This window comes from Streptomyces sp. NPDC050315 (assembly GCF_040655775.1).
In the GTDB taxonomy this organism is placed as follows: Bacteria; Actinomycetota; Actinomycetes; order Streptomycetales; family Streptomycetaceae; genus Streptomyces.
In genome coordinates, this window is sequence record NZ_JBFAKN010000001.1 from 736,476 (window position 1) to 1,626,980 (window position 890,505).

The 890,505-nt window shown below is 70.5% G+C and carries 711 protein-coding genes, 4 tRNA genes, 32 pseudogenes and 1 riboswitch (1 of these 748 cut by a window edge); of the genes and pseudogenes, 348 read left to right on the forward strand and 399 right to left on the reverse strand.

Annotated elements, in window-relative coordinates; translation table 11 throughout:
• The 4 genes from AB0I82_RS03280 to AB0I82_RS03295 all read left to right on the forward strand — a co-directional run.
• Positions 1-2,659, forward strand: the 3' portion of a protein-coding gene (locus tag AB0I82_RS03280; protein ID WP_363255328.1) for a peroxidase family protein. The gene continues 203 nt to the left of window position 1, outside the view; 2,659 of the gene's 2,862 nt are visible here — the last part of the coding sequence; the start codon falls outside the window, past its left edge; the stop codon is at positions 2,657-2,659.
• 89 nt (positions 2,660-2,748) lie between these two features.
• On the forward strand, positions 2,749-3,210 hold the full coding sequence (locus AB0I82_RS03285; protein ID WP_363255330.1) for a universal stress protein: 462 nt from the start codon (positions 2,749-2,751) through the stop codon (positions 3,208-3,210).
• 91 nt (positions 3,211-3,301) lie between these two features.
• The gene (locus tag AB0I82_RS03290; RefSeq protein ID WP_363255331.1) at positions 3,302-3,517 is read left to right on the forward strand and encodes a dodecin; all 216 of its coding nucleotides are present in this window, start codon (positions 3,302-3,304) and stop codon (positions 3,515-3,517) included.
• A gap of 95 nt (positions 3,518-3,612) precedes the next feature.
• Positions 3,613-5,064 carry an amino acid permease gene (locus AB0I82_RS03295; RefSeq protein ID WP_363255332.1) on the forward strand — a complete coding sequence of 484 codons (1,452 nt, stop codon included), beginning with the start codon at positions 3,613-3,615 and terminating at the stop codon, positions 5,062-5,064.
• A gap of 86 nt (positions 5,065-5,150) precedes the next feature.
• Here the strand turns inward: AB0I82_RS03295 and AB0I82_RS03300 are convergent, their stop codons facing one another.
• The 6 genes from AB0I82_RS03300 to AB0I82_RS03325 all read right to left on the reverse strand — a co-directional run bounded on the left by AB0I82_RS03300 (position 5,151) and on the right by AB0I82_RS03325 (position 11,486).
• Positions 5,151-5,366, reverse strand: a complete 216-nt coding sequence (locus tag AB0I82_RS03300; RefSeq protein ID WP_363255333.1) for an EF-hand domain-containing protein — start codon at positions 5,364-5,366, stop codon at positions 5,151-5,153.
• An 84-nt stretch (positions 5,367-5,450) separates the two neighbouring features.
• Positions 5,451-7,907, reverse strand: a complete 2,457-nt coding sequence (gene uvrA, locus AB0I82_RS03305; RefSeq protein WP_363255334.1) for an excinuclease ABC subunit UvrA — start codon at positions 7,905-7,907, stop codon at positions 5,451-5,453.
• 98 nt (positions 7,908-8,005) lie between these two features.
• Complete coding sequence (locus AB0I82_RS03310; RefSeq protein WP_363255335.1) at positions 8,006-9,244, reverse strand: FAD-dependent oxidoreductase; 1,239 nt, start codon at positions 9,242-9,244, stop codon at positions 8,006-8,008.
• Complete coding sequence (locus AB0I82_RS03315; protein ID WP_363255336.1) at positions 9,241-9,435, reverse strand: ferredoxin; 195 nt, start codon at positions 9,433-9,435, stop codon at positions 9,241-9,243. Before AB0I82_RS03315 ends, AB0I82_RS03310 begins: the two co-directional genes overlap by 4 nt.
• 34 nt (positions 9,436-9,469) lie before the next feature.
• Positions 9,470-10,690, reverse strand: coding sequence for a cytochrome P450 (locus AB0I82_RS03320; protein ID WP_363255338.1), 1,221 nt, complete (start codon positions 10,688-10,690; stop codon positions 9,470-9,472).
• A gap of 175 nt (positions 10,691-10,865) precedes the next feature.
• Entirely contained in the window at positions 10,866-11,486 is a 621-nt protein-coding gene (locus AB0I82_RS03325) for a TetR/AcrR family transcriptional regulator (protein WP_363255339.1), read from the reverse strand.
• A gap of 92 nt (positions 11,487-11,578) precedes the next feature.
• Here AB0I82_RS03325 and AB0I82_RS03330 point away from each other — a divergent pair, with 92 nt between their 5' ends.
• Positions 11,579-12,568, forward strand: a complete 990-nt coding sequence (locus AB0I82_RS03330) for an aminoglycoside phosphotransferase family protein (protein ID WP_363255340.1) — start codon at positions 11,579-11,581, stop codon at positions 12,566-12,568.
• 15 nt (positions 12,569-12,583) lie between these two features.
• Here AB0I82_RS03330 and AB0I82_RS03335 read toward each other — a convergent pair whose 3' ends face one another.
• The 3 genes from AB0I82_RS03335 to AB0I82_RS03345 all read right to left on the reverse strand — a co-directional run bounded on the left by AB0I82_RS03335 (position 12,584) and on the right by AB0I82_RS03345 (position 14,827).
• The gene (locus AB0I82_RS03335; protein ID WP_363255341.1) at positions 12,584-12,928 is read right to left on the reverse strand and encodes a DUF1330 domain-containing protein; all 345 of its coding nucleotides are present in this window, start codon (positions 12,926-12,928) and stop codon (positions 12,584-12,586) included.
• Between the two features lie 154 nt (positions 12,929-13,082).
• On the reverse strand, positions 13,083-13,730 hold the full coding sequence (locus tag AB0I82_RS03340; protein WP_363255343.1) for a CE1759 family FMN reductase: 648 nt from the start codon (positions 13,728-13,730) through the stop codon (positions 13,083-13,085).
• Positions 13,727-14,827, reverse strand: a complete 1,101-nt coding sequence (locus AB0I82_RS03345; RefSeq protein ID WP_363255344.1) for an LLM class flavin-dependent oxidoreductase — start codon at positions 14,825-14,827, stop codon at positions 13,727-13,729. Before AB0I82_RS03345 ends, AB0I82_RS03340 begins: the two co-directional genes overlap by 4 nt.
• A gap of 191 nt (positions 14,828-15,018) precedes the next feature.
• Here AB0I82_RS03345 and AB0I82_RS03350 point away from each other — a divergent pair, with 191 nt between their 5' ends.
• Genes AB0I82_RS03350 through AB0I82_RS03360 form a run of 3 tightly spaced genes read left to right on the forward strand, consistent with a single transcriptional unit; the run spans position 15,019 to position 17,309 of the window.
• The gene (locus AB0I82_RS03350; protein ID WP_363255345.1) at positions 15,019-15,813 is read left to right on the forward strand and encodes a triose-phosphate isomerase family protein; all 795 of its coding nucleotides are present in this window, start codon (positions 15,019-15,021) and stop codon (positions 15,811-15,813) included.
• Complete coding sequence (locus AB0I82_RS03355; RefSeq protein WP_363255346.1) at positions 15,810-16,271, forward strand: RpiB/LacA/LacB family sugar-phosphate isomerase; 462 nt, start codon at positions 15,810-15,812, stop codon at positions 16,269-16,271. The genes AB0I82_RS03350 and AB0I82_RS03355 overlap by 4 nt, the downstream gene beginning before the upstream one ends.
• Before the next feature lie 30 nt (positions 16,272-16,301).
• The gene (locus AB0I82_RS03360; RefSeq protein ID WP_363255347.1) at positions 16,302-17,309 is read left to right on the forward strand and encodes a zinc-dependent alcohol dehydrogenase family protein; all 1,008 of its coding nucleotides are present in this window, start codon (positions 16,302-16,304) and stop codon (positions 17,307-17,309) included.
• A 14-nt stretch (positions 17,310-17,323) separates the two neighbouring features.
• Here AB0I82_RS03360 and AB0I82_RS03365 read toward each other — a convergent pair whose 3' ends face one another.
• On the reverse strand, positions 17,324-18,874 hold the full coding sequence (locus AB0I82_RS03365; protein ID WP_363255348.1) for an AMP-binding protein: 1,551 nt from the start codon (positions 18,872-18,874) through the stop codon (positions 17,324-17,326).
• A 151-nt stretch (positions 18,875-19,025) separates the two neighbouring features.
• Between AB0I82_RS03365 and AB0I82_RS03370 the strand changes: the two genes are divergently transcribed.
• A complete protein-coding gene (locus AB0I82_RS03370) occupies positions 19,026-19,601 on the forward strand; it encodes a TIGR03086 family metal-binding protein (RefSeq protein ID WP_363255350.1) in 576 nt (191 codons plus the stop codon).
• Positions 19,602-19,698: 97 nt separating this feature from the next.
• On the opposite strand, the gene AB0I82_RS03375 is transcribed toward AB0I82_RS03370, so the two are convergent.
• Positions 19,699-19,872 carry a hypothetical protein gene (locus AB0I82_RS03375; protein ID WP_363255351.1) on the reverse strand — a complete coding sequence of 58 codons (174 nt, stop codon included), beginning with the start codon at positions 19,870-19,872 and terminating at the stop codon, positions 19,699-19,701.
• Between the two features lie 269 nt (positions 19,873-20,141).
• Here AB0I82_RS03375 and AB0I82_RS03380 point away from each other — a divergent pair, with 269 nt between their 5' ends.
• Entirely contained in the window at positions 20,142-21,575 is a 1,434-nt protein-coding gene (locus AB0I82_RS03380) for a lipase maturation factor family protein (RefSeq protein WP_363255352.1), read from the forward strand.
• On the opposite strand, the gene AB0I82_RS03385 is transcribed toward AB0I82_RS03380, so the two are convergent.
• Together AB0I82_RS03385 and AB0I82_RS03390 are read right to left on the reverse strand one after the other, a co-directional pair.
• Positions 21,478-22,557, reverse strand: a complete 1,080-nt coding sequence (locus AB0I82_RS03385) for a tetratricopeptide repeat protein (protein WP_363256057.1) — start codon at positions 22,555-22,557, stop codon at positions 21,478-21,480. The two genes, AB0I82_RS03380 and AB0I82_RS03385, sit on opposite strands and share 98 nt — an antisense overlap.
• A 168-nt stretch (positions 22,558-22,725) precedes the next feature.
• The gene (locus AB0I82_RS03390) at positions 22,726-24,252 is read right to left on the reverse strand and encodes a DHA2 family efflux MFS transporter permease subunit (protein ID WP_363255353.1); all 1,527 of its coding nucleotides are present in this window, start codon (positions 24,250-24,252) and stop codon (positions 22,726-22,728) included.
• A 339-nt stretch (positions 24,253-24,591) separates the two neighbouring features.
• Here AB0I82_RS03390 and AB0I82_RS03395 point away from each other — a divergent pair, with 339 nt between their 5' ends.
• The gene (locus AB0I82_RS03395) at positions 24,592-25,080 is read left to right on the forward strand and encodes a low molecular weight protein-tyrosine-phosphatase (RefSeq protein ID WP_363255354.1); all 489 of its coding nucleotides are present in this window, start codon (positions 24,592-24,594) and stop codon (positions 25,078-25,080) included.
• Positions 25,077-25,973 (forward strand): fructosamine kinase family protein, encoded by an 897-nt coding sequence (locus tag AB0I82_RS03400; protein WP_363255355.1) that lies wholly within the window; start codon positions 25,077-25,079, stop codon positions 25,971-25,973. The genes AB0I82_RS03395 and AB0I82_RS03400 overlap by 4 nt, the downstream gene beginning before the upstream one ends.
• Positions 25,974-25,980: 7 nt before the next feature.
• On the opposite strand, the gene AB0I82_RS03405 is transcribed toward AB0I82_RS03400, so the two are convergent.
• Positions 25,981-26,166, reverse strand: a complete 186-nt coding sequence (locus tag AB0I82_RS03405) for a hypothetical protein (RefSeq protein WP_363255356.1) — start codon at positions 26,164-26,166, stop codon at positions 25,981-25,983.
• 108 nt (positions 26,167-26,274) lie between these two features.
• Between AB0I82_RS03405 and AB0I82_RS03410 the strand changes: the two genes are divergently transcribed.
• Positions 26,275-28,932 (forward strand): glycoside hydrolase family 3 C-terminal domain-containing protein, encoded by a 2,658-nt coding sequence (locus AB0I82_RS03410; protein WP_363255357.1) that lies wholly within the window; start codon positions 26,275-26,277, stop codon positions 28,930-28,932.
• 4 nt (positions 28,933-28,936) lie between these two features.
• Here AB0I82_RS03410 and AB0I82_RS03415 read toward each other — a convergent pair whose 3' ends face one another.
• Entirely contained in the window at positions 28,937-29,626 is a 690-nt protein-coding gene (locus tag AB0I82_RS03415) for a haloacid dehalogenase type II (RefSeq protein WP_363255358.1), read from the reverse strand.
• A gap of 53 nt (positions 29,627-29,679) precedes the next feature.
• On the opposite strand from AB0I82_RS03415, the gene AB0I82_RS03420 reads away from it, so the two are divergent.
• Positions 29,680-30,603 carry an aminoglycoside phosphotransferase family protein gene (locus AB0I82_RS03420; protein WP_363255359.1) on the forward strand — a complete coding sequence of 308 codons (924 nt, stop codon included), beginning with the start codon at positions 29,680-29,682 and terminating at the stop codon, positions 30,601-30,603.
• Here the strand turns inward: AB0I82_RS03420 and AB0I82_RS03425 are convergent.
• Positions 30,600-31,400, reverse strand: a complete 801-nt coding sequence (locus AB0I82_RS03425; RefSeq protein ID WP_363255360.1) for a methyltransferase — start codon at positions 31,398-31,400, stop codon at positions 30,600-30,602. The genes AB0I82_RS03420 and AB0I82_RS03425 overlap by 4 nt on opposite strands.
• A 79-nt stretch (positions 31,401-31,479) precedes the next feature.
• On the opposite strand from AB0I82_RS03425, the gene AB0I82_RS03430 reads away from it, so the two are divergent.
• From AB0I82_RS03430 to AB0I82_RS03440, 3 genes are all read left to right on the forward strand, one after another.
• Positions 31,480-31,938: an Rrf2 family transcriptional regulator gene (locus AB0I82_RS03430; protein WP_363255361.1), complete on the forward strand. Its 459-nt coding sequence runs from the start codon at positions 31,480-31,482 to the stop codon at positions 31,936-31,938.
• Between the two features lie 140 nt (positions 31,939-32,078).
• Entirely contained in the window at positions 32,079-33,032 is a 954-nt protein-coding gene (locus AB0I82_RS03435) for a sulfite exporter TauE/SafE family protein (RefSeq protein ID WP_363255362.1), read from the forward strand.
• Entirely contained in the window at positions 33,029-34,231 is a 1,203-nt protein-coding gene (locus AB0I82_RS03440; RefSeq protein WP_363255363.1) for an acyl-CoA dehydrogenase family protein, read from the forward strand. Before AB0I82_RS03435 ends, AB0I82_RS03440 begins: the two co-directional genes overlap by 4 nt.
• Here the strand turns inward: AB0I82_RS03440 and AB0I82_RS03445 are convergent.
• The 7 genes from AB0I82_RS03445 to AB0I82_RS03475 all read right to left on the reverse strand — a co-directional run bounded on the left by AB0I82_RS03445 (position 34,203) and on the right by AB0I82_RS03475 (position 40,599).
• The gene (locus tag AB0I82_RS03445; RefSeq protein WP_363255364.1) at positions 34,203-34,856 is read right to left on the reverse strand and encodes a phosphoribosyltransferase; all 654 of its coding nucleotides are present in this window, start codon (positions 34,854-34,856) and stop codon (positions 34,203-34,205) included. The two genes, AB0I82_RS03440 and AB0I82_RS03445, sit on opposite strands and share 29 nt — an antisense overlap.
• A gap of 23 nt (positions 34,857-34,879) precedes the next feature.
• Positions 34,880-36,217, reverse strand: a complete 1,338-nt coding sequence (locus AB0I82_RS03450; protein WP_363255365.1) for an erythromycin esterase family protein — start codon at positions 36,215-36,217, stop codon at positions 34,880-34,882.
• Positions 36,217-36,885 carry a dienelactone hydrolase family protein gene (locus AB0I82_RS03455; protein ID WP_363255366.1) on the reverse strand — a complete coding sequence of 223 codons (669 nt, stop codon included), beginning with the start codon at positions 36,883-36,885 and terminating at the stop codon, positions 36,217-36,219. Before AB0I82_RS03455 ends, AB0I82_RS03450 begins: the two co-directional genes overlap by 1 nt.
• Before the next feature lie 206 nt (positions 36,886-37,091).
• Positions 37,092-37,325 carry a hypothetical protein gene (locus AB0I82_RS03460; RefSeq protein WP_363255367.1) on the reverse strand — a complete coding sequence of 78 codons (234 nt, stop codon included), beginning with the start codon at positions 37,323-37,325 and terminating at the stop codon, positions 37,092-37,094.
• A gap of 123 nt (positions 37,326-37,448) precedes the next feature.
• Positions 37,449-39,383, reverse strand: a complete 1,935-nt coding sequence (locus AB0I82_RS03465; RefSeq protein WP_363255368.1) for an ABC transporter permease — start codon at positions 39,381-39,383, stop codon at positions 37,449-37,451.
• Positions 39,380-40,186 (reverse strand): molybdate ABC transporter substrate-binding protein, encoded by an 807-nt coding sequence (gene modA / locus AB0I82_RS03470; RefSeq protein WP_363255369.1) that lies wholly within the window; start codon positions 40,184-40,186, stop codon positions 39,380-39,382. The genes AB0I82_RS03465 and modA overlap by 4 nt, the downstream gene beginning before the upstream one ends.
• A gap of 17 nt (positions 40,187-40,203) precedes the next feature.
• Positions 40,204-40,599 carry a helix-turn-helix transcriptional regulator gene (locus AB0I82_RS03475; RefSeq protein WP_363255370.1) on the reverse strand — a complete coding sequence of 132 codons (396 nt, stop codon included), beginning with the start codon at positions 40,597-40,599 and terminating at the stop codon, positions 40,204-40,206.
• Between the two features lie 270 nt (positions 40,600-40,869).
• On the opposite strand from AB0I82_RS03475, the gene AB0I82_RS03480 reads away from it, so the two are divergent.
• Positions 40,870-41,715, forward strand: a complete 846-nt coding sequence (locus AB0I82_RS03480; protein ID WP_363255371.1) for a triphosphoribosyl-dephospho-CoA synthase — start codon at positions 40,870-40,872, stop codon at positions 41,713-41,715.
• Between the two features lie 63 nt (positions 41,716-41,778).
• Here AB0I82_RS03480 and AB0I82_RS03485 read toward each other — a convergent pair whose 3' ends face one another.
• Positions 41,779-42,546 carry a PaaX family transcriptional regulator C-terminal domain-containing protein gene (locus tag AB0I82_RS03485; protein WP_363255372.1) on the reverse strand — a complete coding sequence of 256 codons (768 nt, stop codon included), beginning with the start codon at positions 42,544-42,546 and terminating at the stop codon, positions 41,779-41,781.
• 25 nt (positions 42,547-42,571) lie between these two features.
• Between AB0I82_RS03485 and AB0I82_RS03490 the strand changes: the two genes are divergently transcribed.
• Positions 42,572-44,236 carry an acyl-CoA dehydrogenase family protein gene (locus AB0I82_RS03490; protein WP_363255373.1) on the forward strand — a complete coding sequence of 555 codons (1,665 nt, stop codon included), beginning with the start codon at positions 42,572-42,574 and terminating at the stop codon, positions 44,234-44,236.
• Positions 44,233-44,997 carry a crotonase/enoyl-CoA hydratase family protein gene (locus AB0I82_RS03495; protein ID WP_363255374.1) on the forward strand — a complete coding sequence of 255 codons (765 nt, stop codon included), beginning with the start codon at positions 44,233-44,235 and terminating at the stop codon, positions 44,995-44,997. The genes AB0I82_RS03490 and AB0I82_RS03495 overlap by 4 nt, the downstream gene beginning before the upstream one ends.
• Positions 44,998-45,019: 22 nt before the next feature.
• Here AB0I82_RS03495 and AB0I82_RS03500 read toward each other — a convergent pair whose 3' ends face one another.
• Positions 45,020-45,475 carry a DUF3574 domain-containing protein gene (locus tag AB0I82_RS03500; RefSeq protein WP_363255375.1) on the reverse strand — a complete coding sequence of 152 codons (456 nt, stop codon included), beginning with the start codon at positions 45,473-45,475 and terminating at the stop codon, positions 45,020-45,022.
• Between the two features lie 219 nt (positions 45,476-45,694).
• Here AB0I82_RS03500 and AB0I82_RS03505 point away from each other — a divergent pair, with 219 nt between their 5' ends.
• The 3 genes from AB0I82_RS03505 (at position 45,695) to AB0I82_RS03515 (ending at position 48,361) form a co-directional block, all read left to right on the forward strand.
• Positions 45,695-46,540 carry a YndJ family protein gene (locus AB0I82_RS03505; RefSeq protein WP_363255376.1) on the forward strand — a complete coding sequence of 282 codons (846 nt, stop codon included), beginning with the start codon at positions 45,695-45,697 and terminating at the stop codon, positions 46,538-46,540.
• Positions 46,537-47,043 carry a DUF1990 domain-containing protein gene (locus AB0I82_RS03510; RefSeq protein ID WP_363255377.1) on the forward strand — a complete coding sequence of 169 codons (507 nt, stop codon included), beginning with the start codon at positions 46,537-46,539 and terminating at the stop codon, positions 47,041-47,043. Before AB0I82_RS03505 ends, AB0I82_RS03510 begins: the two co-directional genes overlap by 4 nt.
• Before the next feature lie 106 nt (positions 47,044-47,149).
• Positions 47,150-48,361, forward strand: coding sequence for a metallophosphoesterase (locus AB0I82_RS03515; RefSeq protein WP_363255378.1), 1,212 nt, complete (start codon positions 47,150-47,152; stop codon positions 48,359-48,361).
• Here AB0I82_RS03515 and AB0I82_RS03520 read toward each other — a convergent pair whose 3' ends face one another.
• Entirely contained in the window at positions 48,362-49,249 is an 888-nt protein-coding gene (locus tag AB0I82_RS03520; protein WP_363255379.1) for a universal stress protein, read from the reverse strand. It abuts the gene before it with no gap.
• A 103-nt stretch (positions 49,250-49,352) separates the two neighbouring features.
• On the opposite strand from AB0I82_RS03520, the gene AB0I82_RS03525 reads away from it, so the two are divergent.
• Positions 49,353-51,416, forward strand: coding sequence for a SpoIIE family protein phosphatase (locus tag AB0I82_RS03525; RefSeq protein ID WP_363255380.1), 2,064 nt, complete (start codon positions 49,353-49,355; stop codon positions 51,414-51,416).
• An 18-nt stretch (positions 51,417-51,434) separates the two neighbouring features.
• Here AB0I82_RS03525 and AB0I82_RS03530 read toward each other — a convergent pair whose 3' ends face one another.
• Positions 51,435-52,832 (reverse strand): NADP-dependent succinic semialdehyde dehydrogenase, encoded by a 1,398-nt coding sequence (locus tag AB0I82_RS03530; protein ID WP_363255381.1) that lies wholly within the window; start codon positions 52,830-52,832, stop codon positions 51,435-51,437.
• A 403-nt stretch (positions 52,833-53,235) separates the two neighbouring features.
• On the opposite strand from AB0I82_RS03530, the gene AB0I82_RS03535 reads away from it, so the two are divergent.
• Positions 53,236-53,970 carry a L,D-transpeptidase family protein gene (locus tag AB0I82_RS03535; RefSeq protein WP_363255382.1) on the forward strand — a complete coding sequence of 245 codons (735 nt, stop codon included), beginning with the start codon at positions 53,236-53,238 and terminating at the stop codon, positions 53,968-53,970.
• A 38-nt stretch (positions 53,971-54,008) separates the two neighbouring features.
• On the opposite strand, the gene AB0I82_RS03540 is transcribed toward AB0I82_RS03535, so the two are convergent.
• Together AB0I82_RS03540 and AB0I82_RS03545 are read right to left on the reverse strand one after the other, a co-directional pair.
• The gene (locus AB0I82_RS03540) at positions 54,009-55,283 is read right to left on the reverse strand and encodes an MFS transporter (protein ID WP_363255383.1); all 1,275 of its coding nucleotides are present in this window, start codon (positions 55,281-55,283) and stop codon (positions 54,009-54,011) included.
• 91 nt (positions 55,284-55,374) lie between these two features.
• Positions 55,375-57,051, reverse strand: a pseudogene (locus AB0I82_RS03545) (SpoIIE family protein phosphatase); the annotation flags it as partial.
• Between the two features lie 194 nt (positions 57,052-57,245).
• Here AB0I82_RS03545 and AB0I82_RS03550 point away from each other — a divergent pair.
• The 6 genes from AB0I82_RS03550 to AB0I82_RS03575 all read left to right on the forward strand — a co-directional run bounded on the left by AB0I82_RS03550 (position 57,246) and on the right by AB0I82_RS03575 (position 61,614).
• Positions 57,246-58,151, forward strand: coding sequence for a TetR/AcrR family transcriptional regulator (locus tag AB0I82_RS03550; RefSeq protein ID WP_363255385.1), 906 nt, complete (start codon positions 57,246-57,248; stop codon positions 58,149-58,151).
• Between the two features lie 141 nt (positions 58,152-58,292).
• Positions 58,293-59,180, forward strand: a complete 888-nt coding sequence (locus AB0I82_RS03555; RefSeq protein WP_363255386.1) for a 3-keto-5-aminohexanoate cleavage protein — start codon at positions 58,293-58,295, stop codon at positions 59,178-59,180.
• A 27-nt stretch (positions 59,181-59,207) separates the two neighbouring features.
• Positions 59,208-60,173, forward strand: coding sequence for a 3-hydroxyacyl-CoA dehydrogenase NAD-binding domain-containing protein (locus tag AB0I82_RS03560; protein WP_363255387.1), 966 nt, complete (start codon positions 59,208-59,210; stop codon positions 60,171-60,173).
• Entirely contained in the window at positions 60,170-60,628 is a 459-nt protein-coding gene (locus AB0I82_RS03565) for a thioesterase family protein (protein WP_363255388.1), read from the forward strand. The genes AB0I82_RS03560 and AB0I82_RS03565 overlap by 4 nt, the downstream gene beginning before the upstream one ends.
• 51 nt (positions 60,629-60,679) lie before the next feature.
• Positions 60,680-61,012, forward strand: coding sequence for a DUF427 domain-containing protein (locus tag AB0I82_RS03570; protein ID WP_363255389.1), 333 nt, complete (start codon positions 60,680-60,682; stop codon positions 61,010-61,012).
• The gene (locus tag AB0I82_RS03575) at positions 61,012-61,614 is read left to right on the forward strand and encodes a DUF309 domain-containing protein (RefSeq protein WP_363255390.1); all 603 of its coding nucleotides are present in this window, start codon (positions 61,012-61,014) and stop codon (positions 61,612-61,614) included. The genes AB0I82_RS03570 and AB0I82_RS03575 overlap by 1 nt, the downstream gene beginning before the upstream one ends.
• Here the strand turns inward: AB0I82_RS03575 and AB0I82_RS03580 are convergent.
• From AB0I82_RS03580 to AB0I82_RS03615, 8 genes are all read right to left on the reverse strand, one after another.
• Positions 61,601-62,545 carry a D-alanyl-D-alanine carboxypeptidase gene (locus AB0I82_RS03580; RefSeq protein WP_363255392.1) on the reverse strand — a complete coding sequence of 315 codons (945 nt, stop codon included), beginning with the start codon at positions 62,543-62,545 and terminating at the stop codon, positions 61,601-61,603. The two genes, AB0I82_RS03575 and AB0I82_RS03580, sit on opposite strands and share 14 nt — an antisense overlap.
• A 172-nt stretch (positions 62,546-62,717) precedes the next feature.
• Positions 62,718-63,944: a cytochrome P450 gene (locus AB0I82_RS03585; RefSeq protein WP_363255393.1), complete on the reverse strand. Its 1,227-nt coding sequence runs from the start codon at positions 63,942-63,944 to the stop codon at positions 62,718-62,720.
• Between the two features lie 150 nt (positions 63,945-64,094).
• Entirely contained in the window at positions 64,095-65,309 is a 1,215-nt protein-coding gene (locus AB0I82_RS03590; protein WP_363255394.1) for an MAB_1171c family putative transporter, read from the reverse strand.
• Positions 65,302-65,958: a hypothetical protein gene (locus AB0I82_RS03595; protein ID WP_363255395.1), complete on the reverse strand. Its 657-nt coding sequence runs from the start codon at positions 65,956-65,958 to the stop codon at positions 65,302-65,304. Before AB0I82_RS03595 ends, AB0I82_RS03590 begins: the two co-directional genes overlap by 8 nt.
• Positions 65,945-66,436, reverse strand: coding sequence for a helix-turn-helix domain-containing protein (locus AB0I82_RS03600; protein WP_037799860.1), 492 nt, complete (start codon positions 66,434-66,436; stop codon positions 65,945-65,947). The genes AB0I82_RS03595 and AB0I82_RS03600 overlap by 14 nt, the downstream gene beginning before the upstream one ends.
• Positions 66,437-66,635: 199 nt before the next feature.
• Positions 66,636-67,985, reverse strand: a complete 1,350-nt coding sequence (locus AB0I82_RS03605; protein WP_363255396.1) for an MFS transporter — start codon at positions 67,983-67,985, stop codon at positions 66,636-66,638.
• A 136-nt stretch (positions 67,986-68,121) separates the two neighbouring features.
• Positions 68,122-69,342, reverse strand: a complete 1,221-nt coding sequence (locus AB0I82_RS03610) for an acetyl-CoA C-acetyltransferase (protein WP_363255397.1) — start codon at positions 69,340-69,342, stop codon at positions 68,122-68,124.
• Between the two features lie 135 nt (positions 69,343-69,477).
• Entirely contained in the window at positions 69,478-70,392 is a 915-nt protein-coding gene (locus AB0I82_RS03615) for a LysR family transcriptional regulator (RefSeq protein WP_363255398.1), read from the reverse strand.
• A 151-nt stretch (positions 70,393-70,543) separates the two neighbouring features.
• Between AB0I82_RS03615 and AB0I82_RS03620 the strand changes: the two genes are divergently transcribed.
• The 7 genes from AB0I82_RS03620 to AB0I82_RS03650 all read left to right on the forward strand — a co-directional run bounded on the left by AB0I82_RS03620 (position 70,544) and on the right by AB0I82_RS03650 (position 77,817).
• Positions 70,544-71,461, forward strand: coding sequence for a CoA-transferase (locus AB0I82_RS03620; protein WP_363256058.1), 918 nt, complete (start codon positions 70,544-70,546; stop codon positions 71,459-71,461).
• A gap of 8 nt (positions 71,462-71,469) precedes the next feature.
• Positions 71,470-72,222 carry a CoA-transferase gene (locus AB0I82_RS03625; protein WP_363256059.1) on the forward strand — a complete coding sequence of 251 codons (753 nt, stop codon included), beginning with the start codon at positions 71,470-71,472 and terminating at the stop codon, positions 72,220-72,222.
• Positions 72,223-72,463: 241 nt separating this feature from the next.
• On the forward strand, positions 72,464-73,999 hold the full coding sequence (locus AB0I82_RS03630) for a 3-hydroxyacyl-CoA dehydrogenase (protein ID WP_363255399.1): 1,536 nt from the start codon (positions 72,464-72,466) through the stop codon (positions 73,997-73,999).
• Positions 74,000-74,101: 102 nt separating this feature from the next.
• Positions 74,102-74,974: an MBL fold metallo-hydrolase gene (locus AB0I82_RS03635; RefSeq protein ID WP_363255400.1), complete on the forward strand. Its 873-nt coding sequence runs from the start codon at positions 74,102-74,104 to the stop codon at positions 74,972-74,974.
• 164 nt (positions 74,975-75,138) lie between these two features.
• Entirely contained in the window at positions 75,139-75,936 is a 798-nt protein-coding gene (locus AB0I82_RS03640) for an ABC transporter ATP-binding protein (RefSeq protein WP_363256060.1), read from the forward strand.
• Positions 75,881-76,756: an ABC transporter permease gene (locus AB0I82_RS03645; RefSeq protein ID WP_363255401.1), complete on the forward strand. Its 876-nt coding sequence runs from the start codon at positions 75,881-75,883 to the stop codon at positions 76,754-76,756. The genes AB0I82_RS03640 and AB0I82_RS03645 overlap by 56 nt, the downstream gene beginning before the upstream one ends.
• A gap of 26 nt (positions 76,757-76,782) precedes the next feature.
• A complete protein-coding gene (locus AB0I82_RS03650; protein ID WP_363255402.1) occupies positions 76,783-77,817 on the forward strand; it encodes an ABC transporter substrate-binding protein in 1,035 nt (344 codons plus the stop codon).
• Positions 77,818-77,859: 42 nt separating this feature from the next.
• Here AB0I82_RS03650 and AB0I82_RS03655 read toward each other — a convergent pair whose 3' ends face one another.
• Entirely contained in the window at positions 77,860-79,815 is a 1,956-nt protein-coding gene (locus AB0I82_RS03655) for a beta-N-acetylglucosaminidase domain-containing protein (protein ID WP_363255403.1), read from the reverse strand.
• Positions 79,816-80,093: 278 nt separating this feature from the next.
• On the opposite strand from AB0I82_RS03655, the gene AB0I82_RS03660 reads away from it, so the two are divergent.
• Positions 80,094-80,654 carry a hypothetical protein gene (locus tag AB0I82_RS03660; RefSeq protein WP_363255404.1) on the forward strand — a complete coding sequence of 187 codons (561 nt, stop codon included), beginning with the start codon at positions 80,094-80,096 and terminating at the stop codon, positions 80,652-80,654.
• A 133-nt stretch (positions 80,655-80,787) separates the two neighbouring features.
• Positions 80,788-82,008: a nickel pincer cofactor biosynthesis protein LarC gene (gene larC, locus AB0I82_RS03665; RefSeq protein ID WP_363255405.1), complete on the forward strand. Its 1,221-nt coding sequence runs from the start codon at positions 80,788-80,790 to the stop codon at positions 82,006-82,008.
• Here the strand turns inward: larC and larB are convergent.
• The 5 genes from larB to AB0I82_RS03690 all read right to left on the reverse strand — a co-directional run bounded on the left by larB (position 82,005) and on the right by AB0I82_RS03690 (position 87,454).
• On the reverse strand, positions 82,005-82,685 hold the full coding sequence (larB, locus tag AB0I82_RS03670; protein WP_363255406.1) for a nickel pincer cofactor biosynthesis protein LarB: 681 nt from the start codon (positions 82,683-82,685) through the stop codon (positions 82,005-82,007). The two genes, larC and larB, sit on opposite strands and share 4 nt — an antisense overlap.
• Positions 82,678-83,550, reverse strand: a complete 873-nt coding sequence (gene larE / locus AB0I82_RS03675; protein ID WP_363255407.1) for an ATP-dependent sacrificial sulfur transferase LarE — start codon at positions 83,548-83,550, stop codon at positions 82,678-82,680. Before larE ends, larB begins: the two co-directional genes overlap by 8 nt.
• A gap of 10 nt (positions 83,551-83,560) precedes the next feature.
• Entirely contained in the window at positions 83,561-84,877 is a 1,317-nt protein-coding gene (locus AB0I82_RS03680) for a lactate racemase domain-containing protein (RefSeq protein WP_363255409.1), read from the reverse strand.
• Between the two features lie 132 nt (positions 84,878-85,009).
• Positions 85,010-85,921 carry a YceI family protein gene (locus tag AB0I82_RS03685; protein ID WP_363255410.1) on the reverse strand — a complete coding sequence of 304 codons (912 nt, stop codon included), beginning with the start codon at positions 85,919-85,921 and terminating at the stop codon, positions 85,010-85,012.
• Between the two features lie 126 nt (positions 85,922-86,047).
• Positions 86,048-87,454: an MFS transporter gene (locus AB0I82_RS03690; RefSeq protein ID WP_363255411.1), complete on the reverse strand. Its 1,407-nt coding sequence runs from the start codon at positions 87,452-87,454 to the stop codon at positions 86,048-86,050.
• A 120-nt stretch (positions 87,455-87,574) separates the two neighbouring features.
• Here AB0I82_RS03690 and AB0I82_RS03695 point away from each other — a divergent pair, with 120 nt between their 5' ends.
• Genes AB0I82_RS03695 through AB0I82_RS03710 form a run of 4 tightly spaced genes read left to right on the forward strand, consistent with a single transcriptional unit; the run spans position 87,575 to position 91,163 of the window.
• Positions 87,575-88,396: an IclR family transcriptional regulator gene (locus AB0I82_RS03695; protein WP_363255413.1), complete on the forward strand. Its 822-nt coding sequence runs from the start codon at positions 87,575-87,577 to the stop codon at positions 88,394-88,396.
• 33 nt (positions 88,397-88,429) lie between these two features.
• Positions 88,430-89,182, forward strand: coding sequence for a (Fe-S)-binding protein (locus AB0I82_RS03700; RefSeq protein WP_363255414.1), 753 nt, complete (start codon positions 88,430-88,432; stop codon positions 89,180-89,182).
• Complete coding sequence (locus tag AB0I82_RS03705; protein ID WP_363255415.1) at positions 89,179-90,666, forward strand: lactate utilization protein B; 1,488 nt, start codon at positions 89,179-89,181, stop codon at positions 90,664-90,666. Before AB0I82_RS03700 ends, AB0I82_RS03705 begins: the two co-directional genes overlap by 4 nt.
• Complete coding sequence (locus AB0I82_RS03710; protein WP_363255416.1) at positions 90,663-91,163, forward strand: LUD domain-containing protein; 501 nt, start codon at positions 90,663-90,665, stop codon at positions 91,161-91,163. Before AB0I82_RS03705 ends, AB0I82_RS03710 begins: the two co-directional genes overlap by 4 nt.
• A gap of 44 nt (positions 91,164-91,207) precedes the next feature.
• Here the strand turns inward: AB0I82_RS03710 and AB0I82_RS03715 are convergent, their stop codons facing one another.
• Entirely contained in the window at positions 91,208-92,824 is a 1,617-nt protein-coding gene (locus AB0I82_RS03715; RefSeq protein ID WP_363255418.1) for an AMP-binding protein, read from the reverse strand.
• 380 nt (positions 92,825-93,204) lie between these two features.
• Between AB0I82_RS03715 and AB0I82_RS03720 the strand changes: the two genes are divergently transcribed.
• Positions 93,205-94,062, forward strand: a complete 858-nt coding sequence (locus AB0I82_RS03720) for a GNAT family N-acetyltransferase (protein WP_363255419.1) — start codon at positions 93,205-93,207, stop codon at positions 94,060-94,062.
• Between the two features lie 143 nt (positions 94,063-94,205).
• Positions 94,206-94,994: a VOC family protein gene (locus AB0I82_RS03725; protein ID WP_363255420.1), complete on the forward strand. Its 789-nt coding sequence runs from the start codon at positions 94,206-94,208 to the stop codon at positions 94,992-94,994.
• An 80-nt stretch (positions 94,995-95,074) separates the two neighbouring features.
• Here AB0I82_RS03725 and AB0I82_RS03730 read toward each other — a convergent pair whose 3' ends face one another.
• Positions 95,075-95,977, reverse strand: a complete 903-nt coding sequence (locus AB0I82_RS03730; protein ID WP_363255421.1) for an alpha/beta hydrolase — start codon at positions 95,975-95,977, stop codon at positions 95,075-95,077.
• Positions 95,978-96,085: 108 nt separating this feature from the next.
• On the opposite strand from AB0I82_RS03730, the gene AB0I82_RS03735 reads away from it, so the two are divergent.
• Positions 96,086-96,259: a hypothetical protein gene (locus AB0I82_RS03735; protein ID WP_363255422.1), complete on the forward strand. Its 174-nt coding sequence runs from the start codon at positions 96,086-96,088 to the stop codon at positions 96,257-96,259.
• A gap of 2 nt (positions 96,260-96,261) precedes the next feature.
• On the opposite strand, the gene AB0I82_RS03740 is transcribed toward AB0I82_RS03735, so the two are convergent.
• Genes AB0I82_RS03740 through AB0I82_RS03760 form a run of 5 tightly spaced genes read right to left on the reverse strand, consistent with a single transcriptional unit; the run spans position 96,262 to position 103,760 of the window.
• Positions 96,262-97,809 (reverse strand): acetyl-CoA C-acetyltransferase, encoded by a 1,548-nt coding sequence (locus AB0I82_RS03740; RefSeq protein WP_363255423.1) that lies wholly within the window; start codon positions 97,807-97,809, stop codon positions 96,262-96,264.
• Complete coding sequence (locus AB0I82_RS03745; protein ID WP_363255424.1) at positions 97,793-99,100, reverse strand: CoA transferase; 1,308 nt, start codon at positions 99,098-99,100, stop codon at positions 97,793-97,795. The genes AB0I82_RS03740 and AB0I82_RS03745 overlap by 17 nt, the downstream gene beginning before the upstream one ends.
• Positions 99,097-100,242: an acyl-CoA dehydrogenase family protein gene (locus tag AB0I82_RS03750; protein WP_363255425.1), complete on the reverse strand. Its 1,146-nt coding sequence runs from the start codon at positions 100,240-100,242 to the stop codon at positions 99,097-99,099. Before AB0I82_RS03750 ends, AB0I82_RS03745 begins: the two co-directional genes overlap by 4 nt.
• A gap of 35 nt (positions 100,243-100,277) precedes the next feature.
• Entirely contained in the window at positions 100,278-102,488 is a 2,211-nt protein-coding gene (locus AB0I82_RS03755) for an acetate--CoA ligase family protein (RefSeq protein WP_363255426.1), read from the reverse strand.
• Positions 102,489-102,503: 15 nt separating this feature from the next.
• A complete protein-coding gene (locus AB0I82_RS03760) occupies positions 102,504-103,760 on the reverse strand; it encodes an MFS transporter (protein WP_363255427.1) in 1,257 nt (418 codons plus the stop codon).
• A gap of 262 nt (positions 103,761-104,022) precedes the next feature.
• Between AB0I82_RS03760 and AB0I82_RS03765 the strand changes: the two genes are divergently transcribed.
• Entirely contained in the window at positions 104,023-104,934 is a 912-nt protein-coding gene (locus AB0I82_RS03765) for a LysR family transcriptional regulator (RefSeq protein WP_363255428.1), read from the forward strand.
• A 15-nt stretch (positions 104,935-104,949) separates the two neighbouring features.
• On the opposite strand, the gene AB0I82_RS03770 is transcribed toward AB0I82_RS03765, so the two are convergent.
• The 5 genes from AB0I82_RS03770 to AB0I82_RS03790 form a co-directional block, all read right to left on the reverse strand.
• Positions 104,950-105,207 (reverse strand): hypothetical protein, encoded by a 258-nt coding sequence (locus tag AB0I82_RS03770; protein WP_363255429.1) that lies wholly within the window; start codon positions 105,205-105,207, stop codon positions 104,950-104,952.
• Complete coding sequence (locus AB0I82_RS03775; RefSeq protein WP_363255430.1) at positions 105,204-106,940, reverse strand: FHIPEP family type III secretion protein; 1,737 nt, start codon at positions 106,938-106,940, stop codon at positions 105,204-105,206. Before AB0I82_RS03775 ends, AB0I82_RS03770 begins: the two co-directional genes overlap by 4 nt.
• Positions 106,933-109,653, reverse strand: coding sequence for a tetratricopeptide repeat protein (locus tag AB0I82_RS03780; RefSeq protein WP_363255431.1), 2,721 nt, complete (start codon positions 109,651-109,653; stop codon positions 106,933-106,935). The genes AB0I82_RS03775 and AB0I82_RS03780 overlap by 8 nt, the downstream gene beginning before the upstream one ends.
• Before the next feature lie 61 nt (positions 109,654-109,714).
• Positions 109,715-111,286, reverse strand: coding sequence for a CHAT domain-containing protein (locus AB0I82_RS03785; RefSeq protein WP_363255432.1), 1,572 nt, complete (start codon positions 111,284-111,286; stop codon positions 109,715-109,717).
• A 13-nt stretch (positions 111,287-111,299) separates the two neighbouring features.
• Positions 111,300-112,346: a hypothetical protein gene (locus AB0I82_RS03790; RefSeq protein WP_363255433.1), complete on the reverse strand. Its 1,047-nt coding sequence runs from the start codon at positions 112,344-112,346 to the stop codon at positions 111,300-111,302.
• Positions 112,347-112,563: 217 nt separating this feature from the next.
• Here AB0I82_RS03790 and AB0I82_RS03795 point away from each other — a divergent pair, with 217 nt between their 5' ends.
• Positions 112,564-113,946, forward strand: a complete 1,383-nt coding sequence (locus AB0I82_RS03795) for a lipase family protein (RefSeq protein WP_363255434.1) — start codon at positions 112,564-112,566, stop codon at positions 113,944-113,946.
• 39 nt (positions 113,947-113,985) lie between these two features.
• On the opposite strand, the gene AB0I82_RS03800 is transcribed toward AB0I82_RS03795, so the two are convergent.
• Together AB0I82_RS03800 and AB0I82_RS03805 are read right to left on the reverse strand one after the other, a co-directional pair.
• Positions 113,986-115,509 carry a GMC family oxidoreductase N-terminal domain-containing protein gene (locus AB0I82_RS03800; protein ID WP_363255435.1) on the reverse strand — a complete coding sequence of 508 codons (1,524 nt, stop codon included), beginning with the start codon at positions 115,507-115,509 and terminating at the stop codon, positions 113,986-113,988.
• 125 nt (positions 115,510-115,634) lie between these two features.
• Entirely contained in the window at positions 115,635-118,118 is a 2,484-nt protein-coding gene (locus tag AB0I82_RS03805) for a SpoIIE family protein phosphatase (RefSeq protein ID WP_363255436.1), read from the reverse strand.
• 191 nt (positions 118,119-118,309) lie between these two features.
• On the opposite strand from AB0I82_RS03805, the gene AB0I82_RS03810 reads away from it, so the two are divergent.
• From AB0I82_RS03810 to katG, 3 genes are all read left to right on the forward strand, one after another.
• Entirely contained in the window at positions 118,310-119,107 is a 798-nt protein-coding gene (locus tag AB0I82_RS03810; RefSeq protein WP_363255437.1) for a VOC family protein, read from the forward strand.
• 123 nt (positions 119,108-119,230) lie between these two features.
• Positions 119,231-119,971 (forward strand): class I SAM-dependent methyltransferase, encoded by a 741-nt coding sequence (locus AB0I82_RS03815; protein ID WP_363255439.1) that lies wholly within the window; start codon positions 119,231-119,233, stop codon positions 119,969-119,971.
• 530 nt (positions 119,972-120,501) lie between these two features.
• Entirely contained in the window at positions 120,502-122,661 is a 2,160-nt protein-coding gene (gene katG, locus AB0I82_RS03820) for a catalase/peroxidase HPI (protein WP_363256061.1), read from the forward strand.
• Positions 122,662-122,829: 168 nt separating this feature from the next.
• Here the strand turns inward: katG and AB0I82_RS03825 are convergent, their stop codons facing one another.
• Positions 122,830-123,705 (reverse strand): glycosyltransferase, encoded by an 876-nt coding sequence (locus AB0I82_RS03825; protein WP_363255440.1) that lies wholly within the window; start codon positions 123,703-123,705, stop codon positions 122,830-122,832.
• 853 nt (positions 123,706-124,558) lie between these two features.
• Here AB0I82_RS03825 and AB0I82_RS03830 point away from each other — a divergent pair.
• Positions 124,559-126,853, forward strand: a complete 2,295-nt coding sequence (locus AB0I82_RS03830; protein ID WP_363255441.1) for a LuxR C-terminal-related transcriptional regulator — start codon at positions 124,559-124,561, stop codon at positions 126,851-126,853.
• Here AB0I82_RS03830 and AB0I82_RS03835 read toward each other — a convergent pair.
• Entirely contained in the window at positions 126,801-127,241 is a 441-nt protein-coding gene (locus AB0I82_RS03835; protein ID WP_363255442.1) for an ATP-binding protein, read from the reverse strand. The two genes, AB0I82_RS03830 and AB0I82_RS03835, sit on opposite strands and share 53 nt — an antisense overlap.
• A complete protein-coding gene (locus tag AB0I82_RS03840; RefSeq protein WP_363255443.1) occupies positions 127,238-128,065 on the reverse strand; it encodes an MEDS domain-containing protein in 828 nt (275 codons plus the stop codon). The genes AB0I82_RS03835 and AB0I82_RS03840 overlap by 4 nt, the downstream gene beginning before the upstream one ends.
• Positions 128,066-128,407: 342 nt before the next feature.
• On the opposite strand from AB0I82_RS03840, the gene AB0I82_RS03845 reads away from it, so the two are divergent.
• Positions 128,408-128,914: an ATP-binding protein gene (locus tag AB0I82_RS03845; protein WP_363255444.1), complete on the forward strand. Its 507-nt coding sequence runs from the start codon at positions 128,408-128,410 to the stop codon at positions 128,912-128,914.
• 435 nt (positions 128,915-129,349) lie between these two features.
• On the opposite strand, the gene AB0I82_RS03850 is transcribed toward AB0I82_RS03845, so the two are convergent.
• Together AB0I82_RS03850 and AB0I82_RS03855 are read right to left on the reverse strand one after the other, a co-directional pair.
• Positions 129,350-130,444, reverse strand: coding sequence for a substrate-binding domain-containing protein (locus tag AB0I82_RS03850; RefSeq protein ID WP_363255445.1), 1,095 nt, complete (start codon positions 130,442-130,444; stop codon positions 129,350-129,352).
• A complete protein-coding gene (locus AB0I82_RS03855; protein ID WP_363255446.1) occupies positions 130,441-131,544 on the reverse strand; it encodes a substrate-binding domain-containing protein in 1,104 nt (367 codons plus the stop codon). The genes AB0I82_RS03850 and AB0I82_RS03855 overlap by 4 nt, the downstream gene beginning before the upstream one ends.
• A gap of 178 nt (positions 131,545-131,722) precedes the next feature.
• On the opposite strand from AB0I82_RS03855, the gene AB0I82_RS03860 reads away from it, so the two are divergent.
• From AB0I82_RS03860 to AB0I82_RS03875, 4 genes are all read left to right on the forward strand, one after another.
• On the forward strand, positions 131,723-134,302 hold the full coding sequence (locus tag AB0I82_RS03860; protein WP_363255447.1) for a SpoIIE family protein phosphatase: 2,580 nt from the start codon (positions 131,723-131,725) through the stop codon (positions 134,300-134,302).
• Between the two features lie 30 nt (positions 134,303-134,332).
• Positions 134,333-135,124, forward strand: a complete 792-nt coding sequence (locus AB0I82_RS03865; protein WP_363255448.1) for an ATP-binding cassette domain-containing protein — start codon at positions 134,333-134,335, stop codon at positions 135,122-135,124.
• Positions 135,125-135,204: 80 nt separating this feature from the next.
• Positions 135,205-136,395, forward strand: coding sequence for a sugar ABC transporter permease (locus AB0I82_RS03870; RefSeq protein WP_363256062.1), 1,191 nt, complete (start codon positions 135,205-135,207; stop codon positions 136,393-136,395).
• Positions 136,396-136,417: 22 nt separating this feature from the next.
• A complete protein-coding gene (locus AB0I82_RS03875) occupies positions 136,418-137,560 on the forward strand; it encodes a sugar ABC transporter substrate-binding protein (RefSeq protein ID WP_363255449.1) in 1,143 nt (380 codons plus the stop codon).
• A gap of 1,392 nt (positions 137,561-138,952) precedes the next feature.
• Here the strand turns inward: AB0I82_RS03875 and AB0I82_RS03880 are convergent.
• From AB0I82_RS03880 to AB0I82_RS03900, 5 genes are all read right to left on the reverse strand, one after another.
• Entirely contained in the window at positions 138,953-139,408 is a 456-nt protein-coding gene (locus AB0I82_RS03880) for a Pycsar system effector family protein (RefSeq protein WP_363255450.1), read from the reverse strand.
• A 71-nt stretch (positions 139,409-139,479) separates the two neighbouring features.
• Positions 139,480-140,388: a hypothetical protein gene (locus AB0I82_RS03885; protein ID WP_363255451.1), complete on the reverse strand. Its 909-nt coding sequence runs from the start codon at positions 140,386-140,388 to the stop codon at positions 139,480-139,482.
• A complete protein-coding gene (locus AB0I82_RS03890; protein ID WP_363255452.1) occupies positions 140,385-142,454 on the reverse strand; it encodes a hypothetical protein in 2,070 nt (689 codons plus the stop codon). The genes AB0I82_RS03885 and AB0I82_RS03890 overlap by 4 nt, the downstream gene beginning before the upstream one ends.
• A complete protein-coding gene (locus AB0I82_RS03895) occupies positions 142,451-143,368 on the reverse strand; it encodes a hypothetical protein (protein WP_363255453.1) in 918 nt (305 codons plus the stop codon). Before AB0I82_RS03895 ends, AB0I82_RS03890 begins: the two co-directional genes overlap by 4 nt.
• A 110-nt stretch (positions 143,369-143,478) precedes the next feature.
• The gene (locus tag AB0I82_RS03900; RefSeq protein WP_363255454.1) at positions 143,479-144,177 is read right to left on the reverse strand and encodes a Crp/Fnr family transcriptional regulator; all 699 of its coding nucleotides are present in this window, start codon (positions 144,175-144,177) and stop codon (positions 143,479-143,481) included.
• A 300-nt stretch (positions 144,178-144,477) separates the two neighbouring features.
• Here AB0I82_RS03900 and AB0I82_RS03905 point away from each other — a divergent pair, with 300 nt between their 5' ends.
• Both AB0I82_RS03905 and AB0I82_RS03910 read left to right on the forward strand, forming a co-directional pair.
• Entirely contained in the window at positions 144,478-145,122 is a 645-nt protein-coding gene (locus tag AB0I82_RS03905; protein ID WP_363255455.1) for an N-terminal phage integrase SAM-like domain-containing protein, read from the forward strand.
• Positions 145,031-145,729, forward strand: coding sequence for a site-specific integrase (locus tag AB0I82_RS03910; RefSeq protein WP_363256063.1), 699 nt, complete (start codon positions 145,031-145,033; stop codon positions 145,727-145,729). Before AB0I82_RS03905 ends, AB0I82_RS03910 begins: the two co-directional genes overlap by 92 nt.
• Before the next feature lie 738 nt (positions 145,730-146,467).
• Here the strand turns inward: AB0I82_RS03910 and AB0I82_RS03915 are convergent.
• Together AB0I82_RS03915 and AB0I82_RS03920 are read right to left on the reverse strand one after the other, a co-directional pair.
• Positions 146,468-147,004 carry an SMI1/KNR4 family protein gene (locus AB0I82_RS03915; protein ID WP_363255456.1) on the reverse strand — a complete coding sequence of 179 codons (537 nt, stop codon included), beginning with the start codon at positions 147,002-147,004 and terminating at the stop codon, positions 146,468-146,470.
• 29 nt (positions 147,005-147,033) lie between these two features.
• Entirely contained in the window at positions 147,034-151,665 is a 4,632-nt protein-coding gene (locus AB0I82_RS03920; protein ID WP_363255457.1) for a DUF6531 domain-containing protein, read from the reverse strand.
• A gap of 621 nt (positions 151,666-152,286) precedes the next feature.
• Between AB0I82_RS03920 and AB0I82_RS03925 the strand changes: the two genes are divergently transcribed.
• Positions 152,287-152,496 (forward strand): hypothetical protein, encoded by a 210-nt coding sequence (locus tag AB0I82_RS03925; protein WP_363255458.1) that lies wholly within the window; start codon positions 152,287-152,289, stop codon positions 152,494-152,496.
• Positions 152,497-152,531: 35 nt separating this feature from the next.
• Here AB0I82_RS03925 and AB0I82_RS03930 read toward each other — a convergent pair whose 3' ends face one another.
• From AB0I82_RS03930 to AB0I82_RS03960, 7 genes are all read right to left on the reverse strand, one after another.
• The gene (locus AB0I82_RS03930; RefSeq protein ID WP_363255459.1) at positions 152,532-152,909 is read right to left on the reverse strand and encodes a tRNA-binding protein; all 378 of its coding nucleotides are present in this window, start codon (positions 152,907-152,909) and stop codon (positions 152,532-152,534) included.
• 74 nt (positions 152,910-152,983) lie between these two features.
• Positions 152,984-154,381, reverse strand: coding sequence for an aspartate aminotransferase family protein (locus tag AB0I82_RS03935; protein WP_363255461.1), 1,398 nt, complete (start codon positions 154,379-154,381; stop codon positions 152,984-152,986).
• Positions 154,382-154,552: 171 nt separating this feature from the next.
• Positions 154,553-155,227, reverse strand: a complete 675-nt coding sequence (locus tag AB0I82_RS03940) for a GntR family transcriptional regulator (protein WP_363255462.1) — start codon at positions 155,225-155,227, stop codon at positions 154,553-154,555.
• 68 nt (positions 155,228-155,295) lie between these two features.
• Complete coding sequence (locus tag AB0I82_RS03945; protein WP_363255463.1) at positions 155,296-156,774, reverse strand: NAD-dependent succinate-semialdehyde dehydrogenase; 1,479 nt, start codon at positions 156,772-156,774, stop codon at positions 155,296-155,298.
• Positions 156,775-156,807: 33 nt separating this feature from the next.
• Positions 156,808-159,672 carry an FAD-binding and (Fe-S)-binding domain-containing protein gene (locus AB0I82_RS03950; protein ID WP_363255464.1) on the reverse strand — a complete coding sequence of 955 codons (2,865 nt, stop codon included), beginning with the start codon at positions 159,670-159,672 and terminating at the stop codon, positions 156,808-156,810.
• Complete coding sequence (locus AB0I82_RS03955) at positions 159,669-160,934, reverse strand: aminotransferase class III-fold pyridoxal phosphate-dependent enzyme (RefSeq protein WP_363255465.1); 1,266 nt, start codon at positions 160,932-160,934, stop codon at positions 159,669-159,671. Before AB0I82_RS03955 ends, AB0I82_RS03950 begins: the two co-directional genes overlap by 4 nt.
• 105 nt (positions 160,935-161,039) lie before the next feature.
• Positions 161,040-161,717, reverse strand: a complete 678-nt coding sequence (locus AB0I82_RS03960) for an HAD family hydrolase (protein WP_363255466.1) — start codon at positions 161,715-161,717, stop codon at positions 161,040-161,042.
• 320 nt (positions 161,718-162,037) lie between these two features.
• Between AB0I82_RS03960 and AB0I82_RS03965 the strand changes: the two genes are divergently transcribed.
• Positions 162,038-162,997 carry an EamA family transporter gene (locus AB0I82_RS03965; RefSeq protein ID WP_363255467.1) on the forward strand — a complete coding sequence of 320 codons (960 nt, stop codon included), beginning with the start codon at positions 162,038-162,040 and terminating at the stop codon, positions 162,995-162,997.
• A gap of 23 nt (positions 162,998-163,020) precedes the next feature.
• Here AB0I82_RS03965 and AB0I82_RS03970 read toward each other — a convergent pair whose 3' ends face one another.
• From AB0I82_RS03970 to AB0I82_RS04000, 7 genes are all read right to left on the reverse strand, one after another.
• A complete protein-coding gene (locus AB0I82_RS03970) occupies positions 163,021-164,439 on the reverse strand; it encodes an MFS transporter (RefSeq protein ID WP_363255468.1) in 1,419 nt (472 codons plus the stop codon).
• 206 nt (positions 164,440-164,645) lie between these two features.
• On the reverse strand, positions 164,646-165,995 hold the full coding sequence (locus tag AB0I82_RS03975; RefSeq protein WP_363255469.1) for an amidohydrolase family protein: 1,350 nt from the start codon (positions 165,993-165,995) through the stop codon (positions 164,646-164,648).
• A 72-nt stretch (positions 165,996-166,067) separates the two neighbouring features.
• Positions 166,068-167,237, reverse strand: coding sequence for a helix-turn-helix domain-containing protein (locus tag AB0I82_RS03980; RefSeq protein ID WP_363255470.1), 1,170 nt, complete (start codon positions 167,235-167,237; stop codon positions 166,068-166,070).
• A gap of 15 nt (positions 167,238-167,252) precedes the next feature.
• On the reverse strand, positions 167,253-168,251 hold the full coding sequence (locus AB0I82_RS03985; RefSeq protein ID WP_363255471.1) for an EamA family transporter: 999 nt from the start codon (positions 168,249-168,251) through the stop codon (positions 167,253-167,255).
• 50 nt (positions 168,252-168,301) lie between these two features.
• Positions 168,302-168,907 carry a TetR/AcrR family transcriptional regulator gene (locus AB0I82_RS03990; RefSeq protein ID WP_363255472.1) on the reverse strand — a complete coding sequence of 202 codons (606 nt, stop codon included), beginning with the start codon at positions 168,905-168,907 and terminating at the stop codon, positions 168,302-168,304.
• Between the two features lie 143 nt (positions 168,908-169,050).
• Positions 169,051-170,115 carry a proline racemase family protein gene (locus AB0I82_RS03995; RefSeq protein WP_363255473.1) on the reverse strand — a complete coding sequence of 355 codons (1,065 nt, stop codon included), beginning with the start codon at positions 170,113-170,115 and terminating at the stop codon, positions 169,051-169,053.
• Between the two features lie 123 nt (positions 170,116-170,238).
• On the reverse strand, positions 170,239-171,579 hold the full coding sequence (locus AB0I82_RS04000; RefSeq protein WP_363255474.1) for an MFS transporter: 1,341 nt from the start codon (positions 171,577-171,579) through the stop codon (positions 170,239-170,241).
• Between the two features lie 560 nt (positions 171,580-172,139).
• On the opposite strand from AB0I82_RS04000, the gene AB0I82_RS04005 reads away from it, so the two are divergent.
• Together AB0I82_RS04005 and AB0I82_RS04010 are read left to right on the forward strand one after the other, a co-directional pair.
• Complete coding sequence (locus tag AB0I82_RS04005; protein WP_363256064.1) at positions 172,140-173,561, forward strand: amino acid permease; 1,422 nt, start codon at positions 172,140-172,142, stop codon at positions 173,559-173,561.
• Positions 173,562-173,652: 91 nt separating this feature from the next.
• Entirely contained in the window at positions 173,653-174,672 is a 1,020-nt protein-coding gene (locus tag AB0I82_RS04010; RefSeq protein ID WP_363255475.1) for a proline racemase family protein, read from the forward strand.
• 98 nt (positions 174,673-174,770) lie between these two features.
• Here the strand turns inward: AB0I82_RS04010 and AB0I82_RS04015 are convergent, their stop codons facing one another.
• Positions 174,771-175,454 (reverse strand): GntR family transcriptional regulator, encoded by a 684-nt coding sequence (locus AB0I82_RS04015; protein WP_363255477.1) that lies wholly within the window; start codon positions 175,452-175,454, stop codon positions 174,771-174,773.
• 121 nt (positions 175,455-175,575) lie between these two features.
• Between AB0I82_RS04015 and AB0I82_RS04020 the strand changes: the two genes are divergently transcribed.
• The 3 genes and pseudogenes from AB0I82_RS04020 to AB0I82_RS04030 all read left to right on the forward strand — a co-directional run.
• Entirely contained in the window at positions 175,576-176,496 is a 921-nt protein-coding gene (locus AB0I82_RS04020) for an ornithine cyclodeaminase family protein (protein WP_363255478.1), read from the forward strand.
• A gap of 190 nt (positions 176,497-176,686) precedes the next feature.
• Positions 176,687-177,613, forward strand: coding sequence for a proline dehydrogenase family protein (locus tag AB0I82_RS04025; RefSeq protein ID WP_363255479.1), 927 nt, complete (start codon positions 176,687-176,689; stop codon positions 177,611-177,613).
• A 437-nt stretch (positions 177,614-178,050) separates the two neighbouring features.
• Positions 178,051-178,239, forward strand: a pseudogene (locus tag AB0I82_RS04030) (hypothetical protein); the annotation flags it as partial.
• 109 nt (positions 178,240-178,348) lie between these two features.
• Here the strand turns inward: AB0I82_RS04030 and AB0I82_RS04035 are convergent.
• Both AB0I82_RS04035 and AB0I82_RS04040 read right to left on the reverse strand, forming a co-directional pair.
• Positions 178,349-179,352: pseudogene (locus tag AB0I82_RS04035) on the reverse strand (amidase family protein).
• Entirely contained in the window at positions 179,288-179,926 is a 639-nt protein-coding gene (locus AB0I82_RS04040) for an HD domain-containing protein (protein WP_363255480.1), read from the reverse strand. The pseudogene AB0I82_RS04035 and the gene AB0I82_RS04040 overlap by 65 nt, the downstream one beginning before the upstream one ends.
• A gap of 102 nt (positions 179,927-180,028) precedes the next feature.
• Here AB0I82_RS04040 and AB0I82_RS04045 point away from each other — a divergent pair, with 102 nt between their 5' ends.
• Entirely contained in the window at positions 180,029-181,030 is a 1,002-nt protein-coding gene (locus AB0I82_RS04045; protein ID WP_363255481.1) for a GlxA family transcriptional regulator, read from the forward strand.
• Between the two features lie 229 nt (positions 181,031-181,259).
• Here the strand turns inward: AB0I82_RS04045 and AB0I82_RS04050 are convergent.
• From AB0I82_RS04050 to AB0I82_RS04075, 6 genes and pseudogenes are all read right to left on the reverse strand, one after another.
• Positions 181,260-181,505, reverse strand: a pseudogene (locus AB0I82_RS04050) (flavoprotein); the annotation flags it as partial.
• Between the two features lie 357 nt (positions 181,506-181,862).
• Positions 181,863-183,065, reverse strand: a complete 1,203-nt coding sequence (locus AB0I82_RS04055) for a tyrosine-type recombinase/integrase (RefSeq protein WP_363255482.1) — start codon at positions 183,063-183,065, stop codon at positions 181,863-181,865.
• A gap of 143 nt (positions 183,066-183,208) precedes the next feature.
• Positions 183,209-183,796, reverse strand: coding sequence for a helix-turn-helix domain-containing protein (locus AB0I82_RS04060; RefSeq protein WP_363255483.1), 588 nt, complete (start codon positions 183,794-183,796; stop codon positions 183,209-183,211).
• Between the two features lie 213 nt (positions 183,797-184,009).
• Positions 184,010-184,960 (reverse strand): site-specific DNA-methyltransferase, encoded by a 951-nt coding sequence (locus AB0I82_RS04065; RefSeq protein WP_363255484.1) that lies wholly within the window; start codon positions 184,958-184,960, stop codon positions 184,010-184,012.
• The gene (locus AB0I82_RS04070; RefSeq protein WP_363255485.1) at positions 184,957-185,871 is read right to left on the reverse strand and encodes a DNA methyltransferase; all 915 of its coding nucleotides are present in this window, start codon (positions 185,869-185,871) and stop codon (positions 184,957-184,959) included. Before AB0I82_RS04070 ends, AB0I82_RS04065 begins: the two co-directional genes overlap by 4 nt.
• The gene (locus AB0I82_RS04075) at positions 185,864-186,124 is read right to left on the reverse strand and encodes a hypothetical protein (protein ID WP_363255486.1); all 261 of its coding nucleotides are present in this window, start codon (positions 186,122-186,124) and stop codon (positions 185,864-185,866) included. Before AB0I82_RS04075 ends, AB0I82_RS04070 begins: the two co-directional genes overlap by 8 nt.
• A gap of 743 nt (positions 186,125-186,867) precedes the next feature.
• Here AB0I82_RS04075 and AB0I82_RS04080 point away from each other — a divergent pair.
• The 11 genes and pseudogenes from AB0I82_RS04080 (at position 186,868) to AB0I82_RS04130 (ending at position 200,960) form a co-directional block, all read left to right on the forward strand.
• Entirely contained in the window at positions 186,868-187,599 is a 732-nt protein-coding gene (locus AB0I82_RS04080) for a hypothetical protein (RefSeq protein WP_363255487.1), read from the forward strand.
• A gap of 230 nt (positions 187,600-187,829) precedes the next feature.
• The gene (locus AB0I82_RS04085; protein WP_363255488.1) at positions 187,830-188,132 is read left to right on the forward strand and encodes a pilin; all 303 of its coding nucleotides are present in this window, start codon (positions 187,830-187,832) and stop codon (positions 188,130-188,132) included.
• A 482-nt stretch (positions 188,133-188,614) separates the two neighbouring features.
• Entirely contained in the window at positions 188,615-190,060 is a 1,446-nt protein-coding gene (locus AB0I82_RS04090; RefSeq protein WP_363255489.1) for a hypothetical protein, read from the forward strand.
• A gap of 78 nt (positions 190,061-190,138) precedes the next feature.
• Positions 190,139-191,044, forward strand: a complete 906-nt coding sequence (locus AB0I82_RS04095; RefSeq protein WP_363255490.1) for a PrgI family protein — start codon at positions 190,139-190,141, stop codon at positions 191,042-191,044.
• Entirely contained in the window at positions 191,041-192,861 is a 1,821-nt protein-coding gene (locus AB0I82_RS04100) for a conjugal transfer protein TraC (RefSeq protein WP_363255491.1), read from the forward strand. Before AB0I82_RS04095 ends, AB0I82_RS04100 begins: the two co-directional genes overlap by 4 nt.
• 40 nt (positions 192,862-192,901) lie before the next feature.
• Entirely contained in the window at positions 192,902-195,289 is a 2,388-nt protein-coding gene (locus tag AB0I82_RS04105; protein WP_363255492.1) for a type IV secretion system DNA-binding domain-containing protein, read from the forward strand.
• A 20-nt stretch (positions 195,290-195,309) separates the two neighbouring features.
• On the forward strand, positions 195,310-196,317 hold the full coding sequence (locus tag AB0I82_RS04110) for a replication-relaxation family protein (RefSeq protein ID WP_363255493.1): 1,008 nt from the start codon (positions 195,310-195,312) through the stop codon (positions 196,315-196,317).
• Entirely contained in the window at positions 196,314-197,258 is a 945-nt protein-coding gene (locus AB0I82_RS04115; protein WP_363256065.1) for a bifunctional lytic transglycosylase/C40 family peptidase, read from the forward strand. Before AB0I82_RS04110 ends, AB0I82_RS04115 begins: the two co-directional genes overlap by 4 nt.
• A 305-nt stretch (positions 197,259-197,563) precedes the next feature.
• Positions 197,564-198,337, forward strand: coding sequence for a helix-turn-helix domain-containing protein (locus AB0I82_RS04120; RefSeq protein ID WP_363255494.1), 774 nt, complete (start codon positions 197,564-197,566; stop codon positions 198,335-198,337).
• 200 nt (positions 198,338-198,537) lie between these two features.
• A pseudogene (locus tag AB0I82_RS04125) lies at positions 198,538-198,648 on the forward strand (IS5/IS1182 family transposase); the annotation flags it as partial.
• Positions 198,649-199,643: 995 nt separating this feature from the next.
• A complete protein-coding gene (locus tag AB0I82_RS04130; RefSeq protein ID WP_363255496.1) occupies positions 199,644-200,960 on the forward strand; it encodes a DUF1266 domain-containing protein in 1,317 nt (438 codons plus the stop codon).
• 101 nt (positions 200,961-201,061) lie between these two features.
• On the opposite strand, the gene AB0I82_RS04135 is transcribed toward AB0I82_RS04130, so the two are convergent.
• Complete coding sequence (locus AB0I82_RS04135; protein ID WP_363255497.1) at positions 201,062-201,235, reverse strand: hypothetical protein; 174 nt, start codon at positions 201,233-201,235, stop codon at positions 201,062-201,064.
• Between the two features lie 362 nt (positions 201,236-201,597).
• Here AB0I82_RS04135 and AB0I82_RS04140 point away from each other — a divergent pair, with 362 nt between their 5' ends.
• The 3 genes and pseudogenes from AB0I82_RS04140 to AB0I82_RS04150 all read left to right on the forward strand — a co-directional run bounded on the left by AB0I82_RS04140 (position 201,598) and on the right by AB0I82_RS04150 (position 203,562).
• The gene (locus tag AB0I82_RS04140; RefSeq protein WP_363255498.1) at positions 201,598-201,909 is read left to right on the forward strand and encodes an SUKH-3 domain-containing protein; all 312 of its coding nucleotides are present in this window, start codon (positions 201,598-201,600) and stop codon (positions 201,907-201,909) included.
• A gap of 387 nt (positions 201,910-202,296) precedes the next feature.
• The gene (locus AB0I82_RS04145; RefSeq protein WP_363255499.1) at positions 202,297-202,464 is read left to right on the forward strand and encodes a hypothetical protein; all 168 of its coding nucleotides are present in this window, start codon (positions 202,297-202,299) and stop codon (positions 202,462-202,464) included.
• Between the two features lie 262 nt (positions 202,465-202,726).
• A pseudogene (locus tag AB0I82_RS04150) lies at positions 202,727-203,562 on the forward strand (IS5 family transposase).
• Between the two features lie 436 nt (positions 203,563-203,998).
• Here AB0I82_RS04150 and AB0I82_RS04155 read toward each other — a convergent pair.
• The 7 genes from AB0I82_RS04155 to AB0I82_RS04185 form a co-directional block, all read right to left on the reverse strand.
• On the reverse strand, positions 203,999-207,721 hold the full coding sequence (locus AB0I82_RS04155) for a hypothetical protein (RefSeq protein WP_363255500.1): 3,723 nt from the start codon (positions 207,719-207,721) through the stop codon (positions 203,999-204,001).
• 470 nt (positions 207,722-208,191) lie between these two features.
• The gene (locus AB0I82_RS04160) at positions 208,192-208,638 is read right to left on the reverse strand and encodes a hypothetical protein (protein WP_363255501.1); all 447 of its coding nucleotides are present in this window, start codon (positions 208,636-208,638) and stop codon (positions 208,192-208,194) included.
• A gap of 182 nt (positions 208,639-208,820) precedes the next feature.
• Positions 208,821-209,081: a DUF6207 family protein gene (locus tag AB0I82_RS04165; RefSeq protein ID WP_363255502.1), complete on the reverse strand. Its 261-nt coding sequence runs from the start codon at positions 209,079-209,081 to the stop codon at positions 208,821-208,823.
• Between the two features lie 13 nt (positions 209,082-209,094).
• Positions 209,095-210,906: a hypothetical protein gene (locus AB0I82_RS04170; RefSeq protein ID WP_363255503.1), complete on the reverse strand. Its 1,812-nt coding sequence runs from the start codon at positions 210,904-210,906 to the stop codon at positions 209,095-209,097.
• A 79-nt stretch (positions 210,907-210,985) separates the two neighbouring features.
• Positions 210,986-212,233 (reverse strand): AAA family ATPase, encoded by a 1,248-nt coding sequence (locus AB0I82_RS04175; RefSeq protein WP_363255504.1) that lies wholly within the window; start codon positions 212,231-212,233, stop codon positions 210,986-210,988.
• A 611-nt stretch (positions 212,234-212,844) separates the two neighbouring features.
• Complete coding sequence (locus AB0I82_RS04180; protein WP_363255505.1) at positions 212,845-214,188, reverse strand: BTAD domain-containing putative transcriptional regulator; 1,344 nt, start codon at positions 214,186-214,188, stop codon at positions 212,845-212,847.
• 223 nt (positions 214,189-214,411) lie between these two features.
• The gene (locus AB0I82_RS04185; protein ID WP_363255506.1) at positions 214,412-215,659 is read right to left on the reverse strand and encodes an ATPase, T2SS/T4P/T4SS family; all 1,248 of its coding nucleotides are present in this window, start codon (positions 215,657-215,659) and stop codon (positions 214,412-214,414) included.
• 1,838 nt (positions 215,660-217,497) lie between these two features.
• Here AB0I82_RS04185 and AB0I82_RS04190 point away from each other — a divergent pair.
• Positions 217,498-218,421, forward strand: coding sequence for a helix-turn-helix domain-containing protein (locus AB0I82_RS04190; protein ID WP_363255507.1), 924 nt, complete (start codon positions 217,498-217,500; stop codon positions 218,419-218,421).
• An 87-nt stretch (positions 218,422-218,508) separates the two neighbouring features.
• A complete protein-coding gene (locus tag AB0I82_RS04195; RefSeq protein WP_363255508.1) occupies positions 218,509-219,525 on the forward strand; it encodes an MBL fold metallo-hydrolase in 1,017 nt (338 codons plus the stop codon).
• A gap of 62 nt (positions 219,526-219,587) precedes the next feature.
• On the opposite strand, the gene AB0I82_RS04200 is transcribed toward AB0I82_RS04195, so the two are convergent.
• From AB0I82_RS04200 to AB0I82_RS04240, 9 genes and pseudogenes are all read right to left on the reverse strand, one after another.
• Positions 219,588-220,064 (reverse strand): ATP-binding protein, encoded by a 477-nt coding sequence (locus AB0I82_RS04200; RefSeq protein WP_363255509.1) that lies wholly within the window; start codon positions 220,062-220,064, stop codon positions 219,588-219,590.
• Entirely contained in the window at positions 220,061-220,222 is a 162-nt protein-coding gene (locus AB0I82_RS04205) for a hypothetical protein (RefSeq protein WP_363255510.1), read from the reverse strand. The genes AB0I82_RS04200 and AB0I82_RS04205 overlap by 4 nt, the downstream gene beginning before the upstream one ends.
• Before the next feature lie 165 nt (positions 220,223-220,387).
• Positions 220,388-221,177, reverse strand: a pseudogene (locus AB0I82_RS04210) (transposase).
• Positions 221,178-221,612: 435 nt separating this feature from the next.
• Complete coding sequence (locus tag AB0I82_RS04215; RefSeq protein WP_363255511.1) at positions 221,613-222,623, reverse strand: methyltransferase domain-containing protein; 1,011 nt, start codon at positions 222,621-222,623, stop codon at positions 221,613-221,615.
• Positions 222,624-222,638: 15 nt separating this feature from the next.
• On the reverse strand, positions 222,639-223,046 hold the full coding sequence (locus AB0I82_RS04220) for a lasso peptide biosynthesis B2 protein (protein WP_363255512.1): 408 nt from the start codon (positions 223,044-223,046) through the stop codon (positions 222,639-222,641).
• A gap of 8 nt (positions 223,047-223,054) precedes the next feature.
• The gene (locus AB0I82_RS04225) at positions 223,055-223,342 is read right to left on the reverse strand and encodes a PqqD family protein (RefSeq protein WP_363255513.1); all 288 of its coding nucleotides are present in this window, start codon (positions 223,340-223,342) and stop codon (positions 223,055-223,057) included.
• Positions 223,335-225,137, reverse strand: coding sequence for an albusnodin/ikarugamycin family macrolactam cyclase (locus AB0I82_RS04230; protein WP_363255514.1), 1,803 nt, complete (start codon positions 225,135-225,137; stop codon positions 223,335-223,337). Before AB0I82_RS04230 ends, AB0I82_RS04225 begins: the two co-directional genes overlap by 8 nt.
• 71 nt (positions 225,138-225,208) lie before the next feature.
• Positions 225,209-225,403, reverse strand: a complete 195-nt coding sequence (locus AB0I82_RS04235; RefSeq protein WP_363255515.1) for a hypothetical protein — start codon at positions 225,401-225,403, stop codon at positions 225,209-225,211.
• Between the two features lie 234 nt (positions 225,404-225,637).
• Entirely contained in the window at positions 225,638-226,081 is a 444-nt protein-coding gene (locus AB0I82_RS04240; RefSeq protein ID WP_363255516.1) for an ATP-binding protein, read from the reverse strand.
• Between the two features lie 184 nt (positions 226,082-226,265).
• Here AB0I82_RS04240 and AB0I82_RS04245 point away from each other — a divergent pair, with 184 nt between their 5' ends.
• The 3 genes from AB0I82_RS04245 (at position 226,266) to AB0I82_RS04255 (ending at position 228,517) form a co-directional block, all read left to right on the forward strand.
• Positions 226,266-227,432, forward strand: a complete 1,167-nt coding sequence (locus tag AB0I82_RS04245; RefSeq protein WP_363255517.1) for a helix-turn-helix transcriptional regulator — start codon at positions 226,266-226,268, stop codon at positions 227,430-227,432.
• A 14-nt stretch (positions 227,433-227,446) separates the two neighbouring features.
• Positions 227,447-228,172 (forward strand): 5-formyltetrahydrofolate cyclo-ligase, encoded by a 726-nt coding sequence (locus AB0I82_RS04250; protein ID WP_363255518.1) that lies wholly within the window; start codon positions 227,447-227,449, stop codon positions 228,170-228,172.
• Positions 228,173-228,346: 174 nt separating this feature from the next.
• Positions 228,347-228,517 (forward strand): hypothetical protein, encoded by a 171-nt coding sequence (locus tag AB0I82_RS04255; RefSeq protein WP_363255519.1) that lies wholly within the window; start codon positions 228,347-228,349, stop codon positions 228,515-228,517.
• 188 nt (positions 228,518-228,705) lie between these two features.
• On the opposite strand, the gene AB0I82_RS04260 is transcribed toward AB0I82_RS04255, so the two are convergent.
• The 3 genes and pseudogenes from AB0I82_RS04260 to AB0I82_RS04270 all read right to left on the reverse strand — a co-directional run bounded on the left by AB0I82_RS04260 (position 228,706) and on the right by AB0I82_RS04270 (position 233,902).
• Positions 228,706-232,260, reverse strand: a complete 3,555-nt coding sequence (locus AB0I82_RS04260) for a hypothetical protein (RefSeq protein ID WP_363255521.1) — start codon at positions 232,258-232,260, stop codon at positions 228,706-228,708.
• Between the two features lie 331 nt (positions 232,261-232,591).
• Positions 232,592-232,908: pseudogene (locus tag AB0I82_RS04265) on the reverse strand (IS21 family transposase); the annotation flags it as partial.
• A 920-nt stretch (positions 232,909-233,828) separates the two neighbouring features.
• Positions 233,829-233,902: transfer RNA gene (locus AB0I82_RS04270), tRNA-Pro, on the reverse strand.
• Positions 233,903-234,076: 174 nt separating this feature from the next.
• On the opposite strand from AB0I82_RS04270, the gene AB0I82_RS04275 reads away from it, so the two are divergent.
• The 3 genes from AB0I82_RS04275 to AB0I82_RS04285 all read left to right on the forward strand — a co-directional run bounded on the left by AB0I82_RS04275 (position 234,077) and on the right by AB0I82_RS04285 (position 236,139).
• A complete protein-coding gene (locus AB0I82_RS04275; protein ID WP_363255523.1) occupies positions 234,077-234,367 on the forward strand; it encodes a YiaA/YiaB family inner membrane protein in 291 nt (96 codons plus the stop codon).
• Positions 234,368-234,501: 134 nt separating this feature from the next.
• Positions 234,502-235,230, forward strand: a complete 729-nt coding sequence (locus AB0I82_RS04280) for a transketolase (RefSeq protein WP_363255524.1) — start codon at positions 234,502-234,504, stop codon at positions 235,228-235,230.
• A 3-nt stretch (positions 235,231-235,233) separates the two neighbouring features.
• Positions 235,234-236,139 carry a transketolase gene (locus AB0I82_RS04285; RefSeq protein WP_363255525.1) on the forward strand — a complete coding sequence of 302 codons (906 nt, stop codon included), beginning with the start codon at positions 235,234-235,236 and terminating at the stop codon, positions 236,137-236,139.
• A 79-nt stretch (positions 236,140-236,218) separates the two neighbouring features.
• On the opposite strand, the gene AB0I82_RS04290 is transcribed toward AB0I82_RS04285, so the two are convergent.
• On the reverse strand, positions 236,219-237,148 hold the full coding sequence (locus tag AB0I82_RS04290) for an alpha/beta hydrolase (protein ID WP_363255526.1): 930 nt from the start codon (positions 237,146-237,148) through the stop codon (positions 236,219-236,221).
• 183 nt (positions 237,149-237,331) lie between these two features.
• Here AB0I82_RS04290 and AB0I82_RS04295 point away from each other — a divergent pair, with 183 nt between their 5' ends.
• Together AB0I82_RS04295 and AB0I82_RS04300 are read left to right on the forward strand one after the other, a co-directional pair.
• Positions 237,332-240,514: an amidohydrolase family protein gene (locus AB0I82_RS04295; protein ID WP_363255527.1), complete on the forward strand. Its 3,183-nt coding sequence runs from the start codon at positions 237,332-237,334 to the stop codon at positions 240,512-240,514.
• A 462-nt stretch (positions 240,515-240,976) separates the two neighbouring features.
• Positions 240,977-242,224: an acyl-CoA dehydrogenase family protein gene (locus AB0I82_RS04300; protein ID WP_363255528.1), complete on the forward strand. Its 1,248-nt coding sequence runs from the start codon at positions 240,977-240,979 to the stop codon at positions 242,222-242,224.
• Positions 242,225-242,332: 108 nt separating this feature from the next.
• Here AB0I82_RS04300 and AB0I82_RS04305 read toward each other — a convergent pair whose 3' ends face one another.
• From AB0I82_RS04305 to AB0I82_RS04340, 8 genes are all read right to left on the reverse strand, one after another.
• Entirely contained in the window at positions 242,333-242,941 is a 609-nt protein-coding gene (locus AB0I82_RS04305; RefSeq protein ID WP_363255529.1) for a GAF domain-containing protein, read from the reverse strand.
• Positions 242,938-243,573, reverse strand: a complete 636-nt coding sequence (locus tag AB0I82_RS04310; RefSeq protein WP_363255531.1) for an ATP/GTP-binding protein — start codon at positions 243,571-243,573, stop codon at positions 242,938-242,940. The genes AB0I82_RS04305 and AB0I82_RS04310 overlap by 4 nt, the downstream gene beginning before the upstream one ends.
• Complete coding sequence (locus tag AB0I82_RS04315) at positions 243,551-243,952, reverse strand: DUF742 domain-containing protein (protein ID WP_363255533.1); 402 nt, start codon at positions 243,950-243,952, stop codon at positions 243,551-243,553. The genes AB0I82_RS04310 and AB0I82_RS04315 overlap by 23 nt, the downstream gene beginning before the upstream one ends.
• A 2-nt stretch (positions 243,953-243,954) precedes the next feature.
• On the reverse strand, positions 243,955-244,401 hold the full coding sequence (locus tag AB0I82_RS04320; protein ID WP_030253300.1) for a roadblock/LC7 domain-containing protein: 447 nt from the start codon (positions 244,399-244,401) through the stop codon (positions 243,955-243,957).
• Positions 244,391-246,358: an ATP-binding protein gene (locus tag AB0I82_RS04325; RefSeq protein ID WP_363255534.1), complete on the reverse strand. Its 1,968-nt coding sequence runs from the start codon at positions 246,356-246,358 to the stop codon at positions 244,391-244,393. Before AB0I82_RS04325 ends, AB0I82_RS04320 begins: the two co-directional genes overlap by 11 nt.
• A gap of 314 nt (positions 246,359-246,672) precedes the next feature.
• Positions 246,673-247,854, reverse strand: coding sequence for an MBL fold metallo-hydrolase (locus AB0I82_RS04330; RefSeq protein WP_363255535.1), 1,182 nt, complete (start codon positions 247,852-247,854; stop codon positions 246,673-246,675).
• Between the two features lie 155 nt (positions 247,855-248,009).
• The gene (locus AB0I82_RS04335) at positions 248,010-248,873 is read right to left on the reverse strand and encodes a GNAT family N-acetyltransferase (protein ID WP_363255536.1); all 864 of its coding nucleotides are present in this window, start codon (positions 248,871-248,873) and stop codon (positions 248,010-248,012) included.
• 45 nt (positions 248,874-248,918) lie between these two features.
• Positions 248,919-249,695, reverse strand: coding sequence for an alpha-ketoglutarate-dependent dioxygenase AlkB (locus AB0I82_RS04340; protein WP_363255538.1), 777 nt, complete (start codon positions 249,693-249,695; stop codon positions 248,919-248,921).
• 361 nt (positions 249,696-250,056) lie between these two features.
• Here AB0I82_RS04340 and AB0I82_RS04345 point away from each other — a divergent pair, with 361 nt between their 5' ends.
• A complete protein-coding gene (locus AB0I82_RS04345; protein ID WP_363256066.1) occupies positions 250,057-250,983 on the forward strand; it encodes a carbohydrate kinase family protein in 927 nt (308 codons plus the stop codon).
• Between the two features lie 35 nt (positions 250,984-251,018).
• Here AB0I82_RS04345 and AB0I82_RS04350 read toward each other — a convergent pair whose 3' ends face one another.
• From AB0I82_RS04350 to AB0I82_RS04360, 3 genes are all read right to left on the reverse strand, one after another.
• Complete coding sequence (locus AB0I82_RS04350) at positions 251,019-251,792, reverse strand: SAM-dependent methyltransferase (protein ID WP_363256067.1); 774 nt, start codon at positions 251,790-251,792, stop codon at positions 251,019-251,021.
• 110 nt (positions 251,793-251,902) lie between these two features.
• Positions 251,903-252,181, reverse strand: a complete 279-nt coding sequence (locus tag AB0I82_RS04355; protein WP_363255539.1) for a DUF397 domain-containing protein — start codon at positions 252,179-252,181, stop codon at positions 251,903-251,905.
• Positions 252,182-252,187: 6 nt separating this feature from the next.
• Complete coding sequence (locus tag AB0I82_RS04360) at positions 252,188-253,054, reverse strand: helix-turn-helix transcriptional regulator (RefSeq protein ID WP_363255540.1); 867 nt, start codon at positions 253,052-253,054, stop codon at positions 252,188-252,190.
• A 136-nt stretch (positions 253,055-253,190) separates the two neighbouring features.
• On the opposite strand from AB0I82_RS04360, the gene AB0I82_RS04365 reads away from it, so the two are divergent.
• Positions 253,191-253,634, forward strand: coding sequence for an ATP-binding protein (locus AB0I82_RS04365; protein ID WP_363255541.1), 444 nt, complete (start codon positions 253,191-253,193; stop codon positions 253,632-253,634).
• Between the two features lie 30 nt (positions 253,635-253,664).
• Here AB0I82_RS04365 and AB0I82_RS04370 read toward each other — a convergent pair whose 3' ends face one another.
• Positions 253,665-254,510, reverse strand: a complete 846-nt coding sequence (locus AB0I82_RS04370) for an SGNH/GDSL hydrolase family protein (protein WP_363255542.1) — start codon at positions 254,508-254,510, stop codon at positions 253,665-253,667.
• A gap of 298 nt (positions 254,511-254,808) precedes the next feature.
• Here AB0I82_RS04370 and AB0I82_RS04375 point away from each other — a divergent pair, with 298 nt between their 5' ends.
• Entirely contained in the window at positions 254,809-255,621 is an 813-nt protein-coding gene (locus tag AB0I82_RS04375) for a tyrosine-protein phosphatase (protein ID WP_363255543.1), read from the forward strand.
• Between the two features lie 66 nt (positions 255,622-255,687).
• Here AB0I82_RS04375 and AB0I82_RS04380 read toward each other — a convergent pair whose 3' ends face one another.
• The 17 genes from AB0I82_RS04380 to AB0I82_RS04460 all read right to left on the reverse strand — a co-directional run bounded on the left by AB0I82_RS04380 (position 255,688) and on the right by AB0I82_RS04460 (position 276,048).
• Positions 255,688-257,070: an aspartate aminotransferase family protein gene (locus AB0I82_RS04380; RefSeq protein ID WP_363255544.1), complete on the reverse strand. Its 1,383-nt coding sequence runs from the start codon at positions 257,068-257,070 to the stop codon at positions 255,688-255,690.
• Complete coding sequence (gene dxs, locus AB0I82_RS04385; protein WP_363255545.1) at positions 257,067-258,980, reverse strand: 1-deoxy-D-xylulose-5-phosphate synthase; 1,914 nt, start codon at positions 258,978-258,980, stop codon at positions 257,067-257,069. Before dxs ends, AB0I82_RS04380 begins: the two co-directional genes overlap by 4 nt.
• Positions 258,981-259,055: 75 nt before the next feature.
• The gene (gene ispG / locus AB0I82_RS04390) at positions 259,056-260,219 is read right to left on the reverse strand and encodes a flavodoxin-dependent (E)-4-hydroxy-3-methylbut-2-enyl-diphosphate synthase (protein ID WP_363255547.1); all 1,164 of its coding nucleotides are present in this window, start codon (positions 260,217-260,219) and stop codon (positions 259,056-259,058) included.
• Between the two features lie 4 nt (positions 260,220-260,223).
• Positions 260,224-261,249 carry an adenosyl-hopene transferase HpnH gene (gene hpnH / locus AB0I82_RS04395; RefSeq protein ID WP_363255548.1) on the reverse strand — a complete coding sequence of 342 codons (1,026 nt, stop codon included), beginning with the start codon at positions 261,247-261,249 and terminating at the stop codon, positions 260,224-260,226.
• Positions 261,250-261,254: 5 nt separating this feature from the next.
• On the reverse strand, positions 261,255-261,899 hold the full coding sequence (locus tag AB0I82_RS04400) for a 1-hydroxy-2-methyl-2-butenyl 4-diphosphate reductase (RefSeq protein WP_363255549.1): 645 nt from the start codon (positions 261,897-261,899) through the stop codon (positions 261,255-261,257).
• Positions 261,900-263,927 carry a squalene--hopene cyclase gene (gene shc / locus AB0I82_RS04405; protein ID WP_363255551.1) on the reverse strand — a complete coding sequence of 676 codons (2,028 nt, stop codon included), beginning with the start codon at positions 263,925-263,927 and terminating at the stop codon, positions 261,900-261,902.
• Positions 263,928-264,056: 129 nt separating this feature from the next.
• Positions 264,057-265,178: a polyprenyl synthetase family protein gene (locus AB0I82_RS04410; RefSeq protein ID WP_363255552.1), complete on the reverse strand. Its 1,122-nt coding sequence runs from the start codon at positions 265,176-265,178 to the stop codon at positions 264,057-264,059.
• Positions 265,175-266,638: a hydroxysqualene dehydroxylase HpnE gene (gene hpnE / locus AB0I82_RS04415; RefSeq protein ID WP_363255553.1), complete on the reverse strand. Its 1,464-nt coding sequence runs from the start codon at positions 266,636-266,638 to the stop codon at positions 265,175-265,177. Before hpnE ends, AB0I82_RS04410 begins: the two co-directional genes overlap by 4 nt.
• Positions 266,639-266,753: 115 nt before the next feature.
• Positions 266,754-267,707, reverse strand: coding sequence for a presqualene diphosphate synthase HpnD (gene hpnD / locus AB0I82_RS04420; RefSeq protein ID WP_363255554.1), 954 nt, complete (start codon positions 267,705-267,707; stop codon positions 266,754-266,756).
• Positions 267,704-268,603, reverse strand: coding sequence for a squalene synthase HpnC (gene hpnC, locus AB0I82_RS04425; protein ID WP_363255555.1), 900 nt, complete (start codon positions 268,601-268,603; stop codon positions 267,704-267,706). Before hpnC ends, hpnD begins: the two co-directional genes overlap by 4 nt.
• A gap of 368 nt (positions 268,604-268,971) precedes the next feature.
• Entirely contained in the window at positions 268,972-269,754 is a 783-nt protein-coding gene (locus tag AB0I82_RS04430) for an ABC transporter ATP-binding protein (protein ID WP_363256068.1), read from the reverse strand.
• A 31-nt stretch (positions 269,755-269,785) separates the two neighbouring features.
• Positions 269,786-270,715 carry an ABC transporter permease gene (locus AB0I82_RS04435; RefSeq protein ID WP_363255556.1) on the reverse strand — a complete coding sequence of 310 codons (930 nt, stop codon included), beginning with the start codon at positions 270,713-270,715 and terminating at the stop codon, positions 269,786-269,788.
• A gap of 97 nt (positions 270,716-270,812) precedes the next feature.
• Positions 270,813-271,658: a glycosyltransferase gene (locus AB0I82_RS04440; protein WP_363256069.1), complete on the reverse strand. Its 846-nt coding sequence runs from the start codon at positions 271,656-271,658 to the stop codon at positions 270,813-270,815.
• 44 nt (positions 271,659-271,702) lie between these two features.
• The gene (locus AB0I82_RS04445; RefSeq protein WP_363255557.1) at positions 271,703-272,482 is read right to left on the reverse strand and encodes a CDP-alcohol phosphatidyltransferase family protein; all 780 of its coding nucleotides are present in this window, start codon (positions 272,480-272,482) and stop codon (positions 271,703-271,705) included.
• On the reverse strand, positions 272,460-273,524 hold the full coding sequence (locus AB0I82_RS04450; protein ID WP_363255558.1) for an iron-containing alcohol dehydrogenase family protein: 1,065 nt from the start codon (positions 273,522-273,524) through the stop codon (positions 272,460-272,462). The genes AB0I82_RS04445 and AB0I82_RS04450 overlap by 23 nt, the downstream gene beginning before the upstream one ends.
• Entirely contained in the window at positions 273,512-274,249 is a 738-nt protein-coding gene (locus AB0I82_RS04455; protein WP_030253244.1) for a phosphocholine cytidylyltransferase family protein, read from the reverse strand. Before AB0I82_RS04455 ends, AB0I82_RS04450 begins: the two co-directional genes overlap by 13 nt.
• Positions 274,246-276,048 carry a DUF5941 domain-containing protein gene (locus AB0I82_RS04460; RefSeq protein ID WP_363256070.1) on the reverse strand — a complete coding sequence of 601 codons (1,803 nt, stop codon included), beginning with the start codon at positions 276,046-276,048 and terminating at the stop codon, positions 274,246-274,248. The genes AB0I82_RS04455 and AB0I82_RS04460 overlap by 4 nt, the downstream gene beginning before the upstream one ends.
• A gap of 255 nt (positions 276,049-276,303) precedes the next feature.
• Here AB0I82_RS04460 and galE point away from each other — a divergent pair, with 255 nt between their 5' ends.
• Together galE and idi (AB0I82_RS04470) are read left to right on the forward strand one after the other, a co-directional pair.
• On the forward strand, positions 276,304-277,314 hold the full coding sequence (gene galE, locus AB0I82_RS04465; protein ID WP_363255559.1) for a UDP-glucose 4-epimerase GalE: 1,011 nt from the start codon (positions 276,304-276,306) through the stop codon (positions 277,312-277,314).
• 142 nt (positions 277,315-277,456) lie between these two features.
• Complete coding sequence (gene idi / locus AB0I82_RS04470) at positions 277,457-278,068, forward strand: isopentenyl-diphosphate Delta-isomerase (RefSeq protein WP_363255560.1); 612 nt, start codon at positions 277,457-277,459, stop codon at positions 278,066-278,068.
• Here the strand turns inward: idi (AB0I82_RS04470) and AB0I82_RS04475 are convergent.
• From AB0I82_RS04475 to AB0I82_RS04485, 3 genes are all read right to left on the reverse strand, one after another.
• Positions 278,043-278,540, reverse strand: coding sequence for an ATP-binding protein (locus AB0I82_RS04475; protein ID WP_363255561.1), 498 nt, complete (start codon positions 278,538-278,540; stop codon positions 278,043-278,045). The genes idi (AB0I82_RS04470) and AB0I82_RS04475 overlap by 26 nt on opposite strands.
• Before the next feature lie 243 nt (positions 278,541-278,783).
• A tRNA-Met gene (locus AB0I82_RS04480) sits at positions 278,784-278,857 on the reverse strand.
• A 111-nt stretch (positions 278,858-278,968) separates the two neighbouring features.
• Positions 278,969-280,621 carry an ABC-F family ATP-binding cassette domain-containing protein gene (locus AB0I82_RS04485; RefSeq protein ID WP_363255562.1) on the reverse strand — a complete coding sequence of 551 codons (1,653 nt, stop codon included), beginning with the start codon at positions 280,619-280,621 and terminating at the stop codon, positions 278,969-278,971.
• Between the two features lie 134 nt (positions 280,622-280,755).
• Between AB0I82_RS04485 and AB0I82_RS04490 the strand changes: the two genes are divergently transcribed.
• Positions 280,756-281,505 (forward strand): enoyl-CoA hydratase/isomerase family protein, encoded by a 750-nt coding sequence (locus AB0I82_RS04490; RefSeq protein WP_363255563.1) that lies wholly within the window; start codon positions 280,756-280,758, stop codon positions 281,503-281,505.
• 22 nt (positions 281,506-281,527) lie between these two features.
• Here the strand turns inward: AB0I82_RS04490 and AB0I82_RS04495 are convergent, their stop codons facing one another.
• Both AB0I82_RS04495 and AB0I82_RS04500 read right to left on the reverse strand, forming a co-directional pair.
• Positions 281,528-282,145 carry a DJ-1/PfpI family protein gene (locus AB0I82_RS04495; protein ID WP_363255564.1) on the reverse strand — a complete coding sequence of 206 codons (618 nt, stop codon included), beginning with the start codon at positions 282,143-282,145 and terminating at the stop codon, positions 281,528-281,530.
• Positions 282,146-282,222: 77 nt separating this feature from the next.
• A complete protein-coding gene (locus AB0I82_RS04500) occupies positions 282,223-283,194 on the reverse strand; it encodes a GlxA family transcriptional regulator (RefSeq protein WP_363255565.1) in 972 nt (323 codons plus the stop codon).
• A 119-nt stretch (positions 283,195-283,313) separates the two neighbouring features.
• Here AB0I82_RS04500 and AB0I82_RS04505 point away from each other — a divergent pair, with 119 nt between their 5' ends.
• The gene (locus AB0I82_RS04505; RefSeq protein ID WP_363255566.1) at positions 283,314-284,204 is read left to right on the forward strand and encodes a hypothetical protein; all 891 of its coding nucleotides are present in this window, start codon (positions 283,314-283,316) and stop codon (positions 284,202-284,204) included.
• 216 nt (positions 284,205-284,420) lie between these two features.
• Positions 284,421-286,853, forward strand: a complete 2,433-nt coding sequence (locus AB0I82_RS04510) for a Tex family protein (protein ID WP_363256071.1) — start codon at positions 284,421-284,423, stop codon at positions 286,851-286,853.
• 120 nt (positions 286,854-286,973) lie between these two features.
• On the opposite strand, the gene AB0I82_RS04515 is transcribed toward AB0I82_RS04510, so the two are convergent.
• Positions 286,974-287,504, reverse strand: a complete 531-nt coding sequence (locus AB0I82_RS04515) for a MarR family transcriptional regulator (RefSeq protein ID WP_363256072.1) — start codon at positions 287,502-287,504, stop codon at positions 286,974-286,976.
• Positions 287,505-287,622: 118 nt separating this feature from the next.
• On the opposite strand from AB0I82_RS04515, the gene AB0I82_RS04520 reads away from it, so the two are divergent.
• Positions 287,623-288,342 (forward strand): SDR family oxidoreductase, encoded by a 720-nt coding sequence (locus AB0I82_RS04520; RefSeq protein ID WP_363255567.1) that lies wholly within the window; start codon positions 287,623-287,625, stop codon positions 288,340-288,342.
• 31 nt (positions 288,343-288,373) lie between these two features.
• Here AB0I82_RS04520 and AB0I82_RS04525 read toward each other — a convergent pair whose 3' ends face one another.
• Positions 288,374-290,452: an FUSC family protein gene (locus AB0I82_RS04525; RefSeq protein WP_363255568.1), complete on the reverse strand. Its 2,079-nt coding sequence runs from the start codon at positions 290,450-290,452 to the stop codon at positions 288,374-288,376.
• A 201-nt stretch (positions 290,453-290,653) separates the two neighbouring features.
• Between AB0I82_RS04525 and AB0I82_RS04530 the strand changes: the two genes are divergently transcribed.
• A complete protein-coding gene (locus tag AB0I82_RS04530; RefSeq protein ID WP_363255569.1) occupies positions 290,654-291,604 on the forward strand; it encodes an FAD-dependent oxidoreductase in 951 nt (316 codons plus the stop codon).
• Between the two features lie 136 nt (positions 291,605-291,740).
• Here AB0I82_RS04530 and AB0I82_RS04535 read toward each other — a convergent pair whose 3' ends face one another.
• The 3 genes from AB0I82_RS04535 to AB0I82_RS04545 all read right to left on the reverse strand — a co-directional run bounded on the left by AB0I82_RS04535 (position 291,741) and on the right by AB0I82_RS04545 (position 296,927).
• Positions 291,741-293,459 carry a BCCT family transporter gene (locus AB0I82_RS04535; RefSeq protein ID WP_363255570.1) on the reverse strand — a complete coding sequence of 573 codons (1,719 nt, stop codon included), beginning with the start codon at positions 293,457-293,459 and terminating at the stop codon, positions 291,741-291,743.
• A gap of 96 nt (positions 293,460-293,555) precedes the next feature.
• The gene (locus tag AB0I82_RS04540; protein ID WP_363255571.1) at positions 293,556-294,869 is read right to left on the reverse strand and encodes a M14 family metallocarboxypeptidase; all 1,314 of its coding nucleotides are present in this window, start codon (positions 294,867-294,869) and stop codon (positions 293,556-293,558) included.
• A gap of 93 nt (positions 294,870-294,962) precedes the next feature.
• Entirely contained in the window at positions 294,963-296,927 is a 1,965-nt protein-coding gene (locus tag AB0I82_RS04545; RefSeq protein ID WP_363256073.1) for a Xaa-Pro dipeptidyl-peptidase, read from the reverse strand.
• 220 nt (positions 296,928-297,147) lie between these two features.
• Between AB0I82_RS04545 and AB0I82_RS04550 the strand changes: the two genes are divergently transcribed.
• The gene (locus AB0I82_RS04550) at positions 297,148-298,692 is read left to right on the forward strand and encodes a M1 family metallopeptidase (RefSeq protein ID WP_363255573.1); all 1,545 of its coding nucleotides are present in this window, start codon (positions 297,148-297,150) and stop codon (positions 298,690-298,692) included.
• A gap of 92 nt (positions 298,693-298,784) precedes the next feature.
• Positions 298,785-299,783 (forward strand): sphingomyelin phosphodiesterase, encoded by a 999-nt coding sequence (sph, locus tag AB0I82_RS04555; protein ID WP_363255574.1) that lies wholly within the window; start codon positions 298,785-298,787, stop codon positions 299,781-299,783.
• On the opposite strand, the gene AB0I82_RS04560 is transcribed toward sph, so the two are convergent.
• A complete protein-coding gene (locus tag AB0I82_RS04560) occupies positions 299,780-300,268 on the reverse strand; it encodes a hypothetical protein (protein WP_363255575.1) in 489 nt (162 codons plus the stop codon). The two genes, sph and AB0I82_RS04560, sit on opposite strands and share 4 nt — an antisense overlap.
• A gap of 1,347 nt (positions 300,269-301,615) precedes the next feature.
• Between AB0I82_RS04560 and AB0I82_RS04565 the strand changes: the two genes are divergently transcribed.
• Positions 301,616-301,786 (forward strand): hypothetical protein, encoded by a 171-nt coding sequence (locus tag AB0I82_RS04565; protein ID WP_363255577.1) that lies wholly within the window; start codon positions 301,616-301,618, stop codon positions 301,784-301,786.
• Between the two features lie 148 nt (positions 301,787-301,934).
• Positions 301,935-303,785, forward strand: a complete 1,851-nt coding sequence (locus AB0I82_RS04570; RefSeq protein ID WP_363255578.1) for a pentapeptide repeat-containing protein — start codon at positions 301,935-301,937, stop codon at positions 303,783-303,785.
• A 140-nt stretch (positions 303,786-303,925) separates the two neighbouring features.
• Here the strand turns inward: AB0I82_RS04570 and AB0I82_RS04575 are convergent, their stop codons facing one another.
• The 5 genes and pseudogenes from AB0I82_RS04575 to AB0I82_RS04595 form a co-directional block, all read right to left on the reverse strand.
• Positions 303,926-304,291, reverse strand: coding sequence for a DUF732 domain-containing protein (locus AB0I82_RS04575; RefSeq protein WP_363255579.1), 366 nt, complete (start codon positions 304,289-304,291; stop codon positions 303,926-303,928).
• A gap of 266 nt (positions 304,292-304,557) precedes the next feature.
• Positions 304,558-305,100: a hypothetical protein gene (locus AB0I82_RS04580; protein ID WP_363255580.1), complete on the reverse strand. Its 543-nt coding sequence runs from the start codon at positions 305,098-305,100 to the stop codon at positions 304,558-304,560.
• Between the two features lie 98 nt (positions 305,101-305,198).
• Positions 305,199-305,404 (reverse strand): annotated as a pseudogene (locus tag AB0I82_RS04585) (hypothetical protein).
• Between the two features lie 67 nt (positions 305,405-305,471).
• Positions 305,472-306,125 (reverse strand): hypothetical protein, encoded by a 654-nt coding sequence (locus AB0I82_RS04590; RefSeq protein ID WP_363255581.1) that lies wholly within the window; start codon positions 306,123-306,125, stop codon positions 305,472-305,474.
• A gap of 96 nt (positions 306,126-306,221) precedes the next feature.
• Positions 306,222-306,692, reverse strand: a complete 471-nt coding sequence (locus AB0I82_RS04595; RefSeq protein ID WP_363255582.1) for a DUF6221 family protein — start codon at positions 306,690-306,692, stop codon at positions 306,222-306,224.
• Positions 306,693-306,999: 307 nt separating this feature from the next.
• On the opposite strand from AB0I82_RS04595, the gene AB0I82_RS04600 reads away from it, so the two are divergent.
• The 3 genes from AB0I82_RS04600 (at position 307,000) to AB0I82_RS04610 (ending at position 308,449) form a co-directional block, all read left to right on the forward strand.
• Positions 307,000-307,332: a DUF6415 family natural product biosynthesis protein gene (locus AB0I82_RS04600; RefSeq protein ID WP_363255583.1), complete on the forward strand. Its 333-nt coding sequence runs from the start codon at positions 307,000-307,002 to the stop codon at positions 307,330-307,332.
• Between the two features lie 391 nt (positions 307,333-307,723).
• Positions 307,724-308,131 carry a hypothetical protein gene (locus tag AB0I82_RS04605; protein WP_363255584.1) on the forward strand — a complete coding sequence of 136 codons (408 nt, stop codon included), beginning with the start codon at positions 307,724-307,726 and terminating at the stop codon, positions 308,129-308,131.
• Positions 308,132-308,302: 171 nt separating this feature from the next.
• Positions 308,303-308,449 carry a hypothetical protein gene (locus AB0I82_RS04610; protein WP_363255585.1) on the forward strand — a complete coding sequence of 49 codons (147 nt, stop codon included), beginning with the start codon at positions 308,303-308,305 and terminating at the stop codon, positions 308,447-308,449.
• Positions 308,450-308,673: 224 nt separating this feature from the next.
• On the opposite strand, the gene AB0I82_RS04615 is transcribed toward AB0I82_RS04610, so the two are convergent.
• The 3 genes from AB0I82_RS04615 to AB0I82_RS04625 form a co-directional block, all read right to left on the reverse strand.
• Positions 308,674-310,071 carry an amino acid permease gene (locus AB0I82_RS04615; protein ID WP_363256074.1) on the reverse strand — a complete coding sequence of 466 codons (1,398 nt, stop codon included), beginning with the start codon at positions 310,069-310,071 and terminating at the stop codon, positions 308,674-308,676.
• Between the two features lie 301 nt (positions 310,072-310,372).
• The gene (locus tag AB0I82_RS04620; RefSeq protein ID WP_363255587.1) at positions 310,373-311,149 is read right to left on the reverse strand and encodes a hypothetical protein; all 777 of its coding nucleotides are present in this window, start codon (positions 311,147-311,149) and stop codon (positions 310,373-310,375) included.
• Positions 311,146-312,360 carry an ATPase/DNA packaging protein gene (locus AB0I82_RS04625; protein WP_363255588.1) on the reverse strand — a complete coding sequence of 405 codons (1,215 nt, stop codon included), beginning with the start codon at positions 312,358-312,360 and terminating at the stop codon, positions 311,146-311,148. Before AB0I82_RS04625 ends, AB0I82_RS04620 begins: the two co-directional genes overlap by 4 nt.
• A 144-nt stretch (positions 312,361-312,504) precedes the next feature.
• On the opposite strand from AB0I82_RS04625, the gene AB0I82_RS04630 reads away from it, so the two are divergent.
• Positions 312,505-313,233, forward strand: a complete 729-nt coding sequence (locus tag AB0I82_RS04630; RefSeq protein ID WP_363255589.1) for a MerR family transcriptional regulator — start codon at positions 312,505-312,507, stop codon at positions 313,231-313,233.
• Between the two features lie 45 nt (positions 313,234-313,278).
• On the opposite strand, the gene AB0I82_RS04635 is transcribed toward AB0I82_RS04630, so the two are convergent.
• The 4 genes from AB0I82_RS04635 to AB0I82_RS04650 are packed head-to-tail and all read right to left on the reverse strand — an operon-like array spanning position 313,279 to position 319,080.
• The gene (locus tag AB0I82_RS04635; RefSeq protein ID WP_363255590.1) at positions 313,279-315,450 is read right to left on the reverse strand and encodes a 3-hydroxyacyl-CoA dehydrogenase NAD-binding domain-containing protein; all 2,172 of its coding nucleotides are present in this window, start codon (positions 315,448-315,450) and stop codon (positions 313,279-313,281) included.
• Between the two features lie 33 nt (positions 315,451-315,483).
• Complete coding sequence (locus AB0I82_RS04640; protein WP_363255591.1) at positions 315,484-316,698, reverse strand: acetyl-CoA C-acetyltransferase; 1,215 nt, start codon at positions 316,696-316,698, stop codon at positions 315,484-315,486.
• A 52-nt stretch (positions 316,699-316,750) separates the two neighbouring features.
• Positions 316,751-317,893, reverse strand: a complete 1,143-nt coding sequence (locus AB0I82_RS04645; protein WP_363256075.1) for an acyl-CoA dehydrogenase family protein — start codon at positions 317,891-317,893, stop codon at positions 316,751-316,753.
• Between the two features lie 14 nt (positions 317,894-317,907).
• The gene (locus AB0I82_RS04650; RefSeq protein WP_363255592.1) at positions 317,908-319,080 is read right to left on the reverse strand and encodes a CaiB/BaiF CoA-transferase family protein; all 1,173 of its coding nucleotides are present in this window, start codon (positions 319,078-319,080) and stop codon (positions 317,908-317,910) included.
• Positions 319,081-319,240: 160 nt separating this feature from the next.
• Here AB0I82_RS04650 and AB0I82_RS04655 point away from each other — a divergent pair, with 160 nt between their 5' ends.
• Positions 319,241-319,984 carry an MgtC/SapB family protein gene (locus tag AB0I82_RS04655; RefSeq protein WP_363255593.1) on the forward strand — a complete coding sequence of 248 codons (744 nt, stop codon included), beginning with the start codon at positions 319,241-319,243 and terminating at the stop codon, positions 319,982-319,984.
• A gap of 104 nt (positions 319,985-320,088) precedes the next feature.
• Positions 320,089-321,273, forward strand: a complete 1,185-nt coding sequence (locus tag AB0I82_RS04660; RefSeq protein WP_363255594.1) for a saccharopine dehydrogenase NADP-binding domain-containing protein — start codon at positions 320,089-320,091, stop codon at positions 321,271-321,273.
• A gap of 36 nt (positions 321,274-321,309) precedes the next feature.
• Here the strand turns inward: AB0I82_RS04660 and AB0I82_RS04665 are convergent, their stop codons facing one another.
• The gene (locus AB0I82_RS04665) at positions 321,310-322,011 is read right to left on the reverse strand and encodes an endonuclease V (RefSeq protein ID WP_363256076.1); all 702 of its coding nucleotides are present in this window, start codon (positions 322,009-322,011) and stop codon (positions 321,310-321,312) included.
• Positions 322,012-322,198: 187 nt separating this feature from the next.
• On the opposite strand from AB0I82_RS04665, the gene AB0I82_RS04670 reads away from it, so the two are divergent.
• The gene (locus AB0I82_RS04670) at positions 322,199-322,993 is read left to right on the forward strand and encodes a response regulator transcription factor (protein ID WP_363256077.1); all 795 of its coding nucleotides are present in this window, start codon (positions 322,199-322,201) and stop codon (positions 322,991-322,993) included.
• A gap of 72 nt (positions 322,994-323,065) precedes the next feature.
• Complete coding sequence (locus tag AB0I82_RS04675; protein WP_363255595.1) at positions 323,066-323,752, forward strand: flavodoxin domain-containing protein; 687 nt, start codon at positions 323,066-323,068, stop codon at positions 323,750-323,752.
• Between the two features lie 117 nt (positions 323,753-323,869).
• Here the strand turns inward: AB0I82_RS04675 and AB0I82_RS04680 are convergent, their stop codons facing one another.
• Positions 323,870-324,046: a hypothetical protein gene (locus AB0I82_RS04680; protein ID WP_363255596.1), complete on the reverse strand. Its 177-nt coding sequence runs from the start codon at positions 324,044-324,046 to the stop codon at positions 323,870-323,872.
• Positions 324,047-324,205: 159 nt separating this feature from the next.
• Here AB0I82_RS04680 and AB0I82_RS04685 point away from each other — a divergent pair, with 159 nt between their 5' ends.
• The 4 genes from AB0I82_RS04685 to AB0I82_RS04700 all read left to right on the forward strand — a co-directional run bounded on the left by AB0I82_RS04685 (position 324,206) and on the right by AB0I82_RS04700 (position 327,503).
• Positions 324,206-324,505, forward strand: a complete 300-nt coding sequence (locus tag AB0I82_RS04685; RefSeq protein WP_363255597.1) for a YciI family protein — start codon at positions 324,206-324,208, stop codon at positions 324,503-324,505.
• 240 nt (positions 324,506-324,745) lie between these two features.
• A complete protein-coding gene (locus AB0I82_RS04690; protein ID WP_363255598.1) occupies positions 324,746-325,660 on the forward strand; it encodes a sugar isomerase in 915 nt (304 codons plus the stop codon).
• A 109-nt stretch (positions 325,661-325,769) separates the two neighbouring features.
• Positions 325,770-326,651 (forward strand): class II fructose-bisphosphate aldolase, encoded by an 882-nt coding sequence (locus AB0I82_RS04695; protein ID WP_363255599.1) that lies wholly within the window; start codon positions 325,770-325,772, stop codon positions 326,649-326,651.
• A 27-nt stretch (positions 326,652-326,678) separates the two neighbouring features.
• Positions 326,679-327,503, forward strand: coding sequence for a DeoR/GlpR family DNA-binding transcription regulator (locus AB0I82_RS04700; RefSeq protein WP_363255600.1), 825 nt, complete (start codon positions 326,679-326,681; stop codon positions 327,501-327,503).
• Between the two features lie 74 nt (positions 327,504-327,577).
• Here AB0I82_RS04700 and AB0I82_RS04705 read toward each other — a convergent pair whose 3' ends face one another.
• Positions 327,578-328,366 (reverse strand): SDR family oxidoreductase, encoded by a 789-nt coding sequence (locus AB0I82_RS04705; RefSeq protein ID WP_363255601.1) that lies wholly within the window; start codon positions 328,364-328,366, stop codon positions 327,578-327,580.
• Between the two features lie 427 nt (positions 328,367-328,793).
• Here AB0I82_RS04705 and AB0I82_RS04710 point away from each other — a divergent pair, with 427 nt between their 5' ends.
• The 11 genes from AB0I82_RS04710 (at position 328,794) to AB0I82_RS04760 (ending at position 339,136) form a co-directional block, all read left to right on the forward strand.
• Positions 328,794-329,396 (forward strand): TetR family transcriptional regulator, encoded by a 603-nt coding sequence (locus AB0I82_RS04710; RefSeq protein WP_363255602.1) that lies wholly within the window; start codon positions 328,794-328,796, stop codon positions 329,394-329,396.
• 204 nt (positions 329,397-329,600) lie between these two features.
• Positions 329,601-329,921 carry a hypothetical protein gene (locus AB0I82_RS04715; protein ID WP_363255603.1) on the forward strand — a complete coding sequence of 107 codons (321 nt, stop codon included), beginning with the start codon at positions 329,601-329,603 and terminating at the stop codon, positions 329,919-329,921.
• A gap of 35 nt (positions 329,922-329,956) precedes the next feature.
• The gene (locus tag AB0I82_RS04720; RefSeq protein WP_363255604.1) at positions 329,957-331,861 is read left to right on the forward strand and encodes an FUSC family protein; all 1,905 of its coding nucleotides are present in this window, start codon (positions 329,957-329,959) and stop codon (positions 331,859-331,861) included.
• 200 nt (positions 331,862-332,061) lie between these two features.
• Complete coding sequence (locus AB0I82_RS04725) at positions 332,062-332,568, forward strand: MarR family transcriptional regulator (protein WP_363255605.1); 507 nt, start codon at positions 332,062-332,064, stop codon at positions 332,566-332,568.
• Positions 332,569-332,705: 137 nt separating this feature from the next.
• Positions 332,706-332,951 carry a DUF2630 family protein gene (locus AB0I82_RS04730; RefSeq protein ID WP_030267555.1) on the forward strand — a complete coding sequence of 82 codons (246 nt, stop codon included), beginning with the start codon at positions 332,706-332,708 and terminating at the stop codon, positions 332,949-332,951.
• Positions 332,952-333,284: 333 nt separating this feature from the next.
• On the forward strand, positions 333,285-333,698 hold the full coding sequence (locus tag AB0I82_RS04735) for an SsgA family sporulation/cell division regulator (protein ID WP_030267553.1): 414 nt from the start codon (positions 333,285-333,287) through the stop codon (positions 333,696-333,698).
• A 306-nt stretch (positions 333,699-334,004) separates the two neighbouring features.
• Positions 334,005-334,415, forward strand: a complete 411-nt coding sequence (locus AB0I82_RS04740) for an SsgA family sporulation/cell division regulator (protein WP_363255606.1) — start codon at positions 334,005-334,007, stop codon at positions 334,413-334,415.
• A 126-nt stretch (positions 334,416-334,541) separates the two neighbouring features.
• Complete coding sequence (locus tag AB0I82_RS04745; protein WP_363255607.1) at positions 334,542-335,249, forward strand: response regulator transcription factor; 708 nt, start codon at positions 334,542-334,544, stop codon at positions 335,247-335,249.
• A 95-nt stretch (positions 335,250-335,344) separates the two neighbouring features.
• Positions 335,345-336,784 (forward strand): ATP-binding protein, encoded by a 1,440-nt coding sequence (locus AB0I82_RS04750; protein ID WP_363256078.1) that lies wholly within the window; start codon positions 335,345-335,347, stop codon positions 336,782-336,784.
• On the forward strand, positions 336,781-337,410 hold the full coding sequence (locus AB0I82_RS04755) for a hypothetical protein (protein ID WP_363255608.1): 630 nt from the start codon (positions 336,781-336,783) through the stop codon (positions 337,408-337,410). Before AB0I82_RS04750 ends, AB0I82_RS04755 begins: the two co-directional genes overlap by 4 nt.
• A gap of 94 nt (positions 337,411-337,504) precedes the next feature.
• Positions 337,505-339,136, forward strand: coding sequence for a GMC family oxidoreductase N-terminal domain-containing protein (locus tag AB0I82_RS04760; protein WP_363255609.1), 1,632 nt, complete (start codon positions 337,505-337,507; stop codon positions 339,134-339,136).
• 21 nt (positions 339,137-339,157) lie between these two features.
• Here AB0I82_RS04760 and AB0I82_RS04765 read toward each other — a convergent pair whose 3' ends face one another.
• Entirely contained in the window at positions 339,158-340,159 is a 1,002-nt protein-coding gene (locus tag AB0I82_RS04765) for a multicopper oxidase domain-containing protein (RefSeq protein WP_363255610.1), read from the reverse strand.
• A gap of 199 nt (positions 340,160-340,358) precedes the next feature.
• On the opposite strand from AB0I82_RS04765, the gene AB0I82_RS04770 reads away from it, so the two are divergent.
• Both AB0I82_RS04770 and AB0I82_RS04775 read left to right on the forward strand, forming a co-directional pair.
• Positions 340,359-342,839, forward strand: a complete 2,481-nt coding sequence (locus AB0I82_RS04770; protein WP_363255611.1) for a ThuA domain-containing protein — start codon at positions 340,359-340,361, stop codon at positions 342,837-342,839.
• Positions 342,836-345,013 (forward strand): family 16 glycoside hydrolase, encoded by a 2,178-nt coding sequence (locus tag AB0I82_RS04775; protein WP_363255612.1) that lies wholly within the window; start codon positions 342,836-342,838, stop codon positions 345,011-345,013. The genes AB0I82_RS04770 and AB0I82_RS04775 overlap by 4 nt, the downstream gene beginning before the upstream one ends.
• 78 nt (positions 345,014-345,091) lie before the next feature.
• On the opposite strand, the gene AB0I82_RS04780 is transcribed toward AB0I82_RS04775, so the two are convergent.
• Entirely contained in the window at positions 345,092-346,384 is a 1,293-nt protein-coding gene (locus AB0I82_RS04780) for a YeeE/YedE family protein (protein WP_363255613.1), read from the reverse strand.
• Between the two features lie 255 nt (positions 346,385-346,639).
• On the opposite strand from AB0I82_RS04780, the gene AB0I82_RS04785 reads away from it, so the two are divergent.
• Positions 346,640-347,074, forward strand: a complete 435-nt coding sequence (locus AB0I82_RS04785) for a YchJ family protein (RefSeq protein WP_363255614.1) — start codon at positions 346,640-346,642, stop codon at positions 347,072-347,074.
• Positions 347,075-347,098: 24 nt separating this feature from the next.
• Here AB0I82_RS04785 and AB0I82_RS04790 read toward each other — a convergent pair whose 3' ends face one another.
• The 7 genes from AB0I82_RS04790 to AB0I82_RS04820 all read right to left on the reverse strand — a co-directional run bounded on the left by AB0I82_RS04790 (position 347,099) and on the right by AB0I82_RS04820 (position 356,566).
• A complete protein-coding gene (locus AB0I82_RS04790; protein ID WP_363255615.1) occupies positions 347,099-349,438 on the reverse strand; it encodes a penicillin acylase family protein in 2,340 nt (779 codons plus the stop codon).
• Positions 349,435-351,060 carry an amidohydrolase gene (locus AB0I82_RS04795; RefSeq protein ID WP_363255616.1) on the reverse strand — a complete coding sequence of 542 codons (1,626 nt, stop codon included), beginning with the start codon at positions 351,058-351,060 and terminating at the stop codon, positions 349,435-349,437. Before AB0I82_RS04795 ends, AB0I82_RS04790 begins: the two co-directional genes overlap by 4 nt.
• Entirely contained in the window at positions 351,057-352,580 is a 1,524-nt protein-coding gene (locus tag AB0I82_RS04800; protein WP_363255617.1) for a sodium:solute symporter family protein, read from the reverse strand. The genes AB0I82_RS04795 and AB0I82_RS04800 overlap by 4 nt, the downstream gene beginning before the upstream one ends.
• The gene (locus AB0I82_RS04805) at positions 352,577-352,915 is read right to left on the reverse strand and encodes a DUF3311 domain-containing protein (RefSeq protein WP_363255618.1); all 339 of its coding nucleotides are present in this window, start codon (positions 352,913-352,915) and stop codon (positions 352,577-352,579) included. The genes AB0I82_RS04800 and AB0I82_RS04805 overlap by 4 nt, the downstream gene beginning before the upstream one ends.
• 85 nt (positions 352,916-353,000) lie before the next feature.
• On the reverse strand, positions 353,001-353,801 hold the full coding sequence (locus AB0I82_RS04810) for an SDR family oxidoreductase (protein ID WP_363255619.1): 801 nt from the start codon (positions 353,799-353,801) through the stop codon (positions 353,001-353,003).
• Between the two features lie 49 nt (positions 353,802-353,850).
• Positions 353,851-355,305, reverse strand: a complete 1,455-nt coding sequence (locus AB0I82_RS04815; protein WP_363255620.1) for an aldehyde dehydrogenase family protein — start codon at positions 355,303-355,305, stop codon at positions 353,851-353,853.
• Positions 355,295-356,566 (reverse strand): M20 family metallopeptidase, encoded by a 1,272-nt coding sequence (locus tag AB0I82_RS04820; protein WP_363255621.1) that lies wholly within the window; start codon positions 356,564-356,566, stop codon positions 355,295-355,297. The genes AB0I82_RS04815 and AB0I82_RS04820 overlap by 11 nt, the downstream gene beginning before the upstream one ends.
• Before the next feature lie 149 nt (positions 356,567-356,715).
• Here AB0I82_RS04820 and AB0I82_RS04825 point away from each other — a divergent pair, with 149 nt between their 5' ends.
• Complete coding sequence (locus AB0I82_RS04825; protein WP_363255622.1) at positions 356,716-357,486, forward strand: FadR/GntR family transcriptional regulator; 771 nt, start codon at positions 356,716-356,718, stop codon at positions 357,484-357,486.
• Positions 357,487-357,725: 239 nt separating this feature from the next.
• Here the strand turns inward: AB0I82_RS04825 and AB0I82_RS04830 are convergent, their stop codons facing one another.
• Positions 357,726-359,774 carry an FAD-dependent oxidoreductase gene (locus tag AB0I82_RS04830; RefSeq protein ID WP_363255623.1) on the reverse strand — a complete coding sequence of 683 codons (2,049 nt, stop codon included), beginning with the start codon at positions 359,772-359,774 and terminating at the stop codon, positions 357,726-357,728.
• Between the two features lie 100 nt (positions 359,775-359,874).
• The gene (locus AB0I82_RS04835; RefSeq protein WP_363255624.1) at positions 359,875-360,510 is read right to left on the reverse strand and encodes a TetR/AcrR family transcriptional regulator; all 636 of its coding nucleotides are present in this window, start codon (positions 360,508-360,510) and stop codon (positions 359,875-359,877) included.
• Positions 360,511-360,661: 151 nt separating this feature from the next.
• On the opposite strand from AB0I82_RS04835, the gene AB0I82_RS04840 reads away from it, so the two are divergent.
• From AB0I82_RS04840 to AB0I82_RS04855, 4 genes are all read left to right on the forward strand, one after another.
• The gene (locus AB0I82_RS04840; protein WP_363255625.1) at positions 360,662-362,104 is read left to right on the forward strand and encodes an APC family permease; all 1,443 of its coding nucleotides are present in this window, start codon (positions 360,662-360,664) and stop codon (positions 362,102-362,104) included.
• Positions 362,105-362,202: 98 nt separating this feature from the next.
• Positions 362,203-362,862, forward strand: a complete 660-nt coding sequence (locus tag AB0I82_RS04845; RefSeq protein WP_363255626.1) for a TetR/AcrR family transcriptional regulator — start codon at positions 362,203-362,205, stop codon at positions 362,860-362,862.
• The gene (locus AB0I82_RS04850) at positions 362,855-364,522 is read left to right on the forward strand and encodes an FAD-binding dehydrogenase (RefSeq protein ID WP_363255627.1); all 1,668 of its coding nucleotides are present in this window, start codon (positions 362,855-362,857) and stop codon (positions 364,520-364,522) included. The genes AB0I82_RS04845 and AB0I82_RS04850 overlap by 8 nt, the downstream gene beginning before the upstream one ends.
• Positions 364,519-365,376, forward strand: a complete 858-nt coding sequence (locus AB0I82_RS04855) for an SDR family oxidoreductase (RefSeq protein ID WP_363255628.1) — start codon at positions 364,519-364,521, stop codon at positions 365,374-365,376. Before AB0I82_RS04850 ends, AB0I82_RS04855 begins: the two co-directional genes overlap by 4 nt.
• Here AB0I82_RS04855 and AB0I82_RS04860 read toward each other — a convergent pair.
• Positions 365,369-366,274, reverse strand: coding sequence for an alpha/beta hydrolase (locus AB0I82_RS04860; protein ID WP_363255629.1), 906 nt, complete (start codon positions 366,272-366,274; stop codon positions 365,369-365,371). The genes AB0I82_RS04855 and AB0I82_RS04860 overlap by 8 nt on opposite strands.
• Positions 366,275-366,398: 124 nt before the next feature.
• Between AB0I82_RS04860 and AB0I82_RS04865 the strand changes: the two genes are divergently transcribed.
• Positions 366,399-366,983 (forward strand): TetR/AcrR family transcriptional regulator, encoded by a 585-nt coding sequence (locus tag AB0I82_RS04865; RefSeq protein ID WP_363255630.1) that lies wholly within the window; start codon positions 366,399-366,401, stop codon positions 366,981-366,983.
• Positions 366,984-366,998: 15 nt separating this feature from the next.
• Here AB0I82_RS04865 and AB0I82_RS04870 read toward each other — a convergent pair whose 3' ends face one another.
• Positions 366,999-368,357 (reverse strand): MFS transporter, encoded by a 1,359-nt coding sequence (locus AB0I82_RS04870; protein WP_363255631.1) that lies wholly within the window; start codon positions 368,355-368,357, stop codon positions 366,999-367,001.
• A 123-nt stretch (positions 368,358-368,480) separates the two neighbouring features.
• Here AB0I82_RS04870 and AB0I82_RS04875 point away from each other — a divergent pair, with 123 nt between their 5' ends.
• Both AB0I82_RS04875 and AB0I82_RS04880 read left to right on the forward strand, forming a co-directional pair.
• Positions 368,481-369,251: an FCD domain-containing protein gene (locus AB0I82_RS04875; protein ID WP_363255632.1), complete on the forward strand. Its 771-nt coding sequence runs from the start codon at positions 368,481-368,483 to the stop codon at positions 369,249-369,251.
• A 119-nt stretch (positions 369,252-369,370) separates the two neighbouring features.
• Complete coding sequence (locus tag AB0I82_RS04880) at positions 369,371-370,747, forward strand: pyridoxal-dependent decarboxylase (protein ID WP_363255633.1); 1,377 nt, start codon at positions 369,371-369,373, stop codon at positions 370,745-370,747.
• Here the strand turns inward: AB0I82_RS04880 and AB0I82_RS04885 are convergent.
• Complete coding sequence (locus tag AB0I82_RS04885; RefSeq protein WP_363255634.1) at positions 370,731-371,168, reverse strand: ATP-binding protein; 438 nt, start codon at positions 371,166-371,168, stop codon at positions 370,731-370,733. The two genes, AB0I82_RS04880 and AB0I82_RS04885, sit on opposite strands and share 17 nt — an antisense overlap.
• A 100-nt stretch (positions 371,169-371,268) precedes the next feature.
• On the opposite strand from AB0I82_RS04885, the gene AB0I82_RS04890 reads away from it, so the two are divergent.
• Together AB0I82_RS04890 and AB0I82_RS04895 are read left to right on the forward strand one after the other, a co-directional pair.
• Positions 371,269-372,045, forward strand: coding sequence for a helix-turn-helix transcriptional regulator (locus AB0I82_RS04890; protein WP_363255635.1), 777 nt, complete (start codon positions 371,269-371,271; stop codon positions 372,043-372,045).
• The gene (locus AB0I82_RS04895) at positions 372,042-372,233 is read left to right on the forward strand and encodes a DUF397 domain-containing protein (RefSeq protein WP_363255636.1); all 192 of its coding nucleotides are present in this window, start codon (positions 372,042-372,044) and stop codon (positions 372,231-372,233) included. The genes AB0I82_RS04890 and AB0I82_RS04895 overlap by 4 nt, the downstream gene beginning before the upstream one ends.
• Here the strand turns inward: AB0I82_RS04895 and AB0I82_RS04900 are convergent.
• The 3 genes from AB0I82_RS04900 to AB0I82_RS04910 all read right to left on the reverse strand — a co-directional run bounded on the left by AB0I82_RS04900 (position 372,202) and on the right by AB0I82_RS04910 (position 377,039).
• Positions 372,202-372,975 (reverse strand): IclR family transcriptional regulator, encoded by a 774-nt coding sequence (locus tag AB0I82_RS04900; protein ID WP_363255637.1) that lies wholly within the window; start codon positions 372,973-372,975, stop codon positions 372,202-372,204. The genes AB0I82_RS04895 and AB0I82_RS04900 overlap by 32 nt on opposite strands.
• Before the next feature lie 229 nt (positions 372,976-373,204).
• The gene (locus AB0I82_RS04905; RefSeq protein ID WP_363256079.1) at positions 373,205-375,445 is read right to left on the reverse strand and encodes a helicase; all 2,241 of its coding nucleotides are present in this window, start codon (positions 375,443-375,445) and stop codon (positions 373,205-373,207) included.
• Between the two features lie 220 nt (positions 375,446-375,665).
• Entirely contained in the window at positions 375,666-377,039 is a 1,374-nt protein-coding gene (locus AB0I82_RS04910) for a cytosine permease (protein WP_363255638.1), read from the reverse strand.
• Positions 377,040-377,097: 58 nt separating this feature from the next.
• Positions 377,098-377,192, forward strand: a riboswitch (TPP riboswitch).
• A 3-nt stretch (positions 377,193-377,195) separates the two neighbouring features.
• Here AB0I82_RS04910 and thiM point away from each other — a divergent pair.
• On the forward strand, positions 377,196-378,023 hold the full coding sequence (gene thiM / locus AB0I82_RS04915) for a hydroxyethylthiazole kinase (protein ID WP_363255639.1): 828 nt from the start codon (positions 377,196-377,198) through the stop codon (positions 378,021-378,023).
• Positions 378,020-378,697 carry a thiamine phosphate synthase gene (gene thiE / locus AB0I82_RS04920; protein WP_363255640.1) on the forward strand — a complete coding sequence of 226 codons (678 nt, stop codon included), beginning with the start codon at positions 378,020-378,022 and terminating at the stop codon, positions 378,695-378,697. The genes thiM and thiE overlap by 4 nt, the downstream gene beginning before the upstream one ends.
• Before the next feature lie 517 nt (positions 378,698-379,214).
• On the opposite strand, the gene AB0I82_RS04925 is transcribed toward thiE, so the two are convergent.
• Positions 379,215-379,958 (reverse strand): GNAT family N-acyltransferase, encoded by a 744-nt coding sequence (locus AB0I82_RS04925; RefSeq protein ID WP_363255642.1) that lies wholly within the window; start codon positions 379,956-379,958, stop codon positions 379,215-379,217.
• 1,019 nt (positions 379,959-380,977) lie between these two features.
• On the opposite strand from AB0I82_RS04925, the gene AB0I82_RS04930 reads away from it, so the two are divergent.
• Complete coding sequence (locus AB0I82_RS04930) at positions 380,978-382,612, forward strand: penicillin-binding transpeptidase domain-containing protein (protein ID WP_363255643.1); 1,635 nt, start codon at positions 380,978-380,980, stop codon at positions 382,610-382,612.
• Between the two features lie 52 nt (positions 382,613-382,664).
• Here the strand turns inward: AB0I82_RS04930 and AB0I82_RS04935 are convergent, their stop codons facing one another.
• Positions 382,665-383,441, reverse strand: coding sequence for a dienelactone hydrolase family protein (locus tag AB0I82_RS04935; protein WP_363255645.1), 777 nt, complete (start codon positions 383,439-383,441; stop codon positions 382,665-382,667).
• A 73-nt stretch (positions 383,442-383,514) separates the two neighbouring features.
• A complete protein-coding gene (locus AB0I82_RS04940; RefSeq protein WP_363255646.1) occupies positions 383,515-383,928 on the reverse strand; it encodes a DUF3662 domain-containing protein in 414 nt (137 codons plus the stop codon).
• 167 nt (positions 383,929-384,095) lie between these two features.
• On the opposite strand from AB0I82_RS04940, the gene AB0I82_RS04945 reads away from it, so the two are divergent.
• Both AB0I82_RS04945 and AB0I82_RS04950 read left to right on the forward strand, forming a co-directional pair.
• Positions 384,096-384,605, forward strand: coding sequence for an STAS domain-containing protein (locus tag AB0I82_RS04945; RefSeq protein ID WP_363255647.1), 510 nt, complete (start codon positions 384,096-384,098; stop codon positions 384,603-384,605).
• Positions 384,606-384,767: 162 nt separating this feature from the next.
• Positions 384,768-385,610 carry an alpha/beta hydrolase gene (locus tag AB0I82_RS04950; protein ID WP_363255648.1) on the forward strand — a complete coding sequence of 281 codons (843 nt, stop codon included), beginning with the start codon at positions 384,768-384,770 and terminating at the stop codon, positions 385,608-385,610.
• On the opposite strand, the gene AB0I82_RS04955 is transcribed toward AB0I82_RS04950, so the two are convergent.
• Both AB0I82_RS04955 and AB0I82_RS04960 read right to left on the reverse strand, forming a co-directional pair.
• Positions 385,594-386,832, reverse strand: a complete 1,239-nt coding sequence (locus tag AB0I82_RS04955; RefSeq protein WP_363255650.1) for an amidase — start codon at positions 386,830-386,832, stop codon at positions 385,594-385,596. The two genes, AB0I82_RS04950 and AB0I82_RS04955, sit on opposite strands and share 17 nt — an antisense overlap.
• Complete coding sequence (locus AB0I82_RS04960) at positions 386,829-387,560, reverse strand: ribonuclease H (protein ID WP_363255651.1); 732 nt, start codon at positions 387,558-387,560, stop codon at positions 386,829-386,831. The genes AB0I82_RS04955 and AB0I82_RS04960 overlap by 4 nt, the downstream gene beginning before the upstream one ends.
• 146 nt (positions 387,561-387,706) lie before the next feature.
• Here AB0I82_RS04960 and AB0I82_RS04965 point away from each other — a divergent pair, with 146 nt between their 5' ends.
• Positions 387,707-390,109 carry a P-loop NTPase fold protein gene (locus AB0I82_RS04965; RefSeq protein WP_363255652.1) on the forward strand — a complete coding sequence of 801 codons (2,403 nt, stop codon included), beginning with the start codon at positions 387,707-387,709 and terminating at the stop codon, positions 390,107-390,109.
• Positions 390,110-390,173: 64 nt separating this feature from the next.
• On the opposite strand, the gene AB0I82_RS04970 is transcribed toward AB0I82_RS04965, so the two are convergent.
• Together AB0I82_RS04970 and AB0I82_RS04975 are read right to left on the reverse strand one after the other, a co-directional pair.
• A complete protein-coding gene (locus tag AB0I82_RS04970; protein WP_363255653.1) occupies positions 390,174-390,728 on the reverse strand; it encodes an RDD family protein in 555 nt (184 codons plus the stop codon).
• 64 nt (positions 390,729-390,792) lie between these two features.
• Positions 390,793-391,413, reverse strand: coding sequence for an XRE family transcriptional regulator (locus tag AB0I82_RS04975; protein WP_363255654.1), 621 nt, complete (start codon positions 391,411-391,413; stop codon positions 390,793-390,795).
• A 108-nt stretch (positions 391,414-391,521) separates the two neighbouring features.
• Between AB0I82_RS04975 and AB0I82_RS04980 the strand changes: the two genes are divergently transcribed.
• From AB0I82_RS04980 to AB0I82_RS04990, 3 genes are all read left to right on the forward strand, one after another.
• Positions 391,522-392,499, forward strand: a complete 978-nt coding sequence (locus AB0I82_RS04980; protein WP_363256080.1) for an NAD(P)/FAD-dependent oxidoreductase — start codon at positions 391,522-391,524, stop codon at positions 392,497-392,499.
• 43 nt (positions 392,500-392,542) lie between these two features.
• Positions 392,543-393,124: a TerD family protein gene (locus tag AB0I82_RS04985; protein ID WP_363255655.1), complete on the forward strand. Its 582-nt coding sequence runs from the start codon at positions 392,543-392,545 to the stop codon at positions 393,122-393,124.
• A gap of 133 nt (positions 393,125-393,257) precedes the next feature.
• Positions 393,258-394,034: a class I SAM-dependent methyltransferase gene (locus AB0I82_RS04990; RefSeq protein WP_363255656.1), complete on the forward strand. Its 777-nt coding sequence runs from the start codon at positions 393,258-393,260 to the stop codon at positions 394,032-394,034.
• Between the two features lie 28 nt (positions 394,035-394,062).
• Here AB0I82_RS04990 and proP read toward each other — a convergent pair whose 3' ends face one another.
• The 4 genes from proP to AB0I82_RS05010 all read right to left on the reverse strand — a co-directional run bounded on the left by proP (position 394,063) and on the right by AB0I82_RS05010 (position 398,846).
• Positions 394,063-395,598, reverse strand: coding sequence for a glycine betaine/L-proline transporter ProP (gene proP / locus AB0I82_RS04995; protein ID WP_363255657.1), 1,536 nt, complete (start codon positions 395,596-395,598; stop codon positions 394,063-394,065).
• 324 nt (positions 395,599-395,922) lie between these two features.
• Positions 395,923-396,087: a hypothetical protein gene (locus AB0I82_RS05000; RefSeq protein ID WP_363255658.1), complete on the reverse strand. Its 165-nt coding sequence runs from the start codon at positions 396,085-396,087 to the stop codon at positions 395,923-395,925.
• Between the two features lie 117 nt (positions 396,088-396,204).
• On the reverse strand, positions 396,205-397,467 hold the full coding sequence (locus tag AB0I82_RS05005) for an amidohydrolase (protein WP_363255659.1): 1,263 nt from the start codon (positions 397,465-397,467) through the stop codon (positions 396,205-396,207).
• A gap of 68 nt (positions 397,468-397,535) precedes the next feature.
• On the reverse strand, positions 397,536-398,846 hold the full coding sequence (locus AB0I82_RS05010; protein ID WP_363255660.1) for an MFS transporter: 1,311 nt from the start codon (positions 398,844-398,846) through the stop codon (positions 397,536-397,538).
• 84 nt (positions 398,847-398,930) lie between these two features.
• Here AB0I82_RS05010 and AB0I82_RS05015 point away from each other — a divergent pair, with 84 nt between their 5' ends.
• Entirely contained in the window at positions 398,931-400,004 is a 1,074-nt protein-coding gene (locus AB0I82_RS05015; RefSeq protein ID WP_363255661.1) for an Lrp/AsnC family transcriptional regulator, read from the forward strand.
• Positions 400,005-400,007: 3 nt separating this feature from the next.
• On the opposite strand, the gene AB0I82_RS05020 is transcribed toward AB0I82_RS05015, so the two are convergent.
• Both AB0I82_RS05020 and AB0I82_RS05025 read right to left on the reverse strand, forming a co-directional pair.
• Positions 400,008-401,570, reverse strand: a complete 1,563-nt coding sequence (locus AB0I82_RS05020; protein ID WP_363255662.1) for a hypothetical protein — start codon at positions 401,568-401,570, stop codon at positions 400,008-400,010.
• A 69-nt stretch (positions 401,571-401,639) separates the two neighbouring features.
• Positions 401,640-403,106 (reverse strand): sugar porter family MFS transporter, encoded by a 1,467-nt coding sequence (locus AB0I82_RS05025; protein ID WP_363255663.1) that lies wholly within the window; start codon positions 403,104-403,106, stop codon positions 401,640-401,642.
• 254 nt (positions 403,107-403,360) lie between these two features.
• Here AB0I82_RS05025 and AB0I82_RS05030 point away from each other — a divergent pair, with 254 nt between their 5' ends.
• Positions 403,361-404,410 (forward strand): DUF5954 family protein, encoded by a 1,050-nt coding sequence (locus tag AB0I82_RS05030; RefSeq protein WP_363255664.1) that lies wholly within the window; start codon positions 403,361-403,363, stop codon positions 404,408-404,410.
• A gap of 13 nt (positions 404,411-404,423) precedes the next feature.
• Here AB0I82_RS05030 and AB0I82_RS05035 read toward each other — a convergent pair whose 3' ends face one another.
• Both AB0I82_RS05035 and AB0I82_RS05040 read right to left on the reverse strand, forming a co-directional pair.
• Positions 404,424-406,034: an NAD(P)/FAD-dependent oxidoreductase gene (locus AB0I82_RS05035; protein WP_363255665.1), complete on the reverse strand. Its 1,611-nt coding sequence runs from the start codon at positions 406,032-406,034 to the stop codon at positions 404,424-404,426.
• A gap of 66 nt (positions 406,035-406,100) precedes the next feature.
• Positions 406,101-406,847 (reverse strand): peptidoglycan recognition family protein, encoded by a 747-nt coding sequence (locus tag AB0I82_RS05040; protein WP_363255667.1) that lies wholly within the window; start codon positions 406,845-406,847, stop codon positions 406,101-406,103.
• Positions 406,848-407,144: 297 nt separating this feature from the next.
• On the opposite strand from AB0I82_RS05040, the gene AB0I82_RS05045 reads away from it, so the two are divergent.
• From AB0I82_RS05045 to AB0I82_RS05090, 10 genes are all read left to right on the forward strand, one after another.
• Positions 407,145-408,479, forward strand: coding sequence for a cation:proton antiporter (locus tag AB0I82_RS05045; RefSeq protein WP_363255668.1), 1,335 nt, complete (start codon positions 407,145-407,147; stop codon positions 408,477-408,479).
• Positions 408,480-408,548: 69 nt separating this feature from the next.
• On the forward strand, positions 408,549-409,043 hold the full coding sequence (locus AB0I82_RS05050; RefSeq protein WP_363255669.1) for a hypothetical protein: 495 nt from the start codon (positions 408,549-408,551) through the stop codon (positions 409,041-409,043).
• Positions 409,027-409,989 (forward strand): DUF2156 domain-containing protein, encoded by a 963-nt coding sequence (locus AB0I82_RS05055; protein WP_363255670.1) that lies wholly within the window; start codon positions 409,027-409,029, stop codon positions 409,987-409,989. Before AB0I82_RS05050 ends, AB0I82_RS05055 begins: the two co-directional genes overlap by 17 nt.
• A 91-nt stretch (positions 409,990-410,080) precedes the next feature.
• Positions 410,081-411,214 carry an acyl-CoA dehydrogenase family protein gene (locus AB0I82_RS05060; protein ID WP_363255671.1) on the forward strand — a complete coding sequence of 378 codons (1,134 nt, stop codon included), beginning with the start codon at positions 410,081-410,083 and terminating at the stop codon, positions 411,212-411,214.
• 58 nt (positions 411,215-411,272) lie between these two features.
• Positions 411,273-412,400: an SDR family oxidoreductase gene (locus AB0I82_RS05065; RefSeq protein ID WP_363255672.1), complete on the forward strand. Its 1,128-nt coding sequence runs from the start codon at positions 411,273-411,275 to the stop codon at positions 412,398-412,400.
• The gene (locus AB0I82_RS05070) at positions 412,397-413,692 is read left to right on the forward strand and encodes an aminotransferase class III-fold pyridoxal phosphate-dependent enzyme (RefSeq protein ID WP_363255673.1); all 1,296 of its coding nucleotides are present in this window, start codon (positions 412,397-412,399) and stop codon (positions 413,690-413,692) included. The genes AB0I82_RS05065 and AB0I82_RS05070 overlap by 4 nt, the downstream gene beginning before the upstream one ends.
• Positions 413,693-413,715: 23 nt before the next feature.
• Entirely contained in the window at positions 413,716-414,180 is a 465-nt protein-coding gene (locus tag AB0I82_RS05075) for an SRPBCC family protein (protein WP_363255674.1), read from the forward strand.
• Positions 414,152-414,775, forward strand: a complete 624-nt coding sequence (locus AB0I82_RS05080; RefSeq protein ID WP_363255675.1) for a flavin reductase family protein — start codon at positions 414,152-414,154, stop codon at positions 414,773-414,775. The genes AB0I82_RS05075 and AB0I82_RS05080 overlap by 29 nt, the downstream gene beginning before the upstream one ends.
• Positions 414,772-416,112: an FAD-binding oxidoreductase gene (locus AB0I82_RS05085; RefSeq protein WP_363255676.1), complete on the forward strand. Its 1,341-nt coding sequence runs from the start codon at positions 414,772-414,774 to the stop codon at positions 416,110-416,112. The genes AB0I82_RS05080 and AB0I82_RS05085 overlap by 4 nt, the downstream gene beginning before the upstream one ends.
• Before the next feature lie 128 nt (positions 416,113-416,240).
• Positions 416,241-417,485: a wax ester/triacylglycerol synthase domain-containing protein gene (locus AB0I82_RS05090; protein ID WP_363255677.1), complete on the forward strand. Its 1,245-nt coding sequence runs from the start codon at positions 416,241-416,243 to the stop codon at positions 417,483-417,485.
• A gap of 131 nt (positions 417,486-417,616) precedes the next feature.
• On the opposite strand, the gene AB0I82_RS05095 is transcribed toward AB0I82_RS05090, so the two are convergent.
• The 6 genes from AB0I82_RS05095 to AB0I82_RS05120 all read right to left on the reverse strand — a co-directional run bounded on the left by AB0I82_RS05095 (position 417,617) and on the right by AB0I82_RS05120 (position 424,276).
• Complete coding sequence (locus tag AB0I82_RS05095; RefSeq protein ID WP_363255678.1) at positions 417,617-418,501, reverse strand: SAM-dependent methyltransferase; 885 nt, start codon at positions 418,499-418,501, stop codon at positions 417,617-417,619.
• Between the two features lie 131 nt (positions 418,502-418,632).
• Positions 418,633-420,186: an AarF/UbiB family protein gene (locus AB0I82_RS05100; protein WP_363255679.1), complete on the reverse strand. Its 1,554-nt coding sequence runs from the start codon at positions 420,184-420,186 to the stop codon at positions 418,633-418,635.
• A gap of 108 nt (positions 420,187-420,294) precedes the next feature.
• The gene (locus AB0I82_RS05105; RefSeq protein ID WP_363255680.1) at positions 420,295-420,927 is read right to left on the reverse strand and encodes a hypothetical protein; all 633 of its coding nucleotides are present in this window, start codon (positions 420,925-420,927) and stop codon (positions 420,295-420,297) included.
• 102 nt (positions 420,928-421,029) lie between these two features.
• Positions 421,030-421,554, reverse strand: a complete 525-nt coding sequence (locus tag AB0I82_RS05110) for a sigma-70 family RNA polymerase sigma factor (RefSeq protein ID WP_363255681.1) — start codon at positions 421,552-421,554, stop codon at positions 421,030-421,032.
• 244 nt (positions 421,555-421,798) lie between these two features.
• Positions 421,799-423,574 carry a tryptophan 7-halogenase gene (locus AB0I82_RS05115; protein WP_363255682.1) on the reverse strand — a complete coding sequence of 592 codons (1,776 nt, stop codon included), beginning with the start codon at positions 423,572-423,574 and terminating at the stop codon, positions 421,799-421,801.
• A 48-nt stretch (positions 423,575-423,622) separates the two neighbouring features.
• On the reverse strand, positions 423,623-424,276 hold the full coding sequence (locus tag AB0I82_RS05120; RefSeq protein ID WP_363255683.1) for a hypothetical protein: 654 nt from the start codon (positions 424,274-424,276) through the stop codon (positions 423,623-423,625).
• A 246-nt stretch (positions 424,277-424,522) separates the two neighbouring features.
• Here AB0I82_RS05120 and AB0I82_RS05125 point away from each other — a divergent pair, with 246 nt between their 5' ends.
• Positions 424,523-425,062 (forward strand): SRPBCC family protein, encoded by a 540-nt coding sequence (locus AB0I82_RS05125; RefSeq protein WP_363255684.1) that lies wholly within the window; start codon positions 424,523-424,525, stop codon positions 425,060-425,062.
• Positions 425,059-425,928: an alpha/beta fold hydrolase gene (locus AB0I82_RS05130; protein ID WP_363255685.1), complete on the forward strand. Its 870-nt coding sequence runs from the start codon at positions 425,059-425,061 to the stop codon at positions 425,926-425,928. Before AB0I82_RS05125 ends, AB0I82_RS05130 begins: the two co-directional genes overlap by 4 nt.
• A gap of 46 nt (positions 425,929-425,974) precedes the next feature.
• Here the strand turns inward: AB0I82_RS05130 and AB0I82_RS05135 are convergent, their stop codons facing one another.
• On the reverse strand, positions 425,975-426,667 hold the full coding sequence (locus tag AB0I82_RS05135) for an FCD domain-containing protein (RefSeq protein ID WP_363255686.1): 693 nt from the start codon (positions 426,665-426,667) through the stop codon (positions 425,975-425,977).
• A 268-nt stretch (positions 426,668-426,935) separates the two neighbouring features.
• On the opposite strand from AB0I82_RS05135, the gene leuA reads away from it, so the two are divergent.
• Together leuA and AB0I82_RS05145 are read left to right on the forward strand one after the other, a co-directional pair.
• Positions 426,936-428,684: a 2-isopropylmalate synthase gene (gene leuA, locus AB0I82_RS05140; RefSeq protein ID WP_363255687.1), complete on the forward strand. Its 1,749-nt coding sequence runs from the start codon at positions 426,936-426,938 to the stop codon at positions 428,682-428,684.
• Positions 428,681-429,724, forward strand: a pseudogene (locus AB0I82_RS05145) (MFS transporter); the annotation flags it as partial. The gene leuA and the pseudogene AB0I82_RS05145, both read left to right, overlap by 4 nt.
• A gap of 132 nt (positions 429,725-429,856) precedes the next feature.
• On the opposite strand, the gene AB0I82_RS05150 reads toward AB0I82_RS05145, so the two are convergent.
• The 8 genes from AB0I82_RS05150 to AB0I82_RS05185 form a co-directional block, all read right to left on the reverse strand.
• Entirely contained in the window at positions 429,857-430,696 is an 840-nt protein-coding gene (locus tag AB0I82_RS05150; RefSeq protein ID WP_363256081.1) for an EamA family transporter, read from the reverse strand.
• A gap of 191 nt (positions 430,697-430,887) precedes the next feature.
• The gene (locus tag AB0I82_RS05155) at positions 430,888-431,940 is read right to left on the reverse strand and encodes a class I SAM-dependent methyltransferase (protein WP_363256082.1); all 1,053 of its coding nucleotides are present in this window, start codon (positions 431,938-431,940) and stop codon (positions 430,888-430,890) included.
• 48 nt (positions 431,941-431,988) lie between these two features.
• Positions 431,989-433,104 carry an NAD(P)/FAD-dependent oxidoreductase gene (locus tag AB0I82_RS05160; RefSeq protein WP_363255688.1) on the reverse strand — a complete coding sequence of 372 codons (1,116 nt, stop codon included), beginning with the start codon at positions 433,102-433,104 and terminating at the stop codon, positions 431,989-431,991.
• The gene (locus AB0I82_RS05165; RefSeq protein WP_363256083.1) at positions 433,101-433,610 is read right to left on the reverse strand and encodes an isoprenylcysteine carboxylmethyltransferase family protein; all 510 of its coding nucleotides are present in this window, start codon (positions 433,608-433,610) and stop codon (positions 433,101-433,103) included. The genes AB0I82_RS05160 and AB0I82_RS05165 overlap by 4 nt, the downstream gene beginning before the upstream one ends.
• Positions 433,611-433,662: 52 nt before the next feature.
• Positions 433,663-434,979 carry a beta-ketoacyl-[acyl-carrier-protein] synthase family protein gene (locus tag AB0I82_RS05170; protein WP_363255689.1) on the reverse strand — a complete coding sequence of 439 codons (1,317 nt, stop codon included), beginning with the start codon at positions 434,977-434,979 and terminating at the stop codon, positions 433,663-433,665.
• Positions 434,966-435,295, reverse strand: coding sequence for an acyl carrier protein (locus AB0I82_RS05175; RefSeq protein WP_363255690.1), 330 nt, complete (start codon positions 435,293-435,295; stop codon positions 434,966-434,968). Before AB0I82_RS05175 ends, AB0I82_RS05170 begins: the two co-directional genes overlap by 14 nt.
• A 97-nt stretch (positions 435,296-435,392) precedes the next feature.
• Positions 435,393-436,523 carry a type III polyketide synthase gene (locus tag AB0I82_RS05180; protein WP_363255691.1) on the reverse strand — a complete coding sequence of 377 codons (1,131 nt, stop codon included), beginning with the start codon at positions 436,521-436,523 and terminating at the stop codon, positions 435,393-435,395.
• A 121-nt stretch (positions 436,524-436,644) separates the two neighbouring features.
• Positions 436,645-437,565, reverse strand: coding sequence for a LysR substrate-binding domain-containing protein (locus AB0I82_RS05185; RefSeq protein ID WP_363255693.1), 921 nt, complete (start codon positions 437,563-437,565; stop codon positions 436,645-436,647).
• Positions 437,566-437,775: 210 nt separating this feature from the next.
• On the opposite strand from AB0I82_RS05185, the gene AB0I82_RS05190 reads away from it, so the two are divergent.
• Positions 437,776-439,248: an amidohydrolase family protein gene (locus AB0I82_RS05190; RefSeq protein WP_363255694.1), complete on the forward strand. Its 1,473-nt coding sequence runs from the start codon at positions 437,776-437,778 to the stop codon at positions 439,246-439,248.
• Complete coding sequence (locus AB0I82_RS05195; RefSeq protein ID WP_363255695.1) at positions 439,241-440,470, forward strand: MBL fold metallo-hydrolase; 1,230 nt, start codon at positions 439,241-439,243, stop codon at positions 440,468-440,470. The genes AB0I82_RS05190 and AB0I82_RS05195 overlap by 8 nt, the downstream gene beginning before the upstream one ends.
• A gap of 75 nt (positions 440,471-440,545) precedes the next feature.
• Here the strand turns inward: AB0I82_RS05195 and AB0I82_RS05200 are convergent, their stop codons facing one another.
• The 5 genes from AB0I82_RS05200 to AB0I82_RS05220 all read right to left on the reverse strand — a co-directional run bounded on the left by AB0I82_RS05200 (position 440,546) and on the right by AB0I82_RS05220 (position 445,127).
• Positions 440,546-441,418 carry an alpha/beta hydrolase gene (locus AB0I82_RS05200; protein WP_363255696.1) on the reverse strand — a complete coding sequence of 291 codons (873 nt, stop codon included), beginning with the start codon at positions 441,416-441,418 and terminating at the stop codon, positions 440,546-440,548.
• Between the two features lie 7 nt (positions 441,419-441,425).
• Positions 441,426-442,247: an alpha/beta fold hydrolase gene (locus tag AB0I82_RS05205; RefSeq protein WP_363255697.1), complete on the reverse strand. Its 822-nt coding sequence runs from the start codon at positions 442,245-442,247 to the stop codon at positions 441,426-441,428.
• 305 nt (positions 442,248-442,552) lie between these two features.
• Positions 442,553-443,701 (reverse strand): hypothetical protein, encoded by a 1,149-nt coding sequence (locus AB0I82_RS05210; RefSeq protein WP_363256084.1) that lies wholly within the window; start codon positions 443,699-443,701, stop codon positions 442,553-442,555.
• Between the two features lie 53 nt (positions 443,702-443,754).
• On the reverse strand, positions 443,755-444,351 hold the full coding sequence (locus AB0I82_RS05215; protein WP_363255698.1) for an ankyrin repeat domain-containing protein: 597 nt from the start codon (positions 444,349-444,351) through the stop codon (positions 443,755-443,757).
• Between the two features lie 146 nt (positions 444,352-444,497).
• A complete protein-coding gene (locus tag AB0I82_RS05220; RefSeq protein WP_363255699.1) occupies positions 444,498-445,127 on the reverse strand; it encodes a heme-binding protein in 630 nt (209 codons plus the stop codon).
• Positions 445,128-445,510: 383 nt separating this feature from the next.
• Between AB0I82_RS05220 and AB0I82_RS05225 the strand changes: the two genes are divergently transcribed.
• From AB0I82_RS05225 to AB0I82_RS05235, 3 genes are all read left to right on the forward strand, one after another.
• Positions 445,511-446,719 (forward strand): sensor histidine kinase, encoded by a 1,209-nt coding sequence (locus AB0I82_RS05225; RefSeq protein WP_363255700.1) that lies wholly within the window; start codon positions 445,511-445,513, stop codon positions 446,717-446,719.
• A complete protein-coding gene (locus tag AB0I82_RS05230; protein WP_363255701.1) occupies positions 446,716-447,378 on the forward strand; it encodes a response regulator transcription factor in 663 nt (220 codons plus the stop codon). The genes AB0I82_RS05225 and AB0I82_RS05230 overlap by 4 nt, the downstream gene beginning before the upstream one ends.
• Positions 447,379-447,472: 94 nt before the next feature.
• Positions 447,473-448,408, forward strand: coding sequence for a YwqG family protein (locus tag AB0I82_RS05235; RefSeq protein ID WP_363255702.1), 936 nt, complete (start codon positions 447,473-447,475; stop codon positions 448,406-448,408).
• A gap of 112 nt (positions 448,409-448,520) precedes the next feature.
• Here the strand turns inward: AB0I82_RS05235 and AB0I82_RS05240 are convergent, their stop codons facing one another.
• The 3 genes from AB0I82_RS05240 to AB0I82_RS05250 are packed head-to-tail and all read right to left on the reverse strand — an operon-like array spanning position 448,521 to position 450,899.
• A complete protein-coding gene (locus AB0I82_RS05240) occupies positions 448,521-449,099 on the reverse strand; it encodes a TetR/AcrR family transcriptional regulator (protein ID WP_363255703.1) in 579 nt (192 codons plus the stop codon).
• Between the two features lie 40 nt (positions 449,100-449,139).
• Positions 449,140-450,666, reverse strand: coding sequence for an amidase (locus AB0I82_RS05245; RefSeq protein WP_363255704.1), 1,527 nt, complete (start codon positions 450,664-450,666; stop codon positions 449,140-449,142).
• 5 nt (positions 450,667-450,671) lie between these two features.
• Complete coding sequence (locus AB0I82_RS05250) at positions 450,672-450,899, reverse strand: hypothetical protein (protein WP_363255705.1); 228 nt, start codon at positions 450,897-450,899, stop codon at positions 450,672-450,674.
• Positions 450,900-451,069: 170 nt separating this feature from the next.
• Here AB0I82_RS05250 and AB0I82_RS05255 point away from each other — a divergent pair, with 170 nt between their 5' ends.
• From AB0I82_RS05255 to AB0I82_RS05265, 3 genes are all read left to right on the forward strand, one after another.
• Positions 451,070-451,963, forward strand: coding sequence for an MBL fold metallo-hydrolase (locus tag AB0I82_RS05255; RefSeq protein ID WP_363255706.1), 894 nt, complete (start codon positions 451,070-451,072; stop codon positions 451,961-451,963).
• Positions 451,964-452,139: 176 nt separating this feature from the next.
• A complete protein-coding gene (locus AB0I82_RS05260) occupies positions 452,140-452,547 on the forward strand; it encodes a YciI family protein (RefSeq protein ID WP_363255707.1) in 408 nt (135 codons plus the stop codon).
• Positions 452,548-452,581: 34 nt separating this feature from the next.
• Positions 452,582-453,766 carry a DUF6596 domain-containing protein gene (locus AB0I82_RS05265; protein ID WP_363256085.1) on the forward strand — a complete coding sequence of 395 codons (1,185 nt, stop codon included), beginning with the start codon at positions 452,582-452,584 and terminating at the stop codon, positions 453,764-453,766.
• 97 nt (positions 453,767-453,863) lie between these two features.
• On the opposite strand, the gene AB0I82_RS05270 is transcribed toward AB0I82_RS05265, so the two are convergent.
• From AB0I82_RS05270 to AB0I82_RS05280, 3 genes are all read right to left on the reverse strand, one after another.
• On the reverse strand, positions 453,864-455,099 hold the full coding sequence (locus AB0I82_RS05270) for a sulfite oxidase (RefSeq protein WP_363255708.1): 1,236 nt from the start codon (positions 455,097-455,099) through the stop codon (positions 453,864-453,866).
• 47 nt (positions 455,100-455,146) lie between these two features.
• Positions 455,147-455,449 (reverse strand): substrate-binding domain-containing protein, encoded by a 303-nt coding sequence (locus AB0I82_RS05275; protein WP_363256086.1) that lies wholly within the window; start codon positions 455,447-455,449, stop codon positions 455,147-455,149.
• Between the two features lie 203 nt (positions 455,450-455,652).
• Positions 455,653-456,774, reverse strand: coding sequence for a glycosyltransferase family 2 protein (locus AB0I82_RS05280; protein ID WP_363255709.1), 1,122 nt, complete (start codon positions 456,772-456,774; stop codon positions 455,653-455,655).
• Between the two features lie 359 nt (positions 456,775-457,133).
• Between AB0I82_RS05280 and AB0I82_RS05285 the strand changes: the two genes are divergently transcribed.
• Positions 457,134-458,690, forward strand: coding sequence for a cellulase family glycosylhydrolase (locus AB0I82_RS05285; RefSeq protein ID WP_363255710.1), 1,557 nt, complete (start codon positions 457,134-457,136; stop codon positions 458,688-458,690).
• 24 nt (positions 458,691-458,714) lie between these two features.
• Positions 458,715-459,572 (forward strand): SDR family oxidoreductase, encoded by an 858-nt coding sequence (locus AB0I82_RS05290; RefSeq protein WP_363255711.1) that lies wholly within the window; start codon positions 458,715-458,717, stop codon positions 459,570-459,572.
• A gap of 25 nt (positions 459,573-459,597) precedes the next feature.
• Here the strand turns inward: AB0I82_RS05290 and AB0I82_RS05295 are convergent, their stop codons facing one another.
• Genes AB0I82_RS05295 through AB0I82_RS05310 form a run of 4 tightly spaced genes read right to left on the reverse strand, consistent with a single transcriptional unit; the run spans position 459,598 to position 464,418 of the window.
• Complete coding sequence (locus tag AB0I82_RS05295; RefSeq protein WP_363255712.1) at positions 459,598-460,197, reverse strand: malonic semialdehyde reductase; 600 nt, start codon at positions 460,195-460,197, stop codon at positions 459,598-459,600.
• Positions 460,194-460,631, reverse strand: a complete 438-nt coding sequence (locus AB0I82_RS05300) for a nuclear transport factor 2 family protein (protein ID WP_363255713.1) — start codon at positions 460,629-460,631, stop codon at positions 460,194-460,196. The genes AB0I82_RS05295 and AB0I82_RS05300 overlap by 4 nt, the downstream gene beginning before the upstream one ends.
• On the reverse strand, positions 460,628-461,596 hold the full coding sequence (locus AB0I82_RS05305; RefSeq protein ID WP_363255714.1) for an NAD(P)-dependent oxidoreductase: 969 nt from the start codon (positions 461,594-461,596) through the stop codon (positions 460,628-460,630). Before AB0I82_RS05305 ends, AB0I82_RS05300 begins: the two co-directional genes overlap by 4 nt.
• Positions 461,597-461,613: 17 nt before the next feature.
• A complete protein-coding gene (locus tag AB0I82_RS05310) occupies positions 461,614-464,418 on the reverse strand; it encodes a non-ribosomal peptide synthetase (protein WP_363255715.1) in 2,805 nt (934 codons plus the stop codon).
• Between the two features lie 250 nt (positions 464,419-464,668).
• Between AB0I82_RS05310 and AB0I82_RS05315 the strand changes: the two genes are divergently transcribed.
• Positions 464,669-465,034 carry a hypothetical protein gene (locus tag AB0I82_RS05315; RefSeq protein WP_363255716.1) on the forward strand — a complete coding sequence of 122 codons (366 nt, stop codon included), beginning with the start codon at positions 464,669-464,671 and terminating at the stop codon, positions 465,032-465,034.
• A 239-nt stretch (positions 465,035-465,273) separates the two neighbouring features.
• On the opposite strand, the gene AB0I82_RS05320 is transcribed toward AB0I82_RS05315, so the two are convergent.
• The 5 genes from AB0I82_RS05320 to argG form a co-directional block, all read right to left on the reverse strand.
• Positions 465,274-466,857, reverse strand: a complete 1,584-nt coding sequence (locus tag AB0I82_RS05320) for an amidase (RefSeq protein WP_363255717.1) — start codon at positions 466,855-466,857, stop codon at positions 465,274-465,276.
• Positions 466,854-468,137, reverse strand: a complete 1,284-nt coding sequence (locus AB0I82_RS05325; protein ID WP_363255718.1) for an MAB_1171c family putative transporter — start codon at positions 468,135-468,137, stop codon at positions 466,854-466,856. The genes AB0I82_RS05320 and AB0I82_RS05325 overlap by 4 nt, the downstream gene beginning before the upstream one ends.
• A 24-nt stretch (positions 468,138-468,161) precedes the next feature.
• The gene (locus tag AB0I82_RS05330) at positions 468,162-468,713 is read right to left on the reverse strand and encodes a hypothetical protein (protein ID WP_363255719.1); all 552 of its coding nucleotides are present in this window, start codon (positions 468,711-468,713) and stop codon (positions 468,162-468,164) included.
• A 35-nt stretch (positions 468,714-468,748) separates the two neighbouring features.
• Entirely contained in the window at positions 468,749-469,273 is a 525-nt protein-coding gene (locus tag AB0I82_RS05335) for a hypothetical protein (RefSeq protein WP_363255720.1), read from the reverse strand.
• A 170-nt stretch (positions 469,274-469,443) separates the two neighbouring features.
• On the reverse strand, positions 469,444-470,892 hold the full coding sequence (argG, locus tag AB0I82_RS05340) for an argininosuccinate synthase (protein ID WP_363255721.1): 1,449 nt from the start codon (positions 470,890-470,892) through the stop codon (positions 469,444-469,446).
• A gap of 281 nt (positions 470,893-471,173) precedes the next feature.
• Here argG and AB0I82_RS05345 point away from each other — a divergent pair, with 281 nt between their 5' ends.
• From AB0I82_RS05345 to AB0I82_RS05380, 8 genes are all read left to right on the forward strand, one after another.
• Positions 471,174-472,049 carry a hypothetical protein gene (locus AB0I82_RS05345; protein WP_363255722.1) on the forward strand — a complete coding sequence of 292 codons (876 nt, stop codon included), beginning with the start codon at positions 471,174-471,176 and terminating at the stop codon, positions 472,047-472,049.
• 262 nt (positions 472,050-472,311) lie between these two features.
• Entirely contained in the window at positions 472,312-472,839 is a 528-nt protein-coding gene (locus AB0I82_RS05350) for a pyridoxamine 5'-phosphate oxidase family protein (protein WP_363255723.1), read from the forward strand.
• Complete coding sequence (locus AB0I82_RS05355; RefSeq protein WP_363255724.1) at positions 472,836-473,810, forward strand: ROK family protein; 975 nt, start codon at positions 472,836-472,838, stop codon at positions 473,808-473,810. The genes AB0I82_RS05350 and AB0I82_RS05355 overlap by 4 nt, the downstream gene beginning before the upstream one ends.
• Before the next feature lie 186 nt (positions 473,811-473,996).
• Positions 473,997-474,308: a hypothetical protein gene (locus AB0I82_RS05360; protein WP_363255725.1), complete on the forward strand. Its 312-nt coding sequence runs from the start codon at positions 473,997-473,999 to the stop codon at positions 474,306-474,308.
• Positions 474,309-474,395: 87 nt separating this feature from the next.
• Positions 474,396-477,548, forward strand: a complete 3,153-nt coding sequence (locus AB0I82_RS05365) for a non-ribosomal peptide synthetase (protein ID WP_363255726.1) — start codon at positions 474,396-474,398, stop codon at positions 477,546-477,548.
• A 66-nt stretch (positions 477,549-477,614) separates the two neighbouring features.
• Positions 477,615-478,955, forward strand: a complete 1,341-nt coding sequence (locus tag AB0I82_RS05370) for an extracellular solute-binding protein (protein ID WP_363255728.1) — start codon at positions 477,615-477,617, stop codon at positions 478,953-478,955.
• The gene (locus AB0I82_RS05375) at positions 478,952-479,878 is read left to right on the forward strand and encodes a sugar ABC transporter permease (RefSeq protein ID WP_363255729.1); all 927 of its coding nucleotides are present in this window, start codon (positions 478,952-478,954) and stop codon (positions 479,876-479,878) included. Before AB0I82_RS05370 ends, AB0I82_RS05375 begins: the two co-directional genes overlap by 4 nt.
• Positions 479,875-480,717, forward strand: a complete 843-nt coding sequence (locus AB0I82_RS05380) for a carbohydrate ABC transporter permease (RefSeq protein ID WP_363255730.1) — start codon at positions 479,875-479,877, stop codon at positions 480,715-480,717. Before AB0I82_RS05375 ends, AB0I82_RS05380 begins: the two co-directional genes overlap by 4 nt.
• A 3-nt stretch (positions 480,718-480,720) precedes the next feature.
• On the opposite strand, the gene AB0I82_RS05385 is transcribed toward AB0I82_RS05380, so the two are convergent.
• On the reverse strand, positions 480,721-482,013 hold the full coding sequence (locus AB0I82_RS05385; protein ID WP_363255731.1) for a hypothetical protein: 1,293 nt from the start codon (positions 482,011-482,013) through the stop codon (positions 480,721-480,723).
• 250 nt (positions 482,014-482,263) lie between these two features.
• Here AB0I82_RS05385 and AB0I82_RS05390 point away from each other — a divergent pair, with 250 nt between their 5' ends.
• The gene (locus AB0I82_RS05390) at positions 482,264-483,550 is read left to right on the forward strand and encodes an alpha/beta fold hydrolase (RefSeq protein ID WP_363255732.1); all 1,287 of its coding nucleotides are present in this window, start codon (positions 482,264-482,266) and stop codon (positions 483,548-483,550) included.
• A 30-nt stretch (positions 483,551-483,580) separates the two neighbouring features.
• On the opposite strand, the gene AB0I82_RS05395 is transcribed toward AB0I82_RS05390, so the two are convergent.
• Together AB0I82_RS05395 and AB0I82_RS05400 are read right to left on the reverse strand one after the other, a co-directional pair.
• Positions 483,581-484,087 carry a lamin tail domain-containing protein gene (locus AB0I82_RS05395; protein WP_363255733.1) on the reverse strand — a complete coding sequence of 169 codons (507 nt, stop codon included), beginning with the start codon at positions 484,085-484,087 and terminating at the stop codon, positions 483,581-483,583.
• Between the two features lie 86 nt (positions 484,088-484,173).
• Positions 484,174-485,361, reverse strand: coding sequence for an AraC family transcriptional regulator ligand-binding domain-containing protein (locus AB0I82_RS05400; protein WP_363255734.1), 1,188 nt, complete (start codon positions 485,359-485,361; stop codon positions 484,174-484,176).
• An 88-nt stretch (positions 485,362-485,449) separates the two neighbouring features.
• On the opposite strand from AB0I82_RS05400, the gene AB0I82_RS05405 reads away from it, so the two are divergent.
• Both AB0I82_RS05405 and AB0I82_RS05410 read left to right on the forward strand, forming a co-directional pair.
• Complete coding sequence (locus tag AB0I82_RS05405; RefSeq protein ID WP_363255735.1) at positions 485,450-486,418, forward strand: alpha/beta hydrolase; 969 nt, start codon at positions 485,450-485,452, stop codon at positions 486,416-486,418.
• The gene (locus AB0I82_RS05410) at positions 486,411-488,006 is read left to right on the forward strand and encodes an NAD(P)/FAD-dependent oxidoreductase (protein ID WP_363255736.1); all 1,596 of its coding nucleotides are present in this window, start codon (positions 486,411-486,413) and stop codon (positions 488,004-488,006) included. The genes AB0I82_RS05405 and AB0I82_RS05410 overlap by 8 nt, the downstream gene beginning before the upstream one ends.
• Here the strand turns inward: AB0I82_RS05410 and AB0I82_RS05415 are convergent.
• Positions 488,003-488,698: a GntR family transcriptional regulator gene (locus AB0I82_RS05415; protein ID WP_363255737.1), complete on the reverse strand. Its 696-nt coding sequence runs from the start codon at positions 488,696-488,698 to the stop codon at positions 488,003-488,005. The genes AB0I82_RS05410 and AB0I82_RS05415 overlap by 4 nt on opposite strands.
• A gap of 161 nt (positions 488,699-488,859) precedes the next feature.
• Between AB0I82_RS05415 and AB0I82_RS05420 the strand changes: the two genes are divergently transcribed.
• The 4 genes from AB0I82_RS05420 (at position 488,860) to AB0I82_RS05435 (ending at position 492,892) form a co-directional block, all read left to right on the forward strand.
• Complete coding sequence (locus AB0I82_RS05420) at positions 488,860-490,188, forward strand: MFS transporter (RefSeq protein WP_363255738.1); 1,329 nt, start codon at positions 488,860-488,862, stop codon at positions 490,186-490,188.
• Between the two features lie 11 nt (positions 490,189-490,199).
• A complete protein-coding gene (locus tag AB0I82_RS05425; protein WP_363255739.1) occupies positions 490,200-491,393 on the forward strand; it encodes a GAF domain-containing protein in 1,194 nt (397 codons plus the stop codon).
• Between the two features lie 30 nt (positions 491,394-491,423).
• Entirely contained in the window at positions 491,424-492,329 is a 906-nt protein-coding gene (locus tag AB0I82_RS05430) for a polysaccharide deacetylase (protein ID WP_363255740.1), read from the forward strand.
• Between the two features lie 89 nt (positions 492,330-492,418).
• Entirely contained in the window at positions 492,419-492,892 is a 474-nt protein-coding gene (locus AB0I82_RS05435; protein ID WP_363255741.1) for a carboxymuconolactone decarboxylase family protein, read from the forward strand.
• Positions 492,893-492,964: 72 nt separating this feature from the next.
• Here AB0I82_RS05435 and AB0I82_RS05440 read toward each other — a convergent pair whose 3' ends face one another.
• The 4 genes from AB0I82_RS05440 to AB0I82_RS05455 all read right to left on the reverse strand — a co-directional run bounded on the left by AB0I82_RS05440 (position 492,965) and on the right by AB0I82_RS05455 (position 500,387).
• Entirely contained in the window at positions 492,965-493,822 is an 858-nt protein-coding gene (locus AB0I82_RS05440; RefSeq protein WP_363255742.1) for a GNAT family N-acetyltransferase, read from the reverse strand.
• Positions 493,823-493,878: 56 nt separating this feature from the next.
• Positions 493,879-494,826, reverse strand: coding sequence for a squalene/phytoene synthase family protein (locus AB0I82_RS05445; RefSeq protein WP_363255743.1), 948 nt, complete (start codon positions 494,824-494,826; stop codon positions 493,879-493,881).
• 130 nt (positions 494,827-494,956) lie between these two features.
• Positions 494,957-499,714, reverse strand: coding sequence for a cation-translocating P-type ATPase (locus AB0I82_RS05450; protein ID WP_363255744.1), 4,758 nt, complete (start codon positions 499,712-499,714; stop codon positions 494,957-494,959).
• Between the two features lie 94 nt (positions 499,715-499,808).
• Positions 499,809-500,387: a hypothetical protein gene (locus tag AB0I82_RS05455; RefSeq protein WP_363255745.1), complete on the reverse strand. Its 579-nt coding sequence runs from the start codon at positions 500,385-500,387 to the stop codon at positions 499,809-499,811.
• Positions 500,388-500,762: 375 nt separating this feature from the next.
• Here AB0I82_RS05455 and AB0I82_RS05460 point away from each other — a divergent pair, with 375 nt between their 5' ends.
• Together AB0I82_RS05460 and AB0I82_RS05465 are read left to right on the forward strand one after the other, a co-directional pair.
• Positions 500,763-502,187, forward strand: a complete 1,425-nt coding sequence (locus AB0I82_RS05460) for an NAD-binding protein (protein ID WP_363255746.1) — start codon at positions 500,763-500,765, stop codon at positions 502,185-502,187.
• 148 nt (positions 502,188-502,335) lie between these two features.
• On the forward strand, positions 502,336-505,050 hold the full coding sequence (locus AB0I82_RS05465; RefSeq protein ID WP_363255747.1) for a SpoIIE family protein phosphatase: 2,715 nt from the start codon (positions 502,336-502,338) through the stop codon (positions 505,048-505,050).
• Positions 505,051-505,053: 3 nt separating this feature from the next.
• On the opposite strand, the gene AB0I82_RS05470 is transcribed toward AB0I82_RS05465, so the two are convergent.
• Positions 505,054-505,734 carry a GntR family transcriptional regulator gene (locus AB0I82_RS05470; protein WP_363255748.1) on the reverse strand — a complete coding sequence of 227 codons (681 nt, stop codon included), beginning with the start codon at positions 505,732-505,734 and terminating at the stop codon, positions 505,054-505,056.
• A 273-nt stretch (positions 505,735-506,007) separates the two neighbouring features.
• Here AB0I82_RS05470 and AB0I82_RS05475 point away from each other — a divergent pair, with 273 nt between their 5' ends.
• The 5 genes from AB0I82_RS05475 to AB0I82_RS05495 all read left to right on the forward strand — a co-directional run bounded on the left by AB0I82_RS05475 (position 506,008) and on the right by AB0I82_RS05495 (position 510,994).
• Positions 506,008-507,330 carry an MFS transporter gene (locus tag AB0I82_RS05475; RefSeq protein ID WP_363255749.1) on the forward strand — a complete coding sequence of 441 codons (1,323 nt, stop codon included), beginning with the start codon at positions 506,008-506,010 and terminating at the stop codon, positions 507,328-507,330.
• A gap of 3 nt (positions 507,331-507,333) precedes the next feature.
• Complete coding sequence (locus AB0I82_RS05480; protein ID WP_363255750.1) at positions 507,334-508,236, forward strand: transketolase; 903 nt, start codon at positions 507,334-507,336, stop codon at positions 508,234-508,236.
• Positions 508,233-509,237 (forward strand): transketolase C-terminal domain-containing protein, encoded by a 1,005-nt coding sequence (locus AB0I82_RS05485; protein WP_363255751.1) that lies wholly within the window; start codon positions 508,233-508,235, stop codon positions 509,235-509,237. The genes AB0I82_RS05480 and AB0I82_RS05485 overlap by 4 nt, the downstream gene beginning before the upstream one ends.
• 60 nt (positions 509,238-509,297) lie before the next feature.
• Positions 509,298-510,071 carry an SDR family NAD(P)-dependent oxidoreductase gene (locus AB0I82_RS05490; RefSeq protein WP_363255752.1) on the forward strand — a complete coding sequence of 258 codons (774 nt, stop codon included), beginning with the start codon at positions 509,298-509,300 and terminating at the stop codon, positions 510,069-510,071.
• Positions 510,072-510,136: 65 nt separating this feature from the next.
• Positions 510,137-510,994, forward strand: a complete 858-nt coding sequence (locus AB0I82_RS05495; RefSeq protein ID WP_363255753.1) for a LysR family transcriptional regulator — start codon at positions 510,137-510,139, stop codon at positions 510,992-510,994.
• A 21-nt stretch (positions 510,995-511,015) separates the two neighbouring features.
• Here AB0I82_RS05495 and AB0I82_RS05500 read toward each other — a convergent pair whose 3' ends face one another.
• Complete coding sequence (locus AB0I82_RS05500) at positions 511,016-511,876, reverse strand: NAD(P)H-binding protein (RefSeq protein WP_363255754.1); 861 nt, start codon at positions 511,874-511,876, stop codon at positions 511,016-511,018.
• A gap of 76 nt (positions 511,877-511,952) precedes the next feature.
• A complete protein-coding gene (gene ilvD, locus AB0I82_RS05505; protein ID WP_363255755.1) occupies positions 511,953-513,797 on the reverse strand; it encodes a dihydroxy-acid dehydratase in 1,845 nt (614 codons plus the stop codon).
• 83 nt (positions 513,798-513,880) lie between these two features.
• Between ilvD and AB0I82_RS05510 the strand changes: the two genes are divergently transcribed.
• The 7 genes from AB0I82_RS05510 (at position 513,881) to AB0I82_RS05540 (ending at position 523,564) form a co-directional block, all read left to right on the forward strand.
• Positions 513,881-514,741, forward strand: a complete 861-nt coding sequence (locus tag AB0I82_RS05510) for a helix-turn-helix transcriptional regulator (RefSeq protein WP_363255756.1) — start codon at positions 513,881-513,883, stop codon at positions 514,739-514,741.
• 460 nt (positions 514,742-515,201) lie between these two features.
• Positions 515,202-516,203 carry a type III polyketide synthase gene (locus AB0I82_RS05515; protein WP_363256087.1) on the forward strand — a complete coding sequence of 334 codons (1,002 nt, stop codon included), beginning with the start codon at positions 515,202-515,204 and terminating at the stop codon, positions 516,201-516,203.
• Positions 516,204-516,248: 45 nt separating this feature from the next.
• Entirely contained in the window at positions 516,249-516,788 is a 540-nt protein-coding gene (locus tag AB0I82_RS05520; protein WP_363255757.1) for a cupin domain-containing protein, read from the forward strand.
• Between the two features lie 17 nt (positions 516,789-516,805).
• Positions 516,806-517,720: an aromatic prenyltransferase gene (locus AB0I82_RS05525; protein ID WP_363255758.1), complete on the forward strand. Its 915-nt coding sequence runs from the start codon at positions 516,806-516,808 to the stop codon at positions 517,718-517,720.
• Positions 517,721-517,766: 46 nt separating this feature from the next.
• A complete protein-coding gene (gene idi, locus AB0I82_RS05530; protein ID WP_363255760.1) occupies positions 517,767-518,360 on the forward strand; it encodes an isopentenyl-diphosphate Delta-isomerase in 594 nt (197 codons plus the stop codon).
• A gap of 197 nt (positions 518,361-518,557) precedes the next feature.
• The gene (locus AB0I82_RS05535; RefSeq protein WP_363255762.1) at positions 518,558-519,013 is read left to right on the forward strand and encodes a hypothetical protein; all 456 of its coding nucleotides are present in this window, start codon (positions 518,558-518,560) and stop codon (positions 519,011-519,013) included.
• Between the two features lie 3 nt (positions 519,014-519,016).
• Complete coding sequence (locus AB0I82_RS05540) at positions 519,017-523,564, forward strand: caspase family protein (RefSeq protein ID WP_363255763.1); 4,548 nt, start codon at positions 519,017-519,019, stop codon at positions 523,562-523,564.
• Here the strand turns inward: AB0I82_RS05540 and AB0I82_RS05545 are convergent.
• The gene (locus tag AB0I82_RS05545) at positions 523,543-524,025 is read right to left on the reverse strand and encodes a DUF6314 family protein (RefSeq protein WP_363255764.1); all 483 of its coding nucleotides are present in this window, start codon (positions 524,023-524,025) and stop codon (positions 523,543-523,545) included. The two genes, AB0I82_RS05540 and AB0I82_RS05545, sit on opposite strands and share 22 nt — an antisense overlap.
• Positions 524,026-524,139: 114 nt before the next feature.
• Between AB0I82_RS05545 and AB0I82_RS05550 the strand changes: the two genes are divergently transcribed.
• From AB0I82_RS05550 to AB0I82_RS05560, 3 genes are all read left to right on the forward strand, one after another.
• Positions 524,140-524,868 (forward strand): phenylalanine--tRNA ligase beta subunit-related protein, encoded by a 729-nt coding sequence (locus AB0I82_RS05550; RefSeq protein WP_363255765.1) that lies wholly within the window; start codon positions 524,140-524,142, stop codon positions 524,866-524,868.
• Positions 524,869-524,913: 45 nt separating this feature from the next.
• Complete coding sequence (locus tag AB0I82_RS05555; protein ID WP_363256088.1) at positions 524,914-526,407, forward strand: PLP-dependent aminotransferase family protein; 1,494 nt, start codon at positions 524,914-524,916, stop codon at positions 526,405-526,407.
• A gap of 92 nt (positions 526,408-526,499) precedes the next feature.
• The gene (locus AB0I82_RS05560) at positions 526,500-529,151 is read left to right on the forward strand and encodes a hypothetical protein (RefSeq protein WP_363255766.1); all 2,652 of its coding nucleotides are present in this window, start codon (positions 526,500-526,502) and stop codon (positions 529,149-529,151) included.
• 16 nt (positions 529,152-529,167) lie between these two features.
• Here AB0I82_RS05560 and AB0I82_RS05565 read toward each other — a convergent pair whose 3' ends face one another.
• Genes AB0I82_RS05565 through AB0I82_RS05590 form a run of 6 tightly spaced genes read right to left on the reverse strand, consistent with a single transcriptional unit; the run spans position 529,168 to position 536,210 of the window.
• Positions 529,168-530,379, reverse strand: a complete 1,212-nt coding sequence (locus AB0I82_RS05565) for an amidohydrolase (RefSeq protein WP_363255767.1) — start codon at positions 530,377-530,379, stop codon at positions 529,168-529,170.
• On the reverse strand, positions 530,366-531,400 hold the full coding sequence (locus AB0I82_RS05570) for an oligopeptide/dipeptide ABC transporter ATP-binding protein (RefSeq protein WP_363255768.1): 1,035 nt from the start codon (positions 531,398-531,400) through the stop codon (positions 530,366-530,368). Before AB0I82_RS05570 ends, AB0I82_RS05565 begins: the two co-directional genes overlap by 14 nt.
• A complete protein-coding gene (locus AB0I82_RS05575) occupies positions 531,397-532,410 on the reverse strand; it encodes an ABC transporter ATP-binding protein (RefSeq protein WP_363255769.1) in 1,014 nt (337 codons plus the stop codon). The genes AB0I82_RS05570 and AB0I82_RS05575 overlap by 4 nt, the downstream gene beginning before the upstream one ends.
• Before the next feature lie 8 nt (positions 532,411-532,418).
• Positions 532,419-533,420, reverse strand: coding sequence for an ABC transporter permease (locus AB0I82_RS05580; protein ID WP_363255770.1), 1,002 nt, complete (start codon positions 533,418-533,420; stop codon positions 532,419-532,421).
• Positions 533,420-535,138 (reverse strand): ABC transporter substrate-binding protein, encoded by a 1,719-nt coding sequence (locus tag AB0I82_RS05585; protein WP_363255771.1) that lies wholly within the window; start codon positions 535,136-535,138, stop codon positions 533,420-533,422. The genes AB0I82_RS05580 and AB0I82_RS05585 overlap by 1 nt, the downstream gene beginning before the upstream one ends.
• Before the next feature lie 55 nt (positions 535,139-535,193).
• Complete coding sequence (locus AB0I82_RS05590; protein ID WP_363255772.1) at positions 535,194-536,210, reverse strand: ABC transporter permease; 1,017 nt, start codon at positions 536,208-536,210, stop codon at positions 535,194-535,196.
• A gap of 174 nt (positions 536,211-536,384) precedes the next feature.
• On the opposite strand from AB0I82_RS05590, the gene AB0I82_RS05595 reads away from it, so the two are divergent.
• Both AB0I82_RS05595 and AB0I82_RS05600 read left to right on the forward strand, forming a co-directional pair.
• Positions 536,385-537,863, forward strand: a complete 1,479-nt coding sequence (locus AB0I82_RS05595; protein ID WP_363255773.1) for a chlorohydrolase family protein — start codon at positions 536,385-536,387, stop codon at positions 537,861-537,863.
• A gap of 111 nt (positions 537,864-537,974) precedes the next feature.
• Positions 537,975-538,637: a GntR family transcriptional regulator gene (locus AB0I82_RS05600; protein ID WP_363255774.1), complete on the forward strand. Its 663-nt coding sequence runs from the start codon at positions 537,975-537,977 to the stop codon at positions 538,635-538,637.
• A 34-nt stretch (positions 538,638-538,671) separates the two neighbouring features.
• Here the strand turns inward: AB0I82_RS05600 and AB0I82_RS05605 are convergent, their stop codons facing one another.
• The gene (locus AB0I82_RS05605) at positions 538,672-540,153 is read right to left on the reverse strand and encodes an NCS1 family nucleobase:cation symporter-1 (RefSeq protein WP_363255775.1); all 1,482 of its coding nucleotides are present in this window, start codon (positions 540,151-540,153) and stop codon (positions 538,672-538,674) included.
• A 293-nt stretch (positions 540,154-540,446) separates the two neighbouring features.
• Here AB0I82_RS05605 and AB0I82_RS05610 point away from each other — a divergent pair, with 293 nt between their 5' ends.
• Positions 540,447-541,292 carry a nitrilase-related carbon-nitrogen hydrolase gene (locus AB0I82_RS05610; RefSeq protein ID WP_363255776.1) on the forward strand — a complete coding sequence of 282 codons (846 nt, stop codon included), beginning with the start codon at positions 540,447-540,449 and terminating at the stop codon, positions 541,290-541,292.
• A 4-nt stretch (positions 541,293-541,296) separates the two neighbouring features.
• Here AB0I82_RS05610 and AB0I82_RS05615 read toward each other — a convergent pair whose 3' ends face one another.
• The 5 genes from AB0I82_RS05615 to AB0I82_RS05635 are packed head-to-tail and all read right to left on the reverse strand — an operon-like array spanning position 541,297 to position 547,871.
• Positions 541,297-542,967 carry an alpha-amylase family glycosyl hydrolase gene (locus AB0I82_RS05615; protein WP_363255777.1) on the reverse strand — a complete coding sequence of 557 codons (1,671 nt, stop codon included), beginning with the start codon at positions 542,965-542,967 and terminating at the stop codon, positions 541,297-541,299.
• Between the two features lie 52 nt (positions 542,968-543,019).
• The gene (locus tag AB0I82_RS05620; RefSeq protein WP_363255778.1) at positions 543,020-543,901 is read right to left on the reverse strand and encodes a carbohydrate ABC transporter permease; all 882 of its coding nucleotides are present in this window, start codon (positions 543,899-543,901) and stop codon (positions 543,020-543,022) included.
• Positions 543,898-544,833 (reverse strand): sugar ABC transporter permease, encoded by a 936-nt coding sequence (locus tag AB0I82_RS05625; protein WP_363255779.1) that lies wholly within the window; start codon positions 544,831-544,833, stop codon positions 543,898-543,900. Before AB0I82_RS05625 ends, AB0I82_RS05620 begins: the two co-directional genes overlap by 4 nt.
• 27 nt (positions 544,834-544,860) lie before the next feature.
• Complete coding sequence (locus tag AB0I82_RS05630) at positions 544,861-546,192, reverse strand: extracellular solute-binding protein (protein ID WP_363255780.1); 1,332 nt, start codon at positions 546,190-546,192, stop codon at positions 544,861-544,863.
• An 11-nt stretch (positions 546,193-546,203) separates the two neighbouring features.
• A complete protein-coding gene (locus AB0I82_RS05635; RefSeq protein ID WP_363255781.1) occupies positions 546,204-547,871 on the reverse strand; it encodes a glycoside hydrolase family 13 protein in 1,668 nt (555 codons plus the stop codon).
• 92 nt (positions 547,872-547,963) lie between these two features.
• On the opposite strand from AB0I82_RS05635, the gene AB0I82_RS05640 reads away from it, so the two are divergent.
• Complete coding sequence (locus AB0I82_RS05640) at positions 547,964-549,193, forward strand: ROK family protein (protein ID WP_363256089.1); 1,230 nt, start codon at positions 547,964-547,966, stop codon at positions 549,191-549,193.
• A 120-nt stretch (positions 549,194-549,313) separates the two neighbouring features.
• On the opposite strand, the gene AB0I82_RS05645 is transcribed toward AB0I82_RS05640, so the two are convergent.
• A complete protein-coding gene (locus AB0I82_RS05645; RefSeq protein WP_363255782.1) occupies positions 549,314-549,928 on the reverse strand; it encodes a helix-turn-helix domain-containing protein in 615 nt (204 codons plus the stop codon).
• Positions 549,929-550,110: 182 nt separating this feature from the next.
• Between AB0I82_RS05645 and AB0I82_RS05650 the strand changes: the two genes are divergently transcribed.
• The 3 genes from AB0I82_RS05650 (at position 550,111) to AB0I82_RS05660 (ending at position 554,177) form a co-directional block, all read left to right on the forward strand.
• Positions 550,111-551,400, forward strand: coding sequence for an MFS transporter (locus tag AB0I82_RS05650; RefSeq protein ID WP_363255783.1), 1,290 nt, complete (start codon positions 550,111-550,113; stop codon positions 551,398-551,400).
• Between the two features lie 20 nt (positions 551,401-551,420).
• Positions 551,421-552,695: a family 1 glycosylhydrolase gene (locus tag AB0I82_RS05655; RefSeq protein ID WP_363255785.1), complete on the forward strand. Its 1,275-nt coding sequence runs from the start codon at positions 551,421-551,423 to the stop codon at positions 552,693-552,695.
• 81 nt (positions 552,696-552,776) lie between these two features.
• Positions 552,777-554,177: a hypothetical protein gene (locus tag AB0I82_RS05660; protein ID WP_363256090.1), complete on the forward strand. Its 1,401-nt coding sequence runs from the start codon at positions 552,777-552,779 to the stop codon at positions 554,175-554,177.
• Between the two features lie 6 nt (positions 554,178-554,183).
• Here the strand turns inward: AB0I82_RS05660 and AB0I82_RS05665 are convergent, their stop codons facing one another.
• From AB0I82_RS05665 to AB0I82_RS05680, 4 genes are all read right to left on the reverse strand, one after another.
• Complete coding sequence (locus AB0I82_RS05665) at positions 554,184-556,997, reverse strand: M56 family metallopeptidase (RefSeq protein WP_363255786.1); 2,814 nt, start codon at positions 556,995-556,997, stop codon at positions 554,184-554,186.
• 80 nt (positions 556,998-557,077) lie between these two features.
• Positions 557,078-557,545, reverse strand: coding sequence for a hypothetical protein (locus AB0I82_RS05670; RefSeq protein ID WP_363255787.1), 468 nt, complete (start codon positions 557,543-557,545; stop codon positions 557,078-557,080).
• Between the two features lie 59 nt (positions 557,546-557,604).
• Entirely contained in the window at positions 557,605-558,816 is a 1,212-nt protein-coding gene (locus AB0I82_RS05675) for a hypothetical protein (protein WP_363255788.1), read from the reverse strand.
• A gap of 9 nt (positions 558,817-558,825) precedes the next feature.
• Positions 558,826-559,173: a hypothetical protein gene (locus AB0I82_RS05680; protein ID WP_363255789.1), complete on the reverse strand. Its 348-nt coding sequence runs from the start codon at positions 559,171-559,173 to the stop codon at positions 558,826-558,828.
• Between the two features lie 368 nt (positions 559,174-559,541).
• Here AB0I82_RS05680 and AB0I82_RS05685 point away from each other — a divergent pair, with 368 nt between their 5' ends.
• The 5 genes from AB0I82_RS05685 to AB0I82_RS05705 all read left to right on the forward strand — a co-directional run bounded on the left by AB0I82_RS05685 (position 559,542) and on the right by AB0I82_RS05705 (position 566,639).
• Positions 559,542-561,125 (forward strand): helix-turn-helix domain-containing protein, encoded by a 1,584-nt coding sequence (locus AB0I82_RS05685; protein WP_363255791.1) that lies wholly within the window; start codon positions 559,542-559,544, stop codon positions 561,123-561,125.
• Between the two features lie 196 nt (positions 561,126-561,321).
• Entirely contained in the window at positions 561,322-562,605 is a 1,284-nt protein-coding gene (locus tag AB0I82_RS05690; RefSeq protein ID WP_363255792.1) for an aminotransferase, read from the forward strand.
• Complete coding sequence (locus AB0I82_RS05695) at positions 562,605-564,038, forward strand: amino acid permease (protein ID WP_363255793.1); 1,434 nt, start codon at positions 562,605-562,607, stop codon at positions 564,036-564,038. Before AB0I82_RS05690 ends, AB0I82_RS05695 begins: the two co-directional genes overlap by 1 nt.
• Entirely contained in the window at positions 564,035-564,835 is an 801-nt protein-coding gene (locus tag AB0I82_RS05700; RefSeq protein WP_363255795.1) for an aldolase/citrate lyase family protein, read from the forward strand. The genes AB0I82_RS05695 and AB0I82_RS05700 overlap by 4 nt, the downstream gene beginning before the upstream one ends.
• 130 nt (positions 564,836-564,965) lie before the next feature.
• Positions 564,966-566,639, forward strand: a complete 1,674-nt coding sequence (locus AB0I82_RS05705) for a hypothetical protein (RefSeq protein ID WP_363256091.1) — start codon at positions 564,966-564,968, stop codon at positions 566,637-566,639.
• Between the two features lie 112 nt (positions 566,640-566,751).
• On the opposite strand, the gene cycA is transcribed toward AB0I82_RS05705, so the two are convergent.
• Positions 566,752-568,206 (reverse strand): D-serine/D-alanine/glycine transporter, encoded by a 1,455-nt coding sequence (gene cycA / locus AB0I82_RS05710; protein ID WP_363255797.1) that lies wholly within the window; start codon positions 568,204-568,206, stop codon positions 566,752-566,754.
• A gap of 200 nt (positions 568,207-568,406) precedes the next feature.
• Here cycA and AB0I82_RS05715 point away from each other — a divergent pair, with 200 nt between their 5' ends.
• Genes AB0I82_RS05715 through AB0I82_RS05740 form a run of 6 tightly spaced genes read left to right on the forward strand, consistent with a single transcriptional unit; the run spans position 568,407 to position 573,441 of the window.
• Entirely contained in the window at positions 568,407-568,607 is a 201-nt protein-coding gene (locus AB0I82_RS05715; protein ID WP_363255798.1) for a hypothetical protein, read from the forward strand.
• Complete coding sequence (gene kdpF, locus AB0I82_RS05720; protein WP_037958241.1) at positions 568,604-568,693, forward strand: K(+)-transporting ATPase subunit F; 90 nt, start codon at positions 568,604-568,606, stop codon at positions 568,691-568,693. Before AB0I82_RS05715 ends, kdpF begins: the two co-directional genes overlap by 4 nt.
• Before the next feature lie 7 nt (positions 568,694-568,700).
• Positions 568,701-570,365, forward strand: a complete 1,665-nt coding sequence (gene kdpA, locus AB0I82_RS05725; RefSeq protein ID WP_363255799.1) for a potassium-transporting ATPase subunit KdpA — start codon at positions 568,701-568,703, stop codon at positions 570,363-570,365.
• Entirely contained in the window at positions 570,362-572,500 is a 2,139-nt protein-coding gene (gene kdpB / locus AB0I82_RS05730) for a potassium-transporting ATPase subunit KdpB (protein ID WP_363255800.1), read from the forward strand. The genes kdpA and kdpB overlap by 4 nt, the downstream gene beginning before the upstream one ends.
• A gap of 22 nt (positions 572,501-572,522) precedes the next feature.
• The gene (locus tag AB0I82_RS05735; protein ID WP_363256092.1) at positions 572,523-573,257 is read left to right on the forward strand and encodes a potassium-transporting ATPase subunit C; all 735 of its coding nucleotides are present in this window, start codon (positions 572,523-572,525) and stop codon (positions 573,255-573,257) included.
• Positions 573,258-573,288: 31 nt separating this feature from the next.
• The gene (locus AB0I82_RS05740; RefSeq protein WP_363255801.1) at positions 573,289-573,441 is read left to right on the forward strand and encodes a hypothetical protein; all 153 of its coding nucleotides are present in this window, start codon (positions 573,289-573,291) and stop codon (positions 573,439-573,441) included.
• Positions 573,442-573,463: 22 nt separating this feature from the next.
• Here the strand turns inward: AB0I82_RS05740 and AB0I82_RS05745 are convergent, their stop codons facing one another.
• Positions 573,464-574,066 carry a TetR/AcrR family transcriptional regulator gene (locus AB0I82_RS05745; protein ID WP_363255802.1) on the reverse strand — a complete coding sequence of 201 codons (603 nt, stop codon included), beginning with the start codon at positions 574,064-574,066 and terminating at the stop codon, positions 573,464-573,466.
• Between the two features lie 215 nt (positions 574,067-574,281).
• Here AB0I82_RS05745 and AB0I82_RS05750 point away from each other — a divergent pair, with 215 nt between their 5' ends.
• From AB0I82_RS05750 to AB0I82_RS05760, 3 genes and pseudogenes are all read left to right on the forward strand, one after another.
• Positions 574,282-575,205 carry a TauD/TfdA family dioxygenase gene (locus AB0I82_RS05750; RefSeq protein ID WP_363255803.1) on the forward strand — a complete coding sequence of 308 codons (924 nt, stop codon included), beginning with the start codon at positions 574,282-574,284 and terminating at the stop codon, positions 575,203-575,205.
• Positions 575,206-575,258: 53 nt separating this feature from the next.
• Positions 575,259-575,540: pseudogene (locus tag AB0I82_RS05755) on the forward strand (aldehyde dehydrogenase family protein); the annotation flags it as partial.
• Positions 575,541-575,555: 15 nt separating this feature from the next.
• Positions 575,556-575,870: pseudogene (locus AB0I82_RS05760) on the forward strand (aldehyde dehydrogenase family protein); the annotation flags it as partial.
• A 97-nt stretch (positions 575,871-575,967) separates the two neighbouring features.
• Here AB0I82_RS05760 and AB0I82_RS05765 read toward each other — a convergent pair.
• Positions 575,968-576,219 (reverse strand): hypothetical protein, encoded by a 252-nt coding sequence (locus AB0I82_RS05765; protein WP_363256107.1) that lies wholly within the window; start codon positions 576,217-576,219, stop codon positions 575,968-575,970.
• On the opposite strand from AB0I82_RS05765, the pseudogene AB0I82_RS05770 reads away from it, so the two are divergent.
• The 5 genes and pseudogenes from AB0I82_RS05770 to AB0I82_RS05790 all read left to right on the forward strand — a co-directional run.
• Positions 576,104-576,829, forward strand: a pseudogene (locus tag AB0I82_RS05770) (MFS transporter); the annotation flags it as partial. The gene AB0I82_RS05765 and the pseudogene AB0I82_RS05770 overlap by 116 nt on opposite strands.
• Before the next feature lie 139 nt (positions 576,830-576,968).
• Complete coding sequence (locus tag AB0I82_RS05775) at positions 576,969-577,355, forward strand: hypothetical protein (protein WP_363256108.1); 387 nt, start codon at positions 576,969-576,971, stop codon at positions 577,353-577,355.
• Positions 577,352-578,557, forward strand: coding sequence for a CoA transferase (locus AB0I82_RS05780; RefSeq protein WP_363256093.1), 1,206 nt, complete (start codon positions 577,352-577,354; stop codon positions 578,555-578,557). The genes AB0I82_RS05775 and AB0I82_RS05780 overlap by 4 nt, the downstream gene beginning before the upstream one ends.
• A gap of 40 nt (positions 578,558-578,597) precedes the next feature.
• Positions 578,598-579,803: an acyl-CoA dehydrogenase family protein gene (locus AB0I82_RS05785; protein ID WP_363255804.1), complete on the forward strand. Its 1,206-nt coding sequence runs from the start codon at positions 578,598-578,600 to the stop codon at positions 579,801-579,803.
• A 48-nt stretch (positions 579,804-579,851) separates the two neighbouring features.
• Positions 579,852-580,841, forward strand: a complete 990-nt coding sequence (locus AB0I82_RS05790; RefSeq protein ID WP_363256094.1) for a LysR family transcriptional regulator — start codon at positions 579,852-579,854, stop codon at positions 580,839-580,841.
• Between the two features lie 76 nt (positions 580,842-580,917).
• On the opposite strand, the gene AB0I82_RS05795 is transcribed toward AB0I82_RS05790, so the two are convergent.
• Together AB0I82_RS05795 and AB0I82_RS05800 are read right to left on the reverse strand one after the other, a co-directional pair.
• Positions 580,918-582,141 carry a cation:proton antiporter gene (locus AB0I82_RS05795; protein ID WP_363255805.1) on the reverse strand — a complete coding sequence of 408 codons (1,224 nt, stop codon included), beginning with the start codon at positions 582,139-582,141 and terminating at the stop codon, positions 580,918-580,920.
• 22 nt (positions 582,142-582,163) lie between these two features.
• Positions 582,164-584,065 carry an alkyl sulfatase dimerization domain-containing protein gene (locus AB0I82_RS05800; protein ID WP_363255806.1) on the reverse strand — a complete coding sequence of 634 codons (1,902 nt, stop codon included), beginning with the start codon at positions 584,063-584,065 and terminating at the stop codon, positions 582,164-582,166.
• Positions 584,066-584,296: 231 nt separating this feature from the next.
• On the opposite strand from AB0I82_RS05800, the gene AB0I82_RS05805 reads away from it, so the two are divergent.
• Together AB0I82_RS05805 and AB0I82_RS05810 are read left to right on the forward strand one after the other, a co-directional pair.
• The gene (locus AB0I82_RS05805; RefSeq protein ID WP_363255807.1) at positions 584,297-584,632 is read left to right on the forward strand and encodes a metalloregulator ArsR/SmtB family transcription factor; all 336 of its coding nucleotides are present in this window, start codon (positions 584,297-584,299) and stop codon (positions 584,630-584,632) included.
• A complete protein-coding gene (locus AB0I82_RS05810; protein ID WP_363255808.1) occupies positions 584,632-585,348 on the forward strand; it encodes a cation transporter in 717 nt (238 codons plus the stop codon). Before AB0I82_RS05805 ends, AB0I82_RS05810 begins: the two co-directional genes overlap by 1 nt.
• A gap of 164 nt (positions 585,349-585,512) precedes the next feature.
• On the opposite strand, the gene AB0I82_RS05815 is transcribed toward AB0I82_RS05810, so the two are convergent.
• Positions 585,513-586,493 carry a hypothetical protein gene (locus tag AB0I82_RS05815; RefSeq protein WP_363255809.1) on the reverse strand — a complete coding sequence of 327 codons (981 nt, stop codon included), beginning with the start codon at positions 586,491-586,493 and terminating at the stop codon, positions 585,513-585,515.
• A gap of 188 nt (positions 586,494-586,681) precedes the next feature.
• On the opposite strand from AB0I82_RS05815, the gene AB0I82_RS05820 reads away from it, so the two are divergent.
• From AB0I82_RS05820 to AB0I82_RS05830, 3 genes and pseudogenes are all read left to right on the forward strand, one after another.
• Positions 586,682-586,981: a heavy-metal-associated domain-containing protein gene (locus AB0I82_RS05820; RefSeq protein WP_363255810.1), complete on the forward strand. Its 300-nt coding sequence runs from the start codon at positions 586,682-586,684 to the stop codon at positions 586,979-586,981.
• Positions 586,982-587,065: 84 nt separating this feature from the next.
• Entirely contained in the window at positions 587,066-589,333 is a 2,268-nt protein-coding gene (locus AB0I82_RS05825; protein WP_363255811.1) for a heavy metal translocating P-type ATPase, read from the forward strand.
• 13 nt (positions 589,334-589,346) lie between these two features.
• Positions 589,347-589,442 (forward strand): annotated as a pseudogene (locus AB0I82_RS05830) (metal-sensing transcriptional repressor); the annotation flags it as partial.
• A gap of 65 nt (positions 589,443-589,507) precedes the next feature.
• Here the strand turns inward: AB0I82_RS05830 and AB0I82_RS05835 are convergent.
• Positions 589,508-590,191: a 4'-phosphopantetheinyl transferase superfamily protein gene (locus AB0I82_RS05835; protein WP_363255812.1), complete on the reverse strand. Its 684-nt coding sequence runs from the start codon at positions 590,189-590,191 to the stop codon at positions 589,508-589,510.
• Entirely contained in the window at positions 590,188-591,039 is an 852-nt protein-coding gene (locus AB0I82_RS05840; protein WP_363255814.1) for a metallophosphoesterase, read from the reverse strand. Before AB0I82_RS05840 ends, AB0I82_RS05835 begins: the two co-directional genes overlap by 4 nt.
• A gap of 311 nt (positions 591,040-591,350) precedes the next feature.
• Here AB0I82_RS05840 and AB0I82_RS05845 point away from each other — a divergent pair, with 311 nt between their 5' ends.
• On the forward strand, positions 591,351-591,848 hold the full coding sequence (locus tag AB0I82_RS05845; RefSeq protein WP_363255815.1) for a hypothetical protein: 498 nt from the start codon (positions 591,351-591,353) through the stop codon (positions 591,846-591,848).
• A 26-nt stretch (positions 591,849-591,874) separates the two neighbouring features.
• Here the strand turns inward: AB0I82_RS05845 and AB0I82_RS05850 are convergent, their stop codons facing one another.
• Both AB0I82_RS05850 and AB0I82_RS05855 read right to left on the reverse strand, forming a co-directional pair.
• Positions 591,875-592,903 (reverse strand): proline racemase family protein, encoded by a 1,029-nt coding sequence (locus AB0I82_RS05850; RefSeq protein ID WP_363255816.1) that lies wholly within the window; start codon positions 592,901-592,903, stop codon positions 591,875-591,877.
• 196 nt (positions 592,904-593,099) lie between these two features.
• Positions 593,100-593,792 carry a GntR family transcriptional regulator gene (locus AB0I82_RS05855; protein WP_363255817.1) on the reverse strand — a complete coding sequence of 231 codons (693 nt, stop codon included), beginning with the start codon at positions 593,790-593,792 and terminating at the stop codon, positions 593,100-593,102.
• 129 nt (positions 593,793-593,921) lie between these two features.
• Between AB0I82_RS05855 and AB0I82_RS05860 the strand changes: the two genes are divergently transcribed.
• From AB0I82_RS05860 to AB0I82_RS05870, 3 genes are all read left to right on the forward strand, one after another.
• The gene (locus tag AB0I82_RS05860; RefSeq protein ID WP_363255818.1) at positions 593,922-594,848 is read left to right on the forward strand and encodes an ornithine cyclodeaminase family protein; all 927 of its coding nucleotides are present in this window, start codon (positions 593,922-593,924) and stop codon (positions 594,846-594,848) included.
• Between the two features lie 69 nt (positions 594,849-594,917).
• Positions 594,918-595,526 carry a TetR/AcrR family transcriptional regulator gene (locus tag AB0I82_RS05865; protein WP_363255819.1) on the forward strand — a complete coding sequence of 203 codons (609 nt, stop codon included), beginning with the start codon at positions 594,918-594,920 and terminating at the stop codon, positions 595,524-595,526.
• A 77-nt stretch (positions 595,527-595,603) separates the two neighbouring features.
• Positions 595,604-596,572: an EamA family transporter gene (locus tag AB0I82_RS05870; protein WP_363256095.1), complete on the forward strand. Its 969-nt coding sequence runs from the start codon at positions 595,604-595,606 to the stop codon at positions 596,570-596,572.
• Here AB0I82_RS05870 and AB0I82_RS05875 read toward each other — a convergent pair.
• From AB0I82_RS05875 to AB0I82_RS05890, 4 genes are all read right to left on the reverse strand, one after another.
• On the reverse strand, positions 596,475-598,226 hold the full coding sequence (locus AB0I82_RS05875; protein WP_363255820.1) for a VanW family protein: 1,752 nt from the start codon (positions 598,224-598,226) through the stop codon (positions 596,475-596,477). The genes AB0I82_RS05870 and AB0I82_RS05875 overlap by 98 nt on opposite strands.
• A gap of 140 nt (positions 598,227-598,366) precedes the next feature.
• Positions 598,367-599,602 (reverse strand): MFS transporter, encoded by a 1,236-nt coding sequence (locus AB0I82_RS05880; protein ID WP_363255821.1) that lies wholly within the window; start codon positions 599,600-599,602, stop codon positions 598,367-598,369.
• Between the two features lie 139 nt (positions 599,603-599,741).
• Positions 599,742-600,338, reverse strand: coding sequence for a TetR/AcrR family transcriptional regulator (locus tag AB0I82_RS05885; RefSeq protein WP_363255822.1), 597 nt, complete (start codon positions 600,336-600,338; stop codon positions 599,742-599,744).
• A 53-nt stretch (positions 600,339-600,391) separates the two neighbouring features.
• Positions 600,392-601,684 carry a DUF1479 domain-containing protein gene (locus AB0I82_RS05890; RefSeq protein ID WP_363255823.1) on the reverse strand — a complete coding sequence of 431 codons (1,293 nt, stop codon included), beginning with the start codon at positions 601,682-601,684 and terminating at the stop codon, positions 600,392-600,394.
• Positions 601,685-601,831: 147 nt separating this feature from the next.
• On the opposite strand from AB0I82_RS05890, the gene AB0I82_RS05895 reads away from it, so the two are divergent.
• The gene (locus AB0I82_RS05895) at positions 601,832-602,701 is read left to right on the forward strand and encodes a Cof-type HAD-IIB family hydrolase (protein WP_363255824.1); all 870 of its coding nucleotides are present in this window, start codon (positions 601,832-601,834) and stop codon (positions 602,699-602,701) included.
• 15 nt (positions 602,702-602,716) lie between these two features.
• On the opposite strand, the gene AB0I82_RS05900 is transcribed toward AB0I82_RS05895, so the two are convergent.
• Together AB0I82_RS05900 and AB0I82_RS05905 are read right to left on the reverse strand one after the other, a co-directional pair.
• Entirely contained in the window at positions 602,717-604,135 is a 1,419-nt protein-coding gene (locus tag AB0I82_RS05900) for a hypothetical protein (protein WP_363255825.1), read from the reverse strand.
• Between the two features lie 212 nt (positions 604,136-604,347).
• A complete protein-coding gene (locus AB0I82_RS05905; RefSeq protein ID WP_363255826.1) occupies positions 604,348-604,680 on the reverse strand; it encodes a metalloregulator ArsR/SmtB family transcription factor in 333 nt (110 codons plus the stop codon).
• Positions 604,681-604,807: 127 nt separating this feature from the next.
• On the opposite strand from AB0I82_RS05905, the gene AB0I82_RS05910 reads away from it, so the two are divergent.
• The 6 genes from AB0I82_RS05910 (at position 604,808) to AB0I82_RS05935 (ending at position 612,609) form a co-directional block, all read left to right on the forward strand.
• Positions 604,808-606,181 carry an NAD(P)-binding domain-containing protein gene (locus tag AB0I82_RS05910; RefSeq protein ID WP_363255827.1) on the forward strand — a complete coding sequence of 458 codons (1,374 nt, stop codon included), beginning with the start codon at positions 604,808-604,810 and terminating at the stop codon, positions 606,179-606,181.
• 5 nt (positions 606,182-606,186) lie between these two features.
• A complete protein-coding gene (locus AB0I82_RS05915; protein ID WP_363255828.1) occupies positions 606,187-607,407 on the forward strand; it encodes an MFS transporter in 1,221 nt (406 codons plus the stop codon).
• Between the two features lie 315 nt (positions 607,408-607,722).
• Positions 607,723-608,424, forward strand: coding sequence for a hypothetical protein (locus tag AB0I82_RS05920; protein ID WP_363255829.1), 702 nt, complete (start codon positions 607,723-607,725; stop codon positions 608,422-608,424).
• Between the two features lie 245 nt (positions 608,425-608,669).
• Entirely contained in the window at positions 608,670-609,455 is a 786-nt protein-coding gene (locus tag AB0I82_RS05925) for an ABC transporter ATP-binding protein (RefSeq protein ID WP_363255830.1), read from the forward strand.
• A gap of 104 nt (positions 609,456-609,559) precedes the next feature.
• Positions 609,560-610,549: an iron-siderophore ABC transporter substrate-binding protein gene (locus AB0I82_RS05930; RefSeq protein ID WP_363255831.1), complete on the forward strand. Its 990-nt coding sequence runs from the start codon at positions 609,560-609,562 to the stop codon at positions 610,547-610,549.
• Positions 610,549-612,609, forward strand: coding sequence for an iron ABC transporter permease (locus AB0I82_RS05935; protein WP_363255832.1), 2,061 nt, complete (start codon positions 610,549-610,551; stop codon positions 612,607-612,609). The genes AB0I82_RS05930 and AB0I82_RS05935 overlap by 1 nt, the downstream gene beginning before the upstream one ends.
• Here AB0I82_RS05935 and AB0I82_RS05940 read toward each other — a convergent pair.
• Positions 612,570-614,099, reverse strand: a complete 1,530-nt coding sequence (locus tag AB0I82_RS05940; protein WP_363255833.1) for an MFS transporter — start codon at positions 614,097-614,099, stop codon at positions 612,570-612,572. The two genes, AB0I82_RS05935 and AB0I82_RS05940, sit on opposite strands and share 40 nt — an antisense overlap.
• 195 nt (positions 614,100-614,294) lie before the next feature.
• Between AB0I82_RS05940 and AB0I82_RS05945 the strand changes: the two genes are divergently transcribed.
• Genes AB0I82_RS05945 through AB0I82_RS05965 form a run of 5 tightly spaced genes read left to right on the forward strand, consistent with a single transcriptional unit; the run spans position 614,295 to position 621,409 of the window.
• Complete coding sequence (locus AB0I82_RS05945) at positions 614,295-616,109, forward strand: IucA/IucC family siderophore biosynthesis protein (protein WP_363255834.1); 1,815 nt, start codon at positions 614,295-614,297, stop codon at positions 616,107-616,109.
• Positions 616,106-617,653, forward strand: a complete 1,548-nt coding sequence (locus tag AB0I82_RS05950) for a pyridoxal-dependent decarboxylase (RefSeq protein ID WP_363255835.1) — start codon at positions 616,106-616,108, stop codon at positions 617,651-617,653. The genes AB0I82_RS05945 and AB0I82_RS05950 overlap by 4 nt, the downstream gene beginning before the upstream one ends.
• Positions 617,650-619,473: an IucA/IucC family protein gene (locus tag AB0I82_RS05955; RefSeq protein WP_363255836.1), complete on the forward strand. Its 1,824-nt coding sequence runs from the start codon at positions 617,650-617,652 to the stop codon at positions 619,471-619,473. Before AB0I82_RS05950 ends, AB0I82_RS05955 begins: the two co-directional genes overlap by 4 nt.
• Positions 619,474-619,496: 23 nt before the next feature.
• Positions 619,497-620,069 carry a GNAT family N-acetyltransferase gene (locus AB0I82_RS05960; protein WP_363255837.1) on the forward strand — a complete coding sequence of 191 codons (573 nt, stop codon included), beginning with the start codon at positions 619,497-619,499 and terminating at the stop codon, positions 620,067-620,069.
• The gene (locus AB0I82_RS05965; RefSeq protein ID WP_363255838.1) at positions 620,066-621,409 is read left to right on the forward strand and encodes a SidA/IucD/PvdA family monooxygenase; all 1,344 of its coding nucleotides are present in this window, start codon (positions 620,066-620,068) and stop codon (positions 621,407-621,409) included. Before AB0I82_RS05960 ends, AB0I82_RS05965 begins: the two co-directional genes overlap by 4 nt.
• Before the next feature lie 51 nt (positions 621,410-621,460).
• Here AB0I82_RS05965 and AB0I82_RS05970 read toward each other — a convergent pair whose 3' ends face one another.
• Positions 621,461-622,111 (reverse strand): response regulator transcription factor, encoded by a 651-nt coding sequence (locus AB0I82_RS05970; protein WP_363255839.1) that lies wholly within the window; start codon positions 622,109-622,111, stop codon positions 621,461-621,463.
• 273 nt (positions 622,112-622,384) lie between these two features.
• Between AB0I82_RS05970 and AB0I82_RS05975 the strand changes: the two genes are divergently transcribed.
• The 3 genes from AB0I82_RS05975 to AB0I82_RS05985 all read left to right on the forward strand — a co-directional run bounded on the left by AB0I82_RS05975 (position 622,385) and on the right by AB0I82_RS05985 (position 627,874).
• Complete coding sequence (locus AB0I82_RS05975; protein WP_363255840.1) at positions 622,385-623,671, forward strand: sensor histidine kinase; 1,287 nt, start codon at positions 622,385-622,387, stop codon at positions 623,669-623,671.
• Between the two features lie 148 nt (positions 623,672-623,819).
• Complete coding sequence (locus AB0I82_RS05980) at positions 623,820-626,504, forward strand: AAA family ATPase (protein ID WP_363255841.1); 2,685 nt, start codon at positions 623,820-623,822, stop codon at positions 626,502-626,504.
• A gap of 341 nt (positions 626,505-626,845) precedes the next feature.
• Complete coding sequence (locus AB0I82_RS05985; protein ID WP_363255842.1) at positions 626,846-627,874, forward strand: hypothetical protein; 1,029 nt, start codon at positions 626,846-626,848, stop codon at positions 627,872-627,874.
• A 2-nt stretch (positions 627,875-627,876) separates the two neighbouring features.
• Here the strand turns inward: AB0I82_RS05985 and AB0I82_RS05990 are convergent, their stop codons facing one another.
• Both AB0I82_RS05990 and AB0I82_RS05995 read right to left on the reverse strand, forming a co-directional pair.
• Positions 627,877-628,896 (reverse strand): 3-oxoacyl-ACP synthase III family protein, encoded by a 1,020-nt coding sequence (locus AB0I82_RS05990; RefSeq protein WP_363255843.1) that lies wholly within the window; start codon positions 628,894-628,896, stop codon positions 627,877-627,879.
• Complete coding sequence (locus AB0I82_RS05995) at positions 628,893-630,443, reverse strand: AMP-binding protein (protein ID WP_363255844.1); 1,551 nt, start codon at positions 630,441-630,443, stop codon at positions 628,893-628,895. Before AB0I82_RS05995 ends, AB0I82_RS05990 begins: the two co-directional genes overlap by 4 nt.
• Before the next feature lie 178 nt (positions 630,444-630,621).
• Here AB0I82_RS05995 and AB0I82_RS06000 point away from each other — a divergent pair, with 178 nt between their 5' ends.
• The gene (locus tag AB0I82_RS06000) at positions 630,622-630,882 is read left to right on the forward strand and encodes a phosphopantetheine-binding protein (RefSeq protein WP_363255845.1); all 261 of its coding nucleotides are present in this window, start codon (positions 630,622-630,624) and stop codon (positions 630,880-630,882) included.
• A 15-nt stretch (positions 630,883-630,897) separates the two neighbouring features.
• Here AB0I82_RS06000 and AB0I82_RS06005 read toward each other — a convergent pair whose 3' ends face one another.
• The 22 genes and pseudogenes from AB0I82_RS06005 to AB0I82_RS06110 all read right to left on the reverse strand — a co-directional run bounded on the left by AB0I82_RS06005 (position 630,898) and on the right by AB0I82_RS06110 (position 702,033).
• Positions 630,898-631,857: an ACP S-malonyltransferase gene (locus AB0I82_RS06005; RefSeq protein WP_363255846.1), complete on the reverse strand. Its 960-nt coding sequence runs from the start codon at positions 631,855-631,857 to the stop codon at positions 630,898-630,900.
• Between the two features lie 88 nt (positions 631,858-631,945).
• Positions 631,946-632,845, reverse strand: a complete 900-nt coding sequence (locus AB0I82_RS06010) for a proline iminopeptidase-family hydrolase (protein WP_363255847.1) — start codon at positions 632,843-632,845, stop codon at positions 631,946-631,948.
• Between the two features lie 163 nt (positions 632,846-633,008).
• Positions 633,009-639,191 carry a type I polyketide synthase gene (locus tag AB0I82_RS06015; protein WP_363255848.1) on the reverse strand — a complete coding sequence of 2,061 codons (6,183 nt, stop codon included), beginning with the start codon at positions 639,189-639,191 and terminating at the stop codon, positions 633,009-633,011.
• Positions 639,191-654,871: a type I polyketide synthase gene (locus tag AB0I82_RS06020; RefSeq protein WP_363255849.1), complete on the reverse strand. Its 15,681-nt coding sequence runs from the start codon at positions 654,869-654,871 to the stop codon at positions 639,191-639,193. Before AB0I82_RS06020 ends, AB0I82_RS06015 begins: the two co-directional genes overlap by 1 nt.
• 98 nt (positions 654,872-654,969) lie before the next feature.
• A complete protein-coding gene (locus AB0I82_RS06025; protein WP_363256096.1) occupies positions 654,970-659,742 on the reverse strand; it encodes an SDR family NAD(P)-dependent oxidoreductase in 4,773 nt (1,590 codons plus the stop codon).
• A 5-nt stretch (positions 659,743-659,747) separates the two neighbouring features.
• Positions 659,748-666,920 carry an SDR family NAD(P)-dependent oxidoreductase gene (locus AB0I82_RS06030; RefSeq protein ID WP_363255850.1) on the reverse strand — a complete coding sequence of 2,391 codons (7,173 nt, stop codon included), beginning with the start codon at positions 666,918-666,920 and terminating at the stop codon, positions 659,748-659,750.
• 110 nt (positions 666,921-667,030) lie between these two features.
• Positions 667,031-668,437, reverse strand: coding sequence for an FAD-dependent oxidoreductase (locus tag AB0I82_RS06035; protein ID WP_363255851.1), 1,407 nt, complete (start codon positions 668,435-668,437; stop codon positions 667,031-667,033).
• Positions 668,438-668,495: 58 nt separating this feature from the next.
• Complete coding sequence (locus AB0I82_RS06040) at positions 668,496-669,686, reverse strand: DUF993 family protein (protein ID WP_363255852.1); 1,191 nt, start codon at positions 669,684-669,686, stop codon at positions 668,496-668,498.
• A gap of 25 nt (positions 669,687-669,711) precedes the next feature.
• Positions 669,712-670,938, reverse strand: a complete 1,227-nt coding sequence (locus tag AB0I82_RS06045) for a cytochrome P450 (RefSeq protein WP_363255853.1) — start codon at positions 670,936-670,938, stop codon at positions 669,712-669,714.
• A gap of 153 nt (positions 670,939-671,091) precedes the next feature.
• Positions 671,092-673,632 (reverse strand): FtsX-like permease family protein, encoded by a 2,541-nt coding sequence (locus AB0I82_RS06050; RefSeq protein WP_363255854.1) that lies wholly within the window; start codon positions 673,630-673,632, stop codon positions 671,092-671,094.
• A complete protein-coding gene (locus tag AB0I82_RS06055) occupies positions 673,632-674,417 on the reverse strand; it encodes an ABC transporter ATP-binding protein (protein WP_363255855.1) in 786 nt (261 codons plus the stop codon). The genes AB0I82_RS06050 and AB0I82_RS06055 overlap by 1 nt, the downstream gene beginning before the upstream one ends.
• A gap of 113 nt (positions 674,418-674,530) precedes the next feature.
• Entirely contained in the window at positions 674,531-676,168 is a 1,638-nt protein-coding gene (locus tag AB0I82_RS06060; RefSeq protein ID WP_363255856.1) for an MFS transporter, read from the reverse strand.
• Positions 676,165-676,956 (reverse strand): alpha/beta fold hydrolase, encoded by a 792-nt coding sequence (locus AB0I82_RS06065; RefSeq protein WP_363255857.1) that lies wholly within the window; start codon positions 676,954-676,956, stop codon positions 676,165-676,167. The genes AB0I82_RS06060 and AB0I82_RS06065 overlap by 4 nt, the downstream gene beginning before the upstream one ends.
• Positions 676,957-677,109: 153 nt before the next feature.
• Positions 677,110-678,369: an LLM class flavin-dependent oxidoreductase gene (locus AB0I82_RS06070; protein ID WP_363255858.1), complete on the reverse strand. Its 1,260-nt coding sequence runs from the start codon at positions 678,367-678,369 to the stop codon at positions 677,110-677,112.
• Positions 678,370-678,372: 3 nt separating this feature from the next.
• A complete protein-coding gene (locus AB0I82_RS06075) occupies positions 678,373-678,903 on the reverse strand; it encodes a flavin reductase family protein (RefSeq protein ID WP_363255859.1) in 531 nt (176 codons plus the stop codon).
• 45 nt (positions 678,904-678,948) lie between these two features.
• Positions 678,949-680,289: pseudogene (locus tag AB0I82_RS06080) on the reverse strand (beta-ketoacyl synthase N-terminal-like domain-containing protein); the annotation flags it as partial.
• Between the two features lie 19 nt (positions 680,290-680,308).
• Positions 680,309-696,358 (reverse strand): type I polyketide synthase, encoded by a 16,050-nt coding sequence (locus tag AB0I82_RS06085; protein WP_363255860.1) that lies wholly within the window; start codon positions 696,356-696,358, stop codon positions 680,309-680,311.
• An 81-nt stretch (positions 696,359-696,439) separates the two neighbouring features.
• Positions 696,440-697,753 carry a methylaspartate mutase gene (locus tag AB0I82_RS06090; RefSeq protein WP_363255861.1) on the reverse strand — a complete coding sequence of 438 codons (1,314 nt, stop codon included), beginning with the start codon at positions 697,751-697,753 and terminating at the stop codon, positions 696,440-696,442.
• Entirely contained in the window at positions 697,750-698,208 is a 459-nt protein-coding gene (locus AB0I82_RS06095) for a cobalamin-dependent protein (RefSeq protein WP_363255862.1), read from the reverse strand. Before AB0I82_RS06095 ends, AB0I82_RS06090 begins: the two co-directional genes overlap by 4 nt.
• A complete protein-coding gene (locus tag AB0I82_RS06100; RefSeq protein WP_363255863.1) occupies positions 698,205-699,443 on the reverse strand; it encodes a type III PLP-dependent enzyme in 1,239 nt (412 codons plus the stop codon). The genes AB0I82_RS06095 and AB0I82_RS06100 overlap by 4 nt, the downstream gene beginning before the upstream one ends.
• Positions 699,440-700,984, reverse strand: coding sequence for an AMP-binding protein (locus tag AB0I82_RS06105; RefSeq protein WP_363255864.1), 1,545 nt, complete (start codon positions 700,982-700,984; stop codon positions 699,440-699,442). Before AB0I82_RS06105 ends, AB0I82_RS06100 begins: the two co-directional genes overlap by 4 nt.
• A gap of 107 nt (positions 700,985-701,091) precedes the next feature.
• Positions 701,092-702,033, reverse strand: coding sequence for a mycofactocin-coupled SDR family oxidoreductase (locus AB0I82_RS06110; protein ID WP_363255865.1), 942 nt, complete (start codon positions 702,031-702,033; stop codon positions 701,092-701,094).
• 79 nt (positions 702,034-702,112) lie between these two features.
• On the opposite strand from AB0I82_RS06110, the gene mftA reads away from it, so the two are divergent.
• Genes mftA through mftE form a run of 12 tightly spaced genes read left to right on the forward strand, consistent with a single transcriptional unit; the run spans position 702,113 to position 714,261 of the window.
• Positions 702,113-702,238, forward strand: a complete 126-nt coding sequence (gene mftA, locus AB0I82_RS06115) for a mycofactocin precursor MftA (RefSeq protein ID WP_363255866.1) — start codon at positions 702,113-702,115, stop codon at positions 702,236-702,238.
• Between the two features lie 52 nt (positions 702,239-702,290).
• The gene (gene mftB, locus AB0I82_RS06120; protein ID WP_363255867.1) at positions 702,291-702,569 is read left to right on the forward strand and encodes a mycofactocin biosynthesis chaperone MftB; all 279 of its coding nucleotides are present in this window, start codon (positions 702,291-702,293) and stop codon (positions 702,567-702,569) included.
• A complete protein-coding gene (mftC, locus tag AB0I82_RS06125; RefSeq protein WP_363255868.1) occupies positions 702,566-703,819 on the forward strand; it encodes a mycofactocin radical SAM maturase in 1,254 nt (417 codons plus the stop codon). The genes mftB and mftC overlap by 4 nt, the downstream gene beginning before the upstream one ends.
• On the forward strand, positions 703,816-705,825 hold the full coding sequence (locus tag AB0I82_RS06130) for a mycofactocin system FadH/OYE family oxidoreductase 1 (protein ID WP_363255869.1): 2,010 nt from the start codon (positions 703,816-703,818) through the stop codon (positions 705,823-705,825). The genes mftC and AB0I82_RS06130 overlap by 4 nt, the downstream gene beginning before the upstream one ends.
• Entirely contained in the window at positions 705,822-707,798 is a 1,977-nt protein-coding gene (locus AB0I82_RS06135; RefSeq protein WP_363255870.1) for a mycofactocin system FadH/OYE family oxidoreductase 2, read from the forward strand. The genes AB0I82_RS06130 and AB0I82_RS06135 overlap by 4 nt, the downstream gene beginning before the upstream one ends.
• Positions 707,795-708,766 (forward strand): mycofactocin-associated electron transfer flavoprotein alpha subunit, encoded by a 972-nt coding sequence (locus AB0I82_RS06140; RefSeq protein WP_363255871.1) that lies wholly within the window; start codon positions 707,795-707,797, stop codon positions 708,764-708,766. Before AB0I82_RS06135 ends, AB0I82_RS06140 begins: the two co-directional genes overlap by 4 nt.
• Complete coding sequence (locus tag AB0I82_RS06145; protein WP_363255872.1) at positions 708,759-710,105, forward strand: FAD-dependent oxidoreductase; 1,347 nt, start codon at positions 708,759-708,761, stop codon at positions 710,103-710,105. The genes AB0I82_RS06140 and AB0I82_RS06145 overlap by 8 nt, the downstream gene beginning before the upstream one ends.
• Positions 710,102-710,413, forward strand: coding sequence for a 4Fe-4S dicluster domain-containing protein (locus tag AB0I82_RS06150; RefSeq protein WP_363255873.1), 312 nt, complete (start codon positions 710,102-710,104; stop codon positions 710,411-710,413). The genes AB0I82_RS06145 and AB0I82_RS06150 overlap by 4 nt, the downstream gene beginning before the upstream one ends.
• Positions 710,414-710,418: 5 nt before the next feature.
• A complete protein-coding gene (locus tag AB0I82_RS06155) occupies positions 710,419-711,297 on the forward strand; it encodes a mycofactocin-associated electron transfer flavoprotein beta subunit (RefSeq protein WP_363255874.1) in 879 nt (292 codons plus the stop codon).
• Positions 711,294-712,094: a mycofactocin-coupled SDR family oxidoreductase gene (locus AB0I82_RS06160; RefSeq protein ID WP_363255875.1), complete on the forward strand. Its 801-nt coding sequence runs from the start codon at positions 711,294-711,296 to the stop codon at positions 712,092-712,094. The genes AB0I82_RS06155 and AB0I82_RS06160 overlap by 4 nt, the downstream gene beginning before the upstream one ends.
• Positions 712,091-713,503 carry a mycofactocin biosynthesis glycosyltransferase MftF gene (mftF, locus tag AB0I82_RS06165; RefSeq protein ID WP_363255876.1) on the forward strand — a complete coding sequence of 471 codons (1,413 nt, stop codon included), beginning with the start codon at positions 712,091-712,093 and terminating at the stop codon, positions 713,501-713,503. The genes AB0I82_RS06160 and mftF overlap by 4 nt, the downstream gene beginning before the upstream one ends.
• Positions 713,500-714,261 carry a mycofactocin biosynthesis peptidyl-dipeptidase MftE gene (mftE, locus tag AB0I82_RS06170; RefSeq protein ID WP_363255877.1) on the forward strand — a complete coding sequence of 254 codons (762 nt, stop codon included), beginning with the start codon at positions 713,500-713,502 and terminating at the stop codon, positions 714,259-714,261. Before mftF ends, mftE begins: the two co-directional genes overlap by 4 nt.
• Before the next feature lie 24 nt (positions 714,262-714,285).
• Here the strand turns inward: mftE and AB0I82_RS06175 are convergent, their stop codons facing one another.
• Positions 714,286-715,497: an FAD-dependent monooxygenase gene (locus tag AB0I82_RS06175; protein WP_363255878.1), complete on the reverse strand. Its 1,212-nt coding sequence runs from the start codon at positions 715,495-715,497 to the stop codon at positions 714,286-714,288.
• Positions 715,498-715,694: 197 nt separating this feature from the next.
• Here AB0I82_RS06175 and AB0I82_RS06180 point away from each other — a divergent pair, with 197 nt between their 5' ends.
• Both AB0I82_RS06180 and AB0I82_RS06185 read left to right on the forward strand, forming a co-directional pair.
• Positions 715,695-716,675 carry a TetR/AcrR family transcriptional regulator C-terminal domain-containing protein gene (locus tag AB0I82_RS06180; protein ID WP_363255879.1) on the forward strand — a complete coding sequence of 327 codons (981 nt, stop codon included), beginning with the start codon at positions 715,695-715,697 and terminating at the stop codon, positions 716,673-716,675.
• Positions 716,672-717,232: a cysteine hydrolase gene (locus AB0I82_RS06185; RefSeq protein ID WP_363255880.1), complete on the forward strand. Its 561-nt coding sequence runs from the start codon at positions 716,672-716,674 to the stop codon at positions 717,230-717,232. The genes AB0I82_RS06180 and AB0I82_RS06185 overlap by 4 nt, the downstream gene beginning before the upstream one ends.
• 84 nt (positions 717,233-717,316) lie before the next feature.
• Here the strand turns inward: AB0I82_RS06185 and AB0I82_RS06190 are convergent, their stop codons facing one another.
• Together AB0I82_RS06190 and AB0I82_RS06195 are read right to left on the reverse strand one after the other, a co-directional pair.
• Positions 717,317-717,595, reverse strand: a complete 279-nt coding sequence (locus AB0I82_RS06190) for an EF-hand domain-containing protein (protein ID WP_363255881.1) — start codon at positions 717,593-717,595, stop codon at positions 717,317-717,319.
• A gap of 158 nt (positions 717,596-717,753) precedes the next feature.
• Positions 717,754-718,440, reverse strand: a complete 687-nt coding sequence (locus AB0I82_RS06195; protein ID WP_363255882.1) for a hypothetical protein — start codon at positions 718,438-718,440, stop codon at positions 717,754-717,756.
• A gap of 219 nt (positions 718,441-718,659) precedes the next feature.
• Here AB0I82_RS06195 and AB0I82_RS06200 point away from each other — a divergent pair, with 219 nt between their 5' ends.
• From AB0I82_RS06200 to AB0I82_RS06220, 5 genes are all read left to right on the forward strand, one after another.
• The gene (locus AB0I82_RS06200) at positions 718,660-720,786 is read left to right on the forward strand and encodes a hypothetical protein (protein WP_363255883.1); all 2,127 of its coding nucleotides are present in this window, start codon (positions 718,660-718,662) and stop codon (positions 720,784-720,786) included.
• A 59-nt stretch (positions 720,787-720,845) separates the two neighbouring features.
• On the forward strand, positions 720,846-722,375 hold the full coding sequence (locus tag AB0I82_RS06205; RefSeq protein ID WP_363255884.1) for an ABC transporter substrate-binding protein: 1,530 nt from the start codon (positions 720,846-720,848) through the stop codon (positions 722,373-722,375).
• A 686-nt stretch (positions 722,376-723,061) separates the two neighbouring features.
• A complete protein-coding gene (locus tag AB0I82_RS06210; protein ID WP_363255885.1) occupies positions 723,062-723,280 on the forward strand; it encodes a hypothetical protein in 219 nt (72 codons plus the stop codon).
• Between the two features lie 11 nt (positions 723,281-723,291).
• Positions 723,292-725,367 carry a glycosyltransferase gene (locus tag AB0I82_RS06215; protein ID WP_363256097.1) on the forward strand — a complete coding sequence of 692 codons (2,076 nt, stop codon included), beginning with the start codon at positions 723,292-723,294 and terminating at the stop codon, positions 725,365-725,367.
• Positions 725,364-726,470, forward strand: a complete 1,107-nt coding sequence (locus AB0I82_RS06220; RefSeq protein WP_363255886.1) for an LCP family protein — start codon at positions 725,364-725,366, stop codon at positions 726,468-726,470. The genes AB0I82_RS06215 and AB0I82_RS06220 overlap by 4 nt, the downstream gene beginning before the upstream one ends.
• A 68-nt stretch (positions 726,471-726,538) precedes the next feature.
• On the opposite strand, the gene AB0I82_RS06225 is transcribed toward AB0I82_RS06220, so the two are convergent.
• The gene (locus AB0I82_RS06225; RefSeq protein WP_363255887.1) at positions 726,539-727,078 is read right to left on the reverse strand and encodes a DUF3291 domain-containing protein; all 540 of its coding nucleotides are present in this window, start codon (positions 727,076-727,078) and stop codon (positions 726,539-726,541) included.
• Positions 727,079-727,429: 351 nt separating this feature from the next.
• Between AB0I82_RS06225 and AB0I82_RS06230 the strand changes: the two are divergent.
• Both AB0I82_RS06230 and AB0I82_RS06235 read left to right on the forward strand, forming a co-directional pair.
• Positions 727,430-728,197 (forward strand): annotated as a pseudogene (locus AB0I82_RS06230) (pirin family protein); the annotation flags it as partial.
• A 46-nt stretch (positions 728,198-728,243) separates the two neighbouring features.
• Positions 728,244-728,444, forward strand: a complete 201-nt coding sequence (locus AB0I82_RS06235; RefSeq protein WP_363255888.1) for an N-acetyltransferase — start codon at positions 728,244-728,246, stop codon at positions 728,442-728,444.
• An 84-nt stretch (positions 728,445-728,528) separates the two neighbouring features.
• Here AB0I82_RS06235 and AB0I82_RS06240 read toward each other — a convergent pair whose 3' ends face one another.
• Together AB0I82_RS06240 and AB0I82_RS06245 are read right to left on the reverse strand one after the other, a co-directional pair.
• Positions 728,529-729,524: a GNAT family N-acetyltransferase gene (locus AB0I82_RS06240; protein WP_363255889.1), complete on the reverse strand. Its 996-nt coding sequence runs from the start codon at positions 729,522-729,524 to the stop codon at positions 728,529-728,531.
• A 196-nt stretch (positions 729,525-729,720) separates the two neighbouring features.
• The gene (locus AB0I82_RS06245) at positions 729,721-730,476 is read right to left on the reverse strand and encodes a GntR family transcriptional regulator (RefSeq protein ID WP_363255890.1); all 756 of its coding nucleotides are present in this window, start codon (positions 730,474-730,476) and stop codon (positions 729,721-729,723) included.
• 205 nt (positions 730,477-730,681) lie between these two features.
• On the opposite strand from AB0I82_RS06245, the gene AB0I82_RS06250 reads away from it, so the two are divergent.
• The 5 genes and pseudogenes from AB0I82_RS06250 to AB0I82_RS06270 all read left to right on the forward strand — a co-directional run bounded on the left by AB0I82_RS06250 (position 730,682) and on the right by AB0I82_RS06270 (position 736,980).
• On the forward strand, positions 730,682-731,653 hold the full coding sequence (locus AB0I82_RS06250; protein WP_363255891.1) for a nucleoside hydrolase: 972 nt from the start codon (positions 730,682-730,684) through the stop codon (positions 731,651-731,653).
• 10 nt (positions 731,654-731,663) lie between these two features.
• Entirely contained in the window at positions 731,664-733,085 is a 1,422-nt protein-coding gene (locus AB0I82_RS06255; protein WP_363255892.1) for an MFS transporter, read from the forward strand.
• 141 nt (positions 733,086-733,226) lie between these two features.
• A pseudogene (locus AB0I82_RS06260) lies at positions 733,227-733,420 on the forward strand (IS701 family transposase); the annotation flags it as partial.
• A 366-nt stretch (positions 733,421-733,786) separates the two neighbouring features.
• Positions 733,787-734,692 carry an alpha/beta hydrolase gene (locus tag AB0I82_RS06265; protein WP_363255893.1) on the forward strand — a complete coding sequence of 302 codons (906 nt, stop codon included), beginning with the start codon at positions 733,787-733,789 and terminating at the stop codon, positions 734,690-734,692.
• A 1,316-nt stretch (positions 734,693-736,008) separates the two neighbouring features.
• Positions 736,009-736,980: a GNAT family N-acetyltransferase gene (locus AB0I82_RS06270; protein ID WP_363255894.1), complete on the forward strand. Its 972-nt coding sequence runs from the start codon at positions 736,009-736,011 to the stop codon at positions 736,978-736,980.
• Positions 736,981-737,019: 39 nt separating this feature from the next.
• On the opposite strand, the gene AB0I82_RS06275 is transcribed toward AB0I82_RS06270, so the two are convergent.
• On the reverse strand, positions 737,020-737,460 hold the full coding sequence (locus AB0I82_RS06275; RefSeq protein WP_363255895.1) for a hypothetical protein: 441 nt from the start codon (positions 737,458-737,460) through the stop codon (positions 737,020-737,022).
• Positions 737,461-737,485: 25 nt separating this feature from the next.
• Positions 737,486-738,103 carry a hypothetical protein gene (locus tag AB0I82_RS06280; RefSeq protein WP_363255896.1) on the reverse strand — a complete coding sequence of 206 codons (618 nt, stop codon included), beginning with the start codon at positions 738,101-738,103 and terminating at the stop codon, positions 737,486-737,488.
• Positions 738,104-738,567: 464 nt separating this feature from the next.
• Between AB0I82_RS06280 and AB0I82_RS06285 the strand changes: the two genes are divergently transcribed.
• Positions 738,568-739,125: an amino acid transporter gene (locus tag AB0I82_RS06285; protein WP_363256098.1), complete on the forward strand. Its 558-nt coding sequence runs from the start codon at positions 738,568-738,570 to the stop codon at positions 739,123-739,125.
• Between the two features lie 260 nt (positions 739,126-739,385).
• On the opposite strand, the pseudogene AB0I82_RS06290 reads toward AB0I82_RS06285, so the two are convergent.
• Positions 739,386-739,724: pseudogene (locus AB0I82_RS06290) on the reverse strand (DIP1984 family protein); the annotation flags it as partial.
• A 186-nt stretch (positions 739,725-739,910) separates the two neighbouring features.
• On the reverse strand, positions 739,911-740,504 hold the full coding sequence (locus AB0I82_RS06295) for a PadR family transcriptional regulator (protein WP_363255897.1): 594 nt from the start codon (positions 740,502-740,504) through the stop codon (positions 739,911-739,913).
• A 154-nt stretch (positions 740,505-740,658) separates the two neighbouring features.
• Here AB0I82_RS06295 and AB0I82_RS06300 point away from each other — a divergent pair, with 154 nt between their 5' ends.
• The 3 genes from AB0I82_RS06300 to AB0I82_RS06310 all read left to right on the forward strand — a co-directional run bounded on the left by AB0I82_RS06300 (position 740,659) and on the right by AB0I82_RS06310 (position 741,638).
• Positions 740,659-741,105, forward strand: coding sequence for a nuclear transport factor 2 family protein (locus tag AB0I82_RS06300; RefSeq protein ID WP_363255898.1), 447 nt, complete (start codon positions 740,659-740,661; stop codon positions 741,103-741,105).
• On the forward strand, positions 741,102-741,266 hold the full coding sequence (locus AB0I82_RS06305; protein WP_363255899.1) for an FAD-binding protein: 165 nt from the start codon (positions 741,102-741,104) through the stop codon (positions 741,264-741,266). The genes AB0I82_RS06300 and AB0I82_RS06305 overlap by 4 nt, the downstream gene beginning before the upstream one ends.
• Positions 741,267-741,485: 219 nt before the next feature.
• Complete coding sequence (locus tag AB0I82_RS06310) at positions 741,486-741,638, forward strand: hypothetical protein (RefSeq protein ID WP_363255900.1); 153 nt, start codon at positions 741,486-741,488, stop codon at positions 741,636-741,638.
• A 74-nt stretch (positions 741,639-741,712) separates the two neighbouring features.
• Here the strand turns inward: AB0I82_RS06310 and AB0I82_RS06315 are convergent.
• Positions 741,713-741,940, reverse strand: a pseudogene (locus AB0I82_RS06315) (IS5/IS1182 family transposase); the annotation flags it as partial.
• Between the two features lie 209 nt (positions 741,941-742,149).
• Here AB0I82_RS06315 and AB0I82_RS06320 point away from each other — a divergent pair.
• The 6 genes and pseudogenes from AB0I82_RS06320 to AB0I82_RS06345 form a co-directional block, all read left to right on the forward strand.
• Positions 742,150-742,278 (forward strand): annotated as a pseudogene (locus tag AB0I82_RS06320) (dsRBD fold-containing protein); the annotation flags it as partial.
• Positions 742,279-742,408: 130 nt separating this feature from the next.
• Positions 742,409-742,879 (forward strand): Hsp20/alpha crystallin family protein, encoded by a 471-nt coding sequence (locus tag AB0I82_RS06325; protein WP_363255901.1) that lies wholly within the window; start codon positions 742,409-742,411, stop codon positions 742,877-742,879.
• A 210-nt stretch (positions 742,880-743,089) separates the two neighbouring features.
• Positions 743,090-744,008 (forward strand): annotated as a pseudogene (locus tag AB0I82_RS06330) (pyridoxamine 5'-phosphate oxidase family protein).
• 135 nt (positions 744,009-744,143) lie between these two features.
• On the forward strand, positions 744,144-745,106 hold the full coding sequence (locus AB0I82_RS06335) for a nitroreductase family protein (protein ID WP_363255902.1): 963 nt from the start codon (positions 744,144-744,146) through the stop codon (positions 745,104-745,106).
• A 306-nt stretch (positions 745,107-745,412) separates the two neighbouring features.
• Positions 745,413-746,285 carry a universal stress protein gene (locus AB0I82_RS06340; protein ID WP_363255903.1) on the forward strand — a complete coding sequence of 291 codons (873 nt, stop codon included), beginning with the start codon at positions 745,413-745,415 and terminating at the stop codon, positions 746,283-746,285.
• Between the two features lie 254 nt (positions 746,286-746,539).
• A complete protein-coding gene (locus tag AB0I82_RS06345) occupies positions 746,540-747,421 on the forward strand; it encodes a potassium channel family protein (protein WP_363255904.1) in 882 nt (293 codons plus the stop codon).
• A 230-nt stretch (positions 747,422-747,651) separates the two neighbouring features.
• On the opposite strand, the pseudogene AB0I82_RS06350 reads toward AB0I82_RS06345, so the two are convergent.
• The 5 genes and pseudogenes from AB0I82_RS06350 to AB0I82_RS06370 form a co-directional block, all read right to left on the reverse strand.
• Positions 747,652-747,771 (reverse strand): annotated as a pseudogene (locus tag AB0I82_RS06350) (hypothetical protein); the annotation flags it as partial.
• A gap of 93 nt (positions 747,772-747,864) precedes the next feature.
• Positions 747,865-748,047: a hypothetical protein gene (locus AB0I82_RS06355; protein ID WP_363255905.1), complete on the reverse strand. Its 183-nt coding sequence runs from the start codon at positions 748,045-748,047 to the stop codon at positions 747,865-747,867.
• A 411-nt stretch (positions 748,048-748,458) separates the two neighbouring features.
• Positions 748,459-749,337 (reverse strand): F510_1955 family glycosylhydrolase, encoded by an 879-nt coding sequence (locus tag AB0I82_RS06360; RefSeq protein ID WP_363255906.1) that lies wholly within the window; start codon positions 749,335-749,337, stop codon positions 748,459-748,461.
• A gap of 157 nt (positions 749,338-749,494) precedes the next feature.
• Complete coding sequence (locus tag AB0I82_RS06365; RefSeq protein ID WP_363255907.1) at positions 749,495-750,187, reverse strand: DUF305 domain-containing protein; 693 nt, start codon at positions 750,185-750,187, stop codon at positions 749,495-749,497.
• A gap of 87 nt (positions 750,188-750,274) precedes the next feature.
• Complete coding sequence (locus AB0I82_RS06370) at positions 750,275-750,745, reverse strand: DUF6153 family protein (protein ID WP_363255908.1); 471 nt, start codon at positions 750,743-750,745, stop codon at positions 750,275-750,277.
• Positions 750,746-750,977: 232 nt separating this feature from the next.
• On the opposite strand from AB0I82_RS06370, the gene AB0I82_RS06375 reads away from it, so the two are divergent.
• The 4 genes from AB0I82_RS06375 to AB0I82_RS06390 all read left to right on the forward strand — a co-directional run bounded on the left by AB0I82_RS06375 (position 750,978) and on the right by AB0I82_RS06390 (position 755,543).
• The gene (locus tag AB0I82_RS06375) at positions 750,978-751,511 is read left to right on the forward strand and encodes a DUF4396 domain-containing protein (RefSeq protein ID WP_363255909.1); all 534 of its coding nucleotides are present in this window, start codon (positions 750,978-750,980) and stop codon (positions 751,509-751,511) included.
• Between the two features lie 384 nt (positions 751,512-751,895).
• On the forward strand, positions 751,896-752,309 hold the full coding sequence (locus AB0I82_RS06380; RefSeq protein WP_363255910.1) for a DUF6153 family protein: 414 nt from the start codon (positions 751,896-751,898) through the stop codon (positions 752,307-752,309).
• A 754-nt stretch (positions 752,310-753,063) separates the two neighbouring features.
• A complete protein-coding gene (locus tag AB0I82_RS06385) occupies positions 753,064-754,245 on the forward strand; it encodes a PLP-dependent cysteine synthase family protein (RefSeq protein ID WP_363255911.1) in 1,182 nt (393 codons plus the stop codon).
• A complete protein-coding gene (locus tag AB0I82_RS06390; protein WP_363255912.1) occupies positions 754,242-755,543 on the forward strand; it encodes an MFS transporter in 1,302 nt (433 codons plus the stop codon). The genes AB0I82_RS06385 and AB0I82_RS06390 overlap by 4 nt, the downstream gene beginning before the upstream one ends.
• Positions 755,544-755,649: 106 nt before the next feature.
• Here the strand turns inward: AB0I82_RS06390 and AB0I82_RS06395 are convergent.
• Together AB0I82_RS06395 and AB0I82_RS06400 are read right to left on the reverse strand one after the other, a co-directional pair.
• Positions 755,650-755,769: pseudogene (locus AB0I82_RS06395) on the reverse strand (IS5/IS1182 family transposase); the annotation flags it as partial.
• A gap of 79 nt (positions 755,770-755,848) precedes the next feature.
• Positions 755,849-756,700 (reverse strand): methyltransferase domain-containing protein, encoded by an 852-nt coding sequence (locus tag AB0I82_RS06400; RefSeq protein ID WP_363255913.1) that lies wholly within the window; start codon positions 756,698-756,700, stop codon positions 755,849-755,851.
• Positions 756,701-756,840: 140 nt separating this feature from the next.
• Here AB0I82_RS06400 and AB0I82_RS06405 point away from each other — a divergent pair, with 140 nt between their 5' ends.
• On the forward strand, positions 756,841-757,425 hold the full coding sequence (locus AB0I82_RS06405; RefSeq protein ID WP_363255914.1) for a TetR/AcrR family transcriptional regulator: 585 nt from the start codon (positions 756,841-756,843) through the stop codon (positions 757,423-757,425).
• 298 nt (positions 757,426-757,723) lie between these two features.
• Here the strand turns inward: AB0I82_RS06405 and AB0I82_RS06410 are convergent, their stop codons facing one another.
• Positions 757,724-758,698, reverse strand: coding sequence for a hypothetical protein (locus AB0I82_RS06410; protein WP_363255915.1), 975 nt, complete (start codon positions 758,696-758,698; stop codon positions 757,724-757,726).
• 194 nt (positions 758,699-758,892) lie between these two features.
• On the opposite strand from AB0I82_RS06410, the gene AB0I82_RS06415 reads away from it, so the two are divergent.
• The 9 genes from AB0I82_RS06415 to AB0I82_RS06455 all read left to right on the forward strand — a co-directional run bounded on the left by AB0I82_RS06415 (position 758,893) and on the right by AB0I82_RS06455 (position 766,664).
• The gene (locus AB0I82_RS06415; RefSeq protein WP_363255916.1) at positions 758,893-759,183 is read left to right on the forward strand and encodes a heavy-metal-associated domain-containing protein; all 291 of its coding nucleotides are present in this window, start codon (positions 758,893-758,895) and stop codon (positions 759,181-759,183) included.
• 73 nt (positions 759,184-759,256) lie between these two features.
• A complete protein-coding gene (locus AB0I82_RS06420; RefSeq protein WP_363255917.1) occupies positions 759,257-761,524 on the forward strand; it encodes a heavy metal translocating P-type ATPase in 2,268 nt (755 codons plus the stop codon).
• Between the two features lie 13 nt (positions 761,525-761,537).
• Positions 761,538-761,819 carry a metal-sensitive transcriptional regulator gene (locus AB0I82_RS06425; protein WP_363255918.1) on the forward strand — a complete coding sequence of 94 codons (282 nt, stop codon included), beginning with the start codon at positions 761,538-761,540 and terminating at the stop codon, positions 761,817-761,819.
• Between the two features lie 146 nt (positions 761,820-761,965).
• The gene (locus AB0I82_RS06430; RefSeq protein ID WP_363255919.1) at positions 761,966-762,364 is read left to right on the forward strand and encodes a BlaI/MecI/CopY family transcriptional regulator; all 399 of its coding nucleotides are present in this window, start codon (positions 761,966-761,968) and stop codon (positions 762,362-762,364) included.
• Positions 762,361-763,296 (forward strand): M56 family metallopeptidase, encoded by a 936-nt coding sequence (locus AB0I82_RS06435; protein ID WP_363255920.1) that lies wholly within the window; start codon positions 762,361-762,363, stop codon positions 763,294-763,296. Before AB0I82_RS06430 ends, AB0I82_RS06435 begins: the two co-directional genes overlap by 4 nt.
• A 125-nt stretch (positions 763,297-763,421) precedes the next feature.
• Positions 763,422-763,898 carry a GNAT family N-acetyltransferase gene (locus tag AB0I82_RS06440; RefSeq protein WP_363255921.1) on the forward strand — a complete coding sequence of 159 codons (477 nt, stop codon included), beginning with the start codon at positions 763,422-763,424 and terminating at the stop codon, positions 763,896-763,898.
• Positions 763,899-764,077: 179 nt separating this feature from the next.
• On the forward strand, positions 764,078-764,932 hold the full coding sequence (locus tag AB0I82_RS06445) for a class I SAM-dependent methyltransferase (RefSeq protein ID WP_363255922.1): 855 nt from the start codon (positions 764,078-764,080) through the stop codon (positions 764,930-764,932).
• Positions 764,933-764,993: 61 nt separating this feature from the next.
• Entirely contained in the window at positions 764,994-766,082 is a 1,089-nt protein-coding gene (locus AB0I82_RS06450; protein ID WP_363255923.1) for a helix-turn-helix transcriptional regulator, read from the forward strand.
• A gap of 153 nt (positions 766,083-766,235) precedes the next feature.
• Positions 766,236-766,664: a Fur family transcriptional regulator gene (locus AB0I82_RS06455; protein ID WP_363255924.1), complete on the forward strand. Its 429-nt coding sequence runs from the start codon at positions 766,236-766,238 to the stop codon at positions 766,662-766,664.
• Positions 766,665-766,723: 59 nt separating this feature from the next.
• Here the strand turns inward: AB0I82_RS06455 and AB0I82_RS06460 are convergent, their stop codons facing one another.
• The 6 genes from AB0I82_RS06460 to asnB form a co-directional block, all read right to left on the reverse strand.
• Positions 766,724-767,026 carry a hypothetical protein gene (locus tag AB0I82_RS06460; protein WP_363255925.1) on the reverse strand — a complete coding sequence of 101 codons (303 nt, stop codon included), beginning with the start codon at positions 767,024-767,026 and terminating at the stop codon, positions 766,724-766,726.
• A gap of 148 nt (positions 767,027-767,174) precedes the next feature.
• The gene (gene mshA / locus AB0I82_RS06465) at positions 767,175-768,584 is read right to left on the reverse strand and encodes a D-inositol-3-phosphate glycosyltransferase (protein WP_363256099.1); all 1,410 of its coding nucleotides are present in this window, start codon (positions 768,582-768,584) and stop codon (positions 767,175-767,177) included.
• Between the two features lie 163 nt (positions 768,585-768,747).
• Positions 768,748-770,310: a class I tRNA ligase family protein gene (locus AB0I82_RS06470; protein ID WP_363255926.1), complete on the reverse strand. Its 1,563-nt coding sequence runs from the start codon at positions 770,308-770,310 to the stop codon at positions 768,748-768,750.
• Between the two features lie 22 nt (positions 770,311-770,332).
• Entirely contained in the window at positions 770,333-771,076 is a 744-nt protein-coding gene (locus AB0I82_RS06475) for an SDR family oxidoreductase (protein ID WP_363255927.1), read from the reverse strand.
• Positions 771,077-771,221: 145 nt separating this feature from the next.
• Positions 771,222-772,175 carry a PrpF domain-containing protein gene (locus tag AB0I82_RS06480; RefSeq protein ID WP_363255928.1) on the reverse strand — a complete coding sequence of 318 codons (954 nt, stop codon included), beginning with the start codon at positions 772,173-772,175 and terminating at the stop codon, positions 771,222-771,224.
• Positions 772,172-773,962, reverse strand: a complete 1,791-nt coding sequence (gene asnB, locus AB0I82_RS06485) for an asparagine synthase (glutamine-hydrolyzing) (RefSeq protein WP_363255929.1) — start codon at positions 773,960-773,962, stop codon at positions 772,172-772,174. Before asnB ends, AB0I82_RS06480 begins: the two co-directional genes overlap by 4 nt.
• A gap of 178 nt (positions 773,963-774,140) precedes the next feature.
• Here asnB and AB0I82_RS06490 point away from each other — a divergent pair, with 178 nt between their 5' ends.
• Positions 774,141-774,881 (forward strand): PIG-L deacetylase family protein, encoded by a 741-nt coding sequence (locus AB0I82_RS06490; protein WP_363255930.1) that lies wholly within the window; start codon positions 774,141-774,143, stop codon positions 774,879-774,881.
• A 19-nt stretch (positions 774,882-774,900) separates the two neighbouring features.
• Here AB0I82_RS06490 and AB0I82_RS06495 read toward each other — a convergent pair whose 3' ends face one another.
• From AB0I82_RS06495 to AB0I82_RS06565, 15 genes are all read right to left on the reverse strand, one after another.
• On the reverse strand, positions 774,901-775,575 hold the full coding sequence (locus AB0I82_RS06495) for a maleylpyruvate isomerase family mycothiol-dependent enzyme (RefSeq protein WP_363255931.1): 675 nt from the start codon (positions 775,573-775,575) through the stop codon (positions 774,901-774,903).
• 29 nt (positions 775,576-775,604) lie between these two features.
• Positions 775,605-777,008, reverse strand: coding sequence for an adenosylhomocysteinase (gene ahcY / locus AB0I82_RS06500; RefSeq protein ID WP_363255932.1), 1,404 nt, complete (start codon positions 777,006-777,008; stop codon positions 775,605-775,607).
• Positions 777,001-777,864 (reverse strand): methylenetetrahydrofolate reductase [NAD(P)H], encoded by an 864-nt coding sequence (metF, locus tag AB0I82_RS06505; protein WP_363255933.1) that lies wholly within the window; start codon positions 777,862-777,864, stop codon positions 777,001-777,003. Before metF ends, ahcY begins: the two co-directional genes overlap by 8 nt.
• Positions 777,861-781,325, reverse strand: a complete 3,465-nt coding sequence (metH, locus tag AB0I82_RS06510) for a methionine synthase (RefSeq protein WP_363255934.1) — start codon at positions 781,323-781,325, stop codon at positions 777,861-777,863. Before metH ends, metF begins: the two co-directional genes overlap by 4 nt.
• Complete coding sequence (locus tag AB0I82_RS06515) at positions 781,322-782,305, reverse strand: carbohydrate kinase family protein (RefSeq protein ID WP_363255935.1); 984 nt, start codon at positions 782,303-782,305, stop codon at positions 781,322-781,324. The genes metH and AB0I82_RS06515 overlap by 4 nt, the downstream gene beginning before the upstream one ends.
• A 58-nt stretch (positions 782,306-782,363) precedes the next feature.
• Positions 782,364-783,557 carry a methionine adenosyltransferase gene (gene metK, locus AB0I82_RS06520; protein WP_363255936.1) on the reverse strand — a complete coding sequence of 398 codons (1,194 nt, stop codon included), beginning with the start codon at positions 783,555-783,557 and terminating at the stop codon, positions 782,364-782,366.
• A 2-nt stretch (positions 783,558-783,559) separates the two neighbouring features.
• Complete coding sequence (locus AB0I82_RS06525; protein ID WP_363255937.1) at positions 783,560-783,802, reverse strand: acyl carrier protein; 243 nt, start codon at positions 783,800-783,802, stop codon at positions 783,560-783,562.
• 10 nt (positions 783,803-783,812) lie between these two features.
• Positions 783,813-784,280 carry a holo-ACP synthase gene (locus AB0I82_RS06530; protein ID WP_363255938.1) on the reverse strand — a complete coding sequence of 156 codons (468 nt, stop codon included), beginning with the start codon at positions 784,278-784,280 and terminating at the stop codon, positions 783,813-783,815.
• Position 784,281: 1 nt separating this feature from the next.
• Positions 784,282-785,172, reverse strand: coding sequence for a hypothetical protein (locus AB0I82_RS06535; RefSeq protein WP_363255939.1), 891 nt, complete (start codon positions 785,170-785,172; stop codon positions 784,282-784,284).
• A gap of 29 nt (positions 785,173-785,201) precedes the next feature.
• The gene (locus AB0I82_RS06540) at positions 785,202-786,092 is read right to left on the reverse strand and encodes a diiron oxygenase (RefSeq protein WP_363255940.1); all 891 of its coding nucleotides are present in this window, start codon (positions 786,090-786,092) and stop codon (positions 785,202-785,204) included.
• A gap of 61 nt (positions 786,093-786,153) precedes the next feature.
• A complete protein-coding gene (locus tag AB0I82_RS06545) occupies positions 786,154-787,224 on the reverse strand; it encodes a class I SAM-dependent methyltransferase (RefSeq protein WP_363255941.1) in 1,071 nt (356 codons plus the stop codon).
• Positions 787,221-788,060 (reverse strand): SAM-dependent methyltransferase, encoded by an 840-nt coding sequence (locus AB0I82_RS06550; protein WP_363255942.1) that lies wholly within the window; start codon positions 788,058-788,060, stop codon positions 787,221-787,223. The genes AB0I82_RS06545 and AB0I82_RS06550 overlap by 4 nt, the downstream gene beginning before the upstream one ends.
• 65 nt (positions 788,061-788,125) lie before the next feature.
• Positions 788,126-788,638 carry a MaoC family dehydratase gene (locus tag AB0I82_RS06555; RefSeq protein WP_363255943.1) on the reverse strand — a complete coding sequence of 171 codons (513 nt, stop codon included), beginning with the start codon at positions 788,636-788,638 and terminating at the stop codon, positions 788,126-788,128.
• A gap of 94 nt (positions 788,639-788,732) precedes the next feature.
• Positions 788,733-789,950, reverse strand: coding sequence for an aminotransferase class I/II-fold pyridoxal phosphate-dependent enzyme (locus AB0I82_RS06560; RefSeq protein WP_363255944.1), 1,218 nt, complete (start codon positions 789,948-789,950; stop codon positions 788,733-788,735).
• Positions 789,951-790,222: 272 nt separating this feature from the next.
• Positions 790,223-791,674 (reverse strand): MFS transporter, encoded by a 1,452-nt coding sequence (locus AB0I82_RS06565; RefSeq protein ID WP_363255945.1) that lies wholly within the window; start codon positions 791,672-791,674, stop codon positions 790,223-790,225.
• Between the two features lie 269 nt (positions 791,675-791,943).
• Here AB0I82_RS06565 and AB0I82_RS06570 point away from each other — a divergent pair, with 269 nt between their 5' ends.
• On the forward strand, positions 791,944-792,603 hold the full coding sequence (locus tag AB0I82_RS06570) for an SCO family protein (RefSeq protein ID WP_363255946.1): 660 nt from the start codon (positions 791,944-791,946) through the stop codon (positions 792,601-792,603).
• 36 nt (positions 792,604-792,639) lie between these two features.
• On the opposite strand, the gene AB0I82_RS06575 is transcribed toward AB0I82_RS06570, so the two are convergent.
• Positions 792,640-792,933: a hypothetical protein gene (locus AB0I82_RS06575; RefSeq protein ID WP_363255947.1), complete on the reverse strand. Its 294-nt coding sequence runs from the start codon at positions 792,931-792,933 to the stop codon at positions 792,640-792,642.
• 4 nt (positions 792,934-792,937) lie between these two features.
• Between AB0I82_RS06575 and AB0I82_RS06580 the strand changes: the two genes are divergently transcribed.
• Positions 792,938-793,255 carry a hypothetical protein gene (locus AB0I82_RS06580; RefSeq protein ID WP_363255948.1) on the forward strand — a complete coding sequence of 106 codons (318 nt, stop codon included), beginning with the start codon at positions 792,938-792,940 and terminating at the stop codon, positions 793,253-793,255.
• A 491-nt stretch (positions 793,256-793,746) separates the two neighbouring features.
• Here the strand turns inward: AB0I82_RS06580 and AB0I82_RS06585 are convergent, their stop codons facing one another.
• The 3 genes from AB0I82_RS06585 to AB0I82_RS06595 are packed head-to-tail and all read right to left on the reverse strand — an operon-like array spanning position 793,747 to position 795,980.
• Positions 793,747-794,049, reverse strand: coding sequence for an immunity 53 family protein (locus AB0I82_RS06585; RefSeq protein WP_363255949.1), 303 nt, complete (start codon positions 794,047-794,049; stop codon positions 793,747-793,749).
• On the reverse strand, positions 794,046-795,056 hold the full coding sequence (locus AB0I82_RS06590) for a polymorphic toxin-type HINT domain-containing protein (RefSeq protein ID WP_363255950.1): 1,011 nt from the start codon (positions 795,054-795,056) through the stop codon (positions 794,046-794,048). The genes AB0I82_RS06585 and AB0I82_RS06590 overlap by 4 nt, the downstream gene beginning before the upstream one ends.
• Positions 795,057-795,095: 39 nt before the next feature.
• A complete protein-coding gene (locus AB0I82_RS06595; RefSeq protein ID WP_363255951.1) occupies positions 795,096-795,980 on the reverse strand; it encodes an RHS repeat-associated core domain-containing protein in 885 nt (294 codons plus the stop codon).
• A 777-nt stretch (positions 795,981-796,757) separates the two neighbouring features.
• Here AB0I82_RS06595 and AB0I82_RS06600 point away from each other — a divergent pair.
• From AB0I82_RS06600 to AB0I82_RS06615, 4 genes and pseudogenes are all read left to right on the forward strand, one after another.
• Positions 796,758-796,982, forward strand: a complete 225-nt coding sequence (locus tag AB0I82_RS06600; protein WP_363255952.1) for a hypothetical protein — start codon at positions 796,758-796,760, stop codon at positions 796,980-796,982.
• A gap of 11 nt (positions 796,983-796,993) precedes the next feature.
• Positions 796,994-797,488 (forward strand): annotated as a pseudogene (locus tag AB0I82_RS06605) (hypothetical protein); the annotation flags it as partial.
• A gap of 109 nt (positions 797,489-797,597) precedes the next feature.
• On the forward strand, positions 797,598-802,268 hold the full coding sequence (locus AB0I82_RS06610; RefSeq protein ID WP_363255953.1) for a DUF6531 domain-containing protein: 4,671 nt from the start codon (positions 797,598-797,600) through the stop codon (positions 802,266-802,268).
• Positions 802,269-802,292: 24 nt separating this feature from the next.
• Positions 802,293-803,306: a hypothetical protein gene (locus tag AB0I82_RS06615; RefSeq protein WP_363255954.1), complete on the forward strand. Its 1,014-nt coding sequence runs from the start codon at positions 802,293-802,295 to the stop codon at positions 803,304-803,306.
• A gap of 407 nt (positions 803,307-803,713) precedes the next feature.
• Here AB0I82_RS06615 and AB0I82_RS06620 read toward each other — a convergent pair whose 3' ends face one another.
• Positions 803,714-804,073: a hypothetical protein gene (locus AB0I82_RS06620; RefSeq protein WP_363255955.1), complete on the reverse strand. Its 360-nt coding sequence runs from the start codon at positions 804,071-804,073 to the stop codon at positions 803,714-803,716.
• A gap of 609 nt (positions 804,074-804,682) precedes the next feature.
• Here AB0I82_RS06620 and AB0I82_RS06625 point away from each other — a divergent pair.
• Positions 804,683-806,155: an MFS transporter gene (locus AB0I82_RS06625; RefSeq protein WP_363255956.1), complete on the forward strand. Its 1,473-nt coding sequence runs from the start codon at positions 804,683-804,685 to the stop codon at positions 806,153-806,155.
• Positions 806,156-806,325: 170 nt separating this feature from the next.
• Positions 806,326-806,883 (forward strand): polysaccharide lyase family protein, encoded by a 558-nt coding sequence (locus tag AB0I82_RS06630; RefSeq protein WP_363255957.1) that lies wholly within the window; start codon positions 806,326-806,328, stop codon positions 806,881-806,883.
• On the opposite strand, the gene AB0I82_RS06635 is transcribed toward AB0I82_RS06630, so the two are convergent.
• Genes AB0I82_RS06635 through AB0I82_RS06645 form a run of 3 tightly spaced genes read right to left on the reverse strand, consistent with a single transcriptional unit; the run spans position 806,862 to position 810,006 of the window.
• Positions 806,862-807,659, reverse strand: a complete 798-nt coding sequence (locus AB0I82_RS06635) for a sugar phosphate isomerase/epimerase family protein (RefSeq protein ID WP_363256100.1) — start codon at positions 807,657-807,659, stop codon at positions 806,862-806,864. The genes AB0I82_RS06630 and AB0I82_RS06635 overlap by 22 nt on opposite strands.
• Positions 807,660-807,697: 38 nt before the next feature.
• Positions 807,698-808,858 carry a dihydrodipicolinate synthase family protein gene (locus AB0I82_RS06640; RefSeq protein WP_363255958.1) on the reverse strand — a complete coding sequence of 387 codons (1,161 nt, stop codon included), beginning with the start codon at positions 808,856-808,858 and terminating at the stop codon, positions 807,698-807,700.
• The gene (locus AB0I82_RS06645) at positions 808,855-810,006 is read right to left on the reverse strand and encodes a Gfo/Idh/MocA family oxidoreductase (protein WP_363255959.1); all 1,152 of its coding nucleotides are present in this window, start codon (positions 810,004-810,006) and stop codon (positions 808,855-808,857) included. Before AB0I82_RS06645 ends, AB0I82_RS06640 begins: the two co-directional genes overlap by 4 nt.
• A gap of 250 nt (positions 810,007-810,256) precedes the next feature.
• On the opposite strand from AB0I82_RS06645, the gene AB0I82_RS06650 reads away from it, so the two are divergent.
• Together AB0I82_RS06650 and AB0I82_RS06655 are read left to right on the forward strand one after the other, a co-directional pair.
• A complete protein-coding gene (locus AB0I82_RS06650; RefSeq protein WP_363255960.1) occupies positions 810,257-811,423 on the forward strand; it encodes a LacI family DNA-binding transcriptional regulator in 1,167 nt (388 codons plus the stop codon).
• Between the two features lie 221 nt (positions 811,424-811,644).
• Positions 811,645-812,475: an antibiotic biosynthesis monooxygenase gene (locus AB0I82_RS06655; protein ID WP_363255961.1), complete on the forward strand. Its 831-nt coding sequence runs from the start codon at positions 811,645-811,647 to the stop codon at positions 812,473-812,475.
• An 83-nt stretch (positions 812,476-812,558) separates the two neighbouring features.
• Here AB0I82_RS06655 and AB0I82_RS06660 read toward each other — a convergent pair whose 3' ends face one another.
• Positions 812,559-813,956, reverse strand: a complete 1,398-nt coding sequence (locus AB0I82_RS06660) for an MFS transporter (RefSeq protein WP_363255962.1) — start codon at positions 813,954-813,956, stop codon at positions 812,559-812,561.
• 313 nt (positions 813,957-814,269) lie between these two features.
• Here AB0I82_RS06660 and AB0I82_RS06665 point away from each other — a divergent pair, with 313 nt between their 5' ends.
• Complete coding sequence (locus AB0I82_RS06665; protein ID WP_363255963.1) at positions 814,270-815,424, forward strand: Gfo/Idh/MocA family oxidoreductase; 1,155 nt, start codon at positions 814,270-814,272, stop codon at positions 815,422-815,424.
• A 3-nt stretch (positions 815,425-815,427) separates the two neighbouring features.
• Positions 815,428-816,273: a PmoA family protein gene (locus AB0I82_RS06670; protein WP_363255964.1), complete on the forward strand. Its 846-nt coding sequence runs from the start codon at positions 815,428-815,430 to the stop codon at positions 816,271-816,273.
• 20 nt (positions 816,274-816,293) lie between these two features.
• Here the strand turns inward: AB0I82_RS06670 and AB0I82_RS06675 are convergent, their stop codons facing one another.
• A complete protein-coding gene (locus AB0I82_RS06675) occupies positions 816,294-816,614 on the reverse strand; it encodes an L-rhamnose mutarotase (protein WP_363255965.1) in 321 nt (106 codons plus the stop codon).
• Between the two features lie 269 nt (positions 816,615-816,883).
• On the opposite strand from AB0I82_RS06675, the gene rhaI reads away from it, so the two are divergent.
• The 4 genes from rhaI to AB0I82_RS06695 all read left to right on the forward strand — a co-directional run bounded on the left by rhaI (position 816,884) and on the right by AB0I82_RS06695 (position 822,922).
• Positions 816,884-818,050: an L-rhamnose isomerase gene (rhaI, locus tag AB0I82_RS06680; RefSeq protein WP_363255966.1), complete on the forward strand. Its 1,167-nt coding sequence runs from the start codon at positions 816,884-816,886 to the stop codon at positions 818,048-818,050.
• 119 nt (positions 818,051-818,169) lie between these two features.
• Entirely contained in the window at positions 818,170-820,215 is a 2,046-nt protein-coding gene (locus tag AB0I82_RS06685) for a bifunctional aldolase/short-chain dehydrogenase (RefSeq protein ID WP_363255967.1), read from the forward strand.
• A gap of 117 nt (positions 820,216-820,332) precedes the next feature.
• Positions 820,333-821,820 (forward strand): rhamnulokinase family protein, encoded by a 1,488-nt coding sequence (locus AB0I82_RS06690; RefSeq protein WP_363255968.1) that lies wholly within the window; start codon positions 820,333-820,335, stop codon positions 821,818-821,820.
• Positions 821,821-821,869: 49 nt separating this feature from the next.
• On the forward strand, positions 821,870-822,922 hold the full coding sequence (locus AB0I82_RS06695) for a LacI family DNA-binding transcriptional regulator (protein ID WP_363255969.1): 1,053 nt from the start codon (positions 821,870-821,872) through the stop codon (positions 822,920-822,922).
• 144 nt (positions 822,923-823,066) lie between these two features.
• Here the strand turns inward: AB0I82_RS06695 and AB0I82_RS06700 are convergent, their stop codons facing one another.
• Positions 823,067-823,516, reverse strand: coding sequence for a hypothetical protein (locus AB0I82_RS06700; RefSeq protein WP_363256109.1), 450 nt, complete (start codon positions 823,514-823,516; stop codon positions 823,067-823,069).
• 78 nt (positions 823,517-823,594) lie between these two features.
• Here AB0I82_RS06700 and AB0I82_RS06705 point away from each other — a divergent pair.
• Positions 823,595-825,660 (forward strand): annotated as a pseudogene (locus AB0I82_RS06705) (SpoIIE family protein phosphatase).
• A gap of 920 nt (positions 825,661-826,580) precedes the next feature.
• Here AB0I82_RS06705 and AB0I82_RS06710 read toward each other — a convergent pair.
• From AB0I82_RS06710 to AB0I82_RS06725, 4 genes and pseudogenes are all read right to left on the reverse strand, one after another.
• Positions 826,581-826,665, reverse strand: a tRNA-Leu gene (locus AB0I82_RS06710).
• Positions 826,666-826,885: 220 nt separating this feature from the next.
• Positions 826,886-828,317, reverse strand: a pseudogene (locus AB0I82_RS06715) (aldehyde dehydrogenase family protein).
• A gap of 99 nt (positions 828,318-828,416) precedes the next feature.
• Positions 828,417-829,300, reverse strand: a pseudogene (gene sucD / locus AB0I82_RS06720) (succinate--CoA ligase subunit alpha).
• A 123-nt stretch (positions 829,301-829,423) separates the two neighbouring features.
• Positions 829,424-829,918 (reverse strand): annotated as a pseudogene (locus tag AB0I82_RS06725) (succinate--CoA ligase subunit beta); the annotation flags it as partial.
• A gap of 186 nt (positions 829,919-830,104) precedes the next feature.
• Here AB0I82_RS06725 and AB0I82_RS06730 point away from each other — a divergent pair.
• Both AB0I82_RS06730 and AB0I82_RS06735 read left to right on the forward strand, forming a co-directional pair.
• Positions 830,105-830,901: pseudogene (locus tag AB0I82_RS06730) on the forward strand (MFS transporter).
• Between the two features lie 18 nt (positions 830,902-830,919).
• Positions 830,920-831,498 (forward strand): GNAT family N-acetyltransferase, encoded by a 579-nt coding sequence (locus AB0I82_RS06735; protein ID WP_363255970.1) that lies wholly within the window; start codon positions 830,920-830,922, stop codon positions 831,496-831,498.
• A 43-nt stretch (positions 831,499-831,541) separates the two neighbouring features.
• On the opposite strand, the gene AB0I82_RS06740 is transcribed toward AB0I82_RS06735, so the two are convergent.
• From AB0I82_RS06740 to AB0I82_RS06820, 17 genes are all read right to left on the reverse strand, one after another.
• Complete coding sequence (locus AB0I82_RS06740) at positions 831,542-831,925, reverse strand: chorismate mutase (RefSeq protein ID WP_363255971.1); 384 nt, start codon at positions 831,923-831,925, stop codon at positions 831,542-831,544.
• A gap of 144 nt (positions 831,926-832,069) precedes the next feature.
• Entirely contained in the window at positions 832,070-833,140 is a 1,071-nt protein-coding gene (locus AB0I82_RS06745) for a sugar phosphate isomerase/epimerase (protein WP_363255972.1), read from the reverse strand.
• A gap of 20 nt (positions 833,141-833,160) precedes the next feature.
• On the reverse strand, positions 833,161-834,594 hold the full coding sequence (locus AB0I82_RS06750) for a nucleotide pyrophosphatase/phosphodiesterase family protein (RefSeq protein WP_363255973.1): 1,434 nt from the start codon (positions 834,592-834,594) through the stop codon (positions 833,161-833,163).
• The gene (gene eboE / locus AB0I82_RS06755; RefSeq protein WP_363255974.1) at positions 834,591-835,805 is read right to left on the reverse strand and encodes a metabolite traffic protein EboE; all 1,215 of its coding nucleotides are present in this window, start codon (positions 835,803-835,805) and stop codon (positions 834,591-834,593) included. Before eboE ends, AB0I82_RS06750 begins: the two co-directional genes overlap by 4 nt.
• 15 nt (positions 835,806-835,820) lie before the next feature.
• Positions 835,821-836,669, reverse strand: coding sequence for a TatD family hydrolase (locus AB0I82_RS06760; protein WP_363255975.1), 849 nt, complete (start codon positions 836,667-836,669; stop codon positions 835,821-835,823).
• Positions 836,670-836,674: 5 nt separating this feature from the next.
• Positions 836,675-837,499 (reverse strand): EboA domain-containing protein, encoded by an 825-nt coding sequence (locus tag AB0I82_RS06765; RefSeq protein ID WP_363255976.1) that lies wholly within the window; start codon positions 837,497-837,499, stop codon positions 836,675-836,677.
• Positions 837,493-838,509, reverse strand: a complete 1,017-nt coding sequence (locus tag AB0I82_RS06770; protein WP_363255977.1) for a sugar phosphate isomerase/epimerase family protein — start codon at positions 838,507-838,509, stop codon at positions 837,493-837,495. Before AB0I82_RS06770 ends, AB0I82_RS06765 begins: the two co-directional genes overlap by 7 nt.
• The gene (locus AB0I82_RS06775; RefSeq protein ID WP_363255978.1) at positions 838,506-839,984 is read right to left on the reverse strand and encodes an SCO3242 family prenyltransferase; all 1,479 of its coding nucleotides are present in this window, start codon (positions 839,982-839,984) and stop codon (positions 838,506-838,508) included. The genes AB0I82_RS06770 and AB0I82_RS06775 overlap by 4 nt, the downstream gene beginning before the upstream one ends.
• On the reverse strand, positions 839,981-841,090 hold the full coding sequence (locus AB0I82_RS06780) for an inositol-3-phosphate synthase (protein WP_363256101.1): 1,110 nt from the start codon (positions 841,088-841,090) through the stop codon (positions 839,981-839,983). Before AB0I82_RS06780 ends, AB0I82_RS06775 begins: the two co-directional genes overlap by 4 nt.
• Before the next feature lie 89 nt (positions 841,091-841,179).
• Complete coding sequence (locus AB0I82_RS06785) at positions 841,180-842,508, reverse strand: ThuA domain-containing protein (RefSeq protein WP_363256102.1); 1,329 nt, start codon at positions 842,506-842,508, stop codon at positions 841,180-841,182.
• A 250-nt stretch (positions 842,509-842,758) separates the two neighbouring features.
• Positions 842,759-845,209, reverse strand: coding sequence for a PQQ-dependent sugar dehydrogenase (locus AB0I82_RS06790; RefSeq protein WP_363255979.1), 2,451 nt, complete (start codon positions 845,207-845,209; stop codon positions 842,759-842,761).
• Positions 845,210-845,421: 212 nt separating this feature from the next.
• Positions 845,422-846,429 carry a sugar phosphate isomerase/epimerase family protein gene (locus AB0I82_RS06795; protein WP_363255980.1) on the reverse strand — a complete coding sequence of 336 codons (1,008 nt, stop codon included), beginning with the start codon at positions 846,427-846,429 and terminating at the stop codon, positions 845,422-845,424.
• A 13-nt stretch (positions 846,430-846,442) separates the two neighbouring features.
• Positions 846,443-847,630: a Gfo/Idh/MocA family oxidoreductase gene (locus AB0I82_RS06800; protein WP_363255981.1), complete on the reverse strand. Its 1,188-nt coding sequence runs from the start codon at positions 847,628-847,630 to the stop codon at positions 846,443-846,445.
• Between the two features lie 85 nt (positions 847,631-847,715).
• A complete protein-coding gene (locus tag AB0I82_RS06805; protein WP_363255982.1) occupies positions 847,716-848,777 on the reverse strand; it encodes a substrate-binding domain-containing protein in 1,062 nt (353 codons plus the stop codon).
• Positions 848,774-849,805 (reverse strand): ABC transporter permease, encoded by a 1,032-nt coding sequence (locus AB0I82_RS06810; RefSeq protein WP_363255983.1) that lies wholly within the window; start codon positions 849,803-849,805, stop codon positions 848,774-848,776. Before AB0I82_RS06810 ends, AB0I82_RS06805 begins: the two co-directional genes overlap by 4 nt.
• On the reverse strand, positions 849,802-851,538 hold the full coding sequence (locus AB0I82_RS06815; protein WP_363255984.1) for a sugar ABC transporter ATP-binding protein: 1,737 nt from the start codon (positions 851,536-851,538) through the stop codon (positions 849,802-849,804). The genes AB0I82_RS06810 and AB0I82_RS06815 overlap by 4 nt, the downstream gene beginning before the upstream one ends.
• Before the next feature lie 254 nt (positions 851,539-851,792).
• Entirely contained in the window at positions 851,793-852,974 is a 1,182-nt protein-coding gene (locus tag AB0I82_RS06820) for an ROK family transcriptional regulator (RefSeq protein ID WP_363255985.1), read from the reverse strand.
• A gap of 273 nt (positions 852,975-853,247) precedes the next feature.
• Between AB0I82_RS06820 and AB0I82_RS06825 the strand changes: the two genes are divergently transcribed.
• A complete protein-coding gene (locus AB0I82_RS06825) occupies positions 853,248-854,039 on the forward strand; it encodes a methyltransferase domain-containing protein (protein WP_363255986.1) in 792 nt (263 codons plus the stop codon).
• 40 nt (positions 854,040-854,079) lie between these two features.
• On the opposite strand, the gene AB0I82_RS06830 is transcribed toward AB0I82_RS06825, so the two are convergent.
• Positions 854,080-854,769, reverse strand: coding sequence for a GntR family transcriptional regulator (locus AB0I82_RS06830; protein WP_363255987.1), 690 nt, complete (start codon positions 854,767-854,769; stop codon positions 854,080-854,082).
• Positions 854,770-855,018: 249 nt separating this feature from the next.
• On the opposite strand from AB0I82_RS06830, the gene AB0I82_RS06835 reads away from it, so the two are divergent.
• The 3 genes and pseudogenes from AB0I82_RS06835 to fdhD all read left to right on the forward strand — a co-directional run bounded on the left by AB0I82_RS06835 (position 855,019) and on the right by fdhD (position 856,618).
• Entirely contained in the window at positions 855,019-855,468 is a 450-nt protein-coding gene (locus tag AB0I82_RS06835; RefSeq protein ID WP_363255988.1) for an SRPBCC family protein, read from the forward strand.
• A 106-nt stretch (positions 855,469-855,574) separates the two neighbouring features.
• Positions 855,575-855,747, forward strand: a pseudogene (locus AB0I82_RS06840) (Fe-S-binding domain-containing protein); the annotation flags it as partial.
• Positions 855,748-855,778: 31 nt separating this feature from the next.
• Positions 855,779-856,618 carry a formate dehydrogenase accessory sulfurtransferase FdhD gene (gene fdhD, locus AB0I82_RS06845; protein ID WP_363255989.1) on the forward strand — a complete coding sequence of 280 codons (840 nt, stop codon included), beginning with the start codon at positions 855,779-855,781 and terminating at the stop codon, positions 856,616-856,618.
• Between the two features lie 184 nt (positions 856,619-856,802).
• Here fdhD and AB0I82_RS06850 read toward each other — a convergent pair whose 3' ends face one another.
• Positions 856,803-857,261, reverse strand: coding sequence for a MarR family winged helix-turn-helix transcriptional regulator (locus AB0I82_RS06850; RefSeq protein WP_363255990.1), 459 nt, complete (start codon positions 857,259-857,261; stop codon positions 856,803-856,805).
• Between the two features lie 101 nt (positions 857,262-857,362).
• Here AB0I82_RS06850 and AB0I82_RS06855 point away from each other — a divergent pair, with 101 nt between their 5' ends.
• Together AB0I82_RS06855 and AB0I82_RS06860 are read left to right on the forward strand one after the other, a co-directional pair.
• Positions 857,363-858,313, forward strand: coding sequence for a zinc-binding dehydrogenase (locus AB0I82_RS06855; protein WP_363255991.1), 951 nt, complete (start codon positions 857,363-857,365; stop codon positions 858,311-858,313).
• Between the two features lie 226 nt (positions 858,314-858,539).
• Positions 858,540-860,468: a sialidase family protein gene (locus AB0I82_RS06860; RefSeq protein WP_363255992.1), complete on the forward strand. Its 1,929-nt coding sequence runs from the start codon at positions 858,540-858,542 to the stop codon at positions 860,466-860,468.
• A gap of 21 nt (positions 860,469-860,489) precedes the next feature.
• On the opposite strand, the gene AB0I82_RS06865 is transcribed toward AB0I82_RS06860, so the two are convergent.
• The gene (locus AB0I82_RS06865) at positions 860,490-861,059 is read right to left on the reverse strand and encodes a putative glycolipid-binding domain-containing protein (protein WP_363255993.1); all 570 of its coding nucleotides are present in this window, start codon (positions 861,057-861,059) and stop codon (positions 860,490-860,492) included.
• 10 nt (positions 861,060-861,069) lie between these two features.
• Positions 861,070-862,110, reverse strand: a complete 1,041-nt coding sequence (locus AB0I82_RS06870) for a bile acid:sodium symporter family protein (protein WP_363255994.1) — start codon at positions 862,108-862,110, stop codon at positions 861,070-861,072.
• 207 nt (positions 862,111-862,317) lie between these two features.
• Between AB0I82_RS06870 and AB0I82_RS06875 the strand changes: the two genes are divergently transcribed.
• Positions 862,318-863,181 carry a LysR substrate-binding domain-containing protein gene (locus tag AB0I82_RS06875; protein ID WP_363255995.1) on the forward strand — a complete coding sequence of 288 codons (864 nt, stop codon included), beginning with the start codon at positions 862,318-862,320 and terminating at the stop codon, positions 863,179-863,181.
• A 52-nt stretch (positions 863,182-863,233) separates the two neighbouring features.
• On the opposite strand, the gene AB0I82_RS06880 is transcribed toward AB0I82_RS06875, so the two are convergent.
• The 4 genes from AB0I82_RS06880 to AB0I82_RS06895 form a co-directional block, all read right to left on the reverse strand.
• Positions 863,234-865,981: a SpoIIE family protein phosphatase gene (locus tag AB0I82_RS06880; RefSeq protein ID WP_363255996.1), complete on the reverse strand. Its 2,748-nt coding sequence runs from the start codon at positions 865,979-865,981 to the stop codon at positions 863,234-863,236.
• A 71-nt stretch (positions 865,982-866,052) separates the two neighbouring features.
• Positions 866,053-867,489 (reverse strand): sodium:solute symporter family protein, encoded by a 1,437-nt coding sequence (locus tag AB0I82_RS06885; protein ID WP_363255997.1) that lies wholly within the window; start codon positions 867,487-867,489, stop codon positions 866,053-866,055.
• Positions 867,486-867,719 (reverse strand): DUF3311 domain-containing protein, encoded by a 234-nt coding sequence (locus AB0I82_RS06890; RefSeq protein ID WP_363255998.1) that lies wholly within the window; start codon positions 867,717-867,719, stop codon positions 867,486-867,488. Before AB0I82_RS06890 ends, AB0I82_RS06885 begins: the two co-directional genes overlap by 4 nt.
• A complete protein-coding gene (locus AB0I82_RS06895) occupies positions 867,716-869,419 on the reverse strand; it encodes an amidohydrolase (RefSeq protein WP_363255999.1) in 1,704 nt (567 codons plus the stop codon). Before AB0I82_RS06895 ends, AB0I82_RS06890 begins: the two co-directional genes overlap by 4 nt.
• Positions 869,420-869,654: 235 nt before the next feature.
• On the opposite strand from AB0I82_RS06895, the gene AB0I82_RS06900 reads away from it, so the two are divergent.
• On the forward strand, positions 869,655-869,849 hold the full coding sequence (locus AB0I82_RS06900) for a CsbD family protein (RefSeq protein WP_363256000.1): 195 nt from the start codon (positions 869,655-869,657) through the stop codon (positions 869,847-869,849).
• Between the two features lie 203 nt (positions 869,850-870,052).
• On the forward strand, positions 870,053-871,180 hold the full coding sequence (locus AB0I82_RS06905; RefSeq protein WP_363256001.1) for an FAD-binding oxidoreductase: 1,128 nt from the start codon (positions 870,053-870,055) through the stop codon (positions 871,178-871,180).
• Positions 871,181-871,251: 71 nt separating this feature from the next.
• Here AB0I82_RS06905 and AB0I82_RS06910 read toward each other — a convergent pair whose 3' ends face one another.
• On the reverse strand, positions 871,252-872,022 hold the full coding sequence (locus AB0I82_RS06910; protein ID WP_363256002.1) for a helix-turn-helix transcriptional regulator: 771 nt from the start codon (positions 872,020-872,022) through the stop codon (positions 871,252-871,254).
• A 129-nt stretch (positions 872,023-872,151) separates the two neighbouring features.
• Between AB0I82_RS06910 and AB0I82_RS06915 the strand changes: the two genes are divergently transcribed.
• Positions 872,152-873,027 carry a sulfite exporter TauE/SafE family protein gene (locus AB0I82_RS06915; protein WP_363256003.1) on the forward strand — a complete coding sequence of 292 codons (876 nt, stop codon included), beginning with the start codon at positions 872,152-872,154 and terminating at the stop codon, positions 873,025-873,027.
• A 78-nt stretch (positions 873,028-873,105) separates the two neighbouring features.
• Positions 873,106-873,179: transfer RNA gene (locus AB0I82_RS06920), tRNA-Met, on the forward strand.
• Positions 873,180-873,245: 66 nt separating this feature from the next.
• Here AB0I82_RS06920 and AB0I82_RS06925 read toward each other — a convergent pair.
• The 6 genes from AB0I82_RS06925 to AB0I82_RS06950 are packed head-to-tail and all read right to left on the reverse strand — an operon-like array spanning position 873,246 to position 879,079.
• Positions 873,246-873,656: a hypothetical protein gene (locus AB0I82_RS06925; protein WP_363256004.1), complete on the reverse strand. Its 411-nt coding sequence runs from the start codon at positions 873,654-873,656 to the stop codon at positions 873,246-873,248.
• Positions 873,653-874,609: a Gfo/Idh/MocA family oxidoreductase gene (locus AB0I82_RS06930; RefSeq protein ID WP_363256005.1), complete on the reverse strand. Its 957-nt coding sequence runs from the start codon at positions 874,607-874,609 to the stop codon at positions 873,653-873,655. Before AB0I82_RS06930 ends, AB0I82_RS06925 begins: the two co-directional genes overlap by 4 nt.
• Positions 874,606-875,787: an Ldh family oxidoreductase gene (locus AB0I82_RS06935; protein WP_363256006.1), complete on the reverse strand. Its 1,182-nt coding sequence runs from the start codon at positions 875,785-875,787 to the stop codon at positions 874,606-874,608. The genes AB0I82_RS06930 and AB0I82_RS06935 overlap by 4 nt, the downstream gene beginning before the upstream one ends.
• Positions 875,784-877,121, reverse strand: coding sequence for a M20/M25/M40 family metallo-hydrolase (locus AB0I82_RS06940; protein WP_363256007.1), 1,338 nt, complete (start codon positions 877,119-877,121; stop codon positions 875,784-875,786). Before AB0I82_RS06940 ends, AB0I82_RS06935 begins: the two co-directional genes overlap by 4 nt.
• Positions 877,114-878,073, reverse strand: coding sequence for a sugar phosphate isomerase/epimerase family protein (locus tag AB0I82_RS06945; RefSeq protein WP_363256008.1), 960 nt, complete (start codon positions 878,071-878,073; stop codon positions 877,114-877,116). The genes AB0I82_RS06940 and AB0I82_RS06945 overlap by 8 nt, the downstream gene beginning before the upstream one ends.
• Positions 878,063-879,079, reverse strand: coding sequence for a Gfo/Idh/MocA family oxidoreductase (locus AB0I82_RS06950; protein WP_363256009.1), 1,017 nt, complete (start codon positions 879,077-879,079; stop codon positions 878,063-878,065). The genes AB0I82_RS06945 and AB0I82_RS06950 overlap by 11 nt, the downstream gene beginning before the upstream one ends.
• A 787-nt stretch (positions 879,080-879,866) precedes the next feature.
• Here AB0I82_RS06950 and AB0I82_RS06955 point away from each other — a divergent pair.
• Positions 879,867-880,058 (forward strand): annotated as a pseudogene (locus AB0I82_RS06955) (DegT/DnrJ/EryC1/StrS family aminotransferase); the annotation flags it as partial.
• Positions 880,059-880,099: 41 nt separating this feature from the next.
• Here the strand turns inward: AB0I82_RS06955 and AB0I82_RS06960 are convergent.
• On the reverse strand, positions 880,100-880,660 hold the full coding sequence (locus tag AB0I82_RS06960) for a hypothetical protein (RefSeq protein ID WP_363256010.1): 561 nt from the start codon (positions 880,658-880,660) through the stop codon (positions 880,100-880,102).
• Between the two features lie 155 nt (positions 880,661-880,815).
• On the opposite strand from AB0I82_RS06960, the gene AB0I82_RS06965 reads away from it, so the two are divergent.
• The gene (locus tag AB0I82_RS06965; protein ID WP_363256011.1) at positions 880,816-881,169 is read left to right on the forward strand and encodes a VOC family protein; all 354 of its coding nucleotides are present in this window, start codon (positions 880,816-880,818) and stop codon (positions 881,167-881,169) included.
• A gap of 54 nt (positions 881,170-881,223) precedes the next feature.
• Positions 881,224-881,976, forward strand: a complete 753-nt coding sequence (locus AB0I82_RS06970; protein ID WP_363256012.1) for a class I SAM-dependent methyltransferase — start codon at positions 881,224-881,226, stop codon at positions 881,974-881,976.
• Positions 881,977-882,036: 60 nt separating this feature from the next.
• On the opposite strand, the gene AB0I82_RS06975 is transcribed toward AB0I82_RS06970, so the two are convergent.
• Positions 882,037-882,801: an aminoglycoside phosphotransferase family protein gene (locus tag AB0I82_RS06975; protein ID WP_363256013.1), complete on the reverse strand. Its 765-nt coding sequence runs from the start codon at positions 882,799-882,801 to the stop codon at positions 882,037-882,039.
• 195 nt (positions 882,802-882,996) lie between these two features.
• Here AB0I82_RS06975 and AB0I82_RS06980 point away from each other — a divergent pair.
• Together AB0I82_RS06980 and AB0I82_RS06985 are read left to right on the forward strand one after the other, a co-directional pair.
• Positions 882,997-883,635 (forward strand): annotated as a pseudogene (locus AB0I82_RS06980) (aminotransferase class I/II-fold pyridoxal phosphate-dependent enzyme); the annotation flags it as partial.
• 215 nt (positions 883,636-883,850) lie between these two features.
• Positions 883,851-885,101, forward strand: a complete 1,251-nt coding sequence (locus AB0I82_RS06985) for a cytochrome P450 (RefSeq protein WP_363256014.1) — start codon at positions 883,851-883,853, stop codon at positions 885,099-885,101.
• A 167-nt stretch (positions 885,102-885,268) separates the two neighbouring features.
• On the opposite strand, the gene AB0I82_RS06990 is transcribed toward AB0I82_RS06985, so the two are convergent.
• The 4 genes from AB0I82_RS06990 to AB0I82_RS07005 all read right to left on the reverse strand — a co-directional run bounded on the left by AB0I82_RS06990 (position 885,269) and on the right by AB0I82_RS07005 (position 888,979).
• The gene (locus AB0I82_RS06990; protein WP_363256015.1) at positions 885,269-886,720 is read right to left on the reverse strand and encodes an MFS transporter; all 1,452 of its coding nucleotides are present in this window, start codon (positions 886,718-886,720) and stop codon (positions 885,269-885,271) included.
• An 88-nt stretch (positions 886,721-886,808) separates the two neighbouring features.
• Positions 886,809-887,612 (reverse strand): alpha/beta fold hydrolase, encoded by an 804-nt coding sequence (locus AB0I82_RS06995; protein WP_363256016.1) that lies wholly within the window; start codon positions 887,610-887,612, stop codon positions 886,809-886,811.
• A gap of 7 nt (positions 887,613-887,619) precedes the next feature.
• Positions 887,620-888,231 carry an ATP-dependent Clp protease proteolytic subunit gene (locus AB0I82_RS07000; protein WP_363256103.1) on the reverse strand — a complete coding sequence of 204 codons (612 nt, stop codon included), beginning with the start codon at positions 888,229-888,231 and terminating at the stop codon, positions 887,620-887,622.
• A 178-nt stretch (positions 888,232-888,409) separates the two neighbouring features.
• A complete protein-coding gene (locus AB0I82_RS07005; protein ID WP_363256104.1) occupies positions 888,410-888,979 on the reverse strand; it encodes an ATP-dependent Clp protease proteolytic subunit in 570 nt (189 codons plus the stop codon).
• 554 nt (positions 888,980-889,533) lie between these two features.
• On the opposite strand from AB0I82_RS07005, the gene AB0I82_RS07010 reads away from it, so the two are divergent.
• On the forward strand, positions 889,534-890,379 hold the full coding sequence (locus tag AB0I82_RS07010) for a helix-turn-helix transcriptional regulator (protein WP_363256017.1): 846 nt from the start codon (positions 889,534-889,536) through the stop codon (positions 890,377-890,379).
• The last annotated feature ends 126 nt before the right edge of the window (positions 890,380-890,505 follow it).

Genomic DNA, 890,505 nt, shown 5'->3' on the forward strand with positions numbered 1-890,505 from the left:
CGACGATCTGCCGCCCGCGCTGACCCAGGGCTACGCCCAGCCGGGGGCCGAGTACCCGGCGCTGGTGCGGCTGTCCAACGCGAGCGGCATCCCGGGCTCCGACGTCTCGCCCGACCTGCGCGGCGCCGCCGTGCGGGTGGAGGTGTCGGCGGAGGAGACCCACGATCTGCTGGCGACCAACTTCCCGGTGAGCCATGCCCGCAACGCCCGGGAGTTCGTGGCGTTCGCCAAGGCGATGGCGGGCGCCAGGACGCCAGTACAGAAGGCGTTCGGGCTGCTGGTGAAGCTGCCGCTGGCCGTCGGCTGGGGTACCGCGACGCGGATGCGGCGCAACGTGCAGGCCGCGTTGCGGCACTCGGTCGGCTCGCTGGCACGCGAGACGTACTGGAGCCGGGGCGCGTGCCTGTGGGGCGACGCGGGGCCGGTGCGTTACCAGTTGCGGCCCACGCCCGGCGGCGCGCCCGCGCCCCGCCCGGACCGGCACGACCCCGACCACCTGCGGCACGAGCTGATCGAGCGGCTGGCCGCCGCGGACATCGAATTCGACCTGTGCGTACAGCGGTTCGTGGACGAGAAGCGCACGCCGGTCGAGAACGGCGCCTCGGACTGGCGGGAGTCGGACGCGCCCGTGATCCCGGTGGCGCGGCTGACGATCCCGCGCCAGGACATCACCACCGCCGAGGCCGCCTCCGCGGCCCGCCGCATCGAGCAGCTGTCGTTCAACCCGTGGCACACCACGGAGGACTTCCGCCCGCTGGGCAACCTGAACCGGGCCAGGAAGGCCGCGTACCAGGCGAGCGCGGCACACCGCCTCGGCACCCGCTTCGAGACCGAGGAACCACTGCGCAATACGGTGCTCGGGGTGCCGCTGCGGGCGGTGTTCACCACGCTCAACCGTTTCCTGCCCTGGCACCGGCTGCCCCTGGAGGCGGGCCTGCTCAACCTGGTCGTACTGCGGCAGATACTGCGCCGCCGCAACCTCATCGACACCGAGCTGCCCGAGGCGCCGCCGAAGGCGGTACCCGTGCCGGACACGGTGGACGAGCGCGCCCGCACGGCCCGTTCGTACGACGGCTCCCACACCGACCTGTCCGCGCCGCGGATGGGCGCGATCGGCGCCACCTTCGGGCGCAACCTCAAGCCGGTCTACCGCCCGGACCTCTTCGACACCCCGAACGCCGTCACCGTGGCCCGTGAGCTGCTGCACCGCCGCACCTTCCAGCCCGCGACCTCGCTGAACATCCTGGCCGCCGCCTGGATCCAGTTCCAGGTCCACGACTGGGTCAACCACCAGCGGTACGCGCTCGCCGAGCGGTCGGTCGAGGTGCCGCTGCCGCCCGGCAGCACCTGGTACAACACCCCCGGCGGCCCGGCCGAGAACGTCATGCGGATCGCCGACAACAAGGGCCTGGAGCGGCCGGGCAAGCCGCCCATCCTCTTCACCAACACCACCTCGCCGTGGTGGGACGGCTCGGAGGTGTACGGCGGCGACGAGAGCAGCGCGCGCAGCCTGCGCGAGCCGGACGGCGCGAAGCTGCGCCTGGAGGACGGCCATCTGCCGATGGGTTCCAACGGCATCCCGCTGACCGGCTTCAACGAGAACTGGTGGCTGGGCCTGTCGGTCATCCACACGCTCTTCGCCCGCGAACACAACGCGGTCTGCGACGCGCTGCACAGGGAATACCCGAAGATGACCGCTGAGCAGGTCTACCAGACCGCCCGGCTCATCGTCTCCGCGCTGATCGCGAAGATCCACACGGTGGAGTGGACGCCGTCGATCCTGGCGACCAAGGCCATCGACATCAGCCTGCACACCAACTGGGAGGGCCCGCCGAACAACTGGCTGCACAAGCTGGGCCTGTGGCTGGTCGAGTCGCACTCGCTGCACGGCATCCCGAAGACCCTGCCCGACCACCACAACGTGCCGTTCTCGCTGACCGAGGACTTCGTCACCGTCTACCGGATGCACCCGCTGATCCCGGACGACTACGAGCTGCGCGAGCACCACTTCGGGCAGCGCCTGGAAGCCCTGTCCTTCAACGATCTGCAGGGCGGCGCGGCGGAGGCGCTGGCCCGCAAGACGGGCCTGACGGATTCGCTGTACTCGCTGGGCATCGCGCACCCGGGCGCGATCACCCTGCACAACTACCCGCGCGCGCTGACCCACTTCGAGCGGGACGGGGAGATCATCGACCTGTCGGTGGTGGACCTGGTACGGACGCGGCGGCGCGGCGTACCGCGGTACAACGACTTCCGAGCCGGCCTGCACAAGCCGCGGCTGACCCGCTTCGAGGAGGTCACCACCGACCCGGACACGGCCGCGCTCCTGAAGGAGGTGTACCGGGACGTCGACGAGATCGACACCATGGTGGGCCTGTTCGCGGAGGCCCCGCCGCAGGGCTTCGGGTTCAGCGACACCGCCTTCCGGGTCTTCATCCTGATGGCGAGCCGCCGCATCCAGTCCGACCGGTTCCTGACCGTCGACTTCCGCCCCGAGATCTACACGCCGCTGGGCATGGACTGGGTGGCGCGCAACGGGATGAACTCCGTCATCCTGCGGCACTGCCCGGAGCTGGCGGCAATGCTGCCCCGCGGCACCGGCGCCTTCGCACCCTGGCGTCCGGTGCTCCCGGTGCGCGGCAGCGGCGGAACGATGTGAGGGACGGCCGCCGGACCGCGCACGCGGGCCGAGCGATCCCGTGAAGCCCGACGGGGTCGCTCGGGGGCGCGGGCGTTAATCTCCTCTACGTGGAGGAGAAGACGCCCGCGCCTTTTGAGCGCGGTACGGACGGGCCCAAGATCATCGTGGTCGGGATCGATGGCACGCAGTCGTCGTGGCGGGCCGCTTCGTACGCCGCCGGGCTGGCCCGCCGCCAGGGGTCGAAGCTGGTGCTGGTGTACGTCCAGCCCGTGCTGCCCGCCGGCGCCGCGCTGGGCGCCCCGGTCGCCCCCGTCACGGACGAGATAGCCGAAGAGCTGATGGCCGAGATCCGTACGGCGACGGAACGCATGGCGGGCATCTACGAACTGCGGTGGGAGTTCCACACGGTGCGCGGCGATCCGTACAGCGCGATGCTCCAGATGGCGGACGAACTGAAGGCCGACGCGGTGGTGGTCGGCGCGTCGGAGTCCGCCGGACACCGGATCATGGGCTCGGTCGCGGTACGGCTGGTCAAGGCGGGCCGCTGGCCGGTGACGGTCGTCCCGTAACCGCACACTCGGGAGGCGGGGCGGGACGGTCCGGTGCACTGTGGAGGAAGCGCCCGCCACGCCGAGCGAAGTGCCGACGAGGGAGTCTGCCGTGACCGACCGGACCTACCGTGTGACCGAGATCGTGGGAACGTCCCACGAAACCGTGGACGCCGCCATCCGCAACGGAGTGCGCCGCGCGTCCCAGACGCTGCGCAACCTGGACTGGTTCGAGGTGACTCAGGTACGCGGCCACATCGTGGACGGCGAGATCGAGCACTATCAGGTCGGCCTGAAGGTGGGGTTCCGGCTGGAGGACGCGGACTGATCCGACGTTCCCGCGCCCCGTATGGGGAGTCGCCTTCCGTAAGCGCCCGATAAGGACGATGATGATCCGCCGTCGGACCGACGAGAGGACATCACATGGGCCTGCGCGCGGGACAGGGCGTACTGCGCCGCAAACCGATCGAAATGATCCAGGAGACCGAGGGCGGCAAGGGCGAACAGCTCACCCGCTCGCTCGGCCTGTGGCAGCTGACGGCCATCGGGGTCGGCGGCATCATCGGCGCCGGCATCTTCACACTGGCCGGCACCGTCGCGAACGAGAAGGCCGGCCCCGCCGTCCTGCTGTCGTTCCTCATCGCGGGCATCGCGAGCGCGGCGGCCGCCTTCTCGTACGCGGAGTTCGCCGGGATGATCCCGAAGGCGGGCTCCGCGTACACCTACGGGTACGCGGTCCTCGGCGAGCTGGCGGGCTGGTTCATCGGCTGGGACCTGCTGCTGGAGTACACCGCGATCGTCGCCGTGGTGGCGATCGGCATCTCCGGCTACTTCAGCTTCCTGCTGGGCGAGCTGGGGGTGGAGCTGCCCGCCTGGATGCTGGGGGCGCCGGGCACGGGCGACGGCCACCGGGTGGACCTCTTCGCCTCGATCCTCTGCATCCTGATCGCCTACCTCCTCACCCTCGGCATCAAGAACGCCGCGCGCTTCGAGACGATCGTCGTCGGCCTGAAGGTCCTGGTCGTCCTGGTCGTCATCGCCGTCGGCTTCTTCCACGTGAAGAGCGGGAATTACTCCCCGTTCTTCCCCCACGGCCTCGGCGGGGCGTTCGCGGGCGCGGCCACGGTCTTCTTCGCCGTCTTCGGTTATGACGCCATGTCGACCGCGGCCGAGGAGTCCAAGGACGCCCAGCGCCACATGCCCAAGGCGATCCTGTACTCGCTCCTGATCTCCATGGTTCTCTACGTCCTGGCCTGCCTGGTCCTGACGGGCATGCAGAACTACACGAAGATCGACCCGGAGAGCGGCTTCTCCACGGCGTTCAAGTCGGTCGGCCTCAGCAGCCTGGCGGACGTGATCGCGATCGGCGCGATCATCGGCATCCTGACCGTCATGTTCACGTTCATGCTCGGCGTGACCCGCGTCTGGTTCTCCATGAGCCGCGACGGCCTCCTCCCGAAGTGGTTCGCCAAGACCCACCCGACCCGCCACGTACCGACCCGGGTCACCTGGATCGTGGGCGTGGCGTCGGCCCTGATCGCGGGCTTCCTCCCCATCGGGGAGGCCGCCGAGCTGACCAACATCGGCATCCTGCTGGCCTTCGTCGTGGTCTGCATCGCGGTCATCGTGCTGCGCTACAAGCGGCCCGACCTGCCGCGTACGTTCAAGTGCCCGGGCGTCCCGGTCGTCCCGGCCATAGGAGTCGTCTTCTCCATCTGGCTGATCACTTTCCTGGCGTGGCAGACCTGGGCCCGCTTCGCCGTGTGGTTCGCGCTCGGCCTGGTCATCTACTTCGCGTACTCCTACCGCCGCTCCGAGCTCGGCAAGGCGCAGCGCGAGATCGACGATCTGGAGGACCGCGAAGGGCGGCTGTGAACGGGTACCGGGCCCGGCCCGAGCAGAAACGTGCCCGCGCGCCGGAGGGGTCCGGTGCGCGGGCACGTTCGGGGGCGGTGCTGTGGTCAGGACTTCTGGAGGGCGGTCCAGAATTCGTCGAAGGACATCAGGCCGTCGTTGTTGGTGTCGCGGGCCTTGATGACGGCCTCGGCGACCGGGCCGGTGACGTACGGGTCGCCCATCTCGGCCATCGCGTGCTTGAACTCCTCGGCCGTGACCTTGCCGTCGCCGTTCGCGTCGAATCGTGCGAACGTCGCCTTGGCCTGCTCGATGTCTGCCACGGGGTGCCCCCTTCATGCGGTGCTGTTGTTGGGTCGTCGAAGTGACCGACCCGGGTACATTAACCGACTGTCACCAAAGGCCGGTCATGGCCTGCCCCCGTCCTCGCCAAGGCGGGCCAGCGTCCGCGCCAAGTACGGCGCCGTGCGGCTCCCTTCCGCCGCCGCCACCTCGGCCGGCGGGCCGGACGCCACGATCCGGCCGCCGTCGGCGCCGCCGCCCGGGCCCAGGTCGATGACGTGGTCGGCGCCCGCGACCACGCCCATGTCGTGCTCGACGACGACCACGGTGTTGCCCGCGTCGACCAAGCCGTGCAGCTGGCGCAGCAGTACCTCCGTGTCGGCCGGGTGCAGGCCGGTGGTGGGCTCGTCGAGGAGGTAGAGGGTGTGGCCGCGGCGGGTGCGCTGGAGTTCGGTGGCGAGCTTGATGCGTTGTGCCTCGCCGCCGGAGAGTTCGGTGGCGGGCTGGCCGAGGCGGAGGTAGCCCAGGCCCACCTCCTGGAGCGTGCGCAGCGCGCGGGCCGCGGCGGGCACCTCCGCGAGGAAATCGGCCGCGGTGTCCACGGTCATTGCCAGGACATCGGCGATGTTCCGGTCCCGGTAGGTGATCTCCAGGGTCTCGGGGTTGTAGCGGGCGCCGTGGCAGGCCGTGCAGGGCGCGTACGTGCCCGGCAGGAAGAGCAGTTCGACGGCGATGAAGCCCTCGCCCTGGCAGGTTTCGCAGCGTCCGGTGGTGGTGTTGAAGGAGAAGCGGCCCGCCTTGTAGCCGCGGGCGCGCGCCTCGTCCGTAGCCGCGAAGACCTTCCGTACGGCGTCGAACAGGCCCGTGTACGTGGCCAGGTTGGAGCGCGGGGTGCGGCCGATGGGCTTCTGGTCGACGCGGACGAGCCGGTCCACGGCGTCCAGGCCCTCGACGGCGGCCAGTTCGGCCGTCGGGCGGGACTCGTCCTCGTCCTCGGGGCCCGGACCGCCCTGCCGCTCCCGTACGGCGTCCGCGAGTACCTGCGTGACCAGCGTGGACTTGCCCGACCCGGAGACGCCGGTGACGGCCGTGAACACCCCGAGCGGGAACTCCGCGTCCAGTCCCCGGAGATTGTGCAGGCGGATGCCGGAGAGGCGCAGGGTGCCCGTCCCCTTGCGCGGCTCGCGCGCGCCCTCGCCGCCCGGCTCCGCGAAGAGGAAGCGGCGGGTGAGGGATTCCGGCACGCCCGCGAGGCCGTCGACCGGTCCGCTGTGCAGTACGCGTCCGCCGTGCTCACCGGCGTGCGGCCCGACGTCCACGAGCCAGTCGGCCCGCCGGACGACGTCCATGTCGTGCTCGACGACGAAGAGGGAGTTGCCCGCCGCCTTGAGGCGGTTGAGGACGGTCAGCAGGTTCTCGGTGTCTGCCGGGTGCAGGCCCGCGGACGGCTCGTCCAGGACGTACACCACGCCGAACAGGCCGGAGCGGAGCTGGGTGGCGAGGCGCAGCCGCTGGAGTTCTCCGGCGGAGAGGGTGGGCGCTGGACGGTCCATGCTGAGGTAGCCGAGGCCGAGTTCGGTCAGCACCTCGATACGGGCGACGAGGTCGCGCGCGAGGGTGCCCGCCACGCTCTCCTCGTCCGTGCCCTCCGCCGTCGGCCGCAGCAGCGTGGCAAGCGCCGCCAGCGGCATCCCGGCCAGCGCGGCGATGTCGTGCCCCGCGAAGGTGACCGCGAGCGCCTCGGGCCGCAGCCGCCGCCCGTCGCACGCCGGGCACGCCTCGGACACCAGGAACTGCGCGACGCGCTTGCGCTGCGTCTCGCTCTGCGAGTCGGCGAAGGTGTGCAGCACGTAGTGCCGGGCGCTCTGGTACTGGCCCTGGTACGGCCGCTGGATGCGGCCCGCCTCGCGTACCGGATGCACGGTGACGACCGGCCGTTCCTCGGTGAAGAGGATCCAGTCGCGGTCCTGCTGCGGCAGTTCGCGCCAGGGGCGGTCGATGTCGTAGCCGAGCGTGGCCACGATGTCGCGGAGGTTCTTGCCGAGCCAGGCACCGGGCCAGGCGGCGATGGCGCCGTCGCGGATCGAGAGGGACGGGTCCGGTACGAGGGAGTCCTCGGTGACGCGGTGGACGCGGCCCAGGCCGTGGCACTCGGGGCAGGCGCCCGCCGCCGTATTGGGCGAGAAGGCGTCGGAGTCGAGACGTCCGGTGCTGTCCGCCGGGTAGTCGCCCGCGCGCGAGAAGAGCATCCGGAGGGAGTTGGAGAGGGTGGTGACGGTGCCGACGGAGGAGCGCGAGGTGGGGGCCGAGCGGCGCTGTTCCAGGGCGACGGCCGGCGGCAGCCCGGTGATCTCCTCGACCTTGGGCGCGCCGACCTGGTGGATCAGCCGCCGGGCGTAGGGCGCGACCGATTCGAAGTAGCGGCGCTGCGCCTCGGCGTAGAGGGTGCCGAAGGCGAGCGAGGACTTGCCGCTGCCGGAGACACCGGTGAAGACGCAGAAGGCGTCGCGCGGGAGGGCCACGTCGACGGCGCGGAGGTTGTGCTCACGGGCGCCGCGCACCCGTACGTACGAATCGGTCATGCCCTCCATGATCGGGGACACCGACGTGATCAGGGACGACGGGATGATCGGGGACGCCGGCCGGCCGGCGGGGAGGTGGCCGGCCGGCGTCCCCCGTCTCACTCCGCGCCGACGGCCGCGAGCAGGCGCTGGTGCGCCTCCTCCCACGGCCCCGGCGTGGCGATCACCGCGCGCAGCCCGCGGATCTGCCGGGGCGGCAGTCCGGCGGCGAGCACGCCGGTGGCCTGCCCGGCGCGGCCGTACAGCGCGGCCACCTGCCGCTGCTCCTTGTCCAGCAGCACCGTCTCGGCCCGGTCGGCGCCCGCGAGCACCCCGTACGCCTGGAGCTTCATGCCGTACTGGTCGGACCAGAAGTACGGGACCGGCGTGAACGGGCGGCGCTCGTCCTCCGACACGCCCAGCTCCACGAGCAGGTTCTTGGCCGCGGCCATGGCCTGCTCGGTGGCGTTCATCCGGTGCTCGATCCGCAGGTGGCGGCCGTGGCCCGGGTGGTACCAGCGGGCGACGTCACCCGCGGCGTAGACACCGGGCGCCGCGGCGCAGTACTCGTCGCAGCGCAGCCCGTCGGCGGTGTCCAGGGCGGCGTCGGCACGCAGCCAGTCCACGGCCGGTTCGGAGCCGATGGCGAGCAGCACGGTGTCGGCGTCGAGCGTGGAGCCGTCGGCCAGCCGTACTCCGGTGACGCGCCCGTCCGCCGTCTCCACACCGTCCAGACCGCCGGTCAACTGCCGTACGCCGTGCCGCTCGTGCTCGGCGGCCAACAGCGCGCCCACGCCGTCGCCGACGAGGCGGCCCATGGGCAGCGGGTCGCGGCCGACGAGCGTGACCTCGTGGCCCAGCTCGCGGGCCACCGCCGCGGCCTCGCAGCCCAGTACGCCGTTCCCGGCGACGACCAGCCGCCGCGGCGCGCCGGACAGCCAAGTCCGCAGCCCGAGCGCGTCGTCGAGCGTGCGCAGCGTGTGGACGCCGTCCAGGCGGGCCAGGCCGGGCAGAGTACGGGCCCGGACACCGGTGGCGACGATCACGCCGTCGGCGGCCAGGCGGTCGCCGTCGTCCAGGGTCAGCGTGCGCGTCCCGGCGTCCAGCGCGGTGGCCTTCGTGCCGAGCCGGACGTCAAGGTCCAGCGCAGCGAGCTGGTCGGCCGTGCGCAGCCCCAGCCGGTCGGTCTCCCAATCGCCGCTCAGCAGCTGCTTGGAGAGCGGCGGCCGGTCGTACGGCAGGTGCGGTTCGTCGCCCACCAGCGTCAGCTGGCCGGTCCAGCCGCCCCGGCGCAGCGCCTCGACGGCGGCGAGACCGGCCGCCGAGGCGCCGACGACGGCGATGCGTCCGACGGTCATGCTTCGACCTGGATGGCCGCGGCGGGGCAGATGGCGGCGGCCTCGCGGACCGCGGCGTGCTGCTCGGCGGGCGGCTGGGCGTCCAGCAGGACGACGATGCCGTCCTCGTCACGCTGGTCGAAGACCTCGGGCGCCACCAGGACGCACTGGCCGGCGGCGCAGCACTTGTCGATGTCGAGGGTGATGTTCATGGCTACTTGCTCCTGTGGGGTGGTGAGGGCGGAATTACCAGGTGACGGGCAGCTCGTGGCACCCGTAGATCGCCATGTCCGTGCGGAAGGGGATGTCCTCGATCGGGACGGCGGGCCGCATCGTCGGGAAGCGGCGCAGCAGGGTCCCGAGGACGACCTGCAGCTCGACGCGGGCCAGCGCCTGGCCGAGGCACTGGTGGATGCCGTAGCCGAAGGCGACGTGGTGCTGGGCGTTGGGGCGGCAGACGTCGAGCCGGTCGGGGTCCTCGAAGGTCTCCGGGTCGCGGTTGGCGGACGGCACGGCGACCACGACGCCCTCACCGGCGCGGATGAGCTGCCCGCCGATCTCGATGTCCGCGGTGGCGGCGCGGCGCGGGCCGTTGCGGATGATGCTGTGGAAGCGCAGCAGCTCCTCGACGGCGCCGCGGATCAGCGACGGGTCCTCGCGCAGCTGCTGCGCGGTCTTCGGCTCGCCCATCATGCTCAGCGCGGACAGGCCGATCATGTTGGCGGTGGTCTCGTGACCGGCGACCAGCAGCAGCGCGGCGAAGCCGATGACGTCGTCGTGGCTGATCTCCCCGGCCTGCTGCTGCTCGACGATGAGGCGGCTGAGGATGTCGTCGCCCGGGTTCGCCTCCTTGGCGGTGACCAGGCCGTCCAGGTACGCGCGCAGCTCCTCGCGGGCGGCGTCGGCCTCCTCGCGGGGAATGGTGCGGGAGAGCAGCTTGCCGGTCAGGCCCTGGAAGACCGCGTGGTCCTCGTACGGGACGCCGAGCAGCACGCTGATGACGAGGGAGGGCACCGGGAGCGCCAGCGCCTCGACGAGGTCGACGGAGTCCGCGCCGTTCAGCTTCGCGGCCTGCATCGCGTCGCACAGCTCGTCGGTGATCCGCTGGATCTCCGGGCGCAGCGCCTCGACCTTCTTGACCATGAACTCGCGGGTGACCATCCGGCGGAGCCTGGTGTGCTCCGGCGGGTCCATGCGGATGAAGCCGCGGTTCTCGGTGGTGGCGCCGCCGGTCATGCCGCTGAGCGGGTAGCCCGGGGTGGTGGTGTCGGAGCTGAAGCGGGTGTCGCCGAGGATCGCTCGGATGTCCGCGTACCGGGTGACGAGCCAGGCCCAGCTGCCGTCGGGCAGCGAGATCTTCTTGATCGGCTCCTCGATCCGCATCCGGCCGAGCTCGGCGGGCGGGTCGAACGGGCAGCCGGTGGGGGGTTCCACGGGCAGCGGGGCATGGGGGGAAGTGACGGTCATGTCGCTCCTAGAAGGCACGTACCGCAAGGACGTGCGCCGCGGTGGGCTTCGCCTAACAACCGTAAACTTACATGTGTAATAGGCAGGTAAACGAGCCGGGGGGCTGTTCAGCGGCATTAGGTGCTAATTACAACCCTCAGGCGTCAGGGGGCGACGCACCGCAGCGACGCGGGGGTCAGCGCTCCAGGAGCAGTTCGAGGATCTCGTCCACGAAGCGATGCAGGCGTTCGGGGTTCTTCGTCGCGGGCAGGACCTGCCAGAGCATCACCCGGCCGTGCACCGCCGACCACAGGACGTACGGCGCCTCCTCCCGGGAGCCGCGCACCCGCCAGCCGGCCTCCTCGCACGCCGCCAGCGCGTCGTGCAGGCCGCGCACCAGCAGGCCCGCCGGGTGCTGCGCCAGCCGCTCGGGGCCGACCGGGGACTGCCGAGTCTCGTAGAGCAGGCGGTACTTCGCCGGATGATCGATGGCGTACGTGCAGTAGGCGCGCAGCCGGGCGCGCAGCCGGGCCACCGGGTCCCCTTCCGGGACCAGCGCGCCGGCCGCCGCCATGTCCTCGACCAGCCGCTCATAGCTGACCTGCATCGTCGCCCAGACCAGCTCGGTCTTGTCCGCGAAGTGCCGGTAGATGCTGGGCGCCGCGACGCCCGCCTCGCGGGCCACGGCGCGCAGCGACAGCGCGTCCTCGCTGCCGACCTGCTCCAGCAGCCGTTCCGTGGCGTTCAGCAGCTCCTCGCGCAGCCGGTCACCCTGGCCGCGCGGGTTCCTGGGCCGTGCGGCCGGGCTCTCCGTCATGCGCCGTACGCCTCTTTCTCGTCCTGGCGGGCTCTTAAGAGTTTCATACCTGGGCCGACACTCAGACGCGCGGCCACCGCTACTGTGCGGCCATGCCCGAGCCCCTGGACATCATGGCCGCCGGTACCGCCCCGTGGCGGCCCGATCTCTTCCCGCCCGGCCTCCCCGTCGCCGACACCGTGAGCGCGCACGCCTCCGGCCGGGCCTGGCTGGCCCGGCTGCCGCGGCTGGTCCGCGAGACCGCGGAACAGTGGGAGCTGCGGCTGTCGGCCCCGTTCCACGGCGGCAGCTGCTCCTGGGTGGCCCCGGTGCGGCTGCCCGACGGCGGCCCGGCCGTACTGAAGGTGACCTGGCCGCACCGGGAGGCCGCGGGCGAGGCCGCTGCCCTGCGCGCCTGGGGCGGCCACGGCGCGGTCCGGCTGCTCGCGCACGACCCGGCACGGCACGCGCTGCTCCTCGAACGCTGCACACCGGGGACGACGCTGCTCGACGCGGAGGACGACGGCGCCCTGTCGCCCCCCGAAGGGCTGGCCCGTGCCGCCGACGTACTGGACGCCCTGTGGCGCGCGCCCCGGCCCCCGGACGGCGAACTGGAGACCGTGGCGGCGGTGTGCGCCGAGTGGTCGGACGAGGTGCGCGAACGGCTGGACCGGCTGCGGCCCCCGTACGACCGCGGCCTGGTGGAACTCGGCGCCTCGCTGCTGCGCGAGCTGCCCGCCACGGCCCGCCGCGAGGTCGTCGTGCACGGTGACTTCAACCCCGGCAACGTGCTGGCCGCCGACGGCCCGCGCGGCTGGCTCGCCATCGATCCGAAGCCGATGACCGGCGACCCGGGGTACGACCTGTGGCCGCTGGTGACCCAGCTGGACGACCCGTTCGAGTACGACGCGCCGGAGGCCCTGCTGCGCACCCGGCTGCGGCTGCTGGCCGACCGGCTCGGCGTACCGCCCGAGCGCGCGGCGGCCTGGGGCGTGGCCCGCTCCGTCGAGAGCGCCCTGTGGGCCGCCGCGCACGACGATGTACCGGGCGGCGCCGAGGAATTGGCGGAGGCGCGGGTACTCGCGGAGGTCGCCGGTGCATGAACCCCGGCGCCGGTTCTAGGCCGCGCCCGCCGCGCGTCGGGCCGCTGCCGTGCGGGCCGCCTCGTAGCCCGGCGGGACGCCCGGGACCAGCAGGATGTCCGCGTCGAGGTGGCGGGTGCGCAGCGGTATGAGTTCCTGGTACGCAGGCGAGTCGTACCAGGCGCGGGCGCTGTCCAGGTCCGGGAACTCGATGAGGACCAGGTGGCCCGGCCAGGTGCCCTCGCGGACCTCGGCCTCGGCGGCGTGCACCCGGAAGCGGCCCCCGAAGGGGTCGAGCGTGCCCTGGATGCGCTCCATGTAGGAGAGCACGTCCTCGTGCCGACTGTCGCCCTTGATGTGCCCCACGGCGTACGCGCTCATGACAGTCCCCTCTCGTTGGCCCAATAGCCGGATGACCGACTGGCCGCCGACCGCTCCGTGCGGCCCGCGCTGACCCGTACGTTTCCAGCCCCGGGTCAGCGCGTCGATGACCTCGCAGGTCATGGCGGACCTGCGGTACGCCGTGCCGCGGCGGTCAGTTGGCCCGCAGCGCGGCCAGCTGTTCGGCGAAGGGCACGACATCGAAGGCGTCGTCGGCCGGCTCGGCCGCGGGCGCCGTGGCCGCCCGCCCCAGGGCCAGCGCGGCCAGCTCCCCCGCCGCCCGGTCGATGCGTTCCGTGAGCGCGCCGCCGGGGCCGCTGCCGCCCGTGCCCCAGTCCTCGGACGCGGCGTACACGGCGGTCGGTACGACCACCGCGCGCAGGTACGCGAAGAGCGGGCGCAGCGCGTGCTCCAGGGCGAGCGAGTGCCGGGCCGTGCCGCCGGTGGCCGCGATCAGCACGGGCTTGCCGGTCAGCGCGGCGTTGTCGATGACGTCGAAGAACGACTTGAACAGGCCGCTGTAGGAGGCGGTGAAGATGGGCGTGACGGCGATCAGGCCGTCCGCCTCCGTCACCGCCTCGACGGCCTCGCCCAGCGCGGGCGACGGGAAGCCGGTCACCATGTTGTGCGCGATGTCGGTGGCCAGGTCGCGCAGTTCGACGACGCGTACCTCCACCGCGCGGGCCGGCTCGTCACCCGCCAGGCGCTGCCGGGTGGCCTCCGCCAGCCGGTCGGCCAGCAGGCGGGTGGACGACGGGACGCCCAGCCCCGCCGAGACGGCCACGATCTTCAGCGGCTTCATTCCGCCACCTCCTCCAGGGCCGCGGCGTCGCGCTCGGCGACGCGCGCCGCGTGCGTGGGCCCGTCCGGCACCTGGGCCGGGCGGTCCTTGGCGAACTCCTTGCGGAGCACGGGGACGACTTCTTCGCCGAGCATGTCGAGCTGCTCCAGTACGGTCTTCAGCGGCAGGCCCGCGTGGTCCATCAGGAACAGCTGGCGCTGGTAGTCGCCGAAGTACTCGCGGAAGGCGAGGGTCTTCTCGATGACCTGCTGCGGGCTGCCGACGGTCAGCGGGGTCTGCTCGGTGAACTCCTCCAGGGAGGGGCCGTGCCCGTAGACGGGTGCGTTGTCGAAGTACGGGCGGAACTCGCGGACCGCGTCCTGGGAGTTCTTCCGCATGAACACCTGGCCGCCGAGGCCGACCATGGCCTGCTCGGGGGTGCCGTGGCCGTACTGCGCGTAGCGGTGCCGGTAGAGCCGGATCAGCTGCTGGAAGTGGTGCTTGGGCCAGAAGATGTTGTTGGCGAAGAAGCCGTCGCCGTAATACGCGGCCTGTTCGGCGATCTCGGGGCTGCGGATGGAGCCGTGCCACACGAAGGGCGGTACGCCGTCCAGCGGGCGGGGCGTCGAGGTGAAGCCCTGCAGCGGGGTGCGGAACTTGCCCTCCCAGTCGACCACGTCCTCGCGCCACAGCTTGTGCAGCAGGGCGTAGTTCTCGATGGCGAGCGGGATGCCCTGGCGGATGTCCTGGCCGAACCAGGGGTAGACCGGGCCGGTGTTGCCGCGCCCCATCATGACGTCCACCCGGCCGTCGGCGATGTGCTGCAGCATCGCGAAGTCCTCGGCGATCTTCACCGGGTCGTTGGTGGTGATCAGCGTGGTGGACGTGGAGAGGATCAGCTTCTCCGTGCGCGCCGCGAGGTAACCGAGCATGGTGGTCGGCGAGGACGGCACGAAGGGCGGGTTGTGGTGCTCGCCGGTGGCGAAGACGTCCAGGCCGACCTCCTCCGCCTTGAGCGCGATGGCGAGCATCGCCTTGATCCGCTCGTGTTCGGTCGGCGTCCGGCCCGTCGTCGGGTCGGTGGTGACATCTCCGACGGTGAAGATCCCGAACTGCATGGTGGCCGCCTCCGTGCGCTAGCCGTAACCGCTTCATCTAGTAGTTGAATCGTAAACCATACACGCCAACGAGGCGCGCTCCCGATCCATTCCCCCCGACGCCCACCCCTGGAAATCACACCGATCTCGTGAAGTTCACGTCTTGACTTGTGAAGTTCACAGGTGCTTTTGTTTTACTCACCATGAACGATGTGATCCCTGAGAAATCGACGGGGCGCCGCCCGCTGGTCGGCGTCTCGCTGAAGCTGTACTTCGGGCTCGCCGAGACCCGGAAGTGGCTCGCGGACGTGGCCGCGCTCGCCGGGACCGCCGGGCTCGCCACCCGCCCCGTCGACCTCTTCGTCCTCCCCTCCTTCCCCGCGCTCGCCGACGCCCGCGAGCTGCTGGCCGGTACGGGCGTGGCGTTCGGCGCGCAGGACGTGCACTGGGCCGAGTCCGGGCCGTGGACCGGCGAGGTGTCCGCCGGGATGCTCGCCGAGGCCGGCGCCACGTACGTCGAGGTGGGGCACGCCGAGCGGCGCGCGTACTTCGGCGAGACCGACGAGACCGTGCGCGCCAAGACCCGCGCCGCCACCGCCGCCGGGCTGGTCCCCGTCGTCTGCGCGGGCGAGCGGGACGGCGCCGACCCCGGGGCGGCCGTCGCGGAGACCCTCACCCAGGTGCGGGCCGCGCTCGCGGGCGCCGTGCCCGGCAGCGAGGTGGTCATCGCGTACGAGCCGGTCTGGGCGATCGGCGCCGCGGAGCCCGCCCCCGCCGATCACGTCCTCGCGGTGGCCGCCGCGATCCGCGGCTGCCTGGACGAGCACGACGTACGCGGCCGCCTGATCTACGGCGGCACCGCCGGGCCCGGTACGTACGCCCGGCTCTCCGCCGGCCCCGTCGACGGCCTGTTCCTCGGCCGGCTCGCGCACGACACCGAGGGCCTGCGCCGCGTCCTCGACGAGATCGCCCCCGTAATGAACCACTCCCAGGGAGACCACTCATGACGTACCGCATCGCCATCGGCTGCGACGACGCCGCCTTCGAGATGAAGGACGCGATGATCGCGTATCTCACCGAGCGCGGCTACCCGGTCACCGACCTGAGCGCCACCGCGGGCGAGGACTACCCGGACGTGGCCGAGCGGGTCGCGCGCAGCGTCGCCCGCGGCGAGCACGAGCGCGCCGTCCTCGTGTGCGGCACCGGCATCGGCATGGCCATCGCCGCCAACAAGGTGCCCGGCATCCGCGCCGCGCAGATCCCGGACAGCTACAGCGCCGAGCGGGCCCGCAAGTCCAACGACGCGCAGATCGCCTGTTTCGGCAGCCGCACCATGGGCGTGCACGCCGCACTGGTATGCCTGGACCACTGGCTGGTCTCCGACTTCGCGGGCGGCGGTTCGGCGCCCAAGGTGGAGAAGATCAAGCAGGTCGAGTCCCGTAACCGCGCCACCGCCCACGCCTGACCATCCCCCCTTCCGAAAGGTGTCAGCACCATGCGCGCAGTCGTCATCGAGGAACCGCACAAGCTCTCCGTGACCACCGTGCCGGACCCGACGCCGGGCCCCGGCGAGGTCGTCGTCAAGGTCACCGCCGCCGGGCTGTGCGGTACCGATGTGCACATGCTGGCGGGCGAGTTCGGGCCCACCCGGTACCCGGTGATCCCGGGGCACGAGTTCTCCGGCGAGATCGTCGCGGTGGGCGAGGGTGTGACCGCGTTCGCCGAGGGCGACAAGATCGCCGCCGACCCGGCGATCTACTGCGGCGCCTGCCACTTCTGTGCCATCGGCCGCGGCAACCTGTGCGAGCAGTGGGGCACGATCGGCATCACCGTGGACGGCGCCGCCGCCGAGTACGTGAAGGTGCCGGCCCGCAACTGTTACCGGCTGCCGGAGACCGTGGAGCTGCGGCACGCCCCGCTCATCGAGCCGCTGTCGACGATCGTGCGCGGCTTCGACATCGTCGACCCCAAGCTCGGCGACAACTTCCTGATCTACGGCGCGGGCACGATGGGCCTGCTCTACATGCAGGTCGCCCAGCGCGCGGGCGCCGGCTCCGTATCGGTCGTGGACATCAACGCGGACCGTCTCACGGTGGCGAAGAAGCTGGGCGCCGACCACGTCGCCACAAGCGCGGACGACCTGGAACGGCGGCTGGGCTGGGAGGTCGTCACGGACTGCACCGGCAACATCAAGGCCATCGAGGACGGGCTGACCCGGCCGATCAGGGGCGGCACGTTCCAGCAGTTCGGCTGCGCGCCCGACCAGGAGCTGGCGAAGTTCTCGCCGTTCCGGATCTACAACGACGAGATCCGCATCGTCGGCTCGATGGCGATCCTGCACAGCTACGGGCGCGCCGTTGAGCTGCTCGGCAAGGGCGTCATCGACTCCGAGACGATGATCACCCATCAGTTCGCGCTGGACGAGTACGCCGAGGCCCTGGAGACCTTCAAGCGCGGCACGGGCCGCAAGCTCCAGATCGTCCCCGACAAGGCCCCGGCGTAAGGGATCGGGACCGCTCAGATCTTCGTGCCGCGGCCCGCCCAGTACGGCTCGCGCAGCTGCCGTTTGAAGAGCTTCCCGGACGGGTCGCGGGGCAGCGTCTCCTCGAAGACGACGGTCCCGGGGACCTTGTACTTGGCCAGCCGGGCCGCGACGTGGGCGCGGACGTCCTCGGCGGTGAGGCCGGCGGCGGGGTCGGCCTGTATGTGGGCGGCCAGCGTCTCGCCGTACTCGGGGTCAGGGATACCGAACACCGCGGCGTCCCGGACCCCGTCCAGCGCCAGCAGGCACCCCTCGATCTCGGCCGGGTAGATGTTGACCCCGCCGGAGATGACCATGTCGTTGAGGCGGTCGCTGAGGTAGAGGTAGCCGTCCTCGTCGAGGTGGCCGATGTCGCCGATGGTGACGTAACCGGGGAGCGCCGCGGACTCCATCGCGGCGCGCTTGGCGGGGTCGCCGAGGTAGGTGAAGCGCGGCCAGGTGTCGGCCGGTCTGAGGTAGATCGTGCCGGTCTCACCGGGCGGCAGCACCCGCCCGTCGGGGCCGAGCACGGCCACCCCGCAGGTGCCCTCGGCGTGCCCCACGGTGCCCGGGTGGGCCAGCCATTGTTCGCTGTCGCACCAGGTCACGGCCCCGGTCTCGCTGCCGCCGTAGTACTCGCGGAGAATCGGCCCGAGCCAGTCGATCATCGCGTGCTTGACGTGCGGCGGGCAGGGCGCGGCCGCGTGGACGACCGAGGTGAGGGAGGACAGGTCGTACCGCTCGCGGACCTCCTTGGGCAGCCGCAGCAGGCGCACCAGCATGGTCGGGACGACCTGCACCTGCTCGACGCGGTGCGCCTCGATCAGCCGCAGGAACTCCTCGGCGTCGAAGCGCGGCATGAGCGTGATGTCCAGGCCGCAGGCGACCGCGAGGACGGCGTGCTGGCTGGGCGACGCGTGGTAGAGCGGCGCCGGGATCATGGTCCGGCCGCCGGGGCGCACGGCGAAGTAGGAGAGGAAGTTCGCCACGGCGTCGGGCAGGTCTGCGGCGCGTACGGGGTCGCGCAGCACGCCCTTGGGGCGGCCGGTGGTGCCGGAGGAGTAGATCACGGTGGAGGGGCGGTCGGGGGCCGGGTCGGCCAGCGGCTCGTACCCGGCCAGCCAGTCGTCCAGTACCGGATGCGCGCCGCTGACCGGTGGTGCCGTGAAACCGCAGGCCGCGGCGACCCCTTCGGGCACGGGCGCCTCGATGACGTGCACGCCGGCGGGGAGGTGGGCGGTGACGGCGGGCAGCATGTCGGTGTGCACGAAGGCGGCGCGGCTGCCGCTGTCGGTGAGGACGTGGCGCAGGTCGTCGTGGCGGAAGTGCCAGTTGACGGGGACCGCCGAGATGCCCGCCTGGGCGGCGGCCGTGGTGACTTCGAGATAGGCCGGTTCATTGCGCATCACGACCGCGATCCGGTCACCCGGCCCGATTCCGAGGGCGCGCAGCCCGGTCGCGATGCGGGCGGTGCGGTCGTGGAAGGCGGGGTAGGGGCGTTCGTGCCCTGCGGAGCGGATGGCGGCGGGTGCAGACGCGAGATCCATGCAGCCTCCAATGATTTTCGGCTCGCGCACATCCAACCAACCGCACGGGAGGTTGGCCAGAGTGCTGACGCGACGTCAGTGAGGCGAAGGGGAGTAGGCCGGGCGCGCGTCGGGGGGACGCCGCGGGGGCCCGCTCCTATGCTGAGGAGGCATGAGGACCGACGACATTCTGCGCCGGCACGGCGAGGCCATCGAGCTGTTCGGGGACCGCGTCCACGCTGTGGGCAAGGACCAGTGGGACGCCGCGACACCGTGCGCGAACTGGACGGTGCGCGACCTGGTGAACCACCTCACCGCCGAGCAGCTGTGGGTGCCGCGGCTGGTCCGGGACGGTGCCACCATCGAGGACGTCGGCGAGGACTTCAGCGGCGATGTACTGGGCGAGAACCCGGTCGCGACCTGGGACCGTGCCGCGGTCGCCGCCGTCGCGGCATTCACCGAGCCCGGCGCCCTGGACCGGCGGGTCCATCTGTCGTACGGGCGGACCGGCGCGGCCGCGTACTGCAGCCAGATGACGATGGACGCGGTCGTGCACGCCTGGGATCTGTCACGGGCGGTCGGCGCGTCCGAGGAGCTGCCGAAGGAGCTGGTGACCGCGGCGCTGCGGGAGGTCGAGCCGTACGCCGCCGAGCTGAGCGAATCGGGGCTCTTCGCGCCGGCGATCGAGCCGCCGCCGGGCGCCGACGACCAGACCCGGCTGCTCTGCCTGCTGGGCCGCCGTCCGTAGGCGACGGCCCGAAGAGGTGCCGGCCGGGTCACCCGGCCGGCCGTACACGTCAGCGGCTGTACACCTCAGCCGCCGCACGCGTCAGCAGTCGTACACGTCAGTCGATCCCGCGGAAGATGTGCTGCTCAGCTGCTGATTCGTCGTCGCAGCCCGCCAGGTGGACCGGGGCGCAGCGGCTCCAGACCTCGAGGTTGCGCACCTCCCGGATGCGCCCTTGGCGCTCGCTCTGCTTCGGTCGGGGCTGCTTGCTGATCGTCTGTTCCGGTGCCACCACGCACTCCTTAGCCAAAGGGATGAGGTACTTGACGCGGTGGCGCCGTATGTCATAACCGGGAGTTCGGCCATGGTTCGTGGCGCATCCCGCGACGGGCCGAGGATGTCGGCATCTCCCAGACAGGTCGTCCGTCGCCCTCAGCCTAACGACATGAGTTCCCCGCTGCGCGGCAATTACCGTCGATAGAGTTACAGGCCGGAGAAAGTGCCCCCGTACGGCCCGTTTCAGCCACGCCGACAGCCCGCCGCGGTGCTACGGATAGGCGTGTGGAGTGGTTCCCGGCACCCGAGTACTGGCTGGGCCGGCTGGTCTTCCAGCGCGGTCTGGCCGCGCTGTACATCATCGCCTTCGTGTCGGCGGCGCTGCAGTTCAGGGCGCTGATCGGGGAGCGCGGCATGACCCCGGTACCGGACTTCGTGCGCCGCGTGCCGTTCCGGGCGGCGCCGTCGGTCTTCCACTGGCGCTTCTCGGACCGCTTCTTCGCGGGCTGGGCGTGGGCAGGGGCGCTGCTGGCGGCGGCCGTGCTGGCGGGCGCCGCCGACGCCGTGCCGCTGTGGGCGTCGATGGTGTGGTGGGCCGTGCTGTGGGCGATGTACCTCTCGATCGTCAACGTCGGGCAGACCTGGTACGGCTTCGGCTGGGAGACGCTGCTCCTCGAAACGGGTGCGCTGGCGGTCTTCCTCGGGAACGCGGACACCGCGCCGCCCGTCCTCGTCCTGTGGCTGCTGCGCTGGCTGCTGTTCCGGCTGGAGTTCGGCGCAGGGCTGATCAAGATGCGCGGCGATCCGTGCTGGCGCGACCTGACCTGCCTGTACTACCACCACGAGACGCAGCCCATGCCGGGCCCGCTGAGCTGGTTCTTCCACCATCTGCCGCGGCCGCTGCACCGCGTCGAGACGGCCGCGAACCACGTGGCGCAGCTCCTCGCGCCCGTTCTCCTCTTCACCCCGCAGCCGATCGCCACCTGGGCGGCGCTGGCGATGATCGTCACCCAGCTGTGGCTGGTGCTCTCGGGCAATTTCGCCTGGCTGAACTGGGCGACGATCGTGATCGCGGTGTCCGTCGTCGACGCCTCGGCGGTCGGCCTCGGTGGCCTCGTCGGCCCGCCGGCGGACCTCGCCCCTCCCCCGCTCTGGTACGAGATCGTGGTCATCGCCGCGACCGCGGGGGTGCTGTACCTGAGCTACCGCCCGGCGCTCAATCTGCTCTCCCGCCAACAGCGGATGAACACCTCGTTCGAGCCGCTGCACCTGGTCAACGCGTACGGCGCGTTCGGCTCCATCACCCGCATCCGGCACGAGGTCGTCATCGAGGGCACGGCGGACGAGGTGATCACCGAGGACACGGAGTGGCGGGAGTACGACTTCAAGGGCAAGCCGGGCGACGTGCGCCGTCTCCCCCGCCCCTTCGCGCCGTACCACCTCCGCCTCGACTGGCTGATGTGGTTCGCGGCGCTGTCGCCGGGCTACGCGGGCCGCTGGTTCGGGCCGTTCCTGGAGCGCCTCCTGGAGAACGACCGCGACACGCTGCGGCTGCTGCGCCGCAATCCCTTCCCCGACGCGCCGCCGCGGCACGTACGGGCGCTGTTCTACCGCTACCGCTTCACGACCTGGCGGGAACTGCGGGAGACCGGCGCGTGGTGGCACCGTGACTATGTACGGCAGTTCTTTCCGCCGACAGCTCTGCGCGGAAGGACCTGACCATGTCGCGGGCGTGCCGCAGCCCGATCCGGGTGACCTCGCGCTCGACCTCGTCCAGTTCGGCGAGCACCTCGTCGTACGGCCATCCCGTCCGCGCCCGGGACTTCACCAGCCCCAGCCGCGCGAGCGCGCTGCCGCGCGGCTCGGACATGGCCCGGAACTCCGCCAGCGCGCCCCGGTAGACGGCAGCGGCCTCCTCGTACCGCCCGGCCCGGTACAGCACGTTCCCGCGCATCTTGTGGTTGTACGCCAGCGCCCCCGCGAGGTCCAGCTCCCGGCACAGCGCCTCCCCCTTGCTGAGCAGCCGCAACGCCTCCTCGGTCTCCCCTCGCACGGACCGCACGTCGGCCACCCCGCGCAACGACCACGCGAGCCCCCGCACATCGTCGGCGCCCTCGGCTATCCGCGCCGATTCCTCGAAGAGACCGAGCGCCTTCTCGTACTCGCCCTTGTTGCGGTGCATCTGCGCGATCCCCGACATCGCCCACACCATGTGGCGGGCCTCGCCGTGCGCCCTGGCCTGCGCCAGCAGCTCTTCGTGCAGCTCGGCGACGGCCTCGTAGTCGCCCTGTATCCGGCCGGTCTCGGCGAGGCCGGCCAGCGCGTACCCGTGGGCGAGGCGGTCACTGCCCTGCTCGGCGAACGCAACGGCGGCCGCGAGCAGCCGACGGGCCAGCGCGAGGCGCCCGCACTGCCGCGCGAGGGTGCCCCCGCTCCACAGCGCCCAGGCCATCCCACCGGCATCCGCCGCGGCCCGCGCACTGCGGTAACTGGCCCGCCAGGCGTCCTCCGCCTCCGCCACCCGCCCGAGCCGCCGCCCGGCCTCCGCCTCCGCGAGCGCGGCCCGCGCGGCGTCCCCCGGCGTCCCGGCCGCGCCCCGCACTCTCCGCGCCGCGACGAGCACGTCCTCGTACGAGGAGTTCACACTCAACTCCGCCCCCAGCTCCCCCTGATACTCCGGAGCGAATGCCTTCCCGTACATCGCGAGCCTCCTGGTCATGTCGGTCATCCGCCATGACGCTATGTGGCCCGCGACCCGCCATTCGTCCCTCCACCTGCGGTTTTCGGGGTCCGTCGGGGGATGTACGAATGGCTGGTCGATCACCTTGGAGATGTACGGGGTGTCCCCTAGGGGACGGAGCCGGGGGGGCTAGCGGGTGGGCTCGACGACTTCGGCTTCCACCCCCGCTTCCGTCCCGGTGCCGGTGTCGGCGGCCGGGGCGGAATGCAGCCGGGCGGGCCGCTTCGTGCCGCTGACGAACAGCGACACGAGGAACGCGAGCACACCGATGACTCCGGCGACCATGAACGCCGTGCGCAGGCCGCCGGCGTCGGGTGCGCCCGACGGGTCGGAGGTGCTCAGGGAGGCGACGGTCACGAAGACGGCCGTGCCGAACGCGCCCGCGACCTGCTGCAGCGTGGCGAGGATCGCGCTGCCGTGGGAGTGCAGGTGGTCGTCCAGCGCGCTCAGGGACTCGGTCATCAGCGGCGTCATCATCAGCCCGAGCCCGCCCATGAGCAGGATGTGGATGGCAATGACCGCGGCCAGCGGCGAGCCGGCGCCGAGAAAGGTGAAGAGCCACATCGATACGGCGAGGGCCAGCGCGCCCGGTATCACCAGCGGGCGGGCGCCGAAACGGTCGAACAGCCGCCCCACCGGACGGCCCAGCAGGCCGAGCAGGAGCCCGCCGGGAAGGACGGCCAGGCCGCTGACGAACGTACTGGTGTGCAGCACGGTCTGCAGGTACAGCGGCAGCAGGATTGCCCCGGCGCCCAGCAGGCACATGAACAGCAGCGCCGACAGGACCAGCGCGACGGTGAAGGACCGGGTCTTGAACGGGCGCAGGTCGAGCAGGGCGCGGTCCGCGCGCTGCAGGCTCAGCTGGCGCGCGACGAACACGCCCAGCGACGCGAGGCCGACCACGATCGGGATCCACGGCGGCAGCGCGTGCTCCCCGCCGCGGGACTCGCCGACGGTCGCCAGGCCGTAGAGGACGCCGCCGAAGCCGATGGCGGACAGCACGACGGAGAGCAGGTCCAGCGGCACCTTCCGGGTCTCGCTGTCCAGGCGCATCATCACCGCGCCGAGGGCCAGCGTGGCCACGGCGAGCGGCAGCACGATCCAGAACATCCAGCGCCAGCCCAGCGAGGCGAGCACCGCACCGCCCACCGTCGGCCCGATGGCGGGGGCGACCGCGATGACGATGCTGATCGTGCCCATCGTCTGGCCGCGCTTCTCGGCCGGTACGAGGCGCATCACCGAGGTCATGAGCAGCGGGATCATGACGGCGGTGCCGCACGCCTGGATCACGCGCCCGGCCATCAGCACCCCGAAACCGGGGGCGAGGCCGCTGACGAGCGTGCCCACGCTGAACAGCGTCAGCGAGGCCAGGAAGACCTGGCGCGCGGTGAAGCGTTCGAGCAGAAAGCCGGTGATCGGGATGATCACCGCCATGGTCAGCAGGAAGCCGCTGGTCAGCCACTGCACTGTCGTGGTGGAGATGCCCAGGTCGACGGTGAGGTCGCGCAGCGCGACGCTCAGGATCGTCTCATTGAGGATCATCACGAAGGCCGAGACGACCAGCACGGCTATGAGTACGGAAGCGCGCACGGGAGCGCGCGCGGGGGAACTGCCGGGCGGAGAGTCCACGCCCCCGGCGGTCGCGGGTTCGGTCATGGTCGGGCACACCTCACTGAAATTTTGGTACGGATCGGGCGCGGGCCCGGCGCGACGTTGCGCCGGGACGCGCCGTCGGGAGATCGGTCGTCTCAGGGACGGGCGACGCGGGCAGCGTTCAGCACAACTCCCGTTGCGACGGGATACTTCCGCTCGCTGCGACGGGCCGCGTCACCTGCACGGTGTCCACAACCTCTGCCCCCCGTTTTGCCCCCGTTTTCGTCATCGCTCCGTCAGTCTATTGAAGTTCCGCGCCGGGTACGTCATGGGTTTTCGCGGCCGTCCTCGGTCGGCCGCCCGGTACGGCGGCACCGGAGGCAGCGGCCATACCCTGGAGCGATGCACATCTGTTTCATCTGCAGCGGGAACATCTGCCGGTCCCCCTCGGCCGCGCTCGTCTTCGGCGAGCAGCTGCGCCGGGCGGGCCTGGACGGCGCGGTACGGGTCAGCAGCGCCGGCATCGGCCCCTGGCACGTCGGTGAGCCGATCGACGAGCGGGCCGGCGAGGTGCTGGCCCGGCACGGCTATCCGACCCGGCACATCGCGGCCCAGACCGGTGCCGAGCATCTGGACGCCGATCTGTTCGTGGCGATGGACCGCGGCCATGAAAAGGCGTTGCGGCGCATGGTGACGGATCCGTCCCGCATCCGGCTGATGAGGTCCTTCGACCCGCAGGCCGCGGACGAGCGGGAGGTCCCCGACCCGTACTACGGCGGCCCGGAGGGCTTCGACGAGATGCTGGCGATGATCGAAGCGGCGACGCCCGGGCTGCTCGCCTGGGTGCGCGAGCGTCTGGACTCGGGGCGCGAGCGTCTGGACGACGCATGACCGCGGGGCCGACGGCCGCCGGTCCGGCGGCCGGGGGTGACGAGGGCCCGGGGGCCGTGGCGGCCCGGCTCACCGGGCGGCCGGTGCGCCATGAGCGGCGGATGTCTTCCGCGCTCGCCGAGGTGACACTCGACGGCGGGCAAACGGTGATGGTCAAGCGCGGCGACGACCCCGGCGCGGTGCGGGCCGAGGCGGCCGGGCTGCGCTGGCTGGCCGAGTCCGGCACGGTCCGGCTCCCGGCGCTGCACGGCCAGGACGGGCGCTGGCTGGTGATGGACCGGGTGGCGTCCGGCCGGCCGAGCGCGGCGGCCGCGGCCCGCCTCGGCCGCGACCTGGCCGCCCTGCACGCCGCCGGCGCCCCCGCGTTCGGCGCCCCGCCGCCCGGCGGGCCCGAGGACGCCACCATCGGACTGGCCCCGATGCGCAACGTCCCCGGCACCGACTGGCCGCGCTGGTACGGCGAGTACCGGGTGCTGCCCTACCTGCGCCGCGCGGTCGACGACGGCACGGTACGGCCCAACGAGGCAGCCGTGATCGAGCGAGTGGTGGAGCGGCTGCCCGACCTGGCGGGCCCTGCCGAGCCACCCGCCCGGCTGCACGGCGACCTGTGGAACGGCAATGTGCTGTGGGGCGCCGACGGCCATGCCTGGCCGATCGACCCGGCCGCGCACGGCGGACACCGCGAGACCGACCTGGCCATGCTCCACCTGTTCGGCTGCCCGCACCTGGACCGGATACTGGACGGCTACCAGGACGCGGCGCCCCTCGCCGACGGCTGGGCGGACCGCATCGGCCTGCATCAGCTCTTCCCCCTGCTGGTGCACGCGGTGCTCTTCGGCCGCGGCTACGCCGAGCAGGCACTCGCGGCATCCCGGGCAGCGCTGGCCCTCTGACAGTGCGTCAGCTGCCGCTATCCGGCGGCAGTGCCTGCAGATACGTGCCGCCCTTCACCGCCTTGACGCTGCCATGGTGGCAGGCGAGCGTCTGCGGATGTACCGCTTCGATCTTGTCCGAGATGTTCAAGTAGTGAACCTCCACCGGGCCGGTCAGCGCGATTTTGCAAGATCTCTTGACTGCTTTCGTCAACGCCTCAACAATCGCCGCTAATCAAGCCCTGCTGCGGCGTTCGCACGCTTCAAGTTCCGAAGTCACGGCAGCGGCCCCAACCCCCTGTCCGGGATCGGAGACCTCCTCGTGCCTGCCCCCTCGGACCACACCCCGCCGCCGGCCACGCCCGCCGGTTCGGGGCACAGCCGCCGCGCTCTCCTCAAGCAGTTCGGCGGCACCGCGGCCGCCGTCGCCCTGCTCGCCGCCATGGGACCGCTCGGCGCGGCCGCGCCGGCCGCCGCGGCAAACACCACCACCGACCGCAGGATCAAGAAGCTGATCGGCAGCCTCACCCTCGACGAGAAGATCTCCCTCGTCCACGGCGCGACCGACCCCGAACGGCTCGGCCAGGCCGGTTACCTCCCCGGCGTACCGCGCCTCGGCATACCCGAACTCCGCCTGACCGACGGCCCGGCCGGCGTCAACGTCGTCGCCTCGGCCACCGGCCTGCCTCCCGTGGCCACCCTCGCCGCCTCCTTCGACCGCGAACTGGCCCGCGAATACGGCGAGTTGCTCGGCCGCGAGGGCCGCGCCCTGGGCCTGGACCTGCAACTCGCCCCGCAGATGGAGCTCTCCCGCGCGCCGTACTTCAGCCGCAACAAGGACCAGACGGGCGAGGACCCGTACCTCAACGGACAGCTCGCCGCGGCCCAGGTCCAGGGGATCCAGGCGCAGGACATGCTCGCCCAGGCCAAGCACTACCTGGCCAACAACCAGCGTTACGGCGAGTTCGACCGGACCCGCCCCGACGACCCGGCGGCCAACTTCGACTTCCGGGTCGACGACCGCACCCTGCACGAGATCTATCTGCCCGCCTGGGAAGCCGTGGTGCAAGCCGGTGTCGCCTCCATCATGGCGGCTTACAACCACCTCAACGGCGAGTGGAACGCGGAGAACAGAACGACCCTGACCGGCATCCTCCGCGGCGAGCTGGGCTTCGCCGGCTTCGTCACCTCCGACTGGGGCGCCACGCACAGCATCTCCGTCGAGGACGGCCTCGACATGCAGATGCCGGACGGCTCGTTCTTCGGCGCCCCGCTGAAGAAGGCGATCGAGGACGGCACCATCCCCGAGTCCGCCCTCGACACCGCCGTCGGCCGCATCCTCGGCCAGTACGACCGCTTCGGCATGCTGGACGGCACCCGCAAGCCGGCGCCGCAGGCCATCGACGTCGAGGCCGGCGCCCGCACCGCACGCAAGGTCGCCACCCAGGGCGCCGTTCTGCTGGCGAACGACGGCGGCCTGCCGCTGAGCCGGTCCGCGCTCGACTCGCTCGCGCTGATCGGTCCGACGGCCGCGCAGGTCGCGGTCTCCGTGGCCGGCGAGCGGGCCTACGGCTTCGAGGACCGCATGGTCAGCCCGCTCGACGCGCTGAAGAAGACGCTCGGCGACGGCCACGACATCGCGTACTCGGTCGGTGTGGATCTCACCGGCACTGCTGTACCGGCCTCGGTCCTCACCCCGGCGAGTGGCGCGGGACCCGGCCTGACCCGCAAGCCCGCGGACGGCGGCGCGACCGTCGTGGACCCGGCCGTCGACTTCACCGCCGACAAGGCGCTTCCGGCAGGCACCTCCTGCTCCTGGACCGGCACGCTGACGCCGCCGAGCAGCGGCGAGTACGCGCTGCGGATCCAGGCGTGGGGTGCGGCGGCGAAACTCACCCTGGACGGCCGGGAGATCACCGCCGCCGGCACCGCCCGCGACGGCTTCGCCCGCAAGTGGTCGAGCATCGTGCCGACCACGGACGGCCTCGACAACGGCGAGGGCACGGCGCGGCTGGAGGCCGGCAAGGAGTACAGGATCCAGATCACCGCCACCGGCTGGGCGAAGGACGTCCACGGCCGGGGCCCGGTCCAGGTGCGCTTCGCCTGGGTCACCCCGGAGCAGCGCGCCACCGACATCGAGGCCGCGGCCCGGCTCGCCAAGAAGGTGCACACGCCAGTCGTCTTCGCCTTCAACGGCTCCGGCGGCACCACCGGCGGCTCGGGCGACCGCACCTCCCTCGCCCTCCCCTCCCACCAGGACGAGCTGATCGAGGCGGTCGCCGCGGCGAACCGCAACGTCATCGTCGTCCTCAACGTCGGCGACCCGGTCACCATGCCGTGGCGGGACAGGGTCGGCACAATCCTGCTGGCCGGTTACGTCGGCCAGGAAGGCGGCTGGTCCACGGCCGACCTGCTGCTCGGCAAGGCCGTACCCGGCGGAAAGCTCACCGTCACCTATCCGCGGCGGGAAGCGGACCACCCGGTACTCGACCCCGCCCACCCCGAGCGGTACTACGGCGTCGACCACACCGTCACCTACAGCGAGGGCATCTTCGTCGGCTACCGGCACTTCGACCGGGCAGGCATCGAACCGCTCTTCCCCTTCGGCCACGGCCTGTCCTACACGAAGTTCGGCTACGACCGCCTGTCGGTGCGCGGCGCGGGCGACGGCCTGGAGGTCGCTTTCACGGTGACCAACCGCGGCCGACACAGGGCCGCCGAGGTCCCCCAGGTCTACGTCGGCCCGGCCGCCGACGCGCCCGTCGAAATGGCAGCGAAGTCCCTGGTCGGCTTCGACCGCCTGGACCTGTCCCCCGGCGAGTCCCACCGCGTCACCCTGCGCATCTCCGCCCGCCAACTCTCGTACTGGAACACCGACAAACAAGGCTGGGTACTCCCCACGGGCCCCCGCCCGCTGTACGTCGGCTCCTCCTCCCGCGACATCCGCCTCACAGGGACGGGCACACCCGGCGACCGCTGACCCCTCAAGCGTCGCCGAGTTGGCCGGCCAGCTCGGTCAGGTCGGCGGCGCGCAGGTCGAACCGGTCCGAGGGGGTGGGCGGGTCGCCCACGGGGCGGGCGATGTAGGCGGTACGAAGGCCCTGGTTCTGCGCCGCACGCAGGTCCCAGGCGTGGGCGGCGACCATCAGCAGCCGCTCCGGCGGCCGTCCGGAGACGGTGACGGCCAGCCGGTAGACCGCCGGGTCCGGCTTGTAGGCCCGCGCGTCTTCGGCGGACAGCGCTTGGTGCCAGCGGAGTCCGGCGTAAGCGTTGAGTTCCAGCAGCGCCGTCCGGCTCGCGTTGGAGAGTCCGATCACCGGAAACCGTTCGGCGAGCCGGGCGAGCCCTGCCACGGTGTCGGGCCACGGTGCGAGCAGGCGACCGGAGCGGGCCAGCGCCACTACGGCGGTCGGGTCGTCGACCCCGGCGGCGTCGGCGACGAGCCGGGCGGCTTCCAGGTCGAGGGCGTCGCTGGGGAGGTAGGGCCGGGCGCCGTCGAGCATCCGACGCTGCTCGCGTTCGATGTGCTGCTGCCACAGCGAAAGCAGCTGCTCGACCCTGGGATCGTCGAGCGACGGGTCGAGCGCACGGATGCCGGCGCGGATACCGGCGGGTTCGTCGACGAGCGTGCCGAGCACGTCGAACACGAGGGCATCGATCTCTGACAGTGACATAGTTGGCCGAACGCGGCGGGCAGCCACCTTGATTCCCGGTCCGAGGGGGGCTCATGCAGGACGGCGGGTGCCGGATCGACGTGGATCTCGTGCGACGGCTGGTCGGCGCGCAGTTCCCGCGGTGGGCGAGGCTTGCCGTCGAGCCGGTGGATTCGGCGGGTACGTCCAATGCCATGTACCGGCTCGGCGGGGACATGGTCGTGCGGCTGCCGCGCGCCGCGGGTTCCGCCGACGATGTCGCGAAGGAGCACCGGTGGCTGCCGCGGCTCGCCCCGCGGTTGCCGGTCGCCGTTCCGGTACCGCTGGGCAAGGGGGTGCCCGGCGAAGGGTATCCCTGGCACTGGTCCGTCTACCGGTGGCTCCCGGGCCGCACCGAGTCCGCACCGGGACTCGGACCCGATCCCGGCCTCTTCGCCAAGGACCTGGCCGAGTTCGTCGGCGCGCTGCGCGGGATCGATACCGCCGACGGGCCGCCCTCGTATCGCAGTGAGCCCCTGACGGCGCGGAACGCCGCGACGCGTGGTGATGCAGCAGCGCTGTGCGGGGTCATCGATACCGGGATGGCGGTCGCCGCGTGGGAGGAGGCGCTGCGGGCGCCCGGGCCGACCGGGCCCGCGGTGTGGATCCACGCGGATCTGCAGCCGGGGAACGTCCTGGTCGAGGACGGACGGCTGAGCGCCGTCATCGACTTCGGGTGCCTGGGGCTGGGCGACACGGCGGTCGACCTGATCGCGGCGTGGTACCTCCTGCCCGCCGAAGCCCGGGCCGTCTTCCGCACCGCCGTGGCGGCCGACGACGCGGCCTGGGCACGGGGGCGCGGCTGGGCGCTGTCGGTCGCCCTCGCCGAACTGCGGTACTACCGGACGACGAATCCGGTCATGGCGACCATCGCCCGCCATGTCATCGAGGAACTCCTGACCGACCACGCCCACCGACACGGCGGTACCGGCGCTCAGCCGCCCGGCTTCCGCCCCTAGCCGCCCGCCTTGCGCCCCCACGCCGAGATCAGGGGTGCCATCGTCAGGTCGAGTTCGCCGGTGGCGATGTTGGCGAGGTGGGTGTCGATTTCCTCGTCGGTGGCCAGGCCCGCGTCGGTCAGGCGGGTGCGGAGCTGGCGTATGGTCGCGGCCTCCAGGGTGGTGCAGGCCGGGGAGGTGATGGGGAAGTAAGCGTCGGCCGTTACCTCGGTGAGGCCCGACTCGCGCAGCAGCCGGGGCAGGGTGCGGCCGAACGCCAGGTCGGCGCCGCGCCGGGCGAGCAGTTCGCGGCAGCCGCGCCGCAGGCGGTTGGCCAGCCGTTGCGCCGGCCCGTACTCGTCCAGGCAGCTCAGCGGCTGCAGCGCCGGGTCGGCGTCCTCCAATACGAGCAAGCCGCCCGGCCGCAGCGCACGCACCATCGCTTCGAGGGCGGCCGCGCGCTCCGGTACGTGCACGAGGACCAGCCGGGCGTGCACCAGGTCGAACGGCCCGGCCGGCGGCTCCTCCGTACCCACGTCGTGGCGCGCGACCTCGAACGCGGCGTCCGCCGGCATCCAGGAGGTGTCGATGTCGGTGGCCAGTACGCGGCCGGACGGGCCGGTCCGCGCGGCCAGCCAGGCCGGGACGCCGGGGCTGCCGGCCCCCACCTCCCAGCAGTGCCAGCCCTCGGCCACGCCCACCGCCGTCAGATGCCGGAAGGTGACCGGGTCGAAGAGTTCGGACAGCGCGTCGAAGCGCCGGCCTGCCTCGGACTGCTGGTTGTCGAAGAGGTATCCGTCGTCGTTCGTGTGCGCCACCGGACGATCGTAGGACGCGGGCCGCGAGACCGGACGCCGGGCGGCCCTGCGCGCCCCGGCCGTGCGGGATAATGCGGGTATGCGCATCTCAGCCAGGGCGGACTACGCGGTACGGGCCGCGCTGCAGCTCGCCGCCTCCACCGACGACGGGCCGCTGAAGGCCGAGGCCATCGCCGCCGCCCAGGAGATTCCGCACAAGTTCCTCGAAGGCATCCTGAACGACATGCGCCGGAGCGGGCTGGTCCGGAGTCAGCGCGGCGGCAACGGTGGTTACCGGCTGGCCAGGCCGGCCGAGGCGATCAGCATCGCGGAAGTCATCCGCGCGGTGGAGGGGCCGCTGGTGTCGGTGCGCGGGGTCCGGCCGCCGGAACTGTCGTACACCGGACCCGCCGAGTCGCTGCTGCCGCTCTGGGTCGCACTGCGCGCCAACGTCCGCCAGATCCTGGACGGGGTCTCGCTGGCCGATGTCGCGTCGGCCCAACTCCCCCCGGAGATCCTCGGGTTGACCGAGTCGCCGGAGGCGTGGACGAATCCCTGAGGGATCGCCTCGGGGCGCGCTGGTCTCGGATAGAGAGACGGGCGAGTCCATAGTTTGAACAGCCCCTTGCTGATGAAGCTTTTCGCGGTCAGTATCCCTACCAATCCAGTGGGAAACATAGGGAAACCGTGGGGGTAGTCGTGCGTACGCTGATCCTGTTGGCCTTGGCCGGGCTCGGAGCCCAACTCGTGGACGGGAGTCTGGGCATGGCCTATGGCGTCACCTCCACGACCTTGTTGCTCGCCGTGGGCACCAACCCGGCGGCCGCGTCCGCCACCGTCCATCTCGCCGAGATCGGCACCACCCTCGCCTCGGGTGCGGCGCACTGGCGCTTCGGCAACGTCGACTGGCGCGTCGTGCTGAAGATCGGCATCCCCGGGGCCGTCGGCGCCTTCGCGGGCGCGACCTTCCTCTCCGCCCTCTCCACCGAGCTCGCGGAACCGGTAATGGCCCTCCTGCTGCTGGGGCTCGGCCTGTACGTGCTGACCAGGTTCACGCTCGCCGGGCTGCCCACCGGGAACCTCGACAAGCCGCTGCGCAAGCGGTTCCTCTCCCCGCTCGGGCTGGTCGCCGGGTTCCTGGACGCCACCGGGGGCGGCGGCTGGGGGCCGGTCGGCACGCCGGCGATCCTGGCCAGCGGCCGCCTCGAACCCCGTAAGGTCATCGGCTCCATCGACACCAGCGAGTTCCTGGTGGCGGTCGCGGCCAGCGTCGGCTTCTTCGTCGGCCTCGGTTCGGAAGGCGTCAACTGGCTCTGGGCCGTGGCCCTGCTGGCCGGTGGGCTCGTCGCCGCGCCGATCGCCGCCTGGCTGGTCCGCCACGTACCGCCGCGCATCCTCGGCTCGGCGGTCGGCGGGCTCATCGTGCTCACCAACATCCGCACCCTGCTGCGGAGCGACTGGCTGGCCGCCGGTGACGCCACCCAGTGGACGGTGTACGGACTGGTCTACGCGCTGTGGGCGGCCGCCGTCGGATACTCGGTCAAGGAGCACCGCCGCACCGCCCGGACCGCACCGCGGCCCGCGGTGGACGCGGTGGACGCGGTGGACGCGGCAGAGGCCCGGCCCGCCGAAGCCGGTACGACGGGGCGGTGACCGGCCCGATGGCCCCGTACTCCGCGGCGCCGCGCGCCGTACGGGAGCTCGCCGACGACCTCGCCGTCGACGCGAACGCCCGGGACCGGGCGGGCAAGCCGCCGTTCGAGGAGGTCTCCCGGCTGCGCGAGGCCGGCCTGCCGGGCTTCCTCGCGCCGCCCGGCCCGGGCGGGCGCGGCACCGACTGGGGTACCGCCTGCGCGGCCGTACGGGAGATCGCCGCGGCCGACAGCTCCGTCGCCGAACTCCTCGCCCGCCACTACGTACTGTCCTGGGGCCCCCGGCTCTTCGGCGCGCAGCAGCACGCGGCCCGCGTCGAGTCCCGGGCGGCGCGCGAGCGGTGGCTCTGGGCGGGCAGTACCGAGGCGCCCGGCACGCCGGCCGGGGACGGGCTGCTGCTCACGCCCGTCGGGAAGCGGGCGGGACGGAAGTACGTGCTGAATGGTCAGCGTGCGCTCGCCGCGGGTGCGGGCGTCGCCGACCGGCTGCTGCTCTCCGCGGTGCACGCCGACAGTGGCGAGTCGGTGATCGTGGTCGTGGATCCGGCGTTCACCACCGTCTGTCCGGAGGCTCCCGAAGGGCGGCTCGGTCAGCGGCTCACCGGGGCCGCCACGGTGGGCTGCGAGGAGGTGCCGGTGGCGGCCGGGCAGGTGCTCGGCACCGTACTGGAGGACGAGTACACCGTCTCGCCCTACACCGCGCTCGCGCCGCTCGCCCTCCGGCTCGTCCTGCTCCACGTCGGGCTGGGCAATGCCGAGGGGGCGCTGGCGGAGGCGCGGGACATCAGCCGGGTGTCCCCCGACGAGGACCCCTATCTGCTGCTCGCCTACGGCGAGTTGGCGACCTCGGCGCACAGCGCGTCGTCCGTCGTCGGCCACGCGACGGACGCGATGGCGCAGGGTCTCCTGGCGGGCCCGGGGCTCGGCCCCGACGAACGCGCGGAGATCGCCTTCCTCGTCGCCGCCGCCGAGGCCGTCGCCACCGAGTCGGCGCTGCACATCACCACGCGCGTCCTCGAACTCACCGCCGGAACCCCGGACCGCTCACCCGCGACCGACCCCGGCTTCGACCGCTTCTGGCGCAACGCCCGGGCCCTCACCACCCGCGGCTCCCCCGCCCACCGCCTCCGCGACATCGGCGCCCACTACCTCAACGGCGCACGCGCCGACCTCATGTGGCCGCCCGCAGCGCTTCGATGACGTGCTCGTCGGAGACCTGGGTGAAGTCCTCGTACCATTCGCCGACCGCACGGAAGTCCGGTGGCCTGCTCAGACAGACCACCTCGTCGGCCTCCTGGGCCAGCGCGTCGGCCGTGGCCGGGGAGGCGACCGGTACGGCGAGGACGACGCGGGCGGGGCCGCGGCGGCGCAGGTTGCGCAGGGCCGCCGTGGCCGTCATGCCGGTGGCCAGGCCGTCGTCGACGAGGATCACCGTGCGGCCGGTGAGGACGGGCTCGGCGCGTTGGCCGCGGTAGAGGTCCTCGCGGCGGTGCAGTTCGGTCCGCTCGCGGGCCACGTCGGCGGCCAGCTCGTCCTCGGCCAGGCCGAGGAACTGCAGCGCGCGGCGGTCGAAGACCGGGGGATCCTCGCCCGCGAGGGCGCCGACGGCCAGTTCGGGCTGGCCCGGGGCGCCGATCTTGCGGGCGATGAAGACGTCCAGCGGCGCGCCCAGTTCGCGGGCGATCTCGGCGGCGACCGGCACCCCGCCACGCGGCAGGGCCAGTACGAGGGGCCCGTCCGGCGCGTCGGGCCGGTCCGCCGTGAGGTGCTGCCGCAGCCGCTCCGCGAGCTGCCGGCCGGCGTCTCTTCGGTCCGTGAAGCGCATGACTGTCCTGCCTTTCAAGTCGATCACTGGCCGGTCGGCCAGGTCTCCTCCTCGCCGGTGTCGGCCGGGTGCTGACGGGGCAGCGGGGTGAGCGCCCGGGTGGTGTCCAGGAAGAGGAACGCGTCGTACCGCTCGTCGAGCACGGTCGGGACATAGTTGCCCCACTTCTCCCGCTCCGGGCGGTAGACCACGCCGATGGCCCGGTGGTCGCGCGGCATCCGCGTCCAGTGGCCGGGGCCCGGGGGCGGCTGTTCGCCGGGCGTGCCGGGCGACGGGGTCAGCAAGAAGAGCGCCGCGCCGCCGGGCAGCGCCCGGTGCAGCAGCTCCTCGGTACTGCCGGGCCGGGCGGCGGGCACCGTCATGGTGCGCGGCGGGGCGCCCCAGCTCTCGCCCGCCGTCACCGTGCCCTCGTAGGACCCGAATCCGACGAGGACGACGCCGTCGGCGGCGTGCCGCTCGCGCACCAGTTGCCCGACGTTGACCAGCCCCGCCTCGGCCATGTCGGTGGCGCGGGCGTCCCCGACGTGCGTGTTGTGTTCCCACACCACCGCCTTGGCGTGCGGGCCGTGATGGTCCATCAGCCGGTCGAGGGTGTCGGCCATGTGGTGGTCGCGCACGTTCCACGAGTCGGGGCCGCCGCGCACCATCGCGCGGTAGTACCGTTCGGCCCCGGCCAGTACCTCCGCGTTCTGCCGCGCCGCGAGGTCGGCCAGGCTTCCGTCGGCGGCCGTCGCGCGCTGCGCCCGTTCGCGGACCGCGACCAGCAGCCGGATCACCTCGGGCTCGCAGCCGCTGGGCACCAGGCGGGTGGCCAGCGCGTAGCTCTGCGGGTCCTCGTCGTACGGCTCGAAGCAGCGGTACGCCTCCAGGGCCTGGTCCACCCGGCCGGGGTCGTGCTCCCGCAGATGGCTCAGTACGGCGTCCAGGGACTCCCAGAGGCTGTAGACGTCCAGTCCGTAGAAGCCGACGCGGCGGTCCGGGGGCAGTGCGTCGTTGTGGGCGCGCAGCCGGCGGGCGAAGCGGGCCACGTCGGTGTTGGCCCACATCCAGGCCGGCCAGCGGCGGAAGTCCGCGAGCGCGTCGGCCGGGTCGGCGGGCGCCCCGGGCGCTCCGGTGACCGAGCAGTGCACGTCCTGACAGTCCGGCCAGTCCCCTTCCACCGCGACGAAGGAGAAGCCCTTTTCGGTGAGCAGACGGCGGGTCAGTTCGGCGCGCCAGTGGTAGAACTCGGCCGTACCGTGCGACGCCTCGCCCACCAGGACGTACCGCGCGTCGCCGATCCGGTCCAGCAGCGGGTCCAGCGACTCGGGGCCGGTCAGGGGCCGGGCGCGGGCGGTGACCTCCGCGAGCGCTGTGCTCATCAGGTGCCCAGCTCGTGCAGTGGCTCTCCCGGCGCCAGGAACCAGTCCCGAGCCGCGACGGCGACCTGGTCCAGGGCGCCGGACTCGGGGAAGAGGTGGGTGGCGCCGGGGATGACGTGGAGGTGGTTCGGCGCGGAGAGCTCGGCGGCGGCCTGCCGGTTCAGGTCCAGTACGGATTCGTCGTGGCCGCCCACGATCAGCAGGACCGGGGCCTGTACTTGCCGGAGCGCGTCGCCCGCGAGGTCGGGGCGCCCGCCGCGGGAGACGACGGACGCCACCCGTTCGGGGCGGGCGGCGGCGGCCACCAGGGCGGCTGCCGATCCGGTACTGGCGCCGAAGAGGTGCGGCCGCAGCCGCTCGGTGACCGGGTGGCTGCCGAGCCAGTCGACCGCCGCGACCACCCGCTCGCCGAGCAGGCGGATGTCGAAGCGGTGCTCGCGGGTCACCTCGTCGACCCGGTCCTCCTCTTCCGTCAGCAGGTCCATCAGCAGGGTGCCCAGGCCGGAGGCTTCCAGGTAGGCGGCGACGCCGCGGTTGCGCGGGCTGTGCCGGGAACTCCCGCTGCCGTGCGCGAAGACGACGACCGCATGGGCCGATTCGGGTACCCGCAGGTCGCCGGTCAGGGCGGCGGCGCCGGCCGGTACGGACACCGATTCTTCGAAGGTCATCGGACTGCCTTCCGCTCTCTCGCTCGCGTGCGCTCGCGTGCTCTCGCCTGCGGACACGGGTAGCCCTCCACGGAAGATCGTACGCTTCCCGGCGAAACGGGCAAAAGAACCGCGCTGGACCGGGCGGTGTCGGGCGGCCCTCCGCAGAGCGCCACCCGACACCTGGTCGTCGGTCCGGTCGTCGGTCCCGTTGTCGGTCCCGTTGGTCAGTCGCCGAGCCTGCCGCGGAGCAGCTGCTTGCCCAGTTCGGCGCCCTTGCGGCTGTCGGCCTGGGCCTTGCGGAACAGTTCCGCGAGCTCGGTGTCCTTCTCCCGCTCCGCGTCCTGGATGTACGTCTCCATCCGCAGGGCGTTGTTCAGGCACGTCTCGGTGTACCAGAGCAGGTTGTAGTTCTTGTCCTTGGTACCGGTGAACTCGCCGGTTTCCTTGCTGCTGGTCATGGTGACTACCTCCACCTCACCTCGTGGACAGGAACCGCCGCTCGGGCCCAGCGGCGCGCGTTGCGGGTTTCCGCTGCCGTCCGGTCCAAACGCCGCATAACAGCCACCGGGCGTGACGGGGCGTCACACCGGTACGAGGGTGACCTCCGTGGCCTTCACGCTGATCCAGACGTCCGTGCCGTCGCGCAGGTCCAGTTCGGCGGCGGCCTGGTGGGTGATCTCGGCGACGAGGTCGGGGACTTCCGGGGAGCCGACGAGGACGCGCAGCCGGCTGCCGGATGCGGTGAGTTCGCGGACCCGGCCGGGCCAGACGTTGCGCGGGCTGCCGCCGGGGCGGACGCGGTGCACGGACACCGCCTCGGGGCCGATGATCGCGAGCGCTTCCGTGCCCTTCTCCAGCGGCTCGGCCGCGGTGAGCCGGCCGGGGCGGCCCGCGAGTGCGAGGCCGTCGGCGGTGGCCGTGCCGGGCCAGGCGTTGCGCCCGAGCATCCGGGCCACCCAGGGCGAGCGGGGATGCCGGGAGACCTCGGCGGGCGCGGCGTCCTGGAGGGTGCTGCCGTCCTGGAGTACCAGGACCCGGTCGGCCAGCGAGACCGCCTCGACCGGGTCGTGGGTGACGAGCAGGCAGACGCCGCGGAAGCCGGCGAGGTGCTGCCGCAGGGTGTGCCGGACGTGCGCGCGGGTGGTCTGGTCGAGCGCGGCGAGCGGCTCGTCGAGGAGGAGCAGCCGGGGCCCGGCCGCCAGCGCCCTGGCCAGCGCGACCCGGCCGGCCTGCCCCCCGGACAGGCCGGCCGGACGGCGGTGTGCGAGGTGGCCGACGCCGAGCCGGTCCAGCCACTGCTGGGCCGTGCGCCGGGCCTCCGCACGGCGCACGCCGCGGGCGCGGAGCCCGTACGCGGTGTTGCCGAGCGCGGTGAGGTGCGGGAAGAGCGCGCCGTCCTGCGGTACCCAGGCGACCCCGCGGCGGTGCGGCGGCAGGGCGGTGACCTCGTCGTCCCCGAGGGTCAGCGCGGCATGGGCGCGCGGGGTGAGCCCGAGAAGCGCGCGCAGCAGGGTGGTCTTGCCCGCGCCGTTGGGGCCGACGACGGCGATGGTGGTGCCCGGCCCGGCGTCGAGGGTGAGGCGGGTGAAGCCGGTGACGTCGGCGTGCAGCGGCCAGGCCGGGGCGTCCGCCGGGAGCTCCTCGAAAGGCACCTCCGGCGGCGCATCGGCGGGCGGCGCGCCCGTACCGTCGTCGGCCGCGGCCGCTCCCGTACGCGCCTTCGCCGTGGCGCCCACCGACCAGCGCCCGCGCAGCGCGACCAGTACGGCCATCGCCACGGCCAGGAGCAGCAGCGAGACCGAGGTCGCGGCCTCGGGGCTGTCCTGGAGCAGCAGGTAGACCTGGAGCGGCAGGGTCTGCGTGACGCCGGGGAGGTTGCCGGCGAAGGTGATCGTGGCGCCGAACTCGCCCAGCGCGCGGGCCCAGGTGAGCGCGGCGCCGGCGGCCAGCCCCGGGGCGACCATGGGCAGGGTGACCGTGCAGAAGACGCGGAAGGGGCCCGCGCCGAGGGAGGCCGCGGTCTCCTCGTACCGGGCGTGCAGCCCGGCCAGCGCGCCCTCCAGGCTGATCACCAGGAACGGCATCGACACGAACGTCGCGGCGATGACCGCACCGGAGGTGTGGAACGGCAGCTGGACGCCGAACCAGTCCTCCAGTACTCCGCCGAGCAGTCCCCGCCGCCCGAAGCCGAGCAGCAGCGCGACGCCGCCCACGGTCGGCGGCAGCACCATCGGCAGCAGGACCAGCGAGCGGACCAGCGCCTTGCCGGGGAAGTCCACCCGGGCCAGCAGCCAGGCGAGCGGCACGCCGAGCAGCAGCGAGAGGCCCAGTGCCCAGCAGGCGACGGCCAGCGAGAGCCACATCGCTTCCGTGACGCCGGGCGCCGTCAGATGCGCGCCCAGGTCCGACCAGGTCGTACGGACCAGGACACCGGCCAGCGGAACGAACAGGAACGCCACGGCCAGCACCGCGGGTACGGCCAGTGCGAGCGGCGCCCGGCGCACGGAGGGCCTCACGGCTTCTGGAACCCGGCGTCGCGCAGGATCTGCTGCGCCTTCGCCGACCGCAGCCACGTCACGAAGGAGTCGGCCTGCTTCTTGTGTTCGGAGACCTTGAGGGTGGCGGCCGGGTAGGCGGCGACGGCGTTCTGATCGTCGGGGACCGGCACCGCGTCGACCTTGTCGGGGGCGGTCTTCGCATCCGTGGCGTAGACGATGCCCGCGTCGGCCTCGCCGAGCTCCACCTTGCTGAGCACGCCGCGCACGTCCTGCTCCTGGGAGACCGGCTTCACCTTGAGGTGCTGCCTGTCCAGTACCTGCTGGCTGTAGCGGCCGACCGGGACCTCGGGCGCGGCGAGCACGACCTTGAGCTTGCTGTCGGTGAGGTCCTTGAGGTCCGTCACCTTCTTGGGATTGCCCTTGCCGGTGGCGATCACCAGGCGGTTGTGGGCGATGGTCACCGGAGTGCCGGTCCGCCCCTTGAGGCCGTCCATCGTCCTGGTGTCGGCGGTGACCAGCGCGTCCGCCGGGAAGTCCTGCTTGACCTGGGCGGCGAGCTGCTGCGAGCCGGCGTAGGAGAACTTCACGATGGTGCCCGGGTGGCTCTTCTCGTACGCGGCACCGGCCTTCTTGAAGACGTCGGTGAGCGAGGCGGCGGCGAGCACCTTGATCGTGGTCTTCTGGCCACCGCCGGACGCCTCGTCGCCGGACCCGCCGCAGCCTGCGGCGAGGGGCACGATCAGGGCGGCGCAGAGCGCGGTGGCGGCGGCGGTGCGCCGGCGGCCGGTCGTACGGAGGCCGGTCGTACGGGGGCGGGGCATGGCGTACTCCTCGGGGCTCAGGCCCGGTCGATGTGGACGTTGGTCGACTTCACGCGCGCGGTGGCCCGCATGCCGACCTCCAGCCCCAGCTCTTCCACCGCTTCCCGGGTCAGCAGCGAGACCAGGCGGTGCGGACCCGCCTGGATCTCCACCTGTGCGGCGACATCGCCGAGCTTGATCGCGGTGACGATGCCGGGGAAGGCGTTGCGCACGGAAGTGGCGGCGGGCTCGTCCTCGCCGGGGCCGCTCTTGGCGAGCTCGGTGGAGAACGCGGCCAGGTCACGGCCGTCGATCAGCCGGCGGCCGGCCTCGTCCCGATGGGTGGGGACCTTGCCGGCGTCCGCCCAGCGGCGTGCCGTGTCGGCACTGACGCCGAGCAGCCGCGCCGCCTGGCCGATCGTGTAGGACTGCATGTGCGGCACGTTATGGCAGCTGCCCTCTCACCTGCAAGGAAGACTGTGGATTGGGCTTAGCAGATGCGAGCCGGGTGGTGCGATCGCACAAGATCGCGCGTGCAAGCCGTACAAGATCGCGCGAAGCGGCGCGTACGAAAGGGGGACATACGGGCCGGGCATCAGGGACGAAAGTCCCGCGTAGCGGGTCGTCACGGGCGGCATCACAGGCTCGGGACGCGCTCAGCGTCCCCCTCGACCGACCGACCCGTACGACGGAAGGCACCGACGATGCTCAGGCCAGCGCCGACCTCGCCCGCCCGCCTCGCTCCCCCGGTCACCCCGCACCTCCTCGCGGATCTCGCGGTGGCCGCGTGCACGGCGCGGGCCCGGCTGCCGCGGATCCCCGATGCGGGCACGCCGCACGACTCCGGCGATCCCGCCGCCGAATTCCGCTCCATACCGGCGCTCCGCCCGGTCTTCGCCGCGCTGGCCGAGACCGCCGACGGCCGCCCCCTCGACCGCCACCTGCGTGCCGAGCTCGGCCGGCTCGGCGAACAGCTCCCGGCGGAGGCCGCACGGCACCGGGGCGAGCTGTGGGCCGTCGGCCTGCTCGTCGCGGGCGCCGCCGCCACCGGCTGCCGCTCGGGCTACACCGCCTGCGCGGCGGCCGCGACGCTGGCCCGGATGCCGTACGACGGCGCGCCCAAGCCCGTCGAGACGGCGGGCGGCCGGGCCCGGCTGCACTTCCATGTACCGGGCGCGACCGGCCAGGCGGGGTCCGGTTTTCCGCATGTGCGGCGGGTGGCGCTGCCCGCGCTGCGGGAGTCCCGGGCGCACGGCAGGCCCGAGATCGCCGCGCGGATGGACGCGCTGCTCACGCTGATGGCGACGCTCGACGACACCTCTCTGCTGCACGAGGGCGGGCCCGCGGCGCTGCTGTCGGTCCAGATGGACGCCCGGGACGTGGTGCGGGCCGGCGGCTACGGCTGCCCGGCGGGCCAGGAGGCCCTGGACCGCCTCCACCTGCGGATGCGCGATCCGCTGCTGACCCCGCGCGGCAGCCATGCGGTGCTGTCCGCCGCCCTGTTCCTGGACTTCACGTTCGGTACGGACGGCCTGACGCCGGGGCCGTGAGAGCCGGGCGGGGCGGGCCTTCCCGCGGCTCCTGGCCCGCCCCGCCCTCATCCCTCCTCGCCGTCATCCCTCCGCGTGGCGGCGGAGCAGCTCGCTCAGCTCCGCCTCGAACTCCCCATAACGGGCGCGGAGTTCACGCCCCGGCCAGTCCCCGGGCAGCAGCGCGTCCGGGAGGAGGGGGTCGGTGAGGAGGTGGCGGAGGATCGCGGCGGAGACGGTGAAGCGGTCGGCGGGGGTGGCGGCCCGGCCGAGCGCCGCGAGCAGCGTGCGGGCCCGCGCCGACCAGCCGGCCAGGTCCCACAGCCGGGCGGCGAGCGCCGCGGGGTCGCCGTCGGGCGTGCCGGTCAGCCAGGTGCACTGCTCGACGGCGACGGCGGGCCGCGGCCGGTCGAGGTTGGCGGGCCGCAGCCAGCTGCCCTCGCGCAGCTCGCCGAGCCGGAGCGCCGCCATGGCCTGGCGCAGCGCGGTGCGGTCCGCTGCGGTACGCGGCTCCGCGCCGGCGACCAGCGCGATCTCCCAGTCGCCCGCCCAGGGCACGGTGCGCGGCACGCGGCTCTCGTCCTGGCGGGCCTGGCGCTCCAGGAGGCGCGCGGTCAGCCCGTACGAACCGTCGCTCTGCCGCAGGTCACCGGCCGCGACCATGCGCGAGAGGGCGACCCGGACGGTGCCCTCAGCGATCCCGAAGAGCTCACCGACCCTGACCAGGGCGCGCGCGGGCAGTCGGGGCGGGTGGTGACCGAGGAGGGTGCTCAGCACGACGGAGCGCGCGGTGAGCGGCCGCAGGGCGAGGCGTGAATCGATGGCAGGCACCCTTACAGTCTTCCATCGCATGTACGAGAACTGTAATGTCGCCCGTATGACGGACACCCACGAAGTCCTGAATCAGGCACCGCCGCTCACCGGGTTCAGCGCGGCGGACGACCCGGCCCTGCTGGCGGCGCTGCATCGCGAGGGCGCCGGGTGGGCCGAGCGCGAGGTGCAGGTGCTGGGCGCGCTGGCCGGCTCGGCGGAGGTGCAGGAGCTGGCGCGGCAGGCGGAGGAGCAGCCGCCGAAGCTGCACACCCACGACCGGTACGGCCACCGGGTGGACGAGGTGGAGTTCCACCCGGCGTGGCACGAGCTGATGACCGTGGCGGTGGAGCAGGGGCTGCACGCCGCGCCCTGGGTCGAGAACCGCCCCGGCGGCCATCTCGTGCGGGCCGCGAAGTTCTACGTCTGGTCGCAGGCCGAGCCGGGGCACGGCTGCCCGATCTCGATGACGTACGCGGCGGTCCCGGCGCTGCGGGCCTCGCCCGCGCTGGCCGCGGAGTACGAGCCGCTGCTGGCGGCCCGTACGTACGACTTCGGGCTGCGGCCGCCACTGGGCAAGGCCGGGCTCATCGCCGGCATGTCGATGACGGAGAAGCAGGGCGGCTCGGACGTACGGGCCAACACGACGCGCGCGGTGCCGACGGGCGACGCCGACGGGTCGTACCGCATCACCGGCCACAAGTGGTTCACGTCCGCCCCGATGAGCGACGTCTTCCTGACGCTGGCGCAGACGGACGAGGGGCTGACCTGCTTCCTCCTCCCCCGCGTGCTCCCGGACGGCAGCCGCAACCGCTTCCACCTGATGCGGCTGAAGGACAAGCTCGGCAACCGCTCCAACGCCTCCTCCGAGGTCGAGTACGACGAGGCGGTGGCCTGGCCGGTGGGCGAGCCGGGGCGCGGGGTGCGGACCATCGTGGAGATGGTCAACATGACCCGGCTGGACTGTGTGCTCGGCTCGGCCGCCGGGATGCGGGCCGGGCTGCGGCAGGCGCTGCACCACACCGCGCACCGCCGCGCGTTCGGGAAGGAACTGGCCGACCAGCCGCTGATGCGGTCGGTGCTGGCGGACCTGGCGATCGAGTCGGAGGCGGCGACGACGCTGGGGCTGCGGCTGGCGGCGGCGGTGGACCGGGCGCAGGCGGGCGACGCCGCCGAGGGCGCGCTGCGCCGCCTCGCGCTCGCGGCCGGCAAGTACTGGGTGTGCAAGCGCGGCGCGACGCACGCGGCGGAGGCCCTGGAGTGCCTGGGCGGCAACGGCTATGTCGAGGAGTCGGGGATGCCCCGGCTGTACCGGGAGGCCCCGCTGCTCTCCATCTGGGAGGGCTCGGGCAATGTCGCGGCGCTGGACGTGCTGCGCGCGCTGGCCAAGGAACCGGCCGGGCTGGAGGCGTACTTCGCCGAGGTGGACGCGGCGGCGGGCGCGGACCCGCGGCTGGACGCGGCGGTCGTCCGCCTGAAGGCGATGCTGCCGGAGCCGGCCGATCCGGAGCGGGCCCAGCTGCTGGCCCGTACGCTCGCGGAGCGGCTGACGCTGGTCCTCCAGGGTGCGCTGCTGGTCCGGCACAGCGACCCGGCGGTCGCGGACGCGTTCTGCGCCTCGCGGCTGGGCGGCGAGTGGGGCCACGCCTTCGGCACCCTGCCGGTCGGCGCGGACCTGGGCGGGGTGCTGGCCCGGGCGCGCGTCAAGTCGCCCGCCGAGGCGGCGGGATGAGCCCGGTACGGGTCGAGCGGCACGGAGCGGTGACCACGGTCGTCATGTCCCGGCCGGTGGCCCGTAACGCCGTGGACGGCGTGACGGCGCGGCAACTCGCGGAAGCCTTCCGGGAGTTCGAGGCCGACGAGGCGGCGTCGGTGGCGGTGCTGTGGGGCGAGGGCGGCACGTTCTGCGCGGGCGCCGACCTCAAGGCGATGGGCACGCCGCGCGGCAACCGGGTCGCGCCGGACGGGGACGGGCCGATGGGTCCGACCCGGATGCGGCTGTCCAAGCCGGTGATCGCGGCGGTCAGCGGGTACGCGGTGGCGGGCGGCCTGGAGCTGGCGCTCTGGTGCGATCTGCGGGTGGCCGAGGAGGACGCGGTCTTCGGGGTGTTCTGCCGCCGCTGGGGCGTGCCGCTGATCGACGGCGGCACGGTCCGGCTGCCGCGGCTGATCGGCGAGAGCCGGGCGATGGACCTGATCCTCACCGGCCGCCCGGTGCCGGCCGCCGAGGCGCTGGAGATGGGGCTCGCCAACCGGGTGGTACCGAAGGGGCGGGCCCGGGCGGAGGCCGAGGCGCTGGCGGCGGAGATCACCCGCTTCCCGCAGGAGTGCCTGCGCGGCGACCGCGCTTCGGTACGGGAGCAGGCCGGGCGCTCCGAGGAGGACGCGATGGCCGCCGAACTGCGGTACGGGCAGGAGTCCCTGGCCCATGCGGCGGAGGGCGTGGCGCGCTTCACCTCCGGCGCGGGGCGGCACGGCGCGATGGAACTCTGAGCGCGGCCCGCGGGAACGGGCGTCAGAAGTCGACGCTGGTGGGATCGTCGACGCGGGCCACGGACTCCTGGGCGAACTTCTTCTCGTAGGCGGAGCGGATTTCCTCGATCTTGCGGCCGCTGGGTCCCGCCTGGCCCGTGGGGTAGAACAGGATCAGCTCGTAGGAGCGCTCGCGCTCGATGGTCCCGTTCGCGTCCCGGTACTGGCCCTCCCCCTCCTGAACGGTCAGCCCGTCCGGGAACCGGGGCGTGACGAACTCATTCACAAAACCCCGGAATTGCTTGTCGGTGACGGGCGGGCTGCCGTCCGGATGCGCGGTACCGAAGAAGAGGCTGGTCTCGATGTAGGGCCGGCCGGCCGCGGGCCGGTCCGCCGGGGCGGGCTCGGGCGTAAGGGCGGGGGCCGACGCGGTCGCGGCGGCGCCGAGCAGGGCGGTGGCCGCCGCGAGGACCACGAGACGCACACGGGGCGGGAACATCGAGGCCAAGGGACTGCCCTTCGCAGGAATTCGACGGTATCCGGCTCAAGATGCCCGACCGCCATGAGCCGGCACCAGGCATCGCATGCATGTCCGGACTTTTTCAGCCAATCGCCCGCAAGCCCCTCACCACCACCCCCCCGCTTGAACGCGTTCAACGCGACGGCGTACGGTCTGCCATGAGCGCTACTTGAACGCGTTCAAGGACAGGGGGAAGACATGGACCTGATCGTCCGTACCGTCGTCATGGTGGGCATGCTGGCGGTGATACCGATGGGGCTCGCGCTGGTCGGCGAGCCCGGCGCGGCGCGGCTGCGCCGGATCTGGTGGCTGCCCGCTACGCTCGGCGCGGTGAGCCTGTGGCTGCCGCGCGGCCCCGCCGCCACCGCACTCGCCGCCTGTTACGCCGCGGCCACCCTCGTCCTCGCCCTGCTCGCGCCCCGGCGGCTGCGCCGCACCCGCTCGCTCGTCCCGCGCGAGATCGCCGTACTCACCGCGCTGGCCACCCCGGCGATCGCGGGCGTCGCACTGGTCGCCGAGCGGCACGGCACCGAGCTGTTCGGCTTCTCGCTGCGCATGCTGTCGCTGACCGTGCCGCACTTCCACTTCGCGGGGTTCGCCGCCGCGCTGGTGGCGGGGCTGGCCTGCCGGGCCGGTGGCACGCCCGCCGCGCGGTACGCGGCGCTCAGCGTCCCGGCCGGCACGCTGCTGGTACTGGCCGGGTACTTCACCGGCGAGTGGGTGGAGTTCGCGGGCGCCGCCGTGCTCAGCTGCGGCATGTGGCTGGTCGCCCTGGTCACCTGGCGCGAACTGCGGACCGCGGCGGCCGACCGCACGACCCGCGCGCTGCTCGCCGCCTCGGCCGCGGTCCTCGTGGCGACCATGCTGCTGGCGCTGAGCTGGGCGCTGGGCGAGGCGAGCGGACTGCCGCACCCGACCCTGACCTGGATGGCCGCGACCCACGGCGTGGGCAACGCGCTGGGCTTCGCGCTCTGCGCGCTGCTCGCCTGGCACCGCCTGCCGGCCTCCGTCCACCGCACCACCGGCTCGAAGGAGCGCGCATGACCGCCGCACTGACCTACCCCGAACACGGCGCCACCCAGCACGGCCCGCTCCCCGCCGGGTACCACCATCTGCACGTCGAGGTTCCGCTCGGCCACGGCCGGGACGTCTTCGAGCGGGCCGGGGAGGCGATCACGGCCTTCCGGATGCACCGGGCGGCCGGCATCCGCATCCGGGCGGGCGCCGAGCACGCCGAGCCGGGTGTGCCGGTGGAGAGCGGCCTCGGCGTCGGCCCGCTGCGCATCACCGCGCCGTGCCGGGTGGTGTGGAGCACGTACGACAGCGACCGCATCGGCTTCGGTTACGGGACGCTGGAAGGCCATCCCGAATGCGGCGAGGAGTCCTTCGTCGCGGAGCTGCGGGCCGATGGGTCCGTCTGGTTCACGGTCACCGCCTTCAGCAGAGCGGCGAGTTGGTACACGCGGCTGGCCGGGCCGCTGATCCCGGTGTTCCAGCGGGCGTACGCCCGGCACTGCGGTCGTACGCTGCGCCGACTCGTTCAGTAAGAGCCTGTGTCCCTGTGTCATAACTTCCGTCAACAGCCCCGAAAATCCACTTCGTGTCCATGACATCTTCACCAACTGACCAGTAGGTCATGAGACAACTCCTGGCATGTGTGAGCTGATTCCGCCGCAGGCGGACATGACCGAGGACCAGTGGGTGCGGAGCGGCACGGTCCCCGGCGGGGAGCCGACCACCCCCGCCGCCACGCGCACCGCTCCCGTGCTGAACCTGAACCGGCGCACGTTCCTGGGCGGCGCCGTCGCGGGCGCCGCGCTCGCCGTGCTGCCGTACGGGGCGGCCGCACCGGCCGCGGCGCGGGACCGGGCGGCGGACGGGAAGTACCCCTTCCCCACCGCGCCCAACGGCAACGGGGAGTTCGCCGTGCTGGTCACCGGGGACGCCGGGACGGGCGAGGAGGGCCAGTACGCGGTGGCCGCCGCGGCGCGCGACCTGATGGCGAACGAGCAGATCGGACTCGCCATCGGGCTGGGCGACAACATCTACGAGAACGGGCCCGAGTCGGCACACGACTCCGAATTCCAGGACAAGTTCGAGAAGCCCAACACCGGCATCGACGTGCCGTGGCTGATGGTCCTCGGCAACCACGACTGCTCGGGGCTGATACCCGGCAGTGGCGGCGACCCCGCGCGCGGCGACCGGGAGGTGGCCTACGCGACGACCTCGAAGCGGTGGTACATGCCGAGCCGCTACTACAGCGTGGCGCTGCCCGCCGGTGCCGACGGTGCCCCGCTCGTCGAGTTCTTCGCGCTGGACACCACCCCGGTGTCCTCGTACGTCGTGCAGACCGACCCGTACTTCCACTGGGACGGCCCGTACATGCGGGAGCAGCGGGCGTGGCTGGAGGGGGCTCTCAAGAAGTCACGGGCCCGGTGGAAGGTCGTGCTCGGCCACCACCCGTACCTCAACAACGGCAAGCACGGCAGCGCCGGTTCGTACGACGGCTTCACCTTCGGGCACTACACCAGCGGCGTCCACCTCAAGGAGCTGTACGAAGAGGTGGTGTGCGGGCGGGCCGATCTGATCCTGTCGGGGCACGACCACACGTCGCAGATCCTGGAGCCCTCGGTACGCACCGGCGGCACGCGCCAGGTCGTGTGCGGCGCGGCCTCGAAGACGGGCGACGGCAAGGCGCACTTCGACGTGCCGGCGGAGTGGCAGGACTTCTCCAGCCACGGATTCATGGTGCTGAAGGTGTCCGCGAAGAGCATGACCATCGACGCGTACACCGTGGATGTGCCCACGCGTACGGCGAAGCTCGCGCATCGTACGCGGAGTGCCGCGCCGGTGGCCGTGGGCTGATCACCGTACGGGGATCACCGCCGTCGGGCAGTGGCCGTGCAGCAGTACCGCGTTGGCGACCGAGCCCATCAGGCCGCCGTCGCGCAGCCGGCGGCGGTGCCGGCCGACCACGACCAGGTCGGCGGCGCGGGACGCGGCGACCAGGCGGCCGGCCACATCGCCCTGTACGAGGACCCGGTCGACGGCCACCTTCGGGTAGTGCCGCTCGACGAAGGGGAGCAGCCGCTCCTCCTGCTGCACACTGGCGTGGGCCTCCAGCTCGCCCGACGTGGGATTGCCGGGCGGCAGGCTCTCGGGGGCGATGAGCATCGGATAGGGGTTCGGGTACGCGGTGACCACGCGCAGCTCGGCGTCGCGGCGCTCTGCCTCGGCGAAGGCGAAGTCCACCGTCTCGTCGGAGGTCTCCTCCGGGTGCAGCCCGAGCACGACCCGGCCCTGCGTACCGGCCCCCGGCTCCGCGCGCCGCTCGTCGGGCACGACCACGACCGGGCAGGCGGCGCGCATGGCGGCGGCCCGGCCCGCCGAGCCGAGCAGCAGGCTGGCGAAGCCGCCGCGGCCGCGCGAGCCGAGGACCAGCAGCCGGGCCTGGGCGCTCAGCCGGATCAGCGTCGAGGTGGACGCGCCGTGCGCGGAGAGGTACCGCGTCTCGGGTGCGTCGGCGCGCTCGGCGAGGTGCTTTCTGACGTTCTGCAGCACGGGGTCGCCCGGGTCGGGGACCGGGTGCGGGTGGGCGTCGCCGAGCGCGCGCGGCATGGGGGTGATCGGCCAGACGTGCACCGCGTGCAGCGTGGCCCCGGCGAGCCGGGCCGCGCCGGCCGCCCAGTCCAGCGCCCGGAGGCTGTTCACCGAGCCGTCGACGCCGGCGATGACGGGAAGGGTGCTGTTCACGATCTCCTCGATCCGTCGGAGTGGGGGGGGCGCCGCGTACGAGAGGGGACACCCCGCCGTACTCAGTACCCATCCTTACCCAATATGACCGTAAGATCCCGATATGGAGTGGAGCTGGGACGGCGTGGAGGAGCGGCCGCCGATCGATCTGCCCGACCTGCTCGCGCTCAACCGGATGGGCTCCTTCGACTGGGACCTGGACAGCGGTGCCTTCGCGCTGGACGCGGGCGGGCTCGCGGTCTTCGACCTGCGGGCGCAGGAGTTCGACGGGACGCGGCCGGCGCTGCTCCAGCGGGTTCCGCAGGACGAGGGCCACCGCCTGGACAACGCCGTCGTGCAGGCGATCCAGCAGGGCCGGCCGTCCTGCGGCGCGTACTTCCGCATCCGCTGCCGGGACGGCTCGCTGCGGTGGACGCACGTCCAGGGCCGCATCCTGCGCAGCGAGGCGGGCCGCCCGTACCGGATGGCGGGGGTCGTCCGCGACGCCACCGCCGAGCTGACCGATTCGGCGCTGCTGAGCCTGCCGCACGAGGAGCGCGAGCGGCAGACCACGCTGGTGCAGTGGACCACCACCGCGCTGTCCCGGGCGTTGTCGGTCCGGGACGTCACCGATGTGCTCACCGACCACGACGGCCCCCTGCGGCTGGGCGCCGACGCGCTGATCCTGGGCCTGGTCGACAACGGCGTCTTCGACGTCATCGCGGCCACGGAGCCGCTGCACATGCCCGAGCTGCTGCACATGCCGCTGGACCGCACGCTGCCGCTCTCCGAGGCGGCGCTCACCCGCGAGCCGGCCTTCGTCACCTCCCGCGAGGAACTGCTGCGCCGTTACCCGCGCCTCACGCCGTACGTCGAGGGCATCGGCGTCCGCGGCGCGGCGTTCCTGCCGCTGGTCGCGCAGGACAAGGTGATCGGTGCGCTCGGGCTGGTCGACACCGAGCCGAAGGTGTACACGGCGGAGGACCGGAACCTGGCGCTGGCGCTGGCCGGCGTCATCGCGCAGTCCCTCCAGCGGGCCACCCTCTTCGACCAGGAACGGGAGTTCGCGACCGGGCTGCAGGACTCGATGCTGCCGCGCCGCATCCCCGCCATCACCGGGGGCGATGTGGCGGTCCGGTACGAGGCGGCGCGCACCGGCCGGGACGTCGGCGGCGACTGGTACGACGTGATCCCGCTGCCGCAGGGCCGTACCGGAGTGGTGATCGGCGACGTGCAGGGGCACGACACGCACGCGGCGGCCGTGATGGGCCAGCTGCGGATCGCGCTGCGCGCCTACGCCGCCGAGGGGCATCCGCCGCAGACGGTGCTGGGGCGGGCCTCCCGGTTCCTGGCCGAGCTGGAGACCGAGCGGTTCGCGACCTGTACGTACATCCAGGCGGACCTCTCGTCGGGGGTACTGCATGTGGCCCGGGCCGGGCATCTGGAGCCGATGATCTCGGACGCGGGGCGGCATGTGCACTGGCCGACCGTGCACGGCGGGCTGCCGCTGGGGCTCGCCACCGTCTTCGGCGACGACCACTACCCGGAGACGCAGCTGTTCCTGGAGCCGGGCTCCACGCTGCTGCTGTGCACCGACGGCCTGGTCGAGCAGCCGGGCCTGGACATCCTCGCCGGGATCAAGGCGCTGACCGGCGCCGTACAGGACGGGCCCGGCGAGCTGGACGCGCTGGCCGACCATCTCTCGCAGCTGTTGTGGGAGCAGCCGGGCTCCCCCGACGACATGGCCCTGTTGCTGCTGCGCCGGATGACCGAGCCCGGCGGCCCGGCCACGCCGCGGCTGCGGCTGCACGTCCACCAGGCCGACCCGGCGGGCCCGGCCGAGGTCCGCAACGAGCTGCGGCGGATGCTGGATCAGTGGCGGGCCGGGGAGGTGGCGGGCGATGTCGCGCTCGTCGCCTCCGAGCTGATCACCAACGCGCTGCGGCACACCGACAGCGGGGCGCTGGTCTCGCTGGAGCTGCTGTCCGGCCCGCCGGGCCGGGTCCGGCTGGAGGTCGAGGACCGGTCCAGCCACTGGCCGCGGCGGCGCAGCCCCGGCGAGACCGCCACCTCGGGGCGCGGCCTGCTGCTCGTCGAGGCGCTGTCGGACCGGTGGGGTGCGGAGGCCCGGGGCGCGGGCAAGGCGCTGTGGTGCGAGTTCACCGTGCCCGCGCCCGACGGCGCGTAAGGCGTCGGTCATGGGCGGTCAGCCCTTGGCGCCGTACCAGACCGTGGTGATGTTGCAGAACTCGCGGATGCCGTGGTCGCCCAGCTCCCGGCCGTACCCGGAGCGCTTGGTGCCGCCGAACGGCATGCCCGGGTGCGAGGCGGTCATCCCGTTGAAGAAGACACCGCCCGCCCGCAGGTCGCGCACCAGCCGCTCCTGTTCGGCCTCGTCCTCGGTCCAGGCGTTCGAACTGAGGCCGAAGGACGTGTCGTTGGCGATCTCGATCGCCTCTTCCAGGCCGGCGGCCCGGAAGAGGGTGGCGACCGGGCCGAACGCCTCCTCGTAGTAGATCTTCATCTCCTTGGTGACATCGGCGAGCACGGTCGGCTCGTAGAACCAGCCCCGGTCCAGGCCCTTGGGCCGGCCGCCGCCGCAGAGCGCGGTGGCGCCGTGCAGCGTCGCGTCGTCGACCAGCTCCTCCAGGTCGGAGCGGCCCTGCTCGCTGGAGAGCGGGCCCACGTGGGTCTCCTCCGCCATCGGGTCGCCGACCTTGAGCGCGGCCATCTTCTCGGCGAAGCGGGAGGCGAACTCGTCGTAGACATCGGTGTGGACGATGAAACGCTTGGCGGCGATGCAGGACTGGCCGTTGTTCTGCACGCGCGCGGTGACGGCGGTGGACACCGCCTTCTCCAGGTCGGCCGAGGGCAGCACCAGATACGGGTCGCTGCCGCCCAGTTCGAGCACCGTCTTCTTGATCTCGTCACCGGCGATGGAGGCGACCGAGCGGCCGGCGGGCTCGCTGCCGGTCAGCGTCGCGGCGGCCACCCGGGGGTCGCGCAGCACCATCTCGACCGACCCGGAGCCGATCAGCAGCGTCTGGAAGGCGCCGTCGGGGAAGCCCGCGCGGCGGAAGAGGTCCTCGATGTACAGCGCCGTCTGCGGGACGTTCGAGGAGTGCTTGAGCAGGCCGACGTTGCCCGCCATCAGCGCGGGCGCCGCGAAGCGGATCACCTGCCACAACGGGAAGTTCCACGGCATGACCGCGAGGACCGGGCCCAGCGGGCGGTAGCGCACATAGGCGCGGGCCGCGCCGGAGTCCTTGATGTCGGCGGCCCGGGGGTGCTCGTCGGCGAGCAGCGACTCGGCGTGGTCGGCGTACCAGCGCATCGTCTTCACGCATTTGGCGGCCTCCGCACGGGCCTGGGCCAGCGGCTTGCCCATCTCGGTGGTCATGGTGCGGGCGATGTCGTCGGCGTCGGCCTCCAGCAGCTCCGCCGCCTTGCGCATGAGGTTGGCGCGCCGGTCGAAGCCGGTGGTGCGGTACTCCTGCCAGGCCTGGTCCGCCCGGACCAGCCGGTCCTCGATCTCGCCTTCGTTGAGCGCGTCGAACGTCTTGAGGGTCTCGCCGGTGGCCGGATTCACCGTGGCGATGGCCATGGGAAGCACCTCTCCTTCTGGTGGTGCACGTGCGGCGTCAGTACGGGTATGCGGGTCAGCCCAGCGGGCTGGGCTGCGGCGACGGTTCCGGTACCGGGTCGGGGTTCGGCCCTGGCGGGCGCGGGACCGGGGACGGTTCGGGGGTGGGCGGTACGGGGTCGGGCGGGCCGGGCACCGGGTCCGGAACCGGTCCCGGGCCGGGGTTGGGCGGTGTCGGGCCGCCGGGGTCGTGAGCGCGCGCGGGGTGCGGCTGCCGTTCCACGGAAGACCTCCTGGATCTCACGGTGTGGTGCGTGCCGCGGGCGGTCCGCCCGCGGCGGTGGTTCTTCTCCTGGCCCCCGTACCCGAGTCTGGCCCGCCTATCGCTACCGCGCGCGGTGGGATTCCGCCCTACAGTGCCGTCATGAAGCGTTCGTTCCTGGCAATGGCGGCCGGTGCGGCCGCGCTCGCGCTGGCGGGCTCCGGCCCGGCCGCGGCAGCGCCCGGGCACCCGACGACGGACCGGACGGGCGCGCCGCTGCCCGCCCGGATGGCGGACACCGGCGGCGGCCGGCAGCTGATCACGGCCGAGGCGCCGCGCACCTCGTCCACCCACGGGCGGCTGATCTGGTGGGAGAAGCGGCACGGCCACTGGCGGCAGGCGGGCTCGGCGCCCGCCCGCTTCGGTGCGAAGGGCCTGGCCGAGGGCAGTACCCGCAAGCAGAGCACGAACACCACACCCACCGGCCTGTACGACCTCCCGTACGGCTTCGGGATCGGCGCGGCCCCGGCCGGTACGGAGGTCTCCTACCGCCGGGTGCACGACAACTCCTGGTGGTGTCAGGACAATGCCTCGGCCGCGTACAACCGCTGGGCCGAGCCGCTGCCCGCCGACTGCGCCGCGAAGGAGTCGGAGCGGCTGGCCGACTACCCGAAGCAGTACGACCGGGCGCTGGTCATCGGCTTCAACTACGACAAGCCGGTGCGCGGCCGCGGCGCCGGGATCTTCCTGCACGTCAACGGCAAGGGCGCGACGGCCGGCTGTGTGTCGGTGCCGGCGGGCGCGATGGCCCGGATCCTGGCCTGGGCGGATCCGGACAAGCGGCCGCACATCGCGATCGGGACGCGGTCGGGGAAGACGGCGATCACCCGGTACTGAGCGGTATCAAGCGGTACTGAGCGGCGTCCGGCCGCGCGTCACGGCTGCGGGTCCCGCGCGTCGTACCGGGCGAAGGCCGGGCGGCTCAGGCCGAGGAGGGCCACCACGACGACGCACGCCAGGCCGCCGCCGACCACAGCGACGGCCGGGGTGGCGAGGTCGGCGGCCGACCCTGCCAGGAAGTCGCCGAGCCGCGGCCCGCCCGCGACCACGACGATGAAGACGCCCTGGAGCCGGCCGCGCATCCGGTCGGGGGTGGCGGCCTGCAGCATCGTGGAGCGGAAGACCATCGAGACGGTGTCGGCGCAGCCCGCGACGGCGAGGAAGACGAGGCCGAGCCAGAGGTTGCGGGTCATGCCGAAGACGGCGATGGCGGCGCCCCACGCCGCGACCGCGAGCAGGATCGCGAGGCCGTGCCGGCGGATCGCGCCCAGCCAGCCGGAGAACAGGCCGCCCAGTACGGCGCCGACGGCGGGCGCGGCGACCAGCAGCCCGACGGTCTTGGCGTCGCCGCCGAACCACAGCACGGCGACGGCCGGGAAGAGGGCGCGCGGCTGGGCCAGCACCATCGCGGCCATGTCGGCGAAGAAGGTCATCCGCAGGTTGGGGCGGGTGGCGAGGAAGCGCAGGCCGTCCAGTACCGAGGCGCGCTTGGGCTTGGTGCCGTCCGCGCCCGGCTCGTGCTCGGGGCGCATCGAGGGCAGCCGCCACATCGCGTACAGGGAGGCGGAGAAGGCGACGACGTCGATGAGGTACGCGGCCTGGTAACCCCACATGCCGACGATGACGCCGCCCAGCATCGGACCGCCCATCAGGCCGAGGTTGCTGGTGAGCGAGTTCAGGGCGTTGGCCGCGGGCAGCTGCTCGGTGGGCAGCAGGCGCGGGATCATCGACGTGCGGGCCGGCGAGTTCATCGCGAAGCAGACCGCCTGGAGGGCGACGACGACGTACAGCAGCCAGACCTGCTGTACGTGGAGCAGCGCGGCGGTGGCGAGCACCACGGACATCGCGGTGGCGCCGAGGGCGCTGGCCAGGCCCAGGGTGCGGCGGTCGACGGTGTCGGCGATGGCGCCGCCGTACAGCCCGAAGACGACGAGCGGGACGAGCGAGCACAGGCCGACCAGGCCGACCGAGAACGTCGAGTGGGTGATGTCGTAGACCTGGAGCGAGACCGCGAGCGCGGTCATCTGCTGGCCCACCCAGGAGACGGTGTTGCCGGTCCACAGGCGGCGGTAGTCGGCGGAGGTACGCAGCGGGGTGAGGTCGGCGAATATGCGCGAGCGCAGGCCGGTGGGGGTGGTCTCAGTGGGCACGCGGCAGTAAAGCACGGCGCTCGGCGCCGGTATGTGGCGGGGGCCACTTTTAGCCCTTACAGGCTGCAGAGGACAGCTAATGGTGCGGCCGGGGTGTGCCGCTGCGGCGCAGCAGCAGGAGCGCCATGTCGTCCTCGCCGTCGCCGCTGAGGCCCAGCGCGCACAGCCGGTCGGCGAGCTGCTGGACGTCCTGCGGTCCGGTGCGGACCTCCCGGGCCAGCTGGGACATCCCCTCGTCGAGGTCGGCGCCGGGCCGCTCGACCAGGCCGTCGGTGCACAGCACCAGCGTTTCGCCGGGCGCGACACGCACCGTGGTGACCGGGTAGTCCAGCAGGCCGAACTGGGCGGACAGGCCGAGCGGCAGCCCGCCGGTCACGGACAGCCGGCGGCAGATGCCCTCGGCGTGCCGCAGCAGCGGGTCGATGTGCCCGGCGCGGACGATCTGCACGGCGCCGGTGGTCAGATCGATGTCGGCGTAGAGGCAGGTGGCGAAGCGCTCGGTGTCCAGTTCGTACAGGAAGGCGGAGGCGCGGGCCATGACCGTGGCGGGCGCGTGGCCCTCGGCGGCGTACGCGCGCAGCACGATGCGCAGCTGGCCCATGACGGTGGCGGCCTGGATGTCATGACCCTGGACGTCGCCGATGACGACGGCGAGGCGGCCTCCGGGCAGCGGGATCACGTCGTACCAGTCGCCGCCGATGTCCCGGCCCAGCCGCGCCGAGCGGTAGCGCACCGCGATCTGGGCGCCCCGGACGGCGGGGATACGGCGCGGCAGCATGGCCTGCTGGAGCGCTTCGGCGAGGTCGTGCTCCTGGTCGAAGAGCATGGCCCGGGCGAGGCTCTGCGCGATGCTGCTGCCGAGCGCCACGAGGATGCTGCGCTCGTGCGTGCCGAAGTCGCTCTCCTCGCGGTAGAAGAGGCCGATTACGCCGATCGGGCGGGCCTGCGCGATCAGCGGGAGGTAGGCTGCCGAGCCGATGTCCAGCGGCTCGACGTACGGCCACAGGCGCGGGTAGCAGGCGGCGAACTCCGCGCGGGACCGGACGAAGCGCGGCGTGAGCGTGCGCACGACCTCGCTCATCGGGAACTCGTCCGCCACCCGGGTGAACCGGTGGTCCGGTACGAAGCTGCCGGCCTGCCCCTCGGAGACGAGCCGGATGCGGCCGGCCTCCACCAGCCCGACGATGACGTTCTCCGCGCCGAGCCGGCTCAGTCCCTGGCTGCCGCCCAGGACGGCGATGACGTCGCCGACGGTTCTGGCGTGCGCGAGTGCCGCGGTGGTGCGCTCGACGACGGAGCTGTGCCGGCGGCGGCGCTGGCTCCCTGCCGTCACCGGGTTCGCGGTGCGGGAGAGCGCCAGTTCCTGGCGGGCGTCGCGGACGACGCCGATGATGCGGTACGGCCGCCCGGTGCCGTCCCGGTGGATGGCGCCGTGGGTGTGGGTCCAGCGCAGTGTGCCGTCCCGGCACCGGATCTGGAAGTACGCGCCGTACGACGCGCTGCCCTCCTTGATGGCCTGCGCGACCAGGGAATCCAGGCGGGTGGCCTCGTCGGGCGGGACCCGGCCGGAGAGCGCCTCGGGGCGGCCGTCGAACTCGCCGGGGCGCAGGTCGAAGACCCGCAGCGCGGCGGCGTCCATGTACAGGCGCCCGCGCTTCAGGTCCCAGTCGAAGCCCCCCATTCCGTTGAGCGCCAGGATCAGGTCCGGCGGGGCGGGCCACTGCTCCGGTGCCGACACGGCAGGGGGCTGCGCGCCCCGTTCGGCCATGTTCGTCACTTTGCCACATTTCCGCCCTTACGGGCGCCCGCGCCTCGGGTGCGTACGACCGGACATTGCTCCTGACTTTCTCATCAGTCAGTCCTCATCACGTGGGGTTTTGCCGCTGAATGTCCGCATTTAGCGGCACCCTTTCCGACGCAAGGCGTTGCGCTGATCTCATCACGCTGCTACGGTCCCGAGCCATGCACGAAGACCCCGGCACCCGGCTCGCCGACGAGAGCGGCGACCTCACGGACCGCGTCAAGCAGGTGATCGACGGCATCGGCTGCAGCCGCCGTGAGTTCGCCCGGCGGATCGTGATGGACCCGTCCAAGCTGTCCCGGTCCCTGAGCGGGACCCGGCGCTTCACCGTCGCCGAGATCGTCCGCATCGCCGAGATCGGCGGGGTGGATGCGGGCCGGCTGCTGGGCTCCTCGGCCGGGACGTCCGCGCCGCCGGGCGAGGACGCCGGGCCCGCCGCGCTCCCCGAGGGCGGCCGGCCGCTGCAGATCGTCCGCGAGACGGTCCGGCTGATCGCCGAGCACGGCTTCCACTCCGTACGCGTCTCCGACATCGCCGCCGCCTGCGGGACGAGCACCGCCGCGATCCACTACCACTTCCCCGGCCGCGACGATCTCCTCGAAGCCGCCGTCCGCTGGTGCATGGACGAGGACACCGAGCGCCGCGCGCAGGGCCTGGCCGGCGCGATCGACGCCCGCGAGGAGCTGCTGCACCTCATCGCGCTGCAGACGCCGCGCACGGAGCAGCAGCGCCGGCAGTGGCTGGTCTGGCTGGACATGTGGGCACAGGCGGCCCGCTCCACCGAGGTCGGGCGGCTGCACGACCACTACTACCGGCAGTGGCGGACCACCGTCGCCGAGGTGGTACGGCGCGGCGTCGAGCAGGGCGTCTTCCGCCCCGTCGACGTGGAGTTCACCGCGCTCCGGCTGACCGCGCTGATCGACGGCCTGGCCACCCAGGTACTGGCCACGGCCCCCGGCAGTACGACCCCCGACTCCATGCACGCCGCGCTGATCGCCTTCGTGGAGAGCGAACTGACCGCCGAGCCGAGCGGCGATCCCGAGGACGACACGCCGGCCGCCCCCTAGGGCACTCCCCCGGACGAGACCGTCCGCCCCCGATCGTGTGCGGGCAGGCGTGGCCGACGCCTGCCCGCACACCCCCTCTCCGTACCCTCCGCCGTCACCTGACGGCACGTCACCCCACCACCCGCAGAAGGGACTCCCGTCATGAACGACGAGGTCATCATCACCTGTGCGCTGACCGGCGCGGGCGACACCGTACGCCGCTCCCCGCACGTCCCCGTGACGCCGGAGCAGATCGCGAAGTCCGCCGTGGAGGCGGCGAACGCGGGCGCCGCCGTGGTGCACATCCACGTCCGCGACCCCGAGACCGGCGACCCCTCCCGCGACCCGAAGCTGTACCGGGAGGTCGTGGAGCGGATCAAGGAGACCGGCACCGACGTCGTCATCAACCTCACCGCCGGCATGGGCGGCGACCTGGTACTGGACGCCGACCAGCCGCTGGAGAAGGGCGCCCAGCCCGGCACCGACCTGGTCGGCGGCCTGGACCGGCTGCCGCACGTCGAGGACCTGCTCCCCGACATCTGCACCCTGGACTGCGGCTCGCTGAACTTCGGCGACAACCTCTACATCTCCACCCCCGAGATGCTGCGCAAGGGCGCCAAGCGCATCCAGGAGCTGGGCGTCCGGCCCGAGCTGGAGATCTTCGACACCGGCCAGCTGTGGTTCGCCAAGCAGCTGCTCGCCGAGGGCCTGCTGGACGACCCGACCATCTTCCAGCTGTGCATGGACATCCCGTGGGGCGCCCCGGCCGACCCGGGCGTGCTGCAGGCGATGGTCAACATGCTGCCGGAGAACGCGCAGTGGGCCAGCTTCGCGCTCGGCCGCATGCAGATGCCGTGGGTCGCGCAGTCCATCCTGCTCGGCGGCAACGTCCGCGTCGGCCTGGAGGACAACCTGTACCTCTCCAAGGGCGTGAAGGCCACCAACGCGCAGCTCGTCGAGCGCGCCGTGACCATCACCGAGTCCCTCGGCGCCAAGGTCGCCACCCCCGACCAGACCCGCGCCCGCCTGGGCCTCAAGCCCCGCGCCTGACGTACGTCCACCTCTTTGGAGCCCCGCATGACCACCACCCCTCCCCTCGCCCCTGAAGACGTACGCAAGGTCGCCTGCATCGGCGCCGGCGTCATCGGCGGCGGCTGGGTCGCCCACTTCCTCGCCCGCGGTTACGACGTGACCGCCTGGGACCCGGCCGACGACGCCGAGGAGAAGCTGCGCCGCCTCGTCGACGCCGCCTGGCCCGCCCTTGAGCAGATAGGTCTCGCCGAGGGCGCCGCCAAGGACCGTCTCACCGTCGCGCCCACCCTCGCCGAGGCCGTCGCCGACGCCGACTTCGTGCAGGAGAGCGCCCCGGAGAAGCTGGACCTGAAGCGCTCGCTGCTGGCCGAGCTGACCGCCGCCACCCGAGACGGCGTGGTCATCGCCTCCTCCACCTCCGGCTACCCGATGTCGGACATGCACTCCGACGCCGCCGACAACGGCCGCCTGGTCGTCGGCCACCCGTTCAACCCGCCGTACCTGATCCCGCTCGTCGAGGTCGTCGGCGGCGAGAAGACCGACCGCGCGGCCGTCGAGTGGGCCTCCCGCTTCTACGACATCGCGGGCAAGTCCGTGATCACCATGGACCGCGAGCTGCCCGGCTTCATCGCCAACCGCCTCCAGGAGGCCCTGTGGCGCGAGGCGCTGCACATGGTCGCCAACGGCGAGGCGACGGTGAAGGACATCGACGACTCCATCACCGAAGGGCCGGGCCTGCGCTGGGCGTTCATGGGCCCGATGCTCACCTTCGCGCTGGCCGGCGGCGAGGGCGGCATGGCGCACATGCTCGACCACTTCGGCCCGTCCCTGAAGTCCCCGTGGACCCGGCTGGAGGCCCCGGAGCTGGACCGCGCGCTGCGGGACGCGGTGGTCGAGGGCTGCGACGTGGCCGCGGACGGCCGTACGTACGCGGACCTGGTGGCCGAGCGCGACCAGGGCGTCATCGACGTACTGCGGGCGACCGGCCGCCTCGGCAAGGACGCCAAGTGACGGCGGCGCTCCCGCTCTTCCGGCAGCCCGTCAAGGACGAGTGGATCGACTACAACGGCCATCTGAGCGAGGCGTACTACGTACTCGTCTTCGGATTCGCTACCGATGCGCTGATGGCGGAGACGGGCCTGGGCCCGGAGTACCGCGAGGCGAGCGGCTGCTCGCTGTACACGGTCGAGGCCCATGTCCGGTACCTGAACGAGGTCGCCCGGGACGCCGAACTCGTCGTTCGTACGACGGTGCTGGGCGCGGACGCGAAGAAGGTCCGCTTCCTGCACGAGATGTTCGTGGGTGACACGGACGGCGACCCGGTCGCCACGGAGGAGCTCTTCGCCCTCCACGTCGACCAGGCCACGGGCCGCTCGGCGCCGCTGCCGGAGGCGGTGCGCGACCGGCTCACCGCGCTGACCGCGCCCGCCCCGGAATGGGCGGGGCGGGGCATCCGGGAGGTCTGACGCCATGGGTGAGATCCTGGACGGGGAACCATTCCTCGTCCAGGAGGACTCATGACCACAGGCCATCGCATCACCGTCGAGCAGAGTTCCGATCGAGTCCGCGTCGTACAGGGCGGGCAGGTGCTCGCCGAGAGCAGCCGGCCGCTGGTGCTGCGAGAGACCGGCTACCCGGCCCGGTACTACCTCCCGCCCGAGGACGTCCGTACCGACCTCCTCGTCCCCTCCGGGACCCGGACCCACTGCCCCTTCAAGGGCGACGCGTCCTACTGGTCGCTGCCGGACGGCCCGGAGGACGTGGTGTGGGCGTACCCGGAGCCGAAGGAAGCCGTGGCGGAGATCAAGGACCACTTCTGCTTCTACGAGACCGAGGTCGTCGACGGCTGATGGGCACGACGGAACACGACGAGGGCGGCGACTCGGCCTGCTGGCTGGACCGGGTCTGTGACGAGTGCGGCCGGATCAGGGACGACTCGGCGGCCCCTTGCCCGTACTGCGCGCCGAAGGCGCCTCAGCGGCGCCGGGACCGGGACGCCGAGGGCCGGGCGCGCAACGCCCGGCCGCGGGACGGTCTCGGCCGCCCGCTGCCGTACGGCGCCGAGGGCGTCGAGCGGCAGCCCGAGGGCGTGGTCCGCACGCCACTGGAGTCGCTGACCGAGGCGCAGCGGCTGCTGGACGAGGGCAAGCCGTTCCATGCGCACGAGGTGCTGGAGGACGCCTGGAAGTCCGGGCCGCAGCAGGAGCGTGAGTTGTGGCGCGGCCTCGCCCAGCTCGCCGTCGGCCTCACGCACGCCGCGCGCGGCAATGTCACCGGTGCCACCTCGCTGCTGACCCGCGGCGCCGCCGCCATCGAGCCGTACGCGCACGCAGCGCCGTACGGCATCGACGTCACCGGGCTCACCCACTGGGCCGGGGACCTGGCCGCCGACCTGCGCGGCCCGGTCCCCGCGGCTTCGCACGCGCCCCGGCTGCGGGTCAGTTCGCGTTGAAGCCCCAGTTCAGGAGCGTGGCGGCCTCCTTGTAGACCGCGTTCTTCTTCTTGCTGGGGTGGAGCACGGTGGCCACGAGGGTGCGGCCGTCCCGTTTCGCGGCGGCGATCAGGGTGTTGCCGGCCTTGCTCGTGAAGCCGTTCTTCACGCCGATGACGCCCGGATAGCGCGGCACGCCCTTCGTGCCGGACAGCATCCGGTTGGTGTTCACGATGTCGTACGGGCCCCGGGAGCCGCCGGGGAAGGCGGCCCGTACGGTGGCGCAGTAGCGGGCGAAGTCGGCGTTCTCCAGGCCCTTGCGGGCGATGAGGGCGAGGTCGCTCGCCGAGGAGACCTGGCCGGGCGCGTCGTACCCGTCCGGCGTCTTCACCACCGTGTCGTCGGCGCCGAGCATCTTGGCCTTGGCCTGCATTTCCTGTGCGGTGGCCCGCCAGCCGCCGTTCATGTTGGCGAGGACGTGCACGGCGTCGTTGCCGGAGCGCAGGAAGACGCCGCGCCACAGGTCGGCGACCTTGTACTGCCGGCCCTTCTTGATGCCGACGAGGCTGCTGCCCTCGCCCACGCCCTTGAGGTCATCGGCGGTGACCGTGCGGACCATGTCCGCGGGGAACTTGGGCAGGACGGTGAGTGCGAAGAGGGCCTTCAGGGTGCTCGCCGGGGCCAGTTGGCGGTGCGCCTCCTTCGCGGCCAGCACGCGCCCGGTCTTGGCGTCGGTGAGGATCCAGGCCCGGGCGGTGAGCCCGCCGGGCGGCGCCGCGGCGGGCCGGGCTCCGGGCCCGGCCGCCGTATCGGTCGTAAAGCGTTCCGGTGCGGCCCTGCCCCGGTCCGTCGATGTGGCGTGCGCCGGGGCGAGCAGAGCGGCGATGGCGCTCGTCACGGCTATGGCCGTCAGGGCGCCAATTGTCCTGGTCGAAGCAGCGTCGGTTCCCATGCAACCACGCTAGGGACACGGCGCGACACGCGCAGTACATGCTGCGCCAGACGGCTCATGCGTCACACACGAAGACCCGCCCGGTGCGACGGGGGATGCACACCGGGCGGGCTCAGAACCTTTCTACCGCATGCCGGAACGGTTATGCAGGAAAAGCTTGTTCGAGTCGGCGTTACCAGGCGACGGGGAGCGACATCAGGCCACGCGCACGGATGCTCCGCCGCCACTGCATTTCGTCCCGCGACACGTCCAGCCGGAGCCCCGGAAACCGCTGAATCACGGCGTCGAGGGCGGTCTGCGTCTCCATCCGGGCGAGCGGCGCTCCGAGGCAGTAATGGATGCCGTGCCCGAGCGCGAGATGGCCGAAATTCTCGCGGTGCGGGTCGAGCTTCGTCGGATCGGTGAAGCGTTCCGGGTCACGGTTGGCGGCCGCGAGCGAGAGCAGCACGCTCTCCCCCGCCGGAATCCGCACGCCGCCGATCTCGATGTCCTCCAGCGGGAAGCGGCGGATCGCCAGCGGCGCCGGGCCGTCGAACCGCGCCAACTCCTCGACAGCGGCGGGCAGTCCGGCGGGGTCGGCACGCAACTCGGCCAGCAGCTCCGGGTGGTCGAGCAGCGCGAGGACCGCATTGCCGATGAGGTGAACGGTGTTCTCGTAGCCCGCGAGGAGGATGAGGAAGGCCAGCGAGGTCAGTTCGTCCTCGCTGAGCCGGTCCCCCGCCACGCCACCGTCGACGTCCGGCTCGTCGCGCACCGCGATCAGGTCGGAGAGCAGGTCGTCGCCCGGCTCGGCGCGCTTGGTGGCGATCAGCCCGGTGTAGAAGCGCAGCATGGCGCCGACCGCTTCCTTCGCCGCCTCCGGACGGGCCGGGTCGGGCGTGATCAGCGCGTCGGACCAGGCGCGGAAGTCGAGCCGGTCGCGCTCCGGGATGCCCAGCAGGTCGCAGATGACGATGATCGGCAGCGGGCCCGCGAAGTCGGCGAGGAGGTCGGCGCGGCCCTTGGCCTCGATGGCGTCCAGCAGGTCGTGCGCGACCTTCGCCACGGGGGCGCGCAGCTTGTCGACGCGGCCCGGCGTGAACGCCTTGGCCACCAGGCGGCGTACCCGCGTGTGGTCCGGCGGGTCCATGTTGAGCAGGTTGGCGTCGAGCGCCGGCGGCAGGGAGAAGCCGCGGTAGCCGGTCGAGCTGTTGCGCTTGTCGAGGGAGAGCCGGGGGTCGGCGAGCCCGCTGCGGACGTCCGCGTAGCGGGTGACGAGCCAGGCGGGCTGCCCGTCGGGGCCGGTGATCCGGTGGACCGGGCCCGCCTCGCGCAGCCGCTCGTACCCCGCGTACGGGTCGTCGAGCAGCATCGTCGTGTCGATCGGTTCCGGACGATCGGGCGTGGGGGTGCTCTGCATGAATCCCGACCTTATGGGGTGGCGGTCCGCCTTCCGTATCCGGGGCATGACAAGGCGCAGGGCGGCTACGGAGCCAATGCCCCGTGCCGCCCTGCGCCGAAGGCGGTTCGGACCCCCGTACCGAGCCACCTGGTCTGTGGTGCGCCGCCGCTAGGCTCTGCGCTCCTTCACTCCGCCGCGCTGCCGGAACTCGGCGAGCACGGTCTCGGCGACGGACGAGCGGTACATGTCCGCGACCAGCGCCAAGTGTTCGTACTCCGCGGCCGGCGCCATGTCGGTCGTGACGACGACGGATTCGGCGTACGGCTCCGGGAGCCGGCCCGCCTGCCGGTTGTCCAGGCCCCGGCGCAGCGCCACGGCCTCGGCCACGGCGGCCAGTTGCGCCGGGCCGACGCCCGCCTCGCGGGCCCGCTCGCGGGCGACCTCGACGGCGTCGGACTCGACGTACCGGCGGATGCCGCGCTGTACGTCGCGGATCTCGGCCATCTGGCGGTTGGCCCGCCACTCCAGGTCGGCGAAGGGCCAGCGGCCGGGCCGGGACCCCTCCATCGTGACCTCCGGGGCCTGCGCGGTGGCCTCGCGCCACAGGGGCGAGAGGCGGCGCAGCCGGCGCCAGGCGGACGCGCGGGGCCCGGCGGCGGGCAGCGCGAAGCCGGTGAGGACGAGGATCGCGGCGACCGAAGCGCTCAGCGGGGCCACGCCGTTGGAGAGCCAGAGCGCCGGACGCCCGGCCCAGGAGAGTACGAAGCCGACGAGCTTGCAGGCGCAGTACAGCAGGCCCAGCCAGCAGCCGGCGGCCAGCACGCGCAGGCCGCGGGCGAGCCAGGACGGGCCGACCTTGGTGGCGTAGCGCGGGCAGAGCGTGCCGAGCCCGGCCAGGCTGGCGCCGAAGATCGCGAGGTACAGCATCAGGAAGACCATGACGCCGGGCGCGTCGGTGTACGCGGTGCTGAAGTCGCGCGGGTGCTCCACGGCGTCCGGGCGCCCGACGGCGAAGCCGGTGACGGCGACCGCCCAGGCCACGGCGACGAGCGTGAGGACCGCGCGGGTACGGGAGCGGGCCCGGCGGCGGCCCGCCTCATCCTCGCCGCCGGTCCAGCGCAGCAGCAGCACCAGGGCGCCGGCCGCGAAGACCACGACGGAGGAGTACAGGAAGACCATGGCGAGGTTGGCGACGCCGGTGAGCCGGTCGAAGGCGCGGTACAGGCTCGGCGCCGAGAACAGGAACACCGTGGCGACGCCCGCCGTCATCATGCTGGTCAGGCCCAGGTCGGCGTTGGCGCGGTCGCGCAGCCAGGCGCGGAACTTGTACCCGGCGAGCGTCCAGGCGACGGCCGCGAAGCAGAAGTAGACGACGTCAAACACGGGGCGGCCCCCCGTCGTCGGCGGCGTCCCGAACGCCGTCCAGCTCGCGGCGGATGTGCTTGAGCGCGGGGCCCAGCGCGGCCGCGATCTCGGCGGCGTCACCGCTCAGCGGCGGGTCGTCCTTGGCGGTCGCGGGCACCACATGGGCCATCAGGAGCGTGCCCAGCACCTCTGTCTCGTGCTCGGTGGCGTTGTCGTAGCAGTGGTGGCGGGCGAAGCGGGCGGTCAGGCCCATCCGGCGGGCGGCCGTCGCGACGTCCACGTTCGGCGTCCAGACCTTCAGCGCGTCCTCGGTGACCGTGGGGTCCTGCTCGTGCCCGAGGAGGAGATGGCTCAGCTCGTGCAGCACGATATGGGTCTGGTGCCAGGGCGAGGTCTGCCGCTCGTAGAAGACCCACCAGCCGTCGTCGGTGCCCGCCGTCATGCCGGACACCACGCCGCCCAGGCTCATCGGCGCGAGCCGGACCGGCCGGCCCACGCGCCGCGCCACGACCTCGCACAGGCCCGGCAGATCGGTCGCGGCGGGCAGCGCGAGCTCCTGTACGAGCTGCTTGCACCGCCGGCGTATGCGCCGTACCCGCATGGCCGTACCGTCCTCGATTCCCGTCCGCCGCCAGGTGGCGAAGAGCTGCTCGTCAGTGGCCGGCATGCGGTGCCTCACCGCTGGTCGCCGGCGGGTCCGGCGGCAGATCCATCTGCTGCCGGAACTGGGAGATGATCGTCGTCAGGCTGTCCTGCACCTCGGGCGGCAGGCCGACCGAACGCAGCGCGATGGTCCGCACCCGCTGGTCCCGCATGGCCGCGAGGAAGCGCAGCTCCTCCTCCACCCGGTCGGCCTGCGGCTGGGAGAGGTCCCCCACCAGATAGCCGACCGGCACCGCGAAGAACTTGGCGAGCGCGCGCAGCACTTCGTGGCTCGGATTGCTGCGTCTGCCCTTGCGGAGCATGGAGAGATACTGCTCGGAGAGCGTGACGTCGCCGTACTCGGCGCCCTCGCTGATCTCCTCGGCGACGTAGGCGTTGGTGTACGGGGCGCCGGGCGGGTGCATGTGCGCGAAGAGGTGGTTCAGCCGCTCCGCGAGCGGACTGTGCTCACTCTTCGGCGCGCCGTCGCCCCCTCGTGCCATGATCGGTGTCCCATCCCCATTCGCCCTGGTCCCAGCCACAGCGAAGCAGCACGCACACCCAACGGACAGTTGAGTCGCGCGCCCTCCGCTTCGTACATCCTTTCACGAGCGGAACGGGACGCACCAGTCCACCTACCCACTGTGACTGCTAACGGGGCGTCTCGGGCATCAACTCGTGGTTGAGTCGCCTCCTGGCAGCTCAACCGGGCAGTGGAGCGGAGGTCCGGGCGGCGGGGGCGGCCTCGACGGCCGTCTCGTCGTGGTTCGGGCGGCGCAGGAGCAGCAGCATGCAGCCCATGGTCAGCGCGACCTGGAAGACCGCGTAGACGATGACCGCGGTGATCGAGCCGGTCCAGTTGAGCAGCGACTGACCGACGATCGGGGTGGTGCCGCCCAGCAGCGTGCCGCACAGCTGGTAACAGAGCGAGATGCCGGTGTACCGCAGATGGGCGGGGAAGCGGCTGGCGAGCATGCCGGCCAGCGCCGCGTAGTACAGGCAGTGCGGGATGGTGGCGACCGCGACACCGAACATCGCCAGACCGTAGTTCTCCGTACCGATGAGAAGGAACATCACCGGCATCAGGAACAGTTCGGGGATCAACATCACGCAGACAGCCCGCGACCAGCTCTTCATCTTCGTGGCGAGGACCGCACCGAAGGGCTGCACGACGATCTGGGTGATGTTGGCGACCAGGATGATCGTGAGGAAGGAGCTGCGGTCGAAGTCCAGGGCGCTGGTGGCCCAGGAGAGCGCGAAGGTGGACTTGAAGTACGTCGCGGACAGGCCGATCGTGCAGGCCCCGATGCCCAGGACGATCAGCATCGGATGGCTGCGCAGCACCTCGGTCAGCGGCAGCTTCGCGACCTCCTTCTTCTCGATCAGCTTGGCCATCGCGGGCGACTCGGCGACCTTCAGCCGAACGAAGAGGCCGACCATGACCAGCAGCGCCGAGGCGAGGAACGGCACCCGCCAGCCCCAGGAGGTGAAGGCGTCGTCCGGCAGCTGACTGATGGCCAGGAAGCTCAGCGTGCTGAGGGTGTTGCCGACCGGCGAACCCTGCTGCGCGAAGGCCCCGTACAGCACGGACTTGCCCTTCGGCGCGGACTCCGAGGCGATCAGGACGGAGCCGCCCCACTCGCCGCCCAGGCCGATGCCCTGGATCATCCGGATGGCCACGAGCAGGATCGGCGCCGCGATGCCGATGGAGGCGTAACCGGGCAGCAGGCCGATGGCGGTGGTGGACACGCCCATCATCAGTAGGGTGATGACGAGGGTCTTCTTGCGGCCGAGGCGGTCACCGTAGTGCCCGAAGACGATGCCGCCGAGCGGACGGGCGAGGAAGCCGACCCAGAAGGTGGCGAAGGCCACCAACGTGCCCAGCGCGCCATCGAGTTCCGGGAAGAAGACCTTGTCGAAGACAAGCGCTGAGGCGGTGCCGTAGATGTAGAAGTCGAACCACTCGATGGTGGAGCCGATGAAGGCGCCGATCCCGGCGCGGTTGGCGGCTCTGCTGCGATCGCGTGCGGTGGGCTCGGTGGGCACACTCATACGGACTCCCTGGGCGTCTTTGAGCAGGGGAAGGGGACACCAGGGGCGCCGCGTCGTCCCGAGCGGCGCCCCTGGGTGGTACGGGTGGTGCGCGTTTGTTGTTATGCGGTGTGGTGTTGGCTTCGCTGTACGGGTGTCAGGCGACCCGCTCGAAGACGGCCGCCAGGCCCTGGCCGCCGCCGATGCACATGGTCTCCAGGCCGTAGCGGGCCTCGCGGCGCTTCATCTCGCGGGCGAGGGTGGCCAGGATGCGGGCGCCGGTTGCGCCGACCGGGTGGCCCAGCGAGACGCCGGAGCCATTGACGTTGAGCCGCTCGTGGTCGGCCTCGCCCAGGCCCAGCTCCTTGGTGCAGGCCAGTACCTGTGCGGCGAACGCCTCGTTCAGCTCGATCAGGTCCAGTTCGGAGAGCTTGAGGCCCGCCTTGTCCAGGGCCGCGCGGGTGGCGCCCACGGGGCCGAGGCCCATGGTCTCCGGGGCGCAGCCGGTGCGCGCGAAGGAGACCAGCCGCACCATCGGGGTGAGGCCGAGCCGCTCGGCGGTGGCGGCGCTGGTCACCAGGCAGGCAGCGGCGGCGTCGTTCTGGCCGCTGGCGTTGCCCGCGGTAACGGTGGCGTCCGGGTCCTGCTTGCCCATGATCGGCTTGAGTTTGGCGAGCTGCTCGGCGGTGGTGTCCGGGCGTGGGTGCTCGTCGGCGGCCACGACGGTGTCGCCCTTGCGGCCGCGCACCGTGATCGGCACGATCTCCTCGTCGAAGAGGCCCGCCTCGATGGCCCGCCCGGCCCGCTGCTGCGAGCGCAGCGCCAGCGCGTCCTGCTCCGCGCGGCTGATCCCGTACGCGCGGCGCAGATTCTCCGCGGTCTCGATCATGCCGCCGGGGATGGGGTGGTTGGCGCCGCCCGCGGTGACCCGGCCGCGGGCGAGGGAGTCGTGGAGGGTGAGGTTCGGGCCCTTGATGCCCCAACGGCCCTCGTGGGTGTAGTAGGGCGCCGCGCTCATCACATCCACGCCACCCGCGATCACCACATCGCTGAACCCGGCCTTGATCTGCATCGCCGCGTCCAGCACCGCCTGCAGGCCGGACCCGCAGCGGCGGTCGACCTGCACACCGGTGACGGTCTCGGGCAGGCCGGCGTCCAGGGCGGCCACCCGGCCGATGGCCGGCGCGTCGGAGGTGGGCCAGGCGTGCCCGAGAATGACCTCGTCGATCTTCTCCGGCGCGACGCCGGTGCGCTGCACGATCTCGGTGATCAGCCGGGCGGCCAGGGCGGCGGGACGCTGCCCCGCGAGCGCGCCGCCGAACTTGCCGATCGGGGTGCGCAGCGGTTCACAGATGACGATTTCGGTGGGGTCGGACATGCGACGGCCTTTCCTGGTCCCTGGTGCCCTGGTGGACGCTTCCCGGTGACTTTTCCACCCGACCACTGAGCCGGTCCAATATCCAATTCACTCAGGATTCGGACGCGATCCTTATCAATCGGACGTCACTGCAGGTCAGGAGCGTGCCGGAACCTTTCCTTCCGGTGTCGGCAGGGCCTCCTGGGCCACCGCGAGGACCGTACGCAGGGCCGCCGACGGGTTGTCCGGACGCCAGGCCAGCGCGGCCTGCAGCCGGATCGGCGGGCCCGCGAGCGGCCGGTAGACCAGCCCCGTCTGCTGGATGTGCTGACAGGAGGTGACGGTGAGGGTGACGCCGACGCCCGCGCCGACCAGCGCCAGGATCGTGTACGAGTCGGGCGCCTCCTGCACCACCCGCGGATTGAACCCGGCGGCCTCGCACGCCCGGACCGTGGCGTCCCGGACCGTGGACCCGGCGTTGGCGGGGAAGCTGACGAACGACTCGTCGGCGAGGGCGGCGAGGGGGATGCGCTTGCGGCGGGCCAACGGGTGGTCCTGCGGCAGCGCGCAGATCAGCTCCTCCTCGTCGATGATGCGAGTGGCCACGCCGGGCTGGGTGACGGGGAGACGTACGAAGCCCAGGTCGAGCGAGCCGTCGGCGACGCCGGCCAGCGCGACATTGGCGTACGTCTGGCCCTTCATCACCAGCTCCAGCGCCGGATGCGCGGCCCGCACGGCACGCGTGAGCAGCGGCAGCGTCTCGTGCGTGGACGCACCCGCGAAGCCGATGGTGACCCGGCCGTACTCGCCGCGCCCCGCGGCCTTCGCGGCCCGCGTCGCGGTGTCCAGGTCGGTCAGTACGGTCCGTACGGGGTCGAGGAAGGACTGACCCGCACTGGTCAGCCGCACCGAACGGGTATTGCGCTCGAAGAGCTGGACCCCCAACTCCTTCTCCAACTGCCGAATCTGCTGACTGAGCGGCGGCTGCGCCATCTGCAGCCGCTTGGCGGCCCGCCCGAAATGCAGCTCCTCGGCGACCGCGACAAAGGCGGTCAGATGCCGCAGCTCCATACCGTCTCCATCCGCCTGCCTGTGTTAATTATTTCGTTCCCCATATCAGTCTGACCTTAATTCGGTATTGGACGGAGATCAATGGCCGGTGAAACGGTGTCCGGGACCGGATCCGCTACCCCGCACGCCGAGGAGCACCGTGGACAAGACCATGACGATGCGGGAGGCCATCTCCTCCTTCGTCCATGACGGCGACACCGTCGCGCTCGAAGGGTTTACGCACCTCATCCCGACCGCCGCCGGGCACGAGATCATCCGGCAGGGCCGCCGCGACCTCACCGTGGTCCGGATGACCGCGGACATCGTCGTGGACCAGATGCTCGCCGCGGGGTGTGTGACCCGGTTGGTTTCTTCTTTCGTCGGGAATTCGTCGGCCGGGTCGCTGGGCGAGCTGCGCCGCCGCATGGAGAAGGCCGACCCCAAGCCGCTGACCTTCGAGGAGTACAGCCACTACGGCATGATCTGCCGCTACCTCGCGGGCGCTCAGCGGCTGCCGTTCTACCCGCTGCGCTCGTACGGCGGCAGCGATCTGCCGTCGGTCAACGACGGTCTGCGGAAGGTCACTTCGCCCTATCCGGGCCCGGACGGCGAGCCCGAGCAGGTGTACGTCGTACCCCCCGTCAACCCCAACGTGACGATCATTCACGCCCAGCGCGCCGACCGCAGCGGCAACACTCAGATCTGGGGCCTGACGGGCATTCAGGCGGAGGCGGTGTACGCCGCGGACAAGGCGGTCGTGGTCGTCGAGGAGATCGTCGACGACGAGGTCGTCCGCTCCGACCCGAACCGTACGGTGATCCCCGCGCACGCCGTGGACGCGGTCGTGGCCTGCCCGCGCGGCGCCCACCCCTCCTTCGCGCAGGGCTACTACGACCGCGACAACGCCTTCTACCGCGCCTGGTCGGCCATCAGCAAGGACCCCGACCGGCTGCGGGCCTGGCTGAAGGAGTGGGTGTACGACACCGCGGACCACGCGGAGTACGTCAGCAAGCTCGGCGAGGAGTTCTGGAACTCCCTCGCGGTCGGCGAGGCACTCAGCCTGCCGGTGAACTACGGGAGGCGACTGTGAGCACCGAAATGACCTCTTCCGAGCGACTTTCCGTGGTCGCCTCGCGAGAACTGGCCGGGCGGCGGACCGTGTTCGCCGGGATCGGGCTGCCCACGCTGGCTGCCTCGCTCGCGCACCTCACGGTCGCGCCGCAGCTGGAGATCGTGTACGAGTCGGGCGTGTGCGGGGCGCACCCCTCGCACCTCCCCGAGACCATTGCCGACGCGGTGCTGATCACCGGTGCCGAGGCGGTCCTCTCCATGCCCGCGCTCTTCGGGTACGTGCTGCAGGGCGGCCACATAGACGTCGGGTTCCTCGGCGCCGCGCAGATCGACAAGTGGGGGAATCTGAACACCTCCGTCATCGGCGACTGGGACACACCGAAGGTGCGGCTGCCCGGGTCCGGCGGCGCGGTCGAGGTGATGGCCAATTCGCGTGAGGTGTTCGTGGTGATGCGCCGCCACGACCCGCGGTCCTTCACGGAGAAGCTGGACTTCTGTACGACGCCGGGGCCTGACCGGGCGGTCGAGGACGGGCTGCGGCCGTTGGGGACAGGCGTCACCCGGGTCATCACCGAGCTCGGCATCCTGGCGCGCGAGGGGGTCGGCGAGGAACTGAAGCTGGTCGCGGTGCATCCGGGCGTGACGGTCGACCAGGTACGCGAGAACACCGGCTGGGACCTCGCGATCGCCGACACGGTGGAGACGGTACAGCCGCCCAGCACCGAGGAGCTGCGCCTGCTGCGCGAGGATGTCGATCCGGATCGGGTCTATCTGAGGTGAGGACCTGTGGATAACCCGTGGGTTGTCAGAGTGTGGGAGTAACTTCACGAGGAGTGTGGTGGAGGCGGGGGAGGGGGTCTCGGCCACGGGGCTCTCTCCGCCTGGCTCGTGACTCGTGACTCGTGGCTCGTGGGGAGAGGGAGGGGCCCTGCCAAGGAACCAGCGGGGAGAGCGAGGCGCCCCGCCAAAGCCCCAGGAAGCGCCAGCCCCCCCCCGCCAAGGAACCAAGGGAGTACCCAACGTGCGTATCAGGATCGTGGGCGCCGGTGTCATGGGCCGCGGCATTGCCCAGTGGGCCGCCACCGCCGGTCATACCGTCGAGCTGGGTGACATCCGTACGGAGGCGGTCGGCGCGGCCGTGGACTTCGTTCGGGGGATGCTCGACCGGGCCGCCGCCAAGGGTCGGATGACCGAGCAAGAGGCGGCCGAAACCCTCGCCCGTATCGTGCCGCTGGACTCCCCCTGGGCGCCCGGCGACGACGTCGAGCTGGTCATTGAGGCCGCGCGGGAGGATCTGGAGACCAAGGCCGAGGTGTTCGGGAAGCTGGCCGAGGCGCTGCCCGCGTCCACCGTCTTCGCGACCAACACCTCCTCCCTCTCGGTCACCGAGATCGCTGCCACGCTGGCCGACCCGTCACGCCTGGCGGGCCTGCACTTCTTCAATCCGGTACCGCTGATGAAGATCGTGGAGGTGGTACCGGGCGCGGCGACCCGTGCGGACATCCCGCCGCTCCTCGCCGAGCTGGTACGCGGGACGGGCCACCGCGCCGTGACCGTCGCCGACACCCCCGGCTTCCTCGTCAACCACGCCGGGCGCGGCCTGGTGACCGAGGCGCTGGCGCTCCTGGAGGAGACCGTCGCCGACGCGCCGGGCATCGACCGCGTCGCTCGGGACGTACTGGGCCTGAGGATGGGCCCGTTCGAGCTGATGGACCTCACCGGGCTCGATGTGACCGCGGCGGTCATCGACACCATCTGGCACGGCTTCCGCCACTCCGACCGGCTCCGGCCCTCCTTCCTCACCCCGAACCGGGTGAGCGCCGGGCTCCACGGCCGCAAGACGGGCCGCGGCTGGTACGCGTACGGTCCCGAGGACCCGGCCCCGGCCGCCACGCCGGAGCCGCCCGTCGCCGGTGGCGGCAAGCGGCCCGTGTGGGTGGCCGGCACCGGCCCCGGTACCGAGGCGCTGCGCGCGGCGCTCGCCGCGGGAGGCGCGGTGCTCGACGACGCCGAGCTTCCGGGGGACGGCTCGGTCGTACTGGTCGCCACCTGGGGTACGACCGTCGCCGAGGCGGTGGCGGGGTCGGGCCTGCCACCCGCCCGCACCCTCGGCGTGGACCCGCTGTCGCTGTCCACCCGCCGCCGGGTGCTCGCGGCCACCCCGGCCACGGATCCGGAAGTGGCGGCGGACGCCCGCGCGGTACTCGCGGCGCCGGGCGGGGAGGCGAATGAGCCGTATGCCGTCAGCGTCGTACGGGACACCGCCGGCTCCGTCGCACAGCGGCTGCTCGCCTCGATCGTCTCGGTCGCGGCATCCATCGCCGAGCGCGGGCTCGCCACGCCCGCCGACATCGACGCCGCCGTCACCACCGGACTCGGCTACCCGCACGGCCCGCTCGCCTGGGGCGACACCATCGGCGCGCCCCGACTGCTCGCCCTCCAGCAGGCGCTGTACCGCACGACGGGCGATCCCCGCTACCGCCCCACCCGCTGGCTCACCGAGCGCGCCCAGCTGGGCATGACACTCACCGACCCGGGCAACTACCCATTTCAGTAAGGGAGTTGAGCGAATCCCCCGTCCCCGAGAGGCCCCTTTGCCAGGAAGAACAAGACCCGTCGGGGCTTCCACTTCGGCGCCCGCCGCCGCTGTACTGCTGCCATGGACAACGACTGGTACGTGGACGACCGCTGCACCGACTGTGACGTCGCGCGGCAGCTCGCGCCGGACCTGATCGCCCAGGTCGGCAAGCGGTCGGAGGTGGTGCGGCAGCCACGCGACGCGGCGGAGGAACGGGCAATGCAGGCCGCCGCCTTCGCCTGCCCGACCCGCTCGATCCGCCCCGCGTCCCGCCGCCTGGACCCGGCACAAGACCCCTTCCCGCTGGCTCTCGACGCGACCGTCTCGCTCTGCGGGCACAACTCCCCGCAGAACGCGGGCGCCAACTCCTACCTGGTCCGTCGCCCGGCGGGGAACCTCATGCTGGTGGACACGCCCCGCTGGAGCCGGGCGCTGGCCACGCAGTACGCGGCACTCGGCCCGGTCACCGACGTACTGCTCACCCACCGGGACCACGCCGCGCACGGCCGCCAGTACGCGGACCACTTCGGCGCCCGGCTCTGGATCCACGAGGGCGATCTCGACGCCGCGCCGGACGCCGACCGCGTACTGCGCGGCACCGGCACCGTCGAGATCGGCCCGGGCATGGTCGCCCATCCGCTCCCCGGTCACACCCGGGGCAGCGTGCTCTACGTCGCCGACGAGCGGTACTGCTTCAGTGGGGACAGCTTCTACTGGTCCCGCACGACGGGTGACATCGAGGTGGCGGAGAGCGTCACCTGGTACTCCATCGAGGAGTTGAGCGCCTCGCTGGCACGGACCGCTGGGCAGTTGCGCTTCGAATGGCTGTTGCCGGGGCACGGCGACCGCAAGCACCTGCCGGGTGATCAGATGGCCGAGCGGCTGCGGAAACTGACGGAGCGCGCCGCCCGGCTGACGCCCCGTCCGATCGACTTCACCGCGGTGCGGTGGTGATGTCACCGAAGGTGAGGCGGCCGATTTTCGTCGTGCGGCACCGTTGCGCGATCACCGCACCGTGGCCAATCATGCTCAGCGAGTGATCTTCAGGTCTCGCTGATCGGAGGGTGCCGGTGGTTGACGGGGACGACAGCGCGGCCGTGGAGCTGCGCGGCGTCACGATGACGTACCAGGGCACGGAGGGCGATTACACGGCCGTGCGGGAGGTGGATCTGACGGTGCCGCCGGGGCGGTTCGTCTCGGTCGTCGGGCCCACCGGTTGCGGCAAGTCCACGGTGCTCAACGCCGTGGCCGGGCTGCGCGAGCCGTCCGCCGGGCAGGTACTGATCGGCGGCGAGCCGCTGAACGGGCTGAACCGCAGGGCCGGTTACATGTTCCAGCAGGACGCCCTGCTGCCCTGGAAGACCGTCGTGCAGAACGTGGCGTTCGGCCTCGAGTTGTCCGGCGTGGACAAGGCCGAACGGCTGGCGCGGGCCCACGAGTGGGTCGTACGGGTCGGCCTGGCCGGCTTCGAGAACGCCTATCCGCACCAGCTCTCCGGCGGGATGCGCAAGCGCACGGCCGTCGCCCAGAGCTGGATCGGTGACCCGGACATCCTGCTGATGGACGAGCCGTTCGGGGCGCTGGACGTGCAGACCCGGCAGATCATGGAGAACGAACTGCTGACGCTGTGGACCGACAGCGGCAAGACCGTCCTCTTCGTCACCCACGACTTGGAGGAGGCGGTGTCGCTGTCGGACGAGGTGGTGCTGCTGTCCGCGGGGCCCGGCAGCGGCGTCGTCGGCCGCTATCCCATCGATCTCCCCCGGCCGCGCGACCTGCTCGACATCAGGACCACGCCGCGCTTCACGGAGCTGTACGGCGCGATCTGGGCGGACTTGAGGAACGAGGTGATGAGGACCTATGAGCGCGCTTCCCACGGGACCGCGGGCGCCGGAGCTGTCCAAGACGCCGGCTGACGCGGCGCCGTCCCGGCCCACGGGGCCAAGGCGGCGCCGTACCGGCCTCACGCGGCCCGCCGTGCTCGCCGCGCAGCTCGGCCTCGCGGTGCTGCTCGTCGCCGGCTGGGAGGTGGGCAGCCGTACGGGCATCGTCGACCCGTTCTTCTTCAGCTCCCCGGCCGCCGTCGCGGGCCGCATCGGCGAGTGGCTGGGCAGTGGCGAGATCGCCGGGCATCTGCTGACGACCCTGCTGGAGGCGGCGCTCGCGCTGGTCATCGGCGGGGTGCTGGGTCTCGGTATCGGCTTCCTGCTGGCCCGTGCCCGGACGCTGGCCGCCGTGCTCGATCCGTACATCAAGGTCCTCAACGCGCTGCCGCGGGTCGTGCTGGCGCCGATCTTCCTGCTGTGGTTCGGGCTCGGCATCTGGTCGAAGGTCGCGTTCGGCGTGACGCTGGTGTTCTTCATCGTCTTCTTCAACACCTATCAGGGCGTACGGGAAGTGGACCGGGTACTGGTCGACAACGCCCGGATGCTGGGCGCGAAGGAGAGCCAGCTGATCCGGCACGTGCTGCTGCCCAGCGCGATGTCGTGGATCTTCTCCAGCCTGCACACCAGCGTCGGCTTCGCGATCGTGGGCGCGGTGGTCGGCGAGTACCTCGGCGCGTCCGAAGGCATGGGCTATCTGATCGCGCAGGCGGAGGGGACGTTCGACACGACCGGTGTGTTCGCCGGGATGGTCGTGCTCTCCGTCGTGGTCGTGGCCATCGACCTGCTCGTCAACCGCGTCGAACGCCGCCTGCTGCGCTGGCAGCCGGCCCGCGAGCGCACCCACGGCTGATCCGTCCCCGTCCGTCAGGAGAGTTCATGGCGCACCATTCCGTCCGTCGCCCGCTGCGCGGGGCCGTGGCCGCGGCGGCCTGCCTCGCCACGCTCGCCGCCGCCTCCGGCTGTTCGTCCGCCGGCGGGGGCGACACCGTACGTATCGGGGTCGGCGGCCAGCCGCTGCTGGTCTATCTGCCGACCACGCTCGCCCAGCAGCTGGGTTACTACAAGAAGGAGGGCGTGCAGGTCAGGCTGGCGGACCTGCAGGGCGGGTCCAAGGCGCTGCAGGCGATGCAGGGCGGCAGCGTCGACGTGGTGAGCGGCTATTACGACCACACGATCCAGATGCAGGCCAAGCACAAGGACGTGGTGTCGTTCGTGAACATGCTGCGGTACCCGTCGCTGGTGCTGGCGGTGTCGCCCAAGGCGAGCAAGAAGATCGACTCGGTCGAGGACCTCAAGGGCGCCAAGGTGGGCGTGACCGCGCCCGGTTCCTCCACGGACTTCTTCCTCAAGAAGCTGCTGGCCGACCACGGCATGAAGGCCGATGCGGCGAGCGTTCAGGGCATCGGGGGCGACTCGACCGCGGTCGCGGCGATGGAGCAGGGCCGGGTGGACGCGGCGGTCATGCTGGACCCGGCCGTCTCCCAGCTCCAGAAGCGGGCCGGGGCGAAGAAGGTCAGGATCCTCACCGACACCCGCACCGAACGGGGCGTCAAGGAGGACTTCGGTGTGTCCACCTATCCGGCCGCCGTCCTGTATTCGGACCGCGACTGGCTGAAGGACCACCCCGACCAGGCACGCAAGCTCGCGAAGGCGATCGTCCGGGCGCTTGAGTACATCGACACCCACTCCGCCAAGGAGATCGCGGCCAAGATGCCGCGCGAGTACGCCGGTGACGACCCGGCGGTCTACGAGCAGGCCATAGCCCAGGCCAAGGACGCCTATGCCAAGGACGGGCTGATCCGGCCGGACGGCGCGGCGGCGGTGCACAAGGTGCTGGCCGCGTTCACGCCGGAGATCGCGAAGGCGGATGTGGATCTGAAGAAGACGTACACCAATGAGTACCTGAAGTAGGGCGGTCCGGGGTGCCCTTGCGGGGGCACCCCGGGCCTCCGGTCAGTCCTTCGCCGCGGCGTCCTGCAGTTCCCGCACCTTCGCGAGGAAGTCGCCGATGAACGGGTCGGCGATCTTGACGGGGCCGTGCGGGCGGGTCTCCGCCGGGTCGGAGGTGATCTTTCCGGCGGCCGTGGCGTCGGCGTCCATGGCGGCACGTTCCTTCGCGGCCCGTGCCGTGTCCCCGTCCTGTACCGCCGTCAGCGTGGCGAGGCCGTGCCGCATTGCCGAGCCCCACAGCTCCGTGGCGTCCAGCCAGCGGTCGGCGTCGTGCAGGAAGAGCTTGTCGGGCACCCCGGCGCGGAGCACGCCCGGCGTCCGCGCGATGTCCTCGACCGTCGGGCGCAGCTTCTTGACCGCCGCCTCGGGGTCGGTGTCGTACGCCTTCCAGAACTCCGCCAGCCGGGCGCTGAGCACCGGCGCCTGCGGCTGCCACGGCGTGTCCCCGAAGGTGGGCGCCATGTGGTTGAGGTCCACGAAGGTCTGCACTGCGTCGGCGACCTTCGGGTCGCCGCCCGCGAGGTGCAGCGCGGACTGCCGGGCGGAGACCGTACGGTTGTAACCGCGGTCGTTCCACGAGAAGTCGGACATGGTGAAGACGGCGAGTTTGCTGGCCGCTTCCTGGTTCATCGGGTTGGAGACGATGCCGCTGAGGTGGTCGGAGAGGCCCGCCTCGCGCTTGTCGTACGGGGCGAGCAGCAGCCGGCCGGCGGTCTGGCCGTAGTCGTTGACGGGGTAGTTGTCCCAGACGAAGACCTTGCGGCCGAACAGCTCGGCGGCCTTGGCGGCCTGGGCGTTGGTGATTTCCGACGGCACGACCTCGGTGCCGGTCCACATCACCTCGATGTCCTTGTCGAGGTCCGCGCGCAGCTTCTGCTTGTACGCGGTGTCGGTGAGGTCGCCGTACTCGGTGGGGACCATCTGGAGCGGGTTGGTGCCCTCGTGGGTGGCGATGAAGTCGCGCTGGACGGTGTTGAGGAGACCGACCTGTGCCTCGGCGGCGGGGCCGCGGCCCGGGGCGCCGAATTTCTGCTCGTCGCCCGCGCAGTTCCACTTGGTGTAGCTGATGTCGTCCAGCGGGACGGAGAAGGAGCGGACGCCCAGGTCGTACAGCGACTGCAGTTTGGCGATGAGCGCCTTGACGTCGGCCGGGTCGGAGTAGCAGATGGAGTTGCCGGGCGAGACGGCGAAGGTGAAGCGGACGTGGTTGCCGGTCGCGCGCTTCACCAGTGCGCCGAGCTCGGCGAGCTTGTCGGCGGGGTAGGGGTCGCGCCATTTCTCGCGGTGGTAGGGGTCGTCCTTCGGCGCGTAGACGTAGGTGTTGGATTTCACCTCGCCGAGGAAGTCCAGCTGGTCCAGGCGTTCTTCGTTGGTCCACGGGGAGCCGTAGAAGCCCTCGATGGAGCCGCGCAGCGGCATGGACGGGAAGTCGGAGACGGCGGCTCCGGCGATCCGGTCCTTGGTGATCAGGCCGCGCAGGGTCTGGACGGCGTAGTACTGGCCTGTGGCGTCGGTGCCGCCGAGCGCGACGGTGGCGTGCTCCTGCTGCTCCGTCGCGACGCGCAGCGCGTACCCCTCGTCGTGCTTCGGTACGTCCGTGCCGCGCAGGGCCGCCGCCACGTCCGGCCGGGTGGCCGGGCCGAGGAGCACGGTGAGCGGGGCGTGGCCCGTGGCGCGGGCGGTGACATCGATGTCATGGACGCCGTGCGCGCGCAGTGCCTCGGTGAGCAGCCGCCGCGCCGCCGCGTCGGTGTCCTTGTCGACGACGAGCTCGGCACGGCCGCCGAGCCGGACGTCGTCCGAGACCCGGGTCATGTGCTGGGGCGTCGGCGAGATCACGGGCAGCGGCTGCGCGGGCGCGGGCTCCGGGGCCGCGCCCGCCGAGGGCACCGTGCCGAGCGTGGCGGCGGCGAGCAGGACGGCGAGTGAGCCGGTGCGGGATCTGGAGAGGACGGTCACGTGGCCTCCGGGGTGCGGACGGACAGCGGGAACGCGGACGGTCCAGGGAGGAAACGGAACGGCAGCCTGAACCGTCCGCAAGCCTCCGACATGCGGGAACGTACGTCAATGCCGCCGAGTCGGGCAGAACTTGGACTTTTGTCCGCGTGTTACGCGCCGGCCGGGTGGAGAGGCGGCTCCAACGGCCCATCCCCGGGTGCGGCCCCATGACGGCCCGTGCAGGCTCCTGTCTGACGTCACCTCTGACGTCAGCTCTCGCCTACAGACAGGATCGCTCCATGCGCGCACGCCGACTGGCCGCGACACTCGCCCTCACCACACTCGCCCTCTCCACGCTCACCTCGCTGGCTGCCGCCCCCGGCCCGGCCGCCGCCGACGAACGACTGGACTCCGGCCTCTCGGACCACGTCCGGCACGACCTGGCGAAGGCCCGGAAGGCCACCGCCCGGTTCGCCGACGAGCGGAAGGCCATCAAGGCGGGCTACAAGCGCGACGACGTGTGTGTCGGCTCCACGGAGGGCGGCATGGGGTACCACTACGTCAAGGAGCAGCACATCGGCTCCACCGACCCGGCGAAGCCCGCGGCACTCGTCTACGTCCCGGGCAAGGACGGCAAGCGTCACCTGGGCGCCCTGGAGTACGTCGTCCTGGACCGCGACAAGAACGTGAACACCGACGACGACCGGCCGCGGGCGTTCGGCCGTGGGTTCGACGGGCCGATGCCCGGCCACGCGCCGAAGATGCCGGTCCACTACGACCTGCACGTCTGGCTGTACAAGCACAACCCCGACGGGCTGCTGGCGATGTTCAACCCGGACGTGCGCTGCCCCGCATCCTGAGTGCCTGGGGCATAGCCGAGGACGGGACATTCATCACCAAGATCTTCGCTGACGAGACGCGGCCCAACTCCTGATTCTAGGATCAGGAGTTGTGTCCGCACGCCCGTCCCGCAGCACCGCAGGAGTCCCCCGTATGACCGATCCGCACCGGCTGGCCTGGCTCGATGTCACCTCCGGCGTCGCGGGGGACATGCTGCTCGGCGCGCTGGTCGACGCCGGTGCCGCGCCGGAGGCCGTGCAGCAGGCGATCGACGAGGTGGTACCGGGCGCGGTGCGGCTGACCCGGGCGGCCGTCACGCGCGCCGGGCTGCGGGCCACGAAGGTCGGCGTCGAGCCGCTGGCCGAGGACCATCCGCACCGCACCTGGCGCGCCATCAGGGAGCGGATCGAGGAGGCCGGGCTGGCGGCGCCGGTGGCCGAGCGGGCCCTGGCGGTCTTCGGCCGGCTCGCGGCGGCGGAGGCGCGGGTGCACGGCGTGCCGGTCGAAGAGGTGCACTTCCACGAGGTCGGCGCGTGGGACTCGATAGCGGATGTGGTCGGGGTCTGCGCCGCGCTGCACGACCTCGGGATCGCGTGCGTCACCGCGAGCGCGGTGGCGCTGGGCTCCGGGCGGGTGCGCACGGCGCACGGCGAGCTCCCGGTGCCGGTGCCCGCCGTGCTCGAACTGGCGGCGGGCTGGGAGGTGGTGGGCGGCGGTCCGGGCGAGCTGGCCACCCCGACCGGCATGGCGCTGGTGACCGCGCTCGCCGCGGAGTGCGGCGGCCTGCCGCGGCTGCGGGCCGAGGCGACGGGCGTGGGCGCCGGTACGAAGGACACGCCGGGGCGGCCGAACGTCGTACGGGTGGTGATCGGCACCCCGGCGGATGCCGCGGCCGGGGCGGACCAGGAGACCTCCGCCGTCGTTCTGGAGGCCAATGTCGACGACCTGGACCCGCGGCTGTGGCCCGGCGTCCTCGCCTCGCTCCTGGCGGCCGGCGCCTCGGACGCCTGGCTGGTCCCCATCCTGATGAAGAAGGGCCGCCCGGCGCACACCCTCCGCGTGCTGGCCCCGCGGCAGCGCGCCGACGCACTGCGCGACCTGGTCTTCCGGGAGACCAGCACGATCGGGGTGCGCGAGTCCCCCGTACGGAAGACCGCGCTGGAGCGTACGTGGGTACGCGTCCCGATGGCGGGCGACGACGAGGTGCCGGTCAAGGTGGCCCACCGCGGCGGTGTGATCGTGCGGGCCACTCCCGAGTTCGAGGACGTGGCGGCGCTCGCCGCGGCGCGGGGGCAGCCGGCCGGGACGGTACTGGACGCCGCGGTCGCGGCTGCTGTGGCGGCGGGTCTGGTCCCGGGCGCTGAGCTCCCCTAGAGGTGCGGGGCCGCGATCTGTGCAGCCAGGTGGCCGGCGCCGTATCCGTTGTCGATGTTGACCACCGCGACGCCCGGGGCGCAGGCGTTGAGCATGGTCAGCAGGGGGGCGAGGCCGCCGAAGGCGGCGCCGTAGCCGACCGAGGTCGGGACGGCGACGACCGGCGCGGCGATCAGGCCGGCCACGACGCTGGGGAGGGCGCCGTCCATGCCCGCGACGACGACCACGGCGCGCGCGGCGCGCAGCACGTCGAGTTTTCCGAGGACGCGGTGCAGCCCGGCGACGCCCACGTCCACCACGAAGTCCGTCTCCCGGCCGAGGTAGGCGGCGGTGAGCTGGGCTTCCCGGGCCACCGGAAGGTCGGAGGTGCCCGCGCAGACCACGGCCACCCTGCCGCCGGTCGGCGGGGGCGGTGCCGGTGGCCAGGCGAGCAGCCGGGCCTCCGTGTCGTGCCGGGCGTCGGGCAGTTCGGCCAGTACGGCCTTGGCGTGGCCGTCGTCCGCGCGGGTGAAGAGGGTGGCCGGGCCGGTGCCCCTCCCCCGTACGGCGGCGGAGATGGCGGCGACCTGAGCGGCCGTCTTCCCTTCGCAGTAGACGGCCTCCGGGTAGCCGCGCCGGGCGGCCCGGTCGTGATCCAGCTCCGCGAGGCCCGCGAGGTCCGGCGTGTGCTCAGCCATGGTGGCCGCCTTCCGTCGCGCTGACCAGCGGCAGTGTGAAGGCACCGGACTGGATGCCCGCCAGGTCGACCGCGACCATACGGAAGCCGGCGGCGCGCACCGCGTTCAGTACCGCCTCGCGCAGCTCCCCGGAGGCGGCCCGGGCGATGTCCTCGACCGGCAGCTCGACGCGTGCCACGTCCCCGTGGTGCCGCACCCGGCAGTCGCCGAAGCCCAGCCCCCGCAGCGCCTTCTCGGCCCGTTCGATCTGGCCGAGCTTGGCGGGCGAGACCTCTTCGAAGTGGGGTATGCGGGAGGCCAGGCAGGGCGCGGCGGGTTTGTCGGCGCTGGGCAGTCCGAGGGCGCGGGCGAGGCGGCGGACGGCTGCCTTGTCCAGTCCGGCGTCGGCGAGCGGCCGCAGCACGCGGTGCTCCGTGGCGGCGCGGCTGCCGGGCCGGTCCGGGCGGCGGGCGTCGTCGGCGTTCTCGCCGTACGCGACCGCCACGAGGCCGTGTTCGGCGGCGACCTCGTCCGAGATCCTGGTGAACAGCTCGTCCTTGCAGTGGAAGCAGCGGTCCGGGCCGTTGGCGCGGTAGGCGGCCGACTCCCCTTCGTACGTGGTGACTTCGACGACCCGGGCGCCGATGCGGGCGGCCACTTCGTGGGCTCCGGCGCGTTCGTCGGCGGCGAGGCTGGGCGAGACGCCGAGTACCGCGACGACCTGCTCGGCGCCGAGCGTCCGTACGGCCAGCGCCAGCAGCAGCGAGGAGTCCACGCCGCCGGAGAAGGCGACGCCCAGGGGCGCGGCGCCGCGCAGCAGTACTGCGACGCCGTCGGCAAGGGCGGCGTCCTGACCGGTCAGCACGGGCAGGTGCGGGGGTGTCATGTGCGGCTCCTCAGTGGGTGCGCAGCCGGTGGAGGATCTCGCCCGCATGCGGCACGACCAGGGTCTCCGGGTCGGCGGCGAAGGCTTCGGGGTCGACCTCGGCCGGGTCGAGGTGGTTCAGGTTCGCGGCGCGTACGACGTCCTCGGGGATGCCGGTGGCGAGTGTGACGGTGAGGCGGCACCGTTCCTCGCCCGTCGCCGCGTCGTACGTGCCCGCGCCGCGCAGGTGGGTGGAGTGGGCCAGTACGCCCCAGTGCAGGTGCCGGAAGCGGTCCCACTGCGCGGTGAAGTAGTCCCGGCAGTGGTAGCCGATGTCGGCGATCTCGGGGTGCATGGCGGAGAGCTGGGTGATGTGCGGCGCGTAGAGGATGACCTCGCCGCCGTCCGCGACGACCGGTTCCAGCTTGTAGAAGCCCTTGGCGGCGGTCCAGATGTCCTCGTACTTCTCGGGCATGACCGACAGCACGCGCCGTACGGGCGCGTCGAGGTAGCGGATGTGGGTCTCGGCGGAGACCTCGGCGGCCGCGGCCCAGGCGGCCTCCGGGGTGCCGTACGCAACGGAGTGCAGCCCGCCCGCCGTGCCGGACTGCGCGACGACGCAGAGGGCGAGGCGGCGGCCGGGGATGAGCGCAGCGGCTTCGTCGATGAGGGCGCGTACGGGGGTGATGCCGCGGGTGCCGATGATGTCGGCGCTGGTGATGAGGGCGCCGAGCCAGTGCGAGAGGTCGATGATCTCCGCGCCCGCGACGCCGGGGAAGAAGTACTTGTTGCCGCCGGAGAAGCCGACGACCTCGTGCGGGAAGACCGGGCCGAGCACGAGGGTGACGTCGTGGTCGACGACGGCGCGGTTCAGGCGGACGTCGACGGCCTGGTGCAGCAGCCCGCCGGACAGCTCGCCGACCCGGTCGGCGGAGATGGTGCCGAGCGAGACGAAAGTGTGGGGATCCCACCACTCGTGGTTGCGTACGGTCATGCCCGGGTAGTGGGCCGCGAGTCCGCCCTCTGGGTAGCCCAGGTGCCGGGCCAGCCGTGGCTCCTCCATCGCGGCGTGGGTGCCGAGCGCGATGAGTACGGTCAGCCGGCTCACCCGTCCGGCGAGCGCGCCGTGCACCGCGGAGAGCAGCAGCGGCAGCGGACAGCTGCGGGTGCCGTCGGGGACGACGACGCAGACGCTGCGGCCGTCCAGTCCGGCGCCGGCGAGCTGCCCGGCGATGAACTCCGTCACCTGGGTCTCGCTGAGGACCGTGCCGGGCCCGCCGATGCGGGCGGCCGCGGGTGCCGGTCCCCCGGCGCCGCGCTCCGCCGTCGGGTACGCGTTCTGCCTCATGGCGGAACGATCTCCGAGCCCGGCCCCCGGCCGCAAGGGTGCGGCGGGCAACGCCCGCGTCCGTACTCCGTACGCGAAAGGCCGCCCCCGCACACACGGAGGCGGCCTTCGCCGTGGATGTCCCGGTCCGTCCTACTCCGGCGGCGTCGGGGTGTCCTCGCAGCGGTACATGGCCTGCATGTCGAACTCCAGCTGGACGGTGGGGCCGACGATGGCGATGCCGCGGGCGAGCATGTTGCGCCAGTTCAGCGTGTAGTCCTCGCGGTGCAGCTCGGCCGTGGCGCGGGCCGCGCAGCGCAGCTCCTCGCCGTACCCGCCGTTGACGGCGCCGAGGTAGGTGGTGTCCAGGTTCACGGTGCGGCTGACACCGTGCATCTCCAGGACGCCCTGCACGGCCCACTTCTGACCACCCTTGTGAATGAAGCGGGTGGAGGCGAAGTGCAGGTACGGGTAGTTCTCGACGTCCAGGAAGTCCGCCGAGCGCAGGTGCCCGTCGCGCGTGTTGTTACCCGTGTTGATGCTCGCCGCCTCGATGCGTACCTCGATGCGCGAGTCGGCCATGTCCGGGGCGACCCGGATGCCACCCTGGAAGCGGGTGAACCGGCCGTGCACGTTGGCCATGCCGACGTGCTTGGCGACGAACCGGATCGCGGTGTGCGGCGGGTCGAAGAGCCAGGTGCCGGGCTGGGGCAGCTCCGGAGGTACGGAGGACTCCAGCCGGATCGACGAGAGCGGCAGGGTCTCGCCCTCCCGCACGTCGATGGTCTGCCGGTTCGGCTGCAGACCATCGGAGGAGATCAGCGCGCTGTACCGGCCGACGGGCAGCGTCACGAAGAACAGACCGTACGGGTCCGTCGTCAGCTTCGCCACCACCTGCCCGCCGTGAGCCGAGGTGATGGTGACCTCGGCCTGGGGCAGCGGCTCTCCGAGCGGGTCGAGCACCTCACAGTTGAAGGCCCCCGCACCCGGGGGGACGGGGTGCAGGAGGCCGGCTCCGCGCGGGCCGCGACCGGCCCGCTTCCTTCGGAGCAGTGCGATGGGCATGCCATCACCTTTCTTCGCGGTGCATGTCAATAAGACCCCTGTGGGCGGGGCCGTGGGAGAGGGGGGTGACGGTGACCAAGACCGTCCCTGTGCCCACGATTTCATGCGCCGCGTTGTATTGCCCACTCACCCCCGTTGCTCGGCGGTCGCGGCGGTACCCGTGCCCTCCTCCTGCTCCACGTAGCCGTAGACCTCGGGGAGGATGTACGTGGCCGCGAGATACCCGGTCAGGGAGAGCAGCGAGACGATCACGGTCGCCAGTGGCACGCCCAGCTCGGTGAAGAGGATCGGGAAGAAGAAGATGGTCACGAAGGCGGCGAGCTTGACGAAGATGTAGCCGAAGCCGGAGGCGGTGGCCTTGTACCGGCTGGGCGCGACCATCGAGGCAATGGTCATGCCGTTCGAGGCGTCCCAGTAGTGGCCCCACATCAGACCCGCGGCGGCCAGCGGCACCAGCACATGCCACTCCAGGTGCAGGAAGAGCGCGGCCAGCAGCAGCGAGACGAAGGCCATGCCGAAGCCCCAGCGGGCCACGCCGCGGTGGCCCAGCTTCGGTGTCACCATCGGCGCCACGAAGCCGCTGATGGTGGCGATGATGTAGATCGCGCCGGTGACGAAGTTGGTGGCGCCGATGCCGGAGACCCCGGTGAGTACGAGGATCACCGGCAGGTAGAAGGCGAAGGCGGCGAATTCGGCGCCCTGCATGGCGTTGGAGATCCAGGCGAAGACGCTGGCCTTGCGGCGGATGGGGTCCTGCCAGATGCCGGCGAGGAAGTCGCGGGTGCGCGGCCGCTCCATGACGAAGTCCTCGTCCGGCAGCATGTCCAGGTCGTCGTTGAACATCTTCTTCGCGACCACCTTGGCCTGCCGGAACTTGCCGCGCTGGACAAGCCACAGCGCGGTGTCCGGCACGTCCAGCCGGCCGATGAGCAGCGCGAGCGCGGGCAGCGCGCCGATGCCGAGGCCGATCCGCCACAGCAGCCCGTGGTCCATGCCGCTGAGGTACATCACCGTGATGACCGCGATGGCGGCGATCTCGCCGAGCCCGAACATGCCCTGCCAGCGGTTGCCCATCACCTCCCGCTTGCCCTTGGGCATGGTCTCCATGATGTACGCGTAGCCCGTGGAGATGTCGCTGCCCAGCGGGATGCCGAGCAGGAACCGTACCGCCACCAGCTGCCACATGCTGGTCACGAAGGACTGGCTCAGCGCGAGCACCACGAACAGCGCCATCGTGATGATGAAGACCTTGCGGCGGCCGATCCGGTCGGCCACCCAGCCGCCGCCCAGCGCGCCGATGAGCGCGCCCAACTGCACGGCGCCGGAGGCGAGTCCGAGCATCGCCGGGCTGGGGTGCAGGTCGTTCTTGACGAACAGCAGCAGGAAGGAGATCGCGTACAGATCCCATGCCTCGATCAGGATCGTAGAGATCATCAGCCAGCCGGTGCGGCGCCCCGCGTCGGTGCCCTGTTTGCTGAGGACGTGCTGTGCTGCGCGGTCGGACAGCTGCCGAATCTCCGCCTGAGTCGTCACGGATTCTCCTGACGTCGGCACGAATGGTCCAGGAAGGGGGAGATGTACCGCCGTTCCGCCTGACGAAACGGCGTTCAGGGGGCTGGAACAACGGGGGAAGCTAGCCCTAGCCTCGGAAAGGTGTCAACGAGTTCTGCACGGACATCAACGAGTTCTGCACGGACGTCAGCGAGTTCCGCCCGGGCGGATTCCGGTAAGGCCAACGACGGCGCGGGCCCCCGCAAGGTGCTGCGGCTCATCGAGGTGCTCTGCCACGCGCCGGGCCCCCTCCGGCTGGCCGAACTGGCGGCGGACGCCGCCGTGTCCAAGCCCACCGCCCACCGGCTGCTGGGCACCCTGGTCGCCGAGGGCTGGGCGGTGGCGTACCCGGGCGGGCGGTACGGCATCGGCCCGACCGCCAGCGGCATCGGCGCTGCGGTGAGCCAGGGCCGCCGGCACACCACCGTCGAGGCGGTCCTCGTCGAGCTGCAGTCGCAGATCGGCCAGACCCTGCACATGGGTCTGCGCAGCGGCGACCGCGTCGTCTACACCCATAAGGTCGAGGGCGTGCAGCCGTTCGCGATGCTGTCCCGCGTCGGCATGCAGCAGCCGCTGCACTCCACCGCCATCGGCAAGTGCATCCTCGCCGGGCTCGACGCACCGGCCCTGGCCGAGCTGGTGGCCCGCACCGGCCTGGAGCGCCGTACGGAACACACTCGCACCACCCTCGAAGCGCTCGCCGCCGACCTCACCGCCGTCCGGGAGCGGGGCTACGCCCTGGACGACGAGGAGAACGAACCCAACGTGCGCTGCCTCGCGGCGCCCGTCCACACCCCCGACGGCCGCACGGTCGGCGCGGTCAGCGTCTCCACGGTGACCTTCGTGATCAGCCGCGACGAGGTGCTGGCGCTGGCGGACGCGGTACGGGACACGGCTCGGCGGGTGGAGTCGGTGATGGCATGAGCTGCCTGAGACGGTTCGATACGGAGGAGTCGCATGACGGAGACGGATGCACGGCCCCCGGCGCGGGTGGCGCTGTTCACCTCGTGCATGGGTGACCTGGCGGCGGGCGGCCCGGCGCGCGCCACAGTGGAAGTACTGGAGGCGATGGGCTGCACGGTCGAGCTGCCGCGCGGCCAGACCTGCTGCGGCCAGCCCGCGCTGAACTCCGGACATCCGGCCGAGGCCCGCGCACTGCTCGGCCGCTGGCTGCGGATCTTCGCCCCGTACGACGCGGTGGTCACCCCGTCCGGCTCCTGCGCCGCCTACCTCCACCACCACCTCACCCGACTCCGCGAGCCAAGTGCCGCACAACGCGAACTGGTAAGCCGCACCTACGAGTTCAGCCAGTTCGTCATGGCGTACGGCACGGACCTCCGACTGCGGCTCTCCGGCTCGGTCACGTACCACGACTCCTGCCACATGGCGCGCACGCTCGGCGAGCGCCGTACGCCACGCCAACTCCTGCTCCGCATCGAGGGGTTGAAGGTTCGGGAAATGACGGGCTGCGACACCTGTTGTGGCTTCGGCGGCACCTTCGCCGCGAAGTTTCCCGAGGTGTCGGTGGCGATGGCCGACACCAAGCTCGACGCGGCGGCGGCGAGCGGCGCCGACTGGCTGGTCTCGGCGGACCCGGGCTGCCTGCTGCACCTGAGCGGCCGGGCGCGGAAGGCGGGGCCACCGGTCCGCACCCGCCACCTCGCGGAAGTGGTACGCGACGCGCTCGTCCCGGCGGAGGTGCCCGCATGACCGAGCAACAGCACTCCTCCGCCCTCGCCGGACGCGAGCGCATCCGGCCCGACCGCCCCGAGTGGGCGGCCGGTGACATCCCGCCGCACCGCCGTCCACTCCCCCTCATCACCCGCGACGCGCTGACCGTCCCCACCGCCCGCCCCACCCACGACCGCCTCGCCGCCCTGAACGAGCGGCGACGCGTCGGCAGTTGGCCCCCCGAGGTGGCCGAGCTCCGCGAACGCGGCGCGGCCATCCGCCGCGAGACCCTGCCCGACCTGGAGAAGTACCTCCAACAGCTCACCGGGAACGTGGAACGCAACGGCGGCGTGGTGCACCGGGCCGCCACCCCCGCCGACGCGCGCGCCGTCATCGAGCAGATCGCCCGCGAGAACGGCGTACGCCTTGTGGTGAAGTCCAAGTCGATGGCCACCGAGGAGATCCACCTCAACTCCCATCTCACCGCACAGGGCATCGAGGTGGTCGAGACGGACCTGGGCGAGTACATCGTCCAGCTGGCCGACGAGCGGCCCAGCCACATCGTCGGGCCCGCGCTGCACAAGTCCCGGCAGGACGTGGCGGATCTCTTCGGACAGCTCGCCGGTGACGTTGTGTCAGGAGACCCGGACGACCTGGCGGCCTTCGCGCGTACTCGGCTGCGCGCCGACTTCAAGGCCGCCGGCATGGGCATCAGCGGCGTCAACTTCGCGGCCGCGGACACCGGCACCCTCGCCATCGTCACCAATGAAGGCAACGCCGACATGGTGACCTCCCAGCCGCGCGTCCACGTCGCCGTGATGACCGTGGAGAAGGTCATCCCGCGCTTCGCCGACCTCGGCGTCCTCATCCCGCTGCTGTGCGACGCCGCCACCAAGCAGCGCGTATCGGTCTACCAGACGCTGGTCAACGGGCCGCGCCGGGAGGGCGAGAGCGACGGACCCGAGCAGCTGCACCTGGTGATCCTCGACAACGGCCGTACGAAGGCGCTCGGCACGCCGCAGGAAGAGGTGCTCGCCTGCATCCGCTGCGGCAACTGCCAGATCGCCTGCCCGGTGTACCGGACGGTGGGCGGCGGCCACCCGTACAGCGCGGTGTACGGCGGCCCGATCGGCGCCGTCCTCAGCCCGCTCATCGGCGCCCCCGGCACCGACTCCGACCTGCCCTTCCTCTCCTCGCTCTGCGGCGCCTGCTACGACGCCTGCCCGGTCAAGATCCCGATTCCGGATCTGTTGGTGAACCTGCGCGCGGAGCATGAGCGCGAGCGTGGCAGCAGCGCGGCGCGAGCGGGCTGGCGGGCCTGGTCGCTGGCGTGGCGTACGGAAACGGGGTACCGCGCGACGCTCGCCGCGGCCCGGCTGATGGGACGGCTGCTGCCCGACCGGCTGCTGGCCCGGCTGCCGGGGCCGGGCCGCGGGTGGGCCGGTGGACGCGCGCTGCCGCCGTTGCGGGAGGCAGGGGCGTTCCGCCGATGGTTCCACGGCCGCGACCGGAGGCAACGATGAACGTCCAGATGACCGCGCTCTTCCGGGACCGGCTGGCGGAGGCCGGCGGCCTGGCCGAGCTCACCGCCTCGCACGACGAGGCGCTCGCGCTGGTACGGCAATGGGCGGGGACCCGCCGCACCCTCGTCGACGAGCATCCCGACCTGAAGGGACTGGAGGTGAAGGGGCCGCGCCCCGCGGACCCGTGGGACGCCGAGGTCGGTATCACCGGTGTACTCGGTGCCGCCGCGGAGACCGGCACGCTCGCCATCGGCCCCGCGCCCGGCCGCCCCCGTGGCACCGCGGTACTGCCGGGCGTCCACCTCGCGATCGTGCCGCAGTCCCGCCTGTACGCGAGCTACGCAGACCTGATCGCGGCGCTCGGCCGCCTCGACCCGATGCCGTCCGGCATGCAGCTGGTCACCGGGCCCAGCCGCTCCGGTGACATCGAGTCGGCGATGATCCAGGGGATGCACGGGCCACGGACGGTGCGGGTGGCGGTGTATCCGGACGCGTGAGAGCCGCGCGGGCGGGCGCCTCGGCACCCGCCCGCGCGATCCGGTCAGGCGGCCTGCGCCTGCTCCGCCTGCTGCCGGAGCAGCTTCTTGTCGGGCTTGCCCGCGTCCGTCAGCGGCAGCGCGTCGACGAAGGTGATCGTGGCCGGTTCGTACATCGCGCCGCGCGCCTCGCGCACCGCGGCGCGCAGCTCCTCGGCCTCCAGCCCGCTGTCCGGCGCCGCCACGACTGCGGCGTGCACCTGCTCCATGCGGTCCGCGTCCCGGACGCCGAAGACCGCGCTCTGCAGCACCTTCGGGTGCGAGTTGAGCAGGTCCTCCAGCTCGGTGGTGTACACATGGCCGCCGACGACCACGATCATGTCCTTGATCCGGTCGACGACGGTGATGTAGTTGTCCGCGTCGACGAAGCCCACGTCACCGGTGTGCAGCCAGCCGTCCTTGAGCACCTCGGCGGTCAGCTCGGGCTGCTTCCAGTACCCGGTCATCGTGCCGGCCGACCGGACGCAGATCTCGCCCAGCTCGCCGGCGGGCAGGTCGTTGCCGTCGGTGTCGCGGATGGCCACCTCGACGCCCGGCAGGATCTTGCCGGCCGAGCGGAGCCGCTCCGGGTTGTCCGGGTCGTGCTCCTCGGCGGGCAGCACGCTGATGCCGCCGGCCTCGTTCTGCCCGTAGAACTGCACGAGCACCTTGCCGAAGCGGCGGACCGCGTCCGCGATGCGAGCGGGCGAGGACTGGCAGCCGCCGTAGGTCAGGGCACGCAGGCTGGAGAGGTCGCGGCGCTCGGAGTCCGGGTGGTCCATCAGCTGATAGACCAGCGGCGGCAGCAGGAAGAGGTGCGTGATGCCCTCCCGCTCGATGGTGGCGAGCGCCTCGGCCGGGTCGAAGTCGTCGTGCAGCACGACCGTGCCGCCGGTGAGGAACATGACGTCGGCGAGCATCCCGGCGGCGTGCGCGATGGTGGTGCACACCAGCTGCTTCGGCGTGTACTCGGTCTCCTGCGCGGCGTGCATCATCCGCCGCATGCGGTTGAACTGCTCGAAGGTGGTGACGATGCCCTTGGGGTGGCCGGTGGTGCCGCCGGTGTGCCGGATGGTGCAGATGTCCTCCGGCACCGCCCGGGTCGCGAACGGCTCGGCGGGCTGCTCGGCGCCGAGCGCCAGTACGTCAATGCCTATCTCGCGCTTGGCCTCGCCGAGGGTGAGCACGGTGGGCACGGGCGCGCGCTCGATCAGCTCGGCGGCGCGGTCGGCCAGTCGCGGGTCGACGATCAGCGCGCGGGTCTCCACGTCGCGGACGATGTTGGCCTGCACGTCGGCGGAGAGCTTGTTGTACAGGTGGTTGACCCGGCAGCCGGCCAGGTTGGCGGCGTAGCGGGCCGCGATGGCCTCGGGGAGGTTGCCACTGAGCAGGGTGATCGTGGTGCCGCGCTCGATGCCCTGCGCGGCCATGGCATGCGCCGTGCGGTGCACCAGGTCGTGGAACTGACCGGCAGTCAGCCGCCGGTCGCCGTACACCAGGAGCTCCCGGTCCGGGTCGGCCGCGAGCGCGTCGAGGATGTCCTCGACGTAGGTACGGAAGGTGGTGTCCTGATCCGTTGAACTGTCCTGGTTTTCTTGGGGAGTTGTGGGGGTGGTCCGGGATACGGCTGCCTCGGCAGGCATGAATGTCCTCCTGAACACCGGCGCGCTCGTCCCCGCGCACCGGTGGTGGTACTCCATCGGTCGGTGGGTGCCCAGGGCCGGTCCGGCGCGCAGGGCGCCGCACCCGGCACAAGCGTTCCCCCGCCCCGGGAATTTGGTTGCCCCAGACAACCAATTCCCATGCTAGCGCTCACCCCCACCCCGCCGCACATCGCAAACCCACCAATCCAGGCACTTGACCCCCTCTTTCCCTTTCTTTTCCTTACTCGTTCCCCTACTTGACCCTTCTTTCGCGCAGGGCGACGGGCACCTCGCTTGCTGGATACGGGCGTACGTATCGGGAAGGATGGCCGCACCGTGGGCCGCCGCGCGGCCCGCCCTCCGCCGGAAAGGACAGCCCAATGCCCCGTCAGGCACCTGATCAGCTTGTCGTCACGCGAGCCACACCGGAGGACTGGAAGCTCGTGGTCGAGTGGGCGGCGGCCGAGGGCTGGAACCCGGGACTCGGCGACACCGCCTGCTTCTTCAGCCAGGACCCCGACGGGTTCTTCCTCGGCCGGATCGACGGCGAGCCGGTCTCCGCCATCTCGGTCGTCAACTACAGCCCGGACTACGCCTTCTTGGGCTTCTACCTCGTACGCCCGGACCGGCGCGGCCGCGGCCACGGCCTCGCCACCTGGAAGGCCGCACTGGCACACGCCGGCGAGCGCACCGTCGGCCTGGACGGCGTACCGGCCCAGCAGGACAACTACCGCCGCTCCGGCTTCGAACTCGCCTACCGCACCAACCGCTACGGCGGCTCCGGACCGACCGGCCACCCGGCCCCCGCGCACATCGTCCCCGCCGAGGCCGCGGACCTGGACGCGCTCATCGCGTACGACGGCACCCACTACCCCGCCGACCGCCCGACGTTCCTGCGCAACTGGCTCACCGCAAACAACCATCGGGCACTCGCCCGCGTCATCGACGGAAAGATCACCGGCTACGGCGTCATCCGCCCCGGCCGCGACGCGCACCGCGTCGGCCCGCTCTTCGCCGACACCGCCGACGACGCCCGCGCCCTGCTCGACGGGCTCACCGCCGACCTCGACGGCGCCCCCTTCGTCATCGACGTCCCCGAGACCAACCCGGAGGCGGTAACACTGGCCACCTCCCTCGGCCTCACCTCCGCCTTCGCCACGGCCCGTATGTACACCGGCCCCGTCCGCCCCATGGCCACGGCGAGCATCTTCGGGGTGACGAGCCTGGAGCTGGGCTAGGACGCCTCCTCCTGAGTGAATTCGAGAATTGACCATACGTTCGAATATTTCGCCGGACGGACGTAAGATCACTGGATACCGTGGCAAGCCGGACAAGACCTCACCAGAGGCACCTCATAGTGGAAAACGGAGGAAGGCAGGCCATGGCCGTTAAACCTGAGGGCACACCCATCTGGATCGACGCTTCGTTCCCCGACCTGGAGGCAGCGAAGACCTTCTACGGCGAAGTGCTGGGCTGGACCTTCGGCGAGAGCTTGGCGGAGTACGGCAATTACACCCAGGCGTTCTCCGACGGAAAGGTGGTCGCGGGCCTCGCGCCCAAGATGCCCGGCCAGGACTGGCCGACCGCCTGGTGCCTGTTCTTCGCCTCGGCCGACCTCCAGGCCTCCACGGACAAGGTCCGCGACCTCGGCGGACAGGTCGTCATCGACCCCATGGCCGTAGGGGACTTCGGGCACATGACGATCGCCGCCGACCCCGCCGGCGTCACCTTCGGCCTCTGGCAGCCCGGCACGCACCGGGGCTTCGAGAAGCAGGGCGAGCCCGGCTCGTACTGCTGGGCCGAGATCACCACCCGCGACGCCGAGCAGGCGGACGCGTTCTTCCCCGCCCTCTTCTCGTACGGCACGAAGAAGATGCAGGACGAGGCCATCGACTTCAAGCTCTACGAGCTGGGCGGCGACACCACCATCGGCCGGATGAAGATGACCGAGGACTTCCCGCCCGGGCTGCCCTCGCACATCAACCCGTACTTCGCCGTCGACGACTGTGACGCGGCCATCGCAAAGATCACCAAGCTCGGCGGACAGGTCCACTTCGGCCCGCACGACAGCCCCTTCGGCCGCTTCGCCGTCGTCTCCGACCAGCAGGGCGCGGGCTTCTCGGTGATCGACATGAGCACGACCAAGGGCGACATGCCGAAGATCTCGTAATACGGGGGGGGGGAGGGGCCGGGGGCGCCTGTGGTGCGGGCGCCTGGGCCGGGGGGGGGCGCCTGTGGTGGGGCGCCCCCTCACCTCATCGATTCCAAGGCCGCCACCAGCCGGGCCGTCACCGCCCCCGGCTGCTCCACATTCATCAAATGCCCGGCATCCGCAATCTCCTCGTACCGCACCTCACACGCCGCGCCCCGCAGCCCCTCAAGCAGGATCTCGGCAGCCTTACGCGGACAGAAGGCGTCCTGCGCGGCCCCGACGACCACAACGGGACACGCGATGTCGGCAAGCGCCGGGGTGAGCGGTCGCTCCCGCAACCCAGCCATCGCAGCGGCCGCATTGGCGTACCCGACCCCGTCCCCCACAGCCGCCATCCGCCGTTCCGTCACCGCATCCACATCCACGCCCCCGCCCCCGCTCCCGTCCTCGTCCCCGTCCGTACGATGCAACGCGGCCACTGTGTCCGCGCGCATCACCTCCGCCAGCCGCTCCCGATCACCGGCGCGCACGAGCCCGATCCGCTCCTCATAGAACTCCACCGCGGCCCTCCCCACCACCGTGGACGTACCGAACACAACAGCCCCCGTGACCAGTCCAGGCGCGACCGCCGCCGCAGCCAGCACCACCGCACCACCCAACGAGAACCCGACACAATCGGCCGGCCCCGACACCTCGCGCAGGAACTCCAGTAGATCGTCCCGCAGTTGGGCGAGCGAGCCATCCGCCGCACCGACCCCACTCCCCCCATGTCCCCGCAGGTCATACGCATACGTCCGCCACCCCCCGACCTCCCGCTGCTGCCGCCCCCACACCCCACCGTCCTCCCCCAGCCCATGCACCAACACCACAGCGGGCCCATCCCCGGCGACCCGGTAGCGCACGTCGATTCCGTTGAGCCGCACGCTCTCCTCGACCAGCACGTCGCTGCCCCTCCTCGGTTTCCCCGGCCACTCGGCCGTCATTTTTACCTCAGTCAACATTGCCCCAAGTCTCCAGAAAATCCGTAGGGGTGGTCTGGGGTGCCGGGCGGTTGTCTGGCTGACTGTGCCGGGTGTGCATGTCGAACGTCCGCGGAGATCGTGGCGGTCGTGGCTGTGGTGGTCATGACGGCCGCTGCCGACGACCGGCTGCGGCACACCGTCGTCGAGGTCTCGACCGGCGGCTGTGGCAGCGGCTGGGGGCGGCCGCGTGCCGGGGTGGCGGGCGCCGCAGCCCTCGCCGTGCACCGCCACCGCTCCCGCGGAGGCACGCCTATGGAGTGACCTTATGGAGTGACCTTCTCGAAGATCGCAGCCAGGCCCTGGCCGCCGCCGATGCACATGGTTTCCAGGCCGTACCGGGCATCGCGGCGGTGCATTTCCCGGGCCATGGTGGCGAGGATGCGGGTGCCGGTCGCGCCGACCGGGTGGCCCAGGGAGATGCCGGAACCGTGGACGTTCAGCCGCGCGAAGTCGGCCTCGCCGAGGTCCCATTCGCGGGTGCAGGCGAGCACTTGGGCGGCGAACGCCTCGTTGAGTTCGATGAGGTCCAGGTCGGAGATCTTCAGGTCCGCCTTCTCCAGCGCGACGGCGGTGGCGGGGACCGGGCCGATGCCCATGACCTTGGGGGCCACACCGGCCACACCCCAGGACACGAGGCGTACCAGGGGGCGCAGGCCGAGTGCGGCGGCGCGGTCCGGGTGGGTGACCACGCACATCGCCGCGGCGTCGTTCTGGCCGCTGGCGTTGCCCGCGGTCACGGTGGCCCCGGGGTCCTGCTTGCCCAGTACGGGGCGCAGGGCCCCGAGGGTCTCCATCGAGGCATCGGCGCGGGGGTGCTCGTCGGTGTCGACGACGGTGTCGCCCTTCTTCGTCCGTACCGTGATCGGAATGATCTCCTCGGCGAACACGCCGGAGGTCTGCGCGGCGACCGCCCGCCGGTGCGAGGTGACCGCCAGCTGGTCCTGTTCCTCGCGGTCGATGCCGTACTCGCGGCGCAGGTTCTCCGCGGTTTCCAACATCCCGCCGGGCACCGGGTGGTTGCGGCCGCCCGCGGTGGCGCGGCCCCGCGCCAGGCCGTCGTGCAGTGTCACGCCCGGCCCCTTGACGCCCCACCGCATGTCGGTGGCGTAGAAGGCGACATTGCTCATGCTCTCCGCGCCACCGGCGACGATCAGCTCGCTGACGCCGGACTGGACCTGCATCGCCGCCTGCAGTACCGACTGCAGGCCGGAGCCGCAGCGCCGGTCGACCTGCATCCCGGGCACGGTGATCGGCAGACCCGCGTCCAGGGCGACGACCCGGCCGAGGGCGGGTGCCTCGCTGGTCGGGTAGCAGTTGCCGAGGATGACATCGTCGATCGCGGCCGGGTCGAGGCCGGTACGCGTCAGGAGCCCTCGCAGCACGACCGTTCCCAACTCGGCCACGCTCAGGCCCTTCAGGGCGCCGCCGAACGCGGCTGCCGCCTTGCGGGTGCCGTTCCAGGTGCCCTTGAGGTGCACGTCGATGACCTGGTCGAACTGTTCCTCGGTCATCTTGCGCATGGTGGCATCGCGGGTGATCCCGGCGTTGTTGACCATGACGTCCAGCGAACCGAAGGCGTCCAGTGCGGTCTGGATGAGTGCGTCCACCTCGGCGGCGTTGGTGATGTCGCACCGCACCGCGCGCGCGACCTCGGGGCCACCGAGTTCCTTGGCCGCCGCCTCCGCGGCATCCAGGTTCAGGTCGCCGAGAACGACCTTCGCCCCCTCCTCGACGAACCGCTCGGCGATCGCGAGACCGATGCCCTGGGCTCCGCCGGTGATGATCGCGGTCTGGTCAGCGAGTAGCACCATGGTGGTCAATCTCCTTCATGCGTACGGTAGTTGTGGGCTCGGGCGTTGTGTACTCGTCCGGCAGGAGGCCGAGTTCGGTGCGCAGTACCTCGTCGGTGTGTTCGCCCACCCCCGGCGATGCCTTTGGCAACGACTGTTCGCCAGCCATCACCACGGGTGATCCGGGCGCCCAGTACGCGCCCACCCCGGGCTGCCGTACCTCCGCCATCAGCGGGTTCTCCCGCAGCAGGCGCGCGCCGTCGGCGGCGAGGTCCGAGAAGCTCCGGTACGTCGACCACAGCACGCGGGTCGTACGCAGTGCCGCCTCCGCCTCGGAGAAGGCGCGGGTCTCGAACCAGCTCGCGAGCAGATCGCCGAGCAGTGTGCGGTGCCGGTAGCGTTCCCGCTCGTCGTCGAAGTCCGCCCCGAGCGCGGAAGCCAACGCGGAGACAGTCTCGGTGAGGCCGGTCGCAGTGAGCAGGTCCCGCCAGTGTCGCGGGGTGAGTGTGACGATCATCAGTCGCTCGCCGTCGGCGGTGGTGAAGTCGCGGCCGAAGGTGCCGTAGACGTAGTTGCCGATGCGTTCCCGAGGGGTACTGCTCAGCTGCGCCTCGGCGAGGTAACCGAGGTTTCCGGCGGTGGCCAGCGCGACGTCCTCCAGGGCGACCCGCACCTGCTGGCCCTCCCCCGTCAGCAGGCGGTGCCGTTCGGCGGCCAGCAGTCCGGTCGTGAGGTACAGCCCGGCGGCGATGTCCCACGCGGGCAACAGGTGGTTCACCGGCCGCGCGGCGTCCTCCGGGCCGGTGACCAGCGGGAATCCGGTGGCCGCCTGGACGGTGTAGTCCACCGCGGTGCCACCGTCCCGGCGGCCGGTCAGCAGTACGTGGATCAGGTCGGGCCGACGTGCTCGCAGCGTCTCGTACGTCAGGTCCGGGTCCCGCTCGGAGTTGCTGATCACAATGCCGCCGCGGCGTCCGCCGCCGACGATCAGATCCGCGACGAGCCGGCGGCCCCGCTCGGACCGCAGATCCACCTCGATGGCGCGCTTGCCCTTGTTCAGCCCCGACCAGTACAGGCTCGTCCCACTGTCCGCCAGCGGCAGGCGGGTGCGGTCGGGGGCACCACCGACCGGCTCGATGCGGATCACATCGGCACCCAGCTGAGCCAACGTCAGCCCGCTCAGCGGGGTCGCCACATAGCTGGAGATCTCGATGATCCGCATGCCGCGGAGCGGCTGGGAGCGCAGGCTCATCGCGTCGCCCGTCGTGTGCCTCGTCGCGTCTCCCGTCGTGTCGCCCGGCCCATGGCTCATCGCGTCGCGTCCCGCAGCAGGTTCCTGCCGATGATCAGCTTCTGGATCTCGCTGGTGCCTTCGTAGATGCGGAACAGCCGGGCATCGCGGTAACAACGCTCGGCGACGGTGCCGCGCATGTAGCCCATGCCACCGTGGATCTGGACCGCGAGGTCGGCGGCCCTGGACACCATCTCGGAGCAGAACAGCTTGGCGGCCGAGGGCGCGATCCTGCGGTCCTCGCCGGAGTCGTACTTGTGCGCCGCGTCGAGGACCATCGCGCGGCCGGCCAGTACCCCGGTCTGTATCTCCGCGAGCATCGCCTGGACCAGCTGGAACTCGCCGATCGGGCGGCCGCCCTGCTTGGTGGCGGCGGCGTGTGCGACGGACTCCGCCAGGATCCGTTGGGCCATGCCGACACACAACGCGGCGATGTGCACCCGCCCGCGCACGAGGGACTTCATCGCGGTGCCGAAGCCGGCGCCCTCCTCGCCGCCGATCAGCGCGTCCTTGCCGACGCGCACGTCGTCCAAAAACACCTCGGCGGTCCAGGCACCCGCCTGGCCCATCTTGTGGTCCTTGGGACCGACGGTGACGCCCTTGCGGCCGGCCTCGACCAGGAAGACGGAGATGCCCTTCGTGCCGCGGCTCTCCGGGTCCGTCCGGGCGAAGACCACGAGCAGATCGGCCAGCGGGGCGTTGGTGATGAACCGCTTCGACCCGTTGAGGATGTACGCGTCACCGTCACGGCGGGCGCGGGTGGTCAGGCCCGACGGGTCCGAGCCCGCCTCCGCCTCGGTGAGCGCGAAGGAGGCGACGGCGCCCTCGGCGAGCCGGGGCAGCCAGTGCTTGCGCTGCTCCTCGGTGCCCGCATTGACCAGTACTTGGCCGGCGATGCCGTTGTTGGTACCGAACATCGAGCGGAAGGACGGAGTGGTGTAACCGAATTCGAAGGCGAGCCGCACATCCTCGTACAGGTTCGCGCCGAGGCCGCCGTACTCCTCGGGCAGCGTGTACCCGAACAGGCCCATTTCCGCGGCCTTTTGACGGATGTCCTCCGGTATCGCGTCGGTCTCCTCGATCTCGTCCTCACGAGGAACGACGTCCTCCCGCACGAAGCGGCGCACCGCGTCGAGCACGGCCTCGAAATCGCTGGATTCCATGCTGGATTCCATGGTGGTGTTTTCCCTTCCCGCGTTCATTCGGTCTCGGTCGGGGTGGTCAGGACCGCCAGGGCGTCGACGGCGACGGCTCCGTGTCCTTCCGGGCCGAGCAGCAGTGGGTTCACATCGAGTTCGGCGAGGTCCTCGGACAGGTCGGCGGCCAGCCAGGACAGACGCGCGATGGCTTCCGCGGCGGCGTCGATGTCGCGCGGCGGCTTGCCGCGTACCGCACCGAGCAGCCGGCTGCCGCGCAGTGACAGGAGCAGTCGCCGGGCGGTGTCGGTGTCGAGGGGGGCGACGGCGACCCGGCTGTCGGCGAGGGCCTCGACGAGTACTCCGCCCAGCCCGACCACGACGACCGGGCCGAACACGGGGTCGTTCTTGGTCCCGACGATCAGCTCGGTGCCGGCCTCAGCCATGCGCTGGACCAGCAGCCGGGCATCGTCGATCCCCGCCTCGCGGGCGATACGGAACAGGTCGTCGGCGGCCTCGCGTACGGCGTTGGTGTCGGTGTCGGTGTCGGTGTCGGCGAGTCCCAGACGTACGCCGCCGATGTCGCTCTTGTGCCCGATCCGGTCGGACAGCAGCTTGACCGCGACCGGGCCGCCGAGCTCCGCCGCCGCGGTCACGGCCGCGTCGGCGGATTCCACCGGGCGGGAGGCGGCACACGGTATGCCGTAGGCAGCGATCAGCCGGGTCGACTCGTCCTCGTCGAGTTGGGTCCGCCCGGCGGCCCGCGCCGCGGTCAGCAGGGACCGCGCGGCGGCGTCATCGATACCGTCGGGGCGCCGCGGCCGTGGCAGCGCGGGGCGCAGGCTGAAGTCCGCGAGCAGCCCGAGTGCGGCGGCGGCGCTGCCCGGGCCGGTGTAGCAGGGAATGCCGAGGTCGCGCAGCCGCTGCCGTGGGCGGCCGCTGCCGCCGGTCCACACCACGACCACGGGCCGGTCGGTGGACCGATTCGCCTCTGCGACGGCGTCGATGAGTTCGGTGGCACAGCTGTCCGCGCAGCCGAGGAGGACGGCGATCAGGTCGGTGTCGGGATGCTCGACGGCCACCCGGAGCGCGCGGCGGAGGATCTGCGGCTCGGCGAGGAGGGTGCCGGTGAGGTCGACCGGGTTGCGCGGCGATCCGTACGCCGGGATGGCGGCGGCCATCTTGCGCTGCCACGTCTCGTCCCACGCGCGTACTTCGAGGCCGTGCCGGGCGGCCGCGTCGGCCATCAGCGCGCCCGCACCTCCGGAGACGGACAGGCTGGTCAGCCTGCGCCCGCGGGCCCGCCGCCCGGTGGCGAAGAGCTGCGCCGCGTCGAGCATCTCCTCGGGGCCGTCGACCCGCAGGATGCCGTACTGCCGGGCCGCGCCGTCGAAGACCGCGTCCTCCCCGGCGAGTGACGCGGTGTGCGACTGTGCCGCGCGGGCGCCCGCCACCGAGCGCCCGACCTTGACGGCAATGATCGGCTTGTCCCGATCGTGCGCCTGCCGGGCGGCCGCCAGCAGCCGACGCCCACCGGTGACGCCTTCCAAGTAAGCCAGCACCACCTGGGTCTGCTCGGTGCGCACCAGCCCGTCCAGCAGCTCGGCCACCGACAGATCGACCTCATTGCCGGTGTTGAGGTAGTGCGAGATCCCGATGCCCAGGTTCTGCGACTCGTTGAAGACGAAGCCGCCGAACGCGCCGCTCTGGCTGAGGAAGGCCACCGGGCCCTCGTGCAGCGGTACGTCCTCGTCCAGCGCCGAGGTGAACGTGGGCATCGCACGGTCCCGTACGCCGATCATGCCGAGGCAATTGGGGCCGAGCACCCGCACCCCGCTCTCCTCGATCGCCGCCCGCAGGTCACGCTGGAGCGCCGCGCCCTCGCCGCCGAGTTCGGCGAAGCCGGACGCGCCCACGATCGCGGCCGGGATGCCGCGCCGGCCGCAGGCCCGTACCGCGTCGGCCGTCCGCTCCGCCGACAGCATGATCATCGCCAGGTCGATGTCGCCGTCGATGTCGTCGAGGCCGCGACGGGCCGGCAGGCCCTGGACGGTCTCGCGGGTGGGATTGACCGGCAGGATCCGCCCGGCGAACCCGAACCGCTTCAGGTACTCCACCGGCCGGCCCGACAGCTTGGCCGGATTGTCCGACGCACCGAGGATCGCTATGGAGCGCGGGTACAGCAGCTTTTGTACGGCGTCGCCGCTGTCGGCCGGCTTCGAATTGCGTTTGCTCGAACTGAGTTCGCTCGTACTGAGTTCGCTCGCAGGCACGGTCAACTCCTTGATCTACAGCGCGACATGGGGCGCCGGGCGGTCGGACTCCTCCACGCGGCGGGCCGACAGCGTGAGGAACGCCCGGGCGGCGAACAGCGACACCACGCTCGCCAGCACCGCGAACCCGATCGGCAGCACGATCGACCCGGAGGCGGTGAGCAGGGACTGCAGGATCACCGGCGCCAGGCCACCGAGGACCCCCGCCAGCCCGTAGGTCGCCGAGATCCCGGTGTAGCGGACGTTCGCCGGGAATGCCTGCGCGAACATCCCCGCCAGCAGGGCGTAATACATGACGTCCGGAATGGTCGCGAGCACCGCGCCCAGCATCGCGAGCGTCCAATTTCCGGTACCGACGAGCAGGAACATCAAAGGCAGCATGGGCAATTGCAGAACGAGCAGCAGGGTGACGGCCTTCCGCACGCTCCACCGGGTGGCGAGCACCGCCCCGAAGGGCTGCACCAGGAATTGCACCACACTGGCGATCAGAATAATCGTGAGGAAGTCGTTCTTCGCCAGGCCGACTTCCGCGGTGGCCCAGGACAGCGCGAAGGTGTCTCGCGCGTACACCACCGTGAACACGGTGAGGGCCGCCCCCACGCCGACCAGTACGGTCTTCGTGTTGCCACGGAACAGGGCGACCAGCGGCACCCGCACCGTCTGCTGGGACGCGCGCATCGCGACGACCGCGGGCGACTCCTCCAGGCTCAGCCGGATCACCAGCCCGACGACCACCAGCAGCGCCGACGCCAGGAACGGCAGCCGCCACGCCCAGCTCAGCAGCGCTTCGTCCGGCAGCTGGGCGACCGCGAGGAACGACAGCGTCGCCAGAATGCGTCCGGCCGGCGAGCCCTGCTGCGCGAACGCGCCGAACAGGAAGCCGCGTTCCTTCTTGGCGTGCTCGGTGGCGATCAATACCGCGCCACCCCACTCGCCGCCGACGGCCACCCCCTGCACCATGCGGAACACGATCAGCAGTACCGGTGCGGCAGCGCCGATCTGTGCGTACGTCGGCAGCAAACCAATGCCGACCGTGCTGACACCCATCAGCATCAGCGTCGCGATAAGCGCTTTCTTCCGCCCGATCCGGTCGCCGAGATGGCCGAAGACGATGCCGCCGAGCGGGCGCGCCAGGAAACCGATCCAGAAGGTGGCGAAGGACAGCAGAATTCCGACGGAGGCCGGGACCCGGGAAAAGAACAACGGCGCGAAAACCAGGGCCGAGGCGGTGCCGTACACGTAGAAGTCGTACCACTCGATCGTCGTGCCCATGAAAGAAGCCCAGCCCGCTCTGCGAGCCATCTTCTCGTCTCTCGGCAACTGCCCGGTTCGCATCTGATTCCCTTCCGGAATGGCGACCCTGCGTACGGACCCTGCTTATGAATCCTGCGGACGGCGGACGCGATGTGGCGCGATGTTGCTGCTCGGGAAACTAGGGGCAACGAACTAGTTTCGTCCAACACCAATCCTGCGTACGATTGATTCGCCGCAGCGACACAATGGGCTCTGACCAGCGCAAAGCAGAGGTGGCCGGATGGAACTGAGACATCTGCAAGCGTTCGTCGTGGTCGCGGAGGAGCTCAACTTCCGCCGTGCGGCGGTCCGGTTGCAGATGACGCAGCCGCCGCTGTCGCAGCAGATCAAACGGCTGGAGCGCGAGGTGGGGGTGGACCTGCTGCACCGTACGACCCGGCACGTCAGGCTCACCGGCGCCGGCGCGGCCTTCCTGACGGAGGCCCGGCGCGCACTGCAGGCGGCTCAGGCGGCGCCGGAGGCGGCCCGGCAGGCAGCCGCCGGGCAGACCGGCGTGGTCCGGCTGGGCTTCAGCGGCCCCACCTCCCACGAGGTACTGGTCCTGATGACCCGGAAGTTCCGCGAACACCGGCCGCACGTACGGCTGGAGGTCCTTGGCCCGGTCTTCGGGGGCGAAATGGTCGGGCGGCTCGGCCGGGACGAGGTCGACGCGGGACTCATCCGGCTGCCGGTGGCGGGCTCGGGGCTACAGATACGGGAGCTCACGCGGCACCGCATCACCGTGGCGCTGCCCACCGAGCACCCGTTGGCGACGCGCCCGGAAGTCGGCGTGCTCGACCTGCGCGACGAGCCCGTGGTCAGCCACCCCACCAACCGGGGCGCCGGCATCGTCTCCCTCATCCACAAGGCGTTCCTGAAGCACGGCACCAGCCCGAACATCGTCCAGGAGGCCCCTGACACCCACACCATCCTGTCGCTGGTCGGCGCCGGCGTGGGCATCGGCTTCGCCCCCGCCTCCGCGGCCCACCTGAAGGTGCCCGGCGTCGTCCTCCTCCCGGTCTCCGACATCCCCCCACTCCCCCTGGCCCTCGCCTGGCGCAAGAACGACCCCAACCCGGCCCTGCACGCGCTGATCGACCTGCTGGACGAGATCTCGGCAGAATGCAGAAGGAAGCCGGACGAGGCAGGCTGAGGACCGACCCTGTCGTCAGTCATCCGGCCGCCGCCCCAGGAGCGCGTCCTTGTACACGCCCTCGATCCGCTGCAGGACGGCGAGCTTGTACACGCGCATGGCGCAGATGGGGCAGCGCCCCTGTGGCACCTTCGTCAGCAGATGTTCGGTGCCTTGCGGGTCGATGATCTGTATCTGTACCCGGCACTCCTCATAGACGCCCCCGCACGGACACCGCCCGTACCAGCCCGGTCGCGGCTCGCTGCTGCCGTCGGTACGCGCTCCCGTGCTCATGCCGTCTCCCGTTCCGCGAGCTGGATCCGGCTCACGCACTGGATGTTGAAGTCCGGCGGCAGATCCCCGTACCCCACGACACTCGTCCGGGGCAGCACACAGGCCAGTATCCGCCGCAGCACCGGGCGAATGTCGTCGTCGACCAGCAGGACCGGTGCGCGTACCGTCGGCAGCAGCAGTGCGAGTTCCGCCCGTACGGCCTCGATCACCCGGTCCTCCGTCTCCTCGCGGCCGCAGCGGTCCGCATGGGAGTGCTGTCGCAGCAACTCATCGATTTCCGGGGCCAGGAGACAGGCCGTCAGGGCGTTCTGCCCTCCCGAGTGCTGGGCGGCGATCTGGCACCGCAGCCCGGTACGGACGAACGCCTCCAGCCATGCCGGGTCGCCGGGTCCGGTCGCCACGCCCGTACGGGCCGCGGTGACCGGATCGTCCAGCAGCAGGAAGCGGTCGGAGTCGGGCCGTGGTCCCGCATAACCGGCGTCGATGATCCGCTCCAGCAGTGGTGACAGATCGCGCAGCGACACGCCGTCGGTCGCCAAGGACCGCAGCAGCACCGCCAGTTCGCCGGCGTCGACACGGGTCCGTGCGGCGCCCACCACGGCGGGCAGCACGTCTTCCAGCACATCGAGCTGGGCCTGCACCTTGTTCCGGTGGACCAGCCAGCCGGCCCGGCTGCGCAGCTCCTGCACCAGGCAGAGCGCGATGTGCTCCGCCGGCGTCCGGACGGTCCAGCCGCTGTCCGCCAGCTGCCGGGACGCCGCGGCCGGAGCCAGCGCTCCGGGGAGTCCGGTGGTCGGATTCACCGCCGGACGGGCCGCGACTCCAAGGTGGGCGAGGTCTTCGGGGGTGCCGTTCACCATGACCTCGTCCGTACCGAGAACCGCGTACGGCGCGGTCACCAGGGAGTTCAGCCGGAACGCGAAGCACCCGGCCGGGATGCCGTCCGGTGGTACCACCCGTATGGCCGGGGTCAGCAGTCCATGTTCTTCGAACATCTCGACGGCCACCCGGCCCAGCAGGTCGGTATCGTCGCCCACGTCTCCCTTTCCCAGCAGCGGAGCGATCTCCTCGGGGACCAGCACGTCCACGAAACGGGCGGACAGCTTGGACAGCAGCGACTCCACGACAGTCGTCGGGTCGGTCTGTCGGGAGCCTCCGGCGTCTTCCCCGAGGGGTGTCACATCGTCGATGGTGATGCCGTGGTCGAGCAGTACCGACAGGACACCGGCCAACCCGTCCGGCGAGGCGGCAGCGGCGCTTGCGTACCGTGCGCGGACGCGCGCGAGCTGCTGCGGACCGAGCAGAACAGCGGGCCGCAGCTTGACCGCCTCGGCGCACACCGCCGCCACCAGCGCGGCAGCGCGTTCCTCCGGTGCGGCACCGCCGTGCCGCGACCACGAGTCCGGCAGCGGCGGATGCACGCTCTCGGGCTGTCGTCCGTCCGGCGCGGCGGCCAGCCGGGCGAGGAGTTCGGCCGGGTAACGGCACCGCTCCTCGCACACATGCAGCTGGATCCAGTCCTCGGGAGCCGGAGCCTGATCGGGTGCCGACTCCGGTGGCACCACGCTGACCTGTGCCTCGGTCCTGCCCGGTACGCCCAGATCCAGGAGTACCTGATCCAGCCGGGCGGCGACTTCGCCGGAGCACCGCTTCCTGCCGGATCCCGTGCTCAGCCACGAGGCCAGCGGTCCACGCACCGACACCCTGACCGGACAGACGACGGCGTCATTCATCGCTCGCTCCTTCGCCGGTGTCCAGCACACCCGCGCACCGGTCCTGTCCGGGACCGATGGCCCCCTCGGCGAACCGTTGCAACCACGGGCGCAGTTCCGGGTCCGAGGCGACGAAGGCAATCCGGCCGTCGTGGTCGGGGGCGTCTTCGCCGTCGAGGAGGTCGCACAGCTCCGTGGCGAGCCGGTGCTCGTCCGCCGGGGCGAGCGGCAGCGGCCCGGACTCCGCCAGCCACTCCGGCACCGGCACGCGGCGGGTGGCCGCGTTCCCCGGCAGGGTGGCGCGCAATTCGGTCCGCACCTGGCGCACGGTCCGCGCCGGTGCCGTCTCCAGCTCCGGGCTGTCCGCCAGCACCTCCACCACCTCGGGGGTCAGCGGTATGCCGTCCCTGGCGAGCGCCCGCAGGACCCGGGTGGCGGCCATCCGCCGGCCCCGGCGGTCCCGCGACAGACGTCCGGGCGCGACATCGTCCAGCCACCACTCCGCCTCGTCGTACCCCAGCAGCCGCCAGGCGTGCTGCCGCACCACGGCCGACACCTGCCGGAGCAGCGAGACCGGGTCCGCGGCCGTGCCCCGCGCCACCTCGTCCTCCTGAATGCTGACCGTGAAACCGCCGGGGGCCAAGGTGGGGCCGCCCCGGAAGCGGAAACCGTGCACGGGAAAACCCGTCGCCTCCCGTATCCGGTCGCGCGCCGCGGGCACGTCCTCGAACATGAATCTGCGGCCGCGCTCGCCCTCCGCCGGGTTGACCAGCGGCACCAGGTCGTCGGCGACGGCGATCCGGACCGGGGCGCCCGTCGCGGGCGTCGCGACGAGTTCGCCGTACCGCCGCACGAGGTCCTCCAGCCACTCCAGCTTGGAGCGGCGCACCTTGTACTCCGGGTCGTCGGACAGCTCAGCGGCCCGGGTGATGGCGGCGACGGCCTCGCGCAGGGCGGACGCCCGCCGCCCGCCCTGCTTCATTCCCTGCTCCAGGGCGCGCGCCAGATTGGAGTGGATCACGTCGTCCTCGGGCAGCTGCTCCAGCGCCGCGCGGTAGTCATCGACGGCTTCGGCGAAGCGGTCCTTTTCGTAGGCCCGGTTGGCTTTCCGGTTCAGCAGCGAGCCCAGCTGTTCCCGGTACAAGGCGTCGTCCTTGTCCAGCGCGTGCGCCTGCTCCAGCGCCGCGCGCGCACGGTCCCAGTCGGGCCCGTCCCAGTACAGCCGTACGAGGCTGTGCTGGTACTGCGCCTCGTAGTCCTTCCCCTTGATGTCACGGACATCGCGCAGCAACCGCTCGGCTGCCTCTTCCCCTTCCGTCTCGGCCGTCCGCTCGACGATTTCCTCCGCTGTTTGCACCAAGTAGGCACTGTCCGGAAACAGTCGCAGGCCGTTGAGGGCGACGACGTCCGCCCGCCCGTGCCGGCCGGCGCCGAGATGCGCCATCGCGATGCCGCCGTAGAGGTACGGCTCCAGCCGTGGCGGACGATAGGTCAGGGCCTGCTCGTAGAGCTCGATGGCACGGTCCCAGTCCTGTCGGTCCGCACAGACCGTCGCGAGCTGGTAGACGGCGGGCCAGTATCCCGGCTCCTGCCGGAGCACCCACCGGCACTCCCGCACGGCACGGTCGAGGTCGTTCTCCACGCGGTACACATCGGCCAGCTCCCAACGGGCGCTGTACGCCTTCGGGCGAAGATAGACCGCGGTGCGCAAGTGCCGTCTCGCCCGCTCGAGTTCACCGTTGGTCGCGTACGCCCTGCCGAGTTCGACGAGGGTTTCGTACCGGCAGGCGGGCTCTGCCGCGTTGGCCTGCGCGGCGAGCCGCTCGATCCGGCCTTTGCGGTGTTCGTACAGCTCAGGCCGGCCATAGAGCGCGATCAGCGACCGGTAGTGCTCCGAGTCGCAGCCCACGGTCTCGACGGCGCGCAGATAATGCTCCTCGGCGGCTTCGAATTCTTCGCGCTCCTCGGCCAGCTGGCCGAGCCGGTAGTGCCCACTGTTGCGCTCCGGACACGCCTCGATGGCGCGCCGGTACGCCTTCTCCGCACCGTCCGGGTCTCCTTCCGCCTGCAGCCATTGTCCCAAGCCGTCCCAGGCCCGTGGCTCCTCCGGGCCCACCCGCACAGCGGTGTCGAAGCAGTGCCTGGCCCGCTCACGATCCCCCTGCAGGTACAGCGCCAGCTCTCCGGCCGTGGTCAGCAGCTCGACCTGGACGCAGGGGCGGTACTGCGCGGCATCGAGCAGGTATTCCAGCAGCGGACGGGACCGTACCCACCGCCGCGCGTACGCGTCATCGGTCCACCTCACCAGGTCCGGCAGCCGGAGGCGGTGCCGCACGGCGGCCGGCAGCCACGCGTCGAGGAGGTGGTGGTTCACCGGCTCCCGGAAGTTCGTCATCGCCTCCGCGTAGCACTGCAGCCACTCCTGCACTCCGGCTTCCGGCCCGCGCTCCAGTGCGGTGCGTACGTCGGTGGTCACGGTGTCGCACAGCACCTCGACGACCCGGTGGCGTACCGCATTGAGCACCGGCAGCAGTGGCTGACCGGCCGACTCCGCCGCGCAGGCGTCCAGTCGCTCCAGCATCCGGTACACCTCGGCCCGGTCACCGGGCGTGCCACGCAGCGGTTCCAGGGCCTCGGCGGCGCGGTGCATGTCCGCATCGGAGAGGGCGGCGTCGCGGAAGGCGTCCGCCCTGATGGTGCGGAGGGACGCGGTGGGGACCGGGGCAGTGGACATCGTCCCTCCTATGGGGGTGTCCTCTTGCGTGGCTGCGTCGCAGCGGGTGTCACGGTCATGGTCAGAACCCTGCGGGCCTCGGCGCGGTGCGCGGACGGCGCGCGGCTCCGGCGGCGTCCTGCTCGCGTGCGTCGCTGACCACGCGCTCCTTTCGGCCGGGCATCCTGAAGTCGCCCTCGGTGCACTCGGAGCCGGGCGCTGTCATGACCAGACCCGAGCAGCCGAGCACGGGGCAGTCCGTCACCTGCGAGCTGCACACGTGGCACCGCGTCTGGCCCGGGATGAGGAAGGTGTCCCGGCAGTTGGTGTTCGGGCAGCGCTTATTGCCCTCGGGCGCCGTCCCACTCGCCACACCCTGGCTGTCGCCCCGGGAGCTCTTCCACCTCTCGGCGTACCGGGCGAAGGCCGACTCCTGCCGCACATAGATCACAGGAGTGCCGAAACAGCGGTGGTCCAATGTGTTACGACCGCGCCCCGGCATCGCTCCGAGCTCGCACCGGGCCAGGCTCACGGCCTCGTCCAGCCAGCTGCCGGCCCTCAGTTGGGAGTAGAAGTGGACGGCGAAGCGCTCGGCGTCGTCGATGCCGATGTCGTACTGCATCGCCACCACGGCAGCGACCCGCTCGCCGTCGGCGAGATCACGGGCGATGCTGCTGAAACTGCGCAGCGAATCCTCGGTGGCGTCGGGGCGTGCCCCTTCGCAAGCGTGCAGGAAGATCAGCCGACCACAGGGACGCACATCGGAAGACCCGGGCGGACTGTCCAGTCCGGAGCGCAGCAGATTGCAGACGGACACGCTGTCGGCCCAGTCCGCCTCGTCGACCTTCTCCGTGAGGTCGCCGCCCTTGGCGCGGCGAGCTTCGAGGAGGGCACGGGCGGCCCGCAGCTCCTTCTCGTCCTTCTTGAGGGCGAGTGCCCCTGCTCGGCCGTGCCCGATGAAGTGCAGGATGTGCGTGGGCCGTTCGAGGATCTTGGCGCGCAGCTGGGTACGAGTCGGGGAATCCACGACGTCCACCACGGTGTCGGCGGAGCGCAGCTTCTCGACAGCCTCGATCAGGTTGTCCGGCTTGGCTTGAGCCAGGCCCGGGGAGTTCGGGCGGGAGTCCACCACGAGAATCCGCAGCGGGGTCCCATCCGCCTCCGGAACAAGGACGTCGTTGTTGGGGACGTACCTGCTCAGCACCAGTTCGGTGTGTTCACCGGCGAGGAAGAACCCGCCCCCTTCCGGACGGGGCATGAAGAGGAACTCCCAGGGGTAGCGGCCCAGTTCCCGTGCCTCGCGGCGGATGACGAGGCGCAGCCGGAAGAACGCGCGCCCGAGATCGCGGTGCTTCGTGTACAGGGCGTAGGCCTCCTCGAAGGCCTGTCGCAGCAAGGGAGCACCGCCCTGCGGGCCCTGGTCGTCCGTCCCGAAGGCGATGGCGTACAGGCACCGGCCGAGCAGGGTGAATTCATCGCGCCGGCAGTGCTCGTAGTCGGCCACCCATCGGTTCAGCACCTTTACTGTGTCATGCAGGAGCCGGCCGCCGCCCAGCGGAGCACGTACGTGCTTGTCCACCTCACGCCGGTAGAGGACGTCGTCCTCGTACTCGCCGTGGGAGTCGTCGAGCAGCGTGAGCGTGGCGGTGACCATGGCGCGCCTCCGCCTACAGATCCAACACCGCGAGGGCCCGGGCGCGGGCCGGGTCCGGCGCAGTCCCTGCGTCCGAAAGGTGGGCGAGGCGGAGGGCCCGCTCACGCAGGTCCACCATGGTGCCCGTCCACTGCTCCCGCAGCGAGTCGGCGTGCTCCCACGTCAGGTCGGGGCTGGAGTACAGCAGGCCGGTGAGCGTGGCCATGCCGGCCTTGGTCCCGAGCCACCGTTCGTCGGTGACCGCTTCCGTTGCCTGCTGCACGACGTCCTGCCACACGCGGTACAGCGGGAGCCGGGTGACATCCACATTCTCCGGACGCACCCGTGCCACGCTGTAGAGGACGTAGTCCACCTCGCGCAGCGGCACCAGCCGGCCGTTCACGCGCTGTGCGAGTTCCCCCTCCCTGACGTGCAGGCCCGCCGGGTCGATCCCGTCTCCGGGATCGACCAGCGCGTAATGCGCGGGGCGCAGGCCGGGCTCGAACTCGTCCCGCCGGGCGAGCACCGGCTGGTCGCCACCCACCAGGGCGTCCACCCCGCCCACGACCACCTTGGCCAGCGCGGTGTACGGAGCGATTCCGGCCACCAGGTCGAGGGACCCGGCGGCGCCCTGCAGCACGTCGAGGAACGGCTGGGCGGTGTTGCCGGTCTGCAGCCGGTACAGCACGACGGAGAGCGCGAGGCCACCGGGCGGGGTGGGCTGCGGCCCGGCGACACGGGTGTTGGCGACCACGATCCCCTGCGGTGTCTCCACGCCGTGCCGCTGGATGAGCCCCGGGCCGACCATGGCGGGCACGACGACCTGGGCACCGTCGTGCACGAACTCGACGGCGATGAACACGACCGGGGTGAACTGACTGAACCACTTCTGTCCGTGAGCGAGGTGGAGATGATTGATCCGGACCTCGAAGTAGTCCCGTCCGGGGTCGAGTGTCCCGGGGTCCGGTGGCCGGTCCACCCGCGCGGGATCGATACATGTCCACAACGGCGGCCGCGCCGGCGCTCGCACCAACTCCCGCACCGCGTCCCGCAGTGCACTGAGACTGTCCGCAACACTCATCACGCACCACCCCCTCTCCTCCCCCTGGAAGGCGGCGCCTTGTCCAACTTTAGCCCCACTGGCCGGGAACAGGGAGAGCTCTGTCGGAGCACGAAGGACGTGCAGGCACACGGGCCCAACGACCCGATTGACGCCCAAGCCGGCCGGTGGTGTGCTCGTACTTCACCGATGCTGCTTCAGCGGCCCTGTCGAGTGAGCCATGTCGAGTGAGGCTGCCATGCATGAAGCCGAGGCCAACGGTTCTGGTGCTGCCGGACACCGTGATCAGCGTTCTGCCGGACTCCGTCCGCTCAAGCCGCCCGACGCGACACTGCGCACACCGGGCAGCTTCCCCGTCTACCCCGGCCTGACCGACTACCTGCTCTCGGTCACCAAGCACCCGGACCCGAGCGGCATCGTCCCGCATGTGATGGCGACCTGTTCCGCGTACTCCTATGCCGGTCCCATGCCGCACGCAGACCCGCGGACAGTGCAAATGATCATGGAGCGGATGGGGCTGCAGCGCAATCGCTGCCAAGCATTTGAACAGCGGGTGGACGCGCTGTTCGTAGCCTCCACGGCGTATCTCGTACAGAGTGAGGACCGCCGAGTGGCCATCCTCTGCTACCGGGGTACGCAACCGGAAGACGTCATCAGTTACCTCGCCGACGCAGACGTCTCCCCGGAGCGGCTCTCCATCGACCTCGACGGTACCGAGCACTACGTCCACGCCGGCTTCTACCGCAACATGCGTGTGACGCGCCACCTGGTCATCGAGGCGCTGGACAGGGCCGTCAAGGGGCAGTCCATCCTGCCCGAGGACGGGGACGACGCAGGCGAGAAACTGCAGAAGCTGTACATCACCGGGCACAGCCTCGGCGGCGCCATGGCCGCGCTCATGGCAGTCGTGCTGGTCAAGGAGCCCGTGTACAGGCACATCGCCGACAAGCTCGAAGCCGTCTACACCTTCGGGCAGCCCCTGATCGGCGATCCCGGTTTCGCCCACGCCTGCGAGCAGGCGGTGGACAACCGCGGCATCCACGTGCTCCGCGACCGCGTATTGCGCTATGTCTACTTCCGCGACGCCGTACCGCATCTCCCGCCCCGCCCCGTCGGCCGGTACGCGCCGTTCGGACGCGAATTCCGGTACGAGAAGGCCATGAGCCCGGTGAATACGGCGTTCTCCCGGCTCAGCGACGCGGTCGACGAGCTGGCGTCACTCCCGGGCGACATCCTGGAGACCCTGGGAGAGCTGCTCCAAGGGCCACGACCCGACCCGGCGGTCCCTGCCTACGAATCGATCGGTCGCGACGTATTACGGGTGGGATGTTGCCTGCCGAAGCAGGCTCTGCGGTGGATGGGCGCGGCCGCGCGGTGGGCGACGAGCGTGCCGCCGCAGCGGCACGAGGGGTGGCACGAGCGCACCGGCGCGGCCCGCTCGGGCTCGATGCAGAACCTGTCCGGCTTCACACTCGTGGCACCCCTCGCGTTCGTCGCCGTCAAACTCAACCTGACGCGGACCCTGCCGTTCAAGTACTCCTTCGACGACCACATGCCGACGCACTACATCTCCCGCCTGGCCCCCTCGGGCGTACTGAGCGAGTTCGGCGACGTCAGGTAGTGGTAGTACGGCGAGAGACGGTACGGCGTGGGTGACGGGTCATGAGGCGGTGGCCAGGAGGAGATCCGAAGCCTTCTCGCCGATCATGATCGACGGGGCGTTGGTGTTGCCGGAGGGGACGGACGGCATGATCGAGGCGTCCGCCACGCGGAGTCCCCGCACGCCGCGCACGCGCAGCTCGGGGTCCACGACGGCGAGGTTGTCCTGTCCCATCCTGCAGGTGCCGACCTGATGGTGGTACGTGCCGACCGCACGCCGTACGTACTCCCGCAGATCGTCCCGGGTGCGTGCCTCCGGCCCGGGCGCCACTTCCGCCTTGCGCCAGGCGTCGAAGGCGCGCTGGCCACCGATCTCCCGGCACAACTCCACTGCGTCGACGAGCGCTTCGAGGTCGTACCGCTCGGCGAGGACGTTCGGGTCCAGCAGCGGCGCGGCCTCCGGATCGGCCGAGGCGAGCCGCAGTGTGCCGCGGGACAGCGGCCTGACGATGCCCGGGGCGATGGTGTAGCCGTGCTCCGGCACGGAGTACGACTCGGCGGGGTAGACCAGGTGCAGGAACACGGGCTGCAGGTCGGGACCGGGGCGGCGCGGGTCGGTGGAAGTGAAGAGCTGGCTTTCGAGCAGGTTCGCCTTGCCGGGCGGCAGCGGGCGGGACGCCTCGTACACATTGCTCACGAGCAGATGGTCGTGCAGATTCTCCCCGACGCCCGGCAGATCCACGGCGATGTCGACGCCGACCTCGCGGAGGTGCGCGGCGGGGCCGATACCGGACAGCAACAGGGCCTGCGCCGAACCGATGACGCCGCCGCTCAGTACCACCTCGGCGGCGGCGTGGGCGCGATGCAGGCGTCCCTCCGCGGCGTACTCGACTCCGACCGCCCGGCCGCCCTCCAACAGGACCCTGTGCACGCGGGCACCGGTGGTCACGGTCAGGGACGGGTTGTCCCGCACCGGGGCGACAAAGCTCTGCCAGGCGCTCATGCGGCGCCCGTCGCGGACGGTCGCGTGGTTGAAACCGACGCCGACCATGTCATCGCCGTTGAAGTCGTCCGTCCGCTCATGCCCGAGGGCAACGGCCGCCTCCACGAAGGCAGTTGCGGTCGGGTGCAGTTCGGTGATTCTGCTGACGGGCAAGGGGCCGCCCTTGCCGTGCCACGCGCTCTCGCCGTCGACGTGGTCCTCCGACCGCTTGAACAGAGGGAGCACGCTGTCCCAGTCCCAGCCGGTGCACCCCTCGTACGCCCACGCGTCGTAGTCGCTGCGGTGCCCGCGTATGTAGATCATCCCGTTGAGCGAACTCGATCCGCCCAGCACCTTACCCCGCGGCCAGTACAACGACCGGTTGTTGGCGTGCCTCTGAGGCACCGTCATAGACGCCCAGTCCAGCGGCGATTGCAGCAGTTGCGGCCAGCCCAGCGGGCTGTGCACCCGCTCGTCGTCGTCGACCGGTCCGGCCTCCAGAACGTGCACCGAGTGGCCCGCGTCCAGTAACCGCCGAACGATCACACTGCCGGCCGATCCGGCCCCCACGACCACGAAATCGTGCTCAGCACGCGACTTCACCACGACTGTCCCCTCCCGCAACGTCGTCAACACTGCGGGAAACAGTACGAGCGCGGGAAGCACGCGTCTCGCCAACGAGCGAACGGGCAGCCTCTGAAGCCCCCTTGGCCGGCGTCGCCGGTCTCTCAAGGAAGGGCCTGCTCGGCCCAAATGGTTTTGCCGGTCGGCGTATAGCGCGTGCCCCACTGCCCGGTCATCTGCGCGATGAGGAAGAGGCCGCGCCCACCCTCGTCGTCACTGGCCGCGTGACGCAGATGCGGTGAGGTGTGACCGGTGTCGGAGACCTCGCAGATGAGGGTCTGGTCGCGGATGAGCCGGAGCTGGATCGGCCCGCCGGCGTACCGGATCGCGTTGGTCACCAGCTCGCTGACGACCAGCTCCGTGGTGAAGGCGAGCTCCTCCAGATCCCACCGGCCCAGTTGCTCGGTGGTGGCCTTCCGCGCCTGGGCAACGGTCGCCGGATCGGCTTCGAACTCCCATACGATGCTCTGCTCCGGGCCGAGTCGTCGCGTACGGGCGACGAGCAGGGCCGCGTCGTCCGACACCGGTCCGGGCAGCAGCGTCGTCACGGCACGGTCGCACAGCTCCTCCAGAGGCCTCGCGGGCTCGGCGAGGATGTCGCCGAGGCGGCGGACCTCGGCATCGACGTCCCGGTCGGCCGCGTGGACGAGACCGTCGGTGAACAGGACGAGGAGGCCTCCCTCGGGCAGCTCGACCTCCGTGCTCTCGAAGGGCAGCCCGCCCACCCCCAGGGGCGGCCCGGGCTCCAGGTCCGGATGGCTGACGTGTCCGGTGCCGGGGGCGACGACCAGGGGAGGCAGATGCCCGGCACTCGCCATGCTGCACCTGCCCGACACCGGGTCGTACACGGCGTAGAGGCAGGTCGCGCCCCGGGCTCCGTCCGCCTCGGACGCACTGTTCCGGGTGGCCTCGCTTTCCCTGGCGGCCCGGCCGACGAGCTCTTCCTTGTCCTCCTTGGCGACCTGGCAGATGAGGTCGTCGAGGCGGGAGAGCAGCTCGTCGGGGGCCAGGTCCAGCCGGGCCAGTGCCCGTACGGACGTCCGCAGCCGGCCCATCGTGGCGGCCGCCCCCAGCCCATGGCCGACGACGTCTCCGACGACCAGGCCGACCCGCGTACCCGAGAGCGGAATCACGTCGAACCAGTCCCCGCCGACCCCGGCCCGGCTGTCCGCGGGCAGATAGCGGTACGCCAGGTCCACCGCGGTCTGCGAGGGCGGGAGCTTGGGCAGCAGGCTGCGCTGGAGTGTGAGGGCAGCGCCGCGCTCACGGGCGAAGCGTCGCGCGTTGTCGATGCATACGGCGGTGCGCTTGGCCAGTTCGTCGGCCAGCTCGCGCTCACCGGCGTCGAACTCCCCGGGGCGCCCGTCCCGCAGGAACGTCACCACTCCCAACGCGGTCTCCTCGGCCCGCAGCGGGACGACGAGCGCCCAGCGGACGGAATCCGGGCGGCGCTCCGCGGCTGCGGTCTCCGTCCCGGATGGCCCCTCGGCAGCCTCGTCCGTCGCAAGCCGCTCCATCACGGGGTGGCCCGCGAGCAGGCTCCGCATCTGTGGCGACGTGCCGGAATAGTTGCTCGGCCGCCGGTCCGGTGCGCGAATCAGACGGGGTACTCCAGACGCGCCGGCCACCCCGGGCACCGGCGATCCCGTACCCGTACCCGTGCCCGTACCCATATCCGTACCTGCACTCAGGACATCTTCCAGCAGATCGACGGTGACCGCGTCGGCGAACCGCGGTACCGCCACCTCGGCGAGTTCGCGGGCCGTCACCGTCACATCCAGCGTCGTGCCGATCGCCTGTCCGGCGCGTACCAGCAGGTCCAGCCGCTGCTGAGCCTGGTACCTGTCGGTGATGTCGACGGACTCCTCGCACACCCCCAGCGGATTGCCGTACGCGTCCTGCAGCCGGTAGTAGGAGCAGGACCAGACGCGTTCCTGCTCCGGGTCGGAGAGCAAGCGGGCCCGGTAGTGCAGGTCGACGACCGTCTCGCCGGTGGCGAGGACCCGTCGTACGACCTGCTCCAGCGTTCGCGGCTGGTCTTCGGAGAGCACCTCGCCGCCCGGGAACAGCTCGTCCACGTGCGTGCCCACGTACTGCGCGATCGGTCCGGCCATCTCCCGGCCGGCCGCGGTATTCGCCCAGACGACCCCCAGCTCGGTGTCGTAGATGTTCAGCCCTACGGGCGACTGGGTGATCAGCCCGCGCAACATCGCCTGGCCGGCCTCCCACTGCCGCAGTTCGTCCAGGTCGGCCGCCAGGAGGACGCGGGCGGGCTGTTCCGGGGCGTCGTACTCCGGGTCGTACCCCAGTGAGCAGACCTCTGTCGCCAACCGCAGGACCCGCCCGTTACGGTGCCGCACCTCCAGCGGCTGCCCCGGAGCCGGCACCGGCACTGACACTCCGGACTCTGTGGAAAGGGACGCGAAGGAACGCCCCACGATCTCGCTCCGCTGATACCCGAGCAGGGCCTGCGCCGACGGACTCCAGCCGATGACGGTGTCGCGGGCATTCAGTACGACGACGGCCGCGGTGGTGACGTCCAAGGGGCCGCGATACCCGCTGCCCAGCGCATACAACGCGTTACTCATCGCATCAACCTGCCCGGGGCGTGTCCGATGCCCATCGTCGGACGGCGACACAGCGTACGCAACTCGTGACGCCCGTGGAGAGCGGCTGACGGGCGCTTGTCAGTGCCCGGTGCAACGCTGGACACAGACAGGCCCTACATCTCTGTCTCCATCTCTATCTCTATCTCTATCCACGGAAGGGAATCATCACCATGATCACCACGGACTTCGTCCCCGGCTCCCCCTGCTGGCTCGACCTCGGCGCTCCCGACGTCAGCGCCGCCGCGGCCTTCTACGGCACCGTGCTCGGGTGGGAGTACGAATCCATGGGTGAGGGCGAGGACATGGAAGGCGGCATGTTCCGGAAGGACGGCAAGATCGTCGCCGGGCTCGGCAAGCTCACCGAACAGGGCGCGCGCCCGGCCTGGATGATCTACTTCAGCGTCACCGACGCGGACGCCACGACCCAGGCCGTCGAACGCGCGGGCGGCACGGTGCGCGTGGCGCCGATGGACCTCGACGACTGGGGCCGGATGGCCCAGTTCAGCGACCCGCTGGGCGGCCAGTTCGCCGTCTGGCAGCCGGGCACGGACAAGGGCTTCGAGCTGGTGGACCAGCCGGGCTCGCTGTCCTGGACCGAGCTGTACACCAGCGACGCCACGGCCGCGAAGGAGTTCTACGGCGGCATCTTCGGCTGGCAGTTCAGCGACATGGAGCTGCCCGGCGGCGGGGGCACGTACTCCCTGATCACCCCCGCCGGACTGCCCGAGAACCGCATGCAGGGCGGACTCATGCAACTCCCCAAGGAACACCTCGCCCTGGCAAACGGACGACCGTACTGGCACCCGGTCTTCAACGTCCCCGACTGCGACACCGCGGTGGCCAAGGTCACCGAGAACGGCGGCAGCGTACAGATGGGCCCCGACAACGCAGAAGGCGTCGGCCGCCTGGCCGTCTGCCTCGACCCCTCGAACGCAGACTTCGTCACCCTTACTCCGACCGAGAGCTGAGGTAGAGGGCTCATGAGGTGAGCCGGCTGCTCGAAACGGAATCCGGAACGGAATTTCGGAACGGAATGGGAAGGAGGTAAATGCGTCGACAGCATGCCTGGGTACCCGGCAGAGTGTCCGCCCGTGACGAGCAGTGAGCTGTGGACCCGTGCGACCGCCGACCGCTACGACGCCGAGGAGACCGAGATGTCCTCGGCCGCCGTCCTCGGACCGACTCTCGCCTTCCTCGCCGAGCTCGCCGGAGACGGCCGGGCTCTGGAGTTCGCCATCGGAACCGGACGGGTGGGCGTCCCGCTCCGGGAACGCGGCGTGCAGGTGGTGGGCATTGAACTGTCCGAGCACATGGCAGCGGTCCTGCGGCGCAAGACCGACGAGGACACGCTCCCGGTAACCATCGGCGACATGGCCACCACCGTCGTCCCGGGCGAATTCACCCTGGTCTACCTCGTCTACAACACCATCACGAACCTGCTCACGCAGGACGAGCAGGTCGAGTGCTTCCGCAACGCCGCACGGCATCTGGCACCCGGCGGCCGCTTCGTCATCGAGCTGGGCGTGCCGCCACTGCGATTTCTGCCGCCCGGCCAGGTCGCGGTGCCGTTCGACGTCTCCGAGCGGCATCTCGGCTTCGACACCTTCGACCTGGTCGAACAGATTCTCGTCTCGCACCACCTCACCCACGATGGCGAAGACGGCCGCTACCGCCGTGACAGCTCCCGCCACCGGTACGCCTGGCCGGCAGAACTCGACCTGATGGCCCGAATCGCCGGCCTCGAACTGGAACGCCGTGTCGCAGACTGGAACGGGACCCCATTCACCCAGGACTCCCCAAAACACATCTCCGTCTGGCGCAAGCCAACCTGAGGCAGCCGGCCACCGCGCGGCTGCCGGCGCGGCCCAGCTGGTGGGCATCGCGCTGACCGGCGAGGGCGGGCGGCTTCGAGTCGCAGATCGGGCGCAAGCGGCGGCGGCGCCCAACCGCTTTTCACATCGGCGAGGTGATCATGATGATCAGATATTCGTCGTCGGCCGTTGAGGCAGGACCGAACGGGTTCGGGGTTTGAGTGCTTGTTTCGTGGCGGGTGCTCTGCGTGTTCTCGTAGCGGTGCGCTCTGTGGTGCGCGACCATACGGGCGCCGATAGAGGGACGGTCATCCGCGTCGTGCGGGAGGAATGATCTCCGCCGGCCGCCGGCCCCGCGTTGACTGCCGCGGGTCTGGCCAGGCGTTTCCAGTCGGCGGGTGCCACGACGCGTTACGCGCGCGGAGCACGGTACTCGACACCGGCAAGCAAGCAACATCAGCGACCAACGTCACGAACAAGCAGTCAGCAGAAGGAACACCGAGACAGGAAGAAGGACGGACGTGTCCGGCAGCGAAAGCGAGAACCCAGCAATCCCCTCCCCGGCCCCCACGCCGGCTCGGCCCAGGACGAACCGGGACTGGTGGCCGAATCAGCTGGACCTTCAGGTTCTCCACCAGCACTGTCCCCGGTCCAATCCGATGGGCGCGGATTTCGACTACGCCGAAGAATTCGCGACCCTGGACCTCGACGCACTGAAGCAGGACGTCTTCGAGGTGATGACGGCGTCGCAGGACTGGTGGCCTGCCGACTACGGCCACTACGGACCGCTCTTCATCCGGATGAGCTGGCATGCCGCGGGAACGTACCGTATCGCCGACGGCCGGGGCGGTGGCGGTGCCGGCGCTCAGCGCTTTGCCCCGCTCAACAGTTGGCCGGACAACGCGAGCCTCGACAAGGCGCGCCGTTTGCTCTGGCCGGTCAAGCAGAAGTACGGCCGGAAAATCTCCTGGGCCGATCTTCTGGTCTTCGCCGGCAACTGTGCCATGGAATCCATGGGGTTCAAGACGTTCGGGTTCGGCTTCGGGCGAGAGGACATCTGGGAGCCCGAGGAAATCTTCTGGGGGCCCGAGGACACCTGGCTCGGAGATGAGCGCTACAGCGGCGACCGGGAACTCGCCGGTCCTTTGGGCGCCGTGCAGATGGGGCTGATCTACGTCAATCCGGAGGGGCCCAACGGCAACCCGGATCCGATGGCTGCTGCTAGGGACATTCGCGAGACATTCGGGCGCATGGCGATGAATGACGAGGAGACGGTTGCGCTCATCGTCGGCGGCCACACGTTCGGTAAGTGTCATGGTGCGGTCGATCCCGAGTACATCGGCCCGGAACCCGAGGGCTGCCCCATCGAGCAGCAGGGCCTCGGCTGGCCGAACTCGTACGGCAGCGGCAAGGGCGCCCATGCGCTCACCAGTGGGCTGGAGGGTGCATGGACCTCCGAGCCGACGAAGTGGGACAACGGGTACCTGGACAACCTGTACAAGTACGACTGGGAGCTGACGACCAGTCCCGCCGGTGCGCATCAGTGGACCCCCACGGATCCGTCGGCCAGGGACACCGTGCCCGATGCTCATGATCCGTCGAAGCGGCACGCTCCGATGATGCTGACGACGGACCTCGCGCTGAAGCTGGACCCCGTCTACGCGCCGATCACGAAGAGCTTCCACGAGAACCCGGACAAGCTCGCGGTGGCGTTCGCCAAGGCGTGGTACAAGCTGCTGCACCGCGACATGGGCCCGATCTCGCGCTACCTCGGTCCGTGGATTCCCGAGCCGCAGCTGTGGCAGGACCCCGTCCCCGAGGTCGATCACGAGCTGATCGCGGACGCGGACATCACTGCTCTCAAGAGCCGGATCCTCGCCTCGGGACTGTCCATCTCCCAGCTGGTCACCACCGCTTGGGCGGCGGCGGCGAGCTTCCGCGCCACCGACAAGCGCGGCGGGGCCAACGGGGCGCGGATCCGGCTCGCGCCGCAAAAGGACTGGGAGGTCAACGACCTGCCCGAGGTGGCCGAGGCGTTGCGGACCCTCGAACAGCTCCAGCAGGACTTCAACGGCTCGGCCACCGGCGGCAAGAAGGTGTCCCTCGCCGACCTGATCGTCCTGGGCGGGTGCGCGGCCGTCGAGCAGGCCGCGAAGAACGCCGGGTACGACATCACGGTCCCGTTCGCACCGGGGCGCACGGACGCCTCGCAGGAGCAGACCGACGTGGAGTCGTTCGCCGTGCTCGAACCCAAGGCGGACGGGTTCCGCAACTTCCTTCGGGCGGAAGAGAAGTTGTCACCGGAGACTCTCCTGCTGGACCGCGCCAACCTGTTGGCACTGACCGCTCCCGAGATGACGGTGCTGATCGGCGGCATGCGGGCGCTGAACACCGGCTTCAAGGGTTCCCCGCACGGCGTCTTCACGCACCGGCAGGAGACCTTGACCAACGACTTCTTCGTCAACCTGCTCGACATGGGTACGGAGTGGAAGACGTCGGCCTCGGATGAGAACGTGTTCGAAGGCCGGGATCGTGCCACGGGCGAGGTGAAGTGGACCGCCACCGCCGTCGACCTCATCTTCGGTTCGCACTCCCAGCTCCGTGCCTTCTCCGAGGTCTACGCGTCCCAGGACGCGGGAGAGAAGTTCGTACGTGACTTCGTGGCAGCGTGGGACAAGGTGATGAACCTCGATCGGTTCGATCTCGCCTGAGCCCGATGTCCCGGTCGGCCACGCATTGGCCGACCGGGACATTCTTTGGCCGACCGGGCGTGGCTCCACGGCTTCCGGCATCGGCGGATCCGCTGGGCACGGCGGGCCGACAGCGGGGCGCGGACAACAGAGGTTGGCGCCGCTGGATCGCTTTGTCGACGGGGGCGGTCAGATGACCGGCGGGCGGCCCAGGCGCGTCATGCGCCACACCGTGGACCAGCGCATGGGACGCCGCACCCCGCACGCCTCCCGCGCACCCTCGACGAAGCCGCCGGCCCAGGCTCGCAGGCCGCCCAGGGAGGGGGTGCGGACGAGGGTGAGGACAGTCCAGATGCCCAGGTAGACGGGGACGAGAAGAGCGGGCAGGTGGCGCTTGGCGAGCCAGACCCGGTTGCGGGCCGTCATCCGGTAGTAGACCGCGTGCCGGGCCGGGCTGGTCTTCGGGTGCTGGAGCAACAGCTCCGGCTCGTACAGGACCTTCCAGTCCGCATCCAGCGCCCGCCAGGCCAGATCGGTCTCCTCGTGGGTGAAGAAGAACTCCTCCGGCCACCCGCCGATCTGATCCAGCATCGGCATGGACAGCGCGTGCCCGCCTCCGAGGAAAGTGGTCACCAGACCCCGGCGCATCGGATCCTTCGCGCGGAGCCGGGGCACATGCCGCCGCTGCGTCTCGCCGGTCTCGTCCGCGATCCGGAACGACACGATGCCGAGCTTCGGGTCCGCCTCGTACAGATCGGCGATCCGCCGGAAGACGTCCGCGTCCACCAGCAGCCCGTCATCGTCCAGGTCCACCAGCACATCCACGTCACCGAACGCCCGCAGCCGTTCCATCGCGACGTTACGGCCCCCGGAAACGCCGAGGTTCTCCGCCAGCTCCACCGTCGTCACCCAGTCGGGGTACTCCGGTAGCGGGGAGCCGTTGCCGACCACGACCACTCGCGCGGCGGTCTCGCTCTGCTTGGCCACCGAGTCGAGCAGAGCCCGCACTTCGGCCGGCCGATTGCCCATCGTCAGCACCGCCACACCCACACGCGGTCGTGCCACAACCCACTCCGTCCAGCATTCGGCATCACGTCGAACCCCCGATGCTATCGGCCTTGACGGGCCTCCGTTCACCGGGAAGGAATCCCCGCTATGCCCGGCATTCACCCGGTTGCGGCGCCGCTAGGCCGTTTCAATTAGATCATCGGATCGTTGGTCTGGCCGTGCCGCTGGCTGACGCCCAACGGGCCCGGATCGAACCGCTGTTGGCGGACCGTCCCCCGAAGCGAGGTGCGACCATCCACCTTGCCGGACTCCACATCGCAGGCATCTTCCTCGTCTCTCCGCCGCCGAGGAACCTGCTGGGTGAGATGGGCCAACAGCTCCGCAGGGGGCGTGCGCACCTCGTGCAGTCGACGGACGGTGTCCGCGATACGGGGGGCGTGGCTTCGGCCATTTGCGCAATGGCCGGAAGAGGGCGCCGCGCGTGAGCCATTTCCATTACCGGGATCATCGACGTGTACCGCGCATTGCGCCCACGCCCTGATCGAAGGGCGGTAGGACCCGCAGGCCGGTCAGCCGCGTTACTTCGTCTCCGGGAACGTCGCGGGGAAGGAAGCAGATCGAACGTCGCGGTCCGCGGGCCCCAGCGCGCGAAAGCGCGAGAGCGGCGTGCGCAGCGCGGGCGGTCCGCGACCGAGATCTGGCCCAAGTTCCGCTTCCTGTTCGAAGTCGACACTTCAACCCCGACACATGACTTGCCTAATGAACGGCCAGATAGTGCAGCACCGTCCGGTGGCAAAGCACTAGCCTCGGGGAGGGACAGGCACATCGCCACTTGTAGAGGGCGTGACCGACCGTGGCCGGATCGAGAGCGCGGCGCATTGCCGGCTTTCCCGCGGAAGCGACCAGCTTTGTGGGCCGACGGCAGGAACTGGCAACGGCGAAGCGGCTCTTGTCCGAGACCAGGTTACTGACGCTGACCGGTCCGGGCGGCGTCGGCAAGACCCGCCTCGCGGCGCGCCTGGCGGAGCAGGTCGCCCGTGCCTACTCCGACGGCGTGTGGCTGGTGCCGCTGGCCGCGGTCCAGGAAAGCGCACTCGTCCCGCACGCCGTCGCAGATGCACTCGCCGTCCATGACGACAGCGGCCGACCACCGGAAGAGGCCCTGCGCGAGCACCTGCACCGGCGGCGGCTGCTGCTGGTCCTGGACAATTGCGAGCACCTGCGGAGCGCCTGCGCAATCCTGATCGGCAGCGTTCTCGCAGCTGCGGAGGGTGTGCAGGTGCTCGCCACCAGCCGCCACCGCCTCGGCCTCACCGAGGAGCACCTACTCCCGGTGGGGCCGCTGCGCACCCCGGCTCCCGGCACACCACCGGGCGGTACGGCTCCCCTGCACTTCCCGGCACTGCAGCTCTTCGCCGACCGCGCGACCGCCGTGGCCCCCGACTTCGAGATCACCGAGGAGAACCAGGCGGCCGTGGTCCGCGTGTGCCATCGCCTGGACGGGCTGCCGCTCGCGATCGAGCTGGCCGCCGTACGGATGCAGGCCCTGGGCATCGAACAGCTCGACGAACGGCTGGATGACCGGTACCGGCTGCTCACCTCCGGCAGCCCTATCGCCCCGCCCCGCCACCGGACGCTGCGCTCGGCCGTGGACTGGAGTTACGACCTGTGCACTTCCGAGGAGCAGCGGGCCTGGGCCGGGCTGTCGGTGTTCGCCGGCAGCTTCGACCTGAGCGCGGCGGAGACGGTCTGCGACGGTGTCGGCCTTGGTCGGTGGGAGGTGCTGGACACCGTGGCCGGGCTGGTGGAGAAGTCCGTCCTGGCCAAGGAGGAAGCCGGTGGCACGGCTCGGTACCGGATGCTCGCGCTGCTGCGCCAGTACGGTCTGGAGCGGCTGACCGAGCTGGGCCGGGCGGCCGTCGTCCGCCGTCGGCACCGCGACCACTTCCTGCGCCTGGTCGAAACATTGGAACGCCAGTGGTTCGGCCCCGACCAGCCCGCCATCGTCGCCCGCCTACGGGCCGAGCACGACAATGTACGTGCCGCCCTGGACTTCTGCCTGGTCACTCCCGGCGAGTCCCGGATCGGTCGGCGACTGGTGGCGGCCCTGTGGTTCTGCTGGGCCGAACGCGGCACGTGGGCGGAGATGCGGCACTGGTGGCGGCGCCTGGCCTCGTGCGAGGACGGGAAGGCGATCGGCGCACCGACCCGGGCGGTCTGGGTGGCCGGCGTGATCTGGGTGATCCTCACTCGTTCCGCTGCCGTGCTGGCCGGTACCCCCTCGGGACAGGTCCTCAAGCCGCAGGAGCTGCCGGCCATCGATCCGCTGCCCGTCCTCGTCGCCCGGGACGCTCGGGGGCAGCGCGAATTGTGCTTCCACGTCCTGAGCCGCGTGGAGATCGCCTGCACGCTCATCTTCCGGGGCGGGCCCGAGCGCGCCCTGCCCTTGTGTGAGGAGGCCCTCGCCGTCTGCGAGGCGTACGGCGAGCAGTGGGCCCGTTCGTACGTCCTGTGTACGCTCGCCATGGCCCGCGGGGTACTGGGCGACCAGAACGGCGCCGCCCAAAGCGCTCGGCGGTGCCTGCGGCTCACGTATGTGGCCCATGAGCCGTACGCCGCCGGCAGGGCTCTCGATCTGCTGGCAGCCATCGCCGTCTCCCGGGGGGAGGCCGAACGGGCGGCCGTGCTGCAAGGCGCGGTCCACCGCATTCGGCATGCCACCGAGCACCAACCGCTGACCGGAGCGCTGCGGGTGGGGCAGGGCCGGGTGGGCGAACGGCAGGCCCGCACGGCACTGGGTGACCGGGCCTATGAACAGGCGCACCGACGCGGGCAGGAGCTGTCCTTGCCGGAGGCCGTCGAGTACGCCTTGAGCGACCGGCCCGGGGCTCCGCAGGGCCAGGCCGTTCCCGGGCGGGCCGATACCGGACCATCGGGCCGGTCCGCTGCCGGCCCTCCCATCGTCCCCGCTGCGGCATCGGCAGCGGGGCTCTCCCGGCGCGAGTGGGAGGTGGCCGGACTCGTCGCCCAAGGGATGACGAACCGTCAAATCGCGGAGACGCTGGTAATTTCCCGGCGTACCGCCGAGGGCCATGTGGAGCGCATCCTTGCCAAGCTGGCATTCGCCAGCCGCAGCCAGGTGGCCGCGTGGGTCAGCGAGGCAGAAAGGGCGAGCGGTCCAGGGAAGCGGCCAGAACGACCATAGTGCCCCGGCCGCCCGGGTTCGGGTGCACTTCGATGCGGTCGGTGAGCACTTCGGCAAGGCGCAGCCCGTGGCCGCCGACCGTGCTCCCGTCGCTCCCTTCTGCGGCGTCCCGGGCCGGTGGGCCGGGAGACAGCGGCAGGGCGAACGGGCCGGGGCCGGAGTCGATGACTTCGCACCGCGCCTCGCCGTCCGTGACCCGCACAATCAGCTGCCCCGATCCCCCGCCGTGCAGGACCGCATTGACCACGGCTTCGAGTGTCGCCTGGGCAAGTGCATTCCGCACCGGCTCGGCCAGTCCGGCTCGGCGGAGGGCGGCGGCGAGCGTGACCCGCAGCAGCGGCAGGTCGGAGTAGGTGAAGTCCACCTTCAGCAGACGGCTCTCGTTCATGCCGCGTCGTCGTCCTCCACTTGGAGTTCCAGCTGCGGTACGGCACCGGAGCCGAGACCGCGCAGGGTCATCTCCAGCATCGCTCCACACCTGACGACGACCTTGTGCTCCCGCGGAAGCCCGGCAGCGAAGTCGATCAGGAGCCAGGCACAGTGCGATTCCATGTAGGCCAGATCCCTCAGATCGAATTCGTAGCGGCAGGGGCCGGGGCCCGGCCGCCGCCCCAACGCTTCGTGAAGCACCTCGGTGAACTCCTCGCGCGAGCCCAGTTCCGCCGAGCCGGCGATCCTCGCACCGTTCGCAGTCGAGGTCACCTCGAGCGCGCCCAGGTGCTCCATGACCTGGAGTGGATGGATCCGGCGCATCGTGGCCACCAGATGGTCACTGCACTGCTCACGGTCGTACCAGCAAAGCCCGGTGAAGTACGCGTCCGCGAACAATGCCGCCACGGAGATTTCGTAATCCACCACTTTCTCGTCGTCCACGCTCGCCCGCGGTGCCCAGTTCATGTCACCCCCGCCGCGCAACCGTGGGTAGCCCTCCTCCCGGGCTTGCTCGATCAGCGCGGCGTGGGTGCGAAGTTGCCGCTCCGCGGAGAAACGGCCGTCCGGGAGATAGACGGAAGTGTTGCGGGCGAGCACCAACTGGCCGCTGGCCAGCGCATCTTGCACCTGCCCCAGACCACCGTCGAGGCAGGAGAGAGCATCGTCGTCGTTCAGGTCGCTCGGGTCCAGGACGAGCAGCACCTTCTCCTCGCGGGCCAGGCCGGTCCGGGTGAAGGCGGCCAGTACCTGCCAACGGGCCTTCCAGTCGACGAAGTCCATGCACGAGTGGTCCCCCGGCCCCAGACGCTCCACCGAAACGATGCGGCCGGTTGTGCCGTGGTGCTCAGTCATCGGCCAGCCTTTCTGTCATCGGCACGTCGCGCGGCCGGTCCCCCGTTACCCCCGGCACGTTAGTGAGAAGGCACGCGCACCACCGTGGAAGTCCGCTCTCGCCTCCTTTTGGACACACCCTTGGCGTTGCCGCACCACTTGTGCCAAGGGCTGACTGCGGAGCGCCCTCACGAAGGGAGGACCCTCACCCAACAGGTATGCGAGCACGTATTTCTCCCGGCGCGCACAGGGCCCGGTCGGCGCACAGTGGCCCCAACCGGAAGGACAGCAATGTTGATCTCTGAAGACGCGCCGGCCGACCTCAGTCCGGGCACCACCTACCTCAGTACTGCGATCAGTGCCATGGCTGACGGGCCACTCCTGGCCCGGCGAGCCGTCCGCAGATGGCTGACCGCAGCAGAAATCAGCGAGGAGGCCGACACTGCCCTACTGCTGACGAACGAACTGGTCACGAATGCGCAGCAGCACGCTCCCGGGCCGGCGAGGCTGCGGCTGTTCCTGCGCCACGGACTTCTGCGCTGCGAGGTCCTGGACAGTTACCGGTCCCTGCCGGTGTTGATCCGCCCCTACACGGACCACGAGAGGGGGCGCGGCCTGGGCCTGGTGGACACGCTGGCGCTGTGCTGGGGCAGCACGCTGGCGCGCCACAGTAAAACCGTCTGGTTCGAACTGCCGGTGCCCTCTGCCGTGGAGAAAGCCCCGAAGCGCCCACACCGGCTTCCCTCGCCCCGCTCCGCGGTGACTTTCTATCTCAGTACGGGAGGCGTTCCGGGGTGACTGCGGGCGTCACCTTCCGACCGAGTTTGCGATGTCGGTTTTGGGATGGTGCAGCACGATCGCTGGCGGCCGTGGCGGCCCGTGCTGAGTTCGTGCCGGCCTTCGCCGGCGGGACCGCACCGTAATCACGGAGAGGAGAGTGGTGGGGGGCGCCCCGCACGACCCCACTCAACCGCTCGGCGATCGGCACCCCGGCGGACCGCACCACCCGCTACGTCAAGCTCCTGCACCTCCCCGACGGCCGGAGCTCAGAGCGCGTCCGTGACGCGCTCCTGAACGCCTTCTCCGGCCTCCCCGCCGATCTCACCTCTCGCTGACCCGGGATCAGGGCAACGAGATGGGCCGACATGACGAGTTCACCCGCGCCACCGGCATCCCGGTCCACTTCTGCGAGCCGACCAGCCCCTGGCAGTGCGGCCGGCGAGCCGGATCGCCTCATCCCGTGAGGCCCGCCCTCTCGCACGCGGCCCGGTATGCGGGGGTGCAGATCTGGTTGATCGTGTACAAGCCGTCCTTGATGACGGTGGTCTTGATGTTCGACGCGGTCAAGGGGAGCGGAGTGACCAGGGCGGCCGGGACGTCTTTGCTGGTGGGCGTGGAGATTTCGGCCTTGGCGATGCGGTCGATCCGCTCACCGCGGCCGACGGCGACGGCGAGCCGGGCTGCCGCGTCCGCTTCGGGTTTGTAGGGCTTGTAGACGGTCATGTACTGCTCCCTGCCGACGACGCGCTGGACGGCCGCGAGTTCGGCGTCCTGGCCGACAACGGGCGGCAGTGGTCTGATGCGTGCGTCCTTGAGGGCGTCGATGGCGCCGCCGGCGAGGACGTCGTTGGCGGTCCAGACGCCCTCGATGGTGTCGACGCCCTCGGCGGCGATGGCAGCGGACATCGCGATGTGCGCGTTGCCGGCGTCCCATTCGGCGGCGTGGTACGCCCGGCTGACCTTCATCCTGCCCTTGAGGACGGCCTGCGCGCCCCGTACGAACGGGCCGACCAGCCGGGACGCCTTCGAGGGGCCTTCGAGCCTGACGATCAGGCCACCGTCCCGCTTCGTGCCCGCGGCCTTGAGCAGCGCCTCGGCCTGGAGTCTGCCGACGGCCTTGTCGTCATGGGACACGTACGCCGAGATCGGACCCTCGGCGTCCCGGTCGTAGGCGACGACCGGGACACCCGCCTTCTTCGCCTCCGTGACCGAGGAACGGATCCCCTGGACGTCGACAGCGTCGAGAATCAGGACGTCGACCCCCTTGGTGATCATGGTGTCCAGCTGCTGCCGCTGGATGGCCGCATCGTCGCGAGCGTTGGCATACTCCAGCGTGCAGGCGTCGCAGAGCTCCTTGATCTTCTTCTCGATCAAGGGCCGGTCGAACTGCTCGTAGCGGGCGGTCTGATTCTCCGGGAGCAGCAGGCCGATCCGCAGTGCCCCCTTGCCGGAGCCGCCGCCTCCTGACTCGCCCGCCTGCCCGCAGGCGCCGAGGCCGAGCGCCAGGCACGCCGCGACCGTGACGGCGCCGCATCGACTGATGTTCACTGGCCGGCCCTCTCAGTGAGTCCGGCCTTCTCGCAGGCCGGGGCGAGCTTCGGGGTGCAGATCCGGTCGAGGGTGTACATGCCGTCCTTGACGACGGTGCTCTTGATGTTGCCGACGGTGAGAGGGACCGGGTTGAGCAGGACGGCCGGGATGTGCCGGTCGGTAGCGCTGTTGACCCGGTCCTCGGCGATGTCCCCGATCTTCTTGCCGCGGCCCAGGGCGACGGCCAACCTCGCGGCGGCGGCGGCCTCGGGTCCGGCGGGCTTGTAGACGCTCATGTACTGGTCGCCCTGGATGATCCGCCGCACGGCGGCGAGTTCGGCGTCCTGGCCGGTGACCGGGGGCAGCGGCGCGATGCGGGCATTCTTGAGGGCCGAGATGGCGCCGGAGGCGTTGATGTCGTTGGAGGCCACGACACCGTCGATGTTGTCGGCACCCAGGGCTGCGATGGCGTCGGACATGCCGGCGAAGGCCCCCTCCGCGCCCAGCGCACGGATGGTGTACGTCGTGACGGCTCGCACCTTGCCGCGGAGTGCGTCCCTGGAGCCCTTCAGACGGAGGACCGTCTCCTGGATCACCGGCGGGGTGTCCAGCATGACGATCCGGGCGCCGCCCACCTTGTCGCCGAGCGCCTTGAGGAGCGCCTCGCTCTGCTCCCTGCCGACCTGCACCTGGTCGTAGGCGACGAGGGCGGAGACCGGGCCGTCGGCGACCCGGTCGTAGGCGATGACCGGGATGCCCGCGCGCCTCGCCTCCTGGACCGATGAGCGGAGGGACGAGGAGTCGACGACGTCGAGCAGCATCACACGGACCCCTTTGGCGATCATGGAGTCCACCTGCCGGTGCTGGTCGGCCACGTCCCCCTTGGCGTTGGCGTACTCCACCGTGCACGTCCCGCACAGTTCCTTGATCTTCTTCTCGATCAGGGGCCGGTCGAAGGTCTCGTAGCGGGCGGCCTGGACGTCCGGGAGCAGCAGGCCGATCTTGAAGCCGCTCTCCCGGGAGGCGCCCGGCCCGCCGGCCTTTCCGCACGCGGCGAGCCCCGCAGCCAGGGACACCACCGTCACGGCGACGGCGACCCCACGAAGACCGGCGTTCATGGGCGTCACCTCCCGCGCCTATTTTGCCGGATTTACGCCGTTATGCGACACGGGCGCTGCATCCGCGCGACAGGCCCCTTCACATGCCATCCTGATGTTGTGCGTGCCCTTCCGCTTCTGGGCAGCCGGGCCGGCGGCATGGCGTCGGCAGGCCGCAGCCGGCCCAGGATGAGGAGCGATGACGAATCGGCCGACGAAGAACGTTCCGGGACCCGGTGGGCCGAGCCCACCGGACGCCCCCGGGGCCGTGGCGCAGGAGAACGGCCTCCGGCACCCGCAGACGCCGCGGTCCGTGTCGGAGTGGGGTCTGCTCTTCGCCGGGGCCGCCGCGGCCGCTGTTCATGTACAGGACGAGGCGGTCGAAGAGCTGCGGCTCGTCGAGACGGTCGGGAGTACCGCCGCGCTGCAGGGACTGCCCCTCAACACCCCGCTGACCAGCAGCTCCCCGCTCGCCGACGCGTTCCGAGCGGGCCGGCCCCTGTGGTGCAGCGCCGCGGAGCTCGCCGCCTACCGGAACAGCGGCCCGGTGACGCTGCCGGCGGACATCTCGCTCGGCGTGCTGCCGCTGGCCGCGGGCGGCAGGCGGCTGGGCTGCCTACTCGTCGTGGAGGAGGCCGAGGACGCCTTCGATGCCGAACGGCGGCAGTTCCTGGAACTGTACGCCGACCAGGTCGCCGTGCAGCTGGTCGGCGTACAGCCGGAGGGGGACGAGGAGCCGGCCGCCGCCGGCGGTGCGGGTGCGGGCCGTGCGGCGCAGCGGTTCGCGCCGGACCCGGCCCTGGGCCGGCTCGGCGTCGGTTCCTTCAGCCTGGTCCCCAGTGCGGGGCGGATCGACGCGGACGCCCAGGCGCTGGAGCTCCTGGACATCCCGTCCGATGACTTCGACGGCCGCCTGGAGACTCTGCTGGCGCACACTCTCCCGGACGACCTCCCCGCGCTGATGTCCCTGGCGGCATCGGGGCAAATGATCTTCGGGGGCCGGGAGCTCGAATTCCGTATCCGCCGGGCCGGTGGTGAGCTGCGCTGGCTGCGGCTGCGCTGCCGGGCGCGGGTGGCCGCGGGTGACGGACCGAAGCGGGTGCTGGGAGTGGTCACCGACATCTCCTACCTGCGGCCCAGCGCGGATGATGCCTCCGATGTGCACCGGCTGTCGGCGGCACTGGAGGGCGCCACGACCATCCGGGACGTGAGCCGGGCCGTGGTGACGGCCCTGCGGCGTCCGCTGCGGGCCGACCGGCTCGCCCTGGCCGCGTTGGAGGCGGACCGGCTGGTGGTCAGCGTCCTGGACCCGCCGGACCCCTCGGCCTGGCCGGAGGTCTGGCAGTCCGACTGGCGTTCGGAATGGCCCGATGCCCCGATCGCGGCGCTCCCGACGCTGCGGGCCGCGCTGCACGAGGGGCACGCGACCCTGCGGTCGGCGGACAGCTCCCCGGAGCCGGGTCTGGCGGGCATCGGTCCCGGCGGTCTGGCCATCCTGCCGCTGCCCGCCGACGGACGCGTGGCGGGCGTATGCCTGATCGGCTGGGACGAGCCGCACACGTTCGGTCCCGAGGAGCGCACGCTGCTGACCGCGGCCGCATGCCTGGTCGGGCAGGCCCTGGTACGCGCCCATGCCCTGGACGCCGAGCACGAGCTGGCCACGATGCTCCAGCGCAGCCTGCTGCCGCGGACGCTTCCCGCGCTGGACGGCGGGGTGGCCGTCGCCCGCTATCTGCCGGCCACGGGTGGCCTGGAAGTCGGCGGCGACTGGTACGACGTCATCCCGCTGGAGCAGGGTCATGTCGCGCTGGTCATCGGGGACGTACAGGGGCACAGCGCCGCGGCGGCGACGATCATGGGCCAGATCCGTACGGCGATCAGGGCCTACGCGGTGGAGGGCCACCCGCCCGACGTGGTGATCTCCCACGCCAACCGGCTGCTCGTCGGCATGGCGACCGACCTCTTCGCCACCTGCACCTATGTCGAGCTCGACATAGAGGAGGGCAACCTCTGGTGTGTCCGGGCCGGACATCTGCCGCCGCTCGTACGCCACCCGGACGGCAGCAGCGAGGAGATCGAGGTCGAGGGCGGTCTTCCGCTGGGCGTGCACGCCGACGCCGAGTTCCCCCTGGTCATGGCCGGCCTCGCGCCGGGCTCCGTCCTTACGCTGGTGACGGACGGTCTGGTGGAGTCGGCAAGCCTCGACTTCGAGGACGGCATGCGCCGCGCGGGTGACGTCCTCTCGGCGGCCGACCCGTCCGATGCCGAACGGGTGGCCGACGACCTGCTCGGCGGCTCCGAACGGCGAGCGGACGACGTGGCCCTGCTGCTCCTGCGCTACGACGGGATGAAGGTCCGGCCGATCCGGACGACCTGGGCGGTGTGGCGGCTGCCCGACGCGGTCATGCACGCCCGGCGCTTCACCGCGCGCACCTTGCGTTCCTGGAAAGCGGACGACGAGCTCGATGTGGTCCTGCTGGTCGTGTCCGAATTGGTCACCAACGCCATGGTGCACACCCAGGGAGAGGTGCGCCTGGACCTGACGCTCATCGCCGAGGAGCGCCTGCGGGTGGCGGTCACCGACGCGTCCCCGCGCGCCCCCGCCAAACCGGTGGCGGTCGGCTGGGAGTCGACCGGCGGCCGTGGCCTGCTCCTCGTCGAGGCCATGACCGAGTCCTGGGGCTCGGTGCCGGTCAGCGGCGGCAAGCAGGTATGGGGCGAGGTCGCTCTGCCACCCCGACAGGAGGCCACCGCCGGTGGCGGCGCCTCGGACACATGAGAGGCCGGACCCACCGGGCGACGAACGGAGATGGTCCCTATGGCGGCTCCCCTGATGGCGTTGCGCGGAATCTCCAAACGGTTCGGCGCCGTCCAGGCGCTCGCGCACGTCGATCTGGAGATCGGCGCCGGCGAGGTGGTCGCATTGGTCGGCGACAACGGCGCCGGCAAATCGACGCTGGTCAAGGTGATCGCAGGGGTCGGACCGGCCGATGAGGGCACGATCGAGTGGGAGGGCCGACCCGTGCACATCAAGCGGCCCCACCAGGCGCAGGCCCTGGGCATCGCCACCGTCTACCAGGACCTTGCGCTGTGCGACAACCTCGACGTCGTCGGCAACGTCTTCCTCGGCCGGGAGATCAGTAAGGTCGGCGTCCTGGACGAGGTGGAGATGGAACGCCGTACCCGGACGTTGCTGGGCACGCTCTCCATCCAGCTGCCCAGCCTGCGTGTCCCGGTGGCGTCGCTGTCCGGTGGTCAGCGGCAGACCGTCGCGATCGCCCGCTCGCTCCTCGGCGACCCGAAGGTCGTCCTGCTCGACGAGCCCACGGCGTCGCTGGGCGTCAGGCAGACCGTCGAGGTCCTCGACATCATCGAGCGACTGCGGGAACGGGGGCTCGGCGTCCTGCTCATCAGCCACAACATGGGCGACATCAAGGCCGTCGCGGACCAGATCACGGTGCTGCGCCTCGGCCGTAACAACGGCGTCTTCGACGTGCGGACCACATCCCAGGAACAGATCATCTCCTCCATCACCGGTACCACGGAGCATGCCGTGAGCCAGCGCAAGAGCGAGGCGGAGGAGGACGACCTGTGGCAGTGAGAGGGGCAGCGAAGAACCGGCGCACTCCCACGGGCCCCGACGGCACCGAGCCGACCGCCCGCGGGCCGCGCGTGCGCGCCATCGCACAGGGCGTCAGGGCCTCCGTCAAGGACGTCAGGCACCGGCTGAGCGTCGGCGAACTCGGCTCCGCTCCGATCGTGTTGGGGCTCGTCCTCATCTGGATCGTCTTCCAGGGCCTCAACGACGCCTTTCTCTCCCCGCGCAATCTCTCCAACCTCAGCGTGGACATCGTCGGCACGGGCCTGATCGCGGTCGGCGTCGTCTTCGTGCTGCTGATCGCGGAGATCGATCTGTCGGTCGGCTCGGTGAGCGGACTCGCGGCGGCCGCATTCGCCGTGCTGAACGTGCGCAACGGCGTGCCGGAATGGCTGGCACTCATCATCGCGATGCTCACGGGAGCGGCCGTCGGGGCGGTCCATGGGGTCTTCGTCGCCAGGGTGGGCGTGCCCGCGTTCGTCGTCACCCTCGCGGGGCTGCTCGGCTGGAACGGACTGATGCTGTACGTCCTGGGCGCGAGCGGCACCGTCAACCTCGACGACCAGGGGCTGGTCGCCACCTTGACCAGTTACTACTTCTCCCAGGCGGCGGCCGCGTACAGCCTGGCGGCGCTCGGCACGATCGCGTACTTCCTCGCCTCCTACCAGGAGGCGCGGCGCCGCAAGGCCGCCGAAGTGCCGTCCCGGCCGCTCAGCCGGATCGCCCTGCGCACGGCGGTCCTCATGGTGATCGCCTTCGCCGCCGCCCATGTGCTGAACCAGTTCCAGGGCCTGCCGCTCGCCCTCCTCATCTTCCTCCTGATCATCGTCTGTCTGGACTTCGTCCTGCGCCGGACGCCGTACGGGCGGCAGGTCTTCGCCCTCGGCGGCGGTATCGAGCCGGCCCGCCGCGCCGGGATCGCCGTGGAGCGCGTACGGATCTCGGTCTTCATGGTGTCCGGGACGATGGCCGCGATCGGAGGTCTCTTCCTCGCCTCGCGCATCACCTCGGCGAGCCAGACCTCCGGCTCCGGCAATCTGCTGCTGAACGCCATCGCCGCGGCCGTCATCGGCGGCACCAGCCTGTACGGCGGGCGGGGCAGGACCTGGTCCGCGCTGCTGGGCATCCTGGTCATCCAGTCGATCGCCTCCGGCATGGCCCTGCTCGGCATCCAGGCCGCCGTCCAGTTCATGATCACTGGCGGGGTGCTGCTCGCGGCCGTGGTCCTCGACTCGCTGACCCGGCGCTCGCAAAGGGCGCACGGCCGGGCATGACGACCGAGGGAGGTCCTTGCGGATGAAGCCCTGTCTGCGGGTCACCGCCTGCGCGCGGGTCACCACCTTCGCGCGGGTCACCGCCTGTGCCATGGCGGCGGCCTGTCTGACCATCGGTCTCGTCGGCTGCGGAGGGGCCGGGCAGCCCAGCGGCCCCGGCGGCCACACCACCGGCAAGGGCGGCATGACGATCGGCCTGCTGCTCCCGGTCAATCACACCCCCCGCTGGGAGACGTACGACCGGCCGCTCATCGAGAAGAAGATCAAAGAGCTGTGCAGGGACTGCACGGTGCAGTACGCCAACGCCGAGGGCGATGTGGCGACCCAGAAGCAGCAGGTGGAAGCCGCGATCAGCAAGGGCGTCGACGCTCTGATCCTCTCCTCCGTCGACTCGACGGCATCCGCCCCCTCGGTCAAGGAGGCCAGGGAGGCGCACATCCCCGTCGTCTCCTACGACCACCTCGCCAACGGCCCGATCTCCGGCTATGTCTCCTTCGACGGCGAGCAGGTCGGCCGGCTCCAGGCACACGCGCTCCTCCAGGCCATGGGCGACAAGGCCAAGGGCGGCCGGATCGTCATGATGAACGGCGACCCCGCCGACCCGAACACGACCCGCTTCAAGAAGGGCGCACTGTCCGTCCTCGAAGGCAAGGTGAGGATCGGCAAGGCGTACGACACCGCCGGATGGCGGCCGGAGAACGCGAACCTCAATATGTCCGGAGCGATCGCGGCTCTGGGAGCCAACAGCATCGACGGCGTCTACGCCGCCAACGACGGCCTGGCCACCGGCGTCATCTCCGCCCTCAAGGCCGCCAAGATCAAACCACTGCCTCCCGTCACAGGCCAGGACGCCGAACTCGCGGCCGTGCAACGCATCGTCGCCGGCGAGCAGTACATGACCGTCTACAAGCCCTTCAAGCCCGAGGCGGACGCCGCCGCCGAGATGGCCGTAGCCCTGGCCCGCGGCGAAAAGCTCAACCACATCGCCACAACCAAGGTCAACGGCCCCACCGCCAAGAACATCCCGGCCGTCCTGCTCACCCCGATCTCCGTGACACTCCCCCACATCAAAGACACAGTCATCAAGGGCGGTATGTACACAACGAGCCAGATCTGCACACCCAAGTACAAGACCGCCTGCGATCGAGCCGGACTCACCAAGTAACGCCCGACCCCACTTGCCCTCTTGAGAACGCGTCAGGGGCCATCCGTAGATGACCCCTGAGCTGCGGTTTGAACCGACATCGCTGTCGGGACGACAGGATTTGAACCTGCGACCCCTTGACCCCCAGCGGTGCGGTCGGTTGTAGGTTGGAGTTCTGAACGGCCGCGGAGGGTAATACGGCGCAGTCAAAGCCCATTCCGAGCACTACACAAACGGGTGGCGTGAGCCGAGGAGACATCGCTCCATTCCCCATCGTCATCGGCCTGCGCGCTCGGCGCCTCTGAGCAAGACGTTCGGCCCATGCCGCTGCCGGTTCTGAGCACGGTGGCACGGTCCGTGGTCAGGTGCGCCCGATGCCGGGCCATGGCCGTTCCTATGCCTCCCCGACCCACCTTGACCGAGGACTTCGACTGAGCTCCACCGCATGGACGATGGAGCAGGTCGCACTGCCGTCGGCCTTAGCGGCGGGCCGTGTTACGGACTCACGCCGCCGCCCGCTCCGTCGCTTGACAGAAGGAATTATGGGTCAGTCATATCCCATCAACAGGGCGGCTTCGATGTCCGTGCTCGGAACCTGGACCGTGGTCGTGGAGACGGTAGACCAGCTCATCCGGATGCCGAGTAACCCGGGCCAGCCGCCATGCGGCGTCGTATGACGGCAACCTAGGTTTCAGGAAGCGCAGCCGCAGCGCCAACAGACTGGTCACCGGGTCGAGCGTCCAGCGCAGAACCGTGAGCCTCATCCGGGTGCCTCGACCCGCCCCCGCGCGAGGGCCTCCTGTACGTATACATTGAATGTATTCGTCAGGGCCGTCAGCGGTTCCGTGGACAGAAAACCCGCACACGCCGGCACCCGCCGATAACCCAACAAATCTTCCTCGGGCGATTGGTGTTGCCCATCTATCTGCCGTGCGCAGGCATGGAACAGCCCTGTCCGGATATCTGCATCACGCCACACTTCAGCAACGCTCGCCAATGGCGTCGACCTATTCCTGGACGAGCGGGATATTGACACTTCCGCCGGTCGCCAACCGTCCGCCCCTTGCGCCATCACCAATTCATTCATGACTAAAACTCTCTCCTTGCATACTAACTGGTATTGGGCTATCAGCCCGCTAAATGATTGGTTGCCGCTAAGGGATCGGCGCGTATTGGCCAGACGAGTCAAGGGACGTGGGCAGCTCAACGTCAGGTCACCTTTGGTCACAAGTCAAATGCGGTCATGGCCGTATCGGCGTCCGCGCTGCGCTATGAACCTTGAGATGGTTTCTCACGACCAGCCCCGCTTGAACTCCGTTCGCAAGCCGTGGCACAGGTAGCGCCGGATGCGTTGGATTTAATACGGCCCGGACTGATCGCGGCGTCCCGACGTCCAGCCACCTTCGGTTAAAGCTACTGAGGAAGTAGCGCGCCGAGAGACGCGGCGACGGTGGGCAAGAGGAGGGCTACAGCCCACCGAATGTATGCGTTTTTGATGTGGGCAATACGGCTGGTGCCCTCCAACGCACGTAGCAACCGCTCCTTCGATGAGCGCTCGTCGTCACGGATGGCCTCCGCGAGACGGGCCTGCTGGCTCGCTTGCAGGACGTCTTCGAAGTAGGCCAGCGTCTGCGTCTCATCACGCGGAGCTGCGCTGTGCCGCGGTAGCACTGCCAAGAGCAGGGTGAGCAGTGAACTGACCGAACCAGTCGCCGCCATCCACCACAGCACAGCGGTCCAACCTGGTTGATGCGGTTGTCTGGCCAGCAGGAACCCGAGCAGTGACCCAGTCGTCGCCAGCAGCACGGTTGCCTTGCCATCGGCGCGACCTATTTCGCCGAAGTTCTGGTCGAGGAGTTCTCGCAGCACGTTAAGGCTGCCCGGGGTTCCCGTCTCGTCTGGAGCTCTGTCAGGCTGTCGCGGCCGGCGGCTGTTCCCAGTCACTGCCGCTCCGGGTACCCGTGGGTGTTCGGTGACTGTCCGCCTTGTACGCGGTCAAGCACCTCGTCCGCGTGTGGAATGCCCAGCCCGCTGAGCAGTTCGGCTAGCTTGATGCCAACGAAACCACGGTCAGCCGCGCTCAGCCCTTGCAGCAACCCCACCAGGGAGTGTTCCCACTCGGCCTTGTCGGTCAGCAGCGTCTGGTTCTGCACGGTCCAGTCCAGGACCTCCCGCGCTTGGTCCGGATGGCGCAGCAGCCACAACGCAGCGAGACTGCAGGGGCCCTGGGCTACCACCTCACGGTAGAAGCGGTACGCGGCACGCTGCTCGTCTCCCCAGTCTGAGGGCACGGCGGGCCTCGTCGATGAGTCCGGCAACGGCGATGCGGCTGGCAGGTGAACCCGGTAGGCGATGCCCACCTCGGGGACCTGGCACTCCATGTCCCGCACGCTGCCCGGGCGTGCGGCGGCGTCGTCAGCCTGCGCAGGGTCGCCCCCCGAGATCCTGCTGGCGCCGTCTCGCCCGGCCAGGTCGCGCGCGATCCAAGAAGGTACTTCCTGCTCCAACAGGCGCTTGCGGGCGGCGGCCACCGGGTCTGACACCCACCAGGTCACCGTCCTCCGGGCGGACGGCTGCAGCCATCCATCGGGTGTCCGGTCGAAGGCATCTACGGCGGCGTCGTGCTCGACCAGCGACACCCAGCACACTTGGCCGAACGCCTTGCGTCGCACCATGGTCAGACTCGGCGGCCGGTAAGGACAGGCCGAGGTACCGCGAGGGTGCACTACCCGATCTTCGCCCTCCGACGAAAGGAAGACGAGAGCCCGATCGACTCGCGAACTGAACCGGTGCCGGAGCAGGCTGCGCATCGGGGAGGCTGTCAGCGGCTCCACCAGGACGCCGGTCATCGAAGCTCTTCCGCAGGGGCCGCGGAGTGGGCGCGGTACCGGGTGAGGAGAAAGACACGCAAGCCTTGGTGGCCTCCTGATGCTTCGCTCAGCGAGGTCAGGAATGTGTCCATCTGCTCTTGCCGGTCCGGTCCCAGCGCCTTTTCCAGCCTGGTCAGCGCCGTCGTCATCGCCTCGTGCAGCACCTTGTCGTCGAGCGCCGCCAGCACCAAGGGCACGAGCAGATCCTCGTTATCGGCGAACACGTCGGCGAGCTTCAGCCTGCGGATGCCGGCCCGGTTGATGGCTGGGAATCCGTCGACGCAGAGCGCCTGGACCGCCTGGAGTGCGTAGGCATGACGGGCAGTGCCGTCCGGCTCGCCGAGCCACGAGCTGATCTGTTCGAGGACAGGTTTCCTGTTGCTGTCCTCAGTGAGCTGCACACCGAGCGCGGCGGAAACAGCCTTGTGCAGATTGCCGTCCAGTTGGTCTTCGGCGCCTTCAAGCACCGTGTGTAGCAGGCTGAGGGCGAACGCCGGTAGTGCGAGGCCCAGGCTGCCGGCGCAGGTCTCGGCGACCGTACACCGGGGCTCCGGCTTTTGGGCTCGGCTCCACTGACGCAGCTGGGTGCGGACAGCACCGGACAGCACGACGTCCTGGACAGCTTCGCCGAGTGCGTAGCCGGCGAGTCGCCGCTGCCACCCCAGACGGGAGTGGGCAAACACGCTGAGCTGTCGAAGGACGTCGGGCCCGGATGCCTGACAGAGCACCCGCCCGATCCGCCTGCCCGCGATCCGGTCTAGGCCCGGCTCGTACGGCAGTCCGCGCATCCAGGTCAGCAGGACGTCGGAGAAGCCCTCGTAGTCCAGCCACAACCGCCGGAGCACTTCTTCAGCTAGATGCTTGCCGCGGAATGCCACAGGCTCCACCCAGTAGCGGTATCCACGCGCCGCCCCCACCGTACGGGACAGCGTCTTGGCCTGGACGGCGGCGAGACGGCCATGGATGTCACGGCCGAGCAGGTCATCGTTTGCCCGAGCGGCTGTCGGCTCGAGGCGTGCCGCGAGCAGTGGCCGCAGTTGGGCGGTGAGCCGCTCAACCACGGAGCGGTCTTGTTCCTCGAGGAGGGCGATGGCCGCGGTCAATGCCAAGTCGTCGGCGTTGCCGCGTACCGTCTTGAGGAGCTGCGCGGCCGCCTCGGCGCTGCCGAGACGTAGGTTGTCGGCTGCCTCCTCGGAGGTGCGGCCGTTGGCCACCACCTCCCGCAGCTCCTCTGCGACCTCGACGCCAGCAGCCGGAGACCGGCCGGCCGCCAGGTACTCCTCGAATGGTGGCTGGTCCAGCGCTGTGAAGGCATTCGCCAACTGGTCCCCGGTGAATGCTCCCTCATCGGCCATCCGCTGTAGCAGGGCCCGGGCTACGTCCGAGGGCTCGGGCGGAATGTGCGTGCGGCACCACGGGGTAAGAGCCCGCGGCAGTCCAGCCATCCCGGTGACGATGACTACAAGGAAGGCATGCTTGCCGCGGAGCTGATTGGTGAGCTGGTTCAGCGCCACTTCGTCCAGGTGTTCGCCCCCTTCGGGCGAGATACCTTGGACCAGGTAACCGCCGGCGGCCGACGGCGACCACTCGGTCAGGTCGGTGGCTGAGTCGAGACCGGTGATCCGATCATTCTTGGTGACGTCACGGAGGAGGGCGAGCGCTGCGGTACTGGTTCCCGCCCCGGCTTCCCCGCGCAGCAAGAGGATCCGGCGCCCGTCCAACTGCTCGCGGCAGGCAGGATAAGAAGGAGGTTTCACGAAGGCACGTAGCCGGTCGGCGACGTCGCTCTCCGGGTACAGACCCTCGCGGAAGCGGGGTTTGACGACCTTGCCATCGGCCTCACCGTCGAGAACCGCATAGTTGACCGTGATATCTCGAACCGATCCGACGACCGCGAGGCCGCGATCCACTTGCTGCTGGTTGCCGTCGTACGTCGTCGTCGGCCCGGCAGCCGGGGCCAGAGGCTGTGCCGCCGACGGCTCGGTGGGCCCCGCCCCTGCCGCGAGGTCGCCAGGGGAAACCTGTGCGGGTTTCTCCTCAGTCATCGCTGTTCCTCCGGAGAGCCGGTGTGCTTGGTGCCGGAGACGTTGTCCCCGCTACCCCAGTGCTGATTAGTACCGTTGTAATGAGTTGCGCCGCCGTTGTAGTTGAGGTCTCCGGTGATGTCGCCCATGACTGCCATGCCCTCGCGGACGTGCTGGGAATTGCCCTGGTACTGGCTCTTCTGCAGCGAATCCCGTGTGGCGGCCGGGTCTGGAGACGGCTCATCCGGCACGCCGGCCTCATGAGGCTCGTCCACGGCGAGCACTCCGGCGCGGAAGAGGTTGCCGGAGGGCGAGGGGACATGCAGCCACGCCCGCTGCGCGAACGGCTTCCCCTCGACTGTCGCGGGCACCTCAATGCACCGGTCGGGGTGTAGAGCGGTGTACCCGCCGAGCACCACATCTTCGTACACCCGGTCGGAAAGGATCGCGGCGAGGTGCGTGGTCTGCTCACTGGAGGCGGCCAGAATCGCCTTGACCGGGCGGGAGTCCAGCAGCCTGTGAGTGTCGTTGCGGGCCGTTCCGTTGCCATCCCCGGCACTGTCGGCGTCCGGCAATGGACCGACGTGCACACTGGCCCGCAGCCGGATACGCGGGCCCGCCGCCAGGACGTTGTACCGTCCGAGCACGTCGTCCAGTACCTTCAGGAACGGCGAGATCACGAAGGGCAGATGGACCGGATCGAAACCGAAGACAATGCCGTCTCCGGTACTGGCCGGAAAACTCTTGTCGCTCCGCACGCTGTCAAGCCCGGCCTTGGTCAGCGCCTGGTCAACCAGTTCAGGGATCACCTGGCTGACCGGTGCATGCAGTAGCGCGGGAAGGCCGGTGAAGTCCTTGGCATCAACGGCCAGCAACGCGCGGTAGGCGGGCAGCGGTCGGCTTTCCGCCCACGGTACGGGAACCTGCTCGGACATGGGCACGCCTCCTCGGGTGGTGACGGCCGCTGCGTTGCGGCCATTACCGAGCATGGGCGGAAGCGACCGGACCGAGTGCCCAGCGCTGGGCGTCTGGACGGTGACCGCAGTCACAGTCCGTTGATGGTCTCCGCCTGGGCCCAGAACCTCAGCGCCTCCATGTCCCGGATGGTGATCGCCCGCCGGGCCGTCTCCACTGCGCCGGCCTCGCGTAACTGCTGAAGCCCGCCGACGACCGCGTTGCGCGTAACCCCGATGGCCTGGGCCAGCTCCTCCTGGGTCAAACCGGTGAGACGCAGCGGCGCATCACCGGCTGGTAAGGGCGTGGTGAGGTCCACCAAGCGCACCAGTGACCGGGCCAAGCGCACGCACAGGGGAAGCGTCATCAGCTCGGCGTGGCGAAGGTCGGACTCGCGGAGACGCCCGAGCGTCTGCCGCATCAACTCCATCAGTAGGCCTCGACGTTCCACGAACGCCTGAAACCTGTGCGCCTCCAAAACGACGGCTTTGCACGGGCGCAACGCCACGACGTCTGCGATCCGGGCCCGGTTATCGAAAACGGCGACTTCACCAAGCAGGTCGCCGGGACCCCGGAAGGCCAGCAGCGTCGTCTCTCCACCCTCCTCTCGCCGAATGACCTTGACCAGTCCCTCGGTGAGTGCCAGAAGATGAGTCCCTGAATCGCCCTGCCGCAGCATCCGGCTGCCAGCCCGGTAGCGCTGTTCCGGCCCGAGGCTGCACAGCTCCTGCCACACGTTCTGAGGCAATTGTTGTCTGCTCCCTGGCTGGTTACTGGAGTTGACCGTCATGGCGCGGTTCTACCGTTGGAGGAAGATCGTTTCACCGCTCGGCATACAACAGATTGACTGTGTGTTGAACGAAACACACAGGCACTTTGGGAGGGATCCGCCCCAGGGTCGGAGCAAAGCGGAGGCCAGCAGGCCCGGTACGATCCCCAAGGGGTCTCTGCTGTTCAACTGTGGCTGAGGGGTCATGTGATGGCGAGGTGATGGCAGCCGCCCTCGGTACGCCATGATCCGCCAACTGCCGCGCCGGGACCCTGGATCGTCACCGTGGAGTCATCCACTCCCCTACTGGAGGTGAGCGTCTTGGCTCCTCGCCCTCCTGAGCGCGGTCGTCTCTACCGGCGGTGTGGCTGCCGCCGGCCCGACGGCAGGCAGTTCGGCGCAAGCTGCCCCAAGCTCAAGGGCCGTTCCCGGCACGGCTCCTGGGCCTTCGCCGTCGACCTGCCCTCCGCCGACGGCACACGCAGGCCTCTCTGCCGCAGCGGCTTTCCCACCCGGAAAGCGGCGTACGCGGCACTGGAGCGCGCCCTGCGCTCCGAGCGCACCGGCCTTAACTGCGACGATGACCTCACCGTCGCCGGCTATCTCACCGAGTGGCTGCGCACGAAACAGGAGACGCTCCGGCCCACCACGTTCGTCCGCTACCGCGACCATGTGCACAACGATCTGCTGCCTGCCTTCGGCCGCACGCTCCTCGCCGATCTGCGGCCGCGGCACATCACCGTCTGGCGCGAGGCCGAGGTCGCCCGCGGACGCGGGCGCACCGCCATCTACCGGATCGGTGCCACGCTCTCCAGCGCCCCAGGGGACCGCCGTGCGCACCCGCTTGATCGCGGACAATCCCTGCCGGTACGCGGTGACCTCCCGGCCCGCGGCCCAGGAGCGGATCTGCTGGAGTCCCACCCAGGCAGCGGCATTCCTGCGGCACAACCACAGCCAGTACGGTGACCAGCTGGCCGACCTGTTCGAGCTGCTGCTCGGCACCGGTATGCGGCGCGGTGAGGCCCTGGGCCTGCACTGGAATGACGTGCACCTGGCCGAGAAGGTGCTGCTGGTGCGCTGGAGCCTCACCGCGGTGAACAACAACCAGCTCTACCTCGGACACCCCAAGACCAAGGCCAGCCGGAACTGGGTGAGCCTGTCCCCGCGCGTGGTCACTGCCCTGCAGCGTCAGGCCGTCCTCGCCCGATCCAGCCTGCCAGAGGGTGCCCCTTTGGAGGGCCTGGTGTTCTGCCGCCCGGACGGCGTCCCACTGCGGCCGCAGAACGTCCTGGTCGAGCTGCGTCGGCGCGCCGCGGAGATCGGCCTGCCGCGAATCGGGGTGCACGACCTGCGGCACACCGCCGCCACCATCATGATCAGTTCACGGGTGCCGCTGGCAGTGGTCTTCAAGACGCTGCGCCATTCGACGCTGTCCACCACTGTCAACCTCTACGGCCATCTGCTCCCTCACGCCGCCCGCGATGCGGTCACCGCCGTCGACGGGGCCCTGAACCACGCCGACCGCAAGCACGGCCTCAACATTGACGGGGTGTCTGGACAGCGTGCGGCCTGAGGTCCCCGTCTGTCCTCCGCCCGCCGAGACGTGTCCTCGCTGCCTCACCTCTGAGCAGGGACGCCGTCCCGTCGGCGGGGCCCGGTTTACCGACTGCCATCACGTTGCCGTCACGTGTCACACGAACGCATTCAGCGAGCCTGCCATTGCCGACAGACCCGCTGGTCACACCGTCGGGACGACAGGATTTGAACCTGCGACCCCTTGACCCCCAGCCGGGACAGCGGTGCCGAGGGAACGTCCACTTCGGCGCAAGAGGTTGCTGGTGCCAGGCCAGCAGCGTGATGAGGGTGACCGCGAACACGTGGCGCCGGCGTTCCCGCGGGACCAGCCGGGAAAGGACAGCGAGCCACTTTCGTCGGCGGGCTTGTAGCGGGCTCGGGCCATCTGGCGACGTAGCACTGCGCTGTCGTCCCGCAACGCCAAGGCCTCCGCATCCCTGGTCACGCGTTTGCGAAGCACGGCAGCAAGCACCTTGATCAGGTTCCAGACCAGCGCGGTGACGACTTACAGTGGCATCGGCATATCATCCCAGGCGCCGTGCAGGCCACCACCCCGCGCGGAGAAGCTCCGTTGCAGTGCCGCGGATGCCCGTTTGTTTCCAGATCCCGGCGGAGTGTTCGCTTCGGCGCAGCCATACCGTCCGTTGTCGCCGACCACTGTGCCCACCACCAGGGGCGACATCCGGGGTATCCGGCTGCGCAATCCGGTCAACGTGCTGAAGCGGTGATCGGGGTGTCACATGTCTCGTGCCGGGCGGAATTCGTGCGTCGGCAGCGGGAAACGGTCCCACAGGATCTCCGACCGGACATCCCCGCCGAGCACAGCCGTGAGAAACCGGGTCACGGTCATGTCGTACCGCTCCCAGTCCTCTCCCGACTCGCTGTTGATCAGGATGGGGCGGGAGTCGGGGTCGTCGGACGGCTGGACGAGCCAGTACAGGTATTCGCCGTTGTCCGTGGTCGCCCAGCAGACCAGACGGTTTCCCTCGGGCTCCATTTCCGCCGGCTTGTCCTCGAACTCCCAGAGGGACTCGTTCGCCTCTTCGCGCTCGGCGCTGATCTTGATCAGGTCGTAGACAGCGTTGGGGCACCCCGGTTCCAACAGGAGGAGATAGTTGTCGATGAAACCGCCGCCGTACGCCGCGATGAGCTCCCGGTAGTCCGCAGGGAGCGCCGTGTGCAGCTCGGCCTCGGCCGCGTCCCAGTTCGGGGCGTGCCCCACTGCCGCCGGCCTCGGCAGGAGCTCGGCGAGCCGACTCAGTTCCGGACTCATTCAACTGTCCCTTTCCCGTCGCCTCCTGGTCACCGCGCGCGGTTCCAGATGGTGACGCTGTTGGTTCCGCCTGTCGTGCTTCCATGCGGGTGCATCTGGAATCCCTTGTTGCCATGGGCCTCGATGGTCACCCCCAGAGGAATCTTGGCATGAGCGTCCGCGTAGATGGGCGTCACGCTGTACTGGATGATCTCATCGCCATCGCGGACAGCATTGCGCACCTGCAGCTCGACCTGCCGCATGACAGGCGAGTTGGCATAGGCATGCATGGTGACAAAGTTCCGAGCATCCTTGTTGGATCCACCGAGCATCGCGGCAAGCAGATGCGCCCGGTTGTATCCCTTACCGGATTCCCAGCCGGCCGGGTCCACCTGGGGACCAGTCTTCCCGCCGAGCATGTCCTTGGAGATCGTGGCGTGCATGCCAGTGGCCCGGTCGTGCGGGCCAGGTGCCCCGTACTGCACCCGGCCGCCCCACGTCACGTCGCTCTCGTTGCAGGGCGCGAGTCCCAGTGGGTCCGCCAGAGTGTGCGGGTTGTCGACGTAGGCGGCGGGGTTCGGAGCCGGGGTCAGGCCCAGCGGGTCCAAAGTGAGATAGCGGGCGGTCTGCGGGTCATAGTGGCGGAAGTAGTTGTGGTGCAGGCCCGTCTCGGGGTCGTAGTACTGGCCTGGGAAGCGCAAGGGTGTGTAGGCGGTGGAGTCGCGGTTCCAGGTGGTGACGCCCCACAGGGTGGCTCGGGTGCGCCAGGCGACGTTGCCCTCTTCATCGACGAGTTCGGTCGGGGTGCCGATCTGGTCGGTGATGATGGCGAAGAACCGTTGGTCGATGACCTCCTGCGGAGCTTCGGCGAGGGACTTGCTCTCGGTCTGTGCGAGGGGGGCCTGGCCGTCGTGGTCCCAGGTGAGTGTGACCAGCTCGCTCGCACTGCTGATCCGGGTGGTCTGTTCGGCCAGGGTGGAGCCGTCCCAGACGAAGCGGGTTTCCTCGGCGATGGCGCCGTCTGTGGTGAGGCGCTGTTTGGCGATGCGCCGTCCGAGGGGGTCGTACAGGTAGCGCCAGCACGTGCCGTCGGGAGTGACGACGGAGGTGAGACGGTCCTCGGCATCCCATGTGTAACGCCAGGTGTCGGGCTTGCGTGAGAGGCGTTTGACCTGTCGCAGTACGACCCGGCCCGCCGCGTCGTACTCGTAGCGGACATTGCCTGCGCTGGTCAGGCAGGTTCCCTCGTAGGCGCGCGTTCCCTGCGCCTGGCTGCCGGGGTGCTTGTCCGGCCACAGTGCCCGCGTCTGGTTGCCCACCTCGTCGTAGGCGTAGCTCTCGGTCCAGTTCTCGGCTTGAACGGCGGTGACGCGACCGGACCGGTCGAGCGTGAAGGAGCGGTGGCCGGTATGCCGGTCGCTGACTCCGGTCAGGTGCCCGTCTTCGCGGTAGGCATAGGTCCGTTCGATCGAGGGGTGTTCGGCGCCTTGGGCGGTGAGGGTCTGCTGGGTGAGGTGGCCGACCGGATCCCAGGCGAAGGCAAGGGTGAATTGGTCGTCGAGGCGTCGCAGGATTTCCCGGTCCGCCGCGTCGTGCTCGAAGGAGAAGGTGCGACCCGACACCGCGAGCGCGGCACAGTGACCGACGGTGTCGTAGGAGTATGCCGTCTCGACGCCGACCGGTGTGGTGCGGCGGATCCGGCGCCCGGCCGCGTCGCAGGCGGTGGCGAGGGTCCGGCCGTCGATGGACTCCGCGATGACACGGCCCACCGCGTCGTACTGGTACGCCAGCGTCGCGTCGGGTGCGGTTGCCCGTATGAGCCGCCCGCACGGGTCGTTCTCGAAGGCGACCGTGCGGCCGTCGACGTCCTTCTCGACGAGCCGGCCGACGGAATCGTAGTGGTACGTGACGCTCTGCCCCGCGGGGTTGGTCCGCCGGGTGAGCCGGCCCGCCCCGTCGTACACATACGCCGTCGTGCGGCCGTCAAAGTCGGTCTCCGCCGCCAGCTGCCCCGCGGCGTCGTAGGTGTAGGTCCACGTCAGGTCCTGAGGGCTGGTGACCTTGGTGAGATGCAGCTCGGTGTCGTGGGTGAAGGCGTGACGGCTGCCGTCCGAGTCGGTTCGCGTGGTGAGGAGGTCGAAGTAGGTGTACCCGAAGCGGGTTGTGTCGCCGGTGGGATGTGTGTGGCTGGTGCAGTTGCCCTCGCCGTCATACGTCCACTTCTCCTCCGCGCCGGTGGAGTCGACGCGTCGGGCCAGCCTGCCCTCGATGGTCCATTCCAGGTGCGTCGTGGAGCCGGTCGGGTTGGTGACCGACACCGGACGGCCGAACGCATCGTGCTCGTAGTGCGTGACAGCACCCAGCGGGTCGGTGATCTCCATCGGGAGCCCGCTCGGGTTGCACCTGATGTGGGTGGTGTGGCCCAGCGCGTCCGTGATCGTGTCCAGGTGGCCGGTGGCGGTGTACGCATAGCGCGTCACCGCACCGGCTGGGTCGGCCAGGGTGGTGAGGTTGCCGCAGGAGTCGTATTCGCGACGCCAGGATGCACCGTCGGCGTCGACGCTTTCGATCGGCAGGCTCAGGTCGTTGTAGGTGGTCTCGGCGATGCTGCCGTCGGCGCGGGTGATGCGCGTGATGTTGCCGGCGTCGTCGTAGGTGTAGCTGGTCGTGTTGCCGAGCGCGTCGGCCTGGGACAGCAGCCGGTCGTACTCGTCCCATTCCTGCCGTACGGCAATCCCGAGGGGATCGGTCTCGGCGGTGAGTTGCAGCCGCTCGTTGTACTCGTAGGTGGTGACGTGGCCCAGCGAATTCCGGTAACGCGTGATGCGGTTGTCGGTGTCGTACATCACCGCGCAGCTCAGGATGGAGTCGACTCCCTCGCCCCGCACGACACGATCGTCGGTGTCATAGGTGAAGCGGTACCAGGCGCCGATGCGGTCGGTCCAGGAGGTGATGCGCGCGTTCTCGTCGTAGGTGAGCTGGAGAGGCCGGCCGGAGGAGTGGTAGATCTCGGTGAGATTGCCGTCGCTGTCGTAGGCGTACCGCAGGAGCTGGGTTCCTTCGGGTCCTGCGTCCACGCTGAGCAGGCGCAGACCGGTGACGCGATTGTCGTCGGTGTCAACGGCTATGTGGTAGCCACCGGTGTGCCGAATCGCGGTCGGCAGGTCTGCGTCGTTGTACTCGAAAGTGATCTCATTACCGTTCCGGTCGGTGATCGACTGGAGGAGCAGCGTCACCTGCTCCGGAGCCTCGGCGCGGCCTCGCTGCTCCGGAATTTCCGGGGGCGGTGCAAAGCGCCGGGTGAGGCCGGAGCGCGGGTCGGAGATGGTGATCGCACCGTTGGATGTCCCGTCCCATTCCAGCGGCCAGCGCGGACCTGCCGCAGGCATGACGGGGCGACCGGCCTCGGGGCGGGGGTAGGCCAGGAGCATCCCGTCCTCGGTGGCGAAGACGGCCCCTTGGGAGTCGAATTCCAGGCGCTGGTCGAGGGTGGAGGCCCAGGATTCGCCGAAGCAGCTGCCCTGACGGTAGGTGGACAGGTGGGTTCGCTGGAGGACGAGGGGGAGCACGCCGGGCAGGGCGACGTCGGTCCCCTCCATGAGCATCTCGCCGGAGACCATGTCGATCGGGTCGCCGTTCTTGCAACGGGCCTTGGCCGGCTTGGCCTTCTTCAGCAGATCCTTGCCCGAGCGCAGAGCGTTGCGCAGCCCTCCGGCGCGCAAGCCCTTCGCCGCCGCCTTCAGTCCCTTGGCCGCTCCGGCGAGGGTGGTGATTCCCTTGGCGCCGGGTATGCAGTCGAGGGCGGCCATGCCGATGTCGAAGAGACTGGCCTGGCCTTTTCGGTATTTGTTGAGGGTGTCGGCGAGGACGACCAGGGCCGCGACGACCACGATCGCGGCGAGGATCGGGCCACCGACGATCATCACGACGATGCCGAGCACGGCCACGACGACCTTGCAGACGGAGACGATCGTGTCCCAGTTCTCGGTGACGAAGTGGGCGACCTCCTCCCACCAGTGGCGGTTCTGGATACCGGCGTCGGAGGCCTCGTCGAGCTTGTCCTGGCAGACCCGGGCAGCCTCCTCGCGCAGCTCCTTGGCCTCGGCGGCCAACGCCTTCGCGGCGTCGAGGGCGGACTGGGCTGAATCGACAGCGCCCTGGGCGTCACTGCGGGCGGAGTTGGCCTGCTGGGCGTTACGGGTAGCGGCGCGCACCTTGGACTCGTCCGGGGCCTCGGGGCCCTTCGCGTCGTCGTACGCCTTGGTCCGGGCGGTGGCGGTCTTGACCCAGTCGGTGGCCGAGTCCAACCGCCCCTGAGCGGCGGTCAGGTCGTCGCGGGCCTCCCGGCCCTTCTTCAGCGCCCGGTCGGCCAGGGACTGGGCACGCTCCAGCTTCGGCCAGTAGTCGGCGATGGCATCGCCCGCCATGTCGTACGAGGTCCGCAGCTTCCGCAGATTGCCGGGGACGCCGTCGAACTCCTCCTTGAACTTCTTCGCTGAGCGCCCGGACCACTTCAGCACCGCGTCCTCGGACGCCATGTCGGTGATCTGCCGCAGCGCGGTACCGACGTCCTCGGCGAACTCGTGCAACTCGCGCGCGAGTTTGCGCACCCGTTCCGGATCACCGGGAGTCGGGTCCTTCTCCAGGTCCAGCACATGCCAGTCCGTCGGCCGATGGCCCACGTCAACACCCCCGTAACACACTCAACTTCAGTCAACGTGATCTTGCAGCGCCACCCTAACTCTCGCCACTCACACGAGTGAAGGGAGGTTCGACGGGCCGGAGCATCCGGGCTGGTCTTGCCACGCTCTGCGCGAGGGCGCCACACCTGCCGGGGACAACGAGGAGGGCCGACTCTGCATCGGCGGCTCTGGCGTGGCCGTGGGCTACTTGAAAAACCGAGGAATCCGCGCGCCAGTTCCTCATCCTGGGCCTCGGAGACGGGGTGGGCCCCAACGGCTTTACCGAACCGGCGACTTCGTTCACCGTCGTCCGGACGGGATCACCGAGTCCGATGGCGCCGCGACGACCAGGTCAAAGGACGCAGGTTCTCGACCTGGACGAGATCTGTGGCGCGTTGAAGCACCACGTGGGTGTGACCGATGCCGTGGTGCTGGCCCACGAGGACGGCACCAGCCGCCCGCTCGCCGCTCATGTCGCTACGCACTTGGACGCGGCACCCAGCAAGGGAGGGGTGAGCGAGCACCTCGACGTTCGACTGCCCGCTTTCGTGGTCCCGACCACGATCACTGTCCTGAAGCGATTGCCCCTGCGGAGAACGGACGGAAGGACGAACCGGCCCCGTGATCGGCGTCATGACCCGCGCGTGGGACAGTACTCTGCGCCCGACCAAGCCTTCCTCGGCGAGGGTGGCGGATGCGACGACGGCCCGCATCTGCTGCGACCGCACACACCGGGAGCTGACCGCCCTCCTCGGCAGCGACCACCGGATACTGTTCGGCGTGCCGCGGGCGCTCACCCAGCGCCGGCCCTGGGCGAGCGGCTCTCCCTGACGCTGGACGCTGGTATGGCCGCCAGTCAGGGGGATTCAGCAGATGATGTCGCCGGGGCTGACGTCGGTTCCAGGGTCGAGCAGGTGGATGGTGCCGTCACTGTCCTGCGCTCCCAGTACGAGGAACTCGCTCTTGAAACCGGCGATGCGCTTGGTCCCGAGGTTGACTGCGCCCACGACGAGTCGGTTGATGAGCTGTTCCTGGCTGTAGTTGGTGACCTGAGCGCTGGTACGCAAAGTGCCGATCGTCTCGCCGAAGTCGACGGTGAGCTTCCACGCCGGCCGACGTGCCTCGGGGAACTCCTCGACGGCCGTGATGCGGCCCACACGGATGTCGACGGCGAAGAACTGGTCGGGGGATGCTTCGGGCTTGGCCGCGGGCTGAGAGGTCGGAGCGGTAGAGATTTTGGTCATCTGCTGGTCCTCGTCGTTCAACTGGTCGTTTAGCCGTTCAACTTGCCGTCCCATCAAGCAAGGATGGCGGGTGGTCAGCGGCCGTGGAGGAAGTGGCGATCCGCGTCGGTCAGAGCCTGGCCCAACAGGTCGACCATCTGATCGAGTTCCTCCTGGGTGGCGATCAGGGGCGGGGCAAGCTGCACGACCGGGTCGCCGCGGTCGTCGGCACGGGCCAGGAGTCCCAGGTCACGCATGCGCGTCGGCAGGAATCGCTTGACCAGCTCGTGCTTGCGAACGGTGTCGAAGCGCCGCCCGTCGGAGCCGGCGACGAGTTCGAGGGCCCAGAAGAAGCCGTCACCGCGGACGTCGCCGACGATGTCCAGATCGGTCAGTTCCGTGAGCCGCTTGTATAGGTGTCCGGTCAGGGCCCGGACGTTGTCCAGGACGCCGTCGCGTTCGAAGATGTCGAGGTTGGTCAGGGCGGTGGCGGCGGCAACGGGGTGGCCGGCGAAGGTGAGCCCGTGCAGGAGGGTGACGCCGTCGTTGTAGAACGGCTCGGCGACCTTGTCGGCGACCAGGACGGCGCCGAGCGTCGCGTAGGACGAGGTGAGCCCCTTGGCCGTGGTGATCATGTCGGGGGCGACGTGGTGTTTGGTCACGGCGAAGTACTCGCCGATGCGGCCGAAGCCGGTGATGACCTCGTCGGCAACGAGGAGGAAGCCATAGCGGTCGGCCATCTCGCGCAGCCCCGCCCAGTAGCCGGCCGGGGCGGTGAAGCAGCCTCCGGCATTCTGTACGGGCTCGGCGATCAGCATGGCCACGGTGTCGGGGCCGGCCTGCAGCACTTCGGCCTCGGTTTCGGCCAGCAGCCGCCGGGTGAAGGCGGCTTCGTCCGCGTCGGTGGTGCGGTAGCGGTTGGTGTTGGGGGCGTGGGCCACCTCGAAGGCCGGTGCTCCGAAGGGCTCCTTGAGCGCAGGGATGCCGGTCAGTGCCAGCGCGCCCATGGTCAGGCCGTGGTACGCGGTGCGGCGGGCGATGGCCTTGGTGCGCTGCGGCTGGCCCTGCGCCACGTGGTACATGCGGGCGAGCTTCCACGCGGACTCCACCGACTCCGAACCGCCGGAGGTGAAGAAGACGCGGTTGATGGTGTCGGGGGCCAGCGAGGCCAGTCGTTCGGCTAGTTCGATGGCGGCGGGGTGTGCGGTGTTCCACAGCGTGCTGAACGGCAGGCGCAGCAGTTGCTGCTCTGCCGCCTTGGCGAACTCGGGGCCGTACGAGTAACCGAGCTGGGCGCAGAAGAGGGCGGACAGGCCGTCGATGTAGCGCTTGCCGGCCGCGTCGTAGACGTGGACGCCTTCGGCCCGGTCGGGCATGAAGACTTCCTGGCCGGCGCGCAGGTTTGCGTGCTGGCCGAAGTGCAGGAGCAGGTGATCACGGGCGGCTGCCTGCAGCTCGGCTGCCTTGAGGGCGGTGGTGGGCTGATCGGGCATGAGGGTTCTCCGAAAAAGGTGGGCGGGCGCGCGTCAGGGGCGAGCGGACGGCGCAGTAGTGGCGAGTCGGCGGGCCAGGTGCTCGCGGCGCAGGAGCTCCGCTCGCCCCGGCGTCGGAGGAGGAAAGGGAAAGAGCGAAGAGGAAGGAGGAAGGAAGAGAAGTCGGTCTGCTCAGTCCTCGTGGGCACGCGTCAGGTCACGTACAGCCGAGTCCAGGTGTGCGTTGACGGCGTCCAGCAGAGCTGGTTCGTCCTCGCCCTGGAGCAGGGCCAGCAGCTGCTGATGTTCGGCGACGAGCAGGTCCTGCTCCGGGTAGAGGTCGATGAGGCTGGCCAGGCAGATCCGGGTCTCGGCGAGGAGGGTCGTGAACATCTTGCTGAGCCTCGGACTCTCGGCGGCGTCGACGAGAGCGCTGTGGAAAGCCATGTCCTGCTCGGCTATGAGGCGGCTGTCACCCCGGTCGGCCAGGGAGCGCATCTCCTCGACCACGACCGCGAGCCGGTCCAAGTGGGCCTGGGACTTGCTGCGGTGCAGCTGGGTGGCCGCCTCGCGTTCGATCGCACGCCGGGCGGTGTAGATGTCCGCGATGTCGGCGGCATCGAGCTCGACGACGAACACACCCCGGTTGGGAATATTGGTCAGCAGGCCCTCTTGGACCAGGCGCTGGAGTGCCTCTCGGACGGGCCCGCGGCTGACGCCCAGGCGGGTCGCCAGCTGCGGCTCGATCATCCTGCTGCCCGGGGCGAACGCACCGGAGACGATCTGTTCTCGCAGACGGTCGGCGATGATCTCAGGCGTGGTCCGCGGCTTGACGGGGGTGAGCCCCTCGAGTCCCTGCTGCGACACGTTCCCTGGTCCCTTTCGCGGATGTTCTGCCTGCGGCGTCCTGCCTCTCCTGGCAGGCATGACCCTACTCATGACACAGACCGGTCCCGCACGGGTGTGGCGATGTACTTGTACTCCAGGAACTCCTCGATGCCGACGCGGCCGCCCTCCCGGCCCAGGCCCGACTGCTTGATGCCGCCGAAGGGCGCGGCCGGGTTGGACACCAGGCCGGTGTTGAGGCCGACCATCCCCACTTCCAGGCGGTCGCTGACATCCAGAGCACGGTCGAGGTCCTGGGTGAAGAGGTAGCCGACGAGCCCCCAGTCGGTGTCGTTGGCCAGGCGCAGGGCCTCGTCCTCGTCGTCGAAGGCGATCACCGGGGCGACGGGGCCGAAGATCTCGGTGGTCAGCATGTCGCTGTCCTTGCTGACCTGGGCCAGTACGGTCGGCGGGTAGAAGTGGCCGGCGTCCTGCGGGGCGGCACCGGCGGCGACGACCTTGGCGCCCTTGGCGACCGCGTCCTCGACGAGGGACGTGACCTTGCGCTTGCTGGCGGCGTCGATGAGGGGTCCGACCTGTACGCCGTCGCGGGTGCCGGGGCCGACAGTGAGGGCCGTCATGCGCGCAGCGAGACGCTCGGCGAACTCGTCCGCGACGGAGCGGTGGACGAAGAGGCGGTTGGCCGCCGTGCACGCCTCCCCCATGTTGCGCATCTTCGCCATCATCGCGCCTTCGACGGCAACGTCGAGGTCGGCATCCTCGAAGACGATGAAGGGGGCGTTGCCACCCAGCTCCATGGAGGTGCGGATCACCGTGTCCGCGCACTGGGCGAGCAGCAGACGGCCGACGGCGGTGGAGCCGGTGAACGACAGCTTGCGGATGCGGCCGCCGCGGAGGGCGGGCTCGACGACCTCTGCGGCGCGGGTGGTCGGCACGACGTTCAGGACGCCGTCCGGCAGCCCTGCCTCCTGCAGGATGCCGGCCAGGGCGAGGCTGGACAGCGGCGTCTGGGGGGCGGGCTTGAGGACCATCGTGCAACCCGCGGCCACCGCCGGGCCGATCTTGCGAGTGCCCATCGCCAGCGGGAAGTTCCAGGGCGTGATCAGCATGCAGGGACCGACCGGCTGCCGCATCACCATGATCCGGTTGCGGCCGTCGGGGGTGATCGTCATGCCGCCGTCGATGCGGACGGCCTCTTCCGAGAACCAGCGGAAGAACTCGGCGGCGTACGCCACCTCACCGCGCGCCTCGGCGAGCGGCTTGCCCATCTCCAGGGTCATCAGCAGCGCCAGATCGTCGGTGCGCTCCACGATCAGCTCGTAGGCGCGGCGCAGGATCTCACTGCGTACGCGCGGCGCGGTACGGGCCCAGGAGTCCTGCGCGGCCACCGCGGCCTCAACAGCGCTGGCGCTGTCGGCCGCGCCGCCGTCGGCGACCTGACACAGCTCCGTCTCGGTGGCGGGATCCTCCACAGCGAATACGCGGCCGTCGGCCGCCGGCACCCACTGGCCCGCGATGAACAGCTGTCGCGGAACGTTCGCGATGACGTCCGTCTTGATGTCGGCCATGTCGTGTCTCCAAAACTGAGGGATACAGGGGAATCAGGGCTGGGGTTCGTCCAGCAGTTGCGCCAGGTGTGTGGCGGCGGGGCGGTCGTCGCCGACGAGGTGCTCGATCTGCATCTGGCAGCTGAACCCGTCGGCCAGAACCGGTGTGTCAGTCGCGGCGGCCTCCAGCCGCGGGCGCAAGGCCTGGTCGGACACGGCCATCGACACGTCGTAATGATCGTGTTCAAAGCCGAAGTTGCCAGCCACGCCGCAGCAGCCGGTGGCCTCGGTGATCTTCTCGATGCCCAGGTCGCGCAGGAGGTCACGCTGCTGCCCGGCGCCGAACACGGCGTACTGGTGGCAGTGGGTCTGCAGGATCACCTCGTCGGGCACATGCTCGGGACGCCAACCCGCGGCCACCCGCTCGCTCAGCGCCCCGGTGAAGGTCCGCACCCGCGCGGCGACACGGCGTGCCGCATCGCTGTCGACCAGCTCCGGGAGGTCCTTGGCGAGGGCGGCCGCGCAGCTGGGTTCGGTGACCACGATGGGGCCGGCCTCGCCCTCCGGCACATCGAGCGCGGCGGCGGTACGTGCCAGCACGCGGCGGGCGATCCCGAGCTGGCCGGTGGTGATCCAGGTCAGGCCACAGCAGACGTCGCCCCGTGCCTGGGTGGGAAGTCCGGCCTCGGCCAGGACCCGGGACGCGGCTCCTGCCAGCTCGGGGCGGAACGCCTGGGTGAAGGAGTCGACCACGAGCACCGCTGAAGCGGCTTCGGTCGGCTCGATCAGACCGCGCTGCCAGGCGCGCCGTCCGTGGAATGCGGGCAGGCTCCGCTTCGTGGTGACCCCGCCCAGGCGGGCGATCCAAGGCCCGATGCGGCTGCCCATCACCGCGTTGACCAGCTTCGGCATGCGTCCGGCGAGCGCTGTCCACGTCGGCAGCCAGCCGAGCGAGTAGTGCGAGAAGGGGCGCAGGCGCCACCGGTAGTGGTGGTGCAGGAACTCGGACTTGTAGGTCGCCATGTCGACGCCGACCGGGCAGTCGCTGGAGCACGCCTTACAGGACAGGCACAGGTCGAGTGCTTCGCGGGTGTCGCGGGAGCGCCATCCGCCGGGCAGGGCGCCGCGCAGCATCTCCTGAAGGGTGCGGGCCCGGCCGCGGGTGGAGTGCTGTTCGTCGCCGGTGGCTCGGTAGCTGGGGCACATGACGCCGCCGCTGTGGCTACGGCAACGCCCCACGCCGACACAGCGGTTGGCAGCCCCTGCGATCCCATCGGGGTCCTCCAGCAGGGCGAACACCGTCGAGGGGGCGGCGGTCCGGCCCGTGTCGAGGGCGAGGTCCGCGTCCAGCGGGCGCGGGTCGACGAGGATGCCCGGGTTGAGCAGCCCCTCGGGGTCCCAGGCGTGTTTGAAGGCCGCGAAGGCGTCCAGCATCGGCCGGTCGTACATCACGGACAGCAGCTCGCTGCGGGCCCGGCCGTCGCCGTGTTCGCCGGACAGGGTCCCTCCGTGCCGGACGACCAGGCGGGCGGCGTCGGTGAGGAAGGCGCGCATGACGGCGCGGCCCTCGTCGGTGTCCGGGCGGAAGTCGAGCCGTACGTGGACGCAGCCCGCGCCGAAGTGCCCGTACAGTACGCCGGTGAGCTGGTGGTCGGCCATGAGGGTGCGGAAGTCGCGCAGATAGCCGGCCAGTTGGCCGGGGGCGACCGCCGCGTCTTCCCAGCCTGGCCAGGAGGTGCTGCCGTCGGTCAGGCGGGCGGCCAGCCCGGCGCCGTCCTCGCGTACCCGCCACAGGGAGGCCCGCTCGGAGCGGTCGGTGATCAGACGTCCGGAGACCATCCGGCCCGCCGCCTTCAGCTCGTCCAGGAGGCGTTCGGCCTCCGCGGCGACCTGCTGCGGGTCCTCCCCGTCGAGGTCGACGTAGAGCCAGGCGCGGCCTTCGGGCAGTCCGGTCACCGAAGCGGCGCCGCGGCGGTGGCGCATGGTGGCCACGATCGCCTCGTCCAGCCCTTCGACCGCGGCCGGGGAGAACTTCAGGATGAGCGGTACGTCCTCGGCCGCGTCGACGACGTCGTCGTAACCGAGGGCGAGAAGCAGCGCGGCGGGCGGCTTGGGCATCAGCCGTACCGTGGCGGAGACCACCGTGGCGCAGGTGCCCTCGGTGCCGGCGAGGGCACGTACGACGTTGAAGCCGTTTTCGGGCAGCAGGTGCTGCAGTTGGTAGCCGGAGACCTGGCGTGGAATCCGGCCGAGCGTCAGGCGGATCGCGGCCAGGTTGCTGTCCACGATGTCGCGAAGACCGGTCGTCAGCTCCGCCACCCGCTCCTTGCCCGCCTCGTCCACGGCGTGCAGCCCGTCGCGGTCGGCGACGGCGCGGGTGCCGTCGGCCAGGACCAGGTCGAGGGCGACCAGGTGCTCGCCGGTGCGGCCGTAGCGTACGGAGTGGTTGCCGCACGCATCGTTGCCGATCATGCCGCCGATGGTGCAGCGGCTGTGCGAGGACGGATCGGGTCCGAAGACCAGTCCGTGCGGGGCGGCGGCCTCCTGCAAGTCGTCGAGGACGATGCCGGCCTCGACACGGGCGGTCTGCCCGGCCGCGTCGATGTCCAGGACGCGACGCATGTGGCGGGACAGGTCCAGGACGAGTCCGGCGCCGACGGCGTTGCCGGCCATGCTGGTGCCGGCGCCGCGGGAGGTGACCGGCACGCCGAGCCGGTGGCAGACGCGGTGGGCGGCGGCCACCTCGTCGGCGTCGGCAGGGAAGGCCACGGCCAGGGGCGGCACACGGTAGTTGGAGGCGTCGTACGCGTACTGCGCGCGCCGGCCGCCGGAGGTGTCGACCCGCAGGGCCGGCACCTCCCGGCGCAGGGCCTCCACGAGGTCCTCGGCGGTGATCGGAGCGGGGGTGGTGCTGGTCATGACGTGGCGGCCGTGCCCGCTTCGACAGCGGCCTTCCAGGCGCGCAGTCCCTCGTCGACGCCCGTCTCGTCGATGACCAGGGCCGGGATCATGCGTACGACGTTGTTCCAGGGCCCGCACAGCAACAGCAGCAGCCCCTCGGCGGCGGCGGCCTGCTGGACGGCGGCGGCGGTGGCCGGGTCGGGGGATCCGTCGGCGGTGACGAACTCGTTGGCGAGCATCAGTCCCAGTCCGCGGACGTCGGCGATGCCCGGCGTGGTGCGGGCGACCTCTTCCAGGCCCGCGCGCAGCCGCTGCCCCATGACGCCGGCGTTCTCCACCAGCTTTTCGTCCCGGATCACGTCGAGGGTGGCGACGGCGGCCGCGCACGCGACGGCGTTGCCGCCGTAGGTGCCACCCTGGGAGCCCGGGTGGGCCTTGCTCATCAGCTCCTGGGAGGCGGCGATGCCCGACAGCGGGAAGCCGCTGGCCAGCCCCTTGGCGATGGTGATGATGTCCGGGCGGACGTCTTCGGCGTGGTCGTGGCCCCAGAAGCGGCCGGTGCGGCCGAAGCCGGTCTGGATCTCGTCCATCACGAGCACGATGCCGTGGCGGTCGGCGCGCTCACGCAGGCCGCGCAGGAAGGCGGGGTCGGCGGGGATGTAGCCGCCTTCGCCGAGCACGGGCTCGACGACGAAGGCCGCCGTCTCCTGCGGAGCGGTGACGGTCTGCAGGAGGTAGTCGAGCTCGCTCAGCGCGAAGCGGGTCGCGGTCTCCTGGTCCCACCCGTAGCGGAAAGCGGTGGGGAAGGGAGACACGGCGACGCCCGACATCAGCGGGGAGAACCCGGTGCGGAACTTGGTGCCTGAGGTGGTCATCGAGGCGGCCGCGACGGTGCGTCCGTGGAAGCCGCCCTGGAAGACGACGATGTTGGGGCGGCGGGTGGCCTGCCGGGCCAGCCGCAACGCTGCCTCGACGGCCTCGCTCCCGGAGTTGGAGAAGAACAGGCTGTCCAGGCCCTCGGGCAACACATCCCCGAGCCGCTCGACGAGCTGCTGCAGCGGCTGGTGCATCACAGTCGTGTACTGACCGTGGATGAGCTTGCCTATCTGCTCCTGGGCGGCAGCGACGACGCGCGGGTGGCAGTGCCCGGTGCTGGTGACGCCGATGCCGGCGGTGAAGTCCAGGTAGCGGCGGCCGTCGGTGCCGTGGACGTGGACGCCTTCACCACGTTCGACGGTGACGGGCGTGGCTTGGCGCAGGTGCGGGGACAGGCTGGTCATGGCGGGGCGACTCCTTGTGTTCGTACGGGAGTTAGGGGCGGGCGTGCCGGGCGCCGGCGACATTGGCGGCGCCCGGCACGGCCAGGAGGGGCGGGCAGCCGCAGGTCAGCCGTTGAACTTCTGGTGAACCTCGTTGACGGTGGCCGTCAGGTCGCTCAGGTCGGAACGGACGGCGTGCGCGATCGAAGGGTCGTCGCTCTCGTTGAGGCGGTTGATCCACACGCGGGTGATGTCCAGCTCGCTGGCCGGCACCATGTCGTGGAAGTAGCTCTGCGCTACGTGCACCCAGCGGTCGCGGGTGACACCGAGGGACTTCTCGAAGTACTCGAAGTGGTTGTGGGCCGGCTTGTAGGCGCCGGAGTCCTCGGCGGTGACGATCGCGTCGAACTGGATCTGCAGGCGGCGCTGGGTCTCGCCGATGAGGACGCGGTCGCAGTTGGTCAGCAGGGCCAGGTTCCAGCCGGACTCCTGCAGCTCACGCAGCGCCTGCCGCGTGTCGGGGAAGACCGGCCAGAAGGGGAAACCGGCCGTCACGGCGCGGAAGTCGTCCTCCACCAGCTCGATCTTCGCCTCGGCGGCCGTCCGCTTCAGCGCCTCCGCCAGGACGTCGCTGTAGTACATGCCGGGGTTCTCACGCTGCACCTGCGGCTCGTGCCGGTTGAAGACGTCCAGCAGTTCCCAGCCCTTACCGGGCACGACCATCTCGATGCCGGTGGCGATGCCGTGGCGCCAGTCCACGAGGGTGCCGAAACAGTCGAAGGTGACCCAACGCTTCTCGCTCATTGATCTTTCTCCGGGTTCTCGGAAGGAGTGGGTTCTCAGAAGGAGCGGGGGCGGCATCCGCAGGGAGACCACGGGCCACCGGCACTGCCAACAGTTGGATTGTTTACGATTCCGGGCCGGTGTGTCTTTCGACAGCTGCCCAGAAAGGGCGTCGCCGAATTTCAACGGATGCACATGGTTTCCCGTCACGGGGGCGCTCTACGGTCCTTGTCGGATGCCCCTGGGTGCCGTCGCAGGGGCGGTCTACGGTCCTCGTCACCAGCGGCATTCGCACAACCACCGACCCACCGCCCCACCCCTCAAACTCGACGGAGAGCGCGATGCCGCCCCACGCCCGCTCCTGCGACACGGTCGCAGCCAGCAGCTCCCCCGCGCCCGGCTCGCCATCACGGCAACGGTCGTCGCCCGCCGGCCGCGCTGCCGCCGGAGCGGCGTGCGGCGCCGTTATCTGGGGCACGCTCGGCCCGGTGGCGGCCCAGTTCCCACCCGGATACATGCTGCAGATGGCGGAGCTGCGCCTGCTGATCGGCGCTGCGGCTCTGTACTTCCTCGCCCGGCGGCGGCGCCTGCACCATGTGCCGTGGCAGCGCCGAGAGGTGATGGCCGTGGCCCTCGGCTCCGTGGCCGTGGCGGGCTTCTCGGTGTCCTACTTCTATGCCGTCGAGCTGTCGGGAGTGGCCACCAGCACGGTGATCGCCATCGGCGGTGCCCCGGTCCTGGCGGGCCTCACCGCCCGCTTCATCACCCGGCGGCATGTCACCCGCACCTGGGCCGTCGCCACGGCCGTGGCCGTGGCCGGCATTGCCCTCGTGTCCCTGCCCGGCGGAAAAATCGCCTTCAGCCTGCCCGGCACCGCACTCGCGGTGCTGGCGGCCGCCCTGTATGCGGCGCAGGCCGACACGATTCAGGCCGTGGCCCGCCGGCACGGACCCACAACGGCCGTGGCGGTCATCTTCGGCGGTGGCGCCCTGGCTCTGTCGCCCTGGCTGCCCAGCGCCGTGCCCTGGGTGGCCACCGATACCGGGCGTCTGGCCGGCATCCTTTATCTCGGCGTGTTCACCACCGCCGTCGCCTACGCCCTGTTCGCCCACGGCGTCGACCGCCTCGGCGCGCCGACCGCGGTCACCATCTCCCTGCTGGAGCCGGCCACCGCCGCCGCCCTGGCCGCCGTATGGCTGCACCAGAGCCTCTCCCTCCCTCGCTGGGCCGGACTAGTCCTCGTACTGGGCGGACTCGCCCTGATGATGCGGCGGCAGCAACCCGGACCGGGCTCTGCCTGACTCCCTTTCAGGACAGGTGCGGGTCAGCGCGCGCTCGGGCTGCCGTGCCGTGGCAGCGGGTCCGCGTCCCTGACGGGCTGCTGAATGGGGCTGAGGTCCTCCAGGGTGCGGCCCTTGGTGGCCAGGCCCAGCGACAGCACTGTCAGCACGCCGGCCAGCAGCACCACCGATGTCACCCCGAAGACGGCGTTCAGGCCGCCCTGGGCCGCGGCGGCGGTGAAGGCGAAGGGCGCGACGATGCCGCCGAGGCGGCCGAAAGCCGAGGCCGTGCCCTGGCCGGTGGCCCGGATCTCCGTGGGATAGGTCTCCGGAGTGTAGGTGTACAGCAGCGCGTAGACGCCGTTCATGAACAGGGACAGGGCCGCACCGAAGCCGATGACAGCGCCTTCGGAGTGGGACAGGGCCATGCCGAGCGCGGCCAGGGTGGCCCCGGACAGGTACAGGGCGATGCAGCGCTTGCGGTCGATGTACTCCGACAGCCAGGCGGCGCTGAAGTAGCCCGGGATCTGGGCGAGATAGATGTAGAGCACGAAGCTGAAGGACTTCACCACCGTCATGCCGCTGTCCGCGAGGAGCTTGGGCATCATCGTGAAGAAGCCGTAGTACGCGAAGGTAAGACAGAACCACATCACCCACGCCACGACGGTCCGCCGGGCGAAGGGGGCGCTCCACAGCACGGCGAGCTTCTTGCCCATCGAGGCGTGCGCCAGGGGGCTCGTGGCCGACGCTCCGGCCGTCGCGGGGCCCATCGGGGGCAGAGGCCGACCGGTCTCCTTCACGACCGACTCCTCCATCTGGCTCACGACGGCTTCCGCTTCGCCGGTGCGGCCCTTGGCCAGCAGGTAGCGGGGGGATTCGGGCATGGAGCGCCGCCACCAGATCACGACCAGGATCGGCAGGGCCAGGATGATCTGCGCGTACCGCCAGCCCTCGTCGAACGGGGAGATGACATAGCGGCCGATCACGGCAGAGAGCACGTAACCGAAGGAGAAGAACCCGGCAACCGCGCCGATGAAGCGGCCCCGGTAGCGGCCGGGCACGAATTCCGACAGGTAGGGGGCGATGATGGCGCTCTCGGCTCCGATGCCGGCGCCGGCCAGGACGCGGAAGACGAACAGCACCCAGTAGTTGGGGCTGAAGGCGGCCACCAACGTCATGCTCGTGTACACGACGAGCGAGCCGAGCATGACCTTCTTGCGGCCCAGCTTGTCGCCCAGGGCGCCGGCGGTGAAGGCGCCGAAGAGGAACCCGATGAGGAGCGCGCTGGCCAGCAGTGAGATCTGGCCGGTGCTCAGGGCCCATTTCTCGGCCACCATGGGCAGGATGAAGGCGATGATCGCCGCGTCGGCGCCGTCGAAGGTGTAGCCGAGACCGCCGACTACGAGGAGTTTGCGGTGAGTTCGGCTCAACGGCAGGCGTTCGAGCCGTGCGATGTGGTTCATGTCGGTCCTCGGGATCAGGGGCACGAGACTGTGCGGGAGCCGGGCCTGCGTGAACGGGGAGGAGCTGCCTCGAGGCAGCTGCGCGGAACGCTGCTGGTGAATAGACGGCGGTGCCGCCGACCGGGCCGGGCGGCATCAGTGAGCCGGGAACACAGTTGCCGTGGGGCGCGCCGGAGCCCGGGGCCGCGGCGAGACCGCCGCCGTTGTCAGGACACCAGCATCTCCGGCTCCGTTGTGTTCCGTTCCGCGGCGCGGGGAGCTGTGGGCGACAGGCCGGCCCGGTCGACCACGGCGCGGCCGTCCTTGACCACCAGGTGAATGCGGCTGCTGTCCTGGAGCACCGAGAGTTCGGCAAGCGGATCACCGTCCACGACGACCAAGTCGGCGATCTTTCCCGTCTCCAGAGTTCCGAGATCCTTCAGGCCGAGTAGCTCGGCGTTGGTGCGTGTCGCGGCGACCAGCGCTCCCATCGGCCCGAGGACGGAGGCCTTCAGCTTCAGTTCCAGGGCCTTGAACGGCTGGTGCGCGCCCAGCACGTCCGAACCGGAGGCGATGCGTACGCCCTTGTCCACCAGGATGCGCAGCGCCTCGTAGGCGCGAGCGAGCACATGGGCGGCCTGCTCGGCGCTGTCCGCGGTCAGCCCCTGCTCCTGGCCGTCGCGGACCAGCAGGTCGAAGGTGGCGATGGTCGGCACGGCGAAGGTGCCGGCCGCCGCCATCGCCTCGGCTGCCTGTTCATCGACGAGATTGGCGTGCTCGATGCTGCGCACACCGGCCCCGACACAAGTGCGGATCGCCTCGGGCGTATAGCCGTGCGCCATCACGTACGTGTGGCGGGCCCGTGCCTCGTGGACGATGGCCGCGATCTCCTCGGCAGTGAACTGCGTATGGGTCACATGATCGGTCGGTGACGTGCAGCCTCCGCCCGCCATGATCTTGATCTGGTCAGCGCCGCGCCGCAGGACCTCGCGAGCACCCCACTGGCACTGGGCGACACCGTCGACGACCAGGCCCGGATAGTACAGGCCGTCGCTGCGACGCTGCCGCTGCTGGTCTTCGGCCGGACGGAAGTCGCTGTGGCCACCGGTCTGGCTCAGTGGTCCGGTGGCCAGGAACATCCGTGGCCCCGGTACCAAGCCCTGCTCCACCGCCTGCTTGAACCCGTAGTCGGTGAACCCTGCATCCCGCACCGTGGTGAAGCCGGCGCCCAATGTCTGGCGCAGGTTCGCGAAAGTCTTCGCGGCGAGAACGGGCCGAGAGACGGTGTCCACGCGGTTGAGCATCTCGGTGGCCGCGAGATGCGTATGGGCGTCGATCAACCCGGGGATTACCGTCCGGCCACCAACGTCGACCACCGGATCCCGGCCGGTGGTCACCGCGCCGTGGCCCGTTCCCGTGATGCGGCCGCACTCGATGCGCAGCCATCCGTCCGGGACGGGATCTGCACCGCTTCCGTCGATGATCAGGGCATTGACCAGGTAGAACGTGTCCACGGCGGTCTCCTGTACGTCAGTGACAACGGGCTTGTCACTCAGGCTAAGAACCCCCGGCAGCACGCACCATGGACAACCGTTGCGAACAACAAGCCCTGTCGTACGGCAATCGTTCAAAGCGCCGCGGTCGGCCGTTCAGACAGCCGTCGAGTCGATCAATCGCATCAGCTTGATGCCCAGATGCAACGCGAGTCGGTCCATACCGTCCCCCAGGTCCAGCCCGCACGCAGCGGCCGCCCTGCCCAGCCGGTAATAGACAGTGCCTCGGTGAACGTGCAGCTGCGCCGCGGTGGCCTGGATATCGCACCCGGAATCGAGATACGTCTCCAGTGTGTTGATCAAGTCCCGCGGCTGGTCCCTGCGCAGTCTCTCCACCCGCGGATCCAGCACGGCACCCAGCAGGTTCTCCGGCGTGGCGATCAGCGCCCGCAGGGCACCCAGCGCGTCCCAAGAGCACACCGGGCCCGTCTGCGGCCACACCGTGGCGGCGTGCGCCGCCAACCGTGCGTGCTGGTAGGACAGATGGGCATCGCGTACATCGGACTGCGCCTCCCCGACCCCGACGACCAGCGTCGATGCATCCTGGTAGCTGCCGCGCACCTGTTCCGCGATCCGCACGGCATGCGCTGCCTCCTCCCCCACGGGCACCGGGATCAGAACGACCGCGCCGTCATCATCGAGACACCGCAACGCGCCCCGAGGGAGCGCCCCGCTGTCCCTCCACAGCCACCGCTCAAGCGCGTCAGTGCCGTCGGCCCCCTCCACGAGCTGCAGGAACAGTGCCGCAACCGGCCAGCCGACGGGAGAACGCCCCTGCTCGCCCAGGCGAGCGGCCGCCTTGTCGCGCGCAGCTGCCGTACCCCGCACGAGATCGCTGAGAAGATCCGCGTCGCTGTGCCGATCCTGCCGATCGCTGTGCAGGATGTGCCCCGCCTCGCTCGCGGCTTCCACCACAGCATCCAGGCGTGACTCGTCAAGCTCGTACCGCGCGTCGAGCAGGCAGATGTAGCCGTACGTAGCCTGCGCCCACCGCACGGGGACGACGACCCGACCGGCCAGTCCTTGCTCCGGATCTGCGGGAATCCGCACGGGCGCGGTCGCCGTCTCGATGCCGTAGCGTCCGAACCATTCCCGCACCCAGTCCGGCGTCGACCGCCGCAGCAGGGCCTGCCTGCGGACAGCGTCGATCTCCTCGTCATCGTGAGGTCCGAACACCAGAGAATTCAGCCGCGTGTCCGTCAGCGACGTCGGCACACCGATGTCAGCGGCGACCCGGTTGACGATCTCTTGCAGCTCCTGCAACACAGCGGCCTCCGCAACTCACTTACACGTCATCTCATACGGCGAGTCGGCGGTAACCGGTGAAGGTGCCGCGGCGACGTGCTGTTCTGCAGCGTTGTGCACCACGACATCCTCACCTTGCCGCTGCTGCGACCGCCAGGCGGATCGTGCCGACCGCTGCGGTGTCGTGAGGACGGCCAGGCAGCCGACGACGAATGCGATGCCGACCCAGCCGAAGGCGGGCAGGCGCTCGCCCACGACCAGCACGGCGAGTACGGCTGCGACGGCCGGTTCCAGCAGGGAGAGGGTCGTCGCCGTGCTGGCGGGGACATGCTTCAGCCCCCAGCCGAACAGGACGTACCCGGCGAACATCGGCACCAGCGCCATATACGTACCGACGGCCGCGTTCGGCCAGGAGGCGACGAGCGGGGCGCCGGTGGCCAGCAGAACAGGCAGGAGCAGCAGCCCGCCAAGTCCGAAGACCGACCCCATCGCCGCGCGGGAGCCGACCCCGCGGCTGATCAGCCGGTGAGCCGCCCACGAGTACAGCGCGTAGGTCACGGCGGCGACCAGGCCCAGCCCCACGCCGAGCGCGGTGGCCCCCACGGACACCGCACCGGGGTCGCCATGGGCTCGCGCGGCCTCCGCGATGCACAGCATGACGGTACCCAGCAGGCCGAGAGCCGCGCCCAGCATCCAGCGGCGGGTGAGCCGGCGCCGGTCCACGACGCGCTCGATCACCGCCGAGGCCAGCGGGGCCGTACCGATCGAGATCACCGTCCCCACGGCCACCCCGGCCAGATGCATCGAGCTGTAGAACGCCAGGGGGTAGACCGCGACCGCCACCGCGCCCAGCAGCACGGTGCCCAGCTGTGCGCGCAGCTGGGGCGCCTGGCGGGCGATCCGGGGAGCCGCTATCAGAGCCTGGAGCAAGCCGCCCAGTCCCATCGCCGCGGCCCCGATGGCCAGCGGTCCCACGGCCGGGGCGAAGGTCGCCACGGTTCCCGTGGTCCCCCACAGCACCGATGCCGCAAGCACACACAGTGACCCGGCGCCCACCGAACGGGCCGTACGCCCGTCGGCCCGCCTCACAGCGTGTCCAGCAGGTCGGCCGCCATTGCGCGGGCGTGCTGCAGACGGGTGTCCTCGCCCTCCAGGCCGGCGAGCGCCGTCGCGCCTTCCAGCAGAAACACCAGGTGCTCCGCCGTCGCGCGTGCTTGATCGGGGCGCTCGGGCAGCAGTTCCTCAAGGTGGCCGACGAGCAGGGCCTCGACGTCCTCCTTGTAACGGCGGACCACGGCCCGCCCGTCGTGCCCAGCGGGCAGCTCGGCGGCCACATTCAGCAGACCGCAGCCGCGAAACCCGTGCTCGTAGGCGGATGCCGCGTGATCGGCATAGGCGTCGAAGACCGCGAGCACGCCGCCCCGCGGCCCCTGAGCCTGCTCCAGCCGCTCCCGGTACAGCCCCAGCCACTCCTCGTGCCGCGCCTCCAGGTAGGCCCGCACCAGGTCGGCCTTGGAGGAGAAGTTGTTGTAGAGGCTCTTCTTCGCCACACCCGCTTCGTCGGTGATCGTGTCGATCCCCGTCGCCGACACGCCATCGGCGTAGAAACAGCGCGCAGCAGCAGCCAGCAGCCGCTCGCGGGCCGGCCGCCGCCTTACGGGCCCTGCCGCCTCCTCGACGGTCTCGCTCATCACATCCCTCAGATAGCTAGGTAGGTAGGTAGGTCTACCTACTGTAGACGAACTGGTGAGATTGTCGAATGCGCCGGGAGGGGAACGGGCCATGACTTGCCTCACCCGCGTTGCAACCAGCGCCGGGATTTCCTCGCCGGCCTTCAGGTGCCGGTGCCCCAGATGTCATTGAGGGTGAAGCCGCTCGGGAAGGGGTCTCGCGGATCAAGGGAGAACTGTGAAGTTCCGGTGATCCAGGCGCGCCCACGGATGGTGGGCCGCACGGCTGGGTGCGGTCCGGCTGCGGTGGTGGCGGCGATGGATGCGGTGAAGGTGGTTCCCAGAAGGCTTTCATTGATGAAGTTGTTGCCCCCGGCCAACTCCCCACGGGCATGCAGAACCGCCAGCCGCGCGCAGGTGGCGTTGCCGCACGGGGAACGGTCCAGGGTGCCGGTCCAAGTCTCCGGCCGGTCGGGATCAGGCTCACCCGTCGTGATCACCGTGGCGGTGCGGGCCGATGTGCCGGGGGTGGTGGCAGGCCCGTGCAGCATCACCATGCCGATGTAATTGATCGCGGGGTTGTCCGGGTGGAGCACGGACAACTGTTCTCGGGCGGCCATCTTGATGAGCGCGCCGACGCGCGCGATGTCCTTCGCGGCGTGGGGTTCGAGAGCAACGCCGATGTCGTGCGCGTTGGCCTGCACGACGAATTGGCCGCCGAAGGCCACGTCGACCCGGATGCGGCCAACCTCGGGGACATTCAGGGGAACATCCAGATGGGTGGCGAACGCCGGGACATTGTGCACGGTGACGTGGTCGACCCGCCCGTCGGTTACGGAGGCTTCGGCGCGGACGAGGCCGACGGCGGTGTCGATCACCACCGATGTGACGGGTTCAACGACCGGCAGGGCCTGTGTCTGCAGCAGCGCGGTGACCGCGCAGATGGAGTTGGTGCCCGACATGGGGCTGAATCCGGACTGGGTCATCACGACGAGGCCGAAGTCAGCCTCGGGGCGGGTCGGAGACAGGACCAGAGCCGAGCACATGGCCGGGTATCCGCGAGGCTCTCGCAGCAGGAGCCGCCGCAGGCTGTCGAGGTGGACTCGGCTGTATTCAAGGCGCTCGGCCATGGTCGAGCCCGCCACGAGCAAGTGGGCGCCGGTCAGCACCCGGCTCGGCTCTCCCTCGCAATGCAGGTCAATGGCGTGCACGGTCTTGCCAATGGTCATGCCGGGTACTTTCTCTGCGGTGTCGTACGGGGCGACAGCAAATGCGGTGAAGACGATTGGAATGCTGTTCGGTGGCCCGGATGCGGCCCGTGGTCTCTTCCCGGGCCGCGATGGCAGTGGGCGTCAGACCCCTTTTGCGGTGGCCTGCGCCGGCACGGGGGACTCCGTGTCCTTGTCCGTGGGCGGTGCGGGGCGGGTTTCCCGGATAGTGGCGACGTTGATGACCATGATGAGCGCGACGGCGGTGACGTAGAAGGCCACCCACAGCGTGTGCCCGGCATCGATGAACGCTGTGGCGATCAGAGGAGCGGTGCCGCCGAAGGTCGCGACGCCAGCCGCGTAGGGGAGCCCGATGCCGCTCATTCGGAACTCGGTCGGGAACAACTCGGACAGCACAGTGGGCAGCGGCCCGCAGGTCGCCGCGAGTAGCACGCAACCGATCGAGTCGATGAGGACAAAGGTTCCGAACGAGGCACCGTCGAGGATGCGCAGAGAGGGGTAGGTAAAGAAAAGGAATCCCAACGCGGTGACCAGCAGCAGCGGTTTGCGCCCGATCCTGTCGGACAGCGCTCCTGCCAGGGGCAGCGCGAAGAAGAACACCACGAGACTCAGGGTGCCGCCCAGCAGGGCTTCGTCCAGCGGCGTGCCGTTGGCCAGATGCATGTACGTCGGCAGAAACGTCGTCCAGATCGTGAACGGGCACTCCAGAGCCACCAGCAGGAAGACGCGCAGCATGCTGCCCTTATGGCTCCTGAACAGGGCCCGCAGCGGCTTGTCCACTAGGCTGTCCGCTTCCTTGGCCGCCTCGAATTCCGGCGACTCGGGCGTCTTGAAGCGGATATAGAGGGCGTAGAGCGAAAAGACAGCGCCCAGCAGGAAGGGAACGCGCCAAGCCCATGCCTCGGGCAGGACGCTCGGGGCGAGACTCGCCGACAGAGCGGCGATGCCAGTACCGGCGATCTTCGCGACCGCCGTACCGCTGTAGATGATGGAGCCTGCCAGGCCGCGGTGGCGAGGGGACGCCTGCTCCACCACATACGTCGAGCCGGCCTGGAATTCCGCCCCGGTGGCAATGCCTTGAATGATCCGGGCGGTTACCACCAGGGCCGGGGCGAAGACACCGATGGTGCTGTGAGCGGGAGTGAGCGCGATGATCAGGCTGCCGGCCCCCATGAGCACGATGGTCAGCGACAGCAGTTTGCGTCGTCCGTGCCGGTCGCCGTAGGGCGACAGGATGACCGCGCTCAGGGGTCGGACGAGGAAGCCTGCGGCGAACGTCAGATAGGTCAGCAGGACCGACGTGGCTTCGCTGCTCGACGGAAAGATGTAGCCGGCGAAGGCCGGTGCGAGCAGCGCGAAGATGATCCAGTCGTACCACTCGATGAAGTTGCCGATCGATCCACCCAGGATCCACTTCAACTGCTGCCTGCGGCTCTGTGGTCCGCGAACGACCCTGTTGCCCATTTTGCAACCCTTCAGCCGGAAACTTGCGTTCAGCTCCGCCTCGAAACCCGTACCTAGGGTGTGACACGTAACACCTTACTGAGCCTGGCCGATTCGCAGTGCCGGGTCAAGGGATCCGCGTTAACGCTGCATTGAACCCCGACCGCAAGAGCCTCTATGCGCCCCGCGGCCGCCCGCAGCCCCCTCACACAGGGCGCTTCACTGCACGTCACCACCCAGTTACCGATGATTCTCACTCTTGCCACCGACAGGGTTGGGTGTAATACATTACCCACCACCCGTCGACGTCGATGTGTCAGCACGCATCGGCACGAGCGGGCGAGGTCGGCCTTCTCCCCTGTTCCGCTGCGCAGCGGAACGGCCGGACGGCAGCGAAGGTCCCGTGGAGCCGACCGCCCCAGACGAGCGCGCCATCCCACCACCCCACCGTTTCGCGAGCCCGCGGAGGTGGACACCCATGCCCCCACTGACGAGGAAGAAGGCCGGAGATGACACCGACCAATCCCTTGGGAAGAGGCTCCGGCCTCTTCCGCCGCATCCCCTTCGGGGCCACCGATGACATGGAGCACGGCGGGGGTGGATTGCACCGCACGCTCGGCTTGTGGCAGCTGACGGCGATCGGCCTGGGCGCGATCATCGGCGCGGGTATCTTCTCGCTGGCCGGCGCGGTGGCACACGACATCGCCGGGCCGGGCGTGACGCTCTCGTTCCTCATCGCCGGTGCCGCCAGTGCGGCTGCCGCATTGTGTTACGCCGAGTTCGCCGGGCTGATCCCCCAGGCCGGCTCCGCCTACACCTACGGCTATGCCGTCCTGGGTGAGCTGGCGGGCTGGCTGATCGGCTGGGACCTACTGCTGGAGTACACGGCGATCGTCGCGGTGGTGGCAATCAGCGTCTCCGGATACGCCAACTTCCTGCTCCAGAACCTCGGCATCCATCTGCCGGCGTGGATGCTCGGGGCACCCGGCACCGGCGAAGGCCACCGGGTGGACCTGCTCGCCATGGTGCTGTGCCTGCTGATCACCTTCCTGCTGAGCAGGGGGATCAAGTCCAGCGCCCGCACCGAGACCGTCCTGGTCCTCGTCAAGGTCGCCCTCGTGGTCGCGGTGATCGTGGTCGGCGCCTTCTACTTCGACGCCGACAACCTCCATCCCTATCTGCCGCACGGCTTCGGGGCCGCGGTCACCGGCGCCGCCACCGTCTTCTTCGCCGTCTTCGGCTACGACGCCATGACCACGGCCGCCGAGGAGTCCAAGAACCCCTCCCGCGACCTGCCGCGCGCCATCCTGCTCTCGCTGGCCATCGCCATGGTCCTGTACGTGCTCGCCGCGACCGTACTGACCGGCATGCAGCCCAGCGCGGCCCTGCACCCGGAGAGCGCGTTCGCCCACGCCTTCGCGGCCGTCGGGCTCGACAGCTTCGCGGAGATCCTCGCCGTCGGCGCGATCCTCGGCATCGTCACGGCCATGTTCGCCCAGCTCCTGGGCGCCTCCCGAATCTGCTACGCGATGAGCCGGGACGGCCTGTTGCCGCGCTGGTTCTCCCGCGTCGACACCCGCCGCCAGGTGCCCGCCCGCCCCACCTGGCTGCTCGGCCTCATCGCCGCCGGCATCGCCGGATTCAGCCCGATCGTCACGGCTGCCGAGCTGACCAACATCGGCATCCTGATGGCGTTCGTTGTCGTGTGTGCGGCCGTGATCGTGCTCCGTTTTCGCGCTCCCGACCTGCCCCGCAAGTTCCGCACCCCCTGGGTGCCGTTCGTCCCCCTGCTGGGCATCGGCTTCTCGCTCTACCTGATCAGCAAGCTCCAGCCGGTCACCTGGATCCGGTTCGGCATCTGGGTCGCCATCGGCCTGACCATCTACGGCCTCTACGGCTACCGCAAGTCCCGCCTGGCCACGGCCTCCGGCACGGTCGCCGAGGCAGAAGAGGGCCACGCGGGCGAGGCGGGTGAGGACGCCCCCCGTCCGGTGCGCAGCTGACGGCACGCTTGCCAGGTTCGTCGACGCCGTACGGTTCTGCCCCGACCGGCCGATGGCCCGCATGACATCCACACGATCCAGGAAGGACCTCATGACCATCCCTCAGGTATCCACCATCGACTACCACACCGGCGGCGAGCCGTTCCGTATCGTCCCCGAGCCGCCGGTCGCCGTCGAAGGGGCCACCGTCGCCGAGCGCCGCATGTTTGCCATCAGCGATCCCGAGGTGGACAACCTGCGCAAGCTGCTGTGCTCCGAGCCTCGCGGGCACGCCGATATGTACGGCGGATTCATCACCCCGCCCGACGACACCGGCGCCCACTTCGGAGTGCTGTTCTGGCACAAGGACGGCTTCTCGACCGCATGCGGCCATGGCTCCATCGCGCTCGCCGTCTGGGCCGTGCAGACCGGCCTGGTCGAGCGCGACCCGTCCGGCATCACCACGGTCATCATCGACGTCCCCTCCGGCCGGGTCACCCTGCGCGTACACACGGCCGATGAACGGATCACCGGCGTCGACTTCGTCAATGTCCCCAGCTACCGGCTCCACGAGAAGGTCACCGTCGCGACCTCGCGCGGGGATGTCGTCGTCGACATCGCCTACGGCGGTGCCATCTACGCGCACCTGAGGGCCGCCGACGTGGGCCTGGCCGTCACTCCCGAGCGCTACACCGACCTCATCGCGATCGGGCGCGAGGTGAAGTGGGCGCTGAACGACACCGAGTACGCCCGTCATCCCTCCGACGACCGTCTCAGCGGTATCTACGGCACGATCCTCTTCGACGACCTCGGCACCAACGAGGACGGCAACCCGCACCAGCGCAACATGACCGTCTTCGCCGACGGCCAGGTCGACCGCTCCCCGTGCGGCTCCGGCACCTGCTCACGCGTCGCCGTGCTGGCGGCGACCGGTCACCTCAAGCCGGGCCAGGCCCTCGTCCATGACTCGATCGTCGGCACCCGGTTCCACGCCCGGATCGTCGAAGAGCTGACCGCCGACGGTTACTCCGCTGTCGTTCCGGAGGTCACCGGCACGGCGTACCGGACCGGCGAGCATCGCTTCGAGATCGACCCGGCAGACGACCTCGGCACCGGGTTCGTACTCCGGTAACCGGCCTGCCAACCGACTGAGGGAGGCGTGCGTGCAGCTTCCGCTCTACGCACGCCTCCCTCAACGGACTGCGGTGGCCCACGCCGGCCTTCGCTCCCTCAGGAGCCGCTCTCGGTTCGTCCCGCCCAGATGCCGCGGCTGTGGGCAAGGTGATTGCGCATGAGTTCGGCGGCCAGCTCGCTATCGCCGGACTCGATGGCATCCACGATCTCGATGTGCTCCTCGCCGGAACGGGTCAACTCACCCTGGTCCGCGAGCTTCTGAAGGCCCTGCATACGGGCCTGGTCGCGCAGCTGGCCGACCATCGTGACCAGACGGCGATTGCCCAGCAACTCCAGCAGCCCCAGGTGGAACTGCCGGTCGAAGTCGAGGAAGGAGGTCAGATCCCCTTCCCGGGCGGCCTCGGTGATCTGCTCGGCCAGCCGCCGGAACTGCGGGATGGGCCCGCCGTCGAGGAGTTCGGCGACCTCGGACATCGCCGGCGCTTCGAGCATGGTGCGCAGCCGGAAGATCTCGTCCAGATCGTGATCGGTGAGGGCCGGCACCCGAAATCCCCGGTTACGGATGACCTCGACGATGCCGAGGTTGGCGAGGTCCATGACCGCTTCCCGGACCGGTGTGACCGAGACACCGAGCGCGGCTGCCACGTTGATGACGCTCTCCACCTGTCCCGGCTCGATCTCTCCGAGCACGATCCGGGTCCGCAACGCCTCCCGCGCCTGTTCTCGGAGGCTGACCGACTTGAGCTGGGGAACGGCGGCTGCCGGACGAGATGTAGTCACGCCTTATGCATAACACGACGGCGCCGGGACCGTCGACAAACCAGCCCTACGTAAGGTGTAATACCTTACTGCGTTCGTCCTGCTCAACGCGGACGAGGAGATCCAACGGACGGAGAGTTCCATGAAGACCATCAACCTCAGCGCGCAAGAGGTCCGTGAGGCCGTTTCGATGCGTGAGGCGATCGACGCCGTGCGCCGCGGCTTCGTCGACCTGGCAGGTGGAGAGTTCGAGATGCCCACGCGCACCGCGCTGCGCAACGGTCAGTTCCTCGTGATGTCCGCCCACCACCGGCCGACCGAGTCCGCCATGATCAAGACCTTGAGCCTGAACTTCGACCGCGTGCCGGCCATCGCCGGCACCGTCACCTGGAGCACCCTCGACAAGGTCGACAGCCTGATCGCCGACGCCGGCGCCGTCACCACCCTGCGCACCGGCGCGGCGGTCGGCGTCGCGACCGACCTCCTCGCCGCACCCGACGCCGACCGACTCACCCTGATAGGCGCCGGCGGCCAGGCCCCCGACCAGGTGCGCGCCGTCCACACCGTTCGCCCGCTGCGCCACCTGACCATCGTCGACACCAACACCGAACGCGCCGGGGCACTCGCCGACACCCTGCAGGCCGAGCTGGACGGCACCGAGATCCGCACCGCCACCGACCCGGCCGCGGCCGTCAGCGACGCCCACATCGTGTGCTGCGCCACCCCCGCGACCAGCCCGCTCTTCCCCGAGTCCGCGCTGCCCGCGCAGGTGCACGTCAACGCCATCGGCGCCTTCCGCCCCACCATGCGCGAACTGCCCGACGAACTCCTCGCCAACAGCACGGTGATCATCGACGAACTCGACGCCATCCTTGAGGAGTCCGGCGAGATCCTCCACGCCCTCGAAGCCGGCGCCATCACCAAGGACGACCTCACCGAACTGGGCCCCGCCCTGACCGCCGCCCCCACCGACCACGGCAAGCGCACCGTGTTCAAGACCGTCGGCGTCGCCATGCAGGACTGGGCCATCGCCCGGCTCCTGGCCGACAAGTTCCTCAGCTGATCCATTCCGCGGGTGCTCCCCCACTCCAGCACGACACCCCGCAGCGAGCCCGCTCCTGCGCCGTCCGTGAGCTCCGCTCGGTTTACGCGCCGTTGCCCGAGCGGTTTCCGGCCCCGGTCACCCATACTCCAGGGCGGCCGGGGCCCCTTTCGTGTTCATCCCCTTTTCCTTGCTTCCTGGAGGTGGCCCCGTGCTGGGTCCCGTGATTCTCGCCGCGTCGCGGAGCGACCGGATACGACGCCTGATCTCCGCGGCCCCGATGACCAAACGCGTCGTCGACCGCTTCATCCCCGGGAAGACGGTCGACGAGGTCGTCCCGATCATCGAGGGCCTCACCACCAAGGGCCTCGAACTGACCATGGACGTCGTCGGAGAGGACATCACCGCCCCGGAGCAGGCTACGGCTGCCCGCGACACATACCTGGAGCTGATCGACCGACTCAGCGCCCTCGAACTCGGCGAGAGGGTCGAGATGTCGGTGAAGCTGTCGATGTTCGGCCAGGCCCTGGAGGGCGGCCACGACCTGGCCCTGAAAAACGTCCGCCCGGTCGTCGAGGCCGCCGCCGCGATCGGTACGACCGTCACGCTCGACGCGGAGGAGCACACCACCCTCGGCTCGATGTTCGACATCCACGAGGAGCTGCGGAAGGACTTCCCGCAGACCGGCTGCGTCATCCAGGCGTACCTGTTCCGCACCGAGGACGACGCCCGCCGCCTCGCCGCGAACGGCAGCCGGGTCCGCCTGGTGAAGGGCGCATACAAGGAACCGACCTCCGTCGCACTCCAGCAGAAGGCGGAGATCGACAAGGCGTACGTCCGCATCCTGCAGATCCTGATGGACGGCGACGGATACCCGATGATCGGCTCTCACGACCCGCGCCTGATCTCCGTCACCCAAGAACTGGCCCGCAAGGCCGGCCGCAAGCCCGACCAGTACGAATTCCAGATGCTCTACGGCATCCGCACCGACGAGCACCTGCGGCTCGCCGCCGCAGGCCACCGTATGCGCGTGTACACCGCCTACGGCACCGATTGGTACGGCTACTTCATGCGCCGCCTCGCGGAGAAGCCCGCCAACCTGCGCTTTTTCCTCCGCTCCATGCTCAGCAACGGCTGAACCCCCGGCGGGCGTCGGCGCACTGGGCAACTTCGGGACGTGCGCTCGACGGGACAGCGGTTGCGCAGACTGCGCGAGGCTGCCGCTGTACCCCGGCCACTCTCACCAACGTCGACGCCCTGGTAGAACGTCTGAGCCGTTACGGCAGGAACCGCCCGCAAGAAGTGCCGCGGCATCAACCGGGGCTGCCGGCCGGTACACGTGCAGACCGCCGGTCCGGGATGACGGCCGACGTCAGGAAGGCTGGCGGGTCGGCATGATGGCCGGCGTTGGGTCGGCGGTGCCGAGCTCGGCGGCCACGCGGTCGGCGGCGGCCTGGACGGCGGCCGCATCGGTCACGTCGACGGTGATCGCAGCGCGCTGCCGCCGACCTTCTCAATCTCGGCCACCAGGCTCTCCAGGCGCTCCAGGCGGCGTACGAGGACAGCGACCTTGGCGCCGAGGTCAGCGAGGCGATCACTCCGCTCGGCGAGCCCGACACCATCGAGAACCCCAAACCCGGCGAAGTCATCTACGCCGACACCACCGGCGTCCTGGCCCGCCACTTGAACCACCGTAACGCCCACCGCACCTGCGTCACCAAGGACTCCACGCACGTCGCGTTCGTACTCGAAACCCTCCACGCCGGTGCGCCTGCAGCCAACTACCGAGCACGTGCCACATTTCCACGGCTTGTATGACCCCCAGCGCCTCTGACCATGCGCCGAGATGCGCGGCACAAGTACTCTCTCTCGGCTACAGCGGGATGGACAGCCGTTCCGCCCAAACGTGTGCTGCCTCATGCAGTGGCAGACGGAGCGACGGGTCCACGAGGTCGAACAAGTCCGTGGCCAGAAGCAGCTGTTGGACCGGCGGTGCGGGGCGCCGCGGGAGGAGCACGTCGGACACCTGATGGAGCAGCTGCGGTGTTCTGGTGATCCAGCCAACAGTGTCGAACGAGGGCGCAAGACCGACCCGACCGGCATTGGAGACCAGACCACGTGTGCGTAGCAGGCTGTAAAGCCCACAGTAGGAGGTCAGCACCCGCGCCGAGCCCGCCGTGTCGGAGCCCAGGCCGATGTCGGCCAGCCCCAGGGCAACAGCGCTTGCGGAGCCGCTCGATGCCCCCCAGGTGCCCGCCCGGGCACTGCTGGATTCTGCGGCATGCCGTAGTGCATGTTGAGCCCGAACACGCCACAAGCCAGTTCATCTGTCTGCGAGATACCTGTGACGTCGGCCCCTGCCTCAAGCAACGCCTGGACGGTCGCGGCGCGGGCGGACTCTACCGGCGCCTCGCGCAGCCACGCCGGATTGCCCATCCCGATCGCATGGCCGGCGACGGCGAAGAGATCCTTCACTGCGACTCTCGAGCCGGCCAGCGAACCCCTCCTGAGCGTCGCGACCAGCGGGTCACCGACAACCCGCCAGACCGATGAGTCGATCTCCCCTGCCGCCGAGCCGTCACCGCGGTGGGCGTTTGTCGCCTCGCCGCTGTCGTCGCGGAGCGCGATCAGTGGCGGATTGTTGGCCGCGACAGGGCTCGGCTGCTGGACAGACATGAGTGACCTCCATGTGATCGGGAGGGAAGCCCGAACGACCGCGTGTGCAGGGGAACCGGCTGAAGTCGGCTTCGATGACGACGCGGTCACCGCTCCTGCGGCACCGTTCACGTCCTCGCTGGTCGAGGACCGGGGGCTATTCCGGCCAGGCAGAGTTCTTGATGACCTCGACGAAGTTGCCGCGGACGAATCCGGGCACATAGTGGGCGAGCACGTCGGCCTTGACGTTGCCGAACGTCGTCTCGGGGCGATCCTTGATGCCTTCGGTGAACGCTGCGAGGATCCGATTCTTGAAGTCCGGGCGGGGATGAGCAGCCACGACGGCGGCGCGATGCTCGTCGGAGACGGTGTGGTAGCCGATGCCCAGCACGTCCAGTTCCACTCCCCGGGTGACCAGGGCGATCTCGGGGGCCATGTGCAGCGGGATCTCCGGTGTGGTGTGCAGGGCGATCGCCGTCCAGACTCGGTCGACCTCCTCACCGGTGATGTCGTGGGTGTGCAGGAACCGCCGCGCCTCGTCGGCACCGTCGATCTCGAAACGCTGATCGGTGCGGCGGAACCGTTCGGTCAGCCCCAGGTCATGGAACATCGCTCCGACGTACAGCAGCTCCGGATCGAAGCGAAGGCCCTCTTCGCGCCCCCGCAGCGATCCCCAGAGGAACACTCGCCGGGAGTGGTCGAACAGCAGCGGTGACGCTGCCTCACGGACAAGTTCGGTCGCCTCCCGCGCCAGGGCGCTGTCCGGGATCCGCACGTCCGCGATCGTCTCGTTCATATTCTCTGTCCACTTCCTCGTGCTGACTTTCCGACTTCCAGCCTGGCGGGCCGCGTATCCTGGCGCCATGTCCTTTCTGACAGAGAACCCTCAGATTCAGACATGACGCATCGTGTGGGCTTCGTGGTCTTCGACGGTGTGACCATGCTGGATGTCAGTGGCCCCGCGGAGGTGCTGCACCAAGCGGGCCGGCTCGGCCACCACTACGATCTGATCCTGATTTCCGCGCACGGTGGGAAGGTCACCACTTCGACCGGGATGCCGCTGAGCGGCACGGTGACGGCGGCCGAAGCCGGCGAGATCGACACCGTGCTCGTGGCTGGAGGTGACCGCCTGGCCGAGCAGCCGGTGGATGCAGGGCTGCTGGCGACGATCCGGACTGCGGCCGCGCGAGCGACGCGGGTCGCCTCGGTGTGCACCGGCGCTTTCGCCCTGGCCGACCTCGGCCTGCTCGACGGGCGCCGGGCGACCACTCACTGGCGGCATGCCGACACACTCGCCCGCCGTCACCCCCAGATACGCGTCGAGCCAGATGCGATCCATGTCCGGGACGGGCGGTACATCACCTCCGCAGGTGTCAGCGCCGGCATCGATCTGACACTGGCCCTCGTCGAGGACGACCACGGAGCCGATACAGCCCGCCGCATCGCACGTGAACTGGTGGTGTTCCTGCAGCGTCCGGGCGGACAGTCACAATTCAGCACCGCCACCACTCCGCCCGCCCGCAACAAGCTACTGCACACCTTGATCAACTCCGTGCTGGCAGACCCGGCCGCCGACCACGGTCTGCCATCCATGGCCCGCGCTGCGGCCGTCAGCCCCCGGCACCTGACCCGGTTGTTCCACACCGAACTGGGCACCACCCCCGCCCGCTGGGTCGAGCGCGTCCGTCTCGACCGCGCCCAACAGCTGCTCCTCGACGGGCAGAGCGTCACCTCGGCAGCCCGGCACAGCGGATTCGGCAGCGACGAAACCCTCCGTCGTGTCTTCGACCGCCACCTCGGCATCACCCCCACCGCCTACCGCCAACGCTTCGCCACCACCGGCACAGCCAGGAACGCGATCCCGACAATCGAGGACACGGTGGAAGACCCCACTGCCTGAGCAGCACCGGGCAGCAGCACAACCACGGCCAGGCCATCACTCAATGTCACTGCCTGGCGGTCGCGCAATTAGTGGCGGACTCGGTGATGAAGTTGCCGCCAAGCCGCTCGCCATCCTTGCCGAGGAACACGGATGTGGACGAAAGCGCCCGTACATGGCCGGCTCAGACAACCCAATCTGGACGGAGGCAGCGTTCGTTAAAGGGCCTCTTAGCGAAGAGGACTGGAACCGCAATCGTCTGGCTCGCCGCCTTCTCGCCGGGAGCGGGCAGGCCGTTGCCGCCGAGCGGGCCAGGGGTGGCACAGGTGCCGGAGGCGTCGATGACGGCGCGGGCGGTGATCCGCTCTTCGGTCCCGTCGGCGCGGCGGACGTGGGTGATGAAGGGCTGCTCGCCGCGGTCGGCGTCCACGACGCAGTCGCGTCCGGCGCGGGAGACGCCGGTGACGCGGGTATCGAAGCGGACCGTGCGTCCGACATCCGACTAGAGAGGGTGGCCATGCCCAACGTCACCGCTCAGCAGTGCGCCACTGCCTGGGGCATCAGCCCCTCATACACACGTCGACTGCTCGCCCCTGCAGGCGGTGGGCCGCGATCTGTGGATAACGGCGCCTCGGACGGGTCGGCCGAAGACCAGGGCAATGGCAGCAAGCGGTGGCCAGATCGGGATATCCGGCGGTAATGAGCTCGTCGGTCATCAGGGCAAGTCGACGCATCCGGTGCTGATTCAGCCCCTGCCTATACGAGATTCGCGATCCGTCGGATGGCTTGTCATCACCCAAACACCCCGTTGCCCCGAGAGGTAGCTGTTGGGTGTCGGACCCAACAGCCCGCCTCACAGCGCGTTCTGCGTGCCGAGGGAGCGGTCCCAGCGAGCCTCGAGCGCCTTGAGAAGGCGCGTGTTGATCTTATTGGCGACGTGGGAGTAGATGTCGTCGATCTCGTCGGTCATGACGTGGCCGAGACGGCGGGCCTGGGCGACTTCGGGGATGTTGTCCTCGATGAGCCAAGTCTTGTGGGAGTGGCGCAGGCCGTGGAAGGTCAGACCGGGCTTGAGGGGCCGCCAGACGGTTCCGTCGGGGAAGGTGTGGCCGTGGACGGCGGGGGCCCAGACGCGGCGCTGGAAGGTAGAACGGCGGTGGAGTTTGCCCTGCACCGTGGTGAAGACATGATCGCGACGGTGGGCGCCCAGATCTTGCTCGAGGAGACCGATCAGGAAGGGCGGAAGGGTGACGTCGCGGACAGAGGCCGCGGTCTTGGGTGGACCGTAGGAGTGGTGGCCGTTGATCTCGTGGAGGGCCCCGTGCTCGGGGTGGATGTGGAGAGTTCCCCTGACGAGGTCGAGGGCGGATCGGCGTAGGCCGACGAGTTCGCCCCAGCGCATGCCGGTGTAGGCAGCGGTGATGACGAGGAGGGCGTGATTGGTGTTGCTGAGGTGCGTCACGCGTCGGGCGATGGCGAGGACTTCATATTCGTCGGCCCAGGCCGCTTCGTCGCGGCGGGTACGGCCGCGTTGGCGGGGCAGACGGACGGGGTTGACTGGGATGAGGCGTTCGAAGACGGCGGCGGAGAGGATCAGGCTGAGGAGTTTGCCGATGGACGCCACGGTGGAGGGCTTGTAGCGGTCTTTAAGCTGCTTGAGCCAGATGTTGACGCCGGTCGGGGCGATCTCGTCCAGCGGCGTGGGGCCCCAGGTCGGCAGAAGGTGGTTTTTGAGCAAGCTGCGGTAGCCGGCCGCGGTGTTGGGGCCGACTTCGATGCTGCACCACCATTTGTCCGCCCACTGGGCGAAAGTCATCCCCGTCGGCGGGGGCGCGACCAGAGGTACGGATTGTGTCAGTGATGACGAGGTGGAGGAGTCGGGCGGCGCTGCGGGGACGATGGCCGTGGCCTGCAGCGATTCGGCGGGAGGGCGGAAGGTGTTGGCGTAGACGGCGGCTTCTTCTTCGGTGGGGAATGAGGCGGCGGTTGCGGCTTTCCCCGTGTCGGCCCAGTAGCGGACTCTCCAGCGGCGTCCACGTTGTTCGACCCAGGCCATGCGGTTCTCCTTCTCGACGTGTGGTCCATCGGCCCGCACCGGCGGCGTGGCGGGGCCGGGTCCATGGACGCTCCCGCTCGGTCAGAGCGGAACCCGCCAGCCAGCCCGGGTGGGGAGCCGACCCGATCGGGTGATCGCGGGCGTCAGGGCTGTGCGGGGCGGCGGCCGACGCGGATGATCTCTCGCAGGTCCGCCTCGGAGAACCGCAGGTGTCTGCCGATGCGTATGTGCGGGACTGCTCCGGCCGCTGCTTTCTTCCGCAGCCAGGAGGCCGGGATCTGCAGCAGCTCGGCTGCCTGGGTCGCCGTATACAGCCGCAGTCCCGGAGCTGCGGCTTCCGCAGACCGCGGCGCCGCAGGCCGGTTCGTTGCACGTACCGCTGGTGGGTGTGCGGGCTGGTTCCGTGGTGATGCCGATTGCGGTGGTCGTGCTTGCCGGGCCAGAGGTGGAGGTGCCCCGGTGATCGGGGGCTCAGGCGTCTCTCCAGGCGGCTCTGGTGCCTTGGGCGTCTTCCCCCGCGGGGCCGACGTTGTAGGTGGGCGGGGTTGATCGGTGGGCGTCAGGCCCAACACCGTTGGCAGATCTTTCGTTCTCGTGCGTGCCGCACGCCGCCCGTGTGTGCGAAAACCGTCAGCACCAGCAGGCGAGGCGCTACTCATCCCACACTCCATGGGGTACCGCTGACCTGCCACTGTGCGGGCCTGCACCCGTCCCGGGGCAAGCCCAGGCATGCCCTCTGTCGTAGCTCGCCTTCACCGCAGAGCATGGGCCGAAGCCTGGGGACCGCATCTTCCGGTGGACAGCGGCGCGGAACTTCAGCCGCACGACGTCGGCACCCATCGACAAGGGCGGTACGGCATCGAGGCACTCATCCGTTGCTGTACCGTCCGCAGTTCGCCCCTCGGACAGCACGGTCGGCATGGCGGCAAGCTCCGAGACCTCCATCATTGCGCCTCGTTCGAGCGTGCTGCAGCGGCGGGCAATCGCGCCAGGGCGTGCTGGTGATACCTCTCGACGATGTCGATGCCGACGTATGCGCGGCCCAGCTGCAGGGCCGCATCCCCTGTCGTGCCGCTGCCGGAGAAGAGATCGGAGACGGTCCCGCCGGGGCGGCATCCAGAGGCGATGCAGCGCAGCGGCATGTCGATCGGGAACGCGGCGGTATGCGCGTGCCGGGTGGGGCGTGTGGCAATGTCCCAAACTGTGCCGGGGTTGCGGCCCTTGAGGTGCGCGACGGTGTGGCGGGCCCTGGTGGGTTGGAGGTTGGGGCCAAGTGCTTCAGAGCAGAGGGAGGTTGGGGGCCAGATGCCGGTGGCGGTGTTGGGCTTGTTCGCGGTGCGATGCGCTCGGCGGGAGAGCGCGCGGTCGCCGGTATAGGGCTGGCGAATCGGGTCCAGATCGAAGTGGTACGCGGGCTGTTTGGTGAGGAGGAAGAGGTGTTCGTGGCGGCGGGAGAGCCGGTCGCGGACGGATTCCGGTACGGCGTTGGGTTTGTGCCAGACGATCTCGTTGCACAACAGCCAGCCGTCCTCCTGCAGGGCCAGGGCCACGCGCCAAGGGAGGCCGAGCAGATTCTTCGGCCTGGGGCGGGCGTCACTATGGGGCGCGTACCGGTCGCCGAGGTTGAGCCACAAGGTGCCGTTGTCAGCCAGGACTCGGTGGGCGGCGGTGAACACTGCGCGCAAAGCTTCAATGTATGTCTCGGCGGTGGTCTCCTGGCCCAGTTGTTCGGGGACGCCTTCGTAGTCGCGAGTGCGCCAGTAGGGCGGAGAGGTGACGATGCAGTCCACCGAGCCGGGCGGCAGGAGTGCCAGCGTTGTGGCGGCGTCGCCGAGATACAGGGTGATGTGCTGGTCGCTGTACCAGGGGGTGGCGCCGGGTGCCGTCGCGCTCATGATCCGCTCCAGTGCGCGGCGTCCGGCCAGGACGGCTCGGGCGGGGGCGTGGGTGTGGCGGTGAAGACGAGGACGTCCTCATGGACGATCAGGTGGAGGGGGACGCCGGCGGCGCGGGCGTCGCGGATGTTCTTGAGCTGGAAGAAGGACGGGCGGGCGACGAGGTGGCCGTCGCGGAGGCCGGCGAGGAGGGCGACGCAGCGTTCGACGGGGGTGAGGCCGGCGTTGCGGCCGGCGGCGATGACAGCGGAGGGGAGGTCGACGAGTTCGCCGCGTTCACGCCAGGGCCGGGTGGTGATGGCGACATGGCCGTCGGGGCGGAGCAGGCGGCGGCATTCGGCGAGGACGGTGGTGAAGGCGTCCAGGAGTGCGTCGGTGCCGGCGTGGGCGAGGTTGGCGGGGTCGTGGCTGTAGCGGTAGTCGAATTTCGCCACGCCGCGTCGTCCCGATTCGCGGGTGGAGACGACCTGCCCGTGGAGAGAGGCGCCGTACGGGGGAGAAGTGAGTACGAGCGCCACTTTGCCGCGGTGGGCGGGGGCGAGGGTGCGGGTGAGGTGGCGGGCGTCGGCGCAGATGACCTTGCCGGTGCCGGTGTCGCCGCGTCTGCGGGCGGCGGCGAGGTTGGTGCGGGCGGTGATGGCCCAGCGGGGTTCGTACTCCACGCCGATCGCGTTGCGGCCCTGGCGTACTGCTTCGACGAGGGTTGTGCCGATGCCGCACATCGGGTCCAGGACCAGGTCGCCGGGCCGTGTGTAGTGGGTGATGGCGTGGGCGGCGATGGCCGGGAGCATCTTCGCCGGGTGCGCGGTAGAGGCGGGATGGTAGCCGCCGTTGCTGCGCTGGGTGCGTGCGTCGCGCTGGGCGGTGATCCACACCGAGGTGGGCAGGTCGGCCGGCGAGCGCTCAGTCATCGCTCGCTCCCGGGCCCGGTGCGACGAAGATCAGCAGGTCGCTGTGGACAGCCAGGTGGGCACTGTCCGAGCCGGTGGGTCGGTGAAGGTGCGTGTGCCGGTGCGGCACGAGCCGGTCGCCGACGGCGTTGGCGTGGACGGCGACGATGTGCTGGAGGTAGATCAGCCCGGTCGCGCGGGCGTGGGCGACCAGGTCGCCGCAGCGGGGCCGGAAGCGGCCATCGACCGTCCGGCTGGTGGTGAGCACGGCCATGATCCCGCCAGGCGCGAGGGCGTTCGCGGCGTCGCGGATCAGGCTCTCGGCGTGGAGTGCATGGTACTCGCAGATGACGGTCAGGCGGCGCGGCCGGCCGTCCGAGAGCGCGGGATGTATGCCGGTACAGGGAGTGGTGCGTCGGTGGGGCGAACGCGCGGGTTCGGCTCGTTGACCGGTTCGGCTGCAGGAGCGCTTTGACGGCCGCTGGAATTCGGCGGCAATCCGGTCGAGTATCCAAGGCCGGCACGGCCATTCTTCCCGGGGTGATGGTGCGCCGGTGTGCGGTTCGGGGAGCCATACGGTGTGCGGCGGGAGGGGAGCCCGCGAATGTGTGCGGGAGGGGGTTTTGGGCATTGCCACGCCTCTTTCTCGGTTCGTGGCCGGCTTGGGCACCCCTGGAACTACAAAAAGAGGTCGGATTGCGACCTGGAGATTCCGTAACGATTCGTCCGCGGGAGTACAGGGCCTCAGAGTGTCGGTAGGCGCGGTCCTCGCCTCGGGCTTCGTCGCACCAGGTCCGCAGGTCGGGAGTGTGCTGTCAGTGATGTGTGAGTGGCCTGACAGTCAGGTGTGAGTGCCTTCGTCGGCATGCCGCCCCGGGGCCGTTGGGCGCGATTTCCTGCGTGGGAATTGACATCGATGTGTCAGTGGATTGCCATTCGCGTGCATGTGTTCTGCACGTGGCGGATGCGGTGATGGGTGCGCTCGAAATCGCAATTTTGGGAGCGGAGGAGCGCACCATGCCCACGGCATCTATCTCGGCGACGAAAATATCTCCCTTGCGGGCGGCTGAGTCGACGTTTCGACTGCTGGCCACCGGATCCAACCCACTGAGCATCGATGGCACCGATATCGGCCACGGTCTTCCGGCCCGTGCGATTGCGCTGGATGAGCTGCGGGTGATCCTGCTGCACCCCGCATGCGGTTACGCGGCGCGTGAGGCGGCCTGGCGGCACGTCGTGCGCCGCGCCCGTACTGAGGGTGGGCTGTGGACAGTCGCCGCGGTGGGGCTGGCGATGCCGGGTCTCAAGCGCATCGTCGCGAAGATCCCCGCGGCGGCTCCGGTGGATGTCGAGGAGGTCGAGCAGGAGATGCTCGCCGCGTTCCTCGACGAGCTGGCGGTGCTGGATGAGGCCGAGGACCGGATCCCGGGCCGGCTGTGCTGGGCGGCGCACCGCACGGCCCGCCGCCTGTGGTACCGAGCCTGCGCGGACGCCGGACGGCACGTCCCGCTGGCCGACTCGGCCGCGCCACCGCCTCCGTACGGGCATCCCGATCTCGTGCTGAGCCGTGCCGTGGCCGCGGCAGTGATAACGCGGGCGGAGGCGGAGCTGATCGGGCGCACGCGCCTGGAGGACGTATCGGTCCGCACGGTCGCGGCCGAGCGTGGGGTGAGCGAGCGGCACATCTATCGGCTGCGGTCGCGGGCCGAGCACCGGCTGCTGGTCGCCCTGCGCGGCGGAAAGCTGTGACGCCGCCGGAGCGCCGTGACGCCTGTCCCACCGAAATTGCTTCGGGCCCACAGGTCAGTTTCGGCGTCCGGTTTGTAGTTCGTGGGTGCGGGATCGCTCGTCGCGCTCCTGCCCCGGCGGCGTCGCTCGCCCCGGGGCTGTCGCCGTACGGAGAGGAAGGGCCGGCCATGGTCGTATGCCGCATCCGTGTCCGCTCGCGAAGGCTCGTCCGGTCCGGGTGGGCCGCGGCGGTGCTGGCCGTTGCCGTCCCGCTTCTGCTGCTGGCCGTGCCGGCGAGCGCGCATGCCGCGGAGCTCGCGGTCAATGACATTCCCACCACGGTGAAGAACCTGCGGAACTGGCTGGTGGGGATCCTGGCCGTGCTGGCCACCTTGTTCCTGACCATCGGCGGGCTGCGCTATCTGCTCGGAGGCGGGGAGCCGGGCGAGGTGGAGAAGGCGAAGGGGGCGCTTCGCTGCGCGGCCATCGGCTACGCCCTGGCGCTCCTGGCTCCCGTGATCGTCGAGGTGCTCAACAAGGTGGTCGGCGCCTGATGTGCCCCCTCCGCTCCCGGTTCGGAGCATTGCGCCACCGGCCCTCGCGCCGGATGCGGCGACGGGCGGGTGTGGCGGGGGCCCTTGTATGGGTCTGCATCTGTGTCTGCCTGGGAGTGCTCGCCGCAGGGACCGCGGAGGCGGCCGACGGGGCGACGGATCCGGTAACGGCCGCGGACGCGGGTCCGGTGGCGGCAGTACCGATGGATCCCACACCGCCGGTACCGACTCCCGGACCGTCTCGGAATCCCAGTGCATCGCCGGAGCCGCCACCAACGCCCGGCCCGTCACCCACACCGCCCGGCAGCACATCCGCCACCGGCCTAGCGGCTCCGTCATCGCCTACGGAGCCTGGACCCGACTCGCCTGGACTGTTCGACATCCCTGGTCAGATCAAGAAGGCAATCAGCTCCTGGCTGGCCGATCTCATCCGTCCTCTGGTCGAGCCGCTCATGGCCGGCATCGCCAAGGTCGTACTCACCGTGCCGGACGTCGCGCACATGAAGAGCGTCAAAGAGCTGTGGCAGCGGTCTCAATGGATCGCCAACACCCTGGCCATCCTGTTCGTGCTGGCGGCCGGTATCACGGCCATGGGCTTTGAGTCGCTGCAGACCCGCTGGCAGGTCCGTGAGCTGCTGCCGCGCCTGGCCGTTGGCGTATTCGCCGCCAATCTCTCCTTCGAGCTGATCACCCGGATCATCGCGCTGGGCAATGCGCTGGCGCTCGGCATCTACGGCAAGGCCGCCTCGGCCGACGACGTCGCGACGTTGCTGATCAATCTCTTGACTCCGGGCAAGTTGGGGGCGATCTACCGGAATGTCTTCGGCCTGGTCGTGGTCATCCTCGCCGCCGTACTGCTCGCCACGGTCATCGTCCGTATCACGGCGTTCGCGATGCTCGTGGTGGCTGCCCCGTTGCTGCTGATGTGCCACGCCCACCCGGTCACCGATCCCCTGGCCCGGCTGTGGTGGCGCGCACTGTGCGGATGCCTCGGTGCCCAGATCGCCCAGGCCCTCGCCCTGGCCGTGGCGATCAAGGTCCTCCTGAACCCGGAGAACATCAACTCCTTCGGGCTGCCGACCATCGGCGGCACGCTGAACATGCTGATCCTGTGCTGCGTGCTCTACCTCCTGCTGAAGATCCCTGCCTGGATCCTCCGGCTCGTGCTGGGTACCTCACCGGGGCGCCTGATCTGGACCACGGTCAAGTACGTCGTCCTGGTACGCAAACTGCCGGGCGTTGGCAGCAGCGGCGGTTTCGGCGGCCGCGGGGCGACCGGCGCGAGGAGGGGCGGCGGCGGTACCGGGCGTCGCGGAGGCGGTAGCGGTAGGTCGGGTGGCCCACGAGGTGGCGGTCCGGGCCGTCCCGGATCTGGTTCACCCGGGGGACGAGGACTGGGCGGCGGAACGGGACAGTCGCCGCGACCTGCCCCTGGCCGCCGCGCACCGGGCGGGTCAGCCGCGCCAGCCGGGACGGGTGGGGGCACACCCCCTTCGCCTCCTCCGGCGGGCGGTCCGTCGGCCGGAGCTCCGCCTGGCGGACGGCGGCATCCGCGCAGTACGCCTCGCCCCAGTACATCCTCGGCCACACAGCCGCCGTTCAACGCCGAACCCACCCGCGCGGTCCCCGACACTGGCGCCGGAGGACGGACGTCGCCTGCCGCAACTCCTGCCCGCCCTCCGGCCTCCTTGCCGCGGCCCGCGAGAGTTCCGGCGCGCCGGATCGGGCCGGCTGATACGGCTCCGGGAGGTTCTTCGACACCCCCGCCCGTGACACCTTCTCGCCCTACCGTCCGACCTGCGGCAACCGGTGGGCCCCGTCCCGTCCGGGCCACACCGCCACCCCGTGTCCTGCGACCGGCCCGTCTCGACCCACCGCTGCCTCCGCCACCGCCCCCGCGCCGCCACCCCCGACGGCGCCAGCCGTAACCGACCGCACAGCCCACAGCCACAACGACTGCGCCCGCCCCGCACTTTGCCGTACCGGCAAAAGGATGAGTGATCACCATGAACGGTTCGAGTCCGTCATCGCAGCCGCCTCACGCCGCTCGTATCCCCTCGAACCTGGAGCAACCCGATACCGTCGTCGGCCGATTGACCGCTCGGCAAGCCATGTTGCTGGCCACCGCTGGGTTGCTGCTGTGGTTGCTGTTCAAGGTCGTCGGCGACCACCTCTCGCCCGTCATCTTCGGCGGCTTGGTACTTCCGTTGGTCGCGGCCTGGAGCGTGATCGTGCTCGGCCGCCGCGACGGACTCTCGCTGGACCGCTGGTTGCTCTCGGCCTGGCGCTACCGCCAGACCCCGACCCTCCGCACAGCCCACCGGGGGCCGGAACCACCCTTGCCGGAAGTCGTGCACCCCGATCTGGCGGCCATGGCCCCACCGCTTCCCACCCCACTGCTCCTGCCCGGTAGCCGCATCGCCTCCGACGGTTGCATCGACCTGGGACGGGAGGGCACGGCGACGCTGGCGGAGTGCAGCGGAGTGAACTTCGCCCTCCGTACCGCCGAGGAGCAGCGTGCGCTGACCTCCGCGTTCGGCCGGTGGCTGAACTCGCTGACCGCACCGGTCCAGTTCACCGTCCGCGCCCGTCGCATCGACCTCACCCGTACCGCGACGCAGATCGAGGAGGCCGCGCCGGCGTTGCCCCACCCCGCCCTGGAACAGGCCGCTCGCGACCACGCGGCCTATCTGGCCCAGCTCTCCACCACCTACGAGCTCCTGGGCCGGCGCATCGTCCTCACCACTCGCGTGGCCGGTTCCAACGCCGAAGGCCGGGCGGCCCAGCACCGGGAGGAGGCGGTACGCGCCCTGGCCGCCGCCGATGTCTCCGTCACCGCCCTTGACGGCGCCGAGGCATCCCGCCACCTGGCCGCCTGCTGCAATCCCAGCGACCTGGACTGCCCGTCATGACCCCGATCATCCAACGCCTGCGTACCACCTTCGACACGAGCGGCCTCGCCCCACGCCTCCCCAGCAGTGAGCGCGAGCTCGCGGCACCTGGCGGCGGGACGGCGGGCTGGGGCCCTGAGTCCGTACAGCTTCGCCCTCGCGTGATCGCCGTCGGCGACGACCTCGCGGCCACCCTCCTCGTCACCGGCTATCCCGCCGATGTCGTCCCCGGCTGGCTGGAGCCCCTGCTGGCCTATCCGGGCCGTCTGGATGTGTCCCTGCACATCGAACCGGTGCCGTCAGCGGTTGCGGCCGGGCAGTTGCGCAAGCAGCGCGGGCGGATCGAATCCCGCCGCCGTATGGACCACCGCGAGGGCCGTCTGGAGGACCCGGAGACCGAGGCGGCCGCTGAGGACGCGCTGGAACTCGCCCATCGCATCGCCCGAGGTGAGGGCAAGCTCTTCCGCGCCGGCCTGTACCTGACGGTGCACGCGGACACCGAGGACGAACTGGCCATCGCCCTCTCCGAGGTACGGGCGCTGGCTGAGTCGATGCTGCTGACCTGCCAGCCCGCCACCTGGCGCAGCCTGCAAGCCTGGATCACTTCCCTGCCCCTCGGCCTGGACCAGCTCGCCGCCGCCCGCACCCTGGACACCGAAGCCCTCGCCGCCGCGTTCCCCTTCGCCTCACCCGACCTGCCGGCCCAGGCGACCACGGGAGCCGGCACGGCCGTGCTGTACGGGCTGAACACCGCCTCTGCCGGGGTGGTGATGTGGGATCGCTGGGCCCAGGACAACCACAACTCCATCACCCTGGCACGCTCCGGCGCCGGCAAGTCCTACCTGACCAAGCTCGACGTCTTGCGGTCGTTGTACAGCGGCACCGAGGTGTACGTGATCGACCCGGAGGACGAGTACACGCGCCTCGCTGATGCCGTCGGCGGCACCGTGATCAGTGTTGGCGCGGAGGGTGTGCACCTCAACCCGCTCGACCTCGCCGCCAGTACAGCCGGGGAAGACGCGGTGACCCGGCAGGCCCTGTTCACGCACACCTTCTGCAACGTCCTGCTCGGTGATCTGTCCCCGGAGGAGAAGGCGGTACTGGACCAGGGGATCCTGGCCACGTACCGCACCGCCGGAATCGCCAGCGACGCTCGCACCCACAATCGCCCGGCCCCGCTGCTTGCCGACCTCGCCGACGCCCTGCGCACCCTGCGGGGGACGGGCCCGATGCTCGCCGACCGGCTCACGCCGTACATCTCGGGCAGTCACGGCGGCCTCTTCAACGGACCCACCACGCACCGCGTTGGCGGCCATCTGACCGTCTTCAACCTCCGTCACCTGCCTGAAGAACTCAAGGCCGTCGGCACACTGCTCACCCTGGACACGATCTGGCGACAAGTGACCGACCCGACCAGGCGGCGGCGCCGACTGGTCGTCGTCGATGAGGCATGGCTGCTCATGGCCCAAGGAGCCGGTGCCCGGTTCCTGCAGCGCCTGGCGAAGTCCGCCCGCAAGCACTGGGCCGGCCTGGCCGTGGTCACCCAGGACGCCGGCGACGTCCTGTCCACTCCACTCGGGCAGGCGGTAGTGGCCAACGCCGCCACGCAGATCCTGCTGCGCCAGGCACCCCAGGCCATCGACGCCGTCTCCGAAGCCTTCCATCTCTCGGCCGGAGAGCGCGAGTTCCTGCTCGCCGCCCCACGCGGCGAAGGGCTGCTGGCTGCCGGTCGGCACCGCATTTCGTTCCGGTCCCTGGCCTCGGACACCGAGCACGCCCTCATCACCACCGGCCTTGACGATGCTCCGGGCCCGGTCCCCGCCGCACCGACAACGTGACGTACCGATGACTCTCAACGCCATTGCTACGCAGGGGCTTTTGGTCGACTTCTTGCTCGACCCCCTCGGCACCCTGACGGCCATCGGCCACACCGCATGGCCCGTCGTCCGGACCTGGCTGCCCCTTCTCGCAACGTTCCCCGCCATCCCGCCGGTGCGCGCCTGCCTGCGTCGATGGCGCTCCGTACGGATGGCCCGCGGCGCCCAGTGCATCACCATCGCCGCCCCACCCGACGTCGACCCACGCGGCGCCGAGGCCCTGTGGGCCAACCTGGCCGGCCTCGCCCGCCCGTGGTGGCGACGCCCCGCCGGTGGTCAACCGCACCTGGCCTTCGAGTACGCCTTCGACACCGACGGCTGTCACATACGGCTCTGGCTCCCAGGCTCGGTGCCCCATGCCATGATCAGCCGCGCCATCGAAGCCGCCTGGCCCGGCTCCCACACCCGCATCACCGCCCCGCCCCCACCTCCCCTCCGCACGACCAGCACCCACGCGACCACTGCGGGGACGCTCCGGCTGGCCCGCCCCGACGTCCTGCCCATCGAAGCCGACCACCCCGCCGACCCGCTGCGCGCCCTCCTTGCCGCCGGCACCGCCCTCGTCGGCGGCGAACAGCTCCTCATCCAGATCCTCGCCCGCCCAGCCCTCGGCGGTCGGGTGCGCCGCGGATACCGGGCCGCCCGCCGCTTCAAGGCCGGCCGCTCAGCCAGCCGCGCCCTCGCCCTCCTGGACTGGCTCACCCACCGACCCGCACCGGGCACCGCCCAGCGCTACGACGCCCGCCACGCCGCCGAACAACGCGCCATCGCCGCCAAACTGGCCGGTCCACTGTGGGAGACCGGCATCCGCTACCTCGCCACTGCCCCGGCCAAGCTCCCCGGCGCACGCTCTCGGACCCGCGGCAGGGCCCACGCCGCAGCCTCTGCCTTCGCCCTCTACGCCGGTCGCAACTGGTACGCCCGCCACCGCTTCCTCCGCCCCCTCCCGCGCCTGACCCGTCGCGCGTTCCCACCCCGCGGCGACCTGCTCTCCGTACCGGAACTGGCCGCTCTCGCCCACCTCCCGCACGATCCCACCGCCCCCGGCATCACCCGCGCGGGCGCCCGCTCCATCACCCCACCTGTGACCGTCCCCGGCCCCGGACCGGACGCCAAACCGCTCGGCGCCGCCGACACCGGTCCCCGCCGTCCGATCGCCATATCCGTCCCCGACGCCCGCCACCACCTGCACATCATCGGCGCCACCGGCTCCGGCAAATCCACCCTGATGGGCAACCTCGTCCTCGACGACGTCCAAGCTCACCGCGGCGCCGTCGTCATCGACCCCAAGGGCGACCTCACCACCGATCTTCTCGCCCGCCTGCCCGCCGAATTCGCCGAGCGGGTCGTCCTCCTGGACCCGGACGACGCCGCTGCACCGCCCTGCCTCAACGTCCTGGAAGGCGATGCCACCGAAGTCGTCGTCGACAACCTCGTCGGTATCTTCCGTCGCATCTTCTCCGCCTTCTGGGGCCCACGTACCGACGACGTCATGCGCGCCGCCTGCCTCACCCTTCTCCACCACGGCGCTGCCACCCGCACCACCGTCACCCTCGCCGACGTCCCCGCCCTCCTCGTCGACGAACCCACCCGCAACCTCATCACTGCCGGCCTCAATGACCCAGTACTCAAAGGCTTCTGGAGCTGGTACTCCACCCTCTCCGAGCCCTCCCGCGCCGCGGCCATCGGTCCCCTGATGAACAAGCTCCGCGCCTTCCTCCTGCGCGATTTCGTCCGCAAGGCCATCGCCGCAGGCCCCTCCACGTTCGACCTCACCCACGTGCTCGACGGCGGACTGTGCCTCGTCCGCCTCCCCAAGGGCGTCCTCGGCGAGGAAACCGCCCGATTGCTCGGCTCCTTCGTCGTCGCCAAGACCTGGCAGGCCGCCGCCGCCCGAGTCCGCACCACCGAGTCAGCCCGCGTCGAGGCCGCCCTCTACATCGACGAGTGCCATAACTTCCTCACCCTCCCGTATCCCTTGGAGGACATGCTCGCCGAGGCCCGCGCCTACCGCCTCTCCCTGGTCCTGGCCCACCAGAACCTCGCCCAACTTCCCACCGACCTGCGCGAAGGCATCTCCGCCAACGCCCGCAGCAAGCTCATCTTCAACGCCTCACCCGAAGACGCCCGTGCCCTGGAACGCCACACCTTCCCCGCGCTGACCGCCCACGACCTCTCCCACCTCAGTGCCTACCAGGCCGCCGCCCGCCTGGTCGTCAACGCCGCCGACAGCCCCGCCTTCACCCTCACCACCACACCCCTGCCCGAACCGATACGCGGTCGGGCTACCGAGATCCGCCGTAGGGCCCGCGCCATCCACACCCGCCACCAGCGACCCACGACCGCGCCGACCACCGGACTGCCGGCCGACCCCCGCAGCCACACCTGACATCCGCACCAGGAGGCGCCGTGCCCAACGCCCCTGAACCCCAGCCGCCGTACGTCCGCCGCACCGTACGCCTCCACCCCCAGCCGGAACCCGCTCGCCGCACCCAACGCCGCCCCGGCGACCTCGCCGCCCGCCTCACCGACCGCGACTGGTGGCTGCTGGCCATGCTCTGCGAACACCGCGTCCTCACCAGCCACCACCTCACCGCCCTCGCCTTCCCCGGCCACCGAACCGCCCTCCGCCGCCTGCACACCCTCACCACGTACGGCCTGCTCGACAGCTTCCGGCCCTGGCTCCCACCCGGCGCCGGCTCCGCCCCCGACCACTACCTCCTAGCCCGCACCGGCGCCGAACTCCTCGCCACCCGCCACAACCTCCCCCTCAAAGACATCGACTGGAGCCCTCACCACCTGGAAGCCACCGCCTACTCACCCCGCCTGGCCCACACTCTTGGCACCAACACCGTCATGACCGCCCTCACCGCCCATGCACGCCACCACCTCCACCACGCTCTCCTCGCCTGGTGGTCCGAACGCTCCGCCGCCCGTACCTGGGGCACCTGGGCCCGCCCCGACGCCTACGCCCGCTGGCACGACGGCACAACCACCTGCGACTTCTTCCTCGAATACGACACCGGCAAAGAACAACTCGCCCGCGTCGCCGCCAAACTCACCCACTACGCCCGCCTCACCACCGCAACCGGCATCACCACCCCGGTCCTCTTCCACCTCCCCACCGCCACCCGCGAAACCAACGTCCGCACCGCCCTCGCCCACGCCGCAGCTCGTCTCAACCCGCCCGTCCCCGCCGCCACCACCCACCCCGGCGCCGGACACCCCGCCACCCACGCCTGGCTCCCCATCGGCACTGACAGCCCCCGCTGCACGATCACCGAACTCGCCCCGCCGCCCTCAACAGGCCCCGCACCAGAGACCACAACAGAATCCGCCCCGGGGCCCGCTGAAGCACCCCCGAGGTGGACTCCGCCGCCACCCATACCGCCCGCCGTACCCCGGTGGCCGCAATGAACATCGCCGTACGAGCCGCCATCGGCGTGGCAGCAGCCGTCCTCGCCCTCATGGCGATCGTCACCGCAGCTGTCACCGCGATCTTCAACCAGTTCACCGGCGCCGGCCTACTGGAGGGGCTCTTCGGCCCCTCTGCCGTATCAGCGACCGCTCGCAGCGATATCCCGCCCCGCATGCTCGCCCTGTACCAGCGCGCCGCCCCCACGTGCCCCGGCCTCGACTGGTCCGTCCTCGCCGCCATCGGCAAGGTCGAGACCGACCACGGTCGTCACCCCACCATGGTGTCCTCAGCAGGTGCCGTCGGCCCTATGCAATTTCTCCCGTCCACCTTCGTCCTCTACGCCCACCCGATACCGCCCGGAGGCAAGAAGCCACCCACTCCCTGGGACCCCACCGACGCCGTCTATGCCGCCGCACGCCTCCTGTGCGCCAACGGTGCCCGCCACGGCAAAGACCTCTACCGCGCGATCTACGCCTACAACCACGCCGACTGGTACGTACGCAAAGTCCGCGCCCAGGCCAAGAAATACGCCACCACTCCCACACTGCCCGCCGGCCGACCCGCCCTCAAAGCCATCGCATACGCCCGCGCCCAAATCGGCCTCCCCTATATCTGGGGCGGCAACGGTCCCGCCGCCGGCCACGCCGGCTTCGATTGCTCCGGCCTCACCCAAGCCGCCTACCGCGCTGCCGGTATCCGCCTCCCACGCGTTGCCGAAGCCCAGTACCACGCCACCCCCAAAGTCCCCCGCGGGCAGCGTCTCCGCCCCGGCGACCTCGTGTTCTACGGCCGCCCCGGAAACATTCACCATGTCGGTCTCTACATCGGCAATGGCAAGATGATCGACGCCCCATACACCGGCGCCCGCGTACGCATCGAGCCGTACCGCAAAAATGACTACTGGGGTGCCACCCGCCCCGTCAGGCTTTCGGGCCGGTAGGTGGCGCCGGGTGCGCACCACCGTGACGACGCCATTGCCGCACGTGGTCTGCGGTGTTGGGCAATCCCTTCGGCGTACGGGAGAGCGACGACGTCGTTGTCTCGCCACTGATCAATGAAAGTGCTCTTGACCAGGCTCGACGCCGCGCTTGACTTCGTCCCTGAATGGAGGGTCCATGGTCGTCGAGCCCGATCGGGACCACCGCGATGCGCACGCGCCCCGACGGCCCCGCGACCGCTCTGTCCGGTCGCACCCCGGCCGGGGACCTCACACCTCCACGACACGCTGGAAATGAGGACCCCACAATGTCCGAGACCCCGAACACCAACGTCCGTGCCCTGCACGCCGTACCTGACCCCGATCCGCAGCCGCTGGCCGGCCTGACCGGCGCCCCGGCCGCGATCTACACCGAACTCTTCAGCCTCACCGAGAAGGCCACGGTCGCCGAACTCGCCCTCGCCGCCGGGCTGGGGCGCTCCACTACCGGCAAGGCCCTCGCTACCCTCGAAGACCACGGCCTGGCCGTACGCGAACCCGGCGGACACCGCGCCACCGGTCGCGTCCCCGACCGCTGGTCCCTCGCCCAGCCGGACACCCCCGCTGGGCCGGAGGCCGACGGCGTGATCGACAGTCTCGCAGGCGACACCACCCCCGACGACTCGCCGGCGCTTGTCGAGCAGCCCAACACCTCGGCGGAGTGCAGCGTCCCCAATGAGGACACGTCCGAAGCAACCACGTCTGAGAACCCGCCGGGTGATCAGCACGGGCCTGACGAGGCCGGGGGCAGTGCCAGTACGCCCGCACCCGAGGTCGCGGATCTAACGGCACCTGCACGCAGCAGTCACAAGCGACGGCTCGAACCAGGAGCTCTGCGCCAGATGGTGCTCGCCCACCTGGAGGCTCACCCCGGGGTTGCATTCACCGCGACCCGGATCAGCCGAGTCATCGAGAAGAGCTCGGGGGCCATCGCCAACGCTCTCCAGAAGCTGGTTCACCAGCAGCTCGTCGAGCAAGTGACCGACCGGCCGCGCACTTTCCGCCTGGTGACAACGGACGACGGAGCCCAGAAGGCACAGTAACCACGTGCCTTGCGGGCCGGGCCCCCAGTGGGTGTCCGGCCCGCAGCGGCTTTTTTGCGGTGGCGCACCATGTCGCCCGTGATGACTTGGTCGATCTGCGCTGGTTTCTTCATGTCGGTCGGGGTGAACGAGAGTTCTTCGCTTGGTTCGGTGATTGGTTTTCGCTTGTGTCGGAGGTCAACGGGCGTACCCCTTTCGAGCTGGCCGGGTGCCGTCGCCTGCTTTGCTGCTATGAACGGAAGGCTGAGCACTTCCTCGCCTTCGTCGGCATCGCCTCAGCATTCATCAGCTACCGCAAACTCACCAACTGAAATCATGACAAATCCGATGTGTAGCCATCGCATGCACGTGTTGTTGAGAGCGGCACTAACTGCCGCAAAACGATGTTTGGCTTGCTGATCAAGAGGCTGGTGTGAGGCATCAATCGGCGCACGCAGATTGTGCACTGGCGTCCTCATAGACGGCGCGGAGCTCTACGGCGGTACGAGGCCCACCGATGAGCGGCGAGCACAGGCGTTGTCAGCCGCACTGGCCGCGCGGGCAGGGAGCGAGACTGCATTGGGTGCGGATCCTCTGAAGTGAAGCGTTGGGGGCGGTCCCGTAGCGGGGAACCAGGCAGAGGTCTGTCGGCGGGCAGTGCTGTAATTCGGATGGTGAAATCGCTGCTCTTGGTGTCCGTCGTGCCGACGGCTGGTATTTGGCTGCTGGGGCGGCGGGCGAAGGTCCCCGCCAGGATGCTGATCGTGTTCGTGCTGGCTGGGTGGCTGGCGGTAGGCGTCGACGGGATTCTTTCGCAGCGAGCACACGGGTCTCTGTTTCCTGAGGCTTCTCCGTGCTACCGCACTGGTACTGCGATCACGCAGTACTTTCCGCCCGACTCTTTCTGCCTGCACGATGATGGGGATTGCGGACGGTCAACGGGCCGAACGGCAAGTTCGTCTTCTGGACTGCCTTCGGCACTGCCGTCGCCGTGCCGGGGATTGCCCCCATACGACGTCGTCTATGGGCCTGAATCCTTGACGGGAGCAGATCTTTGAACGGAGGGTCGCCCGTGCTGCGCCACACCGTAATACGCCGTGGCGGGGAATACCCACGCCGGAGCAGTTCAAGAAGATGGTGTGGCCCCGGTCCGGTTACGGCGACCGGCTGGCCTCTGGTGACAAGGCCAAGGACGCTACGGTGCCTCCCGCCACCATGCCCGAACACTAGGTGCCGCCTCCGCGCGGACCGCTGGTCGCCAAGTTAGCGCGCTGCCGCACGGGCCCGGGCGAACGCATGGCTCAATGGGCTCGATAGGCTCCCGAGCATGGCGTTTACGAACGGGGAGGGGCCCACAGCGGGAGCTTGGCCGCTGGGGCAGGATGCGCGCGGTGTGCTGCAGGGAAATCCGGTGCAAGACGTGGGCTGGCAGGCGCCCAGCGAGGTCGAGCGGCAGCTGTACGAAGCGAAGTTGCGGGACAACTGGGCTGGATACTTCGATGTGCTGGCGCGTACGTATCTGTATTTCATCGAGTCGCGTTCATGGAAGGACGCTCATCCCGGCCGGGTGCACTTCAGTCCGTACTGGAACCCGCAGCTGCAGGCCAAGTGCCTGGCCCTCTACACAGAGGGCATGCTACCCGCGCCCGACGGCGGTGACTTGGTCTTCAGCTCCAACTACCTGGAGTGGTTCGCCGAGGTATGGCCAGAGAGCCGCGGACAGTGGATCGCGGTCAATCCGGGCAGTCCCTGTGAGGCGTACTTCCCCACCACGCCCGAGCACCGCGCGCTGTGGCAGCGGCACACCGCACCAGTGGAAGGCTCCCCCGACCGGCAGCGCGCGCTCCGCGCCCTGAGCGTGGGCGGGCCACTACAGGGACCGGTGGCCTTTGGGCTGGCCTGCGGAGCGCCGCTGATGGTCAACAACCGCGAGCTGTGGAACGCGATGGCGTACCACGGGACGGGCTACTCCGACGAAAGGAAGAGCCTTGCTCGGTGGTGGGGCATCACTGACCGTGCTGGGTGGCAGGATGCGCAGCACCGTCTGCTCAACGCTGACATGGTCAGCTCCGTCTGGGAGTTCGCGCTCGGCGTCCGGCGTTCTCTCGCGCTGGACTTCGCAGGGCCGGTCGAGGTGGATTACTGGAAGCAGGTGGCCGGACGCGCGATCCGACAGAAGGCCGAAGCGCGCGCGGCCGAGGTCCGGGTCAGCCCCGAGGGCGTAACCAAGGCGGATCCGGTCGATGAAACCGAGGTGGCAGCCCAGGTTGCGGGCGTGCAGCGCCTGATCGGGCGGATCGCCCGGTATGAGGCGCGGTTCCGGGCGGACGGGCTTCTGGCGGAGGGCCGATTCGTGCGCACAGTCGAGGCGTGGGATTACGGGCGGGCGTCCTGCATGGCTCGTTGGGGTCTGGCCGCCCGGTACGGCACGTTGGAGGAGGCCGAGCAGGCAGTGGTCCGCGCTGGCCGCATGGTGGCGGCCAACTACCGTTCCTGGGAGGACTTCGCCGCCTCGTTCATCCTTGGGCGCTGCCTCCACTTCGACGACGAGGACTTCGGCAAGTGGTACGAGGAAATGGTCACCGTGCACCGCATCCTCACCACCGACCCTGCCAGCCCATGGCTGAACATTCCCTGGAAGTGACTCCGGTCGCTGAGCCAGCGGACGCCAAACTGGAACCGCCCAGGGCGCATCGGGGTGGGGTCCTTTGTAGAGCTGGGAGTCTATGCCGGGCTGGTCGAACATCATGCGATGTAGGGCGGCAGCAACCGGTGTGCCTCGGCCGCGAGCTGCTGCGCCCGCGGGTTCAGGCGACTGGCGATGGATCGGAGTTCGGTGACGAGCCGGTCCGCGGCCAGCACGCCGTGCGTGCTGGCCGCGGACGACTTCGCCACCCGCCGGGGCCAGACGTACTCCACCGTCTTGGCTTGCGGAGAAGCCCATCGCGTGGTCGACGTGCTGGCGACGCGCGACGCGGGGCCGCTGGGCTGCGTGGCTGGCCGCCCACCCGGGCGTGGAGATCATCTGCCCGGGACCGGGCGGGCGCCGACGCTTGAAGGGGCACGGATCGGCGCCCCCGGCGCGCTCCAGGTCGCGGACCGTCGGGCAGCCCCGTGCTTGGGGCGCCCGTGGCGATCTGTGCTTCCTGCCAACATGTACTTGACGATTTTGAGATTATGGCGGTGACGTAGGGATGCCACAGAGCGAATCCGGGCAGCGGTGGTTGGCAGAGACCAACGGCCCCGTGTGCCAACCTGCCTCCCATAGCACTCGGCGTTCGGTGCCCACGGCCGAGTGGGAACGTGCGCTGCAGGAACATGATGAATTCGAGATCCACCCGGCCGCGCAGCGCTTCCTGGCAGAGTTCGGAGGGCTATACGTCCCGGACCGGGGCGCCGGCATCACCATGCGCCGGATGGAGATCGGCGAATTGGCAGGTGCCGAGCTCTACCCTCTCGGCACGTGCTCCCGCCGCAACTGGTACCTCGGTATGGCACCGACCGGTGCGGTTTACATCGGCAGGGACGACGTGCTCCTCCTGGCGGAGAACGGCGACCAGGCACTTGAAAAGCTGGTCGAGGGAATTCGGTAGCGCGACTGATGTTCTTCGAGTCGTAAGGGAGCACAGACCTTACAACTGGGCATTGCGATGGTGCCCTCGAGATGCAGGAGATCCGGGCAGCGGTGGTCGGCAGAGACCGGCCGGGTGCTGCGGAAGGCGGGCTGGTACGGAGCAATGCGCGTCGGAGCAAACACGATCCCAGCCGCCGCGGCGGGTCGACGTCAAGATCCAGCCGAAGCGCATCGTGAACACCAAGTCCGCGGTTCCCGCCTCCTCTGGATCCTCTACCATGAAGCGGGAAGTCGAACTGTGCGTTTTCAAGTACGGCTGCTATGCCACGCTGCACCCGTGGGCCAAGGTGAAGGTCTACGGCACCGGTAAGACCAAGTACGCGGGAAGCGGCGTCTAGGGAGAGAAATGAAGTCGCTCGTCGGGACGATAATCGCCATCGTGGCATTCTTCATCCTCATCCTGTTCGTTTTCGGGTCAGGGTTCGGGGCCCTGGAAATCTCGGTATGGTTCGCCTTCGTCGCTGCCCTTGTGATTGCCATCCGAGCCAACCGTAAGAAGCCTTCTCAGCCCTGAGCGACTTCACGGTTTCTCCGTAGGGGTGAGCGTAGAAGAAACTCCTCACCCCGCCTGCACAGAGGAGCAATTTCGAGGGCCTGTACCGCCTTCACGCGGTACAGGCCCTCGCCCGTGCTGCAACGCCCTGCCCCGGGGCGAACACGGTGATCTCACGTCGCAGCGCAGAGAGCTGAAGGTCACGGTCTGTGTTCCCGTCCCTCCTTACAGCGGCTGACACAATGAGGTGGCTCCGCCCTGGATCCCGTGCCCGGGGCGGTAGTTGAGCGTTCGGTCCGGGTGTGGAGAGTGTGCCGTGGATCGTGTCGGATGAGCTGTGGAACCGCCTGGAGCCGCTACTGCCGCAGCGCACGCGGCGCTTCCGGTTCCCAGGGCGTAAGCCGTTGCCGGACCGCGAGGTGTTGTGCGGGATCTCGTACGTGCTGCACACCGGGATCCAATGGAGTACCTGCCCAGGGAACTGGGCTTCGGCTCAGGCATGACCTGCTGGCGTCGGCTGCGAAACTGGAACGAGGCCGGCATCTGGCAGCGCCTGCACGAGGTGCTGCTGGCTGAGCTGAACGCAGCCTCACGGCTGGACTGGCCCCGCTGTGTGGTCGACTCCTCGCACGTCAGGGCCTTAAAAGGGGGCAGCACACAGGCCCGTCGCCGGTCGATCGCGGCCGGGCCGGCTCGAAACACCACCTGATCACCGATGGGCACGGCACCCCGCTCGCGGTCCTGCTGACCGGTGGCAACCGCAACGACGTCACGCAGCTGCTACCACTCCTCGACGCGATCCCGCCCGTACTCGGCCGCATCGGCCACCCCCGACGCAAGCCGGACTCGCTGTTCGCCGACCGCGGCTACGACATCTACCGCCACCAGGTCCGCGACCGAGGCATCGTGCCCGCCATCGCCCGCCGCGGCACCCGCCACGGCACAGGGCTCAGCACAGGGCTCGGCACCTACCGCTGGGTGATCGAGCGAACCTTCGCCTGGCTCCATGACTTCCGGCGCCTGCGGACCCGCTGGGAACGACGGGCCGACATCCACGAAGCATTCCTCAAGCTCGCCTGCTGTTTGATCACCCACCGACAGCTCAGCTCATTGTGTTAGCCGCTGTAAGCCCTCCACAGGCCCAGGCTCACTCTTCTCCATGCGGCAGCAACGCGGCCGCCCAGGGCCTGCCACGGCCCTCCCCGCCGGAGACCGAGCCCTCCCACACGGCCCCGGGGCGGCCATTGGCCGGCTCCTGCGGGCGGCCCGCCGTCGTGAGCACCCAATTCTGATCACGGAGAGTATGTAATATCCCTCCCAACCGGTCGTCCTGAGCAGCTGCGCGACCGGTCCATGCGCCGGAGGGGGACACGCCGATCTTGCGGGAGCCCCACTTTGCGTACGCGGCCTGTGCCGGAGCGGCCTCGGGCCCGGCGAACAGCAGCCGCACGAAGCACGCACGACGAACAACAGCACAGCCCGGCCGACGAGCGGCGGGCTGGGGACGACCACGAACGGCCGGCAGGCACGAACGACACCAGGGACCGGAGTCCAGTCAGGCCTCGATGGCGTCGATATCACCGGCGTTGACCAGGGCTCGCCGCAACACCTCGGTCTCAGTCGGGCGTTCACCCTCGGGGAGGGCCGCGGCTGCCTGCAACAGGGTGCGGGCGTGCTGGCGGATCTGCGCTCCCGTCCATGCGGAGCCGGAGCGGCCTACCAGAGCTGCGGTCAGCAGCAGCGCCTCGGGACTGCCCGGATGGCCGGCGGCGCGCTCGGCGACGGCGCTGATGCTGACGAGGTCTGGGGTGTGCTCGGCGCTGGCCAGGGTCAGGGAAGCCCACACCGCATCCTCCAGCGCGGTGTTGGCGAAGGCGCCGGCGCCGGCCAGGGCACCGGGCGGCAGGTCCGCGGCGAGCGCCGCCCGCCACAGGATGGTCACCGCCTCCAGGGTCGGCCGGTCGGCAGCCCGGCGGGCGCTGGCCCGTGAGAGGTTCACGCCTTCGTTCCTCAGCGCGGACCGTGCCGGGGCGAGGCGGGCGGCCAGCATCTCCAGCAGCCACGAGGCCGCCCTCGGGCCGCCGGGGCCTGCCGCGATCCCGGCGAAGACGCCAGCCGGGTCACCGAGGAAGTCCGGGTCGGCGACCAGCGCGTCGGCCAGGTGCTCGGCCAGCCCTCCGTTCCCCGTGCGTACGGAGGCCAGGAGCTGCGCACGGTCCAGGGCCGCGAGCAGCGAGGGGTCAGGGGGTCCCCAGCGCAGCCAGGCGGCGGCTGGTGAGGGGCGGTTGTCGTCGGGCGCCAGGGCGTAGAGCGCGGCGCGGTGGTCAGCGGTGAAGTCCGGTGCGTGGCGGTGCAGGAGTGGCAGGTGTCTCCCGATGGCGGTGGCGACCGCCTCGTGGTGGCCGGAGGCGGTCAGGGCGCCGGCGATCAGGTCCAGGGTCTCCCGCGGGATCGCGCCAGCGGTGCGGGCCTGGTGGGCGGCGTACTCCAACAGGCAGTTCAGCGCCTGCACGGCCGGCTCCGAACCCAACAACGGCCGCTGGCCGTTTGCGTTGCCGGCCGTCGCGGTGCTCCGCTCCCCCGCTGCGGCCGCGGGGCGGGTAAGGGGGCCGGCCAGGAGGTGCAGGTGGGCCAGGGCGGCGGGCAGGACGTTGCCCAGAGGACGGTCTTCCTGCCAGGCGTAGGTGAGCAGGAAGAAGACCGCCTCGTCGGCGAAGGGCAGCACGAGCGGTGGGGGCTGCTGCGCCGGCCGGTCGTGTTCGCTGGGCTCGGCTGCGGCGGAGCGGCGCAGTTCGATTGCCGCGGTGACGGCTTGCGGCAGGCTCTGGCCGGGCAGGGAGGCGGACTGCGCGGCCGCGGCGAGGTAGAACGCGCGCAGCGAGGGATGTGTGAGCGTCTGCAGTACCGCGGGCACGTCCTCCGTCCAGGGTCCCGGGTCCTCGTCCAGGAGGCGCTGCAGGACCTGGGCGTAATCGTCGGCGCCGGCATCGGGGGCCGCGGCCAGCGCGGCGGCCGCGGTCAGCAGCCCGGCCTCGGCGGCCAGCTCCCGCACGTCCTGGGCCTCCATCGACGGTGCGCTCGGCGCCGGGGGCGGGCTGGCGGGTATGCGCGGGTTGGCCGGGCCTGTGCCCTTGAGGTGGTGCAGTTTGGCCAGCAGCGGCTCCCAGCCCGCCAGCACGCGCGGGGGTAGGACCGGTGACCAGTCCCAAACCCGCAGCCAGGACGCCAGCGGCTCGGCCGTTCCGTCCACCTGCGTGGTGCCGGCCGGCAGCAGCCGCTCCACCTCCGGCGCGGCCGGCGCGGGCCCCAGGGCGGTGCGGGCCGCCTGTGTGAGGCCGACGACGGCGTCGGCCGGGCAGGCGCGCCACATCTGCTCCACCAGGCGGGCCGGTTCCGGGTTGGGGCGGTTGGCCAGTAGCCGCGGCAGCAGCTGGCGGGCCTGCTTCCACCACTGCTCCGTCTCCGACTCGCGCAGGCTGGGCGGTGCGGCCGGCTTCCGCACCGGCGCCGTGCGGGAGCGGGTGACACCAACAGCGGCCGGCCGACGGGCGGACAGGTGCGCGGCCAGAAGGCGGTCGTGCAGCCGCTCCTCTACGCCGGCGAACTTCTTCCAGGCGTGGGTGCGCTCGGCCAGCGGCACGCCGGCGGCGGCGTCGGCCGCCGCCAGGTCCAGAACCAGGCGGGCCAGACGGGGCCCGTCGAACGCGGCCGGCTCCTCGATGCGCACGCGGTCCAGGTCTGCGTGAAAGACGATGTGCCGGGCGGCCAGGGCGAACTGCTGCACATCGCGGCGCAGCAGGCCGGCGGCTGCCGCGCGGATCATGCGCACCCGCGGGTGCGGGGCGCCGGCCGGGCCCGCAGGGTAGGCGGTGCGCAGCAGCTCCTGTACCAGGCGCACGACCTCATAGTGCGGCAGCTGGCGCGCCAGGGCGCGCACCACGGTGTCCCGGCCCGGCTCATCGACCCTGTCAAGGAGGTCGGCTTCTAGGTAGTCGCGGGCGGCGGGCGAGGGGCGGATACGGCGGAAGCGATCGAGGGTGTGCTCGGCGTCGACGGTGCCGGCCAGCAGCTGCTCGACCACGACAATCCAGTCGCCTTCACGTTCCCCCGGTGGCAGCGCGCACGCCCAGGCGGCCGCCAAACGCAGCATCTCTGTCTCCTGGAGGGCGTCCGACTCCGTCGTGTCGACAGTCTCCTGGGCGAGGATGGCGCGTACCTGGGCGGGGGTAACCAGTGGCGTATCGCGGCCGGCCAGGCGCAGCACCGCAGCGCGGGCCGGGCGGCCGGCGGCGGCAACCGCTGTGGCGTGCTGGGCCAGCCAGGCGCGCGCCGCGTCAGGTGCCGCGTCGGCGAGGTGGGTGAGGTAGGGGCCAGCCGGCCAGAGGCCGCCGGCGGCCGGATCGGGCATCAGCAGGTGCGGCGCGTGCGCGGCCAGGGCCTCCAGCCACGCCGGGGCAGGAGTGGAGCGGAAGAAGTAGCTGGTGGCGCGCGGGTCCGCCCAGCGGGCCAGCTCGGCCGCCTCCGCCTGGCCCGGGTGCTTAAGGGCGGTCAGCTGCACCACGCGAGCGGCGCGGCCGGGCAGCGGCACCAGCAACTCCCGGGCGGCGGCCAGGACCTCGGCGTACAGGCTGGCCGCGCGGCCGGCCTCGGCGACCGCACCGTGCAAGGTGCTGGAGGTCTGCCCATAGACCTCTCCCCACACCTCCAGTGCCGTGTGCTGCGCGGTGCCCAGCTTGACGCCCATCAGGCGTTCGGCGATGCTGGCGGCCCGGCCCCGGTGGTAGCCGCCCGGCCGCGCCAACTGCCCGCGCAGCACCTGAGCTGCGGCCTGTACCCGCTCCCAACTGGCCCGCCTGCGGCCGGCGTCCGGGTCCAGGTCGCCGGCGGCCGTGCGGTCGGCACGCGCACCGCTGGCATGCGCGGTGCCGTGCGCGGCCGTGCCCTCAACGTTCAGGGGGCACGGCACCGGCGCCGACGGCGCCCCGTCGGCTTCCGCGGGGCCAGCCGGGCCGGGGCAGGCATCCACCGCGTCCAGCAGGCCGACAGCCGCGGACTTCAGCCCCACCACCACCGGCGCACCCGGCAGACTCAACAACGCGTCCGCCGCGCCGCGCAGGCACGACTCCGCAACCTCCGCCGACCGCTCAAGACCCGCGCCGGCCAACACCCGGCGCGCATCTCGCAACAGCCCCAACGCCCGTCCACCCGGCTCCCCCTGACCAGTCAGGGCCGCGGCGAGCACCTCATCAACCTCCGGCAGCGGCTCACAGCCAGCCACCGATATCCCCTCATCCCTCACCCACCACACCGTAGAACCCTCCCGCCGACCACGGGGACACGTTCCTCGCCGACTGGTCGGCCAAGCGCTCGATGACGGCCGCGCCGAACTGCGTTTTCTCTCCGGCACAGACCACCTGCACCAGCGCAAGACCACTGCAGAACAACACGGCACTGGACGAGGGGCCAGCCGGACAGTCGACACCCCCGCGAGCAGGCCGACGAACGAAGACGGGGGCCGCCGGGCGGGCCGCGCAGTGGCCCGCCGCCACAGGCCCGTACACACGAAGCCGCCCTCCCCTGCCCGACCGCACCGCACACCCGCCGACAGCGCCAGACAGCCACAGCACTGCACGCCGCCCGAGGACCACGAGACGCGGACAACCCACAGCAGTGCGGCCAGTCGGCACGCGGCCCGGACAGAGCGGCCGGCCAGCAGCAGTGCAGAAGACGGCTGGCGTATCGCAGCGATCAGTCCATATGGTCAGTCAGCTTGGCGGTGCTCACGATGCGGCTGCCTTCGTAGAGTTCGATGACCTCGCGGTAATGGTTCTGCTCGCGGTTGATGGCCAGCTCGCGATGACCCCAAGCGCTCAGGTCCCGGGTGTAGTTGTCGCCTGCGTCGATCTGCATGATCCAGCGGCCCTTCCCCGCACGCTTGGTGCGTAGCCGCACCGCTTCATGAGAGCTGGCTCTATCGCTGGCGGCGATCGCCCGGTTGCGAGAGCCGCAGACCGGACAGGACTGGTTGACGTCACCCAGGACCTGGTCGCAATCGCGACACTGAACGGTCACCAGCTCCTCTACTGGCTGGGCAGCCGGGACTCGGCTGCGCACCGCCACGGTCTTGAGCAGGCGATCATGAACGCGGCACACCTGCCATGTCTCACTGGTCTCCTCTTTGAGGGTGAGCTCCACGGTGTGCGTCCCCTCCTCCTGGCACTCGTCCACCTCGCATTTGGTCACGTGGCGTTCAACGAGCCGGTCACCGATCGGGTGGCACCTTGTGAGATCGGTACCGGCGAGCCATCAAAGTCCGGCGAAAACCCGATTCGTACAGCCGGGGCACGTGCGCCGCTCTGTAAGGTGATGACACCCGGTCAGTCCACCGCACACGGCGGCCCGGCGCACGGCGGCTGCCGCAGATCGGCATAGACCCGAACCCGCAGACCGGGCGCTCCAGGCTCACGCCACGGCGCAGACGGCCCCGTACACGCCCACGGCCCGGCCAGAGCCTCCGCCGCCCGCCGCGATCTCCAGCGCGGTACCCAGAGCCGACGGCAAGGAGGAGGTGCCAGGCCGGGACCGGGGACGGGGACGGAACGGCGTGTGCCGTGTGCGGCCGGGGTACGGCCGCACACGGCACCGGGTGGGTCAGGTCGTGGCGAGGGCGGTGGTGGCGGCTTTGCCGATGGCGGTGGCGGCTTGGGCGGGGTCGGTGAGTTCGAGGAGGGTGGTGCCGGGCAATGGGCAGGGGCCTGGCTCGAAGGCGAACCAGAGGACGGCGCATCCGGCCTTGTTGAGGGCCGTGATGCGGTCGGCCGCGGGGGCGGCTTCGGCGGGGCGGTAGTAGCCGTCGGAGGCGATTACCAAGAGGCGGCCGGCGCCTGGTCGGGTGAGGCAGAGTCCGGCGGTCAGGGCGTCGATGGCCTCGGCGAGGCGGTGACGTTTGCCGTCCGCGTCGAATTCGGTGACGCGGTTGGGGGTGCGGCCGGGTGCGGTGATGGCGGTCAGTGCCCGGTCATAGGCGACGGTGGCGCTGCGGGAGTCGGGGTCGGTCAAGGCGGTGGCCCGGGCGAGGATCCAGGCGGCCGAGGCGATCGGCGCGGCGGCTGGGCGCATGGAGCGGGACACGTCCACCGCGATCCCCACCCGCAGCGGCGGAGTGGGAGTGGGCCGGTGTTCGGTGCGCAACCAGGGGGTCGCGGTCGGCGTGGCACCCGCGGCCCGCTGCGCGTCGCGGGCCAGGGCCTGACGCATGTTGAGGCGCCCGGGCGGCGCGGCCGAGGCGGTGACGGTGGTGGCCCGTTCCCGGTAGGCGGCCGAGCGGAGGGCGCGGGCGAGGCGTCCGGCGGCGGCCTTCTCCGCCGCGGTGGGTGGGCGGGTGCCGTACACCGGTGACCGGTAGCCGCTCCTGCCAGGTTCCCAGGGGGCGTAGGGGCGGGCGCCGGGGGCGAACACCTTCTCCGCGATCTGGGCGGCCTGCCGTTCGCTCGCCCGTTGGGCGGCCTTGGCCTGGGCCCGGGCGGAGTGCGCGGCAGTGGCGCGGACCTGGGCTGCGGCCTGGGCCGCCTCGTTCGCCTGCACCTGGCCGACGACCGCGCCGATGGCCTCGGCCAGCTCCCCGGTGCGCCCGTCGGTGGCTGGGTCAAGGGGTGGTTCGGGGCCGGTGGGGTCGGTACCGAGGGCCTGGCACCAAGCGCGGGCATGCTCCAGCATTGCCTGCCCGTCCTCGTCGCCGGTGGCGTGGGCCGCAGACCAGATACTGGCGAGCGTGGCCAGTTTCTCGGGGCCCAGGATGCGGGTGACGGCCTGCTCGAGGGCTTCGGTCTCGTCGGGGTCGAGGATTCCGGCGTCTCGGCGGGCGAGGATCAGGCCAGCGGCTGCTGCCGCCTGCCAGGGGCTGCTGGGCGTCTGGGCGGTGAAGTCGGCCAGGACCAGGGTGCCCGCGCTGGCCCGCAGGAAGACGCGATCGATGGGGCGGCGGCCCAGGTGGGTACGTTCGGCGCGGGACTCCTCCAGTAGCGCCGCCGCCCTGTCCAAGGCCGTGCCGCGCAGGGCGGGAGGGGTGGTCCAGCGGCTGTGGGCGGCGTGGGCGGCCTCATGCACCAAGGCGCCCCAGGCGACCGGGTAGTTCTCCTCATCACCGGGCCGCCTCGGGCGGATGCGGGATGGCGGGTGCGGAGCGAAGAGCGCGGTGTCGATCTCCAGCGTGGCCGTTGTCGGGTAGAAGGCGGCGGGGGCGCCGGAGCGGGTGCCCATCTCGCAGGTGACGATCACGTCCTCGCGGTCGGCGAGTTCCGGCAGCCGCTCCGTCAGGGCGGCGGAGATCCGCAGCCAGTGGGCGGCCTGCGGCCGGGGGCGGGGTTCGACGGCGGGGCCGCCGTCGTCCTCCCAGCGGGCGATGCCCAGTTCGGCCTCGGACAGGGCGGGCGGGGCGGGCTGGACGTGGGCGGGTGCAGACATGGCGGTTCGGTCCCTTCGTCGGGGGGATGAGTGGTGGTGGCTGGGGCCGCCGCCGCGGAAGGCGGCGGCGGGGGCGCCCTCAGAGTTGGCGGCCCAGGGCCAGGGCGGTGACCGGCCTGCCCAGCGCCTTGGTGACGATCTCCGCGACCGTGTCCCGGTCCTCCAGCGGCGCGATCCCCACCAGATTGGCGAAGGCGGCATCGGTGCCCAATACGTCGGCGATCTTCTGGAAGGCGATCAGCTCCCGCAGTTGCGGGGCCCAGCCCACCTCGCCTGCCTGCTGGCCGGTGGCCAGGTGCCGGGCGATCCGCACCGCCGTCCGATTGATCTTCAACGCGGCGGCAAGGTCGTAGTCCGACCCGACCTGGACCTGCACGCTGAACCGGCTGGCGAGCGCCTCGGTCAGCACCGCCCCGTGCACGCCGGGGTTGTGGCCTGCGATCACGTAGAAGCCCTCGGCGGCCGTGATCGTCTCGCCCTTGTGCGCCTTGACTTGGATCTGGCGCCGCCCGTCCATCGCCGGATACAGCGCCGCCAGGACCTTCGGCGAGATCAGTGTTGCGTCGTCCAGGAGCAGCGCCCGCCCCTCCTGCATCGCCGTGATCAGCGGCCCGTAGACGAACTCGTACCCGCCGTGCCGGTCCTGGGTGTACTCGCCGACCAGGTCGCCGACCGTCGTGTCCCCGTCCCCGGCCACTGTGATCAGGTCAGGGAAGGCCGCCTCGATCAACGATGTCTTCCCCGTTCCCGGCGGGCCGTACAGCAGCACCGGCACTCCTGCCTCCCGCAGCCGCCGCAACGCCTCCACATCCGGCAGATCCGCCAGCGCCCTCGGGTGGTAGCGCTGCCCGTTCGGGCGGGTGATCGGTTCCGGCTTCCTGCCCGAAGGCGGGACGGCCTGCCGGGGTACCGTCGCGGATACGGATGGCTGCTTCGCGGGCGAAGCGGTGTTTCTGGCGGGAGTCGTCGGCACGGCACGCTGCGCGGCGGCCATCGTGGTTGTGGTTGCCCGGTACGTGCGTGGATACGAACCCACGCGTTCGGCCTCACCGCGCTTCACCAAGCTCTCGCAGGCGTTACCGATCGCGCCGCCCGAATTCCCGAGCCACTTCACGAGCCTCGTGACACTCAACGGAGTCCCTGGGTTGGCGGCCAGCGCCTCGGCGACTCGGGCCCGCAACTCGCCCGGCCGCGCCTTCCCGGCAGCGGAGGGCCTCGCGCCCCCTGACGCTGCGGCCGCAGTCGCGGTGCTCGATGCGATGGGAGTGGCTGCCGGCGAAGGAGCGGAGCTGGGCGTCACAGGCGGCGGTGAGGCAGTACTGGTCATCACGAGACCTTCCTTTGACCGGCGAAACGGTGGTGTCCGACCCAGAGCGGGGATCTCGCCGTTTTGGGCACACTCCACCCATAATTCGAATTCGAATAGGAGTCGTGCGGTGGGATTCTCACCCCCGGGTTTCCGGGATTAATTTAAATATAGCTCGCCTCGGCGTGGACCTGAAGCCGATTCCGGCTTGGAAATACTGGAATTCTCGTGAATTCGCGACGGGAATGGAGGGTATTTATGGGTGTGTAATGCGATCGGTCGCGACCAAGGGGATGTGCGACCGATTCGCAGGCCCGAGGATAGGGACCCCGTGTTGTTTTCGAGTGAGCACTCGAATGGTCGTCCACCTCAGGCAGGCGGCTACCGCCTGAGCCTCGCCGGTGGCCGCCGGCGCCAGTGATCATGTGTTGGTACGGCGAACAAGACGGAGCTGGACGGGGCAAGGCGTTGAAGTAAGGAGCTGCCGGCGGCCGGAAAGGCGGCATAAGGCCATGCGGCCGGGCGGGGTGCGACGATCGGGGATGTTTTATCTCCCGATACGAGTCGGCCCGACGTAGCCGCCCCCGTAAGGGCGCCACGCTGGGCCTTTGCTCTTTCTGAGGCGTCCTGTCCTAGGGCGACGTACGACTGGACGGATGATGCGACGTACGGTGCGACCTTGGATACGACTGCCCATTCTCTGAACTCTGCTCATCGAGTCCAGCGTGTGCACAGGAGAGGAGAACTGGCAGAGCGCGTCGAGTTTCCTTACTGGGCTCGGCATCAAGTTCACGGAGTTGTTGCTGGAGCAGGCGGTAGGTGCGGATGACGGCGTCGTGTCGGCCCAGTTTCGCCTGGACTGTCATCACCTCGACGTGGAGGGGTTCGTTAAAGGCGTCGAGGGTTATTGCCCGTTCGAGGAAGGCGAGTTTGTCGTCACCGTCCTTGTGCGAACGGGCTGCGCACGTGATGGCGTCGAGGAGTCGGCGGCGCAAGGCGTCCCGCTCGCTGGCTATCCAGTCGTACGGAGCGCCATCCAGCAGAGGGCCTCGATAGCAGGCAGCGGCTGCCGCGACCGCGTTACGTTCCTTTGTTGTATCGCCCACCCGCCGGGCGAACTCAGCCGCTTCTAGACGCGCGATCAGGCGGGCGAGATCCGTACTTATGAGAGTGGGATTCAGCCGGTAACGGTCATTCGTCCGCAACAGGAAATGAGAGTTGTCGGGTGTGGCCGCGAGAGCGCGGAATTGTTTGCGGACGTTGGCCAGGTTGGTGTGCAGCGATCCGCGCCCGGTCTGACACGGGGCATCAGGCCAGAGGGCGCAGGTGAGTTCATCTGCCGTTGCACCGGCGGCATGCGTGGCGAGGAAGGCGAGGGCCTCTCGCGCCTTGCTGCGCAGTCCGGTGGTCAGGAGCTGTCCGGCGACACGTATCTCGAACGGTCCGAGGACGCCGAGTTCGACGAGGGGAGCGTCTGAGGCTTGTTCCTGTGCTTTTGCGGGAGTGGTCGAGGCCGTACGTGCGTCCTCCGGCCGTTCCTCGACCGGTTGATCCAGCGTATTCGAATTGTTGACGTCGGCGTCTTGGGCGCAAGCCGATGTCGCAGCCTTGAGCACTCGGAGGCTGGGGCTGACGAGTAGCCCAGCGAGGGAGCGACGCTGGGCCGCCGCTTGCAGTACGGCGCTGGGTGATGCAGCGAACTGCCGTGCGCGGCCCGCGTACCAGATGGCCTCGCGCAATGTGTCGAGGATGAAGGCAGACCAGGTCAGCCAGCACAGCAGATACGGTGCTGGCGGCAGGAGGACGAGAAGACCTTCATTCGCCTGACCAGGGAACTCGCTCCGGCCCGCCGGCAGGTGATGAGAGATGGGCGGGCTGTGCGCGTAGTGGAGCAGCAGGTAGGGCGGACCCGCGAGGAGGACCAGGAATAGGAGCAGACCAGCTGTGCCCCGTACAACACGCCATGCGGTGGACACGGCACGAGAACGAGAGCGTGTGCGAGGGGTTCTCATGGTCCTCCTCCGGATGCGTGCGGAGTGCTGGGTGTCGACGCCATGGGCAGGGCGGGGCGGGGCATTGCGCGGGCCCGGACAGCAATGGAGTCGTCGGCGAGCTGCGGCTGCGCTGCGACAGTGGCCCTGCTCGACCTCAGAAACGACATGTCGGCAGCGTGGGAGCAGGCCACGTCAGCATGGAGGATCATGACGACCGTCCCCTGCCGCAACCATCCAGCACTTCAGGATCGAAACCAACGTCGGCCAGCTCCTCTGCCGTGTCCGCACGCAGCGATGCCATCGCAACCGGCCTGCGGTCCGGGCCGGGGCGCAATATCTCATTCGAGAGGAGCCGCGGGCCGTCCGCATCGACGACCTCCCGTACAGAGGACACCGTGCTGCAGCTCGTACCGTCCCATGCCAGGTGCACCACGAAGTGGACGGCGGAGGCGACCATCTGGTTGGTGGCCTCCAGCGACAGGCGTTCGGGCGACTGAATGGCGTATGCGGCGAGCTTCGTGAAGGCCGCCCGGGGCGTAGAGGCGCACAAAGTGGAGAGTGAGCCGGAGCCGCCCTGAGTCATCGCGTCGCACATCGGCACCACCTCGGCGCCCCGGATTTCCCCGACGATCACTCGGTCGGGAGCCATTTGAAGAGCCCAGCGGACCAGTTCGGCCTGGCTGGCGGCGCTTGTGCTCTTGCCCTTGGCCTCGTGGGCCTGCAGCGCCACCACGCCCCGGTGGAGGCCGTCGCCCACCAGGCCGAGTTCGAAGGTGTTCTCCACTGTGATCAGCCGTTCCGTGGCCGGGATCTCGGCAGCCAGCGCCCTCAGCAACGTAGTTTTGCCGACCTTGGTGTCGCCCGTGACGATCACGTTTTTCCGGGCCAGCACCAGGGCACGCAGCAACTGCGCCACGGGCTCCTCGAATGTGCCGGCCTGCTGGAGCCCGTCCAGGGATGCCTTGGGGGTGTGGTGTCGGCGGAGGGAGACCGACACTCTTCCGGTCTGCCCCATCACCACAAGCAACCGTGAGCCGTCCGGCAGCACAAGGTCCAGCCGAGGCGCGCCGCGGTCAAGCCGTCGTACCTGGTCACTCGCGCGAGCGGCTAGGCAGCGTAGCTGCTCGATGAGTTCGGTATCAGAGCCGGCAATCGGCGCGGCCCGCTCCTTGCGGCCGTCGGCGTATTGCACCCAGACGTCGTCGCAACCGTTCGTATCGATGCCTTCGATCTGCTCGTCTTCCAGAAGCCGCTGCAGACCGGCCGGTCCGAACAGTGCATCCAGCACTGTTTCACGCACCCGTCGTTCTTCTCCGGCCGAGAGCATCTGCCCGCCGCTCACCAGTGCGCGCCCGGCCCGAGTATTGAGCTCGTCGCTCAGCAGCTCCGCGGCCAGGGCACGCTGTTCCGGGAGCGTCAGGACGGCCTCACCGGCAGGTTCGACAGCCGTCATGTGCTCAGCGAGCCGCTGAGCGACGCACGTACGCAAGTCATCTGCCAGAGCGCGGTACTCGTTCGGAATCCAGGCGGCGTGCATGTCCGCTTGCGGAGTCGGCACGTCTTTGCGGCGTACGGAACACGTCGTCATGACCGATCACATCCCGACATGGTGGCCGGAGCCGGCGGCCGAACCCGCATGGGCGTCCGTCCCTGGTGCCCGCTTCGAGTGCTCACCGCTGGCCAACGCACAAGCGAGGTCTGTTGCTGCCCGCTCCAGTCGACCGGTACGGCCAATTCGCCACGAGGAGCTCGGCTGGCTGCCATCCAGTGCATCGGCGCCCTTCGCATCCCAAGGAAGCCGCACCGTCGGTACCCCAATGGACTCTTCGACCTCGGCTGGGTCGTACACGCCCGAGCCCACGAGCACGAGCTGCACCCGTCCCGGAGCAAGTGCGGCCAGACACCGTGCGCGGTCGGCAGCATGCACCAGTGCCGGAGCCGACTCGCCGCACACCAGGAGCACCTGATCAGCGACAGCGGTCAACGACCAGGCCGGTGACTCGCGCCGCAGCCTCCCGCAGTCGGCCAACGCTACGATCTGACCGCGACATTCTCCCGCGCACCACAGATCCTCAGGGGCGGGGTGCCGGGCCAGGACTTGCAGTGCGGCCCCGCACTGGGCCGTGTACAGCGGGGCGCAGACCGCCAACAGCCCACCCGGCAGCGGCTGGGCGTGGCCGGGCAACACCACAGGGTGTCCGCCGCCCTGGGTGTCTGCCGCCAGCGTCAGCAGTCCGGGTCGCTCGGTCAGCCTGTAGCGGATAGCCAGGTCCCCACCGTCCGGATCAGCCTCCACGACCACCGGGCAGGCCGGCATGGGCCAGCACGACCCGAGTGCCAGCGCCGTGGTCGTGGTCCCCGGCGCCCCGGATGCGGAGCAAAGCACGATGAGTGTCATCGCTGCTCGCCTCCTCGAAGCGTGAGGGCCAGGCCATTCGCCTCAGAGACAGGGGGCGCGCTACCAGTAGCGGCATCGAGCATCGCGTACGCGGCGCTGGGGCCGAGGATGGCCGTCGCAGCTCGCCGAGCTACGGGAATCGAGAATGGTAGAGAAGGCATGACGCCTCCTTCCGGTGAATCCCCGAGCGAATCTGTCCCCCTGCTCCGCGTACACCCCTCCCGGAGCGGTCCATACCGCTGGAGCACGGCTGCGACAGCGGGTGTCGCTCGCTGCTCCGGGCCATCAGCCCCTACGACTCCGCAACGCGACGGCGTACGCAGTGGCTGTTCCGCACGTCCTGAAACCCTCGAACCGTCCGGAGGCAGTGGCACGACGTACACCGAAGGAATGCACATTGCCCACGGCGCTTCCTGCAATGCAGGACGTACCGCCATCGTGACCGGCGGAGTGCGCAAAGAGGAAGGAAGTGAATCTGCTAGCAGAATCACTTCCTGTAGGTGCAAAGAGCACGTAGTTCGTTAGCAGCATGCCGCTCTGCCACCACGTCTACGGTGCCGTCCAGCTGCCGCATCTCACGGCCGACCTACCTCGGGGCAGATGGCGGTCCGTGTCCATGCCGCCCTGGCGTCGCGAGGTACGCGAGCGAGGGCGATCTCCGCTGCACGTACCGAAACGTTCCTGCTCGGACTCCTCCGATTCACGCATACGCCGACCGGGTGCACATTGACTGCAGTTGTTCCTGCGACGGCCGAACAAGCAGGACGCGCCGCCATCATGAGCAGCAGAACGCGCCGGGAGGGAGGAAGTGGCTCTGCCAGCAGAACCACTTCCTGCAAATGCGAAAGACACGTATCCGTCGGCAGTAGTCCAGCCGCGTGAGAGGAACCACGTTGTTGGAAGAATCCCGTTGTGGCCGTGAACAGTCCCGGCGGCAGCAATTGCGTTCCCTACTTCAAACCGCGCGATCCAGGCTCACGCGCGACGCAGTTGGTCTTCCCCAGCCGTACGGCCGGTGCCGGGACGAGGGCCTTCGCCAGGAAGACGTCGCCGAGCTCATCGGCAAGAGCGTCCGGTGGTATGCGTCCTTCGAGCGCGGTGAAATCCCCTTGCCGGGGGTGCAGATGATCCAGCGCATCGCCGATGTGCTCCACATGGAGGGAGGCAAGCGCAGCGCCTTCTACCTCCTGGCCGCCGGCCACACCCCTCCACCTCTGGCGCCCGCTGACACGGTCCTTGAACCTGTGTTGCGGTCCCTCGTAGCCGCCCAGGGACCGAATCCGACGATGGTCACCGACTGCGCCTGGAACGTCCTCCTGTGGAACGAAGGCATTACCGACTGGTTCCTTGACCTTTCCGCCCTCGCCCCTGAGGACCGCAACATCGTCATCTGGCTCTTCTTTCACGACCTGGCCCCCGAACGCGTTGGTGGTATCGAGGAAGAGCGCCGGGAAATGCTCGGCCGATTTCGCGCCTGGTACTGCCGCTACCCGGGAGAGCCGCGCATCGAGGCAGTACTCAACCGACTCCTCAAACATCCTGAAGCCGCCAAGCTGTGGGAAACCGTGGGCCCACGGGAAGACCCGGTGGTGCAGTTCCGGACCATCCACCACCCTCTCCACGGCCCCGTCGACATTCCCCTCATCACAGCCGATCTGCCCCGGGGAATGCGTCTGGTTACCTTCCTGCCGCCCTGGCACAAGCTGCCGCGTAGCCTGCTCGACCGTCACAACCGGGCGGCCGGTGACGTCTCCGCTGTCCGCTGCAACGAGTCGACCCCCGTTCACGTCAACAGACCGCCCGCTGAGCGGAACTGACCTGACGGCGCTCACCGTGACGACTGTGGCCCCAGGTGGCGGGCGCGAGCTCTTCTCAGGCACGATCAGCAGCGCTAGCCCTGGAGCTTGACCGCCACGTTGACTGTCGTTCCCTACAGGGCCTTGCCGTGTCCTTGCCGCTCTGCCCTGCCCCTGGAGGCATCAATGCGCCGACCGTCGCCCCAGGGGGCGCTGTCTGCCCCGTATACCGTGCAGGTCGCTGATGGTGTGTACGCGTACATCCAGCCGGATGGGGGCTGGTGTCTGAACAACGCCGGGTTCATCGCCGGGCATGACGGCACCGTCGTCATCGACACCGCCGCCACCGTGACCCGGGCCCGACGCTTGTACGAGGCCATCCGCGCCACCGGGGCTCTCGCGCCCCGCTACCTGATCAACACCCATCATCACGGCGATCACACCTACGGCAACGCCGTCTTCGCTCCCGAGGCGACGGTTGTCGGCCACGTCGAATGCCGCCGCGAAATGCTCGCTGCGGGGGTTGACCTGCCCCGGATCTGGCCGCATGTGGACTGGGGTGACATCACCCTCACCCCACCGTCCCTCACCTACACCGACACCTTCATCCTTCCCTCTGGCGCCGACGCCCCCGAAATACATCTCATCCATCCCGGCCCCGCCCACACCACCAACGACACCATCATCTGGCTCCCGGAGCTGCGGACTGTCTTCACCGGCGACCTCATCTTTTCCGGCGCCGCTCCGTTTGTCCTCTCGGGCAGCCTTGAAGGGTCACTCGGCGCCCTGGACCGGCTCCGCCGGCTCGGCGCCACGACCATCGTTCCGGGGCACGGCCCCGTGTGCGGGCCGGAGGTGTACGACGTCACCGAGAACTACCTGCGTACCGTGCAGCGCCTGGCAGCTGACGGGCACGCCGCAGGCCGCACCCCACTGGAGACAGCCCAGAGCGCCGACATGAGCGGCTTCGCTCACCTGGCCCACCCCGAGCGTCTGGTCGCCAATCTCCACCGTGCCTATGCCGAACTCGACGGAGCGCCGCACGGCGTGCCTCTCCCCATTCCCCCGATCCACGCCGACCTCGTCACCTTCAACCACGGTGCACCACTCGACTGTCACGCCTGAGAAACGAGCTCCCGAGCCGCATATGGGCGGCCGATGCGTGTCCGGTCCGGTGACGGTGGCTGTCAGGGACGGATCACCATCCAGGCGACCTTGGCCGACCTGCCGCCCGTGCCGGTACCGATGCGGCGGAATCCCCAGGCGCCGTCGGTGAGCTGGTGGACGATGTGCAGGCCGCGGCCGCGTTCGGTCAGCAGGTCGCACAGTGCGTCCAGTTCACCGCCACGGTGTTGAGGTTCGGGAAGGAACAGCGCCGTTGTCGGGCAGGCCGGGCGTTGCGGGATGTGTGGGTCGTGGTCGAGGACCTCACAGATGATCTCCGAGGAGGCGCGACGCAGGCGCAGTTCGTAGGGGCCCACGGCGTGTTCGGATGCGTTGGCCACGAGTTCGGAAGCGGCGAGCACCGCGTTGCTGAGAGCTTCGCCGCGGACGCCCATCAGGTCCAGGGCGCAACCCAAGGCGGTACGGGCACGCGCCGCGGGGGCAGGCGTACAGCTGGTCCAGCGCCACAGCACTTGGGCCGGTGCGGTCGAGGGGATCATCGTCGTCCTCCTCGTGCTGCGTGGCGGCCGCGCGTGACGCGGCGGTGCCGACCGGTCCCGGGACGGGTGCAGGCGCGCACCTCGGCGAGGGCGAAGGGGCCGGCCGTGGGGAGGAACGAGAGCAGCAGGACGGTGGACAGCAGAATCGGCGTGGTCACAAAGACCTCCACGGTGATCGCGGTCGATCGGACGCGACCACGACACCGTGGACTCGGCGAAGAGCGGAAGCGTGCTCTGACGCGTAAATAAGAGCAGCTCAGGGTTGTTACAGACATGGCTGTGCGGGTCCGTTGCTAAGCCAACGGACCGGTCGGGCGAAGCTGTCAGGCCGTGGTCTGCAGGGGGTTGAGGGTGACGGTGTAGTCGAGCTGGTTGAGCTGGGTGACGGCGCGTTGGGTGCCCCGTTCGGGATCGCGTTGGGTGTAGTACCCGCCACCGAGATCCTGGTACGGCTGGTTTGTGGTGAGCATGTGCCAGACGGCGGTGGCGATCGAGTGTTCGAGGGCCACCACGGCCTTCAGTGCTCCGCGTCGGGCGATGAGTCTGCGGAAACGCGCGTTGAGATAGGTGTTCTTGGTGCGGGACACGCTGAGTGCGGCCACGCCCAGGGCACCCTTCAGATACGGAATGGCGGCCCTGACCCGGGTGTTCTTGACACGGCCGGCGGACTCGCACTGCCCCGGGCACACCCCGGCCCACGATGCCAGGTGCCCGGCGGTCGGGAAGCGGCCCATGTCGCCCCCGGTCTCCGCCACGATCACCTCCGCCACCGTCTGACTGACCCCAGGGACGGTGGTCAGCAGTCCCAGCGCGGGACGAAAGCGGCCCGGGAGGTTCTTCACCTGGCGGGCGTTGACCAGCACCACGTCCAGTCCCTCGGACAGCACATAATAGAAGAGCTTCCAGTAGTCGCTGGTGGCCTCCATCACCACCAGCGATACGTCTCCGCGAGCAGGTGTTCGCGCAGATCCAGCACCGCCCGCGTGGTCGCACCCCACGTCGTCGTCGCGCTGGTGAACAAGCCCCGCGCCGCCAATTCGGCGTCCTTACGCACGCCTTGGCGTCGCGCTTGCCAATGTCCATGCCGGCACAACGCTCGTGGAGAACGTCCATGATCCGCTCCTGACGATCCGACCGACCTCAACCGCCGTCCTGGGAGGACCAAGGCGGTGCAGGAACCTGACGCTCGTGCTCGCAGCAACACTCCACGGTTCCCGTGGACGGTCCTCAGCACCACGCTCACCAACGAGCTGACTCGCATCACTGAGCAAAACGGCTTCGGCCAGAACGAACCTCTCCATGGTCCCCGCTCCGCCTAGACACCCGCCAGAGCGCACAGCGGGCCTAGGACGCACGCCACCGGATATACCATGCCTCCGGAGCGCGCCAAAGACGCGCTGAGTCGCTCACCAGGTCTTTCAAGAACTTGTCGCAGCGACGGCGGATCATCGACGATGGCGTCGAGGGCGGTCAACAAGGCTCGTGTCCCTGCTTGAGGTCAGCCCTTCGGTTAACTCCTGCGTCGTTGTGCTGCGACTTCCGTTTCGTTCAGGCGAGGACGTTGACCTGGGCGTGCCATTGGTCGCCTTCGCGGAGGAGGAGCGCCCGCAGTTCATGCGTGCGGGGAGCACCAGTCTGTTGCCATCGATGGACGAGAGCGCGGAGGGTCTCAAGCGCGGGAGAGTCCGGGCGGTCGGCGATGAGGTGGTCGTCGGTGACGATGGCGGCGTGAGCGGTGCCGTTCGGGGCGATCGAGCCGATGCCAGTGCCCGTGCCCTGGGCGAGGGTGGCTTCGAGAAGGCCGTCCGGGGCGGTGGCGATGAGCCAGTTCTTCAGGTGGAAGTAGTCGGAGCCGGGCACCGGGGTGGACTCGATATGCGGTGTCTCCGACAGGGAGATGAGAAGTTCACCCGCGGTGTTCGGCTCGTCTTCCCCGACCATGGCGAGCGACTGGTCGGGGTGGTGGGGGTGCACGGCACGAGTGACGGAGTCGAGTGGGCGGGAGGTGATCATGGGGGTGTAGCCCCCGTGGTGGATCTCGACCGCGTGCGGCTGGTCACGGTCGTCGACCGTGACGCGGGCGATCGCGTACGCGCCGGGTAGCGGAGAGATGCGCACGCCGCACAGGAGCATGCCGCCGGGCTTGAGCTGCTGGAGCCATGCGTGGGGAATGGCGGGTGGGGTGGTGCCGACGAGAACGCGATCGTACGGAGCATGGGGTCGGTGGCCGAGGAGGCCGTCGCCGACAACGACGGTGACCCGGTGCCCGTGCTCGGCGTAGAGGGCTTCGGCACGCTTGGCGAGCTGCGGGTCGATTTCGACGGCGGTGACGTGTCCGTCAGGGCCTGCGAGCTGCGCGAGGAGGGCGGCGGAGAGGCCGGAGCCGATACCGATGTCCAGGACGTTGGCGCTGGGTTGGACGTTGAGCATGCGCAGGTGGCGGTGGGTGACGGTGGCGGGGGTGCACGGGCGGACGGCGCGGCCGTCGGCGCCGTGGAACTGCTCGGCCGGTACGGCGGTGATGGCGCGGTCGAGGGCGGTCTGGGCGGTGTCGGGCATCAGGCGGTCCTTGGGTCAGATACGGAGGGTGGTGTGGAAGGGGCGGTCGGGGGTGTCCGGCTCGCCGACCGGCTGGGCGGCGGCTTCGATCCAGGCATGCGACTCGCACGGGTCGAAGCGGCAGCCTATGCACCAGTCCACGGACCGTCCGCGCATTGCCGTGTGGAGAAACGCAGCCAGTGACATCTCCAGACAGGCGGCGCGGCTGGGGAAAAACTGGCTGGCCCAGTCGCGCGCGGCGATCGCCTTCGCCGCCTGTGCCGGCGAGGCGGGACGCCGAGTGCATCGCTTGAGGAGGCGGGCGGTGGCGAGGGTGACGCGCAGCGGGGCCAGTTGCACCAAGGCCGTGGCCACGGTGAGCGTGGCGGCGGCCGCGATGCGGGCGCGCAGCGGCGGACGCTGAGTCCGGGTGGGTACAGCCATCGGGATGCTCACCGGCGCCACCTCCGACGGCCGGGCGTGCGGAGCAAGCCGCGGTCGTACAGCTCTTGTGTCAGGGTCCGCATGTCGGCGCGTACCTGATCCGGATCGGCACCATAGTGCGTCGCGACGGCGTCGGCGGCTTCGTCGATGGTGGTGCCTTCGGCCACGTGGCGCCACCACAAGGCACCTGGAGCTGTGAGGGCGTACCAGCGGCCGCGGCCGCGGATGTCGAGGAGCATGGCGCCGCGTTCGGTGATCGTGGCATGCACAGTGGAAGCGGGTCGGAGATCAGACATGGGCTGACGCCTCCGGTGCCGTATCGATGACCGGCCGCGAGCGGTGTTGGTGCAGCCACAGTTCGGCGGTGACAAGCGCTTCGAGGGCGGCCAGCCTGCCGGGAACTCCGGAGGCCAGGCGCTCGAGTTCGACGCGAGCAGCGGAAGCGTCGATCCACCCTTCGGCGGCGAGTTCGCTCTGAGCCAGGAGGTCGTGCAGCACATCGGCGTTGCGACGGATCCCGGCGTACGCATTGCCGTCGTAGGCGCCCTTTGTCCTGCGTCGCAGTAGCCAGTCGGGGACCAGACCCTGGAGGGCGGCGCCGAGCAGCGGTTTCTGCGCCGTGGTGGAAGAGCGTGCGGCAGTGGGGATGGCCATCGCGGCGCGGACCACGGCGTTGTCGAGATAGGGCGCATGGTGGGGCAGGCCCAACGCGTGGGCCTGGTTGCGCAGCTCCGCCTCGTACGTGCCGAACTCGCGCAGCTCCGCCCACGCGCGGTGGATGCTCGTGTCGCGAGGGTGGATGGTGCAGTGGTCGGCCGCTGTCGTGGCGCGCAGCGAGAGGCGGCGCCGGGCTTCGGGGGTGAGCCAGGCGCGGAGGCCGGAGGCCATGACCCAGTGAAGGCGGGCCGGCGGTTCCGGCCGTGCAGTCGCAGGGGCGGCGGCAATGTCGCGAGCCAGGTGGCGTAGGGCCTCGGAGTGCGTGGTACGGGACAGCCGGACGGCTGCGGCGACGACCGCGTACACAGGGAAGTGGCGCAGTCGGGCCCGAGCCAGGCAGTGGTGCAGCAGAACCGAGGCATCACGGAGACGGACGAGGTCCGCAAGGTAGGAGGGGGAGGCGGCGAGCAGAGTGTCGGCTCCGGAGCCGGTCAGGTGCACATCGCTGCGGTGCTCGATGCACGGTCGCTGGTAGGAGGCGCGCATGCGCCAGCGCGCGGCGTCGGGAAAGGGCTGGTCAGTGACGGGGGCAGCCAGGAGTTCGGCGAAGAACAGGCCCTCGGGATCGGTGACGAGAGCGTGGTGCACTTTCCGCTGGCCTTGGGCGGCTCGTTGGGCGTAGTTGACGTCCTCGTTGAGACTGGTGGCGTCGGCGTCCGTGACGGCGAGCACGTCGGTGTTCGCGGTGTCGGCGGCCAGGAGGACCAGCGAAGTGGAGTCGAGGCCGCCGGAGAAATCCGCGGTGAGCCGCTCGGCGGCCCGCGCACGACTGGTGACCGCAGTGACGAGCGCCTCGCGCAACTCGCTTGCTGCGTCGGTGAAGGAGAGGAGGCGTGGCTCCTCGTACGAGTGAAGTGAGTGCCGACCTTGCCGGTCGACGACCAGGGCGTGGCCACCGGGAAGCCGCCGGATGCCCTGGAACGCGGTTCCGGACCCGGTGATCTCCGGGACAGTGGGGCACAACAGGCGGGCGGTGACCGTGGCGTGGTCCACCGCCGCCCCGACGCGGTCGGCAAGGGCTCGGGCCGATGTCGACCAGTGGGTACGACCTGCGTGCTCGGTGAAGTAGACGGGCCGCGTGCCGGCTACGTCGGTGAGGACCGCTGTCAGCCAGCCGTCATCGGCAATGGCCCAGTAGCTGCCAGGCCATCGCGTCAGCGCGGACCACTGACCAGAACTCGCCGCGCGGAGGCCGTCGTGAAGCTGCCTGTCGTCGGCGTAACAGCTGCCGATGACAGCCAGACGCAGTTTCCCCTCGCTCACTACCCTGCGCGCGTCGCCACGGAGCCGGCCGCGCAGCACGGGAGCGTGTTCGCCCCGCCAGAGCCGAGATGAGCCGATCACGGACACGTCATGGCTGATGAGATGAAACATTCCGTCTCTTCCGTCTCGTTGCTGGGGCCGGGCAGGAGCCGCAAGGCTCCTGCCCGGCCCAGGAGGGCGGCTTACTCGAAGTAGCGACCCTTGTCGGCGCTGTCCTCGGCGTACTTGCCGAGGGTCACCTTGGATACGACGTCCAGTTCGATCAGTTGCGGGGCGCTGTAAGCCTCGCGGGCTACGCGCGCCGTGGAGGCTGCTCTATGTACCGTGGCGGCTGTGCGGGCCGCGGGGCGCTGTTCCTTCGTCCCGTGATCGGTCATGATCGCTTCCCTTCGTCGGTGAATCGAATTGCCGCCGCCACGCGCATCGGACGGGCTGGGCGCTGAGGCGGACGTCTGGGGGCGTGCAGCCGGCCGACACCGGTGATCGACTGCTCGGGAGAGTGGAGGCCGCGGACGGAGGCGATTCCCAGCGAGTAGGGAGCGGGCCAGCGCCGACCCATGTACATACGACGAGGTGGTCCGATAGAAGAAGCTGCCCTCTCGCAGCCCCGATCACGAGGCCACCCCGCTGCTCTGGCCGGAACGGACTTTGAACTCCGCCCATACCACCTTCGACTGGCCGGACTGGGACCGGTCGACGCCCCATGTTTCCGCGCACTCCGAGACCAGGAGCAGCCCTCTACCGGACTCGCTGCCTGCGTCCGTCGGCCGTACCCGTGGCACACCCGCCCCGGCATCGCGTACTTCCACGCGAAGGACGCAGTCGGTGACCGACAGCACGACAACGAACTGGCGAGCGTCATCCCCGCCGTGCACCAGCGCATTGGTGACGAGTTCTGACACGCACAGCTGGATGTCGTCGCACCGCTCGGCCACGTCCCAGGCGGCCAGGGTGTCCGAGGCGAACGCTCTCGCCGCGCACACCGAGACCGGCTCGGAGGCGAACGCCCGCCGCCTTGGCTGTGGCTGCCAGGTGGAGTCTGGGTGGGGTGCCATGGCCTCTCCGTCCCGGGGAGTCTCCTCCTCCCGCTTGGTGGATCTCCAAGAAAGCGCCTCGGCGGATCGCGAACCAGAGCAGAATTGCTGCACGTACGAGGCATCCATGTCGCATAGCAGGGCACGACCTGCGATGCCGGGCTCCGGCAGGAGCCACCCGTTCCCACAGGGAGAGAATGGGTCCATGGCGCTGAAACGGCACGGTTTCGTTCGCCGCCGCCGCGCGGTGGGCTTCACTCAGGAGGGCCTGGCCGAGGCGATGAGCGTGGAGCGTTCCACGGTCTCTCGCTGGGAATCCGGAAAGGTCTCCCCGCAGCCGTATATGCGGCCGCGGCTCGCCACCGTGCTGCAGGTGAGCGTCGAGGAACTGAGCGAACTGCTGGCGGTGACCGCCGAGGACGAGCCGCCGTCCACAGATCGCACCCGCTACGCCATGCGGTACCCCTCGCGGGTCGACCTGGTGACCGCCGCCGAGCTGCGGGACGGCTTGCAGACCCTCGCCGACCGTTATGACCAGGTGTCTTCGGCCACCCTGCTCGCGCAGGCCGGGCAGCACGTCAACCAGGTTGCCTTCCTGGCACGCGAAGCGCCGGCGGGACGCGTACAGCGTGAGATGCATCTGCTTCACGCGGACGTCGCGACCTTCATGGGCCAGCTCGTCTGGGACGCCTCGCAGCGACACGACCACGGCACTGCGCGGTCGTACTACGCCCAGAGTCTGGACGTGGGGCGCCATCTACGTGACCGCGTCGCTGAGGGGCACGCCCTCCTGCGCACCTGCTATGTGGCTCTCTACGGTGCCAACGACTACCGCGAAGGACTTGCTCTCGCCCTGGAGACCGCCCGGACGACCCGCTACACCAGCCACGTACTCACCGGCCTGGCCATGCTGCATGCCGCCGAAGCGCACGCCTACCTCAATGAGCGATCCGAATGCGAGCGAGCTCTGGCCGGAGCGGAGCGCCATCTTGAGCAGGCCGACAGCGCGGACGCCGCGCACGACTTGTTGTCTTCCACCCATTACGGCCGGATGGCAGGCTCTTGCTATCTGACGCTCGGCGACCATGGCAGAGCGCAGCGCTTTCTGGAGGGCACGGCGGCGGACCTGCGAGACCGACGCAAGTCTCGGGCGATTGTTCTGGGCAATCTCACACTGTCGCGGATCCGCGAGGGCAAGCTCGATGCCGCACTGGCATCCTTCACCGAGGCCGTGGAGGAACTGCACGGCACGCGCGGAGGTGGTGGAATGAACATTGCCTTCCGAGCCGCCCGCGAGCTGCGACCCTGGAGAAGCGAGCCCGCGGTACAAGAAGCGCAGGACCGGCTCATGGCATTGATGGAAGCAGCGTGAAAGGTGGGGCGGACGTGGACGCGCAGGTCGATCAGGAGAAGCAGCGGATACGGGAACGCGTATGGGACTTGCTCGACGCGGCCGACGCTGTCCATGACGCTACCGCCCACGGCCGCATCCCGAACTTCAAGGGCTCCCAGGAGGCTGCCAACCGCCTGGCCGGCCTGCCCCAGTGGGCCGCAGCACAGGTGATCAAGGCCGTACCCGACAAGGCCCAGCTCCCGGTCCGCGCCCGCGCTCTCGCCGAGGGCAAGACGGTATTCATGGCCGTACCCAAGCTCGCCGATCCCCGCCCCTTCTACCTCCTGGACCCGGCAGCCCTCACCGTCCCACCCTCCGAAGCGGCATCCAGCAAGGTCGCCGCAACCATCGCCCCGAAGGTCGACGTCGAGTCGATGCGACCGGTCGACCTGCTCGTGGTCGGCAGCGTCGCAGTGAACCGCGCCGGCACCCGCATCGGCAAGGGAGCCGGCTACTCCGACCTGGAGTTCGCCTTCCTCATGGAAGCCGGACTCATCAGCCCGCAGACGGTCGTCGTGACCACCGTCCACACAGATCAGGTCCTCGACGAGGACCTGCCCTCCACCACACACGACTTCGGCGTCGACCTGATCGTCACCCCCGAAGAGGTCATCGCCTGCCACGCTGCGCACCGCCCGTCCGGACTCGTCTGGGAAGACTTGGACGCCGACAAGATCTCCTCGATCCCTGCCCTGGCCGCTCGGGTGCCCGGACGCTGAACCGAGCGGGCACCGGACCGTGAGCGCCGGTCAGCTGGCCGAGCCATTGATGTCTCCGACGGAGGGCCGTCCGTACGGGCCCGGTCGTATCCCGGAGCGTGCATGGCCGGGTCTTCTGAGCATCGCGGTCGTCCCGCGGTCGCCCCGCTCGATCGGGCAGCGCCTCGATTTGCCTTGGCTTCCCCGAGGCCGGTCTCGACCGTCCCCGGCGGGCAGCCGCAGGCCCTCACCGCCGTCGACGCCGAGCACGACATCGCCGCCACCCAGAGCGGGTTCTACGAATCCAAGGACGGCGGTAAAACCTTCACCAAGCGTCTCGCGGTTGCATCCGGCGACGAACACTGACAGCTGCTGCCGCGGCGCCGTTCAGCCGCCGCGGCAGCGCTTTACCCGCTCATTGCTCTGCGGCACGGGTGGGCGAAGCATGCCGCTGCTGCGAGCAGGCATGCCGACCGCGGCTCAGTGTGCGTGAGGCATCGGCTCCGTTCTCCGGTCCAGGCCGGAGTCAAACACAGTCGGCGGCCAACACTGAGTCAGGCAGCGCGCCGCTTGGGGCGCCGTTTGTGCTGCGCGGTGTGCGTGCGGACCCATTCCTCGAGCCGGTCGATGGGAACGACCGGCATGGTGGAGGTGAGCACGCGCGGAGACGCGAGGTCCCGGCTGGTCACGATGACGGGGAGTACCGTCCAGCCCGCCGTACCGCCTTCGATGTTGAAGTGGGTCAGCGTCGAGGCCAGATGCTGCCGGACCCACTGCGCACGGCGACCGAGTTTGAACTTGGCGCTGTCATCCCCACGCAGCAAGTCGTCGGCTTCTTTGGCCATCTCGATCGGGTTGCGCGCCAGTTCGAAATCTTTGGCTTCCGCAACGATGATCACGCGTTGCGCAGTGTGGAGGCCGAGAGCGTCGATGTCGCCAAGGTCGTGCCCCTCGGCGGAGACGAGCCGACGGCCTGCCAACTTGGCGATGCCCCGAACGGCCGGGCGGCATCCGCCGGCTTCCAGCCCGTCGGCGACCCGGGTCTCGAAAGCCTTGTTGTGATCTTGGCGAATGGAGCCCATCAGCTTCTTCATGGGCCGGGAGCTGCCGCGGAGTCGGCCGGAGTAGACGAGGGACATCCAGTAGACGCCACTGGTCCAGATATGGCGGGCTCCCCAGACCAGATGTGGGCCAGTAGGGCTGTCGATGCGCACGAGGGGACGCTTGGCGTAGGACCACTCGCGGTTGTAGCGCCACGGCAAGGCATCGGTCTTGACGGACAGGAATGCGGCGCGAGGACGCAGGCTCAGCCGGTCGAGAAACGCCTCTGCCTTGTCGTGGGGCCAGTTCAGAGCCGTACACAGATGGTCTTCAACGATCGTCGCGGTGGCAGTGAAAGGTTCGGTGGCGCAGAGTTCGTCGCCCAGGGCGATGAGCTCGCCGATGCCCTCTCCCACGTCTGTGAGGGTGAAGCCGAACTCAGCGAGCATGGCTTCTTCCACGGCAGCGGCCGGCTTCTCCGGCTGAGGGGATGTGTCGGGCGCGGTGTGCCGTTGTGGTGCGGTTCGCAGGAGGTCTTCGGCTCGGGCGGTGGCGAGAGCTTGTGTGCCGGTCTCGTACTGGTCTCCTCGGGAGACGCCGAGTCGGCCGGAGGCGAGCATCGCCAGCTGAACGTCGGAGAAGCCGTAGTGGATTGCGTCCGAGAGAGTGGCGCGGGAGATGAGCTCTGCTGCCAGAGCGAGAAGTTGGTCGTAGGTGTCCAGGGTGAGCTGTTGCTGTCCGCTGGGCGGTGTGGCGGCCACGTACTCGATGAGGAAGCGGCTTGCCTGAGCGGCCTCCAGACGCTGTTGGCCGGTGCGGGCGAGTTCCCTGGCCGGTTGGCTGGCTGAGCCGAAGCAGGCGATGCGCGCGGCCAGAGTGGCGTCGATGGTTGCGTCGTGGTGGATGAGTGACTCATGACGTGCCACCAGGCTTTGCACCAAGCCATCGGGGGACAATCCGGCGACGATCGCGGCTATACGCTGGAAGTAGTGCTCCACTACCTGCTGCAGAACCTCGGTCCGGCGATCGGTCGGAATACTGCCCTGGGGAAGACCATCAGCGGCCAGACGGTGGCCCAGTTCATCGAGGACAGCGGCCGAGGCGGCGGGTTGCACCAGCCGGGCACCGGGCAGTCGACCAGCACGCAGAGGAACCCGCTGGTGGGGTTTCACATGAAGTATCTGCTTGTTCCCCGGTGGCGCGATCTTGTCGAGGAGAGCGTCCAGATCCTCGGCCGCGCCAGCGGCCTGAGCCATGCCGTCGAGCAGGGCCCGTGCCAGGAGGCGATCGGTACCGTTGCCGTCGCTGAGCAGAGTGGCTGCGCCCTGTACACGCAGCGCCAGGTGCACCCGGCCTTTCTCCATGTGGGTGACCTCGACCCACGGGTGCTCCTGCTCGGCTGCCGGTTCGCCGTTCAGCGCTGCACGCCACGCCGCCGGATCGTCGAAGGAAAAGCTGAAGTACACGCTGGCTGTCGGGGCAGCCGCCCGTATCAGGTCCGGTGCCGCCACCGATATCTGCCAGGCCCAAAACGCTGCCGCGTCCAGCACCATGTCGTGGAAGTCGCCCAGGCCCTCGGGTACCTCCTGACCGCCGGGGCCCAGCCATAGGCGTGCCTGTGGCGTCTCCACCAGCCAGTCGCGGTCCGGTACATCGGGGTGGGTGCGGTAAATGGGCGCAGTGGCCGGGCCGTGGACGGCCGTCACCGGCACAAGAGCGGGCCAGTGCGGGCTGCGCACATGGTGCTGGTCGTGCCTGCGCTGAGCATCGATGCGCAGAGACGCGGCGGAACCGGGTTCGACGGACAGGGCGGTGGGCCGAGCGTCATCGGACAGGTAGTAACTGTGGTCGTGCTCGCGGTAGAGGCTGTAATTGTCCAGCGTGCTCCAGGAGAAAACGCGGATGTTCTGATGCAACTGGGTCTCAGCTTGCCCGAATCGCCACAGAAACAGGGGGTCAGCGCCGTCAAGGTCTGCCATGACCTGCAGCGCCTCCAGAGGTGCTACCAGGATGGGGCCCGGTCGGCGGTGATCGGTGAGCCCGACGAATGATGATCTTCCCAGCGTTTCGTCGACGATGATGCGGAGAGTGCGCGGATCGTCCGGCTGTGGCTCGCCCGGCGGGTCGACGATGTTCTGCGCGCGTAGGCCGACATCGTCGACCGGCCAGTGCCCCAGCGGTTCGGCGTCGTCATAGCTGGACAGATCATCCGTGACGACGGCCAGGTCGAGAATCTTGTCCTGCGCGAAGGTGAAACGTCGCCGCATGACCAAAGGATCAATGGTCTGCTCCGCTCCGTCGAGCGGCTCAGCTCCGCACAGGGACAGCAGCCGACTGGCCCTGTGCAAGGTCTGCTCACGGAACAGACGCGCAAGGGCTGGCCGGCAGCCGTGCCGGCCGGCCAGGACGATGAGGTGGTGGCGCAGGGATGAGGCCAGTTCGCCAGGATTCGCGATGACCAGGCCCTCTTCTGTCGTCAGTAGCGGCGTGAGGACGAGCCCGTCGTCTGGTCCGCGATCCGAGGTGAACTGGTGCTCACCGGGCGTGAGGCACATCGCGCCGAGGAGGGGAGCGACGTTGGGCGGTACGAGGGCGGAGCACGAAGCGGCATCAAAACTCACCGCCTCCTGCAGCGCGTTCAACGCCTGCTCCCCGGGGACCAGCACCTCCTTGTTGGCGTCCGGCGGGGCGACACCGCGCCCCAGGCCGGCCCGGCGCAGCATGGTGTCACTGAGCCGCAGCACCGCTTCGACCAGTGCTTTGGCGTCGGTGCGGAAGCCGGGCGGCAGGTCACGCTGGCCGACAGGATCAAAGATGCTGGACAGCAGCAGGCTCAGAGTGTGGGCGGAATGCGATGTCAGCCCTTGGGCGACAAGGAATGGCCCGCCGTGGAACGCGATTTCCGCGGTGTACAAGTCGTCGTAGAGGTCTTCTTCGGCTCGGATGTGAGGTCCGCTGACCACCGGTTCCTTCAGCAGTGACCGGAGTCTGCTGGGCGAGAGACGGGGTGCGTCCGGCCGAGCGGGAAGGCTGGCGCCGATGGCTGCCAGGCGCTGCAGCCGCAACAAGCGAGGGATATTCTCCGTTATCAGCTGCAAGGCAGCAGCCGATCGGGCGAGAGCAGGCCCATCGACGTCCTGCCACGGTCTTGTGGTGAGCGGACTTCCAGTCATGGCCCCTCCTGACGAGCTTCAAAACGCCCGATCCCTGCCGTATATGTCGGTACGGCACTCGTGCCAGAACACGTTAACGGCCGGGTCTGACAACAGACGTCCTCCCAGGAGCACCAGCGACTGCCCTTCGGGTTGGAGCGCGGAGAGGGGGCTTGCGACGAGGCATCAGGATCAGACCGCAGAGGTGCTGCGCACCCGGGCCAGCAGCTCGGCCGGGCTCAGTCACCCGAGCCTTCACCTCGGCGACCGCGCGGCGGGTGGTGCGGTCCCCGCCGGTGAAGCCCATCGCAGTGATCCGCCGGTGCACGATATCGGCGCGTATCCGCCCCTTCGAAGCGGCCACTAGCTCCTCGATCTTGTCCATGTACTCATCGATCGGGCGGGCCCGGTGCTGACGCTCGGCAGGACGTTCCCCCGCCTCCCGCAGCTTCACGTATCGGGCCACCGTGTGGTGGTCCACGCCGGTCGGCTTGGCGCGGCGCGGTAACTTCCCGTGAGGTCGTAAGCCTCCAGGATTTCCATGATCTCCCTGCTGTTCTTCACGCCGGCTGGCTTCACTCGCCGGTGTCCGTCCAGGTCCGGGGAGGTATCCGGCCGCCAATGGGGAAGCTCGCGGCCACAAAGCTAGATAATGGACCGCCTACGGTGAGTATCTGCAGGCCGCCGTCAGCCGGCGTCATGCGCGCCTTGCGCAGACGGAGGCGAGCGGCGGCGATCCCGGACAGCAAGTGGAGGCAGGTGACGCCTCTGGGGCCAGCACCGGCCTGACTCCTGGGGCGTATCCGGCGTCCTTCTCGCCCTTACGGGCTCCATCGGTGGAGGAGGGGGCGACTGCGGCGTAGCCGCACTAAACGGGCCGTTGAGAGGCTGCCCGATTGACTTCACCGACTATGGCGGGCATGACTACGCCGTATTTAGCGTCAATGTAGTTGCCACTGGTGTAATCCGTGGGGTACCGGTACAAGTTCCCCCTCCGGCTTGAACTCCCCGCTCTCGACTGCGCCACATCGAGCAGCTTCGTACTGCTCGATGTGGCGCAGCACCGCTCCTCGCGCCGGCAAAGCGGACAAGCACAGGCTGACATTGCCCATCTGACGTGCGGAAACACCTCTGGATGCGTCCAAGACCTCAATGCGGTGGCCAACTGGCGATGGAGCCCTCGGTGCCAAGGGGTCGTTTGCTGGGGCGCAATAGGGGTCGCTCTGCACGACCCCACTTGCACTCTTGGGAGCACGCCGACCCCTTGACCAGTAAAAGGCGGGGAGCGCCGAGTCCATGCGGTGGGAGCGAACTGGGAGCGACCCGATCGGGCGACCGACAGGCAATCCACCTTGACGCTTCTCGACCCGGTTGGGAGCGATGGGAGCATGGGGAGCGGAAGAGGGCTCCCAAGTTGCTCCCGGACATGCAACGGGGGCCATCCGAAGATGGCCCCTGAGCTGCGGATGTGATCCGCTGCACCGTCGGGACGACAGGATTTGAACCTGCGACCCCTTGACCCCCAGTCAAGTGCGCTACCAAGCTGCGCCACGTCCCGGTGCCGGGCCGGCTCGGGGGAATCCCGGGCGGCCGTGCACGAGAACAATACCCCATGTCAGAGGGTGCGCGCTGCGGGATGGCGGGAGGGGTGGGTGAGGTGAGTGGGATGGCCAGGGCGGGGTGAGTAGCTCTACTCATGTTGCGCGGGTCGCCGGGCGGCACGCTGCTTCTCATGAGCACACCATCCATTCAGCGTCCGACGACGACTGCCTTCTTTGTGCAGGCGGCGCTCTCCTTCGGGCTGTCGCTCGTGGCCCTGGTCATCGGGATCGCCAAGCTGCCCGTCGGGGCGTGGGAGCGCGGGTTCCTCGGGCTCGGGCTGGTCTTCGTGGTGTCGTCGGCCTTCACGCTGGCGAAGTGCGTCCGTGACCGGCAGGAGGTTGCGGAGGTGACGAACCGGGTGGACAAGGCCCGGATCGACAAGCTGCTGATCGAGCAGGATGTGTTCAAGCCCGGTGTTTGAGATGTCGACCTTGAGTGCCGCGCAGATGATGTCCACAAGCCTTGGCGGCCTTGGTCGCCTCACGGACGATGCCCATCGGCCTTGACCCACCGCCGCTTGACCTCAAGTTTGGTTGAGGTTGCAGGGTGAATGGCATGACGGATGTGTTGAGTGAACTTGCTAGGGAGCGGGGCGGGTACGCGTCGCTTCCGTATGAGCGGCTGGCGTACCTCATGGGGTTGATGACCGGGGACGAGAAGCACGGGCCCGCGGCGACCTCCACGCTTGATGCGCTCTGGGTGCTGTACGACCGGGTCCTGCGAGTCTCGCCGGAGAGCGCCGAAGCCCCGGATCGGGACCGGTTCCTGTTGTCCAAGGGGCACGGGCCGATGGCGTACTACGCGGTGCTCGCCGCGAAGGGGTTCTTCCCGGTGGAGTGGCTGCCCGGGTTCGGCGGGTACGACTCGCCGCTCGGGCACCACCCGGACCGGCGGCTCGTACCGGGCGCAGAAATCGGCAGCGGGTCGCTCGGGCACGGGCTGCCGCTCGCGGTGGGTACCGCGCTCGGGCTGCGGGCGCAGGGGCTGATCGAGCCCGCGGTATGGGTGCTGATTGGCGACGCGGAGCTGGATGAGGGCAGTAACCACGAGGCCATTGCTTATGCGGGGCCTGCGGGGCTGGACAGGTTGCATGTCGTCGTCCTCGACAACGGGTCGGCGTCGTATCCGAGGGACGGTGGGATCGCCGCGCGGTTCGAGGCGGCGGGGTGGTCCACGCGCACGGTCGACGGGCGGGACCACGACGCGCTGTACGACGCGTACACCGCGCCGCATCCGGGGCGGCCGCACGCCGTCGTCGCCCGTGTCGAGCCGAAGGAGGCATGAGCCATGGACACCATGCGGGAACGCTTCGCCACGGTCACCTCGCGGCTGCTGGACGACGATCCGCGGCTGGCCGTCGTACTCGCCGAGATCGGCGTGGACGGCTTCCGGGCGGCGATGGACAGGCATCCGGACCGGGTGCTGAATGTGGGGATCAGGGAGCAGTTGCTCGTCGGCGTGGGCGGCGGGCTGGCGCTGACCGGGATGCGGCCGATCGTGCACACCTTTGCCAGCTTCCTGGTCGAGCGGCCCTTTGAGCAGGTGAAGCTGGACTTCGGGCATCAGGGGGTAGGAGGCGTGCTGGTCAGCGCCGGTGGGTCGTACGACTGGCCTGCGGGGGGCTTCACCCACATGGCGCCCGGTGATGTGGCGCTGATGGACACGCTGGACGGGTGGACCGTGCATGTGCCGGGGCATCCGGACGAGGCGGAGGCGCTGCTGCGGCACGCCGCGGCGGCCGGCGACGACAAGGTGTACGTACGGCTGTCCCTGCAGACCAACGAGGCGGCGCGGGCGGTGGACGGCCGGCGGTTCCTGACGGTGCGCGAGGGGCGTGCGGGGACCGTCGTGGCGGTCGGGCCGATGCTGGACAGTGTGCTGGCGGCGGTCGAGGGGCTGGACGTCACGGTGCTGTACGCCACGACCGTACGGCCCTTCGACGGCGCGGCGCTGCGAGCGGCGGTCGGGGCCGGGGACGCGGCGAACGTCGTACTGGTCGAGCCGTACCTCGCGGGCACGTCGGCGGCGGCCGCGGGCGAGGCGCTGCAGGACATCCCGCACCGCGTGCTGGGGCTCGGAGTGCGGCGCGAGGAGCTGCGGCGTTACGGGGACATGGCGAGCCATTTGGCCGCGCATGGGCTGGAGCCGGGGGCGCTGCGGGGGCGGATCGGGGGGTTCTTGGGGGCGGGGTGAGGCGGCCGTGGGCAGGGCCCCTCCCTCTCCCCACCGGGTGACGTGGCCCCTCCCCCACCGCCGCCACACTCATCCCAAGCTAGCGGCCGCCACTGACAACGCGCTTGTCCAGCCAGTCCACCAGGTCCCGCTGCACTTCTTCCCGATTCGTCTCATTGAGGATTTCATGGCGGGCGTCGCGGTACGCCTTCCAGGTCAGGTCCTCCGTACCCAAGTAGCGGAAGTCCTCCAGGAGTTCATAGACCAGCGTCATCCGCTGGTTGCAGGGGTCCTGGTCGCCGACGGCGAGGTGGACGGGCAGGTCGCGGGGTGTGCGGGCCAGGTTGGCCGGGTCGTTGACCTTGCGGGTCGCGCGTACCCAGTCCAGCGCGAGCCCGGCGCAGAAGGGGAAGCCGCAGTCCTCGTCGGCCACGTAGGCGTCGACCTCCGCCTCGTCCCGGGAGAGCCATTCGAAGCCGGTGCGGTGCGGATAAGGATCGTTGAACGAGCCGAAGAGGCGCGGGATGAAGTCGGAGAGCGTGGTGCGGCCGCGCTCCGCCGCCTCGGCCTCCAGCGCGGCGATCGAGCCCTCGATCTCGGCGCCGGGCAGCGTGCGGAAGGTGCCGGAGAGGATCAGTCCGGCCAGCCCGTCGGCGTACTCCTGCGCGTAGTCGCGGGCAAGCATCGAGCCCATGCTGTGGCCGAGCAGCACGAGGGGCACGCCGGGATGCAGTCCGCGCGCCGTGTCGCCGATGGCCTTCAGGTCGTCGACGATGCGGCGCCAGGCGTCCTCGCCGACGACGCCGCGGCCGCCGGTGGACGCGGCGGTGGCGCCGTGTCCGCGGTGGTCGGAGGCGAGGACGCCGTATCCGTGTGCGGTCAGGAAGCGCGCGAAGCGGTCGTAGCGGCGGGCGTGTTCGGCGGCACCGTGCGCTATCTGTACGAGGGCGCGCGGGCGGCCGCTCTCGGGGAGCCAGGCGTAGGTGGCCACTCGGGTGCCGTCGGGCGCCTCATGAAAGTCCTGCTGCATGGCGTCTTCTCCTGACTGCTGACGCGGGCGGGCGGAGCGGTACGGGACACCTTCTCGTCCGGGGACGGGGTGCGCCAAGAGGCGACGCGACGCGGTGTTGACCCGTCCGGTCCGTTGCATGGAAAGATCAGCGGGTTCCTGACCGGTTGTGCACCACACGTATCCCCTGTCGTAGGAGGACCGTTGGACACCACGGACAGTTCCCCGGGCGCCACCGCTGGCCCCTCCCCCTTCTCCCGCCGCCGCTTCCTGCAGGGCACCGCGACGGCCGCGGCCGCCGTCGGTCTGGTGGGCGTGCCCGTGCCGGCCGCAGCGCGTGCCGCCGACACCCTCTCCTTCACCGCCGCCACCAACGGCGCCGCCACCCTCGCCCCCGATGGCGGGCGGCTGATCGCGGAGATCCAGAACGTACTGTGGTCCGTGCCGCGCTCGGGCGGTACGGCGACGGCGCTCACGCAGCCCCTACTGGAGCCGACCCGCCCGGTCTTCTCCCCCGATGGCGAGCGGCTGGCGGTCTGCGCCTATCAGGGCGGCGGCTTCCACATTTGGACGCTGGCCCCGGACGGCTCGGCGCTGCGCCAGGTCACCGACGGGCCGTGGGACGACCGGGGGCCCGCCTGGTCGCCGGACGGCACGCGGATCGCGTTCGCCTCGGAGCGCGGCGGCGACCCGGTGGCGGGCAGCCCGTACCGGATCTGGGTGCTGGAGCTCGCGAGCGGGAAGCTGACGCGGGTCACGGGGGTGCCGGGCCAGGACGGCCCGCACCAGGGCGGCGCGTGGGAGGATTTCGACCCGGTGTGGGCTCCGGACGGCTCGCGCATCTGGTTCGTACGGGGGCGGATGGCGGGGACCGTGCTGGAGTCCCGTACGGTCGCGTCCGTACCGGCGGACGGCCGCGAGCCGGTGGTCACCGAGCACACCGAGACGGCCGCAGCGCAAGTCATGGTGCCCGCGCTGTCGCCCGCCGGGCGGCTCGCCTATGTGCGCACCACCGCGGCCCCGGGGCCGACCTGCACCCTTGTCGTGGACGGGGCGGCGGTGCCGGTCGACGGCGATGTGATGCCGGTGCCGCCGCGCTGGATATCGCGCGAGGAGCTGCTGCTGACCGTGGGCGGGCGGTTCACCGTCGTACGGCCGGAGCGTCCGGAGGCCGCCGAGGCGATCCCGTTCACGGCGGCGATGCCGGTGGAGCGGCCGCGGTACCGGGTCAAGGACTACGGCTTCGAGCGGGACGGGGCGCGCCCGGTGCGCGGCGTCCATCTGCCCGCCCTCTCCCCCGATGGCCGCCGTTTCGCCTTCGCCGCGCTCAACGGGCTGTGGGTGGCGCCCACTTCGGGGGGCGCGCCGCGCCGCATAGTGAAGACGGCGCCGACGCGGTACCTCCTTGCGCCGTCCTGGACGCGGGACGGCCGGGCGCTGGTGTACGCGGACGACCGGGACGGGCTGTTCGCGGTGCGCCGCCGGGACGTGGCGACGGGCGAGGAGCGCGTGCTCGCGGAGGGCGGGCGGGTGCATCCGGCGCTCTCCCCCGACGGGCGGCGGCTGGCCGCACTGGACATGTCGGGCAATCTCGTGGTGCGGGACCTCGACGCCGGTACGGAGCGGAAGCTGGCGGCGCCGCTCGGCGCGGGCGGGCTGCCGGGGCGGCCCAGTTGGTCGCCGGACGGCCGGTATCTCGCGCTGTGCGACCGGAACCGGCTCAACCAGCGTTTCCGGGAGGGCTACAACCTCATCCGGGTGCTGGACACGACGACGGGCACGAGCCGGCTGCACGCGGCCGGGGAGCATGTGTCGCTCTCCGACCGCTACGACTCCGGCCCGGTGTGGTCGCCGGACGGGCGGTGGCTGGCGCTGGTCGCCGAGTCCGCGTTGTGGCTGCTGCCGGTGCGGCCCGACGGCACTCCGGACGGCGCGCCGCGGCAGCTGACGGAGGAGGCGGCGGATCATCCGTCCTGGTCGGGTGATTCCCGTACGCTGCTGTACCTCTCGAACGGGCGGCTGCGGATGATCGACGCGGGCGGCGGTGCGCCGCGTACGGTGCCGCTGCGGCTGGATCACCGGCGGGCGCCGACGGCGGACACGGTCGTGCACGCGGGCCGGTTCTGGGACGGCGTGGGCGAGGGCGTACGGGACGACGTGGACGTGGTGATCCGGGACGGGCGGATCGCGGAGGTCGCGCCGCACCGCGCGGGGCGTCGCGCGGCGAACCGGGTGGACGCCTCGGAGCGCACGGTGATCCCCGGTCTGTGGGATTCGCATACGCATCCGTGGCAGTTGACGTACGGCGGGCGGCAGACGGCGCTGCAGCTGGCGTACGGGATCACCACGGCGGTGTCGTTCGGCGGCTTCTCGTACGAGCAGGCGCGGCTGCGGGAGGCGATCGCCGCCGGGGTGCTCGCCGGGCCGCGGCTGCTGAGCTGCGGGGAGTTGCTGGACGGGGCGCGGGTGGCGTACAGCATGGGGCGCGCGCACCGGACGCGGGCGGGGCTGCGCCGGTCGCTGGCCCGGGGTGCGGCGCTGGACTGGGACTTCGTGAAGACGTACGTCCGGGCGCCGGGCTGGATCATGCAGGAGGCGGCGGAGTTCGCGCAGGAACGGCTGGGGGTGCGGTCGGGCAGCCATCTGCTGACGCCGGGCGTGCAGTTGGGTCAGGATCTGACGACCCATCTGCAGGCGACGCAGCGCCTGGAGTTCGGGCGCGCGACGTCGGCGGCGGCCCGTACGTACAGCGATGTTGCCGAGGTCTACACGGGAACCGATTTCCATCTGGTGGCCACGCCGTTCACGGCGGGGGTGCTGATCGGTGCCGATCCGGGGCTGGCGGACGACCCGCGGGTGACGACGCTGATGCCGCCGTGGGACATGGCGCTGGTCGAGGAGGACGCGGCGCACCGGCCGACGGAGACGGAGCTGGCGGACCTGGCCCGGGAGACGGCGTTCTACCGGCGGGTGCTGGCGGAGGGCGGGCTGGTCGCGTTGGGTACGGACGCGCCGCTGATGGCGATCGGGCTCTCGCTGCACCTGGCGTTGCGCGCGCTGCACGGTGCGGGGCTGTCGGTCGCGCAGACGCTCCGCACGGCGACGGCGCTGCCGGCCCGGGTGTTCGGGTGCGAGCGGGATCTGGGGACGCTGGAGGAGGGCCGGCTCGCGGATCTGACTCTCGTGGACGGTGATCCGTGGCGCGACTTCGATTCACTGGTCCGTACGACGGGAGTACTGCGCGGCGGGCGACTGTACGAACAGGCCGACCTGGTGGGCGCGTTCACGGCGGACCGGCCGCGCACGACTGGGGCGGCCGGGGCCGAGGACTGGCGGGCGGTGGGCCGGCAGCTCCGGCGGGACTCCTGCTGCGGGCCTGACCACTGACCGTACGAAGGACCCACCGGCCATACGTGGGGGGAGGCGTCGGGTGGCGCGGACGGCGTGCGCGGGTGTACGGCACGGGCAGACCGTCACATGCCGCCACCTGACGGCTCTCGTTCCGTCGGGGCGAGTGGCGTACGTGCGTGCGCTACGCCTCCAGGGGGTGACGAGACCCCGATGAAATTCGGTCACACGTACCCCCTCGGCGAGCAACTCTGATCACTCCTGCCTCAGTTCTGCTTTTTCGCATGTGGCAGCCCCTCGGGGTGGTGAAGGATCAATCCGCACTCCATTGTCTTCGCATAAATGCGGTGAGTAGAGGTTTTATGTGTCCTGCGCCAGGTATGCCAACGGGTATTGCACTCGGGGTAACCACTGAACAACTGTCCGGATTCGATCGAGGAGTTGCACGTACCGGATGACACAGAGCAACTAGCGCGGACGCATCGCGGAGGAGGGCTCGTCTTGCATCGCTACTTCACCGACCAGCGGCATGAGGCACTCCGGCACAGGGTGCGCGACTTCGCCGAGCGCGAAGTACGCCCCCGCATAGCCGAGATGGAGGCAAGCCGTTCCGTTTGCCATGCCCTGTCGCGCCGGATCGCCCGCCAGGGGTGGATCGGCGCGACCGTCGAGCGCGGCTATGGCGGCATGGGGGCCGGACACCTGGCCAAGACCGTGATCATCGAGGAGCTGTCCCGGGTCAGCGCCGCCATGGGCGCGATGGTGCAGGCGTCCCAGCTCGGTGTCGCGAAGATCATCCACTTCGGCAGTGAGGAGCAGAAGAAGACCTGGCTGCCCGCCATCGCGGCGGGCGAGTGCCTGCCGACCATCGCGGTCACCGAGCCGCACTCCGGCGGTCATGTGCTCGGCATGTCCAGCAGCGCGGTCCGCGACGGCGACGACTACATCCTCAACGGCCGCAAGATATACGTCGGCAACAGCCACGTCGGTGACCTGCACGGCGTCGTCGTGCGCACCGGCGAGGGATCGCACGGCCTGTCCGCCTTCCTCGTGGAGCACGACCGCCCCGGCTTCCGGGTCGGCCCGCAGGCGGCCACGATGGGCCTGCACGGCTTCAGCTTCGGCGAGCTCTTCTTCGACAACTGCCGGATCCCGGCGGCGAACCTCCTCGGCCGGGAGGGCGACGGGCTGGCCGTCGCGTACTCCTCCAGCGTGCTGTACGGCCGCCCGAACCTCACCGCCGTCTCCCTCGGCATCCACCAGGCGGTCCTGGAGGAGACCGCACGTTTCTGCGCGGAGCGGCACCGCTACGGCAAGCCGCTGCACGCACTGACCAACATCAAGCTCAAGCTGGGCCGGATCCAGTCCCGGCTGCTGACCGCGCGGCTCGCGGCGTACCACGCGGTGCATCTGCTGGACCGGGGCGAGAACTGCGACGCGGAGCTGATGAACGCCAAGCTCGTCAATGTCGAGTCGGCGATCGAGTCGGCGCGCGACGCGATGGACATCCACGCCGCGTGCGGGCTGTTCACCGACCGCCCGGTGGAGCGCTATCTGCGGGACGCGCACCACATCTTCGCGCCGGCCGGCACCTCCGACGTCCAGCTGCTGCGGCTGGGTGAGCTGGCGCTGGGCACGGCGCACGGCGAATGGTCCGGCCGGCTCTCGGAACGGGTCCGTACGGAGGACCGGACGGAGGAGTACGACCACCACCACGCGTACGCGGGAGCGGGCCTGCTCACGGGGTGACCACACAGGACCTACTGCGGGAGAGCGGGAGAAGCAACAACGGGCCGGTGGGGCCTCGCCGTCACAGCGAGGCCCCACCGGCCCGTCGGTCCCCGAGCGCGGGCGGGCTCACAGCCCGTCCGTCCGCTCCTGTTCCATCCGGTGGATCTGGTCGACCAGCCGGGCCGCCATGGTCTTGATGGTGTCCAGGCCCTCCCGTCCCCACGGGCGCGGTTCGAGGTCCACGACGCACACGGTGCCGAGCGCCATGCCCGTACGGTCGATCAGTGGCGCGCCGAGATAGGAACGGATGCCGATCTCGTCCACGACCGGGTTGCCGGCGAACCGCGGGTAGTCGCAGACGTCCTCCAGGACCAGCGCCTTGCGGCGGACGATGACGTGCGGGCAGTAACCGTGGTCGCGGGCCATCACCCGGCCCGGCTGCGCGCTGGCCGGCGCGGGCCCCAGCTCGACCGGCGCCTGCTCCTCGGCGGGGGTGTAGAGGCCGGCGAAGTACTGCCGGTGCTCGTCGATGAAGTTGACCATGGCGTACGGGGCCTGGGTGGTCCGGGCGAGGTTCCGCGCGAAGTCGTCGAAGGCGGGCAGCGGCGCCTCGCCGATGCCGAGCGTACGCAGCCGCGCGACCCGCGCCGGCGCCTCGTCGTCATCGGGCGTCAGCAGCAGGTGCCGGGTGGGGTCGTAGGTGGGCGCCGGCAGTCGGGACGCGGGGCGGTTCATGGCAGCTCCGTTGCGAATACGGGGGTCAGTAGGTGCTGGACGAGGGAGACCAGGACGTTGGTCGCGGAACTGCAGTGCCGGGCGTCGCACAGCACGACCGGGGTGCTGGGTGAGAGGTCTATGGCGGCGCGCACTTCGTCCGGTTCGTAGTGGAAGGAGCCGTCGAACTGGTTGACCGCGACGATGAATTCAATGCCGCGGCGCTCGAAGAAGTCGACGGCGGAAAAGCAGTCCTCCAAGCGCCGGGTGTCGGCGAGCACGACGGCGCCGAGCGCGCCGGCGGACAGCTCGTCCCACATGAACCAGAAGCGCTGCTGGCCGGGCGTGCCGAAGAGGTACAGCACATGGTCGGTGCTGACGGTGATCCGCCCGAAGTCCATCGCGACGGTGGTGGTGGTCTTCTCCTCGACCCCGTCCAGGCAGTCGGTGCCGATGCTGACCTGGGTGAGGAGTTCTTCCGTGCACAGCGGTTCGATCTCGCTGACGGCGCCCACGAAGGTGGTCTTGCCGACCCCGAAGCCACCCGCGACGAGGATCTTCAGAGCGGACGGAAAGGGGTCGCCGTTGGGGGTGGTGGCGGGGGCGTACGGTGCAAAAGTACTGGTCGTTTCAAAGGCGCTGTCGGAGTCCATGCAGCACCGCCTCCAGGAGTGCTCGGTCGGTACAGGGCGACTCTCCGTGCGGACTCTGCGTAGGGGCCCGGGCGGTGAGAGCTCCGCAGTCCACGAGGTCGGCGAGGAGCACCTTGGTGACCACCGCCGGCAGCCGTATATGGGCGGCGACCTCGGCCACGGAGACCGGGCCGCCGCACAGACCGAGGACCTGCATGTAGTCCGGGCCCTGGCACGTCACGGGCCGCTTGCCGGTGGCGATCACCATCGTCAGCAGGTCGAAGTGCGCGGTCGGGCGGGTCCGTCCGTTGCTGACGGTGTACGGGCGGACCAGGCGGCCGGCCTCGTCGTCGAGCCAGAGCGGCTCCGACCCCTGCCGTCTCCGGCGACGTACCGCCATGTTCAGTGCCTGCCCGCCTGCGCCTGGTGCCGCGCAGGCGTGGCGAGGTAGGGCCGTACGCTCTTGACCAGCATGCCCATCTCGTAGCCGAGGACGGCGACATCGGCCTCGCGGGAGGCGAGCACGGCGAGGTTGGCGCCGGAGCCCGCGGTGGAGACGAAGAGCAGGGTGGACTCCAGCTCGACGACGACCTGGAGGACGTCGTCGCCGTCGCCGAAGCGGACCCCGGCGCTGCGGGCCAGGCTGTACAGGCCGGAGGCGAGCGCGGCCATGTGGTCGGCGCTGTCGGGCTCGAAGCCGTGTGCGGCCTTGACCAGCCCGTCGGAGGAGAGCAGCAGGGCGCTGCGGGCGTGCGGTACGCGCTGGACGAGTCCGGTCAGCAGCCAGGACAGGTCCGTCGTCGGCCGGCCGCCGTGTCGCTGGGACTGTACGTGAACGTCACTCACCATGGTTCTGGTCGTCTCCTCGGGGGCGGCTCCGGACTGGGCCGGTGCCGGTGTGGTCGTAGGGGGCGGCGCTGTCGTAAGCGGCGGTGTCGTAGGCGGTGTTGCTGTCGTACGCGGTGCCCCGGTCCGCTGCCGCGTCGTAGGTGTCGTCGGCGCGGGTGATGCCGCGCCGGAAGGCGGCCATCAGGCCGGGGTCGTGCTCGGGCTCGGGGCGGCCGGCGGCGCGGGTGCCGCCGGGCGGGGTGGGGTCGGTGCGCAGTTCGGGGACGAGGTGTTCCTGCTTGCGGCGGCGCGGCAACCGGGGGCGGTCGCCGGTGGTCACGGGCGGGGCGGGGGGCAGTACGACGGAGCCGGGTCCGGTCTCGGGTCCCGGGGCCACGGCGGCGGTGGGAGCGCCCGCCGCCGCGGCCCGTCCGCTGCCGGGGTCGCGCGCATCGGCGTGTGCGGCGTCCCGGCGCGGTTCGGTGGGCCCCGCGGCGCGGCCTTCCGGGGCCTCAGAAGCGGTGTGCGCCGTGTGCGCGCCGACCGTCGCGGGGCGGGCGGCCGGTGCGGGCCGGGCGGCGGCCGGTGCCGGGCGGGCAGTCGCCGGTTCCGGGCGGTCCGGCCGCGGGGCCTCGGGCGGCAGCAGGCCGGGATCGAGGTCGGCGTGGCCGTTGGCGGTCCGTACGACGCGGCGGCGCGGGGCGTCGGCGGGCGGCGCGGCGGCGACGGCGGGCCGGGCGGCCGCGTCGGCCTTGCCGTCCGTCTCCTCGGTCGGCTCGTCTCCCAACAGGCCCTGCGGCAGGATGAGTACGGCCTGTACGCCGCCGTAGATGTTGCTCTGCAGGCGGACGACGACGCCGTGCCGGCGGGCCAGCGAGGAGACCACGAACAGGCCGATGCGGCCGTCGTTGAGCAGCTCGGCGACGTCGACGTGGTCGGGGTCGGCGAGCAGCGCGTTCATCCGGTCCTGCTCCTCGACGTCCATGCCCAGCCCTCGGTCCTCCACTTCGACGGCGAGGCCGGCGGTGACCAGCTGGGCGCGGAGCAGGATGTGGGTGTGCGGAGCCGAGTAGACCGTGGCGTTCTCGACGAGTTCGGCGAGGAGGTGGATGACGTCGGCGACGGCGTGGCCGCGGAGCGTGCCCTCGATGGGCGGTACGAGCTTGACGCGCGGGTACTGCTCGACCTCGGCGATGGAGGAGCGCATGACCTCGGTCATGGTGACCGGGCGGGACCACTGGCGGCGGGAGATGGCGCCGCCGAGGACGGCGAGGTTCTCGGCGTGCCGGCGGATGCGGGTGGCGAGGTGGTCCACGTGGAAGAGACCTTTGAGCAGATCGGGGTCCTCGACCCGGTTCTCCAGCTCGTCCAGCAGCTCGATCTCGCGGTGGACCAGGGACTGCAGGCGCCGGGCGAGGTTCACGAAGACCTCGACCTTCTGCTCGCTGCCGCTGGCGTTGCCGCGGGCGATGGCGACGGCGTCGATGACCGCGGCCTCGGCGGCGCGCCCGGCGGCGGCGACGTCGTGGACGAGGAGGTCGAGGGTGTCTCCGGCCGGGCGGGGCAGCGCTTCGGGGGCGCGCTGCTGGAGCCATTCGCCCTGGCGTACGCGGTGCACGAGGGCGTACAGGTCGGACTGGCTGCGGGCGCACACCTCCCGCAGCCGGGCGTAGCGCTGGACGGTGGCGCGGGCCTCGGCGGTGGCGGCGGCGCAGGCGACCGCGGTGATGCCGCACACGAGGGCGAAGCCGCAGCCGAGGACGGTCCAGGCGGCGGCGCTGAGCGGCTGGCCGCCGGACCGGGCGATGAAGGCGGCCACGGCGGAGCAGGTCGCGGCGACGAGCAGGCAGGGCACGGCCGCGAGGCGGACGAGGCGGACGCGTATGACGGAGTCGGCGGCCGTCTCGCGGAGCGGTACGCGGCTGTGCCGGGCGCCTTCGCGGTCCCGCCGCCGTCCGGGCAGCGGTGCGGGAACCATTCCCCCCGTCCCCCCGGTCCCGTGGGATTGGGGGGAGTCCTGGGACACTTCGGTCCCCGTTCCCTGGGGAAATGCAGCAGGCATCGGCGCCCTCCGGATCGGCCGTCGGCGGTTCGCGGAGCACGCACGCTAGTTGTTGCGGAGGGGCCGATCAGATGGACTTCGGGGTTTCGCTACCCCGCGCCACCTCCTTGAGTTACCGTCCCCCGCTCGCCAGTACGAAGTGGTACGAACTGCCGTTCGCTGTCCGGGCGTTCATTCCCTTCCGGCTCCGGATTCCCGTTCCGGATTCCGCTTCGGGACGGCGCCGCCGCTCACTCCCCGGCGGCCGGCGCGCTCCCCGCGCCGCTGCCCGCCCCGCTCGCCATCGCCGCGGGCCCCCTCGGCGGCCAGGCCGGCCAGCCGTGCACCGGCGGCACCGCGGCGGCCCGCCACCACGGCTCCACGGTCAGCTCGTCGGCGGGCTCGAACGGCTTGCCGGGCACCGGCGCCGCGAGCTTCGCGCCGGCCGCCATGGCCGCCGCTGCCGTGCGCTCCGCCGGCTCCGCCCACGGGTGCGGCGCCAGGTTGAAAGTGCCCCAGTGGATCGGCAGCAGGGCGCCGGCGGGGCGGCCGCCGCCGAGGTCGAGGTGGGCGCGCAGGCCCTCTTCGGGCGTCATGTGGATGTCGGGCCAGAACTCCTCGCTGTACGCACCGATCTGGATCATGGTGAGGTCGAACGGGCCGTGTGCCTTCCCGATCTCCGCGAAGCCGCCGAAGTAGCCCGTGTCGCCGCTGTGGAACACGCGGTGCTCGGGCCCGGCGACCACCCAGGACGCCCACAGCGTGTGCTGCGGGCCGCGCAGCCCGCGCCCGCAGAAGTGCTGCGCCGGGGTGGCGGTCAGCGTCAGCTCCCCCACCCGCGTCGATTCGTGCCAGTCCAGCTCCGTGATCCGCTCCGGCGGCACGCCCCAGTACTCCAGGTCGGCGCCGATGCCGAGCGGCACGACGAAGGCGGTGCCGGTGGTGATCAGGCCCTGGATGGTGGGCATGTCGAGGTGGTCGTAGTGGTCGTGCGAGATGACGACGGCGTCGACCGGCGCCAGCTCCGTCAGCGGCAGTGGCACCGGGTGCAGCCGCCGTGGCCCGATCCAGGTGAACGGCGAGCAGCGCTCGCCCCAGACCGGGTCGAACAGCACCCGCTGCCCGTCGATCTCCGCCAGCACACTCGAATGGCCCATCCAGGTGATACGCAGCCCGGAGGCGGGCGGCCGGGCCCAATCGGCCGCGGTCGGGTGGTGCACGGGAATCTCGCCCACGGGTGCCCTGCGCAGCCGGCCGTCCCTGTTCAGCTGCGTACGGACCATGGGCAGGGTCGAGCCCTGGAGGAGCTGCCGGGTGGCGACCGGGTTGCGGAACTGCCCGTCCACGAACTGCGGGGAGCGGCGGATCCTGGCCAGGCGCTCTCCTGTGGGCACGGCGCCGAATGCGGCGGTGCGCCACGAGCCGGTACTCATGCGCCAAGAGCGGGGAGCGGTCACGACACCTCCAAGTTCGGGACGGTCACAACACCATCACCCTCAACGGGCAACCGCGCGACCGGCCCGGGCATTCCGCGTACCACCGGTCGGGGGACGGGTACCCAGCCGGAGGGCGGGGGACACCGAGTGCCTTACGGGGGCGGCGTGCCCTGCGGGAAGTCGTAGCGGCGGTGGTCGCCGACGGGCCGGTAGCCGAGCCGCTCGTACAGGGCCGTGCTGGTGCGGTTGGCGGTGTCGGCGAAGAGGAGCACCTGCTCGGCTCCGGCCGCGAGCGCGCCGCGCGTCACCGCGGCCGTGGCGCCCGCCGCGTAGCCGTTGCGGCGCAGCGCGGGCGGTGTGTAGACGGGGCCGACCCGCACCATGCCGCCGACCGTGCGGGTGAGGCCGGCCAGCGACGCCGGGCGTCCGTCGGCCTCCCAGAGCGTGAGCCCGCCGTAGGACAGCCGGTCGTCGACCGCGCGGTCGTGCCCGTACGGCTCGCCGCCGCTCTCCCGCGCGAAGGCGCCCCACCAGTCCACGAGGAGGCCGCGGTCGGCGGCGGTGGCGGCGCGGGCGCTGCCGCGCGGCGCCGGGTCCGGCGGGGCCGGCTCCCCCAGGCGGTACAGCCGGAGGTGCGTCCGCAGCCGCGCGGCGCGGCCCGTGCGGCGCTCCCAGGCGGCGGTGAACGCGTCGGCGGCGGGCCGCGCGCCGTTGGCCCCGCCGACCGGCAGCGGCCCGGCCGCGAGGACCTCCAGGAGCTCGGCGGCGGCCCGGTCGGGCATCGGCGAGAGCACCGGCAGGCGCGGCGGGGTCCACAGGAACGCGCCCGTGGTCCGGCCGTCCGGGCCGCGCCACCAGCCGTACCGGGGTGGCTCGTCGCCATAGGCCGCGGGGCCCGCGGCGGCCAGGGTGGCCGCGACGCCGAGCAGCACCGTGTGCTCGGCGGGTCGAGAGTGCACGAAGCCGCCCGCGTGGGTCAGGAAGGTGTCGAGGTCATCCGTCGTCGTCCAGCTCATGGTCCACAGCGTGCGACCGGCCCCAGGGGGCGCGCAGCCGCTTTTTCAGGACGCGGCCCGCTCCAGCGCGCCAACACGGAGCGTGAGGTTGACGCGGCCCTTCAGGCCGAGCTCCGCGGGGGCGGTGCCGGGTGCGGTGCGCGGTACACCGTGGTACGCCCACCGGGACGGGCCGCCGAACACGAAGAGGTCGCCGCTGCGCAGCTCGACATCGGTCCAGGGCCGGTTCCTGGTCTCGGTGTTGCCGAACCGGAAGACGCAGGTGTCGCCGAGGCTGAGGGAGATCACGGGCGCGGCGGAGCGCTCGTCGATGTCCTGGTGCATGCCCATCCGGGCGTCGTCGCCGTAGAAGTTGAGCAGGGCGATGTCGTACGGCGCGTCGGGCGCGTACGGTGCCGCGCCCAGTCCGCTGCCGTACGCGGCCCGCAGCGCCCGGTCGGTGAGCGCGCGGAGCCGTTCGGGGAAGGGCTTCACGGGCGCGCCGTCGCCGTCCACGACGGTACGGGTGTAGGCGTACGGATAGGAGTGCCGGCCCGGGCAGTCGGGGTTGCGCCGGACCGCGCGGCCGCAGTCCGGGCAGCGGGGCACCGCGCTCCAGTGCCAGCCCAGGCAGACCTGACGGACGGACATCACGCCGCCGCCCGGAGTCCGTACGGTCCGCAGCCCGGCCGGCTGCCCGGCCCACTCCCGGCACGCCGCCAACAGCTCCCGCTGCTCCCCCGGGTCCAGCCAGTCCGGCACGTGTACCGCGCCGGGCGCCACCTCCGTCCGCTCGCGCGGGAACACCTCGCGCGGGAACAGTCCGTCCGCTTCGCCCTCCATGTCTCCATCATCCCCCGGGGCCGCACGCCGTCGGGTATCGGCCAAGTGGCGCCGCGCCCGGCGGCCCCCGAGCGCGGGTCCCGCGGGCTGAGCAACACGCGGGGGCGGGGCCGCCGGGCGGACCGCACGGGGCGGGTGCGGCGCGCGGGCTGTCCGGAAAGCGGTGGTGGAGCGGCGCCAGGCACGTTCCGGCGGGTGACGGGGTAGTGACTTGCCGTTGCGCGGGGTGCGTGGCGTCTACACTCCCCGAAGCGGCCCCAATGGGCCGTTATCGGTCTCACCAGCCAGGGATTCAAGGACACTTGTGACATTCCAGCAGGGACTCCACCAGGACACCCGGCCGACGCAGCCGTACGACGTGCTGGTCGTCGGCGGATCGGGTGTGGACACGATCGTCCGGGTCGGCGCGCTGCCGGTTCCGCAGGCCGACTCCTTCGCCGTACCGCCGATCCGGGAATGGGCCGGGCATACGGGCACGGGCGTCGCGCTCGGCTGTGCGGCGCTCGGGCTGTCCACCGCGTTCGTGGACTTCATCGGTGCGGACCACGAGGGCGAGCTGGTCAGGGAGCGGCTGAAGGGCACCGGCGTCGACTTCGATCCGATGGTCTCCCCGCACGGGACCCGCCGCGCGGTCAACCTCGTCTCCCCCGACGGCCGCCGCACGTCCTTCTACGACGGCCGGGACCCGCTCGAGCTGCGGATGCCGCCCGAGCACTACTTCCCGTACCTCCGCCGGACCCGGCACGTGCATCTGTCGATCATGCACTTCGCGCGGTTCCTCTTCGACGACATCGCGGAGCTGGGCGTCCCCGTCTCCACCGATCTGCACGACTGGGACGGGCTGGCCGACCACCACCGGGAGTTCGCGCTCCGCTCGGACCTGGTGTTCCTCAGCGCGGCGGGCGCCGGGGAGCGGATCGGCGCGGTGATGCGGGAGATCCTGCGCGAGGGCCGGGCCGAGGCGGTGATCGCCACGGCGGGCGCGGGCGGCGCGTATCTGCTCACTCCGGACGACTCCACGCCGCGGCACGTTCCCGCGGCCGTGCCGGCGGCGCCGGTGGTGGACAGCAACGGCGCGGGCGATGCCTTCGTGTGCGGCTTCCTGCACGGCCGGCTGGCCGGGCAGGACCTGGAGGAGTGCGCCCGGCTGGGTACGCTCGCGGGCGCGCACGCCTGCACCTCGGAGGGCACGCACACCGCGCTCATCACGGCGGAGGAGCTGCGCGCGGCAGCGGCGGAAGAGGAGGAGCCCGCAGCCGAGCTGCGGACTCCCTCCCTCACGCCGTGAACTTCACCCCGTGAACCCCGTGAACCTCGTGAGGCTCACGCCTTGATGCCCACCCCGCCGTAGAAGATCGTGTTGTTGATCTCTTCGGCGGTGGGCACGGGGCCGTCCGGGCGCCACAGCGGTACCCGGACGACGCCCGGCTCCTGGAGCCGGAACGGGCCGAAGAGCCGCTGGACCGCGGCCCGGTCGCGGAGGTTGAGCGTGGCGGTGGTGTTCTTGTAGACGTTCAGGACGCCGTCCCGCGCCACCTCGTCCGTGCGGCCCTCCGCGTACTCCTCGTACGGCTCACCCGTGGCGTGGGAGAGGATCAGCCGGCTGCCGGCGGGCAGTGCGTCGGCGAGCGCCGCGACCACGCCGGCCGGGTCCTCGTCGTCGCGTACGAAGTGCAGTACGGCGACGAGCAGCACGGCCACCGGCTGATCGAAGTCGATCAGCGCGCGGACCTCGGGGGCGGCCAGCAGCTTCGCCGGGTCGCGGACATCGCCGAGGACGAAGCCGGTGCCCGGCGCGTTGGTGAGCCGGGCGCCCGCGTGGGTGGCCACGATCGGGTCGTTGTCGGCATAGACCACTCGCGCGTCCGGCATCTTCTCGCGCGCCACCTCATGGGTGTTGGGTGAGGTGGGGATGCCCGTGCCGAGGTCGAGGAACTGCCGGATGCCGGCGCGTGCCGCGTCCCGGACGGCGCGCTGCATGAAGGCGCGGTTGGCGCGGGCGCTGTCGCGGACCTGCGGGTGGACGCGGATCACCTCGTCGGCGGCCTCGCGGTCGATCGCGTAGTTGTCCCAGCCGCCGAGGTAGTAGTCGTACATCCGCGCGGGATGCGGCCTGCTGGTGTCGATCTCGTCTGCCGTGAAGCCCTGCTCCGCCGGAAGACTGTGGTCCGCGAGCGGACTGGGGTCCGCAGGGAAGGTCGCGTCGCTCATGCGCTCCTCCGGTCCGCGCAGACACAGGGCGCCGCGTGCAGCAGGAAGTCCGCCTCGCCGGCCTTCGCGCCCCGGATGAAGCTCTCGATCTCGCCGTGGGTGTAGATCAGCGCCGGGCCGTTGGGATCGGTGGACTGGCGCAGCGCCACCCGGCCGTCCTTGAGTCTCATCGCCTCGACGCACTCGCCGCCGTTGCCGCCGCTCCACGGCTTGTGCCAGCCCTCGCTGCCCAGCTCGCTGGCCGGCATGCCGTTGTAGATACGTGTGCGATCCATGGGGGGTTAGATCTCCTTGCGAAAGCCCGTCAGAAGGGCTGCGGTGCGGTGTGCGGGCGCGGCCTGCGCGCACATCCGGTCCAGCGCTTCCAGGAACTGCGAGACATCGCCGCGCTGGTCGAAGTACACGGCGCCGACCAGGCTCTCCGCGTACGCGATGTCGGGCAGCTCCGGGATGGGGAACCGGAAGATGTGGAACGGCCCGTACATGGCGGGGTGCGGGCCGGTGGCGAAGGGGATGATCTGCAGCCGTACGTTGGGCAGTTCGGTGGCCTCGATCAGCCGGTCGAGCTGTTCGCGCATGACATCGGAGCCGCCGACCGGGCGGCGCAGCACCGTCTCGTCCAACACGGCCCACAGCATGGGCGCGTTGTCGCGGCGGAGCAGCGACTGGCGTTCCATGCGCAGGTCGACGGCGCGGTCGATCTCCTCGGGGGCGGCGTGCGGCATACCGGCGCGCAGCACGGCGCGCGCGTAGCCCTCGGTCTGCAGCAGGCCGGGTACGTAGTGCGGCTGGTAGGCGCGGATGAGGTTGGCGGCGCTCTCCAGGCTGACGTACGCGCTGAACCAGTCGGGCAGTACGTCGCGGAAACGGTGCCACCAGCCGGGGCGGTTGGCCTCCCGGGCGAGTGCGACGAAAGTCTCACTCTCCTCCGCGTCGGTGACGCCGTAGGTGGCGAGCAGCTTCTCCACGTACGGGATCTTCAGCCCGACCTCGGCCTTCTCCATGCGGCGTACGGTCGCGTGCGTGACGTCCAGTGCCTCTGCGGCCTGTTCGAAGGAGAGTCCGGCCTTCTCTCGAAGGTCCTGCAGCCTCTTGCCGAGGACAACCCGCAGGACGGTCGGCGCTCCGCCCGACCGTGCGTCCACCACTTGTGATCTCCTCCAACTGAGTTACGTGCTCAGCAGTGTGTCATGCCATCAGAAGCGCCAACAGACTGTCATGACGATTCTGCAATTTACAGGTTGGTCCTTGCCAAGCTTGTTCAACATCGCACATAGTTGCGGAGTGCCTTCCTCCCACCACGCGGAATCGTTAAGGGGATGCGGCGGCGTCGCCGTCCAACTCCTCAGCGACGCCTTCCATTTGCCGGCGCTGCGCACCTCCGTTCCGGAGGCCCGCCGAAGAGTCACCTCGGCGCTGCGGACCTGGGGCGTGACCGAGCAGCTGCGCGACGACGCCGAGCTGGTGGTCTCGGAGCTCTTCACCAACGCCGTGCGGCACACCGACAGCGAGCGGGTCTCCTGCGAGCTGACCCTCGACGGCACGCGGCTGCGCGTGGCGGTCACCGACCAGGGACACAGCGACTCCCGGCCGCAGACCCAGCCCCGCAGTACGGACCGCGAGTCCGGCCGCGGCCTGCTGCTGGTCGGCGCGGTGTCGGAGGACTGGGGCGAACGGCCCGCCGACACCGGCCGGGGCCGGGTCGTGTGGGCGGACCTCGCGTACTAGTGGGTCTTCGGTGCCAGGAGACCCCGCGTACTAGCGAATGGTGGCGGCCGCCTGCGCGAGCGCGGCGGCGTCGGCCTCCAGCAGCGCCAGCTCGGGCCGCTTCGCCGTGACGCGGTCGCCCGAGGACTCGCCGCGCAGCCGCCGCCCGATCCACGGCACCAGGTGTTCGCGCGCCCAGTGGATGGTCTCGCGGCGGGCGTCGGCGGCGCTGCGCGCGGCCTCCGGCGGCCAGGGCTGGTCCGGCTCGGCCGGCACGTCCAGGCCGAGCACCTGCCCCGCACGGAGCGCCACCCGGGTGTGCCCGTCGGGCGAGAGGTGCAGCCGGTCGTCGCTCCAGGCGCGGCGGTCCTGCACGGACTTCAGCGACCACAGGTCCAGGACCGGGCAGCCGTACTGGTCGGCGATGGCCCGGACATGGGCGGTGTACGTGGCGATCTTGCCGCGCAGGTGCCTGAGCACGGGGATGTCGCGGGTGTCGAAGCCGGTGCACAGCAGGACCGTGCCGACCGACTCCTTGAGGTCGGCGACGGCGGCGGCGTAGCGCTCGGCGACGGCGTCCGGGTCGGAGCCGGGCCGGAGGATGTCGTTGCCGCCGGCGCAGAAGGTCACCAGGTCCGGGGCGAGCTCCTTGGCGCGCGGGACCTGCTCGGCGACGATCTGGTCCAGGAGGCGGCCCCGCACGGCGAGGTTCGCGTACCGGAAGTCGTGCTCCGGGCGGCGGTCGGAGAGCAGGACCGCGAGCCGGTCCGCCCAGCCGATGAACGTGCCGTCCGGACCGGGGTCGCCGACGCCCTCGGTGAAGCTGTCCCCGATGGCCGCGTACGACCCGAACGGGCCACTTTCCCTGCTGCTTATCTTCTTCGAATCCTCTGCCACGTCAGGACATACTTCACCTTCAGGAGTGACCTACGCCACCGTAACCATGGGTTGACGGCAGGTGATGATCGCCACTCAGTCAAATTCTGCCCAAGTCGGAATACGAGTGGACAGCAGCCCCGCGTCGAGACGGACGCCGAGCGACGGAGCCCCGACCGCATACCGACCGCTTCCCGACCACATACGGTCACGATCAGTGGCCGGACGAGCTAGTTGCCTATTGCACCAGTGCCGTATGGTCGAATCAGCCCGCTCGCCGACGAGCAGCGTCGGCGGCCGACGTAAAAGGAGCGCGCCCGTGACGACGCAGCAGCCGCCCCAGGTCAGGTCGACCGAGCCCCTGCTCACCGAGGTGCGCAACTTCCGGGACGTCGGCGGGCTGCCGACGGTCGACGGGCGGCGGGTGCGGCACGGCCGGCTCTTCCGCAGCGGTCACCTGGCGCACGCGACGGAGGCGGACGCCGCCTTCCTCGGCACGCTCGGCCTGCACACCATCTTCGACTTCCGCAACGCCGCCGACATCAAGCTGGAGGGCCCGGACGTCACCCTGCCCGGCGTGCGGCACGTCAACATCCCGCTCACCGACCCGGCCGACGGCGCGGAGTTCTGGGCGATGGTGCGCGACGGCGAGCTGGCCCAGCTGCGCGCGGCGCTGGGCGACGGGCAGGCGGCGGGCCGGATGGCGAAGACGTACCGGCACATCATCTCGACCCGCACCGCCGACCACAGCCGGGTGCTGCACTCCATAGCCGAGGAGAGCGTGCCGGCGCTGATGCACTGTGCGGCCGGCAAGGACCGCGCGGGCCTGTCGATCGCGGTCACGCTGCTCGCGGTGGGCGTGGAGCGGGAGGCCATCGAGGCGGACTACCTGGAGTCCAACGACCCGCGCCGGCGGTACAAGGTGCGCCGCTCCGACCGCTCGGCGGCCGGCATGTCCGAGGAGGTCATGGCGCTGCTCGCCCCGCTCTTCGACGCCCGCGCCGAGTACCTCCACGCGGCCTTCGACACCATCGAGTCCACCTGGGGCTCCACGGAGACCTACCTCACCGAGGGCCTGAAGCTCACCCCGGAAACCCGCGGCCGCCTCCGGCAACGGCTGCTGGAGGACTGAGGCGCCGATCGACGGCGGCCCCCGTACCGTCCAAGTGACGGGCCGGGGGCCGCCGTGTACTCGCCCTCAGCGGTTCGCCATCGCCTGCTTCACCAGCGTCCGCCCGAAGTCCCAGATCAGCCCGCCGCCCGCATGGGCGTCGTCCATGACGGCGGTGAACGCCGCGACGAAGCGGTCCACCTCCTCCGCGCCGATGATCAGCGGCGGAATGAGCTTGATGACTTCGAGGTGGTCGCCCGAGACCTGGGTGAGGATGCGGTGCTTCTGCAGCAGCGGTACGACGACCATCTGCGCGAACAGGCCCTTGCGCGCCGCCTGGAGCATCGTCCAACGGCCGCGCAGCGCCAGCGACTTCGGGCGGCCGAACTCGATGCCGATCATCAGGCCGCGGCCCCGCACGTCGTGCAGCAGCTCGTACTTGGGGATCAGCTCGGCCAGGCGGGTGCGCAGCAGGTCGCCCGTGGACCGCACGCCGGCGACGATCCTCTCGTCCTCCATGACCGTGAGGACCGCGAGCCCCGCGGCCATCGCCTGCGCGTTGGAGCCGAAGCTGGCGGAGTGCACCAGGACCCGGTCCATCGAGGAGTAGACCTTCTTGAAGACCGACTCCTTGCCGAGCGTGGCGCCGACCGGCACATAGCCGCCGGAGAGCGCCTTGGCCACGCAGACCAGGTCCGGTTCGACGCCGGGCTCGTGCTGGTACGCGAAGAAGTCGCCGGTGCGGCCGAGGCCGGTCTGCACCTCGTCGGCGATGAGCAGCGCCTTGTGCTTGTGCAGCAGTTCCTGTGCGGCGCGCAGGAAGCCGGGCGGGGTGGGGTGGACGCCCTTGCCCTGGATCGGCTCCACGACGAAGGCCGCCACGTCGCCGCGCTTCAGCTCCCGCTCCAGCGCTTCCAGATCGCCCATGTCGATCGCGGTGTCCGGCAGCAGCGGCGCGAAGCCGTCGCGGAAGCCGGCCTCGCCGTTGACCGAGAGCGAGCCCGTGGTCAGGCCGTGGAAGGCGTGGGTGCAGTACAGGACGCGCGGGCGGCCGGTCGCGTACCGGGCGAACTTCAGCGCCGTCTCGACGGCCTCCGTACCGCTGTTGCCGAAGAAGACCCGGTCCAGGTGCGGCGCGTACCGGAGCAGCTTCTCGGCGAGCAGGCCGGGCAGCGGCGGGCAGTCGAAGCGGGTGAGGTCGGCGAGCCCGGCGTCCAGTACGTCGTGCAGCGCCTGCCGGACCACGGGGTGGTGCCGGCCGAGGCCCATCACGCCGAATCCGGCGAGCATGTCCAGGTAGTCCTGCCCCTGGTCGTCCCAGAAGTACGCGCCCTCGGCCCGCTCGTAGACCTTGTCGAAGCCGATGGTGTGCAGCATCCGCGGCAGCTGGTGGTTCAGGTGCTTGGCGTGCAGGTCGTAGCGTTCGGCGCCGCGCTCGGCGAGCAGCTTGGTGAGGTCGAATCCGGTCATGCGTCGTTGGTCTCCTTGACGGCCGCGACGGCCGCCGCGCGGTCGTCCGTACGGGGCAGGCTCTCGGCGATGCGGCCCGCGATCTCCGCCGGGGTCAGCCCGATGTCGGCCAGCACCTCGCCCCGCTTGGCGTGCGCGAGGAACTGTTCGGGGATGCCGAAGGTGCGCAGCGGCAGGTCCACATCGGCGTCGCGGAGCGCCTGGCCGACCGCGGCGCCGACGCCGCCGGTGCGGCTGCTGTCCTCCACGACGGCCACCGCGGCGTGCCGCGCGGCCAGCCGCGGGATCTCCGGGTCGACGGGCTTGACCCAGCGCGGGTCGATCACCGTGGCGCCGATGCCGCGCGCCGCGAGCAGTTCGGCCGCCGCCAGGCAGACCGGCGCCATCACGCCGACCGCGACCAGCAGTACGTCCTCCCGCTCGCCCCGGGCGAGGACGTCCACTCCCCCGACGCGTTCCAGCGCGGGGATCGGCTCGCCGACGGACTCCTTGGGGTAGCGCACGACGGTGGGCGCGTCGGTCACGTCAACGGCCTCGCGGAGCTCGGCGCGGAGCTGGTCGGCGTCGCGCGGCGCGGCGATCCGCAGGCCCGGCACGACCTGGAGGATCGACATGTCCCACATGCCGTTGTGGCTCGGCCCGTCGGTGCCGGTGACGCCCGCCCGGTCCAGTACGAAGGTGACCCCGCACTTGTGCAGCGCCACGTCCATCAGGATCTGGTCGAAGGCGCGGTTGAGGAAGGTCGCGTAGACCGCGAAGACCGGGTGCAGGCCGCCGGTGGCCAGCCCGGCCGCCGAGACCGCGGCGTGCTGTTCGGCGATGCCCACGTCCCAGACCCGGCCCGGATACGCGGCGGCGAACTTGCCCAGCCCCACGGGCTGCAGCATCGCCGCGGTGAGGGCCACCACGTCCGGCCGCTCGGCACCGATGCGGACCATCTCGTCGGCGAAGACGGAGGTCCAGGACGGCGGGCCGGGCGGTGCGACCGGCGCGCAGGTGAGCGGGTCCATCGCGCCGACGGTATGAAAGCGGTCGGCCTCGTCCTCCAGGGCCGGCCGGTAGCCGCGGCCCTTTTCGGTGAGGCAGTGCACCAGTACGGGGCCGTGGAAGCGGGCGGCGCGGCGGAGCGCGGACTCCACGGCCTCGATGTCGTGCCCGTCGATCGGGCCGACGTACTTCAGGCCCAGGTCCTCGAACATGCCCTGGGGCGCGAAGGCGTCCTTGAAGCCCTTCTTCGCGCCGTGCAGCGACTCGTACAGCGGCTTGCCGACGACCGGGGTGCGGTGCAGGACCTCCTTGCCCCAGGAGAGGAAGCGCTCGTAGCCGTCGGTGGTGCGGAGGGTGGCGAGGTGGTCGGCGAGGCCGCCGATGGTGGGCGCGTAGGAACGCTCGTTGTCGTTGACGACGATGATCAGCGGCCGGTCCTCGGCCGCGATGTTGTTGAGCGCCTCCCAGGCCATGCCGCCGGTGAGCGCACCGTCCCCGGTCACCGCGACGACATGGTCGCTCCTGCCCAGTACTTGATTGGCCTTGGCCAGCCCGTCGGCCCAGCCGAGCACCGTGGAGGCATGGCTGTTCTCGATGACGTCGTGGACGGATTCCTCGCGCGAGGGGTAACCGGACAGGCCGCCCTTGCCGCGGAGCTTGGAGAAGTCCTGCCGGCCGGTCAGGATCTTGTGGACGTACGACTGGTGCCCGGTGTCCCACAGGATGCGGTCGGCGGGCGAGTCGAACACCCGGTGCAGGGCGATGGTCAGCTCGACCACGCCCAGGTTGGGTCCGAGGTGGCCGCCGGTGCGGGCGACCGCCCGGATGAGGAACTGGCGAATCTCCGCGGCCAGTTCGCCGAGGCGGTCGGCCGGCACCTCCTTGAGGTCCTGCGGTTCCCGGATGTATTCGAGCATCGACATGCTGGGTCCCCCTCCTCTTTGTTCTTGCCGACGGAGCCGCCGGGTCGTCGGCCGACGGCGGCGCCGGGGGTCGGTTCAGCCGACGGTGACGTCGGGGGCGCCGGTGGCCGCTCCCTCGGCCGCCATGCGTTCGGCGATCTTCATGGCTTCCTCGATGAGGGTCTCCACGATCTTCGACTCCGGCACGGTCTTGATGACCTCGCCCTTCACGAAGATCTGCCCCTTGCCGTTGCCGGAGGCGACGCCGAGGTCCGCCTCGCGGGCCTCACCGGGGCCGTTGACGACACAGCCCATCACCGCGACGCGGAGCGGCACCTCCATGCCGTCCAGCCCCGCGGTGACCTCCTCGGCCAGCTTGTACACATCCACCTGGGCGCGGCCGCACGACGGACACGAGACGATCTCCAGGCGGCGCTGGCGCAGGTTCAGCGACTCCAGGATGGAGATGCCGACCTTGACCTCCTCGACGGGCGGCGCGGAGAGGGAGACACGGATGGTGTCGCCGATGCCCTCGCTCAGCAGCGCCCCGAAGGCCACGGCGGACTTGATCGTGCCCTGGAACGCCGGGCCCGCCTCGGTCACGCCCAGGTGCAGCGGGTAGTCGCACTGCGCGGCCAGCTGCCGATAGGCATTGACCATCACGACCGGGTCGTTGTGCTTGACGGAGATCTTGATGTCGCGGAAGCCGTGCTCCTCGAAGAGGGACGCCTCCCACAGCGCCGACTCCACCAGCGCCTCGGGCGTGGCCTTGCCGTACTTCTGCAGCAGGCGGCGGTCCAGCGACCCGGCGTTCACACCGATCCGGATGGGCGTCCCCGCTGCCCCGGCGGCGTGCGCGATCTCCTTGACCCTGTCGTCGAACTGCTTGATGTTGCCGGGGTTCACGCGGACCGCCGCACAGCCCGCGTCGATCGCCGCGAACACGTACTTCGGCTGGAAGTGGATGTCCGCGATCACCGGGATCTGCGACTTCTTGGCGATGACGGGCAGCGCGTCCGCATCGTCCTGCGTGGGGCAGGCCACCCGCACGATCTGGCAGCCGGACGCCGTCAGCTCCGCGATCTGCTGCAGCGTCGCCCCGATGTCGGCCGTACGCGTCGTCGTCATCGACTGTACGGAGACGGGCGCTCCCCCGCCCACGGCCACCGGCCCGACCTGGATCCGGCGCGAGACGCGCCGGATGGCCAGCGGCCGGGCCGGGACGACGGGCAGCCCCAAGGTGACAGGACCACTGGTCATGACGTCACCCGCGGCTTCCGGCGACGGTCTCGCGGGCGGCGCGCAGCGACTCCTTCAGGGAGCCCATGGTCGCCAGGACGGCGGTCGGCTCGTAGCCGCAGTGCGCCATGCAGTTGGCGCAGCGCGGGTCCTTGCCGCGGCCGTACTTGTCCCAGTCGGTCTCCTCGATCAGCTCCCGGTACGTGGGGACGTACCCGTCGCTCATCAGGTAGCAGGGGCGCTGCCAGCCGAACAGGGAGTAGTTCGGGATCGCCCAGGCGGTGCAGGGGAAGTCCGCCTTGCCTTCCAGGAAGTCCAGGAAGAGCGGGCTGTGGTTCAGCCGCCAGCGGCGTCGGTTGCCGCCCGCGAACGCCTTCTTGAACAGCTCCCTGGTCTGCTCGACGCCGAGGAAGTGCTCCTGGTCGGGGGCCTTCTCGTAGGCGTAGGCGGGCGAGAGCATCATCTCGTCGACCTTGAGGTCGTCGTTGAGGTAGTTGAGCACCTCGATGATGGTCTGCGGGGTGTCGGTGTTGAAGAAGGTGGAGTTCGTGGTGACGCGGAAGCCGCGGCGCTTGGCCTCCTTGATGGCCTCCACGGCCTCGTCGAAGACGCCTTCCTTGGCCACGGACTCGTCGTGGCGCTCGCGCATCCCGTCGATGTGCACGGCGAAGGCGAAGTACGGCGAGGGGGTGAACTTGTCCATCTTCTTGCGCAGCAGCATGGCGTTGGTGCACAGGAAGACGTACTTCTTCTTGTCCACCAGCTGGCGCACGATCTCGTCGATCTGAGGGTGCATCAGCGGCTCGCCGCCCGCGATGGAGACCATCGGAGCGCCGGACTCCAGTACGGCACCGACCGCCTGGGCGACCGGCATCCGCTGCTTCAGCACCCCGGCCGGGTGCTGGATCTTTCCGCAGCCCTCGCACGCGAGGTTGCAGGCGTACAGCGGCTCCAGTTCGACGATGAGCGGGAACTTCTCACGCCGCCGGAGCATTTTCTGTTCAAAGAGATAGGTCCCGACCCTGATGGTCTGACGGAGCGGCATGGCCATCTGGCTCACCTCCTGGGGAGCAGCAAAGAACGGTGCCATTCAAAGAAAACGGGAAGGACGGCACACAAGACACGGAAGGCCGATATTCCCCCGCGTATCGTGCCGATGCGGACGAGTTCGTGCTCTGGAGCGTCCACGACCACTCGGACGGCCGCAATGGGGCGGGGCCCGGCCCGCAGCGCGCTGCCGAGCGTCGCGGCGGATTCCATGTCCACCGCGACCGCTCCGGCGGCGTGCAGCGCGGTCCGCTCGGCGCCGCGTACGACGTGGTCGCTGCCGAGCAGCAGCCCGGAGTGCACGGTCAGGCCGCGCTCTTTCAGGGCCGCGACCAGCGGTGCGTTGTCGCGGCAGACGGCCTCGGGGCGGTCCGGCCGGTGCTCGCGGGTGGCGTCCGCGACGACCACGTCACCGGGGCGCATGCCCGGCGCGAGCCCGGCACAGAAGCCGCTGGCGACGACCGGTGAGGCCGCGGTGGGCGAGCCGGTGGCGAGCGCGGCGCCGATGGCCCGCTCCGCCGCCTGCGGGCCCATGCCCGTGCGGAGTACCGTGCCGGCCGGGCCGCCGCGCAGCGCGAGGCGCTCGATGCCGAGCGCGCAGGCGACCAGCAGCGGTGGCGGCGGGCCCGGGGACGGGCCGTCCGAGTCGGTCATCTAGGACCTCACGGCCGCTCCGGCCGGACTGCCGCCCAGATAGCGGCCGAGGGCCGTGAGCGGGAAGACCTGCCGGTAGAGGTGGTAGTTGATCGAGAAGTCCCAGGGGAAGCCGGTGCCGGTGAAGTACGGCTCGTCCCAGGAGCCGTCGGGGCGCTGTGTGGCGGCGAGGTACTGCACGCCGCGCTCGACGGCCTTGCTGTCCCGCTCGCCGGCCGCGAGCAGCGCCATCAGTGCCCAGCCGGTCTGTGAGGCGGTCGAGGCGCCGCGCCCGATCCACTGGCGGTCCTTGTACGAGCGCTGGTCCTCGCCCCAGCCGCCGTCGTCGTTCTGCACCGACTCCAGCCAGCTGACGGCGCGTCGGATCGCCGGATGTGAGGTGGGGATACCGGCCGCGACCAGCGCGGGCAGCACGGACCCGGTGCCATAGACGTAGTTGGTGCCCCAGCGGCCGAACCAGGCGCCGGTCGGGTCCTGCTCGCCCAGCAGCCATTCGATGCCGCGCCGGACGCGCGGATCATGGGTGGCGCCGACGTCCGCCGCCATCTCCACGACGTGCGCGGTGACATCGGCCGACGGCGGGTCGATGACCTCGCCGAAGTCGCAGAAGGGCAGCCGGTCGGGGAAGGGGCTGGTGTTGTCGGCGTCGAAGGCGCCCCACGCGCCGTTGCGGGACTGCATGCCGAGGTTCCAGCGCACGGCGCTGCGTACGGCGTCCTCGACGCGCTGCGGGTCCGGATGCTCGACCCGGCGCAGCGCGAGGACGACCTCGGCGGTGTCGTCGATGTCCGGGTAGTTGTCGTTCTCGAACTCGAAGGCCCAGCCGCCGGGCGGCAGCGTCGGCCGTCGGACGGTCCAGTCGCCGGGCCGGTCGATCTGCTCGTCCAGCATCCAGTCGGCGGCCTTGACCAGCTGCGGGTGGTCGCGGGGCAGTCCGGCGTCGGCGAGCGCGATGGTGGCGAGGCAGGTGTCCCAGACCGGGGACTGGCAGGCTTCGATCATGCGGACGGGAGCACCGTGACCGTCCTCGCGCCAGACGGCGAAGCGGTCCAGGGAGGCCAGGCCCTCGCGGAGCACGGGGTGGTCCAGGTCGTAGCCCAGCAGGTGCAGGGCGATGACCGAGTACACCGCCGGGGGCTGGATGCCGCCCCAGCAGCCGTCGTTCTCCTGCCGCTCGATGATCCAGCGGGCTGCGGTGCGCATGGCGCTGCGGCGCAGCCGGCGCGGCGCGACCTTGTGGTAGACGTGCAGCGCCTTGTCCAGGCGCTGGAAGACGCCGTCCCAGGTGGTGACGGGGGCGAGCGGCCGCGGTGGGTTCGGGTGCCGCGGGTCGGTGTGCAGCTCGTCGAGGGCGAACGGCGCGGGGCGCACGGGCCGGTGGGCCGAGACGATCGTCAGCGGGACGATGGTCTGCCGGGCCCAGCAGCCGAAGTCGTAGATGTTGAGCGGGAACCACTTCGGGAGGGCGATGAGCTCCGGCGGCAGGTCCGGCAGGTCCTCCCACTTCCACCAGCCGAAGAGAGCGAGCCAGATGCGGGTGAAGACGCGGGAGGCGGCGATGCCGCCGTGGTCGCGGATCCAGGCGGACGCCTTGGCCATGTGCGGGGCGTCGGGCGCGTCACCGGCCAGGCGGAGGGCGACATAGCCCTCGATGGTGGTGGAGAGCTCTCCGGGGCCGCCGTAGAAGCCGGCCCAAGTGCCGTCGTCGCGTTGCTCGCCGCGGACGAAGCGGGCGGCGGCTTCGGTGGTCTTCGGGTCGCTGACGCCCAGGAACTGGCGGAGCATCAGGTCCTCGGCGTCCATCGTCACATTGGTGTCGAGGTCGCCCTTCCACCAGCCGGCGGGGTCCTGGAGGGAGAGGAGGTATGCGGTGGCCCGGGCGGTCGCCTGCCGCGCCGCACCCGTCAGGTCGTCGGGCGCCGGGGGCGGGTTCGCGGGGCTCCGGTCGGTGGTCTCAGCGGTGGCATCGCTGGCCGCGGGTGCCCGGGACGGCAGTGCCCCGGTGCTTCCGTCGGTCGTCGCTGTCATGGCTTCCCCTTCTGCAGTGATCAAAGAAAAATGCATGGGGCTTCCGTCGGCCGGGGCCGGCTCCCGGTATGGCGTACCGGGGCGGCCGGCACCGGCCGGCGACTGCGAACTAGTTCGGTGTAATCGTGATCATCTCTTCCGTACGACGACGAAGTCCGCGAGGGCGGTCAGCTGACTGCGGACCTCTTCGGGCATATCGATCTCATCGAGTGCGGCGATCGCGGTGGCGTGCTGGCGGCGGGCCTCCTCCGAGGTCCACTCGCGGCCACCGGCCTCCTCGATGAGAGCCGCGCGGGAGGCGAACTCCGCCTCCGTGAAATCGGCGATCTCGGTCTCGCTCTTCTTGGCGTCGGCGGCCAGGATGCGGGCGAGCTTCTCGGACGCCGGGCCGCCCGCGTCCAGGGCGGCGACGACCGGCAGCGACTTCTTGCGCTGCCGCAGGTCGGACCAGGTCTGCTTGCCGGTGGACTCCGGGTCGCCCCAGATGCCGAGCAGATCGTCGACGGCCTGGAAGGCGAGGCCGAGGTGGTAGCCGTACTTCTCCAGGATGTCGGCGGTGCGGTCGTCGGCGCCGCCGAGCACCGCGCCGATGGAGACGGCGCAGGCCAGCAGCGCGCCGGTCTTGTTGCCCTCCATCTCCAGGCACTCCGCGACGGTGACCCGGTCGCGGTGCTCGTACGAGATGTCCTGGGCCTGGCCGTCGATCAGCTTGCGGGTGGCGGCGGTGAGCCGGCGGGCCGCGCGCCCGGCGTCCACGGTCCCCAGCTCCAGCAGTATTTCGTTGGCAAGAGCGAAGAGCGCATCGCCGACCAGGATGGCCTGGGCCGGCCCGTGCACCTTCCATACGGTGTCGCGGTGGCGGCGCTGCTCGTCGCCGTCCATGAGGTCGTCGTGCAGCAGCGAAAAGTTGTGCACGAGCTCCACGGCGACGGCGCCGGGGATGCCCGTCTCGGGGGCTGCGCCCGCGGCCTCCGCCGAGAGCAGGGTGAGCGCGGGGCGTACGGCCTTGCCGCCGTCGCCCGCCGACGGCGCTCCCGCGGCGTCGATCCAGCCGAAGTGGTACGCGGCTACGGTGTCCATGGGAGGCGCGAGCCGGTCAACGGCGGCCCGCAGCACCGGAGTGGCGAGCCTGCGCCCGCGCTCCAGGAGTGCGGTGACGCCCTCGGTGTCGATTACTGGGGAAGCCGGATTCACGGTTTCTCCTCTGTTTCCGGTGCTCGTGCTCGTGCGAGCGCGCGTACTCGTATTCATGCCGCCTCCTGGGGCAGTGATCCCTGGGGGAAGCCGAGTTCGGTGAGTGCCTCGCGGGCGGCACTGATGCCGCTGCGAACAGCGCTTTCCATGGTCGCGGGCCACCCTGTGGCGGTCCACGCACCGGCCAGGTACAGGCCGGTGGACTGAGTGCGGGCGGCGGCGCGTAGACGGCCGACGCCCGGTGCGGGTGCGAACGTCGCGGTGCGTTCGCGGGTGACGAAGAAGTCGCGGACCTTCGCGCCGCGCGCGGCGGGCAGCACGCGGGCCAGCTCCGGGAGGTACCGCTCGCGCAGCACGCCCACCGGCAGGTCGATCTCGTCCTGCGCCGCGGACTGCGAGACGGCGAGGTACTGTCCGCCGCCCTGCAGCCCGGACGCCTCCGTGCGGTCGAAGACCCACTGCAGCGGCGAGCCGAGCGTCGCGAAGAACGGGCGGCGCAGGACCTTGCGGTCGTAGAGCACGTGCACGTTGAGGATGGGGGCCGTACCGATGTCCAGCAGCCGGTCCGGGCGGTCCAGCGCGCCGGGCGGCAGCAGGCCGTGCGTCTCGCGCTGCGGCAGGGCGAGTACGACTGTGTCGGCGGCCAGCTGCTCCTGGCTGTGCGGGCCGTTCTCGACGGTGACCTGCCAGCGCTGCTCGTCGGTGCGGATCACGGCGGTGGCCCGCGTACGGGTCTCCACGCGCACCCCGGCCTTCTCCAGCGCGGCCCGGGCGAGGGTGTCGTGGACCTCGCCGAGCGGGACGCGGGACCAGCCGATGTCGGCGGCGCCGGGGTCGGAGAGGAGGCCGGTCTTGAAGACCATGGCGGCGAGCCCGGCGGAGGCGTCACCGGCGCGGGCGTTCAGCGTGGCGACGCCGACCAGGTCCCACAGCGCCTCGACGGCGCGCGGCGACTGGCCGTGCCGGGCGAGCCAGCTCGCGAAGTCGATGCGGTCCAGCGCGGGGTCGGCCGGGTCCAGGCTCTTCAGGGCGAGCGCGGCGCGGCCCACGGAGGCGCGCTCGGCGAGCGAGAGGTGCGGGTAGCCGGCCAGGCTCGCGGCGAGGTGCAGTGGTACGGGCAGGGCGGTGCGGCGCAGCCGGCCCAGGCGCATGCCCGCCGCGGCGCGCGCCGGATCGGCGTCCAGCACCGGCACGTCCATCCGGTCCTGGACCGGCATCAGATGCGCCCCGCCGACGCGCTCCAGGAAGTCCGTATAGGCGGTGCAGCAGCGCAGGTACACATGCTGGCCGTTGTCCACGCTCAGCTCGCCGGCCGCGGAATCGCGACGGAAGGAGAAGGCGAGCCCGCCGAGGCGCGGCCGCCCCTCGACAAGGGTGACGCGCAGCCCCGCATCGGCGAGCGCGAGCGCCGCGGTGGTCCCCGCGAGGCCACCCCCGACGACAACCGCGGTGGCGCCCCCGTCTCTGGAGGCGCCCGCGGCGATGTGCGCGGCCGGCCGTGTGTCGGCGGAAGTCATGCGTCCTCCCGGGATGCCGCTGTCATGGACGCAGCATTACCCCGCTGGGTTGCCCGGCACTCGGGCGTCCGCACGCCGCGTACCTGCACAGACGCGCCCCAGTTCGCTCCGAGTGTCATGCGCGCCTCCTGTCCGCCTGGCGGCGGCCGATTGCTCGGGCGTCGAGGCCGGAGAGGCCGCGGACGGCGACGAATGCCTTTTCGTGGCCGGGCAGCGAGACGCGACCGCGCAGCACCGCCTCGGGGTCGTCGGCGATCCGGCGCAGCAGGCGGTGGTAGATCCCGGCCATCGCGGCGACGCAGGCGCCGGAGCGCCGGTCGAGCATGGGCAGCAGCCGGAAGCCCTCGGCGAAGAGAGCGAGCGCCCGGCGTACTTCGAAGTGGACGAGGCCGGCGAAGTCCGCGCCGGAGGGCGGGACGGAGCCGTGGAAGCCCGCGGCACAGCCGAACTTCTCCAGATCCTCGGCGGGGAGGTACGTACGGCCGTTGGCCGCGTCCTCCCGCACGTCCCGGAGGATGTTGGTCAGCTGCAGGGCGAGCCCCAGCGTATTGGCGTACTCGGGGGCTCGGTCGGCCTCCGGCGCGCCGGGCACGGTGCCGAACACGCCGAGCGAGAGCCGCCCGATGGCCCCGGCGACGCAGCGGCAGTACGCCTTGAGGTCGTCCCAGGTCTCGTACGTCTCGCCGTGCACGTCCATCAGGACGCCGTCGATCAGCTCGTCCAGGCCGTCCAGCGGCAGCGGGAAACGGCGCGCGGCGTCCGCGAGCGCGACCGCCACCGGGTCGGTGTCGTCCTCGGCGACCCGGCCGTCCCTGATGCGGGCCAGCAGTCCGCGGGTGTCCGCGAGCCGCTGCTCCTTCTCGGCGGGCGCCAGCGCGCCGTCGCCGATGTCGTCCACCCGGCGCGAGAACGCGTACAGCGCCGACATCGCCTGGCGCTTGTCGACGGGGAGCAGTCTGATCCCATAAGCGAAGTTGCGTGCCTGCTGCCCGGTAACGGCCTCGCAGTAGCGGTACGCAGCGAGCACCGGCGCGGACGCGTGTGTACTTGCCTCCACGGTCCGACTCACCCCTCTCTTCGCAGTGTCGCCCCTACCGCGCGCAGCAGACTGAGCTTGCTGGGCTTGGGCGGTCCAGGGAGGACGTCGTGATCGGCGGCCGCCACCGCCTGGAGAGCGGCGCGTCCGCCGGCTACGAAACCGGCGAGCAGCAGCTTGAGTCTGCCGTGGACGCTACCCACCAGCGGGGCACCTTCATTCAGCAGGTCATGGGCGCGTTCCGCCTCGAATGCAACCAGCGCGCGCGCCTGTGCGCCCCCTGCCGGAGCAGCCAGGTCGGTTTCCGCGACGCCGAAGCGCTTCATGTCCTCGGCGGGCAGATAGATGCGGTCCCTCCGGAGGTCCTCGGCGACATCCTGGATGTGCTCGACGATCTGGAGGGCGGTGCAGATGGCATCCGAACGGCGGACCCGCTCGGGCGTGGTCGTGCCCGTGATGCCCAGAACCAGCCGGCCCACGGGGTTGGCGGACAGTTCGCAGTAGTCCAGCAGATCCGCGTAGCTCTCGTAACGGCTGACGCGCTGGTCCTGCCGATTGGCTTCGATCAGCCGCTCGAACGGCTCGGGGCTCAGCCCGCAGCGGCGCACGGTGGGGCCGAGGCGGCGCATGAGGGGGTGCCGGGGACCCGGCGCCCGGTCGCTGTAGACCCGGCGAAGATCGGCTTCCAGCGCGTCGAGCATGGCGAGCCGGTCCCCGGCCTGCGAGCGGTCGAGGCCGAGCAGTACCGCGTCGCCGCCGCCCGGCGCGAGGTCGCCGTCGCCGATGTCGTCGACCAGCCGGGCGAATCCGTAGACCGCCATCAGGTCGGCGCGCCAGGCGCGGGGCAGGAAGAACGGCGCGACGGGGAAGTTCTCGTGCGCGGCCTTGTCCAGAACGGCGCGCTCGGGCGCGACAGGCTCCGGGCTCACCGGAGGCTGCCCGGCGCGTTCCGGAGCCGGAGAGATCCCGTAGCCATTGCCGTCACGTCTCCCGTTCTACACCGCCACGCTAAAACTTCATATTTCGGACACGCCGCACGCGCAGCCGGTCCGATCAAGGCGCTCATCGCCGCCGTCGGACCATTTTGCCCGACTTGTACCACATGTGCCGTTCCGCACCCGTACAGCTTACGCCGTACATCTCACGCTCGTCCGAGTGGGTACCGAACCGCGAAGCAACGATCCGGACAACTCCACCAGGCAGGGCAACTGTTCCTGCTGCGGCCGGAGTTGACCATTTCTTCAACATCGAAGGCCCCCGCGCCCGGACACGCGGGGGCCTTCTCTCCAGGTACGGGCTACTTGCCCGTTTCCTTCTCGTACGCCTTGATCACTTCGTCCGTGGGGCCGTCCATCAGGAGCTCGCCCTTCTCCAGCCACAGCACCCGGTCGCAGGTGTCCCGGATGGACTTGTTGTTGTGGCTGACCAGGAAGACCGTGCCGGCCTCCTTGCGCAGCTCCCGAATGCGGGCCTCGGAGCGCTTCTGGAACTTCCGGTCACCCGTCGCCAGCGCCTCGTCGATCATCAGCACGTCGTGGTCCTTGGCCGCGGCGATGGAGAACCGCAGCCGGGCCGCCATGCCCGAGGAGTACGTGCGCATCGGCAGGCTGATGAAGTCGCCCTTCTCGTTGATCCCGGAGAAGTCGACGATGTCCTGGTAGCGCTCGCGGACCTGCTCGCGGGTCATGCCCATGGCCAGCCCGCCCAGGATCACGTTGCGCTCGCCGGTCAGGTCGTTCATCAGCGCCGCATTCACGCCCAGCAGGGACGGCTGGCCGTGCGTGTAGACATGGCCGCGCTCGGCCGGCAGCAGGCCTGCCACCGCCTTGAGCAGCGTGGACTTGCCCGACCCATTGGTGCCGATCAGGCCGATCGACTCGCCCCGGTAGGCGGTGAAGGACACGCCCTTGACCGCGTGCACCTCGCGCACCCCGGTGGAGGGCTTGCGGCGGATGATCCGGTTCAGCGCGGCGGTGGCGCTGCCCCGGCCCGCGCCCGAGCCATAAACCCGGTACACGATGTGCAGATCGTCGGCGATGACGGTGGGGATGCGCTCCTCGGCGGCGGCTGCGTCCTCCACCGCGGGCTGTTCGAGTTCGGTGTTCTGCTGCTCAGCCACGGCCGTACCGCTCCTCCGCCTTCCAGAAGTACACAAAGCCCGCCAGGCCCATCACGACCGCCCAGCCCAGCGCCAGCGCCCAGACATGGGTCGGCAGCTGCTCGTACGTGAAGGAGTCGATCAGCGCGAAGCGCACCAGGTCGATGTAGACCGCGGCGGGATTCACATCCAGCAGGAAGTGCACGAAGCCGGGGACGGGCTTGCTCTTCATGATCTGGTCGATGCTGTACATCACGCCGGACGCGTACATCCACGTCCGCAGGATGAACGGCATCAGCTGCGCCAGGTCCGGGGTCTTGCTGCCCAGCCTTGCCATGATCATGGCGAGCCCGGTGTTGAAGATGAACTGCACACACAGCGCCGGGATCGCCAGCAGCCACGACCAGCCGGGCACCTGCCCGAACGCCAGCAGGATCACCACGAGCACGCCCATGGAGACCATCAGCTGCTTGAGCTGCATCAGGCAGAAGGAGATCGGCAGGCAGGCGCGCGGGAAGTGCAGCGCCCGCACCAGGCCGAGGTTGCCCGAGATCGCCCGCGTCCCCGCCAGTACCGAGCTCTGCGTGAACGTGAAGATGAAGACGCCCGTCACCAGGAACGGCACGAAGTCCGGCACGCCCCGGCTGGTGCCGAGCAGCAGGCCGAAGATCAAGTAGTAGACCAGCGCGTTCAGCAGCGGCGTGGCCACCTGCCACAGCTGGCCCAGCTTCGCCTGGCTGTACTGGGCGGTCAGCTTGGCGCTGGAGAACGCCGAGATGAAGTGGCGCCGCCGCCACAGCTGACGGACGTACTCCGGCAGGCTCGGCCGGGCGCCGCTCTGCGTCAGCCCGTACTTCTGGGCCAGCTGCACCGGCTTGAGCCCGCCTTCGGGGGCCCGCGGCGCATTCATGGCGACCGCACTGTCGTGCCTGGTCTCGCTCACAGTTGACACTTTCGTCCTCAAGGTGCGCTTCCCACGGGGTGCCACAGGCTCTGGTACCCCCGGGTCGCGCCGGATGCTGCTCTCCGACCCGAGCTTGTCAGATGACCGGCGGACGGCCCAGTCGGGTCAGGCGCCACACGGTACGCCACTTCATGGGGCGCCTGGGGCCGCATGAAGTGGTCCAGCCCTCCTTGAAGCCGCCCAGCCAGGCTCGCAGGCCCGGCAGGGACGGGCGCCTGGCCAGCGTCAGCAGCAGCCATACGCCGAGGTAGACCGGGACCAGCGGCGCCGGCAGGTTGCGGCGCGCCAGCCACACCCGATTGCGCGCCACCATCCGGTGGTAGACGGCGTGCCGGGTGGGCGCCACGGTCGGGTGCAGCAGGACCATGTCGGCGCGGTAGTCGATCATCCAGCCCGCGTCCAGGGCCCGCCAGGCGAGGTCGGTCTCCTCGTGCGCGTAGAAGAAGTCGTCGGGCAGCCCGCCGACCTCGTCGAAGACCTTCGTGCGGACCGCGTTCGCGCCGCCGAGGAAGGTCGTGACGCGCGAGGAGCGCAGCGGGTCGGCCACGCGCAGCCGCGGTACGTGGCGGCGCTGGGTCTCCCCGGTGTCCGGGTCCGCGATGCGGAAACTGATGATCCCGAGCGCAGGGTCGCGGGCGAACGCCTCGCGGCACAGCTCGGCGGTGTCCATGTTGGCGAGCAGGCCGTCGTCGTCCAGGAAGAGCAGCACGTCCTTGTCGGCGCCCGCGGGGCCGAACGCCTCGATGCCGACGTTCCGGCCCGCCGGGATGCCGACGTTCTCCGGCAGCTCCACGGTCCGTACGCCCTCGGGCAGCTCCGGCAGCGGCGAGCCGTTGCCGACGACCACCACCTCGACCGCGTCGCCGTGCTGCTTGGCGACGGAGTCGAGGAGCGCGCGCAGCTCCTCGGGGCGGTTGCCCATGGTGAGGACAACCGCGCCGAGCTTCAGGTTCTGTGGGGGGTGGGTCACTTGAGCCTGCTTGAAGCCAGGATGGACACGAGGTGCAGCAGCGTCTGGAGGAGCGCGATACCGGCCAGCACGGCGACGCCGAGCCGCGAGAAGAACAGGTCGTCCCTGACCGCGTCCAGGACCGCCAGGACCAGGATCAGCAGCGACGCCTCGATCCCGAGGATCAGCCGGTGGAACTTGAGCGCCCCGGCGGCCTTGCGGGCCAGCGCCATGCCGGACGAGCGCGGCTCGGACGCCGCCTCCTTGACCGGCGGCAGCCCGCCCTGATGCCGGGCGACGCCGACGAGGTCGGTCTCCGCCTTGATCAGGATCGCGCCGAGCGCCGCGAGGGTGCCCAGGAAGGCCCAGAGCCAGTCGATCCGCCCGGAGCCGAACAGGTCGGCGGCGCGCAGGCCGAAGCCGACGAGTACCGCGGCGTCGGTCAGGTAGGCACCGACCCGGTCCAGGTACACGCCGCCGAGCGAGTACTGCTTGCGCCAGCGGGCGATCTCGCCGTCGACACAGTCGAGCAGCAGGTACAGCTGGACCGCGACGACGCCGAGCACGGCCCCCCACACCCCCGGCACCAGCAGTGCCGGGGCGGCGAGGACGCCGCAGACGGTCATCAGGTAGGTCAGCTGGTTGGGCGTGACCCGTGTGTTCACCAGGTGCCGGTCGACGCGCAGCGAGATCTCGCGCATGTAGAGCCGGCCGCCCCAGTGCTCACCGCTCCGCCGGTCCTTCACCCCCTCCGGGTGAACGACCGGCCGGAGTTCAGCTACCGATGGTTTTGGCATAGTCGGCGTATGCGTCCCTGATCTGATCGGTGGACAGGTCCAGGTGTTCGAGGATCGTGTAACGGCCCGGCCTGGTCTGCGGGGCGTACTCCACGACCTGGACGAACTCGTCCACGGTGAAGCCGATCTCCTCCGGCAGGACCGGAAGGCCGTGCCGGCGCAGCACCTCCGCCATGTACGCCGACTCCTCGCGCGCCCCGCGCAGATGCATCGCGAAGGCCGCGCCCAGGCCGCACTGCTCGCCGTGGCTGGCAGCGCGCTTGGGGAAGAGCAGGTCGAAGGCGTGGTTGATCTCGTGGCAGGCGCCGGACGCCGGACGCGAGTCGCCGGAGACGGACATCGCGATACCGGTGAGGACCAGGCCCTCGGCCAGCACCTGCAGGAAGCCGTCGTCGCCGACGCCGCCGGGGTGGCGCAGCACGGCCTCGCCCGCCTGGCGCGCCATCGCGGCCGCGAGGCCGTCGATGTCCTCGCCGCGCTCGCGCGCCGCCAGCTCCCAGTCGCGGATCGCGGAGATGTTGGACAGCGCGTCGCCGATACCGGAGCGCACGAAGCGGACCGGGGCCTCGCGGATGATGTCGAGGTCGATGACGACCGCGATCGGGTTCGGCACGCCGTACGAGCCGCGGCCCGCGTCGTTGTCGAGGGTGGCGACCGGCGAGCACAGGCCGTCGTGCGACAGGTTCGTCGCGACGGCGACCAGCGGCAGGCCCACGCGCGCCGCGGCGAACTTGGCGCAGTCGATGATCTTGCCACCGCCGAGGCCCACGACCGCGTCGTAGCGCCCCTTCTTCTTCATGGCGTCGGCGAGCTTGATGGCGTCGTCGAGCGTGCCACCGTCCACCTCGAACCACTCGGCGCTGGGCAGCGCCGGCGCGAGCCGCTCACGCAGCACCGCGCCGGAGCCACCGCTGATGGCGATGGCGAGCTTGCCGGACGACGAGATCCTCTGGTCGGCGAGGACCCCGGCCAGGTCGTTGAGCGCCCCCGGCCGGATGTCGACGACGACTGGCGAGGGGATGAGCCTCGTCAGTACTGGCATGCGATTTCACGGCCCTTCGCGAGGTCGTCGTGGTTGTCGATCTCGACCCACTTGACGTCGCCGATCGGGGCCACGTCGATCCGGAAGCCGCGGTTCACGAGCTCCTGGTAGCCGTGCTCGTAGAACTGCTGCGGGTCCGCCTCGAAGACCGTCTTCAGCGCGTCGGCCAGCTCGTCGGCGGCCTCGCCCTCGATGAGGGTGACGCCGATGTACTCACCGGTCGCCTCGGCCGGGTCCATCAGCTTGGTGATCTTCGTCATACCCTTCTCGGGGTCGACGACGACCTTCATCTCCTCGTCGGCCAGGTCCTTGACCGTGTCCAGCGCGAGGATGATCTTCTTGCCGTCGCCGCGCGCGGCGAGCAGGGTCTTCTCGACGGAGACCGGGTGCACGGTGTCGCCGTTGGCAAGGATCACGTCGTGCTTGATCGCGTCACGGCCGCACCACAGGGAGTAGGCGTTGTTCCACTCCTCGGCCTTGTCGTTGTCGATCAGCGTCAGCTTGAGGCCGTACTTCGCCTCCAGCGCCTCCTTGCGCTCGTACACGGCCTCCTTCTTGTAGCCGACGATGATCCCGACCTCGGTCAGGCCGATCTCCGCGAAGTTGCCGAGGGTCAGGTCGAGGATGGTGGTGTCACCGTCGACCGGCACCAGGGCCTTGGGCAGAGTGTCGGTGTAGGGACGCAGACGCCGTCCGGCGCCGGCCGCCAGCACGAGGCCGATCATGCGGGTTCTCCTTCGTCGTGTACGGCGGGTGCATTCGAGGACACCCAGAAGCGGATGCTCTCGATGAGCACCAGCAGCGCCAGGGCCCCCGCGAGGACCGTGAGCGCGATTGTGAAACCTGAGGTGGGCAGTGCGGCCGCGGCGATCGAGACCACGAGGGCACGGCCCTCGTGTCCGCCGGTCGCCCGCACCAGAGAGCGCGGAGGCGCGCCGCTGCCGCCGCGGATGCGGTACACCGTGTCGTAGTGATGGTAGGCGACCGCGGCCACCAGCCCGAATGCCGCCGGCAACGCTCCGTTCACCTCGGAACGGGCCGCAATCACCAGAATCGCGACGTATTCCCCGACGCGGAAGAGGGGCGGCACGAGCCAGTCCAGCGCGCCCTTGAGGGGACGGGCGACGGCCAGGCCGGAGAGTACTGCGTAGACCAGCGCGGCAACACAGAGCCAGGGGCTGCCCCAGCCGGTGAACGCGGCGGTGGCGATCATCACAGCGGCGCCGGCAGCGGCGATCACGGGCGCCGCGAAGCCGGGGAGCTTGCGCGCCGCGCCCTTGAAGGCGGCGGCGAAGCCCTCGGCGAGCGGCCCGGAGTCGCCGAGGTCGGCGAGGGCCTGCGCGGCCCGGTCGGTACGGCGCGCGCGGCGGGTCAGCGAGCGCAGCACCCGGCCCGCCGTGGTGTAGCAGGCGGCCAGCGCGCAGCCGATGAGCAGCACCCAGAAGACGATGCGGGGCGTCGAGACAGCCGTGAGGACGGCGATCAGGGCCCAGCGCTCGCCGATCGGCAGCACGATCATCCGGCGGGCCCAGACCGTCCAGCCGACGCTGTCGAGCTTGTCGGAGAGCGCCGCGGTCGGGCTGGTGTTGGCGGTGGCGTCGTGGTTCGCCTCGTTGAAGGAGAAGTCGACGACGTGCCGGACCGTCTGCAGCACCATCGCGCCGAGCGCCAGCGCCCATACGTCGTCGCCGCCGCGCGCCGCGCCCAGCGCCAGGCCCGCGTAGTACGCGTACTCCTTGGCGCGGTCGAACGTCGCGTCCAGCCAGGCGCCCATCGTCGAGTACTGCAGGGAGTAGCGGGCGAGCTGCCCGTCGGTGCAGTCCAGGACGAAGGAGAAGAGGAGGAGCAGGCCCGCGGCGATGAAGCCGCCGCGGGTCCCGGTGGCCGCGCAGCCCGCCGCGATCAGCGCGGTGAGCAGGGACGCGGTGGTGACCTGGTTGGGCGTGAGGCCGCGGCGGGCGCACCAGCGGGCGATGTAGCGGGAGTACGGGCTGATGCAGTACGTCGTGAAGAACCCGTCCCGGGACTTCACGGCGGTCCGCAGGCGCACGGCCTCGTCGTCCACGGCGCTCACCGCGGCCCGCGCCTCATGACGCTGCTGCGCGCCGGAAGGTACGGAAGCGACCAGCGAGCCGAGCTCGGGGCGGTGCACCGATACGCCCTCGGCGTCCAGCGTCTCGGCGACGGCGTCCGGGAGCGCGTCGGCTTCCGGAAGCGCGTCGGCGGAGCCCGCCGTGGCGAGCGCCCGGGTGAGCGCGGCGCGCGCCTCCGGCTGCGCCGTGAGCGCGCCGGTGACCGCGGCGGCCGGGAAGCGCGGGTCGGTCAGCGCCAACCGCAGGCTGTGCAGATGGCCGACGAACCGGGGGTCGACCAGTGCGACCCGCCGGCCTGCGGGAACCTCGGCCAGGAGCCGGGCCGCCTCGGCGGCGTCGGCCGCGCTGCGGACATCGAAGCCCAGCTCGCGCAGGTCGCCTTCGAGCGACGACCCGGCGACCGGCGCACCGGTGAGGATTGCGGTCGACAGACGAATTCACTCCCTGAATGCTGGCAAGGCCGCCGGCCGGTCCGCATTCGGTACGAACTACCCGGGCAGCAGTCGTGGCACACCTCGGTCCCCGGAGGGGTCGGTGGCACGTCGGCAGAGGTTATCGGATCGCCGGATGCGGCCGTTCACCACGCATTCACCGGGCGGTGGCCGTCCGGCGGTGGCGTCTGCCGCGATCATCATGGTCGATCTTGCCGTCGATGAACAACTGCGGCCCTGGTTAGGGTGCCGGTTATGACATGGCTGATCACAGGTGGGACGGGTTATATCGGCGCGCATGTGGCGAGGGCCATGGTGGCGGCGGGGGAACGGGTCGTCGTACTGGACGACGTCTCCAGCGGATTCCCCGAGCGGCTGCCCGCGGGGGTGCCCCTCGTCCGTGCTTCGGTACAGGACCGTGACGTGGTGGACGCCACGCTCGCGGAGCACGGCGTGACCGGCGTCATCCACCTCGCCGCGAAGAAGCAGGTCGGTGAGTCGGTGGAACAGCCGCTGACGTACTACCGGGAGAACGTGCACGGGCTGACCGTGCTGCTGGAGGCGGTGGCGGCGGCCGGCGTGCGGCGCTTCGTCCTCTCCTCGTCGGCGGCGGTGTACGGGATGCCGGATGTGGACCTGGTCACCGAGGACACCCCGTGCCTGCCGATGAACCCCTATGGCGAGACCAAGCTCGCGGGCGAGTGGCTGGTGCGCGCCGCGGGCCGGGCGCACGGCATCGAGACGGCGTGCCTGCGGTACTTCAACGTCGCGGGTGCGGCGGCGCCGGAGCTGGCGGACGTCGGGGTCTTCAACATCATCCCGATGATGTTCGAGAAGGTCACGGCCGGTGAGCCGCCGCTGATCTTCGGCGACGACTACGACACCCCCGACGGCACCTGCATCCGGGACTACATCCACGTCGAGGACCTGGCCGACGCACACGTCGCCGCCGCACGGCGGCTCACGGGCCAGGACGGCCCCGCGGACCTCACGCTCAACGTCGGCACCGGCCAGGGCGTCTCCGTACGGGAGATGGCGGATCTCGTCCTCGGGATCAGCGGCCGCTCGGACCTGGCGCCCGTCGTCAAGGGGCGGCGGGCCGGCGACCCGGCGCGGGTGGTCGCCTCCTGCGAGCTGGCCACCAAGGAGCTGGGCTGGCAGGCGCGGCACGGCATCGACGCGATGGTCGCCTCGGCCTGGGAGGGCTGGTGCCTGCGGCACCCGGAGGCACTCGGTGCGGTGGGGGACGGCGCCCGGTCCGTCTGAGCCGGCGCGCGGCCCCTGCTGCGCGCTGTGCCTCACGCTGCGGGTTCTGCCACGCCGCACACGAGGCGCCGCCGTACGTCTGATACGGGCGCTACTAGGGCAGACTTGACCATCGAGGACCGAGGAATCACAAAGGATGGGCATGCCGATCACACCTGCCAACGGACAGACCACCGGGACCGCCGCGATGACGGCGACGGACACGGCCGACGAGCCGATCATGCTGGAGTTGGTGGACGAGGACGGTAGAACGATCGGCACGGCGGAGAAGCTCGCCGCCCATCAGGCACCCGGGCAGCTGCACCGGGCCTTCTCCGTTTTCCTCTTCGACGAGCAGGGCCGGCTGCTGCTGCAGCGCCGGGCACTGGGGAAGTACCACTCCCCCGGCGTGTGGTCCAACACCGCCTGCGGCCACCCGTATCCGGGCGAGAAGCCGTTCGCGGCCGCTGCCCGGCGCACCGCAGAGGAGCTGGGCCTCGCCCCGTCGCTGCTCGGCGAGGCCGGCACCGTGCGCTACAACCACCCGGACCCGGAGTCCGGGCTGGTCGAGCAGGAGTACAACCACCTCTTCGTGGGCCTGGTCCGGGACACTCCGCAGCCGGACCCCGAGGAGGTCGGGGAGTACGCCTTCGTGACGCCGGACGAGCTGGCCCGGCGGCACGCCGAGGCGCCGTTCTCGGTGTGGTTCATGACCGTGCTGGACGCGGCGCGCCCGGCGATCCGGGAGCTCACAGGGACGACGGCGGGCTGGTAGGCGCCGGCACACGGGCGAGCGGCAGTTCGGCCCAGACGACCTTGCCGCCGCTCACCGTGTGCTCCACGCCGCACTTCCCGCCCGCCTCCGTCGTGATCATCTTGATCAGCCAGAGGCCGCGGCCGCCGAGGTCCTCCTCGTCGGCCTCCAGTGCCTTGGGGCGGTAGGGGTGGTTGTCCTCGACGGCGACCCGCACCCAGTCCGCGCCGACCGCCAGCTCGACGGCGATCTGCGGGGAGAGCAGGGCTGCGTGCTGCACCGCGTTGGTGACCAGCTCGGACGTGATCAGCAGCAGGCCGTCCACGATGTCGGGCCCCGCCGGCACGCGCCGGTCGCGGAGCAGATCCCGTACCGCGTGCCGCGCCTGTGGCACCGAGGACTCCAGTGCCGGAGCGGTGAACCTCCAGACACCTTCGTACGCGAGCGGGGCCGTCAGCTCCTCAGGGGGTTCGGCTGGGGGTCCGGAAGGCATCCTCACCCTTCGAGTGTTGGGAATCCCATCGTCCGGACTGGCCTGCTGACAAAAAGTCAGCACTTATCGACAGCTTCCGACCGCTTTTCTGCGTGGCGATCACGCCGGGGATCGACTCTGCCCCTTTTGTTCTTGTTCAAGAACTGCCGGGAAGAGATGCCTTTTCTCCCGCTTCGCCCCCGGCGCATACAGCAGAGGCCCCTTCCCGGAGGAAGGGGCCTCTGACACGCACTGTTGCGTCAGTAGCGGGGACAGGATTTGAACCTGCGACCTCTGGGTTATGAGCCCAGCGAGCTACCGAGCTGCTCCACCCCGCGTCGGTGAACACAACCTTACGGGTTCCGTGCCACAGGGCCAAATCCATTACCGGACGCCGTACGGCGGCTTCCGGTCAGCGCACTCGACGGGCCGTGCGCCGGGCTGCGCGCTCAGCGCTCGGCGACCCGCCCGTCCGCCACCTCGATCCGCCGGGTGGTATGCACCGCCTCCAGCAGCCGGCGGTCGTGGCTGACCAGCAGCAGCGTGCCGTTGTACGACGCGAGCGCCGACTCCAGCTGCTCGATCGCCGGGAGGTCGAGGTGGTTGGTCGGCTCGTCCAGTACGAGGAGGTTCACCCCGCGGCCCTGCAGGAGGGCGAGCGCCGCCCGGGTCCGCTCCCCCGGCGACAGCGTGGCCACCGGGCGCAGCACGTGACCGGCCTTGAGCCCGAACTTCGCCAGCAGCGTCCGCACGTCCGCCGGCGCCATGTCGGGGACGGAGCGGCGGAAGGCGTCCAGGAGCGGTTCGCCGGCCGCCTCCGGACGCTGGAAGAGCTGCCCGCGGGCCTGCTCGATCTCCCCGACGACCACGCCGGGCCCCAGGTACGCCTGCCCCTCGTCCAGCGGGAGGCGGCCCAGCAGCGCACCGAGGAGGGTGGACTTGCCGGAGCCGTTCGGGCCGGTGATCGCGACCCGGTCCGCCCAGTCGATCTGGAGGTCCACCGGGCCGAAGCGGAAGTCGCCGCGCTTGAGGCACGCGCCGCGCAGCGTGGCGACCACCGCTCCGGAGCGCGGCGCCGCGGCGATCTCCATCCGCAGCTCCCACTCCTTGCGCGGCTCCTCGACGGCGTCCAGGCGCTCGATCATGCGCTGCGTCTGCTTGGCCTTGGCTGCCTGCTTCTCGGTCGCCTCCACCCGCCCCTTTCGGGCGATCTTGTCGTTGTCCGTGGCCTTCCGGCGGGCGTTCTTGACGCCCTTCTCCATCCAGTTCCGCTGGAGATGGGCGCGCGCCTCCAGGGACGCCTTGGTCTCGGCGTACTCCTCGTACTCCTCGCGCGCGTGCCGCCGCGCCCGCTCGCGCTCCTCCAGATACGCGGCGTACCCGCCCCCGTAGGTGTTCACCTGCTGCTGCGCCAGGTCCAGTTCGACCACCCGGTCCACGGTCCTGGTCAGGAACTCGCGGTCGTGGCTGACCAGCACGGTCCCGGCGCGCAGGCCGGTGACGAACCGTTCCAGCCGCTCCAGGCCGTCCAGGTCCAGGTCATTGGTCGGCTCGTCGAGGAGGAAGACGTCGTACCGGGAGAGGAGGAGGGAGGCGAGCGAGGCGCGGGCCGCCTGGCCGCCGGAGAGCGCGGTCATCTGCTGGTCCAGGCCGACCGCCAGGCCCAGCTGGGCCGCGGTCTCCTCGGCCCGCTCGTCCAGGTCGGCGGCGCCGAGCGCGAGCCAGCGCTCCAGGGCGGCCGCGTACGCGTCGTCCGCGCCCGGCTTCTCCTCGACCAGCGCCTGGGTGGCCTCGTCCAGGGCTTGCTGGGCCGCGGTCACACCGGTACGGCGGGCGAGGAAGTCACGGACGGACTCCCCCGGTCGCCGCTCGGGCTCCTGTGGGAGGTGGCCGACGGTCGCGGTGGCGGGGCTCAGCCGCAGGTCTCCCTCCTGCGGGGAGTCCAGCCCCGCGAAGAGCCGCAGCAGCGTGGACTTGCCCGCTCCGTTGGCACCGACCAGCCCGATCACCTCACCGGGCGCGACGACGAGGTCGAGCCCGGAGAAGAGCGTCCGGTCGCCGTGCCCGGCGGCGAGATTCTTGGCAACGAGGGTGGCAGACATCAGACCGCCGATCGTAGCGGCGGGACGGGCAGGGGGCGCGCGGATATTGGGGCGGCGATACAGGGCCGGGCGTGGTGGTGATCACGCTCCTGCGGCCGGGACGCGGCCGGTCCTGCCGCTCTACGATCCCCACCATGACCCCAGGGCTCAGTACGCGCGTCAGCGACGGCACGGCGATCGTCACGATCAGCAACCCCGCCAAGCGGAACGCCATGACGGCCGACATGTGGCGGGCGGTGCCCGAGCTGGTGGGCCGGCTGGCCGATGACCGTTCCGTACGCGTACTCGTACTGACCGGCGCGGGCAACACCTTCTGCGCGGGCGCGGACATCGGGTCGCTGCGGGAATCGGGGGACGAGAACCGGGGCCTCGCACAGACCGCCGAGGAAGCGCTCGCCGCCTTCCCCAAGCCGTCGCTGGCCGCGATCCGCGGTTACTGCGTGGGCGGCGGCAGCCAGCTGGCGGCCGCCTGCGACCTGCGGTTCGCCGAGGAGGGCGCGCTGTTCGGCATCACGCCGGCGAAGCTGGGCATCGTCTACCCGGCCGCGTCCACCCAGCGGCTGGTGCGGCTGGTCGGCCCGGCGACCGCCAAGTACCTCCTGTTTTCGGGTGAGTTGATCGGCTGCGAGCGGGCGCTGCGCACCGGGCTCGTGGACGAGGTACTGCCGGAGGGCGAGCTGGACAAGCGGGTCGCGGACTTCTCCGCCGTACTGGCGAGCCGGTCGCAGCTGACCCAGGCGGCGGCGAAGGAGTTCGCCGACGGCCCCGCCGACGACGCGCGCATCGCGTACTGGGAGGAGCAGGCGCGCGGCAGCGGTGACACCGCGGAGGGCGTCACCGCCTTCCTGGAGCGCCGGGCGCCGCGCTTCGAATGGACGGTGTGAGCGCCCGGTAAGCCCACGTGGCTCAGCCGACGCGCAGCGCTTCGACGATCGCGGCCGGGGCCTTCTCCGGCGAGCCGCTGTCGTACGGGGGCTGCGGGTCGTACTCGATGGCCAGCTGGACCGTCTGGGCCAGCTCGTCGCCGCCCAGCCGGCCGAGCAGGCTCAGGCCCATGTCGATGCCGGACGACACCCCGGCCGCCGTCACGTACTTGCCGTCGAAGACGACCCGCTCGCCGGTGGGTTCGGCGCCGTACTCCTTCAGCCGGTCGAGCGCGAGCCAGTGAGAGGTGGCGCGCCGCCCCTTGAGCAGTCCGGCGGCGGCCAGCAGCAGCGACCCCGTACAGACGGACGTGGTCCAGGTGGTGGCGGCGTCGACGGTCCGCAGCCAGTCGAGCAGCGCGTCGTCCGTCAGCACCGCGGACAGGTCGGGTCCGCCGGGCACGACCAGGATGTCGGGGCGCGTCACCTCGTCCGGCGTCGCTTCCGCGACCATCGCCAGCTGCCCGCTGTCGTTGCGCACGGGTCCGGTCCGCCGGGCCACGAACACGGTCTCGGCGCCCGGGAGCCCCCGCAGCGTCTCGAAGGGCCCGATGGCGTCGAGTGCGGTGAAGCGGTCGTAGAGAAGGATGGCGATCTGCATGGCTGTCCCTTCGGAGGGTGCTTCGGAAGGCGGTTCAGAAGGCGTTTCGCAAGGTGTGGGGCGCGCGGTCTGTTGGGTCACGCGGTCTGCTGGTGCGGCCGGAAGCGGCGCCGGTACTCCGCCGGGCCGGTGCCGAGTGCGCGCATGAAGGCACGGCGCATGGCTTCGGGAGTGCCGTAACCGCAGCGCCTGGAGACGCGTTCGACGCCGTCGGTGGTGTCCTCCAGGAGCCGGCGCGCGGCCTCCAGCCGGACTCTGTCGACATAGCGACCTGGCGTCATACCGACTTCGTCGCGGAAAGCGCGGGCGAAATGGCGAGGTGAGAGGCCGCAGCGGGCAGCCAGCGCGTCCACCGAGAGGTCGGCGGCCGGGTGCTCGGTGATCCAGTGCTGCACCTCGCGCAGCGGGGGGCGCTCCGCGGTCTGCGCGGCGAGCTGGGCGCTGAACTGCGTCTGATTGCCGGGCCTGCGCAGGAAGACGACGAGATGGCGGGCGACGGTCAGCGCGACGTCCCGGCCGAGGTCCTCCTCCACGAGGGCCAGCGCGAGGTCGATGCCCGATGTGACGCCGGCGGAGGTCGCCAGGTCGCCGTCCCGGATGAAGATCGGTTCGGGGTCGACCTCGACGCCGGGAAAGCGGTCGGCCAGCTCGTCGCTCAGGGCCCAGTGGGTGGTGGCGCGGTGACCGTCCAGCAGCCCGGCGGCGGCCAGCAGGAACGCGCCCGAGCACACCGAGACCATGCGGCGGGCCCGCGGCGCCTCCGTACGCAGCCGGTCGACGAGCCGTGGGTCGGGGTCGTGGGTGCCCGGCCCGCCGGGCACGAGGAGGGTGTCCGGGGGCGCGGCGTCGGCCAGCGCGAGGTCCGGGGTGAGCCGCAGGCCGCTGGAGGTGCGGGCCGGTCCGCCGTCGAGCGTGGCGGTACGGATCCGGTAGGCGCCGGGCACGCAGAGGTCGGCGCCCGCGAAGACCTCCAGCGGGCCGGTGACGTCCAGGCTCTGGACGTCGTCGAAGAGGACGACCAGTACGTCTCGTACGTCGTGCGGTGGCATGAGGCCATCCTGGGCGCGCAGCCGGATGGCGGCAATGACGACTTTCCCACCTTTCCTGCCATGCGCCGGGTCCTGCCCCCGGCCTACCCGACATACCGACGGGTCGGTAACGTGCCGCCATGACTACAACGGCTTCCCCGCAGGACCACTCCGCGCTGCCGGACCGCGCCGGACGGCACTGCCACAACGTCATCAACCCGCTGCACTCCACGGTGTACTTCGCGCCCGACTTCCCCCAGGAGCTGGCGAAGCTCGGTATCGAGGACCGCAGCGCCGCCTACTTCCTGGGCCGGGCCGCCGCCATGGGCCCGGTGGGCCCCGGTGTCATCGCCGCGACGTTCTACAACTTCAAGTACGAGCTGATCGCCCGGCACATCCCGGACGCCTGGGCGGCCGTCACCCCGCAGCAGGTGCTCGACGCGCGGCTGCGCGCGGCCGACAGCACGCTGCGCAGACTGCTCGGCGACGAGCTCGTGGAGTCCGACAGGATGGCCGAGGCGGCCCGGCTCGCGCTGTGCGCCGCCGAGGCGTGTTCCCGGCACGCCCGTCCGCTGTACGCCGCCCACGCCGACCTGCCCGTACCGGACGCGCCGCACCTGGCGTACTGGCACGCCGCGACCCTGCTGCGCGAACACCGCGGCGACGGCCACCTCATCGCGCTCGCCGACGCGGGCCTGGGCCCCCTGGAGGCGCTGGCCTCGCACACCGCCAGCGGCCGCGGCATGAGCACCAAGTGGATCCTGGCGACCCGCGGCTGGTCCGCCGAGGAGTGGCAGGACGCGCGTGAGGCGCTGCGCGACCGCGGCATCCTGGACGCCGACTTCGGCCTGACCGAGGCCGGTACGAAGCTCCGCGCCGACCTGGAGGAGGCCACCGACCGGCTCGACGCGGCCCCGTACGAGCACCTCGGCGCCGAAGGTGTCGCCCGGCTGACCGAGCTGGCCACCGAGTTCACCACCACCGCGGTGGGCAACGGGGCTTTTCCCGCCGACCTGTTCGGCCAGGGCTGAGCCGCCGCCTTCGGGGGCGGGCCGCCCGCCCCCGAAGGCCGTGCCTCTTGTCACACCTGTGCCCTCCTGCCCGGGTCACGCGACAGGCCGTACCGCGACCCTGCACAATGCAGGCTCAAGCACAGCGCGAGAAGGCAGGTCGGGAGCATCGTGACGGCAACCACCGAGTCCACCGGACCCACCCGGGCCCCCGGGGCCGACGGGGCCCTCGGGTCCATCGAGAGCAGGATCGCCGGAGAGCTCGGCGTCAAGGAGCGGCAGGTGAAGGCCGCGGTCGAACTGCTCGACGGCGGCTCGACCGTGCCGTTCATCGCCCGGTACCGCAAGGAAGCCACGGAGATGCTCGACGACGCGCAGCTGCGCGCGTTGGAGGAGCGGCTGCGGTACCTGCGGGAGCTGGAGGAGCGGCGGACGGCGGTCCTGGAGTCCGTACGGTCCCAGGGGAAGCTGGACGCGGCCCTTGAGGCGCAGATCCGGGGCGCGGAGTCCAAGGCCCGCCTGGAGGACATCTACCTGCCGTTCAAGCCCAAGCGGCGGACGAAGGCCCAGATCGCCCGTGAGGCGGGTCTGGAGCCCCTCGCGGACGGCCTCCTGAGCGATCCGTCGGTGGAGCCGCAGGCGGCCGCTGCCGCGTTCGTGGACGCGGACAAGGGCGTGGCCGACCCGGCCGCGGCCCTCGAAGGCGCGCGGGCCATCCTCACCGAGCGGTTCAGCGAGGACGCGGACCTCATCGGAGAGCTGCGCGAGCGGATGTGGACCCGCGGGCAGGTGGCCTCGAAGGTGCGCGAGGGCAAGGAGGAGGCGGGCGCGAAGTTCGCCGACTACTTCGACTTCGCCGAGCCGTTCACGGAGCTGCCCTCGCACCGCGTACTGGCGATGTTCCGCGGCGAGAAGGAGGAGATCCTCGACCTCGCGCTGGAGCCGGAGACCGAGCCGGTCGAGGGCCGGACGTCGTACGAGGTGTCCATCGCCCAGCGGTTCGGGATCGCCGACCGCGGCCGCGCGGCCGACGGCTGGCTGCTGGACACCGTGCGCTGGGCCTGGCGCACCCGCGTCCTGGTCCACCTCGGCATCGACCTGCGGCTGCGGCTGCGCCAGGCCGCCGAGGACGAGGCCGTACGGGTCTTCGCGTCGAACCTCCGCGACCTGCTGCTGGCCGCGCCGGCCGGCACCCGCGCCACGATGGGCCTGGACCCCGGCTTCCGTACGGGCGTGAAGGTCGCCGTCGTGGACGCGACCGGCAAGGTGGCCGCGACGGACACGATCTACCCGCACGTGCCGCAGCAGAAGTGGGACGCCGCGCTGGCCACGTTGGCGAAGCTCGCCCGTGAGCACAATGTGGAGCTCATCGCGATCGGCAACGGTACGGCGTCGCGCGAGACGGACAAGCTGGCCGCCGACCTGATCGCCGCGCAGCCGGAGCTGAAGCTCACGAAGGTGATGGTTTCGGAGGCCGGCGCCTCGGTGTACTCCGCCTCCGCGTTCGCCTCCCAGGAGCTGCCGGAGCTGGACGTGTCCCTCCGTGGCGCGGTCTCCATCGCGCGCCGCCTTCAGGACCCGCTGGCGGAACTGGTCAAGATCGACCCGAAGTCGATCGGGGTCGGTCAGTACCAGCACGACCTCTCCGAGGTGAAGCTCTCGCGCTCCCTGGACGCGGTGGTCGAGGACTGCGTGAACGGCGTCGGCGTGGACGTCAATACCGCCTCCGCGCCGCTCCTCTCCCGCGTCTCCGGCATCGGCTCGGGCCTGGCCGACAACATCGTGGCGCACCGCGACGCCAACGGCCCGTTCCGTACCCGCAAGGCGCTCAAGGACGTGGCGCGGCTGGGCCCGAAGGCGTACGAGCAGTGCGCGGGCTTCCTGCGCATCCGGGGCGGCGACGACCCGCTGGACGCCTCCAGCGTGCACCCGGAGTCGTACCCGGTGGTGCGGCGGATCGTCACTGCAGCGGGCAGCGACGTGCCCTCGCTGATCGGCAACACCGCTGTGCTGCGCACCCTGAAGCCGGCCGACTTCGTGGACGACTCCTTCGGTCTGCCGACGGTGACGGACATCCTGGGCGAGCTGGAGAAGCCGGGGCGCGACCCGCGGCCCGAGTTCAAGACGGCCACCTTCAAGGAGGGCGTCGAGAAGATCGGCGACCTGCAGGCCGGAATGCTCCTGGAGGGCGTCGTCACGAACGTCGCCGCTTTTGGTGCCTTTGTCGACATCGGCGTCCACCAGGACGGTCTCGTCCACGTCTCGGCGATGTCGAAGACGTTCGTGAAGGACCCGCGTGACGTGGTGAAGCCGGGCGACATCGTGCGCGTGAAGGTGCTCGACGTCGACATCCCGCGCAAGCGCATCTCGCTGACGCTGCGGCTGGACGACGACCACACGGCGGCGGCCGGTCAGGGCGGTCAGGGCGGCGGCCGCGGCGGTCGTCGCGAAGAGCGCGGCGAACGCGGTGAGCGGCGTGGCGGGGGCGCCCCGCGGCAGCGGCAGGGCGGCAGCCAGGGCGGTGGCGGCGGCCAGGGCCGGCGCGGCGGCAATGGCGGCAACGACCGCGGCGGCCGCGGCGGCAGCCGGGACGCGGCCCCCGCGAACGGCGCGATGGCCGACGCACTGCGCCGCGCGGGCCTGCTCGGCAAGGACAAGGGCGGGCGCTGACGGCCTTACGGGGCGGCGCTGACGGCCCCTACAAGGGCGGGCGCTGAGCCCGTAGACGGAGCGGCGGGCGGCCGGGGCGTAAGGACGTCCCGGCCGCCCGCCGCTGTGCGGGGACCGGCCTCAGTCGTCGCCGACGTGTGTCAGGCGGTCGTCTCCGAGCCGCTGCTGCACATCCTGGAGGAGGGTGCGGAGCAGGTCGGTCAGCTGGTCCTGCCGGGCCGGATCGAGACCGTCGAGCAGTTCGGCCTCCCGGTGGAGCACCTGATCCACGGTCGCCTCGACGACCTCGTGTCCGGTCTCGGTCAGCGTGACCTCGACGGTACGCGGACGCCCCTGCGCGGGGTGGCGCGCCACCAGGCCCTCCCGTTCGGCACGTGCCACGCGCTGCGAGACGGCGCCGGCCGTGATCATGCTGCGGCGGCCGATCTCGCGGGTGCTGAGCGTGTAGGGCGCGCCGCTGCGCCGCAGCACGCTGAGCAGGTCCAGGGTGGCGGTGTCCACACCGGCTCGGGCGAGGACCCGGCGCCGGTCGTCGCCGAAGAGCTTGGCGAGCTGCCAGATGCTCGTGACGATCCCGATGGAGGAGACGGGCGTACCCGGTCGCTCGCGCTCCCACGCGGCGGCGATGTCGCGCACCGGGTCGGAGGGCACCCCGCCCTCCGGTCGGCGGTCCCCGGCCTCCGCCCTCGTTTCTCTTGCCACGGTGCCCCTTCCGAGTGCTACGTTTAGCTCTAAATTTAGACCTGAATGAATGCGAGGAACTCAGCTTATGCCACGCAACGTCCTGGTCACCGGCGGCAGCACGGGTATCGGCCGCGCGATCGCCCAGCACTTCGCCGAGCAGGGAGAGGCCGTCGTCGTCACCGGCCGCCGCATCGGCCCGCTCAAGGAAGCGGCGGACGGGATCGGCGCCCGGGCCGTGGTCTGCGACCACACCGATCCCGAAGCGGTCACCCGGCTGCTCACCGAACTGCCCGACAGCATCGACGTACTGGTCAACAACGCGGGCGGGAACACCGACTTCGACACCGACGCGGCGTCGGACCTGGCCGCGTACGCCCGGGATTTCCGCGCCAACCTCGACGCGAACCTGGTCAGCGCCGCGCTGACGACGAAGGCCCTGGAGGGGCGGCTCTCCGTGGGCGGTGCGGTGGTGCACATCGGGTCGATCGCCGGCGCCCGGGGAGGCGGCTCGTACGGCGCGGCCAAGGCCGGGCTGTCGGTGTGGAACATCGACCTGGCCGGTGCCCTGGGGAAGCGCGGGATCACCTCCAACGTGGTCGCGCCCGGCTACATCGCCGACACCGAGTTCTTCCGGGACCGGCTCACGGACGAGAGGCGTACGGAGCTGGTGACCGAGACCGCCGTCGGCCGGGCCGGCTCGCCCGCGGACATCGCCGGCACGGTGGCGTTCCTCGCCTCCCCGGCGGCGCGGCACATCACGGGCCAGGTGCTGCACGTGAACGGCGGCGCGCACCGCACCCACTGAGGCACCTCCAGGCGCTGCGCCGCCGTGCGGCTCACACCGCCCCCGCGTACCCCCGCATTCGCTCCAGTTCGGTCGCGACGTCGCTGAGGGTGGCGCAGTTCGGGGCCGAGTCCAGGGCGGGGGGTGGGAGCGGGCGGGGGCGGTGGGGGCGGGGGGAGTTCAGGGCGGTCGCCATGTCCGTGAGGACGGCGCACAGTCGGCGCGCGTCCTCCTCGCTGGGGCGCTGCGCGCCCTGGTCCAGGCGGACGGCCGCCGCCGTGGTCGCGTCCACGATGCGCTCGGCGGCCTTGACGACGGTCGGCCAGTCGGGGTCGCCGCGGCGGTGCGCGAGCAGCTCGGCGGCCGCCGTCTCGGCGGCGGTACGGGCCTCGCCCAGCGCCTGGTAGGCCGCCCGGCGCAGCGCCAGCCGCTCCCCCGTGTCCGTCCCCGGCTCGGTCGCCAGGACCTGCCGCAAGTACGCCTCCGTGCAGTGCAGCGCGGCGCCGACCCGTGGGCCGACCCGGCGCCGCGGGTCCGCCAGCCGCGGCAGGTGGCCGACGACCAGCACGATGAGGCAGGCGATCGAGGTGTCGAGGATCCGCTCGGGCGCGGCCTCCGGTGCGCCGCTGACGTGCACGAACGACAGCACCATGAGGGTGATGGCGACGGTCTGCAGGGCGAAGTGCCGGGTCGCGAAGGGCAGCAGCGCGCCGCCCGCCGTGGCCATCACCACGGGCCACCACGCGTCGGGCAGCGCCAGTCCGGCCACGGCGAAGACCAGCACGCCGCAGGCAGTACCGGCGAAGCGGTTGACCGTACGGGAGAACAGCGGGCCGAGGTCGGGCTTGACGAGGAACGTGGCGGTGGCGGGCAGCCAGTACCAGTGCTCCGCACGCAGCAGCAGCGCCATGGCGGTGCAGGCCGCGATGCAAACGCCGACCCGCAGTCCGTAGTCGCGCCCGGCGGGCCCGAAGACGCGGCGGCCGGGCCCGCGCCGCCAGGCGAACACGCCCGCGACGCCGCGCACGAAGGAGGCCCAGCGCCCGGTCTCGAAGGCGGCGCGCGACCCGAAGGGGGCCCAGGCGCCACTGTCCTCCTCCGGTACCCGGTGCTCCGGTGCATCCACGGGAGCGGCGGAACGCAGCCCCCGTAGGAGCCGTTCGTCCGTGGCCCCCGCCGCCGTGCCGGCGGCCGGTGGCTGGGTGCGGGCGAAGACGACCGCCGCGTCCAGCAGTGCCCGGTCGAAGGCGCTGCGCGCAGGCGTGGAGGTCTCGGGTGCCGGGAGCCGGCCGGGGGCCCGACCGGTGCGCAGTGACCTGGCGAGGGCGCGCGGGCCCTGTGCCACCCGGGCCGGCAGCGGGCGGGCCTCCCAGAGCAGGGCGACGCTGGCTTCGCAGAGCGCGGTGGCGGCGGCGAAGCGTTCGATGAGGCGGCGCTCGTCGGTACGGGGCCTGCGGCGCAGCAGCCGGCGCAGCCGCATGGCCTCGTCGGCCCGGTCCAGTGCCGTGGTCAGCCGGCGCCTGGCCGGTTCGGCGCCCGGCGTGCCGACGGCCGCCAGCGCGTCGGCGAGCGCGTCGAAGACGGTGGCGACGGCCCCGCGCTCGCCGCTGAGCGACCCGCCCGGGGGCCGCGGCGAGCGCAGCACCAGCCGCAGCAGGAGCAGCCAGCCGGCGCCGGCCAGCGTCAGCAGGCCCTTGGTCCACGGCTCCAAGTGCGGCAGCGGCATGCCGGCGCCGAGGATCGCGGCGGCCAGCATCTGCATGCCGGCGGCGGAGCGTACGGGCCCGGCGACGCTGCCGGCGCCGGAGACGAACCCGATGCCGAAGAGGGCGAGCACCAGCCACCAGCCGACGTCCGCGAGGGAGGCGCCGGCGAACATGCCCAGGGCGACGGCCAGCGCGGGCAGCCCGATGTGCACGACGCCCCTGCGCCGGGTGCCGGGCCGGTCGTTGACGCCCGCGAGCATCGCGCCCAGGCCCGCGAGGACGCCGGCCGCCGGGTGCCCGGTGGCGACGCCCGCGCCCAGCAGCGGTCCGGCGCACAGCGCCCCTCTGACCACCGCCGGCCACGGCACAGGGAGCCGCTGCCAGCGGAAGGGGTGGGCGAGCCAGACGGGTACGGCGCGGGGCATGGGCCTCCTTGAGTCGGCTGCGTACGGATGCGGGACGGTGCGTAAGAGGTCTTCGCTGCGTACGAGTACAGGACGGTCCGTGGGGCGTCGTCGGCCGACGGTGTGCTGGTACCAGCCTAAGGTCCCGGTTTGTCCGAGTCGCTGCCGGAGGGTTAACCCAAGATCACAAAAGTGCGGCGAGGCTCCGGATACGGTCCCCTCATGACGAACGATGTGATCGTGATCGGGGCCGGTGTCACCGGACTGACCTGCGCCTTCCAGCTCGCCGAGACCGGCCGTACGGTCCGGGTGCTCAGCCGTGACGAGGCCGCGGGGACGACGTCCTCGGTGGCGGGCGGGCTGTGCTGGCCGTACCGCATCCAGCCGGAGGAGGCGGCGGTCGAGTGGTCGGTGCGCGGCTACGAAGCGCTGGCGGGCCTCGCGGAGACCGAGGGCGCGGGCGTACGGATGGTGACCGGCACGATGGCGGAGGCGTCGGCACCGGAGCGGTGGCGGGCGGCGCTACCGGGGCTGCGCGCCGCGCGCCCCGAAGAGCTGCCCGCCGGGATACCCCAGGGCCTGCGGGCCCGCACCCCGTTGGTGGACATGCCGGCCCACCTCGCCTATCTGGAGCGGCGGCTGGCCGCGGCCGGCGGCACCGTGGAGCGGCGCCCCGCCGGCTCCCTGGACGCCCTCGCGCGGGAGGCCGGCGCGGTGGTGAACTGCTCGGGGCTGGGCGCCCGGGAACTGGTGCCCGACCCGGACGTACGCCCCGTACAGGGACAGCTGGTCATCGTCGAGAATCCCGGCATCGAGGAGTGGTTCGTCGCCGCCGACGGCCACGCGGACACCACGACGTACGTACTGCCGCAGCCGTACGGCGTCGTGCTGGGCGGCACCGCCGTGGAGGGCGCGTGGTCCACCGAGCCCGATCCGGCGGTCGCCGAGGCGATCGTGGCGCGCTGTGCCCGCATCCACCCCGCGCTGGCCGACGCGCGGATCCTCGCGCACCGGGTGGGGCTGCGCCCGGCCCGGCCCGCGGTGCGGCTGGAGGCCGAGCGACTGCCCGGCGGCGGGCTGTGCGTGCACAACTACGGGCACGGCGGCGCGGGCGTCACCGTGGCGTGGGGCTGCGCGGACGAGGTGGTCCGGCTGCTGGACGCGGCAGTGTGAAAACGCCCGGCCGCGGCGGTGTGAAAACGCCCGGCCGCGGCGGCCCGAGCGCGTCCGGACGCGCCGGAGCGGAGGGCCGCGACGGCCCTCCGCTCCCTTGACGCGCCTACAGTCGTTCCCGGTCAGTCCCTTCCGGTCAGTCCTTCCCGGTACCCGCCGGAGCCGGACCGTCCTTGTCGCTGACGACCGTCGCCGTCTCCCCCGAGCCGCCGTTGGACGGCCCGATCCGGATCTCGAAGTCGCCCTCGTACTTCTCGTGTCCGGCCACGACCGCGGCCTCGATGACCTCCTCGCCGATCTGGCCGCGCACGATGAGCGGGTCGCTCCGCAGGTCCTTCAGCAACGACCAACACATGGCGATCATGACGAGTGTGAACGGCGCCGCGACCAGGATCGTGAGGTTCTGCAGACCTGTGAGGGCGTCGCCGCTGCCGCCGCCGATGAGCAGCATGATCGCGGCGACCGCGCCGGTGACCGTGCCCCAGAAGATGACGACGGGCTTGGTCGGCTCCATGGTGCCCTTCTGGGACAGCGTGCCCATCACGATGGACGCGGCGTCCGCACCGGACACGAAGAAGATGCCGACCAGGATCATGACAATGACGCTCATGAGGGTGGCGACCGGGTACTGGTGCAGCACATCGAAGAGCTGCCCCTCCACGGAGGAGGTGTCCGACAGCTGCTTGCGCTCCTTCAGGAACATCGCGGACTGCCCGAAGATCGCGAACCAGATGAGGCTCACGACGCTGGGCACCAGGATGACGCCGCCGACGAACTGACGGATCGTGCGGCCCCGGCTGATGCGCGCGATGAACATGCCCACGAAGGGCGTCCAGGAGATCCACCACGCCCAGTAGAAGACCGTCCAGCTGCGCAGCCAGCCGTCGACACCCTCACCGCTGCTGGCGCCCGTACGGCCGGCCATCTGCGGCAGTTCGTCGAAGAACGTGGCGACTCCGGTGGGCACCATGTTCAGGATGAGGATGGTCGGCCCCGCGACGAACACGAAGACGGCCAGGATCAGCGCCAGCACCATGTTGATGTTGGACAGCCACTGAATGCCCTTGGCGATGCCGGAGACCGCGGACAGGATGAACGCGATCGTCAGCACGGTGATGATGCCGACCAGCAGGGTCGTGCTGACGCTGTCCATCCAGCCGAGGACCTTGATGCCGCTGCCGATCTGCAGTGCCCCCAGGCCCAGCGAGGCGGCCGACCCGAAGAGCGTCGCGAAGATCGCGAGGATGTCGATGATCCGGCCGCCCGTTCCGTTGGCCCGCCGGGACCCGATGAGCGGGGTGAAAACGGCACTTATCGTCTGCCGACGGCCCCGCCGGAAGGTGCTGTACGCGATGCCGAGTCCCACCACCGCGTAGATCGCCCACGGGTGCAGCGTCCAGTGGAACAGCGTGGTGGCCATCGCCGTATCCATGGCCTGCGCGGCGTCCCGGGGGTGGGTGCCCGGCGGATGGGTGCTGAAGTGCCCCAGCGGCTCGCTCACGCCGTAGAACATCAGGCCGATGCCCATGCCGGCGCTGAACATCATCGCGATCCAGGAGACCGTACGGAACTCCGGCTGCTCGCCCTCCCTTCCCAGTGTGATGCGCCCGTATTTGCTGATCGCCAGCCAGATCGCGAAGATCACAAAACCGGATGCGGCCAGTACGAAGGCCCATCCGCCGTTCCTGATGAGCCAGTCGAGCATCGTGCCCGATGCGCTCTCGAGTGACTCGGTGGAGGTCGCTCCCCAGACAATGAAGGCCAGGGTGAGCAGTGCCGTCACGCCGAAGACCACTCGGTCGGTCCGGGCGGGGCGGGCACCTTGCGACTCCGGGGGCAGGTCGATCGGGGTCATTGCCCCGTTCCCGCCCCCCGGTTCGTTCTCTCTGTCCGTCACGTGGTGACCTTTCGATGGGCTGGATTTCCCCTAGCCATTACCCCCTACCACGGTTTAACACGCGGTCGACGGCTTCGCGGCCGTAAGGTGATATGCCGATCGTTCATCGAGCAGCAGCGGCACGAGCGCCCGCTGGGACTGGCGCAGCCGCACGACGGCACCGTCACCGTCGCGCTCGGCCCGTATACCGTGCAGTGCGAGCTCGTCTCCGACCTGCGCATAGCTTTCCTTGTTCAGCCGGTAAGCGCACGGCGGGTCCTGCAGGATCTCCTCGTCCGTTGCCGGATCGTTGTCGGCGCCGCCGAAGTAGACGGGTCCGCGGTCCGCGTATCCTGCCAGCCGCGCCGCTGTGGTGGCCGCCTCGATCCGGCCACGGCGCTCATCGAGGAAGGCGAACGTGCCCTTCAGCCCGGCGAGCTGGGAGTCCACCCGGCGCCGGTTGTTCACGGCCGGGTCGTCCTTCTCGGCCTGCGTGAGCGGCGTCGTACGGGTCTCGACGAGCAGCCCGACGGAGTTCTTCACGCCTGCCGCGTTGCGCAGGATGCGCTCCTGTCCGTCGCCCGCCACCTGCTTGATGGGCTCGCCGGTCTCCGGGTCGGTCCAGATGCCGTAGATGCCGGTACTGAAGCCGCTGTCCTCCACGGTGGGGCGTACGTACCGCTCGGAGAGCGTACTGGCCTCGTCGTGCACCCCGTCGTGGGTGTTGAGGCTGCGCGGCCACAGGGACAGCAGGTCCTTGTCGTAGTACGGCGGGGTGGCTCCGTACTCGTGCAGGTCGTAGACGGTGTCCGGGCGGTAGTCGCGGAACAGCGCAGCCATCGTGCGGGCCTCGGCGGTCTTCAGGGCGAGGTGGTCGCGGTTGATGTCCACGCCGTCGGAGTTGCCGCGGGTGTTCGCGGCCCGGCCGTCGGGGTTGGCGGTCGGGAGGACGAGGACGCTGGTGTGCTCCAGGAAGCCGCGGGTGGCCGCGTCGGTGGCGTAGGCGAGGTCCCGGACCGTGGACAGGCACGCCTCGCGTCCGGAGGGCTCGTTGCCGTGCTGGGAGCAGATCAGCAGGACGGAGTTGCCGCGGCGTACCTGGTCGGCGGTGGGCGGCTGCGTGGCGCCGATGCGGACGAGCTGGAGCGGGCGGCCCTGCTTCGTCGAGCCGATGCGGTCGACGCGTGTGCGGGCGCTGTCCCGGTCGATGCGGGCGAGGAGCTCCTGCTCCTCGGGCTGGGTGGTCCAGCGGGCGCCGTTACTGGTCTCGAAGCCGGTACGCGGCCCGTCGTGCGCCGCGGCCGTGGCGGGCGCCGGCGCGGCCAGGAAGGTCGTGGTGAGCGCGGTGGCGACGGCGCCGAGGAGCGTGGCGCGGAATCTGTACCTCACGAAGTACCTCACGAAGTGGTGCCTCCCTCGGTGGAGCGGACAGGGTGCTCCGGGCCGGGGCCGCGTGCGTACGCCGCGGCCCCGGCCCGGTGGTCAGCGGGCGTCCGGTACGGGCCGGCCGGGGCGCGGCGCGTCCAGTCCGGCGAGCGGGCCCGCCCCGGTGGGCGGGGCCTTCGGCGTACCGGAGAGGGCGCGCGCGGCGCCCGTAAGGGGCAGTTCGGCCTTGGTGCGGGACAGGTCGAGGGTGAGCGTCGGCCGGGTGGACGGCGGGTCGATGAGCCCGGCGTCCGTGCCGCCCACGATCAGCGCGAGCCGGTGCCCGGCGGGTACGACATGGTCGGTCGCGGCCAGGTCCAGGGTGATCGTGTACGGCTTCCCGGGCGTCAGCGGGCGGCCCTTGTGCGGGTCGGCGTACGTACCGAGGTCGGCCCAGCCGCGGCTGAAGACGGTCTGCCGCACCTTCTCGGTGTCGGGCGCGGTCTCCTTGAAGCAGGCGCTGTCGCCGTCCCGGCTCGCGCCCCAGCAGGAGCGCCGGTCCAGCGTGGTGATGCCTTCGCCCTGCCCCGCGTAGTCGCGGATCGTGGCCGGGCCGAGGTCGACCAGTACGGCCGAGAGGTGCGCGGTGGCGGTGGACGGGGTGGCGGTCACGGTGACCTTGCCGGAGCCGGAGAGGCGCAGCGGTGCGGCCAGCGGCGCGGTGCTGAACGCGGCCTTCGCGGCGGTCGGTTGGTCGGCGTGCGCGGCCCAGTCGGTCTCGCTCAGCTTCGGGTCGTCGGTGAAGGTCTCGGTGGCGCCGGGCGGCGCGGGCTTCGTCCCGAGCACTCCGACGCCGGGCTGTTCGCCCTTACCGGGCCGCAGGGTCGTACGGGCTGCAGTGCCGGGCGCGGGCCAGACGCGGTCCGTCGTCCACTCCCCCGGGGCCCGCTCGATGTCGGCCATCGGGGCGCGGTCGACGCCGTTCTCGTAACCCATCAGGTAGTGATCGAACCATCGATGCAGCGCGGAAACCCACGCCTCCCGCCGGAAGTCGAACGGATCGACGTGCCCGGTCTGCGAGAGCCAGATCTTGCGCTCCACCCCGTTCTCCGCCAGCACGTCCCACCACTGCCCGAAGTGCTTGGTGCGGACATTGAGGTCCTGCATGCCGTGCACAACGAAGACGCTGGCCTTCACCTTGTGCGCGTCCTGCACGTAGTCGCGCGCGTCCCACAGGCCGGTCCAGTCGCCGCTCCTGGGGGCGCCGTCGACGAGCTCCTTCTGTACGGCGGCGCAGCGGGTGCGGGCCGCGGGGCTCTCGACGTAGTCCGACAGCCACTCGGGGCCGGAGTCGTAGAGCGGCGCGCCCTGGGAGAAGTAGTAGTCGTACCAGGAGGAGATGGCGCCGATGGGCACGATGGTCTTGAGGTTCGGCACGCCTGTCGCGGCCACGCCGTTGGCCACGGTGCCGTCGTAACTCTTGCCGATCATGCCGGTGCGGCCGTTGGACCAGTCGGCGGTGACGGCGCGACCGCCCGTTCGGGAGTCATAGGCGCGGGCCCGGCCACCGAGCCAGTCGACAACGGCCTTGGCGGAGAGGACGTCGGAGCGCCCGCCGACGTCGACACACCCGTCGGAACGGCTCGTGCCGGCGAGGTCGACCAGGACCGTCGCATAGCCGCGCGGCACGAAGTAGTTGTCGTAGAAGAGCGGGAACTGCACGGGGCGGCCGTCGGCGTCGTAGGTCTTCTTCTGGCTCTCGTTGCCGCGGCCGCAGCAGGAGTAGTACGGACTCGCGTCCATGATCACGGGTATGCGGCGGCCCTGCTGCGCCGGTTCGCGGGGCCGGACGATGTCGACGGCGACCCGGTCGGTCCGGCCGTCCGAGTCGCCGTCGATCTTCGTGTCCACCCATACCGACTCGCGGATGGCGCGGTCGTAGGAGTACACGGCTCTGCTCTCCCCGGGGGCGCCGGGTGCGGCCTGCGCGGCGCCGCCGGGCGGGAGCAGGACGGCCAGTAAGGCGGCGGTGGCCGCCACGACGAACGCTTGCCACGGTATGCGGCCCAGCCGCGTGCGTATGGTCACCCGCGGGACCGTAGCGCGAGGTCAGGCGATGACGTAAGGGGCTGTCAGGGACGGAAGTGACCATGACGGCCCGGTGTCGGTCATGTGTCAGATATGGCCATGCACCTGACGTGGGACGTGCGAGTACATAAGGTCGGGAGCGACCCCGACCAGGGTCGCACCACCCCCCACGAAGGCCGGAACCGACCGGCCTCTCCGACGAGTTGGAGGACTCGTGCGTCACAGACTCCTCGTGCCGGGCGCCGCCGCACTCAGCCTGCTGCTGGCGATCCCGGCATCGGCTGCCGACTACTCCCCCGGCGCGCCAGGCGTGGGCGACTCCTACTACCCCGAGAGCGGCAACGGCGGGTACGATGTCTCCCACTACGACCTGCGCCTGAAGTACCAGCCGAAGACGGATCTGCTGGAAGGCACCGCGACTCTCCTCGCGAAGACCACGCAGGACCTCTCCCGCTTCAACCTCGACTTCGGCCTGAAGGTCAGCGAGGTCCGCGTCAACGGCAAGAAGGCGGCCTTCAAGGCGTCCGGCAAGCACGAGCTGGAGGTGACGCCGGCCGCGCCGCTGCCCAAGGGCAAGGACATCAGCGTCGTCGTCCGGTACGCGGGCAAGCCGTCCGAGCTGAAGATCGACGGGTTCACGGCGTGGGCGCGCACTCCCGACGGCGGCGTGGTCGCGCAGGAGCCGGACGCGGCGGTGTGGTGGTACCCGAGCAACGACCACCCCACCGACAAGGCGACGTACGACATCTCGGTGGCCGTGCCGGACGGCACCCAGGCGCTCAGCAACGGCGTGCTGCTCTCGCAGTCCTCCAAGCTCGGCTGGACGCGCTACAACTGGCGCTCGGACAAGCCGCAGGCGACGTACCTGACCACGCTCGCGGTCGGCAAGTTCGACATCACCAAGGACACCACCGCCAACGGCCTGCCGGTCATCAACGCGGTCAGCAAGGACCTGGGCAGCAACGAGGGCGCGGCGAAGGCCAGCATCGAGCGCACCACCGAGGTCGCGGAGTGGCTGGAGGGCGTCTTCGGCCCGTACCCGTTCAACGCGCTCGGCGGGTACGTGCCGAACGTCCCGGCCGGTTACGCGCTGGAGACCCAGACCCGCCCCTTCTACGGCAAGAAGGCGTTCGACGCGGGCACCAACGTCTCCGTCGTCGTGCACGAGCTGGCCCACCAGTGGTACGGCGACAGCGTGTCCCTGAAGGACTGGAAGGACATCTGGGTCAACGAGGGCTTCGCGCGTTACAGCCAGTGGCTGTGGTCGGAGAAGGAGGGCGAGGGCACCGCGCAGGAGCTCGCCGACTACGTATACGACCGGCATCCGGCCGACGACGCCTTCTGGACGGTGAAGCCGGGCGACCCGGGCCCGGAGAACCAGTTCGACATCGCGGTCTACGACCGGGGCGCGCTGGCCCTCCAGGCGCTGCGCAACAAGCTCGGCGACAAGACCTTCTTCGCGATCCTCAAGTCCTGGCCGACGGAGAACAAGTACGGCAACGCCTCGGTCGCCGACTTCGTGAAGTTCGCGGAGGAGAAGTCCGGCAAGCCGCTCGCCGCCTTCTTCGACACCTGGCTGTACGAGCCCGCCAAGCCGTCGGCCCCGGCGGCACAGGGCGCCACGATCGCGGCCGCCAAGTCCCCGGCGGCGCAGCCGAAGTCCTGGAAGAAGATCGCCGCGACGAACAACGTCCACGCACACGGCGACATCCATGCGCACGACGACGTCCACACGCAGGACGGCCACCGCCCGGAATAAATCCTTCCGCCGACCCGCGGTTACCAGAAGGTAACCGCACCTGATTGGATGTGCGGCGCCGGATCAACCCCACACCCCCACAGGGAGATTCAGTGCCGCACTCCACTCGGCGACGCCTGCGCGCCGCCGTCCTCGCCACCGCGACAGCCGTCGCCGCGTCGCCGCTCCTCACGGCCACCAGCGCGTCGGCCGCACCGGCCTCCGAGGCGGGCACCCCCGCCCTGAAGGTCCTCACATACAACGCCTTTCTGTTCAGCAAGACGCTCTACCCCAACTGGGGCCAGGACCACCGGGCGAAGGAGATCCCGGCTGCGAACTTCTTCCGCGGCCAGGATGTCGTCGTCCTCCAGGAGGCGTTCGACAACTCCTCCTCCGACGCCCTGAAGGCGAACGCCGCCGCGGAGTATCCGTACCAGACCCCGGTCATGGGCCGCGGCAAGGACGGCTGGGACGCCACCGGAGGCGCGTACTCCGCGCTCACCCCGGAGGACGGCGGCGTCACCGTCCTCAGCAAGTGGCCGGTGCTCCGCAAGGAGCAGTACGTCTACAAGGAGGCCTGCGGCTCGGACTACTACTCCAACAAGGGCTTCGTCTACGCCGTACTGGACGTGAACGGCACGAAGGTGCACGTCGTCGGCACCCACACGCAGTCCACCGACCCCGGCTGCGCAGCGGGCGAGGCCGCCGCGACCCGCGCGAAGCAGTTCAAGGAGATGGACGCCTTCCTCGACGCCAAGAACATCCCGGCGGGCGAGCAGGTCATGGTGGCGGGCGACTTCAACGTCGACTCACGGAGCACGGAGTACGGGGCGATGCTGAGCGCCGCCGGCCTCACCGCCGCCGACGCCCGCACCGGACACCCGTACTCCTTCGACACCCAGGACAACTCCATCGCCCGGGACCGCTACCCCACGGACCCCCGCGAGGACCTGGACTACGTCCTGCACCGCACCGGCCACGCCCGCCCCGCCGACTGGCAGAACCAGGTCGTCAAGGAGGAGTGCCCGCCCTGGACGGTCACCAGCGGCGGCAAGGACTACACGTACACCAACCTTTCGGACCACTACCCTGTAACAAGTACAGCGGGCTAAGCCTCCTTGGAGGCGTCCGGCTGCCCTGCCGGCGCCCATACCGGCACGACGAACACCTTCTTGTTCGGGGCGATCTCCACGCGTCGGATGATCGAGGCGAGGGTGACGCGCTTCGACGTGACGCTGATCGTGTCCCATTCCTCGATCAGCCCTTGGATGGTCTCGCGATAGGGCACCGGGCTCAGGTTCGGCGCTTTCTCGCTCGGCAGCGCGTCGAGCTCTTCTTGGAGCTCGGCGTGCTGCTTCTTGAATTTGTCCCGTGTACGCAGGTACGTATCGCGCGGAATGTCTCCCAGGGCGAAGCCCTCCGCGGCCCGGTCGAGCGCGCCCGCGACTCTGGCGATCTTCGCCTCAAGGTGCTTCCGCTGCTTCTGAGTGTCGGGGACTTTGCGCGGCTGTGGGATAACGATCCGGCCTGCGGCGATGCCGTCGATCTCGGCGCGGACTGTCAGCAGCCAGCGGTGAACCTCCTTCTCCACCAGCACTCGCCGAATCCACACGACGTCATGCCGGACGGCGTGCCGGGCAAGCGGTCCGCAGTTGTAGGCGTAACGGGGCCCCCGTGAGTTGTCGTTGAGGGGGAACCCTTGGCAAGACGCCACAGCGAATCAGCCCGGAGAGAGGGTACGCAGGGGTGAGGGATCGGCGGGCGGTACTACCGCTTCACCCCCAACGGCGCGGAGCAGGCGCGCATCGCTCTCGCGCAGGCCTACAAGGGAGACTCGAAAGCTGGCGCACTGCGTCCTGCCCCTGGCGTCATGGGTCGGTGAACGGACCATGCCGCTGCAGCCCGGCGAAGAACCCCTGCACAGCAACCTTTTCGCCGCGATCAATGCGAAGGGTACGCACCTCTCCCGAGAAGAGGTGGCGACCATCTGGGGCAAGCAACCCAGCATGCTCGTGGTCTCCACTCCGCCCGGCTCAGGAAAAACTAATTGCTCGCCGCGCGAACACTCCACAGCGAAGGAGTGGAACACTCTACGCAAACATCGGAACAGACCAACGCGCAAAGGCACTTCCTCCGCAAGCGCTACCATCGCCCGCCTCCGAGTACGCAGTCCGGAAGCGAACGAGTAGGACCATAGAGGCGATTGCTCGCCTCCTCCCCTCGGCTCAGCGCGAACGCTGGCTGGAGGAATGGCTAGCTGAATGGGCATCGATCCGCAGTCGCCCGCTGCGGGACCGCATCGCTTACGTCACCCGTATCGCACTGTACGGCGGGCCCCGGCTCGCATGGTCACTACGCCGAGCCGGTAAGCGGGAGATCGCCTGATGATGAACAGGCACTTCGCACCGATGCTCGTGGCCGGCATGATAATGGCAGGAATGATCGCAGCGATCTTGGGATCGTCGAATACCACTGCAACCACAGTGGCGACCGCTTCCGGGGGTAGCACGACCATCACCTTCGTAGCGCTTTCCGTGCGACATTCATTTAATCGGGGCGATAGAACATCACGTAGGAGCAGGACTTTTCCCCTCGCCCACCTCCTCCCTTCGCGCTTTGCTGAAGAGATGCAAGCAGAATGGCACGACATCCAGGAGTGCCATTGGAGCCTGCGAACCACCTACTTGATCCGCATCCTCGTTCGCACCCCCGCATTGCACTGGGCTGCCCGGCGTCAGCAACGGGAACGAGCATGATCACAGCTGCACGCCACCACCCACACATAAGCATTCCGCCGCCCCCGGGTTCCTAGGCCACAAGGGGAGCGGCGGCACCACCAGGAAGCACCCGAGAACAGGAGCACACCCGATGAGCCTCCAGGATCCCACGCTCCCCCGCCGGAGCCCAGCCCGCCCGCATGTTGTCCGTACGCCTGCCTAAGACGGTGCGCATTCCCACAGGCGCTGGCTTCGTCGTCGCCGCTGCCACCGTCTACGCCATCAGCTCAGGACAGGTCAGCGAAGGTTCACAGGTGTGGCCGCTCACGGCGATCACCGTGGCCGCCATGGTGTGCGACGTCCTCATCGCGTTCGCACGCCGCCCCCTCCGCAGGTAGCCGGCAACCGCCGACATAGCGTCATGCGCCCCGTCGGCGTAGCTGACGGTGCGCGAGCGGTGGCAGCTTCACCGCCGGGCGAACTGCCTCTACCAGTAACCGTGATTAGCACGAGACCGACGGCAGCTCCGCGTGATGTGATCAACCCATGACCACGTCGACACCTCCGGACTGGCCACACTGCACTCATGAGGGCTGCCAGGGCATCCAAGTGCCCGGCAGTTCGGTGTGCCTCGCTCACCTTGCGCCAGCGCAGCTCGCCGCCCACCTCGGCACTCTGCGCCCCGGAGGCAGCATTGACCTGCGGGGCACGGAAATTGATGGCACGTTGCTCAGCCGCATCCTTGACGCAGTACGCGACCCGGGCACGTCTCAGGTTCGCCTCGCGGAAGCCCATTTCGATAAGGCGACCTTCCTCGATGAAGCCGACTTTGAACAGGCAACTTTCATAGGGTCGGGACCAGCCTCTTTCGCCGGAGCGACATTTCAAGGATTGGCATATTTTGTGTCAGCATCATTCTCCGTTGCCCCCGACTTCTCTGGCGTCACCTTCGCCGACCGAGCCCTCTTTAATGATGCGATATTCCATCGAACCGTCTTGTTCAAGAGTGCAACTTTCGCCGATCAATCGGAATTCGTTGGGGCGCAATTTAAGACTGGAGTGACTTTCGGTTCCGCCACCTTCGCCGGGCCCACCGATTTCGAGAGTGTTGTTTTCTCCGGCGGGGCCACATTCGAGGCGACGAAGTTTCTCGATCAAACTTTTTTTCACGGAGTCACATTCGAAGCTTCAGCCTGGTTCGCCTCGGCGACCTTTGGAGATATTACCACTTTCGATGCATCGCGGTTTGCCCGTGATGCCAACTTCATAGAAGTGAAATTTCAAGGTGTCCACTACCTGGGCCCCTTCGTCTGCGAGGGTACACTTAACTTGATTCGGGCAACCTTTGATGGACCTGTCACCATTGAAGTTGCGGCACAAGCGTTGCAGTGCCATCGCACCCGCTGGGAGTCCACTGCAGCTTTGCGTCTTCGCTATGCCAAGATTGACTTGTCAGATGCTGTTCTCATGCAGCCAATTTCCGTTACGACCGCCGCAGCTCCATACGGTGACTGGCCCCCTCTCGACGAATCAGGAAGCACCATGGGGGAAGCCAAAGTGACTGTTATAGATTTGCGTAGCGTGGATTGCGCCATGCTGTCGCTTTCCAATATCGACCTGAAGACTTGTCGGCTTGCTGGCGCCTTTCACTTGGACCAGCTCCGCCTTGAAGGAAACTGCACTTTCAATAAGCCACCGAATTCTCGTACTTGGGTGCGGGGCGTACCTCTCTCGTGGATGGAACGCCAGGTCATCGAGGAAGAGCGCCAGTGGCGGACGCTCTGCGGCCGCCCGATGTCCGCTGGCCACGCCTGGGGACCTCCTCCGCAAAATGATCATGATGTGCCTGACCTGACGACGCTGGCAACTGTGTACCGCCAACTCCGCAAGGGCCGAGAGGACGCCAAGGACGAACCTGGTGCCGCCGACTTCTACTACGGCGAGATGGAGATGCGCCGTCACAGCCATGGATGGCGAAAGGCCGAGCGCTGGCTCCTTCAGGCGTACTGGCTGCTGTCCGGCTACGGGCTCCGCGCCTCCCGCGCCATCGGGTGGCTCGCCGTCGCCATGATGGCGACAATCCTGCTCATGATGGGCTACGGCCTGCCCAACGACTCTCCGAAGCAGACGGCAAGCGGAACCGTTCCGGCAGGCGGCGGCAAGGTGACGTTCGAGATCGACAAAGAAGACCCCCGCAACCCAACCGGCGCCCGCTTCACGACCAAGCGGTTCGAGAAGGCGCTCAATGTCACCCTCAACTCCGTGGTGTTCCGCTCCAGCGGACAGGATCTGACGACGGCCGGCACCTACATCGAGATGACCTCGCGCCTCACCGAACCGATCCTCCTCGGCTTCGCCGGCCTCGCGATCCGGGGCCGGGTCAAGAGAGGAAGCTGAGCACGGCAGCGCTACGAGTTTTCCGCGCCCCAGACGTCCGGCCCGCCGCCACACCACCGACGGCTGCAGCGCCTCGACACGCCTGGAGAGGGGCTACGAACTGCTGGGCACCGAAAAGAGCACGGCGGAAGCGAGGTGATCTAGAGGGAATCCGAGTGCTTCGGGCAGAAGACCTTGACGGCTGCCTGGACCACGACGTCGGCCTCACTGTCGTCCAGCGACGGATCATCATGCTGCAGCCTGGCGGCCACGAAGTTCGGGAAGCCGTCTAGCAATTCGTTCTTGCAGACGTCGTTGCGGCCGACCTCCACGAGTTCGGCATCCGACTTTGTTGAGAGCACTGCATTCTCGTCGAGAATGGACAGGTACCTATCGTTCGCCCTTTCCCTCGTGCTCTTCGTCGGTGGGCCATTTCCCGTGTCACCATCGCCGCACGCTGTAAGGGTGGTGGCCCCCGTTGATAGAAGCAGCGTGAGAACGGCGGTGACGATCGCTCTGCGAGTCACGGCGGATCACCTTTCACTGCAGATCTCCCTGATCGCCCCCCTGATCAGCCGGCCAGGGGACGCCGCTAGCATCGCGCCTGCGCCCTCTTGCGGGTTGCCATACTCGCCTCCCGCCGTAGAACTACTCACTCAGTATCGAACAGTGCTCGACAGCTCGCATTTCATCCCCGACCACGGCCGCCCGTTGGGGCGCAACTGGGCGCCCGGCAGCTATCCCGCAGCCCACACGTCCGGCCCGCCGCCGCGCCACTTGACGAGGTGCGGTGCTAGTCGTCCCCTTCAAAGATGACGACCGGGTCGGCATCAGAACCAAAGTCAGGCAGTGGCCACAGAGCACGTACGGCCGTAACCCGGTCAGCACGCGGCGGCAACGGTTCACCGCGCAGGTATGCGCCCAGGCAGGCGATGGCGTCAGCCGAGAGGAGCATGATATCGGCCCTCCGCTCTTGCTTGGTTCTCGTATCGCCAGGCGGGTCGAGAGGCATGAGGAAGGTGTCTTCCTGTACTCGGCTACGGAGAGCGGCGTCGGGAACGTGCTGCAGCAAGACCCGTACATTCAGCACGCGTTCATGAAGCTGCCGCTCGCGTGCGCTGTCCATGGGGCCGGCCCGTCGGGCATCGCGCTGGACTTCGAACAACTCCGTCAGCGCCGCCTCAATCGCCGTGGACGTACGAGCTCTCCGGCGCTCCTTACGTGCGTGAGCTGCTTGCTGCCGCTGAGCCACGACCGAGGCCCAGACCGAAAGCCCTCCACCAACCACGGTGCCAACCAGACCGAATACTGCCCCCACCCATACCGATGCATCCATGCAGACATCCTGACGGAGCACGTGGGAGGCGAGAAGGGGCGACCGCCGAGACCGTAGGCGGTGTGCTCGTTGCCCGCTCTCATGCGCCGCTGCTGCGGTTATCCCCACACATCGGGGCCTCCCCCGCGCCACTCAATGAGCCGCCCGTCGTCCTGATCGATGACGTCCTCCTCCAGGCCGGCCCGGCGCAGGAAGCGACGTCCCGTGGGCCGTACGCGAGGCCGAGGAGCTCCCCGCCGACCGTGACGCGCCGGCCGCCGGACGGGGACGGAAGATGCACGACCACAGGGGGCTGCTCGGCCATGACTTCAGCGTGCGGGCCGGGCGGTGGCGGGGCAGCCGCAGGGCGGCTGGATGGGCGACAACAAATCTCAGCGGGCTGGCTGGGTCTTCACCTGGAACAGCGGGACACCGGAGCGATCCGAAAATTCGACCACCCCGGGCTGAGTACTGGGAACACTGAGCGGGGTGGTGCCGCGCACGAATTCTCCGGGTCCGGGATTCGGTACGTTGGTGAGGTCATCGCCCTGCTGTCCGAGGTTTTTACAGTCGACGCCGAGGAGGATTTCGAGACCTTTAGTCTCGCCGTCCTTTCCGGTCCAGTCCGCGGTGGTGAGCGGGAAAGTGTCGAATTCCTCCTGGCCAGTATTCTTGACCTTGAACTCCAGGCAGACAAAGCGCTCTCCCGGATCGGCCGCCGCCGGGGTGTCGCCGTACGGATCAGGAACGGATTTCGCCGTCTTCACGCTCACCAACGTGACGTCCGCAGAACCTCCGCTCACGTCGGTGAACTCATCGTCACTGGTCGTGATCGACGCGGTCTTCCCTGCGGCGAGGGTGGGAACAGCGGCAGACTCCTTGGGCGCCTCCGTCTCCTCCTTAGCACCGATCGCCGGGCCGACCCCCTCTCGACCCTCTCCATTCTGGCCGTTGCCGCCACACGCAGAGATGATCAGCGCGGCCGCGAAGCCGCAAGCCACACCCCCAACGGTCGAGCCGTTCCTGTAGATGCCGGGCCTCTTCATGGCCACTCCCTGCCGTGAGCCATCCCCCCTTTTTTCTTCAGCTTCTTCCTGCTGGGCGCGCGGCGCATCTCGACGCGTCTGGTCGCCGGCCTGCTCTCACTGAGGCGGGTAGTCGGGGTGATCGGCACACGGAAGGGCCAGGGAGCGGAGGACGGGCCCCAAGACGTCGAGCTTGTTGATCAACTCGCTCTCCTGCCGATACAGCCTGCCGAACTCGTCCGCGTCTGTACCGATCACCTCGCGCATCCGCACTCTGATGCTTTCCCGTGCCTGGAGCGTGGTCGCGTAGGAGTCGACGATCTGCCGCTTCGCCTCGACCTCGGCGAGCACCCGGGCCGGGTCGTGGCGGGCGATGTGATCAGCATTGGCGGTGCCGTAGCCGAATCCTCCGGGCACTCGGCGACAGTCAGCGACGGCCGAGCCGAAGGGCCGCTCCTGTGTCGCGTCGTCGGCGTGCACTCCGGCGACGTGGTCGCGCCGGGTCCAGGGTGCCGGGAAGGCGGCCCGTGCAACGGCTTCGTCTTCATCAAGGCGGGCGCGGAGGAACGCCACCAGATCAGCTGTCACCGCTGCCCTTCTTCGGTGTCACCGCTGGGCCGCACCCGGATCCTCGGGCCTGTGCTGGCGTATCCGGAAGCCGTACGCGCCTGGTGGCTCGTGCCGCTCGGCGCCGCCGAGCAACTCACGGACCTGCCGCAGCTCACCATCCACACCGCGGGCTGTCTCTGCACCGCCCACCTGCCGAACGCACCTTGCACGGCCGGGCGTGGTTGGAACGCCCCGACGGACGCGGGCATCTCACCGATCCCGTCAAGCTCGGCGCCGCGTTCAGTCGGAGCACCAGATGTCCACGGCTCTTAGCGGACGCGTTCGGATGAGCGACGTCGACAACCTCCCGATCGACGTGGCCACGATCCACAGCGCCCTCGCCCGTGCCCAGAGCACCGCGCAGATCGAGGCGCTGGCCGAGGTGGAGCAGCTCCTGCGGGGGCATATCGCCCTGCTGCTGCCCGAGGTGCAACGACAGGTCGAAGACCTGTCGCCCCGCTGCGGCGATTGGTACCGAGGCACCGCGCACCTTCGCGCCATCCGGGCCCAGGTACGGCACGGCCTCGGTGACAGCTCGACGGACGCGCGCCGCCAGATCGACCAGCTCGCCAGCGACTGCCGCTGGCTCCTCACCCAGCACGAGGCGGCCTCCCGGTGACCGGCCCGCCAGGCCCCATCGAACGGCTCCACTGCGCCTGCGCCGCCCGCGGCTATCAGCCGCAACCCTCGCAACCCCGCTCCTAAAAGACTCCGCTCCGGCCGCCATTCCCTGGCAGGACACGGCCGGAGCGGGCGGGCCCACCAAGGGGCCCGCGCACGTGCAGGACCGGCGCCCGGACAGCCCGGAGCGCCGATACAGCACAGGAGGTCACCATGCGCGACACCTTCGGCACCGTCAAGTTCCTCGGCGGCGAGGACGAAGACGACGGCCAGGGCGGCAACCCCTCCGGCGGCTGCGGCGACGGCGACGGCTGCGGACGCCAGTAGCAGCCGGTCCGGGTGGCCCCGCCCCCGTGGGCGGGGCCCCCTTCTTCTCGGACAGGAGAGAGATGGCAGACAGGCATCACCACGCGTACGTCTGGCTCGGCCACGGCGACACCCTGATCAAACCCGGCGACGCCATCCGACGGCCGAACCATCCCGAGTTCCGCACCACCCCGGTGATGCCGCTGGAGTGCGCGAACTGGCTGCTGAAGACTTCTTCACTGATCGTGGAAACCTTCGCCGAGCCGGACAAGGCCGCGCACTGGTTCGCCGAGCAGCGCGACGAGCACGAGAGCACCTTCGCCGGCGCGTACGGACCGCCGACGCCGCGCGAAGACGTGGCACGGCAGCTGGCGGACGGCCAGGATGCCGTGGGCGGCTGGTGGTTGACCGGCGGCCGGTTCCTCTCGGTCAATCTGATCGCGTGCAGTCCGCACAAGGTGCGGACGGAGTACGCCTGCCCGGGACCGTAGCGATGCTGCCCGGTGTGCAGACGCCAACGGTGCGGGACGTAGCCGCGCTGCTCCGCATGATGCACCACGACCGTCCGCTATCTGCATGCGCATATATGCATTTCACGTATCGCGCGGCCTTCGCGGGTGCAAGGTGGCGGCGTACGGCGAGCCGAATCGGAGAGGGCAGTCATGACCGCCGAAGCGTTACGCAGCCGACGCGGATACCAGATCCGGGCCGCCGCCCTCCACTGGGACGCCCTGCACGGCAAGGTGACCGACGCCACTGTCCTGCACGCGGCGCTGACGGGCCAGGAACGCTCGTGGCCCGTCCTGTGACTCGCCACCCGGCCCGACGCCTCCCCGCGTACGGGGCCGCGCGGCGGTAGACGCCCGTCCTGGGGGCCGGGGGCGGTCCCATACCCCGGGCGGGCGCTGGCCCCGGTCGTCCCGTGACGGCCGGGGCTCAGTGCTGCGTCCGCAGGTCGGCCGTACATGTTTTTCCGTGATGGTCGTCCGACCACTACCCGGTGACCGCGGGCTGAGCCGGACCGCCGACCCGGTCAGCGGCGCGGGCCGGGCACCTTCGGTGCGGGCGGGCCTTCCAGGCCGTCCGTGCCGTCGGTGGCGGTGCGTTCCGCGGCGATGCGGCTGACGCGGCCGCGGACGGCGAACCAGCCCGCGAACAGGGCCACGCCGATCACCGGGGCCAGCATGACCGTGTCCCGGCCGACGCCGCCGTCGAACCACATCAGGACGATGACGCCCAGCAGGAACGCGATGGTGACGATGTCCGTGACCGGCGTTCCGGGGAGCCGGAACTTCGGGCGCTGCAGGAGGCCCTCCTTGGTCCGGCGGACGAACACCATGTGACAGATCATGATCACGACCCAGGTGCTGATGACGCCGAGCGCCGCGATGTTGATCACGATCTCGAACGCCTTGCCCGGCACCACGTAGTTCAGCCCGACGCCCAGCACACAGACCGCCGAGGTGAGCAGGATGCCGCCGTACGGCACCTGGTGGCGGTTCATCCGGCCGGTGAACTTCGGCGCGGAGCCGGCCGCCGACATCGAGCGCAGGATGCGGCCCGTGGAGTACAGGCCGGAGTTCAGGCTGGACATCGCGGCGGTGAGCACGACGAGGTTCATCACGTCGCCCGCGGCCGGCACGCCGACGTTGGAGAGCACGGTGACGAAGGGGCTCTCGGAGCCGGTGTACTTGTCCCACGGCATCAGCAGCGTCAGCAGCACGACGGAGCCGACGTAGAAGATGCCGACCCGCCACATGATCGAGTTGACGGCCTTCGGGACGACCTTGTGCGGCTCGCTGGTCTCGCCCGCGGTGACGCCGACCATCTCGACGGCGGAGTACGCGAAGACGACGCCCTGGAGGACCACCACGACCGGGAGCAGGCCGGTCGGGAAGAGTCCGCCGTTGTCGCTGATCAGGTCGAAGCCCGGCGTGTGGCCGCTCACCGGGTGCTGGGTGGCGAGCAGGAAGATGCCGATCAGCATGAAGACCACCAGCGCGGCGACCTTGATGATCGCGAACCAGAACTCCAGCTCACCGAAGATCTTCACCGAGATCAGGTTCACGGCGAGTACCACCGCGAGCGCGATCAGCGCCATCACCCACTGGGGCACGTCGGTGAACATGCCCCAGTAGTGCGTGTAGAGCGCGATGGCGGTGATGTCGGCGATACCGGTGGTCGACCAGTTCACGACGTACATCCAGCCCGCCACGTAGGCGCCCTTCTCGCCCAGGAACTCCCGGGCGTAGGACACGAAGGAGCCTGAGGAGGGGCGGTGCAGCACCATCTCGCCCAGCGCCCGGACGACGAAGAAGGCGAAGAGGCCACAGACCGCGTAGGCGATGGCGAGCGCGGGGCCCGCGGAGGCCAGCCGGCCGCCGGCGCCGAGGAAGAGGCCGGTGCCGATCGCGCCGCCGATGGCGATCATGTTGATGTGCCGGGCCTTGAGGCCCTTGCTGTATCCGGCGTCGCCCGCGTCGTGCGGGGCGGCGTCGTTCCCCCCGTCCGGCGGCCGGTAGGCGTCTTCCTGGACGGTTTGCGTGCTCACAGGTGCGTCATCTCGCTTTCGGGAGGGCGGTGGAGCGATGGCCGGCCGCCGCGGATCGCGCGAGCCGGCCGACCGCACACCTTCCCCGAAGTAACGTCATCCGTCTGTGAAAGGGATCACAGGACCATGATCGACGTGTGCCGGATCGCCGACCATCACCGGCCTCTCTCAGTCTTGAAGATCAGTCCTTGAAGATCAGCACCAGCGCCGGCACCACCGCCACCGGCCAGCCCGCCAGCAGTACGACCGCCCACAGCCCGCCGCCGGGCCCCCTGAGCAGCGCCACCAGCCGCCCGACCAGGCCGAAGCGGTCCTCGGGGCCGTCCTCGCCGTTCTCGCCGTCCTGCGGCCGCTCCGGCCCGTCGGCCGCCTCGGGCCCCGGTGCCTCCTCCTCGGGCCCCGACGGGGCGGCGGACGCGTCCTTCGCGCCGGGCGCGGCGGGCGCCGGCTCCGCCGCCTGCCCGGGCTCCGGCACCGGCACGGTCCCCGCGGCCAGCTCCGCCACCGTCACCCGCGCGGAGACCGCGGGCGGGAACGCCCGCTCGTCCTCCAGGAAGCGCGCGAAGACATCGAGCACCATCGGGCGCAGCCCGGGCAGGTCGGCGTCCGCCACGGACATCCGCGCCCGCGCGCCCGACCCGCCGGTGACGACCACCCCGTACGCGAGCTCGATGGGCCGGCCGCTGCGGTCGCGCAGCACCACCCCGTCGGCGCCGGGCGGGGACGCCTGGACGATGCGGTACGAGAGCACGATGCGCCCGCCACCCGGCAGCGGCGCCTCCGCGTGCCGGCTCTCCCCGTCCTGCGTCAGGCTGCCGGTGATCGCGTCGCGCAGCAGCCCGGACAGATTGCGCTCGCTCAGGAAGCCCGGCACGAGCAGCGTGCGCTGCCCCACCTTCCGGCCGCGCGCTACCAGGAAGGGCCAGCAGCCCGCGTCCCGGGAACCCCTGCGGCTCACGACGCCTCGCCGTCGCGCAGTACGGAGGCCGGCATCTTGGCCACGAAGGAGGCCAGCTCGGCGTTCATGCGGTCCATCGCGATCCGCCGCGCGGAGGCCGCCTCCTCGGTGAGCCGGTCGACCTGCCCCAGCTCCTGCTCGCGCAGGCCCATCTTGCGCTCGCCCTGCTCGGTGAGCCGACTGGCGAACATCTCCACCGCGGCCTCGCTCACCTTGTCGAGCTTCTTGCCGCCCACCACGGCGCCCAGGACGCCGCTGATGGCCTTGCTGAGCCGGGCGCTGAGGGTGCCGCTCAGCCACTTGATCCGCTCGGTGGCGGTCAGTGCGGTGCAGCGCTGGATCTCGCGGATGAGCCGGCGGCGGGTCTCCTCGTCCAGCCGGCCGAGGATCGAGGAGAAGATGTCCGGCAGGATCGCGAGGAACGGGATCTCGACGTACTGCGGGTGTGGCAGCGCCCCTGGGTGCTTGCGCATCCGGCCGTCCGGCTCCAGCGTCGCGTAGTCGGGGCCCACCGAGCTCACGGGCAGCAGCCGGACGGCGGGCTCGTACTCGTTCCCCGCCATCGCGACGTTCCCCACGAGGTGGGCGAACTCCTCCATGCCGCACAGCGCCTCCTGGACAGCGGCCAGCGAATCCGCTTCCGTACCGGCGTACCCGGCGATCAGGTCCCACTTGGTGATCACGAAGTGCACCGGCTTCTCCGCCGACTGCAGCAGCCCGAAGATCATCGACATTTCGTGGTGGAAGTGGCCCAGGCCCTCATCGGTGCCGCGCAGCAGCTCGCGTACGTACTGCCCGTCCAGCAGGCACAGCACCGTGTCGGCCGCCACCAGCCGCTCGGTCAGCTCCTCCTGGGCCCGCGAGGCGGCGTCGTCCTCGGTGGCCTCGGTGAGCAGCTCGCCCGCGTAGTCCAGGTACTTGATGCGCAGCACCGAGTGGTTCGTGGCGTTCCGCCGGGTCTTGCAGTCGAAGGTGTACTCGCGGTCGTCGTGCACCCGCGTCGAGGCGGGCCACTCCCCGGGTCCCCGCACCTGGCGGTAGACGCCCATCAGCTCGACGCGCTGCGCCTGCGAGCACTCCAGGAAGATCGCGGCGCTGCTCTGCACCTGCAGGCGCTTGAAGAGGCTGGAAAGATAGACCGTCTTGCCTGATCCGGACGGCCCGACCACCAGTACCCGGACAGTGAACGGGTCATCGCTGAGTTCGAGCATGCATCCCCCGAAGAACTCCGTACCGAACACTGGATGCTACTGACGGGGGCAGGTGGGCCGGGAGGTGAATCGGCACTCCCTCACCCGCAGGAGTGGTGACACAGGAGTGGTGACATCGATGGTGAGACAGCAATACTGTTCAACATGATGGAGTCCGCTGCCGAGCTGAGCCTGACCGTCGACGAGCTGGCCGCCCGGGCCGGTGTCACGGTCCGTACGATCCGGTTCTACAGCACCCGCGGGCTGCTCCCGCCCCCGGAGATCGGCCCGCGCCGCGTCGGCCGGTACGGCCCCGACCACCTCTCGCGGCTCGCGCTCATTGAGGAGCTGCAGCACCAGGGCATGACGCTGTCGGCGATCGAACGGTACCTGGAACAGCTGCCGCCCGACCTCAGTGCCGAGGATCTCGCCATTCACCGCGCCCTCGTCGCCGGCTGGCTCCCGGACCGGGCCGAGGAGCAGACGCTCGCGCAGCTGGAGCGGCGGGTGGGCCGGTCGCTGACCGAGCAGGACCTGGACCGGCTGGCCGCGATGAGCGTGCTGGTGCGCACCGAGGAGGCGGGCGTCTTCCAGGTGGATCCGGGGCTGCTGCAGCTGGGCGTGCGGCTGCTGGACGTGCCGATCGCACTGGAGACCATCCTCGCGGCCCGTACGGTCGTGCTGGAGCACACCCGCTCGGCGGCCCGGGAACTGAGCCGGCTGTTCAGGGACGAGGTCGGCGCCGCATACGAGGACGGCGGGCCGGACGCCGCCGAGGTGGCCCGGCGCAAGTCCCTCTCCGCCGACATGCAGCCGCTGGTCGTGCAGGCGCTGGTGACGGCATTTCAGCGGTCGATGAAGGAGGAGCTGCGGGAGTGGTTCGGCGGGCAGTGAGCGCAAGGGGACGGGCCGCTCGGGCCCGCCCCCGTACGCACGCCGTCAGTCCTTGAAGGGCTCGCCCTTCGCGGCCTTCTCCAGCAGCAGCGCCGACGGCGCGAAGCGCTCGCCGTACGCCGCCTGGAGCTCCTTGGCGCGGGCCACGAAGCCGGCCACGCCACCCTCGTAACCGTTGATGTACTGCATCACGCCGCCGGTCCAGCCGGGGAAGCCGATGCCGAAGATGGAGCCGATGTTGGCGTCGGCGACGGAGGTGAGCACGCCCTCCTCGAAGAGGCGCACGGTGTCCAGCGCCTCGGAGAAGAGCATCCGCTCCTGCATGTCCTTGAAGGGGATCGACGCGTCCGGCTTGGTGTAGTGCTCGCGCAGCCCCGCCCACAGGCCCTGTCGCTTGCCGTCCTCGTCGTACTCGTAGAAACCCGCGCCGCCGCTGCGTCCCGGCCGCCCGAACTCGTCGACCATGCGGTCGATGAGCGCGTCCGCCGGGTGCGGCGTCCAGCTGCCGCCGGCCTCCTCGATCGCCTTGCGGGTCTCGTTGCGGATCTTCCGCGGCAGCGTCAGCGTCAGCTCGTCCATCAGGGAGAGCACCTTGGCCGGGTAGCCGGCCTGGCCCGCGGCCTGCTCGACGGAGGCCGGGTCGACGCCCTCGGCGACCATCGCCACGCCCTCATTGATGAAGTGGCCGATGACACGGGAGGTGAAGAAGCCGCGGCTGTCGTTGACCACGATCGGGGTCTTGCGGATCTGGCGTACCAGGTCGAAGGCGCGGGCCAGCGCCTCGTCGCCGGTCCGCTCGCCCTTGATGATCTCCACCAGCGGCATCTTGTCGACCGGCGAGAAGAAGTGCAGACCGATGAAGTCCTGCTTGCGCTGGACGCCTTCGGCGAGGCCGGTGATCGGCAGGGTCGAGGTGTTGGAGCACAGCAGCGCGTCCGGCGCGACGATGCCCTCGATCTCCTGGAACACCTTGTGCTTGAGCGCGGTGTCCTCGAACACCGCCTCGATGACGGCGTCACAGCCCGCCAGATCCTGCGGGTCGGCGGTCGGGGTGATGCGGGCGAGCAGCTCGTCGCGCTTGGCCTCGGTCGTACGGCCCTTGGCGAGCGCCTTGGCGAGCAGACCCGCGCTGTACGCCTTGCCCTTCTCGGCCGCCTCCGGGGAGACGTCCTTGAGCACCACCTCGATGCCGGCCTTGGCGCAGCTGTAGGCGATGCCCGCGCCCATCATGCCCGCGCCGAGCACCGCGACCTTGGTGACCTTGCGCTCCTCGATGCCCTTCGGGCGGTTGGCCCCGGAGTTGACGGCCTGGAGGTCGAAGAAGAACGCCTGGATCATGTTCTTGGAGATCTGGCCGGTGACCAGCTCCACGAAGTACCGCGCCTCGATGGTCTGCGCAGTCTCGAAGTCGACCTGGGAGCCCTCGACGGCGGCCGCGAGGATGTTGCGCGGGGCCGGGTACGGTGCGCCGTTCAGCTGCTTCTTGAGGTTGGCGGGGAACGCCGGGAGGTTCGCGGCGAACTTGGGGTTGGCGGGCGTGCCGCCGGGGATCTTGTACCCCTTGACGTCCCAGGGCTGCTGGGACTCGGGGTGCGCGTCGATGAACGCGCGGGCCTTGGTGATCAGCTCCTCGGGGGTCTCCGCGACCTCGTGGATCAGCCCGTTGTCCTTCGCCCGCGTGGCGTTGTACTGGGTGCCCTGGAGGAGGACCTTCAGCAGCGCGTCGGCGATGCCGAGCAGCCGTACGGTACGGGTGACGCCGCCGCCGGCCGGGAGCAGGCCGAGGGTGACCTCGGGCAGGCCGATCTTGGTGCCGGGCGTGTCGAGTGCGACGCGGTGGTGGCAGGCGAGCGCGATCTCGTAACCGCCGCCCAGCGCCGCGCCGTTGATGGCCGCGACGACGGGCTTGCCGAGCGTCTCGATGCGCCGCAGATCGCGCTTGATGCCCTGGCCCGCCTCGAACGCCTCCTGGGCGTTCTCGCGCCGCACGGCGATCAGTTCGCGCAGGTCACCGCCGGCGAAGAAGGTCTTCTTGGCGGAGGTGAAGATGATGCCGCGGATGCCGTCCTTCTCGGCCTCCAGGCGGTCGGCGACCGCGGCGAGGGAGGTCTTGAAGGCGTCGTTCATCGTGTTCGCCGACTGGCTCGGGTCGTCGAGGACGAGGGTGACGACGCCGGTCTCGTCCTGCTCCCAGCGGATGGTGCTGGCTTCACTCATGGTGCGTTCTCCGTAAGGGGTCGGGACGGACGGTCAGAGGCGCTCGATGACGGTGGCGATGCCCATGCCGCCGCCGACGCAGAGGGTGGCCAGGCCGTAGCGCTTGTCCTGGCGCTCCAGCTCGTCGATGAGGGTGCCGAGGATCATCGCGCCGGTGGCACCGAGCGGGTGGCCCATGGCGATGGCGCCGCCGTTGACGTTGACCTTGTCCAGGCTCAGGCCCATGTCCTGCACGAAGCGCAGCACGACCGCGGCGAACGCCTCGTTGATCTCGACGAGGTCGATGTCGTCGATGGTCAGGCCGGCCTTGGCGAGCGCCTTGCGGGAGGCGGGGGCCGGGCCGGTGAGCATGATGGTGGGCTCGGAGCCCGAGACCGCGGCGGAGAGGATCCGGGCGCGCGGGTTCAGGCCGTACCGCTCGCCGACCTCCTTGGAGCCGATCGCGACCAGGGCCGCGCCGTCCACGATGCCGGAGGAGTTGCCCGCGTGGTGGACGTGGTCGATGGCTTCGACCCAGTGGTACTTCTGCAGCGCCACGGCATCGAAGCCGCCCATGTCGCCGATGGCGGCGAAGGAGGGCTTGAGGGAGGCGAGCGAGTCGGCCGTGGTGCCCGGCCGCATGTGCTCGTCGTGGTCCAGGACGGTCAGCCCGTTGCGGTCGGTGACCGGGACGACGGACCGCTTGAAGCGGCCGTCCTTCCAGGCCGCGGCGGCGCGCTCCTGGGAGAGCGCGGCGTACTCGTCCACGTCGCGGCGGCTCCAGCCCCCGATGGTGGCGATGAGGTCGGCACCGATGCCCTGCGGGACGAAGTTGGTGTCGAAGTTGGTCATCGGGTCGTTGAACCAGGCGCCGCCGTCCGAGGCCATCGGCACCCGCGACATCGACTCGACGCCGCCGGCCAGCACCAGGTCCTCCCAGCCGGAGCGGACCTTGGCGGCGGCCATGTTGACGGCCTCCAGGCCGGAGGCGCAGAAGCGGTTCTCCTGTACGCCGGCGACGGTGTCGGGCAGCCCGGCGGCGACGGCCGCGATACGGGCGATGTCGGATCCCTGGTCGCCGACCGGGCCGACGACGCCGAGCACGATGTCGTCGACGGCCGCCGGGTCGAGGTCCGGGAAGCGCCGGCGCACCTCGTGGATCAGGCCGACGACCAGGTCGACCGGCTTGGTGCCGTGCAGCGCGCCGGCGGCCTTGCCGCGGCCGCGCGGGGTGCGGATCGCGTCGTATACGTACGCTTCGGAAGTCACGGTGTGCAGCCTTTCAAAGGGGTGAGGGTGAGCCCGGCGTGGCGGGACGTGATCAGCCGAGCAGCGAGCGGCCGATGATCTCCTTCATGATCTCGGTGGTGCCGCCGTAGATCGTCTGGATGCGGCCGTCGGTGAACGCCTTGGCGACGCGGTACTCGTTCATGTAGCCGTATCCACCGTGCAGTTGCAGACAGCGGTCGGCCACCCGCTTCTGCAGCTCGGTGGCCCACCACTTGGCCATCGAGGCGTGTACGGCATCCAGTTGCCCGGCCGAGTGGTCGACAATGCAGCGGTCGAGGAAAGTGCGGGTGACGGCACACTCGGTGGCCATCTCGGCGATCTCGAACCGGATGTGCTGGAGCTTGGCGAGCGGCCGCCCGAACGCCTCGCGCTCCTTGACGTACTGCGTCGTGATCTCCAGCAGATGCTCGGCGGCGGCGATGCCGGCCACCGCTATGCCCATCCGCTCCTGCGCGAGATTGGTCATCAGATGGATGAAGGCGCCGTTCAGCTCGCCGAGCAGGTTCTCCTTGGGCACGCGCACGTCATTGAAGAACAGCTCGGCGGTGTCCTGGGCCTTCTGCCCGATCTTGTCGAGGTTCCGGCCCCGCTCGAAGCCCTCCATGCCGCGCTCGACGACCAGGAGAGACAGCCCGTGCGCGCCGCCCTCGGGGGTGGTCTTGGCGACGACGATCACCAGATCGGCCAGGATGCCGTTGGAGATGAACGTCTTGGAGCCGTTCAGCACCCAGTGGTCGCCGCGGTCCTCGGCCGTCGTTCTGATGCCCTGCAGGTCGGAGCCCGCGCCCGGCTCGGTCATGGCGATCGCGGTGATGATCTCGCCGCTGCAGAAGCCCGGCAGCCAGCGCCGCTTCTGCTCGTCGGTGGCCAGCGAGGTGAGGTACGGCCCGATGATGTCGTTGTGCAGGCCGACGGCCAGGCCCGCGGCGCCGGCCCGGGTGAACTCCTCGGCCAGCACCGCGGAGTAGCGGAAGTCGGCATTGCCCCCGCCGCCGTACTCCTCGGGCACGGCGAGGCCCAGCAGCCCCTGGCGGCCGGCGGCGCGCCAGGCCTCCCGGCTGACGATGCCGTCCCGCTCCCACTGCTCGTAGTGCGGCTCGACCTCCTTCTTCAGGAAGGTGCGCACGGTCTCGCGGAAGGCGTCGTGGTCCTCGGTGAAGATCTGGCGCGGCAGCTGTGCGGGCTGGGTCATCGTTGCGGGCCTTCCTCGGTGCCGCCTTCGGGGCGCGGCTCGGGACGTGGGGTGGTCAGGGCGGGGACGTCCCAGTCGCGGGCCACCGCTGCGGTGTCCGCGCCGGGCAGGGCGGGGCCGCCGCGCACCGCTCCCGGCGTACGGGAGAAGCGCGGCGCGGGCGCCGGCTGGGTGACACCGGCGTGTTCGACGAAGGTGCCGCGGGCCGCGAGATGGGGGTGGTCCGGCGCCTCGCGCAGCGACAGCACGGGCGCCACGCACGCGTCGGACCCGTCGAAGACGGCCGTCCACTCCGCGCGCGTACGGGTACGGAACCGGTCGGCGATGGCCGTACGCAGCGCGCCCCACTCCGCGAAGTTCTCCCGCGGCGGCACCTCGTCCGCCAGGCCGAGCAGCCGCAGGAACTCGGCGTAGAACCGCTGCTCCAGGGCGCCGACCGCCATGTGGCCGCCGTCTGCCGTCTCGTACGTACCGTAGAAGGGCGCCCCGCCGTCCAGGAGGTTGGCGGCGCGCCGGTCCTGCCAGGCGCCGGCCTCCAGCATGCCGCGGATCATGGTGGTCAGGTGCGCGGTGCCATCCACGATCGCGGCGTCCACGACCTGACCACTGCCGCCTTCGGTGCGCGCGTGCTGGAGCGCGGCGAGGATGCCGATGACGAGGTAGAGCGAGCCGCCGGCGTAGTCGCCGAGGAGGTTGGCGGGGGCGACGGGCGGGCCGTCGGCGGTGCCGGTCATGCCGAGCGCGCCGGTGAGCGCGATGTACCCGATGTCGTGCCCCGCGGTGTCGGCGAGCGGGCCGTCCTGGCCCCAGCCGGTCATCCGCCCGTAGACGAGGCGGGGGTTGCGGGCCAGGCACGCCTCGGGGCCGACGCCGAGCCGCTCCGCGACACCCGGCCGGTACCCCTCGATCAGCACATCGGCGCGCTCGGCCAGGTCCAGCACCTGACCCGGGCCCTCCGGAGTCTTCAGGTCGACCAGCACCGAGCGCTTGCCGCGGTTGGTGAGGTCGTGCGCCGGATCGATGCCGATGCCGGAGCCGCCGGGGCGGTCCACGCGCACGACATCGGCGCCGAGGTCGGCGAGGTGCATCGCGGCGAACGGGCCCGGCCCGATACCGGCGAGTTCCACCACGCGCACTCCGCTCAGCGGGCCGTTCCCTGTCTGCGCCATCGCGCCCCCAGATCAAGAGCGGTGCTCTGTGACACCAATGCTGTAACACTCGTGATGTTAAGAACGTGTTCCACTTTCCACAAGCCCTTCCGGGCGGCTTTGCGCGCGGGTCGGTCCCCGCCGCCGTTGCCTCCTCGCGAGCGCCGGTGACAATGGCCGGATGCCTTCCTCGAACCTCGCCGCCGCACTGTTCGACCCCGCCACCGGCCAGGGCTGGCGCCAGATCATCGAGCTGGCCATGGCGCTGCTGCTGTCCTCCCTCATCGGGCTGGAACGCGAGGCGCGCCAGAAGAGCGCGGGCCTGCGCACCCACACCCTCGTGGGCGTGGGCAGCGCGCTCTTCATGGAGGTGTCGATCCACGGCTTCGGCGCGGTCACCGGTATCGAGGGCATCGGACTCGACCCGTCCCGGGTCGCCGCGCAGGTCGTCTCCGGCATCGGCTTCATCGGCGGCGGCCTGATCTTTGTGAAGAAGGACGCGGTACGCGGCCTGACCACGGCCGCGACCATCTGGCTGACCTGCGCCATCGGCATGGCCTGCGGCGGCGGACTGCCGCTGCTCGCGCTCGCCTCGACGGCCGTGCACTTCCTCGTCGTACGCGGCTTCCCCAAGCTCACCGACCGGATGTCGATGGCCCCGTCCCTGGAGCGCTTCGAACTCCGGCTCGCGTACCGCTCCCAGCGCGGCCTGCTCGGCCGGATGCTGGAGATGTGCACCAGCAGCGGTTTCCAGGTGACCGACGTACAGGTCGAGACCGGGCCGGAGGAGCCCGACCGGGTCGCCAGTGAAGTACTGCTCCGCCTGGAGGGCACCGCCTCCCCACACGATCTGCTGGAGCGCCTGGCGGAGCTGGACGGCGTCCGCGGGATCACTATGGGGCGGGAGGCGGATCGTACGGAGTGAGGGCGGGCCTTATGGGGCGGCGGCCGGATGCCTGTTGACGTCACGTCCAACAGTCCATAGCGTGCGGAACCTCGCCGAGTAGATCACGCCAGAGGAGACGCACCATGGGACGACAGGACGACGCGGGGCGGGCGTACGACGTCGTCCTCTTCGGCGCGACCGGCTTCGCCGGCCGGCTCACCGCCGCCTATCTGGCCGCGCACGCGCCCGAGGGCTGCCGCTGGGCGCTGGCCGGTCGCAACCGGGCGAAGCTGGAGCGGCTCCGCGACGAACTGGCGGCCCGTCACCCGGCCTGCGCCGATCTGCCCCTGCTGCACGCCGACGCCGCCGACCCCGCGTCCCTGCGCGAGGTGGCCGCCGCGACCCGGGTACTGGCCACCACGGTCGGGCCGTATCTGAAGTACGGCGAACCGCTGGTCGCGGCCTGTGCCACGGCGGGCACGGACTATGTGGACCTCACCGGTGAGCCGGAATTCGTCGACCGGATGTATCTGCGCCACGACGCGACGGCGCGAGCCACGGGCGCGCGCCTGGTGCACGCCTGCGGCTTCGACTCCGTCCCGCACGACCTCGGCGCGCACTACACGGTGGGGCTGCTCCCGGAGGGCGTACCGCTGCGGATGGCCGGCTACGTCCGCACCAACGCCACCTTCTCGGGCGGCACGCTGGCCTCCGCGCTGACCGCGGTGTCCCGCCCGCTGGGCATGGTGCGCGCCGCCCGTGAACGGCAGCGCGCCGAGCCGCGCCCGGTGGGCCGCACGGTACGCGCGGTACTCGGGGTGCCGACCCGGGAGCAGGGCGTCTGGGGCGTACCGCTGCCGACCCTCGATCCGCAGGTGATCGCCCGCTCGGCGGCCGCCCTGGAGCGGTATGGTCCGGACTTCCATTACCGGCACTACGCCGGCGTCAAGCGGCTTCCGGTGGCGGTCGGCGGCGTACTGGGCGCGGGCGCGGCGTGCGGCCTGGCCCAGCTCCCGCCCGCGCGCCGGTGGTTGTCGGCCCGGCTCGCGCCGGGTGAGGGGCCGGACGAGGCGCGCCGGGCGAGCAGCTGGTTCGCGGTCCGCTTCGTGGGCGAGGGCGGCGGCCGCCGCGTCGTCACCGAGGTATCGGGCGGCGACCCCGGCTACGACGAGACAGCGAAGATGCTCGCCGAATCGGCCCTGAGCCTGGCGTACGACGAACTCCCGGACACGGCGGGCCAGGTGACGACGGCGGTCGCGATGGGCGATGCGCTGAGGGAACGGCTTACGCGGGCGGGGGTGCGGTTTCGGGTGGTCGGTTCGGAGTGATCGAGGTGAGGGGTCCGGGCGGGGTACGGCCCCCGTTCACGCCTCCGCGAGCGCCCTCCGGCACAGCGCGTCGGCGGCCCGAGTGGTCTCCGGCTGCCGGTACTTCGCCGCCAACCGCAACGTATGGGCACACGCCCGCTCCAGCCCGACCCGATGCCCCACGGACACAAAGACCGGCTTCACTCCCGGCTGCGTCCGCAGCGCGCGCCCGACCTCCTCGCCACCGTCCAACAGCGCGGAGGCGTCACCGCGCGTCGGCCCAGGAGCCTCGTACGTAAACGTGAACGGGTTCTTCGCGACGCCGATCACCGGCAGCCCCGTGAGCACGCCGAGGTGGCAGGCGAGCCCGAAACGGCGCGGGTGGGCGACCCCGTAACCGTCGCAGACCACGAGGTCGGGGACGCGCGCGAGCCGGTCGAGGGCGTCGAGCACGGTCGGGATCTCCCGGAAGGCGAGCAGCCCGGGAACGTACGGGAACGACACCGGCCCCACCGCCGTCACCTCGTCAACGACGCGCAGCGTACGGGCGTCCAGCGCGACGGCCGCCGCGGCGACGACGCCCCGCTCGTCGTCGTACGCCACGTCCACGCCCGCCACCGTGCCGTCGAGGTCCGGCTCGGGTCCCGGCTCGTCGAGCACCACGTGGCGGCGCAGCCGGTCCTGGGCGGCGCGGGCCGCGGCCTCGTCGGCGGGCCAGTTGCGCAGTTCGTCGTCGCGGGAAACCGTTCCGGAGATCATCACGATCCGGCACGCTACCGGGTCCCTACCGGGTGCAGCGCGCCCTCCTCGGGTGCAGCCGCCCGACGACCTTCTTGCCGGGGGCTCTCCGGTCCCGGATGGGGCTTGTCGGCCCATGGTGATGCGCGCGCGGGTGCACCACGCTGGGCTCGTCGGACCGGACAAGGACAAGGACGGAGCCGAGACCATGACGGAGCCCGGCGGTGCCAAGGCATCCCCCATCCGCGTCTTCCTGCTGGACGACCACGAAGTGGTCCGCCGCGGCCTGCGTGACCTCCTGGACGCCGAGCCGGATCTGACCGTCGTCGGCGACGCGGCCGACGCCCGCCAGGCGCTCGCCCGCGCCCCCGCACTGCGCCCGCATGTCGCGGTGCTCGACGTACGCCTGGGCTCCAGTACCGACAGCGGTGACCATGAAGGCATCGACGTCTGCCGGGAGTTGCGCGGCGCGCTCCCCGGCCTGGCCTGCCTGATCCTCACCTCCTTCGATGACGACGAGGCGCTGTTCGACGCCATCATGGCCGGCGCCGCGGGGTACGTACTGAAGCAGATCAAGGGTTCCGACCTGGTGACGGCCATACGGACGGTGGCGGCCGGCCAGTCGATGCTGGACCCCGGAGCCACCGCCCGCGTCCTGGCCCGCGTCCGCGGCCCGGTGGCGCCCGCCGGCCCGCCGGAACTGGCCCGCCTCTCCCCCAGGGAGCGGCAGATCCTCGACCTGATCGGCGAGGGCCTGACGAACCGCCAGATCGCCGACCGCCTCTTTCTCGCCGAGAAAACCGTCAAGAACCGGATCTCCGCCATCCTGACCAAGCTCAAGGTCGGCCGCCGCATCCAGGCCGCGGTCATCGCGGAACGCGTCCGGGACCGGGAACTCGTACGGGATCGGGAACTCGTACGGGATCGGGACCGGGATCGGGACCGGGAAGTCCTACCGCCGGTTCTCGAGCCGGAGGAGATCCCCCCGTCGCCCCGCGCCTGACCTCCCGCGTCGACGGCGTTCGTCGAGGTCACCGACCATCTCGGGAAAGCGCCACAACCCCCAGGAAGCGCCATGGCCAAGCCCCGCATACTGATCGCCTACGCCCACGGCACCAAGGCCGAATTCACCCGGGCCATCGCGGAGGAAATAGCCACCGTGCTGCGCGAGGACGGCTTCGATACCGAGCTGCGCCCCGCGGCGGAGGTCGTCAGCGTGGGCCCGTACGACGCCGTCGTACTCGGCGGCGCACTCCACGCGAACCGCTGGCATCGCGACGCCCGCCGCTTCGCGCGCCGACACGCCGCGCAGCTGCGCTCCCGCCCGGTATGGCTATACAGCAGCGGCCCTTCGAGCACTTCGGCGAACGATCCCGACGCACCACCGGTCCCAGGCGCGGACCGCGCAATGAACCGGGCGGGCGCCCGCGGACACATCACGTTCGGGGGTCGTACGGGTCGACCGGGTCGTCCCGGTCGGCTCGGGCGGCTCGGGCGCTACGGCCGCTCCGAGGGCGCCCGGGGCGCCGGGGGCTACGGCTCATCCGGCGGCCCGGCCGGTCCGGCCGGCCCCGTCCGCCGCCTCCGCGGCCTGTTCGGCCGCTCGACGACGGACCGGAGCCAGGACCGGGACCAGGTCAGGGACCAAGACCGGGACCGGTCCGACGACAGCCGGGCTCCGTCCGCCGATCACCCGGACATGGACCTGACCCGCGTACGCGACTGGGCCCACCACATCGCCAACGAGGTGACCGGCCCCTGAGAACCGAACGAAGGCGAGCCGTGGGCCACTATCACCGCGCGGGACCGGCGTTCACTCCGGCGCCGCTGTACGACGGCGGCGTCACTGTGCGGTGCTGTCGGCCAGGCCGCCAGCCGTTCAGCGCGGACCGCCGCCGAAGAGCCCGGCGAGCACATCGCCGGCGAACTCCAGCCCCGCCTGCTCCCTCGGGGTCAGCTGGTCCGGTTCGTCGGCGGGCGCCGCAACGGCGGACCCCGTGGCGAGGAGCCCGGCGGCGAAGAGGGCGGTGAGCATGACAGTGAGACGACGCATCATGTGCTGTTCCCAACCGTGAGGAGACAGGTGCGCCCTCCATCCTCGGCCGCCCTCCGACCCCCCGCCACGCGACGCCCCACCCACTGCTGCGAACGGACCACCCGACCGTCCCCATCACCCACCACACCCTCCTCACCCCACCTGTCTTATATTCCAGGGATGTTCGTACTCGAATTGACCTACACCGCTCCCTTCGACCGCGTGGAAGCCCTGCTCGACCAGCACGTCACCTGGGTGGAGCAGCACTTCGCCGCGGGGCATTTCCTCATCGCGGGCGTCAAGCAGCCCCGCGACGGCGGCATCGTCATCGCCTCGGTCGACGACCGTGCCACCGCGGAGAAGATCACCCAGGAAGACCCGTTCGTCGTGGCCGGCGTGTGCGAATACCGGATCACGGAGTTCATCGCCACCAAGACCGCCGCGGACCTGGCGAGCTACCGCCAGCAGCCGCCCGCCTGACGACGACCGCCCCAGAGGGGTGCGCGGCCAGAACCGGCCGCGCACCCCTTCTCTTTTCTTCGCCCCCTCCCCTCCCCCAGCTAACTCGAACGAGGGATGGCACACCCTCCCGCCCGTGCGTACAGTTGATTGCAGTGAAGCCGAATCTTGCACTTTCGCGCATCACCCCGGCATTAAAACGCAAGACTGATGGACCGATGGACTAACGGACTGACGGACTGACGGAGGGGCGGCATCACCATGACCGGCACGTCGTACATGGAGCAGGAGCTGAGCAGCCAGCCGGAGACGTGGCGCGAGGCCGCGCGCCTCGGCAGTGAAGACGGCCCGCTGCCGAAGCACGGCCTGCGCGTCGCCGTCATCGGCTGCGGCACGTCATGGTTCATGGCGCAGTCGTACGCCGCACTGCGCGAGTCCGCAGGCGCCGGCGTTACCGATGCCTTCCCCGCTTCCGAGAGCTTCCTGGGCGCCGACCGTGGCTACGACGCGGTGGTGGCCATCACCCGCTCCGGGACCACGACCGAGGTCCTGCGCATACTCGAGGCCGTCCGGGGCCGGATCCCCACGGTGACCCTGCTCGGCGACCAGGACACCCCGGCGAGGGAGCTCTCCGACAAGACCGTCGCACTCCCCTTCGCCGACGAACGCTCCGTCGTACAGACCCGGTTCGCCACCACGGCCCTGGCCCTGCTCCGCGCCCATCTGGGCGAAGACCTCTCCGCTGCGATACGCGACGCCGAGGAAGCACTGACCACCCCCGTCGAGCCGGAGTGGGTCGACGCCGAGCAGTTCTCCTTCCTCGGCACCGGATGGACCGTCGGCCTGGCCAACGAGGCGGCTCTCAAGTTGCGTGAGGCATCGCAGAGTTGGACCGAGTCCTACCCGGCCATGGAGTACCGGCACGGCCCGATATCCATAGCCGCCCCGGGCCGTGTCACCTGGCTCTTCGGCGACGCGCCGGACGGGCTGGCGGAGGAAGTCACCCGCACGGGCGCCCGGTTCGTGGCGCACGACCGTGACCCGCTCGCCGACCTCGTACTGATCCACCGCGTCGCCCTGGCCCGCGCCCGCGCCCGCGGCCTGGACCCCGACAACCCCCGCAGCCTCACCCGCTCAGTCATGCTCAGCACCACCCCACCCACCCAACTGCCCTGACCGCCCCCTTTCCTCATCCCCTGACCGCCACCTTCCCTCATCCATCGTCCTGGCTGTCTTTCCTCATCCCTCATCCCTCATCCGTCCCTACTCCAGGGAGGCCGGCTCCATGCCACTCGTCCCCACGTCAGAGATAGTCCGGGCCGCCGATGAGGCACGGGTCGGCGCGGTGTCGTTCAACGTCATCCACCTGGAGACCGCCGAGGCGCTGGTCACCGCCGCCGAGCGCACGGGCATCCCGGTCATCCTCCAGATCAGCGAGAACTCCATCCGCTATCACGGCAGCCTGCTGCCGATCACCCGAGCCACCCTCGCGCTCGCGGAGGCGTCCCCCGCACGGACAGCGGTGCACCTGGACCACATCACCCAGCCGCAGTTGGTGCACGAGGGCGTCGCGGCGGGGGTGAGTTCGGTGATGGTCGACGCCTCGGCCCTCCCCTACGAGGAGAACGTCGCGACCACCGCCGAGCTGACCGCCTGGTGCCACGAGCGGGGGGTGTACGTCGAAGCGGAGCTGGGCGAGGTCGGCGGCAAGGACGGTGTCCACGCACCGGGCGTGCGCACCGACCCGAAGGAAGCACTGGCATACGTCACGGCCACGGGGGTGGACGCGCTCGCCGTGGCGGTCGGGTCGTCACACGCCATGCGGGAGCGTACGGCCGTACTGGACAAGGAGCTCATCGCCGAACTGCATGAGAAGTTGCCGGTTCCCCTGGTACTGCACGGCTCTTCGGGCGTACCGGACGAAGAGCTGCGCCGGGCGATAGCTGCCGGCATGACGAAGATCAACATCTCGACCCACCTGGTCTCGGTCTTCACCCGCTCCCTCCGGGGCACCCTGGCCGACGACCCGGACCTGGTGGACTCGCGGAAGTACATCAAGCCGGCCCGGGCAGCGGTCGCCGACGAGGCAGCCCGAATACTGAGCGCCCTCGGCGGGACGACGGCACTCCCGGGCCAGTACGCCCCCGCGACCTCAGCCCGCGGCTGACGCCCAGGCGGCGGTTAGGGTCTTCGCATGAAGCGCCATGAACGGATGAATGCCCTGCTGGAGCTGCTCGGGGAACGCGGCAGGGTGGATGTCGACGAGGCGGCGACCGCGCTGGAGGTCTCGGCCGCGACGATGCGCCGCGACATGGACGCGTTGGCCGAGCAGCAGCTGCTCACCCGGACGCGTGGCGGTGCAGTGCTGAGCTCCGTGGCGTACGACCTGCCCATCCGTTACAAGCACACCCATCGAGCGGCGGACAAGGAGGCGGTGGCCCAGGCGGCGGCCAAACTGGTCGAGCGCGGCGATGTCGTCGGGCTCAGCGGCGGTACGACCACCACGGAGATCGCCCGGGTCCTGGCGACCCGGCCGGAGTTCGCGGAGGCCGGCCCGCAGCCGCACCTGACGATCGTCACGAACTCGCTCAACATCGCCAACGAGCTCGCCGTACGGCCGCAGATCAAGATCGTGCTGACGGGCGGCGTCGCGCAATCGCGGTCGTTCGAGCTGGTCGGTCCGTTCAGTGAGCTGGTGCTGCAGCAGATCTCGGTGGACATCGCGTTCATCGGCGCGAATGGCATGGATCCGCAGATGGGGGCAACCGTGCATGACGAGGCGGAGGCCCGCGTCAACCGCCTCATGGCCGAGCGATCCCGACGAGCCGTCATCGTCGCGGACTCCTCCAAGATCGGCACCCGCTGCTTCGCCCGAGTCGGCGACGCCGATGTCTTCGACACCTTCATCACCGACAACAGGGCGGAGGAATCCACCAGAAAGGAGTTCACGGACCGCGGCCTACACGTCATCACCGCCTCGACCCAGCAATACGAGACGGTCACGAGTGCGGAGGGCTGACGGGGACCGCACGTCCGCCCCGTGCGCCGTGGTCGGCGCGGGCCCGCCTCGTGCGGTCGCACTGAGTGCGGGCGTCACGTGGGGCGGAGGAGGGCTTCGGCTCCGCCGTCCAGGAAGAGGAGTTGGCCGGTCATGTGGGTGTTCTCGGGGGAGGTGAGCCAGGTCAGGAGCGGGGCGACCTGTTCGGGGCGGGCGTGGCCGTTGAGCGGCATCGGGACGGCGGCGTCGACGAGCCGGCGCGTGTCGGGGTCGGCGAGCATGCCTTCGGTCATCGGGGTCAGGACGGTGCCGGGACCGATGGCGTTCAGGGGGATGCCGGCTCCCGCCCAGTCGGGGGTGACCGCGGTGCGCCGTACCCAGCGGGCGATGGCAGCCTTGGACGAGCCGTAGAGAAGGTGCCCCTCGCCCCGGTCGATGGCGCTCTGCGCCGCCGCGGTCGTCGCCGCCTCGTCGCCGGCCAGGGCGGCGTCAACGATGGCCGGGTCGGAGGGGTGTACGGCGGCGACGGAGGCGACGACGGCAGCGCGCGGGTCGGTGCCGGCGGCGAGCAGCGGGCGCAGGCGTTCCAGGGTGGCGACCGCGCCGAAGTAGTTGACCTTGACGGTGGCGGGCGTGAAGTGCGCGAGGCCGGCGCAGGCGATGACGGCGTCGAGCCGGCCGCCGGTGAGTTCCCGGGCGCGGGCGGCAAGTTCGGCGCGGCCCTCTTCCGTGGCGAGGTCGGCCGCTATCGCGACGCCGGGCGCCTCGGTGGTCCGGTCGGCACCGATGACGGTGTGGCCCTCTGCCCGGAGACGGGCCGCGGTGGCCTCACCGATGCCTGATGCCGCTCCGGTGACGAGGTAGGTGCGCGAGGCAGGGGGCATGGCCGGTAGCTCCTTCGCTGCCGGCACCGCGCCGGCCTCGGGCGAGTGGAGTGACCAACCTAGATTAAATGGCATGGCGTGCCAATAAGAGTGACGAGGGGCGGGGGTGGGGGTGGGGGTGGGGGCGGGGGGAGCCCCCCCGGGGGACAAGGGGCTGCGGTCGGGGGCCACAGGGAGCGGGCGCAGGCACTGTGGGTGCTGCAGGCACTGTGGGTGCTGCAGGCGCCGCGGCGCTTCCGGCGCTGCGGGTACCGAGATGCCGCAGGTGCTGCGAGTGCTGCGAGTGCTGCGAGTGCTGCAGATAAGAGGGGCGACAGAGTTGTCGGAGGTGACGGGGTGATGTGGGGACTGTGACAGAGTGACGAGGTTCCGGGAGGGGGTGCCGGGGTGCGGGACGGTGGGGAGCGGGCGGAGAGGGGCGACGCGTATGGCAGTGGGGCGGGGGCGGCCGGCGATCGACGAAGGGCGGCGTCAGGCGACCCGGATGGCGATTGCCGAGGCGGCGGCGGAGTTGTTCTCCGAGCGTGGGTACGAGGCGACGACGGTCGAGCACATCGCGGGGGCGGCCGGTATCTCGCTGCGTACCTTCTACCGGTACTGCCCGGCGAAGGAGGACGCGCTCACGCCGGTCTTCACATCGAGCGTCAGCGGCCTGGCCGACGAGCTGGCCGCGCGGCCTGCCACTGAGCCGTTGAGCAAGGCCGTCGAGGCCGCGTTCGCCGACGCGGCGTCGCTGCGCCGCCTGGCGGACGCGGATCGGGCGCGGCGGCTGCTCCGGGTGATGGGCTCGGTACCGGCACTCCGTACGCGCTGGCTGGCAGCCGGGCGGGAGTTGCAGGACCGGCTGGCACCGGTGCTCGCGCCGCGTACCGGCGGCGGTTCCGACAGCATGGAGACCCGCCTGCTGGCCGCGGCGCTGATCGATGCGATCACGGTGGCGATGGAGTACTGGGCACGAGGGGATGAGGAGGAGGACGTCATGGCGCTGACCGCTCGGGCGTTGCGATACCTGCGGATCGACCACCTGTAGTCGATCGACACCACCTATAACGGTCCACCACCGATAGTGGGCCCACGACCGCAGCACGGGGCGGAGCGTCCTCGGGGGCGTGCTCCCGTGTCGGGCGCCCCGCGTGCCCCCCGTACCGCAGCGTGCTCCCTTGTACGGGTGGGGTGCCCCTTGTCCGGCTCGCGGAAAATGCGATAGTCAAGTGGACCGATCACGGGGGGACCCATGCGTAGATTTCTGGCTGCAGTCATCGCTGCCGCCGTACTGAGCGGGACGCTGGGCATGGCGTCGGCGGAGCCGGCCGCCGCCGCGTCCGGGCACCATCGGACACCGCAGTGCGTCAAGGTCGTCAAGTACTTCACGAAGAAGCACAAGCGGTACGTCCGGCTGGCGAACCTGTGCGACAAGCGGACGGCCTGCTTCACGGTCGTCGTACCGATGCGCCCCGATACGCGCGGCCGGCTGAAGAAGGGCACGACGAAGAACGTGCGCTACGGGACGGACCGCGACCCGCGAGCCCTGTACGTCAAGAACCGTCCCTGCTAATCCTTCACCTGTAAAACACCTGCTAATCTTTAAGCATGGGCAAGCATGCTGGACCGACGCGACTGAGACAAAGGGACACGAAGAGCGACACAACGAGCGACACGACGGGCGTTGTCCGGGTGCGGCCGTTGCCGGTCAAGAGCACCGTGCGGCTGCGTCGGCCCCTGGAGGCGCGGCACTGGCACAAGCCCGCGTTCAGCGCGGCCGTCGCCATTGCCGTGCCCGACCTGGCGCTGCTCGCCCTGGACCGGATGGACCTGGTCCTGTACACCTCGGCCGGTGCGATGTGCGCGCTGTACGGGCACAACAAGCCGTACGCCGCACGTGCCCGGACCGTTGCCTGGGTGGTCCTTTCCATGATCGCCAGCCTGGCCGTCGCCCTGGTCAGCTCGGCCTTCATCGGCAACACCGTGCTGCTCGTGCTGATCGCCTCGGCGCTGGCGGCGGTGCACAAGATGATGTGCGACGCGACCCGTATCGGACCGCCCGGCAACCTCATCATCACCTTCATCTCGGCCTCGGCCTTCTTCGTGCCGCAGCCGCCGGGCCTGATCCCGTTCCATCTGCTGCTCGCCGTCGCGGGCGGCGCCGTCGCGTGGCTGGTGTGCATGGCGCCCTGGCTCGTACGGCCGGAGGGGCCGCAGCGGATCGCCACGGCGCGGGCGCTGGAGGCCGCGGCCGGGCTGCTGCGCGCCGCGCCCGACGCCGCCGGTCCCCGCCACGCGACCGCGGCCGCGGTCAACGCCGCGTGGCAGACGTTGTTCCTCGTACCGGCCCGCAGTGCGGCCAAGTACACCGCCAGAGCCCGGCTGGAGCGCCTGCTCATCCAGGCCGAGTCCGCCCTGTCCGAATCGGCCCCGTCCAAGCCGGCCGCCGGGGCCCGCGCCGCGGACGCCGCGCGCTTCGACGCCTGGGCGCATGACCTGCGCCGCGGCCGGCCGCTCCCTGAGGTGGCACTGGACGCCGGGCAGACCGCGGAGCTGGCGGGCATCGCCGCCGATCAGGCGGCACTGGCCGGCACCGGGACCGAGACCCGCACCGGCTCCGGCGCCGACGCCGGCTCCGGGCAGGGCGGCGGTGTGGCCGGTCTGCGGCGCCCCTCCCCCGACCACCTGCGTGGCTTCCGGCCCGTGCTGGCGCAGCTGCGGCCCGGTTCGCCGCTGCTGCCGGTCGGGGCGCGCGTCATGATCGGCTGTACGCTCGCGGGCTGGGCCTCCATGGCCATCGGCTCCGAGCACCCGTACTGGGCGGTGGTCACCGCGGCCTCGGTCTTCCAGGCCAACACCACGCTCTCCTGGCAGCGCGCCGTCCAGCGCGCCCTGGGCAACCTCCTCGGGCTGCTGCTCTTCACCGCGCTGCTGCCGGTGATCCACACCGGGCACCTGGCGATGGTCCTGCTGGTGCTCCTCTTCCAGATCGGCGCGGAGGCGTGGATCCCCCGCAACTACTGGCTCGGCTCGGTCTGCGTCACCCCGATGGCGCTGCTGCTCACCTCGTTCGGCAACGCGATGCCCGCGGGCGTTCTCGTGCGCGACCGGTGGGTGGACACGGTGGTCGGCGCGGTCATCGGCCTGATCTGCTGCGTACTGGTGACCAACCGGCGCGCCACCGACCGCATCGAGGCCGCGGTGGCCCGTGTCGTCGCGGCCCGGGAAGCGGCGGACGAGCTGCTCGCGGCGGATCCGCCGGACGACGCCGACCTGCCGAACGACGCCGATCCGCCGGACAGCGCCGGCCTGCCGGACGATCGTGAGGTGGGGTGGGCCCGCGACCGGCTCGCCGCGGCGCTGGTCGAACTGCGCGAGGCCGTCGAGGTGGCCTCCGGCGAATGGTGGCAGCGTGCCCTGCCCGCCGAGCGCGTCGCCCTCACCGAGCGCGACGGCCACCGCACGCTCGCCCGCCTCGTCCGGCGCCTCACCGCGCCCACACTGGCGGCGTAGCGGCCGGCGGCCAGCAGCAGACCCAAGCGTACGAACCAGGCGTACGAGCCAGGCGAGCGTACGCACCTCGTACGAACCAGTCGTACGCACCAGTCGTACGAGGCAAACAGCGTCGGCGGTCCGGCCCCGGCGTGAGACACGGGCACGCGCCCCGTGGGCAGAATGGGCGCGGAAGAACGGCGGAAGAAGGAGAGCTGAGCGTGGCCGAGGACATCGTCGCAGGGGTGCTGCGGCAGTGGCAGCAGGTGCACCCCGGTCTCGACACCGGGCCGATGGCCGTGATCGGACGGCTCAACCGCTGCTCCGCGCTGCTCCAGCAGGCGGTGGACGCTCCGCTCGTACAGGAGGGGCTGACCCGCGCGGAATTCGACCTGCTCGGCACGTTGCGGCGGACCGGACGCGAGCTGACACCGGGGCAGCTGGCGCGGGAGACGTTCGCGTCGGGCGCCGCCGTCACCAAGCGGCTGCGGCTGCTGGAGGAGCGCGGCCTGGTCGCCCGGCGCGCCGACGCGCGCGACCGCCGGGTCGCCCACCTCAGCCTCACCGACCAGGGCCGCGACCTGATCGACCGGCTGCTGCCCGATCAGCTCTCGTTCGAGTCCAGCCTGCTGTCCGGGCTCTCCGGCGAGGAGCTGGGGAACCTCTCCACGACCCTCTCCGACCTGTTGCTGCACCTCGAGGGGCGGCTGGGCGCCCCGCGCACCTGACAGCGACCCGCCGGCCGTCAGGCACCCGGCCCGGCCCTCACGGCAAAGCCTCGTCGCGCCGAATCGCGGCCGAGTGCGCCGCTTCCTACAGTGAGCCGTAAAGGCCCTGGGGCTTGTCCGGTAGTGAGGAGTGACCCATGGACCAGCAGGAGATCCTCTCCCGTATTGCGGCGATGGTGGAGACCGAGAAGGCGCTGCGCGAGCGCATCGCCACCGAGGAGACCGGCGGTGACGAGGAGCGTACGCAGCTGGCGGCGCTGGAACGGGAGCTCAACCAGTGCTGGGACCTGCTGCGGCAGCGGCGCGCCAAGAGCGAGTTCGGGCAGAACCCGGACGAGGCCGCCGTCCGCCCGTCGTCCCAGGTGGAGCAGTACCGGTCATAGGAACCGATACCAGTCGTACGACAGGCTCCCGGCGCGGCACCGCTCCGGAGTGGCGTACGCATGTCCCGCCGCGGCGGCCGGTACGTTCGGCGTATTCGGTGGTCGCCCCGGGCGCCGGGGTGCGTACGGCAGCCGGCGGGGAGCGCACGCGTTCTGCTTCCGGCCGCTGGCGCCGGGAGGCGGTGCGCGGTCGGTGTGAGGAGCGGTTGTCCGCTTCCCCCGGAGGCCGTGACGCAGCTCACGCGGAAATCCGGTGCACTGCCGTAACGATGCGGCCGTCATAGATGTCGTACAGGCAAGGAACCGCACCGGACAGACACCAGGGAGCCGACGATGCCGGACATCATCGATCACGCTGTTCAGGCCGGCCTCATCGCGACGGCACCGCAGTCGCGCGCCGTCCTCGCCCGTCTGCGCTACAAGAGCACCGATCCGTTCGCCGTTCAGGCGATCTTCCCGGCCGCGGCTTCCCTGGACGGCGCCGAGGTCCGCTGGACGTTCGGCCGCGACCTGCTGGCGGCGGGGCTGCTGGGTCCTGCCGGGGAGGGCGACGTGCACGCCTGGCCGTGCGGGCCGCGCCACACGATGCTGGAGTTCCACGCCGCCGACGGCATGGCGATGGTGCGGTTCGCCTCCGCCGATCTCCGGCGCTTCCTGGCGAGTGCGTACCTGGTGGTACCGCGCGGCGCCGAGCCCCGGTTCCTGGACGTGGACGCCGACCTCGCGGCGCTGCTGCGCGAGGCGTGAAGTACCGGGCGCGAGAAGAACCCGGGCATCAATGGCGGAACCCGGACGTGAAGGCCGGGTTACGGGCACGAAAGGCGGGACCCGGGTGCGTGCCCCACAGGAACACCTGATATTCCGTATCTGACACAGCAGAACAGGAGGGCCCGAACGTGGGCGCCTCCCCCAGATAACGCGGTTCACACCTGACATGACATAGATCACACCCCTGTCACATGCACGGCTCAGCCGGGCACAGCGTCTAGCAGAGTGAGCCGTGTGCACACCCGGCCACCATCACGACCCCACAGCCGTAAGGGAGCAGCCGCGATGCAGAGCGCCATCGACCAAGCCGTGCAGGTCCGTCTGATCGCGACCGCGCCGGGGTCGCGTCCGGTGCCCGCCGCCCTGCACTACCACCCGGCCGACCCGCTGGCCGTGCGGATGACCTTTCCGCCGGAGATCTCGCTGGACGGCGCCGCGGTGGAGTGGACGTTCGCGCGGGAGCTCCTCTCCCAGGGGCTGCGCGGGGCGGCCGGTACCGGCGACGTACGGGTGCGGCCGCTCGGCGACGACCGGACCGTACTGGAGCTGCACGTGGCGGACGGCGTCGCGATGGTCCAGATGAGCTCCGCCGACATCCGGCTCTTCCTGGCGCGCGCGTACGAGGCGGTGCCCGCCGGGGAGGAGCGGCTCGACGTGGACGGCGGCCTCGCGGAGCTGCTCGGCGGCGAGGGCTGAGAGGGCTGAGAGGGCCGAGGGAAGCCCAAGGGGCGCCAAGAGAGCCGGGAGGACTGAGAGGGGCCAACGGGCCCCGTCACGTGCCCCTGTTACCGACCCGTCAAGAAACGTATCGATACTGGTCACATGCCACGAGTACTGCTCATCGAGGACGACGCCGCCGTTCGGCACGGAGTCTCGCTCGCGCTGCGGCGGCGCGGCCACGAGGTGGCGGCCGCGGCCAGCGGCGAGGAGGGGCTGACCACACTGCCGGCCTTCCGGCCCGACATCGTGCTGCTGGATCTGATGCTGCCGGGCAAGGACGGCTTCGAGGTGTGCCGTCGCATCCGGGCCGACCGGCAGCTGCCGATCATCATGCTCACGGCGCGCGGCGACGACCTCGATGTGGTGCTCGGCCTGGAGGCGGGCGCGGACGACTACATCGTGAAGCCCGCCCGGGGCGAGGTGCTGGAGGCCCGTATCCGGGCGGTGCTGCGGCGTACCGCGCCGCCCGCGCTGGATGATGGCGGAGCGCCCGAGCCCGGTCCCGTACCGGTGGAGGCGCACGGCGAACTGATCGTGGACCGGGCCGGGCTGGTGGTGGCCAAGAACGGGCAGGATCTGGCGCTGGCACCGTCGGAGATGAAGCTGCTGCTGTTCCTGTCGGCGGCGCCGGGGCAGGTGTTCAGCCGTCAGCAGCTGCTGGAGCATGTGTGGGAGCACAGCTACCACGGGGACGCGCGGCTGGTGGACGCGTGTGTGATGCGGCTGCGGACGAAGATCGAGGACACCCCGCGGAGTCCGAAGTACGTCCAGACGGTCCGCGGCTTCGGCTACCGCTTCGGCCCGCTGTGACGGGAACAGAGCCGGGAACGGAGACGCGAAGGAAGACGGGAACGGACGCGCCGGACGCCCCGACCGCGCCCTCGGCGGAATCCCGCCGCACCCGGCTGCGCCAGCTGCTGCGCGGCCTCCGCGCCCGCCTCGTCGTCGCGTTTCTGCTGGTCGCGGCCGTCAGCGCGCTGACGACTGCCGCGCTCACGTACCGGGAGGCCCGGAACGCGATCCTGGAGCGCTCGCAGGACACCGCCATCAACGATCTGCGGGCGCAGATCAATTCGCTCGCGCCCGACCTGCCCGTGCCGCCCAGCCGGGCCGATCTGGACGAGTTCGCCCGGCAGCTGGACCGGTCCGGGAAGGCCCGGGACTGGGACGTCGAGGCGGACTACGAAGGCGTGCCGGGCGAGGGCTCGGGCGCGGACGTGGCGGTGCCGGACGCGCTGCGGGAGTCCGTGGAGCAGCGGCATGTACCGGCGTTCCAGCGGGTCGAGCGCGAAGGCGAGCCGTGGCTGCTGATCGGTATGCCGGTCACCCGGGCGCGCGATCACGCCCCGTCCCGGCTGTCCGTGTACGCCCGGGTGCCGCTGCGCGCCGAGGAGGCCAATGTCGAGGAGCTGGTGAGCGCCGCGCAGCGGGGTGCGTTGCCGGTGCTGGCGCTGGCTCTCGTACCGGCGCTGTTCGCGGCCCGCGGCGTGCTGCGGCCGGTACGCAAGCTGCGGCAGGCGGCCGGGCGGCTCGCCGAGGGCAAGCTGGACACCCGGCTGGAGGTCAAGGGCGGGGACGAACTGGCCGAGCTGTCCCGTACGTTCAACGACATGGCGGCGCATCTGGAGGAGAACGTCGCGGAGCTGCGCCGGCTGGAGTCCAACTCGCGGCGGTTCGCGGCGGATGTGTCGCACGAGCTGCGGACGCCGCTCGCCGCGATGACCGCGGTCACGGACGTGCTGGACGAGGACGCGGAGGCCGGGGAGCTGGACCCGGACACCGCGTCGGCGGTGCGGCTGATCAGCCAGGAGACCGGCAAACTGGCCCGCATGGTGGAGGACCTGATGGAGGTGTCGCGGTTCGACGCGGGGGCCGCGGCGCTCCATGTGTACGACGTGGACGTCGCCGAGGCGATCCGCAAGACGCTGCAGGCCAGGGCGTGGCAGGACCGGGTGACGACCGATCTCGCGGCGGACGTGCGGGCCCGGCTGGACCCGCGCCGGCTGGACGTGGTGGTCGCCAATCTGGTCGGCAACGCGCTGCACCACGGGGGCGAGCCCGTCGCGGTACGGCTGCGCGCCCCGGAGGACGGCCGGCTGGAGATCGAGGTGGCCGACAACGGGCCGGGCATCGACCCGGAGGTGCTGCCGCATGTCTTCGACCGCTTCTACAAGGCGGATTCGGCCCGTGCGCGGTCCGAGGGCAGCGGGCTGGGGCTGGCGATCGCGATGGAGAACGTACGACTGCACGGTGGCACCCTGCGTGCGGCCAACTCCCCGGAGCCGGACGGCGGCGCGGTCTTCACGATCGAACTGCCGCTGCGCTCGGGCGAGGAGGAGGCGTGAGAAGGAACGCGAGAGGGAGCGGGTACGGACGCGCGGTACGAGGCGCGCGCGGGCGCCCGGGACACCGGGCGGCCGTGGCCGTCGCCGCGCTGCTCGTCGGGGCGACGCTGGCCGGCTGCGGCATCGAGCCCAGCGATGTGATCGACGCCGGGGAGCCGGCGACGGGGCTGAAGTCGGACGGGCAGGCCCCCGCCGACGTGCAGTTGTTCTTCCTCGCCTCGACCGGGCTGCGGTCCGCTGCGCGGTCGGCGGACCGCCCGGCCACCCCGCAGCGCGCCGTCGACCTGCTGCTGACCGGCCCGAATGCGGCCGAGCGGCAGCGGGGCCTGACGACCGCGCTGCCGGATCTGCGCGGCCGGGTCACCGTCACGGAGCACGCCGGCCGCCTCACGGTGACCATGCCGACCGATCCGGAGAAGCTGGACCAGCCCGCGCTCGGCCAGTTGGTGTGCACGGCGGCCAACGGGCAGGTGCCCGGCGACCGGCCGCCCGAGGAGGTACCGGTGACCGTGCGCGGCAAGGACGTGGAGGTCGGCCCGCTGGTCTGCGGCGGCAACAACGCCTACCCGTACCTCACGCCGCGTACCGCGTCCCCGAGCGCTGCCCCCACTGCCCCGCACTCCTGACCGGGCGGCCCACTTCCTCTACGCTGCTGTCGGCGATCACTCCGGTCACCATGCCGACGGGGCAAGGGAGTTGCGGATGGTACGGCGGTCAGCGGTGCGTGGGAACGCGGCTTCGGGAGCGTACGACTACACGTACGACTACATCGTCGTTGGGGCGGGTTCGGCGGGCTGTGTGCTCGCCGCCCGGCTCTCCGAGGACCCGACGGTGCGGGTCGCGCTGGTCGAGGCGGGCGGCCCGGACCGCCGGCAGGAGGTGCGCATCCCCGCGGCCTTCCCGAAGCTGTTCAAGACGGCGTACGACTGGGACTTCAGTACGACCGCGCAGGCTGCGCTGGACGGCCGGGCGCTGTACTGGCCGCGCGGCCGCACCCTCGGCGGCTCGTCCTCGCTGAACGCGATGATGTGGGTGCGCGGGCACCGCGACGACTACGACGCCTGGGCGGCGACTGCGGGCGAGGAGTGGTCGTACGACCAGGTCGTACGCTACTTCCGGCGGGCCGAGCGATGGGCGGGGCCGCCGTCGGGCGGCGAGGCGCGGAAGGCACCGGCGCACGGCTCGGCCGGTCCCCTGTGGATCTCCCCGGCGCGCGATCTGCACCCGCTCTCCACCGCCTTCCTCGACGCCTGTACGGAATCCGGCCTGCCGCTGCTGCCGGAGCTCAACGGCCCCGACCACAGCGGCTGCGCGGCGACCCCGCTCTCGCAGCGGCGCGGGCGGCGCTGGAGCACGGCGGACGGCTATCTGCGGCCCGCGCTGCGGCGCGCCAACCTCACGGTGCTGACGGACCGCGAGGCGCGCCGCGTTCTCTTCGACGGGGACCGGGCGTGCGGGGTGGAGCTGGCGGACAGCGTGCTGCGGGCCCGGCGCGAGGTGCTGCTGAGCGCCGGTGCAATCGGCTCCCCGCAGCTGCTGCTGCGCTCGGGCATCGGGGACGCCGAGGACCTCAAGACGCTGGGGATCGCGCCGGTGGCCGATCTGCCGGGCGTCGGGCGGCACTTGCAGGACCATCTCTCCGTGCCCGTACTGCGGTACGCGCAGCACCCGGTCACCCTCACCGGTGCCGGTACGCCCGCCAACATCGCGCGCTATCTGCTGGCCCGGCGCGGCCCGCTGACCTCGAACGTCGGCGAGGCCGTGGCGTTCGTACGCAGCGCGCCCGAGCTGGCGGCACCGGACCTGGAGCTGATCTTCGCGCCCGTGCCGTTCGTCGGCCACGGCCTCACTCCGCCGACCCAGCACGGCGTGACCATCGGGGTCATACTGCTGCAGCCGGAGAGCCACGGCCGGATCACGCTGACCGACGCCGATCCGGCCGCGCCGCCGTGCATCGAGCCCGCGTACCTGAGCGCGCCGGCCGACCTGCGGCGGATGGTCGCGGGGGTGCGTGTCGCCGAGGAGCTGTACGGCACGGCGGCGCTGCGCCCGCACGTCGGCGGCGCGCTGCCGCCGTGCCCGGAGCGCACGGACGACGCCGGGACCGAGGCCATGGTGCGGGCGCTGGCGGAGACGCTGTACCACCCGGTGGGCACCTGCCGGATGGGCACGGGCGACGATGCGGTGACCGATCCGGCGCTGCGGGTCCGTGGCGTCGAGGGCCTGCGGGTGGTGGACGCTTCGGTCATGCCGAACATCACCCGGGGCCACACCAACGCCCCGACCGTGATGATCGCCGAGCGCGCCGCCGATCTGATCCGGTACGGGGACGGGGCCGGCGACGTGGGGTGAGCCGGCGGCGCGCTGCCGCGGTCAGTGATGTCCGTCGTGGCCGGGGATCGTGCCGTCCGGCTTGGCGATCAGCAGCATGCCGGCCATGCCCATGTCGGAGTGGCTCTGGACGTGGCAGTGGTACATCCAGGCGCCGGCGCCGACCCCTTCCCCCGCGATGAACTGGAAGCCGAAGGAGTCGGCCGGGCCGGTGATCTTGTTGTCGACGATCCGGCTCGGGTCGTCCGGCCCTTCCAGTAGGCCCGTGCGGTTGTCGGCCCAGCGGTGCCCGTGCACGTGGAACGTGTGGTAGTACTCGCCGTGCGTGATCATGATGATCTCGACGCGGTCGCCGATGGTGGCCTTGAAGTCCGGCCCCTTCGGCAGGTTGTTGATGGTCATGTCGTTGAAGACGATGGTGAACTGGCGGTCCGGGTCGGGCAGGATGTCGCCCTCCCGGCGGACCACGACCGGGCCGTAGAGGCCCTTGCGGATGCCGCCGGTGCCGTGCTCGGTGCCGACGACATGGTCGTGGTAGTGCCAGTAACCGGCGCTGCCGGGACGCCAGGTGCCGTCCTTGCGTCTGCCGGGGGCGTGCGTGCGCCAGGTGTAGGTGCGGGTGCCGCCCGGCTCGATGTGGCTGCGGTTCATCTTCGTGCCGTCGCTGGCGGTGTCGTAGTCCACGCCGTGGACGTGCAGGCTGGCCGCGACATCGAGGGTGTTGGTGACCTCGATGTGCAGGGTGTCGCCTTCGGTGCACTCGATGAGCGGGCCGGGGATGGTGGCCTTGCCCTTCTCCAGGCCGTAGCCGAGCTTCCCGTCGGGGAGTTGCTCCATGTAGAGCTTCAGGTGCTTCACCTCGCCGCCGGCGCCTGCCCGGCGGACGGTGCCCTGAGGCGCGGCGGCGGGCGCGGCGGCGGGCGCGGTGGCCGAGGCCGTGGGGGCCAGGCCGATCGTGCCGAGTGCCGCGGCGGCTGCCCCGCCCGCGAACAGCCGGCGGCTGAACGTGCCCCGCACGGTGGAGTTTTCGGCTGTCTCGGTCATCGTGCTCCCCTCGCAGAAAGCGCTCTCGGCAGTGCGCCGCTTGGGACGGTAGCGCCGTGATCTTCGTTTATCCACGGCAAGGACAAAGTTTGGTGAGTTGCGGTCATAGCTATTGGCGGGCCGCCGAAAGAGGTCTAGCTTCGTCGGCTGTCGCTGTGTCTTCACGGCACAGCTGTGTCCTCAGAGGGGTGGGTGAACCATGCGTCGCGCACCACGTCAGAAACGCACCACCACCGGACGGCTGAGACGGACGGCCGGGCTGTCCACGTTGGCCGTCACGGCGGCCCTGCTGGGCGGAACCCCCGCGCTGGCCGGGGCCCCACCGGAGCCGTCCGTACCCGAACTCGCACTGCCCTCGCCGCCCGGTGGCGAGAACGTCCGCGTCCTGGTCTTCCACGCCTCGGCGGGCGAGGAACCGCCGACGGTGAACGCCGGTATCGAGGCCATCGAGAAGATCGGGCGGCAGGGACCGGCCGCCGAACACTTCACGATCGAGGCCACGGCCGACCCTTCGATCTTCACCAAGCCCCGGCTCGGCCGGTACAACGCGGTCGTCTTCCTGACCGGCGGCGGCGATGTGCTCGATCCCGAGCAGGAGGCGGGGCTGGAGAGTTACATGGAGGCCGGCGGCGGGTTCGTCGGCATCCACAACGCGGCGCGCGCCGAGCCGTACTCCGACTGGTTCACCGGCCTGATCGGCGCCCGCCCCACGGGGGGTACGGACAACATCCAGCGCGCCACCGTCGAGGTCGGCGACCGGGACAACCCCGCCACCAAGAGCCTGCCGCTGGAGTGGAAGCGCCCCGACCGGTGGCTCAACTGGGCGGAGAACCCGAGCGGTTCAGTGCATACAGTCGCTCGTGTACGGGAGACCACATTCCGGCCGGGTGCCGGGGCGACCGGCGCCGACCATCCCATCTCCTGGTGCCGTGACTACGATGGCGGGCGGTCCTTCTACACCGGCATGGGCGGCACCGCCGCCGGCTTCCAGGAGACGGACTTCCGCGCCCATCTGCGCGGCGCGCTGCTGTGGACCACCCGGCTGGCCCGCGCCGACTGCCAGGCCACCATCGCCGCCAACTACAAGGCCGAGCGGGTCACTCAGCCCAATCAGCCCGGGCAGCACGACCAGATCGGCGAGCCGCACGGTGTGGTGACCGCCAAGGACGGCCGGGTCTTCTACATCGGCCGCGGCGGCGAGGGCTCCGACGCGCCCGTGATCACCGACTGGAACAACCCGGACATCGGCAAGGGCAAGGGCACCGTCCACGTCTACGACCCCGAGACGAAGAAGGTCACGCTCGCGGGCGAGGTCACCGTCTTCGGCAACAAGGGCGGCGGCGGTGAGCTGGTCAAGAACGAGGAGGGGCTGCTCGGCATCGAGCTGGACCCGGACTACCTCGCCAACGGGTGGGTGTATCTGCACTACACGCCGCACTCGGAGATCAATCGCGACACGCACATGGCCGAGCGCCGCGTCTCCCGCTTCACGATGGATCCGAAGACGAACAAGCTGGACCTGTCCTCGGAGAAGGTCCTGCTGAAGTGGCCGGTGCAGATCCACAGTTGCTGCCACTCGGGCGGCGGCATGGCGTGGGACTCCAAGGACAACCTCTACATCGCCACCGGCGACAACAACTCCAGCCAGTTCAGCGACGGTTACTCGGGAAACAACCCGGAGCCGAACTTCAAGGGCGTGTCGTTCGCCGACGCCCGCCGCACCGCGGGCAACACCAACAACCTCAACGGGAAGATCCTGCGGATCCACCCCGAGGACGACGGCACGTACACCCTGCCCGAGGGCAATCTCTTCACGGGCAAGGAGACCGACGAGGGCGGCGGCAAGACCCGCGGCGAGATCTACGTGATGGGCGTCCGCAACCCCTCCCGCATCTCCGTCGACAAGAAGACCGACACGCTCTACGCGGGCTGGGTCGGCCCGGACGCGACCGACCCGAGCGAGACCTGGGGCCCGGCGAAGTACGACACGTTCGCCGCGATCACCCATGCCTCCAACCGCGGCTGGCCGTTCTGCATGGGCAACAACCAGCCCTACCGCGACCGCAACCTGCCCGACCCGAGCAAGCCGCTGGGTTGGTACGACTGCGACAACCTCAAGAACGAGTCGCCCAACAACGACGGACTGGTCAACATCCCGCCCGCCGAGCCCAACAACATCTGGTACGCCCCCGCCGGCGGCGGCCCGGACTATCCGCGCGATGCCAACGGTGTGCCCAGCTACAAGAAGTCCGAGCAGAAGTTCCTGCTGCCCTGGCTCAAGGGCGGCGGGCAGGCCGCGATGGACGGCCCGATCTACCGCTACGACGCGCAGACGGCGGGCAAGAACGCCTGGCCCCAGTACTGGGACGGCAAGTGGTTCGTGGGCGACTTCTACGACGGTGAGCAGCCGCGGAACGCGGTCGTCATGGACCCGAAGACGGCGGGATCGGGCGGGCTGCCCGTGCACGCCGAGACCCTGGACAAGATCATCCCGGTCGGAGCCGACGGCATCCGCAACCTGATGGGCTGGACGTTCGCGCCCGACGGCTCGCTCTACGTCCTGGACTACGGGCGCGGCTTCTTCACCCACGACGCCAAGTCCGCACTGTGGCACATCACTTACCACGGCGGCCCGGCAACTCCGCTCCCCGCGGACCTGGCCCGGAAGGCGGTCAAATGAACCGGCGGCTGACCGCTCTGCTGTCCGTGCTCTTCCTGCTGCTCGGTGTGGGCGCCACGGCGGCCTACGGGCAGCCCGCGCCCGCCGCGGAGCAGCAGGTGCTGACCTGGACGGCGGGCGACGACATCACCAAGTACGCCTCGGCGCCCACCACCGCGGTGGCCGGGAAGACGACCATTGTCTTCGAGAACAGCGAGGCCACCGGCAACACGATGGGCATGCCGCACACCCTGACCTTCGACGTCTCCGACCCGGAGTACAACCAGGACGTCAGCCTCAACATCCTGGCCAACCCCGGTGACTCCTCGGGCGGCAAGCACACCGCCGAGGTCACGCTCACGCCCGGCAAGTACCGCTACCACTGCACGATCCCCGGCCACGAGCAGATGCAGGGCATCCTCGTCGTCACCGACGGCGGCAGCGAGGACAGTACGGCGCCGGAGACCTCGGCGAAGGTCGAGGGGCAGAAGAACGCCGACGGCGCGTATGTGGGCAGCGCGACCGTGAGCGTGTCGGCGACGGACGACGGGTCGGGCGTCGACCGTATCGAGTATGCAGTGGGCGATGGCGGCTTCCAGCCGTACACCGCGCCGCTCGTGGTCGACCAGGTCGGTACGCACAAGATCCGTTACCGGGCGGCCGACAAGGCGGGCAATGTCGCGGCGGAGAAGTCCGTGGACTTCACTGTCGTCGCGCCACCGACGGACGACACGACCCCGCCGGAGACGAGCGCGACCGTGTCCGGTGAGAAGAACGCGGACGGCGCCTACATCGGCATGGCGACGGTCACCGTCAGCGCGTCCGACACCGGGTCGGGGGTCAACACCATCGAGTACGCGCTCGGGGACGGTGCCTGGCAGCCGTACACCGCGCCGGTGATGGTCCACGAGGCGGGCAGTCACAAGGTCCGCTACCGGGCCGCCGACAAGGCCGGCAACGCGGCCGCGGAGAAGTCCGTGGACTTCACCGTCGTCGCGCCGCCGCCCGAGGACACCACCCCGCCGGACACCGCGGCGAAGGTCGAGGGCGACAAGAACTCGGACGGCGCCTACATCGGGAAGGCGACGGTGACCCTCACGGCCACCGACGAGGGCTCCGGCGTGGCGAAGACGGAGTACTCACTCGACGGTGGGCCGTACATCGCATACGAAACACCGGTGATCGTCGACCGGGTGGGGTACCACTCGCTCGCGCACCGGGCGACCGACAAGGCGGGCAACACTTCGCCCGCGCGGACGGTCTCCTTCACCGTCGCCACGGGCGGCGGGGTGCCCGCGCCGCCCTGCCCCGAGCACGACGAGCGGCTGACCGTCATCGTCGGCACGGTCGACACGGGAGTACCGAACCGGGTCACCGGCAACCGCTGCACGATCAACGAGCTGATCGAGGACGAGAAGGACTGGTCCTCGCAGGCGCTCTTCCTCAAGCACGTCACGGAGGTGACCGACAAGCTGCTGAAGGAAGGGGTGATCGACAAGCGGGAGTACCGCGCGATCAACAAGGCGGCCCGCCAGTCCGGCATCGGCAAGCCCGGACAGCACACCGGCTACCGCGACCTCTTCGACGGGACGCAGGCGTCCTTCGAGAAGTGGCAGCACGTGGGCGGCGGTGCCTTCTCGCTCACCGGTGACGGCGCCATGACCAGCAGTACGACGGTCGACGGCATGGGCATGCTGTGGTTCCCCGAGCGGCGCTTCGACGACTTCTCGCTGAAGCTGCAGTTCCGGGACGACGCGCCGGGCACCGGCAACGCCAACGGCGGGGTCTTCGTCCGCTTCCCGGACGTGCACGACCACCCCGAGGAGTCCCGTCCGGAGTGGGTCGCCATCAAGTACGGACACGAAGTCCAGATCCTGGACCGGCCGGACGGCGACATGTACAAGACGGGCTCGATCTACGGCTTCGACCGGGTCGGCCTCGGCGGCGCCGGGGTCACGCCCAAGGGCACCTGGAACGACTACGAGATCCGGGTGACCGACCAGCACTACGAGATCTACCGCAACGGCAAGCTGATCAACGAGTTCGACAACACGGGCGGGCAGAGCTTCTACCCGCCGCGCTCCGACGACCCGGGCACCGACGGCCGGCGCTACGCCTCCGGCTACGTCGGCCTCCAGGTCCACGGTACGAGTGATGTCATCTCGTACCGCAATATCCGCATCCAGGAGCTGTGAGCACACGTACTCGCAGTGACGGCGGCGGCCGCCGGGGAGCTTCCCCGGCGGCCGCCGCTCTGTGTCCGTGTCGGGCGCTCAGCAGACGCCGTCCCCCGGCTTCGGGTTGCCGAGGCCGAAGGCCGGGCGCAGCCGGAGCCCCGCCCAGGTGCCGACCAGGGCCGCCGCGCCCCAGATCCAGCCGTGCAGGCTGCCGGAGGCGATGCCGGCGAGGTACGCGCCGATGTTGCAGCCGCCGGCCATCCGGGCACCGATGCCCATCAGGATGCCGCCGAGCACGGCGGCGAGCGCGGTGCGGGCGGGCAGGCCGCGGTGCAGCTTCCAGACGCCGCCCGCGGCGGCCGCGACCGCGGCGCCGATCATGATGCCGAGGTCGGTCAGGCTGGTCTTGTCGGCGAGGACCGGGCCCGCGTACGAGGCGGCGTTCTTCGGGTCCTGCCAGAACGCCCAGGTCTCGGGGGAGCCGCCGAGCAGCCCCACCAGCTTCGAGCCCCACAGCGCGAAGGCGCTGGTCACGCCCCATGCGCCGCCCGAGACCAGCAGCACGCCCGCGCCGAGAACGGCGAGCACCAGCGCACCGGCCCACAGGGTCCAGGAGCCGCGGAAGATGCGGGCCAGGGTGGTGCGCGCGGACGGCGGGGTGCCGACCGGCGGCGGGTTGCGGCGGGCCTGGACGCGCCGGGTGACCAGCACGATCACGGCGAGCAGGGCGATGGTCAGCGCCCAGGAGCCCGCCCAGCCGAGGTGGTCGGAGAAGAGCACCGGGTCGAAGGCGGGCAGATCGCGCCAGAGGTCCCACTGCCAGGCGGCCAGCGTCGAGCCGGCGATGAAGCCGCCCAGGGTGAGCACGATGGTGCTCTGCCCCGAGCCGACGGCGAAGAGGGTGCCGGAGGCGCAGGCGCCGCCGAGCTGCATGCCGACGGCGAAGAGGAAGGCGCCGACCAGCAGGGCGACGCCCAGCGGTCCCGCGCTGGGCGCCGGTACCGAGCCGAACAGGCCGGTGCCGGTGCCGATGAGCAGCGCGAAGAGCGTCGCCGTGGTGCCGAGCAGCAGGGCGTGGGCGCGCAGCCCGGTGCCGTTGCCGACGGCGATCAGCTGCCGCCAGGCGGAGGTGAAGCCGAAGCGGGAGTGGAAGAGGGCGAAGCCCAGGCCGATGCCGAGGAGCAGCAGGATGCCGGGCTTGGCGCCGTGGGCGCTCCACACGTAGGCGCTGAGCCCGGCGCCGATCAGCCCCGCGACCACCAGGGGCGTCCGGCGGACGGGCGGCGCGGGGTCGGCCTCGGGCGCGGGCGTGCGGGTGGGTGCCGGGGTGAGCAGGGCGCCGGTACGAGGCGGCGCCTCGGCCGCCCCGGCGGGGGAGGCGGTCGTCACGTGGGTCTCCGTGGGAGGGATGCGGTACGTACGGTCGTACCAGGGGGGAATGGCCGGACAGGGGGCGTCAGCGGGTACAGAGCGCGTCGTCGACGTCCCACGGCGTCGCCGCGAAGAGCGCGAGCGTGAGCACACTGGCGGGTCCGAACATGCGCTCCACGGTAATACCGGGTGTAAGCCCCATGTAACGCCGTCTCGGATGCCGAGACACGGCGTCCGGGATGTGTCCGCCCGGCGGCCCGGCAGAATAGGCGCATGTCCCGTCGCCGTACCCCGCGCCCCAAGCAAGCCGCAGCCCCTGCGATCACCGCGTCCTCGCCCTGTCCCTGCGGCCTGTCCGCCCCGTACGGGGAGTGCTGCGGGCGGTGCCACGCCGGGACAGCGGCACCCACCGCCGAGCGGCTGATGCGCTCGCGGTACAGCGCCTTCGTGGTCCGCGACGAGGCATACCTGCTGCGGACCTGGCATCCGGACACCCGGCCGCCCCGCATCGAGTTCGACGCGGGGCAGCGCTGGCTGGGCCTGGAGATCCTGGGGACGTCCGAGGGCAGCGCGTTCCACACCACCGGCACCGTCGAATTCCGGGCGCGGTTCCGGTACGGCGGCGCGGAGGACGCGCTGCACGAACACAGCCGCTTCGTCCGGCACGACGGCGCGTGGGTGTACTTGGACGCGCTCTTCGCGGAGTGAGCGCCCCGCTTTCCAGGACGCCGGTCACTCCTCCGGGGCGGAGCCCGGTACGAGTGTGATCCGCCGCGTCGTGTGCTCCTCGATCCGCTCGCGCGAGTACAGCAGCGGGAACGCCCCGTCCGCCGCCCACGGCTCGAACAGGTCCCGGTAGTGCGGGCTGCCCGGGTCGCCGGACTGGCCGGGCGCGTTCATCGCCACCGAGTCGTCCCACGAGCCGACGTCCACGACCAGCCGGAACGTCGCGCCGCCGGACTGCCGGAAGCCGGGACCGTACGCCGTCGCCGAGACCGTGTCCCCGCTGCCGCCGCGCGGCGCGGGACCCACCGAGGACCAACCGGCGGCCTCCTCGCCGAGCAGCTTGGCGAGGGGGTGGTGGGGATGCGCCTGATGGAGCGCGCCCCATCGCCACGCCCCAGGATCGGGCCCGAGCAGCTCCGCGGTCTCCGCCATCGCGGGGCCGAGGCTGCTGAGTATCGCGGTACGGATCGCCGCATCCGGGTCGGGTCCGAGCCGGTCCCCCGGCGCCAGCAGCAGCGAGAGGTCGACCCGGGCGTCGGCGCTGGCATCCTCGGCAGGCAGCACGCGGGCCAGCGCCGCCGCCACCCGGTCCGCCGGGAGCAGCCGGGCGAGGGCCCGGCGCAGCAGCTCCGGGCGGAGGTGACGGCGGTACCAGATCTCGAAGAGCGCGGCGGCGGGCGAGTCCGCGTCGAGCGACGCGTCCCAGTCCCGCAGCAGCTTCAGCCCTTCGGCGACCCGGTGGTCGTCCGCCGTCAGATCCGCCAGCAGCGGCTGGATGAGCCGCGCGGGCAGGCTCACGTAGTCGTTCTGCAGGGCCACGCAGTCCGCCGCGGTCCAGTCCGACCGCGCGTCCAGCACCTCCGCGATGCGCTGGTGGCGGTAGGGCGCGTACCAGTCGTAGGTGACGGTCCGCTCGGCGTTCGGGTACTCCGCGGGGAGGTTGTTCTGGTTGGCCGTGGCGAACCAGCCGTCCTCCGGGTCCCGTACGGAGGGCAGCGCGCCGACCGGATGGTGCCCGTCCCATTCGTACCGGCCGTCGCCGGGCACCGGGAGCGTGCCGTCCCAGCCGCGGCGCACGGGGACGCGCCCGGCCGGGCGCCAGCCGGTCGTGCCGTCCGGGGATGCGTACACCTGGTTCTCGCCGGGCGCGCCCCACCGCTCCATGGCGGCGACGAAGGCATCGGGCCCGGCCGCGCCCATGTAGTCCATGCTGCCGAGGTAGGGGGCCATGCCCGGCTCCAGCCAGGCGGCGCGGACCGCGAACGCGGCGGCGCGGTCGGGGCGTTCGTCGATGACCGGGCCGTGCCGGGTGAACCACAGGTCGGCGGTGACGGGCTCGCCGCCGCGCACCGGGATCGTCTCGGTGACCTTCGTCATCGCCTCCCAGCCGTCCCCGTAGGCGTAGCGCTTCGGGTCGGCGGGGTCGGTCCGGTAGATGTACAGATCCTCCTGGTCGATGGGGAAGATCGTGAGGCCGAAGGCGAGGCGGCCGTTGTGGCCGATGGAGACGCCGGGCAGGGCCGGCTCGCCCGCGCCGATGACGTCGAGGCCGGGGGCCGAGAGGTGGGCGAGGTAGCGCAGCGCGGGGAGGGTGACGGCGCGGTGCGGGTCGTTGGCCAGCAGCGGGCGGCCGGTGGCGGTGCGGGACGGGGCGAGCACCCAGTTGTTGCTGCCGTCGATGCCCTGGCGCGGCGCGTTGGCGGCCCACGGCGGGGTGGTCGCCATCCGGTACACGCGCAGCACGTCGTCCGGGATGACGGAGAGGTCCAGGCCCTCCGGTACGCGCAGCTCGTGCGCGGGCTCGCGGACCTTGCGCAGCTCCTCGACCTCGGGCCCGAAGTCGCGCAGTGTGAGGGCGCGTTGCACCTCGTCGTGGAGGTTGTAGTAGAGCCCGTGACTGCGGATGCGGGCGACGTCGGCGGGCTCCCAGTACGCCGGTTCGTAGTCCAGCAGCCGGAACTCCGGTGGCAGGTAAGCACGTTGGGTTCTGCAGAGGGTGACGAAGGCGTTGATGCCGTGCACGAAGGCGGTGGTGACCCGCTCGGTGTCCGGGCCGTACGCCTGCCACTCGGCCGCCATGTCGCCGCGGTAGAGGAACAGCCGCGCGGCACGGTCGTGTTCGGCGTACTCGGGGCCGAGGACCTCCGCCAGCAGCCCGAGGCCGCGCCGCCGCCACAGGTCTATCTGGAAGAGCCGGTCGCGGGCCGCATTGAACCCCTGCGCGAGGAAGAGATCCTCGCGCGAAGCGGCGTAGAGGTGCGGCACACCCCAGCGGTCGACCAGGATCTCCACCGGCTCGGCGAGCCCCGGTACTTCGAAGGTGACCGTGGCGTCGGACTCGGTCATCGGGTGGCCTCCTCGTGTACGCACTCGCCGCCCACGTACGTCGCGCGTACCGGGATCGCGGCGATGCCGTGCGGGTCGGCGGTCAGTGGGTTCTCGCCCAGTACGGTGAAGTCGGCGAGGTGGCCGGGGGCGATCCGGCCCTTGTGGTGCGCCGTGCCCTCCGCCTCGGCCGAGCCGAGGGTGAAGATCCGCAGCGCCTCGGCGGCGGTGACCCGCTGGGCGGGGCCGACCTCCGCGCCGTCCTCGATGCCCTCGCGGGTGACCATCGACTGCAGGCCGAGGAGCGGCTCGTACGGGCCGCAGGGGTAGTCCGAGGAGCCTGCGACGGTGACGCCCGCGTCCAGGAACGAGCGGTGCGCGAACATCCGCTCCGTACGCTCCGGGCCGTACCAAGTGTTGAGCGCCCCGCCGTGGTAGCCGGCGTACCCGGCGAACGGCACGGCAATCGCGTCCAGCGCCTTCATCCGGGCGAGGATCGCGTCGTCGATGAGCGTGCAGTGTTCGATGCGGTGGCGCAGCCCGGGGCGCGGCAGCTCGCGCTGCGCCGCTTCGAAGGCGTCCAGGACCAGGCGGATCGCGGCGTCGCCGTTGGCGTGCACGCCGATGCGGTTGCCGTCCGCGTGCACCTGTCGTACCTGCGCGAACAGTTCCTCGGTCGAGGTGGTCTGGATACCGTGCCCGCCGCACTCGGGATCGGCGTACGGCTCGGCCAGCAGACAGGTCCGGCCGCCGATCGCGCCGTCCAGGAACGCCTTGACGCCGACGAAGCGCAGCAGGTCGTCGCCGAAGCCGCTGCCGACGCCGAGCGCGCGGGCCTTGGCGTAGTGGTCGATGGAGAGCAGCATGCCCGTACGCATCGTCAGCCGCCCCTGGTCGCGCGCGGTGCGCAGCAGGGCGATGTCGTCCGCGGCGATCAGCGCGTCGCAGATCGAGGTGAGCCCGGCGGCGTGCCACAGCTCCTGGGCGCGCAGCAGGCCGCGCAGCCGGTCGTCCGGGGAGGCGGGGGTGAGCGGCGACTCGCCGCGGGCTGTGGCCGGGTAGACGACGTTCATCAGGGCGCGTTCGATCAGCCGTCCGTCGAGGCGGCCGTCGGCGGCGCGCCCGTAGTCGCCGCCGTCCGGGGCCGGGGTCTCCTCGTCGATGCCGAGGGCACGCAACGCGGTGGAGTTGACGACGCCCCAGTGGCCCGCGACATGGACGACGAGGGCGGGGTGGTCGGGCGCCGCGCGGTCCAGGTCCCAGCGGGTGATCCGCCCGGTCTTGACGTCGTCGTACCGGCTGCCGCGCACCCACTCCCCCGCTGCCGCGCGGCCCGCCTCGGCGGTCACGGCGGCGAGCAGTGCGTCAGTACTCGGGACCGCGGCGGCCGACAGGTCGAGGTGGAGCAGGTCGGTGGCGGCCATCGCGAGATGGATGTGCGCGTCGTTGAGGCCGGGGACGACGGTGGCGCCGCCGTGGTCGATCTCCGGCGCGCCGGGGAAGCGATCGCGCAGCTCGGCGATCGACCCGGTCGCCCGGACACGGCCCTCCGCGACGGCGAACGCCTCGGGCTCGGGGCCGCTCTCGCGCTGGCTGACGATGTGGGCGGCGCGGTGGAGTACGGGGGTGGTCTCGTCGATCACGGAGCCTCCTTCGGAGTGGCCGGGGCCGGGGTGGCGTCGGCCGTCACCTGTGGCACGCGCTGGTGTCCCGCGGGGCCGGCGAAGGTGACGGCCGCGGTCACGGCGAGGTTCACGGCCAGGCCGATGATGCCGCCGTTGATGCCGTGCCAGGGGTCGTTGCCGGTGGCCCACAGGGCCACCACCACCGCGAGCCCAGTGAGCAGGCCCGCCACCGCGCCGGCCTTCGACATCCGCCGCCAGAACAGCGCGAGCAGCACGGTCGGCACCAGCTGGGCCACGCCCTCGTACGACAGGACCGAGAGCTGGACCAGTGTGTTCGGGTAGAAGAGCGCGCCCGCCAGCGCGATCAGCCCGGCGATCAGACAGACCAGCTGGGAGAGGCGCTTGGTGCGGACGTCGTCGGCGGGCGCGGCGCCCGTACGGCGGCTGCGCGGGTCGGCGCCGTTGCCGCCGCCGAGCAGCGTGCGGCCCCACAGCGTGCCGATGGCGAGCATGAACACGCTCATCGGGACGATGGCGGAGAGCGCGCCCGCGACACCGATGATGGCCACGGCGGGCGCCGGGAGCGAGTCGGTGACCAGGCTGAACAGCGCCAGGTCCGGATTGCCGAGGGTCGGCATGACGAACAGCGCGGTGGCGCCGATCATCATCGGGACGAAGAGCAGGAGTTGGTACCAGGGCAGCAGTACGGCATTGCGGCGCAGTGCGTTGGGGTCGCGCGCGCTGAGGTAACCGGCGACGGTGGTCGGGAAGATCGTGATGGTCACGGCGTTGAGCAGCAGTGTGCTGATGAACCAGACCGCGTCCCGGCCGCCGGATTCATGCCCTGGGAAGGTCAGCCACTCGGGCTTCTCCGCGACCATGCGGTGCATGAAGTCGCCGAAGCCGTCGAGGTAGTGCATCGGCACGTACACCGCGAGGAAGACCACCGCGCCGATGACCAGGACGTCCTTGAGCGCGCTGACCCACGCCGAGCCGCGCAGCCCGGACACCAGGATGAAGACCTCGGCGACGACGAACGAGATGACCGCGGCGACCCGCAGGTCCACGCTCCCGTACGTCATCGCGTTGACGACGACGCCCATGCCCTGGATCTGCACCTGGATGTACGGCACGAGGAAGACCGTGGCGATCACCGCGACCAGGATGCCCACGGGCCGGGAGCGGAAGCGGTGTTCGGCCATGTCCGCGATGGAGATCAGGCCGTGCCTGCTGGCGTACGTCCAGATGGCCGGGCCGACGACGTACGCCACCGCGAAGCCGACGGTGAGGTACGCGACGAGGTAGAGGATCGGCACGCCGAAGGAGTACGACCAGCCGGCCGTGCCGAGGAAGGAGAAGCTGGTGTACGTCTCGCCGGCCATCAGCAGCCAGATGAAGAGCACGCCCAGGCCCCGGCTGGACACCGACCACTCGGACAGGCCCTTGTCCCGGCCGCGTGCGCTGAGGATGCCGATGACGATGGTCGCGACCATGGCGAGGCCGAAGATGGACGTCGCGATCGCTGCCGAACTGCTCATGCGGCGCCTCCTTCGGTCTCCCGGCCGGTCTCCCGCTCCGCGGGCAGCGGTTCGGCCGCGCCCGTGCGGTAGGCGGGGTCCAGGCGGGTGACGGCCCAGATGACGAGGGGGCTGATGACCGTGGCGGCGAGGATCCAGAACAGCAGGAACGGCACGCCGAGGATGCGCGGCTCGATGCGGTTCGCCACGAGCGGCGCCAGGGAGTACAGGACGGCCGGGACGAGCAGCAGCCACAGCGCGGGGCGCCGGGCGCTCACTTCGGGCAGGCCGTCGAGCGGGTGCGCGCCGGCCTCCGCCGGGCCCTCCCGCCCGCGGTCCTCGGGGGCGTGCGACATGGGGCTCCTTCGAGGGGTCGAGGGGTACGGGGTGACGTGCGGCGGTCACCGGCCGCTCGGACGTTACCGCAGGTCAGAACGGCGGTCAGACCGTGGGCTCGTACCGGCCGTCGACTGCGGTCCAACCACCGTCGACGGTCAGCACGCTGCCGGTGACGAAGGTGGAGGCGTCCGAGACCAGGTACTGCACGGCGCCCGCCAGCTCGTGCGCCCCCGCCCACCGGCGGAGCGCGGACGCCTGCGCGTACGCGTCGTACCACTCGGGGTCGGCGGCGATCTGGTCGGTCAGCGGGGTCCGCACGACGCCCGGCGCGATGGCGTTGAACCGCACCCCGCGCGGCCCCCATTCGGCGGCCGCGGTCCGCAGGAACTGCACCAGGCCCGCCTTCGACGCCGCGTACACGCTCTGGCCCGGCTCGACCTGTACCGCGCGCATCGAGGCGAGCCCGACAACGCTGCCGCTGCCGCGCTCGGCCATGGCCGGGGCGACGGCCTGTACGAGCGCGAAGTGCGCGCGGAGGTTCAGCGCGACCACCCGGTCGAACTCCTCCAGGGTGTAATCGGCGATCCGCTTGCGGACGTTGGCACCGACGGTGACGACCAGGCCGTCCGGGGCACCCCAGTCGGCGGCTGCCGCGCGCACGGCGTCGGCGTCCAGCACATCGAGCTCGTACGCGGTCGCCGTACCCGTGCGGCTGCCCGGCGCCGCCGGCTCCTCCTGGGCGAGCCGGGCGGTCTCGGCCGCGCCCTTGAGGTCGCGGTCGGCGACCGTCACGTCCGCACCGTGCGCGGCCAGCGCCCGCACGGCCTCGCGGCCGATGCCGCTGCCACCGCCGACGACGACGATGTGCCGGCCGTCCAGGCGGAAGAGGTTCGCGTAGGTCATGCGGCTCCTTCATAGGCTGTCGGCGGCGTGTGTTCCTCGTGGTGCGCGGTCATGTCCGGATCACCGCCATCCGCGTCACCGTCAGCTCCTCGATGGCGAAGCGCGGGCCCTCGCGCCCGATGCCGGAGTCCTTCACGCCGCCGTACGGGGCCACATCGCTGCGGTAACCCGGTACTTCGTTGATGACGACGCCGCCCACGTCGAGCGCGTCGATCGCCGTGAACGCGGCGCCCAGGTCGCGGGTGAAGACCGCGGCGTGCAGGCCGTACCGCGAGTCGTTGACCAGCGCGTACGCGGCGTCCAGGTCCGGCACCGTACGCAGCGCGACGACCGGCCCGAAGATCTCCTCGTCCCAGGCGGGCAGCCCGCCGGGCACCTCGGCGAGCAGCGCGGGCGTGAGGCAGCGCCCTTCCCGCACGCCCCCGGCGACCACCCGTGCGCCGGCCGCGCGGGCCTCCTCGATCCAGGTGAGCACCCGGTCGGTTGCCGCCTCGTCGATGAGCGCGGACACCCGCGTCGTCTCCTCGCGCGGGTCGCCGACCACGACCTCGGCGAGCCGTTCGGCGATCCGCTTCTCCAGCTCCTCGGCGATCTCCTCGACCGCGATCACCCGCTGGACGGCGATGCACGCCTGGCCCGAGGCGTAGTAGCCGCCGCGGAGCACGGCGTCGGCCGCCGCGTCGAGGTCGGCGTCGGCGGCCACCACGAGGGCGGCGTTGGAGCCCAGTTCGAGGACGACCTTGCGGGGCGCGGCGTCCCGGGCGATGCGGTGGCCGATCGCGGCGGAGCCGGTGAAGGAGACGGCGGCCACGGCGGCGTGCGTGGTGAGCGTGCGGCCCACCGCCGCGTCACCCGTGACCAGCTGCACCGCGCCCACCGGTGCCGCGGCCGCGGCCAGTTGCTCGCGGACCAGGTGGACCAGCCAGAGCGTGGCGAGCGGGGTGGCGGGGGCGGGCTTGACGACGACGGGGCAGCCGGCCGCGAGGGCGGGCGCGATCTTGTGGGAGGCCAGCAGCATCGGGTAGTTGAAGCCCGCGATGCCCACCACGACGCCGATCGGGCGGCGGGTCCAGAAGCCGGTCATGCCGTCCCCGGAGGGCAGCAGGTCCAGCGGCACAGTCTCGCCGTGGATATGGGCCACCTCGTCGGCCGCCGCCTCCCACGTGGCGACCGCGCGCTGCACCTCTGTACGGCAGTCCACGCGCGGCTTGCCCGTCTCCAGTACGAGCAGGTCCTCCATGGGGCGCGCGACCTCGGCGAGCGCTGCCGCCACGCCTCCGAGCACCCGGCGCCGGACCCGGGTGGGCAGCCACGCCACGTCCTTACGGAGCGCCGCCGCGTGCTCCACCGCGCGCCGCGCCAGTGCCTCGTCACCGACGGGCGCCTGCGCGACCTCGCTGCCGTCGTACGGAAAGGTGACGGGTGCGGTGGCGGGCGCGGGCAACCAGGCGTCGCCGATGGGCAGCCCTTCGGGGAAGCGTCCGGTGAGCTCCTCAGGCGTCATCGCGGCGCACCCCCTGGGTCAGAAAGTGCCGCGCCGCCTCCGCGTACACCCGGGTGTACTCGCCGATCTCGCGGACCTCCACGTACTCGTCCTTCTGGTGGGCGATCCACTTGCCACCGGGCCCGTAGACGACCGTGGGCAGGCCGGCGTCCCGGGTCAGCACCGTGCCGTCGGTGGTGCCGGGCACGGCCCCGAAGGGCGGCGGGGCGCCGTGCACCCGTTCGTGCGCCGCCACCAGCCCGGCCACCACCGGGTGGTCCTCGGCGATCTCGATCGCCGGGCGGTCGTCGACGACGGTCAGCCCGACCGTGACGCCGGCCGTCGCCGCGGCTTCCTCGGCCTCGTGGCGGATGCGGTCGATCAGCTCGGCGTGGTCCGTGCCCGGGATCGTCCGTACGTCGACGCCTACCAGGCCGTGCGCCGGGATGACGTTGAGCTGGTCGGGGTCGCCGCCGTGCAGCACGGTCGGGGTGACGGTGACGCTGCCGGCGTGCGGGTGCGTGCCGAAGCGGACCTCGGCCCAGGTCTGGGCGCGGCCGAGCGCCTCCACGATGCGGGCCCCCGCGACGATCGGGTTCTTGCCCTCCTGCGGCATCGCGCCGTGTGCCATCACTCCGGTCAGCTCCAGCCGGAGCCGGATGCCGCCGCGGGCCGAGGTGCACACCTCGTACCCCTCCGGCTCGCAGACGATCACTCCGTCGATCTCCGCGGCGAGCGGCGACGCGGCGAACGCCTTGGCGCCGAGCATCATGCCTTCCTCGTCGCACAGCACGCCGAGGACGATCCGCCCGGGGAACGGTCCGGCCTGCTGAAGCGCCCGTACGCCGTAAATCATGGCGGCCACCCCGGACTTCATGTCCGCGGCGCCCCGGCCCCACAGCTTGCCGTCGCGGATCTCCGCGCCGTACGGGTCGACGCTCCACGCCGCCGGATCGCCCTCGGTGACCACATCCGTGTGGCCCTCGAACATCAGGGTCGGCCCTTCACCGCCCTTGCCGTCCACCACGGCGATGACGTTCGGCCGGCCCGGCGCGACCTCCACCACCTCGTGCTGCCAGCCGAACTCCGTGAACAGCGCGGCGACCAGGTCGGCGGCCGGCCGTTCGACATCGGTGGCGCCGGTGGCGTTGACCGTACGCAGCCGGATCAGGTCCTGGGTGAAGGCGACGGCCGCGGCTTCGTCGATCGCGATGCCGGTCGGCGGGGCGTACTGCGCGGTGTCGGGCGGGTCGGTCGGTACGGCGTTCGGGCCGGCGTGCATAGAACCTCCAAAACACCTGGCCGGGAGGCCAGTCCACTGGTCAGACCAGTTGATTTCCCGTACTCTGCTCGCACGTTCGTGCATGGGTCAAGAGGCCACCAGCAGCAATCGGCACGGAAAATCGGTACGGAAAACGGAACGGGGTCCCGATGGCCGCCTTCGACGCTCCCTTCACACCCGTCGAGCCGGTACGGGCCTACCAGCGGGTGGCCGAGCAGATAGAGAACCGCATCCTCAGCGGCGAACTGCCGCCCGGCTCCCGGCTTCCCGGCGAGCGGGACCTGGTCAGCCAGTTCGGCGTCGGCCGCTCGACCGTCCGCGAGGCCCTGCGCGTACTGCAGTCCGCGGGCCTGATCCGCTCCCGCCCCGGCGACCCGCTGGGTGCGGAGGTGCTCGGCGTCTCCGGCGACAACCTCAGCCAGGCACTCGGCCGGCTCACCCGCTCCCACCTCTGCAGCCTCGGCGAACTGATCCAGTTCCGGATGGTCCTGGAGGCCGAGAGCAACCGGCTCGCCGCCCGGCTGCGCACCGAGGACGACCTGACCCGGATGGCCGAACTGATCGAGCGGATGCGGTCCCTGACGGGGGCCGGGGCCGGACTGCGGGCGTTCAGCGAGGCCGACGCGCTGTTCCACCAGGCCGTCGCGGAAGCCAGCCGCAACGCTCTGCTCGGCCTCTGCGCCCGCGCCGTCCACGACGCCGTCGTGGAGATCATCGAGCACAAGATCGCGAACGCCGCGGACGCCGCCGCCTGGATGGCCCGCTCCATCGACCACCACGAACAGGTACTAGCCGCCATCCGAGCCGGCAACGCCCCGCACGCGGCCCAACTGGCCCGCCGCGCACTGCACGCCTACTACGCCGACCATGTCGAACCGGACACCCGCGCGCTCCTGACGGCCGCTCTGGACGAAGAGTAGGGCGTATCCCACGGGTCGCCGCGCCCTTCAGGGGCGCGGGGAACTGCGCCCTTCAGGGGCGCGGGGAACTGCGCCCTCCAGGGGCGCGGGGAACTGCGCCCTCCAGGGGCGCGGGGAACTGCGCGAGCAACCCCCGCGGCGGGACAGCCGAACGCCGACCCCCGCGGCCGGACAGCCGCACTCCGCACCAGCCGCAACCGGCCGCCACCGGCACTGACCCGCCCCGACCGCCCCTGCCGCTAAAGCTCCGCCGCCGCCGTCAGCCCCTCCAGCACCGCCTCCTCCACCGTGCGCGGTGACACGCAGTCGCCGATGGCTATCAGGCCGCCGGGCGGCAGCTCCGGCAGATCGGTCTCCGCCGCGGGCGCGGGCACCGGCTCGTGTCCCTGGGCGAGGACGACCGACCCGACCCCTTCGAGCAGCACCGGCTCCTCGGTGAGCGTGTGCTGGAGGTAGACCGTGTCGCTGTCGGCCCCGTACAGCCGGACGTTCGGCACCACCGCCACCTTCGCCCGCACCGCCTCGCCGAGCATCGCCGCGCGTACGTACTGCTGCAGATGCTCACCCGCGCCGAACCCAGTGACGCACAGCGTGACCTTCCGCCCCATCCCGGCAAGCTGAACGGCCACCCCGAGCCCGATCCAGTCGCCGCGCCAGTCCGCCACGACCACCCGCCCCCGCGGCACCTCGGCGCCCCGTATGACCTCCCAGGCGTCCAGCACGACCGGCTCGTCCACGAGCTCCAGCTCCGGCCGGCGGGGCCGGGCGCCGGTCGCGACGATCACGGCGTCCGGTCGCTCGGCACGCAGCAGCTCCCCGTCGACCCGTGAACCGGTGACGATACGCGCCCCCGCCTGCCGCGCCTCCCGCTCCAGGTTCGTCACCGCACCACCGAACTCCGCGCGCCCCGGCAGGCGTTCGGCCAGCAGCACCTGTCCGCCGGTCCGGCGCGCCGCCTCGTGCAGCGTGACGTCGTGCCCGCGGGCCGCCGCGACCGCCGCCGCCTTCAGCCCGGCGGGGCCGCCGCCCGCGATCAGTACCCGCTTCCGGCGCGTGATCGTCGGCAGCACCGCGAACCGCCGCTCCCGGCCCGTCTCCGGATGCTGGATGCAGGAGATCGGATAACCCCGCTGGAAGTGGCCGATGCACGCCTGGTTGCAGCCGATGCAGGCCCGGATGTCCTCCGCGCGCCCGGCGCCGGCCTTCGCCGGCATCTCGGGATCGCAGATCAGCGCCCGGGTCATGGCGCAGGCGTCGGCCTGCCCCCGCTCGATGATCCGGTCGGCCTCCTGCGGCTCGTTGATCCGCCCCGCGACCATGACCGGCACGCGCACCGCGGCACGCACCTTCGCGGCCAGCGGCGCGGTGTATCCGGCGGGCTCGGACATCGGGGGCGCGATGTGCAGCGCGCCGGACAGCGTGGCCGAGCTGCCGGCGCACACGCTGAGGTAATCCAGCAGCCCGTCCTCGTCCAGCCGCGTCGCCACGTCCACGACCAGCGCGGACGACAGCCCGTCGTGGCTCAGCTCGTCCCCCGAGATGCGCAGCCCGACCGTGAACTCCCGTCCCGCGGCCTCCCGTACGGACGCGATGATCTCGCGCAGGAAGCGCAGCCGCTTCTCGTCGCTGCCGCCGTAGTCATCGGTACGGCGGTTCACCTGCGGGTTCAGGAACTGGGCCGGGAGATAGCCGTGGCTGGCCACGATCTCCACGCCGTCCATGCCCGCGGCCCACAGCCGCCGGGCCGCCGCGCCGTATCCCCGTACTACTTCCTGGATCTCCGCCACCGTCATGGCCCGCGGCATGACATGGAACCGCTCGCTCGGGGTCGCCGACGGCGCCCAGGCGACCGGCGCCGAGCCGTCCCGCGACTCCAGGATCTCCCGGCCGGGGTGGAAGATCTGGCCGACGGCCCGCGCGCCGTGCCGGTGCACGGCGTCCGCGAGGCGGCGGTATCCCTCGATGCAGGTGTCGTCGGTCGCCATGAGGACGTGGGTGGTGTACCGCGCGGACTCGTGCACCCCGGCGACCTGCACGACGATCAGCCCGACCCCGCCCGCGGCCCGCGCCTCGTGATACGCCACGAGGTCCTCGGTCACCTGCCCGTCCCGAACGAGCACGGTGTCATGCCCCGACGACACGATCCGGTTCTTCAGCGTCGTGGACCCGATCCGCAACGGCCGGAAAAGATGCGGGAATTGCTCAGACGCCCGCTCAGGAAACTGCTCGCCACTCACGAAAACCCCTCCCCTGATCACTGACTGGCGCCACCCGCTCGCGCCCCTCACCGCAGCCCCCCGGGGGCCCTCCCCTCCCCCCCACCCCGCCCCCTCCCCTGTCGGTCGACGGCAACAGGCCGACTCCCGCGCAGCGTCACCCCAGCCCCCGTCACGCCCCGCCCCGCACCCCGAACACCGCCCTCCCCGTCCCCAGGAGCACCTCCGCGTACCGGTCCGGTGTCATGCCGCCGTCCGTCGCGATGGCCATGTCGCAGCCGTCGACCACTGCCATCACCGCTCCGACCGCCGCCTCCTGGGACATGACGGGGGCGAACGCGCCGGTCGCCACGCCCTCGGCGAGGATGCCGGAGACCAGGGCCCGCCACTCGTCGTGGACCCGCCGTATCCCGCCCCGCAGCTCCTCATGGCGGGCCGCGCTGGCGCAGAACTCGGTCCAGGTCGCGCAGCGCCGTATCAGGTCCGGGTCGCCGGTCAGCTCCCGCACGAGCAGCTCGAACCGGCGCCACGGGTCCGGCTCGCCGACGGCCGTGCACCGCCACCGGCCGATCAGCTCGCTTATCGACCACTCGAAGGCCTGCCGGAAGAGCGCGTCGCGGGTCTCGAAGTGATGCTGTATCGAACCTATGGAGACCTGCGCGGAGTTGGCCACGTCGCGCAGGCGCGCGGCGTCGAAGCCATGCTCCGCGAGGGCGAGGGCCGCCGCGCGCAGTATCCGCTCGCGCTGGACGTCAGCCCCGGCCGGGACCGCTCCCGTCCGCTCCGGCACCCCGCGCTCGGCCACCATGCTGCCCACCCCTTCACCGTTTTCCGTCCAGTCCCGTCCAGCCTCTTGCCTTCCAATAATACCCAATTATTGTGACGGCGAACACATTTTTGGCACGGCTGAACAACGGACGTGCGTTCAGCCGGAGTTCTCACGAGACGGGCGGCAGAGCATGGACAACCTCCGCAAGTCCCTCACCTGGCGCGACGGGTTCGCGATCGCCCTGGTCATCCCCAACGGCCTGTTGCTCACCGTCGGTTACGGCATCGGCGCGATCGGCGCCTGGACCGCGATCGCGCTCTGGGTCGGCGGCGCGCTGATCGGCCTGCTGCAGAACATGCTGTTCGCCGAGACCGCCGCGATGTTCCCCGGCAAGTCCGGCGGCGTGAGCCGGTACGCCTCCGAGGGCTGGAAGCGGTACTTCGCGCCGCTCGGCGCCGTCGCCGCGTACGGCTACTGGATCGGCTGGTCGTTCAGCATCGCGGTGAACGCGGCGGCGATCGGCGCGCTCGTCACCGCGCACTGGTTCCCCGGCACGCCCGAAGTGCCCCTGCTCCCCGGCCACACGGTGGGCCTCGCCGAGCTGATCGGCGTCGCCGCCGTCTTCGCCGCCTGGGCCTGCAACTACTTCGGCGCGCGGCTCACCGCCCGCGCCTCGAAGATCACCAGCGGCATCGTGCTGTGCGGCCTCGTCGTGGTCGTCGCGGCCCCCTTCATGAGCGGCCACACCTGGCACGCGGCCAACCTCACCTGGTACCACGGCGGCAGCTGGACAACGTTGATCGTGTGGTTCTACGTCACCGCGTGGACCACGTACGGCACCGAGATCTGCGCCTCGTTCGCCCCCGAGTACAAGGACACCGTCCGCGACACCGCCAAGGCGCTGCGCGCCACTTCCCTCCTCTCCCTCGTCCTCTTCTTCGTCGTGCCGCTCGCCATGGTGGGGTCGGTCGGCGAGGACGCCATCCGGAAGGACCCGGTCGGCGCGTTCGCGATCGCCTTCGAGCAGGCGCTCGGCGGCTTCTCCTCGCTCGGCGTCCTCATCCTCGTCTCCTCGATGTTCCTCGGGATGGTGTCCACCACGGCGGACGGCGGCCGGGCGCTGTACGGGCTGGCGCGCGAGAGGATGACCGTCCGGCAGCTCGACCATCTGAACCGGTGGGGCGTACCGGGTCGCGCGCTCACCCTCGACGCCGTACTGAACAGCGCGATCCTGCTGCTCCTCGGGGAGCCGCTGAGCATCCTGATCGCCAGCAACTTCGGGTACTTGGTGGCGATCGTGCTGGCCGTCTCCGCCTTTCTGCTGCTGCGCAAGGACCGCCCGGACTGGCCGCGCCCGATCCGCCGCGGCCGCGCCTGGATACCGATCGCCTGGGCGGTGCTGGTCATCGATGTCGTGGTGGTCGCGGTGGGCGTCACGCACCCCTCGCTCGCCGCGCACGGCGGCCCGAAGGACACCCTCATCGCGGTCGGCATCCTGCTGCTGTCCGTCGTGCTGTACGCGTACCGCCGCGTCGTCCAGGACAAGGAGCGCATCGCCTGGCGCATCGAGACGCCGAGCCTCCCGGAGCCCGAGCCGCCCGCGGAGTACGTCACCCGGTGGCCGCCCCGGTAAGCGCTGCGCCGGGTCGACCCGTCCGACCCCTTGTCGATACGCGAACGTATCCCATACATTCGCGTATCGAACGGCGCACGACGGAAGCGGGGCCGGGGATGACAGCTTCAGAGACCGCGACGCCGAAGCGCGTGACGCGGCGGCGGGCGCAGACTCGGCAGCGGTTGCTCGATGCCGCACTGGAGGTCTTCGCCGAGGAGGGCTTCGGCCGGTCCACGGTGGACCAGGTGTGCGAGCGGGCCGGGTACACCCGGGGCGCCTTCTACTCGAACTTCACCTCGCTCGACGAGCTGTTCCTCGCCATGTGGGAGCAGCGGTCGGCGGCGATGCTGGACGATCTGCGGGGCGCGCTGGACCGGCTCGGCACCCTGGAGTCGGTGTCGGCGGACGAGGCGCTGCGGGCCGTGCTGGACGCCGTACCGATCGATGACGCGTGGTATCGCGTGACGGCGGAGTTCACGGCGCACGCGCTGCGCAATCCGTCATTGCGCCGGGTCATGGCCTCCCGCGAGGAGGCCATCCACGACACGCTGCTGCCGCTCGTCGAGACCGCGCTCGCCCGCGCGGGCCGGCGGGTCACCGACCGTACCGGGCTGGGCCACGCGCTGGTCGCCGTGCACGACGGCACCGCCGTGCAGTGCCTGCTGGAGCCGGCCGACGAGGGCGTGCGGCAGCGGCGCGAAGAACTGTTCCGGCACGTGGTCAACGCCTACAGCACCGCCTACAGCACCCAGAGCGAAGGGGCTCTCGATGAGTGAGCGCGAACAGGCCGATGTGATCGTCGTGGGGGCCGGGCTGGCCGGGCTCGTCGCGACGTACGAGCTGGTCAGGGCCGGGCGCAAGGTGCTGCTCGTGGACCAGGAGAGCGCGGCGAACCTGGGCGGCCAGGCGTTCTGGTCGCTCGGCGGGCTGTTCCTCGTGAACAGCCCCGAGCAGCGCCGGATGGGCATCAAGGACTCCTACGAGCTGGCCCTGAAGGACTGGCTGGGTTCGGCCGGCTTCGACCGCGAGCGGGAGGACCACTGGCCGCGCCAGTGGGCGCAGGCGTACGTGCAGTTCGCCGCCGGGGAGAAGCGCGCCTACCTGCACGAGCTGGGGTTGCGGCTGATGCCGAACGTCGGGTGGGCCGAGCGGGGTTCCGGGCTCGCCTCCGGGCACGGCAATTCGGTGCCGCGCTTCCATCTGACGTGGGGCACGGGGCCGGAGGTCGTACGGGTCTTCCGCGACCCGGTGCTGGCCGCCGAGCACCGCGGGCTGGTCACGTTCAAGCACCGGCACCAGGTGGACGAGCTGATCGTGGAGAACGGCGCGGCGGTCGGCGTCCGGGGCACGGTGCTGGAGCCGTCGAGCGCGGCGCGGGGTGTGAAGTCCTCCCGTACGCCGACCGGTTCCTTCGAACTGCGCGCGCAGGCCGTCGTCGTCACCTCGGGCGGCATCGGCGGCAACCCGGACCTGGTGCGCAAGAACTGGCCGGTGGACCGGCTGGGCCCGGCGCCGGAGCGGATGATCTGCGGGGTGCCCGCGCACGTCGACGGGCGGATGCTGGAGATCACCGAGAGCGCGGGCGGCAACATCGTCAACCGCGACCGCATGTGGCACTACGTCGAGGGCATCAAGAACTGGGACCCGATCTGGCCCGACCACGCCATCCGTATCATCCCCGGCCCGTCCTCGCTCTGGCTGGACGCCACGGGCAAGCGGCTGCCGCCCCCGTACTTCCCCGGCTTCGACACGCTCGGCACGCTCCGGCACATCCGGGCCGGCGGCCATGAGCACAGCTGGTTCATCCTCACGCAGTTGATCATCGAGAAGGAGTTCGCGCTCTCGGGGTCCGAGCAGAACCCGGACTTCACGGGCAAGGACCTCAAGATGACGCTCGGCCGGACGAAGAAGGGGCCGACCGGTCCGGTGGCCGCGTTCATGGAGCACGGCGCGGACTTCGTCGTCCGCGACAACCTCCGCGACCTCGTGTCCGGGATGAACGCGCTGGGCAGCGACCCGGAGCTGGACTACGACCAGGTACGGCGCGAGGTCGTGGCCCGCGACCGCGAGGTGGGCTCGGCGTACTCCAAGGACATGCAGCTGATGGCGGTGCGCAACGCGCGCGCCTACCTGGCGGACAAGATCGTACGGGTGGCCAAGCCGCACCGGCTGCTGGACCCGGCGCACGGCCCGCTGATCGCCGTACGGCTGAACCTGCTCACCCGTAAGACGCTCGGCGGCCTGGAAACCACCTTGGACGCACAGGTCGTACGGCCGGACGGCACGCCCTTCGAGGGGCTGTACGCGGCGGGCGAAGTGGCCGGTTTTGGAGGGGGCGGGGTGCACGGGTACAACGCGTTGGAGGGTACGTTCCTCGGCGGCTGCATCTTCTCCGGCCGCGCGGCGGGCCGGGCACTGGCGAGGGGGCTGGCATGAGGGACGACGCGGCGGGCGGGGTACCGGGGCGCGCGCCCGGTGGGAGCGGTACGGAGCGGCGTACGGCGCTGGTCACCGGCGCTTCGTCCGGCATCGGTCGAGCCGTCTGCAAAACCCTCCTGGACCGCGGTTACCACGTGATCGCCACCAGCCGCTCCCCCGAGAAGGTCGCCGACGCCGACCGCCTCCCGGGCGCCGCCTACCTCCCCCTCGACCTCACCGACCCGGCGAGCATCGAGGCGTGCGCAGCGGCGGCGGGCCCGGTCGACGTACTGGTCAACAATGCGGGCGAGAGCCAGCTCGCCGCCCTCGAAGAGCTGCCGATGGACGCCCTGGAGCGCCTCTTCCAGCTCAATGTCTTCGGTGCGGTGCGGCTGACCCAGCTGCTGCTGCCGGGGATGCGGGAGCGCCGCAGCGGCCGGGTCGTCATGGTCGGGTCCATGCTGGCCAGCTTCCCGCTGGCCTTCCGCTCCTCGTACGTGGCCTCGAAGGCGGCCGTCAAGGCGTTCGCGACCGCGGCCCGCCGCGAACTCTCCCCGTACGGCGTCTGGTTGACCACGGTGGAGCCTGGCTCCATCAACACGGGCATCAGCGAGCGCCGCACGCGCTACCTCGCCGACGGCTCCCCGTACACCGACGCCTTCCGTACGGTCTCCGACCACCTCGACCGCAATGAAGCGTCCGGCGTCAGCGCCACGACCGTGGCGGCGACCGTCCTCAAGGCGATCGAGGCGCCCAACCCGAAGCCGCTGTACGCGGTCGGCAGCCGCGCCCCGCTCGTCTTCACCCTCCGGAGGCTGATCTCCCGCCGGCTCGCCGAATCCCTGGTGTCCCGGGCGCACGGCCTCAAGTGAGGCGCTGTCGGTACGGGTCCAGGAACACGGTCAGCGCGGCGAGCATCGCCTCCGGGGCTTCTTCGGCCGGGTAGTGGCCGCAGCCGGGGATGACCACGCTCTGTACGTCGTCCGCGGCGAGCCGCATCGTTGCGCCGACCGACTCCCCCAGGTTCTCCGCGCCTGCGATCGTCAGGACGGGGAGGGTCAGGCGTCGCTGCCTGCGGTGCTCGTTCTGCGCGATGGTGGCGTCGAGCGCGCGATAGAACTCGAAGCTCGCCCGGCGGGCTTCCGGGTCGGTGGCGAGGGTGTCGACGTAGTACTGGACGGCGTGGTCGGGCAGTGGCTTCGCGGCCTTCGTGGCGAACTGGTGGCCGAAGTAGAGGTGCTCCCGGCCGCTGATCAATTCTTCGTTGAGGCCGTCGAGGCGGTTGAAGGCGAAGTGCCAGAGGCGGTCGTTGGCTTCCCGGCCCCCGAAGAGGGGTGGCGACGGAGACAGCCCGGGGATGGCGGCTTCGGCGAGTACCAGACGGTCGAGGCGGTCCGGATGGTCGGCGGCCAGGGCGTAGCCGGTCCACATCCCGACGTCGTGACCGACCATGGCGAAGCGGTGGTGTCCGAGCGCGGTCATGAGCGCCGCCACGTCGGCCGCGAGGGTGCCGGTGTCGTATCCGTCCAGCGGCTTGCCGGAGAGCCCGACACCGCGTGGGTCGACCGCGACAACCCGGAACTTCTCGGCGAGCGCCGGCATCAGGAGGCGCCAGGCGTACCAGGTCTGAGGCCAGCCGGCCAGGAGGAGCAGCGGCGGGCCTTCGCCGCCGGTGACAGCGTGCAGGCGCAGCTCACCGGTGTCGACGTACTGGCTGGTGAAGGTGTCGGTGAAGCCGGGCGGGAGGTGCGGCGGCATGCCGTCGATCATCGGGTGACCTTTCGAGCGCGCGGAGCGGAGGGCACTACGCTAGCCATGTTGGAACGATCGGTCAAAGATGGTGGTTCATAGGTAAGGTCCATCGGGGAAGTACGGAAAACGGGAGGTGCGCCGCATGGCCGGCCGGAAGCAGTTCGATGTCGAGGCGGCGCTGGACCGGGCGATGCGGGTGTTCTGGCAGCGCGGATACGCGGACGCCTCGCTCGACGCCCTCGCCTCTGCCACCGGTCTCGGCCGCGGCTCCCTCTACGGGACCTTCGGCAACAAGGACGCCCTGTTCCGGCAGTGTCTCGACCGCTATTCCTCGCTCTACGGCGCACGGTACGAGGAAGCGCTCGCCGCTCATCCCGGTGAGCCGGTGCGGGCGGTGGAGGCGTTCTTCGATGTGGTGCTGGACCGTATCGCCGACCCGTCGGTCCCCGCAGGGTGCCTCATCGCCCAGTCCGTCGCGCAGTCGGAGACCATGCAGGAGGAGAACAGTACGAAGGTGCGCGGCCTACTCGATGTCCAGCGCGCGCGGGTGCGGGCGGCGCTGGCCGGCTCCGCGGCCGATGACGGGACGCTCGAAGAGGCCGCCTTGTTCGTCGTCGCCGTCACCCAGTCGCTGGCCGTACTGAGCCGGGCCGGCGCGCCGGACTCGGAGCTGCGCTCCGTGGCCCGGCTCGCGAGCAGGACGGTGGCGGACACCCTCACCCAGTGACCGGCGCCGGCCGCGTCAGAGTGCCGTCTCGGGTGCCGTGCCGCGTGCCGGGCGGTGGAGGGCCAGGCACGTTGCGCTGAGGGCTGCCATTGCGGCGAAGGCTAGGGCCACCGGGGTCCAGGAGTTGCCTGTTGTGGTGAAGAGCCAGGTTGCGGCGGAAGGGGCCGCGCTGCCGATCAGGCCCGCCAGTTGGAAGCTCATGGAGAGGCCGGTGTAGCGGACGCGGGGTGTGAACCAGCCGGACAGCAGCGTGCCGATCGATGCGTACGCGATCGTGCTGGCGAGCATCGGGAGGCACATCGCCGCCCACAGGCCGCCCAGCGTGCGGGTGTCGGCCAGCCAGAACATCGGGAAGGCGACGACGAGGTGCAGGAGGATGCCGGCCATGGTCAGCCTGCGCATCCCGAAGCGGTCGGCGGCGAGCGCGGCCAGTGGGGTGCAGACGATGACGACGACGGAGGCTGCGGTGCCGGCGCCCGCGGCCTCGGACTCGGAGAAGCCGAGCTGCCCGACCGCGTATGTCGACATGAACGTGACGATCACGTAGTAGCCGCCGACCGTGATGAGGAAGGCGCCGGTCGCCAGCAGCCAGGTGCGCCAAGCATCGCGTACCACGCCGATGACCGGCGCCGACTGCTTCGCCTCGGTCTCCTCGGCCGCGCGCGCCGCCTCGAATTCGGGCGATTCCTCGATGGAGGAGCGGATGACCAGGCCGAGGAGGACCAGGACGGCGGAGAGCAGGAAGGGGATGCGCCAGGCCCAGTCCACCAGGGCGTCGTGCCCGAGGAGGGCGATCAGCGCGAAGACGCCGGTGGAGAGGAAGTAGCCGACGCCGTCGCCGACTTGGGGGAAGGAGCCGAAGAAGGCGCGGCGGCGGGGTGGGGCGTGTTCGACGGCGAAGAGCACCGCGCCGCCCCATTCGCCGCCGACGGCGAGCGACTGCGTCATCCGTATCAGGACCAGGAGGATCGGCGCCGCGACGCCGAGCGTGGCGTAACCGGGCAGCAGGCCGACGGCAACGGTGGCCACCCCCATGAGCAGCATCGACCAGATCAGTGCCTTCTTGCGGCCGTACCGGTCGCCGATGTGCCCGAAGATGATCGCGCCGAGCGGGCGGCCGAGCGAGCCGACGAAGAGGGTGGTGAACGAGAGCAGGGTGCCGAGCGCCGGGCCGGCGTCGGGGAAGAAGAGATCGGGAAAGACCAGCGCGGAGGCGGTCGCGTAGATGCCGAAGTCGTACCATTCCACGCTGGTACCGATCAGCGAGGCACTGGCGACCTTCCAGGGGTTGGCGCGGCGGGGTGGGGCGTCGCCCGGTGGTGGTGCGGAGTCCTCGGCACCTTCGGCGTTCTCGGCGGATGCGGCTGCGGTCATGCTCCCGTGCTCCTTCCGAATGGGTCCGAGCGGACCCGAATGAGATGCACGGGACGGTATGGTCGCTCCGGAAGGCTGTCAATAGGGTCTGAGAAAAGCCCTTTAACCGACCGGGGGTCGCAGGTGAACGGCACGGGCGCGGAACAGGACGGGGCGCGGCGGTCCGCCTCGCGGGACCTCGTCGCCGAGGCGCTGCGCAAACGCATCGCGCTCGGCGGCTTCGAGCCCGGCGACCGGCTGCCCAGCGAGCGGGAGCTGGCCGCGGCGTTCGGCGCGGGCCGCAACACGGTGCGCCAGGCCCTGCGGCTGCTCGCCGAGGAGGGCCTGGTCGTCACCACGCTCGGCCGCAGCGGCGGTACGCGGGTGGCCGAGGCCGCCCCCGTGGGCACCGCCGGTACCGGAGCGCAGGGCGCGGTGGCCGCCGAGATCCGGGCCACGCTGCGCGACTACATGGAGTACCGGCAGGCCATCGAGCCGCTCGCGGCCCGGCTCGCCGCCGAGCGCGGCTCCACCGCCGCCCGCCGTGACCTGGTGAAGCTCCTGGACGCGGAGGTCGGCGAGCTGCCCGACATCGGCGCGTACCACCGCGTGGACAGCCGCTTCCACCTCGCCGTCGCGGCCGCCGGCGGCAACGAGGTGCTGCACGAGGCGGTGGCCAGGGCCCGCTCGGAGATGTTCGCGGGCGGCAATGCGCTGTGGCTGCGCTCGGACTGGCATGTGGTGTACGGCGCCGAGGCGGAGCTGGGCTGCGTCTTCCGTGACGAGCACGAGGCGATCGCGCTGGCCGTGCTCGCCGGGGACGGGGCGGTGGCGGAGCGCCGCATGCGGGAGCATCTGCAGGACTCCTACCGGCAGTTCCTGACCCTGCTCGACCACTTCGAGGGCCGGGACTGAGAGGCCGGGAGCGGCTTGACCTTGCCCGGGCGGCGCCATACCCTCCGAATTGGATCCGGTCAGACCCAATTAGAGAACTCTCACGGCGATGCCGCCGCCCGCTCAGGAGGTACGAGCCCATGCACACCCACGACGAGGACCTCACCCGTCAGGTCATGGATCACCTCCGCCACCGCCTCGCCCTGCCCGAGCCCCCGCTCGGCCGCCCCGGCGACCACGCCGAGCTGGATGTCGCCCTCAAGGGGGCGATAGGCGCGGGTCCACGCCCGGCCGCCGAGGTCCTGCGTACGTACACCGAGGACATCGAGCCGGCCGTCATCTCCTGCGACCACCCCGCCTTCCTCGCCTTCATCCCCGGCGCGCCCACCAAGGCCGCCGCCCTCTTCGACATGATCGTCTCGGGGTCCTCGCTGCACGGCGTCTCCTGGCTGGAGGCGTCCGGCGCGATCGCCGCCGAGAACCAGGTACTGCGCCTCTTCGCCGATCTCGCGGGCCTCCCCGAGGGCGCCGGCGGCTGCTTCGTCAGCGGCGGCTCGGCCGGCAACCTCTCCGCGCTGGTCGTCGCCCGCGATACCGGCCGGCACAAGCTCGGGCTCGCCGGGCACGCCCCCGTACGCATCGCCGTCAGCGACCAGGTGCACTCCTCCGTCGGCAACACGCTGCGCATCCTCGGCATCGACGCCCTCGTCGTACCGACCGAGGACCACCGGCTGACGGGTGAGGCCGTACGCGTCGCGCTCGACGCCGCCGAGCGGGACGGCGGGGCGCCCGTCGTCGCGGTCGTCGCCACCGCGGGCACCACCAACGCCGGGATACTCGACGACCTCGCGGGCGTCGCCGCGCAGGCGCGCGCCCGCGACCTGTGGTTCCACGTCGACGCGGCGTACGGAGGCGGCGGCCTCTTCGTGCCCGAACTCCGCGCCCGTATGGCCGGTATCGAGCACGCCGACTCGCTCGTCGTCGACCCGCACAAGTGGATGTTCGCGCCCTTCGACTGCGGCGCGCTGCTCTACCGCGACCCGCGCCTCGCCAAGGCCGTCCACACCCAGGACGCCTCCTACCTCGACGCGATCCACGGGGACGGCGCGGGCGCGGACGACCTGGAGTGGAACCCGAGCGATTACGCGTACCACCTCACCCGGCGCCCGCGCGGTCTCCCCCTGTGGTTCTCGCTCGCGGTGCACGGCACGGACGCGTACCGGGACGCGGTCGCCCGCGGCGTCCGGCTCGCCCAGTACACCGCCCGCCGCGCCGAGCGCACCGACGGCCTCGAACTCCTCCGCGAACCCGAGCTGTCCGTCGTCCTCCTCCGCCGCACGGGCTGGCAACCGCACGACTACTACACCTGGTCCAAACGCCTCCTGGCCGCGGGTACGGCCTTCATCACCCCGACCGTATGGCAAGGCGAAACCGTCGCACGCCTCGCCTTCCTCCACCCCGACCTCACGGAGCAGACCGTCGACGCCATCCTCGACTCGCTCACGACCGACGGCTGACCACGGCGAGTTCACACCACACGGTCTTGGTATACAGGTTGCTGTTTTCCGTACCCCATCGGTCGGCCAGGGTCTCCACGAGGAGCAGGCCGCGGCCCGATACCGCGTTCGCGTTCGTGGGATGAGTGGGTGTGTGCGGCAGGCGGTCGGGACGTGCGTCGGTTACCTCGATGCGGAGTGTGCGTCCGTCGTCGTTGACGCTGAGCCGGAGCCGGAAGTCGCGGCCGCGTACGTACCCGTGCGTGACCGCGTTCGCGGCGAGTTCCGCGACGAGGTGGGCGGCGGCATCCGATACGGCGTGGCCGTGCGGCCAGCCCCAGGCGGCCAACTGCTGTACGGCCAGCCGCCGGGCGAGGCGGGCGCCTCGCCGGGTCGCGACGAGCTGAACGCCGAACACGGGATGACCCGTCAGTGAATTCATGTCACGCAGCGTGGTCGTTGCTGCGTACGCTGGACAGGGAGGTCGGTGGTACTGGGTTGCTTGTCCGGCTGCGGTCCGGGCCTGTACGGGAGGAGCTGACATGGATGTCGGCTGGGTCGTCAAGATGTGCCGCGAGCGGGCCGGGCTCACCCAGGCGGAACTGGGCGACGCGATCGGCTACAGCGAGGAGCAAGTGTCGTCGGTCGAACGCGGCCGCCGCCTCCCGAAGCCGCAATTCCTGGACGCGGCGGAGGAAGCGCTGCGCGCGGACGGCGCGATCGTCGGCATGAAACGGGAGGTGGAGGAGGCCCGTTACCCGAAGAAGGTGCGGGACCTGGCGAAGTTGGAAGCGGTCGCGGTCGAAATGGGTGCGTACAACAACTCCGTCATCCACGGGCTGCTTCAGACCAAGGAGTACGCACAGGCGGTGTACACCCTGCGACGCCCACTGTTCAGCGAGGAGGACCTGGAACAACGTGTGGCCGCACGGATGGCGCGAAAGGACGTCATCCACAGCACGCGAGCCTTCCTCAGCTTCGTGCAGGACGAGGTGACACTGCGACGCCCGATCGGGGGCAGAATGGTGATGCGCCAACAGCTCGAACACCTGTTGGAGGTAGGTCAGTTGCGGAACGTGGACATCCAGGTGATGCCGACAGACCGCGAGGACCACGCCGGCCTGGACGGTTCGTTCCGGCTGCTGACTCTTGAGGACGGCACCACTGTGGGACACAACGAGGTGCAACTCGTCAGCGGACTGATCTCCGACGCCAAAGAGGTGCGCATCCTTGAGATGCGCTATGGGATCATCCGTGCCCGAGCGCTCACGCCGCGGGAGTCGCTGGCCTTCATCGAGAAAGTGCGGGGAGAGACATGACCACTCAGCTGAACTGGTTCAAGAGCAGCTACAGCACGGCCGACGGCCCCGACTGCGTCGAAGTCGCCGTTGCCGCGGGCAGCATCCGGATACGTGACTCCAAGGACCCGGAGGGCCCCCAGCTCGCCGTGGGGGCCGCTTCCTGGGCCGCGTTCGTTACATACGCGGTGCGCGGTAGCCGAGGCTGAGGGACAGGTCGTTTGCGCCCTTTACCGCCAGTTCGGCGAGTTCCGTCTCGCTGGAGTCGGTCCAGCGGATCATCGGGACGGAGACCGAGAGCGCAGCGACAACGCGGCCCGAGCTGTCGCGGACCGGGGCCGCTACGCAGGAGACGTCCGGGTTGGACTCGCGGTGCTCCGTGGCCGTGCCGCGCTCCCGGATCGCGGCGAGTTCCGTACGCAGCGCGTCAGGGTCGGTGATGCTGCCGGGGGTCAGCGCGACCAGTTCGCGGCCCTCGATGCGGGCGGACAGCTCCGCTTCGGGGAGCGCGGCGAGCAGCATCTTGCCAACGGCCGTGCAGTGCGCGGGCAGTCGGCGGCCGGCCGCCGAGACCATGCGGACGGCGTGGGTGGAGTCGACCTTGGCGATGTAGATGACGTCGGTGTCCTCCAGGATCGCGACGTGCACCGTCTCGTCACACGTGGCGGCCACCTCGCGGGCCACCCGCTGGCCCTCGGCCGCCAGGTCGAGCTGTTCGGCGTACCGGCTGCCGAGCTGGTACGCGCGCACGCCGAGGCGGTAGCGGCCCGGCTGGTCGGGGACGGGGACCAGGTAGGAGCGGGCCGCGAGCGTGGTGAGCAGTTCGTGCACGGTGGTGCGCGGCAGTTGCAGCTTGCGCACCACGTCGGGGGCCGACTGCGGGCCGTCCGCCTCCAGGAACAGTTCGAGTATGTCCAGTGCCCGGGTCACCGCTGGGACCAGTCGCCCCATGCCGTTCACCCACCCTCCGCCGCGCCGACTGTGTTCGTGATTCCGGTCAACGGCCGGAATCACGAACACAGCGTAGGGCGATGAGGGTTCGGCTGTCGACGGCCGGGACGTACTACGTACCGGCCGTCGACAGCCCGTCGTCGACAGCCGACCGCCCACTGACGATCGACGACAACCGACCGACGACCAGCGACCGGCGACCGGCGACCGGCGACCGGCGCGGTCGTGCCTACCGTGCCTCCAGCCCCTCCAGGCCCGCCGGCAGCGCGCCCGTGTGCAGCACCCCCATACGCTGCGTAGCCCGGGTCAGGGCGACATAGAGGTCGCTCACGCCGAACTCCGTCGGTTCCGCGACCAGTACCATGTCGAACTCCAGGCCCTTGGCCTGGCGGGGGTCCAGGAGGACGACCGGGCTGGTCAGGTCGGGGGCCTCGCCCGCGGACGCGTCGGGTAGCGCGGCCAGCAGGGCCTCGTGGTGGTGCCGCTGGGCGATGACCGCGAGGCGGCCTTCCGCGTCGGCCTCTCGCGCGACCGCCTCGGCGACCGCGCGCGGCAGGTCATCGGTGCGGTGCGACCAGGGCGGTACACCGGTGGAGCGGACCGAGCGCGGCGGCTCGAAGGCCGCGGCGGTCGGCGTACCGGCGTACGCGGCCCGGATCATCTCCGCCGCGACCTCCATGATCTCGGCGGGGGTGCGGTAGTTGACGCCGAGGCGTACATGCTCCCAGCGGTCGCCGACGTACGGATCGAGGATCGACTCCCAGGTGCCGCAGCTGCCGGGCTCGGCCGTCTGCGCCGGGTCGCCGACCAGCGTCATCGAGCGGGTCGGACAGCGGCGCATCAGCAGCCGCCACATCATCGCGGACAGCTCCTGCGCCTCGTCGACGATGATGTGGCCGAAGGCCCAGGTGCGGTCGGCGGCGGCGCGTTCGGCGGCGGTGCGGTGGTCGGCCTCCTCGTGCCGGTCGGCGAGGCGTTCGGCGTCGATGAGGTCCTGGACACCCAGCACCTCCGAGTCCTCGTCATCCTTGCCCTCGAACTCGTGCGTGCGCGAGGCGTACGCGAGGTCGATCACGCCCTGCGCGTACTCGATCCGCTCCAGGCGCTCGGCCTCGGCCGCCGCCTGCGCCGCGGAGTCGTCCTCGCCGAGGAGTTCGGCGGCCTCGTCGAGGAGGGGGATGTCCGCGGCGGTCCACTCGCCGCCCTCGCGGCGGATCGCCGCGGCGTCGGCCTCGGGCAGGTGCACCGGCTCCGCGAGGAAGTCGGCGACCAGCTCCTGCGGGGTGAGGGCAGGCCACAGGTCGGCGATGGCCGCGTGCACCTCGCCGCTTGCCGCAATCGCCTTGCCGAGCTGGGCGATGTCGTCGGGGCCGAGGAAGTTCGGGCCGCCGTACGGGTCGGCGCCGAGCCGGTCGGCGAGCTGGGCGGTGAGCGCGTCGATGATGCGGAAGGCGAAGTGCGGGCGGGCGAGGTTGTGCGGCAGCTTCGTCTCGCGCGCCTGGTGGCGGGCCTCCAGGACGATGTCCGCGTCGAGGAGGAGGTCGCCGTCCTCGTGCGGGATGACGGTGCCGGGCTCGGGGAGCCGCTGGCGGTCGCGTACGAACGCGGCGAGCGCGTCGGCCATCGCGGCGCCGCCCTTGACCGCGGCGGCCTCGGGGGTGTCGGTGCCGGTGGCGTGGACGCCGGGGAAGAGCTCGCCGGGCGAGGCGAGCAGTACGCCGGTCTCGCCGAGCGCGGGCAGCACCTCGCCGATGTAGCCGAGGAACGCCGGGTTGGGGCCGACGATCAGTACGGCGCGGCGGGCGAGCAGCTCGCGGTGCGCGTACAGCAGGTACGCGGCGCGGTGCAGCGCGACGACGGTCTTGCCGGTGCCGGGGCCGCCCTCGACGACCATGACGCCGCGGTGCGGGGCGCGGATGATGCGGTCCTGCTCGGCCTGGATGGTCTGCACGATGTCGTGCATCCGGCCGGTGCGGGCCGCGTCCAGGGCCGCGAGCAGCACGGTGTCGGCGTCGGTGCCCTCGTGGCCGGTGCGCACCGTGTCGGCGAGGTCCATGATCTCGTCGTGCAGTGCGGTGACGCGGCGGCCTTCGGTGGAGATGTGGCGCCGGCGGCGCAGGCCCATCGGGGTGTGGCCGGTGGCGAGGTAGAAGGGGCGGGCGACGTCGGCGCGCCAGTCGATGACCAGCGGTGTGCGCTCGGCGTCGTCGCGCCGGATGCCGATCCGCCCGATGTGGTGGTCGGCGCCGTCGCGGAAGGAGAGCCGGCCGAAGCACAGGCCGTGCTCGCCCGCGTCGAAGGCGGCGAGCAGCCCGGCCTGCTCGGCCACGGTCACATCGCGCTCCAGCCGCGCCTGCAGCGTGCCGGTGTCGGCCGCCGCCAGGGCGCCCTGCACCGCGGCACCCGCCCCGGCGCGCAGCTCGCCGAGGCGCTCGTAGAGCATGTCGATGAATTCCTGCTCACGGCGCATTTCCTCGCGGCGCGTCTCCTCGTCGGCGGACCGGTCCGGCCGTACGCCCGATTCTTCGCCCGGCACCTGGATTGACAATTCGACTCCCGCCTGGTTAAGATGACTCCAGTAAAGCTTCGCCATGCTCAAATTCATTTCAGGGCATGGAAACTCCCAATATACGCGGAGAGCCGCCCCGGCCGCCAATGCGACCGGGGTTTTGTTGTGTCCGCAGGCCTTTTCAGTTTCCGCGCGCGCCGCGCAGCCGAAGCGGTGCGTAGACCGCGACCGAGACCAGGAAAGTCACGAAGTACGCCAGGTCCGCGCCGTGCAGCGCCTCGGCGACCGGGCCGATGTACAGCGAGGTGTCCATGAAGGGCACGGCGGCGGCGAACGACACGACGAAGGCCAGTACCGCCGGCCACCACGGCTGCGGACGGGCGAATTCCTCGTGCACCTCGACCGGCCGACCGCTGCGGGCGCGGGCGCGGGCGAGCCAGTCGATCGCGACGACGCCGATGAAGCCGGGTATCCAGTAGCCGACGAAGAGCAGCACGTTCTGGAAGCGGGCCGTGGTGTCGGCGGCGTGCATCCACAGGACGAGCAGGAAGCCGAGTACGGCGGCGACTGCGGCGGCGATGGGGCGTGGGATGCGGACCCCGGCCGTCTGCAGGGCCAGCGAACCGCTGTAGTCGTTCATGGCGTTGCTGCACACCGCCGAGGCGGCGATGGCCAGCAGCCCGAAGGCGCCCAGCGCCCCGCCGCCGAGCAGCTTGTGCACGCCCGCCGCCGTCTGGTCGGTGAAGAGGCCCGCCGCCCACAGGCCGAGGGTCTGCACCCAGAGGTACGCGGCGGCCATGCCGAGCAGGGTGTACCAGAACATCCGCGGCCGGGAGGACGAGCGCGGCAGGTACCGACTGAAGTCCGAGGCGTAGGGGGCCCAGGAGATGGCGAGGCTCAGCGCGACGGTGGTGGTCAGGACGAAGGCCCCGGCCCGGTCGGCGCCGTGTGCGGTGGCGGCCGACGGGAGCGGGACACCATCGAGGAGCTTGACGCTGAGGGCGAGGAAGGCCGCGCCCAGCACGAAGGTCATCACGGTCTGGAGGCGGTGGATGGCCTCGTACCCGAGGACGCCGACGACGCCCTGGAGGAGCAGGACGGTCAGCGCGCCCAGCCAGAAGGGCCAGCCGAGCAGGCGGGCCAGCGCGTCGCCGCCGAACAGTCCGATCAGCGCGTCCCAGGCGATGGAGGACAGCCACTGCAGGATGCCGGGCAGTACGACGCCGCCGCCGAACGCCAGCCGGGCGAGCGGCAGTTGACCGGTGCCGGTGAGGCTGCCCCACGTACCGAGGTAGGCGGACGGCGCGGCGCCGAGCAGCGTGCCGAGCGCCATCGCGGCGAACGCGGTCCAGAAGTCGAGTCCGAGGCCGATGCCCACGGTGCCGGTGAAGACGCCGGTCATGGTCAGGTTGGGCGCGAACCACACGGTGAACAGGCGGCCGGGGCGGCCGTAGCGGTTGTTCTCGGGCACGGGGCCGATGCCGTGCCGTTCGACGGACAGATCGCCGGCGCCGGCGGGCATCCGCCCGTCGAACACGGGACGCTCGATGGTCATGGGTCTTCCAGGGGTCGGGGTTCCGGATCGGGAACGGGGTGCGGGTAGCATGTGGGCACACAGAGACACGGGGTGCCCATCTCAAGGGCTGAGATCACACCCGTCGAACCTGATCTGGTTCGCACCAGCGAAGGGATGTCACAGAGGAATGCCCCTATGACGCGTCCGGCCGACGACCTGCTTGCCACGGCCCGGCAAGCGCTCATCCGCGTACGCCATGAAACACCACTGGTGCAGTGCCTCACCAACCAGGTCGTTTCGAACTTCACGGCCAACGTTCTGCTCGCGCTGGGGGCCGCCCCGGCCATGGTGGACATCCCCGAGGAGGCCGGCCCGTTCGCCGGGGCCGCCTCGGGACTGCTGGTCAACGTGGGCACACCGCACGCCGAGCAGCGCGCGGCCATGACCGAGGCGGTGGCGTCGGCAGTCCGCAACGGGACGCCGTGGGTGCTGGACCCGGTGGCGATCGGCTCGCTGCGGGTACGGACCGCGCTGGCGCACCGGCTGGCCGCGCAGGGCCCGTCCATTGTGCGCGGCAACGCCTCGGAGATCATCGCGCTGGCCGGGACCGGAGGCGGCGGGCGCGGGGTGGACGCGACGGACGAGGTCGAGTCGGCGGCCGGGGCCGCGGGCACGCTGGCCCGCGCGACGGGTGCGGTGGTCACTGTCTCCGGACCGGTCGATCTGCTGACGGACGGCGCGCGGACGGTACGGGTCGCCAACGGGGACCCGCTGCTGACGCGGGTGACCGGCGGTGGCTGTGCGCTGGGCGCGGTGCTGGCGGCGTTCGCCCCGCCGCACTCGGCTCCGGACGGTGACCGGCTGGCCGCCGCGGTCGCCGCGGTGACGGTCTACACCGTGGCCGCCGAGGTCGCGGCCGAGCGCAGCGGCGGCCCCGGCAGCTTCGCGGCCGCCTTCCTGGACGCGCTGTACGGCCTCGACGAGGACACGCTCGACAAGCGGGCGGCCATCTCGTGGGCGTGACCGGGGACCCGGAACTGCCCGCACCGCTGGACCTCTCCGTGTACCTGGTCACCGACGCGGCGCAGGCCGCCGCGTGCGGCCGGGACGTGCCCGGCACGGTCGCGGAGGCGGTGGCCGGCGGGGTCACGGCAGTACAGGTGCGGGAGAAGGACGGCGCAGCACGGGAGTTCCTCGACACGGTGCTGCGGATCTCCGCGGTACTGCCCGAGCACGTCGCGCTGTTCGTCAACGACCGGGTGGATGTGTACTTGGCGGCGCGCGCGGCCGGGGCGCGGGTGACCGGGGTGCACGTCGGCCAGTCCGACCTGCCGGTGGCCGCGGTCCGCGCGCTGACCGGGCCGGAAGCGGTGATCGGGCTGAGCGCCGCGACGGAGGACGAACTGCGGGCCGCGGCCAAGGAACCGGCGCGGGTCGACTACGTCGGCATCGGCGCGCTGCACGCGACCCGTACCAAGGCGGACGCGCCACCGGAGTTGGGCATCGAGGGCTTCGCCCGGCTGGCGGCGCCCACGCCGCTGCCGGCGGTGGCGATCGGCGGGGTGACGGTGGCGGACATGGCGCCGCTGCGGGCCGCGGGCGCGGCGGGCGGCGCGGTCGTCTCGGGCATCTGCGCGGCCGCCGACCCCCGTACGGCGGCGCGCGCTTACGCGGAGGCGTGGGGCCGGGCCTCCTGAGCCACTCTGCCCCTCCCCCGACGGGCCGTCAGCCGCCGCGCCGCCGACGTAACCGTTGGCGGTACTGGTGACGGCCCACAGCGTGGCGCCGGCCGCGTCCAGCAGGACGAAGCGGCGCAGCGGGAACCGCAGGCTGCCGGTGGACAGTGCGGACGCCACCCGGCCGCCGGGCAGGAAGCGGCCCGCCACTATCAGTGTCGTGGCGTGCCGCCCGACCATGGCGCGCCCCCACGTGTACCGTTGCCGGCCCTTCTCGCCGCGCAGCAGCCGGTCGATGGCCCGCGGTCCGGCCCAATCAGGTGGTCGGCGAGGCCGTCGAAGGGGCCGGGTCTCCGTTCGCTGGGTGTCCGCGGCGCGGGAGCGGGTACTCGACGGGCCCGCACCGTTCCCGATCGACGGTAGGAGCCGGGTGAACCGCGCCGCAGTGCCCGAAGGTCCGAGGCGGCCCCTGACCTTCGTCAGGGGTCCCGTTCCGCCGGGCGGAGGAGCGCGGTCCCGGTGCGTGCCAGGGGTATTCCTAATCCCCCAGGAAGAAGCGCCGGTAGCGGTCGTCGATCCGGTCCATGTCCAGCAGCACAAAGAAGTCCGCGACATCGGACTCCGGGTCGTGGGCCGGTGCCCCGCACATCCAGGCGCCGATCCGGAGGTAGCCGCGAAGCAGCGGCGGCAGCAGCGCGTAACTCGGCTCGTTCTCGATCACGCCCGGCGGCGTCCACGGGCGGTACGGGTGCACTCGCAGCTCGGCCGGGGAGCAGTGCTTCATCGTCCCCAGCAGCCAGGCGTGCGAGGCCGCTTGGCCGCCGTCGGCCAGCGGTACGGAGGCGCAGCCCGCGAGGTAGCGGTGGCCGGAGAGCAGGACGTACCGGGCGAGCGCGGCCCACATCAGGTTGATCACCGCGCCGGTCCGGTGGTCCGGGTGCACGCACGCGCGCCCGGCCTCCACCATCCGCCCGCGCACGTCGTGCAGCGCCCGCAGGTCGAACTCGCCCTCGCAGTAGGAGCGTTCGCCGCGCCCCGGGGGCAGCAGGCGATACGTACCGACCACCTCGCCACTGGCGGTGTCCGTCACGATCAGGTGATCGGCCGACGCGTCGAAGCCGTCGACGTCGTGGCCGGCCGGCCGGGTGCGCAGCCGGGCCCCCAGCTCCCCGCCGAAGACCCGGCGGCGCAGCCGCTGCGCGGCCCGTATCTCCCCCGTCGTGTCCGCGATGGAGGTGACGTACGAACCAGTGGTCGCGGCAGCGGTGGATACCGAGAGCATGAGAAACGATCTCCCTTCCTGGGGATCTTTCCGGGGCTTTCCGGGGATCTTTCCGGGGACGGCCGGCGCCGGCACGCACGCCCGGCGGAGGCTCGCGCCGGAACGGCGGGTGCGCCGCTCGACCATGAAAGCCACGAGTGCCCCTCGGGACCCGGCATCGGCCGAAAGACACCGGCCGTTCCCGCCTTTGGGCAGGCGCCCCTACCGCGCCCCGGCGCCGGGCCCAACAGAGCCTGCCGGTCCCAGTACGAGGCCGAGCGGCCCTGCCCGCCGGGCGCCGCGGGGTGGCAGAATCCCAGTCGCTCCCGCGTCGCGGCACGGCGGGCCGCGACGGCTTGTCCCACCAGGTCTTGATGCCGAGGGAGACCGCGATGACGTGGACCGCCCCTTCCCTGCACCCGTTGTGGACCTCTGTCCGCCGCCGGCTCCGACCGGCCCTCCTGCCGGGCCTTTTGCCGGTGCCTTCCCGAACGGCCCGAACGGCCCGAACAGCTCGGACTGCCCGAACGGCCCGAACACCCCGAACGGCCGGTGCTGCGGCAGCGGTCGGCGACGATGACGGCGGGATCGGACCGTCCCCGGTCGCGGTACGCCGGTACGCCGACCGCACCGTCATCGAGGTGCACCGCCCGATCCGCCCGGCCGCCGAGCCCCACTTGGGACGACTCCTGAACGCCGTCATCCGCCCGGGCAGCGGCGATGTCGTCGTCGATCTGCACCGGGTGGGCCGGGCGGACGACGCCGCGGCGCTGGTCCGGCTGGCCCAGGTGCTCTGCGCCCACCACGAGGTGGACTGCTCGGTCGCGTACGACGCGTCGGACGTCGTGGCCCGCCCGTCCCCGAGCAGACACCTGCCCGCCGCGGGGGCAGCACCGCGCCGAAGCGGCCCCCGCATACCGGGATCGCTATCTGATAACGGACTTCCACTCGAACATCCCTTTCGACACGTCCGCCCCGTACCGTGCTTCTCAATGCCCCTTTGATCTTGTTCGAGGGGCTCTCGGGGAGGGGAACGGGGAATGCGCAGCGGGGTGAAGACCGCCATCGTCGGCGGGGTGTTCGTCGTGGTGGGCGGGGTCGTGCTGTACGGCGGCTGCAATCTGGTGACCGGGATCGCCGGGTACGGCAACGGGGGTGGCACTCCGCAGACGGTACGGACCGGCCCGCCCAGCGCCGAGGAGACGACGGAGACCGCCAAGGACTTCCTCGCCGCCTGGGCGAAGGGCGACAGCGCGGCCGCCGCCGCGCTCACCGACAACCGGGAGGCCGCCCGGACCGAACTGGCCGGATTCCAACGCCAGGCGCGCCTCACGCACCTGGTGATCACGCCCGGCGAGCGGACCGGCACGACCGTTCCGTACAAGGTCACGGCGAAGGTGTCGTACAAGGGGCGGACTGCTCCCCTGTCGTACGCCTCCGAGCTGCGGGTCGTCCGCGGCCGGACCACGCACAAGCCGCTGGTCGACTGGCGGCCCTCGGTGCTGCATCCGCAGCTCAAGGAGGGCGAGTACCTCGTCACGGACACGGGCGCTCTGCCTGCGATCAAGGCCGTCGACCACCGCGGCCGCCCGCTGACCGCGGAGCGCTACCCCTCGCTCGGGCCCGTCCTGGACGCTCTGCGGGAGAAGTACGCCAGCGAGGCCGGCGGCACCCGCGGCATCGGCCTGCGGATCGCGGACGAGGAGGGCGGGACCTCCCGCACCCTGGTCGCCCTCCGGAAGGGCCGGGCCGGGACGCTGCACACGACGCTGGACGCGGACGTGCAGGCGGCGGCGGAGCGGGCGGTGCAGGAGTACGACGAGTCGTCGGTCGTCGCGGTCCGGCCGAGCACGGGCGAGATCCGGGCGGTGGCCAACAACCGTACGGACGGCTACAACGCGGCGATGCTGGGCAGAGTCGCGCCCGGCTCCACGATGAAGATCGTCACGGCCGCGATGATCCTGCAGAACGGTGTGGGGGACGCGGCCGGCAAGGCCGACTGCCCGTCGACCGTCTCCTGGGAGGGGTACACCTTCCACAATCTCGACGACTTCTCGATCGCGGACGGCACGCTGACCGACGCGTTCGCCCGGTCCTGCAACACCGCGTTCATCAAGGCCGTCAAGCCGCTGAACGACAAGGGCATCGCGGGCACCGCGCTGGGCACCACGGCCCGGGACTCCTTCGGGCTCGGCGGGGACGACTGGAAGACCGGTATACCGTCGTTCGACGGCAGTATCCCGGAGTCGTCCGGGGTGGAGACCGCCGCCTCGTACATCGGCCAGGGCAAGGTCCAGATGAGCCCGCTGGCCATGGCGTCCGTGACCGCGACAGTGGTCAACGGCGGCTTCCGGCAGCCGGTCCTCGTACCGCAGTCGCTCGACGGCCGGACCCTGGCCACCGCGCGGCCGCTGTCCCCGTCCGTCGCCCGGCAGTTGCGGCAGATGATGCACGCGGCGACCGTCGGGCAGGGCACGGCGGTCGCGGCGATGGCAGGCGTCGGCGGGGACAAGGGCGCGAAGACCGGCTCCGCCGAGAAGGACGGACAGGCCCGGTCCAACAGCTGGTTCACCGGCTACAGCGACGACCTCGCGGCCGCGGCGCTGGTCCAGTCGGGCGGACACGGCGGGGACGCGGCGGGGCCGGTGGTGGCACGGGTGCTGCGGGCGGGTTAGGCCCTGGGGCCTTGGGCCGGCTTCAGCGTGCGCGCTTCGGCCCGCGCGCGGCTCAGGCCGGCTTCAGCGTGCGCGCGAAGAGGTCCTGCAGCGCTTCCCAGTGCCGGGCCAGGCCCGCCTCGCTGTAGGCGGCGGTGTCGGACATGGTGAAGCCGTGGATGGTGTCCGGATACACCTCGGAACGGTACGTCGCGCCCGCGGCCTCCAGCGCCGCCTCCAGCTCGGCGACGTGCTCGGCGTTCATGCTGTCGTCCTGGGACGCGTGCCCGAAGTACAGCTCCGCCGCGACGTCACCGGCCAGCCGGTGCGGGCTGTCCGACGCGTCCGTGACGAGGTTGCCGCCGTGGAAGCTCGCCGCGGCGGCGACCCGGTCCGGGTACCGCGCCGCGGTACGCATCGAGAGCACGCCGCCCATGCAGTAACCCGTCAGACCCACCGCACCGGCGCGCACTTCCTCCTGCTCCGCCAGGAAGTCGAGGTAGCAGCCGGCGTCGCGCATCCCGATCTCCGGGGTCAGCTCGCGGACCATCGGCATGACCTGCGCGAAGAACGCCTCCCGGCTCTCCTGCCTGCTGAGATCGGGGAGTTCGACGACGGGCGCCTTGCCGTGCCGGTAGAAGAGGTTCGGCAGCAGGACGTAGTACCCGTGCTCGGCCAGCTCGCGGGCCATCTCCTCCAGCCGCGGACGCAGGCCGATGGCGTCCATGTAGAACAGCACAGCGGGGTGGCTGCCGCCGCCTGCCGGGTGCGCGACGAACGCGTCGCACGCGCCGTCCGGCGTGCTGATCGTCACCGACTTGGATACTGTCTTCGCCGTCTCCGCTGCCATGCCTTCTCCCATCGTCTCCGGGAACGCCTCCGGGATCGCCTCCGGGCGTCGCTTCCCGCGCGTACATCGTGCCTCATGCGGGGGTGTCGAAGGCGTCCGGGCCGATGTGCGGCAGGGCTTGGCTGGTAATGCGGTAGCGGCCGTTGGCGAGCCGGTGCCTGGTCTCGGCGACATGGACGGTGAGCGGCCCGGCCCACTCGTAACCATGCTCCGCGGCGTGTCGGGCCAGCGCGTCCGTCAGCGCCCGTCCCACGCGCCCGTCCCGCTCGCCCAGTTCCCGGTGGAGCTTCTGGTGGACGTAGTGGGCGAGTTCGATGTCGTAGGCGTTGGGCACCAGTATCCGGTGTTCGCTGCACACGACAGCGTGGTCGTCGCACTCCCGTCGCAAGGCGTCGACCAGCCGCACCGGATCGCTCCGGAACACCCGATTGATCATGGTGTGTTCCCAGTGCTCCACCGCGTCTTCCATTTGCGTGAGCAGTCCCATGCCGCGCCGGGTGCCCGCCGCCGCCCTTGTCATGCCCGGGGAGCCATTCCGGCCATTGGCACGCTTGGCAGGAAATCACACGCTTTTCAAGAACAGGACCCGCTACTGTCGGCAACGTGAGAGTCGCTCATCTCTCCCCACATCTCCCCGCACGATGAGGTTGCCTGATGCCGCTCCCCGACGGCTTAGAGATGACCGCGCTCGCCTCCTGTGAGGCCGGCGCGGTGCTGCGCATCAGCGGCGAGCTCGATCACTGTACCGAGCAGCTCTTCCGTACCTCCATCGGTACGTTCCTGGACCGCGGCCACCGCCATGTCGTCCTGGACTGCGCCACTCTCACCTTCTGCGACTCCCGCGGCCTGAACTGCCTGCTCAGCCTGCAGTGGCTGCTGGAGCGGCGCCAGGGCCGGCTGATGCTTGCCCGCGTCCGCCACAACGTCGCCCGCGTACTGCACCTCACCGGCTCCGGCGAACTGCTGCGCACGTACCCGACGGTGTCCCAGGCACTGGGCACGTTGCCCCGGGAGGAACGACCGGGGTGGCCGGGGGCCGGGTCCGGGGTCGGTTCTGGGGTCGGCTCTTTGGAGGGGCGGGGGGCGTATCCGTCCGGGCCGTCGGGGCGGGCGTATCCGTCGGGGCCGGGGTACGGGTATCGGTCGGGGGCGGAGCCGGCCTGAGGGGCGGCGGTCGACTGTCTGCGGTCCGCGGTCCGGTGTCTGCGGTATTGCAGGAGTGCGAAGAGGTGGTCGCGGCCTGCGCGACGGGCAGCTACTGCCTTCCGACTGCTACGGTAAGGAGTAAAGCCGCTTTTACCCCTTAGCAGGAAGGGCGCCAGTCCAGTGACCGACACCCGCGGATGGCAGTTGAGCAGGACCTTCGCGAGCACGGCGGGCACGGTCCGCTGGGAGCGCTTCGGGCCCGAGGACGCGGACCCGGTCGTCCTCCTGCACGGCACGCCCTTCTCCTCGTACGTCTGGCAGGAGATCGCCCGGGCACTCGCCCCGCGGTATCAGGTGTACGTCTGGGACATGCCCGGATACGGCGCGTCCGAGAAGCGCGAGGGCCAGGACGTCTCCCTCGCCGCCCAGGGCGAGGTCTTCGCCGAGCTGCTCGCCCACTGGGAGCTGACGCGCCCCTCCGTCGTCGCCCATGACTTCGGCGGGGCCGTCGCCCTGCGGGCACACCTGCTGCACGGTGCTGAATACAGTCGACTGGCGCTGGTCGACCCGGTGGCGCTCGCGCCGTGGGGCTCGCCGTTCTTCCGGCTGGTCGGCGAACACGCCCCGGTCTTCGAGCAGTTGCCGCCCGCGCTGCACCTCGCATTGGTACGCGAGTACATCCGCTCCGCGAGCCATCGGGGGCTGTCCGACGACGTGGCCGGGGAGCTGGCGCGGCCGTGGTCGGGCGAGACGGGCCAGGCGGCGTTCTACCGGCAGATCGCGCAGGCGGACCAGCGCTACACCGACGAGATCCAGGAGAAGTACGCCGGTATCGACCTCCCCGTCGCCGTCTGCTGGGGCACGGAGGACACCTGGATCCCCGTCGCCAAGGCACACGAACTGGCGGCGGCCATCCCCGGCGCCCGGCTCCAACTGATCGCCGACGCGGGCCACTTGGTACCGCTGGACGCGCCCGCTCCCCTCCTCGCCGCGCTCCTGGACTTCCTCACCGCTCCGGCGTGAAGTCCGGAAGACCAGGGAGATCGGGGAGCTCCGGGAGATCCGGGCTGCCCGTGAGGGCCCGCGCGGACAGCCCGGCCGCCCGCTCCGCCGCCGCGGCCACGGCGAGAAGCAGGGCTTCGCCGCCGTGCGGGGCCACGAGTTGCAGGCCCACCGGGCAGCCGTCCGCGCCGAACCCGGCCGGGATGCTCGCCGCCGGATGCCCGCTGAGGTTGAACGCCCAGGTGAGCGCGGTACTGTACCGGTCGCCCGGGCCCTCGTGACCGTGCGGCGGATTCGGCGTGGCCGGCGTCAGCAGGAGCGGAACGCGGGCGAAGAGGGCGGCGAGCCGACGGTCGTTGGCCGCGCGTATCCGCTCGGCGGCGGTCCGGTCCGCTCCGGGTGTCCGCAGGGCGAGCCAGGCGGGGCCGGGGTCGGCCAGGCGAACCGTATCTTCAGCCACCAGCCGGACGACACCCGCCTCAGCGAGCCGGCCGGCCGCCCGCCGGGCGATCTCCACCTGTTCGGCATCCGGCCCGGCGAAGCCGAGATCGGCGGACCAGAGGGCGGGGAGGGGCGCGCGCTCCGCAGCCACCGCGGCTGACGTACGCGCGGCGACACCCCGCACCGCGCTCCAATACGCCACCGCGTCCCCCGCGCACCGGCTGAGCACACCGGGCGCGGCGAGGCCCGTGCGGTCGGGCGAGGGCAGTGCGCCGTTGGTGACTTTCAGCCCGAACACTCCGCACCAGGCGGCGGGGATCCGTATCGACCCCGCGCCGTCGCTGCCGGTGGCCAGCGGTACGAGACCGGCCTCGACCGCCGCGGCGGACCCGGCGGAGGAGCCGCCTGGCGTCCGGTCCGCGCGCCAGGGGTTACGGGTACGTCCGCCCCGCCCCAGCCCCCAGGTCTGCCACGGCGTGCCCGGCCCCGGTACCGCCGTCGCGCCGACCGGTACGCACCCGGCCGCCACCAGGGCCCGCGCCGCCGCGTACCGCGCGCCGCGCGGCCCCTTGACCGCCAGCGGTACACCGGCGAGGGGCAGGTCGGTCCCGGCGGCCACCAGCCGTTCGACCTCGGCCGCCCGGTCCAGCGCGGCGTCCCGCCACACCTCGGTAAAGGCATGCAGCTCCGGATCGATCTCCTCGATCCGCGCCAGTGCGGCCGCGACGACCTCGACGGCACCGGTCTCCCCCGCCCGTACGGCCGCCGCGATCCCGGTGGCGGTGGACGCCGGGTGGGTCACTCCCCGCTCTCCCCCGCCCCCACCCGGCACGCCGGGTGGCCCCAGCCCTGCGGGTTCTTGGCGATGGTCTCCCCGGCGGTGTAGGCACGGCCGCAGCGGCAGCGGCCGGGGAACTTGGCCTTGAGGGTACGGCCGGAGGCCCCCGAGCCGCGCCGCTTCGACGCGGTGGACGACTTGGCGGCGGACGACCCGGCGGCGCCCGGGGCGCGGCGGGCGGCGCCGGTACGGACCGGGGCCGACGAGCGCGGCGGCGCCGGGGAACCGTACTCGCTGCCCGCGGCCTCCTGGGCCGTGGCGGCCTGGCTCGCGGCGCGGTCGGCGAAGTCGTTGAGCGGGTCGCCGTCCACCTGGTGCGCGGGCACGTACTGGAAGTCCACGTCGCGGCCCGTGAGCAACGCGTCGATGCGGACGACGAGCTCCTGGTTGGCGACCGGCTTGCCGGCCGACGTCTTCCAGCCCTTGCGCTTCCAGCCGGGCAGCCAGGTCGTGACCGCCTTCATCGCGTACTGGGAGTCCATCCGGACCTCCAGCGGCACATCGGCGTCGACCACCGTCAACAGCCTTTCCAGCGCGGTGAGTTCGGCGACATTGTTCGTCGCCGTGCCCAGCGGTCCCGCCTCCCAGCGGGCGGGCAGGCCCGCCTCGTCGGCGATGACCCAGCCCCAGCCCGCCGGACCGGGATTTCCCTTCGACGCCCCGTCACACGCGGCGATCACACGTTCAGCCATACCCCGATCATCCCAGCCCGTACGGCCCGCGAATCCCACAGCTTCCGCCGGAGCCCGGAATCCGGCCGGGGCTGGGACCGAGAGGGTGAGAGAACTCATAATGGACAGCCGCGCTCGGACCATCGCGCACGGACCATGGGGGACGAATGGCACGGCTGCCCGATCCACGAAGCTCACAGGCCGTTCTCATTGGCTGCAGTCGCTATGCGGAGCTGGAGGACATACCCGCGATCCACAACAACCTGGTGGATCTGAGCGCCATCCTCGAAGAATCGGATGGATTCCGGCAGCCCGTGGTCGTCGCCGAACCCCGCGATATCGGCGAGGTCGGCTCTGCGCTCCGGCTGCAGGCAGACTGGACCGACGATGTGCTGCTCGTCTACTACGCGGGCCACGGTCTCGTCGGCGACGACGGGGAATTGCATCTCGCTTTGTCGAACACCAGACAGGAGGAACTCTCCACCTCGGCCCTGCCCTTCACGACCGTACGGCGCATCCTGGAGCGAAGCCCGGCACGGGTCAAGATCGTGATCCTGGATTGCTGCTACAGCGGCCGCGCGCTGGCCACCATGGCCGGCAGCCCCGCCACGAGCCTCGCCGCTCTGAGCGAAATCTCCGGAACCTTCACCCTGACGTCGTCCTCGGCCACCAGACTGTCGATGGCCCGCAGCGGCGAACCGTTCACGGCCTTCACCGGCGAGCTGATCAGACTGCTCAAGCAGGGCATTCCCGGGCCGGCCGAGCTGCTGACCCTCCAGGCCGTCGCGGTCGAGCTGCAGCACACCATGCGCGCCTTGGGGTATCCGCCACCGCAGGTGCAGAGCGTCAACAGCGCCGGCGAGCTGGGCCTGGTCCGTAATCCGGCATACGACCGGGCGTACGGCGGGGTGACCGGCCCGGCCGCCTCGGCACCGCCAATTCCCCCGACGACCGATGCGTACGCGCGCTCCGAGGAGGCCGTCTCCGACGACGACACCCAGGACGTCCGGGAAATCGAGGACATCGGGAATGTCGAGGATGTCGAGGACGTCGAATGGTTCCATGACGCGCCCGCCACTGTGGACCTGCTGAACCGCGCGCCGGTGGCGAAGGTGCTCGCCCTGCGTCTGGTGGAAACCCATATGACGCAGCCCGACACCTCTTTTCTCGTCCATCTCGACGGCCCGTGGGGCAGCGGCAAGAGCAGTCTGCTGAATTTGCTGGAGGAGCACGTCGACGGCTCTTTCCGGGTCGCGCGGTTCGACGCCTGGCAGCAGTCGCGGCTGGCGCCTGCCTGGTGGTCCCTGCTCACCTGCCTGCGTCAGGAGGTCACGCGTGGCCGCCCCTGGTGGCGGCGCCCTTTCATCCGGATCAGGGAATCGGCCGCACGCGCCCGCAGGACCGGCGCGCCGTATGCGATGGCCTTTGTCGTCGTGGCCGTTCTCGCCGCCCTCATCGGCTATCTCATCTGGCCGAAGAATCCCAGCCTGCTCAACTGGCAGGAACAGGCAAAGGCGGTCACGGCACTACTGGCCGCTCTCGGCACGCTCGGCGCCGGGGTCCTGGTCGCCGCCCGCCTCTTCCTGTGGGATTCGGTACGCGGCGCCAGACTGTTCGAGCAGACCCAGGCCAATCCGATGGCGGACATCTCGGCCCACTTCCAGTGGCTGCTCCGGCGTGCCGATAAACCGGTCGCCTTCTTCATCGATGATCTCGACCGTTGCGACCGGGCGTACGTGGTGGAATTCCTGGACATGATCCAGACCCTGGTGCGCACCATGGGGGCCGCACGGAGCGGCGACAAACAGATCGGCAACAACGGGGCGAATGCGGGGGCCTATTTCGTCGTCGCGGCGGACGGCGCGTGGCTCCGACGCAGCTATGAATCCGCTCATGAGTCGTTCGTCGACTGCATCACCGAGCCCGGCAGACCGCTCGGCTATCTCTTCCTGGACAAGCTCTTTCAGCTCTCGCTCCCGATGCCGGCACTCTCCGCCGCTGCTCGGTCCTCGTTTCTGGACGAGATGCTCAGGGTCACGGATACGCGCCCGGAGGCGGAGAGCGCGCCGCTCCAGGAGTCGCCGCGGCCACGGGCCGACGGGGATTTCCTGGACCGTCTGCGGCGGTTCGAGGTGGGCCGTGCGGAATGGGTGTCGGAGGCGATGAACAGCGTCACGGAGCGCCGCCGCGCCGAGCACACCCTGCGGAAATTTGCTTCCGTACTCGGCGACAATCCGCGGGCGGTCAAGAAATTCCTCAACACGTACAGCATCCTGCGTTCGATCCGGATTCTGGAGGACATCCATGTGGATCCGGACGCGCTGGCCCTGTGGTGCCTGCTCTGCGTCCGCTGGCCGAACATCGCGGACCGGCTGGCCGCCTGTCCGGAAGCGGTGGAGGGCATCGCCGAACCCCTGTGGCGCTCCGAGCACTTCCCGGAGCCGCTGCGCGCCGCGGCGGAGTCGCCCGAGCTCCGGGCCGTGGTGACCTCACCGGACGGCGGACCGCTGACGCCCGACCTCATCCGCCAGTGCTGCGGCGCCCGCCGCAGCAGGACCGGCGGACGGTGAGTGTCCACACACGTCCGCCGGTCGACTGCCGGGTGTCTGCGGTCTACTGCCGGGTGTCGACGATCTACTTCGGTGCGGCGTCGGCGCGGAGGACGATCACACTGGTCATCTTGTCAGCGAACGTCTGGCTCTTGGCATCCCAGAGGGCCCACCACCAACCCAGCCCGAACACCACGTTGTTGAGGAACTGGAGCAGTCGGCGGCCGAGGGCCGGACCGACGCCGAGCGGCCGGCCGTCCCGCTCGCGGACGGCGCGGATACCGAGGACCTTCTTGCCCACGGTCTGCCCGGTCCGGCCCTCGCGCCGCAGCTGGAAGACCACGGCCACGATCATCGCCAGGATCCCGATCCAGGCCACGATGTTCGCGAAGACCTCACCGCTCTCGCCCGAGCCGGCCTCGATGCCGCCCCCGATGCCCACCAGCAGCCACATCGGCCCGAAGTTGATCAGCACATCGAGCACGAACGCACCGGCACGCTGCCCCCAGCCGGCATACGGAGGCTGCTGCGGTGCATACGGAAACCCGGCTTGTTGCGGCGGCGGGTAGGGCGACCCGTATGCCTGCTGCCGGGGCGGATACCCGTACGCCTGCTGCTGCGGCGGCCCGGGGTGACTCACTACGAATACTCCTCTTGTTTACTGAAGATGGGCACTGAAGGGTAGCCCGGTCCCCCGGTAGCGCTCAGCCACCGGCCCCTCCCTCCCGCCCCTCCCGAGCCTTCGGCTTCGCGCGTACGTGCATGCGCTCGCCCTGACGGCCGAAGAGGCTCAGCAGCTCGACCGGCCCGTCGCCGGTACTGCCGAACCAGTGCGGCAACCGGGTGTCGAACTCCGCCGCCTCGCCCGCCGCCAGTACCAGATCGTGGTCGGCCAGGACCAACCGGAGCCGCCCGGAGAGCACGTAGAGCCACTCGTACCCCTCGTGCGTGCAGGGCTCCGGTTCGCACCGGGTGGCCGGGATGATCATCTTGAAGGTCTGCAACGGGCCGGGCTGCCGGGTGAGCGGCAGCACGGTGTTGCCGTTCACGCGCTGCGGCGTGAGGCGGATGCGGGGATCGCCGACCTCGGGGGCGACGACCAGCTCGTCCAGCGGCACTTGGTGCGCCTGCGAGATCGGCAGCAGCAGCTCCAGGCTGGGGCGGCGCTGCCCGGCCTCCAGACGGGAGAGCGTGCTCTTCGAGATACCGGTCGCCTCGGAGAGCGCCGCCAAGGTCACGCCGCGCTGGGTGCGCAGGCGCTTGAGGCGGGGGCCGACTTCGGTGAGGGCGCGGGCGATGGCAGGTGAATGCTCCACACCGCCCATTGCACCGCTCCGTCCCGGAAATGGCAACAGAAATTGCCTCTTCTGGGCGGCAGTCGCACCCTGGGGCCACACGTCACCACCGCGAGCAACAGAAGGGCCGTGAGCACCATGACAACGAACACAACAGCCAACGATTCGGCGTATGACGTGGTGGTAGTCGGTGCGGGTGCCGGCGGGCTCAACGCCGCGTTGGTACTGGCCCGCGCCCACCGCCGGGTGGCGGTGGTGGACGCGGGACAGCCGCGCAACGCCCCCGCCACGCACATGCACGGCTTCCTCTCCCGGGACGGCATGGCACCGAAGGAGCTACTGGCAGCCGGTCGCGCCGAACTGACCGGCTACGGCGTGAACCTGATGGCAAGTCAGGTAGACCGAGTGGACGGAGCAAGCCCTCATTTCCACGTACAGCTGGCCGGCGGCCCCGTACTCGCCGCCCGCCACGTCATCATCGCGACCGGACTGCGCGACGAGCTGCCCGATATCCCGGGTGTCCGCGAACGGTGGGGCAACGACATCCTCTTCTGCCCGTACTGCCACGGCTACGAGGTCCGTGACCAGCCGATCGGGGTGCTGGGCACGCACCCGGGCGCGGTCGGCCACGCGCTGCTGGTGCGCCAGTGGTCGGACGACATCGTGTACTTCTCGCACACCGTGGAGCCGGGCGAGGAGGACCGCGAGCGGCTGACCGCCCGCGGCGTGCGCATCGTCGAGGGCGCGGTCAAGCGGCTCGTGGTGGCGGACGACCGGCTGCGCGGGGTCGAACTGGCCGACGGCCGCGCAGTACCCCGCAGCGCGGTCTTCGTCGTCCCGACGATGGTGCCCCGCGACGCCCTGCTCACCGGCCTGGGCTGCGCGAAGGACGACAACGGCTGGGTCACCACCGACCGCGCGGGCCGCACCGACGTGCTCGGAGTGTGGGCGGTGGGCAATGTCATCGACCCGCGCGCGATGGTGGTCACCGCGGCCGGCATGGGCGCGGCCGCGGCCTTCGCCCTCAACCAGGAGCTGGTGAACGACGACATCACCCGCGCCGTCGAACACCACCGCACGGCCACGGCCACGCCCCTGCCACCCCTCGTGCACTGACTCCCTCTACCGCCGGGACCCGACACGAGCGAGGCTTCTCCGTATGTCCGTGAACCTGAACAAAGGCCAGCAGATCAGCCTGAGCAAGTCCGACGGCGGCACGCTCAGCGTCGTACGCATGGGACTGGGCTGGCAGGCGGCCCAGCGCAAGGGCTTCCTCGCCAAGCTCGCCGGCGCCCGGGAGATCGACCTGGACGCCTCGGCGGTGCTCTTCTCCGACAAGCAGCCCGTGGACGTTGTCTTCTTCCGGCACCTGACCAGCGACGACGGTTCCGTACACCACAGCGGGGACAACCTCGTCGGCGGTACGGGCCAGGGCGACGACGAATCCATCGCGGTCGACCTCCGGCGCGTCCCGCCCCACATCGACCAGATCGTCTTCACGGTGAACTCCTTCACCGGCCAGACATTCAAAGAAGTGCAGAACGCATACTGCCGACTGATCGACGAAAGCACCGGTGAGGAACTGGCGCGCTACACCCTCACCGGCGGCGGCGAGCACACCGCCCAGATCATGGCCAAGGTCTACCGCTCGGGCACCACCTGGCAGATGGCCGCCCTCGGCGAACCGGCCATGGGCCGCACCTTCCAGGACCTGATGCCCTTCATCGGCCCCTTGCTCTGACCACCCCGGCGGGGGCCGCACAAGGCCCCTGCCGGCTACCCACACCCATCTATACATCGCGCGTATACACACCATGTATAGTCCGACGGACCGGCGAACCCCGCCTCACGTTGGAGTACTTGGAGTTCTACGCATGGCCACGAAGAAGAACCTGGTCGCCAACCGCGCCGCCCTCGCCCACAAGGTCCGGTACGCCATAGGCCACCCGCACCGGATCGCCCCGTACGTCAAGCGCGCGGCCCGGGACCGCTGGCTGGCCTTCAAACACCCCGACCACGTCGGGTACTACCGCGCCGTCATGGCCTCCGACACCCGCCGCAACCCCGAGGCCGCGGTCGGCAGCCGGACGCACGACCGCTGGCTGGCGCTGGGGAAGATGCAGTTCGACTACCTCCGCGAGCACGGCCTCACCCCGCAGAGCCGGATGCTCGACATCGGCTGCGGCAACCTCCGCGCCGGGTGGCACTTCATCGAGTACCTCGACGCCGGGAACTACTACGGCATCGACATCTCCCCCGACATCCTCATAGCCGCGAAGCGGACGCTGACCGGCCAGGGCCTCCAGGACAAGGTGCCGCATCTGACGATCACCCAGGACCTCACCCTGGACTTCCTCCCCGACGCCCACTTCGACGTCGTACACGCCCACAGCGTCTTCTCGCACTCCCCCATCGAGATCATCGACGAGTGCCTCGCCCACGTCGGCCGCGTCCTGGCCCCCGGCGGCTACTTCGACTTCACCTTCGACCGCACGACGGGTACCGAGCACCAGGTCCTCCGCGAGGACTTCTACTACCGCACCGAAACCCTCATCGCCCTCGCCGCGAAGCACAACCTCCATGCCCGCTTCATGGAGGACTGGGAAACCCGCGGCCACGGCCAGTCCAAGCTCAGAGTCACAGCCGCCTGACGCGCCCGGGGACGCTCTCCTCGCGGGGCTACTCCTTGTCCTTCCTGTCCTTGTCATGGCGCGGCAAGTGGCCCTGACGGAGGCCGATCCAGACGTCGCGGGCGCGGCGGCCCGCGCGGGTGCGGCTGTGGGCGACGAGCTGGCGGGCCTGTTGTTCGTCCTCGACCATGTGCGAGGAGCCGCGCAGCGGCTTGCCCGCCGTCTCGTGGAGGAAGACGGCCGAGATGACGCCGATGATGCCGGCCGCCATCAGGTAGTAAGCGGGCACCATCTTGTCGCCCGTGGACTCCACCAGCGCCGAGGCGACCAGCGGGGTCGTACCGCCGAAGAGCGAGACGGAGACGTTGAAGGCGACGGACAGGCCTCCGTAGCGCAGGTGGGTGGGGAAGAGCGCGGGGAGGGTGGACGCACTGGTGCCCGCGAAGCAGACGAGCAGCAGGCCGAGGATCACGCAGCCGATGGCGGGGAGGAGGATGCCGCCCTGCTTGATGAGGAGGAAGGCGGGGATGGCCAGGACGACCATCGCCGAGCCCGCCCAGAGGAACATGGGGCGGCGACCGTAGCGGTCCGAGGAGCGGCCGACGGTGGTGATGGTGAGGACGACCAGGACCATCGTGCCGAGGACGAGCAGTTGGGCGGTCAGGCTGGGTTCGCCGAGGGTGCTGGTCATGTAGGTGGGCAGGTAGGAGGTGACCATGTAGTTGGTCACGTTGTAGAGCAGCACCAGGCCCATGCAGATGAGGATGGCCTCCCAGTGGTGCGTGAACAGCTCCTTCAGGCGGCCCTTGCCGGACATCCGGGCCTGCTCGACCGGGTCCTCCTCCATGGAGCCGCCGTCCTTCTGCGCCTCCTTGTGCTTGGCCTCGACCTCCTGGAAGGCCGGGGTCTCCTCCAGCTTCATCCGCATGTAGAGGCCGATCAGGCCGAGCGGCCCGGCGACGAAGAAGGGGATGCGCCAGCCCCAGGAGAGCATCTGATCGTCGCTGAGGACGGCGGTCAGGACGGTGACGAGGCTGGAGCCGAGCGAGTAGCCGACGAACGTGCCGAAGTCGAGCCAGCTCCCGAGGAAGCCGCGTTTGCGGTCCGGTGAGTACTCCGCGATGTAGGTGGTCGCGCCCGCGTACTCACCGCCGGTCGAGAAGCCCTGCACCAGTCGGCACAGCAACAGCAGTATGGCCGCGGCCAGGCCGATGGATTCGTAGCCCGGCAGGAAGCCGACCGCGAAGGTGCTGATCGCCATCATGATCATGGTGGCGGCGAGCACCCGCTGGCGTCCGATGCGGTCCCCCAGCGGCCCGAAGACCAGGCCGCCGAGCGGGCGCACGAGGAAGGCGGCGGCGAACGTGGCGAAGGTCGAGATCACCTGCGCGCCGGGCGAGCTGGAGGGGAAGAAGACCTTGCCGAGCGTGGGGGCGACGTAGGCGTAGACGCCAAAGTCGAACCACTCCATCGTATTGCCCAGGGCCGCGGCCGAAACCGCCCGTCTGACCTTGGGTTTGTCGACGACCGTGACGTCCTCGGGGGCCACCGGGCGCTTGCGTCGGCGCAGCAGCGTACGCACCATGCGCTCGGTCCGTACGCTGCCCGATCCGTACCCGGCGGACTGCGTTCCCTTGCGCGCTTGCCTGGATCGTTCGTTGTGCCCGTGTTTCATGGCTCCGCGTACTCGTCGTCGGGTCGGGTGGCGTGGGCGGGTGCCGTCCGGAGCGCGGATGACCGCCGCGACTGGCACGCTTTCGTCATCCTATTGCCGGTTTGCCCCGCTGAGCACAGTTTGCCAGTGCGCGCGCCGTACGGGCCGTAAGCCCCCTAAGCTCCTCAAGTTCCCACCGGCCCCCGCGTACCCACATGACCGCGGGCAAACGGCCCCCGCCCGCTCCCGCCGCTCTCAGTCCCGCTTCGGGGCCGGCCCGGGCTTTTCGCCTCGTACGGACGGCTGGTCCGCGTTCACCTCCTCGGCGCTGCGGTCCCGCTCGTCCTTGGCGGGCTCGCGTTTCTGGGCCGGTGCCATCCGCTCCTCGCGCGGGTCCCGGTCCGTACGCTCCTCAGCCATGCTTCCTCCCTGGTCCGCGGCGACGGGCGGGCTCCCGCCGCCGCTTCCATCTGCTCACGCCCGACCGCCCCGGGCGACCTGCCACTGCTCCGAACGGCGGCGTGTCCCTCGCTTCCCTCACTCGCCACCCGGGCGCAGCCACTCCGTCGTCACGGCGAGGAGGTTGCGGATGCCGGCCGGGAGGGTGGGGGCCGGGTCGGGGGCGTAGTGCGGGGAGTGCGGCGCGGGGATGCCGGGCGGCTGGGCGCCGCGGTGCAGGGCGGCGATGCCCTCCTCGGAGAAACGGTCGTGCGCGATGCCGCCGAAGTGCCAGAAGACCGAGGGGCAGCCGGCCGCGGTCCCCAGGGCCCCGAAGTCCTCGCTGGCTGCCAAGGGGGCGGACAGAACGTGGACGGGGACGTCCGTCGCCTCGATCGCGGTCAGTACGCGGTGTGTTGCGTCCTCGTCGTTGAGCGTGAGCGGGAAGGGGTCGTACGGGGTGATCTCCGGCGGCCGCGGCACGTCGAAGGACTCCGCCTCGGTCCGTACGATGCGCCGGATCGCCTCGAACGCCTCGTCCCGTGCCTCCGGGCTGAACGTCCGCAGGCTGAGCAGGAGTTCGGCGGTATGCGGAATGATGTTGGCTGCCGACCCGGAGTGCAGCGCGCCGGCGGTCAGGATCGTCGCCCGGGAGTACGGGGCCTGGCGGGCCGCGAAGGTCTGCAGGCGGAGGACGACCGTGGCGGCCAGTACGAGCGGGTCGACGCAGTACTGCGGGGTCGAGGCGTGCCCGCCCGCGCCGTGCAGGGTGACGCGCAGGCTGTCGGCGGCCGCCATCAGCGGGCCGGGACGGGTCACCACCAGGCCGGCCGGGAAGGGCCCGACGTGCTGGCCCAGGCACACGTCGGGGCGCGGGAAGCGGTCCAGCAGCCCGTCCGCCAGCATGGCGCGTGCGCCCTGTCCGACCTCCTCGGCGGGCTGGAAGACGGCCACGACCGTGCCGCGCCAGGCGCCCGGGTGCGCGGCGAGCTGGCGGCAGGCGCCCAGCAGACAGGTGACATGGACGTCGTGGCCGCAGGCGTGCATGCGGCCCGGCTCGGCCGACGCGTACTCCAGGCCGGTCTCCTCCTGTACGGGGAGCGCGTCCATGTCGGCGCGCAGCAGCACGACCGGGCCGTCGCCGTTGCGCAGTACGGCCACCACTCCGGTACCGCCGACGCCTTCGCTCACCTCCCAGCCGGCCTCGGCGCGCAGTTGTGCGGCCACGGCGGCGGCCGTGCGGTGCTCGGCGAAGGCGAGTTCGGGGTGGGAGTGCAGGTCGCGGTAGAAGGCGTCCCAGTGCGGGAGGTGACCGGCCAGGTCGGCTTCCAGGGAGACGGAGGTGGTGGTGGGGGCGGTCACGGGAATCGGGGTCCTTTCGGTCGGGAGGGCGACGGCGGCTCAGGCGCGAGGTATCTGCGTACGGCGGCTCAGGCGCCAGGCGTCTGCGTACGATCGCCTGCCGGCTGCGTACGATCGCCCGTCGGCTGCATACGGTCGTCCGGCATACGGTCGTCCGGCCGCACCCCGGTCGCGCCGTCGGCGGCCGGGAAGCCGGCCAGGAAGCGCGGCGTCGTCTGGGGCACTCGCAGGGACACGAGGATCGCGAGCGCCGGGCCGACGATGAGCATCGTGAAGGCCGCTTCGTACGAGAAGTGGTCGACCACCGTGCCGAAGACGGTGGGGGTCAGGATGCCGGACAGCTGGCCGCCGAACAGGATGATCCCGGAGGCGACCCCGCTCAGCCCGGGCGGCAGGCTGCGCAGCGGGACCGAGAAGCAGGGCAGATAGCACAGGCCCGCCGCGCCGCTCAGCAGCGTTCCGCACAGGACGAACTGAGGGATGGTGGCGGTGCGGGGCAGCAGGAAGAGCAGTACGGCGACGGTCAGCATCGCGGGCACGATGATGCGGCGCGGCCGGCCCTCGAAGCGGTCCGACAGCTTGCCGCCGAGCACGGCGCCGGCCGCGGCCAGGACGGTCGGGCCGAGGGTGACCAGCCCGGCGGAGCCGACGTGCAGGCCGCGCTCCTCGATGAGGTACGAGCCGCTCCAGGAGTTCAGGCCCCAGATCACCACGTCGTAGGCGAAGAACAGCAGCGCGAAACCCCAGATGGCGGGCGAGCGCAGCACCGCCCGCACCGCGCCTTCCATGCGCGGGGCGTCGGCCCCGGTGTCGGCCTCGGGCAGCGGCGCCGGCATCCAGCGCCGTACGGCGACCAGGACCAGTACGCCCAGCAGGCAGACGGTCAGGAACATGGCGCGCCAGTCCCACAGGGACAGCAGTACGGACGCGATGACGGAGGCCAGCAGGCCGCCGACCGCGTTGGAACTCTGCAGCCAGCCGGTGGCCGTCATGCGCTGGGCGGGGGTGCTGCGCCGGCTCAGCGTGCTCAGCGCCGCGCCGGGGAACAGCCCCTGCGCCGCGCCGAAGAAGCAGCGGATGACCAGCAGCGCGGCGAACGACCAGGCCACGGCCGTCAGTCCGGTGAAGAGCGACCACTGGACCAGCGCCAGGGAAGCCATCCGTACGCCGCCGAAGCGGTCCGCCAGCAGGCCGCCGGGTATCTGGAAGAGCGCGTAGGTGAGGAAGAACGCGGAGACGATGAGGCCGCGCGCGCCGTGCGAGAGGCCGAACGTCTCGCCTATCGACGGCAGCGCGAGATTGATGACGAGCCGGTCGATGTAGTCGACGGTCCAGGCGGCGAAGAGCAGTACCACAGTGATGCGTGTGGTTCTGTGCATCGGCACCCGGGGGGTTCTGCGCATCCGCACGGCATGATCCTCCTGCTCTACCGGGTGGGCGGGGGTTCGGCCACAATGCACGCCATGGCGTTTCCCGTGGTCCCCACGCCGGTTTCCGGCGCAGTGCCCCGCCGTCCGCCGGAATCCGCCGCGCTGAGCGAGACGGACCTGGCGCTCGTCGAGGCGCTGCAGGTCGCGCCGCGGGCCCCGTGGACGCGTATCGCGGCGGCCGTCGGCATCGACGCCACGACCGCGGCCCGGCGCTGGAACTGGCTGGCCGGGCACGGGCTGGCCTGGATGACCGCGTACGCCTCGCTGCCGGGGATGCCCGTGGCGTACATCGACGTCGCCTGCCGGCCGGAGCGGCTGCTCGCCGTCAGCGCGCGGCTCAGCGCGTCACCGTACGTCTTCAGCATCGAGCGGACGGCCGGGCCGCATCAGCTGCTGCTGTACGTGATCACCCGCGATCTGGCGGGCATGGACGCGTTCGTGAGCGGTTTCCTGGGGCGGCTGGACGGTATTTCGGCGGTACGGGTGAGCCTTCAGGCGCGTACGTACCGCGAGGGCAGCGGATGGCTGCTGCACACGCTGGACAGCGACCAGCGCCGGACGCTCGGCCCGCGCGAGGGGCCGGGGCCGCAACGCGCGGCCGCGCTGGGCGAGGCCGACACCCGGCTGTTGCGGGCGCTGGGCGAGGACGGCAGGCGGGCGTATGCGGATCTGGCGCGGGAGTGTGCGATGAGCGAGACGACCGTGCGGCGGCGGCTGGCGCGCCTGCTGCACCACCCGGAGGTGCACTTCCGCTGCGATGTGGCGCAGCGCGCCGCGGGCTGGCCGGTCATCGCGACGTACCGGCTCGACGTGCCGGCCGATCTGCTGGACAGCACCGGACTGGCGCTGGCCGCCTTCCGGGAGACCCGGCTGTGCGTCGCGGTGACCGGCGCCGCCAATCTGTTGTTCTCCGCCTGGATACGGTCGACCGCGGAGTGCCATGCGCTGGAGACCCGTATACGGCGCCGCTTTCCGCACCTCCGGGTCGAGGAGCGGGAGCTGACGCTGCATACGATCAAGCGGATGGGGCGGCTGCTGGACGCGGAGGGGCGGGCGGTCGGGCACGTACCGTTGCGGGCGCCGGGCCCGGCCGCCGGCCCGTACTGAGTCTCAGGTACCGAACGGCAGCACCCGCCGGAAGAGGTCCAGCGCCTCGTCCGCCCAGCCGATCACCTTCAGCGTCGGGGTCAGATTCTCCGGCGGCCGGTTGATCAGCGTGTCGCGGCGGATGAGCCGGTCGAAGTCCACCAGGACCGGGTCGGGGCGTGGCGTGGTCCCGTCGAGGTGCCGGAATTCGACGCCCGCCCGGCGCATGATGTTGATCGTCTCCTGGGCGACGATTCCGTACGCGACGGTGGTCGGGTGGACGCCGTCCAGCGAGAACAGGCCGCCGTCGATGCGCCGTTCGCCGTTGCTCGCGAGGAAGTGAGTGTTGGGCGGCGGGTTGAGGGCCTGCAGCTCCGGCGGCAGCGGGTACGGCTGCCACCACTCCGGGCGGGCGAGCGGGTCCTCCAGGTAACGACGTGCGGCGAGCCGGTCGAGCAGGCCCGCGGTGTCCAGCAGGTACCAGTCCCGGCCCGTCTCCCGGGCCTGCCGCACTTCCGCGGTGATCGCGTCGTTGTACTGGTCGATGGCGTGGTCGATGGCGCGCGCCTGGTCGCCGGTGATGTGCGGGTCCTGGCGCGGATCGAAGGAGCGGTCGCTGATCCAGGGGCGGGTGTAGTACGGGAAGTAGGCGGAGCCCGGCTCGGTCTTGCCGCCGACGCCGCGCGCGAGCGGCGCGACGGTCACGTGCGGCACGGTGCACCAAATGACGTGCCGCGCCTTGATCTCCCGGACCTCGCGGACGACCTCCCGCAGTTCGGCGGCGAAGTGCTCGGGCCGCCAGACGGTGAAGGCGCCCTTGCGCGCCAGGTCGTCGTAGCCTTCCTCACTCCAGACGACGCGAAGGTCGGTCACCGCCTGGAGTGCGTTGTTGGATCCCAGGAACACGATCAGTGTCTCGATGCCGTGCTCCGGGTCCGTGTCACCGACCTCCTCGCCGAGCGCTTTGGCCGCGCCGAGCTGCGAGAGGGCTCCGGCCTCCGGCGGTTCGGTGGGCAGTACGCGCAGCGCGGCGCGCTCACCGGCGTCCTGCACGACCTGGTACACCAGGTCGTCCTTGGGCTTGGCGATCCGCGCGCGGCAGACGTCGGCGGACTTCTCCAGCGCGTCCCGCAGGTCCCAGCCGAACGCTCCGAGGTTGTGGTTGACGGCCCGGGTCCGCGGCACCGCCGTGCCGGGGCCGCGCTCCCAGTAGTCCTCCACCCGGTCCATGAAGCCGCGGACCCGGAAGAGCGCGGGGGCCACCTCCCACCAGTCCACGTCCCGGCCGTAGCGCGCTGCCAGGTCGCGCAGCAGCAGTTCGATGTTGAGCGGGAGCCCTCCGTGCCCGTTGTAGGAGGGGTACCGGAAGGAGGCGCCCCACCCCATTTCGTGGGCGATGATCGCGGGGAAGGACAGGTCGGTGTTGAAGATCGAGCCGCTCTGGAATCCCTGGGTGAGGGAGTCCCCTATGGCAACCAGCCGGTGCCGCGGCTGTCCCTGCCACTCGTGCGCGGCCGTCTCAATGTCCAGTGTGGGATCGGTAACCGGTACTCGTGTGCCGTGCTGCCGTCGTCCGGAATCGTTCATGCTCTCCCCTGACTGACGTACTGGGCCCCTCACCTGCCCTCACATGACAGCGCAAGTTGCCCCCGGAGGCTATGGGGCGCTCGTCCGTGCGGTGGTTTCCCGCCGGTACGTCTCGCCCGTCATCGATTCCAGTTCCCGCTGTTTGGTCTCGGGGACCTTCCGCTGCACGAAGAAGAAGGAGGCGAAGGCGAAGAAGGCGAAGGCACCGTAGAGCCAGGAGAGGCCGACCTTGGTGGTCATCGGCTCGAAGGAGAAGGTGACGATGAAGTTGAAGATCCAGTTGGAGGCGGTACCGATCGCCAGCGCCATCGCCCGCATCCGGTTCGGGAACATCTCGGCGAGCATGACCCACATGACCGGGCCCCAGGAGAGCGCGAAGAAGACGACGAAGGCGTTGGCGCCGATGAGCGCCAGCGCCCCGTACGGGCTGGGCAGCGTCACGTCCTCGCCGCTGCCGCGCTGCTGCGAGAAGGCGATCGCGGTGAGCAGCAGCGAGACGAACATGCCGGCGGAGCCGATGGAGAGCAGCCGGCGGCGCCCGACCCGGTCCACGAACAGCATGGCGACCACGGTCATCACCACATTGATTCCCGCGGTGATCACCGATGTGGTGAACGAGTCGGACTCGCTGAATCCGACGGACTTCCACAGCGTCGTGGAGTAGTAGAAGATCGCGTTGATGCCCACCAGCTGCTGGAACGCGGCCATCACGATGCCGACCCAGACCAGCGGCTGCAGCCCCAGCCGAGGACCGCGGATGTCCTTGAAGCTGCTCTTGTGCTCCTTGTGCAGCGTCTCCCGGATCTCCTCGACCTTCCGCTGCGGGTCGGCGACGCCGGTCACCCGCTGCAGCACGCCGGCGGCCTTCTCGTACTGCCCCTGGAGCACCAGGTAGCGCGGGGACTCCGGGATCAGCAGCGCCAGTACACCGTATACAAGCGCCGGAATAACGCCGACCAGGAACATCCAGCGCCAGGCCGGCATGTTCAGCCACAGCTCCTCCGACGCGCCTCCCGCGGCACCGGCCAGGCCCTTGTTGGAGCTGAGGACCACCAGCTGCCCAATGGTGATCGCCAGCTGCTGGAGCGAACCCAACGCACCGCGCCCGCTCGCCGGTGCCACCTCCGAGATGTAGGCGGGCGCGATCACGGACGCGATGCCGATGCCGAGCCCGCCGATCACCCGCCAGAGCATCAGATCCGGCACGGAGAAGGCGAAGGCCGAGCCGGCCGAGCTGATGAGGAACATCACCGAGCCGAGGATCATCACGTTCCGCCGCCCCCACCCGTCGGCCAGCCGCCCCGCGTACCAGGCGCCGACGGCGCAGCCCAGCAGCGCGATGGAGACGACGAAGCCGGAGAGGAAGGCGTTGAGCTCGAAGTGCGAGCTCAGGGAGTCCACCGCGCCATTGATGACGGAGGAGTCGAAGCCGAAGAGAAAACCGCCGACCGCGGCCGCGATGGAAATACCGACGGCCTTGCCGTGGTGGCCGGAGCTGGGGCTGGACGGCTGTGGTCCGGAGGCCGTTCGGGCCATGAGCGGGTGTCACCTTCTCTGGAGTCGACGCGGTCTGCTGTGCTGGATTACCAGGGCATTGTCGAGCAGCGACCCGGCCCGGCCGTGGACGAACCGCCGCAATCCGCGCCCCCGACGAGGGCCGGCATCCGAACGGGTGACGGCGACCGCGCGCCCCGGGCGCCACCCGTAAACACGTACGAACCATGCCACCACCGGGTCATCTCCATGGATCACCACCGGACCGCCCAATGTCGGCAGCACACAATGTGCGCATGAAAGAGGACTGGAAGCAGCAGATCGACCGGCTCCACGCTGATCTGGTGCGCCGGGACGACCCGGTGGCCTGGGTGAACGAGGCCGACGCCGTCAAGGCATCCTGCCGCTATCCGCACATCGCCGTGCGCGGGGCGCTCTTCGGTATCGCCACCCAGGACACCGCGTCCGGTACCGATGCGTCCGGTGCCGATGCGTCCGGTACGGCCTGGCGGTTGCAGGGGCCGATGGCGGACGGCACACCCCAGCAGGCCAGGGACGGCCTCAACTCGAAGCTGTGGTTCAGGGCCCTGGAAGACACCGATGACCCGGCCGAACGCCGCGAGCTGCTGAAGGCGGTGGCCGTCCTCGAACGCGAGCGGGTGGACGAGTTGGAGGTGCTGGGCGTGCGCTACCGGGTGGTGCGCGCCGATGAGTTCGCGCGGAGCGGCGAGGACGGGCTGGAGCCGCCGCGGCCCACGGACACCGAGCCCACCGTCCGGTCCTGGACCGGCCGCCACCAGCCGCACTCCCGCGACGCCGGCCATGTCCTCGACCCCGGCCGCGCGGACGGCCTCATGGCCGGTGCCCTGAAACTGGGCCTGCGGGACTTCGCATACGCCGGCGCCAGATACCCCGCCGATGTGCGCAGGGACTCCGAACGGGCCGCGCGCACGCACCCGGACATCGCCCTGCTGCCCGTCGGCTTCGGCATCGCCGAACGCGTCGGGAAGGGCTGGCGGCCGCGCGGTTCTCTCATGCCGACCCCGCACGACGCGCGGCGGCTGCTGCACGACGGGCTGGCCGACATCTGGCCCCGGCTCTACGAGCTCGGCGAAGCCGAGCGGGCCCAGTACGCGCGGGCCGCCGAGCGGTTCCGGGCCGCCGGGCGGGACAACGAAGTACGCGTGGGCGACCGGCTGTTCCGCATCTGCCGCATTGAACGGCTGGTCAGGTGGGGGCCGGACGGGCCGGAGCCGCCGCGCCCCTCGGACCAGGTCAATGACTACGCGCCGATGAAGATCCATCCCACGATGGACGAGGACGGCACGGTGCACCACGAGGGTTGAGCACTGACACTGCCTACTTGCCTGTCCTTTCCGTTTGCCTTTGCGTTTCCGCGGCAGGGCGTACGCCCATCCCGTACGCCACCCGGCAAGCCGATTCCAGCGCGCCCTCGATCCAGGCGCGGTAGCGGGTGCTGGTCTGGTCGCCGGCGAACCAGAGTCGGCCGTCGGCTTCCGGGGTGCGGGTGTGGGGGCCCAGTTCGACGGCCTGACCGGGAGCGTAGTGGGCGGCCTCGCCGCAGGCGTACTCGTTGCGGGCCCAGGACGGGGATGCCCAGCGGCCGGTGTACGAGCGCTCGACCTCCTCTCCGTACAGCTCGGTCATCAGCTTCAGTGCGTGTCCGGCGCGGGCCTTTCCCGGCATGCCGTCCCACATGGCCGCGTCGTCGTCCCGGGTGGTGGAGGCGAGGACGACGCCGCCGCGGCCGGAGGGGTGGGAGGGGTAGACCGTGCAGCGCAAGGGGGTGTCGGAGAGGTCGGCGCCGCCGTCCGTGCCCCACCAGCGCTGGTCGAACTCCAGCAGGACCTTGGTCGCGGCGCCGTGCCGGAGCTCCTGCATCGCGCGGCGTTTCCCGTAGGAGAGCCCGGGCGTGAAGGTGACGTAGCGGAGGGCGGGGAAGGGGGCGGTGATGATGACACGGTCGGCCTCCAGGTTCTCCTTCTGTCCCGTGTCGGTCTTCTCGACCGCGAGGCGGAGCTTGGTCGGCCGGGAGTCGACGCCGGTCAGCCGCCAGCCCGGGCGCAGCGTCCCCTCCTTGAGCTTGGAGGCCAGGGCCTTGGGCAGCTGGTCCATGCCGCCGGGGACCTCCCACTGCCGGGCCTCCGGGGGGTGTGCGGTGGCGGCGAGGAGGCAGTGGGTCAGGGAGAGGGGGAGCCGGGCGGTGCTGCTTTCCAGGGTGGCCAGCAGGTCGAGTTCCCGGGCCGTCAGCCCGGCCCGGTCGGTGAGGAAGCGTTGCAGCGACCAGGAGTCGTAGCGGTCGAGGAAGCGTGCCCAGCCGTCCGTCCGGTCGTCCTTCACCATGGTCCGTACGGGTTTCAGGGCGTCGTCGAGCAGGGCCTGTGCGGTGCGGTCGTCGGTGACGCCGAAGGTCTTGTTCAGGGACCGCGGGTGGCGTTGGTACTGGCCACGGGCGGCCATGGAGCCGTTGACGTGCAGGAAACGGCTCTCGCGGTGGAGGATGAACGGCCGCAGGCCGACGCCGAGATGGCGGGCGAGGCCGGTGACGAGGGTGTGGGTGCCGGGGATGCGCAGGGCGCCGGCTTCCGCATAGGCGGCGGGGTGGTGCCAGTCGCGCAGGGTGTGGATGCGGCCGCCGATCCGGTCCGGGTGGGCGTCGATCACCCGTACTTGGTGTCCGGCCTTCTGCAGCATGTACGCCGCGGCGAGCCCCGCCATGCCGGCGCCGACGATCGCGATCCGCATCCCGCGGGGCTCGATGTGCACGTTGTCGGTGAGGAGTTGGCGGTAGGTGGGGGTGAGGACGGTGCCGTCCTCGGCGGTGCGGGTGAGGTCACGGGCCACCGACCGTACGGCAGAGTCGGCGGGCCCGCCGCCACGATGGGGTGCGGCATCGGATGTCGTACTGGCGAGCCCGGCGGCGGCCGCGGCTCCGCCGGTGGCGGCCAAGGCTCCTGTAGCGACGAGGACTTGGCGCCGACTGACCGGTTGATTCATGGACTGAGCGTGCTCGTACTACCACCATGTGTAGTCATGGGATGAGCTTTTCTCACTCTGGCTGGTGACATCTGCCCACCAGTCGACATCCGTTGGGGTGGTGGGGCGAGGGGACAGCGGGCGCCCCGGCGCGCCGCCTCCGCCACCGTGGGGCGGTACGGGCGATGGTGTCGAGGCGCCGCGGACCATCTCGGCCACTCGGCTGCGGAGCTCCCGCATGCTCAGGCCCCGGGGGTCGGGCTTGCCCGGCTGCCATTCGTTGTGTCCGATCAGGGAGGTGTCACCGGTGTGGTCCCAGCCGTGTGCCCTGATGAGCGCGGCCGAGGCGCGCACCATCGCGTTCACCTGGGCGGCGGGCCACGGGTCGTAACCGTCGCCGAGATTGACGCACTCGAAGCCGTAGAACCACGGATTGCCGTCCGTCGTGCCCTCGTTGTCGGGCGGGAGGGGCTCCTCGTAGATCACCGCGCCGAGTACGTCGGGGTCGCCCCGGCCCGCGTGGTTCGTACGGCCCCAGCCCACCAGCCACACCACGCCCCGCTTGTCGATGACGGCGTGGCAGAGCGGGCCCGGCAGGCCGGGGTAGCCGTCGCGGCACAGCTCCACCGTGTGCTCGGTGCCGCGGGTACCGGTGTGGTGGAGTATCACGCCGTGGACGGGGCCCCACCGTCCGTGCTGGTTCCTGTTGTGCGTACGCCAGTTGCCGACCTGTTTCACCGTCAGGCCGGCTGCCCGCAATGCGCGCAGGGCCTGTGAGGGTGTCAACGGAATTGCCACACCTCAACTCATTCCTTATGTCAAGGGAGTTCAATCGGAGTTCTGCTGTCATTTCGTGACCGGTGAATGTTTGTCGTCTGTGGCGGCAGGGGCGTGCGCGGCACTGCGCACGCGGGCGGCGGGCGGTGGATGCGCCGTCTGCGCGCGCGTGCCCCCGACGGGCGGGCGCCCGGCGTTTGACTCTGCGCGCCGGGCGGGCAGGTGCTGGGGGGTTGCAGAGAGTAACGGTGGGGGGCTGCCCTGCCGCGCTCGGGTTCGCCCGTTCCGCACGCGAAGGAGTCGCCTGTGTCGTCCGCCTCCGACCCGCTGCCCGCCCTTCTCATCGTCGTTCCGGTCGTGATCGTCGCCTGTCGGGCGGGGGCCGCGGTCTGCCGCCGCCTCGGGCAGCCGCCGGTCGTCGGCGAGCTCGCCACCGGCATTCTGCTCGGCCCCTCGCTGCTCGGCTGGTTATGGCCCGAGGGGCAGGCGTGGCTCTTCCCGCCGGCCGTCGCCCCGTACACCGGGGCCCTCGGCCAACTCGGGCTGCTGATCTTCATGTTCCTGGTCGGGTTGGAGCTGGACCTGGGGAACCTGCGGGGGCACGGCCGTACGGCCATCGTCGTGAGCCAGGTGAGCATTGCACTGCCGCTGCTGCTGGGCGCGGCGCTGGCGGTCGGGATGTACGGCTCGCTGGCCCCCGAGGGCACGCAGCTGCTGCCGTTCGTCCTGTTCATCGCCGTGGCCATGAGCATCACGGCCTTCCCCGTGCTCGCCCGCATCCTCACCGACCGCGGGCTGTACAGGACGCGGCTGGGCGCCCTGGCGATGACGTGTGCGGCCATCGACGACGTGAGCGCATGGTGCCTGCTGGCGGTCGTCGTGGCCGTCACGCGCAGCGGCTCCCCGCTGGACGCGGTCACCACGGCGGCGCTGGCAGCGGTCTTCTTCGCCTTCATGTTGTATGCGGTCCGGCCGCTGCTGGCGCGTTGGGCGGCACGGGCGGCCCGGATCTCGAAGTCGGCCGCCGGCAGCCCGGGAGGCTCCGCCGCTCGCGACAGTCTCGTACTCGTCGTCCTCTTCGCCGGGCTGTGCCTGTCCGCGTTCGCCACCGACCGGATCGGGGTGCACGCCCTGTTCGGCGCGTTCGTCTTCGGCGTGATGACGCCCCGCGGCTCCCTCGAAGTCGAGCGGTGCGCCACCCGGCTGCGTGCCGTCGCCGTGCCCTTGCTGCTGCCGCTGTTCTTTGTACACACCGGACTGCATACAGACATCGGAATGCTGGTCGGCGACCCGGTGCAGTGGCTGTGGGCCGGTGCCGTGCTGTCCGTGGCCGTACTCGGCAAGTGGGGCGGCGGCGCCCTCGCGGCCCGCGCGTGCGGCCAGCGCTGGCCGGGCGCCCTGTCGCTGGGCGCGCTGATGAACTGCCGCGGCCTGACCGAGCTCGTCATCCTCAACATCGGTCTCGAACTGCACGTGATCGGCCCCGATCTGTTCACGATGCTCGTACTGATGGCGCTCATCACCACCGCGATCACCTCCCCCGCGGTGACCTGGCTGCGCCGTCGCGCCCGGTCGGCGAGCGAGCCGCAGCGCCCGTCCATTTATGAGGGGTCGCACACGCCGGTGCGTAACCAGGAGTGAAAAGGCATTCAGTCGGGGCCCCGGCCCGTGCCGGGCCCCGGCGGTTTCCGATCATTTCTTGGAGCGCCCGTGGACGCCAAGAACACATTCGAGACAAAGACCACCTTCGCACTCTCCCGGCTCGAATGGCTGGCCGTTCTGGCAACGTCAATCGTGCTGACCTACCAGCATATTTCAGAGATTCGCTGGGGCGTATTCGCGGCCTTCTTTCTGGTGATCGACGTCGTCGGTTACATTCCCGGGGCCATCGCCTTCAGGCGCAGCCCGGACAAGCACATCGCCCGCGGCTACTACGTGGCGTACAACGTGATGCACAGCCTGCTCACGGCGGGCGTATTGGCCGGAGCCTGGGCGCTGTTCGTCCGGCCGGAGTGGGCGCTGCTCGCCCTCCCCATCCATCTCATGGGCGACCGGGCGCTTTTCGGGAATTCACTGAAACCCTTCGGCGTCACCTTCGAGCCGCACACCCATCCCGCCTATCGGGAGTTCAAGAAGCAGTACTCGGACACGACCGTCGGCGGCGCGCGGCCCCCGCTGGAGGGCTCCCATGCCGTCGGTTCTTGACACCCTCACCGAATACAGCGACAACCCCAGTGCTTTTCTCGCACTGAACAGCGGGAACGAATACTTCCAGGACGACCGGTTCGCCGGCACCTGTGCCTATATCCGCTCCGGGCGGCATGTTTTCCAATTCGGCGGGCCATTCACCGCGCACGAGCACCGGGCGGAGCTGCTGGACGCATTCGTGGCGCACGCGGGACGGCGGCTGGTCGCCGTACAACTGCAGCGCGCGGACGCCGAGTTGTATGCAGAACACGGTTTCACGGTCAACCAGCTCGGTGCTTCGTATGCCGTCGACCTGTCCTGCTTCACGCTGCGCGGCTCACGTTTCGTACGGCTGCGGAACAAGATCTCGCGGGCCCGGCGCGCCGGTCTGGAGGTGGCCGAGGTCCGGGCCGATGACGACTGTGCCGAGCTGGACCGGATCGACCAGGACTGGCTGCGGGACAAGGGCCGGCACGTCAAGGAGCTGCGGTTCCTCGTCGGCCAGCGGGCCGGAGCCCTGCAACGGCACCGCCGGCTGTTCGTCGGCCGCATCGACGGCACGGCGGTCGGCTACATCAATTACTCGCCGGTCTTCGGCAGCCGTCCCGGGTGGCTGCACGACCTCAGCCGGCGGCTGCCCGGCGCGCCGCCCGGTGTGATGGAGGCGCTCAACGCCACCGTCATCGAGCGCCTCACGGCCGAAGGCGCCGAGTGGCTGCATTTTGGGTTCACACCGTTCACCGGGCTCGCGGCGGAGCATGAAGTGCCCGGTGCCAGCCGCACGCTCGCCCGGTTCACCCGCCTGCTGGCGGAGCGCGGACAGGCGATCTACCCCGCGGCCTCCCAGCTCGAATACAAGGAGAAGTGGGCCCCGCACGCGGTGCTCCCGGAGTACATCGCCTTCCGGGGCAGGCCCCGCATCGGCGCCATCTGGCAGCTGATGCGCGCCGCCAACGCCCTGTGAACGGACGGTCCCGGTGACCGAACGGTCCCACCGGCCGTCATGCACTTCCACTTCCCACTCCATCACCCCGCACCCTGGAGGGCGCACGTCCATGAGATTTCTCGAACGCGAACGCACCACGCTGGCCAAGCTGTTGCCGGGTCTGGACCCCGCTCTCCGGGAGATCCCGCTGCGGGATCTGGAGCGGCCCGGCAGCCCGGGCATCGGGCTCTTCCGGGACAGCGGCGGCCCGGGGCTCCTGGTCCCCGAGGCGCACTACGGGCGGGGGGCCAGTGCCCTGGATGCGGTGCGGGTGCAGCGGGCCATCGGCAGCCGCTCGCCGTCGCTGGCCGTGGCCACCACCATGCACCACTTCTCCATGGCCACCCTGGTCGGCCTCGGCACCCTGGGCGACGGCCTGGAGTGGCTGCTGATCGAAGGCGCGGCGTCGATGAACCGCATCATCGCCTCCGGCTTCGCCGAGGGGCGGAGCGGCGCCGGCATCCTCGATCCGTCGATGACCGCCACGGTGACCGACGGCGGCGTACAGCTCAACGGGGTCAAGCGCCCGTGCAGCCTGGCCCGCTCCATGGACATGCTCACCGCCAGTGTCGTCATCCCCCGCGAGGACGGGCAGGGCGATGAGCTGGCGGTGGCGCTGGTGCCCGCCGAGAGCGAGGGGCTGAGCGTCAGCGGCTTCTGGTCCAGCGCGTTCCTGGCCGGTGCGGAGAGCGAGCAGGTCACCCTCACCGATGTCCTCGTACCGCCGGATCTCCTGCTGCGTACGGGCACGCCGCCCGGGCAGCGACTGGACGACCTCCAGACGGCCGGCATGATCTGGTTCCAGCTGCTCATGTCGGGGAGCTACCTCGGCGTGGCCAGTGCCCTGGTCGAGCGGGTACTGCTCAACGACCGCGTGCCCGGCCACGACCGCGTACAACTGCTCATCGAGACCGAGGCCGCCATGGCCGCGGCGGAGGGCATCGCGCGCCGCGTGGACGAGGGCGATCTCGGCGAGTCCGCGCTCGCCGCGGCGCTGTATACCCGATACAGCATCCAGGACACCGTCGCCGGCGTCGTCCCGCGCGCGGTCGAACTGCTCGGCGGGCTCAACTTCATGGCCTCCGACGAGATCGGCCACCTGGCCGCCAGCTCCCACGGACTGGCCCTGCACCCGCCGTCCCGCTCCCGGATGACCGGCCCGCTCGTCGACCACCTCGCCGACCGGCCGCTCGTCATCGCCTGACCCACCCACCGTCCCACGACAACCGTCCCACGACAGCCGACACCTGCCGGAGGAATCCATGCCACAGGACCCCTTGCGTCCCACCGTCCCGTCCACGTCGCGCTCCGCCGCACGCGAGCGTCCCACTGTGCTGCTCACCGGAGGCTCCGGGGTACTCGGGAGAGCCCTGATCGACGAGCTGTCCCCCGACTTCGACCTGGTCTGCCTGCGCCGCAACAGGCCGCTGAACGATCCCCGGGTCCGGGAGATCCAGGGCGACCTCCTCTCGCCCTCTCTGGGCCTGACCCCCGCGGCCCGCCACCGGCTCGCGCTGGAGGTGGACGTGGTGCTGCACTCCGCCGCCGAGACCAGCTTCCGCACCCCGCCCAAGGACATCGTGCGGACCAACACCCACGGCACGGAGACCATGCTCGACCTGGCAGCGCGGGCCGACGCACCCATGTACCTGGTGAGCACCGCTTTCGTGGCGAGCGCGTTGACCGAGGAGGACAGGCAGCGCTTCCCCGGCGCTGCCGCCTACCTCGACTCCAAGATCACATCCGAGCAGATGATGCGCACCTCCGGCCTGCCCGGCGCGATCGTGCGCCCGTCGGTCGTGATGGGCGATTCCGTCACCGGACGGATCTCCGCGCAGCAGGGGCTGACCAAGGCGATCGGATCGGTCGTGCTGGGGCAGGTGCCGGTGCTGCCCGGTGAGTTCGATTCCCGGATCGACATGATCCCGCAGGACCTCGTGACCCGTGCCATCGGCGATCTGATCCGGGGCGGGGTGAGCAAGGGCGAGTACTGGCTGACGGCCGGTGAGCAGGCCCCGCTGCTGCGTGAGATCACGGACATCTGTGAGGAGTTCGCCGTCCAGCATGGTCTGCCGCGGCCGGCCCGGCTGCGGCTCATCCCGGTGGACGCGGTGCACCGGCTGCTGCTGCCCATGCTGGAGGACACACCATTGCCCCGATCAATGCGCCAACGCTTCCAGTCCTACGCGGAGCTGCTGCTGGTCTTCCAGCGCGAGCTGCCCTTCGACACCTCCCTCGGCGGCCCCGACTGCGGCAGCCGCCCCGTCCGCGCCGACATCTACCAAGCCCTCGTCCGCAACCTGGAGAGCTGGGCCGAAATGCACTCCGCGCTACTGCGCCGGCATCGTGTCCGGGCAGCCGGCGCGTCTCCCGCGGAGGTGGCGTCGTGACCCGGACACCGTCGACGGCCAGCGCCCCGGAGGGCACCGCGGCCGCACCGCTGCCGAGCGGCTCCGACCTCGTCGAGCTGTACCGCAAGCATCTCGGCTCCGGCCGGGCGGTCCTGGGCTGGGTGCTGGGCGGCATGAGCGAAGTACGCTCCGAAGGACCCTGGGTGTATGCGGACGACGGTCGCCGCTTCCTCAATTTCGGTGGCTACGGCGTCTTCATCCTCGGCCACCGGCACCCGGCCGTCATCGCGGCGGTGCACCGCCAGCTCGACGCCCACCCGCTGTCGACCCGGGTCTTCCTCGAACCGGTCGGGGCGCGTGCCGCCCAGGCCATTGCCGCGCACACGCCGCCCGGGCTCGACCACATCCACTTCGTCAACTCCGGTGCCGAGGCGACCGAAGCCGCCCTGAAGCTGGCTCGCGCGAACGGGCGCAACGCGATCATCACCACTCGGAACGGGTTCCACGGCAAGACGCTCGGCGCGCTGAGCGTCACGGCCAACGCCAAGTACCAGGCGCCGTTCGAGCCGCTGCTCCCGGACACCACGCAGGTCACCTACGGCGACCCGGCCGATCTCAAGCAGGCACTGGCCACCCGCCGCGACCGCGCGTGCGTCATTCTGGAACCGGTGCAGGGCGAGGGCGGGGTGCGCATCCCGGAGCCGGGATACCTGACCGAAGTGGCCGCCCTCTGCCGTGAGTTCGGTGCGCTGCTCGTCGTGGATGAGATCCAGACGGGGATGGGGCGGCTGGGTACGTGGTGGGGTGTGGACGCCGAGGACGTCCGCCCGGACGTGCTCCTGATGGGCAAGGGGCTCAGCGGCGGCGTGATGCCGATCGCGGCGATGGCCGCCACCGAGGAGGCGTACGCCCCCTTCAGCCGCGATCCGTTCCTGCACACCTCCACCTTCGGCGCCTCCCCGATCGCCTGCGCCGCCGCGCTCGCCACCGTCGAGACGATGGAGCGGGAGCAGATCGTGGCGCGCGCGTCGACGCTCGGCGAGCGCATCCTCTCCGGTGTCCGTGCCGCCTGCGCTCCTCACCAGGACAGCCTGGTCCGTGAGGTACGCGGCAAGGGCCTGCTGATCGGGATCGAGTTCGCCGAGGAGCGGGCGGTCGGCGAAGTCCTGCTGGAACTGATCGCACGCGACGTGCTCGTCAACCACTCCCTCAACTCCACGCGGGTGCTGCGGCTGTCCCCGCCGGCCCTCGTCGATGGTGCCGCGCTCGACCTGTTCTTCACCGCCCTCACCGAGGCCCTGGGCTCGACAGCGGCCCGCATGTCCGGCTGACACCCCGTTCGGAAAGGAATCCCATGCCCCATGTAACCGTGCACGCGATCGCCCGCGGCCTGGAACCGGCCGACGCCTACAACAGGATCACCGACCTCGGTCGGTATCCCGAACTCGCCGATGTTGTACGGGAGTTGAACGTACGGACTTTGCCCGACGGCTCGGTGATCTCGGAGTGGGCCGTCTCCTTCCGGGGTGGTCTGATGCGGTGGCAGGAGCGGGACACGTTCTCGCCGGAGCAGCTCACCTTCACCTTCGAGCAGACCGAAGGTGACTTCGAGAGCTACGAAGGGAGCTGGCGCTGCGCGCCGTCCGACGACGGCACGCTGATCGTCTTCTCCGCCACCTTCGACCTCGGCATCCCGACCCTCGCGGAGATCATCGACCCGGTGGCCGAGTCCACGTTGCGTACGAATGTCACCAGCATCCTCACGGGCCTGGTCGACGTGGAGGTGCTCGATGACTGCCCGGCTGCGGCCCGTGGCTGAGCGGACGGCGGCCGCCGCGCCCGCACGCGGGCCGCGGCCCTGGACGGGCGACGACCCGGCCGGGGCGCGGTGGGACCCGCTGCGCGAGGAGCCGGGCCCCGATGCGGCGCGCTGTCTGGCGCTGTACGCCAAGCTGGCCTCCGGGGTGACCGTCGTGACGGCCCGGGGCGAGGACGGCCCGCTCGGCATGACCGTCTCCGCCGCGACTTCGGTGTCGGCCCGGCCGCCGCTGCTCCTGGCCTGCCTGCGCGACGGCTCCCGCACGCTCGGTGCCGTCCGTGCCTTCGGAGCCTTCGCGGTCCACCTGCTGCGCGAGGAACAGCGCGACCTGGCGGCCCGGTTCGCGAGCCCGACGACGCCCGCGGCGCAGCGGTTCGCCGGTACGGACACCTGCGACGTGCTCGGTGTCCCGGTGTTCACGGAGTCCCTGGCCTGGTCGGTGTGTCTGGTGGAGGACGTGCGCCGGTACGGCGACCACCACCTGGTCGTCGGGCGGGTGGCGGCCGTGCACGTGGGCGCCGGGCAGCCGTTGCTGTGGCACGACCGCGGGTTCCGCTCGCTCGCCGGGCCCCCCGTGGCGAACGGCACCGGATGAGCCGGCCCCCGGCCGGTACACCCTGCTGGGAGCCGGCGGACGGTCCGGCGGGCGCGGAGCTGCCACCGCTGCCGCAGCTCCGCGGCGTGGTCACGGCGGACGTGGCGGTGGTCGGGGCCGGTCTCGCGGGGCTGGCCTGCGCCTACCACCTCACGGAGCGGGCTCCCCAGCTCTCCGTCGTCGTGGTCGACGCGGAACAGCCCGCCTCCGGGGCCAGCGGCCGGGGCACCGGCCTGCTGGGCCCGCGCGCCGGCCCCCCGGTCGACCAGGCGCTGCGCCGCTTCGGCCGGTCGACCGCACGTCGTATACACCAGACGAGCGTCGACGCGGTGGATCTGGTACTCGATCTGTGCGCGCGGCTCGACGTGCAGTGCGGGCTGCGGCCCGGCGAGCAGTTGATGGTGTCCCGCGCGCCCGCCGGCCTGGTGTCCCTCGCCCGGCAGGCCAAGGCGTACCGGGCGCTGGGCCTGGACGTGCCGGTGCTCACCCGGGGCGCGATCCGCGCCCGGGTGGGCGTGCCGTACAGCGCGGGGCTGCTCCACCGCCCCGCGGCGACGCTCGACCCGGCCGCGCTGACCCGCGCCCTCGCCCGCGCCTGCGCCGCCAAGGGAGTGCGGTTCTACGGAGACAGTCCACTGCGGACGGTACACACCGGTGAGCTGATCGGCCCCGAGCTGCGCTTCCCGCACGGCAGCATCCATGCGGGACAGGCGGTACTGGCCGTCAACTCCGCCGCCGGTGCGCTGAATCTGCCGGTCGGCACGGTCCTCCCGCTGGAGGTGTACGCCGTCGCCACCGCTCCCCTGAGCTCGACGGCGTACGAAACGCTGGGCGGCCGTGCGGGGTGCGCCGTGGTCGACGCGATGCCGATGGCGCCCTACTTCCGGCTGCTCCCGGACGGCGGGCTGGTGGCCGGGGGCGGCACGGCGCTGGCCCCGGACGGGCTCGGTGCGCAGCGGGTGCAGGCCGTCCGGGAGCGGGCCTGGGCCTGGCTGGAGCGGTGGGTCGGGTCCCTGCACCCGGAGCTGTCCGGGGTGCCGGTCACGCACCGCTGGTCGGGCCGCATCGGCATGACCGGCGACGGCCTGCCGGTGGTCGGCCGGGTCCCCGACCGCCCCGACGTCTGGTACATCGGCGGCTGCTGCGGACACGGCCTGGCGATGTCCGTGGCACACGGCCACTACGTGGCTGGGGCCCTGCTCGGCGATCCGGGGCCGGGCGGGCCGCTGCCGTGGCACCGGCCGGCCGCGCCGCGGCTGCCCGTCCAAGGGGTCGGCCGCCCACTGCTGCGGGCCTACGTGGACGCGATCGGCCGGGCCGCGCGACGACCGTGCTGAGAGCCGAACCGGTCCCGGCCGACGACGAACGTGCTGAGAGCCGGTGCCATGACCCGGCCGGGGTCATGGCACCGGCTCTCGGGCCCCCGCAGGTCCGAGTCACCCCACACCTCACAGGGAGTTCCACCATGCGACCACACCTCGGCGCCGACGGTGCCCTGCCGCCGGCCCTGCCCATGGGGACGGCGGATGCCGCCTATCACCGGGCCATGCGCGGCCGGCCGTTGCCGCTCAGCCTCACCTTCGACTTCGGCGGGCGGCCGCCGACGCTGGACGCCGTACGCGCGCGCGTCGCCGAACGTGCCGACCGCATCCCCGCGTTGCGCTACCGCATCATCCGTGACCGCAAGCTGCTCCTGCGCGTCGACAGACTCGGCCTGGAGCAGCACGTGCACGAAGCCTGGCTGCCGGACGACGCCGACGGATCGGTGGCCTCCCGGCTGATGCTGTCCATGCCGATGAGCGCGGGCGACCGGCCGCCCTGGGAGGTCTGGCTGATCCACGGGCCGACGGGCCGCTACACCCTGGGTTACCGCACCGACCACACGCTCCAGGACGGGGTGGGCGCCGTCCATACCGTACGGGCCCTCCTCGACGACGATCCCAAGGGCGGCGGACTGGTGCCGCAGCGCCGCTCGTGGCCCACCGCCAAGGGGCTCGCCGGTGCCTTCGGCGACGTGGCCGCCGCCCTCCGCCCGCCCGGCGTCCAGCCCGCCTTCCAGGTGCCGGGCAGCGGCCGCACCAGCGTGTGCCACACGGCCACGCCGCTGGCGCGGCTGCGCGCCGTCGGCCGGGCGTACGGCGGCACGGTGAACGACGTCTACCTCGCCGCGCTCTCCCACGCCGTCCACGCCTGGCACATGAAGGAGACCGGGTCGCTGCATCCGCCGCTGCCGGTGGCGGTGCCGATGTCGGTCCGGGCGCCGGGTGAGGAGTACGCCCCGGGCAACCGGATGGTCACCGCCCGGCTGCTGCTTCCCTGTGACGAACCGTCACCGCACCGTGCCCTCGCCCGCGTCATGGCGGACACTGGCCGCCTGCGCCGCACCCGGCAGCGTGATGCCATCCGCCTGCTGATGGCGGCCACCCCGCGTGCGATCGGCGCCCGTATCGGCATGCGGATGGTGAACAGCGAGGTGATCGGCGCCCCCACGAGCAGCGTCAACTTCGGCGGCCCCCTCGTCCACCGCGGCGCCGCCTCCCGGCGCTCCGCCGCCTTCGCCGACCTGGCCGCCGGCATCCGCTGCCTGACGACGCTGACCAGCCAGCACGACACCGCCTGCCTGACCGTCGTCCACGACGACGCCCTGCCGACCGCCGACGAACTCCCGGACCTGTGGCTCGCGGCCCTGCTGGAGCTGGAGCGGGCGTAGGGCGAGGCTGCGGTAACCAAGAGGCGGGAGCCCCGGACTCGGCGTCCGGGGCTCTCCGTATGCAATGCGCCGTATGCGGTGCGTCGTGTGTGGTGCGTCGGGTGCGGTGCGCTGTATGCGGTGGGCCGTGTTCAGTCGCCCGGGCCGTCGCGCAGCGTCCCGGTCGTCAGGAACACGCACTTCGCGGCGCCCGCGGTGAGGACCGGGAGGTACGGGGAGAGGCGCTGGATCACGTACGGCAGTGTGAACAGGTCGGCCACCTGGGCCTCCCAGCCGTGCTCCGCCCACCAGCGTTCCGGCTCGGCCAGCTGCCAGCGCCAGCCGAGCCCGGTGCTCGCGAGCGCGTCCAGGAAGGGCGCCACGAAGGACGACGAGGTGGCATCCGCGTTCACGCACTCGGCCGCGAAGGTGCTGCCGGGCGCGGAGAGCTCCGTCATCGTGCCGACGATCGATTCCACCGACTCCGGGGGGAGGTGGTAGAGGAGCGTTTCGGCGAGCCAGGCCGTGGGCTTCCGCGGGTCGAACCCGGCGGCGACGAGTTCCCCGCCCCAGGGCCCGGCCGGGTCGGCACCGACGGGGGTGCGGCGGCCGCAGGACGGGCGGCGGTCACCCAGTACGCGTGCCTTGAAATCCAGTACGGCGGGGTGCTCGATCTCGAAGAGGTGCACCCCGGCCGGCCAGTCGAGCCGGAAGGCGCGTGCGTCGAGGCCGGCTCCGAGGAGTACGACCTGGTGACAGCCCTCGCGGGTCGCGGCATGCAGGTACTCGTCGAAGAAGCGGGTGCGTACCACCGCCCAGTCGGGCAGCAGCCGCTGCAGCAGGCCCTCGCCCGGGGGGCCGCCGTGGAATCCGGCCGCGTCGAGGAAGGCGGCGGCCAGTGGGTCATGGACGTACGGTGTGGTCTGGTCGCACTCGGCGGCGTGCGCGGCCGCGGTCCAGAGTGTGACCGGCGAGATGCCGTCCGGCAGTGCGCTGCCGGACGGGGACGTGTTCCGCGGTCCTGTGGTTTCGGGCATGGGGAATCTCCGTGTCGTCGTGGTGTGTTACGGCAACCGGCCGGCGGCCACCGGCCACGCCGCCTGATGCGCGGCCCCGGCCACCGGCCGCGGCCGGCCGCGGCGCCTGGCTCGCGGCAACCGGCCCCCGGTCAGCGGCTGCGGCGATGGCTGATCAGCAGAGCCAGCGCGCCCAGCGCCAGCAGGCCGCCCGACGGGCGCGTGCTGCGCTGGCCGCCCATCGCGGCGGGGGTGCGCGGTTCGTGGATGTTCAGGGCGAACTGGCGGTTGGCGATGTCGGCCAGTACGCCGCGGGCCTGCTCGGGGCTGGTGACGGCGGCGAGCAGCATCTCCATGGAGTTGCGGGCGAACTGGCTGCCGCCGAGGAACTCGCGGCCCAGTGAGAGGAGGATCTTGGGCACCTCGCCCTTGAAGACCTCCGGCAGCGCGATCTCGGGAGCGAGGCAGCGCACCGAGCCGTCGAGGTTGGCGAAGGACTTGCCGAGCAGCGAGACTGCCGGCGGCGAGCCGATGCCCCGCTTGGTCGCCTTGGCGAGCACGGTGGTGAGCGAGACGCCGAAGTTCAGGTCGTCGAGCGAGAGATGGGACACCTTGGGGACGAACGCCGCCATGTCGGCCGTGAAGGCAGGCATGTTGGCCCACGGCGTCAAGCGGCCCATTTCGGCCCAGTGGTGGGCGAGGCCCACCCCGTCGTTCTGCGCCAGCGTCATGAAGAGCGGCAGGAGTTGGAGGCTCGTACGCCGGTCGAGGCGGCCGACCATGCCCCAGTCGATCACCGTGGCGGGCCCGCCGGGCACGGCGAAGACATTGCCCGCGTGCGGGTCCGCATGGAACATACGGTGGACGAAATACCCGTGGTACATGAACCGCAGCAGGTCCTTGCCGATCTCGATGCGTTCGTCGTCGCTGAAGTGCGCGCGGTCGATGTGCCGTACCGAGGAACCGGGTGCGAGCGACTGGACCAGGACCCGGGGGCTGGCGTGCATCACCCGGGGCACGTCCAGTGTGCGGAAGCGCCGGATGTGCTGGCGGGCCTCGTCCATGTTGCGCGCCTCGCCGGTGAAGTCCAGCTCCGGCTCCATGGCGTCGAAGACGGAGCCGAGCATCGCCTCGGTGTCGATGACCTCGTTGAAGCGGGGCGCGACCCGGGCGACGATCTTGGAGGCCCGCCGCATCAGGGCCATGTCGGCGAGGACGCCCTCGCGGATGCCGGGCCGCTGGATCTTGACCACGGCCGGCCGGCCGCCGGGCAGCGCGACCCGGTAGACCTGGGCGAGCGACGCCGCGCCGAGCGGCTTGGTCGTGTCGATGTCGTCGAACCGCAATTTCCAGTCCGGGCCGAGGTCCCGCGCCAGTACGGGTTCGAAGACGGAGAACGGCTGGACGTCGACCTGGTCGTGCAGGTTCTGCAGCTCGTCCCTGATCGACTCGGGCACCATGTCGGGCCGGGTCGAGAGGATCTGGCCGAGCTTCACGTAGAAGGGGCCGAGGCTCTCCAGCGCGTGGCGCACCGCTTTGGCGCGCCGCTCCTCGGATCCGGCGGAGGCCGTGTCGGCCTCCGCCGGGGAGTGTTCGTCCCGTTTCGACCGGCGGCGCCTCCGGGTGGCCTGTCCGACCTCGTCGGCGACGAGGTTTCCCAGGACCTTGACCACGAGACGCAACCGGTCACCGACTACAGACGCCACCGTGTGTGTTCCTCCTCGGTCGACTGTGTACGAGGGCCGACAGCCGGGGTGCTCGACACGAGACCGGCCGAGCGGGCGAGCGGCGAGCGGGACGGATGGGTGGGCGGGTCAGCTGCCGGTGGCCGGCTTGCCGCCGCCGGCCTGGCCCTGCAGTGCCTGCATGAGCTTCGGGAGGATCTCGAGCAGCTGGTTGAGCTGGTTCGGCAGCGTGGCGAGCGACGAGAGCACGTCGCCCGCGCCACCGGCGGCCTGGCCGACGCCACCGGCCAGCTGTCCGAGGCCACCGAGCGCGCCTGCCGCACCGCCGAGCGCGGCGAGCGGGTTGGCGGCCCCGCCGAGGGCGGCGAGCGGGTTGCCTGCGCCGCCGAGGGCGGCGAGCGGATTACCGCCCGCGCCCCCGAGCGCGGCCAGCGGATTGCCTGCCGCCCCCTGGAGCGCCGCCAGCGGGTTGGCCCCGCCCGCCGCGCCGCCCGCGGCGTCGGTCAGCGCCTTCAGCGGGTTGCCCGCCGCATCCGCCACCGCGCCCAGCGGACCGGCCGCGCCCGCGAGCGCGGCGGCCGGGTTGGCGGCGCCGGAGAGGGCGCCCAGGGCGTTCCCGGGCAGCCCGGCCAGGGTCTGGACGGGATTGTCGTCGTTCTTCTTTTCCGGCCGGTTGAGGATGTCGTCGAATGCTTGCTTTCCGCTGTCGGCCATGTCACCCGCGAGGTCCTTGAAGATGTCCTGCATGTTTTTGTTCGACATGAGCGGAGTTCCTTTCTTTCGTGGTGCGGAGAATTCGTGCGCGGCGCTGCGCCACCGTGCACGCAGGGATTTCTTTTCGGGGCGCAGGCTAATCGCGAAAAGTCATGACGCCCGGCCTTCCAGGGCCTTCGCGCAGGCCGTCCGGAGCCGCGCGCGCCCTCTGGTGAAAGCGCCTTCGGCGGCTTTGATGGAGATGTTGTGGCGCCGGGCGAATTCCGCCGTGGAGATGCCGGCGGCGCGCGCGAGTATCACCTCCTGCTCCCGGCCGTGCAGCAGTCGGACCTGGCCCAGCAGCCATCTGCCGAAGTCCTCGTCACAGACGTCCTCCTCGGTCGTCCAGGGTTCGTCCAGGACCGCCGCACGCTGCAGCAGGCGCCTGCGGCGCTCCACGTCCCGGTAGAAGTCGATGCACAGGCGGAGCGCGACGGATGTCAGGAAGGGGCCCAGCCGATTTCTGTCCAGTGCCGCGTGTGCGGCCGCGCGCGCCATGGTCTCCTGTACGCAGTCCTCGGCGTCCTGGGCACTCGGCAGTCTTCTGCGAACCAATCGCATGAGGCGGTCCCGGTGCTGTAAAAGCTCTTCCCAGGAGCACGCGGAGAGTGATTGGCCAGCGGTCTTTTGCACCATGGAAATCGTGGTCCATTACCTCTCGGTCAAGGAGGGGAAACCACGGTCCGAATTTCCTTTTCTCGGCCGTATGGATTTCCTACCCGAAGCCCTGGACCGACAAACCGGAAGTTCGCTCTTCCGCATGAGCAGGAATGATTTTTCGTGCACCGTCGGATTTTCTTATCCCCATTTCGAGCGACGCCCCGGGGCGGTACTGTCAGCTAGGCATATGAACTCCCCTTCCGGTATTCGCAGGAAAGGGTCAGTCGCGCGGCTCGGGCGCCGAGCGCGGGGCCGGCCGCCGCGTCCAGTCGCGGTTCCAGTTGAACCACATGTCCCGTACGTTCTGGTGCACTTGGGAGGTGCTGCGGCGCAGTTCGGTGGTGTAACTCTGGACCGCCTCCTTGCTCACGAGCCGCGCGCCGCCGGTGAAGTACTTGCCGCGTACGTGCTGCGGCGAGCGGAATTTACCCCACAGCAGGATCTTCATCAGCGGCCAGAGGGTGAACACGCCGGCCGGGCAGCGGTCTTCGGGGTCGAGGGTGCCCCAGACCGTCGGGCACAGCCCGCTTTCCCGCAGCAGCTCGTAGATGCGCGCAATGGCCTGGTCCTTCGTCAGTTCACCGGCGCGGTAGGCCAGCATGGCGTCGCGCGAGTGATTGAAGAGCTGCTCGACCCAGGGATTGTCGACGCCTTGGAGCCCCCGGTAGGGCGCCGTTTCGAGCGCCTCGAACGCCCCTGGATCGTGGGTCTTCTCGAATGCCACGGCGGTCTGGTTCTGGGCGTTCGTGCCGTAGAGCGTGGTGATGGTCCAGACGCGGTTCCAGGCGTTCCACAGCTCGAAGTCGTCGAAGGACACGTAACTGCAGGACACCAGGTCGTCGTAGAAGCGGAACATCCGCTTGGTCCACTCCTGGAGGTAGGCGAACCGGGCGGTGTCGAAGTCGTTCTGCCGCACCGATTCGATGAGCCGGTGCCCCAGCGCGTTGAGCGCCATCACCGTGACCGCGAGTCCGCTGGAGAAGAGCGGGTCGATGAAGTCGCTGGCGTGCGGCAGCAGGCACCACCGGTCGCCGACCACGGTTTGCGAGGAGAACTGCGTACGATCGGTGGAGACGTACGGGCGTACGGCACGGGCGTGCTCGAACTGCTTGGCCACGCTCGGGAATCGCCGGATGTGCCGCCAGAATTCCTCCTCCGCCGACAGGGAGTCCGGGCGTGGGTAGCGGTCCAGGTCGAGATTGATGCCGACGCTGCACAGTTCGCTCGTGCTCGACGCGTGATTGTCGAACGGAATGACCCAGAGCCAGCCGCCCTCGAAGAGGTGGTGGAGCGTGCCCTCGCTGAAGGGGCTGGGCATGTTGTGCTGTTCGCGGGCGGGCGCCACGGAGTCAAACGGGCGCACGTTCACCATGTGCGTGAAAATCGTGCGCGACTGCGTACGGTACGGCGGTTCCTGCCGCAGCCCGAGGCGTTCGGGGAGAATGGCCCGCATGCCGCCGGCGTCGACCACGTACGACGCCTGGAAGTCGCCCCTTTCGCGGGTGACGATGGTGGCGCCGCCGTCGTCGAACTTCACGTCGTCGACGAGGGTGTGGGTGTAGGCGGTCGCGCCGTAGGAAACGGCGACGTGGAACATATAGGCGTCCACGTCCTGCCGGAAGTAGTGCGAGTCGGGGCCGAGCGGCGGCCCCCACGTCGGGTATTGCGTGCATTCCTTGGGCCGGGTGGGCTCGCCTTCGCGGTGGTAGACGAAACTGAAGTTGCGCTTGACCCCGCAGTTCGACGAAACGTGGTGCCGCAGCGCCCCGTTGGTCGCCAGATGTTCGATCTCGGGGACGTCATAGCGGCGCGCCAGCACCCGCAGTCCGAATGTGGTCTCGGGCACGGTGGACTCGCCGATGGCGAACCGCGGGTGGCCGCTTCCTTCCAGAAGCAGTACGCGGACGCCGTGGCGGGCGAGGATCGCCGCCAGCATCGTTCCGCCGATGCCGCCCCCCACAATGGCGACATCAAATACACGCTGGTCTTCCTGCATCTGCACGGTCCTTTCGCGACAGAGAAGTGATGGGTGGGTGTCCGGTGTTCAGCGGGCGGCGGCCGAAAAGCCCGGCAGCGCCCGGCGCAGTCCGCAGCCGGCCACCCGGGCGGGGAAAGAAACGGCGAACCAGGGGGTGGGCGCCAGTTCGGCCAGCCGCCGCCGTTCGCCGGGCAGCGCGCGCCGGCCGCGGCCGGTGACGTCCAGCCAGGCCCCGAAGTGCAGCAACCGCGCCTCGGGGCCGCCGTCCCGCGGGGGAAACGGCCGCATGTGCCGGCGCACCGCACCGGTCAGCGCCCGGCGCCGCGCGTCCGCCACTCCGTGCTCGGTGAGAAAGCGGTCGAGCAACGCGGCGGAGCGGTACGGAAATCCACCGCTCACTCGCGGCGCGTCCCCGGTCAGCCCGGTGTCGTGGAACGCCGCGGCGGCGAGCAGCCCCGCCCGGTCGTACCCGGTCCCCCGGGCCGCCGCGCACGCGTCGGCCAGCAGGAACGTCCGCAGCGAGTGCAGCGCGACGCGGGGCGGCAGGAGCCGGTGCGCCGCCAGCAACGCCCCGTCGACGAGGGGCTCCCCGAGCAGCCCCGCCAGCGCGGGCTGGGCGAGCAGCGGGCGCCACGACTCCGGAAAGACCTCCGGCGGGACGCCCGGCGGGCCCCCCTCGCCGGGGCCGGGACCACACCCGTCGGACTTCGATGCGGCCATTGCCCTGTCCCCCTTGTCCGTTCACCGTGCCGGTTGCCGGTCTCATCTGTGCTTACGCACCGGGTTCCGGCGACCCTGTCCCCTTATCCGTATGCCGGGAAATCGCCGAGCGGTGCATATTTGCGCGCGGCCACGTCATGTCCCCAATAGGTGTGAACGTAGCGGGGCTCCGCTTTTACCGCGCCGTAAAAGCCGTAAAGACTCCACCGGCGGGCCTCACGGTGAGGCGCGCCGAAGGGAGAACCCATGAGAGCCGTGCTGAACGTCCACGAACGCTCGCTCCCCACTTCGCCGGAGGCGGTCGGCGCCCTGCTCGACACCCTCGGCAGCGAGAACGACCGGCTGTGGCCGCCGGATTGGCCCCCCGTACGTTTCGCGGGCCCGCTGGCCGTCGGAGTACGGGGCGGCCACGGCCCGGTCGAGTACGTGGTGAGCCATTACGTGCCGGGCCAATGGGTGCGTTTCGCATTCACCGGCCCGAAGGGATTTCACGGTTTCCACGAATTCAGCGTCGAGCCCCGCGGCGAAGGCCGCACGGTCCTGCGCAACACCTTGCTGGTCCGGCCGCGCGGAATGCGCTGGCTGAGCTGGCTGCTGTTCTTCCGGCCCGTGCACGACGCGGCGTTCGAGGACTGTCTGGACTGCGCCGAGCGCGCGGTCACCGACCGCGTGGCCCGCCCGGCCGAGTGGAGTCCGTACGTACGGCTGCTGCGCGCCATGGCCGCGCGGTACGCGCCGACACTGCAGAAACCCGCAGGCACCCTGCGGGAAAGGAGATCGCCATGACGTTCCCGAACCCGAAAATCCCCGGACTCAACACGGACGACATCACCACGGACATCACCGAGGCACCGAACCGGGTGCAGGGACTCTGCGAGGCAGGCGCCGGCGAGCTCATCGCCACCGTCGATGTGCAGGCGGGCGAGGACGACTGGGACCTCCCGCTGACCGAGGAACACCCGCGTCCGGTGGTGCTGGTGCACGGCACGTTCGGCAATCGCGGCTACACCTGGACGAAGGCCGCGCCGCTGCTGCGGCAGCACGGCTACCGGATCTTCCGTCCGGACTACGGCCAGCACATCAGCCCCCTGCTCTTCGGCCTCGGCGACATCAAGGAGTCCGCCGAGCAGCTCGGGAAATTCGTCGACGAGGTGCTGCGGCGCACGGGTGCGGAGCAGGTCGACATGGTGGGCTTCTCGCAGGGCGGCATGATGCCGCGCTACTACCTGAGCGCGCTCGGCGGTGCGCCCAAGGTGCACCACTTCATCGGGCTCTCCCCCAGCAACCACGGCATCACGGCCCAGGGCCTGATGAACCTGGCCCGCCAGATCCCGGGCGCGCGGGAGCTGGTCGAGCAGGGCGCGGTCCAAGTGGCCGTGCCCGCCTGGCCGCAGCTCCAGGTGGACCACGCGTTCCAGCGGGAGCTCGCCGACCTCGGCGAGACCGTGGAGGGCGTGCGCTACACAGTGATCGCGACCAAGTACGACGACGTGGTCACTCCGTACGAGTCCTGCGCGCTCGCCGAGACCGAAGGCCACTACGTCAAGAACATCGTCCTCCAGGACATCGACCCGGAGGACCACACTCCGCACGCGAGCATGCCGTACAACGCCACGGTGCTGAACGAAGTGCTCAAGGCGCTGGAGTCCTGACGCCTGCCGGGGCGTTCAGAAGCGGTGCAGTTCAGAAGCGTGCAGTTCAGAGGCGGTGCAGGCGGGCGAGGGTCTCGTCCAGCTCGGTCTGGAGGATACGCGCTGCCGCTTCGCCGTCGCCACGCTCGACGGCCTCCACCAGGGCGGCGTGCGCCTCGTCCCCGTGGTTCGGCTCGCGGTCCCGCAGCGAGAGCATGTCCAGCAGGTCGATCAGCCCCTGGCGCAGCGCGGGGACGAATTCTGCGAACAGATCACTGAGTACAGGATTGTGTGCACCGGCTACGACCGCGGCGTGCAGGGAGATGTCCGCGTCGACGAAGGCCGCGTCGCCCTCCCCGGCAGCGGCGGCGCGGCGGGCGTCGAGCGCCGTCCGCAGGGCGGTGAGGTCGGCTTCGGTACGGCGCTGCGCGGCGAGGCGCGCTGCCTGCACCTCGACGAGCATGCGGACCTCGTAGATGTCGGTCACCGCGGCCCGGCGGAGCCGGGTGGGCCAGCCCTCGTCCGGCTCCGTGGCGATGACGAAGACGCCGGCCCCCTGCCGCGCCTCCAGCAGCCCGGCCCCGGCCAGCGCGCGCAGGGCTTCGCGCACGGTGGAGCGGCCCACGCCGAGGGTCTTGGCCAGGGCGGTTTCGGCGGGGAGCTTCGTGCCGACCGGCCACTGGCCCTCGGTGATCTGGTCGCGCAGGTGCTGGGTGGCCTGTTCGACCAAGGGGCTGCGGCGGAGGGCACCGAGCGGCATGTCCGCCCACCTCTCAGGTTGTCCGACAAAACTTAGCGGTCAGTTTACGCGGCGGGTTGCGTCCGGTTGCTGACCAGGGCTGGGCCCATTGGCCGCTGACACCTCAGCTTGTCTGAGGAGTTCTTTCCCGTTACTGTTCCCGGCATGTCGCTGCGCGAGCTTCTTCTCCTCGGCCGCCGCTGCGGGGTCTGATCCGACCGGCACCCCGCAGCGGGGTTCCGGGCTGCGCCGGTCGTCACCGATGACCGAGGGAAAGAAGTACCGCCACATGGCTACCGGCGAAACCTGCAAGTGGAATCCGCAGCGGCCGAGCGCGATGCCGCATCACCGCTATCAGCCCGTGCACGACCGGGTGCCACTGCCCCTGACGGACCGCACCTGGCCGTCCCGCCGCATCGAGCGGGCGCCGCTCTGGGTGCCGGTCGACCTGCGCGACGGCAATCAGGCGCTGGCCGAGCCGATGGACACCGCGCGCAAGCGCCGGATGTTCGACCTGCTCGTCGCCATGGGGTTCAAGGAGATCGAGGTCGGCTATCCCTCCGCGAGCCAGACCGACTTCGACTTCGTACGCCACCTGGCCACCAGTGGTGTCGTGCCCGAGGACGTGACCATCTCCGTCTTCACGGCGGCCCGCAACGACCTCATCGACCGGACCATCGCCTCGATCGAAGGCCTCCCGCGCACCGTTGTGCACCTCTACACCGCCACCGCGCCCACGTGGCGCGACGTCGTACTGGGACGTTCCCGCGCCGAGGTGCACGCGCTGATCCGGGATGCCGCCACCCATCTGATGCGGCGCGCGGAGGAACAGCCCAGTGCCGACATCCGGTTCGAGTTCTCCCCCGAGGTCTTCAACCTCACGGAGCCGGACTTCGTCCTGGAGGTCTGCAACGGCATCACCGAGCTGTGGGACGCGTCCCCGGACCGGCCGGTGATCCACAATCTGCCGGCGACGGTGGAAGTGGCGACCCCCAACGTGTACGCGGACCAGATCGAGTACATGGACCGTCACCTGGCACGGCGCAACGCGGTGATCCTGTCCGTCCATCCGCACAACGACCGCGGCACCGGCGTGGCCTGCGCGGAGCTCGCCGTCCTGGCCGGCGCGCAGCGGGTGGAGGGCTGCCTGTTCGGCAACGGCGAGCGGACCGGCAACGTCGACCTCGTCACCCTGGCCCTGAATCTGTATGCACAGGGCGTGAATCCGATGGTCGACTTCTCCGACATCGACGCCGTACGCGAGACGGTGGAGCACTGCACCCGGTTGCCGGTCCACCCGCGCCACCCCTACGGCGGTGAACTGGTGCACACCGCCTTCTCCGGTACGCACCAGGACGCCATCGCCAAGGGCCTCGTCCACCACGCCAAGCAGGCGGCCGAGTGGGGCCTGCCCGTGGAAGAGGCGCCGTGGGCGGTCCCGTATCTGCCCATCGACCCGGGCGACATCGGCCGTACGTACGAGGAGGTCATCCGCATCAACTCGCAGTCCGGCAAGGGCGGTGTGGCCCATCTGCTGCACACCCACCACGGCCTGGACCTGCCCGCGACGATGCGCCCGGACTTCTCCCGCACGGTGCAGCGGACCACCGACGCGGAGGGCCGGGAGCTGTCCCACAAGGACCTGTGGGATCTCTTCCACACGACCTATATCGCGCCGGGGCAGGGCGGGCCGGTCGAGTTGGTTTCGTGGAGCACAGCGGAAAGCGGCTCGGACGGGCACGGCTTCTCCTGCGCGCTGCGCGTCGACGGCGAGGAGCGGCACTGCCAGGGCACCGGAAACGGTCCGCTGTCGGCCTTCACCGACGCCCTCCGCACGGCCGGGTACGCGGTCGACATCATCCAGTACACCGAACACGCCACCACGACGGGTCCGGGCAGCCACGCCATCGCCTACGCCGAGTGCCGCGTGAACGGTGTCACCCGCTGGGGCGCCGGCTGGGACACCTCCCTGCTGACCGCCTCGGTGCAGGCCGTCCTGGCCGCCGTCAACCGCGCGGAGGGGCGGGCCGCCCGGTGAAGAAGGGGCAACTCGGCTTCCTGGCCGGTACGCACCTGGTCAACGACCTCTACCAGGGCGCGATCCCCGCGATGCTGCCCTTCCTGATGTCGCAGCGGCACTACAGCTATGCCGCGGTCTCCGGCCTGGCGTTCGCGGCGAGCGGCATCTCCAGCCTGTTCCAGCCGCTGTTCGGCGTGCTCTCCGACCGCAGGTCACGGCCGTGGCTGGTGCCGGCCGGGTTCAGCACGGCCGCGCTGGGCGTGGCCGCGGCGGGCCTGTCCGGGAGCTATCTGCTCACCTGGCTGTGCGTGGCACTGGCAGGGATCGGCATCGCGGCCTACCACCCGCCCGCGACCAGTCAGGCCCGGGCCGCCGGTGGCTCGTCGCAACGGGCCATGAGCGTCTTCTCCGTCGGCGGGACGATCGGCGGCGCCCTCGCGCCGGCGCTGGTCACCCTCGTCATCGGCGCCGCGGGCTTCTCCGGGAGCTTTCTGCTGGCGGTCCCGGCCCTGGTCATGGCCGTACTGTGGGTCCTCAGGGGCCCCTGGCTGCGGTGGCGGGGGCACACCGCGGCAGCCCCGTCGGCCGGCACAACTTCCGGTACGGGAACGGCCGTTGCCGGGACGGGCGAGGCGCGGCGGGCGGACGACTGGCGTTCCTTCGGCCGCCTGGTGGCCGTCATCGTCGGCTGGTCCATCCCCTACGTCACGGTCACGTCGATGGTGTCGCTGCACGCCCAGCGGGACCTGGACCAGTCGGTGGCGGCGGGTGCGGCCGTGCTCACCACGTACACCGCGGCCGGTGCGGTCGGCACGCTGCTCGGCGGCTGGGTGGGTGACCGGTACGGCCGCAAGACCTCGCTGCGGGCCGGGTACCTCTTGGCGCTCCCCGCCCTGGCGGGCATCGCCTTCGCCCCGGTATACCCCGTACTGGTGCTGAGTACCGCGGTGTTCGGCGTGGCGATGTTCCTGCCGTTCGCCGCGCACGTCACGCTCGCCCAGGACTATCTGCCGCACCGCCCCGGTACGGCCAGCGGATTGACCCTGGGGCTGGCGATGGCGGCGGGCGGCCTCTGCTCCCCCGCGTTCGGCCGGCTCGCCGACACCAGTGGACTGCCGACCGTATTCCGTGTGCTGCTCGCGGTATTCGTTGTACCGGTCGTCATGGCCGTCCGGCTTCCCGACCCCGCCTCACAGCAGGGCGTCCTCCCCGGCGCGCCCCGCGCGGCGTCCGCTCCGCGTGAGGATGGCGCACGCGTTGGCAGCGACGATGGCTCCGATACCGGCTCCCTCCGTCCAGCCCAAGTGCTGGTCGAGGAGCAGGAAACCGACCACGGCGGCCAGTACGGGATTGACGCTCATGAAGAGGCCGAAGAGCTGGGCCGGAACGCGGCGGAGGGTGAGCAGGTCCGCGAGGTACGGCACGGCTGAGGAGAGGACGCCGGCGACCACGGCGTAGACAATCGCGCTTGCGGTCGGCGGTTGCCGTACGGCAACGACGAGTCCGACCGGCAGGAACATCAGCGCTGAGAGTGCGGCCGCGGCCGCCGATCCCTGCGCACCGGGGATGCGGCGGCCGACCGTACGGTTGAGCAGGATGTACGACGCCCAGCAGGCGGCGGCCAGCAGGCCGAGACCCATTCCCAAGTAGTCGGCGGACGGGCGCGGGCGCATCAGGACGACGACGCCCGCCACGGCGACCAGCGCGCAGCACGCGTCCACGCGGCGTCGCGAGGCGGCCAGGGCTATGGTCACAGGGCCGAGGAACTCCAGGGTCACGGCCAGCCCGAGGCCGATGCGGTCGATGGCGCTGTACAGGGACAGATTCATCGTCCCGAACACCACGGCCAGCAGCAGGACCGGCCACCACTGCCGCCAGGTGAAGGCGCGCAGCCGGGGCCGGCCGACGGCCAACAGGACGAGCGCGGCGACGTACTGGCGTACCGCGACGACACCGACCGGGCCCAGCACCGGGAAGGCGAACGAACCGACCGCGGCACCGACCTGGTTGGACAGGCCGCTGGCGGCCATCGTGACCACGCCGACCAGGCGCCCGGCGCGGGAGTCCGGAGCGGGGGCGGCGGAGGTGGCGGAGGTGGCGGGGGCTGCGTGCATGTGCCGATCGTGCGGGAGTCCGCTGCTTCCGCATAATGCATGAGCGCTTTTATCTATACGCTGAGCGTATGGATAGAGAGGCCGTCGTCAGGTGGCAGAGGCCGTCCTCAGGTGGCGATGGCCACGTAGAGGGATTGCGCCGGAATGCGGCGCAGCCGGGTCCGTTCGGGCTCGGTGAAGCCCGCTTCGCGCAGCCACTCGTTGAGCTGCCCCGGGCTGTACACGGACGCGCCCGAGGTGAGGTGGAAGAGGAGGCCGAGGCAGCTCGCCGCGGCGTCGGGGCGGTGCGGGTGCGGATGCGATCTGCCGGGGTCGCTGAAGAGGTCGAGGACGGCAAGGACGCCTCCCGGCCGCAGCGCCGCGTGGATCCGGCGGAACAGGGCGGTGATCTCGTCCGGCTGCAGGTGGTGGATGAGGTTCAGGCAGAGCGCCACGTCGTAGCCGGAGCCGAAGTCGGCGCTGCGGGCGTCGCCTTCGCGATGCTCGACCAGGTGGCCGTAGCCCGCCGTGCGGATGATCTCCCTGCCGACGGCCGCGCTGCCCGGAAGATCGACCACCGTGGCGCGCAGCCCCGGATGCCGGCGGCACAGCTGCGCCGCGAACCAGCCGTGCCCGCCGCCGACATCCAGTACCCGGCGGGCGCCGTCGGGCACGGGGAGCGCCGCCGCCAGCTCCGGTGCGCTGAACCGCGCCAGCTCGTACTGGCCCATGATGTACTCCCGCCAGTACGGGTCGTCCGTCGCCGCGGTGTGATGGTCGACGACCGTGCCGCCGCGGGCCACGTCCGGCAGGCTCGCCCACCAATTCCAGTAGTCCTGGTGGCTGGCGACGAAATGGGCGACGGACCTGGGGGACGCCGACAGGAGCCAGCGCCGGGCCCGCCGGGTCGGTACGTAGCGGCCGCGTCGTCTGCGCAGGTAGCCGAGCGCCTCGATGCCGTCCAGCAGGAGCCGGGTGGTGTCGGTGCGCAGGGCGAGCCGGGACGCCAGTTCGTCGGCGGTGGCGGGCCGTCGGGCGAGTTCTTCGAACAGGCCCAGCCGCACGCCGGCGATGAGCGCGCCCGACAGCGCCATGCCGGCCAGCGACTCGAAGGCGGGCACGGGGGCCAGCCGCGTACGCAGCGCGACGCGCTCCAGGAACGTCTCGCCGCGGACGACCATGCGCACGGGTGCATCACCCTCTCATCGGGCTCATCGGGCTCATCAGTCTCATCGGGCCAGTTGATCGACCGTTCGCCGGAACGCGCCGGGTGCGGCGGCACAGCAAGGCAGCAGCAAACCGCGTACGGGGGCAACAGCGGTCGCCATGACCAGTCCCCGGGTGAGCAGCCGGTACCGCCGGGTGAGCCTGCGCCAGCGCTGCTCGTAGCCGCCGGGCGCCCCGGCCACCAGGGCATCGACGGCGGCCCGCGCCTGGGCGACGGCCAGGCTGACGCCCTCGCCGGTCAGCGCGTCCTCGTAGCCCGCGGCGTCGCCGACCAGCAGGACACGTCCCTGCACGCGCCGTTGCGGACGCTGCCGCAGCGGCCCCGCACCGCGTACCGCCGAGGCCGCCGGGGCTCCGGCGAGCCGCTCGGCCAGCTGCGGGAAGCAGCGCAGCAGCGCCGTGTAGGTGTCGGGGGCCTCCTGTGCGTACGCGGATTGTGCGTACGCGGGCGGTGTCAGTGCCCGCCGGTACAGTACGGCGACGCCGACCTGGTCCGGGCCGACGGGCGTCACGTACGCCTCCGCGTGCTGCCCCCAGGTCACCTCCACGGCGTCGGTCCAGGGAGCGCACTGCCAGTGACGGCGCAGTCCGAAGCGCGCGGGGGTGCCACTCCGGACGGGGATGCCCAAGTGGCGTCGTACGGGCGAGTGCAGGCCGTCGGCGGCGATCAGCCACCGCGCCCGCACGCCCGCGGCCGTGACGCCGGAGGTGTCCTGCGCGACATGGGTGACGCGCGTGGGGCTCCACTGGGCGCCGGCCTCCTTGGCGGCCCGCGCCAACGCGGAGTGCAGCTCGGTGCGTCGTACGCCCAGGCCGGACCCGGCGCTGAAGGACGCCCGGACGCGACGGCCGGCGAGGTCGGCGTACTCGATACCGGAGAACGGCATGCCGACGGGGCGCACTCCCAACTCCGCGAGCCTGCGCACACCACCCGGCATGATGCCCTCGCCGCACGCCTTGTCCACCGGGGCGGTGCGGGGCTCACAGACGAGTACGGAGAACCCGGCGCGGGCCGCGTACACGGCGGTGGCCAGACCCGCTGGCCCGCCCCCGGCGACCAGCACGTCGGTGTCGTATCCGGTACCCGGCCGACTGTATGCGGTACTCGGCACGCTCACGAGGCCGACGGTTCCAGCGCCGCGTTCTCCACCCGCAGCCGGACGGCGAGTACGAGGGCATTGGCGACCGTGAACAGCAGCGCGGTGAGCCAGGCCGAGTGCACGAGAGGCAGCGCGGCCCCCTCCAGGGTCACCACGAGGTAGTTGGGGTGCCGCAGCCGGCGGTACGGGCCGCGCTCGACCAGTGGCAGCCCGGGCACGACGATCACCCGGGTGTTCCAGCGCGGGCCGAGGGAGCGCACGCACCACCAGCGCACCACCTGCGTCGCCACCACGATGCCGAGCGCCGGCCAGCCGACCGCCGGCACGAACGGGCGGTGGGCGAGGGCGACCTCCGCCCACATGCCGATCAGCAACCCGGTGTGCACGGCGACCATCGCCGGATAGTGGCCGCTGCCGTGCTCGACGCCGCCCCGCTCCCGGGCCCAGCGGGTGTGGCGTACCGACACCAGCAGTTCCGCCAGCCGTTCGAGGGCGACGGCCAGCAGCAGCACGGCGCACCACACCGGCACGGAGGGGAACGTCGCGGGGAACGTCGCGAGGGGATCGAATACCGGATCAGGCAGTGGTGAAGACAAGAACGGCATTCTGCCCTCCAAAGCCGAAGGATGAGGTCAGTGCGGCGTCCATCGGCACCGGGCGCGGGCGTCCGGCGACCACGTCCAGGTCCAGGGCCGGATCGGGATGGGCGAGGTTGGCGGTCGGCGGCACGGTCTGCTCCTGCAGGGACAGCACCGTGGCCGCCGCTTCGATCGCCCCCGAGGCGCCCAGGACGTGGCCGGTGATGCTCTTGGCCGCGGTGACGGGCGGCGGCTCGCCGAAGACCCGCCGCAGTACGGCCGCCTCCACGGCGTCGCCCACCACGGTCGCCGTGCCGTGTGCGTTCACGTGGTGGATGTCGCCGGGGGTGCAGCCCGCGTCGGCCAGCGCGCTGCGTACCGCCTGTTCGGCGCCGCGCCCCTCCGGATGCGGGGCCGTCGTGTGATGGGCGTCGGCGGACGCGCCGTAGCCGCGCAGGAGTGCCCGGACGGGGGCGCACCGCGCACGGGCGTGCGCGCCGGACTCCAGTACCAGGACGGCGGCGCCCTCGCCCAGTACGAAGCCATCGCGTGCGGTGTCGAAAGGTCTGCAGGAGGGCTCGCGGCGCCCGGTACTGCCGTCCGTACTGCCGTACGCACCGTCGTCCGTTCCGCGGTCCGTTCCGCGGTCCGTTCCGCGGTCCGTTCCGCCGCGCGAGAGCACCCCCAGCTGTCCGAAACCGGCGACGGCCATGGGTGCCAGGCCCGACTCGGTACCGCCGGTGAGTACCACGTCGCAGGTTCCTGAGCGCAGCAGATCGCGTGCGACGCCGATGGCGGTGGCTCCCGAGGCGCAGGCGCTGCTGGTGACGAAGTTGGGGCCGCGGCAGCCGAGGTGGATCGCCACTTCTCCGGCGGCCATGTTGGGGACGCTGCGGGGCAGTGCGTACGGGGAGATCTTCGTGGGGCGGCCCGCTGCCAGGCGGCCGAATTCCGGTGCGTAGCGGTCCAGGCTGTTGCTGCCCACGCCGAGGACGACGCCCACGCGCTCCGGTGCCCACGAGGCCGGGGCGTTTTCTGTGCCCGGGTCGAGCTTGGCGTCCAGTACCGCCTGCTGCGCCGCGTACAGGCCGAGTTGGGTGAAACGGTCCAGCCGTCTGCTCAGCCGGCCGCCCAGCTCCCGTTCGGGCTCGAAGCCGTCGGCCCGGCAGGAGAAGGTGTGCGGGAGGGCGGCGAGCGCGGGGTCGCGCCGGGCGGTCGACCGTCCGGCGCACAATGTATGCCAGAACTCTCCGGCGCCCGTTCCCGCCGCGGTCACCAGCCCCAGACCGGTTACCGCGACGTCATCCGCGCGCATGGGGAACACCCGCGTCGGCCGCGCCTGGTCCTTCTGCCGCGCCCGGCCCCTCGGCGGCCGTCACGCTGAGCGTTTCGAGGACGCGGGCCGCCTCGGCCAGTGTCGTGTCGCGGTCCACCCCGGGCAGCTCGGGCGGCAGGTCGAGGCCGGTGTCGTTCTCGATCGCCACGATCAGCTCGACCAACGCGAGCGAATCGATGTCCAGTTCCCGGAAGGTCCGCTCGGGCAGCAGCTCCTCGGGCGGCAGCGCGGTCAGCTCGCCGATGTGCGCCACCAGGCGTTCCTGCAGGTCCGGACCGGATACGGAGGAGGACATGAACAGCTCCTTTGCGTGATTGTGCCGGCTTGTCGTGAGCCCGTATCGGCTTGTCGTGGGCCCGTATCGGCTTGTCGTGGGCCCGGCGGATTCGTCGTCACCAGCGCAGCAGCACCAGCTCGCTCGCGAATCCCGGGCCCATCGCGGTGAGCAGGCCCCAGCTCCCGGCGGGCGGTGGCGCGGCCATCGTGCGGCGCAGGACGTCGAGTACGGAGGCGGAGGAGAGGTTGCCGAGGCCGGCCAGCGAGTCGCGGGTGTGCGCCAGCACATCGGGCCCCAGCCCGAACGCGCGCTCCACCGCCTGAATGACCTTCGGCCCGCCCGGATGGCAGATCCAGGCATCAAGGGATTCCGGCGACAGTCCACGGTCGTCGAGAAAACCGTATACATCCTTGGGCAGTTGCTCCTCCGCGACCGTGGCCACGTCCGGTGACAGCACGATGCCGAAACCGTGGGCACCGATGCGCCAGCCCATCACGTCCTCGCTGTCCGGGTAGAGACGGCTGCGGGTCGCCACGATCTCGGGACCCGCTCGGCCCTCCGTACGGCCCTCCGCCCGGCGCTCCCCCACCGCCACCACCGCCGCGGCCCCGTCACCGAACAGGCTCAGCGCCACCAGGTTGGCCGTCGACGCGTCGGTCCGCTGCACAGTCAGGGAACACAGCTCCACGGAGAGCAGCACGGCCACCTGATCGGGGAAGCCGCGCAAGTAGTCGTGCATCCGGGCCACACCCGCCGCGCCGGCCGCGCAGCCCAGGCCGAACAGCGGGACCCGTTTGACGTCCTCGCGCAGCCCGAGCCGCTGCACGAGCCGGGCTTCCAGAGAGGGGACGGCGAGGCCGGTCACCGTAGTACTGACCACCACATCGACTTCCTCGGGAAGGATGCCGGCGGTCTCCAGGGCCCCGCGCAGCGCCCGTTCACTGAGGTCGAGGGCGGTCGTTCGCCAGACCTCGTTCGCCGCGGTGAAGCCGTCCAGCTTCCGGTACTCCGCCAGCGGCAGCGCCATGTGCCGGGTGCGGACGCCCGCGTTCGCGGAGATCTTCTCGAGCACCTGGCGCGCCGCCCGGTCGTGCCCCAAGCACGCCTTCGCGAAGGCCGAGGCGATCTCCTCCTGCCGGTAGCGGTACGGCGGTGTGACCACCTCCGACGCCAGAACCGTCGGCCCCGCCGCGACAGAGCCGGGCCGACGCGGCCTCGTAGGAACAGAGCCGGAAGGTGGGCGCATGACCTGGCCTCTGCTGTCGGTGACGTGGCGATGACTGCGGCGCACTCATCCTAAATCATGCAAAATCCACATTCCGCCCAATTCGCCGTGTCGCCGGCCGGCCGGGAGCTCGACGCGCCGTTCAGTCGAGCTCCGCCGCGATGGTGCGCAAGGTGTTCAGCAGCGCCTGTGCCGACGGGCTGAGGGGGCGGCCCGTGGGCAGTGTGACGCCGACGCTGTGGCCGATGAGGTCCAGAGAGAGCGGGAGGGCGGTCAGGCGCGGGTCGTCGCGGCCGATGAGGCCCGGCAGTACGGCGACGACATCGGTCTCGATGAGCAGCTGCCGGACCGTGAGGAACGAGGTGCATTCGACGCGGTTCTCCGGCAGGGCGATCCCGTTGCGTACGAAGAGCTCCTCCAGCTCCCGGCGCAGCACCGTCTCCGTACCGGGCAGGATCCAGGGGAAGTCCATCAGGTCCGGCAGGGCGAGGTCGGCGCGCCGGGTCGCCGGGTGGTCGGTGCCCACCACGACCCTCACCGACTCGTCATGGAGGCTCTCGACGCTGGTGGACCCGGTCGTCGGCGAGGTCAGCCTGCCGACGATCAGGTCGATCCGGCCCGCCTCCAGATCGATCAGCAGCGCCTCCGGAGTCGCCTCGCGCACCACAACGGTCAGCAGCGGGTGGTCCGCTTTGAGGGCCGCGATGGCGCGGGGCAGCAGCAGGTTGGATCCGGCGAGGTGCGTGCCGACGACCACGGTGCCCCGGTCGGCCTCGGCGATCTCGGCCACGTGCTTGGCAGCCTGGTTCAGCTGCGCGAGGACGGCCCGGGCGTGGTCGGTGAACGCCGCCCCGAAGACGCTCGGGGTGATCCCGCGCGGCCCCCGCTCGTACAGCGAGACCCCGAGGATCGCCTCCAGGTCGTGCAGTCCGCGCGTCACGACCGGCTGGGTGACGTGCAGGGCGGCCGCGGCGCCGACGACGCTGCCCTGCTCGGACAGGGCGTCGACGAGGATCAAGTGCCGCAGCTTCAGGCGTCCGTCGAGGAGGCGGGGGAGGTCCATGACCATGACCGTATAGCCGATTGCCCAGCTCCGGGAAGGCACCTATAGCCGGACGGGCATGGGGCGGGGGCGAACAAGTATTGGCGCGATCCGCGCCGCGTCGGCAGCATCCACCACAGAGCTCAGCACGCATTTCGGCCACGGCCGACGCACCCGACTGCCCTTGCACGGATACACCGGAGGACATGCCATGCCGGAGGTTGTTTTTTCATGAGCGTCACGCGGACCGTGGTCACCGGAGGCCATGTGATCACGATGGACGACGAGCGCGGCGAGCTGCCGTCCGGCGCCGTCCTCATCGAGGACGACCGGATCGCCGCCGTCGGGCGCACCGCGGAGGAGTTCGCGGGCGTCGACGCGGAGGTGATCGACGCGGGCGGCGGTTTCGTGCTGCCGGGGATGGTCGACAGTCATCGGCATACGTGGCTGGCGCTGTTGCGTGCCGTCTCCGCCGACCAGTCGCTGCTGGAGTTCCTCGCGTCGACCTTCCACGGCATCGGCTCGATCCTCCAGGCCGCGGATCTCGGCGCTGCCTCGCTGGTCGGGGCGTTGGAGGCGTTGGATTCCGGTGTGACGACCGTCTTCGACTGCTGTGACTGCGTGAACAGTCGCGAGCACGCCCGCGCCGGCGTCGAGTCTCTGCGCGCCGCCGGCATCCGCTCCGTATACGCCTACGGTATGCAGGCATACGATGTGCAGCCGACTGCCTTCACCTCGCCTGTCTTTACTTCACACGACGACCGCCTCAAGGATGCCGCGGCGCTGCGTGCCGAGTACTTCGCCACCGACGACGACATGTCGCGCATGGGCATGCTGCTGAGCGACTTCGGAACCGTGCCGTTCGCCGCCACCGCGGCGGAGATCCGGCAGGCGGGCGAGCTCGGCATCATGGCGGCCTCGCACACGGGCGCCGCGCCGAATTCCGTACTCCTCCGGGGCCTGCGCGAGCTGGACCGGCACGGACTGCTGCGCCCCGGCCACCTCCACATCCACTGCCCCGCACTCGACGACGCCGAGTGGGAACTCATCGCCCGCACCGGCGGGAAGGTGACCATCGCCCCCGAGACCGAGATGCAGATGGGCATGGGGTTCCCGCCCTTCCGGCCGGCGCTCGACCACGGCCTGGCACCGGCCCTCAGTACGGACATCGTGTGCGTCGGCTCCGGCGACCTCTTCTCGCAGATGCGGCTCGGGCTGCAGTTCCAGCGCTGTCTCGACCACGACGCGGTGCACCGGAGCGGCCGGATGCCGGTCGGTGTCGGCCTGGGCGTACGGGACGCGCTCACCTGGGCCACCCGTAACAGTGCGGACGCGATCGGACTGGGCGCTGAGATCGGATCGCTGACCCCCGGCAAGAAGGCGGACCTCATCGTCGTCTCGCCCCGCATGGACCTGGTCCGCTCCAGCTTTCCCGCCGGGTCCGTCGTACTCCAGTCGACCGCGGCGGACGTGGACACCGTCCTGGTCAACGGCCGGGTCCGCAAGCGCCACGGGCGGCTCGTCGGTCACGACCTCAACGCGGTGCGCTCCCGGGCCAACAGCGCGCTCGACCGTATACAGCAGACCGCAGCCAGTCTTCCGAAGCACGGCCCGGACGACATCCTCCAGTGGTTCGCGCACGCCGAACGCATGGCCTCGGCCCACTTCGCGGCCGCCTACCCACAGGGAGCCGACCGTGTGTGACCTCGTATCCCACGCCCTGCGCGCGGGCCTGGACCGCCGCGCGGCGCTCGCCGGACTGCTCGGCGGCACCGCCGCGCTGACGGTCGGCGCCGCCACACCGGCAGCAGCGGCCACCCCGGCGGCAGCGGCCGGCCAGGCCGCCCCCGAGCAGGCGGCCCCCGACCTGCCGCCGCGCCAGTCCGGCAGCGACCACCACACGCGCCTCGTCCTGCTCGGCACGTCCGGCGGCCCCGCCTGGTGGCCGGGCACCACGCGACAGGGCATCGCCTCGGCCCTCGTGGTCGGCGACCGTTACTACGTGATCGACGCGGGCTACGGCGTCGGGCCGCAGCTGCGCAGGGCGAAGCTCGGTACCTGGGACGATGTCGACGGTGGACCACTGAACCAGCTGCGCGCCATCTTCCTCACGCATCTGCACTCCGACCACATCGTCGACCTCAACAACCTGCTCACCGAAGGGCTCGCCAACGGCCTGCCACAGGTCGACCGGCCCGTACAGATCTGGGGCCCGGGAGACCGCGGCGCGCTGCCGCCCCGCTTCGGTCCGCCACCCACGCCCCCGGTGACGGCGCCGGACAACCCCACCCCCGGAACCGCCGACATGGTCGGCCTCCTCATCCGGGCGTTCGCCACCGACATCAACGACCGCGTCTTCGACAACCGCAGACCGGTGCCCTCGGCCGTGTACTCCGCACACGACGTCCCACTCCCCGCACACCTGGTGGCGGACCCGAACGGGAACCCGCATCCCCGGATGAGCCCGGTGCCGTTCTACGAGGACGACCGGGTCCGGGTCTCGGCGACGCTCGTCCAGCACGCCCCGGCCTTCCCGGCCCTGGCCTTCCGCTTCGACACGGACGACGGCTCGGTGGTCTTCTCCGGCGACACCAGCCCCAGCCCCAACCTCGTCGAACTCGCGCGGGACGCCGACATCTTGGTCCACGAGGTCATGGACCGGGAGTGGCTCGAAGGCTTCATACCCGAGCCCCGCGACGACGCCGCGGAGGCACTGTTCCAGCACATCCTCACGGCGCACACGGTCGTCGAGGACGTCGGCCCGATAGCCGACGAGGCCGGCGTCCCCACGCTCGTCCTCACCCACCTCGCCCCCGGCAACTGGCCGGAACACAAGTGGCGCCGCGCGCAACGCCACTACTCCGGGAAGCTGATCGTGGGCCGCGATCTGGACGTCGTGGGCGTGGGCACCCGCAAGCGCACGTAACACGCGCAGGAGCGCGCCCGGGCCTGGCTGCTGTGCACCAACACAGCAGCCAGGCCCGGGTTCAGCCAAAGGCTCTTATGCGTTCTCCGTACCGTGGAACAGTTCCAGCGCCTTCCTGAACAGCACGGACGTCGGGTCTGCCAGGTCCAGGAAGACGTCGTAGTGGTGCCGTCCGGGTACGACCAGGAGTTCGCCGGCGGAGTGCGCCGACCAGGCGGCGTGGAACCGCCTGCTCTGGTCGAGGAATCCCGTCCCGTCGTGCTCGGCGACGGCCACCACGGCGCGCGGGCCGCAGGTGTCGGCCGACAACAGCGGACTCAGATCGGCCGCCCGCTCTTCGTCCAACCGCAGCCATTCATTGGTGAAGGAACGCACGAGCGGGCGGAGGTCGAATAGCCCGCTGATCGGCAGCCCGCCCTTCACCACGTCCGCGGGAAGGCCCCATTCCTCCTGCCATCCCCCGACCATGGTCGCCGCCGTGAGGTGCCCGCCGGCCGAACTGCCGCCGACGACGATCCGCCGCGGGTCCAGGCCGTATTCCGTACCGTGGTGATGGACCCACGCCACGGCGGCCCGCACCTGCCGGACGATTTCCTCCAATGTCACGGCAGGGGCGAGCGAGTAATCGACGGCAACCGTCGCGATTCCGGCATCGCTGAACGCCCGCGCCATGAACGCGGTGTCCTGGCGCGACAGCATCCGCCAGTAACCGCCGTGAATGACGAGGAACACCGGACGTGGCCGGTCGCCGATTCCCCATACGTCGAGCCGTTCGCCGCTGCGTTCGTCGTACGGGATCGCCAAGTGGCCGGGCAGGTCGCGCGTCGCGCGCTCCGACTCGGTCCGGTAAGCGGCGACGGTGCGCTGAAATTCTTCTTCGTCGACGCTCAGCCGCACGTTGTACGCGGCGTCGATACTCGGGTCGGATGCCTCGGTCACGTCGGACACGTCCGTATCAGACGGCCGACGAGGACGTGCAGGATCGGATTTCCTCCGCGACCACGCCCGGAGAATCCAGGGTCGGGAAATGCGTCTCGCCCCGCACCTGCCGGTAGGAGAACCAGGAGTGCGCGGCCTGGAAGTCGGCCTGCGCCTGCACGTACTCGGGCGCGCTGGGCTGCGAGAACAGGTGCCTCATCGGCCGGTGCTCGCTCATCGCCTGCATCCGCTGCAGGGGCGAGTCCCAGCGCCCGTAGGCATCGGCGATGACGCGGCAGGAACGGGCCCACATCTCGTAGTCGAATGCGGCCATTTCCTTTTCCAGGTGGTGTCGCACGATTTCGTGGGAGCTGCCGGCCAGCCATACGTCGAAAAGGCTCTGGCGGGCCTCGGTCCAGTGCTCGGGGTCCTGGCTCGCTTCGAGGCCGGCGAGGAACTCCGGGGCCGCCGGCGTCATGATCCAGTCGATGACGAGGGACCGGGGTACGCGCGCCGTTCCGAGCCGGTCCGCGATTTCCACATTGGCCCAGCCGCCGTGCGAGGTGGAGACGGGAAGGAAAGTCCCGATGCCGAGTTCGTCCAGTACGGCGATGACGTCATCGGCCTGTTCCCGGTAACCGAAGTCGGCGACGGGACTGCGGTCCTCGCCGTGGCCGCGCCAGTCGATCCGGATGACGTGGTGGGTGTCCGCGAGGTGCGGAAGCAGCGGATCGAAGAGGCGGTGGTCCTGGCACCAGCCGCTCAGCAGGACGACGGTGGGATTCTCCGCGCTGCCGTGCACGTCGAAAGTGAGGGGGTGTCCGGCGATCACGGCCGTCCTGAGCGGGGAAGAGGTCATCGGCTTTCCTTTCGGCTGCCTTGAAAAGACGCACCGGTAAGCAATCGGCGCCCGTCGGGGGTGAGGACGGTACGGCCATCCTCGGACGGGCGCCTCATGCATGTCGAATACCAATTCCCGGGTCTGCTATGCCTGCGCGGGCATGGAGACGGGGATAGTCCGCCGCCCGTCCTGCGCAGCCGCGGAACCAGGAACCCCAGCGACCCCAGGCCCAGGAACTCAGAGCTCTCCGCTTTTGCGGCGGGCAGGCGTGGCCGGCCGGTGGCCGGCCGGAGCCCCTGGGCCCCTCGATGGCTGACAGGCCGTCACAGGACCGCGATTCCCAATGGACGTTCCCCCGCCGCGAGGCGTCGGGTCTTACCGGAGTCCAGGTCCACCACCGTGATGCCGTTCCAGTAGCCGTCGCGGGTGAAGCCGCCGGTGACGTATGCAGTATGGAGGTCACGGGATACGGTGACGTCCTCGTGGGGGCCGTCCAGCGGGATCACCTTCTCCCGGCCCTCCGGGTCGCGCACCGTCAGCGACGGGCCCTTGTCCTGGGCCGGGTCGATCGGGCCCGTGCCGACGGCGAGCAGTGTGCCGTCGGCGGTGATCGTGGCACCGTGCTGATGAGTGTTGGCGGTCATCTTCTCGATACGGGACCGGCCCGTCTTCGGGTCGAGGACGACCAGCCGCTCCCCCTCGAACGGCAGCAACAGCTTTCCGTCCGACGGGCGTACGGCGGCGTAGTGCGGCTTGAGCCAGGAGCCGAGGCCGCCTTCGGTGCCGTACGGGGCGACCTCGATGCGCCGGGTCCGCAGGGAGCCGGCCGCGACGACGGTCACGTCGAAGGAGTCATGGTCCGTGGCGTACACCTCGCGCCCGTCACGCGAGACGTCCACATCGAACGGTCGACGGCCCACCTCCGCGACGCCCGTGACCTTCAGAGTGCGGGTGTCGACGGCTTCGACGGTGCCGTTGCCGCCGGGCCGGTTGACGCCGACGTATACATGACGGCCATCGGGGGCGAGGGCGATCCCCATGCCGCCGCCGCGGTACTCGCCGTACGTCGGCTCCCCGATACCGTCGGTCTCATACGGTATGCGGTCGACCCGCTTGCGCTCCGCGGTGTCGACGACGGCTATGCCCTCCGCGGTGGCGACCCAGGCCCGGCCGTCGTCGCCCACGACGAGCCCGTACGGGGCGGTGCCGACCCGCACGGAGTCGAACGCGCCCCGGTCGGGGTCGATGAACGTCACGGTGTCGGCGCCGAAGTCGGCGACGAGGAGGGTGCCGGAAGGGGTACGACCGGAGGGCGCGGGGGCCTTCTTCGCCTTGGGTGTTGTGGATGAACTCGCCTTTGCGGGCGGCTTTGAGGACGGGGAGTTGTCGCTTCCCTGAGGCGCGCACCCAGCGACGAGCGCGAGGGTCGTGACGAGGCCGAGCCCCAGCCCCAGCCCGAGCGCCCGCGGCACTGCGAGCCCGGCCCGCCTCACCGTACGCCCCTCACCGTCACCATCACCGCCCCTCACCTCACAGCCCTCAGCAAACCCGCGATCTCCGTGAAACCGCGCCGCTCCGCATGTTCGAGCGCGGTGACACCGTCGGCGTCCGGCAGGCGCGAGGTGGCCCCGGCGGTGATCAGCAGGTCGACGATTTCCTGGTGGGCGCGGCCGCCGTCGCCGAGGATGACGGCCTCCAGCAGGGCGGTCCAGCCGAGCTGGTTCACATGGTCCACATCGATGTCGGTCTCGCGGAGCACGGCCCGGACGTAGTCCACGTGACCGCGCTCGCTCGCCGGGATGAGCGAGATACCGCCGAATCGGTTCGTCACCCTCAGGTCGGGCCCCGCCGGGAGCAATGTACGCATCATGGCGACGCTGCCGGTGACGCCGGTGACCAGCCAGGGGCTGTCGCGGCGGTCGTCCTGGGCGTTCGGGTCCGCACCGGCGGCGACCAGCACTTCCGCCGCGGCCACATGGTCGCCGAGCGCGGCCAGCAGCAAGGGGGTACGCCGGTGCTCGTCCCGGGCGTCCACCGCGGCGCCCCCGTCGAGGGCGGCGCGCACGGCGTCGACGGCACCGTTCGCCGCTGCTTCCAGCAGCTCGCGGTCGAGCGCGTTCATGGTGGTACTCCTTGAGTTCCGGGGCATGCGTGCGCAGATACGTGCACGCAGCACGGACGTGGTCGTCGCCATCTTCGTACGCACCGCGATACCGATCCCTGCCCTCAGCGCTGCACGAACGCGCGGTGCCGTCGACATGTCGATGGTTACTCGCCGGCCTTCGCGAGCTCGGCGACACCGGCCCGGGCGAACTTCTCGTCCAGGTCACCGGACGGGGCACCGGCGACACCGATACCGGCGATCGGCGCGCCCTTGGCGCTGACCGGGGCGCCGCCGGCGAGGAACAGGGTGCCGGGGATGTCCTTCAGCGTCGGGGCGTTCTCCAGGCGCTTGACCAGCTCGGAGGTCGGGGCGTTCCAGGAGACGGCGGTGTACGCCTTCTTCACGGCCGACTCGTAGGACTGCGGCCCGGCGCCGTCGCCGCGCAGCTCGACGATGGTGTTGCCGTTGCGGTCCACGACGGCGACGGAGACGCGCTGGTTCTCCTTCTTCGCGGCGTCCAGTACGGCCTGGGCGGCGTCGGTGGCGGCCGCGACGGTCAGGTGGGTGGACTGCATGAGGTTGTCGCTCTGCGCGTCGGCCTTGACGGCAGCCGGGGCGGCCGGGGCCGCGGAGGACGCGCTCGCCGACCAGGCGCCGACGCCGCCGAGGACGAGGGCGGCGGCAAGGGCACCGCCGCCGACGACGCGGGCGCGCTTCGAGACCTTCTTGGCGTGGTGGCCGTGGTTGACGTGGTTGACGTTCTGGGCGTGCTCAGCGTGCTCGGCGTGCTTCATGGGTGCCAACTCCAGGGAGTCTCGGATTCTCGGGGCCGGTTCGTCCGGTGTTCGTGCCGTCCGGCTCTGAGATCCATCCTGGAGCCGTATCCCCCTGCTCCCCGTCGGTGTGTCGGCTGCATACAGCACGCGGGATGGTGGATACAGGGGTCAACCGATCGGATGACCCCGGCCCTGCCCGGGCGGGGAACAATGGGAGCGTTTGCCCAGTTCAGAGGGTGCTGGGGCGCGAGGGCCCGGACAGCGGCCCGGGTCGGCCGGAAGGACGGTACACAGTGCACGCAAGCGGACAGCAGCCGCAACCGCTGCCGCGACCATCGCAACCCGTACAACAACCACAACCGCGCGACGGCGATCCGGACGCCCGTCGGCTGGCGACCGTCATGCATGTGACGTTCTTCCTGCTGCTCGGCTCGTCCATGGCCCGGTTCATCCAGCGGCACGGCAGCGAGGCGCACGCGCCGTGGGTGATCGCGCTGGCGGTGGTACTGGCCGTGCTGTACGTCGCGGGGCTGTACGTCACCGGGCCCGGCCGGAGCGCCCCGGCCGTCCCCCAGCTGCCGCCCGGCGCCCGCGTGCCCTGGCCACCGGCCCGCCGCCTGGTGTGGCTGGGCACGGTCGTCGTGGTGTGGGCGGTACTGGTGGACCTTGCCCCGAGCTTCGCCTGGGTCGCGGTCCCCCTCTTCTACGCGGCGCTGCGTACCCTTCCGCCGCGGGCCGCGTACGTCCTGGTCGCCGTCCTCACCGTCTTCGTGATCATCGCCCAGCTCACCCTGGCCCAGCGCTTCGATCTGGACCTGGTGATCGGCCCGGCAGCCGTCGCCACCTTCGCCACCGCGATCTTCATGTACATGCAACGGCAGGCGGCCCGGCAGCGCGCCCTGATCGACGACCTGGTCCGCACCCGCCGCGAACTGGCCGCCACCGAACGCCGCGAAGGCACCCTCGCCGAACGCCAGCGCCTGTCCATGGAGATCCACGACTCGCTCGCCCAGGGCCTGTCCAGCCAGCGGATGCTGCTCCAGGCCGCCGAACGCACCTGGGACGCCGACCCGGCCAAGGCCCGCGGCCACGTCCGTACCGCCGCGTCGATCGCCGAGCACAACCTCACCGAGGCCCGCCGCTTCGTCCACGACCTGGCCCCCGCCGACCTCTCCCGAGGCGGCCTCCCCGAAGCGCTGCACGCCCTCGCCGCCCGCGAGAGCCACGACCGCCTCACGGTCCGCGTCCACATCGACGACGCCACCGGCGCCCCGCTGCCCGACCTGGTGCAGTCGGCCCTGCTCCGTATCGCCCAGGGCGCCCTGGCAAACGTACGCGAACACGCCGCCGCAACCACCGCGGCGCTCACCCTCACCACCCTCGACGACCAGGTCGTCCTGGACATCGCGGACAACGGCCGCGGCTTCGACCCGGCAGCGCTCCCCGACACACCCACCGGAGTACGCGGCCACGGCATCCCGGCGATCCGCGCCCGGGTCCACCAGCTCGGCGGCACCCTCACCGTCGAGTCGGCCCCCGGCGAGGGCACCGTCCTGACCGCCGCGATTCCGCTGGAACGACCCTCGCTTCCCCTGGAGCAAACACAGTGAACACGCCCCCGAACGCGGCCACTTCCCCAGGACAATCACCCGTACGCATCCTGCTCTGCGACGACCACGTGGTCGTACGGGCCGGCCTCCTGGCCCTGCTGGACAGCGCACCGGACATCGAGGTCCTCGGGGAGGCGGGCACCGGCGAGGAGGTCCTCGCCCTCGCCGCGAAACTCCACCCCGACGTCGTCCTCATGGACCTCCAGCTCGGCGCCGGCATCGACGGCGTGGAAGCCACCCGCCGCCTCACCGCCACGGAAAGAGCGCCCCACGTACTGGTCCTGACCACGTACGACACGGACGCGGACATCACCCGCGCGATCGAGGCGGGCGCAACCGGCTACCTCCTGAAGGCCGAACGTCCCGAGGAACTCTTCGCCGCGATCCACGCCGCGGCCCGGGGCCGTACGACCCTCTCGCCCCCGGTGGCCAGCCGCGTGATGGCCAACATGCGCGCCCCGCGCCCCACCCTCACCGACCGCGAACGCGACATCCTCACCCAGCTCGCCCAGGGCCTGGGCAACCGCGACATCGCCAAGGCCCTGTTCATCAGCGAGGCCACGGTGAAGACCCACCTGGGCCGCATCTACGCCAAACTCGGCGTGGACACTCGCGCCGGGGCGGTGTCGGTAGCGAAGGAACAGCGCTTGCTGCCGTGACCAGCGCCATCAGCCCTTAGGTCTTTCCGGGGCGTGCCGGGCGGAGTTGCGGCCCCGACGGCGATTGTCAGTGGTCTCCTGCATCATCGTTCCCATGACACAGAGCACCACCGCCGACGCGCTCCACGCGCTTGCCCGTAAGCACCTGCCCGACGAGATCGCCGAGCGATGGATCGGCCTGCTGCGGCCGGGCCTGCGTCTGGAGAACGCCGGTGGTACGGGCAGGTGTTCAGGTACCGGGGCCGGGGCCGGTGGTGGTGCCGGGGCCGGTGACGGTGGCGGTGCGTGTACAGGGGCGGGCACGGCTCCGGTCGTCGGTCGGCTCGGCGGTCTGCCCGAGCTGCCGGAGCACGAGGAATGGCCAGTGTGGCCGGGGCAAGGCCCGCTCTCCTTCATCGCGTCCGTCGACTGCGCCGTACTCCCCTCCGCCGCCCTCGACATAGCCATGCCGGCGGACGGCACGCTGGCCTTCTTCTACTTCGACGGGCAGCTGGACGACGGCTGTGCGGTGGTCGCGCCCGACGACCCGGACAGCTGGGCGGGAGCGCGCGTGCTGTACATACCGGCGGGCGTCCCCGTCGCCGAACGGGCGGCGCCGGAGGGGATCCAGCCGTATCCCGAGGTGCCGCTGGCAGCGCGCCTGGAATCGACCGCACCGTATCCCTGGCACCCCGTGATCTACCGTGAGTTCGCGCCGATGCCCGACGACCACCCGCTGTGGGACGAGGAGTTCCAGGAGGCCGTGTGGGACCACTTCAACGGCACGGAGCACCGCATCGGCGGCCACGCACACCCGGTGCAGGACGAGGTGGAGAGCGAGGTCGCCCACGGCGTCCTGGGCAGCCCGCCGTGGGATGACCCCCGCATCAAGGAAGAAGCCCTCCGCTGGGTGCTGCTCGCCCAGTTCGACTCGGACGACGACGCCGACATGATGTGGGGCGACTGTGGCGCCCTCTACTGGCTCATCCGCCCCGAAGACCTGGCCGAACGCCGCTTCGACCGCGCACTGTTCACCTGGCAGTGCAGCTGACACCGCCGGAGGGCCGCCAGGCCCGAGTCCGAGCCCATGACCGGTCAGGACGAGGACTGGGCCACCCCAATCCGCGGCCCCTTCGATCCTGGCCACGACGACATCGTCGGCCTCACTCAGCTCCCACAGTCGGGAAGCGGGTGAGAACGGTATGGGCGAGTTCTCGGGCGTACTCGGCGTCCAGCAGGCCCGGACGGAAGAGGATGCGGTACATCATCGGCGCCACGACATGGTCGAGGACCGTGTCCACGTCGGGCGCCGGCTCGCCCCGCTCGGCGGCACGGTCGAGGAGCACGGCGACCTGCTCGACGGCGTACGCCGAGCACTGCCCCGCGTTACCGCCCTCCCGGTCACCGGCGAGCGCGTCCTGGATATAGGCGCGGCCGGCCGCCGAGGACATCTCCTCCAGCCACTCCGCCGCCCAGGTCTCCAGGTCCGTGGCCAGGCTGCCGCGGTCGGCGGGCGGCCCCTCCGGGCGCAGCCGCTCCACCGCCACGTCGGACAGCAGTTCCTGCAGGTCCCCCCAGCGCCGGTAGATCGTCGAGGGGGTGACCTCGGCACGTGCCGCGATCAGCGGCACGGTCAGCCCCGCACGCCCCACCTCGGCTTCCAACTCGCGCACGGCCCGGTGCACCGACTCCTGAACGCGTGCGCTCCGCCCGCCCGGGCGGCTCCTCGGCTTTGCTCCCATCCCCTCAGCTTAACGCTACTTCTTAGCCACAAGCCCTTCGCTACGAGCTCTTCGCCGCAAGGCGGACGTCCACCACCTGGGCATCCGCCACCTGAGCGCCCACCGCCTGGGCATCCACCGCTTGAGCATCGACCGTTGCCCGCGGCGCAGGCCCGAATTCCTGCTCGTACGCAGCCGCCGCACCCAGCAGCGCGGCCTCGCCGTACGGCCGCCCGATCAGCTGCATACCGATCGGCAGCCCCTGCCGGTCGAACCCCACCGGCAGCGACAGCGCCGGCAGCCCGGTGATGTTCGCGGGCGCGCAGAACCGTACGTACGCGTCGGCCACCGCCTCCGCCGTCCCGTCCGGCCAGCCGAACGCCTCCTGCCCGACCTGCGCGGCGGTCGCCGGTGCGGTCGGCGCCGCTATCAGGTCCACCTGCTCCAACAGCCCGTGCCACTCCCGCCTCATCAGCGTGCGGGCCCGCTGGGCACGTATGTGGTCGACCGCGGGCAGCAGCGCGCCCGCCTCCAGCAGCACCCGTACGTCATCCCCGTACAGCTCGGGCGCCTGGCCCAGCTGCGCGGCGTGGTACGCGGTCGCCTCGGGCACCATCAGCCCCCACTGGGCCGCCTGGATGTAACGGTGCAGCGGGATCTGCACGTCCACCAGGCGGGCCCCGAGGTCGGCCATCCGGTCCAGGGCGGTGCGCACGGCGGCTTCCACCTGCGGGTCGACGCGGTCGAAGAAGTAATCGGAGGGAACCCCCACCCGGACGCCGTCCAGCCCACCGCCTACCGATATCCCATATCCGCCTCCTCCATCTCCGTGTCCGCCTGCTCCGTCTCCATATCTGCCTTCTCTGTCTCCGTGTCCGTACTCGGGTCCGGGGCTGTCCGCGCCGCGCTCGGCGATGGCCTCCAGTACCAACCCGGCATCCCGCACCGTGCGCGTGATCGGGCCGACGTGGTCCAGCGACCAGGACAGGGCCGCCACCCCTTCCCGCGGCACCAGCCCGTACGTCGGTTTCAGGCCGACCGCTCCGGTCAGCGCGGCGGGCACCCGGATCGACCCACCCGTGTCCGTCCCCAGCGCGAACGTCGCCGACCCGGCTGCCACCGCGGCCGCCGACCCGCCGCTGGAACCTCCCGGCACCCGGTCCGGCGCCCACGGGTTACGGGTCTGCGGCGTCGTCAGGCCGTAGGCGAACTCATGCGTGTGCGCCTTGCCCAGCAGCACCGCACCCGCTCGCTTCAGCCGCGCGGCGACGGCCGCGTCCCGGTCCGGTATCCGGCCGGCGCGAACCGCCGAACCGGACGCGGTCACCACACCGGCGGTGTCGATGAGGTCCTTGAGCGCCATGGGTATGCCGTGCAACGGGCCGCGACGCCGCCCGGCAGCTATCTCCCGCTCCGCAGCCGCGGCCTGCTCGCGTGCCGAGTCCGCCGTGACCGTCGCGTAGGCGTTCACCAGCGGCTCGGTCGCCTCGATGCGCGCCAGGACGGATTCGGTCAGTTCCACCGGGGACAGCTGCCCGCTGCCGATCGCGTCGGCCGCTTCGGCGAGGGACAACTCGTAGGGCTGCACGGCCGTCACCGCTCGTCGACGCGGTAGGAGGGGGCGGGCGGGATGTCCGCCAGGTCGAGCTCCCGGAGGCGGCGGACCACGCTCAGGATGTGGTCGGCGGTGGCGGCCACGACCGCATGCCGGTCGTCACGCAGCGGAACCCCGGCGCGCTCGGCCGCCGCCGCGGCGCTCTGCGGCGTATGGCCAGGAAGGGGCGAAAGGGGATCAACGGGGTGAGAGGGAGTCAGGGGCATGGCTGGTCCGCGTCTTTCGTGAGTGTTCGTGACGTGACTACGACGGTAGGCCACCGCAGCCACTAACGCAATATATTTGCCTTAAGAGCCTTGCTCCTCTAATCTTTAACGCAACATATGCGCTTTAAGTTTCCCGACTCACCCACGCGCCCGCACCCTCAAGGACCCCCATGCCTCCCCCTACTCCCCCCTCCATCTGGACCATCGGCGACATCACCATCCACCGCATCGACGAAACCGAACTGCCGCCGGAGACCGGCCCCTGGCTGCTCCCCGACGCCACCCCGGACGTGGTCACCGCAAACCCCTGGCTGCGCCCGGACTTCGCCCGCCCCGACCACGGCCTGCGCCTCGCCAGCCACTCCTTCGCCGTGCGTGCGGGCGGCCGGCGCATCCTCGTCGACACCGGCATCGGCAATGGCAAGGACCGCGCCAACCCCGCCTGGAATCACCTCCGTACGGACTATCTGGCCCGACTTGAACAGGCAGGCTTCCCGCCCGACTCCGTCGACCTGGTCGTCCTCACCCACCTGCACACCGACCACGTCGGCTGGAACACCCGTTACCGGGACGGCGCGTGGGTCCCTACCTTCCCCCGCGCACGTTACGTAGTGGCGCGCGACGAGTGGGCGTACTGGTCAGCCGCCGAGCTGGACGCCCCGCGGCAGCAGATGTTCCGCGATTCCGTCCACCCGGTGCATGAGCACGGCCTGCTCGACACGATGGACGTCCCCGCGGGAGGCGCGGAGATCGCCCCGGGCGTGACCCTCGTACCCACCCCTGGGCACACGCCCGGCCAGGTCGCCGTCCGACTGACCGACGCGGGAGAGTCGGCGCTGATCACCGGCGACTGCATCCACCATCCTGTCCAGCTCAGCCGACCCGATCTGAGCAGTTGCGTCGACATCGACCCGGCCCGCGCCGTGGCCACCCGTCGCGACCTGCTCGCCGCCCTCGCCGGCACCGACACGCTCGTCCTCGGCAGCCACTTCCCCCCACCGACCGCCGGGCTGATACGCACCGACGCCTCCGGCTACCGCCTCGTCCCGGTACAACGCACTTGATCGTCACAGGGTTGACGGGTGCCCACCGGTCCCGCGATGTGCCTTGAGCGGCGCCGCGGGCAGGCGCGTCCGATGAAAGCCAAAAAACTCGGCCGGCGATGTCGAGAACCCGTGTTCGGCTCCGTCCCTGCAGTGAACGCGACCACAATGGGTCGCCCAGCATCGAGGAGAACACGATGGCCAAGTACCTGCTGCTCAAGCACTACCGTGGTGCCCCGGCCGCGGTCAACGACGTGCCCATGGACCAGTGGACGCCGGAAGAGATCTCGGCCCACGTGCAGTACATGAACGACTTCGCGGCCCGGCTGGAGAAGACCGGCGAGTTCGTCGACGGTCAGGCCCTCGCCCCCGAGGGGACGTGGGTCCGGTACGACGGCGAGGGGCGTCCGCCGGTCACCGACGGCCCATTCGCCGAGACCAAGGACCTCATCGCCGGCTGGATGGTGATCGATGTCGACAGTTACGAGCGCGCCGTCGAGCTGGCCGGGGAGCTGTCCGCCGCACCCGGGGCGGGCGGGAAGCCGATCCACGAGTGGCTCGAACTGCGCCCGTTCCTGACCGCGCCCCCCACCATCACGGAGTGAGCTCTCAGGAGGGGCCTCGCAAGTGAGCTCTCAGTTGAACGAGGCACTGCTCCGGAGTCTCACACCGAGCGTGCTCGGGATCCTCGTCCGCCGCGGAGCCGACTTCGCGGCGGCCGAGGACGCCGTACAGGACGCGCTGGTCGAGGCGGTCCGCGTCTGGCCGGCCGAGCAGCCGCGGGATCCGAAGGGCTGGCTGGTCACCGTGGCCTGGCGCCGGTTCCTCGACGCGACCCGTGCGGACGCCGCCCGCCGCCGGCGTGAGGACCTCGTCGACGAGGAGCCGGCGCCGGGGCCCGTGCCCTCCGTGGACGACACGCTCCAGCTCTACTTCCTGTGCGCCCACCCGTCTCTGACACCGTCGTCCGCCGTCGCGCTCACGCTGCGCGCCGTCGGCGGGCTCACCACCCGCCAGATCGCCCAGGCATATCTGGTGCCCGAGGCGACCATGGCCCAGCGCATCAGCCGGGCCAAGCGCACCGTCTCCGGCATTGGGGTCTCCGCTGCTCGAGCGAAACCGGGAGGTCGGGGAAGGTTCGACCAGCCCGGCGATGTCGCCACCGTGCTGCGCGTCCTGTACCTGATCTTCAACGAGGGCTACTCCGGCGACGTCGACCTCGCCGCCGAGGCCATCCGGCTCACCCGGCAGCTCGCGGCCGCGATCGACCACCCCGAGGTGGCGGGGCTGCTCGCCCTCATGCTGCTCCACCACGCCCGGCGCGCCGCCCGGACCGCGCCCGACGGCAGCCTGGTACCGCTCGCCGAGCAGGACCGGGGCCGGTGGGACACGGAAGTGATCGCCGAGGGCGTCGAGATCCTGCAGGCGGCCCTCGCCCGCGATCGGCTGGGCGAGTTCCAGGCCCAAGCCGCCATCGCGGCACTCCACGCCGACGCGCCCAACGCCGAGGAGACCGACTGGGTGCAGATCGTCGAGTGGTACGACGAGCTCGCGCGCCTGACCGACAGCCCGGTCGTCCGGCTCAACCGCGCGGTGGCCGTCGGCGAGGCCGACGGACCGCGCGCCGGGCTGGCGGCGCTCGAGGCGGTGGACAACACCTTGCCCCGCCACGCAGCGGTGGCGGCGTACCTCCACGAGCGCGACGGCGACCTGACGACGGCGGCACGGCTGTATGCCGAGGCGGCCCAAAAGGCACCCAACCTCGCCGAACGCAACCACCTGACGCGCCAGGCCGCCCGACTCAACGCCCGCCTGCATCACTGACGGATGGCGCACTGATGATCCTGCTGATCCTGCACGGTCTGCAGTGTGGAGCAGGTGGAACGACTCGACCGCCCAAAGGGGACCGTCCAGAGGGAACTCAGTCGTCCCGGAGGTCATCCTCATCCTGTAGACACCATACGGAAATCCGCTGTACGAGATTGTTGCCGAAGCCGCCGCGGTTCCAGGGCTGGGTGACGGGCTGGGTGCATCCTGAAGCGTCGGTGGCGCGGACGCTGAGTACATGGTGGCCGGGCGCGGCCGTCCAGGGCGCCTGCCAGTACCGCCAGGCCCAGCCGTGCCCGTCCGGCGGCGCGAGTGAGGCATCGTGCCAGGATTGCCCGTCGTCCGTGCTGACCTCGACCTTGGCGACCGGGGCGCGGCCGGACCAGGCGCGGCCTTCCAGGCGCACGGCGCCGGGGCGTACGACGCGGGCGCGCGACATGAAGTCCGGGAAGCCGGGCGGGATCATCAGGGCCCGCGGGGCGATCCGGGTGACCGGCTCGCCGGGTTCCTCGGCCTCCTGCCGGTAACGGTAGGCCACCTTCTGCTGGAATCCCGTGAACGGGCTGTCGACGAGGGTGATCTTCCGTAGCCACTTCACGTGCGCCATGCCGTACCAGCCGGGAACCACCAGCCGCAACGGACAACCGTGCTGCGGCGGCAGCGGCGCGCCGTTCATCTCGTACGCCACCAGCACCTCCGGATCGGTGCCGGTCGCGTCCGCCAGTGGCAGGCTCCGCTCGTAGTCCTGTTCCACGCCGCGCTCGATGCCGTGATCGGCGCCGGTGAAGACGGCCTCGACCGCATCCGGCTGCACGCCCGCCCTGTCGAGCAGCGTGCGCAGCGGTACTCCGGTCCACTCGGCGGTGCCGACCGCCTCGACCAGCCATGGCTGGCTTACGGGCCGTGGCGTGAGCCGGGCCCGTCCGTTGCCCGCGCATTCCATCGTCACCCGTTGGGTGACGGCCGGGAAGGACCGCAGGGCGGCCATGTCCAGGGTCAGCGGGATACGTACTCGACCGCGCACGGTCAGCTCCCACGTGCGGGGATCGGCTGCGGGGATGTCGTAGTGCACCAGTACGTAGTGCAGCCCGGGCGGGGTGAGGTCGTACCGCAGGGCCTCCAGCGGCAGCCCGTGATTACGGGCCGCGAGCGCGAGTTCCTCCGGGCTGATGCCCTCAGCGAAGGCCGCCAGACGCGCCGGCCCACTGAGGCCCTCACTGCGATCCCCACTGAGGTCCGCATTGAGGTCCGCATTGAAGGCACTGGTGCGGCCACCCATATGTCCATGGTGCGCGTCCTGACCGGTGCCGTACAGCGGTGGCGAAGGCATGTCCGGCGTGTGCGGCGGTGGCGGTCGCGCGTACCGCCACGCCACCCCTATCGCCGCGTCGCCCCCCGCTGCCGGAGACGTGCCCTGGTCAGTCGCGGCGAGCGGTCTTCCTCGCCAGCGACAAGGGCCTGGAGTATGTCCAGCAGGGCTCCCACGCTCTCGACCGGATTCAGTTCCGCCGCCGAGATGGCCGGGCGGCTGTTGCGCGCGTGCTCCGAGTCCGAGCCGGCAACCACCATGGTCCGCTCGGGCCCCCCGACACCACGCGCCATGAGCCCCTGCTGCACACCAGCCGCATGCCGCCCGGTGAGACAGAAAACCGCATCCGGTATACCGTCGTCCGCGGCAATCCGATCGGCGTCGGGCTCTACTCCGGCGCAGCGGCACTCGTCCTGTCACTCTGCGCGTGGGGCCTGCGGGAGACCTTCAAGGTCCCGACGGCAGAGCTCGGCACGCGCCCGCCAGCGAAGCGTGACGCAGGGGCTGTCCTGGGCTCCACGGCCAACTGAACCTCCTCTTCGGTTTCTCCTCTTTCTCGTGGCCTTGGGTGAGGTCAGGTAGCGGGGCGAGGCCTTGGGGCGGAGTGCCGAGGGAGTACGGGAGTTGGCGGGCGGGGTGGGGTGTCGGCACGGCCCTTTTCGTAGATGGTCAGGCCCGTGGAGCAGCCGAGGGGGACCAGGAGGAGTTCTACGAAGAGGGCCTTCCAGGCGTAGATGAGGTTGACGACCTTGGTGGCGTAGACGCAGGGGAGGTTGATCAGGACAGTGGCGAAGCGGAGGCGGCGTCTGCGGACGGCGTAGAGCAAGGGTGGGGTGGTCAGGAGGAGTTCGGCGCCGGCCCACCAGGCGAGGGAGGTGCCCAGCGATTGATCGGTCATTGCGGCCGCTACGAAGGGTGTGGCCCACCAGAGTGGAGCGGTGAGGATCTCCAGGAGGGCGAGCAGCACCCAGACGGCGAGCAGTGGCTTGCGGGTGATGAGGGCGCCGAGATGGAGGCGGACGTTCTGGCAGAAGCCGGCCATCCAGCGCCAGACCTGTTTTCGGAGGTAGGTGAGGGTCTCCGGGTCGGCGGCCCAGGCCATGGCGTCGGGGACGTAGCGCGCCCGTCGGCCCTGGATCTGTTGGGACCAGGTGAAGTCCATGTCCTCGACGATGGTGCGTTCGGGAAAGCCGCCGAAGGCCATCAGGTCGGCGCGGCGGAAGACCGAGCAGCATCCGGAACAGACCATGGGGCTTCCCGCGAGGGCCTGGATGGGTCGGTGGAAGTGGAAGCCGAAGAGATACTCCGTGGAGCGGCCGCGCTCCCAGAGGGTGCGGGTGTGGCGGGTCTGGACGTTGCCGGCGGCCACGGCGACCGTGGGGTCGGCGAAGGCCGGGATGACGCGCTCGATGTAGTCCGGCGCGAGGACGGTGTCTGCGTCGACCGCGAGGATCAGGTCCGTATCGCAGTGCGACAGGGCGTAATTCTGGGCTCTTGCTTTGCTGCCCAGTTGGCGGGGCGGGCGCAGGACAGTTACGTCGTGTGATGCGGCGACGTCTGCTGTACGGTCCGTCGAGGCGTCGTCGATGACGATGACGCGGTCGGGCGGGACGGTCTGGGTCCGCAACGCCGCGAGGGTCGAGGGCAGACCGGCTTCTTCGTTATGAGCTGGGACGATGGCTGTGACGCTGTACATGTCCTACTCCCCCGAGTTTGCGGAATCCGGCGGCGGCGAGGGCGATGAGGCCGATCGCGCCGTAGACGATGGTGCTGATGCCGATGAACGGCAATCCTCCGTGCATGTCACCGACGGTAGCGGGAAAGTGAGTTGGGATTTTCCGGAGGTTGCCTCCTGTGGATAACTGTCAGCAGCTTCGCCCGAGGCCCAGCCCTGCCCGGCCCTGCCCGGCCCGCCCCTACCCCACACGCGCCCCACTTCAGCTCACCTGACGCACCTGGCTCATCCGTCCCCTTGCCGCCTGGCCTCCCGGGCGTCAAGATGCGGGTTGCGGCGGGCCCTTGGCCCACGCGCCGACCGTCCCCACCGGAGGCCCTATGCGTCTGAGCCGCGCCGTTCTCGCCCTGCTGTCCTTCTCCCTCGCCTTCAGCACGGCCCTTCTTCCGGCGGCTTCGGCGTCGGCCTTACCGGAGACATCGGCGTCGGCCTTACCGGAGGCATCGGCGTCGACCGTTGCCGAAGACGTCGAAGGTGTCGAAGACGTCAGAACCAACACCACCGCCGCGCCGACCAGCACAGTGACCACCCCGGACGGCCGCACGCGCCTCGCCGACCGGCACGGCCGGGTCCTCGCCCTGCGCGGCCTCAACCTCGGCAAGACCGACACCGTCACGGAGCACCGCGTCGCGCGGCTGGCCTCCGAGGGCTTCACGCTGATGCGGCTGAACATCCAGTGGGAGAAGGTGGAGCCGCAGCGCGGCCGCTACGACACCGCCTACCTGCGCTACCTCGACCGAGTGCTGGGCTGGGCCGACCGGTACGGAGTGCTGGTACTCATCGACTGGCACCAGGACGTGTTCGGCCCTGCCTTCGGACACAACGGCATCCCCACCTGGGCCACCCGCACCGACGGCCTGTCCTTCGAGCCGAACCCTGACGACTGGTTCTCCGACTACTTCCAGCCGGCCGTCCAGGCCGCCTTCACCCACCTGTACGACGACCCGGACCTGCGCGCCGCCCAGGCCGCCGCCTACGCCCGGGTCGCCGCAACGCTGCGCGGACACCGCTCGCTGCTGGGCTACGACCTGTTCAACGAGCCCTTCGGCCCGGTCCCCGGTGACCCCACCGACCCGGCCAACCAGTTGGCCGCGTCCGTCGCGCTCGAACAGGGCCGGCTGCCGGCGATGTACCGGCGCCTCATCGGCGCCGTGCGAGCCGTCGACCGCAACGCATGGCTTTTCGTGGAACCGACCGTCCTGGTCGGCCAAGGAGTCCCGACCAGCCTGCCCGGCTTCCACGATCCGCGCCCCGGTGCCGACCGTATCGGCTACGCGCCCCACTACTACGACACGGCCGTGGAATCCGGGCAGGACTGGGACCCGAAGGGCAGGTTCATCGAGCAGTACGAGGCGGCCATCGGCGCCTACCCGGCCGCGCACCGACTGCCTGTTCTCGTAGGCGAGTGGGGACCGCCCCGGGCCACCACACCCGGGAACGCGGAGCTGATCCGCCGTCAGCTGAGGTCGATGCCGGGCTTCGCTTCGGGGTGGGCCATGTGGTACGACTGCGACGCGCCCGAAGGGGGCGGCTACTGCGTACGAGGCGCGGATGGCCGCCCGGCGCCGGGCAAGGAGCCCGCGTTCGGCCCGTACGCGCGGGCCGTCGCCGGGGTTCCCGGGCGTGAGTCGTACACCCCGACGACCGGCGAGTACCGCCTCGCTCTCACCGCCAACCGGTCAACGCGGCGGGCATGGACGGAGATCACCCTGCCTGCCACGGTGTATCCACACGGTGCACGGGTGACAGTCGACGGTATACCGGCTCCACCGGATGCCGTGGTGCGGGTCGCAGACAGCATCGCGCGGGTGCGACTGCCCTCAACGCCCCCAGGCACCACCGTCAGCCTGACCGTGACCGCCGCCGCCCACCAATAAGCCCGAGCAAGGGAGTACTCACTGATGCAGCGCCCCGTCCCCCCGCCCTCCGGCCTCTCGTCCTCCGGCCCCTCGTCCTCCGCCCCCTCCCCCGCTCCCGTTCACCTGGTGGCGGGTGGCAGCAGTGGGATCGGGGCCGCCGTGGCCGAGCAGGCGGCGGCTTCCGGTGCGCGGGTCGCCGTGTGCGGACGACGGGGCGACGCGCTGCGCAAGGTCGCGGACGGTTGCGGGGCGACGGCGTACGTCGCGGACGTCACCGACCGGGCGCAGGTCGAGGAGCTGGTGGCCGCCGTCGTACGGGATCACGGCCGCCTCGACGGCGTTGTCGCCAACGCGGGCGTGATGCGCCCGGGCGGAGTGCTCGACCTGACGGACGAGGACTGGGACGCAACGCTGCGCACCAACCTCACCTCCGTCTTCCTCCTCGCCCGCGCCGCGCTGCCCCATCTCATCGACTCCAAGGGGTCGTTCGTGACGGTCGGCTCCATAGCCGGGCTGCGCGCCTCGGGAGGGATGGCCGCGTACGCCGCCTCGAAGGCCGGTGCGGCCATGCTGACCACGACCCTCGCGGCCGAGTTCGGACCGCGTGGTGTACGTGCCAACACCGTGTGTCCCGGCTGGACCCGCACCGAAATGGCGGATGAGGAGATGCGGGAATTCGGCGAACCGTTGGGGCTCGGCGTCCAGGAATCGTATGCCGAGGTCACCGCCCTCGTACCGCAACGCCGGCCCGCCGAGCCCCGCGAAATCGCCGATGCCGTCCTGTGGCTTCTCGGCCCGCACTCCTCTTACGTGAATGGCACCACCCTTACCGCGGACGGAGGTACCACCATCGTCGACCCGGGTGCGGTGCCATTCGATTTCCGCCTGTCGGAACGGTAACAACGGGCGGCGTGACAATAAGTAGTCAGACGCTTTTGAATACCTCGTTGTACGTCAGGCGGGGTGCGCGGGGGCGGAAGGCGTCCGGGGCCGGGCGGCCGATGTTTGCCACGACCAGTGCGCGGTGTTGGCCGTCGGGGAAGAACTCCTCGGTGACGGCCTTGGCGTCGAAGCCCGCCATGGGGCCCACGGCGAGACCGGCAGCCCGTACTCCCACGATGAAGTAGGCGATCTGGAGCGAGGCGTTGACCACGGCCGTGTCGTGCCGCAGCGTCTCGTCGGCGAAAAGGTCGCGGGCATTCGGTACGTGCGGTGCGACTTTGGACAGCGTCTCGTGGAAATCGAGGTCGGCGGCGAGGACGGCGACGAGCGGGGCCTGGCGCACCTTGGGCTGATTGCCGGGTGCCATCCGCTCGACGAGTCGTGCGCGTGCTTCGTCGCTGCGGATCAGGACGGCGCGGAGTGGCTGGCTGTTGAGCGAGGTCGGGGCGTTCTTGATGAGTTCGTGGACGGCGGTTACCTGCTCGTCGGTCACCGGTTCGTCGGTGAATGCGTGTGCGGTGTGGGCCTCCTTGAAGAGAAGGTCCTGCGCGTCAGCGGCAAGGGGAGAAATCGAGGAACTCACAGGGTTTCACCTCGTGCAGTAAGAGAGCTGTTGGGATCGATCAGGCGGAGCATTTCGGCGGTGTCGAAGTAGTCCTCGAAGTGCACGGCCAGGCCGTCGGCGCCGAGCGTCCAGGAGTGGACGAAGCGCAGGGTCGCCGTTCGGCCGTCGCGGGAGGTGACCTCCCGGGTGCCGAGCACGATTACCCGGTTGCCGTCGACCAGGAATTCGTGCGGGTAGAGGACCATTCCGCCCAGTACGTTGGGCACTTGGGCGAGGAATTCCCGCATGCCGTCGTGCCCGTACTTGGGTCCACCCAGGCCCACCTCTCGCATTCCGTCGGGGTGCACCCAGACGACGGCGGGGTCGAAGCAGGACAGGATGGCGTCGATGTCCCGGCGGTGGAATGCGTCGTAGGCGGACCGAATGCGCTTCTCCGCGTCGGTGGTGTTCACGTGGAAACCTCCGCCAGGTCCGCAACATCCGCCAGGTCCGCAACATCCGTCAGCGCGATGTCGGGGAAGTGTGCTTGCAGTGTGCGGCGGATGCCGTCGTGCCATTCGACGGTGCAGTCGCCGATCAGGGACCGCCGTTCGGTGCTGTCGAAGGCGTACGTCTCACGGGTGACGGCGGTCCTTTCGAACTTCGCCTCGACACCCGTGAGTGCGGCCATGTACGCAACGCAGTCGGTCATGCCGACCGGCTCGTCACCGCCCCAGTTGACGAGGGTCGCGGGCGTGCTCGCGATGGACCACAGCAGTGGGACCTGGTGGACGAGGTCGTCGGTGTGGATGAGGGAGGACCAGTTCTGGCCTTCGAGGGGGATGGGGATCGGCTCGCCGGCCAGCATCTTTTTGAAGTACATGATGGGCACGCCGCCGTAGGAGGCCGGTCCGTAGGAGATGTTGAGGCGGGCGATGGTCGTGGGGACGCCGAGCGTGCGGGCGTACGCGCGCGCCGTGCCCTCCGCCGCGATTTTGCAGACGGGGTACGTCGGCAGCCAGTCGGCCACGCCGTCCAGCGGGTCGGTCTCCTTGTACTGGTGGTCGAGCGTCTGGCGCTTGTAGAGGGCGCCGGTCGACACGTGCAGGAATGCCTCCGCCTTGCGGCAGTGGGTCATGAGTCGTCCGACGGCGACCGAGTTGACCTCGATGGCGGTGTTGAAGTCGCCGTCGTGGCCGCGGTGCACCGCGGAGTGCATGACGTGGGTGAAGTCGTCGGGCAGTGTGTCGAGGGGGTCGTCGCCGCCCATGTCCCAGTGGTACGTCGTGATGCCGCGGGCGCGCAGCTCGTCCTCGACGCCGGGGGTGGTGAAGCGGCCGAGGCACCAGACCTCGTTGTCGGCGGCGAGGGCCTCGGCGACCGGGCGGGCCGCCTGACCTGTGCCACCGGTGATCAGAATCTTCTTGCCGTCAGTCAAAGGAACCTCGTCTCTGCTCACTTGCCGTCGAGGGACCGGTCGAGTTCGGACCGGAGGATGGTCTGGAAGGCGGCGACGTGTTGCGGGCCCATGAGTGTGTAGTGCTCGCCGGGGACGTCGAGGTAGCGGTTCTCCTCGCGGGTGTGCTCGTCCCAACGGCGCAGCTCGTTGTTGAGCCAGTCCTCCTTGGTGCCGCGCAGGGGGATGGCGTAGAAGACGCTCATCGTGCGCACGGTGCCACTCGGGGTGTACGTCCGTCCGAGCCCGGTCAGGCCGTCGGCGAGGTCCGCCCAGGCCGTGAACCGTTCCAGGTCCAGGTCCAGTTCGGTCAGCCGTTCCGGTGGGGCGATGTCGATCAGGTGCTTGAGCTGGGCGTCCTTGCCGAGCGGTCGCAGCTGCGCGGGCAGCTCGGCGGCCTGCTGTTTGGAGACCAGTTCCAGGAACATCGCCAGGTTGACGGCGGTCTCGATGTAGTCGAGTTCGTCCATGCGGTACTTGATGTGGGGCGGGAGGTTGAAGCTGCCGAGGAAGTCGACGCGCTCGCCCTCGGCCTCCAGGATCTTGGCGATCTCGAAGGCCACCGCGGAGCCGAAGGAGTAACCGGCCAGCGCGTACGGGCCGTGCGGCTGCTTTTCGCGGATGGCGGCCGCGTAGGTACGGGCCATCTCGTCGAAGGACTCGAAGGGTTTCTCGCCGGGGTTGAAGCCGCGCGCCCGCAGCGCGTAGAAGGGGCGCTCCTGTACGAAGTACTTGGCCAGGTTGACGAAGACGAGGACCTCGCCGACGCCCGGGTGGACGCAGAACAGTGGTGTCCTGTCGCCACTGGTCTGCAGGGGGACGATCGGGTCGTACGCGGCCGGGTCGGCGCCCTCGCGTACCGTGAGCCGCTTGGCGAGCTCGCGGACGCTCGGCGCGGTGAGGATGGCGAGTACCGGCAGGTCCACGGCGCCGAGCCGGCTGCCCACCAGCCGTTTCATGCGCAGGATGTCCAGCGAGGTGCCGCCCAGGTCGAAGAAGCTCGCCGTGGCGCTGACCGTCCCGGGTGCCATGTCGAACAGTTCCGCGTAGATCTCCGCCAGTGCCTGCTCGGTTTCGCCCTCGGGGGCGGTGTATCCGCCGAGGTGGCGGGTGACCACGTCGTCGACAGTGGCGCGTTGCGCGGCGTAGTCGCCGGCCTCCAGGCGCTTTCGCAGGAGGGAACGCTGGATCTTGCCGAGGCTGGTCTTGGGGAAGGCGTCCGCGGGCAGTGGCAGCAGCAGCGCCGGGCGGAAGCCCCAGGCCATGACGGTGCTGTTGCGCATCGCGATCAGCAGGCGGTGCAGACCGGCCTCGTCGTCCGGGGCGAGGGTGGTCGCGAAGGCCACGACGAGCTGTTCCGTGTCGCTGCCTTCGGGGCGGGTCGGGGAGGCCGCGACGTACGACTTTCGTACCCCGTCCAGGTCCTCCAGGAGCGCTTCCAGCTCGTGGCTGAAGTAGTTCACGCCGTTGACGATGATGCTGTCCTTGCTGCGCCCGACGAGGGTGAGCCTGCCGTCGACGAGGCGTCCCAGGTCGCCGGTGCGGAACCAGCCGTCGGGGGTGAAGGCGTCCTTGGTGGCCTGTGCGTTGTGGAAGTACCCGTTGGTGATCATCGGGCCGGTCAGCTGTACCTCGCCGATCTCGGCGTCGTCCTCCAGCACCCGTACTGGGTCGTCCTCGGCGGCGATCCGGATGGCCAGCCCGGCCACCGGGCGGCCGACCGCGGCGAACTCCGCGCCGAGGTCGCCCTCGGGGAATTCGCGGTTGTAGATGCTTCCGGCGCAGGTCTCGGTCATGCCGAAGGCCGGCCACAGCACGTCGCGGGCCAGGCCGTACCGGGCGAGCTTGTCGAGGAATGCCACTCCGGTGGTGACGAGGTTGGCTTCACCGCCGGAGACGATGTGCCGGACGCTGGACAGGTCAAGCGAAAGACCGTCCGGCAGTTGGTCCAGCGCCTGATTGATGAGGCCGAGCAGGAAGTTGGGCGTGAAGGTCATCGTCACGCGGTGTGCGTCGATGAGCCGGAGGAAGCGAACCGGGTCGCCGAGGATTCTGTCCGGGGTGGTCTGCAGTTGGTTCGCGCCGACCGACAGTGGCAGCAGGTGCGCCTCCAGCAGGGCGGCGACGTGATCGTACGAGATCCAGTTGAGTGTGATGTCCGTCGAGGTGAGGCCCTGTGTGTCGGCCTTCGCCGCCATGGAGGCCAGCAGGTTGGCGTGGGTGAGCAGCACGGCCTTGGAATTGCCGGTGGAGCCCGAGGTGAGCACCATCAGGGCGACGTCCGAAGGTCGGGCCTCGGAGATCTCCATGAGGTCGTTACCGGGGCGGGCGTCGGCGGTGAGGTCGTTGAGGTTGTTGAGGTCGTCGAGGACCGCCACCTCCAGGTCCGGGATCTCCGGTATCTCCTCGCGCAGTCCCGCCGTGGTGATCAGCAGCGGACCATCGAGCAGGGCGTTGACGTGCACGAGCTGGGCGCTCCACCGCTCCTGGTCGTTGCGGAGGGGTACGAGGGGGCAGGCGGTCATGCCGCCGAGCAGGCAGGCCCAGAAGGCGGGCAGGAAGTCGTCCGGCCGCTCCAGCAGCAGCGCGACCTTACGGCCGGGCTCCGCGCCACGGGCGCGCAGGCCCGCCAGGATCAGCCGGGCCTCGTCCAGCAGCTCGGGGTACGGCTGGAGCCGGGTCTCGGCCGGATCGTCCGTCAGGCAGTACTGCAGCCCGTTGCCCGGGTGCTGCTGGGCAGCCCGGAGCAGCAGGTCAGCGAGGTGCGTGGGCTGTACGGACAGTCGTTCCTGACACATCGTCATCGTTCATCGCCCCTCTCTCGAACCAGAACCGAAACGAGACGCTCCGCCGATTGCTCACCCATGTCCCGTGAGTCACTCACCCGTTAAATCAGCCTGATTCCGAAAGGGAATTGACGGTGAGTCACAGTTCTTGACCCGGCAATCGGAGAGAAACCACACCCGGTCGGAACCGTGTTGGAGTTCTTCTCGCAACCCAAGGACGTCAGGCCATCCGGCCGACTGTCGCCGCGCTGCGAAGAAGGGGTAATTCATGAGTGTTTACCGCCGCAATAACCGAATCCGCGCCGGCCGCCGGCGGTGGGTGGGGTTCGCCGGGACGGTGGTGGCCGCGGTGGCGGTCATGGGTGTCGGTGGGGCCGGTACGGCTTCGGCGGCCACGATGACGACCGCGCACGCGGGCCACGGGACGGCGCCCGCGGCCGGCCTCACCAGCCCGGTGGGCGAGTCGGTGGACGCGCTGTGGCAGCACGTCGAGATGTACCACCTGAGCGATCCGTCGTGGGAGCTGACCAGTATGCTCACCGACCCGTCCGGGAACCTGAAGGTCCACGGGCAGATGCTGGACGACACGCTCTCCCCGGTCGTCGGGGCGGCCACCGGGGCTCTCGGCGGCTGAAAATGTGCGTCATGATCCCGCACGGGCCGCCCGGCTGGCCCAAGTCGCCTCTGCGGGGCTAAGCTGATCATTGGCCCGGATGCCGCATCCCCCGTCGGTATCCGGGCCGTTTCGCGTATGCCGCACCGCGGCGGCAGCACAGAGGGCCCCAGGTTGCAGAACCTGGGGCCCTCTGTCGTACGGGCTCTTCCTGCCCCACCCCCGTGGAGGCCGGACGAGCCCGGGTCAGTGGCGCTCGCTCACGCGGTGAACTCGGTGAAAGCGGGCGGGCGGACGGGCTCGGGCAGCAGCCGGGCGAGGTGCTTGGCCACGTCGAGGACCGTGCGGTCGGCCAGGTAGGGGCCGATGATCTGGATGGCCAGCGGCAGGCCGTCGGCGGTCTTGCCGGCGGGGATGACGGCGGCGGGAAGCTTGACGTGACCGGCCATGTTCAGCCATGCCGTCTGGTCGAAGTACGGCCGCTTTTCGCCGTCGACGGTGATGGACCGGCCGGGGACCGGGGTGGCGGTCTGATCGTCGACGGCCACGGTCGGGGCGGCGGGCGTGATCAGTACGTCGTGGTCGGCGAAGTAGTCGGCCCAGCGGCCGCGCAGCTTCTCGCGCTCCTCGTTGGCGAGCAGCCAGTCCCGGTGCCGCATCGTCCGCGACTTCAGGAAGAGGGCAGCCGGGGCGTCCGCGTCGGTCTTGTCGGCGGCCTCGATGTCGGCGGCGAAGCCCTCATCGGTGGCGGTCGCGCTCGCCGTGGCGTACATGAGGCGCTGGAACAGCTTGTCGCTGTCGGCGAGGTCCACGGGCCGGGTGGAGTCGTCGAGGGTGGCGCCGGCGGATCGTACGATCTCGGCGACCCGGTCCAGGAGTTCGCGGGTGTCCTTGTCGACGTGGCAGTACGGGTCGTCCTGCCAGAGGCCGATCCGGTAGTCGGCGAGGCGCTTGTGCTTCGGGGCCGGGAGGTCGATCTTCCAGGCGGCGGCGTCGGCCGGGGCCGGTGCGGCGAGCACGTCCAGGAGGGCGTCGAGGTCCTCGGGCGTACGGGCGATCGGGCCGACGGTGAGCATGTCGGAGCTGGTGAGCCAGCCGGGCGGGCGCGGGATGTGGCCGCGGGTCGGCACGATGCCGAAGCTGGGGCGCAGTGCATACACACCGCAGTATGCAGCCGGCAGTCGGAGGGATCCGGCGAGGTCCGAGCCGACTTCGAGGCTGGTGAGCCCGGCGGCGACGGCGGCGGCCGGGCCGCCGGAGGAGCCGCCGGCGGTCTTGGTGTCGTCGTGGGGGTTCTTCGTCGTGCCGAAGAGGGGGTTGGAGGTCTGGATGTCCTGGCACATCGTCGGGACGTTGGTCTTGCCGACGAGGACGGCGCCGGCGGCGCGGAGCCGGGCGACGGCGTCGGCGTCCTGGTCCGGGACGTGGTCGGTGAGGTCCGGGGAGCCGCTGGTGGTGCGCAGACCCCGGGTCTCCAGGGCGTCCTTCACGGTGAGGGGCAGGCCGTGCAGCGGGCCGAGCGGCTTGCCGGTCTCGGCCAGGTGACGGTCCGCGTCGTCGGCGGCGGCGCGGGCGGCGTCGGCGTCGAGGGTGACGACCGCGTTCAGGTCGTCGGTCTCGGCGATGTGCTGGAGGTACTGCTCCAGCAGGGCCCGGCTGGTGATCCTGCGCTCGCGCAGCGCGGCGAGCTGTTCGTGCGCGGGGGCCAGGTGCAGTGCCTTGTGGGGGGTCGTGCGCGGGGCCTTCGTTGCGCCGCCGCGGGCGCGGGCGGCGGCGGGTGAGGCCATGGCGGCCGCTGCGGCGATGGCCGTGGAGGTGATGAGGAGGGTGCGTCGGAGAATCACGAACGGGCTCCAGGTGTGGTGCTGTGGGAGGTGGCGGCGTGAGGGCTCTCGGGTGGAGGCTGGGGGCCCTCGGACCGAGTGTGGGGGCTCTCGGATGGAGGCTGGGGGCTCCCGGACGGCGGGGTGAAGTACGAGGCGACGCGCTGAAGATGCGTCAGTTCGTCTTCGGTGGTGGCGAGGGGCAGCTCCGCGTCGGCGTACTCGGCGGGGGTTTCGAGGGGGTCGTTCGCGCGGTGCCGGAGGAGGGCGGCGCGGATCTGGTCGGCGGTGACGGCCGCGGCGAGGTCCGCGCCGGTGAGTCCCTCGGTACGGCGCCGGGCCTCGGACTCCTCGCGCGCGGCCGGGTCGAGGTAGCGGCGCAGCAGCTTCTGGCCCTGGCGGATCTCGACGCGGCGGCGCAGCAGGGGGAAGTGGGCGCTCCGGCCGCGCAGCAGGTCGTCGCGGTGCGGGGCCGGGCGGCGCAGGGTGATGCCGGGGTCGGCCTGGTCGAGTGCGGCCCACAGGTGGCGCAGTTGCCGGTAGCGGAGGTGTGCGGTCGTCCAGTCGCGGGCGGCTGCGGTCCGGCGGGCCAGGGTGGGGAGGAAGTAGCCGATCTGGGTGGCGGTGGCGCCGATGTCGCCGCAGGCCCAGGCGAACGGGTCGAGGTGCCGGACGTCGAAGCCGGCCTCGGCGCCGACGACCGCGCCGATGCGGATGGTGCTGTAGCCGAGGGTGATGATCGCGCCGACGGTGATGAGCCGCAGGCCCCAGGTGATCGAGGGGTTGGTCGCGGTGCGGGCGTACTTCCAGCAGGACCGTGCGAGGTAGAGCTCGGCGACGGTGTACATGCCGAAGTACAGCAGTACGTACGCCTGGTAGTACGGATCGTGCGCGTAGTACGTCGCGAAGTCGGCGGGGCGGGTCGTCGCCGGGGTGAGCAGGGCGAACAGTACGGCCATGGCGGCGATGACCGCGGCGGCCGCGATGAGGAGGAGGCGGCTGCGGCGGCGGGCTTCCGGGGCCGGCTTCGACCAGTACGCGAGGACGGTGGCCTGGAGCGCGAAGACGAGGATCACGCAGCTCTGGGCGAGCGGTACGGAGATGTTGGTGATGCCGAAGACGCCGTCGATGCGCACCCACACCCAGGTGAGGGAGACGGCGTAACTGATCGCGGAGAAGCCGTACGTGAGGGCCAGCGCGACCAGGGCACGGTCGCGGCGGCTCTTGGCGAGGTCGCGCAGCAGAAAGAGGAATCCGCTGCCGGCGATCGCCAGACACAGGGGGTGGAGTATGTCCTTCACGAGGCTTTCACGGGGCCAATTCGGTCAGCGCAGCAGCGTACGGGCGATGGGGTCGGAGTCCCGGGAGATTCGGGAGGTGCGGGAGGCCGTGGCGCGGGTGTTGCTCACGTGCTCCTGCAGGAGGGAACCGAGCATTTCGGCTTCGAACTCCTCGGGTTCGTTGTAGCGGGTCCGGCCCAGGACGAGTTTGACCGTGCTGGGGTCGATGCCGTCGATCAGGCCGCCGAGGCTGCCCTGGGCGATCGGGGCCTTGCCGCGGTGTCGCCTGAGCATGTGCGCGAACTCGTGGCCGACGATGATCTCGGCGTGTGCGCGGCTGATGCCGGTGTCGTAGAAGACATAGTCCGTTGTCTCCGTGGCGAGCCACATGCCGCAGGGGGCTGAGGCGTCCAGGGAGTCCGCGTCGGCCGGGTCCGGGGTGAACGGCATGAGCCGGATCGACCGGCCGAACCGATTCTCCATGAACGGTACGAGGTCGAGGACGCTGTCCACGGGCGGCAGGTCCAGCTCCGCCACGAATGCGCGGCTGCGACGCTCGATCTCGTCGGCCGCGCGGTCGCGGCGGCTGCGCCGCATACGGCTTCCTCTCAGGATCGACGCCTTGGGGCCCGTCACGGCGAGCCCCTCTCGGGGTCGGCGGGCAGCTCTTTCCCGGGGTCGGCAGGCAGCCCTTCCATCTCCCGTACCGCGTCGATGGCCTCCAGGACCTTGCGCTGGCTGGTGTCGGACAGGCCCATCGCGCGGAGGGCGATCTCCCGCACGCCGGCCTCGCTGAGCTTCCGCAGGAGCTCGAACTGGTCGGCGACCTTGCGGGTGATCTCGTCCTCGACGAAGTAGCCGGCCTCCACGCCGAAGAAGCGCGCGAGGAGCGGTACGAGGGTGATCGTCGGAGTCCGTTCGCCCTTGCGCAGCATCCCGATGTAGGCGCCGGTGAAGCTGTCGTCGCCGTACGAGGAGATCGTCCGTGCCACGTGCGCGTTGCTGAACTCCTTGGTCCCGGGTGCGCGCACCCGGTCGAAGAGGAAGTTCAGCCGCTCGGCGAACGAAGCGCCCGGCCCCGGGACGGGTACCGGAGCGGGGGCCGCGGGGTGCTCCCCCGGCGTCCCTGCGTCGGCGCTGTCGTCCACTATGGCCACGGCTGCTTCCTCTCGATCCGCCTAAACTATAGTTGACGCCGCAGCGTGACCGGAAGCCCGGGTTCTGTGAGGAGCGCGACGCAAACGAGAGTGAGCCGACGCAAACGACAGCGAACCCCGGCGAATGCCATCGCCGGGGCCCGCTGTACGTGTACGACCGGTGACCGGCCTCAGTCCGTGCCGGACTCCATCGCGGCGCGGTCCAGCGCCGCGTCCTCCGCCGAGACCTCGCCGCGCGAGGCGATCGCCTGGGCGCCGCCCTGGTCCATGGCCCCGATCAGACCGGTCGAGGCCGCCTGAGCAGCACCGATCGGCGTCGGGTGGACGCTGCCGACCAGGCCCAGACCCGCGTACTGCTCAAGGCGCGCACGGGAGTCGGCGATGTCCAGGTTCCGCATGGTCAGCTGGCCGATCCGGTCCACCGGGCCGAACGCCGAGTCCTCGGTGCGCTCCATGGAGAGCTTGTCCGGGTGGTAGCTGAACGCCGGGCCCGTGGTGTCGAGGATCGAGTAGTCCTCACCGCGCCGCAGCCGCAGCGTCACCTCGCCGGTGACGGCCGCGCCGACCCAGCGCTGCAGCGACTCGCGGATCATCAGCGCCTGCGGGTCCAGCCAGCGGCCCTCGTACATCAGCCGGCCGAGCCGCCGGCCCTCGTTGTGGTACGCGGCCAGCGTGTCCTCGTTGTGGATCGCGTTGACCAGCCGCTCGTAGACGATGTGCAGCAGCGCCATGCCCGGCGCCTCGTAGATGCCGCGGCTCTTCGCCTCGATGATCCGGTTCTCGATCTGGTCGGACATGCCCAGACCGTGCCGGCCGCCGATCGCGTTGGCCTCCATGACCAGGTCGACCGGGGAGGCGAACTCCTTGCCGTTGATCGTGACCGGGCGGCCCTGGTCGAAGCCGATCGTCACGTCCTCGGTGTCGATCTCCACCGACGGGTCCCAGAACCGCACGCCCATGATCGGGTCGACCGTCTCGATGCCGGTGTCGAGGTGCTCCAGAGTCTTCGCCTCGTGCGTGGCGCCCCAGATGTTGGCGTCCGTGGAGTACGCCTTCTCGGTCGAGTCCCGGTACGGCAGCCCGTGCGCGACCAGCCACTCCGACATCTCCTTGCGGCCGCCGAGCTCCGTGACGAAGTCCGCGTCCAGCCAGGGCTTGTAGATCCGCAGGTGCGGGTTGGCGAGCAGCCCGTAGCGGTAGAACCGCTCGATGTCGTTGCCCTTGTACGTGGAGCCGTCGCCCCAGATCTGTACGCCGTCCTCCAGCATGGCCCGCACCAGCAGCGTGCCGGTCACGGCGCGGCCGAGCGGGGTGGTGTTGAAGTACGGGCGCCCGCCCGACCTGATGTGGAACGCGCCACACGCGAGCGCGGCCAGCCCTTCCTCGACCAGCGCGGCACGGCAGTCGACGAGCCGGGTGATCTCGGCGCCGTACGCGGTGGCACGGCCGGGCACGGACGCGATGTCCGGCTCGTCGTACTGACCGATGTCGGCGGTGTACGTGCACGGGACGGCACCCTTGTCGCGCATCCAGGCGACGGCGACCGAGGTGTCGAGCCCGCCGGAGAAGGCAATGCCGACGCGCTCGCCGGTGGGGAGGGAGGTGAGGACCTTGGACATGGCAAGAGTATGCAACATCCTGTATGACCATGCAAGGCGGGTCGCGGCGATGACTTCTCCGGCATATGCGCGGCCGTCGGACCCCGGCGGCCGTCGGGCGACACCTCGGCGGCCGTCGGGCGATACCTCGGCGGTCGTCGGGCGATACCCCGTACGGGCCTCTCCCCTGCGTGGCGGACGGCGCCCCCGCCGCAAAAGTGGTGCGCTCTGACCTGTACAGGGGGGCACACCACGACAGGAGAGTCATGCGTACCGCTCTGCAGAGACACGGGGCGAGGGCTGTGACCGCCGCCCTCGCCTTCGCCCTCGCCTTCGCTTTCACCCCGCTCGGCGGCGTGGCCACCGCCAATGCCACGCGCCACGGCAACGATGCCCACAAGCCCGTCGAGGTGTCCGTCGGCGACTCCGGCATCCACGCACCGGACAGCGCGCAAGCCGGTCTGGTCGACTTCCACGTCAAGACCGACGACCCGAAGGGCCGCTCCCTCCAGGCGCTCCGGCCGCGCCACGGCGTCTCGATCCACAAGGTGCTCACCGACCTGGCCATGGCCGTCGGCGACAACCCCGCTGCCGCCGCCAAGGCCGTCTCATCGATTCGCGACGAGGCGGAACTGTACGGCGGGGCCCATGTCACCCCGTCCGTGTCGGAAACCTTCACCACTCCGATCACGGCGGGCACCGTCACCCTCCTGGACTTCACCGCCTTCCTCAAGGACCCGGCGCATCCGGTCACCCACACCCTGGAACTGCACGGCAACCCGTCGTCCAAGGAACGTGCGGACTTCCCCGACTCCATCGTGACCACGAAGCACACCGAAGCCGGTCCCCGCTTCGAGGTGCACGGCCTGCACAAGGCCGAGGAGAACATCCTGGCCCACAACGCGTCGGACGAAATCCACGAGGTGGCGCTCCAGCCCGTGAAACCGGGCACCACCGACGAGCAGATCCAGAAGGCATTCAGCAGCCCCTCGGCCGGCGAGCCGCCCTTCACCGGCCCGCCCCTCGGCCTCGGCGCCATCTCCCCCGGCCGCACGACTCTCCTGACTATGCATCACCTCCCGCCGGGCACCTACGCGTTGATCTGCTTCGTCCCGGACGACAAGACCGGGCACCCGCACGTCGCCATGGGGATGCACAAGGTCGTGGTGTTGAAGTGACATTGAAGTGAGACATGGCGGCCGGCTCCACGGCTGACATGCACCGACGGTGCGCTGCTCCTCGGGGAGCAGCGCACCGCACGCGTCCGCACCACCGCGCCGCCCGCGCAATCGGAAAATTGATTACTGGTCAGCAGCGGCCATCCGACTGAGAAACTCTTGGCGTTACTGTCGGGCCTCTTTACACTGAGCGCGCAGCAGATTCCGCAGACGCGTCCGACCGGGCAGCCATCATTCCGCAACGGGGCGACTGGAGGGCACCGTGTCCGTCTCGATCGAAGAACTCTGCGAGACCGCAGGCGAGATCCTTCGCACGACTCGTTATATGACACTGGGCACCGCTTCGGCCGCAGGAGTCCCGATGGTGACTCCGCTGGCGCACGCCTGGGACGACCAGGACGCTTTCTATTGGATTTCCGGATCGGACGCCGTGCATTCTCTGAATATCGAGCACAATCCGGCGGTTTCGCTCGTCGTATTCGACTCCAATCCGACCGACGGGGGTGGCCAGGGTCTCTACGCACACGGTCGGGCGGAGATGCTGCACGGCGACGCCCTGACCGAGGGCTGCGAGGTCTACTACTCCCGCCGCTACCCGGACCCGGCGGCCCGCGCGAAGCGGTACCAGCCGCCCGCGCGGTTCCGGGACCCCGCCCCCAACCGGCTGTACCGGGCGCGGATCGAGTCGTACTCGGTACTGGACCCCAATGGTCACCCCGTGCACGGGGACGAGGTCAGCCACCGCGTCACCATTCCGTTCCGCACCGGGCGCCTCAGCGGGGCCGCGTGAGCCGCCCGCCCGGCGAGAGCGCCGTGCTCGGGCTCGACATCGGGGGTACGGCGATCAAGTCGGCGCTCGTCGCCCCGGACGGCAGACCGCTGGGCGCCGTCACCCACCACTCCGTACAGGCCGCTCGGCGCGACCCGGAGGCGATCGTCGGCGCGGTGCTCGACCGTGCCGCGGGTCTCCTGGAGGCGGCGGTGGCCCAGGGGGTGGCGGTCCGCGCCCTCGGCGTCGCGGCCTGCGGGGTGATCGACGAGTCGGCGGGCGTCGCCGTCTTCTCGGCCTCCTTCGGCTGGCGGGACGTGCCGCTGCGCAGGCTGCTGGCCGAGCGCACCGGCCTGCCGGTCGTCCTGGGACACGATGTACGGGCCGGAGGCGTGGCCGAGGCGCGGCTCGGCGCCGGCCGCGGGCACGAGGTGTTCCTCTTCGTGCCCGTCGGTACCGGAGTGGGGGCGGCGGTCATGCTCGGCGGGCGGCCGTTCACCGGCGGGCACTGGCGGGCCGGTGAGCTCGGGCATGTGGTGGTGCGGCCCGGGGGCGACCGGTGCGGCTGTGGCCAGCGCGGCTGCGTGAGCACGCTGGCGGGCGGAGCTGCCCTCGTCAAGCGGTACCGGCGGCTGGCCGAGTTGGACGGCGGCGCCCCGACGGATGCCGCCACGGTCGTGCGGCTGGCCACCGAGGGGGACCGGGTCGCGGCCGGAGTGTGGGCGGAGGCCGTGGCAGCGCTGGCCGAATCACTCGCTCTCGGCGTCACGCTCTTCGACCCTTCGGCCGTCATCGTGGGCGGCGGACTCGGCCGCTCCGGCGACCTGCTGTTCCATCCTTTGCGCGAACAGCTCGCCGGGCGGCTGACGTTCCAGATCATGCCGGAACTGCTGCCCGCCGCTCTGGGGGACGAGGCCGGCTGCCTGGGCGCTGCACTGCTCGCCTGGGATTCGCTGGGCGAACGCACGGGTGTCGGCACGCCGACGATCTGAACGTCAGGGAAAACGCTCCGCTCGGTCGCGAATGCACATGAGCCGCGCGCTGCGCAATTCCCGTGGCGCGAAAAGGGAATGGCCGATAAGCGCCGCCCGAATGGCCTTGTGTTCGACCTTCCCGCCCCGCACACTCGGCAAAAGAAAAACCGTCGCACTTTCCTTCATTCGCGCGAGGAGACCTGCATGGCTACTCCCAAGATCGTCGGAGGCAACACCCCGGTCGAAGACTGGAAGCAGCACCAGGAGCAGGAGAACGGAACCGGCATCTACATCGATGTCGACACCTCGGCAGGAAACTTCACCAAGACCCCGGTGTACACGGCGAACTTGTGCGGCCGTGATTCCATGTGGACGACGACCGGCGGAAACACGATCTACACCCCCACGCCCAAGGGATTCCGGATCTATGTGCGGTGGCAGGACGGCCGTCCGCTGACCGTGGACTACGCCGTCAGCCACGACTGGTACATCAGCTGGATGGCCATGGAGGCATAACGTTCCGCCGCCAACGGCCCGGTACGGCCGCCCTCGCCCGCTCCCCCGCGGGCCGGGGCGGCTCGTTCGACCGGTCCTGGAGGTCTCATGGACGTACAGTTCCTGCACGAGCGCGAGGTGAAGCGGTTCAGCGGACGCACCGTCCCGTACCGCGCGGACCATTCCGTACCCGACCTCGTCCAGGAGGTCGCCACGCGCCACCCCGAAGCACCCGCGGTGGAGTTCGGCAACGATGTGCTGTCCTACCGCCGGCTGCTGACCGGGGTCGATTCCTTGGCCGGCCGGCTGGCCGCCCGGGGGGTGCGCCGCGGCGCACTCGTCCCGCTGGTGATGCGCAACGGCCCCGAGCTGCCGCTCGCCATGCTGGCGGTGTTGCGGGCCGGCGCCGCGTTCGTACCGCTCGACGAGCAGTGGCCCGCATCGCGGTTGCGCACGATGGTGAGCGCCTGCACGCCGCAGCTCGTTCTGTTGTCCCCCGGCGGCCCCAGGGGCGCTGCCTGGAACGGAATACCCGCCCTGACGGTGGATGTGCGGCGGACCGCGGCCGGGCCGAAGGGGCAGGTCGACGGGGTGCCCGGCCCGGACGACCTCGCCTACGGCTTCTACACCTCCGGCTCGACCGGCACCCCCAAATGCGCCCTGAACCGCCACCGAGGGCTGGTCAACCGCCTGCACCACATGAGCCGTCGCTTCCTCGACGGGCACGAGCGGCCCATCGTCCTGCAGAACAGCCGGCACACCTTCGACTCGTCGCTGTGGCAGTTGTTGTGGCCGCTGACCTGTGGTGGCCGGGTGGTCATCCCCGAACGGCGCGGCCTCCTCGACCTGCCCGGGACCGTTGCGGTCATCGACCGGCACCGGGTGACGATGACGGACTTCGTCCCGACGATCCTGGCCGCCCTGGTCGAACTGCTGCGCTCGCGACCGGAGTTGGTGCCACGGCTGTCCTCGCTGCGTACGCTGCTGGTCGGCGGCGAAGAGATCAACCACGGCAGCGTACGAGCGCTGCAGGAGATGCTGCCGGGCTTACGGATCACCAATACCTACGGCCCCACCGAGGCGTCCATCGGCATGGTGTTCCACGATGTGTCCCCCGACGACGCCGCGCCCCTTCCCATCGGGCGTCCCATCGACAATACGTGGGCCGCGGTCCTCGACGAGGAGTTGCGGCCGGCCGCCCCCGGTACGGTCGGTGACATCTGGATCGGCGGTGACTGCCTGGGCGCCGGTTATCTGGGCGCCCCCGAGCGGACCGCGCTGTCGTTTGTACCGAATCCCTTCCCGCAGCTGGCCGGCCCGTTGATGTACCGCACCGGGGACCTGGGCCACTACGGCGCGGACGATCTGCTGCGCTTCGACGGGCGCCAGGACCAGCAGGTGAAGATCGGCGGCGTGCGGGTGGAGCTCTCCGAGGTCGAGCACGCGATCGCTTCGCACCCGTTGGTACGCGAGGCCAAGGTGCTGGTCCGCGAGCACGGCGGCAGGTCGCACCTGGCGGCGTTCGTCACCGTGCGCGGCGCCCCGCCGACGGACGACCGTACGGCCGGGGGCGGCACGTCCGGGGCCCCCACGGCCGCCGAACTGAAGCGCCATGTCAGGACGCAACTCCCCGCGGAACTGACCCCCGGGCGGTTCACCGTCCTCGCGTCGATGCCGGTCAATGGCAACGGCAAGGCGGACCGCCAGGCCCTCGCCGACATGCTCGACACCGCGGCGCGGGCGGCCGCGCCCGCTCCCGTACCCGCGCGCAACGCAACAGAGCAGGCGCTGCTGGAACTCTGGGCCGAGGCCCTCCCGGAGCCCGTGGACAGTGCGGAGGACGACTTCTTCGACAGCGGCGGGGACTCGCTCGGCGCCCTGCGGCTCGCGCTGGCCATCACCGAACGGTTCGGCACCGCCTTCTCGGTCGGCGATGTGGTCGCCCTGTCCACGGTGGCCGCGCAGGCCGCCCATCTGGAGAACACAACGGGAGTACACGAACGAGCGGCGGCACACGGGCGCGCGGCCGCTCCGCCGCAGCGCCCGCAGACCCCCGCCGACTTCCCGGCGGACCTGCGGCTCCCGGCGGACATCAACCCCACCGCTGCGCACGGCCCCGCCCCTCCCATCGAGCGGGTGCTGCTCACCGGCGCCACCGGATTCGTCGGCGCCCAGCTCCTCCACGACCTGCTGCGGCGCACCGGCGCCACCGTCCACTGCCTCGCCCGCGCCGACACTCCGCAAGCGGCTCTCCGGCGCATCACCGCCAACCTCCAGTGGTACGGACTGTGGTCGGAGGAGACGGCCGACCGCATCGACGCCGTCCCCGGCGACCTCACCCGGCCGGGGCTCGGCCTGTCGTCCGCGGACCGCCGGCGGCTGTGCGAAGAGGTCGACACGGTGGTGCACGCCGGGGCCATGGTGAATCTCGTACGGGGTTACGCAGCCCACCGCTCCACCAATGTGGCCGGTACGGTCGAGCTGCTCCGGCTGGCGGCCGCCGCCCGGCCCGCGCACCTGCACTTCGTCTCCACCCTCGCCGCTGTCACCCCGCCGCGCGTACCGGAACCGTCCCGCGTACCGGAACCATCCCGCGTACCGGAGGCGCCGTTCGATGACGCGGAGCCGCCGGAGACCGGGTACGGCCAATCGAAGTGGGTGGCGGAGCAGCTGGTGCAGGCGGCGGCCGAGCGCGGGATGACCGTTGCCGTCCACCGCCTCGGCGAGGTCATGCCCGCGACGCGCACCGGTGTGCCCCATGCCGGCTCGCGCATCGAACTCCTCGTCAGGGCGTGCTTGCGCGTGGGCATGTACGTCACCAGCGATGAGTCCATCGACTACACGCCGGTCGACCACGTCGGGGAACTGCTGCTCGCCGCCGTCACCCACCGCCGGGACGGCTACTTCCATCTGCTGCGTCCGCACGGCCTGGCGCTCGACGAACTGCTGGGTGCCTTCGGGGACGCGTTCGGGCTGCGCAAGGCGGCGTACGACGAGTTCTGGCACGTACTGCAGGCGGCCTCCGCAGCCGCTCCGCGGGATCGGGACCTGGCCCGGGCCCTCGCGGTGCTGCCGCTGCCGTCGACGGTGCAGGACGATGTGCTCGGGCAAGGGCTCGCCCGGGTGTTCCGCGACGGCACCGCGCACTTCAGCACGGACCGCGCGGCAGGGCTGGCCGGGCTCGCCGGCCTCGACCTGGCTCCCGTCGGCCCGGGTGACATCGAGCCGTATGTCGCGCACCACCGGGATCGATTCCGGTAAACCGGTAAGAGCTGTGTCATAACCCTGGCCGGGCGCAGCACTCCGAATCCGACCGAAGGGCGAGCAGTGCGATCAGTGCACATCCGGATGTCCGGCGGCAGGGCGCTGCGCGCGCTTCTCGCCGCCGCGCTCCTCGCCGCGGTCAGTGGCCTCGCGGCGTGCGCGCCCGCCGGGAAGGCGGACGGGAGTGTGACACTGACGTTCGCGTCGTGGGTCCCGCACATCGAGCAGGTCGTGGAGAAGTGGAATGCCACGCACGACCGGGTCACGGTGCGGTACCAGGCGATGTCGGGCGATGACCAGACCAAGGTGCAGACGGCGATCGATGCCGGCGCGGGTCCCGATGTCACGCAGATCAGCCAGTTCCTGGTGCCCGACTACGCGATCAGCGGCCGGGCGGCGCCCATCGGCGAGTACGTCGGTGCCGCCGCCGGCCGGTTCTCCCCCGCCGCGTGGAAGTCGGTCGCCTTCGGCGGCGAGGTGTACGGCGTCCCGCAGGACACCGGGCCGACGGTCCTGTACTACCGGAAGGACCTCTTCGCCCAGTACGGCATCACCGTCCCGCGCACCTGGCAGGAGTTCCGGGCCGCCGCCGAGGCCGTGCGCAGGGCCGATCCCGATGCCCGGCTGACGGCCCTGCCGCCGAACGACGAGCGGTGGTGGCAGGGGCTCCTGTGGCAGTCCGGCACGCGGTGGTCCGGGATCAAGGGACAGTCGTGGGTGGCTGCCATCGACACTCCGGCGTCACAACGCGTGGCCCGGTACTGGCAGTCGCTCCTCGACGCGGGGTTGGTCGTGCCGCGTCAGGCATACGGCCCTGCCACCTGGAACGCCATCCAGCGGAACGAGATCCTCGCCCTCTCGCACGCCTCCTGGTTCTCCGAGCTCCTCGCGACCAACGCCGCCGATCAGTCCGGCAAATGGGCCGTGGCTCCCCTCCCCACGTGGGAGGGCTCGGAGGCCACCGGTGACACCGGGGGCAGTGCCAACATCGTCTCCGCCGCGTCCGACCACCCCCGGGAAGCAGCGGAATTCGCCCTGTGGCTCAACACCGACCCCGACAGCCTGCGAATCCTCATCCACGCGTCCGGACTGCTGCCGGCGGCCACCACGGGGCTGGACCTGGCGGCCGCCGCCCCCGGAGTCGCGTACTTCGGAAACCAACGGATCAACCGGCTCTTCGTCGACGCGGCACGGCGCCTGTCGACGAGGTGGTCCTACGGACCGGGCATGGAACATTCCTACGCCACGTTCACCGGCGGCCTGGCCGACGTGGTCGACGGCCGTCGCAAGCTGCCCGGACTGATGACGGAAGTACAGTCCGCCACCGTCGCGCTGCTGACGGCGAAGGGGCTCAGTGTGACCGTTCCCAGCGCGTCGAAGCAGAGCTCGGGTGGCAGCCGGTGAGCGGCCGACAGTCGATGAACGCAACGCCCGCCGGCAGCCGGCAGCGCCGCATCGACCGCGTGGCCTACCTGTTCCTCGCCCCCTTCCTGGCGCTGTTCCTCGTCTTCACCGTCCTGCCGATCGTCCTCGCCGCGTACGACAGCCTCTTCACCGTGCGGTACTCGGGGCTGGGCCTGGGCGGGGGAACGCTGCGCTTCGTCGGCCTCGACAACTACGCGACCGCGCTGACCTCGCCCGATCTGCTGCTCGGTGTGTTGCGGATGACCGCGTTCGGGCTGGTGCAGGTGCCGGTCATGCTCGGTATCGCGCTGGCCCTCGCCCTCGTCTTCGACGCCGTCACGTCCCGCCTGTACTCCGTGCTGCGCACCGTCTATCTGCTGCCGTACGCGGTCCCCATCGTGATCGGCACGCTCGCCTGGGGGTTCCTCTACACGCCCCGCACCAGCCCGTTGAGCGGCGCCGTCGCGGCGTTGGGCGGGCCCAACGACCTCTTCGACGACTCGATCGTGCTGTGGTCGATGGGGAACGTGGTGACGTGGTCGTACATCGGCATCAACATGACGATCCTCTACACCTCCCTGCGCGGACTGCCGCGTGACACCTACGAGGCGGCCCGTCTGGACGGCGCCGGAGAACTGCGGATCGCCTGGTCGGTCAAGACGCCGCAGCTGCTGCCGGCGCTCATCATGACCACCGTCATGTCGATCATCGGCACACTGCAGATCTTCACCGAGCCGACCATCCTGCGGAATCTGACACCGACCATCTCCAGCACCTACACGCCCAACATGACGATCCGGACGATCGCCATCGGCCAGCAGAACCCACAACTCGCCGCCGCGACGGCCATCGTCCTCGCCGCGGTCATCTTCGTGCTCTCCTTCGGATTCCTCGCCCTCGTCCGACGAAGGAGCACACCGTGACGCGCCGGCGGCTCTGGCGGGGCCTGACGACGGTGCTGCTGCTCCTCACCGCGGCGTACTTCCTGCTGCCCATCTACTGGCTGGCGCTGGCCACGTCGAAGAGCCGGCCGGACCTCTACGGCACCCCGGGGCTCCTCCCCGCGGAGTTCCACCTGTGGGAGAACCTGGCCGCCCTGAGCGAGTACGACGGCGGCATCTTCTGGCGCTGGATGCTCAACTCGGTGCTGTACACCGGCGGTGGCGCGGCCGCGTGCGCGTGCATCTGTGCCCTCGCGGGCTACGCGCTCGCGGTCTACGACTTCCGGGGCCGGAACCAGGTCTTCACCACCATCATCGCCAGCGTGCTGGTGCCCAACACGGTACTGGCCCTGCCCATCTTCCAACTGGAGCGCAAACTGCACCTGGTGGACACCTACTGGGGGATGCTGCTCCCCCTGCTGGTGCTGCCGTTCGGGGTCTACCTCGCGCAGGTGTACACCGCGAGCGCCCTCCCCGCCGAACTCCTGGAAGCCGGCCGGGTCGACGGCGCCGGTGAATTCCGGCTGTTCCTCAAGGTCGGCGTCCGGCTGATACTGCCGGGCGTCCTGCTCGTCTTCCTGTACGCCTTCATCAGCATCTGGAACAACTTCTTCCTCCCGCTGATCCTCCTCTACGACGAGCGGCTGTACCCGCTGACGCTCGGCCTGCACAGCTGGAATCAGAGCGGCCTGACCGAGCCCCAGTTGCAGCAGCTGGTCGTGGTGGGTTCCTTCGTGTCGATGATTCCCCTGGTCATCCTGTTCCTGACGCTGCGGGATTACTGGAAGTCCGGGATCACGGCGGGCGGCCTGAAATTCTGACCTCTACAGATACACGGGATGGGCGCGCCCGGAACGTGCGGTGTTCAGGCGGGCTCCGGTTCCCACCCGGCTGAACGCCCCGACGAGCCTGCCGTTGACGGCTCCCAGCGCGAGATCGTGTGTACTCGGCGCTCCGTGCGGGTCGATATCGATCCGGGGAGCGGGGCAGTACTCCTGCACCAGCCACCGCTCCGTGAGCGCCAGTGTGACGGCGTCCTCCCAGGCCGAGGAGCCGGGCGAGCCGGGCAGCTCCCTGCCGACCACCACCCCCTCCCCACGGGTGTCCAACGGCCTCTTGAGGACGTACCGCTCCGGGCAGGCCCGGATCTCCCGCACGGTCGCGGCATCGCACAGTGCGATATTGCGCGACCAGGGAATGCTGGGCTTGACCAGCGCGTATGCCTGCGGAGGGAACAGGTCGGCGAATTGCGGATCGGAGAGCACGGCCAGGCACAGTTTGTTGTCGCCTATCAACCGGCCGCGCAGGCCGTTCTGGACGAACAGCGTGCGATCGCGCAGCGCACGGAGGTAGGGAGCCACTTCGTGGCGCATGGGCAGCAGGTGCTTGATCCTGATTTTGGCATAGGCGTGCCGCACCGGCTCGCCGTCCAGTACCACGCCCCCGTTCCCCGTGCGCAGGTCACGGGGGTCGCCGACAACGACTCGTACTCCCGCCTCGGCAAGGTCCGCGACGATGCCGTCCACGCTGCCGCTGCTGCTCCCCCGCGGCCGCAGTACGGCCACCGTCCCGGGCCTGGTGCCGGTCTCCTGCTCGGCGAGGTCGAGGAACCACTGGCCTGCCCACATTTCCGCGTCCGACGGCAGCGCCTCGGGCAGCCCGATCCCCCGCTCGGTGAGAAACGGCCGCCATGCGGCCCGGCAGAGTCCCGCGCTCCGCAGCCCGGACGGGCAGTTGGCGTTCGTCTCCAGGACCTTGAGTCCGTTGTCGGGCTGCGGCAGCAGATCGACGCGGAACAGATGCACCCGGTCGTCGTCGGCGGTCAGGACGTCCTGAGCCCAGGCGTCGGGGACGTTGACCACCTGCTGCACGCGTGGGTCGGCGGCGTGGGCGGACACAACGGTCTCGATCAGTCGATGGTAGGCGGCGACGAACTCCGTCAGCCGCGCACGCCACCCCGCATGCAGGCGCAGTGGTATCCCGTGCGGCGTCGGCGGCTGCCCGGCGGTCCCCTGCCACACCAGGCGCTGCTGGAGTCGCCGGCCTTCGGGGGTATCGGCCAGCCCCGCGACCCGGCGGAGGAACGTCGTATCGACCGCGGACCAGGAATGCACCATATTCGGAGAACCTCCCGCAGGAGTCAGCACGAACGAGCACGAAACAGGCACAGGCTATGTGCCGAACGCGACGGTCCACCCGGTCCCCACCGGCCAGATCCCCGGTGGCCGGACTCTCGGGTCGCCGCCGCGCACACCGACGGCTCGGTGCGGGTACTGGCGCTCTGATCCCATAGATCACCGGGGGCGTCCGCGCCGGGCGCCCCCGGAGGCGTACGCACCGTCCACCACCGAACCCGTTGGAGCACCCATGACCACCTCCTACCGCCACAACGGCCTGCTCTGCACCGACCACACGTGGGACGTCCCGCTCGATCACGCCCGCCCGGACGGCCCGTCGATCAGCCTCTTCGCCCGCGAGGTCGTCGCCGCGGAACACGAACACCGCGAGCTGCCGCTTCTGCTGTGGCTGCAGGGCGGCCCCGGATGCCGCGCCGAGCGGCCCAACGCGGCCGGCGCCTGGCTGCGCCGCGCCCTCAAGGAGTACCGCGTCGTCCTCATGGACCAACGCGGCACGGGCCGCTCCACCCCCGCGGACCGCCGCACCCTCGCCGTCCACGCGGATGCCGCCGCGGCCGCCGAGTACCTCGGACACTTCCGTGCCGACGCGATCGTGCGCGATGCCGAACTGCTGCGCCGCGAGCTGTGCGGGGACCGCCCCTGGACGGTCCTCGGCCAGAGCTTCGGCGGCTTCAGCGCGCTGACCTATCTGAGCCTCGCGCCGGAAGGGCTGGAGCGGGTGCTCATCACCGGCGGCCTGCCGCCGCTCACCGGCCACGCGGACGAGGTGTACCGCCCCGCGTACCGTCGCACGCTCGCTCACAACGAGCGCTACTTCGACCGTTACCCGGGCGACCAGGCGCTCGCCGATGCGGTCGCCGCCCACCTGGCCGCGCACGACGTACGGATGCCGTCCGGCGAGCGCCTCAGCGTCCGCCGTTTTCAGACCATGGGCATCGCCTTCGGCACGGCCTCCGGCTTCGACACCCTGCACTACCTGCTGGAATCCGCCTTTGTCGACGGTGCACGGGGGCCCGAGCTGTCGGACACCTTCCTGCGCGGCGTCGACGACGTCGTGTCTTTTGCCTCGCGTCCCCTGTACGCCGTGCTCCATGAGCCGATCTACGCCCAGGGCGGGCGCCCTACCAGCTGGTCGGCCCACCGCATCCGCGAGGAGTTCCCACAATTCGACGCGAACGGCCCTGGCCCGCTCCGCTTCACCGGCGAGATGGTCTACCCCTGGCAGTTCGAGGAGGACCCCGCCCTCGTACCGCTGGGCGAGACCGCGGACCTCCTCGCCCAACGCACCGACTGGCCGGCCCTGTACGACCTGGACCGGCTCGCCGACAACAACGTCCCGGTCACCGCCGCCGTCTACTACGACGACATGTTCGTCGACCGCGAGCAGTCACTGGCCACCGCTGACCTGGTACGCGGCCTGCGCCCGTGGATCACCAACACCCACGCCCACGACGGCGTACGAGCGGACCCCGCGGTCCTCGACCGGCTGCTGGACATGGCCTCCGGCCGGATCTGACGCGGATCAGCAGGTCAGCGGGTCAGCGGGTCAGCTGTGGAAGCGGATGTAGCCGTCGCGGTCGGGGTCCGAGCCGCTCTTGGTGTACGCGTGCACGTCCGAGCGGCTGCCGGACGGCTTGTACAGGTAGATCGTGTCGCGGTCGTTGTTCCACAGGAAGTTGCAGTTGTCGCGGTAGACCACGTTCCGCGCGTCGGAGTCGGAGCCGTAGCCGCCGCGCAGCTTCACATAGTCACCGGGCTGGAGGTAGTGGCTGGCGCTGAACTTGAAGCGGTTGCCGGCGGCGTCCTTGACGACATAGCCCTTGAGGTTGATGGTCGCCGAGCCCGAGTAGTTCTTGATCGTCAGGTACTCCTCGTCGGTGTTGCCGTAGGAGCAGCTGTTGGAGTCCCGGCCGGGGGCGTCGTACTGGACTCCGCGGATCTTCAACGCCGAGTGGTACTCGGCGGCCTGGGCCGGAGCGGCGGCGAGCACGGCCAGCGCGCCGGCGGCGAGGGCCGTGGCGGTGGCGGTGGCTATGACAGGGCTCTTGCGCAAGGGAATTCCCCCCATGTTTCACGGTCTGATGGAGCGACAGGAGCTTATACGTGATGTGAAGGATTAGTGAAGGGCTGGTGATGATCTCAGCGGGCGGTTGCCCCGCCCTGCCACCGGCGCCGCGCCCGGAGGAAGCTCGACCAGTCCTGGTAGCCGAGCAGCCGGGCGATCTCGTACCGCGGGATCGAGGGGTCGCGCAGCAGGTTCTCGGCGACGCCACGGCGCACCTCGTCGAGGATCGCCCGGAAGGTCGTCCCCTCGTTCGCCAGGTGTCGCCGCAGGGTCCGCGGGGCGTAGTGCAACCGCTCGGCGACGCCCTCAAGGCTGATGTCGAGCGAGTCCAGGCCGCGCAGATGGGCGCGGACCTGGGCCGAGACGCCGGTGCAGTGCAGCCGTTCGGTCCGGATCCGCTCACACTGCTCGATCATGACCAGCGCGGTGTGTGCGTTCGCCATCGGCGGCACTTGATCGAGGTACCGCTCATCGAAGACCAACTCGGCACGGGGCTGCCCGAAGCGCACCGGAACCTGGAAATGGTCCTGGTAAACGGGTGGCCGCCGGGCCTCATCGCTCTCGAACGGCAGCCTGACCTCGCGCAGCGGGACCCGGTTCGGCCCCGGGAAGACCTCGCGTTGGATCTGCACGATGGCGGCGACATCCCGCTCGACGACGAAGCGCCGGATGTCCCCGGGCACATCGTCGGCCTCCATCCCGAGGACGTACTCCCCCGGCTCCCTGATCTGCGCCGTCATCGTCGAAAAGGCGAAGGTGAGCAGCGCGTACCGCAGGCCGTACCGGATCGTCTCCCGCACCGACGAGCACGCCGCGAGCAGATAACCGAAGTAGCCGTACGCCGTCAGGTGGTAGAGCCGGCCGAGCTCGATGCCCAGTCCCGGACGGTGGTCGAAGGCGTCGAGCAGGTTGCGGATCACCGCGATCTCCTGCTGTGCTGCCAACAGTTCATCGGGATCGGCGAGGCTCCGCGGGGTGATGCGGGACCCCCGCAACAGGGCGCCGACATCGACTCCTTGCCGAGCGGCCCACTCACACAGGATCGCGACGCCGACCATCGTGCGCGGGTGATCCCATGGATCCCGCGTGGTCGCGATGACCCGGGACGCCGCCTGGGATGACGCGTCAGCCGCGGATCTCTCGGTCACTTTGGCCAGTCTCGCCAACGGGAGATCCGGCGTCAATCGGGCCGTACCGCTTCGGTGGCCGGAACGGCCGAGTTGTGGCCTCCCGTGCTCTGCCGGTGCGCGGAACCCGTCCATACCGTGGACTGCCAGGGAGCGTCACCCGCGTCACCAGCCGGTATCACGAGCCGGTATCCCAAGTCGGCACCACAGGAGAGAAGGCGGCATGCCCCTAGACCCCGCATCCCAGGCCCTGCTCGCCCACTTGGCCGAGGCCGAGGGCCCGGCGATCCACGAGTCGACGCCGGCCATCGCCCGGATGAGCGGGCTGATCCTCGCCGGCCTGAGCGGACCGGGCCCGCAGGTCGGATCGGTACAAAATCTCAAACTCCAGGGCCGGGACGGGCAGTTCAGGACCCGAATACTCAAGCCCGAGGGCGAGCCGAAGGCGATCGTCGTGTACTACCACGGCGGCGGCTGGGTGCTCGGTGACATCGACCTGCAGTACGACCACCTGGGCCGGCAGCTGGCGAACACAACGCAGTCGACAGTGGTACTCATCAATTACCGCAAGGCCCCCGAGCACCCCTTCCCGACCGCAATCGAAGACAGCTACGCCGGTCTGTGCTGGGTGGCCGAACATGCCGCGGAGCTGGCGCCCGAGGGTGTTCCGCTGATCGTCGCCGGGGACAGCGTCGGCGGCAACATCAGCGCGGTGATGACGCTGTGGGCGCGCGACAAGGCGGGCCCGAAAATCGACTACCAGGTCCTCGTCTATCCCGTGACCGACTGCGACCTCAACACGCCCTCCTACCTCGCACCCGAGAACCAACTGCTGCTCAGCCGGGACACCATGATCTGGTTTTGGAGCCACTACCTCGCGGACGAGGCAGCGCGCAAGAACCCTGACGCGTCCCCACTACGCGCCGAAAGCCACGCGGGGCTGCCCCCGGCCCTGGTCTACGTCGCCGAGTACGACCCACTGCACGACGAAGGCGTCGCGTATGCGAAGGCGCTGGAGGCCGCCGGGGTAACGGTCACACTCGAAGAGGCCAAGGGGCAGATGCACGCGTACTTCCAGATGGCGAACCTCCTGCCCGGCCAGGAAGCGGGGATGGGACTCGTCGCGGACCACATCAACGACTTCATCGCCTCGTACGAGCCGTACGACAAGGAGGGCGTACTCCATGTCTGACCACTCTGACCACGACGTGATCATCATCGGAGCCGGGTTCGCGGGCATGTACCAACTGCACCGGCTGCGCCAACTCGGCTACGACACACGGGTCATAGAAGCCGGCGAGGACGTCGGCGGCACCTGGTACTGGAACCGTTACCCGGGTGCCCGCTGCGACATCGAGTCGATCGAGTACTCGTACTCCTTCGATCCGGAGCTGGAGCAGGACTGGAACTGGAGCGAGCGGTACGCCGCGCAACCGGAACTGCTCTCGTACGCCCAGCATGTCGCGCATCGCTACGATCTGCGCAAGCACATCACCTTCAACTGCCGCGTCGAGGAAATGACTTGGAGCGATGACGCGCGCCGCTGGACAGTGACCACCGACGACGGCACGTCGCGCACAGCGCAGTACGTGATCGCGGCCACCGGCTGCCTTTCGGTACCGTCCCGGCCGCAGTTCGAGGGGCTGGCGGACTTCAAAGGAGAGGTGTACTGGACGTCCCGCTGGCCGCACGAGGGCGTCGACCTGTCCGGCAAGCGCCTCGCCGTCATCGGCACCGGCTCCTCCGGACTGCAGACGATCACCGCGATCGCGCCGGTCGTCGACGCACTCACGGTCTTCCAGCGCACGCCGAGCTACGCCGTACCGGCACACAACGGCCCCATCGGCGAGCGGCTGGCCGACGCGAAAACGCGCTACCACGAAATCCGGGAGGCCAGCCGGATGACGCGTACCGGATTCCAGTGCAACAGCGGTATGCGGTCCCTGACGGAGACCGAGGCCGAGGAGGTGCGGCGCGAGTTCGACGCGCGCTGGGCCGACGGCGGCCTGTGCTTTCCCAGCGCTTTCAAGGACATCCTCAGGGACATGAAGGCCAATGACGCCGCCGCCGAGTACGTACGCGGCCGGATCCGGGAAAGGGTCAAGGACCCGGAGCTGGCGGAGAAGCTGTCGCCGCGTACGTATCCGATCGCCAGCAAGCGGATGTGCGTCGACACCGGATACTTCGAGGTCTACAACCAGGACAATGTGTCGCTGGTCGACATCAACGAGCAGCCGATCAGGCGCATCACCGAGCGCGGCATCACCGCGGGCGACACCCCGCACGAATTCGATGTGATCATCCTCGCCACGGGCTTCGACGCGATGACCGGCGCGCTGAACGCCATCGACATCCGGAGCGGCGACGACCGCTCCCTGCGGGAGAAGTGGGCCCACGGTCCGCGCACGTACCTCGGCCTGATGTCGGCCGGCTTCCCGAACCTGTTCATGGTCACCGGCCCGCAGAGCCCGTCGGTGCTGTCCAACATGATGACCTCGATCGAGTACCACGTCGACTGGATCACCCGCGCGCTGGAGTACCTCCGCGAGCACGGCCTGAGCCGCATGGAGCCGGCACTCGACGCCGAGGACAACTGGGTGAACACCACCAACGACCTCGCGGCCCTCACCGTAATGCCACAGGCCGCGTCCTGGTACATGGGCGCCAACATCCCCGGAAAACAACGCGTGTTCATGCCGTTCGCGGGCGGCGTCGGCACGTACAAACTGATCGGCGACGGGGTGGCGGTGGCGCACTACCACGGGTTCGAGCTGTCCTAAGAGGCGCGGTCGCCGGGCCCGCCGTCGTCCCCGAACAGCATCCGCAGTGCCACATCCCGGTAGTGCCGTACATGGCTCAATGCGGCGGCGGCCGCACCCTCGGCGTCGCGTGCCGCGATGGTCTCGTGGAGTCGGCGATGCTCCTCCCACAGCGTGCCCGGCTCGTCGATCTGCTGGAAGAGCCAGCGCAGCCGGCCCTCAAGGGGCTCCACGGTGGTGGCGAGGAGCTCGTTGTCGGCGAGTTCCATGATCTGGTGGTGGAACGCGGCGTTGGCGCGCGAGATGCGTTCCGGCTTGCCGGAGAGGGTGGCACGGCGGGCGTTCTCCAGCAGTCGGGCCAGGGCTGCGAGCCCGGTGGCGTCGGCACGCTCGGCGGCTCGTCGGACGGCAAGGACCTCCAGCGCCTCGCGCAGGTCGAAGAGGTTCTCCACGTCCTTGCGGTCGTGGCTCTTGACGACGATGCGGCGCGGCGAGGCGGCGATGAGGAAGCCCTCGCCGAGCAGGATGCGGATCGCCTCGCGCACGGGCACCCGGGAGACGCCGAATTCCTCGGCCAGATCGCGTTCGACGAGCCGGTCTCCCGGTGCCAGGCGTCCGGTGATGATGCGGTCGCGCAGGTCCTCGCAGACCTGGTCGCGCAACCACGCCGTTCCGGCGAGAGACGCGGCGGGCTGCGGTGTGTTCCGGCTCATGTGTCCCCTCCACGAAGACCCGATTACGGTATACCAAACCCTTGACGGCCCTCCGCGGCGTCCCCATTATTTGGTATGCCATAGCGCGGAACGCCGAGGTCGTGCGCATGGCGAATCTACCTGAACTGCTGTACCCCGCCATGCCGAATCGAGGGTCCACCATGAGTTCACCCGCGGCCGGACAGGCCGCCGTTTCCCCCGGCAGAGACACCGGCGAAGGCCGGCCCACCCGGGTCCGCTGGAAGATGTTTCTGCTGCTCCTCGCAGTCGTCGCACTCAACTACATCGACCGTGGTTCGGTCTCGGTGGCCCTCCCCCTCATCACCGAGGACCTGAAGCTGAGCAAGGAGACCACCGGTTTCGTGCTGAGCGCGTTCTTCTGGACATACGCGCTGATGCAGATCCCCGGCGGCTGGCTCATCGACCGGTTCGGCCCGCGCGTCATGGCCTCCGGCGCCTGCGTCGGCTGGGGCATCGCCCAGGCCGTCACCGCGGCCTCCACCGGGGCCGGTTCGCTGCTCGGCTACCGGCTGCTGCTCGGCGCCGTCGAGGCCCCGGTGATGCCGGCCGGCGGCAAGCTCAACGCCCAGTGGCTGCCCGCCAAGGAGCGCGGCCGCGGCGCCGTGCTCCTGGACGGCGGCGCACCGCTCGGCGCGGCCCTCGGCGGTATCATCATCTCCGGCCTCATCGCCTGGACCGGCAGCTGGCGGACCAGTTTCGTCATCGCGGGCGTCGCCACCGTGGTCGTGGGCCTCCTCGCTTACTGGTACGTCCGCAACACCCCGCGCGACCACCCCGGCGTCAACGAGGCGGAGGCCGCGTACATCGAGCGCGCACACGCCGAGGAGGACGCCGAGGCGCCCGGCAGCGACGAGCGCACCGGTCTGCGCCCCTACCTCAAGCACCGCTCCTTCTGGGCGATGTGCCTGGGCTGGATGGGCTTCAACGGCGTCTTCTACGGCCTGCTCACCTGGGGCCCGCTCTACCTCTCGGAGTCCAAGGGCTTCGACATCAAGACCATCGGCTGGTCGACCCTGGCCATCTTCGGCTCGGGCTTCGTCGGCGAACTCCTCGGCGGCTGGCTCGCCGACCACTGGCGTTCCAGGGGCGCGGGCGCCAACAAGGTGATGCGTACGCTCATGGGGGTCGCCGGGGCCGCGGTCGTCGCCGGACTGCTCGGTGTGGTGCTCGTCCCCGACGCGCTGACCGCCGTACTCCTGCTGTCCGGCGTGCTGTTCTTCCTCCGCTGGGCGGGTCTCTTCTGGTCACTGCCGTCCATCCTCGGCGGGCGCGCCAACGCCGGTGTCGTGGGCGGTGCGATGAACCTCGCCGGGAACATCGCGGGCATCGTCACCCCCATCGTCGTCGGCTTCATCGTCGGCGGCACCGGCTCCTACACCTGGGCGCTCCTCTACTTCGTCGGCGCCGGAATCCTCTTCACCGCCGCGTCCCTCGTCCTCGACTACAGCAGGAGGCTGGCCGTCCGATGAGTACGGAACGCATGAGCACGGTACGCATCGGAATGCTCACCCCGTCCTCCAACACCTGCCTGGAGCCGGTCACTTACGATCTGCTGCACGGCAGCGGCGCGGCCACCGCGCACTTCGCGCGCGTCCCCGTCACCCGGATCGCCCTCGACTCGGGCTCCGACGCCCAGTTCGATCCCGCGCCCATGCTCGCCGCGGCCCGGCAGCTCGCCGACGCGCGCGTCGATGTCATCGCCTGGAACGGCACCTCCGGCTCCTGGCTCGGCGTCGACCGCGACCGCGCGCTGTGCGAGGCGATCACCGCGGAGACCGGCGTCCCCGCCACCACCTCCACACTCGCGCTGCTGGACGCCTGTGCCGCGTACGGTGTGACCCGCCTCGGGCTCGCCCTGCCGTACACGGCGGATGTCGCCGAGCGGATCGTGCAGACGTACGCCAAGGAAGGCATCGCCTGCACGCTCGCCGAACCACTCGGCATCAGCGAGAACGAGGCCTTCGCCCGCGTCCCGGAGCCCGAGGTCGCCCGGCAGATCGAGGCCGCGGCCCCGGACGCGCACGCCGTCGCCGTCGTCTGCACCAATGTGTACGGGGCCAGGCCTGCCGCCGATCTCGAACCCGCCCTGGGCATCCCGGTGTTCGACTCGGTCGCCGCCACTCTGTGGCAGGCGCTCGACCTGGCGGGCGCCCACCCGGCGCTGCCCGGCCACGGCGACCTGCTGCGCTCCGGCAGCCTGCGCGCCCGCTTCCAGGAAGCCCTCACCGAGCTGCTCGCGGCCACCGGCGCCGATCGCACCACCTTCCGGGTGGATCTGCCCGCGCACGGACTGCATGTGGACCTCACCGCGGGCGAGGCGCTGGGCGAGGGCATCCGGTCCATCCGCCGCGACGCCTCCCTCGACCAGCGCCGCCTCAACACCGTGCAGTGGCTGGAGCGCCATCGCGCGCCGCTGGTCCAGCCGCACTTCCGGGCCGACCCGCATCCGCCGCAGGCGCTCATCGACGTGTACGGGGTCAATGCCCAGCTGCTGGCGCCCGTGGAGCGCGACGGCGCGATGGCCGGCTGGATCTCCGTACACAGCATGGCCGAACGCGACTGGACCGACGGCGACACCGCGGCCGTGGCCGACGCCGTCGCCCGCATACAGACCGCCCTCGACCGTATGCAGTCCGCCCCCGACTGTATGCAGACCACCCGCGACGCCCACTGACCCACTGCTCGAACGGACGAAAGACGACTCATGACCAAGGACATCAAGATCGCACTCGGCGTGGACGTGGACGCCGTCGCCGGCTGGCTCGGCTCCTACGGGGGCGAGGACTCCCCGAACGACATCCAGCGCGGCGTCTTCGCCGGTGAGATCGGCACCCCGCGCCTGCTCAAGCTCTTCGAGCGCTACGGCATCCGCACCTCCTGGTTCATTCCTGGGCACTCCATCGAGACCTTCCCCAAGCAGACCGAGATGGTCGTCGCGGCGGGCCACGAGGTCGGCGCGCACGGCTACTCGCACGAGAACCCCATCGCGATGACGCCGCAGCAGGAGGAGGACGTCCTCGCCAAGAGCGTCGAGCTCATCGAGTCGTGGACCGGCCGCAAGCCGCGCGGCTACGTCGCCCCGTGGTGGGAGATGTCCGCCCACACCGCGGCCCTGCTCCACAAGTACGGCTTCTCCTACGACCACTCCCAGAACTACCGGGACTTCACCCCCTTCTACGCCCGCGTTGGCGACAGCTGGACGAAGATCGACTACACCGCGGACGCCAAGGACTGGATGAAGCCGCTCGTCCACGGTCACGAGGTGGATCTCGTGGAGTTCTGCGGCAACTGGTACGTCGACGATCTGCCGCCCATGATGTTCAACAAGCACTCCCACAACAGCCACGGCTACGTCAGCCCGCGCGCCCTGGAACAGGACTGGAGAGACCAGTTCGACTGGGTGCACCGAGAGCTGGACTACGCCGTCATACCCGTCACCCTGCACCCCGACGTCAGCGGCCGCCCCCAGGTCCTGCTGATGCTGGAACGCTTCATCGAATACGTCTCAGGGCACGAGGGCGTCAGCTTCTGCACCCTGGAGGACGCGGCCGACGACTTCCGCCGCCGCTTCCCCTTCGAGAGCAGCGAACGCCCGGCCGACATGCGGTGAGACGCACGTCACGTCCGCCCATGTCACATCCCGCCGAGGCGAGCCGTCCAAGAGGTGAACCAGTCACACCGACAGCACAGGAGTCCACCATGGATGCTCGGTTGAACCTCATGGCCAGCCCGATCGCGGGCAAGGCCCTGAAGCACTTCGTCGCCGCGGGCAAGGCGCTCGCCGAGTCGTCGCTGCCGCTCGCGACGCAGCACCTGATGATGCTGCGTGCCAGCCAGATCAACGGCTGTGCCGGCTGCATCGACATGCACACCAAGGACGCCGCTGCCGCCGGGGAGACCTCGGTACGCATCAACCTGGTCGCGGCCTGGCGGGAGGCCACGGTCTTCACCGACGCGGAGCGCGCCGCGCTGGAGCTGACGGAGGAGGGCACCCGCATCGCCGACGCGGCCGGCGGGGTCTCGGACGAGGTCTGGGCGAACGCCGCCAAGTACTACGACGAGGAGCAGCTGGCCGCCCTGGTGTGCAGCATCGCCATCATCAACGCCTTCAACCGCGCGAATGTCATCACCCAGCAGCCCGCCGGCAACTACCAGGTCGGTCAGTTCGACTGACGAAGAAACAGCAGCGTACGTCCCGGGCCCCGCTCGCCGGAGCCCGGGACGCCGCTCCGTTCTCCTCGGCGCTCATTCAGCGGGTTCGGCGATGAGCGCCGTGCCGATGCGGCGGAAGCCGAGTCGGGCGTAGATTCGCGCGACGTCCTCGTCACCCGCCGACAGAAAGACGGTGTCCGCGCCCCGCGACCGGGCGTCGGACACCAGCGTCGCGGTCACCGCAAGCCCGAGCCCACGACGCCGAGCCGCGGGGAGCGTCCCGACCCCAACGATTTCACTCACTCCCGCGAGCGGTTGGTGCTGGCCCGCGGACAGCACCGCCTCCTGCTCGACAGCCGCGGCGACCACCGTCAGCCCCGCGCGAATACGCACCCTCGCACGGTCGACCGACCCATCGCGGACACAGGCCTCGGCCGCCTCCGCCAATTGCGGCGTTCCCGCGAGCCCGACGCGCGTTCCCGGCTCGGCGAAGGCGAGATGAGGAACGGCCAGGGCACTGGCCAGCACGGGATCGTCCGCATCCACTGTCCGCACCGATATACCGTCGCTGCCGCTGCCGCTGACATTGCCGTTGCCGTCGCCGTCGCCGGAATCGAGCACCATCAGCGGGTGTTCATGGACCACGAGTCCCGACTCCTCGACCGCCGCACGCAGCGCGGGCGTGGTCTCGGCGACCCATTCAAAACTCTCCGGAATCCCCAACTCCCGCTGGCGGGCGCGCACCTTGCGCACGTCGCTGACATCCGGCCGTGCGGAAGACCCACGTGCGGGACGTGCGTAGAACGGCCACCCCTGGCCCTCCCGTACGAACAGGGTGAGCGGCCCGTAATCCTCGACGCGGGCGCCATGGCGTGGCACCGCGTCGTAGTACTCCTCGATCCGGTCCAGCAATGCCCGCTCACGGTGCTCGTCAAAATCGGCAGAAGTCACGCCGGGCATCCAAGCAACAGAACACCAGCACACGCCACTCCATTTTGCCTCTGAGATCAGGCCACGATGCGTTCGGCGTCTGCCGCGTTGCCTGCAGACGGTCGGGGCTGCGGCGCCGGCCGTCCGGTACCGCGCGGGCGGCGGGCCCTGGCCAGTAGGCGCAGGCAGGTCAGTGGGTTGTCGCGGGCCGGTCGGCGGGTGACGGCCGGGCCCATGGTCACCACCGTTTGCAGACGCTGGTGGTGCAGGTCCAGTACGAAGCGCATCAACGGGCCGTACTCATCGGGGAGTTCGTCCAGGAGGCGGGACGCCTCGCGGAGTGTGGCGTGGGCCTTGTCGGCGGCTTCGGAGAGCAGCGTTCGGACGCCGGGGACGTTGCGCCCCGCGGCGAGGTCGGCGCGGTCGACACCGTGCTGCGCGAGTGCGTCGAGGGGCAGGTAGAGGCGCCCGTCCCGCAGGTCCTCGGCCAGGTCCGTCAGGATGTCGGTGCGCTGGCCCGCGTCGGCGACCAGTCGGCAGCTCTGCGCGAATTCGGGGCTGCCGCCGCCCTGCTGGGCCAGTCCCGTCGTGATCATGAGGAAGGGCCAGGTGAGCTGGTCCACGTACGCCTGGTAGTCGGCCTCCGTGGCGAACCCCGGGAAGTCCAGGTCGATGCGCGCGCCGTCCAGGTAGGACTCGATCCAGTGGCGGGGCAGGTCACGCAGTGATGATGTGTACAGGAATGCGCGCAGGAGGGGGTGCCGGGCGGTACCGGAATCCAACGCTGCCCGGATCTGGCGTGCCCAGGCGTCGAAGCGCCGCATCCTCTCCGACACCGTGCCGTGGTCACAGAGGTCGTCGGTGAACGAGGCGAACGCATAACCGGCCAGCACATGGGGTTGGAAGTGCGCAGGTGTCAGCAGCCGCACCGCCGCGTACCCGGCCGGCTCCCTGCGTTGCATGAACTGCGCGACCTTCACATAGTCGGCGCGTGCTTCACTCCCCCGCACCTCAGCCGCGTCCATACAACGTCGCCACACTCGCACGCAAACCCTCCCGCACCAAGAACACCATGAGTAACAAGCAAGGTGCCGAGACTACCGGTGTCGGGGCACAAGGGTGCAGCGGTGCGGTAGCGGGGCGGTGCTGCAGGGGTTACGACGGCGCGGGGGCCGTCGGGCGCAGTTGGGTCTGGACGCGGGTGAGGAGGCGTTCGAGGGGCGGCATGGCGCGCGGCCCCACGATGGTGGTCGCGATGGCGGCGGCCACACCCGCCAAGGCCACGGGCCCCAGCGGCGTGCAGCCGAAGAAGTGGCTGAGGCCGGGTGTCTGTACGACGGCCATCAGCGCGGCGGCGGAGCCGAGCGTGGTCGCCCACAGCAGTGGGCTGCGGTGGCGGCCGGTCAGGGTCTGGGTGAGCTGGGCGCCGACGACACCGCACAGGGCCATGGTGCTGGTACGGCGCGCGGTGCCCGGTGTGAAGCGGCCGATCAGCCAGGCGACGGTGGCACCCAGCGCGGTCACCACACCCCGCTGGCGGATCTGACGCAACAGCGGCGCCCCCAGTGCGGTGGTACCGACCGGGGCACTGGTACCGACCGCGCTCGTACCGTCCGCACTCGTACCGTCCGGCGCGCTGCCCGCCGTGGCGGACTCGGGCTCCTCCGTGTTGCGAACGTCCGAGGGTGTGACGGCCACGGCCATCGCGGGGAACATGTCCGTCAGCAGGTTGACAAGCAGCAACTGGCGGGTGGACAGCGGCGACACTCCGGAGAACAGCGTGCCGAGCACGGTGAAACCGACCTCGCCCGCGTTGCCGCCGATCAGGATGCTGATGGCGTCCGCGACGCTGCGCCAAAGGGCCCGTCCTTCCGTGATGGCGTCGACCAGCACGGACAGGTCCGGTTCGGTCAGTACCAGGTCGGCGGCGTTGCGTGCGGCGGCCGAGCCACGGGCCGCGAGGCCGACACCGACATGCGCCGCCCGGATGGCCGCGGCGTCGTTGGCACCGTCCCCGACCATCGCCACCACCTTGCCCGCGGCCCGCAACGCCTCGACCACCTGGAGCTTCTGCTCGGGAGCGACGCGCGCGACGACCCCGGCGTCCCGCAGCAGACGGGCACTGCCCGCCCGGTCCGAGGCCGCGAGCTCTTCGCCGGTGACCACCTTGGTGTCGTCCGGCCAGCCCAGCGCCAGAGCGACCGCACGGGCGGTATGGGGATGGTCACCGGTCAGCATGACCGGCCTCGCCCCGGCCTCCCGCAGCCCTTGAATCATGGGTGCGGAGCCCGGACGCGGGGCGTCGGCGAGTGCGACAAAACCCTTGAACTCGAGTTTCTCCAGTGGTTCGTTGACGAGTACGTCGGCGTCGAGGCCGGTGGTGAGGCGGCGGGTGGCGACGGCGAGGACGCGCAGTCCCTCACCGGCGAGGGACTGGGCCCACTCGGTCGCCTCCGCCGGGAGTTCCACGCAGGCGTCCAGCACGATTTCGGGCGCTCCCTTGACCACGAGCAGGCAACTCCCGTTCCCCGTCTCGCCGATGGCGGCGGTGTAGCCGCGGCTGGCTTCGAAGGGGAGGCCGGCTGTGGGGGTCCACTCGGGGTCGGCGGGGGCGGCGGCCAGTACGGCTTCGTCGGTGGCGTGCGCCTGCCGCCCCGCGGTGTCCTCGGTCTCCGGCGGGCAGGCGCGCCCCGCCAGCCGCAGTACGTCGACGGCTTCCTCGTCCTGCGGTCGGCAGACGGTCCCGTCGGCGGTGGCGACACGGACCGCGCGCAGCCGGTTCTCGGTCAGTGTGCCGGTCTTGTCGAAACACACCGTGTCCACCCGGCCGAGGGCCTCCAGGGCGCGGGGAGTACGTACCAGAATGCCGCGGCGGGACAGCCGGCGGGCGGCCGCCAGCTGCGCCACCGTTGCCACCAGCGGAAGTCCCTCGGGTACGGCCGCGACCGCGACGGCCACGCCGCCCCCGATGGCCTGGCGGATCGGACGGCCCCGGAGCAGGGAGAGCCCGGCGACCGCGGCGCCGCCCGCGAAGGTGAGCGGCAGTGCCTTGCGGGTGAGTTCCTGCAGGCGCCCCTGGACGCCGGCGGCCGGCGGGGTGCGGGAGGCGAGTGTGACGGCCCGGCCGGCTTCGGTGTGTTCCCCCGTGTCCACCACTACGGCGGTGGCCTGCCCTGCGACCACGGTGGTGCCCTCGAAGACCATGCACCGGCGGTCGGGGATGGCTGCCTGCGGTGTTGCGGTGAGTTGTTTGGTGGTGGGGAGGGATTCGCCGGTCAGCGAGGACTCGTCGACCTCCAGGCCGTTCAGCGCCAGCAGCCGCGCATCGGCGGGGACGACATCGCCCACGTCCAGTTTGATCACATCGCCCGGGACCAGCCGTGCCGCGTCGACCGTGGTCGACACCACGTCAGTCGCAGCCGACGCATCGTCAGTCGTGGCCGACGCAACGTCAGCGCGGCTCGCGGCGCGGCGGGCCTTCCGCTTCTGGCCCCTGGCCAGCGCGGTCAGGGCCTGTTCGGCGCGTTGCCGCTGCACGCCGCCGACCAGCGCGTTCATGCCCATCGCCCCGACGACGAGGGTCGCGTCGACGGCCGATCCCACGATGGCGGAGGCCGCCGCGCCGACGGCGAGTACGGGGGTGAGGGGGTCGTCCAGTTCGGCTCGTACCGCGTTGGCGAGCCGTACCGACCAGCGGGCCGGCGCGAGGACGGGATGGCCCGTCACCCGTGCGGCCACGGCACGGGTCGTCGCCATCGCACCGGCCAGGGGGGTGGGCGCGCCGGGGCGGCTGCTCTCCAGCCGGGCCACCGCCTCGTCGGGTTCCAGCGCGTGCCACGGTACGCGGGGCCGTGGCTGCGGGGCCGATGCGGCGGCCACACCGACGGCCGCCCGCCATCCCGCCACGAGTGCTCCCATGGCCGCGGCGTTGACCGGGGCGTGCTGCGAGCCGGTGAGGAAGGCCAGCCCGCGCCGTTGGGCGCCGGTGGCGACCAGCAGACCGGACAGCGCCGCGCCGGCCCGGGCGAGGATCATCGACTGCCGGCCCACGGACCGTGCCGCGGGCACGGCCACCAGCAGCCGCCACACATCCTTCAGGCCGCCGAAAGCCATCACGTCCGCGTCCCACACGACGGCGCTCTCGTCGTCGATGAGGGCCACCGCCACGTCACTGCCCAGCAGCCCGGCCAGCAGCTCTTCGTCCTCCGGGTGGTCCGCCAGGTAGTCCTTCGGGTGCTTCTGCGCGTCGGTCACGTCGTGCGGGGCCGGTACGCGCGCAACGGTCAGCACCGCGTGCCCGTCGGCCTGACGGCTCCGTACGTGGTCCACCAGCGGGCGCTCGGCGGAGACGACCTCGTCGGCCAGGGCCGTGAAGTCGGCGAGCGACGGATCGTCCACGACGATGGTGTACTGGTCCGCCTGCCGGGCCGCGTCCAGTACGGCTTCGGTCAGCGGGTCGAGTTCCCAGCCGATCGTCACCGTACCGACGTCCCGCCCGCCGTCGGAGGCGATCATCATGCCCGTCTCGGCAGAGGGCTGGCCCGGTACCGGACGCAGCTCGACCCCGGCCGCGTCGTAGCTTCCTTCTGGATTCAGGGCCGCGGCAGCTGCCCGCCAGAGCCGGTCGTGGTCCCAGTCCTCCGCACTGGTATGCACGTCGCAGAGCGTGCGCCTGCTGCCGCGCAGCGCGCTGGGATGCAACACCACCGTGTCCACCAGTTGCAACTGCTTCAGCCGCTCGGGGTCTCGGATCAGTACGCCCTCGCGCGCGAGGGCACTGCCCAGGGCCGTGGAGAAGGCCACCGGCCCGTACCGGGCGGCCTTCGGGGAGCCCGACAGCACCGCCTCCGCCGCCTCGTTGAGGTTCCGCCTGAGCAGCAGGGTCGCGGCGGCGCCCAGCATGCTGCCGGTGGCGGCATGGGCCGCGTACTCCTGCGCCGGAGTCGGACGCAACGGTGGCCGGGCGACCTCCCGCGTTGTCATGCTGCATCGTTCCGGCGCGCACACCCGGTCATGGGCGGCGTCGAAGACGGCCGCCCGCGCCACGCTCTCCACGAGCTGTCCCGCGCGCAGCATCCCGTCCAGTACCAACGAGCTGGGGGACTGCCCGGCGCCGTGCACCGCGGCGTTCACCGTGGCGAGCGCCAGGTCCGCTCCGGCCGCACCGAACCGGCTCTTCAGCAGTGCGCGGAAACGCGGGCTCTCCCGCAGCAGCGTCACACCCGCCGTCACCACCCGGGACGAGCGCGGTACGCGCCATGCGCGCGCCGCCGTCGCCGCTGCCACGCCGACGGCGTCCAGTGCCAGCGCCGTCGCGGCGACCCGCACCGCCGTGGTGCCTTCCGGGTGCGCGAACTCGTGCAGCGGCGCATGCGTCAGCCCGTACCGTTCGGCCAGGGCGTTGGCTTTTTTCACCACGCGGTCGGTGGCCGCGTCCTGCGAGGCGGTGACCACCAGCCGCGCGAGGCCGCCGTCCCAGTAGGCGAGCAGTACGTCCGGACGTTCCGCGAGCGCGGTGGCCACCTTCTGGGCCACCGCTTCCACTCCGCCCGCACGCCGTACCCGGGCGTCGTCGGTGTCGGAGGACGGTTGCAACGCCAGGTGCACCCGGGTACCGGCGCGCCATTCCTCCATTCCGCCCGGCATTGCGTTGCGTGCCACATGGGCCACGTGGACCGTGGTCTCCGCGACCGCCGCCGCGCCGTCCGACGCGGCACGCCGGCCGATGTCAATGGCCTCCCCGGCCACCGTGGCGCACGCCTCCAGCCCACGGGCGACATAGCCGGGCGCGGCCTCCAGCCCGCGGGCGACGTAACCGGGCGCGGTCTCCAGCCCGCGGGCAACATAACCGGGCGCGGACAGGGCTACGCCCAGTCCGGCCGCGGGCAAACGGGTCAGCAGCCCCAGAACCATGTCCCACCCTCATCACACGTCCGACGCGCACGGTCACCCGTCTCCTCGGGTACGGACGCCGTGCCGCCGACCGCCCCCTGGACAAGATGCACGGTCAGGAAGCCGTTGCCTTTGCCCGCGATGCGGGCCGCTTCGTCGCCTTCGTACCCGATGCGGTACGCGAGCGTCCGCCGCTCGTCGTCGCCTTCCCGGTCGCCTTGCCCGTGGACTTGGCCGCGGATTTGGTCTTGCTCGGGGAGTGGCTCGTCGCCGTGGTCTTCGCCTGGCTCTTCGCCGGGGTCTTCGCATGACTCGTCGACTGGCTCTTGGTCTGGCTCTTCGCCGGGGTCTTCGCGTGGCTCTTCGTCTGGGTCTTGGCAGCCGGTGTGTGCCGGCCGTGGCCGTCGTGCGCCGCGCGGTGTCCGTCCTCTTCGGGGCGGGGCTGGGTCAGCCACACGGCAGCCGCGCCGGCCACCGCGATCGGCCATTCGATGACACCGGCCACGCCGAGCAGCCCGGCACCGGTGTACGCCGCGACGCGTCGCCCGCGCGGTGACACGATGCCCACCGCGTTCAGCGCGCCTTCGGTCGCCTTCGTCACCTCTTTGACGACGGGCATATGGCTCAGGTTCGACGAGATCGCGCGAAGCGGTCCCGGAAGCCTGCCTGACGATGACGATTGCTTCTCGTTCATACCGCCTCCGCACCTTGTCGGGCTTTGCCTGCCTCCTGGTTCCCCAAAGTTCACCGGCTAATCACACATCTCACCCATGAGGGCGGAAATCGGCGCCATCCGCGCGTGCCGACTTGCTGTAACTGCTACATCTGTACCAATCCGGCGGGAAGATTTGTGACAGGCGGCGGAGTCGGCCGCCCGCGGGGGCGTGTTACAAAAGGAGCACTTCAGCTCAGCGCCTCGGCCCGTGCCGCACCCTCTGGCACGTGACGGCGAGGCACGCGATCCGTACGGGCTGAGCAGTGGCACTCCCGCCCCGCCTCGACCAGGCAATGCCGGGCCCTCCAAGTCCAGGGGCAGCTCGGGCCCCGACGTTGCAGAAAGGCCGACGGGTTGAGCTCACAGATACCCCATGCCGACGCACGCCTGCACGCCCCCACGGCGGGGCAGCGCATTGTGATCATTGAGGACGACGAAGCCCTGGGCCGCTCGGCCGCCGCGTGCGTCGAGCGCTGGGGCGGCACCGCGTACCGGCTGCCGCGCCCCGACGACGACACCCTGCGCCGGCGGCTGCAGCACCCCGTCGACGCGATCGCCGTCGTCTCCCGCGACGACATCGTCGCCCTGCGCTACGCGCTGCTGGCCGAACACCTCAAGCCCGGCGTCCGGCTGGTGGTGACTCTCTTCGACCGCACCGTTGCCGACGAGGTCAGCCGGACCGTGCCCAACTGCACCGTGCTGAGCATGACCGATGCCATCGTGCCCAGCCTGCTGGCCAGCTGCCTCGCGCCCCAGTACGCCATCCTCCAGCCCCTGGAGAGCGACGTCGTCGGCGTCCGCCGGGAAGGCGTCACCACCGCGATCGAGCATCTGCCCAAGCGGTCCCTCACCACCGGTGCGGACCACCGGCCGCGGTCCGGCGTTGCGTCCTGGTTCCGGTCCCTCGGTACGTCCGCCAAGGTGCTCGTCGCGAGTTTTACCGCGCTGTTGCTGGCCCTGGCGGTGGACATCACGCTCGGTGTCCTCGTACTGCACGAGCCCTTGCCGGATGCCACGTGGAATGCCGCCCGCACGCTCACCACGGTCGGCTCCTCGCCGCACGCGGAGCACGGTCCGGGCTGGTACAAGATCTTCTCCGCCGTCTCCATGCTCGGCGTCCTGGTCCTGGCCGCCGTCTTCACCGCGAGCGTGGTCGACCGGTTCACTGGACACCGGATGACCAGCATCCTCGGCGCCCGCTCCATCCCGCGCCGGGACCATGTCATCGTCGTCGGCCTGGGCCAGGTGGGCCTGCGGCTCTCCGCCCAGCTGCGCAACCTCGGCGTCAAGGTGGTCGCCGTGGAACGCAATCCCCAGGCCGCCTGCCTGCCACTGGCCCGCGCCCGCGACATCCCCGTCATTCTCGGCCGCGGCGGCGACCGCTTCCTGCTGGAACGTCTCTCCGTACGGCGGGCACGCGCCCTGGCCGCGGTCGCCTCGGACGGACTGGAGAACATCGCCGTCGCCGTCACCACTCGCGCCATCGCCGCCGATCAGCGCATCGTGCTGCGCGCCGGGGGCGACGAGGTCACCAACGAATCCCGGTCGCTGTTCCGCATCGGCGCGGTCTGCGACTTCACCCACATCGTCGGTACGTTCGTCGCCGCGTCCGTGCTGGACACCGCGCCGCGCAGTGTGTTCGTGGCCGACGGCCGGACCTGCGCCCTCTTCCCGGACGACGAGGTCGTCGACCTCGCCACGTGGGACGCGCGCCGCGACGGGCAACCGGCCGGGGCGACCGAGGACGGTATCGACCTGGCCTCCACGCCGGGCAGGTAGGCCCTGCTGCCCGGGTTCGGTGGCCGCGGTCGGGAAGACTGGGATCATGGGCATGCAGGGTTCCTTCCGCCGGTTCGCGGTACCGCCTTCCCGTCGGCCGCGTCGATCTCCTCGGCCTCGTCCGCCACGGGAGCGGCGCGGATGGTCCGTGCTGAGCCCGCGGAGCGTCGCCGGCCAGGTGTTTCTCCTGCAGCTGGCGGTGGTGGTACTGCTCGTCGCCGTCACGGCGGCGCTGCTGGTCGTGCAGGCCAGGCGGCAGGCCACGGAGGCGGCCCGCAGCGAGGTACTGGTCGCCGGCGAGGCGTTCGCGAATGCCCCGGGGACCGCGGCGGCGCTGGACAGCCCCGACCCGCACGCGGTGCTGCAGCGGCGTACCGACGAGATCCGGAAGCGGTCGGGGCTCGACGTCCTCGTCGTGATCAAAACGGACGGGACCCGGTACACCCACCCGGACCCGAAGCAGGTCGGCAGGCGATTCATCGGCACCATCGGACCGTCGCTGGCCGGCCGCACCATCATTGAGAACGCCCGGGGGCCCGTCAGGCCCGGCGGAGAGGCGCAGGTCGTCCAGTCAGTGGTGCCGATCTTCCGGCCGGACGGCTCGGTGGCCGGCATGGTGTCCCCCTCGGTCACGGTCGCGGACGTGAACGAGAAGGTGGAGCGGCAGCTGCCGGTGCTCCTCGGTGCCGCGGGTGGCGCGGTCCTCCTGGCAGCGGGCGGGTCGGCGCTGGTCAGCCGGCGGTTGCGGCGCCAGACCCGCGGCCTGGGCCCGCTGGAGATGACCCGGATGTACGAGCATCACGACGCGGTGCTGCACTCGGTACGCGAAGGTGTACTGATCGTCGGCGACGGGCGGCTGCTGCTGGCCAACGACGAAGCGCGGCGGCTCCTCGACCTGCCGCCGGACGCGGAACAACGGCAGGTCACCGACCTCGGCCTGGCACCCGGCACCGCCGAGCTGCTGGCCTCCGGCCGCCGGGCCACCGACGAAGTCCACCTGGCCGGTGACCGGCTGCTGGCCGTGAACGTGCGACCCGTGGACCGCCACGGTGGCCCGGCGGGCAGCGTGGTCACACTGCGCGACACCACCGAGTTGCGGGCGCTGGCCGGGCGGGCCGAGGTGGCGCGGGAGCGGCTGCAGTTGCTGTACGACGCCGGGGTGCGGATCGGCACGACGCTGGACGTGGTGCGTACCGCCGAGGAACTGGCCGAGGTGGCGGTCCCGTTGTTCGCCGACTTCGTCACCGTCGAACTGCTGGAGGCCGTGCCACGTGGGGAGGAGCCGGACGCGGCGAGCACGGAGATGCGCCGCACGGCCCTGCGCGGCATCCACGACGACCCACCGCTCCTCCCGGTGGGCGAGCCGATCCCGTCCGTGGCGGGCGGCCACGCCGTGCTCGTACCCGATCTGGCCGCCTCCGACGGCTGGCGCGCGCAGAATGCGGAGCTCGCCGAGAGCGTCCTGGACTACGGCATCCACTCCCTGATTTCCGTACCACTGCGGGCGCGCGGAGTGGTGTTGGGGACGGCCGATTTCTGGCGCTCGGAGAACGCGCCGTTCGAGCAGGAGGACTTGTCCTTCGCCGAGGAGCTGGCCGCGCGCGCCGCGGTGTCCATCGACAACGCCCGCCGCTACACCCGCGAGCACACCATGGCCGTCACCCTGCAGCGCAGTCTGCTGCCGCACGTGCTGCCCGAGCAGTCCGCGCTGGAGGTGGCGCACCGTTACCTGCCCGCGCGGGCGGGGGTGGGCGGGGACTGGTACGACATCATTCCGCTGCCCGGCGCGCGCGTTGCCCTGGTCGTGGGTGATGTCGTCGGGCACGGCCTGCACGCCGCGGCCACGATGGGCCGACTGCGTACCGCGGTGCACAACTTCTCGACCCTGGACCTGTCCCCCGACGATCTCCTCGGCCACTTGGACGAGCTCGTCGCGCGTATCGACGACGGCGAGGCCGCACATGGCGAGGGGCGCCGCGTCGAGGAGGGCGCGGCCGTTCAGGGCGAGGCGCGGCGGATCACCGGTGCCACCTGCCTGTATGCGATCTACGATCCGGTCACCGGACGCTGCGCGATTGCCCGGGCCGGGCATCTGGGACCGGCCGTGGTGTATCCGGACGGCAGTGTGCAGTATCCAGAGGTACCGGTCTCCCCGCCGCTGGGCCTGGGCGGCGGCCTGCCCTTCGAGACCGCCGAACTGGATCTGCCCGCGGGCTCCCGGCTGGTCCTGTACACCGACGGGCTCATCGAGGACCGGCACCGCGACATCGACACCGGCCTGGACCTGCTGCGCACCGCCCTGGCCGACGCGGCAGACCGTACCCGGGAGGAAACCTGTCAGGCGGTAATCGATGCGGTGCTGCCGGCCCGCCCCAGCGACGACGTTGCCCTGCTCGTGGCCCGCACCCGGCTGCTGGACCCGGACCGGGCCGCGGACTGGGACGTGCCTTCCGATCCCGCCGCCGTCTCCCGCGTCCGCGCCGAAGCCCTCCGCCAGTTGGAGAGCTGGGGCCTGGACCGGATCTCCTACGCCACCGAGTTGGTGATCAGCGAGCTGGTCACCAACGCCATCCGGTACGGCGCCGAACCGATCCGGCTCCGGCTGCTGTACGACCGCGACAGCCTGATCTGCGAGGTCGCCGACGGCTCCAGCACTTCCCCGCACCTGCGCCGGGCCAAGACCACCGATGAGGGCGGCCGCGGGCTGTTGCTCGTCGCCCGGTTCACCCAGCGCTGGGGCACCCGCTACACCGCCCGCGGCAAGGTCATCTGGACCGAACAGTCCCTGCACAACGGCCCGGACGAAACCGCCGGGGACTCCGATGACAGCCTGCTGGACCAATGGAGCGACACGGAACTTTGAGTCCTAGGTCGTGTCTCCCCCGGCAGGGGCCTGCAGGTTGGCAATGGCGTTGCTCATGTGCTCGTGGAGGATGGCCACTGCGGCGTCCGCGTCTCCGCGCTCGATGGCGTCGACGATGGGGGCGTGATGGGCCGCGGACATGGTGAGCTTTCGTTGCTCGCCGGCGGCGCTCATCACCACGATGCGCGTCGGGCCCTCGAGATGGCGCCAGGTCGTCACCAGCATTGAGTTCCGCGACAGTTCGCAGAGCAGCAAGTGGAAGGCGAGGTCGGCTTCCACCTGGCCTTCGAGGTCGCCTTGCACCTCGAGAGCCCGGTCCAGGCGGCGCAACGCTTCCCGGAGTGCCGCCACCGCTGCCGTACGGTCCGGGGAGGCGATGACCTGTGCCACGGCCAGCCCTTCGAGGGCTTCTCGTACCTGGAACAGCTCGCGCACTTCCTGCGGCGACAGGACGCGCACCCGCAACATGCCACGGGCGCCGGCCACGACCAGCCCTTCCTGCTGCAGATGCCGCAGCGCCTCGCGCACGGTGCCACGGCTGACCGACATGCTGGAGGCGATCTCGACCTCGCCCAGGTGGTCCCCCGGGCGGTACTGACCTGTGGTGATCGCGGTGCGCAGGGCCACCAGGGCACGCTCGCGCAACGTCGATCGATCAAGGTTCGGCAATGCCGGAACGGTCACGGCCGTTTCCCCCTTCAGTGCTGTACGGCAGCGCGTGGCTCGCGAAGTCTACTGTCAACAGTTGACCGCCGACCATCTGCCACCCGTCTCCGTCAGAAGCGTTGACAAGCGCCTGCACGGCACTCAGTATCAACCTCGCTGTTGAGTGTTAACAGTCAACAGCGCCAGGCAGACGCAGTGCGATCGAGGAGGATCCGCATGGTCAGCTCCATCCCACCACCCTCGCCACCGCCGGCTCACCCACGGCCGGAAGGTTCGCCGGAACGCCGCAGAGTGGCCGTCGGCTGCAGCGTCGGCGCGGTCATCGAAACGTACGACTTCATCGGCTTCGGCACCGCCGCCGCGCTCTACTTCGGGGACGTCTTCTTCCCCGACTCCGAGCCGCTCGCCGCGACGCTGCTGTCGTTCGCCACCTTGGGCATCGGCTTCGCCGCACGCCCCCTGGGCGGCATCATCGCCGGTCATCTCGGCGACCGCATCGGCCGCAAGCCGGTGCTCGTCGGCTCCCTGCTGATCATGGGAGTCGCCACCGTCCTCATCGGTTGTCTGCCCACCTACCAGACGGTCGGCGTCTGGGCACCGATTCTGCTGGTCATCGTGCGCATCGTGCAGGGGCTCGCCTTCGGCGCCGAATGGGGCGGCGCCATCCTGATGACCTTCGAGCACGCCCCGTGGCGCAAACGCGGCCTGTACACCGGCATCACCCAGGCCGGCTTCCCGGTCGGGCTGCTGCTCTCCAACCTCGCGTTCCTGGTCAGCACCCGCACGCTGGACGGCTCCTGGGCCTGGCGGGTCCCCTTCCTGCTGAGCGCCGTACTGATCGTCGTCGGCATCCTCATCCGGCTGAAGATCGACGAGTCGCCGGAGTTCGAGGAGCTCAAGGAGTCCGGCGAGGTCGCCAAGAACCCACTGCTGGAAGTACTCCGCGACGACTGGCGCAACGTGTTGCGCGCCTTCTGCCTCCGTACGGCCGAGACCGCCGGCTACGCCGTCTCCATCACTTTCGTACTGTCCTACCTGGACGACGACGCCGCGCCGAACGTCTCGGGGACCGTCTCCCTCACCGCCCTGGTGACGGCCGCGGCCCTCGGCATACTCGCCACCACCTTCTGGGGCGCCCTCTCCGACCGGATCGGGCGACGCCCGGTCTACCTGCTGGGCTCGGCGGTCACACTGTTGTGGGGCGTCCCGATGTTCCTGCTGGTGGGCACCGAGAACGCGGTACTGGTGCTGCTGACGTTCGTGGTCAGCTACTGCATCTGCCAGAACGCCCTGGCAGGCGTGCAGGGCGCCTGGTTCTCGGAGCTGTTCGCCACCAAGACCCGTACGGCCGGCACCTCCCTCGCCTACCAGCTCTCCGCGGTCGTCTCCGGCTTCACGCCCATGATCGCCACCGCGCTGTACTCCACCACCGGCTGGGTGGGCCCCGCCGCCCTGTTCAGCTTCTACGGCCTGCTCGGGCTCCTGGCGACGCTGGTGACCCGCGAGACCTGGCACGCGCGCGACCAGGCATCCCCCACGGCCGGCCCCTCCGCCCACGGCACTCGACGCACTCTCGTCCCGAGCCCGTCAGCCCCCACCCACAAGGAGCACTGAAGAGTGAGCGCTACCGATTCCACACTCGCACCCGCCGTCGAGAGCGACACCGACCGCACCCAACGGATCGACGCACTGCGCGACGCGGCGTACCGCATCCGGCGGCACGCCCTGGACATGGGCGAGGTGCAGGGCCAGGGGTACATCGGGCAGGCACTCGGCGTCGCCGACATCCTCGCCGTCGCCTACAAGGACGTACTCAACTACCGTGCCGAGGACCCGGATTGGGTGGAGCGCGACAGGTTCCTGCTCTCGATCGGGCACTACGCCATCGCCCTGTACGCGGCACTGGCCGAGGCCGGAATCCTGGACGTCGAGGAGCTGTCCACGTACGGCAGCGACGACTCGCGGCTGCCCATGTCGGGCATGGCCTCGTACACACCCGGCATGGAGATCTCCGGCGGGTCACTCGGCCACGGCCTCGGCGTCGCGGCGGGCATGGCGCTCGGACTGCGCCACCAGGGCAGCACGGCACGCGTGTACAACCTGCTCTCCGACGGTGAGCTCGACGAGGGTTCCACCTGGGAAGCGGCGCTCGCCTGCGCCCACCACGGTCTGGACAACGTCACCGCCATCGTCGATGTCAACGCCCTCCAGGCGGACGGTCCCACCGCGGGCGTGCTGCGCACCGAGCCCGTCACGGACAAGTGGAAGGCATTCGGCTGGCATGCCATACGAGTGGACGGCAATGACATCGAGGCCCTCGTCACCGCCTTCGACGCACTCCGCGCGCACCGCGGCTCGCCCTCGGTACTGATCTGCGACACCCGGATCGGGCGCGGCGTACCCCTGCTGGAGACCCGCGAGAAGGCCCACTTCATGCGGGTCGAGGAGCACGAATGGCAAGTCGCCCGCGACGAGTTGGACCGAACCCACCACCGCACCCGGAAGGGAACCGACGCATGAACGCCCCCGCCACGGCCACGGACGCGCCCCGCAAGCTCACCACCTCGGCGATGATCGCCTCGATCGCGGAGGAGGGACAGCGCACCACCAAGGCACCCTTCGGGCACGCGCTGGCCCGGCTCGCCGAGGAGCGCCCTGAGATCGTCGGACTCTCCGCCGACCTGGCCAAGTACACCGACATGCACATCTTCCGGGAGGCCCACCCCGACCGGTTCTTCCAGATGGGCATGGCGGAGCAGTCCATGCTGGGGGCCGCCGCGGGCATGGCCGAAGTGGGACTCGTACCGTTCGCCTCCACGTACTCCGTCTTCGCCACCCGCCGCGCGTACGACTTCCTGTGCCTGGACATCGCCGAGCCCGGGCTCAACGTCAATGTCGTCGGCGCGCTGCCGGGCCTCACCACCGGTTACGGCCCCAGCCACCAGGCCACCGAGGACCTGGCCATCCTGCGTGGCATGCCCGGCCTGACCATTGTCGATCCGGCCGACTCCGTGGACATCGAGCAGGCCGTCCCGGCCCTGGCCGCCAGCCCGGGGCCGACCTACCTGCGACTGCTGCGCGGCGCCGTGCCGACCGTGCTCGACGAGTACGACTACCGCTTCGAACTCGGGAAGGCAGCGGAGCTCCGCACCGGCCGCGACGTGCTGTTCATCTCCACGGGGCTGATGACGACGCGGGCCCTGTCCGCGGCGAAGGAACTGGCGGCCGACAACATCGACGTGGCCGTCCTGCACGTCCCGACCATCAAGCCGCTGGACACCGAGGCGATCCTGCGCGAGACGGCGAAGGGCCGCCTCGTGGTGACGCTGGAGAACCACACCGTCATCGGCGGGCTGGCCGAGTCCGTGGCCTCGTGCCTGGCGTACGCCGGGGCGGGCGTACGCATCGTGCCGATCGGCCTGCCCGACGCGTTCCTGGCCGCGGGGGCGCTGCCCACGCTGCACGACCGTTATGGGCTGTCCGTGTCCGCCATCAAGGCGCGCGTCCGCGGAGAACTGTGACGGCCGGATCCGGCTCCCCACCGTAAGACCTCAACTCAACTGCCGCTGAAGGAAGACGACATGACGACGACCGCCGCCTCCACCCCCCGCACCGCCATCGTCACCGGTGCCGGTTCCCCACGCGGTATCGGCCGTGCCACTGCGCTGGCCCTGGCCGCCGACGGTTACCACATCGCCGTACTGGACGTGGACAAGGAAGCCGCCGAGGAGACCGCGCGGGTGGTGGCCGAGGCCCATGGCGTGCAGGGGCTGGGCCTCGCCGCCGATGTGACCGACCCCGACGCGGTGGATGCCGCCGTGGCAGCCGTCGAGGCCGCCCTGCCGCCGGTCGGCGCGCTGGTCAACAACGCGGGCATCACCTCACCGACCCGTTTCCTCGATGTCTCGGCCAAGGAATGGGACCGCATCTTCGATGTCAACGTCCGCGGCAGCTTCCTCGTCACCCGCCGAGTGGCCCCCGGCATGGCGCAGCGCGGCTTCGGTCGCATCGTCCATCTGTCGTCCGTCTCGGCCGAGCGCGGCGGCGGGGTCTTCGGCGGCGTTGCGTACTCGGCCGCCAAGGCGGCGCTGCTGGGCTTCTCCCGCGCCCTGGCCCGTGAACTCGGTCCCTCCGGCGTCACCGTCAACTCGGTGGCACCGGGCCTGATCGACACCGACATCACGGCCGGCAAGCTCGATCCGGCGCGCAAGGCGGCCATGGTCGAGGACATCCCGATGCGCCGTGCCGGCAGTGTCACCGATGTCGCCGATGTCATCGCCTTCCTGGCCCGCCCCGCGTCCGGTTACCTCACGGGGGTCACGTACGACATCAATGGCGGGTCGCACATCCACTGAGTGCGTGTACGCCGCGGGAGCGCCCGGAGCCGACCCGGTGCGCTCCCCCTCTATACAGTGGGCTTATGGCGGATGTGGAGCTGCGGCAGTTGCGTTGTCTTGTCGCGATCGTCGACGAGGGCAGTTTCACCGATGCCGCTATCGCGCTCGGCGTGTCCCAGGCCGCCGTGTCCCGCACGCTGGCCTCGCTCGAACGGGCCCTCGGGGCGCGGTTGCTGCGACGGACCTCGCGCGAGGTGACTCCGACGGGGACCGGGCTGCGTGTGGTGTCGCATGCCCGGCGGGTGCTCGGCGAGGTGGACGATCTGGTCCGGGAGGCCGCATCGGGCCACACGCACTTGCGGATCGGCTACGCGTGGTCGGCGGTCGGCCGCCACACGCTCGCCTTTCAGCGCCGTTGGGGTGAGACTCGCCCCGAGACGGACCTGCAGCTCGTGCGCGTCAACTCCGCCACCGCCGGGCTGGCGGACGGCGCGTGCGACCTCGCCGTGGTACGCAGGCCGCTGAACGACACGCGCTTCGACTCCGCCATCGTGGGACTGGAACGGCGCCTGTGTGTGATGGCCTCCGACGATCCCCTGGCCCGGCGTCGCTCGGTCCGGCTCGCCGACATCAGCGGGCGTACGCTGCTGATCGACCGGCGGACCGGCACCACGACGACGGAGCTGTGGCCGCCCGGCGCCCGGCCGGCGACCGAGGACACCCGCGACGTCGACGACTGGCTCAATGTGATCTCCACGGGCCGCTGCGTGGGCATGACGGCGGAATCCACCGCCAATCAGTACCCGCGGCCCGGTGTCGTCTACCGGCCGGTGCGCGACGCCGAGCCGATCGCGGTGCGGATCGCCTGGTGGCGGGATGACCCGCACCCCGCCACGCAGGCCGTGATCGAGCTGCTCACCTCGCTCTATCGCACGAGCTGAGGCACTTCATTGCCGCACCGCTCAGGAGGAATGGAGACGCGGCCCGGCCTGCTGCCCGCCGTTGAAGTCCGCGGCGTGATGGGCGACCCATTCGGCGTAGGTGTGGGCGGGGCGGCCGGTGACCTGCTCGATGGTGGGCAGTACGGGGGTCGGTGTCGTCCGGGAGGCGGCGAGTTGGTCCAGGAGGAAGTCGGCGGCGGGGGGCGGCATGTGATTGATCAGCCGTTGGTGGACGTCCTCGCGGGGGATCTCCTCGAAGCGGGCCGGGAGGCCGAGGGTTTCGCCGATGATGCGGACCCGGTCGATCTGGCTGAGTGCCTGCGGTCCGGTGAGTTCGTACGTCTTGCCGGGGTCCGGGGCGAGCAGCGCGTGGGCGGCGACCGCGGCGATGTCGCGCTCGTCGACCGGGGCCATGGCGCCGCCGCCGTACGCGCCCCGCACCGTCCCGTCATTCCTCAACTGGTGTGCCCAGCCGAGGTCGTTGGCCATGAAGACGGTGGGGCGGACGAAGCTCCAGGACATCCCGGAGTCGGCGACGGCCTGTTCGCAGGCGAGGTGCTGCTCGCCGATCCAGCCGGGCTGGGGGAAGGTGACGGAGTCCGAGGAGAGCAGCACGATGTGTTGCGTACCGGCCTCCTTGGCGTGCTTGAGGAAGGCGTCGAGGGCGCCGTGGACGGGGAACAGGAATGCGCGGTCCACGCCCTGCAGGGCGGCGGGCAGGGTTTCCGGGCGGGTGAGGTCTCCGGGGACGGTCTCGACACCGTCGGGCAGTGCGCTGGTGGCGGGGTCGCGAGTGAGGGCCCGTACCTTCTCTCCTGCGTCGAGCAGTTCACGCACGAGGTTGCGGCCGACGTTTCCGGTGGCACCGGTGACCAGGATCATGGGGGTTGTCTCCTTGCGGGTAGCCGTGCGTACGGTCCCTTCAGTGTGACGTCGGGCGCACGGCGGTGGGGGAAAGTCAGTCGGTGGGCAGGGCGCGCACCGCGCCCGTATCGGCGGACTGGGCCAGCGCCGCGTAAGCGCGCAACGCCGTCGAAACGGGCCGCTCGGCGCGGCGTGGCCGGTACCCCGAACTCTCGCGCTGGACGCGGCGGGCGGCGAACTCAGCCTCGGACAGGTCGAGTTGGAGAGTACGGGCGGGGATGTCGACGGTGATCAGGTCGCCGTCGTCGACGAGGGCCAGCGGGCCGCCGGCGGCGGCCTCGGGCGAGACATGACCGACGGACAGGCCCGAACTTCCGCCGGAGAAACGGCCGTCGGTGACCACTGCCACGGAGTGTGCGAGGCCCCGGCCCTTGAGGTACGCCGTCGGGTACAGCATTTCCTGCATCCCCGGGCCGCCGCGCGGACCCTCGTACCGGATGACCAGCACACTGCCAGGCTCCACCCGCCCGGACAGGATCGCCTCCACCGCCTCCTCCTGGGAGTCGGTGACCACGGCCGCGCCGGTGAACACGGTCATGCCGTCGGGGACGCCGGCGGACTTGACCACCGCACCGTGCGGAGCGAGGTTGCCGCGCAGCACGGCCAGCCCGCCGTCCGGCGAGTAGGCGTGGGCACTGTCGCGGATGCAGCCCTCGGCCGCGTCCAGGTCCAGCGATTCCCAACGGGCCGACTGGGAGAAGGCGGACGCGGAGCGTGCACCTCCCGGCGCGGCGTGGAAGAGGTCGACCGCCTCCGGGGCGGGCGAGGGGGCGCGGACGTCCCATCCGGCCAGCCACTCGGTGAGCGAGTCGGCGTGTACCGCCTTCACGTCCTCGCGCAGCAGCCCGGCGCGGTGCAGCTCGCCCAACAGGGCGGGGATGCCGCCAGCCCGGTGGACGTCCTCCATCAGGTAGTCGCTGCTGGGGGCCACCTTGCACAGGCACGGCACCTCGCGCGAGCGTGCCTCGATGTCGGCGAGGTCGTAGTCCAACCGGGCCTCGTGGGCGGCGGCGAGGAGGTGCAGCACGGTGTTGGTGGAACCGCCCATGGCCAGGTCCAGGGCCATCGCGTTGTCGAACGCCGCCCGGGAGGCGAGCGACCGGGGCAGTACGGAGGCGTCGTCCTTGCCGTAGTACCGCTCGGTGAGCTCCACGACCGTCCGCCCGGCCTGCTCGTACAGGGCCCGGCGGGCGGTGTGGGTCGCCAGCGTGGTGCCGTTGCCGGGCAGTGCCAGCCCGAGCGCCTCGACCAGGCAGTTCATGGAGTTGGCCGTGAACATCCCGGCGCAGGAGCCGCAGGTCGGGCAGGCCGACTCCTCGATGGACTGCATGTCGGCATCGGAGACAGCGGGGTTGACCGCCTCGGACATGGCGGCGACAAGGGTCAGGCCCGTGCGGACCGTACCGTCGGACAGCACCGCCCGGCCGCCCTCCATGGGACCGCCCGAGACGAACACCGTGGGGATGTTCAGCCGCAGTGCGGCCAGCAGCATCCCCGGGGTGATCTTGTCGCAGTTGGAGACACAGACCAGGGCGTCCGCGCGGTGCGCCTGAACCATGTACTCGATGGAGTCGGCGATCAACTCCCGGGAGGGCAGGGAGTACAGCATCCCCGAGTGGCCCATGGCGATGCCGTCGTCGATCGCAATGGTGTTGAACTCCCGCGCGATACCGCCCGCCGCACCGATGGCCTCACTGACGATCCGGCCCACCGGCTGCAGATGAGTGTGGCCGGGGACGAACTCGGTGAAGCTGTTGGCCACCGCGATCACCGGCTTCACACCGATGTCCGCGCTGGGCACACCGGACGCACGCATCAGGGCGCGCGCGCCGGCCATGTTGCGGCCATGGGTGACGGTACGGGATCTCAACTCTGGCATGTGCCGATCCTCGTGGCACGTGGGCGCTCCGAGAAGACGCCCCGACTGCTATTACTCCCACTACCAGCACTTATCCTGCGTCCATGGGAACAGCAGCAGAGCGGCGGAAGGAACTGGGCGACTTCTTGCGCGCCAGGCGTGCACGGCTCAATCCGCCCGATGTCGGCCTGCCCCCGGCCGGTCCCCGCCGCCGCGGCGGCCTGCGCCGCGAGGAAGTCGCCACGCTCTCTCAGGTCAGCGTGACTTGGTACACCTGGCTGGAGCAGGGCCGCGACATCCAGCCCTCCCGGCACGTACTGGACGCCCTCGCCCGCACGCTGCGGCTGACCCCCGCCGAGCATGTCTACGTACTGACCCTGGCCGGGTACGTGCCGCTCACCGAGTCCGCCGCACCGGCGGGTCACACCGCGCCCGCCCATGTGCAGCGGCTGCTCGACGCACTCGTCGGATTCCCCGCGTACGCCATCGCCCCCGACTGGACGGTCACCGGCTGGAACGCCGCGTACCTCGACCTGTACCCGAACGTGGCCACCGCCGCTCCGACGGAACGCAACCTGCTGTGGATGGTGTTCACCGACCCCTACGTCCGTGACCTGCTGCCGGACTGGGAAGTGACGAGCCGTCGCTTCCTCGCCGAGTTCCGCGCCGAGGCCGGGCCCCGGCTCGGCGACCTCGCCGGCTCCCCGGCCATCCAACGCCTGCTCGGAACCAACGAGGATTTCCGTGCGGCCTGGCAGGACCACCACATCGAGGGCTTCACCTCCCGGATGCGTGTCTTCGACCATCCGGTCGCGGGGGTACAGCACTTCGAGCACCACCGGCTGGCCCCTGCCGACCATCCCGACGTGCATGTGATCGTCTACACACCGGTTCCGGCGAACGACCACGTGAACGACAACGCAAACGACAGCGTGAACGGCAACGGGGCGCTCGCCGCGCGCTAGACGACCCAACGGAGGGCGTGTGCCCGGGAGTTCGTACCGGGCACCGAAGCACCCCTGGTTTCAGGCTCAACGGCCTCGACTTTGCCTGCCCGTATGTCCGGTATGCCGCGAATGACTGGCACGTCGGCGGCGACTTTCAAGATCAATCGCGTTGACACCGGCCCCCCGATGTCGAATAGTAAGCGGGCCAGTTGAGGGCAAAGCCAACGTGCTGCGGCCCCAATGCACTCCCGTTCACGCTTTCGTCGCCGCGCCCGACGCCGTGCGCAGCGACAGCATGAGCGGGCAGCTCGCCGACGGTTCGGCGAGCGCATCGCCGAACGCCTCGCCGCCGGCTGCCACTCAGGAGCAGCCCGCATCCGCGCATCGGCTCACTGGTGCTGTTGGGGCATTACATAGGGGGAATGAATTGGCTATTTTGTGTCGTCCTGCCGTCGCCGTTCCGGAATACACCATCACCATGGAACAGACCCTGGATTTCGCCAGGGAGGCGCATGCGGGAAATCCGCAGCTGCCGCTCGCGCTGCGGCTGATACAGAACACCGGGGTGCAGAAGCGCCACCTGGTCCAGCCCATCGAGGAAACCCTCAACCACCCGGGCTTCGAGGAACGCAACCGCATCTACGAGATGGAATCGAAGAAGCGCTGCCCGGAAGTCATCGAAGAGGCCCTGGCGAACGCGCGGCTGAATGCCCAGGACATTGACGCGATCATCTACGTGTCGTGCACCGGGTTCATGATGCCCTCGCTGACCGCATGGCTGATCAACACCATGGGATTCCGGTACGACACCCGGCAGTTGCCGATCGCACAGCTCGGCTGCGCGGCGGGCGGCGCGGCGATCAACCGCGCCCACGACTTCTGCGCGGCGCACCCCGACAGCAATGTCCTGATCGTCTCCAGCGAGCTGTGCTCCCTGTGCTACCAGCCCGACGCCGACGACATCGGCTCGCTGCTTTCCGACGGGCTGTTCGGTGACGCGGTCGCGGCCGCCGTGATGCGGGGCCGCGGTGCGGCCGGCGTCCACGGTGTGCAGCTGGAGCGCAATGCTTCGTACCTCATTCCGAACACCGAGGACTGGATTTCCTACGCCGTCCGCGACACCGGCTTCCACTTCCAGCTGGACCGCCGCGTCCCGGGGACGATGGAGCCGCTCGCCCCGGTGCTGCGCGAGCTCGGCGCGGCCCACGGCTGGGACGCCGGTGACCTCGACTTTTACGTCATCCACGCCGGCGGCCCGCGCATCCTGGACGACCTCGCCAAGTACCTGGAAGTCGACCGCACGGCCTTCCGGCACAGCTCCGCGACGCTGACCGAGTACGGCAACATCGCCAGCGCCGTCGTACTCGACGCGCTGCGCCGGCTGTTCGACGAAGACAGCGCGGTCCCCGGAAACAAGGGGCTGCTGGCCGGCTTCGGTCCGGGTATCACCGCGGAAATGACGCTGGGGACCTGGGTCTAGCCGATATCGACACGGCCGGACCACAGAAGCGAGTGAGGTTACCGAGTGAATGGCATTGTCGTTGGGCCCGGCGGCGGGCGGAAAATCATCACGCCTGCCCAGGAAATCACCTTCAAGGTGACGGGCGCGGACGGCTCGAGTGCGTCGGTGTTCGAAGTCGTCGTGCCGCCAGGATTTGATGTCGGCGCGCACAAGCACCACAACTCCCAGGAAATGTTCTGCGTACTCGAAGGCGAACTGGACATCTTCGCCTTTGAGCCGGAGCGCTACATCGCGGACGGCTGGACGGACTGGAAGTCCACCTCCGGAGACCGTCCGGCGCGGGCCACCCCGGGCAGCATCGCATTCGTCCCGACGGGCTGCCCGCACGGTTTCGCGAATCGCACCGACGCACCGGCGCGGGTGCTCTTCACCGTGAGCCCGTCGCCCCACCACGAGGTCTATTTCGAGAAGCTGGCGGAGATTTTCGCCGCGCCCGGTCCGCCGGACCCGGAGGCGATCGAGCGCCTGCGCCACGACTACGACATCACGCAATTCACCCCGCTGCGCCACGACCGCCCGCAGCCGGGTGCCGCCGACCGCTGAGCCAAAGGGAACACAGAGTGACCAAGAGCGTAGAACTCAACGACGTCTATTCCGCCATCGAGCAGTCCGCACAGCTGCTGGATCTGCCGCTGGAGGCCGACAAGGTCAAGGGCGCGCTGGCCGCATTCGAGCCCGCGTTCACCAATGCCTCGGTAGCCCTCCGCATTGCCACCGGCGAGCGTCGCGAAAAGCTGATGGGTTACCGGTACATCAAGTACACCGGTGACCTGGACCCGTACGAGACCGCGGTGTCCGAAGGGCTGCTGAAGCGCGGCGACCACGCCGCGGACCGGCTGTTCCACGACGTCAAGGAGCGGTTCCCGATCGAGGGGACCGGCGGCGATTTCGAGATAGCCGCCGGCTTCCAGAAGATCTGGGTCTTCTTCCCGAGCAGCCGGCCGCAGCCGCTCGATGAGCTGTCGAAGCTGGAGTCGATGCCGCGCGCGGTGGCGGACAATCTCGAACTGCTGGCGCGCTACGGGCTGCACTCGGCCAGCCTGTTCGCGGTCGACTACACCTCTCACACCCTCAACATCTACTTCGACGGCCTGCCGGACGGCACGTTCGCGCCGGAGCGGGTCCGCGAGCTGACCCGCGAACTCGGAATTCCCGAGCCGAGCGAGTACGAGCTGGAACTGTGCGCGAAGGCATTCGCGGTGTACTTCACGTTCTCCTGGGAAACGTCGAAGATCGACCGGGCGTGCTTCCCCGTGCTGGTCCCGAACCCCGAGCTCGTGCCGACCGACCTGGGCCCGACCATCACGAAGTTCGCCGCCGGGGTTCCGTTCGCCGGCGACGACCGCAAGTGCATTTACGCGACGACGCTTTCGGCCCGCGGGAACTACTACAAGCTGGAGCCGTTCTACCACTGGCAGCCCGCGATCGTGAACGCCATGCACCTGGCGAAGTCGCCGGACGAGCACTCCGCGTAGCCACGTATGACACAGGCTCCAAGGATCGACCACGCAAAGGATTCCCATGCCGACCAGCCCGTCCGACTCCTCGCCGACCGAAACGCCGACCGAAACGTCTGCCGACATCATGCTTGAGCTGGTGGACGAGGAGGGCAACACGATCGGCACCGCGGAGAAGCTGTCGGCGCACCAGGCACCGGGCCAACTGCACCGGGCGTTCTCGGTGTTCCTCTTCGACTCCGAGGGGCGGATGCTGCTGCAGCGCCGGGCACTGGGCAAGTACCACTCCCCCGGCGTGTGGTCGAACACCTGCTGCGGTCATCCCTACCCGGGCGAGCCCCCCTTCGTGGCGGCGGCCCGCCGCACCGCGGAAGAGCTGGGCCTTGCTCCCTCACTGCTCCAGGAGGCGGGAACGGTGCGTTACAACCACCCCGACCCGGCGTCCGGGCTGGTGGAGCAGGAGTACAACCACCTGTTCGTGGGGCTGGTCACGCAGGTGCCGCGGCCCGATGCCGAGGAGGTCGGGGAGACCGCGTTCGTGACGGCGGAGGAGCTGGCGGCACTGCGGGAGAAGGCCACGTTCTCGGCGTGGTTCCCGACGGTACTGGACGCGGCGCTGCCGGGAATCCGCAAGCTGGTGGGCTCCGACAGCTGGTAATCCACCCGGCGGTTCCCGTCCTGTAACGCACCGAAGCTCCGGTTGGAGCAGGCGACAACACGCGCCTCGCCCAACCGGAGCTTCGTCGTGCCCTCGCCCCCCACGTCGCAAATCCCCCGGACCGATCTGGTGGGGGCGCACGCCAAGCGCTAGCCTCCAAAAGGGGCGCAGGGGGCGCTCGTTACGGGGAGGGACGCATGAGAGTCACCCTGTCGGTCGGGGACGACAGCGGCGCGTGTGGTGATCTGCGGCGCTGGCTGTTACGCGATCCCGAACTGCGCAGCCGTGCCGTCGCACCGCCCGTGGCCGCGCCACCGGCCGGCACGATGGGCGCGGCGGGCGAGCTGATCTCCGTACTCCTCGCACCCGGCGGGCTGACGGCCGCGCTGGCAGCAGCCGTGGTGGCCTGGCTGCAGAATCGTCGCGGCAATCAGACGGTCACGATCACCCGCCCCGACGGCACTCAGGTGACCGTCACGTCCGAGCGGGTGCGCGGGCTGACCACGGAGGGGACGGGCGACCTCGCCCGGCAGATCGCCGAGGCGCTCCAGGACCCGGCAACGGCCCGCCCGGCAACGGCACTTCAGGAGTCCGAAGCGCGACAGCAGCCGGAACCGGCGGCCGGGAACGGTCCACGCCCCGAGCAGGGCTGAGCCGTGGGCCTGCCGGGAGCGTGGGGACTGGCCGGGGCCGGCTGCCGTGCGGTGGTGGTCGGCACCGGACGGCATCCGGAGGGTGCCCTGCTGTCGGATCTGCCGGGTGCGCGCCGGTCGGCGGCCGACCTCGCCGCCGCACTGCACACCGCGTGCGGCATGGACCGGGAACACATCACGCTGCTGACCGATCCCGAGGGCCCCACCGAGGTACTGGCCGCCGTCGAGCGGGCGGTCGACGAGGCGGCGGACGGCGTCGTCGTCTTCTGCTTCGTCGGGCACGGGCTCCTCGGCCCCGGCGACCAGTTGTATCTGGCGACCGCGGCGAGCACGTCGGCGGACAGTACCGTGCACGCCGTCCCGTACGCGGAGATCAGGAACCTGCTCAGCGCGTCCCCCGTCCGCCCGGTGGTGATCCTCGACTGCTGCTTCTCCGGGCTCGCCGAAGCCGCCTCGCGGGGGCAGCACCGGAACCCGTACGCATCGGCCCGGCCGGCCGGCAGCTTCCTGCTGACCTCCGCCTCCCACTACGCCGTGTCCTTCGCCCCGGAGGGGCAGCGGCACACCCTGTTCAGCGGTGAGCTGCTGCGGCTGCTGACCGAGGGGGACGCGGCGGGCCCCAGCCGCTTCACCCTCGCCGATGTCTACCGGCACCTGGACCGGCACTTCCAGCACGGGCCGGCGCGGCCGCACGCCGACAGTGTGGGGCGCATGGGAGACCTCGTCCTCGCACCCAACCCGCGGTACGTCGCGGCGCCCGACATCCCGCCGCCCGAGCCGGCGCACGACGGCACGCCCTGCCCGTATCCCGGTATGCGGCCCTTCCTGCCCGAGGAGCGCCATCTGTTCTTCGGCCGGGGCGAGTTGACGCGGGCGCTGCTGGCACGGGTGACCGACGCCGCGGCGCCGGGCCCGGTGGTGCTGGTCGGCCCGTCGGGTGCGGGCAAGTCCTCCCTGCTGCGGGCCGGGCTGGCCGCGGCGGACGGCGTGGGGCCGGTACTGCTGGTGCCGGCGCCGGGGCCGACGCCGTTCCGTGAGCTGGTGAGCTGCTGGGCGGGCGCGGTGGGCCGGCCGTTCGGGGAGGTGGCGGACGCGCTGGGCGCGGGCCGGTTCCCCGGTCCGGCGGACGGGCGCCGGGCCCCCGGCGTGCTGGTGGTCGACCAGCTGGAGGAGGTCTTCACGCAGTGCCGGGACGCGGAGGAACGGGAGCTCTTCGTCCGCGCGGTGACCGCGCACGACAACACCGAAGGCGGCACGGGTCCCCGCTTCGTACTGGGTCTGCGTGCCGACTATTACGGGCACTGCCTGCGGGATCCCCGGCTGTCCCGGGCCGTGCGGGCCGGTCAGTTCACCGTCCCGCCGATGGCCGACGAGGAGCTGCGCCGGGCCGTCACCGGGCCCGCCGAGCACGCCGGGCTGCGGCTGGAGGACGGTCTCGCGGACCTGCTGCTGCGGGAGGTCCGCGAGGAGCACCGGAGTACGGGTGACACCATCGCCCTGCCGTTCCTCGCCCACGCGCTGCAGGAGACCTGGGCCAGGCGCCGGGACGGCCGGCTGACCATCTCCGGGTACCACGCCACCGGCGGCATCCGGGGCTCGGTCGCCCAGACCGCCGAGACCCTCCTCGCCTCCCTCGACCCGGCCGGACAGCAGGCGCTGCGTACGGTGTTGCTGCGGCTGGTGCATCTGGTGGGTGACGGCGGGAAGGCGGTACGCCGCCGGGTGCGGACCGATGATCTCGTCGCGGCCTCCGACGAGCGCGGCAGGCAGCGCAATACGGCGCTGCTCGACCGCCTGGTCGAGGCCCGGCTCGTCGTGGTCGACGACAACTGGGCCCAGCTGTGCCACGATTCGCTCCTGTACGGCTGGCCCGCGCTGCGGACCTGGATCACCGAAAACCTCGAAGTCCTGCTGACCCACCGCAGTCTGGCGGAGGCGGCCGACGCCTGGGACGCGGCGGGCCGGCTCCCGAGCGGGCTGTACACCGGCAAGCATCTGACGGCCGTCGAGCACCGGATCGACGGCGGCGGCCAGGTGCTGGAACTGCGCCAGGTGGAACGGGACTTCCTATCCGCCGGACGGACGGCACAACGCCGCGGCAAGTACCGGTTACGGGCGGGCGTCTCGTTGCTGGTCGTACTGGCGCTGGTCCTCGGCATCGCGATCGTACGGGGCGACCGGGCCGCGAAGGACGCGGCGCACAAGGAGGCCGTGGAGATCGCGCAGGAGATCGCCGCCCGCGCCGACGACCTGCGTGACCAGGACCCGCTCACCGCGCTCCGGCTCAGCCTGGCGGCCTACCGCCTCGCCCCCACCCCGGAGTCCCGGTCCGCCCTGTACTCCTCGTACGTCACCCGTACGCCCCAGGTACTCCAGGCGGCCTCCCGGCCCGTGCTCAAGCTGGCGTTCGCGCCCGACGGGCGGAGCCTGGCGGCGGCCCTCCGGCTGGAGCGCGACGGCAAGCGGAAGAAGCCCGCACAGCTGGTGTTGTGGCGGCTCGGGCCCGGTGCCGCCGCCCGGCGCCCGGCGGCCGTCGTCCCGATGAGCAGCCGCGAAGGCAACCCGGTCCTGGCCTACCACCCGAGCAAGCCGGTCATCGCGGTACAGACCACCGACCGGCTCACCGTATGGGACGTCTCGGACCTGCGGCACCCGAAGCGGCTGGCCGAGCGCCGGACCTCGTCCCGTGTCACGTTCTCCCTGGCGTTCAGCCCCGACGGACGCAACCTGACAGTGGGCAGGGACGACGGGCGGCTCGCGCTGTGGAACATGACCGACCCGTCGGCACCCGCCCTGCGGTGGGAAAAGAAGGCGGCGGACCAGCAGGTGATCTCCGTGGCCGTCAGCCGCGACAGCCGGTACCTCGTCGCGGGAAACGGCATTCCGGAGGGAGCGGGGAAGGACGAGTGGGCGGCGGTGCGGTTGTGGGACATCGGCGATCCGGCGCGGCCGGTGCTGCGGGACACCGCACGCGCCCGCTCGGTCATGGCGGTCGCCTGCCACCCACAACGCAACATGATCGCCGCCACGGGCGCCGACGGACTGTACGCATGGACCGTCGGCCGGGACGGCAAGCTGACGGCCGCCAAGCGCGGGCTGTACGGCTCCACTTGGGGCACGGAGGCCCCGTCCCTCGCCTTCCGGCCGGACGGGAAGGTCCTCGCGGCGGCCAACACCGCCGCGTCGGGATCGGTGGAGCAGCGGAAGACCGGGACCGCGCTGAACGACCTGTTCGACAGCTCGGCGGCGCTCGGGAAACTGCCGTCCGCCCAGCCGGTGCAGTCCGTGGCCTGGAGCCCGGACGGGAAGGTGCTCGCCGCCGGGGACCACCGCGGTGAGATCCGACTGTGGCACGACCGCTCCCCCGCCCCCGTACTCCAGGGCAGACAGGTCCCCGGAGAGCCGGAACGCCCCTCGTTCAGCGACGACGGGAAGCTGGTGATCACCCGTGAGCGCACGAAGGGCTACGAGTCCCGGACGACGGTCTGGGACATCGGCGACCCGGCCGCGCCCCGGCGGCGGTTCACTCCCCCGGAACCGTGGGAAGTCGAGCACTTCCTCCACAAACGTGCGCACCCCGTCCTGCTCACCCATCGGTTCCGGGACGGCGACGACTTCAACACCTTCCGCCTGTGGGAGTTCCCCTCAGGGCCGGACGCTCCGCCGGTACCGGGTAAGGAGATCCGGTTCGACGAGAGCAATGTGCTGTCCAGCGCCAGCCCGAACGGCAGGCTGCTCGCCCTCGGCGGGACCAGGGGCACGGTCGAGCTCTGGGACATCGACGACATCCGGCACCCGCACCGGCGCGGCGTCCTCCGTGTGCCACTGGAGGCCATGAACGGGTTCCTGTGGTGGCTGGACGACCGGACGATCGGCGTGCAGGAGAAGGACGACCTGCGGTTGTGGGACGTGAGCGACCCGGCCCGGCCGAAGAAGGGTGCCCGCTTCCGGGACGCCACCCTCCAGGGCGGCGGCTCCGCGTACCTCCGCTCCGCACGCATGCTGCTGACCGAGGAGCCGGGGGCCAGCCTCCGGCTGTGGGACCTGTCCGACATGCGGCACCCGGTCCGCGGCGAACTGCTACCGGCCGCTCCCAACGGCTACTTCCGGCTGCGGAAAGGCGAGTTGGCCACGGTCCTGACGAGTGGTCAGGTACTGGTGTGGGACGTGTCGGACCCGAAGCACATCCGCCGCCTGGACAGCCTGCGCCTGGAGAAGGACATCAAGGCGCTGACCACCAGCCCGGACGGTGCGTGGGTGATGACCAGCACCCCGTACCGCCTCTGGACGGCCCGCGGCAGCGGCGGCTGGGAGACCCCGGCCTTCACCGCCCTGCCGTTCGCGCAGGATGCCGCCTTCTTCCCGGACAAACGCCCCTACCTCACCGTCGTACCCGACGGCGCGGAAGGCAACGACGACCACACGTTTGTACTGCCACTCGATCCCGGCCGCGCCTACACCAGCCTGTGCCGCCTGCACCCGTCAGGCCTGACAAAAAACCAATGGCGCGACCTTTTCCCCCACCTCTCCTACCGCCCCTCCTGCGGCTGAGCAGGCTCGCGGACGCGGCGGTAGACCGAGGTGAGCAGCTGATCCTTGGCGGGACCGCGGACGGCCCAACGCAGGTGCCACTCGTCCGGCGACAGCACGGTGAAGGTGCCTTCGTAACGGTCGGCGGCACACTGATGCACGGCCGTCCAGCGGCCGCGCCGCAGGTCCAGCGCGTGGAACGGGCGACCGTCCGAGAACGACACTTCAGCGGTGCCGTCCGGGAGCGCCTGCATCCGCAGGGTCCTGGTGGCCTGCCGCGTCGCACCGCCCCACTCCACGGCTCCTTCCTCTACATGCAGCCACTCGTCAGCCTCGTCCCCGTTCGCGATGCGGAACTCCGCCCGGCCGGTGAAGCTGCCGGTGTGCCCGCCGTCGGACAGCTCACGCTGCACGCTCCAGGCACCTGCGAGGTAGGCGAGCGTGTCGGGTACGGGGTGGACCGGGAGGCTGGACGACGACATGGCTCCAGTTTCTCACTGGGGCTCGCGGGAGCGCTCGGTGCCGTTATGGACCAATCGATCCGGCACACTTTGGCCCTGTCTGCCGGACCATAGTGGCGACAGGGTGGGAGGACCATGAACCGTACGGAGGTCCCCTTGAGCATGTGCTTCCGCCACGCGGACGCGATCCGGTCCGACTACCCCGAGCTCGTCGCAGGCGTGCTCCACGCCACCGGCGTCGGCTCCGCCGCCGACGTCGGCCCGCGCGTTGCGGAGTACACCACCCGCGCCGCAGCCCGACTGACCGACACCACCGAGGGCCAATTCCCCGAAGTACTGGCCTGGCGGCGGACCTTCGCCCGGATGGGGCTGAAGCCGACGCAGTACCGGTGTGCCTCGGAGTCGCTGCTGCGGCGGCTGCGGAAGGAAGGGGCGCTGCCGCGCATTCATCCGGTGGTCGACCTGTGCAACGCGATCTCGGTCGCGTACGCGATCCCCGTGGCGGCCCTCGACGCGGACCGCATCGCCGGGCCGCTGCTGGAGGTGCGCTACGCCCGCGGTGACGAGCACTACACGACCTTCGGCGGCGACACCGAGGCCCCCGCGCCCGGCGAGGTGACCTTCGTCGACTCCTCGGGGCGGGCGCATGCCCGTCGCTGGACCAACCGGCAGAGCGGCCACTCCGCGGTCGGCGAACACACCAGCCGGATCCTTGTGGTGGCGGAGGCGATGCACGACGGTGGCGCGGACGTCGTGCCGGAGCTGTTGAAAACCGTCGCCCAGGAACTGGCCGCACACTGGCCGACCGACCCCACGATGGCCGTCCTCACCCCGTCCGCACCGGAGTTCACCTTTGGCGGCTAGAAAGACACCGGCGGCCGGGCAGAAGTGGCAGTGCCCCATGGCACCATGGGCCCGGTGAACCCGGCCTACGGCTCCGATTTCCTGCAACTCGACGCGGGTGACGCGCCCCTTGGCGGCAAGGCGGACTGGCTGGCCCGGCGGCTGCGGCAGGCGATAGCCGACGGTCGGCTCGCGGTGGGCAGCAGGCTGCCGCCCAGCCGGGTGCTCGCCGCCGAACTGCGCGTCTCCCGCGGCGTGGTCACCGAGGCCTACCGGCGGCTGACCGAGGACGGCCACATCGAGGGGCGCCGGCGCGGCGGCACGGTGGTGGTCGCGGCACCCCTCGTACCGCCGCAGGCTCCCGCCGCGCCCCGGCCGCCCAGGGGCCAGGCCCCGGTCACCACCGACCCGCCCGCGCCCGGCACACTGTTCACCGGCGAACCCGGTCCCGATGTCTTCGATGCGCTGCGCGCCACCCGTGCCCGCATCGACTTCACCCCGGGCCGGCCCGACCTGGCCGCGTTCCCCCGCACTGCCTGGCTGCGCGCCGAACGGGCCGTACTCACCGAGCTGGCCGCCGAGCACCTCGGATACGGCGACCCCCGCGGCGCGCTGCCGCTGCGCCGTGCCGTCGCCGGGTGGCTGGCGCGCAGCCGCGGCATCCGGGTCGAACCGGACGAGGTACTGATCGTCGCCGGCACCGCGCAAGCGCTGACCCTGCTGCATCCCGTGCTGCGGGCGGACGGCATCGATGGCGTTGCGGTGGAGGACCCCGGCTCGCTCGGTACCCGCCAGCACCTGGAGAACGGCGCGCTGGCCACCCCGCCGGTGCCGGTGGACGACGACGGCGTACGCGTCGACGCACTGCGTGCCACCGGCGCCCGCGCGGTACTGCTCACGCCCGCCCACCAGTTCCCCACCGGCGTGGTGACGAGCGGCGAACGCCGCCGCGAGCTGCTGCGCTGGGCGGCGGACGGCGGGCTGATCGTGGAGGACGACTACGACGCGGAACACCGCTACGACCGGCGCCCGGTGCCCGCGCTGCGCTCGTTGCTGGCTGATCGGGTCTGCTACATGGGCAGTGTGTCCAAGCTGCTCGCGCCCGCGCTGCGGATCGGCTGGATGGTGCCGCCGCCCCGCTACCGAAAAGCACTGACCGACGCCAAACGCTTCACCGACCTGGGCAACGCCGTGCTGCCGCAGCTCGTACTCGCCCGGCTGATGGAGTCCGGGGACCTGGAACGGCATCTGCAACTGGTGCGCGGCCGGCACCGGCGGCGCCGCGACGCGATGATCGACGCCCTCACCGCACACCTCCCGGGCGCGGTCGTGCACGGCGCGGCGGCCGGCCTGCACCTGACCGTCACATTTACGCCGGAGATACCCGACACCGAGCTCGCCGCCGCCCTGCTCGCCCGGGGTGTGAAATGCCAGCCGCTGTCGTGGCACCGCCAGCGTCCCGGCCGCCCCGGCCTCGTACTCGGCTACGCGGCCACTCCGCCCGGTGTCATCGCCGAAGGGGTGTCGGCACTCGGCGAGGCACTGCGCACACTGACCTGAAGCGTTGCACCCCGGGCGCCTGCCGCTCCCCCGGATCACACTGAGTACTGGTACTCATGCCCCGGCCCGTAGACCCACGCATACTCGCGGCCATGCACATGGAATCGCCCGGTTGCCCGGACTGCGGAACGCCCCTGGGGACGCCTCCGCCCGCTTGGTGCAGCCATTGCCGGCTGCCCCTGACCGGACCGGACGCCCTGGCGTTGTGGCAGGTCACAGGGGAGTTGCACGCCCTGGACGGGCGCCGGCGGTGGCTGGTGCAGCGGCACGGTGAGCTGCTGGGCGCGTTGCGCGCACGCCGGGATGCGCCTGAAGGGACGCCGGTCACCGTGCCCGCGGGCGACAGCGTGGCCGGCAGTGCGACGCGGGAGGTCTCCGCTCCGTCCGCGCGGACCGCGCTGCTGATCGTCGGTGGCGTGCTGGTGGTCGTGGCCGCGTTGGTGTTCACCGTGGTGAGCTGGGGACGGCTGGGCATCGGCGGGCGGGCCGCCGTACTGCTCGCGGTGACCGCGTGCGCGCTCGCACTGCCCCGTCCGCTGCGGCGACGGCAGCTCACGGCCACCGCCGAGGCGGCGGCCGCGGTGGGACTCGCCCTGGTACTCCTGGATGCCTACGCCGCCCGGGAGGCCGGGCTCGGCGGCCTGGACGGCGCCGGAACGGCGGGTTACTGGGCGGTGCTCACCGCGCTGATGTCGGTGGGTGCGCCGGTGTACGGCTGGTGGATGCGGCTCCGGCTGCCACTACCCGTGGGAATTCTGTTGGCACGGCTGCCGGGCCTCCTCGCCGCTGCGGCGTTGGCCGGAGGGCCCGAGGACTACGCGACCGCGATGATCGCCACGGCCGCGGTGGATTTCGCAGCGCTGTACGCATTCACTGCACGCGCCGCCACCGGGTCTGCCGGGTTCCGCGACCGGCTGGGCGGTGAGCGGGCTGTCGGCAGGCTGGTCACCGGGGTCCGGGTGGTCGGCAGTGGTTGGGCGCTGCTCGGTGGGGCGCTCGCGGCCGGGTACGCGATGAGTGCTGCGTCACCGGCCGAGGCGATGTGGGCCTGGCTGCCGTTGGGTCTGCTGGCGCTGTTGGGTATGGCGCTGTGCCGCGGCTTCCGCGCCGCGCCGTTCGCGCTGCGCTCCGGCAGCGAGGGCGTGGCCGTCGTGGCGTTGGTTGTGGCCGTCGGAGCCGGCTTGCGGTGGGTCGCGCCCGCGGGGTGGGCCGTGGCCGGGTACGCGGCGCCTGCCGCGCTCGTCGCGGTGTGGGCGGCAGTGCGCTGTGCGCGGACCGGGCGGTGGGAGAGGCCCGCGGAGAGTGGCCCGTTCGCACCGCCGCGCGAGGCAGCGGCCGCGGTGGGCGAGCTGGTTGCCGCCTCAGCCATGCTGCTGCTGACCGGTGTGGTGGTGCTTCCGGAACTCGCGTACGCGCTGGCCCGGCCCATCGCCTCCGGCATGGAGCTGTGGCTCGGCGGCCACCCGGCACAGTGGAGCTGGCAGCTCGCGGCCGCGCCGCTGGTCGTGCTCTGGATGGCCGTCGCCGTACTGGCCACTACGGCCGTACTGCGCGCCCGTACCGTTGGCGTCGGCGTCGGCGACCGACACCTGGACCGGCCGGCGAACGCGCTGTACAACGCCGCCGCACTGGCTGCGCTCCCCGCGCTGTTCCTGCTGCCGGTGGCACTGGGGCTGCCGTACGAGTGGGTACTGGCGATCGTGGCGGTGGCATCCGTCGCGCTCACGACGGTCGTCGTGCGTCGGCCGGAGACAGCACTCGTACCGAAGCTCGCGGTGCTGGCCGTCACCGACACGGTCGCCCTGTTGTGGTCGTCGGCCGACCGGGTCGCCGTGCTCGTGGTATGGGGAGCCTTCGCCGCGTCCGCCGCTGTGCTCGCCCATGTCCTTTCGGCACCGACCGCTCGGCCCGCCGCGCGCGCCACGGCGCGGGTCGCGGGTGCCTTGGCCGTCCTCGCCCTCGGCGTCGAGGCGGTCGCGGCCGGAATCACCGCCGACCTGCCCTGGCATGTCACCGCGTTCGTGATGCTCGGGGTCGCCGTCGTCATCGCCTGCGCCGCAGCGGCGTGGCGCCGGCTCCCGGGGCGCGAGCAGGTCTCCACGGCCGTCGAGGGCGCCGGGTATGTCCTTGCCGTAACTGCCCTTGCCCTGACGGCATTTCATCCCGATGCGCTGAGCCTCGCCCTCGCCGTGAGCGGGGTCGCGGGCCTGGCCATCGCGCTGCGCCCGGACCGCCGCCGCGCCGCGCTCGCCGGAACCGCCCTGCTCATCGCCTCCTCCTGGGTGCGTCTCGCGCTGGCGGACATCGACCACCCCGAGGCGTACACACTCCCGGTCACGGCGGCCGCACTGGTCATCGGGCGCCGCCGGCGTACGCACGCCCCGGGGACGAGCTCCTGGACCGCTTACGGTGCGGGGCTGAGCGCAACCATGCTCCCCAGCCTCATCGCCATGTGGAGCGACGGGCACTGGGTGCGCCCGCTGCTCCTCGGCACGGCGGCCCTGCTCGCCACCGTCGTCGGGGTACGCACGCGACTGCAAGCACCGCTGCTCGTCGGCAGTGCTGTACTCGTACTGGTCGGCGTGCACGAACTCGCCCCGACCGTGGTCCAGGTACTCGGCCTCCTCCCCCGTTGGGTGCCGCTGGCCGCCGCCGGCCTGCTCCTGCTCCTGCTCGGGGCCACCTACGAGAAGCGGATCGACGAAGCCCGCCGCCTGCGCGACACGGTGCGCAGTATGAAGTGACCTGCCGGTGCCGAGGTCAGCGCCCCACCAGCTCCAGTTGGTCGGCGACCACGGCTCCGTTGTGCAGGACCGTGCGGTCGGTGCCGCGGTCCATGACGGCGCTGGTCGGTGTTTCGCCGTCGACGAGGACGAGGTCGGCGCGGTCGCCGACCGCCAGCCCCGGCCGGTCGTGGACGCCGGCCGGGCGGGTGACGTCGTGGCTCATGATCGAGGCGCCGCCGATGGTCGCGACGGCCAGCGACATCTCGATCAGATCGTCGCGGCGGAAGTTGTTGGTGAAGGCCAGTTGCCAGGTGCGGTCGAGCATGTCGCAGTTGCCGTACGGGCTCCAGTAGTCACGCTGGCCGTCCTCGCCCAGGCCGACCCGTACGCCCGCCTCCGTCAGGTCGACCAACGACAGCTGCCCGCGGGCCGCCGGTGCCACGGTGGCCATCGCGATGTCGAGTTCGGCGAAGTCGTCGATGATGCGGCGGCTCATTGATTCGGAGATCGAGCCGAGTTCGTAGGCGTGGGACATGGTGACCTTGCCCTGCATGCCGAGGGCGCGAGTGCGTTCCAGTATCAGGTCCGTGGAGAACACGCCGAGGTGGCCCGGCTCGTGGAGGTGGATGTCCACCTCCACCTGGTACTTCTCGGCCAGCCCGAACACCACGTCCAGGTGTCCCTTGGGGTCCCGGTCGAGGGAGCAGGGGTCGATGCCGCCGATCACCTCGGCGCCGGACTTGAGGGATGCCTCCAGGTAGTCGACGGTTCCCTTCTCGCGCAGGATGCCCGCCTGGGGGAAGGTCATGATCTGTACGTCGGCCTGGCCGGCGAACTTCTCCTTCGCGGCCATCACCGCATCGAACTTCTCCAGCTTGCAGTCCACGTCCACCTGGGCGTACGACCGTACGCGGGTGGTGCCGCGGGCGATCATCCGCTCCAGCGTACCGGCCACCCGCTCCTGGAGGGGAACCTCCGCGGTGCGCCAGTTCTGCCGGTCGTTGAGCATCATCGTCCAGACCCCCGGGCCGCCGGTGTGCGGCCGGAACGGCAGGCCGATGCGGGTCGAGTCCAGGTGTACATGTACATCGCTGAATGACGGCAGCAGCAGTCGGCCACGGCCCTCGACCACCTCGCCGGCTGCCGCGGCGGCCGGATCGTGGGGGCGGATCGTTGCGATGCGGTCGCCGGACAGTTCGACGTCGCTGCGCTCGCCGCCCCAAGGGCGGACGTCACGAATCAACACGGAGGTCACCTTTCTCTGGCACGGTGCGGTTGGTGCTCTCGGTGCTGCTGTACGGAGACACGTGATGGCAGGCGATGTCGCCGCGCGGCACGCTGTCGGTGCACAGCTTCTGGTCCTGCGGGTCCAGCCGTGGATATGCCGGACACCGGGACTGGAAGACGCAGCCGCGCGGTGGGTCGGCGGGGCTGGGCAGATCGCCGGCCAGCCGGATCCGTCCGCTGCGGTCCGCTGCCGGGTCGGCCTGCGGGACGGCGGACAGCAGCGCCCGGGTGTAGGGGTGGCGCGGAGCGTCGAAGACCTCGTCGGTGGGTCCTTGTTCCATGATCCGGCCCAGGTACATCACCGCGATACGGTCGGCGAAGTGCTTGACCACGGACAGGTCGTGGGCGATGAAGACATACGCCACGCCGGTGTCCCGCTGGATGTCCGCCAGCAGATTGATCACCTGGGCCTGCACCGAGACGTCCAGCGCGGACACCGGTTCGTCGCAGATGATCAGTTGTGGGTCCAGGGCGAGCGCCCGGGCGATGCCCACGCGCTGCTTCTGGCCGCCGGAGAACTCGTGCGGGAAGCGGTTGTAGTGGTCGGGGCGCAGCCCGACCCGGTCCATCAGGTCCCGCACCTTGGCCTTGACGCCGCCGGGCGGGGTGATCCGCTGGGCCAGCAGTGGTGCGGCGATGGCACTGCCCACGGACTGGCGCGGGTTGAGCGAGGAGGACGGGTTCTGGAACACCATCTGCACCCGGCGGCGGTACTCCTGAAGGTCCGAGCGGCGGAGTTCGGAGATCTCCCGGCCGTCGAGGCGGATGCTCCCGGACGTGGGTTCCAGGAGTCGCATCAGCAGTCGGCCGGTGGTCGACTTGCCGCAGCCGGACTCCCCCACGAGCCCCACGGTCTCCCCCGCACCTACCGAGAAGCCGACCCCGTCGACCGCCTTGATCACACCGCCGCCGGACCGGAAGACGCCGGAGCGGATCGGGAAGTGTTTGGTCAGGTCGGTGACCTGCAACAGCGGCGTCATCGGGCCACCTCTCCGGCCGGTTCCAGGGTCGTCAGGTGGCACCGCGACGGGTGCGCTTCGGGGCCGGTCAGCGTCGGCCGGCGCGTACTGCAGGCGTTGTCGGCTACCAAGTGCGCCTTCCCGCAGCGGTCGGCGAACAGGCAGCCCTCGGGCAGTGTCAGCAGCGACGGCGGGAAGCCCGGGATCGGACTGAGCCGCCGGGACTTCCCCGCGAGCGAGGGCATCGAGGCCAACAGCCCTTGGGTGTAAGGGTGTTGTGGATCGTTGAAGAGGTCGGCGACGGTCGCGCGTTCCACACACTCCCCGCCGTACATCACCACAACCTGGTGGCAGACCTCGGCGACCACACCGAGGTCATGGGTCACCAGGATCACCGACGTGCCGGTCTCGGCCTGCAACTCGCCCAGCAAGTCGAGGATTTGGGCTTGCACGGTGACATCGAGCGCGGTGGTGGGCTCGTCGGCGATCAACAGCTCGGGTTCACAGACCAGCGCCATGGCGATCATCGCGCGCTGCCGCATACCGCCGGAGAACTCGTGGGGGTACGACGAGTAGCGCCGCTTCGGGTCGGGGATGCCGACCCGCCCGAGCATGTCGATGGCGACTGCAGCGGCGGCCTTCTTGGGTACGTCGTTGTGCACCCGGTACGCCTCGGCGATCTGCGCCCCGACCGGGTAGAACGGGTGCATCGCGGACAGCGGGTCCTGGAAGATCATCGAGATCTTCTTGCCGCGGTAGGCACGCATCTGCGCCTCGGAAAGCGGATTGAGATCCGTTCCGTCCAGGAGGATCTGCCCGGTGACGGTGGCCGAGGTGTCCTTGAGCAGCCCCATCAGGGCCTGGCTCGTGACGGTCTTCCCGGAGCCGGACTCGCCGACGATGCCGACCGTTTCGCCTCGTGGCAGGGTCAGATCCATCCCGTTGACCGCGTGCACCACGCCGTCGTCGGTCGGGAAGCTCACCCGCAGATCGCGGATGTCCAGCATGGGCGCGGCATCGGTCGTGGTCATCAGGGCCATCAGGCAACCCTCACTCGCGGGTCGATCACCGCGTAGGCGGCGTCGACCACAACGTTGGCGACGATGATGAAGAACGCGGCCATCATCGTGATGGCCATGGTGACCGGCAGGTCACCGGCCTGCGCGGCGCGCACCGCGGTGAAGCCGATGCCCGGCACCGAGAAGATCTGCTCGGTGAGCACGGCACCGCCGAGGAGGAGACCGATGTCCAGGCCGAGCATGGTGACCACCGGGGTGATGCCGGCCCGCGCACCGTGCCGGAACACAATGTTCCGCCGGGACAGGCCCTTGCTGCGCGCGGTGCGCATGAAGTCCTCGCCGAAGGTCTCCAGCATGTTGCCGCGGGTGACGCGGATGTACTGCGCGCTGAACAGCACCGCCAGCGCCACCCAGGGCAGCAGATAGTTCAGGAACCAGCCGCCGGGACCCGCGGCCCCGAACGGTGAGGCGATGTCGTTGGTGGTGAACGGCAGCACATTCAGGGTGCTGACGAAGAACAACAGCAGCAACAGGCCGGTCACCGGGATGGGCAGGGACACACCGATGGAGGCGGCACCGACGATGAGCTTGTCGGTGAAGCGGTTCTTGCGCAGCGCGGCCAGCAGGCCCAGGCCGACACCGGCGACGGTCCACAGCACGATCGCGCCGCTGGCCACCGACAGCGTGTACGGCAGCGCCCGCTCGATGATGGTGGTGACGTCCTCGTTGGTCTGGAACGACTTGCCCATGCACGGCCAGGAGCACAGTGTGTCGGCGCCGGGCGCACCGACCATGCGGCTGCCCACCAGCCCCGACATGTAGTCGACGTACTGAACGAGGAACGGCTTGTCCAACCCGAGGGCGACCCGGGCCTCGGCGATGCGGTCAGGGGTGCACTCCTGACCGCAGGCCGCCGCGGCCGGGTCGGCCGGGCCGAGCTGGAACAGGCTGAACGTCACGAAGCTGATGACGACCAGCAGGGCGATCATCGCGGCGAACCGCCGCAGCAGGAAGCCGGCCATCAGCGTTCGACGCCGACGATCGACAGGTCGATGGCGCCGAAGAAGTACCCCACCTGCGCGTTGCGGACCTTGGACCCGACCACACTGTTGGTGAAGCTGCGCACCAGCGGCACCAGCGGGTAGTCCTGCATTGCCCGGTCGAAGAGGGTCGCCCACTTCTTGCCCAGTTCTTCACTGGAGCCGTTGGCGCCGCGCAGCTCGTACATGTCGCGGGAGATCTTCGGGTCGAAGTAGCGCGGGATGTTGGAGAACCCGTAGGTCTTACCGTCCAGGCTCGGCCCCAGGTTCGGGTCGATGGTGGTACGGACGGAACCGCTGTCCGCGCCGCCGCACCAGCCGCTGCGGGCGATGTCCGGCATGTGCTCGCCGGCCAGCACGGTGTAGTAGTTGGCGGCCGGGATGGGGCGCAGGTCGAGGTCGATGCCGAGCTTCTTGAGGTTCTGCTGCAGTGTGGTGCCGACGTTCTTGTACCGGGAGGTGGCGTCGGCGTATCCGTACACCAGCTTCTTCGGGACCTTTCTGCCGTCCAGCAGCTTCTTGGCCTCGGCGAGCTTCGGCTTGCCCGTCGGGTCCAGGTCGGTGTGCTGCTTCACGTATCCGCGTTGGGCCGGGTTGATATACGACTGGGCCAGCTTGCCGAAGCGGTTGCCGCCGTACTGCACGTGCATGGCGCTCCGGTCGACGGCGAGCGCGATCGCCTTGCGTACCTTGGGGTCCTTGATGGTCTCGGTGTTGAGGTTCAGCACGTCCGTGCAGCCCAGCAGGCCGGCCGCGGTGCGCTTTTTGATCTCGGGAGTGTTGAGTTTCGCGGTGTCGGACGCCTGGAGGCCGCCGGAGCTGTCCAGTGTGATCGCGGTGGGGTCCGAGTCGGCGAGCAGTTGCTGGCTGATGGTGGCCTGGGCGGTGGAGAGGCTGAAGGTGAAGGTGTCCGGCAGGGCCGGGCGGTTCGGGTCGGTTTTCGGGTCCCACTGGTCGTTGCGGACCAGCTTCATCGAGCGGCCCCGGTCGTACGACTTGATCTTGTACGGGCCCGACGAGACCGGGTGGTTGGTGTAGTCGAGCTTGGTGTCCTTGTCCTTCGGCACCGGCGCCGTGTTGGACCGCGAGACCAGGGCGGGGAACTCGGCGAACGGCTGCTTGAGGTGGAAGACGATGGTGCGGTCGTCCGGCGTGTCGATCGCCTTGAAGTCACTGTCGGCGTAGGGGCCCTTGTAGCCGTCATCGACCAGCGCGGAGTTCAGTTCCTGCGGCGCCTGGGTGTAGACGTCGCGTGCGTAGGTGCGCTCGACGCCGTACTTGATGTCCTTGCTGGTGATCGGCTTGCCGTCCTCGTACTTCAGCCCCTTCTTCAACCTGTACGTCCAGGTGAGGCCGTCGGCGGAGCGTTTGCCCAGGTCGGTGGCGAGGTCCGGCACGATCTTCGGCGGCTTGCCGGCGGTCTCCTTGGCCATGGTCAGGGTGCGGTAGTACAGCTGGCCCACGTTGGCGGTCTGCACGTAGTTGCTGTTTCCGGGGTCCAGCGTCTGGAAGTCCGCGGACATCAGGACGTTGATGTTGCCGCCCTTGCCGGTGAAGCCCTTGCCGACCTGTACGGGGTCGAAGGCGCCGGCGTGGGAGCGGGAGCCGGAACCGGGGGCGGGCTTGGGGCCGCCGCAGGCGGTGAGGGTCAGCCCGGCGGTCACCGTCAGGGCGAGCGCGGCCGTGGTGCCTCTGTTCACTGCGTCTCCTTGCGGATGGGTTGAGAGGAAGGCGCGTCGGGGTGGGCGGTGCGGCTCAGCCGCGGGAGGACTTGGGGTCCAGTGCGTCCCGTACCGCGTCGCCGAGGAGGTTGAAAGCGAGCACGGTGATCACGAGGGCGCCGGCCGGTACGGCCAGGAACCACGGGTCGGACAGGTACCAGTTGCCGGCCTGGGCCGCGTTGAGCATCTGACCCCAGGAGGGTGTGGGGTCCTTGACCCCGACGCCGAGGAACGAAAGTGCCGCCTCTGCGGTGATGTTGGTGGGGATCATCATCGTCGCGTAGACCAGCACCACGCCCATGACGTTGGGGATGATCTGCCGGAAGATGATGCTTCGCCGGGAGGCCCCGTAGGCCCGGGCGGCCTCGACGAATTCCTGCTCCCGGATGGAGAGCACCTGGCCGCGCACGACTCTGGCCAGGTACGCCCAGCCGAAGAAGCCGAGGATGATCACCAGTGAAGTGATCGGCAGCAGGCTGCCCTCGTCGAGCGCCGTACCGCCCAGCCGGGACTGCATGATCGGGGTCAGTGACAGCACCAGGAGCAGATGCGGGAAGGCCAGGAACAGGTCCATCACCCGGCTGATCACCATGTCGACCTTGCCGCCGAAGTATCCGGCGGCGGCGCCGAGCACGGTGCCCAGTACCACCGACACAACGGTGGACAGCAGCGCGATGGTCAGCGAGATCCGCGCACCGTATGCCAGGCGGGCGAAGATGTCCCGGCCGAGCCCGGGTTCGAGGCCCAGCCAGTGCTCGCCCGACGGGAAGCGGTAGTACGACAGCGGGAGGCCCGGCGTGTCGAACTCGTCCAGGTAGTCGGGCCCGGTCCGGGAGGTGTACGGGTCCTGGCCCTCGATGGCCACCAGTACCGGGGCCAGGATGGCGAACAGCACGATCAGGACCACCACGATCAGCGCGGTGACCGCGATCCGGCTGCGTCGGATACGAAGCCACGCCGTGGCGAGGAGCGACCGCGCGGTGGCGGCTTCCACGGTGGGCGGGGGCCCGGGCTTCGCGGCCGCGATGGGTGACTCATGCAGATCCGTCACGTCGGTCCTTCGGCGCTCGGGGCTTGGATGGCCGGGACGGTATACCAAAAAGCAGAGTTGTCACTAGGGTGCGGCGGAATTCTGTAAAAGCACTGGTGCTTTGCGTCCAGCACCTTCCGCTTCTGTATACCAATCCTTACGATGACGGCCCTGTCACGGTTCTCAGGAGGCCGTATGCGTACTCGTTGGCGTGCTCGCCATGTACTCGCTCACCAGGACGGCGGCCATGTGCTGCTGCGGGACGGTGAGGTGGTGTGGGAGGACGACGTCATCGTGTATGTCGGCCCGCGTTATGAGGGTCCGGTCGACGAGGATCGCGACCTCGGTGCATCGCTGGTCATGCCGGGCCTGATCGACCTGGACGCACTCACCGACATCGACCACCTCGTACTGGACTCGTGGTCGGACCCCGACCGCGGCCGCGGGCTGCAGTGGTCGCTGGACTACTTCACCCACCGCCGCCGCGACGTATTCACCCCCGACGAACGCCACACGATCCGCGAGTACGCCCTGGTGCAGCTCGCACTGCACGGCATCACCACCTACATGCCGATCGCCTCCGAAGTGCACAGCGCCTGGGCCGAGCCGTACGAGGAGCTCGTGGCGATGGCCGAGACCTCGCGCCGGCTCGGGCTGCGCGGCTACCTCGGGCCCGCCTACCGCTCCGGCGTCAACGTCGCACTGCCCGACGGCGGCCGGGACGTGGCATTCGACGAAGAGCGGGGCCGCGCCGGGCTGCGGGATGCCATTCGGTTCCTCGACCACCTCGACAAGCTCGCCGATCCACTGCTGACCGGCGTACTGCTGCCCTGCCGCATCGAGACCCTCACCGAGGAGCTGCTGCGCGAGACCGCGGCCACCGCCCGCCGGCGCGATGTCCTCGTACGACTGCACGCCCTCCAGGGCATGTTGGAACGGGAACTGACGCAACGTCGGTACGGCATGACGCCCATTCAACTAATGGAACACACCGGCCTGTTCGGCACTCGACTGCTGGTGCCGCACGGAGTGGTCGTGGACCGGCATCCCGATGTGTACGGCGAGGACCGGGGCGATCTGGCCACGCTGGCCCGCGCCGGGGTGTCCGTCGTGCACTGCCCGCTGACCTCCCTGCGGTACGGCTCGGTACTGCACTCCTTCGGCGCCTACCGGGAGGCCGGCATCAATCTCTGCCTCGGCACCGACTCCTTCCCGCCCGACCTCGTCCGCGGCATGGACGTCGGCGTCCACCTCGCCAAGCTCGCCGACGGGCGGATGGACGCGGCCCCCGCCGAGCAGTACATCGAGGCCGCCACGCTCGGCGGGGCCCGCGCCCTGGGCCGTACCGACCTGGGCAGGATCCAGGCCGGCGCGCAGGCCGACCTCGTCGCCTTCGACATCGGCGACATCCGCGACGGCGTACAGGACGACCCCGTCCGCACCTTCCTCCTCAACGGAACCGCCCGGCAGGCCACGGACTCCGTGGTCGCGGGGCGTCCCGTACTCGTCGACCGCACCCTCCCCGGCGTCGACCTCGCCGCCCTCCAGGAGCGGGCGCAGCGCCTGTTCGCGCGGATGCGGGCGGCGTACGGTGAGCGCGACATTCTGCGCCGGGACGCGGACGCACTGTTCCCGCCGACCTTCCCGCCTTACCGGGACGGGCGTGACCGGTAGGCGTACCAGCGCCCATCCGCGTTCCGTTCGTCGCTACGCCCGTAGAATGGCAGGACAACACCGTTGGTATACCGAAAGGTGTTTGTCAGGCCGTGAGGGGAGAATCTGCGTATGGCAGGAGCAGTTGGTGCCGAGTCGGAAGCGGTGCGGGCAGCACGGCAGATCCGTGACGACATCCTCGACGGTGTCCGCCTCCCGGGGAGCAAGCTCGTCGAGCGGGACCTCGCGAACGAGCTCGGGGTCAGCAGGGTGCCGGTGCGGGACGCGTTGAAGACGCTCGTCGCCGAGGGGCTGGTCACGCCGCGCCCCCGCACCTGGGCCGTCGTACGGGAGTTCACGCCGTGCGACATCGCCGATCTCAACGAGGTGCGCTCGGCGCTGGAGGTGCTCACCTTCAAGCTGGCGGCGCAGCGGTACACCCGTGAGGGGCTGGCACGGCTGCGCGCCACGCTGAACGCCGAGTTCGACGCGGCGCGCTCCGGGGACGCCGTGGCCGCGCGCCGGGCCGCCGCCGACTTCCACGAGTGCGTCATCGAGTTGGCAGGCAACCATCTGCTCAACGAATTGCAACTCACCCTGCGCAGCCGGATGCGCTGGCTGCTGGGCCAGCACGACGACCTGCTGCGGGTCGCCGAGGAGCATCAGCGGCTGTACGACGCGGTCGCGCAGCGCGATGTGGCCGGGGTCGAGCAGCTCGTACTGCGACACCTGGTAACCGGGCGGCACCTGCAGGACGCGCATCGCGGCGGGGACAGTGTCCCCGCCGCGCGCTGACCGAGCCTCGGACTGACCGGGCCTCGCCTCGTATCTACTCGGCGTCCACCGCGATGCTCTCGCCGTCGACATCGCGGATCGGCGCCGCACGGTCCGCGATGACCGCGTACAGCACGGCGGCGAGGATGGCGCCGATGAACCAGGAGAACCCGGCGACGGCGTGGAACGCCGGTACCAGGGCGACGACCACGGCGATCGCGGCGCTGGGGACGAAGGCGGCGACGGCACGCGGGTTGTAGCCGCGACGGTAGTGGTACTCGCCCTGCGCGTCCTCGGTGTACAGGTCGGGCACGTTCACCCGGGACTTACGCAGCAGCCAATAGTCCGCCATGATCACACCGAACAGCGGTCCGAGCAGTGCGCCGAGTCCGCCGAGGAAGTAGTTGACCACGACCGGGCTGTTGTAGAGGTTCCAGGGCGTGATGACCAGGCCCAGGACGGCGCTCACCACGGCGGCCCGCCGGAAGTTCAGCCGGCGCGGAAAGAGATTCACCAGCGCGTAGATGGGCGCGACGAAGTTGGCCATCAGGTTCACGGCCACCGTCAGGGCGATGAGCGCGAGGGACGCCGCCGCCAGCAGGAACATGTTCGGGATGGTCCGGACGATGTCGGTGGGGCTGGTGATGACCTGCCCGTCGAGCTTGAACTGGGCGCCACTGAGGACGGCCACGATGACGGCGAAGAAGAGCATGTTCACCGGGATGCCGACCACGTTGCCGCGGACGATGGAGGTGCGGCTCCTGGCGGACCGGGTGAAGTCGCAGAAGTTCAGTACGAACGTCCCGTAGATCACCACCCACAGGGCCGCGGCCTGCAGCACCTGCAGCCACATCGCGCCGCCGGTGAGCGGCGAGTCGATCGACATAGAGATCGAACCGTCCGCCCTGATGAACATCCACACCGCGAGGGCACACATGGTGATCAGCGTGGTGGGCGCGGCGAACGCCATGTACCGGCGGATCATCTGCATCCCGTAACTCGCGATCACCACCTGCAGGGCCCACAGCACGAGGAAGGTGATCCAGCCCAGCGTCGACTGGCCGAGCAGGGAGTTGGTGTCCAGGCTGTGCAGCCCGGGGAACATCGCCACCAGCAGGGCGCTCAGGACCACGGCGGCGAGGTAGGTCTGGATACCGAACCAGGCGATGGCGACGACACCGCGCACCGCGGCCGGAATTTTGGCCCCGTTGATGCCGAAAGCAATGCGGCTCATGACCGGGAAGGGGACGCCCGTCTTGTGCCCCATGAACCCGGAGAGGGTCAGCAGGAGGTGGAGCAGCACGGAGGCGATGGCGAAGGCTGCGAGGATGCCCCAGACGCTCAGCCCGAGCGCGAAGAGACCGATGGCGAAGGCATAGTTGCCGAGGCTGTGCACGTCATTGGCCCAGAGGGTGAAGACGTTGTAGGCGCCCCAGCGGCGCCCTTCGCGCTTCGTCGGGGCGAGGTCGTACGTGTAGAGGCCGGTGCTGACGGCAGCGCCGGTCTCCACGGTCGACCGGTCATCCAGGGCAGTCATGGAGGCTCCTGGGATCAGGGGGCGGGAGGCGGAGGGATTTGTAGGTTTCCACAAAGCGAAAGCTGATTTCCGTTTCGCAGAACGTAGATTCCGCCACTCGATAGAGTCAAGGGTTCGCCCTGGTCCGCCGAGTTTTTGTATACCAAAACAAAACCCCCAACAAGGGGTTGCTTTCTACGCGCGGGTGTGATGCAGTCGCCGAACCTGCTCACCTTCCCCGCCCGACTCGCCCGCCCCGTCACCACCCGCCAGACTGGAAGCATCCCTGCCGAGCGACGCGAGGAGCGGACCGCATGAGGGTGGCGCTGGCCCAGACGGACTGCGTGCTGGGTGACGTGGACGCGAACCTCGCCCTGGCTCGCGAGCAGGCCCAACTGGCCGCCGAGCAGGGAGCAGACCTCGTTGTCTTCCCCGAACTGAGCCTGAACGGCTACCACTTGGGGGCACTGAAGCGGGACACCTCCATCGAGGTGCGCGATCCGCGGCTGCTGGAGCTGAGCATGTACGGCCCGGACGTCGTCGTCGGCTTCCACGAGCACACGAGCCTGCGCGCGTACAACACCGCAGCGCACTTCGCCGACGGCGCGCTCACGCACACGCACCGCAAGCTGTATCTCCCCAACTACCTGGCCTGGGAGGAGCGCAAGCACGTCAGTCCCGGCCAGTCACTGCGCGCGTACGACCTCACCAAATCGCCCACCGGGGGCCGGGGCGCGACACTGATCTGTAACGACGCCTGGCAGCCCGCACTGCCCTGGCTCGCCGTCCAGGACGGCGCTGAGGTCCTCTTCGTACCCACCAACAGCGCGGCGAGCCTGGACCCGGAGGCGATGGACACCACGCTGTACTGGGACACGCTGCTGTCCTATACGGCGAAGATGCTCCAGTGCTGGGTGGTCTTCGTCAACCGCGTCGGCAATGAGCACGGCGCCTCGTTCTGGGGCGGCTCACGCGTCGTGGACCCACGCGGCACGGTCGTGGCCCAGGCTCCGAAGTGGGAGCCTGCCCTGGTAACGGTCGACATCGACCTCTCCGAGGCCCGCCGCCAGCGCCGCGCCGTCCCCCTGGTCGCCGAGGCCCGCCTCGGCCTCATCGCCCGCGAGGTCCAACGCCTCATCAACGAGGGCGGCGACAGCTGACCGCTCACCGAGCGCGCAGCCACGCCGTGGTGTTTCCGGGGAGCAGTTCCCCTTCTATGGGCGCACTGCTGAGCAGGAGCTCGCCTTCCGGCAGGCGTACGGGCTCGTTGCCGAAGTTGGCGATGCAGTGCCACTGGTCGGGGCCCTGGTCGGCGCGTCGGAAGTGGAGGACGTCTGCCGAGGCGGTGTCGATCCAGGTGAAGTCCGCGCTGGTGTTCAGCGTGGCGCGCAGGTGGATGGCCCGGCGGTAGAGGCTCAGCGTGGAGTCCGGGGCGGTGGCCTGGAGCGCGGCGGCGTGCCGGGCGAACCACGCGGGCTGTGGCGGGCGCGCCGACCCGGGCCCGAAGCCGAAGGACGGCCCGTCCGCCGTCCACGGCAGTGGTACCCGGCACCCGTCGCGGCCCTTCTCGCGCCCGCCGGACCGGGTGGCGATCGGGTCCTCCAGTACCTCCGGCGGCAGGTCCCCGACCTCGTGCAGCCCCAGCTCATCGCCCTGGTAGATGTACGTCGAGCCGGGCAGCGCCAGGTTGATCAGGACCGCGGCTCGGGCGCGCCGCTCGCCGAGGGCGCGGTCGAGTGCGGGCTCGGTACCGTCCGTCAGCAGCCACTGGTGGGCCACCTGCACGGCCGAGCGTTGCGGGTGCGCGGGCAGCCCGTACCGCGTGGCCACCCGCGGCGAGTCGTGACAGCCCAGGAGCCAGGTCGTGGTCGAGCCGCTCTCCCGGGTCTGGGCCAGCCCCGAGTCGATGGCCGTGCGGAAGTCCGCGGACCGCCAACCCGCGTCCTGCATCTCGAAGTTGAACGCCTGACCGAGGCCCTTCGCCGAGGCGTAACGGGCCCGCCGGGTGGGGTGGACGCATGCCTCGGCGACGGCGAAGCGCGGCGGCTCGTACTCGTCGAAGACCCGGCGCCACTCGGCGTAGATCTCGTGCACCCCGTCGCGGTCCCACAGGGGGTGCGAGCCGTCCGTGTGCTGATCCACCGCCGCGACCTCCGCCCAGGGGGCGAAGGGCTCGGACAGGTCCTTGACCAGGCCGTGGGCGACATCGACGCGGAAGCCGTCGACGCCCCGGTCGGACCAGAAGCGCAGGGTTTTCAGGAAGTCCTCGCGGACCTCATCGTGGTCCCAGTTGAGGTCCGGCTGCTCCTTGGCGAAGTGGTGGAAGTACCACTGTCCGTCGCCGACCGGCTCCCAGGCGGGGCCGCCGAAGCCGGATTCCCAGTCGTTCGGCGGCCGCTCTCCGTCGGGCCCGAGGCCGTCGCGGAAGAGGTAACGCGCTCGCTCGGGCGAGCCGGGCCCTGCCGCGAGGGCCGCCCGGAACCACTCGTGCCGGTCGGAGGTGTGGTTGGGCACGATGTCGACGATGACCTTGATGCCCGCCCCGTGCAGCGCCTCGACCATGGTGTCGAAGTCGTCGAGCGTGCCCAGGCGCGGGTCGACATCACGGTAGTCGTCGACGTCGTACCCGCCGTCGGCCAGCGCGGACGGGTAGAACGGGCTCAGCCAGACCGCGTCGACGCCCAGCTGCGCGAGGTAGGGCACCCGAGAGGTGATACCGGCGATGTTGCCCAGCCCGTCCCCGTCGGTGTCGGCGAAGCTGCGGGGGTAGATCTGGTAGACGACGGCGTTCTTCCACCAGTCGCGGCCGGCGGAATCGGTGGTCGTATCGGGCATGCCGAGCTCCTGTAAGGGGTGCGGGACGGGAAGACGAAAGGAAACCGGAGCGCTACTTGATGGCGCCGCGAGTGACACCCGACATGACCCAACGCTGTGCGAAGAGGTACGCGATGAGTGTGGGCGCCATGGCCATCAGGTACGAGGCGAAGGCCACGTTGTAGTCCGAGGAGAACTTGAGCTGGAAGATCTTCTGTACCACCGGGATGGTCTGCAGCGAGGGGTCGCCGATGATCAGTGACGGCATCATGAAGTCGTTCCACGACATCAGGAAGGCGAAGATGCCGACGGTGGCATTCATCGGGGCCAGCAGCGGAAAGATGATCTTCCAGAAGGTCTGCCAGGTGGTGCATCCGTCGATGCGTGCGCTCTCCTCCAGTTCGTACGGGACCGAGCGCAGAAACGCGGTGTAGAGGAGCAGGTTGAACGAGATGCCGAACAGGATGTGCAGTACGGCAACGCCGAACGGGTTGTCCAGGCCCACCATGGACGTCAGCTTCACCTGCGGCAGCGCCACGACGGGGAACGGGATGAACATCGCGGCCAGCAGGTAGAAGTACGACCAACGGAACAGCCGGCGATGCCAGTTGCGCGCGATCGCGTATGCCGCAAGCGAGGAGACGATCAGCTGGCCGGCCACCGCCAGGGCGCTGATCGTCAGCGAGACGGCGAAGGCTCTGGGGAAGTTGGTGAGTTCCCAGGCGGCCGCGAAGTTGCCGAATTCGAAGGGTGCGGGCCAATCGAGTCCGGTTCCCGACGCCGCCTGCCGGCCGGTCTTCAGCGACATGGTGATCGCGAAGTAGATCGGGATCAGCACCGCCAGGGTGCCCAGGACCAGCAGGCCGGTCTGCACCCAGTTGATCCGGTGCTCTTCCTTCGGGGCCTTGAGGTGCCCCTCCGCGCGCGGGGTGATCGTGGGGTCGAGTGCCGTCATGACAGGTTCACCTCGCGGTTGCGCACGAACAGCAGCTGGAGCAGGGAGACAGCGAGAGTGAAGACGAAGAAGACCACGGCGTTGGCCATCTGGAAGGCGTACTCGCCACCGTCGAAACCACTGAAGATGGTCATGGCAACGCTCATCGTGGCGGTGCCGGGGCCGCCGTTGGTCAGGCCGACGATGATGTCGTAGGCGTTGAGGAAGCCCTTGAATCCCAGGATGGTGTTGATCACGACATAGCCGATGAGCAGCGGGAACGTGATACTGCGGAACCGCCGCCAGCCGCCCGCGCCGTCGAGTTCGGCCGCCTCGTACACCTCCTTCGGGATGGCCATGAGGCCGGCCAGATAGATGATCAGGGCGCTCGGTGTGGCCTGCCAGGCCGTCACGATGACCACGGCGAGCCACGCCCAGTTCTCGTTGGCGAGGATGCTGCTCTGTCCGGCGGTCCAGCCCAGTTGCGTCGCGAGTGCCGGGGCCGCGGTGGAGAAGAGGTAATTGAAGACGTAGGCGATGACGATGCCGGAGATCACCATCGGGATGAAGTAGATCCCGCGCAGGCCCGTCTTCCATTTGATCCGGCCGTTGAGGCCGATGGCCAGCAGCAGGGCGACGGCGTTGACCACCACTGTTGTGACCACCGCGAACCAGATGGTGAAGCCGTACGACTCCAGGATGCGCGGGTCACCCAGCATCGAGGTGTAGTTCCGCAGGCCGATGAATTTCCAGTCACCGAAGCCCGCGTAGTTGGTCAGGCTGTAGAACATGCCCACCAGGCCGGTCAGCGAGATGAACACGGTGAACAGCAGGACGGCGGGGACGAGCATCAGGTAGTAGGTCCGGTCGGCCTTGCGGCGCCGCGCGGTGGCCGGGCGCGGTGGTGCGGTGGTGCTGGCAGGGCGGGTTCTTATCGCTGCCGGTGCGCTCATCGTTGTGTTTCCTTCCGGGTCACCACGTCACAGGCTGCGCTGGGCGTACCGGGCCCAGTCGTCGTCGAGCTTGCGCAGGAACGCGTCGGCGTTGCCGCCGATCAGCAGTTCCTGCAGGTAGTTGCCCAAGGGAATGGCGCCCGGGAAGTAGGTCCCGGCGCCCTGGTAGAAGCGGCCCGCATCGACGTACGACTGGATGCCGGCCACCCGTTCGTCGCGCATCGCGGGTGCGTTCCTGGTCGGGGACCAGGCGAGGTGCTTCGCGTTGTAGGCGTCCATCACCTCGGGCCGCATCAGGTACCGCAGGAACGCCGTGGCCGCGTTGTGTTCCGAGGAGGCGTTGGGTATCCACAGGGCGAGGTCGAGGTTGACCCGTACCTTGACGTCCTCGGGGTCCTCGGTCGCCGGCAGGGCGAAGGTGCCCAGCCGCGCCTTCGGGTTGATCTTCTCGACCTCCCCGATGGCCCACGGTCCTTGGAGGTACATCGCCGCCTTGCCGTGCGCGAAGGCGACGTTGCCGTCGTAGTAAGTACGGCTCGGGGCATCGGTGTTGGTGTACGACGCGAGGACGAGCATCTTCTCGACGGCGTCCTTGAAGTCCTTGCCGAAGGACACCTCGGCCCCCGGACCGGCCTTCGGCCCGAGCTCCTTGAGCCGGGTGAAGAATGCGGCGACATCGAGGGCGCTGCCCGAGACGTAGTCGAAGAGGCCCTGGGCGAGCGTCCAGGTCTCCTTGTACGTCTGCAGGACGGGCACGATGCCCCGGGCCTTGAACGTCTTGCATGCCCTCAGCAGTTCGGACCAGGTGCGCGGAATCTCCACGCCGGCCTTCTCGAAGAGGTCCTTGTTGTAGATGACGCCCGCCGCGGTGACGGAGTACGGCAGCACGCTGGTCTCGGACTTGTACTGCGCGTACTGCCCCACGAGGTCCTGCACCTCGGCGTCGATCCGGCGGGCCTCCGGGAGTCGCCCGAGGTCCGACAGCTCACCGCGGGCCAGGAAGTTCGAGGTCTCCAGGTTGTAGTTGTAACAGCCCAGGTCGGGAGGGGTGCCCCGGGCGAACTGCGGGGTCAGCGCCGCGGGCGTGGAGTCGTGTACGACGTACACCTCGGACTGCGCGCGGTGGAATTGCTCGATCAGCTGATCGAAGTACGGGATGGCCTCGGGCTTGTTCTGGAGGAAGCGGATGGTGGTGCGGCGGTTGTCGGACGAGGCGTATCCGGCGAGCAGTGCGCCGCCCGCGGCGGCACCCGCGAGGGCGCCGCCGAGCCGCAGGAGGCCGCGGCGGGAGAGGGAGTGCTGCGACACCGTTGTGGCGCGCGTGGCCGTTCTGGAGCGCATGGCTGTTGTGGTGCGCATGGCCGTTCTCCTCAGTCGGTGAGGTCCGAGTGGGTTTCCGCCGCGGCGGACGGCACCAGCCAGGCGGTCGTGTCCGGCGGGAGCAGCGGCCCGTCGAGCGGTCCGCTGGCGAGAACGGTGCGGCCCGGCGGGAGGGGCACCGGCGAGGTGCCGAAGTTGGTGACACTGACCCAGCCACCGGGGCGCTGGAAGTGGACGACCTCAGGCTTGTCGTCGACCCACGTCAGCGACTCGGTGGTCTGCAGACCCCGGCGCTCCGCGAGGGCACGCCGGTAAAAGCTCAACGTCGATTCGGCGTCGGCCTGTTGGGCCTCGGCTGAGAGCTCGGCGAAGCCGTCCGGCTGGGGCAGATGCGCGCCGCCCGGCCCGAATCCGTACGACGGTCCGTCCACCGTCCACGGCAGCGGGACCCGGCAGCCGTCCCGGCCCTTCTCGGTGCCCTGCGAGCGCTTCCAGGTGGGGTCCTGCAGGGCCTCGGCCGGCAGGTCGGCGACCTCGAAGAGGCCCAGCTCCTCGCCCTGGTAGAGGTAGGTCGAGCCGGGCAGTGCGAGGGCGAGCAGGGTGACGGCGCGGGCGCGCCGCAGTCCCTGTGCCAGGTCCGGCAGCGGGTCCGTGCCCCCGCTGAGCAGCCAGGCGCGCAGGTCGGTGCCGTTCGGCAGGGCGTAGCGGGTGGCGTGGCGTACGACGTCGTGGTTCGAGAAGACCCAGGTGGACGAGGAGCCGGAAGTCTGAGCGAGGTCGAGGTTCTGCTGGATGATCCGGCGGAAAGCGGCCGGGTCCCACTCGGAACGCAACAGATCGAAGTTGAAGGACTGGCCGAGCCCGTCCGGTGAGGCGTAGCGGGGGCGGCGGTGCGTGGGCACCCATGCCTCGGCGACGGCGGTGCGCGGCGGGTCGTACTCGTTGAACACCGCGCGCCACTGGCGGTAGATCTCATGCACCTCGTCGCGGTCCTGCAGGCGGTGGGCGCCGTCGGGGATGCCGTCCGAGTCGAGCTGGTCCTGGCCGGGCAGCGGCTCGGAGAGATCCTTGACGAGCATATGGGCCACATCGACCCGGAAGCCGTCGACGCCGCGGTCGGCCCAGAAGCGCAGGGTCGTCAGGAAGTCCTCGCGCACCTCGTCGTTGTCCCAGTTGAGGTCCGGCTGCTCGGGGGCGAACAGGTGCAGGTACCAGTCGCCGTCGCCCACCGGCTCCCAGGCGGATCCGCCGAAGGCCGCGGTCCAGTCGGTCGGCGGCTCCTCGCCATGGGGGCCGTTGCCGCGGCGGAAGATGTAGCGGTCGCGGGCCGGGGAGCCGGGCCCGGCGGCGAGCGCCTCGCGGAACCATCGGTGCCGGTTGGAGGTGTGGTTGGGGACGATGTCGACGATGACCCGGATGCCCGCGTCGTGCAGGACGGTGACGAGCTCGTCGAACTGGCCGAGGGTGCCGATACGGGGGTCGACGTCCCGGTAGTCGTCGACGTCGTACCCGCCGTCGGCGAGCGCCGAGGGGTAGAACGGGCTGAGCCAGACCGCGTCGACGCCGAGGTCGCGCAGGTGGTCCACGCGGGAGGCGATCCCGGGGAGGTCGCCGATGCCGTCGCCGTTGGCGTCGGCGAAGCTGCGCGGATAGATCTGGTAGACGACCGCCTGCCGCCACCACTGCCCCGTGTCCACCAGCTGATCCGTGTCCACCATCGCGAATCCCTTTCGATGGGCATTAAATCTAGGTACTAGATTTATTAACTGGCTGTAAGCTAGGCGGGCATCCGAAGGGGGTCAAGGGGTTGGTGGAGACAAAGTCGTCGGCGTCGACACGGCAGATCCGGGAGGCCAATCTCCGCGCCGTGCTGCACTGCATGTGGGACGCGGAGCCGGTCACGGGCTCCGACCTGATCGCCTCGACGGGCCTGACCCGGGCCACGGTCCACGACGTGTGCGAGGACCTGACCCAGCGCGGCTGGATCCACGAGGTGGAGAACCAACGCGAGCACGGCGGCTACCGTCTGGGCCGCCCGGCGCGGCGCTATTCCTTCCAGCCGATGGCCGGGGTGATCGTGGGCGTCGACTGTGGTCAGCGGATGGCCCGCGTCACGGTCGCGGATCTGCACGGCCACCCGCTCGCCCGGCAGGACCGCGCCTTCTCCAGCCCCGAGCACACTCCCGAAGAGCGCCTCGACGTGCTCGACCGGACGATCCACGAGGCGCTGACGGCGGCCTCGGTCACGCCCGATCGAGTACTGGCCGTGGCCGTCGGCGTCCCGGCCCCCGTCGACGCCGAAGGACGCACGGTCGGCACGGTCAACGAGTTCTGGGAGCGGATGAACCCGGACATCGCCCAGCACCTGACGCAACGTCACGGATGGACCGTGCTCGTCGACAACGATGCCAATCTCGCGGCGCTGGCCGAGGGCTGGCAGGGCGCCGGCCACGGGCTCAAGAACTACGTCGCCGTGCTCACCGGCGAGCGGCTCGGCGCCGGCATCGTGGAGGAGGGCCATCTTCTGCGCGGCGCCCGCGGCGGCGCGGGCGAGATGCGCTTCCTCGACCTGCTGGAAGGCGTGGGCAACGCGGACGGCCTGGCCAAACTGGCCCGGCAGTGGGCGAGGGAAGCGCTACGCGACCCCGAGGCCCACCCCGCGTCGTTCCTCCGTCAGCGGGCCCCCGAGGACATCGACGCCGAGGCCGTCTTCACGGCCGCGGCCGCCGCCGACCCCCTCGCCACCGAAGTGGTCGAACGCCTCGGCACCCGCTTCGCCCGCATCATCAGCGCCCTCGCCGCCCTCCTCGACACCGAACGCGTCATCCTCGCCGGCGCCCCCGCCGCCTCCTGCGCCCCGGTACTCCGCGTCATCGAACGCGACCTGTCGCAGCACGCCCACCCACCGCTCCCCGAGGTCGTCGCCTCGGCATTCGGCGACGAGATCGTCTCCGTAGGCGCACTCGGCCGGGCCCTGGACCACGTCCGCGAACACGCACTGGAGACGGAGCTGCCTACTCGGTCAACCGTGCCTCACTGAACTCAAGGAGCTCATCGAGGCCGATTTCCTCGGGCTCGCCGGACTGTGTCGTTCATCGTGCTTCCGCTTTCGGCGACCAGGGGCGGCTGACGATACCGCCAGGGACCAAGCGCCCCTGATTCACTGCGGGTTCCTGATGAGCTCCATGAACGCTTCGAGGTGGGCGGCCATGTCGATCGAGTCGTCGTAGAGCCAGGCGATCTGGATGCCCTCGATGAGGGACACGATCTGGCGGGCGAGGATGCCCAGGTCGAGCCCCGGCTTGAGGCGGCCGGCGCCGAGCTCGCGCTCCAATTCGGAGCGGATCGAGCGAACGAAATCGGTGTCCCTGCGGCGGATGAACGCACGGGCCGGGTGGTCCGGCCGGTCGGCCTCGGCGCGCAGGGTCACATCGAGCTGGATGACGCCGCGGATCCCCGCGTTGTGACGCATGACCTCGGGCACGGCCGCCAAGAGGCCACGATCGTCGATGAGCCCCTGACGCCACGGACCTTCGAGCTCTTCGCGGCGTACGAGCACCGCTTCGAGGAGTGCTTCCTTGGAGCCGAAGTGGTGCAGCAGCAGGGTGTGGCTCGTCCCGATGAGTTCCGCCAGCTGACGGACCGACAGGCTCTGGTAGCCCTGCTCCGCGAACGCCCGGAAGGCGGCGTCGACGAGCTCGGCGCGCTTGCGCTCCCCGTTGGCGTACGGGGCCCGCTTGCGGCTGCGGGCGGAGGTACGTGTCGCCTCTGCCATCCCAGCCTCCCCTCCCCTCAGTTCCTTCTGCTGGCCCGTGCGGGCTGTACGTGAGGCTATCCCACCATTTTCTTTTCCACATTGGTCAAAAAGTTGGCCTCAACATATTCCACTCTGGTTCAGGTTGACCTACGGTCCTCACCCAAGGCCCGGCGCGGCGCCAGGCGCCGAAGGAGGAATCCATGAGTGGCTCCATGAGTGACTCCACACCCGCACCGCACACTGTTGTGGCGCGACCCGCACACATCCCGGCGCCCGCAGGACCCACGCGCCGGACGATCGCCCTCGTCCTCGCCGCGGCGGCAGGGATGTACATCATGGTGCTCACCCTGAGCACCGCCCTGTCGCTGCGCCTGGCGAGCATCGCCCCGGACGCGAAGGAGAGCAGCTACAGCCTCGCCGTCTCGGTCAGCGCGTTTGCGCTCCTCATCGCCGTCCCGCTCGCCGGCGCTCTCTCGGACCGGTCGACCAGCCGGTTCGGCCGGCGGCGCCCCTGGATCCTCGGCTGTCTCGTCGCGGCACTGCTGGGTACCGCCGTCATCGGCGCTGTCTCATCGATCCCCGTGATCGTCGTGGCCTACGTGGTCGCGATCATCGCCGCACAGGCCGCCTTCAACGCGTACAGCACGATCCCCGTCGAAGGACTCCCGGACGCGAAGCGCGGTCGGGTGATGGGGGTCATGGGCATGTTCGGTGCCTTCGCCATGTCGGGCGGCTCCTACCTGGCGGCTGCCTTCGTCGACGTACCACTGGTCATGATGACGGCGCCCGTCCTGCTCGCGCTCGCCCTCTGCCTCCCGCTGCTGGTGCTCTACAAGGACCCCGTACGCGACCGCAACGAGCTTCCCCCACTCGACCTCCAGGGGATCGCGAGGACATTCGTCGTCAATCCGCGCAAGCACCCGGACTTCGGCTGGGCGTGGTTGTCACGGTTCCTCGCGGGCATCGCGATGAGCGCGATGTTCTCCTACTTCGTCTTCTTCCTGATGGACGGCCTGCACATGTCGATCGGGGAAGCCGGACAGAAGGCGGGCACTCTCTCGCTCCTCTCGGCCCCGGTAAGCGTGTTGTTCTTCACCGTCTCCGGGTGGGCCTCGGACAAGATCGGCCGCCGCAAGCCGTTCGTCGTCGCCGCCGCGCTGCTCATGGCGGCCGGACTCGTCATCGGTGGCACCTCATCGACCTTCACGCAGTTCGTCGCCGCATGGATCGTCTTCTCCATGGGCCAGGCCATGTACCTGACCGTCGACATGGCACTGTGCGCCGCCGTCCTGCCCGACGCCCGCGACACGGGCAAGGACATAGCGGTCATCGCACTCGCGCTCAGCATTCCGAACATCATCGTTCCCGCCGCCGCGCCGACGCTCCTCGCGACCGGCGGCGGACACAACTACCCACTGCTGTGGTTCGGCGCCGCGGCGATCTGCGCGCTGGGCAGCTTCACCGTCACCTTCATCAAGGGCGTCCGCTGACGCGGCGCAGAGAGGAACCCATGACCGCCTCCCCCACTCCCTTCCCCGACGGCTTCCTGTGGGGTGCCGCCACCGCCGCGCACCAGGTCGAGGGAAACAACGTCAACAGCGACGCATGGCTGCTGGAACAGCTGTCCCACACGCCCTTCACCGAGCCCTCGGGGGATGCGATCGACCACTACCACCGGTACCGGGAGGACATCGCGCTCCTCGCATCCCTCGGCCTCACGAGCTACCGGTTCTCCCTCGAATGGGCGCGCATCGAGCCCGAGGAGGGGCGCTTCTCGTCGGCGGCGCTGGACCACTACCGCCGCGTCCTGGAAACGTGTCGGGAGTACGGCCTCCGAGCGGTCGTTACGTACCACCACTTCACCTCACCCCGCTGGCTCCTCGCTGCCGGGGGTTGGGAGGACCCGGGAACGCCGGAGCGGTTCGCGCGGTACTGCGACGTGGTCACCGCGCATCTCGGCGACCTCGTCGACGTCGCCTGCACACTCAACGAACCGAACCTCCCCTTGCTGCTCGCCGCCCTGGGCATCGGTGGCGAGGCCCCCGAGCGACGGGCGGACGTACCCGTCTGGGCGGCCGCGGCCGAACGCCTCGGCATCGCACCGCGACGGGTGGCCCCCTTCCAATTCACCGCTTCCGAGGCCGGTTACGAGGTGAAGCTCGCAGCACACCGCCGGGGAACGGCAGCCATCAAGGCACACCGCCCGGACCTGATGGTCGGCTGGACCCTCGCGAACTCGGACATCCAGGCGGCTCCCGGCGGTGCGGACCGTGCCGAAGCGGTCCGGCGCGAGGTCAACGAGCGCTACCTGCTGGCCTCCCGCGAGGACGACTTCGTGGGCATTCAGACGTACGGACGCACGGTTTTCGGGCCCGACGGCGTCGCCCCGGTCCCGGCCGGCGCGCGGACGAACCAGATGGGAGAGGAGATCTACCCGGAGGGGCTCGCGGCGACCATCCGCGAGGCGGCGGAAATCGCCGGTGTCCCGGTCGTTGTCACCGAGAACGGACTCGCCACTGAGGACGACTCGGAGCGGCTGGCCTACCTCCGCACCGCGATCGCCGGAGTCGCGGCGTGCCTCGCCGACGGGATCAACGTACGCGGTTACCACGCCTGGTCGGCGTTCGACAACTACGAGTGGGTCTTCGGCTACCGCCCGAAGTTCGGCCTCATCGCCGTCGATCGTACGACCCGGACCCGTACACCGAAGCCCAGCGCCCACTGGCTCGGCGAGCTGGCCCGCACGAACGGTGCCTCGCTCGCACCCCACCACCGAGCCGCATGAACAAACACATTGAGCAGACATCTCCCCGCCCAAGCCGTGCAACCTTTCGCCCGCTACACATGTCATGCTCGCGTGAAGAAAATGTTCCTTCCCCGCCGCACCCGCCGTGTCCTGCTCGCGCCCGTGCTGGCTTCCACTGCCGCCTTCGCCGCGGTGCTCGGTCCCGGTGCGCTGCCCGCGGCGGCCGCCTCCGACATGTTGTGGGTCTACTCCGACCCGTACGAGATGACACTGCTCGGTCCGTACGAGGACGGTTCCGGGGCGCCGTCGCAGACGCTGACGATCCTGGTCAGCCATGACAACACCAACACCACCGTGCCTGCCGGCACGCTCTCCGTGGACGTCTCCGAGATCGCCGCGTTCGCCGACGTCAGCTGGCCCGTGAACTGCCGGCCCGAGACGGACACCACCGCCACCTGCGACACCCCCGAACTGCCCGGTGGCGGCTACGCACCGGCCGCCGCGATCGAGCTGACCGCGAAGGCCGACGCGCCGGACGCGAGTGAAGGGTACGTGCGGTACACCGCCCATGGCGGCGGCATGACGTCCTGGCCGGGCGAGACGCGGGTCGCCGTCGGCAACGGCCCCGCACTCGGCGTGACCCAGGCCGCGTCCGTCACCGATCTGGCCCCCGGCACGCGCTTCGACGCCCCGGTCACCCTCGCCAACAAGGGCAACCGCACCGCGGACCGCACCCTCCTCACCCTGTTCACCTCCCGCGGGGTGAAGCTGCGCGGCCCGGTGCCGTCCAACTGCGAGTACAACGACACTCCCACCGGCCGTACCCTGCTCTGCACCCTCGACGAGAAGGCGGCGCCCGGCTCGTACCACACGCTTCCCCTCCGCTTGCGAGCCAAGGACAACGCACTCTTCGACCGCATCGACTACTCGGTGCAGCCCTACTCCGACCAGGCCCTGGACGAGCAGCGCCACGGTCAGGTCTTCACCTCCGGAGCCGGTGACGAACTCAACCTCTCCCCCGCACCCGCGACGGACGAGGAGACCGACCCGTACCGCATACTCTCCGTGCGGGCGAAGAACACCGCCGACTACCGGCTGACCGGCTCGCAGATCACCGGCGCCGCGGGCGAGACCGTGCAGGCGTCGGTGGCGGTGCGGAACCGCGGACCGGCCTGGGTCGCCTCCCTGTCGGCCGGTGACCCGGCCGCTACGGTCGATGTGAACATCCCGGCCGGGACCACGGTCACCGCCAAGCCGGAGAACTGCGAGGCCCGGACCGCCTCCGGCGGCTACCGCGGCGAACAGCTGGGCGCGCCGCGCTACCGATGCTTCACGCCCCTCTACCTGACCGAAGCCGGTACGGAATCCACCCACCGCTTCGTCTTCGACCTCCGCATCGGCGAGGTGATCCCCGGCTCCAGCGCCACCGCTGCCATCTGGAACGACGCCTACGAGCCGCCCGTCCGCGCCTTCGACCCCAACCTAGCCAACAACGAGTCCCGCATCGTGGTGAACCCGTAAGCGGTCTCAGGGACAGGATTCCGGCCGGCGGTCCACGGTGACCGACTCCGGCCGGATTCCGCGCTCTTGCTGGGCCCTGGCCACCACGCGGTCCACCTGATCGGCGACGCAGGTCACCGGGTCCGGTACGGGGTGGAGTTCCCGGAAAGCCGCCGCGAGGGTCCGCTGATCCATTCGGTCCAGACCGGTCACACATTTCTGGGCCGCTTTACGGGTGTTGGCCAGGGCCGCCGACCATACTGCCTGCTGGCGGGGGTCGGGTATCGGGAAGTACGCGGCGGCCCGGTCGGGCAGCCGACGCAAGTTGACGCAAGCCGCTCGCATCGCGCGGACGTCGATGCGGCCATCGGTGTTGGCACTGCGGTCCAGGTCGCCGATGTCCTCCGCGTAGTGCGCAAGCAGGTCACCGCCGCCGAAATACGACCACGCCCATACCTGCGCGTCGCGCACCTCGGTGGACACCGGCCCCTTGAACAGGCCGGTCAGGGTCCGGTCGATGCCGTCCGAGGCCGAGGCATCGTCCGACTCCGTTTGATGGAAATAGCCGAAGTAGCCCGCCGCGGAGGCACCGACGAGCACCGCACAGGCCACCGTCGTCCCGGCCAGGCGAGCAGCGCGCCGACCGGGCCGACGCCGAGTGTCGTGGCCAGTGTGGTGGCAGGCGATGCCACGCTCGCGCCGGTGTAGTGGCGCGGTGATGAGCGCGCCCAGCAGCGCGGCGACCAGCGTGGCCAGCCCGGCCATGGCGAGCAGTTGAGGCAGAAAGAGACTCAGCACGAACCAGTCGTCGTCGGCGACCGGCGCGCAAGTCTCCTTGACCGTCGCCAGCGGCGGCACACAACCATCGGTCTGAGTGACCGCGAACAGTACGACAAGGGCAACGGCCATGGCGGTTCCCGCGGCAGCCATCGCCGTCGCCGCGTTGCCCCGCCCGGTACAGGAAACGGCGAACGACGCACCGGCGGCGGTGCAGAGCAGGATCGCGAAAAACCAGGCGGTGGAGAGGGTCACCGCTTGCAGCACTGGCTGCTTGTCGTCCCAGATCGACTCATGCGCACGGTGGGTGACGACGATCAGGCCCACTGCGGCCACAACACCGCCGAGCAGGCCGATCACGGTACCGGCCGACATACCGCGGACCCCGGACGCACGGCGACGGCGGGCCAGTCCGGCCAACGGAACGATCCACAACGCGCTGGTCAGCCAGACGCTCCACCCGAAGCTGCTCATGGACAGGACGGGCAGCGCCAGCGTCGCCACGACGTCCATGGTGGTGGAAGGCGGCATGTCGCCGTAGAGCCCGGCGAGGATTTCCTCGGTCGAGAGTGGCAAGCCACCGGCGAAGGTTCTGCCGGCGGCCTGCCACCACGCAAACCACCAGGCCAACGCCGCGCCGCTGACGGCCAGCGTGAACACCGCCGCCACACGTCGGCGACCGGGCCGCATATCGGCCCACAACACCGCGCACGCCCCCGTCCACCACAACACGGCGGCAGGCACGAGCACGACCGCCGCCAGCAACAACCCCTGGGGCCATGGCGGCAGCCACCGGTCTCCCAAGGACTGGCTCACCAGCACATCACCACCGAGACAGCCGGCACCCACCCACAACCCCGCCCGCAGTCCCGCCCGGAGGACGGAGGAGGGCGGGGCACCCTCGCCGACGCTGCGTGTCACCCTGCGCCAGACCGCGACTCCGGCGACTGCTGTGGCCAGCGTCGCCGCCGGCCAGGTGCCATAGTCGACCAGTTGCTCGTTGGCCCCCGGCGTGAAGTTCAGGTGGTAACCGAAGATCGTCACTGCCACACCGGTGAGGAACATCGGCATCGCGCTGAGAGTGAATACGGCTGCGGGGTCCACCGTCGCGGCTGCGCGTGCCGACCAGTCGGGGTGGGTACGCAGCGCCGCGCGAACCGCCCTGGCCATCGCACGCAACCGGCTCCAGCTCTGGCTCCCGCTCCTCGGCGTGTCCGTGATGTGACGGGTCCAGTAGCTCCGATCGGCTTGGTTTCCGACCGCTTCGATATCGGCGCACATCTCGCGGGTACGCAGCACATCGGCCATCGCCAGATAGGTGAGGGCCACCAGAAACGCCGACATGACCAAGGTGCGGACCAGCAAGGGCAGGGATGCGGACCAGTACCCCGGCGCGCGTTCCGACAGCGTGGATACCAGATACCCACTGGCGACCACCGCATACGGGGCAAGCGCGCCCACGACGAAGACCCGCCAGATCGCGACGGTCAGATACGTGATGTCGACATCGCCGTTGCGGATGTGCGCGAACTCGTGCAGCAGAGTCGCCTCGAATGCCCGCCGGTCCTTCCGGAACAGCATGACCAGGCCGGCGTCCAGCCGTACGGTGTACCGGCCCAGCCTCCCGTACACGATCGCGTTCGGCCCATACGCCGTCGGGTCCACAACGAAACGGGGCGTGCGACGCAGTCCGGCCACACCCAGCAAGCGGGCCAACTCGGCGCGCAGCGCCCCATCGGCGTCCATGCTCGCCACCGGCACCACGCGGCCGGACCGTTCTTTCCAGTACGGGAGCAGCGCGTACAGCCCCATGGCCAGGACCATCAAGGCCGCGGTGGCGAGATACGGCAGCGCCAGGGTGAGGCTGCCGCCGGCGTTGGCGTCGAGGCAGTGTTCGAAGGCAGGCGTGCCGGTGAGCATTTGGTTCCACAGGCTGTTGGCCTGTGGGTCGTAGCCCGCGGCCAATGCACAGCCGTCGGCCATGTCCTTCGGGTCGGTGAGTGGGCGTAGCAGGTTCGACATCATGTGTGTCGAACTCGCGAGGAACAGCACGATCAACAGCACGAATCGCTGAGTCGTCCCCGCGCGCAAGCCTTCCCGCCTCCGGGCCCGCGCGGGTGCGACCTCGCTCTCAACAGCGCCTGTCATGGGGCGGGTTCGAGTCCGGGTTCGTCACCATCGTCCGTCAGGACCAGCCGTGCCACCACCGCGTCCGCGATCGCGGTGGCCCGCTCCTCCGGCAGGCCGCGTTGTACTGCTGTCTCCAGTACCCGCTGCCGTACCTCCGCGAGCTGCTCACGGCTCAACGGCGGTACGGTCACGGGCTCGGACTGCCTGCGGAACGTCGTACGCCACAGTGTTCTCGCCCTGTTGGTCATGCCGTCCACGGCGGTGCCCACGGCCCTATTGGCCACGTGGTCCAGCACCAGCCATACCACCGGTGTCACCAACGTGAAGACTTCACCCAGGCCGAACCCCAACGGCTCGCGAGACCCGCGTCGGCGGCTCAACCGCCGTACCGCCACGGTGTCATCGAGGACGGCGAGGCCGTCCACCAGGGGCAGCTCCTCGGGTGCGATGTCCGCCACGACATCGCGGACCACATCCCGCACCAAGACTCCGCGCGTGCCCCCTGCGTGCCCACCGCGCGAAGCCGCTCCCTCGCCGCCCGTCATCGCGGGGACGGCAGGTCGGGAAGGGCGGCGACCTTCTCGCGATTGTCGGCCGCGCGGCGCACCAGGCGCTCGTACTCCGCAGTGGTGAGCGCGATGTCGGATGTGTGGATTTCCCCGTGGTACTGACCGCTGCTGGCGCCGCCGCCCGAGACCGGGCGGCCCTTAGCAGTACACGACAGGTCGCTCGACCGGCCCGACTTGATCAGGACGGCACCGGAGCAGTCCCGGTCGAGAGGCACGGAGGTGCCGTCCCGGTCGATGACCCACGCGTAGTTCACCTGCACCTCGCGGTCGGCATCGACGGACGAGGTCTCGCCGAGGAGCGTGACGGTCACCCGTGCGGTAAAGGTGCACGCGGTGGGGCCACAGGCGCCCTTGTAGTCACGGAGAATCTGGGTGGTGACATCGACCCGGGGGTCCACCGCTTTGCGTGCTGTGTCAAGTTTCTTCGGGAAGGCGCTATAGAACCGGTTCACCTCAGCCCGTGGCATCGCCTCGATGTCGAGCACGGCGGATGAGCCAGGGAAAGTAATGCGGTCGACGAACCGAGCGCCGCCCTCCAGCTCCTCACCGAGGCAAATGGTCATGCCGTCGGCGTGGATGGGCGTACAGGTGTGATCGCCAATGGTGACAGGTTCACCCGCGGTGATCTTCTCGTCAGGGACATCTTCCATCAGCAGGGTCTTTGCCAGCGCCGACGGCGCCAGGGTGGCCGCCAGGTCGCGGGAGAACAACAGGCCCGGCGGTGTCATCTGCGGTTTTTCCGCGAGCACCTTGGACTTGTCGGCCATTCCCAGCGACTTCCAGTCGTCGGCGTCTCCCCGTACGAACGATTTGCCGTCGGTGCCCAAGTAGTCGAGCGTGCGGTTACGCGCCGGCTTCAGGGTGCCCAGTGCGTCACCGGGATTGCTGACGATCAGGTCCAGTTTCGCGGCTTTCTGGTCCTTGACCTTGATGGTGCCGGTGTAGTGCAGCGCCGGCGCCTTGCGCAGCATTTCGGCGGACCGGGTCAGATCGGCGCGCAAGGACGAGGTGGGACCGTCAGGACCGATAGTGATCCACAACGTCGCGCCGACAGCGACGATGAGGGCCAGAAGCGCGATGAGCAGTGCCCGCCGGGATCGGCGACGCCGGGCCGAGGGCTCGCGAGCAGGCTCGTCGGGCGGCGGATTCTCCGGCGGTACGGGGCGGTCGGGATTGTCAGTCATGTGCCCTCACTACGATTTCCCGCCGCGCCCGGCGATACAGGTGACCGGAATGATCGTGGGGTAGGTGTACGACTGCTTGGCGACGACCTTGCCGTCGATGGTGATACGACAGGTCGTGGTGCCGGTCCCTTTGATGTCCTTACGCTCCGGAATTGCTCCCGTTTCGCAGGAATCTCCCCCGGTTGCCCGGCCGATGCAGCCGGACCCATTGGCCATCAGATGCACCCAGGGTTTCTTGCCCTCCATGGTGAGCTTCACCTTCCAGGGCGACTCCGCCGACAGTTTCCCCTTGTCCTTGTCGCCGAGCGCCTTTATGCCCTTCGGTCCTGTCGCGTACCCGAAGTAGTGGATCTCCATCGGCCGCCCATAGTCGGACGTGGCCTCCAACACGACGGTATGCCGCTCACCGGGCGCTTTAGCTTTCCCCTCGCCACCCCCGCCGCACGCGGCAAGCACGCACACTCCGCTCACCACGGCGAGTACTACCCGTCCCTTGACAGCACCAGCCACTCTCGTTCCCCCCGTCGTCCCGGACCAGCTGAGCCACACAGAGTAGGGTCTGCGCACACCGGTGTACATAGCCTCTTACGCACCAGTGCAACTCCGCCTCAAGGTCATCAACTGTCCATGTGGCAGCGGCAGTTCATTAAGTTCGTCGGCATCAAGGCAGGCAGCACGTGGAAGCATCTGCGCAGTACGGCTCCTCGGCGACCCTTTCACGGGTTGTGGAACGGCTGGGTGCGACGCTGCTGTCGTTGCGGGCCGGCCGCCCCGATCCCGGCCGGACGGTCACTTCGGTGGTGCTGTACGACGCACTCGCCCCGCCCGCCGTCGCGCCGGGCGCCGTCGTGCTCGGCGCAGGGCTGGCGAGCCAAGAGGAGATCGCGGCGGCCATCCACTCCTTCGCCCGGGACGGCGCCATCGCGCTGGTACTGCGCGAGCCGGTCCCGCACGGGCCCCTGATCCGCGCCGCGCTGGCCGATACCTCCATAGCGGTCTACGGACTCGCGCGCGAAGCCTCGTGGCTGCACGTGGCGACCTTGATGACCTCGGCGCTGAGCACGGTTGCGCCGGACGAGCTCATGCTCGGCGGTCACAACACGGGCACCGACCTGTTCGAGCTGGCGAACTCCCTGACCACGCTCCTCGACGCCCCGGTGACGATCGAGGACCTGTCGTCCCGCGTCATCGCCTTCTCGTCCGACCAGTCGGGCGCCGACGACGGGCGGCACCGCACGATCCTCAGCATGCAGGCGCCGACGGACGTCGGTGAGCTGCAGCGCCAGTACGGCCTGCTCCTGCGCATCCACGAGTCCGACCGCCCCGTCTACATCGACGATGTGATGGAGGGGGCGATGCCGCGCGTGGCCGTCCGCATCCGAGCGGGCGACGAGCCACTCGGTGCGATCTGGGCGGTCGTCAAGGGGCCGCTGACGAAGCAACGCGAGCAGGGCATGATCGAGGCCGCGCAGGTCGTCGCACTGACGATGCTCCGCGCGAGACTCGGCGCCGATGCCGCGATGCGGCTGCGGCTCGGGCTGGTCCTGAGCCTGCTCGACGGTGGGCCGAACGCGCGGAAGACCGCCCGGCAGCTGAACTTCGGGGGCTCGCCCGTCTGCGTACTGGCCCTCGGAGCGAGGGTTACGGAGGGCGAGGACCCTTCCGTCGTCGAAGCCGACCAGCAACGCACTGCCAACGCACTGGCGATGTACCTCAAGCCGATCTGTCCGCGGGCGACGGCAGCGCTCATCGGGTCCGTCCTCTATGCCGTACTGCCCCTGCGCAGCGCGGACGAGCCGGGCAAGCGGGAGGCGATCCGGATCGCCGATGAATTCATCGCGCGACTGGATTCGTCGCAGCCCTACTTCGCGGGCGTGGGGACCGTGGTCGCCGATGCCACGGACCTCGCGTTCTCCCGGTCGGCGGCCGATGCGGCGCTGCGCGTCGTACGGCACCGGCCCGCCGAGCGCCGCCCTGCCGAGCACCGTCGAGTGGCGGCGCTCGAAGACGTACAGGTGGAGCACATACTGCTGCGCGTGGCCGATGCCATGGCCGATGAGCGCATGGTGGCCGGCGGTCCGTTGCGCGCGCTGCGCGAGTACGACACCGAGCACGGCGGCTCCATGGTCGACACACTGCGCGCGTGGCTCGATGCCTTCGGCGATGTGACCAAGGCGGCGGAGACCGTCCGCGTGCACAAAAACACCTTCCGGTACCGCCTCTCGCGTCTTGAGCAGATCGCGGGGGTCGACCTGTCCGACCCGGATGTTCGCTTCTCGCTCTCCCTTCAGCTCCGCGTCTTCGAGTGATGTCGGGGGGGCGCTGCCGCCTTCGTTCCACCGCACAACCTGAGCCGCGACTTTCGTTCCACTGAACGGAGATCGCCGTCCGCGCCGCGGTCATCATGACTGCCACTGCCGGGGCGGTGGGCTTCTCAGCCCTCACACGAGTACTGACGCGAGTCTTCACGCGCCCGGTCGCAGAGCCGATCGAAGGGAACATGCGGTGGAAACGCTCACGGGCACAGATGCGCTGACCACGTCCTTGGACCGCGCCCAGGAGGACTATGCGGCGCTCGTCGCGCGCGGCCTCTCGCTGGACCTCACTCGCGGCAAGCCGTCCGCCGAGCAGCTCGACCTCTCCGCGGAGCTGCTCCGGCTGCCGGCCGACCGTCATACAACGCGGGACGGCATGGACACCCGCAACTACGCCGGAGACGGGGGCATGGGACTGCGCGAGCTGCGCGAAATCTTCGCTCCGCTGTTGCAGGTCCCCGCGGACCAACTGCTCGCGTCGGGCAACTCCAGCCTCGCACTGATCCACGACTGCCTGGTGCAGGCCCTGCTGAACGGCGTCCCCGGCGGTACGTCACGCTGGCTGGACGAGGAGCGCGTTGTGTTCCTCTGCCCGGTGCCCGGATTCGACCGGCATTTCGCGTTGTGCGAGCGCTTCGGCATCGACATGGTCGCGGTCCCGATGACCGAAGAGGGCCCCGACATGGACATCGTCGAGCGCCTGGTCGCCGAGGACCCGGCCGTCAAGGGCATGTGGTGCGTGCCCAAGTACAGCAATCCGGACGGCGTGACGTACAGCGACCGGACCGTGCAGCGGCTCGCCCGGATGCGGACGGCCGCGCCGGACTTCCGGATCTTCTGGGACGACGCCTATGCCGTCCACCACCTCACCGAGGAGCAGGTGGAGGTCGGCGACATCCTCGGCGCCTGCACCAGGCATGGCAACCCGGACCGGGCGCTGGTCTTCGGCTCCACCTCGAAGATCACGCACCCCGGAGCCGGCGTCGCCTTCTTCGGCTCCTCCCCGGTCAACGTGGAGTGGAAGCTCGACTACAACAACGGGCGCTCGATCGGCCCCGACAAGCTCAACCAACTGCGGCACGCCCAGTTCCTGAAGTCCGCGGACGGAGTGCTCGCGCACATGGCCCGCCACCGCGCCCTGCTGCGGCCCAAGTTCGAGGCCGTACAACGCATCCTCCAGCGGGAGTTGGGCGGTACGGGCCTGGCGGAGTGGACCGACCCCAAGGGCGGCTACTTCATCACCCTCCGGGTCCCGGACGGCTGCGCGAAGGCGGTCGTACGGCAGTGCGCCGAGGCCGGCGTGCGGCTGACCCCGGCCGGGGCCGCCCATCCGCGCGGTGATGACCCCAACGACAACCTCATCCGCATCGCCCCCACCTACGCGGGCCGCACGGACCTCGATGAAGCGATCCGGGCCGTCACCGTCTGCGTACGGCTGATCGGCCACCGCAAGCAACTTGAGGAGCAGCGGTAATGGCAAAGGACGCAGAAATGGTGAAGGACGCGGTAACGGCAGAGGACACCGCCACCGGGCTCCGCCGGGGCCTGACGCAACGCCAGATGACACTGCTCGGGCTGGGGTCGGCCCTGGGCACCGGGCTCTTCCTCGGCGCCGGCACGGCGATCGGCACGGCCGGCCCCGCGGTCCTCGTCAGCTACGCCGTGGGCGCCGTCATCGCGCTCACGATCGCGTTCGCTCTCGCGGAGATGGTGAGCGCGCTGCCCGTCCGCGGCACGTTCGGAACCATCGCCGCGCGCTACCTCGGGCCGTTCGCCGGATACGCCGTGCGCTGGCTGTACTGGATCGGCGTCATCCTCGCGGTGGGCAGCGAGGTCGTGGCGGCGGCGATCTATCTGACGTACTGGTGGCCGCAGCTCCCCCTGGCCCTCGCCGTCGCGATCTTCGCGGTGCTCATCGCCGCCGTCAACCTGGCCGGTGTGAAGTCCTTCGGCTCGCTGGAGTCGGTGCTCAGCGCCGTCAAGGTGATCGCCATCGTGGTCTTCCTCGTCATCGGCGCCGCGCTCGTCTTCTTCGGCCTGCCGGACCGGCGCGCGACGGGCCTCTCGAACCTCACCGCACACGGCGGCTTCTTCCCCAACGGCGGAATCGCCGTCTGGCTGGTGATGGCCGTGGTCATCTTCAGCTTCGCCGGCATCGAGCTCATCGCCATCTCAGCCCCGGAGACCGAGAACGCCCCGCGGGCGTTGCGTACCGCGATGCGGTCGATGATGCTCCGGCTCAGCCTGTTCTACCTCGGCGCCCTGGCCGTCATCCTCGCCGTCACTCCGTGGCAGCAGGCCAACTCCAACGGATCGGTCCAGAGCAGCCCCTTCGTGACGATGTTCTCGGCCGCCGGCATCCCCGCCGCCGCGGCCGTCACCAACGCATTGGTACTGATCACCGCACTCTCCGCGGCCAACGCCAACCTGTACGCCGGCACCCGGATGCTGCACTCCCTGGGCAGCGACGGACTGGCCCCGGCATCACTCGCCGCCACCGATGCCCACGGCGTGCCACGGCGGGCGGTCCTGGCCTCCGCGTCGGGGATGGTACTGGCCGCCGTACTCACCGGCTTTCTGGGCTCCGGCGTGGCCTCGTTCATGATGTCGCTCGCCAGCATCGCCGTCATCTCGACCTGGATCATCATCCTGCTCACCCTGATGGCCTTCCGGCGCCACCGCGATCGGCCCGCCTCCACGCTGAGACTGCGCGGCGGCCGCGCGGTCCCCGTGCTGGCCATCATCGCCCTGCTGTCGGTCCTCGCCACCGGCCTGCGCGTGCCGGAAATGCTCGTGGCGGACGCCCTGGGACTGCCCACACTGGCCGTCCTCGGCGCGGTCTACTACTTCCGGTACCACCGCCGCGTACGGCTTCGAAAGAGCCCGCAGCTTCAGGAGAACCAGTGAACCGTCCACGCTCCGACCTGCGCGACCGCCTGACGTACGGTGACACCCCGCTGATCGGCACCTTCTGCACCATCCCGGAACCGAGTGTGGTGGAGATGGTGGCTTCCTCAGGGTTCGACTTCGTGTGCATCGACACGGAGCACTCCCCGATCGGCCGCACCGCGGTGGAATCCCTGATCCGCGCGGCGGACGTCGCGGGCCGCCCCGCGCTCGTACGAGTGGCCGACAATCGCCCCGAGCTGATCGCCGCCGCGCTGGACAGCGGCGCGGCCGGCGTCGTCGTCCCCCGTATCGACACCGCGGCCGACGCCGAGCGGGCGGTACGCGCAACCCGCTATCCGCCGCTGGGCGAACGCAGCGGCTACCCCGGGCGCGCCTCCTGGTACAACCAGGACCTCGCCGACTACACGGCCCGCGCCAACGACGAACTGCTGCTCGTGGCCCAGGTGGAGAGCCCACTCGCTGTCCGTAACACGCATGCCGTCGCAGCGGTGGACGGCATCGACGCCCTCTACACCGCCCCCGGAGACCTCTCGATGGCGACCGGCGCCACCGGGGAACCGCTGGACTCCGCGTTGTGCTCGGTGGTACGAGCGGCCCGGGCGCACCAACGCGCGGCCGGCCTGTTCCAGCCGGACCCCTGCCGCATCGACCAGTGGCACGCCGACGGCGTCGGACTCTTCTTCCTGGCCGCCGACTCCCTCTTCCTGACCGAAGCCGCCGCATCCGCCGCCCGCTCGGCCCGCAAGGCCGGCGCGCCACCGGCCCGCACCTCGGGCGTGCCCCCGACACCCTGATACCAGATCTGGCTCCTGGCCCACCGTGGGCCCTCACGTGCTGGTATGACAGCAGCAGGAGACCCCGACCGCCATCGAGTCGCATCCTCTGCAGGAGGTCCTCATGGACGACATGGACGACACGGACTACATGGACTACTTCGACCTCGGGACCCTCACCCGGCCCGTGTCGACGCGTTCGCCCGAAGCACAGCGATGGTTCGACCGTGGCCTCGTCTGGTGCTACGCGTTCAACCATGAAGAGGCAGTCACCTGCTTCGAAGCGGCTGCTGCCGCGGATCCCGACTGCGCCATGGCGTACTGGGGCATCGCCTACGCCCTGGGCCCCAACTACAACAAACCATGGGACTTCTTCGACGACGACGAACTGCGGCGGACGGTGGCGCAGACGCACGAGGCCGTCGAACGAGCTCAGGCACTGTGCGACCGAGCCACCCCGACCGAGCGCGCCCTCATCGAGGCGCTGCAGAAGCGCTACCCCGCCGCGCACAACGGAGAAGACTGCAACATCTGGAACGAGTCCTACGCCGAGGCCATGCGTGGCGTGTACGACCTCGCACCCGATGACATCGATGTTGCCACTCTCTATGCGGACGCCTTGATGAACCTCACCCCGTGGCAGCTATGGGACCTGCGCACGGGCGAACCCGCCGCCGGAGCACGCACGTTGGAGGCCAAGGCCGTCCTCGACCGCGCGTTGCGGACCGAAGCGGGCTCCGGTCATCCGGGCGCCCTGCACATGTACATCCACCTCATGGAGATGTCGCCGACACCGGAGAAGGCCCTCACCGTCGCGGACCGGCTGCCGGGACTGGTACCGGATGCGGGGCACCTGCGCCATATGCCGTCCCACCTCGACGTGCTGTGCGGGGACTACCGACGGGTCGTATCGGGCAACACCGACGCGATCAGGGCAGACGAAAAGTACCTGCGCCGGGCCGGCGCGATGAATTTCTACACGCTGTACCGCTCGCACAACTACCACTTCAAGATCTACGGGGCGATGTTCCTCGGCCAGTGCAGGACTGCACTGGAGACGGCGGCGCAGCTGGAGGCGTCCATCCCCGAAGAACTGCTGCGCGTGGAGAGTCCGCCGATGGCCGACTGGCTGGAGGGGTTCCTCGCCATGCGGGTCCACGTGCTGATCCGTTTCGGCCGATGGCACGACATCCTCGCCCTGGACATGCCCGCCGACCGGGATCTGTACTGCGTCACCACGGCGATGCTGCACTACGCGCGCGCAGTGGCGTACTCCGCGATCGGGGCGATCGCCGCGGCCGAGACCGAACGAGAGCTGTTCCACCGCGCCGTCGCACGGGTCCCGGAGTCGCGGATGCTGTTCAACAACACCTGCCGGGACATCCTGGAGATCGCCTCCGCCATGCTCGACGGCGAACTCGAGTACCGCAAGGGCGAGTACGACCTCGCGTTCGCCTCCCTGGAGCGCTCCATCGAGCTGGACGACAACCTGCCCTACGACGAACCGTGGGGCTGGATGCAGCCGACCCGGCACGCCTACGGAGCGCTCCTGCTGGAACAGGGCCGGGTCGAGGAGGCCGAGGCCGTCTACCGGGCCGACCTGGGACTCGACAACACACTGCCCCGAGCCTGCCAGCACCCCGGCAACATCTGGGCACTGCACGGCTTCCACGAGTGCCTGCTGAGGCTGGGCAAGACGGGTGAAGCCCGTATCGTCGCCCAGCAACTCACCGTCGCCACCGCACTCGCGGACGTCCCCATCGAGGCGTCCTGCTTCTGCCGCCTCGACACCACGAACGCGAAGAGCAACTGCTGCTCCGAGTGACGCACTGCCCCCGGCCGGCCGCAGCCTCGTGATGGCTGCGGCCGGGCGGGGGCGGCGAAAACAAACGGGCGAAGGCAATCGGGCGACGGCAATCGGCGGTCAGCTCAGCCGATCAGTCCTGTTGTCCGGCCGCACGGGCCCGGCGGCGGCGCAGTACCGTCCAGGCGATGCCGAGGACGATGAACCAGATCGGCGTGACCAGTAGCGCCTGCAGTGTGTCCGGCTTCTGGGTCAGTGCCCAGATCAGAAACACGAAGAACGCGAGCACGACGTAGCACATGGCGATGCCGCCGGGCATCTTGAACGTCGACGCCTCGTGCAGGTGCGCACGGCGCTTGCGGTACACCAAGTAGCTGATCAGGATGATCGACCAGACGAAGATGAAGAGCACGGACGAGATGGTGGTCACCAAGGTGAACGCCTCGATGATCGAGTCGCCCACCGCGACCATCACCACACCGGAGAGCAGGAACACCCCGGAGAGGAACAGTGCGTTGGCCGGCACCTTCCTGGAGGTGAGTTTGCCGAATCGCGCCGGGGCGCCGCCCTCATGGGCCAATCCGTAGACCATCCGCGAGGTGGAGTAGATACCCGAGTTCGCCGACGAGGCGGCCGAGGTCAGCACAACGAAGTTGATGACCGAGGCGGCGATGCCGAGGCCGGCGAGCGTGAACATGACGACGAACGGGCTGCGGTCCGCGCTGATCTCGCGCCAGGGTGTGACAGAGGTGATCACGATGAGCGCGACCACGTAGAAGAGCATCACGCGCACCGGGATGGAGTTGACCGCCTTGGGCAGGTTGCGTTCCGGGTTCTCGGCCTCGGCCGCGGTGGTGCCGACCAGTTCGATGCCGACGAACGCGAAGGTCGCGATCTGGAATCCCGCTACGAAACCCATCGGGCCGGTGGGGAAGAAGCCGCCGTCGTTCCAGAGGTTGGCGAAGCTCGCGGTGGTGCCACCGGGCGCCTGGGAGTGGTTGAACACCATGACGAGGCCGACGACGATCAGCGCCACAATCGCAATGATCTTGATCAGTGCGAACCAGAACTCGGTCTCGCCGAACGCCTTCACAGTGGGCAGATTCAGGACGATCAGCGCGATGACCGCGGCCAGCGCCGGTATCCACAGCGCGAGGTCGGGCCACCAGTACGACACGTACCCGGCGATCGCGATGACATCGGCGATGCCGGTGACGATCCAGCAGAACCAATAGGTCCAGCCGGTGAAGAAGCCGGCACCCGGGCCGAGCAGGTCGGCCGCGAAGTCGGCGAAGGACTTGTACTGCAGGTTGGAGAGCAACAGCTCGCCCATCGCCCGCATCACGAAGAACAACATCCCGCCGATGATCATGTAGACAAAGATCACCGAGGGCCCGGCCAACGAGATCGTCTTGCCCGACCCCATGAACAGGCCGGTGCCGATCGCGCCGCCGATGGCGATGAGCTGGATGTGCCGGTTGGACAGTTGCCGCGAGAGGTGCTGCTGCCCTTCCGGCTGGTCAGTGGGCGCGGAGCCCGGCGGGGAAGCCGGCGGCGCATTCAGGTCGGTGTCACTGCTGTCAGGCATGAGCAAACCTTACGGATCATGAGCGCGTACGGCGAGGGCGGCTTCTCATGCTGCCGGGGCCCGTCAATGTCTCGCTCACGCGGTACGCCGGGACACCAACGCGGCCATCTGCCGATTGCGCTTCCGCCTGGTGTGATGCAGCCGTTCAGGTGTCGGGCCGCCAACGGCGTTTTCCCAGGTCAGCGGGGTGCGCGTATGGAATGCGTCAAGGGCGGGCCGCGCCTCGTAAGGGAGCCGTCAACGGCAATCGCAGTGGCGCGAAAAAGCGGTTTGCTCTAGTCGTCAGTTCACCATTTCCTCTCGTTCAGGAGCTTTCGATGGCCGATGTGGCCTTCGTCGTCACCACGCTCGCGGTCTTCGCGCTGGTGGCTCTCGTCGCCAAGGGGGTCGCAAAGCTGTGACCACCGAAAACATCGTCGGCCTGGTCGTGGCCGCCGCCCTGCTGGGCTATCTCGTCCTCGCCCTCATCGACCCGGAGAGGTTCTGAGCACGACATGAGCCCCGTACTTGCCGGCGTGCTCCAACTGCTGGCACTGATAGCCGCGCTGGCGCTCGCGTACCGCCCCCTCGGCGACTACATGGCCCGGGTCTACTCCTCCCCACGCCACCTGCGCGTCGAGAAGTGGATCTACAAGGGCATCGGCGCACACCCGGACACCGGGATGCGCTGGCCCGCCTACCTGCGCGGCGTGCTGGCCTTCTCCGCGGCCGGTGTGCTGTTCCTGTACCTGCTGCAGCGGCTCCAGGGCGCCCTGCCCGGCTCGCTCGGCTTCGCCTCGATCGACCCGGACCAGGCGTTCAACACCGCCGCCTCCTTCGTCTCCAACACCAACTGGCAGTCGTACGCGGGCGAACAGGCCATGGGCCACGTCGTACAGACCGGCGGCCTGGCGGTGCAGAACTTCGTCTCGGCGGCGGTGGGCATGGCCGTGGCGGTCGCCCTCGTACGCGGCTTCGCCCGGTCCCGTACCGGCGAACTGGGCAACTTCTGGGCCGACTTGGTGCGCGGCACCATCCGCATCCTGCTGCCGATCTCCATCATCGGCGCGATCATCCTGGTCGCCTGTGGCGCGATCCAGAACTTCTCCGGCATCCACGAGGTCGGCCAGTTCCTGGGCGGCCACCAGCAGTGGCAGGGCGGTGCCTACGCCTCCCAGGAAGTCATCAAGGAAGTGGGCACCAACGGCGGCGGCCTCGCCAACGCCAACAGCGCCCACCCCTTCGAAAACCCCAACGGCTTCACCAACCTCTTCGAGATCTTCCTGATCCTCCTCATCCCCACCGCTCTGACACGCACCTTCGGCCGCATGGTCGGCTCCCTCAAGCAGGGCTACGCGCTGCTCGCCACGATGGGTTTCATCTGGCTGGGCTTCGTGGCGCTGATGATGTGGACCGAGTTCCACCACGGCGGCCCGGCGCTGCAGGCCGCGGGCGGGGCGATGGAGGGCAAGGAGACCCGCTTCGGCATCGGCGGCTCCTCTCTCTTCGCCGTCACCACGACCCTCACCTCCACCGGCGCGGTGGATGCCTTCCACTCCTCCCTCACCGGCTTCGGCGGCGGCCTCACCATGCTGGGGATGCAACTGGGCGAGATCGCGCCCGGCGGCGTCGGCTCCGGCCTGTACGGCATGCTGATCATGGCGATCATCGCGGTGTTCCTCGCCGGGCTGATGGTCGGCCGCACCCCCGAGTACCTGGGCAAGAAGATCGGCACCCGGCAGATCAAGCTCGCCGCGTGCTACATCCTCATCACCCCGGCGCTCGTACTGTGTTTCACCGCCGCCGCGATGGCACTCCCCACCCCGCCGCACTCCATGCTCAACCCCGGCGCGCACGGCTTCTCGGAGATCCTGTACGCCTACACCTCCGGCGCCAACAACAATGGTTCGGCCTTCGCCGGGCTCAGCGCCGACACCCCGTGGTTCAACACCACCATCGGGCTCGCAATGCTGCTGGGCCGCTTCCTGCCGATGGTCTTCGTCCTCACGCTGGCCGGCTCGCTCGCCGAGCAGACCCCCACACCGGCCACCGCGGGCACCCTCCGTACGGAGAAACCGCTGTTCACCGGCCTGCTGGTCGGCTCAATCCTCATCATCACCGGCCTCACCTACTTCCCCGCCCTCGCGCTGGGCCCGCTCGCCGAAGGACTGGCGTCATGACCACCGACACCACGAAGCAAGAAGACGTCCTGCCCACCGCACCGCCCACCCGCGCACCGCACCAGGACGTGCCGACCGGACAACACGAGGGCGAAGGGCGCGTCGGCGGCGGGCTGTTCCAGCCCGCGCAGCTGCTGAAGTCACTGCCGGACGCCGTCCGCAAGCTGCACCCGCGCGTCATGATCAAGTCGCCGGTCATGTTCGTGGTCCTGATCGGCTCGGTACTCACCACGGCACTCGCCATCGCCCACCCCGGCGACTGGTTCGGCTGGACGATCGCCGCCTGGCTGTGGCTGACCGTCCTCTTCGCCAACCTCGCCGAAGCCGTCGCCGAGGGCCGCGGCAAGGCCCAGGCCGACACTCTGCGCAAGGCCAAGACCGACACGGTCGCCCGCCGCCTCACCAACGACACGGAAGAGCGCGTAGCCGGTACCGAACTGCGCATCGGCGACCTGGTCGTCTGCGAGGCGGGCGACATCATCCCCGGTGACGGCGATGTCGTCGAAGGCGTGGCGTCCGTCGATGAATCCGCGATCACGGGCGAATCGGCGCCGGTCATCCGGGAGTCCGGCGGCGACCGGTCCGCGGTCACCGGCGGTACCAAGGTCCTCTCCGACCGCATCGTCATCAAGATCACGACGAAGCCCGGCGAGACCTTCATCGACCGCATGATCAACCTGGTCGAAGGCGCCGCCCGGCAGAAGACACCCAACGAGATCGCGCTGAACATCCTGCTCGCGTCCCTCACCATCGTCTTCCTGCTCGCCGTGGTGACACTGAAGCCGTTCGCGATCTACGCGGGGGCCGACAAGCAAACGTCGATGATCGTCCTCACCGCGCTCCTGGTCTGCCTCATCCCCACCACCATCGGCGCGCTGCTCTCCGCGATCGGCATCGCCGGCATGGACCGCCTCGTCCAACGCAACGTCCTGGCGATGTCCGGCCGAGCCGTCGAGGCCGCCGGTGACGTCTCCACACTCCTGCTCGACAAGACCGGCACCATCACCCTCGGCAACCGCCAGGCCGCCGAATTCGTACCCGTACACGGCACCACCGCCGCCGAGGTAGCCGACGCCGCCCAACTCTCCTCCCTCGCAGACGAGACCCCCGAAGGCCGTTCCGTCGTCGTACTGGCCAAGGAGAAGTACGGCCTCCGCGAGCGCCACCAAGGCGAGCTCATCGACGCCGAGTGGATCGCCTTCACCGCGCAGACCCGGATGTCGGGTGTGGACGTGGACGGGCGCAAGGTCCGCAAGGGCGCCACGGGTTCGGTCATCGCATGGGTCAAGGAGCAGGGCGGAAGTGTCGCGCAGGACGCACAGGAACTCACCGATCGGATTTCCCAGGCTGGTGGCACGCCGCTGCTTGTGGCTGTGGAAGACGCTGACGGGCCCCGGATCCTAGGAGTCATCCACCTCAAGGACGTGGTCAAGGAAGGCATGCGCGAGCGGTTCGACGAGCTGCGCCGCATGGGCATCAAGACCGTCATGATCACCGGCGACAACCCGCTGACCGCGCGGGCCATCGCGGACGAGGCAGGCGTGGACGACTTCCTCGCCGAGGCCACGCCCGAGGACAAGATGGCGCTGATCAAACGGGAACAGGCCGGCGGCAAGCTGGTCGCGATGACCGGCGACGGCACCAACGACGCACCGGCCCTGGCCCAGGCGGACGTGGGCGTGGCCATGAACACCGGCACCTCCGCCGCCAAGGAGGCCGGGAACATGGTCGACCTCGACTCCAACCCCACCAAGCTCATCGAGATCGTCGAAATCGGCAAGCAACTCCTCATTACTCGGGGCGCGTTGACGACTTTCTCGATCGCCAACGACGTGGCGAAGTACTTCGCGATCATCCCGGCGCTGTTCGCCGCGGTCTACCCGGGTCTGGACAAGCTCAACATCATGCGGCTGTCCTCCCCCGACTCCGCGATCCTCTCCGCCGTCATCTTCAACGCACTGGTCATCATCGCGCTCGTACCGCTCGCCCTGAAAGGCGTGCAGTACCGGCCCACCAGCGCGGACAAGATGCTCCGCCGCAACCTCGGCATCTACGGCCTCGGCGGCCTGATCACTCCCTTCCTCGGCATCAAACTCATCGACCTGCTCCTCTCCCTGATCCCCGGGCTGCGTTGAATCAGAAAGCGTGCTGACCACCATGAACAACTCCGTAGGACGCACCGCACGGCTGCTCACAGCAGGTCTTCGCGCCTTGGTGGTACTGACCGTCGTGTGCGGCATCCTCTACCCACTCGCCGTAACCGGCGTCGCCCAGGCCCTCTTCCCCCACCAGGCCAACGGCTCCGAGATCAAGGTCAACGGCAAGGTCGTCGGCTCCGAACTCATCGGCCAGCGCTACGACCTACCACTGAAGAAGGGCCAGGAGACCCCGGATCCGGACCTGAAGTGGTTCCAACCCCGCCCCTCCAACGGCCTCAGCACCAACACCACCAACACCCAGTACAAACTCCTCGTCTCAGGAGCCACCAACCTCTCCGCCGACAACCCGAAGCTGCTCAACCAGGTAAAGGCCGCCAAGGCCGCCGTAATCAAGGACAACAGCGTGCCCGGCTACGAGGTCCAGCCCTCCCAGATCCCCGCCGACGCCGTCACCTCCTCCGCCTCCGGCCTGGACCCCGACATCTCCCCCGCGTACGCCAAACTCCAAGCCCACCGAGTCGCCGTCCGCAACCACCTCCCCCTCACGAAGGTGGAGCAGCTGATCAAAACCCACACCAAAGACCGCATCGCCGGCTTCATGGGCGACCCCCGAGTAAACGTCCTCCAACTCAACATCGCCCTCAAAAAAGCGCAACGGCCCGCGACCGAGTACGAGCGTGGTGCACGGCCCGCCTGGACGGGTGGCCGACCGACCACCGACGCTGGGAGGTGACCGCCGACGCCGGCTCCACAAGCGTCGTGCAGTGTCCCGGGAAGCAGTCACCGAACTCGCAAAGGTCGGTACCGTCCTGGTGCTGGACGTACCGGGCCGGCCCGGCCTCAGCGCGGACCAGCGCCCCCGCCGGGCCGCCGCCCTCGACGCCGCACTCGCCGACCGCGTACGCGCCGACGGCTGAACACAGTGGAGGAGTGTCCGGGTCAGGGCCGGACGCTCACCGCGCGCGCGATGAGGTCGACGACCGAGTCCACAAGGTGGCTGTCGGGTAGTTCCTGCTCGCTCACCATGCGGAACAGCAACGGTGCGGCCACCATCGTGGCCACGGCCCGAACGTCGGCGTCAGGTCGCACGTCCCCGCGCTCGATGCCGCGCTCCAGGATGCGCCTGGTCTGACTCATGACCCGGGCCGTGTACGCACCGTACGCACTGCGCCCGGATCCCGCCTCGGCCGCCAGGCCGATCACGCCGGCGAGCAAACGGTCGACGCCGGGGCGACGGTAGGCCTCCATACGAGTGGTGAGCACCTCGCGCAGCTCGGCGCGGAAGTCCCCCAGGTCGGGGATGGACAGCGGACCGATGCGCGACTCGGCGGCCGCGATGATGAGGTCCTGCTTGGTCGGCCAGCGCCGGTAGATGGCGGGCTTGCTCACCTCGGCCCGCACGGCCACCGCATCCATCGTGACCGCGTTCATCCCCTGCTCGGCGACCAGCGCGACCACCGCATCGAGCACCGCGCGAGTAACCCGCTCCTCGCGCGGCCGCCCCGGCCCCCGTACCGCGCCCTCAGCCTGCTTTTCGACCATGCCCCGAGCCTATGAGCTCGCACGGCGCGCCGACCAGGCAGGGGACCGGCCCACGCCGTACGCGGGCCGCCTCTTCCCGTCCGCGCCGGGGAGGTTCACCTCCCCGGCGCGGCACTCACGATCACGAAATCGGCGTGCGCAGACCCCTTGCCCCGGCGCAATCGAATATCGATACTCCCATTAACGAAATTGCTTCGTCACCGCGGAGGTGCCCCATGGCAACGACCATCCCCACCCCGAAGCCCGCACTCGACAAGCCCCTGATGCACTACGGACGCCGCGTCCTGGACCGCACCGCTCCGGGCAACTCCCCCACCCAGTACCAGATTCTGGACATTTCCCCGCTCACACTGCACATCGGCGCCGAGATCACCGGTGTCGATCTCTCGCAGCCGATTGGCGACGACCTCGCCGAAGAGCTGCGGCAGGCGCTGCTGGAGTGGAAGGTGATCTTCTTCCGTGACCAGCACGCCTTCGGACCGGAGCAGCACCTCGCGCTCGCGGGGGTCTGGGGTGCACCGGAGGAGAACCCGTTCTTCCCGAAGAGCGGTACCGCCGGTGTCTCCCGGCTGGCCAAGGACGCCATGGCGATCGGCAACGAGAACATCTGGCACAGTGACCACTCCTTCATGGCCGCGCCTGCCCTGGGTTCGGTGCTGCGTGCCGTCGAGGTGCCGCCCGCCGGCGGCGACACGATGTGGGCGGACATGGCGGTCGCGTACGACAACCTCTCCGCGTCCATGAAGGAGCGGATCGACACACTCACCGCGGTGCACGACTGGGTACCCAGCTGGGGTTCGGCGATGACCGAGGACCGGGTCACCCGGCTGCGGCAGACCCTGCCGCCCGTGGAGCATCCGGTGGTGGTCCGCCACCCTCGGACCGGACGGAAGGTGCTCTACGTCAATGAGCCCTTCACCACGCGGATCGTCGGCCTGTCCGACACCGAGAGCCGTGAGCTGCTCGGCGAGCTCGCACTCCAGGCACGTATTCCCGAGTACCAGGTGCGCTTCCGCTGGCAGCCGGACTCCATTGCGATCTGGGACAACATCGCGGTCCAGCACTACGCGATCAACGACTACTACCCGCAGCGACGCGTCATGGAGCGCATCGCGATCGCAGGAGTGCCGCTCTCCTGACGAGCCCCGCCACGCTGACGCTCCGTCACCCTGACACTCGTCGTACGCGAACGATCGGCGTGGTCGGCACGATCACACCGTGGAACTACCCGCTGCACCAAATCTCCGCGAAGGTCGCACCGACGCTGTCCGCTGGCTGCACGGTAGTACTCAAGCCCAGTGAGGTGGCACCACTCAACGCCTTCGCGCTCGCCGACATCATGGCGGAAGTCGGCCTGCCCGCCGGGGCGTTCAACCTCGTGAGCGGCAACGGCACAGAGGTCGGCGAAGCCATCGCCGCACACCCCGACGTGGACATGGTGTCCTTCACCGGGTCGACGCGGGCCGGACGCCGATCTCACCGCCGCGCCCAGCGTGTCGCGCGGCGCATCCGCAGCGGCCAGGTCGAGATCAACGGCGCCCCGTGGAATCACCACGTTCCGTTCGGCGGCTACAAGCAGTCCGGCACCGGGCGCGAACTCGGTGCCCACGGTCTGGAGGAATTCCTCGAAACCAAAGCCGTCCGGCAGCCCGCCGAACGGTCGGGTGTCGCCGCGCTCGCCACCACGCTGGGAGCACCTGAAGGCGGTGGCGCGCGGGCCGCAGCTGCCCTGCCGCAGCTTCCCGACGAACAGCACCGTGCAGCAGTCGCGTCGAGGAAACCGATGTATCGGCTCTGGCTATAACCGTGACAGGGAATTCACGCTTGTTGGTTTCGTGAATTCCCGATGAAGTGGGTATGGCGCAGCTCTCGTCAGCGAGGTCGAGGCCGCCGAGGGAGGCTCACATGGCATCAGCCGATATCGGGACGTCCATGGCGTCACCGGAACTCGCCCGCCCGGACCGCAGGGCCTGGGGAATTGTCATCCTGCTTTTCGTCTTCTTCACCCTGAATTTCGCGGACAAGGCGGCGGTGGGGTTGGCGTCGCAGCAGATTCGCCGGGATCTCGGGTTGAGTGCCGGGGAATTCGGGCTGGTCGGCAGCGCGTTCTTCTGGTTGTTCGCCGTCGGTGCGGTCGGGTTGTCGGCCGCCATGCGGTGGATCTCCTACAAGTGGGCGGCAGCCCTCCTGATGTTCACCTGGATCGCCAGCATGCTGCCGCTCACCACGCCCACCACGTTCGGGGTGCTCCTGGCGTCCCGCATCGCTCTGGGTTTCTTCGAGGGCCCGGCGCACGCCCTGTGCCAGAGCGTTGTCGCCGATCGATTCCCGCAGCATAAGCGCGCATTCGCCGGAGCGGTTGTGAATGCGGGGTCGTCGGTGGGTCCGCTGCTCTCCGCACCGGTACTGACGTGGGTCATTGTTTCGTACTCCTGGCACACCGCATTCCTCGTGCTGATCGTCGCGGGCTTGGCCTGGCTGGTCGTCTGGCTGTGTTACGTCGAACGGCAGCCACTGCGAAAGAGGACGACGGCCGCGCCGCGTATCGACGAGGAGGCAGCCGGGCGGCGTGCCGGCGCGGAAAAGGACCCGAACGGCCATATCGATGTCCCATTCCTCCGGCTGCTGCGGTTGCCCAGTTTCTGGGGACTCAGCTTGCTGTCATTCGCGGGTTACCTCATCACCTCATTGAAGGTCTCATGGCTGCCCGCCTTCCTCGGCGAGGGCCTCGGCTACCCGCCGACCACCGTCGGGTGGCTGGTGACGGCGCCGTACGCCACGGCGGTCGTGGTTCTCCTCGCCTCCGGATACCTGTCGGGCACGGCTTCTCGCGCGGGGCTGGAGTTCCCGGGCCGCGCGCGGTTACCTCAGTGCGGCGCTGATCGTCTGCGCCGGGCTGAGCATGGTCGCGTTCACCCTGGTCGGGCCGGGACCGCTGCAACTGGCGCTGGTGGTCTGCGCCTTCTCGGTCAACAGCGTTGCGTTCTCGGTGGCCTTCGCGGGCGCGTCCGACTTCCTCCCGCAGCGCCAGCGCACGGCGTTCTTCGGATGCGTCATCGCCTGCTACAGCGTCGCGGGGATCGTTGCACCGTACGTGTTGGGGCTCGTTGTTCAGGCCGGACGGACGGCCTCGGAGGGCTACTCGAACGGGTTCCTCCTTGTCGGCCTCGTCATCTGCGTGTTCGCCGTCATCGGCGGACGCCTGCTCAACCCAGAGGCAGCCCGCCGGACTCTGGAGGCCGAGACGGTCCGCCGACAGGCCGCGACGACAGCGGGGAGGGCGTCGTGAGCAGAGGGGAGGACGTAGTGTTCGAGGCTCCGCTGGCAGGAGTCCGGGTGATCGATCTGGGCCAGTACATCGCTGCTCCGGGAGCGGGCCAGCAGCTCGCCGACCTGGGCGCCGACGTCATCAAGGTGGAGAGCCTCAGCGGCGATCAGGCACGGTCCATCGGGCCGTTCGGCACGGCCATGCTGCACGCCAACAACCGTGGGAAGCGCAGCGTCGCCATCGACCTGCGGCACCCCGAGGGTCTCCGCATACTCGACGAGCTGTGCGCCGAGTCCGACGTACTGCTGCACAACTTCCGGAACGGATCGGCCGAGCGTCTCGGGATCGGTCCTGAGCAGACGCGCTCGCGCCACCCCCACCTCGTCTACGGCTTCGTCACCGGGTTCGGGAGCCGGGGCCCGTCGGCCGACCGGGCCGGACTGGACATCGCGGCTCAGGCGGAGTTCGGGATCATGCACACCACTGGCGAGGCCGACGGTGAACCGCAGCGCGTGGGCTTCACCGTCGCCGACGTGCTGGCGGCGAACGCCCTGGCTGCCGGGGTGCTCGCCGCCCTCGTCCGGCGGGGCCGGACCGGAGTCGGCGGCGTCGTGGAGACCTCGCTGATGGAGGCGGTGGTCGCGGCCCAGGCCACTCAGTGGGCGGGCTACCGGCTCACGAGTGAGCCACCCCGGCGGACGGGCAACGGCCAGCCGGCGGTGGCCCCTGCCGCGGACCTCGTACAGACCATCGACGGTGCCGTCGTGGTCTCCGCCTACACCGCGACCAAGTGGGCCGCGCTGTGCTCTGCGGTCGGCAGGCCCGAGCTGGTGACCGATCCGCGCTTCGCGGACAACGAGTCGAGGGTCGCGAACCGGGCAGCGCTGAAGGAAGTACTGAATGCGGCCCTCGGCCACCTCACCCGCGCCGAGGCCATCGCTCTGCTGGCCTCGCGAGGGATCGTCTGCGGATCGGTGCGGTCGTTCGACGAGTTCGTGAAGGATGCCGACCTGGCCGCATCGGGGCTGGTCGTCGAGCTGGACGAGCCCGGGCTCGACGCCCCGGCCGCGCCTTTCCGGATCGACGGGTCGGCCCGGGGCCGGACGTCGGCCGCACCCGGACTGGGCGCCCACGCCCGGGATGTACTGCGCGAACTCGGGCGCGGCGAGGACGAGATCGACCGACTCGCCACCGATGGTGTCATCGCCCTGCCCCACCAATGACAACCACCAAGCAGCAGTCGTGACTCTTGAGGGAGAAACCATGACCGTGACGGCAGACCGTACTCTCGCCGGCATCGACTTCGATACGTACCTGCGCACGATCGCCGCGTTCACCGACGACGACCTGATCCCCGCCGAGGCGGACATGGTCGCCGCCGGGCAGGTGCCGGACGCGCTCGTGCGGCGCATGGCCGAGCTCGGTCTGTTCGGCATCTCGATCCCGCGGACGTACGGTGGGCTCGGCTGGAGCATGGAGCAGCAGGTGCTCCTGACGTACGAGTTCACGAGGGCATCGTGCGTCTACCGGTCTCGCTTCTCGACCGTGATCGGGCTCTGCTCGCAGGCGATCCTCGACCACGGCACGGAAGAGCAGCGCCGCGAGATGCTACCGGCGATGGCGGCCGGACGACGGGTGACCTCGTTCGCACTGACCGAGCCGGAGGCGGGGTCCGACGCCACCAACGTCCGGACCGTCGCCCGGCGCGCCGGGGACGGTTGGGTTCTGGACGGGACGAAGCGCTACATCACCAACGCCCACTGGGCGGACACGTTGATTGTGTTCGCGCGCACGGACGGTGGTACGGCCGATGCCCGGGAGATCTCGGCGTTCCTCGTCGACACGACCGCCCCCGGGGTATCGACCCGGATCCCCGAGCTGATGAACGGCCATGCCGAGGGTCCGGTCGCCGAGATCGACCTCGACTCGGTGGCCGTCTCCGCCGACCGGCTGCTCGGCGGTGCGCCCGGCACCGGGCTCGCGGCTGCCATGCGCGGGATCAACCATGCCCGGCTGCATGTCGCCGCGACCTGCGTCGGGCAGGCGACGCGGATGCTTGAGGAGACCACCCGGCATGTCAACGAGCGGCACCAGTTCGGAGCGCCGCTCGCCGAACTCGGGGTCGTGCAGGCTGAGTTGGGCCGTTGCTACGCGGAGATGGAGGCCGGGCGTGCCCTCGCCCTGGACGCGGCTCGCGCGTTTGATGCGGGGACCGTTCCCCGGCAGCGGATCTCGGCGGCGAAGCTGTACTGCTCGGAGATGGTGGGCCGGGTTGCCGACCGCTGCGTACAGCTGCTCGGTGGCGAGGGCATCGTCGGCCCGCACCCGGTCCCCCGGATGTGGCGCGACGTCCGTACTCTGCGCATCTACGAGGGCGCGTCCGCGGTCCACGAGCGGAACCTGGGCCGCGCGATGGTGCGGTCGATCGCCGCGGAGGGGGTACTTCCGGACAGCTACCGCGTACGTTGAACCTCGTCCGCCGATCCGCGAGGGGCCGGGACGATCTGAGGGGTGACGATGGAGCTGCGTCAGCTCGAGTACTTCCTGGCCGTGGTCGAGTGCGAGGGGCTGAACCGAGCCGCGCAGCGCCTCTACGTCTCCCAGCCCACTCTCTCGCAGGCCATCCAGTCGCTGGAGCGCGAGCTCGGCGTGGCGCTGTTCCACCGTGCCGCGCGGCGCAACCTCGTCCTGACGTCCGCGGGGACGCTGCTGGTCCCGAAGGCGCGGGCGATCCTCGACGGCGTGGTGGCCGCCCGGGACGCGATGAGCCGGGCCCGGGATCTCAAGGCCGGGTCCGTTGCGATCGGCACGATGCCGGAAATGTCCAGCGATGCGGTCGCCTCCTGGATCACGTCGTTCCGGGCCCGGCATCCGGACGTACGGTTGGACATCGCCGAGGTTTCCGGCGTCGGAGCACTGTGCGGTGAGGTCGTCGCCGGGCGGTGCGAACTCGGGTTCACGACCCTGCCCGTTCCCACGGACGGCCTGGACTTCGTCCAGCTCGGCGTGCAGCGATTGCTGTTGGTGATGCCCCCGGAGTCGCCGGCACCGGCGGCGGGGCGGCTGCCACTCGACGCCCTCGGCGACATGCCACTGACGGTCTGCTCACCCGCCCAGCGCGAGACCGACCGGGTCGGGACCGCCTTGCGGGACGCCGGGGTCGAACCGCGGCTGATGGCGAGCATGCCCAATCGCCATGCGCAGCTCACGCTCGTTCTCGGCGGCGGCGTACACGCCTTCCTCCCCCTCCGCATGGCTGTCCAGGCCCGTCGGCTCGGGGCCGTCGTGGTGGAGACCGACCCGTTGATATCGGTGCCGTTCGGGATCGTCCACCGTCGCGCTGCGCTGAGCCCCGCGGCCGCGGAAGTGGTCCACGAGTGCAAGACCACCCTCGATGCCTGGTACGCCGCCATCGACAGCCACCAGGCCGAGGGCGCCGGCCTCATCGATGCAGCGAACGCTTCCTACGACGACGTACATCGTCCGATCACGGCCAGGGGGCACTGAGGCCGCCAATGCCACTGATCCCGCGGTTGCCGGTCCGCGCGGGGACGGCTCAGCGCACCAGCCGGGCCCACGAAGGTCACCACGCCTCCGATTCCTCCGCCGTGTCCGAGGTGGGCTTCGCCCGGCCCGTCTTGTCGGTCGCCGACCGCCGCCGCATCGCGAGCAGCGGCAGTACGAGCACGGAGATCATCGCGGCGCCGACCAATGATGCGGCACGGTCGGTGCCGAGCAGTTTCTGGTCCACGCCGATGGTGGTGATGGCGACGACCAGCGGCAGGCAGGTCGAGGCGAACAGCGCGAGGGCCGTGCGGTCCGCACGGCGCAGGTCGCTGGGGGCGAGGACGTACACCGGTCCGCCGCGCACCAGAAGAAACAGCAGCAGGAAGACCGGCACCAGGAGCAGGGCGCCCGGGTCGTGGAGCAGCGCGTCCAGGTCGAATTCGATTCCGGTGACGACGTAGAACAGTGGCACGAGGAAGCCGAACCCCATGGCCTCCACCTTGCCGAGTACCTCTTCGCTGCTCGCGGGAGCGGCACGGTGCAGTACGAGACGGGTGAGGACGCCGGCGGCGAAGGCGCCCAGCAGCACATCGAGGCCGAAGACCTGGGCGAGGCCGAGCATGCACGCCAGCAGCAGCATGACGAACCGCACCGCGAACTGGCCGCTGCTGTGCAGGGTCCGCTCGGTCAGCCGGGCGAACCAGGATGGCCGCGGCCGCAGTGCCCAGAAGACGGCGGCGGCCGTGATCGCCCCGAAAGCGGCCAGCAGGGCCGCCGACTCGCCCGGGCGGCGTCCGCTGAGCAGCAACGCCATGGCGACGACGGGACCGAATTCGCCGACCGCGCCGAACGCCGACACCACCGTCCCGAAGCGGCCCCGCAACTCCCCGCGGTCGCGCAGCATCGGCAGGATCGTGCCGAGTGCCGTACTGGTCAGCGCGGTACCGACGACGAACGCCTCGAAGACCTTGCCACCACTGACCAGGAAGGCCAGCCCGATACCGACGGCGAGCGAGAGCAGCCAGGCCCCCAAGGAGCGGCGCAGGGTGTCGCCGCGGACCGCCGCGAAGTCGATCTCGTAACCCGCCAGGAAGATCAGCATCGACAGCCCGAGGTCGGCGAGGGTGTCGGTGACCTTGTCCGGATGGGCCCAGCCGAGGACCTTCGGGCCGATGAGGATGCCAAGGGCGATTTCGAAGATGACCAGGGGGACGCGGACTCGGTGTCTCGTGGCGTACACCAGGAGCGGCGCCAGTACGGCCATGGCCGTGATCAGGACGAGGGTGCCGGGGTGCGTCATGAGCGGTCGCCGTGTCGCCGCGTCAGGGGGTGACGATGGCGAAGTCGGGGTCCGGGGCGCTGAGGTGGCCGAGGAGTTCGGAGAGTTTCCGCAGGTCGCCGTCGACCGTGACGCCCGCCTGACCGGCCAGCTCGTCGGGCGCTGTGGTGCCGAGGAGGACCGCACGCAGGGTGGCCTCGTCGAGGCCGATCTCGATGTCAGGGTCGGCCGCGGCGGGCCCGTTGCCGGTGACGTGGGTCAGGACGCCGTTGCGCAGCCGCAGTGTGAGCGGGTCGCCGTCCACGAGTTTCCATCGGACGGTGATGTCCGCGTCCCGGCTGCGCGGGCCGTCCACCCGGATGGCGAGCGCGTCGCAGAGCTGGTCGACCGTCAGGGCGCGGAGGAGGTCGGGAGGCGCGGTGACGGTGGGCGTGCCCACCGGGCCTTGGCGCAGTTCCAGGGCTCCGGTGAGGTAGAAGTTGCGCCAGGTGCCGTTCTCGCTGCCGTATCCGAGCTGTTCCAGGGCGTCCGCCTGCAGAGCCCGTGCCTCGTGGTGATCGGGGTCGGCGAACACCACATGGTTGACGACCTGGGCCACCCAGCGGAAGTCGCCCGCCTCGTACGACCGGCGGGCGCGGCGCAGCACTTCGTCGGGGCCGCCCATGAACTCCACGTACCGGCGGGCGGCCTCGGCCGGCGGATGCTCCCACAGGTGTGCCGGGTTGCCGTCGAACCAGCCCAGGTACCGCTGGTAGACGGCCTTGGTGTTGTGACTGACCGAACCGTAGTAGCCGTGGGTGTGCCAGGCCCGCTCCAGGGCGGGCGGCATCTCGATCGTCTCGGCGATCTCCAGCGGTGTCAGGCCCTGGTTGAGCATGCGCAGGGTCTGGTCGTGCAGGTAGGCGTAGAGGTCGCGCTGCTCGGACAGGAACGTCAGGACGCGGTCGCGGCCCCGGACCGGCCAGTGGTGGGAGGCGAAGGCGACATCAGAGGCGTCGACGAAGAGGCCGATGGCCTCGGTCAGATAGCGGGCCCAGGTGCGCGGGTCGCGGACCTCGGCCCCGCGCAGGGTGAGCAGATTGTGCAGGTTGTGGGTGGCGTTCTCCGCCATGCACAGCGCCGCGTGGTCCGGGAAGTGGATGTTCAGCTCCGCCGGGGCCTCGGTGCCGGGAGTGAGCTGGAAAACCATCCGGATGCCGTCGACCGTCTCGGTCTGCCCAGTGCGGGTGATGTCCACCGACGGCGGGATCAGGCCGACCGAGCCGGTCGAGGTGGTCTGGCCGAGTCCCGCGCCGACCTGCCCGCGTTCCCCCTTCGGCAGCACGGCGCCGTACATGTACGCGGCACGACGGGCCATGGCCGTACCGGCGTACACGTTCTCGCTGACGGCGTGGGCGAGAAAGCCCTCGGGCGCGATGACCGGCATGCCGGCCGCGACCTCCTCCTCGCTGATGACCCCCTTCACCCCGCCGAAGTGGTCGACGTGGCTGTGGGTGTACAACACACCGGTGACGGGCCGTTCGCCGCGGTGGGCGCGGTACAGGTCGAGGGCCGCCGCGGCGGTCTCGGCCGAGATCAGCGGGTCGATCACGAGGATGCCGCGGTCGCCCTCGACCACCGTCATGTTCGACAGGTCGAAGCCGCGGACCTGGTAGATCCCCTCGACGACTTCGAACAGGCCGTGGTCGGCGACCAGCCGGCTCTGCCGCCACAGGCTCGGATTGACCGTGTCCGGGCAGTCCCCGTCCAGGAAGCCGTACGCCCCCAGATCCCACACCGCACGCCCATCGGCGCCACGGATGACATCCTCCGTCGCGGTGCCCATGAAACCGTGCCGCGCGTCCTGAAGATCCTGCGTGTCGTCGAAGGGGAAGCGCTGCCGGACCGCCTGATTGGCCTGCGCGACGACCGGCTCGGCGGGCTTCGGCTCCGGGGTCTGGGGCATCGAAATCTCCCTCGCAGGCGGCATGGCAAGGCCGGCTACGCGGCGACGTGCGCGGCCGGCGCCTCCACTCTCACCCGCGCGGCAGGCCCGGACTACCGGATGTACGCCGTCGGAGTGGGGGAGGCCGGGTGCGACCAGGACGGCTGGATCTCCCGGAAGCTCTTCACAGGAGCGGCCACCGACACAAAGTTCACGTCTTCCTGAATTCAGGGTTTCCTGTACTCTCGTGTCATGCTATCCATCGCCTCCGACATCGACGCGCTGGCCCGGTTCGGTCGCGCGCTCGCCGATCCGATCCGCTGTCGCATCCTGCTGGCCCTCCGGGAGGGTCCGGCACACCCGGCTGCCCTGGCCGAGGTGCTGGAGATTTCCCGGACCCGGCTGTCCAATCACCTCGCCTGTCTGCGGGACTGCGGCATTGTCGTCGCCGTGCCGGAAGGGCGGCGGGTGCGGTACGAGCTGGCCGATTCCCGGCTGGGGCACGCGCTGGATGATCTGCGCGGTGCGGTACTGGCCGTCGAGGCCGACCGTACGTGCGCGGCGGGTGAGGAGAAGGACTGCTGCTGATGAGCGTACCGATAGCCGGCGGTCCGGTTCCGGACCGCCGGGCGGTACTGACCCGCCGCATACGTCTGCTGGTCGCCGCCACCATCACGTACAACGTCATCGAGGCGATCGTCGCGCTCACGGCCGGCTCGCTCGCCTCCTCCACCGCACTGATCGGCTTCGGCCTGGACTCGGTGATCGAGGTCTCCTCCGCGGCGGCGGTTGCCTGGCAGTTCTCCGCCGCCGACCATGCCGTACGCGAGAGCCGCGAGAAGACCGCGCTGCGCATCATCGCCGTCTCCTTCTTCGCGCTCGCCGCCTATGTCACCGTCGACTCGGTACGCGCCCTGACCGGCACGGGAGAGGCCGAGCACTCGACGCCCGGCATCGTGCTGGCCGCCCTCTCCTTCGCGGTCATGCCGTTCCTGTCCGCCGCACAGCGCCGCGCCGGGCGCGAGCTGGACTCCGCCTCGGCCGTCGCGGACTCCAAGCAGACCCTGCTCTGTACGTACCTGTCCGGCGTCCTCCTGATCGGGCTGCTCGCCAACTCCCTGCTCGGCTGGTCCTGGGCCGACCCGATCGCCGCCCTGGTGATAGCTGCGGTCGCGATCAAGGAAGGGCGGGAGGCATGGCGGGGCGACAACTGCTGCGCCGTACCGATCGGCCCCCTCAGGGACGCGGGAGTGGAAGAGGACGGCTGCGGGTGCGCTCCGGGGTGCGCGTGCTGCGGGCCGTGACCCCGTAACGCAATGCGTCAGCCGGCACGCGACGCGGCGCGGTGTTTGCAGGCGGCGCACGGCGCAGCGCTGCCGTACGCGGGTTCATCGATGCGCCTCCTCGTCCCTCGTGTGCTTCGCTCACGGCGCTTACCGGTCGTCAGGTCGGCAGGTCAGCAGTGCTGTCAGTGCTGGTGGGCGCTTTCCGGTTCGTGGTCGGCGGCGCCGTCGCCGGTACCGGCACCGGTGGCCCGGCCGCCGTTCGCGTGGACGGTGAAGGCCGCCGTGCGGACCGTGCCCTGGTGCTGGAAGTCCAGGAAGAGGCGGTACGCGCCCTTGCTCGGTGCGGTGGCGGTGAAGGAGACCTCGGGTCCTGGCTTGGTCTTACCGTCGCCGGGCTCGCCGTTGGGGTGGACGTGGAGGTACGCCAGGTCGCCGGCGCGCAGCGCGACGAGGTGGCCGTACGCGCCCAGGTACGGCTGGAGATCCCGCACCGGCTTGCCGTTCTTCGTCACGCGCAGGGTCAGCTCGCTCGGCTTGCCCGGTACCAACTCGCCTTCGAGGCCGACCTTGTAGCCGTCGACGGTGGCGGTGGTGGCGTGTTCCGGCAGGTCGGCCGACTGGTAGGAGCCGGTCACGGCGAGGTCCGAGCCGAGGGTCAGGCCCTCCTTCTCGCCCTTCGGCGTGAAGTCGGCGAAGACGCGGTAGCCGCCGGCCTTGGGGAGTTCGGCGGGCGTGGACCAGGTGCCGTCCGCGGCGCGGGTCGGGTGGAGGTGCCGGTACACGGTCAGGTCGCGTGAGGCGACGATGAGGTGCAGTTCCTTGCCGTGCTCCCGCTTGTACGCGGTGACCTGGCGGCCGGTGCTGTCCTGAACGATGGCGAAGCGCAGCTCGGCGGGGGCCTTGCCTTCCTTGGCCGGGAGCTTCGGGGTCTTCAGGTCGAGTGTGTAGCCGCGCTCGGCGACCTGCAGGCCGCCCGGCGTCGCCGCGCCGTGCTCGGCGGCGCCCTGGTCCTTGCCCTTGCCCGTGCCTGCCGCATGTCCTCCGTGCTGCGCGGCAGCGGGTTCGGACACGACGGGGTTCACAGCGCTTCCGACTCCGTATGCCGTGCCGAACGTCGCGGCGAGCGCGGCGGCGAAGGCGCCGACCTTCAGTCCGGTGTGCATGACGTATCCCCTTCTCCTGGGCCGCCCGGCGGCGACCGACATGCTCACGATACCCCCAGGGGGTATTACGTCAAGCACATCCCGGGCCTTGCCGTGGATACGGGGCGGGGGTATACATGGATCACGTCAATCGATACCCCCCAAGGGTATGTGGCGTCCATGTCGCCCCTTCCACAGGAGGAAACCCCATGTCGTCCTGCTGCACCCCCGATGGCAGCTGCAACACCAACAGCACCGAGAAGACGGAGGCCGCGACGGCCACCGCGACCGTCGACGGCCAGACCGTCGCCTACAAGGTCAACGGCATCGGCAGCGCGCACTGCCAGGGCGTCGTCGCCAAGGCCGTCGGCGGGCTCGACAGCGTCCTCGACGTCCAGGTGGAGATCGGGACCGGTCTGGTCACCGTCACCACCGCCGGCGAGCCCGACGACGCCCTCATCGCCGCGACCGTCGACGAGGCCGGCTACGACTTCACCGGCCGGGCCTGACCAGAGGAAGAAGGAGCCGGGCGGGGCCGCCCCCGAGGCCCCGCCCGTCCCCACCCGTACATCCGTGAGCTGCGAGGAGCAGACATGACCACCACCACTCCCGGCGCCGCCGAGGTCGAGCTCGCCATCGGCGGCATGACCTGCGCCTCCTGCGCCGCCCGGATCGAGAAGAAGCTCAATCGCATGGACGGCGTCGAGGCGACCGTCAATTACGCCACCGAAAAGGCCAAGGTCACGCACGCGGAGGGCATCTCCGTACAGGACCTGATCGCCACCGTCGAGGCGACCGGCTACACCGCCCAGGAGCCCGCCCCGCCGGCCCGGACGCCGGGTGAGTCCGGCGGTTCGGCCGAGGACGGCCAGGAGGCGGACGACGAGCTGCGGCCGCTCCGTCAGCGCCTGATCACCGCCGCCGCACTCGCCGTCCCCGTGATCGCCATGGCGATGGTCCCGGCCCTGCAGATCGAGTACTGGCAGTGGCTCTCGCTCACCCTCGCGGCGCCCGTCGTCACGTACGCCGCCTGGCCCTTCCACCGCGCCGCCTGGACGAATGCCAAGCACGGCGCGGCCACCATGGACACGCTGATCTCGGTCGGCACCTCGGCCGCGTTCCTGTGGTCCCTGTGGGCGCTGTTCTTCGGCACCGCCGGTACCCCCGGCATGACCCACCCCTTCGAGCTGACCATCGCCCGCACCGACGGCGCGGGCAACATCTACCTCGAAGCGGCCGCCGGTGTCACCGCCTTCATCCTCGCCGGGCGCTACTTCGAGGCCCGCTCCAAGCGCAAGGCAGGCGCGGCTCTCAAGGCCCTGCTGGAGCTGGGGGCCAAGGAAGTCACCGTACTGCGCGACGGCCGCGAAGTCACCGTCCCCACCGCGGAGTTGCAGGTCGGTGACCGCTTCCTGGTCCGCCCCGGCGAGAAGATCGCCACCGACGGTACGGTCGTCGAGGGCGCCTCGGCCGTGGACGCCTCGATGCTGACCGGTGAGTCTGTCCCGGTAGAGGTCGCGGTCGGCGACAGTGTCACCGGGGCCACCCTCAACGTCGGCGGCCGGCTCGTGGTCGAGGCCACCCGCATCGGCGCCGACACCCAACTCGCCCGCATGGCGAAGCTCGTGGAGGACGCGCAGAACGGCAAGGCCGCCGCCCAGCGCCTCGCCGACAAGATCTCCGCCGTCTTCGTGCCGATCGTCATCGCCCTCGCGCTGGCCACCCTCGGCTTCTGGCTGGGCAACGGCGCGGGCCTGACCGCCGCTTTCACCGCCGCCGTCGCCGTACTGATCATCGCCTGCCCCTGCGCCCTGGGCCTGGCCACCCCGACCGCGCTGATGGTCGGCACCGGCCGCGGCGCCCAGCTCGGCATCCTGATCAAGGGCCCGGAGGTACTGGAGAGCACCCGCAAGGTCGACACCATCGTCCTGGACAAGACCGGCACCGTGACCACCGGACGTATGACACTCCTCGCCACCCACGCCGCGACCGGCACGGATGAGGCCGAAGTACTGCGGCTGGCAGGAGCGTTGGAGCACGCCTCGGAACATCCCATCGCCCAGGCCGTTGCCGCCGGTGCGAGCGCCAAGGTCGGCACGCTCCCCACGCCCGAGGACTTCGCCAACATCGCCGGACTCGGCGTCCAGGGCGTCGTCGACGGCCACGCCGTCCTCGTCGGCCGGGAGAAGCTGCTGACCGAGTGGGCGATCGACCTGCCGGCCGAGCTGGCGCGCGCCAAGTCCGAGGCCGAGGCGGCCGGGCGTACCGCGATCGCGGTGGCTTGGGACGGCGAGGCGCGGGCGGTGCTGGAGGTCGCGGACGCGGTCAAGGAGACCAGCCCAGAGGCGATCAAGCGGCTGCGCGCTCTCGGCCTCACCCCGATCCTGCTGACCGGCGACAACGAGGCAGTTGCCAAGACGGTCGCCGCCGAGGTCGGCATCGACCAGGTGATCGCCGAAGTACTCCCCCAGGACAAGGTCGACGTCGTCAAGCGCCTCCAGGGCGAGGGCAAGTCCGTGGCCATGGTGGGCGACGGTGTGAATGACGCCGCGGCCCTCGCCCAGGCCGACCTCGGGCTGGCCATGGGTACCGGTACCGACGCCGCCATCGAGGCCGGCGACCTCACCCTCGTACGCGGTGACCTGCGCGCCGCGGCCGACGCCATCCGGCTCTCCCGCCGCACCCTCGGCACCATCAAGTCCAACCTCTTCTGGGCCTTCGCCTACAACGTCGCCGCCCTCCCCCTCGCCGCCGCCGGCCTGCTCAACCCGATGATCGCCGGTGCGGCCATGGCCTTCTCCTCGGTCTTCGTCGTCGGCAACAGCCTGCGGCTGCGGGGATTCCAAGCAGCGGACCACTGATACGGAGGCCACGATGCCCGGGTACCAGGAACAAAGGGACGGCGTCATCAGGCGCCTGCGGCTCATCGAGGGACAAGTGCGCGGCGTGCAGCGGATGGTCGAGGAAGACACCTACTGCATCGGCAGGCGACCCGGTGCCACGCCGCGCTCTGATGGCTGCGGCGTTCTGGAGTCTCAGGTGCGGCGGACGGTGATGGCCGTGGTGAGGAGGCCGGCGTGGGAGAGCCAGTTTCCGGTGAAGGTGTGGAGGCGGTGGCCGTTGAGGGTGGGGGCGGGGATCAGGAGGTGGGCGGTGAAGGTGCCGGTGGTGGGGGCATCGGGTGCGGGGGCGACTTCGATGCGGGCCTGGTCGAAGTCCAGTTCCCGGTGGGTCAGCGGGTACCAGGTCTTGAAGACCGATTCCTTGGCGCTGAACAGGAGGCGGTCCCAGTGGACTTCGGGGATATCGTCCTGGAGGCGCTTGAGCCGGTCGCGTTCCTCGGCGAGGGCGATGACATCGAGGACGCCGTCGGGCAGTGGGGCGTTGGGTTCGGCGTCGATGCCGATCGAGGCGACCGCGTCCGTACGGGCGACGGCCGCCGCGCGGTAGGAGTCGCAGTGGGTCATGCTGCCGACCACGCCGTCCGGCCAGCGTGGCGCGCCGCGGGTGCCCGGGAGCAGTGGTACGGGCGGGTACCCCAGCGTGCCCAACGCCCGGCGGGCGCAGATCCGTACGGTGGTGAACTCCCGTTGCCGCTTGTCCACCGCGGCGGCGACCACGGATGCCTCCTGCGAGTACAGGTACGCATTCGGTGGGCCGGCCGGGTCGTGGAAGGCCTCGGCGGTGGCGACATCATCGGGCACGAGCTGCTCGATCACCCTCGCGCTCCCGGGGCAGCGGCGGTCAGCTGAACCTTGCGCAGGGGTGTGCGGGGTGGCCGGGGCCGCCATTCCCGCGGGTAGCCGAGTGAGACTTCCTCGAAGCGCACACCGTCGTAGTGGGTGACCCGGGGGATGTGCAGATGCCCGTAGATCACGGATGCCGCCCGGAAGCGGCGGTGCCAGTCGGCGGTCAGCGCGGTGCCGCACCACTGCGCGAACTCCGGATAGCGCAGCACGTTGGTGGGGTCCCGCACCAGGGGGTAGTGGTTGACCAGCACGGTGCGGTGGTCGTCCGGGACGGCGGCCAGCCGCCGCTCGGTGAGCCGGACGCGCTCCCGGCACCAGGCGTCCCGGGTGGGATAGGGATCCGGGTGCAGGAAGTGCTCGTCGGCGCAGACGATCCCCGCGTCGTAGGCGATGCGCAGCGACTCCTCTTTGGTGGCCGCGCCGGGGGCGTGGAAGGAGTAGTCGTAGAGGAGGAAGAGCGGGGCGACGGTCACCGGGCCGTCCTCGTCGTGCCATACGGGATACGGGTCTTCCGGGGTGAGTACGCCCAGGTTCCGGCAGAGCCCGACCAAGTGCTGGTAGCGCTCTTCGCCGCGCAGGTCGACGGGGTCGCTCGGGTGCGTCCACAGCTCGTGATTGCCCGGCGCCCAGACGACCTTGGCGAAGCGCTCGCTGAGCAGGGTCAGCGCCCACTCGATATCGTCGTACTTCTCCCCGACGTCGCCGGCGACGATGAGCCAGTCGGCGTCGGTTCCGGGCCGCAGGGACTCGACGATCTTTCTGTTCTCCGAGTGGACGACGTGCAGATCGCTGATGGCCAGCAGGTCGCCGTGGTGCACAACAACTCCTGATGCTCGGGGGTTGAGAACGGTCCTGGAACCACTGACGACGACCGCCTCGCGACTGTACCGGTACCCACCGGGCGTCGATCACGGGATGCCGAAATGTGATCCGCACGACGGACACCTACCGATGGCGCTATCTCGCCCACTCGAGAACGTATCCATGGACGCTTGTGCATGAGTTGTACCCGCGGGGCCATCTGGCTCGGGGTTTTGTTTGCCAACGTGCTCGCAGAGAAGGGACGTTGAACGTGACACGACGCTTGCGAGGGGTTGCCCTTGCCGCAGGAATCGTCCTCAGTACGGCGGTGACCGCACCCGAGGCGCACGCTGCGCCGCGGGCGGCGGCCGGCCTGATCGACATCACCTGCCCGCTCGGCTCCTCCGAAAGCCGCTACACCCCGGGCCTGACCCTCAACCCACAGGACACCTCCGTCACCGAGGAAGGCCACGTCTCCGGTTGCGTGGGCCCCGGTGCACGGGACATCACGGGGGCCTTCTTCGCGGGCGAGGCCAGCGGTACCGCCTCCTGCCTGGGCGGGAAATTTTCCGGGCCGACCACATTCCACTGGAACAACCACAGCTCCAGCGTGATCCGCGGCACCGGGGAGATCAATCTCAAGCCGAACGGGAACACGGTTCTGGTCAAGACCGGCGAGGTCGTATCCGGTCAGTTCGAAGGAGCCACGATCGTCCTGACCAAGGAGCTTCTCAGTACCGACCTGACGGCCTGCCTCACCCGTCAAGGAGTCACGTCCGTGAGCGGGCCGATCTCCCTGACCGTCGTACCTGACCGTCGTACCTGACCGCCGCGCCCTCCCCCTCTTGCGCGCTACCGCAGCACGAAGCCGGTGCCGAGTTCGTCGGCAGGGTCGAGTTCGAAGCGGTGCTCGCCGGTGCGGTACGCGGTACCGGTGACTTCGGGGATGACGGCCCGGTGTCCGTCGGCGGTCAGCTCTGCGGCGATACGGGCGGTGAAGCGGCTGCCGACGATCGAGTCGTGGACGAGGGTCCGGCCCGGCTTGAGGGCGCCGGTCGCGGCAAGTACGGCGACCCGCGAGCAGGTGCCGGACCCGCACGGCGAGCGGTCGACCTGGCCGTCGGCGAACACGGTGACATTGCGCTGGTGCGGGTTGCCGTCCGGATCGGTGCCGAGATCGTCGTAGACGATGGTGCCGTAGATGCCGCTGAGGCGGTCGTCGACGGGGTGACGAGCGTACGGGGTGTCGTTGAGTGCCCACTTGATCTCGCGGCCGATCGCGATGAGGTCGGTGTAGTGCTCGGGTGCCACGGTCAGTCCAACGGTGGCCGCGTTGAGGTGGGCGTAGATGGCGCCGCCGTACGCGATGTCGACGACGACGTCGCCGCGGGACGTGGCGACGGTGACGTGTTCGGCGAGGCGGTAGCTGGGGACGTTGACGAAGTCGATGCCCGTGATCCGGTCGCCGTCGGCGCGTACGTGCAAGGTGACCCGGCCGGAGGGGACGTCGATGACGACCGTGGTGGTGCCGGAGGGGTCGCGCTGCACGAGTCCGGTCTGTACGGCCCAGACCGCGAGCGCGATGGAGCCGTGACCGCAGGCGGTGGAGAAGCCGTCCTTGTGCCAGAACAGCACGCCGAAGTGGGCGCCCTCATCGTCGGGCGGGGTGATGAATCCGCCGTACATGTCGGCGTGTCCGCGGGGCTCGGAACACAACAGCTTGCGCAGGTTGTCCACGTCGGGGTCGGCGATGGCGAACGTGCGTCGTTCGGCGACCGTGGCGCCGTCGATGGCGACGGGCGGCCCGGGAACGATACGGAAGGGCTCGCCGCCGGTGTGGTAGTCGACGGTACTGATCGTCTTGGGTTGCTGCCCGGCCATGGTCGTCTCCTTGCGCAGGGTTGTGCCGCGGGGTGTCGCTCGGTACTCGCCGCGACCGAAGGCGGCGCGGCGGGCGAGGCGGACGACGACGCTCCCCGACCGGTACACAGCTGAGGGACGCGCGGCGAATGCGTACGGCGGTGCGGACCTGCCCGGCGCAGGCCCGCACCCCCGGTCAGGCCGATGGCACCGGCTCTCAGGAGGTGGCCTCGGTCCGGCCGGCCCAGATGCCGCGGCTGTGGGCGAGATGGCTGCGCATCAATTCCACCGCGCGCTCGCCCTCCCCGGCCTCGATCGCGTCGATCAGCGCGATGTGTTCCTCGCCGGACTGCGTCAACTCGCCCTGGTCCGCGAGCTTCTGCAGCCCCTGCATACGCGCCTGGTCGCGCAGCTGGGCGACCATCGTCACCAGGCGGCCGTTGCCCAGCAGCTCCAGCAGGCCGAGGTGGAACTGCCGGTCCTTGTCCAGGAACGCGGCCAGGTCCCCAGCGCGCGCCGCCTCGGTGATCTCCTCGGCCAGCTGCCGGAACTGCGGCACCGGCGCCCCGTCCAGTACCTCGACGACGTCCGCCATCGCCGGCACTTCCAACAGCGTGCGGATACGGAAGATCTCGTCCAGGTCGTGCTCACTGAGCTGTGGCACCCGGAAGCCGCGGTTGCGGATGACCTCCACCATGCCCTGGTTGGCCAGGTCCATCACCGCCTCGCGCACCGGCGTGATGGAGACCCCGAGCTCCTCGGCGATGCTGATGACACTGCGCACCTCGCCGGGCTCGATCTGCCCGAGCACGATCCGGGTGCGCACCGCCTCACGCGCCTGCTCGCGCAGGCTGACCGACTTCAGTCGGGCGGTGGGCGTACTGGCTGAGGCAGAGCGGGGAACGGTCACACCTCATACATAACACGTCACTGCCCGCCCCTAGCCTGCTGCAGATGGGTAAGGTGTAATACCTTACCCATCCTCAACACTCTCCCAGATCCCCCGCGGAGAGCCCTCACCCACGATGCGGAGCCCCACATGCAGACCGTCACCGTCGGCCCCCGCGAGATCCGCGAAGCCGTCACCATGCGCGAGGCCATCGACGCGGTACGCGCCGGCTTCATCGATCTGGCCGCCGGCGAGTTCGAGATGCCCACCCGCACCGCGCTGCGCGACGGCCGGTTCCTGGTGATGTCCGCGCACCACCGCGCCAGCGCCTCCGCCATGATCAAGACACTGAGCCTGAACTTCGACCGCGTGCCCGCCATCGCCGGAACCGTGGTCTGGACCGAGACGGGTCGCGTCGACAGCCTGGTCGCCGACGCCGGAGCGGTCACCACCCTGCGGACCGGAGCCGCCGTCGGCGTCGCCACCGACCTCCTCGCCCCCGCGAACGCCGGCCGGCTGACCCTCATCGGAGCCGGCGGCCAGGCCGCCGACCAGGTCCGCGCCGTCCACACCGTGCGCCCCCTGCGCGAACTGACCGTGGTGGACACCGGCTCCCACCGCGCGGAAGTCCTCGCCGAGCAGCTGGCCCCCGAGCTGAGCGGCGTGCAGATCCGTACCGCCACCGACACCGAGGCCGCGGTCGGCGACGCCGAGATCGTCTGCTGCGCCACCCCCGCGACCAGCCCGCTCTTCCCCGAGCAGGCCCTGCCCGCCCAGGTTCACGTCAACGCGATCGGCGCTTTCCGCCCGACCATGCGCGAACTGCCCGACGAGCTCCTCGCCAACAGCACCGTGATCATCGACGAACTAGAAGCGATCCTCGAAGAGTCCGGCGAGATCCTGCACGCCCTCAAGGCGGGCGCCATCACCCAGGACGACCTCACCGAACTGGGCACCGCACTGACCGCGCCACAGGCCCCGCGCGGGGAGCGGACCGTATTCAAGACCGTCGGCGTCGCCATGCAGGACTGGGCCATCGCCCGCCTCCTGGCGGACAAGTTCCTGCCCCGAACCTGAATCAGCCCTTCTACAACCCCCGACCCCTCCTCTAATCTAGGTAGACCTACCTACCTAATTTGGATTGTGATGAGCGAGCTCGATGTGCAAGGGGCGGGGAGCGGGAAGCGTCGGCGTCCTGCCCGGGAACGGCTCCTGGAGGCGGCGGCCCGGCGCTTCTACGCCGACGGTGTGGCCGCGACCGGTATCGACACGATCACCGCCGAGGCGGGCGTGGCGAAGATGAGCCTGTACAACAACTTCTCCTCCAAGGCCGACCTGGTACGGGCGTACCTGGACACGCGGCACGAAGAGTGGCTGGGGCTGTACCGGCGGCGACTGGCGGCGGCCCAGGACGCGCGCGGTGGCGTACTGGCCGTGTTCGATGCGTACGTCGATCACGCGGCCTTCGCGTACGAGCACGGGTTCCGCGGGTGCGGCCTGCTGAACGCGGCGGCCGAGCTGCCTGCCGGTGACGAGGGGCGGGCCGTCGTGCGCCGACACAAGGAGGCGGTCGAGTCGCTGATCGCCGGGCATGTCGAGGAGCTGCTGCCGGACCGGACCGAGGAAGCGCGCAGGGTGGCGGAGCATCTGGCGTTCCTGCTGGAGGGCGCGGTGGCCCGTGCGGGCCTTGAGGGTGGGGGCACGCGTCTGGAGCACGCCCGGACGATGGCTGCCGATCTGATGGACCGGCTGTGACGGCGGCGGCCGGACGCGCGTCCGGCTCGGTGGGTATCGCGTCCGGCTCGGTGGGTGCCACGTCCGGCTCGGTGGGCATGGGGTCGTTGTGCGTGCTGGTGGCGTCGGTGCTGTGGGGCACGACAGGCACCGCCGCGACCTTCGCCCCAGGAGTGGGACCGCTCGCGATCGGGGCCGTCGCCATGGGAGTGGGCGGGCTGCTTCAGGCCCTGATATCCGCGCCCCGCATCGCCCGGGAAGCACCGGGACTGCGGACACAGCGCGGCGTAGTGCTGGTCGGCGCGGTGTCGGTGGCGGTCTACCCGCTGGCGTTCTACAGCTCGATGCACCTGGCCGGGGTCGCCGCGGGGACGGTGGTGTCGATCGGCTCGGCCCCGCTCGCCTCGGCCCTGGTCGAGCGCGTTGTGGACGGGCGCCGCCTCACGCGCCGCTGGATGGCCGGCGCAGCGCTGGGGCTGTCCGGAACGGTACTGCTGTGCGTGGCCGAAGCGGCCAACGCGCACTCCGGACCCGGCACCCGGTCCGCGGGGGCGACCGTGCTCGGCGTCGGGCTCGGCCTGGTCGCCGGTGTCACCTACGCCCTGTACTCCTGGGCCGCCCACCGCCTGATCAGCCGTGGCGTCACCGCCGGCGCGGCCATGGGAACCGTCTTCGGGATCGGCGGGCTGCTCCTCATCCCCGTGTTGTTGGCCACCGGAGGCCCGCTCCTCCAGTCCTGGTCCAACACGGCCGTCGGCGCGTACATGGCGCTGGTGCCCATGTTCCTCGGCTATGTGCTGTTCGGCTGGGGCCTCGCGCACGTACCCGCGAGCACCGCGACCACGCTCTCGCTCCTGGAGCCCGCCGTCGCCGCGGTGCTGGCGGTGTTCGTGGTCGGCGAGCGTCTGCCCGTACTCGGCTGGGCCGGTATCGCGCTGGTCATCGGCTGCCTCGCCGTACTCACCACGTTCAGTCGCAGGTCACCCGGTCACGCGGGATGTAGTGGGTACGGAACGGCTCGCGCTTCACTTCCTCGCCGCGCTGGTAGAAGACCCGCTGCACGGTGACGTCGAAGCCTTCGAGCGGGGTCTGCGGCTCGCAGTTCTTCTCGGCGCCCGGCCGCTCCCCCGGCTTCTCCACATTGGTGCGCGGCCCCTTGACCGCCTTCACGTCGTCGTACTTCTTGGTGCCGAGCAAGGTGACGGTCACCGAGGTATCGGTGGCCTTCGCCTGCATGTAGACGGCCTTGCCGGAGTCGTTGTTGAACTTGAGGTCCAGGCTCCCCCAGGCGACCGTCGCCTCGCGGCCCTCGGGGTAGCGCTCGATGTAGAAGGAGTGGGCGCCGTGCTCCACGGGCTTCAGCCCGGCGAAGAACATCGCGTTGTAGACGGTGGTGGCCACGGAGGAGACACCGCCGCCTGCCGCCTTGGTGTACTGACCGTCGAGGATCATGGTGCCGTCGGTGAAGCCATTGGCCTTGGTGCGCTCGCCGACGGTCTTGTTGAGGCTCCAGGTTTCGCCCGGCTGCACGAGGGAGCCGTTGATGAGTTCCGCGGCCCGTCCGATGTTCTTCGTACGGTAAGGGGCCTGCTCGAAGTTGACGGTGAAGGAGGACATCTTCTCCTTCAGTCCCAGCTGTGCGGCGTTCTCGCGGGTCACCTTCGGCTGGGTCTTCTCCGTCGGCACCTCGCCGGTACGGGCGGCCGCGCCCGACCGGGTGAGCAGCGGCATTACGGCCTTGCTCAGCGCCTTGTCCGTGAATTCCTGGCCGGTCTTGGCGTCGGCACCCACCACGACCTGGTCTCCGTCGAGATTCAGCTCGGCGTCCTGGGCCGGGCCGGCGATCTTGGACAGGGGACGGGCCACTGCGGGATCGGCGCGCAGCCCCTTGGCGTCGAGCTTCGGGGTCAGCTTGCCGGCGTCGTCCGGCCGCATCTTCAGGTGCGCGCCCAGGGTGGCCTGGCTGATCGTGAGCCGCTTGTCACCCAGGGTGAGTGTGACCGGCGCCGACATGGCCGGGCGCGCGAACTCGCGCACCGCCCGCCGCGTCTCCGCGGCGGTGACCTTCGGCTTGGTTTCGTGGGTGGGGAGGGTGGTGGCGGAGGCGGCCGCGCTGCCTGCGTTGGTGGCCTTGCCGCCGGTCGCCCCGCCGTCGGCCGTCTCGCCGCTGGTGAAGGCAGTACGCAGGGTGCCGACCGCCGCGTCCACGTCCAGGGCGTACCCATTGCGCGGCGCGACCTCCCTGACCTCGCCGTCGTCGAAGGTCACAGCGCCGTCGCGACCCTTCTGATCATGGGTCTCCGCCAGCTCCTGCAGGGCGGCACGGGTCTTGCCCTCGTCCGTACGGACCACCGGCTCGACGTCATCGCCCGAGCGGAAGAGCCCGCCGATCACAGTGATCGGATCGGCACCGGTGTGCGCCGCCCGGTCGACGGTCTTCGGTACGTCGACGGAGAGCCCGGCCTGCTGGGGATCCACCGTGCCGACGCGGTCGCCGACCTTCACGACCAGGTCCTTCGAGCCGGCCGCCGACAGGCTCGTTTCCAGCTTCCGAGTGGCCTCCGCCCGGCTCAGACCCCCGATGTCCACGCCGTGCACGGACGTACCCGCGCCGATGTCACCGGCCGCGACCAGCCCGGCGACATACAGACCGCCGACACCGAGGGTCAGCGCACCGCCTGCCAGGACGACGGGCGGAACGGAGCGTACGCGGCGAGGCATGGAACTCCCTGGGAGACGGGTATGAGGGCGCACCCGATGACACAACGGCGTGTGCATGGGGAGCACCCCACACTCCCATAACGGGCAATGCGTTCATATGGCCCAGCTCACGCCAGCCGTACGGCCGCGCACTACTGCCCTTAGCCCCGTCCCGCCTCTGCCGGCGCCGGACTGTCGGTGCCCGTTTCGGGGGAGGCGGAGGGCTCGGTGGCTGCCGGGGTCGGGATGTTGCGCCCTCGCCGACGCCGACCCAGCTCCGGCAGCAGGCTCAGCAGGCCAAGGACCGCCAGCGCGGCGCCGAGCCACAGCGGGGAGCGCAGGCCGGAGGTGTCCACGAAGATGCCGCCGACGGACGAGCCGATGATGACGCCGAGGGTGATGAAGGAGGAGTGAACGGTGTTGACGAGTGGCCCGGGGTTGCCGGCGCGCTGGACGCGGGTCGCCATGGCCGGGTTCATCGTCACACCGACCAGGCCGATGCCCATCATGAGAGCGACGGCAGCGGCGCTCACGTCGGCGAGGAGCGCGAAGCCGGTAAGAAACACAACGTTGAGGGCGAGTCCGACCACCTGCACCCCGACGGTCCGCCGGTCGGCGAGGCGCCCGACGACGGTATTGCCGATGACGGTGGCGGCGCCGTAGGCGATGAGCAGGACGGGAACGGTCCGTTCGCTGAAGCCGCTGACCTCGGTGAGGATGGGGTTGAAGTAGCTGAAGGCGGAGAAGGTGGCTCCGATAATGAACGTGCTCGTGGAGAGCACCAGCCACAGACGCGGCTTCCTGAAGACCTGAACCTCTGCACGGAAGGTGCCTCCGGAGCTGCCGGGGCGGTCGAGCCTGGGAACACCGAGGAGCGTGGCCACGGCCGCAAGGACGGTAAGCACCGAGATGGCCCAGAAGGCGGCCCGCCAGCCCAGGTTGCTGCCGAGGAAGGTGGCCATGGGCAAGCCGAGCAGAGTGCCGAGCATGAGGCCGTTCATGGCCACGCCGATGGCGCGGCCGCGGACTTCCTCACGGGTGACCGAGGAGCACACCGAGATCGCGACGCCGAAGAACGCCTGTGATGCGATGCCGGTGACGATGCGGGCGGCCAGCATGACGCCGTAACTGTCAGCGGTCGCGGCGAGGGCGTTGCCGACGAGGAAGACGGCGAAGAGGACGAGCAGCGCCGGCTTGGGGCGCAGCTTCATCAAGGCGATCGTGAGGAAGGGGCCGCCGACCGCCATGGCGACGGCGAAGGCGGTGATCAGATAGCCGATCTGCGGGATGGTCGCGCCCAGCCCCTCCGCCATTTGCGGCATGAGGCCCGCGACGACGAACTCACTGGTCACCATGGCGAAGATGCCGAGGGCCAGTACATAGACAGCGCGTGGCATACGCGTACGGGGCATACGTGTGCGTGGCATACGTGGATCACGTCCTTACGTTGTGTCGGGTCGCCCCGACGAGCGTTGATTTTGTATCGATCAGTTCAAAACTTGGCCATGCCTGAGCGACGTGGGCCGGCGGGGCAGGTCAGGGGGTAAGGGCGCTCAGGACGGTGTCCGCGATGGCTTCCAGCGCGGAGCGATCGAGCCCACTCTGGGCCGAGACGCGCATACCGGCGATCGTCGCGTTGATGAACAGGGCGAACTCGCGGGCGGTGCGCACCCGGGAGATCTCCCCGGCCTGCTGGCCGGAGGTGATGACATCCTGGAGCCCTCCGAGCCGCCGCTCCAGGTCACGCTGCAGCAATCCGGCGGCCTCCGCATCACGCCGCGAAAGCTCCACGCTGCTGTTGACTCCCAGACAGCCGATGCCCAACCGCTCGTGACGGTTGGCCTCTTCGGTGTCGATGACCGAAGAGAACAGGTTGCGTAGACGGGCAAGGGGAGGCTGGGACGCGTCCTCCAGAATTGCGGTCTGATTGGCCGTCATGGTGTCGAGATAGTGCGCCAGCGCACGGACGAACAGGGCGTGCTTGCTGGTGAAGGTGTTGTAGATGCTGCTCCGACCCAGGCCGGTCGCCTCGCAGAGGTCCTGAGTCGAAGCAGCCTCGTACCCCTTCTCCCAGAACAGCCGCATGGCGCCCGTCAAGGCGCGCTCTTCATCGAAGGTTCTCGGCCGTGCCATGCAGGCAGCGTAGCAGGTATTGGACTGAGCGATCCAATACAGGCGGTAACGAGCTAATCGAGCCCCAGTCCGCGGCGGCCCGTGTCGTTGAGCTGGTCCTGGGTGAAGCGGTCGGTCCAGATGCGCTCGTAGTGTTCGGCCGGGAAGTCGCTCGGGCTGGAGCCGGTGGCGAAGGCCTCGCGGACCTCGGCGGCGTAGCGCTCGTTGCGGGGGCACCAGGGGGCGGCGGGGATGTACATGACGTTGCCCCAGCCCTGCTGGTTCTCGACCGGCGCGACGGAGTGGATCATGTCGCAGTGCCACCACACCGAGTCACCGGCGCGCACGTCCGAGATGGGAGTGAGGGCGGAGTACAGCAGCGGGTGCCAGCGCTTGGTGACGGGGAAGACCTGGTTGACGGTCGCGCCGCACATCGAGTCCTCGGGCACGTCCGGCAGCAGCGGGCGCAGCAGCAAGTACGCCATGATCTCGGGGATCGGGACGGTGTGCAGCACGCCCTGGTCGTTGTCCATGTCGGAGAGCGCGGTCCAACCCTGGAAGGTGCGGAACGCCGAGCACATCGTGGAGCCGGGGTACTGCGGGCCGGTGGTGCGGTGGGCGGCGTCCCAGGGGTCGTACGCCTCGACGGTGCCGTCGAAGAGGTGACGGAACGCCTTCTGGTACTCCTCGGTCATCCACAGGTCGAGGGTGCCCGGGTCGCAGTGAGTGCCCAGGCCCGAGGAGTCGGCACCCGGCGGGCGGCGGCGGATGCGGTCCGGGTACAACGCATCGCGGTTCGGATCGAACCACTGGGTGCCGTCCTCGGAGGTGTGCTTCCAGAAGGAGTTGAGGAAGGACTGCACGGCGGCCATGCGATCGGACTGCCGGGCCTGCATCTGGGCCTGCGACCAGTAGATCGGGTAGATCTCGGGCTTGGAGCCGACGCTGCCGAAGAAGTTGTCGCCGGGGCCGCGGTAGGTCTCGAAGAACTCGTTGCGTTCGACGTAGTCGACGATGTCAGCATCCCAGGCCAGGGCCTGCTCGCGCGGGAAGTGGCCACGCACGATCAGGCAGCCGCGGCGCTTGAGCTTGGCCAGCTGCTCCGGGGTGACGGTGCCGTTCGCGATGTCGGCGTACTCCAGGACCGGCCAGACCTCCGCACCGCGCTCCCGGTCGGCCTCGGTCTCGGCGATCCGGGCCTTGATCCGCTCCTCGACGGCCGCGAAGACCTCCGCGACCGTACGGCCGGACGCCTCGATCCGGGCGCGCAGCGCGGGCTTGATCTCGCGGATGGCGGCACGCAGGTCCGCCGGGGTCTCCTCCCAGTGCGGCAGGGCCGGTGACTGCGGCTGTGTCGTGGATGCCATGGGTCTTCCACCTCTCCCGACCATCTTTGGTCAGGGCTCCTTACTAATGTCTTGCGAGCACGCTACGAGGCGCTTCGGCTTTGGGCAAGGGCCCTGACTAAACTTGGCGGCGCACCCGCGCCCACCCCTCCACCTCCAGGAACAGCAATGCCTCACGCCCCCACTCCCCCGGACATCCGTCTCGTCGTTACGGACATGGACGGCACCCTGCTCGACGGCGACGGCCGGATACCCGGCGGGCTCTGGCCGCGGCTGGAGCGGATGCGGGAGCGCGGCATACGCTTCGCGCCCGCCAGCGGCCGCCAGTACGCCACCTTGGCGCGGCAGTTCGCGCACGCCGCCGAAGCCATGCACGACATGGTCTTCGTCGCGGAGAACGGCGCGTACGTGGTGCGGGACGGGCAGGAACTGAGCTCTTCGACGTTGGATCGCGCCTTCGTCACGGACCTCGTGAAGACCGCGCGCGACCTGGCGGTGGACGGAGTCGAGGCCGGTGTCGTGGTGTGCGGCAAGCGTGCCGCGTACGTGGAGCGCACCGACGCGCAGTTCCTGGCCGAGGCCGGCAAGTACTACGCGAGCCTTCAGCAGGTCGACGATGTGACGCAGGTCGAGGACGAGATCATCAAGATCGCGGTGTACGACTTCGGGCAGGCCGAGCGGACGACCGCCCCGGCGCTGGCGCGGTTCGCCGACACCCACCAGGTGGTCGTCTCGGGGCAGCACTGGGTCGACATCATGAACGCCGACACCAACAAGGGCACCGCTCTGCGCGCCCTGCAGCGCGAGCTCGGCATCACCCCGGCCCAGACGATGGTCTTCGGCGACTACCTCAACGACCTGGAGATGCTGGACGCCGCGGAGTGGTCGTACGCCATGGCCGAGGCACACCCGGAGGTACGCCGACGCGCCCGTTACACCGCCCCGTCCCACCGCGAGCAGGGTGTCCTGCACGTACTCGACTCGGTACTGGGACTCGGGGACGACGCCACCGGCATCACAGAGGTAACGGGGGCCTGAGCGGCCGCGCCCCACCTACCGAAGCACACCCGGTGCGACCACCACCCGGTACCCCGGTTCCAGGCCTGCCCCCGTTAGGGGGATGACGCGCCAGGTGCGGGCGTAGTCGGGTAGGCGGCCGTCGGTGGGGAACAGGACGGCGACCGGGTCGTGGGTGGCGGTGGTGAGGACGTCGGCCGGGGTCATGTTGCCGTTGTTGCCGCCGGTGTCGGCGGAGTGGCAGCCCGCGTAGTACGCGACGGGGATGGCGGCTTCGCCCGTCAGGAGGCAGGGCGGCCGGACGCCGAGGCCATGCAGTCGCTCCGCGATGAGCGCGTACTGGGTGCTGGTGGCCCGGCCGTTTTTCACCGTATGGACGAGGATCACGCCTTGGAGCGCCAGGTGTCCGGCCAGGCCCAGGCCCAGCACGGTGGTCACGATGGGGCGCCGGCCGGGGCCCGCGGCGGCGCTGAGCCAATGGATGCCGGCCGCGGCGGGGAGGGCGATCAGCGCGTAGGCGGGGAGCAGGAAGCGGGCCGCGGCGTAGCCGATGAAGAAGAGGTACGGCACGGCCATGGCGAGCGCGCAGAGGGTGGGCAGCAGGGCGCGGGCGGGGTGGCGGCCCCGTACCGCCGCGAGCACGCCCACTGCGGCCAGTACCGGCGTCAGGACCCACCACAGCCAGACGAGCGGGCCGGGCAACGGCCCCGTGCAGGGGCGGCAGAGGGTCCGGCCGCCCAGCGACCGGATCTGATCGACGACGGCCAGGTGCCAGCCCAACCCGTCCTGGATTTCGCTGGAACGGTCCAGGCGGGCCGCGAGCCCGCCGTAACTGACGTACGCCTCGACGACCCACTCCGCGCTGCCCAGTGCCAGGCCCGCCACGAGCACGCCGAGCAGGGTGCGCCGCCGGCCCCGCCGGGCGAGCGGCGCGACGGCCAGCAGCGGGAGCGCGAGCCAGACCGCGTCCATCGGGCGCAGGAGCGTGACGGCGGCGACGTTGCCGCCGAGGCCGAGCAGGGCGGCGCGGTCGCGCGGGTCCCTGGCCGCCCGCAGGAAGCAGCCGGCGGCGGCCAGCGCGGCCAGCGCGACCCAGAGGTTCGGCATGGCCTGCGGACCATAGAAGAGCGTCACCCACAGGCCGCCGAAGAGCAGCCCGGCGAGGGCCAGTACGCCGGGCGGCTGCAGCCGCCGCCATACGCGCAGGGCCAGATAGAGGGCGAGGCCGGAGGCGAGCGCCAGATAGATGCGCAGCACGGTCGTCGAGTCGGTCCAGGCCACCGGGGCGACCAGCAGGGTGACCCCGCGGGCTCGTGGCGCGCTGAAGAACGCGGTCGGGACGTGCGGGTTGACCTGGCTCACGTAGACGGTCTCGTCCCAACCCAGACCCGACCCCGGAACCACGAGCAGCAACTGCACGAGAACGAAGGCCGCGGCGACCACGGCGACCGCCATGCGGTCTCGCGAGGGCGACCACGCGGTCCGGCCTTTTGTGCCGTGCGTCGCGCTGGACGCACCACCCGCCCGGAGGGCCGCCGGAAGCAGCGCCACGGGATCACCTCCAGCCCCACACGCCCGCCTCTATGTGCCGATTGTGTCGGCGGATGCGCACTCGCATCCGCCGACACACCCCGCATGGGACGCCTTTACTCCCTACGCGGGGACGCTCAGCCGAACGTTCTGAGCATCTGGCCCATCGCGGCCACCACGGACGGCTCGACGCTGTAGTACACCCACGTGCCGCGCCGCTCCGAGGTGAGCAGGCCCGCTTCCTTGAGCTTCTTGAGGTGGTGGGAGACGGTCGGCTGCGAGACGCCGACGTCGGAGATGTCGCACACGCACGCCTCGCCGCCCTCGTGCGAGGCGACCAGCGAGAAGAGCCGCAGCCGCACCGGGTCACCGAGCGCCTTGAACATCCTCGCGGTCCGCTCGGCCTCCTCGGCGGTCAGCGGCCGCTCGGTCAGCGGCGGGCAGCACGGCAGCACCTTCGTATTCGACATGTACCTATGTTGACACATATCGAACCAGAACGATGAATTCGACGTCTGTCTATGTTGACGCCTATCGATACAGGTGCCATGCTGGCAGTGGGAGAGATTGAAGGGTGTCGAAGCAAAGGGGTTCGCTGTGACTGAGCCGATCATCGAGGCGGCCGCCGCCGACCGGCTGCCTGTCGTGGTCATTGGAGCCGGCCCGATCGGTCTGGCCGCCGCTGCCCACCTCATCGAGCGCGGCTTGGAGCCGCTGGTCCTGGAGGCCGGCGGCAGCGCGGGCAGCGCCGTGCGGGAGTGGTCGCACGTGCGGCTGTTCTCCCCCTGGGTCGAGGTCGTCGACCCCGCCGCCGAGAAGCTGCTCGCCCCGACGGGATGGGTCCGCCCGGACGGCACGACGTACCCCACCGGCGGCGACTGGGTCGAGAAGTACCTCCAGCCGCTCGCCGACGTTCTGGGCGACACCGTCCGCTTCGGTGCGCGCGTCACCGGCGTTTCCCGGGCCGGGCGCGACCGCGTCGTCGATGCGGGACGCGAGGAGCAGCCCTTCACCGTTCACATCGAGGGAGCCGATGGACGGGAAGAGCGGATTCTCGCCCGGGCCGTCGTCGATGCCTCCGGCACCTGGTCCACGCCCAATCCGCTCGGTGGCGACGGACTTCCCGCCCTCGGGGAGAAGGTGGCCGCCGACCGGATCTCGTACCGTGTTCCCGACCTCAAGGACCCGGCCGTACGGGCCCGTTACGCGGGCAAGCGCACCGCCGTCGTCGGTACCGGCGCCTCCGCCTTCACGGCCCTCGCCGCCCTCGCGGACCTCGCCGAGGCCGAGGACGCACCGGGAACCCATGCCACCTGGATCCTGCGCCGGGCCCTCAGCGGCAGTACCTTCGGCGGCGGCGAGGCCGATCAGCTCCCCGCGCGTGGCGCGCTCGGGCTGCGTGCCAAGGCCGCCGTCGAGGCCGGTCACGCCAGCGCCGTTACCGGCTTCCGTACCGCAGCCGTCGAGACCGAAGGCGAGCGGGTTGTTCTGGTCGCCGAGGACGGTCGCCGCCTCGACCCGGTCGACGAGGTCATCGTCCTGACCGGGCTCCGCCCCGACCTCACCTTCCTCGGCGAGCTGCGCCTCGGCCTCGATGAGCGTCTGCAGGCCCCGGTCGAACTGGCCCCGCTGATCGACCCCAACGTGCACTCCTGCGGCACCGTCTACCCGCACGGCGTGAAGGAGCTCTCCCACCCGGAGCAGGGCGTCTACCTTGTCGGTATGAAGAGCTACGGCCGCTCACCGACGTTCCTGGCCATGACCGGGTACGAACAGGTCCGCTCCATCGCCGCCGCCCTCGCCGGGGACCAGGAGGCGGCGGAGCGCGTCGAGTTGACGTTGCCGGAGACCGGCGTCTGCGGTGGCGCGGGCCTCTTCGACGAGCCCGAAAGCGCCGAGGAGAGCGGCGGGGGTTGCTGCGCGGCCCCGACCACGCTCCAGATCGGCATCGGCACCCCCGGCGGCTGCTGACGGCAGTGACCGGCCTCTTCGCCCGCCAGGCCGCGACCGGTACCGACCGCCGGTCGCGGCCCCGGGCCGTACTGCCCGCCCTGTGCGCCACGCAGATCACCAGCTGGGGAATCGTCTACTACGCCTTTCCCGTACTGAACACCCGCATCACCGCCGACACCGGCTGGTCCCCCGCAGCCACGACCGCCGCCTTCTCCGCCGCGCTCCTCGTCTCCGCGCTCGCCGGCATCCCCGTCGGTCGCATACTGGACCGCCGCGGCCCGCGTGCTGTGATGACCACCGGCTCCCTGGTCGGCGTCGCCGCCGTGCTCGGCATCGCGTACGCCCCCAACTTCGCGTCGTTCGCGGCCAGTTGGCTGCTCGCCGGAGTGGCCATGGCCGCCACCTTCTACCAGCCCGCCTTCGCCGCGCTGACCCGTTGGTGGGGAGCGGACCGGGTGCGCGCGCTCACCGCCGTCACACTGGCCGGTGGCCTCGCCTCCACTGCCTTCGCACCGCTGACGGCCGTCCTCGCCGCGCACCTCTCCTGGCGCAGCACGTATGCCGTCCTCGCGGTGATCCTCGCGGTCGTCACCGTCCCCGCGCACGCGCTCGCGCTACGCGCTCCATGGCCGCCCGCCCCTCCCCCACCGGCCCAACAGGCCGCGGACCGTGGGCCGGTGACTCGCAGTCGCCCCTTCCTGCTGCTGGCCACCGCGCTCACCCTCAACGGCTTCGCGATGTACGCGGTGGTGATCACACTCGTCCCGCTGCTGATCGAGCGCGGTGCCTCGCCGACGACAGCGGCTTGGGCACTCGGCCTCGGTGGCGCCGGGCAGACGCTGGGCCGCACCCTGTACGCCGCGCTCGCCCGCCGCACCGGTGTCACGACGCGTACGGCAGCCCTCATCGCCGCCGGCGCGGCCACCACCGCCGCGCTCGCCCTCGCCCCCGGCCCCGTGCCCCTGCTCATCGTCCTCGCCGTCACCGCGGGCATGGTGCGTGGCAACCTCACCCTCCTCCAGGCCACCGCCGTCACCGACCGCTGGGGCGCCACCCACTACGGCCACCGCTCCGCCCTCCTGGCCGCCCCCATCACCATCGCCGGCGCTCTCGCCCCCTTCACCGCAACAGCACTGGCCACCCCGCTCGGCGGCTACCCGAATCTCTTCGGTCTGCTCGCCGCGGCCTCCGCGCTGGCCGCGGTACTCGCCCTGGGCACCCGGCCGGGCGTTACGCGTAAGTGATTCTCAACCGCCCTCCTGTATGAAGGTGGTTGACGCCGAACAGGTCGCAGCTTTACCCGTCCGTGGTCATGGTCGAAGACCCCGCGGCTGTCGGATCCGTTGCGCGCAAACCAGTGACACCCCTTCCACCCAGCCTATAAGGTAAGCCTTGCCTAACTTAACGAAGATTCCGGTCGACGACCAGCCCGTCGCAAGGTCTTGATTCCAGCTGCGCGATCAGCTCCCGCTGACGCGTCCGACCCAGCAGAGACCGCGCGTCGAACGACGCCTCGACGCGGCAACTGTCGGCCACCATCGGGAAAGCGGGGACCCCCCTTGGACGTCAGCGAAACCGGATCGACCCTGCCCGCGCAGACACGGGCGCAGCTGGTCGAGCACCTGAGAGCCGGACATACGCCGGACGAGGCGGCCACCCGGGCCGACATTCCTCTCGACGCACTCCATGCGGCAGCCACCACGGACGGCGACCTCGCCGTCGCCCTCGCGGGACGCGACCCGTTCGCCCCGGGCGAGCAGGTGATCCAACAGCGCGCCGACGTACTGCGCGGCGTAGCAACAGGTATGACGCTCGCCGATGCCGCACGCGTCGCAGGAGTACCCATCTCGTCGGTGGCCGGCTGGCGCGCGCGGGACGAGCAATTCAGGGCCGCACTCGATGCCGTACGAGCCATGGCCGACGACTATGCGATCCGGCCGGGGACCCGGATGACTCCCGCCCGCGTGGAGACGCTGCTCGCGGCGCTGCGTGAGGGAGAGACGATGGCGCGCGCCGCCACCCGGGCGGGCGTCAGCCCGACGACCGTCTACCAGCGCAAGGCGCGGGACGCGGAATTCGCCGAACAGTTCAAGGAGGCGAAGCAGGCGGGACTCAACGCTCGCGCGCGTCGTCGAGGCAAACAGCCATCCCTTCGCACGGCGCACTACAGACTCGTCCGCGTCGTTACGGATGACACGGATGAGAGAGGCGAAAGGGACAAGAGGGACGAGACGGATGGCAAAAATGACCCCGCGCGCTGATCCCAGAGCGCCGCGGTCCTGCGCAGGCCGCCGACGCCACCGCCCCCGTACGCTCAACTGCGCCCGCGCGCGGACGGTTTGGCAGAGCCCGCCAAGGGTACGAAGCCGCGCAGACATCTCGTCCTGATTACGATCCGACCCAATCAGGGGCATCGAGCTTAGGTTTGCCTTACCTAAATGGTTAGAGTGTCGCCGTCGACCCGACCGTTGGGAGGTACTCGGTGTCCATAGGCGACGTTCGCCTGATGGCGGAAGGTCTCGACGTCGGTCATGCGGGCCGCCCCGTACTGCGGCAGGTGGATCTGTCGCTGCGGGCGGGTGCGATCACTGTGCTGGTCGGACCCAATGGCTGCGGCAAGTCCACGCTGCTGCGTACGGCGGCGGGGCTGCTGCAGCCGATCGGCGGCGAAGTACGCATCGACGGCGCAACGCTGTCGTCGTTCGGCCGCCGCGAGCTGTCCCAGAAGTTGGCCTTTCTTCCTCAATCGTCCCTGGCACCAGCGGGGGTGACGGTCCGTGAGCTGGTGCGGCACGGCCGGTACGCCCATCGTGGTGCGCTGGCCCGGCACACCGCCGAGGACACCGAGGCGATCGACTGGGCGCTTACGGTGACCGATGCCGCGCCGCTGGTCGAGCGCCGACTCGACGAGCTGTCGGGCGGTGAGCGCCAGCGGGCCTGGCTGGCCATGGTGCTGGCACAGCGGGCGGGTGTCCTGCTGCTGGACGAGCCCACCACCTATCTCGACATGCGGCACCAGTTCGAAGTGCTCGATGTGGTCCGGCGGCTGGCCCGTGAGCACGACATCGCGTGCGGCGTGGTGCTGCACGATCTGATGCAGGCGGCGGCGTACGGCGACGAGGTCATCGTTGTCGCCGACGGCGGGGTCGCGGCGGCCGGGCCGCCGGAGGACGTGGTGACCCCGGACGTCATCGACAGCGCCTTCGGCCTGCAGGTCAACGTCGTACGCGATCCGGCGACCGGCTATCTCGCCTGTTTCCCCCGGCGGCCCGAGTCCGCCGCCGCGTCCTGAAACACCCGTTCTCGAGCCGCCGCGTTCTGAACATCGAACCCAACCCCCCACTCCTTGGCGCACTCCGCGCATTCGCATCCCCCGGACGAAGGAGAAGTTTCACCATGCAGAGATTGCTGCGCGCCCTTGCAACGGGCGGCACAGCCGTGGCCCTCATGCTGACCGCGGCCTGTGGGTCCGGCACGGTCGGGGAGAGCACGGACAAGGCGGGGGGAGACAAGGCCGAAAGCGGCAAGATCTCGGTCGACACCGCGCGGGGGAAGGTCTCCCTGGACAAGCCGGCGAAGAAGGTCGTCGTACTGGAGTGGACCTACACCGAGGAGCTGGTCGCTCTTGGTGTCACTCCGGTGGGCAACGCCGACAACAAGGGCTACGGCACGTGGATCACCGCCGATGGTGCGGAGCTGCCGAAGAAGGTCACCGACGTCGGCGACCGTAACGAGCCGAGCCTGGAGAAGATCAAGGCTCTGCAGCCGGACCTCATCGTGGTCGACGACGACCGCTCGAAGGCGAACCTCAAGCCGCTGAACGACATTGCCCCGGTGCTGTCGTTCAAGTACACCACCAAGCCGCAGATGCAGACGATGAAGAAGAACTTCACCGAGCTGGCGAAGGCGGTGGGCAAGGAGGACAAGGCCGCCGAGGTCAACAAGCGGATGGATGCCAAGGCGGCCGACCTCAAGGGCCGGCTGGAGAAGGCGGACAAGAGCAATCTGAAGTACGCGCTCGCGCAGGGCTTCACCGCCAATGGCTCCGCCTCGATCCGGATGCTCACCGATGACGCGTTCGCCTGCCAGGTGCTGAACCTGGCCGGTCTGAAGAACGGCTGGAAGGGCAAGTCCGACGCGTGGGGCATGACCACGGTCGGCGTCGAGGGCCTGACCAAGGTCGAGAAGGACTCGAACTTCCTGTACGTGGCTGCCGAGAAGGACAACCCGTTCAAGGATGAACTCGCCGACAACGCGGTGTGGAAGGGTCTGGACTTCGTCAAGAAGGACAAGGCGCTCGCGCTCGACCCCGGCACCTGGCTGTTCGGCGGCCCGCTGTCCGCGGTCCAGGTCCTCGACGAGACCGCCAAGGCCCTGAAGGTCTGATGACCGTCGCTGCTCCTGTGCTCGGGCGCCGCCCACGGGTTCTGCTCGTGGGCGGCGCCCTGCCGCTCGTACTGTGCCTGGTCGGCGTGGTCCACCTCGGGCTCGGCGCGTCCGGGGTAGGCATCGCCGACATCATGAACGTCCTTATGGGACACGGCGATCCCCGTGCCGAGGACGTGCTGCTCGGTGCCCGGTTGCCGCGTACGGTCACCGGGCTGGTCGTCGGGATCGCGCTCGGTGTCTCCGGGGTGCTCGTCCAAGGGGCGACCCGCAATCCCCTCGCGGCTCCCGACACGCTGGGGGTGAACGCCGGTGCCTACTTCGCCGTGGTGCTGGTGGCGTTCACCGGTGTGAGCCTGGGCCCGCTCCCCGCCGGCGGCGCGGCGTTCCTCGGTGGGCTGCTCGCGATCGCCGTGGTCTATCTGCTCAGCAGCCGTGGTGTGCTGACGCCCGGGCGGGTGCTGCTCGCCGGTGCGACGGTCGCCCTGGCCTGCACCTCGGCCGCCGAGTTCCTGCAGATGCTGGACGTGCAGGCGACGCGCGGCCTGTTCTTCTGGGGCAATGGCACCCTGATGCAGTCCGGGCTGGAACGGCCGCTCACCCTCGGCGCCGTCGTCGCCGTGCTCGCCCTGCTCGCGCCGCTGCTGGCGCGTCCGCTGGATCTGCTGGCGCTCGGTGACGAGACGGCCGAATCCATGGGCGTACGGGTCGAGCGCATCCGTCCGGCCGCCTTCCTCGTCGCGGTGCTGCTCTCCGCCGCGGCGGTCTCGCTCGCCGGGCCCATCGGCTTCATCGGGCTGATCGCCCCGGTCATCGTGCGGCAGCTGGGCATCCGCAAGCACGCCCTGCTCATCCCGACGGCGGGCCTGCTGTCCGCCGCGCTGGTGCTCGCGGCGGACGCGGCGGCACAGCTCATTGCGGCGCCGTCCGCCACTCAGCCCGCCGAGATTCCGGTCGGCGTGGTCACCGCGCTGGTCGGCGGGCCGGTGTTCATGGCGCTCGCCCGCCGGGTGAGCACGGGAGACGCCGACACCGGGGCGGCCGTCGTGGTCGCCGGAGAGCGCCGCGCTCCGGTCCACGCCGTCGCGTTCGGCATCGGGCTGCTCGCTCTGGTCGCCGCGATCGCGTTCGGCCTGCGCGTCGGCGACGTGCAGATCGGCTGGGGACAGCTCGGCTCGGCACTGACCGGTTCGGGCGAGCAGATGACCGAGGCGGTGGTGTCCTACCGGCTGCCGCGCATCCTGGTGGCCGCCGTGGCCGGCGCCTGCCTGGCGGTCGCCGGAACCGCGGTGCAGACGGTCGTACGCAACCCCCTGGCCGAACCCGGCCTGGTCGGCGTGACCGGTGGTTCGTCCATCGCCGCCGTACTGGTCATCCTCGTCGTCCCGAGTGCGCCGCTGGCCGCCCTGCCGATCGCCGCGGGCATCGGGGGTGTACTGATGCTCGGCCTGGTGATCCTGATCGCCAGAGGTCCGCGCAACGGAAGCCGCACCGGCCTGGACCCGACCCGGGTGGTGCTGGTCGGCCTCGGCGCCGCGGCCACCGCCATGGCGCTGGTGAACATCATGGTGGTCGGCGCGCAGATGAACATCTCGTCCGCGCTCACCTGGCTGGCCGGCAGCACCTACGCGCGGGGCTATGACGCGCTCGGCTGGCTTGCCGTTCCCATGGTGGTCGCGGTGCTGCTCGTGATCGCGGCGCGCCCGGTGAACATGCTCGCCCTGGGCGACGAGTTGCCGCGCGCCCTCGGCCTGGAACTGGGCCGCGCCCGGCTGCTGGTCCTCGGCGCCGGTGCCGTACTGGCCTCCGGCACGGCCGCGGCGGTCGGCGCCGTGGGCTTCGTCGGGCTCGTCGCACCGCACTTGGCGCGCCGGATCGTCGGCAATGACACCGCGCGGATGGTACCCATGGCCGCGTTGCTCGGTGCCGTTCTGGTCGTGGCCGCGGATGGACTCGGCCGCTGGCTGTTGGCCCCGATCGAGATACCCGTGGGCATCGTCACCGCGCTGATCGGTGCGCCCTACTTGGTGTGGCTGCTGCGCCGTACCCAGGAGGTGTGAGCCCAGGAGGTCGGCGGCGCCGCGGAGCGACCGGCCGCGCCGCTGACCGTGGCCTTGAGGGTGCGTGCGATCAGTACGCCGAGCAGGCAGACGGCGGCGGAGGCCAGGCAGACGGCGGTGAAGCCGCCGGAGAAGGCCGCGTGGGCGAGCGGCCGGAGCGCCGGGGTGACGCTTTCGAACCGTCCGGTCTCGGCAACGGAGCGCAACTGCTGTTCGGATGGGCCGAGTTCGGAGCCGATGCGGGCGGAGAACAGGGCACCGAAGGCCGCGACGCCCGTGGCCGTACCGAGCGGGTAGCAGGCGTTGGTCAGCCCGGAGGCCATGCCGGCACGGTCGGCGGGCACCGCCCCCACCGCCACGCCCATCAGGGGCGGGAAGATGACGGCTCCCCCAACGCCGAGCAGTACCAGTCCGGTTACCGTCGCGACCTGTCCCCCGCCCGCTCCGGCCGCGGCCAGGCCGAGCATGCCCAGTCCCTGCATGGCGAACCCGCCGGCGACCAGTGCGGCGGGCGAGAAGACCCTCTGCAGCCGTGCGGTGAACATGCCTGCGACGAGCAGACTGCCCGTCAGCGGCAGCAGATGGAGCCCGACTTCCATCGCCGAGTACGCGTGCGTGCTCTGCAGCCACAGCGTGACGAATGCGAGTGCGCCCAGACTGGACATCCGGGCGAGAAATCCCAGTACCGCGGCACCGGAGAAGGCGCGGATCCGCAGCAGTCGCATGTCGATCAGCCCGTCGGCACGGCGCTGACTGATCACCAGCGCCACGGCGAGCAGGACGCCCACGACGGCCGAGGCGAGCACCTCGGGTGAAGCCCACCCCGCTTCGGGCCCCGTGACCAGCGGATAGTGCAGCGCCAGCAGCGCGCCGACGGCGAGCACAGCGCCCAACGGATCGATGCGGCGCCGGACTTCGGGGGCCGCCGACTCGGGCATCCTGGCCAGCGCGCCGACCACCACCAGGACCCCGATCGGCACATTGACGAGGAAGATCCACCGCCAGCCGAGAGTCTGGACGAGGACTCCGCCCACCACCGGCCCCAGCGCACCGGCGGCGGAGGCAATGGCGGCGAACGCGGCGATCGCCCGCCGACGCCGGTCGCCTTCGTAAGCGGCGGCGATCAGGGCGAGAGTTGGCGCGAAAACCATGGCGCCGCCCAATCCCTGGGCGGCGCGAGCGGCGATGAGCGTACCGGCGTCCGGCGCAAGACCACATCCGGCCGAAGCGAGCGTGAAGAGCGCCATTCCGGCAACGAACACGGTCCGGCGGCCTATTCGGTCCGAAAGCGCCCCTGCGGTGAGGATCAGCGCCCCGAACGTCAACGAGTACGCCGACACGGTCCATTGCACCCGGTCCAGGCCGGTCTCCAGGTCCCGGACGATGGCGGAGAGGGCGACGTTGACGACGGTCACGTCCAGGGTCATGACCACACCACCGGCGCTGACCAGGGCGAATGTCCATCGGGCGGTGCGGCGGCAGGTAGGCACCGCGGATCACCTCAATTCGGATCCCAAAAAGAAGGTTTGGTTAGGCAAACCTAAGACAAGACTGAGGATGTGTCACCAGGTACCCGAGTGGCCGAAACAGGGGTTGCAGTTTAGGTAAGCCTAACCTAATCTCCCCCTTGGCTCGGGCCTCGTCGCCCGAGCGCCCGGATCCGGACAGACACTCGGAGCTGCCTGATGCCCTCCCCTGCCCACCACCCCGTGCCCGAACTGGCGGATGTCACGCCGGCAGCCTGGCGGGAAGCCAACCGTCAGCTTCTCGCCAAAGCCATCGGCGAATGGGTCTTCGAGGACATGCTGAAGGCGGCCGAGACCGGGGACGGCGGTTACCGCATTGACCTCGACAGCGGTACGACGTACGAGTTCCGGGCCGTACCCGGAGCGTTCGGCTGGCTGCGCGTCGCCCCGGACTCGATCACCCGCACCGCAACCAGCATGCTGGGCAACTCGGTTGCCGAACCCGCCTGGGACGCCCAGCGATTCCTCCTCGAATCCGCCTCCACGCTCGGCACCGACCCGTCGACCATCTCGACGTACTTCACCGAGCTGTCGGCCACCCTGGCCGTCGACGCCGCCCGCATCACCCACGGAGGCGAGACGGTCGCCGAAATGCGCGAGCTCGGCCACTCCGAACTGGAATGCCGCATGACCGGCCACAACCTGCTGGTCGCCAACAAGGGCCGGATCGGCTTCTCCGCCACCGACGTCCGCCAGTACGCCCCCGAGTCGGCGCAGTCCCTGAAACTGCTCTGGGTGGCCGTCCACCGCGGCCTCGCGGAGTTCCGCGGCACTTCGGAACTGTCCGAACGCGAGGTTCTCGCGCGCGAGTTGGACGAGGCGACGCGGTCGCGCTTCACCAAGGTGCTGCAGGACGCCGGCGTCGACCCCGAGGCGTACGTCTGGATGCTGGTGCACCCCTGGCAGTGGGACCACGCCGTGCAGGTGCTGCACGCCGCCGACGTCGCGCAGCAGCGCATCATCCCGCTCGGCGAGAGCCCGGACGCGTACCTGCCGGGACAGTCGATCCGTACGATGGCCAATGTCGGCACGCCCGAGCGGTACGACGTCAAACTGCCGTTGAAAATACTCAACACCCTGGTCTGGCGCGGCATACCCCCGCACTGCACCATGGGCGCCCCGGTCGTCACCCAGTGGCTGCGCGGCCTGGTCGAACGGGACAAGTTCCTCACCGACGAATGCCGCACGGTCTTCCTCGGCGAGGTCGCCTCGGTGACGGTCCGGCACCCCTACCTCTCCCAGCTGCCGGACACTCCGTACCAACACCTGGAAACCCTGGGCTGCATCTGGCGCGAATCCGTCTCGGCCCGCAAGGACCCGGAGGAGCGGGTGCGCACCTTCGCCTCGCTGCTGCACGTCGACAGCAAGGGCGACGCCTTCGTCGCCGAGCTGGTCCGCGCCTCGGGCCTGGATCCCCAGGACTGGCTGCGCAGGATGTTCGACACACTCCTCGTGCCGATCATGCATGTGCTCTACCGGTACGGCGTCACCTTCAACCCGCACGGTCAGAACACACTCATCGGCTACGACGAGAACGACGTCCCGACCCGGCTGTACCTGAAGGACTTCGTCGACGACGTGTGCGTGTCCTTCACCGATGTGCCCGAGCGCGGCCCGGAGCCCGACGGCCACGATCACGTACTGCCCCGCAAGCACCCCTCGATCATCCGCCAGCACGTCGTGGACCAGGTCTTCGTGGGCCACTTCCGCTATCTCGCGCCGCTGTGCGCCGATCAGTTGGGCGTACCGGAGAAGACGTTCTGGCGCCTGGTGCGGCAGACGATCCTGGACTTCCAGCGGCGCTTCCCCGAGCTGTCCGAGCGGTTCGCCGAGTACGACCTGCTCACCCCCGAGATCCCCCGTTACGGCCTGAACCGCGACCGGATCGTGGTCACCCGTTACGGCGACCGCGCGCTGCGCCATGCCCTGTATCCGAACGGTACTCACCCCAACCCGCTCGCGGAGTCCAAGTGATACCCCTTACCGAGGCACCGTCCGTACCGACCGCCGTCCCGCCGTTCCCCCGCTCCCTGCTCGCCAACTCGCGCGAGGGCCTCATCGAGGTCTCCGCCGCGCTGGCCGAGGCCGTCGACACCGCCCTGACCATCCGCCGCCCGAGCGGGCCCCTCCCGGCGGGTACTCCCGCCGAGGTGCTCGCCGCCGCGGCCGAAGCGCTGGGTCCCGCCGAACTCCCGGCCGAGGGCCTGGGCTCACAGGCCGCGCTGCGGAAACTGGCATCCGTCCTGGTCGAGCACGGCATCGACCTGTCCCACCCCCGGGCCGCAGCCCACCTGCAGCCCCCGTCCCTGGCCGTCGCGGTCGCCGCGGACGCCCTGGCCAGTGCAAGTAACGCGTCGCTGGACACCTACGACTCGGGCCCGTCGGCCATCGCCATCGAGCGCTGGCTCATCCGCGTACTGATCGGCCTGGCCGGGTTCGGCGACCGTGCCGACGGCGTCCTCACCCCCGGCGGCTCGCTGTCCAACCTCCTCGGTGTGCTCCTCGCCCGGGACGCCGCCGCCCTGAGACGCGGCGTCAATGCGCGCGAGGACGGCGTCGCCGCCCTGCCTGGCCCGGTGGTCTTCTGCTCGGAGCTGGCCCACTTCTCGGTACACCGGGCGTGTGCGGCGCTGGGCCTGGGCGAGTCCGCGGTCCACCCACTGCCCACCGACGAACACCACCGCATCCGCCCCGAGGCGCTGAAGGCGGCCCTGGACGGGCTCGGCCCCGACCGGACACCGCTCGCGGTGATCGCCACCGCCGGCACCACCGACTTCGGCTCCATCGACCCGCTCCCGCAGCTCGCCGAGATCGCCGGCGAGCACGGAATCTGGATGCATGTCGACGCGGCCTACGGCTTCGGCGCGCTGTTCTCGGACCGGCTGAGCCCCAAGCTCGCCGGGCTGGAGCTGGCCGATTCCGTCACCCTCGATCTGCACAAGATCGGCTGGCAGCCGGCCGCCACCAGTGTGCTGCTGGTCTCCGACACCACCGCGTTCACCGCGCTGGACCGCAAGGTGGCCTACCTCAACCCGGCCGACGACTCGGAGGCCGGCTACGACGGTCTGCTCGGCCGCAGCCTGCAGACCACCCGGCGGCCCGACGCGGTCAAGGCCGTCGCCACCCTCGTCGCGCAGGGCCGTACCGGCATGGGTCGCATGATCGACGTCTGTCACGACCTCGCCCGCCACGCCGAGCAGCGGATCCGTCGCGAGGCCGAACTGGAGCTGGTCTCCCCGGCCGAGCTGACGACGGTGGTGTTCCGCTACCGCACCACCGACCCGGGCGCCGCCGACGCACTCAACGGCGCGCTGCGCCGCCACCTCCTGGAAACCGGCAGCGCACTGATCGGCCGCACAGAGGTACGTCTGGACGGGCCCGCGTCCCCCGAGCGCGTATGCCTGAAGTTCACCCTGCTCAACCCAACGGCGACGCCCGAGGACATCGACGGTCTCATTGACACCGTCCTCGAAGCAGGCCGCGACTGCGCCAGTCTCATTGAGGAGGACGCGGCATGACCCTCACCGACGTATCGGCCGCGCGCACACCATCCAACCCGCCTGGTACTGCAGGGCAGTTCAGCCCCGCGGACGACCCGCTGCACACCCTGGACGCCCGCGGCGCCGCCGAGCACGCCCACCTCGAAGCGCTGTTGCGCTGCTGGCTGCGCGAGACCCATACCGAGTTCGGCGCCGGCCCGCTGCGGGTCACACTGCCGACCGCGGGCCTGACCCTGGTCACCGAGGTGACGCACTACTCCCCCACCGGCTGGCACCGCTTCGGCCCGGTCCTGCTGGAAGGCCCCGGCGGTGCGCTCGGCACCACCGCCGACCCGGTCACCGCGATCGCGCTGCTGTCCACCGAGGCCGCGGTGAGTGGCGGCAGCCTCCCCGGCGGCGTACCCGCCGGGGAGGTCGCCGACCTGGTGGAACGCACCGCGGAGTCCGTCCGCCGGGTGGCCTCTTTCATCGCCGACCGCCGTACGCACCCGGAGCCGCCCGCCGAGGTGGACGGCTTCCTGGACGCCGAGCAAGCACTGCTCCTGGGCCATCTGCACCACCCCGCGCCCAAGAGCCGGGACGGCATCTCCGACCACGACTCCGCGGCCTTCTCCCCCGAGCTGCGCGGCAAGTTCCGACTCCACTGGTTCGCCGCCGACGAATCGGTCGTCTCGCACGACGCCGTCGCCGGAGCCCCCTCCCTGGCCGGCCGGGACACCGTCGCGCTGCTGGCCGATCTGGCCGGTGAGCGGCTGTCCGACGGCCGGGTGCTGGTGCCCGCCCACCCGTGGCAGGCCCGGGACGTGCCGCACCGCCCCCGGGTCGCCGAGCTGATCGCCTCGGGAGCCTTGGAACCGCTCGGCGAGCGCGGCCCCGAATGGTGGGCCACGTCCAGTGTCCGTACGCTCTACGCCCCCGATGCCGACGTGATGCTGAAGCTCTCGCTCGGCCTGCGACTGACCAACTCCCGGCGCGAATCCACCCGTACGGAGCTGCGCCGCGGCCTGGAGATCAACCGGCTGCTGGACGCGGGCTACGCGGACGCCACGTTCCGGGCCCACCCCGGCTTCAAGATCACACGCGACCCGGCGTGGCTGGCCGTGGACGAGCCCGGCCGGCCCGACGGACCGGAACTCACCGGCCTCGACGTCGCCGTACGCGAAGTCCCGGACAGCATCGCGGAGTTGCGCTGCCTGGTCGGTCTGGTCGCCCCGCGGCCCGGGATCGGCCGCAGCCTCCTCGGCGAACTGATCGCCGCGCAGGGCGTCGGCGCCGCCGAACGCTGGATGGCCGACTACACCGACCACGTCCTGGTACCGATGCTGCACCTGTACGCAGCGACCGGGATCGGCCTGGAGGCCCACCAGCAGAACACCCTGGTCCGGCTGGACGCTCAGGGCCGGGTCACCGGCGCCACTTTCCGCGACAACCAGGGCTACTACCTGGCGACTTCGCACCTGCCGGGCCTGCTGAAGCTCAGCGGCGCCGACCAGTCCACCCTAGCCGTCGTCGAGGACGCCATCGTCGACGACCGGCTCTGCTACTACCTGCTGCGCAACCAGGCGCTGTCGGTCATCGGCTGCCTCGCCGTCGACGGCCTGGCCGACGAGCGGGACCTGCTCGCCGTCCTCGCCGACCGGCTGCGCGCGGCGCTGCCGGGTCTCGCCCAGGCCGGCCCGGACGGCGACCGGCTGGCCCGCCGCTGGCTGGACGCCGACACCCTGCCCTGCAAGGGCAACCTGCTCACCCGGCTGCACGGGATCGACGAGGTCGTCGCCCCGCTGGACGCGCAGTCGGTCTACCTCGACGCCCCCAACCCCCTGCGCGACGCCCGCTGATGACATCGGCAGAGGAGACCGCGATGCAACAGAGAGCCACCGTCGCCGGACCGCCGCTCCCCGTGCTCGACGGCCCGTGGTCCGCGCGGATCCCGCAGACCGAGGGCGCGGACCTGGACCTCGTACACAGCTGGATGCAGCAGCCGCATGTCGAGGCGTTCTGGCACCAGGCATGGCCCCATGAGAGGTGGGCCGAGGAGATCGCCGGGCAGCTCGCCGGCGACCACTCGCTGCCCGCCCTGATCAGCCACGAAGGCAGCCCGCTGGCATTCGTGGAGATCTACCGCGTACAGCGCGACCGGCTCGCCGAGCACTACCCGTACGGGCCGCACGACCTGGGCGTCCATATCGCCATCGGCGATGTCACCCGTACCGGCAAGGGACTGGGCCGCCGGGCGCTGCGCGCCCTCGCCGAGGGCCTGCTCGCCGCCGACCCCGCGTGCCCGCGTGTTGTCGCCGAGCCCGACATTCGCAACGAGCCCTCGCTCAAGGCGTTCCACGCCGCGGGATTCCGCCCCGCCGGAGAGATCACCTTCCCCGACAAGACCGCCGCCCTGGTCGTCCATCCGCGCGGCGAGGAGGACATGCTCCGATGACCGTTGAGAATCCTCTGGGCGCCGAAGGCGTCACCAGCGAGCACGATGTCCTGGCCATCGGCTGCGGCCCCTTCAACCTGGGCCTGGCCGCGCTCGCCTCGACCGTCGACGGCCTCGACCTCGTCGTACTGGAGGAGCAGCCGGAACTCAGGTGGCACCGAGGCATGATGTTCGGCGACGCCTCGATGCAGGTGAACTTCCTCGCCGACCTGGTGACGCTGGTCGCGCCCCACCACCCCCTGTCGTTCCTCAGCTACCTGCACGACATGGACCGGCTCTACACCTTCACCGTCCGCGAGAACTTCTTCCCCTCGCGCCGGGAGTACGAGGACTACTTGCGCTGGGCCGCGGCGAAACTGCCGTCCGTACGGTTCTCGCACCGCGTGGAGCAGGTCCACTGGGACGAGGCCGCCGAGCGCTTCACGGTGGAGGCCGTACGCGGCGACGGCACCCGGCTGCGAATGCGCGCGGCCAACCTCGTCATCGGCATAGGCACCGCACCATACGTACCCGACGCCCTAGCCGGCCTCCCCGAGGACAAACTCCTGCACACCTCCGAGTACCTGTACCGGTCCTCCGACGTGGCGGGCGCGCGAAAAGTCACCGTGGTCGGCTCCGGCCAGTCCGGCGCCGAGGTCACCGTCGACCTGCTGTCCCGCAACCTCGAAGGCGGCCCGGCGGTCAGCTGGCTGACCCGTACCCACTCCTTCGCGCCGCTGGACTACACCAAGATGGTCCTGGAGATGACGACCCCGGCGTACATGCAGTACTTCCACTCACTGCCGCAGGACGTACGGGACAAGCTGATCAGCGAGCAGTGGCAGTTCTACAAGGGCATCTCCACCGACACCCTCGAAGAGATCCATGAGCTGCTCTACCGGCGCCAGCTGGAACACGGCCTGGCCGAGGCGGAGTTGCGCTTCGGCATCACCGTCGAGAGTGCGACCGTCGACGCGGCAACCGGACAGGCGGTGCTGACCTGCCGTCACCGCGACTCGGACCAGGTCTTCGAGCACACCACCGACCTCGTCGTCGCGGCCACCGGCTACCGCAACCGCCCGCCGGAGTTCCTGGCCCCGATCGAGGACCTGCTGCGGCGCGACGCCAAGGGCCGGCCCGTGGTCCGCATCGACCACTCCGTCGAGCTCGCCGATGGCGTGAGCGGCCGGGTCTTCGTCGCCAACGCCGAGATCCACAGTCACGGCGTCTCCGCCCCCAACCTCGACATCGGCGCGATCCGCAACGCCACCATCCTCAACGCCATCACCGGCCGCGACGCCTACCGCCTGCCCAAGCGCAGCGCGTTCACCTCTTTCGAGGCGCCGCGGCAGGCGTCATAGCCCCCGCCCCCGACGGGAAACGCCGCCGACATCACCGGTCGCGTGCTCGCGTCACCGCTCGCGGTCCAGGTACTTCAGGACCGCGAGCACGCGGCGGTTGTCGTCGTCCGACGGGGGCAGGCCCAGTTTTCCGAAGATGTTCGATGTGTGCTTGGCTACCGAGCGCTCCGTGATGAAGAGTTGGGCGGCGATGGCGGCGTTGGAGCGGCCGCCGGCCATCAGTTCCAGTACCTCCAGCTCGCGCGGCGAGAGGCCCTGCACCGGGCTCTCGGGCGAACGCATCGACATCAGCTGAGAGATGACCTCTGGGTCCATCGCCACGCTACCGGCCGCGACCCTTCGTACCGCATCGATGAACTGGTCCACCTTGAAGACGCGGTCCTTGAGGAGGTACCCGATCCCTCCGCTGCCGTCGGCCATCAGCTCACGGGCGTACAGGTGCTCCACATGCTGCGAGAGGACGAGCACCGGCAGGCCGGGCCGCTCGCGGCGGGCGGCGAGGGCGCATTGCAGCCCCTCGTCCGTCTGGGACGGCGGAAGTCTGACGTCGACCACCGCGATGTCCATGTCCACTTCTTTGAAAGCGCGCGTGAGTTCGGGCCCGGTCTCCACAGCTGCGACGACTTCAAAGTCGTACGCCTCCAGCATCCGTACCAGACCATCGCGCAGCAGGAAGAGATCCTCGGCGACGACAACGCGCACAGCGACTCCAGCGTAGTAACGGCGGGGCCGCCCGCGGGACCGCCGACGACCAGTACGACCCTGAAAGTACCGTGTCGCCGTTCACGCATGTCCGGTGATCCCCGGTACGGCTGCGGCGCTGCTTGCCTTCGGGCTGGGTGGCGGAGGCACCCCACCCGGGGTGATGCCAGCTACACCCCCTATCCGGGCCTCTGCACCAGTGCCAAGAACCGCCCGACCGTCGAAACTGGGGACACGCTCAAGGAGTCGGTCCGGGTGGAGGAGGAAGAACGGGTGAACAAGCAACGGGTTCTGGGCGCCTTGCTCACGGCCGTGCAGGGACTGGCACTGGCCCTCGCCGCATTGGTGGGCGGCGTCGTGCTGTTCGTGCTGTCGGTTGTGTCCATTGCCCTGATCCCCATCGGCATCGGCGCCTTCACCACCCCGCTCGTGCTCAAGGCGGTGCGCTCACACGCCAATACGCGCCGACGGCTCGCCGCCGCATGGGGCGGCATACGCGTCCCCGAGTCGTACCGCCCGTTCCCCTCCGACATGCGCACCGGCATCGTCGGGGTCATGGAGCGCTGCAGTCTGCTGGTGAAGGACCCGGCGACCTGGCGCGACCTGCGCTGGCTGGTGCTCGACACGGCCGCCGGGTTCCTCACCGCCGTGCTGCCCGCCGCGCTGACCGTCTACGGCCTCCACGGCGTCCTCCTGCTCTGCGGCCTGTGGCAGCCGCTGGCCGACGGCGACGGCGAGAACTGGTACACCTTCATACCCGTCGAGGGCTGGGGCACCGCCCTGCTCGCCGCGCTGGTCGGTGTCGGTCTGCTCGCTGTGTGCAGCGGCCTCAACCCGCGGCTGCTGCACGTCCACTTCCTGCTCAGCCGCTATCTGCTGGCGCCGCCCCGTGAGGTGGCGCTGAACGAGCGGATCGATCAGCTCACGGAATCCCGGCACGAGGCCCTGGACGTCTCCGCCGCCGAGCTGCGCCGTATCGAGCGGGACCTGCATGACGGCGCGCAGGCCCGGCTGGTCGCCATGGGGATGAGCTTCGCGGCGATCGAGGCGCTGGTGGACAAGGACCCCCAGCACGCGAAGGTGCTGCTGGCGCACGCCCGGGAGACCTCCGCCGAGGCGCTCACGGAGCTGCGGGACCTGGTGCGGGGCATTCACCCGCCGGTGCTGGCCGAGCGCGGACTCGGCGATGCGGTACGGGCGCTGGCGCTGCGCATGCCGATGACGGTCAAGGTCGACATCGATGTGCCGGGCCGGCTCGACGAGCCGGTCCAGTCGGCAGCGTACTTCGCGGTCAGCGAGGCGCTGACCAACGCGGCGAAGCACTCACAGGCCCAGCAGGTGGCGGTCGGCATTCAGCACCGGGACGGCATGCTGCGCATCAGCGTCGGCGACAACGGCCAGGGCGGCGCGAGCATCGGGCAGGGCTCCGGTCTGGCCGGTATCGAACGGCGACTGAGCGCTTTCGACGGAGTGCTCACGGTCGCCAGCCCGCCCGGCGGTCCCACGATGGTCACCATGGAGGTGCCGTGCCGACTCATGCCGGACATGCCGACCGTATAGGCGCGGCCGTGGCCGGGTGAAACCGGCCGGGCGGCCCACCCTGCGTACTTGTTGTCGTGCAACTTTCGGCCAGCTGGATGACCTCGCCCCGTCCCTACACTGACGAACTCACACGGGAACAAGGCATTTGTTCTGGACGGGGGTCGTCGTGCCGATTGATCTGTTTGACCGGAACAGCGAACTGAGACTTTTTGACTCAGCGCTGTCCGCCGCCGACGTCGGACGCAGCCGGACCGTGCTCGTGCACGGCGCGGCCGGTGTCGGAAAGAGTTCGCTCCTCGACGCGTTCGCGCAACGCGCCATGCGGTCGGGATGGGAGGTACTGCGCGCCGTAGGGACGGAGGGCGAGCGCACCGTGGAGCTGGGCGTGCTGCGTCAGCTCAGCCAGGCCGCGACCGCGGCGGGGCTGCCGGAGCTGTCGCTGCCGACGCAGGTACCGCCGCGGGTGGAGGACCTGCAGCAGTTCTGCGAGGTGGTGCGGAATCTCGGGAGGCGTACGCCCCTGGTGTACTGCATCGACGACCTGCATCACATGGATGCCGCGTCGCTGCGGCACTTTCTCTTCCTGTCCCGGCATCTCGGTGCCGCGCGGGTGGTGTTGCTGGCCGCCGTCTCGCCGCAGCAGAGCGCCCAGGGCGCCACGCTCAGCGCGGAACTGCTGCACCGGCCCGACGTACGGCACATCCGGCTCGGGCTGCTGAACACGCAGGCAGTGGCGCAGGGCATCACCGGGTTCGCGGCCGGTGGTCGGCGACCGGACGACGAGGCGGCCGTGGCCTTCCACGAGCTCACCGGAGGCAACCCGCTGCTGCTCAAGGCGCTGCTGACCGAGCACCGTGCGACAGCCGGCCGCGACGGCACCACACCGTTGCCGCGCCCGTCGCAGGGCGGGCTGTTCAACCAGGCCGTCGCGGCCTGCGTGCGGAGCAGCGGCCCGGTGGCTCGGGACGTCGCGGGAGTCTTCGCCGTACTGGACGAACACGCGACCACGGAGCTGGCCGCGGAGCTCCTGGGGCTGTCGGTCTCGGTGACCGCGCAGGCAGTGACCGCGTTGGAGTCCTGCGGCGTCCTCCGGGAGCTCCGCTTCCGGCACCGGGACGTGCGGGATGCCGTCCTGAACGCCCTCAGCCCGGACGTGCGTGCCGGCCTGCACCGCGACGCCGCCGTGCTGCTGCACGCGCGGGGCCTGGATCCGTCCGCCGTGGCCCGTCATCTGTTCGCGTCACAGCACGACCCCAGGCCCTGGTCGGACGTGCCGTGGGCGACCGGAGTACTGCACGAGCAGGCCAATCGCGCGCTGGCCGACGGGCATCCGCGGCAGGCGTCCGACATGCTCCGGCTGGCCTGCCGGATCTGCCCGGACGAGGCGCAGCGACTGCAGATCACACTCCGGCACGCCGCGGTCATGTGGCGGTTCGATCCGGCGGCGGCGGAACAACTGCTGCAGGCTCCGTTGGCGGCCCTGGAGACCGGCACGCTGCCTGCCCCGGCCCGGCAACTGCTCTCCCGGCTGTTGATGGAGCAGGGCCGGATCGACGCACCGTCGGTCACCGCCGGGCAACCGGCTGTCCCCGGGCCGCCGGCCGGCCCCGCCGCCCATCAGCGGGATCCCTGGCCGACGTACGGTGTCCCCACCACGGCATGGTGGCCGACGCTCGGGGCGCCCGGCGAGACCACCGCCGCCAATGCCGAGCAGCTGCTGCAGAACACGGTACTGACGTCCGGCACACTGCATGTGCTGATCCGGGCGGTGCGGGCCCTGTTGCATTCGGGCCGGCCCGACCAGGCCGTCGTGTGGTGCGAAAAGCTCTGCGCGGAGGCCGAGGGGCAGCATGCTCCGGGCTGGTCCGCCGCCTTCACCACGGTGTACGCCGAACTGCTGCTGCACCTCGGAGACCTGTCCGGTGCCGAGCAGCAGGCGCTGGCGGCCATGGACGAGCTGCCGCAGTCCCGTACCGGCTTCTTCGCGTGTGCACCGGCCGCGGCCCTGATCCGCGCGCGTACCGCCATGGGCCGGCACGCGGCGGTGGCCCAGCAGCTGGAGCATCCGGTACCCGAGGAGCTGCTGGTCGGCGTGCACGGGCTCGCCTATCGGCGGGCACGCGCCCTGCATCTGCTGATGACGGGCCAGTTCCAGGCCGCGTTCGCGGAACTCATGGAGGTCGGCCGGGCGGCCCAGGAGTGGCGGCTCGACTCGCCGCTGTTCCTGCCGTGGCGCACCGATGCGGCGCAGGCGCTGGTCCGCCTGGGTGAGCCGCAGCAGGCCAAGCAGCTCGTACTGCAGCAGCTCTCCTCCCCCGACGTCCGGCACCCCTGGGTGCGCGGTACCGCGTTGCGGCTGCGCGCCCAGTTCACCGACGAACGTCAGGGGCTCGCGATGCTGGAACAGGCCGTCGAGGAACTGCGCCGCTCCGGCGATCGGCTGGAACTGGCCCGTGCGCTGGCCGACGCCGGGCGGCTGGCACAGGCGCAGGGAGACAACACCAAGGCGGGCATGATGACGCGGCGCGCCTGGAGCCTGGCGCACGCCTGCGGCGCCGAGGCGCTGCGCGAGGAGATCCTTCCGGGCCTCGCCTCCCGGTCCCAGCCGGGCGGCAGCCGGGAGCAGGTCCACACCGTCCGTGCGGCGGCCGCCGGCAAGCTGAGCGACTCCGAGCGGCGGGTGGCGGCGCTGGCCGCGCACGGCTACACCAACCGTGAGATCTCCATGAAGCTCTACATCACCGTCAGCACCGTCGAGCAGCATCTGACGCGGGTCTACCGCAAGTTGCGCATCACGCGCCGCCAGGACCTGCCCATGGACCTGCAGATGAGTGTGCTGGACCTGGTGTGAGCGAAGAGGCCCCTTCCCCGCCGGCGGGGAAGGGGCCTCCGTCTCTCGTCAGTGGCCGGCTGCGACCGGCCACTTGTCGTCCAGGACACCGGCCAGGTCCGCTCTGCTGGACGCAGCCCTGTTCAGCCGATTTCCGTGCACACTTACCCCCGTGTCACTTTTGCAGTCATTCCGTGTGAATGTCCGCGTGCTTCATTGTCGTCCGCTCTGCAGCTGACGGTCGCCGCGGGTCCGGGCGGCGGCGATCAACACCCTGCCGATGAACTGAACCTTCCCCCAAGGCTTCTCCGATGACTTAAAGTTGCATGGCAGGCTTTTCACGCCAGGGGGAGGCATCAGCGTTGCACGGAATCGAGGATTCCAGAGCCCGGTTCGCAGAGCTGGACGAGATGAGCGCTGCCGCTTACCGGTTAGCTGTCCACTCGGGGCGGTTCGTCGGTCAAGAGATTGCCGAAGAATTGAAGCTGACTTCTGAAGAAACTCTTCGGATCCAGTGGATTCTGACCCGTCTGCATCTGCTGCAGCCCACGCCGGGAAAGCCCGATGAGCTCGCTCCGGCCAGCCCGGACGCCGCGGTGGCCGAACTCGTCGGCGGCACGGAGGATCACATCCGGAGCCTCCAGCGGGCCGTGACAGGCATTCGCAGTTCGATGCTGTCATTGATGCCGGCCTACTTCGAGGGCCGCCGTCGGCGGAATCACCTCGAAGCCTTCGACCTGATCACCGACGTGGACGCCATTCGTGCCCTGCTGTGCGAACATCGCGTGCAGGCCAAGTCCGAGATACTCACCGTCCAGCCCGATGGCGCCCAGGGCGCCCCGCTGCTGGCCGCACTGCGGGACTCCATGGTGGAGACGCTCCAGCGCGGAGTGCGGCTGCAGACCATCTACCAGCACACGGCACGCGGCGACCTCATGACCAGTTCTTACGTGCGCGAGGTGAGCGCGGCGGGCGCCGAGATACGCACCACGAATGAACTGATCGACCGGATGATAATCTACGACAGGGAAGTCGCCTTCCTGCCGGAACAGGCAATCGACGGCCCCGGACGCAGCGCCGTGGTCATACGGGAACCGAATCTCGTCGCCTTCCTGCGCAAGGTCTTCGAGTACCAGTGGCAACTCGCCACGCCATTCCTGCCGGATGCTCCCCAGCCGGAACACATCACCGACGAACTGAAACTGTCGATAATCCGGCTGATGAGTCGCGGATACAAGGACGAGATGGTGGCCCGCAGGCTCGGCATGTCCGTGCGTACGTGCAGGCGGCATATCGCCGAGCTCACCGAGGATCTCAACGCCGTCAGCCGTTTTCAGGCCGGGGTTCATGCCGCGCTGAGCGGCCATGTGGACCTGTATGACAGCGAGTAGATTCAGAGCCTCTCCAGGGCGATCCCGGCCTTGAGCCAGTTGCTGCTCTCCACGACCAGAGAGAGGGCCCGCTGCCCGGGGCGCAGGTCCGGTAACAGTCGGGCGGCCTGCAGGAATGCGAGAGCGTTTCCGGCGTTTCCGGTGTCCGTGACACAGCTGACCTCGCGTAAGCCCGGGACGCCCAGGTGCTTCATGATGCGCTCGGTCATCCGGCCCGAGAGCTGCGGCGGTAACAGGAAGGACACATCGTGCAGATTCCAGCCGAGGCTGTCGAGCAGATCCCACATGATCTCCGCGGAGAGGGACGGCACGCTCTCCTCGATGGCCTTGTGGTCCTCGTACGGCGCTGGGCGTTCGCCTTCCCGGGCGGCGGCGCCGCAGCAGTGGATGATCTGGCCGCTGCGGCGTCCCCGGCCGGCGAACTGGTTGAGCACACCCCGCATCGCGATCCGCTCGCCAAGGGGCTCGGCGGTGAGCACGGCGGCGCCCGCGCCGTCACCGAGCAGCAGATGGTTCACGAGCTCCTCGGTCGGCAGCTCGGCGAGGTTCCGGCGGACATCGAGGTGGCGGCTCGTGACGTCACCACCGATGGCCAGTCCGACGTGGCGGCCGGAGCGGATCAGCGACTGGGCCAGTTCCAGGATCTGGACCGGGCCCGAGCAGCCCGCCTGGATCTGGAAGGCAGGCACGTAGTTGAGGCCGATCCGGTCGGCGACCCGGGTCGCGGTGGTGGGCAGCAGCGTGTCGGGGGTCATCGTGCTCAGCACCAGGAAGTCGATGTCCGACGACTCCAGACCCGCGGCGGCCAGTGCCCGATCGGCGGCCTCGGCACACAGGTCGGTGAGCGAGTGACCGTCCGTGCCGCTCGTGAGGTCCCGCGCGAAGTACCGGGTCCTCGTACCGACGAAGATGTCCACCCATTCACCGCTGACACCGAACAGCCTGCCCAGCGACTCGTTGTCCACCGGTTTGCCCGGAAGGGCAGTGCCGATCGCGGCGATGTGCGCCACCGTCGGTCTCATGCAGGTCGTCCGGTTTCCGCTGCCCGGCGTGTCAGAGCGGACCGGTCCACCTTGCGGTTGGAATTCAATGGCAGCTCCGGCAGATGTTCGTAACGGCGGGGCAGCATGCCGTCCGGCAGGACCTCACGCAAGGCACGGGAGAGCACCCTCGGGGACACCTTCACGCCCGTGTGGAAGACGATGAGTTCGGTGCTGCCGTCCTCCGGCCGGTACGTGACGACGACCGCGTCGTCCACCCCGTCCTGGCCACGCAGCGCATGCTCGATCTCGACGAGTTCCACGCGCCAGCCCTGCACCTGGACCTGGGCGTCCAGCCGGCCGATGTACACCAGCTCGCCGTCGTCGAGGCGGCGCACCCGGTCGCCGGTGCGGTACCAGGTGCGACCGTCCCGTTCGACGAAGCGTCCCTCGTTGTCGGCCGGGTCCAGATAACCGCGGACCATCTGCGGGCCGGTGATCAGGAGTTCACCTTCGTCGGCAACTGGCCGGTCGGCCTCGTCGACCAGCAGGTGGTCGTGCCCGTCGTGCACCCGTCCGATCGGTACGAGTCCATTGACACCGCGTTCCGGCGAGGTCTCGGGGTGCCAGCGGTGGCCGGTGATGGTGACGGTCAGCTCGGTGGGACCGTAGATGTTCGCCAGGGCGGAGGCCGGGGCCGCGGCCTGCCAGTCGGCGGCGTCCTGGCATCTCAGCGCCTCACCGGCGAAGAAGCTCCAGCGCAGGCCGGGCAGCGCACCCGGGGTGAGGCCGCCCATCCGGCGGAGCAGGCCGATGGCGCTCGGAGTGGAGAACCAGACGGTGATGCCCTGCTCGGCGAGGAAGCGGGGCATATCCACGTAGGCATGCGGCGGCACGTACGCAACGCTCGCCCCCGCGCCCCAGGCACAGAACAGGTCGAACATGCCGCAGTCGAAGTTGAGGTCGAACGTCTGGGTGAAGACATCGTCCCGGGTGAAGTCGTACTGCTCGTCGATGCATGCGAAGTAGTGGCAGGTGTTGCCATGGCTGATCGGGACCCCCTTGGGGACGCCCGTCGAGCCGGAGGTGAAGAGCATGTACGCGGGGTCGGAGGCGGCCACCGGGCGGGGCTCGGTCAACGGCGGCGCACCCGCCACCGACCGCCCGTCGGCGTCCGGGGCCACCACCGGCAGCTCCACTCCCCCCTCCTTGAAGAGGTCGCGGGATCGCTCCAGCCCCTGTTCGTCGACGAGCAGCACCTCTACCCCGGCGATCCGCAGCATCCGCAGATTGCGGGCCGCGGGGAAGTCCGGATTGAGGGGCACGACCGTGGCACCCGCGTACAGCGCCGCGAGGATGCCGACGTAGCCCTGCAGGGTCTTGCCGGCCAGCACGCCGACGACGGGCGGGGCGTCCCGGTGGCCGGCGGGCAGGCTGGCGAGCAGCGATCCGGCCCAGCTCAGCGCCAGTTCATGGACGCGGCGGTAGGTGATGTCCTCGGTACCGAGTCGTATCGCCGGACGTTCGGGGGAAAGGGCCAGGCCGCGCAGAAATCGAGAGTACAGCGCGGTGTTCGGGTTCCCGGTCATGCTGCCTCGCTTTACGGAAGACACTTACAGAAGGCACTTACGGAAGACTTTTACGAAAGATAGGGGTCGGAAAGGGTTTCCAGCACTGTCGCGGAGTACATAGCGTCTCCTCGGAGAACCGAGTTCCAGACACCGCTGCCGGCGTTACGGCCGGCAGCACGGGGAAAGGGTGACCGCGATGAGCGCCAAGTGGGATGACCAGTTCGAGGAACTGGTCCGGGGCTTTCTGCCGTTTCTCGACACGGCGGAACCGCTGACCGAGGACATGAACATGCGGGACGCCGGGCTGGATTCGCTGGGCACCGTCGAACTCCTCGGTGCGCTGGAGGACCTCTACCAGGTGCGGTTCGTCGACGACGCGCTGACGATGGACACCTTCGCGACCCCTGGGGTCCTGTGGAAGACGGTCTCGAAGCTGTCCACGGTGGCCGCGGGCTGACCGGCACCCGGCTCGTCAGGCGGTCGCGCCCTGCCGTCGGTTCGGCGGACGGCGGCGCGGCCGCATGGCCAGCCGCGGATCGACCCCGGTCACCGCGAAGTTCTTCGTCGCGACCGGGACTCGCCCGAACAGCGCGTCCTGCCCGGTCACGAAGAGCCTGCGCACCCCACGCTCCCGCAGCGAGCCCAGCGCCACCGGCCAGTCCACCCGCCGGACACACCCGTCGAGCAGCAGATTCCGTACGGCATCGCCCGTGGTGAGCAACGCCCCGTCGTGGTCGGAGACCACGGGGGTGTGCGGCTCGGCGAACGTCAGCTTGTCGATGACCTCGGCGGCCGCCTTGCGCCGCAGCCCTTCGAAGGCGGCCGAGTGCATGGGCGGGCGCATGATGTACAGCGGCAGTCCGCCCAGCCCGCGCAGCCGGCTCTGCAGCCACTCGGTCCGCTTCTCGCTGAGCGTCAGCATGTGGAAGTCATGGTCGACGGTGCAGGTCAGGTCGTGCCACTCGCCCTGCTCGTCCAGTTCCTCGCGCAGTTCGCGCAGCCGGTCCGCCGGTACTCGCGCGAAGGACTGCGTCACCAGGCCGGCGTGCTCTTCCGCGAAGTACGCGTCGAGGCAGCGGGCGAACTCCGCGGTGAGCCGGATGCCGTCCGCCGCGCTGAGCGCACCGGAGTGCACCGCCGCGGCCTTGTTCCCGAAGCTGGGCCCGAGGCATACGGCCGGCTCCGCGTCGAGGTTGGCGCGGGCCCACTCCGCAAGCGCCAGGCAGTTCACCAGGAAAGCGACCTGCGCGTACTCGGAATAGTCGCCATCCGCCGCATGGAACCGCTCCACGAGCGAATATCCGAGCGTCTCGTCCGCGATACCGACAAGTTCCCTGGCGAACGGGTTGAGCAGCATGAATTTCGCCACGTCCGCAAATGCCGTGGGCCCCATCCCGGGAAATACGAATGCGGCGGCGCCTTCAGTCTCCATGCCTCCCAGTGTGAATTCCGGGCGGCGGCGCATGTACCCCTACGGACCCCAGATACCCCAGACATCCCGGAGACCTGTGGGAGACCGCTCAGCGGCTCTTGAGGTACGCGGTCATGACTTCTTGGAAAAGCTCCGGCTCCTCCAGGTGCGGAAGGTGGCTGGACTCCTCGAAGATCTCCCAGCGGACGTCGGGGATGAGGTCCTGGTACGGCTGTACGGTGACGGGCGTCGCCTCGTCGTGCCGCCCGGAGACGAGCAGGGTCGGCACGGCGATGTCCGGCAGGTGCGGCTCCACGGACCAGTCGCGCAGCGTGCCGATGACATGGAACTCGTTGGGGCCGTTCATCGTGAAGTAGACGGTCGGATCGTTGTACACCTCGTAGAACGATGCCTGGTAGTCGCGCGGCCAGGGCTTGAGCCGGCAGACGTGCTTCTCGTAGAAGGGCGTCATGGCTTCGTAGTACTCGTCGCTGTTGGTGGTCCCCGCCGCCTCGTGCCGGAGCAGTGTTTCGTTGACTCCCGGCGGCAGCTGCGCCCGCAGTACCGCCATCTCCTGGAGCCACAGCGGATAGGACGCCGGCGCGTTGGCAATGACGAGGCCGCGCAGGCCTTCAGGCCGGTCCCCGGCGTGCCGGGCGGCCAGCAGTCCGCCCCAGGACTGCCCGTACAGCACGTAGTTGTCGGCGATGCCGAGCGACTGGAGGAGGTTGTCCAGCTCGTCGAGGAAGAGCTGGACGGTCCAGAACTCGGCACCCCGGCCCGGCAGATGGGTCGAGCCGCCATTGCCGAGCTGGTCGTAGTGCACGACCGGGCAGCCCGTTCGCTCGGCCAGCTCGGCGAGGTTCAGCAGATAGTCGTGGGTACTGCCCGGCCCACCGTGCACGACGACCAATGCGGGACGCCCGGAATCCAGGTCGCCGGTGACGCGGTACCACGTCTTGTACTCACCGAACGGTACGGTTCCCTTACGGCTGGGAGCCACGGCCATGTCCACCTACCACCCTCTGCCGCTGTGCAGTTGCCCCTGACGGTAGGCGACAGGGGGCGGCCGCGGGCCCCCTACCGCCCCCTGTTCCGCGGTGCGTTCCGTCATGCCGGCCTGTACCGCTTCAGTGGTCTTCCGTCAGTGGTCTTCTGTCAGTGGGCTTCCGTCACAGCTCGGCCACCCACTCTTCGACCGTGCGCGCGGTGCGCTCCGCCTGTTCCTCCACGATGGTGAAGTGGGTCGCGGGCACCAACCGGTGGGTGTGCGGGGTGAACCAGGGCACGGCCCGCCAGGCATCACCGGCGTTCGCCGCCTGCTCGGGGGTCAGGAACGGTTCATCCGCCCCGACGAACAGCACCGGAGCCGCCGGCTGCTCCTCAAGGCCGAACCGCGGCAGCAGGTCGAAGTACGCACTCATCGCCGACAGCCCGGTGCTGTTGAACAGCCCGAACTCCGCATCGCGGTCGACCAGCGCGGCCGACATCTCCGCGAACACCTCCGCCTGCATGCCGCCGCCCTCGTCACCGGTCACCCGGTACGTGTCGACGAGTACCACCCCTGCAGGCCCATGCCCGCCCCGCTGCCCTGCCATCTTCTCCAGTTGGCGGGCCGTGGCGTGCGCGAGAACACCACCGGAGGAGTAGCCGAACAGTACGAACGGCTCGCCCTCCGCCGCCGCCAGCACACCTTCGGCCAACACCTCCACCAGGGCGTCGACGGACGCCGGGAGACGGTCGTCGCGGGTGAAACCGGGGATCGGCAGCGTCGCCACCCGGCGCCGGCCCCGGAAGGGTGCCGCGAACCGCGCGTGCTGGTGCGTACCCCCGGTGGCCATCGGCGTACTGAGGCAGATGATCCGGGTACGGGCCGGGCCGTCGGCCAAGGTGACCGGCGACGGGAGACCACCGAGCTCGGCCAGCTCGGCCGCGGAACCGAAGGCAGGCCGCAGCCCGGCCACGGCCCGCAGCAGGTCGAATGCCTGGGGGGTCCGGCCGACTCGGATCGCGTCCCGGAAGAGACCGGTGATGGTGTCGGCGGGGTCGGACGCGTCTCCGTTCGCGGTCCCGATACCAACGGCCGGAGGCTGCGCCCCGTACGTACCCGACGCCGTTCCGCCGCCGCCCGGCTGTCCGGCGTACGCCTTGACCAGTACCTGTGCCAGACCCACCGGATGCTTGTTGTCGAAGACCGCCATCGGCGGCAGGGAGAGTCCCGTCGCGGATTGCAACGCCGCCCGCAGCTCCATGGCGCTGAGCGAGTCGAAGCCCGCTTCCAGGAAGTCCCGCTCGGGGTCGATCGCCTGCGCGCTGTGGTGCCCGAGCACGGATGCCGCGCGCTCCACGACGAGTTCGAGCAGCGCTTGTTCGCGTTCCGCGTCGGTGCTCAGGCCGTCGAGCCGCGCGCGGAGGCGGGCGGCGGGGTCGCCGGAGCCGGCTGCGGTGGCGGCCGTACGGCGGACCGGGCGGCGAACGAGCGCCCGGAAGAATCCGGGTACCTCGTCCTCGAAGCTTTCGGCCAGTGTGGTGAGGTCGAGGTGGATGGGGATGGGGGCGGGGGCCGCGAGGGTGGCTGCGGTGTCGAAGAGGGCGAGTCCTTCGGCGGGGGTCAGGGCGCGGACGCCGGTACGGGCCATGCGCTGGAGATCGGCTTTGCTCAGGCCGCCCGCCATGCCATCCGCCGTGCCGGTTGCCTCGTCCGCCCACAGTCCCCAGGCCAGGGACTGGGCGGGCAGGCCCTGCGCCCGGCGGTGGACGGCCAGGGCGTCCAGGAAGGCGTTGGCTGCCGCGTAGTTGCCTTGGCCCGGGTTGCCGAAGACGCCGGCTGCGGAGGAGAAGGTGATGAAGGCGGTGAGGTCGGGTCGGTCTGCGGTGAGGTGGTGGAGGTTGAGTGCCGCGTCCACCTTCGGGCGCAGGACCGCATCCATGCGCTCCGGGGTGAGGGTGGCGATGACACCGTCGTCCAGGACACCGGCCGCGTGCACGACGCCGGTCAGGTCCGGGATGGTTGCTATCACCTCGGCCAGTGCCGCACGGTCGGCCGCATCACAGGCCACCGCTCGCGCTTCGGCGTCCAACTGCTCCAGTTCCGCGAGCAGTTCGGCCGTCCCGGGTGCGTTGGGGCCGCGGCGGCTGAGCAGTACCAGCTTGCGGACACCGTGCTCGGCGACGAGGTGTCGGGCGAAGAGGCCGCCCAGGGCGCCTGTCGCACCGGTCAGCAGCACTGTTCCCGAGTCGGAGAAGCACGTGGACTGAGGTGCGGGAGGCTCGGCAGCAGCGAGGCGCGTCAGACGTGCGCTGTATGCCTGTCCGCCGCGTACGGCCACCTGCGGTTCGCCCGAGGCGATGGCCAGTGCCACCGCCTCGTCGGGCTGATCGGCCTCCGCCTGCGCGATGTCGACCAGCACGATCGGCAGTCCCGGATTCTCCGACTGGGCGGAGCGTACGAGACCCCACACCGCAGCGCCCGCCAGATCGGTGACGTCCTCCTCATCGTTCACGGCCACGGCGCCCTGGGTCACCACGACCAGCGGCCCGTCGGAGTCCGCAGCCAGGTACGACTGCACCTGGGCCAGCACGTCCTTCGCCGCCGCGCGGACATCCTCGGCGCTGCTGCCCGACTGGCTGCGCACCACCGTCGCGCCCGAAAGCGGCGCACTCGCCGTCGCTCCGGGTGACAGCGGCGACCATGCCACCTCGAACAGTGAGTCGTGATACTCGGTACGCGCGGCCGCGAGCTGCTCGGTCGGGATCGGGCGCAGGGCCAGCGAACTGACAGTGGCCACCGGTCGGCCCTCGGCGTCGGCGACGGCCAGGGTCACTCCGTCCGCCCCGGGCGTTGGTGTCAGCCGGACCCGAACCCGCGAGGCGCCCGACGCGTACAGGGAGACACCACTCCACAGGAACGGCAGTCGCGCGGACCGGTCGTCCGTGTCGCGCAGTCCCAGGGCGTGAAGGCAGGCGTCCAGGAGTGCCGGATGCAGACCGTAGCCCTCCCCGTCGCCTTCCTCCGCCAGCTCGACCTCGGCAAACACCTCGTCCCCGGACCGCCAGGCGGCCTTCAGCCCCTGGAACACCGGCCCGTACTCAAGCCCGGCCACCGCCAATCCGTCATACAGACCCGCGACGTTGACCGATTCGGCACCGGTCGGCGGCCACTGCCCCAGATCGAACGAGGGTGGGACCGCCCCTGCGGTCAAAACGCCCTCCGCGTGACGCACCCACGGAGCGCCCTCGCCCTCCACACGCGAGTACACACTCACGTTTCGCGCGCCCGTATCCACGACAACCTGGACGGCCACCGCACCGCTCTCAGGGAGTACCAGCGGCGCGTGGAGTGTCAGCTCCTCCAGTCCAGCGCAGCCGACCTCGTCGCCCGCGCGCAGTGCCAGCTCGACGAAGCCCGTCCCAGGGAAGAGGACCATGCCGCCCACCACGTGGTCGGCAAGCCAAGGCAGTGCGGTGGTCGACAGACGCCCCGTGAACACCACCCGGTCCGAGTCGGCCAACGACACCGCCGCACCCAGCAGCGGGTGATCGTTCGTGTCCAGGCCGGCTGAGCTCACACCGCCGAGGTCCGCTGCGATCCACGACTCCGCGAGGTAACCGAGGGTGTCGAGCCAGTAGCGACGGCGTTGGAATGCGTATGTCGGAAGCTGTACGCGACGGGCGCCGCGGCCCTCGAAGAAGGCGGACCAGGTGGGCGTCACACCCGACACGTGCAGTTGCGCGACGGCGGTGAGAAGGGCGGTGGGCTCGGGGCGGTCCTTGCGCAGGGCCGGCACGAGGAGCGCGGAGTCCGACTCCACCGTCTGCTGAGCCATCGCGGTCAGGACAGCATCCGGACCCAGCTCCAGGAAACGTGTGACACCCTCGGCCTCCAGCGCACGGATACCGTCGGTGAAACGCACTGCCTCGCGTACATGCCGCACCCAGTAACCGGGAGCCGTCAGCTCATCGGTGACGCGGTCGCCGGTGAGCGTTGAGGCGAAGGGAATTCGCGGCGCGTTGTACGTGAGTGAGGCGGTCACCTGCTCGAACTCGGCAAGCATCGGCTCCATCAGCGGCGAGTGGAATGCATGCGAGACCTTCAGCCGCGTCGTCTTGCGCCCCGCTGCCTTGAAGTACTCCTGGATGGCAAGGACCTCCGGCTCCGCACCGGAAACCACCATCGCATGCGGGCCGTTGACGGCGGCGATACCCACCACGCCGGACGACAGGTGCGGCAGCACCTCCGCCTCGGTCGCCTGTACGGCCACCATCGCACCGGTTGCTGGCAGCGCGTCCATCAGCTTCCCGCGCGCCGACACCAATCTCGCCGCGTCGGGCAGCGACAGGACCCCGGCCACATGTGCCGCCGCGATCTCGCCGATGGAGTGCCCGGCCACGAAGTCCGGACGTATCCCCCAGGACTCCACCAGGCGGAACAGCGCCACCTCGACGGCGAAGAGTGCGGGCTGGGTGTTGCGGGTGCGGTTCAACAATTCCGCGTCCTCGCCCCACATCACCTCCCGCAGCCCCGGATCCAACTCTGCCAGCACCGCGTCCAGCGCCTCGGCAAAGACCGGGAACGCCGCATACAGCTCCCGGCCCATTCCCAGCCGCTGCGCCCCCTGACCCGTGAACAACAACGCCGTACGGCCCTTGGCGCGGGCAACGCCCTCCGTCAGCCCCGCAGTCGGCCGTCCCTCGGCCAACGCCGCCAGGCCGCCCAGCAGCTCATTTCGACCCGCACCGACCACCACCGCACGATGCTCAAGCAACGGTCGGGAACTCACCAGGGACGCTCCGACATCCAGCATCCGTATGTCCGTATCGCCTCGAACATGGGCCAGCAGCCGTTCGGCCTGGCCGCGCAGCGCCTCCGCCGACTTGCCCGAGAGCACCCACGGAACCGCAACACCTTCCGGGTCCGGGCTCGGCGCAGGGGCATCGACAGCCGGGGCGTCCGGCGCCTGCTCAAGGATCACATGAGCGTTGGTGCCACTGATGCCGAAGGAGGAGACCGCCGCTCGCCGGGGGCGCCCTGCCTCCGGCCAAGGCCGCGCCTCCGTCAACAACTGGACATCCCCCGCAGACCAGTCCACCTGCCGCGACGGCTCATCCACATGCAACGTCCTCGGCAACACCCCACGCCGCATCGCCTCGACCATCTTGATGATCCCGCCGACACCGGCCGCGGCCTGGGCATGACCGATGTTCGACTTCAGCGAGCCCAACCACAGCGGTTCGCCACCGGTCCGCTCCTGGCCGTACGTCGCCAGCAACGCCTGCGCCTCGATCGGATCGCCCAGCGTCGTACCCGTACCGTGCGCCTCCACCGCATCCACATCCGCGGTGGAGAGACGGGCGTTCGCCAGCGCCTGTCGAATGACCCGCTGCTGAGCGGGGCCGTTCGGGGCCGTCAGGCCGTTGCTCGCGCCGTCCTGGTTGACGGCCATGCCCCGTACGACCGCGAGGACCGGGTGACCGTTGCGGCGCGCGTCCGACAGCCGCTCCACCAGCAGTACTCCCACGCCCTCGGCCCACGCCGTGCCGTCCGCGGCCGCCGCGAAGGACTTGCACCGGCCACTGCGCGACAACCCGCGCTGCCGGCTGAACTCGACGAAGGTCTCCGGCGTGGCCATCACACACACCCCGCCGACCAGCGCGAGCGAGCACTCCGCCGACCGCAGCGCCTGGATCGCCCAGTGCAGCGCGACCAGCGACGACGAGCATGCCGTGTCCACCGTTGTCGAGGGGCCCTCCAGGCCGAGCACGTACGAGACCCGGCCGGAGGCGATGGAACCGGTATTCGCGTTGGCCGGGTAGTCGTGGTACATCATCCCGGCGAACACACCGGTCCGGCTGCCCTTCAGCCCGATGGGGTCGATGCCCGCTCGCTCAATCGCCTCCCAGGAAGCCTCCAGCAGCAACCGCTGCTGCGGGTCCATGAGGCGCGCCTCGTTCGGGCTGATGCCGAACAGGTCCGGGTCGAACTCCGCGGCGTCGTGCAGGAATCCGCCCTGGTTCACGTAGGTGGTGTTGGGCCGTACGCCCTCCGGGTCGAACAGCCGATCCGCGTCCCAGCCCCGGTCGGCCGGGAACTCGGACACTGCGTCCACGCCGTCCGCGACCAGCCGCCACAGCTCGTCCGGGCTCGTGGCACCGCCGGGGTAACGGCAGGCCATACCGACGATCGCGATGGGTTCGCGAAGCTCGGCGGTCAGCTTGCCGTGCTGAGCGCGCAGCCGTTCGGTCTCCTTCAATGATGCCCGGAGCGCCGCTACCAGCTTCTGCTGCTTCTCCTGCGTTTGCTGCGTGTGCTGCGTGTGCTGCGTGTCCTGCTTGTTGTGTTCGCCGGAGCCGGCCATTACAGATCCCCCGCTTCCTCGGTGGCGGCAGCATCGATGCCGTCCAGCGCCATGCTGATCAGGCTGTCGGTGTCCATGTCGTCGATGTCGATGTCGTCGAGGGACTCCTCAGCCGTCCCCTCGCCGTCGGCGTGCGGTGCGGTGGCGAACCGGCCGGCGTCGGTCACCCCGCCGAGTTCGAGGAGGCTCTGCAGCAGGCCCGCGTCCCGCAGCCTGCTGAGCGGAATGCTCCGCAGCACGCTGCGGATCTGCTCGTCCTCGCTGTCGGCCCCGCCCCCACCGCTCACATCCAGGTGCTCCGACAAGTGGACGGCGAGCGTCTGCACGCTCGGATAGTCGAAGACGAGCGTCGGCGGCAGCCTGAGGCCCGTCTCAGCGTTGAGGGCGTTACGGAACTCAACGGCGCTGAGCGAGTCGAAGCCCAGGTCTCCGAAGACGCTTCCAGGTTCGATGGCATCCGCGTTGTCATGGCCGAGAGTGGCCGCAACGTGCGTACGGACGAGGTCGAGCAGAGCTTGCTCACGCTGCTCCGGCGGCAGTCCGGCAAGCCGATGCTTGAGCGCGTCCGCGGCGGCGATTGATCCCCCGGCGGCCCCTGCTGCTCTGGCAGCAGTGCGGCGGACCGGGCGACGGACAAGTCCGCGGAACAGCTCCGGGATCTCGCCGCCGTCGCTCTGTGCATGCGCGGCGAACGTCTCGATGTCGAGGTGGGTGGGGATGGGGGCTGGCGTGCGGAGGGTTACTGCGGTGTCGAAGAGGGCGAGTCCTTCGGCGGCGGTGAGGGCACGGACGCCGGTACGGGCCATGCGCTGCAGGTCCGCATCGCTCAGCCCGCCCGCCATACCGGCGGCCTCATCCGCCCACAGTCCCCAGGCCAGGGACTGGGCGGGCAGGCCCTGCGCCCGGCGGTGGACGGCCAGGGCGTCGAGGAAGGCGTTGGCCGCCGCGTAGTTGCCCTGACCCGGGTTGCCGAACACACCGGCCGCGGAGGAGAACACCACGAAGGCGGTGAGGTCGGGTCGGTCGGCGGTGAGGTGGTGGAGGTTGAGGGCCGCGTCCACCTTCGGGCGCAGGACCGCATCCATACGGTCGGGGGTGAGGGCGGTGAGGACGCCGTCATCCAGGACACCGGCCGCGTGGACGATGCCGGTCAGGTCGGGGATGGTTGCTATTACCTCGGCCAGTGCGGCGCGGTCGGCCGCATCACAGGCCACCGCTCGCGCCTCGCCGCCCAACTCGGCCAGTTCGGCGAGTAGTTCGGGCGTGCCAGGTGCGTCGGGGCCGCGACGGCTGAGCAGTACAAGCTTCCGTACACCGTGCTCGGCGACCAGGTGCCGGGCGAAGAGCCCGCCCAGGGCACCTGTCGCACCGGTCAGCAACACCGTTCCCGCATCGGAGAAGACAGCACGCTGGGGGACGGCGGAGTCATCGGCAGCGACACGGGCCAGCCGCGCCCCGTACAACGCTCCTCCACGTACAGCCACCTGCGGCTCGCCCGAAGCGATGGCCAGTGCCACCGCCTCATCCACCTCTCCCTCGCACACGTCGACCAGCACGATCGACAGCCCCGGATTCTCCGACTGCGCCGACCGTACGAGACCCCACACCGCAGCACCCGCCAGGTCAGAGACGGTCTCCTCGTCCGTCACGGCGACCGCGCCCTGGGTCACCACGACGAGCGGCCGGTCGGAGTTCGCAGCGAGGTACGACTGCACCCGGGCCAGCACGTCCTTCGCCGCCGCACGAACATCCTCGGCGCTACTCCCCGACCCGCTGCGCACCATCACCGCATCGGACGCCGACGCACTCGCCGGTATCGACAGCGGCGACCACACCTGCTCGAACAGTGAGTCGTGATACTCGGTACGTGCGACCGCGAGCTGCTCGGCCGGGATGGCGCGCAGCGTCAGTGCGCGTACCTCAGCCACCGGTCGACCCGCATCGTCCGCGAGCGTCAGCGCCACGCCCTCCGCACCCGCCGGAGACAACCGCAGTCGCACGCGCGAAGCACCCGTGGCATACAGATACACACCGCTCCAAGCGAACGGAAGCCGCGCGGACTCATCGTCCCCGTCCCGCAGGCCGATCGCGTGCAGGCAGGCATCCAACAGCGCCGGATGCAGACCGTAACCCTCCCCGTCACCATCCTCCGCCAACTTGACCTCGGCAAACACCTCATCACCGGAACGCCAGGCGGCCTTCAGCCCTTGGAACGCAGGCCCGTACTCAAGACCGGCCACCGCCAACCCGTCATACAGACCCGCAACGTCGACCGGCTCGGCGCCCGCCGGCGGCCACTGCCCCAGATCGAACGACGCCGGAGCAGCGCCCGAGGCCACCACACCCACCGCGTGACGAACCCAAGCAGCGCCCTCGTCCTCCAGACGCGAGTACACATTCAGCGACCGAGCACCGGCGCTGTCGGCATCACCCACCGTCACCTGAAGCTGAACGCTGCCACGCTCAGGCAGTACCAACGGCGCCTCAAGAGTCAACTCTTCCAGTACGTCACAGCCGACCTCGTCGCCCGCGCGCAGTGCCAGCTCGACGAAGCCCGTGCCCGGGAAGAGCACCATGCCACCCACCACATGGTCGGCAAGCCAAGGCAGTGCGGTGGTCGACAGACGCCCCGTGAACACCACCCCGTCCGAGTCGGCCAACGACACCGCCGCACCCAGCAGCGGATGATCGGCCGCCCCCTGACCGATGGTGGCGGGGTCGGCCGCCGAGGTGTGCGCGGCGTCGACGCGCCAGAACGTCCGGCGTTGGAAGGCGTAGGTGGGCAGTGGCACGCGGCGACCACCGCCGAGCCCGGCGAACAGTGCCCTCCAGTCCGGCAAAATACCCGCCACGTGGAGTCCCGCCAGCGCCGTGATCAGCGCGGTGGGCTCGGGGCGGTCCTTGCGCAGGGCCGGTACGAGGGCGACGGAGTCCGACTCCACGGTCTGCCGGGCCATCGCGGTCAGGACAGCGTCCGGCCCCAGCTCCAGAAAGCGGGTGACGCCCTCGGCCTCCAACGCACGGATACCGTCGGCAAAACGCACCGCCTCGCGCACATGCCGCACCCAGTAACCATGGTCGGTCAGTTCACCGGTGACCGGAGCACCGGTGAGCGTCGAGACGAAGGGAATCCGCGGCGCGTTGTACGTAAGCCCCTCAGCCACGGCCCGGAACTCATCGAGCATCGGCTCCATCAACGGCGAGTGGAACGCATGCGACACCTTCAGCCGGGCCGTCCGGCGTCCCTCGGCGTCGAAGTGCGCCTTGACGGCCAGCACCTCGGCCTCCGCACCCGAGACCACGACCGCCGTCGGGCCATTGATCGCCGCGATCCCCGCCGACTCCGGCGAGGGGAGCTGCGCCAGCACCTCCTTATCCGTTGCCTCTACGGCCACCATCGCACCGCCCGCCGGCAGCGCGTCCATCAGCTTCCCGCGGGCCGACACCAATCTCGCCGCATCGGGCAGGGACAGCACCCCGGCGACATGCGCCGCCGCGATCTCGCCGATGGAATGCCCGGCCACGTAATCCGGATGTACCCCCCAGGACTCCACCAGCCGGAAGAGTGCTACCTCGACGGCGAACAGCGCGGGCTGAGTGAACCGGGTGCGGTTCAACAGTTCCGCGTCCTCGCCCCACATCACCTCCCGCAACTCCGGATCCAACTCTGCCAGCACTGCGTCCAGCGCCTCGGCGAAGACCGGGAACGTCGTATACAGCTCCCGGCCCATTCCCAGCCGCTGCGCCCCCTGCCCCGTGAACAACAACGCCGTACGGCCCTCCGCGCGAGCCACGCCCTGCGTCAGCCCCGCAGCCTGCCGCCCCTCGGCCAACGCCGCCAGACCACCCAGCAGCTCATCCCGATCCGCACCGACCACCACCGCACGGTGATCGAAGACAGCCCGATCGGTCGCCAAGGAGAACGCCGTGTCCAAGGCGCCCAGGTCAGTGCGCTCGCTCAGATGCGCCAGCAACCGCCCGGCCTGGCCCCGCAGCGCCTCCGCCGACTTACCCGACAGCACCCACGGAACCGCAACACCCTCCAGGTCCGGGCTCGGCGCGGAGGCATCGACAGCCGGGACGTCCGGCGCCTGCTCAAGGATCACATGTGCATTGGTGCCACTGATGCCGAACGATGACACAGCAGCCCGCCGCGGACGCCCCGCCTCCGGCCACGGCCGCGACTCCGTCAACAACCGGACATCACCCGCCGACCAGTCCACCTGCCGCGACGGCTCATCCACATGCAACGTCTGCGGCAGCAGACCGTGCCGCATCGCCTCGACCATCTTGATGATCCCGCCGACACCCGCCGCGGCCTGCGTGTGCCCGACATTCGACTTCAGCGACCCCAGCCACAGCGGCTCACCGCCGGCCCGCTCCTGGCCGTACGTCGCCAGCAACGCCTGCGCCTCGATCGGGTCACCCAACGTCGTACCTGTCCCATGCGCCTCCACCGCGTCCACATCCGACGGGCTCAACCGGGCCGCCACCAGCGCCTGCCGGATCACCCGACGCTGCGACGGACCATTCGGAGCGGTGAGGCCATTGCTCGCGCCGTCCTGGTTCACGGCCGAGCCCCGTACGACGGCGAGGACCGGGTGACCGTTCCGCTGTGCGTCCGACAGTCGCTCCACCAGCAGCATGCCGACACCCTCACCCCAGCCGGTGCCGTCCGCGGCCGACGCAAAGGAGTGGCACCGGCCACTGCGCGACAGCCCGCGCTGCCGGCTGAACTCGATGAACGCTTCGGGGCTGGCCATGACCGCAACGCCGCCCGCCAGCGCGAGCTCACACTCCCCCGATCGCAACGCCTGAATCGCCAGGTGCAACGCGACCAGCGACGACGAGCACGCCGTGTCCACCGTCACCGCGGGCCCCTCCAGGCCGAAAACGTAGGAGAGACGGCCGGAGGCCACGGAGCCGGTGTTCGTGTTGTCGGCGTAATCGTGGTACATCATCCCGGCGAACACACCGGTCCGGCTGCCCTTCAGCGTCGCGGGGTCGATGCCTGCGCGCTCGATGGCTTCCCAGGTGGTCTCCAGCAGCAGCCGCTGCTGCGGGTCCATGGCCAACGCCTCGTTCGGGCTGATCCCGAAGAACGCCGGATCGAAGTCGGCGGCATCATGCAGGAAACCGCCCTCGCGCACATAGCTGGTATCGGGGCGCTGCGCGGTCGGGTCGTAGAGGGCATCGAGGTCCCAGCCCCGGTTGTCCGGGAAGGGAGATACCGCGTCCACCCCGTCGGCCACCAGTCGCCACAGGTCCTCGGGCGTGGCCACGCCGCCCGGATAGCGGCAGCTCATCGCGACGATCGCGATCGGGTCGTCATCGGTCGCGGCGCCGCCGTTGCCGGCCGGCTCGACCGTTTCCTGCTGACCCGCCAGCTCGCGTGCGAGTTCCCGTGCGAGGGCGGTCGGCGTCGGATAGTCGAAGACGAGAGTCGCGGGCAGGCGTTTGCCGACCGCCTCGCTCAGGCCGTTACGGAACTCGACAGCGCTGAGCGAGTCGAAGCCGAGCTCTCCGAATGCCTGGTCCGGTGCGATCGCCTCGGGCCCGGCGTGGCCGAGGATCGCAGCCGCCTGGGTACGCACGAGCTCCAGAAACAGCGCGTCGCTCTCCTCAGCCGTGAGGCCCGCGATGCGCTGCTCCAGCGCCGAGGCCGTTCCGGCCACCGCGCTCCGGCCGTTGGCGGCGGTGCGGCGGATCGGGCGGCGGACGAGCGCCCGGAAGAGTTCGGGTACCTCACCCCCGAAGCCCTCGGCGAGCGCCTTGAGATCGAGGTGGATGGGGAGGAGGGCGGGGGTCGGGAGGGTTGCCGCTGTGTCGAAGAGCGCGAGGCCTTCGACGGCGGTGAGGGCGCGGACGCCGGTACGGGCCATGCGTTGCAGGTCCGCATCGCTCAGCCCACCCGCCATACCGGCGGCCTCGTCCGCCCACAGTCCCCAGGCCAGCGACAGTGCCGGCAGGCCTTGGGCCCGACGGTGTGCGGCCAGCGCGTCCAGGAACGCATTGGCCGCCGCGTAGTTGCCCTGGCCGGGCGCACCGAGAGTGCCCGCGGCTGAGGAGAAGGTGACGAAGGCGGTGAGGTCGGGCCGGTCGGCGGTGAGGTCGTGCAGATTGAGCGCCGCGTCCACCTTCGGGCGCAGGACCGCATCCATCCGGTCGGGGGTGAGGGCGGTGAGGACACCGTCATCCAGGACACCGGCCGCGTGGACGACGCCGGTCAGGTCCGGGATGGTTGCTATCACCTCGGCCAGTGCCGCACGGTCGGCCGCATCACACGCGACTGCCCGCACCTCGGATCCCAACTCGGCCAGTTCGGCGAGTAGTTCGGGCGCGCCAGGTGCGTTGGGACCGCGACGGCTGAGCAGTACCAGCTTCCGTACACCATGCTCGGCGACCAGATGTCGGGCGAAGAGGCCGCCCAACGCACCCGTCGCACCGGTCAGCAACACCGTTCCCGCATCCGAGAAGACAGCACGCTGGGGAGCAGCGGAGTCATCGGCAGCGACACGGGTCAGGCGTGCTCCGTAGACCGCTCCCCCACGCACAGCCACCTGCGGCTCGCCCGAGCCGATGGCCAGTGCCACCGCCTCGTCCACCTCCGCCTCCGCGGCGTCGACCAGCACGATCGGCAGCCCGGGATTCTCCGACTGCGCGGACCGTACGAGACCCCACACTGCGGCGCCCACCAGGTCAGAGACGGTCTCCCCATCCGTCACCGCAACCGCACCCTGGGTCACCACGACCAGCGGCCCATCGGAGTCCGCAGCCAGGTACGACTGCACCCGGGCCAGCACGTCCTTCGCCGCCGCACGGACATCCTCGGCGCTGCTGCCCGCCCCGCTGCGTACCACCACCGCATCGGACGCCGACGCGCTCGCCATCGTCCCGACCGACAGCGGCGACCATGCCACCTCGAACAGTGAGTCATGGAAGGAAGCCCGGGCCGCCTTCAGCTGCTCGGCCGATACCGGGCGCAGGACCAGGGAAGCAACCTCGGCGACGGGTCGGCCTTCACCGTCCGCGAGCGCCAGTGCCACGCCCTCCGCACCCGCCGGAGACAACCGCAACCGGACACGCGAAGCACCCGTGGCATACAGGGACACACCACTCCAGGCGAACGGAAGCCGCGCGGACTCATCGTCCCCGTCCTGCAGGCCGATCGCGTGCAGGCAGGCATCCAACAGCGCCGGATGCAGACCGTAGCCCTCCCCGTTACCATCCTCCGCCAGCTCAACCTCGGCAAACACCTCATCACCGGAACGCCAAGCGGCCTTCAGCCCCTGGAACACCGGCCCGTACTCAAGACCGGCCACCGCCAACCCGTCATACAGACCCGCAACAGCGACCGGCTCGGCACCCGCCGGCGGCCACTGCCCCAAATCGAAGGCGGGGACCGGCGCACCAGCGGCGAGGGTGCCCACGGCATGCCGGGTCCACGAGAGATCCGCGCCGTCACCACGGGCGTAGACGGCCAGAGACCGCACGCCCGCGTCGTCGGGGGCACGCACGACGATCCGGACGTTCACCCCGCCCTTCTCCGGCAGGACCAGCGGCGCCTGGAGCGTCAGTTCCTCCAGTACGTCACAGCCGACCTCGTCGCCCGCGCGCAGTGCCAGCTCGACGAAGCCCGTGCCCGGGAAGAGCACCGAGCCACCCACCGCGTGGTCGGCAAGCCAAGGCAGCGCGGCGGTCGACAGCCGCCCCGTGAATACCACCTCGTCCGACTCCGGCGAGGTCACCATGGCTCCGAGCAGCGGGTGATCGGCCACGTCCAGGCCGGCGGAGACGATATCGTCGGCGCCCGCCCCGGCCCAGGCGTCGGCCCAGTATTCGCGGGTGTCGAGCCAGTACCGCCGGCGCTGGAAGGCGTACGTGGGCAGTGGCACGCGACGGCCACCGCCGAGCCCGGCGAACAGTGCCCGCCAGTCCGGCGAAACACCCGCCACGTGGAGTCCTGCCAGCGCCGTGATCAGCGCGGTGGGCTCGGGGCGGTCCTTGCGCAGGGCCGGTACGAGGGCGACGGAGTCCGACCCCACGGTCTGCCGGGCCATCGCGGTCAGCACAGCGTCCGGGCCCAGCTCCAGGAAGCGCGTGACGCCCTCGGCCTCCAACGCACGGATACCGTCGGCAAAACGCACCGACTCGCGCACATGCCGCACCCAGTAATCGGGAGCCGTCAGCTCATCGGTGACCCGGTCGCCGGTGAGCGTCGAGACGAAGGGAATCCGCGGCGCGTTGTACGTGAGCCCCTCAGCCACCGTCCGGAACTCATCGAGCATCGGCTCCATCAACGGCGAGTGGAACGCATGCGACACCCGCAACCGAGTCGTCTTACGCCCCACTCCCTCGAAGTGCGCCTGGACGGCGAGGACTTCGGCCTCATCGCCCGAGACAACGACCGACTCCGGCCCATTGACAGCGGCGATACCCACCACACCCGAAGACAGCAGCGGCAACACCTCCGCCTCCGAAGCCTGCACCGCCACCATCGCACCACCGGCCGGCAGCGCATCCATCAACCGCCCACGTGCCGACACCAACCTCGCCGCATCCGCCAGCGACAACACCCCAGCGACATGCGCCGCCGCGATCTCACCGATGGAATGCCCTGCCACGAAGTCCGGGCGTATCCCCCACGACTCCACCAGCCGGAACAACGCCACCTCGACGGCGAAGAGCGCGGGCTGAGTGAAACGAGTGCGGTTCAGCAGCTCCGCGTCCTCGCCCCACATCACCTCCCGCAGCCCCGGCTCCAGCTCATCCAGTACCGCGTCGAAGGCTTCGGCGAAGACCGGGAATGCCGCGTACAGCTCCCGACCCATTCCCAGCCGCTGCGCCCCCTGCCCCGTGAACAACAACGCCGTACGGCCCTTCGTACGGGCCACGCCCTGCGTCAGCCCCGCAGCCGGCCGGCCCTCGGCCAACGCCGCCAGACCACCCAGCAGCTCATCCCGACCCGTGCCAACTACCACCGCACGATGCTCGAAGACAGCCCGATCGGTCGCCAAGGAAAACGCCGTGTCCAGCGCGCCCAGGTCAGCACGCTCGCTCAGATGCGCCAGCAACCGCCCGGCCTGGCCACGCAACGCCTCCGCCGACTTACCCGACAACACCCACGGAACCACAACACCATCCGGGCCCGGGGTCTGCGCAGCCGGGACGTCCGGCGCCTGCTCAAGAATCACATGCGCATTCGTCCCACTGATACCGAAGGACGACACCGCCGCCCGCCGAGGACGCCCCACCTCCGGCCACGGCCGTGACTCCGTCAACAACCGGACGGCACCCTCCGACCAATCCACCTGCCGCGACGGCTCATCCACATGCAACGTCTGCGGCAGCAGACCGTGCCGCATCGCCTCGACCATCTTGATGATCCCGCCGACACCAGCGGCAGCCTGGGCATGACCGATGTTCGACTTCAGCGAGCCCAACCACAGCGGTTCGCCATCGGCCCGCTCCTGGCCATACGTCGCCAACAACGCCTGTGCCTCGATCGGGTCGCCCAACGTCGTACCCGTCCCATGCGCCTCCACCGCATCCACATCCGCCGCCGAGAGACGGGCGTTCGCCAGCGCCTGCCGGATCACCCGACGCTGCGACGGGCCATTCGGGGCAGTGAGGCCATTGCTCGCACCGTCCTGGTTGAGGGCGCTGCCGCGCACCACGGCGAGGACCGGGTGGCCGTTGCGGCGGGCGTCCGACAGTCGCTCCACCAGGAGCATGCCGACGCCCTCGGCCCACGCCGTGCCGTCCGTGGCAGCCGCGAAGGACTTCGCCCGGCCGTCGCGAGCCAGGCCGCCCTGCCGGCTGAACTCGACAAATGCCTCGGGGGTGGCCATGACCGCAACGCCGCCCGCCAGCGCGAGCTCGCACTCCCCCGACCGCAACGCCTGAATCGCCCAGTGCAACGCGACCAGCGACGACGAGCACGCCGTGTCAATGGTGACCGCGGGCCCTTCCAGGCCGAAGACGTAGGAGACGCGGCCGGAAGCGATGGCTCCCGTACCCGAGTTGGCGGCGTAGTCGTGGTACATCATTCCGGCGTACACGCCGGTCCGGGTGCCTCTGAGCGCGGCCGGGTCGATTCCCGCGCGCTCGATGGCCTCCCAGGTGGTCTCCAGCAGCAGCCGCTGCTGCGGGTCCATGCCGAGCGCCTCGTTCGGGCTGATCCCGAAGAACGCCGGATCGAAGTCGGCGGCATCGTGCAGGAAACCGCCCTCGCGCACATAGCTGGTGTTGGGCCGTACGGAGTCGGGGTCGTACAGTTCCGACACATTCCAGCCGCGGTCGGTGGGGAACTCGGAGATCGCGTCCACGCCGTCCGCGACCAGCCGCCACAGCTCGTCCGGGCTCGTCACACCGCCCGGGTAACGGCAGGCCATGCCGACGATCGCAATCAGGTCGTCATCGCCGTCGAGGAACGCTGCCGGGCCCGAAGCACCGGCTCCTGAAGCCGTACCCGTGAACGTCGCCGGTACGGCACCGCCGGCCGAGGCCGAGCCCGAGCCGGACAGTTCCGCCAGCAGGTGGCGCGCCAGGGTCTCCGACGTCGGGTAGTCGAAGACGAGTGTCGCGGGCAGCCGCAGCCCGGTGTCTTCCTTGAGGCCGTTGCGCAGTTCCACCGCCGCGAGGGAGTCGAAGCCCAGCTCACGGAAGGCCCGCGACGGCTCGATGGCCTGGGCATCGCCGAAGCCGAGCACCAGCGCCGCGCGGTTGAGTACGAGGTCCAGCAGGGTGGCTTCCCACTCCTCCCGAGGCAGCGCGGCCAACTGCCGTTGCAGCGCACCGGATTCGGTTCCGCCGCCGGTGCCCGCACGGCGGCGGCGAGCCGTCACCGGGACGAGTCCGCGGAGTACGGCGGGCAGGTCCTCCCCCTGGGCCCGCAGCGCCGGGAGGTCGAACGCGGCCGGGACCAGGATGGCCTCGCCGCTGTTCAGCGCGGCGTCGAAGAGCTCCGTGCCCTCCTGCTCGGTCAGCGCAGAGATGCCGCTCTGCTCCATGCGAGCGCGGTCGGCCGCGTCGAGCGTGCCGGCCATGCCGGAGCTCCACAGGCCCCAGGCCAGGGACTGCGCCGGCAGGCCCTGCGCCCGTCGGTGGGCGGCCAGGGCGTCCAGGAAGGCGTTGGCGGCTGCGTAGTTGCCCTGGCCGGGTGCGCCGAGGGTGCCGGAGCCGGAAGAGAAGAGAACGAATGCCGTCAGGCCGGGGTGGTCGGCGGTGAGGTGGTGGAGGTTGAGCGCCGCGTCCGCCTTCGGACGGAGGACCGCATCCATACGGTCGGGGGTGAGGGCGTCGATGACGCCGTCGTCGAGGACTCCGGCCGCGTGCACGATGCCCGTCAGGTCCGGGATGGTTGCAATCACCTCGGCCAGCGCCGTGCGGTCGGCCGCATCGCAGGCCACCATCCGCGCCTCGGCGCCCAACTCGGCAAGTTCTGCTACCAGTTCGGACGCGCCCGGGGCCTCCGCGCCGCGACGGCTGAGCAGTACCAGCTTCCGTACACCGTGCTCGGCGACCAGATGCCGGGCGAAGAGCCCGCCCAGCGCACCCGTCGCACCGGTGAACAGCATCGTTCCGGCATCGGAGAAGACAGCGCCCGGTCCGGCGGTGGGTCCATCGGTAGCGGCTACACGGACCAGCCGCGGCGCGTAGAGCGACGCTCCCGCACGGACGGCCACCTGCGGCTCGCCCGACGCCAGAGCCAACGCCACGGCCTCATCAAGCTGATCGGCATCCGTCGCCGCCACGTCGACCAGCACAATCGGCAGCCCCGGATTCTCCGACTGCGCGGACCGTACGAGACCCCACACCGCAGCACCCGCCAGATCAGGGACCGCCTCCCCGTCCGCCACCGCAACCGCACCCCGAGTCACCACAACCAACGGCCCACCGGCCTCCGCGGCCAGGTACGACTGCAACCGGGCCAGCACGTCCGTCGTCGCCGCACGGACATCCGCCGCGCTGCTCCCCGACTGGCTGCGCACCACGACCGCACCGGACACCGATGTACTTGCAGTCGCCCCGACCGACAGCGGCGACCACGCCACCCCGAACAGCGAGTCGTGATACTCAGTACGCGCCGCCGCCAGTTGCTCGTCCGAGATCGGGCGCAGCACCAGCGAGCCGACCGTGGCCACCGGCCGGCCTTCGGCGTCCGCGACCGCCAGGCTCACGCCCTCCGCACCAGGGGTGGGTGTCAGCCGCACTCGCACCCGCGAGGCGCCCGACGCGTACAGCGAGACGCTGCTCCAGGCGAAGGGCAGCGCGGCGCGCTCGCCGACCACACCGGTAAAGCTCACCGCGTGCAGCGCGGCGTCCAGTACCGCCGGGTGCAGGCCGAGCCGTTCGGCCGTCTCCCTGTTCTGTGCGGGCAGTTCGACCTCGGCGAACACCTCGTTCGTACCGTCGCCGGAGTCCGCGGCCCGCCAGGCGGCCCTGAGCCCTTGGAAGACCGGGCCGTACGAGAGGCCGACCTCCGCGAGACCGTCGTAGTGTCCCTGCAGATCGATCGGCTCCGCACCGGCCGGCGGCCACTGGGTGAGTTCCTCGGCCGGTTCAGCGAGCCCGGCGCCGAGGGCGCCCGCCGCATGTTGGGTCCAAGGTGCGTCGGCCGCGCCCCCGTGCGGGCGGGAGTGGATGGTCAGCGGACGGATACCGAACGCGTCGGCCGGTCCCACCGCCACCTGAATCTGCACATCGCCGTTCTCCGGCAGTGCCAGCGGCGCGAAGAGTGTCAGCTCCATGAGGGTGTCGCAGCCGACCTGGTCCCCCGCGCGGACCGCGAGCTCGACGAAGCCGGTGCCCGGGAACAGGACCGTGCCGCCCACGACGTGGTCGGCGAGCCAAGGGTGGGTGGTGGTCGAGAGACGGCCGGTGAGGACCGCACCTTCGGTGTCGGCGATCGACACGGCCGCGCCCAGCAACGGGTGGTCGGCGGAGTCCAGACCGGCCGCGCCGAGGTCCTCCCCTCCGGCCTCGGGCCGCATCCAGTACCGCTGCCGCTGGAAGGCGTACGTCGGCAACTCCACGCGGCGCGCGCCATAACCGGCGTACAACGCGTCCCAGTCGACGGTCGTGCCGCGGACGTAGAGACTGGCGACGGCCGTGAGCAGGGCGGCGGGCTCGGGGCGGTCCTTGCGCAGGGCCGGTACGAGGGCGGCGGAGTCCGACTCCACGGTCTGCTGGGCCATCGCGGTCAGGACGGCATCCGGGCCCAGCTCCAGGAAGCGGGTGACACCCTCGGCCTCCAGGACCCGGACGGCATCCGCGAAACGAACCGCCTCGCGCACATGCCGCACCCAATAATCAGGAGCCGTCAGTTCCCCGGTGACCGGAGCGCCGGTGAGGGTCGAGACGAACGGAATCCGCGGTGCGTTGTACGTAAGCGAAGCAACCACCTGCTCGAACTCGGCGAGCATCGGCTCCATCAACGGCGAGTGGAACGCATGCGACACTCGCAGGCGCGTCACCTTGCGGCCCTCGCCCTCGAAGTGCGCTGCGAGAGCCAGGACTGCGGGCTCCGCGCCGGAGACCACCACAGCCGCCGGGCCGTTCACCGCGGCAATGCTCACCCCGTCGGCGAGGTGCGGCAGCACCTCCGCCTCCGAAGCCTGCACCGCCACCATCGCACCGCCCGCCGGCAGCGCATCCATCAACCGCCCACGTGCCGACACCAACCTCGCCGCATCGGACAAGGACAGCACCCCAGCGACATGTGCCGCCGCGATCTCCCCGATGGAGTGCCCGGCCACGTAATCCGGGCGCACCCCCCAGGACTCCACCAGCCGGAACAACGCCACCTCGACGGCGAAGAGTGCGGGCTGAGTGAAACGAGTGCGGTTCAGCAGCTCCGCGTCCTCACCCCACATCACCTCCCGCAGCCCCGGCTCCAGCTCATCCAGTACCGCGTCCAGCGCCTCGGCGAAGACGGGGAACGCCGCATACAACTGCCGCCCCATGCAGAGACGTTGGGCCCCCTGCCCCGTGAACAGAAACGCGCTGAGGCCGTCCGACACCAACCCCTGTACGAGCCCCGGCGCAGGGCGGCCCGCGGCGAGTGCGGCCAGTGCGTCTCCGTAACCCTCCGTGTCCTCGGGCAGGAGCACGGCCCGGTGTTCCAGACCGGCGCGGGTGGTGGCGAGGGAGTAGCCGACGTCCACGGGGCGGAGTTCGGGGTGCTGGTCGAGGTGTGTGGCGAGGCGGGCCGCCTGGGCGGGCAGGGCGTCGGCGCTGCGGGCGGAGACGGGCCAGGGCAGCGGATGGGGAATACCGTCCGCGGCCTCCTCGCGCGGCGGCTCTTCGCAGGTCAGCGGTGCTTCTTCGAGGATCAGGTGTGCGTTGGTGCCGCTGACGCCGAAGGCGGAGACCGCGGCCCGGCGGGGCTGTTCGGTCCCCGGCCAGTCGCGGGCCTCGGTCAGCAGCCGGACGTTGCCGGCCTGCCAGTCGACGTGGGTGGTGGGCCGGTCGACGTGGAGCGTGCGGGGCATGACGCCGTGGTGGATCGCCTGGACGAGCTTGATGATGCCGCCGACACCGGCGGCGGCCTGGGCATGGCCGATGTTGGACTTGAGCGAGCCCAGCCAGAGCGGGGTGTCCTCCGGGCGGCCGTGTCCGTACGTCGCCAGCAGTGCCTGCGCCTCGATGGGGTCACCGAGCGTCGTACCGGTGCCATGGCCCTCGACCAGGTCGATCTGGTGGCTGGTGAGCCGGGCGGCGGCCAGGGCCTGGCGGATGACGCGCTGCTGGGACGGGCCGTTCGGGGCGGTGAGGCCATTGCTCGCGCCGTCCTGGTTGACCGCCGAGCCCCGGATGACCGCGAGGACCGGGTGGCCGTTGCTGCGGGCGTCGGAGAGGCGTTCCAGTACGAGCAGGCCGGCGCCCTCGGACCAGGCGGTACCGTCGGCGGCGTCCGCGAACGCCTTGATCCGGCCGTCCCGTGCGAGGCCGCCCTGCTTGCTCATCCCCACGAACGGGCCGGGGGTCGACATCACCATGACGCCGCCGGCCAGTGCGAGGGTGCACTCGCCGTCGCGCAGCGCCTGGGCGGCCAGGTGCACGGCGACCAGCGAGGAGGAGCAGGCCGTGTCGACGGTAACCGCGGGTCCCTCCAGGCCGAGGGTGTAGGAGACCCGGCCGGCGATGACGGCGGCGACCGCGGCCGTACCCATGTACGCGGCGGATGCCTCGGGTGCGGCGTTGAGCAGATCGCCGTAGTCCTGGAAGCCGGAGCCGGCGAACACGCCGGTCTGGCTGCCGCGTACCCGGTCGGGGGCGATGCCGGCGCGTTCCAGGGCCTCCCAGGCAAGTTCCAGCATGATCCGCTGCTGCGGGTCCATGGCCTGGGCCTCGCGTGGCGAGATGTTGAAGAAACCCGGGTCGAAGCCGGCGACGTCTTGTACGAAGCCTCCCTGGCGGGTGAGCCCGGCCGCGGCGTGCCCGGCCAGGTTCCAGCCGCGGTCCGCGGGGAACTCCCCGATGGCGTCGCCGCCCTCGGCGACCAGTCGCCACAGGTCCTCGGGGGACTCGATGCCGCCGGGGTAGCGGCAGCTCATGGACACGATCGCGATCGGGTCCTGTTCCCTGGCCTCGAACTCCTGGAGCCGCTGCCGGGTCTGGGCCAGATCGGTGGTGACCCGCTTGAGGTACTCGAGGAGCTTCTGGTCGTCAGCCATTCCCAGCCTCACAACATCCTTGTTCGTGCGGCGGCAGCACCGGCCGCCGTGCAGCTCTGCGAAGAGTTCTCGGGCCCGAATTCCTTCGGGCGGGGTGGTCAGCCGAGGCCGAGCTCCCGGTCGATGAAGTCGAAGACGTCGTCGGCGGTGGTGGCGTCGGCGATCCCGCCGGGGACGGCGGCCGTGCGCTCCGTTTCCCCGGCTGCCTCGCCGGCCCTGGCGAGCAGGGTCCGCAGCCGGTCGACGACCCGTCCGCGCCGGATCTCCTCGGGCGGCAGCGCGGTGACGGCCGCTTCGATGCGGTCGAGTTCGGCGAGTACGGACAGCCCGTCCGCCGGGCCGTCCTGGCAGAGTTCCGCGCGCAGGTAGTCCGCCAGCGCGGCCGGGGAGGCGTGGTCGAAGACCATCGTGGTCGGGAGTCTGCGGCCGACCGCGTCGCTGAGCCGCTTGGTGACGTCCACGGCGGCGACCGAGTCGAAGCCGAGGTCTTCGAAGGGCCGCGCCGGGTCGAGCTGTTCGGGACCGTCGTAACCGAGCAGCTCGGCGACGTGGGTACGGACGAGGTCGAGCAGCGTGCGGGTCTGCTGGGGCTCGGGCAGCGCCGCCAGGCCGGCCACGAAGTCCGGTCCCGTGCCGTCGGAACCGCCGGCGCCCGGGCCGGGGTCCAGGGCCGCCCGGGCCGCCGGCAGTTCGTTCAGCAGCGGGCAGGCCCGGGCGAAGCCGTACGTGGGCGCGAAGCGCGACCACTCGATGTCGGCGAACACCAGGTGGCTCTCGTCGTGATCGAGCGCCTGCCCCAGCCCTTCCAGGCAGCGGCCGGGATCCATCGGAGGCGCGCCGATCCGGCGCAGTGCCGCGCCGAGTGCGGCGTCCACCATGCCGCTGTCCCAGGAACCCCAGGCGATGGAGGTCGCGGTGCGGCCGTTCGCCCGACGGCGCTGGGCGAGTGCGTCGAGGTAGGCGTTGGCGCCGCCGTACGCGGCTTGCCCTGCGCTGCCCCACACGGCGGCGCCGGAGGAGAACAGCACGAACGCGTCCAGTGGCCGGTCACCGAGGAGTTCGTCCAGGTGCCGGGCGCCCGCCATCTTGGCGCGCGCCGTCTCCGCGAACTCCTCGACCGACAGCTCGGTCAGCGGTGCGATGCGCTGCATCACACCGGCGGCGTGCACCACCGCGGTGAGCGGATACTCCTCCGGAATCGCGGCCAGCACGTCGCGCAGCGCTGCCCGGTCGGCGACGTCGCAGGCCTCGACCGTGACCCGCGCACCGCGCTCGGTCAGCTCGCGCTCCAGCTCGGCGACGCCGTCGGCGTCCCGGCCGCGGCGGCTGGTGAGGAGCAGATGTCCGGCCCCGCGGTCGGCCAGCATCCGGGCGACATGGGCACCGAGGCCCCCGGTACCGCCGGTGATGAGGACGGTGCCGCTGGGCCGCCAGTCCCGCGGCGGCACCGCCGTACCGAGCGGGGCATGTGTCATGCGCTGGGTGTACCGGCCGCCGTCCCGGACGGCGACCCTGTCGTGGCCCTCGGTCGACGAGGCGGGCGCCACCGGGGCCGCCAGCACGGCACATACGTGGTCCAGGACCTTCGCGTCCACGGCCGCGGGCAGGTCGATCATGCCGCCCCAGGTGTCCGGGTGGTCCAGGGCAAGTCCCGCGCCCATGCCCCAGAGCATGGCCTGCGAGGGATTGTCGGGCTCCTCGTCCGCGGTGACCGCGACGGCACGTGCGGTCACGCCCCACAGCCGCGCCGTGACGCGCGCGTCCGCCAGGGCCTGTACCAGCGTGACGGTGTCGGCGACGCCCCGGGCGAGGTGCGGGTGCCGGGGGTGCGGTACGTCGTCGAGCGCGAGCAGCGAGAGGACGCCGGCGAGCTGCCGTCCGCGGCCCGCAGCCTCACCGGTGACCTCGGCGACCTGCCGTGCGAGAGCGGTACGGTCGGCACCGGTCGCCTCCAGGTGGACGAGCTGGTCGGCGCGCCCGGCCAGCCCGTCGAGGAGCGCGGCAGCACGCTTGTCGTCCCGGTATCCGGCGGGTACGACGACCAGCCAGGTGCCCGGCAGGGCGGCCTGCGGCGCGTCGTCCCTGACCGGAGCCCAGGTGAGTCGGTAACGGTGACTGTCGAGCCCGGCCCTCGGCTCCTGGACACCTGCACCGGTCGGCGCCGCGGAGGGCCGGCCGTCATCGCCCGCGGGCCGGTCGAACCAGTACCAACGGCGCTGGAAGGCGTACGTGGGCAGGTCCACCCGCCGGGCGCCCCGCCCCGCGTAGTAGGCATGCCAGTCCACCTGCGCACCCGCCACGTGTGCCGCGCCGAGCCCGAGGGCGAGTTCACTCTCCTCGTCATGGCCGCGGCGCAGCAGCGGCACGAACGCGGCGTCGCTGCCGTCGGCCAGGCAGGACGGGCCGGTGGCCGACAGTACGGCCGCGGGGCCGACCTCGACGAAGGTCACAACACCGGACTTCTCCAGGACCCGGACGGCATCCGCGAAACGCACCGCCTCGCGCACATGCCGCACCCAGTAACCGGGAGCGGTCAGCTCATCGGTGACCCGGTCGCCGGTGAGCGTCGAGATGAAGGGAATCCGGGGTGTGTTGTAGGTGAATCCCTCAGCCATGGTCCGGAACTCATCGAGCATCGGCTCCATCAGCGGTGAGTGGAACGCATGCGAGACCTGGAGGCGCGTCACTTTGCGGCCTGCGCCCTCGAAGTGCGCTGCGATCGCCAGGACTTCGGGCTCCGCGCCGGAGACCACCACAGCCGACGGACCGTTCACCGCCGCGATGCTCACCCCGTCGGCAAGGTGCGGCAGCACCTCCGCCTCCGAAGCTTGCACCGCCACCATCGCGCCGCCCGCGGGCAGCGCATCCATCAGCCGGCCGCGCGCCGACACCAACCTCGCCGCATCGGACAGCGACAACACCCCGGCCACATGCGCCGCCGCGATCTCACCGATGGAATGCCCGGCCACGAAGTCCGGACGCACCCCCCACGACTCCATCAGCCGGAACAACGCCACCTCGAAGGCGAACAGCGCCGGCTGGGTGTTGCGGGTGCGGTTGAGCAGTTCCGCGTCCTCGCCCCACATCACCTCCCGCAGTCCCGGCTCCAGCTCACCCAGTACCGCGTCGAAAGACTCGGCGAAGACCGGGAACGCCGCATACAACTCCCGGCCCATTCCCAGCCGCTGCGCCCCCTGGCCCGTGAACAACAACGCGCTGGGGCCGTCCGCGGCCTTGCCGCGCACCGTGCCCGTCGGGGCCTCGCCGTCCGCGAGGCGGGTCAGGTCGCGCAGCAGGTCATCGCGTGTACGGGTGACGAGGGCCGCCCGGTGTTCCCACGCGGAGCGTGTAGTGGCGAGGGAGTGTCCCAGGTCGAGGAGGGGCGTATCGGTGCCGTCGAGGTGGTCCCGCAGGCGCCGGGCCTGTGCGTTGAGGGCTTCCGGGCTGCGGGCGGAGAGGAGGAGCGGAACCGCCGTTGCGGGGCCCTCCGACCCGTTCACCGCTCGCTCCGGCTCGGGCGCGGGCGGCGCCTGTTCCAGCACCACGTGTGCGTTGGTGCCGCTGAGTCCGAAGGACGACACGGCCGCCCGCCGGGGACGTCCCGCCTCCGGCCACGGGCGTGCCTCTGTCAGCAACCGAACGTCGCCCGCCGACCAGTCCACCTGCGGCGATGGCTCATCCACATGCAACGTCTTCGGCAATACGCCGTGCCGCATGGCCTCGACCATCTTGATGATTCCGCCGACACCGGCGGCGGCCTGCGTGTGCCCCACGTTCGACTTCAGCGACCCCAGCCACAACGGCTCACCACCGGCCCGCTCCTGCCCGTACGTCGCCAACAACGCCTGCGCCTCGATCGGGTCGCCCAACGTCGTACCCGTACCGTGCGCCTCTACCGCGTCCACGTCCGACGGGCTCAACTGCGATGCTTGCAGGGCCTGTTGGATGACTCGCTGCTGTGACGGGCCGTTCGGTGCGGACAGGCCGTTGCTCGCGCCGTCCTGGTTCACGGCCGAGCCCCGTACGACGGCGAGGACCGGGTGCCCGTTCCGTTGCGCGTCCGACAGTCGCTCCACCAGGAGCATGCCGACGCCCTCGCCCCAGCCGGTGCCGTCCGCGGCCGACGCGAAGGACTTGCAGCGGCCGTCCGGGGCCAGCCCGCGGTCCTGGCTGAAGCCCACGAAGGAGTCGGGTGTGGTCATCACGGTGACCCCGCCGGCCAGGGCGAGCGTGCACTCGCCCGAGCGCAGCGACTGGACCGCCAGGTGCAGGGCCACCAGGGAGGACGAGCAGGCCGTGTCCACCGTGACCGCGGGTCCCTCCAGCCCGAGCGTGTAGGCGATGCGTCCGGAGACGACGCTGGCCAGGCGGCCGTAACCATTTGCCGCGTAGTCGTGGTACGCGACGCCGGCGAAGACGCCGGTCCTGGAGCCCTTGAGGGAGGTGGGGGCGAGGCCGCCGCGCTCCAGGGCCTCCCAGGCGGTCTCCAGGAGCAGCCGCTGCTGCGGGTCGGTCTCCCTGGCCTCCCGCGGGCTCATCTTGAAGAAGTCGGCGTCGAACTCCCCTGCTTCGTGGAGGAATCCGCCCTGGCGGCTGTAGGTCTTGCCCGGGGTGGCGGGCTCGGGGTCGTAGAGGTTCTCGATGTCCCAGCCGCGGTTGCCGGGGAAGCCGGTGATGGCGTCCCGGCCGTCGGCCACCAGGTCCCACAGCTTCTCCGGGGTGTCCACATCGCCGGGGAAGCGGCAGGCCATGGACACGATCGCGATCGGCTCGTGGTCCTTGGCCTCGGCCTCGCGCAGCCGCCTGCGGGTCTGCTGGAGCTCGGCGGTGGCACGCTTGAGGTAGTCGCGAAGCTTGTCGTCGTTCCCCATTGCCATCAGCCAATCTCCAGGTTGTCCAGCGCCTGGAACAGTTCGTCATCGGTCGCGGACCCGTAGTCGCCGGATGCTCCGTCATCCGTCGGGCCGGTGCCTCGGGCGTCCCGCCATCTGCGCAGGGCCGCCTCCATGCGGGCGGCGATGCGCGCACCGGCCTCGCTGTCCGGCCCGTGTGCGTGGAGTTCGGCATCCAGGGCCGCCGCCACGCGGTCGAGTTCGGTGAGTGCGCGCCGGACGGGGTCGTCGCCGTCCGGGGCGGTCCCGGCGAGCAGGAGTCCGGTGACGGAGCGGGCTGCCGGGTGGTCGAAGACGAGGGTGGCCGGCAGGTCGATGCCGGTGGCCGCGGTCAGTCGTCTGCGCAGTTCGACGGCGGCGACCGAGTCGAAGCCGAGTTCCTGGAAGGCGCGGTCCGGCTCCACGTCGTCGAGGGATTCGATGCCGAGGACACCGGCGACCTGTCGGCGTACGAATTCCAGGGCCGCGCGCTCCCGTTCGGTCCCGGTGAGCTCGGTGATGGCCTGCCAGGGCGCGGTGTCGTCACCGGTCGCGGCGCCACTGTGATCGCCGTCCCGGGCCGGAGCAGGGGCGGATACGGCGCCGGGCTCCGCGGCGAGCCAGTACGGCTTGCGCTGGAAGGCGTACGTCGGGAGGGGGACGCGGCGGGCGTCCCGGCGGGCGTAGAACGCCGGCCAGTCCACTTCGGCACCGCGGGCGTGCAGTTGCGCGAGCGCGGCCACGACGGTGGCCTCCTCGTCGCGGTCCCGCCGCAGGGCCGGGACGAAGGCGGGCTCCCTGCCGTCCTGCCGGGTGGTCACGCTGCCGGGTCCGGTGCCGCTGAGGACCGCGTCGGGACCGAGTTCGAGGTAGGTGTCGACGTGCAGGGCGTCCAGGCAGCTGACGGCCTCGGCGAAGCGGACCGCCTCCTGGACGTGGCGGACCCAGTAGTCCGGGTTCGTCAGCTCGTCGGTGACCGGGGCGCCGGTGAGCGTGGAGACGAACGGGATCTGCGGCCTGCCGTACGACAGTCCGGACGCGATCTCCGCGAACTCGGCGAGCATCGGCTCCATCAGGGGCGAGTGGAAGGCGTGCGAGACCTTCAGGCGGGCCGTCCGGCGGCCGAGTGTCGTGAAGTGGTCCTGGACGGCGTGTACTTGGGATTCGGCGCCGGAAATCACGAGGGAGTCCGGGCCGTTGACCGCCGCGATGGTCACCCCGTCGGTCAGCCGTGGCCGCACTTCTTCTTCCGTCGCCTGTACGGCCGCCATCGCGCCGCCCGCGGGCAGCGCGTCCATCAGCCGTCCGCGCGCGGTCACCAGCTTCGCCGCGTCGGCGAGGGACAGGACATCGGCGACCCGGGCGGCGGCGATCTCGCCGATCGAGTGGCCGGCCACGAAGCCGGGCCGTACTCCCCAGGACTCCACCAGCCGGTACAGCGCCACCTCGAAGGCGAAAAGCGCGGGCTGGGCGTACGCGGTGCGGTGGAGCAGTGCCGCGTCCTCGCCCCACACCACGTCCCGCAGCGGGCGGTCGAGGTGCTGGTCGAGTTCCGCGAGCGCGGTGTCGAAGGCGCGCGCGAAGACGGGGAAGGCGCGGTGCAGCTCGCGGCCCATGCCGAGACGCTGTGCGCCCTGTCCGGTGAAGAGGAAGGCGGTCGGGGCGCCGGAGCGGGCCTGTTCCCGTACGGCTCCCGGCGGGAGCTCTCCCTCGGCGAGCGTCTCCAGGGCGCGGAGCGCCTGTGCGGTGTCCCGTGCCACGAAGGCGGCGCGCCGCTCCAGGGGTGCCCGGGTGGTGGCGAGCGAGTACGCGAGGTCGACGGGCCGGGCGTGCGGCTCCTGACGCAGTAGCTCGGTGAGGCGGCCGGCCTGGGCGCGCAGGGCGCCCGGGGTACGCGCGGAGAGCACCCAGGGCAGCGGGACGGCCGGGTCCGTGGCCGCCGGTGCTGCGGGCTCGTCGGCCGGGGCCTGTTCGAGGACGACGTGTGCGTTGGTGCCGCTGATGCCGAAGGACGAGACGCCCGCCCGGCGCGGGCGCCCGGTGTCCGGCCAGGCGCGGGCCTCGGACAGCAGCTGGACCGCGCCCGCGTCCCATTCGACCTTGCTGGAGCGCTCGTCCGCGTGCAGTGACTTGGGGAGGGTGCCGTGGCGCATGGCCTCGACCATCTTGATGACGCCGGCGACGCCGGCCGCGGCCTGGGCATGTCCGATGTTGGATTTGACGGACCCCAGCCACAGCGGTGTGCCGTCCGGGCGGTCCTGGCCGTACGTCGCCAGCAGCGCCTGGGCCTCGATCGGGTCGCCCAGTGTCGTACCGGTGCCGTGTGCCTCGACCGCGTCGACCTTCGACGGGCCGATTTGCGACGCGGCCAGGGCTCGCTGGATGACGCGCTGCTGCGCGGGGCCGTTCGGCGCGGACAGGCCGTTGCTCGCGCCGTCCTGGTTGACGGCCGAGCCGCGGACGACCGCGAGGACCGGGTGCCTGTTGCGGCGCGCGTCCGACAGCCGCTCCACCAGGAGCAGGCCGACGCCCTCGGAGAATCCGGTGCCGTCCGCCGACTCGGCGAAGGAGCGGCAGCGGCCGTCGGGCGACAGGCCCTGCTGGAGGCCGAACTCGATCAGTACTTCCGGGGTGGCCATCACGGTGACCCCGCCGGCCAGGGCGAGCGTGCACTCGCCCGAGCGCAGCGACTGGATCGCCAGGTGCAGTGCGACCAGGGAGGACGAGCACGCCGTGTCCACCGTCACCGCGGGGCCTTCGAGGCCGTACGTGTACGAGAGGCGGCCCGAGGCGATGGAGCCGGTGGCGCTGCTGTTCGCGTAGTCGTGGTACATGGCGCCGGTGAAGACGCCCGTGGGGCTGCCCTTGAGGGTGCCCGGGTCGATGCCCGCGCGTTCCAGCAGTTCCCAGGAGGTCTCCAGCAGGAGCCGCTGCTGCGGGTCCATGGTCAGCGCTTCGTTCGGGGCGATGCCGAAGAACTGGGCGTCGAACTCGGCGGCGTCGTAGAGGAAGCCGCCGGAGGTCGTGTACGTCCTGCCGGGTGTGCCGGGTTCGGGGGCGTAGATCCGCTCGATGTCCCAGCCCCGGTCGGTGGGGAATTCCGATACGGTCTCCCGCTCCTCGATCAGCAGCCGCCAGAGGTCTTCGGGGCTGTTGACGCCGCCGGGGAAGCGGCAGGCCATGGCGACGATCGCGATGGGCTCGTCGTCGGGACGCGCGGTGCCGGGCGAGTGCACGGTGGTGCCTGCTTCGGCGCCGAGTGCCCGCTCCTTCAGAAGCATCGCGACCGCACGGGCCGAGGGGTGGTCGAAGATCAGCGTGGCGGGCAGTCGCAGGCCGGTCCCGGCGCCGAGCCGGTTGCGGAGCTCGACAGCGGTCAGCGAGTCGAAGCCGAGCTCCTTGAAGGCGCGGTCGGGATCGACGGCGTCCGGCGAGGCATGGCCGAGTACTTCGGCGGTCTGGGTGCGGACCAGCTCCAGCAGGAGCCGGTCCTGCTCGGCGTCCGGCAGCCGGACGAGCCGGTCCTGAAGGGTGCCGCCCGTGGTTCCGCCGGTACGGGCGGCCTGGCGGGCCGGGACGCGTACCAGGTCGCGGAGGACCGGCTGGGCGTCGCCGGCCAGCGCCTGAGTGCGCAGCGCGTGAAGGTTGAGGTGCAGGAGGAGTTGCAGGGGGGTGCGGGCGGGGTCGCGCAGTGCCGCGTCGAAGAGGTCCAGTCCCTCCGCGGTCGACATGGCGGGGAAGCCCTGCCGGGCCAGGCGCTCGATGTCCGCCTCGCCGAGCTGCCCGGTCATGCCGGTGCCGGCCGCCCACAGGCCCCAGGCCATGGAGGTCGCGGGCAGCCCGGCGGCCCGGCGGTGGTGGGCCAGGGCGTCCAGGAAGACGTTGGCGGTCGCGTAGTTGGCCTGGCCGCCGGCGCCGAGAGTGCCGGCAGCCGAGGAGTACAGGACGAACAGCGCGAGGTCCCGGTCGGCGGTCAGCTCGTGCAGGTGCCAGGCGGCGTCCGCCTTGGGCGCGAGGACCGCGTCGATCCGCTCGTCGGTGAGGGACGTGACGATGCCGTCGTCGAGGATGCCGGCGGAGTGCACCACGCCCGTCAGCGGGTGCGCTTCGGGAATGCCGGCGAGGAGCTGCCGGAGCGCGGCGCGGTCGGCGACATCGCAGGCGGCGACGGTCACCTGGGCGCCCGCGGTCTCCAGCTCGGCGACGAGTGCGGGGACGCCGGGAGCGTCCGCGCCGCGGCGGCTGGTGAGCAGGAGGTGCCGGACACCGTGCTCGGCGGCCAGGTGCCGCGCGGTGATCGCGCCGAGCCCGCCGGTGCCACCGGTGATCAGGACGGTGCCTTCGGGGTCGAGGGCCGGGAAGGCGTCGGTCCCGGCCGGCTCGCCGGTGGTTTCCGGGGCGTGGCCGAGGCGGGGCAGCAGCGCCTGGCCGGTGCGCAAAACGAGTTCGCTCTCACCGTGGTCGATCGCGGCGGCCAGGGCCCGCAGTGATTCCTCGGTGCCGTCGAGGTCGACGAGGCCGAACCGGCCGGGGTTCTCGGCCTGGGCCGCGCGGACCAGCCCCCAGACGGGGGCGACGGTCAGGTCCGGGCCGTCCGCCGCGTCCGGGACGCCCGGTGCCGATACGGCGTTACGGGTCACGAAGACGAGCCGGGTGTCGGCGAGCCGCTCGTCCACGAGCCAGGTGCGCAGCAGGTCCAGGACCCGGTGGGCCATGGCCCGTACGCCGGCGGGCACATCGGCGGGCGGTGTGTCGGCGGGCGGTGTGTCTGCGGCGAGCGGTACCAGGACGACCGGTGGCACCGCACCGGCCAGCAGTTCTTCGAGGTCCGCCGCGTGCGGCAGGTCCAGGAACGTGGGCGCTGGCCCCAGTGTGACGAGGTCCGCCGCTTCCGGAACGGTGTCCGGGAGCGGCGTGGCCACCCACCGCAGGTGATACGGGCGTTCCGCCGTGCTGCCGCTCGCCGCTTCGAGCTGCTGTGCCGAGACGGCCCTGGCGACGAGCACGCCCACGCTCAGTACGGGAGCGCCGGTCTCGTCGGCCGCCTGGATGGCGGTGCCGCCCTGGTCGGCGGGGGCGAGGCGGACCCGCAGCGCGGTGGCGCCGCTCGCGTGCAGGGTGACGTCGTTCCACGCGAACGGCAGTACCGTCGCGCCGCTCTCGTCTCCGTCGGCGACCAGTTCGGGGTGGAGCGCGGCGTCCAGCAGCGCGGGGTGGAGGCCGAAGCGGGCGGCGTCGGCATGGGCCCGGGCGTCGAGGGAGACCTCGGCGAACAGCTCGTCGCCGCGGCGCCAGGCCGCCGTGAGGCCCTGGAAGACCGGTCCGTACGCGTACCCGCGGGTCAGCAGCCGCTCGTACGCGCCGTCCAGGCCGATCGGCTCGGCCCCTTGCGGCGGCCACTGGGCGAGGTCGAAGGCGGGGGCCGGGGCGCCGGTGGTGAGGGTGCCGGTGGCGTGGCACGTCCAGGGGGCGCCTTCGGCGGGGCCGCGGGAGTGCACGGTGACCGGCCGTGCGCCCCGCTCGTCGGCGCCGCCGACCCGTACCTGGAGGTCGACGGCGCCGGACTCCGGCAGGACCAGGGGGGCCTGGAGGGTGAGTTCTTCCAGGACGTCGCAGCCGGCCTCGTCCCCGGCGCGGACGGCCAGTTCCACGAAGGCCGTGCCGGGCAGCAGCACCGTGCCCAGCGCCTCGTGGTCGGCGAGCCAGGGGTGGGTCTGCCGTGAGATGCGGCTGGTGAAGAGGTGGCCACCGAGTTCGGCGGGCTCGACGGTGGCGCCCAGCAGGGGGTGGTCGAGCGCGGCCTGGCCCACGCGCTGGATCTCGGTACCGGGCATGGGCACGTCGAGCCAGTAGCGGGTGCGGCGGAAGGCGTACGTCGGCAGGTCGACGAGGTCACCGGACGCGAAGAACGGTGACCAGTCGACGGGCACACCGCGGACGTACGCCTCGGCGAGCGAAGCGGTGAAGTCGGCGAGGCCGCCCTGGTCGCGGCGGAGCGATCCGATGACGGCGGCGGGGCGGCCGGTGGCCTCGATGGTCTCGCCCACGCCGATCTTGAGGATCGGGTGCGGACTGGACTCGACGAAGAGGGAGTGGCCGTCGGCGAGGAGGGCCCGGGTGGCGTCCTCGAAACGTACGGTCTGCCGCAGGTTGGTGTACCAGTACTCGGCGTCGAGCGCGGTGGTGTCGAGCACCGTGCCGGTGACGGTCGAGTAGAAGGCGACGGAGGCGGTGCGCGGCGTCACCGGTGCGAGCAGGGCGAGGAGTTCGTCGCGGACGGCTTCGACGTAGTGCGAGTGGGAGGCGTAGTCCACCGGGATCTTCTTGGCGCGTACGCCGTCCGCGGTGAGCCGATCGTGCACCTCGTCCAGGGCCGCGGTCTCGCCGCACACGACGGCGGTGCCGGGACCGTTGACGGCCGCCAGCTGGACCCGGCCCTCCCAGGGCCGCAGCCGCTCGGTGAGCTGCTGGGCCGGGAGCGGTACGGACATCATGCCGCCCTTGCCCGCCAGGCTCCGGCCGATCAACTGGCTGCGCAGGGCGACGACGCGGGCGCCGTCCTCCAGGGACAGCGCGCCGGCCACGGTCGCCGCGGCGATCTCGCCCTGTGAGTGGCCGACGACCGCGGACGGCTCCACACCGTAGGACCGCCACAGCGCGGCGAGGGAGACCATGACCGCCCAGAGCACGGGCTGCACCACGTCGACCGGGTCCAGCGTGGGGGCGTCCGGCTCCTGGCGCAGGACGGCCAGCAGGTCCCAGTCGACGAAGGCGGCCAGCGCGTCGCGGCACTGCGTCATCCGCTCGGCGTACGCCGGGGCCGTATCGAGGAGTTCGAGGGCCATTCCGGCCCATTGCGAGCCCTGGCCGGGGAAGACGAAGGCGAGCCGGGGGTTGCCCGCGGCTCCGGTGATCACCGCGGCCTCGTCGCCCGCGGTGCTGCCTTCGGCCAGCGCGTCGAGTCCGGTGAGCAGCCCGTCCCGGCCCCGGGCGACGACGACCGCGCGGTGGGTGAGCGCGGCGCGCGTGGTGGCCAGCGAGCGGGCGACATCCACGGGCCGGTATGCGGGGCGCTCGGCCACATACTGGCGCAGCCGGGCCGCCTGGGCCCGCAGCGCTTCCGGGCTCTTTCCGGAAATGGTCCACGGAATGACGGAAAGCAATTCCGCACCGCTCACCGAAGGCACCCCCATAAACGGCATGATTGACATGAATGATTGGCGGCCGGCCAAGAATTCCGGAACTCTCTGCAACGATCCTGGTTGCGTCGGGCCGCCCCGCCAACCCCTTACTTGATTGCCCGGCCCCTATGCGCGGGCGCCGGCTTGAGCAGGTCACCGAACTCCGGGTACTGGGCGATGGCCTGTGCGCGGGTGAGCGGTGCCCGGCGCGGTCCGCGGGCGACGGTCAGCAGCGCCGGCAGGGTCATCATGCTGCTGGGCGGGGCGTGCAGGGCCGCCACATTGAACGACGCGTTGGACAGCGCGGCGTTCTCCGTAGTCATCCGGGCGAACCGGGCGGTGAACCGGCGCAGCGGTTCGGGGGCGCGCTTGATGGTCAGCTCGGCTCCGGGGAACCACTGGTCGGCGCCGACGGCCATTTGCCAGGGGCCGTCGGCGGCCTTGGCGATGGCCTGTTGTGCGGCGCGGCCGAGGCCCGGTGCGATGCCGTGGCGTGCGGCTTCGGTGCGCAGGGCCAGCGCGCCGAGCGCGGCGATGGACATGCCGGTGGCGTGGTTCGGGTTCAGGGTGGTGGCGGCGTCGCCGATGACGACGAGGCCTTCGGGCAGCGGCAGCTTCTCGTACCGGCGGCGCCAGTTGGGCATGCCGCGGTAGGCGCGAATGGGGCCCGCGGGGGTGGCCGCGGCCATCAGGTCGGCGATGGCGGGGTCGCGCAGTTCCCTGGCGAACGCCGTGAAACCGGCCTCGTCGGTGGGGGGCTGCCCACCGCGGGTACCGATGAGGGCGACGATCCAGCGGTTGCCCTCGTTGGGGAGCAGCGCACCGCCGCGGCCGGGGCTTCCGGTGCCGGAGCGGGCCTGGATGAGTACTCCGGGGAAGTCTTCGGGTACGCCTTCGGGGGCTTCGTAGCTGCGGCTGGCGTAGGCGAAGCCGGCGTCGACCCGCTCCTCCTGGACTTCGGGGAGCCCGAGTTCGGTGAGCCACTGCGGGGTCCGGGAGCGGCGCCCGGTGGCGTCAACGACGAGGTCGGCGTCGATGGTTTCGTCCTCGGCTCCCTCCCGGTCGATGCGCACGCCGGTGATGCGGTGACGGTCGCCGGTCAGGCCGGTGGCCTTGGCGGACTCGAGCACGGTGATCTTCTTGTCGGCGAGGACCCGGGTGCGGACGACGTGGTCGATGAGGTCACGGCTGCAGGCGATGACGTACGCGTCGCCGCGGTGCCGCCGGTACCAGCCTTCGGCGGAGAGTGTCAGCAGGTCACCGGGCATACCGCGGCGCCGGGCACCGGCCGCGAACAGTGCGTCGGTGGTGCCCGGGAGCAGCTCGTCGAGTGCCTGCGCGCCACCACTCATGAACATGTGGTTGTGGTGGCCCTGCGGCAGGCCCTTGCGCGGGGCCGGACCGTCGGGGAACCGGTCGCTCTCGATGACGGTGACGCGGTCGGCGCGGCGGGCGAGTGCCGCCGCCGCGAGCATGCCGGCCATCCCGCCGCCGAGCACCACTGCACTGGTCATGGTCTGGAATCCTCCTGGAACGGGGTGCGCGCGGTGCGGTGGCCGGCGTGCGGGCGGGTCACTGGGCGACGCCGGAGACGGCGAGGTACTGCTTGATGCGGTGCGCGGCGAGCGCGGGGTCCGGGAAGAGGCCCAGCTCGTCGGCGAGCCGGTAGGCCGTGGCGAGGTGCGGTACGGAGCGGGCGCCCTGCTCGGCCCACACCATGCGGGAGTGTTCGGCGTGGCCGGCCAGCCAGGCCAGGAAGACCAGCCCTGTCTTGAAGAACAGCGTGCTGCGGCCGGGGCCTTCGAAGACGTGCCGGGCCAGCGGGAGAGTGGTGTCCAGGCGGCCGCGGAAGCCCTGCTCGTCGCCCGCGTCGAGGGTGCGGAACGCCTCGGCGGCGACCGGCGCGAGGAGGTCGAAGACGGGCGAGAGCGCGTCGCTGTGGCCCTGTGCGTCGCCCGCGATCAGGTCGGTGTACGTGTCGTAGTCGCCGGTGTAGAAGCGGACGCCGTCGGGCAGCCGGCGGCGCAGCGCGGTCTCCGCCTCGGGGGTCAGCGGGGCGACCTTGACACCGTCGATGCGGTCCCGGTGGGTGGCGATCAGGTCGAGGAACGCCTGGGTGGCCTGCTCGGCCTCGGCGTGCCCCCAGTACCCGGCGTGTCCTGGTACCCACTCGGGCAGCAGCCAGTGGAGGACGGCCGGGCGGCTGGTCTGCGCGAGGAGCGTGGCGTAGACGCCCGCGTACTCCTCGGGGGTGCGGGCGGCCTGCGCGAGCGCTGTGCTGGCCTGGATGATCGCGGTGGCGCCGGCTTCCTCGGCGACCTCCAGCTGCTCCAGGTACGCCTTCTTGACGTCGTCGATGCTGTGCTGGGCGAACGGGTCGAGCTGATCGGTCCATACGCCCACGGCGAGCCGGCCGCCGACCGCGCGGGCCTCGGCACCGGAGCGGCGGATCAGTTCGGCGGCGGTGGGCCAGTCGAGACCGGCGCCGCGGTGTGCGGTGTCCAGGGCCTCGGCGACGGTGAAGCCGTGGGACCACAGGTGCCGGCGGAAGGCGAGGGTGGCGTCCCAGTCGAGGGACTGCGGCGGGGGCGGGCCGAGCGGCGGGCCGAACGGCTCGTTGGGTGCCAGCGGATCGCCGACGACGTGGGCGGCGGCGAGTACGGAGCGGTCGGCGAAGGGAGTGCTGTCGGGCGTGAAGGAGCGCGATTCGGCGCGCGGCTGATAGGCCGTCAGGCTGCCGTCGGTCGCGGGGAGCTTGATCACGGGGCCTCTTCTCAGTGGGCCTGGTTCACCAGGTGACGGGCAGGGAGTGCATGCCGTAAATGAGGGTGTGGCTCTTGAACTGGAGCTCGTCCTCCGGCACGGCCAGCCGCAGGCCCGGGATACGGGCGAAGAGGGTATTGAAGACGATCTCCAGTTCGATCCGCACCAGGGAGGCGCCCGGGCACTGGTGGTTGCCGTGGCCGAAGGCCGAGTGCAGCTTGATCTCGCGGTGGATGTCGAACTCGTCGGGGTTCTCGAAGGCGGTCTCGTCGCGGTTGGCCGAGCCGTTGAGCGCGATGATGCCCTCGCCCGCGCGGATCAGCTGCCCGCCGATCTCGATGTCCTCCAGCGCGACCCGGCCGGTGGCGGAGTCGGCGATGCTCAGATAGCGCAGCAGTTCCTCGACCGCCACGTCGGTGAGCGCGGGGTCGGCCTTGATCTCGGCCAGCTGCGCGGGGTGGTTGAGCAGCGTCGCGGTGCCCAGGGCGATCATGTTGGTGACGGTGTCGAAGCCGCCGAAGAGCAGCATGCGGGCGAGCGCCACGATGTCGCCGTGCTCCAGCGTGCGCTCTTCCTTGTTGCGCTCGATGATCCGGCCGAGCAGATCGTCGGTGCCCTCCGCGGTCTTGGCGGCGACCAGCTTGTCGAGGTAGGCGTCCATCTCCGCGGTGGCGGCGCCCACTTCCTCGGGCGAGACGTCGCTCTTGACGGTCTTCTCGGCGAACGCGCGGAAGGTGCTGATGTCCTCCAGCGGGACGCCCATCAGCTCGCAGAACAGCAGCGACGGCACGGGGATGGCGAGCGCCTCGACGAGGTCGACGGGGCCGCCCCGGTCCAGCATGGCGTCGATGTGCTCGTCGACGATCTCCTGGATGCGCGGGCGCAGGGCCCGCATCCGCTTGACGGTGAGCTCGGGGATGATGGCGCGCCGGCGGACCGTGTGGTCCGGCGGGTCCATCGCCACCAGCGGGAGTTCCATGGTCTGCAGGACCTCGTCCGGCACCGGGAACTGCAGCGGGTACCCGGGGAGCTTGACGCTGGAGCTCATCTCGGATGCGGTCAGGACCCGGCGGACGTCCTCCTGCCGGGTCACGACCCACACCTCGCGGCCCGAGAGCGCCAGCTTCACCTTGGTCACGGGGTTTTCGGCGCGCATTTCCGCGTAGGCGGGCGGCGGGCTGTAGGGGCACTTCCGTTCCATCGGGAAAGACGGAAGAGCGGTGGCGGATTCCGCACTGGTGGTGTCAGTCATGGAATCAGGCTAGGCGGCCGGAACTCTTTGACCGCCCCCTAACCGACCCCTAAATCGACTACCGGAACGGGGAATTCGGGGAAATGGGTTCAGCGCCCGTCCCGGGGGTGGACGGACGCTGAACCGGTATTCCGGATATGGCTTGTCGTTCTCTTACGCGGGCAGCGCCGCCTCCATGGGCCGTACCTTCAGCGCCTGCCAGGTCGGCACCAGGGTCGCGCCGATGGTCAGCACTCCCGCGAACCCGACCGTGGCGAGGTACATCCAGATCGGTCCGGTCGGGGTCGGCGAGTCGGCCCGGGCGAGGCTGAAGGGGATCAGCGTCATCGGAGCGACCAGCGTGCCGAGGAAGATGCCGATCCCGGCGGTCATGCCGCCTTCGAAGGCCATCATCCGCAGCACCTGGGCGCGGGTGGCGCCGGTGAGCCGCTGGAGCCCGAACTCACGGGTGCGGCCGCGGATCGCCAGCCACAGGGTGTTCATCACCGAGATGGTGATGTAGCCCAGGAGCGTGCCGATCATGAGGTAGCTGACCAGGGCCTGCGCGCCGAGGTGGTGGGCGAAGGCGTCGGTGAGCCGGTCGCGGTCGACGACCTCGGTGCCGGGCAGCTGCTTGGCCACCGTACCGAGGGCCGTCGCGAGCTGCGCGTCGTCCGCGCCCGCCTTGGGGGCGACCACGATGTGGCTGGGCAGCGGGCTCCGGGTGTGCCGGGCGAGGGTGTCCGCCGACATCATGATCGTCTCGAAGCTGGGCTTGGCCTCGACGAGCGCGACGATCTTCAGCTTCTCGGTGGCTCCGTCACCGAAGCGCAGCGTGATGCTGTCACCGATACCGGCCTTGAGCTCCTTGGAGAACGCCTCCGCGATGGCCACGGAGTTGCCCTTCAGGTCGGCGAGCCGGCCCTTGACCTCGTCGGCGGCCCCGACCTTCGCGGCCGCTTCCGGGGTGTAGCCGAGGAACTGCCAGCCCTCCAGGTCCTTGTTGCCCCACGGGTCCTTGGGGGACTCGATGAAGCCGGTACTGGCCACGAACTCCGAGGCCGCGCCGACCTCGGGCAGCGCCCGCACCTTCTCCAGTACGCCCGGCGCGAGGCCGTCGGATCCGCCGCGCAGGACGGCATCGCTGGCCAGGTTCTCGGTGTAGACGCTCTTGACGCTGCTCTCGGTGGAGATCAGGTAGAGGTTGGCGGTGGCGATACCGGTCAGCAGCATGATCGGAGTGACCACGGCGGCCATCCGGACCGCCCTGGCACGGGTGTTGAGCGCCGCGAGGTATCCGGAGAGACCGGAGACCGCGCGCAGCAGCGGGGACAGCACCGCGGTGAGGCCCTTGGCGATGACCGGACCGAGCAGCGCGAGACCGATCGCGAAGAAGATCGACGCGAAGGTGGACGGGCTGGCGATGAGCGGCCCGGTCACCAGGTTCAGCGCGACGTACCAGAGCTGACCGCAGAGCAGGAAGCAGATGATCGCGATGATCGGGCGCACCTTGCCCAGCTTGAACTTCGCGCCGCCGTCGTCGGCGAGCGCCTCGGCCGGCTTGGTCAGCGTCGAGCGGCGGCCGGCGACGATCGCGGCGATGCCGGAGGCGAGCAGCGCGACCACGACGGCGATGGCGGTGGGCAGCCAGCCGCGGTAGAAGACGAAGCCCTCGGGGGCGATGCCGGTGGCGGTCAGCTGGTCGAAGAGCCACTTGCCGGCGGCCAGGCCGGGGAAGGCGGCAAGTGCCGTGGCGAGGACGGAGATGGCGACAGTCTCGCCGACGATCATGCGGCGCAGCTGACGCGGGGTGGAGCCGATCGCCCGCAGCAGGGCCATTTCCTTGTGGCGCTGCTGGAAGGAGAGCGACAGGGTGGAGGCGACACCGAGGACGCCGACCATGAGGGCGAGGGCGCCCAGCAGGCCCGCGATGACGATGAGGTCGGTCATGTCGACGTCGCCGTACTCGGCCTTGCCGCGCTCGTCACCGGTGAGGGTGATCGCGCCGCTGCCGGCGATCGCCTGGTCGACCTGGCGCTCCAGCGCCTTGAGGTCGGTGCCCGGCTCGGTGAGCAGGCCGATGGAGTCGGCCTTGCCCGGGGCCGGGGCGAACTTCTCCGCGTCGGCGGTGGAGAAGAAGAGACTGGACTCCACGGCCTCGGCGGACGGTTCGGCAACTCCGGTGACGGTGAACTGCTGGGTGCGCCCCTGCAGCGACACGGCGATGGAGTCGCCGGCCTTGGCGCCGGCTTCCTTGGCGACGCCGGAGTCCAGGACCACCTGGCCGGGCGCGGTCGGCGCCTTGCCCTCGGCCAGCCGGTACGGCATCAGTGCCGCGGACTCCCAGCCGTGGCCGAAGGACTTCTCCTCCTTGCCGACGGGCCGGTCGCCCTTGAGTGCGGTGGCCGCGAAGGACCGGTCGACGACCGCCTTCTCGACACCCGGCAGGGAGCCGACCTTGTCGGCCAGCGAGGCGTCGACGCGGACGCGTTCGCTGAGGTGCGCGACGGGACTGCCGGCCTCTTCGTACTCGCCGTTGCCGGCCACGAGGATCGGCGCGGCATCCAGCCGCTGCGCCGGGAGTACGGCCCGCAGGCCGGTCTCCATCATGGCGCCGGCGGCCGTCATGATCGCTCCGGCGAGGAACATCGCGACGAAGGTCGCCGTGAAGGCCCGCCAGCGGAAACGCACTGTTCGCAGGGAGAGTTTGAACATCAGAAGCCTCCGGCAACCGAGGCGCGGGCGGCGACGGCGTCGCCGAGGTGGGTCATCTGCTCGGCGACCGAGGCCGCCGAGGGGTGGTACATCTCCGTGGCGAGCTTGCCGTCGGCGAGGAAGACCACGCGGTCCGCGTAGGAGGCGGCGACCGGGTCGTGGGTGACCATCACGATGGTCTGGCCGCTCTGGTGGACGGAGTCCGCGAGCAGCGAGAGCACCTCGCGTGCGGTGCGGGTGTCCAGTGCGCCGGTCGGCTCGTCGGCGAAGATCACCGCGGGCCGGCTGACCAGGGCTCGCGCGATGGCGACCCGCTGCTGCTGGCCGCCGGACAGCTCGGTGGGACGATGCCCCGCCCGATCGGTGAGGCCGACGCTCTGGATGACCTGCCGCACCAGGTTCTTGTTGGGTTTGCGCCCGGCGAGCTGGAGCGGCAGGACGATGTTCTGCGTCACGGTCAGCGCGGGCAGCAGGTTGAACGCCTGGAAGATGAAGCCGATCCGCTCCCGCCGGAGCAGGGTCAGCTCGGTCTCGCTCTTGCCCTGAAGGCTGATGCCGTCGATGGTCACCGCACCGGCGGTCGGCTCGTCGAGACCCGCCGCGCAGTGCAGCAGGGTGCTCTTGCCGGAGCCGGAGGGCCCCATCACGGCGGTGAAGGTCCCCTTGTGGAAGCCGAGGGACACACCCGCCAGCGCGGCGACGGACGTGCTGCCCCTCGTGTAGACCTTCTCCACGGAGTCCAGGCGGACGGTCTCCGTGATGCCCCCGTTGCCAAGTGTGTCCACTTGCCTCTCCTCAGCCTTCAGTTTTCTCGTCTGTCGCCTGCGCGATCTCAGGTACGAGATTAGGAAGCGCCGCAGCTCCCCGGTATGGGCTTAAGACGCCGCTGGGGGTGGTGCTAGCCCCCCTTTTGCAGGGTGGTGACAGCGGCCACTTCCTCCCGCTCGACGGTGGTGTCGGGGGCGGTGGCACCGTCCTGCGGGGTGTTGCGCACGTGGTGCAGGCGCCACACGGTGAACACGGCGGTGGCCAGGGCGACGACCGCTCCGAAGACGGCGGCCACCCGCATCGCGTCCGTGAAGGCGGAGTCGGCAACGGACAGCAGCGCCTGGGACGCCTCCCCCGACAGCCGGCCGGCCGCTTCCACCGCTCCCCCGAGGGTCTGCCGAGCGCTCTCCAGTACGTCCCCGGGAACCCCGGCCGGCTTGTTGTCCGCCATGGCGCCGCGGTACACGGCGGCGCCGATGCTGCCGAAGACGGCGATGCCCAGGGCGCCGCCGAAGTCCTGGAAGGTCTGGGTGAGCGCGGACACGGACCCTGCACGCTCGGGTGGAGCGGCGGCCACCACAAGGTCGGTGACCAGGGTCAGGACGATCGCGGCGCCGACCCCGATGGCCGTCGCGCCACCGATGACCACCGGCAGGTTCTGCTGGACGGTCACCTGCGTCATCACCAGGAAGCCCGCCCCGACCAGGACGAAAGCGCCGCCGATCACATAGGCGGGCGGCACCCGGTTGGCCAGCACCACCGCGAACGGCGCGAGCAGCATGGTCAGCGCGGGCGGCGGCATGGTCCACAGGGCCGCTTCCAGCGGCCGCATGTTCAGCACGTCCATGAGGTACTGAGTGGTGAAGACGCTGAAGCCGATCAGGCAGGCGAAGGACAGCAGACTGAGGCTGATCGCCGGGCTGAAGCCCTTCCGCTTGAACAGCTTGGGGTCGATCATCGGGTGGGTCAGCCTCGTCTGCCGCCGCAGGAACACACCGAGGACGACGATGCCGAACACCATGGCGGCCACGCGGGGCAGCTCCAGGCCCTTGGTGGCGACCTCCTTCAGCCCCCAGATCACCGAGAGCACACCGACCAGCGACAGCAGCGCGCTGAGCACATCGAACCGGCCCACGTCGGCCCGCGGCCGGCGGAACTCCGGTACCAGTTTCGGCACCAGGGCGAGCATGACGACCAGCACGGGCACGTTGATCAGGAAGATCGAGCCCCACCAGAAGTTGTTCAGCAGGCTGCCGCTGATGACGGGACCGATCGCGGAGCCGGCGGAGTTGCCGATCGCCCAGATGGAGATGGCCGTACGGCGCTGCTGCTCGTTCCGGAACATGTTGCTGACCAGGGAGAGCGTCGACGGCATCAGCGTCGCGCCGCCCAGGCCCTGCAGCGTGCGGGCGAGAATCAGCATCTCGGGGCTGTTGGCGTACGCGGCGAGCACCGAGGCCGCGCCGAACAGCATCGCACCGATCATCAACAGGCGTCTGCGGCCGATGAGATCACCGACGCTGCCCATCGTGATGAGCATGCCGGACAGCACGAAGGCATAGATGTCGATCATCCAGAGCTGCTGGGTGCTGCTGGGCCCCAGATGGGCGGCGATGGACGGCACCGCGAAATACAGCACCGTCATGTCCATGGAGATGAGCAGCAGCGGCAGCACGAGGACACCGAGCGCCAGCCACTCCTTGCGCCCGGCCCGCGGGCCCGCGGCACCACCTGCCGTACCGTTCACGTCCTCGTCGTTGGCGGTCATGCCACGGCTCCTCGTTCGTCGGGAGTGCGTACCGGCGCCGCCTGCTCGACATGGCCACGGATGGCCTCGAGGACCCGCGCCGACTGGGAATTGAGGTAGAAGTGCCCGCCGGGGAAGACCTTCAGCTCGAAGGAGCCGTCGGTGTGCTCGCGCCATGCCTCGGCTTCGTCGCGAGTGACCTGGGGATCCGCGTCGCCCGTGAGGGCAATGACCGGAGCGGCCAGCTTCGGGCCGCCCCGGAACCGGTAGGACTCGGCTGCCTTGTAGTCGCTGCGCACGGCCGGGAGGATCATGCGGACCATCTCCGGATCACCGAGCACCGCGGCGTCGGTGCCGCTCAGCCGGGTGATGTCGGCGAGGAGCTGGTCGTCGGTACGCAGATGCACCCGCTCGTCGCGGAACCGCGACGGTGCCCGGCGCCCGGACGCGAACAGCCCCAGTACCGTGCTGCCGCGCGCCTCCAGCTTCCTGGCCACCTCGAAACCGAGCGAGGCGCCCATGCTGTGGCCGAAGAGCGTCAGCGGGCGGTCGGCCCAGCGCAGCAGTTCGGGCAGCAACGCGTCGGCGAGCCGGTCGATGTCGTCGATGCACGGTTCGCCGCGCCGGTCCTGACGTCCCGGATACTGCACGGCCAGTACGTCGATCCCCGGCGACAGCGCCCGCGAGACCGGGAAGAAGTACGAAGCCGACCCGCCGGCGTGCGGGAAGCAGACGAGTCGGGTCACAGCATCAGGCGCCGGATGGAAGCGCCGGATCCAGGCACCGGTGTCTGAAGACACTCCTGCCATGTCCCTTCGGTATCCCTTCAATAAGGAACCGCCCGCACATGACGGGCGGTTCACGAATACATTGCAAGTCAAGCCGGGCAAGGCCCGGAGCAGCCAGGGATGCGGCCCCTAAATCGCTGTCCGCGCCCCCTAAGAGCCGGTGCCATCGGGCCGTCAGGCTCCCAGCTCGGGCGAGATCACATAGTCGGAGACATCGTCCGTGTTGGTCTTCACCCTGGTCAGGGCGGCCTTGATCGCGACCGCGAGCCGCTCCTGCTTCGCCCTGTCGGTCTCCTCGCGGCGCTCCGTGAATTCCGGCAGCACCTCGGCGGCGAAGAGTTCGAGCGATTCGCAGATGTGGTCGTGCCGGTTCTTGCCGGTCTGCACCGAGAAGATGATCTGGTCCACGCCCGCCGCCTCGTAGCGCCGCACGAGGTCGGTGATCTGCTCGGGCGTTCCGATGCCCCGCCGCAGCGAGGTGATCTGCGCCATCATCGCCTTGGCCTCGGGGCTGGGCTCCTCGCCGCCGGCCGGCGCGGCGGGCTCGCGGGTGAGCCCGGCGGCCTCGCGGTTGTCCTGGAACTCCTGCCACACATCGCTGGTGCCGGGCCGGTGCTGCCCGGTGATGTAGTAGTGCATCAGGGAGTACGAGAAGAAGTGCGCACCGTCCAGCCCCCGGTCCAGCGCCGTGTCCTCGTCCTGGTGGCACATGAAGGGCAGCACGACGGAGAAGTTCGGGTTGACGGTCTTGCCGACCGGCACGCACTCCTCGGACTCGATGATGCGGTAGTAGGTGTCCACCCACTCCTTGGCCTCCTCGGGGGAGACGAAGGAGAAGGAGAGCGCGCCGAGCCCGTGCCGGGCCGCGGTCTCGATGGTCGTACGGGCGCTGCACGCCATCCACAGCGGCGGGTGCGGCCGCTGCTTGGGCTTGGGCAGCAGGTTGCGCGGCGGGATGTTGACATAGGTGCCCTGGTGCCCGGTGAACGGCGTCTCGGTGAGCAGCCGGGTCACCACCTCCAGGGCCTCCCGCCACTGGTCCTTCTTGGTGTCCCGGTCGACGCCGAAGGCTTCCAGCTCCAGCTGTGAACTGCCCGCGCCGGTACCGAAGTCGACGCGGCCGCCGGAGATGAGGTCCAGCGTGGCGAGGCGCTCGGCGACCCGGGCCGGGTGGTTGACGGCGGGCGGCAGCGAGACGATGCCGTGGGCCAGGCGGATGTTGCGGGTCCGGGCGGCCGCGGCGGCGAGGAAGACCTCGGGCGCGGAGGAGTGCGAGTACTCCTCCAGGAAGTGGTGCTCGGTCGCCCAGGCGTAGTCGAAGCCGAGCCGGTCCGCCAGTTCGATCTGCTCCAGGGACTCGTTGTAGAGGCGCTCCTCGCTGTCCTCGGCCCAGGGCCGCGGGAGCTGGTGGTGGTAGATCAGGCCGAAACGCATGGGTCAGTCCTCCAGTGGGTGGCGGGTGGGTGGCAGGAAGGCGGCGCGGTAGAACAGCAGCGGCGCGGCATCGGCCGCGGCCGCCTGCAGGGCGCGGACCCGGCCGACGACGATCAGGTGGTCGCCACCGGGGTGGACGGCCTCGATGCCGCAGTCGATCCAGGCGAGCGAGCCGTCGATGACCGGTGATCCGGTGGCCGGGCCCGGCGTCCAGGCCACGCCCGCGAATTTGTCGGCGCCGCTGACCGCGAAGGCCCGGCAGGCCTTTTCCTGTGCGGCGGTGAGAATGCTGACGCAGAACGCGCCGGTGTCCCGGATCCGGGGCCAGCTGGTGGACGTACGGGCCACCGAGAACGTCACCAGCGGTGGGTCGAGCGAGAGCGAGGAAAAGGACTGGCAGGTGAATCCGACGGGCTGGCCGTCGGACATTCCCGCGACGATGGTGAGCCCGCTGCAGAAGTGGCCGAGCACCCGCCGGAATTCCGTCGGCGATATCCGGTCCGCCAGCGCCGCGGAATACGCGGGAGTTGTCATGGGACCCTCATCCCTGATTCACGCCGCCGCGCCCTCGGGGGCGGCGGCCGGGGCCTGTTCGATGATCACGTGCGCGTTGGTGCCGCTGATGCCGAAGGAGGAGACCCCCGCCCGGCGCGGCCGGCCCGTTTCGGGCCAGGGCTGTTCCTCGGTCAGCAGCCGCACCTGCCCCGCCGACCAGTCCACGCGCGGGGTCGGCTCGTCCACGTGCAGCGTGCGGGGCAGGATGCCGTGCCGGACGGCCTGCACCATCTTGATGACGGAGGCGACGCCGGCCGCGGCCTGGGTGTGCCCGAGGTTGGACTTCACCGAGCCCAGCCACAGCGGCCGGTCCGCGCCGCGCCCCTGCCCGTACGTCGCCAGCAGTGCCTGCGCCTCGATCGGATCACCGAGTCTGGTGGCCGTGCCATGGGCGTCCACGGCATCGATGTCCCCGGTGTCCAGGCCGGCCCCGGCCAGCGCCTGCCGGATCACGCGCTGCTGCGCGGGCCCGTTGGGCACGGTCAGGCCGCTGGACGCACCGTCCTGGTTGAGCGCGGAGCCGCGGACCACCGCGAGGATCCGCCGGCCGTTGCGCTGCGCGTCCGACAGCCGCTCCAGCAGGAGCAGGCCCGAGCCCTCGCCCCAGCCCGTACCGTCCGCGGCGGCCGCGAAGGACCGGCAGCGGCCGTCGGCCGAGAGTCCCTTCTGCTTGGTGAAGTACTGGAACGTCTCCGGCGAGGCCATGACGGTCGCGCCGCCCGCCAGGGCGAGCGTGCACTCACCCTGGCGCAGCGCCTGCATGGCCAGGTGCAGCGCGACGAGCGAGGACGAACACGCGGTGTCGACGGTCACCGCCGGGCCCTCCAGGCCCAGCGTGAAGGCGATCCGGCCGCTGACCAGGCTGCCGCCGGTGCTCGCTCCCTCGTACTCGTGGTACATCAGGCCGGTGAACACACCGGTCCTGCTGCCCTTCACGGACAGCGGGTCGATACGGGCGTGCTCGAAGGTCTCCCACGCGGTCTCCAGCAGCAGCCGCTGCTGGGGGTCCATCTCCAGTGCCTCGCGTGGCGAGATGCCGAAGAGGTCCGCGTCGAAGTCCGCGGCGTCGTGGAGGAACGCGCCCTCGCGGGTGATGCTCTTGCCCGGGGCTCCGTGCTCCGGGTCGTAGAGCCCCTCGATGTCCCAGCCCCGGTCGGCGGGGAAGCGGGTCACTCCGTCGCGGCCGGCCCGCAGCAGCTCCCACAGGTCGTCGGGGGAGTTGACGTCGCCGGCGAACCGGCAGGCCATCCCGACGATCGCGACGGGTTCCGTGGCGGCGGCGGTGAGGCGCGCGTTCTCCTTCTTGAGACGTTCGTTGTCCATCAGTGACGTACGGAGCGCCTCAACGATCCGCTCAGCTTCCATGGTGCGTCCAGCCTCCGGATCAGTCCGTGGTGCCGGCGGCCAGGGCCGTCCGCACCAGCTCGTCGATGGCCATGTCCTTGAACTTGCCGGTCTCGTCGGCCGCGGCGTTCCCGGGCTGCGCGGCCGCAGCGCGCTCGCTCTCGGGGACGAGCTCGTCCAGCAGGTAGCGGGCGAGCACGCCGGGGCTCGGGTAGTCGAACATCATCGTGGCGGGCAGCCGCAGCCCGGTGGCCTCGCCCAGCAGATTGCGCAGCTCGATCGCGGCCAGCGAGTCGAGGCCCATTTCGGTGAAACCCCGGTCGGTGTCGATCGCGGCCGGATCGTCGTGCCGCACGGTCGCCACATGTGTGCGGACGAGGTCCAGCAGCATCCGGAGCTGCTCTTCCTCCGCGAGGCCGGCCAGCCGGTCCTCCAGCGTGGCTTCCGCGGCCGGGGCGGGCTCGGGCCGGTCCACCGGCCCGGACCGACGGCGACCACCCGTGGCAGGAGTCACCAACTCGCGCAGTACTGACGGTACTTCACCGGCCGCCGCGACCCTCGCGAGGTCGAGCCGGAGCGGCACCAGGGCCGCGGCATCGACCGTGAGCGCGGCATCGAGGAGGGCCAGGCCGTCCTCCGGCGCGAGGGCCGGGGTGCCGAGCTTCTCCTGCCGCTCGAACACGGCGGCGTCCAGCCGCTCCCCCATTCCGTCACCGGCCCACAGATGCCAGGCGAGCGAGGTGGCGGGCAGCCCCTCAGTACGGCGGTGCTGGGCCAGGGCGTCGAGGAAGACATTGGCGGCCGCGTAGTTGGCCTGGCCGGCGTTGTCGAGGAAGCCCGTGGTGGAGGAGAAGAGCACAAAGGCGCTCAGGTCGAGGTCACGGGTCAGCTCGTGCAGGTGCCAGGCGGCATCCGCCTTGGGCGCGAGGACCGTGTCGATGCGCTTCGGGGAGAGGTCGCCGAACAGGCCGTCGTCGACGACCCCCGCGGCGTGCACCACACCGGTCAGCGGATGCCGCTCGGGGATGCCCGCCAGGAGGGCGCCGAGCGCCGCACGGTCGGCCACGTCACAGGCCGCGAGGGTCACTTCCGCACCCAAGTCGGCCAGTTCCGCCCGGAGTTCGGCTGCTCCCGGCGCCTCGGCACCGCGGCGGCCGACCAGCAGCAGCTGCCGTACGCCGTGCTCGACGACCAGGTGCCGCGCCACGTGCGCGCCCAGGCCGCCCGTACCGCCGGTGATCAGGACCGTACCGGCACCGCCCCACGGCTGCGCGTCGTCAGGCGTGCCGGAGGTGTCCGCCCGCAGGAGTCGCGGGACGAGAGCCCGGCCCTCGCGCAGGGCCACCTCCGCCTCGCCGACGCCGGCCGCTGCCCCCAGGAGCGTCGCCGACGCCTCGCTGCCGTCCACGTCCACCAGCACGATCCGGCCCGGGTGCTCGGCCTGTGCCGCTCGTACAAGGCCCCAGACGGGAGCCTGCACCACATCGACCGGCTCGCCGCTTCCGGTCGCTACCGCGCCGGAGGTCACCACGACCAGCGTCGCGTCGGCCGTACGGTCGTCGGCCAGCCAGGACTGCACCGCGGCCAGCACCGATCCCAACACGTCCCGGACCCCGGCGGTCGTCTCGCCGGCCGGCGACTCGACCCGCAACACCGTGTGTTCCGGCGCCTTCACCCCGGCGAGGTCCGGCCCCGGCACCCAGCCGAGGCGCAGCAGCCCGTCGGTGGCACCACCGGTAGCGGCTACGCGGGAGACCAGGGATTCGATGGTGGCGACGGGCCGCCCCAGCGGGTCGGCCAGCCGTAGTTCCGTCGTCTCCGTACCGGGGAGCCGAGTCAGCTGGACGCGGAGTTCGGCGGCGCCCGGCGCGTGCAGGGTCACACCGGTCCACACGAAGGGCAGCACCGTACTGTCCTGGTCATCGAGCAGGTCGACATGGCTCGCCGCATCGAGGAGAGCGGGATGGATGCCGTAGCGGGCGGCCTCTCCGCGCGCCTCTTCGGGCAGCGCCACCTCGGCGAACAGCTCGTCGCCCCGGCGCCAGGCCGCCTTCAGGCCCTGGAAGACCGGGCCGTAGCCGTACCCCCGGCCGGTCAGCAGCTCGTACGCGCCGTCCACCGCGATCTCGTCCGCTCCCTCCGGCGGCCACTGCGTCAGATCGAAGGCTGCGGAAGGAGCCTCGGCGGCGAGGACACCCGAGGCGTGCCTTGTCCACTCCCCCATGCTGCCTTCCGGTCGGCCGTGCACGGTCACCGGTCGCGCGCCGGAACCGTCCGCCGCGCCGACCACGACCTGCACCGCCACGGCCCCGTGTGCCGGCAGCTCCAGCGGGGTCTCCAGCGTGAGTTCCTCCAGTCGGCCGCAGCCGACTTCACCGCCGGCGCGCAGTGCCAGCTCCACGAGCCCGGTGCCGGGCAGCAGGACCCGGCCCAGTACCGCGTGGTCGGCGAGCCACGGCCGGTCCGCCGTGGACAGCCGGCCGGTGAGTACCGCGCCCGCGCCGTCCGGGAGTTCCACGGTCGCGCTGAGCAGCGGGTGGCCGGTGTCGAGCTGTCCGTGCCCGGTCGCGCCGGACGCGGGGGCGGGCGGGGTGTCCAGCCAGAAGTGCCGCTTCTCGAAGGCGTACGTGGGAAGTTCGATCCGGCGGGCGCCGGTCCCGGCGTAGTACGCGGCCCAGTCGATACGGGTGCCCGCGATGTGGAGCCGGGAGAGCGCGGTGAGCAGGGCCAGGGTCTCCGTACGGCCCTTGCGCTGCGTGGCGGCCAGCAGCGCACCGGGCGCCGCCTCGCCGAGGCAGGCCTCCGCCATCGCGGTCAGCACACCGTCGGGGCCCAGCTCCAGGAAGCGGGTGACGCCCTGAGTGTGCAGGTGGCGGATGCCGTCGGCGAAACGCACCGCCTCGCGGACATGGCGCACCCAGTACTCGGGAGAGCGCAGCTCTGTGGCGAGACCACCGCTCACATTCGAGACCACCGGTATGGACGGCTCGTGATACGTGAGCCCCTCCGCCACGGCGCGGAACTCATCGAGTATCGGCTCCATCAACGGCGAGTGGAACGCATGCGAGACCCGCAGCCGGGCCGTCCGGCGTCCCGCGGCGTCGAAGTGCGCCTTGACCGCCAGGACCGCGGCCTCATCGCCCGAGATCACAACGGCCTCCGGCCCGTTGACCGCGGCGATGCCCACCGCATCGGAAGACAGGTGCGCCAGCACCTCTTCCTCGGTCACTTCCACGGCCACCATCGCGCCACCCGCCGGCAGCGCATCCATCAGTCGCCCGCGCGCCGACACCAACCTCGCCGCATCGGACAGCGACAACACCCCGGCGACGTGCGCCGCCGCCACCTCACCGATGGAGTGCCCGGCCACGAAGTCCGGACGTATCCCCCACGACTCCATCAGCCGGAACAGCGCCACCTCGAAAGCGAACAGCGCCGGCTGGGTGTTGCGGGTGCGGTTCAACAGTTCCGCGTCCTCGCCCCACATCACCTCCCGCAGCCCCGGCTCCAGCTCATCCAGTACCGCATCGAAAGACTCGGCGAAGACGGGGAACGCCGCATACAATTCCCGCCCCATCCCGAGCCGTTGCGCCCCCTGCCCCGTGAACAGGAACGCGCTCAGGCCGTTCGAGTGGTCGGTGCCGGTGATGATGTCGTGGCTCTGCTCACCGGCGGCCAGGGCCGTCAGGACGTGCAGTGCCGTGGCGTGGTCGTCGGCCAGGATCACGGCGCGGTGGTCGAGCACGGCGCGCGTGGTGGCCAGGGAGAGCCCGAGGTCGGGCAGGCGCAGGTCCGGCCGGTCCGTGAGGAGATCACGCAGCTGGGCGGCCTGTGCGGGCAAGCCGCGAGCCTGCTGGGCGGAGAGGACGAGCGGGACCGTGGCAGGTCCCTGCTCCGGTGCCCGCTCCTCGGACTCGTGCGGAGCCTCCGGCGCCTGTTCCAGCACGATGTGCGCGTTGGTGCCGCTGAGCCCGAAGGAGGAGACGGCGGCCCGGCGGGGCCGGTCGGTCCCCGGCCAGTCGCGGGCCTCGGTCAGCAGGCGTACCGCGCCGGACTCCCAGTCGACGTTCGGCGTCGGCTCGTCGACGTGCAGCGTCTTGGGCAGCACGCCGTGCCGCAGTGCTTCGACCGTCTTGATGACGCCGCTGACACCGGCCGCGGCCTGGGCGTGCCCGATGTTGGACTTGATCGAGCCGAGCCACAGCGGCCGGTCGTCGGGGCGCTGCTGCCCGTACGTCGCCAGCAGCGCCTGGGCCTCGATCGGGTCGCCGAGCCGGGTGCCGGTGCCATGGCCCTCGACGAGGTCGACCTCGGCAGTGGTGAGTCCGGCGGCGGCCAGCGCCTGCTGGATCACCCGCTGCTGCGAGGGACCGTTGGGGGCGGTGAGCCCGTTGCTCGCGCCGTCCTGGTTGATCGCCGAGCCGCGGATCACGGCGAGCACCGGGTGGCCGTTGCGGCGGGCGTCCGACAGCCGCTCGACCAGGAGCAGCCCGATGCCCTCCGACCAGCCCGTGCCGTCGGCGGCGCCCGAGAAGGCCTTGCAGCGGCCGTCCGGCGCCAGGCCCCGCTGCTGACTGAAGTCGACGAAGATGTCCGGGGTGGGCATCACGGTGACACCGCCGGCGAGGGCCATGGAGACCTCGCCCTGCCGCAGTGCCTGGCATGCCATGTGCAGCGCGACCAGGGACGACGAGCAGGCGGTGTCGATGGTGACCGCGGGGCCCTCCAGGCCGAGGCTGTAGGCGACCCGGCCGGAGGCGATGCTGCCCGCGCTGCCGTTTCCGAGGTAGGCCGACAGGTCGTCGGGCGCCGCACCGGGACGGGTGCCGTAGTCGTGGTACATCACGCCCGCGTACACACCGGTCCGGGTGGCGCGCAGCGAGGTCGGGTCGATGCCGGCCCGCTCGATCGTCTCCCAGGAGACCTCCAGGAGCAGCCGCTGCTGCGGGTCCATGGCGAGGGCCTCGCGCGGCATGATCCCGAAGAACTCGGGGTCGAACTCGGCGGCGTCGTGCAGGAAGCCGCCCTGGACCGTGTACGTCTTGCCCGGGGTTCCCGGCTCGGGGTCGTAGAGGGATGCGGTGTCCCAGCCGCGGTCGCCGGGGAAGCCGCCGACCGCGTCCCGGCCCTCGTCGACCAGCCGCCACAGGTCCTCGGACGACCGTACGCCGCCGGGGAAGCGGCAGCCGATGGCCACGATGGCGATGGGCTCGTCGGCCGCGGTCCCTTCGGCCCTGGCGGGGGCGGTGGTGGCAGTGGTTTCTGGGGCTGCCAGGTCCAGCCGGGTCTTGAGGTACTCGGCGACGGACCGGGCGTTGGGGTGGTCGAAGACGAGCGTGGCGGGCAGCCGGGTACCGGCGGCGGCGCCGAGGGCGTTGCGCAGCTCGACGGCGGCCAGCGAGTCGAAGCCCAGCTCCTTGAACGCCCGGTCCGGGCCGACCGCTTCGGTGCTGTCATGGCCGAGCACCGTGGCGACGTGGGAGCGGACCAGTTCCAGCAGGGCGTGGTTCCGCTCCGCGTCGGTCAGTGCGGCGAGCCGCTTCCGGAGGTCCGATCCGCCGGCGTCCTCGCCGGCCGCACGTACGGTACGACGCGCCGGTCCGCGGACCAGGCCGCGCAGCAGTGCGGGCAGTGCGTCGCCACGGGAGCGCAGGGCGGTGCGGTCGATACGGACCGGCACGGTGTGCGCGGCGCCGGTGCACAGGGCCGCGTCGAAGAGCGCAAGTCCTTCGGCGGCGTCCAGCGCGGGCATGCCGAGCCGGCGCATCCGGTCCAGGTCGGCGTCGGTGAGCGGACCGCCCAGGCCCGTGTCGACGGCCCACATACCGAACGCGAGGGCGGTGGCGGGCAGGCCCTGGGCCCGCCGGTGATGGGCCAGGGCGTCCAGGAAGACATTGGCGGCCGCGTAGTTGGCCTGGCCCGCGCCGAGGACGAGCCCGCCCGCCGACGAGAGCAGCACGAATGCGGACAGCTCAAGATCGCGGGTGAGTTCGTGCAGCTGCCAGGCGGCATCCGCCTTCGGGCGCAGTACCTTCGCGAACTGCTCGGGCGTCAGCGTGCCCACCAGCCCGCTGTCGACGACGGCCGCCGCGTGGACGACGCCCGTCAGCGGGTGCGCTTCGGGGACGCCGTCCAGCAGTGCGGCGAGCGCGGCCCGGTCGGTGACGTCGCACGCCGCGACGGTGACCTCGGCGCCCAACTCCTGAAGCTCGGCGCGGAGTTCGGGGGCGCCGGGGGCGTCGATGCCGCGCCGGCTGGTCAGCAGCAGATGGCGTACACCGTGCTCGGTCACCAGATGGCGGGCGAGCCTGGCGCCCAGGCCGCTGGTGCCGCCGGTGATGAGGACGGTGCCGGTGGTGTCCCACGTCGTGCCGGTGACCGGCTCCGCGACCTCGGACGCCGCGGCGGGGGCCAGCCGTGGTACCGCGAACTTGCTGTTGTGTACGGCGAGTTCGGGCTCCCCGGAGGTGGCGGCCGCGGCCAGCACGGCGAGGGATTCCGTGCTGCCGTCGGTGTCGACCAGTACGAACCTGCCGGGGTTCTCCGCCTCCGCGGCGCGCACCAGGCCCCATACCGGCGCCTGGGCCAGATCGATGCGGTCCTGCGGGCGGGCGGCCACGGCGTACTGGGTGACGATCGCCAGCCGGGACGCGGCGAACCGCTCGTCGGCGAGCCAGGCCCGTACGACCTCCAGCACCTCCGCCGCGGTGGTGTGCACGGCGTCCGGCAGTTCGGCGCCATCCGTGGCGGCCGGGGTGGCGACCGGGCAGAGGACGAGGTCCGGGACGATCTCGGCGTCGGCCACCGCGGCCAGGTCCGTGAACTCCCGTATGTCAGCCGGGAGTTCAGCGAGTCCGGGCAGCCGGCCCACGGTGCCGCGTACCGACTGCGGCGGCGGCAGCTCACTCCAGGCGACGTGGAAGAGGGCGTCCTGGCGGCCGGTCTGCTCGGCGTCGGTCAGCTGGGCGTCCGACACGGGGCGCGAGACCAGCGACTCGACGGTGGCGATGGGCTGCCCGGCGGCGTCGGCGATCCACAGGGCCGACAGCTCGTCGCCGCGCAGCCGCCGCAGTCGGACGCGTACGGTGTCGGCACCCGCGCCGTGCAGCGTCACACCGTTCCAGGAGAACGGCAGCAGCGTGTCACCACCGACCTCGCCCCTGGCGTCGAGGAGATCGGCGTGCATCGCCGCGTCGAGCAGGGCGGGGTGAATGCCGTAGCGGGCCGCCTCGCCGCGGGCCGCCTCGGGCAGCGCCACTTCGGCGACCACCTCGTCACCGAGCCGCCAGGCCGCCGTCAGCCCCCGGAACGCCGGGCCGTAGCCGTAGCCCCGGTCGACCAGCCGCTCGTACACGTTCTCCACCGGTACCGGCTCGGCGCCCGCCGGCGGCCACTGCGCCAGATCGAAGTCGGGCGCCGAAGCGTCCGGTGCGAGTACGCCGGAAGCGTGCCGGGTCCACTCCCCCGCTTCCCGCTCGGGCCGCGAGTGCACGGTCAGCGACCGGGTGCCGGCCGCATCAGCGGAGCCCACGGTCACCTGCAGCTGGACGCCGCCGCGAGCGGGCAGCAGCAGCGGCGCCTCCAGCGTCAGCTCCACCAGCCGGCCGCAGCCGGCCTCGTCACCGGCCCGCACCGCCAGCTCGACGAATCCGGTGCCCGGCAGCAGGACCCGGCCCAGGACCTCGTGGTCCGCCAGCCAGTCCGGCGCACCGGCCGCCAGCCGGCCGGTGAGCACGATGGCGTCCGACTCCGGTGAGGTGACGACGGCGCTCAGGATCGGGTGGTCGATCGGCTGCAGGCCCGCGGAGCCGACGTCGACCGGCCCGGTCCCCGCCGCGTCGAGCCAGAAGCGGCGGCGCTGGAACGCGTACGTCGGGAGGTCCAGGTGCGCGGCACTCCGGCCGCCGAAGAACGCGGGCCACGCCACCGCGCGGCCCCGGGCGTACACCCGCCCCACACCGGAGACCAGCTCCCGCCGCTCGTCGCGGTCTCGGCGCAGCAGCGGCACGAAGACGGCGGCACCGTCGTCCGACAGGCAGGACGGTCCGGTGGCCGACAGGGCGGCGGCCGGGCCGACCTCCAGGAAGGTCGTCACTCCCGCGGCCTCCAGCACGCGCACGGCGTCGGCGAAGCGGACGGCCTCGCGCACATGGCGGGTCCAGTAGCCGGGAGTGGTCAGCTCGTCCGTGACCGGCGTGCCGGTGAGCGTGGAGACGAAGGGAATCCGCGGTGTGTTGTACGAGAGTGAGGCGGCCACCTGCTCGAACTCGGCGAGCATCGGCTCCATCAGCGGCGAGTGGAACGCATGCGACACCTGAAGGCGCGTCACCTTGCGGCCCTCACCCTCGAAGTGCGATGCGAGAGCCAGGACTTGGGACTCCACGCCGGAGACCACCACAGCCGCCGGACCGTTCACCGCCGCGATGCTCACCCCGTCGGCGAGGTGCGGCATCACCTCCGCCTCCGAAGCCTGCACCGCCGCCATCGCACCGCCCGCGGGCAGCGCGTCCATCAGCCTCCCGCGCGCGGCCACCAGCTTCGCCGCATCCGCCGGCGACAGCACTCCGGCGACATGGGCCGCGGCAATCTCACCGACCGAATGCCCCGCCACGACATCAGGACGCACATCCCAGGACTCCACCAATCGGAACAGGGCCACTTCGACCGCGAACAATGCGGGCTGCGCGAAGCGGGTGCGATTCAGCAGCTCGGCGTCCTCGCCCCACATCGCCTCCCGCAGCCCCGGAACCAGCTGCTCCAGCTCCGCCAGCACCGCGTCGAATGCCTCGGCGAAGACCGGGAACGCCTCGTACAACTCCCGGCCCATGCCCGGACGTTGCGCGCCCTGCCCCGTGAACAGGAAGGCCAGCTTGCCGGAGGTCACCGCGTCGATACCGGTTTCACCGTTGCCTTCGGCCAGTGCCTCCAGCGCGCCGGCCAGCTCGGTCCGGTCCGCGCCCACCGGGACGGCGCGGTACTCGTGGGCCGCGCGCGTTGTGGCGAGCGCCTGGCCCGCCGCGGCGAGTTCGTCGTCGAGGAGGGTGTCGAGGAAGCCGCGCAGCCGCCCGGCCTGCGCGCGCAGGGCCTGCGGGGTCTTGGCCGATACCGGCCAGGCCACCACCGCGGGGGCCCGGCCCGGCGCTTCCCGACCGGTGTCGGCACCCGGGACAGGGCCGGTGGCCTGTTCGAGGATGACGTGGGCGTTGGTACCGCTGATGCCGAACGAGGAGACACCCGCGCGGCGCGGGCGGTCCCGGTCGGGCCAGGCCCGCTGCTCGGTGAGCAGTTCGACGGCGCCCTCCGTCCAGTCCACCTGCGGTGTCGGCTCGTCGACGTGCAGCGTCTCCGGCAGCACACCGTGCCGCATGGCCATGACCATCTTGATGATCCCGGCGACACCGGCGGCGGCCTGGGTGTGGCCGAGATTGGATTTGACGGAACCGAGGAACAGCGGGGTGCCGTCCTGCGCGCGCTGCTGTCCGTACGTCGCGATCAGTGCCTGCGCCTCGATCGGGTCGCCCAGGGTGGTGCCGGTGCCGTGGGCCTCGACGGCGTCGATGTCCGCCGCGGTGAGGCCGGAAGCGGTGAGCGCCTGCTGGATGACGCGCTGCTGCGAGGGCCCGTTGGGCGCGGTCAGCCCGTTGCTCGCGCCGTCCTGGTTGACGGCGGAGCCGCGTACCACCGCCAGGACCCGGTGACCGTTGGCCTCGGCGTCCGAGAGACGCTCCAGCAGCAGCATGCCGGCGCCCTCGCCCCAGCCCGTGCCGTCGGCGGCGGCGGCGAAGGACTTGCAACGGCCGTCGGCGGAGAGGCCGCGCTGCCGGTTCATGTCGATGAAGGTGTCGGGGGTGGACATCACGGTGACGCCGCCCGCGAGGGCGAGGGTGCACTCCCCCTGGCGCAGTGCCTGGACCGCCCAGTGCAGGGCGACCAGCGAGGACGAGCAGGCGGTGTCCACCGTCACGGCGGGGCCTTCCAGGCCCAGGGTGTAGGAGACGCGTCCCGAGACGACACTGGCGAGGCTGCCGTTGCCGAGATGACTTGCGACGTCCTCCGGGACCGTGCCGAGCCGGGTGCCCCAGTCGTGGTACATCACGCCGGCGAAGACACCGGTACGGGAACCGCGTGCCGACTCCGGGTCGATACCGGCCCGCTCGAAGGCCTCCCAGGAGGTCTCCAGCAGCAGCCGCTGCTGCGGGTCCATCGCCTGTGCCTCGCGCGGGCTGATGCCGAAGAACTCCGGGTCGAAGTCGGCGGCGTCGTAGAGGAAACCGCCCTCACGGGTGGCGCTCTTACCGGGCGTTCCGGGCTCCGGGTCGTACAGGTCCTCGATGTTCCAGCCGCGGTCCTCGGGGAAGCCGGAGACCGCGTCGCGGCCCGCCGCGACCAGGTCCCACAGCTCCTCCGGGGAGCTGACGCCGCCCGGATAGCGGCAGCTCATGCCGACGATGGCGATGGGCTCGTCGGCCGGTGCGGGGGCGACGGCGGCGGGCCGCGCCGCGGCGGCGACGGCCGGACCGGCGCTGAGCTTGCTGCCCAGGTGCTCGGCGAGGGCGCGGGGCGTCGGGTAGTCGAAGACGAGCGTCGCGGTCAGCCGCTGACCGGTCGCGGAGTTGAGGCGGTTGCGCACCTCGACGGCGGCCAGCGAGTCGAAGCCGATCTCGCTGAACGGCCGCGCGGGGTCGATGGCAGCACCGTCCTCGTGGCCGAGTACGGCCGCGACCTCGGACCGTACGAGGTCGAGGAGCGCCTCGGCCCGGTCCGCCTCGGAGAGCTCGGCGAGCCGCTGGGCCAGGGGCCCGCCCGGGACGGCGCCTTCCGCGCCCGGTGTCGCGGCCGCCGCGGCCGATCGGCGCGCCGGGACCCGGACCAGTCCGCTCAGCAGTGGCGGTACGCCGTCGGAACGCTCTTGGAGGGCCCGGGGGTCGACGCGCACCGGCACGACGGTGGGCTCCGTCGTGCGGAGCGCGCTGTCCAGCAGTGCGAGGTTCTCGTCCGGCGTCAGGGGTGCCAGGCCGAGCCGGGCGATGCGCTGCAGCGCCGCCGCGTCCAGTGCGGCGCCCATGCCGCTCTCGCCGGCCCACAGGCCCCAGGCCAGTGAGGTGGCGGGCAGGCCGCGGGCGCGGCGGTGGTGGGCCAGGGCGTCCAGGAAGACATTGGCGGCGGCGTAGTTGGCCTGTCCGGCACCGTCGAGGAAGCCGGCCGTGGACGAGAAGAGGACGAACGCGGTCAGGTCGAGATCGCCGGTCAGCTCGTGCAGATGCCAGGCCGCGTCCGCCTTCGGGCGCAGCACGGCACCCAGCCGCTCCGGTGTCAGCGAGGCGAGCAGGCCGTCGTCGACGATGCCCGCCGCATGCACGACACCCGTCAGCGGGTGCGCGGCGGGGACGTCTGCCAGCAGTCCGGCGAGTGCATCGCGGTCGGCGACGTCACAGGCCGCGATGGTGACCTCGGCGCCCAGCCCGGTCAGTTCGGAGCGGAGTGCGGCGGCGCCGGGTGCATCGATACCACGGCGGCTCGTCAGCAGCAGATGCCGTACGCCGTGCTCGGTCACCAGGTGCCGGGCCACGAGGGCGCCCAGGCCGCCCGTACCACCGGTGATCAGTACCGTGCCGTCGCCGCTCCATGGGGAGGTGTCGGCGGTGGCGGGCGCCATCCGGCTCAGTCTCGGCACCAGTACCTGGCTCGCGCGCAGCGCCACTTCGGGTTCACCGACGGTCGCCGCGGCGGCGAGCAGCCGCTCCGTGTCCGCGCTCCCGTCCAGGTCCACGTCCACGTCCACCAGGACGATCCGGCCCGGGTGCTCGGCCTGCGCGGCCCGCACCAGGCCCCACACCGGCGCCTGCACCATGGCGACCGGCTCGTCCGGTCCGGTCGCCACCGCGTTGCGCGTCGTCACGATGAGCGTCGAGTCGGCCGTGCGGTCGTCCGCCAGCCATGCCTGCACCGATCCCAGTACGGCGGCCGCGACGCCGTGCACGCCCGCGAGGGGCTCACCGGCGTACGCGACGGCGGCCGAGTCGGCCCGCAGTACGGCCTGCTCCGGCGCGGCGCCGCTGCTGCCCAGGACGTCGTCCACGGACGGCAGTCCGGCGGCCGTGCCTGCTGTCAGCTCCGGGCCCGGCACCCATGCGACCCGCAACAGGGCATCGCCTGGGTGCTGTGCCGCCTTCAGCTGTGCGGTGTCGACGGGGCGCAGGACGAAGGAGCCTATACGGGCGACCGGTGCGCCCATGGTGTCGGCGAGTTCCAGCGACACCGCGTCGGGGCCGGTCGCCACGATGCGCACGCGGACGGCTGCGGCACCGGTGGCGTGCAGGGTGACATCGGTCCAGGCGAACGGCAGCCGCGTCACCTCGGGTGCCGGCGCGGCGGACGCGAAGTCCGTGGCGTGCAGCGCGGCATCCAGCAGGGCGGGGTGCAGGCTGAACCCGCCCGCGTCCGCGGCGAGTTCCTCGGGGAGCGCGACCTCGGCGAACACCTCGTCACCGCGCCGCCACACCGCACGCAGCCCGTGGAAGGCCGGACCGTAGCCGTAGCCCTGCTCGCGCATGTCGTCGTAGAGGGTGGCGATGTCGAGCGGCCGGGCGCCGGGCGGCGGCCACTGCGCCAGGTCGATGGCGGGCTCGGCCTGCTGCGGTGCGAGGACACCGGAGGCGTTGCGGGTCCACGGCGCGTCGGCCGGCGCGTCCTCCGGGCGCGAGTAGAACTCCACGGGGCGGTGTCCGGCCGCGTCCGCGGCGGCGACCGCGACCTGCAGGGCGATCCCGCCGGTCTGCGGCAGCACCAGGGGCGCTTCGAGGGTCAGTTCCGCCACCCGGGCGCAGCCGACCTGGTCACCGGCGCGTACCGCGAGTTCCACCAGGGCGGTGCCCGGCAGCAGGGACACACCGGCGACGACGTGGTCGGCGAGCCAGGGGTGGGAGCGCAGCGACACCCGGCCGGTGAGCACGACGCCGTCGTCGTGCGCGAGGTTCACCACCGCGCCGAGCAGCGGGTGTTCGGCGGCCAGCTGGCCGAGCTCGCCCGCGTCGCCCGCGGTCTGCGGGGCGCCCAGCCAGAAGCGGCGGCGCTGGAACGCGTAGGTGGGCAGCTCGATCCGGCGTGCCGCGGAATCGGCGTAGTGCGCGGCCCAGTCGACGTGGTGCCCGCGGGTGGCGAGCCGACCGGCGGCGGAGAGCAGTTCGCGCTGTTCACCGCGGTCGCGGCGGAGCGACGGTACGAAGGCGAGGTCACCGGCCTCGTCGGGGACGCACTGCTCCCCCATGGCGGACAGGACGGCGTCCGGGCCCAGTTCGAGGAAGGTGGTGATGCCGGCGGAACGCAGGAAGTCGATGCCGTCGGCGAAGCGTACGGCGGCGCGGACGTGCTCCACCCAGTACTCGGGCGAGCACAGCTGCTCGGCGGTGGCGGGCGCCCCCGTGACGTTGGAGACGACGGGGATGCGCGGCGCGTGGTAGCTGAGGATCTCGGCGATCTGCCGGAACTCCGCCAGCATCGGCTCCATGAGCGGCGAGTGGAAGGCGTGGCTGACGCGCAACTGCTTGGTCTTGTGCCCGCGCTCGGCGAGCCGTACGGCGAGTTGCCGGGCGAGTTCCTCGTCACCGGAGATGACCACGGACCGGGGCCCGTTGACGGCGGCGATGCTCAGCCGGTCCTCGTGCCCGGCGAGCAGCGGGAGCACCTCGTCCTCGGTGGCCTGTACCGCGATCATGGCGCCGCCGCGGGGCAGCGCCTGCATCAGCCGGCCACGCGCCGCGACCAGGGTGGCGGCGTCCTCCAGCGACAGCACGCCCGCGACGTGTGCGGCGGCCAGTTCGCCGATGGAGTGTCCGGCGAGGTAGTCGGGGCGTATCCCCCAGGACTCCACGAGGCGAAAGAGTGCGGTCTCCACGGCGAAGAGCCCGCACTGCGTGTACATCGTCTGATCGAGCAGCGCCGCCTCTTCGCTGCCCGGCTCGGCGAACAGCACGTCCCACAGGGAGAGTTCGAGCTGCAGATCGAGATGGGCGATGGCGTCCGCCAGCGCGTCGGCGAAGACGGGGTAGGCGTCGTACAGCTCGCGGCCCATGGCGAGCCGCTGGCTGCCCTGGCCGGTGAAGAGGAAGGCCAGCCGGCCGGTGGCCGGTGCGCCCTGCACCAGCCCGGGTGCCTCGGTGCCGTCCGCGACGGCCCGCAGCGCCCGTACGAAGTCCGCAAGGTCCTCGGCCAGGACGACGGCCCGGTGTCCGAGCGCGGCGCGCGTCGTGGCCAGCGAATAGCCGATGTCGGTGAGCGCGGCGCCCGGCTCGCGGTCGAGGAAGGCGAGCATACGGTCCGCCTGGGCGCGCAGCGCGTGGGCGCTCCTGGCGGACAGCGGGAGGGGGATCAGGGCGGTCGCGGACGCCGGGTCCTGCGCGGCTTCGCCCTCCGGGGCGGTCTCCTGCGCCGGCGGCTCCTCGATGATGACGTGTGCGTTGGTACCACTGATGCCGAACGCCGAGATGCCCGCGCGCCGCGGCCGGCCGTCCGGCTGCCAGGGCCTGGCCTCGGTCAGCAGCCGTACATCGCCCGCGGACCAGCGGATGTTGGGCGAGGGCTCGTCGACGTGCAGGGTCTTGGGCAGCACCCCGTGCTTCATGGCCAGGACCATCTTGATGACGCTGGCGGCGCCGCCCGCGGCCTGGGTGTGGCCGAGGTTGGACTTCACCGAGCCGAGCCACAGCGGGGCGCCGTCGGGGCGGCCCTGACCGTACGTCGCGATGATGGCCTGCGCCTCGATGGGGTCGCCGAGCGTGGTGCCGGTGCCATGGGCGTCCACGGCGTCGACCTCGGCCGCGGTCAGCCCCGCGGTGGCCAGGGCCTGCCGGATGAGCCGCTGCTGCGAGGTACCGCTGGGGGCCGTCAGGCCGTTGCTCGCGCCGTCCTGGTTGACGGCGGTGGAGCGGACCACGGCGAGCACGGTGTGCCCCTGGGCGCGCGCGTCGGAGAGCCGCTCGACGACAAGCAGGCCGACGCCCTCGGAGAATCCGGTGCCGTCCGCGGCGGCCGCGAAGGCCTTGACCCGGCCGTCGGGTGCCAGCCCGCGCTGCCGGCTGAACGCCGTGAACATGCCCGGGCTGCCCATGACGGCGACGCCGCCGACCAGCGCGAGCGAGCACTCGCCACGGCGCAGCGCCTGCGCGGCCAGGTGCAGGGAGACGATGGAGCCGGAGCAGGCGGTGTCGACGGTGACCGCGGGGCCCTCCAGGCCCAGGATGTACGCGATGCGGCCGGAGGCGACGCTGGGCGCGTTGCCCGTCATCAGATAGCCGTCCAGGCCCTCCGGCGCTTCGTGCACCCTCAGGCCGTACTCGTGCACCTCCGCGCCGATGAAGACGCCGGCCCGGCTGCCGCGCAGCGACGTCGGGTCGATGCCGGTCCGCTCCAGCGCCTCCCACGCGGTCTCCAGGACCAGCCGCTGCTGCGGGTCCATGGCGAGGGCCTCGCGCGGGCTGATGCCGAAGAAGTCGGCGTCGAACTCGGTGGCGTCGGCCAGGAATCCGCCCTTGTTCACATAGCTCTTGCGGGGTGCGTCCGGGTCCGGGTCGTACATGCCCTCGACGTCCCAGCCGCGGTCGGTGGGGAAGTCGCCCAGTACGTCGCCGCCCTCGTCGAGCAGCCGCCACAGGGCCTCCGGCGAGTCGATGCCGCCCGGGAAGCGGCAGCCGATGCCGACGATGACGATCGGGTCGCTGTCGTCGACGGTCTCCGGCCGCACCGCTTCCAGGGCGGTGTCGGCCTCCTCGCCGACGAGCTCGCTGCGCAGCCGGGCGGCGAGCGCGGCGGGCGTGGGGTGGTCGAAGCCGACGGTGGGCGGCAGGTTCAGGCCGGTCGCGGCGTTGATGCGCTGGTGCAGTGCCACCAGGCCCAGCGAGTCGACGCCCTGCTCCTTGAAGGGGCGTTCGGCGTCCACGGCGTCCACGGTGTCCGCCGCGTCCGGCCGTATGGTGCGCAGCACGCCGAGTGCCTCGGTGCATACCAGGTCGACCAGTACGCGCAGTTGCTCGACGGCCGGGAGCAATTCCAGCCGGCCGATCACACCGGACACCGAAGTTCCGGACCCGCTCATTCGCACACTCCACACCTATGAGAAATAACCGCGCCTGACAGTAAGGCGGAATACTGGCCGCCTTACACCCCTAATCGGCCCCTACACCAATTCCCGCACGCCCTCCGGCGGCTCGTCGTACTTGCGCCGCATATGGAAAAGGTCCATGAGGAGCCCCGCGGAGGTGACTTTCCGCTTTCGCGCCACCTCACCGCCCTCCGCGCCGGCACCGAGCGGCAATGCCCCGGTATCGGCCCACCGCAGCTTTCCGTCGGCGTCGATATAGCTGCGGGTGGCTCCCGCGTTGTCCGGATGCAGGCAGTACGGGATGTCGAGATAGCCGCGGCGGAAGGCGGCGATCAGGGCCTCGCCCACATCGTCGTCGAGCCCGAGCACGGCTTCGATGAGGGCCCGCGCCTCCAGGTATGTAGGCGAGTCCCCCGGTAGGTGTCCGTCGTCGGGCTCCTGGCGGGCGCGGCCCGCCGTCCGTCCGGCGTACTCCAGCGCGTGGATGTTCTCGGCGATGGTGGGAATGCGCCGCGCCTCGGACACCGTCTTCACGATCAGCCGCTCGCTGCCGGTGGCGACGGCCAGTTCCACGGCCTCACCGAGCAGCCGGTGCGCACCTCGGTAGGACTCGGGGAAGACGCCCATGTACGCGTAGACGACCACATGCCAGTTGTCGGTGGGCAGCAGCTCCGCGCTCAGTCTGCGCAGCGCGGCCACCGCTTCCCTGTCCTGCTCCCGGTCGGTCTGCTGCGCATAGCTGAGCGACAGGCTGTGGATGCCGTGCTGCGCGAAGAACAGCGCTTCGAGAACACTGATGGCCACCAGCTGTCCCGGCGGGCACAGCTGCCCCATCATGCAGCCGCCGAAGGTCTCCAGGTGCGGCTCGACGCCCACCTCGCGCAGCCGGGTGTACAGCTCGCAGCACACTCGCCAGTTGCGCACCGACTCGGCGAGCGGGGTACGGCCGTAGGGCAGGCAGTACGAGACGGGGCCGCCCTCGGTCGCGTTCAGCCGCAGCCGCACCAGCGCCCGGAAGATGTCGGCGGGCGTCGCCGAGCCGTGCCGGACCTGGACCGGGAAGCCGCTGTCGCGGACGCCGGACAGCACCCTGCCGGTGGTGGCCGTGGGGTGGCTGACCACCGGGTAGCCGTTGAGGTCGCGGCCGGCCCGCAGCGCCGCCTCCACGGCCCGCAGTTCACCGACGCGGGTGTAGCTGTCGAGGGTGATGGTCCCTACGGTCGTCGCGTCCGCGGCCTTGGTGGCCAGCAGGCCCTGGCGCATCTTCGCCGGGTCGCCGAAGCCCATCCGGGGCTGTACGACGAGCCGGCCGTAGCCGCCCGACTTGCGGACGAATTCCCCGAAGTCGACCGGGTACTGCTGTTCCGGTTCCAGGTGCGCACCGGTCATGCCAGTTCCCGCAGTTCCGCGGCGAAAAGTCCGTTCAACAGGGCGGGGAAGGCCGTATAGGGGTCGGCGCCGTCCTCGAATACCGCGTCGAATCCGGCGGCCGTCAGTTCCCGTGCGTACGAGGAACCTTCGCTGCCCGTGGTGCCGAGCTTTCCGCCGATGACCGCTGGGGTGCGGGCGGTTTCCGCGGATTCCCGCAGAAGTTTGATGACGCGCATCCCGTCCTGGCAGCCGTGGCCGTTCACGCTGCTGAAGACGATCAGGTCGGGGCGGATCTCGGCACACCGGGAGACCACCACGTCGTCCGGTACACACGGACCGAGATTCACCACGTCGTATCCGAGTTCTTCGATGAGCAGCTGCAGCAGGACCAGATTCCAGGTGTGGGAGTCGGAGGCCCCCGTGGTGACGACGACGGTCCCCTTCGCCGGGGGGCGGGTGGGCAGCGACGTCATACCGGTGTCCGTATGTGCTCGATCCGGGAGACATGCACGATCTCGTCGCCGCGGACCACTGCCTCGGTCGGCGCGGGCCGGCCGAGGAACATCAACAGGCTGGCGGTGGGCCCGTAGGCACCGGCGTTGGGGATGGTCAGCACGTCCCCTTCGGCGGCTTCGGGCACCTCGACCTCGCGGCCCAGGATGTCGCCGGGCGTGCACAGCGGGCCGGCCAGACTCGCCTTCTCGGTGGCTCGCGCGCCGCCGTCGGTGTCCACGGCGACGGAGACCGGCAGCAGTCTGCCGAGCCCCGACATGCCGCCGAAGGTGTTGATGCCCGCGTCGAGGATGACGAACTTGCGGCCCCGGCTGACCTTCACATTGGTGACTCCGGCGAGCAGCGTGCCGCTGTCGCCGACCAGATAGCGACCGGACTCCACCGCGACCCGGGGCGCGCCCTGCCGCCAGCCCGGGAAGGTGGCGTCCAGCTTCTCCTCCAGCGCCGCGCGCAGTCCGGGGTACTGGGCGCGCGCACCGGCCTGCGCGTACGGGGCGGAGAAGCCGCCGCCGATGTCGAGCAGGCGCAGCGGTACGCCCAGGTCCTCCTGCATCGCGGCGGCCACGTCGATGCTGTGCAGAAACTCCGCGATCAGCGACTCCTCGTCGCGCGCGTTGCTCTGCGAGAACAGATGCAGGCCCGCGACGGTCACCCCCGGCACCTCCCTCAGCTGTGCGGCGATGCCCGCGACGGTCTCGCTGTCGATGCCGAACTGGGTGGGCTTCCCGGTCATCCGGATGCTGGTGCCGGCACCGGCCGTGGAGCTGTTGATGCGCAGCAGGGCCTCAGCTGTCACGCCGTGCGCCCGGGCCGCCGCTCCGATGTGCGTGAGGTCCGAGAGGGATTCGGCGGAGAAGAGCCGCACCCCGTCGGCGATCGCGCGGGCCAGCTCGTCGCGGGTCTTGCCGGGGCCGGTGTAGAGGATGTCGGTCCCCCGGTAGCCCGCTTCCAGTGCGGCGGCCAGCTCGCCGGTCGAGCTGATCTCGGCCTTGCACGCGGGGCCTTCGCCGGTGCGCAGCGCCCGTACGAGCGCCACGTGCGGGTTGGCCTTGAAGGCGTAGTACACCTCGAAGCCTTCGGGCAGCGCGTCGAAGAGGTCCCGGCGGGCGGCATCCACGCGCTCCAGGTCGTACACGTACAACGGCGTGCCGTACTCCGCCGCGAGCTTCTCCAGCAGAGGGGCGTTCGCCGTCACGTGGCATTCTCCTCAAGCAGCTTTGCGAGCGCGTCGCGGGCGTTCTTGCCGTGCGCGGTGAGCGGGAAGTCGGTCAGGACCTTGCAGACGGCGGGGACCTTCGCGGGCTCCAGGCGCTGTGCGAGCTCCTTGAGCACCTCGCGTGCCTCCAGGTCGCTCTGCACGAACAGCGCGAGGTCGTGGCGGTCGCCCGGCGGGAGCACGGCGGCCGCGTGTACGCCGGGGATGTCCATGGCCGCCGCCTCGATCTCGACGGTGGACATCCGGAAACCCTTGCGTTTGAACATGTCGTCGCGGCGGCCCTGGAAGTAGAGGTAGCCGTCCTCGTCGAGGTGTCCGTAGTCGCCGGTGTGCAGCCGGTTGCGGCCGGTGGTCCCGTCGGGGCGGAAGGTGCGCGCGCTGACCTCGGGGTTGCGCCAGTAGCCGGCCATGACGTGCGGGCCCGCCGCCACGATCTCGCCGATCGTGCCCGGGGGCACCGGCCGTCCTTCGTCGTCCAGGATCAGCACCTGCGTGCCGGGCAGTGGCAGCCCGACGGCACCGGGGCGCTCCCGGTCCTCCTCGGGAGGCATGACGGTGATCCGTTTCGCCTCGGTCTGGCCGTACTGACGGACCACCCGCGCGCCCGGGAAGTGCTCGCGCAGGGCGTCGATGGTGGGCTCGGGAAGCGCGGCGCCGGTGTTGGTGAACATCCGCACCGGGGGCCCGGGCTGCCGGTCGCGCCGGCGCAGTGTCACCAGCATGGTGGCGAGCGAGGGCACCAGGGGCACCACGGTCGCCCCGGTCTCCCGCATCCGCCGCAGCATCAGGAGGTCGGACCCGCCGTCGGCGAGGACGATCTCGCAGCCGCTGATGCAGGTCATGAGGACCTTGTAGAGGCCGTAGTCCCAGGACATCGGGAAGCGGCAGAAGACCACGTCGTCGGAGCGGTAGCCGAGTGCCTCGACCAGCATCCGGCTGGCGAAGGTGACCTGGGCGTGCGGGCAGATCACCGCCTTGGGTGTCGCGGTGCTGCCGGAGGTGAAGATGAGGGTCGCGATGTCGTCCGGCCGCACCGCCGCGGACGTGGCGCGCTCGCCGCGCTCCGCGAGCCCACCGACCTCGTTCCAGACCTCCGCCATGTCGTGCACGGGGGCGGTGGTGAGGGACTTCAGGCCCGCCGCGTCCGGCGTGCTGCCGATGACGAGAGCGGGTTCGGCGCTGCCGAGTACGGCACTGAGGTGGTAGGGCCGCATGGTGGGGTTGAGCGGGACGAAGACCGCGCCGCGCCGGGCCGCGCCGTAGAACATGGCCGCCAGCTCTCGGGTGGTCGGCAGCCGGACGACGATGCGGTCACCGCGCCCGATGCCCTGCTTCTCCAGCCAGGCCGCGAAGGCGTGGCTGTGGGCGTCCAGCTGCCGGTACGTCCACTCGCCCGCCTCGTCGCGAATGGCCCGGGCATCCGGTGCGGTGGCCACCGTCTCGTCCAGCAAACCGTGGACGAGTTCGCCGCCGGAAGGTTTCCCGGGTTCTCCGGGTATCGGATACTCAAGGATTCCCAAGGCCGTTCTCCTGCCGTGATGTGTGAATCAGGACCGATTGGGACTGCTGTCACGGTAAGGAGCCGGGACCGGCGGCCCACACCCCTAACTCCCCCTACGGGTCAGTCCTACAAGCCCTGTTTTACGGTCGCCCCCGCGTCGACCTTCAGATGCAGGCCCGTCACATAACGGGACTCGTCGGAAGCCAGATAAACGACCGCGTGCGATACGTCGGACGCGTTGACGAACGGAATACTCATCGACTGAATTCCCGTGAACACCGGGTCGACATCGGCGCGCGTAGGGCTCTCCAGATCGGGCCTGAAGGTGCGGTACACCGCGTCGTTGAGCAGCATGTGCGTGTCCACGTTCGTCGGATGCACGGCGTTCACCCGGGTGCCCACCGGCGCCAGCAGCTGGGAGAGCGTGTTCACATACTCCACCAGGGTGTGCTTGGCGAAGCGGTAGCCGGCAAAGCCGGGGCCCGCGGGCGACACGTCGGCGTGACCGGGCTGCAGACCAGTCATCGAGCCGATGACGATGATGGAGCCGCCCTCGCTGAGGTGCGGAATCGCGGCGTGCACCGTGTTCAGCACGCCCCCGAGATTGATGTCGGCGGTCGCGGTGAACGCCTCGATGGGCCGCTCGGCGCCGATGGGCAGGATGCCCGCGTTGGGCACGACGACGTCCAGTCGGCCCAGTTCCGCGACGCCCTCGTCGATGGCGGCCCGCAGCGCGTCACGGTCGCGGACGTCCGCGACCTTGGTGACGACCCGTCGGCCGGTCTTCTCCACCAGCCGTGCGGTCTCCGCGAGTTCGGCACCGTCCGCCATCGGGTACTCGACGACGGAAATGTCCGCGCAGAGGTCGATGGCGATGATGTCGGCGCCTTCCTCGGCGAGCCGCACGGCATGGCTGCGGCCCTGCCCGCGAGCCGCTCCCGTAATAACGGCAACTTTCCCTGAAACGCGGCCCATCGGCCCTCCTGGAATGAGTTCGCACACGGTCGGGAGCGCACCGCCCCATAACTTTTCTAGCGTCGAAAAGGGCGCGGCGAGCGCTCCGCCCACCCCTAAATGTTTAGGGGCTGGATTGCGCCCGCTCCTCTGCGACGATCACCGGACAGCTCGCCGAAGGGAAGGAGTTGCCATGTCCGAGACCGAAACCGCGACGGCCGGGTCCGAGGAAGCGCCGCTCGCCGACGAGACGTCACTCGTCGAGGAAGAGCTGCTCGTCGAGGAGGTCTCCATCGACGGCATGTGCGGCGTCTACTGAGTCCGCACCCGACCTCCGCCGGACCCGCTCCCGGCCGCATCGAGGAGTCATCGTGTTCCGTCCCGGCCTGCCGTACAGGTGTGCCCCCAGCGTGGCGCTGCGCCCCGAACCCTTCGGAGCGCTGGCGTACGACTTCACCACCCGCCGGCTCAGCTTCCTGAAGAGCCTCGAACTGGTCGAGGTGGTCCGCTCGCTGGAGCACCACACCGACGTGCACGCGGCCCTCGATGCGGCCGCGATACCCACCGAGCGGCACCGGCCCCTGCTGGCGGCGCTCGCCGCGCTCTGTGAAGCAGGCACGATCGAACCCCGCCGGAGTGTCGCGGCATGACGCTCGTCGACCGATTCCAGCAGGGTCTGGCGGCCCCGATCTGCCTGACCTGGGAGCTGACGTACGCCTGCAATCTCTCCTGCGTGCACTGCCTGTCCTCGTCGGGACGCCGCGATCCGCGCGAGCTGTCCACGGCCGAATGCCGGGCAGTGATCGACGAGTTGCAGCGCATGCAGGTCTTCTACGTGAACATCGGCGGCGGCGAGCCGACGGTGCGGCCGGACTTCTGGGAGCTCGTCGACTACGCCACCGAGCACCAGGTCGGCGTGAAGTTCTCCACCAACGGTGTACGGATCACCGAGGACCGGGCCCGCCGGCTGGCGGCGAGCGACTACGTCGACGTACAGGTCTCCCTCGACGGGGCGACCGCCGGGATCAACGACGCGGTGCGCGGGCCGGGTTCGTACGACACTGCCATCACAGCGCTGCGCAGGCTGGCGGCCGCGGGCAAGCGCCAATGCAAGCTGAGCGTGGTGATGACACGTCAGAACATCGGGCAGCTCGATGAGTTCGCCGCCCTGGCCGAGGAGTACGGAGCACAGCTGCGGCTGACCCGGCTGCGGCCCTCCGGGCGGGGCGCCGACGTATGGGACGAGCTGCACCCGACCGCCCAGCAGCAGCGCGAGCTCTACCACTGGCTGGTCGCCCACGGCGAGCACGTCCTGACCGGCGACTCCTTCTTCCACCTCAACGCGCTCGGCCCGACCCCGCTGCCGGGACTGAACCTGTGCGGCGCCGGCCGCGTGGTCTGCCTGATCGACCCCGTCGGTGACGTCTACGCCTGCCCCTTCGCCATCCACGAGCAGTTCCTCGCGGGCAATGTCCGTGCTCCGGGCGGCTTCGCCGGAGTGTGGCGGGACTCGGAGCTCTTCGCCGAGCTGCGCGGCCCGCAGAGCGCGGGCGCCTGCACGCCCTGCGCGGCCTTCGACGCCTGCCGGGGCGGCTGCATGGCCGCGAAGTTCTTCACCGGCCTGCCGCTCGACGGTCCCGATCCGGAGTGCGTACAGGGGCACGGCGAGCGGGCGCTGGCCGGCGTCGCCGCGGGGACGGCTCCCCGGCCCGCCGCCGACCACTCGCACCGGACCGGCCCGCGCAGGCGCGTCGGTGGCGCGGTCCCGGTGAGCATCGGCCGTGCCCCGGAAGGGTTCCACGCACGGGGCGGTGCCGGGCCGGTACCACCGGTGGACCGGGCCTGTGACGCCAGCCCGCTGGCGGGCTTCACGGTCCGGGAGACGGGCGGCACGGGATGAGCGGAACTGCAGCCGGTCCGGCCCGCCTCACCGAGCCCGTGCGGCTGGCCGGACGGACCGCGCCCAGCCGGGTCGTCTTCGGACCGCACGAGACCAACCTGGCGCAGCGGCGGGCGCTCTCGCACCGCCATGTCGCGTACTACGAGCGGCGGGCAGCGGGCGGTGCCGGGCTGATCGTGACCGAGACGGCGAGCGTCCACGCGTCGGACTGGCCGTACGAGCGCGCTCCGTTGGCGGAGGACTGCGCGCCGGGCTGGGCCGCGACGGCCGCCGCCTGCCACGCGCACGGCTCGCTGGTCGTGGCGGGCCTGGGCCACGCCGGCTCCCAGGGCTCCTCCGCCTACTCCCAGTCCGCGCTGTGGGCGCCGTCCCGGGTGCCCGACGTCGCCTCGCGCGAGCTGCCGATGGAACTGGAAGAGCGGGAGATACGGCAGCTCCGCGCGGCGTTCGTCGGCTCGGCCGGGCGGGCCGTGGCAGCGGGCCTGGACGGTGTGGAGCTGGACGCCGGGCCGTACAGCCTGCTGCGCCAGTTCCTCTCCGGCCTCACCAACCACCGCGAGGACCGTTACGGCACCGACCGCGCCCTCCTCGTGCGCGAGATCGTCACCGCCGTACGCGCCGAGATCGGCACCGACCACATCCTGGGCCTCCGGCTCTCCTGCGACGAGCTGGCGCCCTGGGCCGGTATCACACCGGAACACGCGGCCGAGACCGCCGCCGCACTCGCGCCGCATCTCGACTACCTCACCGTGGTACGCGGCTCCGCCATGAACACCGCCGCATACCGGCCCGACCTGCACACCGACCCCGGCTTCAACATGGAGCTCGCACGTACGGTCCGGAAGGCGGTCGCCGGCGCGACCCGCATCGTCCTGCAGGGCTCCATCGTCGACCCGGACCGGGCACAACAGGCGCTGGACTCGGATGCCGCCTGCCTGGTCGAGATGGTGCGCGCCCAGATCGCGGAGCCACGGCTGGTCGCGCTGTGGCGGGCGGGCAGTGGGACCCGCATCCGGCCCTGCGTGCTGTGCAATCAGCAGTGCCAGGTGCGGGACAGCCGGAACCCCGTGGTGAGTTGTGTCGCGGAGCCGCGCAGTGGTCATGAGACGCAGGACCCGCCGACGGAGGGCCACGACGGTACGACCCGTGACGTCCTGGTGGTCGGCGGCGGTCCCGCGGGCCTGGAGGCCGCCCGAGTGCTGGCCGGGCGGGGCCACCGGGTCGAGCTGGCCGAACGCCGCGCCGAGCTCGGCGGTGCGCTGCGCACCGCGGCGGCCACCGGTCCGCGCGCCCGGCTCGGGCGGCTGGTCGACTGGCTGGCGGCGGAGGTGCGCCGACTGGGCGTCACGGTCCGCACCGGGATCGAGATCACTCCCGCGGAGGTGGCCGCGGCCCGTGCGTCCGGCCGCACCGTCCTGTTCGCCACCGGTTCCGTGCCGGGCCCCCGCCCGTACGCCGCGGAAGCGGACAGCACCGTGGTCGATGCCACGGATCTCCTCGCCGACTGGCCCGCCTCGGCGGACCGGCTCGGCGACGGCCCCGTGCTGGTCCACGACCCGGTGGGGGACGCCGTGGGGGTGGGCATCGCGGAGGCGTTGGCCGCCCTGGGCCGCGGCACGGCACTGGTGACACCGGATCAGGTCGCCGGGACCCAGCTGGCCCGCACCGGGGACCTCGCGGACGCCAACCGCCGGTTGCAGCAGGCCGGTACGACCGTGCACAAGCGGTCGGTGCTGCGGCGGGTAACACCCGGGAAGGCGATCGTCGAGCATGTGCTGACGGGTGAGCGGAGCGAGGTGCCCTGCGCCGCGGTCGTGCACTGCGGCCACCGGCTCCCCGACGAAACCCTGCCGGGCGAACCGCGGGCGGGAGACTGCGTCGCGCCGCGCACGGTGCACGAAGCGATTCTGGAGGGACGGCGCACGGCACTGTCCCTCGCGGCGGCCGACGCATCGCCGTACGGCGGCGCCCCCGAGCACCCGCCCGTCGCCGGAGCCGCACGATGACCCAGTACCGGCATCTCTTCTCACCGCTGCGGATCGGCCCCGTGGAGGTCGCCAACCGGGCAGTGTTCTCGGCCCACTTGACCAACTACGCCGAGGACGGCCTGCCGAGCGCACAGCACGCGGCGTACTACGCGGCGCGTGCCGCCGGCGGCACGGGGCTGGTCATCACCGAGGAACACTCCACGCATCCCAGCGACTGGCCGTACGAGAAGCTCATCCACGGATTCCGTCCCGAGGTGGTGCCCGGCTACCGGCGCATCACCGAAGCCGTGCACGCGCACGGTGTGCCGGTGTTCGCGCAGGTCAACCACAACGGCGGCCAGGCATCCAGCATGTACTCCAGGCTTCCGGTGTGGGCGCCCTCGCCCGTGCCCGACCCGCTCTTCCGCGAAGTCCCGAAGGCGGTGACGCCCGCCGAGATCGACGAGATCGTCGCCGGGTACGCCACCGTCGCACAGCACTGCGCCGAAGGCGGCTTCGACGGCGTGGAGCTGCAGTGCTCGCACTCCTCGATCGTGCGCGGCTTCCTCTCCCCCGCCACGAACCTGCGCACCGACGGCTACGGCGGCACCCTGGAGCGCCGCGCCCGACTGCTGCTGCGGGTCATCGACGCGGTACGGGAGGCCATCGGCCCCGGCCTGGCCCTCGGCGTGCGGCTGTGCGGCGACGAGCTGATCGAGGGCGGCATCACCCTCGACGAGGGCGTCGAGACCGCCCGGCTCGTGGAAGCCACCGGCGCGGTCGACTACATCAACACCTCGATCGGCGTGGCGACCTCGACGCTGTACATGATCGAGGCATCGATGGCGGTGCCGCCCGGGTACGGGCTGTTCATTCCCAACGCCATCCGGCGCGCGGTGCGCCTCCCGGTGGTCGGCGTCGGCCGCATCAAGGACCCGGTACAGGCCGAACGCGCCCTGGCCGAGGGCCACTGCGACCTGGTCGGCATGGTTCGCGGCCAGATCGCCGACCCCGAGCTGCTGGCCAAGGCCCGCAGCGGACACAGCGCCCACATCCGCACGTGCATGTCCTGCAACCAGGAGTGCGTGGGCCGCATGGGCCAGAACCGCTGGCTGGGCTGCCTGGAGAATCCGTATGCGGGACGCGAGGCCGAGACACCGCGGCGCGCCACGGCGCTGCCCACCCCGCGCCGCCCCCGCCGCGTCCTCGTCGTCGGCGGCGGTCCGGCCGGGCTGCAGGCCGCGGCCACCGCGGCGCGGCGCGGCCGCCGGGTCACGCTGTACGAGCGCGGCGCGGCCACGGGTGGCCAGGTGAGCATCGCGGCCGGCGCGCCCCACCGCGCGGAGTTCCTGGATGTCGTGCGCAATCTGCTGGCCGAGTGCCGCCGCCTCGGCGTGGAGATCCGTACCGGCACCGAGGCCACCGCGGAACTGCTGCGCGCCGAGTCCCCCGACGCGGTGGTGCTCGCTTGCGGTGCCCGCCCGCAACGTCCGTACTGGGCAGGTGAGTTGGCGCGCGTGGTCGATGTACGGGATGTCCTCGAAGGCCGCGCCGAACCGTCCGGCGAGGTCCTCGTCGTCGACGAACTCGGCTTCCACCAGGCCACCTCCGTCGCCGAACTGCTCGCCGACCGCGGCTGCCGGGTGCGCGTCTGCACCCCCGGCATGGTCGTCGGACAGGACCTCGGCAGCACCCTGGACCTGGAGACGTTCACCGTGCGGGCGCACGCCAAAGGCATCGGCCTGGCCACCGACCGTGTCGTACTCTCCGCGGCGCCCGAGCCGGACGGCGGCGACGGGGTACTGCTCGACGTCCTCACCCACACCACAGGAGAGACGGTGCAAGAACGCTGGGACTGGGTCGTCTGCGCCGTCCATCAAGCGCCCGAGGACGCGTTGTGGCACGCCTTGAAGGACGCGCCGTTCCCCGTGGAGCGGGCCGGCGACTGCCTGACACCGCGCCGCGCACACGCCGCGGTCATCGAGGGCCACCGGGCGGGGGCCGCGCTGTGACCGCCGGCCGACCGGGCATTGTGCTCCCGTCGCTCGCCGTGGTGCAGGTACGCGACGGGGCGGCACCACCGGGCGCGGACGAGGTCGTGGCGGAAGCGGGCGGTGCGGTGCTGCTCGTCGGCGACGGCACCCGGGCGGCGCTGTCCGGGCTGGCACCGGCCCGGCAGGCATGGACGGCCGAATTCCCCGGCGGACTCCGGCCGGGACCGGGGACGACGGCCACCGCGCTCGCCCCGCTGCTGACGGGGGTGCACGCCCTGCTGCTGTCCGCTTCGGCCGACGGCCGCGAGCTGGCGCCCCGGCTCGCCCACGCCCTCGACCGGCCGCTGCTCGCGGGCGCGGTCGAGGTATTGCCGGACGGCGCGCTGGTCTCCCGACGGGAAGGGACGGCGCAGACCCGGCTGACGGCCCGAGGGCCGTTCGTGACCACGTTGGTGGCGGGGGTGCGGGGCATGAACCCGCCCCCGGCCGCCTCCACCGACGGCAGCCCCACCGCACTCGTTCCCACCGCACTCACCCCCGACTGGCCCGCGGACATCCCCGACCCCCGAGTCGTCGAAGTCCTGCAACCCGGCCCTACGGGGGACGACCTCGCCGACGCCCGGCGCATCCTCGGCGCCGGCGGCGGCCTCGGAGACCCCGATTCCGTTGCGCTGCTGCGGAACGTGGCCGGGTCACTGGGTGCGTCCGTCGGGGCGACCCGCGTCGTCACCGACGCCGGCTGGCTGGATCACGAGCGGCAGATCGGCACCACGGGCGTGGCCGTCGACCCGGACGTCTACATCGCCTTCGGCGTGTCCGGCGCAGGACAGCACACCGGTGGCCTCGGCACCCCGCGCCTGATCATCAGCGTCAACACCGACCCGCACTGCCCGATGACGGCCATGGCCGATCTGGGCATCGTCGCGGACGCACCCGCCGTACTCGCCGAACTGTCCGCCCGGCTGGGAGCCGCCGACCGTGAGTGAACCGACGCATAGCGCACAACGCGCCGCCACCGCCCCGGACTTCGACGTCATCGTCGTGGGCGCGGGCCCCGCCGGCAGCGCCGCCGCACTGGAGGCGGCCCGCGCCGGCCGCTCCGTAGCACTGGTGGAGCGCGGTCCCTACCCCGGCGCGAAGAACGTCTACGGCGGCGTGGTCTACGGCCGGGTGCTGGATCAACTGGTGCCCGAGTGGTGGGAGCAGCTGCCCGTCGAGCGTTGGGTGACCCGCCGGTCGACGATGCTCATGACGGGCCATCAGGCGCTCACCGTCGATCTGCGCACCGAGGACTGGGGCCGCCCGCCGTACAACGGTGCCACCGTCCACCGGGCCGCGCTGGACTCCTGGCTCGCTTCCCTCGCCGAGGAGGCGGGCACCGTGCTGGTGCCGTCCACCGTGGTCACCGGCCTGCTGCGCGGGCCGCGCGGCGAGGTCACCGGCGTACGGACCGACCGCCCCGACGGGGAGCTGCGCGCACGGGTGGTGATCGCCTGCGACGGTGTGAACTCCTTCCTCGCCAGGGAGGCCGGGCTCCACCGGGTGCCGGAGAAGGGCGGTGCCCACCTGTCCCTCGGTGTGAAGGAGACCCTCGCCCTGCCCCGCGAGGTCATCGAGCAGCGCTTCCAGCTCACCGGGCGCGACGGCATGGACATCGAAATCCTGGGGTGCACGGGCTCCGTCCCGGGCGGCGGTTTCCTCTACACCAACCTCGACACCGTCTCCGTCGGCGTGGTCCTCGGCCTGCCCGGCCTGGCCCGCTCCGCCGTCCGCCCCGACCGGATACTCGCCGAGCTCAAGGCGCATCCGGCCGTCGCGCCGCTGCTCCGCGGGGCCGAGGTGAAGGAGTACGCCGCCCATCTCCTCCCCGAGGGCGGTTACGACACCATGCCCGAACTCGCCGGCGACGGCATCCTCGTCGCCGGCGACGCCGCCCATATGTGCCTGGCCGCGGGAATCTGGCTGGAGGGGGTCAACTACGCACTGGGCGCCGGCATGTACGCGGGCCGCGCCGCGGCGGCCGCCGTGGCCGCGGGCGACACCTCGCGCCGTGGCCTGGCCGGCTACCGGCGCATGCTGGCGGACTCCTTCGTGCTGGCCGACCACCGCAAGTTGCGCAAGGTGCCGGGCCTGGTCTTCTCCGACCGGGTGCAGCAGGCGTACCCGGGCCTCGCCTGCGATCTCCTCCAGAGCCTGTACCAGGTCGACAACTCGTCCCCCAAGCCCGGCCTGGGCCGCATCCTGCGCCGCACGGCCCGACGGCACGGCGTCGGCCTTCGCCATGCCCTGTCCGACGCATTCACCGCATTGAGGTCTTTCGGATGAGCACCGACCAGCCGCTCCCCTCGTACGACGGAGCATCCTTCGCGGACCGGATGTCCACGGTGGAATTCCGGGTCGCGCAGCGCCCACACATCACCCTCGACGCCGACGCCTGCCGCTCGTGCACCGCACGACCCTGTGTGCACTCCTGCCCGGCCGATCTCTTCGTGCCGACGTCCGACGGCGGGCTCCTCTTCAACTACGAGCAGTGCTTCGAATGCGGCACCTGCCACCAGGTGTGTCCCGTTGAGGGCGCGCTGACCTGGACGTATCCGGACGGCGGCCACGGCGTCGCGTTCCGGCGGGGATGAGGCCGATGACCTGGGCACGGCACTCCCGACCGCTGATCGTGGCGGTTCTCCGGTACGCAGCAGACCTCATGGCCGGCGTGCGCCCCGCCGACCTGTGTGCGTTGGAGCACGCCCTGCGGCTCACCGAGGCGCTCGGCGGACGCTGCGTCGCGGTGGGCGTCGGCCCGCCCGCGATCGAGTCCACGCTGCGGGAGGCACTCGCCGCGGGCGCGGACGCCGCCCTGCGCGTCGACGAGAATTCCCCCGCGAATCTCGAGGACCCCTCGGTGATCGCCCACGGGCTGCACACCGCATTCCGTGTCCTGCCCGCCGGGACGCACGGCACGCCGGACCTCGTCCTGTTCGGCGACCGCTCGCCGGAAGACGGCACGGGCTCCGTACCGGCTTTTCTGGCGGCGCGTCTGCACGCCGCACAGGCCCTCGGCCTCAGCGAACTGACTGCCGTACGCGGCGCGGCCGGAGAGCCCGAAGACGTACGCGAACTGACGGCGATCCGCCGTACCGCGCACGGCGTCCGCGAGCGGCTCGCCATCCCGCTGCCCGCGGTCTGCTCGGTCGAGCCCACAGAGGTACGGCTGCGCCGCGCCGCCCTGCCCGCCCTGCTCGCCTCCCGTACCGCTGCCGTCCCTGCGGTGACCGTACCGGGCGTCCCCGGCCACCGGGTACAGGCCGGTTCCGTACATCCCTACCGGCCACGCCCCCGGCCCCTTCCCCCGCCCACGGCGGCCGACCCGCGCGCCCGGCTGCGCGTCCTGACCGGCGCCGACGCCGGTGCCCGGCGCACCACGGCCCGGATCGTCGCGCCCGAAACCCCGGCCGCGGCCGCCGACGCGCTGCTCGCCGAGCTCCGCGCACACGGCTGCCTGGACGAAGGGACCGCATGACCGGCACCGGCCACGCGCCGCGAGTCGCCCTGGTGACCGGCGCCGCCCGCGGCATCGGTGCCGCCGTGGTCCACCAACTGGCCGCCCAGGGCTGGCGCGTGGTCGCCCTGGACAGCTGTGCCGACGAACCGGGACTCGGCTACCCGCTCGGCAGCGAGGACGAGCTTCACTCCCTGGCCGACTCCTGGCCCGGCACCGTACGTCCCGTCATCGGCGACGTACGCGACCTGGCATCCCTGCGTGCGGCGGTCGACCTGGCCCACGAGGCGTACGGCGGTCTGGACGCGGCCGTCGCGGCCGCGGCCGTCATGGCGGGTGGCAGGCCCCTGTGGGAGACCAGCGACGCGGAGTGGGACGCCCTGTTCGAGACCGGAGTGCGCGGCGTCGCCCATCTGGCGCGCGCCGCGGTCCCCGCGCTGCTGGCCAGGCCCGCACCCCGGTCCGGCCGATTCGTGGCCCTGGCATCGGCCGCCGCCCACCGCGGCCTGTGGCACCTCGCGGCCTACAACGCCGCCAAGGCCGCCGTCGTGGGTCTCGTCCGCGGCCTCGCCACGGACCTACGGGGCACCGGGGTCAACGCCACCGCCGTGTCACCCGGTTCGACCCGCACCCCGATGCTCGACGCGAGCGCGGACCTGTACGGCCTCCCGGGCCCCGAGGAGTTCGCCCGGTACCACCTCACGGACCGCCTGCTGACGCCCGAGGAGGTGGCCGCCGCCGTCTGCTGGCTCTGCGACGAACGGTCCTCCGCGGTCACCGGCACCGTCCTGCACGCCGATGGGGGCTTCACCGCATGACATCCGAGACCGCGCCCGAGCTCCGGCTGCTCCCGGACGCCGCGACCCGCTTTCTCTCCGACGGCCGGCTCCTGCTCGGCGGCTCGCCGTACCGCGTGCTGCGGCTGTCGCACGCGGGCGCCCGGCTGGTCGCGGGCTGGCTGGCAGGGCGGCCGGTCTCCGCGTCCCCCCGCCACCGCCGCCTGGCCGCCCGCCTCCTCCGAGCGGGCTTCGCTCACCCGCAGTACGCCACGGGGCCGTTCACCCACCGGGACGTCACCGCCGTCGTACCGGTCCGCGATCACACCGCGGCGGTACGCCGGCTGCTCCCGCATCTCGACGAACTGGCGGCCACCGTCGTGGTCGACGACGGCTCGCAGGTCCCCTTGCCGGAAGCCACGGTGCGCCATGCGCACCCCAGAGGCCCGGCCGCCGCTCGCAACACCGGGTGGGCCGCGGCCGACACTCCCCTCATCGCCTTCCTCGACGCGGACGTGGAACCGGACCCCGACTGGCTCGGGCCGCTGCTACGGCACTTCGCGGACCCGGACGTACTCGCCGTCGCCCCCCGTGTGCGCAGCGCCCCCGGCCGCACCGTCCTCCAACGGTACGAAACGGCTCGCTCGTCGCTCGACCTCGGCCCGGCGGCGGCCCCGGTCCGCCCGGGCAGCCGCGTCGGCTACGTACCGTCCGCCGCCCTGATCGTGCGTGCCTCCGCGCTGCGCGCGCTCGGCGGATTCGACGAACGCATGCGGTTCGGCGAGGACGTCGACCTCGTCTGGCGGCTGGCAGCCACCGGAGGACAGGTCCGTTACGAGCCCACCGCCACGGTCCGGCACACCCCGCGCGCCCGCTGGCGCGACTGGGCCAAGCAGCGCTTCGACTACGGCACGTCCGCCGCGCCCCTCGCGCTCCGCCACGGACGGGCCGTCGCTCCCGTAAGAGTGTCGGTCTGGAGCGCACTCGCCTGGACGGCACTCGCCGCCGGCCGCCCGCTGCCGGCGCTGCTCATCGCGGGCTCGACCGCCGCACTCCTGCCCCGCAAACTGCGCACGACCGGCGTCCCGGCCGCCGAAGCGCTGCGGCTGGCCGCGCTGGGACATTGGGGCGCGGGCCGCGCGCTGGCCGACGCGGCGACCCGTACGTGGTGGCCGGTGGCCCTCCCCCTCCTGGCCACCGGCAGGACAGGGCGGCTGCTGCTGACGGCGGCATACGGCCGGCATGTGGCGGACTGGCTGCGCACCCGTCCACCGGTGAGCCTGCCGCACTGGGTCGCCGCTCGTGCCATGGACGACTTCGCGTACGGCGCGGGCGTCTGGCGAGGCGCCCTGCGCGCCCGCACCCTCGCCCCTCTCCTGCCCGACCTGGCCGACTGGCCGGGCAACAACGGCATCCTCCGCGACCACGACCAGGGCGGCCCCACACCATGACTTCTCCGACGCCCGCCGCGGAAGACCGCGCGCGGTCCCACCGATCCCACCGCACTCCGGCACCGCTGCGCCTCGACTCCGCCCCATGGCCCGACATCGCCGCCGTCGCCGCGCACAGCCTGCTCGCCGTCCCTCTCGGCTCGACCGAGCAGCACGGACCGCACCTCCCCTTCACGGTCGACACCGACATCGCCGTCGCTCTCTGCGAGCGTCTCGCCGTGTCCCGCCCCGCCGTGGTCCTGGCCCCGCCCCTGCCCTACGGCTCCAGCGGCGAACACGCCGGCTTCCCCGGCACCCTGTCCATTGGCCAAGCCGCGTTGGAAGTACTCCTCGTGGAACTCGTGCGGTCCGCGGACGACTTCGCGGGCGTCGTCCTGGTGTGCGCCCACGGCGGCAACGCCGAACCGCTGCGGCGCGCCACCGAGCAACTGCGCTCCGAGGGCCGCAACGTCCTGTCCTGGTTCCCCACCGGCGACCCCGCCGACAGCCACGCCGGCCACCAGGAGACCTCTGCCGTACTGGCCCTGCGCCCCGGCACCGTACGCAACGACCGCACGGAACCCGGCAACACGCGCCCACTCCCCGCCCTCATGCCCACCCTTCGCCGCTCAGGGCTGCGCGGCGTGACCCCCAACGGTGTACTCGGCGATCCCACTCACGCCTCGGCCCCGGACGGCCACCGCCTTCTCGACACCTGGGCAACGTCCTTGCGGTCCGCGGTGCACGCATGGGCCGACCGCCCCGCCACGGTGAGGTGAACCGTGGCAACCATGGCGCACGTACTACAACACGGCCGCGCGGCCGTAGTCGGGCAGCGCGATGTCCCCGGCCTTGGCGAACTGTGCCGCGAGCAGCTGCCGCATCGGCCAGCGATTCATCGAACGTACCGAGGCGTTCCGCAACCCGATGGCCAGCGCGCTGGAGGGCGCGTACCCCGAGGCTCCGCCGGGCGGCAACTGCTGCGCCTTGCTCACGTAAGGGCGCATGACCCGGTCGTAGTTCGCGAAGGCGACACGGTGGTCACCGTCGGCCGCGCCGAGCTCACCGGCCAGCACATACGCGCCGACCAGGGCCAGGCTGGTCCCCAGGCCGGTGAGCGGCGACGGGCAGTATCCGGCGTCACCCAGGAGCGCCACCCGGCCTTCGGACCACCGGTCGAGGCGGACCTGCCCCATGGAGTCGAAGAAGAAGTCGGGCGCGGTGCGCATCGCCCGCAGCAGACGAGGAACCTCCCAGCCCGCCCGTGCGAACCGCCCGGCAATCAGCTCCTGCTGTTCAGCGACATCACGGCGGTCGTAGGAGAGCTGCTTCGACCGGAAGCTCAGCCCGACCTTGATCTCGCCGGGCAGACGCCCCGGCCGGGCCGAAGCCACAAGGCCACCGGGCGAGTTGTGCATCTGGTACCAGCCGTCGAGGGCGATTTCCTCGCCGGTGGCGGTGAACCACGCGGTGTAGAGATCCAACGGGCGCACATACTGCGACTCCGGCCCGAAGGCCAGCGCGCGCACCACGGAATGCAGTCCGTCCGCACCGACGACCAGCCCGAATCGCCGCGCTGCCGCCTTCTCGAAGGTGACAGTGACCCCGGTGGTGTCCTGCACCAGCCCGGTGACGGTGTCATCGAACAGGTACTCCGTGTCCGGCAGGGTCGCCTCGTACAACAGCCGGCCGAGGTCACCCCGGAGTATCTCGATCTCGGAGACGATCCCTTCGCCGCCGAAGCTGTCCGCCGGCATCCGGGCGGTGGCCCGGCCGGAGGAGTTCACATACGCCAGGCCGCGTTGGTCGACACTCAGCGCCCGCGCCTGTTCCAGGAGTCCCATCCGGGTCATGACGTCACGGCCGGCGCCCCGCAGATCCACAGTCTGGCCGCCCGGCCGGGGGGCGGGTGCTCGCTCGACGACGGTGACGTTGAAACCGGCCTTGCGCAGCCAGTACGCCAGCGCGGGTCCGCCGATGCCGGCACCGGAAATGAGTACATCAGTGTTCCGCATGACGCCGAATGTACGACGTACGCGCACTACCCGCAAGCCCCAAACCCCAAGCTGAACACCGTATTCAACGCTCTAGTGCACTAGTACTCCCCCGCTCCCTCGGGGGCATGTCGGCACCACGGGGAGACATCGCCCCAGCGTGACCGTTACGGTGAGGGGCACCCAGGTGCACTAGTACGGAGGGAATGAGGGAACACGTGAGCCCACAGAACGCGCCGCGCTACGGCCAGATCGCCGATGAGCTCCGGCGGCGCATCGCGGCAGGCGAACTGAGCCCGGGCGACCGCGTGCCTTCGACTCGCGAGATCACCCGTCAGTGGGGCGTCGCCATGGCCACCGCGACCAAGGTGCTCACCGAGCTCCGCCACGAAGGTCTGGTGCGTGCGGTACCGGGCGTCGGCACGGTGGTCGAAACCGCGGGCCGCCAGGGGCGTCCCGCCCAGCCCCTCCCCCCACGTCCGCACACGCCCCCGCCCACCCCGCGCGCGCAACACCCCGACCAGGCATTCACCCTCGAAAGGATCGTCGCCGCGGCCGTGCGCATCGCCGACGCGGAAGGGCTGCCGGCGGTCTCCATGCGCCGAGTCGCCACCGAACTCGGGGGAGCGACCATGTCGCTGTACCGCCATGTGACCGACAAGGACGACCTGCTCATCCAGATGATGGACGCAACGTTCTCGCAGTGGCAGTTCCCCGCCACCCCGCCCGAGGGCTGGCGGGAGCGGCTCTCGCTCGCCGCCCACATGTTGTGGGACATGTTCCGCCGCCACCCGTGGCTCGCACCGGCGCTGTCCGTGACCCGGCCACAGCCGGCCGCCGGCCCCATGCCGTACACGGAGTGGGTACTCGCCACCCTGGAGGGCCAAGGCCTCGACCTCTCCACGGCCTTCACCGCCCACCTCGCGCTGTTCAACCACATCCGCGGCACCGCCGTACACGTCGAGATGGAAGCGGAGGCGGAGGCCGTCAGCGGCCTCAACGACGAGGAGTGGATGGACACTCAGGAACCGGCCCTCCAAGCGATCCTGGCCACCGGCCGCTTCCCCACCCTGGACCGCCTCGCCACAGCCGGCTACGACCTCAACCTCGACGCCCTCTTCGAGTTCGGCCTCCAGCGCTACCTGGACGGCATCGCCACGCTCCTCTCACCACCGACCCCGCTCCGGGAGACGACATGAGCAGCGCCCTCCTCGTGATGGACGTCCAACAGTCCATCGTGGACATAGCCGACGACGGCTCCGGCTACTTACCGCGCCTGCGCAGGGCGATCGACGGCGCCCGGGCAGCGCACATCCCCGTAATCTACGTAGTCATCGCACTACGCCCCGGCTACCCGGAAGTCGGCACCCACAACAGAGCCCTCACCGCCATCACACAGGCCGGCCTCTACGTCGAAGGCACCCCAGGCACCGAAATCCACCCCGAGGTCGCACCCCTGCCGGGCGAGGTGGTAGTCACCAAGCGACGAGCAAGCGCCTTCTCGGGCAGCGACCTCGACGTGGTGCTACGAGCACGCGGCATCGACAACCTCATCCTCACCGGCATCGCCACCAGCGCCGTAGTCCTGTCCACCCTCTGCCAGGCAAACGACCTGGACTTCGCCCTCACCGTCCTCTCCGACGGCTGCCTGGACCCCGACCCGGACCTGCACCGAACCCTCACCGAGCGCCTGTTCCCCCAGTGGGCAAACGTCCTCACCATCGACAACTGGCTCACGACGATCACATCGCCCTGACGGCCGACGCCCCGGCTCGGGGACATCCACGGGCCGCGCAGGTTGCTGCGCGTGCCGGTGGGGCTGGTGGCGTCCCGCCCGCTACTACTTCCGGGTCGCCTGAACGAACTCCTCCTTGGAGATCTGTCCGTCCGAGTTGCGGTCCACCAGGCCGAACGCCTTGCGGATGTCGGACTCGGAGACCCCCTGCCGCTTCCCCGCCACCATCAGTTCCGGCTCGCTGACGGTGCCGGTCCCGTCCGTGTCGATCTGCTGGAAGGTCGGAGGGGCGGCCGCGGAGCCGGCGGCAAAGGCGGATGCACTGGCGCCAAGAACGCCCGCCGCCGTAAGAGCCATCGCGATGACAGCGGTACGAGTCTGCATGGTGTCTCCCCTCGCCCTCCGCCGGACGGCGGCAGGGCAGGATGCGTCGCGGTCACTTCCAACTGCAGGCACTAACCGTAGTGGATCGACTGCGCAACGTCACGAATGACCGGCCGACCGGACGGCCGCCACCGACCGACCCGGCGGCGGCCGCCCACTCAGAACTTCTGCGGGGGCTGCGGCTGCTGCCCGTACGACTGCTGCTGCGGCGGCATGTGACCGAGGCCGGGCTGGGGACCGCCGACCGGAGCGCTCTGAGCCGCGAGGGAGCTGCCCGCCGGGAAGTAGTGCACTCGACCCGTCGGGTCGAGGACCTGCACATAACCGGCCTGCTGCAACTGCGCCTCGTACGTGGCGTGCCGCTTGCGGGTATAGAAGACCATGCCCACGGCGAGGCACACCGCCAGGGCCCAGAACGGGACCCAGAACACTGCCGAGTCACCACCGTCCCGCATCAACTGAATCAGTACGATCACCGTGATCGGGATGATGGCAAGGAGCCGACGCTTCTCGTTGTGCCGCCCCGACAGATCGAAGTCGACCTGGGCTTTGAGGAGTTCGGGCGCCAGCGCGGGCAGCGGCGGCACCGGGCCACCGCTGGCGGCCTGCGGGAACTGCGCCCAGGCCTGCTGGGCCCGCTGCCGCGCCTGCGGCTGCGGGTCGGGCACCATGAGGAGCTGGGTGCCACGGTTCACATACCCGGCGTCCGCGTATTGGTAGCCGAACTGCTCCCCAAGGTGCGCCAACCGCGCCAACTTGCTCGCGGTCCCCCATCTACTGGTGACCTCGACCGGCGCTCCCTGAGCCATCAGGCTCACCATGGTGCGGACCTGACCAGTACTCACGCTTCCCCTTCCCCGACGGGCAAACCTTGCACGTTCCGCCGTCGCGCCACCCTTTCACACCAACAGACCAACACCGACCCGAGCCAAGCGATCTTGAGCATGCGCGTTGTGGAGTCGAAGCCGGGCAAGGAGGGGTAAAAAAGAAGCCAGTAAGGGTAAGTGGCCACAGGGGTTGCAGAAGGCATAGCGGGCGGGGGAGGTCGACAGGTGGCCGTGCCGATGGAACATCCGCTGGGGATCAAGGACGTTGTCCGCCTGTTCCAGGAGTGCCGGACACGCCAAGGGGGCGACCGGGAGCTGCCCGTCATCACGCTGCTCGGCCGGCGGGGCAGTGGTAAGACCGCCGGCCTCAAGTGGCTCGGTTACCTGGCGTCGAACAGACCCAACGCGTTCTACGACTTCGCCTCGGCCGTGCCCAAGAGGCCGCACGAAGTAGCGGCCCGGCTCGCCCTCGGCCTGTCCTACCGATTGCCCCGGCAGCCCGCGGTCCACTTCCCGCGGCTGGCTCTCGGGCTGCTCGTGGCGCGTGCCGAGCTCACCATCGACAGTGCGGACGTGCGGCGCGTACGAGCCGAACTCAAACGGGCGCTGCGCCAGGCGAAGGAGAGCACGGAGGCGTACGAGAGGGCCAACGGGGTCATCGAGGGGGTCGGTCTGCTGCAGGACCTCAACGTTCTGCAGCTGCCCGGCCTCAACCTCGTGTTGAAACTCGTCCAGTTCGGCCTGCCGAGGCTGCCCGTCACCATGATGTGGCGTACCGGGCTGACCTGGTACGCCGACAGTCCGAACCGGCCCGTCGATGCGCTGATGAAGCTGAACGAGCTGGCCAGGAGCGAGGCGTCGGCGGACCTGGAGGAGGTCGACCGGCTGCTGTGCGGGGCCTTCCTGGAGGATCTGCGCGATCACTATGCACGGCATGCGCGCGACAGGGAGTGTGTCGTGCTGCTGGACAACATCGACGCGCCGCAAGGCCGCAAGTTTCTCGACCTTCTGGTACGGATCCGTGAGGTGAATGCGTCATCGGGGCGCGCTCACGATCCACTGCTCGTCGTTGCGACTGCTGCCAACGCCCGCAGTGTGCCGGGGCCTTACGCCCCCGATTCCCCGGCCGAGCTGCGCATCCGTACGCCGGAGGCGGCCTCGTACGCCGACTGGAAGGAGAGCATTCCGCAGCCCGCCTCCACCACCAAGTGGCATTGGTACCCGGTCCAGTTGCGCGACCTCACCGAGCCGGAGGTCACCACGCTGGCCGAGCAGGCGGCGTCCGCCGTGGTGCACGCGACACCGTTGATCCACCGCCTCTCCTACGGCCATCCCTGGAGCGCGCGGGCCCTGCTGGACGCCACGTACGCGATCGTGGTCGAGCGCGGTGGCGGGCCGGCCGAGCTGCGCCACATCCTGGAGCACGCCCCGCCGGCCCCGGACCCGTCGGACGATCCAACGGCCCCCACGAATTCCACGGATCCCACGGCTGCGGACAGCTCCACGGCCGCGGACGGATCCATTGCTCTCGACGAGGCCGCGCGCCGTTACCTCCTGCGCGATCTGTCCGAGGGACAGCGGTCCGCGCTCGTGGTCTGCTCTGCCGCACGCGCCTTCGAATCGGCCGTCGACGCCGGCATCCTGGAGGAGTACGACCAGCTCACCAAGGACACCCTGCGCAGGGACGTCGACGCACGGCTCTGGCTGATCCCGCCGGTCCCCGAGGACGCCAACACGCGCGGTGGCCAGGGCAGCGGCTACCTGGAGCACTGCCGGGAGCGGGAGGAGAGCAGACCGGAGGCCGTACTCCATCCGTGGCTGCGGCTCGTGCTGCTCCAGGCCCTGGGCCGGCACGAACCCGAGGGGCCATCGGGCTGGATCACCACGCACACTGCATTGCGGGATTGGCATCGGCGTGAGCAGCAGACCCAGCAACGCCGGCTCGATGCGCTCTACCATTCCCTCGCCCTCAACGATCTCAACCAGGTCGTCGCGTACCTCGCCAGGCGGTTCACGGCCCTTCCCGGCACCGACCAGTGGCTGTACGAGCTGTACGCCATCACCGCGGCACCCATGCTCATCCCGGTGGCTCCGCGCGGGCGCGGGGAGCAGGAGCCGACACCCTCCGACCGGGTCCGCGATCTCGCCAGACGGCTGGCGCCCGCGGCCCTGGACGAGCACTGGTCGCTCACCATGCTCGTCACGGCGCTGTGGCTGGCCGCCGACCCGCGCAACCGGGTGGCCAACTCCACGCCCGAGCTGAACTCCACGATCGCGGCAATGTTCCACAGGCTCACCGCGCTGCCCCACAGCAGTGCCGCCGGCCTCCTCAGAGAAGCCGAGAGGTACGAACCGCGGCCATGACCGCGCCCCGCCGACAGCGGCCATGACCGCGTTCCCCACCGACAGGAGGCGACAGCACGATGGCGACGCCGCCCGCACAGGACCGGCCCGACGACGATGTCCCCATTCCCCGGTGGCGGTACGTCGCCGCCGTCATTACTGCCCTGCTCCTCGTCGGTGGTGGCATCACCTGGCTGGTACAGCCCGAATCCGCCGACTGCGCCGAGAACGTGAAGAAGGTCGAGACGGCCGACGGCGCACGTTGTGTCGGGCTCACCGACGGCAGCTTCCCGTTCACCAAGGATCTGCGCCATGTGTACGGCCTCATCGAGAAGGAGAATCGGCGGGTTACCAGGGAAGCCGCCAAACGGGACGGCAGGCCGTACGTCAGCGTTGCGTATCTGCTGGGCATGAACCCGGGCAAGGGAGACAGCAACACCACCGAATCCATACGCCACGAGGTGGAAGGCGCGTACACCGCGCAGTACGAGGTGAATCACGGTCGCGGCCACGGCCAGACTCCGCAGATCAAGCTGCTCCTCGGCGACACCGGGAAGGAAAAGGCGCAGCGCGACTACACCCTCGGCCGGATCAAGGCACGCCGGGACCCCGACCGGATCGTCGCCGCCGCCGGCCTCGGCACCAGCCTCACCGGCACCAACGCAATGATCTCCAAGCTGAGCGACCTCGACATCGCGGCCTTCGGCTCCGTCATCACCGCCGATGAGCTGGAGAAGAACGACGGACTGGTGCGGGTCGCCGCGCCGAACGCCGATGAGGCGGCGGCGGCCGTGCAATTCCTCGCGAAGAAGCACGCCAAGGACAAGGTGCTCATCGTTCAGGACGCCAACAAGAACGACCTCTACACCAAGACGCTCGGCTCACGGTTCGCCGCCGAGCTCCCGAAGGACCGGCTCGCCTTTCCGGAACCGATGCAGTACGACTCCTCCAAGTCCCAGCTCGCCACCTATTTCAACAACCAGATGCCCAATCTGTGCCTGGATCCTCCCGGTGTCGTCTACTTCGCAGGGCGCGGCCGCGATTTGCCGGATTTCCTCGCGCCGCTCGCCAACCGCCGCTGCAAGTCCGACCGGAAAATCACCGTACTGTCCGGTGACGATGTGTCACAGGCCGCGCAGGCAGCGGGGTTTGCCGACGTCAAGCAGGCACTGCGGAACGGGAACATCAGGCTTCTCTACACCGGCCTCGCCCACCCCGGAGCCTGGTCCAAGGCCCCGCACGTCTTCGACAAGAACGCCATCGTCCCCTTCCAGGCAGGCGGTAAGTTCACCACGACGTTCCGGGACGACGCGCTCGACGACGGCCAGGCCATCATGGGGTACGACGCCGTACTCACCGCCGTCACGACGATCAGGAAGTCCGTCCACCTGGAGAACTCCAACCAGCCGATCGAGCGCGATGCCGTCGTGCAGATGCTGAGGACGGTCAACGGCGCAAATGCGGTCCCCGGAGCGAGCGGCTGGATCTCGCTGCAGAACAACGGAAGCCCGCAGCGCAAGGCCATTCCCATCATCGAAATCGACAGTGACGGCACCACACGGTCCATCAGTGTGTCCGCCAGTAACGGCAAGCCGTACGCGCCGGAGTGAGGGACGCCGAACGCGGCGGGAAGATTAAGCTGCGGTAACTTCTGCCGGTAACCCCTCCCCCAACAGGCCTTTTACTGGCACCGTCTGGCGCAGGTGTGCGCCGGAGTTCCATGAGGCGCATACCCGTTCCAGTACGACCCGGGTGCGGTACGGCCCGGGACCCCCACGCGTACGGCCGCATCCGCGACCGGGAACGAGGAGCACCCAGTGCGAGGCACCACCCCCCACATACCACTGTCTGCGGCAACCGACGAGGCCCGGAGCGCGAGCGTCCTCCGCCCGCCCTTCGCCGGGTGTCACCGCATCAGATGCGGTAAGGACGACGCCATCGGCCGATAGTCACTGGACGCGTTGACGCACGCGTGGCCTTCCCTGCCTGCCGGGAAGGCCACTGCCGCATGCGCGATCGCGGAGCCAGTGCAAACCGGGCCTTTGGGCTCGGCACCCCCCACGATGACGGGTCCCGTGCGTGTGCGCGTGGCCGCAGATCAGGAGTACGAGTGCGAGGCACTCCCGAGATATCGGACAAGCCGGAAGCCGAAGGCCTTCGAGACCTTCCCATAACACACCCATCACTCCGCGAAAAACAGTCACATCACCCAGTATTCATCGATAATTCAGGCTGGCGCAGAAAACTCTCACGCCTTCTGGCGGTCGTCATCGGATGTGCGTGCGTCGGGTACCTGATGCTCGTCGGCCTGCTGATCGGCGGGCTGTGGCAGCCCATCGGGTCGCAACCGCCCAGCACCAAGGGCCCGCTGCCGTCCAGCACCACGGACCCGCTGCCGGTCAGCCACGAACGGCCGGTCACCGAGAAGGCCGGAAAGCCCGGAAAGTCCAATCCGGGTCCCGCCCGGCCCGCCACCGGAAGAGCCGGGGCCCCGTACGGAGGCGCTGAGAGGTGAGTCGGCATGCAATGCGCCGGCCCCCGCGCGGGCACTGGGCGCTGTTGCTGCTCGTCCTCACCGTGGTCATCACCGCCCTCGCCTTCGAGGGGTGGACCACGCACGAAGTCGACTCGGCGCGCTCGAAGCGCCCCTGCAGCACGCCCATCCCGCGCGAGGCGGACACCGGGAGGCCGGTGCTCCGGCTCGGCGACGACCGGATCGAGACGGCGGGCATGCCGGCCGGCACCGCGGCGCTCACCTTCGACGGGGGACCCGACCCGGAGTGGACGCCGCGCGTGCTCGGCCTGCTGCGCAAGTATCACGTGAAGGCCACGTTCTTCGTCCACGGCTCGCGCGCGGCCCGGCACCCGGAGTTGCTGAAGCGAATCGTCGACGAGGGGCACGAGATCGGCTCGTACACCTACACCGGCGGCGATCTCGGCGCCGCCTCACCACTGCGCGCCCGCATGGAGCTGTCCCTCACGCAGAGCGCGCTGGCGGGCGCGGCGGGCGTCCACACCCGGCTGCTCCGCCTGCCGCACACCACCGCGGCCGACACCCTCTGCGGCGCCGAGTGGGCGGCTGCCGAGCAGGCCGCCTCGCAGGGCTATCTGCTGGTGGCCGCCGACCGCAAGTCACGCAAGCCGTGGGAGGGGGTGGTGACGCAGTACAGCCAGACCGACCTCGGCTACCGCGAGGCGGAGGCCCTGCTGCGGGACCGCAACGTGCGGCGATTCACCACCGTCAGCGACGGGCTCGGCCGTCCCTCCGACCACACGCAGGCCCCCCTCACCCAGCGGCTGGCGGGCCAGGGACTGATCCGGGCGCAGTACCTCGGGCACGCGTTCACCACCGCGATGGCCTGGGCCCTCGGTGTGGTCGGCGTCCTGAGTGTGCTGCGGCTGCTCCTGCTCGCCTTCTTCGCCCGCGCACACGTACGGCGGCTGCACCGTTTCCGGCCCGGCGCACCCCGGCTGAGGCCCGTGACCGAACCGGTGACGGTACTGGTGCCCGCGTACAACGAGGAGGCGGGCATCGCCTCCACCGTCCACTCGCTGCTGGCCTCCACCCACCCTCATCTGCAGATCGTCGTCATCGACGACGGCTCGACGGACAACACGGCGGCGATCGTCGAGAACATCGACGACCCCCGCGTGACGGTGGTACGGCAACCCAACGGCGGCAAGCCCCGAGCCCTCAACACCGGCCTTGCGTACACCCACCACGACATCGTTGTGATGGTCGATGCGGACACCGTCTTCGAACCGGAAGCGCTGACCCGGCTCGTCCAGCCGCTCGCGCACCCGGCCGTCGGCGCGGTCAGCGGCAATACCAAGGTCGGCAACCGCCGTCGTCTGCTGGGGAGTTGGCAGCACCTGGAGTACGTCATCGGCTTCAACCTCGACCGCCGGATGTTCGAAGTCCTGGAGTGCATGCCCACCGTCCCCGGAGCCATCGGCGCCTTTCGCAGGGACGCACTGATGGGCATCGGCGGCGTCAGCGACGACACACTGGCCGAGGACACCGACCTCACGATGTCACTGTGGCGGGCCGGCTGGCGCGTCGTCTACGAGCAGTCGGCCGTCGCCTGGACGGAGGTACCCGGCTCGCTCGGCCAGCTGTGGCGACAGCGCTACCGGTGGTGCTACGGCACGCTGCAGTCCATGTGGAAGCACCGGAGCTCGGTCTTCGAGATGGGCCCGGCCGGCCGCTTCGGCCGCCGCGCGCTCTCCTACCTCCTCCTCTTCCAGATCCTCCTGCCGCTGTTCGCACCCGTGGTGGACGTGTTCGCACTGTACGGCGTGCTGTTCCGGGACCCGACGCAGGCGATCGTCGTCTGGCTCGGCTGCCTCGCCATGCAACTGATCACCGCCGCATACGCACTGCGGCTGGACCGGGAGAAGTTGCGCGCGATGTGGTCGCTGCCACTCCAACTCTTCGTCTACCGGCAGCTGTTGTACCTCGTGGTCATCCAGTCGGTGATCACCGCGCTGCTCGGCACCCGGCTGAAGTGGCACAGCATGGACCGCGCCGGCACGGCCGATCCGTGGCTGCTCGAAGAGGCCCCGAACTCGGGCCTGTTGACGAAGGGAGTCGGGCCATGAGCGACCCGCACGACCAAGGCGGCCGCACGGTGTCCGTCGCCCCCGCCCGCTACGCCGACCGCCCTTCCTCCCACTACGGGCCGAGACGCGCCCACGCCCGCCGGCCCAAGAAGCGGCACCGGCTGCGGCGTGCCGCGCTCGTCCTCACCACCGCCGTCCTCGCGGGCGCCGTCGGCACGTACGGCTGGGCCGACACCAAGCTCAACCGCGACGTCGACCTCGACGCGTACGGGAAACGCCCCCCGCACGGCAAGGGCACCAACTACCTGATCGTCGGCTCCGACAGCCGCGACGGGCTCTCCCAGGACGACCAGAAGGACCTGCACGCGGGCGGAGGCGGCGGCCGCCGCACGGACTCGATGATCGTGCTGCACACCGGCGCCAACGGCACCAGCATGGTCAGCCTCCCCCGCGACTCCTGGATCACCGTGCCCGGCCACACCAACCCGGCCACGGGCAAGACCTCAAAACCCACCGGGGACAAGCTCAACGCCGCGTTCTCCTACGGCGGCCCCCAACTCCTCACCCACACCATCGAGTACAACACCGGGCTACGGATCGACCACTACGCGGAGATCGGCTTCGCGGGCTTCGTGAACATCGTCAACGCCATCGGCGGCGTTCGGATGTGCCTGGAGCGGGACATCAAGGACGAGAAGTCCGGCGCCGACCTCAAGAAGGGCTGCCAGACCCTCAACGGCAAACAGGCACTCGCCTTCGTACGCCAGCGCCACCAGGAAGCCGAGGGCGACCTGGGACGCACCAAAAACCAACAGAAATTCCTCTCATCCCTCGCCCACCAGGCCGCCAAGCCCACCACCGTCCTCGACCCGGCCGACATCTACCCGACCGTCAACGCAGGCCTGGACACCCTCATCGTCGACAAGAACACGACCCTGCGAGACCTCACGAACCTCTTCCGCGCGCTCCAGAGCGTCTCCGCCGGCAAGGGCAAACAACTCAACGTCCCCGTCTCCGCCATCGGCATCCCCACCCCCAAGGGCAGCGCCATCAAGTGGGACGAGAAACAGTCCCGCAGACTCTTCACCGAACTCAAACACGACCGCCCGGTGACAATCCCGAAGAAGCGCCCGCGGAAGTAGCGGCAGCTGCCCTGAGGCGTTTCACAGCGAACCCAGTCGTTCAGGGTTCCCGGTCAGCGAAGCTCGCTCTACGTTCCGACGCCTTCGCGTCCGGTCGGTGTTCCGTCTGGGGAAAACGAGCGATGGAAGGTGAAGGCATACGGCGCGGAGCCGTTTTCGTGGAGGCGCTCCAGCCTGGAAACCCCGTCCTGCCAGGTAGGTATCGCGCCGTCGGCGACCCACCAGCACGCGTAACCCGGGTGCCCCGTCCGCTCGAACCAGTCGTAACGCCTGTTGAGCGCCGCGCGGTGCAGACCGGTGTAGATGGCGTCGAAGGCGAGGCGCAGGTCGCTCCAGAGTGAGAGGGTTGCGGCCAGGGCGGTGGTTTCCGCACTGCGGCCTTTGCCGTACCAGGCCGGAACAACAAACTCTCCCCATTCACCCCAGTCCGCGTCGAAGTGCACGCCCTGGATGTGGTGTGCCGGTTCAGCATGAGCGATATATCCGGGGTGCCGGCCGATCTCCCGGTAGACGGCCTCACCACTCTCGTAGAACTCCCGCACAAGAGGTGCGGGATCGGTGAGGGGCGACTTCAGGACGCCGAACGTGTACAGAGCAAGTTGGGGCATGCGTCTCTCCCTGGCCGAGCGGGCCTGGTGGGGAAATTCCTGACGGTCTCGCCGTCCGGGCGTGGACTCGATTCGACGACCTGCCCGTCGGGTGGGGAGCTGTGAGCGTGACCGACTCAGCCTCAGGGAACTCCTCTGCGACTGCGGGCGCCGCCGAATGACAGGTGACGATAGCCACCCCCGCAGACTCTGTCGAAGTTGCGTTTTCCCTCTTCAAGTGGCCTCTTGCAGAGGCTCTTTCGGGAGCTGAGGCGGTAGAGCGCTGCCCGCCTCGTGGAAGTCCACATCGACCCAGCCACCATCGACCCAGCCACCTCGAAACAGCACCACCGACAGCTCCACCCTCGCGAAACGGGCGGCATGGACGTCGCTCCCCATCCGCACACCGGCCTGCAGACCGTGAGCTGGCTGTTCAGCGGGGAGATCGAGCACCGCGACAGCCTGGGCAGCCATGCGTTCGTACGGCCCGGTGAGCTGAACCTCATGACGGGCGGGTACGGCATCAGCCACTCGGAAGTCTCCACCGCAGACACCACGGTCCTGCACGGCGTCCAGCTGTGGGTGGCCCTGCCGGAAGAACACCGAAACACCAGCCGGGACTTCCAACACTACGTGCCGAACCCGGCCCGAGTGGGCGGGGCAGAGATCAGAGTCTTCCTGGGATCTCTCGCCGGCGACACCTCCCCGGTGCGGGCCTTCACGCCCTTGCTCGGCGCCGAACTCGTCCTCGGCCCGCGAGCGACGACCACACTCCCGGTGGAGGCGGACTTCGAGTACGGCCTGCTCGTCGACCAAGGTGACGTCCGCATGGCCGGAACACTCCTTCACCCGGCGGAACTTGGGCACCTCGGCACGGGAAACAACACACTGACACTGACGAACGAGTCGGACACCCCCGCTCGGTCGGTCCTGCTCGGCGGGACGCCGTTCGAGGAACGGATCGTCATGTGGTGGAACTTCATCGGCCGCAGCCACGAAGACATCGTCGAAGCCCGGCAAGCCTGGGAGAACGCGTCCGACCGCTTCGGCAGCGTGGACGCTTACGACGGCGACCGCCTCCCCGCCCCCGCCCTTCCGAAGGCCACCCTCACACCCCGCGAGAATCCGACGCGCCACTGAAAGGCCCACGGTGACACGGCCCGCCGCCGCTCCGACTGTCCAGCGTGTGGATGCCAAGCACCGGTACGAAATGCTGATCGACGGCCAAACCGCTGGCTTCACCGCGTATTACGACCACGATGACCAGTGCGTTTTCCACCACACCAAAATCGACGAAGCCTTCGCCGGCCAGGGCCTGGCCTCCCCCCTCGTCCAGCGAGCCCTGACCGAACTCGTCGGCGGGCCGGCCCGGTCGCTGATCAACTGAGGTACCGAACAGCAGCGTGAAGTACAGGCCCTCCTGACGTTCAGTCAGTCCGCAAACGCCTCCCTGCGTGACCTCCCCGACAGCTCAATGACCGTTCGGTCGAGCAAGCGGCTTGCGGTAACGGACATACTCGTTCTGCCGCCGGAACCCCACACTCTGGTAAAGGTCGCAGGACCGGTGGGGATTTGCCGTGCCCGTGAACAGTCGGGCGGTCGTCGCACCCCGTTCACGAAGGCTTCGCAGCCCGTCCAGCAGCAGGGCCCGGCCGATTCCCAGGCGACGTTGGTCGGTCCGGACACTCAGCTCTTCGACCTCACCCACGGCGTGATGATGACGTCGGATGGAGCAGAGGGCGACGCCGACCATGTCCTGCCCGTTCCATGCAGCTCTCCAGCATGCCGGGTCGGCGGTGTCGACGAACTCCTGGAATGGCCATTTCTGAGTGAAACCGGTATTCGCATACGAATCGACGACCGTTCTCCAGGCTGCACGGTAGTGGCTTGCCCCGATTGACCCCGTCCGTATTCCGGCCGGCAGTTCGCTCCGCTCGGGCAACTGCTGGAGATCGCCCAGCTCCAGCTCGACCAGGCTGAAGACACGTCGGTAGCCGGCTGCGCACAGTAGCGCCGTGGCGTCCTGCTCAGAAGCCATGGCGTTCGCGCCGATTACTGCCGTCCGGGCCGTTCCATGCTGTTCGACGAGCCGGCGGATCCGCTCTTCGGCCCAGCTCAGCATGGCTGAGCCGATGCCCTGGCGGCGATGCTCGGGCAAGAGGTAGCCGCGGTGCAGGTACAGCCACGTGTCGTCCCGCTCTTGCCACCACCGGATCGTCGAGTAGCCGACGACGCTCCCGTCGTGCACCACCAGGATCTGGTTCTTGGCCGGCTCCACCAGCTTGGCTGAGGCTTCGGCGATCTCGGCCGCTGTCGGGAGCCCTTCCACAACCGAATGGGCATCGAGCCGGTCCCGTTCAGCACAACCCAGCCGCACCGCGGCCATGGGGCCGTCGTCTTCATCGCCACGATACGGCCGGAACCCGAAGCCGACCGGAAGAACCTGTCCTGGCGCGCCATCCGACATGATCGGATGATCTCGTGCTTCGAGGCGGGTCCGCCACCCTATTCATGCCGCAGTCGGCTGCGGCTGTTCAACGAGCCGGCCGCGGTCGAAGCGTACATCGAAGCCTGGGGCGTCCGCGCTCAGATGCAACTTCGTCGACAGTCCGCCGCGGAGCCCCATCATCGCATTCGTATGGATCTGTGCAGCTGATGCATCGTCAGCGGCGGGGCGTCAGGTACAGCAGTGGAGACCCCGCGGGGAACAGGTACTTGGCGGCCAGGAGGGGTTGGCCGAGCGCTGAGACGGTCTGAGTGATGAGCAGTGCCGGTGCCTCCGGGGGGCGGGAGATGGCCTCGCCGCGCTCTTTTCCGAGAGTGGTGGCGCCGAGGGTACTGCGGGCCGTCATGGCGAGGTGCGCGGCGGAGGCCAGGAACGCGGCGAGCATGGTGGTCGGCGGCGCCGACGCAGTGGACGGGACGTCGAGCACGGTGACGAGGGACGGGTCGACGGCCCGCAGGGTCGCCTCGTCCGCGGACCATTCGTGGGCGAAGCACGCCGGAACGCCGTCGGCCTCGACGACCGTCTCCCAGAAACACGTGCGCGCCGAGGGCGCCAGGCGCAAGTGGTAGCCGGAGAAGTCGGTGGGCTCCTCCCATTCGACGGCGAGCCGGCGGCACCGTACGTCACCGGCGCCGAGGAGGGCCTCGACGGGCAGGAGGCGCTCCAGGCCGGGCGGGGGCGGGGGTTGGTTGACGGTGCTGCCGGAGCCCTGGCGGCGGGTGATCACGCCGTCCTCCTGAAGCAGGATCAGCACCTCGCGCAGCGCCGGACGGCTGATGCCCAACTGCGCGGCGAGGGCGGGCTCGGAGGGCAGTTTCGCGCCCGGAGGGAAGGTTCCGTCGTCGATCGCGGCCACGATGCGCTGGTAGAGCTCGACACGGGGTGAGTGGCGGCGGTCTCCCTGCGGGGGCATCGTAGCTCTCCAATTTGTCTGACACTTTCGGGCCCGAGGAGGGCTCAGCTTCAGGGTACCCCGCAGCACACTCGCCCTGAAGTGCCTATCTGTGGGGCAGATCACTCTTGTGATCGCAGCGCGCCCGCGCCTACTCTCGGCACGACAATTTGTCAGACAAATTGTGGCCGCGATCCGGCGACCGCCCTCCTCGAAAGAAGTCGACATGCCCGTCAACGCGTCACCCCCGCTGCTCATGGACTGCGACACCGGCATCGACGACGCCGTTGCGCTGCTGTACCTCTGTCAGACGCCGGGGGTCGACCTCCGCGCAGTCACCACCGTCGCAGGCAACACCAGCGCCGAGCAGGCCGCGCGCAACACCCTCCAGGTCCTGGAGGTGGCGGGCCGCACCGACATACCGGTCGCGGCCGGTGCCGCCACCACGCTGCGCGGGGACGTGAACGCCGAGGCGGGCTTCGTACACGGCGAGGGCGGGCTCGGCGGCGTCCGGCTGCCCGCGCCGGCCGCCGCCGTGGACCCCCGGCACGCCGCCGACCTCATCATCGACACCGCGCGGGCGGCCGGCGGCGAGTTGCACATCCTCGCCACCGCCCCGCTGACCAACCTGGCCCTGGCCCTGCGCAAGGAACCCCGACTCCCGGAGCTGGTACGCCACGTCACGGTGATGGGCGGCGCGGTGCATCACCCTGGCAACATCAGCCCCGTGGCCGAGGCCAACATCGGCCACGACCCCGAGGCCGCGGAGCTCGTCCTGGCCGCCGGATGGGACCTCACCCTCGTACCGCTCGACGTGACGATGCGGGAGAACCTCACCGAGGACCACCGGCAGCGGCTGCTCGCGCACGGCACGCCGGTGAGCCGGCTCGCCGGCGAGATCCTCGACTTCTACTTCGCCTTCCACGAGGAGACCGCGCTGCCCTTCCGCGGCTCCGCCTGCCACGACCCGCTCGCCGCCGGCATCGCCCTCGGCGAGGTCACCCCGAAGCTCGCGCCCCGGCTGCACGTCACCGTGGACACCGCGGACGGCGCCGCCCGTGGCGCGCTCGTCGCGGACACCCGCAGCATCCACCGCGGCTATCCCGAGCAGCCGGGCGCCAACGCCGTCGTCGTCCTGGAGACCGACGGTACCTTCCCCGACCTCCTCGTCGACCGGCTCTGCCAGGTCCGGAAGTGAGACGGCCACGATGACATCCGAGCTCTCCACCCGACCGCCGAAGGCCGCTGCCGGTACCGCGGCGCTCATGACGGCCCTGCTCGCCGCGTGCACGGCCTTCCAGCTCAACGCCAGCATGCTCAGCCCGGCCTTGGTCACCATGGCCCGCGAGCTGCACACCGACGAGGCGGGTACGGCGCTGGCGCAGACGGCGTTCTTCACCGCTTCCGCGATGTTCTCGCTGTTCCTGCCCCGGTTCAGCGACATCGTGGGGCGCAAGCGAGTACTGCAGTGGATGCTGGTGCTCATGGCGGCCGGGACGGTGGTCGCGGCACTCGCCCCGAACATCACGGTCCTCAACATCGCGCGGGCCGTACAGGGCGCCGCCGGGCCCGTCGTACAGATTTCCCTGCTGATGCTGCGCTCCGAGATCACCGACCCGAAGCGGTTCGGGACGCTGATGGGTGTGGTGGCGGCGGTCAACGGCGGTATCGCCGGGGTGGACGCCCTGGTCGGCGGCTGGCTGGCGGCCGAGTACGGCTTCCGCAGCATCTTCTGGGTCATCGCGGTGGTCGCTGTCGTCGCGGTGGTGCTGGTCGCGGTGGGTTGCCCGGAGTCCCGGCCGTCCGCGGGGACTCCGATGGACTGGGCGGGTGTCGTACCCATCGTGGTGAGCGTCGCGGCCCTGCTGCTCGCCGTGGACCAGGCGGGGAAGCTCGGCGCGGCCAACTGGCCACTCGTGGCGGGCCTTTTGGCCGTGGCGGCCGCCGCGTTCGCGGTGTTCTGGCGGGTGGAGAAGGGCAGTGCGCACCCACTGGTCCGGATCACCGACCTGCGCCGGCGGGCCACGTGGGCGACACTGCTCACCACCCTGCTGACCCTCATCGGTGTCTTCGCCACCGTCAACGGTGTACTGATGTCGTTCGTGCAGAACGACCAGGTGGGCTTCGGAATGGGGGCGAGCCTGACCTCGATGGCCTTCCTCACCCCGTTCGCCCTGGTGGGCTGGCTCATCGGCCCGTTCACCGGACGGCTGGCACCGATCCTCGGATACCGTCGTGTGCTTCGCTGGGGGCTGCTCGGCAGCGCCGTGGTGATCGCGGTCATGGCCCTCGTCGGCGTGCACTCGCCGCCCGTGATGATCACATGCACCGTACTGCTCGGCATCACGTACGCAGGCGTGGCCAACATCGTCCTCAACCTCCTCGGCGTTGTCCTCGCGCCGAAGGACCATCCTGGCTTCCTTCCCGGGCTCATCTCGGCCGCGTTCGGCCTCGGCGCCGGCCTGAGCTTCGCCCTCCTCTCCGCCCTCCAGGTCGCAGGCAGCCCCCCGGGCAGCGGCTCGGCGAGCGGGTACGTAACGGCGATGCTCACCGGCACGGCCATCGTCGCGGCAGCCTGCGGCACCTCCTTCTTCATCCCAAGACCGGAGGACGCGGAGGTCGTCCGGTGAACTACCCGCGGCAGGAGCTCCCGACCTGAGCGGCTCCGCGGTGAGTTGGCGGAGTTCGTTGCCGATGTGTGCACGTCGGTGCCGCGGCGGGATCAGCGGTTTGTGAAACAGTCGCCGTGGGAGTGGCAGCCGGTGGGGCGGCGCATCGGACACGACTACCGCGAACTCAAGCACGTCCTGGGTCTGAACCACTTCGAGGGCGGCACCTGGCGTGCCGGCACCACCACGTCGCCCTCGTAACCGCCGCCCATGCCTTCTTCACCCTCCGGTGCCTGGACCCAAAAGCCCGCACACCGGCCTCACCCTCTACCGAGTCCTCGACGCCCTACAGGACGTCGTGCGGTGCTGGACGGGAACCTGCACCACCTGTGGCCGACCACGGATCACGGCTAAGCCAAACGCGACCCCAGCTGTCAAGGAATACTCAGTGATTGATACGCCAAAGCGGATAATGTAGGTCTCAATGATGGGAAGTGAGCCTCTCCCCGGAGAAGAGACCAGAAGTCGTACATTCCGCCCTGTAGGCGTTGACATACCGCTTCTTCACCTGGCTATAGTTCCGCTCGCTCCGCTCGAACAAGGCAGGCGTTCGAGCGCCCCCCACGCTCTGTTCGCGCTGCTCGCTTCCACGAGCGTGCGCCCAGGATCACGGGTGCCTGCTCAGCTGTGGTGGAGGGCAACTTTCCATGCGTCGTTACGTAATGTATTTAGCGTTCTGTACCGCACTCGTCGCGGCACTCCTGACCATCGATACGGGCAGCAGCCAGGCCACCAACGCCAGCCGCGCCCCTGCCGCGGCGGCTTCCCGCAGCGAAGCCACCCACGCCTACGGCTCGCACACCCGCCAGAAGCTGGACGCCTACTGGAACCCCACCAGCGGCACCCAGCCCGGCGTCGTCATCCTCCACGGCGGTTACTGGTACGAGGACTCCGGCTGGGCCACCTGGTCCCGCACCTTCGCCGACGCCGGCTACGCCACCTTCTCCGTGGACTACCGCCTCAACTTCGACGCCCCCTGGCCCGCCCAGCGCAACGACGCCCTCTCCGCCCTCGCCTGGATCAAATCCAACGCAGCCCGCTTCGACCTCGACCCGAATCGCATCGTCATCCTCGGATCATCCGCCGGCGGCCAGATCGGCACCGCCGTCGCCACGTACGGCTCAGGAAACACTCGCATCAAGGGCGTCGTCGGCCTCTCCCCCGTCGCCTCCCCCTACCGCGCCTGGAACGACGGCAACCACGACACCAGCACCGCAAAGGAACGCAAGGTCCGCGACAACGCCGCCATCCTCACCCGCTGCTACCCGGACCCCGCAGACACCGACACCACCATGCACCCCAGCTGCTGGGACACCTGGAAAGACACCGTCGTCAAAAACCGCGCCTCCGGCGCCAACGACGCCCCCATGTACCTCCTCCACTCCGAAGCCGACTTCATCCCCGTCACCCACTCCACCGACCTCGAACGCGCCGAAGAAGTCGACCACGACATGCCCACAACCGGCGTCACCGTCGAAACGATCCCCGGAGACGCCCACGGCGGCGCCATCCTCAACGCACCCGGCATCAAGGGCAAGGTGCTGTCCTGGATCGGTGCGCACACGTAGGCAGTTCCGTCCGGATCAGTTGGTCGTTGGTCCGGCCCCGGTGTGCCCCAACGGGCGAGGCCCGGGCCCAACGCCGACGACCACCTGAGCCGGGGCAGTGAAGTCCACGATCGTGCCGGGTGCCGGCGACGTCCCCGCTTTCACAGACGTGACGGCCCACTTGCGCGTTCCCCGCCGCCTGGGCAACTCCCGCCCCCGGGCCCGGCCGGAGGTCATCCTGGTGTCAGTCGCCTGCTTCGTCTGCCTCGGTATGACGCTGGCGTTCAAGTCAACCGGCCAGGCCCTGGCCAAGGGGATTCAGTACTGGCAGCCAAGACGTTCGGGCACCCTCGCCGCCACCTTGCCGACAAGCACACCGCCCGGCCGGCCGCGGCCTGCGGCGACCGTGAATGCCGTCCTGGAGGCCCGAGACACCGGACACCGTTGACTTCTCTTTCTGGCCGGTGGCTGACCTGCCTCCGTACCGGTTCATGACTCTGGCGGGCAGTATGTCCCCGCTCGAAGTCGGCAGCGCGCCGGCCATGCTGGCTGGCTACAACTCGCGGGCAGGTGACGGCGATCGCCCCTTGATGGACGCCAACGAGGCGATTCCCGCCTGCTGGAGGCAGACGAGGTCATCGCACCAGGAGGGCTGCGCGTCCACGAGACACCCGAACCAACGTCACCGTCCAGCCAGGATGTTGTAGTGGCCTGGAGAACTGGCGCGAGTGGCTCGACGTCGCAGACGGAGAGCCCCTGTGGCTCGGCCACGCTCCTTCACCGAGACTTGAGCACGCCGACGAGATCGTACAGCTGTGGCCGGACAGCGGAGACGCTCAAGAAACCCCTTCCGGGCAGCCCATCGAGATCGTGGTGGGTGGCCTACCGGAGATCCTGCATACCGTTCAGGAGGAACTGCGAGGCTTTCTCACTCACCAAGCAGTGGGCCACCCGCCATGTTCCGACTCTCGCCGAGGACCTGGCAGCCAGACTCGATGAAGATCTGGCCATCAGTGCACCACTGCCGGATACCAGTGCCCAACACGCACCGTAATCGATCACGAAATCTGTGTCACAGCCCGAGAACGGACAGCACCCGTCGGCTGACTCCCCATCCCGGGCAGGGATGGCTTTCCTGAGCCTCGGCACCCGTAGTAGCCGACCCGAATATCCAGGCGGCCATGGTGGTCGCCGGCGCCGGCTACCTGCTGCGGTTCCCGTGGAAAGGCAAGGCAGACCGGCGTGGCCCTCGATCCTCGGGAGTGTCGCCGTACCGTTCACCTCGCCTGCGGCGCATCTCCGTGGTGCGATGGAACGGGGGGCGGAAGGAGAGAGTGATGGTCTCACCAGCAGCGGAGCGCAAGAGTGGCGCGGCCCCGGTATCCGTCCGCCCGCTGGATGAGGCGGACCTGGATCGGGCCGATGAGATCTGCAGGCTCGCCTTCGGGACCTTCCTGGGGGCACCTGATCCGTTCAAGACCGTCGACTACGTCCGCACCCGCTGGGCGGCCGATCCACAGGCGGCGTTCGCGGCGACGGTCGAGGGCGAAGTAGTGGGATCGAACTTCGCCACCAACTGGGGCAGCGTCGGGTTTTTCGGACCGCTGACCGTACGTCCGGATCTGTGGGACCAGGGCATCGGCAGGCGTCTGATGGAGCCGGTCATCGACTGCTTCGACGCCTGGGGAAATCGCCACCGCGGCCTGTTCACCTTCGCGCACAGTCCCAAGCATCTGGAGCTCTACCGCCGGTACGGTTTCTGGCCCCGATTCCTCACAGCCATCATGAAGAAGCAGGTCACAGACGGTGCCGCGGTCCCCGGCCGGGTGCTATACGGCGAACTGCCCGCCGCCGAGCGGCCCGACGCACTGAGCCTGTGTCGCGCACTGACCGGAGCCGTGTACGAGGGCCTTAGCCTAGACCGCGAGATCGTGGCCGCGCACGCGCAGGGACTCGGCGACACCATCCTGCTCCATGGCCCCGGCTCCGAGCTCGACGGCCTGGCCGTCTGCCACTGCGGAGCCGGGTCGGAAGCCGGCGCGGACGTGTGTTTCGTCAAATTCGGCGCCGTACGTCCTGGTCCGGAGGCCGCCGACCGGTTCGAGCGACTGCTCGACGCATGCGAGTGGCTGGCCGCCGAGCGCGGGCTGGGGCAACTGGACGCCGGCATGAACCTGGGACGCGCGGATGCCTACCGGCGCATGATCGATCGCGGTTTCCGCACCTGGTTGCAGGGCGTGACCATGCACAGGCCCAATGAACCCGGGTACAGCCACCCCGATGCGTATGTGATCGACGACTGGCGTTGACCACCACCGCGCCCGGCCCGCCAGGAAGGCCCGGTGCTGTCAGAACCCGTGAATACGCCCTCCGCCATTCGCACCCTGCAGGGGCATGTCGAACCGGTGGGTACTGTCTTGATCCCCGCAGGTCAGGGTCAGTGTGAGGGTGAGCGACCCGGCGCCCGGAGCAGGCCCGGGCTGCAGCGAGATGGTGCCATCGGTGCACCCGTTCTCCGGATCGGTACCAAAAGCACCGCCCCCATCCATGTACTCCCCGCCGAGGTCGTCCACGGCTTCCAGGGAGAGAAATACCGGTGGGCCAACCTCCGACATGGACCCATCTGGTTCGTCTCGCCACCTCTCCGGAAGCGGTGGCGTGATGCGGTATGAGAGCTCGATCGCATCAGGCGTGGCCTTGAGACGCCGCACTTCCAGCTCGTGACGGCCGCTCAGGACAGCGAAAACCCTGCCCGCACCGCTGCCTTTTCTGGGTTTCCCCTTGCCCATGGCTGCTCCTGCCGACGCTTATCGCTCATCCCGATCCCTTGGCGGGCACCTGGCAGGTGATGTACCGCGTGGCGCCGGCCCTCGGATCGCTGTGGCTCTTGATGAGCCAGTAGAAAGTGATCTTGTTCTTGGTGCGGATCATGTACTTCTTGTTGCTTCCCTTGCGGTTGTACTTCTTCATGCTGCCGTGGAAGTTGTACGTACTGACCCGCGCATGCGGTCCGTACGGCGCGTTGATGGCGTGGTTGTTCACCCACGCGTTGGGCATGGACACCGTCACGGCAGGACCGAGCTTCGCGCGTGACCGCGCGGTCAGCTTGAAATTCCAACGCACGGTCCCCGCCGGCGTCCGGTCCCAGTCGACATTGGCGACGCTGTGCTTCCACACCCCGGTGCACTTCTTGTCCGCCGCGGTGCGCGCGTGAATCTCCTCGGCTCGATGGACCACACGTTCATACGTGGTCGCCGGCGCCTCCCCCTCCGGAATAGTGATCAACTCCCCCACATCGGCCCCGTTGCTCTGCTCAGCCGAGTTGCTCCGCTCGGTCGCGTTGCTCCGCTCGGTCGCGTGAGCCGGAAGCACACCTCCCACCAGAAGCGTGGCGCTGAGAGCGGTGCAGGCCAGAGACCGGCGATGCCTCATCTGGACCATTCCTGGATCCCCGTTCGGTCGTGCTCGCCGGAACACCTCCGGCGAGCTTTTTGTGGTCACCGAGACAGACGGCACCCCACGGACCTCACGTTCCGTCAATCGCCATCAAGAGATCGTCAATCTCACACATCCCTCATGAAGCGCTCTGGGTGGCCGCCGTCCCAGGACACGCTCGGGTGAGGCCGGCAACGCTGCGCCGCCCTCCTGGTCACGGGGCTCAGTGCCGGCAGCCGAGCCAATCGACACCCTCCCGCCACATCGCCGACGGGCACGCCGCCCAGCCGGCCACGGCCTGCGGCGACCGAAGCGGCTGGTGGTGCGGTCGGGCGGGCTGCCCCGTCCGTTGATTCGGTAGCAACGCGAACACGTACCGGACGTACTAGTGGCTTGTCTCAGAGCGTGGACCAGGTAAATCCCGAGGTGTCCGGCGGCGCCATGGCGATACTGACGTGGTGATGATGGATGTTGCGCACGCGTTGGCTGTGATCAAGGCTCTGGAGACACAGGGCGTGGAGGTCTGGCTCGGGGACGGCGGCTGGGGCGTGGATGCTCTTCTTGGCGAGCAGACCCGTCCGCACAAGGACGTCGATTTGATCGTCCGTGTCAACCAGGCTGAAGACGCGGTCCGAGCCCTGCACGGCTTGGGCTTCGTCGTTGTCGAGGGCCGTCTTTCCTCGTGTTTCGTCCTGCGGGACCGTGACGGGAGAAACGTGGATGTCCATCCCGTTGTCTTCGACGAGGAGGGCAACGGCGACTACACGATGGAGAACGGCGAGGTGTGGGTGTATGAGGCCGCCTGGTTCGGTGGGACCGGAACACTCCGGGGTGAGCCGGTGTGCTGCCTGACCGCGCAGGGGCAGGTGATGTGCCACACGGGGTACGAACTCGATGACGAGGATCGCCGGGACATGGCGGCCCTGCACGAGCGGTTCGGCGTGGAACTCCTGCCTGAACAGCGATTCCCGGTGCGGCCCACTTCGACCCGCCAGCGCCTTCGACGGTCTCCCTCATGACGGGTGCCCTAGAAGGCATTGATCGGCTGCGATGCGGAAGTCCCCGAGCCCGCCCTCGGCGTCCGGATCTGCACGTGGTGATGTGCTGTGCGCTGTGCACTGTTACCTGTACCCGGTGCTGAGCTGCGTTGTTGGTGGGGAATCGAACCCCCGCGTTGCTCTTCACGCGCCAGGAGGTGGGCCGGAAGACCGCCGGCCCTCGGTGTGTGCACGCCTCCGAAACGCCTACCTGCTCCGCATCGTTCTCACTGCCGGACTGCTCAGTCCAGCAGGTCGACCTCCCAGTTCTTACGCTGGATCCGCACATCGATCTCACGGATCGCCCGTGCGAGCTCGTCCGCCTGGCCGCGCAGTTCGGCGACCGGAAGCGCGGAGAGCATCATCAGCTCGGACCGAAGCTGCCGGCCGTACCCCCGCTCGCCCGTACCCGCTGCCGCATCCGCCGCCGCGGTGACCACCGAGTGGCGCAGCCGCAGTACGTCCCGGCGCGCGAGCGCATCGGTGAGCGTACCGTCCTCCCCCATCTCCACCGCGGCGTTGGTCCGGTTGATGCGCCGGATCAACGTCTCAAGGGAGTCCATCACCTCACTGGCCTCGGCACCCCCTAGTTGGAGGAGGCCGATCAGGTCGCGCTCTGCAGGTGCCCCGGTGAACGGTGGCGCGGCTTCAGCGTCCCGCTCGAGGAGTTCTTGCTCGTGCCCGAGAAGACGAGCCGTCTGCGCTCCGGGCGTGGTAGAGCCTCTGTTCGGTGAGTATGAGTCGGTACGGGGGCGGCTGCCGAAGGGTCACGTCTGCGGTGTGGCGTGTTCCTGATCGCGGGCTGCGGATGTGCGTCGTTCGAGTATGCGGAGCGCGGCCTCGCCCCACTGGATGTTCTCCCGCTCGAACGCCATGCCGCGCAGCAGTGTCAGGTACGGCCCGATCCGTTCGGCCTGCGCGCAGTACTGATCCTCCGTACGCCCCTTCAGGAGGCGCTCCTTGAGCCGTTCGTACCGGGCGAGCTTGGCGACGGCCCACTCCATGCGTTCGGTGATCGCCGCTCGTACGGCCTCGATGTCGCCGACGTCCGCGCACTGCACCTTGACCAGGAGCTCGTCGCGGATGGTCGTCGGCTTGCCGGGCGGTTCGGCGACGTAGGCGCGCACGGCGTCCATGCCGGCTTCGGTGAGCGAGAAGAGCCGCTTGTTCGGCCGGCGCTCCTGCTCGACGACCCGTGCGGCGATGAGCCCCTCGCGCTCCATGCGGTCGAGCTCCCGGTAGAGCTGCTGAGGCGTGGCCATCCAGAAGTTTGCGACGGAGGCGTCGAAGCCCTTGGCCAGGTCGTAGCCGGACGCCTCCCCTTCGAGGAGCGCGGCCATCACCGCGTTGCGCAATGCCATGAGCACAAAATATCGCATCGTTGATTAGTCGCGGAGATGACTATGTCGGTCGATATGTCGGTCGCCATCATCTTTGCGGGAAGGGTGGACAACCCGCGTGACGCGACCCTAACCTCCGACGCACCTAATCAACTAATTGACTAAAGGTGATGTCGTGCATCCGTTCCGCAAGGCTGTCGAGAACCGTGACGAGGCCGCCATCGAGGCGCTCCTCGCCGAGAACGTCGTCTTCACCAGCCCCGTCGCCTTCAAGCCCTACCCGGGCAAGGCCATCACCGCCGCCATCCTGCGCGGAGTGACGCGCGTCTTTGAGGACTTCACCTACGTCCGCGAGATCGCGAACCCCGACGGCCGCGACCACGCCTTTGTCTTCACCGCCACCGTCGACGGCCGGCAGATCCAGGGCTGCGACTTCCTCCACTTCGACGAGGAGGGGAAGATCGACGACTTCATGGTGATGGTCCGCCCACTCTCCGCCGCCAAGGCACTCGCCGAGGCAATGGGCGCCCAGTTCGACCGGATCGCCCAAGAGGCGGCCGGCGTCGGAGAGGCGACCGGCGCCGGAGAGGCGACCGGCGCCGGAGAGGCGACCGGCGAGTGACCGACGTCGGCGCGATCGTCATCGGCGCCGGGAACGCCGGCCTGACCGCCGCCGCCACCCTCCAGCGCGCCGGCCTCCGCACGCTGCTCGTGGACCTCCACCACCTCAGAAGCCATCCGCTTTCCGAATGTGATCGGTGGGTTTCTGCTGGTCGGGCATGAACTGTGGCTGGTGGCGGCAGTGTTCGAGCTCCGTTTGCTCGTGTCACGTTCGTGGAGGTGGCCGATGCCGTCGGTGCTCGGTCTGCTGGAGGCTCGGGAGAAGAAGGTGCGCGAAGAGGTGGCCCGGCTGCGCGAGGAGGCCGAGCGCGTCCAGGCCGCGCTCAGCGCCGCGGAAGTGCAGCTGGAGCGGCTCGGCCAGGCCGCGAGACCGTCACCGAGGTGTTGGCCGAGCCGGTCACCGAGACAGCAGGGCCGATTCGGGCCGCCGCCGTGCCAGGGTCGACGGTGCCGCATCGCGTCGAGGACCTCGACGCTGCGGTGCTCGTGCCGCAGTATCAGCGGATCCTCAGGGTCGATATGGTCTGGGGCTGAGGTTCTGGCCGTGCCGGAGGCCGCCGGCGGGATGCGGGCGAAGCAGATGGCGGAGCCGGGACTGTTCACCATGGTCAAGGAGCCGGTGTCGGCGGCCGTGTGAGGAAGGCGTCCCGGCCGCGTCCGGCCAGGCGGGCGCTCATCAGCATGGTCATGGACGACAGCGCCATGGCCTCGTGCATCTCGGGCAGCGTCTCGACGTCGCGCACCAGACGACGCGAGCGGACCAGCCAGCTCAACGTGCGCTCCACTACCCACCTGCGCGGCAGCACCACGAAGCCCGAGATATCGTCGGAGCGTTGACGATCTGAAGGGTGAGCCGGAGCTTCTCGGCGGCCCAGTCGACGAGCCGGCCTGCGTAGCCGGGTCTGGGTGGACCGGGACGGCGCCCTCACCGATTCGCCTACGGCCGTGCGCGACGCCATGACCATGGGCTGGGTCGTGGGCAGTATGACGGCGGTCGGTGTGGCCGCCGGGTACTTCACAATGCGGGAGGGCGTGCGTCACCTGCGACGAACTGGCGGCGGGCAGGGCCATGCAGGACCTCGGTCGGCAGCTGGTGGACGCCGCCGAGCGGGACATCGAAGGCATGGGGGCGAGCGGGCCGAGCCCGCGCCAGGTGGCTGGATGGCCCATGTGATCGACGCAGGCGAAGCGACCCGTACAACCTCGCGGTTGCCCGTTGCCGGCCTGGAAACCCGCACTGGTGAACAGCGGGTTCGTCTCCCAACGGGGCGGGCTGCCGTTGCAGAAGTCAAGGAGGTTGACCGATGACTCTTCCCGCACGTCGCAGCAGGGGCGCTTTCCCTGCATGGGATCCCGTTCATGAGCTCGAGGAACTCCGTACCCGGATGCATCAGCTGATGCGCACCACCTTCCCCTTCCCCGGTGGCGGCTTTTCCGAGCTCGGTGCGGCCGACGCGTGGGCGCCGCTGGCCGATGTCGAGGACACCGAGGATGCGTACCTTGTCGAGCTGGAGCTTCCCGGTGTGGACAAGGACCAGATCACTGTGGAGGTCAGCGAAGGCGAGCTCGATGTCCACGGCGAGATCAAGGAGAAGGAACGTACCGGCGTGGTCCGGCGGCACACCCGCCACGTCGGGCAGTTCGACTACCGCATGAGTCTGCCGCCGAACTCCGACACCGAGCGCATCGGTGCGGATCTGACCAACGGAGTCCTCACGGTGCGCATTCCGAAGGCCGAGAAGGCCCAGCCGCACCGCATCGAGATCACCGGCTGAGCCAGGGGTGGGACCGACCACCGAGGTCTGTGCAGACCTGAGGCAGGCCGGAGCCTGCCTCCGAGATGAAGGGGCCGGCGGTTCCGCCGTCGGCCCTTGCCTCCAGGTCGGCCACCCCGCGAATACGGGCCTCGCGTCCGGTGCGGCGGCACGTCACGCGTGGCACGTTGGATTTGGATACAGCAATATTCTGCGGAGAGGGCGGCGATCATGCGAGCTCACCTCGGCGATCAGCTCGTCATCGACAGTCCGACGACCGGCGCCATCAAACGCGACGGCGAGATCGTCGGGCTCCACCACGAGGACGGGACACCTCCCTACGATGTGCAGTGGTCGGACACGCACAGTGACGCTTGTGTTCCCCGGGCCCGATGCGCATATCAAGCACCTTGAACACGGGAAGGCCGAGGAGCCTTCCCGGCCGCCGGGCGTGGATGAGGCGGGTGAGGGCGCCGTGTCCGGCGCGCCCCCGCTTGCCGGGGCACCCAACCCTGGCGACATCGGCCGACGCGTGACCGTCGAACGTGAGCGACAGGGCCTGACCCGGGCAGAAGCGGCCCGTCGCGCCGGAATGGCCCCGGACTATCTCGCCTACCTCGAAGAACACCCGGCTGATCCGACCGTGGCGACTCTTATCAGCCTGGCCGGGGCGCTGGGCACCAGCGTCGCAGCCCTTCGCGGGGGCGATGTCGATCTGCCGCCCGGCCAGGGCCAAGCGCTCCTGCACCCTCAGCTGAGCGACCTCAGCCCGGAGGAATGCCGCGCCCGGCTCTCCACGCACGGGGTGGGCCGCATCGCGGTGTCGACGCCCGATGGGCCGGCGGTCGTCCCGGTCAACTACGAGGTCATCGATGACGCGATTGCCTTCCGTACTGCGCCGGACTCGGTGCCCGCGGCCGCTGTGGGAGCGGAGGTCGCCTTCGAGGTCGATCATGTGGACGAGGCCATGAGCCAGGGCTGGAGCGTACTCGCGGTCGGCCCCGCGCGGGTTGTCACGGAGCCCGAAGCCGTACGACGGCTGGTCGAACACGCCCACACCAGGCCATGGGCGGGCGGAGAACGCGAGATGTGGGTTTCCATCCGGCCCACGCGCCTCACGGGCCGCCGCATCAGTCCGGCCGATCAGTGAATGACCACGGCCTGCGGCTCGCCCCGCGCATTCCACGACCAGGATCCACGACCGCGGTAGAGCGGTCCCGTTTCAGTCACCGCCGACTCGCGAAGGGAGACTCCGGTGAGCCCACAAGCACCGTATGAAGAGCGTGTGGCCACTCTGGTCCACGACGCTGCTGCCGCCCCGTCGATGCACAACGCGCAGCCGTGGAGCTTCCGCTACTTCCGGAGCAACCGCACCTTCCACCTGCGCGCCGACTTCGACCGCGTCATGCCGCACTCCGACCCCGATACCCGCGCCCTCCACCTCGGCTGCGGCGCTGCCCTGCTGAACCTGCGGGTCGCGGTGGTCCACGACGGTTGGCATCCGGCAATCCAGCTGCTGCCCGCCCCTGACAACCCGGCGCTGCTCGCCACGGTGCAGCTGACCGATTCCGGAAGCGGCGAGAGCGACTTCGCCGCGTTGTATCCGGCCATTCACCAGCGGCACAGCAGCCGCTTCCCGTTCGAGGAGAGGGAAGTTCCCCAGGCCGTGCGGACGTCGCTCATCGACGCCGCCCGCCTCGAGGGAGCGATGCTGACCTTCCCTTCCGCATGGCATCTGCGGGAGGTGCTGGAACTGGCTGAGCAAGCCGAGGCGCGCAACCTCACCGACCGCGGCAGTGACCAGGACCTGGCGCAATGGACCCACATCGACGCCCCCTCGCAGAGCACCGCCCCTGAAGGAGTCCCGGACTACGCCTTCGGGCCGCGCAAGCGCGGCGGCACAGCCCCGATGCGCGACTTCGCCGGCCCCCGGCCGGTAGCGGACCGCGGCGCCGCCGAGTTCGAACGCACTCCTCAACTGGCCCTCCTCAGCACGGCGCACGACCGCCCGGAGGACTGGCTCCGCGCCGGCCAGGCCATGGAGCGCGTCCTGCTGCTGGCCACCCTCGAGGGCCTGTCCAGCTCCTTCGCCACCCAAGCCCTTGAGTGGGCCGACCTGCGCTGGCCGCTGCGCGACCCGGTATCCGGCAAAGGCCACACACAGATGGTGCTGCGCCTGGGATACGGTCCCAAAGGCCCCAGCACACCGCGCCGCCCGGTCTCAGAAGTCCTCGACATCCGGCCCTGACTCACCCGAGGACGCTGCACAGGTCAACGCCTGTGCCTCGACCGTGCTTCCTTCATGGCCGTCGAGTATGCAGGGTGTCGCCGGTGCGTCGCGCCCGACGGCTACCAACCTCAAGGTCATCACATCGCTCACGATGTGCGGAGTCTCAGGCACGGCAGCCCCTCCTTTCGCCTCGTCGGGGCTCGCGCGCGGCACCGTATGGCGGGTACACGTCGAGCAGCGGCGCACTCCGAGCGGTGCGACGGTATTCATAGGGGTTCTCGTCATAGGGGTTCTCGGTGGCCGCACAGGAAGGCGATGGGGACGATGGCATTCCCGCTGGTCGTGGGCGTCGACGGATCGGAGTCCAGCTTGCAGGCAGTCGACTGGGCGGTCGACGAAGCGGCACGCCACGGGCTGCCATTGCGCCTAATCCATGCCTCCCTGTGGGAACGCTACGAGGGAGGTCGCCCGTCCTTCAGTATCGATCGTCCCGCCGAAGAGATCATGGCGGAGCACATCATCGCCTCCTGTGCGGAACGTGCCCGGCTTCGCAACCCAGACGTGACGGTGTCCGGCGAGGTGCTGCCCGACGATGCGGTCTCCGCTCTGCTGCAGGCGGGGCATGAGGCATTTGCCCTGGTCACGGGCACACGTGGGCGTGGCGAGATAGCCGGACTGCTGCTCGGGTCGGTCAGCCTCACGGTGGCAGCCCGCGCCGTGTGCCCGGTCATCGTCGTACGCGGCTCGGAGCAGAACCGGCAGGGAGCGTTCGGCCGGATCGTGGTGGGGATCGGCGACCCGAACGGAGGTGCGGGCGCAGCACGGTTCGCCGTCCGCGAGGCCGAGGTGCGTGGCAGCGCCCTGACGGCCGTACGGGCCTGGCGCAGCCCGGCCCACGAACACCCGGACCATCCCCTGCTCGCCGACTCCCCCGCGATGCACGACGAGCGGGCCTCCGTGCGCATCACCGAAGCGCTCCGTGAAGCCGAACGAGACCACCCGAGCGTGGAGGTGCACCGCCGACCGGTCGAAGGCTCCGCCCACCGGGTCCTCCTGCACGCATCGGCCGATGCCGACCTGGTCGTCGTCGGCGCTCTGAGGCGCCACGGACACTTCGGCCTGCAACTCGGCAGGGTCGCTCACGCCCTGCTGCATCACTCCGAGTGCCCGGTCGCGGTCATCCCTCAGCGAACCTGAGCTCCGGCGCCGGGGCCGCACTCCTGTGCTTCCCGTGGCGGAAGAGGGCTGAGGGCGGTGGATGATTCGAGTGGACCTGGGCGTACGAAGGTTGTGCCCCTCTGCCCAGCGGTCGCGAGCAGTCCGGTGCGGCGGCGATTTCGGCACTGTGCGGTGTTGCCGTCGGCTTAGGCTCCGAGAGCGGGGCCCGGGGCGGCCGGAGCGACGGGTTTCGCTGCCCGGGCCGCGTCGCCGAGAGGGCAAGGGAGACGTGGATGCACTGGTGGGTCTCGCTGGTAGGGGTCGGGCTGGTCATGGTCGCCCTGCGCGACCTGTTCCATACGCTCTGGCACCCCACCCGCCACGGCGGCCTGAGCCGCCTCGTGATGACGGCGCTGTGGAAACTGGCCCGGCGTGTGCGTGCCCGCAGGCGTGTGGTCGGGCTGGTCGGGCCACTCGCCATGGTGACAGTGGTCGGCATGTGGGCAGTCACCGTCATCCTGGGCTGGGCCATCATCTACTGGCCTCACATGCCAGAGGCGTTCACCTTCGCCCCTGGTTCCGCGGCGGCGCAGGAGCCGGCGTTGCTCGACTCCCTGTACCTGTCGATGGTCATGGTCGCCACCTTGGGGCTGGGGGACATCGCGCCGGCCGAAGGCTGGCTCCGCATGGTCTCGCCGTTGGAAGCTCTCGTCGGCTTCGCCCTCCTGACGGCCACGGTCTCCTGGGTGCTGGAGATCTACCCGACCCTGACCCGCAGGAGGGTCCTGGCCGTCCGGCTGGCGCTCCTGCAGGACTCGGACCCGACCCCTGAGCAGCTCGACTGCATGGCGGGAGCCTTGCTGCTGGACGGCCTGGCCACCGAGGTCGTCCGCATCCGTATCGACTTCACCCAGTACGCCGAGGCCTACTACTTCCACGACGGGGAGGACCACTCGTCTCTGGCGGCCACGGTCGGCTATGCCGCAACGCTTGCCCAGCGCGGGCAGGCAACCCGGCGCGCGGATGCGCGCCTGGCCGGTGACCTGCTCGCCGGCGCGCTGAAAGACCTCGCTTCCATCCTTGACCAACGCTTTCTCCACACGGGCGGAACACCGTCGCAAGTTTTCGCCGCATACGCCGCTGACCACGGCCGCAACCTGCCGCAGTCCCGATGACCACGCACCGAGCAGCCGCGTCATTCATCGGAGGCCGACTTCAGTGTTGGCACTCTGAGAACCGGTTCCGTCCTCTCGGGCGGCGGCTCGTTACACGGCGGGACCGGCGATGACACACAGCGTGCAGCCGAAATCGGACACTCCTGGTCGGCGGATCAGCCGACAGCTCTCTCTTTGTGGTTCACGTGCCCATAAAGCGGGCCTTGTTCTACGTCCGCAGCACCTGAAGATCAGCCGGATCGGGCGGGGCACGAGCCCCCCTCCGGCACCGACGGCGCATCGCGCCAAGCCGGGCCGGGCGGAGCGCTCGTCCCGGCCCAGGAGAGTGCCGGCGTAGGCGGTTGATACCCGGTGTCGACTGCACCAGAGGCACAGACCGGATCAGCATGCCGGGCGTGCCCACCGGCACACGGGCGGAGCCGCCCGGCGCCGCTTCCGGCCCCTTACCCGCCCCGCACCCGCCGGATCTCGTAGCCGTAATTCCGGTCCGGATTCAGATCGAAGTACATCTGCGGACTATCACCGGCCTGCTGGACTTCGAGCAGTGCCACTTCCGTGTCGGCGAATGAGCCCGCGGCGTCGAAGTGCAGAGTGATGGACCCGGTCCGGTGATCGCCGTCCCTCATGTCCCACGTCCCCCTCCCGGAGAGCTTTCCTTCCCAGATGGAAGATCCATGGAACCGTCGTCGACTGCACTGCGGGGGACGCTTGTCCTCTCGAAGGTCCCCTCCTTGTGGAACTCAACCCGAGCCCCATCGCTGCACTTGATCCCCGCTCCGCTCCGCAGAACACGTCGTCCGTGATCTCGGAGTCGAGGACAGAGACATTCGACATTCGGTTCGCTCACGAGCTGGTCCAAGGCGCGTTGCCCAGGTGGACGGCAAACCGACGACGGTCGCCGACCGGCTCGTGCGACACCTCGGTACGTGGGTCCGCCTGCGAGCTCATTCCCACACCTTCGTGGCACGGCGCAGGCAAGCAGTGGGTGGGTAAAGCGTTGCTGCCGCGGCTGAGCGGCGCCGCGGCAGCAGGGACTGTCAGTGTTCGTCGCCGGATGCAACCGCGAGACGCTTGGTGAAGGTTCTGCCGCCGTCCTTGGATTCGTAGACCCCGCTCTGGGTGGCGGCGATGACGTGCTTGGCGTCAACGGCGGTGAGGGCCTGCGGCTGCCCGCCGGGGATCGTCGAGACCTTCTTCCAGGAACGGCCCGCATCGCGGCTGAGGTTGAGTGCGCCGGAGGGATCGATGCCGTACAGGGCGTCCGGGGCGGGCCAGGACACGAATGCCATGACGGCGGCCTTGCCGTTCTGGAAGGTCTTGCCACCGTTGGTGCTCCTGGCTACTCCTTGTTCCGTGGTTGCCAGGACCGTGTCGGCGTCATTGGCGTCCTTGGGGGCGACCGCGATGTCGAGGGCCTGCAGGGTGCCGCGCTTCTCCCACTTCACACCGTCCTTGCTGGCGCGGACGAGGCCGTTCGTACTGTCGTAGCCGTAGAGGGTGCCGTCGGCGTAGTCGAGGGCATGGAAGTCGACATCGCCGCTGAGCGACTTGTCCTTCCAGGTCTTGCCGGCATCGGTGCTTTCGATGAGGCCGAGGTTGCTGGGTGCGTCGCGGCCGGGCGCCGGGTGACCGCTGGCCACGAAGGTGCCGGCCTTGGTCACGGTGAAGCCCATGAAGTCGTCTTTGCGGTCGCCGACGAGGCGGGGCTTGCCGTTCTTGTCCGGGGTGTAGATGCCTTGGTGGGTGGCGACGTAGAGCTTGCCGTCGGCCGGGTCGATGCCGACGCCGTGGATGTGACTGATCGCTGCTGCGGACGACTCGTCTCCGCCGCTGTCCGCGCTGTCGTCGGAGCAGGCGGTGAGGGCGAGTGCGAGAACCGCGGCGAATGCGGTCAGCGCTACAGGGCGCTTTTTCATGGGGCTGGGGTCCTGATCGTTGTGAGGCCGCTGCACGGAAGGACGTGGTGTGCGGCAGACATGTCGGAAAAGGGGAAGGCAAGATCGTGAGCCGGCCGCGGGCCTCCTCGAGGGAGGGCCTGTGGCCGGCCTGAGAGCTACCTGGGAGCTACTCGCCTCAGAGTCGGTCGAGGATGTTGTTCAGCTGCTCGACCTCGGTGGACTGGGCCTTGACCACGTCATCGGCGAGCTTCTTCGCCGTGGTGTTCTTGCCGTTCTTCTGCTCGTCCTTGGCCATGTCGATGGCACCGTTGTGGTGGTCGATCATCATCTTCGCGAACATCTTGTCGAAGTCCGTGCCCTTGGCGGCCTTGAGCTCCTTCATGTCCTCGTCGGACATCATCCCGGACATACCGGGGCTCTCGGAGCTGCCGGAACCGTGGTCCATCCCCGGCATGCTGCTGTGATCCATGCCGCCGCTGGGCGACGTGGGCTTGCCCCACGCCTTGAGCCAGGACTTCATCTTCTCGATCTCGGGGCCCTGGGCCTTCTCGATCTCCACGGCGAGGTCCTTGACCTCGGCGTCCTTGGCCCGGCCGTCGGCGAGCTGCGACATCTTCACGGCCTGCTCGTGGTGCGGGATCATCATCTGCGCGAACATCACGTCCGCGTCGTTGAACGCGCCCGGTGCCGGGTTGCTCCCGGAGGTGGCACTCGCCGAGGGGCTCTTGCTCCCGTGGTCCATGCCGCCCATGTCGTCGTTGCCGCCACATGCGGCGAGGAGAAGCCCCGCGGCGGCAACGGTGCCGATCAGGGCGGTACGGCGGACACGCCGACGGCTGGTGCTGGTGCTGTGCTCGATGGCGTTCATGACGAGAAACCTCGTGTCGTCTGTCGATGCGAAATGGCTGGTGAACACGAAAACGGGCAGCAGAAAGCGCCCGCGGTGGTGTTCGGCCTATATCCGCAGGACTGACAGGCGAGCGAGGTCGGGGCTGCGTGGTGGCGGCTCGGGACGCAGGGCGACCAGGAGACCGGCACGAAGCCGTACCAGCCAGTCCGTCCTGCGGCGGAGCGCCGCACAGAGGAGGCCGGCCAGGACCCACGTACCGAGCACGGCCACACACAGCGACGTCATGTCCATCGCCATACCGGGGGTGTGCGAAGACGCCTTCTCATCGTGGTCCGAGGAATGCGAGGGAGCCACGGCGACCTGCGTCGCGACCATGCTCGTGCCGCCCTCCGCACGGGCGCTCGTCGGCTCGCTCACGACGGAACCGTGAGCCGCCGAGCGCCCGGCCATACCGGAGGTGTCCTTCGGGTGACCCAGCGTGTGCATCACGAAGACGCCCAGCGCGAGCACGACGACGAGCAGCAGATGCCCCCAGGCACCGGCCGCGCGCGTCTTTGGGCTCGCATTCACCTGCATGACCTCCGGAACCGACCATACCGAACGACTTCGTCGAGCAGTACGTGCACGGTCGGGCCTCGCCGGACTGTTCAGCATCTGTGTCCTCGCTGCGGACGCGCCTGGACCAGGCTGCGGCGGCCACCAGCCATCCCGGTGGAACACACTTGAGATATACCCCAGGGGGGTATATGGTGGCAGGTAGTTCCAACGAGATCATGGCCCCATCGGGACGGCATAGGGGATGACTGTCATGGACTACAGCACGCACCGCCACACCGACGTCCACGACCACGCCGCACACAGTGCTCACGAAGGTCACGGCCCGCATGCGGGTCACGGCCACCACGCGGGAGCATCTTGGGGGACGGCAGCCAAGGCGACCCTGCACTGCCTGACCGGATGCGCCATCGGCGAGATCCTCGGCATGGTCATCGGCACGGCCCTGATGTGGGGCAACGTCCAGACAATGGTCCTGGCCATCGCGCTGGCGTTCCTGTTCGGCTACTCGTTCACGCTGTTCGCCGTCCGACGGGCCGGCCTGGACTTCAAGACCGCCATCAAAGTCGCACTGGCCGCCGACACCGTCTCGATCGCCGTGATGGAGCTCGTCGACAACGGCATCATCGCCCTGGTACCGGGAGCGATGGACGCCCACCTGAGCGACGGGCTGTTCTGGGGCGCGCTGCTGGGTGGATTCGCGGTCGCGTTCGTGATCACCACCCCGGTCAACAAGTGGATGATCGGCCGCGGCAAGGGTCACGCCGTCGTCCACGCCTATCACTGACGGCAGGCTCCACGACCTTGCTGCCGAAGCGGGTACAGGGCGCCCCTCGGGGCGCCCTGATTCTGTTTCAACAGCTCACCCGCCGCATCGAGTAGTGCATCGACTGCACACCAGGCGTGTACCGCGCGCCGACGCATGCCCGCCCGAAGACATGGCCGACGACCATCGCCGGGATAGAGCCCAGCCCGGCGATGAACGGCGAGCGAATAGGCTCGGTCGATTTCGATGCGGCACCCCACCCGCAATGCAGATGGCGACGCACCCTTCGACCGCCGCCTCAAGGCCGTAACCTTGCCGGCTTTACATCACTTCAATAGGCCAGTTCACCCACCGTTCATTGAGATTCGTTGCGCAACACTCCCAACATGACGCTAGGATCACGGCATGGTTACGGCCCTCCGGACTTCAACTCCGCTTCGGGCTCGCCCTCAGTCGGCGGGCCTGCTGCGGGTGTTCTGGCTGGCCGTACTCCTGCTGGGCTTGCTGTATACGCACGGCGTGAGCGGCGAAAGCGCCGCAGCCCATAACGCTTCCGGCGTCACGGCAGCCGCGTCGTCGACGGCGCCCGCGGCGCACGAGTCCGACCCCACGCACCATCACGACGAGGACGGCACGGGGCACACCGCGGACCACTGCGCGTCAGGTCAGCCCCCGAACGGCGCTGACCTGCCTACTCCGTGCACTACACCGCTCGACAACACACCGCTCGCGCACACGCGCACCCCTGCCGTCACTCGGACGACCGAGGACGGCACCGCGTCCGCCGGACGGCGAGATCCCGCCATTTTGCGGGTCTAGATTGCCTTTTTCGAACTGGTTCCCGGCTCTCGGGATGTGAACTCGGGCTGAGCCTTTGCGCTGCCTGCAGAACACGACCAGTTCCCGACGTCTGTTCAGCTGCTTTTCGCCCCTTGTAATCCACGGGTAAAGAGCCAGCGGCTCGTCGTCGGCATCTTTCGTCGCCCGCCTGTCCCTGCTTGCCGCCGTGCCGGATATCCGGTTGCGCGGTTACGTACGGAGCACCGTGACGCATCTCGCCCTCCACCCCCCTTCTTTTCCCTTGCCTTCTTGGCGACCGGTTTCCTATTCCGCCCGAGCGAATGGCCGAGCGTGGCCAGTCGTCTTGGGTGGACTGCTGATCCTGCTGCTCGGCTGCCCGATTGCCGCGCATGGAGACAGCCACTCCCCTGCCTCGACGGCGGCGCTGACCGCTCCGCCCGCAGAGGCAGCAACGGCTCCCGAAGCCCCGCACTCCCACCATGACTCGGCCTGCGGGGAACCTCTCCGCAGCCGGACAGGAACGCCGCACGGGCCGACGGATCGTCCCGCACCGCCGTCGTCACTCATCACCAACGCGTTCGTCTTCCCCGCGTACCAACTGGCGCGAGACCGCATACCGCCCACGCCGTACGCACCCGTGAGCGGGCAGAGAGCGCTCGCCCAGGTCTGCCGGTGGCTCATCTAGATCCCCTGCCGCGTACCGCACGCATCGCCACGTGCCGCACGCGAATGAGCTGCCCGCATACCCGTACAGCGACTGAAGGCACATCTCATGAACACGCAATCCCCCACACTTTCCGCTCCGGCCCGTCTCTCGCCCACCGGGCCGCGCCTCGACACCTCCTCGCACACCGCTCAGGGCCTGGCCGGGCTGGTCGGCAACACACCGGTACTGCACGTCTCCGAGCCGCTGGCCCCGGCCGGGCGCGGCTTCTGGGCCAAGCTGGAGGGCTTCAACCCGGGCGGGATCAAGGACCGGCCCGGCCTGCACATGGTCGAGCGGGCGCGCGCCCGCGGGGAACTGCTCCCGGGCGGCCGCATCATCGAATCGACCAGCGGCACGCTCGGGCTGGGCCTGGCCCTGGCCGGCCTGGCGTACGGACATCCCGTCACGCTCGTCACCGACCCGGGGCTGGAGCCGTCGATGACCCGGCTACTGACCGCCTACGGGGCCCGGGTCGACATCGTCTCGGAGCCGCACCCCACCGGCGGCTGGCAGCAGGCCCGCCGCGACCGCGTCGCCGAGCTGCTGGCCCAGCACCCCGGCTCCTGGTGCCCCGATCAGTACAACAACCCCGACAACACCACCGCCTACACCCCACTCGCGCTCGAACTCGCCGCGCAGCTGGGCCACATCGATGTGTTGGTGTGCAGCGTGGGTACCGGCGGTCACTCCTCGGGCGTCTCCCGCGTCCTGCGCCAGCTGTATCCGGAGTTGCGCGTCGTCGGGGTGGACACCATCGGGTCGACGATCTTCGGGCAGCCCGCCAGGCCTCGGCTGATGCGCGGCCTCGGATCGAGCATCTATCCGCGCAACGTCGCCTACGACACCTTCAGCGAGGTGCACTGGGTGGCCCCGTCGGAGTCGGTGTGGACCTGCCGCCAGCTGGCCACGTCCCACTACGCCACCGGGGGTTGGAGCGTGGGTGCGGTCGCCCTGGTCTCCGGCTGGCTGGCCAGGACCGAGCCCGCGGACACCCGCATCGCCGCGATCTTCCCGGACGGTCCGCAGCGGTACCTCGGCACCGTGTATGACGACGACTACTGCGCCGCACACGGCCTGTTGGACTCACCGCCGGCCGCCGAACCGGAAGTGGTGGGCCGCCTGGACGAGAAGGAAGTCACGCGCTGGACACGGTGCACCGACGTGGTCGACCCGCTGACGCTGGCCGAAGCCGATCAGCCCGCCGGCACCGAACTCACCTCTGAGAACACCAAGGAGGAGAACCGGTGAAGGGCACGATCACGCAGGTCCGCTCCTACGAACGCAGCGTCCAACTGCTGATGGTGAATCAGTTCACCATCAACCTCGGCTTCTACATGCTCATGCCGTACCTGGCCGCGCACCTGTCCGGGACGCTCGGCCTGGCCGGCTGGCTGGTCGGCTTCGTCCTGGGCGTACGCAACTTCAGCCAGCAGGGCATGTTCCTGGTCGGTGGAACGCTGGCCGACCGGTTCGGCTACAAGCCACTGATCGTCGCCGGCTGTGTGCTGCGGACGTTGGGTTTCGCCACGCTCGGGCTGGTGGACTCGCTGCCCGCCCTGCTGGCGGCCTCCGCCGCCACCGGATTCGCCGGCGCACTGTTCAACCCCGCCGTCCGGGCCTATCTGGCCGCCGACGCCGGGGACCGCCGGGTGGAAGCGTTCGCACTGTTCAACGTCTTCTACCAGGCGGGCATCCTGCTCGGCCCGCTGGTGGGCATGGTGCTGACCGGCGTCAACTTCCGCATCACCTGCCTGGTCTCGGCCGTGATCTTCGCCTTGCTGAGCATCGTGCAGATCCGCTCGCTGCCCGCCCGCCGGGCCGACGACAGCGGCAAGCAGGGGGCCGGCAAGCGCGCGAGCGTGCTGTCCGAATGGCGCTCGGTCATCGCCAACCCGCCGTTCCTGCTCTTCTCCATCGCCATGATCGGCTCGTACGTACTGTCCTTCCAGGTCTACCTGTCCCTGCCGCTGGAGGTACGACGGCTGGGCGGCGACGGCGAGGGCGGCACGGCAGCAGTGGCACTGCTCTTCGCCGTGTCCGGGCTGAGCACGATCCTGCTGCAGACCAGGGTGACGGCGTGGTGCAAGGCCCGGATGGCCCCCGGGCGCGCACTCACCTGGGGCCTGGCACTCATGGGGCTTGCATTCCTGCCGCTCCTGGCGGCCACCGCACTGCCCGTACCGGAGCCCGGCATCGGCCGATGGCTGCTGGCCGCCGTGCCCCCGGCGCTCGCCGCACTCCTGCTCGCGCTGGGCACGATGATCGCGTACCCCTTCGAGATGGACACCATCGTCCGGCTCTCCGGCGACCGCCTCGTGGCCACCCACTACGGGCTCTACAACACCATCTGCGGCATCGGCATCACGCTCGGAAACCTGCTCACCGGCGCGGCCCTCGACGCCGCCCGGGCCGCGGGCATGTCCGCGCTGCCGTGGCTCGTACTGCTGGCCCTCGGCCTCGCCTGTTCCGCCGCCCTCTTCGGACTGCACCGAACCGGCCGTCTTACGGCACCCGCCACACCCGAACCACAGCCCGTGACAGTCTGAGCCGACCGGGCCCATGAACGGAGGGGCGGACGACCGATAACGCCCGCCCCTCCCTTCTTCGCCACCGACAAGACACGATCAGCCAACGGCGACCGTCGAGGACGCCCCGCTGCACATTCCCACCACGGCACTGCACTGGCGCCACCAACTCGGCGAACTGCACCTCGGTCAGCCCGGAGAACGGCTCGATCCGCTTCGGATCATCCGCTGAGATCACCCCACCCATGCCCAACCAACGACCCACCAGGCGTACTGGGCACACCGGGCACACCAGTTACGAGACGACCTTCAGGTGTGCTGTCCGATCAGTCGGCCGGGCGGTCCGCCGTGACCAACCACGACGTGCTGCACAGCCGGACCGTGCCATCCGCTGCCTCGTGGTCGCGCAGGTGGTCGGTCAGGATGTGGCGGGCGCGGGCCCGTGCGGTCGTGTCTGCTTGCTCCATCAGGGAGCGACCGGGCCCCGTTTCCAGGAGGAACTCCGCCGCGTCCTCGGCTCCGCGCCCCCATACCCCGTACGCCCGCGCCTGGTTGACGGTGATGCCGATGAAGCCGGCTGCGGTGAGGACGTCGCGGATACGGTCCGGCGAGGCCAGGGAGAACATACCGGGCAACCCCGCCCGCCCGAAGTCGCCGACCGGCAGGAAGTCGCGCAGTGAGGCCACCGCCGCTACCCAGTCGTTGAGCATGGCATCGGCCGGGCAGACGAAGGCCAGGCGCCCGCCGGGGCGCAGGGCCCGGCCGACGTTGCCGAAGGCCGCCACAGGGTCGGCGAAGAACATCACCCCGTAACGGCTGATCGCCGCATCGAAGGTGCCCGCCTCAAAGGGGTACACCTGCGCGTCGCCTTGCGCGAAGGAAGCGTTGGCAACGCCCTCCCGCTCAGCGCGGGCTCGGGCCTCGGTCAGCATCGGGCCGGACAGATCCAGGCCCAGTACGCGTCCTTGGGGTGCCCGGAGCGCGACGAGGCGTGTGGTTTGTCCCGAGCCGCAGCCGAGGTCGAGGGTGCGGTGGTCCTCGGTGATTCCGGCGGCGTCGAGGAGCGGCTCGTTGAAGCCTTCGTTCACGGCGTTCCAGCGGTCCTGGTTGCGGGCCCAGTGGGCTCCTTCGGGGCCGTTCCATGCCTGCGCCTGCTCGCTGTTGACGATGTCCGGCACGGGTGCCTCCAATGGGGGACGACAGAGAATGGGCGTGCGCCCAAACAGTATGGGCGAGTGCCCATACTGGCAATCCCCGGTACCCTTCAGCAGGTGTGCGCTCTTTCGGGGGCGGCGGAGGCGGAACGGAAGAGAGGCCCATGTCACCGCGCGGAGTGGCGACGCCGGACGTACGCGAGAGGCTGTTCGCGGCCGCTGAGCGCGTCGTGGAAAGGGATGGTCCCGGCGCGCTCACCAGCCGGTCCGTAACGACCGAGGCGGGCTGCGCCAAAGGCCTGTTGCATGCGCACTTCTCGGGGTTCGATGAGTTCGTGGCCGAGCTCTGTCTCGACCGGTTCGCGCGGACAGCGGCGAAGGCGGAGGCACTGTCGGGGCTCGCCGGGCAGGGTACGGTGGCGCGCAACCTCGAAGCCGTCGCCCTCGCCCTGTTCGACTCCAGCGGTCCCGCCATCTCGGGCCTGGCCATGACCCGCCCCGCCGCCGCGCTGCGTATCCGCGAGGCCCTGGAAGGCGGGGCGCCCGGTTTCACCGCGATCCAGGAGGCCATCACTGGCTATCTGAGGGTCGAGCGGGGGATTGGCCGGGTGGCGGAGAACGTCGACCCGTACGCCGTGGCCCTCGCCATCGTCGGCACCGCCCACCACCTCCTGATGACCGGCCGGCCGGGCACGCCCGACCCACGGCATGCCATGACGCGCCTGGTGGCCGCGTTGGTGAACGGCTAGTCACGAGCGGAGCCAGTGCCGCACGGCGGCGACGGTCACGTCACATACCGTCTTCCACTTCCCGAATGGCGAACACGGCGTGGCGGGGCGGCCGGCCCTCCGGTCGCCCCGCACGGCCGGGTTCAGCGGCTTTTGCAGGCGCACGTGCGCGCGGTGCCTCCCTCGGCCGCCTTGCCCAGGTGGGCGGCGGCTGCCTGTAGCAGTGCGGCGGCGGCGAGTTGGACGAGGGGGTGTGCGAGGGATCGGCGTACTGCCGCGGCTGTGATCATGGGGTTTCCTCCCTGCCTGTGGGGCGTCGTCAGTGGGTGTGGGCGCCCGCCGGTTCCTCGTCGTGACCGGCGTCGCCCTTCGCGGGGCGGTCGCCGTCCGTGTGGACCGTGAAGGCGGCCGTGCGGACCTTGCCTTCGTGCTGGAAGTCGAGGAAGAGGCGGTACGCGCCCTTGCTGGGGGCGGTCGCGGTGAACGACACCTCCGGACCGGGCTTCGTCTTTCCGTCGCCCGGCTCGCCGTTGGGGTGGACGTGCAGGTACGCCAGGTCGCCGGAGCGCAGGGCGACGAGGTGGCCGTACGCGCCCAGGTACGGCTGCAGGTCCTTCACCGGCTTGCCGTCCTTGGTCACGTGCAGCGTCAGCTCGCTCGGCCGGCCGGGGGTCAGCTTGCCGTCGAGGTGGACTTCGTAGCCGTCGACGGTTGCCGACGTGGCGGGCTGCGGCAGCTCGGCGGGCTCGTAGGAACCGGTCACCGCGAGGTCTGCGCCGAGGGTCAGGCCCTCCTTCTCGCCCTTCGGCGTGAAGTCGGCGAAGACACGGTAGCCGCCAGCCTTGGGGAGTTCGGCGGGCGTGGACCAGGTGCCGTCCGCGGCACGGGTCGGGTGGAGGTGCCGGTACACGGTCAGGTCGCGTGAGGCGACGATGAGGTGCAGTTCCTTGCCGTGTTCCCGTTGGTACGCGGTCACCTGCCGGCCGGTGCTGTCCTTGATTACGGCGAAGCGCAGCTCGGCGGCGGATTTTGCCTTGATCTTCGGGGTCCGCAGGGCGAGCGTGTAGCCGCGTTCGGAGACCTGGAGTCCGCCCGGGGTCGCCGCTGCTGCACCGCCGTGGCCGCTGTGCGCCTCGGCGCCGTCACCCTTGCCCGTGCCCTCGGCGTGCCCTGCGTGCTGCGCGGTGCCGGCGTCTGCCACGACCGGTTCCACCGCGCTCCCCACCCCGTATGCGGCGCCGAATGTCGCGGCCAGCGCGGCTGCGAAGGCTCCGACCTTCAGTCCGGTGTGCATGGCGCATTCCCTTCTCCTGGGGCCACCCCGCGGGCGACCAACATCCGCCACCATACCCCCAGGGGGTACCCAGTCAACCCCGGTGACCGCTTGCCATAGATACGGGGCGGGGGTATACATAGCGATGTCGCAGGAGATACCCCCCAGGGGTACACCCGGTGCCTTTTCATTCCGCTTACTGCTCAGGAGGAACCATGTCCAACTGCTGTACGCCCGACGGCAGCTGCCAGACCAACGGCGCGCAGAGCACCACGACCGCCGTCGCCGACAGCCGGACCACGGTCTACGCGATCGCCGGTATGACCTGCGGGCACTGCAAGTCGACGCTCACCAAGGCCATCGGCGAGGTCGACGGCGTGCTGAGCGTCGAGGTCGACGTGGACTCCGGCACCGCGAGCGTCGTCAGCGCCGATGAGCTCGACGACGCGAAGATCGCCGAGGTCGTCGACGAGGCCGGATACGAACTGACCGGCCGGGCCGCCTGAGCCAGGCCCCCGTTGCCGGGCCCGCGACCCCCGCGCGGGCCCGGCCGACAACCCGATGCATTGAGGAGCAGTGATGACTACCATCGCGGAATCCCACGAGGTCGAGCTCGCCATCGGTGGCATGACGTGCGCCTCGTGCGCGGCCCGTATTGAGAAGAAGCTCAACCGCATGGACGGGGTCGAGGCCACCGTCAATTACGCCACCGAGAAGGCCAAGGTCAGCTACAGCGGTACGGACGTCTCCGTCAGCGACCTGATCGCGACCGTCGAGGCGACCGGTTACACCGCCCAGGAGCCCGCCCCGCCGGCCCGGACGCCGGGTGAGTCCGGCGGTTCGGCCGAGGACGGCCAGGAGGCGTACGACGAGCTCCGGCCGCTGCGCCAGCGCCTGATCACCGCGGTCGCGCTCGCCGTGCCGGTGATCGCGATGGCGATGGTCCCGGCCCTGCAGATCGAGTACTGGCAGTGGCTCTCGCTGACGTTGGCCGCGCCCGTCGTGACGTACGCCGCCTGGCCCTTCCACCGCGCCGCCTGGACCAACGCCAAGCACGGCGCCGCCACCATGGACACCCTGATCTCAGTCGGCACAACGGCCGCGTTCCTGTGGTCCCTGTGGGCGCTGTTCTTCGGCACCGCCGGTACCCCCGGCATGACGCACCCCTTCGAGCTGACCATCGCCCGCACCGACGGCGCGGGCAACATCTACCTCGAAGCGGCCGCCGGTGTCACCGCCTTCATCCTTGCCGGGCGCTACTTCGAGGCCCGCTCCAAGCGCAAGGCAGGCGCCGCGCTGAAGGCGCTGCTGGAGCTGGGGGCCAAGGAAGTCACCGTACTGCGCGACGGCCGCGAAGTCACCGTGCCAACGGCCGAGTTGCAGGTCGGGGACCGCTTCCTGGTCCGCCCCGGCGAGAAGATCGCCACCGACGGAACGGTCGTCGAGGGCGCCTCGGCCGTGGACGCCTCGATGCTGACCGGTGAGTCGGTCCCGGTAGAGGTCGCGGTCGGCGACAGTGTCACCGGGGCCACCCTCAACGTCGGCGGCCGGCTCGTGGTCGAGGCCACCCGCATCGGCGCCGACACCCAACTCGCCCGGATGGCGAAGCTGGTGGAGGACGCGCAGAACGGCAAGGCCGCCGCCCAGCGCCTCGCCGACAAGATCTCCGCCGTCTTCGTGCCGATCGTCATCGCCCTCGCGCTGGCCACCCTCGGCTTCTGGCTGGGCAACGGCGCCGGTCTGACCGCCGCGTTCACCGCCGCCGTCGCCGTACTGATCATCGCCTGCCCCTGCGCCCTCGGGCTCGCCACGCCGACCGCGCTGATGGTCGGCACCGGCCGCGGCGCCCAGCTCGGCATCCTGATCAAGGGCCCGGAGGTACTGGAGAGCACCCGCAAGGTCGACACCATCGTCCTGGACAAGACCGGCACCGTGACGACGGGACGTATGACGCTGCTGTCCACGCATGCCGCTGCCACGACGACCGAGGACGAGGTGCTGCGGCTGGCAGGCGCCCTGGAGCACGCCTCCGAGCACCCGATCGCCCAGGCCGTCGCCGCGGGAGCGAGCGCCAAGGTGGGCACGCTCCCCACGCCCGAGGACTTCACCAACATCGCGGGCCTCGGCGTTCAGGGTGTCGTCGAGGGCCACGCCGTCCTCGTCGGCCGGGAGAAGCTGCTCGCCGAGTGGGCGATCACGCTTCCGGTCGAGCTGGCGCGCGCCAAGTCCGAGGCCGAGGCGGCCGGGCGTACCGCGATCGCGGTGGCCTGGGACGGCGAGGCCCGCGCGGTGCTGGAGGTCGCGGACGCGGTCAAGGAGACCAGCCCGGAGGCCATCAAGCGACTGCGCGCCCTCGGCCTCACCCCGATCCTGCTGACCGGCGACAACGAGGCAGTTGCCAAGACGGTCGCCGCGGAGGTCGGCATCGACCAGGTGATCGCCGAGGTGCTCCCCCAGGACAAGGTCGATGTCGTCAAGCGCCTCCAGGGCGAGGGCAAGTCCGTGGCCATGGTGGGCGACGGTGTGAATGACGCCGCGGCCCTCGCGCAGGCCGACCTCGGGCTGGCGATGGGTACCGGTACCGACGCCGCCATCGAGGCCGGCGACCTCACCCTCGTACGCGGTGACCTGCGGGCCGCGGCCGACGCCATCCGGCTCTCCCGTCGCACGCTCGGCACGATCAAGTCCAACCTCTTCTGGGCCTTCGCCTACAACGTCGCCGCCCTGCCCCTCGCCGCCGCCGGCCTGCTCAACCCGATGATCGCCGGCGCGGCGATGGCCTTCTCCTCGGTCTTCGTCGTCGGCAACAGTCTGCGGCTGCGGGGATTCCAAGCAGCGGACCACTGATACGGAGGCCACGATGCCCGGGTACCAGGAACAAAGGGACGGCGTCATCAGGCGCCTGCGGCTCATCGAAGGTCAAGTGCGCGGCGTGCAGCGAATGGTCGAGGAAGACACCTACTGCATCGACATCCTCACCCAGATCTCCGCGACCAACGCGGCGCTGCGGTCCGTCGCCCTGGTCATGCTCGACGACCACCTCAACTGCTGTGTCACCGAGGCGATCGTGGAAGGCGGCGACCAGGCGAAGACCAAGGTCGGCGAAGCGTCGAAGGCCATCGCACGCCTCGTGCGGGCGTGACAGGCACCCTCCATACCCGCCGGGTATGGAGGGTGTTGTCGTGCCCGGCGGTCCCGGCAGCGCCATACGATGTGGCACGCCTTGAGCAATTTTGAGCAGTCCTGACATCAGTCCATCGCGGTGAGGCCCTGGGAGGGGATGCGGTCGTGCGACAGCTGGGCGATCTGGAAGCTGAGATCATGGACCGTCTGTGGCGGTGGGAACGGCCCACCACGGTTCGCGAGGTCGTCGACGACATCAATCGCACCCGGTCCGTGGCTTACACCACCGTGATGACGGTGGCGGAAATCCTCTACCGCAAGGGCTGGCTGCGGCGGCAGAAGGCCGGGCGGGCCTGGGCGTACGAGCCGATACGCGGGCGGGAGGACTACACCGCGGGGCTCATGCAGGACGCGCTGGGCCGCAGCGAGGACCGGCAGGCCGCCCTGTTGCGCTTCGTCGAGCACATGTCCCAGGAGGATTTCGCGGCCTTGGACGCGGCCCTGCGCACCGTCGGCCGCGAAGGGGCGGCGGAGTGCTACGGCACCAGTGGTGACCGATCATGAACCATCACGTCCTGCCCCCGCTGTTGGTCATCCTCCTCGCCGGCGTGGTGTTCCCCGGTCCGGTGGCCCGCTCCCGCTGGGCCCGCGAAGCACCGAGGACCGCGGTCGCCGGCTGGCTCGCGCTCTGCGCGGCATTTCTCCTGGCGGTCTCGGGCGGCGTGCTGCAGTTGCTGTTGCCGTACGACAGCAGTCACGCACTGGCCGACCGGGCAGCTGCCTGCCTGCCATGGACCACCGGGAGCTGTCGATTCTCCGATGTCGTCTCCTTGGGCGGTCTGTCGACGATGGATTACGTGGCAGCGGGGGCGGCGGCCACGGTGGTTGCCCTGCCGACGGCGGCCCTCTGCCACGGGCTGGCACGTGCCCGGCGGAGCCGCACCCGGCACTCCGACGTCCTGCGCATGGTGGGCAGCACGGACGCCACACTGCGCGCGGTCGTCATCGATCACGACACCCCCGCCGTCTACTGTCTGCCCGGCCGCACCGCCAGGATTGTCGTGAGCTCGGGCGCCCGGAAAACCCTCACGGCGGCGCAGTTGACCGCGGCATTGGAACACGAGCGGGCACACATCTCCGGTCGTCATCACGTCCTGGTCTCGGCCGCCGAGACATTCGGCCGGATATTCCCATGGCTTCCGCTGGGACGTTGGGTGCGTACCGAAGTTCCGCTGCTACTGGAAATGGCTGCGGACGACCGCGCTTTGCGCCGGTGTTCCCGGGACGCGCTGGCCACGGCGCTCTATGCCATGGCCACGGGCCAGCGGACGCCTCCGGCGGCCTTCGCGGTGGGTGGGCCGTCCGCCGCGCTGCGCATGCGACGCATTCTCATGCCGCATCGCCACGGCCACCCCGCACTGCGGGGCCTGCTGGCAGGCGCGCTCGCGGTGGCCGCCGCCGCGCCCCTCGTGCTGGCCTGCTGCTCCCAGTTCTGACGACTCGCATCTACGTATTTACTTCGTAGATTCGTAATTGCGACTTCTGGGCCCGGGACGGTAATTCACCGCTATTGTTGGGGTGGTTGGGGCAGCTGTTGAGGCCCCGGGGAGGGACAAGCCACATGCGCCCGGTGGAAGTGCGGCCAGCAGCTCCGGCCGATGCGGCCGCGATATCACAGCTATTGGGCCAGGTGATTCGCGACAGCTATTCGGGAATTCTCGACAAGTCGGCAGTACAGCAACTGGTGGGAACGCACTGCTCACTCAGTCGCGTCAACGCCGAAATCGGAATTCCCGGCGGCGCCCCCGGGTGGCTCGGTTGGCTGGTGGCCGCGGATTCCTCCGGCCGCATCGTCGGAGCCGCCGCCGGCGGGGTGCCGATGCCGGGTGAGGGCGAGCTGTACGCGTTGGGTACGGCCACGGACCAGCGGCACCGGAAGATCGGCGGCACGCTGCTCGCCGAAGTCACCGACCGGATGCGCAACCACGGCGCGGTCCGGCAAGGGTTCTCCTTGCCCTGTGAGCAGGACCCGGCACTTCCCTTCTTCACCCGGGTCGGGTTCGAGCAGTCGGGCACCCGGCTCACCCGCTTCGTCTGACCCCATCGCTCCACTCGGCGCATCCTCTTGGCGCATCCACGCCATAGCGTGGATGCGCACCGGTTTCGGCTGGTCCGGCGGCCTCCGGCCAGGACACGATTTCCTTCGGCGGCGAGGTTCCGGCGGCACGGAGCCCCGCCCGGAAGGCAGGGACCGAGACCGAGCTTCCTGGAGGAGCGATGCACACCCCGTCGAGCATGCAGGTGCCCGCTGCGCCCGGTCCGGTCCTGCCTCCCCGTCGCCCCCCTGCCTTTCCGGCATACCTCCCGGGGCTGGAGTCCACGGCAGTCCATGACGAGCAGGACAGCTGGCTCCAGGACGCGCTCTTCGGCCCCTTCAGCGCGGACATCGTCGAGTATCTGCGGATTGCCAGGACGACCGCCGGCCCGGTGCTCGACCTGGGCTCCGGAGCCGGGCGGCTGTCCGTCCCCTTCGCGCGCCACGGGTTCCCGGTGGAGGCCGTGGACCGCGACCGCCGCAGCCTGCGCCGACTGCGCTCCTGGGCGGCCAGGATCGGGCCGCACGTGGAACGCCTGGTCGCCACGACCCATGCCGACCTGAGCCGGCTCCGGCTGCGCCACCACTACCAACTCGCTCTGCTGGCCGGCGCCATGATCACTGCCGTACCGTCGCGGGCGCGCCCCGGCATGCTGCGCGAGGTCGCCGCACACCTCGGCACCGGCGGAGCCCTCGCTCTCGACTACACCGAACATGACCCGTCCGGCCTCGCTGCGGACCCCCACCGCACCTGGTCCTTCCCGGTCCCTCGGTTCGATGGCGTCACGGAATGGGTCGTCGCCCGACAGGTATTCGATCTCAACACGCAACTCGAACACATCACTTACTATTGCGACCGCGCAGAAAAGTCGCGTATCCGCAGGTCCGTACTGACCGCGGACAAGTGGATCGTCGACCGGGCGCGCTTGACCGAGGAGCTGGCCGCCGCTGGGCTGCGCATTGCGGACCGACGGCAACAGCAGCTCGACGAGCGCACCCGGAGCGTGCTCCTCGTCTGCCGTCCGAAAGGTGACTAGGGTCACACCGGCGTTCGAGGGCGGAGAACCCTCGTTACAGCTGTGACAAGGTGTGACGAGCGTGACCGACAGAAGGACATGGGGGGCCTTTAGCGTGGTCAAAGCCGGTGGCAAGGCGCGTACGCAATCCACTGACCTGGCACTCGCTCTCTACCAGGAGCTGCGGTCGCGTGGCGCATCCAGCTTCGATGCGGTGGTCTCCGATATGGCCCTCGGAGCGGAAGAACGCGAGCGATGTCGCAACGAGTTGCTCGACCTCGGTCTGATCGTCCACACAGGGACCGCCCACGACAACCAGCTGGCGCTGGCCTCGGGCAAGCAGGCGGAGTCCGACACCGACGCGGTGGCGGTCATCGATCCCGAAATCGCCTTACTGCGCCTGCTGGAGAAGGAACGGCTCCGCCTGCGTGAGCATCTCCACCAGGCCGACGAGGCGTACAGCACCCTGGAAACCCTCGCCGGCAGCTTCCTCCGCGCCGGCGCCATCGTCGGCTCCGAAGTCGAGGTCGAGGTCCTCACCGATTACCGGCGCATCCAGCAGGTGCTGGAGGACATCACCGATGTGATCCAGCAGGATCTCGCCTCGATGCATCCGAGCGCGCTTCAACGGGAGGTTCCGGAGCGTGCGCTGAGCCGTGATCGCCGTCAGATCGCGAACGGCGTGCGGGTGCGGACAATCTTCAACCAGCGCTTCGCCTCCGTGCCCGACATGGCGGAGCACTTCCGGCAGAAGGTGGAGCTGGGCGTCGAACTCCGTCTGTCCCCCGTCGTGCCGATGAACATGATCATCGCGGACCATCAGTTCGCCGTGCTTCCGGTCGACCCCGAGGACAGTTCCGCGGGAGCCATCCTCGCCCGCGGTCCCGCGCTGGTCCGCTCGTACCTCGCGCTGTACGAGCACTGCTGGCACACCGCCGTCCCCTTCGGGGAACAACTCGCGGCCGAGCGCGGTGGCGACGGGCTCTCGGAGCAGCAGCGCGCCGCGCTGCGCATGTTGGCGTCGGGCATGAAGGACGAGAAGATCGCCCGCAGCCTCGGGGTGTCCCTGCGCACCGTGAGCCGACTACTGTCCGAGCTGATGCAAGAGCTCGGAGCGTCCAGCCGTTTCGAAGCCGGAGTGCGCGCCACGCGCCTCGGCTGGCTTGACTGAACGAGCACGTCCAGCCGTAACCGCCCCCCTACTTCCTTCACCGGCCCTCCGTCTCTCCCCTGGCGGCCCATCCTGCCCGCACGCCCCCAAGCCTTCTGGCGCGGCAAGAGGTACGATGCGAGCAAAGTTTTGGTCTCACCAGATGGTGGAGCGATGGTGCGAGAGACGGCGACGAGCGAACGGGACGCGGTGATCCAGCGGCTCCGCGACGTCGGCCTGCGCGTGACGGGCCCGCGGCTCGAAGTACTGCAAGTACTGTCCGCCAGCGGCCACCTGGACGTGGAAGCCATCACGGCCGCAGCCCGCGACCGGCTGGGCACACTCACCAGCCAGGCGGTCTACGACATGCTGCGGCATTTCCTGGACACCGGACTCGTCACGAAGTTCGAACGGCCGGGATTTCCCGCCGTTTTCGAGATCGCGGAACAGCCGCACCATCACGCACTCTGCACCGGATGCGGCCGCGTGGAGAATGTTGAATACGAGGATCCGGTTCCGCCGAAAAAGGGCCTGCGTGGTTGGCAGATGAACGACACCGAGATCATCATGAAGGGCCGCTGCCCCGATTGCCGGAAGGCATGAAAAGGCTCCGGCCCGCTCAGGAAGAAGCGGACCGGAGCCTTCGCGTCGCCGCGGATCTGTTACGCGGCCGGCTGCACGGGCCAGGTGTTGTCGTCCGTGCCGTACACCGAAGCCGACGTGACCGGCTGGACCGGCCAGGTGTTGTCCTCCCCGCCCAGCGAAGCGGCCAGCGTCGCGGTCGCGGGCTGCACCGGCCAGGTGTTGTCCTCCCCGCCTGCGGTGATGCGGACAGCCACCTCGTCCAGCGCCGGGACGGCTGCCGGCACGGCGACGGCGGAGCACAGCAGGGCCGCCAGGGCGAACTGCCGGAGGGCGGCGCGCAGGCCGGTCGCGGGGACGTGAACTCGGGTGGCAACGGACATGATTCCTCCAGGTTGCGAAAATGAATTAAGTGGATCTCCCCTCACCCGTGCCGCCGGGTGCCGCGGGGAAGACACTTAGATAATTACGTGTCGCCACCGTGGGAACCAGAGTCATCGTGCGTCGCATCCGCGCCATGGCAAAAGTGCGTCAGACTTTCTCTCGCCGCTTATTGCCGGCTGCCGGAATTCCGTACCGAACGGCCGTCTCTGGGGCGCACCATACTTTTGGTGCAACAAAGAGTCCTGCTAGGCTCGAACTGCGGCGCTCCCTCTCCTCCAGGTTGGGGGCGCCCGCTGGGGCAGGGGCGTGCCGCCGCCTCTGCCCCGCCTGTTCGCCGGGCAGCCTCAGGGCATTCCCGTACGCCTCCAACGTCGCTGCGGCTGCCGTCTGCCAGCTCATGCCCTCCGCGTGCCGTACCGCCGCGTCCCCCATGGACGTCACCGCTTCGGGGTGGCGTGCCAGCCACAGCATTCGCCGGGCGTAGTCCGCCGGTTCATGTCCCCGTACCAGGAAGCCGGTGACGCCGTCCCACACGGCCGTGCGCAGGCCGCCGACGGCCGCTGCCAGCACCGGCGTACCGCACGCCTGCGCCTCCAGCGCCACGAGGCCGAACGACTCGCTGCGTGAGGGCATCACCAATACGTCGGCCGCCCGGTACCAGTCCGCCAGCCGGTCCTGGGGCACGGCCGGTTCGAAGCGGACACGATCGTTGATCCCGTTCTGCCGGCAGAGTTCGACCAGCCGGCCGGGGCGCGCCGCGCCCGCACCGCTGAGGCCCCCGATGACGGGGACGAGAAGCCGGTCCCGCAGCCCAGGGGCCATGCGGAGAAGCTGGGCGACGGCACGCAGGAGGACATCCGGTCCCTTGAGCGGCTGGATACGACCGACGAAGAGAGGGATGAAGGCGTCCGCCGGAAGGCCGAGCCGCAACCGGGCGGCCTGTCTGCCGTCGCGCGGATGGAACGTCCGCACATCAACGCCTGGCCGCACGACATCCGTGCGTCCCGGCGCCGCGCCGTACAGATCGCGCAGCGCCGTCGCCTCGTCCGCCGTGTTGGCTATCAAGCGGTTCGCGGCGGCCACCACACGCTGTTCACCGTGGATACGGGATCCGGGCTCGGGTGTGTCGCCCTCGGCGAGCGAAGCGTTCTTCACCCGGGCGAGGGTGTGCATGGTGTGGACGAGCGGGACCTGCCAATGCGCGGCGGCCACCCGCCCCACCTGGCCGGCGAGCCAGTAGTGCGAGTGGATGATGTCGTACGGCCGCGTGCCGTTGCCCGCCGCGTCGCGCAGCAAGGCCAGGGAGAATTCCGCCAGGCGTCCCGGCATCTCCTCCTTCGGGAGCGGACGCCGCGGCCCCGCTTGCAGGTGCCGCACGCGTACGCCGGGCGCAAGGGAGGTCCACGGCCGGCGTCCCTCGCCCCGGCAGCGCGTGAAGAGGTCGACCTCGGCGCCCCGCTGGGCGAGGGCGCGGGACAGCTGGACCATGTAGACGTTCATGCCGCCGGCGTCGCCGGTGCCGGGCTGGTGCAGCGGCGAGGTATGGACGCTGAGCATGGCGATGCGCAGGGACACGTAGGGCTCCTGGAAGTGGAGCCGCGTGCCGTGCCGCCGCGTGCCGACGCCCGGCCACGCGGCGGTTGGTAACGGGAAGAGATGGTGCGAGTGGTTCGCTGTGGTGCCGGCGTAGTGCGTGTACGGGCTGTCGCCCGTACCGCCCTCAGAATCCGAAGACCGGGCCGGAAGGCGGATCGAGGCGCGTGCCGGCCGCGGGAGCGGCGAGTGCGTCCTCGTCCACCGGTCCGCCGGGAGCAATGCGCAGTGCCGCCGCGAGCCGGTCGGCTCCTTCCGGCATCACCGGACGCGCCCACGCGGTCAGGGCGGCGGCGACGCTCAACTCCGCCACGAGGGGCGCCAGATGCCGTCCGTCGCGATGCGGCCGCCGCCGTTCATGGGCGTTGACATGCCCGAAGTCGTCCGTGGACCGCACGATCTCATCGAGCATCGCCACGGCCCTGCGTGGATCGAAGGAGTCAAGGCTGTACGCCTCGCGCAGCTCCGCCACTCCCCGGTTCATCCGCCGCAGATGGACGTCCCATCCGGCGCCTCCCGGCAGTACCTGCGGCACCAGTCCGGAGCTCTCCTCGCGGACCGCGGCGAACAGCCGTGAGAGCCAGCCGTTCCAGGTGCCGTCGAGCACCTGTCGGGCCCGCGCGAGGTGGTCGCGGTCGAAGGTGGTGTCCCGGCCGACCGGGCGTGCTGCGAGGACGTGGCGGCGCAGCGTGTCGGAACCGAACTCGGTGAGCAGGTCCAGTGCCCACACCTCGTCAGCACCGGCCTGAATGCGGAATCCCTCATTGACGTGGAAGTCCTGCGGCAGTTTCACGCCCTGGGCCAGTAACAGCGCGGGCAGCAGCACGGCGTGGCAGAAGGCGTGGCCGAATCCGCAGAAGTGCACGGTGCGCTCCGGCCACGGCTCGTCCCGCGACGCATGGCCGAACAGCTGCATGGCCGCGGATTCGAAGCAGGCGTCGATGCGGTGGTCGGCAAAGTCGTCGACCGGGACCGCGATGCCCCAGTCGCCGGGGTACCCAACGGCCACGTCGGGGAGCCCGTCCTCGATCAGGCTCTCGCACAGCGCCGCGAGCCTCGGCGGCAGGTCCAGGGTGTTCCAGTAGTCGGCGAGCGTCTCCCGGAACGGCTCCAGCGGCAGGTACAGCCGTCGGCAGCGGCGGAGCCGCGCGGCCGTTCCGCACCGGTCGCAGGACGGTTCGAGCAGGTCGCCGCAGTCGTTCGGCCAGGCACACGTGCGGCAGACGCCGCCCGCTCCCGTCACGCCGCAGTGCGGACAGCCTCCGGTGACGCGCGCGCCGTACAGCCAGCGGTCGCACGGCTCGCAGTACGGCAGCAGTCGCGCTCGCGGCGCGATGACCCCTTCGGCGTGCAACCGGACGAACAGGTCCTGCACCCAGCGCGTATAGCCGCTGTCCTGACGTGGCTGGACGATGCGGTCGAAGGTGATGCCGGAGCGCCGCCAGTCGGCGGTGATCGCGGCGTGGTAGCCCTCGGCGACCTCCGCCGGCTTGCGGCCGGTACGCAGCGCACGTTCCTGCACCGACACCGCGTGGTCGGCGGTGCCGGTGGTGAACAGCACGGGTCGGCCGTCGGCGCGCAGGAAGCGGGCGAGGACATCGGCGGCGACGTACGGACCTGCCAGATGCCCGATGTGGAGTTCGCCGTGGGGGGCGGGTGGGGTCGCCGTGATCCAGAGAGGCGTGGGCACGGATGGACCTCCTAGCTGGTGCTCAGCGGGGTTCGAAGTGGAAGGAGCGGATGAAGCAATCCCGTGGCTGCTCCACCGCGTAGACGATGCATTCGAAGAGAGCCTGCGTGGTGAGTTTCTCGTCCTGCTGGGAGGGGTTCGCGCTCATTCCCTCCCACTCCACGGATTTCGGGTCCGAGGTCGAGAAGTCGGGCGGATAGAGGGAGAAGACCCGTACCCCCGAGGGGCCGAGGCGTCGCGAGAGAATGTCGGCGAATCCGGCCTGCGCGCTCTTGGCCGCGTAAAACGCCTCGTGCGCCGACGATTTCGCGTTCCCCGCACCGTACGCGGCGCTCACCGCGACCATGTTGATGATGTCGGGTCGCTGGGACGCCCGCAGGAGCGGCAGGAAGTGCTTCACCATCAGCACGGTGCCGCCGGCCGTCGACTCGATGGTCTCGACGATCTGGTCGTCGGTGGCCGCTTCGAACTCCATCCCGTCGAGCCAGCGGGCGCCATTGTTGACGAGCAGGTCGACCCGGTCGGTACGCTCACTGACCTGGCGGGCGAAGTCGCGGATGTCGGCGGGCCTGCTCAAGTCGCAGCCGAATGCGTGAATGCGTTCCCGGGCCGCACCGACCACCTCTGTGCGAGTGCGTTCCGCGGCCTCGACGGTCCGGGCCGAGACATACACCTCGGCGCCCAGATGAGCGAATCCGATGGCGAGTGCCCGCCCGAAATGGCGCGAGGCGCCGGTGACCACGACGTGCAGATTCTCGAATGTCATTCTCGTCGGCTCTCCCGGCTGGGGACACGAAAGGCTGCGGACACAAAAGATGCGGACTCCCCAGGAATGCGAAGGAATTCGGGGAGCCTCCGGTCACCAGCCTGGCAGAGGACTCAGCACGGAAGGGCCGCGAACGGCTGCGCGTTCACGCCGTGACGTGGATACGCCACGGCAGCGGCACCCCGCGCTCGACGACGCGGGCGCGCTTGCCGTGCACGCTCACGTCACGCAGCCAGGACCCGGCTGTGGCCGCTGAGGTGACGACGGCCCCGCCCGGGGTCATCAGGCGCATGGGCTGCCGACTGAAAGCCCCGGGCGCCCTCTCGTCGGTCCGCGTCAGCAGCTCCGGCAGCGTCCCCGGGATCGCCGCGGCCGCCGTGACGCACAGGGCACCGGTCAGGGCGAGGCTCGGATGCCATGCGGGCACCGTGACCGCCCGTACGGCCAGTGCTCCTGTACGGTCCGCGGCGAGCGCGGCGACCTTCGGCACGGCACCGTCCGGACGATGGCCGAGGACCGCGGCGGCGGCCGCCCGGACATCGCGCAGCCGAGTAAGCACCGAGTCATCCGCCGTGAACAGCTCCCGCGTGGACCGCAGCCCGAGGTCGGCCGCGCTGACGAGGACGTACGGATTGCCGAACCGTACGAGTGTCACCCGCAGCCCGCAGAGCAAGTCGAGTGGTCGGCCGGTGGGCAGCAGGGCGTGCAGCGGCCCGGGCCGCTCAAGACGCACCGTGTACGTCCCGCCGGGTTCCGGCTCGCACACCACGGCGTCTCCCGTGGTCACCGCGCGTACCCGCACCGGCCCGGGCAGCCCGCACGCGACCACGCACGCCAACAGCGAGTGCCCGCACCCGGTCCGGAAGTCGAAGCCGCCGGGCAGGCACTGCACGAAGCGGTAGTCCAGGTCGTACGCCGGGTCGGCGGAGGTTCCGTACAGCCCGAGCTTGCGGATGCGCCCGCGCCCGGACCGCTCCAACCACGCCCGTACGGTGGCGAGGTCGGAACGGGACGCGAGCGTGCCGGGCGGGAGCCGGTCGCGGTCGAGCACGAGGGTCGGCCCCGGAGCGCCCTCCGCGCGGACGACGTCCGCAGTCACGCGGCGCATCCGGCGGGGATCCGCATCCCCTGGACGACCTCCGTCCACAGTTCGTGCACGGCGATGCCCCAGAGGGCGAGGGCGTCGGTGTCGGAGGGGCGGGCCAGCTGCCGGGCCAGCAGCGCCTGCACCCGGTCGGCGCGGACCCTGCCGCCCCGTCGCAGTCGCGCGGGCGAGAGCAGTTCGCAGACGGTGTCCAGCAGCGGGCTCCCGGCGGTGAGCATGGCGGCCACCGGCAGGGTGAACGGCTGCTTGGGGCGGCGCAGGACGGCGGCCGGGAGCAGCCCGCGGCCCGCTTCGTACAGCGCCCGCTTCCCGTTTCGCGCGGACACCGGCAGGCTCCGGGCGTACGCGGCCACCGATGGCTGGCAGAACGGCATGCGGGCCTCGACCGCCCAGGCCATGCTCAGGTGGTCGACGCGGCGCAGGTGGTAGGCCGGCAGGCGGCGGCCCGTCTCGAAGCGGGTGAGCGTGGTGAGCCGGTCCGCGTCTTCTCGCGCGTACGCACGCAGCTCGGCGGTGATCCGGTCGGCCGCCGAGCCCCGCTCCGCCACGTATGCGCGGTAGGCCGGGGTGTAGAGCCGCTCGCGCAGCAGCCGCGGTGCGGCGCCGAGCGCATCGACGTACGGAGTGATCCAGTCGGCGCCTGCCGGGGCGGCCAGCGCGGCGCGCATCCGGTCGTAACCGCCGAAGAGCTCGTCCGCGCCGTCGCCGGTGAGCGCCACGGTGAAGCCTGCCTCGCGCACGGCGCGGAACAGGGCGTAGGTGCTCAGCGCGATGGGATCGGCATTCGGCTGGCCCAGGTGGCGGACCGTACGGGTGAGCAGTGAGCCGAACTCGGCGGGATCGACGGCGATGTGGTGGTGTTCGGTGCGGGACCGGCGGGCGACGGCCCGGGCGTGTTCGTGTTCGGCGGCGGGCCAGCGTCCCCGGTAGGAGAGGTGGAAGGTGTGCAGCGGTCCGCCGCCGGCTTCCCGCACCTCTTCGGCGGCGAGCGCCGTGACGAGCCCGGAGTCCAGGCCGCCGCTGGTGATGGCGCACAGCGGGCTCCCGGTGCGCGCCAGCCGGTGCACCTCGTGGCGCAGCACATCCTGGGCATCGCCAAGGGCGGGCGCTGCATGCGGCGCCCGCTGCCGCACCCGGAGCGGTTCGCCGCTCCGGATCACTGCCGTGGCGCCGGGCGGCAGAACCCGGACTCCTTCCAGCGCGGTGTGGGTCCCGAGCGCGGTACGCGTCGCCAGCACCGTGTCCAGGGCGTCCTCGCGGGGCGTCGCGGGAACGCCGTCGAAGGCGAGCAGGGCCGGTATCTCCGAGGCGAACCGGACAGCACCGCTCTCCGACCAGTGATAGTGCAGGGGCTTCATGCCCATGTCGTCGACGGCCAGCACGAGTTGGGGCCGCGCTCGGAGGTCGAGCACGGCGATGGCGAACATGCCGTCCAGGTGCTCGGCGAACGCGGGCCCGTACTCGGCGTAGAGCGCGGGCAGCAGGCTGCCGTCGCAGGCGTCCGGGAAGCGGTGTCCGCGGGCGGCGAGGCGACGGCGCAGCTCGGCGTGGTTGTAGATCTCACCGTTCAGTACGGCCAGCACTCCGGGCACTGCCGCGAGGCGGTAGGGCTGGGTGCCGCCGGCCGGGTCGGTGATCGCCAGCCGGTCACAGCCGAGTGACCAGCCCGGTCCACGCGCCACACCGCGCTGGTCAGGGCCGCCGTGTCGCTGCCGCGCCGAGACCGCCGCGAGTTCGGGCCGGGTGGCCCCGACCGCGAAGGAGCCAAAGATCCTGCACATGCCGGTCGCCTCCGGATGCTCGCGCGGGCCCACGACAGGCCCGACCACCGAAACAGCTCTCATTGCTCAACCAATGATTTGAAGCTACCAATTTTTTGTCTGGCGCGTAAGTGTCATGACGCGAACGCGCCATCGCCCCCGCCTTGTCGGCCGCACGCGCGCTCACCAGGCTGGCCACATGGGTGATTTCACTACCGACTCCCCCGACCGCGCCGCGCCCGAGAGTCTGCTGGTCGTGGCCGCGCACCCGGACGACATCGAGTTCTGTGTGAGCGGCACCGTGATGCAGTGGATCTCCCACGGCACCCGCGTGACGTACTGCATCGTCACGGACGGCGGCGCGGGAGGTTACGACGAACAGCTGCCGCGCCAGGCCATGGCGCACCTCCGCCGCGCCGAACAGACCCACTCGGCGAAGCTCAGCGGCGTCCACGACATCCGCTTCCTCGGCTACCCGGACGGATTCGTCGAGCCGAGCGTCGAACTGCGCCGTGATCTGTGCCGGGTGATACGCGAAGTGCGGCCACAGCGGGCCATCATTCCCAGCCCCGAGATCAACTGGCAGCGGGTCGCCGACCTGCACCCCGACCATCGGGCGGTGGGTGATGCCGCACTGCGCGCGATCTACCCGGAGGCCCGCAACCCGTTCGCGCACCAGGAACTCCTCAAGGAGGAGGGCCTTCAGCCATGGGCCGTCACCGAACTGTGGCTGATGACGGGCCCCTCTCCCAATCAGTACGTCGACGTCACCCCGGTCTTCGACCGCAAGGTCGACGCCCTGCGCATCCACACCTCCCAGACCGCACACTTCGACGACCTGGCCGGCCTGCTGCACGACTGGCTCTCCGAACACGCACGGGCGGGCGGCCTGCCACCAGGCCGCCTCGCCGAGGCCTTCCAGATCGTCAATACGGAATGACGGGGAGAGTGACGGTGCGTCAGCGGTAGATGAGAAGCTCCTGTTCGGTGGCGCCGGACAGCTCGTACCGTGTGCCGACGAGTGGCCGGCCGGAGTAGACGCGGATCAGGGACGGTGTGTCGCCGTGGAAGACCGCGGCGGGCCGTCCCTCGGTCTCGTTGCCGAGCACCAGTGGTACGGCCGAACCGTCGAGGTAGGCGTGCAGAAGCGGTGTCTCCCGCCGCCTGCTGGCAACTGCGAGGAGCGGCAGGGCAGCCTCGGTGGCGGCCCCTGCGTAGGCTCCCGGTACACCGAATGCCTCGCGCACATCGCCCGCGTGCACCCACTCCCCCAAGGCCACGGTGTCCAGCGTCCCGTCCTCGTACTTCGCGATCGCCGGGCCGGCCTCCGTGAAGCCGCGCTCCAACTCGTCCAGCACACGGGGCAAGGACCAGTCCGCGCGCTCGGCGACGTCCGCGGCGTTCGCCTCCGGCAGGAACACCCCTTCTTCGAGGCGCCCCTCGACGATCCGTACGAGCGCCGCCGCACAGTGCGCGAGGACGTCCCGTACGGTCCATCCGGGGCATGCCGTACGGAGGGCGAACCGGTCCTCCGGCGTTGCGCGCAGCAACGGCATCAGCGCGTCGCGTTCGGTGCGCAGCAACCGTCCTGGCAGTTCCGGATCGCGCCCCGACTCGGGCTCAGGCTTGGACACAACTCCCCCTCCGCAAGTACCAACTCGTCTCAGTAACGGTAGTGGTCCGGCTTGTACGGGCCCTCGACCTCGACGCCGATGTAGGCGGCCTGCTCCGGGCGGAGCTCGGTGAGCTTGACGCCCAGGGAGTCCAGGTGGAGGCGGGCGACCTTCTCGTCCAGGTGCTTGGGCAGCACGTACACGTCGGTCGGGTACTGCTCGGGCTTGGTGAACAGCTCGATCTGGGCCAGCGTCTGGTCCGCGAAGGAGTTGGACATCACGAAGGACGGGTGACCGGTGGCGTTGCCCAGGTTCAGCAGGCGGCCCTCGGAGAGGACGATCAGGACCTTGCCGTCGGGGAAGGTCCAGGTGTGCACCTGCGGCTTGACCTCGTCCTTGACGATGCCCTCGATGCTCGCCAGCCCGGCCATGTCGATCTCGTTGTCGAAGTGACCGATGTTGCCCACGATCGCCTGGTGCTTCATCTTGGCCATGTCCGAGGCCATGATGATGTCCTTGTTGCCGGTCGTGGTGACGAAGATGTCCGCCGTCTCCACGACCTCGTCCAGGGTGGTGACCTGGTAACCGTCCATCGCCGCCTGCAGCGCGCAGATCGGGTCGATCTCGGTGACGATCACGCGGGCGCCCTGGCCGCGCAGCGACTCCGCGCAGCCCTTGCCGACATCGCCGTAGCCGCAGACGACGGCGGTCTTGCCGCCGATCAGGACGTCGGTGGCGCGGTTGATGCCGTCGATCAGGGAGTGGCGGCAGCCGTACTTGTTGTCGAACTTCGACTTCGTCACGGCGTCGTTCACGTTGATCGCCGGGAAGAGGAGGGTGCCGTCGCGGTGCATCTCGTACAGACGGTGCACACCGGTGGTGGTCTCCTCCGTCACGCCGCGGATCTCCGAGGCGAGCGCGACCCAGTCGGCTGTGCTTTTCTTCAACAGCTCCAACACGACGCGGAGTTCGTCGTTGTCTGCCGTCGCCGGGTCGGGTACAGCGCCCGCCTTCTGGTATTCGGCGCCCTTGTGGACGAGGAGGGTGGCATCGCCACCGTCGTCCAGGATCATGTTCGGGCCGGTCCCACCGGGCCAGCTGAGTGCCTGCTCGGTGCACCACCAGTACTCCTTCAGCGTCTCGCCCTTCCAGGCGAACACGGGGATGCCGGCCGCGGCGATCGCGGCAGCCGCGTGGTCCTGGGTGGAGAAAATGTTGCAGGACGCCCAGCGGACCTCGGCGCCGAGGGCGACCAGGGTCTCGATGAGGACGGCGGTCTGCACGGTCATGTGCAGCGAGCCGGTGACGCGGGCGCCGGCCAGCGGCTGCGCGTTGGCGTACTCCTTGCGGATCGCCATCAGACCGGGCATCTCGTGCTCGGCGAGGGTGATCTCCTTGCGGCCGAAGGCGGCCAGGGACAGGTCGGCGACCTTGAAGTCGGTGGACTCAGGCATGGACACTCCTTGACGACAGGACGTTGTGATGGATTTCGAGGGCCGCGGTGGAGCGGTTGAGGGTGATGTAGTGCAGCCCGGGCGCGCCTTCCGCGAGGAGGCGCGTGGCCATCTCCGTGGCGTACTCGACGCCGATACGGTGGCCGTCGGCCGGACGGTGGCGTGCTGCCTCCAGCCGGTGCGCCAGTTCCTCCGGGAACGCGGCACCGCTGAGTTCGGCGAAGCGGCGGATCTGGCGTACGTCGGTGGCCGGCATGATCTCCGGGATGATCGGCGTGTCACAGTCCGCAGCGGCCACCCGGTCCCGCAGCCGCAGATAGTCCTCGACGTGGAAGAACATCTGCGTGATGGCGTAATCGGCACCGGCCCGGCACTTGGCGACGAAGTGCCGGATCTCGGTGTCCCAGTCGGCGGACCGCGGATGCCGCTCGGGGAACGCCGCGACCCCGATGGTGAAGTCGCCCAGCGAACGGACCAGTTCGACGAGCTCGTAGGCGTACGTCAGGCCCTGGGGGTGCGGAGTCCATGTACCGCGCGGGTCACCCGGCGGGTCACCACGCAGGGCCAGGACGTCGCGGATCCCCGCGTCGGCGTATCGGCCGACAATGGCCCGCAGCTCAGCGACCGAATGTCCGACGGCAGTCAGATGCGCGACCGGCCGGAGAGTCGTCTCGTCGGCAATGCGCCGGGTCACCTCGACCGTACGGTCCCGCGACGAGCCACCGGCTCCGTACGTCACGGACACGAAGTCCGGGGACAGGCTCTCCGCCCGGCGGATCGACTCCCACAGCGCTCGCTCGCCCGCCGATGTCTTCGGTGGGAAGAACTCGAAGGAAAAGGTGGGCCCGGGCCTCATGCCCGCCTCCCGGCGTTGAAGTACGTGGCCTCCGGGTGGTGGGTGACGATGGCGTCCGTGGACTGCTCGGGGTGGAGCTGGAACTCCTCGGAGAGCTGTACGCCGATCCGCTCCGGCCGGAGCAGGTCCGCGATCTTCGCGCGGTCCTCCAGGTCCGGGCAGGCCGGGTAGCCGAGGGAGTAACGGCAGCCCTGGTACTCGGTACGCAGCATCCCGTCGAGCGAACCGGGCTCCTGGTCCGCGATGCCGAGTTCGGCGCGGACCCGGGCGTGCCAGTACTCGGCGAGCGCCTCGGCGAGCTGGACGGAGAGGCCGTGCAGCTCCAGGTAGTCGCGGTAGGAGTCGGCCGCGAACAGCTTCGCCGTCTCCTCGCCGATCTTCGAGCCGACCGTGACGACCTGCAGGCCGACCACATCGGTCTCGCCGGACTCCTCCGGCCGGAAGAAGTCCGCCAGGCAGAGCCGGCGGCCGCGCCGCTGCCGGGGGAAGGTGAACCGGGTGCGCTCCGTGCCATCCTCGTCCAGGACGATCAGGTCGTCGCCCTTGGAGACGCAGGGAAAGTAGCCGTGCACGACGGCGGCTTCCAGCAGGTTGCCCGTGCGCAAACGGTCCAGCCACATGCGCAGCCGCGGTCGGCCGTCGGTCGGGATCTGTTCCTTCCGTAGCCCCCACTGGCCCTTGAAGAGCGCGCCCTCGTCCAGCCAGGAGGCGTAGTCGGCGAGCTGGATGCCCTTCACCACGCGGGTGCCCCAGAAGGGCGGGGTCGGGACGGGGTTGTCGGTGGCCACGTCCGAGCGAGTGGCGCCCTCCTCCGGCCGCTCCTCGATGTGAACGGTGGCTGCTTTGACGCGGCGCTGCTTGAGCTCCGGCAGGGTCGCGCCCGGCACGCCGCGCTTGACCGCGATCAGGGCGTCCATCAGGCGCAGGCCCTCGAACGCGTCGCGGGCGTAGCGGACCTCGCCCTCATAGATCTCGTGCAGGTCCTGCTCCACGTACGCACGGGTCAGCGCGGCGCCGCCGAGGATGACGGGGAAGTCGGCCGCCATCTTGCGCTGGTTCAGCTCCTCCAGGTTCTCCTTCATGATCACCGTGGACTTCACCAGCAGCCCGGACATGCCGATCACATCGGCCTTGTGCTCCTCGGCGGCCTCCAGGATCGCGGAGACCGGCTGCTTGATGCCGAGGTTGACGACGTTGTAGCCGTTGTTGGACAGGATGATGTCGACGAGGTTCTTGCCGATGTCGTGGACGTCGCCACGGACGGTGGCCAGCACGATCGTGCCCTTGCCCTCATCGCCCTCCACCTTCTCCATGTGCGGCTCCAGGTAGGCCACCGCGGTCTTCATGACCTCGGCGGACTGGAGCACGAACGGCAACTGCATCTGGCCGGAGCCGAACAGCTCGCCGACCACCTTCATGCCCGCGAGCAGGGTGTCGTTGACGATGTCCAGCGCGGGGCGGTCCTGGAGGGCCGCGTCCAGGTCCTCCTCCAGGCCGTTCTTCTCGCCGTCGATGATGCGGCGCTGCAGGCGCTCCTCCAGCGGCAGCTGCGCCAGCTCCTCGGCCGCGCCGGCCTTCAGCGACTTGGCCGTGGCGCCCTCGAAGAGCTCCATCAGCCTCTGCAGCGGGTCATAGCCCTCGCTGCGGCGGTCGTAGATCAGGTCCAGGGCGACCTTGACCTGCTCCTCGTCGAAGCGCGCGATCGGCAGGATCTTCGACGCGTGCACGATCGCGGAGTCCAGGCCCGCCTTGACGCACTCGTCCAGGAACACCGAGTTCAGGACGATGCGCGCAGCCGGGTTCAGGCCGAAGGAGATGTTGGACAGGCCCAGCGTGGTCTGCACGTCCGGGTGACGCTTCTTCAGCTCCCGGATCGCCTCGATCGTGGCGATGCCGTCCTTGCGGGACTCCTCCTGACCGGTACAGATGGTGAAGGTCAGGGTGTCGATGAGGATGTCGGACTCGCGGATGCCCCAGTTGCCGGTGAGGTCGGCGATGATCCGCTCGGCCACGGCCACCTTGTGCTCGGGCGTACGGGCCTGGCCCTCCTCATCGATGGTCAGCGCGATCAGCGCGGCGCCGTGCTCCTTGGCCAGCGCGGTGACCTTGGCGAAGCGGGACTCCGGGCCGTCACCGTCCTCGTAGTTCACCGAGTTGATGACCGCGCGGCCGCCCAGCTTCTCCAGGCCGGCCTCGATGACCGGCACCTCGGTGGAGTCCAGCACGATCGGCAGCGTCGAGGCGGTGGCGAAGCGGCCCGCCAGCTCCTCCATGTCCGCCACGCCGTCCCGGCCCACGTAGTCCACGCACAGGTCCAGCATGTGCGCACCCTCGCGGATCTGGTCCCGCGCCATCTCCACGCAGTCGTCCCAGCGGCCCTCCAGCATGGCCTCACGGAACTTCTTCGAGCCGTTCGCGTTGGTGCGCTCACCGATCGCCAGGTACGAGGTGTCCTGACGGAACGGGACGTGCGCGTACAACGACGACGCTCCCGGTTCCGGACGTGGCGCCCGGCTCGCCGGCGCAGCGCCACGGACCCGCTCCACGACCTGGCGCAGGTGCTCGGGCGTCGTGCCACAACACCCGCCCACCAACGACACCCCGTACTCCCGGACGAACCCCTCCTGCGCATCGGCCAGTTCGCCCGGGTTCAGCGGGTAGTGCGCGCCGTCCTTGCCCAGCACCGGCAGACCCGCGTTGGGCATGCAGGACAACAGCACTCCCGCATGCCGGGCCAGGTAACGCAGGTGCTCGCTCATCTCTGCCGGGCCGGTCGCGCAGTTCAGGCCGATCATGTCGATGCCCAGCGGCTCCAGCGCGGTCAGCGCCGCACCGATCTCCGAGCCCAGCAGCATCGTGCCGGTGGTCTCCACCGTCACCGAAACGATCAGTGGGAGATCGGCGCCGGCCGCGTCCAGTGCCCGCCGCGCCCCCAGCACCGCCGCCTTGGCCTGCAGCAGGTCCTGCACGGTCTCCACCAGCAGCGCGTCCGCGCCGCCGTGGATGAGCCCTGCCGCGTTCTGTTCGTACGCATCGCGCAGCACTTCGTACCGCGCGTGCCCCAGCGTGGGGAGCTTGGTGCCCGGTCCCATCGAACCCAACACCCAGCGCTCCCGCCCGTCCCGGGCGGCGGAAGCATCCGCGGCCTCCCGCGCGATGCGGGCACCGGCCTCGGACAGCTCGTACACCCGCTCGGGGATGTCGTACTCCCCCAGCGCGGCGTGGTTGGCGCCGAAGGTGTTGGTCTCCACGCAGTCCACGCCCACCGCGAAGTACGCCTCGTGCACCGACCGGACGACGTCCGGGCGGGTGAAGTTCAGGATCTCGTTGCAGCCTTCGTGCCCTTGGTAGTCCTCCAGGCTGGGGTCGTGGGCCTGGAGCATGGTGCCCATGGCTCCGTCGGCCACCACGACCCTGGATCGCAGTGCCTGCCGGAGTGCCGTCCCCCGTGCGACTGTCATGTCAACTCCCCCAGGTGCACGACCAGATGGGCGATGCAGCCCACGCCGTACGTGTTGCGGATGCGCGTGATGAGGGAGTCCCGGTAGAGGCGGTACTCCTGTGTGCCGACGTAGTCCAGCGCCGTGGCGGCGACCGCGCAGCCCAGCTGCGCGGCGCACTTCTCCGGCACACCCCATGCCAGGCCGGCCAGGAAGCCGGCGCGGAAGGCGTCGCCCACCCCGGTCGGGTCGACGACGCCCGCGACCTCCACGGCAGGGACCGCGAGAGGGGGTCGGCCTTCCCGGTGGATGCGAACCCCCGCCTCCCCGTGCGTGGTGATCCAGCAGCCGACGCGGTGCAGGACCTCCGCTTCACTGAGGCCGGACCGTTCCAGCAGCAGGGCGGCCTCGTACTCGTTGGTGAAGAGCCAGCGTGCGCCCTCCACGAGTTCTCGCACCGCCGCCCGGTCCAGCCGGGCCAGCTGCTGGGACGGGTCCGCGGCGAAGGGGATGCCGAGGGTGCGGCACGCCCGTGTGTGCCGCACCATCGCTTCCGGATCGTCCGGTGAGATCATGACCAGGCCGAGGCGCCCGACCCGTTCGAGGACCGCTCCGAGGTCGATGTGGCGGGCCTCGGACATCGCGCCGGCGTAGAAGGTCGCGATCTGGTTCTGCATCCGGTCCGTGGTGCAGACGAACCGGGCCGTGTGCAGCTCCTCGCTGACCCGGACGGAGTCCGTGTCCACGCCGTGCTGCTTGAGCCATACGCGGTACGGCTCGAAGTCGGCACCGACTGCTCCGACCAGCACCGGGCGCAGCCCGAGCAGGCCGAGCCCGAAGGAAATGTTGGCCGCCACTCCGCCCCTGCGGACATCGAGCCGGTCCGCAAGGAAGGAGAGGGAGACGCGGTCGAGCTGGTCGGACAGCAGCTGGTCGGTGAAGTTGCCGGGGAAGGTCATCAGATGGTCGGTGGCGATCGACCCCGTGATCGCGATCCGCATGTCAGGCTCCCGTCCACATGTCAGGTTCCGATCCGCATGTCAGGATCCGGTCCGCGCGTCAGACGCCCGCGGCCGCGCGCAGGGCCGCCGCGCGGTCGGTGCGCTCCCAGGTGAATCCGGGGAGTTCGCGGCCGAAGTGCCCGTAGGCTGCGGTCTCCGCGTATATGGGGCGGAGCAGGTCCAGGTCGCGGATGATCGCGGCGGGACGGAGGTCGAAGACCTCCGCGATGGCCTCCTCGATACGGGCCTGGGGGACGATCGCGGTCCCGAAGGTCTCGACGAAGAGGCCGACCGGCTCGGCCTTGCCGATGGCGTAGGCGACCTGGACCTCGCAGCGCGTGGCCAGGCCGGCCGCCACCACGTTCTTCGCGACCCAGCGCATGGCGTACGCGGCGGAGCGGTCCACCTTGGACGGGTCCTTGCCGGAGAAGGCGCCGCCTCCGTGCCGGGCCATGCCGCCGTACGTATCGATGATGATCTTGCGGCCGGTCAGGCCCGCGTCACCCATCGGGCCGCCGATCTCGAACCGGCCCGTCGGGTTGACCAGCAGGCGGTAGCCGTCGGTCTCCAGTTTGATGCCGTCGTCGGCGAGCTGCCCGAGTACGTGCTCCACCACATGCTCGCGGATATCGGGCGTGAGCAGCGAGTCCAGGTCGATGTCCGAGGCGTGCTGCGAGGAGACGACCACGGTGTCCAGCCGCGTGGGGCGGCTGCCCTGGTACTCGATGGTGACCTGCGTCTTGCCGTCGGGCCGCAGGTAGGGGACGGTGCCGTCCTTGCGTACGTCGGTGAGGCGCTTGGACAGGCGGTGGGCGAGGTGGATCGGGAGCGGCATCAGCTCCGGGGTCTCGTCGCAGGCGTACCCGAACATCAGGCCCTGGTCGCCGGCGCCCTGCCGGTCGAGCTCGTCGCCGTCCTTGTCCGCCGTGTCGACGCCGAGTGCGATGTCCGGTGACTGGGCGCCGAGGGAGACCGAGACGCCGCAAGAGGCACCGTCGAAGCCCTTGGCGGACGAGTCGTACCCGATGTCGAGCACGGCGTCACGCACGAGTTGGGCGATGGGCGCGTACGCGGTGGTGGTGACCTCACCGGCGATGTGCACCTGGCCGGTGGTGATCAGGGTTTCCACCGCGACCCGGGCTGTCGGGTCCTGGGCGAGCAGGGCGTCCAGGACGGTGTCACTGATCCGGTCAGCGATCTTGTCAGGATGGCCCTCGGTCACGGATTCCGAGGTGAAGAGCCGTCTGCTCATCGTCAGTCCACCTCCGCACAGAAGAAGTTCGTCTCGATGGCGTCGAACGTGCGGATGGCGTCGACCTCCAGGGTCTCCATTTCGATGGACTTCCCGCACTGCTGCTCCAGCAGGAAGACGAACTCGACGAAGGACAGGGAGTCGATGAGGCGGTTTTCGATCAGGTCGAGGTCGCCGGGGATGTCCTCGCGCTCCGGGTGGCGCTTGAGGATCCATTCCTTGACCTGCTGCAGACCGTCGTTCATGGGGTGCTCCTTACGGTGCCGATTGTTCGGGAGAGGGGTGAGTGAGGGGTGGGACCGGGTCGCCGAGAATCGGGGCGGCCACGGCCACCGCGTAATCGACGTCGTGGCTGATGCTCACGGTGATCTCGGTGATGCCGGCCTGTGCGGCGTACTCGGCTGCTCTGCGCCTGAGCCGGACGACCGGCCAGCCGCCGTCCGCGCGCCGTACGACGATGTCCCGCCAGGGAAGCAGCACGTGGCGGACGCGCAGCGTCTTGAACGCCGCCTCCTTGGCGGCGATGCGGCCGCACAGGCCGAGCAGGTCGAGGCCGGCGGACGTACGGCAGTCGTCCAGTTCTCCGGCGTCGAGCATCCGGCCGAAGAATTCCTCGCCGTGCTCGGTGAGGAGCCTGCGGACGCGGGTGACGGACACGATGTCCATGCCGAGATTCGCCCAGCCCAGGCCGCCCGCCGGTGGGGCGGTGGGACGGGCCGGCACCTCAGGTCACCGGCCCGCCGGCCGGCGCGGCGACCGGAGCCGCGGCGTTCGCCCGCCGGACCGCCTCGCTCGCCGCATCCCAGCTGCCGTGGCGGCGGGTGAGGGCTGACAGCCAGCGCTCCAGGCCGAAGGCCACGCAGCTGGTGAAGGCCGGGCCGCCGGCGTCGGGGAGGGTGATGTCGCAGCGGTCACCGAAGAAGTTGCGGTGCGTGTTGACCGAGGCGATGGCCAGGTCCTCGTACAGGAACTCGTGCTTGACGGGCGAGAGGCGCTGCATCAGTGCCTTGGTGCTGCCCTTGTCGTAGAAGGGGTCGCAGGCGGCCTCCTTGCGCAGCGGCAGGTCGAGCGCCTCGGCAAAGGCAGCGATGCGCTCGGTGAAACTGCACAGGTGCGCCTCGGCGTGGTCCCGGCTGCCGATGGCGACGATCTCCCGCATCCGGAAGGCGAGCTGGCGGCGCAGTCCTTCGTAGTACTGCTCCTGCCGGAAGCACCAACCAACGATGGTGACGAGCGTGTCGTCGGCCACCTGCTGTCCCTGATGATCGAGGTAGACGGCGTAACAGGAGGCGGAGGGCAGGCCGAGTTCCGCGGGCTGCAGCGCCTGGCAGGGGAAACAGCCGGTGTCGGCGCAGAAGGGCGAGGCGTCGCGTCGTGCCAGGTCGAGTGGCGCGGCGACGACGGCCTGCTGCGGGAAGTTGTCGTAGTAGTCGAGCCGGGCGAGATCCGCGGCCGGGAGGAGCGGCGGCATGGTCATCGACCGGGCGCCGGCCGCCACGCCCCAGCTCTCGAAGGTGTCGTCGAGCAGCCGGAGCAGGGCGGTGCCTTCGGGGCCGAGGGACGGCAGGCCGGTCTGCGGCTGGGATGGGGTCTGGGCAGGTGGTGCTGTGGTCACGGTCCACCTCGCAGTGGCGGGTAGGAGGGTCAGATCACCGGCAGGGTGTCGTCCGAGAAGATGCCGGTCTTGCGGAAGAAGGCGAGCGGCTTGCGGATGGCCTTGCGCTCGTGCTCCCGACGGCGTTCGTCGGCGATGAGGGCGTTGCGCAGCCCCAGCGGGTCGGCGATCCCGGCGTCGCGGTAAACGTGCGGGTTGTAAAGGGAGTTGACGCTGAAGACGACGTAGCGCTTCAGGTACGCCTCGACCTCGGCCAGCCGCTCCGTACTGAGGCGCTCGCGCATCCGGGTGTACAGCAGCGAGACGAGCTCGCGGCCGAAGGCGATGTGGCGGGACTCGTCCTGGTGGTGGAGGCGGTTGACCTGGCGGATGGTGTCGCACAGCGAGGCGTCCTGTGCCATCCGCGTGTTGTAGTGGTCGACCAGCTCCTCGAAGAACAGGATCCGGGCGAAGACGAGGAAGTTCTCGGCCTCGGGCTCCCATGCGGAGTCAGCGTGGAGCGCGGTCGAACCGTAGATCTTGCCGCCGTAGCGGCGGCAGAACTCGGCGAAGAACCACATGTGTTCGTTCTCCTCGCCGATGAAGTGGTGGAAGAAGTCCGAGGGCACCTCGAAGCCGGGCATGTGGATGCGCCCGACGACCTCGATCAGCAGCTCCCGGATGCCGTGCACGTTGAGGCTGTAGAAGTTCACCGATTCCCACTTCGAGAGCCGGCGGATGGTGTCCTCTCCCAGCTCGTCGAAGTACGGAGTGCCGTACGGGGTGAGCAGCTCGGGGCTCATCCACATGCGGTCCTCGTCGAGCCGCTCGGGCCACTCGAACTGCTGGTACGGGTTGTAGTAGTCCTCGACGGACTTCTCGCTCAGTCTGGCGAGGACTTCCAGGAAGCGGTCGGACGTGGGCAGGGCGGAGCCGGCCATAAAGGTTCTCCTTGGTTCGGTGGTGGCAGGGCGGTCAAGGCGCTCAGGACCCTCGGGGCTGTCAGGGCCTGACCTCGTACACCGCGTTGACCGGCGTCTCCGTCGCGCGCCGCCAGCGGCCGAAGCCGGCCTCGGTGGCGATGGCGCGGAAGGCCTGCTCACCGGAGTGGTTGCCGAGTGCGTGCGGGCCGCGCTGGGCGACGGCGACGGGCAGGCACATCACGGCGGACAGCGCCATGAACATGCGGGCGGCGGGGGTCCCGGCGTCGACGTCGTCGGGCGAAACGTTCGACTCGACGAGCATCCAAGTACCGTCCCCATCAAGGGACTTACGGACGTGCTGCGCAGCGGCGACCGGGTCACCCATGTCGTGCAGGCAGTTGAAGAAGGTGACGAGGTCGTATCCCGTGCCCGGGTAGTCGTCGGCGGACGCCACGTCGAAGACGACCCGGTCGGAGAGGCCGGCGTCCTCGGCGAGCTGCCGGGCAATGGTGATGGCCTCTTCTGAGTAGTCGAAGCCGTGCACCGTGGCGTTCGGGAACGCCTCGGCGATCAGCAGGGTGGTGTGCCCGACACCGCAGCCGACGTCCGCGACCGTACCGCCCGCCGCCAGCTTCTCGGAGACGTCGTGCAGTGACGGCACCCAGTCGGAGATGAGGCGGTGCTGGTAGGTCGGCTCGAAGAAGCTGCCCATGCCGGTGTCCAGGGCCGGGTCGTGTTCGGCCCAGCCGACGCCGTCGCCGGTGCGGTACGCGTCGACGAGCAGGTCCTCGGTGGCGTACAGCGCCTTGAGGGCCGTGAAGAAACCGGCGGCGTAGGTCACGGCGGTGGGGTCGGCGAGTACGGCCGCGTGCGCCGCGGGCAGTGCGTACGCGTCCGTACCGTCCTGGCGCTGCACGTACTCCGCGCTGAGCTGGGCGTGCAGCCACTCCACGGCGTACCGCTCGCTGATCCCGGTGCGCTCGGCGAGCTGGGCCGGGGTGAGCGGGCCGTGCTCGGCGAGCGCGCGGTACAGGCCGAGCCGCTGTCCGAGGGAGACCGTCAGCCCACGCACGGCGGCGGCCGCGTCGCCGATGATCCGCTGGTGGAAGTCGGTGGCGGTGGTCGCCGGGGTGGTCGTCACCGTGGTCATGAGGGGTTCTCCTCGCCGGTCGGCAGGTCGCAGGTGAACAGGAAGGACCGCGGGACGCGGGGCACCTCGCGCGGGGGTACGGAGTAGGGCCAGCGGCCGAAGTCGGCGCCCTCCTCACCGGGCTGCTTCACCTCGCGTACGGACCACCCGCACTCCGCGAGCAGCCGCTCGGGCTCCTCCGTACCGAACAGCCAGGGATTGCCGTCCTCTTCGAGCGCCTTGAGGAAGGGCCGGGAGAGCGGGTTCTGCAGCGCGGCGCGGCTGATGACGTCACCGAGCAGGACCGAGCCCGGGGCGCTCTGCCCTGCCAGGGTGGCGATAAGGGTGCGTACGGCCACTTCCGGGAGGAAGAACAGCAGACCTTCGACGACCCACAGTGTGGGCTCTTCGGACTGCCAGCCCGCTTCCTTGAGCGGGCCGGTCCAGTCCTGGGTGAGGTCGACGGCCACGGTGCGCCGCTCACGCCCGGCGGGTGCGGGCTCCTCGGCCAGCATGGCGGCCTTGGCCTCCAGGAGCGCCGGCCGGTCCAGTTCGTAGACGGTGACACCGGTGGGCCACTCCAGCCGGAAGAAGCGGGTGTCCATGCCGGCGGCGAGGAAGACGACCTGGCGGATGTCCTGGTCGGTGACCGCGCGGCTGATCGCGCGGTCGAGGTAAGTGGTGCGGATGGCGAGGAACGGGACTGTTCCGGCGCCCGCGTAGCGCTCCAGCAGCTCGAAGCCGATGTCGTCGGCGACGGTGCGGGCGTACGGGTCGGCGAACAGCCGGTCCTCGCGTTCGGTCTCCAGCGCCCGCGCTGCGGCGGTCCACTGGGCGGTGCGGGATACGGCCTCCACGAAGGCCCCCTTCACTTAGGACGGTGTGGGAGGTCACTCAGGACGAGGTGGGAGGACGGTCGTGCTCAGCTGATACGTGCGCAGGGGACCGGGTCCTCCGCCGCGGGCATCGACACGGGGGTCCGGGCGGAGGAGTCGGCAGGGCGCCGCCGGAAGATGCTGTGCAGGATCATGCTGAACACGACCGTCCCGTCAGGGGCCACCAGCTCGCAGCGGGGCTGCACGATGCCGGTGGCGGGGTTGCCCAGAGAGGGGCGCGAACCGAGGACCACGATGCGGGCGGTGAGGGTTTCACCGGGCCGGACGGGGCGGTGGTAGCGGACCTCGTCGATGCCGGGCGAGCCGGCACAGGCGCTGTAGGCGAGCAGTCCGTCGACGTAGCGCCGCATGAACAGCGCCGAGGTGTGGAATCCGCTGGCGATCAGCCGGCCGAACGGCGACTGCTTCGCGAGCTCGGGGTCGGTGTGGAACGGCTGCGGGTCGAACCGCCGCGCGAACTCCAGCACCTCTTCCTCCGTCACGGTGACGGTGCCGAGTTCATGGACGTCACCGGCGCGGAAGTCCTCGAAATAGCGCATGACGCGCCTCCCCCTTGAGCTGACTTGAGCTGAAGAGCAGTTCTCTGAGCCACCTCCAATCTACGAACCAGTCATTTATTTTGTCAATCCAAATCTACGCCTCAATCGCCCAACGCTCGCTCTGCCCCGCCACGTTGGCATCACACAGCGCCCGGTCGATGTCGGCCCAGAGGTCGTCCGCGTGCTCGATGCCCACCGACATCCGCACCGTCCCCGCGCCGATTCCGGCCGCCGCGAGCGCTGCCGCGTCCAGCTCCCGGTGGGAGGTGGAGGCCGGGTGGGTCACGAGGGTCTCCACACCACCCAACGAGAGCGCCAACTGGGCAAGCCGCACCCGCTCGATGAACGCCCGCCCCGCCGCGCGCCCTCCGGCAAGCTCGAACGAGACCATGCCGCCTCCACCCGCGAGCACCTTGCGCGCCACGGGGTACGAAGGGTGACCGGCCAGCCAGGGCCAGTGGACGGCGGTCACCGCGGGATGGCCGGACAGCCGGCCCGCCAGCAATTCGGCATTCGCGCAGTGCTGCCGCATCCGTAACGGCAGCGTGGGCAGCCCCCGAAGGGTCAGCCAGGCCGCGAACGGGTCTGCCGCCGCGCCGAGTTCGACCGTACGCGGCCAGACCTCCCGCCGGAGCCCGTCCTCGGCGAACACGGCCACCCCGCCCAGCACGTCGGAGTGCCCGGCGAGGTACTTCGTGGACGAATGCACAACGACGTCCGCGCCGTGCTCGATCGGACGGCAGAGCACGGGCGAGGCGAGCGAGTTGTCCACCACGCTCACCACGCCGCGCCCGCGTGCGGCGGCGAGCAGCCCATCGAGATCGGGCACCTGTCCGGTCGGGTTGGCGATGGTCTCCAGGAACAGCAGCCGTGTCCGCGGCCGGACCAGGCCCGCAAACTCCTCCACGTCGTCCCCCGCCACGAGATCGACGTCGACGCCGTACCTGGCCGCCAGATCCGACAGCACCGCGTACGTCCCGCCGTACAGGCACCGTTGCGCGATGACGTGGTCACCGGGCTTGAGCAACGCCAGCAGCACACCGCTGATGGCTCCCATGCCGGAGGCGAAGGCGATCGCCGCCGCGCCCCCTTCGAGGTCGGCGACGGTGCGCTCCAGCGCGCGCACCGTGGGATTCCCACGCCGGCTGTAGACGTACTGGCCGTCCGGGCCCGACATCGCCTCCGCCAGCGCATCGGCCGAGTCGAAGGCGAAGGCGGAGGACTGGACCAGCGGCACACTGAGCGGCCGGCTTGCGCCCGCACCGCCGGACGGTTCGTTGCTGACGTGCACGGCCCGGGTGCGGATATCCATGGGGCCGATACCCCCGGAGCGTATCTCTCCGGTAGTGGTACGGCTCTCTCCCGTAGTGGTACGGCTCTCTCCCGTAGTGGTACGGATCTCTCCAGTAGTGGTACGGCGAGCTGACACGAACGACCTCCTGTCTCCTGCGTCGCGAACGGGGTCGCGCGACCTCGTACATGGCGAAGGCCGCCCGATGCCTGGTGCGAGACATCGAGCGGCCCTTGGTGCGGCGGCTGCCACCGGAGCGGTGGCAGCCGTACGGCTGCTGGGCAGCCCATCGGCTACACGCCGACCTGCTCACCCCGAGACGCCGGGGTGGCCTGTGCCTGCCGGGCGGCAGCGGCGGCCGCGGCCTTCTCGCTGCGCATCACGAGCAGCGTGATGAGACCGCCGACCGCGGCAATGGCCGCGGCACCGAGGAAGGCGGCGCTGAAGCCGTCCGTCAGCGCGGGCAGGTTGCCGAGCTCACCGGCGCCCTGCGAGGTGGCGAGCGCGGTCAGCGCGGCCAGACCCAACGCCGAACCCACCTGGTACGTGGTGTTGACGATGCCGGACGCCAGGCCCGCCTGCTCCTGCGGGGCGCCGGACATGGCCGCCATCATCGCCGGGATGTACGCCAGCGACATGCCCAGCGCGGAGACCAGCGAGGCCGGCAGTACGTCGACCATGAACGAACCGGTCGGCTCGACGGCCGACAGCCACACCAGACCGAGCGCGAGGACCAGCAGCCCGCCGCCGATCAGCGCCTTGGCACCGACCTTGGCCAGCAGCTTCGCCGTGATGACGGTCATGAAGATCATCAGCAGCACGGTCATCGGCAGCAGCGCCGCACCGGAGGCGAACGCCCCGTAACCCAGCACCTGCTGGAGATAGAGGTTCAGGAAGTACCACATCGGAATCCAGGCCGCGCCGAGCAGCGTCATGCCCAGGTTCGCCGAGCCCAGGCGCGGCACCCGCCAGATGCCGAGCGGCATGAGCGGCTGCCGGATGGCCTTCTGGATCACGAAGAACAGCACCAGGAGCGCGGCCGCGCCGACCAACTCCAGCACGGTCTCCGTGGCGCCCCAGCCGACCTCGGGGGCGCGGACCACCGCGTACACGGCGAGCGCGAGACCGGCGGTCACGGACACCGCGCCGAGTACGTCCACGGAACCGCGGCGCGACTCGACGGCCGGCAGCAGCTTCGTCGCGGCGAGCGTCGCAACACCGATCGGCACATAGATGATGAACACCCACGGCCAGCTCATCCACTCGGTGAAGACACCGCCCATGAACACACCGGCCGTACCGCCCGCGGGAGCCGCGGCGCCGTACAGCGCCATGGCCTTGCCGAGCTCCTTCGGGTTGTGCCCGAAGAGCATCATCAGCAGCGTCATGGCGGCGGGGGCGATCAGCGCACCGCCGACACCCTGCACGGCCCGCCCGACGACCTCGACCCACGCGGTCGAAGCGGCCGCCGCGACAACCGAACCGGCGATCAGGACGACCCAGCCGGCGGTGAAGACCTTACGGGCGCCGAGCAGGTCGGAAAGCCGACCGCCCAGGAGCAGCAGCCCGCCAAAAGCAATCACATACGCGTTGAAGACCCACTGCAACTCGCCCTGCGAGAAGCCCAGATCCTTCTGCATCTCGGGGAGCGCGACCCCGATGATCGACGTGTCCATGATGACCATGAACTGAGCGGCCGCGAGCACGCCAAGTGCCCACCAACGCCGCGGATTGACGGTTGACATTCCACTGTCCCCTTCCGTTACATACCCCTAGGGGGTACCTGCGGAGCGGACAGTAACATACCCCTGGGGGGTACTTCAGGAAAAGGGGTTCGCCCGGGATTCCACGGCGCGGCACAGCAGCGGGGGCGCGCAGGGGCCGATCCGCCCACTGCCGTAGGCTCACCCGTGTGCGCCTGTGCGCTTCAGGTGCATGGCCGCGAGGCCACCGGCTCGTAACGCGCGAGACGGTCTCCTGCGTTTTCACCACCGCTGCACGGGACGACATCGACATGCGTAAGACCACTGTGATCGCCGCTGCACTGACCGCGACGGCAGCCCTGACGCTCTCCGCCTGCGGTGAAGGCAAGAGCAAGGATGAGCCGTTCGCCGTTTCGACGAGCGCCCAGAACCACCCGGCCGCCACCGTGCTCGACACTCCGTTCACCAAACCGGAGCTGACCCTCACCGACACTCACGGGAAGAAATACGACCTGGCCAAGGAGACCAAGGGCCACCCGACCCTGGTCTACTTCGGGTACACCAATTGCCCCGACGTCTGCCCACTGACGATGAGCAACATCGCCCTCGCCTACAAGAAGCTGTCCGCAGCCCAGAAGGACAAGTTGCGGGTCGTCTTCATCACCTCCGATCCGGAGCGGGACACCCCGAAACGGCTCGGTACGTGGCTGCGCGGCGCCGGCGACCCGGACTTCATCGGGCTCAGCGGTGACTTCAAGGCCACCCAGGCCGCCGCCCGCAGCGTGGGAGTGGGCATCCAGGCCCCGGAGAAGGACGAGCACGGAAAGATCGTCTCTACCCACGGAAAGACGGTGCTCGCCTTCTCGCCGAAGGACGACAAGGCGCACGTGGTGTACAGCGAGGAAGCGACCGCCGACGGCTACACCAAAGACCTTCCGAAGCTGATCAAGGGCGAGATCCCCAACTCCTGACGCCCGGCGTTCACGGCAGGGATGTCGTCCCGCCAATCAGCATCCGTGGTCAGCCGTACCGGCGAGCACGGCCGCGGGGACCAGCGCGAGCGCCAGGGCACGCGATGGCCGCGCCGACAGCGGCGACCACAGCGCGCAGACGACCATGACGTCGGCGGGGGAGCCGGCGAGGCGGAACGGGCCGCCACCGTCACCTGGTCCAGCACCGCTGACGGCGACACCGACCTGCTGGACGGCCTCCCCCGTACCCGAGGCCATACCGGCCTTGTCGGGCCGAACCACACCAATGGTGACCGCGGCGCGCGGCGGATTGAACAGACGTATGCCCACATCAGTGACGATCACACTGCGCGCAGCGTTGGACAAGGTCCTCGCGTTCGTGATCAGCAGTGCCTACTTCACGCCGGCGCGGATGCTCAAGGTGCCCGCCATCGCGGAGGACGTCATCCTGCCGGCGCTCGACGCCTGGATCGCCACCGCGTTCGCCCCGGAACGACTCGCCCATACACTGCAGGAACTGCAGCGCAGCCAGGAACGCGAGCAAGCACCCGACCCGACCTGGGAGCCGCCCGCCGCACGGTCGCCGACTGTGACCGCCGCCTCAACCAGTACCGCACCGCCCTGGACGGCGGAGCCGACCCCGCCGTGGTAACCGAGTGGATCAATCAAGCACAAGCCGAGCGGCACGTCGCCCAGCAGCAACTCCACCAGCGATCAACGCAACGGCCCACGATCTTCACGACGGAGCAGATTCGCGCGATGGTCGAAGAGCTGGGTGACATGCGCGGCCTGCTGGCGGCCGCGGAGCCTGAGCGGCAGCGGCACCTGTACGAGGCTTTCGGGCTTGAGCTTGCCTACAACGCAGAAACGCGAGTCGTGAGTGTTGAGTCACGACCCGCGCTTGTATGTGCATATGGCGCGTGTCCGAGGACCGACACGCTCCATACACACATGCCGCTGGCGCGAGGCAACCTTCCGCTCTCATAAGAAGCGCACTCGTACAGACCTCACGGCTCGGCACCAATCAGGCGATTCCTTAACTTCGGTTCCACTTCGGTGGCTGCCGAGGTCCCGGGCAGCCACGATCACAGTGTGCTCAGCAGACACGCATCGACGCACAGCGGTTCCAAGCTGCCTTGCCTGTCACACCGAGATGTCCCCCGATTGGGAGAATTCGATGAAGAAACCGATCATCTCTTCGAGAGAGTGCGGATCACAGGCTGCCGTGAATTGGCTGCCATCACTCCTCACCGAGAACCACTTCCCGTCAATGAATGACATCTCCCTGTCGCAAACCCGGCCGTTCAATGGAGTCCGCTCCAGGTCAACGATAAGGATCCACCCGGGATTATCGACTGTCTCGATGCGGACACCGTGCGAATGCTCCCAGTCTCCGTCGCAGAAGGAGGAGTACCATTCCTGCAGCGCTTTCAATGGCGAAGTCACGGGTTCCTCCTGGGTATTTCCCAGGGCTCTGCGGCCCTCGCAGAATTATCTGGGAAGTTCACGTGCGGCGTCGGGATCAGCGTTTTGGTCTTCTTGTCGAAGTGAGGTTTACCTTTCACGTCGACTCGCTTCGTCGGGACCCACGGGTGGGGGTTACGGGGGTCCGAAGGCCGATCATAGGTTTCGTAGTGGTCTATCTCGCCGGTAGTTCCATCTCGCCGAAAAGTGGTGTGGGGCCCTTCCGCGTCCGGATGCGGGCAAAGATTCCCCGCACGGGCATTGTGTACAAGAACCGGCAACGTTCCCGCCACCACATAGTACGTATGCAGGTCCGCCACCGTGAGGTTGCGCACTGACGCGTGCTGCGTCCAGCGCTTGACCGCGGCGATCTGGACGTAGGTGCCGGTGCTGGTGCGGAGCCACTGGCCGGGGTGGAGGTCCGTCGCATCGATCCAGGCATGGAGTTCGGAGACCCAGAAGGGGGGGCCGTCAGTGGCGGTGACCGAAGCGGTCGCCGCGCCCTTCTTGCCGTCCGTGTCGACGGTGACCTTGACCAGGTGCTTGGTGCCCTTGCCCTTGATTTCGGCCGTGACCGTCCTGGCCGTTGCCTTGCCGGTTTTCGGGTCGGTGGCGAGGACCTTGTCGCCGATGTCGACGTCCTGGATGGACTTCGTACTGCCGTCGGCCATCAAGACCTTGGTCTTGGGGGTGAAGCTGTTGGTGGCGCAGCTGGTTGCGGCTTCGGCTGCCTCCTCCAGCCGGTCGGCCTTCTTCCCTTCATCGAGCCAGTCGGTGAAGCCGTTCTTGATCTTCTTCAGCAGGCCCCATACGCGTTTGCCCAGTGCGACGGCCTTGGACCATTTCCACGGCAGGCCGTACTTGGTGGCGAACTTGCCGACTAGGCCGCCTACGAAGCTGGTGGCGATGGTGAGGGCGGTGGCGCCGCACGCTCCAAGGCTGCCCGTGGTGAAGCAGTCCAGGGCGTCGGTGATGCCCAGCTCGTCCATCGCGACCTGAGCCAGTTCCTTGGCTGCCGCGATCGCCCGCTACTTGGCCGCGTTGGCCGCGGCCCGGGCCCGGTCCGCCTTCTCCTGGGCCGGCGATTGCTTCTGTGACCAATAGCGCTGGTAGCTGACCCAGCTGTCGGCCAGCGTGCGCTGATAGGCAGCGGGGTCCCGGGCAATGCGGTTGTGCAGCACCTGGGCGTTGCCGTAGCCCAGCTTGGTTACCTCGTGGTAGAGGATCAGGCCGGTCGGGTCCGAGAAGGAGACCGGGCTGTTGTTGGCGTAGGCGTAACCGTTGATCTGCTGCGGGTCGGTGAAGTCGATGAGCGGGTCGGCGGAGATGAACCGCCCGTTCTCCGGCTCGTATTCGCGTGCCCCGATGTGGGTCAGGCCGGTTGATTCATCGACGGGCTTGCCGAGGAATCCCTTGTCGTCCACCCACGGTTTGGCCGACTCGTCCCCGCCCCGCTCGCCGCCGAATGGGTCCATTCGGCGGCGGGCGGTCTCCCCTGTCGCCGCATTGACGGCGATCTGCGCGGTGCCGTGCGAGTCGGCGGAGAGGAACTGGACGCCGTGCTTGGTGCGAAGTGCGACCGTCTTGTCGCCCATGACGTAGTAGCGGGCGGCTGTGATGGCCTTACTGGCGGCGTCAAGCCGCAGCTCCATGCCGGGGAGGTAGAACGTCGGGGCGTCGGGTTCCTTGCGCAGGACCCGCTCGCCTGCGGCGTCGTAGGCGAAGGTGGCTTCCTCCGCGCCCGCCGTCGACTTGGTCAAGTCTCCTGCGGCGTTCCACGACAGGTTCTGCGTGTCACCGCCCAGTACGCGCTTCTCCGTATTGCCCGCAGCGTCGTACGTGAAGGTGTCCTGGGATTTGACCGCAGGGGTCGAGCCGGATGCCGGGGCGTCCTGCACGACCTTGGTGAGCATGTGCGGGCCACCGTCACCGGCCTCGCCGGACGTGCCGTCCTGGTCCGCGTCCCCGTAGGAGTACGTCCGGGTCGTATCGCCGGCGCCGCCGACGCCATGGATGACCTGTTGCTTGCGGTTGCCCGAGGCGTCGTAGTCGAAGCTGTGCCAGTACGGTGCCGGGCCGCCGATCGTGCTCGCGGAGGGGGCAGTGGCGCAGGCGGCGTTGGTGTTGCCCGAGCCGGTCGCTCCGTCGGAGGTGTTGGTGGTGGACCATGCCTCCGTGAGGCGTCGCTGCCAGTCGTTGCGGAAGCACTGGACGTCCGCCTGGCCGCCGGTCGGGGTGTCCGCGATGGCGGTAACGTTGCCGGAGGCGTCGTATGTGTAGCGGGCGTCGTAGGTACCGTGGAGGCGCCTTCCCGGTCGACGCGTGAGCGGGTGACCAGGTCGGTGCCGCGTTCGTATTCGTACGTCAGCCAGGTTTTCTTGTCCGCGGTGCCGCCGGTGGTGAGCTCCAGCTGCTCCAGCAGGCTGGTCGGTGAGTAGCGGGCGGCGTCCACGTACGTACTGCCGAGCGATGTTCGCAGTTGGGTCGGCCGTTGGAGACCGTCGTACGCGTAGGTGATCGTCTCGGCCGGCAGTCCGCCCGCGGCCGGCAGCCCGGTGGACTGGAGTGTGCCGTCACGGTTGTACTGGGTGGTGTACTCGTAGGTGCCGTTCAGCTCGGGCGCGGCCGTGCCCGCCAGGGTGTAACGGGTCTTCGTCGGCTGGTACATCTCGTCCAGCTCGGAGACGATCATGCTGGACTGCACGGCGCCCGCCGCGTACCGGTACTGCCCGTACAGCTCGCCCTTGGCCAGCTTGTCGTACGTCCTCACCGTGAGCTTTGTGCCGGTGTCCGGCTCGCCCTCCCAGGTGGACAGCGTGCGGCCGATCGCGTCGTACTTCGTGGAGGTCTTTTTGCGCGCCGCGGCGTACGCATCCACCGCCTGGACACCGACCAGCACACCGGGCCAATCGTGACCTGGATCTGTCCGGAGCTGTCCGGCCACCGGGACGCCTTCACCTCGTTCCTCCAGAAGGCCGCCCGCGGCGCCTAGCAGTCCGGCACCCTGTACTGCGGCTGCATGGCGCAGCCTTTCGGCGGCGAAGCACCGGTCACCGCTTCGGTGACCGTGTCGGTGATCGGCGCGCAGACCGACGACGGTGAGATCCTGCCCACCGATCCTCAGCTCATCGCCCAGCAGATCAGCCCACGGAAGGCGAAGCGCGAGGGCGATGCGTGGCGCGAGGTCACCACCGTGAAGATCCCGCAGGTGGGAACCGTGGCACGGACCCATGGGATCGAGGACATCGCCATCCCCGGTGACGAGCGCACCGTGCGGGCGGTGCTGATGCAGACCTTCATTCCCGTCCCCGAACAGCAGGGCACGGTGGCGCTGGTGTCCGGCAGCAGCCAGGTACTGGATCTGGCGGACTCCTTCTTCGACATGTTCGACGCCATCACCTCCATCTTCCGCTTCACATAAGTCCTCCGTTCTTCCGCCGAACCGCCCTTCGTCCGTGTCAGTGGCGAGAGTTAGGGTGGTTCCGCAAGATCACGTTGACTGAAGTTGAGTGTGTTACGGGGGCGTTGACGTGAGCCACCGGCCGACGGACTGGCACGTGCTGGACCTGGAGAAGGACCCAACTCCCGGTGATCCGGAGCGGGTACGCAAACTCGCCCGCGAGCTGCACGAGTTCGCCGAGGACGTCGGTACCGCACTGCGGCAGATCACCGACATGGCCTCCGAGGACGCGGTGTTGAAGTGGTCAGGGCGCTCCGCGAAGAAGTTCAAGGAGGAGTTCGACGGCGTCCCGGGGAATCTGAAGAAGCTCAGGACCTCCTACGACATGGCCGGCGATGCCATCGCCGCCTATTGGCCGAAGCTCGAGCGCGCCCAGTCCCTGGCCGACCGGGCCCTGAAGAAGGGCCGCGAGGCCCGCGACGACCTGACGGCCGCTCAGGGACGGCTGGACTCGGCCAACGACTGGGTCAAGACCGCCACCGCCAAGACCGACGCGTACGACAAAGCCAAGGGACCCGAGGCGCCGGACGAATCCAAGGTGCGGGCCGCGACCCGCAACGCCCAACAGGCCTCCTCCGCCCGCAGCGACGCCCAAGGGGCGGTCGATACCGCCCAGTCCGCCCTGGACGCCGCCAAGGCAATGGCTGCCGAGGCCAAGGAACTACGCGAGGAGGCCGCCCGGGTCTGCAAGGACAAGCTCGACGAAGCCTCCGACGCCGGCATCCAGAACCGCCACTGGTGGGAGGAGATCGCCCACTTCGTCACCGAGAACTGGGACACGATCGTCTCCGTCTGCAAGGTCATCGTCACCGTCGTCGGCATCATCGCGATGGTCATCGGCGGCCCGATCCTCGCCGCCATCGTGGTCGTCGCGGCAGTCATCGTGCTCGCCGACACCCTCAAGAAATTCGCGGACGGGAAAGCCAGCCTCTTCGACGTCGGCCTGGCCGCCCTCGACTGCATCCCGGGCGTCAAGGGAATCACCACCCTCGCCGGAGCGGCCAAAGGCATCAAGGCCGCAGCGAAAGGCCTGCGCACCGGCGGGCTGCGCAACGGCCTGCGCGCCGGCGAGGACCTGCTGAAGAAAGGCAAGCCGGCCAAGGGCCGGTGCCTCAACGGCGACCCGATCGACATGGTCTCCGGCGAAATGCTCATGTCGGAGACCGACGTCGTGCTGCCGGGCGTGCTGCCGCTCGTCCTGCAGCGTACCCATCTGTCGACCTACCGCTGGGGCCGCTGCTTCGGCGAATCCTGGGCCTCCACGCTCGACCAGCGCCTGGAACTCGATGGAGAAGGCGCCATCTTCGCCAGCGAGGACGGGATGCTCCTGGCCTACCCCGCTCCCCAACCCGGCCGGCCCGTCATGCCCGCAGCGGGCCCACGCTGGCCGCTGGAGTGGGATGGACAACCGAGCAGCCCGATCACCATCTCCGACCCGCAATCCGGCCTTACCCGCAGCTTCGCGGCGCCTGCGGCGAGTGCCGGAAAGGACGGCCACGCCGGTTCCCCGGAGCAGCGGATTCTGCTTCTCCGGTCGGTCACCGACCGGAACGGCAATGAACTCACCTTCGAGTACAACGATGCCGGGATGCCGGCAGCGGTGCGGCACACCGGCGGCTATCACATCGTCGTGGACACCACCGACGACCGGGTCACCGGCCTACGTTTCTTCGGCTCGGACGAAGCACCTGACGGCGTCCAGATCCTGAGCTACGCCTACGACAGCGACGGCAACCTCAACGCCATCTACAACTCTTCCGGTGTGCCGTTCCAGCTCACCTACGACGACGACGCACGCATCACCTCCTGGACCGACCGCAACGGCTCCTGGTACCGCTTCACTTACGACGGAGAAGACCGCTGCATACGTGGCGAAGGCATCAACGGGATTCTCAGTTGCGCCATCAGCTACGACACCGACCACCGGATCACCCGGTATACAGACTCCCTCGGCCGCACCACGACGTTCGAGCACAACGAGGCGTACCGTCTGGTCCGGGAGACGGACGCGCTCGGCCATTCGCGCATCCAGGAGTGGGACGACGAGGGACGCCTGGTCGCCATTACGGATGCTCTGGGCCACACCACACGCATCCAGTACGACGCGTACGGCATGATCACCTCTGTCCTCGGCCCGGACGGTCAGGAGAGCACTTCCACGTACGACGAGGCCGGCCGGCCGGTAGCGATCTCCGGAGCGGACGGTGCCGCCTGGCACCAGGAGTTCGACGAGCGCGGCAACCGCACCGCCGTCACCGATCCGTCCGGGATCACCACGCGCTTCTCCTACACGGCATCCGGGTTGCTCGACTCGATCATCGACGCCTTCGGCCACACCACCGAGTTCCGCTACAACCGGGCCGGCCTGCCAGTGGAGGTCTCCGACCCGCTGGGTGCGGTCACGCGCTGCGAATACGACGCGATGGGCCGCCAGTCGGCGCTCACGGACCCGTTGGGCAACACCACGCGGCTTGAGTGGACCGCTGATGGACGGCTCGCTCGCCGTACCCATCCGGACGGCACCAGCGAGTCCTGGACCTACGACGCGGAGGGCAACTGCACCACGCACACGGACCCCTCGGGTGGCGTCACGCGCTTCGAATGCGGAGTCTTCGACCTGCCCACGGCCCGCACCACCCCCGACGGTGCCCGCTTCACGTTCGCCCACGACACCGAGCTACGACTGACCGGGGTCACCAACCCTCAGGGTCTGACGTGGAGCTACAGCTATGACGAAGCAGGTCGTCTGACCTCCGAGACGGACTTCGACGACCGCACCCTCACCTACACCTACGACGCCGCGAACCGCTTCATCTCCCGGACGACCCCGCTCGGGCAGCTCATCAGCCACCACCTCGACCCGGCCGGCCGCATCCTGGCCAAGGACGTCGACGGTGAACGCACCACGTACACCTACGACGCCGCCGGTCACCTCACCCGGGCGACCGCGCCTTATTCGGTCCTGGAGCTGAGCTACGACGCTGCGGGCCGCGTCCTGTCCGAAACCGTCGACGGGCGCGCCATCCGTTTCGGCTACGACGCCATGGGACGCCGCACCCACCGCATCACCCCCAGCGGCATACGCACCGAGATGACTCTCGATGCCGCCGGCCGCCCCACGGCCATGAGCCTGGCGGGCCACCACCTCGACTTCCTCCGCGATGCACTGGGCCGCGAAACGACGCGCACCATCAATCTGTCCACCGCGCCCCTGCGCCTCGGCACCTCCTGGGATCCGCGTGGTCGGCGGATCAGCCAGCAGGTGACGACCCCGGGCCGCACGCTGCGCTCCCGCGACTATGCCTACCGTGACGACGACAACCTGACCGGCACCATCGACCATGTCACCGGTGAACAGCGGCGGGTGGATCTCGACCCGGTCGGCCGACCGCTCCAGGTCACGGCCGACGGCTGGACCGAGTCGTACGCCTACGACGCGGCCGGTAACCAGACCGCCGCCCACTGGCCCGACGCGGCACCGCACTCCGATGCCCGCGGCGAGCGCAGCTACAGCGGCACCCGAATACGCTCCGCCGGTGCCATCCGCTACGAACACGATGGCGCCGGCCGCACCGTCCTGCGGCAAAGGACCCGACTGTCGCGCAAACCCGACACCTGGCGCTACGAGTACGACGCCGAAGACCATCTCGTCGCCTGCACCACACCCGACGGCACTCTCTGGCGCTACAGCTACGACCCGCTGGGCCGCCGCAGCGCCAAGTACCGCATGGCCCCCGACGGCGAGTCCATCGAGCAGACCATTCGTTTCACCTGGGACGGCACGAGCCTCGCCGAGCAGACCGACACCGCCACCGACATCTTCACCACCTGGGAGTACGACGACGGTGAGCATCCGTTGGCTCAGCTCGAATGCCGGTCGGAAAACGGTGAACCGAGCCAGAACGAGGTCGACCGCCGATTCTTCGCCATCGTGACCGACCTGGTCGGCGCCCCTACCGAACTCGTTGGTGAACACGGCGAGATCGCGTGGCACACCCGCACCACCATCTGGGGCACCATCGCCTGGAACCGAAACGCATCGGCCTACACTCCGCTGCGTTTCCCCGGCCAATACGCCGACCCCGAGACCGGCCTGCACTACAACTTCTTCCGCCACTACGATCCCGACACCGCCCGCTACACCTCTCCCGACCCCTTCGGCCTCGCACCGGCACCCAATCCCGTCGCCTACACGACGAACCCGCAGACCTGGAGCGACCCGCTCGGCCTGGTCCCCAAGTCCTGCCTGCAGGACCGGTACAAGTGGGACGGCAGCGTCCGGTTCGGGAAACTGGACGACCTCGGCCGACCCACGGGCGTGTGGGCGTCGTTGCGCAAGGAGATGCTCGACACCGGAACGGAAGCCGGGTCGACTCGAACGCCGGGCTGGCGAGGTAACGGCACCCTCTTCAACGAGGCGCGCGGCCACCTGCTGGCCAACCGCCTGGGTGGCCCCGGTACGGGCCCCCTGGCACGACACAACCTCGTCACCCTCACCCAGAATCCGACCAACACCCCCGACATGAAGGGTCTCGAAGCCCAGGTTTACAATGCGGTCAAGGGCGATCCCGCCAATGGCATTCCAGGCCAGAACGTCCAGTACTCGGTAAAACCGATTTACGAGGGAAGCAATCCCATCCCGATCCAACTCGAAATATCAGCATTCGGGGATCGTGGCTTCAAGCTGACGAATGTGCTGGAGAATCCCGCTGCAGGCGTGCGGACGGCCGTGATGAGATGAGACCGTCTCAACGAAAGGATGACGATGACCCGGACCACCCCGCCGCGGCCCCTGGACATCGAGCAGATCTTCCCCGAGCTGGCGGCCCACCGTGCGACCAGCACCCGCCTCCACCCCCGGCCCGGGGCGCCGAAACCCCACGACAGCTCCGTCGGCGGGCCGCTGTTGTGGCCGGCGGACGAGCCCTGGCCCACCTGCCAACACGCGCACCCGCGCAGCCGGGGCCGACGAGTACCCGATGTGTATCGCGAGCGGGCCATGCTGCGCGAGGCGGAGAATCTGGCTCCCGGGACCAGTTTCACCGAAGAGGACCGGGCGCTGCTGGCCGGCCTGCGCGAAGAACACCAGGTCCCCGATCTCGGTGAGACCGCGCCGGTACCGCTGTTGCCGGTAGCCCAGTTTTTCACCAAGGACGTTCCCGGACTGGAGGCACCGCAAGGTACCGATCTGGTCCAGGTGTTGTGGTGCCCGTTCGATGGTCACGGCCGGCAGGGGACGGTCGCCGTCGACGTGCGGTGGCGCGACTCCGCACGGTGTGAGGAGGCCCTGGCGACGCCACCGCTCCCGGAAGTCGTCGGATTCGACGGCTACGTACCCGAGCCCTGCGTCATCGCCCCCGAGATGGTCGTGGAGCACGAATACATCGAACTGCTCGACGTCGACCTGCAAGAGCGCATCGAGGAATGGGAGATGCGGCTCGAGGAGGAAGCCGAGGACGATGAGGAGGACATCCTCAGCTACCAGGGCGACCTGTCCATCGCCCCAGGGTGGAAGGTCGGAGGCTTCGCGGCGTGGAACGTGACCGGCCCGGCCGAGATCACCTGCTCGTGCGGCAGTCACATGCGGCTCTTCCTCACCATCGCCACCTATGAATGGGGCGGCGTCGTCTCCAGCTGGACCCCGGTGGAGGATCGCCGGGCCCCCACCCCTCAGGACAACAAGCATCCGACGGAGGTCCGCCCTGGTAGGGACGGTGCGCTGAACGTCTTCGCATGCGCGGCCGACCCCCGGCACGAACACCAGATCGTCCTGCAGTGACCTGACCGCCACTGCTTTCACCGGCGCCCCACCTCGCCCGCCGGCATTGCCTTCCGCCTGGTCTTCCGCCTGCGGTACTCCGGGCGCCGGGTCAGCTGGGAGACGCCGTTGCGGTTGCCGCCCGGCCGCGTTCACGGAGGTCTTGCGCGCGCCGGGCCTGCCCATGACCGAGGCGAGGCGGCGTTTGCCGACGAGGTGGTGGCCCGGTTCGCGCGCGAAAAACTACCCGTGGTGGAAGGGCTGGCGGGGTCGGTGATGCCATGGCCCCTGTGAAGGTTGGGGCACCGGGGCGGTCGGCGGCGGGAACCGTTGGGCTTCGGGGCGGGTGAGGCCACCGCGTGGGTGACGGGGGCGTGGCTGGCGCTGGACCGGACCGAACAGCAAACGCCGGCGCCTCCAGCCCGGCTTCATGAGGTGACCGATATCGACACCGCGGTGACGGTGGGCAGTGGCGATGTGCCCGTGCTCGCCTCCTCGCGGCTGATCGCGTCCCGGAAGTGGCCGAGGTGTGCTGTGAAGTCTTGTGCCGGTTCGCGATAGCCGCCCGGCTCAGCCAAGTAGTGGCCCCGGGCGGACGCCACGGGTACGAAGCCATGTGTGGGATGGCGCAGCAATTGGCCTTGCAGGTCGTCGTTCCGTAGGCAGCAGCCGGCGTGGTGCCAGGGACCGAGGCGCCCCCACATCTCGGCGAAGACGGCTGCGATGTCGTCCAGGCCCCAGGCGAAGTGGTAGGTGAAGCGCCCCGGGCCGGTGCCTCGCGTGTGCACGTATGCCTGAAGGCGTCCACCACGCCCTGCCGACGGAGACCGCAAGGGTGCGGGCCATGAGCCGCGGCGGACCGTCCTGCTGACGGCGGTGGTGCGTCAGCAGGAGCTGCGGTCTCTCACCTCCGCGCCGACGGCCATGAGATGCGAGAGGGAAACGTCGCCCGGCTCCCTCCACTCAGTGCCCTGGATGGCCGCGAGCCACTTTCCGACCTCGGCGTGCTGTCACCCGGTGCGCACGACCGCGGCAACTCCGGTCCCTCCGTCAGCAACCCCGGCTCATTCGTCGTGCGCGTGAGCACGGTCGGCCGTGCGCAGAGGAGCGGGCAACCGGCCCTTCCCGGAGTCCCGGGGCGTCGCGCGCGAAGACCCTTGTCCGCGCACCGGGGTGTGGGTACCCTCCCGACCGAGGCATCGGCAAGCGCTTACTTACCCGGTCGCACCTTTAGGAGCTTCCCATCGAAGGTCGGCTGCGGGACTGCACACAATCAGCGCGCCCACAGCGCGAGAAACCGCTTTCTGCCGAGTTTCTCACGTTTCCCATAGGTCGCAGTTTTTTGGTCTTAGGCACAGCGCCCGGTTCTGGCGGGCGCCTTCTCATCGAGGGGACGCATGAAGGATGCAGCCGCAGCCGCCGAGGTCACCGGGCCCGACGCCCGGCGCAGCGAACCTCGCCCGGTCTTCTCCGGACAGCACACCCATCTGTGGGGGTTCCTGCTCGTCGGCTGGCTGATCAGCTACGCCGACCGTACGGTCACCGGCCCGGTCGTCTCCTGGATGATCGAGAACAAGGCCGGGTTCATCGGGGATGCGGCCCACCCCGCCACTCTGGGCGGGCTGATCGGCTCCATGTTCTTCACCGGCTACATGCTGACCCAATACGCGGGCGGCCGCCTCGGTGACCGTTACGGTCATCGCGAGATGTTGGTGGTGTCCTTGCTCTGGGCCGGCCTGATGACCCTGGCGTCCGGCCTGGCGGGCGGGCTGGTCGCCTTCGTTGTGGCCCGGGTGCTCACCGGCCTGGGCGAGGGCGTCTTCTACTCCAACGACCGGGTCCTGGTGATCGCTCACACCCCGCCCGTGCGGCGCACGGTCGGGCTCGGCGTCGTCCTGTCCGGATTGTCGATCGGCCTGACCGTAGGCGTCCTGGCCACCCCGCACCTGATCGACTGGGGCGGCTCGCTCGGTATGGGCTCACGGGCCTGGAGCATGCCGCTGTACGTGTTCGGTGTCGCCTCGCTGCTGGTCGCCGGCGCGACGTGGGTGTTCTTCCGCGGCCGCGGGGACCGTCCGCTGCGACTCGGCCGGCCCACGCTGCGGCTGGTCGGCTACTCCGTCCCCGCGGCCGTCGCGATCGTGGCACTCTTCTTGTCCGCCGACACCTTCGGTTGGCCCGACTGGTTGACCGCGGCGGGCTCCGGCGTCCTGTTCGCCGGGATGGTCACGGTGGTAGTGCGCGGGATCATGCGTACGAGCCGGTCCGAGGCGCTGCTCAACCGCAACGTCTGGCTGGTCTACTTGTCGTTCATCGCGGTGATGTGGAACCTGTGGTTCTTCTCCTTCTGGTCGGTCCAGATCGTCAAGGAGAGCGCCCACAGCAGCCTCGGCGCGGCAGCCCTGACCGCCGCGTTCAACGCCGGCGCCGGCATCATCGGCTTCCCGGTGGGCGGCTGGATCGCCGACCGCCGCGTGCGCGCGGGGAAGGGACGCAAGCCGCTGGCCGTCACCTGCGCGGCCGTTCACACGGTGCTCGCCGTGGCCTTCGGGATCAGCCTGCTGGACGGCAAGCCCTCGCTGCTGCTGCTCGGCCTGATCCTCTTCTTCTCCGGCCTGTTCTTCAACGCGCTGCAGCCGATCGTCCACAGCCTCCTGGGCGACCTGGCCGACCCGGAGCACCGCGGTTCGCTGTTCGGCCTGTTCAATCTCGTCGCCGAGATCGGCGCGGTGGCCAGCCCGGTGGTCAGCGGCGTTCTGCGTGACGCCACCGGAAGCTGGGCACCGGGCGTGTTCACAGCGGCCGGGGTGATGGCGATGTCTGTGGTGCTGTACGCACTGGTGGACGAGCGGATACCGAGCGCGGCGTGACGGGCGGTCACGCCTGGCTGAGGGATGCCCCCCAGTAGCCGGTTGGCGGTTGCGGTGATCACCGACGCGGCACGAACCCACCTACTTCGTGAAGGCCGACGCCCACGGCCGCTTCAGCCTCCCCGGCATCCCCCCGGCCTGGGCCCCCGGCACCACCGAGCGCGGCGCCTATGTGCTGTACGTCTTCGCCGCCGACGGTTCCGTCACCGACCAGTACAAGCAGAGAGGCATCCCCCCGAGGCGCCGAGTACGACCTCGGGGACATCGCGTGGACGCCCACCCAGCGCTCCACCTTCCTGTGGCAGATCGGCAGGGCCGACCGCACCGGCGGGGAGTACGCCCTCGCCACCCGCTCCCCCGCCAGACCGCGTCCGCGCGGTTACGGAAAGCCCGCCCGGGTACCCGACGACCTCACGTTCACCATCGGCACCGACTGGGAACCCGAGGACTGGTACTACGCCCAGACCGAATCTGTTCCCGGTTCCGGTGGCCGCCTCGATCCCCCCGGGCGGATCCGCGACGGCCACCGTGCGGGTCGACGGCAGCCGAACCGCCCTCGCGGCGTCCGGTCGCGTCGAGATCGGCTTCCCGGCCAACGGCGGCCGCGTACGCGGGACAGCGACGGGCCACCGGGGATGACATCGGGCGGCAGCGGCCACGTTTCCGTGGTCACTGCCGCCCGGCGTGCGAGGACTACGTTCCGTTGCTACAGCACCAGGGTGCGGTAGCGGTCCGCCGTCTCGGCCAGGACCTCCATTCCGTCACGCGCCCACAGACCCTCGTTGAACAGCTCCACCTCGATCGGCCCGGCATAGCCCTGGGCCTCGACCAGACCGCGCCAGTGGCGCATGTCGATGGCGCCATCGCCGATCTGGCCACGGCCGTTGAGGACGCCCTCGGGCAGCGGGGTGATCCAGTCGGCGAGCTGGAAGGTGGCGATGCGGCCGCCGCGGCCCGCCCGCTCGAGCTGGACGGGTACCTGGTCGTCCCACCACAGGTGGTAGGTGTCCACCACCACCCCGACCTGGCTCGCCGGGAAGCGTTCGGCGATGTCCAGGGCCTGGGTGAGGGTGGAGACGACACAGCGGTCGGCGGCGTACATCGGGTGCAGCGGCTCAATGGCGAGCTGCACGCCGCGCTCACCCGCGTACGGAGCCAGCTCGGCGAGCGCGTCGGCGATGCGCTCGCGCGCCCCGGGCAAGTCGTACGATCCCGCCGGGAGGCCACCGGAGACCAGCACCAGAACGCCGGTGTCCAGGGCGGCGGCCTCGTCGATGGCGCGGCGGTTGTCGTCCAGGGCGGCCTTGCGCTCGTCCGCGTCGATCGCGGTGAGAAAGCCGCCGCGGCACAGGGTGGAGACGTTCAGGCCGGCCTCGCGGACCAGCTTGGCCGCGGACTGGACGCCGTACTCCTGGACGGGCTCGCGCCACAGGCCGACGTTGCCGACGCCGAGCTCGCCGCAGGCGGCGACCAGCTCGGGGAGGGTCAGCTGTTTCACCGTCATCTGGTTGACGGAGAAGCGGGAGAGGGCTTCGCTGCTGGTCACTGGGTCACTCCATACACCGTCAGAAGCTCCTTCATGCGGGCCTCGGCCAGTGCCGGGTCGGGGAAGAGGCCGAGGCCGTCGGCGAGTTCGTACGCGCGCGCCAGATGCGGCAGGGAGCGCGCGGACTGCAGGCCGCCGACCATGGCGAAGTGGTCCTGGTGGCCGGCCAGCCAGGCCAGGAACACCACGCCCGTCTTGTAGAAGCGGGTGGGCGCCTGGAACAGGTGCCGGGACAGCTCGACCGTCGGGTCGAGGAGCGCGTGGAATCCCTTCGCATCGCCGGTGTCGAGGGTGCGTACGGCCTCGGCGGCCAGCGGCCCCAGCGGGTCGAAGATCCCGAGCAGGGCGTGGCTGAAGCCGTGGTCGTCGCCCGCGATGAGCTCGGGGTAGTTGAAGTCGTCGCCGGTGTAGCAGCGCACGCCCTTGGGGAGACGGCGGCGCAGCTCGACCTCGCGCCGGGCGTCCAGCAGGGAGACCTTGATGCCGTCGACCTTGTCCGGATGGTCGGCGATGACGGCGACGAACGTCTCGGTGGCGGCGTCGAGGTCCTCGCTGCCCCAGTAACCGGTGAGCGCCGGGTCGAACATCGGGCCGAGCCAGTGCAGGACCACCGGCGCGGACGCCTGCCGCAACAGATGGCCGTAGACCTCGGCGTACTCCTCGGGGCCCTTGGCGCAGGCCGCGAGGGCGCGGGACGCCATGAGGATCGCCTGCGCGCCCGTGTCCTCCACCATCTCGAGCTGCTCTTCGTACGCACGGCGGACCGCGGCCAGGTCCGCGTCGGCACCGGTCAGCTGATCGGTACCGACGCCGCAGGCGATCCGGCCGCCGACGGCCTTGGCCTCCGCTGCGGACCGGCGGATCAGCTCGGCGGCGCCGGCCCAGTCCAGGCCCATGCCGCGCTGCGCGGTGTCCATGGCCTCGGCGACCCCGAGGCCGTGCGACCACAGGTGCCGGCGAAACGCGAGCGTGGTGTCCCAGTCGACGGCCGCGGGGCCGTCGGGGGTGGTGTCGGCGAACGGGTCGGCGACGACATGCGCGGCCGAGAAGACGGTGCGGGAGACGAGCGGCGCGCCTCCGGCGGCGAAGGCGGCGGGCTCGCGCCGCGGCTCGTACGTCCGCAGGGCACTCCGGGCGTCGGGGAGTCGGATGGTCACAGCGACAGCTCCGGTACGTCGAGGCGGCGGCCCTCCGCCGACGACTTCAGGCCCAGCTCGGCGAGCTGCACGCCGCGGGCGCCCGCGAGCAGGTCCCAGTGGTAGGGCTCGTCCGCGAAGACATGCTTGAGGAACAGCTCCCACTGCGCCTTGAAGCCGTTGTCGAACTCCGCGTTGTCCGGCACCTGCTGCCACTGGTCGCGGAAGGGCTCGGTGACGGGCAGGTCCGGGTTCCAGACCGGCTGCGGGGTGGCGCTGCGGTGCTGGACGCGGCAGTTGCGCAGGCCGGCGACGGCGGAGCCCTCCGTGCCGTCCACCTGGAACTCCACCAGCTCGTCGCGGTCGACGCGCACCGCCCAGGAGGAGTTGATCTGCGCGATGGCCCCGCCCTCCAGCTGGAAGATGCCGTACGCGGCGTCGTCGGCGGTGGCGTCGTAGGGCTTGCCCTGCTCGTCCCAGCGCTGCGGAATGTGGGTGGCGGTCTGCGCCTGGACGGAGGTGACGCGCCCGAAGAGTTCGTGCAGCACGTACTCCCAGTGCGGGAACATGTCGACGACGATGCCGCCGCCGTCCTCGGCGCGGTAGTTCCAGGACGGGCGCTGGGCCTCCTGCCAGTCACCCTCGAAGACCCAGTAGCCGAACTCGCCGCGCACGGAGAGGATCCGGCCGAAGAAGCCACCGTCGATGAGGCGCTTGAGCTTCAGCAGGCCCGGGAGGAAGAGCTTGTCCTGGACCACGCCGTGCTTGATGCCGGCCTCGTTCGCCAGCCGGGCCAGCGCGAGGGCACCGTCCAGGCCGGTGGCGGTGGGCTTCTCGGTGTAGATGTGCTTGCCGGCGGCGATCGCCTTCTTGAGAGCGTCCTCGCGCGCCGAGGTGACCTGGGCGTCGAAGTAGATGTCGATCGTCGGGTCGGCGAGCACCGCGTCGAGGTCGGTGGACCAGTGGTCCAGGCCGTGCTGGTCGGCGAGGGCCTCCAGAGCGTGTGCGCGCCGGCCGACGAGGACCGGCTCCGGCCACAGCACGGTGCCGTCGCCGAGGTCGACGCCGCCCTGCTCGCGGATGGCGAGCACGGAGCGTACGAGGTGCTGGCGGTAGCCCATGCGTCCGGTCACACCGTTCATGGCGATCCGCACCGTCTTGCGTGTCACGTGTATTCCTCTCGTCCGGTTCCGGAATGATGGTAAGCGCTTTCTTTCCATGACGCCATCCCGCCACCCCGTTCCGTTCCGAGTGGTTTGAATATGGGGTGTTGAGAAGGGGAAGCGATTTCCTTGTTCTCCGACCGTCACGGCTCCATCACCGGCACGGCAGGCTGGAGTCCGGGCGGTGAGAGGATGTACTGGAGGGCGGACGACAGGCCCGGCGCCCGATCACTCATGACACGGAGGAAGTGAAGCGATGGCAGCGACCCTGGCGGATGTGGCGGCCCACGCCAAGGTCTCCCCGGCCACGGTCTCGCGGGTACTGAACGGCAACTACCCCGTATCGGAAGCCACTCGGGCCCGGGTGCTGCGCGCCGTCGAAGAGCTCGACTACGTACTCAACGGGCCGGCGAGCGCGCTGGCCGCCGCCGCCTCCAACCTCGTCGGCATCCTCGTCAACGACATCGCCGACCCCTTCTTCGGGATCATGGCAGGGGCCATCCAGTCCGAGATCAGCAGCGGACACGCGGGCGCAGGCGCGGGTGCCGCCGGGGAGAAGCTCGCCGTGGTCTGCAACACCGGCGGATCGCCCGAGCGGGAGCTGATGTACCTGACGCTGCTCCAGCGCCAGCGCGCGGCCGCGGTGGTCCTGACGGGCGGCGCGCTGGAGAGCCCCGAGCACGTAGCGGCCGTCTCCGCCAAGCTCAGGCGCCTCGCCGCCGCGGGCACCCGCGTCGTGCTCTGCGGCCGCCCGCCGCTGCCCGCGCCGGAGCCGGACACATCCGCCGGCAGCCGGGCGAAGAAGGGCCGGGGCGGCGCCGACAGAGGTACCGCCACGGCCCATACGGAGACCGCGAGCCCCGCGATCACCCTTGCCTTCGACAACCGCGGCGGCGCCCAACGGCTGACCGAGCACCTCCTCGCCCTCGGCCACCGCCGGATCGGCTACATCACGGGCCCCGCCGAGCGCACCACCACCCGGCACCGACTGGAGGGCCATCGCGCCGCCCTGGAGGCGCAGGGCCTCCGCGACGACACGGAGACCGAACGGTTGACGGTGTACGGCTCGTACGGCCGCACAGCCGGCTACGACGCGGCCCTCGAACTCCTCCGGAGGAGTCCGGACCTGACCGCGATCGTCGCCGCGAACGACACCATCGCGCTCGGCGCCTGCGCGGCCCTGCGCGACCGGGGTCTGAGCATCCCGCAGGACGTGTCCGTCGCGGGCTTCGACGACCTGCCCTTCAGCATGGACGCGGTACCGGCGCTCACAACGATGCGGCTGCCGCTGGCGGAGGCCGGCGCGCGGGCGGGCCGGCTGGCGCTCGACCGCGAGACCCCGCCGCCGGGCGGTGTGACCACGATCCGCGCCGAGCTGATGGCCCGCGCCTCCACGGCCCCTGTGGCACTACGACCTGTGTAGCCCTACGCCCTATGTAGCACTGCGACCCGTACAGCGCTCCCGCCCGCCTTCCGAGTACCGCATACCGCATACCAGCTACCGGCTACCGGCTACCGGCTACCGGCTACCGGCTACCGGCTACCGACGCAGCGACCGGCCCCGGTGGTCCAGTTGCCCGGCAAGGCACCCCCACCTACGATAGAAAGCGCTTTCTTCCTTGTCGTCCAGCGGAGAGAACGCTTGTGACCACCACACCCCGCCCGACCGTCGTCGTCTCGCGCCGTGTGAGGTCCGGCGACGAGACGGCCTTCGAGCAGTGGCTCCACCGCCTCCGGCGTGCACTCGAACGGAGCCCTGGCTTCGCGGCCTGCACCATCACGCCACCGCAAGCACTCCACCCCGACACATGGGTGATCGTCTACCAGTTTGCCGATCAACCTTCGCTGGACGCCTGGCGCGCCTCGCCGGAGCGGCTCGCGCTCGTCGAGGAGAGCCGCGCCTGGCTGGAGGGCCGGCCCTCGGAGCACCGGCTCGACGAGCCGGGCACGGAGCGCGTCACGCTCCTCAGCGCCGCGCGCCTGCGCCCCGGAGCCGAGCGGGCACACCATGAGCTGCACGCACAAGCGGTCGTCGCGGCACAGCGTCTCGGCGGCCTCAGCCATGCCGAGGTGGTTCCCGCGACCGCCGAGGGCGACGAGGACACCGTCGCGCTACTCACCTTCGACTCGCGCGCCGACCTCGACCGCTGGCTCGACTCCGCGCCGCGGCGGCGCATCCTGCAAGAGATGGAAGCGCTTACCGAAGGGTCGCGGACCGTATCGGTGGTCGGCGGGTTCGCCGGCTGGTTCCACCCGGTCGGCCCGTCCCGTACCAAGAGATGGAAGCAGGCGACGGTGGTCTGCATCGGGCTGGTGCCGCTCGCCTGCGTGGTCACGCTGGCCCGTGACGCCGTGCTCCCGTCGCTGCCTCCTGTGGAGGCGAGCATCCTGTCGACCGTGGTCAACGTCGCCATCCTCACTTGGGGCGTCATGCCGTGGCTGACCCGGCTGCTCGGCCGGTGGCTGGCGCGCTGAGCAGACGCGGAACGTCGACGGGGACCCCGTCCGCTGCCCGGGTCCCCGCCGCCGTCTGTTTCGTATTGCGTTCGGCGGTCAGGTCACCGCTCGGCGTTGCGGAGCCGGTCGTACTCCTCGCGCGGGACCGGGACGGCGTCCCGCGTGCCGAGCTGCTCCAGGGGGATGCGGTGAGTCTCCCGGGCCGACCAGGCGGCCAGGGCGCCGATGACCGTGATGCCGAAGGCGAGGGTCCCGATGACGAGGGGGACGTTGGCGGATCCAGGAGGAGCCACAACCGTGAAGATGCTCGGCAGGAACGCGACGGCGGCGAGCCCGAGATTCTGGGAGATGGCGAACCCGGTGACTCGGGTGCGTGCCGGGAAGAGCTCCTGGAAAAAACTGGCGAAGGTCGCGTTCCAGACCTGGAACAGGACGCCCCACGTGAGGATCGCGAGGACGACGGTGAGCAGCACGTTGTTCCAGCTGACCGCGTAGAGGTACGCGTAGGACAGCGCGCCGGATCCCAACGATCCGACGATCATCAACGGCCGCCTGCCGAACCGGTCCGCGAGACTCCCGAACCACGGGATGAGCGGCAGCGCGACGACATTGGCCACGACCGGGATCCACAGGTAGATGGCCTTGCTCATCCCGACGTTGTAGCCCGACTGCGTTGCGTACGCCGCGCCGAACACGGCCACGACCACCCCGACGACGTTGACCAGCGTCATGCAGAATGCCCGCACGACGTTCAGCCAGCTCTCCCGGAGCACCTGGAGGATCGGCGCCTTCGGGAGCTCCTGCTCCTCTTCCTCCTCGAGGAACACGGTCGTCTCTTCGACCTTGCGCCGGATCACGTAGCCGGCGAAGACCACCAGAGCGCTGAGCAGGAACGGGATACGCCATCCCCACGAGTCGAAGGCCTGCTCGGAAAGTACTGCGGAGAGGGGGAGAAACACCGCGGCGGCAAGGATCTGTCCGGCCTGTGTGCCATGGAGGGTGAAGCTCGCGTAGTAGCCGCGACGGCCGAACGGCGCCTGTTCCACGATCATGGCGCTGGCGCCGCTCAGCTCGCCGGCCACGGCGAACCCCTGAACGAGCCGGACGATCAGCAGCAGGGCCGGGGCCAGGATGCCGACCTGGTGGTACGTGGGCAGCAGCGCGACCGCCATGGTCGAAACGCCCATCAACAGCATGGCCAGGACCAGCACATTCTTGCGGCCCCGCTTATCGCCCCAGTGACCGAGGACGCACGCCCCGATCGGCCGTGCGACGTACCCGACGGCGTATGTGCTCAGCGACGCGATCAGTGCCACGGTCGGGTTGCCGGAAGGGAAGAAGATGTCGGGGAAAATCAGCGCGGAGGCCTGGGCGTAGATGAACCAGTCGTAATACTCAAGAGCGCTGCCGATCCAGCCGCTCGCTGCCGCCTTCTTCGACGTTCTTCGGGAATCGCGCGGTTCGCTCGAACCGGGCCGCTCCACGGTGTCGCTTCTCATGTCGTCTCCTCGACGCGATTCGATCACGTCGTCTGATCGGCTGGATCCGGCGCCGCCGTGCGGCCCGATGCCGCCCGTGCAGTGGGCGCCTCGTAGGGGAATCCGGGAGGCTGCTGTCGACAAGCGCTTTCTATAGGACAACGCGCACCCCCCTCTGTCAACACCCTGATTTCGCTGCGGTTAAGTCGGGTTCTCTCCACATTCACTCCGAGACGCCAGCGGCGGCAAGCGCGCGCCAGTAAGCGCTTTCCATCGAATCGTCGAAGCGTTACGATCAGCGCAGACCGCGCCGAAGACACCCGAGTGAGGATCGATGACCGACTCGACCGACGCCACCGTCGTCCTGGTGGGCATGCACGGGCACGGCCGCTGGCACCTGCAGAACCTTCAGCGGCTGCGGCGCGCCGGGGCGCCGGTACGGCTGGCCGGGATCTGCGACCACCGGCCGCCCGCGGCCGAGGAGCGCGACCTCGTCGGCAGCGTCCCGGTGACAGATCGCCTCGATGACCTGCTCGACGCGGTCCGGCCCGAGGTCACGATCGTCTGCACGCCGATCCACACTCACGCCGACCTGACGCTCGCGGCCGCGGCGGCCGGGTCCCATGTGCTCCTGGAGAAGCCGCCGACGCCGACCCTGGCCGAGTACGACCGGCTGGCGACGGGGATGGCCGCGACCGGCCGCGCCTGCCAGGTCGGGTTCCAGAGCCTGGGGGCGCACGCGCTCGACCACGTACGCGCGCTGATGGCCGACGGCGCGATCGGAGAGGTCCTCGGCATCGGCGCGGCAGGCACCTGGCAGCGGGACGCCGCGTATTACGCGCGGGCGCCCTGGGCGGGACGCCGCACCCTCGACGGGGCAGCGGTCGTCGACGGCGCCCTGACCAACCCGTTCGCCCACGCCACCGCCACCGCCCTGGCCCTCGACGGCGGGTCCGGCGACGACGAGGTACGGGAGCTGGAAGTGGAGTTGTACCGGGCCAACCCGATCGACGCCGACGACACTTCCTCCCTCCGGCTCGTCACGGCGCGGGGCACGACGATCACGGTTGCCGTCACCCTGTGCGCGGAGCGGGAGGCCGAGCCCTATGTCGTGGTGCACGGAACGCGCGGCCGCATCGTCCTGGAGTACCGGACCGGCCGCGTCCGGCTGGAGGCCGGCGGGCGCGTGGAGATCACCGAGCACGGTTTCACCGACCTGCTGGAGAACCTTGTCGCACACGTCCGTGACCCCGACGTGCCGCTGCTCGTACCGCTCTCCGCCATGCGCCCGTTCATGCAGGTCGTCGAGGCCGTGCGGCTCGCCCCCGACCCGGCCGAGATCCCCCCGGAGCAGCGCAGGACCGACACCTCGGGCCCCCAGCCCCGTTTCGTCGTACCGGGCATCGACGCGGCCGTCGGCCGGTCGGCTCGCGAACTCGTACCGCTGTCCGCGCTCGGCCTGCCCTGGACACACCGAAAGGACGGCTGACCCATGACGACGCTCGCGGCCCTGCGCCTGAACGGCGTCCCCGTGGCCGAGTACGTGGACGGCCGCGACCTTCCGGGAGACCTCGCGCCCCGCCCGTACCTCCACCCCGTGCGCACGCTCGGCGGCACCGTGGTGACCGACGCGCTGCCCGCCGACCACCCCTGGCACCTGGGCCTCACCGTGGCTCTGCAGGACGTGGACGGCTGGAACTTCTGGGGCGGTCCCACGTTCGTGCGCGATCAGGGCTACGTCCGGCGTGCCGACCACGGCCGGATCGAGCACGCCGGATTCGCCGACGTGGGCGACCACGGGTTCAGCCAGCGGCTGCGCTGGCTCACCGCCCCGGGGGACACCCTGCTCACCGAGAACCGGCGGATGCGAGCCCGCCCGGCCGGTCAGGGCTGGGAGCTCACAGTGGCCACCACGCTGACCAACGCCACCCAACGGCCGCTGCGTCTCGGCAGCCCCGCGACCAACGGACGTCCGGGAGCGGGGTACGGCGGGCTCTTCTGGCGCCTGCCGCCCGCCGCCGGGCCGCGCGTGCTCACCGAGGGGGCCACGGGCGAGCAGGGGGTACACGACTCCGTCGCTCCATGGCTCGCCTGGGTCGATGAGAAGCGCGGCTGCACGCTCGTACTGGCGGGTGCCGACGACACCTCGCGAACGGACCCGTGGTTCGCCCGGGTCGAGGACTACTGCGGCGTCGGCTCCCAGATGGCCGCACGGGAGCCGGTGACACTCCCGGCGGGCGGATCGGTCACGCGCGGGCTGCGGGCCCTGCTGGTCGACGGGGTGCTCGGCACCGCGGAGGCGAAGGCCTGGGCCGATGCGACGCCCGCGATACCGTGACCCCATAACAGGGCCTGTCCTCATACGAGGTGGAAGACCTCGGTGAGGGGGCGCATGGCGGCGTCGGGTGCCTGCCCGTCCAGCTCTTCGAAGAAGCCCGCCATCTCGGCCTGCCACCGTGCGTTCACCTCCGTCGCCTCCATCGCGGCACGCGCCGCATCGAAGTCCTCGGTCTCCAGATAGCCGACGAGCAGCCCGTCCTCCCGCAGGAAGAGGGAGTAGTTGCGCCAGCCGGCCCCGGAGAGTGCGGCGAGCATCTCGGGCCAGACGGCCGCGTGACGCCGGCGGTACTCCTCGACCTTCTCGGGGCGGACCTTCAGGAGAAAACAGACGCGCTGCACGGTGTCACCTCGCTGCGACCACGGGGGCCGTCTCTGAAACGTGGATCTGAAACGGGGGTCTGAAACGTGATTTCTGAAACGTTTTACTGCCCGGAAAGCTAGCCCTGCCCAGCCAGACCGTCAAGCACCGTCAAGCGGGAGTACCGGGGGGTCTTGACGGCCACGACGCCGCGAACTAGCTTCCTTGAAGCGCGAATGAATCGTTTCATTGCATGGCCCCAGCCAGTCGGCCCTCGTTTCCGGGGCTTCCCGCACATCCAGAGGTGAACATGCCTGACATCGCTGCCGTGAAGGCCGCACTCGCCAACCAGAGGATCGAGACGCCCTCGTGGGGGTACGGCAACTCCGGCACCCGATTCAAGGTGTTCGCTCAGGCCGGTGTGCCCCGGACGCCGTGGGAGAAGATCGACGACGCGGCGAAGGTGCACGAGCTCACCGGAATCGCACCCAAGGTGTCGCTGCACATCCCGTGGGACCGGGTGGACGACTACGCGGCCCTGGCGGCGTACGCGAAGGAGCGCGGCCTGGAGCTGGGAGCGATCAACTCCAACACGTTCCAGGACGACGACTACACATTGGGCAGCGTCTGCCACCCGGACGCGAAGGTGCGCCGCAAGGCCGTGGACCATCTGCTGGAGTGCGTCGGCATCATGGACGCCACGGGCTCCCGCGATCTGAAGCTGTGGTTCGCCGACGGCACCAACTATCCCGGTCAGGACGACGTGGTCGCCCGCCAGGACCGGCTGGCCGAGGCGCTGACCGAGGTGTACGAACGTCTCGGGGACGACCAGCGGATGCTGCTGGAGTACAAGTTCTTCGAGCCCGCCTTCTACACCACCGACGTCCCGGACTGGGGCACCGCCTATGCCCACTGCCTGAAGCTGGGCGAGAAGGCGCAGGTGGTGGTGGACACCGGGCACCACGCGCCGGGCACCAACATCGAGTTCATCGTCGCGCTGCTGCTGCGGGAGGGAAAGCTCGGCGGCTTTGACTTCAACTCCCGCTTCTACGCGGACGACGACCTGATGGTCGGCTCCGCGGATCCGTTCCAGCTGTTCCGGATCCTGTGCGAGGTCGCCAAGAACGGCGGCCTGGAGCCGGTGACCAACGTGGCGTTCATGCTGGATCAGTGCCACAACATCGAGGCGAAGATCCCGGCGGTCATCCGCTCGGTCATGAACGTCCAGGAGGCCACCGCCAAGGCCCTGCTGGTCGACCGCGACGCGCTGCGCGACGCGCAGCAGACCGGTGATGTCCTGGCCGCCAACGCGGTGCTGATGGACGCCTACAACACCGACGTGCGCCCACTGCTGCGTGAGGTCCGCGAGGAGATGGGGCTCGCCCCCGACCCCGTCGCCGCCTACCGCGCCAGCGGCCGGCAGGAGCAGATCGTCGCCGAGCGCGTCGGCGGTGCTCAGGCCGGCTGGGGGGCGTAACCACCGCTCGTGCGCCTCCTCGTAGGCCAAGTACGCCAGTACGCCTCGTAGGCCAAGTACGCCTCGCCCGTTCCCGAAACATCCCGCACGCCGTAGTCCTCGTCCCGAAGGAAGATCCCATGGCCTCCGCCGCCCATCCCGAAGTCGCCGCGCTGCTGGAGCGCTCGCACCGGCTCGGCTCCGACCCGCGCAACACCAACTACGCCGGCGGCAACGCCTCGGCCCAGGGCACCGTCACCGATCCGGTCACCGGCGGCGATGTCGAGCTGATGTGGGTCAAGGGCTCCGGCGGAGACCTGGGGACGCTCACCGAGCAGGGCCTGGCCGTGCTGCGCCTGGACCGGCTGCGTGCCCTGAAGGACGTCTACCCGGGCGTGGACCGCGAGGACGAGATGGTCCCGGCGTTCGACTACTGTCTGCACGGCAAGGGCGGCGCTGCCCCGTCCATCGACACCGCCATGCACGGCTTGGTGGAGGCCGCCCACGTCGACCATCTGCACCCCGACTCCGGTATCGCGCTGGCCTGCGCGGCCGATGGTGAGAAGCTGACCGCCGAGTGCTTCGGCGACAGTGTGGTGTGGGTGCCCTGGCGCCGCCCCGGCTTCCAGCTCGGGCTGGACATCGCGGCGGTCAAGGAGGCCAACCCGCAGGCGATCGGCTGCGTCCTGGGTGGTCACGGGATCACCGCCTGGGGCGACACCTCCGAGGAGTGCGAGGCGAACTCGCTGCACATCATCCGGACCGCCGAGGCCTTCCTGTCCGAGCGGGGCAAGGAGCAGCCGTTCGGGGCGCCGCTGAAGGGATACGGGGCGCTGTCGGCGGCGGAGCGCCGGGAGCGCGCCGCCGCCCTGGCCCCGGTGATCCGTTCCCTCGCGTCCCAGGACCGGCCGCAGGTCGGCCACTTCACCGACTCCGAGGTGGTGCTGGACTTCCTGGCCCACGACCAGCATCCGCGTCTCGCCGCGCTCGGCACCTCGTGCCCGGACCACTTCCTCCGTACCAAGGTCCGCCCGCTGGTCCTCGACCTGCCCGCGACCGCTCCGCTGGAGGAGGCCGTCACCCGGCTGAAGGAGCTGCACACCGAGTACCGGGAGGAATACGCCGCCTACTACGCACGGCATGCCACCGCGGACTCCCCGGCGATGCGCGGCGCCGATCCGGCGATCGTCCTCATCCCCGGCGTGGGCATGTTCTCCTACGGCAAGGACAAGCAGACCGCCCGGGTGGCCGGTGAGTTCTACGTCAACGCCATCAACGTGATGCGCGGCGCCGAGGCCGTCTCGTCCTACTCCCCCATCGAGGAAGCGGAGAAGTTCCGCATCGAGTACTGGGCACTGGAGGAGGCCAAGCTCCAGCGGATGCCGAAGCCGAAGCCGCTGGCCACCCGGATCGCCCTGGTCACCGGCGCAGGGTCCGGCATCGGCAAGGCCATCGCACACCGGCTGGTGGCCGAGGGCGCGTGCGTGGTCGTCGCCGATCTCGACGCCGAGAACGCGGCCACCGTCGCCGAGGAACTGGGCGGCCCCGACAAGGCCGTCGCAACGACCGTGGACGTCACCTCCGAGGAGCAGATCGCCGAGGCGTTCAAGGAGGCGGTACTGGCCTTCGGCGGCGTCGACCTCGTGGTCAACAACGCGGGTATCTCGATCTCCAAGCCGCTGCTGGAGACCACCGCGAAGGACTGGGACCTGCAGCACGACATCATGGCCCGCGGCTCCTTCCTCGTCTCCCGCGAGGCCGCGCGCATCATGCAGGCCCAGTGCCTGGGCGGCGACATCGTCTACATCGCGTCCAAGAACGCCGTCTTCGCCGGGCCGAACAACATCGCCTACTCCGCCACCAAGGCCGACCAGGCCCACCAGGTCCGCCTCCTGGCCGCCGAGCTCGGCGAGCACGGCATCCGCGTCAACGGCGTCAACCCCGACGGCGTGGTGCGCGGCTCCGGCATCTTCGCCGGCGGCTGGGGCGCCCAGCGCGCGGCGACGTACGGCATCGAGGAGGAGAAGCTCGGCGAGTTCTACGCCCAGCGCACCCTCCTCAAGCGCGAGGTGCTCCCCGAGCACGTGGCCAACGCCGTCTTCGCCCTCACCGGAGGCGACCTGACCCACACCACCGGGCTGCACATCCCGGTCGACGCCGGCGTCGCCGCGGCCTTCCTGCGCTGACGCCGTCCCCTCTCCTGCCCGCCGCCCCGAAATCCGTCGCGCCACGGGGCGGCGGGCAGGTCACGCCCCGTTCCACACCGCCGCCCCGCACCACCGCCCCCCTTGCCGAGGTTCCCCATGACGACCATCGCACCGTCCTCCGCCTACCGTTCCGCGTTCGCCGCGGCGGACCTCGGTGCGACCAGCGGGCGGGTGATCCTCGGCCGGGTCGGACCGCACCGCCTCGACCTGACCGAGCTGCACCGCTTCGCCAACACCCCTGTCCGGCTGCCCGACGGCCTGCACTGGGACATCCTGGCGCTCCACCAAGGCGTCCTGGAAGGTCTGCGGGAGGCCGGGCGAGCGGGAGGCATCACCTCGCTCGGCATCGACACCTGGGCGGTGGACCACGGACTCCTGGACGCCGAGGGCCTGCTGCTGGGCAACCCGTACCACTACCGGGACGGTCGCACCGAGGGCGCAGCCGAACGGGTCCGGAAGGAGATCGGGCCGCAGGAGCTGTACGGCATCACGGGCCTTCAGCACCTTCCCTTCAACACGGTCTACCAGCTCGCGGCCGCCCGGAACACCACAGAGCTGACGGCCGCGCGTACGCTGCTGCTCATTCCCGACCTGCTCACCCACTGGCTCACCGGCAGCATCGGCGCCGAGGTCACCAACGCCTCCACCACCGGACTGTACGACGCCCGCAGCGGCGTCTGGTCCGAAGACCTTCTGGCCCGCCTCGGCATCGACCGGGGGCTGCTGCCGCCGCTGCGCCACCCCGGCGACCCGGCCGGCACGCTTCTGCCGCACGTCGCCGAGTACACCGGGCTGCCCGCCGACACCCCGGTGACCACCGTGGCCTCGCATGACACGGCTTCAGCAGTGGCCGCCGTGCCCGCCACCGAGCGCGGCTTCGCCTACATCTCCTGCGGGACCTGGTCCCTGGCCGGACTGGAGCTGGACGCGCCGGTGCTCACCGAGGCGTCGCGGGCAGCGAACTTCACCAACGAGCGCGGCGTCGACGGCACCATCCGCTACCTGCGCAACATCATGGGCATGTGGCTGCTGGAGGAGTGCCGGCGGACCTGGGACGGCCGGGGCCTGCCGACAGACCTCCCCGCCCTCCTCGCGGAGGCCGCGCAGGCACGGCCGTTCGCGGCGCTGGTGGACCCGGACTCCCCCGAGTTCCTGAGTCCCGGCGATATGCCTGCCCGCATCGTCGACTTCTGCGCCCGCACCGGCCAGGCCGTGCCCGACAGCCAGGGCGCCATCGTGCGATGCATTCTGGAGAGCCTCGCCCTGGCCCATCGCACCACCCTGCGCCGGGCCGCGGAACTCGCCGGCCGGGAGATCACCCACGTCCACCTGGTGGGCGGCGGCAGCAGGAACGACCTGCTGTGCCAGTTCACCGCCGACGCCACCGGGCTGCCGGTGATCGCCGGCCCCACCGAGGCGACCGCGCTCGGCAACATCCTCGTCCAGGCGCGCGCCCATGGGCTCGTGGGAGACCTCGCCACGATGCGACGGCTCGTGGCGGAAACCCAGCAGCTGCGTCACTACGTCCCGAGCGGAAACCAGCGCCGCTGGGACGCGGCCGCCGACCGCATCGGCCTCGCCTGAACTCCACCGCCGCTCACCCCATCGTCTTCATTCGGCACCGAAACAAACGATGAGCAGGCACTTCGGAGAGAGGACGGAGAACGCGGAACGCATGGTCGGCATCAAGGACGTGGCGCGGGAGGCCGGTGTGTCCGTGGGGACGGTCTCCAATGTGATCAACCGGCCGGAGCGGGTCTCGCAGGAGACCCGCGCACGAGTGCAGGCCGCCATTGAGCGCCTGGGCTATGTGCGCAGCGAGTCCGCCCGCCAACTGCGCGCCGGCAGCAGCCGTCTCGTGGCCCTGCTCGTCCTGGACATGGCCAATCCCTTCTTTGTCGACCTCGCCCGCGGTGCGGAGCGCGCGGCGCGCCGGGCCGGGCTCGGCGTCGTGGTCTGCAACAGCGGGCAGAACCCCGACGAGGAGGCGGAGTATCTGGCGCTCTTCGCCGAACAGCGCGTGAACGGGGTCCTGGTGACCCCGGCCGACCCGACCGGACGCACGCTGGACACGCTGCGGCGGCAGGGCACCCCCTTCGTCCTCGTGGACCGGGTGGCGCCCGGGACCGAGCAGTGCTCGGTGTCGGTCGACGATGTGGCCGGCGGCGCGCTCATCGGCCGCCACCTCGCGCAGGCCGGCCACCGTACCCTCGCCTACGTCAGCGGCCCGCCCCATCTGCGGCAGGTCCAGGACCGGCGCGAGGGCATGCACCGCGCGCTCGCCGAGGCCGGACTGCCGCCGGAAGCCCTGCTGGAGCTCCCCGCCGGGCAGCTGGACGTGGCGGCCGGGCGCGATGCCGGCGCCCGGCTGCTGGGGCTCGCGCAGCGCCCCACCGCCGTCTTCTGCGCCAACGACCTGCTCGCCCTCGGAGTACTGCAGGCCATGTACGCGGCAGGGGTGCGCGTACCGGAGGACCTGGCCATCGTCGGATACGACGACATCGAGTTCGCCGCGGCCGCCGCTGTACCACTCACCTCCGTCCGGCAACCCGCCGCCGCGCTCGGCAACATGGCCGCCGAACTGCTGCTGGAGGAGACCGGCCAGGCCGCGCCGGACCACTGTCACCAGCGGGTCGTCCTCCAACCCGAGCTGGTGGTCCGACAGTCCAGCCTCTTCCGGCGCTGACGGCGCAGCCACCGCCTCACTTCGGGCGAGCCTGTCGAGGGCGGTGTCAGGACGCCGATCCTGCGGTCCTGGCAGCGCTGCAAGGACCTCGGACTGCGACCGGACCGATTCGACCTTCCCTATGTGGACGACCTGGATCTGGGGTCACGTCTCTTCCGCGCGGCCGTGCCCGTGCTCGGACGGCTGGAGTCGATGCTGGTGGACACCCGGCTGAGCATTCTCCTCACGGACGGGGAAGGGAGAGTGCTCTACCGGCGCGCTGGGGAACGGGCCCTCGACAGACACCTCGACGCGGTGCAGCTCGCCCCTGGCTTCACGTACTCGGAACGGGTCGCGGGCACCAATGGCATGGGCACCCCGCTTGCCGAAGGAAAACCCCGCAACGTCCATGGGCAGGAGCACTTCGCCGAGCGCCTGCAGTCGTTCGCATGCTTCGCCACTCCTGTCCACGACCCGCTCAGCGGGCGCGTCGAAGGCGTCGTCGACCTCTCGTGCTGGACGTCCGATGCGCATCCGACGATGGAGGCCATCGTTCGCGAAGCGGGTGCCGCCGTCGAGCAAGGCACCCTGGACATGGGGTCGCAGCGCGAACACGCCTTGTTCGAGACGTACATGCGGGCACGGCGCAGGTCGCGGGGGGCCATGGTGGCCATGGACTCGTCTCTCGCCGACATGGACCAGCCGGTCGGAAGCGGACTGCCCTGGCGTGATCAGGAGCGCCTGCGGGAGACGGCCGCCGAACTGGTCTCCCAGGGCGTCCTCGCCGCCCGCGAGGTCCCTCTTTCCACTGGTCAGGTGGCCACTCTGAGCTGCCGACCGGTGACCACGCCGTCGGGGGTCAGCGGTGCCGCTGTGGAGGCGTACCTCCCGCACCCGCTGGGCCCCCGTGTCTCCGTCCCGGCCGCCACCGTCCGGGAAACTCCCCGTTCTCTGCCGGCGACCGGAGCGCATGAGCTCCGGGAGAGCCGGCATCGGGAAAGCCCTGCTGTCGCCGACGAAACACCCGGCAGCAAGGCGGAACGGCTGATCCTCCTCGGCGAACCCACGGTGGGGAAGATCGCCATCCGAACGCGGCGGCGCCTGCAGCTGCTGTGCGAGGCCGGTGTGCGCATCGGGACCACGTTGGATGTGGCACGGACCGCTGAGGAGCTGGCCGAGGTGGCCGTGCCGCAGCTTGCCGACTTCGCCACGGTGGATCTGCTCAAGTCGGTCCTGCGTTGGGAGGAGCACGGCGACACGAGCGGGGAGCTCCGCCGCCCGGCCATCGGCAGTATCCGGCCGGACTGCCCCCTCACTCCGGTGGGGACGGAATTCCGCTTCGTCGGCTCCCCCCCAGGCACGCTCCCTGGCGGCCAAAGAGTCGATCCTCGAACCGGACCTCACCGCAGTGCCCGGTTGGCCGGCACAGGATCCGGGGCGCGGGGAGAAGCTTCTCCGGGAACAGGGCATCCATTCGCTGATCACAGTCCCCCTCCGTTCGTCCGGCACTGTCCTGGGCCAAGTCACGTTCTACCGCTCGAAGAGCCCCGAACCGTTCGAGAGCGGCGACCTCGCTCTGGCGGAGGAACTCGTCGCCCACGCCGCCGTGTGTATCGACAACGCCCGCCGCTACACCCGCGAACACACGATGGCAGTGGCCCTGCAGCGCAGCCTTCTCCCGCACGGTCTGCCCGCGCAGGAGGCCGTCGAGGCCGCCTACCGCTATCTCCCCTCCCACGCCGGAGTCGGAGGCGACTGGTTCGACGTCATCCCCCTGTCCGGGGCCCGCGTCGCACTCGTCGTGGGCGATGTCGTCGGCCACGGCATCCAGGCCGCGGCCACGATGGGGCGCCTGCGCACCGCGATCCACAACTTCTCCGCCCTGGACCTGCCCCCCCGACGAACTCCTCGCCCAACTCGACGACCTGGTCGTACGGCTGGACGCGGACGCCGACACATCGTCAGGAGACGGCGGCCAGGGCATCACCGGTACCAGCTGCCTGTACTCCGTCTACGATCCGAGCTCGGGCGTGTGCACCCTGGCGCGCGCCGGCCACCTGCCGCCCGCCCTCGTCACCCCCGAGGGCGAGGTGTCCTTCCCCGAACTTCCCCCAGACCCCCCGCTCGGCCTCGGCGGAATGCCCTTCGAAACGGCCGAGCTGCACCTGCCCTCGGACAGTCAGCTGGTGTTCTTCACCGACGGGCTGCTGGAGAACCACGGCGACGACATCGACATCGGGCTCGACCGGCTGCACCACGCGCTGGCCTCCCCCAGACGTCGGGCGGAGGATACCTGCGACGTGGTCCTGAACGCCCTGTTGCCCGCACGGTCGAAGGATGACATCACCCTGCTCGTCGCCCGCACCCGCACGCTCGGCCCGGAACACGTCGCGTCCTGGGACGTGCCCTCCGACCCGGCCGTCGTCTCCACCATGCGAGCCGCCATCACCCGGCAACTGAGCGACTGGCACCTGGATGAGCTCGCCTTCGCCACCGAGCTGATGCTCAGCGAGCTGATCACCAACGCCATTCGTCACGCCACCGGCCCCATTCAGCTGCGCATACTCCGCACCAACAGTCTCATCTGCGAAGTCTCCGACGGCAGCATCACCTCACCCCACCTGCGCCGCGCAGCCACCACCGAGGAGGGAGGCCGCGGCCTGTTCCTCGTCGCCCAGATCGCCCAACGCTGGGGCACCCGGTACACCACCAACGGCAAGGTCATCTGGACCGAACAGGACATCCCTTCGCGCGGCTGATCGCGCCACGCGGTTCGCGTGGCGCTGCGGGCCCCGCTCTCAGGCGTGGGTGTGCAGCGGCTTGCCCGCCATGGCCGGCAGGGCCTCGCCCAGGGCTTCGCGGCCCGCGTGCTGCGCTGCCCGGATGAAATGGTTTACCGAGTCCGCGGCCATCAGGCTGACAGCCTCCCCAACCCGGACAGCACCTCCAGCGGCCGTTGCCCCTCAGATCCCCGCTGAGCCGGAGTCACCACGATCCGCACATGCGCCAACGCCAAAGAGCCGCACCGAACACCGACAGAAGCACACCAGTGGCATCAGAACTGCATCCGCGAATGCGCGCGCATGCCCAACGCGAACACCGCCTGCGCCGCAAACAAACTGCTCGGAACAGTCCGCTCCCCAGCCCCGATTTGCCGGCTCGGCTCTGTCAGGCGCTCGTCACACTACTGTGTGCGCCGATCATCGGCGGCAGGCACCAAGCCTGCTCGCGGAGATCCGCTCTTCCCGGCGGCCGGGGCGGCCGTCAGAACGGTGTCCGGTCGGGCAGGCGCGTACGAGCGGTGGAGCGCAGTCGGGGCAGACAGGAGAAATCCGGTCCAGTGGGGGTGCGCGAGCGCAAACTGTCACAGCAGCCTGAAGTGGGCTTCGAGGGGGGCCAAGAGGCGTAGGTCGGGGGAGGCACAGGCCAGCCTTGTTCCGGGTAGCCGGCCAGGCCATGTGACAGCCTCGTGAGCACCTCAGGACCCACTTACACCGGTTCCACACCGCACTCGAAGAATCTCCGCTGGTTCTCCATGTGAACCCGACACACACCCCCACACGCCACAGTCACACAAAGCCGCAGGTCAGAGCAGGGAGCCTGAGTCTGCTCCAGGCAGGCAAGGAGGCAAGAAAACACGAAAGCCCTGGTCAAACGACCAGGGCTCCATGGGTGAGTGTGTCCGAGGGGGGACTTGAACCCCCACGCCCGATAAAGGGCACTAGCACCTCAAGCTAGCGCGTCTGCCATTCCGCCACCCGGACTAGGTGTTGTCGTTGCGGGGCTTGCCCGCGGCGACATGGACAACAATACCAAGGTTTCGGAGTGGGTTTCACATGCGTATGCGGGGAGACATAAGCGAGGGTTATGGGTGAGGCTGTGCGGCGGTGATGGAAGGGGTCGGGGGTTTGGGCTGGTCACGAGGGGTGGTGGGTGGGGGTACGGATGGTGATGGGGAGTGGGGCGTGTGATGTGGAATGGGGGCTAGGTGAGGGGGGTGGGTGGGCCTTCGGTTACGGCGTGGAGCAGGAGGAGGCCGCCGCCTATGGAGGCGCCGCGCCAGGAGGTGGCGGTGCCGCCGGAAGAGTTCCGCGCGGTCGCCTCGGGAGCGGGGGCGGTTGTGACCGGTCTTGAGGGCGCGGATCTGGGGGGCCAGGCGGGCGTATGTCGCCGGGTCGTCGGTGGAGAGGGTGGCGACGGGGGCGCCGTTGGAGGCGTTCATTGCCGCCGGGAGTTCCGCCTCTGCGTCGACCAGGGCGATCGTGTCGACGGGACCGAAGGGCTCGGCGTGGTGAAGGGGTGAGGACGGGGGTGGGGCGAGGAAGGTGGTCCGGGGGAAGTAGGCGGCGGTGTCCTGGGACGGGAGGAAGCGGCCTTCGGCGAGAGAGCCCTGGTGGAGGGGTATGGCGCCGCGGGCGATGGCCTCGGTGGTGAGGTCGGCGAGCTCCTTGGCTTTGGCGGCGTTGATCAACGGGCCGTAGTCGAGGGCCGGGAGCGGGTCGGTGGGGTTGGCGACCACCAGGGGATGGCCGAAGCGGACGTTCCGTATGGCCGGGAGATATGCGGCCAGGAAGTCGGCGAAGGGGGAGCGCTGGACGACGAAGAGGGGATAGGCGGTGCAGCGCTGCTTGGCGTACTCGAGGGTCTTGGAGAGGAAAGGAGAGGGGCGAGGGCGGGCCAGTCGGTGTAGTTCCACAGGCCCCAGGTGTTGAGGCCCTCCTGCTCCAGGATGTGGCGTTTGCCGCCCACGAAGGAGACGCAGCCGATCTCCGGCGAGCGGACGGGCAGGCGAGTGCTCGCTGCCGGACCCGCTGACGAGGGAGAGGGGCACACCCTCCCTGCGGGCCAATGCACAAGCCAGGGTGAGGCAGGCCACATCGCCGTCGGTCGGGGTCTTGCCGATCGCGGCATTGCCTGCCAGTGCTTGTACCAGCATCGCGTGAACGAGCACGCTCATCGGATAGTTCCAGCCGGCGATGTTGCTCACCGGGCCGGGCAGGGGAGCAGCGCGAGCAGCTCCCGGTGGGCGGCGAGGGCGTCGAGGGTGGCGGCGATGCGGGCCTTGCGATCGGGCAGCGATATGTGGCGCCAGGCGCGGTGCTGGTCGAGAGCCGCGCGTACGGCCCGGGCCGCGGTGTCGGAGGTCAGGCGGGGCGGTGCTGCGATGGGGTGGTGTTGTCGAGGGGACTGGTCGCGGGGAGTGGGGTGCCGTCCGCGTGCCAGGTGGCTGCCCAGAGGTTCAGTACGCGGTCGTCGTGGAACGCCTCGGGGACCGCGGTCAGGCATCGGGCCAGGCTGTGCCCGGTTTTAGAGAGAGGAGGGGGAAGGGGGTCGGTCTCCGTGCGGGCGCGACTTCGGTTTCGGTGGCTGGGGTCCGGTCGGTTCCGGTGACGGGGTCGGGATCGACGACGGACACGATCCCGGGGTCGGGGTCGGCTTCAGGATCGGTCACGGGATCGGGACGGGGCCGGCGACGGACACGGTGCCGGAGTCGGGTTCGAGGCGGGGGTCGGTGTCATCGCGGGCCCTCCCACTGTTCGCGTACCAGGCGTGCCGTTTCGGTGGGGGTGGTGCCGACGCGTACGCCTGCCGCCGTCAGTGTGCGGCGCTTGCCCGCTGCCGTACCGGAAGAGACGGAGACGATCGCGCCAGCGTGGCCCATCGTCTGGACTTCGGGGCCGTGAAGCCCGCGTGTAGGCGGCGGCGACGGGCTTGGTGACTGGGCGGCGATGAAGTCGGCCGCGCGTTCTTCCGCATCACCGCCGATCTCGCCGATGAGGACGATCAGCTCGGTGTCGGGGCTGCCTCGAAGGCCGTGAGGCAGTCGATGCGGCTGGTGCCGATCACCGGGTCGCCGCCGACGCCGACGGAGGTCGACAAGCCGGTGTCGCGGAGTTCGTGCATGAGCTGGTACGTGAGCGTGCCCGGCTTGGACACCAGGCCGAGGGGGCAGGGCTGCGGGGCGATGTCGGCGGGGATGATGCCCGCGTTCGACTGGCCGGGCGTGATCAGACCGGAGCAGTGCGGGCCGGTGACGCGGGTGCCGCGGCGGGCGTGGTGGTGGAAGGCGACCGCGTCATGTACGGGTATGCCCTCGGTGATGAGTACGGTCAGGCCGATGCCCGCATCGGCGGCCTCGATGGCCGCTGCCTTGGCGAACGGCGGCGGTACGAAGATCACGGACACGTCCGCGCCGGTGCGGTCAACGGCTTCGCGCACGGTGCCGAACACGGGCACGGCCCGGTCGTCGAGCTCCACCACGCGGCCGGCCTTGTGCGGGTTCACGCCGCCCACGATCTCGGTGCCGGCAGCGGACATCCGGCGGGTGCACTTCATGCCTTCGGCACCGGTCATGCCCTGGACGATGACCTTGCTGTCCTTGGTGAGAAAGATTGCCATGAGTACGCGCTTCCTGAGGGCGTCAGTACGGGAGGAGCCTCGGTACGAGGGCGCCATTGGACGGGCGTCTGTATGAAGGCGTCTGTATGGAGGCGTCAGTACGAGGTCGCCGGCACGAGGGCGTCAGTACACGGGATTCGGTATGCAGGGGGCACGCAGGCCCTCAGCCCCGACGCTCTTCGCCAGCTCCCCCACATGCTTCGCAGCCGCGTCCATTGTGTCCGCGCGGTGCAGGAGCGGATCGGGGTACTCGTCCAGCACCGCTCGGCCGCGTGCGGCGTTGTTGCCGTCGAGGCGTACGACCAGGGGTTTGGGTAGGCGTACGTGCTCCAGGGGCGCGACGATGCCGTGCGCGACCGCGTCGCATGCGGCGATGCCACCGAAGACATTCACCAGGACCGAGCGCACGGCCGGGTCGGCCAGTACGCCCGTCAGTCCGTCGGCCGTGGCCTGGGCCGATGCGCCGCCGCCGAGGTCGAGGAAGTTCGCCGGGCGGGCGCCGCAGCCGGCGACCACGTCGAGTGTGGACATCGCCAGTCCGACGCCGTTGCCGATGACACCGACCTCGCCGTCGAGCTTGACGTAGTTCAGGCCCTTGGCAGCCGCTGCACGTTCGAGCGCGTTCGCCGAAATGCCCCCGCCCCCGAGAGCGGCCTCGACCGCCGCGCCCTCGGTCTGCCCGTCCCCGTGCCCCTCCCCGTACTCCTGCCCCACACCACAACTCCCCTGCCGATAGCGCGCGTTGTTATTCAGCGCCGAGTGGGCGTCACGGACCGGGAGGTCCTGGGCTGTCCGCGCTGGACCATGGTGCTGCTGCCGTGGGTGGCCATGAAGGGCATCAGCGTGTTCGAGTACGCCTACGGGGCCGCCGAATCGACGCTCTCCAAGGCGCACTACTGGAGCCACACCGGCACGTTCTGGGTGCTGAGCGTGTGGTTCCTCTTCCAGGCGGCAGTGGCCTTCCCGGCGGGTCGGCTGCGCGAGACGGGCGTATTGACCAGCCGGGCGGCGATGCCGGCCGGCTCGGGCCTGGCGCTGCTGGGCTTCGTGAGCCTCGCGCACGCGCCGTCCCTGTGGTGGGCGATCGTCGGCTTCGGTGTGCTCGGTGACACCGGCTCCGGTCTGGTGTACGCGACGTGCATCAATACGGTCGGGAAGTGGTAGCCGGAGCGGCGGGGCGGCAAGACGGGTTTCGTCAACGGCGGCTTCGCTTACGGTGCGGTGCCGTTCATCTCCCTCTTCTCCAAGGACCCGCCGAAGAACTGGTGGCCGGAGCACATCGATCCGTTCGCGCGTCCCAGTGCGGGGCGCACGACGCAGGCGCTGCGCAAGAACCCGCCGGCGGCGGGCCAGTTCACGCCCCGAGAGGGCATCCGTACCAAGATACTGCCCCTGATGTGGGCGTGCCTGCTGTGCACCGCGGGGGTGTCGACAGCTCGAAGCTGGTCTCCGGGCTGCTGGGCGGCGGCCTGGGCGCCGCTGTGGTGGCCGCGTGGGGCTACGACGGGGCGTACGCCACGGCGGGCTGTGTGGGGCTGCTGGCGGCCGGTCTGTCGCTGTTCCTGAAGCGTCCGGCGGAACGGGCGGGGGTGCCGGCCTGATCCCCGTACGCTCGCCGCATGAGCATACGATCTTGTGACCTCGAGCCGTCCGGGCCGTTCCCGCCCGGCGTCACGGTGCGGTATCCGCGCCCCTCGGACCACGCGGTGCTCCAGGGGGCGCTGACCGATTGGTGGGGCGGTCAGGGCGGCGAGGCGGGGGCGCAGCAGCGCCGCCTGCTGTTGCCGCGGCTGTTCCTCCAGCACTTCTCGGAGACGAGCCTCCTGGTGGAGGCGACCGGCACGGCGCACCCGGAGGGCGAGCCGACCGAGGGGGCGGCGCTACGGGCGTTCCTCATCGGCTTTCTGTCCCAGACCGACCCAGAGACGGCGTACATCCACTTCGTGGCCGTGCACCCGGAGGAGCAGCGCAGCGGTCTGGGCAGGGCGCTCTACCAGCGCTTCTTCGATGTCGCCCGCGGCCACGGGCGGTCCCGCGTCCGCGCCATCACGAGCCCGGAGAACCGCAACTCCATCGCGTACCACACCCACATGGGCTTCCGGATCGAGCCGGGCGACCGCACGGAGGACGGCGTGGGCGTCTGGACGGACTACGACGGTCCGGGCCTGGACCGGGTGTCCTTCGTACGGGAGCTGTGAGGGCATACGGGAGCTGTGAGGGCTGTGCCCGGTGGCGGCGGCCTCAGCCGCCGTTCCCTTCCGCTCCCGCGTTCTGTGCGATCGCTTTGTGGTGTCGGACGACCTCTTCGATGATGAAGTTGAGGAACTTCTCGGCGAATGCCGGATCGAGTTTGGCGTCCTCGGCGAGCCTACGGAGCCGGGCGATCTGCGTGGCCTCACGGGCCGGATCGGCGGGCGGCAAGCTGTGCCGCGCCTTGAGCTCGCCGACCTGCTGCGTGCACTTGAAGCGCTCGGCGAGCAGGTGCACCAGGGCGGCGTCGAGGTTGTCGATGCTGCCGCGCAGGTACAGCAGCCGCTCCCGCGCCGCCTCGTCCGATACGGAGGCCGCGTCGGAGCGCGGTTCTCCGCCGGCCGTGGTCGGCGCGGCGGGCGTCCACTCGCTCATGTGGTGTCGCCAATCTGGGTCGGGTAGTGCGTGATCGTGGGGCACACTACCCGGCCCGGACGAGGAGCACGTAAGGGACGGAACCGCCGTCTCACGGAGTGGTTGCCTCGGCCGGCAACCGGCCGTCCGCCGGCGGAGGCGCGGCTATCCCCGCAGGTCGCGGAGGTGGGACGCGGAGCGGCGGGCTGTGGTGAGGGAGCCGGCGGGGTTGGCGGCGGGGTCCACGGCGTCGTCTCGTTCAACGATCCAGTTGTGGTACTTGCGGTTGGGCAGGCGGCCCACGCGGCTGAGGAAGTGCCGGTAGTCGATGTCGCCGTCGCCCACGTCCACCATGTGGTAGCCGTCGCGCGCCGCCTCGTCGTGCTCGCCGTCCTTGACGTGGAAGAGCGGGTAACGGGCCGGGTCGGCGAGGACGTAGTCGAGCGGCTCGAAGGGCGCGGGCGTGCCGTCGGGCCGCTTCGAGAAGCGGTACTGGGCGACGTACGCCCAGTAGATGTCCATTTCGAGGCGCACGAGGCTGGGGTCGGTCTCGGCAAGGAGGACGTCGTAGAGCCGCACCTTCGGGTTGTCCGTGGCGAAGGCGAACTCTTCCGCGTGATTGTGCTGGTAGAAGTGCATGCCGCGGGCCTTGGCCGCCGCTCCGTAGGCGTTGAAGTCCGCGGCCGCGCGCTTATACCCGTCGACGGTGTTCCCATAGCGGTCGGGCCCGGAGGCGGTGCCCACGTACGGCAGGCCGAGGGCCTGGGCGTCGTCGAGCACCTTGGTGAGGTTGGTGGCGAAGGTGTACGCCTTGGGGTCGGACGAGTAGTAGCCGACGTGGCTGCCGATGCCGCGCAGGCCGTTGTCCTTCATGAGGCGCTTCAGCTGCGCCAGAGTGATGGCACCGGCCGAGCCCTGGGTGTACCCGGCGAACTCCACCTCGTCGTACCCGTGTCGGGCCAGCTCTTCGAAGACTCTGGCGAAGCCGACGGAGGACGTCTGGTCGCGGAGTGTGTAGAGCTGGATGCCGAGGCGGCCGGGCGGGACGACGGGGCGGTGGCCGTCGGTCGTGGCGGGCCCGGGGCGCGCGCCGGACTGGGCGGCCTGGGCCGGCTGGGCGCCGAGGACGGCGGCAGCCGCGGCGCCGGCGGCCACGCCGAGGAACCCGCGGCGGGCGAGCCGGTGCGCAAGCTCGGGGTTGCGGGAGGTGCGCGGGTTGGGAACGTCGCTGGTCATTACGGCTCCAAGGTCGATTGTCAGTGCCGTGCGGCAAGCTTGAGGAGCAAGGACTTCACGTCGGTCGCAGCGAGGGGGGTGGTGAGCGTGCCTGCGGTGGAACAGATCAGGACGGGTCCGTCGTCCTCGTGGTCCGGGATACGCCCGTGACTGCCGCGCACGGGCTCGGGGTCGAGGGGGACGACGGCCATGCGGTAGCGCATGCCGGTCTTCTTGCGGGCGAGCGCGGTGGCGGCGCGTAGCCGTACGTAGGGGTCGCGCGGGTCCATGAAGAGCTCGGCGGGGTCGTAGCCGGGCTTGCGGTGGATCTCGACGAGGCGCGCGAAGTCCGGCGCCCGGGCGTCGTCCAGCCAGTAGTAGTACGTGAACCACGCGTCGGGTTCGGCGACGGCGACGAGTTCGCCGGCCCGCGGATGGTCCAGTCCGTGCTGCTTCTTGCCCGCGTCGTCGAGGAGTTCGCCGAGCCCCGGCAGGTCCGCGAGGGCTTCCCGGGTCGCGTCGAGGTCTTCGGGGCGGCGTACGTAGACGTGCGCGATCTGGTGGTCCGCGACGGCGAAGGCGCGGGACGCGGTCGGGTCGAGGTACTCCATCCCGTCCTGGGTGTGCACCTCCAGCAGCCCGGCCCGGCGCAGCGCACGGTTGATGTCGACGGGGCGGCGGGCGCGGGTGATGCCGTACTCGGAGAGCGCGACGACCGTGACGCCGGCGGCGCGGGCGTCGTCGAGGAGGGGCGCGATGACGGCGTCGAGTGCGGCCGCGGCCGCGTGCGAGCGGGGGTCGTCGGGGCCGTAGCGCTGGAGGTCGTAGTCGAGGTGCGGGAGGTAGGTGAGAGTGAGGTCGGGGTGACGGGTGCGCAGGATGTGACGGCTGGCGTCGGTGATCCATTGGGAGGAGGTGAGGGAGGCCGTGGGCCCCCAGTAGGTGAAGAGCGGGAAGGGCCCGAGCAGTTCGGTCAGCTCGTCGTGGAGGGCGGGCGGCCGGGTGTAGCAGTCGGGTTCCTTGCGGCCGTCGGCGTAGTAGATGGGCCGGGGCGTGACGGTCCAGTCGACGTCCGCTCCCATGGCGTACCACCAGCAGATGTTGGCGACGGTGTAGCCCGGGTGGGCACGGCGGGCGGCGTCCCAGAGCTTGTCGCCGCCGACGAGGGCGTTGTGCTGCCGCCAGAGGTGGACCTCGCCGACGTCGCGGAAGTACCAGCCGTTGCCGACGATGCCGTGCTGGGAGGGCGGCGCGCCGGTGAGGAAGGTCGACTGGACGGTGCAGGTGACGGCCGGGAGGACGGTACGCAGTGGGGTGTACGAGCCGGCCGCGGCCAGCGCCTTGAGGTGCGGCATGTGGTCGAGGAGCCGGGGGGTGAGGCCGACGACGTCGAGGACGAGGAGGGGCTGGGGCGGCGGTGCTGCGTCGGCGGGCGGCGGCGTGGCGTCCGCGGGGCTGCTCTCGTGCGCGGTCATGGCAGCTCCTTGAGGCCGAGGTCGGTCAACAGATCGCGGGCGAGGGCGAGTTCGGCGGCGATGCCGTCGGCGAGCCGGGCGCGGGTGCGCGGCCGAAGCTCGGGCGGCAGCGCCTGCCAGGTGTACGTCTCGACCTCCAGGTGGTGGGTACGCGGCGGCGCGGCCGGGCCGACGAGGCGGGTGAGGGTGTCCTGAAGTACGGGGAGGGTCGAGGTGAGCGGGGGTTGCGGCGGCGCATGCAGCGGTACGTGGAAGTGGGCGCGCCAGGGCTCGGTGGTGGGGAGGCCGGGCTCGGCGGCGAGCCCTGGTGTCCCGGCGAGCGCCTCGTCGAGGTCGTCGGTCGCCAGTAGTTCACCCTGCACGGTGCGGGTGCGGGTCTGGTGCAGGAAACGGGGTTCGGCGAAGGCGCTGAGCGCCGCGCGGACGTCGGCCCGTTCGGGATGCTCGGCGTGCAGCGCGGCGGACAGCTGCGTCTTGACGACGGGGATGCCCGCACGGTGCAGCGCGTCCAGGGCCGGACCCGGTTCCTCGAAGGAGGTGGCGAGATGACAGGTGTCGACGCAGACGCCGATCCGGTGCGTCGGGACGCCCGGTATGGCCGGCGCGCCGGTCAGCGCGTCGAGGGCATCGGCCAGGGTTTCGATCGTGCAGCCGGGCTCCGGCTCCAGGCCGACACGGATGCTGCGGCCGGTGGTGTCCTGGAGCGCGTCCAGGCGCGCGGCGAGAGTGCGGAGCGCGCCCAGGGCGGTCGCACGCCGGTGCTCGTCGAAATCCGTGCGCCAGGCGAGCGGAAGGGTGGAGATGGTGCCTTCCGCGGCGTCGTCCGGCAGCAGCGCGGTCAACAGTCGGGCGAGGTCGGCCGTGTACTCCAGCCGGGCCGGTTCGGTCCAATCGGGCCGGTAGACCCGGTACTTGACGCGGCTGTCACCGAAACCTTCGTACGGGAATCCATTGAGGGTGACGACCTCGAGTCCGCGCGTGTCCAGCTCCCTGCGCAGTCGGCGGAGGGCCCCGGGGTCGGATGTCAGCGCGCGGGCCGCGGCGCGGGCGAGCCACAACCCGATGCCGAGCCGGTCCCGGCCCAGCCGTTTGCGTACGGGCTCGCAGTGGTCGCGCAGCTGGGCGAGCACGCCGTCGAGCGTCTCGGCGGGGTGGACGTTGGTGCAGTACGCGAGGTGGACGGTGGAGCCGTCGGGGTGCCGGAAGCGCATCGGTCCGCCGCCTCCTCATTCCCCGCCGCGGAGGATGGAGTTGCCCTCGTGCAAGGCACCCGGGTCGGCGATGTCGAGGGAAAGCCGGCCACTCTGACCGTAGAAGGCGACAGGATTGCGCCACAGCACCTGATCCACCTCATCGTCGGAGAATCCGGCGGCGAGCATGGCCTCGCCGACGTGCCGGGTCTTGAGCGGATCGCTGCGGCCCCAGTCGGCCGCGGAGTTGACCAGCACCCGCTCCGTGCCGTGCACGCGGAGGATCCGCACCATCCGTTCCGGGTCCATCTTGGTGTCCGGATAGATGGAAAAGCCCAGCCAGCAGCCACTGTCAGTGGCATCCCCTACGGTTGTTTCATTGAGATGGTCCAGGACGACGCGATCGGGGGGAAGGTCGGATTCGCGCAGGACGTCGAGGGTGCGTTTGAGCCCGGCGGCCTTGTCGCGGTGGGGGGTGTGGACGAGGGCCGGGAGGCCGTGGTCAGCGGCCAGTTGGAGCTGAGCGGCCAGGGCGGTGTCCTCGGCCGGGGTCATCGAGTCGTAGCCGATCTCGCCGACGGCGACGACCGAGTCTTTTACGAGGTAGCGGGGCAGGGCGTCGAGGACGGGGGTACAGCGGGGGTCGTTCGCCTCTTTGGGGTTGAGCGCGATGGTGCAGTGATGGGCGATGCCGTGCTGGGCGGCCCGGAAGGGCTCCCAGCCGAGAAGGGAGTCGAAATAGTCGAAGAAGCTCGCCGGTGAGGTCCGCGGCTGTCCCAGCCAGAAGGCCGGCTCGACGAGGGCACGCACGCCGGCCGCGTACATGGCCTCGTAGTCGTCGGTGGTGCGGGAGGTCATGTGGATGTGCGGATCGAAGATACGCATCGGGGTTACGCCTCCTCGGGGGACGGGCCTTCGGGGGACGGATCGGAAGACGGGCCGGCGGACGCGTCGGCGGACAGGGGGGACAGCTGGGTGAGAGCGAGCACGCGAGGGAGATCGTCGGGTACGGGGCGACCGGCCGAGGTGCGTTCACGGGCGTAGTCGCCGAGCATGCGGGCGAGTTCGGCGTCGCCGCGCGAGCGTTCGGCGAGACCGGCGACGGCGTCCACCGATACCCCGGTGAACAGGCACTTGAGTACGGCGTGCCGCCAGGCGTGCGCATCGAGGTGCCGTGCGGCGTACGGGCCCACGGCCGCGGCGACCAGCCGCGTGTCGTTCGTCCGCAGGGCGTCCTCGATGAGCGCGAGACCGTGCCGGTCGTCTTTGCGTGTCGCTTTGGTCGTGCCGGTCGTACTGGTCGTACCGGTCGTCGTCCCGGTCGTGCTGGTCGTGCCGCCCGTGTGCAGCGGTAGGTGCGGGAGTGCGAGGAGTACGGCCCGGCGTTCGGCGGCCGTGCCGTGCTCGTACAGCCGGGTGACGGTGGCGCCGTCGGCGCGGGCGGCGCACAGGATCAGCACCCGCGCGGCCTCGGCGGCCTCCGGGTCGGCATGATGCGGCGGTTCCCTCCGCACGCAGTGCCGGCCGGCTGAGGCGAATCGGGCCTCCCATCGGGCCGCCCAGGGGGAAGCGGTGGCCGGTGAGGTGGCCTCGGTCAGAGCCTCGGACCGGGCCTCGGTCAGGGCCTCGTCGAGCCAGGTGCGGGCGGTGTCGCCGAGGCGGTCGCGGAGTGTCTTGCCGAGGCGGGCGGTCCAGGGGTCCTCGGGGGTTAGCACGAGACACCTCCTACGCGCCCGGTGGCGGAGGGCTGGGCCGGGGTGGCCGGGCAGTGTGATGTGCGGAGGTGTGAACTGGCGAGGTCTGAACTGACGAGGTCTGAACTGGCGAGGTTGGAGCGGAGGAAATGGAGAGAGGTGCGGGCCAGTTCGGGGCCCGCGTGGGAGTGGCGGGGCAGCTCGACGCTGACCAGGCCGCGGTAGGCCGTGTCGCGGAGAGCGGCGAGTACCGGCGGGAAGTCGATCTCGCCGTCGCCGAACGGGAGATGTTCGTGTACGCCGCGGCGCATGTCTTCCAGCTGGACGTGCCGGGTCCAGGGCGCGGCGGCACGGATGCAGTCGGCGGGCGGGGCCGGTTCCAGGCACTGGCAGTGGCCGATGTCGAGGGTCAGCCCGAGTACGTCCGGGGCGGGCGCGCCCATGACCGTACGGAGGTGGTGGAAGCCGGCGAGGTCGGAGAGGAGGTGACCGGGTTCCGGTTCTACGGCGAGCGGTAAGCCGGTGTCCGAGGCCGCCGCGGCAACGGGGTACAGGGCGGCGGCGAGGCGCTGCCAGGAGTCGGTGTCCGTGCTGCCGGGGTCGCGTACGCCGCTGAAGCAGTGGACGGCGGTGGCGCCGAGGTCCGCGCCGACGCGTACGGCGGTGCGCAGCAGGTCGGTGCGGGCGGCGCGAGCGTCCGGGTCGGGGTCGATGAGAGTGGGGTGGTGTTTGCGGCGGGGGTCGAGTACGTAGCGGGCGCCGGTCTCGATCGCGACGGCGAGGCCCGTGTCGCGCAGGGTGTCGGCCACTCGCGCCGTGCGGGCGGCCAGGCCCGGGGCGAGGGGGTCGAGGTGCATGTGGTCGAGGGTGAGTGCGACGCCGTCGTAGCCGAGGTCGGAGAGGAGGGTCAGGGCGTCGGTCAGGCGGAGGTCGGTGAGGCCGTTGGTTCCGTAGGCGAGGCGGAGTGGCGGCGCTTCCGCTTCCGGAGAGGGGGGCCTTGTCGAGGGCACCGGCGGGGGCGTCGGGGTCATGTCGGGCTGACCTTTCGGGACAGGCGACGGGCGACGGGGATGAGCGCGAGGACCGCGGCGCCGGTGGCCGGCGCACCGGCTCGTGCGGCGAGGGCCGCCTGCAGCGGGATCATCGCGCGGATGCCGCCGCCGACGGCCCGCTGGAGGAAGTGGGGTGACGGGTTGAGCGCGGCGACGAGGAGGGGGCGGGCGGCGGTGGCCGCGTAGCCCGCGGCGAGGAGAGGGGGTGCGAGTGTTGCCGGGGTGAGTGTGAGTGCCGGCCGTCGACTGCCGGTGCAGGCTTTGCCGCTTTGCGGGAGTGGCGAGGCTGCGGCGCCTTGCAATGGGCGCGGGGTCGCGGTGCCTTTCGCGGGCGGCGGGGTTGCGGTGCCTCGCCCAGCTGGGCGGGCCGCGGTGGCTTGCGCGGCTGGGCGGGCTGCGTTGGCCTGCGGAGACGGCGGGGCTGGGTTGGGCGGCGCGAGTGGTCGGGTTGCGATGCTGCCCTGGGGCGGGCGGAAGGGGAAGCGGCCGCCGGCTGCCGCGTTGGCGAGGGCGGTTACGGCGGCGAGGGCGAGGAGGGGGAGGGACGAGGAGGAGCCCTGGGCTTCGCGGCGGGAGACGGTGGTGACGGTGAAGGTGTGCGCCCCGAGCAGGGCGGCCGAGGGGAGGGCGCGGAGAGCCGCCGTTGTGTGCGGATGGGGGGTGGGGGCCGTACCGGTGCCGGTGCCGGTGCCGGTGCCGGGAGCGGTACGGCGGATACCCACACCGGTACCCGACCTCGTCCCCGTACTCGTACTGCCACTTCCCGTTGTTGCGACGGCGCCCTGGAGGAGGTCGAGGGCTCGGGCGCAGGCCATGGCAGTGGGGCCGGCGGGGGTGTTTTTGAGGTGCAGGTCGTAGGCCCAGACGGTGGCAGCCAGGGCGGTGGCGGTGGCCAGGGCCGGGCGGCCCGCCGCCGCCGCGCACGCCAGCCCCGCCGCCGTCAGCCCGCCGGCCGCTGCGAGGGCCGCGCCGGGGGTGATGCGGCCGGAGGGGATGGGGCGGTGCGGGCGTTCGAGGGCGTCGATGTCGCGGTCGGCCCAGTCGTTCAGGGTCATGCCGGCTTCGTACAGGCAGAGGGAGGAGCAGGCGGCGAGCGCGGTACGGGCGTTGGGGCGCAGCCCGGCGGCCGCGGCCCCGGCGAGGAGGTCGCCGGGGACGCTGGCCGGAGCGGAGATCCGGAGCAGCTCCGCCCAGGCACGGAGTGAGTGGCGGGGGCCCTCACCGTCGGAACCGCCGAGGGGGCCGAGGCCCCCTCCGGCCGGCCCACGACGCGGGTGGCCGACTCCCTCGCCGCTCGGGCGGCGCGACATGGACACTGCCGACGCCGACACCACCGGGACGACCGGGGCCGCCGGTACCGCCGGAACCGAAGCGGAAGCCGAAGCCGACGCCGAGCGCGAAGCCGACACCCGCGCCGACCCGGCCCTCCGGAAGAACCGTGGAAGGGGGATCATCTCTGCGCCTCCCGGAGTTGGGTGGCGAAGGTGGTGGTGAGGGCCGTGTACTGGTCGGACAGGGCGGCCGGGCCGTTGTCCGGGTCCTTGAAGTAGAAGCCGAGTCCGGGGAGCGGGCCGCTGAGGCCGGCCGCGTGGGCGGCCGCCACCAGGCGGGCCAGGTCCAGTACGAGCGGGGCGGCGAGGGCCGAGTCGCAGCCCTGCCAGATGGTCTGGAGGATCACCCGGCTGCCGAGGAAACCGTCGACCGCGACATGGTCCCACGCCGTCTTCCAGTCACCGAGTGCCGGCACGTTGTCGATGTGCAGCTCGCCGGACGGCAGTTCGCCGAGGGTGTCGCGGAGTACGGCGGCCTTGCCCGCGTTCTTCGCGGCAGCGGCGGCCGGGTCGGCGAGTGCGGCACCGTCTCCCCCACCGAGCAGGTTCGTACCGGACCAGGCCCGTACGTTCAGCGCGCGCTGCGCCAGCATCGGCGCGAGCGCTGACCGCAGCAGGGTCTGGCCGGTCTTGCCGTCCCGGCCCGCGTACGGGAGGCCACTGCAACGGGCCATGTCGCGGAGGAGGGGATGGTGGAGGCCGGTGGAGGGCGTGAAGTTGACGTACGGGCAGCCGGCACGGAGGGCGGCGAGCGCGTACAGGGAGCTGGCCGGGAGCCGATCATCGCCCGACCCCGACCCCGGCCCCGGCCCCGGCTCCGTCGACGCCACGTTGATGACGACCACGCGGTCCAGCCCATGAGTACGGCGGAACGCGCGGAGGTCGGCGGCGAAGGCGGCGGTCAGCGCCTCGTCGTCACGAGTATCGCCCGGCTGCGGGCCACCCGGGCGGATCTCGACGTCGGCGGCGGCGAGTTCGGCGTGTACCGAACGGGGCAGGCCGTGCGGCAGGACGCCGCCGGCGGCGAGTTGCTCGGCACGCTTCGGCAGCGGGCAAGAGGTGATGTCATGGCCGCCGAAGACCAGCGAGGCGAGCGGCGGCAGCGGAACGTCGGCGAACGCGGCGGTCTCGGTGACCATGCCGGTCGGCTCGTGCAACCCGGCGGCGAGCGCCGCGCACCCCGCGACCACGGTCGTCGCGACCGACCCCCGCGCACCGATCAGCCACACTCCCGTACGACCGGAACCACCACGATCACCGGAATCGCCGGAGCCACCGAAACCAACGCCACTTCCCGCACCCGTGCCCGTATCCGCACTCACCGCTCCCCGCCCTTCCCCGCCACTTCCTTCGCTTCCTTCAGCTCCTTGATCCGAATGTGGCGGAAGGCCACCCGGTCCTCCGAGCCATGGTTCTGAATGCCGATGTAACCCTGGCGCAGGGAGCGGGCCGGGTCCTGGTTGGTGAAGTCGTTGATCTTGCGGCCGTTGAGGAAGACCTTCAGGCGTTCGCCCTGGACGCGGATCTCGTAGGTGTTCCACTCCCCCGGCGGGTTCAGGGCCGCGTCCCGGGCCTCGATGTCCGCGGCCTGGAAACCGTAGACGGAGCCGGTGGTGTGGTCGGGGGTGTCGGTGGCGTCGATCTGGATCTCGTAGCCGTTGTTCACCGCCGACCAGGGGTCGTCGGAGGCGGGGAAGCCCACGTAGACGCCCGAATTGTCATCGCCGGACTCGCTCGCCATCTTCCAGTCCAGCTTCAGCGAGTAGGCGTGCTGCTCCTTGGCCGCGTACCAGAGCATGCCCATGCCGCCCGTGGAGGTGAGCGTGCCGTCGTCCTCGTTCAGGGTGAAGGAGCCGGGGCCCGCTTGCTTCCAGCCCTTCAGGCTCGCCGCGGTGCCGTCGAAGAGGGCGGTGTATCCAGTCTCCGGTCGGCAGTCGGCCTGAGCCCGGCCGGTCGCATATTGGATACCGCCGAGGAGGTGGGTGCGGAAGGCGGGCTCGGCGTAGGACTCCTTGGTGTGGCCGGCGCCCGTGTAGAAGGCGCGGCCGCCGCGGTACTCCTGGCACCAGGCGAGGGGGTGGTCCCCGCTCATCGTGCCGCCGGTGTACGTCGACTCGTCGAGGGTGGCGAGGACGTGGGCGCGCTCGCGCGGGTTGGTGCGGTAGTTGTACCACTCGTCGGTACGGTCCCAGGCCGCCGCCAGGTGGGCGGTGGCGGGATGGGCCCGGTCCTCGACGCGTACGGTGGCGGGCTGGATGGCCGGGTGCGACTGGAAGTACGCGCCGGCCAGGCCGCCGTAGAAGGGCCAGTCGTACTCGGTGTCGGCGGCCGCGTGCACCCCGACGTAGCCGCCGCCCGCTCCGATGTACTTCTCGAAGGCGGCCTGTTGGGTGTCGTCGAGGACGTCGCCGGTCGTGGAGAGGAAGACCACGGCGTCGTAACGGGCGAGGTTGGCATCGGTGAAGGCGCCGGCGTCCTCCGTCGCGTCGACGGCGAAGCCGTGCTCCGCGCCCAGGTCCTTGACCGTGGCGATGCCCTGCGGAATCGAGTCGTGGCGGAAGCCGGCGGTCTTGGAGAAGACCAGGACCCGGGCGTCGTCGGCCGCGCCCGCACCCTCCTGGGGCGCGGCCGTGCCGGGCAGCGCCATGGTCGCGAGCAGGGCGGCGGCCGCCACGGCGGTGATGCCGAGCCGCCGTACGGCATGCCGTCTTGCGGTGGGTCGGGGCAGGGACATGTGCGGAGTCCTTCCTCCAGCAGCGGGGGGTGGCTGGGCAAGGGGCCTCGGGGCGGATGCGGCCGGGCGATGGGGCGGGCGAGGGGCGGGCGGGCCACCTGGCCCACCCGCCGTTCCGCCCGTCAGTGCAGCGGTGTCACAGATGTCACCGCTGTCGCTGGTGTCACTTCGTGGTGATCTGGAAGTCGTCCACGTCGTACAGCGCGCCCGTGCCGGTGCCCTTGAAGACGAGGTAGAGCGTCGTCGTCCCGGCGGGCGGCTTGGCGATGTCCGTGCTGACGTCGGTGTACGTCTCCCAGCCGCCGGTCACCGGCACCTTCGCCGTGCCGAGCAGCCTGCCGTCGGGCTTGCCCGTACGGATCTCCAGCGTGCCGCCGGTGCCCGCGGAGGCGACCCGGGCGGTCAGCTTCGTGGCGTCGGAGACGCGGTACGGGGTGAAGCCGATCCAGTCACCATTGTGGATATTGCCTACAGTCTTCCCGCCATGGGCCGGCGTGTGGTTCACGGCCGACACGCCCTCGGAGGAGCTGTAGTGCTCGGCCTGGCGGTGCTTCGGCTGGGTGATGCTCTGGGCGTGGGTGGTCAGCGCCGGCTGGCCGTTGGCGCCCTTGTCGGTGTACTCGGCGTCGAAGACACCGAAGATGTTGGCGTTGGCATCGTGTTCACCGTCGGCCAGCGTCTGGATGGTGCCCTCGCAGCCCTTGGCCGAGGTGACGGCGTGGCCGTGGCTGTCGTGGCCGAGGATGTGGGTGACGGTGACCTTCGAGCAGTCGATCTGGCCGTCCTCCGGGTCGGTGACCTTGACCTTGAAGGGGACCTTGTCGCCGAAGGTGAAGAGCTGGCCGTTGCCCGGGAGTTCGAGCGTCACCTTGGGGGCGGTGTTGCCGACCGTGAGGTGCACGCTGGCCGAACCGGTGCGGCCGGACGGGTCCTTCGCGGTGACGGTCGCCGTGTAGGTGCCGTTCTTCTTGTACGTGTGGGACGGGTTCTGCGCGGTGGACTTGGTGCCGTCGCCGAAGTCCCAGTTGTAGGTGATCGCGTCACCGTCGGCGTCGGTCGCGCTCGCACCGAACTGCGCCTTCAGCGGCGCCTGGCCCGAGGTGCGGTCGACCTTGGCGTCGACGACCGGTGAGTGGCCGTCGGTGGCGTTTTCGATGCGGTACAGCGCGGAATTCGCGTCGCCGTTGAAGTAGCCCGTGCCGTAGTCGAGTACATACAACGCGCCGTCGGGGCCGAAGGCCATGTCCATGACCTGGGTGCCGTTCCAGGGGAAGGCATTGATGGACTGGACGGTGCCGTCGTCGGTCTTCTCGATGCGCTTGATCCAGCGGCGGCCGAACTCGCCGGCGAAGTAGTCGCCGTCGTACGCCTCGGGGAACTTCACCTTGGAGTCCAGTGCGGCGTCGTAACGGTACACCGGGCCGCCCATCGGGGACTCGGATCCGCTGCCGAACTCCGGTACGGAGGCGTTGTCGTACGGGATCCACGCGGCCTGGGCCGGGGGCAGGTCGGTCAGGCCGGTGTTGTGCGGCGAGGTGTTCTTGGGCGCGGCGCAGTCGAATGCCTCGCCGGACTTGCCGGTGGCGAAGTCGTAGTCGATGAAGGCATCGTTGTCGCCGGTGCAGTACGGCCAGCCGTAGTTGCCGGCCTTGGTGACGCGGGCGAACTCGACCTGGCCGGCCGGGCCGCGGGTCGGGCTGGCGGCGCCTGCATCCGGTCCGTAGTCGCCTACATACACAATCCCGGTGGGCTTGTCGACACTCATCCGGAAGGGGTTGCGGAAGCCCATGGCGTAGATCTCGGGCCGGGTCTTCTCGGTGCCGGGCGCGAAGAGGTTGCCCTCGGGGATGTCGTACGAGCCGTCGGCGTTGACCTTGATGCGCAGGATCTTGCCGCGCAGGTCGTTGGTGTTGCCGGAGGTGCGCTGGGCGTCGTACGCCGGGTTGCGGTCGGCGCGCTCGTCGATGGGCGTGTAGCCGTCCGAGGCGAACGGGTTGGAGTCGTCGCCGGTGGAGAGGTACAGATTGCCCTGCGCGTCGAAGTCGATGTCGCCGCCGACGTGGCAGCAGGTGCCACGCGAGGTGGGCACCTCCAGGATCTTCTTCTCGCTGGCGGTGTCCAGCGTGCCGTCCTCCTTGAGGACGAAGCGGGACAGCCGGTTCAGGCCGTCGAACTTGGCGAAGTCCGCTGCGGTGCCGTTGTCGGGCGCATCACCGGCGGGGGTGTCCAGCGGCGGGGCGTAGAACAGGTAGATGAACCGGTTGTCCTTGAAGCCGGGGTCGACGCCGACGCCCTGCAGTCCTTCTTCGTCGTGCGTGTATACAGGGAGCTTGCCGGCGACCTTGGTGTAGCCGGTGGCGTCGGTCAGCCGGAGCGTGCCGTCGCGGGACGTGTGCAGGACCGAGCGGTCGGGGAGGACGGCGAGCGTCATCGGCTCGCCCATCTCGGCCTCGCCCTTGGCGAGGGTGACCTGCTGGAAGTCCTCGGCGGCGGCTGCTTTCGCGGTCGGCGCTGCGGAGGTGGGGGTGACGCCGATCGCGAGCGAGCCCGCGGCGAGCAGGCCGCCCGTGAAAAGAGCCAGGGTGGAGCGGATTCTGAGACGTCTTCTGTGCACGCGGTGCCTCCCGGGCGGGTTGATAGTGCCGTGCGGTGGGCGGTGCTGGGAGTTCAGTGCGCTGTGCGAGCCTCATGTACATGTACGTGACACCAGGGGCGAAGGTAGTCGCGTTTGCTCGCTACGGATAGACCTTTGACGTGGGTGATGGGGACTTCTGCCCCCAGAAGGACAAAGACGAATGACCCGTCAGCTGAAAGGCGAATGACCCGTCAGCTGTCCGCGCTGCCGAAGGCCGCGTCGAACGACGCCGTCGGCGGGTCGTAGTCGTACGCCTTGAGCCGGGCCAGCGCCTCGGGGGCGCCCTGCAGCCGGTCCATTCCGGCGTCCTCCCACTCGACCGACACCGGCCCCTCGTACCCGATCGAGCGCAGCATCCGGAAGCAGTCCTCCCACGGGACGTCGCCGTGACCTGCCGAGACGAAGTCCCAGCCGCGCCGCGGGTCGCCCCAGGGCAGGTGGGAGCCGAGCCGGCCGTTGCGGCCGTCGAGGCGCTTCCTGGCCTCCTTGCAGTCCACGTGGTAGATCCGGTCGCGGAAGTCCCAGAGGAAGCCGACCGGGTCCAGGTCCTGCCAGACGAAGTGGGACGGGTCGAAGTTGAGGCCGAAAGCCGGTCGGCGGTCGACTGCATCCAACGCCCGCTGGGTGGTCCAGTAGTCGTATGCGATCTCGCTCGGGTGGACCTCGTGGGCGAAGCGGATGCCTTCGGCGTCGAAGACGTCGAGGATGGGGTTCCAGCGCGTGGCGAAGTCCTCGTAACCGCGCTCGATCATCGCCTCGGGGGCCGGTGGGAACATGGCGACCAGGTGCCAGATCGACGAGCCGGTGAAGCCGATGACGGTGTCGACGCCGAACGCGGCGGCCGCGCGGGCCGTGTCCTTGATCTCGGCGGCGGCGCGCTGCCGTACGCCCTCGGCCTCGCCGTCGCCCCAGATGCGGGCGGGCAGGATTGCCTCGTGTCGCTCGTCGATGATGGCGTCGCAGACCGCCTGGCCCACCAAGTGGTTGGAGACCGCCCAGCACTTGAGGCCGTACTTGTCGAGCATCGCGTGGCGCGAGTCGAGGTAGGAGGGGTCGGCGAGCGCCTTGTCCACCTCGAAGTGGTCGCCCCAGCAGGCGAGTTCCAGTCCGTCGTAGCCGAAGTCGCGGGCCATCCGACAGACCTCTTCCAGGGGGAGGTCGGCCCATTGACCGGTGAAGAGAGTGAACTGGCGTGGCACGGTACGGACCTCCTCAGGCCGATACGGGCGCGTCTACGGGGGTGTAGACGCAGTTCTTGGCGGCGCTCTCCTCGACGGCGGCCAGTACGCGCTGTACGCGCAGCCCGTCGGCGAAGGATGGCGCGGGTTCGGTGCCGGCCGCGATGGCGTGCACCAGGTCGCGGGCCTGGTGGACGAAGGTGTGCTCGTATCCGAGGCCGTGGCCCGGCGGCCACCATCCCTCCAGGTACGGGTGGTCGGGCTCGGTGACCAGGATGCGGCGGAAGCCGGCCGCCTCGGCCGGTTCGGTGTGGTCGTGGAAGGACAGCTCGTTGAGGCGTTCCAGGTCGAAGGCGAGCGAGCCGCGGTCGCCGTTGACCTCGATGCGAAGGGAGTTCTTGCGGCCCGCCGCGACCCTGCTGGCCTCGAAGGATGCCAGCGCGCCCGAGGCGAACCGGCCGGTGAACAGCGCCGCGTCGTCCACCGTCACCTCGCCCGTGCCGCCGCCCGAGGGCAGCGGCCGCTGCCGTACGAAGGTCTCGGTGACCGCCGAGACGCCCGTCAGCGGCTCGCCGGCGAGATACTGTGCGAGGTCGACAATATGCGCGCCGAGGTCGCCGAGCGCGCCGGAGCCCGCGCTGTCCTTGTGCAGCCGCCAGGTCATCGGGGCCAGCGGGTCGACCAGCCAGTCCTGGAGGTACGTGGCGCGCAGCTGGCGCAGCGTACCGATGCGGCCCTCCTCGACGAGGCGGCGGGCGAGCGCCATCGCGGGCGTGCGGCGGTAGTTGAAGCCGACCATGGCGATCCGGCCGCGGGCCCGCGCCGACTCGGCGGCGGCCGACATGGCCTCCGCCTCCGCGACGGAGTTGGCCAGCGGCTTCTCGCACAGGACGTGCTTGCCCGCTTCGAGGGCCGCGACGGCGATCTCGGCGTGGCTGTCGCCGGGCGTGCAGATGTCGACCAGGTCGACGTCGTCGCGGGCGATCAGGGCCCGCCAGTCGGTCTCGGCCGCGGCCCAGCCGAGGCGGTCGGCGGCGTTGCGTACGGCACCGGCGTCCCGTCCGCAGATGGCGTTCATGGCGGGGCGCAGCGGCAGGTCGAAGACCCGGGCAGCGGTGCGCCAGCCCTGGGAGTGCGCGGCGCCCATGAAGGCGTAGCCGACCATGCCGATCCCCAGTGCGGGGCGGCCGTCGGGGCTGGGGTCCTTCGCGTTGTCGTCCATGCATCACCTCATCGGTGGTGGTCAGGTGTGGGGAGCGCGGGCGGGGCCCGGGTGGCGCGGTCCGGAGGATGCGCCACGCCGTCCGTCAGTTGAATCCGGTCGGCAGGTAGTCGTCGACGTTGTCCTTGGTGACGACCGCCGAGTACAGGGTGATCGAGGCGGGGATCTCCAGCTCGGCCATGCCGCTGACACCCTTGCCCTGGCCCAGCGCGCGGGCCAGGTCGATGGCGGAGGCGGACATCGTGGGCGGATAGAGCACGGTGGCCTTCAGGACGGAGTTGTCCGCCTTGATGGTGTCCATGACCTTGCGGGAACCGGCGCCGCCGACCATGAGGAAGCCGTCCCGGCCCGCCTGTTCGATGGCCCGCTCGGCGCCCACGCCCTGATCGTCGTCGTGGTTCCACAGTGCGTCGAAGTCGGGGTGCGCCTGCAGCAGCCCGGCCATCTTGGACTGGCCCGACTCGACGGTGAACTCGGCGGCCTGCCGGCCCACCTTCTCGATGTTGGGGTAGTTCTTCAGGGCGTCGTCGAAGCCCTTGGTGCGCTGCCGGGTCAGCTCCAGGTTGTCGATCCCGGCGAGCTCGATGACCTTGGCGTTCTTCTTGTCCTTCAGCTGCTCGCCGATGTAGTGCCCGGCGTTGAGGCCCATGCCGTAGTTGTCGCCGCCGACCCAGCAGCGGTACGCCTGCTGGGAGGCGAAGACCCGGTCGAGGTTGACGACGGGGATGCCGGCCCGCATGGCCTTCAGGCCGACCTGGGTGAGCGCCTTGCCGTCGGCCGGCAGGATGACCAGTACGTCGACCTTCTTGTTGATCAGGGTCTCGATCTGCCCGATCTGCTGGGCGGTGTCGTTCGACCCTTCGGTGATCTCCAGGGTGACGTCCTCGTACTGCTTCGCGCGCTCCTTGGCGTTCTGGTTTATTGCATTCAGCCAACCGTGGTCTGCCTGCGGTCCGGCGAAGCCGATGGTGACCTTCTTGCCGGGCTTGTCGTCGACTCCCCCGGCCTGCTGCTTGCCGGTGCTGCCCGAGGCGTTGTTCTCGTTGCTGGTGCAGGCGGTGAGGAAGGCACCGGCGGAGACGGCCGCGGCGCCGAAGAGCATGTTCCTGCGGCTGGTCGACGGAAACTGTGGGGTGCGCTCTGTCATGACTTGCGGCCCTTCTGTACCAGTACGGCGGCGACGATGATGGCGCCCTTGGCGATCTGCTGGACGGCGGTCTCCAGGTTGTTCAGGGCGAAGAGGTTGGTGATCGTGGTGAAGACGAGGACGCCCAGGACGGAGCCGGTGATGGTGCCGCGGCCGCCGCTGAGGAGGGTGCCGCCGATGATGGCCGCGGCGATGGCGTCGAGTTCGTAGAGGTTCCCGTTGGTGTTCTGGCCCGAGCCGGTCAGCACGATCAGCAGGAAGGCCGCGATGCCGCAGCACAGCCCGGACAGCAGGTACAGCAGCAGCCGCTGGCGGCGTACGTCGATGCCGGCCAGCCGGGCCGCTTCCGGGTTGCCGCCGACCGCGACGGTGCGCCGGCCGAAGGTCGTACGGTTCAGCAGCAGCCAGCCGGCGGCCGTGACGACGGCGAAGACCAGCACGATGGGCGGGATGCCGAACAGGTACGCGTCCCGGCGGCCCAACGCGAGCACCGGCTCGACGGACACCACCTGGGTACCGCCCTGGCTGATCTGCAGCGCGAGGCCGCGTGCCGAGGCGAGCATGGCGAGCGTGGCGATGAAGGGGACCATGCCGCCGAACGACACCAGCAGCCCGTTGACCAGCCCGCAGCCCAGGGCCACCAGCAGCGAACACAACAGGATGCCGCCGAGGCCGTACGACTGGGTCGCCACCGTCGTCGCCCAGACCGTCGCGAGCGCCACCATCGCGCCGACGGACAGGTCGATGCCGCCGCCGATGATGACGAAGGTGACACCGACGGTGACCACACCGATCACGGACGCCTGGGTGAGGACGAGCTGCAGGTTCTGCACGCTCAGGAACTGCTCGGGCTTGGTGAGCGCGCCGACCAGTACGAGTGCGGCGAGCACCCCGAGCAGCGAGAGGTTGCGGACGTCGGGGCGGCGGCGGGCGCGGGCGTGCCGGGTGTCGCCGGCGGCCGAGGCGGCGGGGCCCGGGGGCGCGCTGCCCGCCTCGGCCGGGAGGGCGTGTCCTTCGGAGGTGTTCACGGGCGGTCTCCTCGCGGGTTCGGGGCCGACGTGTCCTCGGGGGCGGTGCCTACGGAATCCCGTGCGTGGAATGCGGAATCTCGTGGGCTGCATACGGAATCCCGTGGGGTGGATGCGGAATCCAGTACGGGCACGGGTCCGGGGCCGTCGCTCATCACCAGGTCCAGCACCCGGTGTTCGTCCAGTGCCGCCGCCTCGCCCTCGTGCACGACCCGGCCCTCGCGCAGGACGAGCACCCGGTCGGCGAGTCCGAGCACCTCGGGCACCTCGCTGGAGACCAGCAGAACGGCAAGGCCGTCGTCCGCGAGCCGCCTGATCAGCGCGTACAGCTCGGCGCGCGCGCCGACGTCCACGCCGCGGGTCGGCTCGTCCAGCAGCAGTACGCGGCAGCCGCGGAGCAGCCAGCGGGCCAGTACGGCCTTCTGCTGGTTGCCGCCGGAGAGGGTGCGGACCGGGCGGTCGGGGTCGTCGGGGCGCAGCGAGAGGCCGCGGGTGGCGGCCAGGGCGCCGGCCCGTTCGGCGGGCCGGTTCAGCCAGCCGGCGCGTGCGAAGTGCGGCAGCGAGGAGAGGGAAACGTTGCGGCTGACGGATTCCAGGAGCAGCAGCGCCTGGGACTTGCGCTCTTCGGGGGCGAGGCCGAGGCCGGCGCGTACGGCGGCGGTGACGCTGCCGGGGCGCAGCGGTCGACCGTCGACCAGCACCCGTCCGGCGGTGGGCCGCCGTGCACCGTATACGGTCTCCAGTATTTCCGAGCGGCCCGACCCGACGAGTCCGGCGAGCCCGAGGATCTCGCCGGGGTGCAGCCGGAAGTCGACCGGCCCGAACTCACCGTCGCGGGCGAGCCCTTCGACGCTGAGGACGGGGGCGGGGCCGTCCGGGGCCGCCTGCGAGGGGTCCGAGTACGCCGGTTCCGTACGGTCGGTGGCCGCGCGTCGTTCGGGGAAGACGTACTCGACGTCGCGGCCGGTCATCAGGGCGACGATGTCGCGAGTGGGGGTGGCGTGCGCATCGAGGCCGCGGGCGGCCGTGCGCCCGTCCTTCAGTACCGTCACACGGTCGCCGATCCGCCGGATCTCCTCCAGTCGGTGCGAGATGTAGACGACGGCGACGCCGGAGGCGGTGAGCGCGGCGACGATGCGGAAGAGGTTGTCGACCTCGTCGGGGTCGAGCGCGGCGGACGGCTCGTCCATGACGATCAGCCGTACGTCGTGCGAGAGGGCGCGGGCCATGGACGCGATCTGCTGCCCGGCAGCAGAGAGGCGGCCGACGAGTGTGCCGGGGTCGATCTCGGGATGGCCGAGGCGGGCGAGCAGTTCGGCGGTCCGCTCGCGGGCCTCCCCGGTGCGGAGGAAGCCGCCGGTGGCGCACTCGTGGCCGAGGAAGACGTTCTCCGCGACGGACATGTGCTCCACCAGGTCCAACTCCTGATAAATGGTGGCGATGCCCAGCCGCATGGCGGCGATCGGGGACTTGAGGGAGACGGTCTCCCCGCGCCAACGGATGGTGCCGCCGTCGGGCTGGTGGGCGCCGGCCAGCACCTTGATCAGGGTGGATTTGCCGGCACCGTTCTGGCCGAGCAGGCAGTGCACCTCGCCCGCGACAACGTCCAGGTCGACGCCGTCCAGCGCGCGGACGCCGGGGAAGGACTTGGTGATGCCGGCCATGGTGAGCAGCGGTCCGGCGGATTCGTGTGCCGCGGGCGGCGGTGGTGCGGGGCGGTGCGCTGGTGCCATGACGGGCCTCCTCGGCGGTACGCCGGTGAGCGGGCAGGGCGGAACAGGGCGGTGCGGTTCAGGGCCGAGCGCGTACGGGCATGCAGCATCGCGAGCTGACGGTGCGTCACTCGATGGCGGTGCAGTGGTACGGCAGTGCGTGAGCAGTGGTACGGCAGTACTTGCGCTGGTACGGCAGTACTTCAGCGGTGCGGTGGAGCGCGGTTCCTCAGCCCCCGGCCATGCGAGCGGCCTCAGGGGCGTGACTGCATGACTCAGGCAGGCGAAAACAGGTGGTCGCTGATCAGCCGGGCCGCGCCGGTCACCCCGGCCAGCGGCCCCAACTCCCCCAGAACAATGGGGAGGTTACCGGTCGCCAGCGGCAGCGACTGGTGGTAGACCTGCGTACGGATCGCGGCCAGCAGTGTGTGGCCGAGGCCGGTCACACCGCCGCCGATCACCACGAGGCCCGGGTTGAAGAAGCTGACGAGGCCGGCGATGACCTGCCCGGTGCGGGTACCGCCATCCTTGATCAGTTCCAGTGCGGTGGCATCACCGGCCGAGGCGGCCACGGACACGTCCGACGCGGCGAGCGCGCCCGCCGCCTCGAGACGAGCCGCGAGCGTGACCGAACGGCCGTCGCGCGCCGCGTCCTCCGCGTCGCGAGCGAGCGCGGCACCGCCGAAGTACGCCTCCAGACAACCCGCGTTGCCGCAGGCGCAACGGCGGCCGTTGGGCTCGACCTGGATGTGCCCGATGTCGCCGGCACTGCCGGTCGTACCGCGGTAGACCTCGCCGCCGACGACGATGCCGCAGCCGATGCCCGTGCCGATCTTGACGCAGAGGAAGTCCTGCGAGGTACGGGCCACGCCCGCGTGCTGCTCCCCCAGCGCCATGAGGTTCACGTCGTTGTCGACCATGACCGGGCAGCCCAACTCCTGGCTGAGCGCCTCCCGTACGGGAAAGCCGTCCCAGCCGGGCATGATCGGGGGCGCGACGGGCACGCCCTCGGGGAAGCGGACCGGGCCCGGCACACCGATGCCCGCCCCGTCGAACCCCTCGGCGAGCCCGCTGTCCTTCAACTTGGCTGCGAGCGCGAGTACTTGCTCGAATACGGCGACCGGTCCGGCCCGTACATCCATCGGCTGCGTGAGGTGACCGAGCACCTCCAGCTCGGCGTTGGTGACCGCTACGTCGACGGAGGTCGCGCCGATGTCGACGCCGAGAAAACGCAGCGAGGGCGCGAGCCGGATGTTGTGGGAGCGGCGGCCGCCCCGGGAGGCGGCCAGCCCGTCGGCGACGACGAGGCCGGTATCCAGTAGCCGGTCGACTTCCACCGCGAGCTTGGAGCGTGACAGGTCGACCTGGTCGCCCAGCTGAGCACGGGAGTTGGGCCCCTGGTCGCGCAGCAGGCGGAGGAGCCGTGCCTGGTGCGCGTTCGCGGGCCTCGCCGTCATGCGCCTCACGCCGCCCTCCAGCCGTACTCGGCACCGTCGAAATTCTGGTGGCGCCCGGTGCGTGCGGGCGGGCCGTTTTCGGCCGTCCCACCGGGCTTTCGAGGGGAACGTAGCAGCGCTTGTCCTAACGAGGAAGTACTACGGACAGAATCCGCACCGACTTTCTCCTGACTCGGGACAAAGTTTTGCGCACGGGTAAGCGGGGCTGCGCTATCCACGATCACCGGCGAGCGATGCCTCTACGATCAGCGGCGAGGGAAAGGGGACCGGGTGGTGGACCGGCACATACGTACAGTCGACGATGTACTGAAGCTCCTGGACGCCCTGTTCGCGCCGGAGGCGGACCGCTGGACGACGGGCGGGGCCTCCTGGTGGGACGACTTCTACGCGGACCGCACCAAAGAGGTGCCGTTCTTCGCGGCGAAGCCGGACGAGAGCCTGGTCTCGTACCTGGAACGCGGGCTGATCACGCCGGGGCGCGCCCTGGATCTGGGCTGCGGGCCGGGCCGTAACGCCCTCCACCTGGCCTCATTGGGCTTCGAAGTGGACGCCGTCGACCTCTCCCCCACTGCCATCTCCTGGGCCGAGGACCGCGCCCGCGAGGCCGGTACCGGGTCCGGGTCCGGGTCCGGCACCAAGGTCACCTTTCACTGCGGCGACGCCTTCGCCCTCATCGGCACCGAAGCGGCCGACGGCGCACTCGCCGGTCCGTACGACCTGATCTACGACTCCGGCTGCTTCCACCACCTGCCGCCGCACCGCCGCATCAGTTACCTCGCGCTCCTCGACCGGGCGCTCGCCCCCGGCGGTCACTTCGGACTGACCTGCTTTGCGGCCGGAGGGATGGGCTCCGAGGTGCCCGACGAGGAGTTCTACCGCCGGTCCGAATCCGGGCTGCACGGCGGGATCGCCTACACCGCGGAGTCGCTGCGCCGGATCTTCTCCGATCTGGCGGAGGTGGAGCTGCGCCGTATGCACGACGAGCCGCCGGAGTCCCCGCGCTTCGGTGAACCGTTCCTCTGGACGGCACTGTTCCGGAGCGCCGGGGCCGCCGCCCGGCCGTAACGGCCACTGCCCAACGAACTCCCGCGTCTCGTACGGCTCTTCAGGAATCCTTGGCGCGCACCCGCTGGCGGTACGCTTGGCGGGTGTGCTCGGTGTGGGTGCGCATCATCTCTGCGGCGCGGGGCCCATCGCCCTCGGCGATCAGCTCGATCAGCTCGCGGTGCTCGATCCAGGACTGCTGGCCGCGCTGCCGGGCGACCGGCGTGTGGTACCAACGCACCCGCCGGCCGACCTGCTCGGCCAGCTCGGCCAGCACAGCGTTGCCGGCCATCTCTACGATCTTGGCGTGGAACTCCGCGTTCGCGGCGACGGCCAGATCCACGGCGTCGGCGCGCACCGCCTGCTCACCCCGGTTGCACAGCTCCCGCAGCTCCTCGATGCCGTTCCTGGGGTTACACGCGATGGCGGCGAGCCTGGCAGCCTCCGCCTCCAGCAGGGTCCGCACGCTGAGCAGCTGGTCGGCCTCCTGCTCGGTCGGCTCGTGGACGAACGCGCCCTGGGCGGGGCGCAGATCGACCCAGCCGTCGGTGTTCAGCCGCTGCAGCGCCTCGCGCACCGGCTGCCGGGAGACGCCGAGATGACCGGCGAGTTCACTCTCGACCAGATGCTGGCCGGGCTGGAGCGCGCGGGTCGTGATCAGTTCGAGCAGTGCTTCATAGACACGCTCGCGCAACGGGCCGGGGCGTTCGAGCTTCGGCACGGCCCCTTGCGGCAGCCCAGTGGACAGCATCGCGTCCCCCTCTACGACTCGGACGCCGGCACTCCGCGACTCTACGGCTCCGCGACTCCGGGACTCGGAGACACCGGACGGCGATTGGTTATCGTCTACAGTCTACCGAGCGCAACCTACCCCACACAGCACGCTTCGGTGATCCGTATCACCTCAACGAGCGGACTGGGCTTCGGTTTCCCTGCGTCGAACCGGACTTGGCGGGTACGCGGGGAGCCCTGCACGTTCACGAGAGGAGGAGCCCGGACCATGTCGAAGATCGAGGAATCGGTCGAGGTGGCCGTCCCGGTGCCGGTTGCCTACAACCAGTGGACACAGTTCGAGGAGTTCCCCCGGTTCATGGACGGGGTCGAGCGCATCGAGCAGCGCACGCCCACACTGACCCACTGGGTCACCAAGGTCGGCGGAGTGACCCGCGAGTTCGACGCGGAGATCACCGAGCAGATCCCCGACGAGCGGGTCGCGTGGACCACCGTGGAAGGCGAGGCGCGCCAGGCCGGCGTGGTGACCTTCCACCGCCTCGACGACCAGCACACCAAGGTGATGCTTCAGATGGAGCACGATCCGGAGGGCATCGCCGACACGGTCGGCGACAAGCTCGGTTTCGTCCGCCGTCAGGCCACCGGTGACCTCGGCCGCTTCAAGGAGTTCATCGAGCACCGCGGCACGGAGACCGGCGCCTGGCGAGGCGAGGTCTGACCCGTGGCGCGACACACCCACTGACCCCGGACACGGCGGCCCGGCCGGAAAGCACCTCTCCGACCGGGCCGCCGTCGCGTTGCGGTGAGCACCAAACGAGGGGCGGCAGACGGAGACGACGACGGTGTGCGCGTACTGCGGGTGGGCTGCGATCTCACCCTCCATGTGCAGGACAATGAGATCGTCAAGGTCACCTCGCCGCACAACAACCCGGTGACCCATGACAACCTCTGCGTCAAGGGCCGCTTCGGCTACCAACACGTACAGAACCGGGACTGAGCAGAACCGGAACGGACGGGACTGATCACTTATGGGACGGGTCACCGAGCGACGGCGTGTCATCCGGATCCGCGACGGAGCCGTGAGCACCCGCCCGGACACCCTGGTCGCCGAGGAGCCGCTGGAGATCCGGCTCGGCGGCAAGCCGCTCGCCATCACGATGCGCACGCCCGGCGACGACTTCGCGCTCGCGGCCGGCTTCCTGGTCAGCGAGGGTGTGCTCGGCAGCGCGGCGGAGCTGGCGAATATTGTCTACTGTGCGGGGGCGACCGACGACGGGAGCAACACGTACAACGTAGTCGACGTGCAGCTCGCGCCCGGTGTCGCCGTCCCGGACATCACCCTGGAACGGAACGTCTACACGACGTCCTCGTGCGGGCTGTGCGGCAAGGCGAGCCTGGACGCGGTGCGGACCACGGCGCGCTTCGCGCTCAAGGACGACGACGCGATGACCGTCGAGCCGGCCACGCTCTCCGTACTCCCCGACCGGCTGCGCGCCGCTCAGCGGGTGTTCGACCGTACCGGCGGGCTGCACGCGGCCGGACTGTTCACGGTCGACGGTGAACTGCTGGACCTGCGGGAGGACGTCGGTCGACACAATGCGGTCGACAAAATCATCGGGCGGGCGCTGCAGCAGGACCGGCTGCCGCTGTCCGACACGGTCCTGATGGTCTCCGGGCGCGCCTCCTTCGAACTCGCCCAGAAGGCCGTGATGGCGGGCATCCCCGTACTGGCGGCGGTCTCCGCGCCGTCCTCGCTCGCCGTCGACCTGGCCGCCGAGACCGGCCTCACCCTGGTCGGCTTCCTGCGCGGCAGCTCGATGAACGTGTACGCGGGCGAGCACCGCATCGCCCTCGGCTCGCTGGACTGACGGCCTACAGGAAACAACGGAGACTCAGAGACTGACGGCCTTCAGGGAGCAACGAGTACTGGTGGGCTGACGACCCATTAGGGGGCAGACGGGCCCGGTCGGCGGGGTGCGCCCCCCCTGTGCCGACCGGCCCTCCCGACTGCTCGCTACGGAAGCACTGCCCGCCGCGGAAGCCGATGACCCGTCAGCTGCAGCGGTCGCCCAGCCCCGGTGTCGCGATACGCGTCAGCAGGTCGATGAGCTGGTCGCGCTCGGCGGGGCTGAGGGCGGCGGTCAGCTCCGCGTTGGCCGCGTCGCCGAGCTTCTGCGTGCGGCGCAGCGTACGGCTGCCGGCCGACGAGATGGTGACGGCGTTCTTGCGGCGGTCGCGTGGGTCGGGCGCGCGGGTGACCAGTTCCTCGGCCACCAGATCGTTGACGATCATGACCATGTCCTTGGGGTCGATGCTCAGGCTGCGGCCCAGGTCCGCCTGGGAGACGGGGCCCAGTTCGGCTACGGCCGACAGCACGGCGTGGTGCATCATCCGCATGCCCTCGCGGGCCAGTGCGTCGGCGACGAGCCGGTGGCCGCGTGCCGCGGCACGGCCGAGGAGCCAGCTGGGGAGGGCACGGATGCGCGTGGGTACATAGGGGGTTTCGGCCATGCCCTCAGCCTATCGAGCGAACGCAAAAAACGTTGGGACGTCCAACGGCTTATTGGATACCGTTGGGGCGCCCAATGTTTCCGTGTCCCCTGGAGGTACGCATGCGGCGTGTCCGGTTCTACGAGTACGGCGGTCCCGAGGTACTGCGCATGGAGGAGGCCGAGGCGCCCGTGCCCGGTCCCGGTGAGCTGCTGGTGCGTACGGAGGCGATCGGGGTGACGCTGCCGTCCGTGCGCGCGGTGCGTGGCGACGGCAACGGCGGGGGTCCACCGCTGCCCGGCGTACTCGGCGGCGAGGTTGCCGGGGAGGTCGTCGGCATGGGCCCGGACGTCACGGCGTATACGGTCGGCGATCGCGTCACCGGGCTGCCCTTCACCGGTTCGTACGCCGAACTGGTCACCGTGCCGGTCGGGCTGGCGAGCCGGATACCGGACGGCGCGAGCGCGGTGGACGCGGTGGCGCTGGTGCGCGGCGGCCATGTGGCGCTCGCTGCGCTGCACACCGCGCAGCCCGTGGCGGGCGCTTCCGTCCTGGTCACGGGCGCGGCGAGCGCGACCGGGCATCTCGCGGTGCAGCTGGCGAGGATCCGGGGCGCGCGACGGGTGGTCGCGGCCGTGAGCGGCGCGGCGGGGCCGGCCAAAGCGGAGTTCCTGCGCGGACTGGGGGCCGACGAGGTCGTGACGTACGAGGCGGATCCCTGGGGCGAGCCGGCCGGGATCGTGCTGGACGGCGTCGGCGGCGAGCTGCTGCCGCGCGCGCTCGCGGCGTGCGCGCCCGGCGGGCGGCTGATTTTCTTCAACTCCGGCGGCGGCACGGTACCGGCGTACGAGCTGCTGGCCGGCGCGAAAACGATCACCGGCATGACGATGCGTCATTTCGCTGCCGGGAATCCGGAGCTGTACGCGCGGCAGGGCGCCGAGCTGTGGGAGCTGGCGCGGGACGGCCGGCTGCGCCCGGCGGTACACGCCGAGATCCCGCTCGCCGAGGCGGCCCGCGCGCACGCGCTCATCGAGGCACGCACCAATCTCGGCAAGGTCGTCCTGGTCCCCTGACGCCCCGTCGGGGAAGCGGGGACACTCCCCGGCCAATCCGGGTGACGCACGGTCCTTGCCGGGGCGCCTGCGGGACAAGTACCTTCCTCCGCACGAACATGGGACGTGGGATGTCCATACGTGGGATGTCCAGATGATCCGTCCGGCGGGCCCCGGGGAACCTTCCCGGACCCGCCGCGCGGCCGACGCCGATGCCTCGCCGATGCCTCGAAGGGCAGGTCGGACCATGACGTCAGATCTCAGCGAACACCGCAGTCCCGGCCCGAGACTCGGGCGACGCCGCTGGTGGGCCACGCTGGCCACGGCGGCGCTCGCCTTCCTCCCCCCGACTCCCGCACACGCCCAACCCCCCACCGAGGCGGCCCCGGCCGGCCTCACCCAGCAGGTGCTCTTCAAGGCCGCCCAGGAAAAGGGCTATGCCTGCTTCCGTATCCCCGCGATCGTGACGACCCCGCGCGGCACCCTTCTCGCCTTCGCCGAGGGCCGGGTGAACGACTGCGGGGACGCCGGCGACATAGACCTCGTGCTGAAACGGTCCACCGACGGCGGCCGTACCTGGGGCCCGCTCCAGGTCGTCAACGAGGGCGGCGGCGACACGCACGGCAATCCGGCGCCGGTCGTCGACCGCCGGACCGGCCGCGTGGTCCTCGCCGAGACCTACAACAAGGGCCGCGACGACGGCCGCAACTGCGATATACCGTGCGACCGCACGCCGCACCTGCAGTACAGCGACGACGACGGCCGTACCTGGTCCAAGCCCCGGGACATGACGTCCGCGCTCCGGCCGCCGTCGTGGAACTCCTGGTACGCGACCGGGCCTGTACACGGTATTCAGCTGACCCGCGGACGGTATGCAGGGCGGCTGGTCTACGCGGTCAACGCCGAGAGCTACGGGGGCGGCCGGATAACGGCCAATCACGCCGCTCTGATGTACAGCGACGACGGCGGCACCAAGTGGCACACCGGCGCGGTCGACACCTGGCGGACCGCGTCGGACGGAACGTTCCGCCAGAAGCCGTCCGAGATGACGCTCGTGGAGCGTGCGGACGGCGGGATCTACGTCAACGGGCGGGAGCAGGACGGTACGGACCTGGGGCACCGCACGGCGGCGGTCAGCCGGGACGGCGGACAGTCCTTCGCCGAGCCGTTCCGGGCCATTCCCGACCTGTACACGCCCATGGTCCAGGGCTCGGTGCTGCGGCTGCGGTCGCGGGCCGCCGACGGCTACAGCAGGCTGCTGTTCGCCGCGCCCGCCGACCCCGACCGGCGGCGCACCATGACCATCCGTTCCTCGTACGACGAGGGCCGCACGTGGGAGGGTGCGGAGCGGGGTGGGCGGATCACCACCGACTGGTCCGGCTACTCGGACATGACGAACATCAAGTCCGGGGAAGTCGGGCTGCTCTACGAGGGCGGCGCGGTGGACGCGCGGGACGAGATCCGCTTCGCGCGGTTCACCGAGGACTGGCTCGGGCCGCGCCGCGGGCCGGACCCGACGACGCCGGACAGCGGCGTCGGCGCCCGGCCGGCCGCCGTGCTGGGCGGCGCCCGTACGGCCGACGGCCGCTTCGGGCAGGCGCTGGCGCTGGACGGCAAGGACGACGCCGTACGGCTGCCGTTCCGCTCGTCGCTGCCGCTGGGCGACCGCGACTTCACCTGCAGCCTCTGGTTCCGGTACGAGGCGAAGAGCGGCGAGCAGCCGTTGCTGTGGATGGGCGGCGTGGGCAGCAGGGCGCCGCAGGTGGCGCTGCGCGCCGACCCCGCGAAGAACCGGCTCACGGCGGACCTCACGGCGCTCGCGGGCGCCGGGCCCGCGAAGTCCGCGCAGGCCGCCGTGGCCGGCGCGGCCAACGACGGGCGCTGGCACCACCTCGCGCTGCGCCGGTCGGGCGACCGTCTGTCGCTCACTGTGGACGGTATGCACACCACCTCGGTGGCCGATGTGCCCGGATCGGTCAGCCGGAACGACACGTTCGGGGTGCATCTCGGCCAGAAGCCGGACGCTCGCGCGCACTTCACGGGAGCGCTGGACGAGGTACGCGTCTACGGGCGCGCCCTGAGCGACCGTGAGCTGGCGGCGGTACGGGAGCAGAACGCACCGGCCGCGGCGCCGGCCGTGCTCCGGCTGCCGCTGGACCAGGTGCGCGGGGACTGACGAGGAGGCGGGGACGGCCGGTCAGCGGGTCTGGGTGCGGTGCGCCAGATCCGGATAGTCGACGATCAGGCCGTCCCCGTCGCACTCCAGGTCGCGCTGGAAGGCGCCCGAGGTGTACCGCACCCGGGCGCCTTCCTCCGTGCGGGCGAGGTGCGCGTACCGCTGCGGGGAGGGCTGTACGGCCAGCTCCGGCACCGACACCCACGCCATCACGAACTCGTGTTCCCCCGGGGAGCGGTGCAGGCCGTGGCGCAGCAGCGGCATGGTGTTGGTGAGCGGGCACAGCCCGAGGTCGCAGTCGAGCGCGCCCTCCAGGCCCGCCAGCGGCTCACCGCCCGCGGTCCACCGTCCCTCGTCGTCGCGGCGCAGATCCAGCTCGCGGCTGCCGGCCGCACTCTCGGCGCGTACCCGCAGCCGCCGCGTCACGAAGTCCTCGCCGGTCTCCAGCTCGTACGTGATCCAGTACGCCTCCGGTACGGTGCCCACCGCCCGGCCGTGCGCGGACAGCGTCCGCTCGCCGAGGTCGACCCACGCGGTCTCGATGCCCTTGCTCGCGGTGACGTCCCAGGTGAGGACGTGATGGCCCGTCATGGACGGCAGCTTAGGGGCGCGCCCCCACCGGGCCGGCGGCCGACACGGCGCCGGAGGACCCGGCGGCCTCCGCGGCCTCCGCTCGGCGTGCGTACCGCTTGGCGATCACCGCGCAGACCATCAGCTGCATCTGGTGGAAGAGCATCAGGGGCAGCACCGCGAGGCTGGCCTGGGCGCCGAACAGCACGCTGGCCATCGGCAGCCCTGCCGCCAGGCTCTTCTTCGAGCCCGCGAAGGTGATCGCGACGCGGTCGGCGCGCGGGAAGCCCAGCTTCCGCGAGCCGTACGTGGTCAGCGTCAGCATGACGGCCAGCAGTACGGCCTCGACGGCCACCAGCTCCACCAGCCGCCAGAAGGAGACCCGGCCCCAGATGCCCTGGACCATGCCGGTGCTGAACGCGGTGTAGACGACCAGCAGGATCGAGCCGCGGTCGACATAGCCGAGCACCTTCTTGTACCGGGTGAGGAAGCCGGAGATCCAGCGGCGCAGGAGCTGTCCGGCGAGGAAGGGCACCAGCAGCTGGAAGACGATGGAGAGCAGCGAGTCGGCGGAGAAGCCGCCGCCGTCGCCGCCCAGCAGCAGGGCCGCCAGCAGCGGGGTGAGAACGATGCCGACCAGGCTGGAGAAGGAGCCCGCGCAGATCGCCGCCGCGACGTTGCCGCGTGCGATGGACGTGAACGCGATCGAGGACTGGATCGTGGAGGGCACCAGGCACAGGAAGAGCAGCCCGGTGTAGAGCTGGGGCGTCAGCACGTACGGCACGAGGCCGCGCGCGGCCAGGCCGAGCAGCGGGAAGACGGCGAAGGTGAAGGCCAGGACCGTGAGGTGCAGGCGCCAGTGGCGCAGGCCGTCCATCGCCTCACGGGTGGAGAGCCGGGCGCCGTAGAGGAAGAAGAGCAGGGCGACGGCGCCGGTCGAGGCGCCCTCGGCGCCGGTGGCCACGGGGCCTCTGGCGGGCAGCAGCGCCGCCAGCACGACCGTGCCGATGAGCGCCAGGATGTATCCGTCCACGGGGAGCCAGGAGGGGATCTTCAGCTGAGGGCGGCGCATGGTCTCTCTATCGGTCGACGGCTCGGGCCGGGGTATGCGGTCATCTCGATGCGGTATCCCGTACGTGGTGTCCCGTATGCGGTGTGCCGTATGCCCCGGGGCATGGACGGTGCCTTCTCCAGAGTGCTTCCTCGATCGGCAATCGGGAAGCCCTCTTACCGTAGTCACTGTCATTACGGATCGAGATGGCCGGGGTAGGCTCGGAGCGTGTTCGATCCCGTACAGCTGCGGACCTTCCTGGCCGTGGCACAGACCCTGAGCTTCACGCAGGCCGCGCAGCGCCTCGGGGTGCAGCAGTCGACCGTCAGCCAGCATGTGCGGAAGCTGGAGGCGGCGGCCGGGCGCCGGCTGTTCGCGCGGGACACCCACGGAGTGGACCTGACCGAGGACGGCGAGGCGATGCTCGGCTTCGCGCGCACGATCCTGGAGGCCAACGAGCGGGCCACGGACTTCTTCGCGGGGACGCGGCTGCGCGGCCGGCTGCGGTTCGGCGCGTCCGAGGACTTCGTACTGACCCGGCTGCCGGAGGTGCTGGAGGGATTCCGCCGGGACCATCCGGAGGTGGACCTGGAGCTGACGGTCGAGCTGTCGGGGACGCTGCACGAGCGGCTGGCGGCGGGGCGGCTGGACCTCGTACTGGCCAAGCGGCGCCCGGAGGATCCGCAGGGGCGGCTGATCTGGCGGGACAAGCTGGTGTGGATCGGCAGCGAGCGGCTGCGGCTTGATCCGCAGCGGCCGGTACCGCTGGTGCTCTTCCCGCAGCCGGCGCTGACCCGGGCGCGCGCCCTCCAGGCGCTGGAGGCGCAGGGCCGCGAGTGGCGCATCGCCTGTACGAGCGGCAGCCTCAACGGGCTGATCGCGGCGACCCGCGCCGGGCTCGGCGTGATGGCGCACTCGCTCGGCATGATCCCGCCGGGGCTGGTCCGGGTGGGCGCCCGGGCGGGGCTGCCGGAGCTCGGCGGTGTCGACTTCGTCCTGGTGCACGGCCGCCCGGACGCCCCGGCGAGCCGCCCGGCGGAGGCGCTGGCGGCCGCGATCCTGGCGGGCGGCGACCGGCTGCACCTGCCGTAGGACGGTGCGGCAGTGGCAGCGTGCGTCAGAGTTCCCGGGTTGCGTACGCGCCTCAGAACCCCGTGTCGTCGAACTGATCCAGGAGCACGTCGGCCGGCGTCTCAAGGGCGGCCGCGCTGGCCCCCGAGAGCTGCTGTTCGGTCCAGATGACCTTGCCGCCGGGGGTGTACCGGGTCCCCCACCGCTGCGACAGATGGGCGACGAGGAACAGCCCGCGGCCGCCCTCGTCCGTGCTCGTCGCCCGGCGCAGGTGCGGGGCCGTGCTGCTGCTGTCCGCCACCTCGCAGATCAGACAGCGGTCGCGGAGCAGTCGCAGCCGGACGGGCGGCGCGCCGTACCGGATCGCGTTCGTGATCAGCTCGCTGAGGATCAGCTCCGTACTGAAGACGATGTCCGACAGACCCCACTCCGCCAACTGTGCCCCGCATTCGGCGCGCAGCCGGCCCACCTCCGCCGGGTCCGGGGCCACCTCCCAGTCCGCGACCTTCGTCGGTGCGAGCAGCCGGGTGCGGGCGACCACGAGCGCGATGTCGTCGGAGGGGCGTTCGGGCACCATCGCGTCGACGGCGGCCTGGCACATCTCTTCCGGGCTGCGGCCCGCGGCCCGTTCCAGCGCTCCGGCCAGCATGTTCAGGCCGTCGTCGATGTCGCGTCCGCGGTCCTCGACCAGGCCATCGGTGAACAGCACCAGGGACGAGCCCTCGGTCAGCCGCAGCTCCGTGGGCTCGAAGGGGTGGCCGCCCAGCCCCAGCGGCGGGGAGGGCGCCACCTCCGGGTAGGTGATCGTGCCGTCCGGGCCCATCAGCGCGGGGCCGGGGTGGCCGGCCGTGGCCACCGTGCATACTCCACTCACCGAGTCGTAGATCGCATACAGGCAGGTCGCGCCCGTCACGCCCTCCCAGCCGCGGGCGCCCTCGCTGTCCTCCTCGCTGTCGATACGGGTGACCAGCTCGTCCAGATGGCCGAGCAGTTCGTCCACCGGCAGGTCCAGCGAGGAGAAGTTGTGCACCGCGGTCCGCAGCCGTCCCATCGTCGCCGCGGCGTGCAGCCCGTGCCCCACCACGTCGCCCACCACCAGCGCCACCCGCGCGCCCGGCAGCGGGATGACGTCGAACCAGTCGCCGCCCACCCCCGCCTGGGCCGGCAGGTACCGCCAGGCCACGTCCAGCGCGTCCTGCTCGGGGAGGCCGCGGGGCAGCAGGCTGCGCTGGAGGGTCACGGCCATGGCGTGTTCGCGGGCGTAGCGCCGGGCGTTGTCGATGCAGACCGCGGCGCGCGCGGTGACCTCCTCGGCGAAGGAGAGGTCCTCCTCCTCGAAGGGCGGGGAGTCGCCCAGCCGCCAGAAATTGGCCATGCCCATGACCACGCCGCGCGCCCGCAGCGGCGCCGTCACCAGGGAGTGCGCGCCGTAGTCCAGGATCCGTTGTTTCTGGACGGCGTCCTGGTTCGCCCACGCGCTGTCCCGCAGCAGGTCCGTCTGCAGCATGGCGCGGCCGCTCTCCAAGGACGCCACCTGCGGCGTGGTGGGCACAAAGTCGACCAGGTCGCCGACCGGGTAGAGCGGCAGGTCGCCGTGGCCGCCGCCGGCCGCCAGGCGCCGCATCCGCCAGTCGGTGTGCGCCGCCGGCTCGCCGCCCTCGGTCACCGCTTCCAGCAGGTCGACGGTGACGATGTCGGCGAACCGCGGCACCGCCACCTCCGTCAGTTCCTCCGCCGTACGCACCACGTCCAGCGTCGTGCCGATCCGCACCCCCGACTCGTACAGCAGCTTCAGCCGCTCGCCGGCGACCTCGGCGCGGCCGGTCAGGGCGGCGAGCTCGGTGGTGTCGCGGAGCGTGGTGACGCTGCCGCGCGGTCCGCCCGCGCGTGCGGTGGACCGTACGTTGACGGCCAGCAGGCGGTTGGCCGCGTGGTGCACCTCGTCGGTGGCCGACCGCCCGGAGCGCATCAGCTCCACCAGCCGGTCCGGCAGGCCCAGCTCGTCGACGGGGCGCCCGTCCAGGCGGCCGTCGGGCAGCTCCAGCAGCCGCCGCGCCTCGTCATTGACCAGCAGCAGCCGCCCGTCGCCGCCGAGGATCACCACGCCTTCCCGCACGGCGTGCAGGACCGCGTCGTGGTGCTCGTACATCCGGGTCATCTCGGCCTGGCCCAGGCCGTGCGTCTGGCGGCGGAGCCGCCGGGTCACCAGGGCCGTACCGCCGGCGGCCAGCGCCAGGCCCAGCGCGGCGGCGCCGAGCAGCACCGGCATCTGGCGCTCCACGGTGTTCTCCGCGCGCTCCAGGGTGATGCCGGCGGAGACCATGCCCACGAGGGAGCCGTCGGCGCGGGTGATGGGTGCGGTGGTGTCCACGGCGTCCCCCAGGGGGCCGCCGGGGATGATCTCCGTGAACGGCTGTCCCTTGCGCGCGGCCTCCAGAGCCGGGCCGAAGGCGCCGACCACGTGCTTGCCGATCAGCTTCCGGTCGGGGTGGGTCACCCGGATGCCGTCGAGGCCGAAGACGACGATGTAGTCCACGTCGGCCCGCTTGCGCACCGCTTCGGCGCGCGGCTGCAGGTCCGCCGTGGGGTGCGGGCCGTCCATCGCCCTGGCAGCGCCGGCCGAGGCCGCGAAGGTCTCGGCCACGGACCGCGACCGGTGCTCCGCCGCGTCCGTGCTGTCCCGCGTGGCCTGGAGGGCCAGGGCCGAGACCGCGGCCGCCACCAGCAGCACCACGATGACCACTTGGAGGACGAAGACCTGTCCGGCGAGGCTGCGCGGATTCAGCAGGGAGCGCGGCCCTGCCCGCAAAGGGTGACGCATCCGACGAAGTCCCGCCATAACCAATTTCTAACACCGCTGCCTCCCTCCTGCCGCAGGGCCGCGCGACCGGCCTACGGGGTGCCCGATGAGACGCCCTGACCGGACGTCACCCGGGGATGCGCCGACACCGGCTCGGTGGCCGGGCCGGGGCGCAGCAGGCTCAGCCCGAACATCAGTACGCAGTTGAAGGCCACCGCCACGAGACCCGCGTTGATGCCGCCGAGCCCGGGGTCGGTCACGTACAGCACGATGGACGCCGCGATTCCGCCGAGCATCCCCGCCGAGACCGCCCACGGCCGCACCCGCCGGAAGAACATCAGCGCGAGCCAGCCCGGTACGAGCTGGCCGAGCAGGTAGTACGTCAGGTTGAGCACCGTCAGCATCAGCGTCGAGGCGGTGAGGGTGAGCACCGCGGCGGCGACCAGGAAGACCGCGACGACCGCCGTGGTGGTGCGGCGCTGCGCCTCGGGGCGGATGTTCGGTGCGAGGTTGCGGGAGACGATGCCGCCGATGGTGAGCGCGGTGACGGCCAGTACGAGGACGCCCGACAGGCCGGCGCCCGCGGCGACCACGCCCACCAGCCAGTCCGGCAGCCGGTCCTGGACGACCGCCATGAAGACCGTGTTGGGATCCTTGACGTCCGGCCGGTCGGCGAAGGCGAAGTAGGCGGTGGCGACCAGGAACGGATACATCAGCATGTAGACCGGCATCCACACCGTCGAGGACTTGATCGCCCGCTCGGACTTGGCGGTGAAGATGTACGCGGCGGAGAAGCCCAGGTAGAAGGTGACGCTCTGGAAGACGATGGTGGTGAGCGCGAAGACCATCGGCGAGCCGCTCATCGTCATCTGCGCGCGCGGCACGGAATGCGGGCCGAAGACCTCCGCCGGGCCGCCGCCCGCCGTCACCGCGACCACCCCGGCCACGACGATGCCCAGCACCATCAGCACGTCCTTGAGGATCGCGACGAAGGCGGGCGAGCGGACCCCAGAGACGGCCAGGTAGAGGAAGGCGATCACGCCCGCCAGGATCACCGACTGCACGGGGCTGATCGGCAGCCCGAGCGCCTGCAGCACGACCTGCATGCCGATGAACTGGTACTGGCCCCACGGCACCAGCGCGAGCAGCAGTGCGCCCGCCGTGACCAGCTCCAGGCTCCGGCTGCGGAAGTGCCGCCCGAAGACGTCCGGGATGGTCATCGCGTCGTACCGCACGCCGGCCCGCCAGATCAGCGGCGCGATGTAGTACCCCAGCGGATAGGCCAGCAGGATGTAGCCGAGGAACCAGATGCCGTAGCTCGCGCCGCCCGCGTAGATGCCCGCCGGGAAGCCGATCATGGTGCCGATGCTGTAGATCTCGCCGACCGCGAGGAAGTACAGCAGCCAGGGCGGGAAGGAGCGGCCGCCGACGAGGTACTCCCCGATCGACATGTTCTTCATCCCGCGCCGGGCGCTGAAGGCGACCAGGACGGAGACCGCCATGACGCCGAAGAAGATCGCCGCGGTCATCTCGTTGCCTCCTCGTCGGTGCGCGCGTCGTCCCGGTACCGCGGTTCGTCGATCCGCCAGGCCACCCACAGGCACAGGCTGGTGAGCGGGAACCAGGCGAACATCCACGCCCACAGCAGCGGGATGCCGAGGAGGTACACGTCCGTGTCCGCGATCAGCGGCATGACGACGAGGATCGCCAGGACCGGCACCCCGAGTCCGATGCCGAGGCTTTTGCGGCTGTCCTTCACCGGCCCCCGCCTCCCTCGGCGGGGCGCCCGGTGTCCAGCCCGGCGCCGCCCCACACGACCTCACCGCCGATGACCGTCGCGTCCACCTGGAGCGCCCGCACCGCGTCCGGCGCGACGGCGCCCGGGTCCGCGGAGAGCACCGCGATGTCCGCCAGCTTCCCCGGCTCCAGACTGCCCTTCTCGCGCTCCTCGAAGCCGAGGTGGGCAGCCTGGCTGGTGTAGCCGCGCAGCGCCGTGTCCACGTCCACCCGCTGCTCGGGCCCCAGCTCGTGGCCGTCGCGGGTCGTCCGGCGCACCGCGCACCAGATGCCCTCCAGCGGCGGTACGGGCACCACCGGCGTGTCCGAGTGCAGCCCGAACGTCACGCCGTGCTTGACCGCGGAGGCGAGCGGGTCGATGCGCCGCGCCCGCTCGGGGCCGAGGAAGCGGTCCCGGTGCCGGTCGCCCCAGTAGTAGACGTGCTTGATGAAGAAGGAGGCGAGGATGCCGGCGCCGGCCATCTGGTCCAGCTGCCGCTCGCTGACCATCTGGCAGTGCTCGATACGGTGCCGCCGGTCGCCCTCCAGCGGGTCGAGGCCGAGCTTCGCGTACGCCTCCAGGACCGCCTGGATCGCCGCGTCCCCGTTGCCGTGGATCGCGACCTGCCAGCCCGCGTCGTGCAGTGTGGCCACCCGCCTGCTGAGGTCGTCCTGCGGGAAGATCAGCAGCCCGTTCTTGTCCGGCGCGCAGGCGTACCCCTCCGAGACGCAGCCGGTCAGCCCCTGCAACGAGCCGTCGGCCCACAGCTTCACGCCGCCCACCCGGAAGAGGTCGTCGCCCAGCCCCGCGACACCGGCCTCGACGGGGCTCAGCTCGCCGCGCCCCAGCCCCGGGAAGAGGTCCTGCACGAGGTACGCCCGGACGCGGTTGCGCAGCCGTCCCTTGCGGCGCGCCAGCCGGTACGCGTCGAGTTCCGCGGGCCCGCCGACCAGCCCGAGGCCGGTGTCGTGGACGGTGGTGACGCCGGCCGCGAGGTAGGCGTCACCGGCCAGCCCGATCGCCTCGGCGAGGTCGGCGGTCTCCGGCTTGGGCATGGCGGCGTACGCGGCGAACGCGGCGGTCTCCGCGAGCACCCCGTCCGGCTCGCCCGCCGCGTCCCGGTGGATCGCGCCGCCCACCGGGTCGGGGGTGTTCCGGTCGATGCCGAGCAGTCGCAGGCCGACTGTATTCAGTACACAGAAGTGGCCGGAGACGTGCTGGAGGCAGACCGGCCGGTCCTTGGACACCGGGTCGAGGTCGGCGCGGGTGGGGTGCCGGTCGTCGGCGAGCAGCGTGTCGTCGTACCGGTAGCCGCGCACCCACGTGCCCGGTTCGGCGTCGGCGGTGGCCTGCTCCACCCGGGCGACGATGTCGGCGATGGTGGCGTTGGGCGGGCTGCCCGCGTCGACGTCCGCGGCGAGCGTCAGCCCGAAGAAGGTGGGGTGGTTGTGGGTCTCGATGAACCCCGGCACCGCGCAGCGGCCCTGGAGGTCCAGTACCCGGGTGCGCGGCCCGATGAGCCCGCGTACCGCGGCGTCGTCGTCGACGGCCAGTACCCGTCCGCCGCGCGCGGCGAGAGCGGTACGGGTCGTACCGGCCCGGTCCATCGTGCGGACCGTGCCGTTGAGAAGCACCAGATCGGCGGCTGTGAATGGATCGGCGGTACGGGGTACCTCGGGCATCGAGCGGTCACCACCTGACGCAGGCCGGCGCCTGCTGATCGGCATGGAGTTGATCGGCAACGAATTCCGACATGCTGCCCGCTGGGCGCCCGGTGCGACAGGACCAGAAGAGGGTGGGTCGCAGGAGTCCAGCGGCCCGGCGACCGCACCGGCCCGGCCCATCCCGGGGTGCGGGCCGGCGAGGGGTGGGGCAGCGTGGTTGCCGTCCCGCCGAATGAGACGAAGGAGTTCCGGCATGGGTGACAAGGGCGCCATGGACAAGCTCAAGGGCAAGGCCAAGCGGATGGCCGGCAAGGCCACCGGCGACAGCCGGACGAAGGGCCAGGGCCGCGCCGACGAGGCGAAGGGCAAGGCGAAGAACGCCATGGACGACGCCAAGGGCCAGAGCCGGGGGATGAAGGACTCCCTGACGGACCGCGACGAAACCTGACCCGGCACCACCTGCGCGGCCCGGCGGCCCGTTCCTTGTGAGCGGCCGTCGGGCCGTTGCGTCTTGAGGTCCAGGGGCGTCTTGAGGTCCAGGGGCGTCTTGACGGTCCAGGAGCGTCTTGACGGTCCGGAGAACGGCGTGAGAACGTTCCCACACGCTGGCCGTGAGAACGTTCTCACGACGAGAGCTGCAAAGGATTCTGTATGCGAACTTCCGCTCACCGTCTACGCGTCGCCGTCCTGGGCGGTGGCGTCATCGGGGTGTCGACCGCCGCGCAGCTCGCCCGCCGCGGTGCGGACGTCGTCCTGGTCACCGAGGGCGAACTGGCCGACGGCGCTTCGGGCCGGTCGCTGTCCTGGCTCAACTCCTTCGGCGGCAAGCGCTCCGAGGCGTACCACCGGCTCCGGCTGCTCGGCATGGACCGGTACCGCACGTACGCCACCCGGGTCCCCTCCTCCGACTACTTGAAGTTCGACGGCGGGCTGACCTGGGCGCGGCCCGGCGCGGCCGAGTCGCACCGGACGGCGTTCGCACACATGCGGCGCAATGGGTACGACGCCGAGTGGCTGACCCGCGACGAAGTCGCGCGGTGGACGCCCGGCGTCGCCCCGGACGCGATCCCCGACGAGGGCGCGATCTTCAACCCGGGCGAGGGCTGGGTGGACCTCGTCCCGCTCGTCCGGCAGCTCGCCGCCGACCTCACCGCGCGCGGCGGCCGGATCGTCACCGGCGCCGGTCCCGCCTCCGTCGTCGTCGAGGGCGACCGGGCGGCCGCCGTACGCACGGGCACCGGCGAACGCATCGACGTAGACACGGTCCTGCTGGCGACGGGGGCCGATGTACCGGGCACAGTACGGCAGTTCGGCGTGGAGATCCCCGACGCGACGTCCAAGGCGCTGCTCGTACACACCACGCCCTTCGGCACGGCCCTGCGCGCCACGCTGAACACCCCGCGGGTAGCGCTGCGGCCCACTCCGGACGGTGCGCTGGTGATGGACTCCGACGCCACGGCGGGCGAGGTGATCGCCCATGCGGACGGCACCTACGAGGTCAAGGACTCCACGGTGGAGAAGCTGCTCCGCGAGGCGTCGGCCGTCCTCACCGGCCATCCGCGCCTGGAACTCGACTCCTTCGGTGTGGGCCGCAAGCCGATCCCGGGGGACGGCGAGCCGGTGCTCGGTGAACTCGACGAGGTGGCGGGCCTGTTCGTGGCATTCACCCACAGCGGCGCGACGCTCGCCCTGATCGTCGGCGAGCTGCTGGCCGAGGAGATCGTCACCGGGGAACGCAGCCCGGTGCTGGCGGCGTTCCGGCCCGGCCGATTCCGCTGACGCTCTTTGGCCGTTGGGGCCTGTGTGGCTCCGACCTCCGGTAGAGCCTGTGTGGCTCTTGCCTCCGGCGATCACGTTCCCGCACGCGTGGTGAAGCGGGACGGGGGTGTGCCGAAGGCGCGGGTGAAGGCGGCGGTGAACGCGGCGGGCGAGGCATAGCCGAGGTGCCCTGCGACCTCGGTGACCGGCGCGGTGCGCAGCAGCGGGACGGCCGCGAGCAGCCGGGCGCGGGACCGCCAGACGGCCGGACTGTCGCCGGTCTCCGCCCGGAAGCGCCGGGTGAAGGCCCGCTCGCTCATGGCCGTCCGCGCGGCCCACGCGGCATTGGTGACACCGGCGTCCGGGGCGGACAGATACCCGCGGCAGAGCGCCGCGAGATCGGCGGAGGCGGGAATCCCGACGTGGAACGGGAGCGGGGTGCGCGCGGCGATCTCGTGCAGGAGGAGCGCGGCGATATGCCCCTCCCGCCCGGAGAGGCGGTAGTCGGCCTCGAACTCGACGGCGGCCAGCAGGAGTTCGCGCAGCAGCGGCGGTACGTCCACGACCGTACAGGTGGCTGGCCACCAGGGGACGGCGTCCGGCTCGATGTACAGGCTGCGGGTGCTCACCCCCAGCATGCGGACGCGGTGCGGGGTGGCGGCCGGAATCAGGACGGCGCGCTCGGGCGGAACGGTCCAGCTGCCCTCGTCGGTGTCGACGACCATGACGCCGGTGGCGCCGTAGAGGAACTGCGCGCGCCGGTGCTCGTGCCAGTCCAGTACGTGGCCGGACGGGTAGTCGGTGCCGATCGGCAGGACGGCCCGGTCGACGTGGTCGACGCTGTCCAGGGGGACGTTCTTCACCGAGTCACCGTACTGGCCGACACACTGACGACGTCCTGGCCGAGATGCGAAAGAAGAGCGCCGACTTTCGCATGCGAGAAGCCTCGTGCGGCTGGTGGACTGGATCCTGTGGACGTTATGGCATTGCCGGTGGACGTTATGGCATTGATCGGGATCGGGCTTCTCACCGGGGTGACGACCGTGTTGTTCGGGTTCGGTGGCGGGTTCGTCGCGGTCCCGGTGGTGGTGTGGGCGGACGCCGCGCTCGGCGCGGACGCGATGCGGGTCGCGACGGCCACCTCGGCCCTGGTGATGGTGGTGAACGCCGGATTCGCGACCGCGGTCACGCCACGGCGGGTGCTTGCCGCCCTCCGGGGCAGCGGCGCGCTCCTCCTCCTGCTGGCGGCCGGCGCCGCAGCCGGTGCGCTCGCCACGCGCCTCGCCCCACCCGCCCTGGCCCGCTGGGCGTTCATCGCATACATCATTCTGACCATCGTCGACCTGCTGCTGCGTCCCGGATTCCTCCGCCCGCGCACACAGGTTGATCGGCGTACCCAGGTTGATCGGCGTACACAGGTTGATCCGCGCACACAGGCTGGTCCGCGCACACAGGTCGAGGCGCCTGCCGACGCGCCGCGGCCGTTGCCCGCCGCCGTCGGCGCACCCGTCGGCGCGGTCGCCGCCTTCCTCGGCGTGGGCGGCAGCGTCCTGACCGTGCCCGCGATGCGGCGGGCCGGGCACACGATGCATGTGGCGACCGCGTTGGCCAACCCGCTCACCCTCGCCATCGCGCTCCCGGCCGCCCTGATCTCCCTGGGCGGCTATGCGCTCCCGGCAAGCGCGGACGCGCAGGCGCACCTGGTGGGTCTCGTCGACCCCGGCGCCGCCGCGGCGCTGCTCCTGGGAGCCCTGCCGGTGATCGCGATACTGCGCCGGCGCCCGCCGCGCATACCGGACCGCCTCTACGCGTGGTCCTACATCGGACTGCTCTCGGTGGTGGCGGTCGCGATGCTGCCGACGGGCTAGGCCGAGAGGTGGGGCGAGAGGCACGGAAGGCGCCGATTAGGTGTGTGGGCTCCGGACGCGTAGGGTTGTGTTCACCGACGCGGGGTGGAGCAGCTCGGTAGCTCGCTGGGCTCATAACCCAGAGGTCGCAGGTTCAAATCCTGTCCCCGCTACTGAATCCCGGGCCCGGTGGATGACATCCACCGGGCCCGGGGCTTTTGCTCACCCCTCAGCTCTGTTCACCCCTCAGCCTGTACGAAACGCACCTCCCTTTCCGGAGCGAGGCCCAGTTGCGGGCCCGTGAGGAGGCCGGGGGTGTGGATCAGGATGTTGTAGTGGTTCGGGAAGTGGCATGCATCGAATCCCAGGACCGTTCCGATGCGGCGGTCTTCCAGCCACACTTCGTCGCCGCGGTCGATGACACCGGCGCAGCCGATTTCCAGGAAGCCCAGGAATCCGACCCGGTCGATGCGCGCACCGGCAGCCGTTTCGGTGTGGTCGGTGGTCACCAGCTCATGCACCTCGCCACGCCGTACGCACCGCCCGGCGAAGGGCTCCAGGGACATGCCCCGGTCCTCCCGCCGGTGGATGAGCACCTTCACGAGCCGTCCGTGGACCGTGCGCTTGGGCCCGTCCTCTCCTGGTGTCATGGACGGGCTGCCTCCTGTGGTGAGCGGGAACGGTCGGCACGTTCGTGTGCGTAGGTGTCGGCCACCAACTCCAGGGCGGCGAGGCCGTCCGGGCCGTGGGAACGATCGAGGGTGCGGCGACGGGCCAGTACGTCGGTGAAGTCGCGCAGTACGCCCACGTACTCGTGCCACAACGAGCCCTTGAATTCCGGGTGGCCCGCGAGCATGTCGGCGGTCTCCACGGTGCCATCGGCCAGCCGCACCTCGACCGTCTTGCGCTCCCCCGGGTAGGACCAGTCGAGTTCGACCCGTGCCACCGCGCCGGACGCGGCGGCCAGCCGTACGGTCGCCTGCCGGTCCACGCCGTGTGCGTCACGCCGTACGGCAGCCTCGGTGACGTGGACGTCCCCGAGGAACAGCCGTACCAGGTCGAAGGCGTTGGGACCGTTGTCGGCGACGCAGCCGCCCCCGCAACGGTCGGGATCGAGGTACCAACGGTCCTGGCCTGCATGTTCCTCGATGGTCTCCTCATAACGCACCGTCAGGGAAGTGATCGGGGCGTGGGAGGGGAGCCGTGCCAGGAGAGCGTTCACCTCGGTGTTGTAGCGCCGGTGGAAGGAGGTGAACAGTGGAACGTCGGCTTCGCGGGACAGCTCTGCGAGGTGGCGTGCATCGCTCAGCTTCGTGGTCAGCGGTTTCTCCACGCACACCGCGCGGCCGGCCGTCAACGCGTCGCGGCACACAGGGAAGTGCAGATCGTTGGGAACGTTGACCACCACGGCGTCCACGTCCGCGTGGCGCAGCAACTCCTGGTGGTTGCGGTAGCGCGGTACTCCGGGCGGCGCGCCGGTGAGTCTGGTCTCGTCCGGGTCGCACACCGCGGCCAGTTCGGCGCCTGCCTCGCGGGCCAGTGCGGCGAGGTAGAAGCGCGAGATGACGCCGAGGCCGATCAGGCCGATGCGGGGTACGGTCATGCCGCGCCTCCCTCGCGGGCGGTCCCCATCGGTATCGGGAAGCGCAGGTGGCTGGTCCGGGCCAGATCGAGCATCTCCTCGTACAACGCCCGCGTGAGCGGCACACCGTTCGCGCGGCGTTCGCGGGAACGGGCGTCCTCCGGCCAGCCGGGGTAGCGCACCGGCTCGTCCGGGTGGATCGGCGGGCAGCCCAGCAGGGCGCCGAACATGCCGGTGGCCTCGGTGCGGAAGTCCGCCTCGGGCCGGAGCCGGCCCGGCGCGATCGCCAGCGTCAGATAGCCGATGTCGTCGTCACGGCCGGTCGGCTGCTCCCCGGTCTCCGGGTGCGGGCCCAGGCCCGCCCCGGGAACGAGTGCGGAGAGTATCTCCACCAACAGGCCCAGCCCGAAGCCCTTGTACGCGCCGGTGTTGGGGTCGCCGCCGAGCCAGCGCAGATGCGCCTCGCCACGATCGAAGGCGGTCGGGTCGGTGACCGGCGCACCGTGGTCGTCCGCGAGCCAGCCGGCCGGTACCTCACGCGCGGCGCGCGCCGCCTCGCGCACCTTGCCGGTGGGGGCCACGGTGGTACTCATGTCCAGGACGAACGGCGGATGGTCACCGGCGGGGGCCGCGAGGGCGAGCGGGTTCGTGCCGAGCATCGGGGCGCGACCGCCGACGGGCCGAGTGAGCTGCTGCCAACCGCAGTTGGCGGTGACCAGGCCCACCATGTGGTGGTCGACGGCGCGCAGGGCGTGGTATCCGGCGCAGCCGAAGTGCGTGGCACCGCGGACCGAGACCATGCCGATGCCGTACTGGCGGGCCCGCTCGACCGCCAGATCCATGGCGTCGGAGGCTGCCCACAGGCCGAGGCCCCGCCGTGCGTCGAGCAGCACCGAAGCACCTTGGTCAGCGAGCACACGGGGTTTCGCCCGTGGGTCGCACCGGCCCGCATCGAGCATGGGCAGGTAGAGCCGGGTGAGGTTGGTGATGCCATGGCTCGTGAAGCCGGTGAGATCGCCGTGGCACAACGCCTCGGCGGCGGCACGCGCCCGAGCGTCCGGCAGTCCCCTGGTGCCGAAGACATCGGTGATGAAGGCGAGGAGGTCCTGGTAAGGAACCCGCACGGTGGTCTCGTCAGTGGTCTCTTCGGTGGGCCGGTCCGGAAGGGCGTCGGTGGTGGGGTGGATCGATGAGGTCATGCGGTGGTGATCTCCTCGGCGTCGGGCTTGCCCTGCAGGGCCTGGCGGGTGAAGCCGATGAGTACGCGGGCGATGTCGTCGGCGTACCTGTCGAGCTCCGCGGCATCGGCGTACTCGCCGTCGGCATGTGCGCGGTTGGCACCCAGATGCCCGGGACCGAGTACGGCGGTGTAAGCGTCGGGGACGCCGTTCATCCAGATCGCGTCGCAGGTGAAGGGCGGTTCGTCGGCCGGCCAGCGGGTCAGCCCCGCGTCGTCCGCCAGCAGCGCTTCGGCCCATGGTGTGCGGCCCGGGTCTTCCAAGGCGGGCAGTGCGCGCTTGTACCACCGCAGGGAAGTGATCGCCGCGGCGTCGGCCGCCGTCCGGGCGAGGTCGGAGGTGCCGGCGGCCCGCGAGGTGAAGTCGGCGAGGGCTTCGCGCAACGACGTCTGGAGCGCGGCCTCGGCGGCCCGACCCGCGGCCGGGGAGCCGTAGGAGATGTTGAGCAGCAACTGCCCGCTGCCGTACACGCGGTTGTGCCGTTGTCCGGTGTGGACGCCTGCCACGCACACCCGGCCGTCCGTGATCCGCGGGGGCAGGGTGCGGGCCAGGTAGCTGCTGAGGTGCCCCAGCAGTACGGTCGCGTTGTGACCGGCTTCGGGGTGGTCGTCCACCGCGTCCTCGCCCCGGACGTGCAACCCGGCCGTCATCGATGCCGTGGCACGGGGCAGATAGCGGTGGCCGGTGGGCTCGCAGAACAGGTTCAGCCGGCCGATGAAGCCCTGCTCGACCAGCGGCCGGGTGCCGAACGTCCCCATGGCGCCGCCCTCTTCGCCCGCGACCGCCTGGATGATGACACCGACCCGCGTTCCCAGGGCCGGCTCCGCCGCGCGGGCTGCCCGGATGCCTGCCAGCAGGGCGACCGCCGGGCCCTTGGCGTCGATGGCACCCCGGCCGCTGAACCGCGTGCCGTCGAAGCGGGCCGGCCACCAGCCGGCCACGGTGTCGAGGTGGACGTTGAACATCAGCGTTGCGTGTTGCGGCAGTTGGGGGCCCAGCTGCAGTACGAGGCTGGGCTGACACTCCAGAAATCCGGGGTCGCGCGCCGCGGCCTGCCGCACGGTCTCGGGGACGTCGTCGCGGTCCAGCACCGCCGGGTCGGCGGGCGCGTGGCGTACCACCGTGAGGCCCAGTGCCCCGGCGGCTGCCGCGTACGCCCGGCCCGCCTCCCAGAGTTGTACGGCGGGGCCGTCACCGCCGGTTTCCAGCGGACCGGCCGTGGGGGTGTCCAGCAGGTGAAGGAGCAGCTCACGGTCGGTGCGGCTCAGCCGTGCGGGGCGCGCGTTGTCAGGCACGGGCACCCCCGTCGTCGGCGGTGACCACCGACCCGGCGGCGACCTCCAACTGTACGAGCTGTACGAGCCGCTCCAGCGACCGGCCGTAGCGGACGAACGCCGCGACGCCGTCGTCGTCCGTGGTGTTGTGATCGTCGTGCGGGCGCAGATGGGTGTGCGGTTCGATCGACCAGGCACCGGTGTAGCCATGGCGGAGCAGCGCCGTCAGGCACTCCCGTACACCGGAATCCCCCTCTCCCGGCAGTGTGTACTCGACCTCGCCTGCCCCATACGCGTCATCGACCTGGCTCCCCGCCCTCGGGCGGGCGTCCTTGACGTGTACGTGGGCGACGTGCTCGATGACGGCATCGAGCACCGCGCGGGCGTCGTAGCCGTACGGCACCCCATTGCCGATGTCGAACAGCAGCCGCAGGGCGGGGCTGCCGATGTGATGGAGGAGGTCGAGCATCCGGTCGGCACGGGTACCGGCCCAGCCACTGCAGTTCTCGTGCAACAGGACCAGGCCGTACTGCTCGGCCTGCTGGACCAGAGTGGTCATTCGGCGCAGCGTCCGCCGCCCCCAATCGGCTTCACTGAGGCCAGAGTTGGGGTACGACATGACCCTGACGTACTGGGTGCCCAGCGTGGCGCAGCGCCGGGCGAGGATCCGCAGTTCGTCGAGGTCGTCCTCGAAGCGGCCGGTGATCGGGCGGGCCCAGTTGGCGATGCGGGAGTCGACGCAGACGACATCGGCCCCGGCGGCGTCGAGTCCGCTGGACAGCCGTGCGAAAGCGCGGTCATCCAGGTCCGCGATCGCGGTGCCGTCCACCGTACGCAGCTCGATCGACCGCCACCCCAGCCGGCGCAGTGCGTCGAGCTGCCCGGCCAGGTCAGGGGCTGCCTCGTCGCCGATCCCCGCGTACTGGATGTCGGGGAGTCGGCCGCCCGTTACTGAGGATGCATCAACTGACATGAGTGAGCGGCTCCCAACAATCGATGTTGCGTACGGCCAACCTCTTTGCATCATCGAGCAGTTCAGCGGTCCGTACATGGAGCCACAGGTCGTCCTCCCCCGGGCCGCTCGCCCAACGCCGGTACGCACGCACCATGAAGGACGTGAGTGCATCGTCCTCGAAGATCTCACGCACCGTCCGTCCAGCGCGGGCCGTCTCCAGCTGGGCGAAGTCGTCGTCCTGGCCGACCGGGTAGTGCCCGACGACGGTTCCCCCGGTCATGTCGAGGGTGATCTGCCGCTGTCGCAGCGGTGCGGTCAGGTCGGAGACGATCTCGCTCCGGGCTCCCCCGTGGTGCTGGAGTGTGAGCCGGGCGCCGCCCATGCGGGGCACCGTGCTCTCCCCGAGGGTCAGGTCGGTGCAGGACGCCTCGCGCACCTCCGCGTCGCCCAGGAGCTGGAGGAGGACACCCAGGGAATGCGGCACCTCCACATCGAAGGCCGAGGAGTGGCCGCTGTTGGCGAGTGAACGGCGGAAGCGGGGCTTGTGCTGCGCCACGGTGACCGTACGCACGGTACCCAACTTGCCGTCTTCGACCAGCGCGATGAGCCGTTCGGTCAGTGTGCTGTGGAGCCAGGGCGCGACCACCGACAGGGACAGGCCGTGGTCCCGCACCACGGCGAGGACGCGCCGCAGCGCATCCCCGTCAGTGGCAAGTGGCTTCTCCACCACCACCTTGGTGAAGCCGAGCAGGGCGACATCGCGGAGCACCTCGGCGCGCACCGACGGCGGGGTGCAGACATGCACGACCGTGTGTGCCGGGTCGAGCAGCTCCCGGGCCTGCCGCAAGGAGTCGGCTATGACGAGGTCCCGCCGCGGCCGGCCGGTGGACGCGGCACGGGTGTCGACCGCCACCACCGGCCGGTCGGCGAATGCGCCGGGGGCCTGCGCCCGCGCTTTGAGCAGTACGGGTACGTGCAGGCCCAGGCCCGCGCGCCCCAGGCCGACGATCAGCGTGCGCAACACGGTTCGCGTCCTCCTTCGGCTTCGGTGCGGTTCCGTTCCGAGAAAAGGGCCGGAGCGGCGCACATGAGCCTTTTTTCATTGCCGTTTCTCCATCTGCCCCACCGCGGCGCACAGGAAAACATGGGCGGTCCTGTGAAAAATCATTGGCCAAAGTTAATGCTGACCAAAAAATGCCGAGTAGGGACCGGAAACGCGGTGTCACCGACCGGATGGCCGGATTCCCCATGATCCGCACGACGTATTGACGCTGATGAATCGAGCCAGGTGGGCGCGGGGGCGATGGGTGCGGCGCGTCCCCGCAGTACGCCAGTGTGCGACCGGGCGCGACCGAACGGCTTGGCGATTTTTACCCGTCAGGTTCAGCTGGAGGCATCCCGTGGGGCGAGCCACCGCTAACGAAGCGCGAGGGCGACTAGTACGTTGATCGCACATTTAGTGGTTGACGCCCCGGGTACGCCCCGCGGAACACGTCTCGGATATTTCTACTTTCGAGCCGCCTGCCGGGAAAACCTGACTCACTAAAGCTCGACTGCGTTACCAATTTCCACTCACTACCAATTGTTGCCACGGCATTTTCCGGAACCACGACAGCCGTATCGAGCGCAGCGACTGGGAAGAAGAAGTGGGTCGTCTCCTGAGCGCGTACAACGAGCCCACCGACGGCCCGAAGGGCCAGGCCCTCCACTCGGCCTACCTGGGGATGTGGGACAACCTGGTCGAGCAGGCCGGGGTCAAGTCCGACGAGTCGGTCAGCTTTGAACAGTTCAAGAGGGTGGCTGACCAGCAGATGCTCGCCCAGGGACAGCCCGGCTTCGAGCGGGTGCTGCCCGCCCATATGTTTTCGGTGATGGCGGACATGCCCCGCATGCGGGAGATCGCGCGACGCCATGGAGTTCGGCTGGTCGAGGACTCGGCGGTGGCGCAGGGCGGGGCCCTCGACGGCATTCCCGCCACCCGAGGCCGACTGCGGGGCACCGGGGGCGCAGCAACTGTGAGCAGACATGGGTGTGTTGACCAGCCCTACACCTCCTGCTCGGGTTCCGTGATTCCGAGATCCGCACGCATGAGGCGACGCATTCTCCACAGGGGATCCCACAGCTTGTCGAAGCTCTCCCAGGCGGCTTCCATGCTCTCCCCCTGCTGAGCAGTGCCCGCATCGAGCCGCATCAACAGGCCGTAAAGACCGCCGAGATGACGGTTCGCCGTGCTGGCTGCCTCCGCCACGCTGTCGGGGAGCACCATCTGGGCCTCGGCGTGACGCAAACGGTGGTCGCGGCGGGCCCGGTCCAGTTCCGACCGCAGCTCATCGGTCATCTCGCCCTTGTCCAGGGCGTGCAGGACTTGCGTTATCGCATTGGCCAAGTCGCGAGTGCCGGCGCTGAGAGTGGCGTAGCACGTACGCCGCGCCTCAAGCTGAGCCTGACGAGTGGCGTACTCGCGTTCCTCCCGTTGGAGTTGCCTCGTGTGCTCCAGCTCGCGCGCTCTGGCACGGTCGGCACCGCGCTGTGTAATCACGGCGGCTGCGAGGGTGCCACTAATGCCCAGTACCGCGATCACGATCTGATTGATCGAGCTGTCCAAGTTGCCCCCCGGCTTCGATCGACTCGCCGGGACTCTATCCCGATCGATGGCCCAACTGGCCACCAGTCGTTGTACGTTCCTCCGGTGATACCGAACGTCGAGTGAGGAGTGACGTGGATGGCCGTACCCGGATATGACAAGGAGCGCTGAACACTGTGACGAACCGTTGGGTCGGTGTGACCATCGACTGCGTCGATGTGGACCGGGTGTCGGGCTTTTGGAGCGTGCTGCTGGACCGCCCACCGGGGCCGTCCCGGCCGGGCTGGGTTTATCTCGGGCATTCCGGCGACCCGCAACCGCGCCTGGTCTTCCAGCCCGTGACCGAGCCGCGGCACGGCAAGGTGCGTCTGCATCTCGATGTCTCGGTCGACGACATCGACCAGGGCATTGCCCAGGTTCTCGCCCTCGGCGGCCGGCACACCGGCGAACGGCACGACTACGACGAGGGCGTGGTCGTCGTGATGGCCGACCCCGAGGGGCACGAATTCTGCCTGGTCCAGTACTACTGACCCGTGTCACTCCCGGTCACGGACGTACCGCCCCGTGTTTTGAGAGGAATCACCATGGCCACAGCTGCCGAGCACTACGACCGACTGCTCGCCGAGCACTACACATGGATGCTGGGCGGCGACATCCCGGCGTCCGCGTCGGGGCAGGCGGAACTCCTTCGTGACCTGGGCATCGGCCCGCAGTCCGACAGGGATGTCGCCATCGACCTCGGCTGCGGTTCCGGAGCCCAGACACTGGCCCTCGCCGACCTCGGGTTCTCCCCGGTCATCGCCGTGGATTCCAGTGCGCGGCTTCTCGATGAGCTCGCGGGGTATGCGAAGGCCGCTCCGGCAGTCCGGACCGTGCACGGTGACCTCTGCGACGTGTTGCCCGCGGTCGCCGAGCCCGGCACCGCGGCGGCGATCGTCTGCATGGGTGACACTCTCCTCCACCTGCCGAGCAAGGAGGAGGTATCGGCACTCCTCCACGATGCTGCCCGCGCGCTCCGGCCCGGTGGGCATCTTGTCCTCACCTACCGTGACCTCACCCAGGAACTTCAGGGAACCGACCGCTTCCTCCCCGTACGCGCAACAGACGACCGGCTGCTGACCTGCTTCCTCGAATACCGCGACGAGGACACCGTGCTGGTCCACGACCTGCTGCACACCCGGTCGGGCGGTGAGTGGCAGCTGCGTGCCAGCAGCTACCCCAAGTTGCGGCTGTCTCCCACCTGGCTCGCCGACCGCTGCGTTGCGGCCGGGCTGCAGATCCGGTACGACGCGATCGGGGCACGCGGCATGCAGGTACTGCACGCCGTGCGGCCGTGAGGGACGGACCGACCGTGAGGGACGGACCGACGCCCTCGTAGCAGTGGGGCCCGTGCAGCCTCACATCCGGGATTTCAGTACGTCGACCTCGCAGCCCGGTGCGGACGGGTCGAAGCCGTGGTCGACCAGCCAGCGAACGCCCAGCAGGCTGCGCAACGACCACCACGCGCGGATCACATCGAGGTCGAGGTCGAGATTGAGGTCGACGTCGGTGCCGTAGCCGGCGATGACGTCGTCCAGGTGCTCCTCGTGTCCGAGGGTGAGGGTGGCGAGGTCGTACAGCGCATCGCCCTGGCCCGCCTCGGACCAGTCGATGATGCCCGTGATCTCGTCGCCGTCGACGAAGACATGAGCGATCTGCAGGTCGCCGTGCGTGAACGCCGGCGACCACGGCCGGAGCGCGGCCTCGGCGATCTGACGGTTGCGGGTGACCAGGTCGGCGGGCAGGACGCCGTTCGCCACGAGCAGCTCGCACTCGCCGTCGAGTTCCGCCGCCAGCTCGTCGAGGTCCCGGCCGGCCCGGCCGGGGCGGGGTGGCAACGGCGCGTCGTGCAGCTTCCGGAGGGCGGCGCCCGCCGCGGCCCATGCCGCCGGGGACGCGGTCGACGGCTCGCCGAGGCGGCCGAGCGCCGCCCCCGGGACCGCGGCGATCGCCAGCACGGGCGGCTTGCGCCACAGCACCTCCGGGGTCGGCACCGGCGCCAGGGCCATCGCCTCGACCTCGACGTCGATACGCGCCTGATCGGCGTCCACCTTCAGAAACACATCGCCAACGCGCAGGGTCGCGCGCTCGGAATGGGCGACGACGACCTTGACCTCATCCATGGGCGAGCAGTATTCCGGCGATGACCGTCCACGTCGCCTGGATTATCGCGTGCGGTAGTCAGCAGATCATCCACACGCATCGGCTCGGGGTCAGGCGTTGGGCGGCAGGTCGGTACCGGCGCCGCGGCGGCGGACTGCGACGCCAGAACCGCCGCTCGCGGGGCCAGCGCGTCGGCGCGGTGTGCGGGCAGTGTCGTCTTCTCGGTCGACGGCGACGCCGCGCCGCTGCCGGAGCTCGCCGCCGCCTGTCGTGCCCACGGTGCCGCCCTGCTCGTCGACGATGCGCATGGCCTCGGCGTACTCGGTGAGGGCGGGCGCGGTGCGTTGCACGCCGCCGGGCTCGCGGGGCACCGCGACGTGGTTGCCACCGTCACCCTGTCGAAGTCTCTGGGCAGCCAGGGCGGTGCGGTACTGGGCCCGGCGAAGGTCATCGAGCACCTGGTGAACACGGCCCGCACTTTCATCTTCGACACCGGTCTCGCCCCGACTGCCACGGGTGCGGCCCTCGCGGCGCTGCGCCTGCTGCGCCTCGACCCGCAACGCGCGGCCCGGGCCCGCACCGCCGCGGCGTCCCTCCACCGGCAGCTGACCGGCGCCGGGCTCGCGGCGGTCCGACCGGAGGTTGCCGTGGTCTCCGTACACGCTCCGTCTCCGGGGGCAGCGGTGCGTTGGGCCGCCGACTGCCGGGCGGCCGGGCTGGTGGTGGGCTGCTTCCGGCCGCCGTCCGTGCCGGACGGAATCTCGCGACTGCGGCTGACGGCCCGGGCGGACCTTACGGACGAGCAGCTCGCGGCGGCGGTCGAGGTGATCGTGCGGACGGCTCCGGCAGGCTGAGGGAGGAGAGCCCGTAGTGGTACGAACGCACCCAACCCGCCCCGCTTACCGCGCCCAGGTACGGTATCCGGCGGAGTCGCGGATGCCAGGGCACGTTGTGTTCCGGGCCCTGATCCCCCGGGGCGTCGGTCCTCAGCAGTCGGTACGACACTCGGTCTGCTCCGGTGCCTGACAGCCCCCTCGCAGCGGGGTCCTCCTACGAAAGGATGCGTTTCATGCTGGACCCGTCGGATCCCGCATTCGCGCGCGACCCGTACCCCTACTACGCACGGCTGCGTGCGCAAGGGCCAGCGGCCCGGGTGGCGCTGGTCAATGGCACGCACGCCTGGCTCGTGACCGGCTACGACGAAACGCGCGCGGTGCTCGCCGACGCCCGCTTCTCCAATGTGCCGCCGCAGGGAGCCGGCCGGCCCAAGCCCGACTCACCGGCGCAGCGCGCCAGGGCGTGCCTGGCCCGGCACATGCTGAACTCCGACGCCCCCGACCACACCCGGCTGCGGCGGCTGGTCTCGGCCGCCTTCACTCCGCGGCGCGTCGACGCCTTGCGGCCGCGGATCGAGAAGCTCGCCGACGGGCTCGTGACGGAACTGACGGCGCGGCTGGCGCAGGGGCGGGGCACGGTGGACCTGGTGGACGCGTTCGCCTTCCCGCTGCCGGTGCTGGTGATCGGCGAGGTACTGGGAGTGCCGGAACCCGACCGGGACAGCCTCCGGGAGTGGACCTACCGGGTCGGCTCGCCCGCCGACGCACTGCCGCAGGGTGCGGTCGACGAGGCCTGGACGCGGCTGCACGCCTACTTCACCGGCCTGATCGAGCACAAGCGAAGGGAGCCGGGCGAGGATCTGTTCAGCGCCCTCATTCACGACGCGACCGAGGGCGGGCTGGACGACGGCGAACTGCTCGCCATGGCGTTCCTGCTGCTTTTCGCGGGTTACGAGACCACGATGAATCTGCTGGCCTCGGCGACACTGCTGATGCTCACGCATCCGTACGAGCTGGCCGCCACCCGCCGGGACCCGGCCCGCTGGGACGCGGTGGTGGAGGAAACACTGCGCCACGCCAGCCCCCTGGAGGGCACGACCTGGCGACGTGCCACGCAGCAGGTGGAGCTCGGTGCGGGCACGGTCATCCCGGCCGGTGCCTCGGTCCTGGCCGTCCTCGCCGCGGCCAACCGTGACCCGGCGCATTTCCCCGATCCCGACGCCTTCGTACCGGATCGCTACCTGCCCGCGGCGGACGGGACCCGCGCGGCGCCGCACGCAGCGTTCGGGCACGGACCGCACTTCTGCATAGGCTCGCGACTCGCGCGCCTGGAGGCCGTGGTGGCGCTTCCACTGCTGTTCAACTCCCTGGGCACCCTTCCCGGGCTCCGGCTCGCCGAGGAACCGACGAGCCTCCCCTACCGCCCCGGTCTGTTGGTACGCGGCCCACGCCGTCTCCCCCTCACCACTGCCCCCGCTTCTTGAGGGCGGTTCACCAGGGGCGTTATAGGGGTTCGAGCTGTTCCGGCCGGAGTGTGGTGCCACTCGGGAGTACGGTGTGTTGTTTTGGCTGGTCAGGCGGGGGGCGAGGCAAAACGATGAGGCCGTGACCTTTCGGTCACGGCCTCATCGATCGGCTGCGGTCGGCGTCCTCACATGTCCGCGGCCTCGGGCTCCCTCGGAGACACGGGGATGTCACCGGCGGGGGCCGGCTGCTTCTTCAGGATCAGCGCGAGCAGGCCGCCCAGGACGAGCAGTGCGCCGCCCACCAGACCGGCCAGCCGCAGCCCCGCGACCACGTCGGCCTTCGCGGCCTCGGCGTAGGTGCCGGTGAAGGTGGAGTTGGCGATGGCCACCAGCACCGCGAGGCCGACCGCGCCGCCGACCTGCTGGGCGGTGGAGGCCATGGCACCCGCAACGCCCTGCTCGGCGAGGCCGACGCCGGACCCGGCGGAGGCGAACACCGAGACGAAGACCAGGCCGCCGCCGACGCCCCACAGGACCGAGCCCGGCAGCAGAGCGTAGAAGGAGCCCCCCGTGGTCATGACGACGGAGATGAGGATGACGCCGAGGCCGTTGGTGACCATGCCGGCGAACACCGTTCCGCGCATTCCGAGGCGTTCCATGCAGCGGGGCGCCAGCTTGCCCGCGCCGATCATCGACAGCAGGGTGAGGGGCAGGAAGGCGAGTCCGGCCTGGAGCGGGTTGTATCCCAGTACGGGCTGGAGGTACGTGGTGAAGACGTAGTAGCCGCCGGCGAGCCCGGTCTGGAAGATCAGGACCACGGCCATGGCGACCACCAACGGCCGGTTCCGCAGCAGCCGCAGGGGCATCAGCGGATAGCGGCTCCTGGCCTCGGTGGCGAAGAAGGCGATGAGCAGCACCACTCCCACGGCGAGCGCGGCGAGCGGGAGGGTGGCCGTCCACCCCTGCTCAGGGCCGGTGACCAGGCCGAGTACGACCGATGAGATGCCCACGGTGGCCAGCAGCGCGCCGGACAGGTCGAAGCCGCCGGTACGGTCGACGGGCCCGTCGGGGCGCAGCACCTTCGGTGCGGGAATCAGCACCAGCAGCGCGAACGGCACGTTGATGAAGAACACCCAGCGCCAGGAGGCGGCATCGGTCAGGACGCCGCCGAAGAGCGCACCGGCGGCCAGGCCCAGCGAGCCCGCCATGCCCCAGATGCCGAACGCCTTGTTGCGCTCCGGGCCTACCTCGAACGACGTGGCGATCAGGGCGAGTACGGCGGGCATGAGGAACGCACCGCCCACGCCCTGGACGAGGCGCGCGGTGATCAGCATGCCGGGGCCGGTCGCCAATCCGCCGGCGAGCGAGGCCAGCCCGTAGAGCGAGAGTCCGGTCATCAAGAGGCGGCGTGCGCCGATGCGGTCGACCGTGCGCCCGCCGAACAGCAGGAGACCGCCGAACGACACGGCGTAGGCGGAGACGACCCATTGGAGGGACTGGACGGAGAAGCCGAGGTCCCGGCCGATGTCGGGCAGGGAGACGTACACGATGTTGTAGTCCACCGTGACGATGAACTGTGCGAAGGCCAGGACGAACAGGACGAGCCCGGTCCTCTTGACCGGTGCCGCGGTAGGCAAAGGAATCACCCCGTTTTGAGCGGTTGTCACATGGCGCCGTGAGCGGTGGCGTGGATGCGGCCGACTGCCCGGTGTTGGCTGGCTGCTGTCACTCCGGGGCGGCCGTCGTGATGCGGGCCGCGACGGCCTCGGCGACCGCACGGCGCTGGGAGTTGATGAAGAAGTGGCCGCCCTGGAAGGTCTGCACCTCGCACGGCCCGGTCGTGTGCCCGGCCCAGCGTAGCGCGCCGTCCCGGGTGACATGGGTGTCCTCGTCGCCGGTGAAGACGGTGACCGGGCAGGCGACCCGGGCATCCGGGGCCGGCCGGTATGTCTCGACCGCCCGGTAGTCGCTGCGCAGGGCGGGCAGGATGAGCCGTACGAGCTCCTCGTCGGCGAGGAGTTCGTCCTCGGTACCGCTCAGTCTGCGCAGTTCGGCGAGGAGGGCCGCGTCGTCCTTGTCGTGGAGCGTGGGGCGGGTGCCGGGCACCGAAGGCGCTCGACGGCCCGAGACGAAGAGCCGGACGGGACGGACCGGGCCCGACGCTTCGAGGCGCCGGGCCACTTCGAAGGCGACCAGTGCGCCCATGCTGTGCCCGAGCAGGGCGAGCGGCCGGTCGTCGGGGGTGGGCCCCAGGGAATCGACGACCCTGTCGGCCAGTTCGGCGATGTCGGCGAGCGGCGGTTCGGACCGCCGGTCCTGGCGTCCCGGGTACTGCACGCCCAGCACCTGGATCCGCGGGGCCAGCAGTTTCGCGAAGGGGAAGTACGTGCCGGCCGCTCCCCCGGCGTGCGGGAAGCACAGGAGCCGGGTGCCGTTCCCGGCCGCGGGCGGGAACCGGCGGATCCAGGCCCTGCCGGGATCGCCGGTACCTCCCCCGTGCGGGGCGGCGCTGTGCGCCGGTGTCGCCATGATCCGATCAGACCTTCGTCGCGGTGCGCGGGGTGATCACCTGGTCGATGAGGCCGTACTCCACTGCCTGCTGCGCGGTGAGGATGTTGTCCCGGTCGAGGTCCTCCCGGACCAGGGCGACATCCCGGTCGCAGTGCTTGGCGAGGATCCCTTCCAGCTGGGACCGCATCCGCTCCATCTCACGGGCCTGAATCTCCAGGTCCGAGACCTGTCCCTGGTGGCCCGGGCTGAACGGCTGGTGCAGCAGGATCCGGGCGTTGGGCAGCGCGACCCGCTTGCCCCGGGTGCCCGCCGCGAGCACGATGGCCGCCGAGGAGCTCGCCTGCCCGATGCACACCGTCTGTATTTCCGGCTTCACGAACTGCATCGTGTCGTAAATGGCCATCAACGAAGTCAGCGAACCGCCGGGCGAGTTGATGTACACGGAGATGTCCCGGTCCGGGTCGGTGGCCTCCAGGCACAGCAACTGCGTCATGATGTCACTGGCCGAGGTGTCGTCGATCTCGGATCCCAGGAAGACGATGCGTTCCTCGAAGAGCCGGGCGTACGGGTCGTATTCGCGAGTACCCTGCGAGGTCCGCTCGACGAAGTGGGGGAGGACGTAGCGGGCCTGCGGCATTTCATGCGCGAACGTTGAAACAGCACGGTTGTGCACGGCCGGAACCTCTGTCTTTCCGATGAAGTGTAAGGGCAGCAGCAGAATCTGCCGGGGGCAGGAATCCCGCGGCAGTGAGGGACGAGGCAAAGAAATGCGTAGAAAGAGGAGGGGCCCGGCCGGGCCCCTCCTCAGCAAATGTTCAGGCGCCGGCCGTGCCGCCGCCGCCCGGAATGGACGACGTCGACTCGATCACCTTGTCGACGAGGCCGTACTCCTTGGCCTCGGCGGCCGTGAACCAGCGGTCGCGGTCCGAGTCCCGGGTAATGGTCTCGAGGTCTTTCCCGGAATGGCGGGCGATGAGCTCGGCCATTTCCTTCTTCGTGCGCAGCAGCTGCTCGGCGTAAATCTTGATGTCGCTCGCGGAACCGGCGAGGCCGGCCGACGGCTGGTGCATCAGGATCTTCGTGTGCGGCAGCGCGAAGCGCTTGCCCGTGGTCCCGGCGGTGAGCAGGAACTGCCCCATGGACGCACAGAAACCCATCGCGATGGTGACGACGTCATTCTTGATGAGCTGCATGGTGTCGTAAACGGCCATGCCGGCGGTGACGGATCCACCCGGGGAGTTGATGTAGAGGTAGATGTCTTCCTCGGATTCCGCGGCGAGCAGCAGGAGCTGCGCGGTGATCCGATTGGCGATATCGTCATCCACGGCCTGGCCGAGGAAAATGATGCGGTCCTTCAGCAGTCGGCTGAATACCTGGTCGCCCATACCCCAGGCGGGAACGTTGCCACCGTCGGCCCGCGGCGCGGTCTGCTCGGATCCGGCCGCTCCCTGCCAGTTCGTCTGATGAGCCATTGATCCCCCAACTGGTTTGACGGCAGCCGATCACCGCCGCGCTTACGATACTGCCCGTCAACCGGCGGCCCATACGCGGGACTTGCCGATCTTCGTATCCGGACCGTAACACGGTAGCCGGACAGTGGTACGGAGCCGGCAAAGCGTTCGCTCACAGCGCACCTCCCGCCCGGCCGTCACCCCGCCACGGTGCCGCGCAAGGAGCCGCCGGGTTTGCGCCAACCTCAACGTGCGGCGTACGCGAGGGCATTGTTCGGTGAACATGGCGCGATCTCTTCGCCGTGCCTCGATCAGGTTCGCCGGAATGACCGTGCCGTCCGTACGACAGGCGCCGGACGGCCCGTACGGCGGGCGGCGGGCGGGCCTCAGCGGAAGTCGGCCGAGCCGCGTCAGAAGCCCGGCCCGTGACCAGCCCCCTTGTGATTAGATGCAGCCACGATAGGTCTGCCACGTACGGGGGAGTAGACGTGTTGCTGGATGAATATCGCAGACGTGAGCGTGCGCACTTCTTGCGCAAGCGACGCGAAAATGTTAGCCCGACCGACGTCGGGTTGCCCGAGGGGGCACGGCGCAGGACGCCCGGTTTAAGGCGTGAAGAAGTCGCGGTGCTCGCGGGAGTCAGTCCCACTTGGTACACGTATCTGGAACAGGCGAGAGATGTCTCGCCGTCGCCCGATGTGCTCGACGGCCTCGCCGACGTACTGAGGCTGACACCGGACGAACGAGTCTATCTCCATGGGCTGTCGCGTCAGACGGCCTGTCAGAAACCGGCGGCGGGCCGGCTCTCGGACTCCTGGAAATCACTGGAGAACGTGGCGAGCCATATGCTTCCGTCACCGGCCTACATATGTTCCGCGCACGGCGATCTGCTCAGCTGGAACAGCGCCGTCGCGGAGTGGTTCACGGACTTCGAGCAGGTACCGGCGCAAGAACGCAACATCCTGATATGGATGTTCACCTCGGCAAAGGCGCGCGACTGCTTCGTCGACTGGGAGGAACAGGCGCAACACTCGATCGCCCGTTTCCGGGCGGAGACCACCGACTGGCTGGATTCGCCGCACATTACCTCACTCGTCACATACCTGTCCAAGGTGAGCAGCCACTTCCGCCTCTGGTGGGAGGAGCACCGGGTCGCCGGGCCCGCACCGCGGAACCACTGCATCCACCATCCCAGGCATGGCGTACTCACCGTGCAGACCGTGGAATTGCTGCACCTGGACCCCACCGGAACGGCGAAACTGGTCGTGCACACGCCGCTGAGTGAATTGCCCACGCCAGCGGTCCGGCAGCCGGAAGTAGCCGCACACGCCTGATCGCGATTGAAGAGGGTGGCGGGGGCCCCCCGCCCCGCGGGGGGGGCCCCCCCGTGGGGTTGGGCCCGCCACCCCCCCCCCCCCGGCCCCGTTCTGTACGAGGTTGTGGGGGGGCTCAGCCCCACA

What these genes read in the sequence shown, in the direction of transcription:
- AB0I82_RS03295 (WP_363255332.1), top strand. Translation starts at nt 3,613, where the DNA reads ATGGGCCTGCGCGCGGGACAGGGCGTACTGCGCCGCAAACCGATCGAA.
- uvrA (WP_363255334.1), bottom strand. Translation starts at nt 7,907, where the DNA reads ATGACCGATTCGTACGTACGGGTGCGCGGCGCCCGTGAGCACAACCTC.
- AB0I82_RS03310 (WP_363255335.1), bottom strand. Translation starts at nt 9,244, where the DNA reads ATGACCGTCGGACGCATCGCCGTCGTCGGCGCCTCGGCGGCCGGTCTC.
- AB0I82_RS03315 (WP_363255336.1), bottom strand. Translation starts at nt 9,435, where the DNA reads ATGAACATCACCCTCGACATCGACAAGTGCTGCGCCGCCGGCCAGTGC.
- AB0I82_RS03320 (WP_363255338.1), bottom strand. Translation starts at nt 10,690, where the DNA reads ATGACCGTCACTTCCCCCCATGCCCCGCTGCCCGTGGAACCCCCCACC.
- AB0I82_RS03325 (WP_363255339.1), bottom strand. Translation starts at nt 11,486, where the DNA reads ATGACGGAGAGCCCGGCCGCACGGCCCAGGAACCCGCGCGGCCAGGGT.
- AB0I82_RS03330 (WP_363255340.1), top strand. Translation starts at nt 11,579, where the DNA reads ATGCCCGAGCCCCTGGACATCATGGCCGCCGGTACCGCCCCGTGGCGG.
- AB0I82_RS03335 (WP_363255341.1), bottom strand. Translation starts at nt 12,928, where the DNA reads ATGAGCGCGTACGCCGTGGGGCACATCAAGGGCGACAGTCGGCACGAG.
- AB0I82_RS03340 (WP_363255343.1), bottom strand. Translation starts at nt 13,730, where the DNA reads ATGAAGCCGCTGAAGATCGTGGCCGTCTCGGCGGGGCTGGGCGTCCCG.
- AB0I82_RS03345 (WP_363255344.1), bottom strand. Translation starts at nt 14,827, where the DNA reads ATGCAGTTCGGGATCTTCACCGTCGGAGATGTCACCACCGACCCGACG.
- AB0I82_RS03355 (WP_363255346.1), top strand. Translation starts at nt 15,810, where the DNA reads ATGACGTACCGCATCGCCATCGGCTGCGACGACGCCGCCTTCGAGATG.
- AB0I82_RS03360 (WP_363255347.1), top strand. Translation starts at nt 16,302, where the DNA reads ATGCGCGCAGTCGTCATCGAGGAACCGCACAAGCTCTCCGTGACCACC.
- AB0I82_RS03365 (WP_363255348.1), bottom strand. Translation starts at nt 18,874, where the DNA reads ATGGATCTCGCGTCTGCACCCGCCGCCATCCGCTCCGCAGGGCACGAA.
- AB0I82_RS03370 (WP_363255350.1), top strand. Translation starts at nt 19,026, where the DNA reads ATGAGGACCGACGACATTCTGCGCCGGCACGGCGAGGCCATCGAGCTG.
- AB0I82_RS03385 (WP_363256057.1), bottom strand. Translation starts at nt 22,557, where the DNA reads ATGTACGGGAAGGCATTCGCTCCGGAGTATCAGGGGGAGCTGGGGGCG.
- AB0I82_RS03390 (WP_363255353.1), bottom strand. Translation starts at nt 24,252, where the DNA reads ATGACCGAACCCGCGACCGCCGGGGGCGTGGACTCTCCGCCCGGCAGT.
- AB0I82_RS03395 (WP_363255354.1), top strand. Translation starts at nt 24,592, where the DNA reads ATGCACATCTGTTTCATCTGCAGCGGGAACATCTGCCGGTCCCCCTCG.
- AB0I82_RS03400 (WP_363255355.1), top strand. Translation starts at nt 25,077, where the DNA reads ATGACCGCGGGGCCGACGGCCGCCGGTCCGGCGGCCGGGGGTGACGAG.
- AB0I82_RS03415 (WP_363255358.1), bottom strand. Translation starts at nt 29,626, where the DNA reads ATGTCACTGTCAGAGATCGATGCCCTCGTGTTCGACGTGCTCGGCACG.
- AB0I82_RS03420 (WP_363255359.1), top strand. Translation starts at nt 29,680, where the DNA reads ATGCAGGACGGCGGGTGCCGGATCGACGTGGATCTCGTGCGACGGCTG.
- AB0I82_RS03430 (WP_363255361.1), top strand. Translation starts at nt 31,480, where the DNA reads ATGCGCATCTCAGCCAGGGCGGACTACGCGGTACGGGCCGCGCTGCAG.
- AB0I82_RS03445 (WP_363255364.1), bottom strand. Translation starts at nt 34,856, where the DNA reads ATGCGCTTCACGGACCGAAGAGACGCCGGCCGGCAGCTCGCGGAGCGG.
- AB0I82_RS03450 (WP_363255365.1), bottom strand. Translation starts at nt 36,217, where the DNA reads ATGAGCACAGCGCTCGCGGAGGTCACCGCCCGCGCCCGGCCCCTGACC.
- AB0I82_RS03455 (WP_363255366.1), bottom strand. Translation starts at nt 36,885, where the DNA reads ATGACCTTCGAAGAATCGGTGTCCGTACCGGCCGGCGCCGCCGCCCTG.
- AB0I82_RS03460 (WP_363255367.1), bottom strand. Translation starts at nt 37,325, where the DNA reads ATGACCAGCAGCAAGGAAACCGGCGAGTTCACCGGTACCAAGGACAAG.
- modA (WP_363255369.1), bottom strand. Translation starts at nt 40,186, where the DNA reads ATGCCCCGCCCCCGTACGACCGGCCTCCGTACGACCGGCCGCCGGCGC.
- AB0I82_RS03475 (WP_363255370.1), bottom strand. Translation starts at nt 40,599, where the DNA reads ATGCAGTCCTACACGATCGGCCAGGCGGCGCGGCTGCTCGGCGTCAGT.
- AB0I82_RS03480 (WP_363255371.1), top strand. Translation starts at nt 40,870, where the DNA reads ATGCTCAGGCCAGCGCCGACCTCGCCCGCCCGCCTCGCTCCCCCGGTC.
- AB0I82_RS03485 (WP_363255372.1), bottom strand. Translation starts at nt 42,546, where the DNA reads ATGCGATGGAAGACTGTAAGGGTGCCTGCCATCGATTCACGCCTCGCC.
- AB0I82_RS03490 (WP_363255373.1), top strand. Translation starts at nt 42,572, where the DNA reads ATGACGGACACCCACGAAGTCCTGAATCAGGCACCGCCGCTCACCGGG.
- AB0I82_RS03495 (WP_363255374.1), top strand. Translation starts at nt 44,233, where the DNA reads ATGAGCCCGGTACGGGTCGAGCGGCACGGAGCGGTGACCACGGTCGTC.
- AB0I82_RS03500 (WP_363255375.1), bottom strand. Translation starts at nt 45,475, where the DNA reads ATGTTCCCGCCCCGTGTGCGTCTCGTGGTCCTCGCGGCGGCCACCGCC.
- AB0I82_RS03505 (WP_363255376.1), top strand. Translation starts at nt 45,695, where the DNA reads ATGGACCTGATCGTCCGTACCGTCGTCATGGTGGGCATGCTGGCGGTG.
- AB0I82_RS03510 (WP_363255377.1), top strand. Translation starts at nt 46,537, where the DNA reads ATGACCGCCGCACTGACCTACCCCGAACACGGCGCCACCCAGCACGGC.
- AB0I82_RS03515 (WP_363255378.1), top strand. Translation starts at nt 47,150, where the DNA reads ATGTGTGAGCTGATTCCGCCGCAGGCGGACATGACCGAGGACCAGTGG.
- AB0I82_RS03525 (WP_363255380.1), top strand. Translation starts at nt 49,353, where the DNA reads ATGGAGTGGAGCTGGGACGGCGTGGAGGAGCGGCCGCCGATCGATCTG.
- AB0I82_RS03530 (WP_363255381.1), bottom strand. Translation starts at nt 52,832, where the DNA reads ATGGCCATCGCCACGGTGAATCCGGCCACCGGCGAGACCCTCAAGACG.
- AB0I82_RS03535 (WP_363255382.1), top strand. Translation starts at nt 53,236, where the DNA reads ATGAAGCGTTCGTTCCTGGCAATGGCGGCCGGTGCGGCCGCGCTCGCG.
- AB0I82_RS03550 (WP_363255385.1), top strand. Translation starts at nt 57,246, where the DNA reads ATGCACGAAGACCCCGGCACCCGGCTCGCCGACGAGAGCGGCGACCTC.
- AB0I82_RS03555 (WP_363255386.1), top strand. Translation starts at nt 58,293, where the DNA reads ATGAACGACGAGGTCATCATCACCTGTGCGCTGACCGGCGCGGGCGAC.
- AB0I82_RS03560 (WP_363255387.1), top strand. Translation starts at nt 59,208, where the DNA reads ATGACCACCACCCCTCCCCTCGCCCCTGAAGACGTACGCAAGGTCGCC.
- AB0I82_RS03570 (WP_363255389.1), top strand. Translation starts at nt 60,680, where the DNA reads ATGACCACAGGCCATCGCATCACCGTCGAGCAGAGTTCCGATCGAGTC.
- AB0I82_RS03575 (WP_363255390.1), top strand. Translation starts at nt 61,012, where the DNA reads ATGGGCACGACGGAACACGACGAGGGCGGCGACTCGGCCTGCTGGCTG.
- AB0I82_RS03580 (WP_363255392.1), bottom strand. Translation starts at nt 62,545, where the DNA reads ATGGGAACCGACGCTGCTTCGACCAGGACAATTGGCGCCCTGACGGCC.
- AB0I82_RS03585 (WP_363255393.1), bottom strand. Translation starts at nt 63,944, where the DNA reads ATGCAGAGCACCCCCACGCCCGATCGTCCGGAACCGATCGACACGACG.
- AB0I82_RS03595 (WP_363255395.1), bottom strand. Translation starts at nt 65,958, where the DNA reads ATGCCGGCCACTGACGAGCAGCTCTTCGCCACCTGGCGGCGGACGGGA.
- AB0I82_RS03600 (WP_037799860.1), bottom strand. Translation starts at nt 66,436, where the DNA reads ATGGCACGAGGGGGCGACGGCGCGCCGAAGAGTGAGCACAGTCCGCTC.
- AB0I82_RS03605 (WP_363255396.1), bottom strand. Translation starts at nt 67,985, where the DNA reads ATGAGTGTGCCCACCGAGCCCACCGCACGCGATCGCAGCAGAGCCGCC.
- AB0I82_RS03610 (WP_363255397.1), bottom strand. Translation starts at nt 69,342, where the DNA reads ATGTCCGACCCCACCGAAATCGTCATCTGTGAACCGCTGCGCACCCCG.
- AB0I82_RS03615 (WP_363255398.1), bottom strand. Translation starts at nt 70,392, where the DNA reads ATGGAGCTGCGGCATCTGACCGCCTTTGTCGCGGTCGCCGAGGAGCTG.
- AB0I82_RS03620 (WP_363256058.1), top strand. Translation starts at nt 70,544, where the DNA reads ATGACGATGCGGGAGGCCATCTCCTCCTTCGTCCATGACGGCGACACC.
- AB0I82_RS03625 (WP_363256059.1), top strand. Translation starts at nt 71,470, where the DNA reads ATGACCTCTTCCGAGCGACTTTCCGTGGTCGCCTCGCGAGAACTGGCC.
- AB0I82_RS03635 (WP_363255400.1), top strand. Translation starts at nt 74,102, where the DNA reads ATGGACAACGACTGGTACGTGGACGACCGCTGCACCGACTGTGACGTC.
- AB0I82_RS03640 (WP_363256060.1), top strand. Translation starts at nt 75,139, where the DNA reads ATGACGTACCAGGGCACGGAGGGCGATTACACGGCCGTGCGGGAGGTG.
- AB0I82_RS03645 (WP_363255401.1), top strand. Translation starts at nt 75,881, where the DNA reads ATGAGCGCGCTTCCCACGGGACCGCGGGCGCCGGAGCTGTCCAAGACG.
- AB0I82_RS03650 (WP_363255402.1), top strand. Translation starts at nt 76,783, where the DNA reads ATGGCGCACCATTCCGTCCGTCGCCCGCTGCGCGGGGCCGTGGCCGCG.
- AB0I82_RS03660 (WP_363255404.1), top strand. Translation starts at nt 80,094, where the DNA reads ATGCGCGCACGCCGACTGGCCGCGACACTCGCCCTCACCACACTCGCC.
- larC (WP_363255405.1), top strand. Translation starts at nt 80,788, where the DNA reads ATGACCGATCCGCACCGGCTGGCCTGGCTCGATGTCACCTCCGGCGTC.
- larB (WP_363255406.1), bottom strand. Translation starts at nt 82,685, where the DNA reads ATGGCTGAGCACACGCCGGACCTCGCGGGCCTCGCGGAGCTGGATCAC.
- larE (WP_363255407.1), bottom strand. Translation starts at nt 83,550, where the DNA reads ATGACACCCCCGCACCTGCCCGTGCTGACCGGTCAGGACGCCGCCCTT.
- AB0I82_RS03680 (WP_363255409.1), bottom strand. Translation starts at nt 84,877, where the DNA reads ATGAGGCAGAACGCGTACCCGACGGCGGAGCGCGGCGCCGGGGGACCG.
- AB0I82_RS03685 (WP_363255410.1), bottom strand. Translation starts at nt 85,921, where the DNA reads ATGCCCATCGCACTGCTCCGAAGGAAGCGGGCCGGTCGCGGCCCGCGC.
- AB0I82_RS03700 (WP_363255414.1), top strand. Translation starts at nt 88,430, where the DNA reads ATGACGGAGACGGATGCACGGCCCCCGGCGCGGGTGGCGCTGTTCACC.
- AB0I82_RS03705 (WP_363255415.1), top strand. Translation starts at nt 89,179, where the DNA reads ATGACCGAGCAACAGCACTCCTCCGCCCTCGCCGGACGCGAGCGCATC.
- AB0I82_RS03710 (WP_363255416.1), top strand. Translation starts at nt 90,663, where the DNA reads ATGAACGTCCAGATGACCGCGCTCTTCCGGGACCGGCTGGCGGAGGCC.
- AB0I82_RS03715 (WP_363255418.1), bottom strand. Translation starts at nt 92,824, where the DNA reads ATGCCTGCCGAGGCAGCCGTATCCCGGACCACCCCCACAACTCCCCAA.
- AB0I82_RS03720 (WP_363255419.1), top strand. Translation starts at nt 93,205, where the DNA reads ATGCCCCGTCAGGCACCTGATCAGCTTGTCGTCACGCGAGCCACACCG.
- AB0I82_RS03725 (WP_363255420.1), top strand. Translation starts at nt 94,206, where the DNA reads ATGGCCGTTAAACCTGAGGGCACACCCATCTGGATCGACGCTTCGTTC.
- AB0I82_RS03730 (WP_363255421.1), bottom strand. Translation starts at nt 95,977, where the DNA reads ATGTTGACTGAGGTAAAAATGACGGCCGAGTGGCCGGGGAAACCGAGG.
- AB0I82_RS03740 (WP_363255423.1), bottom strand. Translation starts at nt 97,809, where the DNA reads ATGGTGCTACTCGCTGACCAGACCGCGATCATCACCGGCGGAGCCCAG.
- AB0I82_RS03745 (WP_363255424.1), bottom strand. Translation starts at nt 99,100, where the DNA reads ATGAGCCATGGGCCGGGCGACACGACGGGAGACGCGACGAGGCACACG.
- AB0I82_RS03750 (WP_363255425.1), bottom strand. Translation starts at nt 100,242, where the DNA reads ATGGAATCCAGCGATTTCGAGGCCGTGCTCGACGCGGTGCGCCGCTTC.
- AB0I82_RS03760 (WP_363255427.1), bottom strand. Translation starts at nt 103,760, where the DNA reads ATGGGCACGACGATCGAGTGGTACGACTTCTACGTGTACGGCACCGCC.
- AB0I82_RS03765 (WP_363255428.1), top strand. Translation starts at nt 104,023, where the DNA reads ATGGAACTGAGACATCTGCAAGCGTTCGTCGTGGTCGCGGAGGAGCTC.
- AB0I82_RS03770 (WP_363255429.1), bottom strand. Translation starts at nt 105,207, where the DNA reads ATGAGCACGGGAGCGCGTACCGACGGCAGCAGCGAGCCGCGACCGGGC.
- AB0I82_RS03775 (WP_363255430.1), bottom strand. Translation starts at nt 106,940, where the DNA reads ATGAATGACGCCGTCGTCTGTCCGGTCAGGGTGTCGGTGCGTGGACCG.
- AB0I82_RS03780 (WP_363255431.1), bottom strand. Translation starts at nt 109,653, where the DNA reads ATGTCCACTGCCCCGGTCCCCACCGCGTCCCTCCGCACCATCAGGGCG.
- AB0I82_RS03785 (WP_363255432.1), bottom strand. Translation starts at nt 111,286, where the DNA reads ATGGTCACCGCCACGCTCACGCTGCTCGACGACTCCCACGGCGAGTAC.
- AB0I82_RS03790 (WP_363255433.1), bottom strand. Translation starts at nt 112,346, where the DNA reads ATGAGTGTTGCGGACAGTCTCAGTGCACTGCGGGACGCGGTGCGGGAG.
- AB0I82_RS03795 (WP_363255434.1), top strand. Translation starts at nt 112,564, where the DNA reads ATGCATGAAGCCGAGGCCAACGGTTCTGGTGCTGCCGGACACCGTGAT.
- AB0I82_RS03805 (WP_363255436.1), bottom strand. Translation starts at nt 118,118, where the DNA reads ATGAGTAACGCGTTGTATGCGCTGGGCAGCGGGTATCGCGGCCCCTTG.
- AB0I82_RS03810 (WP_363255437.1), top strand. Translation starts at nt 118,310, where the DNA reads ATGATCACCACGGACTTCGTCCCCGGCTCCCCCTGCTGGCTCGACCTC.
- AB0I82_RS03835 (WP_363255442.1), bottom strand. Translation starts at nt 127,241, where the DNA reads ATGAACGAGAGCCGTCTGCTGAAGGTGGACTTCACCTACTCCGACCTG.
- AB0I82_RS03840 (WP_363255443.1), bottom strand. Translation starts at nt 128,065, where the DNA reads ATGGACTTCGTCGACTGGAAGGCCCGTTGGCAGGTACTGGCCGCCTTC.
- AB0I82_RS03845 (WP_363255444.1), top strand. Translation starts at nt 128,408, where the DNA reads ATGTTGATCTCTGAAGACGCGCCGGCCGACCTCAGTCCGGGCACCACC.
- AB0I82_RS03855 (WP_363255446.1), bottom strand. Translation starts at nt 131,544, where the DNA reads ATGAACGCCGGTCTTCGTGGGGTCGCCGTCGCCGTGACGGTGGTGTCC.
- AB0I82_RS03860 (WP_363255447.1), top strand. Translation starts at nt 131,723, where the DNA reads ATGACGAATCGGCCGACGAAGAACGTTCCGGGACCCGGTGGGCCGAGC.
- AB0I82_RS03865 (WP_363255448.1), top strand. Translation starts at nt 134,333, where the DNA reads ATGGTCCCTATGGCGGCTCCCCTGATGGCGTTGCGCGGAATCTCCAAA.
- AB0I82_RS03875 (WP_363255449.1), top strand. Translation starts at nt 136,418, where the DNA reads ATGAAGCCCTGTCTGCGGGTCACCGCCTGCGCGCGGGTCACCACCTTC.
- AB0I82_RS03885 (WP_363255451.1), bottom strand. Translation starts at nt 140,388, where the DNA reads ATGACCGGCGTCCTGGTGGAGCCGCTGACAGCCTCCCCGATGCGCAGC.
- AB0I82_RS03890 (WP_363255452.1), bottom strand. Translation starts at nt 142,454, where the DNA reads ATGACTGAGGAGAAACCCGCACAGGTTTCCCCTGGCGACCTCGCGGCA.
- AB0I82_RS03895 (WP_363255453.1), bottom strand. Translation starts at nt 143,368, where the DNA reads ATGTCCGAGCAGGTTCCCGTACCGTGGGCGGAAAGCCGACCGCTGCCC.
- AB0I82_RS03900 (WP_363255454.1), bottom strand. Translation starts at nt 144,177, where the DNA reads ATGACGGTCAACTCCAGTAACCAGCCAGGGAGCAGACAACAATTGCCT.
- AB0I82_RS03915 (WP_363255456.1), bottom strand. Translation starts at nt 147,004, where the DNA reads ATGAGTCCGGAACTGAGTCGGCTCGCCGAGCTCCTGCCGAGGCCGGCG.
- AB0I82_RS03930 (WP_363255459.1), bottom strand. Translation starts at nt 152,909, where the DNA reads ATGACCAAAATCTCTACCGCTCCGACCTCTCAGCCCGCGGCCAAGCCC.
- AB0I82_RS03935 (WP_363255461.1), bottom strand. Translation starts at nt 154,381, where the DNA reads ATGCCCGATCAGCCCACCACCGCCCTCAAGGCAGCCGAGCTGCAGGCA.
- AB0I82_RS03945 (WP_363255463.1), bottom strand. Translation starts at nt 156,774, where the DNA reads ATGGCCGACATCAAGACGGACGTCATCGCGAACGTTCCGCGACAGCTG.
- AB0I82_RS03950 (WP_363255464.1), bottom strand. Translation starts at nt 159,672, where the DNA reads ATGACCAGCACCACCCCCGCTCCGATCACCGCCGAGGACCTCGTGGAG.
- AB0I82_RS03955 (WP_363255465.1), bottom strand. Translation starts at nt 160,934, where the DNA reads ATGACCAGCCTGTCCCCGCACCTGCGCCAAGCCACGCCCGTCACCGTC.
- AB0I82_RS03960 (WP_363255466.1), bottom strand. Translation starts at nt 161,717, where the DNA reads ATGAGCGAGAAGCGTTGGGTCACCTTCGACTGTTTCGGCACCCTCGTG.
- AB0I82_RS03965 (WP_363255467.1), top strand. Translation starts at nt 162,038, where the DNA reads ATGCCGCCCCACGCCCGCTCCTGCGACACGGTCGCAGCCAGCAGCTCC.
- AB0I82_RS03970 (WP_363255468.1), bottom strand. Translation starts at nt 164,439, where the DNA reads ATGAACCACATCGCACGGCTCGAACGCCTGCCGTTGAGCCGAACTCAC.
- AB0I82_RS03990 (WP_363255472.1), bottom strand. Translation starts at nt 168,907, where the DNA reads ATGAGCGAGACCGTCGAGGAGGCGGCAGGGCCCGTAAGGCGGCGGCCG.
- AB0I82_RS03995 (WP_363255473.1), bottom strand. Translation starts at nt 170,115, where the DNA reads ATGACCATTGGCAAGACCGTGCACGCCATTGACCTGCATTGCGAGGGA.
- AB0I82_RS04000 (WP_363255474.1), bottom strand. Translation starts at nt 171,579, where the DNA reads ATGGGCAACAGGGTCGTTCGCGGACCACAGAGCCGCAGGCAGCAGTTG.
- AB0I82_RS04005 (WP_363256064.1), top strand. Translation starts at nt 172,140, where the DNA reads ATGGAGCACGGCGGGGGTGGATTGCACCGCACGCTCGGCTTGTGGCAG.
- AB0I82_RS04010 (WP_363255475.1), top strand. Translation starts at nt 173,653, where the DNA reads ATGACCATCCCTCAGGTATCCACCATCGACTACCACACCGGCGGCGAG.
- AB0I82_RS04020 (WP_363255478.1), top strand. Translation starts at nt 175,576, where the DNA reads ATGAAGACCATCAACCTCAGCGCGCAAGAGGTCCGTGAGGCCGTTTCG.
- AB0I82_RS04040 (WP_363255480.1), bottom strand. Translation starts at nt 179,926, where the DNA reads ATGAACGAGACGATCGCGGACGTGCGGATCCCGGACAGCGCCCTGGCG.
- AB0I82_RS04045 (WP_363255481.1), top strand. Translation starts at nt 180,029, where the DNA reads ATGACGCATCGTGTGGGCTTCGTGGTCTTCGACGGTGTGACCATGCTG.
- AB0I82_RS04055 (WP_363255482.1), bottom strand. Translation starts at nt 183,065, where the DNA reads ATGGCCTGGGTCGAACAACGTGGACGCCGCTGGAGAGTCCGCTACTGG.
- AB0I82_RS04060 (WP_363255483.1), bottom strand. Translation starts at nt 183,796, where the DNA reads ATGCCTGGGCTTGCCCCGGGACGGGTGCAGGCCCGCACAGTGGCAGGT.
- AB0I82_RS04065 (WP_363255484.1), bottom strand. Translation starts at nt 184,960, where the DNA reads ATGAGCGCGACGGCACCCGGCGCCACCCCCTGGTACAGCGACCAGCAC.
- AB0I82_RS04070 (WP_363255485.1), bottom strand. Translation starts at nt 185,871, where the DNA reads ATGACTGAGCGCTCGCCGGCCGACCTGCCCACCTCGGTGTGGATCACC.
- AB0I82_RS04075 (WP_363255486.1), bottom strand. Translation starts at nt 186,124, where the DNA reads ATGGCCGTGCTCACCACCAGCCGGACGGTCGATGGCCGCTTCCGGCCC.
- AB0I82_RS04080 (WP_363255487.1), top strand. Translation starts at nt 186,868, where the DNA reads ATGCCCACGGCATCTATCTCGGCGACGAAAATATCTCCCTTGCGGGCG.
- AB0I82_RS04095 (WP_363255490.1), top strand. Translation starts at nt 190,139, where the DNA reads ATGAACGGTTCGAGTCCGTCATCGCAGCCGCCTCACGCCGCTCGTATC.
- AB0I82_RS04100 (WP_363255491.1), top strand. Translation starts at nt 191,041, where the DNA reads ATGACCCCGATCATCCAACGCCTGCGTACCACCTTCGACACGAGCGGC.
- AB0I82_RS04115 (WP_363256065.1), top strand. Translation starts at nt 196,314, where the DNA reads ATGAACATCGCCGTACGAGCCGCCATCGGCGTGGCAGCAGCCGTCCTC.
- AB0I82_RS04120 (WP_363255494.1), top strand. Translation starts at nt 197,564, where the DNA reads ATGTCCGAGACCCCGAACACCAACGTCCGTGCCCTGCACGCCGTACCT.
- AB0I82_RS04130 (WP_363255496.1), top strand. Translation starts at nt 199,644, where the DNA reads ATGGCGTTTACGAACGGGGAGGGGCCCACAGCGGGAGCTTGGCCGCTG.
- AB0I82_RS04145 (WP_363255499.1), top strand. Translation starts at nt 202,297, where the DNA reads ATGAAGTCGCTCGTCGGGACGATAATCGCCATCGTGGCATTCTTCATC.
- AB0I82_RS04170 (WP_363255503.1), bottom strand. Translation starts at nt 210,906, where the DNA reads ATGTCTGCACCCGCCCACGTCCAGCCCGCCCCGCCCGCCCTGTCCGAG.
- AB0I82_RS04175 (WP_363255504.1), bottom strand. Translation starts at nt 212,233, where the DNA reads ATGACCAGTACTGCCTCACCGCCGCCTGTGACGCCCAGCTCCGCTCCT.
- AB0I82_RS04185 (WP_363255506.1), bottom strand. Translation starts at nt 215,659, where the DNA reads ATGACGGCTGTCGAACCTGCCGGTGAGGCCGTCCTGACGCTCCCGGAA.
- AB0I82_RS04200 (WP_363255509.1), bottom strand. Translation starts at nt 220,064, where the DNA reads ATGATCCCCTCGACCGCACCGGCCCAAGTGCTGTGGCGCTGGACCAGC.
- AB0I82_RS04215 (WP_363255511.1), bottom strand. Translation starts at nt 222,623, where the DNA reads ATGCCCGACACCGCCCAGACCGCCCTCGACCGCGCCATCACCGCCGTA.
- AB0I82_RS04220 (WP_363255512.1), bottom strand. Translation starts at nt 223,046, where the DNA reads ATGGCTGTACCCACCCGGACTCAGCGTCCGCCGCTGCGCGCCCGCATC.
- AB0I82_RS04225 (WP_363255513.1), bottom strand. Translation starts at nt 223,342, where the DNA reads ATGTCTGATCTCCGACCCGCTTCCACTGTGCATGCCACGATCACCGAA.
- AB0I82_RS04230 (WP_363255514.1), bottom strand. Translation starts at nt 225,137, where the DNA reads ATGTTTCATCTCATCAGCCATGACGTGTCCGTGATCGGCTCATCTCGG.
- AB0I82_RS04235 (WP_363255515.1), bottom strand. Translation starts at nt 225,403, where the DNA reads ATGACCGATCACGGGACGAAGGAACAGCGCCCCGCGGCCCGCACAGCC.
- AB0I82_RS04240 (WP_363255516.1), bottom strand. Translation starts at nt 226,081, where the DNA reads ATGGCACCCCACCCAGACTCCACCTGGCAGCCACAGCCAAGGCGGCGG.
- AB0I82_RS04245 (WP_363255517.1), top strand. Translation starts at nt 226,266, where the DNA reads ATGGCGCTGAAACGGCACGGTTTCGTTCGCCGCCGCCGCGCGGTGGGC.
- AB0I82_RS04275 (WP_363255523.1), top strand. Translation starts at nt 234,077, where the DNA reads ATGAGCACACCATCCATTCAGCGTCCGACGACGACTGCCTTCTTTGTG.
- AB0I82_RS04280 (WP_363255524.1), top strand. Translation starts at nt 234,502, where the DNA reads ATGACGGATGTGTTGAGTGAACTTGCTAGGGAGCGGGGCGGGTACGCG.
- AB0I82_RS04285 (WP_363255525.1), top strand. Translation starts at nt 235,234, where the DNA reads ATGGACACCATGCGGGAACGCTTCGCCACGGTCACCTCGCGGCTGCTG.
- AB0I82_RS04290 (WP_363255526.1), bottom strand. Translation starts at nt 237,148, where the DNA reads ATGCAGCAGGACTTTCATGAGGCGCCCGACGGCACCCGAGTGGCCACC.
- AB0I82_RS04305 (WP_363255529.1), bottom strand. Translation starts at nt 242,941, where the DNA reads ATGAACCGCCCCGCGTCCCGACTGCCGGCGCCCACCTACGACCCCACC.
- AB0I82_RS04310 (WP_363255531.1), bottom strand. Translation starts at nt 243,573, where the DNA reads ATGGACTCCGACAGCGCCTTTGAAACGACCAGTACTTTTGCACCGTAC.
- AB0I82_RS04315 (WP_363255533.1), bottom strand. Translation starts at nt 243,952, where the DNA reads ATGGCGGTACGTCGCCGGAGACGGCAGGGGTCGGAGCCGCTCTGGCTC.
- AB0I82_RS04320 (WP_030253300.1), bottom strand. Translation starts at nt 244,401, where the DNA reads ATGGTGAGTGACGTTCACGTACAGTCCCAGCGACACGGCGGCCGGCCG.
- AB0I82_RS04325 (WP_363255534.1), bottom strand. Translation starts at nt 246,358, where the DNA reads ATGGTTCCCGCACCGCTGCCCGGACGGCGGCGGGACCGCGAAGGCGCC.
- AB0I82_RS04330 (WP_363255535.1), bottom strand. Translation starts at nt 247,854, where the DNA reads ATGAGTACCGGCTCGTGGCGCACCGCCGCATTCGGCGCCGTGCCCACA.
- AB0I82_RS04335 (WP_363255536.1), bottom strand. Translation starts at nt 248,873, where the DNA reads ATGAGCTGGACGACGACGGATGACCTCGACACCTTCCTGACCCACGCG.
- AB0I82_RS04340 (WP_363255538.1), bottom strand. Translation starts at nt 249,695, where the DNA reads ATGGAGGGCGAAGCGGACGGACTGTTCCCGCGCGAGGTGTTCCCGCGC.
- AB0I82_RS04350 (WP_363256067.1), bottom strand. Translation starts at nt 251,792, where the DNA reads ATGTACGACTACTACCTCGGCGGCTGGGACAACTACGCGATCGACCGC.
- AB0I82_RS04355 (WP_363255539.1), bottom strand. Translation starts at nt 252,181, where the DNA reads ATGGATCGCACACGTATCTACAACGGCATGCCGGCCAGCGAGCTGGGC.
- AB0I82_RS04380 (WP_363255544.1), bottom strand. Translation starts at nt 257,070, where the DNA reads ATGACCGGATTCGACCTCACCAAGCTGCTCGCCGAGCGCGGCGCCGAA.
- dxs (WP_363255545.1), bottom strand. Translation starts at nt 258,980, where the DNA reads ATGTCGATGCTCGAATACATCCGGGAACCGCAGGACCTCAAGGAGGTG.
- ispG (WP_363255547.1), bottom strand. Translation starts at nt 260,219, where the DNA reads ATGACCAGTGGTCCTGTCACCTTGGGGCTGCCCGTCGTCCCGGCCCGG.
- hpnH (WP_363255548.1), bottom strand. Translation starts at nt 261,249, where the DNA reads ATGGCCATGCCGCTCCGTCAGACCATCAGGGTCGGGACCTATCTCTTT.
- AB0I82_RS04400 (WP_363255549.1), bottom strand. Translation starts at nt 261,899, where the DNA reads ATGACCGACTCGGACGGCCCGTCCCCGGGCCCGCCGCCACCGCTGCTG.
- shc (WP_363255551.1), bottom strand. Translation starts at nt 263,927, where the DNA reads ATGACAGCGACGACCGACGGAAGCACCGGGGCACTGCCGTCCCGGGCA.
- AB0I82_RS04410 (WP_363255552.1), bottom strand. Translation starts at nt 265,178, where the DNA reads ATGAATACGAGTACGCGCGCTCGCACGAGCACGAGCACCGGAAACAGA.
- hpnE (WP_363255553.1), bottom strand. Translation starts at nt 266,638, where the DNA reads ATGACTTCCGCCGACACACGGCCGGCCGCGCACATCGCCGCGGGCGCC.
- AB0I82_RS04440 (WP_363256069.1), bottom strand. Translation starts at nt 271,658, where the DNA reads ATGGGCAACCGCCCCGAGGAGCTGCGCGCGCTCCTCGACTCCGTCGCC.
- AB0I82_RS04445 (WP_363255557.1), bottom strand. Translation starts at nt 272,482, where the DNA reads ATGCCAAAACCATCGGTAGCTGAACTCCGGCCGGTCGTTCACCCGGAG.
- AB0I82_RS04450 (WP_363255558.1), bottom strand. Translation starts at nt 273,524, where the DNA reads ATGCCAGTACTGACGAGGCTCATCCCCTCGCCAGTCGTCGTCGACATC.
- AB0I82_RS04455 (WP_030253244.1), bottom strand. Translation starts at nt 274,249, where the DNA reads ATGATCGGCCTCGTGCTGGCGGCCGGCGCCGGACGGCGTCTGCGTCCC.
- galE (WP_363255559.1), top strand. Translation starts at nt 276,304, where the DNA reads ATGACATGGCTGATCACAGGTGGGACGGGTTATATCGGCGCGCATGTG.
- idi (WP_363255560.1), top strand. Translation starts at nt 277,457, where the DNA reads ATGCCGATCACACCTGCCAACGGACAGACCACCGGGACCGCCGCGATG.
- AB0I82_RS04475 (WP_363255561.1), bottom strand. Translation starts at nt 278,540, where the DNA reads ATGCCTTCCGGACCCCCAGCCGAACCCCCTGAGGAGCTGACGGCCCCG.
- AB0I82_RS04485 (WP_363255562.1), bottom strand. Translation starts at nt 280,621, where the DNA reads ATGTCTGCCACCCTCGTTGCCAAGAATCTCGCCGCCGGGCACGGCGAC.
- AB0I82_RS04490 (WP_363255563.1), top strand. Translation starts at nt 280,756, where the DNA reads ATGACCCCAGGGCTCAGTACGCGCGTCAGCGACGGCACGGCGATCGTC.
- AB0I82_RS04495 (WP_363255564.1), bottom strand. Translation starts at nt 282,145, where the DNA reads ATGCAGATCGCCATCCTTCTCTACGACCGCTTCACCGCACTCGACGCC.
- AB0I82_RS04500 (WP_363255565.1), bottom strand. Translation starts at nt 283,194, where the DNA reads ATGCCACCGCACGACGTACGAGACGTACTGGTCGTCCTCTTCGACGAC.
- AB0I82_RS04505 (WP_363255566.1), top strand. Translation starts at nt 283,314, where the DNA reads ATGACTACAACGGCTTCCCCGCAGGACCACTCCGCGCTGCCGGACCGC.
- AB0I82_RS04520 (WP_363255567.1), top strand. Translation starts at nt 287,623, where the DNA reads ATGCCACGCAACGTCCTGGTCACCGGCGGCAGCACGGGTATCGGCCGC.
- AB0I82_RS04525 (WP_363255568.1), bottom strand. Translation starts at nt 290,452, where the DNA reads ATGCCCCGCGCCGTACCCGTCTGGCTCGCCCACCCCTTCCGCTGGCAG.
- AB0I82_RS04530 (WP_363255569.1), top strand. Translation starts at nt 290,654, where the DNA reads ATGACGAACGATGTGATCGTGATCGGGGCCGGTGTCACCGGACTGACC.
- AB0I82_RS04535 (WP_363255570.1), bottom strand. Translation starts at nt 293,459, where the DNA reads ATGACCCCGATCGACCTGCCCCCGGAGTCGCAAGGTGCCCGCCCCGCC.
- AB0I82_RS04570 (WP_363255578.1), top strand. Translation starts at nt 301,935, where the DNA reads ATGACCACGTCGACACCTCCGGACTGGCCACACTGCACTCATGAGGGC.
- AB0I82_RS04580 (WP_363255580.1), bottom strand. Translation starts at nt 305,100, where the DNA reads ATGGATGCATCGGTATGGGTGGGGGCAGTATTCGGTCTGGTTGGCACC.
- AB0I82_RS04590 (WP_363255581.1), bottom strand. Translation starts at nt 306,125, where the DNA reads ATGAAGAGGCCCGGCATCTACAGGAACGGCTCGACCGTTGGGGGTGTG.
- AB0I82_RS04600 (WP_363255583.1), top strand. Translation starts at nt 307,000, where the DNA reads ATGAGCGACGTCGACAACCTCCCGATCGACGTGGCCACGATCCACAGC.
- AB0I82_RS04605 (WP_363255584.1), top strand. Translation starts at nt 307,724, where the DNA reads ATGGCAGACAGGCATCACCACGCGTACGTCTGGCTCGGCCACGGCGAC.
- AB0I82_RS04610 (WP_363255585.1), top strand. Translation starts at nt 308,303, where the DNA reads ATGACCGCCGAAGCGTTACGCAGCCGACGCGGATACCAGATCCGGGCC.
- AB0I82_RS04615 (WP_363256074.1), bottom strand. Translation starts at nt 310,071, where the DNA reads ATGATCGCCATCGGCGGCGCGATCGGCACCGGCCTCTTCCTCGGCGCC.
- AB0I82_RS04625 (WP_363255588.1), bottom strand. Translation starts at nt 312,360, where the DNA reads ATGCTCGAACTCAGCGATGACCCGTTCACTGTCCGGGTACTGGTGGTC.
- AB0I82_RS04630 (WP_363255589.1), top strand. Translation starts at nt 312,505, where the DNA reads ATGATGGAGTCCGCTGCCGAGCTGAGCCTGACCGTCGACGAGCTGGCC.
- AB0I82_RS04635 (WP_363255590.1), bottom strand. Translation starts at nt 315,450, where the DNA reads ATGAGTGAAGCCAGCACCATCCGCTGGGAGCAGGACGAGACCGGCGTC.
- AB0I82_RS04650 (WP_363255592.1), bottom strand. Translation starts at nt 319,080, where the DNA reads ATGGCGCAGACAGGGAACGGCCCGCTGAGCGGAGTGCGCGTGGTGGAA.
- AB0I82_RS04655 (WP_363255593.1), top strand. Translation starts at nt 319,241, where the DNA reads ATGCCTTCCTCGAACCTCGCCGCCGCACTGTTCGACCCCGCCACCGGC.
- AB0I82_RS04660 (WP_363255594.1), top strand. Translation starts at nt 320,089, where the DNA reads ATGGGACGACAGGACGACGCGGGGCGGGCGTACGACGTCGTCCTCTTC.
- AB0I82_RS04665 (WP_363256076.1), bottom strand. Translation starts at nt 322,011, where the DNA reads ATGATCTCCGGAACGGTTTCCCGCGACGACGAACTGCGCAACTGGCCC.
- AB0I82_RS04670 (WP_363256077.1), top strand. Translation starts at nt 322,199, where the DNA reads ATGACGGAGCCCGGCGGTGCCAAGGCATCCCCCATCCGCGTCTTCCTG.
- AB0I82_RS04675 (WP_363255595.1), top strand. Translation starts at nt 323,066, where the DNA reads ATGGCCAAGCCCCGCATACTGATCGCCTACGCCCACGGCACCAAGGCC.
- AB0I82_RS04680 (WP_363255596.1), bottom strand. Translation starts at nt 324,046, where the DNA reads ATGATGCGTCGTCTCACTGTCATGCTCACCGCCCTCTTCGCCGCCGGG.
- AB0I82_RS04685 (WP_363255597.1), top strand. Translation starts at nt 324,206, where the DNA reads ATGTTCGTACTCGAATTGACCTACACCGCTCCCTTCGACCGCGTGGAA.
- AB0I82_RS04690 (WP_363255598.1), top strand. Translation starts at nt 324,746, where the DNA reads ATGACCGGCACGTCGTACATGGAGCAGGAGCTGAGCAGCCAGCCGGAG.
- AB0I82_RS04695 (WP_363255599.1), top strand. Translation starts at nt 325,770, where the DNA reads ATGCCACTCGTCCCCACGTCAGAGATAGTCCGGGCCGCCGATGAGGCA.
- AB0I82_RS04700 (WP_363255600.1), top strand. Translation starts at nt 326,679, where the DNA reads ATGAAGCGCCATGAACGGATGAATGCCCTGCTGGAGCTGCTCGGGGAA.
- AB0I82_RS04705 (WP_363255601.1), bottom strand. Translation starts at nt 328,366, where the DNA reads ATGCCCCCTGCCTCGCGCACCTACCTCGTCACCGGAGCGGCATCAGGC.
- AB0I82_RS04710 (WP_363255602.1), top strand. Translation starts at nt 328,794, where the DNA reads ATGGCAGTGGGGCGGGGGCGGCCGGCGATCGACGAAGGGCGGCGTCAG.
- AB0I82_RS04715 (WP_363255603.1), top strand. Translation starts at nt 329,601, where the DNA reads ATGCGTAGATTTCTGGCTGCAGTCATCGCTGCCGCCGTACTGAGCGGG.
- AB0I82_RS04720 (WP_363255604.1), top strand. Translation starts at nt 329,957, where the DNA reads ATGGGCAAGCATGCTGGACCGACGCGACTGAGACAAAGGGACACGAAG.
- AB0I82_RS04730 (WP_030267555.1), top strand. Translation starts at nt 332,706, where the DNA reads ATGGACCAGCAGGAGATCCTCTCCCGTATTGCGGCGATGGTGGAGACC.
- AB0I82_RS04735 (WP_030267553.1), top strand. Translation starts at nt 333,285, where the DNA reads ATGCCGGACATCATCGATCACGCTGTTCAGGCCGGCCTCATCGCGACG.
- AB0I82_RS04740 (WP_363255606.1), top strand. Translation starts at nt 334,005, where the DNA reads ATGCAGAGCGCCATCGACCAAGCCGTGCAGGTCCGTCTGATCGCGACC.
- AB0I82_RS04745 (WP_363255607.1), top strand. Translation starts at nt 334,542, where the DNA reads ATGCCACGAGTACTGCTCATCGAGGACGACGCCGCCGTTCGGCACGGA.
- AB0I82_RS04765 (WP_363255610.1), bottom strand. Translation starts at nt 340,159, where the DNA reads ATGACCGAGACAGCCGAAAACTCCACCGTGCGGGGCACGTTCAGCCGC.
- AB0I82_RS04770 (WP_363255611.1), top strand. Translation starts at nt 340,359, where the DNA reads ATGCGTCGCGCACCACGTCAGAAACGCACCACCACCGGACGGCTGAGA.
- AB0I82_RS04775 (WP_363255612.1), top strand. Translation starts at nt 342,836, where the DNA reads ATGAACCGGCGGCTGACCGCTCTGCTGTCCGTGCTCTTCCTGCTGCTC.
- AB0I82_RS04785 (WP_363255614.1), top strand. Translation starts at nt 346,640, where the DNA reads ATGTCCCGTCGCCGTACCCCGCGCCCCAAGCAAGCCGCAGCCCCTGCG.
- AB0I82_RS04790 (WP_363255615.1), bottom strand. Translation starts at nt 349,438, where the DNA reads ATGACCGAGTCCGACGCCACGGTCACCTTCGAAGTACCGGGGCTCGCC.
- AB0I82_RS04800 (WP_363255617.1), bottom strand. Translation starts at nt 352,580, where the DNA reads ATGAGCAGTTCGGCAGCGATCGCGACGTCCATCTTCGGCCTCGCCATG.
- AB0I82_RS04805 (WP_363255618.1), bottom strand. Translation starts at nt 352,915, where the DNA reads ATGTCGCACGCCCCCGAGGACCGCGGGCGGGAGGGCCCGGCGGAGGCC.
- AB0I82_RS04810 (WP_363255619.1), bottom strand. Translation starts at nt 353,801, where the DNA reads ATGACCTACGCGAACCTCTTCCGCCTGGACGGCCGGCACATCGTCGTC.
- AB0I82_RS04815 (WP_363255620.1), bottom strand. Translation starts at nt 355,305, where the DNA reads ATGACGCCTGAGGAGCTCACCGGACGCTTCCCCGAAGGGCTGCCCATC.
- AB0I82_RS04820 (WP_363255621.1), bottom strand. Translation starts at nt 356,566, where the DNA reads ATGCACGCCGGCCCGAACGCCGTACCGACCGACCCGCCCGACACCGCG.
- AB0I82_RS04825 (WP_363255622.1), top strand. Translation starts at nt 356,716, where the DNA reads ATGGCCGCCTTCGACGCTCCCTTCACACCCGTCGAGCCGGTACGGGCC.
- AB0I82_RS04835 (WP_363255624.1), bottom strand. Translation starts at nt 360,510, where the DNA reads ATGGTGGCCGAGCGCGGGGTGCCGGAGCGGACGGGAGCGGTCCCGGCC.
- AB0I82_RS04840 (WP_363255625.1), top strand. Translation starts at nt 360,662, where the DNA reads ATGGACAACCTCCGCAAGTCCCTCACCTGGCGCGACGGGTTCGCGATC.
- AB0I82_RS04845 (WP_363255626.1), top strand. Translation starts at nt 362,203, where the DNA reads ATGACAGCTTCAGAGACCGCGACGCCGAAGCGCGTGACGCGGCGGCGG.
- AB0I82_RS04850 (WP_363255627.1), top strand. Translation starts at nt 362,855, where the DNA reads ATGAGTGAGCGCGAACAGGCCGATGTGATCGTCGTGGGGGCCGGGCTG.
- AB0I82_RS04855 (WP_363255628.1), top strand. Translation starts at nt 364,519, where the DNA reads ATGAGGGACGACGCGGCGGGCGGGGTACCGGGGCGCGCGCCCGGTGGG.
- AB0I82_RS04860 (WP_363255629.1), bottom strand. Translation starts at nt 366,274, where the DNA reads ATGATCGACGGCATGCCGCCGCACCTCCCGCCCGGCTTCACCGACACC.
- AB0I82_RS04865 (WP_363255630.1), top strand. Translation starts at nt 366,399, where the DNA reads ATGGCCGGCCGGAAGCAGTTCGATGTCGAGGCGGCGCTGGACCGGGCG.
- AB0I82_RS04870 (WP_363255631.1), bottom strand. Translation starts at nt 368,357, where the DNA reads ATGACCGCAGCCGCATCCGCCGAGAACGCCGAAGGTGCCGAGGACTCC.
- AB0I82_RS04880 (WP_363255633.1), top strand. Translation starts at nt 369,371, where the DNA reads ATGCACACCCACGACGAGGACCTCACCCGTCAGGTCATGGATCACCTC.
- AB0I82_RS04885 (WP_363255634.1), bottom strand. Translation starts at nt 371,168, where the DNA reads ATGAATTCACTGACGGGTCATCCCGTGTTCGGCGTTCAGCTCGTCGCG.
- AB0I82_RS04890 (WP_363255635.1), top strand. Translation starts at nt 371,269, where the DNA reads ATGGATGTCGGCTGGGTCGTCAAGATGTGCCGCGAGCGGGCCGGGCTC.
- AB0I82_RS04895 (WP_363255636.1), top strand. Translation starts at nt 372,042, where the DNA reads ATGACCACTCAGCTGAACTGGTTCAAGAGCAGCTACAGCACGGCCGAC.
- AB0I82_RS04900 (WP_363255637.1), bottom strand. Translation starts at nt 372,975, where the DNA reads ATGGGGCGACTGGTCCCAGCGGTGACCCGGGCACTGGACATACTCGAA.
- AB0I82_RS04905 (WP_363256079.1), bottom strand. Translation starts at nt 375,445, where the DNA reads ATGCGCCGTGAGCAGGAATTCATCGACATGCTCTACGAGCGCCTCGGC.
- AB0I82_RS04910 (WP_363255638.1), bottom strand. Translation starts at nt 377,039, where the DNA reads ATGACCATCGAGCGTCCCGTGTTCGACGGGCGGATGCCCGCCGGCGCC.
- thiM (WP_363255639.1), top strand. Translation starts at nt 377,196, where the DNA reads ATGACGCGTCCGGCCGACGACCTGCTTGCCACGGCCCGGCAAGCGCTC.
- AB0I82_RS04925 (WP_363255642.1), bottom strand. Translation starts at nt 379,958, where the DNA reads ATGCTCTCGGTATCCACCGCTGCCGCGACCACTGGTTCGTACGTCACC.
- AB0I82_RS04930 (WP_363255643.1), top strand. Translation starts at nt 380,978, where the DNA reads ATGCGCAGCGGGGTGAAGACCGCCATCGTCGGCGGGGTGTTCGTCGTG.
- AB0I82_RS04935 (WP_363255645.1), bottom strand. Translation starts at nt 383,441, where the DNA reads ATGGCAGCGGAGACGGCGAAGACAGTATCCAAGTCGGTGACGATCAGC.
- AB0I82_RS04940 (WP_363255646.1), bottom strand. Translation starts at nt 383,928, where the DNA reads ATGGGACTGCTCACGCAAATGGAAGACGCGGTGGAGCACTGGGAACAC.
- AB0I82_RS04945 (WP_363255647.1), top strand. Translation starts at nt 384,096, where the DNA reads ATGCCGCTCCCCGACGGCTTAGAGATGACCGCGCTCGCCTCCTGTGAG.
- AB0I82_RS04960 (WP_363255651.1), bottom strand. Translation starts at nt 387,560, where the DNA reads ATGGCTGAACGTGTGATCGCCGCGTGTGACGGGGCGTCGAAGGGAAAT.
- AB0I82_RS04965 (WP_363255652.1), top strand. Translation starts at nt 387,707, where the DNA reads ATGGCACGGCTGCCCGATCCACGAAGCTCACAGGCCGTTCTCATTGGC.
- AB0I82_RS04975 (WP_363255654.1), bottom strand. Translation starts at nt 391,413, where the DNA reads ATGGGCGGTGTGGAGCATTCACCTGCCATCGCCCGCGCCCTCACCGAA.
- AB0I82_RS04980 (WP_363256080.1), top strand. Translation starts at nt 391,522, where the DNA reads ATGACAACGAACACAACAGCCAACGATTCGGCGTATGACGTGGTGGTA.
- AB0I82_RS04985 (WP_363255655.1), top strand. Translation starts at nt 392,543, where the DNA reads ATGTCCGTGAACCTGAACAAAGGCCAGCAGATCAGCCTGAGCAAGTCC.
- AB0I82_RS04990 (WP_363255656.1), top strand. Translation starts at nt 393,258, where the DNA reads ATGGCCACGAAGAAGAACCTGGTCGCCAACCGCGCCGCCCTCGCCCAC.
- proP (WP_363255657.1), bottom strand. Translation starts at nt 395,598, where the DNA reads ATGGTGCGTACGCTGCTGCGCCGACGCAAGCGCCCGGTGGCCCCCGAG.
- AB0I82_RS05000 (WP_363255658.1), bottom strand. Translation starts at nt 396,087, where the DNA reads ATGGCTGAGGAGCGTACGGACCGGGACCCGCGCGAGGAGCGGATGGCA.
- AB0I82_RS05010 (WP_363255660.1), bottom strand. Translation starts at nt 398,846, where the DNA reads ATGCACAGAACCACACGCATCACTGTGGTACTGCTCTTCGCCGCCTGG.
- AB0I82_RS05015 (WP_363255661.1), top strand. Translation starts at nt 398,931, where the DNA reads ATGGCGTTTCCCGTGGTCCCCACGCCGGTTTCCGGCGCAGTGCCCCGC.
- AB0I82_RS05020 (WP_363255662.1), bottom strand. Translation starts at nt 401,570, where the DNA reads ATGAACGATTCCGGACGACGGCAGCACGGCACACGAGTACCGGTTACC.
- AB0I82_RS05025 (WP_363255663.1), bottom strand. Translation starts at nt 403,106, where the DNA reads ATGGCCCGAACGGCCTCCGGACCACAGCCGTCCAGCCCCAGCTCCGGC.
- AB0I82_RS05030 (WP_363255664.1), top strand. Translation starts at nt 403,361, where the DNA reads ATGAAAGAGGACTGGAAGCAGCAGATCGACCGGCTCCACGCTGATCTG.
- AB0I82_RS05055 (WP_363255670.1), top strand. Translation starts at nt 409,027, where the DNA reads ATGCCGTCGGTTCTTGACACCCTCACCGAATACAGCGACAACCCCAGT.
- AB0I82_RS05060 (WP_363255671.1), top strand. Translation starts at nt 410,081, where the DNA reads ATGAGATTTCTCGAACGCGAACGCACCACGCTGGCCAAGCTGTTGCCG.
- AB0I82_RS05065 (WP_363255672.1), top strand. Translation starts at nt 411,273, where the DNA reads ATGCCACAGGACCCCTTGCGTCCCACCGTCCCGTCCACGTCGCGCTCC.
- AB0I82_RS05075 (WP_363255674.1), top strand. Translation starts at nt 413,716, where the DNA reads ATGCCCCATGTAACCGTGCACGCGATCGCCCGCGGCCTGGAACCGGCC.
- AB0I82_RS05080 (WP_363255675.1), top strand. Translation starts at nt 414,152, where the DNA reads ATGACTGCCCGGCTGCGGCCCGTGGCTGAGCGGACGGCGGCCGCCGCG.
- AB0I82_RS05085 (WP_363255676.1), top strand. Translation starts at nt 414,772, where the DNA reads ATGAGCCGGCCCCCGGCCGGTACACCCTGCTGGGAGCCGGCGGACGGT.
- AB0I82_RS05090 (WP_363255677.1), top strand. Translation starts at nt 416,241, where the DNA reads ATGCGACCACACCTCGGCGCCGACGGTGCCCTGCCGCCGGCCCTGCCC.
- AB0I82_RS05095 (WP_363255678.1), bottom strand. Translation starts at nt 418,501, where the DNA reads ATGCCCGAAACCACAGGACCGCGGAACACGTCCCCGTCCGGCAGCGCA.
- AB0I82_RS05105 (WP_363255680.1), bottom strand. Translation starts at nt 420,927, where the DNA reads ATGTCGAACAAAAACATGCAGGACATCTTCAAGGACCTCGCGGGTGAC.
- AB0I82_RS05110 (WP_363255681.1), bottom strand. Translation starts at nt 421,554, where the DNA reads ATGGTGCAAAAGACCGCTGGCCAATCACTCTCCGCGTGCTCCTGGGAA.
- AB0I82_RS05115 (WP_363255682.1), bottom strand. Translation starts at nt 423,574, where the DNA reads ATGCAGGAAGACCAGCGTGTATTTGATGTCGCCATTGTGGGGGGCGGC.
- AB0I82_RS05120 (WP_363255683.1), bottom strand. Translation starts at nt 424,276, where the DNA reads ATGGCCGCATCGAAGTCCGACGGGTGTGGTCCCGGCCCCGGCGAGGGG.
- AB0I82_RS05125 (WP_363255684.1), top strand. Translation starts at nt 424,523, where the DNA reads ATGAGAGCCGTGCTGAACGTCCACGAACGCTCGCTCCCCACTTCGCCG.
- AB0I82_RS05130 (WP_363255685.1), top strand. Translation starts at nt 425,059, where the DNA reads ATGACGTTCCCGAACCCGAAAATCCCCGGACTCAACACGGACGACATC.
- AB0I82_RS05135 (WP_363255686.1), bottom strand. Translation starts at nt 426,667, where the DNA reads ATGCCGCTCGGTGCCCTCCGCCGCAGCCCCTTGGTCGAACAGGCCACC.
- leuA (WP_363255687.1), top strand. Translation starts at nt 426,936, where the DNA reads ATGGCTACCGGCGAAACCTGCAAGTGGAATCCGCAGCGGCCGAGCGCG.
- AB0I82_RS05150 (WP_363256081.1), bottom strand. Translation starts at nt 430,696, where the DNA reads ATGGCCGCCAGCGGCCTGTCCAACCAGGTCGGTGCCGCGGTCGGTTCG.
- AB0I82_RS05155 (WP_363256082.1), bottom strand. Translation starts at nt 431,940, where the DNA reads ATGGTCGTCCGCGGCGAGACGTTCCTGGAGCGCGTCGCGCTGCGTACG.
- AB0I82_RS05170 (WP_363255689.1), bottom strand. Translation starts at nt 434,979, where the DNA reads ATGCGCGCGGATGACGTCGCGGTAACCGGTCTGGGGCTGGTGACCGCG.
- AB0I82_RS05175 (WP_363255690.1), bottom strand. Translation starts at nt 435,295, where the DNA reads ATGTCCTCCTCCGTATCCGGTCCGGACCTGCAGGAACGCCTGGTGGCG.
- AB0I82_RS05180 (WP_363255691.1), bottom strand. Translation starts at nt 436,523, where the DNA reads ATGCGCCCACCTTCCGGCTCTGTTCCTACGAGGCCGCGTCGGCCCGGC.
- AB0I82_RS05185 (WP_363255693.1), bottom strand. Translation starts at nt 437,565, where the DNA reads ATGGACCTCCCCCGCCTCCTCGACGGACGCCTGAAGCTGCGGCACTTG.
- AB0I82_RS05190 (WP_363255694.1), top strand. Translation starts at nt 437,776, where the DNA reads ATGAGCGTCACGCGGACCGTGGTCACCGGAGGCCATGTGATCACGATG.
- AB0I82_RS05205 (WP_363255697.1), bottom strand. Translation starts at nt 442,247, where the DNA reads ATGACCTCTTCCCCGCTCAGGACGGCCGTGATCGCCGGACACCCCCTC.
- AB0I82_RS05215 (WP_363255698.1), bottom strand. Translation starts at nt 444,351, where the DNA reads ATGAACGCGCTCGACCGCGAGCTGCTGGAAGCAGCGGCGAACGGTGCC.
- AB0I82_RS05220 (WP_363255699.1), bottom strand. Translation starts at nt 445,127, where the DNA reads ATGAAGCACGCCGAGCACGCTGAGCACGCCCAGAACGTCAACCACGTC.
- AB0I82_RS05225 (WP_363255700.1), top strand. Translation starts at nt 445,511, where the DNA reads ATGCATGTGACGTTCTTCCTGCTGCTCGGCTCGTCCATGGCCCGGTTC.
- AB0I82_RS05235 (WP_363255702.1), top strand. Translation starts at nt 447,473, where the DNA reads ATGACACAGAGCACCACCGCCGACGCGCTCCACGCGCTTGCCCGTAAG.
- AB0I82_RS05240 (WP_363255703.1), bottom strand. Translation starts at nt 449,099, where the DNA reads ATGGGAGCAAAGCCGAGGAGCCGCCCGGGCGGGCGGAGCGCACGCGTT.
- AB0I82_RS05250 (WP_363255705.1), bottom strand. Translation starts at nt 450,899, where the DNA reads ATGCCCCTGACTCCCTCTCACCCCGTTGATCCCCTTTCGCCCCTTCCT.
- AB0I82_RS05255 (WP_363255706.1), top strand. Translation starts at nt 451,070, where the DNA reads ATGCCTCCCCCTACTCCCCCCTCCATCTGGACCATCGGCGACATCACC.
- AB0I82_RS05260 (WP_363255707.1), top strand. Translation starts at nt 452,140, where the DNA reads ATGGCCAAGTACCTGCTGCTCAAGCACTACCGTGGTGCCCCGGCCGCG.
- AB0I82_RS05270 (WP_363255708.1), bottom strand. Translation starts at nt 455,099, where the DNA reads ATGCCTTCGCCACCGCTGTACGGCACCGGTCAGGACGCGCACCATGGA.
- AB0I82_RS05280 (WP_363255709.1), bottom strand. Translation starts at nt 456,774, where the DNA reads ATGTACAGCGTCACAGCCATCGTCCCAGCTCATAACGAAGAAGCCGGT.
- AB0I82_RS05285 (WP_363255710.1), top strand. Translation starts at nt 457,134, where the DNA reads ATGCGTCTGAGCCGCGCCGTTCTCGCCCTGCTGTCCTTCTCCCTCGCC.
- AB0I82_RS05290 (WP_363255711.1), top strand. Translation starts at nt 458,715, where the DNA reads ATGCAGCGCCCCGTCCCCCCGCCCTCCGGCCTCTCGTCCTCCGGCCCC.
- AB0I82_RS05310 (WP_363255715.1), bottom strand. Translation starts at nt 464,418, where the DNA reads ATGACGATGTGTCAGGAACGACTGTCCGTACAGCCCACGCACCTCGCT.
- AB0I82_RS05315 (WP_363255716.1), top strand. Translation starts at nt 464,669, where the DNA reads ATGAGTGTTTACCGCCGCAATAACCGAATCCGCGCCGGCCGCCGGCGG.
- AB0I82_RS05330 (WP_363255719.1), bottom strand. Translation starts at nt 468,713, where the DNA reads ATGCGGCGCAGCCGCCGCGACCGCGCGGCCGACGAGATCGAGCGTCGC.
- argG (WP_363255721.1), bottom strand. Translation starts at nt 470,892, where the DNA reads ATGTCCAAGGTCCTCACCTCCCTCCCCACCGGCGAGCGCGTCGGCATT.
- AB0I82_RS05360 (WP_363255725.1), top strand. Translation starts at nt 473,997, where the DNA reads ATGGCTACTCCCAAGATCGTCGGAGGCAACACCCCGGTCGAAGACTGG.
- AB0I82_RS05365 (WP_363255726.1), top strand. Translation starts at nt 474,396, where the DNA reads ATGGACGTACAGTTCCTGCACGAGCGCGAGGTGAAGCGGTTCAGCGGA.
- AB0I82_RS05385 (WP_363255731.1), bottom strand. Translation starts at nt 482,013, where the DNA reads ATGGTGCATTCCTGGTCCGCGGTCGATACGACGTTCCTCCGCCGGGTC.
- AB0I82_RS05390 (WP_363255732.1), top strand. Translation starts at nt 482,264, where the DNA reads ATGACCACCTCCTACCGCCACAACGGCCTGCTCTGCACCGACCACACG.
- AB0I82_RS05400 (WP_363255734.1), bottom strand. Translation starts at nt 485,361, where the DNA reads ATGGACGGGTTCCGCGCACCGGCAGAGCACGGGAGGCCACAACTCGGC.
- AB0I82_RS05405 (WP_363255735.1), top strand. Translation starts at nt 485,450, where the DNA reads ATGCCCCTAGACCCCGCATCCCAGGCCCTGCTCGCCCACTTGGCCGAG.
- AB0I82_RS05410 (WP_363255736.1), top strand. Translation starts at nt 486,411, where the DNA reads ATGTCTGACCACTCTGACCACGACGTGATCATCATCGGAGCCGGGTTC.
- AB0I82_RS05415 (WP_363255737.1), bottom strand. Translation starts at nt 488,698, where the DNA reads ATGAGCCGGAACACACCGCAGCCCGCCGCGTCTCTCGCCGGAACGGCG.
- AB0I82_RS05420 (WP_363255738.1), top strand. Translation starts at nt 488,860, where the DNA reads ATGAGTTCACCCGCGGCCGGACAGGCCGCCGTTTCCCCCGGCAGAGAC.
- AB0I82_RS05425 (WP_363255739.1), top strand. Translation starts at nt 490,200, where the DNA reads ATGAGCACGGTACGCATCGGAATGCTCACCCCGTCCTCCAACACCTGC.
- AB0I82_RS05430 (WP_363255740.1), top strand. Translation starts at nt 491,424, where the DNA reads ATGACCAAGGACATCAAGATCGCACTCGGCGTGGACGTGGACGCCGTC.
- AB0I82_RS05435 (WP_363255741.1), top strand. Translation starts at nt 492,419, where the DNA reads ATGGATGCTCGGTTGAACCTCATGGCCAGCCCGATCGCGGGCAAGGCC.
- AB0I82_RS05445 (WP_363255743.1), bottom strand. Translation starts at nt 494,826, where the DNA reads ATGGACGCGGCTGAGGTGCGGGGGAGTGAAGCACGCGCCGACTATGTG.
- AB0I82_RS05450 (WP_363255744.1), bottom strand. Translation starts at nt 499,714, where the DNA reads ATGGTTCTGGGGCTGCTGACCCGTTTGCCCGCGGCCGGACTGGGCGTA.
- AB0I82_RS05455 (WP_363255745.1), bottom strand. Translation starts at nt 500,387, where the DNA reads ATGAACGAGAAGCAATCGTCATCGTCAGGCAGGCTTCCGGGACCGCTT.
- AB0I82_RS05485 (WP_363255751.1), top strand. Translation starts at nt 508,233, where the DNA reads ATGAACGCCCCCGCCACGGCCACGGACGCGCCCCGCAAGCTCACCACC.
- AB0I82_RS05490 (WP_363255752.1), top strand. Translation starts at nt 509,298, where the DNA reads ATGACGACGACCGCCGCCTCCACCCCCCGCACCGCCATCGTCACCGGT.
- AB0I82_RS05495 (WP_363255753.1), top strand. Translation starts at nt 510,137, where the DNA reads ATGGCGGATGTGGAGCTGCGGCAGTTGCGTTGTCTTGTCGCGATCGTC.
- AB0I82_RS05500 (WP_363255754.1), bottom strand. Translation starts at nt 511,876, where the DNA reads ATGATCCTGGTCACCGGTGCCACCGGAAACGTCGGCCGCAACCTCGTG.
- ilvD (WP_363255755.1), bottom strand. Translation starts at nt 513,797, where the DNA reads ATGCCAGAGTTGAGATCCCGTACCGTCACCCATGGCCGCAACATGGCC.
- AB0I82_RS05510 (WP_363255756.1), top strand. Translation starts at nt 513,881, where the DNA reads ATGGGAACAGCAGCAGAGCGGCGGAAGGAACTGGGCGACTTCTTGCGC.
- AB0I82_RS05515 (WP_363256087.1), top strand. Translation starts at nt 515,202, where the DNA reads ATGGAACAGACCCTGGATTTCGCCAGGGAGGCGCATGCGGGAAATCCG.
- idi (WP_363255760.1), top strand. Translation starts at nt 517,767, where the DNA reads ATGCCGACCAGCCCGTCCGACTCCTCGCCGACCGAAACGCCGACCGAA.
- AB0I82_RS05535 (WP_363255762.1), top strand. Translation starts at nt 518,558, where the DNA reads ATGAGAGTCACCCTGTCGGTCGGGGACGACAGCGGCGCGTGTGGTGAT.
- AB0I82_RS05545 (WP_363255764.1), bottom strand. Translation starts at nt 524,025, where the DNA reads ATGTCGTCGTCCAGCCTCCCGGTCCACCCCGTACCCGACACGCTCGCC.
- AB0I82_RS05550 (WP_363255765.1), top strand. Translation starts at nt 524,140, where the DNA reads ATGAACCGTACGGAGGTCCCCTTGAGCATGTGCTTCCGCCACGCGGAC.
- AB0I82_RS05555 (WP_363256088.1), top strand. Translation starts at nt 524,914, where the DNA reads ATGGGCCCGGTGAACCCGGCCTACGGCTCCGATTTCCTGCAACTCGAC.
- AB0I82_RS05560 (WP_363255766.1), top strand. Translation starts at nt 526,500, where the DNA reads ATGCACATGGAATCGCCCGGTTGCCCGGACTGCGGAACGCCCCTGGGG.
- AB0I82_RS05570 (WP_363255768.1), bottom strand. Translation starts at nt 531,400, where the DNA reads ATGACGCCGCTGTTGCAGGTCACCGACCTGACCAAACACTTCCCGATC.
- AB0I82_RS05575 (WP_363255769.1), bottom strand. Translation starts at nt 532,410, where the DNA reads ATGACCACGACCGATGCCGCGCCCATGCTGGACATCCGCGATCTGCGG.
- AB0I82_RS05580 (WP_363255770.1), bottom strand. Translation starts at nt 533,420, where the DNA reads ATGGCCGGCTTCCTGCTGCGGCGGTTCGCCGCGATGATCGCCCTGCTG.
- AB0I82_RS05595 (WP_363255773.1), top strand. Translation starts at nt 536,385, where the DNA reads ATGCGTACTCGTTGGCGTGCTCGCCATGTACTCGCTCACCAGGACGGC.
- AB0I82_RS05600 (WP_363255774.1), top strand. Translation starts at nt 537,975, where the DNA reads ATGGCAGGAGCAGTTGGTGCCGAGTCGGAAGCGGTGCGGGCAGCACGG.
- AB0I82_RS05605 (WP_363255775.1), bottom strand. Translation starts at nt 540,153, where the DNA reads ATGACTGCCCTGGATGACCGGTCGACCGTGGAGACCGGCGCTGCCGTC.
- AB0I82_RS05610 (WP_363255776.1), top strand. Translation starts at nt 540,447, where the DNA reads ATGAGGGTGGCGCTGGCCCAGACGGACTGCGTGCTGGGTGACGTGGAC.
- AB0I82_RS05615 (WP_363255777.1), bottom strand. Translation starts at nt 542,967, where the DNA reads ATGCCCGATACGACCACCGATTCCGCCGGCCGCGACTGGTGGAAGAAC.
- AB0I82_RS05620 (WP_363255778.1), bottom strand. Translation starts at nt 543,901, where the DNA reads ATGACGGCACTCGACCCCACGATCACCCCGCGCGCGGAGGGGCACCTC.
- AB0I82_RS05625 (WP_363255779.1), bottom strand. Translation starts at nt 544,833, where the DNA reads ATGAGCGCACCGGCAGCGATAAGAACCCGCCCTGCCAGCACCACCGCA.
- AB0I82_RS05630 (WP_363255780.1), bottom strand. Translation starts at nt 546,192, where the DNA reads ATGCGCACCACAACAGCCATGCGCTCCAGAACGGCCACGCGCGCCACA.
- AB0I82_RS05635 (WP_363255781.1), bottom strand. Translation starts at nt 547,871, where the DNA reads ATGGTGGACACGGATCAGCTGGTGGACACGGGGCAGTGGTGGCGGCAG.
- AB0I82_RS05645 (WP_363255782.1), bottom strand. Translation starts at nt 549,928, where the DNA reads ATGGCAGAGGCGACACGTACCTCCGCCCGCAGCCGCAAGCGGGCCCCG.
- AB0I82_RS05650 (WP_363255783.1), top strand. Translation starts at nt 550,111, where the DNA reads ATGAGTGGCTCCATGAGTGACTCCACACCCGCACCGCACACTGTTGTG.
- AB0I82_RS05655 (WP_363255785.1), top strand. Translation starts at nt 551,421, where the DNA reads ATGACCGCCTCCCCCACTCCCTTCCCCGACGGCTTCCTGTGGGGTGCC.
- AB0I82_RS05660 (WP_363256090.1), top strand. Translation starts at nt 552,777, where the DNA reads ATGTTCCTTCCCCGCCGCACCCGCCGTGTCCTGCTCGCGCCCGTGCTG.
- AB0I82_RS05675 (WP_363255788.1), bottom strand. Translation starts at nt 558,816, where the DNA reads ATGACTGACAATCCCGACCGCCCCGTACCGCCGGAGAATCCGCCGCCC.
- AB0I82_RS05680 (WP_363255789.1), bottom strand. Translation starts at nt 559,173, where the DNA reads ATGGAGATCCACTACTTCGGGTACGCGACAGGACCGAAGGGCATAAAG.
- AB0I82_RS05695 (WP_363255793.1), top strand. Translation starts at nt 562,605, where the DNA reads ATGGCAAAGGACGCAGAAATGGTGAAGGACGCGGTAACGGCAGAGGAC.
- AB0I82_RS05705 (WP_363256091.1), top strand. Translation starts at nt 564,966, where the DNA reads ATGGACTACTTCGACCTCGGGACCCTCACCCGGCCCGTGTCGACGCGT.
- cycA (WP_363255797.1), bottom strand. Translation starts at nt 568,206, where the DNA reads ATGCCTGACAGCAGTGACACCGACCTGAATGCGCCGCCGGCTTCCCCG.
- AB0I82_RS05715 (WP_363255798.1), top strand. Translation starts at nt 568,407, where the DNA reads ATGCGTCAAGGGCGGGCCGCGCCTCGTAAGGGAGCCGTCAACGGCAAT.
- kdpA (WP_363255799.1), top strand. Translation starts at nt 568,701, where the DNA reads ATGAGCCCCGTACTTGCCGGCGTGCTCCAACTGCTGGCACTGATAGCC.
- kdpB (WP_363255800.1), top strand. Translation starts at nt 570,362, where the DNA reads ATGACCACCGACACCACGAAGCAAGAAGACGTCCTGCCCACCGCACCG.
- AB0I82_RS05735 (WP_363256092.1), top strand. Translation starts at nt 572,523, where the DNA reads ATGAACAACTCCGTAGGACGCACCGCACGGCTGCTCACAGCAGGTCTT.
- AB0I82_RS05745 (WP_363255802.1), bottom strand. Translation starts at nt 574,066, where the DNA reads ATGGTCGAAAAGCAGGCTGAGGGCGCGGTACGGGGGCCGGGGCGGCCG.
- AB0I82_RS05750 (WP_363255803.1), top strand. Translation starts at nt 574,282, where the DNA reads ATGGCAACGACCATCCCCACCCCGAAGCCCGCACTCGACAAGCCCCTG.
- AB0I82_RS05765 (WP_363256107.1), bottom strand. Translation starts at nt 576,219, where the DNA reads ATGGCGGCCGACAACCCGACCGCACCGACGGCGAACAACCAGAAGAAC.
- AB0I82_RS05775 (WP_363256108.1), top strand. Translation starts at nt 576,969, where the DNA reads ATGGTCGCGTTCACCCTGGTCGGGCCGGGACCGCTGCAACTGGCGCTG.
- AB0I82_RS05785 (WP_363255804.1), top strand. Translation starts at nt 578,598, where the DNA reads ATGACCGTGACGGCAGACCGTACTCTCGCCGGCATCGACTTCGATACG.
- AB0I82_RS05790 (WP_363256094.1), top strand. Translation starts at nt 579,852, where the DNA reads ATGGAGCTGCGTCAGCTCGAGTACTTCCTGGCCGTGGTCGAGTGCGAG.
- AB0I82_RS05795 (WP_363255805.1), bottom strand. Translation starts at nt 582,141, where the DNA reads ATGACGCACCCCGGCACCCTCGTCCTGATCACGGCCATGGCCGTACTG.
- AB0I82_RS05800 (WP_363255806.1), bottom strand. Translation starts at nt 584,065, where the DNA reads ATGCCCCAGACCCCGGAGCCGAAGCCCGCCGAGCCGGTCGTCGCGCAG.
- AB0I82_RS05805 (WP_363255807.1), top strand. Translation starts at nt 584,297, where the DNA reads ATGCTATCCATCGCCTCCGACATCGACGCGCTGGCCCGGTTCGGTCGC.
- AB0I82_RS05810 (WP_363255808.1), top strand. Translation starts at nt 584,632, where the DNA reads ATGAGCGTACCGATAGCCGGCGGTCCGGTTCCGGACCGCCGGGCGGTA.
- AB0I82_RS05815 (WP_363255809.1), bottom strand. Translation starts at nt 586,493, where the DNA reads ATGCACACCGGACTGAAGGTCGGCGCCTTCGCCGCCGCGCTCGCCGCG.
- AB0I82_RS05820 (WP_363255810.1), top strand. Translation starts at nt 586,682, where the DNA reads ATGTCGTCCTGCTGCACCCCCGATGGCAGCTGCAACACCAACAGCACC.
- AB0I82_RS05825 (WP_363255811.1), top strand. Translation starts at nt 587,066, where the DNA reads ATGACCACCACCACTCCCGGCGCCGCCGAGGTCGAGCTCGCCATCGGC.
- AB0I82_RS05850 (WP_363255816.1), bottom strand. Translation starts at nt 592,903, where the DNA reads ATGGCCGGGCAGCAACCCAAGACGATCAGTACCGTCGACTACCACACC.
- AB0I82_RS05860 (WP_363255818.1), top strand. Translation starts at nt 593,922, where the DNA reads ATGCAGACCGTCACCGTCGGCCCCCGCGAGATCCGCGAAGCCGTCACC.
- AB0I82_RS05865 (WP_363255819.1), top strand. Translation starts at nt 594,918, where the DNA reads ATGAGCGAGCTCGATGTGCAAGGGGCGGGGAGCGGGAAGCGTCGGCGT.
- AB0I82_RS05870 (WP_363256095.1), top strand. Translation starts at nt 595,604, where the DNA reads ATGGGGTCGTTGTGCGTGCTGGTGGCGTCGGTGCTGTGGGGCACGACA.
- AB0I82_RS05875 (WP_363255820.1), bottom strand. Translation starts at nt 598,226, where the DNA reads ATGCCTCGCCGCGTACGCTCCGTTCCGCCCGTCGTCCTGGCAGGCGGT.
- AB0I82_RS05880 (WP_363255821.1), bottom strand. Translation starts at nt 599,602, where the DNA reads ATGCCACGCGCTGTCTATGTACTGGCCCTCGGCATCTTCGCCATGGTG.
- AB0I82_RS05885 (WP_363255822.1), bottom strand. Translation starts at nt 600,338, where the DNA reads ATGGCACGGCCGAGAACCTTCGATGAAGAGCGCGCCTTGACGGGCGCC.
- AB0I82_RS05890 (WP_363255823.1), bottom strand. Translation starts at nt 601,684, where the DNA reads ATGGCATCCACGACACAGCCGCAGTCACCGGCCCTGCCGCACTGGGAG.
- AB0I82_RS05895 (WP_363255824.1), top strand. Translation starts at nt 601,832, where the DNA reads ATGCCTCACGCCCCCACTCCCCCGGACATCCGTCTCGTCGTTACGGAC.
- AB0I82_RS05900 (WP_363255825.1), bottom strand. Translation starts at nt 604,135, where the DNA reads ATGGCGGTCGCCGTGGTCGCCGCGGCCTTCGTTCTCGTGCAGTTGCTG.
- AB0I82_RS05905 (WP_363255826.1), bottom strand. Translation starts at nt 604,680, where the DNA reads ATGTCGAATACGAAGGTGCTGCCGTGCTGCCCGCCGCTGACCGAGCGG.
- AB0I82_RS05925 (WP_363255830.1), top strand. Translation starts at nt 608,670, where the DNA reads ATGGCGGAAGGTCTCGACGTCGGTCATGCGGGCCGCCCCGTACTGCGG.
- AB0I82_RS05930 (WP_363255831.1), top strand. Translation starts at nt 609,560, where the DNA reads ATGCAGAGATTGCTGCGCGCCCTTGCAACGGGCGGCACAGCCGTGGCC.
- AB0I82_RS05935 (WP_363255832.1), top strand. Translation starts at nt 610,549, where the DNA reads ATGACCGTCGCTGCTCCTGTGCTCGGGCGCCGCCCACGGGTTCTGCTC.
- AB0I82_RS05945 (WP_363255834.1), top strand. Translation starts at nt 614,295, where the DNA reads ATGCCCTCCCCTGCCCACCACCCCGTGCCCGAACTGGCGGATGTCACG.
- AB0I82_RS05955 (WP_363255836.1), top strand. Translation starts at nt 617,650, where the DNA reads ATGACCCTCACCGACGTATCGGCCGCGCGCACACCATCCAACCCGCCT.
- AB0I82_RS05960 (WP_363255837.1), top strand. Translation starts at nt 619,497, where the DNA reads ATGCAACAGAGAGCCACCGTCGCCGGACCGCCGCTCCCCGTGCTCGAC.
- AB0I82_RS05965 (WP_363255838.1), top strand. Translation starts at nt 620,066, where the DNA reads ATGACCGTTGAGAATCCTCTGGGCGCCGAAGGCGTCACCAGCGAGCAC.
- AB0I82_RS05990 (WP_363255843.1), bottom strand. Translation starts at nt 628,896, where the DNA reads ATGAGACCGACGGTGGCGCACATCGCCGCGATCGGCACTGCCCTTCCG.
- AB0I82_RS05995 (WP_363255844.1), bottom strand. Translation starts at nt 630,443, where the DNA reads ATGACCGGGAACCCGAACACCGCGCTGTACTCTCGATTTCTGCGCGGC.
- AB0I82_RS06000 (WP_363255845.1), top strand. Translation starts at nt 630,622, where the DNA reads ATGAGCGCCAAGTGGGATGACCAGTTCGAGGAACTGGTCCGGGGCTTT.
- AB0I82_RS06005 (WP_363255846.1), bottom strand. Translation starts at nt 631,857, where the DNA reads ATGGAGACTGAAGGCGCCGCCGCATTCGTATTTCCCGGGATGGGGCCC.
- AB0I82_RS06010 (WP_363255847.1), bottom strand. Translation starts at nt 632,845, where the DNA reads ATGGCCGTGGCTCCCAGCCGTAAGGGAACCGTACCGTTCGGTGAGTAC.
- AB0I82_RS06015 (WP_363255848.1), bottom strand. Translation starts at nt 639,191, where the DNA reads ATGGCCGGCTCCGGCGAACACAACAAGCAGGACACGCAGCACACGCAG.
- AB0I82_RS06020 (WP_363255849.1), bottom strand. Translation starts at nt 654,871, where the DNA reads ATGGCTGACGACCAGAAGCTCCTCGAGTACCTCAAGCGGGTCACCACC.
- AB0I82_RS06025 (WP_363256096.1), bottom strand. Translation starts at nt 659,742, where the DNA reads ATGGGGAACGACGACAAGCTTCGCGACTACCTCAAGCGTGCCACCGCC.
- AB0I82_RS06035 (WP_363255851.1), bottom strand. Translation starts at nt 668,437, where the DNA reads ATGACCAGTGCAGTGGTGCTCGGCGGCGGGATGGCCGGCATGCTCGCG.
- AB0I82_RS06045 (WP_363255853.1), bottom strand. Translation starts at nt 670,938, where the DNA reads ATGACTGACACCACCAGTGCGGAATCCGCCACCGCTCTTCCGTCTTTC.
- AB0I82_RS06050 (WP_363255854.1), bottom strand. Translation starts at nt 673,632, where the DNA reads ATGTTCAAACTCTCCCTGCGAACAGTGCGTTTCCGCTGGCGGGCCTTC.
- AB0I82_RS06060 (WP_363255856.1), bottom strand. Translation starts at nt 676,168, where the DNA reads ATGACCGCCAACGACGAGGACGTGAACGGTACGGCAGGTGGTGCCGCG.
- AB0I82_RS06065 (WP_363255857.1), bottom strand. Translation starts at nt 676,956, where the DNA reads ATGGCAGGAGTGTCTTCAGACACCGGTGCCTGGATCCGGCGCTTCCAT.
- AB0I82_RS06070 (WP_363255858.1), bottom strand. Translation starts at nt 678,369, where the DNA reads ATGCGTTTCGGCCTGATCTACCACCACCAGCTCCCGCGGCCCTGGGCC.
- AB0I82_RS06075 (WP_363255859.1), bottom strand. Translation starts at nt 678,903, where the DNA reads ATGACAACTCCCGCGTATTCCGCGGCGCTGGCGGACCGGATATCGCCG.
- AB0I82_RS06085 (WP_363255860.1), bottom strand. Translation starts at nt 696,358, where the DNA reads ATGAGCGGGTCCGGAACTTCGGTGTCCGGTGTGATCGGCCGGCTGGAA.
- AB0I82_RS06090 (WP_363255861.1), bottom strand. Translation starts at nt 697,753, where the DNA reads ATGACCGGTGCGCACCTGGAACCGGAACAGCAGTACCCGGTCGACTTC.
- AB0I82_RS06095 (WP_363255862.1), bottom strand. Translation starts at nt 698,208, where the DNA reads ATGACGTCGCTGCCCACCCGCCCCCCGGCGAAGGGGACCGTCGTCGTC.
- mftA (WP_363255866.1), top strand. Translation starts at nt 702,113, where the DNA reads ATGTCCGAGACCGAAACCGCGACGGCCGGGTCCGAGGAAGCGCCGCTC.
- mftC (WP_363255868.1), top strand. Translation starts at nt 702,566, where the DNA reads ATGACGCTCGTCGACCGATTCCAGCAGGGTCTGGCGGCCCCGATCTGC.
- AB0I82_RS06130 (WP_363255869.1), top strand. Translation starts at nt 703,816, where the DNA reads ATGAGCGGAACTGCAGCCGGTCCGGCCCGCCTCACCGAGCCCGTGCGG.
- AB0I82_RS06135 (WP_363255870.1), top strand. Translation starts at nt 705,822, where the DNA reads ATGACCCAGTACCGGCATCTCTTCTCACCGCTGCGGATCGGCCCCGTG.
- AB0I82_RS06150 (WP_363255873.1), top strand. Translation starts at nt 710,102, where the DNA reads ATGAGCACCGACCAGCCGCTCCCCTCGTACGACGGAGCATCCTTCGCG.
- AB0I82_RS06155 (WP_363255874.1), top strand. Translation starts at nt 710,419, where the DNA reads ATGACCTGGGCACGGCACTCCCGACCGCTGATCGTGGCGGTTCTCCGG.
- AB0I82_RS06160 (WP_363255875.1), top strand. Translation starts at nt 711,294, where the DNA reads ATGACCGGCACCGGCCACGCGCCGCGAGTCGCCCTGGTGACCGGCGCC.
- mftF (WP_363255876.1), top strand. Translation starts at nt 712,091, where the DNA reads ATGACATCCGAGACCGCGCCCGAGCTCCGGCTGCTCCCGGACGCCGCG.
- mftE (WP_363255877.1), top strand. Translation starts at nt 713,500, where the DNA reads ATGACTTCTCCGACGCCCGCCGCGGAAGACCGCGCGCGGTCCCACCGA.
- AB0I82_RS06175 (WP_363255878.1), bottom strand. Translation starts at nt 715,497, where the DNA reads ATGCGGAACACTGATGTACTCATTTCCGGTGCCGGCATCGGCGGACCC.
- AB0I82_RS06185 (WP_363255880.1), top strand. Translation starts at nt 716,672, where the DNA reads ATGAGCAGCGCCCTCCTCGTGATGGACGTCCAACAGTCCATCGTGGAC.
- AB0I82_RS06190 (WP_363255881.1), bottom strand. Translation starts at nt 717,595, where the DNA reads ATGCAGACTCGTACCGCTGTCATCGCGATGGCTCTTACGGCGGCGGGC.
- AB0I82_RS06200 (WP_363255883.1), top strand. Translation starts at nt 718,660, where the DNA reads ATGGAACATCCGCTGGGGATCAAGGACGTTGTCCGCCTGTTCCAGGAG.
- AB0I82_RS06205 (WP_363255884.1), top strand. Translation starts at nt 720,846, where the DNA reads ATGGCGACGCCGCCCGCACAGGACCGGCCCGACGACGATGTCCCCATT.
- AB0I82_RS06210 (WP_363255885.1), top strand. Translation starts at nt 723,062, where the DNA reads ATGCTCGTCGGCCTGCTGATCGGCGGGCTGTGGCAGCCCATCGGGTCG.
- AB0I82_RS06215 (WP_363256097.1), top strand. Translation starts at nt 723,292, where the DNA reads ATGCGCCGGCCCCCGCGCGGGCACTGGGCGCTGTTGCTGCTCGTCCTC.
- AB0I82_RS06220 (WP_363255886.1), top strand. Translation starts at nt 725,364, where the DNA reads ATGAGCGACCCGCACGACCAAGGCGGCCGCACGGTGTCCGTCGCCCCC.
- AB0I82_RS06225 (WP_363255887.1), bottom strand. Translation starts at nt 727,078, where the DNA reads ATGCCCCAACTTGCTCTGTACACGTTCGGCGTCCTGAAGTCGCCCCTC.
- AB0I82_RS06240 (WP_363255889.1), bottom strand. Translation starts at nt 729,524, where the DNA reads ATGTCGGATGGCGCGCCAGGACAGGTTCTTCCGGTCGGCTTCGGGTTC.
- AB0I82_RS06245 (WP_363255890.1), bottom strand. Translation starts at nt 730,476, where the DNA reads ATGCCCCCGCAGGGAGACCGCCGCCACTCACCCCGTGTCGAGCTCTAC.
- AB0I82_RS06250 (WP_363255891.1), top strand. Translation starts at nt 730,682, where the DNA reads ATGCCCGTCAACGCGTCACCCCCGCTGCTCATGGACTGCGACACCGGC.
- AB0I82_RS06255 (WP_363255892.1), top strand. Translation starts at nt 731,664, where the DNA reads ATGACATCCGAGCTCTCCACCCGACCGCCGAAGGCCGCTGCCGGTACC.
- AB0I82_RS06265 (WP_363255893.1), top strand. Translation starts at nt 733,787, where the DNA reads ATGTATTTAGCGTTCTGTACCGCACTCGTCGCGGCACTCCTGACCATC.
- AB0I82_RS06270 (WP_363255894.1), top strand. Translation starts at nt 736,009, where the DNA reads ATGGTCTCACCAGCAGCGGAGCGCAAGAGTGGCGCGGCCCCGGTATCC.
- AB0I82_RS06275 (WP_363255895.1), bottom strand. Translation starts at nt 737,460, where the DNA reads ATGGGCAAGGGGAAACCCAGAAAAGGCAGCGGTGCGGGCAGGGTTTTC.
- AB0I82_RS06280 (WP_363255896.1), bottom strand. Translation starts at nt 738,103, where the DNA reads ATGAGGCATCGCCGGTCTCTGGCCTGCACCGCTCTCAGCGCCACGCTT.
- AB0I82_RS06285 (WP_363256098.1), top strand. Translation starts at nt 738,568, where the DNA reads ATGATGGATGTTGCGCACGCGTTGGCTGTGATCAAGGCTCTGGAGACA.
- AB0I82_RS06295 (WP_363255897.1), bottom strand. Translation starts at nt 740,504, where the DNA reads ATGGCATTGCGCAACGCGGTGATGGCCGCGCTCCTCGAAGGGGAGGCG.
- AB0I82_RS06325 (WP_363255901.1), top strand. Translation starts at nt 742,409, where the DNA reads ATGACTCTTCCCGCACGTCGCAGCAGGGGCGCTTTCCCTGCATGGGAT.
- AB0I82_RS06340 (WP_363255903.1), top strand. Translation starts at nt 745,413, where the DNA reads ATGGCATTCCCGCTGGTCGTGGGCGTCGACGGATCGGAGTCCAGCTTG.
- AB0I82_RS06345 (WP_363255904.1), top strand. Translation starts at nt 746,540, where the DNA reads ATGCACTGGTGGGTCTCGCTGGTAGGGGTCGGGCTGGTCATGGTCGCC.
- AB0I82_RS06355 (WP_363255905.1), bottom strand. Translation starts at nt 748,047, where the DNA reads ATGAGGGACGGCGATCACCGGACCGGGTCCATCACTCTGCACTTCGAC.
- AB0I82_RS06360 (WP_363255906.1), bottom strand. Translation starts at nt 749,337, where the DNA reads ATGAAAAAGCGCCCTGTAGCGCTGACCGCATTCGCCGCGGTTCTCGCA.
- AB0I82_RS06365 (WP_363255907.1), bottom strand. Translation starts at nt 750,187, where the DNA reads ATGAACGCCATCGAGCACAGCACCAGCACCAGCCGTCGGCGTGTCCGC.
- AB0I82_RS06370 (WP_363255908.1), bottom strand. Translation starts at nt 750,745, where the DNA reads ATGCAGGTGAATGCGAGCCCAAAGACGCGCGCGGCCGGTGCCTGGGGG.
- AB0I82_RS06375 (WP_363255909.1), top strand. Translation starts at nt 750,978, where the DNA reads ATGGACTACAGCACGCACCGCCACACCGACGTCCACGACCACGCCGCA.
- AB0I82_RS06380 (WP_363255910.1), top strand. Translation starts at nt 751,896, where the DNA reads ATGGTTACGGCCCTCCGGACTTCAACTCCGCTTCGGGCTCGCCCTCAG.
- AB0I82_RS06385 (WP_363255911.1), top strand. Translation starts at nt 753,064, where the DNA reads ATGAACACGCAATCCCCCACACTTTCCGCTCCGGCCCGTCTCTCGCCC.
- AB0I82_RS06405 (WP_363255914.1), top strand. Translation starts at nt 756,841, where the DNA reads ATGTCACCGCGCGGAGTGGCGACGCCGGACGTACGCGAGAGGCTGTTC.
- AB0I82_RS06410 (WP_363255915.1), bottom strand. Translation starts at nt 758,698, where the DNA reads ATGCACACCGGACTGAAGGTCGGAGCCTTCGCAGCCGCGCTGGCCGCG.
- AB0I82_RS06415 (WP_363255916.1), top strand. Translation starts at nt 758,893, where the DNA reads ATGTCCAACTGCTGTACGCCCGACGGCAGCTGCCAGACCAACGGCGCG.
- AB0I82_RS06420 (WP_363255917.1), top strand. Translation starts at nt 759,257, where the DNA reads ATGACTACCATCGCGGAATCCCACGAGGTCGAGCTCGCCATCGGTGGC.
- AB0I82_RS06425 (WP_363255918.1), top strand. Translation starts at nt 761,538, where the DNA reads ATGCCCGGGTACCAGGAACAAAGGGACGGCGTCATCAGGCGCCTGCGG.
- AB0I82_RS06435 (WP_363255920.1), top strand. Translation starts at nt 762,361, where the DNA reads ATGAACCATCACGTCCTGCCCCCGCTGTTGGTCATCCTCCTCGCCGGC.
- AB0I82_RS06440 (WP_363255921.1), top strand. Translation starts at nt 763,422, where the DNA reads ATGCGCCCGGTGGAAGTGCGGCCAGCAGCTCCGGCCGATGCGGCCGCG.
- AB0I82_RS06445 (WP_363255922.1), top strand. Translation starts at nt 764,078, where the DNA reads ATGCACACCCCGTCGAGCATGCAGGTGCCCGCTGCGCCCGGTCCGGTC.
- AB0I82_RS06455 (WP_363255924.1), top strand. Translation starts at nt 766,236, where the DNA reads ATGGTGCGAGAGACGGCGACGAGCGAACGGGACGCGGTGATCCAGCGG.
- AB0I82_RS06460 (WP_363255925.1), bottom strand. Translation starts at nt 767,026, where the DNA reads ATGTCCGTTGCCACCCGAGTTCACGTCCCCGCGACCGGCCTGCGCGCC.
- mshA (WP_363256099.1), bottom strand. Translation starts at nt 768,584, where the DNA reads ATGCTCAGCGTCCATACCTCGCCGCTGCACCAGCCCGGCACCGGCGAC.
- AB0I82_RS06475 (WP_363255927.1), bottom strand. Translation starts at nt 771,076, where the DNA reads ATGACATTCGAGAATCTGCACGTCGTGGTCACCGGCGCCTCGCGCCAT.
- asnB (WP_363255929.1), bottom strand. Translation starts at nt 773,962, where the DNA reads ATGTGCAGGATCTTTGGCTCCTTCGCGGTCGGGGCCACCCGGCCCGAA.
- AB0I82_RS06490 (WP_363255930.1), top strand. Translation starts at nt 774,141, where the DNA reads ATGGGTGATTTCACTACCGACTCCCCCGACCGCGCCGCGCCCGAGAGT.
- ahcY (WP_363255932.1), bottom strand. Translation starts at nt 777,008, where the DNA reads ATGCCTGAGTCCACCGACTTCAAGGTCGCCGACCTGTCCCTGGCCGCC.
- metF (WP_363255933.1), bottom strand. Translation starts at nt 777,864, where the DNA reads ATGAGGCCCGGGCCCACCTTTTCCTTCGAGTTCTTCCCACCGAAGACA.
- metH (WP_363255934.1), bottom strand. Translation starts at nt 781,325, where the DNA reads ATGACAGTCGCACGGGGGACGGCACTCCGGCAGGCACTGCGATCCAGG.
- AB0I82_RS06515 (WP_363255935.1), bottom strand. Translation starts at nt 782,305, where the DNA reads ATGCGGATCGCGATCACGGGGTCGATCGCCACCGACCATCTGATGACC.
- metK (WP_363255936.1), bottom strand. Translation starts at nt 783,557, where the DNA reads ATGAGCAGACGGCTCTTCACCTCGGAATCCGTGACCGAGGGCCATCCT.
- AB0I82_RS06525 (WP_363255937.1), bottom strand. Translation starts at nt 783,802, where the DNA reads ATGAACGACGGTCTGCAGCAGGTCAAGGAATGGATCCTCAAGCGCCAC.
- AB0I82_RS06540 (WP_363255940.1), bottom strand. Translation starts at nt 786,092, where the DNA reads ATGGCCGGCTCCGCCCTGCCCACGTCCGACCGCTTCCTGGAAGTCCTC.
- AB0I82_RS06545 (WP_363255941.1), bottom strand. Translation starts at nt 787,224, where the DNA reads ATGACCACGGTGACGACCACCCCGGCGACCACCGCCACCGACTTCCAC.
- AB0I82_RS06555 (WP_363255943.1), bottom strand. Translation starts at nt 788,638, where the DNA reads ATGCGCTATTTCGAGGACTTCCGCGCCGGTGACGTCCATGAACTCGGC.
- AB0I82_RS06560 (WP_363255944.1), bottom strand. Translation starts at nt 789,950, where the DNA reads ATGGATATCCGCACCCGGGCCGTGCACGTCAGCAACGAACCGTCCGGC.
- AB0I82_RS06565 (WP_363255945.1), bottom strand. Translation starts at nt 791,674, where the DNA reads ATGTCAACCGTCAATCCGCGGCGTTGGTGGGCACTTGGCGTGCTCGCG.
- AB0I82_RS06570 (WP_363255946.1), top strand. Translation starts at nt 791,944, where the DNA reads ATGCGTAAGACCACTGTGATCGCCGCTGCACTGACCGCGACGGCAGCC.
- AB0I82_RS06590 (WP_363255950.1), bottom strand. Translation starts at nt 795,056, where the DNA reads ATGGACGAGCTGGGCATCACCGACGCCCTGGACTGCTTCACCACGGGC.
- AB0I82_RS06595 (WP_363255951.1), bottom strand. Translation starts at nt 795,980, where the DNA reads ATGCTCACCAAGGTCGTGCAGGACGCCCCGGCATCCGGCTCGACCCCT.
- AB0I82_RS06600 (WP_363255952.1), top strand. Translation starts at nt 796,758, where the DNA reads ATGCTGGACTGCACGGCGCCCGCCGCGTACCGGTACTGCCCGTACAGC.
- AB0I82_RS06615 (WP_363255954.1), top strand. Translation starts at nt 802,293, where the DNA reads ATGACCCGGACCACCCCGCCGCGGCCCCTGGACATCGAGCAGATCTTC.
- AB0I82_RS06625 (WP_363255956.1), top strand. Translation starts at nt 804,683, where the DNA reads ATGAAGGATGCAGCCGCAGCCGCCGAGGTCACCGGGCCCGACGCCCGG.
- AB0I82_RS06630 (WP_363255957.1), top strand. Translation starts at nt 806,326, where the DNA reads ATGTGCTGTACGTCTTCGCCGCCGACGGTTCCGTCACCGACCAGTACA.
- AB0I82_RS06635 (WP_363256100.1), bottom strand. Translation starts at nt 807,659, where the DNA reads ATGACGGTGAAACAGCTGACCCTCCCCGAGCTGGTCGCCGCCTGCGGC.
- AB0I82_RS06650 (WP_363255960.1), top strand. Translation starts at nt 810,257, where the DNA reads ATGGCAGCGACCCTGGCGGATGTGGCGGCCCACGCCAAGGTCTCCCCG.
- AB0I82_RS06660 (WP_363255962.1), bottom strand. Translation starts at nt 813,956, where the DNA reads ATGAGAAGCGACACCGTGGAGCGGCCCGGTTCGAGCGAACCGCGCGAT.
- AB0I82_RS06665 (WP_363255963.1), top strand. Translation starts at nt 814,270, where the DNA reads ATGACCGACTCGACCGACGCCACCGTCGTCCTGGTGGGCATGCACGGG.
- AB0I82_RS06670 (WP_363255964.1), top strand. Translation starts at nt 815,428, where the DNA reads ATGACGACGCTCGCGGCCCTGCGCCTGAACGGCGTCCCCGTGGCCGAG.
- rhaI (WP_363255966.1), top strand. Translation starts at nt 816,884, where the DNA reads ATGCCTGACATCGCTGCCGTGAAGGCCGCACTCGCCAACCAGAGGATC.
- AB0I82_RS06685 (WP_363255967.1), top strand. Translation starts at nt 818,170, where the DNA reads ATGGCCTCCGCCGCCCATCCCGAAGTCGCCGCGCTGCTGGAGCGCTCG.
- AB0I82_RS06690 (WP_363255968.1), top strand. Translation starts at nt 820,333, where the DNA reads ATGACGACCATCGCACCGTCCTCCGCCTACCGTTCCGCGTTCGCCGCG.
- AB0I82_RS06695 (WP_363255969.1), top strand. Translation starts at nt 821,870, where the DNA reads ATGAGCAGGCACTTCGGAGAGAGGACGGAGAACGCGGAACGCATGGTC.
- AB0I82_RS06735 (WP_363255970.1), top strand. Translation starts at nt 830,920, where the DNA reads ATGAGCATACGATCTTGTGACCTCGAGCCGTCCGGGCCGTTCCCGCCC.
- AB0I82_RS06740 (WP_363255971.1), bottom strand. Translation starts at nt 831,925, where the DNA reads ATGAGCGAGTGGACGCCCGCCGCGCCGACCACGGCCGGCGGAGAACCG.
- AB0I82_RS06745 (WP_363255972.1), bottom strand. Translation starts at nt 833,140, where the DNA reads ATGACCAGCGACGTTCCCAACCCGCGCACCTCCCGCAACCCCGAGCTT.
- AB0I82_RS06750 (WP_363255973.1), bottom strand. Translation starts at nt 834,594, where the DNA reads ATGACCGCGCACGAGAGCAGCCCCGCGGACGCCACGCCGCCGCCCGCC.
- eboE (WP_363255974.1), bottom strand. Translation starts at nt 835,805, where the DNA reads ATGCGCTTCCGGCACCCCGACGGCTCCACCGTCCACCTCGCGTACTGC.
- AB0I82_RS06760 (WP_363255975.1), bottom strand. Translation starts at nt 836,669, where the DNA reads ATGCGTATCTTCGATCCGCACATCCACATGACCTCCCGCACCACCGAC.
- AB0I82_RS06770 (WP_363255977.1), bottom strand. Translation starts at nt 838,509, where the DNA reads ATGACCCCGACGCCCCCGCCGGTGCCCTCGACAAGGCCCCCCTCTCCG.
- AB0I82_RS06775 (WP_363255978.1), bottom strand. Translation starts at nt 839,984, where the DNA reads ATGATCCCCCTTCCACGGTTCTTCCGGAGGGCCGGGTCGGCGCGGGTG.
- AB0I82_RS06785 (WP_363256102.1), bottom strand. Translation starts at nt 842,508, where the DNA reads ATGGCGCTGCCCGGCACGGCCGCGCCCCAGGAGGGTGCGGGCGCGGCC.
- AB0I82_RS06800 (WP_363255981.1), bottom strand. Translation starts at nt 847,630, where the DNA reads ATGGACGACAACGCGAAGGACCCCAGCCCCGACGGCCGCCCCGCACTG.
- AB0I82_RS06805 (WP_363255982.1), bottom strand. Translation starts at nt 848,777, where the DNA reads ATGACAGAGCGCACCCCACAGTTTCCGTCGACCAGCCGCAGGAACATG.
- AB0I82_RS06815 (WP_363255984.1), bottom strand. Translation starts at nt 851,538, where the DNA reads ATGGCACCAGCGCACCGCCCCGCACCACCGCCGCCCGCGGCACACGAA.
- AB0I82_RS06820 (WP_363255985.1), bottom strand. Translation starts at nt 852,974, where the DNA reads ATGACGGCGAGGCCCGCGAACGCGCACCAGGCACGGCTCCTCCGCCTG.
- AB0I82_RS06830 (WP_363255987.1), bottom strand. Translation starts at nt 854,769, where the DNA reads ATGCTGTCCACTGGGCTGCCGCAAGGGGCCGTGCCGAAGCTCGAACGC.
- AB0I82_RS06835 (WP_363255988.1), top strand. Translation starts at nt 855,019, where the DNA reads ATGTCGAAGATCGAGGAATCGGTCGAGGTGGCCGTCCCGGTGCCGGTT.
- fdhD (WP_363255989.1), top strand. Translation starts at nt 855,779, where the DNA reads ATGGGACGGGTCACCGAGCGACGGCGTGTCATCCGGATCCGCGACGGA.
- AB0I82_RS06850 (WP_363255990.1), bottom strand. Translation starts at nt 857,261, where the DNA reads ATGGCCGAAACCCCCTATGTACCCACGCGCATCCGTGCCCTCCCCAGC.
- AB0I82_RS06855 (WP_363255991.1), top strand. Translation starts at nt 857,363, where the DNA reads ATGCGGCGTGTCCGGTTCTACGAGTACGGCGGTCCCGAGGTACTGCGC.
- AB0I82_RS06860 (WP_363255992.1), top strand. Translation starts at nt 858,540, where the DNA reads ATGACGTCAGATCTCAGCGAACACCGCAGTCCCGGCCCGAGACTCGGG.
- AB0I82_RS06865 (WP_363255993.1), bottom strand. Translation starts at nt 861,059, where the DNA reads ATGACGGGCCATCACGTCCTCACCTGGGACGTCACCGCGAGCAAGGGC.
- AB0I82_RS06870 (WP_363255994.1), bottom strand. Translation starts at nt 862,110, where the DNA reads ATGCGCCGCCCTCAGCTGAAGATCCCCTCCTGGCTCCCCGTGGACGGA.
- AB0I82_RS06880 (WP_363255996.1), bottom strand. Translation starts at nt 865,981, where the DNA reads ATGCGTCACCCTTTGCGGGCAGGGCCGCGCTCCCTGCTGAATCCGCGC.
- AB0I82_RS06885 (WP_363255997.1), bottom strand. Translation starts at nt 867,489, where the DNA reads ATGACCGCGGCGATCTTCTTCGGCGTCATGGCGGTCTCCGTCCTGGTC.
- AB0I82_RS06895 (WP_363255999.1), bottom strand. Translation starts at nt 869,419, where the DNA reads ATGCCCGAGGTACCCCGTACCGCCGATCCATTCACAGCCGCCGATCTG.
- AB0I82_RS06900 (WP_363256000.1), top strand. Translation starts at nt 869,655, where the DNA reads ATGGGTGACAAGGGCGCCATGGACAAGCTCAAGGGCAAGGCCAAGCGG.
- AB0I82_RS06905 (WP_363256001.1), top strand. Translation starts at nt 870,053, where the DNA reads ATGCGAACTTCCGCTCACCGTCTACGCGTCGCCGTCCTGGGCGGTGGC.
- AB0I82_RS06925 (WP_363256004.1), bottom strand. Translation starts at nt 873,656, where the DNA reads ATGACACCAGGAGAGGACGGGCCCAAGCGCACGGTCCACGGACGGCTC.
- AB0I82_RS06930 (WP_363256005.1), bottom strand. Translation starts at nt 874,609, where the DNA reads ATGACCGTACCCCGCATCGGCCTGATCGGCCTCGGCGTCATCTCGCGC.
- AB0I82_RS06935 (WP_363256006.1), bottom strand. Translation starts at nt 875,787, where the DNA reads ATGACCTCATCGATCCACCCCACCACCGACGCCCTTCCGGACCGGCCC.
- AB0I82_RS06945 (WP_363256008.1), bottom strand. Translation starts at nt 878,073, where the DNA reads ATGTCAGTTGATGCATCCTCAGTAACGGGCGGCCGACTCCCCGACATC.
- AB0I82_RS06970 (WP_363256012.1), top strand. Translation starts at nt 881,224, where the DNA reads ATGGCCACAGCTGCCGAGCACTACGACCGACTGCTCGCCGAGCACTAC.
- AB0I82_RS06975 (WP_363256013.1), bottom strand. Translation starts at nt 882,801, where the DNA reads ATGGATGAGGTCAAGGTCGTCGTCGCCCATTCCGAGCGCGCGACCCTG.
- AB0I82_RS06985 (WP_363256014.1), top strand. Translation starts at nt 883,851, where the DNA reads ATGCTGGACCCGTCGGATCCCGCATTCGCGCGCGACCCGTACCCCTAC.
- AB0I82_RS06995 (WP_363256016.1), bottom strand. Translation starts at nt 887,612, where the DNA reads ATGGCGACACCGGCGCACAGCGCCGCCCCGCACGGGGGAGGTACCGGC.
- AB0I82_RS07000 (WP_363256103.1), bottom strand. Translation starts at nt 888,231, where the DNA reads ATGCCGCAGGCCCGCTACGTCCTCCCCCACTTCGTCGAGCGGACCTCG.
- AB0I82_RS07005 (WP_363256104.1), bottom strand. Translation starts at nt 888,979, where the DNA reads ATGGGCGACCAGGTATTCAGCCGACTGCTGAAGGACCGCATCATTTTC.